At 71.7% G+C, this 649,065-nt stretch carries 506 protein-coding genes, 54 pseudogenes and 1 riboswitch; of the genes and pseudogenes, 257 read left to right on the top strand and 303 right to left on the bottom strand.

Annotated elements, in window-relative coordinates; all coding sequences use genetic code 11:
- Nucleotides 1-402: 402 nt before the first annotated feature.
- From aroA to ABFY07_RS02795, 3 genes are all read right to left on the bottom strand, one after another.
- The gene (aroA, locus tag ABFY07_RS02805) at nucleotides 403-1,632 is read right to left on the bottom strand and encodes a 3-phosphoshikimate 1-carboxyvinyltransferase (protein WP_346172868.1); all 1,230 of its coding nucleotides are present in this window, start codon (nucleotides 1,630-1,632) and stop codon (nucleotides 403-405) included.
- 142 nt (nucleotides 1,633-1,774) lie between these two features.
- The gene (locus ABFY07_RS02800) at nucleotides 1,775-2,446 is read right to left on the bottom strand and encodes an HAD family hydrolase (RefSeq protein WP_346172839.1); all 672 of its coding nucleotides are present in this window, start codon (nucleotides 2,444-2,446) and stop codon (nucleotides 1,775-1,777) included.
- A 13-nt stretch (nucleotides 2,447-2,459) separates the two neighbouring features.
- Nucleotides 2,460-3,344, bottom strand: coding sequence for a MurR/RpiR family transcriptional regulator (locus ABFY07_RS02795; RefSeq protein ID WP_346172838.1), 885 nt, complete (start codon nucleotides 3,342-3,344; stop codon nucleotides 2,460-2,462).
- A 203-nt stretch (nucleotides 3,345-3,547) separates the two neighbouring features.
- On the opposite strand from ABFY07_RS02795, the gene ABFY07_RS02790 reads away from it, so the two are divergent.
- The 5 genes from ABFY07_RS02790 (at nucleotide 3,548) to ABFY07_RS02770 (ending at nucleotide 9,105) form a co-directional block, all read left to right on the top strand.
- Nucleotides 3,548-4,669, top strand: coding sequence for a pyridoxal phosphate-dependent aminotransferase (locus tag ABFY07_RS02790; RefSeq protein WP_346172867.1), 1,122 nt, complete (start codon nucleotides 3,548-3,550; stop codon nucleotides 4,667-4,669).
- A gap of 129 nt (nucleotides 4,670-4,798) precedes the next feature.
- Entirely contained in the window at nucleotides 4,799-5,770 is a 972-nt protein-coding gene (locus ABFY07_RS02785; protein ID WP_346172837.1) for an amino acid ABC transporter permease, read from the top strand.
- A 59-nt stretch (nucleotides 5,771-5,829) separates the two neighbouring features.
- Entirely contained in the window at nucleotides 5,830-6,585 is a 756-nt protein-coding gene (locus tag ABFY07_RS02780; protein ID WP_346172866.1) for an amino acid ABC transporter ATP-binding protein, read from the top strand.
- Between the two features lie 47 nt (nucleotides 6,586-6,632).
- Nucleotides 6,633-7,601 (top strand): ABC transporter substrate-binding protein, encoded by a 969-nt coding sequence (locus ABFY07_RS02775; protein WP_346172836.1) that lies wholly within the window; start codon nucleotides 6,633-6,635, stop codon nucleotides 7,599-7,601.
- A gap of 85 nt (nucleotides 7,602-7,686) precedes the next feature.
- Entirely contained in the window at nucleotides 7,687-9,105 is a 1,419-nt protein-coding gene (locus tag ABFY07_RS02770; RefSeq protein WP_346172835.1) for an alkaline phosphatase family protein, read from the top strand.
- 282 nt (nucleotides 9,106-9,387) lie between these two features.
- Here the strand turns inward: ABFY07_RS02770 and ABFY07_RS02765 are convergent.
- Nucleotides 9,388-9,492 (bottom strand): annotated as a pseudogene (locus ABFY07_RS02765) (AsnC family transcriptional regulator); the annotation flags it as partial.
- A 24-nt stretch (nucleotides 9,493-9,516) separates the two neighbouring features.
- Between ABFY07_RS02765 and ABFY07_RS02760 the strand changes: the two are divergent.
- Nucleotides 9,517-9,645 (top strand): hypothetical protein, encoded by a 129-nt coding sequence (locus ABFY07_RS02760; RefSeq protein ID WP_346172872.1) that lies wholly within the window; start codon nucleotides 9,517-9,519, stop codon nucleotides 9,643-9,645.
- An 82-nt stretch (nucleotides 9,646-9,727) separates the two neighbouring features.
- On the opposite strand, the pseudogene ABFY07_RS02755 reads toward ABFY07_RS02760, so the two are convergent.
- A pseudogene (locus tag ABFY07_RS02755) lies at nucleotides 9,728-10,099 on the bottom strand (amidohydrolase family protein); the annotation flags it as partial.
- Between the two features lie 366 nt (nucleotides 10,100-10,465).
- Here ABFY07_RS02755 and ABFY07_RS02750 point away from each other — a divergent pair.
- Complete coding sequence (locus tag ABFY07_RS02750) at nucleotides 10,466-10,627, top strand: hypothetical protein (RefSeq protein WP_346172834.1); 162 nt, start codon at nucleotides 10,466-10,468, stop codon at nucleotides 10,625-10,627.
- A gap of 651 nt (nucleotides 10,628-11,278) precedes the next feature.
- Nucleotides 11,279-11,611 (top strand): hypothetical protein, encoded by a 333-nt coding sequence (locus ABFY07_RS02745; RefSeq protein WP_346172833.1) that lies wholly within the window; start codon nucleotides 11,279-11,281, stop codon nucleotides 11,609-11,611.
- A gap of 62 nt (nucleotides 11,612-11,673) precedes the next feature.
- On the opposite strand, the gene ABFY07_RS02740 is transcribed toward ABFY07_RS02745, so the two are convergent.
- Nucleotides 11,674-13,269, bottom strand: a complete 1,596-nt coding sequence (locus ABFY07_RS02740) for a PucR family transcriptional regulator ligand-binding domain-containing protein (RefSeq protein WP_346172832.1) — start codon at nucleotides 13,267-13,269, stop codon at nucleotides 11,674-11,676.
- Nucleotides 13,270-13,382: 113 nt separating this feature from the next.
- Between ABFY07_RS02740 and ABFY07_RS02735 the strand changes: the two genes are divergently transcribed.
- The 4 genes and pseudogenes from ABFY07_RS02735 to ABFY07_RS02720 all read left to right on the top strand — a co-directional run bounded on the left by ABFY07_RS02735 (nucleotide 13,383) and on the right by ABFY07_RS02720 (nucleotide 17,274).
- Nucleotides 13,383-14,843, top strand: a complete 1,461-nt coding sequence (locus ABFY07_RS02735) for a sodium:solute symporter family protein (protein ID WP_346172831.1) — start codon at nucleotides 13,383-13,385, stop codon at nucleotides 14,841-14,843.
- A 59-nt stretch (nucleotides 14,844-14,902) separates the two neighbouring features.
- Nucleotides 14,903-15,667 (top strand): class II aldolase/adducin family protein, encoded by a 765-nt coding sequence (locus ABFY07_RS02730; protein WP_346172830.1) that lies wholly within the window; start codon nucleotides 14,903-14,905, stop codon nucleotides 15,665-15,667.
- A gap of 117 nt (nucleotides 15,668-15,784) precedes the next feature.
- Nucleotides 15,785-16,145, top strand: a pseudogene (locus tag ABFY07_RS02725) (arginase family protein); the annotation flags it as partial.
- 127 nt (nucleotides 16,146-16,272) lie between these two features.
- Entirely contained in the window at nucleotides 16,273-17,274 is a 1,002-nt protein-coding gene (locus ABFY07_RS02720; RefSeq protein WP_346172829.1) for an NAD(P)-dependent oxidoreductase, read from the top strand.
- Between the two features lie 172 nt (nucleotides 17,275-17,446).
- Here the strand turns inward: ABFY07_RS02720 and ABFY07_RS02715 are convergent, their stop codons facing one another.
- Nucleotides 17,447-17,635, bottom strand: a complete 189-nt coding sequence (locus ABFY07_RS02715; protein WP_346172871.1) for a hypothetical protein — start codon at nucleotides 17,633-17,635, stop codon at nucleotides 17,447-17,449.
- Between the two features lie 223 nt (nucleotides 17,636-17,858).
- On the opposite strand from ABFY07_RS02715, the gene ABFY07_RS02710 reads away from it, so the two are divergent.
- Entirely contained in the window at nucleotides 17,859-18,359 is a 501-nt protein-coding gene (locus ABFY07_RS02710; RefSeq protein WP_346172828.1) for a GNAT family N-acetyltransferase, read from the top strand.
- Nucleotides 18,360-18,728: 369 nt separating this feature from the next.
- Here ABFY07_RS02710 and ABFY07_RS02705 read toward each other — a convergent pair whose 3' ends face one another.
- Nucleotides 18,729-19,337, bottom strand: coding sequence for a TetR/AcrR family transcriptional regulator (locus tag ABFY07_RS02705; RefSeq protein ID WP_346172827.1), 609 nt, complete (start codon nucleotides 19,335-19,337; stop codon nucleotides 18,729-18,731).
- Nucleotides 19,338-19,787: 450 nt separating this feature from the next.
- On the opposite strand from ABFY07_RS02705, the gene ABFY07_RS02700 reads away from it, so the two are divergent.
- From ABFY07_RS02700 to ABFY07_RS02660, 9 genes are all read left to right on the top strand, one after another.
- The gene (locus ABFY07_RS02700) at nucleotides 19,788-20,840 is read left to right on the top strand and encodes an ABC transporter substrate-binding protein (protein ID WP_346172826.1); all 1,053 of its coding nucleotides are present in this window, start codon (nucleotides 19,788-19,790) and stop codon (nucleotides 20,838-20,840) included.
- Nucleotides 20,841-20,937: 97 nt separating this feature from the next.
- Nucleotides 20,938-22,479, top strand: a complete 1,542-nt coding sequence (locus ABFY07_RS02695) for an amidohydrolase (RefSeq protein ID WP_346172825.1) — start codon at nucleotides 20,938-20,940, stop codon at nucleotides 22,477-22,479.
- A gap of 46 nt (nucleotides 22,480-22,525) precedes the next feature.
- On the top strand, nucleotides 22,526-23,332 hold the full coding sequence (locus tag ABFY07_RS02690; protein WP_346172824.1) for an ABC transporter permease: 807 nt from the start codon (nucleotides 22,526-22,528) through the stop codon (nucleotides 23,330-23,332).
- Nucleotides 23,325-24,131, top strand: a complete 807-nt coding sequence (locus ABFY07_RS02685) for an ABC transporter permease (RefSeq protein WP_346172823.1) — start codon at nucleotides 23,325-23,327, stop codon at nucleotides 24,129-24,131. The genes ABFY07_RS02690 and ABFY07_RS02685 overlap by 8 nt, the downstream gene beginning before the upstream one ends.
- Complete coding sequence (locus ABFY07_RS02680) at nucleotides 24,128-25,204, top strand: ABC transporter ATP-binding protein (protein ID WP_346172822.1); 1,077 nt, start codon at nucleotides 24,128-24,130, stop codon at nucleotides 25,202-25,204. Before ABFY07_RS02685 ends, ABFY07_RS02680 begins: the two co-directional genes overlap by 4 nt.
- Nucleotides 25,201-26,736: an amidohydrolase gene (locus tag ABFY07_RS02675; RefSeq protein ID WP_346172821.1), complete on the top strand. Its 1,536-nt coding sequence runs from the start codon at nucleotides 25,201-25,203 to the stop codon at nucleotides 26,734-26,736. Before ABFY07_RS02680 ends, ABFY07_RS02675 begins: the two co-directional genes overlap by 4 nt.
- Nucleotides 26,733-28,106, top strand: coding sequence for an NAD(P)/FAD-dependent oxidoreductase (locus ABFY07_RS02670; protein ID WP_346172820.1), 1,374 nt, complete (start codon nucleotides 26,733-26,735; stop codon nucleotides 28,104-28,106). The genes ABFY07_RS02675 and ABFY07_RS02670 overlap by 4 nt, the downstream gene beginning before the upstream one ends.
- A 292-nt stretch (nucleotides 28,107-28,398) precedes the next feature.
- Nucleotides 28,399-28,713, top strand: a complete 315-nt coding sequence (locus ABFY07_RS02665) for a hypothetical protein (RefSeq protein ID WP_346172819.1) — start codon at nucleotides 28,399-28,401, stop codon at nucleotides 28,711-28,713.
- The gene (locus ABFY07_RS02660) at nucleotides 28,710-29,765 is read left to right on the top strand and encodes an acyl-CoA dehydrogenase family protein (protein ID WP_346172818.1); all 1,056 of its coding nucleotides are present in this window, start codon (nucleotides 28,710-28,712) and stop codon (nucleotides 29,763-29,765) included. Before ABFY07_RS02665 ends, ABFY07_RS02660 begins: the two co-directional genes overlap by 4 nt.
- A 50-nt stretch (nucleotides 29,766-29,815) precedes the next feature.
- Here the strand turns inward: ABFY07_RS02660 and ABFY07_RS02655 are convergent.
- Nucleotides 29,816-31,066: pseudogene (locus ABFY07_RS02655) on the bottom strand (NF041680 family putative transposase); the annotation flags it as partial.
- 20 nt (nucleotides 31,067-31,086) lie between these two features.
- Here ABFY07_RS02655 and ABFY07_RS43065 point away from each other — a divergent pair.
- The 4 genes and pseudogenes from ABFY07_RS43065 to ABFY07_RS02635 all read left to right on the top strand — a co-directional run.
- Nucleotides 31,087-31,461 (top strand): annotated as a pseudogene (locus ABFY07_RS43065) (ATP-binding cassette domain-containing protein); the annotation flags it as partial.
- A 253-nt stretch (nucleotides 31,462-31,714) separates the two neighbouring features.
- A complete protein-coding gene (locus ABFY07_RS02645) occupies nucleotides 31,715-31,888 on the top strand; it encodes a hypothetical protein (protein WP_346172816.1) in 174 nt (57 codons plus the stop codon).
- On the top strand, nucleotides 31,885-32,724 hold the full coding sequence (locus tag ABFY07_RS02640) for an ABC transporter permease (protein ID WP_346172815.1): 840 nt from the start codon (nucleotides 31,885-31,887) through the stop codon (nucleotides 32,722-32,724). Before ABFY07_RS02645 ends, ABFY07_RS02640 begins: the two co-directional genes overlap by 4 nt.
- Before the next feature lie 109 nt (nucleotides 32,725-32,833).
- A complete protein-coding gene (locus tag ABFY07_RS02635; RefSeq protein ID WP_346172870.1) occupies nucleotides 32,834-32,956 on the top strand; it encodes a hypothetical protein in 123 nt (40 codons plus the stop codon).
- Nucleotides 32,957-33,139: 183 nt separating this feature from the next.
- On the opposite strand, the gene ABFY07_RS02630 is transcribed toward ABFY07_RS02635, so the two are convergent.
- The 4 genes and pseudogenes from ABFY07_RS02630 to ABFY07_RS43060 all read right to left on the bottom strand — a co-directional run bounded on the left by ABFY07_RS02630 (nucleotide 33,140) and on the right by ABFY07_RS43060 (nucleotide 35,239).
- Nucleotides 33,140-33,940 (bottom strand): nucleotidyltransferase domain-containing protein, encoded by an 801-nt coding sequence (locus ABFY07_RS02630; RefSeq protein WP_346172814.1) that lies wholly within the window; start codon nucleotides 33,938-33,940, stop codon nucleotides 33,140-33,142.
- Nucleotides 33,941-34,032: 92 nt separating this feature from the next.
- Nucleotides 34,033-34,276 (bottom strand): annotated as a pseudogene (locus ABFY07_RS02625) (hypothetical protein); the annotation flags it as partial.
- A 55-nt stretch (nucleotides 34,277-34,331) separates the two neighbouring features.
- Nucleotides 34,332-34,904, bottom strand: coding sequence for a transposase (locus tag ABFY07_RS02620; RefSeq protein WP_346172813.1), 573 nt, complete (start codon nucleotides 34,902-34,904; stop codon nucleotides 34,332-34,334).
- Complete coding sequence (locus ABFY07_RS43060; protein ID WP_428836835.1) at nucleotides 34,901-35,239, bottom strand: winged helix-turn-helix domain-containing protein; 339 nt, start codon at nucleotides 35,237-35,239, stop codon at nucleotides 34,901-34,903. The genes ABFY07_RS02620 and ABFY07_RS43060 overlap by 4 nt, the downstream gene beginning before the upstream one ends.
- Here ABFY07_RS43060 and ABFY07_RS02615 point away from each other — a divergent pair.
- Nucleotides 35,193-35,618, top strand: coding sequence for an EamA family transporter (locus ABFY07_RS02615; RefSeq protein ID WP_346172812.1), 426 nt, complete (start codon nucleotides 35,193-35,195; stop codon nucleotides 35,616-35,618). The two genes, ABFY07_RS43060 and ABFY07_RS02615, sit on opposite strands and share 47 nt — an antisense overlap.
- A 137-nt stretch (nucleotides 35,619-35,755) precedes the next feature.
- On the opposite strand, the gene ABFY07_RS02605 is transcribed toward ABFY07_RS02615, so the two are convergent.
- The 13 genes and pseudogenes from ABFY07_RS02605 to ABFY07_RS43055 all read right to left on the bottom strand — a co-directional run bounded on the left by ABFY07_RS02605 (nucleotide 35,756) and on the right by ABFY07_RS43055 (nucleotide 48,551).
- A complete protein-coding gene (locus ABFY07_RS02605; protein WP_346172811.1) occupies nucleotides 35,756-36,214 on the bottom strand; it encodes an RrF2 family transcriptional regulator in 459 nt (152 codons plus the stop codon).
- A gap of 52 nt (nucleotides 36,215-36,266) precedes the next feature.
- Nucleotides 36,267-37,090: pseudogene (locus ABFY07_RS02600) on the bottom strand (acyl-CoA dehydrogenase family protein).
- A gap of 74 nt (nucleotides 37,091-37,164) precedes the next feature.
- Nucleotides 37,165-38,640, bottom strand: a complete 1,476-nt coding sequence (locus tag ABFY07_RS02595; RefSeq protein WP_346172810.1) for an LLM class flavin-dependent oxidoreductase — start codon at nucleotides 38,638-38,640, stop codon at nucleotides 37,165-37,167.
- Nucleotides 38,637-39,527 carry a carbohydrate ABC transporter permease gene (locus ABFY07_RS02590; RefSeq protein WP_346172809.1) on the bottom strand — a complete coding sequence of 297 codons (891 nt, stop codon included), beginning with the start codon at nucleotides 39,525-39,527 and terminating at the stop codon, nucleotides 38,637-38,639. The genes ABFY07_RS02595 and ABFY07_RS02590 overlap by 4 nt, the downstream gene beginning before the upstream one ends.
- Nucleotides 39,524-40,414 (bottom strand): carbohydrate ABC transporter permease, encoded by an 891-nt coding sequence (locus ABFY07_RS02585; RefSeq protein ID WP_346172808.1) that lies wholly within the window; start codon nucleotides 40,412-40,414, stop codon nucleotides 39,524-39,526. The genes ABFY07_RS02590 and ABFY07_RS02585 overlap by 4 nt, the downstream gene beginning before the upstream one ends.
- Nucleotides 40,411-41,769, bottom strand: coding sequence for an ABC transporter substrate-binding protein (locus ABFY07_RS02580; RefSeq protein ID WP_346172807.1), 1,359 nt, complete (start codon nucleotides 41,767-41,769; stop codon nucleotides 40,411-40,413). The genes ABFY07_RS02585 and ABFY07_RS02580 overlap by 4 nt, the downstream gene beginning before the upstream one ends.
- A gap of 23 nt (nucleotides 41,770-41,792) precedes the next feature.
- Complete coding sequence (locus tag ABFY07_RS02575) at nucleotides 41,793-42,968, bottom strand: acyl-CoA dehydrogenase family protein (RefSeq protein WP_346172806.1); 1,176 nt, start codon at nucleotides 42,966-42,968, stop codon at nucleotides 41,793-41,795.
- A 13-nt stretch (nucleotides 42,969-42,981) separates the two neighbouring features.
- Nucleotides 42,982-44,166, bottom strand: a complete 1,185-nt coding sequence (locus ABFY07_RS02570) for an SfnB family sulfur acquisition oxidoreductase (RefSeq protein ID WP_346172805.1) — start codon at nucleotides 44,164-44,166, stop codon at nucleotides 42,982-42,984.
- The gene (locus tag ABFY07_RS02565; protein WP_346172804.1) at nucleotides 44,163-45,323 is read right to left on the bottom strand and encodes an LLM class flavin-dependent oxidoreductase; all 1,161 of its coding nucleotides are present in this window, start codon (nucleotides 45,321-45,323) and stop codon (nucleotides 44,163-44,165) included. The genes ABFY07_RS02570 and ABFY07_RS02565 overlap by 4 nt, the downstream gene beginning before the upstream one ends.
- A 42-nt stretch (nucleotides 45,324-45,365) precedes the next feature.
- Entirely contained in the window at nucleotides 45,366-46,562 is a 1,197-nt protein-coding gene (locus tag ABFY07_RS02560; protein ID WP_346172803.1) for an SfnB family sulfur acquisition oxidoreductase, read from the bottom strand.
- A complete protein-coding gene (ssuE, locus tag ABFY07_RS02555; RefSeq protein WP_346172802.1) occupies nucleotides 46,559-47,116 on the bottom strand; it encodes an NADPH-dependent FMN reductase in 558 nt (185 codons plus the stop codon). Before ssuE ends, ABFY07_RS02560 begins: the two co-directional genes overlap by 4 nt.
- Nucleotides 47,117-47,157: 41 nt before the next feature.
- Complete coding sequence (sfnG, locus tag ABFY07_RS02550; protein ID WP_346172801.1) at nucleotides 47,158-48,294, bottom strand: dimethylsulfone monooxygenase SfnG; 1,137 nt, start codon at nucleotides 48,292-48,294, stop codon at nucleotides 47,158-47,160.
- Nucleotides 48,295-48,470: 176 nt separating this feature from the next.
- A complete protein-coding gene (locus ABFY07_RS43055) occupies nucleotides 48,471-48,551 on the bottom strand; it encodes a putative leader peptide (protein ID WP_352138788.1) in 81 nt (26 codons plus the stop codon).
- A gap of 137 nt (nucleotides 48,552-48,688) precedes the next feature.
- On the opposite strand from ABFY07_RS43055, the gene ABFY07_RS02545 reads away from it, so the two are divergent.
- Together ABFY07_RS02545 and ABFY07_RS02540 are read left to right on the top strand one after the other, a co-directional pair.
- On the top strand, nucleotides 48,689-49,615 hold the full coding sequence (locus tag ABFY07_RS02545; protein WP_346172800.1) for a LysR family transcriptional regulator: 927 nt from the start codon (nucleotides 48,689-48,691) through the stop codon (nucleotides 49,613-49,615).
- Between the two features lie 4 nt (nucleotides 49,616-49,619).
- Entirely contained in the window at nucleotides 49,620-49,802 is a 183-nt protein-coding gene (locus ABFY07_RS02540) for a hypothetical protein (RefSeq protein ID WP_346172799.1), read from the top strand.
- Between the two features lie 103 nt (nucleotides 49,803-49,905).
- On the opposite strand, the gene ABFY07_RS02535 is transcribed toward ABFY07_RS02540, so the two are convergent.
- The 5 genes from ABFY07_RS02535 to ABFY07_RS02515 form a co-directional block, all read right to left on the bottom strand.
- On the bottom strand, nucleotides 49,906-51,054 hold the full coding sequence (locus tag ABFY07_RS02535) for an LLM class flavin-dependent oxidoreductase (protein WP_346172798.1): 1,149 nt from the start codon (nucleotides 51,052-51,054) through the stop codon (nucleotides 49,906-49,908).
- Nucleotides 51,047-52,138: an LLM class flavin-dependent oxidoreductase gene (locus tag ABFY07_RS02530; protein WP_346172797.1), complete on the bottom strand. Its 1,092-nt coding sequence runs from the start codon at nucleotides 52,136-52,138 to the stop codon at nucleotides 51,047-51,049. The genes ABFY07_RS02535 and ABFY07_RS02530 overlap by 8 nt, the downstream gene beginning before the upstream one ends.
- Nucleotides 52,135-53,511: an NtaA/DmoA family FMN-dependent monooxygenase gene (locus ABFY07_RS02525; RefSeq protein ID WP_346172796.1), complete on the bottom strand. Its 1,377-nt coding sequence runs from the start codon at nucleotides 53,509-53,511 to the stop codon at nucleotides 52,135-52,137. The genes ABFY07_RS02530 and ABFY07_RS02525 overlap by 4 nt, the downstream gene beginning before the upstream one ends.
- 21 nt (nucleotides 53,512-53,532) lie before the next feature.
- Nucleotides 53,533-54,735, bottom strand: coding sequence for an LLM class flavin-dependent oxidoreductase (locus ABFY07_RS02520; RefSeq protein ID WP_346172795.1), 1,203 nt, complete (start codon nucleotides 54,733-54,735; stop codon nucleotides 53,533-53,535).
- A gap of 116 nt (nucleotides 54,736-54,851) precedes the next feature.
- A complete protein-coding gene (locus ABFY07_RS02515) occupies nucleotides 54,852-54,962 on the bottom strand; it encodes a putative leader peptide (protein ID WP_346172794.1) in 111 nt (36 codons plus the stop codon).
- An 855-nt stretch (nucleotides 54,963-55,817) separates the two neighbouring features.
- On the opposite strand from ABFY07_RS02515, the gene ABFY07_RS02510 reads away from it, so the two are divergent.
- Nucleotides 55,818-57,017, top strand: coding sequence for a S8 family peptidase (locus ABFY07_RS02510; protein WP_428836845.1), 1,200 nt, complete (start codon nucleotides 55,818-55,820; stop codon nucleotides 57,015-57,017).
- A 58-nt stretch (nucleotides 57,018-57,075) separates the two neighbouring features.
- Here the strand turns inward: ABFY07_RS02510 and ABFY07_RS02505 are convergent.
- The 3 genes and pseudogenes from ABFY07_RS02505 to ABFY07_RS02495 form a co-directional block, all read right to left on the bottom strand.
- Nucleotides 57,076-57,297, bottom strand: a pseudogene (locus ABFY07_RS02505) (Rrf2 family transcriptional regulator); the annotation flags it as partial.
- A gap of 8 nt (nucleotides 57,298-57,305) precedes the next feature.
- Nucleotides 57,306-58,532 (bottom strand): acyl-CoA dehydrogenase family protein, encoded by a 1,227-nt coding sequence (locus tag ABFY07_RS02500; protein WP_346172793.1) that lies wholly within the window; start codon nucleotides 58,530-58,532, stop codon nucleotides 57,306-57,308.
- A 207-nt stretch (nucleotides 58,533-58,739) separates the two neighbouring features.
- Nucleotides 58,740-58,940: a hypothetical protein gene (locus ABFY07_RS02495; protein WP_346172792.1), complete on the bottom strand. Its 201-nt coding sequence runs from the start codon at nucleotides 58,938-58,940 to the stop codon at nucleotides 58,740-58,742.
- Nucleotides 58,941-59,057: 117 nt separating this feature from the next.
- Here ABFY07_RS02495 and ABFY07_RS02490 point away from each other — a divergent pair.
- A pseudogene (locus tag ABFY07_RS02490) lies at nucleotides 59,058-59,267 on the top strand (LLM class F420-dependent oxidoreductase); the annotation flags it as partial.
- A gap of 73 nt (nucleotides 59,268-59,340) precedes the next feature.
- On the opposite strand, the pseudogene ABFY07_RS43050 reads toward ABFY07_RS02490, so the two are convergent.
- Nucleotides 59,341-59,694 (bottom strand): annotated as a pseudogene (locus tag ABFY07_RS43050) (MFS transporter); the annotation flags it as partial.
- Nucleotides 59,695-60,044: 350 nt separating this feature from the next.
- Nucleotides 60,045-60,158: riboswitch (SAM riboswitch) on the top strand.
- A gap of 19 nt (nucleotides 60,159-60,177) precedes the next feature.
- Between ABFY07_RS43050 and ABFY07_RS02485 the strand changes: the two are divergent.
- The 6 genes from ABFY07_RS02485 to ABFY07_RS02460 all read left to right on the top strand — a co-directional run bounded on the left by ABFY07_RS02485 (nucleotide 60,178) and on the right by ABFY07_RS02460 (nucleotide 66,094).
- Nucleotides 60,178-60,309 carry a putative leader peptide gene (locus ABFY07_RS02485; protein ID WP_346172791.1) on the top strand — a complete coding sequence of 44 codons (132 nt, stop codon included), beginning with the start codon at nucleotides 60,178-60,180 and terminating at the stop codon, nucleotides 60,307-60,309.
- A gap of 200 nt (nucleotides 60,310-60,509) precedes the next feature.
- Nucleotides 60,510-62,129 (top strand): ABC transporter substrate-binding protein, encoded by a 1,620-nt coding sequence (locus ABFY07_RS02480; RefSeq protein WP_346172790.1) that lies wholly within the window; start codon nucleotides 60,510-60,512, stop codon nucleotides 62,127-62,129.
- A gap of 4 nt (nucleotides 62,130-62,133) precedes the next feature.
- Nucleotides 62,134-63,093 carry an ABC transporter permease gene (locus ABFY07_RS02475; protein ID WP_346172789.1) on the top strand — a complete coding sequence of 320 codons (960 nt, stop codon included), beginning with the start codon at nucleotides 62,134-62,136 and terminating at the stop codon, nucleotides 63,091-63,093.
- Nucleotides 63,090-64,031, top strand: coding sequence for an ABC transporter permease (locus tag ABFY07_RS02470; protein WP_346172788.1), 942 nt, complete (start codon nucleotides 63,090-63,092; stop codon nucleotides 64,029-64,031). Before ABFY07_RS02475 ends, ABFY07_RS02470 begins: the two co-directional genes overlap by 4 nt.
- The gene (locus tag ABFY07_RS02465; RefSeq protein WP_346172787.1) at nucleotides 64,028-65,725 is read left to right on the top strand and encodes a dipeptide ABC transporter ATP-binding protein; all 1,698 of its coding nucleotides are present in this window, start codon (nucleotides 64,028-64,030) and stop codon (nucleotides 65,723-65,725) included. Before ABFY07_RS02470 ends, ABFY07_RS02465 begins: the two co-directional genes overlap by 4 nt.
- Before the next feature lie 24 nt (nucleotides 65,726-65,749).
- The gene (locus ABFY07_RS02460; protein WP_346172786.1) at nucleotides 65,750-66,094 is read left to right on the top strand and encodes a hypothetical protein; all 345 of its coding nucleotides are present in this window, start codon (nucleotides 65,750-65,752) and stop codon (nucleotides 66,092-66,094) included.
- 1,436 nt (nucleotides 66,095-67,530) lie between these two features.
- Here the strand turns inward: ABFY07_RS02460 and ABFY07_RS02455 are convergent.
- The gene (locus ABFY07_RS02455) at nucleotides 67,531-68,169 is read right to left on the bottom strand and encodes a glyoxalase (protein WP_346172785.1); all 639 of its coding nucleotides are present in this window, start codon (nucleotides 68,167-68,169) and stop codon (nucleotides 67,531-67,533) included.
- Nucleotides 68,170-68,523: 354 nt separating this feature from the next.
- On the opposite strand from ABFY07_RS02455, the gene ABFY07_RS02450 reads away from it, so the two are divergent.
- Nucleotides 68,524-69,000: a GNAT family N-acetyltransferase gene (locus ABFY07_RS02450; protein WP_346172784.1), complete on the top strand. Its 477-nt coding sequence runs from the start codon at nucleotides 68,524-68,526 to the stop codon at nucleotides 68,998-69,000.
- A 37-nt stretch (nucleotides 69,001-69,037) separates the two neighbouring features.
- Here the strand turns inward: ABFY07_RS02450 and ABFY07_RS02445 are convergent.
- Together ABFY07_RS02445 and ABFY07_RS02440 are read right to left on the bottom strand one after the other, a co-directional pair.
- Nucleotides 69,038-69,445: pseudogene (locus tag ABFY07_RS02445) on the bottom strand (transposase family protein); the annotation flags it as partial.
- 27 nt (nucleotides 69,446-69,472) lie between these two features.
- A complete protein-coding gene (locus tag ABFY07_RS02440; RefSeq protein WP_346172783.1) occupies nucleotides 69,473-69,853 on the bottom strand; it encodes a hypothetical protein in 381 nt (126 codons plus the stop codon).
- A gap of 293 nt (nucleotides 69,854-70,146) precedes the next feature.
- Between ABFY07_RS02440 and ABFY07_RS02435 the strand changes: the two genes are divergently transcribed.
- The gene (locus tag ABFY07_RS02435) at nucleotides 70,147-70,692 is read left to right on the top strand and encodes an AAA family ATPase (RefSeq protein ID WP_346172782.1); all 546 of its coding nucleotides are present in this window, start codon (nucleotides 70,147-70,149) and stop codon (nucleotides 70,690-70,692) included.
- 42 nt (nucleotides 70,693-70,734) lie between these two features.
- Nucleotides 70,735-71,262: pseudogene (locus tag ABFY07_RS02430) on the top strand (Tn3 family transposase); the annotation flags it as partial.
- Here ABFY07_RS02430 and srmL read toward each other — a convergent pair.
- On the bottom strand, nucleotides 71,255-72,376 hold the full coding sequence (srmL, locus tag ABFY07_RS02425; RefSeq protein ID WP_346172781.1) for a PheS-related mystery ligase SrmL: 1,122 nt from the start codon (nucleotides 72,374-72,376) through the stop codon (nucleotides 71,255-71,257). The pseudogene ABFY07_RS02430 and the gene srmL overlap by 8 nt on opposite strands.
- A gap of 404 nt (nucleotides 72,377-72,780) precedes the next feature.
- On the opposite strand from srmL, the gene ABFY07_RS02420 reads away from it, so the two are divergent.
- Entirely contained in the window at nucleotides 72,781-73,116 is a 336-nt protein-coding gene (locus tag ABFY07_RS02420) for a hypothetical protein (protein ID WP_346172780.1), read from the top strand.
- A 61-nt stretch (nucleotides 73,117-73,177) separates the two neighbouring features.
- On the opposite strand, the gene ABFY07_RS02415 is transcribed toward ABFY07_RS02420, so the two are convergent.
- Nucleotides 73,178-73,654 (bottom strand): nuclear transport factor 2 family protein, encoded by a 477-nt coding sequence (locus ABFY07_RS02415; RefSeq protein ID WP_346172779.1) that lies wholly within the window; start codon nucleotides 73,652-73,654, stop codon nucleotides 73,178-73,180.
- 188 nt (nucleotides 73,655-73,842) lie between these two features.
- A complete protein-coding gene (locus ABFY07_RS02410; RefSeq protein WP_346172864.1) occupies nucleotides 73,843-74,775 on the bottom strand; it encodes an alpha/beta fold hydrolase in 933 nt (310 codons plus the stop codon).
- A gap of 329 nt (nucleotides 74,776-75,104) precedes the next feature.
- On the opposite strand from ABFY07_RS02410, the gene ABFY07_RS02405 reads away from it, so the two are divergent.
- Nucleotides 75,105-75,734, top strand: a complete 630-nt coding sequence (locus ABFY07_RS02405) for a TetR/AcrR family transcriptional regulator (protein ID WP_346172778.1) — start codon at nucleotides 75,105-75,107, stop codon at nucleotides 75,732-75,734.
- A 337-nt stretch (nucleotides 75,735-76,071) separates the two neighbouring features.
- Here the strand turns inward: ABFY07_RS02405 and ABFY07_RS43045 are convergent.
- The 4 genes and pseudogenes from ABFY07_RS43045 to ABFY07_RS02390 form a co-directional block, all read right to left on the bottom strand.
- Nucleotides 76,072-76,425, bottom strand: a pseudogene (locus tag ABFY07_RS43045) (class I SAM-dependent methyltransferase); the annotation flags it as partial.
- A 70-nt stretch (nucleotides 76,426-76,495) separates the two neighbouring features.
- Nucleotides 76,496-76,903, bottom strand: a complete 408-nt coding sequence (locus tag ABFY07_RS02400) for an arsenate reductase ArsC (protein WP_346172777.1) — start codon at nucleotides 76,901-76,903, stop codon at nucleotides 76,496-76,498.
- Nucleotides 76,896-78,020 (bottom strand): ACR3 family arsenite efflux transporter, encoded by a 1,125-nt coding sequence (arsB, locus tag ABFY07_RS02395; RefSeq protein WP_346172776.1) that lies wholly within the window; start codon nucleotides 78,018-78,020, stop codon nucleotides 76,896-76,898. Before arsB ends, ABFY07_RS02400 begins: the two co-directional genes overlap by 8 nt.
- The gene (locus ABFY07_RS02390; protein WP_346172775.1) at nucleotides 78,017-78,418 is read right to left on the bottom strand and encodes an ArsR/SmtB family transcription factor; all 402 of its coding nucleotides are present in this window, start codon (nucleotides 78,416-78,418) and stop codon (nucleotides 78,017-78,019) included. The genes arsB and ABFY07_RS02390 overlap by 4 nt, the downstream gene beginning before the upstream one ends.
- Before the next feature lie 80 nt (nucleotides 78,419-78,498).
- Here ABFY07_RS02390 and ABFY07_RS02385 point away from each other — a divergent pair, with 80 nt between their 5' ends.
- Nucleotides 78,499-78,972 (top strand): ArsI/CadI family heavy metal resistance metalloenzyme, encoded by a 474-nt coding sequence (locus tag ABFY07_RS02385; protein WP_346172774.1) that lies wholly within the window; start codon nucleotides 78,499-78,501, stop codon nucleotides 78,970-78,972.
- 316 nt (nucleotides 78,973-79,288) lie between these two features.
- Here the strand turns inward: ABFY07_RS02385 and ABFY07_RS02380 are convergent.
- Both ABFY07_RS02380 and ABFY07_RS02375 read right to left on the bottom strand, forming a co-directional pair.
- Nucleotides 79,289-79,387 (bottom strand): annotated as a pseudogene (locus ABFY07_RS02380) (recombinase family protein); the annotation flags it as partial.
- A gap of 494 nt (nucleotides 79,388-79,881) precedes the next feature.
- Nucleotides 79,882-81,855: a helix-turn-helix domain-containing protein gene (locus ABFY07_RS02375; RefSeq protein ID WP_346172773.1), complete on the bottom strand. Its 1,974-nt coding sequence runs from the start codon at nucleotides 81,853-81,855 to the stop codon at nucleotides 79,882-79,884.
- A gap of 220 nt (nucleotides 81,856-82,075) precedes the next feature.
- Between ABFY07_RS02375 and ABFY07_RS02370 the strand changes: the two genes are divergently transcribed.
- The 7 genes from ABFY07_RS02370 to ABFY07_RS02340 all read left to right on the top strand — a co-directional run bounded on the left by ABFY07_RS02370 (nucleotide 82,076) and on the right by ABFY07_RS02340 (nucleotide 91,562).
- Nucleotides 82,076-82,642, top strand: a complete 567-nt coding sequence (locus ABFY07_RS02370) for an ATP-binding protein (protein WP_346172772.1) — start codon at nucleotides 82,076-82,078, stop codon at nucleotides 82,640-82,642.
- Nucleotides 82,643-82,755: 113 nt separating this feature from the next.
- Nucleotides 82,756-84,030 (top strand): hydroxymethylglutaryl-CoA reductase, degradative, encoded by a 1,275-nt coding sequence (locus ABFY07_RS02365; protein WP_346172771.1) that lies wholly within the window; start codon nucleotides 82,756-82,758, stop codon nucleotides 84,028-84,030.
- Between the two features lie 49 nt (nucleotides 84,031-84,079).
- On the top strand, nucleotides 84,080-86,140 hold the full coding sequence (locus ABFY07_RS02360) for a hydantoinase/oxoprolinase family protein (RefSeq protein ID WP_346172770.1): 2,061 nt from the start codon (nucleotides 84,080-84,082) through the stop codon (nucleotides 86,138-86,140).
- 28 nt (nucleotides 86,141-86,168) lie between these two features.
- Nucleotides 86,169-88,325 carry a hydantoinase B/oxoprolinase family protein gene (locus ABFY07_RS02355; RefSeq protein ID WP_346172769.1) on the top strand — a complete coding sequence of 719 codons (2,157 nt, stop codon included), beginning with the start codon at nucleotides 86,169-86,171 and terminating at the stop codon, nucleotides 88,323-88,325.
- A 35-nt stretch (nucleotides 88,326-88,360) separates the two neighbouring features.
- Nucleotides 88,361-89,623 carry a CaiB/BaiF CoA transferase family protein gene (locus ABFY07_RS02350; RefSeq protein ID WP_346172768.1) on the top strand — a complete coding sequence of 421 codons (1,263 nt, stop codon included), beginning with the start codon at nucleotides 88,361-88,363 and terminating at the stop codon, nucleotides 89,621-89,623.
- A gap of 1 nt (nucleotide 89,624) precedes the next feature.
- A complete protein-coding gene (locus ABFY07_RS02345) occupies nucleotides 89,625-90,422 on the top strand; it encodes an enoyl-CoA hydratase/isomerase family protein (RefSeq protein ID WP_346172767.1) in 798 nt (265 codons plus the stop codon).
- A gap of 189 nt (nucleotides 90,423-90,611) precedes the next feature.
- On the top strand, nucleotides 90,612-91,562 hold the full coding sequence (locus tag ABFY07_RS02340) for a hydroxymethylglutaryl-CoA lyase (protein ID WP_346172766.1): 951 nt from the start codon (nucleotides 90,612-90,614) through the stop codon (nucleotides 91,560-91,562).
- Between the two features lie 243 nt (nucleotides 91,563-91,805).
- Here ABFY07_RS02340 and ABFY07_RS02335 read toward each other — a convergent pair whose 3' ends face one another.
- Nucleotides 91,806-92,087 (bottom strand): hypothetical protein, encoded by a 282-nt coding sequence (locus tag ABFY07_RS02335; RefSeq protein WP_346172765.1) that lies wholly within the window; start codon nucleotides 92,085-92,087, stop codon nucleotides 91,806-91,808.
- Between the two features lie 35 nt (nucleotides 92,088-92,122).
- Here ABFY07_RS02335 and ABFY07_RS02330 point away from each other — a divergent pair, with 35 nt between their 5' ends.
- Together ABFY07_RS02330 and ABFY07_RS02325 are read left to right on the top strand one after the other, a co-directional pair.
- Complete coding sequence (locus tag ABFY07_RS02330; protein WP_346172764.1) at nucleotides 92,123-92,569, top strand: hypothetical protein; 447 nt, start codon at nucleotides 92,123-92,125, stop codon at nucleotides 92,567-92,569.
- 73 nt (nucleotides 92,570-92,642) lie between these two features.
- Complete coding sequence (locus tag ABFY07_RS02325) at nucleotides 92,643-93,467, top strand: hypothetical protein (RefSeq protein WP_346172763.1); 825 nt, start codon at nucleotides 92,643-92,645, stop codon at nucleotides 93,465-93,467.
- A 186-nt stretch (nucleotides 93,468-93,653) separates the two neighbouring features.
- Here the strand turns inward: ABFY07_RS02325 and ABFY07_RS02320 are convergent, their stop codons facing one another.
- The 3 genes from ABFY07_RS02320 to ABFY07_RS02315 all read right to left on the bottom strand — a co-directional run bounded on the left by ABFY07_RS02320 (nucleotide 93,654) and on the right by ABFY07_RS02315 (nucleotide 94,925).
- Nucleotides 93,654-94,100, bottom strand: coding sequence for a hypothetical protein (locus ABFY07_RS02320; RefSeq protein ID WP_346172762.1), 447 nt, complete (start codon nucleotides 94,098-94,100; stop codon nucleotides 93,654-93,656).
- A gap of 202 nt (nucleotides 94,101-94,302) precedes the next feature.
- A complete protein-coding gene (locus ABFY07_RS43040) occupies nucleotides 94,303-94,416 on the bottom strand; it encodes a hypothetical protein (protein WP_428836844.1) in 114 nt (37 codons plus the stop codon).
- 191 nt (nucleotides 94,417-94,607) lie between these two features.
- Nucleotides 94,608-94,925, bottom strand: a complete 318-nt coding sequence (locus ABFY07_RS02315; protein ID WP_346172761.1) for a hypothetical protein — start codon at nucleotides 94,923-94,925, stop codon at nucleotides 94,608-94,610.
- A gap of 538 nt (nucleotides 94,926-95,463) precedes the next feature.
- On the opposite strand from ABFY07_RS02315, the pseudogene ABFY07_RS02310 reads away from it, so the two are divergent.
- From ABFY07_RS02310 to ABFY07_RS02285, 6 genes and pseudogenes are all read left to right on the top strand, one after another.
- Nucleotides 95,464-95,937, top strand: a pseudogene (locus tag ABFY07_RS02310) (competence protein CoiA family protein); the annotation flags it as partial.
- A 543-nt stretch (nucleotides 95,938-96,480) separates the two neighbouring features.
- A pseudogene (locus ABFY07_RS02305) lies at nucleotides 96,481-96,666 on the top strand (transposase); the annotation flags it as partial.
- A 9-nt stretch (nucleotides 96,667-96,675) separates the two neighbouring features.
- Nucleotides 96,676-98,034: pseudogene (locus ABFY07_RS02300) on the top strand (NF041680 family putative transposase); the annotation flags it as partial.
- Between the two features lie 49 nt (nucleotides 98,035-98,083).
- Complete coding sequence (locus ABFY07_RS02295) at nucleotides 98,084-98,455, top strand: hypothetical protein (protein WP_346172760.1); 372 nt, start codon at nucleotides 98,084-98,086, stop codon at nucleotides 98,453-98,455.
- Nucleotides 98,456-98,693: 238 nt separating this feature from the next.
- Nucleotides 98,694-99,170 (top strand): annotated as a pseudogene (locus ABFY07_RS02290) (transposase); the annotation flags it as partial.
- A gap of 295 nt (nucleotides 99,171-99,465) precedes the next feature.
- The gene (locus tag ABFY07_RS02285) at nucleotides 99,466-100,023 is read left to right on the top strand and encodes a GNAT family N-acetyltransferase (RefSeq protein ID WP_428836834.1); all 558 of its coding nucleotides are present in this window, start codon (nucleotides 99,466-99,468) and stop codon (nucleotides 100,021-100,023) included.
- Nucleotides 100,024-100,065: 42 nt separating this feature from the next.
- Here the strand turns inward: ABFY07_RS02285 and ABFY07_RS02280 are convergent, their stop codons facing one another.
- The 6 genes and pseudogenes from ABFY07_RS02280 to rpmB (ABFY07_RS02255) all read right to left on the bottom strand — a co-directional run.
- Nucleotides 100,066-100,833 (bottom strand): class I SAM-dependent methyltransferase, encoded by a 768-nt coding sequence (locus ABFY07_RS02280; protein ID WP_346172759.1) that lies wholly within the window; start codon nucleotides 100,831-100,833, stop codon nucleotides 100,066-100,068.
- Nucleotides 100,834-100,911: 78 nt separating this feature from the next.
- Nucleotides 100,912-102,117: an aminotransferase class V-fold PLP-dependent enzyme gene (locus ABFY07_RS02275; protein ID WP_346172758.1), complete on the bottom strand. Its 1,206-nt coding sequence runs from the start codon at nucleotides 102,115-102,117 to the stop codon at nucleotides 100,912-100,914.
- 5 nt (nucleotides 102,118-102,122) lie between these two features.
- Entirely contained in the window at nucleotides 102,123-103,460 is a 1,338-nt protein-coding gene (locus ABFY07_RS02270; RefSeq protein ID WP_346172757.1) for a pyridoxal-phosphate dependent enzyme, read from the bottom strand.
- Nucleotides 103,457-105,001 carry a Y4yA family PLP-dependent enzyme gene (locus ABFY07_RS02265; protein WP_346172756.1) on the bottom strand — a complete coding sequence of 515 codons (1,545 nt, stop codon included), beginning with the start codon at nucleotides 104,999-105,001 and terminating at the stop codon, nucleotides 103,457-103,459. Before ABFY07_RS02265 ends, ABFY07_RS02270 begins: the two co-directional genes overlap by 4 nt.
- A 280-nt stretch (nucleotides 105,002-105,281) precedes the next feature.
- The gene (gene rpsN, locus ABFY07_RS02260; protein WP_346172862.1) at nucleotides 105,282-105,587 is read right to left on the bottom strand and encodes a 30S ribosomal protein S14; all 306 of its coding nucleotides are present in this window, start codon (nucleotides 105,585-105,587) and stop codon (nucleotides 105,282-105,284) included.
- A 9-nt stretch (nucleotides 105,588-105,596) separates the two neighbouring features.
- A pseudogene (rpmB, locus tag ABFY07_RS02255) lies at nucleotides 105,597-105,823 on the bottom strand (50S ribosomal protein L28); the annotation flags it as partial.
- On the opposite strand from rpmB (ABFY07_RS02255), the gene ABFY07_RS02250 reads away from it, so the two are divergent.
- Entirely contained in the window at nucleotides 105,758-106,111 is a 354-nt protein-coding gene (locus ABFY07_RS02250; RefSeq protein WP_346172755.1) for a transposase, read from the top strand. The pseudogene rpmB (ABFY07_RS02255) and the gene ABFY07_RS02250 sit on opposite strands and share 66 nt — an antisense overlap.
- Nucleotides 106,112-106,129: 18 nt before the next feature.
- On the opposite strand, the gene ABFY07_RS02245 is transcribed toward ABFY07_RS02250, so the two are convergent.
- The 5 genes from ABFY07_RS02245 to ABFY07_RS02225 form a co-directional block, all read right to left on the bottom strand.
- Complete coding sequence (locus ABFY07_RS02245) at nucleotides 106,130-106,489, bottom strand: hypothetical protein (protein ID WP_346172754.1); 360 nt, start codon at nucleotides 106,487-106,489, stop codon at nucleotides 106,130-106,132.
- An 89-nt stretch (nucleotides 106,490-106,578) separates the two neighbouring features.
- Entirely contained in the window at nucleotides 106,579-106,794 is a 216-nt protein-coding gene (locus tag ABFY07_RS02240) for a hypothetical protein (RefSeq protein ID WP_346172753.1), read from the bottom strand.
- 167 nt (nucleotides 106,795-106,961) lie between these two features.
- Nucleotides 106,962-108,332 (bottom strand): MFS transporter, encoded by a 1,371-nt coding sequence (locus ABFY07_RS02235; RefSeq protein WP_346172752.1) that lies wholly within the window; start codon nucleotides 108,330-108,332, stop codon nucleotides 106,962-106,964.
- A 119-nt stretch (nucleotides 108,333-108,451) separates the two neighbouring features.
- Nucleotides 108,452-109,933 (bottom strand): NAD-dependent succinate-semialdehyde dehydrogenase, encoded by a 1,482-nt coding sequence (locus ABFY07_RS02230; protein ID WP_346172751.1) that lies wholly within the window; start codon nucleotides 109,931-109,933, stop codon nucleotides 108,452-108,454.
- 170 nt (nucleotides 109,934-110,103) lie between these two features.
- A complete protein-coding gene (locus ABFY07_RS02225; RefSeq protein WP_346172750.1) occupies nucleotides 110,104-110,913 on the bottom strand; it encodes an IclR family transcriptional regulator in 810 nt (269 codons plus the stop codon).
- 213 nt (nucleotides 110,914-111,126) lie between these two features.
- On the opposite strand from ABFY07_RS02225, the gene fae reads away from it, so the two are divergent.
- The 5 genes from fae (at nucleotide 111,127) to ABFY07_RS02200 (ending at nucleotide 116,564) form a co-directional block, all read left to right on the top strand.
- The gene (fae, locus tag ABFY07_RS02220; protein ID WP_346172749.1) at nucleotides 111,127-111,666 is read left to right on the top strand and encodes a formaldehyde-activating enzyme; all 540 of its coding nucleotides are present in this window, start codon (nucleotides 111,127-111,129) and stop codon (nucleotides 111,664-111,666) included.
- A complete protein-coding gene (locus tag ABFY07_RS02215) occupies nucleotides 111,663-112,775 on the top strand; it encodes a mandelate racemase/muconate lactonizing enzyme family protein (RefSeq protein WP_346172748.1) in 1,113 nt (370 codons plus the stop codon). Before fae ends, ABFY07_RS02215 begins: the two co-directional genes overlap by 4 nt.
- Nucleotides 112,772-114,292 carry an aldehyde dehydrogenase gene (locus ABFY07_RS02210; protein WP_346172747.1) on the top strand — a complete coding sequence of 507 codons (1,521 nt, stop codon included), beginning with the start codon at nucleotides 112,772-112,774 and terminating at the stop codon, nucleotides 114,290-114,292. Before ABFY07_RS02215 ends, ABFY07_RS02210 begins: the two co-directional genes overlap by 4 nt.
- Nucleotides 114,293-114,358: 66 nt before the next feature.
- A complete protein-coding gene (locus ABFY07_RS02205) occupies nucleotides 114,359-115,297 on the top strand; it encodes an NAD(P)-dependent oxidoreductase (RefSeq protein ID WP_346172746.1) in 939 nt (312 codons plus the stop codon).
- 106 nt (nucleotides 115,298-115,403) lie between these two features.
- Complete coding sequence (locus ABFY07_RS02200) at nucleotides 115,404-116,564, top strand: iron-containing alcohol dehydrogenase family protein (protein ID WP_346172745.1); 1,161 nt, start codon at nucleotides 115,404-115,406, stop codon at nucleotides 116,562-116,564.
- Between the two features lie 1,106 nt (nucleotides 116,565-117,670).
- On the opposite strand, the gene ABFY07_RS02195 is transcribed toward ABFY07_RS02200, so the two are convergent.
- The gene (locus ABFY07_RS02195; RefSeq protein WP_346172744.1) at nucleotides 117,671-118,189 is read right to left on the bottom strand and encodes a helix-turn-helix domain-containing protein; all 519 of its coding nucleotides are present in this window, start codon (nucleotides 118,187-118,189) and stop codon (nucleotides 117,671-117,673) included.
- A gap of 121 nt (nucleotides 118,190-118,310) precedes the next feature.
- Here ABFY07_RS02195 and ABFY07_RS02190 point away from each other — a divergent pair, with 121 nt between their 5' ends.
- Both ABFY07_RS02190 and ABFY07_RS02185 read left to right on the top strand, forming a co-directional pair.
- Entirely contained in the window at nucleotides 118,311-118,811 is a 501-nt protein-coding gene (locus tag ABFY07_RS02190; RefSeq protein ID WP_346172743.1) for a YbaK/EbsC family protein, read from the top strand.
- Entirely contained in the window at nucleotides 118,753-119,652 is a 900-nt protein-coding gene (locus ABFY07_RS02185; protein WP_346172742.1) for a PIG-L deacetylase family protein, read from the top strand. Before ABFY07_RS02190 ends, ABFY07_RS02185 begins: the two co-directional genes overlap by 59 nt.
- Before the next feature lie 435 nt (nucleotides 119,653-120,087).
- Here the strand turns inward: ABFY07_RS02185 and ABFY07_RS02180 are convergent, their stop codons facing one another.
- Complete coding sequence (locus ABFY07_RS02180) at nucleotides 120,088-120,216, bottom strand: hypothetical protein (RefSeq protein WP_346172741.1); 129 nt, start codon at nucleotides 120,214-120,216, stop codon at nucleotides 120,088-120,090.
- Between the two features lie 271 nt (nucleotides 120,217-120,487).
- The gene (locus ABFY07_RS02175; RefSeq protein ID WP_346172740.1) at nucleotides 120,488-120,682 is read right to left on the bottom strand and encodes a hypothetical protein; all 195 of its coding nucleotides are present in this window, start codon (nucleotides 120,680-120,682) and stop codon (nucleotides 120,488-120,490) included.
- A gap of 108 nt (nucleotides 120,683-120,790) precedes the next feature.
- On the opposite strand from ABFY07_RS02175, the gene ABFY07_RS02170 reads away from it, so the two are divergent.
- The 4 genes from ABFY07_RS02170 to ABFY07_RS02155 all read left to right on the top strand — a co-directional run bounded on the left by ABFY07_RS02170 (nucleotide 120,791) and on the right by ABFY07_RS02155 (nucleotide 125,354).
- Nucleotides 120,791-121,297, top strand: coding sequence for a methylated-DNA--[protein]-cysteine S-methyltransferase (locus tag ABFY07_RS02170; RefSeq protein ID WP_346172739.1), 507 nt, complete (start codon nucleotides 120,791-120,793; stop codon nucleotides 121,295-121,297).
- Nucleotides 121,298-121,390: 93 nt separating this feature from the next.
- Nucleotides 121,391-122,122, top strand: coding sequence for a 2OG-Fe(II) oxygenase (locus tag ABFY07_RS02165; RefSeq protein ID WP_346172738.1), 732 nt, complete (start codon nucleotides 121,391-121,393; stop codon nucleotides 122,120-122,122).
- The gene (locus tag ABFY07_RS02160) at nucleotides 122,119-122,988 is read left to right on the top strand and encodes a hypothetical protein (RefSeq protein WP_346172737.1); all 870 of its coding nucleotides are present in this window, start codon (nucleotides 122,119-122,121) and stop codon (nucleotides 122,986-122,988) included. Before ABFY07_RS02165 ends, ABFY07_RS02160 begins: the two co-directional genes overlap by 4 nt.
- Before the next feature lie 659 nt (nucleotides 122,989-123,647).
- Nucleotides 123,648-125,354: a type IV secretory system conjugative DNA transfer family protein gene (locus ABFY07_RS02155; protein ID WP_346172736.1), complete on the top strand. Its 1,707-nt coding sequence runs from the start codon at nucleotides 123,648-123,650 to the stop codon at nucleotides 125,352-125,354.
- 112 nt (nucleotides 125,355-125,466) lie between these two features.
- Here ABFY07_RS02155 and ABFY07_RS02150 read toward each other — a convergent pair whose 3' ends face one another.
- The 4 genes and pseudogenes from ABFY07_RS02150 to ABFY07_RS02135 form a co-directional block, all read right to left on the bottom strand.
- Entirely contained in the window at nucleotides 125,467-125,634 is a 168-nt protein-coding gene (locus ABFY07_RS02150) for a hypothetical protein (RefSeq protein WP_346172735.1), read from the bottom strand.
- 51 nt (nucleotides 125,635-125,685) lie between these two features.
- Nucleotides 125,686-126,534 carry an IS5 family transposase gene (locus tag ABFY07_RS02145; protein ID WP_346172734.1) on the bottom strand — a complete coding sequence of 283 codons (849 nt, stop codon included), beginning with the start codon at nucleotides 126,532-126,534 and terminating at the stop codon, nucleotides 125,686-125,688.
- A gap of 70 nt (nucleotides 126,535-126,604) precedes the next feature.
- Nucleotides 126,605-127,000 (bottom strand): annotated as a pseudogene (locus ABFY07_RS02140) (RacP protein).
- 2 nt (nucleotides 127,001-127,002) lie between these two features.
- Nucleotides 127,003-127,389: pseudogene (locus ABFY07_RS02135) on the bottom strand (DUF6192 family protein); the annotation flags it as partial.
- Nucleotides 127,390-127,909: 520 nt separating this feature from the next.
- Between ABFY07_RS02135 and ABFY07_RS02125 the strand changes: the two are divergent.
- Both ABFY07_RS02125 and ABFY07_RS02120 read left to right on the top strand, forming a co-directional pair.
- Nucleotides 127,910-128,272: an ATP-binding protein gene (locus ABFY07_RS02125; RefSeq protein WP_346172733.1), complete on the top strand. Its 363-nt coding sequence runs from the start codon at nucleotides 127,910-127,912 to the stop codon at nucleotides 128,270-128,272.
- Nucleotides 128,269-128,598, top strand: a complete 330-nt coding sequence (locus ABFY07_RS02120) for an ATP-binding protein (RefSeq protein ID WP_346172861.1) — start codon at nucleotides 128,269-128,271, stop codon at nucleotides 128,596-128,598. Before ABFY07_RS02125 ends, ABFY07_RS02120 begins: the two co-directional genes overlap by 4 nt.
- Here ABFY07_RS02120 and ABFY07_RS02115 read toward each other — a convergent pair.
- The 9 genes and pseudogenes from ABFY07_RS02115 to ABFY07_RS02075 all read right to left on the bottom strand — a co-directional run.
- Nucleotides 128,510-129,028 carry a hypothetical protein gene (locus ABFY07_RS02115; RefSeq protein WP_346172860.1) on the bottom strand — a complete coding sequence of 173 codons (519 nt, stop codon included), beginning with the start codon at nucleotides 129,026-129,028 and terminating at the stop codon, nucleotides 128,510-128,512. The two genes, ABFY07_RS02120 and ABFY07_RS02115, sit on opposite strands and share 89 nt — an antisense overlap.
- Nucleotides 129,029-129,044: 16 nt before the next feature.
- Nucleotides 129,045-129,440: an NADPH-dependent FMN reductase gene (locus tag ABFY07_RS43035; RefSeq protein WP_428836843.1), complete on the bottom strand. Its 396-nt coding sequence runs from the start codon at nucleotides 129,438-129,440 to the stop codon at nucleotides 129,045-129,047.
- Nucleotides 129,441-129,444: 4 nt separating this feature from the next.
- The gene (locus tag ABFY07_RS02105) at nucleotides 129,445-130,197 is read right to left on the bottom strand and encodes an alpha/beta fold hydrolase (RefSeq protein ID WP_346172732.1); all 753 of its coding nucleotides are present in this window, start codon (nucleotides 130,195-130,197) and stop codon (nucleotides 129,445-129,447) included.
- Nucleotides 130,198-130,273: 76 nt separating this feature from the next.
- On the bottom strand, nucleotides 130,274-131,416 hold the full coding sequence (locus tag ABFY07_RS02100) for an FAD-dependent oxidoreductase (RefSeq protein WP_346172731.1): 1,143 nt from the start codon (nucleotides 131,414-131,416) through the stop codon (nucleotides 130,274-130,276).
- Between the two features lie 239 nt (nucleotides 131,417-131,655).
- Nucleotides 131,656-132,351: a TetR/AcrR family transcriptional regulator gene (locus tag ABFY07_RS02095; RefSeq protein ID WP_346172730.1), complete on the bottom strand. Its 696-nt coding sequence runs from the start codon at nucleotides 132,349-132,351 to the stop codon at nucleotides 131,656-131,658.
- A gap of 139 nt (nucleotides 132,352-132,490) precedes the next feature.
- Nucleotides 132,491-132,769 carry a hypothetical protein gene (locus ABFY07_RS02090; RefSeq protein WP_428836842.1) on the bottom strand — a complete coding sequence of 93 codons (279 nt, stop codon included), beginning with the start codon at nucleotides 132,767-132,769 and terminating at the stop codon, nucleotides 132,491-132,493.
- Nucleotides 132,770-133,107: 338 nt separating this feature from the next.
- Complete coding sequence (locus ABFY07_RS02085; protein WP_346172859.1) at nucleotides 133,108-134,043, bottom strand: phosphotransferase family protein; 936 nt, start codon at nucleotides 134,041-134,043, stop codon at nucleotides 133,108-133,110.
- Nucleotides 134,044-134,746: 703 nt separating this feature from the next.
- Nucleotides 134,747-134,986, bottom strand: a complete 240-nt coding sequence (locus tag ABFY07_RS02080; RefSeq protein WP_428836833.1) for a hypothetical protein — start codon at nucleotides 134,984-134,986, stop codon at nucleotides 134,747-134,749.
- A gap of 95 nt (nucleotides 134,987-135,081) precedes the next feature.
- Nucleotides 135,082-135,195 (bottom strand): annotated as a pseudogene (locus tag ABFY07_RS02075) (transcriptional regulator); the annotation flags it as partial.
- A gap of 184 nt (nucleotides 135,196-135,379) precedes the next feature.
- On the opposite strand from ABFY07_RS02075, the gene ABFY07_RS02070 reads away from it, so the two are divergent.
- The 6 genes and pseudogenes from ABFY07_RS02070 to ABFY07_RS02045 all read left to right on the top strand — a co-directional run.
- The gene (locus ABFY07_RS02070) at nucleotides 135,380-136,321 is read left to right on the top strand and encodes a M20/M25/M40 family metallo-hydrolase (RefSeq protein ID WP_346172729.1); all 942 of its coding nucleotides are present in this window, start codon (nucleotides 135,380-135,382) and stop codon (nucleotides 136,319-136,321) included.
- A 60-nt stretch (nucleotides 136,322-136,381) separates the two neighbouring features.
- A complete protein-coding gene (locus tag ABFY07_RS02065) occupies nucleotides 136,382-137,872 on the top strand; it encodes a M1 family metallopeptidase (protein ID WP_346172728.1) in 1,491 nt (496 codons plus the stop codon).
- Nucleotides 137,869-138,954 carry an alpha/beta hydrolase family protein gene (locus ABFY07_RS02060; RefSeq protein WP_346172727.1) on the top strand — a complete coding sequence of 362 codons (1,086 nt, stop codon included), beginning with the start codon at nucleotides 137,869-137,871 and terminating at the stop codon, nucleotides 138,952-138,954. Before ABFY07_RS02065 ends, ABFY07_RS02060 begins: the two co-directional genes overlap by 4 nt.
- A gap of 279 nt (nucleotides 138,955-139,233) precedes the next feature.
- Nucleotides 139,234-139,860 (top strand): annotated as a pseudogene (locus ABFY07_RS02055) (carbohydrate ABC transporter permease); the annotation flags it as partial.
- Nucleotides 139,861-139,862: 2 nt separating this feature from the next.
- Nucleotides 139,863-140,468, top strand: a pseudogene (locus tag ABFY07_RS02050) (carbohydrate ABC transporter permease); the annotation flags it as partial.
- Nucleotides 140,469-140,529: 61 nt separating this feature from the next.
- Nucleotides 140,530-140,922 (top strand): annotated as a pseudogene (locus ABFY07_RS02045) (NAD(P)-dependent oxidoreductase); the annotation flags it as partial.
- Nucleotides 140,923-141,069: 147 nt separating this feature from the next.
- Here the strand turns inward: ABFY07_RS02045 and ABFY07_RS02040 are convergent.
- The 9 genes and pseudogenes from ABFY07_RS02040 to ABFY07_RS02000 form a co-directional block, all read right to left on the bottom strand.
- On the bottom strand, nucleotides 141,070-143,346 hold the full coding sequence (locus ABFY07_RS02040; protein WP_346172726.1) for a glycoside hydrolase family 43 protein: 2,277 nt from the start codon (nucleotides 143,344-143,346) through the stop codon (nucleotides 141,070-141,072).
- 87 nt (nucleotides 143,347-143,433) lie between these two features.
- The gene (locus ABFY07_RS02035) at nucleotides 143,434-143,802 is read right to left on the bottom strand and encodes a hypothetical protein (RefSeq protein ID WP_346172725.1); all 369 of its coding nucleotides are present in this window, start codon (nucleotides 143,800-143,802) and stop codon (nucleotides 143,434-143,436) included.
- A gap of 535 nt (nucleotides 143,803-144,337) precedes the next feature.
- Nucleotides 144,338-146,134 carry a glycoside hydrolase family 2 TIM barrel-domain containing protein gene (locus ABFY07_RS02030; protein WP_346172724.1) on the bottom strand — a complete coding sequence of 599 codons (1,797 nt, stop codon included), beginning with the start codon at nucleotides 146,132-146,134 and terminating at the stop codon, nucleotides 144,338-144,340.
- 58 nt (nucleotides 146,135-146,192) lie between these two features.
- Nucleotides 146,193-146,807 (bottom strand): hypothetical protein, encoded by a 615-nt coding sequence (locus ABFY07_RS02025; protein WP_346172723.1) that lies wholly within the window; start codon nucleotides 146,805-146,807, stop codon nucleotides 146,193-146,195.
- An 8-nt stretch (nucleotides 146,808-146,815) separates the two neighbouring features.
- Nucleotides 146,816-147,652, bottom strand: coding sequence for a carbohydrate ABC transporter permease (locus ABFY07_RS02020; RefSeq protein ID WP_346172722.1), 837 nt, complete (start codon nucleotides 147,650-147,652; stop codon nucleotides 146,816-146,818).
- The gene (locus ABFY07_RS02015; RefSeq protein ID WP_346172721.1) at nucleotides 147,649-148,620 is read right to left on the bottom strand and encodes a carbohydrate ABC transporter permease; all 972 of its coding nucleotides are present in this window, start codon (nucleotides 148,618-148,620) and stop codon (nucleotides 147,649-147,651) included. Before ABFY07_RS02015 ends, ABFY07_RS02020 begins: the two co-directional genes overlap by 4 nt.
- A complete protein-coding gene (locus ABFY07_RS02010) occupies nucleotides 148,617-149,951 on the bottom strand; it encodes an ABC transporter substrate-binding protein (RefSeq protein WP_346172720.1) in 1,335 nt (444 codons plus the stop codon). Before ABFY07_RS02010 ends, ABFY07_RS02015 begins: the two co-directional genes overlap by 4 nt.
- Nucleotides 149,952-150,014: 63 nt before the next feature.
- The gene (locus ABFY07_RS02005; RefSeq protein WP_346172719.1) at nucleotides 150,015-150,371 is read right to left on the bottom strand and encodes a hypothetical protein; all 357 of its coding nucleotides are present in this window, start codon (nucleotides 150,369-150,371) and stop codon (nucleotides 150,015-150,017) included.
- 128 nt (nucleotides 150,372-150,499) lie between these two features.
- Nucleotides 150,500-150,757: pseudogene (locus ABFY07_RS02000) on the bottom strand (Gfo/Idh/MocA family oxidoreductase); the annotation flags it as partial.
- Between the two features lie 264 nt (nucleotides 150,758-151,021).
- On the opposite strand from ABFY07_RS02000, the gene ABFY07_RS01995 reads away from it, so the two are divergent.
- Together ABFY07_RS01995 and ABFY07_RS01990 are read left to right on the top strand one after the other, a co-directional pair.
- A complete protein-coding gene (locus tag ABFY07_RS01995) occupies nucleotides 151,022-152,065 on the top strand; it encodes a LacI family DNA-binding transcriptional regulator (RefSeq protein ID WP_346172718.1) in 1,044 nt (347 codons plus the stop codon).
- Nucleotides 152,066-152,136: 71 nt separating this feature from the next.
- A pseudogene (locus ABFY07_RS01990) lies at nucleotides 152,137-152,265 on the top strand (DUF4037 domain-containing protein); the annotation flags it as partial.
- Between the two features lie 12 nt (nucleotides 152,266-152,277).
- Here ABFY07_RS01990 and ABFY07_RS01985 read toward each other — a convergent pair.
- Nucleotides 152,278-153,180, bottom strand: coding sequence for a LysR family transcriptional regulator (locus ABFY07_RS01985; protein ID WP_346172717.1), 903 nt, complete (start codon nucleotides 153,178-153,180; stop codon nucleotides 152,278-152,280).
- 188 nt (nucleotides 153,181-153,368) lie between these two features.
- Here ABFY07_RS01985 and ABFY07_RS01980 point away from each other — a divergent pair, with 188 nt between their 5' ends.
- Nucleotides 153,369-153,662: a DUF1330 domain-containing protein gene (locus ABFY07_RS01980; protein WP_346172716.1), complete on the top strand. Its 294-nt coding sequence runs from the start codon at nucleotides 153,369-153,371 to the stop codon at nucleotides 153,660-153,662.
- Nucleotides 153,663-154,245: 583 nt separating this feature from the next.
- On the opposite strand, the gene ABFY07_RS01975 is transcribed toward ABFY07_RS01980, so the two are convergent.
- Together ABFY07_RS01975 and ABFY07_RS01970 are read right to left on the bottom strand one after the other, a co-directional pair.
- Nucleotides 154,246-154,710: a hypothetical protein gene (locus ABFY07_RS01975; protein ID WP_346172715.1), complete on the bottom strand. Its 465-nt coding sequence runs from the start codon at nucleotides 154,708-154,710 to the stop codon at nucleotides 154,246-154,248.
- Nucleotides 154,711-155,128: 418 nt separating this feature from the next.
- Nucleotides 155,129-155,260: pseudogene (locus ABFY07_RS01970) on the bottom strand (alpha/beta fold hydrolase); the annotation flags it as partial.
- A 321-nt stretch (nucleotides 155,261-155,581) separates the two neighbouring features.
- On the opposite strand from ABFY07_RS01970, the gene ABFY07_RS01965 reads away from it, so the two are divergent.
- The 3 genes from ABFY07_RS01965 (at nucleotide 155,582) to ABFY07_RS01955 (ending at nucleotide 158,585) form a co-directional block, all read left to right on the top strand.
- Nucleotides 155,582-155,767 carry a hypothetical protein gene (locus ABFY07_RS01965; protein WP_346172714.1) on the top strand — a complete coding sequence of 62 codons (186 nt, stop codon included), beginning with the start codon at nucleotides 155,582-155,584 and terminating at the stop codon, nucleotides 155,765-155,767.
- Nucleotides 155,768-156,126: 359 nt separating this feature from the next.
- A complete protein-coding gene (locus ABFY07_RS01960; protein WP_346172713.1) occupies nucleotides 156,127-157,248 on the top strand; it encodes an FAD-dependent oxidoreductase in 1,122 nt (373 codons plus the stop codon).
- Between the two features lie 884 nt (nucleotides 157,249-158,132).
- Complete coding sequence (locus tag ABFY07_RS01955; protein ID WP_346172712.1) at nucleotides 158,133-158,585, top strand: VOC family protein; 453 nt, start codon at nucleotides 158,133-158,135, stop codon at nucleotides 158,583-158,585.
- Between the two features lie 219 nt (nucleotides 158,586-158,804).
- On the opposite strand, the gene ABFY07_RS01950 is transcribed toward ABFY07_RS01955, so the two are convergent.
- A complete protein-coding gene (locus tag ABFY07_RS01950; protein ID WP_346172711.1) occupies nucleotides 158,805-160,013 on the bottom strand; it encodes a low temperature requirement protein A in 1,209 nt (402 codons plus the stop codon).
- A gap of 350 nt (nucleotides 160,014-160,363) precedes the next feature.
- On the opposite strand from ABFY07_RS01950, the gene ABFY07_RS01945 reads away from it, so the two are divergent.
- The 7 genes from ABFY07_RS01945 (at nucleotide 160,364) to ABFY07_RS01915 (ending at nucleotide 168,965) form a co-directional block, all read left to right on the top strand.
- Nucleotides 160,364-161,794, top strand: coding sequence for an MFS transporter (locus ABFY07_RS01945; RefSeq protein WP_346172710.1), 1,431 nt, complete (start codon nucleotides 160,364-160,366; stop codon nucleotides 161,792-161,794).
- A gap of 147 nt (nucleotides 161,795-161,941) precedes the next feature.
- Nucleotides 161,942-163,519: an FGGY family carbohydrate kinase gene (locus ABFY07_RS01940; RefSeq protein WP_346172709.1), complete on the top strand. Its 1,578-nt coding sequence runs from the start codon at nucleotides 161,942-161,944 to the stop codon at nucleotides 163,517-163,519.
- 74 nt (nucleotides 163,520-163,593) lie between these two features.
- The gene (locus ABFY07_RS01935; protein ID WP_346172708.1) at nucleotides 163,594-165,267 is read left to right on the top strand and encodes a glycerol-3-phosphate dehydrogenase/oxidase; all 1,674 of its coding nucleotides are present in this window, start codon (nucleotides 163,594-163,596) and stop codon (nucleotides 165,265-165,267) included.
- The gene (locus ABFY07_RS01930) at nucleotides 165,264-166,817 is read left to right on the top strand and encodes an FAD-binding oxidoreductase (protein ID WP_346172707.1); all 1,554 of its coding nucleotides are present in this window, start codon (nucleotides 165,264-165,266) and stop codon (nucleotides 166,815-166,817) included. The genes ABFY07_RS01935 and ABFY07_RS01930 overlap by 4 nt, the downstream gene beginning before the upstream one ends.
- A gap of 42 nt (nucleotides 166,818-166,859) precedes the next feature.
- Entirely contained in the window at nucleotides 166,860-167,522 is a 663-nt protein-coding gene (locus ABFY07_RS01925) for a glycerol-3-phosphate responsive antiterminator (RefSeq protein WP_346172706.1), read from the top strand.
- Between the two features lie 4 nt (nucleotides 167,523-167,526).
- The gene (locus ABFY07_RS01920; RefSeq protein ID WP_346172705.1) at nucleotides 167,527-167,829 is read left to right on the top strand and encodes a putative quinol monooxygenase; all 303 of its coding nucleotides are present in this window, start codon (nucleotides 167,527-167,529) and stop codon (nucleotides 167,827-167,829) included.
- Nucleotides 167,826-168,965, top strand: coding sequence for a zinc-binding dehydrogenase (locus tag ABFY07_RS01915; protein WP_346172704.1), 1,140 nt, complete (start codon nucleotides 167,826-167,828; stop codon nucleotides 168,963-168,965). Before ABFY07_RS01920 ends, ABFY07_RS01915 begins: the two co-directional genes overlap by 4 nt.
- Nucleotides 168,966-169,254: 289 nt before the next feature.
- Here ABFY07_RS01915 and ABFY07_RS01910 read toward each other — a convergent pair whose 3' ends face one another.
- On the bottom strand, nucleotides 169,255-171,600 hold the full coding sequence (locus ABFY07_RS01910) for a transketolase-like TK C-terminal-containing protein (RefSeq protein WP_346172703.1): 2,346 nt from the start codon (nucleotides 171,598-171,600) through the stop codon (nucleotides 169,255-169,257).
- A 155-nt stretch (nucleotides 171,601-171,755) separates the two neighbouring features.
- Here ABFY07_RS01910 and ABFY07_RS01905 point away from each other — a divergent pair, with 155 nt between their 5' ends.
- A complete protein-coding gene (locus ABFY07_RS01905; protein WP_346172702.1) occupies nucleotides 171,756-172,256 on the top strand; it encodes an Lrp/AsnC family transcriptional regulator in 501 nt (166 codons plus the stop codon).
- 150 nt (nucleotides 172,257-172,406) lie between these two features.
- On the opposite strand, the pseudogene ABFY07_RS01900 reads toward ABFY07_RS01905, so the two are convergent.
- The 3 genes and pseudogenes from ABFY07_RS01900 to ABFY07_RS01890 all read right to left on the bottom strand — a co-directional run.
- Nucleotides 172,407-172,772 (bottom strand): annotated as a pseudogene (locus ABFY07_RS01900) (response regulator transcription factor); the annotation flags it as partial.
- A gap of 451 nt (nucleotides 172,773-173,223) precedes the next feature.
- Nucleotides 173,224-174,144 (bottom strand): M56 family metallopeptidase, encoded by a 921-nt coding sequence (locus ABFY07_RS01895; RefSeq protein ID WP_346172701.1) that lies wholly within the window; start codon nucleotides 174,142-174,144, stop codon nucleotides 173,224-173,226.
- Nucleotides 174,141-174,518, bottom strand: coding sequence for a BlaI/MecI/CopY family transcriptional regulator (locus tag ABFY07_RS01890; RefSeq protein WP_428836832.1), 378 nt, complete (start codon nucleotides 174,516-174,518; stop codon nucleotides 174,141-174,143). Before ABFY07_RS01890 ends, ABFY07_RS01895 begins: the two co-directional genes overlap by 4 nt.
- Nucleotides 174,519-174,685: 167 nt before the next feature.
- On the opposite strand from ABFY07_RS01890, the gene ABFY07_RS01885 reads away from it, so the two are divergent.
- Nucleotides 174,686-175,351, top strand: coding sequence for a DedA family protein (locus ABFY07_RS01885; protein WP_346172700.1), 666 nt, complete (start codon nucleotides 174,686-174,688; stop codon nucleotides 175,349-175,351).
- Nucleotides 175,348-175,959 (top strand): phosphatase PAP2 family protein, encoded by a 612-nt coding sequence (locus ABFY07_RS01880; RefSeq protein WP_346172699.1) that lies wholly within the window; start codon nucleotides 175,348-175,350, stop codon nucleotides 175,957-175,959. The genes ABFY07_RS01885 and ABFY07_RS01880 overlap by 4 nt, the downstream gene beginning before the upstream one ends.
- A gap of 114 nt (nucleotides 175,960-176,073) precedes the next feature.
- Here the strand turns inward: ABFY07_RS01880 and ABFY07_RS01875 are convergent, their stop codons facing one another.
- Complete coding sequence (locus ABFY07_RS01875) at nucleotides 176,074-177,336, bottom strand: RNA polymerase sigma factor (RefSeq protein ID WP_346172698.1); 1,263 nt, start codon at nucleotides 177,334-177,336, stop codon at nucleotides 176,074-176,076.
- Nucleotides 177,333-177,695: a YciI family protein gene (locus tag ABFY07_RS01870; RefSeq protein ID WP_076971482.1), complete on the bottom strand. Its 363-nt coding sequence runs from the start codon at nucleotides 177,693-177,695 to the stop codon at nucleotides 177,333-177,335. Before ABFY07_RS01870 ends, ABFY07_RS01875 begins: the two co-directional genes overlap by 4 nt.
- 188 nt (nucleotides 177,696-177,883) lie before the next feature.
- Here ABFY07_RS01870 and ABFY07_RS01865 point away from each other — a divergent pair.
- From ABFY07_RS01865 to ABFY07_RS01845, 5 genes and pseudogenes are all read left to right on the top strand, one after another.
- Nucleotides 177,884-178,218 (top strand): annotated as a pseudogene (locus tag ABFY07_RS01865) (potassium transporter TrkA); the annotation flags it as partial.
- Nucleotides 178,219-178,381: 163 nt separating this feature from the next.
- On the top strand, nucleotides 178,382-178,660 hold the full coding sequence (locus ABFY07_RS01860) for a hypothetical protein (protein ID WP_346172697.1): 279 nt from the start codon (nucleotides 178,382-178,384) through the stop codon (nucleotides 178,658-178,660).
- 7 nt (nucleotides 178,661-178,667) lie between these two features.
- Entirely contained in the window at nucleotides 178,668-179,078 is a 411-nt protein-coding gene (locus ABFY07_RS01855; RefSeq protein WP_346172696.1) for a GNAT family N-acetyltransferase, read from the top strand.
- Nucleotides 179,079-179,641: 563 nt separating this feature from the next.
- The gene (locus ABFY07_RS43030; protein ID WP_428836831.1) at nucleotides 179,642-180,052 is read left to right on the top strand and encodes an SDR family NAD(P)-dependent oxidoreductase; all 411 of its coding nucleotides are present in this window, start codon (nucleotides 179,642-179,644) and stop codon (nucleotides 180,050-180,052) included.
- Between the two features lie 128 nt (nucleotides 180,053-180,180).
- Nucleotides 180,181-180,945, top strand: coding sequence for a MerR family transcriptional regulator (locus tag ABFY07_RS01845; RefSeq protein ID WP_346172695.1), 765 nt, complete (start codon nucleotides 180,181-180,183; stop codon nucleotides 180,943-180,945).
- Nucleotides 180,946-180,974: 29 nt separating this feature from the next.
- Here the strand turns inward: ABFY07_RS01845 and ABFY07_RS01840 are convergent.
- Nucleotides 180,975-181,455 (bottom strand): annotated as a pseudogene (locus tag ABFY07_RS01840) (transposase); the annotation flags it as partial.
- 332 nt (nucleotides 181,456-181,787) lie between these two features.
- Between ABFY07_RS01840 and ABFY07_RS01835 the strand changes: the two are divergent.
- Nucleotides 181,788-182,453, top strand: coding sequence for a response regulator (locus tag ABFY07_RS01835; RefSeq protein WP_346172694.1), 666 nt, complete (start codon nucleotides 181,788-181,790; stop codon nucleotides 182,451-182,453).
- A 4-nt stretch (nucleotides 182,454-182,457) separates the two neighbouring features.
- Here the strand turns inward: ABFY07_RS01835 and ABFY07_RS01830 are convergent, their stop codons facing one another.
- From ABFY07_RS01830 to ABFY07_RS01810, 5 genes are all read right to left on the bottom strand, one after another.
- Nucleotides 182,458-183,681 carry a sensor histidine kinase gene (locus ABFY07_RS01830; protein ID WP_346172693.1) on the bottom strand — a complete coding sequence of 408 codons (1,224 nt, stop codon included), beginning with the start codon at nucleotides 183,679-183,681 and terminating at the stop codon, nucleotides 182,458-182,460.
- Nucleotides 183,682-183,827: 146 nt separating this feature from the next.
- Nucleotides 183,828-185,198, bottom strand: coding sequence for an FtsX-like permease family protein (locus ABFY07_RS01825; RefSeq protein WP_346172857.1), 1,371 nt, complete (start codon nucleotides 185,196-185,198; stop codon nucleotides 183,828-183,830).
- A 5-nt stretch (nucleotides 185,199-185,203) separates the two neighbouring features.
- Nucleotides 185,204-185,956 carry an ABC transporter ATP-binding protein gene (locus tag ABFY07_RS01820; RefSeq protein ID WP_346172692.1) on the bottom strand — a complete coding sequence of 251 codons (753 nt, stop codon included), beginning with the start codon at nucleotides 185,954-185,956 and terminating at the stop codon, nucleotides 185,204-185,206.
- Nucleotides 185,957-186,395: 439 nt separating this feature from the next.
- On the bottom strand, nucleotides 186,396-187,715 hold the full coding sequence (locus ABFY07_RS01815) for an MFS transporter (RefSeq protein WP_346172691.1): 1,320 nt from the start codon (nucleotides 187,713-187,715) through the stop codon (nucleotides 186,396-186,398).
- Between the two features lie 119 nt (nucleotides 187,716-187,834).
- On the bottom strand, nucleotides 187,835-188,101 hold the full coding sequence (locus ABFY07_RS01810) for an FAD-dependent oxidoreductase (protein WP_428836841.1): 267 nt from the start codon (nucleotides 188,099-188,101) through the stop codon (nucleotides 187,835-187,837).
- Here ABFY07_RS01810 and ABFY07_RS01805 point away from each other — a divergent pair.
- From ABFY07_RS01805 to ABFY07_RS01795, 3 genes and pseudogenes are all read left to right on the top strand, one after another.
- Complete coding sequence (locus ABFY07_RS01805; RefSeq protein ID WP_346172856.1) at nucleotides 188,018-188,611, top strand: carboxymuconolactone decarboxylase family protein; 594 nt, start codon at nucleotides 188,018-188,020, stop codon at nucleotides 188,609-188,611. The two genes, ABFY07_RS01810 and ABFY07_RS01805, sit on opposite strands and share 84 nt — an antisense overlap.
- A gap of 21 nt (nucleotides 188,612-188,632) precedes the next feature.
- Nucleotides 188,633-188,794, top strand: coding sequence for an SDR family oxidoreductase (locus ABFY07_RS01800; RefSeq protein WP_346172690.1), 162 nt, complete (start codon nucleotides 188,633-188,635; stop codon nucleotides 188,792-188,794).
- A gap of 136 nt (nucleotides 188,795-188,930) precedes the next feature.
- A pseudogene (locus ABFY07_RS01795) lies at nucleotides 188,931-189,452 on the top strand (OsmC family protein); the annotation flags it as partial.
- A gap of 473 nt (nucleotides 189,453-189,925) precedes the next feature.
- Here ABFY07_RS01795 and ABFY07_RS01790 read toward each other — a convergent pair.
- The 3 genes and pseudogenes from ABFY07_RS01790 to ABFY07_RS01780 all read right to left on the bottom strand — a co-directional run bounded on the left by ABFY07_RS01790 (nucleotide 189,926) and on the right by ABFY07_RS01780 (nucleotide 192,266).
- Nucleotides 189,926-191,227 (bottom strand): MFS transporter, encoded by a 1,302-nt coding sequence (locus ABFY07_RS01790; RefSeq protein ID WP_346172689.1) that lies wholly within the window; start codon nucleotides 191,225-191,227, stop codon nucleotides 189,926-189,928.
- Nucleotides 191,228-191,400: 173 nt separating this feature from the next.
- Nucleotides 191,401-191,590: pseudogene (locus tag ABFY07_RS01785) on the bottom strand (IS701 family transposase); the annotation flags it as partial.
- Nucleotides 191,591-191,732: 142 nt separating this feature from the next.
- On the bottom strand, nucleotides 191,733-192,266 hold the full coding sequence (locus ABFY07_RS01780) for an HIT family protein (RefSeq protein WP_346172688.1): 534 nt from the start codon (nucleotides 192,264-192,266) through the stop codon (nucleotides 191,733-191,735).
- A 337-nt stretch (nucleotides 192,267-192,603) separates the two neighbouring features.
- On the opposite strand from ABFY07_RS01780, the gene ABFY07_RS01775 reads away from it, so the two are divergent.
- Together ABFY07_RS01775 and ABFY07_RS01770 are read left to right on the top strand one after the other, a co-directional pair.
- Nucleotides 192,604-193,098 (top strand): aminotransferase class III-fold pyridoxal phosphate-dependent enzyme, encoded by a 495-nt coding sequence (locus ABFY07_RS01775; RefSeq protein ID WP_346172687.1) that lies wholly within the window; start codon nucleotides 192,604-192,606, stop codon nucleotides 193,096-193,098.
- Nucleotides 193,099-193,284: 186 nt separating this feature from the next.
- Nucleotides 193,285-194,520, top strand: a complete 1,236-nt coding sequence (locus ABFY07_RS01770; protein ID WP_346172686.1) for an MFS transporter — start codon at nucleotides 193,285-193,287, stop codon at nucleotides 194,518-194,520.
- An 85-nt stretch (nucleotides 194,521-194,605) separates the two neighbouring features.
- On the opposite strand, the gene ABFY07_RS01765 is transcribed toward ABFY07_RS01770, so the two are convergent.
- A complete protein-coding gene (locus tag ABFY07_RS01765) occupies nucleotides 194,606-194,815 on the bottom strand; it encodes a hypothetical protein (protein ID WP_346172685.1) in 210 nt (69 codons plus the stop codon).
- Between ABFY07_RS01765 and ABFY07_RS01760 the strand changes: the two are divergent.
- Nucleotides 194,811-195,384, top strand: a pseudogene (locus tag ABFY07_RS01760) (PP2C family protein-serine/threonine phosphatase); the annotation flags it as partial. The gene ABFY07_RS01765 and the pseudogene ABFY07_RS01760 sit on opposite strands and share 5 nt — an antisense overlap.
- Before the next feature lie 100 nt (nucleotides 195,385-195,484).
- Here the strand turns inward: ABFY07_RS01760 and tpg are convergent.
- Together tpg and tap are read right to left on the bottom strand one after the other, a co-directional pair.
- The gene (gene tpg / locus ABFY07_RS01755) at nucleotides 195,485-196,042 is read right to left on the bottom strand and encodes a telomere-protecting terminal protein Tpg (RefSeq protein WP_346172684.1); all 558 of its coding nucleotides are present in this window, start codon (nucleotides 196,040-196,042) and stop codon (nucleotides 195,485-195,487) included.
- A gap of 14 nt (nucleotides 196,043-196,056) precedes the next feature.
- Nucleotides 196,057-198,315, bottom strand: coding sequence for a telomere-associated protein Tap (tap, locus tag ABFY07_RS01750; protein ID WP_346172683.1), 2,259 nt, complete (start codon nucleotides 198,313-198,315; stop codon nucleotides 196,057-196,059).
- 599 nt (nucleotides 198,316-198,914) lie between these two features.
- On the opposite strand from tap, the gene ABFY07_RS01745 reads away from it, so the two are divergent.
- On the top strand, nucleotides 198,915-199,469 hold the full coding sequence (locus ABFY07_RS01745; RefSeq protein WP_346172682.1) for an AAA family ATPase: 555 nt from the start codon (nucleotides 198,915-198,917) through the stop codon (nucleotides 199,467-199,469).
- 434 nt (nucleotides 199,470-199,903) lie between these two features.
- Here the strand turns inward: ABFY07_RS01745 and ABFY07_RS01740 are convergent, their stop codons facing one another.
- From ABFY07_RS01740 to ABFY07_RS01730, 3 genes are read right to left on the bottom strand one after another with little or no spacing between them, the layout of a single operon-like run.
- A complete protein-coding gene (locus ABFY07_RS01740) occupies nucleotides 199,904-201,040 on the bottom strand; it encodes a mandelate racemase/muconate lactonizing enzyme family protein (RefSeq protein ID WP_346172681.1) in 1,137 nt (378 codons plus the stop codon).
- Nucleotides 201,037-202,056: a dihydrodipicolinate synthase family protein gene (locus tag ABFY07_RS01735; RefSeq protein WP_346172680.1), complete on the bottom strand. Its 1,020-nt coding sequence runs from the start codon at nucleotides 202,054-202,056 to the stop codon at nucleotides 201,037-201,039. The genes ABFY07_RS01740 and ABFY07_RS01735 overlap by 4 nt, the downstream gene beginning before the upstream one ends.
- On the bottom strand, nucleotides 202,053-203,354 hold the full coding sequence (locus ABFY07_RS01730) for an MFS transporter (protein ID WP_346172679.1): 1,302 nt from the start codon (nucleotides 203,352-203,354) through the stop codon (nucleotides 202,053-202,055). Before ABFY07_RS01730 ends, ABFY07_RS01735 begins: the two co-directional genes overlap by 4 nt.
- 722 nt (nucleotides 203,355-204,076) lie before the next feature.
- On the opposite strand from ABFY07_RS01730, the pseudogene ABFY07_RS43025 reads away from it, so the two are divergent.
- Nucleotides 204,077-204,395, top strand: a pseudogene (locus ABFY07_RS43025) (DUF6192 family protein); the annotation flags it as partial.
- An 86-nt stretch (nucleotides 204,396-204,481) separates the two neighbouring features.
- Here ABFY07_RS43025 and ABFY07_RS01725 read toward each other — a convergent pair.
- Nucleotides 204,482-204,982 carry an NUDIX hydrolase gene (locus tag ABFY07_RS01725; RefSeq protein WP_428836830.1) on the bottom strand — a complete coding sequence of 167 codons (501 nt, stop codon included), beginning with the start codon at nucleotides 204,980-204,982 and terminating at the stop codon, nucleotides 204,482-204,484.
- A gap of 285 nt (nucleotides 204,983-205,267) precedes the next feature.
- Nucleotides 205,268-205,569, bottom strand: a pseudogene (locus ABFY07_RS01720) (hypothetical protein).
- Nucleotides 205,570-206,054: 485 nt separating this feature from the next.
- Here ABFY07_RS01720 and ABFY07_RS01715 point away from each other — a divergent pair.
- Nucleotides 206,055-206,507 (top strand): nuclear transport factor 2 family protein, encoded by a 453-nt coding sequence (locus ABFY07_RS01715; RefSeq protein ID WP_428836840.1) that lies wholly within the window; start codon nucleotides 206,055-206,057, stop codon nucleotides 206,505-206,507.
- 375 nt (nucleotides 206,508-206,882) lie between these two features.
- On the top strand, nucleotides 206,883-207,725 hold the full coding sequence (locus tag ABFY07_RS01710) for a MerR family transcriptional regulator (RefSeq protein ID WP_346172676.1): 843 nt from the start codon (nucleotides 206,883-206,885) through the stop codon (nucleotides 207,723-207,725).
- Between the two features lie 368 nt (nucleotides 207,726-208,093).
- On the opposite strand, the gene ABFY07_RS01705 is transcribed toward ABFY07_RS01710, so the two are convergent.
- The 3 genes from ABFY07_RS01705 to ABFY07_RS01695 form a co-directional block, all read right to left on the bottom strand.
- Nucleotides 208,094-210,697 (bottom strand): PA14 domain-containing protein, encoded by a 2,604-nt coding sequence (locus tag ABFY07_RS01705; RefSeq protein ID WP_346172855.1) that lies wholly within the window; start codon nucleotides 210,695-210,697, stop codon nucleotides 208,094-208,096.
- Between the two features lie 268 nt (nucleotides 210,698-210,965).
- The gene (gene tsaA / locus ABFY07_RS01700) at nucleotides 210,966-211,370 is read right to left on the bottom strand and encodes a tRNA (N6-threonylcarbamoyladenosine(37)-N6)-methyltransferase TrmO (RefSeq protein WP_346172675.1); all 405 of its coding nucleotides are present in this window, start codon (nucleotides 211,368-211,370) and stop codon (nucleotides 210,966-210,968) included.
- Nucleotides 211,371-211,864: 494 nt separating this feature from the next.
- Nucleotides 211,865-213,226, bottom strand: a complete 1,362-nt coding sequence (locus ABFY07_RS01695) for a GH1 family beta-glucosidase (RefSeq protein ID WP_346172674.1) — start codon at nucleotides 213,224-213,226, stop codon at nucleotides 211,865-211,867.
- Between the two features lie 61 nt (nucleotides 213,227-213,287).
- Here ABFY07_RS01695 and ABFY07_RS01690 point away from each other — a divergent pair, with 61 nt between their 5' ends.
- Together ABFY07_RS01690 and ABFY07_RS01685 are read left to right on the top strand one after the other, a co-directional pair.
- Nucleotides 213,288-213,911, top strand: coding sequence for a TetR/AcrR family transcriptional regulator (locus ABFY07_RS01690; RefSeq protein ID WP_346172673.1), 624 nt, complete (start codon nucleotides 213,288-213,290; stop codon nucleotides 213,909-213,911).
- Nucleotides 213,912-214,007: 96 nt separating this feature from the next.
- Complete coding sequence (locus ABFY07_RS01685; protein ID WP_428836829.1) at nucleotides 214,008-214,277, top strand: DUF6191 domain-containing protein; 270 nt, start codon at nucleotides 214,008-214,010, stop codon at nucleotides 214,275-214,277.
- A gap of 111 nt (nucleotides 214,278-214,388) precedes the next feature.
- On the opposite strand, the gene ABFY07_RS01680 is transcribed toward ABFY07_RS01685, so the two are convergent.
- The 3 genes from ABFY07_RS01680 to ABFY07_RS01670 all read right to left on the bottom strand — a co-directional run bounded on the left by ABFY07_RS01680 (nucleotide 214,389) and on the right by ABFY07_RS01670 (nucleotide 219,997).
- The gene (locus tag ABFY07_RS01680) at nucleotides 214,389-215,651 is read right to left on the bottom strand and encodes an MFS transporter (RefSeq protein ID WP_346172672.1); all 1,263 of its coding nucleotides are present in this window, start codon (nucleotides 215,649-215,651) and stop codon (nucleotides 214,389-214,391) included.
- Nucleotides 215,648-217,708 (bottom strand): alpha-galactosidase, encoded by a 2,061-nt coding sequence (locus tag ABFY07_RS01675; RefSeq protein ID WP_346172671.1) that lies wholly within the window; start codon nucleotides 217,706-217,708, stop codon nucleotides 215,648-215,650. Before ABFY07_RS01675 ends, ABFY07_RS01680 begins: the two co-directional genes overlap by 4 nt.
- A gap of 222 nt (nucleotides 217,709-217,930) precedes the next feature.
- Nucleotides 217,931-219,997 carry a galactose-binding domain-containing protein gene (locus ABFY07_RS01670; RefSeq protein WP_346172670.1) on the bottom strand — a complete coding sequence of 689 codons (2,067 nt, stop codon included), beginning with the start codon at nucleotides 219,995-219,997 and terminating at the stop codon, nucleotides 217,931-217,933.
- Between the two features lie 541 nt (nucleotides 219,998-220,538).
- Here ABFY07_RS01670 and ABFY07_RS01665 point away from each other — a divergent pair.
- A complete protein-coding gene (locus ABFY07_RS01665) occupies nucleotides 220,539-221,204 on the top strand; it encodes a hypothetical protein (protein ID WP_346172669.1) in 666 nt (221 codons plus the stop codon).
- 544 nt (nucleotides 221,205-221,748) lie between these two features.
- Here ABFY07_RS01665 and ABFY07_RS01660 read toward each other — a convergent pair.
- Together ABFY07_RS01660 and ABFY07_RS01655 are read right to left on the bottom strand one after the other, a co-directional pair.
- A complete protein-coding gene (locus ABFY07_RS01660) occupies nucleotides 221,749-223,191 on the bottom strand; it encodes a purine-cytosine permease family protein (protein WP_346172668.1) in 1,443 nt (480 codons plus the stop codon).
- A gap of 22 nt (nucleotides 223,192-223,213) precedes the next feature.
- Nucleotides 223,214-224,149: a flavin reductase gene (locus ABFY07_RS01655; protein ID WP_346172667.1), complete on the bottom strand. Its 936-nt coding sequence runs from the start codon at nucleotides 224,147-224,149 to the stop codon at nucleotides 223,214-223,216.
- A 181-nt stretch (nucleotides 224,150-224,330) separates the two neighbouring features.
- Between ABFY07_RS01655 and ABFY07_RS01650 the strand changes: the two genes are divergently transcribed.
- From ABFY07_RS01650 to ABFY07_RS01615, 8 genes are all read left to right on the top strand, one after another.
- Nucleotides 224,331-225,485: an LLM class flavin-dependent oxidoreductase gene (locus ABFY07_RS01650; protein WP_346172666.1), complete on the top strand. Its 1,155-nt coding sequence runs from the start codon at nucleotides 224,331-224,333 to the stop codon at nucleotides 225,483-225,485.
- Nucleotides 225,482-226,093 (top strand): amino acid synthesis family protein, encoded by a 612-nt coding sequence (locus ABFY07_RS01645; RefSeq protein ID WP_346172665.1) that lies wholly within the window; start codon nucleotides 225,482-225,484, stop codon nucleotides 226,091-226,093. Before ABFY07_RS01650 ends, ABFY07_RS01645 begins: the two co-directional genes overlap by 4 nt.
- A 16-nt stretch (nucleotides 226,094-226,109) precedes the next feature.
- A complete protein-coding gene (locus ABFY07_RS01640) occupies nucleotides 226,110-226,661 on the top strand; it encodes an amino acid synthesis family protein (RefSeq protein WP_346172664.1) in 552 nt (183 codons plus the stop codon).
- Between the two features lie 6 nt (nucleotides 226,662-226,667).
- Nucleotides 226,668-227,399: an alpha/beta fold hydrolase gene (locus ABFY07_RS01635; protein ID WP_346172663.1), complete on the top strand. Its 732-nt coding sequence runs from the start codon at nucleotides 226,668-226,670 to the stop codon at nucleotides 227,397-227,399.
- Entirely contained in the window at nucleotides 227,392-228,879 is a 1,488-nt protein-coding gene (locus ABFY07_RS01630) for an aldehyde dehydrogenase (protein WP_346172662.1), read from the top strand. Before ABFY07_RS01635 ends, ABFY07_RS01630 begins: the two co-directional genes overlap by 8 nt.
- 1 nt (nucleotide 228,880) lies before the next feature.
- A complete protein-coding gene (locus ABFY07_RS01625; protein ID WP_346172661.1) occupies nucleotides 228,881-229,165 on the top strand; it encodes a tautomerase family protein in 285 nt (94 codons plus the stop codon).
- Nucleotides 229,162-230,205 (top strand): LLM class flavin-dependent oxidoreductase, encoded by a 1,044-nt coding sequence (locus tag ABFY07_RS01620; RefSeq protein ID WP_346172660.1) that lies wholly within the window; start codon nucleotides 229,162-229,164, stop codon nucleotides 230,203-230,205. The genes ABFY07_RS01625 and ABFY07_RS01620 overlap by 4 nt, the downstream gene beginning before the upstream one ends.
- 111 nt (nucleotides 230,206-230,316) lie before the next feature.
- On the top strand, nucleotides 230,317-230,976 hold the full coding sequence (locus ABFY07_RS01615; protein WP_346172659.1) for a GntR family transcriptional regulator: 660 nt from the start codon (nucleotides 230,317-230,319) through the stop codon (nucleotides 230,974-230,976).
- Nucleotides 230,977-231,070: 94 nt separating this feature from the next.
- Here the strand turns inward: ABFY07_RS01615 and ABFY07_RS01610 are convergent, their stop codons facing one another.
- From ABFY07_RS01610 to ABFY07_RS01585, 6 genes are read right to left on the bottom strand one after another with little or no spacing between them, the layout of a single operon-like run.
- Nucleotides 231,071-232,702 (bottom strand): glycoside hydrolase family 13 protein, encoded by a 1,632-nt coding sequence (locus ABFY07_RS01610; protein WP_346172658.1) that lies wholly within the window; start codon nucleotides 232,700-232,702, stop codon nucleotides 231,071-231,073.
- The gene (locus tag ABFY07_RS01605) at nucleotides 232,699-235,779 is read right to left on the bottom strand and encodes an alpha-mannosidase (RefSeq protein ID WP_346172657.1); all 3,081 of its coding nucleotides are present in this window, start codon (nucleotides 235,777-235,779) and stop codon (nucleotides 232,699-232,701) included. The genes ABFY07_RS01610 and ABFY07_RS01605 overlap by 4 nt, the downstream gene beginning before the upstream one ends.
- Nucleotides 235,780-235,829: 50 nt before the next feature.
- Nucleotides 235,830-237,074: a glycoside hydrolase 5 family protein gene (locus tag ABFY07_RS01600; RefSeq protein ID WP_346172656.1), complete on the bottom strand. Its 1,245-nt coding sequence runs from the start codon at nucleotides 237,072-237,074 to the stop codon at nucleotides 235,830-235,832.
- Nucleotides 237,075-237,127: 53 nt separating this feature from the next.
- Nucleotides 237,128-238,057, bottom strand: coding sequence for a carbohydrate ABC transporter permease (locus ABFY07_RS01595; RefSeq protein WP_346172655.1), 930 nt, complete (start codon nucleotides 238,055-238,057; stop codon nucleotides 237,128-237,130).
- On the bottom strand, nucleotides 238,054-238,929 hold the full coding sequence (locus ABFY07_RS01590; protein ID WP_346172654.1) for a carbohydrate ABC transporter permease: 876 nt from the start codon (nucleotides 238,927-238,929) through the stop codon (nucleotides 238,054-238,056). Before ABFY07_RS01590 ends, ABFY07_RS01595 begins: the two co-directional genes overlap by 4 nt.
- Nucleotides 238,930-238,962: 33 nt before the next feature.
- Nucleotides 238,963-240,219 carry an extracellular solute-binding protein gene (locus ABFY07_RS01585; RefSeq protein WP_346172653.1) on the bottom strand — a complete coding sequence of 419 codons (1,257 nt, stop codon included), beginning with the start codon at nucleotides 240,217-240,219 and terminating at the stop codon, nucleotides 238,963-238,965.
- A 249-nt stretch (nucleotides 240,220-240,468) separates the two neighbouring features.
- Between ABFY07_RS01585 and ABFY07_RS01580 the strand changes: the two genes are divergently transcribed.
- Nucleotides 240,469-241,509, top strand: a complete 1,041-nt coding sequence (locus ABFY07_RS01580; protein ID WP_346172652.1) for a LacI family DNA-binding transcriptional regulator — start codon at nucleotides 240,469-240,471, stop codon at nucleotides 241,507-241,509.
- Between the two features lie 150 nt (nucleotides 241,510-241,659).
- On the opposite strand, the gene ABFY07_RS01575 is transcribed toward ABFY07_RS01580, so the two are convergent.
- From ABFY07_RS01575 to ABFY07_RS01560, 4 genes are all read right to left on the bottom strand, one after another.
- Nucleotides 241,660-242,442: a DUF7158 domain-containing protein gene (locus ABFY07_RS01575; protein ID WP_346172651.1), complete on the bottom strand. Its 783-nt coding sequence runs from the start codon at nucleotides 242,440-242,442 to the stop codon at nucleotides 241,660-241,662.
- The gene (locus tag ABFY07_RS01570) at nucleotides 242,439-243,836 is read right to left on the bottom strand and encodes a COG1470 family protein (protein WP_346172650.1); all 1,398 of its coding nucleotides are present in this window, start codon (nucleotides 243,834-243,836) and stop codon (nucleotides 242,439-242,441) included. The genes ABFY07_RS01575 and ABFY07_RS01570 overlap by 4 nt, the downstream gene beginning before the upstream one ends.
- Nucleotides 243,833-246,628, bottom strand: coding sequence for a glycoside hydrolase family 38 N-terminal domain-containing protein (locus ABFY07_RS01565; protein ID WP_346172649.1), 2,796 nt, complete (start codon nucleotides 246,626-246,628; stop codon nucleotides 243,833-243,835). The genes ABFY07_RS01570 and ABFY07_RS01565 overlap by 4 nt, the downstream gene beginning before the upstream one ends.
- Nucleotides 246,629-246,734: 106 nt before the next feature.
- Complete coding sequence (locus ABFY07_RS01560) at nucleotides 246,735-247,670, bottom strand: glycosyl hydrolase family 18 protein (RefSeq protein WP_346172648.1); 936 nt, start codon at nucleotides 247,668-247,670, stop codon at nucleotides 246,735-246,737.
- Between the two features lie 526 nt (nucleotides 247,671-248,196).
- Here ABFY07_RS01560 and ABFY07_RS01555 point away from each other — a divergent pair.
- Complete coding sequence (locus ABFY07_RS01555; RefSeq protein ID WP_346172647.1) at nucleotides 248,197-249,141, top strand: C45 family autoproteolytic acyltransferase/hydrolase; 945 nt, start codon at nucleotides 248,197-248,199, stop codon at nucleotides 249,139-249,141.
- A gap of 336 nt (nucleotides 249,142-249,477) precedes the next feature.
- Here ABFY07_RS01555 and ABFY07_RS01550 read toward each other — a convergent pair whose 3' ends face one another.
- From ABFY07_RS01550 to ABFY07_RS01540, 3 genes are all read right to left on the bottom strand, one after another.
- Nucleotides 249,478-250,860 carry an L-serine ammonia-lyase gene (locus ABFY07_RS01550; protein WP_346172646.1) on the bottom strand — a complete coding sequence of 461 codons (1,383 nt, stop codon included), beginning with the start codon at nucleotides 250,858-250,860 and terminating at the stop codon, nucleotides 249,478-249,480.
- Nucleotides 250,861-250,940: 80 nt separating this feature from the next.
- Nucleotides 250,941-252,074, bottom strand: coding sequence for an aromatic ring-hydroxylating oxygenase subunit alpha (locus ABFY07_RS01545; protein WP_346172645.1), 1,134 nt, complete (start codon nucleotides 252,072-252,074; stop codon nucleotides 250,941-250,943).
- Between the two features lie 75 nt (nucleotides 252,075-252,149).
- Entirely contained in the window at nucleotides 252,150-253,235 is a 1,086-nt protein-coding gene (locus ABFY07_RS01540; protein WP_346172644.1) for an S-(hydroxymethyl)mycothiol dehydrogenase, read from the bottom strand.
- A gap of 258 nt (nucleotides 253,236-253,493) precedes the next feature.
- On the opposite strand from ABFY07_RS01540, the gene ABFY07_RS01535 reads away from it, so the two are divergent.
- On the top strand, nucleotides 253,494-254,291 hold the full coding sequence (locus ABFY07_RS01535) for an IclR family transcriptional regulator (protein ID WP_346172643.1): 798 nt from the start codon (nucleotides 253,494-253,496) through the stop codon (nucleotides 254,289-254,291).
- Nucleotides 254,292-254,460: 169 nt separating this feature from the next.
- On the opposite strand, the gene ABFY07_RS01530 is transcribed toward ABFY07_RS01535, so the two are convergent.
- The 10 genes from ABFY07_RS01530 to ABFY07_RS01485 all read right to left on the bottom strand — a co-directional run bounded on the left by ABFY07_RS01530 (nucleotide 254,461) and on the right by ABFY07_RS01485 (nucleotide 269,942).
- Nucleotides 254,461-255,063, bottom strand: a complete 603-nt coding sequence (locus ABFY07_RS01530; protein ID WP_346172642.1) for a sarcosine oxidase subunit gamma — start codon at nucleotides 255,061-255,063, stop codon at nucleotides 254,461-254,463.
- Nucleotides 255,056-258,340, bottom strand: coding sequence for a sarcosine oxidase subunit alpha family protein (locus tag ABFY07_RS01525; protein ID WP_346172641.1), 3,285 nt, complete (start codon nucleotides 258,338-258,340; stop codon nucleotides 255,056-255,058). Before ABFY07_RS01525 ends, ABFY07_RS01530 begins: the two co-directional genes overlap by 8 nt.
- Nucleotides 258,341-258,351: 11 nt before the next feature.
- Nucleotides 258,352-259,584 carry a sarcosine oxidase subunit beta family protein gene (locus ABFY07_RS01520; RefSeq protein ID WP_346172640.1) on the bottom strand — a complete coding sequence of 411 codons (1,233 nt, stop codon included), beginning with the start codon at nucleotides 259,582-259,584 and terminating at the stop codon, nucleotides 258,352-258,354.
- Complete coding sequence (gene glyA, locus ABFY07_RS01515; RefSeq protein WP_346172639.1) at nucleotides 259,581-260,864, bottom strand: serine hydroxymethyltransferase; 1,284 nt, start codon at nucleotides 260,862-260,864, stop codon at nucleotides 259,581-259,583. The genes ABFY07_RS01520 and glyA overlap by 4 nt, the downstream gene beginning before the upstream one ends.
- Entirely contained in the window at nucleotides 260,861-261,721 is an 861-nt protein-coding gene (locus ABFY07_RS01510) for a bifunctional methylenetetrahydrofolate dehydrogenase/methenyltetrahydrofolate cyclohydrolase (protein WP_346172638.1), read from the bottom strand. Before ABFY07_RS01510 ends, glyA begins: the two co-directional genes overlap by 4 nt.
- A 36-nt stretch (nucleotides 261,722-261,757) precedes the next feature.
- A complete protein-coding gene (locus tag ABFY07_RS01505; RefSeq protein ID WP_346172637.1) occupies nucleotides 261,758-264,196 on the bottom strand; it encodes a GcvT family protein in 2,439 nt (812 codons plus the stop codon).
- 209 nt (nucleotides 264,197-264,405) lie between these two features.
- Nucleotides 264,406-265,371 carry an ABC transporter substrate-binding protein gene (locus tag ABFY07_RS01500; protein WP_346172636.1) on the bottom strand — a complete coding sequence of 322 codons (966 nt, stop codon included), beginning with the start codon at nucleotides 265,369-265,371 and terminating at the stop codon, nucleotides 264,406-264,408.
- Between the two features lie 13 nt (nucleotides 265,372-265,384).
- Nucleotides 265,385-267,361, bottom strand: coding sequence for an ABC transporter permease (locus ABFY07_RS01495; protein ID WP_346172635.1), 1,977 nt, complete (start codon nucleotides 267,359-267,361; stop codon nucleotides 265,385-265,387).
- On the bottom strand, nucleotides 267,361-268,452 hold the full coding sequence (locus ABFY07_RS01490) for a quaternary amine ABC transporter ATP-binding protein (protein ID WP_346172634.1): 1,092 nt from the start codon (nucleotides 268,450-268,452) through the stop codon (nucleotides 267,361-267,363). The genes ABFY07_RS01495 and ABFY07_RS01490 overlap by 1 nt, the downstream gene beginning before the upstream one ends.
- Before the next feature lie 20 nt (nucleotides 268,453-268,472).
- Nucleotides 268,473-269,942: an aldehyde dehydrogenase family protein gene (locus tag ABFY07_RS01485; RefSeq protein WP_346172633.1), complete on the bottom strand. Its 1,470-nt coding sequence runs from the start codon at nucleotides 269,940-269,942 to the stop codon at nucleotides 268,473-268,475.
- 219 nt (nucleotides 269,943-270,161) lie between these two features.
- On the opposite strand from ABFY07_RS01485, the gene purU reads away from it, so the two are divergent.
- On the top strand, nucleotides 270,162-271,034 hold the full coding sequence (gene purU, locus ABFY07_RS01480) for a formyltetrahydrofolate deformylase (protein ID WP_346172632.1): 873 nt from the start codon (nucleotides 270,162-270,164) through the stop codon (nucleotides 271,032-271,034).
- 77 nt (nucleotides 271,035-271,111) lie between these two features.
- Here purU and ABFY07_RS01475 read toward each other — a convergent pair whose 3' ends face one another.
- A complete protein-coding gene (locus ABFY07_RS01475; RefSeq protein ID WP_346172631.1) occupies nucleotides 271,112-271,945 on the bottom strand; it encodes a 5,10-methylenetetrahydrofolate reductase in 834 nt (277 codons plus the stop codon).
- A 3-nt stretch (nucleotides 271,946-271,948) separates the two neighbouring features.
- The gene (gene betA, locus ABFY07_RS01470; protein ID WP_346172630.1) at nucleotides 271,949-273,619 is read right to left on the bottom strand and encodes a choline dehydrogenase; all 1,671 of its coding nucleotides are present in this window, start codon (nucleotides 273,617-273,619) and stop codon (nucleotides 271,949-271,951) included.
- Between the two features lie 143 nt (nucleotides 273,620-273,762).
- Here betA and ABFY07_RS01465 point away from each other — a divergent pair, with 143 nt between their 5' ends.
- On the top strand, nucleotides 273,763-274,560 hold the full coding sequence (locus ABFY07_RS01465) for an IclR family transcriptional regulator (RefSeq protein ID WP_346172629.1): 798 nt from the start codon (nucleotides 273,763-273,765) through the stop codon (nucleotides 274,558-274,560).
- Nucleotides 274,561-274,758: 198 nt separating this feature from the next.
- Here the strand turns inward: ABFY07_RS01465 and ABFY07_RS01460 are convergent, their stop codons facing one another.
- From ABFY07_RS01460 to ABFY07_RS01445, 4 genes are all read right to left on the bottom strand, one after another.
- Nucleotides 274,759-275,922 (bottom strand): NAD(P)/FAD-dependent oxidoreductase, encoded by a 1,164-nt coding sequence (locus ABFY07_RS01460; RefSeq protein WP_346172628.1) that lies wholly within the window; start codon nucleotides 275,920-275,922, stop codon nucleotides 274,759-274,761.
- The gene (locus ABFY07_RS01455) at nucleotides 275,919-276,281 is read right to left on the bottom strand and encodes a bifunctional 3-phenylpropionate/cinnamic acid dioxygenase ferredoxin subunit (RefSeq protein ID WP_346172627.1); all 363 of its coding nucleotides are present in this window, start codon (nucleotides 276,279-276,281) and stop codon (nucleotides 275,919-275,921) included. The genes ABFY07_RS01460 and ABFY07_RS01455 overlap by 4 nt, the downstream gene beginning before the upstream one ends.
- Nucleotides 276,282-276,611: 330 nt before the next feature.
- A complete protein-coding gene (locus ABFY07_RS01450) occupies nucleotides 276,612-277,244 on the bottom strand; it encodes an MBL fold metallo-hydrolase (RefSeq protein WP_346172626.1) in 633 nt (210 codons plus the stop codon).
- Complete coding sequence (locus ABFY07_RS01445; protein WP_346172625.1) at nucleotides 277,244-278,329, bottom strand: S-(hydroxymethyl)mycothiol dehydrogenase; 1,086 nt, start codon at nucleotides 278,327-278,329, stop codon at nucleotides 277,244-277,246. Before ABFY07_RS01445 ends, ABFY07_RS01450 begins: the two co-directional genes overlap by 1 nt.
- Nucleotides 278,330-278,753: 424 nt before the next feature.
- Here ABFY07_RS01445 and ABFY07_RS01440 point away from each other — a divergent pair, with 424 nt between their 5' ends.
- On the top strand, nucleotides 278,754-279,524 hold the full coding sequence (locus ABFY07_RS01440) for a DUF1963 domain-containing protein (RefSeq protein WP_346172624.1): 771 nt from the start codon (nucleotides 278,754-278,756) through the stop codon (nucleotides 279,522-279,524).
- A gap of 510 nt (nucleotides 279,525-280,034) precedes the next feature.
- Here the strand turns inward: ABFY07_RS01440 and ABFY07_RS01430 are convergent.
- From ABFY07_RS01430 to ABFY07_RS01375, 9 genes and pseudogenes are all read right to left on the bottom strand, one after another.
- On the bottom strand, nucleotides 280,035-280,916 hold the full coding sequence (locus ABFY07_RS01430; RefSeq protein ID WP_346172623.1) for an alpha/beta fold hydrolase: 882 nt from the start codon (nucleotides 280,914-280,916) through the stop codon (nucleotides 280,035-280,037).
- Between the two features lie 164 nt (nucleotides 280,917-281,080).
- On the bottom strand, nucleotides 281,081-281,659 hold the full coding sequence (locus ABFY07_RS01425) for a TetR/AcrR family transcriptional regulator (protein WP_346172622.1): 579 nt from the start codon (nucleotides 281,657-281,659) through the stop codon (nucleotides 281,081-281,083).
- A 357-nt stretch (nucleotides 281,660-282,016) separates the two neighbouring features.
- Nucleotides 282,017-282,244, bottom strand: coding sequence for a tautomerase family protein (locus ABFY07_RS01415; RefSeq protein WP_346172621.1), 228 nt, complete (start codon nucleotides 282,242-282,244; stop codon nucleotides 282,017-282,019).
- A gap of 79 nt (nucleotides 282,245-282,323) precedes the next feature.
- Nucleotides 282,324-282,478: pseudogene (locus ABFY07_RS01410) on the bottom strand (3-ketoacyl-ACP reductase); the annotation flags it as partial.
- Between the two features lie 294 nt (nucleotides 282,479-282,772).
- Nucleotides 282,773-283,192 (bottom strand): annotated as a pseudogene (locus ABFY07_RS01405) (transposase); the annotation flags it as partial.
- Nucleotides 283,193-283,219: 27 nt separating this feature from the next.
- Nucleotides 283,220-284,131 carry a 2Fe-2S iron-sulfur cluster-binding protein gene (locus ABFY07_RS43020; RefSeq protein ID WP_428836828.1) on the bottom strand — a complete coding sequence of 304 codons (912 nt, stop codon included), beginning with the start codon at nucleotides 284,129-284,131 and terminating at the stop codon, nucleotides 283,220-283,222.
- Between the two features lie 102 nt (nucleotides 284,132-284,233).
- Nucleotides 284,234-284,419 (bottom strand): hypothetical protein, encoded by a 186-nt coding sequence (locus ABFY07_RS01385; protein WP_346172620.1) that lies wholly within the window; start codon nucleotides 284,417-284,419, stop codon nucleotides 284,234-284,236.
- A 159-nt stretch (nucleotides 284,420-284,578) separates the two neighbouring features.
- Nucleotides 284,579-285,016 (bottom strand): glutaredoxin domain-containing protein, encoded by a 438-nt coding sequence (locus ABFY07_RS01380; protein WP_346172853.1) that lies wholly within the window; start codon nucleotides 285,014-285,016, stop codon nucleotides 284,579-284,581.
- A 30-nt stretch (nucleotides 285,017-285,046) separates the two neighbouring features.
- Nucleotides 285,047-285,296 (bottom strand): annotated as a pseudogene (locus tag ABFY07_RS01375) (transposase); the annotation flags it as partial.
- Between ABFY07_RS01375 and ABFY07_RS01370 the strand changes: the two are divergent.
- Nucleotides 285,294-285,722, top strand: coding sequence for a hypothetical protein (locus tag ABFY07_RS01370; protein WP_346172619.1), 429 nt, complete (start codon nucleotides 285,294-285,296; stop codon nucleotides 285,720-285,722). The pseudogene ABFY07_RS01375 and the gene ABFY07_RS01370 overlap by 3 nt on opposite strands.
- A 62-nt stretch (nucleotides 285,723-285,784) precedes the next feature.
- Here ABFY07_RS01370 and ABFY07_RS01365 read toward each other — a convergent pair.
- The 4 genes and pseudogenes from ABFY07_RS01365 to ABFY07_RS01350 form a co-directional block, all read right to left on the bottom strand.
- A pseudogene (locus tag ABFY07_RS01365) lies at nucleotides 285,785-286,222 on the bottom strand (transcriptional regulator); the annotation flags it as partial.
- Between the two features lie 209 nt (nucleotides 286,223-286,431).
- On the bottom strand, nucleotides 286,432-286,617 hold the full coding sequence (locus tag ABFY07_RS01360) for a helix-turn-helix domain-containing protein (RefSeq protein ID WP_346172617.1): 186 nt from the start codon (nucleotides 286,615-286,617) through the stop codon (nucleotides 286,432-286,434).
- Between the two features lie 429 nt (nucleotides 286,618-287,046).
- Complete coding sequence (locus ABFY07_RS01355) at nucleotides 287,047-288,525, bottom strand: FG-GAP-like repeat-containing protein (RefSeq protein ID WP_346172616.1); 1,479 nt, start codon at nucleotides 288,523-288,525, stop codon at nucleotides 287,047-287,049.
- A 360-nt stretch (nucleotides 288,526-288,885) separates the two neighbouring features.
- The gene (locus tag ABFY07_RS01350) at nucleotides 288,886-289,530 is read right to left on the bottom strand and encodes a flavin reductase family protein (RefSeq protein WP_346172615.1); all 645 of its coding nucleotides are present in this window, start codon (nucleotides 289,528-289,530) and stop codon (nucleotides 288,886-288,888) included.
- A 267-nt stretch (nucleotides 289,531-289,797) separates the two neighbouring features.
- Here ABFY07_RS01350 and ABFY07_RS01345 point away from each other — a divergent pair, with 267 nt between their 5' ends.
- Nucleotides 289,798-290,340: a class I SAM-dependent DNA methyltransferase gene (locus ABFY07_RS01345; protein ID WP_076971573.1), complete on the top strand. Its 543-nt coding sequence runs from the start codon at nucleotides 289,798-289,800 to the stop codon at nucleotides 290,338-290,340.
- Between the two features lie 39 nt (nucleotides 290,341-290,379).
- Here the strand turns inward: ABFY07_RS01345 and ABFY07_RS01340 are convergent, their stop codons facing one another.
- From ABFY07_RS01340 to ABFY07_RS01320, 5 genes are all read right to left on the bottom strand, one after another.
- Nucleotides 290,380-291,117, bottom strand: a complete 738-nt coding sequence (locus tag ABFY07_RS01340; protein ID WP_346172614.1) for a thioesterase II family protein — start codon at nucleotides 291,115-291,117, stop codon at nucleotides 290,380-290,382.
- Nucleotides 291,114-297,287: a condensation domain-containing protein gene (locus tag ABFY07_RS01335; protein ID WP_346172613.1), complete on the bottom strand. Its 6,174-nt coding sequence runs from the start codon at nucleotides 297,285-297,287 to the stop codon at nucleotides 291,114-291,116. Before ABFY07_RS01335 ends, ABFY07_RS01340 begins: the two co-directional genes overlap by 4 nt.
- On the bottom strand, nucleotides 297,284-298,990 hold the full coding sequence (locus tag ABFY07_RS01330; protein WP_346172612.1) for a non-ribosomal peptide synthetase: 1,707 nt from the start codon (nucleotides 298,988-298,990) through the stop codon (nucleotides 297,284-297,286). The genes ABFY07_RS01335 and ABFY07_RS01330 overlap by 4 nt, the downstream gene beginning before the upstream one ends.
- 81 nt (nucleotides 298,991-299,071) lie before the next feature.
- Entirely contained in the window at nucleotides 299,072-299,671 is a 600-nt protein-coding gene (locus ABFY07_RS01325) for a cysteine dioxygenase (RefSeq protein ID WP_346172611.1), read from the bottom strand.
- Between the two features lie 339 nt (nucleotides 299,672-300,010).
- Nucleotides 300,011-300,892, bottom strand: a complete 882-nt coding sequence (locus ABFY07_RS01320) for an SCO6745 family protein (RefSeq protein ID WP_428836827.1) — start codon at nucleotides 300,890-300,892, stop codon at nucleotides 300,011-300,013.
- 302 nt (nucleotides 300,893-301,194) lie between these two features.
- Between ABFY07_RS01320 and ABFY07_RS01315 the strand changes: the two genes are divergently transcribed.
- Nucleotides 301,195-302,403 (top strand): NAD(P)/FAD-dependent oxidoreductase, encoded by a 1,209-nt coding sequence (locus ABFY07_RS01315; protein WP_346172609.1) that lies wholly within the window; start codon nucleotides 301,195-301,197, stop codon nucleotides 302,401-302,403.
- A 47-nt stretch (nucleotides 302,404-302,450) separates the two neighbouring features.
- Here ABFY07_RS01315 and ABFY07_RS01310 read toward each other — a convergent pair whose 3' ends face one another.
- The 5 genes from ABFY07_RS01310 to ABFY07_RS01290 all read right to left on the bottom strand — a co-directional run bounded on the left by ABFY07_RS01310 (nucleotide 302,451) and on the right by ABFY07_RS01290 (nucleotide 309,308).
- Nucleotides 302,451-303,233, bottom strand: a complete 783-nt coding sequence (locus ABFY07_RS01310; RefSeq protein ID WP_346172608.1) for an SDR family NAD(P)-dependent oxidoreductase — start codon at nucleotides 303,231-303,233, stop codon at nucleotides 302,451-302,453.
- 128 nt (nucleotides 303,234-303,361) lie between these two features.
- Complete coding sequence (locus ABFY07_RS01305; RefSeq protein ID WP_346172607.1) at nucleotides 303,362-304,963, bottom strand: ABC-F family ATP-binding cassette domain-containing protein; 1,602 nt, start codon at nucleotides 304,961-304,963, stop codon at nucleotides 303,362-303,364.
- Nucleotides 304,964-305,123: 160 nt separating this feature from the next.
- The gene (locus ABFY07_RS01300) at nucleotides 305,124-306,500 is read right to left on the bottom strand and encodes an MFS transporter (RefSeq protein WP_346172606.1); all 1,377 of its coding nucleotides are present in this window, start codon (nucleotides 306,498-306,500) and stop codon (nucleotides 305,124-305,126) included.
- 18 nt (nucleotides 306,501-306,518) lie between these two features.
- A complete protein-coding gene (locus ABFY07_RS01295; protein WP_346172605.1) occupies nucleotides 306,519-307,940 on the bottom strand; it encodes an aldehyde dehydrogenase family protein in 1,422 nt (473 codons plus the stop codon).
- Between the two features lie 117 nt (nucleotides 307,941-308,057).
- Nucleotides 308,058-309,308 carry a cytochrome P450 gene (locus ABFY07_RS01290; protein ID WP_346172604.1) on the bottom strand — a complete coding sequence of 417 codons (1,251 nt, stop codon included), beginning with the start codon at nucleotides 309,306-309,308 and terminating at the stop codon, nucleotides 308,058-308,060.
- A gap of 904 nt (nucleotides 309,309-310,212) precedes the next feature.
- Between ABFY07_RS01290 and ABFY07_RS01285 the strand changes: the two genes are divergently transcribed.
- The 7 genes from ABFY07_RS01285 to mdlC are packed head-to-tail and all read left to right on the top strand — an operon-like array spanning nucleotide 310,213 to nucleotide 317,546.
- Complete coding sequence (locus ABFY07_RS01285) at nucleotides 310,213-311,451, top strand: aromatic ring-hydroxylating oxygenase subunit alpha (RefSeq protein WP_346172603.1); 1,239 nt, start codon at nucleotides 310,213-310,215, stop codon at nucleotides 311,449-311,451.
- Nucleotides 311,448-312,035 carry an aromatic-ring-hydroxylating dioxygenase subunit beta gene (locus ABFY07_RS01280; protein WP_346172602.1) on the top strand — a complete coding sequence of 196 codons (588 nt, stop codon included), beginning with the start codon at nucleotides 311,448-311,450 and terminating at the stop codon, nucleotides 312,033-312,035. The genes ABFY07_RS01285 and ABFY07_RS01280 overlap by 4 nt, the downstream gene beginning before the upstream one ends.
- Nucleotides 312,036-312,060: 25 nt before the next feature.
- Nucleotides 312,061-312,264: a hypothetical protein gene (locus ABFY07_RS01275; protein ID WP_158080371.1), complete on the top strand. Its 204-nt coding sequence runs from the start codon at nucleotides 312,061-312,063 to the stop codon at nucleotides 312,262-312,264.
- On the top strand, nucleotides 312,261-313,121 hold the full coding sequence (locus ABFY07_RS01270; RefSeq protein WP_346172601.1) for an FAD binding domain-containing protein: 861 nt from the start codon (nucleotides 312,261-312,263) through the stop codon (nucleotides 313,119-313,121). The genes ABFY07_RS01275 and ABFY07_RS01270 overlap by 4 nt, the downstream gene beginning before the upstream one ends.
- On the top strand, nucleotides 313,118-313,582 hold the full coding sequence (locus tag ABFY07_RS01265) for a (2Fe-2S)-binding protein (protein WP_346172600.1): 465 nt from the start codon (nucleotides 313,118-313,120) through the stop codon (nucleotides 313,580-313,582). The genes ABFY07_RS01270 and ABFY07_RS01265 overlap by 4 nt, the downstream gene beginning before the upstream one ends.
- Entirely contained in the window at nucleotides 313,579-315,963 is a 2,385-nt protein-coding gene (locus tag ABFY07_RS01260; protein WP_346172599.1) for a xanthine dehydrogenase family protein molybdopterin-binding subunit, read from the top strand. Before ABFY07_RS01265 ends, ABFY07_RS01260 begins: the two co-directional genes overlap by 4 nt.
- Complete coding sequence (gene mdlC, locus ABFY07_RS01255) at nucleotides 315,960-317,546, top strand: benzoylformate decarboxylase (RefSeq protein WP_346172598.1); 1,587 nt, start codon at nucleotides 315,960-315,962, stop codon at nucleotides 317,544-317,546. The genes ABFY07_RS01260 and mdlC overlap by 4 nt, the downstream gene beginning before the upstream one ends.
- A gap of 35 nt (nucleotides 317,547-317,581) precedes the next feature.
- Here mdlC and ABFY07_RS01250 read toward each other — a convergent pair whose 3' ends face one another.
- From ABFY07_RS01250 to ABFY07_RS01235, 4 genes are all read right to left on the bottom strand, one after another.
- Nucleotides 317,582-318,358: an SDR family oxidoreductase gene (locus tag ABFY07_RS01250; protein ID WP_346172597.1), complete on the bottom strand. Its 777-nt coding sequence runs from the start codon at nucleotides 318,356-318,358 to the stop codon at nucleotides 317,582-317,584.
- A gap of 70 nt (nucleotides 318,359-318,428) precedes the next feature.
- Nucleotides 318,429-319,343, bottom strand: a complete 915-nt coding sequence (locus tag ABFY07_RS01245) for a VOC family protein (RefSeq protein WP_346172596.1) — start codon at nucleotides 319,341-319,343, stop codon at nucleotides 318,429-318,431.
- 428 nt (nucleotides 319,344-319,771) lie between these two features.
- A complete protein-coding gene (locus tag ABFY07_RS01240) occupies nucleotides 319,772-320,911 on the bottom strand; it encodes a mandelate racemase/muconate lactonizing enzyme family protein (RefSeq protein ID WP_346172595.1) in 1,140 nt (379 codons plus the stop codon).
- A gap of 110 nt (nucleotides 320,912-321,021) precedes the next feature.
- Nucleotides 321,022-321,171: a hypothetical protein gene (locus ABFY07_RS01235; protein WP_346172594.1), complete on the bottom strand. Its 150-nt coding sequence runs from the start codon at nucleotides 321,169-321,171 to the stop codon at nucleotides 321,022-321,024.
- 42 nt (nucleotides 321,172-321,213) lie between these two features.
- Between ABFY07_RS01235 and ABFY07_RS01230 the strand changes: the two genes are divergently transcribed.
- The 4 genes from ABFY07_RS01230 to ABFY07_RS01215 are packed head-to-tail and all read left to right on the top strand — an operon-like array spanning nucleotide 321,214 to nucleotide 324,621.
- Nucleotides 321,214-321,891, top strand: a complete 678-nt coding sequence (locus ABFY07_RS01230) for a GntR family transcriptional regulator (RefSeq protein ID WP_346172593.1) — start codon at nucleotides 321,214-321,216, stop codon at nucleotides 321,889-321,891.
- The gene (locus ABFY07_RS01225) at nucleotides 321,888-322,676 is read left to right on the top strand and encodes an SDR family NAD(P)-dependent oxidoreductase (protein WP_346172592.1); all 789 of its coding nucleotides are present in this window, start codon (nucleotides 321,888-321,890) and stop codon (nucleotides 322,674-322,676) included. Before ABFY07_RS01230 ends, ABFY07_RS01225 begins: the two co-directional genes overlap by 4 nt.
- A gap of 35 nt (nucleotides 322,677-322,711) precedes the next feature.
- Complete coding sequence (locus ABFY07_RS01220; protein WP_346172591.1) at nucleotides 322,712-323,095, top strand: sensory rhodopsin transducer; 384 nt, start codon at nucleotides 322,712-322,714, stop codon at nucleotides 323,093-323,095.
- Nucleotides 323,096-323,151: 56 nt separating this feature from the next.
- Complete coding sequence (locus tag ABFY07_RS01215) at nucleotides 323,152-324,621, top strand: sugar porter family MFS transporter (RefSeq protein WP_346172590.1); 1,470 nt, start codon at nucleotides 323,152-323,154, stop codon at nucleotides 324,619-324,621.
- Nucleotides 324,622-324,841: 220 nt separating this feature from the next.
- Here the strand turns inward: ABFY07_RS01215 and ABFY07_RS01210 are convergent, their stop codons facing one another.
- A complete protein-coding gene (locus ABFY07_RS01210) occupies nucleotides 324,842-326,344 on the bottom strand; it encodes a pentapeptide repeat-containing protein (protein ID WP_346172589.1) in 1,503 nt (500 codons plus the stop codon).
- Nucleotides 326,345-326,416: 72 nt separating this feature from the next.
- On the opposite strand from ABFY07_RS01210, the pseudogene ABFY07_RS01205 reads away from it, so the two are divergent.
- From ABFY07_RS01205 to ABFY07_RS01190, 4 genes and pseudogenes are all read left to right on the top strand, one after another.
- Nucleotides 326,417-326,770 (top strand): annotated as a pseudogene (locus tag ABFY07_RS01205) (phosphotransferase); the annotation flags it as partial.
- Nucleotides 326,771-327,263: 493 nt separating this feature from the next.
- The gene (locus tag ABFY07_RS01200; protein ID WP_346172588.1) at nucleotides 327,264-327,827 is read left to right on the top strand and encodes a dihydrofolate reductase family protein; all 564 of its coding nucleotides are present in this window, start codon (nucleotides 327,264-327,266) and stop codon (nucleotides 327,825-327,827) included.
- Between the two features lie 519 nt (nucleotides 327,828-328,346).
- On the top strand, nucleotides 328,347-328,658 hold the full coding sequence (locus ABFY07_RS01195; RefSeq protein WP_428836826.1) for a transposase: 312 nt from the start codon (nucleotides 328,347-328,349) through the stop codon (nucleotides 328,656-328,658).
- 61 nt (nucleotides 328,659-328,719) lie between these two features.
- Nucleotides 328,720-328,932: a hypothetical protein gene (locus ABFY07_RS01190; protein WP_346172587.1), complete on the top strand. Its 213-nt coding sequence runs from the start codon at nucleotides 328,720-328,722 to the stop codon at nucleotides 328,930-328,932.
- Nucleotides 328,933-328,961: 29 nt separating this feature from the next.
- Here ABFY07_RS01190 and ABFY07_RS01185 read toward each other — a convergent pair whose 3' ends face one another.
- The 4 genes and pseudogenes from ABFY07_RS01185 to ABFY07_RS01170 all read right to left on the bottom strand — a co-directional run bounded on the left by ABFY07_RS01185 (nucleotide 328,962) and on the right by ABFY07_RS01170 (nucleotide 331,455).
- Nucleotides 328,962-329,426 carry a hypothetical protein gene (locus ABFY07_RS01185; protein ID WP_346172586.1) on the bottom strand — a complete coding sequence of 155 codons (465 nt, stop codon included), beginning with the start codon at nucleotides 329,424-329,426 and terminating at the stop codon, nucleotides 328,962-328,964.
- 206 nt (nucleotides 329,427-329,632) lie between these two features.
- On the bottom strand, nucleotides 329,633-329,905 hold the full coding sequence (locus ABFY07_RS01180) for a hypothetical protein (protein WP_346172585.1): 273 nt from the start codon (nucleotides 329,903-329,905) through the stop codon (nucleotides 329,633-329,635).
- 200 nt (nucleotides 329,906-330,105) lie between these two features.
- A pseudogene (locus ABFY07_RS01175) lies at nucleotides 330,106-330,423 on the bottom strand (IS701 family transposase); the annotation flags it as partial.
- 21 nt (nucleotides 330,424-330,444) lie between these two features.
- Nucleotides 330,445-331,455, bottom strand: coding sequence for an NAD(P)-dependent alcohol dehydrogenase (locus ABFY07_RS01170; RefSeq protein WP_346172584.1), 1,011 nt, complete (start codon nucleotides 331,453-331,455; stop codon nucleotides 330,445-330,447).
- 98 nt (nucleotides 331,456-331,553) lie between these two features.
- Here ABFY07_RS01170 and ABFY07_RS01165 point away from each other — a divergent pair, with 98 nt between their 5' ends.
- Nucleotides 331,554-332,138 carry a TetR/AcrR family transcriptional regulator gene (locus tag ABFY07_RS01165; protein WP_346172583.1) on the top strand — a complete coding sequence of 195 codons (585 nt, stop codon included), beginning with the start codon at nucleotides 331,554-331,556 and terminating at the stop codon, nucleotides 332,136-332,138.
- 165 nt (nucleotides 332,139-332,303) lie between these two features.
- Here ABFY07_RS01165 and ABFY07_RS01160 read toward each other — a convergent pair whose 3' ends face one another.
- Together ABFY07_RS01160 and ABFY07_RS01155 are read right to left on the bottom strand one after the other, a co-directional pair.
- Nucleotides 332,304-333,029 (bottom strand): NAD(P)/FAD-dependent oxidoreductase, encoded by a 726-nt coding sequence (locus tag ABFY07_RS01160; protein ID WP_346172582.1) that lies wholly within the window; start codon nucleotides 333,027-333,029, stop codon nucleotides 332,304-332,306.
- Between the two features lie 88 nt (nucleotides 333,030-333,117).
- Complete coding sequence (locus ABFY07_RS01155; protein WP_346172581.1) at nucleotides 333,118-333,480, bottom strand: DUF488 domain-containing protein; 363 nt, start codon at nucleotides 333,478-333,480, stop codon at nucleotides 333,118-333,120.
- Between the two features lie 185 nt (nucleotides 333,481-333,665).
- Between ABFY07_RS01155 and ABFY07_RS01150 the strand changes: the two are divergent.
- From ABFY07_RS01150 to fxlM, 5 genes and pseudogenes are all read left to right on the top strand, one after another.
- Nucleotides 333,666-334,424, top strand: a pseudogene (locus tag ABFY07_RS01150) (uracil-DNA glycosylase); the annotation flags it as partial.
- Nucleotides 334,425-335,113: 689 nt separating this feature from the next.
- Nucleotides 335,114-335,674 (top strand): annotated as a pseudogene (locus ABFY07_RS01145) (NUDIX hydrolase); the annotation flags it as partial.
- A gap of 594 nt (nucleotides 335,675-336,268) precedes the next feature.
- Nucleotides 336,269-337,444: a methyltransferase domain-containing protein gene (locus ABFY07_RS01140; RefSeq protein WP_346172851.1), complete on the top strand. Its 1,176-nt coding sequence runs from the start codon at nucleotides 336,269-336,271 to the stop codon at nucleotides 337,442-337,444.
- A gap of 146 nt (nucleotides 337,445-337,590) precedes the next feature.
- On the top strand, nucleotides 337,591-337,842 hold the full coding sequence (locus ABFY07_RS01135) for an NUDIX hydrolase (protein WP_346172850.1): 252 nt from the start codon (nucleotides 337,591-337,593) through the stop codon (nucleotides 337,840-337,842).
- A gap of 112 nt (nucleotides 337,843-337,954) precedes the next feature.
- Nucleotides 337,955-340,273: a methyltransferase, FxLD system gene (gene fxlM, locus ABFY07_RS01130; RefSeq protein WP_346172580.1), complete on the top strand. Its 2,319-nt coding sequence runs from the start codon at nucleotides 337,955-337,957 to the stop codon at nucleotides 340,271-340,273.
- A gap of 31 nt (nucleotides 340,274-340,304) precedes the next feature.
- Here the strand turns inward: fxlM and ABFY07_RS01125 are convergent, their stop codons facing one another.
- Both ABFY07_RS01125 and ABFY07_RS01120 read right to left on the bottom strand, forming a co-directional pair.
- Nucleotides 340,305-340,700, bottom strand: coding sequence for a VOC family protein (locus tag ABFY07_RS01125; protein WP_346172579.1), 396 nt, complete (start codon nucleotides 340,698-340,700; stop codon nucleotides 340,305-340,307).
- Nucleotides 340,701-340,804: 104 nt separating this feature from the next.
- The gene (locus tag ABFY07_RS01120; protein ID WP_346172578.1) at nucleotides 340,805-341,449 is read right to left on the bottom strand and encodes a LysE family translocator; all 645 of its coding nucleotides are present in this window, start codon (nucleotides 341,447-341,449) and stop codon (nucleotides 340,805-340,807) included.
- A gap of 466 nt (nucleotides 341,450-341,915) precedes the next feature.
- Here ABFY07_RS01120 and ABFY07_RS01115 point away from each other — a divergent pair, with 466 nt between their 5' ends.
- Nucleotides 341,916-343,046, top strand: a complete 1,131-nt coding sequence (locus tag ABFY07_RS01115; RefSeq protein ID WP_346172577.1) for a methyltransferase domain-containing protein — start codon at nucleotides 341,916-341,918, stop codon at nucleotides 343,044-343,046.
- Nucleotides 343,047-343,179: 133 nt separating this feature from the next.
- Here the strand turns inward: ABFY07_RS01115 and ABFY07_RS01110 are convergent, their stop codons facing one another.
- Nucleotides 343,180-343,578, bottom strand: coding sequence for a VOC family protein (locus ABFY07_RS01110; protein WP_346172576.1), 399 nt, complete (start codon nucleotides 343,576-343,578; stop codon nucleotides 343,180-343,182).
- 93 nt (nucleotides 343,579-343,671) lie between these two features.
- Here ABFY07_RS01110 and ABFY07_RS01105 point away from each other — a divergent pair, with 93 nt between their 5' ends.
- The gene (locus ABFY07_RS01105; RefSeq protein WP_346172575.1) at nucleotides 343,672-344,661 is read left to right on the top strand and encodes a helix-turn-helix transcriptional regulator; all 990 of its coding nucleotides are present in this window, start codon (nucleotides 343,672-343,674) and stop codon (nucleotides 344,659-344,661) included.
- Nucleotides 344,662-344,761: 100 nt separating this feature from the next.
- Here the strand turns inward: ABFY07_RS01105 and ABFY07_RS01100 are convergent, their stop codons facing one another.
- The 14 genes from ABFY07_RS01100 to ABFY07_RS01035 all read right to left on the bottom strand — a co-directional run bounded on the left by ABFY07_RS01100 (nucleotide 344,762) and on the right by ABFY07_RS01035 (nucleotide 361,652).
- Entirely contained in the window at nucleotides 344,762-347,041 is a 2,280-nt protein-coding gene (locus tag ABFY07_RS01100) for a glycoside hydrolase family 3 N-terminal domain-containing protein (RefSeq protein WP_346172574.1), read from the bottom strand.
- On the bottom strand, nucleotides 347,038-348,972 hold the full coding sequence (locus ABFY07_RS01095; protein ID WP_346172573.1) for a cellulase family glycosylhydrolase: 1,935 nt from the start codon (nucleotides 348,970-348,972) through the stop codon (nucleotides 347,038-347,040). Before ABFY07_RS01095 ends, ABFY07_RS01100 begins: the two co-directional genes overlap by 4 nt.
- A gap of 89 nt (nucleotides 348,973-349,061) precedes the next feature.
- Nucleotides 349,062-350,114: a LacI family DNA-binding transcriptional regulator gene (locus ABFY07_RS01090; protein WP_346172572.1), complete on the bottom strand. Its 1,053-nt coding sequence runs from the start codon at nucleotides 350,112-350,114 to the stop codon at nucleotides 349,062-349,064.
- On the bottom strand, nucleotides 350,111-350,938 hold the full coding sequence (locus tag ABFY07_RS01085; protein WP_346172571.1) for a carbohydrate ABC transporter permease: 828 nt from the start codon (nucleotides 350,936-350,938) through the stop codon (nucleotides 350,111-350,113). The genes ABFY07_RS01090 and ABFY07_RS01085 overlap by 4 nt, the downstream gene beginning before the upstream one ends.
- A 14-nt stretch (nucleotides 350,939-350,952) precedes the next feature.
- Nucleotides 350,953-351,891, bottom strand: coding sequence for a carbohydrate ABC transporter permease (locus tag ABFY07_RS01080; RefSeq protein WP_076971631.1), 939 nt, complete (start codon nucleotides 351,889-351,891; stop codon nucleotides 350,953-350,955).
- Nucleotides 351,892-351,943: 52 nt separating this feature from the next.
- Nucleotides 351,944-353,233: an ABC transporter substrate-binding protein gene (locus ABFY07_RS01075; protein WP_346172570.1), complete on the bottom strand. Its 1,290-nt coding sequence runs from the start codon at nucleotides 353,231-353,233 to the stop codon at nucleotides 351,944-351,946.
- Nucleotides 353,234-353,382: 149 nt separating this feature from the next.
- The gene (locus tag ABFY07_RS01070) at nucleotides 353,383-353,721 is read right to left on the bottom strand and encodes an FCD domain-containing protein (protein ID WP_428836839.1); all 339 of its coding nucleotides are present in this window, start codon (nucleotides 353,719-353,721) and stop codon (nucleotides 353,383-353,385) included.
- A 106-nt stretch (nucleotides 353,722-353,827) separates the two neighbouring features.
- Complete coding sequence (locus tag ABFY07_RS01065; protein ID WP_428836838.1) at nucleotides 353,828-354,826, bottom strand: aldo/keto reductase; 999 nt, start codon at nucleotides 354,824-354,826, stop codon at nucleotides 353,828-353,830.
- A gap of 142 nt (nucleotides 354,827-354,968) precedes the next feature.
- Nucleotides 354,969-356,513: a sugar ABC transporter ATP-binding protein gene (locus ABFY07_RS01060; RefSeq protein ID WP_346172568.1), complete on the bottom strand. Its 1,545-nt coding sequence runs from the start codon at nucleotides 356,511-356,513 to the stop codon at nucleotides 354,969-354,971.
- Nucleotides 356,510-357,565 (bottom strand): ABC transporter permease, encoded by a 1,056-nt coding sequence (locus tag ABFY07_RS01055; protein WP_346172567.1) that lies wholly within the window; start codon nucleotides 357,563-357,565, stop codon nucleotides 356,510-356,512. The genes ABFY07_RS01060 and ABFY07_RS01055 overlap by 4 nt, the downstream gene beginning before the upstream one ends.
- Nucleotides 357,562-358,641 carry an ABC transporter permease gene (locus ABFY07_RS01050; protein WP_346172566.1) on the bottom strand — a complete coding sequence of 360 codons (1,080 nt, stop codon included), beginning with the start codon at nucleotides 358,639-358,641 and terminating at the stop codon, nucleotides 357,562-357,564. The genes ABFY07_RS01055 and ABFY07_RS01050 overlap by 4 nt, the downstream gene beginning before the upstream one ends.
- The gene (locus tag ABFY07_RS01045) at nucleotides 358,638-359,726 is read right to left on the bottom strand and encodes a mandelate racemase/muconate lactonizing enzyme family protein (RefSeq protein ID WP_076971636.1); all 1,089 of its coding nucleotides are present in this window, start codon (nucleotides 359,724-359,726) and stop codon (nucleotides 358,638-358,640) included. Before ABFY07_RS01045 ends, ABFY07_RS01050 begins: the two co-directional genes overlap by 4 nt.
- Before the next feature lie 56 nt (nucleotides 359,727-359,782).
- Nucleotides 359,783-360,880: a sugar ABC transporter substrate-binding protein gene (locus tag ABFY07_RS01040; protein WP_346172565.1), complete on the bottom strand. Its 1,098-nt coding sequence runs from the start codon at nucleotides 360,878-360,880 to the stop codon at nucleotides 359,783-359,785.
- Nucleotides 360,881-361,412: 532 nt separating this feature from the next.
- Entirely contained in the window at nucleotides 361,413-361,652 is a 240-nt protein-coding gene (locus ABFY07_RS01035) for a hypothetical protein (RefSeq protein WP_346172564.1), read from the bottom strand.
- Here ABFY07_RS01035 and ABFY07_RS01030 point away from each other — a divergent pair.
- The gene (locus ABFY07_RS01030; protein ID WP_346172563.1) at nucleotides 361,642-361,839 is read left to right on the top strand and encodes a hypothetical protein; all 198 of its coding nucleotides are present in this window, start codon (nucleotides 361,642-361,644) and stop codon (nucleotides 361,837-361,839) included. The two genes, ABFY07_RS01035 and ABFY07_RS01030, sit on opposite strands and share 11 nt — an antisense overlap.
- A gap of 184 nt (nucleotides 361,840-362,023) precedes the next feature.
- Here ABFY07_RS01030 and ABFY07_RS01025 read toward each other — a convergent pair whose 3' ends face one another.
- A complete protein-coding gene (locus ABFY07_RS01025; RefSeq protein WP_346172562.1) occupies nucleotides 362,024-362,233 on the bottom strand; it encodes a hypothetical protein in 210 nt (69 codons plus the stop codon).
- A 225-nt stretch (nucleotides 362,234-362,458) separates the two neighbouring features.
- On the opposite strand from ABFY07_RS01025, the gene ABFY07_RS01020 reads away from it, so the two are divergent.
- Nucleotides 362,459-363,817 carry a PP2C family protein-serine/threonine phosphatase gene (locus tag ABFY07_RS01020; RefSeq protein ID WP_346172561.1) on the top strand — a complete coding sequence of 453 codons (1,359 nt, stop codon included), beginning with the start codon at nucleotides 362,459-362,461 and terminating at the stop codon, nucleotides 363,815-363,817.
- An 8-nt stretch (nucleotides 363,818-363,825) separates the two neighbouring features.
- Here ABFY07_RS01020 and ABFY07_RS01015 read toward each other — a convergent pair.
- Nucleotides 363,826-364,119: pseudogene (locus ABFY07_RS01015) on the bottom strand (SDR family NAD(P)-dependent oxidoreductase); the annotation flags it as partial.
- A gap of 331 nt (nucleotides 364,120-364,450) precedes the next feature.
- Nucleotides 364,451-364,735 carry a winged helix-turn-helix transcriptional regulator gene (locus ABFY07_RS01010; RefSeq protein WP_346172560.1) on the bottom strand — a complete coding sequence of 95 codons (285 nt, stop codon included), beginning with the start codon at nucleotides 364,733-364,735 and terminating at the stop codon, nucleotides 364,451-364,453.
- A gap of 208 nt (nucleotides 364,736-364,943) precedes the next feature.
- Between ABFY07_RS01010 and ABFY07_RS01005 the strand changes: the two genes are divergently transcribed.
- Nucleotides 364,944-365,975, top strand: a complete 1,032-nt coding sequence (locus ABFY07_RS01005) for a zinc-binding alcohol dehydrogenase family protein (protein WP_346172559.1) — start codon at nucleotides 364,944-364,946, stop codon at nucleotides 365,973-365,975.
- A gap of 150 nt (nucleotides 365,976-366,125) precedes the next feature.
- Here the strand turns inward: ABFY07_RS01005 and ABFY07_RS01000 are convergent, their stop codons facing one another.
- Both ABFY07_RS01000 and ABFY07_RS00995 read right to left on the bottom strand, forming a co-directional pair.
- Nucleotides 366,126-367,046: an NADP-dependent oxidoreductase gene (locus ABFY07_RS01000; protein WP_346172558.1), complete on the bottom strand. Its 921-nt coding sequence runs from the start codon at nucleotides 367,044-367,046 to the stop codon at nucleotides 366,126-366,128.
- Between the two features lie 266 nt (nucleotides 367,047-367,312).
- The gene (locus tag ABFY07_RS00995; RefSeq protein WP_346172557.1) at nucleotides 367,313-368,155 is read right to left on the bottom strand and encodes a LysR family transcriptional regulator; all 843 of its coding nucleotides are present in this window, start codon (nucleotides 368,153-368,155) and stop codon (nucleotides 367,313-367,315) included.
- A 73-nt stretch (nucleotides 368,156-368,228) separates the two neighbouring features.
- On the opposite strand from ABFY07_RS00995, the gene ABFY07_RS00990 reads away from it, so the two are divergent.
- Nucleotides 368,229-369,443 carry an MFS transporter gene (locus ABFY07_RS00990; protein ID WP_346172556.1) on the top strand — a complete coding sequence of 405 codons (1,215 nt, stop codon included), beginning with the start codon at nucleotides 368,229-368,231 and terminating at the stop codon, nucleotides 369,441-369,443.
- Between the two features lie 81 nt (nucleotides 369,444-369,524).
- Here ABFY07_RS00990 and ABFY07_RS00985 read toward each other — a convergent pair whose 3' ends face one another.
- Nucleotides 369,525-370,148, bottom strand: a complete 624-nt coding sequence (locus ABFY07_RS00985) for a Ku protein (protein WP_346172555.1) — start codon at nucleotides 370,146-370,148, stop codon at nucleotides 369,525-369,527.
- Nucleotides 370,149-370,241: 93 nt separating this feature from the next.
- Between ABFY07_RS00985 and ABFY07_RS00980 the strand changes: the two genes are divergently transcribed.
- The gene (locus tag ABFY07_RS00980) at nucleotides 370,242-371,345 is read left to right on the top strand and encodes a DUF4037 domain-containing protein (protein ID WP_346172554.1); all 1,104 of its coding nucleotides are present in this window, start codon (nucleotides 370,242-370,244) and stop codon (nucleotides 371,343-371,345) included.
- 253 nt (nucleotides 371,346-371,598) lie between these two features.
- On the opposite strand, the gene ABFY07_RS00975 is transcribed toward ABFY07_RS00980, so the two are convergent.
- Nucleotides 371,599-372,372 carry a class I SAM-dependent methyltransferase gene (locus ABFY07_RS00975; protein ID WP_346172553.1) on the bottom strand — a complete coding sequence of 258 codons (774 nt, stop codon included), beginning with the start codon at nucleotides 372,370-372,372 and terminating at the stop codon, nucleotides 371,599-371,601.
- A gap of 248 nt (nucleotides 372,373-372,620) precedes the next feature.
- Between ABFY07_RS00975 and ABFY07_RS00970 the strand changes: the two genes are divergently transcribed.
- The 9 genes and pseudogenes from ABFY07_RS00970 to ABFY07_RS00930 all read left to right on the top strand — a co-directional run.
- A complete protein-coding gene (locus tag ABFY07_RS00970; protein WP_346172552.1) occupies nucleotides 372,621-372,881 on the top strand; it encodes an FAD-dependent oxidoreductase in 261 nt (86 codons plus the stop codon).
- Nucleotides 372,882-372,884: 3 nt separating this feature from the next.
- Nucleotides 372,885-373,577 (top strand): FAD-dependent oxidoreductase, encoded by a 693-nt coding sequence (locus ABFY07_RS00965; protein WP_346172551.1) that lies wholly within the window; start codon nucleotides 372,885-372,887, stop codon nucleotides 373,575-373,577.
- A 91-nt stretch (nucleotides 373,578-373,668) separates the two neighbouring features.
- A complete protein-coding gene (locus tag ABFY07_RS00960) occupies nucleotides 373,669-374,097 on the top strand; it encodes a VOC family protein (protein ID WP_346172550.1) in 429 nt (142 codons plus the stop codon).
- A 321-nt stretch (nucleotides 374,098-374,418) separates the two neighbouring features.
- Complete coding sequence (locus ABFY07_RS00955; protein ID WP_346172849.1) at nucleotides 374,419-374,925, top strand: 2Fe-2S iron-sulfur cluster-binding protein; 507 nt, start codon at nucleotides 374,419-374,421, stop codon at nucleotides 374,923-374,925.
- On the top strand, nucleotides 374,922-375,899 hold the full coding sequence (locus tag ABFY07_RS00950; protein ID WP_346172549.1) for an FAD binding domain-containing protein: 978 nt from the start codon (nucleotides 374,922-374,924) through the stop codon (nucleotides 375,897-375,899). The genes ABFY07_RS00955 and ABFY07_RS00950 overlap by 4 nt, the downstream gene beginning before the upstream one ends.
- 3 nt (nucleotides 375,900-375,902) lie before the next feature.
- A complete protein-coding gene (locus ABFY07_RS00945; RefSeq protein ID WP_346172548.1) occupies nucleotides 375,903-378,002 on the top strand; it encodes a xanthine dehydrogenase family protein molybdopterin-binding subunit in 2,100 nt (699 codons plus the stop codon).
- A gap of 237 nt (nucleotides 378,003-378,239) precedes the next feature.
- Nucleotides 378,240-379,127 carry a universal stress protein gene (locus ABFY07_RS00940; protein ID WP_346172547.1) on the top strand — a complete coding sequence of 296 codons (888 nt, stop codon included), beginning with the start codon at nucleotides 378,240-378,242 and terminating at the stop codon, nucleotides 379,125-379,127.
- An 80-nt stretch (nucleotides 379,128-379,207) separates the two neighbouring features.
- Nucleotides 379,208-379,708: a hypothetical protein gene (locus ABFY07_RS00935; protein ID WP_346172546.1), complete on the top strand. Its 501-nt coding sequence runs from the start codon at nucleotides 379,208-379,210 to the stop codon at nucleotides 379,706-379,708.
- A gap of 132 nt (nucleotides 379,709-379,840) precedes the next feature.
- Nucleotides 379,841-380,047, top strand: a pseudogene (locus ABFY07_RS00930) (serine/threonine-protein phosphatase); the annotation flags it as partial.
- Nucleotides 380,048-380,128: 81 nt separating this feature from the next.
- On the opposite strand, the pseudogene ABFY07_RS00925 reads toward ABFY07_RS00930, so the two are convergent.
- Nucleotides 380,129-380,500, bottom strand: a pseudogene (locus ABFY07_RS00925) (SDR family oxidoreductase); the annotation flags it as partial.
- Nucleotides 380,501-380,701: 201 nt separating this feature from the next.
- On the opposite strand from ABFY07_RS00925, the gene rpmF reads away from it, so the two are divergent.
- The 13 genes and pseudogenes from rpmF to ABFY07_RS00860 all read left to right on the top strand — a co-directional run bounded on the left by rpmF (nucleotide 380,702) and on the right by ABFY07_RS00860 (nucleotide 403,049).
- Nucleotides 380,702-380,872, top strand: a complete 171-nt coding sequence (gene rpmF, locus ABFY07_RS00920; RefSeq protein ID WP_346172545.1) for a 50S ribosomal protein L32 — start codon at nucleotides 380,702-380,704, stop codon at nucleotides 380,870-380,872.
- Nucleotides 380,873-380,879: 7 nt separating this feature from the next.
- Nucleotides 380,880-381,044: a GTP-binding protein gene (locus ABFY07_RS00915; protein ID WP_346172544.1), complete on the top strand. Its 165-nt coding sequence runs from the start codon at nucleotides 380,880-380,882 to the stop codon at nucleotides 381,042-381,044.
- Nucleotides 381,002-381,580, top strand: a pseudogene (locus tag ABFY07_RS00910) (GTP-binding protein); the annotation flags it as partial. The gene ABFY07_RS00915 and the pseudogene ABFY07_RS00910, both read left to right, overlap by 43 nt.
- A 104-nt stretch (nucleotides 381,581-381,684) precedes the next feature.
- On the top strand, nucleotides 381,685-382,446 hold the full coding sequence (locus ABFY07_RS00905; RefSeq protein ID WP_346172543.1) for a class I SAM-dependent methyltransferase: 762 nt from the start codon (nucleotides 381,685-381,687) through the stop codon (nucleotides 382,444-382,446).
- 93 nt (nucleotides 382,447-382,539) lie between these two features.
- On the top strand, nucleotides 382,540-386,646 hold the full coding sequence (locus tag ABFY07_RS00900; protein WP_346172542.1) for an amino acid adenylation domain-containing protein: 4,107 nt from the start codon (nucleotides 382,540-382,542) through the stop codon (nucleotides 386,644-386,646).
- On the top strand, nucleotides 386,643-393,359 hold the full coding sequence (locus ABFY07_RS00895; RefSeq protein WP_346172541.1) for an SDR family NAD(P)-dependent oxidoreductase: 6,717 nt from the start codon (nucleotides 386,643-386,645) through the stop codon (nucleotides 393,357-393,359). Before ABFY07_RS00900 ends, ABFY07_RS00895 begins: the two co-directional genes overlap by 4 nt.
- Nucleotides 393,360-393,390: 31 nt before the next feature.
- Nucleotides 393,391-394,947 (top strand): ABC transporter substrate-binding protein, encoded by a 1,557-nt coding sequence (locus tag ABFY07_RS00890; RefSeq protein ID WP_346172540.1) that lies wholly within the window; start codon nucleotides 393,391-393,393, stop codon nucleotides 394,945-394,947.
- Nucleotides 394,944-395,903: an ABC transporter permease gene (locus tag ABFY07_RS00885; RefSeq protein WP_346172539.1), complete on the top strand. Its 960-nt coding sequence runs from the start codon at nucleotides 394,944-394,946 to the stop codon at nucleotides 395,901-395,903. The genes ABFY07_RS00890 and ABFY07_RS00885 overlap by 4 nt, the downstream gene beginning before the upstream one ends.
- Nucleotides 395,900-396,703 (top strand): ABC transporter permease, encoded by an 804-nt coding sequence (locus ABFY07_RS00880; RefSeq protein ID WP_346172538.1) that lies wholly within the window; start codon nucleotides 395,900-395,902, stop codon nucleotides 396,701-396,703. Before ABFY07_RS00885 ends, ABFY07_RS00880 begins: the two co-directional genes overlap by 4 nt.
- Complete coding sequence (locus tag ABFY07_RS00875) at nucleotides 396,700-398,253, top strand: ABC transporter ATP-binding protein (protein ID WP_346172537.1); 1,554 nt, start codon at nucleotides 396,700-396,702, stop codon at nucleotides 398,251-398,253. The genes ABFY07_RS00880 and ABFY07_RS00875 overlap by 4 nt, the downstream gene beginning before the upstream one ends.
- Nucleotides 398,243-399,628: a class I SAM-dependent methyltransferase gene (locus ABFY07_RS00870; RefSeq protein WP_346172536.1), complete on the top strand. Its 1,386-nt coding sequence runs from the start codon at nucleotides 398,243-398,245 to the stop codon at nucleotides 399,626-399,628. The genes ABFY07_RS00875 and ABFY07_RS00870 overlap by 11 nt, the downstream gene beginning before the upstream one ends.
- On the top strand, nucleotides 399,625-401,040 hold the full coding sequence (locus ABFY07_RS00865; protein WP_346172535.1) for a class I SAM-dependent methyltransferase: 1,416 nt from the start codon (nucleotides 399,625-399,627) through the stop codon (nucleotides 401,038-401,040). Before ABFY07_RS00870 ends, ABFY07_RS00865 begins: the two co-directional genes overlap by 4 nt.
- Nucleotides 401,037-403,049, top strand: a complete 2,013-nt coding sequence (locus ABFY07_RS00860; protein ID WP_346172534.1) for a condensation domain-containing protein — start codon at nucleotides 401,037-401,039, stop codon at nucleotides 403,047-403,049. The genes ABFY07_RS00865 and ABFY07_RS00860 overlap by 4 nt, the downstream gene beginning before the upstream one ends.
- Nucleotides 403,050-403,093: 44 nt before the next feature.
- On the opposite strand, the gene ABFY07_RS00855 is transcribed toward ABFY07_RS00860, so the two are convergent.
- Nucleotides 403,094-404,014 carry an NAD(P)/FAD-dependent oxidoreductase gene (locus ABFY07_RS00855; protein WP_346172533.1) on the bottom strand — a complete coding sequence of 307 codons (921 nt, stop codon included), beginning with the start codon at nucleotides 404,012-404,014 and terminating at the stop codon, nucleotides 403,094-403,096.
- A gap of 114 nt (nucleotides 404,015-404,128) precedes the next feature.
- Here ABFY07_RS00855 and ABFY07_RS00850 point away from each other — a divergent pair, with 114 nt between their 5' ends.
- From ABFY07_RS00850 to ABFY07_RS00840, 4 genes and pseudogenes are all read left to right on the top strand, one after another.
- Nucleotides 404,129-405,217 (top strand): saccharopine dehydrogenase NADP-binding domain-containing protein, encoded by a 1,089-nt coding sequence (locus ABFY07_RS00850; protein ID WP_346172532.1) that lies wholly within the window; start codon nucleotides 404,129-404,131, stop codon nucleotides 405,215-405,217.
- 22 nt (nucleotides 405,218-405,239) lie between these two features.
- A pseudogene (locus ABFY07_RS43010) lies at nucleotides 405,240-405,332 on the top strand (DUF1684 domain-containing protein); the annotation flags it as partial.
- A gap of 89 nt (nucleotides 405,333-405,421) precedes the next feature.
- A complete protein-coding gene (locus ABFY07_RS00845) occupies nucleotides 405,422-405,538 on the top strand; it encodes a putative leader peptide (protein ID WP_346172531.1) in 117 nt (38 codons plus the stop codon).
- A 165-nt stretch (nucleotides 405,539-405,703) separates the two neighbouring features.
- The gene (locus ABFY07_RS00840) at nucleotides 405,704-406,858 is read left to right on the top strand and encodes an epoxide hydrolase family protein (RefSeq protein WP_428836837.1); all 1,155 of its coding nucleotides are present in this window, start codon (nucleotides 405,704-405,706) and stop codon (nucleotides 406,856-406,858) included.
- A 346-nt stretch (nucleotides 406,859-407,204) separates the two neighbouring features.
- Here the strand turns inward: ABFY07_RS00840 and ABFY07_RS00835 are convergent, their stop codons facing one another.
- On the bottom strand, nucleotides 407,205-407,951 hold the full coding sequence (locus ABFY07_RS00835; RefSeq protein ID WP_346172529.1) for an alpha/beta fold hydrolase: 747 nt from the start codon (nucleotides 407,949-407,951) through the stop codon (nucleotides 407,205-407,207).
- Between the two features lie 327 nt (nucleotides 407,952-408,278).
- Here ABFY07_RS00835 and ABFY07_RS00825 point away from each other — a divergent pair, with 327 nt between their 5' ends.
- Nucleotides 408,279-408,833, top strand: coding sequence for a TetR/AcrR family transcriptional regulator (locus ABFY07_RS00825; RefSeq protein ID WP_346172528.1), 555 nt, complete (start codon nucleotides 408,279-408,281; stop codon nucleotides 408,831-408,833).
- A gap of 24 nt (nucleotides 408,834-408,857) precedes the next feature.
- The gene (locus tag ABFY07_RS00820) at nucleotides 408,858-409,211 is read left to right on the top strand and encodes a hypothetical protein (protein WP_346172527.1); all 354 of its coding nucleotides are present in this window, start codon (nucleotides 408,858-408,860) and stop codon (nucleotides 409,209-409,211) included.
- A gap of 774 nt (nucleotides 409,212-409,985) precedes the next feature.
- On the opposite strand, the gene ABFY07_RS00815 is transcribed toward ABFY07_RS00820, so the two are convergent.
- Complete coding sequence (locus tag ABFY07_RS00815) at nucleotides 409,986-410,633, bottom strand: winged helix-turn-helix transcriptional regulator (protein WP_346172526.1); 648 nt, start codon at nucleotides 410,631-410,633, stop codon at nucleotides 409,986-409,988.
- Between the two features lie 109 nt (nucleotides 410,634-410,742).
- Between ABFY07_RS00815 and ABFY07_RS00810 the strand changes: the two genes are divergently transcribed.
- Nucleotides 410,743-411,303, top strand: a complete 561-nt coding sequence (locus tag ABFY07_RS00810) for a dihydrofolate reductase family protein (RefSeq protein WP_346172525.1) — start codon at nucleotides 410,743-410,745, stop codon at nucleotides 411,301-411,303.
- 45 nt (nucleotides 411,304-411,348) lie between these two features.
- A complete protein-coding gene (locus ABFY07_RS00805) occupies nucleotides 411,349-412,014 on the top strand; it encodes a DUF998 domain-containing protein (RefSeq protein ID WP_346172524.1) in 666 nt (221 codons plus the stop codon).
- A gap of 363 nt (nucleotides 412,015-412,377) precedes the next feature.
- Here ABFY07_RS00805 and ABFY07_RS00800 read toward each other — a convergent pair whose 3' ends face one another.
- Entirely contained in the window at nucleotides 412,378-412,803 is a 426-nt protein-coding gene (locus tag ABFY07_RS00800) for a DUF4267 domain-containing protein (RefSeq protein ID WP_346172523.1), read from the bottom strand.
- Nucleotides 412,804-412,977: 174 nt separating this feature from the next.
- Nucleotides 412,978-413,328, bottom strand: a complete 351-nt coding sequence (locus ABFY07_RS00795) for an antibiotic biosynthesis monooxygenase family protein (protein ID WP_346172522.1) — start codon at nucleotides 413,326-413,328, stop codon at nucleotides 412,978-412,980.
- A 222-nt stretch (nucleotides 413,329-413,550) separates the two neighbouring features.
- On the opposite strand from ABFY07_RS00795, the gene ABFY07_RS00790 reads away from it, so the two are divergent.
- A complete protein-coding gene (locus ABFY07_RS00790) occupies nucleotides 413,551-414,132 on the top strand; it encodes a TetR/AcrR family transcriptional regulator (RefSeq protein WP_076971665.1) in 582 nt (193 codons plus the stop codon).
- A 73-nt stretch (nucleotides 414,133-414,205) separates the two neighbouring features.
- On the opposite strand, the gene ABFY07_RS00785 is transcribed toward ABFY07_RS00790, so the two are convergent.
- Complete coding sequence (locus tag ABFY07_RS00785) at nucleotides 414,206-414,832, bottom strand: TetR/AcrR family transcriptional regulator (RefSeq protein WP_346172521.1); 627 nt, start codon at nucleotides 414,830-414,832, stop codon at nucleotides 414,206-414,208.
- A gap of 220 nt (nucleotides 414,833-415,052) precedes the next feature.
- On the opposite strand from ABFY07_RS00785, the gene ABFY07_RS00780 reads away from it, so the two are divergent.
- The 3 genes from ABFY07_RS00780 to ABFY07_RS00770 all read left to right on the top strand — a co-directional run bounded on the left by ABFY07_RS00780 (nucleotide 415,053) and on the right by ABFY07_RS00770 (nucleotide 417,384).
- Nucleotides 415,053-416,186 (top strand): FAD-dependent oxidoreductase, encoded by a 1,134-nt coding sequence (locus ABFY07_RS00780; protein WP_346172520.1) that lies wholly within the window; start codon nucleotides 415,053-415,055, stop codon nucleotides 416,184-416,186.
- A gap of 90 nt (nucleotides 416,187-416,276) precedes the next feature.
- Nucleotides 416,277-416,768, top strand: coding sequence for a hemerythrin domain-containing protein (locus ABFY07_RS00775; protein ID WP_346172519.1), 492 nt, complete (start codon nucleotides 416,277-416,279; stop codon nucleotides 416,766-416,768).
- A 184-nt stretch (nucleotides 416,769-416,952) separates the two neighbouring features.
- Nucleotides 416,953-417,384 (top strand): ATP-binding protein, encoded by a 432-nt coding sequence (locus ABFY07_RS00770; protein WP_346172518.1) that lies wholly within the window; start codon nucleotides 416,953-416,955, stop codon nucleotides 417,382-417,384.
- A 244-nt stretch (nucleotides 417,385-417,628) separates the two neighbouring features.
- Here ABFY07_RS00770 and ABFY07_RS00765 read toward each other — a convergent pair whose 3' ends face one another.
- Nucleotides 417,629-417,799 carry a hydrophobic protein gene (locus ABFY07_RS00765; RefSeq protein ID WP_076971670.1) on the bottom strand — a complete coding sequence of 57 codons (171 nt, stop codon included), beginning with the start codon at nucleotides 417,797-417,799 and terminating at the stop codon, nucleotides 417,629-417,631.
- 137 nt (nucleotides 417,800-417,936) lie between these two features.
- Here ABFY07_RS00765 and ABFY07_RS00760 point away from each other — a divergent pair, with 137 nt between their 5' ends.
- Nucleotides 417,937-418,110: a CsbD family protein gene (locus tag ABFY07_RS00760; protein WP_069751537.1), complete on the top strand. Its 174-nt coding sequence runs from the start codon at nucleotides 417,937-417,939 to the stop codon at nucleotides 418,108-418,110.
- Between the two features lie 85 nt (nucleotides 418,111-418,195).
- On the opposite strand, the gene ABFY07_RS00755 is transcribed toward ABFY07_RS00760, so the two are convergent.
- The 19 genes from ABFY07_RS00755 to ABFY07_RS00665 form a co-directional block, all read right to left on the bottom strand.
- Complete coding sequence (locus tag ABFY07_RS00755) at nucleotides 418,196-418,522, bottom strand: STAS domain-containing protein (protein WP_346172517.1); 327 nt, start codon at nucleotides 418,520-418,522, stop codon at nucleotides 418,196-418,198.
- The gene (locus ABFY07_RS00750) at nucleotides 418,519-419,811 is read right to left on the bottom strand and encodes a PP2C family protein-serine/threonine phosphatase (RefSeq protein ID WP_346172516.1); all 1,293 of its coding nucleotides are present in this window, start codon (nucleotides 419,809-419,811) and stop codon (nucleotides 418,519-418,521) included. The genes ABFY07_RS00755 and ABFY07_RS00750 overlap by 4 nt, the downstream gene beginning before the upstream one ends.
- Entirely contained in the window at nucleotides 419,811-420,614 is an 804-nt protein-coding gene (locus ABFY07_RS00745) for an alpha/beta fold hydrolase (RefSeq protein WP_346172515.1), read from the bottom strand. The genes ABFY07_RS00750 and ABFY07_RS00745 overlap by 1 nt, the downstream gene beginning before the upstream one ends.
- Before the next feature lie 263 nt (nucleotides 420,615-420,877).
- Entirely contained in the window at nucleotides 420,878-424,102 is a 3,225-nt protein-coding gene (gene fabD / locus ABFY07_RS00740) for an ACP S-malonyltransferase (RefSeq protein ID WP_428836836.1), read from the bottom strand.
- A gap of 31 nt (nucleotides 424,103-424,133) precedes the next feature.
- The gene (locus ABFY07_RS00735) at nucleotides 424,134-442,388 is read right to left on the bottom strand and encodes an amino acid adenylation domain-containing protein (RefSeq protein ID WP_346172513.1); all 18,255 of its coding nucleotides are present in this window, start codon (nucleotides 442,386-442,388) and stop codon (nucleotides 424,134-424,136) included.
- Between the two features lie 11 nt (nucleotides 442,389-442,399).
- Nucleotides 442,400-445,039 carry a type I polyketide synthase gene (locus ABFY07_RS00730; protein ID WP_346172512.1) on the bottom strand — a complete coding sequence of 880 codons (2,640 nt, stop codon included), beginning with the start codon at nucleotides 445,037-445,039 and terminating at the stop codon, nucleotides 442,400-442,402.
- Nucleotides 445,040-445,061: 22 nt separating this feature from the next.
- Entirely contained in the window at nucleotides 445,062-446,195 is a 1,134-nt protein-coding gene (locus ABFY07_RS00725) for an adenine nucleotide alpha hydrolase family protein (protein ID WP_346172511.1), read from the bottom strand.
- Nucleotides 446,196-446,242: 47 nt separating this feature from the next.
- The gene (locus ABFY07_RS00720) at nucleotides 446,243-449,758 is read right to left on the bottom strand and encodes an amino acid adenylation domain-containing protein (RefSeq protein ID WP_346172510.1); all 3,516 of its coding nucleotides are present in this window, start codon (nucleotides 449,756-449,758) and stop codon (nucleotides 446,243-446,245) included.
- Nucleotides 449,755-464,793, bottom strand: coding sequence for an SDR family NAD(P)-dependent oxidoreductase (locus ABFY07_RS00715; RefSeq protein WP_346172509.1), 15,039 nt, complete (start codon nucleotides 464,791-464,793; stop codon nucleotides 449,755-449,757). The genes ABFY07_RS00720 and ABFY07_RS00715 overlap by 4 nt, the downstream gene beginning before the upstream one ends.
- A complete protein-coding gene (locus ABFY07_RS00710; RefSeq protein ID WP_428836825.1) occupies nucleotides 464,790-474,113 on the bottom strand; it encodes an amino acid adenylation domain-containing protein in 9,324 nt (3,107 codons plus the stop codon). Before ABFY07_RS00710 ends, ABFY07_RS00715 begins: the two co-directional genes overlap by 4 nt.
- Complete coding sequence (locus ABFY07_RS00705; RefSeq protein ID WP_346172507.1) at nucleotides 474,103-482,712, bottom strand: SDR family NAD(P)-dependent oxidoreductase; 8,610 nt, start codon at nucleotides 482,710-482,712, stop codon at nucleotides 474,103-474,105. The genes ABFY07_RS00710 and ABFY07_RS00705 overlap by 11 nt, the downstream gene beginning before the upstream one ends.
- A 432-nt stretch (nucleotides 482,713-483,144) precedes the next feature.
- Nucleotides 483,145-483,840 carry an FkbM family methyltransferase gene (locus ABFY07_RS00700; protein ID WP_346172506.1) on the bottom strand — a complete coding sequence of 232 codons (696 nt, stop codon included), beginning with the start codon at nucleotides 483,838-483,840 and terminating at the stop codon, nucleotides 483,145-483,147.
- Nucleotides 483,841-484,120: 280 nt separating this feature from the next.
- Nucleotides 484,121-485,572, bottom strand: a complete 1,452-nt coding sequence (locus tag ABFY07_RS00695; protein WP_346172505.1) for a carboxylesterase/lipase family protein — start codon at nucleotides 485,570-485,572, stop codon at nucleotides 484,121-484,123.
- A complete protein-coding gene (locus ABFY07_RS00690) occupies nucleotides 485,569-486,627 on the bottom strand; it encodes an alpha/beta fold hydrolase (RefSeq protein WP_346172504.1) in 1,059 nt (352 codons plus the stop codon). Before ABFY07_RS00690 ends, ABFY07_RS00695 begins: the two co-directional genes overlap by 4 nt.
- A gap of 40 nt (nucleotides 486,628-486,667) precedes the next feature.
- Entirely contained in the window at nucleotides 486,668-487,957 is a 1,290-nt protein-coding gene (locus tag ABFY07_RS00685) for an esterase/lipase family protein (protein WP_346172503.1), read from the bottom strand.
- A 129-nt stretch (nucleotides 487,958-488,086) separates the two neighbouring features.
- Nucleotides 488,087-490,957 (bottom strand): FAD-binding and (Fe-S)-binding domain-containing protein, encoded by a 2,871-nt coding sequence (locus ABFY07_RS00680; RefSeq protein WP_346172502.1) that lies wholly within the window; start codon nucleotides 490,955-490,957, stop codon nucleotides 488,087-488,089.
- Nucleotides 490,958-490,982: 25 nt separating this feature from the next.
- Nucleotides 490,983-492,152, bottom strand: a complete 1,170-nt coding sequence (locus ABFY07_RS00675; RefSeq protein WP_346172501.1) for an anhydro-N-acetylmuramic acid kinase — start codon at nucleotides 492,150-492,152, stop codon at nucleotides 490,983-490,985.
- Between the two features lie 135 nt (nucleotides 492,153-492,287).
- Nucleotides 492,288-493,850, bottom strand: coding sequence for a sodium:solute symporter (locus ABFY07_RS00670; RefSeq protein WP_346172500.1), 1,563 nt, complete (start codon nucleotides 493,848-493,850; stop codon nucleotides 492,288-492,290).
- Nucleotides 493,851-493,852: 2 nt separating this feature from the next.
- Nucleotides 493,853-494,854, bottom strand: coding sequence for an N-acetylglucosamine kinase (locus ABFY07_RS00665; RefSeq protein ID WP_346172499.1), 1,002 nt, complete (start codon nucleotides 494,852-494,854; stop codon nucleotides 493,853-493,855).
- A gap of 210 nt (nucleotides 494,855-495,064) precedes the next feature.
- Here ABFY07_RS00665 and ABFY07_RS00660 point away from each other — a divergent pair, with 210 nt between their 5' ends.
- Nucleotides 495,065-496,012, top strand: coding sequence for a MurR/RpiR family transcriptional regulator (locus tag ABFY07_RS00660; protein ID WP_346172498.1), 948 nt, complete (start codon nucleotides 495,065-495,067; stop codon nucleotides 496,010-496,012).
- A gap of 47 nt (nucleotides 496,013-496,059) precedes the next feature.
- Nucleotides 496,060-496,992, top strand: a complete 933-nt coding sequence (gene murQ / locus ABFY07_RS00655) for an N-acetylmuramic acid 6-phosphate etherase (protein ID WP_346172497.1) — start codon at nucleotides 496,060-496,062, stop codon at nucleotides 496,990-496,992.
- A 33-nt stretch (nucleotides 496,993-497,025) separates the two neighbouring features.
- Here murQ and ABFY07_RS00650 read toward each other — a convergent pair whose 3' ends face one another.
- The 3 genes from ABFY07_RS00650 to ABFY07_RS00640 all read right to left on the bottom strand — a co-directional run bounded on the left by ABFY07_RS00650 (nucleotide 497,026) and on the right by ABFY07_RS00640 (nucleotide 501,220).
- Nucleotides 497,026-498,762 carry a sensor histidine kinase gene (locus tag ABFY07_RS00650; RefSeq protein WP_346172848.1) on the bottom strand — a complete coding sequence of 579 codons (1,737 nt, stop codon included), beginning with the start codon at nucleotides 498,760-498,762 and terminating at the stop codon, nucleotides 497,026-497,028.
- Nucleotides 498,763-498,849: 87 nt separating this feature from the next.
- On the bottom strand, nucleotides 498,850-500,115 hold the full coding sequence (locus ABFY07_RS00645) for an MFS transporter (RefSeq protein ID WP_346172496.1): 1,266 nt from the start codon (nucleotides 500,113-500,115) through the stop codon (nucleotides 498,850-498,852).
- Nucleotides 500,116-500,221: 106 nt separating this feature from the next.
- Nucleotides 500,222-501,220 (bottom strand): Acg family FMN-binding oxidoreductase, encoded by a 999-nt coding sequence (locus ABFY07_RS00640; RefSeq protein WP_428836824.1) that lies wholly within the window; start codon nucleotides 501,218-501,220, stop codon nucleotides 500,222-500,224.
- Nucleotides 501,221-501,847: 627 nt separating this feature from the next.
- On the opposite strand from ABFY07_RS00640, the gene ABFY07_RS00635 reads away from it, so the two are divergent.
- The 5 genes from ABFY07_RS00635 to ABFY07_RS00615 are packed head-to-tail and all read left to right on the top strand — an operon-like array spanning nucleotide 501,848 to nucleotide 509,291.
- Nucleotides 501,848-505,552, top strand: coding sequence for a nitrate reductase subunit alpha (locus tag ABFY07_RS00635; RefSeq protein WP_428836823.1), 3,705 nt, complete (start codon nucleotides 501,848-501,850; stop codon nucleotides 505,550-505,552).
- Nucleotide 505,553: 1 nt separating this feature from the next.
- Entirely contained in the window at nucleotides 505,554-507,113 is a 1,560-nt protein-coding gene (narH, locus tag ABFY07_RS00630) for a nitrate reductase subunit beta (protein ID WP_346172494.1), read from the top strand.
- Nucleotides 507,110-507,928, top strand: a complete 819-nt coding sequence (gene narJ, locus ABFY07_RS00625) for a nitrate reductase molybdenum cofactor assembly chaperone (RefSeq protein ID WP_346172493.1) — start codon at nucleotides 507,110-507,112, stop codon at nucleotides 507,926-507,928. The genes narH and narJ overlap by 4 nt, the downstream gene beginning before the upstream one ends.
- Nucleotides 507,925-508,689 (top strand): respiratory nitrate reductase subunit gamma, encoded by a 765-nt coding sequence (narI, locus tag ABFY07_RS00620; RefSeq protein WP_076971702.1) that lies wholly within the window; start codon nucleotides 507,925-507,927, stop codon nucleotides 508,687-508,689. The genes narJ and narI overlap by 4 nt, the downstream gene beginning before the upstream one ends.
- Before the next feature lie 50 nt (nucleotides 508,690-508,739).
- Nucleotides 508,740-509,291 carry a vitamin K epoxide reductase family protein gene (locus ABFY07_RS00615; RefSeq protein ID WP_346172492.1) on the top strand — a complete coding sequence of 184 codons (552 nt, stop codon included), beginning with the start codon at nucleotides 508,740-508,742 and terminating at the stop codon, nucleotides 509,289-509,291.
- A 71-nt stretch (nucleotides 509,292-509,362) separates the two neighbouring features.
- On the opposite strand, the gene ABFY07_RS00610 is transcribed toward ABFY07_RS00615, so the two are convergent.
- On the bottom strand, nucleotides 509,363-510,052 hold the full coding sequence (locus ABFY07_RS00610) for a response regulator (protein WP_346172491.1): 690 nt from the start codon (nucleotides 510,050-510,052) through the stop codon (nucleotides 509,363-509,365).
- A gap of 258 nt (nucleotides 510,053-510,310) precedes the next feature.
- On the opposite strand from ABFY07_RS00610, the gene panD reads away from it, so the two are divergent.
- A complete protein-coding gene (gene panD / locus ABFY07_RS00605) occupies nucleotides 510,311-510,736 on the top strand; it encodes an aspartate 1-decarboxylase (RefSeq protein WP_076971705.1) in 426 nt (141 codons plus the stop codon).
- 53 nt (nucleotides 510,737-510,789) lie between these two features.
- Here the strand turns inward: panD and ABFY07_RS00600 are convergent, their stop codons facing one another.
- From ABFY07_RS00600 to rpmG, 6 genes and pseudogenes are all read right to left on the bottom strand, one after another.
- Nucleotides 510,790-511,548: a TIGR03943 family putative permease subunit gene (locus tag ABFY07_RS00600; protein WP_346172846.1), complete on the bottom strand. Its 759-nt coding sequence runs from the start codon at nucleotides 511,546-511,548 to the stop codon at nucleotides 510,790-510,792.
- Entirely contained in the window at nucleotides 511,545-512,630 is a 1,086-nt protein-coding gene (locus ABFY07_RS00595; protein ID WP_346172490.1) for a permease, read from the bottom strand. Before ABFY07_RS00595 ends, ABFY07_RS00600 begins: the two co-directional genes overlap by 4 nt.
- A gap of 73 nt (nucleotides 512,631-512,703) precedes the next feature.
- Nucleotides 512,704-512,847 (bottom strand): annotated as a pseudogene (gene rpsR, locus ABFY07_RS00590) (30S ribosomal protein S18); the annotation flags it as partial.
- Between the two features lies 1 nt (nucleotide 512,848).
- Nucleotides 512,849-513,343 (bottom strand): annotated as a pseudogene (locus tag ABFY07_RS00585) (cobalamin biosynthesis protein CobW); the annotation flags it as partial.
- Entirely contained in the window at nucleotides 513,340-513,597 is a 258-nt protein-coding gene (locus ABFY07_RS00580) for a type B 50S ribosomal protein L31 (RefSeq protein WP_076971710.1), read from the bottom strand. The pseudogene ABFY07_RS00585 and the gene ABFY07_RS00580, both read right to left, overlap by 4 nt.
- 5 nt (nucleotides 513,598-513,602) lie before the next feature.
- Nucleotides 513,603-513,767, bottom strand: coding sequence for a 50S ribosomal protein L33 (gene rpmG / locus ABFY07_RS00575; RefSeq protein WP_346172489.1), 165 nt, complete (start codon nucleotides 513,765-513,767; stop codon nucleotides 513,603-513,605).
- Between the two features lie 97 nt (nucleotides 513,768-513,864).
- On the opposite strand from rpmG, the gene rpmB (ABFY07_RS00570) reads away from it, so the two are divergent.
- Complete coding sequence (rpmB, locus tag ABFY07_RS00570) at nucleotides 513,865-514,101, top strand: 50S ribosomal protein L28 (RefSeq protein ID WP_346172488.1); 237 nt, start codon at nucleotides 513,865-513,867, stop codon at nucleotides 514,099-514,101.
- Nucleotides 514,101-514,406, top strand: coding sequence for a 30S ribosomal protein S14 (rpsN, locus tag ABFY07_RS00565; RefSeq protein WP_346172487.1), 306 nt, complete (start codon nucleotides 514,101-514,103; stop codon nucleotides 514,404-514,406). Before rpmB (ABFY07_RS00570) ends, rpsN (ABFY07_RS00565) begins: the two co-directional genes overlap by 1 nt.
- 10 nt (nucleotides 514,407-514,416) lie before the next feature.
- Here the strand turns inward: rpsN (ABFY07_RS00565) and ABFY07_RS00560 are convergent, their stop codons facing one another.
- Nucleotides 514,417-515,526 (bottom strand): epoxide hydrolase family protein, encoded by a 1,110-nt coding sequence (locus tag ABFY07_RS00560; RefSeq protein WP_346172845.1) that lies wholly within the window; start codon nucleotides 515,524-515,526, stop codon nucleotides 514,417-514,419.
- Nucleotides 515,527-515,624: 98 nt separating this feature from the next.
- Here ABFY07_RS00560 and ABFY07_RS00555 point away from each other — a divergent pair, with 98 nt between their 5' ends.
- Nucleotides 515,625-516,101, top strand: coding sequence for a MarR family winged helix-turn-helix transcriptional regulator (locus tag ABFY07_RS00555; protein WP_346172486.1), 477 nt, complete (start codon nucleotides 515,625-515,627; stop codon nucleotides 516,099-516,101).
- Nucleotides 516,102-516,145: 44 nt separating this feature from the next.
- Here the strand turns inward: ABFY07_RS00555 and ABFY07_RS00550 are convergent, their stop codons facing one another.
- Together ABFY07_RS00550 and ABFY07_RS00545 are read right to left on the bottom strand one after the other, a co-directional pair.
- Entirely contained in the window at nucleotides 516,146-516,808 is a 663-nt protein-coding gene (locus tag ABFY07_RS00550; protein ID WP_346172485.1) for a response regulator, read from the bottom strand.
- Nucleotides 516,805-517,932, bottom strand: coding sequence for a sensor histidine kinase (locus ABFY07_RS00545; RefSeq protein WP_346172484.1), 1,128 nt, complete (start codon nucleotides 517,930-517,932; stop codon nucleotides 516,805-516,807). Before ABFY07_RS00545 ends, ABFY07_RS00550 begins: the two co-directional genes overlap by 4 nt.
- Before the next feature lie 217 nt (nucleotides 517,933-518,149).
- Between ABFY07_RS00545 and ABFY07_RS00540 the strand changes: the two genes are divergently transcribed.
- The gene (locus ABFY07_RS00540; protein ID WP_346172483.1) at nucleotides 518,150-518,572 is read left to right on the top strand and encodes a DUF6223 family protein; all 423 of its coding nucleotides are present in this window, start codon (nucleotides 518,150-518,152) and stop codon (nucleotides 518,570-518,572) included.
- Between the two features lie 12 nt (nucleotides 518,573-518,584).
- On the opposite strand, the pseudogene ABFY07_RS00535 reads toward ABFY07_RS00540, so the two are convergent.
- Nucleotides 518,585-519,022 (bottom strand): annotated as a pseudogene (locus ABFY07_RS00535) (MerR family transcriptional regulator); the annotation flags it as partial.
- A 115-nt stretch (nucleotides 519,023-519,137) separates the two neighbouring features.
- On the opposite strand from ABFY07_RS00535, the gene ABFY07_RS00530 reads away from it, so the two are divergent.
- Both ABFY07_RS00530 and ABFY07_RS00525 read left to right on the top strand, forming a co-directional pair.
- Nucleotides 519,138-520,187 carry an aldo/keto reductase gene (locus ABFY07_RS00530; protein ID WP_346172482.1) on the top strand — a complete coding sequence of 350 codons (1,050 nt, stop codon included), beginning with the start codon at nucleotides 519,138-519,140 and terminating at the stop codon, nucleotides 520,185-520,187.
- A gap of 111 nt (nucleotides 520,188-520,298) precedes the next feature.
- Nucleotides 520,299-520,823 (top strand): hypothetical protein, encoded by a 525-nt coding sequence (locus tag ABFY07_RS00525; protein ID WP_346172481.1) that lies wholly within the window; start codon nucleotides 520,299-520,301, stop codon nucleotides 520,821-520,823.
- Here the strand turns inward: ABFY07_RS00525 and ABFY07_RS00520 are convergent.
- A complete protein-coding gene (locus tag ABFY07_RS00520) occupies nucleotides 520,790-521,245 on the bottom strand; it encodes a cyclic nucleotide-binding domain-containing protein (RefSeq protein WP_346172480.1) in 456 nt (151 codons plus the stop codon). The genes ABFY07_RS00525 and ABFY07_RS00520 overlap by 34 nt on opposite strands.
- 136 nt (nucleotides 521,246-521,381) lie before the next feature.
- The gene (locus tag ABFY07_RS00515; protein WP_076971723.1) at nucleotides 521,382-521,879 is read right to left on the bottom strand and encodes a hypothetical protein; all 498 of its coding nucleotides are present in this window, start codon (nucleotides 521,877-521,879) and stop codon (nucleotides 521,382-521,384) included.
- Between the two features lie 380 nt (nucleotides 521,880-522,259).
- On the opposite strand from ABFY07_RS00515, the gene ctaD reads away from it, so the two are divergent.
- The 3 genes from ctaD to ABFY07_RS00500 all read left to right on the top strand — a co-directional run bounded on the left by ctaD (nucleotide 522,260) and on the right by ABFY07_RS00500 (nucleotide 525,888).
- Nucleotides 522,260-523,978: an aa3-type cytochrome oxidase subunit I gene (gene ctaD / locus ABFY07_RS00510; protein ID WP_346172844.1), complete on the top strand. Its 1,719-nt coding sequence runs from the start codon at nucleotides 522,260-522,262 to the stop codon at nucleotides 523,976-523,978.
- A gap of 3 nt (nucleotides 523,979-523,981) precedes the next feature.
- A complete protein-coding gene (locus ABFY07_RS00505; protein ID WP_346172479.1) occupies nucleotides 523,982-524,509 on the top strand; it encodes a hypothetical protein in 528 nt (175 codons plus the stop codon).
- A gap of 173 nt (nucleotides 524,510-524,682) precedes the next feature.
- Entirely contained in the window at nucleotides 524,683-525,888 is a 1,206-nt protein-coding gene (locus ABFY07_RS00500) for a globin domain-containing protein (RefSeq protein ID WP_346172478.1), read from the top strand.
- Nucleotides 525,889-526,090: 202 nt separating this feature from the next.
- Here ABFY07_RS00500 and ABFY07_RS00495 read toward each other — a convergent pair whose 3' ends face one another.
- The 6 genes from ABFY07_RS00495 to ABFY07_RS00470 all read right to left on the bottom strand — a co-directional run bounded on the left by ABFY07_RS00495 (nucleotide 526,091) and on the right by ABFY07_RS00470 (nucleotide 532,588).
- Nucleotides 526,091-526,513 (bottom strand): pyridoxamine 5'-phosphate oxidase family protein, encoded by a 423-nt coding sequence (locus tag ABFY07_RS00495; protein WP_346172477.1) that lies wholly within the window; start codon nucleotides 526,511-526,513, stop codon nucleotides 526,091-526,093.
- A 91-nt stretch (nucleotides 526,514-526,604) separates the two neighbouring features.
- Entirely contained in the window at nucleotides 526,605-528,017 is a 1,413-nt protein-coding gene (locus tag ABFY07_RS00490; RefSeq protein WP_346172476.1) for a glucoamylase family protein, read from the bottom strand.
- A 150-nt stretch (nucleotides 528,018-528,167) separates the two neighbouring features.
- Complete coding sequence (locus ABFY07_RS00485; RefSeq protein ID WP_346172475.1) at nucleotides 528,168-529,370, bottom strand: glycoside hydrolase family 1 protein; 1,203 nt, start codon at nucleotides 529,368-529,370, stop codon at nucleotides 528,168-528,170.
- A gap of 109 nt (nucleotides 529,371-529,479) precedes the next feature.
- Nucleotides 529,480-530,349 (bottom strand): carbohydrate ABC transporter permease, encoded by an 870-nt coding sequence (locus ABFY07_RS00480; protein ID WP_346172474.1) that lies wholly within the window; start codon nucleotides 530,347-530,349, stop codon nucleotides 529,480-529,482.
- The gene (locus ABFY07_RS00475; RefSeq protein ID WP_346172473.1) at nucleotides 530,346-531,338 is read right to left on the bottom strand and encodes a carbohydrate ABC transporter permease; all 993 of its coding nucleotides are present in this window, start codon (nucleotides 531,336-531,338) and stop codon (nucleotides 530,346-530,348) included. The genes ABFY07_RS00480 and ABFY07_RS00475 overlap by 4 nt, the downstream gene beginning before the upstream one ends.
- A 5-nt stretch (nucleotides 531,339-531,343) precedes the next feature.
- Nucleotides 531,344-532,588 carry a sugar ABC transporter substrate-binding protein gene (locus ABFY07_RS00470; protein WP_346172472.1) on the bottom strand — a complete coding sequence of 415 codons (1,245 nt, stop codon included), beginning with the start codon at nucleotides 532,586-532,588 and terminating at the stop codon, nucleotides 531,344-531,346.
- Nucleotides 532,589-532,774: 186 nt separating this feature from the next.
- Between ABFY07_RS00470 and ABFY07_RS00465 the strand changes: the two genes are divergently transcribed.
- Complete coding sequence (locus ABFY07_RS00465; protein ID WP_346172471.1) at nucleotides 532,775-533,749, top strand: acetylxylan esterase; 975 nt, start codon at nucleotides 532,775-532,777, stop codon at nucleotides 533,747-533,749.
- A 61-nt stretch (nucleotides 533,750-533,810) separates the two neighbouring features.
- Here ABFY07_RS00465 and ABFY07_RS00460 read toward each other — a convergent pair whose 3' ends face one another.
- The 3 genes from ABFY07_RS00460 to ABFY07_RS00450 form a co-directional block, all read right to left on the bottom strand.
- Complete coding sequence (locus ABFY07_RS00460) at nucleotides 533,811-534,905, bottom strand: LacI family DNA-binding transcriptional regulator (protein ID WP_346172470.1); 1,095 nt, start codon at nucleotides 534,903-534,905, stop codon at nucleotides 533,811-533,813.
- A gap of 61 nt (nucleotides 534,906-534,966) precedes the next feature.
- Nucleotides 534,967-535,671: an ABC transporter ATP-binding protein gene (locus ABFY07_RS00455; RefSeq protein WP_346172469.1), complete on the bottom strand. Its 705-nt coding sequence runs from the start codon at nucleotides 535,669-535,671 to the stop codon at nucleotides 534,967-534,969.
- On the bottom strand, nucleotides 535,668-536,756 hold the full coding sequence (locus tag ABFY07_RS00450; RefSeq protein WP_346172843.1) for an ABC transporter permease: 1,089 nt from the start codon (nucleotides 536,754-536,756) through the stop codon (nucleotides 535,668-535,670). Before ABFY07_RS00450 ends, ABFY07_RS00455 begins: the two co-directional genes overlap by 4 nt.
- A 171-nt stretch (nucleotides 536,757-536,927) precedes the next feature.
- On the opposite strand from ABFY07_RS00450, the gene ABFY07_RS00445 reads away from it, so the two are divergent.
- The gene (locus tag ABFY07_RS00445) at nucleotides 536,928-538,157 is read left to right on the top strand and encodes a sensor histidine kinase (RefSeq protein WP_346172468.1); all 1,230 of its coding nucleotides are present in this window, start codon (nucleotides 536,928-536,930) and stop codon (nucleotides 538,155-538,157) included.
- The gene (locus ABFY07_RS00440) at nucleotides 538,154-538,789 is read left to right on the top strand and encodes a response regulator (RefSeq protein ID WP_076971737.1); all 636 of its coding nucleotides are present in this window, start codon (nucleotides 538,154-538,156) and stop codon (nucleotides 538,787-538,789) included. Before ABFY07_RS00445 ends, ABFY07_RS00440 begins: the two co-directional genes overlap by 4 nt.
- Nucleotides 538,790-538,819: 30 nt before the next feature.
- Here the strand turns inward: ABFY07_RS00440 and ABFY07_RS00435 are convergent, their stop codons facing one another.
- From ABFY07_RS00435 to ABFY07_RS00425, 3 genes are read right to left on the bottom strand one after another with little or no spacing between them, the layout of a single operon-like run.
- Nucleotides 538,820-539,071 (bottom strand): DUF4111 domain-containing protein, encoded by a 252-nt coding sequence (locus ABFY07_RS00435; RefSeq protein WP_346172467.1) that lies wholly within the window; start codon nucleotides 539,069-539,071, stop codon nucleotides 538,820-538,822.
- On the bottom strand, nucleotides 539,023-539,289 hold the full coding sequence (locus tag ABFY07_RS00430) for a hypothetical protein (protein WP_346172869.1): 267 nt from the start codon (nucleotides 539,287-539,289) through the stop codon (nucleotides 539,023-539,025). Before ABFY07_RS00430 ends, ABFY07_RS00435 begins: the two co-directional genes overlap by 49 nt.
- Nucleotides 539,290-539,341: 52 nt before the next feature.
- Entirely contained in the window at nucleotides 539,342-540,247 is a 906-nt protein-coding gene (locus tag ABFY07_RS00425) for an NADP-dependent oxidoreductase (protein WP_346172466.1), read from the bottom strand.
- Nucleotides 540,248-540,371: 124 nt separating this feature from the next.
- Here ABFY07_RS00425 and ABFY07_RS00420 point away from each other — a divergent pair.
- Nucleotides 540,372-540,848, top strand: a pseudogene (locus tag ABFY07_RS00420) (LysR family substrate-binding domain-containing protein); the annotation flags it as partial.
- Nucleotides 540,849-540,872: 24 nt separating this feature from the next.
- Here ABFY07_RS00420 and ABFY07_RS00415 read toward each other — a convergent pair.
- Nucleotides 540,873-541,424 (bottom strand): TetR/AcrR family transcriptional regulator, encoded by a 552-nt coding sequence (locus tag ABFY07_RS00415; protein WP_346172465.1) that lies wholly within the window; start codon nucleotides 541,422-541,424, stop codon nucleotides 540,873-540,875.
- Between ABFY07_RS00415 and ABFY07_RS00410 the strand changes: the two are divergent.
- Nucleotides 541,379-541,984, top strand: a pseudogene (locus tag ABFY07_RS00410) (class I SAM-dependent methyltransferase); the annotation flags it as partial. The gene ABFY07_RS00415 and the pseudogene ABFY07_RS00410 overlap by 46 nt on opposite strands.
- A gap of 89 nt (nucleotides 541,985-542,073) precedes the next feature.
- Here ABFY07_RS00410 and ABFY07_RS00405 read toward each other — a convergent pair.
- Entirely contained in the window at nucleotides 542,074-542,724 is a 651-nt protein-coding gene (locus ABFY07_RS00405) for a TetR/AcrR family transcriptional regulator (RefSeq protein ID WP_346172464.1), read from the bottom strand.
- A gap of 223 nt (nucleotides 542,725-542,947) precedes the next feature.
- Between ABFY07_RS00405 and ABFY07_RS00400 the strand changes: the two genes are divergently transcribed.
- From ABFY07_RS00400 to ABFY07_RS00390, 3 genes are all read left to right on the top strand, one after another.
- Nucleotides 542,948-543,601: a CatB-related O-acetyltransferase gene (locus ABFY07_RS00400; protein ID WP_346172463.1), complete on the top strand. Its 654-nt coding sequence runs from the start codon at nucleotides 542,948-542,950 to the stop codon at nucleotides 543,599-543,601.
- 88 nt (nucleotides 543,602-543,689) lie between these two features.
- A complete protein-coding gene (locus ABFY07_RS00395; RefSeq protein ID WP_346172462.1) occupies nucleotides 543,690-544,985 on the top strand; it encodes an erythromycin esterase family protein in 1,296 nt (431 codons plus the stop codon).
- Between the two features lie 282 nt (nucleotides 544,986-545,267).
- Nucleotides 545,268-546,008 carry an SOS response-associated peptidase gene (locus ABFY07_RS00390; RefSeq protein ID WP_346172461.1) on the top strand — a complete coding sequence of 247 codons (741 nt, stop codon included), beginning with the start codon at nucleotides 545,268-545,270 and terminating at the stop codon, nucleotides 546,006-546,008.
- A 65-nt stretch (nucleotides 546,009-546,073) separates the two neighbouring features.
- Here the strand turns inward: ABFY07_RS00390 and ABFY07_RS00385 are convergent, their stop codons facing one another.
- Together ABFY07_RS00385 and ABFY07_RS00380 are read right to left on the bottom strand one after the other, a co-directional pair.
- Nucleotides 546,074-546,799, bottom strand: coding sequence for a hypothetical protein (locus ABFY07_RS00385; protein WP_346172460.1), 726 nt, complete (start codon nucleotides 546,797-546,799; stop codon nucleotides 546,074-546,076).
- Nucleotides 546,800-546,875: 76 nt separating this feature from the next.
- A complete protein-coding gene (locus tag ABFY07_RS00380; RefSeq protein ID WP_346172459.1) occupies nucleotides 546,876-548,816 on the bottom strand; it encodes an AfsR/SARP family transcriptional regulator in 1,941 nt (646 codons plus the stop codon).
- 113 nt (nucleotides 548,817-548,929) lie between these two features.
- On the opposite strand from ABFY07_RS00380, the gene ABFY07_RS00375 reads away from it, so the two are divergent.
- The 8 genes from ABFY07_RS00375 to ABFY07_RS00340 all read left to right on the top strand — a co-directional run bounded on the left by ABFY07_RS00375 (nucleotide 548,930) and on the right by ABFY07_RS00340 (nucleotide 556,771).
- Nucleotides 548,930-549,808 (top strand): alpha/beta fold hydrolase, encoded by an 879-nt coding sequence (locus ABFY07_RS00375; RefSeq protein WP_346172458.1) that lies wholly within the window; start codon nucleotides 548,930-548,932, stop codon nucleotides 549,806-549,808.
- 140 nt (nucleotides 549,809-549,948) lie between these two features.
- Nucleotides 549,949-550,554, top strand: a complete 606-nt coding sequence (locus tag ABFY07_RS00370; protein WP_346172457.1) for a phosphotransferase family protein — start codon at nucleotides 549,949-549,951, stop codon at nucleotides 550,552-550,554.
- Nucleotides 550,555-550,678: 124 nt separating this feature from the next.
- Nucleotides 550,679-551,965 carry a flavin-containing monooxygenase gene (locus tag ABFY07_RS00365; protein WP_346172456.1) on the top strand — a complete coding sequence of 429 codons (1,287 nt, stop codon included), beginning with the start codon at nucleotides 550,679-550,681 and terminating at the stop codon, nucleotides 551,963-551,965.
- A 7-nt stretch (nucleotides 551,966-551,972) separates the two neighbouring features.
- The gene (locus tag ABFY07_RS00360) at nucleotides 551,973-552,446 is read left to right on the top strand and encodes a RidA family protein (RefSeq protein ID WP_346172455.1); all 474 of its coding nucleotides are present in this window, start codon (nucleotides 551,973-551,975) and stop codon (nucleotides 552,444-552,446) included.
- Entirely contained in the window at nucleotides 552,443-553,117 is a 675-nt protein-coding gene (locus ABFY07_RS00355) for a DUF1028 domain-containing protein (protein WP_346172454.1), read from the top strand. The genes ABFY07_RS00360 and ABFY07_RS00355 overlap by 4 nt, the downstream gene beginning before the upstream one ends.
- Nucleotides 553,117-554,259 carry a M20 family metallopeptidase gene (locus ABFY07_RS00350; RefSeq protein ID WP_346172453.1) on the top strand — a complete coding sequence of 381 codons (1,143 nt, stop codon included), beginning with the start codon at nucleotides 553,117-553,119 and terminating at the stop codon, nucleotides 554,257-554,259. Before ABFY07_RS00355 ends, ABFY07_RS00350 begins: the two co-directional genes overlap by 1 nt.
- A gap of 177 nt (nucleotides 554,260-554,436) precedes the next feature.
- A complete protein-coding gene (locus ABFY07_RS00345) occupies nucleotides 554,437-555,804 on the top strand; it encodes an MFS transporter (RefSeq protein ID WP_346172452.1) in 1,368 nt (455 codons plus the stop codon).
- A 40-nt stretch (nucleotides 555,805-555,844) separates the two neighbouring features.
- Nucleotides 555,845-556,771 carry a LysR substrate-binding domain-containing protein gene (locus ABFY07_RS00340; RefSeq protein ID WP_346172451.1) on the top strand — a complete coding sequence of 309 codons (927 nt, stop codon included), beginning with the start codon at nucleotides 555,845-555,847 and terminating at the stop codon, nucleotides 556,769-556,771.
- 48 nt (nucleotides 556,772-556,819) lie between these two features.
- On the opposite strand, the gene ABFY07_RS00335 is transcribed toward ABFY07_RS00340, so the two are convergent.
- Nucleotides 556,820-557,437: a TetR/AcrR family transcriptional regulator gene (locus ABFY07_RS00335; protein ID WP_346172450.1), complete on the bottom strand. Its 618-nt coding sequence runs from the start codon at nucleotides 557,435-557,437 to the stop codon at nucleotides 556,820-556,822.
- A 265-nt stretch (nucleotides 557,438-557,702) separates the two neighbouring features.
- Between ABFY07_RS00335 and ABFY07_RS00330 the strand changes: the two genes are divergently transcribed.
- The 9 genes from ABFY07_RS00330 to ABFY07_RS00290 all read left to right on the top strand — a co-directional run bounded on the left by ABFY07_RS00330 (nucleotide 557,703) and on the right by ABFY07_RS00290 (nucleotide 570,223).
- Nucleotides 557,703-559,175 (top strand): aldehyde dehydrogenase family protein, encoded by a 1,473-nt coding sequence (locus ABFY07_RS00330; RefSeq protein WP_346172449.1) that lies wholly within the window; start codon nucleotides 557,703-557,705, stop codon nucleotides 559,173-559,175.
- A 70-nt stretch (nucleotides 559,176-559,245) separates the two neighbouring features.
- Complete coding sequence (locus ABFY07_RS00325) at nucleotides 559,246-560,613, top strand: aminotransferase family protein (protein ID WP_346172448.1); 1,368 nt, start codon at nucleotides 559,246-559,248, stop codon at nucleotides 560,611-560,613.
- A 146-nt stretch (nucleotides 560,614-560,759) separates the two neighbouring features.
- Entirely contained in the window at nucleotides 560,760-562,265 is a 1,506-nt protein-coding gene (locus ABFY07_RS00320; RefSeq protein WP_346172447.1) for an APC family permease, read from the top strand.
- Nucleotides 562,266-562,458: 193 nt separating this feature from the next.
- Nucleotides 562,459-563,214 carry a (5-formylfuran-3-yl)methyl phosphate synthase gene (locus tag ABFY07_RS00315; RefSeq protein WP_346172446.1) on the top strand — a complete coding sequence of 252 codons (756 nt, stop codon included), beginning with the start codon at nucleotides 562,459-562,461 and terminating at the stop codon, nucleotides 563,212-563,214.
- A gap of 8 nt (nucleotides 563,215-563,222) precedes the next feature.
- A complete protein-coding gene (locus ABFY07_RS00310; protein WP_346172445.1) occupies nucleotides 563,223-564,626 on the top strand; it encodes an aldehyde dehydrogenase family protein in 1,404 nt (467 codons plus the stop codon).
- A gap of 2 nt (nucleotides 564,627-564,628) precedes the next feature.
- Entirely contained in the window at nucleotides 564,629-565,741 is a 1,113-nt protein-coding gene (locus ABFY07_RS00305) for an NAD(P)-dependent alcohol dehydrogenase (RefSeq protein WP_346172842.1), read from the top strand.
- A 125-nt stretch (nucleotides 565,742-565,866) separates the two neighbouring features.
- Nucleotides 565,867-566,772 carry a class I SAM-dependent methyltransferase gene (locus ABFY07_RS00300; protein WP_346172444.1) on the top strand — a complete coding sequence of 302 codons (906 nt, stop codon included), beginning with the start codon at nucleotides 565,867-565,869 and terminating at the stop codon, nucleotides 566,770-566,772.
- A gap of 94 nt (nucleotides 566,773-566,866) precedes the next feature.
- Entirely contained in the window at nucleotides 566,867-567,907 is a 1,041-nt protein-coding gene (locus ABFY07_RS00295; protein WP_346172443.1) for a vWA domain-containing protein, read from the top strand.
- Nucleotides 567,908-568,123: 216 nt separating this feature from the next.
- On the top strand, nucleotides 568,124-570,223 hold the full coding sequence (locus ABFY07_RS00290) for a HelD family protein (protein WP_346172442.1): 2,100 nt from the start codon (nucleotides 568,124-568,126) through the stop codon (nucleotides 570,221-570,223).
- Between the two features lie 25 nt (nucleotides 570,224-570,248).
- Here ABFY07_RS00290 and ABFY07_RS00285 read toward each other — a convergent pair whose 3' ends face one another.
- Nucleotides 570,249-571,199 carry an SDR family NAD(P)-dependent oxidoreductase gene (locus ABFY07_RS00285; RefSeq protein ID WP_346172841.1) on the bottom strand — a complete coding sequence of 317 codons (951 nt, stop codon included), beginning with the start codon at nucleotides 571,197-571,199 and terminating at the stop codon, nucleotides 570,249-570,251.
- 60 nt (nucleotides 571,200-571,259) lie between these two features.
- On the opposite strand from ABFY07_RS00285, the gene ABFY07_RS00280 reads away from it, so the two are divergent.
- Together ABFY07_RS00280 and ABFY07_RS00275 are read left to right on the top strand one after the other, a co-directional pair.
- Nucleotides 571,260-571,673 carry a Rossmann-fold NAD(P)-binding domain-containing protein gene (locus ABFY07_RS00280; protein ID WP_346172441.1) on the top strand — a complete coding sequence of 138 codons (414 nt, stop codon included), beginning with the start codon at nucleotides 571,260-571,262 and terminating at the stop codon, nucleotides 571,671-571,673.
- Between the two features lie 56 nt (nucleotides 571,674-571,729).
- Nucleotides 571,730-572,320, top strand: a complete 591-nt coding sequence (locus ABFY07_RS00275) for a hypothetical protein (RefSeq protein WP_346172440.1) — start codon at nucleotides 571,730-571,732, stop codon at nucleotides 572,318-572,320.
- Between the two features lie 66 nt (nucleotides 572,321-572,386).
- Here the strand turns inward: ABFY07_RS00275 and ABFY07_RS00270 are convergent, their stop codons facing one another.
- On the bottom strand, nucleotides 572,387-572,752 hold the full coding sequence (locus ABFY07_RS00270) for a hypothetical protein (RefSeq protein WP_346172439.1): 366 nt from the start codon (nucleotides 572,750-572,752) through the stop codon (nucleotides 572,387-572,389).
- A 508-nt stretch (nucleotides 572,753-573,260) separates the two neighbouring features.
- On the opposite strand from ABFY07_RS00270, the gene ABFY07_RS00265 reads away from it, so the two are divergent.
- The 6 genes from ABFY07_RS00265 (at nucleotide 573,261) to ABFY07_RS00240 (ending at nucleotide 577,878) form a co-directional block, all read left to right on the top strand.
- Entirely contained in the window at nucleotides 573,261-573,824 is a 564-nt protein-coding gene (locus ABFY07_RS00265) for a redoxin domain-containing protein (protein ID WP_076971764.1), read from the top strand.
- Between the two features lie 119 nt (nucleotides 573,825-573,943).
- The gene (locus ABFY07_RS00260) at nucleotides 573,944-574,147 is read left to right on the top strand and encodes a hypothetical protein (RefSeq protein ID WP_076971765.1); all 204 of its coding nucleotides are present in this window, start codon (nucleotides 573,944-573,946) and stop codon (nucleotides 574,145-574,147) included.
- A 135-nt stretch (nucleotides 574,148-574,282) separates the two neighbouring features.
- Nucleotides 574,283-574,825, top strand: a complete 543-nt coding sequence (locus ABFY07_RS00255) for a MauE/DoxX family redox-associated membrane protein (protein WP_346172438.1) — start codon at nucleotides 574,283-574,285, stop codon at nucleotides 574,823-574,825.
- Nucleotides 574,826-574,853: 28 nt separating this feature from the next.
- On the top strand, nucleotides 574,854-575,426 hold the full coding sequence (locus tag ABFY07_RS00250) for a TlpA family protein disulfide reductase (RefSeq protein WP_346172437.1): 573 nt from the start codon (nucleotides 574,854-574,856) through the stop codon (nucleotides 575,424-575,426).
- Nucleotides 575,423-577,411 carry an ABC transporter ATP-binding protein gene (locus ABFY07_RS00245; RefSeq protein ID WP_346172436.1) on the top strand — a complete coding sequence of 663 codons (1,989 nt, stop codon included), beginning with the start codon at nucleotides 575,423-575,425 and terminating at the stop codon, nucleotides 577,409-577,411. Before ABFY07_RS00250 ends, ABFY07_RS00245 begins: the two co-directional genes overlap by 4 nt.
- Nucleotides 577,408-577,878 carry a S26 family signal peptidase gene (locus ABFY07_RS00240; protein WP_346172435.1) on the top strand — a complete coding sequence of 157 codons (471 nt, stop codon included), beginning with the start codon at nucleotides 577,408-577,410 and terminating at the stop codon, nucleotides 577,876-577,878. The genes ABFY07_RS00245 and ABFY07_RS00240 overlap by 4 nt, the downstream gene beginning before the upstream one ends.
- A 126-nt stretch (nucleotides 577,879-578,004) precedes the next feature.
- Here ABFY07_RS00240 and ABFY07_RS00235 read toward each other — a convergent pair whose 3' ends face one another.
- Nucleotides 578,005-580,890, bottom strand: coding sequence for an AfsR/SARP family transcriptional regulator (locus tag ABFY07_RS00235; RefSeq protein WP_346172434.1), 2,886 nt, complete (start codon nucleotides 580,888-580,890; stop codon nucleotides 578,005-578,007).
- A 399-nt stretch (nucleotides 580,891-581,289) separates the two neighbouring features.
- On the opposite strand from ABFY07_RS00235, the gene abc-f reads away from it, so the two are divergent.
- From abc-f to ABFY07_RS00220, 3 genes are all read left to right on the top strand, one after another.
- Complete coding sequence (abc-f, locus tag ABFY07_RS00230; protein ID WP_346172433.1) at nucleotides 581,290-582,927, top strand: ribosomal protection-like ABC-F family protein; 1,638 nt, start codon at nucleotides 581,290-581,292, stop codon at nucleotides 582,925-582,927.
- A gap of 76 nt (nucleotides 582,928-583,003) precedes the next feature.
- The gene (locus ABFY07_RS00225; RefSeq protein ID WP_346172432.1) at nucleotides 583,004-584,725 is read left to right on the top strand and encodes an ABC-F family ATP-binding cassette domain-containing protein; all 1,722 of its coding nucleotides are present in this window, start codon (nucleotides 583,004-583,006) and stop codon (nucleotides 584,723-584,725) included.
- The gene (locus ABFY07_RS00220) at nucleotides 584,686-586,428 is read left to right on the top strand and encodes a pyruvate dehydrogenase (RefSeq protein ID WP_076971767.1); all 1,743 of its coding nucleotides are present in this window, start codon (nucleotides 584,686-584,688) and stop codon (nucleotides 586,426-586,428) included. Before ABFY07_RS00225 ends, ABFY07_RS00220 begins: the two co-directional genes overlap by 40 nt.
- A gap of 83 nt (nucleotides 586,429-586,511) precedes the next feature.
- Here the strand turns inward: ABFY07_RS00220 and ABFY07_RS00215 are convergent, their stop codons facing one another.
- The 9 genes from ABFY07_RS00215 to ABFY07_RS00175 all read right to left on the bottom strand — a co-directional run bounded on the left by ABFY07_RS00215 (nucleotide 586,512) and on the right by ABFY07_RS00175 (nucleotide 599,764).
- Nucleotides 586,512-587,180 (bottom strand): VOC family protein, encoded by a 669-nt coding sequence (locus ABFY07_RS00215; RefSeq protein ID WP_346172431.1) that lies wholly within the window; start codon nucleotides 587,178-587,180, stop codon nucleotides 586,512-586,514.
- A 14-nt stretch (nucleotides 587,181-587,194) separates the two neighbouring features.
- The gene (locus ABFY07_RS00210; protein WP_346172430.1) at nucleotides 587,195-588,550 is read right to left on the bottom strand and encodes an MFS transporter; all 1,356 of its coding nucleotides are present in this window, start codon (nucleotides 588,548-588,550) and stop codon (nucleotides 587,195-587,197) included.
- 121 nt (nucleotides 588,551-588,671) lie between these two features.
- Nucleotides 588,672-589,646, bottom strand: coding sequence for an amidohydrolase family protein (locus ABFY07_RS00205; RefSeq protein WP_346172429.1), 975 nt, complete (start codon nucleotides 589,644-589,646; stop codon nucleotides 588,672-588,674).
- A complete protein-coding gene (locus ABFY07_RS00200) occupies nucleotides 589,643-590,110 on the bottom strand; it encodes a cupin domain-containing protein (protein WP_346172428.1) in 468 nt (155 codons plus the stop codon). Before ABFY07_RS00200 ends, ABFY07_RS00205 begins: the two co-directional genes overlap by 4 nt.
- 65 nt (nucleotides 590,111-590,175) lie before the next feature.
- Nucleotides 590,176-591,366, bottom strand: a complete 1,191-nt coding sequence (locus tag ABFY07_RS00195; RefSeq protein WP_346172427.1) for an FAD binding domain-containing protein — start codon at nucleotides 591,364-591,366, stop codon at nucleotides 590,176-590,178.
- A complete protein-coding gene (locus ABFY07_RS00190) occupies nucleotides 591,363-592,766 on the bottom strand; it encodes an MFS transporter (RefSeq protein ID WP_346172426.1) in 1,404 nt (467 codons plus the stop codon). The genes ABFY07_RS00195 and ABFY07_RS00190 overlap by 4 nt, the downstream gene beginning before the upstream one ends.
- A 78-nt stretch (nucleotides 592,767-592,844) precedes the next feature.
- The gene (locus tag ABFY07_RS00185) at nucleotides 592,845-594,329 is read right to left on the bottom strand and encodes an aldehyde dehydrogenase (RefSeq protein WP_346172425.1); all 1,485 of its coding nucleotides are present in this window, start codon (nucleotides 594,327-594,329) and stop codon (nucleotides 592,845-592,847) included.
- A 416-nt stretch (nucleotides 594,330-594,745) separates the two neighbouring features.
- A complete protein-coding gene (locus tag ABFY07_RS00180; RefSeq protein WP_346172424.1) occupies nucleotides 594,746-596,698 on the bottom strand; it encodes a helix-turn-helix domain-containing protein in 1,953 nt (650 codons plus the stop codon).
- A gap of 270 nt (nucleotides 596,699-596,968) precedes the next feature.
- Complete coding sequence (locus ABFY07_RS00175; protein ID WP_346172423.1) at nucleotides 596,969-599,764, bottom strand: ATP-binding protein; 2,796 nt, start codon at nucleotides 599,762-599,764, stop codon at nucleotides 596,969-596,971.
- Nucleotides 599,765-599,974: 210 nt separating this feature from the next.
- On the opposite strand from ABFY07_RS00175, the gene ABFY07_RS00170 reads away from it, so the two are divergent.
- The 3 genes from ABFY07_RS00170 to ABFY07_RS00155 all read left to right on the top strand — a co-directional run bounded on the left by ABFY07_RS00170 (nucleotide 599,975) and on the right by ABFY07_RS00155 (nucleotide 604,114).
- Entirely contained in the window at nucleotides 599,975-600,889 is a 915-nt protein-coding gene (locus ABFY07_RS00170) for an MBL fold metallo-hydrolase (RefSeq protein ID WP_346172422.1), read from the top strand.
- Between the two features lie 74 nt (nucleotides 600,890-600,963).
- Nucleotides 600,964-602,523 (top strand): carboxylesterase/lipase family protein, encoded by a 1,560-nt coding sequence (locus tag ABFY07_RS00165; RefSeq protein ID WP_346172421.1) that lies wholly within the window; start codon nucleotides 600,964-600,966, stop codon nucleotides 602,521-602,523.
- Nucleotides 602,524-602,722: 199 nt separating this feature from the next.
- Nucleotides 602,723-604,114 carry a cytochrome P450 gene (locus ABFY07_RS00155; protein WP_428836822.1) on the top strand — a complete coding sequence of 464 codons (1,392 nt, stop codon included), beginning with the start codon at nucleotides 602,723-602,725 and terminating at the stop codon, nucleotides 604,112-604,114.
- Nucleotides 604,115-604,142: 28 nt separating this feature from the next.
- Here the strand turns inward: ABFY07_RS00155 and ABFY07_RS00150 are convergent, their stop codons facing one another.
- Nucleotides 604,143-604,730 carry a TetR/AcrR family transcriptional regulator gene (locus tag ABFY07_RS00150; RefSeq protein WP_346172420.1) on the bottom strand — a complete coding sequence of 196 codons (588 nt, stop codon included), beginning with the start codon at nucleotides 604,728-604,730 and terminating at the stop codon, nucleotides 604,143-604,145.
- Between the two features lie 176 nt (nucleotides 604,731-604,906).
- On the opposite strand from ABFY07_RS00150, the gene ABFY07_RS00145 reads away from it, so the two are divergent.
- A complete protein-coding gene (locus tag ABFY07_RS00145) occupies nucleotides 604,907-605,980 on the top strand; it encodes an alpha/beta fold hydrolase (protein ID WP_346172419.1) in 1,074 nt (357 codons plus the stop codon).
- 286 nt (nucleotides 605,981-606,266) lie between these two features.
- On the opposite strand, the gene ABFY07_RS00140 is transcribed toward ABFY07_RS00145, so the two are convergent.
- The 12 genes from ABFY07_RS00140 to ABFY07_RS00085 all read right to left on the bottom strand — a co-directional run bounded on the left by ABFY07_RS00140 (nucleotide 606,267) and on the right by ABFY07_RS00085 (nucleotide 632,220).
- Nucleotides 606,267-607,190 (bottom strand): alpha/beta fold hydrolase, encoded by a 924-nt coding sequence (locus ABFY07_RS00140; protein ID WP_346172418.1) that lies wholly within the window; start codon nucleotides 607,188-607,190, stop codon nucleotides 606,267-606,269.
- A gap of 85 nt (nucleotides 607,191-607,275) precedes the next feature.
- A complete protein-coding gene (locus tag ABFY07_RS00135) occupies nucleotides 607,276-607,854 on the bottom strand; it encodes a TetR/AcrR family transcriptional regulator (protein ID WP_346172417.1) in 579 nt (192 codons plus the stop codon).
- Between the two features lie 62 nt (nucleotides 607,855-607,916).
- The gene (locus ABFY07_RS00130) at nucleotides 607,917-609,098 is read right to left on the bottom strand and encodes an argininosuccinate synthase-related protein (RefSeq protein WP_346172416.1); all 1,182 of its coding nucleotides are present in this window, start codon (nucleotides 609,096-609,098) and stop codon (nucleotides 607,917-607,919) included.
- Nucleotides 609,099-609,118: 20 nt separating this feature from the next.
- Complete coding sequence (locus tag ABFY07_RS00125; protein WP_346172415.1) at nucleotides 609,119-610,357, bottom strand: ATP-grasp domain-containing protein; 1,239 nt, start codon at nucleotides 610,355-610,357, stop codon at nucleotides 609,119-609,121.
- On the bottom strand, nucleotides 610,357-612,168 hold the full coding sequence (locus ABFY07_RS00120) for a non-ribosomal peptide synthetase (RefSeq protein WP_346172414.1): 1,812 nt from the start codon (nucleotides 612,166-612,168) through the stop codon (nucleotides 610,357-610,359). Before ABFY07_RS00120 ends, ABFY07_RS00125 begins: the two co-directional genes overlap by 1 nt.
- A gap of 83 nt (nucleotides 612,169-612,251) precedes the next feature.
- A complete protein-coding gene (locus ABFY07_RS00115; protein ID WP_346172413.1) occupies nucleotides 612,252-613,526 on the bottom strand; it encodes an MATE family efflux transporter in 1,275 nt (424 codons plus the stop codon).
- Nucleotides 613,527-613,620: 94 nt separating this feature from the next.
- Nucleotides 613,621-614,448, bottom strand: coding sequence for a thioesterase II family protein (locus ABFY07_RS00110; RefSeq protein WP_346172412.1), 828 nt, complete (start codon nucleotides 614,446-614,448; stop codon nucleotides 613,621-613,623).
- On the bottom strand, nucleotides 614,433-615,464 hold the full coding sequence (locus tag ABFY07_RS00105) for a MupA/Atu3671 family FMN-dependent luciferase-like monooxygenase (protein WP_346172411.1): 1,032 nt from the start codon (nucleotides 615,462-615,464) through the stop codon (nucleotides 614,433-614,435). Before ABFY07_RS00105 ends, ABFY07_RS00110 begins: the two co-directional genes overlap by 16 nt.
- On the bottom strand, nucleotides 615,461-622,654 hold the full coding sequence (locus tag ABFY07_RS00100) for an amino acid adenylation domain-containing protein (RefSeq protein WP_346172410.1): 7,194 nt from the start codon (nucleotides 622,652-622,654) through the stop codon (nucleotides 615,461-615,463). The genes ABFY07_RS00105 and ABFY07_RS00100 overlap by 4 nt, the downstream gene beginning before the upstream one ends.
- An 85-nt stretch (nucleotides 622,655-622,739) precedes the next feature.
- Nucleotides 622,740-626,231 (bottom strand): non-ribosomal peptide synthetase, encoded by a 3,492-nt coding sequence (locus tag ABFY07_RS00095; protein WP_346172409.1) that lies wholly within the window; start codon nucleotides 626,229-626,231, stop codon nucleotides 622,740-622,742.
- Nucleotides 626,228-628,978 (bottom strand): beta-ketoacyl synthase N-terminal-like domain-containing protein, encoded by a 2,751-nt coding sequence (locus tag ABFY07_RS00090; RefSeq protein ID WP_346172408.1) that lies wholly within the window; start codon nucleotides 628,976-628,978, stop codon nucleotides 626,228-626,230. Before ABFY07_RS00090 ends, ABFY07_RS00095 begins: the two co-directional genes overlap by 4 nt.
- Nucleotides 628,975-632,220, bottom strand: a complete 3,246-nt coding sequence (locus tag ABFY07_RS00085) for a non-ribosomal peptide synthetase (protein WP_346172407.1) — start codon at nucleotides 632,218-632,220, stop codon at nucleotides 628,975-628,977. The genes ABFY07_RS00090 and ABFY07_RS00085 overlap by 4 nt, the downstream gene beginning before the upstream one ends.
- Nucleotides 632,221-632,859: 639 nt before the next feature.
- Here ABFY07_RS00085 and ABFY07_RS00080 point away from each other — a divergent pair.
- Nucleotides 632,860-633,540 (top strand): haloacid dehalogenase type II, encoded by a 681-nt coding sequence (locus tag ABFY07_RS00080; protein WP_346172406.1) that lies wholly within the window; start codon nucleotides 632,860-632,862, stop codon nucleotides 633,538-633,540.
- Between the two features lie 291 nt (nucleotides 633,541-633,831).
- Here ABFY07_RS00080 and ABFY07_RS00075 read toward each other — a convergent pair whose 3' ends face one another.
- From ABFY07_RS00075 to ABFY07_RS00060, 4 genes are all read right to left on the bottom strand, one after another.
- On the bottom strand, nucleotides 633,832-635,328 hold the full coding sequence (locus ABFY07_RS00075; RefSeq protein WP_346172405.1) for a gamma-aminobutyraldehyde dehydrogenase: 1,497 nt from the start codon (nucleotides 635,326-635,328) through the stop codon (nucleotides 633,832-633,834).
- 108 nt (nucleotides 635,329-635,436) lie between these two features.
- Nucleotides 635,437-636,132 (bottom strand): proline racemase family protein, encoded by a 696-nt coding sequence (locus tag ABFY07_RS00070; protein ID WP_346172404.1) that lies wholly within the window; start codon nucleotides 636,130-636,132, stop codon nucleotides 635,437-635,439.
- Nucleotides 636,129-637,031 carry a dihydrodipicolinate synthase family protein gene (locus ABFY07_RS00065; protein ID WP_346172403.1) on the bottom strand — a complete coding sequence of 301 codons (903 nt, stop codon included), beginning with the start codon at nucleotides 637,029-637,031 and terminating at the stop codon, nucleotides 636,129-636,131. Before ABFY07_RS00065 ends, ABFY07_RS00070 begins: the two co-directional genes overlap by 4 nt.
- 48 nt (nucleotides 637,032-637,079) lie before the next feature.
- Complete coding sequence (locus tag ABFY07_RS00060) at nucleotides 637,080-637,565, bottom strand: FAD-dependent oxidoreductase (protein WP_346172402.1); 486 nt, start codon at nucleotides 637,563-637,565, stop codon at nucleotides 637,080-637,082.
- A gap of 245 nt (nucleotides 637,566-637,810) precedes the next feature.
- Here ABFY07_RS00060 and ABFY07_RS00055 point away from each other — a divergent pair, with 245 nt between their 5' ends.
- Entirely contained in the window at nucleotides 637,811-638,521 is a 711-nt protein-coding gene (locus ABFY07_RS00055; RefSeq protein ID WP_346172401.1) for a GntR family transcriptional regulator, read from the top strand.
- An 8-nt stretch (nucleotides 638,522-638,529) separates the two neighbouring features.
- Here the strand turns inward: ABFY07_RS00055 and ABFY07_RS00050 are convergent, their stop codons facing one another.
- Nucleotides 638,530-639,588, bottom strand: coding sequence for a LysR family transcriptional regulator (locus ABFY07_RS00050; RefSeq protein WP_346172400.1), 1,059 nt, complete (start codon nucleotides 639,586-639,588; stop codon nucleotides 638,530-638,532).
- A gap of 70 nt (nucleotides 639,589-639,658) precedes the next feature.
- Between ABFY07_RS00050 and ABFY07_RS00045 the strand changes: the two genes are divergently transcribed.
- Together ABFY07_RS00045 and ABFY07_RS00040 are read left to right on the top strand one after the other, a co-directional pair.
- Entirely contained in the window at nucleotides 639,659-640,270 is a 612-nt protein-coding gene (locus ABFY07_RS00045) for a short chain dehydrogenase (protein WP_346172399.1), read from the top strand.
- A 178-nt stretch (nucleotides 640,271-640,448) separates the two neighbouring features.
- On the top strand, nucleotides 640,449-640,907 hold the full coding sequence (locus ABFY07_RS00040; RefSeq protein WP_346172398.1) for an SRPBCC family protein: 459 nt from the start codon (nucleotides 640,449-640,451) through the stop codon (nucleotides 640,905-640,907).
- 122 nt (nucleotides 640,908-641,029) lie between these two features.
- Here the strand turns inward: ABFY07_RS00040 and ABFY07_RS00035 are convergent, their stop codons facing one another.
- Nucleotides 641,030-642,196, bottom strand: coding sequence for a lactate 2-monooxygenase (locus ABFY07_RS00035; RefSeq protein WP_346172397.1), 1,167 nt, complete (start codon nucleotides 642,194-642,196; stop codon nucleotides 641,030-641,032).
- A 166-nt stretch (nucleotides 642,197-642,362) separates the two neighbouring features.
- Nucleotides 642,363-642,815, bottom strand: a complete 453-nt coding sequence (locus ABFY07_RS00030) for an Lrp/AsnC family transcriptional regulator (protein ID WP_076971812.1) — start codon at nucleotides 642,813-642,815, stop codon at nucleotides 642,363-642,365.
- A gap of 110 nt (nucleotides 642,816-642,925) precedes the next feature.
- Between ABFY07_RS00030 and ABFY07_RS00025 the strand changes: the two genes are divergently transcribed.
- Nucleotides 642,926-643,549 (top strand): LysE family translocator, encoded by a 624-nt coding sequence (locus tag ABFY07_RS00025; RefSeq protein WP_346172396.1) that lies wholly within the window; start codon nucleotides 642,926-642,928, stop codon nucleotides 643,547-643,549.
- Between the two features lie 322 nt (nucleotides 643,550-643,871).
- Here ABFY07_RS00025 and ABFY07_RS00020 read toward each other — a convergent pair whose 3' ends face one another.
- Nucleotides 643,872-645,080, bottom strand: coding sequence for an FAD-dependent monooxygenase (locus ABFY07_RS00020; protein ID WP_346172395.1), 1,209 nt, complete (start codon nucleotides 645,078-645,080; stop codon nucleotides 643,872-643,874).
- 154 nt (nucleotides 645,081-645,234) lie between these two features.
- Between ABFY07_RS00020 and ABFY07_RS00015 the strand changes: the two genes are divergently transcribed.
- Both ABFY07_RS00015 and ABFY07_RS00010 read left to right on the top strand, forming a co-directional pair.
- On the top strand, nucleotides 645,235-645,951 hold the full coding sequence (locus ABFY07_RS00015) for a TetR/AcrR family transcriptional regulator (RefSeq protein ID WP_346172394.1): 717 nt from the start codon (nucleotides 645,235-645,237) through the stop codon (nucleotides 645,949-645,951).
- Nucleotides 645,952-646,077: 126 nt separating this feature from the next.
- Nucleotides 646,078-646,776, top strand: coding sequence for a class I SAM-dependent methyltransferase (locus ABFY07_RS00010; RefSeq protein ID WP_346172393.1), 699 nt, complete (start codon nucleotides 646,078-646,080; stop codon nucleotides 646,774-646,776).
- Between the two features lie 67 nt (nucleotides 646,777-646,843).
- Here the strand turns inward: ABFY07_RS00010 and ABFY07_RS00005 are convergent.
- A partial coding sequence (locus tag ABFY07_RS00005; RefSeq protein WP_346172392.1) for a KR domain-containing protein occupies nucleotides 646,844-649,065 on the bottom strand: 2,222 nt, incomplete at its 5' end.

Genomic DNA, 649,065 nt, shown 5'->3' with positions numbered 1-649,065 from the left:
GGCCTCCGGGTCCGGGAAGACGATCGGCGAAACCCGCACAGGATGTACTCCTTCTCAGCCAGCAAAGACACAGGCGAACCAGTTACGCCAGGAACATTACTCTGGTTCGACTGGTATGGGCAATGGTCAGGGTGGTGGCATCTGCCAGTGAATGACAAGCAGGCCGTCGCGTTCGCACAGGGCACCCGTGGCGCACTCAGTGACAGGGGCCGCCGCTCTTGTCCGCACCTGATCGGCCAACGCGGCCCTGGTGGTCGTCGGCCGCTTCACCCACGGCCCAGGCCGCGCGTCGGTCCGTTCACCCGCTCCGTACCGCACCACTCCCCCGCGCCGGTGGCGGTGATCGCGCACGGCCGAGAAGAGGTCATTCGACAACTGACGAACGACTACTGGCCCAGGACGCTAGCCCCGCTGCCAGATGGCGAGAAGGCCGTCCAGCGCGCGGTGGAAGCCGGGAAAGGTCTTCTTCACACATCCGGGATCGTCGAGGGTGAGACCGGGAGTGCGCAGGCCGGTGATGCTGAAGGCCATGGCGATGCGGTGGTCGCCGTGGCAGGCGATACGTGCGGGGTGGGGCTGGGAGGGGCGGATCTCGATCCAGTCCCGTCCGACCTGGACCGGGACCCCGAGGGCGCGCAGGTTCTCGGCGCAGGCTTCGAGCCGGTCACATTCCTTGATCCGGGTGTTGTAGACGTCCTCGATACGGACCGGGGTGTCGGCGAACGGCGCGATGGCGGCCAGCGTGGGCATGGTGTCGGAGATGTCGCGCATGTTCACGGTGATGCCGGTCAGCCGTCCGCCGTGGGCACCGGTGACGGTTATGTGTTCCTGGGCCAGTGTGGTGTGTGCTCCCATCCGGGCGAGCACCTGCGCGAAGCCCAGATCGCCCTGGAGGCTGCCCGCGCCCAGTCCGCGGATGGTGACGCGGCGGCCGGTGAGCGCGGCCGCGGCCAGGAAGTAGCTGGCGGTGGAGGCGTCCGGCTCGATCATGTAGTCGGTGGCCAGGTACGGCTGAGCGGGCACTGTGAAGGTGTTCCCGTCGCGGTGCACGTGCGCCCCGAAGCGTTCCATCATCGCCACGGTGATGTCCACGTACGGCACGGAGACCAGGTCGCTCACGGTGATGGTGAGCCCTTGCTCGGTGAGCGGACCGACCAGCAGCAGTGCGGTGAGGAACTGGGAGGACAGCCCGGCGTCAAGGGTGAGGTGTCCTCCCTTGATCCCGTCGGCATGGATCGTCAACGGGTGGTGGCCCTCCCGCTCCCGGTGGACAACGGTGACGCCGAGGTCGCGCAGTGCCCGGGTAAGCGGGCCGAGAGGGCGGCGGCGCATCTGGGCGGAGGCGTCGAAGTGGAAGACGCCGTGGCCGGTGGCGGCCAGGACGGGAAGGAACCGCGCGGTGGTGGCGCCGTCGCGACAGAAGACCGAGGCCCGTTCGGCTGCCGGTCCCCGCACGCGGCCCTCGACCGCCCACCGGTCCGGCTCGTGCTCCAGCCGGTAGCCGAGCGAGGCGAGCCCCTCGGCGAACCCCGACGAGTCATCCGAGACCAGGGGTCTGTGCAGCACCGTCGTGCCTCGTGCGGCGGCCGCCAGGAACAGCGCGCGGGCGGTGACGGACTTCGAGCCCGGGATGTCCTGGAACGGATAGCCTCCCCCGGCGAGGCGCTCGGTACTCGCCTGTGGTCGATCCTCGTTCAGCGGCGGGGAGGGTTCCTCGTTCCTGCCCTTGGACCGGTTCTCCACACGGTCGGGATCTCGTCGGCCGGCATCGGTCTCAGGCAAGGTGCGCGGCCAATTCTTCCAGGTCGGCCGCGATGGCTGTGTGTGGTGCGGCCTGGAGTTGTTCCCGTGCGTGTGCTCCGCCCAGGACGCCGATGACGTGTCCGGCTCCGGAGCGTGTACCGGCGAGCAGGTCGTTGGCCGTGTCGCCGGCGACGAGGACGTTCTGGACCGCCTCGATGCCGAGCTTGATGACCGCGGTGAGGATCAGGTCGGGGTAGGGGCGGCCACGGAGCGTTCCGGACGGCGCGACCGTGAGGTCGATCAAGTCGCGCCAGCCGAGGGCGTCGAGGAGGGCGTCCTGGACCGCGGGGTCGAAGCCGGTCATGAGGCACGTCTTGACTCCGCGCTCCCGCAGGCTGACGAGGACGCTCTCGGCTCCGTCCCTGGCGGGTAGCTCACCTGCCGGCACCGCGTTGAGCATGAGGTCGACGAAGTGGCGGTGTGCTTCGGCGGCCTTGCGGGGGTCAGGCGCCAGACGGCTGAACATGTCGGTTTTCGCCATGCCGCGCAGGGGCCGGAGGGTTTCCGGGGTGATGGGGCCGAGACCGGCGAGCGACAGGGCCTCGTCCACGGACCGTTCGACGATGCCGTTGTCCGCGATGGTGGTGCCGGCCATGTCGAGGACAGCCAGGTCGATCCTCGGGGTGTTGTCGTGGTGGGGCACAGGTGTGTTCCTTCTACAGAGAGTGTTCAACCGTGATGTCGGCCATCACGTCGAGTGCTTTCGTGGATGCGCTGGGGCTGCGAACGGCGATGCCGACGAACAGTGCGTCGACGATTCCCAGGTGAGCGAGGCGGCTGGCCATTGCTTCGAGGCGGAAACCGTACTCGGGTCCTCCCGCGATCAGTGCGGCGTCCACGACGCGGGTCAGGGGGGAGTTGGCGAAGCTTGTGATGGCGACGGTGAACGCGCCTGCCGCTCGCGCGGCCTCGGCGGCCCTCAGCGATTCGCGGCTGGCACCGGTGTGGCTGATGACAAGGCAGACACAGGACTCGTCGAGGTGTCGTGCGGCCAGGTGCTGGGCCATGACGTCGGTGGGAAACATCGTCACGAGGCCGAGCGCGGACAGCCGGTAGGCGGCATCGTGGGCCGGCGCCGCGGACGTGCCGTTGCCGACGACGAGGACGCGGGTGGCCACCGCCATGCGGTCGATGGTGAGTGACAGCAGCGCGGGGTCGACGGTCTGTGCGGCGTCGACCAGGGCCCTGCCGCTGCGGCGGAGTATGCGATCGAGGATGTCGCCGGCTGGTGTCCGGCCGTCTATTCCCTCTTCGTGGGCGAGTTCTTGCTCCTGCTCGTCCTGCTGGGCGAGATCGCGGGTGATCGTGAGTTTGACGTCTTGGTAGCCCCGATACCCGAGGCGCTGGCAGGCACGGACCGCTGAGGACTGCGCGACGCCGGCCTTCTGGGCGAGTTCGGTCACCGAGCCGCGCACAACCGCGTCGGGATCGCTGAGGATCATCTCGATGACCCGTTTGTCCGTGGCACCCAGGTTGTGCAAAGCGGCTTGGGCACGGGTGACGAATTCGCCGCTCAGCAGGGACGACTTGGCTGCAACCACGGGGCCTCATTTCGCTGTGGCACGGGCGGATCGACTGTCGGTGCGGGCAGGACACTAGCACGGCCTGGATATCTCATCCCGACACCCTTGCCATCTCTGGATAGTTCATCCCTCGGTAACCCGCGATTGCTTCCCGCGTCACTCCCGACTCCGAACCTGGCAGCCGACCAACTCCGGAAACGAGGAATACTCCCGTGATCACCATGTCGCCGACCGCCGCCTTGCGCCAGCGCGCCGCAGGGCTGCGCCGTGAGGGCGTCGAAGTCTTCGACTTCTCGGCAGGCGAACTCGACCTGCCGACCCCCGCCACCATCGTCTCCGCGGCCATCGATGCCGTGCGCAGGCCGGAGAACCACCACTACGGGCCGACCGGCGGCGAGACCCATCTGCGTCAGGCGATCGCCGACCGGCTCAGCGCAAGGACCACGACGCCCCTCGACGACTCCAACGTACTGGTCACCCATGGCGCGAAACAGGCGTTGTTCAACGCGTTCATGGCGCTGCTCAGCCCTGGGGACGAGGTCCTGATACCGGCGCCGTACTGGGTGACCTTCCCGTCCTCGGTCCGGCTGGCAGGCGGCAGCCCGGTGATCGTCCAGCCGTCCGCCGGCGAGCTGAAGGTCACCCCGGAAAACCTGGAGGCAGCCCGGACCCCGTCCACCCGGGCGATGGTGTTGTGCTCACCGAACAACCCGACGGGACTGGTCTACGACACGTCGGAGCTGCGTGCGCTCCTGGCGTGGGCGGCGAAGCACCGCGTCTGGATTGTCTCGGACGAGACCTATGTCGATCTTGGCTTCCGGCCCGTCCCGGCACCGGGCCGGGTCGAGCCCGGGGTGAGCGACCGACTCGTCACGGTCGGCAGTGTGTCCAAGTCCTACGCCATGACAGGCTGGCGGGTGGGCTGGGTGGCGGGCCCGAAGAAGGTGATCGACGCGGCTGCCGCCGTCCAGTCCCACACCACCTCGAACGTCAGCCGCATCGCGCAGGCGGCCGCCTTCGCCGCCCTCACCGGACCGGATGTGACGGCCGAGTTCCGGGCGATCCTCCGCAGTCGGCTGAAGGTGTGTCAGGCCGCGCTGGAACCCCTCGGGCTGTTCCGGACGCCTCCTGACGGCGCGTTCTACGTCTTCCCCGACGTGCGACGCTTCGCCCCCGACGACGTCACGGTGGCGGACCGCCTCCTGGACTCCGGCGTCATCACGGTCCCCGGTGCTTCCTTCGGGGCTCCCGGGCATCTGCGGCTGAGTTTCGCCATCGCGGAGGAACATCTTCGCCGCGGACTGTCGGCCATGGCCGGGCTCCTCGACCGCTGGGCCGGCTGATGTGCTCTCCCGGCCACCCACCGGGCCGGCTTGTGGCCGGCGGCGGGCGACGGTCTCCCGCAGTGTGATCCACCGTTTGCTCCGCCTGCCCGGGATTCCCGAACTCACCGCTGAATCGGAGACGTCATCATGACCACTGCCACTGACGGCAAAGCCGCGCTCGCACCACCGGGCAGCCCCGCCGAGCAGCCCGGACACCCCAAGATCGTTCCAGTCCGGCACCCCGGCCGTTGGGTGGCCGTGGCCGTCGCCCTCGTCCTGGTGGCCCAGTTGGCGCACGCCCTCGCCACCAACCCCGGCCTGGAGTGGGCGACTTTCCGGCAGTACTTCTTCGACCCCAGTGTTCTGCACGGCGTATGGCTGACCATCCAGCTCACCTGCTACGCCGCGTTGGCGGGCTTCGCCGGCGGCATCGTGCTGGCCTTCATGCGGCTCTCCCCCAACCCCCTGCTGCGGGTGACCGCCTACAGCTATGTCTGGGTCGTGCGCTCCGTGCCGCTGCTGGTGCAGGTGCTCTTCTGGTTCAACATCTCCTACCTGTACTCGCGGCTGAGCATCGGGGTGCCGTTCGGGCCGGAGTTCTTCTCCTTCAGCACCACCCATCTGGTCAGCTCGACGAGTGCGGCCATCCTCGCGCTCTCGGTCAACGAGGCCGCCTTCGCCTCGGAGATCGTCCGTGCGGGGGTGCTGTCCGTCAGCCACGGTCAGCTGGAAGCCGCCGCCGCGCTGGGGATTCCCAAGCGCCGTCAGCTCCTGCGCATCGTGCTGCCGCAAGCCATGCGGACCATCGCGCCCAACGCCGCCAACCTGCTGATCTCGCTGTTCAAGAACACCTCGATCGTCTCCGTGATGGCGATCATGGAACTCTTCTACACCGTCCAGGTCATCTACGGGCGCACCTCCCGCGTCGTGCCCATGCTGCTTGTCGCGACCGCCTGGTACATCCTGCTGACCACCGTCCTCACGATCTTCCAGTACTACGTCGAGCGGCGCTTCGCCAAGGGCGCGACGCGGGCGCTGCCGCCGACGCCTGTCGAGCGGGTGCGCCTCGCCATCCGCAACCTGCGCGCGGCCGCCGCGGAAGAAGGGACCCTACGGTGACCACGAAATCACCTTCCGCCGACCGCCGTCCCCACGAGGCCGCGGCCGATCCTGCCCGGGTGGTCGTCGACATCCGCGACGTTCATAAGACCTACGGCCTGGTCGAGGTGCTCAAGGGCGTCGATCTGCAGGTCCGCGCCGGCGAGGTGACCGTCGTGCTGGGCCCGTCCGGATCCGGCAAGTCCACCCTGCTGCGCTGCATCAACCACCTGGAGAAGGTCAAGCGCGGCACCGTCACCATCGACGGCGAACTCATCGGCTACCGGCGGGTCGGCGACAGGCTGCACGAGCTGCGCGAGCGCGAGGTGCTGCGTCAGCGCACCCACATCGGCTTCGTCTTCCAGAGCTTCAACCTCTTCCCGCATCTCACAGTGCTGGACAACCTGACCGAGGCGCCCGTCTCCGCCCTGGGGGTGCCACGTGCCCAGGCTCAGGAACGCGCCGAGCGGCTGCTGGAGCGCGTCGGCCTGCGCGACAAGGCGGCCGCCTACCCCGGGCAGCTGTCCGGCGGCCAGCAGCAGCGCATCGCCATCGCCCGCGCGCTCGCCCTGGAACCCAAGGTGCTGCTCTTCGACGAGCCCACCTCCGCCCTCGACCCGGAGCTGGTCGGCGAGGTGCTGGATGTGATCAAGGATCTGGCCCGTGTGGGCACCACCATGATCGTCGTCACTCATGAGATCGGCTTCGCCCGTGAGGTCGCCGACACCGTGGTGTTCATGGACAACGGCCGGATCGTCGAGCAGGGGACACCGGGCGACGTGCTCGACTCCCCCCGACACGAGCGCACCCGCGCCTTCCTCTCAAAAGTCCTCTGACCCCGCTTCTCCTGACTCTCCTGATTCTCCTGAAAGGCAGCACCATCATGTCCGTGCTCACCCGCCCCAAGCTCGCCCCGTTCACCCTGGCCATCGCTGCCGCGCTCACCCTGAGCGCCTGCGGCGGCCCCGCCAAGGACGCATCCGGATCGGCGTCCAAGGGGCCCTTCAACACCAGCCCCGACCAGAAGCGCTACGAGGCCTCCAAGGTCCCCTCCATCGCCGCTGAGGTGCCCGCGGCCATCCGGTCCCGGGGCACCCTCGAAATCGGCAACTCCAAGGGGGGCACCGCACCGCTCACCTTCTTCGCCACGGACAACAAGACCCTCATCGGCGTGGAAGCGGACATGGCGTACGCGATCGCCTCGGTGTTCGGCCTCAAGGTGCACTACAACCCGGTCTCCTTCGAACAGATCTTCGTCGGTCTGGACAGCGGCAAGTACGACGTCGGCGTCTCCAACATCACCGTCACCGAACTGCGCAAGCAGAAGTACGACATGGCCACCTACCGCAAGGACGCTCAGGCGTTCGAGGCCAAGAAGGGCACGACGTGGCGCGTCACCGGCCCCCAGGACGTGGCGGGCAGGACCATCGCCGTACCCACCGGGACCAGTGAGGAAAAGGTCCTGCTGGACTGGAGCGCCCAGAACGTCAAGGCGGGCCGCAAGCCCATCAACGTGAAGTACTACCAGGACGAATCGGCCTGCTACCTGGCCCTTCAGTCCGGCCACATCGACGCCTACCTCCATCCCAACCCCGAAGCCCTGTACCACGCCAAGACCTCCGGCCAGACCCAGGTCGTCGGCGCCATCATCGGAGCCGGGCAGCACCTGCAAGGCCTGATCGCCGCGACCACCAAGAAGAACAACGGCCTCGGCAAGCCGCTCAACGACGCGATCAACCACCTGATCAAGACCGGCGTCTACGGGAAGATCCTGGCCCGCTGGGGCCTCACCAGCGACGGGGTGAGCACCTCCCAGCTCAACCCGCCCGGCCTGCCGATCGAGAAGAAGTGAGCGCCCGAACACGAAACGTCGGACCCGGACCCCGTCCTGCCCCGGGTCGGCCCTCAGGGGCAGAGCCTCGATCGGAGATAGCGGAATGGTGAGCACGCTCCTCGTGGTCGTCGACGGACTACGGGCGACCGATGTGCGGAAGATGCCGTTCCTCACGGAACTCGCACGCGGCGGCGTGTCGTACCGGCAAGCGCGCTCGGTCACACCGTCGCTGACCCGCCCCGCCGCGGCGTCCCTCGCCAGCGGAGCGCCCCCCGGCGTCACCGGAATCCCGGGCAACCGCCTCTGGGCCGACGGACACCTCATCGACACCGGCCGCCCCGACCACCTGGAGCTGCTCCGCTCCCTCCGGGGTGGCCGGCTGCTTCCTCCACCGACCCTCGGTGAACACCTCGCCGACCACGGCCGCGAGCTCGTCGTCGTCGGAACAGGGTCGAACGGCTGCACCCTGCTGCTCAACCCGGGAGCGGCCGACGGGCACGGGGCCGTGATAGGCACGCATCCGTACGATCACGATGCCTTCTACGCGCAGCCCGAGAGCGTCCGGCGCCGTCTCGCGGGAAGCCTTCCCCAGGCCGCGGACGGCCCATTCCCCGAATTGGGCTGGGCAACCGACCTGATCGTGGACTACGTCATTCCGGAGCTGGCGCCGGACGTCCTCGTCCTGTGGTCGGGCGAGCTGGACGACGTACAACACGACAACGGCGTCGACGGCCCAGTGGGGGATGACGCCCTCTCCGAGATCGACCGCCGACTGCGTCGACTGATCGACCGGGTCCGTGAGCAGGCACCGCACACCGACGTCATCGTGACGGCCGACCACGGCTTCTCGAACGCGACGCACACGGTCGACATGGCCGAAATGGCGTCACTGATTCCGCCTTCGCTCGCCGATGTCGTGCAGCTTGTCGACAACAACGGTGGGGTGCTGGTGTACGCGCGGCAGCGCCTCCGAACTCAGCAGGTCGACGCGATCCTCGATGCCATCATGTCGGCGGAATGGTCCGGGCCGGTCTTCGCCGGGGGCGACGTCCCCGGGCTCCTTCCGCCGGCTGAGCTGTGTTCCGCCCGAAGCGCCGCCGACGGCCTGCTCGCGTATGTGTCGCTCACTTACCACGACCGGCTCGGCAACCCGCGCATCGGTCACAGCGTCCGAGACGGCGCGCGGTACACGGGCGGCCACGGCTCGACGTCAGCCGCCGACATGCGCATACCACTGGTGCTGAACGGGCCGAGCTTCCGAACCGCCCATGAAACCCCACTCCCGGCCGACCACCTCGACATTCCCCCGACGATCTGCCGGCTCACGCGGCTACCGGTCCCGCCATCCATGTCCGGACGGATACTGAGCGAAGCCCTCCTTCCTGGTCACCGAGACGCATCAGCGCTTCCGAAGGCCCGACGGGTCGTCGCGGAGCGCGACGCCGCGGATGTCACCACGGCACACTTTCAACATCTCGCCGGCCGGCAGTACTTTCTCTCGGCCGACAGGCACCGAAGCTGAGCCGGACAGGTCGGACACGGTGAGACGCGGCAGCTTGCGCGACAGGTGGGCCTCGAAGGCGTGCACATCGCGCAGTTCCCGCAGCCAGACGTCGATCACCAGATTGTGCGGGCCTGACGTGATCGCGCACGAGCGGACCTCCCGCACCCCGGACAGCGCCCGGCTCGTCCCCTCCACATGCCGGCCCGGAACCGATGCGAAGCAGACGGCGGACAGCGGCCATCCCGACAGCGGCCGGGCCAGGTCGCAGCGCAGGCTCAGCCGTGACGCGAGCAGCGACTGCAGCCTGCGGCGCACTGTGGTCAGACTCGTGTCGGTCGCCGCCGACAGGTCGCGCAGCGACGTACGCCCATCCGCACTCAGCAGTTCCAGCAGACGCGCGTCCAGGTCGTCCGGTGCGGCCTCGCGGCCATGGGCAGGCGGTACATCGAGCTGGTCCCCGCCCTGCCACTCACCGAGGCGGGCAAGGTACGCGAGGCGGAGCTACGGGAGCGCGGCGTCGCCCCGGGCACATGGGACCGCAGCGCCGAGCGGCTGTGAGCGCTTCGTGGGCTCTCGTCGCGACCGGTGGCGGGACACGTTCGCCGCCAGTCGCGACGAGCCGCTTCGGGTCGGCGGTCTTCCCCGGCTCGATGGTGCCGAGCGTCTCGTCCAGCCCCATCATCTGAGCGGCGTTCAGCGTCCCGGCGCGGATGGCCTCCAACGGTGACATGCCCAGCTCGACCAGGTGCCCGAGCTCCCGGAGGTTCCGGGCGTGCTGAACGGCACCCGCGTCGGTGCCGAGCGCCACCTTCACTCCGCGCCGGACCGCCTCACCCACTCGGTCCATGGATGATGATGACAATGAAATTTCGACGGGCGTGTGGGCCCGGGCGGCTGCTATCTGCTGGGCTCGCCGCGGATCGGCGGCGTCGACGAGGTAGAAGCATCGAACGATGCGGCCGGGAAGATCTTGGTAGCGGAAACCGATCAGCCACCTGTCGGTGCTGGTCATGGTCGGCCCCTCGGGTCGTGCGGGGGGAAGGCCGCGCCCCGCTCGCCGGACTCCGGTGAGCGGGGCGCGGCGGTTGCCGCCGGCCTCGGCCTGTCCGGTGACGTCCGTGCAACCGTGTCCGGCGATGTCTTCGCCCGCGAGCGTGCCGGTGACGGAGCACACGCCGGCGTAGAGGCCGCCGGGGTGAGTCAGGCAGTCCGCGGTGGGTGATCTCCAGGGATACGTCGAGGGCGGGGATGGTCAACCTCCAGGCGCCGTTGCAATCGGTGCGCTGGGCGCGGGTAATCGTGTGTGTTCCGTCGGCCTTGAGCTCGGTGAGCCAGGACGAGCCAGGACGAGCCGACCGGCTTCCCGCTCATCCAGCTCATGCTCGGGGCCGTCACACGGCACAGCCGGAATGTCACGTCCGAACTGTGGAAGCGTTACCTCACACTCATCCTGGACGGCCTGCGCCACGACCGGGATCGCCCCACCCCGCTGCCCCACCCCGCGCTCGATGAGGACGAATTCGACCAGACCATGCCCTGACCTTCTGCTCAACAGGCCGCACGCCCCCTGACAGCCAGCGGGCCCGGACCGGGGGGCGCACCCGAAACGCTTGCGCCGCCAGCCCGCGCGACAGTCCCCTGCATGGCGTCACGCAGAATCAGACCTGACTGGAGACGGTCCGTGAACAGTCACGCGCCAGTCGTTAGCCATCGCGCTGCAACATACGCCAGCGGCTGCTATTCAGGTTGCTGTTTGGGTGACGAACACGACGGTCATGCCGAGGCCCCGCTGTAGCGTGACGAGTTCGGTGCGCATGGTGTCCCACAGGGCCGCGCCGAGGTTCGAGAAGGGCTCGTCCATGACCAGCACCGCCGGTCGCGGACCAGGGCCCGGCCGATGCCGACCCGCTGCCGCCGCCCGCCGGCCAGCTCACTGGGCTTGGGGTCGAGGAGCTCATCGAGGCGCGTCAACCGGACGATCCGCAGGGCGCGTTCACGGCGGATCGCCCGGTCCACCCGCCGCATCCGGCGGGAACTCGACGTTGTCGAGAACGTGCAATTCGGTTCGGACGAAGCGGGCTTGGCGCCGGCAGACGGCGCCGGGCCGGGAAGGTGTCGGCGTACGGACTTATCTCCCTTTGCGTACGGACGAATGTCGCGAGGGCGGGACGAGCCCTGGTATCGGGTCCGCATGGAGGACTTCCAGGCGCCGTTCCTGCCGAGCGACGGTGAGGACTTGGACGAGGTCTGCAACGTCGGTGCCTTCGTGACTCTGAAGGATGGATCTCGTTGGACCGCGACCGTGTACACCGTCGCGGAAGTCGAGCGCCTGATGAAACTCTGGGCAGGGACCGACGAGGAGTCGGTCGAGCGTGTGGTGCGGCAGCCGGGAGAGCCGCAGGCCCTGGCGGGGCCCCTCCCACGGGCGGTAGCAGGCCGAGTAACCCTTGTCCGCCACCACCCGCTGCGGCCGGACGCGGGGCCGTCCGGGCCCGCGCGCTTCGGGCCCCTTTGGCGGCCGTGAGCCCCGACGTGCCGCTCTCCTGCCCCTGCCGGGTCCGGGCAACGAACCGTTGCGCCACGGGTTCAGGAACGCGTGTGCCGGGCGCCGGCTGGCTCGTCGGGGAGCCACTGCAGGGCGAACCAGAGTTCCATGCGGACGCCGGGGTCCTGGAGGTCTACGTCAAGGAGGTCGGCGACCCGGGCCAGGCGGTGGCGTACGGTGTTGCGATGGACACGCAGAGCCGCCGCGGTGCGGTCCCAGCTGCCGTGAACGGTCAGCCAGGTGCGCAGGGTGTCGAGGAGGACCGCGGCCCCTGGCGCCCCCGCCCGGTCCAGGGGGGCGAAGCGGGTGCGGGCGAGTTCCCGGGCGTCGGCGGGGGAGACGAGCGCGTGGAGGGTGAGAGCGTCGGCGGTGTGGACGACGGCGGGGGTCTGGGCGGCGATCGCGCGCTGCAGGGCGTGCTCCGCTTGGGTGTCGGCGCGTGGCAGGTCCTGCACGGACGCGGGCGCGCTGTAACCGAGGACCCACCCGAGGTCGGCGGCCTGGGCGGGGACGCTCGGCCGGGCGTCGGGGACACTGGGGATCAGCGCCTTCAGGCAGGGGCCGTCCATATGGACGTAGGGGGTGCCCAACAGGGCGCCCAAGGCGGCGAGTTGGGCCGGGTCACCGTCGGTCGGCGGCACTGAGGCGGACCGTGTGGGCAGATGCCGCCCATGCACCACCGTCCAGTGGCCGCCTCGCTCCCCGCCGGCGGACACGAGGGCGGGCGCCACCTCGGCGGGCTTGGCCCCGAGCATGAGCCGTACCAGCGCGCCGACGCTGTGGGTGTCGGTGCTCAGGGCGTGCCGCGGGCTGGTGAGCAGAGCCAGCAGGACCGTCGCCGTGCTCGTCACCCGGCGGTGCACGACGGTCGGAGGCGTGGTGGCGGCCTGGCCGAGGGCCAGCGTCGCGGTGGGGCGGTCCGCGCCGGGCAGCGTGTGGACGACCAGGTGGATCCCCTGGTCGGGTTCGTGGGCCGCTGCCGCCGTGGGGCCGCCGTCCCGCCGCAGGGTGCGGACGACGAGGTCGCGGAGGAGCTGTGGCGCGTCGGGGGGTGCGGGGCGGTGGCCCGCCGAGAAGAGTTCCGTGCCCTGGGCGTCGTAGAGGACCGACCAGGCCCCGGTGTGAGTGGCGAGCTGGCCGAGGACGGCATGAAGAGCGTCCTGGCGGGCGGCGGCCGAGGCCAGCGCCGACTGCGCCCGGGAGATCTCACGCAGCTCTCGGTTGCGAGCCTCGGCGATCGCCGCGTAGGCGGCCTGCCCGACGGCGACGAAGGGGGTGGCCGGCGGCAGACGCAGCAGCGGCAGCCCGTGCCGATCGCAGGCCCGGACGAGTTCGGACGGCACCTCCGGGTGCACGGGGGCGACGCCGAAACCGAGCGCGGCGACACCGGCTACGACGACCCGTCGTACGTACGTGTCGACGCCGTCCGCGTCGTCGGGGAGCCGGACCCCCGCGGTGAGGAGGAGTTCGCCGCCCACGAGGTATGGCGTGGGGTCCTCGACCTCCGTAGTGCCGACCGTGCTGACCGGGCGGTCCCCGGCCGCCGGACCTGCGACCTGGGTGAGGCCCAGCCCTGGGTCGGCGAGCAGAACGCCGAGGCGCACGGACGGCTGCTCGGCGTTGGCGGATTTATCCAACGAACATCTCCACATTGGACAGAAACGGCACTTCAACCCCAGTACACCCGGTGGCTACGGTCATGTCACCCCCCTCCCCCGCTCTCTCCCCTCTCCCTTCCCCGGAGGATCCCATGACCGTCGACTACCTCGTCATAGCCGCATACCTGTTGGGCATCATCGGTGTCGGCTGGTGGGGCAAACGGCGTGCCGCCTCCAAGAGCGACTTCCTGGTCGCCGGCCGCCGCCTCGGCCCGTTCCTGTACACCGGCACCATGGCCGCCGTCGTCCTCGGCGGCGCCTCCACCATCGGCGGCGTACGTCTCGGCTACACCTACGGCATCTCGGGCGCCGCCATGGTCTTCGCCATCGGCCTCGGGCTGCTGGCGCTGAGCGTCTTCTTCTCCGCCAGGATCGCCCGGCTGCGCGTCTACACGGTCGCCGAGATGCTGTCGCTGCGCTACGGCGACGCGGCGAGCGTGATCTCCGGCGTCGTCATGTGGATCTACACCCTCATGCTGGCGGTGACCTCGACGATCGCGTACGCCAGCGTCTTCGACGTGCTGTTCGACGTGCCCCGCTGGGTCGCCGTGGTCGTCGGCGGCACGATCGTCGTCGGCTACTCGGCGCTCGGCGGCATGTGGTCCATCACGCTCACCGACATGGTGCAGTTCGTGGTCAAGAGCCTGGGCGTGCTGCTCCTGCTGCTGCCGATCGCGGTGGTCAAGGCGGGCGGGTTCGGCGCGATGGCCGACCGGCTTCCGCACGGCTACCTCTCCCCCACCTCCATCGGCGGGCAGACCATCGTCACCTTCGTACTGATCTACACCTTCGGGATGCTCATCGGGCAGGACATCTGGCAGCGGGTCTTCACCGCCCGCAGCGCCAAGGTCGCCGCCTGGGGCGGCACCGTCGCCGGGATCTACTGTCTCGTCTACGCCCTGGCCGGAGCCATGATCGGCATGGCCACCAAGACGCTCTACCCGAACCTTGCCGCCGCCGACCAGGCGTTCGCCACCATCGTCAAGCACGCCCTGCCGACCGGTGCCCGCGGCCTGGTCCTCGCCGCCGCCCTGTCCGCGATGATGTCCACCGCAAGCGGCGCTCTGATCGCCTCCGCGACCGTGGCGAACAACGACATCTGGGCCCGGCTGCGCCGCCGCGTTCCCGTCCGGGCCCAGGAGCACGACGAAGTCCGCTCCAACCGGCTCGCCATCGCCGTCCTCGGCATCGTCGCCATGGTGATCGCCTGCGCCCTCGGGGACGTCATCGAGGCACTCACCGTGGCCTACAACCTGCTCGTCGGTGGCCTGCTGGTCCCGATCCTCGGCGGCCTGCTCTGGCGGCGCGGAAACCTGCAGGGCGCGCTGACCGCCATGATCGCGGGCGGTACGACCGTGATCGTCCTGATGGTGACCGACGGCCTGCTCGCCAACGAGCCGATTTACTACGGCCTGCTCGCGAGCCTCGTCGCGTACGTGGTGGCCAGCCTCCTGACCCGGCCGACCGAGGCAGCGGTCCTGCAGGCATGGCGCCGCCGCCTGGCGGGCGAACAGGAACCCGCTGCCGCGGCTCCCGAGCTCAGCGCGGCCTGACCCGCGCACAAGCGCCCACCCGCACCCGCACGTGCCTGGACCTCGCTGAAAGGACCGCGATGCCCGCCCCCGCCATCTCCCCGGAAGAACTCCGACTGCGCCGCGAACTCGCCGCCGTCTACCGCCTCGTGGCGCACTTCCGGATGACCGACCTGATCTTCACGCACATCTCGGTTCGGCTCCCCGGACCAGAACACCACTTCCTGATCAACCCCTACGGCCTGCTCTTCGAGGAGATCAGCGCCTCGAACCTGGTCAAGATCGACCTCAGCAGCAACCCGGTCGAACAGACCCCTCACCCCGTCAACCCCGCCGGCTTCGTCATCCACAGCGCCATCCACGCCGCCCGCCCCGACGCCCAGTGCGTGCTGCACACCCACACCAAGGCCGGGTGCGCGGTCGCCGCGCAGGAGGAGGGCCTGCTTCCGCTCAACCAGATCTCCATGGAGTTCTACGGCAGGCTCGGCTACCACGCCTACGAGGGCGTCGCCCTCAACCTCGCCGAACAGCGCCGGCTCGTCGCCGACCTCGGCGGCCACCCGGCGATGATCCTGCGCAACCACGGCCTGCTGACCGTCGGCGAGACCCCCGCCCAGGCGTTCCTGCGCATGTACTACCTGGACAAGGCCTGCGAGATCCAGACCGCGGCCACGGCCGGCGGCACCAAAATCGTCCTGCCCGCCCCCGAGACCTGCGAGCTCACCGCACGCCAGTTGGCCGGCGAGGACGACAGCTCCGACCTCCAGGACGACAAGGCGTACGACCTCGCCTGGTCAGCCCTGCTCCGGCTCGTCGAGCGCATCGCCCCCGACTACGCAGACTGATGTCCCGGCCGCGCCCTCACCTGCCGTGGGGGCCGCGCCCCCCCTGAGGCGGCCCGGCACCGCCCCGGCCGCTGGCCCCGGCCGCCCCGATGCGCACGGAAAGAAGCCTGTTCCACCATGAGCACCACCCACCCGCGCGGCCCCGTCGACTCCTCGCGCACACCCCGGTACTGCGGTGCCGCAGCCTGTGCCCGCTTCGGCGGCAACGCCATCCGCGAGGTGTCCCGGTTGCTGCGCGCGTACAACCCGGCCCAGAGCGCGTCCCCCTTCGCGCTGGCCCAGGTCGCGGACGCAGGTGACATCGCGGCCAACCCCTCCGACATCGGCGGGGCCGTCGAAACGATCCAGTCCGCCGCCAGGCCCGCTGGCCACCGGGGCCCGCCTGATGCTCCTCGGCGACGACCACACCGTCGCACTGCCGCTGCTGCGCGCCGTCGCCAAGAAGCACGGCCCCATCGCACTGCTCCACTTCGATGCCCAAGCAGGACCGACGACGAGAACCTGGGCTTCGGCATCGTCACCTAGGCCGACGTCAGCCCCCACACCGCCTACGAACTCACCACCATGATGTCGCATCAGATCGCCGCTACCCGCCAGGAGGACACGTGAGCAAGCAGCATGACGGTGGCGACCTGGCCCGCATCGGACTCGCGGATCCCTTCGCCGATCCGGAGGTGGTCCGCACCGCACTCGGCGACGCCCTGCCAGGAGCGGAGATCCGGCTGGAACAGGTCGCCGCCATCCCGCACGGACCAGGCATCGTCGCACTCCTGGTCGGTCCCGAGGTGCCGATGACCGCCGAGGACCTGGCACTGCTGCCGGATCTTCGGGTGATCGCGGTGACCTCCGCCGGCTCCGACCACATACCGGTCGAGGCCGCCCGCGCGGCCGGAATCTGGGTGACCAGCAGCGCCGGCTACTGCACCGAGGAGGTCGCCGACCACACCCTGGCACTCGGTGTCGGCCTGCTGCGTGGAACCGTGGACATGGACCGCGATGTCCGCCACGGGATCTGGGACGTCGAGCAGGTGCGACCCCGACGGATTGCCGGCACCCGCTGGGGTCTGGTCGGCTTCGGCCGGATCGCGAGAGCCGTGGCCGAGCGCGCGGCAGCACTGTCGATGCCGGTCTCCGCGTGGGACCCGAAGGTCGCACCGGAGCATTTCGAGAAGGCCGGAGTGCGCCGGGTCGAGAACCTCATCGACCTGCTGACCAAAACCGACCTGGTGAGCCTGCACGTCCCACTGACCGCCGAGACCGCGAACCTCATGGGGGCGGCCGAACTCGCTGCGATGCCCCGGGAGGCCTTCCTGGTCAATGTCTCGCGCGGCGAGATCGTCGACCACGACGCACTGGCCGCAGCACTGGAGTCGGGGCGGCTGAAGGGTGCCGCGCTGGACACACTGCCGACCGAGCCGCCCCGGGCCGACGACCCCGCACTGTCCCTGAAGTCCACGGTGCTCAACCCGCATGCCGCCTGGTACTCCCCAGAAGCTCGCGTCAGGGCACACGCCTGGGCCGGGGCCGCGGTCGGGGCGGTGCTCTCCGGTCGCCGGCCGGACGGCCTCGTCATCGTCGACGGCCGTGGGTCAATGCCGCGTATTTAGTGAACGTTCAGATCATCGGGGCTCTGCTGGACCATGCGGGATATTCCGCGAGCGTGAGGGACGCGGCCACCCCGGGAAGGCTTCGGGTCGGATCCGGCCGCGCGGCTCCTTATGCCACCGGACCACCGGACCAGTGGCCGGGCAGCCGGATGACGAATCGCGCGTCCTGGTCTCAGCCGTGGTTGGTGTTGCTGGTCGATGTGTGGGGGAAGCAGCCGTCGATCCGGATCCCGGGAACGCCACTCGGCGTGGGCAGCGCACCACCGACCCGCTCGCTCTCCACCACGCCACGCTGAAGCAGGGCGCCGCCCTCGCTGACGAAGGTGCGACCCCAGCCGGGCGCAAGGCGTACCGCGCGCATGCCGACCGGGTCGCCACAGCGGCTGGGAAGAAGTGAAGGCCGGCTGGCCGTCACGGTTCTACGGCACGCTTCCGACGCGTTCCGGTTGGCCTCCTGGTGCGCACGCCCGGGGTCGAGGCGGTCGCCCGGCACGTTGCCGCATGCTGCCCGGCCGCCCGAGCGGGCGCTCCGTGGCCCGGACATCCCGAGGGGACGCGTACCTGCCACTTTGTACGATGGCTGGATGAACGAGGACCTCCAGATCAAGCGGATCACCGCCGATCAGCTCGACACGCTCGCACCTCTCTGGAAGGCTTTGCATCGCCATCACGTGGGCGTGGCCGGCCATCTGGAACCGATCGGAGCGCCGCTGTCCCCCGAAGTGTCGTGGAGGAATCGCAAGGCGAAGTACGTGGCGTGGCTCGCCTCGCCGGACGCCTTCGCTCTGATCGCCGAGGTAGACGGCGAACCAGTCGGCTACGCCATGGCCCGTGTGAAGGACGAGGCTCCGGGCTCGTGGGAGCGGGGAGCGAAGACGGGCGTCTTGGAGACCCTTTCCGTGCGGGCCGACCAGCGGGGCGGCGGGATCGGGACGCGGCTGTTCGAAGCGGTCCGGGCCGAGTTTGCGAAGCGGGACGCGGCACAGTTGGAGCTGGCCGTGATCGCGAGCAACGAGGGCGCGATCCGGTTCTACGCCAGGCAAGGACTCGTACCGTACGTGACAACCCTGGTAGGCCGCGGTTAGCCGGCCACTCGGGCAGCGTGGCGTCGGCGGGCGGCGGTCCGGGGTTCCTCGCAGCGCATCGCCGTCCCCGAGGTCGCGAACAACCCGATGATCGCCCGGTGATCCGGCGGCATCACCGTCACATCCAGCTCAGCCTCGGCCTTCACCAACGTCGCGGCGACTTTCCCAGCCGGCATCCCCGCCCCCGCCGTCCGCGCCCGGCCCCTCGAAGAGGGCGCGGCCAGCACCTCCTCCACCGTGTCCCGCGTGATCCGTCACCGCGACAGCCGCTCCTCGGCCCGCGACAACTCCTCGCCAGGCTCAACGCTCACAGCCACCCCGAGTTTCCACAATCGAAGTCGCCGCAGGTCAGCGCCACCTGACGAAGTACTACTCGTGCGCGGGAGGCTGCTCGGCGCGGGTGGCGCCTTGGAAGACCAGCACTTTCAAGAGGTGCTCCAGAGCGGAGTTCGCCCGCGCATCGGTCCAGCCCTCCGGGTCCTCGACAGACTTGATGTGGAAGCCTCGGCAGAACAGATACAGGGTGTCGGCGATCTGCTCGGCCTCGGCGAGGCCGGATTCTCTCGACGCCCGCAGGAACTCGACGTAGGTGTCGTCGGTGACGGATCGTATGACGTCGTAGGCCATGGTGGAAGCGCGGATGTCGGCGATGGCCTCGACCCAGAGAGACCGCAAGATGCCATCGTCCTCCGAGGTCGAGCACATCCATCGGGCCAGGCCCGCGAGCCGCTCGGCTCCTATGGCTCCCGAGAGCCGCCCTTGCCGGTCGGCTTTCCACTCCTCCTGGGCGTACTCCAGGGCGTTCACGATCAGTTGGGCGCGCGACGGGACGAAGTTGGTGATGAACGCCGTGGATCGGCCGAGCTGGTCGGCGACCGATCTCAGCGTAACCCCGCGGCTCCCGCGTTGACCCGCGACCCTGATGGTAGCCCGCGCGATCTCTGACACTCGGGCCGCTTCATCCACATCGATGGGCACGGCGCCTCCTTCTTCCTCGACCTGACACGAGGAGTTCACCCCAGTCCGATTTCCCTGTTGACGTGGACCCCTCCTGCAGGATAGTTTCATAAAACAAGGTTTTACAACAAGCAAGTATCTCCCCGCACCAGCGCCCTCCACGCGTCCGGGACGCCCGCTCCGGAGGCTCTCCGGCCCCGGTCGGGACTGGTCACCTCACCGACCGGCGCGGGGTCCCACACGGGCCGCTCTCACACCGGCGAGGCGATCCGTACCGGAGCGGACCGCCCGCGCCAACAGCGCGGCGTCCCGTACCCACTCGTCGCCACCATCGGTGGCGCCCCATCACGCCGCGGTCGACTCGGCAATCACCGCCATCCCTCGCCAAGGCCCTACGACACGAGCGCCGAAACAGGCAATTCCACTCTTCTATAGAGCAAACAGGCATTCCCACTCTTCTGTGGAGCAGAGATGTCACACCGCAAACGAGCACTCTCGGCCGTCGCCGCATTGGCCGCCCTCGTCCTCGTCGGCTGTAGTGCCCCGACACAGACGGGCACGGGGTCCAACGCCAAGAAGCTGACCCTCGTCACGTACGGCAGCGCCTTCCAGGACGCGCAAGAGAAGTCAATTATCGGCCCGTTCCGGAAGAAGACCGGCATCTCCGTCACGGTGGAGAGTCCGGTCGATCCGGCGAGGCTGAAAGTCATGGTGGAGACCGGCAACCCCACTTGGGACGTCTACGTCGCCGGCCAGCAGGATGTCCCCGCCTATTGCGGGAAGTACTTCGAGAAGCTCGACCTGGGCAAAATCAACAAGGATGACTTCGCCAAGGGCACCGTCGAAAACTGCGGTGTACCGCTGGATACCTACTCTTACACGATCGTGTACAACAAGAAGAAGTACGGAGCCAACCCGCCGACTTCCATAGCCGACTTCTTCAACACAGAGAAGTTCCCGGGCAGCCGCGCGATGTCCAACGATCCGGCCGAGGGCAACCTCGAGCTCGCGCTGATCGCAGACGGCGTCTCGCCCGACAAGCTGTACCCGCTCGACTACGATCGGGCCTTCAAAGTGCTGGACCGCGTCAAGGCGAAGACCGTCTTCTGGTCGTCCGGTGCCGAGCAGGTGCAGATGATGGAGCAGCAGCGCGCCGACATGATGCTGGTCTGGTCCGGTCGCGGATACGAGGCCACGCAGAACGGGGCGCCCTACGCCCCCGTGTGGCAGGACAACATCTACCACTGGGCTTCACTCGCAATCGTCAAGGGATCGCCCAACAAGGTGGCGGCTCAGAAGTTCATCGACTACGCCGTCTCCAAGCAGCCGCAGACCCAGTGGGCGGAGAGCATCGCCTACGGCGCGGCGAACCTGAAAGCGACTCCTACGCTCGACCCGTCGAAGGCGACCTGGGACTCCTCGGCCAAGGACCACCGTGCCGTCTCCCACCAGATCGACAACAGCTGGTGGGCCAAGAACCAGGACGAGGTCGTCTCCCGCTGGACGACGTGGACGGCCGGCTGATCCGACACCACCGTCCGCCGACGAGTGCATCCCCCATCGGCGGACCATCGATCTTCGAAAGGCAGCTGTGCACTCCATAGCACTCATCCATGGATCAGTGAGCACGCTTGACACGGACGACTCGCGGGCCGACGCGATCCTCATTGAGAAGGGGATCGTGACCGCTCTCGGAACGACGGCCGAGGTGCTCGCCCGCGTCGAAGCGTCGGCGGACATCCCCGTGGTCGACCTCCTCGGAGCGACCGTCCTTCCCGGGCTCATCGACTCCCACACCCATGTGGAGTTCTGCGCGCTGAGCCGTGACTGGCTCGACGTGCGCGGCCTTCCCCCCGAGCAGACCCTGCATCGTCTGCGCGAGAGCATCGAGGGGACCGAGCACGACTGGCTCGTCGCCCAGGGCACCTTCGGGCAGGACCTCCCGGGCCGAGCCGAGCTCGATTCTGTCTCGACTACCACGCCCATCCTCGTGCGGGAGAGCATGCACCGGCTCAGCGCGAACTCGGCCGCCCTGATGCGGGCCGGCATCGTCCGGGGGTACACCTCACCGCGAGGCACGCTTGTGGAGCTCGATGACGACGGCGAGCCCACGGGCCGGGTCGACGAGGGCTACCACCTGTTTCCCGTGCCGTCTCCCGGACCCGAGCGGCTGGAGGCCATGCTCGAGCACGAGCTGCGGGAGTCGTTCGCGCGGCACGGCGTGACGACGATCTTCGAACTCCCGGCGACCGCCGCCGGCGTCCGCGCCTACCAGCGCCTCAACGCTTCCGGGCGGCTTCCGACCCGCCTGGGGCTGACGCTCACGGTAGCACCCGGTCTGAACGCGATCCTGGCGTCCGTCGATCAGCTCGCCGGCATCGGGCTCGGATCCGGGTTCGGCGACGACCGCCTCTGGCTCAACGGCGTGAAGCTGTTCCTCGACGGTGACCACTCCTCCTCCTACGACTCGGAGCACCTGTCCTTGAGCCCGAGCCGTTGGGGCACCGTCACCCGGCACTATGCCGATCTGGTCCGGGAGCTGGTCGTCGCCGACGGGGCGCGGCTGCAGGTCTGGATCCACGCGATCGGCGACCTGGCGCAGTCGGTCGCCCTGGATGCGATCGAGGAGGCGCGCAGGGCCACCGGCCGGCGAGACCGTCGGACCCGGTTGGAGCACGTCGGCAACCTCTGGGTCGACGAGGCCCTGATCGAGCGGCTGAGGGACCTCGAGGTCATTCCGGTTCCCACGGCGGGGTTCATCCACGCCTCCGACGAGAAGGGGGTCTATGCCTTCCGCTCCCTCATCGAGGCAGGGCTGACGCCCCCGGGGAACTCCGACACCGGCGGAACCCAGCCGTTCGCGACCAACCCGTGGTTCGGTGTCGCCGCGATGCTGGACAGGAAGAACCAGCAGGGGATCGTCGTCAACGCGAGTGAGGCGGTGGACGTGCACACGGCCGTCCGCACGTACTCGGAGTTCGCCGCCTACGCGGGCGGTCTGGAAGGCCGGATCGGGGTGCTCCGCATCGGTTCCCGCGGCGACTGCGCCGTGTACCGCGACGACCCCCGCGGCGCTTCGCCCGATGAATTGCGCGACCTCGAGGCCGATCTCACGATTGTCGACGGGCGGATCGTGTGGCGTCGCGGAGCTCGGGATGACTAGGCGCAGGCCGCTCACTCGGTGGGGCGGATTCGCCGGCTGGGCCCTCATGCTCCCCGCCGTCGCGGTCGTGGTCATTTTCTTCGCGGTGCCAGTCGTACTGCTCTCGGCGCGCAGCTTCCTGGAACCGGAACCGGGCTTCGGCCAGTACGTGCAGCTCTTCAGCGACAAGACCTCGATCACCATCCTCACCCGGACGATCGTGGTCGCGCTGCTGGTGACCGTTGTCACCCTGCTGCTGTCCTACCCGTACGCCTATCTCATGAGCATCACCTCTCCGCGGGTCAGGGCGCTCCTGCTGTTCCTCGTGCTGCTGCCCTTCTGGTCGAGCCTCATGGCGCGGAGCTTCGCCTGGATCGTGCTGCTTCAGCCGCAAGGTCCGGTCGCTGTCGCCCTCCGGGCGATCGGTCTTGAGGGGATCCCGCTGCTCGGCTCCCAGGTCGGCGTCACCATCGCGATGGCCCAAGTGCTGCTGCCCTTCATGGTGCTCCCTCTGTCCAACTCGATGGCGCAGATCGACAGGAACCTCCTCAGTGCCGCCTATTCGATGGGGGCATCGCGGATCAGAGCCTTCGTAAAGGTCTACCTCCCGCTCTCACTGCCCGGAGTCACGGCTGGGTCGGTCCTCGTGTTCATCCTCAGCCTCGGCTTCTGGGTAACGCCCCGCTTGATCGGCTCTCCGCAGCAATCGCTCGTCGGCCAGTTCATCCAGACGAAGGTCGCCACATTGCTCGACTTCGCCGGAGCCGGAGCCCTGTCCGTGGTGCTCCTGGTCACCACCTGCATACTCCTCGCCGTCGCCGGCGGTGCGGCGAGAGGAATGCTCTCGACAGGAGGAGGCAGCCGAAATGAATGAGAAGACCCGAGCAGGCTGGGGCCTGCGGCTCTGGGCCGTTTTCGTGGCAGTGATCCTCGTCGCGCCACTGCTCGTCGTCATCCCGGTGTCCTTCTCGAAGCGGGCGAGCTTCGCCTTTCCGCCGCACGGGTGGAGCTTGAAGTGGTACGCGAGCATCTTCGAGGATCCCCGATGGATCACCGCCATCGGCAGCTCCCTGCTTGTCGCCGTCCTCGTGACGGCCCTCTCGACCGTGATCGGCACAGCAGCGGCCCTCGGAATCCACCGCGTCGGCGGCAAGGCGGCCGCCGCCGTCACCGGGGCCCTCATGGCACCGATGATCGTCCCGGGGATCGTGAGCGCCGTAGCGATCTACGCAGCCTATCTGCGCTGGCATCTGACCGGAAATCTGCAGGGCTTCCTGCTCGCCCACACGGTCCTCTCGATGCCGTTCGTGGTGATCACCGTCCTCTCGAGCCTGACCGGGGTCGATCCGACGCTGGAGCGCGCGGCGGCCAGCCTCGGTGCGGGACCGCTGCGGACGTTCCTGCGAGTGACCCTGCCCGGCATCGCCCGTGGCATCGGTGCCGGCGCCGTGTTCGCGTTCGTCACCTCCTTCGACGAGGTCGTGGCGGCCAGCTTTCTGCAATCCCCTCAGATCCGGACACTGCCAATCGAGATGTTCGTGAGCGTCACGAACGAGGTGAACCCGACCATCGCGTCGGTCTCGACGATCATCCTCGCCATGACGACCGTGGTCGTCCTGGTCCCCATGCTCGCGAGGTCCGGCGAACAGCGACAGAAGCAGGCGAAGCGATGACCACAAACACCTCCGGTGTGCGGCTGGAAGCCCTCTCCAAGCGTTTCAGCACAGGTGCCATCGGAATCGAGGACGCCTCGATCGACATCGCCCCCGGCGAATTCGTGACCTTCCTGGGTCCCTCGGGAAGCGGCAAGACGACCACCCTCAGCCTCATCGCGGGATTCGCCAAGCCGACCTCCGGGCGGGTCGAGATCGGCGGGCGCGACGTGACGGATCTCCCGGCCAGCCGCCGGAACCTCGGCGTCGTCTTCCAGAACTACGCGCTCTTTCCGCACATGAGCGTTCGTGACAATGTCGCCTTCGGGCTGCACGGCCGCGGCCTCTCCAAGAGCGAGGCGAGCGACCGCATCGACGAGGCACTGCGCCTGGTGCACCTCACCGGCTGCGACGACCGCGCTCCGAAGCAGCTCTCGGGCGGCCAGCAGCAGCGCGTCGCACTCGCGCGCGCCCTCGTCTACCGCCCGCCCGTCCTTCTGATGGACGAACCCCTCAGCGCCCTGGACAAGGCACTCCGTGATCAGATGCAGGTCGAGATCGGGCGGATCCACCGCGAGATCGGCACCACTTTCCTCTTCGTCACCCACGATCAGGGCGAGGCGATGGGGCTCAGCGACAGGATCGTGCTCTTCAACAACGGCCGTATCGAGCAGGTCGGCAGCCCCTCCGACCTCTACGAGCGCCCGCGGACGCTGTTCGCCGCGCGCTTCCTCGGCGAGTCGAACGTCTTCACCGGCCACAGCCGCGGCGGCGAAATGGCCTACGAAGGGCGCTCGTTGAGCGTCCTCCACTCCGAGGCGTCCGGCGACGTCGCGCTGATCGTCCGCCCCGAGCACATGGTGGTTGTCACCGACCACCACAGACCGTCGGAGTTCAACACGCTTCCGGCAGTCGTGACAGAGGTGTCGTACAACGGCAGCTTCCGGCGGATCCTCATCCAGTTCCCCGACGGCACCTCCGGCCGACTTCACGAGCCCGTCGGCGAGCCGGCTCTCTCCGTCGGCGGAAGCGTGACGGTCGGCTGGCACCCCGCGAACGGCGTCGTCGTGCCCCTCGACAAGGCGGCCCCATGACCCTCCGCCGCCGGCTGTTCGCGCGCACGAACGCCCTGCTGCCGGGAAGGCAGAGCCTGGCCGGGGCAGACGTGCTGGTGTCGGGATCCCGCATCGAGCGGATAGCGCCCGCCCGCACCATCCCGTCGGCCGAAGCGGACGAGACAATCGACCTGGACGGGGCCGTGCTCCTCCCCGGCTTCGTCGACGGTCACTGCCACCTCGAGCTGACAGTGACCGGCCGGGACCACCACGTCGCCGTGCACACCCCGCCGTACACAAGCCTCACCCAGATCCTTGAACAGCTGTCCCGCGCCCGCAGGGACCGGCCGAAGGGCTGGCTCATCGCCCGAAGCTCGTTCGGGCTGCAGCACAAAGTACACGAAGCGCGGCTGCCGCACCGGGACGAGCTCGACCTGATCAGCCCCGACGAGCCCCTGGCGGTGCTCGCAGGCCTGCACGTGGCGTGCCTGAACACCCGAGCCATGAGCGTCCTGGGACTGAGCGATCCGACCGCCCTGCCGTCCTGGATCGACATTGACCTCGACGCGGCCGGGCCAACGGGCGCGTTCACCGAGGTCTGGGACCGGCTGCCGACACACTCCGCGTCCGAGGTGGTGCAGTCCCTGCGCCGACACTCGCGTTCCCTGTTCTCCTCCCTCGGAACGACGAGCCTCAGCACGATATCGACCTCCGCCGAGGACGTCCGTGCCCTCCACCGGTTGGCCAAGCTCGGCGAGTTGCCCTTCCGGGTGCGCTTCTTCGTCCACGTTCCGCGGACGGCGAGCCTGTCCGAGGTTCTGTCGTGGGGACCGGAGTCCGGATTCGGCGACGACATGCTCCGATTCGGCGGCGTGAAGATCTTCGTAGATGGGGAGGGTGCGACCGCCTACGGCGAGCCGAAGGACGACACGAAGTGGAGTCCGGCCGAGCTGGAGAGGTTCGTCGAAGCGGCGGACGAAGCGGGCATCCAAGTGCTGATGCACGCCGTGACGCCGCGAGCCATCCGGCTGGCATGCGAGGTCGTGCGGTCCATCGCGTCGCGGCGGACACTCGCCGTGCGGCATCGCATCGAACATGGCGCGGACTACGTCGATGCCGAGGCCATCCCGTTCGTCGCGGGAACTCCTGTGGGACTGGTCGCCACACCGCACTTCGTCGAGTCGGCCGGGAGCGACGCGTACGACTTCCAGCCGCTCCGGGCCCTCATCGATGCAGGCGTCGACGTTGTCGGAGCGAGCGACGCGACCGGGACCGTGCCGGACGGAGTCAGCCCGATGCGGGCCATCGGGCTGGCCGCGGGACGCCGAACGGCCGCGGGGGCGCCATCGCCGCACCGCATCTCCGTTCGGGAGGGCCTGAGCATGTTCGGGGAGTGGGCGGCGCAAGGCGTGAACGAGGACCATGAGAAAGGATCGATCGAAGTGGGAAAGCTGGCGGACTTCATCATCGCGGGCCGGGATCCGCTGACCGCGGACCCGGAGGAGCTCGCGGAAATAGCCGTGCTGTCGACGTTCGTCGCCGGCGAGCGGATGACAGGGGCGGCCCGGTGACGCGCAACGGTGACGTCTCGTTCTGGTGGCGGCAGATCGGCCGTCCGGCCCCGCGGGGCCCCCTGTCCGGTGACCTCCAGACCGATGTGGCGATCGTCGGCGCGGGCTACACGGGACTGTGGACCGCGTACTACTTGAAGAAGGCCGCCCCGGACATGCGCATCGCCGTGCTCGAGTCCCGCTTCGCCGGATTCGGCGCGTCCGGGCGCAATGGAGGATGGCTCACCAACTCCGTGACCGGCGGACTCGCGCAGTACGTGCCCAAGCACGGGAAGCAGGCCGCCATCGCACAGCAGGAGGCCATGAACCGTTCAGTCGACGAGGTGATCCGCGTCGCCGGCGAAGAGAGGATCGACGCCGACATCCGCAAGGGCGGCGAACTCACCGTCGCCTACACGCCTGCCCAGGCGAAGCGGCTGGAAGCGAACTTCGCGGCCCAACGCGAGTGGCCGGGGACGGATGTGAAGCTGCTCTCGGCGTCGGAGTCCTCCGCTCGAGTGGGCGTCGCCGGGACCCTTTCCGGCCTCTGGCACCCGCACTGCGCCCGCATCCATCCGGCGAAGCTCGTCGCAGGGCTGGCGCAGGCCGTCGAGGCCTCGGGCGTGGCCATCTACGAGGACACGCATGTGGAGCGCATCCAGCCGGGCCGGGCGGAGACCACGCGGGGAACCGTCCGCGCCGATCACATCGTCCGGGCCACGGAGGGGTTCACCGCCAACCTCAAGGGCGAGCACCGAACCTGGCTGCCGATGAATTCCTCCATGATCGTCACCGCGCCCCTCCCGGCGGCGTTCTGGGACGAAGTCGGCTGGGCGGAGTACGACACCCTCGGCGACTTCGCGCACGTCTACATGTACGCGCAGCGCACCGAGGACGACCGCATCGCGTTCGGCGGCCGGGGAGTACCGTACCGCTACGGCTCCCGCGTGGACATGGACGGGCGGACGCAGGATGTGACCATCCGGCGCCTCCGCGACCTGCTGGTGCGCTTCTTCCCGGCAGCGCGCGACGTCGACATCGACCACGCCTGGTCCGGCGTCCTCGGTGTCCCCCGGGACTGGTCCGCGGGCGTGCACTACGACCGCACGACAGGCCTGGGATCGGCAGGCGGCTACGTCGGCACCGGAGTGACCACGACGAACCTGGCAGGACGAACCCTCACTGACCTGATCCTGGGCCGGGATTCGGACCTGACCCGGCTGCCGTGGACCAGTCATCGCACCCGCAGATGGGAGCCGGAGCCGCTGCGATGGCTTGCCGTCCAGGGGATCTACGGCGCCTACCGGGCGGCCGACAACACCGAAACCCGGTCCGGGCGACCGTCCACCTCGCCGCTTGCGCGGATCGCCGACCTCGTCTCCGGGAGATGAGCGCCGGCAGGCGATCGCAACGAGCCCGCAACAGCTCGACCTCGCTCGTGGGGACTCTGTTCGTCACCGTCAGTGCCAAGACGGCCGCCGACGTCGTCAGGCGCCGATCCGCCAGTCTTCCTCGTTTCCGCCGTGTTCGGCCCGACCCTTCGCCAGTGGCGTACCGACGCCCTGAGACTCGTGCGCACCGGGATTCGCGCAGCTACGGGACTGAATCCGTGGCTGCCGCCCGGCGGCCCCGCCATGTGCAGGTGCGGCAGGCGGGGTATGCAGCGACAACCGAGGAGCGACGATGACCGCCGTTGACGGCAACCCCCGCGCCAGCCACCCCACACCGGCCTCCCCTCTCGTGCAGACCCACCCGACGGGTGACGCTCGTCCGATGCGCCCCCTGCTGGCCCAGCCCGAACCCGGCCTCACCGCCGAAGACTTCGTGCGCCGGGCCCGCGACCTGCGCGACCACCTCCGCTCCGAGCAGGAGGCGACGGAGCAGCGGACGTACTACTCGCAGGAGACGCACGAGGTCTTCCTGCGGGACGGCTTCTACCGCATGCTCCAGCCCAGGACCTTCGGCGGCTACGAGCTGCGGGTGCCCGAGTTCTGGTGATCGTCGAGATCGCCCGGGGCTGCCCCTCCACGGGCTGGTGCCTGGCCCTCGGCGCGGGACACGCGCTCGCGTTCGCCTCACAGTTCGGTCCCGACGTCCAGGCCGAGGTGATGGGCAAGGACGGACACTTCATCGCACCCCACCGCATCGTCCCCTCGGTCCGCGCGGTTCCCCACCGTGACGGCTGGGAACTGACGGGCACCTGGAGTTACAACTCGGGGGCTCCGTACTCGACCCACGCGCTCGGCAGCGTCGCGTTGCCCCCCGGCGAGGACGGCACACCCAGCTTCGGCATCGCGGTGGTGCCGCGGTCGTGCTACACGGTGCTCGACGACTGGGGCGACGGCATCGGCCTGCGGGGCAGCGGCTCACCCTCCATCCGACTGGAGAACGCCGTGGTACCGCGAGGCAACGTGCGCGAGGCCGAGGGGCAGGACCATATGTGGGCCGAGCCCGTCGGCATGGCTCTGCACGGCAATCCCATGTACGCGGGTCGCCTCACGGGTTTCTTCTTCGGCGAGAGTCTCGCTGTCGCGACCGGCATCGGTCGCGCCATGCTCGACGAGTACCGGTCGGCGTTGCTGGAGAAGAAGCCGATGTGGAGCCCGCACGGGCTGCGCGCGGACGACGCCCACTACCAGCAGTGGTACGGCGAGGCATGCTCGCTGCTCGACGCCGCCGTCGCGGTGCTGCAGCAAGTGGGAGAGAAGTACCACGACTTCTGCGAGCGCGGCGTACGGGGCGAGGGCGAGTTCGGCCTCGCCGACGACCTGCGCCTGACGAACCTGTGCGCGCAAGGCGGACGGTACGCCACCGAGGCGATGGACCTCCTGGTCCGCACCGGCGGAGCGAGTGCGCTTCGCCAGGGGTCCCGTACCGAACGCTACTGGCGGGATTTCAGCGCCTACCGCTCCCACTCCGGCGCGATGACGCGGGACCTCATGGCCCGTCGTTTCGCTGCCGCCGATTTGGAGGCCGCGCGCCCGGCCCGGACTGTGTCCGACACCGAGACCACCGCTGTGAATGGCGACACGACGAAGGCGGTTTCCTGATGAGGACCGGGCTCATCACGACTGACACCGTCCGTAAGCTTGTTCTTTATCTACCAAGATCGTCCGGGCTTGCCGATGGCCTTGAGTGTCTCGGGGCGTTTGACGGTCTTGCCGACCTCGTATCGGGGTGCTCGGTGTTTGTTCCTGGCGCCGGGCGGGCGGCCGGGGCCGACGCCTCGGGGTTTTGGAACACGGGCCGGGCAGGCGAGGTGAGCGCGGATGTTCCTGAATCCCCGGCGGACCCGGGCAGGGGTGAGCCGGTCGGACCTGCTGGGTTTCTCCCAGGGCCGGCGGAGGTCCGCGGCGAGCGGTCGGGCGAGCCGGAGCTGGGTGTGCGCGACGATCAGGATCCAGGTCCAGCGGTCCGCTGCCTTGGGAGTACGCAGTTTCGGGGTGGTCCAGCCCAGGGTCTGCTTCGCGAAACGGAAGGTGTGCTCCAGATCGAAACGGCGGAGGAATGCCTGCCAGAATCGGTCCACATCGTCCGGGGTCACGCCGGTCTTCGAGGACCATAGCCACACTGGTGGAGCGTCCCGGTCCTTCGACAGGTGCTCGACCTTCAGCCGAATCAATGTGCCCTCGACCAAAGGAAGTTCGCCGTCGTGGTCGAGCCATGAGGAACGGTGGGTGAGCCGGGGGTGGACCCGGTCCCACGCCTGCGTTTCGGCCTTGCCGTAGTTGATGGTGTCCGTGACCGTGGTGATCGCGGGCTCGGGCCAGGTCTCCGGCTTGGTGAAGCGGAACTCCGGGCCGTGCTTGGGCGGCCGACCGTTCGTCCCCGGCTGGCGGGGCGGCTTCGGCAATCGCATGACGCGGTCGGACCGGACCCTGCCGACCAGTTCGACGGGCAGGTCACGCAGGACCCACGCCAGGCTGGTGACGTCGTAGCCGGCGTCGCTGACGATCACGATATGCGGGTCCCCGGCCTGCCACTGGCCCGCAGTGATGAGCCGCTCCACGACGCCCCGCAGTTGGGCGGCGGTGATCGCGGTCGCGTCGTCCACCGGCCCGAGCCGCACGGCGTCCAGGATCGCGGTCCAGGACGTGGCACCCGGCTCCAGCACGGCGACAAAGGAGTAGGGCCAGCCCGGAATGAACTGCGACGCCGTCTTCGCACGGCCGTAGACGTGGCAGAACAGGCGCTCCGCCGAACACGGCGCGTCCGAGCGAAGCCATGGCGACACATCGACCGCCAGGACCAGGCGCCCGCCGTCGAAACGCGGCAGCGACAGCCCGGCCAGCACCGCCCGCAGCCGATCGACGTCGAGCCGGCCGTGGTTCAGGCCGCCATACATTGCTCCGGAAGTCCACCACCATCGGCATGCTCACCACCCTGGTCGCGCCCAGCGCCGGAAAGGCGTGGGTCGCCGAGCACGAGGTGAGTGCCGACCCGGTCGGCGTGAAGTCCCGCATCGGCGTGGTCTCCCAGGCCAACACCCTGGACCGCGCGCTCGCAGTCTCGGACAACCTGGCCTTCCGCGGCCGCTACTTCGGCATGCCTGCCCCAGCCGCCCGCCGCCGCGCGCTCGAACTGCTGGAACAGTTCGGCCTCGCCGACAAGGCCGACGCCAAAGCTCACCAGCTCTCCGGCGGCCAGGCCCGCCGCGTCATGATCGGCCGGGCCCTGATGCACCTGCCGGAGGTGCTCTTCCTCGACGAACCCACCGCGGGCGTCGACCCGCAGGCACGCGACGACCTCTGGCAGATCATCGCAAGCCTGCATGAGACCGGCCAGACCGTGGTGCTGACCACCCACTACCTCGACGAGGCCGAGGCCCTGTGCCAACGCCTGGCCGTCATCGACCACGGGCACCTGCTCGCCTGCGACACCCCCCCCCCAGGCGATCAAGGCGTCCAGCGGAGCGCAGACAGTCATCACCGTCCACTACGACGCCGATGCCACCCCGGCCGCCGATGCCCTGCACAACATCCCCGGCGGCCCCCACGACGTGGCCGTCGACGGCCCGACCGTACGGGTCCGCACCACGCATCCCGACGGCGTCCTGGGCCACCTGCTGCGAATCGGCAGCGCGGCCGGGCTCACCGTCCGCGACGCTACCACCACACCACCCAGCCTGCAGACCGCCTTCCTCACCCTGACCGGACGTGACTACACGCCATGACCACCGCGAACCCCATCGCCGCCACCCCCCGCCCGCTGTCGTCCCGCCGGGCCGCCCGGCACGCCTACCTTGCGCTGACCATGCGCGACCTGCACGTCCTGGGCCGCAACCTGCCCGCACTGCTCACCCAGGTCGGCCTCCAGCCGCTGCTGTTCACCTTCGCCTTCGCCTACGTCATGCCCAGCATCGGCAGCGGACTGGGCGGCGCGACCTCGTTCTCCACGATCCTGCTGCCCGGCCTGATCGCCAGCACCCTCACGCTGCAGAGCATCATGTCCGTCACCGGGCCGCTGGCCGCCGAACTCGGCCCCGGCCGCGAGATCACCGACCGCGCCCTGGCGCCCCTGCCCGTCTGGGCCCTGGGCCTGCAGAAGATCACCTCATCCGCGATCTTCGGCCTCGTCTCGACCCTCGTCGTCGTCCCGATCGTCTGGCTCGTCCACGCCCCCGGCAACGCGCCCCGAGCCCACATCGACAACTGGCCCCTGCTGCTGACCACACTGGTCCTCAGCGCGCTGCTCGCCTCCACCCTCGGGCTGCTGCTCGGAACCGCGGTCGACGCCTCCGCCTTCGGGCCGCTGCTCGGCCTGCTCCTGGCCGCCGCCACCATGCTGGGCTGCGTCTACTACCCGTGGACCGCTCTGCACCCCATCCGCTGGGTCCAGGTCCTGACCCTGGCCAACCCGCTCGTCTACATGAGCGAGGGCCTACGCGCCAACCTCACGCCCTCCATCGGCCACATGCCCACCTGGGCCTATCTCACCGCCCTCACCCTCGGCACCGCCGCTCTGGGCTACCTCGCCCTCCGCCGCTTCGCCCGGCGGGTGCAGCCCTGACCACGCGTCTGCCACAGCAAATACCGGATCTACTGCGGCAGACCCCATACGGTGATCTTCGCGACCTGCGGGGGGCATTCCGGCCGCCAGGGCGAGGTGTACGCATTTAGTGAGCACCACCGCCGCCGGGAAGACCCGCTGCGGCTGGCAGAAGTACTCCGACGGCACCCGCCGGGCGGCGATGCTCTCCTGGCTGGGCTGGTGCGCGGAATACGGCTACGACGGCCCGTAGGCTCCGGCCTGAACGAAGCGGCTGGCGGTGCCGGACTCCGAGACCCCGGCCCGCTCGAAGATGGCAGGGGAAGGCTGGGGCATCCGCATCCCGAAGCAGCCCGGAGAGTACGCGGGCAACTGCGCGCCTCATGACGTCAAGGCATACCGCGGCCCCTTGGTCGTCCACCGCGACAATGCCCTCTCAGGCGCCGACCGCCGCGGCGTTCTCGTCGACGCGCGCTCGCACCCAGGCGAGGAACGCCCGGACCTGCGGATCGGGGAGGGACAGCGCGGCGGCGCGAGGACGTTCGAAGCTGCGGACCGCGGCCTCGATCAGCGGGCGGAAGTCCTCCTCCGCGGCGGCGACCTGCCCGGCCGCGTCGCGTTTGGCGACCCAGCGCCCGGAGCGGCAGTAGACCACGGAGCGGCAGCCGTTGAGGACCCGGTTGTCGGCGAGATGCCCCTCACCGTCGCCGTGCTCGCGCACCGAGGCCCGGATCGCGGTGTACAGGTCCGTCGGCCGGGGCGCCGCGATCACCTCCGATGCGGGCGGGCCGTACAGCGCAATCCCGTCCTGATGGGCCACGGAGCGGTCGATGACGTACCAGAACGACGGCGCCCCGGCCGTGTCGAAGGCAACACGGCCCGGCAGCTGAGCGCCGGTGTTCAGATCCAGCAGGTAGCCGGCCTCCCCGGACGGGACACGGGCGAAGGCCGCCGCGTAGACGACCAGTTCCAGCCCCGCCGCCGGGCACGGCAGCCGCCGGTGATCGAGAGCGTCGGCCAGTTCCCGCAGGGCCGCGGCCGGAGGCGGCCCCTCTACGACGACCGTGACGTCGATGTCACTGCGGCCGTGCCGGTAGTCGCCGAGCGCGAGGGAACCGACCGCGACCACTCCGGTCAGCCCAGGGCCGCACACCGCTCGCGTGCGGCGTACGAGCTCCGTCAGGTAGGGCCGCACCTCGGCAGGAACGGCACGAAACAGCCCAGTCTTGGCGCCCATCCGGCCAGTATGGAGCATCGCCGAGACAAACTCGAAGCCGCCAGTGTCGGCGCCGGAAGGAACGCAGTGGTTCCCTGCACGCAGCGGCATGACAGCGCGGCGATCACCGCGGCCGGCTCGTGGCGGGGCACCACCTGCTCGATGGCCGCCCCCATTGCCTCTGGGTTTCCACCTTCGGCCGCGTGATCTCCCCGGTGTCCGTGTCGACCTGCTCGCTCGTGGTGTCGAACACGACCTGGAAGGCGGTCGCCGGCTTCGCCGACGCCGGCTCGACCCGCGGCAGCGTTTCAGCTGCTCCCTCGCTCTCTCGCGCTCCGCCCTGGCCAGCAGCTTCGTCACGCTCCCGGTCCGCGTCGTCCAGGAAGAAAAACCGCTCTTACCGAGTTTTTCGTTAGTTCTGCGGGGGTGGGTGGATGGTGAGTCCGGTGTGGGCGAGGTAGGACCAGGGGAGTTGATCGTTCTGGTTGATGCGGTGGATACCTTGTTCGGTGGCGTCGGCGACGTCTGCGAGGTGGTTGCCGGCGAGGTTGGCGAGTTCGCGTTTCTTGAGCGAGGAACCCAGCAGTTCCACCGGGTTGAGCTCAGGGGCGTAGGCCGGTAATCGCTCCAGGGTCAGCCAGTCCTGTTCGGCGACCCAGGCCCGCATGGTCCGGCTCCAGTGGGCGGACAGTCCGTCCCAGACCAGCACCACCCGCTCTCCGCTGTAGAACACCTTGAGTTGTTCAAGGACCCCGATGAGGGCGGCGGTGTCATAGCTGCCGGGCTTGAGGTGAAAGCACAGGCGAGGCCCGCGGTCGGGGTCGGCGGCGTGGTAGCCGAGGGCTGCGGCCATCGAGGCGCGCTTCCAGTTCAGCCGGTGCCGCAGGAGCGGAGTGCGGCCGCGGGGTGCATAGGTACGGCGGACCTGAGGCAGCAGCGAAACGCCTGATTCGTCGAGGAAGACGATCCAGGCACGTTTGTTCATCGCCCCCTTTTGATGCGCGGCCACTCATGAGCGACCCAGCGGGCGATCTCGGACTCGTCCCGCTCCACCGCCCGACGCTCCGGCCGCTGCAGGCTCCATCCCAGCCGACTTGTCAGCAGACGCCAGACCGACGCCCGCGACAGGACTACTCCCGTCACTCGCTCGACCACCAGACCGACACGCTCCAGCCTCCACAGATCAGCCTCGAAGCCATGTGCCTGGGCGCCCCGCTCCAGCGCAATCCGCACCTGCTCGACCTGGGCATCGTCCAGTTTCGGCGGACGACCGGTGGCCGGGCGCCGCCGCAAGGCATCAGCGCCGCCTTCCTCCCACACCCGTTTCGCCGGCCTCGTCCACGGCCCCCGGGCAGCCACTGCGGCCTCCACCGTGGCCGGAGCCGTTCCCTACCTGGCACTCACATGGATGATCCCCACACACCAGCTCGCCGCCCTGCCACGGGCGGCCTGGGGCGAACTGACGTTCCTCGCCCTCGGCAGCACCGTGGCCGGCATGCTGCTATGGAACCTGGCCGTGGCCCGCTCGGGAAGCACCCGGGCCGGCCTGCCGCTCTTCTTGGAAACCCTGATCGGCGTGACCGGTGGCATCATCGTGCTCGGCGAACGCCTCTCAGCAGGAAGCGCCATCGGCGGTCTCCTCGTCATGCTCGGCGTAACGATCGCGTGGACGGCCCAGCATCGAGCCGGCCTGGCGTGAGGAGACTTGTGCCTGCACTGCCTTCATGGCTGAGCACATCGATGTGGGCCCAGCTCTCGGCGCTGCTGCCAGTGCGGCCGGTCTACGATCCGGCCCACCCGCTCGGCTGCCACCACCGGCCGTTCACCGGACGTCGGTCAGGGATTCGTCCAGGCCTCGGGGTCCTCCGCGAGGCTCAGGACCTCGTCGGGCAGCTTGGCCGCGGCCACGTGGGCCAGGGTGACCTCGCCGAGGACCTTCCGGACGTTGGCGCGTACGGCGATCCACAGCGGCAGCAGCGACTCCGCGGGACCACAGTAGGAGAGCCCGGGTGGGCGCACCCCCCGCACCGAGACCAGGGGGCCGTCCACGACGCGGATGACGTCGGCGATGGCGATCGACTCCGCCGGGCGGGCGAGCCGGTAGCCGCCCTTGCCGCCCCGCTGGCTGACCACAAGACCGCCCCGGCGCAGGTCGCCGAGGATGCCCTCCAGGAATTTGTGCGGGATGCCCTGCGCCGCTGCGATCGCCTCGGCCTTGAGCGCGGCCTCACTCCCTGATGCGGCCAGCTCCAGTGCCGCCCGCACCGCATAGTCCGCCCGCGCCGAGATCCGCATGCCGCGATTATCCATCACTGTCGTGTCGGCCCCCGCACCGGTCGCCCCGGGGTCAGGCTGGAAGGGCGAAGGGTGGGTGCGCGCCGTTGAGGAAGTAGTCGCCCACCTCGCGCAGTCTGTGGGCGACCGGCTCGCGCGGGGTGTGTGTCCGGGCGTTGCATCAGAAGCGGTCGAAGCCGTGCCGCGCGGAGGCGGCGTCGGCGCCGATGACGTCCAGGGCACGGGTGGTGATCTCCTGCGCGGCCCGGGAGGCGGCAGACTCGGCAACGCTCGCGAGGACGGCGATCTCCGCGCACTCCTCGTCGTCGAGATCCTCCCCCCTGTACGAGGCCGCGCACCAGGACGTCCACCGCCTGCTCGGCCAGGGCGGACGCGGCACGGGCGACGACGGTGGGCTCGCCGTACACGGTCAGCGCGTACGGATCTTGCGACGGGCTGTCCGGCCAGGGCTGAGGCGAGAACGGCTGCCAGGGGGACCTCGTGCCCCTTCCGCACTCGCGAACCTCGGCCCGCGGGCCCTCTGCCACGCCAAGACAGAACTGCACGGAGACCAGACGCGCGGTGGGCGCGGCCAGAGAGGCGAAGGGCGACAGGATGCCCTCGTCCGGCGAGAGGGAGCCGAGCACATCGTCGGCCGCGACCGGCACGGAATCGAACTCCACGCCGCCACCGGCCGCCAGGCGCGACGGTCCGGACGACCGCGTAGGCCGTACGCCAGTCCGCGCCTCCGCGTCTCCCGCGCCGTGTACCGGCCGGTGCCGGCAAGGTGAGCAGCCCTGCCTCGCGCAACCGCGCCACCTCGTCGAGCGGTGCCTTGCCGGCCTGTTCGCGCTCGACCGCGTCCGTGGCCAGGTCGTCCGCCATCTCACGGGCCATGCGCAGCCAGTCGGCCTGCCCGGCTCCCGGGTCGGTCACCTCGCCCGCCGTTCCCTAGTAATTCGATTGGAAAATCAGGAAAGCTGGTGTGTTCCGGCTGATTCACGCTCCCGGATGGCGAGTTCGCGATGGCGGGCGGCCGGGTGGTCCTCCCTGACCCGGGGGCCGCCGGCCGCGCCGTGGAGGCGTTCGCGGAGCGTGGCGCCGCCGGACGGGGCCGGGATCCTGCCGCGGCTGCGCAGTTCCGGGACGACGAGGTCGACGAAGTCGGCGAAGGTGCCGGGCGTGGTGGCGTAGGCGAGGTTGAAGCCGTCGATGTCGGCCTCCTCGACCCAGCGCTCCAGTTCGTCGGCGACCGTCGCCGGGGAGCCCACCACCACGGGGCCGATGCCGCCGATGCCCAGGTAGCGGGCGACCTGGTCGGGGGTCCAGCGGCGGGTCGGATCGGCAGTGGAGAAGATCGCGAGCGCCGAGCGGACCGCGTCGGTGTCGACGTACTCCAGGGGCTGGTCCGGCGCGAGTTCGGACAGGTCGAGGCCGCTCCAGCCGCCGTAGAGGGCGAGGGCGCCCTCGTAGGAGGCGTAGGAGATGAGGTCGTCGTACTTGGCGCGGGCCTCCTCGTCAGTGGGGGCGGTGATGGCTGTGAGCAGGATGAAGATCTTGACGCTGTACGGGTCGCGGCCCTCTGCGGCGGCCTTGGCCCGGATGTCGTCGACGACGCGGCGGGTGGCCTGCGGGCTGACGGCGTTGATGAAGACGCCCTCGCCGTGCCGGGCAGCGAAGGCCCGACCGCGCGGGGAGGCGCCGGCCTGGAAGATGACCGGGGTGCGCTGGGGGGACGGCTCGGACAGGAAGACGCCCGGCACGGTGAAGTGGCGGCCCTTGTGGGCGATGTCGCGGATACGGCCGGGGTCCGTGTAGATGCCACGCTCGCGGTCGCGCACGACCGCGTCGTCGTCCCAGGAGTACTCCCAGAGCTTGTAGCAGACCTCCAGGAACTCCTCGGCGACCTCGTAGCGGTCGTCGTGCGCGACCTGTTCGCCGAGGCCCAGGTTGCGGGCGGCGCTCTCCAGGTAGGAGGTGACGACGTTCCAGGCGATGCGGCCCTTGGTGAGGTGGTCGAGGGTGGTGAGGGTGCGGGCGAGTTTGTACGGCTGCTCGTAGGTCAGGGACACCGTGATGCCGAAGCCGAGGCGTTCGGTCACCGCCGCCATCGCGGAGACAGCGGGCAGCGGGTCGGACAGCGGGATCTGCGCGCCTTGGCGGACGGCGGCGTCACGCGAGCCCTGGTACACGTCGTACACGCCGAGCACGTCGGCGATGAAGAGGGAGTCGAAGCCGCCGCGGTCCAGCAGCCGCGCCAGGTCGGTCCAGTAGGCGAGGTCGGTGTAGCGGTGTGCCTGGTCGTCGGGGTGGCGCCACAGGCCGGGCGATTGGTGGCCGACGCAGGCCATGTCGAAGGCGTTGAGATGGATACGACGGCGGTTCCGGCTCAGCAGCACGGAGCGCTTCCGTTGAGGGTGGTGGTGGGTGACGGGTGGGAGGGTCACTTGAGGGCTCCGGAGGACAGGCCGGCGACGAGCCGGTGCTGGGCGGCCACGGCGAGGACGTAGACGGGCGCGACGCCGAGCAGGGACACGACGGCCTGCTGGCCGAACTCGACGTTCTTGTCGCCCTGGAAGAGCGAGAGCAGGACGGGCAGGGTCTGTGCGCTGCTGTCCTGGGCGAAGCTCACGGCGAAGAGGAACTCGTTGTAGCTGAGGAAGAAGCAGATCAGCGCGGCGGCCGCGACGCCCGGCGAGATCAGCGGCAGGACGACACGCCGCAGGCTCGCCCAGGTGCCGAGCCCGTCGAGCCAGGCGGCCTCCTCGATCTCCTTGGGCACCTTGCGCACGAAGCCGTCGAGGAGCCAGATCGCGACGGGCACATTGGCCAGCCCGTCCACGAGGGCGAGCCCCGTGACGGTGTTGTTCAGCTCCAGGTTGCGCAGGAGAGAGAAGAGCGGGAGGACGGCCACGACCGGTGGCGCGCAGTAGCTGGACAGCACGAGGGTCGCGAGCCTCGCCCCGCGGCGTCCGGCGCGGGCGGTGAAGTACGCGCCCGGAACGGCGATCAGCAGCGTGAGGACGACGGAACCGGTCGCGACCGTCCAGGAGTTGGCGATGTAGTGGCCGAGGTCGACGGCTCGGAACGCGTCGGGCCAGTTCTCCCAGAAGGGGCGGGTGGGCAGCAGCCCGCCGTTGAGGACGTCGTCGCGGGAGCGTACGGACAACGAGGCGACGTACAGCACCGGGACGGCCATGACGAAAGCGATCAGCGCGAGCAGCGCGGTGAGTCCGCTCCCGCGGTGGCGCGTGACGGGGCGGTGAGACGGCTTGAGGGCGGGTGGCGGTGGCTGCTGCGCCTCCCTGGTGGGTTCGAGCTGGGCCGTGGTCATACAGCCACCTCCTCATGCCGCTTCCGGCGCACCGCGACGACGCTCGTGACCAGGCCGATGAGCAGCGAGAACAGCACGGTGGCGGCTGCCGCGCCGCCGACGTCGAACTCCTGAAGGGCGGTGCGCTGGATGTCGTAGGTGCTGGTGGTCGTGGAGAATCCGGGACCGCCCGCGGTGACGACGTAGACGATGTCGAACACCTTGAAGCCGATGACGAGCTTCAGCAGCAGGACCGACAGCAGGGTGGGCTCGATGTACGGCAGGACGATGGAGCGCAGGGTGCGCCAGCGGCCGGCGCCGTCGAGGGCGGCGGCCTCGCGCAGGGCGTCCGGGACGCCGAGCAGGGCGGCGTACACGAGCAGCATCACGAACGGGGTCCACTGCCAGCTGTCGATGACCACGAGGGTGACGAACGCACCCGTGCTGCTGCCGAGGGGGTTCACTCCGGGCAGGCCCACCGCGTGCAGCGCGCCGTTGAGCGCGCCGCCGACGGGGGCGAGCAGAAGTTTCCACGCCACGCCGACCATGACGGGCGGGGTGACCAGCGGCAGCAGCAGGAGGGTGCCCAGCAGGCCGGGGCGCCGGGCCCGGGCGCGCAGCAGGAGCGCGAGGGCGGTCCCCAGAACCAGCTGGACGGCGGCGGCGAGCACCGCGAACAGCACCGACCGCCGCAGCGAGCCCGTGAACGACTGGCTCTCCAGCGCCGTACGGAAGTTGTCGAACCCGGTCCAGCGCTGCAACGGCCGGGCAAGGGTGGAGTCGGTGAAGGCCAGGCCGATGACGTAGACGAGCGGGTAGGCGGCGAAGACCGCGAGGAAGGCCACCGACGGCGCGGCGAGCGCGCCGGGGACCCGTACGGCGGACTTCACCGGGGCGGTGTTGCTCATCCCTTCGTTCCCTTGAGTTCCTTGGCCCAGGCCCGCTGGGTGTTCTCCAGGGCGGTCTTCGCGCTCTGCTTGCCCTGCAGGCCGAGGGCGAGTTCGTCCACGAGGGTCTGGAGCAGGTGCGGGGCCTTGGGCACGGTCGGCCAGGGCAGCGGGTCGCCCGCGAGGCCGGTGCGGACGACCTCGTAGGAGTCGGGCGAATTCTTGCGGAACGCCGCGGAGTTGAGGGTGCTGGTGCGGATCGGGTCGGCGCCCGCGTCGGGCTGGGCGAGGACGAGGAGGTTCTGCTTCGCGGCCGTCGCCCACGTGACGAAGGCGGCCGCGGCCTCCTTCTGCTTGGACGCTGTGGACACCGCGAGCCCGAAGCCCGCGTCCAGCGAGGTGCGCGGCTTGGTGTTGCTGCCGCCGACCGGCAGCGTGGTGACGGCCCACTTGTCGACGACCTTGGACTGCTTGGGGTCCTGGGCGCGCTTGGCGAAGTCGGTCCAGAAGTCGAGCATGGCGCCCTTGCCGTCGAGGAAGGCGGGCAGGGCCTGGTCGAAGCCGACCTGGAGCGGGGTGGGCAGGGCGTGCGGCGCGGCGTCGAACAGCACCTGGGCGGCGGCGATCGCCTCCGGGGTGTCGAGTGTGGGCGCGCCCGAGTCGTCGAGGAAGGAACCGCCGTATCCTGCGAGTCGGTTGGCGAAGTCGCAGCCGAGGATCACCGGGACCTGCTGGGCCTCGATGATGGTGCCGTAGTACTTGCCCTTGGCGTCCTTGGTGATCTTCGCTGCGATGTCGTTGTACTCGTCCCATGTCTTGGGCGCCTCGACCTTGTGCCGCTCGAAGATCTCGGTGTTGTAGAAGAGGATGTGGGTGTCGCCGTCGTAGGGCAGGCCCCAGCGCTTGCCGTCGTACAGGGTGTAGGTGTCGTACAGGGACGGCAGGAAGTCGCTCTCCTCGATGTCCTTGTGTGCCTTGATGTACGCCGTCAGGTCCTCGATGACGCCGCCCTCGGCGAGGGTGCCCACGGCCGCGTACCAGTACATGAAGACGTCGAACTGGCCCGCCCCGGACTGCACGTCGAGCACGGCCTTGGCCGTGAGCTTGTCGTACGGAACGGGGGTCACCTTCAGCTTGGCGCCGGTTGCCTCCTCGAAGGGCTTGCTCAGGTACTGGAAGGACAGCGCGTTGGGCTGGTTGGCGAGGATCTTGAGCGTGACGCCGTCGAGGTCGGGCTTGGCGGTCGGATCGAGGGCGGCGGACTCGGAGCCGCCGCAGGCGGTGAGGAGCGGGCCGGCCGCGGTGAGGGCGGCGGCGCCGGCGGTGGCGCGCAGGAGTGTTCTGCGGGATATCGGGGAGCGGCGGGGCGCGGGCATGGGGTGGTTCTCCTGGCTTGTGCTTACGTGTACAGAGTGAACGGCGGGTGCGTGCCGTTGAGGTAGTGGTCGCCGACCTCGCGGAGCTTGTAGGCGACGGGGTCGTGCAGGGTGTGGGTGCGGACGTTGCGCCAGAAGCGGTCGAAGCCATACGCGGACGCTGTGGAGCGGGCGCCGGTGACTTCGAGGATCCGGGCGGTGATGTCGAGGGCGGCACGGGTCGCGGCGACCTTGGCGGTGGCGACGGTGACGGCGATCTCGCCGCGTTCGTCGTCGGTGAGGTCCGGGCCGCGGTCGAGGCCGCGCTGGACCGCTTCGGCCGCGTGGTCGGCGAGGAGACGGACCGAGCGTGCGGAGACGGCGAGTTCGCCGTAGGTGGCCAGCGTGTACGGGTCCTGGGTGGCGGAGTCGACGCCCGACAGCAGCCAGGGGCGGGTGGTGGTGCGGGTGTAGTCGGCCGCGGCGGCGAGCGCGCCCTCGGCGATGCCCAGGTAGAAGTGGACGAAGACCAACTGGATGGCCGGGGTCACCAGCGTGGCGAACGGGGACAGGGCGTAGTCGTCCTGGGAGAGGGAGCCGAGGATGTCGTCCGCCGTCACCGGCACGGCGTGGAACTCCACGCTGCCGCTTGCCGAGAGCCGCTGCCCGAAGTTGTCCCAGTCGTCGTTGCGTACGACTCCGGGGTGGGCCGGGTCGACGAAGACGACGACGGGTTCGCCGGTGTCGGTCCGTGTCGCGCCGGCGACGAGCCGGTCGGCCACGCGGGCGCCGGTGGCGAAGGACTTGCGGCCATCGAGCCTGAAGCCGTCGCCGTCGGGGGTCAGGGTGACATCCGGGTCGCGCGGGTTGAAGGCGCCGCCCCACAGCCACTGGCCCTCGGCGGCGGCACGCTCCAGGCGCTCGACCGTGGCGGGCTCGCCGAAGAAGCGCGGATTCCAGGACAACAGGTAGTGGTATCCGAGGAGTTGGCCGATCGAGCCGTCCCCCGCGGCGATCTCGCGGATGACGGCGTAGGCGGTGCGCCAGTCCGCTCCCCCGCCGCCGTACTCGGCGGGGACCAGGAGTGTGAGCAGTCCGGCCGCGCGCAGCCGCTCGGTTTCCTCGAAGGGTGGCTTGTTGGCCGTGTCGCGTTCGGCGGCGTCCTGGGCGAGATCTGCCGCGACGGCGCGGGCGATACCGACCCAGTCGGTGGTGGTCATGGTCGCTTGGTCCTCAGACGATTCCGTTGGCGGGTGGGTGGACGCCGTTCAGGGCGTGGTTGCCGAGATGCTGGATCTTCCAGCGGCGCGGGTCGTGCAGGGTGTGGGTGCGGGCGTTGCGCCAGTGCCGGTCCAGGCCGCGGCCCGCGGTCACGGACCGGGTACCGATGAGCGCGAAGACATCGTTCGCCACGGTCAGCGCGGCGGTGTCGGCCTGGGCGCGGGCGGCGGTGACGGCGAGGGAGGCCTCGGCGGCGAGGTCCTCGTCGGCGGGGGCGCGGTGAGCCGCGTCGATGGCGGCGCCCGCCCGGTCGAGGAGGGCCTCGGCGGCCCGGACGAGCAGGGCCAGTTCGCCGAACTGCTGGATCACCAGCGGCTCCTCGCTCGCCCGGTCGACGCCCGACTCGCCCCACGGCCGGGCAAGGGTCCGGATCAGCTCGCCGCCCTCCTCGAGCGCCGCGCGGGCGATGCCGGTGTCGACGGCCGCGTGGAGGAACTGGCCGAAGGCGCCGAAGACCTCGGGCCGCTCGAAGGTGAGGTGGTGGGGCACGACCCGATCGGCGGGCACGTTCACGTCCTCGAACCGCACGGTGCCGCTGGCGGTGCCGCGCTGCCCGATGCCGTCCCAGTCGTCGACGACGGTGACACCGGGCGCGTCGTGCGGGACGAAGGCGGCAGTGAGGCTGTCGTCCGGGGCGAGCGCGAAGACCGGGATCCAGTGGGCGAACAGAGCACCGGTGGAGTAGTTCTTGGTGCCGGTCAGGGTGTACGAGCCGTCGGGCCGGGGTGCCAGGCGGGTGGCGAACTCCAGCGCGTGCCTGGTGCCCTTCTCCGCCAGGGCGTTGCCGAACCTGCGCCCCGCCAGCAGCTCGGAGTAGAAGAAGTCGCGCTGCATGGCCGTGCCGTTCTCCTTCAGCACTTCCACGAAGAAGAAGTGGTTCTGCGGGATCTGGCCGATGCTGGCGTCGGCCGCCGACAGCAGCCGGACGACCTCGCCGAGGGTGCGGGCGCTCACCTCGGCGCCGCCGTGGGAGCGGGGCACGGTGATGCCGAGGAGCCCGGAGCCCGACAGTTCGTCGAGTTCTGTGCGCGGCAGGATGCGCTCGGCGTCGCGGAGGACGGCCTCGCGGGCGAACTTGGCGGCAAGCTCGGCGGCGACGGCGACCGCCTCGGCGTCGTCGGCGATCACCTGGGTCATCGCGCGCTCCCGGCACCGGCGAAGGGGACCTGGGCGGCGGGGGCCGCCTGCTGCCCGTACGGGTGCCGCCACAGGCCCTGCGCCTGAAGCTTCGGCAGTACGCCCTCGCCGAACCAGTACGCCTCCTCCAGATGCGGATACCCGGAGAAGATGAACTCCTCGATGCCCAACGCGGCGTACTCCTTGATCCGCTCGGCGACCTCGGTGTGACTGCCGACCAGGGCGGTCCCCGCCCCACCCCGCACCAGCCCGATGCCGGCCCACAGGTTGGGATGGATCTCCAGCCCGTCCCGGCTCCCGCCTCCGTGCAGGGCCAGCATCCGCTGCTGTCCCTCCGACTCGCTGCGGGCGAGGCCGGCCTGAACCTGCCGCACGGTCTCCGCGTCGAAGCCCGCCAGCAGCCGCTCCGCCTCGGCCCAGGCCTGCTCGGAGGTGTCGCGGGTGATGACGTGCAACCGGATTCCGAAGCGGACACTGCGACCCTCCTGCGCGGCCAGCTTCCTGATCCAGGCGATCTTCTCGGCGACCTGCGCCGGCGGCTCCCCCCACGTGAGGTAGACGTCGACATGCCGCGCGGCGACCTCCCCGGCAATCGCCGAGGAGCCCCCGAAGTACACCTCGGGCACCGGGTCGGGCACCCGGGCCAGCCTCGCGTCCTCGACCCGGAGGTGCTCGCCGGACAGGTCGACGGCCTTGCCCTCCCACAGCCCCCGGACGATCTCCAGGAATTCGCCGGTACGGCGGTACCGGTCGTCCTTGTCGAGGAAGTCGCCGTAGGCGCGCTGCTCGTGGCTCTCGCCGCCGGTGACGACGTTGAGCAGGAGACGTCCGCCGGTCTGCCGCTGGAAGGTGGAGGCCATCTGCGCGGCAAGCGTCGGCGAGACGAAGCCGGGCCGGAAGGCGACGAGGAACTTCAGGCGCTCGGTGTTCTGGCTGACCATGGCAGTGGTCAGCCACGCGTCCTCGCACCACGCGCCGGTCGGCGTGAGCGCGCCGACAAAACCGAGGTCCTCGGCGGCGCGGGCGATCTGGCTCAGGTAGGCGACCGTCGGCGGCCGGTCGCGCCCGGACTCCGTGGCGGGGGTGCCGTGGCCGCCGCCGACGACGTGGCGGCTGTCGCCGTTGGTGGGCAGGAACCAGTGGAAGGTGAGGGACACGTGGGGGCTCCGATCGGTGTTCGTGAGGTTCGTCGGCGTTCGTCAGAGGAGGCCGTGGCGGGGTGGCTTGGTGCCGTTGAGCACGTACCGGCCGATGTGCTGGACCTTCCAGCGGGCCGGGTCGTGCAGGGTGTGGGTGCGCGCGTCGCGCCAATGGCGGTGCAGGCCCAGAGAGGCGAGCGCCGAGCGGGTGCCGGCGACCTCGAAGAGGGCGCTGGCGATCTCCACGGCGGCCTCGGCCGCCGTCACCTTCGCGGTGGCCACCGCGATCGAGGCCTCGGCGGCCGATTCGTCGGTCAGGTCGGCGCGGGCGTCGTCGACCGCGCGGGCTGCCTCGCGCAGCAACGCTTCGGCAGCTCGTTCCCTGATCGCCAGTTCGCCGAACCGCTGGATCAGCAGCGGATCCTCCGCGGCGGTCGCGTGTCCTTCGGCGGCGCTCTCGAACCAGGGGCGGCTCTTGGTGCGGACGAACTCCACCGCCTCGGCCAGCGCCCCGGAGGCGATCCCGGCGTCGATGGCCGCGTGCAGCAACTGAGCCACGGCGCCGTGAAGTTGGGGGCCCCGGAACGTGAGGTGGTGCGGCACGACGCGGTCGGCGGGCACGGGCACCGACTCCAGGCGGACGGTTCCGCTGGCGGTGGTGCGCTGTCCCATGCCGTCCCAGTCGTCCACGACCGTGAGGCCGGGCGCGTCGCGCGGGACGTACGCCACGTGCAGGGTGTCGTCGTCGGTGCGGGCGAGGACGGGGATCCAGTGGGCGAACAGCGCGCCGGTGGAGTAGTGCTTGACGCCGTCGAGGACGTACGACCCGTCCGGGAGCCGGGCGAGGCGGGTGCGGATGTCCTGGACGTGCTGGGTGCCCGCCTCGGACTGGGCGTTGCCGAACCGCTTGCCGGCCAGTACCTCGCCGAAGAAGAACTCCTGCTGCTCGTCGGTCCCCTGCCGGCGCAGCACGTTGATGTACACGAAGTGGCTCTGCGGGATCTGGGCCAGGCTGGCGTCGGCGGCGGCCAGCAGTCGGAAGATCCCCGCGAGCGTGTCCGCACGGACGTCCGCGCCGCCGAACCGGGCGGGCACGGTCACGGCGAGCAGCCCTGAGGCGGACAGCTGCTCCAGCTCCGTGTGCGGGAGCCTGCGCCGCGTGTCCCGCTCGGCGGCGCCCTTGCGGAAGTCCGCGGCCAGCTCCGCGGCCACGGCAAGGGCCTCGGCGTCATCCGCGATGACGTGCGCGACGCTCATCCGGCGGCCGCCAGCAGCGTCGTGCGGCCGCCAAGCGCGGCCGAGAACTGGTCCGTGACCTGCGCCAGAGCCTCGGCCGATGCCGGCGCGACGGTCAGCGTGCCGTCCTCGCCCACCGTGATGTCCTTGTCGAGCGTGAACCAGCCCGGTGTGATGTGCGCAGGACCCATGGAGGCCAGCACCGGGCGCAGGGCGTAGTCGATGGCCAGGACGTGGGCGGTGGTGCCGCCGGTGGCCAGCGGGAGGACCGTCTTGCCTGCCAGCGCGTACTGCGGGAGCAGGTCGAGCAGGGACTTCAGCAGTCCGGAGTAGGCGGCCTTGTAGACGGGGGTACCGATCACCACCCCGTCCGCCCGCTCGAACAGGGCGGTGGCCCGGACGATCGCCGGGTGACCGAAGTCGGCCCCGAGCAGCGCCTCGGCAGGCAGGGTACGAACGTCCAGCGCGATCACCTCGTGCCCCTGCGCGATGAGCCGCTCGTCCAGGTGGCGCAGCAGCCGAGCGGTGCGGGAGGTGGCGGAGGGGCTTCCGGAGACGGACAGGATGGTGGCCATGGGAGGACCTTTCGGTTCGTCGTTTCGTGTGCGGGCCGCGGTCAGGCGTGGGCGGCGGCGGGCTCGGACGCGGCTTGCCGTGCCTCCAGTTCGCGCACCAGGGGCAGCACCCGCTTGCCGAAGTACTCGACCTCCTCCAGGTAGTGCAGGAAGCCGAGGAGGAAGAGGTCGACGCCCAGCCGCTTGTAGGCGACGATCCGCTCGGCGATCTGCTCAGGGGTGCCGATCAGACCCGTGCGGAAGCCGTCGTTGTACTGGACGAGATCCTCGAACGTGGAGTCCTGCCACATGCCCTTGCCGTCGCCGGTGGACGGCCCGGCCTGCTGGACGGCGTCGCGGAAGCCGTGCACGGCCCGGGTGTCGGCCTTGGCGACGATCTCGCGGAGCGTCTCACGGGCCTCGGCCTCGGTGTCGCGGGCGATGAGGAAGCCGTTGAGGCCGAACTTCGGCGCGGTACGGCCCGCTTGGGCGGCGGAGGCACGGATGTCGTCGATCTGCTCGGTGACGCCGTCGAAGTCCTTGCCGTTGGAGAAGTACCAGTCGGAGACGCGGCCGGCCATGGCGCGCGCGGCAGTGGAGTTGCCGCCCTGGAAGATCTCCGGGTGAGGGCGCTCGGGGGTGTTCAGCGGCTTGGGCTTGAGGGAGAAGTCGCGCAACCGGTAGAAGTCACCGGCGAGTTCGGCGTGGTCCTCGGTCCAGATCTTCCGCAGAACGCGGATGAACTCCTCGGAGCGGCGGTAGCGTTCGTCGTGCTCCAGCCAGGGCTCGCCGAGGGCGGTGAACTCGCCCTTGAACCAGCCACTGACCACGTTGACGGCGAAGCGGCCGTTCGACAGGGTGTCGGCGGTGGCGCCGAGCTTGGCGAGGACGCCAGGGTGCCACAGGCCGGGATGCACGGCGGCGATGACCTTGAGCCGCTGCGTGGCGAGCAGCAGGGCCAGGCTGAAACTGGTCGACTCGTGCTGGTACTCGGCGCCGTAGCTGGCCATGTAGCGGACCTGGCTCAGCGCGTAGTCGAAGCCGTTGTTCTCGGCGAGGACGGCGAGTTCGCGGTTGTAGTCGTAGCCCCAGTCGGTGCGCTGCTCGACGGTGCTGGTGACGAGGCCGCCACTGACGTTCGGCACCCAGTAGGCGAAGCGGACGGGATCGGATCCGGGGTATGCGGAGGATGCGGGCACGGGAACTCCTGGCAGGGGAATGCTGCGCGGGCAGGGCGAATGGGCTTCCGCGGAATTCAGGCACGCTGGAGCAGCGTTTCCGGGAAGGTCGTCTTCACGACGGAAATGTGCCGGGACCGGAATTCACGGAAGGAAGTCACAGAGGGAGCGGGTGGGAGGGTTTCCCTCCGGTGCGCTCAGACCCGACAGCAACAGAAGGCGCTGGAAACACGCGCAAGGTCGACGTGGCGTCGCCGCGTGAGGTCCTGTCGCTTCATGCCACCGATCGAACCAGGAGGGAGTCCGGCCGGTCAAGAATGCCCGGATGTGATTCCACATGGTGAGAGTCGGTATTCACGAGGTTGTGACAGGGATTCCCTTGAACCCGATCCCGGGAGGGCGCAGTCTCCTGTTCGTGCGTATCGAACAGCTCGAATACATCGCTGCCGTCACACGGCTCGGTTCGCTGCGGCGGGCCGCCGAGGAACTGCACCTGTCCCAGCCGGCGCTCAGCGAGACCGTACGCAATCTGGAGCGCGAGCTCGGCGTGGACCTGCTGGAGCGCAAGCGGTCCGGCGCGAAGATCAGCGACGAGGGACGCGAGCTGCTGCCGCACATCATGAGCGTGCTGGACGCGGTCGACCGGCTGCGCGGCGCGGCCGGCGACCAGCACCGCGTCAGCCGCATGGTCCGGCTCGGCACGGTGAACACGGCTACCGTGCCGCTGGTCATCCCGACCGTGCGCGAGTTCCGGGCCTCGCACCCGGTCACCCAGGTGGAGTTGGTCGGCGCGCAGCAGGCCGACATCCACCGCGGACTGTTGGACGGCGCATTCGACCTGGGACTGGTGAACTACCTCCGGGGCGACGACATGCCGCCCGGCTTCGAGACGACGGAGTTGCTCTGCGGCCGACCGGTGGTGTGCGTGCGTCCGGACAGTCCGCTGGCGGCCATGGATGCGGTGGACGCGGACAGTCTCCTGGCCGAGCCGCTGGTCGTGATGCGGTCCGGCTATGTGATGCACCGGTTCGTGCACCGGCTGCTGCGCGGCCGGACTCCCTCCTTCTCGTACTCCACCGACGGCGCGGAGATGGGCAAACTGATGGTGGCCGAGGGGCTGGGGGCCACAGTGCTGCCGGACTTCAGCGTCGTCGGCGACCCGCTGGAACGACGGGGCGCGATCACTGTGCGGCCGCTCGCGGGGGATGCGACCGACGTACTGCTGGTACTGCAGCGCCGCCATTCCGGCTCCGTTCCGCGGGCGGTCCGCGACCTGCACGAGCTCTTCGTGCGCAACGCTCAGGCGTACGGTGCTTCTCCGCGACGGCTGACGGAGGGGTGATCCTGTGCTCATCGTCATCGGTGGCCTGCCCGGTACCGGCAAGACCACGCTCGCTTTGCCGAACCGGCAGCAGGTCGTCGACCGGGAGCACGAGCCGTGGGAACGCAAGCGCGTCGTCGTCGACACCGCGGGACAGAGCCCGCGACAGTCACTGGCTCTGCTCCTCCGCGGCCTGGCATCGGGCTGAGGTGGTGGTCTTCACGCATCAAGGTCTTCCGCTGTCGGCGCGGTGACGAGGCGGGCCGCGCCGAAGCGTCGCGTGCGGCCGGTCGGTGGGCTACTCCCGAGCATCAGCTCGGCTGGAGGGAGTGTCCCCGTCGGCGCCATTCCTCCGCGAGCAGTTCGTAGGAACGGACCCGGTCCGCGTGGTCATGGGTGATCGTCGTGATGAGCAACTCGTCCGCGCCCGTGGCCTCCTGGAGTTGTTCCAGCTGGTCGGCCACCCGACCTGGTGAGCCGACGAACTGGGTGTCGAGGCGGTCCTGGACGAGGGCCCGGTCCTCGTCGGTCCAGGGGTGGGCACGCGCTTCCTCCGGCGTCGGGAACTCGATGGCGCCCTCGGCGGTACGGATGCTGCGAACCCACAGGCCGTAGCCGGTGGCGAGGTCGCGGGCGGTGGCGTCGTTCTCGGCGACGACGACGTCCGCCGAGACGCTGACGTACGGCTTGTCGAGGAACTCGGAAGGCTGGAAGAAGGACCGGTAACCCTCCACCGCCTCCAGGACCGTGGCCGGGCTGACGTGGTAGTTCGCCGCGAACCGCAGACCGCCTCGGCCCGCGACGGCGGCGCTCTGACCACCGCTGCTGCCCAGGATCCACAGCTCCACGTCGGCGCCCTCCCCCGGCACGACGTGCGCCTCGATGCCCTCCGGGGAGCGGTAGGTGCCGGCGAGCAGGGCGAGGATGTCGTCGATCTGCTCGGCGTAGTCCTGTGACTCGGCGCCCGGCAGCAGAAGCAGCCTGCGCTGCAGCGCGATGCGGGGTGAAGCGAGCAGATGCTCGAAGGAGAAGCGGGGCGGGATCAACAGGCCGTTCGGGGTGCGGCCGTCGAGGACCGGGGTCGCCGTCGGCAACGGTGCGGCCGGCTGTCCCGGCGGGCGGCCGCCCGAGCGGCCCAGGCCCAGATCGAAGCGGCCCGGGTGCAGCGCGTCGAGCAGGCCGAACTCCTCCACGGTGGACAGCGCCGTGCGGTGCCCGAGCTGCACGGCCCCGGAACCGAGCCGGATGGTGGAGGTGGCGGACGCGGTCAGGGCCAGGACGACCGCGGGGGACGTGCCGGCCACGCCCGGATTGAGGTGGTGCTCGGCGAACCAGTAGCGGGCATATCCGAAGCGCTCGGCCTGCTGTGCGAGGTCGATGGAGTTGCGCAGGGCATCGGCTGCCGTCGAGCCGGACGGGATCGGGACCAGGTCGAGAACACCGAGGGCAATATCAGACATGGACGGACTCCTGGGTGAGCGGTGGGACCGGAAGCACGGGTCCCCACACGAACGGCGGGTCCGGGATCTCGCGGCGCGGCACGGGGGCGACCTTGGACTGGAACAGCTCGAGGGAGGCACGGTGCCGGGATTCCGTCAGCCCGCTCGCGTCGGCGTGCAGATGGAGCACGGTGTGCCCGAACTGTTCGTGGTAGCGGTGCACCTTGTCGATGACCTGCTGCGGGCTGCCGATCAGAGCGGAGCTGCGTTCGACGAAGTCCTCCAGGGTCTCGAAGACGACGGGCAGGCCGGCCTTCTTGAAGAACGCCAGGTTGGCCTCGAAGACCGGCCGGTACGCGGCGAGGGCCTGCTGGGAGGTGGACGCGACGCAGATGCCCGCCGTGCCCGCGCCGACGGCGATCCGTGCCGGGTCGTGGCCGTAGTGCTCCCACCGCTGCCGGTAGTAGCGGACCAACTCGGCGTACGGCTCTATCGGGTGGGTGACGTTCGCCGAGAACAGCGGATCGCCGTAGCGGGCAGCCAGGTCGACCGACTCCTTGCTGGTGGCGCTGCCGTGCCAGACACGGATCGGCCGCTGGTACGGCCGTGGCCACACCTCGGCTTCGGTCAGCGGGGGACGGAAGCGGGTGGCCACGGTGACCTTGTCCTGACGCCACAGCTTGCGAAAGACCTCGTAGCTCTCGGCGTTGCGGTCCCACTGGTCCTCGGGCGTGACGTGGAACAGGTCACGCTGGGCGGCGCCGTTGCCCTTGCCGATGATCAGGTCGAGGCGCCCGTCGGACAGGTGATCCAGCGTGGCGTAGTCCTCGTATGCCCGGACCGGGTCCAGCAGGCTGAGCGTCGTGACGGCCGTGAACAGGCGGATCCGCTTCGTCAGGGCGGCCACATGGCCGAGTACGACGGTCGGGGACGAGGAGATGAACGGCCGTTCGTGCCGCTCCCCCACACCGAAGCCGTCAAAGCCCAACTCCTCGGCCAGCAGGGCGCTGTCGAGGACCTCGCGGAAGCGGTCGTGGGTCGGCTTCTGTATCCCGGTGACGGGGTCCGGGCGGTGCACGATGAGTGTGATGGCCAGGAATTTCACGACGCCACCCGCTGGTCGCCCCGCAGGTCGTCCGGGTGGGCGAGGCCGAGGTGGTGGCGCAGGGTCGTGCCCTCGTAGTCGGTGCGGAAGACGCCCCGTTCCTGCAGGAGCGGGACGACCTTGTCGGCGAAGGGGTCGAGGCCGCCGGGGGTGATGTGCGGGACGAGGATGAAGCCGTCGGAGACGTCGGCCTGCACGAAGTCGTTGATGGTGTGCGCGACGGTGGCCGCGGAGCCGACGAAGGTCTGCCGGTTGCCGGTGTTGATGACCAGGTCGCGGATGGACCACTTGTTGGCCTCGGCGAGCTGCCGCCACTCGCGGGCGACGGCGATCGGGTCCCGGTACATCCGCACCTGGGCGCGGCCCCGCGATATGTGCTCCTCACTCACCACGGGGTCGACGTCGGGCAGCGGCCCCTCCGGGTCGTACGCCGACAGGTCCCGGTTCCAGACGAACTCCAGGTGCTTGATGGCAGTGGCGCCGCTGACCTGCTGTCGGCGCACCTCGCGGGCGATTTCGGCCGCCTCCTGGTCGGTGTCGCCGAGCACGAAGGTCGCGGCGGGCAGGATGAGCAGCTGGTCGGTGCGGCGGCCGTACCTGGCAAGCCGCGACTTGACGTCCGTGTAGAACGCCTGGCCCTCCTTCAGAGTCGCGTACCGGCTGAAGATGGCGTCGGCGCTCGACGCGGCGAACTCACGGCCCTCCTCGGAGTCGCCGGCCTGGAAGATCACCGGGCGGCCCTGCGGGGAGCGCGGAACGTTGAACTGACCACGGATGTCGAAGTGTTTCCCCGTGTGGACGAACGAGCCCGCCTTGGCATCGCGCAGGAAGATTCCGGCCTCCTGGTCGGCGACGATCTCGTCACCGTGCCAGGAGTCGAAGAGCTCGTTCGCCGTGGCCAGGAACTCCTTGGCACGGGAGTAGCGCTCCTCCTGCGGCAGGAAGCCGCCGCGGCGGAAGTTCTCGCCGGTGAAGGCGTCCCAGGAGGTGACCACGTTCCACGCGGAACGACCGCCGGAGAGGTGGTCGAGGCTGGCGAACTGGCGGGCCACCTCGTACGGCTCGTTGAACGTGGAGTTGATGGTGCCGGTCAGGCCCAGATGCTCGGTGACGGCGGCGAGCGCGGCGAGCACGGTGAAGGTGTCGGGCCGGCCGACGACGTCCAGGTCGTATATCCGACCGCCCTGTTCGCGCAGTCGCAGTCCTTCGGCGAGGAAGAGGAAGTCGAACTTGGCGCGTTCGGCGGTCTGCGCGAAGTGGACGAAGGAGCTGAACTCGATGTGGCTGCCGGCCTCGGGGTCACTCCACACGGTGGTGTTGTTGACGCCGGGGAAGTGGGCTGCCAGGTGGATCTGCTTCAGCGGCTTGCTCATGGTCGTACGTCTCCCTCGGGCTCAGGCGGCGGCGTAGCGGTTGGCGGGGCGGGACAGGCCCAGCAGTCCGCGCAGGGTGTCGGCCTCGTAGGCGCGGCGGAAGGCGCCCCGGCGCTGGAGTTCGGGGACCAGGCCGCGGGTGATCGCCGGGAGGTCGTGGCCGAGGACGGCGGGACGCAGCCGGAATCCGCTCAGTCCGGCCGACCTCCACTCCTCGAGCAGGTCGGCGAGTTGAGCGGGGGTGCCGGTGAAGATGCGGGCGTCGCTGGTGTACGGGGATCCGGCGAGGGCGTCGAGGCGTTCGCGGCGGGCCGTCGCGGCGGCCGGGTCGTCGTCGAGGAAGACCACCAGGTCACCGAAGACGTGCAGGGGCTGGTCGGCGCGGCCTGCCGCCTCCTGCTCGGCGCGGATCTCCGCGACGATCGCGCGGGCGTGGTCGGCGTCGCGCGGGGTGACATAGCCGATGTCGGCTTGGCGGGCCACCAGCCGGTAGGGGACGGTCCAGTGGGCGAGGGCGCTGACGACGGGTTGGCCCTGCGGCGGGCGTGGGGTGATGGACGGGCCCTTCACGCTGAAGTGCCTGCCCTCGAAGTCGATGTAGTGCAGCTTGTCGCGGTCGATGAAACGGCCGGTGGCGGCGTCGCGGATCTCCGCGTCGTCCTCCCAGCTGTCCCAGAGCCTGCGCACGACCTCCACGTAGTCGGCGGCCTCGTCGAAGAGGTCGGCCACCACCTCCTGCGCGGCCGGGCTCTCGTACGCGTCTATGTGGGGGATCGTGCGGCGGCCGAAGTGTGCGGCCTCGTTCGGGCGCGCGGTGATCTGTGCCCGCAGGCCCGCTCGGCCGGTGCTGACATAGTCGAGGGTGGCGATGGCCTTGGAGATGTGGAACGGCTCCGTGTGGGTGATCACCGTGGTCGGGACCAGGCCTATGTGCCGCGTCAGCGGGGCGATGCGGGCCGCGAGGAGGACGGCGTCCAGGCGGCCACGGACCTGGTCCGTGCGACCGTCCGGCTCGAGGAAGTGGGAGGACTGCAGACCGAGGCCGTCCTCGAAGGTCACGAAGTCGAGCAGGCCGCGCTCGGCCTCGGCGACCAGATCGGCCCAGTATCGGGCGGCGAACAGGTCCCGGGGGCGGGCCACCGGCTCGCGCCAGGAGCCGGGGTGCCAGCCGGTGCCGTCGAGGGCGACGGCGAGGTGCAGCGGAGAAGAGGGTGTTGAGGACACGAGTGGATGCCTTCCTGGAGGTCCGTACGACGTCGTCGGCCCGCATGTGAGGAGTGGCGGGCACGGCGGCGGGCGAGCGCGGCGGGAGGGGGTCCCCGGCCGGAGGCGGGGGTGGGTCAGGCGCGACAGAGTGCGCCGGCCACGCGCAGCAGATCGATGTGCGACCGGGAGTGGAGGCGGATACGGCGGCGTGGGTTCACGGTGCGGGGGTGGGACAGGTGTCGCATGAGCCGCACCTCCGTCCGTCGCGCAGTACCGCGCACCTCGTCATGACTCATAACAGCCCCGCTCCGCGGTCTGTTCCCGGCGTGCGCAGCGGTCCACACCACGTTGCACTCGACCGGTCCGTCCCCCAGGGCGGGGCGGGAGAGACGGCAGCGTGGAACAGCGGCGGCGCGCGGTGGAGGTCAGCTACACAGCGCGGTGGCGACGGACATCGGATCGACAGCGCGCCGCTGGGTGAACCGCGAAGAAATCCGCATGTCGGCGACGCTATCCGCGCCCCCGTTCCGCGTCAACAACGGCAGTCGCGCGCCCGCCCTACGGCCGTTACCCGGGCGAGGTCATTTGCTCGGATCCCGCCGAGCACAAGAGGCGGGCGAGTGGCCGCACCGCGGACATCCCCGGCCCGCCGCTGCCGAGCTGGGCCGACATTCGCGGCCGGGAGCATGCCCCGTGGCACCGCGACCACTTGGTGATCGACGCCGCGGGGCGTGCCATCGCCCCCTGCGTCGCGGACCTCCGCAACGCCATCGTATGCCTTGGCGCCACGTCACGGTTCCGGCCCGCGCCGCGCACCGGACAGCGGTCGCGGTCACGGTTTTCCCTTTGTGTGCCGTGTACGTACGCGGGGTTACGCGAGCGTGGCCTCCCGCCACGGCACACCCGCTTCCATGGCGGGTTCATGTCATATATATGGCATGCCTTGCCGGTTGCTCGCGCCCCGGCAAATCCTCATCAGGCCAGGGGGCGTCACCGTGAGCTCCCGGTGAACTGTGCGAGCCCGCACACCCCGTAGAGCGCGCACGCACCACAGCGCGCCACCGATCGAGGAGGAATCCCTCGCGATGGCACTGATGCAGATGCGTACCACCAAGCGGCGGATCGCCGCGGCAATCGCCACGGCGGCCGCCGCCGCGTGCATCGGAGCAGGCACCACGCTCCCCGCCCACGCCGCACCGGCCGAAGGCACGGTCCTGCACGCCGGGGCCGCCGACGCGGTCCCCGGGAGCTACATCGTCACCCTGAAGAAGACGGCCGGCCTCAAGGCCGCCTCCGCCCGCGGCAAGGAGGTCATATCCGGATACGGCGGCGCGGTGGAGCGAACCTTCACCACTGCACTGAACGGCTACGCCGCCAAGCTCAGCCCCACCGAAGCCAGACGGCTCGCCGCCGACCCGGCCGTGGCCTCCGTCGAACAGGACCGGAAGGTCCACGCCGACGCGACCCAGACCAACGCCCCCTGGGGCCTGGACCGCGTCGACCAGACCAACCTGCCGCTGAGCGGCACGTACACCTACCCGGACAGCGCCGGCAGCGGTGTGACCGTCTACGTCCTGGACACCGGGGTGCGGATCACCCACTCCCAGATCAGCGGCCGGGCGTCCTACGGCTACGACTTCGTGGACAACGACAGCACCGCGCAGGACGGCTACGGCCACGGCACGCACGTCGCCACGACCGTCGCGGGCAGCACCTACGGCGTGGCCAAGAAGGCGAAGATCGTGGCGGTACGCGTCCTCGGCAACGACGGGTCCGGCACCACGGCCGGCGTCATCGCGGGCGTGGACTGGATCACGGCCAACCACTCCGGACCGTCGGTGGCCAACGTATCGCTGGGCGGCGGAGCGAGCACCTCCCTGGACACCGCCGTCAGCAACTCGATCGCCTCCGGTGTGACCTACTCCATCGCCGCCGGCAACTCGAGCGCCAACGCCGCCGACTACTCCCCCGCCCGGGTGCCGACCGCCCTCACCGTCGGCGCCACCACCAGCACCGACGCGAGGGCGAGCTATTCAAACTACGGTTCGGTGGTGGACCTCTTCGCCCCGGGCTCGAACATCACAGCCGGCTGGAACACCTCTGACACCGCCACGTACACCGGCTCCGGCACCTCCTTCGCCGCCCCCCACGTGTCCGGCGCCGCGGCGATCTATCTCTCCGGCCACACCGCCGCCTCTCCGTCCGAGGTCGGGAGCGCGCTGGTGAACAGTGCCACCTCGGGCGCCCTGTCCGGGATCGGCTCGGGCTCCCCCAACAAGCTGCTCAAGATCGTCCAGTGACACGCTGACCACGACACCGGATACCGGTGATCGCACACTGCCGCCCGCCGGATCCCACCGGCGGGCGGCAGCCCGGCGCGCGGGAGATCAGGGGTCGGTGGACAGGGGCGTCGGCCACCCGGATCACGTCGGCGACGGCTATTTCGTCCGCCGGGCGGGCCAGCCGGTAGCCGCCGTTCCCAGCGCGCCGACTGGTGGCCGGCCCGCCCCGGCGCAGGTCGCCCAGGATGCCGTCCAGGAACGTGTGCGGAATGCCCTGCGCCACCGCGATCGCCTCGGCGCTCGCCGTCAGGAGGGGATGGTGAACGGAGGGTGCGCACCATTGAGGAAGTAGTCCCCGACCTCGCGAAGTCTGTCGGCGACGGGCTCGCGCAGGGTGTGCGTCCGGGCGTTGCGCCAGAAGCGGTCGAATCCATGCCGCAGGAAGGCGGCACGCGCGCCGATGACGTCCAGGGCACGTGTAGTGATCTCCAGCGCGGCCCGGGAGGCCGCGGACTCGGCCACGCTCGCGAGTACGGCGATCTCCGCGCACTCGTCGTCGTCGAGGTCTTCGCCCTGTGCGAAGCCACGCGCCAGTGCCTCGACCGCCTGGTCGGCGAGAGCCGACGCGGAACGGGCGGCAACGGTCAGTTCCCCGTACACGCTCAGCACGTACGGGTCCCGCGACGGATCGCCCGGCCAGGGCTGTTGCGCGGGGGGCTGCCAGGAAGAGTTCACCACCCTGCTGTACTCGCGCACTTCGGCAAGCAGCCCCTCGGCGACGCCGAGACAGAACTGCACGGAAACCAGGCGTGCGGTCGGTGCCGCCAAGCCGGCGAAGGGGGGCAGGGCGTCCTCGTCCGAGGAGAGGGAGCCGAACACGTCGTCGGCCGCGACCGGTACGGAGTCGAACTCCACACTGCCGCCGGCCGCCAGGCGCTGGCCGAAGGTGTCGTCGTCGACGTACACGACGCCGGGGTGGGCGGGATCGACGAGGACGGCCAGGGGATCACCGCTGCCGGACCGAGTGGCACGGACGACCAGCCGATCGGCGATGCCCACTCCGGTGACACAACTCTGCCGGCCGTCCAGCACATAGCCGCGCGCGGTGGGGGTCAGTCTGGGAGTCGGTTCACAGGAAGCGAGACCGCCTCCCCACCACCACTGCCTCGCCGCGGACTCGTGCTCGACGCGGGTGGCGAGGGCGGGACCGGCGAAGAACCGGGCGCTGGAGGACAGGAAGTAGTGGCAGCCGAGGAGGTAGCCGATCGCGCCGTCGGCCGCTGAGATCGTCCGGACGACCGCGTAGGCCGTACGCCAGTCCGCGCCTCCCGCGCCTCCCGCGCCGTGTCCGGCCGGTGCCGGCAAGGTGAGCAGCCCTGCCTCGCGCAGCCGCGCAACCTCGTCGAACGGTGCTTTCCCGGCCTGCTCGCGGTCGACCGCGTCCGTGGCCAGGTCGTCCGCGATCTCCCGGGCTATGCGCAGCCAGTGGTCGTGTCCGGTTCCCGCGTCGATCGCCTCATCCACCGTCGTCATGCTCGCACCCGCCTCATGGAACGGCACGTGTCGCCAAAGCTCCCTTCCGCGTCAGGCGTGTATGTGCGGCCCACCCGCCGTACGGTGACGAGGCGCTGCTGCGTAACGGACATGTAGAGCATGCTCACTCGCCCCGGCGACCGGCGTCAACATTTCCCTACTAAATCGATAGGAAAACTGGGGAAAGTGCTCTGTCCTGGCCGATTTTCACCGCGTGTTCGGCGCGGCAAGGCGTACAGCTGTGGCGAAGGCGCCGTCGTGGTGGACCAGGGCGGGGCTCCGGGCGGGGCCGCCGCCCGATGGGACCTCGCCGATGACCAGGTAGTGCTCGCCGATCTGCTCGTTCTCGGCACCCAGCACATGGACGGCGAAGCGATCCGCGTGCTGGACCGCGTCGAGGGTCGACACGGTGGCTCCGTGACGCGCTGCTACCGCGAGGAGATACGGCCCTGCTACACATGGCCGACACGAACCTGTCACACACGGACCGGAATGCGAATTCGGCCGACGCCCGTTCTGGCTGGCATGACTATTGGCGTAGCGCTCAACGCGTCCGACGCGCAGAACCAGCTCGACGCCACCGTGCGGCTGGCCCAGGAGGCCGCAGCCGCCGGTCCGCGGTCGGCTTGGTTCGGCCAGACCTTCGGCGCGGACTCACCCCAACTCGCTGCGATCGTCGGGCGCGCGGTACCCGGACTGCATGTGGGCACCTCCGCGATCCCCGTCTTCGGCCGCGCCCGGCCGACCAGTTCCGTGGCGAACGACAGGCGTGCGGGGTTCTCCACCGTGAACACGCCGCAAGGGCGAAGGACAGCACATGCAGCAGCCAGAGCGGGGCGTGGCCGGAGAACGCCATGATGGTCAGCAGCAGGGCCCGCGCCGCGTACAGCGACTGTGTCCACAGGAGCAGGGTGCGCCGGTCGTACCGGTCCGCGACGCCCCCGCCCCACAGACCGAACAGCAGCACCGGGGCGAATTCGAGGCCGACCACCCAGCCGAGCGCGGTGCCGCTGTGCGTGAGCGTGAGGACGAACCAGTCCAGCGCGACGCCCTGCATCGCGCTGCCGATGTTGGACACCGGGCCCGCACTCCAGTGGATCCGGTAGTCCCGGACCCGCAGCGCGGCGAAGACTCCCGTCGGTGCGGTGCTGTTGACGACCATGCGGCTCTTACCGGTGGGTCGGTCGTGGTGGTACGACGTGTTCGCCAAGGCGGCGGCCGGCGAGGGCAGTGAGGATGTGCGAGACCCCTCAGCGGTGCTCAAGCGGAGAAAGGGATGAACGGAGTGGGCGGTCAGCGACAGGTCTGGTCGAACTGCTCGGCGCGGCGGCCCGCCCAGAACGGGTCGAGCAGCACGGTGCGTGCCTGACCTGCGGTCTCCATGGCCGGATGAAAACACACGGCGGGGCGATCGTCCACCAGGCGTCCCGGCAGCCGAGACTCCGCTGCCTTCGACAGGGCGTACGATTCCGGCATTGACGTACGACAGGGCCGCTCCGTACGATCACGAATGGCATTGAGTGTCAGCGTCAAGCCCTGGCTCGCTGACCGGCAACCCTCCCCCGCGGTGGGGTGCTCCAGGTGAAAGCCCGGCGGGATCAGCGACAACCCCCGCAAGCGCGTGGCCCCGTGGCCGGGGCCGGAGATGTGGAGGACCGGTATGCGGCACGGTGGTGACCTCAGTACCTCCTTCGCCGTGGCCATGGTGTTCTCCCGGCTCTCGCGCCGGCGCCACATCGACCTGAAGCGCTCGACCAGCTGCCTCTGTCAGGCCTGACGGCCCTTCCCGCCGCCGGTCGAAGTCCGGCCCCGGCCGTTTCCACACTCCTCTTGTCCTGATCCCCGTTTTCACCTGATCCCTGTCTGCACAGCGCTCCCCCGCCACCGGCGTCGCGCCGGCCGGAGCCACACACCCATGCACGGCCGTGCCTCATACGGCACCCCATGCCTGGTGACACGAGTAGGAGAACCCCTCCCGTGACAGCACTTCCGGATTTCAGATCCTCCCCGTGGGCACCGCTGGCCGCCCTTGTGACCACCAGTGTGCTGCTGACCGCCTGCGGGTCGAGCGGCGACAGCTCCGGCTCCAGCAGCGGCCGGGCGAAGTCCGGCGGCACCCTGACCTTCGCGGTGGGTTCGGACGCCGGCTGCGTGGATCCGCAGCAGGTTGGCAGCAACGACACCATCTACTCGGTGCGCCAGATCGTGGACTCCCTGACGGACCAGGACCCCAAAACCGGCAAGATCGTGCCGTGGCTGGCGAAGAGCTGGGACGTCAGCTCCGACACAACGACGTTCACCTTCCATCTGAGGTCGGGTGTCACCTTCAGCGACGGTTCGAAGCTGACCGCGCAGGTGGTCAAGGACAACTTCGACGCGGTGCCAAAGCTCGGCGCCCTGGGAACCCTGCCCAAGGGCTATCTGAGTGGCGTCAAGAGCACCACCGTGGTCGACCCGCTCACCGTCAAGGTGACCTTCAAGGAGCCCAACGCCCAGTTCCTGCAAGCCACGTCGACGCACTCGCTGGGCATCGAGTCGTCGGCGAGCGCGAAGAAGACCCCGCAGCAGAAGTGCAGTGACGGGGTGATCGGATCCGGGCCCTTCGTGCTGAAGCAGTATGTGCAGAACCAGTCGATCACCCTGGCCAAGCGCGGCGGGTACGCGTGGGGTTCCTCGCTGTGGAACAAGAAGGGCGAGGCGTACCTGGACAAGCTGGTGTTCAAGGTCGTACCGGAAGCGGGAGTGCGGGCCGGCGGTCTCCAGTCCGGCCAGGTGGACGCGATCAGCAGCGTGGGCAGAGCCAACGAGGCGGCGCTCAAGGGCGGTCAGGTCACCCTCCGGCGACGGGCCAACCCCGGCCTCGTGTTCGGTCTCGGGCTCAACAACTCGCGGCCGGTACTGAAGGACGCGAGGGTGCGTCAGGCGTTGTTGTCCGCCATCGACCGGCAGCAGATCGCCGACACCGTGTTCCCCACGGGCACCCAGGCGGCGACCAGCGTCCTCGCACACACCACGCCCGACTACACCAGCCTCGCCCCGGACCTGGCCTTCGACGTGGCCAAGGCGAAGTCCCTGCTGGACAAGGCCGGTTGGAATACCGGAAGCGACGGCATCCGCACGAAGAACGGCAAGAAGCTGAACCTGACCATCGTCTGGTTCCCCAACGCGGCCACCAATCAGCCCGCGTTGGAGCTGATCCAGCAGCAGCTCAAGGCCGTCGGTGTGACCGTGACCCTCGAGCAACGCCAGGTCACCCAGTTCGCCCCGACGCTCCAGTCGGGCGACTACGAGGCGGTTTGGGGGAACGTCACCCGTGCCGATCCGGACATCCTGCGCAGTTCGTTCTCCACCAAGCTGGCCAACTTCTACCGCCTGCCGGCGAGCGGCCTGGATGCGGCGCTGTCCGCGCAGGCTGCGACCACCGACCCGGCCAAACGCGGGCAACTGGCCGGCCAAGCACAGCAGCTGATCGTGCGGAACGCCTACTACGCGCCGGTGGTGGAGCTCCAGACCCAGCTGGGCGTCTCGAAGAAGGTGCACGACCTGAACTTCGACGCCTCCAGCCGGATCCAGCTGCACGACACGTGGATCGGCTAGCCCCGTGCGCCGTTATGTGATCAAACGGCTTGCCCAGGCGGCCGGGGTGCTGTGGGCGGCCCATACGGTCTCGTTCCTGGTGCTGGACTATCTGCCGGGCGACCCGGTCACGGCGATGGCCAGTGCGGGAATGGACTCGGGGCAGGTCGATCCGCAGCAGATCGCCGCCCTGCGGCACGAGTACGGCTTCGACAAGCCGGTGCTCGTGCAGTACGCCGAGAACCTCGGCCGGGCGGTGCGCGGGGACTTCGGCGACTCGGTCGCCACCGGCCGGCCGGTCGCCTCGACGCTGGCCGACGCGCTGCCGCAGACCCTCCAGCTGACCGGCGCGGCCCTGCTGCTCGCGGTGATCCTCGGCGGCGGTCTGGCGGTGGTGGCGACGTACACCTCTCGGCGCTGGCTGCGGCAGCTGCTGCTGTCACTGCCGCCGCTAGGGGGGTCCGTCCCGACGTTCTGGGTAGGGCTGCTGCTCGTCGAGGCGTTCTCCTTCCGGCTGCACTGGTTTCCGGCGTTCGGCAACGACGGCCTCCGGGGGCTGGCGCTGCCGGCCCTGACACTGGCGGTCCCGACCGGCGCGCAGATCGCCCAGGTGCTCGCCAAGAGCCTGCTCACCGCGCTGGACCAGGCGTATGTGGAGACCGCGCGGGCCAAGGGCGCCGGCCGGTGGCGGGTCCATCTGCGGCACGCGCTGCGCAACGCGTCCCTGCCCGCGCTGACCGTCGTGGGTCTGCTGGTAGGACAGCTGATCGCCGGTTCGGTGGTCGTCGAGACGGTGTTCTCCCGTGACGGCCTCGGCCGCGTGACTGCTGCGGCGGTCACGGCCCAGGACATCCCGGTGGTCCAAGGGGTGGTGGTGTTCGGGGCGCTCATCTTCGTGACGACGAACCTGGTCATCGACCTGGTCTATCCGCTGCTGGACCCGCGGATCGTAGTGGCCTCGGGCAGAAGGGCGGGCATCGCATGAGCCAGAATCTCGTCGACAACCCGGCCGACCCGGCCGACCCGGCCGAGGCCGGCCGAGGCCTCGCCCGGCCGGTCGACACGGGGACCGGTCCCGGGCCGGGGCATCGCGTCGGCCTACGGCGGGGCTTGCGATTCCTGCTGCGCCGCCCCGGTCTGCTGCTGTCGGTCGCCGTCCTCGTGCTGGTGGTGCTGGCCTCGTTCTGGCCGGACCTGTTCACCTCGCAGGATCCGCTGAAGGGGGTGCCGTCGCAGAACTTCCGCGGCCCGAGCGGCACCCACTGGTTCGGCACCGACGAGCTGGGACGCGATGTGTTCTCCCGCGTGGTGCACGGCGCCCAGTTGTCCCTGAAGGCCACGCTGATCGCGATGCTGGTCGCGTTCGTGGCCGGCGCTCTGCTCGGCATGGTCGCCGGGTTCGTGGGCCGCTGGGTGGACGACGTGCTGATGCGCTTCGTCGACGTACTGCTGTCCATCCCCGCGCTGTTCCTGTCCCTGGCCCTCGTCACCGCGCTCGGGTACGGGACGGTGAAGGTGGCGGTTGCGGTCGGCATCGCCAGTGTCGCCGCGTTCGCCCGAGTGGCGCGCGCCGAGGTGCTCCGGGTGCGTCAGGCGGTGTTCGTCGAGGCGTCGCGCTCGTGCGGGGCCCGCTGGTACTCGGTGCTGGGCCGACATGTGCTGCCCAATGCCGCGGGCCCGGTAATCGTCCTGGCCACCCTCGACTTCGGCTCCTCCATCCTGGCCGTATCGGCGCTGAGCTTCCTCGGCTACGGGGCGCCCCCGCCGGCCCCGGAATGGGGCACGTTGATCTCCGACGGCCGCAACTACCTCGCCAACGCCTGGTGGCTGACCGCACTGCCCGGACTGGCGATCGCCGTGACCGTGCTGGCCACCAACCGCATCGCACGGGCGCTGGACGGCGAATGGTCCCGGCAGCGATGACCGGCACCACCACGACCCCACCCGGAGCGGACGAGAACATGACGCACACACCACAACCCCTGCTGGAGATACGCGGCCTGTCGGTTTCGTACCGCACCAGGGGCGGCACGGTCCCGGCCGTCCGGGGCGTGGACCTCGATGTATGGCCAGGACAGGTGACGGCGGTGGTCGGCGAGTCCGGCTCCGGCAAGAGCACGACCGCGCACGCGATCACCCGGCTCCTGCCGGGGAACGGCGGCATCGACGCGGGCACGGTCCGCTTCGGCCGGCACGACCTGGCCATGCTGTCGGAGGCGGAGCTGCGCACCGTACGCGGGGCGCGGATCGGGCTGGTCCCCCAGGACCCGACGGTCTCGCTCAACCCGGTCAAGCGGATCGGCGAACAGGTCGCCGAAGTCCTGCGCATCCACGGTCTGGCGACCCGCCGCTCGGCCCCCGCCGAGGCGATCGCCGTCCTGGACCGGGCCGGGCTGCCCGACGCGGCCGTCCGGGCCCGGCAGTACCCGCACGAACTGTCCGGCGGAATGCGGCAACGCGCCCTGATCGCCATCGCCATCGCCGCGAAGCCCGAGCTGATCATCGCCGACGAGCCGACCAGCGCGCTCGACGTCACCGTGCAGCGGGTCATCCTCGACCATCTCCAGCGCCTCACCGAGGAGTCGGGCACGGCGGTCCTGCTGGTGACCCATGACCTCGGGGTCGCCGCCGACCGCGCGCAGCGCCTGGTGGTCATGTCGCAGGGCAAAGTCGTCGAGGCGGGCCCCACCCGTGACATCCTGGCCGACCCACGGGACGAGTACACCCGGCACCTGCTGGCCAGCGCCCCGAGCCTGACCACCCCCCGTCCCCGCGCGGCCGTCCCCGCGCCGATGACGGACACGGTGCCCCTGGTCGAAGCACGCCACTTGGTGAAGGAGTTCAGGCTGCCCCGCGCCGGGGACGGGCCCCGGACACTGCGCGCGGTCGACGACGTCAGCTTCACCCTCCATCGCGGCCGGACCCTGGCACTGGTCGGCGAATCGGGCTCGGGCAAGTCCACCACCGCCCGCCTGGTGCTCCGTCTCGCCGACGCGACCGCCGGACACGTCCTGTTCGACGGCACCGACGTCACCACCGCCCGAGACTCCCGGGCCAGAGAGCTGCGCCGCCGCGCCCAGCTCGTCTACCAGAACCCGTTCGCCTCGCTCGACCCACGCTTCTCCATAGGCGATGTGATCACCGAACCGCTGCGTGCCTTCAAGGTCGGCGACCGCTTCTCCCGACTCACCCGGGCCCGCGAACTGCTCGACCGGGTGGCGCTTCCCGCCGCCACGCTGGAGCGCCGCCCGGCGGAGCTGTCCGGCGGGCAGCGCCAGCGTGTGGCCATCGCCCGCGCGCTCGCCCTCTCCCCCGACCTGGTGGTGTGCGACGAGCCGGTCTCCGCGCTCGACGTGTCCGTACAGGCCCAAGTCGTGGACCTGCTGGGCGAGTTGCAGGCCGATACGGGCGTGGCGTACCTCTTCATCTCCCACGATTTAGCCGTCGTACGCCGGATCGCGGACCAAGTCGCCGTCATGCGAGCCGGCCGCGTCGTCGAGACAGGCCCACCGGAGGAGCTCTTCACCCGCCCCCGGCACGAGTACACCCGCGCCTTGCTTGCGGCGATCCCCGGCGGTCGCGTCCTTTCCCCCGCCGCCGAGACCACCACGAGCTGAGGATCAGCATGGGAGGCAGCTTCGATGCGGAAGCTGCCGTCCAGTACGGCGGTGCCGACGGTGAATCCCCGCGATGTCGCGGCAGGAGCGGGCACCGAGTTCCTGGATGCGGACGGCGAGGCTGCAGAGCTCGCCGAAGGACAGGCCGATGTCCTTGAAGCCGATGTGGCACACCCGAAACTGCTGCGAGCCGCGGTGGGCGGCGCCGCCGCGACGTCCCTCGCGGCGCCGCCCCCGGGCCGTCTGCCCAGGTACTCACGGCGGCGGAAGGTGAGCGCGGCGACCTCGGCGTCCAGCTTGTTGGCGGAGGCGAAGAGCCGAAGCGCCTCGTCGTGGTGGGCGTTGACCCAGCTCAGCGCCTTGCGATAGGTGCGGAGCGCCTTGGCTATTGTCTTCGGGTACTTCTTCACGTAGTCACGGTGGCCGTAGATCACCACGTAGTTCTCGACCAGGCCCTGCCCGGTGAGCAGGGTGCGGGTGCGCTGGGAGGCCTCGAGCTGGGCGACGAAGCCGTAGGAGCCGAGCTTCCTGCCCTTGAGATCAGTGACGCTCCTGATGCCGGAGTCCTCACGGACGAGCAACGCCTGGGTGCGATTCCCCCCCGGTGCCGGCGGGCCACCGCCGTGTCGTGCTGGGGATGTCGGCCACCGGACACCTTCCGCGGGCCACGCGCACCCGCCTGCCGGCCGAACCGCAATGGGCCATGCCCGACGCCCAGCGCGGCGGACGAGCCCCGCTATCGTCGGCACCGGCCACCACCTCCTGATGTTCGACCGCCCCTTTCGGGCTGTACGGATGTAGTGGACGACCACCGGGTCCACCGACACCCCGGCCGCACGAACCTCTGAACCGCGTCAGTCAAGTGGCTGCGGGCGCGATGCCGGGTGCCGGATCGGCACGCGCCGATGTCAGACGCTCGTGTCGAGGCGGGTGGCGATCCGCGGCTCGCCGCTTCACCCGCCTGCGCACCACCGGGAAACTGCGCGTGCTGGGTCTGACCGACCCGTTCCGGCTGGGGGACCTGTCATGGTTCGTGCGCGTGCGGTGCACTCCGGACGCATCCGCCTCCATCGGCTCGGCGCCGGCCCGGTCTGGCGACCAGCCACTCCTCCCCGGCCTTGAGCAGCCGGGCGTTCTCCACTGGCAACCGGGCCGGTTCCCCAGCCGCGCTCACGCTGCCGTCGCGGCCCTCGGGCACAGCCTGGACCTCGCCCTTGCGCACCCCCGCCGGAGAGGACGTGGTGGCCGAAGCACGCCGGACCATACGCCAGGCCGACCGCGTCCTCGCCACCTCCCTGCGCGACGGCCCGGCCCCACGCGAATGGGTCGGCTGGTGGACCGTCAACCCCAGACCCGATGGCCCCACAACGGACAGGGCCGGGGGCTCAACCGGGGCCGTCAGACAGCCGCGGGGCACCAACGGGCAGGGCGACAGCCGAACACGCGGAGCGAACAGGTCACACCTGCCCAGGAACAGCGCACGCCCGCCACGAGATGAGAACGGACGGCCAGGACGGGCCCACTCCCCGCCCTGACACCCTGCCCGGAAAACACCCCACCAGAGCAGCCGACCGACCGCCCTCTCCCTCTACGCGCCCGCCAACCCCACAACAACGGCATGTTGCGTACTTCGGCCACAGCGCCTTCAGTGGAGAGCGCAGACACGGCAACGGCCGACTCGCCCGAAGTCCCGGTGCCGTGCCACCGGCCCCAGCCCGCCGCTCAAGTCCGCGGGTGCTGGTGGGTTGAGAGACATCGGCGAGCTGATCGCGCCCTGTCCGCCAGGCAGGACGTGTTGGCTCAGCTCAGGCCGTAGCGGTCATCGGGGCACTCGCACTGGCCTGCCAGGCGAAGCCGTCCGGATCCAGGCAGGGGCCTGCAGCGCCGAAAAGTACGAGCCGGTGCGAACCGGTCCCCTCCGCGGAGACACCCACGTCCTTGGCCAGAGCGCGACGCTTGTACAAGGCGAGCTTGACGTGGCCGGGATCCGCAGCGAACTCAACATACCTACTGCCGTAACTCTTCCCCACCCTCAGACCCCGACCGGCATAGAACTCCTTACTTGCCTTGACATCCTCCACCCCCAGCAAGACCACCAACTCCCCGACGTCACGGGTGACCGGCATGGTGTCCTTCTTCGCCGACGTCGCGACCTTCACGATCGTCCCGTCCGGGGCCTGAACCACACCCCCATAGCCCCACAACGACTTCGACGCGGGCTTCAGAACCGTGCCACCGGCATCCAGGGCAGCACCGATGAGAGCATCGGCGTTACCCGGCTGGGACACCACCAGCGACAGCGCGAAACCACGGAAACCGGACGTGGGGTCCTGGGAGGCCCGCAGGCGCACGTACGGCGAATCAGACCCGAGAAGGGCGGAGTAGAAACGAGTCGCAGCCGCCACATCGGCCACCTCAAGAACAACAGAGTCGAAAGTGTTCATGTCCCCGACGGTAGGAGCGACCGGGTGCCCGGCGCTTCTCGAAAACTGACCGATCACCACCGGGATCACCGTCACCATCCCGCCACTCACCACCCCCACACCAGCCACACCCGCCCCGATCGCCCGCCGACTCGATGGGCTCGCGGGCTTGCCAGCTCGGTGGCTCAATACATCCGGCAGAGCATTCCCCTCGCGCTGGAGAACTACGCGTGTTACACCGGCTGTGGCGCCGGGAGGCGGCGTACGGCACGGCAGGTTCCGTAGGCCACTCAACCAGTTAGGGCCTGTGCGGAGTCGTGATCACGGGTTGGGAACTAAAAGCCCACCGGCGAGGGTCCGGTTAGGGTCTGTGCCATGTCTGCTGTCACTGAGCCCGTACCTGCTCATACCTTGCGCCCCGCGACCCGTGCCGACCTGCCTGCGGTACTGGCTCTGCTCGCCGACGAGGAGCAGGTGGTAGACCCGGCGACGGTTGTGGTGACGGAGGCGTATGAGCGCGCCTTCCTGGCGATCGACACGGACCCGCGCAATGAAATGCTGGTCCTGGTGGACGACGGCGGCACGGTGGTGGGGTGCCTGCAGGCGACGTACATCCCGGGACTTGGTAAGGGCGGCGCGGAGCGCGCCTTGGTCGAGGCGGTGCGAATCCGCGCGGACCGGCGTGGGGGTGGGCTCGGCCGGACCTTGATGGCGCACGCGATCACGAGGGCACGCGCGCGTGGCTGCGTGCTGGTGCAGCTGACCAGCAACAAGCAGCGTGAGGACGCGCACCGCTTCTACGCCGCACTGGGCTTCGCACGCAGCCATGAAGGGTTCAAGCTCGCGCTTTAGGGACGGTCGCCTGCCATCAGGAGCGGAGGCTGCGGAGTCAGATGGCCGCGCCGCGGAGGTGGAGTGCTGCGAGGCAGCTCTCGGAGGTCTTGTCGTAGCGGGTGGCGATGCCGCGCCACGCCTTCGACTTGTTGCTCAGGCGCTCGACGGTGTTGCGCTCACGGTAGAGCTCGGCGTCGTGGGTGACGGGCCTGCCGCCGCGGCGGCCCCTTTTCCTACGGTTGGCGGCTTGGTCGGCCTTCTCCGCCTTGATCCCGCGGGTGCGCAGGTGGGCGCGGTTACGGCGGGAGGGGTTCGCCTTGTCGCCGGCGACCGCGTCGGGCCGGGCGCGCGGCCGGCCCACCGGGCCGCGGACCTTGATGCCCCGAGGTGGGCTGCCCGCAGGCGAGGGAGCCCGACCCGTCCGTTGCTCGGATGCCATAGTTGATCGCGACGGGAGTGCACCGGGGCCGTGAAGGGCACTCCCGGTTCTTCACCTGCGTGGCGCTTCGACACCGGACAGCAGAGTGCCGAAGGCCGTGAACAGGGTGAGGAACACGACGGTGCCAGTGGTGCTGACGTCGTCGTCGACCAGGTGCCCTCCGATGAAGAACCATGCGATCGCGCCGAGTATCACCAGCAGGTGATTGCCTCGTTCCTGCAGTACGCGCATCCCTGCCCACAGCAGCACAGGCATCGAAACCACGCCCGTGATCCCCGCAAACAGCGACTCGAACAATCCGGAGAACGTCCCGTCCGAACGGGCCTGCCCCGCCCACTCATGTAAGGACACCCAGAGCCAGTAGCAAGAGGCGGCCGCCGCCACCGACACGAGTGCTCCCTTCAGCCAGCGGGAGGGGTTGCTCTTCATCATGTCCTCACTCTTCCACGACGCCGCGGCAGGGGTGTGAGCACAAGGAGGCATGAGTGCTCATACCCCCGCACTCTTTAACAAGGACGCCACCGCTCGCCGTCGCGGGACCGTTGAACAGGCCAGTCTTCCGAGAGGGTGTGTCGCAGTGCGTGGGCGTAGAGCCGCGCCAGATTCCAGCGCGGAGGTGAAGCCCTTGTCATCACTCTCTGTGGTGCCTGGGACTGGTGTTGGCTGTTGGTCGTTTAGGCATAACGTGTGAGCCAGGTGACGATGGTCCAAGACGGGAGATGTGCGTGATCATCTGGGTGAACGGCGCCTTCGGGAGTGGGAAGACCACTCTGGTCGGCGAGTTGCACCGGCGCTGGCCTGCTGCTTTGGTGTACGACCCTGAGCAGATCGGCTACGTACTGCGTGACATCGTCGATGTGCCGACCGGGAACTTCCAGGACTTGCGCCTGTGGCGGCGGCAGGTGGTCAGCATGGCCGTGGGGCTGTTGGAGGAGTACGAACGTCCGATTCTCGCTCCGATGACGGTGGTCAACCCGCAGTACGCTGCTGAGATCTTCGGCGCGTTGGGGGAAGCGGGGGTGGCTGTCCACCACTTCTTCCTCAAGGTCCCGTCCGAAGTTCTGGCGCGACGGATCGATGCCCGGAGTGTGGCGCCGCACGATCCTGAACGTGACGAGGCTGCCCGTCGGTGGTGCAAGGCTCAGATCGCGCACTGCGTGGCCGCAGCGGACACTTTGCCGACGGACACGATCTTCTTGGACGGCGAGCGTCCCTGCCAGAAACTGGCCGACGAGGTTTTGACTCATGTCGGTGTGAGCGTGAGCTCGTAGGGGTTGCTACCGCTTCAGCGGAAGTGATCTCCCGGCGCGTAGCTCTTCATGCTGTCCCGCGACGGGCACCCCACCCCACTCGGCGACGCCATCGCCCACTACGGGCGGATCTCCAAGTCCCCGCACATCCTGCGCCTGGCTGACGAGCCCGGCTACCGGCGGCAGATCAAGAGCCAGGCGAACCTCCAACAGGGCCGTCACTCTCTCGCTCGGAAGATCTTCCACGGCCGCTCCGGGCAGCTCTACCAGCGCTACCAGGACGGCATGGAGGACCAGCTCGGCGCCCTGGGCCTGGTCCTCCATGCCCGCGTGCTGTTCAACACGCGGTACATGGACGCCGCGGTGAACCGGCTCCGGGCGGACGGCTTCGAGGTCCGCGACCAGGACGTGGCCCGCCTCTCCCCGTTCGCCCGGCAGCACATCAACATGCTGGGTCGCTATTCCTTCCACCCGTCCGACCTGCCCGGCGGGATGCGGCCACTCCGCGACCCCGAGGCGTTGCGAGGAGGAGTGACTGGCAGGTCGGCGCCCCCGCAGGGAAGGCGCCGACCCTCGACTCATATCAGCTGACCGTCGCCCACTGGTGGGCGCTGCCCTGGTGGACGGCGGCGTAGACGCGATCACGGAACAGGTTGGCGTCGTGGTCGATGAGGGTGCCGTCCAGGTGCCGCAGGACCACCTTGAGCAGAACGTTCTTCTGGTCCGGGCGGGCACCGAGCCGCTCCAGGGCCTGCGGCGGGAGTTCGGCGCACGGCGTCTGGCTGAGGATCTCGACAGTTTCCACACAGTCGGCGTCGGGGCCGAGGGCGTCGCGGACCCGGTCGCCGAGGTCTTCGGCCAAGTCGTCGCGGTCGACGGCGACGGACAGGTCCCGGCGGATGGCGGGCATCGCGGACACGGCCCGGTAAGGGGTCAGGTCGGTCATCTGTGCGGCCACGGACGCTTCGGTCGAGCGCAGGATGCGGATGTCCGGGATGCCCTTGAGCAGCATCAGCATCCGGTCCAGCCCCATGCCGAGCGCGAGGCCGCTCCACGAGGCGTCAAGGCCGGCCCGCTCAAGCACCTTCGGATGCGCCAGGCCGCACTCCGCCACCTCGATCCGCTCACCGTCGCGATACACGTCCACCTGGCGGCCGGAGAGGGTGTAGGGGTGGACACGGTCCTCGTGGCGGTGCTTCGCCCCGGGGAGTAGCCCTTCGACGAGGGTCGTGACCATTCCGTCCAGGTCGTCCGTGGTCATGGGGGCCGGGCGGCGGGTGATGCGCCACAGGTCGAGCTGGTGCGGCGTACCGGTGTGCAGGCGGTCGATGCTGTCGCGGCGGTAGACCAGTCCGGGGCAGACCAGGAGCACGTCGTCAGCCGGGTCCGCGGCCAGGACACGTAGCGCGGCCGGGATCAGCGCGCTGGAGTGGCTGCGCAGCATGCGCTGGTCGTCGACGTAGCGGGTGTAGCGGGCGTCGCGGGTAATGTCGTCGGGGCGGTAGCCGAGGTTGTCGTAGTTGTCCTCGACGGTGACGGTGCGCTCGCCGCGGCACCAGCGGACCTCACAGCCCCAGCGGTTCGTCAAGGCCTCGACCGCGTGGTTGAGGACGAGCTGGAGGGCGTGCGGTCCGGCGGCAGGGTCGGTGAGATCCCGGATGGACAGGTCACGGGCGAGCTGTGCAGGGGAAAGGTGGGCGGGCATGTCGGCCTCCTGGCCAAGAGCAGTGACGGGGATTCGAAACCCCCAAGCCCCTGGGCCTTGCCGCACGGTGGGTCAGCCGACTCAGCTCTGGAGACGTGGCGAAGTCCGACCCCTGCGGCACCCTTCGGGGGCCAGGGGGCCGGTAAATCGGCGAGAGATCGCTACGACGGCCACGCCAGGACTATAGCTGGCCCACGTCCCCGAGTCTCGCTGTTTCCACCAGGCAGCCCCCGGCTCACCGACGAGCGTCATCTGGTGCCAGCGGACTGGTGATCTCGGCGATCGCCTCTGGATACGGCTTCGATGCGTCTCCGTGTCGCCGGAGTCATCGTGCTCCTTTACGCACAGCCCATGAGCCGCATCGTCCGGCTCAGCGTCGACGACCTGATCCGCGAGGCGACACCGTGCTGCTACGACTCGGGGAGCCAGCCTCGCCCGTTCCCGCACCGGTCGCTGACCTGCTGCTGCAGCACATCGCGGACCGCGACAACATGAACACCGCCACCAACCCCGCATCCCGCTGGATCTTCCCGGGCCGCCGGGCAGGCCAGCCGGCCCGCCCCGACCACCTGTCCGCGCTCCTCCATGAGGTCGGCGTCCCGGCCGCCGCCGCCCGCGGTGCCGCCATCCGGCAGCAACTCCTCGAACTGCCCGCCCCCATCGTTGCGGACGCTCTCGGCTACCACGACAAAACCACCGGCCGCCTCCTCAGGGAGACCGGCGGGACATGGAGCCGATAGGCCCCCGGTGACCGCACACGGTCAGCAGAAGGTTGGACCCTGCCCCTGCGACAGTCCGTTCTCATGAGTCACGAGGCGAGGTGGGCAGACGCTCCGTATCGCCGCCAAAGGGCAGGAACACGGCTCGGGTAGCGAGGAGCCACTCGCCGTCGACCTTCTGAAATGTGTCCTCGTAGTGGCCGACGTTGGCAGGGAGACGCGGCGGAAGCATCCCGTCAACGTAACCGTCGACACGGTAAGTCGCCAGGTATGAGGTCGCGGTCGCCGTCGTCGCGGAGCCCACGGTGACGAGGATGTTCGTCATCATGCGACGCGACAACCGGTCCGCCGGCCGAGAGCCGAAGTATGCGCGCAACGCTTCCCGGCCCTCGATACGACGGCTCCCGTGGGCCCACTCCCAGACTCCGTTGGCGGTGAACAGATCGGCTACCGAACCAGGGTCTCCAAGATCGAGACGGCGGACGAAGTCGACGATCAGACGTTCGCAGGCTCGCTCCGCGAGCAAGCGGTCCATGGGGCCGATCGCTTCACCGATCATCTTCACTTCCTACCAGCCCCGCCCCACTGCAGGACAACGCTTTTCCGAGCGCCCGGGTCACTCTCCGTCAAGGGCGCCACCCGAGGACGGGGGAACTGGCGACAGTTGAATAGGCGAGCCCGCCAGTACCGAGGCCGGGTGAGCCAGAACAAGCCGGTCGCCTGGCAGGCGGGTGGGTCTGGCCGGGGTCAATCGCTTTCGGCGATGAAGCCGGCCAGAGCGGCAGCGACGGCGGCGGGTTGTTCGTCCGGGATGAAGTGGCCTGCGTCCGGCACGACGATCCCGGTGGTGTTGTCGGCCCACGGCCGGATGGAAGCTGCCATGTCAGGGATGGAACCGTGGCTACTGGAAATCCCGAGAACCGGCACCGTCAGGTGGCGCTGTTCAAGGGCCTCGTGGTTCTTCCGCGCCGATTCAGCGGCGTCCCGGTAGTAGGCCAGGGAAGCGCGGAGTCCCCCGTCAGCGGCGATGGCCGCGGCGTACTGCTCGATCTCGGCGTCGTCGAAGGTGTCGCAGGCGAGGGTCTTGGCCTTCAGGAACCAGCCGACGTACTCGCGTTCACGGCCTGTGAGCAGTGTTTCGGGCAGGTCGGGCACGAGATGGAATGCGAAGTGCCACGTCTTCCACGCCACCTCGGGGTCGGTCGGGATGGTGTCGGGGAGGGTGATGCCCGGGATACCGGCGTCGAGCAGTGCGAGGCCACGCAACCGGCTCTCGTGCTTCAGGGCGAGGGAGAAGGCGACCCAGGCACCGATGTCGTGGGCGGCCAGCCAGTATGTCGACACTCCGAGTGCCCGCACCGCGGCGTGGACGTACGCGGCGACCGTGTGCGTGTCGTAGCTGCCGTCCGGGCGTTCGGAGTGGCCCTGGCCCGGCAGGTCGATCGCGATGACGTGGAACCGGTCGGCCAGGCCGGGCATCACCTTTCGCCATGCCCACCAGGTCTGCGGGAATCCAGCGAGCAGCACGACGGCTGGGCCGTTCGGCTGGCCGCCCTCGACCGCATGAAGCCGGACACCGCCCGCGTCGACCCAACGGTGGGTGAAGCCGGCCAGGTCGTGCAGTGGCAGGTCGCGGACCGGGTTGTCGGGGACGCGGGCGGTGGTTGCCGGGTCAGTCATGGTCTTCCTCCATCGACCTCGGGTGTACTGGTTCGGTATGTCGGCCGGGGCGGGGCCCGCAAGCGCGGTAAACACGACGAGAGCGGCGCCCGTGTGCACGGGTTCCGCGCAAACCGGATATTTGCGGTGTTCAGCGCCCTTATTGACTCGCCCTGGGCATCCATTCGGAGCCCGTCATTGAGAGCGCGGGACACAGAGCCATCGGGTGCGACAACCGGGATCCTCACGCTAACCATCTTGGATCGATCGGTCAAAGATATATTGACCGATCGATCCAAGATGCGAGTAGAATCACAGCAGGCAGGGACGTACAAGAGGAGGTGGACGCCGTGTCTGGCCGGAAGCAGTTCGACATCAGCGCGGCCCTGGATCAGGCCATGCGGGTGTTCTGGCAGCGCGGGTACCCAGACGCCTCACTCGATGCCCTCGGTTCGGCCACCGGCCTCGGCCGCGGCTCCCTCTACGGCGCTTTCGGCAACAAGGAGACCCTGTTCGGCAAGTGCCTGGACCGCTACGCGTCGATCTACGGCGCGCAGTATGAGCAGGCGCTCGCGGCACACCCCGGTGACCCGGTGCGGGCCGTCGAGGCGTTCTTCGACGTCGCCCTCCGCCGTATCGCCGACCCGTCGGTCCCCGTGGGGTGCCTCATGGCCCAGTCCGCCGCGCAGCTACCGACGCTGAAGGAGGAGAACGGCAAGCAGGTGCGTGGCCTGCTCCACGTACAGCGCCAACGGGTACGTGCGGCACTGGCGGACTCCCCGGCCGAGAGCCGGACGCTCGACGAACTCGCCACGTTCGTCGTCGCCATCAACCAGTCGCTGGCCGTACTGAGCCGTGCCGGCACCCCGGACGCCGAACTGCGCTCCGTGGCCCGACTCGCCTGCACCACGGTGGCGGACACCATCGCCCGGGCGGTCTCCGAGGACGTCCCCGGAGACCGCCGACAACCGGGTCACTGAACCTCACCCCTGCTCGGCGGAGCCGTCCAGGACATGGCCAAGGCGAAGCCGAGGTCATCGAACCGGGCCCCGGGAAGACATTCCCGTAGAGCTCGCGGAACTGCTCGCGCGAGAGGTAGCGGTCGCTGAGAAGATTGCGCCGGCCAGGGACGGCTGTGCCAGAAGCACAGTTGGAACCATGCGTCCCGAAGCCCCATCGTCGGATCTCACTGGGGAAACTCCACAGCGCAGGCCAGGTGTACGCCTTGCGCGGCGGCGTCGGATAGGGATCACACACGTTGTCGATCAGCGCGACGGTGCCGCCGGGCCGCACGAGGCTCTTCAAGTGCTCCAAGCCCGCGCGACAGTCCTCCAGGTGGTGCAGCATCGTGTGGCTGTAGACCAGGTCGAAGCCGTCTTCGTCTTTCAGCCCGAACAGATCCTCCACCACATAGCGCACGTTGGGCCGTGCCCTCTTGGCCCTGGCGATCTCGATCAGGGGAGCGCTCAGGTCCAGACCGACGACCTCCTCGAAGCTGTCCGCCAGGGCCTCGACCGCGCGCCCCGAACCGCAGCCGGCGTCCAGAGCGCGCCTGCCCTTCAAGCCCAGACCGAGCAGCCAGGCGGTGTTCTGCCCCGGGAAAAGAGTCACAAAGCGGTCGTAGTGGAGGGCGAACCGGTCGAAGGACTGAGGATCAGCTATCTGCGTCATACCTCTCCCGTAGACGGCATGGCCTCTGTCGTCCGCCACGACGACCTCAGTCGTTCTGCCACAGGAAGTGTCAGTGGGGCTGGAGTTCGGTGAGCAGACCGCGGACGCGCTGTTCGATCGCGTCGCGGATCGGCCTGACGGCCTCGATCCCCTGACCGGCAGGGTCTTCGAGTGCCCAGTCGAGGTACCTCTTGCCGGGGAACACGGGGCAGGTGTCGCCGCAGCCCATGGTGATCACCACGTCGGACACCTGTACGGCTTCGATGGTCAGCACCTTCGGAGTTTCGGCGGACATGTCGATGCCGATCTCCGCCATGGCGCGGACGGCGGCCGGGTTCACGGCGTCGGCCGGTGTGGAGCCGGCGGAGCGGGCCTCGACCTTGCCCTTGGACAGGTGGGTGAGGAAGGCGGCGGCCATCTGGGAGCGGCCGGCGTTGTGGACGCACACAAACAGCACGGACGGCTTGGTCTCAGACACGGGCGGAACCTTCCGGAGAGATGACCGGCCCGGTTGCCGGGGTGGTCTGGGGGAAGAAGCGTCGGGCGGCGAGGGCGACGTAGACGAGGCCGATGAGGACGGGGACCTCGATGAGGGGGCCGACGACTCCGGCGAGGGCCTGGCCGGAGGTGGCGCCGAAAGTGGCGATGGCGACCGCGATGGCCAGCTCGAAGTTGTTGCCCGCGGCGGTGAACGCCAGCGTGGTGGCCTTCGGGTAGTCCAGTCCGACCGCGCGTCCGACGGCCATGGAACCGGCCCACATGAGAGCGAAGTACACCAGCAGCGGCAGCGCGATCCGGGCGACGTCGAGCGGCTGGGAGGTGATGGCGTCGCCCTGGAGGGCGAACAGCACGACGATCGTGAACAGCAGACCGTACAGAGCGAACGGCCCGATGCGGGGGATCAGCTTCGTCTCGTACCAGGTGCGGCCCTTGGCCTTCTCGCCGAGGCGGCGGGTGAGGAACCCGGCCAGCAGCGGGATGCCGAGGAAGATCAGCACGCTGCGGGCGATCTCCCAGATGGACACGTCGAGCGCGGTCTGCTCCAGGCCGATCCAGCCGGGGAGGACGGAGAGGTAGAACCAGCCGAGCAGGCTGAACGCGAGAACCTGGAAGACGGAGTTCAGGGCGACGAGGACGGCGGCGGCTTCGCGGTCGCCGCAGGCGAGGTCGTTCCAGACGATGACCATGGCGATGCAGCGGGCGAGGCCGACGATGATCAGGCCGGTGCGGTACTCGGGCAGGTCCGGCAGGAAGATCCAGGCCAGGGCGAACATCAGGGCCGGGCCGACGATCCAGTTCAGAACCAGGGACGGGATGAGCAGGCGCTGGTCGCGGGTGACGGTGCCGAGGCGGTCGTAGCGGACCTTGGCGAGCACCGGGTACATCATGACGAGCAGGCCGAGCGCGATGGGCAGCGAGACGCTGGTGACGGTGACCTTCGCGAGCGCGTCTCCGAGGCCGGGAACGAGGCGGCCCAGGCCGAGGCCGGCGGTCATCGCGATCAGAATCCACGCGGCGAGGAAGCGGTCCAGGAACGACAGCCTCCGGGCGACGGGCCCCGCGGGTGCCGCCGTGGTGGTCGCTTCGGCGCTCACGAGGCGGCCCCGGCAGCCGTGGTCTCGGTCAAGGGCTGTCCGGCGGGGCGGGTGAGGATCGCCGCGAGGCGGTCGGTCATCTGCGGCAGCAGCCGGTAGTACACCCACGTCCCGCGCCGCTCGGAGTCGATGAGTCCGGCCTGCTTGAGCAGCTTGAGGTGGTGAGAGATCGTCGGCTGGGACAGGTCGAAGGCCGGGGTGAGGTCGCAGACGCAGACCTCTCCACCCGCACGTGAGGCGATCATCGACAGCAGCCGCAGCCGGACCGGGTCGCCCAGGGCCTTGAACACCTTCGCCAGCGTCTCGGCCTGGCCTTCGTCCAGCGGGGCGGTCAGCAGGGCGGGGCAGCACCCCTCGGCGCCGTCCTGGCCGAGCACCACACGCTCTTGTTTCGACATGCTTCTATGTTGACGTTTTTCGATCCAGGGCGCAAGGTTGCATCGACAGGCATCGATATAACCGATCCGGGGAGACCGCTATGTCCCGTGCCCAGCTCGCGCTCAACGTCGCCGACCTCGAAGCGTCGGTCACCTTCTACTCCAAGCTGTTCGGCGTCGAACCCGTCAAGCGGCGCCCCGGCTACGCGAACTTCGCGATCACCACCCCGCCGCTGAAGCTCGTCCTGATCGAGGGCGAGCCGGGACAGGAAACCCGCCTGGACCACCTCGGCGTCGAGGTGGAGACCACCGACGAAGTCACGGCTGCCACCACCCGCCTCAAGGACGCCGGGCTCGCGACCTTCGAGGAGAACGACACCTCCTGCTGCTACGCCCTCCAGGACAAGGTGTGGGTGCACGGCCCCGGCAAGGAGCCGTGGGAGGTCTACGTCGTCAAGGCGGACGCCGACCAGCTGGGCAAGAGCGCCGCGCTCGGCGGTGACGCCTGCTGTGCTGGTCAGCCGGAGGCGGCCGAGGCCGCGCCGGCGGCTGCGGGCTGTGCCTGCGGCAGCTGAGGATTGCGTCCGCAGTAGCGGACCGGCGGGCCTGATCGGGCCCGCGGGTCCGGCGTGAGGGGCGCCGATCAGCGCCCGGGAGTTGGGCGGGGACGCGGGAGGCCCGCAGTTCCTTGAGGCCGGGGATGTGGTTGGAGAGAGTGCCGGCCGAGACGCCGAGCAGGGCCGCGATGGTCTCGATTTTCTCCGGGTTGGGCAGCATGTCGCGGGCGGCGCGCAGCAGCTGCTCGCCGACGACGGAGGGCCGGCCGCCCACGCGGCCGCGGACCCGGGCTGCGGCCAGGCCCTCGTTGGTGCCCTGCACGATCAGCTCCCGGACGAACTCCGCGAGGGCTGCGAAGACGCGGAAGATGAGCCGGCCGCCGGGGGGGAGGGTGTCGAGCTTCTCGCGGAGCGAAGTGAAACCGCCGCGCACGTGCGTACCGTCGCCGGCGGCCTCGGGGTGTCGGAGCGGACGGTGTGGCGCCGGCTCGCGCCGCCGAAGCCGGCCGCGCCCGCCGTCCGGCCGCGCTACGAGCTGAGCGAGACCGACCGGGACGCGCTCGCCTTCTACCGCGGCAACGTCGCCGCCGTCCTACGCGCCCGCCGAGGTCCCTGCCCTGATGCGCCGCTACCACCCCATCGACACCGGCGCCGCCGAGGAGTTGCTGCACGAGGTCGACGCCTCCTACGGGCCCGGCACCATGCGCGACGGGCCGTCTTCACCCCTCAACCGGCGCCTGGCCGCCCTCGAAGCGCCCACCCGGACGTGGTCCGCCCCAACCCCGTACGGTCCGCCACCGACCTGGTGTGGGACGTCCTGGCCGCGGCGGGCAAGAACCCCGTCGCCGTCCACTCCCCGCGCAGCGTCACCGACGTGTGGAAGGCCGTCGCCGCCTGGACGCGCGCCGGTCAGGGCCCGCGCGCCGGTCAGGGGTACCGGAGTGGGGGCGAGGAGCCCAGAAGGGTGTCCGACAGGGTGTGCAGGCGCACCGCCACCGAGACGCGGAAGAACGGCTCCGGCTCCCGCCATGCGCTGCCGAGCAGTTGGGTGACCCGGTCGAGGCGCTGCAGCACGGTGTTGGTGTGCACGCCCATCAGCCGCGCGGTACGGGCAGGGCTGGCGTTGCAGTCCACGAACCGGTGGAGGGTGGTGAGCAGGTCGGTCCCCCGTTCGGCGTCCCAGCGCCGGACGGGGCCGATGGTGCGGTCGATGAACTGCCGCACGCTGGTGGGGTCATGGGCGAACAGGGTGGTGTACGGCAGGTAGGCGTCGGCCGCGACCGCGGCCGCCTCGACGCCGAGGGCGGTCAGCACCCGGCCGCAGTCACGGGCCGTCGTGAAACGGGCGCTCAGTTCGCCGAGGCCCTCCGCGGGGGACGCGGCCACGGTCAGCACCTCGCCGACCCCGGTGGCGGCGCGCACGCGGTCGCGGACGGTGGTCGCGGCGCGTTGCGGGTCGCCGTCCGGTACGACGAGCGTGACGACGCCGTCCACCTCACCCGCCAGGCCGGACGGCGCGGCCACGGTCCGTGCGGCCCGCAGCACCGCGCGGCGCTGTTCGGGGGCCACCACGGTGACGACGACGGTGCGCAGGTCCTCCGGGCGCAGTCTGCGGGCCCGCAGCCGGGCGGGCAGGCTCGCGTGGCGCCGGACGTCGGGACTGACGAGGTCGCCGAGGAGCTCACCGCGCACATGGTCCTCGGCGTAGCGGACCGCGTCCTGCTTCAGGGTGAGCAGCGCGGTGATCTGTGCGGCGCGCTCGATGGTCCGCTGCTCCACCGCGCCGAGGCCGACGGTCCCGTCCCCGATGAGGAGGCCGCCGAGCATCATCTCCCCGGCGAGTACGGCGACCGCGGTGTGGAACCCGTCGGTCGGCGGGTTCAGCGGAGTGCAGCGTCCGGAGCGCAGGCTGTCCGTGATCGCCTCCCGGACGGCGGGCGGGTCGATCACCGAGGCGGTGCTCCGGTCGCCGGACGAGGCCAGTACGGCGTAGGTGTCGTCGAGGATGACCACCGGCCGCTCCAGCGCCGCTCCCAGGGTCCGGGCGACGTCCGCGGCGCCGCCTCCGCGCAGCACCGCGGCGGTCAGCTCCTCGTGCACCCGGCTGGCGCGTTCCATCGCCTCGACGTGGTCGGCCAGCGCGTCATAGGCGCGCTGGGTCTCGGTGGCCGCGTCGCGGGCCTGGGTGAGGAGACGAGCCGATTGCAGGACGACGGCGACGTTGTCGGCGAAGGCCGACAGCAGCGAGACCTCTTCCGGGGTGAAGGCGTGCTCGGTGCGGTTGGCGGCGAACAGCACCCCCAGGACCCGGCCGCCGGCGATCAGCGGGACGCCCACGAGGGAGACGAGGCCCTCGGCGCGGACGGCGTTGTCGATGCTCTCGGTATGGGGCACGTCGCGCAGCTGTTCGTAGCGCGAGGTCCACTGCGGGGCGCGGGATTCGACGACCTTGCTGGCCAGGCCGATGTGCGGCGGCACCCTCAGCTTCTGGAAGGACGGGGCGACCGCCCCGGCGGTGGACCGGACCCGCAGCTCGCGCGTGGTCTCGTCGAACTCGGACAGGTAGGTGACATCGGTTCCGGCCAGGTCGTGGGCGCGCCGCACCAGCCGGGTGATCAGCAGGTCCACGTCGTGCAGTTCGGCGAGTTCCCGGGCGCTGGAGAACAGTGCGGCCAGTTCCTGTCCGCGCCGGTGCAGCCGGGCCACCGCGCCCTGGAGTTCACGGACCCGACGGCCCACCTGCGCGGCCGTGGCGGTGTCGAGGTGTTCGCTGAGCAGCAGGTCCGGCACCGCGTCGGGCTCGTCGGGGCGGCCCTTCGCGGCGAGGTCGAGCAGGGCCAGCACAGCGCTCACCGAGACGCCGCCCCGCGGTGCCCGTTCGGACTCCTGGGATGCTCCCACGCCCACCGTCCTGTGTGAATCATCCACTAAGAACTCCGCACCGTGTGCTCATGCTACATGGCCACCGTCACCTGGCCGTATCTAGAGTCTGAACCGTGACGGCGGCGTCATCCACAGATCATCTGCTGGTCACACGGGCCGTACCGCAGGGCCCGACACCCCCTCGGCCGCAGCGACTCTCCGGCGTCACGACGGACCTCCATCGCAGGACATGATGATCATGACCGATGAACAGCCACTCCAACTCGTCCGCCGCCGCCGGTACAGCCCGGCCGTGCCCCGGCAGCGCTCCGCGGTGTGCTCCATGGGCGCGGAGGCCCGGGCGGTCCCCGCGCTGCGGGCCTTCACCCACCACGTGGCGGCACGGTGGGGAGCGCCCGCGGAGACCATCGACGCACTGCGCGTGATCGCCACGGAGCTGGTCACCAACAGCGTGCTGCACAGCGGAAGCGCCGAGGTGAGCCTGCTGCTGACGGTCGACGGCCGCACGGCCGCCGTCGAGGTCAGGGACACCGGCACCTGGCGGGACCACCGCCGTGGCACCGGGACGCCCGACCAGATGGTGGACGGGCGGGGGCTGGGCCTGGTCCACGCCTACGCCACGACATGGCGGGTCCGGCGGGACGCGCGGGGCACGGCCGTCCGCGCCGAGCTGCGGATTCCGCTTCCCGCGCCGCGAAGACGTCCGCAGGACCTGCCCGGCCGCCGGTCGCCGACCGGGGGGCACGGCCTGGCCGGATCACCCGGCCCCGGCGGGGCGGAAGGCTCCGGCCTGGCCGCCGGATGAGCCGCGGCACCCCGCGGCGTCCCACGCCACGTTCCCGGGAGCCGTACGGCTGCCCGCCCGCTTCGCCACGCCCGTCTCCCCTTCGGGGCCCGTAACGGAAAACAGGAGGACGCATGGCAGTCAACAGCAGGCTTTCCGGCATGAAGGACCTGTCGATCAGCGAGCGCCGCGCCCGCATCGCGCACGGTGCCGCGGTCGAGCCGAAGAGCCTGGAGGTGCTCGATCCCGAGCACGGCCTCACCCTGGAGCAGGCCGACCACATGGTCGAGAACGTCATCGGTGTCCTCGGCGTCCCGCTGGGCGTGGCCACCAATTTCACCGTCAACGGCCGCGACTATCTGATCCCCATGGCCACCGAGGAGCCGTCGGTGGTCGCCGCGGCCAGCAACGCCGCCCGCATCGCCCGTATCGCCGGCGGTTTCGCCACCTCGACCACGGAACCGCTCATGCGGGCGCAAGTCCAGGTCATCGACGTCGCCGATCCGCACACCGCCCGGCTGCGGCTGCTCGAAGCGCGTGAGGAGCTCATCGCGCTGGCCGACGCGCAGGACCCCCGGCTCCTCCGCTCCGGCGGCGGCGTCCGGGACGTGGAGGTGCGCCTGGTCCCCACCCCCGGGGCGACCCATGTGGTGCTGCACCTGATCGTGGACGTACGCGACGCGATGGGCGCCAACGCCGTCAACACCATGGCCGAGGCGATCGCCGGGCGGGTCGGGGAGATCGCCCGGGGACGCACCCTGCTGCGGATCCTCAGCAACAAGGCCGACCTGCGGCTGTGCCGGGCGCGTGCGGTGTTCGACGCCGACGCGCTCGGCGGGCCGGCGGTGGTCGACGACATCGTGCACGCCGCCGCCCTGGCCGAGGCCGACCCGTACCGGGCCGCCACCCACAACAAGGGCATCATGAACGGCGTCACCGCGGTCGTGCTGGCCACCGGCAACGACACCCGCGCCGTCGAAGCCGGTGCCCACTCGCACGCCGTCGGCCGGTACGGTAGGTACACATCCCTGTCGCACTTCGAGAAGGACTCCGACGGCAACCTCGTCGGCGCGCTGGAGCTGCCGATGGCGGTCGGCCTGGTCGGCGGGGCCACCAAGGTGCACCCGGTCGCGCAGGCCGCCGTGGCGCTGCTCGGCGTCACCACGGCCCGCCAGCTGGGCGAGGTCATCACCGCCGTCGGCCTGGCTCAGAACCTCGCCGCGGTCCGGGCGCTGGCCACCGAGGGCATCCAGCGCGGCCACATGTCGCTGCACGCCCGCAACGTCGCCGTCACCGCCGGCGCCACCCCCGAGGAACTGCCGCTGGTGGTCGCCCGGCTGGTCACCGACCGTCTGGTGCGCGCCGACCACGCCGAAGACGTCCTCGCCGAGTTGCGCGGCGAGGGATGACCCCTCGCCTCGCCCCCGCACGTACCCGAGCCAAGGGAGACGCTGAGACATGGCACTACACGTTGGTATCGATGTCGGTGGCACCTTCACCGACGCGGTCGCGGTCCTGGACAACCGCGCGGTCCGCGGGAAGGCGTTCTCGACGAAGGACGTCACCACCGGCATTCTGGGCGCGCTGGCCGTGCTGCGGGAGCGCGCGGGCCTGTCCGAGGAGGAGTTCTACCCGGCCGTCGACCGGTTCGTGCTCGGCAACACGATCGTCACCAACGCGGTCGACGAGCAGAAGTACGCCACGGTGGCGCTCCTCACGACGCAGGGGTTCCGCGACACGATGCGGATCGCCCGGTCGGCGCGGACCGACGAGCGCGACCCGCACAGGATGCTGCCACCGCCCGGCATCGTCGAGCGCAGCCGCGTGATCGAGGTCGCCGAACGCGTCGACGCCCACGGCGAGGTCCTCGTGCCGCTGCGGCAGGAGGCCGTGGCCGCCGCGGTGGACGCCGCGCTCGCCACCGGCGCGGAGGCCATCGCCGTGTGTCTGCTGTGGTCCTTCCGCAACCCCGCCCATGAGCAGGCCATCGGCCGGTACCTGCGGGAGAACCACCCCACCGTGCCGTTCACCCTCTCCAGCAGCCTGACACCGGTCTACCGCGAGTACGAGCGCATGGTCACCACGGCGCTCGACGCCGCGGTCAAACCGCTGGTCGCCTCGCACTTCGACCACCTCGCCGAGGAGCTGCGCGCCCGTGGCCTGCGCACCCGGGTGCAGATCATGCAGGTGCACGGCGGGTTCCTGTCGGTCGAGGAGACGAGCAAGGCGCCGATCTCCATGTTCAACTCCGGGCCGGTCGGCGGTGTCACCGGCGCCCGGCTGCTCGGGCAGCAGCTGGGCCGGCGCCGGGTGCTGACCGCCGACATGGGCGGCACCAGCCTGGACGCCGCCGCGATCATGGATGACGAGTTCCGGCTGCTCCCGCGGGCCGAGATCGGTGGTCTGCCGACGAGTCTGACCGTCGTCGACATCGAGACGATCGGCGCCGGCGGCGGCAGCGCCGCCTGGGTGGACGGGCGTGGCCTGCTCCGGGTCGGTCCGCACAGCACGGGCTCCACCCCCGGCCCCGCCTGCTACGGCAAGGGGGGCACCCGCCCGGCGGTCACCGACGCCGCACTCGTGCTCGGCCTGATCAACCCCGAGTACTACCTCGGCGGGACCGTCGAGCTGTATCCGGACCTGGCGCGCGAGGCGCTGCGCACCCATGTCGCGGAGCCGCTCGGGCTGACCGTGGACGCCGCGGCCGAGGGGGTGTACCGCCTGGCCACCTCCCAGATGGCGAACGCGCTGCGCAAGATCACCGTCAACCGCGGACATGACCCGCGGGAGTTCACCCTGGTCGGTTTCGGCGGCGCCTGCGGCCTGTTCGCCGCGAGCATCGCCGCCGAGATCGGCGTGACCGAACTCGTCATCCCCCGCAACGCCGCGGTGTTCTCCGCCTACGGGCTGATGCACGCCGATTCCGTCTTCTCCGCCGTGCGGACCAGCCCCTGGACGATGCAGCAGCCGGCCGCCGACCTGGACCGCGAGTTCCAGGCCCTGGAGCGGCGCGCGCGGGAGTGGTTCGAGGCCGAGGGCATCCCCGAGGACCGGCGGGAGCTCCACCGCGAGGCCGACATGAAGTTCGCCGGCCAGATCTTCGAGGTCACCACCCGGCTCAGCAGCGGGGCCTTCACCGAGGCGGACAAGGACGAGTTGCGCGCCCGGTTCATCGCCGACTACGAGAAGGAGTTCGGCACCGGGACGGCCTGGACCGAGACCGACATCCTGCTGGTCAACTCCCGGGTGCGCGCGGTCGGCCGCAGTGACGTCCAGCGGGTCCGGCGGAGCGCGGAAGCCGGCGAGGAGACCCACACACTGCTGCGCCGCACCGTCCTCGAACCGGCCACCGGGACGCGGGCCGAGGTGGATGCGCACCGCGGGTTCGCCGCGCTGGCCCGCGCGAAGGGGCCGTGCCTGCTGGAGGAGCCCGACACCACCGTCCTCGTGCCCACCGGAGCCACGGTGGAGCTGACCGAAGCCGGCCACTTCCTCATCCGGCTCGAGCCCACCGTCTGAACGCCACGGCCTGACCCAGGAGACCCACATGACCGAATCCGCCACCGGCAGGCCCCCCGCCGGGTTCGACCCCGTCACGCTCGAGGTCATCCGCATGCGCCTGGACTCCATCGTCGAGGAGATGGGCATCGCGATGATCCGCTCGTCCGGCTCACCGGTGATCACCGAAGCCGGTGACTTCAACACCGCGCTGTTCGACCCGACCGGCCGCATCTACGCCTACTCCGACTACGTCCAGTTCCACATCGGCTCAGGCAGCGTCGCCGTGCAGAATCTGGTCAGGGAGATCGCCGGTGAGCCACTCGCCCCCGGTGACGCCTTCATCTGCAACGATCCGCACACCGCCGGTGCGAGCCACCCGCCGGACACGAACGTGATCTCGCCGATCTTCCACGGTGACGAGCTGATCGGATGGGCGCAGTCCCAGGCCCATCTGGTCGACGTCGGCGGCATGACGCCGGGCGGCTTCGCTCCCGGGGCCCACGACTGCTACAGCGAGGCCCTCCGGCTCCCGCCGGGAGTGAAGATCTTCGACAGGGGCGAGCCCGTGGAATGGGTGCGCCGCATCCTGCTCAACAACGTCCGGGTGCCCGCGCTGTTCTGGAACGACGTGCGCTCCCTGGTGGCCAGCAACAACACCGGGATCCAGCGGCTTGTCGCCACGATCGAGGAATTCGGGCTCGACGACTTCCGCGAGTACACCCGGCTCAGCTTCGAGCTGGCGGAGCAGGTGGTCCGTGACCGCGTCGCGAAGATCCCCGACGGCACGTACCGGGCCGAGGAGTGGACCGAGCACAACGGCCACGTCGACGAGCTGTACCGCGTCGCCTGCACCATGACCAAGAGGGGCGGGCAGATCACGTTCGACTTCACCGGATCCAGCGAGCAGACCGACGGCTTCGTCAACTGCAGCTACGGTGCCCTCGTCGGAAGCGTCGCCACGGCGGTCGTGCCCATCCTCGCCTGGGACGTGCCGTTCAACGAGGGCGTCATGACCGCCTTCGAGGTCATCGCCGAGCCGGGCTCCATCGTCAATCCCACGCCCCCGGCCCCGATCAGCAACGGACACCTGACGACCGGCGCCCGCGTCAGCCGGCTGGTCACCAAGCTGATGAACGACGCCTGCCGGGGCAGCGCGGACGAGACCGTCCGCGGCCGCACCCAGGGTGTCTGGGCCGACTCCTGGACCGGCGGCATCTCGGCCGGCACCTCGGACGACGGCGAGTACTTCGTGCTGTTCAACATGGACGGCGGGGGCATGGGGGCGGGCGCCCAGCCGGACGCCGACGGTCTGGACTGCGCCGGGATGATGACGCAGGTCAACAACATGCTCCCGGACGTCGAGATGAACGAAATGCTCTATCCCGTGCTCTACCTGTGGAAGCGGCTGAACACCGCCAGCGCCGGGCACGGGGCCCACCGCGGCGGCCTGGGACTGGAGTTCGCCTGGACCCTGCACGGCGCGCCCCGCGCCATGCAGACCGTGTTCGCCCCCAGCGCCCAGGTGGTCGCCGACGGATACGGCGGTGGGCTGCCGGGCGGGGGCAGCGGACACGAGATCTGGCGCCGGACCGACGTGGCCGGTCTGCTCGCGGCGGGCACGGTGCCCACCGACGACAGCCTCACGTGCGAGGCGCGGGACCTGCTGGCCATCAACCAGTCCTCGGTGGATGTCCTGGCCGGCGACGTCTTCGTGCAGTGGATCGCCGGTGGCGGCGGATACGGAGACCCCCTCCTGCGTGACCCGCGGCTGGTCGCCCAGGACGTCCGGGACGGGTACATCGGCGACCGCACGGCATCCGCCGTCTACGGGGTGGTGCTCGCCGACGGTGCGGTGGACGCCGCCGCGACGGCGCGCACCCGCCAGGCGATCCGCGCCGCCCGGATCGGCGGGGAGCCGACCGCGCCGGTCGCCGCCGACGCCGGCGCCGGCGCGTCCGCGCCCCGCCGTGCCGCGGACGGCTGGTACTGCCCGGCCAGCGGTGCCCTGATCAGTACCAAGGACGACTGGCGGCAGGACGCCATCGTCACCACGCGGGTGGCTGCCGACCGGCTGGACGAGTACGGCGTCCGGGTGCGCCCCCGGGACAGCGGGCAGCGGGTGCTCCTGGACGAGTTCTACAGCCCGCGCTGCGGCACACTGCTCGACGCACGCATCCGGGTCGAAGCCGCCACGGCCGGCTGACACCACAGCGCTATCGGAGAAGGAGGTGTTGTCGCGTGACGGAGTTCACCGGTGGATTCGACCTCGGTGCCGTCCTGCCGGGCGGTCCCGCACCCGGGGCTCTGCGCGGCGTCGTGGTCCTGGACATCACACGGGTGGTCGCCGGCCCGTTCTGCTCGATGATGCTCGCGGATCTCGGGGCGACGGTCATCAAGATCGAGCATCCGAAGGACCCGGACTACGCGCGGGCGTTCCCCCCGCTGCTGACGTCGTCCGAGGGCGAGGCGTTCAGCGCGTTCTTCGCCCAGTACAACCGGAACAAGCTCGGCATGACCCTGGACCTGTCCCGGCCCGAGGGCACGGACCTGCTGCGCACGCTCGCCGGCCGCGCGGACGTCCTGGTCGAGAACTTCCGCGGCGGGACCATGGACAAGCTGGGCGTCGGCTACCGCGAGCTGCGGAAGGTGAATCCGCGTCTGGTCTACACCGCGATCTCCGGCTACGGCCAGACCGGCCCGTACCGGCGCAGGCCCGCGTACGACAACAGCGCGCAGGCCACGGGCGGTCTGTGGTCGATGAACGGCTTCCCCGACCGCCCGCCGGTCCGGGTCGGCACCATCATCGGCGACCTGTCGGCCACGCTCTACGCCGTGATCGGCACGCTGGCCGCGCTGCGGCACGCCGAGCACACCGGTGAGGGGCAGCTGGTGGACATCTCGCAGCAGGATTCGGTGCTCAGCCTGACCGAGAACGCGGTCGTCTCGCACACCGTCGAGGGCAAGATACCGGCCCCCCTCGGCAACGAGCACCCGTTCGTCAAACCCTATGAGCTCTACCCGTGCAAGGACGGCTTCGTCTTCTTCGGCGGCTACACCGACAAGTTTTGGCAGTTGACCTGCGAGATGTTCGGCGAACCCGAGCTGGCGGCCGACCCGGAGATCGACACGATGGCCAAGCGGTTCACACCGGAGGTCTACGAGCGCCGGGTGCGGCCGCTGCTGCACCGGTGGTTCGCCGACCGGGCCAAGCTCGAACTCGAGGAACTCGCCGGCGACCTGGTGCCGCTGAGCGCGATCAAGGACATCGGGGAGGTCGTCGCGGATCCCCAGATCCAGGCCCGGGACATGGTCGTCGAGGTGGAGTACCCGGACTTCGGGCCACTGCGCATGGTCGGCTCGCCGGTCAAGCTCGACGTCACCCCGGCCCGGCCCCGGGGGCTCGCCCCCCGGGTCGGCGAGCACACCGACCAACTGCTGCGCGCCTTCGCGGACCTTCCCGAGGAACGCATCCGCGCCCTGCGCGCGGCGGAGGTGATCTGAGATGGGCGGCATCACCCTCGACCGTGACGGGCCGGTCGCGCTCATCCGGTTCGACCGGCCGGAGAAGCTGAACGCGCTGACCCTGGCGATGTACGAGGAACTGGGGGCGGCCTTCGACGAGGTCCGCGACGACGCGTCGATCGGCGTCGCGGTCCTCACGGGCGCGGGACACCGTGCCTTCTGCGTCGGCGCCGATCTCACCGAATCGATCCCCGCGCTCGCCGAGGGGCGGTTCGACATCTCCCGGTGGGACGGGGCCCACCAGAAGCACACCGCCTTGTTCAAGCCGGTCATCGCGGCGGTCAACGGGCTCTGTCTCGGCGGCGGGTTCGAGATCATGCTCTCCACGGACCTGCGGATCGCCGCCGACACCGCCGAGTTCCAGCTCCCCGAGAGCGGCGTCGGGGTCGTCCCGGCCGGCGGCACCCTGACGCGGCTGGCCAGACAGATCCCCTACGTCTGGGCCATGGAGCTGATGCTGCTCGGCGACCGGATCAGCGCGGCCACCGCGCTGCGGTACGGCCTGCTCAACGCCGTGGTGCCGGCCGACCAGCTGCTCGAGGCGGCGATGGACCGGGCGCACCGGCTCACCGCCCGCAGCGGCACCGCCCTGGAGACGATCAAGGAGTCGGTGCTGCGTCTCGGGGACCTCCCGCAGGACCAGGCATTCCACTCCGAGGCGCTGTACGGGCAGCGGGCGTTCACCGCCCCGGACGCACGGGAAGGGCTGGCGGCGTTCGCCGAGCGCCGGCCGCCCCGCTTCCCCTCCCGCCGGAACGCCGGCCGGCCTCCGACGTGACCGGTCCACGCCGGAACGCCGGCCAACCGCCCGCATGACCGGTCCACGCCGGAACGTCGCCGGCCGGTCCGCCCTCGCGCGAGCCACGCGGAACGCCGCGGGCGGCGTTCCGCGTGGCCGCCCTCACGCGCCTTTCCCACCGTTCTCCCACCGCCCTCACGCGCCTTTCCCACCGTCCGAGGGGTCCCGATGACATCCGAGAACACCAGCCCCACCGGAGCACTGCCCCGCGTCGCCCGCCGGCCGGGCATGCCCGAAGAGGTCCGCGTCTACGAGGTCGGGCCCCGCGACGGCCTCCAGGCCGAAGCCGTCCGCGTCCCCACGCCCGTCAAGGCCGAGTTCGTCCGGCGGCTCGTCGGCGCGGGTCTGACCACCGTCGAGGTGACCAGTTTCGTCTCCCCCCGGTGGATCCCCCAGCTCGACGACGCCCATGAGGTGCTCACCGCCGTGGGGCCCCTCGACGGCGTCCGCCTCCCGGTGCTCGTTCCCAACGACCGGGGTCTGGAGCGGGCGCTGGCCGCCGGTGCCCGGGAGATCGCCGTCTTCGCCAGCGCGACGGAGTCCTTCGCGAGGAACAACCTGGGCCGGGACGTGGCGGGGGTGCTGGCCATGTCCGAACCCGTCGTGCGCCGGGCCCGCTCCGCGGGCCTGCCGGTACGCGGCTATGTGTCGATGTGCTTCGGCGACCCGTGGGAGGGCGATGTGGAGCCCCGCGAGGTGGCCTCGGTCGCCCGCGCTCTCATGGACATGGGGTGCACGTCCCTGTCGCTGGGAGACACCATCGGCACCGCCACGCCCGGCCACGTCCTGGAACTCCTCGACACCGTCCGGGAGGCGGGCATCCCCCTGGAGCGGACCGCCCTTCACTTCCACGACACCTACGGCCAGGCCCTGGCCAATGTGCATGCCGCGCTGACGGCGGGCATCACCGAGTTCGACAGCTCCGCCGGCGGCATCGGAGGCTGTCCTTACGCCCGCAGCGCCACCGGCAACCTCGCCACCGAAGACCTGGTGTGGATGCTGCGCGGACTCGGCATCCGCACCGGGGTCGATCTGACGGCGCTGGCGGCCACCAGCCGGTGGATGGCCGGACACCTCGGCCGCCCGAGCCCGTCCCGCGTCGTCACCGCCCTATCCTGACGTACCATCAGGGAGACCGTTGCGCGGCGCGGTCCGTCTCTTCCGTACGGGCGGCTCGCGAGGTGGCGCCCGGCGCCCCGCTACCCGCCGTCGTCGTCCGCGTCGTGCCCCGCCATGTGGCCGCCCGCGATGTGGACGGCGATGTCGCGGGGTCATCGCTTTCTCCGTCCCTGGCCATCCCGGTCGTGTGCCCCGGGCGTCAGCCCCCGGCCTTTGACGACGGTGACGGGCCGTACCGTCACCTCAGTGCGCTCGGGGCTCGGTCAGCCGCCACCCCTCCGGACTCAGCGCGTGGGCGGGTGCCCCGGAGCCGGCCAGGCGGCGCCACAGCCGGGGGGAGAGCAGCAGACAGCCGCTGATGGCGCTGAGCAGCAGGGCCCCGGCGGGGTCCGCGCGCAGCGGCAGAAGCTCCTCCTGACTTCCCTCGTACCAGCCGCGCCCGGCCGCGGCACGGGCGAGTTCCGTCAGGATCGCCCGCCGGCCGCGGCCCACTTCGGCATGGCGTACGACAGCCATCAGCAGCATGTGCGTACGGACCCGATGGTGCTCCCGGCATCGTAGTGGCCGCCTCGGACATCCGCGAGCTAGTCGGGTCCTCCGGCCGCGCGGCGGGCCTGCCCATCGGCACGGGCCCGCTCGTCGGCCGCGCGCCGCGATGTAGCGAGCAGCCGCCGGACGGCGTGACCGGCGAGGCGGTCTGGCGGATCCCCATCGAGGGGCCGATCACCTACACCCTCCCCCTCAGCCCCTCCGCCCAGGCGATCAACAGGGCGATCATGGAGGACTCGACCGCATCAGTCGACGGGTACATCGATCCCGAAGTACACGCGGTGGCCTGCCCGCAGTGCGAGACCGACCGTTGGCTCGCCGCGGAAGGCACCTGGCGTGGAGATGAGCCGATGCGCCTGGCGTGCCGGAACGGGCACACTTGGACGCCGCTCCCCGAGGAACCTGACTTCGCCCGAGGCCTCATGCGTCAACTCACCCTGACCGCCGGTACACAATGACGCCTCGGCACCAGCTCAACACCGGCCCGGCCGGCGCCGCGACCGGGATAGGCTCCCGGACCGGGAGGGACAGATGGCAGAGCGCCTGGGACAGATGATCGTGGATCGGTGCGGCTGGGGGGACGTCACCGTGAAATGGGTCGCCAACGATCAGGCTCGGCTGGTCCCGAAAAACCGTGCCTGGTGGATCGGCATCACCGTGGGGATCAGCGTGCAGATGTGGGCAGGCCGGACCCTTGATGACGGGACGTACGGGGACCCCACCGCGCAGAGCCCCCAACTCTGGGCGTCTGATCACGACGCCGTCATTGACGCGGCCCGACAACTGCGCGACCAGATGGAGGGCGTGGAGCGGCCAGGGGCCGTAGCCGAGTGGCCGAGTGCCGTGGCCCGGGCAGAGGAGATCACCGCACGGGACCAGTCCGTCCCCCACTCCTGGGAGTACCAGGCTGTTCGCAGAATCCTGGCGGTCACCCTGGCCGGGCTCGCCCGCCGCCAGCAGGTTCCGGTCCACGCCGTGACGGCCGCCAGCCTCCTCGAACACCTCGACCGTGGACCCTCGGCGGTCTGCGCGTTCGTCGACGAACTCGGCCTGAGCTCCAGCTCGGCGACGGAGCCGGCCGCCGGGGAATGGGCGTGGCTGACCCGCCCCTGGCCAGCCGAGCCGTCCGCAAACAGCAGCGGCGGAATGCCGCGCGGCATCGGGCCGGGCTCACTGAGCCCGCTGTCCTGGTGTGCACCAGCTGGGCCGCCCTGGCGGTCCACCGGGCAGAGCAGCCGCCAGACGACCCAGAAGAGTGAGGCCCCGCTCCGAGCATCTTGCGGGCCCTGGAGGATCAGCCACGACATTCCTGAGGCCGGGCGCGGCGGGGTCCTCTTCCACGCGGAGGAGCCATGAGGGCCCGCAGTGAACGCGTCAGCGTCACCCGATCGTGTGGCGGCGCGGCACAGCGGCCAGGCATGCCTTACTGGCCTGTCGCACTTCATCTCGGTCGGGACTGACCAAGCCGTGAGCGCCGAAGAGGGGCTTGGGAGCCAGCCACCAGCCGACTCAGCGCGATCCAGGGCACGGCCCCGGCTTTGCTCAGTCGGTTTCCTCCAGACCGCTGGCACGGGCGATGCCGTCCAGCTCCGTGTCGACGGCTTGCCGCTCGGTGACCCATCGATGCAGGTTCTCGCGGATCTCTTGCAGCTCAGCCGGGTCCTCGGCAGCGGAGGCTTCCACGATGGCGAAGCCCGGACTGCCGTCAGGGCCGGGTATCTCCACGACGCGGTGGTCCATGCGACCGGTCAGCAAGATGGCCAGGACCGTCGCGAACTCGCGCTGCACCTCCGGCGTGAAGGTCGAACGGTCATCATCAGAGCCGAAGACGCCTTCGCGGCCCTCGGCTATCAGGTGCGCTGTCTCGTGCACGGCCCGGGCCAAGACGTCGTACTGCTCCGGGTCCATACGGGCCTTGAGCGTTTCCATGTAGAGGGAGACTTTGTCGATCCGGTCGTCTCCCGCGCCGAAGTCGTTCTCGTCGTTCATTCCGGTAGCCTGGTCCGGCGTTAGGCGGGAGTCCAGGCTCGTGCATGGCCCGCTCCCCACGTGCGGACCAGCCACATCGGACCGCGCGTCACTGTCGGCCAGTAGCCTGCGGAACCCTCTTCGCTCGAGGTCCGCACCGCCGCGCGCGGCCGCTCGGCCGGGAGGCCAGATCTACATCGGTTGGCGACTGCTCAGGACTGCGTCAGTCGGGGCATTGGATATCCGCCTGCACCTGTGCCCGTACCGCCGGCTCACCCACGACCCGTCCCACTGGTGCGACGCCGGCTGTCGCCCACAGCTCATCCAGCCGGGACATCACCGCCACCGCGGTCTCCTCATCCCGGCCGTGATGTCCAGGACCACCAGGCCCGGCTCGCACACGTGCACCTCATCGATAGGGCCCATGCCCTGCCCGACGCGATTGGCACCGGGTCGGTCTGCCGAGGGGCCCGCACACCACTCGCCCGAGCGATCACCATCTCCCCTGTGACAGGACAGCCCCATGGATTACGGGGCGGTCGGCTTCGGCTTGCGAGGAGCCCGCACAACCGGCAGCCCACCGGTGCCGTCGGTGGCACGCGGCGCGCGTCGTTGTTCGGGCTGTGCCGTAGGAAGGGCGCTTTTGCTTCTGCGCTTCTTGCTGTCAGCGGGGCCGCGAAGCGGAGGAAGGGTCTTCGGATCGATGCCGTTGGCCTTGAGTCGCTCCGCATGGACGCCGTTGCGCGGCCGGTCGAAGCAGCGTTCGCCCTGCATCGCCTGGCACTTGGGGCAGCGGCCCTTGCGGCGTGGATCCGGTCGGCGCGGCGGGACGCGGAACGTGGTCATCGGAGTGCCGTAGGTGCCACGTGCCATCAGGGGCCCCCTGTCGTTGCTGTGGGTGCTGGCAAATCCTGACAGATCAGCCGAGGCTGCTTCGTGCTTCCTCAGAAGGACACGCCCGGACCTCGTCGGATCGCCAGCAGCATGGGCACCCGGGGATCACGATGCCCCGAGGGTTTCTGCACGCGGCGCTGGCTCAAGTGGGGCCGTCGACGTGGCCTTCCTTTCCCCCCCCGGAACATCGCCGCCCGCATCCGCGCCGTCTTCCCGATCCTGGGCAGTCCGGCCGCTTCGCTGCCGGAGCGACTGTGTGCACCATTCTGACACCACCAGCACCGCCTGCTGACGCAGTCGCCTGCGCTGCTTACTCCGACGGCGCTGTGGGGCCCGGCGCCGTCAACCGAGCACCGGCCGGTACGGCCGAGGAGGGATCGCCCTGCCCTATCCGGTGTATCAGGCTGCTCTGACCGGGGGATGTCATGTCAGACCCCGTTCCTACCGTCCGCTGCGGACAAGGCTCCGTCACCGAGCGAAGGAGAGAGCGATGGTGTTCGTCGGGGTCCACGGAGAGTGGGGACGCATCGACGTCACCCAGGCCGACCTCGGCTGCGGCCAGGACCGGGAGAGCATCTACAAGACCAAGCGGCCCGCACCGCTGAGCTGCTATGAATGCGACTGGCGTCTCCACCTGGTCCACAAGACTCACGGCGCGTACGACCTGTGGTTCCTGCGGCACGCCAACAAGGCACCCCACTGCGAAGCCAGGGCCGCCGGTGAGGGCATGGCCCACCATCTGCTCAAGCTCGAACTCGCCCACCACGCGCGCGCGGCGGGCTGGAGCGCCGAGTACGAGGTCGCCGCACCGGACGGCTCCTGGCGTGCGGACGTAATGGCCACTTCCCCCGACGGCAGCCGCCGGGTGGCTCTGGAGGCACAGATGGCCTCCATCTCGGTCACCGACATCGAGGCCCGCACCGCCCGGTACTCCGAGGCCGGTGTTGAGGTGTGCTGGTTCACCGACCGCAAGACGGTCCCGTGGCTGGACAACGTGCCCTCCGTCCAGATCGCCCGGCCCGACGACGGCGGCCCTGTCCAGGTCACCGCCGAGGCCGCCCGCTTCGAGCCGAAGTGGTGCGAAGACCGGAGAGTCTGCGACTGGTGTGACTGCGAGGACTGCGGCGCGGGCGTCGAAGGGCCCCTGCCGTGCGAAGGCCGCGGCACATGGGAGCTAGCCGCGCCCTTCCCGCTGGAACGCTTCATCGGCGCCATCTGCACGAACGCCACCCGCCCGCACCGTCTGCGCGTGGGCTGGGACACCAAGGGCAAGTGGCGGTGGATCACCCGGCGGTACTTCGAACTGGAAGAGGAGCAGTTCCAGGCGCACCACCGCAAGTACCAGATCGTTGAACGCCTGCTGGCCGTCCAGCAGCGACGGCACAAGGCGCGGCAGGCTGCCGAGCAGGAGCACCTGGCGGCGATCGAGGCCCTCCTCCAGCGCCAGAAGGCCCTGGTCAAGCCGGTGGTGGAGTTCGTCTACCACGAGGCCGGTGCCTATCCCAGCGTCGCCCGCAAGGGCATCGAGTTCTCCATCCGGCTGGGCCGGCATCGCTGGACGATCGAGAGCACGATGTCCTGGCTGGGCGGCTGCCGCCGCCTGCACCGCCGCTACGAGCGGAAGTCCGAGCACTTCCTGGCCTTCACCGCCATCGCCTGCAACCTCATCTGCTACCGCAGACTCACCAAATGAGACGACGTCTTAAGCGACGCCTTGTTGTCTACGGACGGGCCGGTGCGAACGCTGGTCGATCTCGCGCTCGCGCCTGAACATCGCCGTGGCCACGGAGCTCTGTACGGCGGGCTCAATCAGGGGCGGATCGATGTTGTCCGGCTGCGTCGGGCCCTGACCGGACTGCCGCTGCCGAGGGCGGCGGATGGTCGGCTCGTGCTGGCAGTGGATGTTTCGCCGTGTCGGCGGCCGGACGCCAACACCTGTGCTGACCGGTCCTTTTGCCACACGTTCGGCCGCGGTGAAGGCAAGCACCAGATGGTTCCCGGCTGGCCGTACTCCGTGGTGGCCGCACTGGAGAGCGGCCGCACGTCCTGGACGGCGGTGCTGGACGCGGTCCGCCTGGAGCCCGGCGCCGACGTCGCCGCGGTGACCACGGTCCAGATCCGCGAGGTCGTCGAGCGGCTCGTTGCCGCTGGCCAGTGGCAGGAAGGCGACCCGAAGGTCCTGGTCGTGCTGGACGCCGGATACGACGCGCCGCGGATCGCCCATCTGCTGGCCGGGCTTCCTGTCGAGATCCTCGGCCGGCTCCGCTCAGACCGCGTGATGCGCCGGCCCACACGCGCGGGTCTACGACCCCAAGGGCGGCCGTCCGCCCAAGCATGGCAGTGAGTTCGTCTTCGGGGACCCCAGCACCTAGGACGTCGAGCAGGCCGTGACGATGACGGACACCCGCCTCTATGGGAAGGCGACCGCGCAGGCGTGGGACCGGCTGCACCCGCGGCTGACCCGCCGGGCGGCATGGATCGACCATGACGGACCGCTGCCCATCATTGAGGGCACCGTCCTCCGGCTGGTCGTGGAGAAAATGCCCAGCGGCGGGGTGAACAAGCCGGTCTGGCTGTGGTGGTCGGGTACCGGCGCCACCGAGGCGGACGTGGACCGTTGCTGGCAGTCTTCCTCCGGCGCTTCGACCTGGAGCACACGTTTCGCCTGTTCAAGCAGACACTCGGCTGGACGAAGCCCCGGCTCCGCAGCGCGGAGACAGCCGATCGGTGGACGTGGCTGGTGGCCGTGGCCTATGCCCAGCTCCGACTGGCCGTGACTGGCGATCTGAGGCGGCCCTGGGAGAAGCCGGCCCCACCGAACAGGCTGACGCCTGCCCGAGTCCGGCGGGGGTTCGGAAACCTCCGCACGAAGACCGGCTCTCCAGCCCGTGCGCCGAAACCGTCCCAGGCCGGGCCCGGCCGACCACCGGGCTCGAAGAACCGCAGCCCGGCCCTCCGCCATGACGTGGGCCGGATCCTTGCGACCGGCGAGACCTACAGCCGTCCCGCTCACCACAAGGTCGGCACCAAACCTCGACGTGTCACCCGGAGGGCGAGTTGACGGGAGGCCACCCCTGTCCGATGACGGAGCCGTCAAGCAGGATGGCACCGTGGATGCGACCGGACGCCAACCCCTTGAAGACCTCGTGCACTGGAACGGTGAGCTCTCCAAACTCGTCGCAGCCGTCCGGCACGGCGACCCGGCAGCGACCGTCACCCTCCGTCGTGATCACATCGCCGCTGTCGTGGAGAAGGTCGCCACTGGACTCGCCAGTCCCAGCGAGCTCATCGACTGGGCCCAAGCGGTGCACTTCGAGGACCGAGTGGACATCGACGAAGGACACCAGGACCTGCTGACCCAGTTCCTCGTCGAAGTCTCGACCCCCGAGCTGTTCGAACCCGTCACCCTTGCCGTCTGCCAGCGATGGTCGCACGCCCTGCGAGCAACGCCGGAACCCCGCATCAAAGCGGACGGACGTTAAACGACAAGCCGAGAGGTCGTTTTCTCCCGTTAGATGCGCCTTCTCCTGTGTTTCTCGAGGTAGGGTCGTCGTCTCGGTGCGGCTGGTGGGATTGAGGTGGCGGAGGTGCCCTATGGGGTGACGGCTGAGGCGGAATGCAACGTGCGCCTGTCTCATCCCAGGAAGCCGGCGGAACGTGCTCCTGCTGGTCGCGCTGCACGCCTGGGCGCACGCCCCCGGCCAGCGGTATCCCCGGGTCATGGCCGAACGTCGTCCGTATCCGAGTGATCTGTCCGATGCCCGCTGGGCTTTGATCGAGCCGGTGCTGATCGCCTGGCGGGCCGAGCGGCGCCGGCATGCGCTGAACATCGGACGCCCGCCGGAGCACGACTTACGCGAGATCATGAACGCGATCCTGTAAGTGGACCGCACCGGGGTGCAGTGACGCTGCCTGCCCCACGACTTCCCGCCCTGGGAAACTGTGTACGGCTACTTCGCCAAGTGGCAGAAGGACGGTGTGTTCGCCCAGCTCACCGGCATGCTGCGCAGGCTGTTGCGGCAGAAGGAGGGCAAGCACGCAGAGCCGTCCGCATGCGTAATCGACGCGCAGAGCATCAAGACCTCCACCAGTGTCCCGGCCGCCGGGCAGGGCACGGACGCGGCGAAGAAGATCGTAGGCCGCAAGCGGAGCATCGTCACCGACACCCTCGGATTGCTCCTGGCAGTGCTGGTCACGGCCGGGCATACAGGGCTGGACCGCCGCGTACAGTCCGCGCCCCTCGCGGCAGTGCAGAAAGCGGCCGAGGCATCCGGTGGACACCACGACGCCGTGGGGCACGAGCGGACTGCCCGCCGCAGAACGTCCCTCACGCTCTCCATAGCCGCGCTTCGGCACTCTCCGCACACGACCAGCGTGGAGGGACGGCTCCGGTCCGTACCCACCGCGTCAGTCATCCAGACCTTCCTTTCGGCCGGCTCAGTCGGCGGCACGCCGAATACGGCGAAGGCACCCCCGTGACAAGCTGATGCGCGTGACAGCATCCGAAGTCGCCGCACCCGCGTTCACCCAGTTCACTCGCTCCTCCGAGCTTCCCTCATCCATGAGACGTGAACTGGCCGCCTGCTGGGCGGCGGTGGTCAACGCCGGCGGGGCGGTCATCCCGGCGGACTGCCCGCTGCCGCCGCTGACCTCCGCGCACACAGCAGCCGCCGTGGACCGGATCGCCGGCGAACTGGCGCCCGAACACTGCAGGCTTGTGGTGGCCACCGTCGAGGGCACCCTCGCGGGCTGGCTGCTCGTCCGGCGTGAGGCGCATCCGCTCGAAGCGCACTGCGGCACGGTGAACCACGTGCAGACGGACATGCGCTTCCGGGGCTCGGGGGTCGGGGCCGCGCTGATGCGCCGCGTCCGCCGGATCGCGCGGGAGGAGATGGGCCTGGAGCGGCTCAAGCTGACTGTGCGGTCCGGCCTGGGGCTCGAAGTCTTCTACGGGAAAGCCGGATGGACGGAGGTGGGGCGGTGGCCGGGCGCGCTGCGTCTGGCGCCCGGGGACGACCGCGACGAGATCCTGATGAGCCTCGCCCTGTGAGAAGGCCGGACCAGCTCGGTGCACCGAGCCGGCCCACCGCTCTCAGTCCTTCAAAGCCACCAGGACGCAACTGTCCCCTACCTGCCACACCGGCGTGACGCTGCTGAAGCCCGCCTCCCGTAGGAGTTCGGTGTGCCGGCTCACCGGCAGGTGCCAGTTCTCGCCTCCGCCGCCGGACGAGCGGCAAAGGCGCTCACGCTGCTCGAAGAGGTTCGCCAGCTCCGGGTCCGCGGCCGCCGCCGTCCACCAGGACTCCCAGTCCTCCTGGCTCTCGTCGCCCGCGCGCTCGGCCCGACGGCGTCCCACGTGGGCGGTGAGGTCGGAGCAGGAGCGCGCGTCCGGCGGGAAATGGTCTCCGTTGATCAGCGCTCCCCCCGGGCGCAGGAGAGCCGCGATGCTCTGGTAGGTCTTCAACAGGGCGGGGGCCTGGAGGTAGTGCAGGGCCGTCGTCGTGACGGCGCCGTCCAGCCCGTGCTCCAGGCCGAGGGCGTCGGTCCAGCCGTCCTCGCCGATCACCGCGTTCACCCAGCGCGCGACGTCCGGATGATGCGCGCGCGCCAGTTCCAGCAGCATGGGGTCCATGTCGACCGCGATGATCTCCGCCTCCGGCAGCCGACGGGCGAGCCGGGCGGACAGGGATCCTGGACCGCAGCCCAGGTCGAGCAGGGTCGGCCGGGGGCGGTCGACGCACACGTGCTCCACGACGTCACAGATGACGGTGAAGCGCTCCTCGCGGTCCAGCGCGTACCGCTGCTGCTGCCGCTCCCAGCGCTCGACCCAGGTCCTGGCCGTCTCCATGCTCACGCTCACCGGTCGCGCACCTCTTCCGTCTCCCACCTCTTGCGACTACCGCGTAATCTACAGGTGGAAACGATTATCAATAGCCATTCACTCCAAGGAAGCCAGCGCGTCCAGCAGACGGTCGATCTCCGCACCGGTGTTGTAGACATGCAGGCTCACCCGGACGGCCCCCTCCTGCTCGTCCGCGCCGGCTTGGCAGAGGCTGTCGGCCCGGACCATGAAACCGTGGCTGAAGAGGATGAAGCCGAGGTCGTCGGAGGGTATGTCACGGTGCCGGAAGGTGACGATGCCGTGCCGCCGCTGGGCCGCGGGCAGCGCGGAGCCGGCGGCCAGACTGGCGGGGCAGCCGAGGACCTCGTAGGCGTCGAGCCGGCGCAACCGGTCGGTCAGGCGGCTGGTCAGGCCGGAGACGTGGGCGGCGATACGGTCGACGCCGACCGCGTCCAGCCAGTCGAACGCCGCCAGCAGTGACACGACGCCCACGGTGTTGGGGGTGCCCTGCCAGCCCATCGGGCGCAGCGCGGGCCCCCGGGTGTTGCGCGCCCACACCGCCCCGGTGCCGGGCAGCGCCAGGGTTTTGTGCCCGGAGAAGACGACGAAGTCGACGTCGAGCGCGGGGTCGTCGAGCCGAAGCGGCACGTGGCCGACGCTCTGCGCCGCGTCCAGGCAGATCGGCACCTCGGGGCCGACGGCGGCGCGGATGCGGTGGACGTTCATGTCGCCGCCGTAGACGTGGTGCACGTGGGTCGCGGCGACGAAACGGGTGCGGGGGCCGACGGCCTCGGCGAGGGCGCGGTGGTCGTAGTCGCCTGAGGCCTGCCGGGGCAGGGGCCGCACCCGCACCTCGGTGCCGCGCTCGGAGAGCAGGCGCTGGGCCTCCAGCCACGGTTCGAGGTTGGCCCGGTGGTCGGCGAACGGGACGAGGATCTCGTCGCCGTCGGTGAGGTGTCCGGTGAGCCAGTCGCGGGCGACGGTGCGCAGGCCCTCGGTGGTCCCGCCGGTGAAGAGCACGGTGGAGCGGCCCGGCGCCGGGTCCCCGAGGAAGGACTTGACCCGCTCACGGGCCTGTTCGACCAGTTCCGTGGTCCGGTTGGCCCACGGGTAGGTGCCGCGTCCCGCGTTGGCGTTCGTCGTCGTCAGATACGTCTGCACCGCGTCCAGGACGGCTTGCGGCTTCTGCGAGGTGGCCGCGCTGTCCAGGTACACCAGCTCCGGGTGCGCGGTGAGGATGGGGAACTGGGCGCGTGCCAGGGCCTGCCAGGCCTCGCCGTCGCCGGGGGTCTCGCCGGGCATCGGGCTCACTCCCTCACCAGCGGTGCGCCCGCGTCCCGCCAGGCCACGATGCCGCCCGCGAGGCTGCGCACGTCGGGGTGGCCCATACGGGTCAGCAGTGCCGCGTAGCGCAGCGACTTCTCCCCCACTGGGCAGGCGAGCAGTACCGGGGTGCGCTTGCTGAACGGCAGCCCGGTCCGCACCAGTTCCTCGAAGACCTCGTCGACGATGTTGGCCGATCCCTCGATGTGCAGGGCGGCGTAGGCGTGCGGACCGCGCAGGTCGATCACCAGCGGGCGGGGTTCGCCCCCGGCCAGCCACTGCTGCGCCTCATCGACGGTGACGGTACGGGCCTCGGCACGGACTTCGGCGTCGGTGAGCGACGCGGCCGAGTGACCGCGCCGTGCCCTGCCGAGCAGCTCCGGGCGACGGTCGCGTACGTAGCTCAGATAGCTCTCGGCCCGGTCGCAGACGATGAACACGGCGGTCTGCCGACGCCCGGTGCCCGCCAGCTCGGCGTCGACCGCGCCCAGTTGACGGACCGCTCCCTGGTAGGCCGCGCCTCCGGTCGGCCCGGACAACAGCCCGCAGCGGCGGATCAGTGTGACCATGCCGTCGATGGCCTCCTGGGAGGTGACCGACGCGATGGAGTCGTACGTCGCCGGGTCGAACAGCCCTACCTGGTGCACCTCGTCGATGGTGCGGATGCCCGGGATGAAGTCCGACTTGTCGGCGACCAGGCCGAGTACGCGCACCCGCGGGTCGTGCTCGCGCAGCACCTTGGCGACACCGGTCGAGGAGCCCGCCGTGCCCACGCAGGCGACGAACCAGTCGGGGGCCCGGCCGTCCAGGTCCTTGACGATCTCAGGTCCGGTCCCGGTCGCGTGCGCCTCGACGTTGCGCGGATTGAAGTACTGATCGGTGTGCAGGTAGGTGCTGCCGGGCTCGGACAGCGCCTGGTGGAAGCGGGTCAGCGGATCGTCGGTGTCCGTGGGGTCGAGGCACTCGCTCCGTCCGGGCAGCTCCTCGATCTCCGCGCCCAGCAGGAGCAGCAGTTCCTTGATCTCGGGAACGCGCATCCGGTTGGTCACGCTCTTGAATTTCAGCCCGTTGAGGCCGGCCAGGAGCGCGAGGGCCTTGGCGGTGTTGCCGCTGGACAGCTCGACGACCGTGCCGTCACCGCCTGCCGCCTCCGACAGGAACGGACGAGCCATGTGCCAGGCGGGCCGGTCCTTGACGGACCCGAAGGGGTTGAGCATCTCCAGCTTGGCGTAGAGGTCGATGTGGCTCAGTCCGTGGACGGACGCGTCGATGCGGACCAGCGGTGTGTTGCCGATGGCGTCGGTGATGCTGTCGTACCTCAAAACGGCCCTTTCTCCGGGTGTATGAGCGGCCAGTAGTCCTCGTCAGGGCACCAGCGCCAGGCGCCGGCCTCCCGCGTGACCGCCACCGTCCGTGCGACGGGCTGCCGTTGCGCGCGGTGGGCGTGGAAGTCCATGGCGTACCCGGCGGTGTTGACGAAGGCCAGGACGTCGCCGGCAGACGGCAGCCGCGGCAGGTACACCAGCCGCCGGGTGATCAGGTCGGCCTCCAGGCACAGGTTGCCGACCAGGTGGACTCCGACCGGACGGCCCCGTCCGGTCCCGTCACCGTACGGCTCGCCCGGGGCTCCGTCACGGGGCAGCAGGACGGGGTCCACGAGCACCCCGTGCTCCTCCAGGCTGACATCCCCTGCGTTCATGCCCAGGCGCACCAGGTACCGGTCGGGGGCGTCGCTCGTGCGCCGCACCTCCAGCACCCGGGCCAGTGACACCCCGCATTGGTCGACGAGGGCCCGTCCCGGTTCGATGTACAGGTCGTTCAGGTGCTCCAGCAGCAGAGTGGCCGGCGGCCGGCCCAGGGCCGGGGCGGGGCGTGAGAGCAGTTCGTCGAGGTAGCCGGGCCCGGCGACGGTCCGGTGCGCGGGATACAGCGCCGCCGTGCCGCGCACCGTGCCGCCCTCGGCGCGCAGCCCATAGCCGTGGCCGCGCCAGGTCAGCGGCGGGCGTACCCCCAGCACGGCTTCGCTCAGCGCGGTGGTCCAGCGCTCCCACTCGGCGGCCTCGGCGACGTATTCGGCGCCGAACCCCCCACCGATGTCCACGGCGCCCGGCGTCAGGCCGCGGGCCCGGCACTCGTCCATCAGCAGCACACACCGCTCCAGGGCGCGGGCCTTCTCCTCCAGACCGGTGGTGTCCAAGTGGTAGGCCAGGCCGACCAGTTCGACGGCGTCCGCGTGCTCTTCCAGCGCCGACCACAGCGCCTCGGCCTCGGCGACCGGCGTGCCGAACCGGCTGCCGCGCGACAGGACCCGCGTGCCGACGCCGCCGTACCCGGCGTCCGACTCGAACCCCGACAGCCGCGCCAGTACGCGCGTCCTGCTCAGGCCGTGCCCGCGGACGAGCTCGACCAACTGCCGCAGCTCACCGGCCGAGTCCACGTTGACCGTGGCTCCCACCCGGGCCGCGAGCCACAGGAACTGCGGGTCCTTCGGCCCGGTCGCCATCACCCGGTCCCCCGTGAACCCGCAGCCCAGCGCGTGCCGCAGCTCTCCCAGGGAAGCCACGTCGACGCCGACGGCGACCGGATCGCACGCGGCCAGCCTGCGCACCAGCGCGCTGGACCGGTTCGCCTTGTGCGCGAAGTACACCCGGCCGGAGAGACGGTGACGCCGGTACACAGAGAGGAAGCGTGCGGCGTTCTCCGCGACCACCTCGGGGAGCAGCACGTTCAGCGGTGAGCCGAGCGCGTCCACCAGCGAGTGCAGAAACCTTGCCTCCCCGAGCAGCGAGGCGAGCGGCGGCTCCACCCGCGGCCTCAGATACAGGGGCGCGTCCTTCGCCACGTACCCTCCCCACGTTCGCATGTCCCCGCCAGATGGTGACGACAATCGTTCCCGGGGGTAGTCGTTTCCATCTACACGCGCCGCTAAGCCTCGTCTTGCGTGCGCCGCGCCACATCGCCGGTCCCGGCACTCGCCGGATCGGCCGGAGCACGACCGCCGCGGCCACCCCGTCGCTCACGGACTGCCCCTCCGACCAGCCGACGACACGCGCCGCGCGGCCGGAGCGGCGGAACCGCGTGGCACGGTCGCAGCAAGGCGCAAAGGGGGCGGCACGGGTGTGCCGCCCCCTCCTGCTCGGCCATCACCAGGACGACTTCGTCACCCCCGGCAGGTATCCGGTGTGGGCCTGCTCGCGCACGTTGACGCGGGAGAGGCCGAACTTGCGCAGGTGGCCGCGTGGGCGACCGTCCACGCTGTCACGGTTGCGCACGCGGGTCACGCTCGCGTCCCTGGGCTGCCGGCGGAGTTCCGCCTGCGCGGCCGCCTTCTCGTCGTCCGTGGTGCTCGGCGAGACCAGGACGGCCTTGAGTTCGGCGCGCCGCTGCGCATAGCAAGCCACGATCAGCTTCCGCTTCTCGTTCTTCGCGAACTTGCTCTTCTTCGCCATCAGACACACTCCCCCACGGGCTCGGGTCCGGGCGACAGCGGCCTCGATGCCGATCCGTCCACGGTCTTGACGGCTCGCGCGCTCAGGCGCAGGCGCACGCTGCGCTCCTCGCTGGGCAGCCAGTACCGCTTGGTCTGGATGTCCAGGTCAAACCGGCGCGAGGTGCACCGGTGCGAGTGGGAGATCTTCTTGCCGAAGACCGGCTGGGCGCCGGTCAGCCGGCAGTGGGCGGACATACGGGTTCAGGCGACCTCGCCCGAGTGTTCGCCGATCTGCTGCGTCATCAGCGCGGATACCTGCTCCAGCAGTGGATCCGCCAAGCCGAGCGGAACGCTCCGAAGCCGATGAGCGGATTCGCCGGCTTCCTCCGCCGGGATCTCGACGCCGTCACCGCCGGCCTCAGCCTCCCGTGGCGTTCCGGAGTCGTCGAGGGACATGTAAATCGGGTGAAAACGCTCAAGCGCGCCATGTATGGCCGGGCCTCATTCGAACTGCTTCGGACCCGCATCCTCACCCAGCCGTGACCGGGCGAAGGCATACCGTCAGACGATCAGACGTCGATCCTGAGGATCGAAGCACACCAGGCCCGACATCCGGGCCAGGCCGGCGGCAAACGAGGCGACCTCCTGATACTTGCTGAAGACCATGCCGAAACAGAACAGCGGACCGCTCGCATTATTGATCAAAGGGCCGTCCGACCACGGACTCGTATCCTCGTCCTCATCATCGGTACTCACATCGCGCCATCGGGCCACCAGCCCTTCGATGTACTGCCTGATACGCGGAGTCGGGGGCTCGCTCGCGCCTCCCATGAACGTGCCGTACAGATCCTCGAAGACCTCAAGTGCCGCTGCGTCGTCCGCGGGTCTCGGGCCGTCCCACACAGCCAAGTCGTAGCTCATGGCCGCATGGTGCTCGTGCCCACTGACAGCCCTGATGCCACGTGCACACACTTCAGCGGTTCATCACGGAACCGCGGACGGAGCCACTTTCAAGGAGTGCCAACACTCGTGCCCGGCCTGCTGGGCTTGGCGTGGGCGGTGATGGCGCGCTGCTTGCAGTCGTCGCACAGGTGCGGGTGGGTGTCGCGTGGGGTGTCCCACCCGGCGGGTTCGATGGCCTTCCACCGTTCGTTGGTGAACCGGGTGCCGCAGCCGGCGCCCTCGAACCAGTACGGACAGCGACGGCACCGACGGAAGAGCGCCACGGCATCGCCTTGGTCGATGCCGTGGGACGCATCTCGCCAACCGGGACAGCAAGTTCACCGCCGCGTTCGAGATCGACCTGCTCACCTGGGCGGACGTCGGTCGGTGACTTCCTGGAGCACGGGGGAAGCCCCGCTCGGCGTGGGGCCGACCCTCACCGGCTGCCGCGTCAGGCGGCTCCGTCGCGGGCGGCGCGGGCAGCCCGCGCCAGATCCATGTCCGTCGTCTCCGGCGCGAGGAACTGGGACACCAGGCCGCCCAGCGCCAGCACACCCGCACCGATCAGCAGGACGAACTCCGCGCCGAAGCGGTCCAGGCCCATCGGCAGCAGGAAGGTGCCGATGGCAGCCCCGACCCGGCTCATCGCCGTCGCGAAGCCGACGCCGGTGGTCCGCAGGGCCGTCGGAAACACCTCCAGCGGGTAGACCGCGGTCAGGGCGCTGGAGGCCGCGTTGAGGAAGATGAAGAAGAGGAAGCCGCCCACGATGACGGGCGTGGACGACGGCCAGACCGCGACCAGGGCGAGGCAGCCGGCCGTGATCCAGAACGGTGGGATCAGCAGCTTGCGGCGACCGATGCGGTCCACGACCAGGCAGCCCGCGGTGACGCCCGCCACGGCGGTGAAGGAGTAGACGAGGAGCGCCGCGACCGCGTTGTCTCCCATGTTCAGGGCTTCGAAGACCTGGGTCCAGAAGGTGCCGATGGCGAAGTACGGGAGCACGAGGGCGGCCCAGAAGACGCCCGCGAAGATCGTGCTGCGCAGGTGCCGACGGCTGAACAGGGCCCGGAACCCGGCCTGCCGGCCGGCCGCGCGCTCGTCGAGCTCGGCGACGACGTCGACCTCGATGCCGTACTTCTGGATCAGCGCCTCGGCCTCCTCACGGCGGCCCCTGCTCAGAAGCCAGCGCGCCGACTCGGGGACCCCGCCGCGCAGCGCCACGCACACCACGGCGATCACCGCGCTGCTCGCCAGCGACCAGCGCCACCCGCCCTCGACGTCGGCGAACAGGGCGCCGACGACCGTCGCCAGCGCGTAGCCCACATACCAGCTGATCTCCAGGCTGGCCAACAGCCGGCCGCGGCCCTTCCGGGGCGCGTATTCCGACAGCAGCGGTGCGCCGATCGCGTACTCGCCGCCGATCGCCACGCCCATCAGCAGCCGGACGAGGAAGAGCTGAAGCCCGTCGACGACGAAGAACTGGGTGATCGAACCGATCAGGAAGATCAGCATGTCGACGAGGAACACCGGGCGCCGACCGAACCGGTCGGCGAGCCGTCCGAAGAGCGGACCGCCGACGAAGATGCCGATCAGCGGTGAGGCACCGACCAGTCCCTGCATCAGAGTGGAGAGATTGAGGTCGGCGGTCAGGGCGGCCATCGCCATGCCGATGCCGCCGATGATGTAGCCGTCGATGCCCTGGCCTATCTGGGTGGCCAGCTTCAGCTTGGTGTGCAGTCGGCGGCGTTCCCGTGCGCAGGCCGCGTCAACGGCCGGCGGAATGCCGGTGGAGCCGTGTTCGGTCGCAGGCGTCGTAGTCATGGGCGGTCCTCAGTCTTTCGGTGTCCGGGCAGGCCGGGGCGCCACCGCGGCCCGTGCGGGAGCAGAGAGGGCGAAGGGAGGGAAGAGCTCGAAGGAAGAGGGAGGTGGCGGAGGGGTGCTCAGGCGGTCGTCGGCCAGTCGAGGGCGATGTACTGGGTTTCCAGGAACGCCTCGATGCCCTCGCGGCCGCCCTCCCTGCCGAGGCCGGACTGCTTGACGCCGCCGAACGGCGCGGCCGGGTCGGACAGCAGGCCGCGATTGAGGCCGACCATGCCGGCCTCCAGGCGCTCGGCGATGCGCAGCGCGCGCCCCACGTCGCGCGAGTAGACGTACGAGGCGAGACCGTGGACCGTCGCATTGGCGCGGGCCAGCATCTCGTCCTCGTCGGTGAAGGTGGTCAGGGGGGCGACGGGCCCGAAGACCTCCTCGTGGAGGATGCGAGCGTCGTCGGGTACGTCGGCGAGGACCGTGGCCGGGTGGAAGTGGCCGGGGCCGTCGGGGACGCTGCCACATGCGGCGACGCTGGCCCCGCGCGCGATCGCGTCGTCGACGAGGGAGCGGACCTTGTCGACGGCGGTCTGGTTGATCATCGGGCCGAGGGTGACGCCGTCCTCCAGGCCGGGTCCGGTCCGTACGGCGGCCATGGCGGCGCCGAGCTTCTCGGTGAACTCGGCGGCAACGGACTCGTGGACGTAGAACCGGTTGGCGGCGATGCACACCTCGCCGCCGCCGCGCATCTTGGCGTCCATCGCGCCGCGCACGGCGGCGTCGATGTCGGCGTCCTCGCAAACGACGAAGGGGGCGTTGCCACCCAGCTCCATGGTCACGTTGACGACGTTCGCCGCGGCCTGTTCCAGCAACAGCTTGCCGGTGGCGGTGGAGCCGGTGAAGGAGAACTTGCGGACCCGTTCGTCGCCGAGCCAGGCCGTGACGACCTCGGGCGCGCGGTCGGTCGGCAGTACGTTCAGCAGTCCGTCGGGCAGCCCGGCCTCGGTCAGCAGAGCGGCGACCGCCAGGGCGGTGAGCGGGGTCTCCGGTGCCGGCTTGAGCAGGACGGGGCAGCCGGCCGCGAGTGCGGGGGCGATCTTCCGGGTGGCCATGGCGGCCGGGAAGTTCCAGGGGGTGACGAACGCGGTGACACCGACCGGGTGCTTGCGTACGACGTGACGGTAGCCGCCGGCCGGGGCGTCCCCGAAGGAGGAACCGATCCGTACGGCCTCCTCGGAGAACCAGCGGAAGAACTCGGCCGCGTAACCGGCCTCGGCCGCCGCGTCGCGGTACGCCTTGCCGTTCTCCAGCACGATCAGGCGGGCCAGCGCGTCAGTGTGCTTCCGCATCAGCGTGAACGTGTTGTGCAGGATCTCGGAGCGGCGCCGGGCCGGGGTCGCCCGCCAGTCGGCGGCCGCGGCCTGGGCCGCTTCGACAGCGGCCAGCGCGTCGCCCGGGCCCGCCGCCGACACCTCGCGGACCAGTTCGCCGGTGGCGGGGTCGTACACGGGGAAGGTCCGGTCGTCCTCGGCCGCGCGCCAGCGGCCGCCGACGAGCACGTCGCCGTCGGCGAGCGGTGCCTTGGCGAGGGTGTCGATGCCGACGAAGGTCATGAGCTGCTCTTTTCTCCGTTCCGGAACGGGACTCGTCCGGTTCGCGGTGAATTTACGAGCGCATCACACGGCCGACAAGGCCGGTCTTCAGATCGAAATGGGTGTTGCTCTGAGGGCAACCCGGCGATCATGCATCAGATGGCTTCGGGCACCTCACGGCCGTACGGCGGTCATGCCAGCCGTGTCCTGGGTGGCGACATACGCCGTGGTTCCCAGCCGAGGAGGGCGGAGACCCGGGCCGCGGCGGCGGCCGTGGTGCGGCCGGCGTCGTCGAGGCGGTCACCGAGCCGAGGCTTCGGCGCCGAGATGTTGATCGCGGCGACCACGCGGCCGCGGAAGTCCCGGATCGGCGCCGAGACGCCGACCAGACCGGGCTCGAACTCCTCACTCACGCGTGCGTAGCCGTCTCGTTTGGCCTCCTGGATCCGCGCCCAGAGATCGGGGACCGGCATCTCGCCGGTGGTGCCGAAGCGTACGTACAGCTCGTCCGGCGTCGCGTCGGCCAGCAGCACGCGGCCGGCGGAAGTCTGCCAGGCGGGCACGCCACGGCCCTCCCAGCCGTGCACGCGGAAGGAGTGCCCCGATACGGACAGCAGCGTGAGCACCTCCCGGTCGCTGAGGACGCACAGGTGGCTGGTCTCTTCCAGGTCTGCCGAGAGGCCGTGCATGACCGGCTCGGCCATCCGGACCAGGCGGTTCTCCGACGTCCGTGCGACCAGTGAGAACAGCCGCCAGCCGAGGCGGTACTCCAGGGTGTCGGGGTCACGCTCGACGATGCCCTCCGCGGCCAAGGCCTTCAGGGCCCGGGAGATCTGGGTCTTCTCGCGGCCCACCAACTGCGCGAGTCGTACGACGCCGAGGCCGCCGGCGTTCTGTGCCTCGTCGGAGGCCAGGGCCTCCAGCAGGCCGATGTCGCGCCGCAGGCCGTGCCCGCGCTGGACAGCGGAGGGGCGGGGGGTGGGCGGGGGCGTGTGCGTCACACGCGTCATCGTAAGCGCCTCCCGGCGGACGGAATCGCAGGTTAACGGGGCAGTTGTCGGGAGAGCAACGGACATTTCGATTGGTGCCACGACCTTGCGAGGGGATGGTGCCGGACCTAGATTCACCGCATCGGGCCGGATGAACTGCACTGAATGCGAGGTTCATCCTCTTACTCCCGATGAATCCCCGCTTCCAGAGGTCCAGGAGCTCCGATGCCCTCCCCCTTTGCCCCGACCGCGCTCATCGGCGAGTCCTTCGTCGGTGAGGGCGCCAACGCCGCGCACACGAACATCGTGATCGGCCGCAAGGGCGGCCCGGTCGAGACGGCGTGGGCGACGGCGTTGGCCACGCCGAGCGCCGGACACGTCCCGTTCATGACGGTCCTGCGCCCGTCGGTCCCGGTCAGGCCGCTGACGCTGTTCGTGAACAAGGCCGCCGCCGGAGGCGAACTGCACCAGCGTGCCACCTGGGGCTCCGCCCAGGCGGGTCTGGCCCAGGGCATCGTGGACGCGGTCGACGAGGGCCTGATCCCCCCGGACGAGGCCGACGACCTGCTGATCATCGCCGCGGTGTGGGTCAACCCGGAGCTCGACGACCTCGACGCCTCCTTCCGCAACCAGCGCGCCGCCGCGTACGCCGCCGTCCGCGCCGCGATCACCGGCACCCCGACCGTGGCCGATGTCCAGGCCGTCGCCAAGGAAGGTCCGGCGAACCCCTTCTACACGCCGGCCACGGAGGTGCTCGCCCGATGAAGATCACCGACATCACCCTGGACCGGCTGCGCCTGGAGCTGAACCCGCCGTTCCACGCCGCCTGGGACCCCGAGCCGCGCCGCCACTTCGATGCCACGATCGTCCGCGTCCACACCGACGAGGGGATCACCGGCATCGGCTCCGGCGATCTGATGGACGGCTTCGAGACATACCGGCACCTGTTCGTCGGCGAGGACCCGCTCCAGATCAACCGGCACGTCAGAGCCATCGAGACGGCGAACTTCCACGGCGCCTACTACTGGCCCCTGGAGGCCGCGCTCTGGGACATCATCGGCAAGGCACACGGTCGCCCGGTGTCGGAGCTGTTCGGCAACGCGACAAGGAAGCTGCCCGCGTACGCGTCCTCCGGTGAGCTCAAGTCGCCCGCCGAACGCGTCGCGATGGCGCTGAAGGCGCGGGAGGCGGGCTTCCGCGCCCTGAAGATCCGCATCGACCGGGACCGGATCGACGAGGGCGTCGCCGCGGTCCGTGCCGTGCGCGAGGAGCTGGGCTCCGGCTTCGAGATCATGGTTGACCTCAACCAGTCCTGGCGGATGGCGGGCGACACCGCCCACGCCTCCGATCTCGCCAAGACCCGCAAGACCATCGCGCGCCTCGCCGAGCTCGACGTGTTCTGGGTCGAGGAGCCGCTCCCGTACTCCGACCTGGACGGCTTCAAGACGCTGCGAGCCGAGAACCCGGGTGTGCGCATCGCGGCGGGCGAGATGCACCACTCCCCCACCGAGCTGCTGCGCCACCTGGAGAAGGACACCCTCGACATCTATCAGATGGACGTGGTGCTCGCGATCGGCATGCACCGAGCCCGCACGCTGGCCGAGCTGGCCCAGCTGAAGAACCGGCAGTTCACCCCGCACAGCTGGACCAACGGCATCGGCGTACTCGCCAACCTCCACGTGGCGGCGGGCGTCGGCGGCGGCCCGTTCTTCGAGTTCCCGTACGACCCGCCGGGCTGGACCCCCGAGCGCCGCGACTTCATGCTCGCCGAGCCGGTGCGCGTCAACTCCGACGGCGACCTCGAGGTGCCGGACAAGCCCGGACTCGGCATCGAGCTCGACGAGGACGCGATCGACCGCTGGAGAATCAAGTGACCGACCGTAACGGCCAGTTGCTGGCCCGCACCCACGACGAGTGGCTGGCCGCGGCGAGCAAGCTCGCCTTCGACACCCGGCTGTTCATCGATGGCACCTTCATGGAGGCCACCTCCGGGGACAGTTTCCCCACCGTCTCGCCGCGGGACGGTGCCGTTCTCGCGAAGGTGCACGCCGCGGGCGCCGAGGACGTCGACCGCGCGGTGCGCTCCGCACGCGCGGCCTTCGAGGACGGGCGGTGGCGCGACCTCGCGCCCAGGGAACGCAAGCGGGTGTTGTTGCGCTGGGCCGAGCTGATCCTGGCGAACGCCGAGGAGCTGGCCCTCCTCGACACCCTGGAGATGGGCAAACCCATCACCGAGTCCGTGCGCGTCGACGTGGCCAAGGCCGCGGAGACCATCGCCTGGTACGCCGAGGCGGTCGACAAGACGTACGACGAGGTGGCGCCCACACCGGGCGACGCCCTCGCCCTGATCACCCGGGAGCCGCTGGGCGTCATCGGCGTGATCGTGCCGTGGAACTACGCCCTGCTGATCGCCAGTTGGAAACTCGGCCCGGCCCTGGCCACCGGCAACAGCGTCGTTCTCAAGCCCGCCGAGCAGACCTCGCTCGCGACACTGCGGCTCGCCGCGCTCGCCACCGAAGCCGGCCTGCCCGACGGGGTCCTCAACGTGATCCCCGGACGCGGCGAAGTGGCCGGTCAGGCGCTCGGCCGACACCCCGACGTCGACAAGATCGCCTTCACGGGCTCCGCGGAGGTCGCGCGGCTCTTCCAGGTGTACGCCGGCGAGTCCAACGGCAAGCAGGTCGCCGTCGAGGCAGGGGGCAAGTCACCCCAGCTGGTGCTGGCCGACGCCGACATCGAGGCCGCCGCGTCTGCGGTGGCCTGGGGCATCTTCTACAACGCCGGTCAGACCTGCAACGCCGGCTCGCGCGTCGTGGTGCACGCCTCTGTCAAGGACCGGCTTCTCGACGCCGTGCACCGGATCGCGGCCGAGACCTTCCGCGTCGGCGACCCGCTCGACCCCGCCACCGTGATGGGGCCCATCGTCGACGAGGCCCAGCTCGCCAAGATCCTCGGCTACGTCGAGCGCGGCGTACAGGACGGTGCGACCGTAGTGCTGGGAGGTGGCCGCATCCTCACCGAATCGGGAGGCAGCTTCGTCCAGCCCACCGTGCTCGACGGCGTCGCGAACACTTCCGTCGTCGGCCGGGAGGAGATCTTCGGACCGGTTCTCGCCGTGGTGACATACGACGGGGACGTCGACGAGGGGGTACGGCTCGCCAACGAGAGCGACTTCGGGCTCGTCGCCTCGGTGTGGACCCGGGACGTCACCGTCGCCCACCGCACCGCGAAACGCCTGCGGGCGGGCACGGTGTGGATCAACACCTTCGACGCCAGTGATGTCATCACGCCCTTCGGCGGTTTCAAGGCCACCGGTGCGGGCCGCGACAAGTCCCTGCACGCGCTGGACGCGTACACGGCGCTCAAGACCACCTGGCTCAACCTGGCCTGAAGGCCTGCCGCCGCCTGCTCCACCCCCTTCACCTGCTCACCCTTGAGAGCCGTAGCGAGGACAACGATGAGGATCGGATTCATCGGCCTGGGCAACATGGGACGCCACATGGCCCGCCACCTGATCCATGCGGGACATCTGGTCACCGTGCACGACACCCGCCCCGAGGCCGCGACCGAGCACCTTGCGCTCGGCGCCCGCTGGGCCGACACACCCGCGGCGTGCGCGACCGGTGCCGACCTGCTGATCACCATGCTGCCCAACCCGCGCGCCGTCGAGGACGTACTGCTGCGCGGCGAAGCCGCCGAGGCCCTTCCCGAGGGCGCCCTGTGGATCGACATGTCGACTTCCACCCCGGCCGCCGCCGAGCGGGTCGCCACCGAGGTGCTCGACCGGCGCGGAGTGCGCCGCCTCGACGCGCCCGTGAGCGGCATGGCGCGCGGCGCCGAGGCCGGGACGCTCCAGATATTCGTCGGCGGGGCAGCCGACGACTTCCGGATGTGCCTGCCCGTCTTCGACGCCATGGGCGATCCCGACAAGGTGCTGCACGTCGGCCCGCTGGGCGCGGGCTACACCGTCAAGCTCCTGATCAACCTGCTGTGGTTCGGTCACCTCGTCGCCACCTCCGAGGTACTGGCCATGGGCGTCAAGGCGGGCGTGGACCTGGGCGTGCTGCGCAACTCGCTGCTCGCCAGCCCGGCCGCCTCCCACTTCCTGGAGCACGACGTCCTGTGCGTGCTCACTGACGGCGACTACGACGACTCGTTCGCCATGGCACTCGCCTGCAAGGACCTGGGCCTGGCCGTCGATCTCGGCCGCGACCTGGGCGTGCCCACGGAGTTGTCCGCGCTCATCGAGCAGATCTACCGCCGGTCCAAGGCGCAACACGGCGAACTGGCAGGGGAGATGAGCCCGATCCGGCTCTACGAAGCCGTGGCAGGAGAGGAGTTCCGGCTCCCGAGCCCCACGGCCGAACCGGACGACGCCGCACTCAGCGCCATCTGATCGGATTCCGATCCGTTCCGCCGGGCCGGCCAGGGACGGTCGCCCGGCGGACCACGCTCCCGACCTCCCGTCCCTTCTCCCACCGCATTCCCAGGAGCCGTACGCCATGGGCGAGTTCATCCCCAGCACGCTGACCATCGACCCCACCTGCCGCATCGAGTTCGGCCCCGGCCGGGTCGAGGACCTTCCCGAACTGGTCTCCTCCCTCGGCATGAACCGTGCCTTCCTCGTCACCGACCACGGGCTGCGAGCGGCCGGCATCGTCGATCAGGTGCTCAAGGTCCTCGCCGCGGCGGGCGTGGAACACGATGTCTACGACGGAGTCGGCGCCAACCCCTCGACCGGCAACGTCGACGAGGGCGCGGCGAAGGCGCGGTCCTTCGGCGCCGCGGTCGTCGTCGCGCTCGGCGGCGGCTCGGTCCTGGACGCCGCCAAGGGCATCTCGCTGCTGGTGGGCAACGCCGACGCGGAGGCGGCCGACGCGGACGCCCTCTGGGAGGGGCTCGACGGCCTGCCCTTGATCGCTATCCCCACCACCTCGGGCACCGGTGCCGAGACCAACGGCTTCGGCGTCATCGAGGACACCGCAGCCTGTCGCAAGGTGTACCTCGGCCACCCCTCGGTCAAGCCCCGCATCGCTCTCCTGGACCCGAAGCTGACGCTCGGCCTCCCCCCGCGCATCACCGCTGCCACCGGCATCGACGCCCTCGTCCACGGCCTCGAGTCCCTCGCCTCACGCGGCGCCAACCCGGCGTCCACGGCCTACGCCACCCAGGCCGTCGCCATGGTCGGCCGCTGGCTGCCCGCCGCCTACCAGGACGGCTCCGACCTGGAGGCCCGCGCCCAGCTGATGCTCGGCGCCCACCTGGCCGGCCAGGCTCTCACCATCTCCGGCCTCGGCCTGGTCCACGGCATCGGCCACGCGCTGACGGCCCACACCGGCACGCCCCACGGCGTCGCCCTCGCCGCCGTCCTGGAAGAAGTCCTGGAGTTCAGCGCCTCGTCCGCACAGCACGCCTACGAGCAGGCCGCCCGCGCCCTGCGCCTCGCCCCGCCCGCCGACGGCGACTGGACGCGAGCCGCGATCGAGGCCGTGCGCGAGATCTCCGGCGCCCTCGAGATCAAGCAGCCGCTGCGCGAACTGGGCGTTCGCCCCGACCAGCTGCACTCGATCGCCCAGGGCGCGCTCGCCGACGCCGTCACCCGCAACGCCCCCCGCCGGCCCACCGACGAGGACATCCTCGGCATCCTGCGGGCGGCGTACTGAGCGAGTGAGGGCCCACTCTCGCCGACCGGCGTCGGCCGCGCTTCCCGGGGCGGATCGGTTCCGGGCGCAGGCCAGGTTATGTTGCTACAAGGCCGAGTGGAAACAGTGGGAACAGTTCTGCTCGTTGCTGGAGCTGCCGGTCAGCCCCATCACCCCCGGCTCGCTCACCGCCTTCGTGGAATGGCCATGGTGGCAACCCGGGTGGAAGAAGGGCACCTGCGCCGCCCCCACCATCGACCGCCGCCCCTCCGGTGTCGTGGTCAGCGGCCGCACCGAGCACAAGCTCAAGCTGGGCAAGACCGTCGCGGCCCGGGCGCGTCGGGTGCTCAAGGCCAAGGCCATGGAGAAGACCTCAGATCCGCGGCCGGGGACCGGCCCCCGCCCTGCTCGTCGAGCACCAGCGCACTGCGGTGCTCGCCGCCCCCGACACCCTGCTGGACCGGTGATTCGAGTGCCCGCAGGGCTCCTGGCCGTGTCCTTGGCGTTCAGGGCAGGTCGCCCAGTGGCGGAGGACGGCTGCGTCCATCTGGTCGTGCGGGTGCCGGCTCGTCCAGAATCGAGACAGCCTGCCCCACCCCGATGCACCACACGCCGCCACCAGCGGATGCACCACACGCCGCCACCAGCGTGAGTCCTCCGGCCGGCCTCACCCAGATCATCCCCCTCTACCAGATCGGGTAGAGCTACGAGCAGGTGAAGGAAGGCTCGGCCGGGTCGACTTCCACGTCCGCTGCGACCGCGCTGTCCGAGTCGCTGTTTGTCGTGGCCACCTTGACCCACAACGGCCTCATCCGCGCTCACCGCCCGCGCGCAGCTCTGGTGCTCGGTGGGGTTGATATCGGTTCTGGTATGTCGTGGACGGGTGATGCGCTGGAGGGTGCGGAAGGCGTGGGCGACGGAGACCAGGGAGACGTGGTGGTGCCGGTCTCGTCAGGTGCGGCCTTCGAGCCTGTGAGGAAGACCGCGAAGGGAGCCGGGACTCCCCGGCCAAAGCACCCCACCGACCCGTCTCGCGGGGATCAGATCGGGTCAGAGCGTGAAGCGGCGGCGGCAGCTGCACGAGAAAGCGCTGACCGCTGTCGGCCCGACGTGGGACCCATGATGCATCACCGTGCGTAGTTCACGACCAGCAGAGCCTCTACGTCTCCGGATGCTGCTTGATACACGTGCGGGACGTCGGCGGCCCAGCTGCCGTGCATACCAGGGCCTATCAGGGAAGGAGCGGAGAGTTCTCCGACGCGTGCGGTGCCGGCGAGGACGATGATGTGCTCCGTCGTGCCGGGGGTGTGGGCGGCGGACTCCTGCGTCGTTCCGGCGCGGATGCGCACCCGGTAGATTTCCCTGACCGCGGCAGGAGCCGTGAAGCGCTCGATGAGGACGGCGTCCACGGCGTGGCCGGAGATCTCGGTGGGAGGCGCAAGGTCGTGCAGCGCTGTACTGAGGGGCACCCCCAGCGCTGTCGTGAGGGCGTAGAGCGTTTCCAGAGTGGGGTTGCGCCGGCCGCTTTCCAGTTCGGAGAGCGTGCCCTTGCCGATCTTGGACCTTCGCGCCAGGGCGGACAGTGACAGACCTCGCGCTTCGCGCAACTCCCGCAGACGCAAGCCGACGCGAGTGGCCAGATCCATGGTGCCCCTTCTTGTCACCGGTGGCTCGGTTGATCCGATGCCCCGAGATGCTTATCGTTACCACACACAGAGCGTTCTGTTTATGGAACGCTCCATGGCGCGACGCTGATGAAGGAGTCCCATGGCGCCCCAGCAAGACACATCCCTGCCCGTCCGCAGCATGCAGGTGGCACGCGCCCTCGCCGCGGCCGGCATCGCGGGCCAGGTACGCGAGCTGGCGGCCTCGACGCGCACGGCCGCCGAGGCCGCCTCGGCCCTGGGATGCGAGGTGGGTGCAATCGCCAACAGTCTGGTGTTCATCTCCGATGACGAGCCTGTTCTGGTTCTGACCAGTGGTCGGCACAAGGTGGACACCACGGCACTCGCCGCCCGGTGGGGACGCGGCGAGCTCCGGCGCGCCACCCCCGACCAGGTACGCCAGGCCACCGGACAAGCGATCGGAGGCGTGGCCCCCGTCGGCCACCCCCGGGCACTTCCTACCGTGGTCGACGAAGCCCTGACCGACTACTCCCAGGTGTGGGCTGCCGCCGGAACTCCCCGCACCGTCTTCCCCACCACCGCCAATGAACTCGTCCAGCTCACGGGTGCCCTCCTGCTCCCCGTCGGCCCCGTCGGCCCGTAACGAGGGGGGCGATGAATCGGGCGGGGCGGTCGACGACGTCCCGGTCCGTCTCGCCGGGCCGCGCACCCGGCCGCTCCCGCCGAGGCGGTCTCCTACAGCCAGAGGGCAGACCGGATCATGCGGACGCTGCAGGGGCGCCGGCGGCTGGTGTGGGGGCCACTCGGCACCGGTCACCGAGCGGCTCGACGCGCTGGGCCACGCCGCCGGGCTCGACCCAGCACTTGTTTGGCGCAGCGAACCCGACCCCCACCAGTGGTGGCCCGTTGCGCATCCTGTGGCCGTCCGGCAGCGCCGACCGCCTCTGATCCGGCCTCCAACAAATGGCTTGCGAGCACGGCGCGGTTGCGCCTCCGCCAGCCCGCAGCGCCGGCAAAAGCCCCCTTCGGAGACCGCTGATGAACCCTCATGCCACTACCACTTAACAGCTCGAGAGACCAAGGACGTGTTGCCCAGCCTTCTTGCCATCCTGGCGCGCCCGAACGACGAGGCGCCGCGCATCCTCGGCTACGCCGACCACCGTGATCCCCAGTCCTCTCACCGCCGCCCGCGAGGATGCGACGTACCGCTGGACACAGCCGTCGGCCAGCTCGTCGCCCATATCCGACAGGTGAGGCCCGACATCGTCATCACGCACGACGCCTACGGCCAGGTGACCGGCCATCCCGACCACCGCCGCACCCACGAGATGACCCTGCTTGCGGTGACCGCCGCCGGGCTCCGCCACCTGTACCCCGACACGGGCCCCCGTGGCAGCCGGCCGCCCTCTACCTCGCAATCCACCCCGAGGCGAGCACCGGAGACCTCGGCGAACTGCTGCGCCGGGCCAACAAGGCGGTGCTGAGCGTCCCCGACCAGCACGTCAGTGCGACGGTGGACGTACGACCCTGGCCGGCACGCAAGGAAGCCGCGATCTTGGCGCATCGCAGCCAGGTAGAGAGGGAGCGGCCCCTTCCGGGGATCTTGTCCCAGCTCCCGGAGGAGGTCCGTCACCACATCATCGGCACCGAGTATTACACCCGCATCAGCCTGGCCCACTCCCCCGGCCTGACGCAGCTCGCGACCTGACCCCCGTCACGTTCGCGTCGGTACACCGGCCTACCGCCCTCATCGCCCAGGGGAGCCCGCGCCAGTGGGGTGCCCCGCGTAATCCGCACAGAAGGAGCCCCAGATGGACTCCTCGCACGACGCGGGTCCCGCCGGTCGTCCCGCCCCGCGGCTGATGTCGCCCCCCGCATACGCACGCTCCCAGCACGCGGTCTGCCTCAGCGCCGCGGTTTCACAGATCCGCTCGGCCGTGTCCTTGGAGCGCCGCCGGGGTGATGTACGGGTCGACCGCGCCGGCGGCGACCAGTTCGCCCACCGCGCGGCGGCCGTCCGCGGTCAGCCAGTTCCCTGCGGCGGTCACTGAGCACCACGCCAGGCTGCTGGCGCCCGTCGAACTCGCGGCCAGCGGACCAAGCCCCGATAGCCGGGTGGCCAGGTGGTCGAGTGCCCGCGGATACAGAGTGGCCGCGGTGGTGGCGAGCCACTGCCTTACCCGCCAGGGCGTGACGCGCTGCGAGCGCGCGTAAACGCCGTACCGCGGAGCGCCGAGAGGCCCGGGGTGCTCTCAGGTGCACCTTCTCCTGAGGGCGCCGCCTCCGGAGCCGCCCCGCGGTCTCCGTGGCCGCCTTATGTCATCTCCGGGCAGCGGCCAGGACCCCGATGAGCTGGACGATGAACATGGCGACCGCCATGACGACGCCCGCGAGTATGCAGACCCTTCCCTGAAGACCACCACCCACGATCCAGGTGCTAAAGGTCCCAAGGGCGCCGACGACGATCGCGAGCAGAGCAGCCCCACCAACACTGCGCCCGGTTCTCTGCGTCATGTGGGCTCCTCCCCGGCCCGCGGCGTGACGTCCGGATCCCGCCAGCACCCGGACCCGCCGGAGGCCACAGTCGACGGTGGACCGAAGACAGACGAGAAGGAGGCGACGATGACCGCCTGCACGACGATGGACAGCCCGCTGGGTGAACTGCTGCTGGTGGGCGAGGAATCGGCCACCGCGAAGGGCGGAACCGCGCACGCCGCGGTATCTGTGCCGGGGCAGAAGGGCGGCGCGATCGTCCAGGACGGCTGGATCAGCGAGCCGGAGGCGTTCACCGAGATCGTCACCCAGCTCCGCTCCTACTTCGAGGGACGGCTGACCCGCTTCGACATCGGGTACGTCATCAGCGGCTCGGACTTCCAGCAGGGGGTGTGGACGGCCCTGGAGTCCATCCCGTACGGCACCACCCTCATCTACGGCGACATCGCCGAGAAGATCGGTGCCACCCGGGCCGCGGTGCGGTCGGTGGGCACGGCGATCGGCGCGAACCCGGCACTTGTCGTGCGCCCCTGCCACCGCGTCATCGGCGCCGGTGGCCGGTTGGCCGGCTATGCCGGCGGGCTGGAGCGCAAGCAGCAGCTTCTGGACCTCGAGAACGTCCACCAGGCCGCCTGAGCGGCATCACCCCGGCCCCGTCCCCTCACGGACGGCGGACGGCGGACGGGGCGGGCGACACCATCCCCCTTACCGAACCAAGGAATCTCCGTCATGACCGAGACCACCCGACTCGCGGGCCCTGTCGCAGAACGGATCGCACAGACCGACTGGGCCGCCCTGGCGGCCGAACTCGACGAGCACGGCAACGCCCTGACCGGGCCGTTGATCACCCCAGGCGAATGCCGCGAAATCACCGCCCTCTACGACCAGCCGGACCGCTTCCGTACGACCGTGGACATGGCCCGCCACCGCTTCGGCTCCGGCCAGTACCGCTACTTCACCCACGACCTGCCCGACCTCGTGCAAGGCCTGCGCGAGGCGTTCTACCCCCGCCTGCTGCCCATCGCGCGCAACTGGGCCGCCAAGCTGGGCAAGCCCGCTCCCTGGCCTGACACCCTGACCGAGTGGCTGCAGATGTGCCACGACGCGGGGCAGGACAAGTCCGCGCAGATCCTTCTGCGCTACGGGCCCGGCGACTGGAACGCCCTGCACCGCGACGTGTTCGGCGACATGCTCTTCCCCCTGCAGGTCGTCATCGGCCTCGACGCCCCCGGCACCGACTTCACCGGCGGCGAGTTCCTGATGACCGAACAGCGCCCCCGGGCCCAGTCCCGCGGCTCGGCCACCACCCTGCCCCAGGGCCAAGGCCTGGTCTTCACCACCCGCGACCGGCCGGTGGCCACCAAACGCGGCTGGTCGAACGGGCCGATGCGGCACGGCGTGAGCACCATCCGCTCCGGCCGCCGCCACACCCTCGGCCTCGTCTTCCACGACGCCGCGTGATAACCGCCCAAGCCGACGGCGACGAGCCCGTACGCACCTACACCCTTTGCGGCGCCGACGGACAGCCCTACCAGAGCCCGACACCCGGCGCGCTCGGCGGACACCGACGCGGCCGGCTGTACGGGAGGCTGGACTGCCCGTCCGCGCTGCGGGCCATCGCCCGGGGCCACTACGTCACCCAACGGGTGTTCTTCGCCGACGAGGCCACCGCCGTGGCCGCCGGATACCGGCCCTGCGCCGTGTGCCTGCCCGCCGACTACGCCCGCTGGAAAGCCGAGGCGAGAAAGCGCCACTCGATGAACCCCATCACCGAGCAGGACGCAGACTCCCGCTCGCCCCTCATCAGCCCCGCCGACCTCGCCGCCCACGCCGACGACCTGCCCCCGCCCCGGCCGCACACCGGCGCAGAACTCACCTCGCTCCTTGGCCTGCTGACCGGACCGAGGCAGCGGATCGAGACGGTCGCGATCGGGCACAGCCGCGACGAAAACTCCCGCACCGCCGCCCAAGCGTTCCATGACGTGTGGACGGCCCGCGGCGGACGCGTGCTCACGGTCGTCGACTGGCCGGAGACGGCCGCCTCCTGGCTGCGCGCGGCAAGGCGGCTGACCGCCGAGACCCCCGGCGCCTGGGTGATCGCCGCCTCCGTACTGGGCTTCGCCCAGCTCGCACGCCGCCTGCGCACGTCCACCGACTTCAACCCGGCCCGCACCGTGGCGTTCGCCTCGCTGAACACCTCCCGCCTGCCCACGCTCGCAGGCCCCGGCACCCTGAGCGGACTGCGCGGCGCGAGCGCCGACGGCGGCACCTGGGACGTACGCGGTGCCTGGGTCACCTCCTACCCGCCGTCGGAGGTGAACGCGTGAGCGCGCTGATTCCCTGCCCTGCCATGGAGGTCGCACCCCGCGCGATGCACGTGCCTGGCTGGCTCAGTGCGTGTTTCTAAACTTCGAGCAGCCGGTGTAGGTGCGGAGATCGAGCGAGTGCAGGCGAAGCTGAAGAGGAGGTGCGGACGGTGTGGTCATGACCTCGGGTCGAGTGAGAGAACCGCGTGACGCGGAATGAGAAACCGCAGCGCAGCGATATGAGAAGTCGTGCGGGGCTCGACCGGCGTGGTCCCCGCAGCAGCGCTGGGCGCCGCAAGCCCAGGAGCAGCTGTCAGTTGGGCCCGTATGGTGGTGTCGGGGCGTCAGCCCAGTCGGTCAGGTTCCTGGCGTGCGGTCCATGGGGGGCGCAGATGGGTACTGAGCAAGATGATCAGATGTCGGGGTGGCCACCGCGACCTATCTCTCGGCCGCCCGATCGTCTGGTGCCGCCGCCCGTGCCTTGGGGTCCGGGGCCCCCTCCTCCGCCACTGCGTCCGCCCGTGGGCCCAGGCTCCGGTCGCAGGAGTAGGGCGGGAGTGCAGACGGCGGGGGAGCGTTTCGTCTCCTGGCTGGGGTCGCCCCGCCCAGTGGCCCCTTCAGGGGTGTGGCGGTACGGGTTGATTGTCAAAAGGCCCTCGGCACCTAGGGGGTGGCTCGTGGTGCGCGCGTGCACCAGCATCGTGTGCACCTGGTTCGTGTGGAGCCTGATCTATTACGGGTATCTCGGATTCGGCTGGTACGTCCCTTTGGAATACGTGCTCGACAACCTCACGGACGTGAGTAAGTCGAGATGGATCGTCCGTGTTTATGAGGTTCTGCTCTTGGGGTTAGTGGCCATGTTCTTCGGCTGGCTCGGGGGCTGGCGTCAGGTGTGGCGCCGCTATGCGGCGCCGGCCTTGAAGCGCCTGTGGGACGATCCCGCTCCCGAACAGCTGGGGCCCGCATCGCCCGGTGGCCCGGCCCTCTGGTCCGAACTTCGTGCGGCAGGTGCGCATGCCGCTGCGGACCGGCTGGTCTCCGATGCCCGCTCCGGGTCGATGAATGATGTGGACTTTGTGCGTATTGCCCACGTGTGGGCCATGGTTCGAATCGGTCGGATGCCAATGGCAGACTTCACCGACACGGTCCTCCGGCTCGGCGCCGCCGCGTGGACGCACCCTTCCGGCGCACGAGATCTGCCACAGCGGACCGCGGCGCACGACCTGATGACCGGGCAGGTGCGGATCGGTACGGTGGTCCAGGGGCCGGGCGACACGCCCGCGCGCGGTGGCTTCGGTCTCGCCCTGAGCCCTGCCGAGCTGGGGACCTCCGCTCTGGCAATCGGGCCTTCCCGCTCGGGGAAGACGTCTCAACTTGTCCGCCCTGTCACCGAAGCGCTGTGTCTGCAGGCACTCGCCCGAACAGCCACCATCATCACTGTGGGAACAGGAACGGAGCCCGCCGTGCCGGACGACGCCTTCGACATCATCATCAGGCTCGGCGACCCTCGATCACTGCGTGATTTCGATATCTACGGGGGCACCCACGACTCCCAGCAAGCGGCATCCATCCTCGCCGAGGCTCTGGTCGGAGACCTCACCAGTACTGTCGGCCCCATAGCTCACTCCGTCCCGCGCGCCGCGACCGCACTCGCCGAACTCCTCGGACCCTTTCGGGCAGTTCATCACCGTTTCCCTCAGGTGCCAGAGCTCCAGGAACTCCTCAGCGGCAACCAGGACGCGATCGACTCGCTCCGCAATGCTCTGGAAGCTGCCGGTCAGGATGCATATCTGCGCGTCCTCGACAAGAGCAGTCGAGAAACCAACGCCGGTGAAATAATCAGGGCATTGCTGCGCGATCGGATCGCCATACTGGAGCCGCTCCTCGCTCCCCGTACCCATGCGCGGCCGTTCCTCCTCGGCGCAGCCCTGCAAGAGCCTCAGCGCATCCGCATCGACCTGCCCACCTCCGGCCTCGCCGAGGCTTCTGATGTCGCAGCCCGCCTCGTCCTGGCCCAGTTCAACATCTACGCGGCCACTCGCCCGGACCAGACTGCTTTCGCTTTCCTCGTGCTCGACGTAGCCGCACGAGCCATCACTACAGGGAGCCTTCACGGTGTGCAGCGTCTCCGTTCCGCCCATGCCGGCGTTCTTCTCACCCTCCAGCTTCTCGATGACATTGCGGAGTCGTTGCACTTTCCACTGCTCGAAACGGTCGGCTGCCTCGTCTGCTGGCCGGGTCTGAGCCCAAGGGATACCCAGCGGATCAACGACAAGCGGCCCAACCCATATCTGACGTCCTCCACTCCTTCGGACCTCAGCCTTGTCTCGATGCCTTCGGACCACAAAAACATGGCCGCCCCATTTTTGGCCCGTTTGCACAGTTAGCGCTAGAACAAGGCGATATGAGGGTGACAGTGGGAGACGCGGTGTAGGCCGCCGAAGACACAGGCAGGGTCGAGGCGGAGGCTGGCCAAGGCGCGCTCGGGGCAGACTTCGACTACGACCCTACAAGCCGGGCGAGTACTCCGGCGAGGGGCTGGGCCTCCTGCCTTCGGCAGACCTGTTCAGTGCGCATCTCCACTTCCAGCGCGGCGATGTGGACGGCACCCGGCGGGACCTTGGCCGGGCGGAAGCGTCCGTCGTCCAGATGCCGCAAGGACTGCATGACCTGTGCGTCGCCACCGGCGACGCACAGGAAGAGGAGTGATGAGGTGGGTCACCCGTCGGCCCGCGCTGGTTTCCTTGGCCAGCTGGGGGTGGCGCCTTTCCGTGCGAGACGGCGGGTCATGAGGGTGATGGCAGCCCAGGTGATCAGCGTCTCGGAGTGCTGGACGAGCCGTTCATAGTCCCGGGCATGGCGACGTGCGTGCATCATCCACGCAAGGCTGCGTTCGACGACCCACCGACGAGGCAGTACGACGAAGCCGGAGGCGTCCTTGGGGCGACTGACCGGCTTGATGGTGAGGTTGAGGTGCCGTTTCGCCCAGTCGACCAGCTTCCCCGCATAGGCGGAGTCGGCCCACACGATCGTGATCTCGGGGTGCATCAGACGCAGGCGGAAGAGGACTTCCTTGGCCGCGGCTGCGTCGTGCAGGTCGGCGGGGGTGACCATGACCATGAGGGGAAGGCCGCGGGTGTCGACGACGAGGTGGCGCTTGCGGCCGTTGATCTTCTTGCCGGCGTCGTAGCCGCGGGTGGCTTTGGAGACGGTTTCGGCGGCCTTGACGCTCTGGGAGTCGATCACGGTGGCGACCGCTCGGGGGCCTTTGCCTATGCCGCGGCGGATCCGGCTGACGAGCTGGTCGCGAATCTGGCCGACGATCCCGGCGGCAGCCCAGCGGGCCATGAATCCCCAAACTGTGCGCCATGGAGGGAAATCCGCAGGCAGGGCCCGCCATTTGCATCCGGTGTCGACCACGTAGCGGATCGCGTCGACGATCTCCCGCCGGGGATGTTTCTCCGGTCGGCCGCCGCGGCTGGTCTCGCAGGCAGGTTCCGGCAGCAGTGGTTCGAGCAGAACCCATTCGGCGTTTGTGGTGTCGGAGGGGTAGCGGCGCTGACGCATGGCGGCGGGCTTCCCTCCAGATCAGGTGAGGAGGGGGCGTCCGGCCGGAGACGGCGCCCCCTCGTGGTGGTCAGGATGAGACGACGAAGTCGAGGGTGGATTCGATGGAGTTGAGCTGGGCGATGATGTGCTTGACCCACTTATCGCGCGAGTGGGCGGCGGCGTGTGGGGCGACGGTGCCGGTGATGAACCGGCGGCACGGCCCGTTCGTATGCCTCCAGCGCGGCCCGTTCGGCGCCGAGCTGGTAGCCGTCGGCCCTGGTCCAGATCAGCGGTGGCCAGCCGTTTTCGGCGATGATGTCGCGCAGGGCGGCCAGCCCGGACCTGACCTGGCTGGGGGACAGCCCGCTCGCGTGGGTCAGCTGGGGGAACAGCAGCCCCGCGGGTCTGGCCTCGAACAACACGAACCGCAGAGTGTCCGCATGCCGCTGGGCGGCCTCGCCCGGCGCCGTGAGGCGCGGGGCATGGCTACTCGCCCCGCAGCATGCGGGCGAGTTCGTCATCCATGTCGACCTTGCCGGTGTCGACCGCGGTCTCGATCCAGTCCAGCGTCGCCCGTACCTTGGCGACGTTCTGGTGCACGATGACGGCCTCGTCCTCGCTCAGGGTGCGGTCGCGCAGGCCCGGGACGGTCCGGCCGGCCGCGGCGACGAAAGAGTGGCAGGCGGTGACCAGGTCCAGGAACTCCACCGTCCGGTCGATCTTCTTCACCGCCGGTGCGACCGGGCTGGTGTCCTCGAAGTGGTCGCGGGCTTGCCGGGACCGCTCGGCCTGGGCATGGTTGACCTGGAAGCGGGCGGTGTCGTCGCTCATCGCCTTGAACGCGATGTCCGGCCTGCGCAGCAGGTTCGTGGCCTAAGAGCTCGCAACGGGATCATGAGTTGGCCTTCTTGAGGCGCCCCCAACAGATCAGTCTGCAGGCCAACGAGACGAAGGCGTCGTGGGGTTCAAGGCATCGTTCCCAACGGACAGCGAGGCGTCTGAACTGGTGGAGCAGGGCGAACTGACCGGCCATGCGCGCCAAGCTGCCCTGGTTCCGCACCTGCGCACCTGCTGGTGCGGGGAGGACGGCTGTCGATGGCACCCCCGGCACCCCGGCTGTGACGGCCCCCTCCTGCTCCTTTTGACGTGTGGTCTTCAAGGACGCGTCTGGCGCCTTGCCGACACCTGCCGCGCCTGCGCCGCCCTCACTCCGGACTCGGCAGCGGTGCCCGAGCCCCGTCACGCCCCGCCTGCCGACCGTGCACGTTCTTCTGGATTCCTTCCGGAGGACGACGAGAGCTGCGAAGTCTTCGACGGCCACCTCTGGTGGACGGACGAACCGCACCGACCACCACGTTGACCAGGGGAATGACGATGCCATGGAGGCTGCCCGATGAGTGTGATGGACACCGCGCTGCGTGAGTCGCTGAAGACCCTACGGCTGCCCGGCATGCCGGAGACCCTCGATGCCCGCCTCGCCCAGGCCTTCAGCGGCGATCCTGGCCGCCCTTCGCTGGTTGCACGCCGGCGAGTCCGTCATCCTCTGCGGCCCGGTCGGGGTCGGAAAACACATGTCGCCCAGGCTCTGGGCCACCTTGCGGTCCGCCATGGCGTGAACGTCCGCTTCGCGAAGACCAGCCGCACTCTCGCCGAGCTGGCCGACGGTCACGCGGACCGCACCCGAGAGAAGCGCATCAGCGAACTCGTCCGCCCCGACCCTGCTCATCCTCGACGACTTCGCCATGCGCCCAGCTGACCGCCCAGGCCGACGACCTCTACGAGCTTGTCTCCGAGCGGCAGAGTCGGCCCCTGGTCGTCACCAGCAACCGGGCGCCGAGCGACTGGTATCCGCTCTTCCCTGAGCCGGTCGTCGCCGAGTCCCTTCTGGACCGGCTCATCTGCACCAGCCACCAGGTGATCATGAACGGCCCCGGCTACCGCCTCAGCAACACCCGAGGAACCGCGCCGCCAAGAACGGCAAGTCACCGACTCCCTAGCGCACGGCCCCGTCCACATTCCAGTCCTGCGGCAAGATCTCGTCGCAGAAGACGCAAACGAAGTCGGCCTCACGCACGATGTTGATCTCCCGGCAGGACGGGCAGCGCCGGAACACCACCTCGTGCGTGAAGCCGGAAGGGCGGACGATCCCGGCCCGGTCCAAGGCCGACGCGACGGCAGGCCACGAGCCGATCTCCGGGCAGTAGCCGGTCGACTGGTTGCTGACCTCATCGACCGCCCACCGCCCGGACTCCACACGGAAGCTCACCTCACCGGCACCCAGAACAGGCTCCCCACCCGCGCACACCACGTGCTCGCTGCGGCGCGGAGCCAGCCGCAGGATGCCGCCGGAGTCGACCACATAGGTGAACGGCTCGCCCAGCTCCTCCGCAGTCAGACGCGCTGCCCACGCGCCGAAGTCCGCAGGTGAGCGCATCCTCCGGCCCTCATCTCCCGCTCGGACGGGAAGCCTCAGGTCGCCAGGGCCCACATAGCGATAGCTCCACCCCCACATGTCCACGCTCGCCAACCTAACCCCACTCCCGGGCCGAGGACCTGGGGACATATACCGCCGCGGAGACGTCCGCGAGCTGCAGGGCGCCCAGGGCCGGGCGCAGGGCATCGACGACGCGCACGCCGCCGTCGAAGCCGTAGGGGACAAGACCGACGGCCTTGTTGTTCCACTCGGCGTAGACGCGGTCGAGGGCGTTCTTCAGGACGCCGGGGAAGGAGTGGTTGTACTCGGGGGTGACGAGCACGTAGCCGTCGTAGGCGGCGACGGTCGTGGCCCACTGCCGGGTGTGGGGACGGTCGGTTCCCCGCCCCCCGGGCGGTCGGTCTGCGACCGCGCGTGATGAGCCCCATGGGCGCCCGCTTGCCGAGGGGCGGTGCCGGTGTCGGCCCGCGGGCGGGGAGTCAGAGGGCAGGGGTTCAGTGGCTGGTGGCCGAAGCTCGGGGGGTGAGGAAGGAGTCGAGATGGGTGAAGACCGTCTCGGGCTTCTCGCGGATGGGCAGGTGTCCTGCGCCGGGGATGAGCTCGAATCGCGCGTGGGGGAACGCCGCGGCGTAGGCGCGGCCGAAGCCGGGGCTGACGACTGTGTCGTCGGTGCCCCAGATCACCAGGACCGGGCAGGTGACGGTGGAAAGGCGGGGCAGCAAGCCGGAGTCTGCCATGGCCGGCCCGGCGTAGGCGCGCATGGCGGCCATCGACTGCGCGGACGGTCCGCCCTGCGGCGCCGGTCCTCCGGCCGCCGGAGCCGGTGGCCCGGCGGGCACGGTGATCTGCTGGCCGGGTATGACGGGGCCGATGGCGTCCATGAGGACGAGCCGGGAGATCCGGCCCTCACGGTCGTCCAGGACGGTCTGGGTGGCGACCCAGCCGCCGAAGGACGTGCCGATCACCGTCACGTCGTTCCACCCGAGGTGGCCGAGCAGGTCGAGATAGGCAGCGGCGAGTGCGGGCACGCAGTCCAGGACGTCGGGCCGTACGGTGCCCTCCCAGCCCGGATGGGTCGGCGCGACCACCCTGTGATCCGGTGCAAGGTGGTCGATCAGGGGTGTGATGCTGGAGGGGCCGGGGCCGCCGTGCAGGACGAGGACCGGGCTGCCGCTGGAGCCGGCCTCGCGCAGATCGAGGTCGAGGCCGGGCCGTAGCGGGACGGTGCGCTGCAGGGGTGCGGTCATGAGGTGCTCCTGGATGCGGGGGGTCGGTGGCTGAGAGGTCCGGTGGCTGAGGGAGCGGTGGCCGTCGGGGCGGGCCTCACTGGGCTGCCGGGCCGGACGTGAAGAAGGCGACCATCTGCTCCAGACCCCGCTCGCCGAACATCGTGTCCAGGTTGGCGGCGGACTCGGCGGCGGACTCCTCGCTGCGCGGGAAGAGGGCCTCCTCGTACGCGGCCAGGGCGGCTTCGGTATCTCCGGGGTGAGCGGCGATGGCCAGGGCGAGTTCGGCGCCGTCGAGCATGGCGAGGTTGGCGCCCTCCCCGGCGAAGGGGGACATCAGGTGGGCGGCGTCACCGAGCAGCGTCACGCCCGGGACGGGGTCCCAGCGGTGCCCGACGGGCAAGGCGTGGATACGGCGCGGGGTGATCGTGTCCGCGTCGGCGACCAGGCCGCGCAGGGCCTCGTCCCAGCCCTCGAAGTGGGCGAGGACCGCGGCCTTGGCGGTGGCCCGGTCGGTGAAGTCGACCGTGTCCAGCCAGCCTTCGTCGGCCTTGAGCGCGGTGTAGACGTGGAGACTGCCGTCGCTCTCCTGGTGCGCGAGGACACCGCGCTCGTGCCCCAGAGCGATGAAGAACCCGCCGCCGATGACCGCGGCGCTGCGCGGGTGGCGGGTGTCGGCGTCGAACAGGTCGGTCTCGACGAAGGAGATGCCGGTGTAGGCGGGCCAGGCGTTTGAGACCAGCGGCCTGATCCGGGACCAGGCGCCGTCCGCGCCGATCAGGAGATCGGTGGTGATGGCCGAGCCGTCGGCGAACGTCACCTCGTGACGCCCGTCGCCCAGCGCCCGGGCCCCGGTGACTTTCCGGCCCCAATGGATCGTGCTGTCGGGCAGGGAGCCCAGCAGCAGGTCACGCAGGTCGCCGCGGTCCACCTCCGGCCGGCCGCCGGTGCCGTCGTCCTCCTCGGCCACGTGGACCGTGCCGTCGGGGCCGAGCAGGCGCATGGCCTGACCACCCTCGTGGACGATCTTGAGGAAGTCGTCGTGGAGGCCGGCGGCGTGCAGGGCCTTCTGCCCGTTGGTTTCGTGGATGTCGAGCATCCCGCCCTGCGTACGGGCCGCCGCCGACGCCTCCAACTCGAAGATCACCGACTCGATGCCGTTGACGTGCAGGACGCGGGCGGCGGTCAGGCCGCCCAGCCCCGCGCCGATGATCGCTATCGGGAAATGGCTGGTGCTCAAGGGGCCTCCGGAAGCAGTAGGGGAATACCTCGGTGCGCCGAGTCATCGCCGCCAACGCCGCAAGGCTCCTTGCTGGGGCGGCGTGCACGGCGGGGCGGAGAGGGGTGCCTCGGCCACCACCGCCACCGTAACGAACATGTTCGCTACGAACAAGTTCAATGCCGGGTAGCGGCAGGCGGGGAGGAGGACTTCCGTGTCTCCTGGCGGCGTCCGCCGTCAGGCGGACCCCTGCCGCGGGCTCAGTCCCCTGCGCCCGGGACGGGTGTGTGCGTGATGCCGTTGACGAGGACGTCGAAACTCCAGCGGATCCTGTCCGGCACCGAGCCGCCGATCAGGGCGGGCATGTGCGCGGTGATCGCCGGATGCGTGGCGGGGTCCACGGCGTGCAGGGCACGCACGGTGGCGTTCCAGTCGTCCTCGGAGGCGGGGTCGTGCTCATGGGCGGAGTGCTCGGCAGCGGTGGCTGTCGCATCCTGGAGCAGTTTGTCCACCCCCCAGGCGACCTGCTCGGGGCCGGCGCCGCTTTGCGAGAGGAGATCAAGGATGCGCTCCACCAGGCGCAGGTAGTTCTCGCCGCTCGGGCGGGCGACGAGTGCGGCCCGCGCGAGCTGTGGGTGCTCGAACAGGACCTGGGTGTACGACGTCATGACGGCACGGAGCTGCTCGCGCCAGTCCCCACCGCCGTCCCGCCCGGTCAGGTCGACCTCGCCGAGCAGGGAATCCAGAACGGCCGCGTGCAACTCGGCGGTGTTGGCGACGTAGACGTACAGCGACGCCGGGCCGGTGTCCAGCTCCTGCGCCAGGCGACGCATCGTGACCTTCCCCAGGCCCTCCGCCCGCATGATCCGCACGGCGGTGTCCACAATCCAGCGCCGGGACAGGGCGGGCTTCGCCGGACGGTCCCGGCGGCTGATCGGCTCTCTTCCTACAGTCATAACCCGATCGTAACGAACGTGTTCGCTGAGCGGGTTTGCCGGTTCACTCGCGCAGGGCGAAGCAGTGTTCGGCGACCGCGGAGGTCGGGTCGGAAGCCTCGCTTGAGGCGCGTCGTCGGCTGGCCGGCGGCGGCAGCCGTCACGTTGGTGGTCGGCGCTGCGGTACCACGTTGTCGGCGGCAGGTGGCCGCTGTGCCTGCTGATCGTCGTCGTGAATGAGCACGACGCCGGCGAGGGTGAGTCTGGCTACCAGCCGGCCGAGTTCTTCGATCTCGGCTTTCTGTCGGGCGACGGTCTCCTTGAGCTTGGTGACGGTTTCCCGCAGACGTTTTTCGGGCTCCGGGACCTGTCGGGTCTCGGTGCGCACTCGCTCGCAGAACTCGTTCTTCAGGTCGGTATGCCGTCTGAGGAGGGCCATGCGGTGCACGCGCCAGGAACCGTCGGGGTTGTCCGGTCGGCCATCCGTATCACAGGCTCCAACGGCGCCGCGTCAGCTTCTGTCGCGTCCCGGATCTCGATGCCGTCCGGCAGCACCGGAACGCGCACGGGAATGACGGCACACGGCCGCACCCCGGCCCGCCCAACTGCGGCAGCGTACATGCGCTCACCCAGCACGTTCCCCGAGTACAGGCGCTCCGCCTCCCGACGCGCCGGATCCCCGACCGACGGGCGCCCTTGCGCCCACCATTCCGCTTCCCCACAGCATCCCTCCCCTTGTCATCGCAAACCTCCGTCTGACAGGCGAGCAGAGTTCCCTCAGGCCTCAGCGGCTGACAGTTCCTCGCGCAGGCCTTCCAAGGCGGTGTGGTCGTCCTCGGTGCCGGTGTGCGGTGCTGCGAACCAACGGGCGTACTCGTCGATCTCGGAAAGCCGCCAGTCGAGCGAGAACAACTCGACCATCGCCGGGTCGGGGTCCAGGCGATCGGCCACACCGGCCTCGAGCAGGTCCGCGTAGTCCCGCTCGCGTGGCGCGAGGGCCAGTGACTCCCAGTCGACCAGCTTGAACCCGTGGACACCGACGACCTGGTTGTCGTGGTGCGGCTCGCCATGAGTCGGCACCCACGAGTCGCGGCGGGTGAGCGCGATGTCCGCCAGTTCGTGGTACCGGCCTGTCCAGTCCTCGATCGCACCGCGGCAGGCGACGATCGTGGTCCGGGCCTCCTCCGCGAGTGGGCCGGACCTCCAGGGCCGGGCGGTGCGCCCCCGCAACTCATCGGCGAAGGCCGGGCCGACCCGTGGTGCCCAGTACCGCAGCCCGTCCGGTGGCGCGGCGTGGTGCAACGCGGCCAGCGCGTCGATGATCTGACCGACGTGCCGCGGTTCGCGGGCCTCCGCCTCGGTCGGGGAGCGGCCCTCCAGCCACGGCGTCACGCTGAGCACACCGACCCCGACGTCGACGGTGAACCGCCCGGACCGGGCGGGCAGCGGTGCGCACACTGTGTCCATGCCGGTGGCGGCCAGTGCGGCAGCCCCCGCGTAGGCGGCCTCCAGCGACGCCGCGGTGTGCCGCGGTTCCACCTGGTCCAAGGTCACGAACAGGGTGGTGCCGCCACCGGTCACCCGCCAGTGGTGCGCGCCGAACCCCCAGGGGAGGTAGTCGGCTCCGGCGGCCTCAGGCAGCCAGTGGGCAGCGACCGCGCATGCGATCGCCTCGTTGTCGATGAACGGCGGAGGGGAGAGCACAGCTCCGATCCTAGGAAGGGGGCGGGCCGCCGTCACCGGGATTTCCCTCCGGGCATTTTCGCCCGCGGCGGAACCGGGGTACGGCCGGGCCCCTGCCAGGTCGCCTCCAGCAGAAAAGATGCCGCTCGTGGATCTCTACGACATCGCTGCCCAAGACCAGTCGCCCACGCCCTGAACTGTCCCTCTGACGCAGACAGCACCAGGCCGTCGCACGCCGCTGCCACTACCGAAGAAGAACCAGCTCAGGCAACGATTTCTGACTGGAACACTAGTCCGGGCTGCGGAGTGGTCAGGGGTGGCCTTCGGCAGGCCGCCCCTCGACTGAGAACATCGGACTCACTCATCTAGGTGGTCCACGACCACGATGGCTCCCCGGGAATCCGGTGCGCACGGCGGCCCGGTGGGTAGTGGCATGACGTCGCCGCCCGGAACTGTGTCACCCGAGGTGATCTGCGGTTTCGGATGTGCCAGAGCGCAGGAGGCCGGTGGGTGCTGCGGCATCATGCCGGGTCGTGGCGGCACGTCTGCTCTATCAGTTCACCTGGCGGCTCTTCCGATGGCTCGCGCCTCAACTACTCACCGATCCCCGGCCGAGCGGCCGCCCCCTCCGGTGTCCGCCACGACGCGGACGCCGGGGCGGACGTGCGGCTGCGGATGGCACGGGACTCCGGTCACGGGATGGCCGGGGTCCTGTGCGTGTGCGGATGTCGGCTCAGCCGCAGCAGTCGCAGCCGGGGCGGCAGCCGCACACGTCTGTCCCGGTGCCGGCCGAAGGGACCTCCGCGGCGGCGGGTGTCGCGCAGCAGCCGTTGCTCAGCCAGGCGTCGCGGCCTTCCTTGACGGCGATGGCGGCGATGACAATGCCGGGGATCGAGCGGTCGGCCTCGCCGGCGCAGACCAGGGCGCGGACCGCGTCGAAGGCGACGTACGCGGCGAGCGCGAAGAAGGACACCGCGATGATCCGCAGGGTGGTCCTCTCCCGCGCTTCGCGGACCGCGTGGTGCGGGCGGAGAACTGCCAGCCGACCGCAGCGGCGGAGGAGACCTCGATGACGACACGCAGGTCGTCCAGCGCGTGGCCGAGGCGATCGTCGGCGAGGTCGGCGGGATGGGCCGGGGCCTCGCGCAGGGCGAGGAGGATCCGGCAGCGGATCGGGGCAGCGGCGCCGCTCTCCTGCGCGGCCGGAGACCACCCTCACGCTTTGCCGTTTCTTTACAACTCGGTTCGCCGCAAAACCGTCTCTCCCTCTGGAATCCAGTGCACCGCAAGCGCCCTGTTCGTGATCTCCCGTGCCCGGTCATCCGGGCACACCCGCCGTCAACTCCTTCCGGAGAGAACCGCACTCATGCACTCGATCAACACGTCAGGTCTCCACTCAGCCGGTCGTCGCACGCCCCGGCCCCGCACGTCCTCCGGCCTGCGCCGCGCGACCGCGGTCCTCGGCCTGTGTGTGGCCCTCGTGGCCGGTGCCTCCACCTCCATGGCCGAACCCCGCACCGGCCCCACCCCGCCCGTCGTCACCGCGGACCAGGTCATGCCGCATCTGGACGCACTGCAGCGGATCGCGGACCGCAACGGCGGCAACCGCGCCCACGGCACCCAGGGCTACCGCTACTCGGTCGCCTATGTACAAGCCGCGCTGGACAAGGCCGGTTTCCGCACCACCCTGCGCAGATTCACACACGACGGCGCCACCGGCTACAACCTCATCGCTGACTGGCCCGGCGGCGACCCCGAGCACATCCTGTTCGCCGGGGCGCACCTCGACAGCGTGGAGACCGGACCCGGCATCAACGACAACGGCTCCGGCTCCGCAGCCCTGCTCGCCACCGCCCTGGAGGTGTCCGAGGCCAGTCTCAAGCCCAACCGCCATCTGCGTTTCGCCTGGTGGGGCGCCGAAGAAGGCGGACTATTAGGATCCCGTGCCTATGTGCGGGACTTGTCCGCCGCCGAGCGCGACCGGATCGACGTCTACCTGAACGTCGACATGGCCGGCACCAAGGGCAACAACCGGCCGTGGCTCGTCGTCCACGACGACCCCGCGGCGGCCGAGGCGTTCGAGGGGTACTTCGCCGCCCGGAACCTGCCCACGTTCGAGATCGGCATCGGCGGCAGCGACCATGTGTCGTTCGGCGAAGCAGGTATCCCGGTGGGTGGCTTCGCCACGGGGATCGACGACTGCATCCACGAGGCGTGTGACCGGGTCGAGAACGTGGACCCGGTGACCGAGACCACCAGCACCAACGCGTTCATCAGCACGGTCTGGCAGCTCGCCGCGCGCCGCTGACCCGGTCCCGGCCTCTCGACACCCCCGGACATCCCCGAACACCCCCGAAGGAGCGGACGCATGCCTGCCCGCTGGAAACACCGCCACCGCACCACCACCCTGGTCACGGCCCTGGCCGCCGGCATCGCGCTCACCGCTCTGCCGGCCTCCGCCGCCCCCTACGGCTCCGGCGTCGGTGACCCGTACTTCCCCGACGACGGCAACTCCGGCTACGACGTCTCCGAGTACGACGTCCGCGTGAACTACGACCCGGCCCGCCCCCGCCATCTGGAGGGCGACACCACCGTACAGGCCGTCGCGACACAGGACCTGGACCACTTCCACCTCGACCTGGAAGGCTTCCAGGTCACCTCCGTCACCGTGGACGGGACGCCCGCAAGCGCCGTCTCCCGCGAGGGCGCGCACGAACTCGTCGTCACCCCCGCCCGGCCGCTCGCGAAGGACACGCGCTTCTCCGTACGCGTCCGCTACTCCGGCAAACCGGTCGGCGAGGGCTGGCACACCCTCGCCAACGGCGGCGCGAGCGCGACAGGCGAGCCGCACTCCGCCACGGCCTGGTACCCGGCCAACGACCACCCTTCGGACAAGGCGACCTTCCGGCTCACGGCCACGGTCCCCACCGGCTGGCAGGTGGTCGGCAACGGGCGGCCGGGCGTCACCAGCACCGGCCGGGGCACGAGCACGTTCCGTTGGTACGAGGACCGGCCGATGGCCACGTTCCTCAGCACCATCGGCATCGACAAGTTCACGGTGCGTACATCGGAGCTCTCCGACGGCACCCCCGTCATCCACGCCTACAGCCCCGGGGCCGGCGTCCACCCCGAAGAGGAGGCACAACTGCCGGAGATCATCGACTTCCTGGCCTCGAAGTTCGGCCCGTACCCGTTCTCCTCGGCCGGGGCGATCGTCATAGACGGCAACGACGACGACGGCCCAAACGCCCTGGAGACACAGAGCCGCCCGACGTACCAAGGGGGGTTCTCCGACGTCTCCATGGTCCACGAGAACGCCCACCAGTGGTTCGGCAACAGCGTCTCCCTCTCCGACTGGCGCGACGGCTGCCTGGCCGAGTGCTTCGCCCAGTACGCCGGCCAGCTATGGGACGAGGAGAAGCACGGAGCCGACCTGGACAACGGCTTCTACCGCTCCATGGTGGAGGAGAGCACGGCGGACCCGGACTTCTGGACGACTCGGCTCTACGACCCCGGCAAGGGCCGCGAACTGGCCGGCGCCCTGTACTTCAAGGGGTCCATGATGCTGCACGCCCTGCGCCGCACGGTCGGCGACACGGCGTTCTTCGGCACCCTCAAGCGCTGGCAGCGCGACCACCGCTACGGCAACGCGTCCTGGCCGCAGTTCGAGGCGCTCATGGGCAATGTCTCCGGCAAGGACCTCACCGGCTTCTTCGGCGCGTGGGCGCACGGGACCACCGTCCCGGAGAAGAAGTACCTCTTCCCGGGGTCCCTCGGGTCACTCGACCCGGCAGCGGAGCACGGCGGTGGAACGGCCGGGGCGCGCAACACCTGGGGCGGGACGGGAGATCACGCATGAGAACCACGGTCCGTCCGGCGGCCACGCTGCTGCTCGTCTCCGCCCTGCTGGCAGGAGGTGCGCACGTGCCCGCCACGGCACAGGACAGAGTCGGCTCGGTCGCGGTCGCCGAGTACGACCTGGGTGACACGGCGTTCACCGATTCCCAGTCCGGCACGGTCAGCGAAGTACGTGCGCAGGTGCACTATCCGCGGCGCCCGACCGGCCGGCTGCCCCTGATCGTCATGTCACACGGCTCGTGGTGGGCCTGTGATTCCAAGGACACCGTCGAGTGGCCCTGCGAGGAGGGATCGAGCCCGTTCCCGAGTTACCGCGGCTACGACTATCTGGGCGCCGCGCTGGCCGCCCGCGGTTTCGTCGTGGTGTCGATCAGCGTGAACGGCATCAACCGGACGTCCTTCGACTACGGCGACCGTGCCCGGCTCGTCAACGAACACCTGCGGCTGTGGCAGCAGTTGGCCGCGGGCAGGGGCGGACCGCTGGCAGGGCATCTCGTCGATACGTCCGGGCGGCCGGTCGCACGGGACCTCACCGGCCATGTCGACATGAACCGCGTCGGCACCCTGGGACACTCACGTGGCGGTAAGGGCGTGATGTGGCAGGCATCGGACAAGCACCGGGGCGAATGGCCGGCCGGTGTGCGCGTCCGTGCGGTCCTGGGGCTGGCTCCGGTCAAGTTCGACGTCCCGGAGGGCGATCACAGCGACACACTCATCACCAAGCTGCCGTTCGCGGTGGTCACCAGCTCTTGTGACGGCGCGGTCCAGGAGGCGGGCCAGGAGTACCTGGACGACGTCAGCGGGCTGAACACCATAGACGACTACTCGATTTCGCTGAAGGGCGCGAACCACAACTACTACAACACGACATGGACGCCGCCGTACCTGTTCGGCGAGGACGACAGCACCTGCCCGGCCCAGGAACTTCCCCCCTCCCGGCAGCAGGACGCACTCATCGCCTACGCGACCGCGTTCTTCCGCTACGAACTCAAGGGCGACCAGGACGGGCTGCCCGTACTCACCGGTGAACGGACCCTGCCGGACGTCACCGCGACGACACGGGTGGCACCGGCACACCGGTAGTGCCCCACGCAAGCCGGACACGCCGCCGACCGGTCGCAGGTTCACCGGCCACACACCCGGCAGTTGAGCGAACAGGAGGACGTACAAGAAGGCCGCGGTAAGCCGCCCACGGCGCGAGCGGCGCGGTACCGAAGAGAGAAGGCGATCCGTCACCGTGCTCCGCTGGACGCGCGGACGCGGAGTTCGGGGAGGATGGACAGCTGGCGTCGGGGGCGGTCCGGGGCGGTCACGCGACCGGCGAGGAGTTCGACCGCGGAGACGCCCACCTCGTGTTTCGAGGTGGGCGGCGCTTTGGCCCTGGCTCTGCTGGTGGACTCGACGCTGGCCCGCGCCAAGCGGTTCTTCCAACTGGCCCACTTCCTTCCGCACGCGGTGCCGGGACTGATCGCCGCGCTCGTGTGGAGCTTCCTCTACATGCCGGGATTCAGCCCCGTACTCGACTTCCTGTCCGTCTTCGGCGCGGACTGGGACCCGCTCGGTTCCGACGCGGTCGTGTTCTCCATGGCCAACGCCGCCACATGGCAGTGGATCGGCTACAACATGGTGATCTTCTACGCGGCGCTCCAGGCCGTACCCCGCGAGACTCTTGAGGCCGCCGTGGTCGACGGAGCGGGCGAGCTGCGCACCGCCTGGTCGGTGAAGCTGCCGATGATCCGTTCTTCGGTCGTCCTGACCACACTGTTCACCGCCGTCGGGGCGATACAACTGTTCAACGAACCCGAAGTGCTGCGCAGCCGGTCGTCCGCCGTCTCCACCGAGTGGAGCCCGGTCATGTTCATCTACCAGGCCGCCTTCACCAAGCACGACTACGGCCTGGCCGCCGCGGCCTCGCTGCTGCTCGCCGTCCTCGGCGCCGCGCTCTCCTTCGTCATCACCACGTTCGGCAACCGCTGGAAGAAGGCGTGACCATGGCCGTCGACACACTCACCGCGACGCCGCCCGGCCCGGCGCCCTCTCCGGGTGCGGCCCCCCCGCCCCCGGCCCGTACGCAGGTCGTCCTGGTCGTCCCGGGCCGTGGTCAACACCGTGGGCGGGCGATCGTCGCCGTGTACACCCTGATGCCGCTCTGCTGGCTTCTGGTCAACGCCACCAAGGACAACGGCGACCTGTTCGGCAACCCCGGTTTCCGGCTCGGCGACTTCAACCTGTTCGCGAACATCGCCGACCTCTTCGCCTACCACGACGGCGTCTTCGGCCGCTGGCTCGCCAACAGCCTGCTGTACTCGGTGATCGGCGCCCTCGCCTCCACCCTGATCTCCCTGCTGGCCGGGTTCGCCTTCGCGGCCTACTCTTTCCCCGGCCGCGAGAAGGTGTACGGACTGGTCCTGCTCGGCATCCTGGTGCCGCCCACCGTCATCTCCCTGCCGATGTACCTGCTCGCCTCCGAGGCCGGCCTCGTCAACACCTACTGGGCAGTGCTGATACCGAGCCTGGTCAACCCCTTCGGCGTGTACCTGGCCAGGGTGTTCACCGAGGCGTACGTACCGCACGAGACCCTGGAGGCCGCCCGCATGGACGGCGCCGGCGAGTTCCGCGCGCTGCGTTCGGTGGCCCTGCCCATGCTGTCCCCCGCTGCTCGCCGCGCGCAGCGACACCGTGACGATCCACGCGCCCGAACTCCCGGAGACCTACCATCTCTTCGACCGGCGCCGACTCGCCCTCCTGCGGGACGGCACGACTGTGGTCAACACCGCCCGCGGCTCCCTCGTCGACTCGGCGGCACTGACGGAGGAACTGGTCTCCGGACGGCTGAACGCGGTCCTGGACGTAACCGATCCCGAGATCCTCCCGCCCGACTCGCCCTTGTACGACCTCCCGAACGTCCTGCTCACCCCGCACATCGCAGGCTCCCTCGGCAACGAACTCGGCCGCATGGCGCACGCCGCGCTGGACGAACTGGAGCGCTACGTGAGCGGACTGCCGTACGCGGACCCGGTCCGCCCGGAGCAGCTCACGCGCTCTGCGTGACCCGTAACCCGCGGGCACTTCGCTGAGGGCCGTGACCAGACGAGTCCGGCCGGAGCCAGCAGGAGTCGGGCCGCTCGGACACGACCCATGCGCCGGTCGGGTGGGCGGTGACGCCCAGAACCTTGACGCGCCGAGTCTTGATCGGCGTCAGGAGTAGAAGCGCACGTAGTCGAAGCGGGCGGTCACGCCCTTACCGGCCAGGGAGACGAGGCCGATGCGCGGGTCGGAGCCGGCGGGCAGGTGCCAGACCCCACCCCAGATGTAGTGTTTCCCGTCTCGGCTCGTGGCCGGCTGGAATGTGTGTTCGCCGGTCTTCGGATCGACGGTGTGGCGCAGCCGCAGCCACATGGTGTCGGCCGACGGGCCCAGCTGCATCTCCGGCCAGCTGTCCCGGTCTCGGCCGATCCACAGGAAAGCCTGCCGTGACGGGCCGGTCCGTGTCGGGGCCAGATGGATCGAGTCCTCCGGGCTCTGGAACGCGATCATCCCGGCCTGGCTGCGCCCGTCCGGGGCGTCGGTGATCGGGAAGTGCAGCTTGGTCTCGACCGTGTAGGTGCCGGTCGGCGCGTCACGAAGCAGCGCCGATGCCATGGTGCCCCTGCCGGAGAAGTCGGCATCCTGCGTCGGCCACACGTACTGGCCCTCGGTGACCTTCCCGTCGGCGGGGCCGAACCACGTCCAGCCGTCCAGCTGGTTGTCGTCGAAGCCCTCGTCGTACTCCGGCAGCCGGGCTCCGATGCGGGGATCCGGCTTTTTGACGGTCACCGGTGGGTAGAGCCGGGTCACGCCGACGTTGTCCACCTCGCCGGCGCCGCGGGTCGAGGCGGCACCGCCGCGGCGCCAGTCCTCGGGCACGTCCACCGTCAGTTCGGCCAGCGGCATGTCGAGCATGGCCGAGCTGACCTGTACACGCGCCGCCCCGTCGCGGATCTCGGCCGTGAGCGAGTGCCAGGTCCGCGGATCGGCGTCCGTGTGCAGACGAGCGGTCAGCTTCCGCACCACCTTCCGGTCCCGGGCGACCTCGACGGAGAGTGTGCCGGTGGAATCCAGCCAGGCCACGGCGTGGTCGGACGGGCCCGCGGACGCCAGGACCAGGCCGACCCGGCCTCCGTCGTCGCGCAGCCGGACGTCGGCCTCGATCCTCACATCGCCGCCCGGGGCTCGACGCGGCAGCAGCAGCTGCGGGACCGCGGCCCGGGACCGGCTGCGGGCATAGCGTCCCGAGTCGGGATCCGAACCTGTGGTCCAGGAGCCGTGTCCGGGGATGTCGAAGTGGGCGAGGCCGTCCTCGAAGGTGCTGCCCGCGTCCCATGCGCCCGTCGGCGCGGTCTGCCGCTCCTCGCTGGACCAGGCTCCCGCGCGGACCGTCGGCCAGCCGTCGATCCAGTCGAGCCGGTCCATCAAGGTCGGGCGTCCACCCCAGGTGGGATCGCTCTCGTGGCGGTCGAAACCATTGGTGAGGATCCACTGCTGGCCCGATTTGTCGACCACGTTCGCCGAATGGCCGGTCGCGACCCACTTGTTGCCGTTCGGTGCGTTGACGATCGTGCCGCCCGGGTGCAGGTCGGCCAGGCCGACGCCCTCGGCGTCCTTGAACGGGCCCATGGGGTTCTTGGCCCGCCCGACGAACACCGGGTAGGCGCCCTTGTCCCGGGCACAGCAGCCCAGGCCGGAGTAGAACAGGTAGTACCAGCCGTCGCGCTTCACCGCGTACGCGGCCTCGCCGCGCCGGGCGCCGACCACCTGCACCGGATCGCCGACCGGCGCGGTGCCCTCCTCGTTCAGACGCACCGCCTGGATTCCGCCGTCGCGGAACGAGCCGTAGTAGAGGTACTTCTGGCCGTCGGAGTCGACGAACACGGACGGATCGATCTGATTGACCGTCGTCCCGTACGGCAGCAGGGGGTGACCGATGTCCTTCCACGGGCCGGCCGGATGGTCCGACATCGCCAGCGCGATGGTGTTCTTGTCGCCGCCGGCGACCGAGTAGTAGAGGTAGTACGTGCCGTTGATGTAGCGGATGTCGGGTGCCCAGTAGTAGGTGCTCGCGAAGTCGCGCCACTCCGGGTGGTTGTCGGGCCCGAAGACGTCACCGACGTAGGTCCAGTTGACGAGGTCGGCCGAGCGTGTGATCGGCATGAAGTGCTGTGACTCCCAGGGGCCTCCCTGGTTGTCGCGGCGCATGCTGGTCTGGGTCGCATAGGCGTACCAGTAGCCGTCCTTACCGCGGATGATCGACGGGTCGGAGAAGGCGTCCGCGACGTTGTCCATCACGGGGTTCTGGTACGTCCCGGGCGGATCGGCGGGATCCGCCGCGGCCGGCCCGGGATGCGCACTGACGAGGCCGAGGACCATGAGCAGGGCGAGGAGGGCGGCGCCGGGTCTGCCCCGGACCGCCGGGAATCGTGCTGACTTCGATGCCATGCCGGAAGCTCTCCTTTGTGGGTACCGCATATGCCGGGTCGCGGGCCGCGCCCGGAAGAACAGACGGGTGTACGGCGCGGAGGTGGCTCAGACGACGAGGGCCGCGGTGCGCCAGAGGCCGTTCAGCTTCGAGCCGGTGATCTCCGGTTCGGCGGCGCGCCCATGGGCTCCACCGTCGAGGGCGAGGGAGAACCAGGCCAAGGCCCGGCCCGGCAGGCTGTCGTCGCCGGAGCGTCCGAGGACCGTGCCGTCCCCGGAGACCGTGGTGACACCCGAATCGGTGAGGGAGTCGCCGGTCAGCACCCACACCGTGTGCTTGCCGACCGGCACCGACCGGCCGCGCTCGATCTCCTCGTCGCCGCCGGTGAGACGGATCTCGACGGTGGCGAATCCCGGAGTGGGCACCGGGGTCGCGGTGACGGTCAGCTCTCGCTCGGCTCCGGCGCTGACCGTCACGGTCCGCTCGGTGTCGGACCAGCCGTCGGGGTGACGAGCCGGGCGGTGACCTCGCGGTCCTTGGTGCCGGTGTCGCGTACCAGCACCGTGGTGCGGTGCGCGGTTTCTGCACGACGGACAGTTTGGGCAGTGGCCAGTCGAGTTGGAGCGGACGGATGAGGTGGAAGACCCCGGCCGGTGCGCTGCCGGTAAGGCCACGGGCGGCTCGCCGCAGTTCCGACTCGGCGCTGCCCATGACCGGGCCCTGGCCCTGACGCGCCAGACCGGCCAGGGCCTTTCGGCACTCGGCGAGCCCCCGGGGATCGGCGGTGGGGCGGTAGCGCAGCCGGTGATGGTAGCCGGTCTCATCGGGGGTGCCTGCCGATGCGGCGAAGCCGGCCGCCGTGCTCCACGGGCTCAGTACGGTGGCGAAGGCGAGAGCGGATGCCTGGAGCACTCGGCGACGACTGTACTCGTCCTCGGATCGCGCCATTGTGGTTTCTCCTCTGCGGAAGAACGAAGGGAATTGCCCCAAGACCTCAGATGGCGAGAGGTGCTACGTGCGGGTTCGGGTGAGAATCTCGCGCAGCTCGGCCAGCGGAATCTTCGGGCGGCGGTCCGGTGTGAGCAGGCCGTTGGTCTCTTGTTCCGTGTCGGTGAACTGGGTGTAGCAGTAGCCTGCGAGCCCGGAGTCCACCGCGGCGGTCACCAGGTCGGCGAGGCGTTCCGCGAAGTCCTCCTTCGTGGCCACGGTGTCGTAGCCGAACCACGCGGCGCCCTCGGCCGGCTCGAAGGTCGCGCCGCCGAACTCGCTGAGGACGACGGGCTGCCCTTGGTGGCGCACGCCGTCCAGGGTCAGCCGTTTGGCGCCGGGCCACTGCTCAGCGAGCTGCCCCTGCCGCAGCGAGGCGTGGCCGTAGCGCGCGCGCAGTACGTCCCCGTGCTGGGTGTAGTCGTGGATGCCCCAGATATCGGCGGCGGAGATCTCCCAGCCGTCGTTGGAGACGGCGGGGCGGGACGGGTCCAGGGCCTTGGTCAGGTGGTACAGGGCGTCCATGAAGTGGCGCTGCGCGGGGACGAGCGCCGGGTTCGGTACGGACCAGGACTCGTTGATCGGGACCCAGGCGACGATCGAAGGGTGGCTGAGGTCGCGGGAGATGGCTTCGGTCCACTCGGCGACCACGCGCTCGACGGTCTGTGAGCCGAAGGTGTACGCCGACGGCATCTCCTCCCACAGCAGCAGCCCGAGCCGGTCGGCCCAGTACAGGAAGCGCGGGTCCTCGACCTTCTGGTGGACACGCAGCCCGTTGAGGCCGATCTCCTTCGCCAGTTCGATGTCGCGGCGCAGTTCCTCGGCCGAGGCCGACAGATGCGTTGCGGGCCAGTAGCCCTGCTGGAGCGCGAACCGGAGGAAGTACGGCTTGTGGTTGAGGAGGAAGACGCCGTCGTCCCAGCCGATGTCGCGCAGGCCGAGGTAGGACGTCACACGGTCGACCGGGGTGTCCTCGGCCGCGCTGCGCAACTCCACCTCGGCGTCGACGAGTTGCGGACGCTCCGGACTCCAGAGCAGTGCGTCGAGGTCCTGCCCGTGGCGCAGGGCGGGCACCGCGACGTCGAACTCCGTCTCCTGGCCCTCGATCAGCGTTCGCTGCTCGGCGAGCAGCCGCTCACCCCGCGTGAGGCGGACCGTCACCGTGAGCGGGCGCTGCGGCCAGTGGCTGAGCCGCAGTCGGCAGCGGACGCGGGCGTGGGCGACCTCGGGGGTCCAGTGCAGGAGCGCGATGTGCTCGGTCGGGACCTCTTCCAGCCACACCGGCTGCCAGATCCCGGAGGTGCGGTGGTACCAGATGACATGCGGATCCCGGCGCCAGTCCTGCTTGCCGCGGGGCTGTGCGGCGTCGAGCGGCTGGTCCTCGGCCCGGACGACGACGGTCTGCTCGCCGTCCCGGTCGATGGCGTCGGTCAGATCGCAGGTGAAGCCGGTGTGCCCGCCCTCGTGCCGTCCCACCAGGCGGCCGCCCAGCCAGACCTCGGCCCGGTGGTCGACCGCACCGAAGTGCAGCAGGAGCCGCCGCCCGGCGGCCGGCCGGGGCACGTCGATCGTGCGCCGGTACCAGATCACGGGGTGGAAAGCGGTGTCCGCCACGCCCGAGGCCGCGGACTCGGGCGGGTAGGGCACGGTGACGGTGCCGGTGAACGGTGCGGAGTTCGCCGGCTCCATCCAGCGGTCGGCGCGACCGCGGTCCTCGTCATCGTGGACGAACCGCCAGGGACCGCCGAGGTCGCGCCAGTCGGGATCGCGGATCAGCTGCGGCCTCGGATGGCCTGCGGCGTCCAGGTGCGGGAGGGGCATGCGTGAACTCCAGGGTTGTGGTGCGTGGGTGGGGGACGGGAAGGTGCCACGCCGCCGTTCAGCTCTCCTGGGCGTCCGCGGGAGAGCGGAGGTCCACGGCCGTGGCGGCGAACGCCAGCGGCCCCGGCAGCAGCGCGATCAGCAGCGGAATCGACCAGGCCAGGAGCGCGCTGAGGATCACGGCACCGGCCAGCAGGAGAGTGCCGCGCGGGTCCGCGGCCGAGCGGAGCAGTGCCTCGCGTGCGGACAGGACGTGCGGTGCCTCCAGCGCGGCCGCCCGCAGCGCCACAACCGTGGCTCCCAGGACGAGCAGCGCGAGGGCGGGCGCCATGACGGGCGCTCCGGGCAGCGCGGCACGCATCAGCGCGGCATCGATCAGTACGACCACCACGATCAGTGGCGGCACCAGACCGAGGGCCGCCGAGCGCGCGGACAGGTGGGCACGGAGGTGAGCGCCGTACGTACCGGCGCTGATCTGCACGCCGTTGCCCGCGGCCTGCCGGAGCGTCGCGGACGCTGCGGCGAACGCGGCCGGGGCCGTGACGACCGGCAGGCAGGCGAGGCTGGTGAGCAGGCCGATGAGCAGCATGTCGGCGAAGAGGGTGAAGCCGGAGCCGAAGACCTCTCCGGGTTCCCGGCGCTCGCGCCGGGGCGCGATCGGTGCGTGGGCCATGGTGTACCTCACCCCTTCAGTCCGGACGCGGCCATGCCCTGCACCAGGTAGCGCTGGAAGACGAAGAAGAACAGCACGATCGGCAGCACCGAGATCACCGACATGGCGAACATGGGCCCGTACGCGGAAGTGCTGGACTGGTCGACGAAGCTGCTCAGGGCGAGGGTGATGGTGTACTTCTCCGGTGCGAACAGATAGATCATCTGCGTGAAGAAGTCGTTCCACGTCCAGATGAACGTGAAGATGGCCGTGGTGATCAGCGCGGGCCGGGCCAGCGGCAGTGTGATCGACCAGTACGTACGGAAGGGACCGCAGCCGTCGATCCGCGCGGACTCCTCCAGCTCACGCGGCAGGCCGCGCATGAACTGGACTATGAGGAAGACGAAGAACGCCTCGGTGGCCAGGAACTTCGGCAGGATCAGCGGCCAGTAACTGTCCACCAGGCCCAGCCGGTTGAAGATGATGTACTGCGGGATCAGTACGACGTGGTGCGGCAGCATCAGCGTCGCCACCATGAAGGCGAACATCACCTTGCTCATGCGGAAGCGCAGCCGGGCGAAGGCGTAGGCGGCGAGCGAGCAGGACAGGACGTTGCCGAGGACGGCGCCCCCCGCGATCAGCAGGGTGTTGCCGAGCAGATGGGTGACGGTGACGCCCGAGACCCCGTCCAGGGCGGTCGTGTAGTTCGACCACTCCAGGTGGCTGGGCCACAGGTCGAGGCTCGTCATCACCTCGTCGGCCGGCTTCAGCGAGGTGGCCAGCAGCCAGGCCAGCGGATACAGCAGGACGAGCAGCGCGACGGCCGAGATCGTGTGCGGCAGCCACCGCTTCGTGGCGATGTTCACCGGCCCTCCTCGTCCGCGTAGAAGACCCAGGACCGGGAGGTCCGGAACAGGAGCAGGGTGATCGCGCCGATGGCGATCAGCAGCAGCCAGGCCATCGCCGCCGCGTATCCCATGTGCGAGGCCGTGAAGCCGCGCTCGTACAGGTACAGCGTGTAGAACATCGTGGAGTCGGCGGGGCCGCCGTCGCCGCCGCTGATGGCGAAGGCCGGGGTGAAGACCTGGAAGGAGTTGATGACCTCCAGGACCAGATTGAAGAAGACGACGGGGGACAGCATCGGCACGGTGATGGACACGAACTGCCGCCAGCGGCCCGCGCCGTCGAGCGCCGCGGCCTCGTAGAGGTCGGGCGAGATCTGCTGGAGGCCCGCCAGGAAGATCACCATGGGCGCACCGAACTGCCACACGGTCAGCAGGACGATCACGTACACCGCGAGATGGGGGTTGCCGACCCAGCCGCCGGTGTGGATGCCGACCGAGTCCAGGACGCCCGCAACGGTGCCGCCGTCGTTGAACAGCGCCTTCCACACCAGGGCGATGGACATGCCCGCGCCGAGCAGGGACGGCGCGTAGAACGCGGAGCGGTAGAAGCCCCGGCCCCGGCCGAGGTTCCGCAGCAGCATCGCCACACCGAGGGCGAGGCCCAGCTTCAGCGGGACGGCCACGACGACGTACAGCATGGTGGTGCCGACCGAGCGCCAGTAGCGGGGGTCCTCGGTCAGCATCTCCTCGTAATTGCGCAGCCCCACCCAGCGCGGCGGGTCGAACAGGTTGTAGTCCGTGAACGACAGGTACAGGGACACGGCCATCGGCACGAGGGTCAGCACGACCGCGCCGATCATCCACGGGGAGAGGAACACATAGGCGGGCCAATGCCGTTCACGGACCTGGCGCCGCTTGCTCTTCCGCGGGTTCGGCCGCGTCGGGCGGGTGGTGAGTCCGGGCACCCTCGTCGTCGACACCGTGCTCATGACTCCAGCTCCCGGTTCGCCTCGTCGATGAGTTCACGTGCCGCCTGCCGCGGCGTGGCCATGCCGTAGATCACGCGCTGGTAGCCCCGGCTGAGCGCGGTCTGGATGGCGAGGTCGCCGGGCGGCGGCGCGGTCGGCGGGATGTCCAGGCCGTACTTCTCCATCGTCCGCGCGTAGTCGTAGATCTCCCGCTCCGGCCCCTCGAGCGTCTTGGCGACGCGGGCGGCGATCTTGCGGTTCGGCGGGGTCGACCGGGAGAAGCCGAGGATGTCGCCGGCCCGCGGGTCGTTGAGGAGAAAGTCGATCAACTGGGCCGCCTCCCTGGGGTGTCGGCTTTGCGAGCCGATGCCGAGGAGCATGCTCGGTTTGAAGTACGTGCCCTGCCGGCCGTCGGTCGTGGGCACGGGTGCGAAGTGGATGTCCTCGCCGAGCAGGGCCGCGTATCCGGGGAACGTCGCGTCCCAGGTGAAGTCGGCGGCCGCGAGACGGCGGCCGATGGGGCTGGTCTCGGTGCTCTTGGCCTGCACGGTGTCCCGGGCCTGGGCGATGGCGCCTTCTTCGCGGAGCGTGTTGAGGAACGACCAGAAGGCGGTCAGGTCCTCCTCGGTGAAGCCGAGTTCCGTCTGGTCCGCGTAGAGGTTCTTGCCGCGGCTGCGCAGCCACGTCTCGAAGACGTCCTCGTTGGTGCCGCCGTCGTTGGCGCCGGTGAAGGGGCGTCCGTCGGGGGACTTCAGCCCCAGGGCGGCGATCTTCTTGTTGGCCTTCGCCCAGTCCTGCCAGGTCCAGCCGGGCCGGGGGGTGGGGATTCCGGCCTTCTTGTAGACGACGGAGTCGTAGGCGTATCCGGTGATGCCACGCCCCATGGGCAGGGCGAACTGCCTGCCCTTGTAGGTACCGGTGCGCAGGAAGTCCTGGTCCATGTCGGAGGTGCGGATCGTCCGGTCCTTGATGACACCGTCCAAGGGCCTGATCGCGTCACCCGCCGCGTACTGGGAGATCTGCCGGTAGTCGAGCTGTACCACGTCGGGTACGCCGCCTCCGGCGGCCTGCGTGGCCAGCTTCTGGAGATACGAGCCGAAGTCGCCGTTCGATGTGCGCACGGTGACACCGGGGTGCTCCTTCTCGAAGAGGCGGACCGCCTTCTCGGTGCGCGCGGCACGGTCGTCGTTGCCCCACCAGGAGAACCGGAGGCTGATGCCGGACGTGTCGCCACTCGCGGCGGAGCACGCGGAGAGCGTGCCGGTCAGGGCGGTGCTGAGGCCGACTGCGGCAACGGCCAGGACGGACCGGCGGCTCGGGCGTGGGAGCCGGCCGTTCGGAGGCTTGGGCATGGGGGCCTTCCAGGGGAGGAGAAGGTGGGAAGGGGAGTGCTGCGCAAGGCAGTCGGAGGGACGTCAGATCCCCGGGCAGACGTCCCGGCGGCCACACATACCGAAGCGTCCGCGTGCGGTGGGGCCGGTCGCGGTGGCCTGGGCCTCGGTCAGGTGCCGCTCGTCCTTGTCGCGCAGGGCGGCGGGGTGGGCCGCGGTCGCCGACGTGGCGGCCTGCGCGCCATCGCGCCGGCGCCGCTGCCAGGCGTCCACCAGGGGGCGTACGAGATCGGCGGCGGCACGCTGGAACTCCGCCGGTGGCGGCACGGTGCCCCGGCCCGCCACCACGTGCCCCTCGCTGCATATGAGGCGCGGATGCGGGGTGCCACCGCCGGGCTTGCCGTCGGCGGTGGGCCAGTAGTAGACGCGCAGCCGGGACACGCCGACCGCCGCGGAGCGTGAGCCTCTTCGTTGCGGGCGGTGTCCGGCGCCCAGCCCTGGGCGCCGCCCTTCTCGCACCATCCCCAGGCGCCCGCCGTCAGTGCGGTCACCGTCTGGTCGCGGTGCACAACGGGCGGTGTGCACAACATCACGCGGTCGGAACGCAGTTCGGCCGGCGTCGCGTCGAGGTCTGTCGAGGCGTGCGGGATCCCGGCGCCGGCCGCGAACGCGCGCACCGCGTCCATGTCGACGTCGACGGCGGCGGCGATCTCCACCTCGCCGGCGTCGGCGAGCGTCCGCAGCGCGGGCAGGTGGCTGGAGCGCGCGATGCCCCCGGTGCCGACCACGGCTGCGCGCAGTGGGGTGGTGGAGCGGTGCGAAGGCATGCGGCCCCTCTCAGGAGATGTGCGGCGGGCGTCGGCGCCGTGGGCACGGGCGGGCAGCCCGGACCCGTCCGACGGACAGCAGACGGCTGCCCGTGTGACTTCCTTGGCAGCAATCGCTTGCTATCGGTTGATTCCAACGTTGTAATCGCGATATCTCGCCGCGGTCAACCCCTCGTCCGGTACGGGATTCCGAGCCACCCTGGAGCTGACGGCCCGCCGCGGCTCATGCATAATGCGGGGAAACACGGGTGAGGAGGTTGGCCAGTGGCCGCGGTAACACTCAAGGACGTGGCGGAGCGGGCGGGGGTTTCGATCAAGACCGTGTCCAACGTTGTACGCAATGCTCCCCGCGTATCCGAGGCCACGCGGAAGCGCGTACTGAAGGCCGTGCACGAACTCGGCTACCGGCCCAACCCGTCGGCCCGCCGCCTGCGCACCGGGCACAGCGGCCTGATCGGCCTCGCCGTCCCGGACCTGGCCACGCCGTATTTCGCCGAACTCGCCCACCACGTACGGACCGAGGCCGCGCACCTGGGCCTGACCGTCCTGATCGAGGAGACACTCGGCGACGCCACAGAGGAACTGCGCCTGGCGACCGGCGTCGGCGCGTCCCTGCTGGACGGTGTGATCCTGTCGCCCCTGGGCGTCTCGCCCGACGAACTCGCCGCTGTCGCCAACGAGTTCCCGCTGGTCCTGCTCGGGGAGCGCAGCTACGAGCGCGACCAGGTGGGGGCCGACCACGTCCTGATCGACAACGTGGCGGCGGCACGCGACGCCACCGCGCACCTGGCCGCCCTGGGCCGTACGCGGATCGCCGCCATCGGTGTGGACCAGCAAGGGTCGGCGACCAGCCGTCAGCGCCTGGAGGGCTTCCAACTCGCCCTGCACGACGCCGGGGTGACCTATGACCCACGGCTCGCCCCCGCCATCAAGGAGTTCGACCGGCGCAATGGCCTGCTGGCGATGCGCGCCCTGACCGCCCTGCCGGCCGACGTACGCCCCGACGCGGTCTTCTGCTTCAGCGACCTGCTGGCCGTCGGTGCCCAACGCGCCCTGTTCGAGGCCGGGTTGACCATCCCGGACGATGTCGCCGTGGCGAGCATCGACGGCTCCGACGAGGCGCTCTACAGCACGCCGTCCCTCACGTCCGTGGTCCCCGACAAGACCGCCATCGCCTCGCTGGCCGTGAAGTGCCTGGCGGCCCGCATCCGCTCGGACCAGCCCCTGCCGTTCGAGGTGCACACGGCTCCGCACTGGCTGCACGCCCGGGAGTCCACGAACGGCGGGCGCCAACAGCTCTTTCGCTGATCCGAGCCGAGGAACCGTCGGACGAAGGACGGCAGGAGGCGGTAGAGCCGATCCTTCGGGGTGCGTTTCGGACCACGCGTGAATGGCTGGCGATGCCGTAGCAGAGGCTTGCCGAGATCACTGGTGGAGCCGTGTTCCATGACGGGCTTGGTGCTCTCACCGACGTCCGGAGGCGGCTGACATGGTACCCGGAACGCTTGACCTCTTGCGCGTCAGTCCGGCAGCCAGTGCAGCTCGTGCGCCAGGGCTTTGGCGACGGCACGGATGCGGCGGTGCAGCGGCGACTGCTCGCGTGGGAGGACCAGGTGGATCGTCAGGCTGGGCGCGCCCCGCAGCGGTCGCCAGGTGAGACCCGCCGGTTGTGCGGTGACCGCGGGTTCTCCGGCCGGGGCGAGGGTGACCCCGTCGCGCAGGTCGCGCTGAGACATGTCGAAAGCGACTGCGGGCGTGTGGAATCGGGGGTGTGGTCGGGTGTCTCGGAACAGTCCGGACAGCTGATCGTGGATCACGGGGTTGGCTGCACGGTCCGGGAGTCGCAGCGGATACGCGGCCGCGTCGGCGATCTCGATCTCCGGGTGTTCGGCCAGCGGATGGTGCTGCGCCAGCTGGACCCCGACGCGCACACGCCGCAGCAGGAACCGGCGCACGCCACGGCCCGGCTGTTCACCGCGGGTGATCCCGGCATCGATGCGGCCGTCGGCGACCGCGGGGGAGATTTCCGGTGTCGCCATCGGGACCGCGCCGACCTCGAGTCCGCTGTTGCCGCGAATCAGCCTGTCCACCAGGGCCGGTGCCGTCTCGGCCCCGGCGCTGAGGCTGTATCCGATGCGCAGCGTGCCCAGTTCACCGGCCGCCGCGCTCCGGGCGGTGTCCCATGCGCGGTCCAGCGCCGCCAGCGCGGACGGCGCGGACTCCGCCAAAGCCGCACCGGCCGTGGTCAATACGACGCTACGCGTGTTGCGGACCATCAGGGCCGCACCGAGTTCCGCCTCCAATCGGCGCATCCGGGCGCTGAGCGCGGGCTGTGCGATACCGATCCGTGCGGCCGCGCGGGTGAAGTTCAGCTCCTGCGCCAGCACCAGGAAGTACCGCAGGCTCACCGTGTCCGGCGCCACGTGGCCTCCCTGCCGATGGATAACGATCCGTTCTGAGTCTATCCCGTACCGGTCTTTCCCTCGCCCGCACATCAAGCCCTAACCTGCGCATATGACGATTCCGCTGGTCCCAGTACCCGTCGCCGGGATCGATCGGTCTGAGTGTCAATTCGAAGTCGGACGTGTCCGGCCCAGCACAGGAGGTTTCCGTGGCTAAGGGCTACTGGGTCAGTGTCTACCCCGCCATTTCCGACCCTGAGAGGCTGACTGCCTACAACGAGCTGGCCCGTCCGGCTGTCCGGGCTGGGGGCGGGCGCCTCCTGTCCCGTGACGGTCGAGTCGTCGCCCACGAGGCCGGAATCACGCAACGCGTCGTTCTGATCGAGTTCGACAGCTTTGAACAGGCCGTCGCGGCATACGAGAGCGAGGCATACCAGAAGGCGCTGGTGGCCCTCCCCGACGGCGTCGAACGCGACTTCCGCATCGTCGAAGGCATCGACTGACCGGCGGGCCCAGCCATCGCCGAGCGCCCGTCACCCGATACGAACGCGGCGCTGAACGACGACTCACGAGACGAGTTCGAAGCGATGCCCCGCGTCCCGGTTCGTCGTCGACGTCCTCGACGGCCTGATCCGTGTCGGCGGCTCGCCGCGCTACCCAACGTCGAGCAACTTGCCCGACTTGCCTCACTTGCCTGATGCGGCGATCAAGCTATGAACTGCCGCAACGGCGATTCACCCTGGATAACGATCGGAGTTCGATCAAGACGCAGCCCGGCGTCGAGTCGCAACGCGATGTGCTCGGCGTCATCGGCGGCGAGGGGCTCCCAGTCGCCGTTGGGGGCGGTGGCATCCTTGTCGTAGCCGGGCTGTAGGCAGGTGAGACCTCACACCGGACCACCGACGGTCACAACTCCCCACGCGCTCTATGCGCGTGGGGCAATGGCGTTGTATACGGACAGCCAGCCGGTGGCCAGGTAATCACCGCAGGTGAACACCGCTCCCCCGTGCTCGACTTGCGCGTCAGAACCCGGGAGGGGGGTCGGGTAGAGGAGATCGCATGTGGTGCCATCGGCGGTGTGGCGGGCTACGGTCGCGCCGGTCCACAGGTGGATGACGGTGCCGCGCGGGGCATGGACACGGATGCCGTCCGGACGGGTCTCAAGGTCGATGCCCGTAGTGCGGGTGGCGAGGAGGGCGCGGTAGTCGTCGGGGTGGTGCCGGGCCAGTCCGGGGCGTCCATACCGCGGTCGCGAGCGGCACGCCACATGGTGGCAACGAGTCGGTGTGCGTGGGCGGGGGTGGCCATGCGTTCACACATCCACAGCAGACGGCCGGAGCCGCGGCAGGGGCCGAGGGTGCGCCAGCGGATGCGTTGGGCGAGGTCGGACGCGGTGATGGCGGCCCAGGGGTGGATGCTGCCGAGGTGGCCTTGGGCTGCGAGCCAGGCGAGGTAGCGGCGGACTTCGTCGAGGACCTGTGCCATGGAGTCGACGGGGATGCCCAGGACGTAGCTGCTGCGGGTGCGGAAGGCCTGGGGGCTGTTGGCCACCAGGAGCAGGACGGCGCGGGCGAGGTCGCCGGCGGCGGGCTTGTCCTCGTCCTCCCCCGGAGGGTGTGGGGCGTGGGCTGCGTCGGTGTGTCCGCCGGTGCGCAGGACCTGGTAGAGGGCGGTTTTGGCGCGTTCGGTGAACGGGGCTTGTTCGAGGACGGGCAGGTGGGTGCTGAGCAGGGTGACTCGACCGCCACCCTGCCACCACGGCGACCAGCTCGGTGCGGTCCAGGTCCCGAACCGGCCGCCGGCAGGGGCTGCTGGCGCTGAGGGGCTTTCAGCCGCAGCCTGTGCCGACGCCGGATGCGTCGTCGCCCTCGGGAGCGAGGGTGGCGTTCGGTGAGTTCGCGGTGAGCCTGAACAACGCTGTGAGCCAGAACAAGCCGGTCGCCTGGCAGGCGGGTGGGTCTGGCCGGGGTCAATCGCTTTCGGCGATGAAGCCGGCCAGAGCGGCAGCGACGGCGTCGGGTTGTTCGTCCGGGATGAAGTGGCCTGCGTCCGGCACGACGAACCCGGTGGTGTTGTCGGCCCACGGCCGGATGGAAGCTGCTGCACAACGGTGGCGGACACCATCGCCCGGGCGGCATCCGAGGACGTCGGCCAAGGCTGACGGGCACCGGCTGCGCCGGGACTCGCCTTCTGCGACCCGGCATGCCCACAGGTACTGCCGCCGGCGCGATGCCGGGACGGTCGGCGCTCACGCGGACGGAGTACTCAAGGGCGCGGAGCGACACAGTGGCTGGCTTGCCGTCGGTCCACTGCCCAGCAGACGCCGTGGCGAGCCTGGACCATGGTCTACCGCCTGGTGGGCGGAGGCGGGCGGCTCAGGCGACGCCTCCGCCCACGCCCAGAGCTTGGCGAGGAGCTCGGAGTGCTCACCGTGACGTCGCCGGTGGTGAGCGCGTGGCCGGCGTATCTCAAGTGGCCCACCAACTCGCCGTACTGGCACGGAAAGCGCGCCGGCCTCAAGAAGCACTGTCGATCGCGCTGTCCGCTGCGGACCATCCGGACCTGCGCGGCGCCGGGCGGGCCGGTGCCGCCGAGCGTCCACTTCTGATTCAGCCCGTCGCTTATACGGTGGCCCAGCGGGGCGGCCGAGACGGGATGCGCGAGCTGACCGACGAAGCCGCGGCCATCGCCGAGAAACCGCTCCACCGACGTCGGCGGATATGGATCTCATGTACCGCAGGGTCTCCTCACCGCCCGGTACCCAGGCAGCCTGAGCGGTCGCCGATGCCCGGACCCTCACATTCAGGGCACCGTGGGCGGGCGCCGACTTAGCCAGCTGATCTGTGGTGTCGGTGCCGGGTCGGAGCACTGTCGGCGGCTGTCGGCAGCTCGTCGGTGGGGGCTGGCACGTTTCCAGAGACGGCCCGCCGGAACTCACCGGCCGGCCCGATTCCGAAGGAGATCACCATGCACACCCCCGTCACGATCATCGGCGCCGGACTCGGCGGACTCACGCTGGCCCGTCTCCTGCACCTCCGCGGCATCCCGGCCACCGTCTATGAGGCAGAATCCTCCCCCTCGGCGCGCGCGCAGGGCGGATTGCTCGACATCCATGACTACAACGGGCAGCTCGCGCTCAAGGCGGCCGGCCTGATGGACGAGTTCCACACCATTGTCCTGGAGGGCCGCCAGGCGCTGCGGCTCCTCGACCGGGACGGGACTGTGCTGCTCGACCAGGCCGACGACGGCACGGGCGGACGCCCCGAGGTGCAGCGCGGTGACCTGCGACAGGTCCTCCTCGACTCGCTCCCGGCAGGCACCGTGCGCTGGGGGCACAAGGCCGGCCGCATCCGTGCCCTCGGCGAGGGCCGCCACGAGGTGACGTTCGCCGGCGGCGGCACCGTGGTCACCAGCCTCCTGGTCGGCGCGGACGGCGCGTGGTCACGGGTCCGGCCGCTGCTGTCCTCCGCCACACCCGAGTACATCGGTCATTCGGTCGTCGAGACCTACCTGTTCGACGCCGACACACGGCATCCGGCCGCCGCGAAAGCGGTCGGCGGCGGGATGCTGATCGCTCCCATGCCGGGCAGGGCGATCTTCGCTCACCGGGAAAAGAACGACACCCTGCACGCCTACGTGGGGATCGCCGAGCCGCAGGACTGGTTCGCCGCCATCGATTTCGCTGATGCCGCCACGGCCACCGCACGGATCGCCCAGGAATTCGACGGCTGGGCACCGGAGCTCACCGCACTGATCACCGACACCGACCTGGCCCCGGTCCTGCGGCCCCTCTACGCCCTGCCGGCCGGGCACCGATGGAACCGGATCCCGGGAGTGACCCTGCTCGGCGACGCCGCCCACCTATCGGCCCCGAACGGCGAGGGCGCCAACCTGGCCATGCTCGACGGCGCCGAACTCGGGGAAGCCCTCGCCGCGCACCCCGACGACATCGAGACGGCGCTCACCGAGTACGAGCAGGCCATGTTCCTCCGCAGCGCCGAGGCCGTCACCGACGAGATGCCCGGAATCGACTCCGCCCACAACACGGCCCAGGGCCTCATCGACTGGTTCACCGAGAAGGGCCAATGAGCAATCCTCACCACAGCGACCCCATTCCCACCCGGTTGGCCTCCAGCCGCCCTCTCCCCCTGCGGTAGGGCGTGCCCCGCCGAACTGGAAGGCTGCGCAGCATCGGCATGCTGATCCAGCGCCCAGGTCGCTCAAGGGCACAGGAGGCAATTGCGGCGGGCCCCCGCTCTCGTGCGTGGGAGACGGGGTCCGCCGCGCCGGCCGCTCAGCTCGTTCCCCAAACCGCTCCGGCTGGGCTCTCCTGACGGGATCGGCGGCGTCGGTCCAGGTCCGAACGGTGGGGTTGCGGGCGTAGGCCACAGCCACCTCCCGCTCATCCGGGTCCAGCGCCGCCAGCACACCGCGCACTCCCGGTTCGATCAGCGCCGTCGAGTGGCCAGCGCGGCAAACATAGCGCGCTCCTGCGCGGTCAAGGCATGGCGAGGCGGACAGGTTCCGGTCAGCATCGCTTGCCGGACGGCGATGTCAGCAACCGGGTACGGCCATTCGACGTAGCCGAACCCGGGCTCGCCGACGAGGGACGAAGGGCGCCGCCCGGCAAATGTCGTCCAGGGACGCCCCGTCGTGCCATGCCCGAGCTGCCCTGGCGACCTCCGCCAGATCGTCCGTCCTCCCATCGATCAGGGCCATCCTCTGGAACGGTTCCTTCGTGACCGACGCCGGTCATGGCATGACCCGCCGGGCTTGGGTCCCGCGTGACGTGCCGGTCGAACTGGTCGGGTGGATGGTCTGGTGTTCGTGGATGATGCCGGTCGCTGGCGTACCGGGCTGCGCTCTGCCTTCCGGGGGCGGTGAGCCGGGCAACGGTGCAATATGGACTGAAGCGACGCGTGGGGTTCGTAGTTGACTTTTGAAGCACCCGACGCCGGCGAAGGGGACCCCGAATGCAGCGAGACGACCTGCCTGCCCCGGTCACCGGGGTGCTCCTCACCCACTTCCTGACCGTGCGGGACGTGCCCCGGTCGCGCGCCTTCTACGCGGACGTCCTCGGCGGCACCGTGGTGCTGGAAGAGAACCCGTGCGTCATCAAGCTCGCCAACGGCTGGATCATCATGAACCCCGGCGGCGGCCCGACCCCTGACAAACCCGATGTGACGCTGCAGCCGCCCGATGACCCCAACACCACGTCGAGCTTCCTCAACATCCGTGTGGCCGACATCGACGCCTGCTACCGGGAGTGGAGCGCCAAAGGGGCAGAATTCCTCACCCCGCCCATTGACCGGAAAGCCGAGCTGCGCTGCTATCTCCGCGACCCTGACGGTTATCTCATCGAGGTCGGCCAGGCGACCGGCATGCTGGAAGGGGTGTTCGCCGACCCGCCCGCCGGAACGAGGTAACCGGGCAGGAACGAGGTAACCGGGCAGGACACCTCGCTTTCCCTGCACCGCCGAGTTGCGCCATCGACGGCACCCGCTCCATCAAGCGGCCCCGTGCGCCTGCACCACCGCAACCTGCTCAGGCCGCGCCCCTGTTCCGCCGCACCCCCGACGCCGGCGACCGGCGACCATGCGGGGCGGCCAGTTTTCGAGCACCTCGGTGACGACGTTCCGCGGGTTTCAGTGTTCGTGGCGGATCCGGTGGCGGTCCTCGGCGAAGCGGGTGGTCTCGAACGCCACCAGCCCGGCCATCGCGGCGGTGAGCACCGCGAGGGTGGCCAGCGCCGGGATGTGCGGCCCGATCCCCAGCATCGACAACAACGCGACGACCGGCACCGCGTGCCGCACGTTGACGACATGCAGGACACGCCAGGTGAATCCGGCGTGTCCCAGCAGGTACAGCGTGAGGCCCCCGACCAGCGCGGTGAGCCCGACACCCTTCAGCGGCTCGGCGAGGTCGTGGTGCACGGGGTCGCCCACGTACGCCAGGACCTTCTTCAGCCCCAACGCGAGCAGCACCACGCCGGCGACCATCGGCAGGTGCAGATAGCTGTAGGCGTCACGCGCCAGTCGGGGCCTGTCGGCGTCCGGCGTGGCGGCGAACACCCGCTCGGCCGCGAGCGCGGTGACGTCGAAGTAGGACCACCACAGCGTCGCCGACAGGACCAGCCCCAGTACCGCGGTGGCCACGATCGGCAACGAGATCGGCAGCTTGGCCACCCCGACACCGACCGCCACGATCGACTCGCCCAGTGCGACGATCAGGATCAGGCCGTGCCGTTCGGCGAAGTGCCCGGCCGAGCGGAGCCGCCACCCCCGCGCCCCACCCAGGTAGTTGCCCAGGTAGTCCGCCACCAGCGCCGCCGCCCACAGCGCCGTCTGCGTCGGCCCCTCGGTTACGGCCGCGACCAGCAGCAAAGTGGTCGCCACGAGCATCGACGGCGCGAAACGCAGCAGTTGCCCGCGCAGCCCCGGGTCATCGGCGGAGATGATCCAAAACAGCACCAGGTGCACGCCACGGAAGAGGAAGTAGCAGACCGCGACGACGACGGGGCCGTGCAGCCCGCCAGGGAGGTCGTCGAACGACTCCGGGATGCTCAGCGCGAGGACGAACATCACAGCCATCGCGGCGAACAGCGCCGGCCGGGTGACGCCTTCGTCCGCGCGCGCCACATTGCCCAGCCACGAGTAGCACACCCAGCTCCACCACAGCAGCCCGAAGATCAGCATCCCGCGCAGCATCCCGTGCCAGGTGAGATCCTCGGCCATGAACGCTGTGACCCCGGTGAGTGCGAACACGAACACCAGGTCGAAGAAGAGCTCCAACGGTGTCACCGCGCCGCTTTCGCGCTGCATCTCGGTCCGCAACCGACCCCGGGGCCTGTTCATGGCGACATGTTGGCACACGTGGGCGGGATCATCGGTCAGCACCTGGGGAACTCGATGGAGCGACCCTCTTTCCGGATTCGCCTCCAGGAGGGGCGGCCACCGCCCGGAGCTGGCCGGCCCCGTGCAGGACACTAGTCACGTTTCGGTAACCCGGCTGAAACCCTTGACGGTTCTCCTGATCGGTTCTTAACCTCACTGCACCGCGTGTTCTGGCGGTCCCAGCAGTTCCGTGCTGCGGAGCTTTCCGCAGTGTTTTGACAGGCATAGACATAGACCACCTGTCGGTGGCTTCGTCGTGCCTTTTTCTGTGCTCCCCGTGCCGCCGGCGGGTCTTCCTCGAAGGCGGATTCATGGCACAACGTCCGAGCGTCAGAGGCGTCGCCGACGTCGTTGCGCTCATCGATGGGCTGGGAAAGATCACCGGCCGGGCGCAGGTCATCTGGTTCCTCGTGTTCGGCGGGCTGTTCCTCGACGCCTACTCGAACGCCGCCCTGAGCGCCGGTCTGGGACCGATGACGTCGCAGATGGAGCTCACCAGCACCCAGGTCTCGATCCTCACGGCCACCGCTCCGGCCCTGGCCATCGTCTTCAACCCCCTCGGGGGCTGGCTCGCCACCCGCATCGGTCGCGTTCCCCCACTGCTCATCGCCAAGGTGTTCGCGATCGCGGGTGGTCTGCTCGCCGCGTTCGCCAGTGGCTTCACCGTCGTCTGGCTCGGCCGGGTTCTGGTGGGTGTCGCGTACGGCGTCGACTTCGCGGTCGCCATGGCTCTGCTCGCCGAGTACACGCCCGCGAAGCTGGGCGGCCGGCTCAATCTGTGGCAGGCCGTCTGGTACGTCGCCACCACCAGCAACCTCGCCCTGGCCCTGCTCTTCTTCAACCTCGATGCGGGCGCCGACATCTGGCGCTGGTCGGTCGGCTCGGCGGCGGTCGTCGCCGTCGCGCTGTTGCTCAGCCAGGCGCTCATGCTCAAGGAGAGCCCGACCTGGCTGGCCGGCAGGGGCCGGCTGGACGAGTCCGTTGCCAACCTGGACCGGATCTACGGGATCAAGGCCATCGCCGGTACTCCCGACGCGGTGACCCGCGCCGCTGCCGATGGTCCCGTCATCGGGTTCCGCCAGGCCGGGCTCCTGTTCAGGGGCGAGTACCTGCCGCGCACGATCCTCTCCTCGGTCATCTCGCTCGGGCAGTCGATGCAGTACTTCGCGGTCGGCTGGTACCTTCCGCTGATCAGCCTGGCGATCTTCGGGGAGAGCTTCGAGAAGGCCACCGTCGGCTCGATGGTCTTCAATGCCTTCGGTATCGCGGGCGGGTTGCTGTCCGCGTACTTCGGCCGCCGCCTCGGGCTGCGGCTCAGCTCCGCCGCCGGTTTCGCCGGGGTCTTCGTGGCCTTGGTGGCGATGGGGCTGACCTTCGGGAAGGTGCCCACGGCCGTGGCGTTCCTGCTGCCGGTGCTGTTCATCCTCTGCCACTCGGCGGGCCCCGGCGCCAACGGCAAGTCCATCGCCGCCCTCTCCTACAGCAGTGACGTCCGCGCCCTGGGCACCGGTGTCACCGGGATGGTCGGCAGCTTCGGCAGTGTCGCCGGCCTGTATGTGTTCCCGCAGATCAAGGACTCGCTCGGACTCGCCGACACCTTCCTGGTGCTGTCCGTTGTGCCACTGATCGGCCTGATCACCTGTCTGCTGATCAAGTGGGACCCGACGAAGGCCGCCTCGCCCGACCAGGTCGCAGGGCGGAACCGCGACACCGCCGCGGCGCTCTCCGTGACCGCGCGCTGATCCGCCGCCGAACCTGGCGCACCCCGTCCCCTGCCCTGCGTACCCCTCCCCTCTGTGTCCCTCCGCTCCGTGTCCCTCCCTTGCGTACCCCTCCCCTCCGTGTCCCTCCGCACGGCTCGCTCGCGATGCTCGAATGAAAGGGCTGCCATGACGCAGACGTTCCCCGGCGCCTCCCCACGGCGCGGTGTGCTGTCCATCGACGAGGGCACCACGGGCACCCGGGCCGGGGTCGTGCTCGACTCGGGCGCCACCCACGAGGTGTTCTACCGGTCGATCAAGGTCAGCCATCCTCATGACCTCGCGGTCGAGCAGGACCCGACGGAGATCTGGACCGCCACCGTCGAGGTGGCGCGCCAGGCCGTCGCCCGGGCGCGCGAGGAGGGCATCGGGATCGCCTCGGTCGCGCTGTCCACCCAGCGGGCGACGGCGATGCTGTGGGACCGGGTCACCGGGCGGCCACTGCTGCCCGCGGTGGTGTGGCAGGACCGGCGGTACGCGCACGAGCTCACCGCCTACGAGGCGGAGTGGGACGGCGTCCTGTTGGCCCGGCAGGGCCGGCCGGTCGGCGCCCGCTCACCGTTCCTCTGGGCCGCCCGGCAGATCGCCGCGCACCCGGAGGTGGCCGAGGCACGACGGGCGGGACGGCTGCTCTTCGGCACCGTCGACACCTGGCTGATCTGGCGCCTCACCGGTGGCGCCGTGCACGCCACCACCCCGACGAACGCCGCGTCCACCGGTGGCTATCTGCTGGAACGGCACGCCTGGGACGAGGAATGGATCGGGCACCTCGGCTTCCCTCTCGACCTGCTGCCGGAACTCCGCTCCGACGACACCGGTTTCGGCACGACGGACCCGGCGGCCCTCGGCATCGCCGTCCCGCTCGCCGCCTCCATGGGCGATCAGCACGCCGCGCTCGTCGCGCTCGGTGGTCTCGCCGCCGGGCAGGGCATGTGCGTGTACGGGACGGGCGCGTTCGTCGACGCGGCGACCGGCACCGCGCCCGCCCTGCCCCGTCCGGACATCTCCGGGGTGCTCGCCCAGCCCGGTCGGCGGCAGGGCGGCATCAGCCACTACAGCCTGGAGGCCTACACCTCCACCGCGGGCTCGGCGCTGCGCTGGCTCTGCGACGAGCTGAGGCTGTTCGCGTCGCCGAGAGAGCTCGGTGAGGAAGCGAGCAGGGGCCGCACCCGGCCGGGGAGCACGCCGTGTCTCGTCCCGGCGCTCGCCGGGATCCGTACGCCCGTCTGGCACCCGGAGGCCACCGCCTCCCTCACCGGGCTCACGCTGGCCACCACTCGCGCCGACCTCGCCCGCGCCGTGCTCGACGGGATCGCGCACTCGGTGTGCGACCTGATCGACGGGGTCGCGGACACCATGGGCACCCCGTTCACCCGGCTCCGGGTCGGCGGCGGCGTTTCCGGCAGCGACCCGCTGATGCAGATCCAGGCCGACCTGACCGGCCTGCCGCTGGAACGGGTCTCCGACTCCTCCTCCGCGAGCCTGCGTGGCACCGCGTATCTGGCCGGGGTCGCCCAGGGCCTGTGGTCCTCGCTCGAAGAGGTCGTCGAGGCGCAGCCGCGGGGCCGGGTCTTCGAGCCGTCGATCACGGCGGCCGAGCGCACCGCGTCGCGGGTCGCCTGGCGCGACGTGCTGATCGCCCATCTGAACGACCCCGCGCTGCTCCCCCTGCGGGAGGGCGCTCCCGAACCTCACACCCCCCACTGACGGCCCCGGCCGTCGCAGCGGCGGCCCGCACCACGACCACGGGCCGACGAACCGAAACACCAGGAGTTGATGTTGTGATCACCATGCCCGCCCGGAAACCGCGGCGCGACGCCGCGGCGACCCGCCGGACACCGCTGTTGCTCGACCGGGCGGCGCTCAAGCGCCGGCTGGCCGACGACATGTACGACGTGCTGGTCGTCGGTGGTGGCGTCACCGGGGCATACACCGTGCTCGACGCCGTCTCGCGCGGCCTGCGGGCCGCCCTGATCGAGAAGGACGACTTCGCCTCCGGCACCTCGTCGAAGTCGTCGAAGATGGTGCACGGCGGCCTGCGCTACATCGAGCAGGGCAACGTCAATCTGGTCCGGCACTCGCTCCTGGAGCGCCACCGCTTCCGGAAGAACGCCCCGCATCTGGTGCACCGGCTGCCGTTCCTCTTCCCGGTCCTGGAGAAGGAGGGTGTCTTCGACGCCCGCCTCGCCAAGGGCTTCGAGGGCCTGCTGTGGACGTACGACCTGGTCGGGGGGTGGCGGATCGGCAAACTGCACCAGCGGCTCACCGTTCCCGAGGTGCTCGCCCAGGCGCCGACCCTGCGTGCGGAAAACCTCAGGGGCGGGCTGATGTACTTCGACGCCCGCACCGACGACGCCCGCCTCGTGCTCACCATCGTCCGCACCGCCGCCGCGCTCGGCGCGACGGTCCTCAACGGGGCCAGGGCCGAGGGCCTGCTGACGCGGAGGGGCCAGGTGTCCGGCGCCCGGGTCTCGGCGGACGGCGACACCATCGACATCCGCGCCCGTGTCGTCGTCAACGCCACCGGGGTGTGGACCGACGAGCTGGACGCGAAGGCGGACGACGGCCACAGGCCGCAGGTCCGGCCCGCCAAGGGCGTCCACATCGTGGTGCCGTGGGAGAAGGTGCGGATCAACTGCACGGTCACCGTGCCGATCCCCGGCCGGGCCCGCCGCGCGACCTGCACCCGCTGGGGCAACAACGTGGTTCTGGGCACCACCGACGAGGACTACCAGGGCTCCCCGGACGACGTGCACTGCACCCGCGAGGAGATGGACTTCCTGCTGGAGGGCGCCAACACCGCCTTCGAGGGGAAACTCACCCCGGACGACGTGGTCGGCTCCATCGGCGGTCTGCGCCCGCTGGTCGGCGGCAAGGAGGGCGCCACCCTCGACATGCGCCGTGACCACCGCATCACCATCGGCCGCACCGGCATGGTGACGGTCACCGGAGGGAAGCTCACCACCAGCCGGCACATGGGCGAGCTCGTCGTCGACAAGGTGATGACGCTCCTCGGCCGCAAGGGGAAGAGCCGGACCACCGGCCTCCCGCTCCTCGGCGGCGCCGGGTACGACTCCGAGGCCGTCGCCGCGTCCGGCGGCATCGCCGCCCACCTGGGCGAGCGCTTCGGCACCGAGGCCCGCTTCGTCGGCGATCTCATCCAGGACGACCCGTCGCTGGCCGAGCCCATCGTCGTCGGCCTCCCGTACACGAAGGCGGAGGTCGTGTACGCGGCCCGCGCCGAGCTGGCCCGGTCGGTCGACGACGTCCTCACCCGCCGTACGCGCGCCCGGCTGTTCGCCCGGGACGCCTCCGTTGCCGCCGCCGAAGCCGTCGGCGCGATCCTCGGCCAGGAACTGAACCTCACGGACGCGGAGGTCGAACGCTCGGTCGCCGAGTACCTCGCAGCCGTCCGTCACGAAAAGTCCGTACTCCTCGAAGGGGCAGCAGCATGATCAGCCGCCAGACCATCACCCACCCGTTCAACCGGGGCAACTACACCGTCGGCGCCCCCAGCTTCGCCACGTGGGCGCGGAACACCCCGATCGGCGACGGCGAGGCCGCGCTCCAGACGCACCCGGTCGAGGTCCCCGAGTCCGTGGTCGAGGCGCTGCGCGAGGCCGCGCACGCGGTGCACACCTCCCGTGACGAGGTCGTCACGCGGACGCGTGACTGGTGGGCCGGTTCGATGATCGGCGAGACCGAGGGCCGTCCCGCGACCCCGAACGCCGTCATCGTCGAGGCCGCCGACGCCGACCAGGTCGCGGCCGTGCTGCGGATCTGCCACGCGGCCGGCGTCCCCGTCACCCCGTCCGCGGGCCGTTCCAACGTCACCGGCGCCGCGCTCCCCGTATTCGGCGGCGTCGTCCTGGACGTGTGCGGGCTGAACCGGATCATCGGTTTCGACGCCGAGTCGAACGTCGTGGACGTCCAGGCCGGCATGTTCGGCGACCTCTTCGAGACGCGACTCCAGGAGGAGTACGGCGTCACCACCGGCCACTGGCCGTCCGCGTTCGCCCTCTCCACCGTCGGCGGCTGGATCGCCTGCCGCGGCGCCGGCCAGCTCTCCACCCGGTACGGCAAGATCGAGGACATGGTCGTCGGCGTCGACGTCGTGCACGCGGACGGCACCCGGGCCAGGTACGGCGACTACGCCCGCGCCGCGGTCGGCCCCGACCTGCGCCAGCTGTTCGTCGGTTCCGAGGGCACCCTCGGCGTCATCGTCTCGGCCCGGCTGCGGGTCCACCCGCTGCCGGAGTACGCGAGCGCCGCCGCGTACGGCTTCGAGACCTTCGCGGAGGGCCTGGACGCCTGCCGCAGGATCATGCAGCGCGGCGCCACCCCCGCCGTCCTGCGGCTGTACGACGCCCTGGAGTCGGGCACCCACTTCGGCCACCCGGAGACGAACCTCCTGCTCATCGCCGACGAGGGCGACCCGGCCGTCGTCGACGCGTCGATCACGGTGGCGAGGGAGGTCTGCGAGGAGTACGGCCCGGAGCTGGACAGCCAGGCCGTCTTCGAGCGCTGGCTGGACGAGCGGATGCTGGTCGGCAAGTCCGCCGAAGGCTTCGAGCCGGGTCCGGGCTTCGTCGCCGACACCCTGGAGATGGCCGCGTCCTGGGCCGACCTTCCGGTGATCTACGACGAGGTCGTCGCCGCGGTCCAGGCGGTGGACGGCACCCTGGCCGCCTCGGCCCACCAGTCCCACGCGTACACCGACGGCGCCTGCGTCTACTTCTCGCTCCGCGGAAACGTGGCGCCCGAGTCGCGCCGCGACTGGTACCGCACGGTGTGGGACGCGGCCAACGCCGTGCTCCTCAAGCACTCCGCGGCGCTCAGCCACCACCACGGCTGCGGCCTGCTGCGCGGCCCCTACCTGGAGGAATCCCTCGGGGCGGGCTTCGGGACCTTCGTCGCGGTGAAGGAGGCCCTGGACCCGGCCGGCATCCTCAACCCTGGCAAGCTGGGCCTTCCCAGCCGCTTCGGTACGTCCCCGCTGAGCTGACCTCAGCCGCCACGGACCCTTGATCCCCAGGTAGGCCTTGCCATGCCCCCTTTCCCGTCCCGGTCCGGTACCACGCTCGACGCCCGGCTGGCCCGTGCGCTGGCCGAGGTCCCCGTCGTCGCGTCGCTCGTCGGCACCCAGCCGCTGCGGCAGTTCCTGACCGCACCGGCCAAGGTGTGCATCCTCGCGTCGCTCGCCGTGGGGCAGCTGCCCCAGGTCGTACCGCCGCTGTGCCGGGCGGGAAAGACCGTGTTCGTGAACGTGGACAGCAGCCCCGGTCTGGCCCAGGACCGGGGCGCGCTGGAGTTCATCAAGAACATGGGCGCGCACGGCGTGGTCAGCACCCGGCTCTCGCTGATAGAGAAGGGCCGACCACTGGGCCTGCTGACGATGATGAAGGTGTTCGTCACCGACCGGTCCAATCTCCGCCGCTCCACGGACGCGGTCTCGCGCGGGACGCCGGACCTGGTCGAGATCATGCCGGCCCCGATCGTCGCCCGGATGAGCGAGCAGGCACTGCGCGCCATGTCCCCGTCGGTCGCCGCGGGCTTCGTGGAGACCCCCGCCGACGTGGCCCTCGCCCTGGCACTCGGGTCCGTCGCCGCCGCCACGTCCGACCCTCGCCTCTGGCACCTGCGCCGGGACGAGCTGCCGCCGGTTCCGCCCACCGCGCTCAAGAGGCACGCCGCACCATCCCAGGAGTAGTCCCATGTCATACGCCGTCGTCGCCCGCTACCGCACCCAGGAGGGCGAGGAGAACACCGTTCTCGCCCTGCTCGCCACCATGGCCGCCGCGTCCCGCGAGGAGCCGGGGAACCTCGCCTACCGCGTCCACCAGGACACCGAGGACCCGCGGGCGATCCTGCTGTACGAGGAGTACGTCGGCGAAGCCGACTTCACCGCGCACCGCGCCACCCCGCACTTCCAGGAGATCGTGCTCGGCAAGGTCCTCCCGCTGCTGGACAGCCGTGACCTGCTGCGCTGCGCTCCGCGTCCGGAGGTACGGGCATGAAGACCCGTGCGGTGGTGCTGCGCGGCGTGTCGACCGCCCGCCCCTACTCCGAGACGCGCCCGGTCGAGGTGGAGGAGCTCGAGCTGGGCGCCCCGCGCGAGGGAGAGGTGCTGGTGCGGATCGCGGCCGCCTCGCTCTGCCACTCGGACCTGTCAGTGGTCAACGGCGACCGGGTCCGCCCACTGCCGATGGCGCTGGGGCACGAGGCGGTGGGCGTCGTGCAGGAGACCGGACCGGGCGTCAGCCGGGTGGGACCCGGTGACCATGTGGCCCTGGTCTACGTGCCGAGCTGCGGCTTCTGCGCCGACTGCGCCGCCGGCCGACCCGCGCTGTGCGCACGGGCCGCCGCGGCGAACGGGTCAGGGGCGCTGCTGCACGGCCCGTCGCTGCTGACCGACGCCTCCGGCGCCCCCGTCCACCACCACCTGGGCGTCTCCGCGTTCTCCGAACACGCGGTACTGGCCCAGGAGTCGGTGGTGCCGATTCCGCAGGACATCCCGTTCACGGTGGCGTCGATGTTCGGCTGCGCGGTCCTGACCGGTGCCGGAGCCGTCGTCAACACGGCCGCCCTGCGCCCCGGCCAGTCCGCGGTGGTCTACGGCCTGGGCGGCGTGGGCCTGTCCGCGGTACTGGGTGCACGGGCGGCGGGGGCGCACCCGGTCATCGCGGTCGACCCGGTGCCCGAGAAGCGGAAACTGGCCCTCCAGCTGGGCGCCACCGACGCCTACGCCCCCGGCGAGGCGGTGGAGGCGATTCGTGCGCTCACCGGCGGTGGCGCCGAGCTGGCCGTCGAGGCGGTGGGCAGCCCGAAGGTGATGGCCGAGTGCCTGACGGCCGTGGCCCGGGGTGGCTCGGTCGTCTCGGTGGGTCTGCCCGCCCCCGACCGGGTGCTCGAGGTCCCGGCGCTGGCGTTCGCGGGCGAGGGCAAGTCCCTCTTGGGCTCGTACATGGGCGACGCGGTACCGCGCCGCGACATTCCACGGTTCCTGGAGCTGTGGCGGACGGGCCTGATGCCGGTGGAGCGCATGCACACCGGCACCCTGCCGCTGGCCGCCGTCAACACAGCGCTGGAGGAGCTGGCCTCGGGCCGGGCCATCCGTCAGGTCATCGACGCCTCGGGCATGCTGGACGGCTGACGGACCGGTCCACGACCGCGCTGGGGCCGACGAGATACGCGCCCGCCGTCGGGTGGACGGCCCCCTCCAGGAGGGAGCGCGAACGACCGCTGCGGCCGCTGCGCACCGCGATGAGTTCCGCGGCGAAGGACACGGTGGTCCCCTGCGGCGTCGCCCCGCCCGGATCGAGGCCCAGGGGCGCGTGCGGCTCGCCCCGGGTCATTCTGGATCACAAATGCGCTCTCCACCATCCTCACCAGGCACTTTCGACACACGCCCCAGCCGACCGCCGCGTAAGGGCTCGTCTCGTTCAGTCGACGAGGTCGAGGGCGGCGGTGATGAGGCTGTCGGTGTCGATGCCGTGGTAGCGGTAGACGTCCTCGATCGAACCGCTCTGGCCGAACCGCGTCACGCCGAGGGTGGTGACGGGCGTGTTGTGGATCGTGCCCAGGAAGGCCAGCGTGTGCGGATGGCCGTCCACCACGGTGACCAGCGGGGTGGCCCGATCGGCGGGGAAGACCTGGTCGAGGACCCAGCTCGGGTCCTGCGACAGGCCGCGGCGGGCCTGGAGCGCGCGAAAGAGCAGGTCCGGGCTGGTCACGCAGACGACGTCGGCGCCGTGCCCGAGGGCGGCGAGCCGGTCGGCGGCGGCCAGGGCCTCCGGGACCAGGGCACCCATCGCGGCGAGGGTCACCACCGGATTCTCGTGCCGGCGCAGCCGGTAGGCCCCGGCTGTCACCTGCCGGCGGCGGCGCTCGCGGGCGGCCGGGTCGCTGGGCACGTCGGCCGCGGACTGGTCGACGGGCCGGGTGGACAGCCGGAGATAGGCCGAACTCCCCTCCGGCTTGCCCAGGTTGCCGAGTGCCGCGAGCAGACACCATTCGGTGTCGATGGCGAACGCGGGCTCAAAGGTGACGCAGCCGGGCTGTTCGATGCCCAGCGAGGGCGTGGTGATCGACTGGTGGGCGCCGCCCTCCGGGGCGAGCGTGACACCGGACGGCGTGCCCACCAGGATTGACTGACCGCCTGCGTAGATGCCGAACGACCACGGCTCCAGGGCCCGGTTGACGAAGGGGTCGTAGACGACGCCGATGGGCAGCAGCGGCTGACCCCAGCGGCTCCAGGTGGCACCCAGCTCACCCAGCAGGCCGACCAGATTGGTCTCCGCGATGCCCAGCTCCACATGCTGGCCCGTGGGCCGCTCCCGCCAGTGCAGGATCGTTTCGGCGTCATCGGCGAACCAGTTGGGGCGCTCGGTGGGCGACCACACGCCCACCTTGTTCAACCAGCCGCCCAGGTTGGTGGAGGAGCTGACGTCCGGGCTGACGGTGACGATCCGGGCGGCCGCCTCCGGCGCCCGCCGGGTGAGGTCCAGCAGGACGCGGCCGAGAGCCTGCTGGGTGTTGCCGGAGCCGGTCGGTGCCGGGCGGGCGAGGTCGGCGGGGACCGCGGGGACCTGCCGCGCCGCGTGTCCGGGGCGGCGCAACCGCCCCGCGGCCGCCGCGCACCGGGCCGCCTCGGGCGATCCGTCGGGGAAGTTCGCCCACGGCTGGTCGGGGTCGGTCCCCAGGCGCTCGGCCAGGGTCCTCATCTGGTCGGCGGTCAGCAGTGAGGAGTGGTTCTGCGGGTGGCCCTCGGTGGGCAGCCCGTAGCCCTTCACCGTGTACGCGAAGATGACGGTCGGGCGGGTGTCGTCGACGCTGTCGAACGCGTCCATCAGCGCGCCGATGTCGTGGCCGCCCAGGTTGCGCAGCGCCGCCGGCAGCGATGCGTCGTCCAGGGAGAGGATCAGGTCCGCGATCGGCCCGGCGGTGGAGCCGGTGCCTGGCAGGCGCTCGCGCAGCTCCTCGGCGGAGCAGCGCAGCAAACGCTGGTATTCGGCGTTGTCCATGGCGTCGATACGGGCGTGCAGGGCCTCGCCGCCCGGCCGCGCGAACAACTCGCGCAGCGCGTGCCCGTACTTGAGGGTGATGACCTGCCAGCCGGCCGCGGCGAACATGCCCTGCAGCCGGTTCGCGGCGATACCGGGAACGACCCGGTCCAGGGACTGCCGGTTCAGGTCGACGACCCACACCACCTCGCCCAGTCCGGGAACCATCGGGTCCTGGATCGCCTCCCAGATCGCGCCCTCGTCCAGCTCCGCGTCGCCCAGCAGGGAATACTGCCGTCCCCTCCCGGCCCCGCCGAAGCGGCCCTCCACGTAGCGCCGCGCGAGGGCGCCCCACAGGGGAGCGGTGGCGCCGATACCGACCGAGCCCGTGGAGTAGTCGACCGGGTCGGGGTCCTTGGCCCGGCTGGGGTAGCTCTGCAGACCGCCGAAGGCACGCAGCGTGGTCAGGTAGGACTCGTCCAGCTCGCCCAGCAGGTAGTTGATGGCGTGCAGCACCGGTGAGGCATGAGGCTTGACCGACACCCGGTCCTCAGCGGTCAGCGCGTGGAACCACAGCGCCGTCATGATCGAGGTCATCGAGGCACTGGACGCCTGGTGACCGCCCACCTTCAGCCCCGAAGGGTTCGGCCGCACCCGATTGGCATGGTCGATGATCGCGGTGGACAGCCACAGCACCCGCTGCCCGACCGCCTCGAGCACGGCGAGTTCCTCCTCCCGGGCACGGACCCGGCCGTTGCCGCCGACCGCACTCAGTTCCGCGACCATCACAGACCACCTCCGCAGTCAGAACCATGCCCTGGAGAATTTGCACGTTGTGCCCCGTTAGTAGACAGGTGGCTCTCCGATTGCACAAGATGCGCCTATGCGATTGAGCATTCTGCTCATATCCCAGACCAAACAAGGGGCGACGACCGAGCATCATGACCAGTGAACGAACCCTTGACGCCACGGACGCCCGGATCCTGCTCGCCCTGGCTACCGATCCACGGGCCACCATCGTCGCGCTGGCCGAACAGCTGGGGCTGTCCCGCAACACCGTCCAGGCACGAGTGGCCAGAATGGAGCAGGGCGGCGCGCTGGGCTCCTTCGAACGCCGGATCGCCCCCAACGCATTGGGCCACCCACTCACCGCGTTCGTCACCGCACGGGTCGATCAGCGTCGGCTCGCCGAGGTGTCCGAGGCGCTGGAGGGCATCGCCGAGGTCGTGGAGGTCTTCGGCCTCAGCGGCGAGACCGATCTGCTGGTACGGGTGGTCGCCACGGATGCGGAGGACCTGTACGGGATCGCGGGGCGGATCCTCGCCATCCCCGGCGTCGAGCGCACAACGACGGCCCTGGCCATGCGCGAACTGGTGCCGCACCGCCTCACCCCACTGCTGCGCCGCGCCGCGAGGGACGGCGGTCGGCAACCAGGGCGGTAGGGCCGGCGACGCGCCGATGATCTCTGAACGCAGCCGGAATCCCCTGGTCATCCCGACAATGGCGATGGCCCGCGGCGTACCGGCACACCGGCCCACGAGGGAAATGTGGCGGACCACGCCGGCGCCTTCACTCCGCTCCCAGGCTGAGTCCCCGGTCCGCACCAGATCGCGGCGGCGCACGAGGGTCCCGTCCGCGGCGACGAGTGTGGCCAGCGGCCGGAATTCGGTGGGGGTCAGGGCGACGCGGACACCGTGCACGGTCACGCCGTGGTCCACCGCGTCCAGGACCAGATCCCCGCCCGAGGCCACCGCCGTGGTGGCGGCCCGTCTGAGTAGGGCTCTCAGCCTGGTGGCGAGTTCGGCGAGGTGGAAGGGCTTGGGCAGGTAGTCGTCGCCTCCGGCGGAGAATCCGGACAGGAGGACGGTGAGCTGGTGCCGGGCGGTCAGGAAGATCACCGGGGCGAGGAAGCCGTCGGCGCGCATCGCCTGGCACACGTCCCGTCCGTCCGCGTCGGGCGGCAAACCTCCGGCATGGAGATCACCGCTTTCGGCGTACCGGGGCGTATCCGGTCGGCGGCGGGGATTCCCGGGGGCCCGGGCGACGCCGGGATCGAGGCGGTCGGGTCCCACGGCACGGCGAGCCCGGACGGGCACAGCGCGGACATCGCGCTGTGCCCCGAGAACGGACGGGCCCACCGCGATGACCGCCCTGCGGACCCGCCGTGGCGCGATCGGATACGAGCGGGTGACCTACCGGGACCGCATCGGCAAGGTCTCACTCATCGGGCCCGGTCCGCGGGCGTGCCCCGAGGTGTTCGCGACGATCCGCGACGCACCGGCCCGGGAGCGTGTGCCGTACGAGACCTTCCGCGCGAGGGACACCCGGCTCTTCGTGCCGTGCCCCGCCTCCCGGCTCGTGGACACCGTACGCGCGCTGCACCGGGCCCTCGTCCGCGGGCCCATGGGCTCACCCGCTCGGCCACTCCCCCTGGGCGATCTCGATGTTCTGGTGGAGGGAGAGCGCCCCGGCCCCCGCTCCGGCGAGGGAGAGGCACGCGCAGAGTGCGAGGAGTGCGCTCGCGACGGACACCGGGCCGCGCCGCAACGGCGGGCGCAGCAGCGCCGCGACCCGCTGGGGCACCGGGCCGGAGGTGGCGGCGGGCGTGATGGTGGGGCGGCGGCGGGCCGCACGGCCGGCGAGGGCCGCACGGCCGATGGCCTGGGCCGTGAGCCGCCGGTCGCCGGTGGTGGCGGCGGCCGCCTCGTCGGCGGCGCGCTCCGCGACCAGCCGGACGGCGGCGCGGGCGGGGCGCAGCCCGGGGTGGCAGTGGGCGGCGAGTCCGACGGCGGCGAGGTGGTAGTGGTGGCGGCCGCTGAGGTGGGCCCGCTCGTGGGCGAACAGCGCCTCCCGCTCGGCCGGGCTGAGGCTGCGGAGCATGGCGGTGGTCACCACGATCCGGCCCGGGCTGCCGGGCAGGGCATAGGCGTCCGGCTCCGGGCTGTCGATCACACAGAGGTCGCCGGCCGTGGGCCGGCTGTCCGCCGCCTCCTTGGCCGCGTGGTAGTCGCCGATCTGGCGCGCCGCGGAGCGCGGCAGCGTCCAGGCGCAGACCGCCAGCGCCCCGGTGGCGGCCGAGGCCAGCGGCAGCAGGGCGGGCGTGGCGCCGAGAGGGTGGATCAGATCCCCGAGGGCGGCGAACGCCGGGAGGGCCAACAGGCCGTACAGCGTGAGCGCGCCGAGCGCGACCAGCGAGCAAACGGCCAGCACCACCGTGGTCGCGGTCAGCCACCACAGGGCGGCGACGGGGGTCAGGCGCGCGGCGGCGCGGCGGGCCAGCGGCGGCAGGGCGCAGGGTACGAGCAGCGGAACCAGCAGCGGCGCGATCATTGATCACCGGCTTCGAGGAGCTCCCTGAGCAGCCGCTCGTCGTCGTCGCTGAGCTGGTCGACGAAGCGCGCCAGGGCGACCTCGCGCTCGCTGTCGCGGTCGAGCTCGCGGTGCATGCGCTGGGCGGTCAGCCCGTGGGAGTCCTGCAGCGGAAAGTAGGCGAAGCCGCGCCCGGACCGCTCACGGCCGATGACCCCCTTCTCGTACAGCCGCGTCAGGATCGTCGTCACCGTCGTGCGGGCGAGGGGCGTCCCCAGGCTCCGCTGCACCTGACCGGGGCTCTGCGGCCCCGAGGCAGCCCACAGAGCGGCCATCACGCCGGCCTCCAGTTCACCCGCCGGTCTGCGCTCGGGCTGCTTGCCGGGCATCGGCATGCCACCTCTCCCCTCTCTCGTCTACAGTGTCGTAGACGGTCTACTGGATTGTAGTCGTTGCGAGGCCTGAGGGCCCCGCTCCGTTTCCGTGCTGCTTCTGTGCTGCTCCGTTCCGTCTCTGCTCCGTTCCGTCTCTGCTCCGTTCCGACCGCGAAGGGACCGCGCCTGTGACCCTCGACCTGTCCGCCGGCCCACCCCTCGCGGTGAACATCCTGGACGCCCAGTCCCTGCTGTCCGCGTTCGGGGTGCTGGGCATCGCCGTGGTGCTGTTCGCCGAGACCGGGCTGCTGATCGGGTTCTTCCTCCCGGGCGACTCACTGCTCTTCACCGCCGGACTGCTGTGCACCACCGGCACGTCGGGCGGACTCGAACTCTCGCTGCCCGGGGTCATGGTCGCATCCGCCGCCGGGGCGCTCCTCGGCGCCCAGTGCGGCTATCTGCTCGGCCGGCGGGCGGGAGCCGCACTGCTGGCCCGAGGCCGCTCGCCCCGCCTGCGGACGGGCGCCGACCGGGCCGGGGAACTGCTGGAGCGCTACGGACGGGCGCGAGCGGTGGTGCTGGCCCGGTTCGTGCCGGTGGTACGCACGGTCCTCAACCCCATGGCGGGGGCGCTCGGCGTACCGCCGCGCACCTTCACGCTGTGGCAGACGGTCGGGGGGCTGCTGTGGACCCAGGGTCTGGTGGTCGCCGGATTCGCCCTGGGGTCGTCCATCCCGGACGTCGATCGGTATCTGCTCCCCCTCATCGCGCTGATCGTGGTCCTGTCCCTGCTGCCGCTGGCAGCCGAGCTGCTGCGCGCCCGGGCCGCCCGCCGGAAGGAGGCCCGCCGATGATCCTCGCCTACGACGGCTCCCGGATCGACGGCTCCGCGTACACCGCGGTGGTCGACCTGGCACACCGTACCCCCGGCTGGCTGGACGGTCTGGTCTCCGCGTGGTCGGCCTACGGGCTCGCGCTGTTCGCGGTGCTGATGGTGGCCGGCTGGTGGCGCGCGCGCCGCTGCGGTCCCGAGGCGGCCGTGCAGGCTCTGGCCGCCCCGGTGATCGTGGTGCTGGCGTACGCGGTGAACGACGGGCTGAAGCAGGTGGTGCGCGAGGACCGGCCCTGCCAAACCCTGCACCGGGCCGTCCTCGAGACCTGCCCGGCACCGGGCGACTGGTCCTTCCCCAGCAACCACGCGGCGCTGGCCGCGGCCGCCGCGGCGGCGCTGTGGTTCGTCTCGGCCCGGCTCGGCGCCGTGGCCAGCCTCGCCGCGCTGGCCATGGGGGCCTCCCGGGTGTGGGTGGGGGCGCACTATCCGCACGACGTAGCGGCCGGGCTGGTGATCGGGACAGCGGTGGCCCTGCCCCTGGGCGCCGCCCTGCACCACAGGCCCCACGCCCTGGCCCGGCGCCTGGCGGCGACGCGGCTGCGGCCGCTGCTGTCCGAACCGGGCGCTTGATCCCGTGATCCCAGGGAGCCGGGTCGCGCCAGGAGACGGTCGCCCCGCCCGATGAGGCGGCGGGCCACCAGGTCGGTCATGGCGAGGTGGATCATGGCTTCGGAAGCCTCCAGGTCATGCCGGGGCCTCCAGACGGTGCGCTCGGTCGGTGAGGTGGCGGCGTTCGGGGGCGCTGGCGGTGCGGGCGGCGGCCTCGCGGTAGGCATGCGCGGCGGCTTGGTGCTGACCGAGTGCCTCCAGCAGGTGGGCGCGGGTGGCGAGCAGCCTGTGGCGGTGGTTCGCCAGGCGCTTGTCGTCCTCCAGCTCGGTCAGCAGCTCGAGGCCGGCGGCCGGGCCGTGGACCATGGCGACGGCGACGGCGCGGTTGAGGCTGACGACGGGGTTCGGCGGCCCGAGCTGTTCCAGGAGGTCGTACAGGACGAGGATCTGGTGCCAGTCGGTGGCGTCGGTGTTCCCGGCCTCGTCGTGGACGGCGGCGATGGCCGCCTGCAGTTGGTAGGGGCCGACCTGCCCGCGGGGCAGGGTACGGCTGAGCAGGCCCACGCCTTCCGCGATGAGCCGGCGGTCCCACCGGCCGCGGTCCTGCTCCGCCAGGGGCACCAGTTCGCCATGCGGTCCGGTGCGGGCGGGGCGGCGCGCGTCGGTCAGCAGCATCAGGGCGAGGAGCCCCGCGGTCTCGGCGTCCTCGGGGACGAGGCGGTGCAGCAGCCGGGTGAGGCGGACAGCTTCGGTGGACAGCTCCGGCGCGGTGAGGTCGGTTCCGCCGCTGGTGGTGTAGCCCTCGTTGAAGATCAGGTAGAGCACGTGCCGGACCTCGGCCAGCCGCTCGGCGGTGCCCTCGGGGTCCTCCGGGAGGGAGAGGGTGGTGCCGGCCGCCTTGATGGACTGTTTGGCCCGGCTGATGCGCTGGGCCATCGTGGCCTCGGGGACCAGGAAGGCTGCGGCGATCTGCGCGGTGGTCAGGCCGCCGACCGCGCGCAGGGTCAGCCCGATCCGGCTCGGCGGGGACAGCGAGGGGTGGCAGCACAGGAACAGAAGGGCCAGAGAGTCGTCCCGGTCGGAGGCGGGTGCGGCGTCGGCGGCGCAGGCCAGCAGTGCGGACTGCGGGGTGACCAGCGCGAGGGCGTCCTCGCGGCGGCGGCGTGCCGCCTCGCTGCGCACCTGGTCGACCAGCTTGCGGGAGGCAACGGTCACCAGCCAGCCCCGGGCATTGTCCGGCACCCCCGCCTCGGGCCACTGCAGGGCGGCGGCCAGCAGCGCCTCCTGGACGGCGTCCTCGCACGCGTCGAAGGCGCCGTACCGGCGGACGAGCGCGCCGAGGACCTGCGGCGCCAGATCGCGCAGCAGGTCCTCGATCCCGTGGGAAACGGCGCTCACATGTCCGCCGCGGACTCGTGGAGGACGGGCCACAGTTCTACCGGCTCCACGTCGGCGAACGGCATGTCCGCGGCGATCTGCTGCGCCCGCTCCAGGCTCTCGCAGTCCAGCAGGTAGAAGCTGGCGATGTACTCCTTGGTCTCCAGGTACGGCCCGTCGGTGACGGCCGGGGCACCGTCCTTGCGGCGCACCAGCTGCGCGGCGGCGGCGTCCGCGAGGCCATAGGCGCCCAGGAGTTCGCCGCTCTCCCGGTACTTCCGGTTGAACGCCTCCTGCTTGGCGATCGCCTCCGGCCACGCCTCGGCCGGGAAGGAGTCCCACTTGGCCTGGTTGCCGTAGATCATCGCGACGTACTTCATCTCGGGTGTCCTCCCCATCCCGCGCGCCCCGCTGGCGCGCTGTCACCCTTCAGTCGGCGCGGGAGACGGAGCCTCGACATTCGACGACAACTTTCTTCAACTTTTCTTCCAAGCCGCCACTGAGCATCCGAAACATCGGGCAGCACGAAGGATCAACCTATGCTGTCGGCGCCGATCAGGACCGCCACGGTGCCATACCGGTGGACGCACCGTACTGCTCTTCGCCGCCCTGCGGGTCGCCGGCCATCCACAGCTGGAGGACCGTACGGTCGCCGAGGCGTTCAGACCGGGAGCCTGGCGCGTGATCGCCCTGGACGCGGCAGACCCGACGGACCGGCTGCGCGACCTGGCAGCCACGCTCCCGTACGACGGTGCCGACCGGGAGCCCGGCCTGGGCTGGGACCTTCACCCCGGCTACGTCCTGCGTCCGCACGACCGCGTGGTGCCGGCCGCCGCCCGCCAGGGCCTGGGCGAACTTCTCGGCGGAACCCCTCGGCCGCGAGGAACCGCGGAGACCGAGTGACCGGTCAAGCCGTCCGAGAAGGATCCGGCAGTGTTCACGCCTTCACCATGCCCAAGAGTGGCCCGCCAAAGACGCAAAGGACGGGTATGGTTTCGCCTGGTGTGCCGGGAACCCGGGTCGGCAACAAGGGGGCAACTCTCTCGTCCGGTCGGAGGCGCACGCCATGATGCTCATGGTGGTGTTCGGTGTCGCACTTCTCGCAGCGGTGCCGCTCTCGGACCTGGCGGCACGAACCGTGCTCTCCACCTCCGTCCTCTTCCTCGCCGGCGGCGCACTCGCCGGCGGCGGCTCCCCCGGACTGATCCACATCGCGCCCGACGGTGGGGTCGCGTCAGCGACGGCCGACCCGGCGTTCTTCACCGGTCTCTTCGTCACGATCGGCGGCTCCACGGTCCGGGAGTGTCGCTCCGGCACCGGAGCGATGTTCGGTTCTGAGAGGTGATCGAGCTGTGCCGGAAGAAATGGGAACGGGTTCTGCGGATGCGCGGACCACCGCCGAGATAGTGCTGCTCGACCGCCGGAAAACCGTCATCGGACGGCTCCGTTTCCGCGTCTGCCGCGAATGCCGCACAGGAAGGATCCTGGAGATCTGGGTCCTCGACACCTGGCAGCGCCAGGGTCTGGGGCGTGACCTGATCCATTCCCTGCTTGTACACCTTCCGGGGCTTCGGTGGAGCACCACGCCGCAAACCCGGCTGGGACGGGCCTTCTTCATCGCGATGACCGAAGAGACCTCGGTTCCCTTTCCTCCCCTTAGCCCGTTATGCACACATCTGGCGGGAAGGTTTACGCGTGTCTGGCGGGGCGTGATCAGCCGGTGGCGGCCCGCTTCCGCCGACAGCGAGACCCGCTTGCCGTGATCCGGCAGACGGGTGTGGCCCGAGCGTGCCGAGCCGCGCGCGGGGAGCGTTCCCACGCTCAAACCGACCGGTACGCGGCCGGTGCCCACCGAAGTGGACATGGACGCCGGGGACCCGTTGCTCAGGCGGCTCCGCGCCGGAGACCGGGGACGGTGACGGTGTGGCGCGACCAGCCCGTGTGGGGGTCGGCCGGGATCTCTCCGCACTCCCTCGCTCGGCGCTGCCAGCGGCCAGGGCATGGCATCTGACCAGCGGTTCTGTTCAGTCAGGCCGAAGGTCGGAAATCAGGTTCTCGACAAGGTTCTACACGCCGCGCAGCTCCATGGCGTCCGCACCCGTACGACGCTCTGAAGACCACCGGACTCCGTCCTCGGGGTCTTCAGCCATGCTGGGGCCGCGCCAGCGGAGGTGATCGCCTTATTGCTGGTGGGGGTGCTGGAGCGCGCGGGAAGCCGTCGGGCCGGGCGGGACACGGCGTCGGGTCTACGCGTGGCGGGAGTCTTGTCCGGCCGCCTCGTCCGGCCCACTCCGTCGTCCATCTGGCCACGCACGTCGCCCGGCACATGGCCGGCAACGGCCGCGGCCGCATCCTGATCACCTCGTCGCTGTCGGCGACCCTGCCCACCCCCTACGAGACCGTGTACGGGCCCTCCCGCGCCTTCACCCGCATGTTCGCCCTCGGATTGCGCGCGGAACTCAAAGAGCACGGTGTCACCGTCACCTGCCTCATGCCCGGCGCCGCCGACAGCGACTTCCACGCCCGCGCAAGCATGAACCACACCGCCTTCGGCCCCGGCATGAAGAAGAACAGCAGCAAGGAAGTCGCCCGCCAGGGCTTCCTCGCCCTGATGAACGGACGCGCCGAAATCGTCGGCGGCGACGCCACCAAGCGCACCGCCCTCGAACACCGCTTCCTCCCCGAGACCTACAAGGCCGCCCGCCACGCCACGAAGGCCAAGCCGCCCCGAGCATGAGGGTCTGGCCGACGGGTCCGGCCCTGGTGCCTGTCCCCTAGGGTTTCGGGCTTGCGCTTTCCGTTGCGGCAACTTCTACGGTCATGTGCGTGGCCGGAGAGACCGGCCCGGCGAGGGAGGCACCGGTAATGGCCTGGTCGATCGCGGAGGTGGCGCGGATGTCCAAGGTGACATCGCGGGCGCTGCGGCATTACGACGAGATCGGCCTGCTGCCGCCTGCATGGATCGGGAGCAACGGGCACCGCTACTACGAGGAGGCCGATCTGCTGCGGTTGCAGCAGATCCTGCTGATGCGGGAGCTGGGCCTGGGGCTGCGCGAGATCCAGGCGGTCCTGGACAGCCAGCTCGACCAGGTGGCCGTGCTGCGTGAGCACCGCGAACGGCTGCTCGCGGAACGGGACCGGCTGGAGACGCTGGCCCGTACGGTCGGGCGCACCATCGCCGAACTGGAAGAAGGTAGAGGCAAGGACCATATGACCAAGATCAACAAGCCGGAGAACCTGTTCGAGGGGTTCCAGGCGCCTTCCGAGGCCGAGGCCGAGGTACGGGAACGATGGCCGCAGGCGTGGGAGCAGTCCCGGCAGGCCGTCGACGCGATGACCTCCGAGGACATGGAGAGCTGGCAGCGTGAGGTGACGGCGCAGATGATCCGTATGGCGGAGTTCATGGTGGCCGGCACGCCGGTATCCGACCCTGCGGTACAGGCCGAGGTGGACGCCAACTACCAGGCCATCTGCCGGTTCTGGACCCCGACCGCGGCCGCGTACAAGGGAGTGGGCCAGACCTATGTCGACGACCCGCAGATGCGGGCAAACTTCGACAAGATCGCCGAAGGTCTCGCCGTCTACCAGCGCGATGCGATGACCGTGTACGCCGATGCCCGGCTGAGCTGACCGCACGCGCCCAAGGGCCGTGCGGCGGGTCATGAGCGCAGCCAGAGGCGCATGGCTGCGACGGTCACGGCGCCTTCGAGGATGTATGCCCTCTTATCGGATCGGGTGTGCGGCGCGGAAGCCCTTGAGGGCGTTGATCGTTCGCTCGACTTCGTTCCTGCGTTTGCAGAGCGACTTGTCGAAGCCGGCAGGTTGACCGCCCCGGCTGCCACGGTGCTGTCTGTTGGCCCGCTGGTTCCTCGGTTCGGGGATGGTGCGCTCGATCCGGCGCCTGCGCAGGTACCGGCGGCCACGACGGGATGAGTACGCCTTATCGCCGCTGAGGTGATCAGGCCGGGTGCGCGGGTGACCGCCACCCGGCCGTCGCACGCGAACGCGCTCAAGGACCGGGAGCAACTGAGGTGCGTCGCCCCACTGATCCGGCGTGATCAGCACCGCCAAGGGCCGACAGCCGCCGTCTCCACGCCAGCGCGTGGTTCGCAGCGGAGGCCCAACTGTCCGCCCTCTGGCCGAGCATCAGCGTGATCAGATCCATGAGCAGCCCGAACGCGGCGATTCCGGCCAGGCCGCACACCGTCCACAGCAGCGCCCGCAGTACGGGCCGCAACCCATATCGCGACACCGCCGCACGCCGAATCCGGCGTACGCCACGTGGGGGCTGCAGGCGTGGCGCCGAGGGGAGTGGACAAGGGTGCAGCGGTCAGCAGGGCAGCGGCGGCTGCGTGACATCGCAGATCCGCCGTGCTGCGGGTGAGTGCGCCGCGTCAAGGACGGTGTGCACGGACTCGGTGAGGTGGAGGTGTTCTCGCGGCGGACGGTGTGGGAGGCTCGATAATGATGCCGTGATCAACAGGCACCTGCGCGTGGTACTGGCCGAGGACTCCGTCGTTCTCCGTGACGGGATGGTCGAGCTGCTCGCCGCCCGCGGATGCGAGGTGGTGGCCACGGCGGGGACGGCGCCCGCCCTGCTCGCCGCGGTGGTCGAGCACCGGCCCAACGTAGCCGTGGTGGACATCCGGATGCCGCCCACACACACCGACGACGGCATCCGCGCCGCCGTCGAGATCCGGGCGAGGACGCCCGAGGTCGGGATCCTGGTCTTCTCCCAGCACGTCGAGACCGTCTGGGCCTCCCGGCTGCTGGCCGGTGGCGCTGCGGGCATCGGGTACCTCCTGAAGGAACGCGTGGCCCGCACCTCCGAGTTCATGGACGCGCTGCACCGGGTCGCCGGCGGGGGCACGGCACTCGACCCGGAGGTGGTCACCCAGCTGATGCGCGGTGGCCGGCGCGGGCGGGTGGACACCCTGACGCCGCGCGAGCGCGAGGTGCTCGAGCTGATGGCACAGGGCCACTCCAACCGTTCCATCGCCGCGCTGCTGGTGGTGTCGGAGCGGGCGGTGGAGAAGCACGTCGCCGCCGTCTTCACCAAGTTCGACCTGCGGGCGTCGGACGCCGACAACCGGCGGGTGAAGGCCGTCCTGACCTACCTGGCGGAAAGCGGCGGTTGATCCGTCACAGACGGGCCGGCAGCTCCGCGGTGACCACGGTGGGCCCGCCGGGCGGGCTGTCGACCCGCAGGACGCCGTCCACCGCCGCGAGCCGCTCGGCCAGGCCGGTCAGGCCGGTGCCGGCGCCGAGCGCCGCGCCGCCGCGGCCGTCGTCGCGCACGAGCAGACGGATTCGGCCGTCGGCCGCGGTGACCGAGAGTTCGACCGAGCCGGCGCCGCTGTGCTTGGCGACGTTGGTGAGCAGCTCGGCGGCGCAGAAGTAGACGGCCCTTTCGACCCCGGGGCCCGGGCGTTCCCGCAGGTCCAGGCGGACGGTGACCGGCACGGGCGCGGTGGCGGTGAGCCCCGGCAGCGCCTCGGCCAGGCCGCCGTCCAGCGCCACCGGATGAATGCCCCGGGTGAGCCGCCGCAGCTCGGCGATGGTGTCGTCGGTCTGACCTCGGGCGCGATCCACCAGGGTGTGCAGCCGCCCGAGGTCCGGGCCGGCGGCGGGGGCGAGCGCGTCTTCGACCAGCGAGAGAGTGATGGCCAGGGCGACCAGCCGGGCCTGGGTGCCGTCGTGCAGGTCACGCTCCAGGCGGCGGAGCTGGTCGGTGTTCTCCGCGAGCAGAGCGGCGCGGGCGGTCTCCAGCTCCCGTACCCGTTGCTGGGCACGGGCGGGGCCGAGCAGCAGCCGGGCGAGCCGCCGGTTCGCCCCGCTCAGCGCCCGCAGGGCGCCGGGCACGGCGGACAGCAGCACCAGGCCCAGCAGTGCGGAGGCGGAGTCCAGCCAGGGGTTCGGCCGCGGGCCCGGTTCCAGGAGGCGGCCCCAGAGCGGAAACCCGATCAGCCAGCCGCAGCCGAGGGGAAGCGCCACGGCGGCGGCGAACCCGAGCACTCCGAGCGGCAACCGCAGCACCAGATAGAGCAGCGTCCGCCAGGCGACCGGGTCGGTCAGCACGACACGGCCACGGGCGACCGCGCCCACCGGGCGGGGCAGCGCCGCCGGCTCCTCGACGCGCTCACCGAGGAGCCGGCCGACCAGCCGCCGGTGCAGCGCGCCCAATCCCCGCGCGCCCAGCAGCGCGGCCACCACGAACGGCAGGCCGAGCACGGTGAGCGAGAGCAGCGCCCCCGCGTACAGGACGGCGAGTGCGTAGCCGCCGCCGACCAGCGCGAGTGGCAGTCCGACGGCGGCGAAGGCCCATTCGCCGCCCCGGACGGACAGGTATCGCCGCCGTTCAGCCACGTCCGGCCCCGGACACCTCAGCCGCCCCGCCCGGACCTGGGGAGCGCGCCGAGTCGGCGGGTGGCGCGCTCACCGTGGCCCGAGTGCCAGGGCGGGTGGACGTCCGTTCGCAGCCCGCGCCCTCGGCAGCCGACCCACCGCCGCGCTCAGTCACGGCCACCGCCCACCAGCGCCGCCGCCGGGCCGTGAACCGCCCACAGGCCCGTGACCAGGATCCCCGGGACGGTCAGCGCCGCCGCGCCCGCGACGATCCAGAAGCAGCCGGCCACCGGAACGGACGGCACCGCCGAGTCGGCCACCGCCGTGCTGAACGCCGCCGCCGCGGCACCCGCGACCCCCGCGCCCAGCAGGACGCCCACCGCCGTGGTCAGCACCGCCTCCGCGGTCAGCATGCGCAGCAGCTGCGGCCGGGTCGCGCCGACCATCCGCAGCAGCGCGAACTCGCGGCGCCGCTCGGCGGTCACGGCGACCAGGGTGTTGACGGTGGAGACGGCGGCGAAACAGGCCAGCAGCGCCAACTCCGCCTGACGCAGCCAGGTGTCCGTGGCGGAGGTGACGGTGGTCGCGGTCGCGCCCGCGGCCCGCCCGGCGGTGTGTGTCATGAGCAGCATGGTGCCCGACAGCCCCACGAGCAGCGTGACCGGCACCACCGCGGACGACAGTCGCCGCGCGTACCCGCGCAGGTTGGCGTCGGCCAGCCACCCCGCGCCGGGTGCCAGGGCCCGTACCGGCGCGCCCAACACGGCCGCTACGACCCGCGCCGCGAGCGGGCCCGCCAGGGCGACCGCGATCAGCAGTACCAGCGAGCCGAGCAACGCCGCCTGCCCCGCCTCGTCCGACCGCTCCGCCGGCCGCGTCGCGGCCAGTCGCAGCAGCAGGCCGCCGCCCACCAGCGCGCCGATCCCGGCGAGCAGACGCGGTGCGCCCGTCCGACCGTGCTCGGTCGAGCTCGCGGTGAGGGCGGCCGCGGGCGGGATCCGGGAGATCCGCCGGGCCGCGACGGCCGAGGCCGCCAGGCCGACGGCGAGCGCCGCGGCCAGCGCGACCAGCATCGGCACCGGTGTCGCCGGCACCCGCACGCCCGGCCCCGCCATCCCCCACCGCCGCAGCTCGGCGAGCAGGCTCCGGGCCCCCGTCGCACCGGCCGCCCAGCCCGGCGCGGCCACCAGCAACGTGGTCACGATCACCTGGCCACGGACCAGCCGCCGCGCCTGACGGGGCGTGGCCGCGATGGTGCGCAGCAGGGCCAGCTCGCGGTGCTGCTGACGGAGAGCGAAGCCCAACGCGTTGACCACGACGAAGAACGCCACCAGCACGGCGATCTCACCGAAGGCGCCGGCGATCGCCATCAGTCCGGGACCGTCGGCCGCCTTCCGGGCCACCGTGGGGGAAGTGACATCGGCGGCGAACAGCGAGCCGAACAGCGTCACGGTGGCGATGGCGAGGAAGAGCGCGACCGCCAGGCCGAGGAAGGCGGCCGGGCGCCGGCGCATCTGCCCGAGGGCGAGCGAGGTCATCGCGCTCACCCGCCCAGCCGACTCAGGCGTTCGCCGACCTGGGCGGCGGTGGGCCGGCCGAGCTCGTCCACCACGAGGCCGTCGGCGAGCAGCAGCACCCGGTCCGCGTATCCGGCGGCGACCGGATCGTGGGTCACCATCACACAGGTCTGTCCCTCCTGGTCCACGCCGGCCCGCAGAAGGGCGAGGATCTCGTGGCCGGTGGCCCGGTCGAGCGCGCCGGTCGGCTCGTCGGCGAAAAGCACCTCAGGGCGGGAGACCAGCGCCCGCGCGATCGCCACCCGCTGCTGCTGCCCGCCGGACAGCTGCCCGGGCCGGTGCCGCTCACGCCCGGCAAGACCCACCCGGCCGAGCGCGTCCAGCACCCGACCCCGGTCAGGCCGCTTCCCGGCCAGCCGGCCGGGGAGCTCGACGTTCTGCGCGACCGTCATCGCCGGCATCAGGTTGAACGCCTGGAACACGAACCCCACCCGGCTGCGCCGCAGTTCCGCCAGCCGCCGCTCGGGCAGCCGGGACACCTCGGTACCTCCCCACCAGACGGAGCCCCGGGTGGGCCGGTCCATCCCCGCGAGGCAGTGCAGCAAGGTGGTCTTGCCGGAGCCCGACGGCCCCATCACCGCCGTGAACGTCCCGGGCGCGAGGCTCACCGACACCCCGCGCAACGCCCGCACGGCGGCGGTGCCGCGCCCGTACTCACGGTGCAGGTCCTCCGCCCGGGCGGCGGTCTCCGTCCTGCTGTCTGTCGCCATCTCAGCCATGTCCTCATCCTCGGCGCGCCGGGGCACCGCGATCGATCGTGCCCGCCCCCGCACCGGGGGTTCGGAAAACCGAAGTGCTCACCCCCGCGGCAGCGTCGGTCAGGTGCGCGGCGACATCGGAGAGGCCGACCCGTACGCGGACTGCCCAACGAGCACCTGGTGCTGGCGCACACGGTGCACCCCTCACCCGGCGCCCACCGGTAGCCGCACCGCAGAACAGCGACCTCGCCGCCCGCCTGGAAATGGCGACCGCGAGCGTACGGATGACCGTCCTCCCCTAAGCCGCCGAAGCGGTCGTTCCGGTACGTGCCCATCGCGACCGAGACATCGACGACACCGTCCTACCGTTCTCCTCACGGACGGCTTCGCCGAGCACATCGAGGAGCTCGCCGCCGCCCACTGACAGGCCCGCCGGCGGCGCGGTGGATCGAGGTCGGCGTCAGTCTTCCGGGGCATCCGCATGCCAGGGGGCGCCTGCTCGGGTAGGGCGTGCACCGGCGCGGTAGGCGGTGGCGGCGACGGCGGGCAGGAGGGCGAGAGAGAGTGCTCCGCCGGTGAGGGCGAGGGCGGGGTAACTGGTGGCGGCGACCATGATGCCGGAGGCCATGCCGCCGGTGGCGCCGGCGATGGCGATGGAGACGTCGACCAGGCCCTGGGTCTTGGCGCGGGTCGCGAGCGGCACAGTGTCGATGATGATCGCGGTGCCGGAGACGAGGCCGAAGTTCCAGCCGAGGCCCAGCAGGGCGAGCGCGAGCGCGAGGAGGAAGACCGAGTCGCCGGGCGCCACGGCAGCGAGGAACCCGGCGGCCAGCAGGGTGATGCCGGAGGCGGCGGCGATTTTCATGTGGCCGTAGCGGTCGACGAGCCCGCCGGTCAGAGGTGACGGCAGGTACATGGCGCCGATGTGGATGCCGATGACGAGGCCGGAGGCGGCGGTGGAGTGGCCGTGGTCGTGCATGTGGACCGGCGTCATCGTCATGATCGCGACCATGACGAGCTGGGTGAGGATCATGACCAGCGCGCCCAGGACCACACCACTGCGGCCCTTGTCCGTGTCGGCGGTATCGGTGGTGGCCCGGTTGGCTGCGGCGGCGGCTTCCTTGGCCTGGGTGACGGCACGGGCCAGCAGCAACGGGTCGGGGCGCAGCCAGAGGGCGAGGACGAGGGCGGCCAGCGCGTACGCGGCGCCGGAGATGACGAAGAGTCCGGCGAGGTGGGGGATGCCGAGGTGTTCGGCGAGGGTGCCGGCGGGGGCGGCGAGGTTGGGTCCGGCGACGCCGCCGAGGGTGGTGGCGACCAGGACGCTGGAGACGGCCCGGGCGCGTTGGCCGGCCGGGGCGAGGTCGGCTCCGGCGTAGCGGGCCTGGAGGTTGGTGGCCGTGCCGGCGCCGTAAACGAACAGGGCGATGAACAGCAGGACGGGGTTGTCGAGGACGGCGGCGGTGATGACGCCAGCAGATCCGACGGCGCCGGTGAGGTAGCCGGTGGCAAGGCCGGGGCATCGGCCGCGGGCCTGGGAGATGCGGCCGACGCTGACGGCGGCGAGTGCGGAGCCGGCGGTGAACAGGGCGCTGGGCAGTCCGGCGAGACTGGTGGTGCCGAGCATGTCCTGGGCGAGGAGGGCGCCGACGGTGACGCCCGCGGCGAGACCCGCGCCGCTGAGGATCTGGGAGGCGACCAGGACGCGCAGGATCCGCCTCTGGGCGTTGACGGGGTCGGATATGAGTCCCGGCGTGGCGGCGGGTGCGACGTTGGTCATCTCTCTCCTGAAGTGTGAGGAAGCCGGCCATTGCCAGGGAGATGGAGGCCGGGCGGGGCAAGTCGTACGGATTCCGTGCGCCGAGCGGTGCGAAATCCGTGCGGCGTCAGGCCGGTGGCCTATCTGCTGGGGGCAATGATGTCCTGGGCAGTGTCGTTCACGTCGGCGGGCGCCGCGAGGACGGCGCGTGCCGCGCGTTCTCCGGAGGCGAGGGCGCCTCCGATGTGTCCGGCATGGTCGGTGGCCGTCTCGGTCGACGCCCAGTGCAGGCTGCCGTCGAGGGCCGGCCGCTGGTAGAGGGGGTGGCCGAAGAGCGAGTAGTCGGCGAGGCGCTGCACGGTGGACGGGGCGGCCCACCGTTCGCCGCTCCAGTCCTGTACGTGCAGGGCCGCGGGAGAGTCGGCTGCCGACCTCGTCCGACCCCGCCTCGGACTGGCTCAGCCGCGTCGACGGCTACCTGGTCTGCAACCCCTACAATCGACCGTGTCCTGCTGAGGAGCTTCCCCCTCGCCACGGGATGGAACGGGCTGCTGGGACGGGTTCGCGCCGAGTTCGACCTGGCACTGGAATACCGCGAACTGATCATGCTGCGCGTGGCCGTACTCAACCGTGCCGGCTTCGAGTGGGGCGTCCACTACCCGGCATACCTGCAGGCAGGCGGCACGGCAGAAAAGTGCGAAGCCCTCAAGGGAAACGCCGCGGACAGCGGCCTCTTCAACGAAGAAGAGCTCGCCCTGCTCACCCTGACTGATCAGTCCACCCGACAGGTCGAGGTCGATGCCGACGTCATCGAGGAACTGAAGCGCCTGTTCGGTGAAACCAAGACAGTCGAAGCGGTCGCAACCGTCGCGGCCTACAACATGGTCGCGCGCTTCCTGGTAGCGCTGGCCATCTGAGGCCCCCGTGCGCCAGAGGCCATGAGCCGACCGAACGGCTTCCGCTCCTTCCACCCGATCGGCCGCACCGGTACCGCCGACGACGTCGCCGCCACCGTCGCCTTCCCCCTGCCCAACCAGACCGACTGGGTCACCGGCGCGATCTGGGACATCGACGGCGGCGTCACGGCCGGACGCAACTGACCCGCTCGGCACTCAGCCTCCGGGCCGCGCCGCCCGGAGGTTTCCTTGCCCTGCGCTTCACCGTCCGGATGCCCAGTCATCTCCGGGGCCCGAAGGCCATCCACGTGTGCTCCAGCCGGCGGGGGCGCCGGCCCCCATGTCAAGCACGGCGAATCGCCGCGCCGTCTATACGTTCACGAAGGAACCCCACCCCATGTCCGTCATCAATGACATCGATGTCCAAGCTCTGCAGGACACCACAGCCGCTGTCCGGGCCAACCCCCAGCTCGGCCAGGCCACATTCTCGGTCAACGGCTCCTGGCAGGGCGGCTGCCGGCTCACCGCACAGACCGGTGCGCTGACCCAGGGAGGCGAGCGGGACGACACACGTATCGCGCGCTACGTGATGAGCGGCGACGAACCCACCGCGCTGCTGGGCACCGACTCCGCCGTCTCGCCCGCGGAGTACCCGCTGCAGGCGCTCGCCGGCTGCTGCACCGTCACCCTTGCCGCCCTCGCCTCCGCACAGGGCATCGAACTCAAGGCGTACCGCCTGGAGCTGGAAGGCGACATCGACCTCCGGGGCTTCCTCGGCATCAACCAGACGATCCGTCCCGGCCTCCAGCAGATACGCGTACGCCTTCACGTCGACGCCCCGCACACCCCCCGCGAGCAGCTCGAAGAACTCATCTCCCTCGTCGAAAGCCGCTCACCTATCCGAGACACCCTGGTCAGCCCAGTCGGCCCCGCCACCGCCAAGCGCGCCGTGTGCTTGATGGCCGGTGCTCCGCGTGCGGGGGCCTCTGGGTCCGCGTCCGCGGTGCACACCTTGCCCACCGCCGCAGCCTCCTTGGGCGCGACGGCGTCCCGTTCGGAGCCGACGCGCCGGAGGAGGCGCCGCCGGGTTTGCCGGATGAGCGGCTGTCGCGGCCGCCGGAGGAGCACCCGGCCAGGCCCGCCAGGGCCGTGGGCAACGCGATGGAGGCGCGGTCGGCCCCGGACGGAGCCGCCGTTCCTCTTGGGATCATCCTGTCACCTGGCGGTCATAGGGGATGCGAGCGGCGGGATCGTACGTACCCTTCCCCGGCAGGGGTCTCCCTCTGGGTCCGTGCGCTCCTGGCGCCGCCCGGTGCAGGACGGCCGTGTCCGGGTCTACGGGTGTTCCGCCCCGTCCTCCAGCCGCTGCCCCCGCAGCAGGAACCATGCCGCCGCCGCTGCGGACCCCAGGACCGCCGCGCCCGTGCCGGCCGCCAGGGTCAGTCCGTCGACGAAGGACTGGCGGGCGGCGTCCAGGAGTGGCTCGGCGGTGTGGGCGGGCAGACTCGCGGCCCCCTCGACCGCGCCGCCCAGCGACTCGCGGGCCTCGGCCGGGGTGCCCGCCGGGCCCGTGAAGCGCCGGTAGACGCCGGTGACGATCGAGCCGAGGACGGCGATGCCGAGGGCCGCGCCGAGTTCGTAGGCCGTCTCGGACACGGCGGACGCTGCGCCCGCCTGCTCCTTGGGCACGCTGGACAGGACCACGTCGGCGGTCACGGTGAACGAGAAGCCGGCGCCGACGCCGACGACCAGCAGCGAGGCCCCGAGCAGCGGGTAGCCGGTGGACTGGCCGATCACCGTCAGCGCGGCGAGCGCGAGACCGACGGCGGCGAGTCCGACGGAGACGACGGCCCGCACCGAGAACCGCCGGGCGGCCCGGCCCGCGACCAGACCGGCCGCCACCGCCCCGACCGCGGCGGGCAGTTCGGCCAGGCCCGCCTCGAACGGGCCTCTGCCCTGGACGAGTTGCAGGTACTGGGAGAGGAAGAACACCAGCCCGGACACGCCGAGGATGGTCAGCAGGTCGGCCAGGATCGCGCCGCTGAAGCCGCGGTTGCGGAACAGCCGCATGTCCAGCAGCGGGGCCGGGAGCGTCAGCTGACGGTTTACGAAGCCGTACAGGGCGGCCGCGCCCAGCAGACCGGCGGCCGCGGTGGCCCAGCCGAAGCCGTGCGCGGCGGCCTCCTTCACCGCGTACACGACGCCGGCCGTGCCGACCAGCGACAGCAGAACGCTGGTCATGTCCCAGGGGCCGGGGTCGGGGGTGCGGGACTCGGGGAGCAGCTTGATGCCGACGAGGACCAGGACGGCCATCACGGGGAGGTTGATCAGGAAGACCGAGCCCCACCAGAAGTGCTCCAGCAGGAAACCGCCGACGATCGGGCCGACGGCCGTACCGGCCGACGCGGTCGCGCCCCAGACGCCGATCGCGAGGCTGCGTTCACGGGGGTCGTGGAAGAGGTTGCGGATCAGGGCGAGGGTGGCGGGCATCAGGGTCGCACCGGCGGCGCCGAGCAGCGCCCGCGCGACGATCATCAGCTCGGGTGTGGTGGCGTAGGCGTTCAGGACGGATATCGCGCCGAACGCCGTGGCACCCACGAGCAGGATCCGCTTGCGGCCGACGCGCGTCCAGGACACGGACCTGGAGCGGCTCTGCGACAACCTCACCGCCGGTCGATGACGACGCGGCGCTCCTGGTCGGCCGCCTGCACGCCCTTGCCCCCGACGAGGTCGTCTCCTGGCCGCTCCCCGAAGGCCCACAAGCGGCGGGGCCGGCCCGGGCGCACGTCCGGAAACAGCTCTCCGCCTGGATCACGCAGCCGGTCGGCGTCCCATCTGGCCCGGCCGAGCAGGCGCTGCATACCGGCCGGAGGGGCATCACCGGCCCACTCGGCAATCGTCCGGCGGCTCTTGCGGCAGGTCCGACAGCAGCCCCGGCGCCAAGTCCCGCACCCGGCGCCGGGGCTCGACCCGCGCGAACCGGCCCGCTATCCGGCCCATCACGAGCTCGAACGCTCCCTGCCAGCGGACAGGGTCTACGCGGTGACCTGCGGCCACGGCAAGATCGTCAGTCTTCCCACACCGATGATCAGCGGTGGCCGCATCCGCGCTCAGCGGCAGAGTCCTCCACGGCCCGGCATGGTCACAGGGTGCGCGGGGCCTGCGGCATGCGAAGGACTCCCCGAGCGGCTACGGCCGCGCGCAGGCGTGCGGCCATGTCGGCGGCCTCCCGCGGTGACACGGACAGGACCCCGTTCTCGGTCATCAGGGCGTGGAACTGCTGCTGCTCGTAGGGGACACCCGCCGGCAGCGCAGCGACGTGCCAGTGCAGGTGCGCATTGCCCTGCTGGCTGCCGAGGGAATACAGGTACGTGCGCTCGGAACCGCAGACGTTCTCAACGGCCAGGGCGACCTCGCGGACGACCTGCATGAGACGAAGGTAGGCTGCTTCGTCCAGGTCACGGACAACGTGTTCGATGTGCGCCTTCGGCGCGACGAGCACCTTCCCCCGCACGGTGGGCCACCGGTCGAGGAACGCCACATGATCCTGGTCCTCATAGACCTTCTGGTGCGGGTAGTCCGGATGCCCGGCCAGGAACGAGCAGACGAAGCACGGCCCGCTTCGTGTGCGGGCCGTGTATGCCTCAAGGTCCATAGCCTGCCGTTCGGTGGACACCTGCACTCCTCTCCTCGGGGGTGCTTCAGTGTGGCAGCCACCCGACTACGAACCCCCGTTGGCGTCGCCGGCAGGGCCTGCGAGCAGAAGTCGCGATCTACGGTTGGAGTGTCCCCACCGGTTTCGTCCCGTCAGGCCCGGTACTGGTGCGAGCCAACAGCGGTGTGGCCGTCAGGCGAGTTCCCGGCCAGCGGCGGCGACAAGGCGGTCGGCTGCTTCCGTGGCGGTCCTGCGAACGGCTTACAAGCACGCCGGCAAGGGTGCCGACTACGGCGACGATGGCGGACCACATGTCAGGTTTCCTTCGTGACTTGGGCTGCCATGGCAGCCGGGGTGGGTGGCTCTGCGAGGAGGCCACCACCGGGTGTTCGGAATGGGCGGTCATGGCGGCGTCACCCGCCAGGACGGCGCCGACCACGAGGAGCACGCGGACCTGCTGGACCAGCGCGACGCCGTGTTCGCGACCGTGCAGGAGCACTACTACGCCGACCCGCCCCGCATGGAACGCGGTTGGCGGCATCATCTGATGTCCACCGAGGGCCGCTCCTACCTCGACATGGTCAACAACGTGACCCCGTTGGGACACGCCCATCCTCGCGTGGAGCAGGCGGTGACCCGGCAACTGCGGCGGCTCAACACCAACTCGCGGTTCCACTACGCCTCGGTGGTGGACTTCACCGAACGCCTCGCCGCCCTACTGCCCGATCGCCTGGACACGGTATTCCTGGTCAACTCCGGCTCCGAGGCGGTCGATCTGGGCATTTCCCGACATCGTGGGCGTCGCCCAAGGCGATGGGTAACGGCCACCCCCTCGGCTCCGTCATCACCCTGACCGCGCTCGCGGGCCGACCCGGGCGGGCTGTGCCGCACTGGCGGGCAGCCCGCCGCTTCCCCGCCGAACCCACCGCCCCACAGGCCCCGCCCCCTTTGCGTCACCACGCGGTCTCAGGGCAGATGTGCGGAGGGAGCGGAGGGAAACAACGAGCTTCCGGACGGCTCCGTCGCCTAGTTTGCCCCCATGGCTTCCTCTGTCGATCCTGAAGACCGAGCTGCCGAAGCGCGGCCGCGCCTGGTGACCCGCCCGCTGCTGTTGCGCTTCGTGACGGTCGTCGGCTCCTCGGCGAGCTTCTATCTGCTGCTGTCGGTCGTCCCGGCGTACGCGCAGAGCGCGCCGGGCGGGGGCAGTGACAGGGCGGGCCTGGTCACCGGTGCGCTGATGCTGGCCACGGTGGCCGGCGAGCTGGTGGCCCCATGGCTGGCCGCACGCTGTGGCTACCGGGTGCTGCTGGGGGCGGGGTTGTTCTTGCTGGGCGCTCCCGCACTGGCCCTGACCGTGTCGCGGAGCATGGTGTGCATCATGGCGGTGTGCCTGGTCCGGGGGCTGGGCTTCGCGTTCACGCTGGTGGCGGGCGGGGCACTGACGGCCTCGCTGATCCCGCCCGAACGCCGCGGGGAGGGGCTGGCCCTGATCGGCGTCATGGCCGGTGTGCCGTCGCTGGTGGGCCTGCCACTCGGGGCCTGGCTGGCATCGCACACCGGATACGGCCCCGTCTGCACGGCAGCGGCACTGGTCGCCCTGGTCTCCATCGCCGCCGTCCCGGGCCTGCCCGGCCGGGAAGCGGCGTCGGGGCCGCCCCTCGGGATCTTCGCCGGGGCCCGGTCCGGCGCGCTCGGCCGCCCCACAGCCGTGTTCGCGGTGACGGCGGTGGGCGCGGGGATCGTCGTCACCTTTCTACCCCTGGCCGTGGCGCCGGGCCACTCCGGGGTGGTCGCCGCGGCGCTCTTCGTGCAGCCGGCCGCCGCGACCGCGTCCCGCTGGTTCGCCGGCCGGCACGCCGACCGCCGTGGAGCCTCCGGGCTGGTCGTGCCGGGGCTGGCCGCCTCAGCCGCCGGCCTCCTCGTCCTGGCCCTCACCGGCGTCCCCGCCGCGGTCGTCGCGGGCGCGGCCGTGTTCGGGGCCGGCTTCGGCATCACCCAGAGCGCAACCATCACGCTGATGTACTCCCGCGTCCCGGCCTCCGGGTACGGGACGGTGAGCGCCCTGTGGAATGTCGCCTACGACGCGGGCATGGGCATCGGCGCGGCCGGCTTCGGCGCGGTGGCCGGTTCGACCGGCTACCCCTGGGCATTCGTCCTGACCGCCCTCCTGACGCTGACAGCCCTCGCCCCGGCCCGGCTGGACCGGGCGGCAGCACGCGAGCAGCCTGCGACCACCGGGGAGGATCGGGCGGTGACGGCGAAGAGGCGCCGGTGAGCGCCGGGCACGGTCCGGCTCCCCCTGCGGGACAGCCGAATCCGATCGGATCTCCCGCCATGGCGGGTATGCGCTGAGGCATCTGTCACAGCGGTGAGGTGCCTGTCGTGTCAGCGGGAACGCGGGTACGCAGAGGGAGGATCACGTGGCGCGCGATCGGATCCGGCCGGCCGAGGTACTGACAGCGGCGGAGGATGCCGCGCCCGTGGGCTCTCTCGATGTCGTGGCGCGCAATCTGCGCGACCGGTTCGGTGCGCGAGACGTGTCCTTCCTGTTCGTCGACGTCGTAGGCCATGGGCCACGACGTCGACGCCGCCCTCATAGCCACCCTCCTGGTCAACGCCTCCCGCGGCGCCCGGCGCGCCGGAGCGAACCTCGCCGAGCAGGCCCGCTGGACCCACCAGGCCCTCCTCGACCACGGCCGGCAAACCTTCGCCACCGGCCAGCTCCTGCGTATCGCCCTGGACGGGACCAGCGCCCAGCTCGTCAACGCCGGCCATCCCCGGCCCCTACGGATTCGCAACGGCACGGGCCGACCAGATGCCCCTGATCGCGAACCTCCCCTTCGGTGTCATCGGACAAGGCCCCTACCAGATACAGGAGATCGACCTGCGCCCCGGTGACCGTCTCGTGCTCTACACCGACGGCATGCAAGAACGCCAAGCCGAAAAAGTCGACCTTCCCGGCCTTCTCCGCGACACCGCCACCGAGCACCCCCGCGAGGTGGTGCGCACACTGGTCGACGCGGTCACCAACGCGTGCGACGGCCACGTGAGAGACGACGCCACCGTCCTGTGCCTGGACTGGCACGGCCCCCGGACCGCCCCCGGACCGAAGACCGCCGCGCAGATGTCGGAACCCTGACCCGTTTCAGCGGGCCGTCCAGCCTCCGTCGATGACCATGTCGATGCCGGTCATGGCCGCCGCCTGGGGACCGCACAGGGGTGGCCGTCCGGCTCCTGATCTACAGGTCGAACTCCAGGTGTTCCAGGTCGGTGAACTCCACCTCCAGGCCGTGGGCGCGGCGGCCGTTGTCGCGGAAGTAGACCTCCCCCAGGGCTTCGGCCGTGATGTTGCGTAGCTGCTGTTCGGTGGCGCCGGCGTCCTGGGCTTCGAAGAGGCGGGCGGCGTGGTGTGGTGGCAGGGCGAGGGGGGGTAGGTGGCGCAGGCGGGCGTCGTCGGTGGTGCCGGGGGCGGCGGTGAAGCCGAAGCGGGCGCGGACGTCGATGACGATGCCGGCGGTGGTGGCAGCGGTCTGTTTGGCCTTGGCCCGGATCTGGGGCTGCCACCGCTTCCTCACCTCGCGCTCTATGCGGGTGGCGAGGTCCTTGCGGGGCTTTTTGATCTGGTCCTTCACGTAGCGCTCGACGGTGCGCTGGGTGATGCCGAGCAGCTCGGCGACCGGCGTGGTGCCTTTGCACTGCTTGACCAGGTAGCGCATCCGGGCGCCGGCGGACTTGGGGATGGGGCGGGTGAACGCGCCCTGTACCGCCTTGTCGAGCCCTTCCCCGACCGTGACCATCGGGCTTCCTCTCCCTATTCCCCGTCGTCCTGGGCGGTGACCTCGCCCGTCTTGATGTAGCGCGCCAGGTTCAGGTTCGGACTGTACTGCTCACGCACTTCCTCGCCCCACAGCACGGTCTGGGTGCCTTCGTGCTTGACCATCCCGGGCGACACTCCGAGCCGGAAGGAGCCGGGCACCGTCTTGCCGTCGGCGTCGTACGGCAGGACATCCAGCGGGGAGGGCCCGTCGGCTGCGTATACGGCGCAGTCCGACAGGATCGCCACCGGGTACTGGCCGGTGGCCGCGGCCAGGCTGAGCATCTTGCGGTGCATGTTCACCCGGGCCCGGGAGATCACGACGGCGCGGATGTCCGGTCGCCATGTCGGCCGGGAAAGGGCCGGCCAGGGCTGTCCGGGCTTGCCGCCGCGTGCCCGCTCCCGCAGCTTGCCGATGCCGCCCTTCACCGTGGACTTGATGGCGTCCAGGACGATCGCCATCTGAGGGTCCCGCTGCTTGTAGCCGTCCATCGACGCCAGGAATTCCTGGGGCGGTAGCTTCTCGGCCACGCGCAGGTCGCCCATGGTGTCGACGTACGCGTTCCGGAGTCGCTTGTACCAGCCGTCCAGGAACTTGCCTTTCTCCGGTCGCACCCATGCCTCGAGGGGGGCCACGTCGTAGCCGAGCTCCACCGCGTAGGCGACGGTGGGCGTGGCGTACCAGGCCGGGCCCGTGGGGCGCTCGCCGGTCGGCGTGAACGGGCTGGGCAGCAACTCGCCTTCCAGTCGCCGCCACTGCTTGCCGACCAGAACGCGGGAGAGGTCGACGTGGGAGAGGTCGACCAGCCACGCACCGGGCAGGGTCGGGTCGAAGGCTGGGGCGGTGACATGGACCGGCGGTGTCGCGAGGCCGACGACCGCGCCGTTGGCGGCCGCGCCGAAGGCGAGGTTGACGTCGATCCCGACCAGGAACCGCTTCATGCACTCCTCATCGGTCAGCTCCCGCGCCCAGTCGTACGCCTCCTCGAACAGCATCTCGGCCGGGCCCCGCTGGTGGAAGCGGGGCAGATCAGCGAGCATCGGGTGCCCGTCCGGCGCCTCGCACGGCGCGCAGTCCATCGGCTCCCCACCCAGCGACCCGGGCCGGTGCTCCTTGTGCCGCCTGCCCGTCCCGTCCGGCTCACTCGCGCGGGTCGGCGGATTGAGGGCGGTCATCAGCTCCAGCCCGGTGACCGCGGTGGAACCGCGCGGCGTCATCACCCGCCGCGCGTACGTGCCCAGCAGATGGGCGAGCTCCATCGGCGGAAGCTCGGCGGCGTGGCCCCAGGAACGAGCATCCAGCGCGTTCCACGACGGGATGCACAGCTGCACACACTGCCGCCGGCCGCCCTGCGCGGGGCGGTAGATCCGGGCCCACGGGCCGAACCCGCGCTTGGTCAGCCGCCACTCTGCGCGCTCGAGCTGCTGGAGGACCTTGTGGCCGTCGGGGACCCGTCCGGCGAGCCGCTCGGACTCTGACAGCCGTGTGGGCAATCCGTACCGCTCCAGCGCCGCTTCGGTGAGGACCAGGAGCGGGTCGGCGTCCTTGCCGGAACCATGCAGTTTCGGCGCACCGAGCCGCGCTTCCTTCAGCGTCCACTCCACCAGCGCAGGGAGGGACCTGGCCGGCACGTCCAGGACCAGGCCGTCGACGCAGTAGGCCACGACCTGCCGGTTTTCGTCGGCGTCGACGACGGCGAGCGGGCCGTGAGCGAACCGTGGATCAGCAGCGACCGGTGCTGCGGCAGGCTTCCTCGCGGCTGCCTTCTTCACGCCCGGGCGCCGCGATGCCGGCCTGGGGGCGGCCTCCGACCGCGACGCGGTGGCGGGTGCGGGGCGCTGTGGGGTGCCCTCGGCGGTCGTGGCCGCAGCTTTCGGGGCGGCACCTGAGGCGGCACCTGGGGGCTCGGTCCGCGCTTGCGGTGGCGCCTCCCCCGACGGTGCGGGGCCGGCGAACGCCTCGGGTGCCACCGCGGTGTCCGGTGCGGGGGCGGTGACCGGCGCGGGGAAGCGGGCAGCAAGACCTTCCAGTAGCCGGGCGTAAGCAGCTCGCTTCGGCGGCCGCGGCTCGGCCCGGCCGGTCTCCCAGTTCCCCACCGACTCACGCCGGGTCTTCAACGCCGCCGCGATCTGCTCCTGACTCAGCCCTGCCGCCTCCCGCAGACGCTTGCGCTCGGCAGGCGGCGGCAAGGGGTCGGCGACCTGTTCGAGCAGGGCATCGACCGCATTGAACAGCGCCTCTGGATCGTTGGGCACAGGGTTCACCTCCACCCGTCAATGGTACATGAATCACTCATCGAACGCGCGTGTATCGCTTACGGATTTCACGTGCGCGATTACGGGATATCCCGCTCGGCTAGGTCCTGGCCGGGACCAACCGCCACGACGGGCCGCTGCCCGGCGACATCACGGTGCACTGGCGCCACCGCTTCCCGGAGCGAACTACGGGTTGGGATTCGTGCTCCAGGTCACGGGGGCGGAAGCGGTTGGACGACCGTATGGATCGGGAGGCTGTCAGCCGGCGGGGCGAGGGACGGCGAGATGAGGGCGGCCGGCAGCACGGCCGGCCGGGCGAGGCGCCGGCGGTCGTGCGGGAGGGCGACATATCCGGCTGTCCAGAGCAGGGGCGGCGTCCAGTCGACGACGGCGATGCCGGCCGGCAGTCCCTGGCCCGTGAGCCCAGACGCGAACCGCTCCCACCGCGTGGCATCGCCGGTCGGCGCCCATGTCAGTACCAGGTGGCTGCATTGCTCTCTCGTGCTCCGGCCGTAGGTCGTGATCTTGTAGGCGGGGCGGGGACCGGCCGGATCGATATCGGATCGCGTGAAGTGGCCGCTCGCTGGCACGCTGCCCCCATGGATCACGCAGAAGTACTGCTCATCGGAGGACGAGCTGGTGTCGGCAAGACGACGGTGGGGTGGGAGGTTTCGGCGCTGCTGCGCTCCGAGGCGGTCGCTCACGCGATCATCGATGGCGACTTCATGGGGCAGGTGCATCCGGCGCCAGAGGGAGACCCCCACCGCGCGGAGATCACCGAGAGCAATCTGACTGCTGTGTGGGCGAACTTTGCCCAGCGCGGCTACCGACGCCTGATCTATACGAACACCGTGAGTGTGTTGCCGGAGGCGACGGGCATGTTCAAGCGTGCCATGGGAGACGGAGTGAGGATCGTACGAGTCCTGCTCACCGCGTCCGATGAAACCGCCCGCGAGCGGCTGGTGGGACGGGAACTTGGTTCAGAGCTGAAGCAGGAGTTGGACGGAAGTATCCGCAAGGCACGGCTCCTGGATCAGCGGGCCCCCGCGGAGACCGTGCGAGTGGCGACGGACGGACGGCTCGTCGTTGACATCGCGCGGGAGGTAGTTGCCGCCACCGGTTGGGCCGGGCCTCACTTCCCTCGCAGATCATGATCGTGCTGCTGGGCTGATCCGGGCACCGGCATGGAACACGGCCGAGCCGGCCGCTTCGCCTTCCCGCCACCGATCGGCTCGCTGCTGGACGTGGATCTCGAGGACGGCGTCTCCTTGCGTCTCCCCATGGACGACTCGGTGCCGCCGGACTGGGCAGGCGGCCGCACCCTCGTCCTGGGTCCCGGTGTGGTGCCGGACCCCGGCGTGCTCCCGAGCTGCCGGTATGTGTACCGGGTGCGGTGCGACAGCGACGGGGCCAGCCGCCGAGTCTCTACCCGCCGCGGCGCGGCGGCCCCCGGCCGCGGCGGCCCTGTGCCTACCCACCTGCTGGACATGAGCCCGGCACACCGAAGACATCACCGCGATCAGAGGCCCCTTCACCGCGCTGCCGTGAAGGGGCCTTGCTGGTCGGAGTGTTTTGCGTTATCTCCCGGTCACATCCACGCGGTCGAGCCGTCAGGGCGTATGGGCACCTTTCGTTTCCAGGTGACCCAGTCGTCCGTCGTGAGCGCGGATTCGTCGATCTCGATCCCCCACCCCGGGCGGTCCGGGCGCAGGTTCAGGTGTCCGTCGACGGGGAGATAGGGGTCGGGGCACCACGACACCTCGTCCGGCTTGTACTCCAGGATGGAGAAGTTGGTCGTCGCGGCCGCGAAGTGCACATTCGCCGCGGTCGCGAGCGGACCGAGCGGATTGTGCGGCGCGACCGGGACGTAGTGCGCTTCGGCGATGGTGGCGATCTTCACCATCTGGGTGAGGCCCCCGACGACGCAGACATCCGGCTGCACGATATCGGCACCGCCGGCGCTGAGCAGGGCGAGGAACTCATGGGGGGAGTAGAGGCACTCACCGGTGGCCAGTGGCACGGCGATCTCGGACCGGATCCGGCTCCAGGCGGGGATGTGCTCGGGCCGCACCGGTTCCTCGAGGAAGAGGGGCTGGTTGGGGGCGAGCGCGGCGCCGAGGTCGACCGCCTGCCGCGGTTCCCACAGACACGCGTGCGCGTCGAAGGCGAATTCCCACTCGGCGGGATGGCGGTCGCGGACCTCACCGAAGTACTCGCCCAGTTCACGGACCAGGAGCCCGAACCGGGTGCGATGCGGAGCCGTCCGGTAGGGGCTGAGTTTGAAGGCCGTGAACCCGAATCGCTCGTGCAACGCCGTCGTGGTCTCGGCCAGTTCGCCGACGTCCGGCGCCGAGTACAGCCCGGCGTAGACCCGTACCCGGTCGCGTACGGCACCGCCGAGCAACTGGTAGACCGGCACGCCCACGGCCTTGGCCGCGATGTCCCACAGTGCGTGGTCGATGGCGGCGATGGCGGCCAGGCCCAGGGCTCCCTGGGGGAAGCGGCCGGACTGCAGGAGGAACTGGTTGACCCGGCCCGGGGACCGGGCGTCCATGCCCTTGATCTGCTCGAACAGATAGTCCAGCAGGGGCGGATAGGCCAGGTCGGGGCCGTGGTTGTACACCTCCGACCACCCATCGACCCCGTCCTCGGTGGTGATTTTGACGAGGACTCTTGGCCGGTCGCCGACCCGCTGCCGGTAGGTCCGCAGGGACTCGATCCTCATGCCACAGGCTCCTCGGCGGTCTCGGGGATGGGAGCCGCCTCGGGTATCAGGGAGTGCCACCCCGCCATGGACTCGGCGACCTCGCGGGCGAGGGCCTCGGAGAGCGAGTGGCTGGGGGGACGGACATCCCGGCGGCACAGGCCGATCCGGTGCATGGCTTCCTTCACCACCGACACGTTGTTGGCCGAGGCGTCGCGGGCCCGCAACTCCTCGAAGTGGCGGATCTGCCGCCAGATCCGGGTGGCGGTGGCGTAGTCGTCGCCGCCGAGCGCGGTGAGCATCGCCAGGGACACCGCCGGGGCGACGTTGACCAGGCCGGAGGTGAAGGCGCGTGCCCCCGCCTGCCAGTAGGCCGGGGCGTACGACTCGGCCAGGCCCGCGATCCACAGCAGTCCGTCCGGGGCCTCCGCCCGGGTGGTGGCGAACACGGCCGGATCGGGGACGGAGTACTTCAGCCCGACCACGTTCGGCGCCCGTTCCACCAGGCGGGTGATGTGCGCACCGGTGACCGCGCGCTTGGTGAGGTAGGGCAACACGCCGATGTCGGGTACGGATCGGGCGATGCGCACGTGGTACTCGACCCAGCCGTCCGGCGTCAGGTACGGCAGGACGGGCTGATGGATCATGATGGCGTCCGCACCTGAGTCGCGGGCGAAACGTGCGTCGGAGATGGCCGTCTCGAGGTCGAGCCCCACTCCGGCGACGATCGTCGTGGCGCGTGGTGCACCGTTTGCCGTGCCACCCGCCGTGGTGTTCGGCGCCACGTCGTCGTGGGCGTCGCGGGCCATGAGGACGCACCTCAGCACCTGACGGCGTTCGTCGGGGGAAAGGGCGTAGAACTCGCCGGTGTTGCCGTTCGGCGTCAGCACGGTGACCCCGTTGCGGAACAGCCGGGTCGCCAGCGACACGGTCAGATCGAGGTCGACCGTCCCCTCCGCGTCGTAGGGGACGACGGGGATCCCGATCACGGTGCCGAGCCGCTCGACCAGGCGGGTGGTGTTGAACGAGGCGTTCACGGGGTGGTCCCTTCATTCTGATCGGCGGGGTCCGTGGGGTGTTCGCCCCGCTTCGCGACGGGCTTGACGCGCACCCAGAACAGGTAGATCGCCGCGCTGGCCAGACAGCTGACCGCCGCGCCGAGCAGCGGCCCCACATAGGATCCGCCGCTGGACGCCAGGAACAGTCCGATGGCGATGGGGCTGAGGAGGTTGCCCACCTGGGAGCCGAAGTTCTGGAAACCGGCCACCGCGCCCACGCACTCCGAGGAGCGCGCCACTTCCGCCGGGAGGCTCAGGATGGCCGCCCCGGCGAAGGAGTGGGCAGCGCTGCTGACGGTCAGGATCACCATCAGCACCACATTGCTCTGGATGAACGGGGCGAAGCCGATACAGGCGCTCAGGCCGAGCCCGGCGACGATGGGTACCTTCCGGGCCAGGTTCGGAGAAGCCCCGGACGCCAGCATCCGGTCGGACACGATGCCGCCGAGCACGGTGGAGCCGATCGCGATCAGCGACGGGATCCACCCCACCATGCCGAAGTCCGCTTCGGAGAATCCGCGGTCGTCGAGCAGATAGCTGGGATACCAGGTGAGGAAGAACGCCCCGGCCAGCGAGCGGAACACATAGCCGACCGTCAGCGCCCACACCTGGGAGTCGCTCAGCAACTCCCGCCACGGCACGGTGCCGCCGGCCACTTCCGCGGGCGTCTCTCCGCCCTGGTCGGACCGGATATGGGCCAGCTCCGTCGCGGAGACCCGCGGGTGCTCCTCGGGCTCGCGGTAGACGACGGCCCACCCCACGATCCACAGGAGGCCGACCAGACCGATGACGACGAAGGACAGCCGCCAGCCGCCGTACAGGGTCAGCGCCGTCACCACCGGGATCGACAGGGCCGTACCGATCTGCTGGCCCATGTCGAACAGGCTGGACGCGAACGCCCGTTCCTTGCGCGGAAACCACCGCGAGACGACCTTGACGTTCGCCGGCTGCACCGGCGCCTCGCCGATACCGAGGCCGAGGCGGAACACCATGACCGACCCGACGCCCCGCGCGAGGGCCGTCAGCGCCGTCCAGATCGACCACCAGCCGACCGCGATGGGGTAGATGACCCTCGGACCGAAGCGGTCCAGCAGCCATCCGGAGGGAATTTGGAACAGGGCGTAGGTCCAGAAGAACGCTGAAAGCATCACCCCTTGTACGGCGGAGCTGATGTGGAACTCGTCTGACATGTGGGGCATCGCCACGCTCAGTGCGGCGCGGTCGAGATAGGCGATCGTGAGGCCGAGCGCCGAGAAACCGACGACCGTCCATCGCATGCTGCTGCGTTGCCGAGCCGGTGATGCTGGGGAGTTCCCGGCCTTGGGCATGGGCAGGCTTGACAGGGGCACATCGCTCCCGAAATTGGATAGGCTCCCCCACAGAGGGAGCGTGCTGACTCTCTTTCGCGGCCCGGGATCTTGGCGGTGAACGGGCCGCATCTCACATCGTCAGTGAATGAGTGACCGCTGTCCGATCATGCGGCCCGGCTGTCGGCCGAGGCGGTCAATGCGCCTGAGGTGACCCTGTAGCGTAACGGACATAGAGTCCCCAATTCGGGCATTACGCCTCTCATATATGACGTACGATGCATGACGCCATGAAGGTAGGAGGGCTTGCGGATATTCGTCAACGCTTCTGACAAAGTCCGTAGCCGAAGATCCACCGTCGGCCGCGGCCGCGGGGGTCGGCGGGTGGTCGCCCAGCCTCCCGGTGTCCTTCCGCCTGGGCTTCGGCCGCGGGGTGGACACTCGGCAAATCGCCGCTGCTGGTCAGCCTGCGTATCCGCACTCGTTGATGACGCCGCCGAGAACCCGCGTGCGTTGCCTCGTGCCGGTGGTGAGGGGTGGACGGCAGCGGGGCGCTCAGCTGTGTCGGGTAGTAGCTGGTTCGCCTGCGGCGGGGGCGGGTGCGCGCTGCAGCGCCGTTAATGGGGGGCTGTCCCGTCGCGGCCCCAGGTGCCGTGCCCGGGCTCGCAGTTGGTGGTGAGACACCGTGACCGATCGGACAACAGACGCGCGGGCAGTTCACGATCGGTGACCGCGCTCTGGAGATCGAGCCGATGAGGCGGCGGGGCGGCCCGATCACGGAGCCGGAATGGACGGTCCTGGCGAACATCGACGACGAGCCGGAACGGTTCGCGGCGATGGGGACGCCGCCGGACGGCAAGGCCCCGTGAACCACGGACGACGCGAGCCGGCGGGTGGGGCAGCAGGTCGCGGCCCCGATCGCACCGCAGGAGAAGGTCTCCGCGATCCATATCACCGGCCCGGGGCGAAGAGGTCGCCGCGGCGGTCACCACCGACTTCCTCAACCGTCCGATGTCAGGTGGTGGGCCGGTGAAACTCGCGCCCGAGCCGAACAACAGTCCCTGGGCTGAGGGGTCCGATCGAAGAGGCGAGACAGGTCAGGACTGCGCGGTCCGGAACGCGAAATACCGGCTGAGGGCTTCGTGGCTGTCGGGAGTGAAGCGCCACCTCAACAGGGCCGAGTGAAGCTCCGACTCGGTCAGCCAGCCATGCCAGGCGACCTCATCGGGATCAGAGGTCACAGCGTCCGGAACCACGGCTTCATGCACGCCAAGCCAGTGAGGGCTCAAGCCGCTAAGGTTGATGAACGAGAACAGCAAGCGCGGCAGGCCGCGGATGCCCAGCTCTTCGGCCAGCTCCCGCGCGGCAGCCTGTTCGTAGGATTCGCCGACGTCCACGGCGCCACCGACCATGACCTCATAGAGCCCGGGGAAGCGCGACAGCTGCTCCGACCGCCGATGGACGAGGATCCGGCCACGCTCATCACGACACACCGTCGCAGCGATTCGATGCAGCCAACCCTCCCGGATGGCCTGCCGACGGGTGACCACCCCCAGGACACGACCTTGACAGTCGACACGCTCCACCAGTTCCTCCACGAAGCACACCCTGGCAGAACCCACTGACAACGCCGTTTCTCGGCGAGCCGTTCTCGGAACTCGACAACATTCTGGAACCGCTTGATCAACATCTGTTTCCTGAACTCGGCATCAGCCGTTCTCGCGTTACACCGACGAAACCGGGCCGTTCCTGGCCCGGCCGCGTGGCCTGGCGGCTTCTTGGGCCAGGTCCAGGAGCTGAGCGGTGTCGACGGCTCGGACAGTGCGGGGAAGGGACGGGGTCATGCCGAGATGATGCCAAGAAGCCTCCGCGGCGCCGAGAGGTCAGCGGGGCCGGGATGCGATCTGCAGACGGGCAGGCCCCAGACTTCCTCGAACTCCGCGGAGGTGAGTTGCTCGGGGTCGTGGCCTTCCCATTCCGAGACGGGCAGCTCGGCTGTGAACCCGAACCTGCTGTCGTACTCATCGAGGCGGCCGGCGTCGTGGGCCTGCTGCCACTCGGCGAGGGAGGCGGCTGCGATCGGTGTCAGCTCAGGCCCTTGGAGTTCGACCTGCCGGGTAACCCAGCCCTCGGCGTCGACCTCGAAGTAGAACCAGACGTCGTCCTCGTCCCAGTAGCAGCGCATCCATGTGGTCACCAGGCCATGATGCCGGGCAAGATGCACCGCCCTGCTCTGCTTTGTCTCATGGCTGGGCGATGCAGCGGGCGCGTGAGATCGATACGCAGCTCGTGCCTCCGCAGCAGGCTTCGGAAAGCAGCCCGCACCTGTGCCTCCTCACGGCTGGGGACACACCGGGCGGCTTCCCCGAGCGCGACACCGTCCAGGTCGGCGCGGCGTACCTCCTGAAGGAGCTGGAGCTCGGAGCAGGGCCCGGATGTGCCTCCGGTCCGCGGTCGACGCCGGTGTGCCGCAGGGGCTGCGGAAGAGGTGCTCGGGCTCGCGGGTGGTCAGGCCTTGGTACTGGTGGGCTCGGGTATTCAACTGTCACCAGTCCCCCGCCCTCGGATGGTGTCCTTGACGGACCGTGGTCGGGGAGCTGGGAAAGGCGTTGTGCGGTAGCGGGGCGGGACTGGTAGGAAGTGACGGTGATCGGTGAAGCGATTGGCCCCATGGACCGCTTGCTCGCGGAGCGAGCTTGCGAGCGTCTGATCGTCGACTTCGTCCGCCGTCTCGATCTTGGAGACCCTGGTTCGGTAGCCGATCTGTTCACCGCCAACGGGGTCTGGGAGTGGCCCCACGGAGGCCGTCGTATCGAGGGCCGGGAAGCGTTGCGCGCATACTTCGGCTCTCGGCCGGCGGACCGGTTGTCGCGTCGCATGATGACGAACATCCTCGTCACCGTGTGCTCCGCGACGACGGCGACCGCGACCTCATACCTGGCGACTTACCGTGTCGACGGTTACGTTGACGGGATGCTTCCGCCGCGTCTCCCCGCCAACGTCGGCCACTACGAGGACACATTTCAGAAGGTCGACGGCGAGTGGCTCCTCGCCACCCGAGCCGTGTTCCTGCCCTTTGGCGGCGATACGGAGCGTCTGCCCACCTCGCCTCGTGACTCATGAGAACGGACTGTCGCGGGGGCGGGGTCCAACCTTCTGCTGACCGTGTGCGGTCACCGGGGGCGTATCGGCTCCATGTCCCGCCGGTCTCCCTGAGGAGGCGGCCGGTGGTCTTGTCGTGGTAGCCGAGAGCGTCCGCAACGACGGGGGCGGGCAGTTCGAGGAGTTGCTGTCGGATGGCGGCGCCGCGGGCGGCGGCGGCCGGGACGCCGACCTCATGGAGGAACGCGGACAGGTGGTCGGGGCGGGCAGGCTGGCCTGCCCGGCGGCCCGGGAAGATCAGCGGGGATGTGGGTTTGGTGGCGGGTGCGTTGTTGCACCTGCCGTAGCGGCATGTGGTGTCGTCGAGGCACCACAGTACGAAAGGCTCCGTCTGCGATGTACCCCTCCGTCACACCGCCCCGCCGGGTCAAGATCGGCGCTGCTGCCGCCTTCGCCGGGACCACCCCGCGCGCTATCCGCCACTACCACCAGATCGGTCTGCTGCCGGAACCCGAGCGCGGTGGGGACGGCCGGCGCCGCTACGGATACGACGACATGATCCGCCTGTTGTGGATCCGCAGAATGGCGGAGGTCGGCATCAGTCTGGACGACATGCGAGCCGCCTTCGACGAATCCGGGGACATCGAGGAGACCCTGGGCCGGCTGGAGGAATCCCTGGCTGCCCAGGAGGCCGACATCAAACGTCAGCGCGCGGCCGTCGGGCGCCTGCGGGCTGTGGGCAGCCCGCAGGGCCTGCTCTCCGAGCTGGTGACGGATCGGCTCAGCCACCTGCCCCCTGGCGCATTGCGCGCCTCCGACATGGAGGCCCTGCTGGTCACGGAACGGATCTTCGGTCCGCTCGGCTCCGCAATACAGGCCAGCGTGTACATCGTGCTGGCCACCCATCCCGACCTACGGGCCGAGGAGGACCGTCTCGACGAGGCTGAGGCCGCCCTCGACGACGGCGTCGACCCCGACGACCCGCGCGTCGAGGAAATCGCCGAACAGCGGTACACCCACCACATGGCCCTCATGCAGGCCATCACAGCAGCCGGGCTGGACACGGCCGATGACGAGCTCTTCGAGACCTACGACGCCGACCTGGCAGAGGATGAGGACACCCGGATGGGCGCCGCGGAGGCGATCACCAAGATGCCCTACGACTTCTCTCCCGCCCGGATGCGCTGCATGGAGCGCATGGCACAACTCGTCGCCCAAGACGCCGGCGCAGACAGTTGATCGCCTGTACCCGGTACCGACCACCCAACAAAGAACTACTAGTGGTCCGCCCACGGGTCTCCCCCTCGCCCGGAGGCGGTGGAGGTCGCCGACGCGGCCACGCGCGGCGACGAGGACGCCCTGGAGGTGTACCGCGCCGCCGGCGCCGGGCTCGCTCGGGCGGTCGTCATCGCCGAACTGCTCGACGGCTGCTCGACGCCACCGCCGCGGCGGTCCGCGCCCCGGGGCGGGGATCGCACCTGGAGTCACCTGAACCGCCCGGCGCCCTGGCCTGCCTGTGACCACGCCGCCTGGTCTTGGTACGGACGGGCCGCCCGGCGAGACGGCGGAGACGGGGAGACGGGGAGCGCTCGCCGGGCGGCTTCGGGTCAGGCGCAGTTGGCGGGGGCCGCCCGCGACGCGTCGTCGATCAGCGCCTCGTGGGCGGCCTTCAACCGCCGTACCTCGGGTTTGACCACCTCGCGGTCGTAGGTGAGCAGCCCGTTGAGCTCGCCCTCGACGTCCGTGATCTGGGTGTACACCGCGCCGTTGCCGCCCCGGCAGGCCAGGGCGCGCACCTCGGCCAGTTTGGTGAGGTAGTCGTCGGTGTAGGTGGCCGGGTCGACGTCGACGTAGGACTGCTGGACCGACCAGGCGTGTCCCGGCACCGCCAGGCCGAGGCCGCCGTACTCGCCGCTGACCAGGGCGCGTCTGCCGTCCGGGTGCGGGGGCAGGGCGGGGCTCGGGTAGCCGTGCTCGTCCATGATGTCGCCGGTGCCGCCGTCCGCGCCGAGGTTGAGCCCCGACATGCCGTTGACCAGCCGGGTCGGGTCCCAGGCCTTGGCCTGGTCGGCGATGCGGCCGATGTCGTACTGGCCCCAGCCCTCGTTGAAGGTGACCCACATGACGACCGACGGGCTGCTGATGTGCTCGTCGATCATCTGCTTCAGCTCGCGCTCGTACTGGGCGCGGGACGCCGGGTCCGGGTTCACCCCGGCGGTCATCGCCGGCATGTCCTGCCAGACGAGCAGGCCCAGCCGGTCCGCCCAGTAGAACCAGCGGTCCGGTTCGACCTTGATGTGTTTGCGGACCGCGTTGAAGCCCATGGCCTTGTGCATCCGCAGGTCGTAGGCCAGGGCCTGGTCGCTCGGGGCGGTGTGCAGACCGTCCGGCCAGAAGCCCTGGTCGAGGGTGGCCATCATGAACACCGGTTTGCCGTTGAGGACGGTGCGGGGGGTGCCGTTGACGTTCTCGACGGCGATGGAGCGCATCCCGAAGTAGCTGCCGACGCGGTCGGAGCCGACTCTCACCTTCAGGTCGTAGAGGAACGGGTCGTCGGGGGACCACAGGCGCGGGTTGTGGATCTTCAGGGTGAGCGGGGTGCCGCTGCGTCCGGTGACGGTGGCCACCCGCCGTCTGCCCTCGTACGCCGTCGCCGTGACCGCGAGGCCGTCCCGTACGCCTCGTGGCTCGACGGTCAGGGTGCCCGCGCCCACGTCCGGGGTGAGCCGCAGCGAATCGACGTGGTCGGCCGCGACCGGCTCCAGCCACACCGTCTGCCAGATGCCCGAGGAGGGCGTGTACCAGATGCCGCTGGGGTCCAGGCGCTGCTTGCCGAGGGGCGGGTTCTCGCCGCTCGCGGCGTCGGTCGGGTCGTGGACGCCGACGATCAGTTCCTGGGCACGGCCCGGCTTGAGCGCGTCGGTGATGTCGGCGCTGAACTTGTCGTAGCCGCCCCGGTGCTCGGCGACCTTGGTGCCGTTGACAAAGACCTCCGTCCGCCAGTCGACCGCGCCGAAGTTCAGCCGCAACCGTTTGCCGGAACCGATCCGCCAGTCGGCCGGGACGGTGAAGGTGCGCCGGTACCACATGCGGTCCTCGTGCCGCTCGATGCCCGACAGCTGGGACTCCACGGGGTACGGGACGAGGATCCTCTCGGCGAGGTCCTTGCCCACCGGCGGCCGCTCGCCCGCCTTGGCCGCGGCGAACTGCCACCTGCCGTTGAGGTTCTGCCAGTCGCCGCGGGTCAGCTGCGGTCTTGGGTACTCGCGGTGGGCGTTGCCCGGGGTGACGTCGTCGGCCCACCGGGTGCGCAGTTCGTACGTCGAGTGGTTGGCCCCGCTGCTCCAGAAGGATCTGACGACGTTGCCATCCGTACCGGTCAGGCCGCCCGCCCCGTCGTAGCGGACATCGGCGGTGCCGCGCGCGGTACCGGTCTTGTTGCCGACGACGGGCTCCCTGAGCGCGACCAGCAACGACGTGGGGTCGGCCTGATTCGGCCGGGCCTCGCCGAGTGGCCAGGTGGCGCCGCCGATCACAGCGGTCAGGTGGTCGGCGAGTCCGGCCGGGGGCGCCTGGAGCTCCTGGGCGAAGTCGAGCCGGAGCGTCCGTCCGTCCCCCAGGACCGTGGTGGCGATGGCACCGTTGTAGTCGTAGCCGTCCGGCAGCAGAAACGCGGACTGCGGGATGTCCGTCTTCGTACCGCCGGGCGGTGTCCAGCGCACATGAAGGTTCGAGCCTCCGTAGTGCTCGAAATACTCGACCTTGATGTCGTAAGCCGTGTCCGCGGTCAGCTCCACGGGCCGGCTGGTCTGTTCCCGGTCCCAGTCGTCCACCCAGTGGTCGATGACGAGCTTGCCGCCGACCCACAGGCGGAAACCGTTGTCGCCGGTGATCGAGAAGGTGGTGGGGCCGGTCTTCCGCGGCACGATCCGGCCGGTCCAGCGGACACTGACGTCGTCCGACCGGCCGGTGGCGGAGGTCAGCCGGGACTCCAGGGAGTCGAAGTCGAGCTGCGGATCGAAGCCGGTGGCCTTGAGTTCGTGGAAGTCGAAGGCGCCGGGGGCGGACTGGGTGTAGTACTCACCCTTGAGGCCGTGAACCTCGGCGGAGTCGTCCGCGGCCGTCGCGGCAGGTACGGCGGCCAGTCCCGCGACACTCAGCACTGCCACGACGAGCAGGGCGATACGGCTTCTCAGCGGCCCGCACGTGATGCGCGGTCTGAACGGACTGAACGATCTGATGCGCACGAGTCCTCCTTGGCCGAGGAAGGGCGGCGGCTCGGTGCTCTGGTCTGTACAACGTTGTCAGCAGCGGCAGTTGGCATCAGAACACGGCTCCAGGGCCCAAGTCCAGACCAAGGCCTCGGACCGGCCTCAAGGCGGTGCAAGGGATTCCAGCCGGATGGACGTGAGGCTCTCGTCACTCCTCGGCGGCGATGCAGCGTACGCGACGGTTCATGGGTTTCACCATGAACCGATGTCACCGACCCTGGTCCATAACGGGTTTGACGTCCAGGATCGGGGTCGCGTCGAGGGCTTCGAGGTTGCGGACGTGCACGCGCGTGTCCGCGATCGCGAGGACGTGGACGACGTGCAGGCCGATCGGGTTGGGCCGGTCGGGAGCGCGGGTGGCGAACACGCCTGCGCGCGGCCGGGTGGCGTCGCCGCGCGGGTGGACGGTGAGCGTGTCGCGGTCGGCGCGGTCGAGCCAGGTGAGCAGGAGAACGTCGGTGCCCGCAGTCAGCCCCTTCAGGGCGGGGGCGTACCGGTCGTCGAAGACGAGCCAGGCGTCGGGGGCCCCCTCATCGGGCTGCCGGGGTGCCGCCGCCCGATCGGTCAGCGCCGACTCGACGTGCCCGATCGGGCGCAGCGTGTACGCGGTCAAGAGCGTTGGGTCCCTTCCTGAGCCGGCCCGGCCTTGCGGGCGGATGGCCGGGCCGGTGCCGCCGGAGTTCAGGCGCGTTCGCTGCCAAGGCGCCCGAGCATAGCCGTTGCGGCCGGCCGCATGCGGACGCGGGCGGCCCGCGCCGCCCCGGGCCCGCTTCTGACGCGGGCGTGACGTTCACGAGGGAGTCGGGGACCCCAGGGGTTGCCCGCTGATGGACCACGGCTCGCCGGAGCGGGCGTACATGGGGCAGGACCCGGACAACGGCGCCTCGCCTCGCCACGGACCGATCTGGTTGGCCGGCTCGTCGAGACATCCGTCTCCGCCAGGCTCGAAAGGGTCGACGAGGAAGTAGCCACCGTCGTCGGACTGTGGATCGCCCTCGTACCGCAGAGTGGCCATCGCCGGTCCCCGTCGTGAGCAACACGTCCGAGGCCGAGCGGCGCGCATGACCGTCCAAGGTCAGCGCGCTCGTGCTCGACACCGCGGTCGCCTCAACCGTCCAGTCGATCCGGCTCCACTCGACCGCGCTGAGCGCGGATGAGGTCGCGGTACCACGCGAAGGACGCCTTCGGGATGCGGACCTGGGTGTCGTGGTCGACGTGGACGAGTCCGAAGCGCTGCTGGAAGCCCTCGGCCCATTCGAAGTTGTCCATCAGGGTCCAGACGAAGTAACCGCGCACGTCGACGCCCTGGGCCACGGCGGCGTCGACGGCCTGGAGGTGGGAGTCCAAGTAGTCGATGCGGTCGGGGTCGAGGACGGTGCCGTCCGCGTTGACGACGTCCTCGGCCGAGCAGCCGTTCTCCGTGATGTAGACCGGCGGGAGCGCCGGGTACCGCTCCCTGAGGCCGACGAGCAGTTCCCGTAGCCCGTCGGGGACGACGGGCCAGTCGAAGGCGGTGCGGCGGTAGCCCTCGATGGGGGCCTCCTCGAACGGCAGCCCCTCGGACGCCGGCGCCTGGATCCGGGTGGGGTTGTAGTAGTTGATGCCGAGCGCGCTCAGGGGGGCCGAGATCAGTTCGAGATCGCGGTCACGGACGGAGCCGCCGAGGGTCGCGTCCGCGCCGAAGGCCGACAGGTCGGGGTAGGTGCCCGTGAGGATCGGGTCGTTGAACAGGCGGTTGTGCAGGTTGTCATAGGCTCGCGCGGCGGCGCGGTCGGCGGGGGCGTCCGAGGCGGGCCAGACCGGGGTGCAGTTGTTCGCGATCATCACCTGGAGGCCGCGCGCCCGCAGTTCTCTCAGTGCCAGACCGTGGCCGAGCAGCTGATGGTGGGCGACCGGCAGACAGTCCAGGAGCAGGGTGCGGCCCGGCGCGTGGGTGCCGAGGCCGTAGCCCCAGACCATGTGGACGAACGGCTCGTTGAGGGTGATCCACTTCTGGACGCGGTCGCCCAGCCTGCCGGCCATGACGGCGGCGTACTCGGCGAAGCGGTGCGCGGTGTCGCGGTTCAGCCAGCCGCCGCCGTCCTCGAGGCCCTGCGGGAGGTCCCAGTGGAACAGGGTCGGGACAGGTTCGATGCCACGTGCGAGCAGGCCGTCGACCAGCCGGTCGTAGAAGTCCACGCCCCGGAGGTTGACCTCGCCTGTGCCGGTCGGCTGGATCCGGGGCCAGGCGATGGAGAAGCGGTAGCCGGTGAGACCCGCCTCGGCCATCAGCTCGATGTCCTCCTCGTACCGGTGGTAGTGGTCGCAGGCCACATCACCGGTGTGCCCGTCGCGGACTGTGCCGGGTCGGGCGGTGAAGGTGTCCCATACCGACGGTCCGCGGCCGTCCTCCTTCGTGGCGCCCTCGATCTGATACGACGCCGTCGAGGCGCCCCAGATGAAGTTCGCGGGGAAATGGTCCAGGGCCACATCCAACCTCCTAGAACATGAGCATGACTCATGTTAGTTGGCTCGATGGGATGATGGAAGCGTGAATCAAGATCGCACCACAGGGACGCTGCGCCGGCTCCCGGTCCAGAAACGCAGTGCCGAACGCTTCGAACGGCTGCTGGACGCCTGCGCCGAACTCCTGGACGAGGTCGGCTATGCCGCGCTGACCACCAAGGAGGTGGCCCGCAGAGCCGAGGTGCCCATCGGCACCCTGTACCAGTTCTTCTCGGACCGGGAGGGGCTGATCGGCGCGCTCGCCGCCCGGAATCTGGAATCCTTCCTGGAGCGGGTCGCGGACCGGCTGGAGCGTGAGGCGCCGGACGGCATCTCGGCCATCGTGGATGTGACCGTCGACGAGTTCGTCACCATGCGCCGGACGATCACCGGGTTCGGCGTGGTCGACTTCGGTGCGGCGGGGCAGGACCACATCCTGGAGCCGACCCTGGACAACAACACCGCGGTCGCCGGACGACTGCGCTCGCTGGCAGCCTCCCTGGCCGGTGGCCAGGACGACGCCGAACTCGAGATCGCCGTGCGGGTGGCCCTGGAGTGTGCGGACAGCGTGCTGAAACTCGCCTTCCGCGTCGATCCGCAGGGCGACGCCCAGCTGATCGCCGAGTGCAAACGGGTCCTCAACAGCTATCTGAACGATCGACTCCCGTGACTGGCACCTCGGTGGGCGGTCAAGGCGCGCTTCGCGGGCGCTGCCGGCCTTCGTCGATCAGCTGCTGTTGCGCGCGGGGCGGGCTGGGGTGCTGCCGTGACGGAACAGCACACGTCGGGGCCGATATCGGCGACCGGATTCGAGCAGTTGCGTGCGAGTCCGTCTCCGGGCAAGCAGAACGAGCTGGAGGAGCGGCAGTCGGCACTGGTCATGCCGGACAGCGAGGATGACGGCGCTCCGCCCAACAGGACGACGGTGAACCTTGCCCCTGTCACGGCGGTGGCAGGGCTGAGACGGGTGCTCGGCAGAATCCCCCCGCCCGAGAGGAGCGACGCCACCTCCGGCGTCGCCAGCGCCTCCGGCTGAAGGCCGACCTGCTCGGGCCCAGCCACCTCGTCGACCCGCATATCCGCGCCGCCATGACCTGGATCGAGGACCTCGCGCGAACCACCCCTTGATCACAACCGGATACACGCCTCAGCGGACGGCCTTGACCTTCCAGACCAACGCCGCGCCCAGCACGGACATGCCCGCGGAGCAGAGGAACAGCGAGCGGTAGCCCCCCGGACCGCCGAGCACGACCGAGGCGATGGGGGGAACCAGAACGTACGGCAGGGACGTCATCAGGTTGGCCAGGGCCATGTCCTTGCCGCGGTCCGCCGAGGCCGGGAGCACCTCGGTGACCAGGGCGGTGTCGACGGCCAGGTACACGCCGTAGCCCAGGCCCAGGATGACGGCTGCGACCAACGTCATGGTCCACGTGGGCGACAGCGCGAGCGGGACCGCGGCGATGGCCATCGTGACGCCGCCGAGGAAGACCAGCATGCGGCGCTTGCCCAGCTTGTCGGAGAGCCAGCCGCTGAGAACGACTGTCGAGACCGTGGCCAGGCAGTTGACGCCGATCACGATGAGCAGGCCGTCCTCGGTGGACTGGCCGGGGAACAACTGCTCGTAGTGCAGGACGTCCTCCAGGAAGTACGGCAGGTAGAGCGTGCCCATCCCGTAGCCGAGGCCCATGGTGAACCGGGAGCTCATCGCCCAGACGAAGTCGGGGTGCTCGCGTGGGCTGATCCGGTAGCCGTCCAGGAAGGCACGCGGCGAGAACGGTTCGCGGCGCCGGCGGGGAAGCGGCGGATCCTTCATGGCGGCGGCGAACAGCAGTATCAGCAGCGGCAACGCGGCCATCAGCACGTACTGCGCCGAGAAGCCCGTGACAAGACCGACCAGCAGCCCGCCCGCGATCATTCCGCCGGCCTGCGGGACCATGGCCCAGCCCAGCACCACGCCGCGCTGCCCGACCGGGACCTGGTCGGGCGCCACCGGGGCGAGCCCGGCACCGATGATCATGAAGGCGGCTGACAGCGCGAGAGAGCCGATGGCGACCCCGGCGACTGTCGTCTGGACGCCGATGCAGATGAGTGCCGCCATGCAGGCCAGTGAGCCGACGACCAGCCATGGCCGACGGCGGCCGAACCGGCTGGTGGTGCGGTCGCTGAGGGCGCCGGCCAGCGGCGCGAGGACGATTCCCGAGATCGCGCCCGTCATGCTGACCCAGGCGTAACTGCCGACCTTCCCCACCGGGTCGATCTTGGCGATCTGCTCGGGCATCAGGAACGTGGTCGGCGTATGCAGCGGGATGTACATCCCGGCGTTCGCCAGGACGTACAGGACGACCCAGCCGGGGCCGACCTTGCGGACGGGCTCGGCGAGGGCCTCGGGCCGCTCGGGGGCGAGGCTCATCGAGGCACTCTTTTGAGGTGGACGAGCTCGCTCGTCCGGTCGAAGGAAAGCAGCGGCGGAAGACCGTGGCCGAGCAGGACGGCGCCCTCGCGGACGGCGCCGGTGGTTTCATCCCGGTAGCGGGCGTGGGGGTCGAGGCCCTTGAGCCGGGTGCGGGCGACCGAGCGGGTCAGCGCGGACGGCTGGAACTGGAAGACGACGACCTCGTCCTCGGTGAGGTACTGCACGGCGTCGTGCTCCAGGCGGTACTGGACGCCGCCGTGCACCACGGGCCGGATCCGCTTGTACTGCTCGACGAGCATCCGGGCCCAGGCCAGATCCTCCTCGTTCCATTTCCGCAGGTCCCCGCCGATGCCCATCGCCCCCGCCATCGAGACATGGAAGCGGTACCGGATCGAGGTCGGGCGGGCGGTGAAGCTGTGCGGGCTGTCGGTGACCCAGGCGCCCATGGTCCGGGCGGGCAGCAGCTGGCAGTGGCCGTGCTGGATCGCGACCCGGTCGGCGGCGTCGGTGTTGTCGGAGGTCCAGACCTGGTCGGCGCGGGCCAGCACGCCCAGGTCGGCCCGGCCGCCGCCGCTCGCGCACGACTCCAGGTACAGGCCGGGCCGGGCGGCGCGCAGCCGGTCCATCACCTCGTAGACGCCTCGGGTGTGCTCGATCCAGACCCGGTCGGGGTCGGCGGCCCCGGGCTGCCCCGCCTCACTGAAGGGCCGGTTCATATCCCACTTGAGGAAGGCCACGTCCAGCTCGGTGACGGTCCTGATCAGCCACTCCACCGCCCATTCCCGGACGTCGCGGCGGGCGAAGTTCAGCACGTACTGGTTGCGACGCCGGGTGCGGGCACGGCCGTCCTGGCAGAGAATCCAGTCGGGGTGCGCGCGGAAGAGGTCGCTGTCGGGGTTGACCGCCTCGGGCTCGACCCACAAGCCGAAGCCCATGCCCAGCGCGCGGACGTGGTCGGCGAGCGGGCCCAGGCCGTTCGGGAACCGGTCGGGGTTGGGCCACCAGTCGCCGAGCCCGGCCATGTCGCTGGTGCGGGCGCCGAACCAGGCGTCGTCCACGACGAAGACCTCGACGCCGAGCCCGGCGGCCAGATCGGCCAGCTCGGTCTGCTGCTTCTCGCTGATGTCGAACTCGATCGCCTCCCACGAGTTGAAGATCAGCGGGCGTTCGGCCGGGCGGGCGGGCAGCACCTCACGTTCGACGTAGGCGTGCCAGCGGCGGCTGGTGCCGCCGAAGCCGTCGGGTGTGTAAAGGCCGGTGAAGACGGGGGTCTCCAGACCCTCGCCGGCGGACAGCTTCCAGACCAGGCCCTCGTGTCCGAACCCGCCCGTCCAGGAGGTGCGGCCGTAGGGGTCGCGGCGCAGGGTGATCCGGCGGCTGCCGCTCCAGGCCAGGGCCGCGCTCCAGACCTCGCCGTGCTCCTCGGCGGCGTCCTGCGCGTCGAGCATCAGCCACGGCCCGGCGTGCTGCCCCGTGATGCCGAGGCGGCTGGTGAACACGGTCTCCCCGACGGGCACCCGGTCGCGCCGGAGCTGGAACTCCCGGCCCCACTCCCCCACCACATGGCTGACCCGGTAGTCGTCGCGGATGGGCAGCGTCCAGGCGGCGGAGTCGAACCGCAGGACGTCCACCGGCTCACCCGCGGTGAGGACTGCCCAGCGCTCGATCTGGTCATGGCCGTCCCGAATCCGGTAGTTCAGGTCGAGACCGAGGGAACGGACGCGGTCGGTGAAGGAGAGCGTGAGCCGGTCGTCCTCGACCGTGTGTGAGACGAACCGCCATTCGAAGCCGCGGACGCCGTCGTCGAACCGGACGGTCAGCGACGGTGCCCCGAACCGCAGGCCGCCCTCGACCACGTACTCCTCACCGCCGGGATCGTCGCCGCCGGGGTCCTCGCCGGGCAGGTCGGCCGCGATCGCGCCGGCCTGCTCCAGGGTCAGCGGCCGGCCCCAGTGCACGTGCCGGGGGACGTCGTCGGCGCCAAGGCGGAAAGCGTAGGAGGTGCCGGGGGTGCTCAGAAGCCAGAGGCGGGCTTCGGAGTGGTGAGTGATCACACAAATCCTCGAATGTGAGTCAGGCTCATGTTCTGCTCATACGTTAGGAACATGAGCCCGCAACGCCAAGCCCCTGACGGGGGCTATCGAAATTCGCGGAGTGTGGTTCCGCCAGCCCTGCGTGGCCCGGTCGGCGAACGCGCCGGAAAGCAAGCAGGGGCCGGCCGGATCGGAAGAGCCGATCCGGCCGGCCCCTGCCCCGGGCGCCGCCTCACGGGTGCCTCAGTCGGAGTAGACGCCGACCTCACGCAGCGAGTAGCCCCACTGGGTGCCGCGCTCCAGCCCCTTGACTCGTACGTAGCGCGCCTGAGTTCCGGCGAAACGTGCCGTGTCCAGGCCGCCGTCGCCGGCGGTCGTGGCCCACGCCGTCTTCCAGTTCGTGCCGTCTTCCGACAACTCGACGCGGTACGACTTCGCGTACGCCGCCTCCCAGTCGAGGGTGACGCGCTTGACCGGCTTCGAGGATCCGAGGTCGATCCGCAGCCACTGGTCGTCGTTCCACTCGCTGGCCCAGCGGGTGCCGATGTCGCCGTCCACGGCCTTGCCGGGCTCGTAGCCGACGGCCGGGTTCCACCACTCCGACGAGGACGCCGAGGCGGCAGCGCCCGAGGCCAGGTTCTCCCCGGACGTGTGCTTCTCGGTGTTCCCCCAGGTGCGGAGGTAGGACTCGGCTCCCGAGAAGAGGTCGTCCACGACTCCCTGGCCGCCGACGATCCGGATGTCCTCGATCCAGTCCGGGACCATGCCGTAGTGCGCGGCGCCGTCCGTGTTGAAGTCCCATGTGCGTTCGCCGGTGGTCTGTTTGTCGATCACCGAGCCGCCGTCCGTGGAGCGGAAAGGGTACTTCACCGGGTTCGGGGTGTTGCCGCCCCGCGGGCCCGGCCAGCCGCCGACTCCGTTCATGTCGGTGCCGTAGCCGTAACCGACCTTGTACTTCTCGCGCAGCGCGTCCGTGCGCTTGGCCTCCGCGCTGAAGGCCTCGGAGCCGCTCATGTACTGGGCGGCGAACCCGCCGAGCCTGTAAAGGCGTTCGGTCCAGTTCGGATCCATCCAGCTGTGCGAGGAGATGGCGCCCGGGTACGACTCGGACTCGAGGATGTCGAAGGCCTGATCAGCGGCCTTGACGCTCATGTGGTCGAGCTCCAGCATCATGTTGCGCTTCATCATGCCGCGTATCGCGTACGCGCCCAGGTCGGTCAGCCCGCGGGTGTTGCACTGCGCGCCCGAGGCGTACGAGGGTACGGCCACGCCCTTCGGGAGCCGCTTCTCCGCCTCCGGTGCCGCCGCGTTGCCGATGGGGTTGTCGTGCTGCGGGCCGCGGCAGTTCTCCGTCTTCCAGAACGTGCCGGTCGACAGGAACTGGCCCACGTTGATGGCCGTACCGAGCGCGCCGGAGTCGAAGCGCACCCCGCACAGGGCGTTGTCGAACTTGTGGCACAGGAACATGCTGCGCACGCCCAGCTTGTACAGCTCGTCGAGGCCGCGGTCGATGTCCTCCTTGCCGCACCGCGGCTTGTCCAGAACCTGCTTGCAGCCGAACGGCTCGGAGGTCTCGACTCCCAGCACGACGGCCAGCTTGCCCTGCTCGATGACCTTGCGGGCCTGCGCGCTGTCGGTGACGATCCGGAACCAGCCCTTGCCCGGGCCGCCGTACATCCTGTCGATGTAGGCCTGCATGTCGTACGACTTCTGCGCCTCGAGACGGATGGCGGTCATCTCGTCGCAGCCGCGGTCCTTGAAGAAGTAGACCGAGCAGATCACGCCGTTGGTGACCAGGTCGTTGACCAGCACCCGCTGTCCGCCGCGCCAGGCCCGCTCGATCCAGGCGTAGTAGTTCTGCTGATGGGTCAGCGAGTCGTGGGCGGGCCAGTCCTTGAAGGTGGGCCAGCCGTTGGGGTCGTGCTTGCCGTCGCCGCCCTTGGTGATCATGTCGAAGACGGCGAGCGAGCCGTCGGGGTAGTGCTCGGGGCAGTCCTTGAGCGCGTCGGCGACGCCCTGCTCCGAGAACGGCTTGCCACAGATCAGCCGGCCGCCGAAGCCCTCGTTGGACATGATGTGGTCGTGGGCGTCGACGAAGCCCCTCACGTGCCCCTGGGCGTCGGTGCCCTTGAAGGGCTCGCCCGTGACGTTGATCCGGGCGTCGGGTGTGGGCCGCGCTGCCGGATCCCACCAGTGGGACTCCGCCGCGGAGCTGGGTATCGGGCCGAGTGCCAGAGCCATCGCGGAGAGGAGCAGTAAGACCACCGTGAGGGATCTGAACCTGCGGCGCGGAGGATGAACCATGATCATCGCGTCGATCCTTAAATATGAGTCAGACTCACGTTTCATTCATACGTTAGGGACGCGAGCCCGCGACGCCAACCCCCTGGCGGGGGCTGTCGCCGTGCGATGGGAAGAGCACCCCACCGGAACGGCCGCCGGTGACGTCGCCCGCTCGCTCTCGCCCTCCTGGCGCTGCCCGTGGTCGGCGGGGCGCGCCGCACCGCGGCCGGGTCCGCCGGATGAGGCGCCGCCCGCCGGGCCCGGGCGACTCCCCTGCCCAGGTATCGGGCCCGCCTCCTGGCGGCAGCCGCTCGACCGGTCGCCGAGCGAGGAGCCCAGCACGTGACCACGCAGGCGGTCACGGAGGACGCGAGAGCGAAGCGGGTCTGGCGGTGGTGGTCCAAGACCGGTGCGACCGCGGCCGACGTCGACCGTTACCGACAGGCGTTCGAGCACACCTTCCGGATGATGAAGTGTTCGGGAACGGTCACCGTGGCTGTTCCCCGACGGGGACCGCTGCGGCTGGGTGTGGCACGGGTGGCAGAAGCGGCTGCAGTACTCTGCCCGCGTGGACGGTACAGATGAGGTGAGGGGCCTTCCCGAGTGGCGGGTGCTCGTCGTCGGGGGCGCCTCGGGGATGGGGAAGACCGGTGTCAGCCGGGCATTGGCACGACGGTACGACGTCCCCGTCGTGGAGGTCGACGACATCGTGGAGGCCCTCCTCGCGGTAACACTGCCCGAGCACCTGCCGGAGGTCCACTTCTGGCGCACTCACCCGGAGGCCGCCCGCCAGGCGCCCGAGTCGGTGGTCGAGCGGCAGATCGCGATCGCCAAGGCGCTGGCGCCGGCGATCGAGGCGGTGGTGGCCAACCATGTCGGCACCGACACCCCGGTGATCCTGGAAGGGGACTACGTCCTGCCCGAACCGGCGACGCCCGAAGGTCCGGTCCGTGCGGTCTTCCTCCACGAGGACGACGAGGGGCAGGTGACGGCCAACTACCTACGCCGGGAGCCGGAGGCCGGACCGCAGCGCCAACGCGCACGCGTCAGCGTGCTGTACGGTCGGTGGCTCGCCGCGCAGGCGCGGGCGGCCGGCGTGCCGGTCCTCGCTCCGCGTCCGTGGGAAGACCTGGTCGGCCGTGTCGCCGAGGCGGTGGGGGGTGTCTCTCCGAACACCGTGGCATCGGTCCGTACCGCCGCCACCCGGAGCCCTTCGAGGAGCCCGGCGGCTTGATCGATCCGAAGGTGAGGGTCAGCACCTTCATCCTTGGCCCGCTTCATCCTTGGTCCGCCTGCTGTCACCTCGACCGAGTCCCCGCGTCGGCGGCTGCCGGCACTAGCGTCACGAGGGGCGCCAGGATCTGTGGCAGGTCGTTCTCGGAGTTGAGCACCGCGTGGTCCTGCCAGGCGCGCTCGGTTCCGGAGTCGATGAAGAGCAGCGAAGCGGCACCCGATTCCCAGAGAAACACCGTCCCCGTGCGCTCGTCTGATTCCAGTGTGAGACTCACTGCCGTGGCCTTCGGCCGCCCTCGGGACGGGGTTCCCGGGACGGACCGCTTCACCGCAGAGCTGATCCCACGAGAGCGAAGCTCGTGTTCATGTGCGGCATGCCAGTCCTTGAGCCACTGAGCGATCTCTGACATGGCGCCCCCCTGTGGCCCTCGAAGGGCCGTCGAACTTGATCGTAGGCCCGGCACTCACCGGGCGGTGGGTGCTTCGTCGCAGCGGGAAGCCGGGCTCGGCCCCATCAGAGGCGTCGCCCGGCTCTGTTGTTGCTGTCAGGACGTCACAGCAGCAGCCTTGTCGGCCGACGGGTCCGGTGTTTCGGCGGATGAGCCGCGCACCCACAAGGGCTTGAAGCGGTAGGTCAACAGGTACAGGATGACGCCGGCCCCGGCCGCGACGAACATGCTCAGGTCGCCCGCGCCCGGATACGCCTTCGAGAACGGCCCGGTGTAGAAGCTGGACTGCCAGAACGGCACCGACGCGGCGACCCCGCCCGCCCAGGCGACGAAGCCCCAGTCCAGCACCCGGCGCCGGTCGTAGAGTTCGGCGATCCGGGACGGGTCGGAGCGGCCGCCCAGGTAGAAGTCGAGCAGCAGGACGGCCGCGAAGGGGGCGATGAAGTAGGCGGTGAGGTTGAGGAAGACCTTGAACTTGGCCTCGGTGCCCGACTCGCCCCACAGGCTGATGGCATAGGCGAGCAGACAGATGCCGGTGACCGCCTGGGAGCGGGCGACCGGGATCCTGAGGGTCTGGACGGAGATCGCGCCGCCGTAGACGTTGAGGAAGTTCTGCGCGAGGGCGGAGAGGCCGACGGCGAGCAGGGCGGGCACCGCGAACGGGCCGGCCAGTTCGTGCAGGGCGGTGATGGAGTCGGAGCTGGTCGCGCTGCCGCCGACGACCACGCCCACGATGCCGAGCCAGCAGATGGTGACGAAGTTGCCGAGTCCGGTGTACCAGGCGGTACGGGTCACCACCTCGGGGGTGTCGGGCAGGTAGCGTGAGTAGTCGGAGGCGAAGGGCGCCCAGGCGACCAGGAAGGACAGGAACCAGCCGCCGAAGGTGACCCAGCCACCGGTGGAGCCGATGTACCCGTCTGCGTGCGGGTTGGCGTGGAAGAGACTTCCGCCACGCGCTATGGCGACCACGGTGATCAGCAGGAACAGCGGAGTGAGGACGTACGTCAGGACCCGCTGGAGGTAGTTGATCATGTTGTAGCCGTAGATCGACACCACGAGTTCGACGGCGGTGAGCGCCAACGCGCAGAGCCAGTACGGCAGATGGGTGAGTTCCGCGAAGGCCTTGCCACCCAGGATGACGGTGACGGCCGCCCAGCCGACCCCGGCGAAGACGTTGATGTAGGCGACGGGCAGGAAGTTGCCGAAGAAGCCGAGCGGGCCGCGGGCCTGGATCTGCTGCGGCACGCCGAGCCGTACGCCCATCCGGGACATCACGGCCATCAGCAGCGAGCCGAGCGCGGCCCCGATGACGATGGCGGTGACGGCGGCGGAGAAACTCATGCCGAACCAGGCCGCGCTGAAGCCGAGCAGGATGATGGGGAAGTTGAGTCCGGCGGCGAACCAGACGAAGAACTGCGAACTGGGCTTTCCGTGGCGTTCGTTGTCGGGGATGTGGTCGACGCCGAAGGGTTCGACCTTGGTGACCGCGCTGCCGTAGATGGGCGCCGGGGTGTTCTGCGCCTGTGTTCCCTCTGTCATGCGGGTGCTCCTGTCGGGCGGGTCACCACGGCAGCGGTGCCGTGTGCGAGATGTCGAAGAAGCCGCCGCCGCTGTAGACCAGCGGGGCGAGGTCGTCGTGGCGGGCCGAGACGACCCGGCCGGTGAAGACGGTGTGGCTGCCGGCCTCCAGCCGCTCGCCGATCTCGACCTCGAGCTGGGCGCAGGAGCCGTCGATCAGGGGGGCGCCGTGGGTGCCGGGCGTCCAGGAGACCTGGGCGAATTTGTCCTCGCCCTTCGAGGCGAAGGTCTTCGCCACATCGAGTTGGCCCGCGGCCAGGATGCTGATGCCGAGATGGCTCGCCCGGTGCAGCGCGGGATGCGTCGCCGAGCTGCGTTGGACGCAGACGAGGACCATCGGCGGGTCGAGCGAGATGCTGGAGAAGGCGTTGACGGCCAGGCCCCGGGGTGTGCCGTCATCGTCCGTGGTCACCACGGTGACACCGGTGATGAACTTGCGGTGCACCCCGCGTACGAGATCGGGGTCGATCGCCGCGCGCTGGGTGGTGGTGACGATCCCGAGCGCCTCCAGGAGCTGTCGGGAGTCGAACGTGACCCATTCCTCGGTGACGGCGGATCCGTCGAAGCGGGTGAAGGTCGCGCCGGACACCTCGACCGGCTTGCCGGTCGGCGGCACGCCCAGGAAAGCACCGGTGTGGCGGCCGGTGCTGCGCCAGCGGATGGCGATCCGGTCGCCGTCCTCGACGATGTCCTCGATCTCGGTGCGCAGGTCGGGGAAGGCCTCGCGCACCGCGCGGATGGAGTCCTTGAACTGGTCGCGGTCCTGGGCGACGGCAGCGGGTCCGCGCCGGCGGACGTAGGAGGGGCTGAGCAGGTCGTCCAGCGCCTCGACGCGCCCCTCGTCCCAGGCGGCTCGCCAGGCGGAGCGGATCCGGGAGGTGCGGTCGGCGGGAACGACGGGGTCAAGAGTGTGGGTCATTGGGGGTCCCTTGGTCAGCTCTTGTATGGCAGTGGACCGTAGGGAGATGGTGCATTCGTGTCAACACCTGCGGACAGAAAACCTCGAAGCCGCCGGAAGATCGAGCAAAAGCACAGGTCAATACCGTTTCTGAGCAGCGACCCCCTTGACGCCCCTCCCGAGCACTCCTAGCCTCGCTGCCATGGCACAGCGAGAGAGGGAAGGTCACGGGATGCGGTTCTCGATATTCCACAACCTCGGAGCGCCCGGACGGCTCGGCGAGTACGCCCAAGTCATGAACGAAGCCCGCGAGTTCGCGATCGCGGCGGAACAGGCCGGCTTCTGGTCCACCTGGTACACCGAGCACCACTTCGGGCACGAGGCGATCGAGATCACCCCGAACCCGGTCCTCATGGGCGCCGACATCGCCGCCCGCACCGAGCGCATCCGTATCGGCCAGGCGGCCTCCATCGCCACCTTCTGGCACCCGCTGCGTCTGGCCGAGGACATCGCGATGCTCGACCAGCTCTCCGGCGGCCGCGTCGAGGTCGGCCTCGGCCGTGGCCTGTACGGCCGCGAGGCCCTCAACCTCAACGCCCTCGCCGACCCGCGCGACCAGGAGCAGAACCGGGCGCTGTACGACGAGACGGTGGACATCCTGCGCAAGGCGTGGAGCGGCGAGTTCTTCTCGCACCAGGGCCGCTTCTACGAGTTCCCCGCCCCCGGCGTGAAGTGGAACCACCCCCTCTCCCCCGCCACCGACGACTACACCACCGCGGGCGTCATCACGAAAATGCAGGTCACGCCCTTCCCGCTGCAACGCCCGCACCCGCCGCTGTGGCAGGTCATCGACAGCCCCCGCTCCATACGGGCGGCCGCGGCGGACGGCGTGCAGGGCATGTTCTGGCTGCCGCCGGTGTCGGCCCTCAAGGAGCGTTTCGAGCTGTACCGTTCCACGGCGAGCCATGCCTCCGGCCGCGAGTACGCGCTCGGGGAGGGCATCGGCCTCGTCCGGGACGTCTACGTCGCCGACACCATGGAACAGGCCCGCGCCGAGTTCGAAGAGGCCCTGATGACGACGTACCGCTGGATCATGCACTGGCGGGGCCTGTCCAACCTGATGGAGGCCGGCGAGGAGCTCACCGACGCGCACGAGCTGTCCTTCGACTTCCTCCATACGCGCAACCTGCTGGTCGGCACCCCCGAGTACGTCGCCGGGAAGGTGGCGGAGCTGCGCGACGAGGTGGGCCTGGAACACCTGCTGCTGTGGACCACGCACCCCGGGCTCCCGCACCGCAAGGCGATGCGCAGCCTGGAACTGTTCGCCGAGAAGGTCATGCCGGAGTTCAGCGCATGAGCGTCACGAGCGGGATACGCAAAGTGGTGACCGTCGTCGACGAGGTGCTGCTGGAGCTCGGCCGCCCGGTCGCCACTCCCATACGACGGGTCGCGGCGGCCGCGGTGATCCGCAATCCCTGGGCGGGGCGCGGCTTCGTCGCCGATCTCCAGCCGGAGGTCGAGGAGATCGCCCCGGGGCTGGCGCACCTGCTGACCGGAAGGCTGGTCGAGACGCTGGGCGGCGTCGACCGGATCGAGGCGTTCGGCAAGGCGGCCATGGTCGGCGTCGACGGGGAGATCGAGCACGGCGGCGCGCTGATCCACACCCCGTACTTCGGCAATGTGCTGCGCGAGCTGACCGAGGCCACCTCGATCATCGTCTTCAGCGACGACCGGCTGCGCGCCGGCGAACCGCTCACCGTGCCGCTGTGGCACAAGACGGCCGCCGCGACCCGCTCCCACTACCAGACCTGCCAGATCCGCGTCCCGGACGCGCCCCGCCCCGACGAGATCGTGGTGGTCGCCGCCGCCTCGTCGGGCCCGCGCCCCAACGCCCGGATCGGGGACCGCCTGACCGACCCCGTCGTCCGCCTCGCCGATCTCGACGCACTGGAGAACGCCCGATGAAGCCGGAGAACGCCCGATGAACGTCCGCAAGATCATCACCTTCACCGAGGACATCCACACCGAGGGCGGCCGCCCGGTCGACCCGCCCGCCCGGACGGCGGTGGTCCTGGCCGTCATCGAGAACCCGTGGGCGGGGCAGGGCTTCGTCGAGGACCTGCTGCCCGGCATCGACGAGGTCGCCCCGAAGCTGGGCGGGTTGCTGGCCCCCCGGGTGGTCGCGGCGCTGGGCGCGCCCGTGGAGGCGTACGGGAAGGCCGCGATCGTGGGACTGGACGGGGAGATCGAGCACGGCTCCGCGCTCATCCACACGCTCAAGTTCGGCGACCACTTCCGCACCGCGGCGAAGGCCACGACCCTGCTGCCGGCCGTGGAGAAGCGGGCGGCGGCGGGCACCGTCTTCGACATCCCGCTCAAGCACATCACGGACGCGACCATCCGCTCGCATCACCAGAGCATCGAGGCCCGCGTTCCGGACGGCCCCCGCGCCGACGAGATCGTCATCGGCCTCGCCGCCGCTGCCCAGGGCCGACCGCAGTCCCGGCTGGCCCCGCTCTCGACCGAGCAGTAGGCGCTCATGATCAAGCCGAACCTCGTTCTGCTGCACGGCGTCGGGCTCGACCACACCATGTGGGAGCCCGCCACCGCACTGCTGGCGGACCGATTCACCGTGATCGCCCCCGACCTGCCGGGCCACGGCTCCCGCCCTCCGGCGAGGGAGGGGGTGACGCTCAGGGATCTGGCCGACGGGGTGGCCGGCGACCTCCCCGTGGGCTCGCACGTGGTCGGATTCTCCTTGGGGGCCCTTGTCGCCCAGCATCTGGCACTGCACCGCCCGGAACTGGTAGCCACCCTGACCTCGGTCAGCTCGGTGTGCCGGCGGACACCCGAGGAGCGGGCGTCCGTACTCGACCGGCTGCGGGCCGCCGAGGCCGACTTCGCCGCGAGTGCCGCCGCCTCCCTCGAGCGGTGGTACTCCGGCACCGACGTCTCCCCCGCCTGGGTCGCCCGTACCGAGTCCGTGTTGCGCGCCAACGACGTGAGGTCCTTCCTCACCTGTTATCGCGTGTTCGCCACGGCCGATGCCGAACTCGGACCCGACCTGGGCGCCATCACCGTCCGCGCGCTGGCCGTGACGGGTGGGGACGATCCCGGTTCCACCCCCGAGATGACGTACCGGCTCGCCTCGGCGCTCGGCGACTGCCGCGCGGTGGTCATCCCCCGGACGCGTCACATGCTGCCCGTCGAGCGTCCCGAGGCGTTCGTCTCCACCCTCACCACCTTCATCGGGGAGCCCGCACATGCCTGAGCTCACTACGTTGCAGCACTTCATCGGCGGTACGTGGGTCGAACCGGCCTCGGGCGACTACTTCACGAGCACCAACCCGGCCACGCGCCAGGTGCTCTACCGGGCCGCGCGGGGGGATGCCGCTGACGTCGAGCGGGCCGTGGCCGCCGCGCGGGAGGCGTTCGAGGACCCCCGCTGGCGCGACCTCAGCCAGACCCGGCGCGGACACCTACTGCGCCGTCTGGGCGACCTGATCGCCGAGAACGCCGAAGAGCTCGCCCACATGGAGACGCGGGACAACGGCAAGCTGCTGCGCGAGATGCGCGGGCAGCTGGCGACCTTGCCGGAGTACTACCACTACTACGCCGGTCTGGCGGACAAGATCCACGGCGACTTCCTGCCCACCTCCGACCGTCAGGTACTGAACTACACGGCACGGGAGCCCCTCGGTGTGGTCGGAGCCATCACGCCCTGGAACTCTCCACTGACGTTGACCAGCAGCAAGCTGGCGCCCGCGCTCTGCGTCGGCAACACCGTCGTCGTCAAGCCGTCCGAACACACCTCGGCCACGGTGCTCAAACTCGCCGAGCTGGCGCTCGCTGCGGGGTTCCCGCCGGGTGCGGTGAACGTCGTCACCGGGTTCGGTGCCGAGGCCGGGCAGGCCCTGGTCGACCACCGCGGCCTCGCGAAGATCTCCTTCACCGGCAGCACCGCCACCGGGTCGCGCATCGCCGCCGCCACCGCGAGCCGGTTCATCGGCTCGACCCTGGAGCTCGGCGGCAAGTCGCCCAACATCGTGTTCGAGGACGCGAACATCCCGAACGCGGCGATGGGGGTCGTCGCCGGCATCTTCGCGGCCGCCGGACAGACCTGCATCGCCGGCAGCCGGGTCTTCGCCCACCGGTCCGTCTACGACGAGCTTCTGGAGCGCGTCTGCGAGCGCGCGAAAACCATTCGCATCGGCGATCCCCTGAGGGACACGACCGAACTCGGTCCGCTGGCCTTCGAAGGCCAGCGGGACAAGGTCGCCGAATACGTCGACCTCGGGCGCGGTGAAGGCGCCCGGGTACTGACCGGTGGAAACCCCACCGACGGCGGCCTAGGCGGCTACTTCTACGAGCCCACCGTCCTCGTGGACGTCGACAACAGCATGCGCGTCGTGCGGGAGGAGATCTTCGGCCCTGTCCTGGCGATCATGCCGTTCGACACCGAGGAGGAGGTCGTCCGCCTGGCGAACGACACCGAGTACGGTCTCGCGGCCGGCGTGTGGACACAGAACCTCGCGCGGGCACACCGGATGGCGGCGCGGCTGGACGCCGGGACCGTCTGGGTGAACACCTACCGGGCCATGTCCCCGATGTCGCCGCGGCAGGGTTTCAAGTCGAGCGGGGTCGGCGTCGAGCACGGCACCGAGACGATCAAGGAATACACCCGGCTCAAGAGCGTCTGGATCAACACGAGCGAGGAGCCCGTGGCCGACCCGTTCGTGATGCGGAGCTGACATGCCGCAGATCACGATCACGATCGCGGAAGGCCGCTGCCCGGCGCAGATCCGGAACATGATGCACGAGGTGCACGCCGCGGTCCTGCGGACCGCGAACACACGACCCGAGTACATCCGTGTGGTCGTCCACGAAGTCCCCCGCACGCACTGGGCCACCGGTGACGTCACCCTGACCGAGATGGACGCCGCAAGCCCGAGTCGGACCGGCGGGAGCGCCGGACACCGGAGCGACCACGACGCCGCCGGGCGGCCGGTCACCACCGAAGGCGAGGAGCAGCCGTGAGATTTTCGTTGTTCGTGCACATGGAACGCTGGGACGAGGAGGTCAGCCACCGGCAGCTCTTCGAGAATCTCTCCGAGCTGACCCTGATGGCCGAGGCCGGCGGGTTCAGCACCGTGTGGATCGGTGAGCACCACGCGATGGAATACACCATCTCCCCGAGCCCGATGCCGCTGCTGGCACACCTGGCCGCGAAGACCTCGACCATCCGCCTGGGCGCGGGGACCATCGTCGCCCCCTTCTGGAACCCGATCCGCGTCGCCGGTGAAAGCGCGCTGCTCGACGTCATCAGCAACGGCCGCATGGAAGTCGGGCTGGCCCGGGGTGCCTACCAGTTCGAGTTCGACCGGCTGGCGGGTGGGCTGCCGGCCGGCGACGGAGGGAAGCACCTGCGCGAGCTCGTGCCCGCGGTCCGGGCCCTCTGGCAGGGCGACTACGCCCACGACGGCCAGATCTGGCAGTTCCCGACCTCGACCAGCGTGCCCAAGCCGGTGCAGCAGCCCACCCCACCCATGTGGATCGCCGCCCGGGACCCCGACTCCCATGACTTCGCGGTGGCCCAGGGCTGCAACGTCATGGTCACCCCGCTGATGAAGGGTGACGAGGAGGTCGTCGACCTCAAGCGGAAGTTCGACACCGCGGTGGCGAACCACCCCGAGGTGCCCCGTCCGGATCTGATGGTGCTGCGGCACACCCACGTCCACTCCCCCGACGAACCCGACGCCTGGCGCCCGGCCGCGGAGGCGATCAACCGCTTCTACCGGACCTTCGACGCCTGGTTCGGCAACCAGACGACCCCGGTGAACGGCTTCCTCGAGCCCAGCCCGCAGTCGAAGTTCGAGGGCCGTCCGGAGTTCGAGCCGGAGTCACTGCACAAGACCGCGATGATCGGCACCCCGGACGAAGTCATCGAGCGGCTGCGCTTCTACGAGGAGCTCGGCATCGACGAGTACAGCTTCTGGATCGACAACGGCCTGTCGCACGACGAAAAGCGCAGGTCCTTGGAGTTGTTCAGCAAGGAGGTCGTGCCGGCCTTCCGGTAACACCCACTTGCATGGCAGGTACGGGCGGAGAGGAGGGGCGGTTGACGCCGTGCCTCCCTCCCATTAGGTTCACGTACCATGCAACAACCCACAAGGCGAGCGAGGAAGCCGTTGCAGCAGACCAGCATGCAGGCCAGGGTCGCCGAAGAGCTGCGGCAGATGATCATCAGCGGTGAGCTGCCACCTCGCTCCAGCCTGTCCGAGATGGCCCTCTCGGAGACGTTCGGTGTCAGCCGCACCCCCATCCGCGAGGCGCTCAAGCAACTGCAGATCGAGGGCCTCGTCGAGGTGCGGCCGCGGGTCGGCACGTTCGTCGCCGTGCCGTCGCGGCGCGAGATCACCGAGCTGTTCCAGATGAAGGAGCTGCTGGAGGGTGCCGCGGCCCGGCTGCTGGCCTTCCGCGGCAATGTGCCCGAGGTCGAGCGGCTGCAAGCCAACATGCGGGAAGCCGACGAGGCCGTCCGCGGGGGCGACTCGGACCGCTATGCCGAGCTGGTGCACGAGTTCCACGACCTGATCGTCGTCGGAGCGGACAACACCAAGCTGGAGGCGTACTACCGCACGCTCATGAACCAGCTTGCCTACGGGCGTCTCGTCCGCACGTCGCTGACCCGGCCGGGCCGCCTCAGCGAGTCCGACACCGAGCACCACCGCGTCCTCGACCTCATCCTCGCCAAGGACGGCGACGGCGCGGAGCGGGTGATGCGCGAACACGTCCGCCGCAGCCACCAGGCCCTCATGGCCGAAATGGACGAACGGCTGGAGCGCTGACCGGCCCAGGCCGACGCCACAAGGACCTGGCCTGGGCCGGACTCCACGTCGCGGGCATCTTCCTCGGGTCCGCCGCTGATCCGAACGAGACCGTCTAGAGGCGAAGCCAGGCGGTCGCGTCCGGCGGTAGCAGTGCGCCTGGTGTCGGGGTGCTGGCGATGAGCACGTCCGAGTGCGCCGGGAGGGGCACTGCCGACTGCCCGAGGTTCGCGACGCACCCGAACCCGTCCCCGCGGGTGAACGCCAGGACACTCTCGTCACCGGGCAACCATGTCAGCTCGCCGGCTCGCAGCCCTGTCTCGGCGCGTCGGACGCGCAGAGCCTGTCGATAGAGCCCGAGCATGGACCGCGGGTCGCCCTCCTGCGCGTCGACGGCCCGCTCCCGCCAGGCCGCCGGCTGCGGTAGCCAGGGCGCCGCGGCGGCATCGTGCGGCGTGAACCCGAACCCGGGGGCCGCCGACTCCCAGGGCAGCGGAACACGGCAGCCGTCGCGTCCGGGGTCGGTGCCTCCCGACTGAGCCAGGGTCGGGTCCTGGCGCAACTCCGCGGGGATGTCCTCGACCTCCCACAGTCCCAGCTCTTCGCCTTGGTAGACATAGGCGCTCCCTGGCAGTGCCAGGTACAGCAGTGCCGCGGCGCGAGCGCGTCGGGTGCCGAGCCGCAGGTCGACCGGCGCGTTGTGGACGCGGACTCCGCCGGGTGCGAAGGAGGAGTCGGCGCGGCCGTACCGGGTGACGACGCGGGTGATGTCATGGTTGCCCAGGACCCAGGTGGCCGGTGCACCGATGGCCGTGTGCTGAGCGAGGGTCTCGTCGATGACGGCCTTGAGCCGGGCGGCGTCCCAGGGCGCTTGCATGTAGGCGAAGTTGAAGCCGGTGTGCAGCTCGTCGGGGCGCAGGTAGCGCGCCAGCGATTGCGGGCCTACCCAGAGCTCACCGACGAAGACGCGGTCTCCGTCGTAGGAGTTCGCGATGCGGCGCCACGCGCGGTAGATCTCGTGGACTTCCGGCCGGTCCTCGTACGGCGACGGCGAGTCCGGCGCCATCGACGGACGGTCCGGGAGGCCCTCCTGCTTGATCAGCAGGTTGGCCATGTCGATGCGGAAGCCGTCGATGCCGCGGTCCAGCCAGAAGCGAAGGATGGACTCGAACTCGGCGCGCACATCGGGGTGGTTCCAGTTGAAGTCCGGCTGCTCGGCGGTGAAAAGGTGCAGGTACCACTGACCGGGCGTGCCGTCGGCCCCGGCGACGCGCTTCCAGGCCGAACCTCCGAAACCGGCCATCCAGTTGTTGGGCGGCTCGTCGCCTGCCTCGCCCTTGCCGTCCAGAAAGTGGAAGCGCTCCCGCTCCGGTGACCCTGGGCCGCTCTTCAACGCGGCCTGGAACCAGTGATGCTGATCGGAGCAGTGGTTCGGGACCATGTCGACAATGATGCGCAGGCCCAGCGCGTGAGCTTCGCGGATGAGCGCCTCCGCTTCGGCGAGGGTGCCGAACAGGGGGTCGATGTCGCGGTAGTCGGCGACGTCGTAGCCGCCGTCCACCATCGGGGAGCGGTACCAGGGTGAGATCCACACCGCGTCGGCACCCAGTTCGCTCAGATACGGCAGCCGGGCGCGGATTCCCGCGATGTCTCCGATGCCGTCACCGTTGCCGTCGGCGAAGCTGCGCGGATAGACCTGGTAGATCACGGCGTTGCGCCACCACGGAGTGGCCTCTTGAGCGCTCATGCGTCGAGCCGATGCTCGAGCCGGGACACTGGTGCGCCGCCGCGGGTGAAGCGGAGGGTGACGAGTTCGAAGGGCCGCAGCCGCAGTGAAACCGCTCCTTCGGCGACACTCACCACTGCGTCGGACCGGTCGGCGAGCGGGCGCTCCAGCAGGTCGCAGACGCGCACGTCGGTGAAGTCGAAACCGGTCGTCAGCCGGGAGGTGGCCTGTCCGCCGTGCGCCTCGTAGCACCGCACCACGACGTCGCCGTCGGCGTCGTCGGCCAGCTTGACGGCGCTGAGCACCACGGCATCGTTGTCCAGGTGGACCAGCGGCGCGACATCGGCGTCACCGGGGACGCGGCGCTCGGGGAGATTGATCCGATAGCCCTCGCGGACGGCGTCGGCTATCGAGGCGCCGGGGACGAGGGCGTGGTGGAAGCGGTGCAGGCCCTGGTCGGTGTGCGGGTCGGGGAAGCGCGGGGCGCGGAGCAGGGAGACCCGTACGGTGGTGGTGGTGCCGTGGTCGTGGGCGCGGACATCGCGGGTGACGTCGTGGCCGTAGGTGGAGTCGGTGACGAGCGCCACGCCCCAGCCCGGTTCGTCGACGTGGATGAACCGGTGGTTGCATGCCTCGAACTTGGCCGCTTCCCAGCTCGTGTTGGTGTGGGTGGGGCGGTGGAGATGGCCGAACTGCGTCTCGGCGGCGTAGCGGTCGGCACGGATGTCGAGGGGGAATGCCGCCTTGAGGAACTTCTCGGTCTCGTGCCAGTCGACTTCGGTGTCGATGTCGAGGCGTTTGGCACCGGCCGCGAGGGTGAGGACCTGGGTGACCCGGGAGGTGCCGAACGACCGCGCCACCCGCACGGAGACCCGCTCAGGGCTGTCCGTGACGATGGCGATCTCGTCGATGTCGGTCAGGTTGGTGACGGTGTTCCGGTAGAACTGGTCGACGTCCCAGGCATCCCACATATTGGGGAAGTCCGGGTGAATCTGGAGCAGGTTGGCCGCGGCGCCGGGAGCGACAGCTTCGCGGTCGCTCGCGAGGTCGCGGACCGAGACCAGCAGACCGCGGTCGTCGAGGACCGCCCGCACCAGATCGTTGGACAGGACGAGACCTCCGCCGGGCCGTGCCTCGACGCGACATCCGCCGTCCGCCACGGGGGTGCGACGGGCGCCGCCGGCGGGCACGCCCGCACGCTCGTGGGGAGCCGCGTTGAACGTCACGGTACCGCCCGAGGCGGGGTCGCCGGCCAGCGAGCGCTGAGCGGCGGTGATGATGCCGTTCAGTTCCTCGGCGACGGCCGTGTAGGTCTTCTCGGCCTCCCGGTGGACCCAGGCGATCGACGAACCGGGCAGGATGTCGTGGAACTGGTGCAGCAGGACGGTCTTCCAGATCCGGTCCAGCTCCTGGTAAGGGTAGGCGAACCCGCGGCGCACCGCGGCGGTCGCGGCCCACAGCTCGGCCTCGCGCAACAGGTTCTCGCTGTGCCGGTTGCCCTGCTTGGTGCGAGCCTGGCTGGTGAGGGTGGCCCGGTGCAGCTCCAGGTAGAGCTCCCCGACCCAGACCGGCGGGTTCGCGTACTCCGCCTCGGCCTTGGCGAAGAAGTCGGCGGGCCGCTCCCACACGACCGTCGCCGAGCCCTCCAGGTTCCGCAGCCGGGCGGCCTTCGCGACCATCTCCCGTGTGGTCCCCCCGCCGCCATCGCCCCAGCCGGTCGGCGCAAGGGAGTGCCGGGCCATTCCCTTGTCCTTGAAGTTACGTGCGGCGTGGGCGATCTGGCTGCCCTGCATCGAGCAGTTGTAGGTGTCGACCGGCGGAAAGTGCGTGAAGATCCGGGTGCCGTCGATGCCTTCCCACTGGAAGGTGTGGTGCGGGAACTTGTTGACCTGGCTCCAGGAGATCTTCTGGGTGAGCAGCCACTTCGCGCCGGCGGCCTTGATGATCTGCGGCAGCCCGCCGGCGAAGCCGAAGGTGTCCGGCAGCCATGCCTCCTCGTTCTCGACTCCGAACTCCTCGAGGAAGAAGCGCTTGCCATGCACGAACTGCCGGGCCATCGCCTCGGAGCCGGGCATGTTGGTGTCCGACTCCACCCACATCCCACCCGCCGGGACGAACCGGCCCTCGACGACGGCCTTCTTGACCCGGGCGTAGACCTCGGGGCGGTGTTCCTTGATCCAGGCGTACTGCTGCGCCTGGGACATGGTGTAGACGAAATCGGGTTCGTCTTCCAGCAGCGCGGTCATGTTGGCGGTGGTGCGCGCGACCTTGCGCACGGTCTCGCGCAGCGGCCACAGCCAGGCCGAGTCGATGTGTGCGTGGCCGACCGCGCTGATCCGGTGTGCGGACGGCTCCGCGGGGGAGGCGAGCACCCCGGCGAGCCGTTCGCGTGCGGCTGACGCCGTCGCGTTGACGTCCTGCAGGTCGAGGGCGTCCAGGGCGCGCTCGATCGCACGCAGAATGTCCCAGCGGCGCGCGTTCTCCACCGGGAGTTCGGCCATCAGCTCGCCCAGGACCTCCAGGTCGACCACCAGGTTCCACACCGTCTCGTCGAATACCGCGAGATCCATCCGCTCGATCCGGTACTGCGGCTCACTTCCCGCGGTCTCCTTGTCGCCGAGTTCGGTCGGCAGGAACGGGTGGTAGTCGAGGATCACGGGGTTCGAGGCCGCCTCGACGTGGAGCAGGACCTCTTCACCGCCTTCGGCCGGAGCGGCGATCCGTACCCACTGGTTGCACGGGTTCAGGCCCTTGACCGGGGAGCCGTCGGGCCGGTACACGAGGCCCTCGCACTGGAAGCCGGGCATGTTCTTGTCGAATCCGAGGTCCAGCAGCGCCTCGACGCTCCGGCCGGCCCACTCCCGCGGCACCGTGCCTTTGACCGTCAGCCAGCTTGTTCCCCAGGGGGCGCCCCACCGGTCCCCCACCGAGATCGGGGACCGGGGCGCGGCCAGGCCCTCGGCGACGGACACCGGTTCGCCAGGCGCGACCCAGATCTCCACGTGGAGCGGCACCGACTGCGGGTAGACGGCGGGGCGGATGCGTTCCTCAAGGACTCGCTTGAGACGGGCTTCGATGAGACTGCGGTCGTCGTGCATGGGATGGGCTCCGTGGGAGTTGGGAAGGCGGTTTCCGGAGTTCGGACGAGTCAGCTCGGCATCGCGTCCCCCACCGTGATCAGGCGGGTGATTCCCCGTGCCGCCAGATGGGCCGGGTCCGAGGCTCGTTCGGCCAGGACGGCCGTGGGTCGTTCGCCGTCCGCGGCGAGCTTCATGAACGCCTCGAAGTACGCGCCACCGGGAGCACAGGTCGAGCGCTTGGCGGCATCGGGCAGGTCCAGCACAAGGGCCGTGGTCCGCGCCGGCGGCGGGGTCCAGTCGGCATGGACCTCCTCGATGATCCGCGCCACGGTGCGACCGAGCGGCTTGACGGCGCCCTCGTTGGTCAACAGCCCCAGGCTGTACTCGAGTTCGGGGAAGTCGGCGAGTGAGCGGTCGACGTCGTGAGAGCACCACCAGGTGACGCCCCACAGGTCCGGGCAGTCGAGCGCCGCGGTGATCGTGCTCCGCGCGAACCGTGCCGCGTGGTCGGCCGGGATGTGTGGGGCCGGTGCCCCGACCTCCTGGAGCCACACCGGCCGGTGCGGGGCGTCCGCCCATGCCTTGGACAGTTCCATCAGGTAGGCGGCGTGATGGTCGGCGGCGAAGGAACGCCCGCCGTATCGCTGGGCCGTGCCGTTGAAGACCCAGGCGTGGATGGCCGTCGCGAAGCCGTGACGGGCGGCATGCGCGGGGGTGAAGGGGTGGTCGTCCAGATACCAGGCGGCGTCGTACGAGGCGTGCAGGTGAAGACGATCGGGCGCGCCCTCCTCGCACGCGGCGAGCAGGCGACGCAGCCAATCGTCCGCCTGGTCCGGGGTGATCCGGTCCGGGTCGGGGTGCGGGTCGTCGGAGAACTGGTTGGTCTCGTTGCCCAGGGTCATGCCGATGAAGTTGGGCCGGTCGGCAAGCGCCTGCGCCAGAGTACGCAGGTACTCGGCTTCGCCGTCGACGACGTCCGGGTCGGTGAACATGTTGCGGCGGTGCCAGGTCAGCGTCCAGGCGGGCCGGAAGTCGAAGCTGGACAGATGGCCCTGCAGACCGTCGACGTTGACGTCGAGGCCCCGTTCACCGGCGGCGTCCACCAGCGCGACCAACTGCTCGACGGCGCGCGGCCGGATCAGGGTCCTGTTCGGCTGGAACACCGGCCACAGCGGGAACACCCGCACGTGGTCGAGGCCGAGGTTCGCGATCGCGTCCAGATCGGTGCGGACGGCGTCCAGGTCGAAGTCGAGCCAGTGATGGAACCATCCCTTGCTGGGGGTGTAGTTGACGCCGAAGCGCGGTCGGTCCATGTCTGTGGTGAATTCCCGTCGAGTGGGCAACGTGGGTCGTGCGGTCCGCACCGTCATCCCTTGACCGCGCCTTCGCCGACCCCTCGGAAGAAGTGGCGTTGGAGCGCCGCGAAGAGCACGAGGATCGGCAGAAGGGCGATCATCGCGCCGGCCGCGATGGTCCGTGGGTCGGCGGAGAACTGTCCCTGGAGATAGGACAGTCCGACGGTGAGGGTCAGTTTGTTGGGGTCCTGGAGCACGAGCAAGGGCCACAGGAAGTCGTCCCAGGCCCCGATGAACGCCAGGATCGAGACGACGCTGAGGGTGCCCTTGACGCTGGGCAGGCCGATGTAGCGGATGCGCTGCCAGACGCCGGCCCCGTCGATGACGGCGGCGTCCTCCAGCTCGTCCGGGATGGACGCGAAGGCGTTTCGCATCAGCAGGACGTTGAGCGTGCCGATCAGGGACGGCAGCGCCACGCCGAGCAGGGTGTCGGCGAGCCCGAACTGGGCGATGGTCTGGAACTGCGAGACGATGGTGACCTCGCCGGGCAGCACCAGGGTGGCCAGGAACAGCCCGGTCACCAGGCGCCGACCCTTGAAGCGCAGCCGGGCCAGCGCGTATCCGGCGGCTGACGCGCCGATGATGTTTCCCCCGACGCAAAGGACGGCGACGACGACCGAGTTCTTGGCGAAGTCCCAGATCGGGATGGTCTGGGCCACCCGATGGTAGTTGCCGAGAGTCGGATCCTGCGGGAGGAACTGCGGGGTGGCGGTGTACACGTCCTCGCTCGGGCTCTTGAGCGAGGTCGACAGCTCCCACACCATCGGGCCGACGGTGAGAACCAGGACGGTGAGCAGCGTCGCGTAGCGGGCGGTCAGGCCCAGGGGTGTCACCGCGTCGAACACGGCCGACTTGCGCCGGGGCCGGGGCCGGGGTCCGGCTGCCGGGCCCGTCCGGGCCGGTCCGGCAGCGGACTCGACGCGATCGGAGAGCACGGTCATGCCTGGTTCCTCCGGTTCACGCGGGCGAGCACCAGCAGGGGGCCGATGGTGAGGACGAACAGGAACACGCTGAGCGCCGAGGCGTAGCCCAGCCGCCCGTCGGGACCCGAGGCGGCCTGCTGGACGAGCATGACCAAGGAGACGTTCTGGCCGCCGATGCCGCCGTCGCGTCCGCCGAGGACGTAGAGCTCGGTGAACACGCGCATCGAGTTCACCCCGATCAGGATCGCGATCAGCAGCATGGTGCCGCGTACGCCGGGCACGGTCACGTGCCAGAAGCGGCGCAGCCTGCCGGCCCCGTCCACGGCCGCCGCCTCGTGCAGCTCGCGGCGGACGTTCCCGAGCGCGGACAGGTAGAGCACCATGTAGTAGCCCAGACCTTTCCAGACGGTCAGCGCGATCGCACTGAACAGGAGCAGCCAGCGGTCTTCCAGGAAGGGGATCGTCCTGTGGACGATCCCGACCTGTTGGGCGAACTGGTTGGCCAGGCCCCGGTCGTCGAGGATCCACTGCCAGATGAGTGCGACCGTCACAGCCGAGGCGATCACAGGGAAGTAGAAGACGGTCCGGAAGAAGCCCATGAACGGCAGTGCGCGCTCGACGAGCAGTGCCAGCAACAGTGGCAGGAACGTCAGCAGCGGCACACAGATCACCATGAACAGCAGCGTGTTGACGATCGCGTCCTTCAGGGCCGGGTCCTGCAACATCAGGGTGTAGTTGCGGAAGCCGATGAAGTGTCCGCCAGTGAGCTTGTGCACATTGGTGAAGGACAGCACAACGGTGTTGACGGCCGGCCAGAGGCTGAACACGGCCAGGAAGGCCAGCGCGGGCGTGACCAGCAGCCACGGCGTATAAGAACGGTGGTATCTCATCGGCTCCTCGCGAGCGGGCGGACGGCGCGGACGTTACTGGTCGAGCAGCTGGTTGCAACGGGCGACGATGTTGTCCAGCGCTTCCTTCGCGGGCTTCTTGCCGGTCAGAGCGAGGGCTATCTGCTGGTTGAGAATGCTGTTCATCGCGTCTGTCCAGATCGGCGGCGTGAAGTTCACCGCCTTCTGCATGCCCTTGTACGCGATCACCGCCGCGTCACCGGCGGGGGTGCCGTCGCTCTTGCTGAAGGCGGGGTCGTGGGCGGACGCGGCCGATCCCGGCAGGAAGCCCTGCGCCAGCTTGACGAACGCGACCTGGTTGGTGTTGTTCGTGGCGTACCGGGCGAACGCCAGCGCGAGCGGGAGGTTCTTGCTCTTGGCGGAGACCGAGATTCCCTGGACGTACAGCGGCGGGGTGTCCAGCGCCGGCGAGGGGACTATCTTGGAGGCCAGGCTCGGGTTGGTCTCCTGGACGCTCTGGATGAACTGGCCGGCCCCGGTCGTCCAGGCCACCTGCTGCTTGTCGAACAGCGCCGTGTTGCCCTGGTACTTGTTGCTCAGGACGTTCGCGGGCAGGTAGCCGGCCTTGTAGGCGGCGGTGTACTTGTCGATCATGGCGGCGGCCTTCGCGGTGTTGAAGGCGAACTTCGTGCCGTCCGGGCTCAGCAGGGGGGTGCCGGTGTTGGCGATGTCCATGAGCCCCGGAGCGCGGCTCATCAGATAGTCCTTGCCGTCGGAGGCGTCGTGCATGATCTTGGCCTGTGCGACCAGCTCGTCGAAGGTCTTCGGCGGCTTGGCGGCGTCGAGGCCGGCCCGGGCCATCATCGCCTTGTTCCAGTAATTGATGTCGGTGCCCAGGTACCAGGGGAAGGCGAAGCTGTGGTTGCCGGAGTTGGTGTCCGCGTAGGTGTATGCCTTGAGCCCGCTGCCCACGTAGTCCTTGGCGAGGGTGGGGACGTTCTTGGTGAGGTCGAGCAGGTTCCCCGTCTTCGCCGCCGTGTGCGCGATGTCCGGGGGAAGGTTGACGACGTCCGGCAGACTGCCGCTGGCGATCTGGCCGGTCACCTTGGTCGCGTAGCCCTCGCCGGGCTGGTCGATCCACTTGATGGTGGTGCCCGGGTGTTCGGCCTCGAAGCGCGAGATCAGCTTGGTGAAGTACGGCGTGAACTTGGGGTTCTTCAACGACCAGGTCTGGAAGGTGATCGAACCCTTGAGCGGCGCGCCGGTGGCCACCTTCTTCTGCGTCGAGTTGTCACTCTCCCCGCCGCCGACACCGCAACCGGAAAGGGTCATGGCGACAGCCGCTGCGACGGCCGCGGCAACACTGATTCTTCGCATGAGTCAACCTCGATCATGGGCTGGGAAGCGTTGGAGAGAGCTGCTGGGTGGAAGCCTGTGGCGCGATCGCCCATCGCCACGCGTTCCACCGACCGTGCGGTCCGGGTAGCCGGCCGGTCGACGTGTGTTTACTAAAGCGCTCTACTTGAAATGGGACTATGCTGGCGGCTGTAGCAGGTTGTCAAGAGAGGAAGCACAGCAGGGATGGCCAGACGCACAATTGACGACATCGCCCGCGAGGCGGGGGTGTCGAGAGGTGCCGTGTCGTTCGCCCTCAACGGGCGCCCCGGCGTCAGCGAGGCAACCCGGGAACGCATCCTCCGGATCGCCAAGGAGATGAACTGGCGCCCGCACAGCGCCGCACGCGCGCTGGGCGGCGCCCGTGCCGACGCCGTCGGACTCGTGGTGGCACGGCCGGTGGAGACGATCGGCGTCGAGCCGTTCTTCGGCCAGCTGCTCGCCGGCCTCCAGGCCGAACTGTCCGCGAAGTCGATCGCCCTGCACCTGATGGTCGTCGAGGACACCGCCGCTGAGATCGAGGTCTACCGGCGCTGGGTCTCCGAGCACCGCGTGGACGCCTTCGTCGTGGTCGACCTCCAGGTCAAGGACCCGAGGATCGCCGTCCTCGAAGAGCTTCAGGTGCCATCCCTGATACTCGGCGGTCCCGGCCGCCACGGCGGGCTCACCAGTGTGTGGGCCGACGACCGGAAGGCCATGCTCTCGGTGGTCGAGTACCTCGCGGCTCTCGGACACCGCCGGATCGCCCATCTCGCCGGCATGCCCGCGTTCCACCACACGGCACGACGCATGCGAGCGCTGCGCGACCACGCCAAACGGCTCGAGCTCATCGACGCCGTGTCGATCCCGACCGATTACAGCGACGCGCAGGGGGCCGCCGCCACCCGGACCCTGCTCGCCAGGTCACCGCGGCCGACCGCCATCATCTACGACAGCGACGTCATGGCCGTCGCCGGGCTGGCGGTGGCCGCGGAGATGGGCGTCTCCGTGCCGGACGAGTTGTCCATCGTCTCCTTCGAGGACTCGGTGCTGACCCGCATCGTTCATCCGCCGATCACCGCACTGGTCAGGGACACCTTCGCGCTCGCGAGGCAGGCCGCCCGCAGCGTGCTCGCGGCCATCGAGGACCCGGGCTCGGCCCGCGATCTCGAGACCGCGACGCCGATCCTCACCGTCCGCGGGAGCACCTCGCCACCGCCCGGGGACGCGGTTTATGAAACGGTTTAGTTTCCCGGGCCGCCGACGGGTGGACGGGCCGGTAGCGGACCGCGGTGGGACCGCCGACGACACCGCCGGCAACACCGCCGACACCGTTGGCCGCCGGATCCGCGCCATGGGCGCCGCCGGCCGGCCCCCGGGTCCCCCGGTGCTCCGGCCTCAGTGTCGATGGTAGTTGTCCGGCTGTGCCGGGTCACCCGGGTGCTCCAGCCCCGGCACCAAGGTCAGTCGTCGGGCCCGGGCCTGGTCGAGCCAACGGACGAAGGCGATCCGCCGAGCGCAGTCCCGCAGATGGGCTGCCGCCTCGGTGAGGGCACCGGTGGGGGCCTCCGGACCGGCCGGGGCCGGCTGGGAGACCGGCTCGGCCAATGCCGCCGTCCACCCCCCGACCTCGACCACCGCGCCCGGAGGTGCGCTGCGCAAGGCGGCGGCCAGGTCGGCCGGGAGAGTGGCCGGGTCCGCGTCGAAATCGCCGTCGGGCGTGGTGAGGCGCCATCGGGTCGTGGTCCGGTTCGTGGCTGCCCCGACCGCCGTACGGTAGGCCGCTGCCTCCGCCGCCGTGGCATCGACCTCGGCGGTCACGGCTGCGAAGACCGCGCGCACGGCCGCGTTGCCCTCGTAGGCGGCCGCGGCGATCGAGCCGAGCTCGACCGCCGCACGCTGGTCCAGACGCGCCAGTGGCGCGGCGGAACAGTCCAGGTCGCGCGCGGCGGCCTCGGCCCGGCACAGTTCTTCGGTCAGCACCACCTGCGCCACCCAGCGGGTCAACTGCCGGTCCTCGGCGGTGCCGGGGGCAGGCAGCGCCGAGCTGCGCGGGCCTGCGCGCAGGGCGGCGAGCCTGCGGTCGAGTTCGGTGCGCGGCAGCGGACGCCCGTCGAGGAAACCCAGCAGACCCGTCGCCCCTCCCCTGGCCGGCGGGCCCGTCACCTCCGGCGTGTTCACGGCGCCACCACCAGCTCGACGGTAGGTGCGTACTGGCAGCGGCCGAACCACATGACCTTGGTGACCGCCCAGTAGGAGCCCGGGTCGGCGTCCAGCGGTGGCGCGACGTCGAAGCCGATCGTCTGCCGCTCTCCGGGTGCCAGGAGGAAGCCGCACACCGGCGTGGAGAGGGCCTCCCAGGTGCCCCACGGGGAGATCGTCTGCAACTCGCCGCGGATCTCACCACGCGTGCGGTTGGTGAGAACGACTTCGTGTCGGGCACGCTCACCGGGCGCCACCCGCAGCGACGAGGCGGCGACCTCGACCGACAGACCGGTGTCGCGTCCGGTCGTCGCCGTGGTGCCCTTGGTCTGCTCCCATTCGGCGGGGGGTTCACCGGCGGTTGGCAGCAGCTCCGGTAGCTCGCCGACCGCGACGGTGGCCACGTCCTCGATCATCTGTCCTGCGTACTCGATGCGCACGGCGACGAAGTGGAGCCCTGGCGGGGTGTCGGCGGCCGGGGTCACGGTGACCGGGAAGCGCACCTCCCCGGCGGGTCCCAGGCGGTAGGGACGACGGCGCGGGCTGACCGCCCAGTCCTCCGGAGCGATCACCTCGGCAGTGCCTTCCACCGCCGCGTCCCGCAGGTGCGAGGAGAGCACCGCGGACAGCTCGACGCTGCCGCCACTGGTCGTCAGCAGCCCCGGGCTCACCCCCACGGAGACCGGCAGGTAGCCCATCGGGGCGGGTCCACGGTTGTGCAGCCAGTACCGGGCGTAGACAGGTTGGGCGATTTCCGCCACGGGCCCCAGCGGCCCACCACCCACCGCGGCTCCGGCCGGCACCGCGGTCACCGTGGCGACCTGCGCTCCGGCCAGTGCGAACTCCGCGCCGACCGTGTCCTGCGCGCGTTCGAGCAGATCGGCCCGGTGCAGCCCGCCCAGTTCCAGAGCGCCGCCCAGCCGTGCGGTGCGGCCGAGACCGGTGGACTCGACCAGCCGGAGCGTGACCCCGGCGGCGGGGTCGAGAGCGGCCGCGGAGCCGGACGCGATCGGGTTTCCGGTCGGTTTGAGACTGCTCAGCCGCACCTCGCGTGCGGGCTCGACCCGCAGCCAGGACTGTGTGGCCGGCAGCGGTCCGTCGTGTGCGGGGACCACCCGGGTGAGGAGCTCGTGATTGAACTCCTGGCCCTGGGCGGACAGCCCAAGGGCCCGCCAATCGCCCAGACCCGACACCAGGGAGTAGGTGAAGTCATGGGTCCAGCGCTGGAGTTGGAAGGAGGAGCCGTCCGGCACGGTGCGCCGCGGAGGGTCGATCCACACGCCCGAGGGCCACCCGGTGCACGAGCGCAGCAGCGACAGGTGCAGCGCGCCGGTGGGATCGACCGCGAAGCCCGGCAGGCCGTAGGTGATCAACGCGCCCGTGTGATCGGTGAGCCGCTCGGACGCGGCAGCCCACCGGCGCAGACGGCTTCGATCCGGGCGTCGTCGAGGTCGGCGACCAGAGCGGCGGGGTCGGTGACCACAAGGGCGGGCAGCGCCCGCAGGTCGCGCAGGTCGGCGTTGGGCTGCCACACCTCGGTCAGCGGCTTGTCGGCCGGCACCCAGACCCGGCCGCGGGCGGCCAGCACGGCCGCGTACTCGGCGCCGGCCCGCTCCAGCAGCCGCGCTGCCGCACTGTTGCTCCCGGGGCCGCCGAGAACGATACGGAAGTCCGGCAGATTGGAGTCGACGTCCAGCCAGCCGTACCTGGACCTGTCCGCGCTCGCGGTGGTGGCGGTGACACCTGCCCTGGCGAGCGCCACGACCAGGTCGCGGGCGTCGGCGGCGGCCGCCGGCTCGGGGACGATCACCTCGGCGACGCCAAGGGCGCGCTCGCCCAGGGCGGCGCCTTCCGGGTCGGTGAGCGTGACGCGTGCGGTGGCGCTGAGGCCGAACCAGGTGTTGGCGGGGTTGTCGAGGGTCCAGGGAGCCTCGGCCACGTCCACGTCGGGGAGGGCGAAACCGCGGCCGACGACGGCGTCGGCCACCTCGCTGACCGGCAAGGTGCCCGGCAGGTCGAGCGGGAAGCGCAGGCGCAGCAGACGGTCCGCGCCGGAGTGGTCGATCACCCGGGTACGGCAGTCGACACGGTCGGCGCCATGCCAGAGGGTGACGGTCTGCTCGTAGCCGAGGCCGTCGACGGCACCGGTGCTGATCAGCCTCTCCCCCAGCGGGCCGACCTCGCGCCGCACCTGGCCGGAGTTCGAACTCGACCCCACCGCCGGCCCCTTGGGCAGAAGGTGCCAGGGGCCCTCGCCGAAGTCCGGGTGCTGCGGGTACTCCTCGTACATCCGCAGCTCGTTGCCCACCTGGCCGGACCGGAGCAACTCGCGCCCGTGGAGCTTGTCGTGGATGCTGCTGAGGCCGCCGCCCCGCGCGGGGTCGGCCGTGACGCGGTAGCGCTGGTTCTCGGCGGTCAGTCCCTCAGCCGCTTCCCACAGCGGATCCGGCCGGCCGTCGAGGAGGCGCCACGTGCGCCATCCGAGCGCGGGTACACCTTCGGCGCGGAAGTACAGCGTGCCGCGGTCGACGGCGCACGCGACCGGGGCGCCGGTGTCGTCCACCACCCGGACCTGCGCGAGGTCCGCAGGCAGGCGGACCGAGACGATTCCGGTCCGGTCGAAGGAGAGCGTGTTGGCGACCACCACGGCCCGGCCTTCGCCGCTGGTGTCGATCCGGCCGACCAGTGCGTCCAGGGCGGTGTCGCGCACCTGCGCGGCGAGGTCGTGGGCCTCGCGCCATCCGCCGAGCAGATCGAGGTAGACCTGGTCCGACTCGGTTCCGGTGATGGCGTCGTGGTGGGCGCCGTAGGCGAGCTGGCGCCAGACCTTGTCGAGCGCGGCCTGCGGGTAGGTGCCACAACCCTGCAAGGCGGCGAGGGTGGCGAGCTTCTCGCCGTCCAGCGCGGCCACCTCTCCCGCGCGCTGGGCCTGCTTGGTGTCGATGTAGGAGACGTCCTTGCCGGTGTAGACCGGGTTCATGTCGCGGGTCTGCGGGCTGGGCCTGCGCCCGGTGGCGGCGAGTTCCTCCCGGACAGCGGTCAGGAACTCGCGGGGGATGGCGCAGACGAAGCGTGGCCAGACGTACTTGGCGGCCCAGGAACGGTGGATCTCGGTGACCCACTTGTTCGGTGGGGTGTAGTCGGTGCCGACCGGCAGCAGCAGGTTCTTCGTGGCCCCGACGGGCTTGAGCTTGCGGTACAGCTCGTAGACGGCGGCCTCGGCGGCGGCGAGGTCCTCGGACGAGTCCATCCACCACCCCGCGGAGTAGTGGTGCGGCATGTAGTGGGTGAGCACGCCGTTCCCGGAGGGCGAGACCCATTCGAACTCGCTGGGGAACTGCATGAGGGTGGCGTCGTCCTTGGCCGCCTTGAAGTTCTTCTGGACGGGGCCCCACTGGTGGAAGGGGCCGCGGGCCCAGGCGCTTCCCGTCAGCCCGGCGTCGGCGAGGTAGCCGGGGAACTGCGGGTCGTGGCCGAACACGTCCAACTGCCAGGCGGTCTGCGGATCACCGCCGAGGATGTCACGCTGGTAGCCGATGCCGTAGACCAGGTTGCGGATGGTCGCCTCGGCGCCGGTCAGGTTGGTGTTGGGTTCGTTGTAGGTGCCGCCGACCAGCTCCACCTGGCCGCGCTCCATCAGCCGGCGAAGGTCGGCGCGACGTTCGGGGTGCTGGTCGAAGTACGGCTTGAGGTAGTCGACTTCGGCGAGGACGAACTTGTAGACCGGGTCGCGCATCGCCAGGTCGAGGTGGGCGTCCACCAGGGCGAAGCCGTTTCGCTCCCAGAGCGGACGGGTCGTGGCGTCGCCGGAGAGCAGCTCCCAGGGGGAGGTGTAGGCGGCCTGGGTGTTCCACCAGACGGGGTCGTAGTGGAAGTGCGAGATCAGGTACATGGTCCAGCCGGGCTCGGCGACCGTGACGGTGGCCTCGGCACGGGCCGGACCGGCCGTGACGGTGACCGGAAGCTCGCTGCCCGGGGCGATGTCGGCCAGATCGAGCGGGACATCGACCGTACCCGTGCCCGTCGCCTCGCCGCGCACGCCCGGTCCCTGGGCCGTGACAAGGGTGGGCGGACCCTCGATGGACACACGCAGCACCTGGCGTGGCGTCTCTGCGGTGCCGACGAACAGGTCGGTGCATTCTACGGCGGTGATGGTGACCGGCACGGGTCGATCCTCTCTGGCTGCCAGGACGAGCGCCTGTGACCGGCTGGGCGGTCACAGGCGCTCCACGTGAGTCAAACGGTGGTCGGCCGGACGGGCCGAGGGCGTGTCACTTCATCGCCTTCTTGGCAGCGGCGTACCAGGATGCCGGGCCGGTGCCGTTCACCGGGACGGCGTTGAAGTACTCCCAGCCCGCGACGCCGGCGAATCCGGGGTACTTACCGGTCAGGGAGGCCAGTGTGCCGCTCAACTGCGCCGGGCTGACGTAGCCGGAGCAGTTCGCGGGGTTGGTGACGGTACCGGCGACCACCCGGGCGGGAGCAAAGCCGGCCTTGATCACCTTGTCGTAGTCCGAGGTGCTGCTCAGGGCACCCCAGCCGCAGTAGAACTGGGCGTTGTACCAGGATATCCGGCTGCCCATGTCCTGCTCCAGCTTTGCGTAGCTGAAGCCGCCGGAGAAGTTCGACTCACCCGACAGGTCACTGGCCACGGGCGCGAGGTTGATGACGAACCTGCTGCCGAAATCGGTGCGCAACTGGTTGATCAGACGCTCGGTGTCGGAGAGTGAGAAGCGCTCCTCGATGTCGATGTCGATGCCGTCGAAGTGGTACTTGCGCAGAAAGTCGCGCAACTGCGGGTAGTAGGTGTCGAAGTCCTTGTGCAGGGCGGCATAGCTGCCCTGGGCTGCGCCGCCCAGCATCGCCTCCATCCGCACGCCGCCGGCGCGTAGGGCCGCGAGGTCCCGCCACATCCGATCGTACTTGGCGGCCGAGGGCGGGTCGTCGTTCAGGGTGAGGGGGCCACCGGCGTTGAGGTGCACAGCGGCCACGTCGATGTCGGTGACTGCGTGTTCCAGCGGCAGCGGCGAGACGTAGTTCCCGTCGCGGTACTGGGTCTGGTAGTAGGCCACGACGCGGTGGGCCGATGCCCCGTAGTCGTCCGCCCGGCTCTCCCGAGGTACTTCCGCGTTGGCCGTGCCGGAGGCGAGGGCGAGAGCACACGTGGCCAGCAGCACGGAGCAAGCCCGCGCAAAGCGAGAAGACATGGCTGTCTCCTGGGGTGATGGGATCGGGCACCGAAGCGCCCGCGAATAGGCGTGAGGCTAAAGCGATTTATCTCGAACGTCAATCAGTCCGACGCCTGCGGATGTGCCGCCACTCCAGGTCGCACCCACGGGCGCCATCGCGCAGGCGGCTCACCAACTGGAGCCCGCCCGCGTCCGCGGCGAGAAACGCAACCGCGGGGGCGGAGGCCCCCCTCAACGCCACAGCATGACCGATCCGGTGGACCAATGCGGTCACAGCACTGGATCGTTTTAGTAGCGCTGGCACCCAGCGACGCCGACGCCCACCGCAACCATCCGGTCGATCCGCGCCGGGCGGCTTGTGCGAGGGGCCTGTGCGGACGGTGGCCGTTCCCTGCCTCAGCCGCGGCGAACATCCTGCTATGCCGTTCGAGAAGATCTGCGAATATTCGGATGCCTCCACCAACCATGCTTGATTTGGCGAAATACGGCCGAATTTGGCTAGGTTATGCGCACCTGAATCGACGTCCGCAAGGGAGCGGCAGCCATGAACCAACAGCAGAAGACCTTTCGTGCTATCGAGGTCGGCGACGGAAGCGACGGGCGATGGGCCGCCCGTATACAGGCTCTGTGGCCGCTCGCGGAGGGGTGGATGACCGAGGAGAGCCGGACTCCGGAGGGCGCAGATCGTGCTCAGAGGCTGTTCGAGGCGCACATGCCCGAGCTGGTCCCGGTGCTCGACCGCCTCGCCGGTCAACTCGAGGCGCCCGAGGCGAAGACCTTCCTCACCCTCGCGACCTTGCGGCCGTTCTTCTCGGGCTGCACCCAGATCGGCGGCAGTGGCACCCTGCTGCGCAACTACGACTTCAGCCCCGATGAATGCGAGGGCACTATTGCCTCCTCCCACTTCCTCCGACCGGTTGTCGGAATGCAGGAGGCCGCCTGGGGCCTGCTGGACGGAATGAACGATGCCGGGCTCGCGGTCTCACTCACCTTCGGCGGGCGATTCGTCCACGGCCCGGGCTTCGCCATCCCCATCGTCCTGCGCTACCTGCTGGAGACCTGTAACACCGTTGACGAGGCAGTCCGCAAACTGAAGTCCATACCGATCGCGATCCCGCAGAACGTCACCCTTGTCGACCCCGAAAAGGCACTGACGGTGTTCGTGGGGCCGGACATCCCGCTGACTGAGGCACCGGACGCCTGCGCTGCCAACCATCAGCACATGCCGGTGCCCGACGAGCAGGAGCGGTTCTCCCGGACCCAAGAGCGACTGAACGCCATGCGCGCGGCCGGTGCGGACGTGGCGGCGATGCTGAAGCCGCCGCTGTACCAAATCGCGTACGACGAGGGGCTGGGAACCGTCTACACCGCCCATTACCGGCCCTCCGAGGGCCGTGTGACCTACTACTGGCCCGGCGAGTCCTGGGAACAGTCCTTCGATGACTTCGCTCCGGGGTCCCGCACCGTGACCATCGGCCAAGCCGGCTGAGAACTCCTCTCGCCCTCTGGCTGCGGCTGGTCGTGGTCACGGACGGCTCTGGGCCGCTGATGCCGTCGGCCAAGACGGCGGCCCTGTGCTGCTCGTCGGCATGCCTCTGGCTCATGGCCTGCTCGTCGGCGCCGCGTGCGCTGTACCGGATCCCCCAGCGGTGGCGAACAGCACCTGGCTGGTGGATCTGGCCGCGGGCGGACAGGTGGTGGTGAAAGGCGGCCGGAGGCCGCCTGCGGGACGGTTCCGGACCGAAGCCGAGGGCCTGGCCGCGCTGCGCCGGCACTTCCGGTTGTGCGGGTGCTGGTGGCCGGACTTCCCGCTCCGCCCGCTTCCTCAGCACTCGATGACGTTGACGGCGAGGCCGCCCCGGGCGGTCTCCTTGTACTTGACCTTCATGTCGGCGCCGGTCTCCTTCATGGTCTTGATGACCTTGTCGAGGGAGACGTGGTGGCGGCCGTCGCCCCGCAGGGCCATCCGGGCGGCGGTCACGGCCTTGACCGCCGCCATGCCGTTGCGCTCGATGCAGGGGATCTGGACCAGGCCACCGACCGGGTCGCAGGTCAGGCCGAGGTTGTGCTCCATGCCGATCTCGGCGGCGTTCTCGACCTGTTCCGGGCTGCCGCCCAGCACCTCGGCGAGGCCGCCGGCGGCCATCGAGCAGGCGGAGCCGACCTCGCCCTGGCAGCCGACCTCGGCGCCGGAGATGGAGGCGTTCTCCTTGAACAGCAGGCCGATGGCGCCCGCCGCGAGCAGGAAGCGGACGACGCCCTCCTCGTCGGCGCCCGGTACGAAGTCGAGGTAGTAGTGCAGCACTGCGGGGATGATGCCCGCCGCACCGTTCGTGGGGGCGGTGACGACCCGGCCGCCTGACGCGTTCTCCTCGTTCACCGCCATCGCGTAGAGGGTCACCCACTCCATCGCGCGCCCCGCGGGGTCGCCCTCGCCGCGTAGCGCCCGGGCCGCCGCCGCGGCCCGTCGGCGGACCTTCAGGCCGCCGGGAAGGATGCCCTCATGGGAGAGGCCGCGGGAGACACAGCCTTTCATGACCCGCCAGATATGCAGCAGCCCCGCGCGGATCTCCTCCTCCGTACGCCACGCCTTCTCGTTCTCCAGCATCAGCGCGGAAATGGACAGGCCGGTCTCCCGGGAGAGCCGCAGCAGTTCGTCGCCGGTGCGGAACGGGTGGGCCTGCACCGTGTCGTCGAGCTTGATGCGGTCCACTCCGACGGCGGCCTCGTCGACCACGAAGCCGCCGCCGACCGAGTAGTACGTCTTCTCCAGCATGGGCAGGCCGTCGGCGTCGTACGCGAAGAGCGTCATGCCATTGGCGTGGTATGGCAGCGAGCGCCGGCGGTGCAGCACCACCTGGGTCGAGACATCGAAGTCGATCTCGTGGGTGGGGCCGATCTCGGCACCGAGGAGGCGGATGCGCCGGGTGCCGTGGATCCGCTCGACGTCCAGCTCCGCCCGGGCGACGTCGACCGTATGGGGCTCGTTGCCCTCCAGGCCGAGCAGTACGGCCTTGGGGGTGCCGTGGCCGTGTCCGGTGGCGCCGAGGGAGCCGAACAGCTCCGCCCGTACCGAAGAGGTCTGGGCGAGCAGGCCGTCCCTCTTCAGCCGGGCGGCGAACATCCCGGCGGCGCGCATCGGGCCGACGGTGTGTGAGCTGGACGGGCCGATGCCGATGGAGAAGAGGTCGAAGACGCTGATTGCCACGCCGTACTCCGTGGGATCGAAGAGGTGTGCCCATGTGCGCCATGGGCACACCTCCGCAGATGGGCGGGGGTGGGGAGGGATCAGTCGACGGCCCGTGTGTCGAGCTTTTCGCGCAGCCAGGTGTGGAACGCGCCGATGTGGTGTTCGCTGGGCACCAGGACGCCGCCCTTGGTGTACGCCCGCGAGCTCATCCCCGGCTGGGTACGCTCACACGCGTCGAAGTCCTGCTGGTTGACCCGGTGGAAGAGCTCCACGGACCGGCTGACGTCCTTGCCGCTCTCGACGACGTGCGGAAGGTAGAGCCAGTCGCACTCCACGATTGTGCGGTCGTGTGCCAGCGGGTACATGCGGTGGAAGATCACATGGTCGGGCACCAGGTTGATGAACACCTGCGGGTTGACGGTGATCGCGTAGTAGCGGCGGTCCTGGTCCTCGGCGACACCGGGGATGCGGTCGAGGCCCTCGGATCCGTCGACGGTGAAGCCCTGGACGTCCTCACCGAACTCGGCGCCGTGGCCGACGTAGTACTGGGCGGCGTAGCCGTCGGCGAACTCGGGGAGCACCTCGGTCAGTTCGGGGTGGATGGTGGCGCAGTGGTAGCACTCCATGAAGTTCTCGATGATGAGCTTCCAGTTCGCCTTCACGTCGTAGGTGATGCGGCGGCCCAACCGCAGGCCCTCGATCCCGTAGTTCTCGATCGACTCGACGTCGCCGAGCCGCGCGACCACGGCGCCGGTCACGTCTTCCTCGAAGGACGGCGGGGTGTCGGCGAGGCACACCCACACATAGCCGAGCCACTCGCGGACATGGACGTCGATCAGGCCGTACCCGGCCCGGTCGATGTCCGGCATCGACGTCAGGTTCGGGGCCGCGATCAGCTTGCCGTCCAGCCCGTAGGTCCAGGCGTGGTAGGGGCACTGGAAGGCGCGCTTGACCTCGCCGGACTCCTCGGTGCACAGCTTGGCGCCGCGGTGCCGGCAGATGTTCAGGAACGCCTTGATCGAGCCGTCCCGGGAGCGGGAGACCAGCACGCTCTCGCGTCCGACCTGATAGGTGCGGAACTGGCCGGGCTTGGCCAGTTCCGCGGCGCGGGCCACGCAGAACCACATGGCCTCGAAGACGCGCTCCTGCTCCAGGGCGAAGAGCCCGGAGTCGGTGTAGTACTCCCCCGGCAGCGTTGAGATCAGGCTCGGGGGCAGATCCATCATGGTCATCAGATCACCTTCGGAGGAGTCAGACCCGCACGCGGCGAGGGCCGAAAAGGGATGATGGGGTGCTCGGTGGTGCCGTCACAGGACCACCACCGAACGCAGGACCTCGCCGTGGCGCATCTTGGCGAACGCCGCCTCCACCTCGTCCAGGGCGATCTTCTCGCTGACGAAGTCGCCCAGGTCGAAACGCCCACGCAGGTAGAGGTCGATCAGGGCGGGGAAGTCACGGGAGGGCAGGCAGTCGCCGTACCAGGAGGACTTCAGCGCCCCGCCGCGGCCGAACACGTCGAGGAGGGGCAGGTCGACGGTCAGGTCCGGGGTGGGCACGCCCACCAGAACGACGGTGCCGGCCAGGTCGCGGGCGTAGAAGGCCTGCTTGTAGGTCTCGGGGCGGCCCACCGCGTCCACGACCACGTCGGCGCCGAAGCCGCCGGTGAGGCCGCGGATGGCCTCGACGGCGTCGGTCCTGGAGGAGTCGACGGTGTCGGTGGCGCCGAACCGCTCGGCCCACTTCAACTTCCGCTCGTCGATGTCCACGGCGATGACGCGGCCGGCGCCGGCCACCCTGGCTCCCGCGATGGCGGCCATGCCCACCCCGCCGCAGCCGATCACCGCGACGGAGTCCCCGCGGCCGACGCCGCCGGTGTTGACCGCGGCGCCGAAGCCGGCCATCACGCCGCAGCCGAGCAGCCCGGCCGCGGCGGCCGAGGCGGTCGCGTCCACCTTGGTGCACTGGCCGGCGGCGACCAGGGTCTTCTCGGCGAAGGCACCGATGCCCAGGGCCGGGGAGAGCGGAGTGCCATCGGCCAGCGTCATCGGCTGGGTGGCGTTGTGGGTGGCGAAGCAGTACCACGGCTTGCCCTTGCGGCAGGCCCGGCACCGGCCGCAGACCGCGCGCCAGTTGAGGACGGCGAAGTCGCCGGGCGCGACCTCGGTGACCCCTTCACCGACCGCCTCGACCACGCCGGCGGCCTCGTGGCCGAGCAGGAACGGGAACCCGTCGCCTATCCCGCCCTCCCGGTAGTGCAGGTCGGTGTGGCAGACACCGCAGGCCCGCACCCGCACCCGCGCCTCCCCCGGACCGGGGTCCGGCACCAGGACGGTCTCCACCGAGACCGGCGCGCCCTTCTGCCGGGCGACGACGGCGCGTACCTCGTGTGTCACTGTCGATCTCCTCGTCGCGGGACTGCCGAACGTCAGCTTCGGCGGGATGTGCCGGGTGGCGGGGGAACATCGCCCTTGTTGCGCAATGCGCAATAATCTTCGCCATAAGCAACGATCGAACAAACTGTCTTCCCTGCGGAGGACCACTGTCAAGGGGTTGTCCGAGGAACCTTGTCCCGTGTCGGGAGTCGGCCGGGAACCACCGGCGCGACGCGCGGCCGGAGGGGGCTGCACGCACTCCCGTCCTATAGTTGCGCCATGAGCAACAAGGGGCCAGATGGCGAAACAGCAGCTCCCGCGGCGAACGGGGTGCAGTCCGTCGACCGTGCCGTCAGCGTTCTGGAGATCCTCGCCCAGCGCGGTGAGGCGGGCGTCAGCGAGGTCGCCGCCGAGATCGACGTCCACAAGTCCACCGCGTTCCGCCTGCTCGGGGCGCTGGAGGCACGCGGCCTGGTCGAGCAGGCGGCCGAGCGGGGCAAGTACCGGCTCGGCTTCGGGATCGTGCGCCTGGCAGGTGCGGTCACGAGTCGTCTCGACATCACACAGCAAGGCCGGCCGGTGTGCGAGCGCCTCGCCGAGGAGATCGGCGAGACCGTCAACATCGCCGTCCTCCAGGAGCACTACGCGGTCAACCTCTGCCAGGTGCGCGGCCCGGGCGCGGTCGGCACGCACAACTGGGTCGGGCAGCTCACCCCGGTCCACGCCACGTCCAGCGGCAAGATCCTGCTGGCACACCTGCCGGCGAAGGAGCGCGCCGGAGTGCTCGCAGCGGCCGGGGCGCAGCAGCTGACACCGCACACCCTGACCGCCCGGGCGAGGCTGGAGAAGAACCTCGCAGAGGCACGGAAGCGCGGGTACGCGGTGACGCTGGAGGAATTCGAGATCGGACTGCACGCCATGGCGGCCCCGATCCGTTCCCACCACGGCGAGGTCGTCGCCGCCCTCAGCGCCTCCGGCCCCGGCTACCGTTTCACCGAGGAGCGCATCCACGAGCTCGCCCCCCTGCTGCTCGAGGGCGCGGACGAGATCAGCCACCGCATGGGCTACGTGGGCTGACCCCGCGCGCGGTCCGCGGGAGGGGCGCCACGGCGTTCCAGGCGTACCACGACGCTCTTGGACGTCGGCGTGTTGGAGGTGTCGGCGACGGAACCGAGCCGGACGAGCGGCGTCCAGCAGCAGCCGGGACAGCGCCTGGAAGAGCGCCAGGTCGCCTCCGAGCCGTGCGTCACCCGTATTCCACGGCCGCGTCCAGCAGCCAGTCCGTCAGATAGCCGGCGAAGGAGGAGCGCACCAGTACCCAGAACTCGTCCGTGCTCCGGTCGCGGGTGACCAGGACGACCTGGGTGCGGGCCAGCGTGGTCTGCGCGCAGCGGCCGGGGCCGAAGGCGCGCGGGTGGAGATCCAGTGAGCAGCCGTGGGAGAGCAGGTCGCGGGCGCTCGGTCCGGCGACCAGGACGGTGGTGCGCTGGGCGGAGACATCGGTGACGGAGACGTGGTCGTCCCCGGTCGCCGAGCGGATCCGGCTCTCCAGGTCCCGCTGGGCGCCGGGCCGCCCCACCACGAGCCATTCGTCGGGCCCCAGCCACACCGCGGTCAGGTCCCCGGCGCACACGACCGTGTCGGGTTCCACGGGCAGCTGGAGCCCCAGGGCGAGTCCGACGGCCTCCGCCGCTGGACTCCTGGGGTCGAGGCGGACGTTCAACTGTGCCAGGAAGGGGAGTTCGGCCAGGCGGATGGCGCCCCCGAAGGAGCGCGTCGCGGCGGCCAGGCGATCGGCGGCATGCGCCAGGGGGCTTCGCTGCCGGGTGGTCAGGGCGGTGTCAGCCATCGCGGCGGGCTCCCTCGGGGTCGTAGAGGACGGGGCTCGCGACGGTCACCGGGAGCAGCCGGTCACCGACGGGCGCGTAGAGGCGTTCGCCGACGCGCTCCCGGCCGCCCTTGATCAGGGCGAGGGCGAAGGTCCGGCCGAGCGCCGCGCTGCGGTAGCTGGAGGTGACGTGGCCGAGCATGGGAACGGGCGGGGCGGGCAGTTCGCCGCCGGCGACCAGCTGGGTGCCCTCGGGGAGGAGGGCGTCCGGGTCCTCGGGGAGGAGGCCGACCAGGTGCTTGCGGTCGGGACGGACGGTGTCGGCGCGGGCGTAGGAGCGCTTGCCGATGAAGTCCGGCTTCTTCTTCGACACGGCCCAGCTCATGCCGAGGTCGTGCGGGGTGACCGTACCGTCGGTGTCCTGGCCGATGATCGGGTAGCCCTTCTCGGCGCGCAGCACGTGCATGGTCTCGGTGCCGTAGGGGGTGATGTCACAGGGGGCACCGGCCTGGTACAGGGCCTCCCACAGGGCGAGGGCGTCCCAGGGCGACACATTGATCTCGTAGGCGAGTTCGCCGGAGAAACTGATCCGGCACACGCGGGCGTCGATGCCGGCGACTCTCGTCTCACGCCACGCCATGAAGGGGAAGTCCTCGTTGCTCACCGCCAGTCGGGGCGCGAGCGAGGCCAGGACCTCGCGGGAGCGCGGGCCGACCAGGGCCACGGTGGCCCACTGCTCGGTGACCGAGGTGCAGCGGACCCGCAGTTCGGGCCACTCGGTCTGCAACCACTCCTCCATCCAGTCCAGTACGGCGGCCGCGTTGCCGGTCGTGGTGGTGGCCAGGAAGCGGTCCTCCGTGAGGCGGATGACGGTGCCGTCGTCGAAGACCATGCCGTCCGGGCGGCACATCACGCCGTAGCGGATCATGCCGACCTTCAGGGTGCTCATCATGTTGGTGTAGAGCCGGTCGAGGAAGAGCGCCGCGTCCGGGCCCTGGACATCGATCTTGCCGAGCGTGGAGGCGTCCATGAGGGCGACCCCCTCGCGGGCGGCCCGGCACTCGCGCAACACGGCGGTCTCCATGTCCTCGCCGTCCCGCGGGTAGTACCAGGGCCGCTTCCACTGGCCGACGTTCTCGAACAGGGCGCCGTGCTCGACGTGCCAGTCGTGCAGGGCGGTCCTGCGGATCGGGTCGTGCAGCGCGCCGCGGTCCCGTCCGGCGAGGGCGGCGAAGGAGACGGGGGTGTACGGCGGCCGGAACGTGGGCAGGCCGAGCGCGGAGATGTCCAGGCCGAGGAGTTCGGCGACGACCCCGCTCGCCAGGACACCGGCCGTCTTGCCCTGGTCGTTCGCGGTGCCGGCGGTGGTGTAGCGCTTGGTGTGCTCCACCGAGCGCAGGCCCGCCCCGGTCGCCCGCGCCAGGTCGTCGACCGTGACGTCGCGCTGGAGGTCGACGAACCGGGGGGCGCCGGTGGAGGTGGGGACGGTGAAGACCCGCATGGGCGGGGTGTGCGGCCGCGCGGCCACGGCCGGGAGGGCGGGTGCCTCGGCGGTGCAGCCCTCCGCCTCGACCGCGCGGGCGCCGGCCGCCGCGCCCTGGGCGAGGGTCGTGGCGAGGTCGAAGGCCCCGTTCGCGCTGCCCGCGACCGCCACCGCCTGACGGCAGGTGTCGGGCACGAATGTGCCGAGTTCGTCGTCGTGGCGCAGTGTGCCGCCCGCCTGACTGAACAGGTGCACGACCGGGTTCCAGCCGCCGGAGACCAGGAGCAGGTCGACGGCGAACTCACGTCGGCCGGTGGGCTCCCCGTACGGGGCGACCGTCACGGCGGTGAGGCGGTTCCCGCCCTCCGTGCCGGTGACCGCGTGTCCGGCCAGCACCTCGATCCCGGCGGACCGGGCACGCTCGGCCCATTCCCCGGGGTCGGGCCGGGTGTCGACGATCGCCGTGATGTCCACCCCCGCCGCCGCCAGGTCGAGCGCGGCGGCGTAGGCGCTGTCGTTGGTCGTGAACACGGCGGCGTGGCGGCCGGGCAGAACGGCGTACCGGTGGAGGTACGTCCGGGCCGAGGACGCCAGCATCACGCCCGGGCGGTCGTTGTCGCCGAAGGCGAGCGAGCGCTCGTGGGCGCCGGTCGCGATGATCACGCGCCGGGCGCGGATCCGCCAGACCCGCTCGCGGGAGACATGGTCCGGAGCCGCGGCGCCGAGGTGGTTGGTCCGGCGCTCGACGGCGAGGAGGTGGTTGTCGTCGTAGTGGCCGAAGACGGTGGTGCGGCGCAGGATACGCACCTCGGGGGTGGCTTCGAGTCGCGCGCGCGTGGCCTCCACCCAGTCGAGGTGTTCGCCGGTGCCGAGCAGGCTGCCGCCGGGTTCCGGCTGGTCGTCGGCGAGGATGACGCGTGCGCCGCTGTTCGCCGCGGCCGCCGCGGCCGCGAGGCCGGCCGGGCCCGCGCCGACGACCAGCAGCTCGCAGTGGGTGTGCACGGCGTCGTAGCGGGCGGGGTCGGGTTCGGTGGCGAGGCGGCCCCGGCCGGGGAGGCTGCTCGCGACCAGGCCGTCGTAGAGCTCGACGGCCGTGGCGGGGAGCATGGGCTCGGGGAACGGGGCCTCGATCTGGACGACCGCGTTGGGTTCTTCGACGCCGGCCGAGAAGATGCCGCGGGGGCGCCCGAGCTTGATGCTCGTCGCTACCGTGATGACCCCGGCCGCGAGGAGCGCCGAGGCGAGGGTGTCGCCTCGGTAACCCTGGTGTTCGGCACCGTCGAAGACGAAGGTGAGGGGAGTGTTCCGATCGACTCGGCCGCCGGTGGGGAGGCGGTACGGCTGGTTCCTGTCCCCCGTCGCGGCGGTTCCCACCGCGTCCGGTGTGCGGCTGCCGCCGCGTGGCGCGGCCCCGGCTGTGGGCCCCGCCCCCGGGCCCTGGGACCGCTCTTCGGGCCCGCCCTCGAAGGCCGGTCGGGCGGTGGGGGCGGGACGTGGGCCGGAAGGGACCGGGAAGCCCGGCCCGGCACGCCTGGGCTCAGGGGTCGCCGGACGCGGCTCCCCCGCCCTGTAGACGGCGAGGATCTCGTTGGTCGCCGTGTTCCGCACCGCGTTGAACCACCTGCGGCAGCCCGCCGCGTGGCTCCACCGCTCGGCAAACGGCCCTTTGGGGTTGTCGCGGAAGAAGAGGTACCGCGCCCACTCCTCGTCGGTGAGGGCCGCGGGGTCCTCGGGGTAGGGCACGTGTGCCTGGCCGCCGTAGTGGAACTCGGCCTCGTCGCGGGGCCCGCACCACGGGCAGGGGATGAGCAGCATGGTTCGGCTCCCTAGTGGGCCACCGCGGCCGCGCCGTGCTCGTCGACGAGCGCGCCGGTGATGAAACGGTCGAGCGAGAAGGGGGCGTTCAGGGGGTGGGGGGTGTCGTGGGCGATGGTGTGGGCGTAGACCCAGCCGACCCCTGGGGTGGCCTTGAAGCCGCCCGTTCCCCACCCGCAGTTGAGATAGAGGTTGGCCACCGGACTGAGGCCCACGATGGGCGAGGCGTCCGGGCTGACGTCCACGATTCCTCCCCAGGTGCGCAGCACATGGGCACGGGCGAAGGCGGGGAAGAGTTCCAGCGCGGCGGACATCTGCTCCTCGATGATGTGGAACGCGCCGCGCTGGGTGTAGGAGTTGTACGCGTCGATTCCGGCGCCCATCACCAGCTCGCCCTTGTGCGCCTGGCTGACGTACACGTGGACGGCGTTGGACATGACCACCGTGGGGTGGACCGGCTCCAGGAGTTCGGAGACGAGGGCCTGCAACGGGTGGCTCTGGATCGGCAGCTCGATGCCTGCCATGGCTGCCAGCACCGAGGTGTGACCGGCCGCGCACAGGGCCACCTTGCCCGCCGCGATCGGGCCGCGCGTGGTCCGCAGGCCGACCACCCGGCCGCCGGCCACGTCCAACCCGGTGACCTCGCAGTTCTGGATGATGTCGATGCCGGCGGCGTCAGCGGAGCGGGCGAAGCCCCAGGCCACGTAGTCGTGCTTGGCGATGCCGGCGCGCGGCTGGTAGGTGCCGCCGAGGACCGGGTAGCGCACATCGGGGGAGATGTTGACGATCGGGCAGACCTCTTTGACCCGCTCGGCGTCCAGCCACTGGGCGTCGACTCCGTTGAGCCGGTTGGCCTCGACACGGCGCACACTGTCGCGGACGTCCTGGAGGCTGTGGGCGAGGTTCAGCACGCCGCGCTGGGAGAAGAGGATGGGGTAGTCGAGCTCCTCCTCCAGCCCCTCCCACAGTTTGAGGGCGTGCTCGTAGATTCCGGCGCTCTCGTCCCACAGGTAGTTGGAGCGGATGATCGTGGTGTTGCGGGCCATGTTGCCGCCCGCGAGCCAGCCCTTCTCCAGGACCGCGACGTTGGTGATGCCGTGGTTCCTGGCCAGGTAGTGGGCGGTGGCCAGCCCGTGTCCGCCGCCGCCCACGATGACCACGTCGTACGACCGCTTGGGTTCGGGCGTGCGCCAGAGCCAGTCGGGGTGGTCGGGGAGGTCGGCGCCGGGGGTGCTGGGGCTCATCGGACGTCTCCGTCTGCCGAAAGGTGAGGGTAGAGCGGGTGCTCGGCCGCGAGTGCCCTGGTGCGCGCGCGGAGCGCGGCCACGTCCGGCTCGGGCTGGAGGGCCAGCGCGATGACGTCGGCGACTTCGGCGAAGTCCTCCTCGGTGAAGCCCCGGGTGGCCAGCGCCGGGGTGCCGATGCGCAGGCCGGAGGTGACCATGGGCGGGCGTGGGTCGAAGGGGACGGCGTTGCGGTTGACGGTGATGCCGATCTCGTGCAGCAGGTCTTCGGCCCGCCTTCCGTCGAGTTCCGAGTCACGCAGGTCGACGAGGACGAGGTGGACGTCCGTGCCTCCTGTCAGCACCTTCACTCCGGCCGCGGCCGCGTCGGGCCGGGTCAGGCGCTCGGCCAGGACGCGGGCCCCGGCGAGGGTGCGGGCCTGGCGTTCGGCGAACTCGGGCGATGCCGCGACCTTGAAGGAGACCGCCTTCGCGGCGATGACATGCTCCAGCGGGCCGCCCTGCATGCCGGGGAACACCGCCGAATTGATCTTCTTGGCGAGGTCGGCGTCGTCGGTGAGGATGACTCCGCCGCGCGGGCCGCCGAGCGTCTTGTGGGTCGTGGTGGTGACCACGTGCGCGTGAGGGACGGGGCTCGGGTGCAGTCCGGCCGCGACCAGGCCCGCGAAGTGGGCCATGTCGACCATGAGGAGGGCCCCGACCTCGTCGGCGATGCGGCGGAAGGCCGCGAAGTCCAGTTGCCTCGGGTACGCGGACCAGCCCGCGATGATCATCTTGGGGCGGTGCTCCTTGGCGAGGTGTTCCACCTCCTCCATGTCCACGAGGTTGTCCGCCTCGCGGACGTGGTACGGCACGACATTGAGCATCCTGCCGCTGTAGTTGATGCGCATGCCGTGGGTGAGGTGACCGCCGTGCGCGAGGTCGAGACCGAGCACGGTGTCGCCGGGCTGGAGGAGGGCGAAGAAGACGGCGGTGTTCGCCTGCGCGCCCGAGTGCGGCTGGACGTTGGCGAAGCCCGCCCCGAAGAGGGACCGGACGCGTTCGATGGCGAGGCGCTCGGTGACGTCGACGTGTTCGCAGCCGCCGTAGTAGCGGCGGCCGGGGTAGCCCTCGGCGTACTTGTTGGTGAGCACCGAGCCCTGCGCCTCCATCACCGCGGAGGGTGCGAAGTTCTCGGAGGCGATCATCTCGAGGGTGGACTGCTGGCGGTGCAGCTCGGCGCGGAGGGCGGCGTGGACCTCGGGGTCCAGTCGCGCCAGGGGGGTGTTCAGCGCGTTCATGCGGTGTTCGCGTTCCTCTCGGCGGCTTCGACGACGTTGGCGAGCAGCATCGCCCGGGTCATGGGCCCCACTCCCCCGGGCATCGGCGCGTGCCATCCGGCGACCTGGGCGGCCTCCGGGTGGACGTCGCCGAGCAGCCCGTGCTCGGTGCGGGTGATGCCGACGTCCAGGACGGCGGCGCCGGGGCGCAGCATGTCCTTGGTGATCAGTCCGGGCGATCCGGCGGCGGCGACGACGATGTTCGCCTCGCGTACGTGCCAGGCCAGGCCCTTGGTGCCGGTGTGGCAGAGGGTGACGGTGGCGTTCTCGGACCTCCGGGTGAGCAGGAGGCCGATGGGCCGTCCGACGGTGATCCCCCGGCCGACCACGCACACGCGCGCTCCGGCGAGCGGCACCTCGTACCGGCGGAGCAGTTCGACGATGCCGCGCGGAGTGCAGGGCAACGGGCCCTCGACGCCCAGGACCAGCCGGCCGAGGTTGGCCGGGTGCAGACCGTCGGCGTCCTTGGCCGGGTCCATGCGTTCCAGTACGGCGTTCGCGTCCAGGGGGCGTGGCAGCGGCAGTTGCACGATGTAGCCGGTGCAGGCCGGGTCGGCGTTGAGTTCGTCGATGACGTCCTCGACCTGCTGCTGGGTGGCGTCGGCGGGCAGCTCGCGGCGGAGGGAGGCGACGCCGATCTGCGCGCAGTCGCGGTGTTTTCCGGCGACGTAGGCGTGGCTGCCCGGGTCGTCGCCCACCAGGACGGTGCCGAGGCCCGGCGGGCGGCCGCTGTCGGCCGTCAGCTTGGCCACGCGTTCTGCCAGTTCACGGCGGATGGCGGCCGCGGTCGCCTTGCCGTCGAGTAGCTGTGCGGTCACCGGCGGCGCTCCTTCCTTCGGGACTGACACTGCCTGCTAGCCACGGAGACGGGACATGGTGGGGTCGAACAGGGGCTCCTCGGCGACGACTGCCTCGACACGCTGGTCGAAGTAGCCGATGTGCACGGTGGTACCGGGGGTGGCGAGTTCCGCCGGGAGCCAGGCGTAGGCGATGCCCTTGCCGATCGTGTAGCCGTAGGCGGCGCTGGTGACGTAGCCGACGGCGCGGTCGCCGTCGTAGACCGGTTCCTTGCCGAGGACGACGGCCCGGGGATCGTCGATGGTGAGGCAGCTCAGCTTGCGCCGTACGTCGGCCTTGCGCCGCTCCAGCGCCGCCTTGCCGACGAAGTCCTCCTTGTCGAGCTTGACGGCGAAGCCGACACCGGCTTCGTAGGGGTCGTGCTCGTAGGTCATGTCGGTGCCGAAGGAGCGATAGCCCTTCTCCAGCCGCAGACTGTTGAAGGCGCCGCGGCCCGCGACGACGCCGCCGAGCGGTTCGGCTGCCGCCCACAGGGTGTCCCAGAGCTTCTGGCCCAGGTCGGCGGTGGTGTACAGCTCCCAGCCGAGCTCGCCGACGTAACTCAGGCGCATCGCCGTCACCGGGACACTGCCGATGTGGGCGCGCTGGGCGCGGAAGTACTTCAGACCGGCGCCCGAGAAGTCGTTCTCCGTGAGGGGCTGGAGCACCTTGCGGGCGAGCGGGCCCCACAGGCCGACGCAGCAGGTGCCGGAGGTGATGTCGCGCACCTGGACCGAGCCGTCGGCGGGGAGGTGCCGGGTGAACCAGTCGAGGTCGAGGTTGCCGTTGGCGCCGATCTGGAAGAGTTCCCTGGCCAGCTTGGCGACGGTGATGTCGCTGCGGATGCCGCCGTCGCGGTCCAGCAGCAGGGTGTACGTCACCGAGCCGACCGACTTGTCGACCTTGCCGGTGCACAGGTGTTCCAGGAAGGCCGCGGCACCCGGGCCGCTCACCTCCAGGCGCTTGAGGGCCGTCATGTCGTAGAGGGCGACGGTCTCACGGGTGGCCTGCGCCTCGGCGCCGACGATCGGGGACCAGTACCGCGCGGCCCAGTCGTTGGGCGTCGGGATGGAGCGGCCCTCGACCAGGGAGGCGTTGGACTCGTACCACTGCGGGCGCTCCCAGCCGCTCGCCTCCAGGAAGAACGCGCCCATCTCCCGCTGGCGGGCGTAGAAGGGGCTGGTGCGGATCGGGCGTGGCTCGCCGGCCGGCTGGAGGGGGTGGAGGATGTCGTAGACCTCGGCGAAGTTCTGGCAGTCGCGGGCCAGGACGTACTCCGGGGCGAGCTGGTGCGGCTCGAAACGGTTGACGTCGCACTCGTGCAGGTCGAAGGAGGAGCAGTAGCCGTCGACCAGCCACTCGGCGACGGCCCGGCCGACGCCCGCGGAGTGGGTGACCCACACGGCCTCGGCGACCCAGAAGCCCTTGACGTCCGGGGACTCGCCGAGCAGCGGGTAGCCGTCGGGGGTGAAGGAGAACAGGCCGTTGATGCCCTCTTCGATCTTGGCCTCGCGGGTCGCCGGAAGCAGTGACCTCGTCGCGGCCCAGGCGTCCTCGAAGTCCTCCTCGGTGAACTCCAGGACCGACGGCATCTGCTCGGCCTGGTCCACGGAGAGGATGTCGTCCGCGGACACGGGCATGGGGCGGTGGCCGTAGTAGCCGATGCCGATGGTGTCGAAGCGGTCGCGGTAGTAGAGGTCGGCGTCCTGGTGGCGCAGGATCGGGCGAACCGCTTCCTCGGCCTGGCCCGCGAGGGCGGGAATCGGGCCGGTCCAGGCGAGCTGGTGGGCGAGTGGGGTGAGCGGCAGGTTCATCCCGACCATGCGCGCGATCTTCGGCCCCCAGATGCCGGCGCAGCACACGACGATGTCGGCGGGGATCTCGCCCCGGTCGGTCAGCACGCCGGTCACCCGGCCCTCGTCCTGCCGTACGTCGAGGACTTCGTGGCGGGCGAGGAAACGCACGCCGCGTTCGGTGGCCCGGCGGATCTGCGCCTCGACGGCGAGGACGGCCTTGGCGAGGCCGTCGGTGGGGATGAGGAGGCCGCCCAGGACCTTGTCACGGTCGACGAGCGGGTGCTGCTCCACGCACTCGTCGGGGGTGAGCAGTCGCGCCTCGACGCCCCAGGCGGTGATCCAGCCGTGACGGCGGTGGAGTTCGGCGAGGCGCTCGGGCGTGGTCGCCACTTCCAGGCCGCCGACCTGGAGGAAGCAGGGCTTGCCGTCGACGTCGAGGGAGCGGAACTTCTCGACGGTGTAGCGGGCCATCTCGGTCATGGCCTTGGACGGGTTGGTCTGGAAGACCAGGCCCGGGGCGTGCGAGGAGGATCCCCCGGTGGCCGGCAGGGGGCCCTGGTCGACCACGGTCACTTCGGTCCAGCCGCGTGCGGAGATCTCATCCGCGAGGGCCGCTCCCACGACACCCGCTCCGATGATGACCACTCGGGGTCCTGCCATCGCCCAACCTCCGAACTTCAAACCGCTCTCGTTGCTTTCCACGCAACTTGGTTCAGGTTGCGCAACTCAATGTGCCTGTCGCCGAGGAAGGGTGTCAAGGGGTCCGTGACGCGCGGAAAACGGCCCGGAACAAGGCGACGCCCGGCGGGCGGTGCGCACCTGTGCACACCGCCCGCCGGGCGTCCTCGGCCGGCCGTCGCCGGCCCGTGCTACTTCAGCCAGGCGTCGACCTTGTCACGGTTCGCTTCGACCCACTTCTCCGCCGCCGCCTCGTCCGACATCTTGTCCACCGCGATGTACTTGGCCACGGTGTTCTGGTCGTCGTTGGTCCAGTTGAACTTCTTCACCAGGCGGTACGCCGGGCTCCCCGACGTGGCGAACTTCGCGCTGACGATCTTGTCCAGGTCGTAGACCGGGTAGTCGCAGTCCACCTTGGCCGCGTCGGCGTCGCAGCCCGTCGTGTAGGCGGGCAGCTTGACCTTGACCAGCGGTACCTCGGACATGAACCACTGGGGTTCGTAGAAGTAGCCGATCACCCATTGCCTGTTCTTCTCGGCGGTTCGGAATGCCTGGATGAGCGCCGTCTCGCTGCCCGCGTACACCACCTTGTAGTCCAGCTGCAGGTTCTTCACCAGCGCCGCGTCGTTGGTGACGTACGACGGGTCGCCGTCGAGCAACTGGCCCTTGCCGCCCGACTCGGAGGTCCTGAACTTCGACGCGTACTTGTTGAGGTTCTTCCAGTCGGTGATGTCCGGGTGCGCCTTGGCCAGCCACGGCGGCACGTACCAGCCGATGATGCCCTTGTTGCCCGTCTTCCCCGCATCGACGGCGGTCTTCTGCTGGGCGATGTACTTCTTCTTCAGATCGTCGTGTCCCCAGTTCTCCAGGACGGCGTCGACCTCGCCGGTCCCGAAGCCCTGCCAGGCGATCTCTTCCTTCAGGTCCTTCTTGTTGACCGTACAGCCGAGGTCGTGCTCCGCCACGTATGCGATGACCGCCGCGTCCGCCTGGTAGCCCACCCAGGGGTTGACGGCGAGGTTGAACGTGCCGCACTTGCCCGAGCCCTTCGAGCCCGAGGAGGAGTTGTCGCCGACCTTCGCTCCCCCGCACGCCGTGATGAGTGTCAGGCCGAGGACGGTCAGGCCGACCGCTCCCGGTCGCCAGTGTCTTGCCATGATGTCGTGCTCCTTATGCCCTGGCGCGTCGCGCCGCAGCCTGAGTGATCCGGTCGAACATGACTCCGAGCAGTACGATGGCGAGCCCCGCCGCCAGACCCTTTCCGTACAGCTCTCCCTGCGAGAAACCGGCCACGACGTCATAGCCGAGCGCGCCCGCGCCCACCAGGCCGCCCACGACCACCATCGACAGCACGTAGATCAGTCCCTGGTTGATCGCGAGGGTCAGCGCGCCGCGTGCCATCGGCAGTTGAACCTTGGTGATGATCTGCCAGGTGTTGCACCCGGCGGAGGTGGCCGCCTCCACGGTGGTCTCGGGCACGTTCCGCACCCCGTCCGCGATGATCTTGATGGCGACGGGCGCCGCGTAGACGACGGCCGCCACGATCGCGGTGAACCGTGTGGCGCCGAAGAGGGCCAGGAACGGGACGAGATAGACGAACGGCGGCATGACCTGTGCGGCATCCAGGGTGGGCCGCACCAGCCGGTCCGCCAGCGGGCTGCGCCCCATCCACACGCCGAAGACGACGCCGAGCAGCATCACCAGAACGGTGGCCACCGCGGTCGACGCCAGCGTCGTCATGCCGTCCGACCACAGCCCCGTGCCGACGAGCAGCCCGACGCACACGCCGGCGGTCACCCCGGCACGCCATCCGCCGAGCACCGCTCCGAGCGCGGCCAGCGTGATGCCGACCAGCCACCACGGCGAGTCGGTGAGCAACGTCTGGAACGGGTTGAGCAGGCCGTTGGTAAGGGCGTCCCGGAGGGCGTTGGTCACCCCGGAGAGATGATCCTGAAGCCAGGTGGTCACGGTGTCGGCCGCACGCGCTATGTGACGGCCGGCGCTGCCGTCACCGGGGAACTCGGCCGCCCACACGTAGCTGTGGGACAGGTAGACCAGGACGGCGGTCACGATCCCGCCGGCCGCCAGCAGTGGCCGGCGCCACGTGCGGAGGCGCCCTCCCGCGCTGCGGGCCGTCTCGGTGCGCGCGGCGGCCGCCGTGGTGACCCGGTCGAGCACGATGGCCATGACGACGATGGCGAGGCCGGCGTTGAAGGCGGTGCCGACGTCGAGTGACTGCAGGGCCTGGACGACGGTCTTGCCGAGGCCGGGGGCGTCGATCAGGGCGGCGATGGTCACCATGGCCAGGGCGGCCATGATGGTCTGGTTGACGCCCATGACCACCGTGCGTTTGGACATCGGCAACAGCACCTTCACCAGTTCCTGGGATCGCGTGGTGCCGAGCGACTCCGCTGCCTCGACGGTGGTCCGCGGCACGGAGCGGATGGCGTGCGCGGTGATGCGGATGGCGGGCGGTGCCGCGTAGATCACCGTGGTGATCACCGCGGAGGCCCCTCCGATGAGGAAGATCAGGGTCAGCGGAGCGAGGTAGACGAAGGTCGGCATCGTCTGCATGAAGTCCAGAAAGGGCGTCATGATCCGGTTGAACCGGTCGGACAGTCCGGCCCACACGCCGAGGGGGATGCCGATGAGCAGCGCCACGAGGACCGCCGACAGGGTCAGCGCCAGGGTGTCCATGCTCTCCTGCCACAGACCCTGGAGCCCGAAGAAGGTGAAGCCCGCCACGGCCAGCAGGGCGACCCGCCAGTTGCCCACGGCCCAGGAGACGTAGCCGGTGAGCGCCACCACGCCGAGCCAGCCGACCTGCGGGACCGGACGGCCGCCGGTGGGCTGGGAGATCAGCGACTGGACAAAGGTCACCAGGGTGTCGATGGCCAGGCGGATCTCGTTGAAGAAATAGAGGAAGAGCGGGTTGGAGTCGCGGCCCGCGCCGACGGTGTCGTTGACCTCGTTCAGCCAGCGGTGCAGACCGGTCAGGTCGGCCGCCGCGAGCGACAGAGTCTGCCGGCCCCGCAGCACGGCGAAGAGCACCAGCCAGGCGAAAAGGATCGCGGCCACCACCACGGGGCGGCTGACCTTCCCGCGTACGCTCGCCACCGGCGCGGTCGTCTTGGCGACGACGGCCATCACGCACCGCCTTCCTGTCCGGCGACCACGGCGAGGATCTCCTCGTCGCCGACGATGCCGAGCAGCGTGCCGTCCTGGACGACCTTGACCGGCTTCTCGGCCGCGAGCACCGCGCGGGTGGCCTCGCGGACGACGACGTCCGGGCCCAGCTCGGGGCCGTCGAGTTCGTCGTCGGGTTCCACGGGGCGCATGATCCAGCGCAGGGTCAGTACGTCGCCGCGCGGCACGTCCTTGACGAAGTCCCGTACGTAGTCGTCGGCAGGGGCGCCGACGAGTTCGTCGCCGGTGCCGCACTGGACCATCTTGCCGTCGCGCATGATCAGGATGCGGTCGCCCAGCTTGAGGGCCTCGGAGAGGTCGTGGGTGATGAACACCATGGTCTTGCCGACCTCGTGGTGGAGGCGGATGACCTCGCTCTGCATGTCGCGGCGGATCAGCGGGTCGAGCGCGGAGAACGGCTCGTCGAAGAAGAGGACGCCCGGATCGCCGGCGAGGGCGCGCGCGAGGCCGACGCGCTGCTGCATGCCGCCGGAGAGCTGGTCGGGGTAGGAGTTCTCGTATCCGGCCAGACCCACGAGCTCGACGACCTCCCGAGCGCGCTTCATGCGCTCGGCCTTGCCCATGCCCCGGATCTCCAGGCCGAACGCCACGTTGTCGACCACCCTGCGGTGCGGCAGCAGGCCGAAGTGCTGGAAGACCATGGAGAACTTGCTGCGCCGCAGTTCGCGCAGGCGCCTGGGGTCGGCGCCGCGGATGTCCTCGCCCTCGAAGACGATCTCACCGGAGGTGGGTTCGATCAGCCGGGTCAGACATCGCACCAGGGTGGACTTGCCGGAGCCGGACAGGCCCATGACGACGAAGACCTCGCCGGGGGACACCTCGAAATCAACCTCGCGCACGGCCGCGGTGCAGCCGGTGCGGTCCATGAGTTCGCGGCGGGTCAGCCCACACAGTTCCTCTGACTCCGGCACCCGGTCGGCCTTCGGCCCGAACACCTTCCACAGCCGGCGCACGGAGATGACCGGGGTGGGGTCCTTGGGGTTCGGGGACGTGCCGCGCCGCTGCGACACCTCGGTCTGCGCTGTGGTCACGTTCGACCTCTCTTCGGCGTTCAGCCGCGGAACCAGTTTTGCGGCCGGGGTTGGATGTTCTGCCAGATGTGCTTGGGCTCTCGGTACTCGTCGAGGCCGGTCGGCCCCAGCTCACGGCCCACGCCCGAGCGCCCGAAGCCACCCCACTCCGCCTGCGGCACGTAGGGGTGGTAGTCGTTGATCCACACCGTGCCGTGACGGAGTCCGCGCGCGACCCGCTGGGCCTTGCCGGCGTCCTGTGTCCAGACGGCGCCGGCGAGGCCGTATTCCGTGTCGTTGGCGATGCGAACGGCGTCGCCCTCGTCCTGGAAGCGCTCGACGGTGAGCACGGGGCCGAAGGACTCCTCGTGCACCACGCGCATGTCCTGCCGGCACTCGTCGAGGACGGTGGGCGGGTAGTAGAAGCCGCCTGCCAGCGCGGGATCGTCCGGACGCGCGCCACCGCAGCGCATGACGGCACCCTCGGCGAGTCCGGCGGCGACGTACGCCTCGACCTTCTCCCGGTGCTGCGCGGATATCAGCGCCCCGGTCTCGGCCTCGGGATCGAAGGGGCCGCCGAGCCTGATGAGCCGGGCGCGGCGTACGACCTCGTCGACGAAGGCGTCGTGCAGACAGTCCTCGACGATCAGGCGGGCGCCCGCCGAGCAGACCTGCCCGGAGTGCAGGAAGACGGCGGTGAGCGCGAAGTCCACGGCGGCCTCGAAGTCGGCGTCGGCGAAGACGACGTTCGGGTTCTTGCCGCCGAGTTCCAGCGCGACCTTCTTCACCGTCGCGGCGGCGGTGGCCATGATCCGCCGCCCCGTCTCCAGGCCTCCGGTGAACGACACCATGTCGACGGCCGGGTCCTCGGCCAGCGGCGCGCCCACCTCGGCGCCCGCGCCCAGGACCAGGTTGGCGGCACCGGGCGGGAGCCCTGCCTCCTCCAGCGCCCGCATCAGCAGGATGGAGGTGGAGGGCGTGAGTTCGCTGGGCTTGAGCACGACGGTGTTGCCCGCGAGCAGCGCCGGGGCGACCTTCCACGACGCCTGGAGCAGCGGGTAGTTCCAGGGGGTGATCAGTCCGCAGACGCCGACGGGCTCATAGGTGACCCGGCTGACCGCGTCGTCGCGGCCGGTGTCGACCACCCGGCCGGCGTCGGTGCCGGCGATACCGCCGTAGTAGCGGAAGCAGGAAACCACGTCGGCGATGTCGTACTCGCTCTCGACCAGGCGCTTGCCGGTGTCCAACGACTCGGCGCGGGCGAACTCCTTGGCCTCGCGTTCGAGGATGTCGGCGGTGCGCAGCAGCAGTGCGCCGCGCTCCCGCTCGGGGGTGTGCGGCCAGGGACCTTCGTCGAAGGCGCCCCGGGCCGCGGCGATCGCCGCCTCGGCGTCGGGACGCGTACCTTCCGATACCGTCGCGACAATCGTGCCGTCCGCTGGACAACGGATCTCCCGATGGCCACCGGCCACCGGATCGCGCCAGTCTCCGTCCACATACAGATCTGCCACGCGCGGAGCCCTTCGAACGAAATTCGTTGCGCATTGTGCATTGAATTGCTTGTGGTGGAACACCCTGACCGAATGGCCGGACAGACGTCAAGAGGTCGGCACACCCCGGTTTCGCCATCGGGACAGTTCCCCCGTCACCCTTGACCGCGGGACGCACGGGACCAACGATGTTGCGTATCACTCATCGCGTTGTGTGATACGCACCAAGGGAGTTCCTCCATGTCCCCTAGCCCGCGTCCCGGCCGCGAGTACGTCCTCACTCTGTCGTGTCCGGACACCGCCGGACTGGTCCATGCCGTGAGCGGCTTTCTCGTCCGCAACTCCGGAAACATCCTCGAGAGCCAGCAGTTCGACGATCGGCTGAAGGCCCGTTTCTTCATGAGAGTCCACTTCGACGTTTCCGATCCGGACGTCGACCTGGAAAATCTGCGTTACCGATTCGGCCCCGTCGCCGAGGCCCACGGGCTCACCTGGACCCTCCGGGACGCCTCGACCCCCGCCCGGACACTCGTCATGGTGTCCCGGTTCGGCCACTGCCTGAACGACCTGCTCTTCCGCTGCCGCACCGGCGCCCTCAACATCGAGATCCCGGCCATCGTCTCCAACCACCGGGACTTCGAGGCGCTGGCGGGCACCTACGGCATCCCCTTCCACCACATCCCGGTGACCCGGGACAGCAAGCCCGAGGCCGAGGCGCGCCTGCTGGAGCTGGTGCGGGAGCTGAACGTCGACCTCGTGGTCCTGGCCCGCTACATGCAGGTCCTCTCCGACGACCTGTGCAAGGAGCTGGAGGGCCGCGCCATCAACATCCACCACTCCTTCCTGCCGAGCTTCAAGGGCGCGAAGCCCTACCAGCAGGCCCACGAGCGCGGGGTGAAGCTGGTCGGCGCGACGGCGCACTATGTGACGCCGGACCTGGACGAGGGGCAGATCATCGAGCAGGACGTGGTCCGGGTGGACCACTCCCTCGACCCCGACGACCTGGTCACGGTGGGTCGCGACGTGGAGGCGCGGGTACTGGCCCATGCGGTGAAGTGGCACACCGAGAGCCGTGTCATGGTGGACGGCAACCGCACGGTGGTCTTCCGCTGAGGGACACGTGTCGATCGGGCGGAGCCGGAGTCGCTGGATTCCGGCTCCGCCCGGCGTTCGTATACGGCGCCGCGAGCTCAGCCGAGCCGATCGAGCAGCGCCCGGCGCCACCGCTCGGTCTCCGCGATCTGGCCGAACGTGAACACGTGCAGGCCCGCCACCCCCGCCGACGGCCCGCCGAGCACCTCCGCCGTGCGGCCGAGGAACTTCTCCGGCGCGTATCCCCCGGGCGTGGCGAACCGCAGGAACCAGGAGGCGTGCCTGGTGAGGAAGCGTGTCGACTCCCCCACCCCGATCTTCGCCGCCATGGACAGCAGCTTCGCCCGGTGCACCGGCCCGGCGACCCCCAGGTACACGGGCAACACCACGCCACGGCGTCGTATCCGGGCAACCCAGTCGCCGAGTACGCGCGGATCGAAGCACAGGTTGCTCACGATGTATGTGGCGTGTTTCCGCTTGTCCCACATCGCCTGGACGGTGATGTCGTCATGAAGGATCGGATGGCTCTCCGGATAGCCGGTGATCCCGGTGTCCGCGAAGGGGCTGCCCAGCTCGCTCAGCCGGCGCAGCACCGGCAGCGCCCCGGCGTAGGCTCCGGCCGGCGGGTCCGCGTCGCCCGCCGGAACGAAGACGTCGTCGACTCCCGCCGCACGCAGCCGGTCGACGACGTCCTTCAGGTGCGCGTCGTCCCGCAAGAGCCGGGCCGGCACGTGCGGGACGACACGGTAGCCGTGCGCCGCGAGCCGCTCGGTGAGGCCGAGCGTCGGCTCCAGGCCTCTGACCGGCGACGCCGTGACCGTGACCGTGATGTCGCGCGGGACATGGGCGAGGACTTTCTCCGCGGTCGACTTCGCCGGCAGCACCTCGTAGCGGACGCGGCCCAGCAGCCCCCGCAGGACCTCGGCGCCCAAGGCCTACCCGGCCTGCTTCTGGGCGTCGCGGTGCCGGTAGTACGCGGCCCTGGAGGGCGGCAGCGGATCCTTGCCGAGGATCAGGTCGGCCGCCTTCTCGGCGATCATCATCACCGGCGCGTAGATGTTGCCGTTGGTGACGTACGGCATTACCGAGGCATCCACCACGCGCAGCCCTTCCAGCCCGTGCACCTTCATGCTCAGGGGATCGACGACGGACATCTCGTCGGTGCCCATCTTGCAGGTGCACGAGGGGTGCAGAGCGGTCTCCCCCTCCTTGGCCACCCAGGCCAGGATCTCCTCGTCGGTCTCGACGGAAGGGCCGGGCGAGATCTCGCCACCGTTGTAGGGGGCGAGGGCGGGCTGGTTGAGGAGCCGGCGGGTGAACCGGATGGCCTCGACCCATTCGCGGCGGTCCTGCTCGGTGGAGAGGTAGTTGAAGCGCAGCGCGGGGTGTTCCCGCGGGTCCTTGCTCTTGATCTTCACCGAGCCGACGGCGTCCGAGTACATGGGCCCCACGTGCACCTGGTATCCGTGGCCGCCGGCCGGCGAGGAGCCGTCATAGCGGACCGCGACGGGCAGGAAGTGGAACATCAGGTTGGGGTAGTCCACGTCCTCGTTGCTGCGGGCGAACCCGCCCGCCTCGAAGTGGTTGGTGGCCGCGGGCCCCGTGCGGAAGAGCCACTGGAGCCCGATGAAGGGGGCGCGCCACTTCGCCATGTACGGCTGCATGGACACGGGCTGCTTGCAGGCGTACTGGACGTACACCTCCAGGTGGTCCTGCAGGTTCTCGCCGACGCCCGGCAGGTCGTGGACGATGTCGATACCCAGGGCCGACAACTCGGCGGCGTTCCCGACGCCGGAGAGCTGAAGGAGCTGCGGCGAGTTGATCGCGCCGCCGCACAGGATGACCTCCCGCGCCCGGATCTGCTGCGGCGCGCCGCGCCCGTGCCGGTACTCGACGCCGACGGCCCGTTTGCCCTCGAAGAGCACGCGACTGACGAAGGCGCGGGTCTTGACGGTGAGGTTGGGCCGCTTCCGTACGGGCTTGAGGTAGGCCTTGGAAGCCGACAGACGGCGCCCTCTGTGGACATTACGGTCAAAGGGTGCAAAGCCCTCCTGCCGGTAGCCGTTGACGTCGTCGGTGCGGGCGCAACCCGCCTCCTCGACGGACGTGAGAAAGGCGGTGAAGAGGGGGTTCGTCGCAGGGCCGCGCTCGAGGACGAGGGGGCCGTCATGGCCGCGGAACTCGTCGTCGGGGTCGGCCGCGAGGCAGTTCTCCATCCGCCGGAAGTACGGCAGGCAGTGTGCGTAGTCCCAGGTCTCCATGCCGGGGTCGGCGGCCCAGCGCTCGTAGTCCATGGGGTTGCCGCGTTGGAAGATCATGCCGTTGATGCTGCTGGAACCACCCAGCACCTTGCCGCGGGCGTGATAGACGCGTCGGCCACCCATGTGCGGCTCGGGCTCGGACTCGTACTTCCAGTCGTAGAAGCGGCTGCCGATCGGGTAGGTCAGCGCCGCGGGCATGTGGATGAACACGTCCCACGGGTAGTCGGAGCGACCCGCCTCCAGCACCAGCACCCGGTTTCCGGAGTCGGCGGAGAGTCGGTTCGCCAGTGCGCTGCCGGCTGATCCGCCGCCGACGATGACGAAGTCGTAATGCAGAGGAGCCATGGTGCCTCGTCTCGCTCGCGCTGTCGATACGCGAGGCATGCTAGTACGGGTAGCGTCATACGCACCAGGTTGCGGTGAACGCAACTTCGGCGAGATGTCGCCCCGGCGACCTGGACGTTGTTTACTCCGCGTATAGTTTCGTCATGAGCAACTACAGCCCAGATATCGAAACGACAGGCCCCCAGACCGGCGGGGTGCAGTCCGTCGACCGGGCCATCAGCGTCCTCGAGATCCTGGCTCAGCGCGGCGAGGCGGGCGTCAGCGAAGTCGCCGCCGAGATCGGTGTGCACAAGTCCACAGCGTTCCGTCTGCTCGGCGCCCTTGAGGCGCGCAACCTGGTGGAGCAGTCGGGAGAACGCGGCAAGTACCGGCTCAGTTTCGGCATCGTACGCCTGGCGGGCGCGGTCACGGGACGCATCGACATCACCCAGCAGGGCCGCCCGGTGTGCGAGCGTCTGGCCGAGGAAATCGGCGAGACGGTCAACATCGCGGTGATGCAGGAGCACTATGCGATCAACCTCTACCAGGTGCGCGGCCCGGGAGCCGTCACGGCGCACAACTGGGTCGGCCAGCTGACCCCGCTGCACGCCACCTCCAGCGGCAAGATCCTGCTGGCCCACCTGCCCGCCCATGAACGCGCCGCACTGGTGGCGGAGGCCGGCCTGAAGAAGGTGACACCTCGCACGATTTCCTCCAGGACGAAGTTGGAGAAGAACCTCGTCGAGGCCCGGAAGCGCGGCTACTCCTGGACGCTGGAGGAGCTGGAGATCGGACTGCACGCCATGGCGGCACCGATCCGCGACCGGGAAGGCCAGGTCATCGCCTCGATCAGCGCCTCCGGGCCCTCGTACCGGTTCACCGAGGAGCGCATGCACGAGCTGGCTCCGGCGCTGGTCAAGGGCGCGGAGGAGATCAGCCACCGCATGGGGTACCTGGGCTGAGCGCACCGGTAGGTTCGCCGAGCGGCCCGCGTGCGCCCGCGCGGGCCACGGGTCCCTCTTTCCGCGCTGCCGCGGCTGTCGAGTCGGTGATGTGCGGGTGGCGGAGCCAGTCGCGTTCCACGACCGTGCGGTCGGCGGCCACGGGACACATGCGGTGGAAGGTCGGAGCAATCGCCGCGAGCTGTCGCCAACGCTCCGTCAGGACGCTTCGGAGGCCAGCTGCTTGCGCCAGCGGGTGAACAGCCTCGGCTGGTTCATCCCGAGCACGGCGACCGGCCTGCCGGCCCTCCGGTAGACGGCCAGGAAGCTGCGGTCCTCGGTGGCGCCTTCCTCGACCGTCACACTGTCGGACCCGGCGGTGTGTCCGGCGAACTGGATCTTCACGCCGTACTGATCGGACCAGAAGTACGGAGGCCGGGGTGTGCCCGGCACCGTCGCCCCGTGGGCGAGCAGCGTGGCCACGGCGGCGTCGGGGCGCTCCAGCGCGCCCGTCCAGTGCTCGACACGGCGGTGGATTCCGGCGCGCGGGTCGTACCAGTTGGCGCAGTCCCCGACGGCGACCACCCCGGCAAGACTGGTGCGGCCGTCGGCGCCGCACTTCACGCCGTTGTCGAGCGCGACGCCCGACCCCTGAAGCCAGTCGACACAGGGCTTCGCGCCCACGCCGACCACGACGCTGTCGGCGGGCACGCCGCGGCCGTCCTCCAGCAGTACGGAATCCACCCGGCGCTCCCCGCCCACCCCCTTGACCCCCACCCCGCACAGCAGCCGCACTCCGTGGTCCGCGTGGAGGCCGGAGAGGACCCTGCCCATGGCCTCGCCGAGCGGTCCGGCCAGCGGTGTCGGCGCCGCCTCGACCACGGTCACGTCGAGGCCGAGGGCACGGGCCGTGGAGGCGACCTCGGCGCCGACGAATCCACCGCCGATCACCACCAGCCGCCCGCCGCGCGCCAGTTCGTCCCGCAGTGCCCGGGCGTCGTCCAAGGTGCGCAGCACGTGGACTCCGGCGAGGCCCTCGGTGCCGGGCAGCGTACGGGCGGCCGCACCGGTCGCGATGACCACTCCGTCGGCGCGCACCTCGCGGCCGTCGGCGAGCCGTATCGCCCGCTCGGTGCGGTCGAGTCCGGTGGCACGGACGCCGAGCACCCACTCCGCCCCGAGTTCCTCGTCGTCCCTCTCCAGTGCGAGATCCGCTTCGCCGATGGCACCGGCCAGGAACTCCTTGGACAACGGCGGCCTGTCATAGGGGCGGTGGACCTCGTCGCCGATGACGACCAGCCGGCCGTCGTATCCCCGGTTCCGCAGCGACCGCGCGGCCGACAGGCCGGCCAGCGAGGCGCCGACCACGGCCACGGTCCTCACGCGGGGCCTCCGGCCAGCCGGGAGGCGATGCACGGCGGCAGGTTGGGCGCCTCCGTGGACAGCCGCACGTAGACCATGCCGTTCTCGACGACGACCTCGTGGGTGCGGACCGGAAGCTTGGCCGGCGGTGCGTCCACGGCTCCGGTCCTCAGGTCGAACTTCGAGGCGTGCAAGGGGCATTCCACCTCGCAGCCCTCCAGCCAGCCATCGGCGAGCGAGGCGTCCTGGTGGGTGCAGGTGTCGTCGATGGCGAAGAGTTCGCCGTCGTCGGTGTGAAACACCGACACCGGCGGATCGATGTCGAGCCGGTGGGCCTCGCCTCGCGGCAGATCCGCGAGAGGGCACGCGGGAATCATCATGACACCTCGGGTGCGTATAGCGAAACGAATTGCGGTGAACGCAACGTCAGTCTGAGGGCCCCCCGGAACGGTTGTCAAGGCATCCAGAGACAGGGGTGCGCGGGGGCCGACGGCGGTCTTCCGGACACGCCGGAACCGGCTTCGAAAGCGCTGGTGAGCAGGCGGAACACAGGTCGGCACAGGTGCGGCGACGGCACTGCCCCGATGCCGTCACGCGGTACGTCACCGGGGCAGGGCCGTGACGGGGGCGGGCCGCCATGGAGGCAGGGCCGTCACGGGGCGGGGCCGTCACGGGGCGGGACCGTACGGGGCGGGGCCGTGACCGGGTGGTCAGAAGCCGCGGTCGATCCACTCCTGGAGGTGCGGCGCCTCGGCACCGATGGTGGTGTTCTCTCCGTGGCCGGTGTGCACGACGGTGTCGCCCGGCAGGGAGAGGAGTCGTTCGCTGATCGAGGCGATGATGGTGGGGAAGTCGCTGTACGACCTACCCGTCGCCCCGGGCCCGCCGGCGAACAGGGTGTCGCCGCTGAAGAGCGCGGAGAGGCCGGGGGCGTGGAGGCAGACGGCTCCGGGGGCATGGCCCGGGGTGTGCAGCACGGTCAGCTCCGCGCCCGCGACCGTGATGCGCTGCCCGTCGGTCAGGGCGCCGTCGGGCGCCCGTTCGGGCTGAGTCTGCTTCCACAGCGGCAGATCGTCGGCGTGCAGCAGGATCGGGGCGCCGGTCCAGGTGGCGAGGTCGGGCGCGGCACCGATGTGGTCGTTGTGCGCGTGGGTGCACACGATCGCGCGCAGGGTGCGTCCGTCGAGGGCCCGGGCGATGGCGCCGGCGTCGTGCGCGGCGTCGATGACCACCGCCTCCTCGTCGTCCCCCACGATCCACACATTGTTGTCGACGTCCCAGGTGCCGCCGTCCAGTGAGAACTTCCCCGAAGTGATGAGACGTTCGATGCGGGCGCCCGCCATCACAAGACCACCACCGAGCGCAGGACGTCGCCGTGGTGCATGCGCTCGAACGCCTTCTCGACCTCGTCCAGCGCGATGGTCTCGGTGACGAAGGCGTCCAGGTCGAGGCGACCCTGGAGGTAGAGGTCGACGAGCATCGGGAAGTCACGGGAGGGCAGGCAGTCCCCGTACCAGGACGACTTGAGCGCCCCGCCCCGGCCGAAGACGTCCAGCAGCGGCAGCTCCAGCTTCATCTCCGGGGTCGGCACGCCGACCAGTACCACCGTCCCGGCGAGATCGCGCGCGTAGAAGGCCTGCCGGTACGTCTCCGGACGGCCCACCGCCTCGATGACCACGTCCGCACCGAACCCCCCGGTCAGCTCGCGCACCGCGTCGACCGCGTCGACCTCCTTGGAGTTGACCGTGTGGGTCGCGCCGAGCTTCTTCGCGGTGGCCAGCTTGCGGTCGTCGATGTCCACGGCGATGATCTTCGCCGCGCCCGCCAGGCTCGATCCCATGATCGCCGCGTCCCCCACGCCTCCGCAGCCGATCACGGCGACGGTGTCACCGCGCCCGACGTTGCCCGTATTGATGGCCGCGCCGATGCCCGCCATCACCCCGCACCCCAGCAGTCCGGCGGCGGCCGCCGACGCGGCCCGGTCCACCTTGGTGCACTGACCGGCCGCCACCAGCGTCTTCTCAGCGAAGGCGCCGATACCCAGAGCCGGCGAGAGCTCGGTACCGTCGGTCAAGGTCATCTTCCGCTTCGCGTTGTGCGTACTGAAGCAGTACCAGGGCCGCCCGCGCAGACACGCACGGCACTGGCCGCAGACCGCCCGCCAGTTCAGGATCACGAAGTCACCGGGCGCCACGTCCGTGACGCCCTCGCCGACCGCTTCCACCACACCCGCCGCCTCATGTCCCAGAAGGAAGGGAAAGTCGTCGTTGATGCCGCCCTCGCGATAGTGCAGATCAGTGTGGCAGACGCCGCATGCCTCGATCTTGACCAACGCCTCACCCGGGCCGGGGTCGGGCACCACGATCGTTTCCAGACTGACGGGGGCACCCTTGCCCCGCGCGACGACAGCACGGACCTGCTGAGTCATGGCCACTCCTCGGATGACAGGGATGTGAGGTGTTGCGTGTTGTTGTTCTGTTGTTGCGTTGTTGCGCATTGCGGTATACATCTCGTGTTCCGCAACACAGCATCGCGGAGAGCGAGGCAGGGGTCAAGGATCCGAAAACGCGCGGTCGATGTCTGCGGATGCTGCCTGGCTGCTGCAGCTGTAGGCGGCGTTCGGCGGCGGCGTCTTCAGTGATTCCGTCTACTTTCTGGGACCCGACGAGGGCCTCGCGTTCGACTTGCCGACACAGTGGCGGGTCTGGCTGTCGGCCGACCTTGCGGGCTCAGGACGCCGGGCCAGGTCGGTTGCCCTGGCCGCGGTGAACCGCTGCCGCCGCTGCGGCCCCCGCGGTGTTGTCCCTCCTGGCTAGGGTGTGGCTGTGATCGATGACTGGAATACCGGCAGAGTGCATCGCTTCCGCGCTGAGGCGGCGTCCCGTGGGCTGCCGGCGGAGGAGGTCGAGCAGTGGATACGGGCCGCTGTGCCGGGCACGTTCTTCACACAGGGCGGTGACGGGCCGCTCGTGGCGCGGATGGGCGGTGATCCGGTACTGCCGGAAGGCGCCCCGGATCCATGCCACCCCCTGATCGCCCGCGTCGACTGCGCGCTGCTACCCCAGGGCGCCACCGGCCTCCCCCTGTCGTCAGCGGGCCACCTGCTGTTCTTCGCCGACCTGGAGCTGGGCCTGCACGGCCCGATGCGTGACGCGGTGTGCCATGTCCCCGCCGGGACACCGGCGGTTGTCCGGCGTGTGGAGACCGGGTACGGGCCGTTCGAGCCGCAGGACATGCGCACGATGTGGCACCACTTGTCCCCGCCGATGCCGGAGAGCTTCGCGGAGGCCAGGTGGGACGCCCCCGACGACGAGGAGTACGAACTCGCCGAGGAGTTGGAGAGCGCCTGGACGCACGTGGGGGGCTCCTGGCCGACCTGGACGTTCGCACTCGGCGCCCACCCTGTTGTCCTCAACGACGACCCTCTTCTCCTCGCCAGGGACGACGAGTCGGAGACCGGCGACGCCGCGACGGACACCGGCGACTGGGTCCTGCTGGCCACCTGGCGTTGCGGTGAGCAGGTCCGCGAGCTGGACTCGCGCGTCGTCAGCTGGATGATCCGCCGCCAGGACCTGGCGTGCCTGCGCTTCGATCGCGTGTACGGCCACGTCGACAGGGCATGACGCCCGGCCTTGCCCGCACCCGTCGGCCGCACACGCGGCCGAGATGACGGCGAGGCGCGGGCCGGGGCCATGGAGCGGTGCGCCCTCCCGCCCCGTGGCGGGGGACTCGGTGCGGCAGCCCCGGGCCGGTGCTTGGGGTCAGGAAAGCGGGCGGTGCGCCTGTATCTGGCCGACCGCTGTACCCCGCGCCCGGGCGTGTTGCCGGGGCTGGGCGCTGCAGTCGTGGCACACGCTGCACACCCGCTTCCGCCGCTACACCCTCGACGGAGGCTTCACCCGGGCCCTGCGGCACATCCGAGCCCACGCCGACGCGGCCGGCGACATCGACTCCGTGCCTACCTGCGAAGACGCGACATCGTGCACACCATCCCCGAGCCGGAGCCGAGCTCCTGGGGCAGGGACTTCCACTGGATGCCGGTGTGCAGACACGAGCGGCATCCCGCACAAGGCCTGCCGGTCCGGTACCCGCGGCCTGCCCTCCACCAGCTTCGGCCCGGTGATGGGCGTCGGCTACCGGTGCGCTGCCAGGAACGGCAGGACGACGTCGGTCATCTCGTCGGGTACTTCCTCCGCGAGGTCGTGGCCCGCGTCGAGGACGTGTCCGGTGACGTGGTGGGCCACGAGCCGTGCCTGGGACTCGTTGCGTGCGCCGATGAAGGCGGAGCCGCCGAGCGCCAGGACCGGGATGTCCAGCTTCTTCCGGGCGGCCTCCCGGTTCTGCCTGGCGTCGGTGAGCATGGCCCGGTAGACGGCGAGCATGGCGCGGATGCCGCCGGGCATGGAGTAGCAGCGCACGTACTCCTCGATCGCGTCGGGGGTGGCGGTGTCGGGGTGGCTGCGCTCGTTCTTGATCATGTAGGTGATCAGTTCGCGTTCGTGCCCGGCGATCAGCATCTCGGGGACATCGGGCTGGAAGTAGAAGCCCAGGTGCCACAGGTGCATGCCAGTGGAGACGTTCTCGGGGGTGAGGGCCGTGTGGTCCTCGAAGCCGAAGCCGGGGAACAAGGCCTCGGCGAAGACGAGGGCGGTGGCGTGGTCGCGGTGGCGGGCGGCGAGCTGGTAGCCGATCACCGCTCCCCAGTCCTCGCCGATCACGGCGTAGGTCTCGTGTCCGAGGCCGGCCATCAGCTCGGCGATGTCGTCGCTCATCGTCGCGGAGTCGTAGCCGTTCGCGGGGCGGGCGGAGTCGCCGAGACCGCGCAGGTCGGGCACGACGACGGTGTGGTGGGGCGTCAGCTTCGGGACGAGGTGGCGCCAGTGGTAGCCGGTCTTGGGCACGCCGTGCAGCAGTACCACGGCGGAGCCGGCCCCGGCCGTCCGGTAGTGCAGGCTCGTTCCGTTGACGGCGGCACGGCCGGTGCGCAGGGGTGTTGAGGTGTGGTCGTACATCATGACGTGGTGTCTCCTGTCTTGAGTGGTCGATGTGGCCGGCCGGCGGCTCGGCCGTCGGCGCTGCTTGGGGCGCTGTCGTCGCGGCCGGGACGGGCTTTCATTTTCTTGAGCGACCGTTACAGATTCGGGGCAGGGAAAACGTCCCGCCGGGGTCGCGGGGCCCTTCAGCCGAGAGCGGTCAGCGCGACTTCCACGAGGGGTTCGAGGGCGGACGCGTCCGGTGTGATCTTCGAGGAGACCAGCAGCCCGTTAAGGAAGGTGACCAGGAACGCGGCAAGCGTATGCGGGTCGCGCCGCGCCGCGATCTCGCCCCGCTCCATCGCGGTCCGCAGCACCTCGGTCAGCGCCTCCCGGCTCGCGTCCTGCATGTCGCGCACGGTGCGCCGGGTCGCCGCGTCCTGAGGCAGTCGCTCACAGACGGCGTTGACGGCCAGGCAGCCCTGGCCGCCACTCCTGACGGCGATGCGGATCCGCTCCGTCAGCAGCGTACGGATCGCCGCGCGGGCGTCCGCCTCCTCCTCCAGACTGCGCAGGGCCGCCGCCGCGAGGGTGGTGCGGTAGTGCTCCAGCGCGGCCCGGTACAGGCCGTCCTTGTCGCCGAACGCGGCGTACAGGGATCCCTGTCCGATCCCCAGGTGCTGGGCCAGATCGCGCACCGAGGTCGCCTCGTAGCCGCGCGCCCAGAACAGTTCCATGGCGCGGCTCACCGCCGCCTCGGTGTCGAACTCCCGGGTCCTTGCCATGATCCCACCGTAACTTATCTGGATCGATCGCTCAAGAAAGGGGGGTGTGGCCTGACCATACGCTTGCGGTCCTGGCACATCTCCGCGGAACTGTCCGCGATCTCGCGCGCCGGGCCTTCCTCGGGCCGCAGCGACCTGATGCCACGCTGTACGGGGTCTCCGACGCCGCCGAGTTCCGCCACCAGGTCGCCATGGAGCCGCACGCCGCCCTCACCCGCCACCCCACCGATCCCGCGGTGACCGGCCTCGTCGACGAACTCCGCGATGCCAGGCCACGTCCGGCACCGCCACCGGGGCATCCGCGCCGACCTCGGGCGACGCAATCCTGGCCGGCCGAATGACGGCCGGTGGGTGCGATCAGGTGTCGCTGGTGTCGGTCGGTGCCGCCTCGAGCATGGCGGAAGTCAGCACGTTGCCGGAGATGCCCCAGCCGCCGTCGGCGACCTCTTCGACCAGCACCATGGTGTTGTTACGGGCGCGCTCACCGTAGATCTCGACGTACAGCTCGGTGGTGCGGGTGACGATCTCCTCCTTCTGCTTCGGGGTGAGGGTCTTCTCGGGGACCTTGAAGTTCGCGAAAGGCATGGCTGGTTGTTCCTTCTCTCAGTGGGGCGTTACAGGGAGCTGCCTGCGGTGAGCAAGCTGCCGGGGATGCGGGACGGTTCACGGCGGCTTCGGCCTCGTCCTGGTTGCCGGCACAGCCGACCGCGACGGCGTACCCGTCGGCGGCCGGCCGACGGACTGGCGGCCGATGCCGCGCGAGCCGCCAATGACGATCGCGACACGGGGTGAGGCCGAGGGCTGGGCCGGGGCAGCCATCCCGTCGGGGGAAGGAAGGACAGGCACTACTGACTCCTGTAGTAGATACGGTCAAGGCCGCGGTCTCGCCGTCGCCCTGCTGCGACCTCAACGATCGGCCGTGCCCCCATCCCTAGCCAGGGTTGCGTTTACCCAGGGGACGCCACCCCCTGGCTACGGCCTGGCGCGCGCGACCATGAAGGAGATCGTCGACGCGTGGTCAGCACCGGCGTGCCCGGTGATCGATGTGCGCTTGGTCAAGGGGACTTTCCGAGTTTCTGATCAGCCTGTGGACAGGGAGTGCGCGAGGCCGAGGGAGCACGGCCGGCTGGGAATGAACTGGTCCGAGGACCGTCCGCTGCGGCCGTAGCCATGGCAGAACAGACGGTCCGCGCTGGTCGGGGCGCCGGGGCGCAGCCAGTTGCTGACGTCGACCGCCAGGACCAGACGGCCGTCGGCAGCCCGCGGCATCGGCAGAGCGGTCAGCGCCTGCCGCAGCCGAGGCACGTCCACACTCCGCAGTTCAACGGCTCGTACATCGCGCGGTACCCAGGCAGGTGCTCAGCCATCGGCGTCAGATCCACCGGCCACGTCACCGGAAGCGTCCGCGTACAGCAGCGCATCGACGAGTTCGCGGGTCGCGTGGCAGGCGCCGGTGGGTGCGGCGTCGAGGGGGCGCCGCCCCCCGGCGGCCCGGGCCACGCCGCCCCCGGTGTCCGGGGCGTCACGGGCCATGGGCGGGGCAGCGGGTGTTGGTTGTCGTCACGCCGTCGTCGGGAGGTAGGGGCCAGGGCCCTTCAGGGTGCGGTGTATGGGGGCGGTCGCTGTGTGGCGGAGGCCGGGGAGGGTGGCCACCGACTCGGTGAGGTAGCGGTAGAAGTGCTGGGCGGTCGCCACATCGATGCTGGCGTAGAGGTTCGCCGTGCCCGTCGTGGCGGTGGCATACGCGACTTCGGGGTGTGCGGCGAGTGCCGCCCCCGCCTCGGCGAGGCGGGACGGGTCGATCTCCAGCCAGAGGGCGGCCCGGAAGTGCTGCCGGAAGATGTCCGGGTGGTACTCGACGTCGAAGTACAGGGCGCCGGCTCTGCGAGCGTGACAAGGCGCTCCCGCCCGCGTTGCAGGAGCGGATGTCCGCCCGCGCCGGACACGTCGAACGACTGAATACCGGCCACTCCCCGTTCCTGTCCGCGCCCGCCGAACTGGCCGCGCTCCTGGGCCGGATCGGCTCCAGCTGTGACCCTCGCGGACACAGGCCTCGCCGGACATGATCTGTCCGGGGGTGCAGTAGCCGCGCTGGAAGGCGTCCTGGTCGATGAACGCCCGCTGCAGGGGATACAGTCGGCCGGTGCTCCCCCGCCCCGCCGCGTCCCAGCCGTCCAGGAAGGCGGCCAGGGCGCGGCGTTGCTCCTCCTCTCGGCCGATCTGCCGGGCGAGGATGCCGCGGTCGATGTAAGGGCCGACGGCGGTGAGGACCAGGCGCCGGAGTTCGGCCGACTCCAGCGCCTCCACCTCCCACCGCACCGGGCAGCGGGGGTCGAAGCCGTAGCGGCGGGCGAAGGCCGGCCACCTCGGGTCGTCGTGCTTGCCCTCGGTCGCGGGCAGCTCGTAGGCGCGCACCTGCTCGTAGCTCAGCAGCACCCGCTCGGTGTGGCTCCAGCAGCCCGTGCGTGCCACCCAGTCCCGCTCGATGTCCTCGCCCGAGCAGTCGAAATCGCCGACTACGAGGAGAACCCCGTCGCGAGGGTCGGCGGTGACCCGGTCGTCGACGATGTCGGCCTACGACTGCGAGCCGAAGCCGCGGACCCCCAGGACCGGGACGCCGCCGTCGGCGAGCCAGCCGGTCAGCTGCTGGCTCAGGGTGTCCTTCCCCGCCGCGACGTACAGGGCCTGCTCCTGGCCCTTGGTGCGGTCGAGGCGGAACAGCCGGGCATCTCCTGGGCGAACGCGTCCGCGCCCGTCCATGCGGGCGGGACGTGGGCCTCGCGGAAAATGTCGATCAGCTCGGGGAAGCGGCCCTCCCGGTGCCCCTGGGCACCCCGCCGGCGCAGCGCCCAGGCTGCTCGGAACCGGGGCTCAGAAACAGCCACTGAGCTTGGCTTTTGACCTCGGCTGCGCTCCCGATCACGCGGGACGCGAGAGTTGCTCGCGCACCCATGCAGGATCGGGGTTGGTGTGCGGCCGGCCCGCCACGATGACGGTCGGCACGGTCTCGTTGCCTCCGTTGGCTGCCCTCACTGCTGCGGCTGCAGCCGGGTCGCGCCAGATGTCGACCCAGTGCACCTGGCGGGCCCTGCGGCCCAGCCGGATGCGTAGCCGCATGCAGTACGTGCAACCGGGTCGCCAGAAGACGACCGGCTGGCCGTCGACCGCGCTGCGGCGCTGTGCCTCCAGCGCGTCGATCGACCTTGGGAAGATCAGAGGCGAGTTCACGACTGCGAGCAGCACAAAGACGAGCGAGGGGACGGCGGCTGTGCCGGGTGTCTCACTGGCGATCAGCCCAGCCGCCAGGACTGAGCCGCAGAGCACCAGCAGCATCGGCAAGATCCAAGCGCGCATCATGAGGATGAAGGCTATCGATGAGTCGAAATGTCGTTCGCTGGACTCGATGCCTTTGCGGGCGATCCGTACTCCGATGCGTTTGCCACGTAACCATTCCGCAAGTCAGTGCAGTCGTAGGCTGTGTCCGCATGGAGGCGCTGGGGCTTGACGTGGCGGCCGCGGTGGGGGTCGTGTCTCCTTTGATGACCTCCGGCCACGGGCTTCAACCCTTCGCTGTCGTGGGTGTGCCGGCCGAGACGCCGACAAGGAGAGGCAGTCCGTTCGCGTCCGACAGGGCGTGCACCCCGCCTGGTTCCTGGCCACGGCGACCGCCGTCCCGGCACCCGAAGACCAAGCCGACGGTGTGGTGCGGTTGCTGGACGACGGCGAACTCGCCAAGCACCCCGATCCCGCGGCCGTCCTGCAGTCCTGGCTCGACTCCCCCGCCACCGGGGACATCCTCGCCCGCTCCGAGATCTACCGCGCCGTCGTGAAATCCCGCTACCGCGCCCTGGAGCACCTGCGCCAGATCCCCGCCGACGAGGTCCTCGCCCGCCACGAACCCGAAGTCGCCCTGCAGACCCTGCTGGACCACTGCGGGCGCAGCACGCAACGGTGGGAGGCACTCGCCACCGCCATGACCTTCGACTACGACGAAGAGAAGATCACCTTCGGCCAGCTCCTCGACTCCCTGGACCCCACGCCCGCAGGGGCCCAGACACCCTGACCCGACTTCCCGCAGCCCGTTGCGTGGCGTGGTGCTCCGCGTGCGTGCCGTCCACCAAGAGCACGCTCGGCGGTCGGGAACTGGGCGGGACGCAGGTCCTTCCCGGCCTCCAGCGCGGCGCCGGCGTCGCCGAGGTCCCAGTGAACGCCGTCCGCGTACGGATCGACGGCCGCGGGACTGAAGGGGAACAGGCGGCCCGGCGGGAGTGCCTCGGGCAGTCGGCGGGCGGAGCGGCGGGCCTCTTCGACCATAGCCAGCGCCTCCGTCCGTTGGCCGGCGCGTGCGGCCGTGTAGGCCGGCGTGCACAGCATCTGCGCGTACGCGGCCGCCGCCGCGTCGGTGCGCAGGCCGGTCGCCTCCACGTCGGCGGCCGCCGCTGCCATGAGGCGCTGGGCCTCGCCGTGGCGGTCCTGGTGGCGTAGCACGATCGCCAGCTCCCGGGCGGCGGCCACGCGGCTGTCCAGGGGCCCTTGGCCGCTTGTCGGCGCGGGGGTGGCCGCGAGAGCTCCTCCGGCGCCGTGAGCAGGGCGGCAGGGCCTGGGGCCGCCGTGGCGGTGAGCAGCGTGCGGCGGCGCATGGGGCCTCCTGAGCGTCACGCGGGCCGGCCGTCACTCCGGTGCCGGCCGGTGCTCCATGGCTGGTGGCGCCAGAGAAGTCAACAGGACCTGCCGGGGCATGCCGACCTCGGCCGCCGCCGGGCGTACCAGCCTCAAGTCGACCACCCGCGAGCGGCGTTCCAGCCGCGAATGGTGGCCGTGGAGCAGCCGATCCGCTCCGCGAGCACGGCCAGCGTCCAGGTGCGGTGTTGACGGCCGAGGCGGATCGGGGCGCCGGGACGGCGCTGTGCGGCCATCTGGCGTGCCGCCGTGCTGTTCCAGAGCGGGTCTACGGGCACGGGCCCCTCCCACAGCGTGCTACCGGGGGCACGCGCGGGCATGACGTACGTCCAGGTCGGCGGTCGGGCCGGCCTGGGGAGCCAGACGCAGTACCCGTCCCCAGTGACGGTGGAGGCCGACGGGTTGTGTCCCCGGGGAGGGACACAACCCGTTCGCGTGTCATGCGAAGGCGGCACCCAGTGTCCAGCAAAGGCGACATGAAGCGGCACGTGCCCATGCGGGTGGCCCCCGGACAGCGTGCGACGGGCGCCCGCCGCTCGCTGTTCACCCGGACTGACGTCGGACGCTGCGAAGGTGCCTGGCTTTCGGCCTTCAGGTGTCCGCAGGGCCCCTGCCGGATGGTCGCCTTGTCGGCCTCTTCGAGCAGGATCACCACGGGCCGGGCCCGCGTCCCGGTGGGGAGTGGGCCCGGTGCGCGGTTGGGGTGGTCAGTCGGCGAAGTTGGCGCCGAAGTTCGGTGTGCCGGTGGTGGAGACTCCCGATGAGCTCGGCGAGATCGAGCGGGCGCCGGTTGTGGTGATCTTCGTGCCGCTGGAGGGCAGGTACGTCACCGCGCCGTTGCCGGAGTTCTCCCAGGAGCTGACCAGCAGGTCGGCCTTGCCGTCGCCGGTGACGTCGTCGAGCTTGGTGTCGAAGCCGAACCCGTCGTACTTCTCGTCGTCGCCGGGCACGCCGGCGGTGCTCTGTGCGAAGTACTGGGCGCCGGAGCTGGTGTTCAGGCCGCTCGCGGAACCGTACAGGACGGTGACCGCACCGGTGTCGGCGACGCCGTTCAGGTCCTCGCCCGCGGCGCTGATGACGATGTCCTGGTAGTTGTCGCCGTTGATGTCACCCAGGTCGAGCTCGTAACCGAACCCGTCGTTCTTCTCAGATCCGCCGGGGACGTTGCCGGTGTTCTGAGTGATGCCCGTGGTCGAGCCGGGGCCCCCGCTGGAGCCGTAGGTGATGTTGACTTTGCCGCCCAGGGCGGAGTCCGGGATGGGCGTGCCGTCGTCCGCCGTGTTGTTCCAGGAGGCGCCGCTGACGATGTCGCCGAAGCCGTCACCGTTGACGTCGCCGATGGCCGTGATCACGCCGGGCTTGAGGGTCTGCGCTGAGGAGATGCTGAGGCCGCTCGAGGTGCCCGGCACGTAGTAGTTGGTGTTCCAGCCCCAGTCCGTCTGCGTCTCGAAGCCGTCGACCACGAGGTCGGTGCGGCTGTCGCCGTTGACGTCACCGGCGGTGAGGTTCAGCGGGCCCCGGGCGCTGCCGCCGGACTGGATCGGGGGCTTGATCGTATAGCGGCCGCCCGCGGTGCCGGAGGTGCTGATGCCGCCCTTGTAGACGTAGACGGTGCTGGAGGTGTTGCCGACGGCCAGGTCGTCCTTCCCGTCGCCGTCGAAGTCGCCGGCGGCCAGGTTCTTGCCCCAGGAGTCGTGCGACGAGGGGGCCGGGTCCGCGATCGTGACACCCTTGCCGGTAATGCCCGAGGCCGAGCCCCACAGCACGGCGAGGGTGCCGCCGTCGGTGTCGCTACCCACGTCCTCACCGGCCGCGGCCACGGCGATGTCGTCGTAACCGTCGCTGTTGAAGTCGCCGTAGGCGGTCTCCCCGCCGAAGGCGTCCTGCGCCTCCGCGGTGCCGGGGACGCCGGCGCTGTTCTGGCTGAGCACCGTCCGTTTGGCGGACGACACACCGGTGGAGGTGCCGTAGAGCACCACGAGCTGGCCCGCGGTGCCCCTGCCGTTCACATAAGCGCCGGCGGCCGAGAAGGCGACGTCGCCGACGCCGTCGCCGTTGAAGTCGGCGCGGGGGACCGTCGTCGAGTCCGCCGCCCTGGCGGCTGTCGCCGCCGATAACGTGAGCACACCGCCCGTCAGCGAGGCCGCGGCGGCCGTCGCGAGAGCGATACGAAGGTGCTTGTGCACGCGGGGTTCTCCTGCAGCATGTGGGGGATACCTTGGCAGGTATCCGCAGTCAATGGGTGGCATTCCGCCCGCGTTCGCCGGAAGGCAGCCACGGCTTCGCGAGACGGTTGCCGATCAGGAGACTCCTGACGGAACCCAAGGGTTGTATGCGTGATGGCGGCCGCGCACCCTTCGGAGTGCACGCACAGCCCAGCGTCCCCGCCCGCTGGTTGGCAACCGATCCAACGCGGCCGCATTCAGCGGCCGGGGCCCGTGGTCAATGAGGTGTCCTGGCAGGAGCAGCTTCCGGAGGCGAGGGTCTTGGTGTTCAGGAGGGTCAGACCCTGGCTGCGCCGTGGCGGCGGGCGGGCCGGCCACTGCTCAGCCGTCGGCAACCGCGGCGGTGGGGCCGAGGATCCCCCAGGCCGAGGCCAGCCGGGAGGGGTGGACGTTCTGGCTGTTGCCGTAGAACTCGCAGAACTTCATGATCAGGGGATCCCATCGGTCGGCGTCGATGTGGCGGCGGTTACCCGGCACCAGCAGGTTTTCCTCGACGTGGACCCGGACCACGCGCGCGTCCACGGCCACGACGCCGGAGTCCTCCTCGCCGAACGGATGGACGCGGTCGACGACGGCCTCGAGGTGGACGGGGCACTGTGTCACCCGCGGGGGGCTCACCTTCTCGGAAGGCGTCGGGGACAGTCCCGCCGCCCCGAATTTGTCACTCTCGTACCGATAGCCCTTGCGGAGTTTGTGGTCGGGCACGACACGCGAACCGGTGAGCAGCGCCAGGCGATCGACCGCGTCGGCGAGTTCCGCTGAAGCGAGATTGAGTACGCATTCACCGGTCCTGATCAGGTTCTTGGTGCTCTGGGAGGTCTCGTCCAGGCCCAGCATGCACGACTGCCCTACCCACCAGGCTGAGGACATCGGCGCCAGATTCGCCGAGCCGTCCTCGTTGGAGGTGCTCAGCAGGACCACAGGTGTGCCGAAGTAGAGCACTCTCGGTTCGACGGTCAGATGCATGGGTTCCTCGCTCAGGTGGTGCGAACGTGCGGTGCGAACATGCGGTGCGGTCGGGCGGCGTACGTGCGGATCGGGCGCGACGCTAGCCTGGCCACTGTGCCGGGCGACGGTGTTTCCGGCTGGCGGAAATCGGACGTCGCACTCCCCGGGGCGCCGACACGGCGGGGCAGGACCGCGTGGTGGATCGATGCGGCGAGCGGACGGCCACCGGCGGAAGCGCCGGAAATCGTCCTTTGGGCGAAGCACCGGGTGTGCCATGGTGATCGCATGACGTGGAACGGTGAGGAGTACCAGGCCCGGTTCGACCGCATCGCCCGCGAGGGAGGGGATGTCCATGGTGAAGCCGCGCTGGTCCGTTCCTTCGCGCCGGCCACGGTCCTCGACGCGGGCTGTGGCACCGGACGGGTGGCCATCGAGCTGGCCCGCCACGGGATCGCCGTGACGGGCGTGGACGTCGACGAATCGATGCTCGCCACCGCCCGGCGCCGGGCGCCGGGAATCAGCTGGTGTCAGCGGGACCTGGTGGGGCTCGACCTCGGGCAGTCGTTCGACGTGGTGGTGATGGCCGGCAACGTCCCCCTGTTCACCCCGCCGGGCACGGAACCGGCCCTGGTGGCCGGGGTGGCACGGCACGTCCGGCCGGCCGGGCGTCTCGTCGCCGGGTTCTCCCTGGACCGCGGTTACACGCTGGACGACTACGACGCTCACTGCCGTGCGGCGGGGCTCACCCTCGAGGCCAGGTACGCGACCTGGTCCCAGGACCCCTACACCGGCGGGGACTACGCCGTTTCCGTACACCGCAGGTCCTGACCGCCCGCCACCGGGCCCAGCCTGCCACCGGGCCCGCGCTCAGGGCAGCGCGTGCCGGAGCGCGTCGGCCAACTCCACCGGACGGTCGCGCAGCAGGTTGTGTCCGGCGGCGATCAGCGCGGTCGTGTGGCCGCCCGTCGTCAGCGCCGACCACGCGGCGATGTCCTCCTCGGCGACGGTCTCGTCCTCCGTGGCACGGACGGCGAGGATCGGTGACGCCACAGGGGCCCACCGGGTGGATCCGGTGAGGTACTCGTAGGTCGCCCGGTAGTCCGCGCGCAGAGCCGGGGCCACCATCTCCAGGACGTCCGGGGCATCGAGCAGTTCGGCGGGCAGGTAGCCGTCCGTGACGACCTGGGCGAAGAACCGGTCGTCCGGGAGGTCCCAGGCCCCGGCGGCCGTACGGACGGGTGTCCCCGGCGCCTGTTGCGCCGACACCACGAGCAGAGCGGCGGTCTCCGGCTCCAGCTCACGGGCTGTCGCGTACGCCAGCACCGACCCTGACGAGTGGCCGCAGAGGATGATCTGTGCCTCCCCCGCGTGCGTACGGATGGCGGCCGCCAGCCGCCCGGCCACGGCCGGGAGGTCGGCGATCGGAGCCTGGTCGAGCAGCGATTCCCTGCCGGGCAGACGGACTGCCACCGGGTGGGGGTCAGGGGCCAGGGCCCGGCCCAGTGCCAGGACCGCGCTGACGCCCGCGCCCGCGTGGGGGAACAGGTACGCCACCCGCCCCGGCCGCTCGGCGGGCACGAGGTCCACCAGCCAGTTCCTGCTCATCGCGTCTCCTCCCGCGCTGCCGTGGCCAGGACGGTGGCGAGGGAGCGGAGGTAGTCGCAGGCGGTGTCCAGAAGGCGTTCCGCCTGACCGCCGTCGCCCGCGTGTGCCAGCCGCAGCCTCAGCTCGTCGTCCTTCGTGTAGGCGCTGAACTCCCAGTGGAACGGCCTGGGGTTGCTCGGCCCCCGGTCGTCCCGGTACGGCAACGGGACTTCCGCCAGGCCGTCGTCGCGTCCGGTCGTGCCCGTGAACACCGATCCGATCCCGCCCAGGTAGTTCACGCTCACCCACGGGCGTTCCGCTGCCGTGAGCCGGGAGGCAACGGTGGTGTCCGAGGTGCCGTACCGCACCATGCCGTGTTCGGGGGGATGGTGTGCACGGGCCCTCCGAGCGCTGTCGAGCACCTCGCGCGGCTCGGCGTCCGGTGCGGCCTCGACCAGGACGGGAGCCAGGGCGGTGAACCAGCCCACGGTCCGCGACAGGTCCGCACCGCCGACCACCTCCTCTTCGCGACCGTGCAGTTCCGTCACGACGGGGACGGCGCGACAGCCCAGGTCGGCGGCGGCCGCGTCCGCCGCGGCCGCCAGCACGGCGTCAGCCGGGTGCGCGCCCCGCCTCCGCAGGCCCTCCAGCAGGGATCGGGTGTGCACCGAGTCGAGCGCGCGCTCGACGACGCGGGTGCCGGCCTCGTATGTGGTGGGCGGCGGGCCGGGGAGCGCGCCGGCCGGTACGGCGGGGCCGGAGCGCCCGGCGACGTTGTCGGTGTGCTCCCGCAGGGCACGCGCCCACTGGTGGTAGGCGACGGGCACCGGGGGCAGCCGGACGGGTTCTCCCGCGGCGCGGTGGGCGCAGGCGGTGCGCAGGTCGTCCAGGAACACCCCCCACGACAGCGCGTCCACCACGAGGTGGTGGGCGGTGAGGACCAGCAGGCGCCGGCCTGCCCCGTCCCGGATCAGCGTGGCGCGCAGCAGCGGCCCCGCGGCGAGGTCGACACCCCGCCTGGCCCGGGTGATCGCGGCGGACAGGGCATCGTCGTCGGAGGCCGTCACCTCCTCGATCGCCACGGTCTGTGCCGTCGGATCGCTGACCTGCTCCCAGTCCGTGCCCCGCTTGCGGAAGCGGTGGCGCAGCACGCCGTGGTGGTCGGCCACCGCTTGGACCGCGGCCAGCAGCGTCTTCGAGGCCAGCGACCGCGGTGCCCGCACCGCGACTGACTGGTTCCAGTGGTTCACGTCGGGCAGTTCCAGCTCGAAGAACCAGCGTTGGACCGGGGTCAGGGGGATGGACCTGCGCCGGGCGAAGGTCTCGCTCACCTTGGTGGCGCCGGCGGCCGAGGTGGTCACCCGGGCCAGGGAGCGGATGGTCGGATGGGTGAACAGGTGCCGACGGGTGACCTGCAGCCCTTTTTCGGCAGCCTTCGTGGCGATCCTCACGGCCTGTACCGAGTCGCCGCCCAGCGCGTAGTAGTCGTCGTCCAGGCCGACGTGGTCGACGCCGAGGATCTCGCGCCAGACGCTCGCCAGCGCGGCCTCGACCTCGGTCATGTCCTGTGCGGGCACGGGCGCCTGAGGGGTGGCGACCGCCGGTGTCGCCGGGACGCGCGATGCCTTGCCGTCCGGCGTCCTCGGCAGCCGCGCCTCGCACCGCAGTTGTTCGGGCAGCAGGTGGGTGGGCAGTTCGCGGGACAGCAGATCCATGAGCTCGCCCTCGGACACCGAACCGTCCGTCTCCACCACCGCGAGGGACCGTCCCGCTCCGTCTCCTGGAGCCGTGGCCGCCCGTACCGCCGGGTGGCCACGCAGTACGCGCTCGACCCGGGCCGGGGCGTGGTGGTAGCCGTGCCCGGAGTGGATCTCCGCGAACCGGCCGAGCACGACCAGCCTCCCGTCCGGGAGGAACATACCCGCGTCCCCCGTCCGCCGCACCCGGGCATCGGGGAGCCGCGGGTGCCGGAGTGCGGGGTGCTCCCGCGCCGCGCCGAGCGGTGCCGGGGCCTCCTCGGCATCCACGCAGATCTCCCCGGGCACTCCCGTCGGGCAGGCACGGCCCCACGGGTCCACCACGCACAGCAGCGGGTCGGCCGAGGGCCTGCCCACGGGCACGATGCCGGTGTCCGGTTCCACGACCGCCGGGGCGTGGCCGGCGGGCACCTCCTCCTCGCAGACCACCGGTCCCCACTCGACACCGCCGTACCTGTGCACGAGGCGGCTCCGCGGAGCGTGGTGCCGCCACCGGTCGGCGAGGTCCGAGCCCAGGGGCTCGCCACTGACCACCAGGGTCCGCACCAGGGGGGTGCCGCCGCCCTCGTCCAGGCCGCGGAGCAGGTCGGCCAGTTCGGTGGGGGTGATCCGGGCCGAGGCCGCCGCCCTGCCCTGCGCGAGCTCCGCCAGCCGCGTGGCGGGAGCCAGGGGCACCGCGGTGCTCCCTGCGGCGAGGGCGGTGAGCAGGTCGAGCGCGAGCCGGTCGGCCGTGCCCCGGGCGATCAGCACCTCGCCCCGCTCGGCGTCGCGCACCGCGCCGGCGAGCGCCCGGTGGGTGAGCGCCATCGGCCGCCGGGCGCCGGTGGTGCCGCTGGTGCGTACGACCAGCGCGGGCGCCCGCAGGCCGGTGGGGTGCTCTGCCGGGGGCGCGGACGCCGTGGACATGATGTGCACGCGCACCGCGGGTGAGCCCGGGGCATCCGCGGACCCCGCCATGTCCACCAGGGCCGATGCCCCCACCTCGGGCGCCTCGGCGGGCTCGGGGCCGTCCTCTCCGGTGACAGGGGCACAGACCAGCCCCGCGCGCAGCACTCCAAGGCACGCGGCGGCCAGGTCGGTTGCCCGCTCGGCCCGCACGGCCACCACGGCGGGACGGGCCGGGCCGGTGTGGGCGGCGAGAGCGGCTGCCACGTGGTCGGCGGCCCGGTCGATCTCGCCGTAGGTGGCCGTGTCCGTGCCGTCGACGACCGCCGGGGCCTCGGGGTATGCCTCGGCCCACCGCCGTACGCGGTCGGTGATCGGTTCGCCGGGGCGCGGCCCGATGAGCCCACGCGGGTGCGGGGCGAGGGCGGAGAGGGCTCCCAGCTCGGTGTCGGGTGCGGCGAGCAGGGTGTCCACCAACGCCCCGAAGCGGGCCGCCATCCGGCGCACCGTGGCCCGGGTGAACAGGCCCGCGTCGTACTCCCAGGTGATCGAGATCGAGTCGTCGCCCTCGAAGACCGCGCCCGACAGATCGTAGACGGCTCCCGTGCGGCGCAGCGCGACCGTTTCCAGGGTCAGCGGACCCAGGGGCACCCGTACGCCGTCGCGGTCGGCGAACAGCAGCGCGCCCACTCCGCTCAGCGCGGGGTCGTGCGCGGTGTTCTGCCCGAAGCCGACTTCCACCAGCGGCGCGCGGCTTCGGTCGCGGGGTGCGCCCACCGGTCCCAGCAGCTCCGCGAAGGTGACGCCGCTGTGTCCGAGCCCGGCCAGCAGCGTCTCGGTGACCGAGTCGAGCAGGGCGGAGAACGTCTGGTCCGGTGCCAGTCGGACCCGGTGCACCACGGGGTTGACGAAGTAGCCGAGCACATCGCCGAACTCGGGCCGCTCGCGGCCCGCGGTGTTCACCCCGACGGCGCTGTCGGCGCGTCCGGTGTGGGCGTGCAGCAGCACGTGGAACACCGCGAGCAGCACGGCGAACGGGGTTGTCCCGGTGGCACGGGCGTGTGTGCGGACGGCGGCTGCCCGGGCCGGCGACAGGTCCGTTCGCACCGCCGAGCCGCGCTGCCCGCGCACCACGGGTCGGGGCTGGTCGGTGGGCAGGTCCGCGGGCGGGGGCGGGGGCGTCAGGTGCCGCACCCAGTATGCGAGGTCCTCGGCGCCGAGGGGGGTTTGGGACCGTGCGAGCGACCAGGCCGTGAAGTCGGTGTAGGCGTGCGCGGGGGCAGGCAGGTACGCCTCCGCGCCGGTGCTCTCCGCCGCGTAGACCACCGCCAGCTCCCGGAGCATGGTGATCATGGACCAGTAGTCCGTGATCAGATGGTGCTGGGACACCACCATCACCGGCCCCTCGGCCGGTCCGGTGTAGAGCCGGACGCGCAGCGGCGGTCGCGTGGTCAGGTCGAAGGGCTCGAACGCCGAACGGACCAGCTCCTCGCGGTTCGCGCGGTCCCAGTCCGACGGCACGGGTACGACCGCGAAGTCCACTTCCGCCGCGGCGGACACCTGCTGGACCGGGGTGCCGTCGCGCAGGGGGAAGGAGGTGCGCAGAGCGGGGTGCCGGTGGGCCAGGGTGGTCCAGGTCCGCCGCAGGGCCTCCACGTCGCAGCCGTCGGCCAGGCGCGCCGCGAAGGCCACCACGTAGGCCGATCCGCCGAGGTCGAGACTGTCGGCGTGCCACAGCGACATCTGGTTCGGCGCCAGCGGGAACCGGCCCTCGACCGGTCCGTGCGGAACCGGATCGGTGTCGTCCTCGGGCTCGTCGAGCCGATTCGCGAGTTCGTCGGTCAGCTCCCTCAGCGCGCGTGGTCCCAGGAGAGAGGGCAGCGGCAGCTTCACCCCCAGTTCCCTGTGCACGGCCATGCGCAGCCGCAGCGCGGCCAGCGAGTCCACGCCGGCCGCCCGCGCCGGGGCGCCGGGGTCCACCGCGGAGGGCGTCGTGCCCACCACCTCGGCCACCCTGAGGCGCAGGTGTTCGCACACCTCGGTGCGCCGCAGGTCCGCAGGGAGCGCTGCCAGCCGCTCCCGCAGACCGGCTGCCACCTCGTCCCGCTCGTCCGCGAGCCGGGCGGCGAGCGCCGCGCGGCGAATCTTGCCCAGCGGAGTGCGCGGCACCTCGGCCACCACGCGCACCCGCTGGGGCACCGCGTAGGGGGGCAGGCGCCGTGCGCAGTGCGCGAGCACGTCGGGGGGCTGCGCCCGGGTGCCGTCGCGGAGCCGTACCGCCGCCACCAGCAGTGCTCCCCGGCCGGGCAGCGGGAGGCCGGCCACTCCGGCGTCGGCGATCAGCGGGTGGTCGGCCAGCACCTGTTCGACCTCGACCGGATTCACCTTGTGCCCGCCGGTGTCGATCAGCACCCGGGACCGCCCGACGACGGTCAGCCTGCCGTGTGTGTCCAGCCTGCCCAGGTCGCCTGTTCTGTGGTGGTCGCTTCCGGGGTCGTTGACCACGGCGGGGCCGTAGACCACGATCTCGCCCGTCACACCCGGCGGCAGGGGGGCGCCGTTCTCGTCGGTCACCTGGACCTGTACGCCCTCCAGCGGGGTGCCGACCGTGCCCGGGGAGGGTTTCGCGCCGACGTCCCAGCAGACGCTGCCCGCCTCCGTGCTCCCGTAGGTCTGGCGTACGGGGAGGCCGAAGCGCGCCTCGAAGCGCTGCGCCACGGCGGGGTCGAGGAAGTTGCTCCCGGACAGGCACAGGCGCACCGTGTCCAGGTCGACAGGGGTGGTGGAGGGCAGGTCGCCCAGGGCGTCGAAGGTCTGGGGCACGCCGATCAACAGCGTGACGCGGTGTCGGGCCAGGGCGTGCACCACGGCGTCCACCGACGACGCGCCCGCGCTCCGGTCCGGCAGCACCAGCGTGGCGCCGGAGCGCACCGCCGCCAGCAGACAGCAGAACTGTCCGAGCGCGTGGAACAGCGGCACCGGGCAGAGCAGGACGTCATCGGAGGTGATGCCCGCGGTCGCGGTGATGTTGGTGGCCTCCGCGACCTGGTGGGCCTGGCTGCGGACGACGCGCTTGGGTTCACCGGTGCTGCCGGAGGAGAGCGCCGTCACCCACGGGCCGTCCGCCTGTGCCGGCCGGCGGCCCGTCGTCGCCCGCGACCGGGGAAGGGGGGCGTCGACGGTGAGGACGGGGCAGTCGGCGAGTGCGGCGACGGGGTGTCCGGACGTGGTGACCACGACGGCCGGCCGACCACCGGCCAGCCTGCGCCGCAGCACCTCTTCCGGCTGGTCCGGATCGATGGCCTCCACCGTGCAGCCCGCCTCGGCCGTGGCGAAGTAGGCGACCGCGAACTCGGGCCGGTTGTCCAGCGCGAGCAGCACGTGGTCGCCCGGGGACGCGCCCGCGCCGGCCAGTGCCGCGGCGAAGCGGGCCACGGCCGCGGCCAGTTCGCGGTAGGTCAGCGACCGCTCGCCCTGGACGACGGCGGTCGCCTCGGGGTGGGCGGTCGCTGTGGTCGTGACCATGTCGAGCACAAGGCTTGCGCTCACTGCCTCTCCTCCGTCAGCCGCTCGGCCAGCTCGGCAGGGGTGGGGTGGACGAACACGTCGCGTACGCTGACCCGCAGGCCCAGCCGCAGACCGATCTCCGTCACCGCGCTCACCGCCCGCGCCGAGTCACCGCCGTGCAGGAAGAAGTCGGAATGGACGGTGAGGCCGGTGACGCCCAGCACTCGCTCCCACACCCGCACCAGCGCCTGCGGGGTCGGTGCCGGGCGGGGCGGACCCGGCCGGGCACGCAGCAGCGCCCTCCGGTCTATCTTGCCGGCGGGGGTGGTGGGCAGCCGGTCGACTGTGCGCACCTCGGTGGGCACCATGTGACCGGGCAGCAACCGGCACAGGTGGGCGCGGAGATCGGCGGTGTCCGCGTCGCCGTGCCCCGGTTGCCACTCCACGAAGCACACCAGCCGCTCCGCCCGGCCCGCGTCGTCCGTCGGAGCGGCCACTGCCGCCCGCCGGACCGCGGGATGGGCGACCGCCGCGCTCTCCGTTTCGCCCAGCTCGACGCGCTTTCCGAAGAGCTGCACCTGGTCGTCGAGGCGGCGCAGGAACTCCAGGTCGCCGGTGGGCAGTTCGCGGACCAGGTCGCCGGTGCGGAAACAGCGTTCCCCGTCCACCTCGACGAACCTGTGCGCGGTGCGCTCGTCGTCGCCGACGTAGCCGATGCCGACGGTCGGGCCGCCCAGGTACAGCTCCCCCGGTGTGCCGGGCGCGACCGGCTTCCCGCGCGGGTCTCGGACACTGGCCCTGATGTGCGGCAACGGCGTCCCGATCGGCGGCAGGACGCCGCGGTCGGGCCACGCGGAGACGTCGCAGAAGACCGCGCCCGCGACGGTCTCGGTCGGCCCGTACTCGTTGAGGACGCGGCTGGGGAAATCCGGCGGTGGGTAGGCGGCGAGTCGCTCGCCGCCGGTGCGGATGAGCCGTACGTCGCCGAGGTCCACGCCGTCGAGGCGGAATATCGACTCCAACAGCAGCGGGGGGACGTAGGTCTGGGTGATCCGGTTGGCGCGCAGCCAGTCCACCAGCGCCCGGGGCGACGAGCGGTCGGTGTCGGAGGCGATGTGCACGGATGCGCCCGTGCTCAGGAACGGCCAGAGCTCGTCGATGGTGACGTCGAACCCGGGCGAGCCGATCTGCGCTCCGCGCTCTCGTGGCGAGGCGCCCACCAGCCGCGCGAACGCGGCGACGTACACGTCCAGTGCGGCACGGCTGATCAGGGTGCCCACCGGCGTTCCCGTCGATCCCGAGGTGAACAGACAGTAGGCGGGGTCCTCCGGCCGGGCGCCCGGATCGGGCGGGGCGGGGCAGCCCCGGGCCGGCAGCCCCTCGGGCCGGACCGTGGGGACGCCGGCGGCCCCGGCCAGTTCGTCGTCGTCGGTGATCAGCAGCGCCACGGAGGCACGCTTCAGCAGCAGGCGTAGCCGGTCCGGTGGCTGGGCTTGGTCCAACGGCGTGAAGCAGGCACCCGCGAGCAGCACGGCGAGTTCGAGGACGAACAGGTCCGCGGTGCGGGGCAGCACCAACCCGACGCGGTCCCCGGGGCGTACGCCGAGGGAGGTCAGGGCGCCGGCCGCCGCACGGGCGGCGGAGTCGAGTTCGGCGTAGGTGAACCGGGTGCCCCGGTGGTCGGTGAGCGCCGGCGAGTCCGGCGCCCGGCGGACCTGGCGGGCCACGGCGTCGAGCATGTCCATCGTTACCCCTTTTCCTACGGGACCGGACGCGCGCGGTGGGCGTGGCGCGCCCCTGCGGCCGGGAGGTGTGCCCTGGCGGGGTCAGGAACGGGCGCTCCTGGTCATCCTGCGCCCGACTCCGCACTCGTCGAACCACAGCGAGGTCTCGGCCGTGCGGAAAGAGCCGTCCGGCGCGGGCTCGTACTGCCGGTAGCGGTGGATCGCGGTGAGGTAGACGTGGACAGTGGCCGCCCAGCGCCTCTCTTCGTTGATCATCAGATGCAGTTGCTTGTCGTCCTCGGGCAGGATCGGGGTGACCCGGCCGGGCGCGATGGTGAACTCGCTGCCCTGGGTGAGCTTGACGTGCTCTCCCTCGCACCGGGTGACGATGTACTTGATCTCCTTCGTCTCACCGGTGAGCGCGCTGACCGCGCCGATCGTGTCGTCGTGGTCGTGTATCGGGCTCCCCCGTCCGGGGCCCCAGAACACGAGGACGATCTGGTAGGGCTCCTGCGGGTCGTTCAACAGCAGCCGCGTGTAATTCCCGCTCGGGCGGTACGCCTCGGCGAAGCCCTGGTTCTCCGTCGAGGTGGTGAACTCCGCGAGCGGGCCGGAGAGCCTGTCGATGATCTCCTGGTGGGTGAGCTCGTCGGCCTCACTCTTGATCCGTGCGACCGCGTCGATGAGTGTGGTGACGTCCATGGATCACTTCCACTGCGTGAGTCGTATAGCTCCGCTGGGGGTCAGTCGCGTGGCGGGGTACGGGACCGCAGACGGTGCGCACCGGTCGGCGTCGGGTGCCGCTCCTGGCGGTGGAGCGGCACCCGACGCTGTGCTCCGCGGTGTTGCCGCGGAACGGACGACCTGCTGGGGAGCGGGTCGCGTCCGGATGGCGGTCCGGACACGACCCGTGGCGGGACGGAGAGCGGAAGGTGGCGGGGTGGGCAACGTCTGGCGGGTGGTGTGCGGGCTCCTCCTCTCACGTCGGCAGCGGTGGCCGGCGGGTGCCACCGGTGCGGGTGGACGGCGGTGGGTGCGATCTCACCCGTGGGCGGGCTGGGCCGCCGCGTCGGCGGGAGGCAGATCGCCCGAGGCGACCACGGCGTCGCGGAGCGGCTTGCACAGCGCGATGAGCCGTTCCGCACGGTCGGCTCCCAAGGACCGGTAGGGGGGAGCCGCGGCGGCGTCGGTCGCGTCCTCGATCCGGGAACGCAGCCGGCTGCCCGCCTCGGTCAGCCGTCCGGAGGAGTCCAGGAGGCCCGCCTCGGTGAGCGCGGACACCTCCGCGTCCCACTCCTGCTCGGACCAGTCGCGGTGCTCGCGCATCTGCTGGGCACCGAACAGGGATCTGCCGGTGGCGGTATCGGTGACCAGCGCCGCGATGGCGCCGACACCGTGGCCGACCAGGGCGGTGATGTGGCCGTCGCCCCGGTGCTCGCGCAGGAGCGTGATGGCGTGCCACAGCACCAGGTGTGGTTCACGGGGCCACGGCAACTGGGCGTGCGCGGCGTACAGGGGCCGTCCCTCGGGGGAGCATGCCTCGGCGGCGGCTCGGGCGAGTGCGGCCGCTTCGGCGACCTCCGGGCCGCCCACCGCCTCGTCGCCGAGGATGCGGCGCAACGCCCGGTCCACGGCGGACAGACGGGCCTCGACCACACGCTCCGGCGAGGCCAGGTCCCACGCCCTGGGCAGATGGCGGGCGACGAGAGCGGGGTTGAAGTTGTAGAGCATGGCTGCCACTGCGGCGGACGAGGCGCGGCCGAGCGCAGCGGCACGGCCGGCGAAATACGCCATGTGTCCTGGCTCGAGCCCCGTCGAGGTCAGCTCTTGTTCTACCTCGGGGGCAAAATAACAGAGCAGGTGTATGGGATCGGTCTCCTGATGACATCGCGCCGCAATTTGCGGAATCGAATCACTGACCATAACGCGATGCTAGGTTGGCCCGCCGAGAGGCGTCAACGACATGCCGAAGGAAGTAAATAATTTGAGCCAAGCCTATGTCGTAGAGTGTCTCCCCGTGATCGTACGGGTATCTTTCGTCGCACGGGGGACGGTTTTCCGGGCACGCTTCAGCCACATGTGACGAAAACTGTTCATCGCCCCGACTGTATCCGCATGACGCGCCTGACCTGCTATTTAATGCGTCATTGCGCCGCACCTTTCACCAGCGTGCGAGACGCGCGCACCGAAGTCGGATTTGTCGCGGAGAAATGGATGTGTGATCAGTGAGCGTTAGTCAATTGGGCACGGAAGATCATCCTTACGACGTCTTGATCGTGGGCGCGCGCTGTGCCGGTGCCCCGCTGGGAATGCTTCTCTCCCAACGCGGCTATGTGGTGGAGATGGTTGACCAGATGTCTGCCGGAACTGACACGATATCCACGCACTGGATCCGGTGGCCGGGCGTTCAACAGCTCCGCGCATGGGGCCTTGTTCCAGCATTGGAGAAAACGGGGTGCCCGCCCATTGCAAGCGCCTCCCTCGATTTCGAGGGCCGTGTGGTGGCGGGCAGGCCGAAGGCCGGGCGGACGGAAGCGGTGACCTACGCACCCCGGCGGACCGAGTTGGACGCCCTGTTGGTGTCCGAAGCCCGCGCCAAGGGGGCGCGGCTGCGGGAACGCTTCGCGGTCACCGGCCTCATCGTCCACGACGGCAGGGTGGCGGGGGTGCTGGGGACCGGCCCGGACGGGCCCGCCGGCCTGCACGCCCGCGTGGTCGTGGGGGCCGACGGCCGCAACTCGACTGTCGCCCGCCTGGTGAGGTCCCCGGTCCTGGAGGACAGGGGGGTACTCGCGCGCAGCCTCTACGGCTACTGGACAGGTGTCGCGGAGCGTGGGGTGCGGGTGGTCTTCCGCGGTCGGCGCGGCATCTCCCTGTGGCCGACGAACGGCGATCTCACCGTGGTCTCGCTGGTCTTCCCTCCCGAGGAGGCCCCCGGCCCGGGGCGTTCGGCGCTGGATGAGTTCTACATGTCGTCGCTGAGAGAGGTGGCCGAGGTCGGGCAGGCCCTGGCGGGCGCGGACCTGGTGTCGCGGCCTCGGTCCGCGGCCGTCCGCAATGCCCGCAGGCGCGCCCACGGCCCGGGGTGGGTCCTGGCCGGGGACGCCGGCCACCACAAGGATCCCGTGTCGGCGCAGGGGATCTCCGACGCCTTCGCCGACGCCGCCGTGCTCGCCGACGCCCTCGACGCCGGGCTCTCGGGTTCCGCCGGGCTCGACGAGGCGCTGGCGGGCTATGCCGCGACCCGCGATGCGCAGCGGCTCGCGGCCTTCTCCTACACCTGCGAGCAAGCCGAGTTGCGCCCCTTCACCGCCGAGTTCCTCGACGACCTGGCGCGGACCGCTGCCGACGAGCGGGCCGTCGAGGCGTTCGTGAACGGCTTCGTCGGGTGTGACGCGCCGTCGGACGCGGGCTGGCTCGGCGAGTCCCACTAAGGGGTGTCCGAACACGGGCCCCTCCCCTCTGTCGGTGGCGGACGCGGTCAGTGTGCGAGCCCCGGGGGAAGCCCCAGGAACAGGCCGCCGCTGACCTCGATGAGCTGTCCGGTGACCCACCTCGCGTCATCCGAGGCGAGGAACGCCACGACGTCGGCGACATCCGCGGGGGTGCCGATTCGGCCGAGCGCGGTCATGTCGATGATGACCTGCCTGGTCTCCGGCTGCTCCCGCCGCTCCGCCGCGGTCAGGTCGGTGTCCACGGCACCGGGGGCCACGGTGTTCACCGTGATGCCACGCTCGCCCAGCAGGTGCGCCAGGGTCCGGTTCATCGCCACCACCGCGGCCTTGGCCATCGTGTAGGCCACGTCCGCCACCGCCACCCGGACCGCCGCGGAGGAGACCGACACCACCCTGCCGCCGTCGGCGAGCAGCGGCAGCGCGCGCTGCACCAGGAAGAAGGGTGCCCTGGCATTCACCGCGAACAGCCTGTCGAAGATCTCGGGTGTGGTGGCCTCGAAGAACGTCGTGCTGAAGCCCGCGTTGTTGACCAGCACGTCGAGTCTGTCCCTGCCGCCGTCGGCGAACCGGGAGCTCGTCTCGGCCAGCAGGCCGTCCACCCCGGCGAGCGTGGAGAGGTCGGCGCCGACGGCGAACGCCTCTCCGCCGCCTTCCCGGATGTGCGCCACGGTCTCCTGGGCAGCTCGCTCGTCGTGTCCGTAGTGGACGGCCACCCGGGCGCCGTCCGCCGCCAGCCGCTCGGCGATGCCGCGGCCGATCCCGCGCGAGGAACCGGTGACCAGTGCTGTGCGGCCTTTCAGGTCGAGCATGGTGCTCCCTCAGCGAATCGGCCGGTCCGGAAAGGACCGGGGATGGCCGTATGGTGTTCTGCTTCTGCCGGTATGGGCTCGGAAGGGGCCCGGTCCCGACGGCGCGGGCGGCGTGCCGCCGGCCGGGGTCAGGCCAGGGAGATCAGGTCGGCGTACTCCTCGTTCCACAGGTCTTCCTCCCCGTCGGGGAGGAAGAGGACCCGGTCGGGACGGAGTGCCTCCACCGCGCCGCGGTCGTGGGTGACCATGATGACCGCGCCCGGATAGTCGCCCACGGCGGCCAGGACCTCGTCACGGGAGACCGGGTCCAGATTGTTCGTGGGTTCGTCGAGCAGCAGCACGTTCGCGCCTGAGTGGATGAGGCAGGCCAGCGCCAGCCGGGTCTTCTCGCCGCCGGAGAGGACACCCGTGGGCTTGTCGGCGTCGTCGCCGCGGAACAGGAACGCGCCGAGCACCTGTCGCACCTCGCCGTCGGTCAGTCCCGGGGCCGAGGACGACAGCGACTGGAACACCGTCGCGGCGGGATCGAGCGTGTCGTGCTCCTGGGCGAAGTACCCCAGACGCAGGCCGTGTCCCGGCACCACCCGTCCCCGGTCGGGCGGCTCCTCACCTGCCAGGGCGCGCAGCAGCGTGGTCTTGCCCGCACCGTTGAGCCCCAGCACGACCAGACGGCTGCCCCGGTCGACAGCCAGGTCGATCCCGTCGAAGACCGCGTGCTCGCCGTACGACTTGGCCAAGCCGACCGCCGCCAGCGGGACGCGCCCGCAGGGTTCCGGGGTGGGCAGCCGCACCCGGGCCACTCGTTCGGCCCTGCGGGCCGGCTCCAGTTCCCGCACCATGGTGTCCGCGCGCCGGACCATGTTCCGCGCGGCCACCGCGGTCGCCACGTGTGACCGCATCTTCTCCGCCTGCGCGCGCAGCGCCGCCGCCTTGCGTTCGGCGTTGGCACGCTCCCTGGTCCTCCTGCGCTCGGCGGCCTCGCGGTCGGTCCGGTAGCGCTGCCAACCGGTGTTGTAGACCTCGATCGCGAGCCGTTCGGCGTCGACGTGGAAGACCCGGTTCGCCACATCCGCGACGAGATCGGTGTCATGGCTGATCATCAGCAGGCCACCGGAGAACCCCGACAGGAAGGTACGCAGCCAGGCGACGGAGTCGGCGTCGAGGTGGTTGGTCGGTTCGTCGAGCAGCAGCGTGTCCTGCTCGGCGAAGAGAATTCTCGCCAACTCCACCCGCCTGCGCTGCCCGCCGGACAGTTCACCGAGCCGCTGCGTGAGCACCCGGTCGGGCAGCCCCACACCCGCCGTCACCTGTGCGGCCACGGCCTCGGCCGCGTAGCCCCCCAGGACGTCGAACTCGTCCTGCGCCCTGGTGTAGGCGCGCATGGCCCGGTCCCGCTCGGTGTCGGACCCGGCTTCGGCCATGACGGTCTCCGCGGCGCGCAGTGCGGCTGTGACGCGGTCCAGGCCGCGGGCGGCCAGGACGCGGCCCATGACCGTCTGGTTCTGGTCGGCTCCGCGCGGGTCCTGGGCGAGGTATCCGACCGGTCCGGTCGCCCTGATGGTCCCGGCGGCGGGCCGCAGTTCACCCGCCATCGTGCGCATGAGCGTCGTCTTGCCCGCCCCGTTGCGCCCGACGAGGGCGACCCGGTCACCGGGCGAGATGTGGAAGTTGACGTCCGACAGCAGCAGACGGGCGCCGACACGCACATCTACATGACAGACTGTAATCACTTTGGATACTCTCCGTGGCTTCCTGAAGGCAGACCTGTCCCCTCGGGCGGGATGGGCCGCTAGGAAACACGGGGAGTCGACATGTGGGTCATGTTAGCGACCTCCTGACGAGACATGCCAGCTGATTATGCGTCAGCCGGTGCGCACGCATCCGTACGGCTCAGCCCACCGCGGTACTTTCCCCCGCGCGGGCGGTGCGCGAGGCACCCGCCGCCGCGGCGGCGCAGACGGCCGCCGCCACCACGCCGAGCACCCCCATCCCGGCGCCGAACCCCAGGTGCCCCGCCTCGGTGGCGCCGACGAGCACCCCGGCCGCACTCGTGCCGAGGCCGGCCGCGGTCACGTCGCTGATCTGCAGCGCCGACGAGTTCGTTCCCGTCTCCTCCTCGGCGGACTGTTCGAGTACGAGTACGCCGGTGGTGGGAACGGACACCCCCATGCCCAGCCCGCCCACGATCCACAGCAGGTACACCGGCCACCCCGGCGCCCCCTCCAGGCACAGGGCCGCCATGCCCACGAAGCAGCACGCCAGGGCGACGAGGCCCCATCGAAGCAGCGAAGGCCTCGTCATCCTGGTGATCCGGCCCTGCGCCTGGGCCCCGGCCCACCAGCCGATGGATCCCGCCAGCAAGGGCAGGCCGGCGGCCGCGGTGCCGAAACCGTGGAGCGTGGCGAGGCTCAGCGGCACGACGGACTCCACCGCGTAGAACGCCCCCGCCAGCAGGCCGCGCACCGCGATCACGGCGGGCACTCCCCGACGCAGCCGGGTCGACCCCCGGGGCAGCAGTTCCCGCAGCCCTGCCACCAGCGCCAGCAGCCCCGCCCCCAGCAGGAGCACGGTCAGCGGCGTCCGCCCGGCGACGACGGCGTTTCCCCCCGCCTGGAGGACGACGACCCCACCCCCGGCGAGCAGCGCGAACAGGGGCTTGCGAAACCCGCCCGCCGATGTGCCCTCGGGCGCGGCCGACATGCGCAGGGCGCGGAGCAGCGCCCCTCCACAGGCCAGTGCCAGCGGCACCAGGCCGAGGAACACCCAGCGCCACCCGACGTGCGCGGTGATCGTGCCCGAGAGGATCGGCCCGACCAACGCCGGCACGACGTAGGCCGCGGAGATGATGGCCAGTGCCCGGGGGCGCAGTTCCGGCGGGTAGGCGGTGGCCACGAGCTTGAACACCGCGGTCGAGGCCAGCCCGACACCGATCCCCTGCGCGCTCCTGCCCAGGACGAAGATCACCATGTTCACGGCGGTTCCCGCCACCAGCAGGCCGGCGGTGAACACCGCGATGCCGGTGAGCAGCGGCCTGCGCGGACCGACGCGGTCGCACCACTGGCCCGCCGCGCCGAGGCCCACCAGGTTCATGACCAGGAAGGCGCTGTAGGACCAGCCGAAGAAGGCGAGCCCGCGGAGTTCGCGCACCGCCGAGGGCATCGCGGTCGCGACCGCCAGACCCTCGAACGCGAACAGGCTGATGGACACGGCGATGCCGATGCTGGTGAGTCGCCACTGCGGTGCGAGAACCCCGGGGGAACGTTCCACGATCTCCAAACCCAACTGCTACAGACGGTGCGTCACTTGCTTGATCCGTGTGTACGCCTCGAAACCGTATCGTGACAGATCCTTGCCGTGGCCGGACTGGCGAAAGCCGCCGTGCGGCAGTTCCGACGGGAACTGCAGATGGGTGTTGACCCATACGGTCCCGTAGGCCAGCTCCGCCGAGAGCCGCATCGCCCTTCGGTGATCGGTGGTCCACACGGCCGAAGCGAGGCCGTACGGCGAGGAGTTGGCCCGACGGAGTGCGTCCGCTTCGTCGGTGCAGCGCTCGACGGTGATCACGGGGCCGAAGATCTCCGTACGCGTGATGTCGTCGTCCCCGCGCACACCGTCGATGACGGTGGGGGCGTAGAAGAAGCCTCGGTCGCCCACCCGGTGGCCGCCGGTGACCACCCGTGCGTGCGGCGGCAGCGCGTCGACGCATCCCTGCACGCGCGCCAGCTGCTCGGGGTTGTTCAGCGGCCCGTACGCGCTGCCGGGCTCCGAGGGCGGACCGGGGCGCCGTGTCGAAGCCTCCGCCACGAGCGCCTCGAGCAGCGGGTCGTGCACCGGGTCGGCCACCAGGACCCGGCTGGCCGCCGTGCAGTCCTGCCCCGCGTTGGTGACCGCCCCGGTGACGATGGTCCGCGCGGCGTCGGCGATGTCGGCGTCGGCGCATACGAGGACCGGGGTCTTGCCGCCCAGTTCGAGGTGGGTGCGCTTGAGCGTGGCGGCGGCACGGGTGGCCACGTCCACCCCGGCGGAGACCGATCCGGTCAGCGAGACCGCGGCGGGCACCGGGTGCTCGACCATGAGCCGCCCCGTCGCGGGGCCGCCGCAGACCACGTTCAGCACGCCGGGCGGCAGGATCCGGGTGGCGAGGTCGGCCAGCATGAGCGCCGACGAGGGGGTGGTCTGCGCGGGCTTGAGCACGACGGTGTTCCCGGCGGCGATCGCCGGAGCCGACTTCAACACCGCCATCAGCAGCGGAAAGTTCCACGGGGCGAGTTGGGCGCACACTCCCACCGGTTCGCGCCGGGTGTAGGAGGTGTGTCCCGATGCGTACTCGCCCCCCGCCACCCCGTCGAGCAGCCGCGCGGCACCGGCGAAGAAGCGCAGTTCGTCGACGATCCCCTGGATCTCGCCCGCGGCGTCCCGGCTTCCGGTGTCACGCAGCTCCGCCTCGCCGAACTCGGCGGCCTGCCCGGCCACCGCGTCGGCCAGCTCCAGCAGCGCGGACTGACGCTCGCCAGGTGTGGTCCGCGACCACTCCTCGAAGGCCGCCGCGGCCGCGCGCATGGCGCGGTCGATGTCTTCGGCACCGGTACACGGCACGCGTAGGTGCGCTTCGCCGGTGCACGGGTCGAGCACCTCGATGTGTTCGGTGCCCGGGACCGGCTCGGTCCGCTTGCCGTTGACGACATTGTGCACGGTGGGTGCTGTCACGGTGGTGTTCTCCTGTCCGCTCCGAGGAGTCCGGTCCGGGTGGTGAGGTGGATAGCCGCTGGTGGCGGACGAGCGCGGTGACCCGCCGACCGCGCGGTGTGCGGGCCGGCGCGGTACTCAGACGCCGCCGGTGACCCAGAGCGAGGTGAAACCATGAAAGCCGAGGTTGTTGTTCCAGTCGGTCGCCTGCGGCGGCACGTGCAGATCCGGCCATCTGCGGTACAGGGTGCTCAGCGCGATCCGGGTCGTCTGGCGCACGAGCGGGTCGCCGAAGCAGAGGTGCCGGCCGATACCGAAGGTGAGATGCCGGTTGGGCAGCGGCCGGTCGAGGACCAGCTCGTCCGGGTGCTCGAAGACCTCGGGGTCGCGGTTGGCCGAGGCCACGTACAGCAGCAGGGGCTGCCCCTTGCGCAGCGGGACGACCGTCCCGTCGGAAGCCGTGTAGTCGAAGTCCTCGGCCGCGACCCGTCCGACGAACGAGACCGGTGTGCACACGCGCAGGAGTTCTTCGACGGCGGGGCCCACGGTGTCGGGATGCAGCAGCAGATCCCGCTGGGTGGCGGGGACGTCGGCGAGGGCGCGCACGCTGTTGCCGATGAGGTACCGGATCGACGCCACGCCCGCGAACAGCAGCAGCGCCGCCTGCGCGACCACGTCGCGCTCGGAGAAGCGGTACCCGTGCACCTCCGTCTCCCGTAACCGGTGCAGCAGCCCGCCCGCGTCACGCGAGCGGCGCGCGTTGTCCTCGGACGCCAGGAAGGCGGCGAGTTCCCGGGTGCTCTTCCTGGTACGGCGCAGGTGCTCCACCGAGACCGAGGTCGAGCCGAACAGGTGCGCGATGTCATCCGTCCAGCGGTTGAGCTGGGGGTGCGCTTCGACCGGGACGCCGAGCACATCGGCGATCACCATCGCGGGCAGTGGGAAGGCCACATCCGCTATGAGGTCGAACCCGGTGGGGTCGACCCGGTCGAGCAGCCCGTCGACGATGCCCTGGATGCGCGGCTCGAGGTACTCGTCGGTGAACGGCACGTAACCCCGGTTTGCCTGCCGGCGGTTACGGGTGTGCTCCTTGCCGTCGTGGAACGCCAGCCAGCGGCCGTAGACGTCGAGCATGTCCGCGAACTCCGCGCGCTGCTCAGGATCGAGGAAGCGCAGCGGGACCGCCGAGCGCGCGTTGGACAACCGCTCGTCCTTCATCAGGCGCGCACAGTCGGCGTACCGGAACATCAGCCAGGTGCCGCCGAAGATCGTTCCGGACAGGTGGGCAGGGCTGTGCTCGCGCATCAGCGCGTAGAAGGAGAACGGGTCCTCGATGTACTGGACGTTGTTGTGGGAGAAGTCATCGATTGCTGTCAGGTCGAGTGACACAGGAAGGACTCCCAAGAGGTGGGCGGGAGGGCACTGGACATCCGATAGCGCCGGATTGGACACCGGACTCGGAGCCGGGGCATGAATCCGTGGCTCTCGCGGTGTCACCGTAATATATTTTTCTCGGCGGTGTTTCAAGGCGATGGAATTCGGTCTCCCCTTTCTGGATTCAGGCCGGAAACCCGGGTGTTCTTCGGCCAGCTCCGGCAGGCCTTCAGCCGCTGCCCGGCAGGGCGCGGGCACGGGTCCAAGGCGCACGTCGGCCCGGCCGGGACCCCCGTGGCGCAAGGGGCCGATTCGACGTGACAGGGGGCCGGATATCGCCAGCGGCGGTCCCGGTCTTTCTGGCTTGGTTGCGGTGGTCGCCGTTCCCGCGCGGCCGGCGGTCCGACGCGGTCGGCCTGCCGTCCGGTAACCCGTGCATCCCGCCTCGACACCCCGCGCGACCGGGGGCGATGGCGTCGTGGCCCGGCCGCGGCGCGGGAGCGGAGACACCCCGGGGGAACGGGACGGGTGGCGCACGGCCCCGGGGACCGGCCCTTGCGTGCCGAAGTCGCCGCACCTAGCATCGGCTTGACGGTGAGCGGCGCTCCGTGGTCTGGCGGGACCCGGGGTCCTCATCCGGTAGTGGACCTACGACGCGGCAGCCTGGCGGGGTTCGCGTCCGCGCTCCCACCCTGTCCTCCTTCTTGATCTGGCCCTCGCGGCGCTGTGCGATCCCCGTTTTCGGCATGGGCTGCCGTCGATGTGTGATGCGCGGTTCGCCCTGCCGTGAAATTGCCCTCGGGAGGGATTTATGTCGTTCGGAGTCGATGGTTCGGTGCGCGCGATCGGTCGCCGTGCATTTATTGACAGCGACATCCTCGATGCTGAATACGATCGTGTATTCCATCCTTCCTGGCAATTGCTCGGATTCGCCGGCGAGGTGCCCGAGCCGGGTGATTACGTGCTGCGTATGCTCGGCCGGGACGAGGTCGTCGTCGTGCGCGGAGAAGACGGAGAAGTACGCGCGCTGCACAATTCCTGCACTCACCGGGGCACCCGCCTGTGCCGTGCGAGCCTGGGCAACACCGCCCACCTTCGGTGCAGCTATCACGGCTGGACCTTCGCCAACGACGGCAGGCTGGTCGGTGTGCCCGCGCTCCGGTCGGGGTACCCACCGGACTTCGACCGCGCCCGTCACGACCTGCCCGCGGCACGCGTGGCCTGCCGGCGCGGGTTCCTGTTCGCCACCTGGGACACGGAAGCCCCCGCCCTGGAGGACTACCTCGGCGAGATCGCCTGGTACCTCGACGCCATCCTCGACTGCGGGGCGGGAGAGTGGGAGGTCTGCGGCCCGCCGCAGCGGGTGCGCACCAAGGGGAACTGGAAGATCCCCACGGACAACTTCGCGGGCGACGGGTACCACATGCGGACCACTCACCAGATCGCGCTCGACCAGGGGATCTACGGTGACACTCTCGCCAACGGCACCCGGGGGCGTGCGGGTACCGACCTCGTCGCGGTCAACATCGCCACCCCGGCCGGGCACAGCGTGCGAGCGGGCTACGTCGTCGAGAGCGGGCTCTCCATCGAGGACAGGGACCTCACCGCACCGCAGTTCCCCGGCTATCCGCCCGAGCGGTGGGCCGAACTGACCGCGGCGCAGACCCCGGAGCAGGTGCGGTTCACCTCGCACTGCGAGGTCGCGCACGGGGTGGTGTTCCCGAACACCGTGTTCCTCAGCGTCGCGCACGACCGGGCGGTGGGCGAGGACGCCGACCCCCTGACCCGCTACCTGGTGGTCCGCAGCCACGTGCCGGTCAGCGCCCGCGAGACCGAGTGCCTGTACTGGACGCTCGCCCCCACCGCGATGGATACGGAGTGGCGGCGCCGCTCCTACCGCTTCCAGGCACGCACCCAGTCCGCGGGCGGGATCCTGTTCGAGATGGACGACTTCGAGAACTTCGCCCGGATCGATGCCGCCCTCGCCCACTCGGCACCGGGACGGGGAGGGCCTGTGGACCTCACCCTCGGTGTCGGCCGGTCCACCCCCGCCCGGGGATTCCCCGGGCCGGCGCGGGCCGAGGTCGCCACCCTCAGCGAGCACAACCAGCGCGCCTTCTACCGGCGCTGGTCGACATTGATGGGGGAACTGCCGTGATCGACCAGCCCGACCCGCGCCCCGCGGCGCCGTTCGCCGTCCGCCCCGAGGAGTTGGCCCGAGGCCCGTTTCCCGACCGCGGCCCACGGCTCACCGGTCTCGACGCGGAGATCACCGCCGTGCTCACGGAGGAGAGCGCCGCGCTGGACGAGGGCGAGCACCAGCGCTGGCTGGACATGCTCGATCCCGCCTTTCGCTACGAGATCCCGGTGCCGCTGCTGCGGGAGGACCCCGCGCTGCCGCGGCACAGCCGGTCCGCCGTGCTGTTCGAAGCCACCAAGCGGGTGCTCGAGCTGAAGTTCGGCCGAACCGGACTGCTCCCGGCATGGTCGGACCGTCCGGCCACCACCACGCGTCACTTCATCGGCTCGGTGCGCGTGTTCGACGCACCCGCCGCCGAGGTGGTGCGGGCCGACGCCAACCTCCTGGTCACCAGTAACCGGGGGGTCGAGCACACCGTGCTCGTCAGCGCCGCGCGCCGGGACCTGCTCCGCGAGCGCGACGGGCGCTGGCTGCTGCTGCGCAGGTGTGTCCTGCTGGACGTGGAGGTCGCCACTCATGAACAGCTCTCCGTCATCTTCTGAAGGCGAACACCGGGAGGATGTCCTGTTGTGCAGGGTGTCGTGCGAGTCGGCGTCGGTCGGGGTCCTGCTGCACCCGACCGGCAACGGCCGGCGGTTGCTGCTGGTGTCCGAGCGCACGGGACACCGTGCGCTGCTCGACGCCACGGTCCTGGACGCGTTGTGCGCCCTGCCTCCCTCGGCGCTCACCGCGTTGGTGCGCGCCGCCGTGCAGGAAGGGGCGCCAGCGTGACGGCCGTCGCGTTCGACTACACCGCGCCCACGACCGTCGATGACGCGGTGCGCGCGCTTCACTCCCCCGGCCTCGCGGTGACACCGCTGGCCGGGGGGCAGAGCCTGGTCCCCCTGCTGACCCGCCGCGAGGTGCGCCCGGACGTGGTGGTGGACCTGAACGGGATATCCGGTCTGGCGGGGATCGAAGTGGCGCCCCACCGCGTCAGGATCGGCGCGATGACCAGACTGCGCGATCTGGAACAGCACGCGGAACTGACCGCCGCCCTGCCCGTGCTGGCCTCCGCCGCCGCCTCGGTGGCCCATCCGCACATCCGCGTGCGTTCCACGCTGGGCGGCTCGCTGTGCCATGCCGCCCCGGCCGCGGAACTCCCCGCGGTCGCCGTCGCGCTCGGCGCCGACGTGGTGCTGCGGTCGGTGCGCGGTGCGCGGTCCGTCCCCGCGGCCCGGTTCGCCACCGGCGCGGGAACCACCGTCCGCGCGCCCGACGAGCTGCTGACCGAGGTCGTCTTCCCCCGCACCGGCGGGCTCACATACGAGTTCAGCGAGCTGTGCACGCGCGGCAGCACCGGGTACCCCGTCGTCGGCGTGTGCCTGGGGCTCCACGTCGCCGACGGTCTCGTCCGGGCCGCCCGCGTGGTGGTGGCCGGGTGCGGGCCCGTCCCCGCTCGGCTGCCCGGCGTCGAGGCCGAACTGGCGGGACGCCCCGTCGCCGGACCGCACCCGGGGCTGGTCGCCTCGGTCGGAAGGGAAGCCGCCCGAAGCCCCGGGCCCGAGGACCAGGAGTACCGGGCCGAGGTCGCCGGCGTGCTGCTGCTGCGGGCACTGGCGGCGCGAGCCGGCCGGGAGGAACGATGAACGTCCGGACGATCACCATACGGGTCAACGGGATCGCCCGCACCGAGGACACCTGGCACCACACCACGCTGGCCGAACACCTGCGCACCGCGCTGGGGCTGACCGGCACGCATGTGGGCTGCGGTACCGGCGACTGCGGCGCCTGCGTGGTGCTGCTCGACGGGGAGCCGGTCTGCTCCTGCCTCGTACTCGCGGTGCAGGCCGACGGCCGGGACGTCGGCACGGTGGAAGGCGTCGCCGGCAGCGGTGACCTGGTGAGGGTGCAACGCGCCCTCGTCGAGGAGCACGGCCTCCAGTGCGGATTCTGCACCCCCGGCCTGGTGGTGCGCATGGCCCACGCCGCCGGCAGCGGCGGCAGCGAAGCGGACGTGCTGGCCGGGCACTTGTGCAGGTGCACCGGCTACGACGGCATCCGCGCCGCGCTGCGCGGGATCTCCGGCGGCTCGGGGGGCGGCCGGTGAGCGGAGCACACCACCACATCGGAAGGCCCGTTCCGCCCCGCCACCACGACCGGTTGGTACGCGGGCACGGCCGCTTCCTCGCCGACCTGCGCGCGACGGGAGTGCTGTACGCGGCGCTCGTGCGAAGCCCGCTCGCGCACGCCCGGGTCGTCGGCTTCGACGCCACCGCCGCCAGGAGCGACCCGCGCTGCGCACTCGTGCTGGGCCCCGACGACCTCGCCAAGCGCACGGCGCCGATCCCCACCGTCTGGCGGTTGCCCGGCCAGCCGGAAGACCGCGTCCCCATCGCCGCGCACACCGCTCGCTACGCCGGGCAGCCGCTGGGCATCGTCGTCGCGGACACGCCGACCGCGGCCGAGGACCTGGCCGACGCCGTACGCCTCGACCTCGATCCCCTGCCCCCGGTCCCCACCGTCGCCGACGCGCTGGCCGAGCACGCTCCGCCCATCGTGCCGGGGGCCGCGGGCAACGAGGCCGGGAGCATTCGCTTCGGCGCCCCCCAGGAGGAGATCGCGGCGGCTCTCTCGCGGGCGGAGCTGGTCGTGGAACGCGAGTTCACCCTGCCGAGGGTGAACCACTCCCCCCTGGAGTCGCGCGGTGTGCTGGCCGAGTACGACCCGGGCACCGGACTGCTCACCGTGCACGCCAGCAGCCAGTCCCCGCACTCGATGCGCCAGGACCTCTGCGCCGTGCTCGGCCTGCGCGCGGACCGGGTGCGCGTCATCGCCCCCGACGTGGGCGGGTCGTTCGGCAGCAAGGTCCTGCTCTACCCGGACGAGGCGATGGTGTGCGCGGCCGCGGTCGACCTGGGCGCCGCGGTGCGCTGGGTGGAGTCCCGCACGGAGAACTTCATCTGCGCCTACCAGGGGCGGGGCCAGCGGACCACGGCTCGCCTCGCCATCGGCCCCGAGGGCCGGTTCCTCGTGTTCGACGCGCACATCCTCGCGGACCTGGGCGCGTACGCGACCCAGGCGGGCAGCGGACCGCATCAGGTGACCGCGCTGACCCTCCAGGGCCCCTACCACGTGGACGCCGCTGCGGCCACCGTCACCGGGGTGTACACCACCCGCGTCCCCACCGGCGCCTACCGCGGGTACGGGATGCAGGAGGCGGCGTTCATCCGCGAACGGCTCATTGACGAAGCGGCCCGTGAACTCGGCGTGTCACCCCTGGACCTGAGGCTGGACAACCTGATCCGGCCGGAGGAGCTGCCACACACCACGCACACCGGACTCACCTACGACAGCGGCGACTACGGTGCCGCGCTGCGCCGGGCCGCCGCCCTGGCCGAGCGCCCGCCCCCACCGGACCCGCCGTGGGTGCGCCGGGCCGGCGCCGTCGTGGCCGCGGTGGAGATCAGCGCGTTCGCGCCCTCCGCTCTGCTCGAGGCGTTCGGGATCGCGTGGAGCGGCTGGGAGGGGGTGCGGCTGCGGATCAACCACGACGGGACCGTCACCGCCTATTCCGGGGTGATCGCGGTCGGCCAGGGTATCGAGACCAGCCTGGCCCAGATCGCGGCAGAGGGGCTGGGCGTACCCCTGGACTGGGTGCGGGTCGAACTCGGGGACACCGACACCGCCCCGCACTCCGACCTGTCCGCCCAGGCCAGCCGGGCGCTGACGCTCGCGGGCGGCGCACTGCTCATCGCCGCCCGGCGGCTCGCCGACCGCATGAGAACACTGGCTGCCGGGTTCCTGGGCACCGACCCCGACCGGGTGACCCAGCGGATCGCCTCCCATGCGGACCCCTCGTCCCCGGACGCGGCCTTTCATGGTGCCGACGGCGCGCGGATCACCTGGCGCGAGGTCGCCCACCGGGGCTACCGGGGATGGGGCCGCAGGAAGAGCACCGACCGGATCGTGCTGGAGGAGGCGGTGGACTTCGACCCGCCGCAGCTCACCTTCGCCCACGGCGCGCACGCCGCCGAGGTCACGGTCGATCTCGGCACCGGGCGCGTCACCGTGACCGGCTACTGGGCCGTGCACGACAGCGGCGTGCTGGTCAACCCACTCATCGCGCACGGGCAGATCGCCGGGGGGATCGCCCAGGGACTGGGACAGGCGCTCACCGAGGAGGCCAGGGCCGACGCCGAGGGGGTCCCCGTCACCCGGTCGTTCCGCGAGTACGCCATCCCCGCGGCCCAGGACATCCCCGAAGACCTCGTCATCGAGCACACCTGCACCCCCAGCACGGCGATTCCCGGCGGCTTCAAGGGGCTCGGTGAGGGTGGCACCATCCTGCCACCCGCGGCGGTCACCTGCGCGGTCGCCGCCGCGGTTCCCGAGATCGCACACGCCCTCACCTCGCTCCCCCTGACTCCTTCGCGCGTCCGCGCGGCGCTGCGAGCAGCGGGCATCACTGCGGAAGGCGGCATCCGATGACACACTCCGGAGAAACGACGACAGTGCGCGAGGCGGTGTTCGACCTGCTGCGCGCGGAAGGCATGACCACGGTCTTCGGCAACCCCGGGTCGCTGGAGCTGCCCATGCTGCGCGACTTCCCCGACGACTTCCGGTACGTGCTGGGCCTGCAGGAATCGGTGGTGGTGGCGATGGCCGACGGGTACGCGCAGGCCACCCACCGCCCCGTACTGGTCAACCTGCACTCGGCTGCCGGGGTGGGGCACGCCATGGGCGCGCTGTTCACCGCCCGTCGCAACCGGACGCCGCTGGTGGTCGTCGCCGGCCAGCAGGCGCGCTCGCTGCTGGAGGGCCACCCGTACCTGTTGTCGGAGGACCCGGCCACACTGCCCCGCCCGTACGTCAAGCTCAGTCGCGAGCCCGCCCGCGCACAGGACGTGCCGTCGGCCATCTCCCGCGCCCGGCACCTCGCGACCGCTCCACCCGCGGGGCCGGTGCTCGTGTCCGTCCCGAGCGACGACTGGGACCGGCCCGCCGAGCCACCCGTCACGGCCAGGCTGACCAGCACCACCGTGGCCGCGGACCCCGGCCTGCTCGCCCGCGTCGGCCAGGCGCTGGCGCGCGCGGAGTCGCCCGCCCTGATCGCGGGGGCCGGGGTCGACCGCGAGAAGGCCGTACCCGACCTGGTGGCGCTGGCCGAAGCACACCAGGCGCCGGTCTGGGCGGAACCGATGTCCCACCGCTGCGCCTTCCCCGAACTGCACCCGCTGTTCGCCGGCTTCCTGCCGCCGGTGCGCGAGGACATCGTGCGCGCTCTGACGGGGCGCGACCTGGTGCTGTCGGTGGGTGCGCCGGTGTTCACCTATCACGTTCCGGGAACCGGCCCGCACCTCCCGCCCGGGACCGACCTCTACCTGCTCACCGACGATCCCGAGCAGGCGTCCTGGTGTCCGAGCGGAACCGCCGTCATCACCGGGCTGGCGCCCGCGCTGCGGATGCTCGGCGCCCACCCGCCGAGGAGGCCGCGCACCCCGCCGCCCGCTCGGCATCCCCGGAAGCCGCCCACGCCCTCCGCCGACCGGATCTCCCAGGCGCACTTGGTGCACGCCCTCGCCGAGGAACGACCTGGGGGGTGCGTCCTGGTGGAGGAGGCTCCCGGAACCCGGCCGGTGATGTGCGAGTACCTGCCCAACCTGGGGCCCGAGACCTTCTACACCACCGCGAGCGGCGCGCTGGGACACGGACTTCCCGCGGCGGTCGGCATGGCGCTGGGCAGGCCGGGGGCCCGAGTGGTCGCCGTGGTGGGCGACGGCTCCGCCATGTACGCCATCCAGGCGCTGTGGTCGGCGGCCCGGCTGCGTCTCCCGCTCACCGTCATCGTGGTGAACAACCACCGTTACGCCACGGTGGAGGGCTTCGCCGACCGGTTGGGCATGGGCAAACCGGTGGGCACGACGCTCGACGGGCTGGACTTCGCCGCACTCGCCACCGCCCAGGGCTGCGTGGGCAGACGAGTGGCCGATCCGGCCGAACTGGTGCCCGCGCTGAGGGCCGCGCTCACCGCCACCGGCCCGTACCTGCTCGACGTGGTGGTGGACGGGTGAGCCGCGCGTTACCGCACGGTCAGGCCGCCATCGCCCTACCTCACGGTCAGGCCGCCGTCGGGCCGCAGCACCTCCCCGGTCATGCCTGCCGCCGCGGGGGAGGCCAGGAACCGGTAGAGCGGGGCGACCTGCTCGGCGCACAGCACCACGCCCAGTGGGTTGAACGCCCGCACGGTCGCCGCGATCTCGTCAGCGTCGGCGAAGACCTGCCGGCCGTCCGAGGTACGCAGTCCGGTCACGATCCCACCCGGGGCCACGGCGTTCACCCGGACCGCGGGTGCGAGGTCGGCGGCCAGGTGGCGCACCATCCCCAGCGCCGCGTGCTTGGCGGCGGCGTACGCGATGCCCGCGCCGTTGCCACGCACGAGGTAGGACGCGTCGGACAGGGTGAAGACCATCGATCCCCCGCTGTCGGCCAGGGCTTCGGCGGCAGCCCGTGCCCCGAGCAGGTAGCCGACGACGTCCACGTCGAGCACATACCGCGTCACTTCGGCCAGCTCGGCGCCGCCGACATCGCGCACCCCGATCCCGCCGTCGTGGACCCCCGCGTTGCCGACGAACAGGTCCAGCCCTCCGAAGCCGGACAACGCGACGTCCACCACCCTGTCGTTCGCCTCGGGGTCACGTACGTCGCCGACCACCCACCTCACCCGGTCCGCGTCGCCGTCGGCCGGAGCCTCCCGGTCGAGCACGGCGACCCGGTAGCCGTGTGCGGCCAGGTCGGCCACGACGGCGTGGCCGATTCCGGAGGCGCCGCCCGTCACCACGGCAACCGGTTCCCGCTCCGTCCGCCGACCGCCTTCCCCTGCCATGCCGCTGTCCCCTCCCACGGGATCCTCTCCCTCGCCCCTCGCCCCTCGCTCATCGACCCGCCCCTCCCGGTCACACCGGCGGCGGCTGCCACAGCCCCATGTCCGGGCAGCCCAAGAGGCTCGCCGACACCGCGTCGTCGCGCGGCGACGCCACCCCCCAGGTGTCACTGGTCTGCGCGTTGCCCGGGTAGACGCGAGGAGTCCACTCGTGGTCGGGGTCGATGCGCAGCATTCCCGTGGTGTATTCGGCGACGAATCTCGATACAGGTTCCTGGAAATATGTGAAAGTGTTCGCCCCGACCCCGTGCCGGCCTGGTCCCCACAGCGGCGAGTACCCGTTCCTGACCATGGCACCGGTTGCCCGCATGAATTCATCGATCCCGCGCAATTCGAAGGCGATGTGATTCAGCGACGCGTGCGGTGCGCGGGTGAAGGCGAGCATGTGATGGGCAGTACCGGAACGGAGGAATACCATGATGTCCTCCACCCAGTCGCTCACTCTGAAGTCGAAAATCGATTGGTAGAAGGCCAGCGCGGTCGGCAGATCAGACGTGTTGAGCACCACGTGGCTGATCCCGGTCGGCCTGCCCTCGCCCGGTTCAACGGACCGGAACGCCCGCACCGCCACCCGGGACGACACCTCCACCGTGCGCCCCTCGCAGTCAAGGAACCGGAACCGGTAACCGCCACCCGCGTCATCGCAGGTGGCAGGCTCACTGACGAGACGGCCGAGCGGATGCGCCGCCACTCGCCCGGCGATCGCGTCCACATCCGCGTCCGTGGCCGCGGCCAGGCACAGCAGGTCGACCCGCGGCTCGGCGGTGGCCCGTAACCGCAGCACTTGGCTCTCCTGGCACCCGGCTCCGAGAAACACCCGGTCCGAGTCCGTATCGACGAGGTCCAATTGCCAGTGCTTCTCGAAGAATTCACGCGCGGCGGCAAGATCGGGTACACCGAGCGCTACACTCCGGACATGGGTAATCAAGGGAGTCGCACCCCCGGGCTCATGCAGTTCGGCTTCGGTGGTTTCGGCGAAACGATACTATCGCTCGCACCGAAAAGAACTACCCTGAATCGGCCTTCTTCACCGGCCTTCTGCGCCAATATTGGTTCCCCGGACCATCGGGGCTTTCTCGGCATCTTTCCTTCCAGACGCAGCGGGGGCGGAGAAGCAGGCCTGAGCGCGGCCGTGAGCAGCGCCCTCTGGAACGGGCTGTCCGGAATTGGAGGACGTGGCCGAGCGGGGCGCCCGGGTGGCGCCCCTGGCGGGAGCCCTCTTCAACCAGCAAGGGCGTCAGGAAGCCGTGCCGGAGGAACACGAGGCCATCCTGGACGCCCTGGCCGCCGGTGACACGGGCCACCGGCGGGTGCGGAGGACCGCCGGGACCTTCGGCAGGGGTGTGGTCGGCATGCTCACGACTTCGGGTCCGCGAAGGCGGGCCGCGTGCCGTACTTCTCGACCGCTTCCGGGGCGAGGGACACTCCGAGGCCCGGGCCGGAGGGGATGTCGAGGTATCCGTCGGCGTCGAGCCGCCAGCCTCCCGCGACCAGGTCGTCCACATAGGCCGACCCGGTCTTGTACTCGACGAGGTCGGTGGACGCCAGTGCGGACGAGAGCTGCAGATCGGCGGCGAGACCGATGGCCGTGTTCCATCCGTGCGGGATCAGGCGGATGCCGAGGTCCTGCGCCTCCCAGCCGATCCGGCGCGACTCGCTCAGACCGCCTCCCTTCGTGGTGTCGGGCTGGACGATGTCGAAGGCACGGCGCCGGAGATAGGGGGCGAAGCTCTGCCTGCGGGTGAGGGTCTCGCCACCGCTGATGGGGACGGGTGACCCCGCGCGCAGTTCCGCGAAACCCTCGAGGTCATCCGGGGCGAGTGCCTCCTCGAACCAGGCGACGTCGTAGTCGGCGAGCATCCGCGCGGTTCGCTTCGCCCAGGCCAGACCGCCTGGGAAGAAGCCCTCGGAGCCGCCGGCGTCGACAGCGAGCCACCGGTCGCCTATCGCGGCACGGGCGGCGGCGACGGTCCGCTCGTCGGTGGCGGCGTCCACCCGTCCGAACTTCCACCAGCCGATCTTGAACGCGGTGAATCCCTGCTCCACGAGTTGTGTGAGGTTGTCCGTCATGGGGCCGGCCTCGTCCATGAGCACCGAGGCGTAGGGGCGCACCCGGGTGCGGTGGCGTCCGCCGAGCAGTCGGCCGACCGGCTGGCCGAGCACCTGGCCGGCGAGGTCCCACAGGGCGATGTCGATCGCGCTTGTCGCGTGTGTGAGCGCGCCGCCCCGGCCCATCCAGAAAGCGGTCTGGTGCAGTGTTTCGGTGATCCGCTCGACCTCCACCGGGTCCTGTCCGATGAGGTGCGGGAGCAGGAGGTCGATCGCTCCCCGGACCAGGTTCTCGGTGGTGAACGCGCTTCCGATGCCCGTGACGCCTTCGTCGGTGTGGATGGCGACGAGCGTGTGCACGACGTCGTCCGGACGCAGTTCGTTCGACCAACCGCCCTCGGGGGTCGCCCCACGAAGACCGCATGTCTCGACCCTGGTGATTTTCATGGAGTGCCTTTCGTCACGGGTGTCATGGCCGCGGGTACCGACGAAATCGCGGCGGCCGTGTTCGGACCGTACCCGACCGAGAAGGCCATTGTCGACAATCGACCATTGGGCTACAGTCTGCCGAACGGCCGCCCGCCGAGGGCGCCGCACCACCACGGGAGCACCCATGCCACGAAGCGCCACTCCCCCGCCGCGACCACCGCCTGGCCCTCAGCACCCGCCTCGCCGGATCCACGCCCACCGACCGCGGGAGCCGCCACCCAGCGATTGTCGACAAAGTACAATCCTGTTACGCTCCGGCCATGTCTGCACTTCCGGCGCTTCCCGCGCTCCCCTCCGGCTCCCTCGCCTCCCGCCGCGAAACCGTCGCGGACGTCCTGCGCGAGGCCATCACCTCGGGCCGTCTCCAAGCGGGTCAGAAACTCACGGAGTCGGGAGTCGCCGAACAGCTGGGAACCAGCCGGGCGCCGGTCCGCGAGGCACTGCGCCAACTGGAGCAGGAGGGCCTCGTGATCTCCTACCCCTACCGCGGTACGGAGGTGCTCGGCGTCTCCCAGGAGGAGATCGAGAACGTGCTCGTACCTGTCCGCATCTCCCTGGAGAAGTTCGCCTTCCGCAAGGCAATGCCCCGTCTGACCGACGCGGATTACGCCCACCTCCGGTCGCTCGTCGACAACATGGAGGCAGCGGCCGACGCGAACGACGCGGCGCTGCTCGCCGACGAGGACATCCGCTTCCACGAGGCGGTCGTGACCTTGTCGGGGCAGCAGCACTGCCTGCAGATCTGGCGGTCGATCCAGCCCCGTGTGCGCGCCTACTTCCGGCGCGACGCGAGCCACTACTCAGACGCGACCGTGGTCGCCGCCCAGCACCGCGAGCTCATCGACGCACTCCTCGCGGGCGACGAGCACGCACTGGACCGCGCCGTCACCGACCACATCAACACCCATTTCAGAGCCACCGAGGACCCCTCCGAATGACCAGGACGATCTTGATCACCGGCGGCGGAAGCGGCATCGGCCGCGCCACCGCGCTCGAAGCCGCACGCCGGGGCTGGGCCGTCGGCATCCTCGACCGTGACGGCGAGAGCGCCGAACGGGCGGCGGCCGAGGCCCGGCGCACCGGCGCCCCCAGGAGCTGGTCGGCCGCGCCGGACGTCACCGACGAACAGGAACTCGTCGACGCGTTCGGCGCGGCGAGCACCGCGCTGGGTCCGCTGGACGGGGTGACCGCCAGCGCCGGCATCGAGATCAACGCACCCCTGCCGCAGATGCCCCTCGACACATGGCGCCGCGTTCTGGACGTGAATCTCACCGGCACCTTCCTGACCGTACGCACAGCGGTTCAAGCCCTGCGGGACACCGGGAGGCCGGGCTCCATCGTGTGCGTGTCGTCCCCTTCCGCCTTCGTCGGCTTCGCGGGCGGCTCGAACAGCGCGTACGGAGCGTCCAAGGGCGGAGTCTCCGCGTTCGTGAGGGCGGCCGCCATCGATCTCGCCCCTCACGGCATCCGCGTCAACGCGGTCGTCCCCGGCGCCACCGACACGCCCATGCTCTACTTCGGCCTCGACGGTGACGAACTCGAGGCGGAGCGCGCACGCCTGAGAGACGCCGCGGCACGGCAGATCCCGCTCGGCCGGATGGCCGACCCCGTCGAGATCGCACGTGCCGCTACCTGGCTCCTCTCCGACGACGCCTCCTACGTCACGGGCAGTCACCTGGTATGCGACGGCGGCCTCATGGCCAAGAGCGCGAACGACTTCTGACCAGACCGGAACTCACCACGGAAAGGCGTACTCACATGACGACCCCGGCGATCGGCACCACGACATGGGTGGTCGCGGACGGCTACATCCCTCCGGGCAGCACCGGGCCGGCACCCGCGATGACCAGCCATGACAGCATCTGCATGCTCAACGCGGGCAGCGACCCCGCGCACGTCACCATCGAGGTCTTCTACACCGATCGCGAGCCGGTCGGACCCTATGAACTCACCGTTCCCGCACGTCGCGCACACCACCAACGGATCAACGACCTCCGCGGCCCCGAGCCGATCCTTCCGGGGATCGACTACTGCCTCGTGATCCGCAGCGACCGGCCCCTCGTCGTCCAGCACACCCGCCTCGACTCGCGACAGGCGGAGAACGCCCTGATGTCCACGATCGCCTACCCCGCCTCTCTGTGATCTCGCGTGGTCGACAATCCACAATCCACAATCGGCAATCGACAAAAGGACCTCTCATGTCCCCTCCACGCCCCACGGAGAGCGGCCGCCTGACCCGCCGCGTGGCCACGATGGCGGTGGCCGCCGCCATCGGAGGCTTCCTCTTCGGCTTCGACACCGCTGTGATCAATGGCGCCGTGGACGCCATCGAGAGCAACTTCTCGCTCGACTCCATCGGGCTCGGCACCATCGTCGCCGTCACCCTGCTGGGCGCCACACTCGGCTCGTTCAGCGCCGGGTGGATCGCCGACCGCATCGGGCGCCCGCGCACCATGGCGGTCGCGGGCGCGGTCTTCCTTGTCGCCGCGATCGGCTCCGGCCTCGCCCAGGGCCTGTGGGACCTCGCGATCTGGCGCCTGCTCACCGGCTACGGGGTCGGATTCGCGACAGTGATCGGGCCGCTCTACATCTCGGAGATCGCCCCGGCAAACGTACGCGGCCGCCTCGCCTCCCTGCAGCAGATGGCCATCGTCCTCGGCATCTTCACCGCCCTTCTCTCCGACAGCTCGATCGCACTCGCGCTCGAGGGCGCGGACGCGCGGACGTTCCTCGGCCTTCCCGCCTGGCGGTGGATGTTCATCGTCGGCATCGTGCCGGCCCTGATCTACCTGGTCATCGCGCTCACGGTGCCGGAGTCGCCGCGCTTCCTCGTCGCGCGCGGGCGAGCCGCCGAAGCGCGCGACGTGCTGCGAAGGCTGCAGGGCATCACCGACGAGGAAGCCACCACACTGACCAACCGCATGGCCGCGACACTGCGGAGCGACCGCTCCGCCCGCTTCCGGGACCTCCTCGACCGACGGCGCGTTCTCCTCCCCGTCATCTGGGTGGGGATCGGGCTCGCCGCCCTACAAGCCCTCGTCGGCGTCGACGTCATCTTCTACTACTCCACATCGCTGTGGCAGTCGGTCGGCTTCGACGAGTCGGCGGCGTTCGCCCTGTCGGTACTGAGTTCCTTCGTGAACGTGGCCGCGACGGTGGTCGCGATACTCCTCATCGACAGGGTCGGCCGCCGTCGGCTGCTGCTCGCCGGATCAACAGGCATGTTCGCGAGCCTCGTCACGGTGGCGGTGGGCTTCTCCACCGCCACCGTCACCCCGGACGGCGAGCCCACGCTGTCCGGAGTCTGGGGGCCGGTCACCCTGATCGGCGCAAACGTGTTCGTCGTGGCCTTCGCGGTTTCCTGGGGCCCCGCAGTCTGGGTCCTCCTGGGCGAGATGTTCCCCAACCGCATACGCGGCGTCGCGCTGTCGGCGTGCGCCGCCGCCAACTGGCTCGCAGGCGTCCTGCTCAACTTCTCGTTCCCGAGCCTGCGCGACGTCTCCCTGGCAGGAAGCTACGCGGTCTACGCGTTCATGGCCCTGCTCTCGTGGCTGCTCGTGTTCTTCTTCGTCAGCGAGACGAAGGGACGCCCGCTGGAGGACATGCAGGAGAGCACCACGCCGGCGACACAGGCGAACACCACGCCGGCGACAGCCCCGCTGAAGTGACGCGTGTCAGCAGCCTCGCTCCACCACCGGGGGCACCTCTCCTCCGACGACCTCTCCGGCGAGCACAAACACTCGCCCATGGGGTTCTCCAACCAGTCGAAGTTCGCCAACGCCGCCGTCGGTGGGAACTGCCGGAACAACTCACCGACGTGTGGTTCTCCTTTCCGGCCACTTTCCAACCAAGAGGCCGCGCGGATGGGCGTGGGGTTCGGTGACCGTGTCATCGCTTCACGCGGCTGCGCACGGCGAGGACGGCAAGCCCGAGCAGGGCCGGCTCGACGAGGCGGGCGGTCATCTCGACGTACGTCCCGGTGGTGGTCAGGTCCTGTCCGGAGGCCCGGAAGATCACCGAGTTGGCCACCACCCTCATGGACTTCTCGAACCGCACAGACGACAGACGCCTTGTGTACGGCCCTTCCGGGTTGACGGGTGCCGGCTTCCTGGTCGTCAGGGTTACCCGACGGCCGTCGGTGGTCCCCGCACTGACCAGGTCCGAATCGCCCTGCGGCAGCCCCCACAGCATCATCGCGAGCACAGTGGCTGTCATCGCCAGGACCAGCCAGGCCAGGGCACGCCCGGCGCGCAGCCCGTATCCGGAGAGTGCCCAGTACAGCCTCAGCAGCGTCCGCTCGCCGCGGGACGCCGTGGAGTCGTGGCGGCGCATCTCCATCTCGCCGTAGTAGAAGTCGGCCGCGCCCGGCTCGTTCCGGCCGTCCTCGAGCGCCTTGCGGAACTGCCGGTAGACCGGCGCGAGCACAGCGGGTTCATGCGTCTCGACACCCGGTGGTGCGGGCGTCCAGCCGTCACCGTACCGGGTCGCCCGCCAGTGGTGTTCCTCGGCGAGAGTCTGGCGGCGTATCCAGCGCAGCCCGGCGGGTGGTGGCGACAGGACGCAGCGGCCTTCGAGCCGCAACTGGTCCAGGTGGACCGCCTCCACGAAGAGACAGCCGGTCAGGTCGACGTCGGCCAGTACCAGATACGCGGCGTCCACGCCCTTGACCGAGGTGACACGCACCCGGCCATCGGTGAGCACCGGCTCGGCGATCACCTCACCCTCCGGTGAGACGAACGGGCGGGGCCGACCGACGACGGTCACCGGGAACTCCACTACGGCGTCGCTCAGATCCACCCTGGCGTACCGCAGCCGCAGCGCGGCGGTGGACGCCCACCGTGTCCGCCGGCAGCGCGCCTTCCGCGCGGCGGCCTCCAACGTCACCGCGGCCTCGAACACGGCGTCGGAGAAGTCCACTGTCCCCGGGCAGACGAGCGGGCCGATCCCGGCGGTACGCCGGAACACCGCCCGCCGGAAACCCACGCCGGCCTCCAGCCGGGCCCTGGAGAACGACAGGTCACCGCCGATCGTGGCCCCGTCGAACGTGGCTTGTGCCGCGAAGTGAGCCTCGGCGAACGGCATGTCCCCGCCGATGTCCGCCCCGTTGAAGCAGGCTCTGCTCCGGTGAAAATGCGTACCGTCGAAACAGGCCCGGCCGGTGATCCGGATCTTCCCGAAGTCGGCACCACCCTCGAAGACCGCGCCGTCGAAGGCGGCTTCCCCGTCGATGACCGCCCCCTCGAAGGAGGCGACGCCACCCACCCGGACCCCCGAGAAGTAGGCATCCCCGCACGTCATGCCCTTGAACATCGCCCCGCGGCCGACCTCGCGGACACAGAACCGCAACGTGCCCTTGATCCGGGTCTCGTAGAACCAGGCATCACCGCCCACTTCGGTGTCATCGAGCCACAGATCTCCCGCAACCCGCGCCGCGCCGAGGCGGAAATCGCCCCCGGTATGCACCTCCTGGAGGACCTGGAGGAGGAACGGGCAGGCTGGCCGGAATGGCGACTTCGAGCCGAACTCGAACGCACCCGCCCGCCCCGGGAGGACCTGGTCGTCTGCCACGGGGACCTGTGCCCCAACAACGTGCTGCTCGACCCGGAGACGGGCAAGCTGACCGGGCTGATCGACGTGGGCCGGCCAGGCCGCGCCGACCGGCACGCCGACCTGGCCCTCGCGATGCGCGAGCTTTCGCGCGAGGAGGATCCGTGGTTCGGTCCGCACTGCGTACAGCGCTTCGTCGAGCGGTACGGCGCGGAGCGCGTCGATCCGGCGAAGACTGCCTTCTACCAGCTCCTCGACGAATGCTTCTGATACCGGGCGTGGCCCGGCCGACAGCCCCTGGCTCTTCCGCTTCCGCTTCCGCAGATGACGCGACCGTGTGGGGCTCGTGAAGTCATCACCGCAGGTGGTGACGGTAGAGCGCTCTCAGCAGGGGGCGTCTCGAACCTGTTCGAGCACACTGGCCACGGCCGGGGCCACGAGCTGAGGGGCGCCACTCACAGCTTCAGTTGGGCAGGACAAGGACCAAGTACCACCGGGGGGCACCGGTGTGCCAGCGCCGCACCCACTCTGCGAAGCCCATTACGGCGCCGCCGGGCGCGGGGACGCCGGGCGCGGGGGCGCCGGGTACTCGCGAAGCTTCTCCACCACCCACTGTCGCCCGGCGATCCCCCCTTCGGTGGGCAGTGTGGAGTAGTCCTCACCGGGGATGGGGGTGATGTCGTCAGCCGGGACGCTGAACCGATGAGTTTCCCGCGCCGCGACGGTCTGTACGCGTGAGACCGACTCACGGAAGGCTGCGGCCATGCGGAAACTGATCTACGGCATGAACCTGACCCTGGACGGCTACATCGCCGCGCCCGGCGACGACATCGGCTGGAGCGTGCCGAGCGACGAGCTGTTCCAGTTTTGGTCCGACCAGTTGCAGGCGACCGACCTGTCACTGTACGGGCGCAAGCTGTGGCAGACGATGAGCTCCTACTGGCCGACCGCCGACCAGCAGCCCAACGCCACCCCGGCGGAGATCGAGTTCGCGCGCCGCTGGCGGGACATGTCGAAGGTGGTGTTCTCCTCGACGATCGACAAGGTCGACTGGAACACCCGCCTGGTCACCGGCGACGCGGTCGCCGAGATCAGCCGGCTCAAGGCCGAGGACGGCGGCCCGATGGACATCGGCGGTGCGACGCTCGCCGGGGCGGCCATGCGGGCCGGGCTGATCGACGAGTACCTGCTGGCCACCGCGCCGGTCCTGGTGGGCGGCGGCACGCCGTTCTTCACCGTGCTGGACAGCTGGGTGAACCTGAACCTGGTGGAGACGCGGACGCTTCCCTGCGGCGTGATCCTTACCAGGTACGAGACGAGGCGCTGAGCGCCCGCCACGCGACCCGACCGCCTGCCGGATCCACCCGCGAACGCCACTCCTGAGGTGGACAGCCGGCAGTGCGGCTTCCCATGTGCGGGCCTGCCCTCCACAACGGCTCCCAGCAGGAAAGGCTGGGCCACGATGCCGCGTACGGTCGGACAGAGGTCGACGCAGAGATACGACGGGGTGGCGCCGAAGCGAGGTGGCCCCGCACCAGCGAAATGGCCTGCCCCGGCATCCGGAAGACACTGCTGGCGAATCCCAGGCGAGCGTGACGTCGGCCTTCATGACCCGTTGTGGTCGTGAGGGCCGACGTCGCGTTCGGGGAGGGTGTCGATGTCGCTGCACACGAGGAAGATCGGCGGGGTTCCGGAGGAGACGGCCCGGGTGGCGAGGGCCGCATTCCTGAAGGGCAGCCGGCCACGCGGGTCCGTGACGAGCTGGGCGAGCTGTTCTCGGACGCTGACTTCGCCGGCTGTACCCGAGCCGGGGGAGCCTGCGTGATCGCCGGGCCGGCTGGCGCTGGTGTCGGTCGTGCAGTTCGCCGAGGGTCTCTCGGACCGGCAGGCCGCGGACGCGGTGCGCCGGCGGCTGGACTGGAAGTACCTGCTGGGGCTGGAGCTGACCGCTGCGGGCTTCGACCACTCGGTGCTCGCCGAGTTCAGGGACAGGCTGATCCAGGGAGACGCCGGGAGCTGGTCCGGGCGCTGCGGCAGATGTGGATCCAGCAGTATTTCGTCGACGACGGGCAGGTCCCCCGCCGCCCGTACGTCTGATCGCCCCGATCCACGCTCACCTCGCCGAGCGGCGCCTCCTGCCCGAGCGGCACCTGGTTGACGCCGGCTACGCGACAGCCCGGGAGGTGGTCACCGCCCGCCGGGATCACAGGGTCGATCTGGTGGGTTCGATCCTCGCTTCCACCAGCTGGCAGACCAAGGACAGCGGTGGCTTCTCCCAGGCCGGCTTCACCATCGACTGGGAGACCCGCCAGGTGACCTGCCCCAACGGCACCACCACCAGCCAGTGGCGGGAAGACCGCTCTCAGCAGGGGGCGACCGTGGTCCGGGCACGATTCCCGACGGCCGCCTGCCGCCCCTGCAAGGCCCGATAGCAGTGCACCCGTTCCAGCAACCGCGAAAGTCAGTCGGCACTCTCGCTCGGACTGGCTGCCTGCCAGCTGGACATGGTCACTTCCTCGTCTCGCAGTACCCACATGGGTACGGCTTGGGCGGGCCCATCGGTCACCCGCAGTTGGTGAGAGCGGTACTCGTCATGCGCATCCTCAGCAGCGAATCCGGCAGACGTCAGGATCGCGGCCATCGCTCGCAACATCGCGGCCGCGATCTCGCTGGAGTGGCGCAGCAGCGGATCGTCCAGCAGCCGAAGGCGGAAGGCACGCCTCGTGCACTCCCGCAGGCGAGGGCTGATCAACCAGCCCACATACACGCCACCGGCCGCGTCGGCCCCACCGTCGACTTCCACCTCCGCGCCACTGGCCAGAACGCCATCCAGACCGGGCGTGAGCACAGGAAGGCCAGCAGCGGCCAGTTCATTGCGCACCCGCGACGCGAGTGCCTCCTGGCGCTCAGCCTCTTCAGCACTCACCCTCTCGACCATCCGCTCGATTTACCTGCCCCTTGAGGCTGGGCACAGACGCCTGCCCCGGGACAGAGGGGACTGCGCGGACAGATGGCGCAGGGCGGGCTTCGCGTAGTACATGACCGACACCTGGCCGAGGGACGCGATTACCGGGCAGCGGGTGGTGCCAGCCGAGCATCACGAGGCAAGGGAATTGAGAGTCGGTCCGTAGGTCAGTTCCGAATGATGCCATCGGCGTCAGGGGTCTTCCGCTTGGCCTCTGTGTAGAACCACTCGATCACGTGGGTTCCGAGCAGCATCGCTGCGAAATCCGGATCCTCCTCCGCACTCAAGTCAGGCATAATCCTCTGGCTACGGATGAAAGTGATCCCGGGATGGCTGGCCATGGAAAAGGACACGGTTGCCCATACACCGTCCTCGCGAGTATCGAGGGCCAGTTCCCGCAAGGTGCCGCGATCTTCTTCCGTGGTGAACTGGCTGCGCATGCTGGCTTCCGCGGCTCGCTGAAAACGCTCGAGCCACTCTTCTGGGCTTAGCTCACCGTGTACCGCCCCGAGTTTCACTGGCGAACCCCTGCTATCGTGTCAGCTCATTGGTTTTTGGCCTCCCATTATCAAGGGTCTCATCCATCCAGCCGTACAGGGAGGTGTCGGGCTGCGGTGACGGATGTGCTTGTGCCCTTTTCCTAATGTTGTCGCCGCCAGTTGGACCAGTGCAGCAGCTTCGCGGCTGACACGGCTGGCGGGTCGAAGACGGCGGCGAGTAGGTGTCGGATCTCCGGGACGGTGAGCTGGGTCAGGGGGCGGCTGCGGGTTGAGTGAGCCGGTTGAGCGGGTCGGTCGGAGGCCGAGTTGGCGGCGAGGGCGGTCAGGAAGGCCAGGGCGAGCATGGCGAGGGTGATGTACCGGTGCCATGAGGTCCGGTGCCTGACCTGGTAGTGATCGAGTCCGACCTGGCCCTTGGCGGCCTGGAAGCACTCCTCGACGCTCCAGCGGACACCGGCGAGGGCAGTGGCCTACGACGCTCACATCTCAAGGACGGCACGGTAGCGCGCTCGACCACGGCGGACGTGGTCGAGTGCCTCGTCGATGCGGGAGACCGGGTATGTCTCCGTGGCGGCGCGGATCCCGTGGCGCGCGGCGAAGTCAAGCATCTGCCGCGTCTCGGCGGGCGTCCCCGCGAGGCCTCCCGCGAGTTTTCTTTCGCCCGTCAGGATGCTGAGCGGGTGCACGGTGAAGCTGCTGTCAGGGACGCCGACCACGCACAGGGTTCCCTGAGGACGCAACGCGTTGAGGTACGTGTCCCACGGCAGATCGCCCGAGACAGTGGACAGTACGAAGCGGAACGAGCCGGCCAGGTCCTCGAACCCGTCGTGGGGGGTGACGACCGCGTGGGCGCCGAAACGGCGGGCGTCGTCCGCCTTCTCGGCACTCCTGGAGACGGCGGTGACGTGGCAGCCCCACTTGGCCAGGAACTGGATAGCCAGGTGGCCCAGACCGCCCACACCCACGACGGCGACCCGGTCTGTGGGTCGGACATCGTGACGCACGATGGACGAGAAAACGGTCGCACCGGCGCACAGCAGCGGTCCTGCCTGCTCGGAGGTGATGACGTCCGGGAGCGGGTGCACATGCCGCCAGTCGCTGGCGCGGAGTTGAGTGGCGAACCCGCCGCGGTCGCCGCGGAAGACGGTTGCGTCGCCGGCCGGGCACAGGTGCTGGCGGCCTGTTATGCACCAGTCGCAGGCGAAGCACGACCCCGCGTACGCGCCGATTCCCACGCGCTGTCCCAGAGCGAGGCGGGAGTGGTCCACGGCGTCACCCAATGCCGTGATCACCCCGACAGCCTCATGCCCCGCTACCACCGGGAACCGTGAGATCCCGTGACTGTTGTCGATCATGCCTATATCGGTGTGGCAGACGCCGCAGTGGGTCACGGAGATGTCCACCTCAAGAGGTCCCAGCGGCTCCGGTTCGTACTGACGCACCTGCACAGGGCCACCCGCCCGCTCCACCGCATACGCGTGCACAGTCATGCAAACGATCCAATCCGATCACAGAAACTAACTAGTTCGTTTTCACTTATACATCATAGAGGGCGGGATGAAAACTAACTGGTTTGTATGATGAGGCTGTGCCGTACCCCAAGAGTGAAGACACCCGCCGCCGCCTGCTGGACGCCGCAACCGCCGACTTCGCGGCCCACGGCATCGCGGGTGCCCGCGTCGACCGCATCGCGGCCGCTGCGGGTATCAACAAAGCTCGGTTGTACGCCTACTTCGGTGACAAGCTCGGCCTCTTCGACGCCGTCTTCCGCGCCCACTCCGAAACCGTCGTCGACTCGGTCCCTTTCACTGCCGACGACCTCGCCCAGTACGCCACGGGGCTCTACGAAGCCGCTCTCGCGCAACCGGAACTGATCAGGCTTGCCGCCTGGGCCCGGCTGGAGGGAGTCACGCCCACGAACACCGCGACCGCAGCACCGGAGACGGGCGCCAAGCTCCAGGCCATCACGCAGGCCCAGCGCGACGGGCGAGTCGTGTCATCGCTGCTGGCAGAGGATCTTCTCGCGCTGGTGACGTCCATGGCGCTGACTTGGTCGGATGTGGGCCCCTCCGGCACCGCGCAGGACACCCCCCCACCGGACCACGAGCGCCGAAAGCACGCCCTGGCCGAGACCGTCCGCCGCGCCTTCCACACCCGTGAGGTTTCTCCGTGATCGCGAACCCTCTGCTTCCGCACTGCGGGAATGGGTGTGCTGGGCTGGTCGCCGCGAGCGAGCGCGTGCCTTGCAAGACCGACCTGCCCGACGAGTAGCGGGCTTGCGGTTCCCAGGTAACGGCCGTCCGACCACAGGAGATCCGCCACCTCCTCGCCGCTTTCCTCAACCCACCGACGGTGTCAGCGAGAGTTCGGCTCCGTCGTCGAGGTGACTGCGGCCGTCGAGATGACTGCGGCCTCCTTCGGCGGACACCAGACGCGTGTCGATGCTGCGGCACCGCAGCGGGTGGGTGGTGTCGTGGCTGAGGCGCCCGCCGCCTTGCGGCAGGATCCGGTCGGTGGCCTCGACCAGCACCCCTTTCATCCGGATGGGCTGGATCTCCGGGTAGCGGGTGCAGGCGTCCCAGGCCGCGTCCTGCACCTCGCCCAGGACCTCCACTCCGGCGAAACCGCCACCGACGAAGACGAAGGTCGGCGCCGCCTGCCGTCTGCGCGGTGAGACCGCTGCGGCGGTCTCGTCGAGGCAGGCGAGCACGTGGTTGCGCAGAGGGATGGCCTGGACGACGGTCTTGGCACCGGTCCCGTTCTCGGCCAGGCCGAGGGGCGTCAAGGCCCGGGAGACCGGGACCGGCGCCAGCGCCGACACGTCGTAGGCCAGCGACACCGGATCGCCATCATCGGAGCGCAGGTACACGATCCGCTGCGCGTGATCGATGGAGATCACCTCCCGGACGATCGCGTGCGCCCAAGGAAGGGCCTGCCGCAGCGGCACCACGACAGGGCGTGCCTCGACGCTGCCCGCGGCCGCCTCGGCCGGCAGCGGCTGGTAGGTCATGTGGGAGTGGGCGTCGAGGATGGTGACCGTAGCCTGCCGGTGGCCACGAGACACGCCGGAGCAGCAACGCCATGTTCATACCCCGTCCCGCCACCGACGATCAAAATCTGCGGCCCTGCCGGCCCGGAAGTCGATGCGCCGGTCACTGCTTCTTGGCCAGCCATTCGGCCAGGACGGCGGCCTGGCTGTGGTCCACGTCCCGGGTGGCGGTCAGCAGCGTGAGCCTGTCGTGCGCGGCAATGTCCCGCAGATGCTCCGCGGCCCGCCGGTGCCCGGCATCGCGCAGTTCAGCCAGATAGCGGCGGCGGAACTCGGTGAAACGGCTGGGTTCGTGTGCATACCATTTGCGCAGATCGCTGGACGGGGCGACCTCGCGCAACCACTCATCCAGGTGCGCTTCCTCCTTGCGCATGCCCCGTGGCCAGACACGATCGACCAGGACACGCTTGCCGTCGGCAGGAGAGGTCTCTTCGTAGACTCGCCGGTAGGTGATCTGCTTGACCATGATGGCACCCTCCGAACCAGATCGGCCGCCCCGGCCCGGAGCCGGTGGACGGCTCGTACCGCACTGCATACGGGTGTCTTGCCATGCCAAGTCTATCGACGAACCCTTGCGCGAGCCGGTCGAACAGCAGCCGGGAGCGCCCGGCCACCGCCCGGGTGCGACCAACGACGAGGAGGAGGCCGAGCATGCGCACCAACCGCCGGACGACGCAGAAACCTGACTTCCCCGCGCGCACCGCTCCCCGCACGGGCTCGCTGGACGAACTCGACGCGGTAATCGCGACCTGTCGGGCCTGTCCGCGCCTGGTGGCCTGGCGGGAGGAGGCCGCGCGGGTCAAGCGCAGGGCGTTTCGGGACTGGGAGTACTGGGCGCGTCCGGTGCCCGGCTTCGGCCCGTCGGACGCACCGCTGACCGTCGTCGGCCTGGCGCCGGCCGCGCACGGCGGCAACCGCACCGGGCGCATCTTCACCGGCGACCCTTCCGGCGACGCACTGTACGCCGCCCTGTACGACATCGGACTGGCCTCCCAGCCCACCGCCACCCACCGGGGCGACGGGCTGGGGCTGTGCAGGGTGCGGATCACGGTGCCGGTGCACTGTGCCCCACCCGACAACCGGCCCACCACCACCGAGCGGGACACCTGCCGGCCGTGGCTCGCTCGCGAGCTGGAACTGCTGCGACCCACTCTGCGGGCGATCGTGGTGCTCGGCGCGTTCGCCTGGCAGGCGCTGTTGCCGGTGCTCGCGGAAGCGGGATGGCAGACGCCTCGCCCGCGCCCGGCCTTCGGACACGGAGCCGAGGTCATGCTCACCCATGCCGGCGACGGACGGCCACTGCACCTGATCGGCGGCTACCACCCCAGCCAGCGCAACATGTCCACCCGCACCCTGACCCCCGCCATGCTCCGCGACGTGCTGCGCCGCGGAGCCGAGGCCGGCGGGCTCCTGGCACTGGACCCGCAAGTCGCGGCCGATGGTGCCGGTGGGGCCAGGACCGAACCGGGCTACGGCCGGCTCGGGGCCAGGGCCCGGCGAGGGAGGTGCCCATTGCCTCGCGAGGAAGATGCCCATTGCCCGGCGTTCGGCGTTCGGCGTTCGGCGTTCGGGGTTCGGGGTTCTGGGTTCGGGGTTCGGAGTTCGGTGAGGCGGTGAGTGGTGAGGGTGTAGGCGCCGGGCCGGCCGGCTCCGGTTTCACCGCGAGCAGCGGACCACTTCCCTACCGGTCTCAGCGTTTCGGCCACACGGGCAGCGGACTGGAGCCGCGCGAATCCGGGGTGCGTGTATCCGCCACCCCGAGATGCCGCGGAAGCAGCTTCGTCTTAAACACGTGTGTTCGATCTCGCCGTTCCCCTCGTTGACCCTGGCAGCGCCGATCCGATCGCACCCCCGCAAGAGGAGGGCAATTGACCTCTGCAGTTGCCATGGATGCCAAGATCGAAACACCTGAGAGCAGAAGGAGGGACCGCAGTACCGCTCCTCGACGCTCACCGCCTTCCAGGAGAAGCCCCTCACCACGGCGGGATCGTCCGGGAGGGCACCTACCCCCAGCTCTCCCAGCAGCCGGACCGTTTCCGGCAGCTGCTGCCCTGCCAGATCACGTCCGGGCCTGACGGCGAGAAGCGCGAGACCCCCGCATGAGCAGCCCCGGTGCCCCCTCAGCACACCCTGCCGAAGCATCCGCCCCTGTCGCCGAGGACCTCCCCGACGCTCCCACGTCTTCCCGAGGTGATTACATGCCGCTCACCTGTTCCCACATACGCGCGACTGTCGAGGCGTACCTGGCCCGGCACCCACACGAGCGGGAATCCCTCGCCGGGCTGCTGTCCCTCCTGGACCGCGCCGACAACCCGGCCGGCCGTGCCACGCTCCCCGGTCACGTCACCTGCAGCGCGGCGGTCATCGACCGGGAGCAAAGCGTTCTGCACATCGGTCACAAGGCCACAGGGCTGCTACTCAATCCAGGTGGCCATGTCGAGGACGACCGGAGCCTCCTGGCCGCGGCGCTGCGGGAAGTGTGCGAGGAGACCGGCCTCCGGCCGGGCGATCTGTGCCTTACTCCGCAGTTCGTCGACGCTCCGATCGACATCGACGTCCACGACATCGACGCCAACCCGGCCAAGGGCGAGGACGAACACCAGCACTTCGACTTCCGCTTCGTCTTCTACCTCGTGCCCGAGCAGCACCCGCAGCTCTTGCTGCAGGACGATGAGGTCGTCGGCGTCCGGTGGCTTGAGTTCGCCGACGTCAGGTCCCCGACCTTGCGCGCCAAGCTCTTGGACGCCCGGGGCCAGGGCCTCGACGGGCGGCCGGAGCCGGTCAACGCCTCCGCTCTGATCCACGACGGCCACGGCAGGTACTTGCTCCACCTGCGGGACCAGCGTGAATATATCTGGGCCCCTGGCAGGTTCGCTCTCCTCGGGGGCGGCCGCACCGTGGAGGACGTCAGCGTGGAGGCGACCCTGCGGCGGGAGGCGTCCGCGGATCGGCCTCGTCTTTCGGGCCCGCGCCTGGTCCGGCACCCCGGCCGTCCTGGAACCCGACCGGTGCGTGGAGTGGCGGTGGTGGAACCCGAAGGATCTGCCGCCCGCCGTCGTGCCCTACACCCGGCAGGCGATCGACGGAGTGCTCGCCGGGAGCTCGTATTCGCAGAGGGGGTGGCACGACCAATGAGCGCCCTGGATACGTGCTCCCCCGGCGGAGTCCAGGCACCAGGACACGTCGCACGGCCGGCAGGCAGCGAGCCGTCGTCGGAGACGGCGGAGGGTCCGGCTGCCGCCGCCCGGGCAGCGATGGTTGCCCAGCTGGAGGAATCCGGGGTGCTGGGGCCGGGGCCTGTCCGCGATGCCTTGCTGGCCCTGCCCCGCGAGGTGCTGATGCCGCAGGCGTACGTGCGGCGCAGTGCCCCGGGCGAGGAGCCTCCGCGGTGGGAGCTGCTGGACTGGTCGGCGCCGCAGGACCGCCCTGAGCTGCTCGGGCTGCTGTACGGCGGGGACAGTGTGCTGGTCCAGCACGACGGGGAGCCCCTGCTGGGCCGCGTGCGCGGGACGCGGTCGGGGGCGTCGATCACGTCGATGTCGACGGTGATGGGCCTGACCGCCGAGCTGCTGGAGGAACTTGATCTGCGCCCGGGGCAGCGGGTGCTGGATGTGGGGACGGGCACGGGGGTGACCGCCGCGGTGGCTTGCCAGGTCTGCGGCGACCAGGGGGTGGTCACCCTCGACCGGGACCGGCATCTCACCGACGCAGCCGCGGTCCGGCTGGCCGGCCTCGGCTTCCGGCCGGACGTAGTGTGCGGCCAGGGGGATGCGGGGTGGCCCGCGCGGGCGCCGTACGACCGCATCTTCGTGTCATACGCGGTGGGGCGCATGCCGACGGCTCTCGTCGAGCAACTGGCCCCCGGGGGCCGCCTACTGGTACACGTCACCAGCGCGTCCCCGTCCTGGCCCGCCCTCGCCGTCGTCGAGCGCACCCCCGCCGGGCAGGTCACGGCGGAGCTGCGGGCCGTAGAGTTCGCTCATCGGGCCGGTCACGGGATAGAACGGATCTGGCTGGACAAGGAGTTCCGGCAGCGTATCGCCACCGAGCAGGGCACCTGGACCCAGCGAAGCATGCTGGCGCCGCCCGCGGACACCGACCGGGGCCTGTGGCTGGCAGCGGACCACCTCCTCGGCGGGCTGGTGCGCGACTTCGGCGCCGAGCACCTGTCTGTCGGCGCGCCCGGCTGCGGCTCGTGGCTACGGGTGGAGCCGGTGGGGCGCAGTCGCTGGGATGTCACCATCCACGGTCCGCGCGACATCTGGAAGGAACTCCAGGATCTGGCCGTCCGGTGGCGGGTGGCCGGCGGCCCCAGCCGCTACCGCCTCCTCTTCGAGCCGGACGGTGGTCAGCGGGTCGTATCGGCGTGCGGCCGGCTGTCCTGGCACCTCCCCACCCCCCGCCCGCTCGACGAGGGAGCTTCCACGTGACCTACGCCGACAATCCCTTCCCGGGCCCGGCTCCGGGAAAGACGGCACTGTACGCGGCAGCCGCCCCGCCGAACTCACCCGCCGAGTACGACCGCTACCGGTCGACCAGAGACGGAAGCCTGCGGACGTACGAGGCCGGCGGCACCATGGACAAGGGCGAGCGGCCGTGGGAGACGGCCGTACGCGAATGCCGGGAGGAGACCGGCCTGACCGTGTCCGGGCCGCCCCGGCTGCTGGCCACCGTGTACGGGCTGCCGGCGCCGAGTGGCCGTACAGCACGATCGGCATGGTCTTCGACGGCGGGCGTCTCACCGCGGCTCAGATCCGCGGCATCACCCTCAATCCGCAGGAGCACGACGAAGTCCGTGTCCTGCCCCTGGCCGGGTGGCAGGCCCTGATGCAACGACCGGCACTGGGCGCTGCCGACACGGCAGCCAGCCGCCCTCTATGGCTCCGGCCTGTCCTGACACTGCACCACCAATCGCGTCTTTCACCATCGAGGAGCGACCTGTGGGATACACCCGCAACGACTGGTCCGAGTACTACGGCGGCGGGCGAGGCTTCCGGCGGCTCGGGGACGAGGAGAGGGACCTGCTCGTCGAACACGCGCCGGCGCCCGAGGGCGGCCGTGCGCTCGACATCGGCTGCGGCACCGGCGAGCTGTCCGGCTACCTCGCCTCCCTCGGGTACACCGTGGACGGTGTGGACTTCGCCGAGGGCGCGCTGGAGCGGGCCCGCGCGGAGCACACCGGAGTGGCAGGGGTGCGCTGGCTGTGCCTGGACGTGGAGCACGACGATCTGGCCGACCTCGCCGACGGCGGTTACGCCCTGGTCGTGCTGCGGCTGTGCATCGCCTTCATCCGCGATCGCGCCCGTGTCCTGCGGCGCCTGGCCGCACGGCTGCGCGACAGCGGGGTGCTCGTCATCATCACGCCGGTCGTGGAACACACCGCTGACGAGCGGCGCCACGCCGCGCTCGACGAGAGGGAACTCGCCGCGTTGACCGACGGATTCGAGCACGCCGAGCGATTCGACGCGGAGGGCCTGGCTCTGCTGGTCCTGCGCGGGCCGGCCGGCTCGTTCAGCGCGGAGGAGAAGCTGAGGCCCGAGCCGCAGGCCGTTTTCGGTGCCGCGGTGGTGGTCACCGACGCGTCCGGCCGGGTCCTGCTGGGCCGCTCAACCCGGGACATGTGGGAGCTGCCCGCAGGCCGCGTCGAGACGGGCGAGGCCGCGCAGGTTGCCGCCGTACGGGAGTTGGCGGAGGAGACCGGGCTGATGGCGCGGGTGGAGGACGCCCACGTCATCACCGTGCTCCACGACGACCGCCTCGACGTGCGCCGCGTCACCGCCGTGGTCCGGGTCACCACCTGGAGCGGTGAACTCGGCCTGCGCGAGCCGCACCGCTTCGTGCGATGGGAGTGGCACGACGTGAACACTCTGGGCACCCTCGGGAAGATCTTCGCGCCCAGCGCCCAGGCCCTTTCCGCGGTATGGCCCGGAGTGCTTCCGGGGTTGCCGCCCACTCACTCCTACGCGTGCTCCACTGCCATCCCGCCGGTGCCCGGAGAGCCGGCCGAGGCCGGGCGGCTCCGCGAGCGCATGGCGGACCTCGTGACCGAGAAGGGCTGGGCGCCCTCTCCCCGGGTCCGGGCCGCGCTGCGCGAGGTTCCCCGGCACCGTTTCGTCCCCGAGGCTCCGCTGGAGGCCGCCTACCATGACGACCTCGCCGTGGTGACGGTCCGGGAGTCGCCCCGGACCGCGCTCAGCTCCGTCTCCGCAGCCTGGCTGCAGGCCGACATGATCGAACAACTCCGGCTGGAGCCCGGGGGAACCGTCCTGGAGGTCGGCTCCGGCGGGTACAACGCCGAACTCCTGGCACACGTCCTCGGGGAGCGCGGGCGCGTGGTGACCGTGGACGTCGACCCGTACGTGGTGCACCGCACGCAGCGGCTCTGCGCGGAAGCCGGCAGCGGTCGGGTCACCGCCGTCCTCGGCGACGGAGGTCTCGGTGCCCCCGGCCAGGTCCCCGTCCACGGGTTCGACGGGATCGTGATCACGCACAACGCGTCGGACGTCGCCCCGGCGTGGCGAGAGCAACTCGCCGAGGGGGCGCGGTTGGTCGTTCCGCTGGCGATGGGCGGCTACACCCGCTCCCTCACCCTGGTCCGGCGCGGTGACGTGCTCCACTGCGAGCACTGGACGTACTGCGGGTTCGTGCGGGACCGCGGTGCCGCCGCCCGTGCCACCCCCGCCGTCCCCCTGGCCGGCGGCGACGTCACGGTGCGGTGGGAAGACGGTGAGCCTGGCGATACCTCCGGGCTCGAGAAGGCGCTGCGCGGACCGCGGCGCGAACTCACCACCGGACTCGTCGTCCGCGGCATCTTCAATTTCGAGACCCTGCAGATCTACGCCGCGACCACGCTGCCGGGGTTCTGCCGCCTGGCCGCCCCGGAGGGTTCCACCCTGATCGCGCAACAGGACGCGGCGGCCATGCTGTCGGACGGCTCCCTCGCCTACCTGACCCACCGCAAGATCAAGGACGCCCCGGACCCGGCAGACCGCCTGACCGAGTTCTTCATCCACGCCTACGGACCAGCAGCCGACCAGTTGGCGGAGCGCTTCGCCGACCGCGTGCGCACCTGGGACCAGATGGTGCGCGAGAGCGGCTACCCGCCGCTGACCATCCACCCGGCCGGCACCCCGAACGGGCAACTGCCGACCGGCGACGTGCTCGACAAGCCCTCAGCGAGGCTCGTCTTCCAGTGGCCTGGACGCGTGCGCGACAGGGCGCAGGGCCTGCTCGCTGCCGGCGGACAACCTGGACCATGATCCACCAGGCGAGATCATTTGACGACAGGTCCTAGACCTGCGGTGCGAGGGTGCGCAGGACGTCGAACTCGTTGCCCTCGGGGTCGGCCATGACCACCCAGTTCCGGTCTGGGCCCTGACCCACGTCCGTCTTGGTGGCGCCGAGGCCGAGCAACCTGCTCACCTCGTCCTCGGTGCTGCCGTCGACAGGGCTGACGTCGAGATGAAGCCGGTTCTTGACCGTCTTGCCCTCGGGCACACGGATGAATACCAGGGTGGGCGGCATCTGGCGAGCCTGGACATCCTCGACGGTCGGCACCCAGGAGCCGATCTCGACCTTGCCCTCGCTCCGCTCGATCACTTCGAAGTCCAAGACCTCGCACCAGAAGGCCGCGAGTCTCTCCGGATCGTGGCAGTCAACGACCAACTCGGTGAACCTGCTTGTCATGCTTCTCCCAGATAGTGCGGACGGGGCTCAGCGTAGGCCGCCCGTCCGGGAGCTCCGAGATCTTTTTGACCAGGGACATCACGGGCTTGGTCCGGAGGAAACGCCTAGGCCGAGACAGGCGTGCGGGACAGGGCGGTGCGCAGCGCGAAGACGCCGAGCAAGCCGCCCGATACGAACCGCTGAGCGGTCATCACGCGGGGCCGGCCGACCAGAAATCCCGACACCCGTGCTGCGCCCAGCATGATCAGAGCGTTCACGGAGATCCCCACGATGATCTGCACACTACCGAGCTGGAGCAGTTGCGCCCAGTCCGGGCCCGCCTGCGGATCCATGAACTGGGGCAGAAGAGCGGCGTACATGAGAGCGATCTTGGGGTTGAGCAGGTTGGTCAGGAGCCCCATCGAGAACAGGCGGGCGTCGGAGACCGGAGGCAGGTCCTGGGCCGGGGAGAAGGGCGAGCGGCCACCGGGCTTGAGCATGCCCCAGGCCAGGTAGGCCAGGTAGGCGGCCCCAGCGAGCTTGACCACCGTGAACGCCAGCGGCACGGCGGCGAACAACGCGGACAGACCCGCGGCCGCGGCCAGCAGGTAGCACAGGAATCCCACGGCGGTCCCGCTCAGGCTGACCAGGCCCGCCCTGCGGCCCTGGGTGATCGCGCGAGAGGCAAGGTGGATCATGTTCGGTCCCGGAGTCAGGGCCATGCCCAGTTCGACCAGGGCCACTCCCCCCACGGCGGCCAGACTGATCACCGGTCAACTCCTGATCGTTCGCCGGGCACCTGGTACCCGGGGTGGGGCGGAGCCCGGCTGCGACGGGCGGCTGCGGGCGCATCGGCAGTGCGTGCATCGCCTGCCTCAGGATACGGCCCTGGCCCTCGGTGTCTCCGTGCACCCTGACTCCAGCCGGTCCGCACTGCCGGCCGCCGCCCGGTGCCGGCGGCTGGGCGACGACGCGCGGTGCCCGGCCAGATCGCCGGCGCGCGGCCGCGGGCAGGCGCACGCACCCCGGCTCGCTCACCCGGAGCACATCCGTACGCCCTACCGCACGACCTGTCCCCACGCCAGCATGACCCTCGTATCCACACGGATCGAAGGGGGGAGCCATGGCAGGCAAGCATGAGAAGCCCGAGCCCGACCCGGGCCAGGGCACACCGCCGCCGGGGAACAGCGACGGCCAGGTGCCACCACCGCCTCCCGGGAACGGCAAGCACAAGAAGTGACGGAGTACGACGAGCAGCGAGACCGCCTGGCGGAAGTGATGGACGAGCGTGGGGCATGGCCCGCCCGGTCTCCATGGATCCGTCAGGCCGTCGACGCGCTGCCGCGGCACCACTTCGCCCCCGACCGGCTCTGGCGTTGGAACGGCCACGCCTACATCCCGGTCGACCGCGATGCCGACCCCGAACAGTGGGCGGCCGAGGTCTACGCCTCCCCGGACACGGCTGCGGTCACCCAGGTGACGGACGGCGTGCCGTCGTCGAGTCTGTCGGCGCAGGGCGTGGTGGTGGACATGCTCGACTCGCTTCTCGTCGAGCCCGGTGACCGCGTGCTGGAGCTCGGCGCGGGCACGGGGTGGAACGCCGCTCTGCTGGCCGAGCGGGCGGGGCCGGGGCGTGTGGTGAGCGTCGAGGTGGACGCCGAGCTGGCGACGGCCGCGGCCGGTCGGCTGAAGGCGGCCGGCGCGGACGTGGCCGTCGAGATCGGCGACGGCGCGGCAGGCCGGCCATCCGGTGCGCCGTACGACCGCTTGATCTCCACCTATGCCGTGTCCACGGTGCCGTGGGCGTGGGTGGAGCAGACACGGCCGGGCGGCCGGATCGTCACCCCGTGGGGCCGCATGGGACACGTGGCCCTCACCGTCGCTGACGACGGCCGCTCCGCCACAGGGTGGATGCAGGGGCTCGCGATGTTCATGCCCGCCCGCGGCACCCGGTCGGCGCTCGGCTGGCGGCAGATCCACGGCGACGGCCCACCCGACGACGAGCGGCCCTTCGGGCGGGATCTCCGCCCGCTGAGGGAGGACCCACACCTGCTGTTCGCACTCCGCGTCCAGCTGCCCGACGTGCGGGTCACCACGGGCGTGGACGACGACGGGGTGAACGTGTGGCTCCATGACGGCGTCGCGTCGTGGGCGACGCTCACCACGCTCCCCGACGGTCGGGCCACCGCCTACCAGGGCGGCCCGCGGCGCCTCGCCGACGAGCTGGAGCCCGCGTGGGACTGGTGGGTGAGCGAGGGCGAACCGACGCTGTACGACTTCGGGATGACGGTCGAGCCGGCCCGGCAGTACGTCTGGTGCCGGGACGCCGCCACGGGCCCGCGCTGGCCCGTTGCAGCTATGGCGTAGCCCGTCCTCGGAAGGGAGTCAGCGCCATCGCCCCGGCCGGCCCGCGAGGAGGGGGCGACCCGGTGCGGCGAAGGCACGTGCCGGCCACCTTGGCACTCACGGCGGCCGCCCGCGTGAACGGCTTCGCGTGGCGTCAGCGTGTGAACTTTTCGATGGCCGCTGGAGTGACGGGGGTGAAGAAGTTGATGAGGTTGCCGTCGGGGTCACGGAACAGCAGCGACCGGTTGCCCCAGGGCATTGTGGTGGGCTCATTGACGAAGTCGGTGACGAAGCCGGTCAGGTTCTGGTGAACGCGGTCCACGTCGTCGACGAGGAACTCGGTGATCACGCTGTGGTTGGCCGCCGGGCGGGCAGAGCCCGGGGCGAACAGCGGGACGGTGCTGGTGCCGGCGATCGCGAGGGTGGCGCCGGCGGTCTTGAGTTCGGCGAAGACTTCGGTGGCCCACGTCGCCCGCACCCCTGTGGCTCGCTCGTAGAACTCGACGAGGCGAGCTACGTCGCTGGTGATGATGCGGATCGAGACGAACTCCATGGAGATCTCCTTGGCTGTGCTGGAGGCGTGCACTGCGCAGACTAGGAGGAATAGTGGACAGAATCGGTCCTCTATTCAGGTAGGATTGTGCACATGTCCCGACCCACTGCCCGCGTGCTGACACTCCTGGAGCTGCTGCAGTCGGGCGGCACCCGGACGGTGGCCGAACTGGCCGACCGGCTCGGCGTCGAAGGGCGCACCGTGCGGCGGTATGTGGACCAACTGATCGACCTGGATGTGCCCGTGGAATCGGTGCGCGGCCGCTACGGCGGGTACCGGCTCGCTCCCGGGTACCGCTTGCCTCCGCTCATGCTCAGCGACGACGAGGCGCTGGCCGTGCTGCTCGGCCTGGTCGCCGGCCGCCGAGCAGGGCTGACGACGGCGCAGCACACGGCGAACGAGACGGCATCGGCGAAGATCCGGCGGGTGCTGCCCAGGCACATCGCCCGCCGGCTCGACACACTCCTGGAATCCCTGGCCTTCACGGAACAGCCCGGGGAGTTCGACACCCCGGACACCGGGGTCCTGCTCACGGTCGCCGATGCGGTACGCCACCGCCGGCCGGTCTCGATCCGCTACACCGACCGCGACGGACGGCGCACCGAACGCACGCTGCACGCGTACGGGATCGTCGCCCATGCGGGCCGGTGGTACGTCACGGGCAAGGACGCCCGGATCGGCGAGGACCGGACCTTCCGTCTCGATCGCATCGCGGACGCGCGGACCCTGCCCGGCTCATTCGAGGCGCCCGTGGGTCCCGGTCCGGCGCAGCGCGTGTTGTCGGCGTTCGCCACGGCCGAGTACCGGCATGAGGTGGCCTTGCGGATCCACGGGACAGTTGAGCACATCCGCGCCCACCTGCCCGCCGGCATCGCGCACCTGGAGGAACACGAGCCCGGGGCAGGCCAGGACCAGGCGACCGAGCGTTGGCTGCGCGTCGAGCTGCGGGCGGAGCGGCTCGACTGGTTGCCTCCAGTGCTGGCCGCACTCGACCGGCCGTTCGTCATCGAGCGCCCCGATGAACTGCGCGACCTCGTCACCGCGCTCGCCGATCGCCTGGGGTCCTGCGCCCGCCGAGCCTGACCGCGAGGAACCGATGTCAGGTGGCCGGATAGCCGACGGGGACCGTGGCCGCGCCCTGCCGCGGCCACGTCCGCCGCACCGCCGGGAGGCCCGACCGCGATCAGTCCGGGCCCGCGACCACCAGCCTCGCCCCCTGGGCACGGTCGGATGAGGGCCCGGTCTCCACGAGGAGAGTCCCGGGTTCGACGGCGAGGCCGAGTTCCCGGGTGACGGAGCCGAGGGTGTCGGCGTCGATCCGGAACACGGCGTCGGCCTCGTCCCCGGGGCGCAGCTCGAGGCGGGCGAATCCGCGCAGCTCGCGTACGCGGGGCCAGGAGGCACCGCCCGACAGCCGCCGTATATAGAGCTGGACCGTCTCGCGTACCGGCCGCTCGCCGGTGTTGCGCACGGTGACCCGGCAGGTGAGGGTGGGATCGTCGGGGGTCACACGGGCGCGTGACAGCCGCGGTGGCGCGTAGGCGACCGTGGTGTACGACAGGCCGTGGCCGAAGGCGTACCGGGCGGTGGCGGGCTGGTCCGCATAGCCGCGGTACCCGTGGTCCTTGGCGTTGTAGAACACCGGCAGTTGCGCGGCCGACCTCGGTACCGACACCGGCAGCCGCCCCTGCGGCTCCGCCGCGCCGAACAGCACGTCGGCGACGGCCCGTCCACCCCACGGGCCCGGGTACCAGGCGCTCAGCACGGCGCGTGCGGTGCCCGGAAGGTCGGGGACGGCGTGCGGACGGCCCTGTACGAGCACCACGGCGACCGGGACACCCGTGGCCGCCACCGCGTCCAGAAGAGCCAACTGCCCTTCGGGGAGGCGCAGATCGGCCAGATCGGCGCCCTCTCCGCAGGTCGTGTCCGCTGGGTCGGCGGAGGTGACGACGGCCGCGCCGTTGGAGTCGAAGACGGTGTCGCCGGACCGGGCGCTGGACCCGCCCAGGACGAGCACCGCGATGTCCGCCGCCGCCGCCAGCGCGGCCGCCTTCGCGACACCGGACGGATCACCGCCCACCAGCTCACACCCGCGCGCATAGGTGACCTCGGTGTCCGGCGGGGCGGCCGACCGGATGCCCTCCAGGATCGTGACGTGGTGGGAGCCGGGCCGCTGCGGCGCGGTGTAGTCGCCGATCTGCTGGGCGATCGAGTCGGCGTTCGGGCCGAGGACGGCGATCCGGCGGGGCGCCGGTGTGATCGGCAGGACCCCTCCGTCGTTGGCGAGCAGCGTGATCGAGGCGCGGGCCATGCGTTCACTCAGCTCGCCCGGGTCGCGATGCTGTTCCCCGGGCGCCTCGGCATGCGAGGAGAGCCGGTCGAAGAGGCCCAGGCGGAACTTCAGGGTCAGGACCCGGGCCACGGCGGTGTCCAGGGTCCGCTCCGCGACGAGCCCCTGCGCGACCGCCTCGCCGAGCCTCGGCCAGCAGGCGTCCCAGAGGCTCAGATCGCATCCGGCGTTCAGGGCCAGGGCGCCCGCGGACACCGGGTCTCCCGTGAGCCGGACCAGGCGGTCGACGGCGCGGCCGTCCGCCATGACGATGCCCTCGAACCGCCATTGGTCCCGGAGCAGTTCGGTCAGCAGCGCCCGGTTGGCGACACAGGGCAGGCCGTCGAATTCGTTGTAGGCCGCCATCACCCCGGCGGCGCCGGCCCTCACGCCCGCCCGGGCCGCCGCGAGATGGATCTCGTGCAACTCGCGGGCGCCCAGCTCGGTGGCCGCGCTGTTGCGCCCGCCGACGGTGGCCCCTTGGCCGGCGAAGTGCTTGAGCACGACGGCCACCCCGGCGGCGCGCATGCCCCGCACCAACGCCTCGGTGAGCCGGGCCGCCAGGTACGGGTCCTCGCCGAAGCACTCCTCCGCGCGGCCCCAGCGCGGGTCGCGCACCAGGTCGAGGGCCGAGACGAGCGCCACATGGCCGCCCCGTGCCCGCAGCTGTGCCCCGGCGGCGGCCGACGCGGCCTCGTAGAGCTCGGGGTCCCAGGTGGCGCCGACGGCGAGGTTGACCGGCAGCACGGTGCCGTCCAGGGCCTGGTGGCCGTGGGGAACCTCCTCGACGAGGAGCACCGGTATCCCCAGCCGGGTGTTCTCCGTGACATGCCGCTGCACCGCGTCGGCCACCCGGGCCCCGTCCGCGGCCGTGATGCCGTCGGCGAAGCCGACACCGGACCACGGGTCGGCCCGCTGGAGCCCGTACAGGGCTCCCATGCCGTCGTACGCGGCGACCTCGGCGCGGAAGGCGTCGGTGAGCCGGTGGCCGTCGGCCGTGCGCTCGTAGGCGTTCCAGCCGTACATGCGCTGGTTGACCTGGCCGACCTTCTCGGTGAGCGTCATGCGCCCCAGCAGATCCCTGACCCGCTCCGCCACGGGCGCGGAGGGGTCGCGGTAGAGGTGATCGGTCACCTCAGCTCCAGGACACGGACGCCGTACGGAGGGAGGGTCACGTCGGCGGTCGGCTCGCCGGAGGCGAGATCGTGCAGTGTGCCGTCGGCGGCGGGGCGGACGGTGAGCTCCACGGGGCTCTGGCTGACCAGCCATACGAAGCGGCGCCCGTCCTCGTGGACGAGCAGGTCCGCGCCGACGTGCGGGCTGTCGATGGTCACCGGGCGCCGGACCCCGGCCACATCGGCGAGCGCCGCGTACAGGCGGTGGGTTTCCTCGGGGTTGACGCGGGCCGTGCGGGCGGCCATGTGCTCCAGGGGGTAGGTGGCCAGCACGGTGCGGCCGCGTCCGGTGTCGCGCACCAGGAGAGCGGGCCGGCCGTGTGCGTCGACGGCGACCACACGGGCGTCGCCGGGGAGGACCGGCAGGTACGCCCGGCTGTCCTCGTTGCCCGCGACGGGGAAGCGCAGGGTGTCCCCCGCGGTCAGCCCGCCGAAGTCGTCGGTGAAGGTCATCTCCAGGACATCGTCCTCGATGGGCTCGGCGACACCGTAGGACAGCTGTAGCTCGACGCCGAACAGCCCGTCCAGGTCATCGAACCACGGGCCGCGGGTTCCCGGGTGCTCACCGGAGCAGAACGAGAGATAGACCGTGGCGCCCTCGTGGGCGCGGTGTTCGAGCTCGCGCCGGGTGCGCGTGGTGAGCTGACGGGTGGCCGGCAGCAGATACAGGGCCGCCTCGCCGGGCAGGGCGTCGGCCTCGCGGGTGAAGCCCACCGGCAGGTCGGCGGCGCGGGTGGCGACATAGCTCTGGTGCAGGGAGGTGAAGATCAGTGGTCGGTCGGCGGGCCTGCTGTACGGGTAGCCGCGCTCCAGGAAGGCGGGCACCACCAGCGCCGCCTCCGCGTCGGCGCGTCGGCAGTGCGCGAAGTCCACGGCCTTCAACACCTCGGCGAACCGGGCCAGTTCGAGCAGCGGGGCCTTCGGGGCCCCGGTGCTGTCGGTGATGCCGAAGTGCATCTCGAAGGGGTGGTGGTCGTACGGCGAGCGGTCCCACAGATCGTCGTAGTCGGTGTTGTTCCAGGCGATCCAGCCCGTCGCCCCGCCGAGCAGCGAGTTGTGCAGGGTCTGCCGGTAGTAGATCGCCGCGTTCCGGGCGGACACCGTGTCCGTGGAGAGGCCGAACTCCTCCAGGACGACGGGGTGTCCGGTGACCGAGGCCAGTTCGCACTCGAAGGCGGCGCGCAGGTGCTGACGGGGCCGGTCGGTGTCGGAGCGGTACACATGCGGGCCGACGAAGTCGATGTACTCGGCGGTCTCGCGCAGCGAGAAACCGTTGTCGCGGCCGGTGACCTCGATGCCCCACGCGCCGTCGCCCAGCGAGACCGGCTGGGTGCCGCCGGCGGCCCGCACGGCGTTGCACATGGCCTGCGCCCAGGCCGTCACCACCTCGGAGGAGGGCGGATCCACCTGGTAGACGCGGCCGTATCCCGGCATCTCATTGGTGATGAGCCAGCCGGTGACCGCCGGGTGGTCCTTGAAGCGGCGGGTCATCTGGGACACGAACCACGCCTGGCGGCCGACCATCCACACGTCCTCGTACAGATCGCGGCCCCCGCGCCAGGCCGGGTCCCAGTTCTCGCCCGACATGTGCCCGACGATGAAGGTGGGCACCGTGGCCATGCCCGTCTCGCCGTGGGCGTCGAGGAAGTCGCGGAAGTGTTCGCACAGGGCCTCGTCGATGCGGTGCGGCGCAGGGTGGAAGTCGGGCCAGTAGAAGAACGACCGGGTCATGGTCAGGCCGTGCTCGTGCAGCACCCGCAGTTCCGCGCGGACCGTCTTGGGGTCGTAGTCGCGCCACATCAGGGGCCCGCCGGTGCGGGACCAGAAGTTGGCGCCGAGCCAGGGCAGGACGGCGGGGTGGTGGGTGAGCTGGGCGCTGTGGCGTCGCATGGTCCTTCTCGGATGTCGGGGTGCGGTGTGGGGGTACGCGGTGCCGGCTGGAATTGCCGGTCGGGGTGGCGGCGTGGCCGCCGCGGGTGTCAGCCGGGGGAGGCGGGGGCGGGCCCGGTGGACTCGCGGACGACCAGACGGGGCCGGTCGTCGAGCGCCGTCTCCTCGACGTCCTCGCCGCAGTGGGCGAGGAGCAGCCGGGCGGCGGCCGCGCCGACCCGCTGCACCTGCTGGTCGACGGTGGTCAGCCGGGGGTGCAGCCAGCTGCCGAGGGGCAGGTTGTCATAGCCGACCACCGACACGTCGTCGGGGACGCGCAGGCCCTCGCGCTGGGCGGTGCCGATGCCGCACACCGCCATGGAGTCGTTGGCGTAGACGATCGCCGTGGCGCGGTCGGGGGCCTTCAGCAGCGCCCGGGTCGCGGCCACGGCGGACACTTCGGTGAAGTCGGTGTGCAGGACCGCGTACGGCCGCAGACCGGCTGCCTTGAGGGCCGTCTCGAAGACACCGCGCCGCAGCCGGGTGTGCTGGAGATCGGCGGGGCCCGCGACATAGGCGATGCGCCGATGTCCGAGGTCGAGGAGGTGGCGGACGACCTCCTCGACGGCGGCGCCCTGGTGGCCGAGGCCGACGCTCGGCACCGCGGCGGCACGGTCGGGGGGACCGAGCAGCACGGCGGGCAGGCCGAGGCGGGCCAGCAGATGGGGGCGCGAGTCGTCCGTGCGCGCGTCCGTCAGCACGGCTCCGTCGACCCGGCCCTCGGCCGTGAGCTGCCGGTAGAGGGCGTTCTCCTCCTGCGCCCCGGCGACCAGGTGCAGCAGCAGACCGTAGCCGCGCGGGGCCAGCTCGCCTTCGATGCCGGTGATCAGCTCGCTGAAGTGCGGGTCAGCGCCGAGCACATCGGTGGGGCGCCGCACCACCAGCGCGAGCGTGCGGGTGCGGGCGTTGCGCAGGGCGGCGGCGGGTGCGCTCGGCGACCAGCCGAGCGCACCCGCGGCGTCCAGGATGCGCTGCCTGGTCGGCTCCGACAACCGGCCCTTGCCGTGGAACGCCTGGGACACGGCCGCCGTCGACACCCCGGCGGCGGCCGCCACCGCCTTGATGGTGGGCCGGCGCCCCTGCCTCCCGGTGGGCGCGCTCACATCTTCACCGCGCCGCTGACGAGCGCCTGCTGCATGCGCTTCTGCAGCACCGTGTAGACGATCCATACGGGGACGAGGGTCAGTACGGTGCCCGCGGTGAGGACGCCGTAGTCGGTGCCGGTGACCGCCCTGAGCGTGGGCAGGGCCGACTGGACGGTGCGCTGGTCGGGGTCGGGGCCGATGATGACGAGCGCGTACAGGTACTCGTTCCAGAACGTCAGGAAGTTCAGGAGGATCACGGTGGCGATGCCGGGCAGGCACATCGGGGTGTAGATGTGGCGCAGCACCGTGTAGGTGGACGCCCCGTCGATCCGGGCGGCCTCCTCCATCTCCCTCGGGATGGTCCGCATGAACTGCACCAGGATCACCACCGACAGCGGCATCGCCGTCGCGGGCAGGAAAAGCACCATGAAGAGCTGCGTATGGAACAGCCCGGTGGCCGCGGCGAGCAGGAACGTGGGGAAGAGCGCCGCGAAGGTCGGGATCAGAAAGCCGAGCGAGAACACCTTCTCCATCGCCGAGGCCAGCCGCCCGGTCGACCGGGCGAGCGCGAACGACGCGGGCAGTGCCAACAGCAGGGTCAGCGCCAGGGAAAGGGCCGTCACCACGGCCGAGTTGACGACGGCCCGGCCCAGGGAGGCGCTGTCGTAGGCCGTCCGGAAGTTGCCGAAGCCGAGCGAGTCCGGCAGCGCGAAGGGATGGGCGAAGATCTCCTCGTTGCTCTTGAACGCGGAGGCGAGGAAGTAGTAGAGCGGCACGATCAGCAGCACCGCGTAGGTCCACACCAGAAGGTGTGCGGGCAGCCAGCGTTTGCCGAGTTTCATGGTGACCGCTCCGATCAGTAGTTCTGGCGAAACGCACGGCGGATGGCGAGCAGCCCCACGAGCCCGGCCAGAAAGAGGACGACGCCCACGGTCTGGCTGTAACCCAGGTCGGCCGCCATGAACGCCTTCTGGTACACGAGGAACGACAGCGTCGTCGACGAACTGCCGGGGCCGCCCTGGGTGAGCAGCAGCACGTGCTGCGCCGAGCCGAAGAGGGTCCACAGGAACTGCAGCATGGTGACGACACCGACATAGTCGCGGATCACGGGGAAGTGGATGCGCCACATGGTCCGCCAGTGCCCGGCTCCGTCCAGCTGCGCCGCCTCGCCGAGTTCGTCGGGGACGCTGTCGAGCCGGGCGGCGAACAGGACGGCGGTGAAGCCGATCCCGCTCCACACGTCCAGGGCGATGAGACAGGCCAGAGCCGTCGACGGCGAGGCGAGCCAGGCGTCGGTGAGCGAACCGAGCCCCGCGGACTGCAACGCGCCGTTGACCAGCCCGTCCGGGGACAGCGCCGCGTAGAACACCATGGCCTTCGCGGGGGTGGAGATCAGCCCCGGGATGAACAGCAGATAGCGGATGACGCGGTGTCCGGGGGGTTTCTGCGCGACGTAGTAGCCCAGCATATAGGCGCATACGATCATGATCGGCAGCGCCACGGCCAGCTGGACGGCGGTGTTGTTCACCGCGTCCCAGAACACGGGGTCGTCGAGGACCGTGCGGACGTTGTCCAGACCGGCGAAGGACACCGGTTGGAGCATCCCAGGCCAGTGCAGGGCGGCGATCACGAAGATGGCGATCACCGGACCGATCATGAAGATCGCGTACCAGACCAGCGCGGGGACGGCGAGGATCGTGCCGCCCTGTCGGGGTGTGCGGGAGTGAGCCGTGGCGGAGGACGGAGCGGGGTGGCGGATCGCGGCCCCGCCCGGGGGCGACGTCAACGTCGTCATGAAGTGACTCCCGTGAGGTGGGCTCGAGGGGATGAGCGAGCGGGCGGGCGGATCACGCGGAGCCGTACGCGGTTTCGAGTGCGGCGCGGACCTTCGCGGCGCTGGTGCCCCGGGTGAAGGACGTGCTGGTCGCGGTGATCAGCGGCTGAGTGGCGGCGGGCGGGACGTATACGTCGGGCAACAGCACCTGGCTCACCCGGGAACCCAGCCGTTGCGCGGCGGCGACCAGCGGAAAGTCCGTGCTGACGGCGTCGGAGCGCAGCGCCATGTCGCGACCGCTCTCCTTGATGAAGCGGGAGACGGTGTCGGGGCGGTACATGAAGCGCAGGAACTTCTCGACCGCGTCGATCTTCTTGACGCCGTTCGGGCTGATCCAGAACGCGATCAGGGTGTACGTCCGCAGGATGGTGGGCTTGTCGTGCGCGGAGCCGTCGGCCAGTGGCCAGCCGCCGACCTCGGTGTGCCGGGCCACCTCCTCGGGCACCTTCGCCAGCGCCGACGACATCGCCGACTCGATCGCCGCGGACCGGGTGTTGAACTGCGTGGTCATCAGGTCCGAGGTGAGGCCCTGCGCCTTGTCGGCGAAGACGCCCGCGTCCCGCAGCGTCACAAAGTATTCAATGCCCTCCCGGGCACCCCTGCTGCCGAAGTCCCCGGTGGAGTAGGCGTGCCGGGCCTCGTCCTCGGTCAGAAAGGTCTGGATGATCTGGGCGAGCAGCTTCTGCCCCGTCCAGTCGTTGCCGCCGACGGTCACGGGCGCGATTCCCTTGGCGCGCAGCTTGCGGGCCGCGGCGATCAGCTCGTCACCCGTGGTGGGTATCGCGTCGACGCCCGCCCGGTCCAGCAGCGCCCTGTTGTAGGCGATCGGCCAGTTGGTGGCGAAGTAGGGAAAGGCCCGCAGCCTGCCCTTGGCGTCGGTCCACGCGGCGAGGGCCTCCGGGCGCACCCGCTCACGCAGCCCCCAGTCGTCCAGGTAGCCCTTGACGTCGACGGTGGCGCCGACGTCCGTCCAGGCCAGCGTCTTGTCATAGAGGTTGACCATCACCACGTCCGGCTCCTTGCGGGCCAGCCGGGAGGTCTCGTAGACCTGGGCGAGGTCGTCGCCGTTGATGAGGTTCTTGACCTCGAGCCCCGGATTCTCCTTGCGGAAACGGTCCAGGGCCGCGAGGTAGGTGGGCGATCCCGGCGCGGTGGTGCCCAGTTGGCTGTGCACGACGAGCGTGTCGGGATCGGAGTCCGCCGCGGCCACCAGGGAGCAGCCGGACAGGGCAGGCAGGACGGTCGTGGCGGCAAGGCCCGAACCGGCGGCGAGGAGGCCGCGCCTCGTCAGCGGTGAGTGCACTGCGGGGTGTCTCCAACCAGGCGGTTAACGAGTGGTTAATCGATCTACCTCGAGGGTGTGAGGAATGTAGGAGCCGCTTCGCTTCCGGTCAAGCCCTGGGGCGTGCGGTCGTCTCCGGCCAGGAGTTCCCCTCCGCCGTCGATCTGGTGTCAAGCCCTGGGGCGTGCGGTCGTCTCCTGGGACGCGGTGTCCGTGCGGTGCCGCACCCGGCTGGAGCGCAGATGCCCCGCCATCGTCTCTGCGGCCCGCTCGGGGTTGCGCCGCACCACCGCGTCCAGGATCCGCTCGTGTTCGTCGATCGTGGTACCCACCGCCCCCGGGGCGCTGGTGAGGCGGAACAGGTGGAGGTGGGCATGGAGGCGGTGCACCGCGTCGGCGAGCAACGGCCGGCCCGCCGCCCGTGCGAGCGTGTCGTGGAACTCCTGGTCCAGCAGCGCGAAGCGGCGGTAGACCGCGTAGCTGTTGCCGGTGTCGGGGTGGCGGCGCATCTTCACGCCCTGTCGCCAATCATAGAGAATCCGCAGGTCACGTCACGCCTCGATCCGCTGGTGGAGCGTCTCACCGGTGGGCCGCCGTGGTGGGCGTCGATGACGGTCAGCGCGATCTCGTTCCGCCCGGGGGTACGGGTATGTGTCCGGGCAGCAGGCCCTCCGCGCGCAGCGCCGCCCACACGCCGTCGGCCGGCGGGCGCCTCCACTGCGCCGCGGCGTCGCGGACCTCGTCCGCCGAACGCGCGCCGACCAGGACGGAGGCGACCGCCGGATGCCCGAACGGGAACCGGAGAGCCGCGGCGCGCAGGGGCACACCGTGCGAGGTCGTGATCTCCTGCATCCGTGCGGCCCTGCGGAGGGGCTCCTCGGGAGCCGCGGTGTAGTCGTACATCGCGCCCGGAGTGGGGTCGGCGAGCAGCCCGGAGTTGAAGACGCCACCGATGATCACGCTCTTGCCGGTCTTCTGCGCCGCGGGCAACAGGGTGGCTGCGGCGTCTTGTTCGAGGAGGGTGTAACGGCCCGCGCACAGCACGGCGTCGACGTCCGTGTCGGCCAGGAAGCGGGTCAGCATCCGGCTCTGGTTCATGCCCGCGCCGATCGCGCGGACCACTCCCTGCGACCGCAGCTCCTCCAGCGCCGGATACGCCTCGCGGAACGCCTGTTCCTCGTGGTCGTCGGGATCGTGCAGCAGGGCCAGGTCGACGCGGTCGAGTCCGAGGCGGGTGAGGCTGTCCTCCAGGGAGCGGCGTACGCCGTCTGCGCTGAAGTCCCAGCGGCGCCGGAGCGTGGCCGCTACGGCGAAGCCGTGATCGCTGTCGTCGCCGGGGCCGTCGGCCGGATCGAGGACGCGACCGACCTTGGTGGACAGGACGTAGCTGTCACGGGGTCGGGTGCGCAGCACCGCACCGAGCCGGCGTTCGGCCAGGCCGAGGCCGTAGTGCGGCGCGGTGTCGAAGTAGCGGATGCCCGCGGCCCAGGCCGCTTCGACGGTGGCCGTCGCCTGGTCATCGGTCACCGGCCGGTACAGACCGCCGATCGAGGCACCACCGAAACCGAGCGCGGTGACGGGGACGCCGCTGCGACCGAGGGTGTGGACGGCCAGGGGTGGCGTGTCGGGCGTGGGCGGGGGCTTCACGCGGCTCTCCCTCGGGTGCGCGGCTGGGCATGGGGCGGTGCGCTCTCTACTCCGGGAAAGCCCCCTGGGCGGGTTGCGTGGACGAGGTGGACCACGTGCGCGACGCGTTTCACGCCGCTCCTTTCCGGCCCGGGACCGCCCGGGGGGAACGGTCGTGGATGATGCGGATGATCTGCCCGCTCATCCGGTCGTAGTCGTGGTCCCCCGTCACCTCGCCCCGGATCCGGCGGCCGGCCATGACCACGACCCGGTCGGCCAACGTGATCATCTCTCCGAGGTCGCTGCTGATCAGCAGGATGGGCAGTCCCTCGCGGGCGAGGTTCCACAGCAGTTCGTGGAAGGCGTGCTTGGTGCGCACGTCCACGCCGACCGTCGGCTCGTCGACGATCAGCAGCCGGGTGTCGGCGGCCAGCCACTTGGCGAGGCTCACCTTCTGCTGGTTGCCGCCGGACAGTTCACCCGCGTGCTGCTCCAGGCCGGAGACGCGGATGCCGAGACGTTCGATCAGCGTCTCGGCGATCTCCCGCTCCTGACGGGACGAGACATCGCCGAAGGCACGGGCGATCTTCTTCCACACGGTGACCGTGATGTTGCGCAGGACGGGCTGCTCCAGGAAGACGCCCTCCTCCTTGCGGTTCTCCGTCAGGTAGCCGATGCCGTACCGGTGCAGGGCCTCGCGCGGGGAACCGATCCGTGCCCGCTCGCCGAACACGCGGATCTCGCCGGCCGTGACGCGCTCCAGGCCGAGAACGGCCTTGACGAGCTCGCTGCGGCCCGCGCCGACCAGACCGTAGAGGCCGACGATTTCACCCGGGCGCACGTCGAGCGACACGTCCTGGTGTCCCGCGGCCGTGGCCAGGCCGGTGAGGGAGAGCGCCGGGGGCGCGGCGGTGTCCACGGTGCGCGGGATCATGTCCTGCGCCGTGTGGGCCCGGCCCACCATGAGGGTGACGACGTCGTCCTGGGTGTGCTCGGCGAGCGGCGCCGACGAGAGGACGGACCGCCCGTCGCGCAACACGGTGACGGTGTCGCAGACCGCGAAGACCTCCTCCAGCTTGTGGCTGACGAACACGACGCAGGTACCGCGCTCCGCGAGTCGCCGTACGACGTCGAAGAGACGCTCGGCCTCCAGCGGGGAGAGGGACGCGGTCGGCTCGTCGAGCAGCAGGACCCGACTCTCGGTGTAGAGCGCCTTGGCGATCTCCACCAGCTGCTGTTGTGCGACGGACAGTTCACGCACCGGTCGGTGCGGGTCCAGGTCCAGACCCAGCTCGGCCAGGCAGCGCAGAGCCGGGTCGGTCATCGCCTTCCGGTCGATGAGGCCGCGGCGCGAGGGCGGGTCCTGCAAAGTGATGTTCTCGGCGACGGAGAAGCCGGAGATCAGGTTGCGCTCCTGGTGAACGACGCCGATTCCGGCGCGGGTGGCGTCCAGGGGGGAGCGCAGCCGCAACTCCTCGCCGTCGCGCAGCAGCCGGCCCCCGTCGGGGGCGTGCACCCCGGTGATCACTTTGATCAGCGTGGACTTCCCCGCGCCGTTCTCGCCGAGCAGCGCGTGCACGGATCCGGCGGTGAGCTTCAGGCCGACCCCGTCGAGGGCGCGTACGCCGGGGAAGACCTTGACGATGTCCTCGCACTCAAGAAGGGGCTCGGTCATCGGGAACCTCCCGTGCTCGGCAGGGCAGCGGCGGCAGTTGCCGTGGCCGCCCCGGGGCCGGTGCCCTTCTTCTCGATGCGGGTCTGGTGGAAGCGGCCGCCGACGACCGTACCGAGGACGACCAGGCCGATGAGGAAGTTGACCCAGCTGGGGTCGAGCGAGAACTCCGCGCGCGCGGAGTCGATGAGACGCATCAGGAAGGCGGCGAGCACGGTGCCGAGGATGGCCACCGAGCCGCCGGTCAGTGCGACGCCCCCGATGATGGGTGCGGCGAAGCTGGGCAGCAGCCAGTCGCCGCCGACGCTCCGGTTGACGCCCGGAAGCGAGGCCGTCGCGGTCACCGCGGCGATGCCGACGAGCAGCCCGGACAGGGTGTGGGCGATGACGATCTGCCGGTCGCCGGAGATGCCCGACAGCCGGGCGGCGAGCGGGTTGCCCCCGGCGGCGAGCAGTCGGCGTCCGGCCACTGTGCGGTACATGAAGGCGCCGAGCAGCCCCGCCGCGATGAGCGCGGTGACGAAGACGAGCGGGATGTCGAGCGGGGCGGCGCGACCGAGGTCGCGCAGCGTCGCCGAGTAGCCGTCGACGGTCCGTGTCCCGGACAGCCGGTACTGCCCGCCGAGCAGGATCGTCATGGTGCCGAGCGTGACGATGAAGCCGTTGATCCGGGTGGCGACGATGAACACGCCGGTGACCAGCCCGGTCAGGGTGGCGACCGCCACCCCGATCGGCACGGCGACCCCCGCGGGCACCCCGCTGTCGGCCATGAGGACACCCATGAGGCAGGCGCTGAAGCCGCCGAGCGCGCCGACGGCGAGATTGAGCTGGCCCACGCACAGGGCCACCATCTGCGCGAGCCCGATGAGGACGGGAGTGGCGAGGTACTGGAGGAACGTGCGGACGGAGGCGCCCTCGAAGAACGCCCCGGACGACGCGATGCCCAGGGCCAGATAGCCCACCACCACCGCGCACAGCAGGATCATGGTCGTGGAGCGGGAGAATCGCCGCATCGCCGGAAGCGCGGCCGCGACGCGCGCGTTGAGCGGGGTCATGTGGAGCGCACCACCTTGCGATAGGACACGACGGTGCGCACCCGGTCCGCCGACAAGGCGAGCAGGAGTACGCAGCCGAGGTAGATGTTGAGGCTTTCCAGCCCGACGACGAGCAGGTCCAGGCCCTTGTGGATGACACCGACGAGGGCGGTGCCGAGGAGGGTGCCGAGGACGGACACGACGCCTCCGGTGAGCAGCGTGCCGCCGAGCACCGCGCCGAGGAATGACGGCAGCATGAAGTCCTCGCCGATGGAGGCCCGGAAGGTGCCGGTGCCGACCGCGGCCATGAATCCGGCGAGCGCCGCGAGCAGCCCGGACAGCGCGTGCGCCAGGACGACGCGGCGTCCCGCGGGGATGCCGGAGAGTTCGGCTGCCGCCGGGTTGGCGCCGGTGAGCAGAAGTTCGCGGCCCATCCGGGTGCGTGCGTAGAGGAAGCCGAGACCGACAAGGGCGAACAGGGTGAACTGGGTCATCTGCGGCACGGCAGGAGAGCCGCAGAGCCGCCCGACGCAGATGTCGGCGAGCGACGTCGAGCGCAGATCCGCGAATCCGGCGGGCTGGGTCGTGAACGCGGCGTTGTCGGTGAGGCTCGAGTACAGCAGGGAGACCAGACCGAGCAGCGCGAAGTCCATCGCCAGGGTCACGACGAAAGAACTCACTCCGGTCCGGGCGATGATCCAGCCGGTGAGCGCTCCGATGCAGCAGCCGGCGATCAGGCACAGCAACAGGCCCAGAGGAAGCGGCAGCCGGAGCTTGTCGTAGCCGAACCCGGCGAAGAAGGCACCGAAGGCGGCCATGCGGCCGACGGCGAGGTTCATGTGGCCGACGGACAGCACGACCATCTGCGCGAGGGCGACCACCGTCAGTATCGCGATGTCCCGTACCAGCGGGAAGAGAACGAGCCGTTCGTCGAAGAAGGCCGGTTCCACGGTCCCGAAGACGGCGACCAGCGCGACGACGAGCACCAGCAGGCCGAGGCGCTGGTTGACCCAGAACGGCAGCCGGTGCGCGGGGCGCGCCCCGTCGGCGGGTCGGCCGGTGGCGCTGTCGGGCAGGGGTGCGGTGGAGGTCTTCATGCCACTCTCCGGTTGTCGAGCGCGTCCAGGTCCCAGTCGATGCCGATGCCCGGCTCGTCGGGCGCGACCGCCCGGCCGTCACGCAGACGCATCTCGGTGCGGGTCACGGCGCGCAGCTGCGGGATGTACTCCACATACGCGCCGTTGGGAACGGCGGCGACCAGGCTGACGTGCAGCTCCATCAGGAAATGCGGGCACACCGTGATGTTGAAGGTCTCCGCGAGGTGGGCCACCTTCAGCCAGGGGGTGATGCCGCCGACACGGGCGACGTCGACCTGCACGACCGAGGCGGCACCGGTCTCCAGGTAGGTACGGAACTGCATCGGCGAGTACATGGACTCGCCGACCGCGATGGGGATCCGGGTCGCGCGGGCGAGCTGGGCGTGCCCGCTGATGTCGTCGGCCGGAAGGGGCTCCTCGAGCCAGTACGGTCCGAACGGCTCGAGGGCGGCGGCCAGCTGCAGCGCGCGGGACAGTGACTGGGACTGGTTGGCGTCGGTCATGATGTGGAGGGACGGGCCGACTGCCTCCCGCACGGCGCGCAGCCGCTCCGCGTCCTCGGCGGGGTGCGGCTTGCCCACTTTGATCTTGACGCCGGCGAACCCGGCCTCCTGGGCCGCGAGTGCCGATCTCGTCAGGTCTTCCGTGGACAGATGCAGCCAGCCGCCCTCGGTGTCGTACACGGGAATCTCCTGTCGATGGCCGCCGGCGAGGCGCCACAGCGGTTCGCCGGCGCGCTTGCAGCGCAGGTCCCACAGCGCGGTGTCGACCGCGGCGAGCGCGAGCGAGGTGATCGCACCGGTGGTCGTCGCGCGGGTGTGCGCGAACAGTTCCCGCCAGAGCCCTTCGACGTTCCGGGCGTCCTTTCCGACGAGCAGCGGGAGCAGGTGTTCCCGCAGCAGGGCAAGGACGGAGACGCCGCCGGTTCCGATCGTGTAGGCGTATCCGGTGCCCTCGATGCCGTTGTCCGTGGTGAGGCGGACGAGGATCGTCTCCTGCTTGACGAACGACTGCACCGCGTCGGTGCGGTCGGTCTCCACCGCGATGTCGGCGAGCAGGGCGGTGGCGTGGGTGATGAGGCTCATGTGGGGTTTCCGGCCTTCTGTGTCCATGGCTGCTGTGGTCTCGACGAGGGCCGGGATCAGCCGCAGGAGAGGAGCGAGTCGGCGAACTGCTTCCTCAGGTCCGCGGTCTTCTTCCGCCGGAGGGCGTCGTAGCCGGTGACGTTGTCCTTGGTGACGACGAAGGAACCGGAGTCGACGATCACGCCGGGCTTCGCCATCGTGCACTGCCCGGACTCCAGCAGGGCGAGGACCCAGATGCCGATCTCCGCCTGGCCGAGCGGATTCTGCACGACGGTCGCGCTGACGGAGCCGTTCTTGACCGAGGAGAGGATCTTGGCGTCGTCGTCGATGGCCACGACCTTCGCCTTCGAACCGGACTCGCGTACGGCGTCGGCGGCCGCGACCGCCGGGTTGTACGCGGTGGAGACGATGCCCTGGATCTTCGAGCCCTTGGCCGCGAGCAGGTCGGACACCGCCCTCTGCGCGGTCTGCAGGTCCTTGTCGATGTCGGTGATGGTCTGCAGCAGCTTGACCTTGCCTCCGGTCTCCGCGACCGCCTTCTCGACGCCCCTCACCCGGCGCTGTGTGTTGGCGTCGACGTTGGCGCCGGTGAGGTGGACGAGCGAACCCTTGCCGCCCATCGCTTCGATGGTGGCCTTCGCCGCCTTGTACGCGGCGAGTTCGACGTCCGTGGACAGGCAGAAGTCGGCCTCGTTCTTCCTGCCTGCGGGGCACGAGCCCAGCGAAGCCACCGCGAAACCCTGGGACTTGAGGTCGGCGAACGTGGTGTTGATGTCGGTGGGTGAGACACCGAAGAGGCCGAATGCGTTGAAGCCGCGGGCGGCGAGCGTCGAGACCAGGTTGTTCTGCTTCTGCTGGTCCCACTCGGCGGTCTCGTCGAAGGTGACACCGCCGAGCCCGAGCTCCTCCTTGGCCTGGACACCGGCCTTCTTCCACGGCGTGAAGTACGGGTGGGCACCTCCGGGCACGAGGGCGACCTTCACCTTGGAGCCGTCGGTGAGTTCCGCGGACCCGCTGCCCGCCCTGGGGGCGGCGGCCCCGGGCCCCCCGGACCTCCCGGGGTCGTCCGAGGACTTGATGGTGCAGCCCTGTGAGGCTCCTGCAAGCAGGACAAGGGTGATGGCGGTCGATGCCGCGGTGTTGTGTCGGAACATGAGACCACCCCGCTGAATCAGATAGGATTTTTGTATCCGCGATACTGGGCGAGGTTCCGAGGCCCCGTCAACCCCTCTTCATAAAGTGGCATATCGTACTGAACCTTCCAGGCAACGAAGGTCGCGACTGTAAAATCAGATAGGATCCACTGCGGTCGGGCAGGCCGGGAGGAAGAGGGAGTGGCTCACGCCCCCGGCGCGAGTCGCTTTCCGACCGGCCGCGTCGCGGCGGCTTGGGCGGCCCGAGGCGGTGGCAGGGGCGCCACGGCGCGTGCGTCGTGGACGCGGGCCCCGATGGCGCGTCGCAGGCCGGCCGCCGTGCGCCTGCGAGCGGCTGGCGGAGGCCCCCTGCGACCGCGCCTTGAGTGTCCGCGCGAGCGTACTGGAGCGTACGGCGGTCACCGCCCGGCGCGAGGACGTCCCATCCGCTGCCGAACTGGCACTGCGAAGCCGGTGCCGCTCATCGGGACGGTGGTGGAGCAGCCCGCGAGGGCCACACAGGCCGTCGCGGCGGCGGTGATGGCCTTGACACTCACCGGCCGGCCACGCGGGTGGCCGTCGTGCCGCCGTCGTTCTGGTCGAGGACGACGCGCAGGTGCCGGGCGCGCCAGACACTCAGCAGCCACGCGGACGGCAACTGGAGGGTGAGCAGGGCGAAGCTCGCCATGGCGAACGCGTCGTCGACCGGCACGGCGGCTCCGTCGCGCCATGCGGAGAATCCGCTCCACAACAGCAGAACCAGCAGGTAGACGCCGGTCGTCGTGGCGCTCACCACCGCCACGGTGGTGCTGCTCGCGGTGCAGTTGGGGGTGATCCGCCGCCGGTTGAATCGCAGGTCGGACCGGGTGCTTGCCGGGGAGGACCTGCCACGCTCGCGCGACCACGTGTACTACGTGGCCTTCGAGACCGCCAAGGTGATCGCCCTGACGATGCTGGGGATCAGCCTGCTGGCGCAGTAGCCCGACTGCCGGCCGGGGCGCCTCGTGCCGAACGCGGGTCACCGGTGGCGCGGTCGGCGTCACGGTCCGGGACAGTGAGCCGAGGCTACCGGCCCTCCGGGCGGCCGATCGTCGACCGGGTCGGCCGGCGCAGGCCGGCCGACCGGGACAGGCCGGCCGACCGGGACAGGACAAGGTGCTCGGGTCAGGCCGCGTCGGACCGCTGCTCCGGCAGGTCCGGCTGGGATCGGGCAGCGTTCTGCGATGCCCGTCCCGGAATCAGACGCAAGTGACGGTGGGCCCGGGGGTGGTCCGCCGGGTCCCGTCCGGTTTCGGCCAGCCAGTCCTCGATACGGTCCACTGCGATCAGCAGAAGCACCAGCACGGGTAGCAGTAGAGCGGCGACGAAGAGCACGAGAGGGCTCCTTCTCTCACGGCGCGAGCGGCTTCCGGGTGCCCGCGAACCGATGCCCGTCACCCCCGATGGGTGAAGGTCCGGTGAACGTGTCGCGGGCCGGTCGCCTCGATCGAGCGCCCGGTGCGGCGCGGGTTGCGCCCTGGATTCGGGGCAGCGAACGCGTAGGGTGACGTCGCTGGACGAGGTGGTGACCGCACTCGGCAGTCGCGGGAAGGAAGAGGTATGGCGCGCGATCCGGGACGGCGGCCGGGCGACGGCTTCGGCCCTGATGACACCGCGCCCGGGGCGAATCGGTCGCCGGTGCCCGAGGAAGCTCGCGATGCTCCGGGCGCGCAAGCGCCAGAGGCGCCTTCGGACGAGCGCCGTTTGCGGCGCCTGCTGGACGCGGTCGTGGCCATCAGCGCCGACCTGGACACCGAGGCGGTGCTGCATCACATCGTGGAGGCGGCTGCCGACCTGGTCGCCACGCGCTACGGGGCGCTGGGCGTGCTCGGGGAGAACGGCGCCTTCGCCGACCTGATCACCGTGGGCATCGATGACCCGCGTCTGTGCGCCGCGATGGGCCTGCCGCAAGGCCATGGCGTGCTGCGGACTCTGGTGGCCGACCGGCGGTCGTTGCGGGTGTCGGAGCTGGCCGTGCACCCTGATGCCGTCGGGTTCCCGGAGGGCCACCCGGTCATGACGACGCTGCTGGGTGTCCCCCTCATGGTGCGCGACACCGTCTACGGGGACCTCTACCTGGCCGACAAGCGGGACGGCACGCCGTTCACCGACGACGACGAGGCGCTGCTGACCGCGCTTGCCAGCGCGGCGAGTGTCAGCGTCGAGAACGCCCGCCTGTACGAGCATCTCAAGCATTCCGTCGAGCATTTCCAGCGCAGCATGCTGCCCACCCTCCCCGACCTGGCACCGATCGAGGTGCAGGCCCGCTACCAGCCGGCCTCGCATCTCCCCAAGCTCGGCGGGGACTGGTACGACGCCCTGCCACTGCCCGACGGCGCCACGGGTGTCGTCATCGGCGATGTCACCGGTCACGATGTCGAGGCCGCGCCGTTGATGGGACAGATCCGCAACATGCTGCGCGCCCTGGCCCACGACCGGGGCGGGCCGCCGAGCCTCGTGGTGTCGAAACTCGACGCCGCGTTGACGATGTTCGGCCCTCCCCCGGTCGCGACGCTGGTGTTCGGCCGTATCGAGGGCGGCACCGAGGCCGGGTACACGTTCCGTTGGACCAATGCCGGGCATCCGCCGCCGCTGGTGGTCACCACCGACGGAGCCACCCGCTATCTGGCCCCCGCCCGGCACGGGATCCCCGTGGGCATCGAGCCTTCTGTCCCCAGGTTCGACCACGTGCATCCGCTGCCGCCGGGGGCCACGCTCCTGCTGTTCACCGACGGCTTGGTCGAGCGACGCGACGAGGACATCGACGTCGGCCTGCGTGCGTTGGCCGAGCATGCCTCGCGGCTGGTCAGGGCCCCCATGGATGTACTGTGCGACGAGCTGATGGCCGGACGTGGCCAGAAGTTCGACGACGACGTCGCCCTGCTCGCCCTGCGCCTTCCCGGCACGGCCGGCAGTTGAGCCCGGCCTGGAACCGTCCCGCCGACTCCGGCATTGCTGACGAGTACGTCGAGTCGGCCGAAGCACTCACTGGCCAGCGCGACCAGGGCCTTCAGGTCGTCCCGCCGGGTCACGTCGGTACGGATCTGCACGGCCGTGCCACCTGCCTTCTCGATCCGGGCCACCAGTTCCGTCAGGCGTTCGGACCGGCGTGCCCCGAGGACGAGTCGCGCGCCGCGTTCGGCGAGCAGCAGCGCGGTCGCCTCGCCGATGCCACTGCCGGCTCCCGTGATCGCCACCACTTTGTCCTTGATTCCGGACATGAGTTGCCCTCTCCGTCTTCGGCACCGGGGGCCGGGGTGCCGAGTGGTAGCGGGCCCTGGAGGAGCGTCCGAAGCCGTTGCGCACGAGCAGACCGGGTGCCGGTGGGGTCGTGTGAGGCCTCGCCGCGGCGCTGCGGCTCGACCGGCACGAGCGCGATCACCTTCTCCAGCTTGCCGGTCACGCCCCGGCGGCCGAAGCCGAGGAACGCGGGCCGCTGGCGGCCGAGGTGGGTACCGCGCGGCGAGGAGTGGCCGGCCGCTCGCTGCGCCGCGCGCCCGGCGACCGGCTCTTCAGCCGGTCGCCGGCGCCAGGGGCAAGCGAATCGCGTTCCTAGTCGATCTCGTCAATGTGGTCCTCCACCCAGCGCCGCAACTGCCCGAGCGGCTGGGCCACACTGCGGCCCAGGTCCGTCAGCGCGTACTCCACGTGCAACGGCACCGCGGGATAGATGGTCCGGTCCACGAACCCCTTCTCCTCCAGGCGACGGAGCGTGGAGGTGAGCACCTTCGGGCTGACGCCCTCCAGGCGTCGCTGCAGCGCTCCGAAGCGCTGGGGTCCTTCCTCCATCGCCCCGATCGCGAGTGCCGACCACTTGTTGGCCAGCAGATCCAGCACCTCGCGACACGGGCACTGGGCCGCATAGACGTCGTGGTGATCGTGTCGCGCGGATGCGCACGTCGTCGCCAATTCTCGCGTCCCTCCCTCATGATTCTGTCCTCACCAGCTTACTTCCCTTGGGGAAGTAAGTGCCGTTGAAAGTTACTACCTCCCCACGGGTACGTTGCTGAGGCAGCCAACACCCCGGCACCTTGAGGAGCAAGAGATGACTGAGATCCCGACCACCATGCCGGCGGTCGCCTACCGCGAGAGCCTGCCCGTGGACGACGCGGAGAGCCTGGTCGACATCACGCTGCCGGTCCCCCGGCCCGGTCCCCGCGACCTGCTGGTACGCGTCGAGGCCGTCGCGGTCAACCCGGTGGACTACAAGGTGCGGCAGAACAACGACCCGGGCGGTGAGCCGAAGGTTCTCGGGTGGGACGCCGCGGGGACGGTCGTCGCCGTGGGCGACCAGGTCGAGGCGTTCAAGGCCGGCGACGAGGTCTTCTACGCCGGGGCCATCGACCGGCCCGGCAGCAATGCCCTCTTCCACACCGTGGACGAGCGCATCGTCGGTCACAAGCCCGCCACCGTCTCCTTCGCCGAGGCGGCGGCCCTGCCGCTGACGTCGCTCACCGCGTGGGAGGGCCTCTTCGAGCATCTCGGTCTGCGCGACGGCGCCCTGGAGAAGACCGGCACCCTGCTGGTCACCGCGGCGGCGGGCGGTGTCGGGGCGATGGTGGCCCAGTTGGCGCGGGCGCTGACCAGCCTGACCGTGATCGGCACCGCCTCGCGCCCGGAGACCATCGAGTTCGCCCGCCGGATGGGGGTGTCCCACATCGTCGACCACCGCGAGCCCCTGGCCCCGCAAGTGGCGGAGCTGGCTCCGGGGGGAGTGGACTTCGTCTTCGGCACCGCGGGCACGGACCGGAACCTGGCGGCCTACGCGGACATCCTCAAGCCGTTCGGACGGCTCCTGGCGATCGACGACTTCGGCCCGGTCGAGATCGGCCTGCTGAAGTCCAAGAGCATCTCCTTCCACTGGGAGTTCATGTTCACCCGCTCGCTGCACCGGACGCCCGACCAGGCGGTGCAGCGGCACATCCTGAACCAGATCGCCCGCCTGGTGGACGCCGGGATCCTCACCACCACCGCCACCACCGACCTCGGCACGATCAACGCGGAGCACCTGCGTGAGGCGCACCGCGTCCTGGAGGCGGGCAAGGCCATCGGCAAGATCACAATGACCGGCTTCTGAGCACGGTTCCGCGGCTGGCCCGCGTCGGGCACCCTCCTGCGGCGAAACGCCGACGCCGAGCGGATGGCGGGGGGTCAGGGCAGGTGGGCCTGCGGTGTCCGCGGAGTGTCCGAGTCGGCGTGGTCGTGGGTGACGAGAAGGACTCCTGATTCAGGCTTCCGTGACGCGGATGATCGTCTTGCCTGGAGTGCGTTTGCCGGGGGCGAACGCGGCGGGCGCCTCGGCGAGCGGCCGCACAGCACCGACGACCGGCTTGAGCCGGCGGTCCCTCAGCCGCATGGCGAGATCGGCGAGCCGGGCGCGGTCGGGTTCGACGACGAAGAAGACCACCCGCCCGTCCTTGGGCCGGACCTTGGGCGGCTCGACGATGGTGACCAGCGTGCCGCCGGCTCGGACCAGGGCGGCCGAGCGGTCGAGGATGTCGCCGCCGATCACGTCGAACACGACATCGGCCTCGCCGGCGTCCTCCAGCTTCTCGGTCTGCGGGTCGATGAAGGTGTCGACGCCGAGTGCGAGTGCCCTGTCCCGGTCGTAGGCCCGGCCGGTGCCGATGACGCGGGCGCCGGCCTCGCGGGCGAGCTGTACGGCGATCGAGCCGACACCGCCCGCGGCACCGTGGATCAGGACTGTCTGGCCCGCGGTGAGGCGGCCGTGGTCGAACAGGCCCTGCCAGGCGGTCAGCCCGGAGATCGGCAGCGCGGCGGCCACGGTGTGATCGATGTCCGCAGGCAGTGGGGCCAGGTTGCGGGCCTCCACCGCGGTGTACTCGGCGAGCGTGCCGTTACGGGCCCAGTCGGCCAGGCCGAACACCCGCTGTCCGACGCTCAGGCCGGTCGTGCCGTATCCCAGCTCTGCGACGACACCCGACAGCTCATGCCCCGGCACACTCGGTGTACGGTCGCGGCCGGCGCGATCGGTCCAGGTGGCGGGCCAGTCGAGCTCACCCCGGGTGAAGCCGGCGGCGTGTACCCGCACGATGACGTCGTTCTCGGCCGCATGGGGGCGGGGGATGTCCGTCAGGGACATCCCGGCAAGACCGGCGTCACGGTCTCGCACAGTGATGGCTTGCATAGAGGTCCTTACTAGGTCCTTACCGGGAGAGGCGACCCGGGCGCATGGCCCGCTCGCGCGCCGGGCCCATAGCGGCTGCAGGTGTATGTATGCCGTTCCGCGTGATCGATCTAACCTGCTCTCGCGTGCGGCAGTGCGGTCCGCGTGCACGCGGGTGGCTCCCGGGTGCGCACCGGTGTGCCGCTGGATGTCACCACCCCGCCGCCGCACCAACGCGACGAGACGGTCGAACTGCACCGGGCTCGACGGGCAGAGGGCCGCGCCGCTCAGACCATGCGTCGCAGCGCGGTCTCCACGGCATCGACCAGCGGATCGCCCTCGGTCCGCGGGTGCCTGGCCAGGCCGAGTTCGATGTCCGGCAGGCCGGGCAGGGCGTCCGCGTCGTGGCACGCCATGGCCGGTTCGAGATTCCCGGGCAGCACCGCCGTAACGCCGAGCCCGGCCCGCACCGCGGCGAGCACACCGACGAGACTGTTGCTCTCGAACGCCACCCGCCAGCGGCGGTCGGCGCCTTCCAGGGCTTCCAGCACCGACGCACGCCAGGTGCACGGACCCGAGAACAGCACCACGGGCAGCGGATCGGCAGCCAGGTCCACACCCTGGCCGACCGCCCAGACCAGGGGTCGGCGCACCGTCCAGCGCGGCCGCCCGGGAACGTCCGCCGCCTCGTCGAGCACGAGTTGGACGCGTCCCGCGTCGTACGCCTCGCGCCGCGCGTCGCCGGAGAGGCTGAGCACCTCGAGCGTCGCGCCTGGATGCAGCCGGGCGAGGTCGGCGAGGGCCTGCGGAAGCTGGGACGCGGCGAGGTCTTCGAGCAACCCGACGCCGCAGTGGCCGGTCAGTGAGCGGCCGGCTTCGGCGAGTGCCTGCGCGGAGAGCGAGAGGATGCGCTCCGCGTACGGCAGGAGTTCGTCACCCGCGCGGGTCGGCGAGACGCCGGTCGTGGACCGGCGGAGCAGGGGGCTGCCGATGGTGTTCTCGAGCTTGCGCAACTGCTGGCTGAGCGCGGGCTGGCTCTGCCCCAGCGTGCTTGCGGCGCGGCTGATGCTGCCCGCCCGCACCGCGGTGACGAACGACCGCAGCAGTACGATCTCCAGATCCCTGGCCATAAAAATCCATTATATAGGTTCCAATCATATGATCACTTCCTATCGCCGGATGATCGGAGCTAGCGTCACGCGGGTGACTCGATACCGACAGGTGCTCGCCGTGCCCGGGATGGCATCGCTGCTGGGCGTCTCGCTTCTCGCCCGCACCGCGATCACGGCCTCCGGGATGGCGCTGACGATGTACGTCGTGCTGGGCCTGGGCATGAGCTACGCGGCAGCGGGAGGAGCCGCGGCGGCCATGACCGCCGGTCTGGCGCTGGGCGGTCCGCTGCTGGGCCGCGTGATCGACCGGCGGGGCGCGCGTATCGTGCTGCTGATCACCGTCGCGGTTCAGATCGCGTGTTGGCTGAGCGTCGCGGTACTGACGTACCCGCCCCTGCTGGCCGCCGCCTTCGCAGCAGGTCTGCTGATGGTGCCGGCCCCGATCGTGACCAGGCAGGCGATCGCCGCGATGACGGGGGCGGGACAGCGCCGGGCCGCCTTCGCGCTGGAAGCGGTACAGGGCGAGCTGTCCTACATGGTGGGCCCGCCGATCGTGATCCTCTGCGCGGCACAGCTGCCCTCCGGCGTGGTGGCCTGGGGCGTCGGCGCTGCGATCGCGGCGGGCGGTGCGGGGATCGCCCTGCTCAACCCCCCGCTGCGGGCCGGGGACGAGGCGCCGGCCGCCCCGGCCGACCGCCCCCGTCGCCGGGAGTGGCTGGGCCCGAGAATGATCGCGGTGCTGGTGATGGCGTTCGGCGCCACGATCGTGCTCAACGGCACCGACCTGGCCATCGTGGCCACTCTCGAGGAAGCCGGCCAGGTCTCCTGGGCCGCCCTCGTGGTGGCCGTGTACGGCGCGGCCTCCATCACCGGCGGGCTTCTGTACGGCGCGCTCCCGCGACCGCTGCCCACCTGGCTGCTGCTCGGCCTGCTCGGGCTGGTGACCATTCCCGCCGGACTGTCCCACGACTGGCGCTGGTTGTGTGTGGCAGGCTGCGGCGCGGGGCTGCTTGCCGCACCGACTCTTTCCGCGTTGTCCGACGCCGTGAGCCGGCTCGCGCCCGCGAGCGTGCGCGGTGAGGCGACAGGCTTGCAGTCCTCGGCGCTGGGCGCGGGCTTCGCCCTCGGCGTCCCGATCGTCGGCGGGGCGATCGACGCGTCCGGACCGGCAGGCGGCTTCGCGGCGGCCGGCCTGGCCGGCCTCGCCGCCGCGCTGATGGGATGGCTGCTGTCCCGGCGCTCACCCGTCCGACCGCGGTCGGTGCGCGGCGATGCCGGCTTGCTCGGGGTCTCGGACGCGCGATGATCTCCCTGCCGTCCGGTGGCTGAGCCTTCGGTGAAGGGCCAGGCGTCGCCGCCGATCGCAAGCCGGCGCGAGCCGGTGTCCTTACGCGGCCTTCTTCTTCCGACGGCGCCCGGCCCGGGTCAGAGCATCCGCCAACTCGTCATGGCTCATCTTCGACCGGCCGGGAATGCCCTGGTCACTGGCCCGCTGATACGGCTCCGCCTTGCTCAGCTGCCGCAACTCGCGCCTCCCCTTATCCCGGCCGCCTGCCGTGGCCGACGTGCTCGCCTGCTTGCGCGAGGTCGTCTTGGCCGCCACCTTCCCCGCCGGTTTCCGGGCCGCGGTCTTCTTGTCCCTACGCTCCTCCGGTGCCTTGCCTCTGGACCCCCGGCTCTGCTCGACGCTCCGCTGGAGGGCCTCCATCAGGTCGATGACGTTGGTGACCTCCGGCGGGGCTTCCTCGCTGACGATCTCCTTGCCCTGGGCGTCGCCGCGGCTGGGCAGCACCGGAAGTTCCTGGTGGGGGTCGCGGACTTCGTCGGCCCCGTGCAGGGTGTGCAGCATCAGCACCTGCTCCTGTGCGCGCAGGGCGACGAGGTACTGCTTGCCGCGCATCGCGAAGGTGGCGATGCCGGTGTTGTGTCCTGTGCGGCCCTGTCCCGGGCCCGGCGCCGGGCCTCGTGTACGGCCCGGTTCACGTCCCGCGCGTGGTCGCCGGCCCTCCACCGAGCGGAACGTGGACCTGCGCTCACCGGGCAAAAGCGCGTCCCCGGAAAAAGCCTTCGCCCAACGCCACGCCGGTCCGGCAGGCTCTGGGCAATGACCACACCGTCCTTCATCCCCGGACTGGAGCTCTCCCGCCGCTTCTACTTCGAAGCCGTCCGGCCCCTGCTGGACGAGGCCGCGCCCGACATCTCTCACTCCGCTGCCCGTCTCGGCAGCGGCTCGGAGGTCCTGGGATTCGACACCGCCCGCTCCGCCGACCACGAGTGGGGGCCGCGCCTCCAGCTTCTTCTGTGCCCAGAAGAGGTCGCCCGCCACGGGGCGGCGATCAATGACCTGCTCTCCGCGCGTCTGCCGAAGACCTTCTACGGGTACCCCACGCACTTCGCCCCCACGGCCGAGGCGGGCATCCGCGTCATGCAGGCGACCGACGGGCCGGTGCACCACCGCGTCGACATCACCGACCCGGCCACCTGGTTCACCGCTCAGTTGGGCTTCGACCCCGGCCGGGGCGTCACCCGAGCGGACTGGCTGGCCACTCCCACGCAACGGTTCGCAGAAGTCACCGCCGGCGCCGTCTTCCATGACGGCCTCGGCCGACTCGTTCCGGCCCGCACGCGTCTCGCCTGGTACCCCCACGATCTCTGGCTCCACGTACTCGCCTGCCAGTGGCAGCGCATCTCCCGGGAGGAGGCCTTCGTCGGCCGGTGTGGCGAAGTGGCCGACGAACTCGGCTCCGCCGTCGTCGCGGCCCGCCTGGTCCGCGAACTGATGCGGCTCTGTCTGCTCATGGACCGCCGCTACCCGCCCTACAGCAAATGGCTCGGGAGCGCCTTCGCCCGCACCCCGCAGGCAGCCGCCCTCACGCCCGTCCTCTCCGCGGCCCTCGCCGCCACCGACTGGCACACCCGCGAGCACCACCTGGCCCGCGCTTACGAGACCGTCGCCGCCGCCCACAACCGGCTCCGCCTCACCGACCCGGTCGACCCCACCACGCGCACCTACCACAGCAGACCGTTCCAGGTCCTGCACGCCGAACGCTTCGCCGCGGCGTTGACAGCCGGCATCACCGACCCAGCGGTCCGCGCACTGCCACTGACCGGCACCGTCGACCAGTTCATCGACAGCACCGACGTCCTCAGCCACCCAGGACGGGCACGAGCGGTGACCCGGGCCACCACCTCCGTCCCGCAGTCGTGACGCCGCGCCCGGCCTCCGTCAGCTCACCGGCCTGCCAGGGCCAGAGCAAAGGTCAGCTGGTGCTGCTGCGCCGACGGATCTGCTCGGCCAGCCCGCGGTCCCCCGCACCACGCGCGGCCTCGACCCGGGCGTCCCACGCCGGGGGGAAGCCACCCGAACCGCCGCGGAAATCGGCTGCCGAGCCGAAATGCGACGCGTTCCGGGCCCTGTCCTCCGGCGACGCAGGCCGGGCGGCACTGCGGGCGCCGCCCGGCTACTCGTCCGAGCCCGCGGCCGATGGTGGTACCTCGACGACGAAGAACAGGAAGCAGGGCTTGGTCGAAAGATCATGGAAACCGTCGGGGAACAGTTCACGGGCGGCTGGGTCGGGCTGCGGCTCGGTGATGGCGGAAAGGCGGAAACCCGCGTGGGTGAAGGCATCGATCATCGCGTGCAACGGCTTGCGCCAGAACCGCATCGGGATGGACTGCCCGCCGAGTATCCAGTCGAAGGTATAGGCCGTGGTCGCAAAGTAGTCGGGCCGAGGATCCCGGATCGTGTAGGCCGTGACAGGATGGTCCACCGACGCAATCAGCCGGCCGCCGGGCCTGAGCACTCGCCGCAACTCGGCCAGCGTCGGCCCCCAGTCCTCCAAGTAGTGCAGGACCAGCGACGCGACGACGTCGTCGAACACACCGTCGCCGAACGGCAAGCGGTCGCGCAGGTCGACCACGTGCAGGGCCACGTCGTTACCGAGCCGCCGCCTGGCCAACGCCAGCATCCCGGCGCTGGCGTCGATGCCGGTGACGACCGCACCGCGTTCGCACAGTGCGGCGGCCAGGGGGCCCGAGCCGCAACCGGCGTCCAGGACCCGGTGGCCGGCCACGTCTCCGGCGAGAGCTAACATCGCCGGCCGTTCGTAGTACGCGTTGACGAGGCTGTTCTCGTTCTCCGCCGAATAAGCCTCGGCGAAACCGTCGTAGTCATTCACCCTGTCCGGTTCAGCAGACTGGGCCGTGCTCTCGGGCACGTCGGTTGCGCGTTCCATCGTCGCAGCCTAGTAGTCGCGTGATCGGCTATGTGTCTTCCTTCCCGGAAGCCGGGAGAGCCGGCAGCCCTGCCGACAGTCGCCCAAAGCCTCGCCCGGTACCAAAGCCTGCAGGTCGACTGGTTGCCAGCCCAGCGTCACCCCGCTGACAGGCCCGTGGGCAACCTTCGTCCCCGCCCAGGCGGGGCCTCGTCATTCGTGCCTGTACAGGCTCCTGCCGACCGGAAGAAAAAGGGGGACGGAGACTCATGGCTACCGCAGACATCGTGGTCGTCGGGGCCGGTGTGGTGGGGGCCTCGGTGGCTTATCACCTCACCCGGTTGGGGCACGATCAGGTGACGGTCGTCGACGCCAGGGATCGCGACGTGTTGCCGGGATCGACCGGCCTGGCCCCCGGCTTCCTCGGTCAGCTCAGCGCCACGCCCGACGGTGCCGCCGACCCGGCCGCCCTCACGCATGCGCTGGTCGCCGCCGCTGAGCGGGGCGGTGCCGGTTTCCGCTGGAATTAGCCCGTGCGGGCGCTGGAGCGGGAGCGAGGCCGGGTCGTCGGCGTCCGCGTGGGCGAGGACGCCGAGCTGCTCAGGGCCGACCGGGTCGTTCTGGCCGCAGGCATCTGGGGCCCCGTACTGGCGGCGGACGCCGGGGTGCGGCTGCCCATGGTGGACGTCCAGCACCCCTACGTGTTCACCACTCAGGTGTCCGGCCTTGACGACACACCCATCGACATTCCGATCGTGCGCTATCCCGACCACGCGGTCTACACCCGCCGCCACGGCCGCCGCTACGGACTGGGGACCTACTCCCACGCCCCGCTCTCGCTGACTCCCACCCCCGCACTCACATCGGCCGAACGCCCCTTCCGCGACGCCGACTTCGGCGCCGCGGTCGCAGCGGCCGGCGCCCTCGTCCCGGCGTTTCGGGACGCGCCCCAGGGCCGTCGGCTCAACGGGGTGTTCGCCCTGACCCCCGATGAACTCCCCCTCGTCGGCCCCGCTGCCGAGCTGCCCGGGCTGTGGTTCGCGGAGGCGTCGTGGGTGACACACGCCGGAGGTGTCGGCCGCCAGCTGGCGAACATGCTGCTGGATACCGGCCGCCACCTCGTCCCGCCGGAGCGTCTGGCCCCCGGCCGCTTCGCCCACTGGAGCGACGAGAAGATCCACCAGACGGCACTGGGTCACTACCAGGGAATCTACGACGCACACTGACACGGTGGCCCAGGGTGCTGACGGGGTTGCGGGTGGATCTCGCTGGAGAAATGAGCGGCAGGGTTTCAGGTCCTCTTGGTACGGTGCACCGATGTCAGCGATCAAGAAGTTCCAAGTCACCTTTGACTGCGCAGAGCCTGAGCGTCTTGCTCGTTTCTGGTGCGAGGTGTTGGGGTACGTCGTACCGCCGCCGCCAGATGGGTTTGCCACGTGGGATGATTTCAATCGCTCGCAGCCACCTGAGGAACGGGATTCATGGTTCGCCTGTATAGATCCCTCAGGTGTTGGCCCGCGGCTGTACTTCCAGCGCGTTCCGGAAGGAAAGGCCGTCAAGAACCGGGTGCATCTTGATGTGCGGGTCGGCACCGGACTCGTGGGTGAAGAACGCCTCGCCGCGCTCGAGGCGGAATGCGCACGACTGATACCGCTCGGCGCAGTACATGTGCAAACGCTGTACGACGGCAATGATTCGTGCATCCCCATGCTGGATATCGAGGGCAACGAATTCTGTATCGACTGAGCGATCAGCGGCTCAGCCGGCGGCTCCGGCCGCGGGCCCGGCACGGCCATGTGTGCGGTGTCACTCCTCCTCGTCCTCCTCGCCGTCCTTGAGAACGCGACGGACGGGGTGTCCAGGGCCGGGGTGTCATCGGGGTCGAACAACGTGTGGGGTCGCTCATGACCGGCACCGTAGTGGCCGGGGGTGGAGCGTGGTGCGACCGGGCCGACGCTTCTGCCGCGGTGAAGACGACGCCTTGCGGACCACCGGTTTTCCAGCTGGCGGATGGGGTACCCGGGGCGTCCTCGTACGCCGTCTGGCGAGCCGATGGGAGCCTTCGCCATGGAAGCGACAATCACGATCACGGTCGACGGCGAGAAGCGGACCGCGACGGTGGACACTCGGGTGACCCTGCTCGATCTGCTGCGCGAGCACGTGCGGGTGGCGGCGCCGAAGAAGGGTTGCGACCATGGCCAGTGCGGGTCCTGCACGGTCCTGCTCGACGGCCGGCGCGTCACGACGTGCCTGGCCTTCGCGGTCCAGCACGACGGCGCGGAGATCGTCACCGCGGCGGGACTCAGCACGCAGGACACCCCGCATCCGATGCAGCGCGCGTTCCTTGACCGGGACGGGTTTCAGTGCGGGTACTGTACGCCGGGCCAGGTCTGCTCGGCCGTCGGGATGCTCGCGGAGCTGGAGGCCGGCTGGCCGAGCCATGTGACGCCCGACGTCGGCTCGGCACCCGAGCGGACGCCGGCGGAGATCCGCGAGCGGATGAGCGGCAACCTCTGCCGCTGCGGCGCGTACGTGAACATCGTCGCCGCGATCGAGCAGGGGGCGGCACGGTGAAGGCGTTCGACTTCCAGCGGGCGAGCGACGCGCAGGCCGCGGTGGCGCTCGTCGCGGACCGTCCCGGTGCGGCGTTCCTCGGTGGCGGCACAAACCTCGTCGACCACATGAAGCTCGGGATCGCCGCTCCGGAGCTGCTGGTGGATGTCACCCGGCTGCCGTTCGACTTCGTCGAGGAGCGCGACGGGGGCCTGCGCATCGGGGCCACCGTGCGCAACTCAGACCTGGCCGCGCACCCTCTGGTGCGCGAGCGCTATCCCGTGCTCGCGCAAGCGCTGGTGGCGGGCGCCTCCGGCCAGCTGCGCAACCTGGCGACCACGGGCGGCAACCTGCTGCAGCGCACGCGCTGCGTGTACTTCCAGGATCGCACCACCCCGTGCAACAAGCGCACACCCGGCTCGGGCTGCTCGGCGATCGGCGGCTACTCGCGTGAACTGGCCATCCTCGGCGTCTCCGACCACTGCATCGCCACCCACCCGTCCGACATGGCCGTGGCCATGATGGCGCTCGACGCGGTGGTGCGGGTGCAGGGGCCCCAGGGGTCACGCGGCATCCCCCTCCACGATTTCTATCGGCTTCCCGGGGACGCGCCGGAACAGGACACGACACTGGCCCAGGGCGAGCTGATCACCGCGGTCGATCTGCCTCCGGTGGCCGGGCGCTCGGTCTACCGCAAGGTGCGGGACCGGGCCTCCTACGCGTTCGCGCTGGTCTCCGTCGCCGCCGTGCTCGATCTCGCCGGTGACACGATCGACGACGTGCGGATCGCGCTCGGCGGAGTCGCCCACAAGCCGTGGCGCGCGTCGGTGGCCGAGGCACGGCTGCGTGGCGGCCCGGCCACCGAGGAGGCGTTCCGCGCCGCGGCAGAGGCGGAGCTCGAGGCGGCGACGCCGACCGAGGACAACGCGTTCAAGGTGCCGTTGGCGCTGCGCACGACCGTGGCCGTACTACGCGACCTGAGCGAGCGGAGGTAGCCGATGGCCACCGTCCAGCAGCGCGAGATCGGCACCGACCGCGAGCGGCGCGACGGTCCGGCGAAGGTGACCGGCACCGCGCCCTACGCCGCCGAGCACCCCTTCACCGCTCCCGTCCATGCCCACCCCGTGCAGGCCACCGTGGCCCGCGGCACGATCACCGCGATCGACACCGAGGCCGCGTCCGCCGTCCCCGGCGTGCTCGCGATCCTCACGCACGAGAACGCCGAGCGCCTCGCCTCCGACGAGGACAAGGAGTTCTGGGTCCTGCAGTCGCCGGAGGTGTTCTTCCGCGGCCAGTTCGTCGCCGTGGTCGTCGCCGACAGCGCGGAGGCCGCGCGTGAGGCGGCCGAGTCGATCGAGGTCTCCTACGACGCGCAGGACCACGATGTCCTCCTGCGCCCCGACCACCCCGACCTCTACGCGCCCGAGCAGGTCAACCCGGTCTATCCCACGGACACCGAGGACGGCGACGTCGAGGCCGGCCTCGCGTCCGCCGCCGCGACCGTCGACGCCACCTACACCACGCCCGCCTACCACAACAACCCGATGGAGCCGCACACCACAGTGGCCCGCTGGGACGAGGCGACCCGGCACCTCACCCTGCACGACTCGACGCAGAGCGTCCATGGCGTGCGGGAGCTGATCGCGCCCCTGTTCGGCTTGGAGGTCGAGCAGGTGAGTGTGATCGCGCCGCACGTCGGCGGCGGCTTCGGCTCCAAGGGCACGCCGCACGCGCACGACGTCCTGGCCTCCCTGGCCGCTCGCGCCACCCCGGGCCGGGATGTCAAGCTGCCGCTGACCAGGCAGATGCTGTTCTCCATCGCCGGCTACCGCACCCCGACCGTGCAGCGGCTGCGGCTCGCCGCCGACGCGGAAGGGCACCTGCTCGCGCTCGTCCACGACGTCTGGGAGCAGACCTCGCGGATCAAGGAGTTCGCCGAGCAGACCGCCGTCGCGAGCCGGGTGATGTATGCCTCGCGGGCACGGAGGACCTCGCATCGGCTCGCGCCGCTGGACGTGCCGATCCCGTCCTGGATGCGCGCGCCGGGCGAGAACCCGGGCATGTACGCGGGCGAGTGCGCGATCGACGAGCTGGCGATCGCGCTCGGCATGGACCCGGTCGAGCTCCGCGTACGCAACGAGCCGGCCGTGGACCCCCAGACCGGCAAGCCCTACTCGAGCCGCAACCTCGTGGCCTGCTTGCGCCTGGGCGCCGAGCGGTTCGGCTGGGCCGACCGCGAGCACGCGCCGTCGCGCAAGCCCGGGCCGGGCGGCCGGCTGGCCGGCACCGGCGTCGCCGCCTCCACCTATCCGGTCCACCGCCTGCCGGGCTCCGAGGCGGCCATCGACGTCATGCCCGACGGCCGCTACCGCGTGCGCATCGGCGCCGTCGACCTCGGCACGGGCACCTGGACCGCGCTCGCGCAGGTCGCGGCGGAGGCGCTGGCCGTACCGCTCGAACAGGTCGACCTGCGGATCGGCGACACATCACTGCCGCACGCGTCCGTCGCGGGCGGCTCGTCGGGCATCACCACCTGGGGAACCGCGATCTACGACGCGGCCGGCAATCTGCGCGACCGGCACGGCCATCGCCCCGACCCGGGCGCCTCCGCCACAGGCGGCACCGGCGACAACGAGGCCGCGGAGCATTACGCCATGCACGCGTTCGGCGCGCAGTTCGTAGCGGTCGAGGTCGACCCGGACACGGGCGAGATCACCGTGCCGCGAGCGCTCGGTGTCTTCGCCGCCGGCCGTATCGTCAACCCCCGTACCGCGCGCTCGCAGTTCCTCGGAGGCATGACGATGGGCCTGTCCACGGCGCTGTGGGAGCAGAGCACGATGGACCCCGTGACCGGCCACTACGTCAATCACGACTTCGCCGAGTACCACATCGCCACCTGCGCCGACATCCGCGACCTCGAAGCCGAATGGATCGAGGAGAACGACCCGCACGTGAATCCGATGGGCACCAAGGGCATCGGCGAGATCGGCATCGTCGGCACCGCCGCCGCGGTGGCCAACGCCCTCCACAACGCCACCGGCATCCGCATCCGCGACCTCCCGATCACCCCCGACAAACTGCTGCGGGCAGGCCTGTGACCTCGCGGCTCGGCGGCGCACCACGACCTGACAGCGCCCGCACCACGGCCTGACAGCACCCCTGCACTGCGGGGTCGCCAACGCCGTGCAGGCGCCTGTATTGCCGGGCCGGGTGCCCGACCGCGCAGGGGCGCGGCATGGGGCCGGTCGGCCGCGTTCAGGGGACCTGGGGCCCATCCCGGCGCGCCGTCTCCTCCGAGATGGTGGGAGCGCCACCCCAGAAGGAGGTCCGCCCCCATGCCCCGTACCGTCACCGTCGGTCTGGACGGTTCACCCGAGAGCCTCGCCGCGGCGGGCTGGGCGGCCCGCGAGGCACAGCGCCGCGGGCTGTCGCTGAACCTCGTCCACGCGCTGGACTGGCACTCGTTCACCTACGCGCCACTGACCGGAGGCAAATCACTGGCCCGATGGGCCGAGCGCCTCCCGCACGACACCGCGGCGCGGCTGCGGCGTGACCACCCGGACCTGCGGATCGTCCATCAGCAGGTCACCACAGAACCCGTTCCGTCGCTGCTGGCGGCCGCCGAGGATTCCGAGTTGCTGGTGCTCGGCTCCCGGGGCCTGAGCAGGGTCACCGGCGTTCTGGTCGGCTCCGTGGCGCTGTCGATCGTGGCCCGGGCCGAGCTCCCCGTCGTCCTGGTACCGACCGGCGGGGCCGACAGGGGCGACCGCGGGATCGGCGCGGCCACCACCGCTTCCGCGGCCCGCGCCCACAGCGAGGTGGTCTTGGGGGTCGATCTTGGGCGGCCCGCCGACCAACTGCTCGATTTCGCGTTCGACGCGGCAGCCCGCCGCGCGGCCACGCTGCGCGTCATCCACGGATGGAGCCCGCCCCCGGTCTCCGGCCACCCGCTCCTCTGGAGCACGGGAGCGTCAGCCCGGGTCGCGCGCGAGCTCGCTGAGGTACTCCACCCGTGGCGGGCGAAGTATCCCTGCGTCGAGGTGAGTGAGCAGGCCGTGGTCGGCAGCCCCGCGGAACACTTGGTGGACGCGTCGGACCACGCGGCCCTGATGGTCGTCGGTCGCTTCACCGACGGCCCCCGGCCCGGCCCGCGCATCGGTCCGGTCACCCACGCCGTGCTGCACCGCTCCGCCGCGCCGGTGGCCGTGGTCGCGCACGGCTGACTGCCCGCCGAAAGGCAGCCGTGGAGACAGCCTCGAAGCCGACCCCGTTCCCCCCGTCCGTCCGTAGAAGGGACACCACCATGTTCAGAACCGTGCTGCACACCGTCCTCGCCTCCGCCCTGCTGACACTCGTTCCGGCCGTCCCCAGCGCCGCGGACACCACGACCTCCGCACCGCGCGCGGCAGGTGTCCGGGCGGACACCGTGCCGGCGGACCGGTCGGGGGCGGCGGAGTCCGCCTTCGATCACGTGGCGAACTTCTACGGCGCCTACATCGACGCCCGCGGCTCCGCGAGTGAACAGCTCGGCCAGGAGTTACGTCGTCACTACCTGACCGCCGATCTCCGCCGGCGTCTGGCGGCGTGGGAGGGCCGGCACGCCGCCGACGGCGTACTGCGCGCTCAGGGCGTTCCCACGGCCTGGAAGGTCAGTTACGGGGACAGCGCCATGGGGCACACCTGGACGCGGGTGCGGCTCGCCTGGGGCACCGCGGAGCACCCCGCGTACACCTACCTCTCCGTGCGCTCGGACCTCGCCACCAAGCGCATCTCCGACATCAGCACCACGACCGTCCCGCGATGAACCCCGGCGCGGAACACCCGTCGCCCCCCCCTTTACGCGCGGAGGTACGTGTCAGATGCGGTGCTGCACCACTCCCCCGTTCCGGTGGCCGTCGTACCGCACGACTGACCCTCGGCTCCCGGCGCCGGTCAGATTCTGGAGCGGGTGGAACAGGCGGCGCACGCAATGGCGTACATCATTGTCACCGACCGCCGGTTCACCGACCTCTATCACTGGGGCAATCGCACCACCTCGGTCAGCCTGGCCGCGGAGATCCAGCGTCAGCTGCTGCCCTCGGCCCCCTTCTGCGAGGCCCCCGAGTTCGCGCTGGCCGGCGCCCTGGTCCCGGCCGCCGACCTGGACTGGCACAGCCCCCGGCCCGACCCCCGGACCGCCCCCGGACCGAAGACCGCCGCGCAGATGTCGGAACCCTGATCCGTTTCAGCGGGCCGTCCAGCCTCCGTCGATGACCATGTCGGTGCCGGTCATGGCGGCCGCCTGGGGACCGCACAGGAACGCCACCGCCTCGGCCACCCCTTCGGGCTCGACCAGGCGCTTGAGAGCGGCAGACTCCAGCAGGACCGAGTCCACGACCTCCGCCTCGGTGATGTGGTGGGCGCGGCCCTGATCGGCGATCTGCCGGTCCACCAGCGGGGTGCGCACATAGCCAGGGTTGACGCAGTTGGAAGTGACGCCGTAGGGGCCGCCTTCCAGGGCGACGACCCTGGACAGCCCCTCCAGCCCGTGCTTGGCCGCCACGTACGCGCTCTTGAACTCGGGGGCGCGCAGCCCGTGCACCGACGAGATGATGACGGCCCCGTCCCCCGGCTCTCACTCCGCCGCCCGTCCGATGGCGGTGATCAGCTCATAAGCGGTCCTGCGTACCCGCAACATCACCAATGGCACCTCTCCTCCTGACGGACGACGTCACAGCACCATCACACTACATGGAAACGGTACCCATTTTCATATACGGTGGCGGGGCCACACCGACCAGGAGAGGGGCCGTGCGTCATGGCCGTACCCAAGCGGAAGATGTCCCGGAGCAACACCCGCCACCGCCGCGCGCAATGGAAGGCGAGCGCGCCGGAGTTGGTGACGATCACCATCGACGGCCGCGAACACCGAGTGCCGCGGCAGCTCGTCCCCGCCTACCGGCGCGGTCTGCTGCGCCCCGAGGGCTGACCGCGCCGTGTCCGACCAGCTTCCGGTGACGGTCCTGTCGGGGTTTCCGGGATCCGGCAAGACCACCCTCCTCGACCATCTCCTCAACAACCGCGACGGACTGCGGGTCGCCGTGATCGTCAACGACATGGCCGGGGCGCCCCCGCGGAGGTACTCGGAACAGGCCGCTTAGACCTCGAACACGCCCAACAGGCCCCGGCTGGGCCATGGAGCGGGGCGGTGACCACGTGCCGGAGACCGAGGAGTACGGCATCTCCAGCACCGTCTTCCGCGCCACCCGGCCCTTCCATCCGTCCCGGCTCTGGGACTTCGTCGCCACGGGCCTGGACAGCGGGGCCTACGGCGGCATCCTGCGTTCCAAGGGCTTCTTCCACCTGGCCACTCGCCCAGGGGTGACCGGACTGTGGTCACAGGCGGGCGCCGTCGCCCGGTTCGAGCCGTCCCGAACGCGCGACGACCGAAGCGAGACCGGGGAAGACACCGACCACGGCCAGGAACTCGCGTTCATCGGCACCGGACTGCGGCCCGCCGCCCTGCATGAAGCCCTGTCCGCATGCCTGCTCACCGACGGGGAGCACGCGCTCGTCCGCCCAGGCCGGCTGGCCGGCCTGGGCGGACCCCTTCCCCGCACGGGAGACCTACGGCCTCGACCAGGCGTGTGACCACGAGCACGGCCCACACCTGACCGAACCCGGATCCCCACGCTGAGCCCCGGCACACTCGGCCGGCTGCCGGCGGCGCTTGCACGGAGCCGGGCCGAACCCGGATCCCCCCTCGTACCTCCGCCACCGTTTCCCGCCGAGGAGCCGATGATGAACGACCCTTACGCACGATCGGCCGAGTACATCGACATCATGATCGCGGAGGCGTGGGACGCCTTCGGTCCCGCCTTGGCCGATACCCTGAAGGGCACCGAAGCCATCCCGGGGACAATCGTCGACCTGGGCGCGGGGTCGGGGAGGGGCGTCCGTGCCGTGTGCGCCGCCTTCCCCGGCGACTCCCCGATCCTGGCCGTCGAACCGTCCCCGGCCCTGCGGGCGGTGCTGCTCGCCCGGGTCCACGAGGACGCGCGGCTGCGCCGACGCGTCACCGTCGCACCCGGCGACGCCCTGAACATCCCGCTTCCCGAGCGGGTGCGCGCCTTGGTGGCCATGAACATGATCGGCCACCTGTCGCCGGACGAGCGGTACGAGCTGTGGGCGAGGGTCGCCCCTCGTCTGGCCCCCGGGGGCCGCGTGATCATCAACCTCGCCCCGCCGACCACCCCCGCCCACGTCCCCCCGGCCCTCATGGCCAACCTCACGGTGGGCGACCTCACCTACGAGGGCTGGGCGAGCGCCGAGCCCAGCGGCGACCATCGGGTCACGTGGCACATGACCTACCGCACCCTGCGGCAGGGACGAGCGCTGTCCGAGGTGACGGTGGACTACGCCTGGTGGGTCCTGGACGAGATCGAGCTGGCCCGGGAACTCGCCGAGCACGGGCTGACCCCGTACCGGGTCGGCCGCCCCGAACTCAACCTGTACGCCGCCTCCTTGGCGAGCGAGAACTCCAAGATCCAAGGGTTGATATGACAATCATTTTCATCTAACTTCCTTGGTGTACCCCTGCCGCTCCTCAGCGGGAACAGGGGACTTCCACTCCTTCTCCAGCGACGACGGAGCCCGATGAGTCAGCCCGCACATACCGACTCCGCCCTTGAACACGTCACCGACTGCATCGCCGAAGTTCTCGGCACTCAACCGGCCCGAATCACCCCGGACACCCCGCTGACCGCCCTGGGGCTGGAGTCCTTCACCGCCGTGCGGCTGCGTCGCAGGATTCGCGAACGCACCGGGCACGACCTGCCGTTGACGGCCTTTCTCGGGAGTGCGGCCGCGAAGGATCTCGCCGCGCGGTTGTCGGGGCGGTCGGCACACACCGACCGGGCAACCTCACACAGCGATACGGCTCCGGCCCCGGCTCCGGTCACAGAGTCCTTTCCCCTGACCGCCGTTCAGGAGTCCTACCTGGTCGGACGGGAGGAAGGATTCGCACTCGGCGGAGTGGCCACCTTCTACTACTACGAGTACGACCGGCTCCCTCCATCAGGCGATCCGGTCGCGGACACCGCCCGGCTCGAGGCCGCCTGGAACCGCCTCGTCGAGCACCACCCGATGCTGCGCATGGTCGTCGACGACCGTGGCCACCAGCGTGTCCTGCCCTCCCCCGGCCCGTACCGCATCGGTGTCACCGACCTGCGCGACGCGTCCCGGGCACAGGTGGCCGAGGCGCTCGCCGCCGTACGGCACGAGCGCTCCCACCAGGTGCGCCCCACCGGGCGGTGGCCGCTGTTCGACCTCCACGCGGTGTTCCTGCCCGACGGCCGCACCCACCTCCATGTGGGGGTCGACGTGCTCATCACCGACATGGCCGGCTGGATGCTGCTCATCCGCCAGTGGGGACAGCTCGTCGCCGATCCCGCTCACCGCCTTCCGGCGCCGCCGACCGACTTCGCCACCCTGCTCCGCGAGCGGGCCGCCGCCCCGCGATGGGCGGCCCGACGCGAGCGTGACCGGGCCTACTGGGCGGCGCGCGCCGCGGACCTGCCGCCCGCGCCGCGGCTGCCGGTGCTCCACGATCCCGCCACCGGCGGACCTCCTCGGTTCACCCGGCACGCCGGGGGCCTCGCAGCCACCGAGTGGCGGGCGCTGCGCGCGCGATGTTCCGAGCACGGCGTCACCCCGACCGCCGCGCTGCTGGCCGCCTTCGCCGTCATCCTCGGCCGGTGGGGCGCCGGGGAACGGGTCTGCCTCAACACCACGCTGTTCGACCGGCCGGAGGAGCCCGAGGGCATCGAGCGGATCGTGGGTGACTTCACCACCACAGCCCTGGTGGCCACGCCCCGTTTCGACCCTGCTTCATGGTCCGGGTTCGCCACGTACGCCGCCGACCTCAACCACCGTTTCTGGACGGACCTGGACCACCGCTCGGTCTCGGGTGTGGAAGTCCTGCGGGACCTCGGCCACGCCGAGGGACGCGCGGGGGGACACGCCGAGGGACACGCCGAGGGATGCACCGGGGGACGCACCGGAGGGACACCGCCTTACCCCGTCGTCTTCACCAGCGGCGTGGGCCTGTCCGGCGAGGCCGAGCCCGCGGCGGCGTGGATCGGTGAGGAGGTCTTCGGCGTCTCGCAGACCCCCCAGGTGCTGCTCGACCACATCGTGTGGGACGAGGGCGGAGCCCTGCGTATCGCCTGGGACGCCGTCGACGGCGCCTTCCCCCGGGGCTACATCGGATCCATGCTGGCCTCCTACGAACGGCTCCTGCGCCGCCTGACGGACGCGTCCGGCTGGAAGGATCCGAGCCTGGCGTGGGACCCGTTCGTCCTCCCGGCGGAACCCCTCGACGCCCTCCCCTTCCCCGACGCGGGACCGCTCCTGCACCACCCGGCGGCGGCCACGGCCCGACGCGACCCCGACCGCCCTGCCCTGCGCGGCGACGGTGGCACCACGACACACGGCCGTCTCGCTCAGAACGCCGCCGCCACCGCCGCCATGCTCACCGCGCGGGGCGTGGGCCCCGGCGACCTGGTCGCGGTCGCCTGTGAGAAGGGCCCCGCCCAGATCGCCGCCGTCCTGGCCGTCAACTCCTGTGGCGCGGGCTACCTGCCCGTCGAACCCTCCTGGCCCGATGCCCGCGTCGCCGCGGTCTGCGAGCGGGCGGGGGTACGGCACGCCCTTGTCGGCCGGGGCGTGGACACCGGCTGGCCCGAGAGTGTCACCGTGCACGGCCTCACCGCGGCGGGCCGGCCCAGAGCCCGGCAACGGGCTCAGGAGACGGACCGGCCGGTGGAACCCTCGCGTCCGGCGCCGGACGACACGGCCTATGTCATCTTCACCTCGGGCTCCAGCGGCACGCCCAAGGGCGTGGAGATCCAGCACCGTGCCGCCCGCACCACCATCGACGACGTGGTCGATCGCTTCGGCATCAATGCCGAGGACCGGGTCCTGGCCCTCTCCGCGCTCAGCTTCGACCTGTCCGTCTTCGACATCTACGGGGTGCTCGGCGCGGGCGGTTCGCTGGTCCTGCCCGACCCCGCCCGGCAGCGTGACCCGCAACACTGGCTGGAACTCGCCCGCCGCCACTCCGTCACCGTCTGGAACACCGCCCCCGCGCTGCTGGAGATGCTCGTCGAGTACGCCGAGATCGAACCGGAGGCGGCCACAGCGGCGCTGCGCGACCTGCGGTTGGTGATGCTCTCGGGCGACTGGATACCCCTCACCCTCCCCGACCGGCTGCGCCGGCTCGCCCCGCAGGCCCGGTTCATGAGTCTGGGCGGGGCCACCGAGGCGTCCATCTGGTCCATCACCCATCCCGTGGGTGAGGTCGATCCCCAGTGGCGCAGCATCCCCTACGGCCGGGCCCTGCGTGCCCAGTCCTTCCACATCCTCGACGAGAAGGGCGGCCCCTGTCCCGTCGGGGAGCCCGGCGAACTGTTCATCGGCGGGGACGGACTGGCCCGCGGGTACATCGGGGATCCGGAGCAGACCGGCGCGCGCTTCGCTCCCCATCCCGTCCTGGGGATGCGCCTGTACCGCACCGGGGATCTCGGTCAGTGGCGCGCCGATGGCACCATCGAGTTCCTGGGACGCGCCGACCGGCAGGTCAAGATCCGCGGGCACCGCATCGAACTGGGCGAGATCGAGGCGGCGTTGGGCCGGCATCCGGGCGTCCGGCAGTGTGTGGTGTCCTCGGTGCCCGGCCCGGACGACCGCCCGCGCCTGGTGGCCTATTTGGCGCCGAAGGGGTCGCAGGCCGCGCCGCCGGCCGGCGAACTGGCCCAGGCGCTGCGCGAACGGCTGCCCGACTACATGGTGCCGAGCCGGTTCGTCGTCCTGGAGGCACTGCCTGTCACGGCCAACGGCAAGATCGACCACGCGGCGCTCGAGAACCCGTATCAGCTCGAGAACCCGTATCAGAACGACGGGGAGCAGACGCACGACGACGCACCGGCCGCGGCGCCCGCCGTGCGGCCGGTCGGCACAGCCTCCCCGGCCGCCCCGGCCTGGGCCGACTCCGCCCTCGCGGAGGCGGCCGCGCTGGGGCTGGACACCGCGCTGGTGGTACGGCCGGGGCGGCTCTCCCCGGCCGAGGCGCTCGCCGCGTCGGCTCGCTGGCTGGAGCGGGTGCGGGAGATCACGGCCGACCGCGACGCCCCATGGGAGGAACGTTTCTCCGCAGACGGTCTGGTACAGATCGCGCTGCGGGCGGACACCGCCGGCCCGCACGGCAGCCGTACGGTCACCGGGACACCGACGGCCCACCGCTCCGCCTCCCCGGCTGCCCGGGCATCGTCGCCACGCGACGCGGTGACCCGACACCTTCGCGCCGCCGACCCCGACGTGGCCGACGCCGTCGTCGCGATCCTCACCGACCTGACCGGCGGTCCGGTCGGGGCGGACAGCGCCTTCACGGCCTTGGGAGCCACCTCCTTGACCCTCGTCCTCGCCCATCGCAGGCTGCGCGAGAGCCTCGCGCCCCGGCTCGCCCTCGCCGACATGTTCGAACATGCCACGGTGGAGTCGCTCGCCGCCCACATCACCGGCCTGCGGGCGACGTACCGTACGGACGGGGCGGGCGCGGCGGCCCACGAAACGCCGTCACCCCCGGCGGCGGAACCGGCCGCGGAACCGGCCGCCGAACTCCCCGCGGCCCCCGCCGCCTCCACGGCCACGCGCCGTCCCTCACGGGTCGCGGCCCGGGCCCGGGCCCAGGAGGTCGGCCGATGACCGACGTGTCCGGCCTCGGCCAGCCCCTCATCGCCGTCACCGCCCTCGACTGCCGGTTTCCCGGCGCCCCCGACACCGAGGCGTTCTGGGACCTGCTGGTCTCCGGAGGCCACGGCCTGACCCGCCACACCGAACGTGAACTCGCGGCCCGCGGTGTCCCTCGGCGGCTGCGCACCCACCCCGCGTATGTGCCGGTGGGCGGGGTCATCGACGGCCAGGACCGGTTCGACCCGGGCCCCTTCGGGCTCGGTGACGCGGAGGCCGCCCTCATGGACCCGCAGCAGCGGCTGTTCCTGGAGGCATGCTGGCGTGCCCTGGAACGCGCCGGACACGGCGGTGGAACCGGTGCGGGAGCCGTCGGCGTGTTCGCCGGCTCGGCGCACAGCGACTACCTGATGCGCAACCTCGCCCAGCGTTACAACGCGGCGGCCACGGACCCGGTCGGCAGCCTCCAGACGGCGATGGCCACCGTGGGCGACTACCTGCCCCTGCACGTGGCGCACCGTCTGGGCCTGACCGGGCCGGCGGTCGCGGTCGGCAGCACCTGCTCCACCTCACTGGTCGCCGTACACCTGGCCGCGCAGTCGCTGCTGTCCGGCGAGTGCGACACCGCGCTCGCCGGGGGCGTCTCCCTGATCATCCCCCAGGGGCTGGGCTATCTGCACGTGCCCGACGGCATCTTCTCGGCCGACGGGCGGGTGCGCGCGTTCTCCGCCGAGGGCACCGGCATCGTCCACACCCAGGGCGTGGGGGTCGCGGTCCTGCGCCGCCTGGACGACGCCCTCGCCGACGGCGACCCGGTCCTCGCGGTGGTGTGCGGATCGGCCGTCAACAATGACGGTGCCGACAAGACGGGTTTCACCGCCCCCTCTCCACGCGGCCAGGCGCGGGTGATCTCCGAAGCGCTCACCATGGCCGGCCTGGAACCGCGCCAGGTGAGTTACGTCGAGGCGCACGGCACGGCGACCCGGCTCGGCGACCTCGTCGAACTGACCGCGCTGCGTCGGGTGTTCGGGACGGCCGGCCCCGCGTGGTGCGGCCTCGGCTCGGTGAAGAGCAACATCGGCCACGCCAACACGGCGGCCGGCATCGCCGGATTCGCGAAGACGGTGCTGGCACTGCACCACGGCGTCCTCCCCGCCACCCTCGACGCCGCTCCGCTCAGCCCCGACCTCGAACTGGACGACTCACCCTTCACCGTCGTCCACCGGACCACGGAATGGCCCGGGCCGCGTTACGCAGGCGTCAGTTCCTTCGGCATCGGCGGCACCAACTGCCATGTACTGCTGGGAAGTCCGCCGCCACGCGCCCGGCCGGAACCCGATCCGCGACCGCAGTTGATGCTGCTGTCGGCGCACAGCGACAACGCCCTGGCACGCACCCTGACGGAGACCGCCGACGCCCTGGCCACGGCGGACACACCCGTGGCGGACGCCTCCTTCACGCTGCACGCCGGCCGTACGGCGCTGCCGCACCGCGCCGCGGCGGTCCTCACGGGCCACCCCGGCCACGACGGCCAAGCCCTGCGGACCGCCCGGCACGGCTCCGCGCCGGCCTCGGTTCCCCGGGTCGTGCTGGCCTTCCCCGGTGGCGGCGCCCCGTACCCCGGCATGGGGCGCGAACTCCTGGTGGACGAGCCCGCCTTCGCCCGGACCGTCGAGGAGTGCGCCGCCCTGTTCGACGGCGACGGCGCTCCGCCACTGACCGACCTGCTCCTCGCGGACCCCGACGACGCCGAGGCCGGGCGGCTCGTCCGTGATCCCGCGTACGGCTTCCCGGCGCTGTTCACCGTCTCCCTCGCCACCGCGCGCGTCCTGCGCGCGTGGGGGGTGCGGCCGGGCGCGGTGGTGGGGCACAGTGTCGGCGAGTACGCCGCCGCGGTGGTGGCGGGAGCGCTGAGCCCGGCCGACGCGGCGGCGTTGGTGAAGGTCCGCTCCCGGGGCATGTCCCGGGCCGCCGGGAGCGGTGCGATGCTCACCGTGCCGTTCGGCGAGAAGGACGTCACGGTCCTGCTGGCGGCCCATCCCGAGCTGGACCTGGCCGCCGTGAACGCCCCCGGGTCCAGTGTGGTCTCCGGCCCCGAGGCCGCGGTGGCCGTGCTGGAGGCCCGGCTGGCCGCAGACGGAGTGCGCGTGGCGCGGGTACCTCTGGCCGCGGCGGCCCACTCCCGGCTGGTCGATCCCGTCCTGCCCGACCTGCGGGCAGCCGCCTCGGCGGTGGACGCGCGAGCTCCCCGTGTCCCCCTGTTCTCCACGCTCACCGGCCGCCGCCTCGACGGTGCGCCCGGCGCGAACCACTGGGTGTCCCATCTGCGGTCCCCGGTCCGCTTCTCCGACGCGCTGACGACCCTGCTCGGGGAAGGCCCCACCGTGGTCGTGCAGACCGGTCCCGGTGACGGTCTGCTGCAACTCGCCCGCCGCCACCGGTCACCGAACCTGGTCGCGGCCCTCGCCACGTTCCCCGGCCGCGACGAGACCGGCGGTGAACGGGCGGCGCTGCTGGCCGCCGCGGGCGAGCTGTGGACCCTCGGCGTCCGGCTCGACGCCGAAGGGCTGCACCGGCCCGGCCGTCGGCGCGTCCCCCTGCCCGGCCACCCGTTCACCCGCCGCAGGCTGTGGATCGATCCGCCCGCGTTCCAGGCCGTGGCGGGCGGGACCGCGACGGACGCGACGGTCGGCCCGGACGCGGACGAGCCGTTCCACGTACCCTCCTGGCACCGCGTACCGGCACCGGACGACGCGCCCTCCCTCGACGGCCGCTGGCTGCTGGACGGCCCCGCGGACCATCCGCTCGTCGACGCGGTGCGCGCGGAGCTGGCCGCGGCCGGGGCGACAACCATCGGCGCCGCCGATGTGGCCGCCGATCCCTCGGCCCCCTGCGCGGGTGTGATCGTGCTGGACCTGTCCGACACCGACGGCGCCCCCGCCGACCGGGTGGCCGACGGGGTGTTGCGCCACGCGGAACTGGCCCGGCTCACCGCCGCGTGGGCGGACCGGACCTGCCTGCTGCACGTCAGCCGGGCGGCCCAGCAGGTCGAGAGCGCCGACCGCCCCGACCCGGGCGGCGCGGCGGCCACGGCCGTGCCGCGCGTACTGGCCCAGGAGTTCCCCGGTCTGCGCTGGCGCACCCTCGACCTCCCGGCCGACGAGAGCCCCGCGGCGGGCGCCCGGGCCGTGTGCGAGGAGGCGGCGGAACTGTCGTACGGGGGACGTGGCGGAGTGGAGGCCGCACGGCGTGGCGGCCACCGCTGGACACGTTCCCTGACCGCGTGGCAGCCCCGCCCGCCCAGGGAACACGACCGGGCGGCGCCGGGCACCGCCGTACTGATCGGCGGGCTGGGGGACGTCGGTCTGGCCATGGCCGGACATCTGGCCGAGGCCGGATGGCACGTCGTGGTCACCGGGCGCGCCGGGCTCGCGCCCGATCCCGCACCGGGCAGCCGGGAAGCCGGACGGGTCGCCGCGGTGGCACGGCTGACGGACCGCGGGCTGCCGGTCGAGGTACGCGCGGTCGACGCCGGGGACCGTACGGCCACCGCGGCGCTGCTGCGGGAGGTGGCCGAGCGGTACGGCGGTCTCGATCTCGTCGTACACGCCGCGGGGGTGGTCGCGTCGACGGCGGTGGCGCCGCTGCGCTCGGTCGGTCGCGAGGTGGTGGCCGCGCACGCACGCGCCAAGGTCGCCGGGGCTGAGGCGCTGCGGGCCGCCGTGGCGGCACTGCCGGAGAGCCGGCGCCCCGCCACCGTCCTGCTGATGTCGTCGGCGACGACCGTCGTCGGCGGCCTGGGGATCGCCCCGTACGCCGCGGCCAATCGCTACCTCGACGCCCTGGCCGAGCGGCTGGGGGCACGCGGTGGCACCCGCTGGCTCAGCGTCGCCTGGGACGCCTGGCGGGTCGGGCCGGGCGGCGGCGAGCGGACCGTGGCGGCACGGCACTCGATCGGTCTGCGGGACGGCATGCGCTCCGTGGACCGGCTCCTCGCCCTGGCCGCCGACGGCCGGGCCCCCGCGTGGGTGGCCGTCTCCCCCGCCGACCTGGAAGGGCGCACGTCCGGCACGCCGGCCGAGGTCCGCCGGGCCGCGGCGGATGGCGCGCCGGAGGGGGAATCCGGCCATGGCGGCGAGCCTCGAAGCGGCCCGGAGGAGACGATGGCCGCACTCTGGTCGGAGTTGCTGGGATTCCCGGTCCGCGACCGTGAGGCGGACTTCTTCGCCCTCGGCGGCCATTCCCTGCTGGCCACCCGGATGCTGGCCCGGCTCCGCGACGAGCACGGCGTCGGGCTGCGGCTCCAGGACCTGCTGTCGCGACCGACCGTCGCCGCGCTGGCGGCGCTGCTCCCGGACGGCACGGCCCCGGCGCCCGCCCCGCGTCCGGCAGGCGCCGACGGCCACCCCACCAGCGCCCTCGACACCGTCGCCGGGCATGGCGCCGACGGGCCGCGGGAGTTCCCGCTCACACGGGTGCAGCACGCCTACTGGGTCGGCGGATCGGGCGGCTACGGACTCGGGGACGTGCCCTGCTCGTTCCATCTGGAACACGACTGCCCCGGCCTGGACACGGACCGTTACGAGGACGCCTGGAACCGTGTGATCGCCCGCCACCCCATGCTGCGCGCGGTCGTCACGCCCGAGGGACGCAACCGGATCCTCGACCGCGTGCCCCGCTACCGCATCCGCGTACGGGACCTCTCCGCGCTCGATGAGGAGGCACTCGACGACAGGCTGGCCCGCATCCGGGATTCCATGGTCGGCCGCGAGCCCCGGCCCGGCCAGTGGCCGCTGGTGGACATCCGCGCCGCCCGCCTGCCCGGCGGGGTCGTACGGCTCTTCCTCAATGTGGATGTGCTCGTCTGCGACACCGCCAGCTTCCTGATCTGGGATCGCGAGCTGCGCACCCTGTACGAGGACCCCGGTGCGCGGCTCCCGGCCATCGGGACGACGTTCGCCGCCTGCGTCGCCGCCCTGGAGGAACGCGCGCAGGGTCCGGCGCGGGAGCGGGCCGCCGCCTACTGGCTGGCCAGGCTCGACACGCTGCCCGGCGCACCGCGCCTGCCGGTGCGCCGTCCTCAGCCGGAAACGTCGGACACGCCCGCGGCTCGGCCCCGCTTCGCCCGGCGCGCCGCCCGGCTGGAGCCCGGCCAGTGGCAGGCGCTCAAGGCCGAGGCCGCACGGCGCGGCCTCACCCCCACCGCGGTCCTGCTCGCGGCGTACGCGGACGCGCTGGCCGGGTGGTCGGAACAGGGGCGGTTCGCCATCACGCTGACCCTGTTCGACCGTCCCGACGTGCATCCGGACGTCGATCTGGTGGTCGGGGACTTCACCTCCCTGATGCTCCACGAGGTGGACCGCTCCCGGCCCGGCAGCTTCGCCGACGCCGCCGCGCAGGCCCAGCGCACGCTCTTCCGCGACCTGGACCACCGGGAGTTCTCCGCCTTGGACTTGCTGGCCGAGAAGTCCGCACGCGAGGGACACACCGCGTCCGTGCCCGTGGTCTTCACCAGCGCCCTGGGGCTCGACGGGCCCCTGGCCGGCGGACACGACCTGGACTGGGCGGGCACGCCCGTGTTCGGGGCGAGCAGTACCCCGCAGACGTGGCTGGACCACCAGGTGATCGAGCAGCACGGCACACTGCTGCTGCAGTGGGACGTCCTGGAGGGCCTGTTGCCCGCCGACGAGGCGGACCGGGCGTTCGCCGGACACGTCCGTGCGGTACAGCGGCTGGCCACCGACCCCGCGGCGTGGGACACGACACGCGAGGCGCACCCGGCCGCGCCCCCGCGTCCGGCCGCACCGCCGCGTCCGGTCACGGCCACGGTCCGGGAGAACCCGGGCGAGACCGCGCTGTTGCTGCGCGACGGCAACGGCGGCCGACCGTTGTTCCTCATGCATCCGTCCGGCGGCGACGTGCTGTGCTACGGCGAGGTCGCCCGGCTGCTGGAGGCCGGCAGACCGCTGGTGGCTCTCACCGACCCCGCCCTGACGGGCGGCGCCGGCCCGGCGGACATCCCGGCCATGGCCGACCACTACCTGTCGGCCGTACGCGCCTACCAGCCGCACGGGCCCTACCTGCTCGGCGGCTGGTCGATGGGCGGCACGGTGGCCCATGAGATGGCCTGTGCGCTGGAGCGGCGCGGGGAGCGCACCGACCTTCTCGTGATGATCGACTCCAATACTCCGGACCGGATCAGGCCGCTGGGCGGCACCGGCCCCCGGGAGGACACCGCCATCGCGGCCCTGCGCTATCTGCGTTCGCTTGAGGCGTTCCTCGGCCTGGGACTCGCCCGGGACCTCGGGCTCGGGCCGGAGGACGGGACCGACCTGCTCCGGCTCTCCCACGAGGAGATCCGCGCCACCGTCACCGAACGCATGCGCCAGGCCGGGCTGGTGGGCCCCAGGGACACCGCCGACCTGCGGCTGGAGGTGTTCGAACGGCATCTGCGAGCGCTGGGCGACCACCACGCCGGACACCTGACCGACCCGGACACCCGGCTGCTGCTCATCCGGGCCGCCCAGCCGTCCCCCCGCAACGCGGGGGTCGGCATGGGCGTGGACGACGCCTTCGACCTGCCCGCGCTCGGCTGGCGGAACCATGTGGCCGGGCCCGTCGAGGAGACCGCCGTCGAGGGCCACCACTACTCGCTGCTCACGGGTGCCGCCGTCGAGGCGGTCGTCTCCCTGCTGGACCGGGCGCTCGCGGCCCACGCGACCCGCTGACCCCTCCCCATGTCTCTTTGATCGGACGAACATGCTCATCCCCTCCCGGCCCGGACGCGGGCCCCGGACCCTCCTCGCCTTCGCTTCGGCCGGTTGCCTGCTGCTCACCGGATGCGGCTCCGGGCCCGGTCGCGGCGCCCCCGACGACGCCCCCGCCCGTCCCGTCGACGGCGGCACCCTGCGCTACGTGGTCGCGGGTTCCCCCGCCACCGCGAGCGACGACCCGCACGGCGGGCTCGGCAACGAATCCGACGTCATGCGGTTCGCCCTCACCTACGACGTCCTCACGGTCCCGGGGGCGGACGGCGAGCCACGGCCACGGCTGGCCGTGTCCTGGAAGCCGAACAAGTCCCTCGACCGCTGGACCTTTCACCTGCGCGAGGACGCCGAGTTCACCGACGGCCGACCGGTGCGCGCCAAGGACGTGCTGTACTCGCTGACCCGCATCGCCGACAAGGCCGCCGAGAACTACGGACGGCTGGCGGACTTCGACCTGAAGTCCGCCACCGCTCCCGACGCCCACACGGTGGTCCTGCCCACCCGCGCCCCGATGGCCGACGCGCCCAGGGCGCTGGAGTCGATCAGCTTCGTGGTGCCCGACGGCACCAGGGACTTCTCCGAGCCCGTGCCCGGCTCCGGCCCCTACAAGGTGGCCGGGACCGATGCCCAGACCGCCGTCCTCACCCGCAGCAAGGGCTGGTGGGGCCCGCGGCCGCACCTGGACCGCATCGAGATCCGCGCCATCACCGATCCGCAGGCCAGGGCCTCGGCCGTGACCTCCGGCCAGGCGGACGTCGCGGGCAGCGTCAGTCCGGCAGCCGTGAAAACCGCCCGGCGCTCCTCCTCCGTCCGGGTCGTCACCCGCGAGGGCGTCACCGAGTACCCGTTCATCATGCGGCTGGACGCCGAGCCGTTCGACAACCCCAAGGTCCGGGAGGCGTTCCGGCTCGCCGCCGACCGCAAGGCGCTGGTCGACACGGTGTTCCTCGGCTACGGCCGGATCGCCAACGACCTGCCCACCCCCTACGACCCGTCGTACCCGAAGGACCTCGAGCAGCGCACCCGGGACGTGGCCCGCGCGAAGCGGCTGCTGAAGGAGGCCGGCCACGCCCACGGGCTGAAGCTCACCCTGCACACCACCACGTCGTACCCGGGCATGGACACCGCGGCCACGCTGTACGCCGGGCAGCTCGAGGACATCGGTGTCGACGCCGAGGTCAAGGTGGAGCCCGCCGACACCTACTGGACGAAGATCTACGCCAAGAAGGATTTCTACACCGGCTACTACGGCGGAATCTCGTTCCCCGATCTGGTGCGGGTCGGTCTGCTCAGCGACTCCCCCACCAATGAGACCGCGTGGCGCAGCCCGGCGTTCGACGCCGGTTTCGAAGAGGCCATGGGGACACAGGACGCCGCGGCGCGCGATGCCGTTCTGGCCCGTGTCCAGAAGGAGCTGTGGCGGGACGGCGGATACGTGGTGTGGGGCACCGGGGACGGTCTGGACCTGACGGCGCCCGGTGTGCACGGGCTGCCCGACGGGCCCGGTTTCCAGCGGATGTTCATCGACCGCGCCTGGAAGGCCGAGTGATCACGCGCGTCGTCGTCCGCACCGTGCTGCCGGCCCTGGCGGCCACGGCCGTGGTCTTCGCGGCCACCGAGGTCCTGCCGGGCGACGCGGGGGAGGTGCGGGGTGCCGGGCGGGCGTCGGCGGAGGAGATCGCGCGCGAGCGGGAACGGCTCGGCCTGGATGTGCCCGCGCCCGTCCGGTATCTGCGGTGGTTGGGGCACCTGATCCGGGGCGACCTGGGCCTGTCGTCGGCGAGCGGCAGGCCGGTGGCGGGTCTGCTCGCGGAGCGGCTGCCCGCGACGGCGGCGCTCGTCCTCGTCACGCTGACCGTCACGGTGGCGCTCACCGCGCTCGCGCTGGCCGTGGGGTTTCTCCGGGCGGGCCGGGGCGGGGCGCTCGCGGCCGGACTGGCCGCCGTGCCGCAGGTCGTGTACGCGGCGGCGCTGACCGCGGTGTTGTCCGGGGTACTGGGCTGGCTGCCCGCCGTGTCGCTGCTGCCGCCCGGGGGTTCGCCCTGGGCCGAGCCGAAGGCGCTGGTCCTGCCCGCCCTGACCCTGGCGCTGCCGTCGGCGGCCTTCGCCACCGCCCTGCTGCGTGGCGCGCTCACCGACGTCCTGCGCCTGCCGCATGTCGCGGACGCCCGGACGCGGGGACTTCCCGCGTGGCTGGTCCTGCGCCGGCATGTCGCGCCGTTCCTGCTGGTGCCCTCCGTCCAGGTGCTGGCGCTGATGGCCGGATGGCTGGTGGCCGGGACCGCCCTGGTGGAGACGGTGTACGGCTTTCCGGGCATCGGCGGTCTCCTGGTCTCCTCGGTGGCCGTGCGCGATGTTCCCGTCGTCCAGGCCGCGGCCCTGATACCCGCCGCGACGACGCTGCTCGGCATGCTGCTGGCCGACCTCCTCGGTGCGGCGGGTCCCCACCGGCCGGGCCGGTCGCGGACGATGGCCGGGGTCGCGGCGGCGGGGGGTGCGACATGATCCCCGCCCGGCTCGGCCGGGACCTGGCCGGGCCCGGCGCGGTGGTGGCGCTCGTGGCTCTGGTGCTGCTGGGACGGCGTCTGGCACCGTACGATCCCGAGCGGCCGGTGGCCGTTCCGTGGGCGCCGCCGTCCTGGAAGGCGCCGCTCGGTGCCGACGCGCTGGGACGCGACGTGTTCTCCAGGACCCTCTCCGGTGGGGCGCACCTGCTCACCGTCTCGCTCGCCGCGTCAGCCGCGGCGCTGCTGTGCGGTGTTGCCCTCGGATTGGCCGCGGGGTGGGGCACGGCGGCCGTGAGCCGGGCCGTGCGCTGGGGCTGCGATCTCCTGCTGGCCGTTCCCGCCCTGGTCCTCGCCCTGGTGCTGGCCGTGGCACTGCCCGGGGCCATGGCGATCGTGGTCGCCTCCGTGCTCAGTGGCGCGCCCCTGACCGCACGCGTGGTGGGGGCTCGGTGCGCCTCGGTGCGGGACAGCGGTTACGTACGGGCTGCCGTCGAGCGCGGCGAGCGCACACCCTCGGTCCTGGTGCGCGAACTCCTTCCGGCGGTGAGCGGCCTGGTCGCGGCAGACGCGGGACTCCGGCTGGTCACGGCGCTGCAGGTGGCCACCGCCCTCGCGGTCCTCGGCCTCGGTCCGCAGCCGCCCGCACCGGACTGGGCGCTGATGCTGAGCGAGAACCTGCCGGGCGCGGCACTCAATCCGGCCGCGCTGCTGGGCCCTGCCGTCCCCCTGGCCCTGACCGCCTGGCTGCCGGCCTCGGCGGCCCGCACCGCCGGGCGCCGTCTGGGGGGTGCGGCATGACGGCGAAGGACCCGGCCCTGCTGGAAGCCGACGGCCTGACGGTGCGCCGGACCACGGACGGCGCGGTGCTGCTGGGCGGCGTGGACCTGCGGGTGGGCCCCGGTGAGGTGCTCGCCGTCGCCGGGGCGTCCGGGGCGGGCAAGAGCACGCTGCTGCACGCGCTGCTGGACACCCTCCCGGCGGGGCTGCGCCGCTCGGCCGGAACGGTGCGCTGGTACGGCCATGTGGTGCCGCCCGGGGCCGGTGCCCGCCGCTGGCGGCGCGCCCGCTGCGGGTACGTCGGTCAGGACCCGGCCCTGGCGCTCCATCCGCACTGGCGAGTCGAACGCATCGTGGCCGAGGAGCTGACCGGGCCCCGCGCCGAGCGGGCGCGAGGCGCCCGTGAGGCGCTGGAACTCCTCGGCCTCGGCGAGGAGTTCGCGCGTCGGCGGGTGCGCGAACTGTCCGGCGGCCAGGCACAGCGGGTCGCGCTCGCCCGTGCCCTGGCCGCCGGGCCGCAGGTCCTGCTGCTGGACGAGCCGACCTCGGCCATGGACCGGGAGACGGCGGAGTACGTCATCGCGGCGGTGCGCGCCCGGCGCGGCGTTCCGGGCCGGTGCACCGTGTTGGTGACACACGACCCCCGTCTGATCTCCGGGCTCGCCGATCGCGTGGTGCGGCTGTCACCGCGCTCCGGCGCCCCTTCGGCGCCCACCGGGCCGTCCGTACCCACCGAGCCACCCGTGCCCACCGGGCCACCCGTGCCCACCGGGCCGTCCGGGAGCCGCCCCCGGGCCGGGAAGCCGCCGTCCGGTGTCAGGGGCGCCGCGCTGGCCGCCCGTGGGCTGAGGGTCGCCCGGCCCGACGGCGGACTGTTGGTCGAGGGGGTCGATCTCGATCTGGCACCGGGCGAGTTGACCGCGGTGCTGGGCCCGTCGGGCAGCGGCAAGACCAGCCTGCTGCACGCCCTGGCGGGCCGGCGCCCCGCCGCCGCGGGCCGGTTGCTGCTGCACGGGCGGCCGCTCGCGGCCCAGGCCGGCCGGCGCGGTCGGGACGAGCTGCGGGCCGTCCAGCTCGTAGGCCAGCATCCCGCTGGAGAGCTGAACCCGGCGCACCGGGCCGGCCGGGCGGTGGCGCGTCCGCCGCGGGTGCTGCACGGGCTCGGCGTCCGTGACTCGGCCACCGTGGCAGCGGAGCTGCTGGCGGCCGTCGGGCTCGCCGCGGACGTGGCGCGTCAGCGCCCGCACCGGCTGTCCGGGGGCCAGCGGCAGCGGGTGGCGCTGGCCCGGGCCCTCGCCGCACGGCCGGACGTCCTGCTGCTGGACGAGCCCACCTCGGCGCTCGACGCGGCGTCCGCGCGTACCGTGCTGGACCTGCTGGACCGGCTACGGGCAGAGGGCATGGCCCAGCTGACGGTCACCCACGACCCCGCCGTGGCGGGGCGGGCCGATCACGTGCTGCGCCTGCTTGGCGGGCGGCTCGTCCCCGACGGCCCGGCCGCCCTGCTTCCCACACCGCCACCGAACACCCGTCATGATCGAACGAAGGGGAAGGACACACATGTCCACTGAGGCGACCGCCGATCCGATCGTGGCCCTCGTCGCCGGCCACCCGTGGGTGGCCGAGGCGCGGACCGCTCCGGACGGCCGGATCCTGGTCCGGCCGCGCCCGTCCGCCACGGCGGCGGGCCCCTCCCCCGGGCCGCTGCTGTGCGAGCACCTGGACCACTGGGCCGAGGTGTACGACTGGGTGTACCAGGACGCCCACGGCCGCCACGCCGATGACCTGGACCTGTCGGGCTGGCGGGCGTCGGACACCGGGCTTCCGCTGCCGACCGAACACATGCGGGACTGGCTGGACCGTACCGTCGAGCTCGTGCTGTCCCAGCGTCCGCGCCGCGTACTGGAGCTCGGCTGCGGCACCGGGCTGCTGGCCCACCGCCTCCACTCCCACCTGGACGGATACGTCGGCACCGATGTGGCGCAGGCGGCGGTGGACCGGTTGGGACGAGCGGGCCTGCCCCGTACCGCGTTCGTCCGCGCCGCCGCCCATGAGGCGGGGACGGCGGTCGTACGGCGGGCGATGGACGCCGCCTTCGGCGAAGGTGTCCGCCCCGACTGTGTCCTGTTGAACTCGGTCACCCAGTGCTTTCCCAGTCTCGACTACCTCACGGCAGTCCTGCACGAGGCGCTGGACGCCGTCACGGCCCCGGGCACGGTGATCGTGGGCGACATCCGCCATTCCGGGCTGCTCACCCACCACTTCACCTGGCTGGAGCGGACCCGTACGCCCACGTCCGACGGGGACACCCTCGACGCCCGGGTGAGGGCCGCGATCGCCGGCGACGAGGAGCTGTCCTTCGCTCCCCGGGCCGTGGCCACGGCCCTGGAGGCGCACTTCAGGCCCGTGCGGATGAGCGTGCACGCCCGCACGATGGAGCTGAACACCGAACTGACGCGCTACCGCTACGACCTCGTCCTTCACGTGGACCCCCGGTCGCGGGCGCTGCACGATTCCGACGCGGTACGGCGAGTCCGGTGGCCCGGCCACCAGGGCAAGGGCCTGTCAGTGGCGCTGCGCACCGCGCTGAGCGAGCGGCCGGCCATCCTGACGGCCATCCCCAACGCCCTGCTCGGTGACGCTCCGGGGGCCGTCACACCCTATGCCCTGCGCCGGGCCCTGCACGGTCTGGACGCCACCGTCCTCCTCGACGCCGACGACCCGCACATGCTGGCCGTCGCGGCACCGGCCGGCTGCGCGTACGCGGCGGCCGTGCCGCCCGCCGACGCCCCTGTGGCAGCTGGACCGGTGGCCCATGAACCGCTGACGGCGTTCGTGCGCCGCAGGCTGCCGGAGGTGTTGCGGGACCACGTCCGCCGGACGGCCCCGGGCACCGTGCCGCCCTCGATCGCCGTCGTGGAGGCGGCCGGGGGGACGGCGCCGTGAACGAAGCGCTGTCCGCCGCCCTGAGAACCTTGCCCGAGGTCGCTGCCTGGCAGTGGGTCCCCGGCATGCCGGGCGGCACCCTGCTCGTCGCCGGGCGGCGGCCGGACACCCGTCGCGCGACGGCCGGTCCGGTCCCTGTGGACGATGCCGTCGCCGCGGGTGACGCCTCCGTGGCCGGGGAGGACCTGGCGGCGTTGCCCCGGCTCACCCGGCTGCTGGACGAGGTGGCGTTGTCGGCCATGGCGCGGACGCTGGACCGGGCGCGGCTCTTTCGCCAAGGCTGGGCGCATCACGCCGCACAGGTGCTCGAGACGCTCGGCACCGCTCCGCGGCACGCATGGATCGTGCGGCGCTGGCTCACCGCGCTGACCGCCGAGAAGCGGCTGGGTCACGACGCGGCGACCGGCCGTTACCGGGGCCTGGTGGCGCCGGACCGGGTGGAGTACGCGCGGGCCCGCCGCACGCTGGAAGAGGCGTGCCGGGGGCTGGGCTACCCGCCGTCGATGACGCGTTTCTTCCTCGCGGCGGCCGACCGCCTCCCGGCGCTCCTGAGGGACGAGACCGGGTTGCAGGGTGTGCTCTTTCCCGGGGGAGAGACGGACACCGCCGAGGGCAACTACCGCGACAACGTGCCGAGTCGGTGGGCCAACCACGCCGCGGCGGCGCTCGTCGCCCGCGAGGCGCGGGCCCGCCGCGGGCCGGGACCGCTGCGGATCCTGGAGGTGGGCGCCGGGGTGGGCGGGACCACCGCCCCTGTACTCGACGCCCTCGGGGACGCCGGGACCGACTACCTGTTCACTGACGTGTCGCGCTTCTTCCTCGGCTCCGCCCGAGCCGCGTTCGCAGGCCACCCGGGGATGCGGTTCGCCTTGTTCGACATCAACGCGGTCCCGGCCGACCAGAAAACGACCGCGGGGTCACGGGACGTGGTCCTGGCGGCCAACGTCCTGCACAACGCCCGCCATGTCGGGAGCGCCTTGGCGGGATTGCGCGAACTCCTCGAACCCGGCGGCCTGCTGGTGCTCGTCGAGTCCTGCCGCGAGCACTACCAGGCGCTCACCTCGATGTACCTGCTCATGTCGCCCGCCGCCGGCGAGGACCACTGGTTCACCGATCTGCGGGCCGGACAGGACCGGGTGTTCCTCACCGCCGAGGAGTGGACGGACCAACTGGACGCGGCCGGGTTCGACCCACTGCCCGCACTGCCCGGCGCCGGGCACCCGCTGGCCGCCGCCGGGCAACGGGTGCTCGCGGGCCGGGTCCGGCCCGGAAGCGGGCGCCCGGCCCCGGCCCGTGTCTCGGCCGCACTCGCCGCCCGCCTGCCCACGGCCGACCGGCCCGTACGCGTCCACGCCGTGGACCGTCTCGTCCCCTCACCCGCCACCACCACCGAGATCGGAGCGTCCCCTTGACCACCACACCCGCCACTGCCGCCGCCACCGCGCCGGCCGCACTCGTCGACGCCGTACGCGCGGTTTGGGCCGACGTCCTGGAGACGGACGTGGCCGCCGTACCGGCCGACGCCCCCTTCCTCAGCCTCGGCGGCGACTCCGTGCTCACCGTGCGCATGGCGGCCCTGATCCGCAAGCGGCTGGGTATCGCCCTGGCACTCTCGGACGTCCGGGTCGAACACACCGCCGCTCACCTGGCCGCCCTCATCCACGAGCGGAGCGCCGGGACCGGGCCGCTGCGCCCGCTGCCGCTGGAGCTGAACCAGCGCGAGGACCCCCAGGCGCCGTTCCCTCTCCTCCCCCTCCAACAGGGTTACTTCGTCGGCCAGCAGGGCGGGTGGGAGCTGTCCTACCGTTCGGCCCACCACTACGTCGACATCGGCCTGCTGGACATCGACCCCGACGAGATCGGCGAGGCGCTCCAGGACGCGCTGGAGCGGCTGGCGGAACATCAGTCGGTGCTGCGGGCCCGGGTGCTGCCCGACGGGCGGCAGAAGATCCTGCCGCTGGACGACCCGGAGGCCATGCCACGGCTGCGGGTGACGGATCTGACGGAAGCGGACGGGTCCGTGGTCGCCTCGCGACTCGACGCGATCCGCCGGGAGATGAGCGCCGAAGGCCCGGATCCGACGCGTGGCTGCGGCCTCGACATGCGGCTGACCCTGCTGCCCGGCGGGAAGGCGCGGCTGCACTCCTCGACCAGCCTTCTGATCATCGACGGCTGGTCCTCGGGGGTGTTCTACCGCGATCTGTTCGCCCTCGCCGCGGACTACAACGCCGTCCTCGCCCCGCTGGAGATCGACTTCGGGGACTATGCGGCGGCTCTGGAGGGGCTGCCGGATACCGAGCAGTGGCGGGCCGATCGCGCCTGGTGGTGGGGGCGCCTCGACGACTTCCCGCTTCCGCCCGCACTTCCGCTCACCGCTGATCCGGCCGAGGTGCGGCCGACGCTGATGGGCACGCGGCAGACCGTGCTCGACGCAGGGCGGTGGGCGGCGGTGCGGGAACAGTGCGCCCGGCACGGCGTGACCCCCTCGGCCGCGATGTTCGCGGCGTTCTCCGCCGCGCTGGCGCGCGCCTGCGGGCACCGGCGGTTCCTCCTCAACACCCTCCAGCTGAACCGCCTCCCCCTCCACCCGGACGTACCGCGGTTGGTGGGTGCCTTCTCCTCCACGGTACTGATCCCGGTGGAGCTGCCCGAGTCCCCGGTGTTCGCCGATCTCGCGGCCCGCGCCCAGCGGGATGTCAGCGACGCCCTGGCGCACAACCTGGTGACCGGGGTCGAGGTGTCCCGGGAGCTGGGCCGCCGGCGGGACACCCGGCGGCCGGTGGCGCCCGTGGTCTTCCAGAGCACCCTGGGCGTCGACGCCGCGCTCGGCAGCGAGGTTCCCCGGAGCGCGGGACCGCTGGGCACCATCGACCTGCGCAGCCACCACCAGCAGCTGCGGACCCCGCAGGTGGCCCTGGAGGTCCGGCTGTTCGAACTGCGTGACGAGCTGGTCGTGGTCTTCTCCCTGGTGGAGGAGATCTTCGCGGCGCAGGACGTGGACCGGATGTTCAACGATGTGATGGCCACCGTCGAATCCCTGGTCGACGCGGACGGCTGGTCCGCGCGAGTCGTGCTTCCGCACGCCCTGGACGTTCCCGAGGAGGACGCCGAGGGCCGGCCGGCGGGCAGGCGGTTGTCCGTTCCACCGCCATCCGCCCAGGCCGCCGACGAGCCGGGCGCGCCCCGCGACGACACGGAGCGGGAGATCGCCCGCCGGTGGGCCGCACTGCTCGGCCGCGCCGTGGACGACCGGGCGGCGGACTTCTTCGGCCTCGGCGGGGATTCGCTGCTGGCGGTGCGCATGCTCGCCACACTGGTCCGGGACGGAGTGGCCCAGGTGACGCCCCGGCGTTTTCTGGAGCGGCCGACGGTGGCGGGGCTCGCCGCCGCGGCGCGCGCGGCGGCCGGCGAACGGCCGTGACGATGCCGTGGCGGGGGCCGCTCCGGCCCCCGCCACGGGCGCCCTCAGCCGCCGAGCCCGGCGTCCTCCCGGAACAGCTCCTGGTCGATCCACACGGCGGCGCGAGCGCCGTCGGCCGCCCCGGCGATCACGAAGGTCACCGCGTCGGGCAACGCCTCCATACGGGCGGTGTCCCCGGCCGCGTACACCCCGGCGACGGAGGTCCGCTGGAACTCGTCGACCCGCACACAGCCGTCGGCCAGCAGTGTGCAACCGAGTTGCTCGGCGAGGGTGGAGTGCTGACGGGTGGGCGCCCGGTGGTACACCGCCTGGCGCTCCAGCGCCTCGCCGTCGGCGAAGACCAGCCGCAGCGCGTCCTCCTCCCCCTCGATCCGGACCAGGGGCGTCTCGCGGACCTCGATGCCGGCGGCGGCGAGCCTGCCGGCGGCCGGCTCGGGGACGGGGTGGCCGTCCGTGCAGACCACCACGTCCTCGCTGAACCGGTCCCGGACGTACAGCGCCAGCATGACCTGCGGCAGTTCCCGGCCGAGGACGGCGAGTGCCTTGCCGCGCGTCTCCCAGCCATGGCAGAACGGGCAGTGGAAGACCCCCCGCCCAAAGCGTTCGGCCAGACCCTCGATCTCGTCCACGAGGTCGACCTGACCGGTCGCCAGGATCACCTTGCGGGCCCGGTGTGTCACACCTCGGGCGAGCGTCGCCTCGAAGCCGTCGGCGGTCGGGGCCACGGAGACGACGGTGTCCTCCACCAGTTCGACGCCTGGGTAGGCCGACAGCTCCTCCCGCCCGAGCCTGCGCAGTTCCGCGGGAGAGAACCCGTCGCGGCTGAGGAACATGTGCATCTCGGCGGCAGGGGCGTTGCGCGGCCTTCCGCTGTCCACCAGCAACACCCGCCGACGCTGGCGACCCGACACCAGAGCCGCGTTCAGCCCGGCCGGGCCCCCGCCCACCACAAGCACGTCGTACATCTCGTCCTCCTCGATGAATACCCGGCATTCACCACCAGGCCTTGTCGGTAATCATTATCATTTTCATTCGTATCCGGCGACGACGTAGCCGGCGACAAGCGAAGGAACCGCGCTGTGAACAGCACCACGACGATCGGCGTGCTCGGTGGCTACGGAGCCGTCGGCAGCGCCGCGGTACGCCGCCTGCACCAAGCGGGCGTGGGCCCCCTGCTGGTGGCGGGGCGGGATCCCGCGCGCGCCGCCGGCCTGGTCCGAGCCCTCGACCCCGCGGGTCCACCCGCCGAGGCGATGGCCGCCGATCTCGACGATCCCGGTTCCCTGGACCGCTTCGCGGCCCGGTGCGGACTCGTCGTCAATTGCGCGGGCCCGTCCTACCGCGTCCTGGACAAGGTCGCCCGCGCCGCACTGCGCCGCGGCACCGACTACGTGGACGCCGCGGGCGACGATCCGGCCGCCATCCGCCTGCACACCGACTGCGGTGGGCACGACTGGCTCGCGGCCGGCCGGACGGCCGTCCTGTCAGCCGGGGCACTGCCGGGTCTCTCCGGGTTGCTGCCGCGCCACTTGGCCAAGGACGCCGGTCCCCTCCTCCGCCTCGACGCCTACCTGGGCGGCGTCTCGGCCCTCACCCCCGCCGCCGCGGGTGACGTCCTGCTCGGTCACGGCCCCGAACACGGCACCCCTGCGGCCGCCTGGCGCGATGGCGGCGTCCGCCCGCGGGCGCTCGAACCCCGCCGCGGCCTCTGTCTCGCGGCCTTCCCTCAACCGGTCAACGCCTTCCCCTTCCTCTCCACCGAGGCGGGGCGGCTGGCCCGCACACTCGCCATCGGCGAAGTCAACTGGTACACCGTCTTCGGGGGCCACCGGCTGCCCGAGGAACTGGCCACTGCCTGGGCCCTCGGCAGTACCGACCCGGCAAGCCTGGTGGCCGCCGCGGCCCAGGACGTACGACACCACGGCTCCTGGTACGGACAGCACTTCCAGCTGTGGTCCGGGTCCACGGACGGCCCGCCCGCACACTCGCTGACACTGCGCGCCGACGACTCCTACGAACTCAGCGGCTTCATGGCGGCGGCCGCGACACGAGCGCTCCTCGTGGGAGGCATACCGCCCGGAGTCCACTTCGCGGCCGACGTTCTGGACCCGCGCGAGACCGTGGCAGCGCTCTCGGCCGACCCAGCGGCACACATCGAAACCGTCTGAACCGGGCCCCACCCGTCAGGTGATGGCCACCTGCCCGCTGCCACCGTCCGAGAACCGACTGCCGGTGGCGAGCGAGGCGGGTCAGAAGACTCCGCGCGAGCGCGGCGGGTCCTGAGCCGGGCTGTCGGAGAGCCCGGCGGGAACACCGCCGATCCCCGCAAGCGCGTGGCCCCGTGGCCGGGGCCGGAGACCTGGAGGATCAGCATGCGGCACGGTGGTGACCTCGGTGCCTTCTCCGCCGTCGCCATGGTGTTCTCCCGGCTCTCGCGTCGGCGCCACATCGACCTGAAGCGCTCGGCCAGCTGCCTCTGTCAGGCCTGACCGCCCTTGCGCCGACGCTGGGGAGCAATTGGTCGGGGCGTCGCGATCGCCAGAGCACCCCAGAGCCCCGGACGTGAGGGGCCACGCGAGGTCCCACGCGGACACTGGGTGACCTCAACGGCTTCTAGCGTGATCCGGTGAGGCACACGCCTCCACACATAAGCGATCACCGTGGGGCTCATCGTGGAAATCAACCCGTTCAGCGTCGACATCCAGCAGGCGGACATCGATGACCTGCGAGAACGGCTGCGCCGGACCCGCTGGCCGGACGAGCTTCCCGACGTGGGCTGGGAATACGGTGTCGCTCTCCCCTACCTCAGGGCTCTCGTCGGCTATTGGGTCGATGAGTACGACTGGCGGGCCCATGAAGCCCGGCTCAACGAGGTGCCGCAGTTCACCACCACCATCGACGGGCAGAACGTGCACTTCCTGCACGTGCGATCCCCCGAACCGGGCGCCACGCCCTTGATCATCACCCACGGCTGGCCCAGCACAGTCAATGACTTCCTGGACATCATCGGCCCGCTCACGGACCCACGTTCCTACGGCGGCGACCCGTCCGACGCGTTCCACGTCGTCGCCCCGTCCATCCCGGGGTTCGGGTTCTCCGGGCCCACCACAGACAAGGGCTGGGGGACCAAGCGCATCGCCCGTGCCTGGGCCGAACTGATGCGACGTCTCGGCTACGACCGCTACGGAGCCCAGGGCGGGGACTTCGGCTCCATCGTCTCCCCGGAGCTCGGACGCATCGCCCCGGACCATGTCATCGGCGTCCACGTCAACGCGCTGGTCAACGCATCAACACCCGCCGACCCCCAGGAACTGGCCCTACTCTCGGACGCCGAACGCGAGCAGGCGCTGGAGAACCAGAGATGGTGGTACGGCCACTCCGGCTACGCCACCCAGATGGCGACACGACCGCAGACGGTGGCATACGCGCTCAACGACTCGCCGACCGGGCAACTGGCCTGGAACCTGGAATGGTTCGTTGACCATGATCCGACACGGACCCGGCAGCCGCTTGCCGACCGGGACGCCGTCCTCACCAACGTCACCACCCTCTGGCTCACATCCACCGCCGGCTCGGCCGCACGGCTCTACCGCGAGATCGGCGCCGACGGCTGGGGACGCCCTGCCCCCTCAGGCGTCCCGACCGGGGTGGCCAAGTTCCTCGGCGACCGAGCGATCCGGGGCCTGGCATCACTGGCGAACCACATCACCCACTGGTCGGAGTTCGACAGCGGAGGCCATTTCGCCTCCCTCCAGGCCCCCGACCTGCTGGTCGCGGACATCCGCGCGTTCTTCCGCACACTGCGCTGAACGACGCGGGGCGAGCTTGCCCCCGCTCCGCTCTGCCCTGCCCGGCGGGGCGGGGGCGGGGCAGAGCGTGGGGACGAAAACTCCTTGGGCTCGCGCGGCGTCGTTGGAGGCGGGTGCTGGTCTTCCCGCCGAGGGTGGTCCGTGGTACACGACGGCACTGTTACGGCTGTAACATACCTGCCGGTCCATGAGGCCGTTCCCCCCCCGTGCGGCCTTACGGACGCCTGGCCGCGCCCGGAGTTCTCGGCACTACCTTCCAGGACACCATCGAAACCTCCCCGCGCGAAGCGGCGGGGCAGGCACCGGGCGGTGGCGCGGCTTTCCAGGGTGGCCGCCCATGAATCGGCTATGCCTCACCATGGCCTGCGCGGCCGCGCAGAAAACGGCGGATCCGCTCGCCCGTCTCCTCAGGGCGTTCGAGATACAGCATGTGGCCCGCATCCAGCTCTGCCACGGCGAGGCGCTCGCCCAGCGTCGCCCGGCACGCCCGGACGTACTCCGGAGACACGAAGCCGGATCGCCGGGCGATCACCAGGAGCGTGGGCACGGTGGCCGGCGGAGTGAGGGCCGGTCCCGCCATCTCGGAGCACGCCGTGACGACGGCCGCGGGCTCGAAGCGCCACTGCCACCGTCCGTCGCCGCGTTGTACGAGATGCTCGGCGACCTCCTCTTCCAGGGCCGCGGCGGAGGCGGCCGGCCAGGCCGACCCCCGCTCCGCGCGTGCTTGTTCCGGGCCGGTGAAGAAGCCGGGACTCAGCGCCCGGCGGGCCTGGTCGTGCATCTGCCGGGCGGGCAGACCGACCGAGGGATCGAGCAGGACGATGCGGCCGACCCGCTCGGGGGCCGCGTGGGCCAGGCACAGCGCGATCAGCCCGCCGTACGAATGCGCGAGCAGATCCACACGGTCCAGGTCGCGGGCGTCCAGCACGGAGAGCAAGTCCGCCACGTGGGCTTCGGCGTTCCAGGGCGGGGCGTGGTCGGAGCGTCCGTGCCCGCGCAGGTCCGGCGCGATGACCGAGAAGTCGTGCAAGGACGTCTCGGCGATGCGCCGCCAGCGAGCGCCGTGCCCCTTGATTCCATGCAGTGCGAGCACTGGGGGCCCGTCAGCCGCACCGTAGTGATGGACGTACGGCGGTGTCACGCGCGCGCTCCTCCCTCGAAACCCAGTGCGTCGATGTCATGCGGTGTGGCGGATCGGCAGGAGTGGCCGAGCTCCGGGCCGAGGGCCAAGGGGTGATGAAAGTCGTCGATGAGCGGGCTCCATGCGGCCGGGTCGAGGTGAGCGGTACCGGGGGCGACTATACGGGCAGCGGCGTGCCCCTTCAGGGCGTGGGCGACACCGGGACCGGCGCCGGGGCCGGGCAGGGTTAAGGAACGAACGTTCTTGACTGGTTGTTCCTAAACTGTGTACGGTCCCTCCATGGGACGACCGAGAGGATTCGATGAGGCTGAAGTGGTCCGGTCGGCGGCGAAACTCTTCGCAGTCCGGAGCTACGACGGCACATCCGTCGACGACCTGGTGTCACACCTCGGTGTGCACCGCAACAGCCTGTACAAGACGTTCGGCAGCAAACGCGGGCTCTACCTGGCCGCGCTCACGTGGTCCCTGGATCACGAGGTGGCGGGCCTGGCGGAGCGTGTCGCCGCGGCGGGCGGCCACGCGGAAGAGACGCACGAAATCCTGGCCGACGCGGTCACCGGGCCAGCACTCGACCTGGTCCTGCTGGCCGCGGTTGAACGGGCACCGGTCGACGCCGAGGTGGCCCGCCTGGTCGGCGAGGCGTTCACCGCGCTGGACAGGGCCGTAGGCGCCGCGGACCCCGCGGCCGGCAACGGTGAGGGTGACGCCGCCGCGACTCCCGTAGCGGCCACCGCACTGCTCATCGGGCTGCGCGCACGGAGCAGGTCCGGCACGACGGACGCAGGCACCGCCCGAGCCGGCGCCGCCCTGGCACGGCTCCTCGGCCGTCCCTGACACTCTCACAGCGAAGGAAACACCATGGCACACATCAGCACCGACGACGACAACCTGATCGTGGAGATCGAGGGGCTGGACAAACTCTGGGCACTCAAGAGTCGCCTGACCATCCCGCTGGCCCACGTGCGCGGCGCCACGGCCGACCCCGGCATCCTCAAGGAGCCCAAGGGGCTCCGATCCCCTGGCACCCATGTCCCGGGCGTCATCACCGCCGGCACGTTTCACATCGACGGCGAACGGATCTTCTGGGACGTCCGCGACCCGGCCAAGGCGGTGGTCATCCAACTGGCCGACGAGCGATACGCCCGCCTCGTGGTCCAGGTTCCGGATCCCCGCGCGACGGTGTCGCTCATTGAAGACGCCCTGTCCGGCTGACCTCGGCTCAAGGAACCACCGGCGTCGGCGTTGTCCGGGATGGAGCAGCGGATGCCACTCCCCTCTTTTCAGGTGAGGAACGGGATCCGCCGCTCCACCGACGCTGGAGGATCCGGACCTGGTGTACCGCGGGGTCTCCTGGGCGCAGCTCGGTCGGTAGTGGTCCTTGGCGACAACCGTGCCCCGATCACGCGCTCACGGTCCTGTTCCCGCCGCCCGCATGGGGCTTATCGGCGACCGCGCAGCTTCCGGACCAGTTTTTGTGCCTGAGCGCGGCGGCGCGGATCGGCGGCGGTCCGTCGCACCTGTTCGATTGTTCGCCGGCCCTGCGGGCTCCTCGCGAACTGCTTGATGCGTTCGACAACTCCAGCCATGACGCTCCTTCCATCGTCGTGCTCTGCTTCTTCTGAGCCACTGGCTGGGTTCTCGGCTACCCGGTGACCGGCCGTCCATCCTCTTCCGCTCAAGGACCCGCCCGGCCGTCGCCTGAGGACCTTGACCGCAGCCAGTCCAGGTCCTCCCACCGGAACGGCCCACCGAAGATCGGCAACGTGCGCACCACCGTCTCGGTGGGCCGTGACGCCCCACGGTGGCCACGAGGGACGGGCGGCGCGGCAGGCGACAGCGCTCGCGGGGCGAGCGCGCCGCCGGGTCGGGTGGGCGGGTTTCGCGACGCCTCCGGGAGCCCATGCCGACAGGCGCACGCCGTCGCGCTCTACGGTGCGTGCGGACCAGGTCACGCGTGCCTTCTTCCGGAGCCGGCGGAGGTGCAGGTCAGAAGCGGAACATCTCGGCGAATCGGCCGAGAAGCGCGGGATCGCCCTCGATGCGCACGCTGCCTTCAGCGACTACTTCGTCGGGGGTCCTACTGCCGCTCATCAGATCGCGGACCGGGTGGCCGGAAAGGCGCTCGATGACGAGGTCGGGCGCAGGGTGCGCACCGAGGCCGACGGTCAGTGCGCCGTGGGTGATCTGCAGGTGGATGGTGAACTCGCCCATGCGGACCTCGAATCCGGCGGTGAGGTCCTGGGCCTGTTCGTGCCGGTAGGTGGTGCGGAACGACATGGCCACTGATTCAGCGGTGATGGCTTCGCCAGGGCGGGGCTCCGCCATCGTCCGGGCTCCCCAACGGCCCAGCGCGATGAGCGCCGGTTCGAGATCCCGCCCGTAGTCGGTGAGTTCATAGACGACCGCGCGTTCGGGGTGCGGCAGCGCGCGACGGGTGGCCAGTCCTGCCTCTTCGAGTTGCTTGAGCCGGGTCGACAGGATGTTGGTCGGGATGGCGGGCAGGCCCCTGCGCAGGTCCGTGTACCGCTGGGGGCCATTGAGCAGGTTGCGGATGATGAGGACGGCCCAGCGTTCGCCGACCATCTCCATCGCGCGGGCCAGGCCGCAGAACTGTCCGTACTCCCGAGTCGCCATGGTGCAAATCCTAACCCGAGATGCGGTTGACAAAGTTCACTTGCAAAAGACAAGCTCACTTCTAGATCGACTGTGAGCAGTTCACAGGGAACTTTCGAGGAGTGATCGCATGACCGCACACCGCAGGATCGTGGCAGGGCTGTTCGTCTCCATGGACGGCGTGGTGGAGGCACCGGAGAAGTGGGGCATGTCCTACAACACCGGCGAGGCCGCCGAAGCGGTGACACGGCTGTTCGACGATGCCGACACCGCCCTGCTGGGCCGCGGCACCTACCAGATATGGAGCTCGTTCTTCCCGCACATCACCAGCGAGCAGGTGCCCACCGCCGACTGGCTGAACGCCGCACCGAAGTACGTCGTCTCCTCCAGCCTCACCGAGGTCGGCCAGTGGCAGGGCAGCCGCCTGATCACGGGGGACGACATCGCCGGCCAGATCCAGGCCCTCAAGCGGCAGTCCGGCGGCAACGTCAACGTCGGCGGCAGCATCACCCTCGTCCAATGGCTCATGAGAAACGGCCTGCTGGACGACCTCTACCTGCAGATCGCCCCCGTCATCGCCGGCACCGGCCGCACCCTCGCCGACGGCGAACAGATCCCCATGCACCTCCAGGCCACACGCGCCTTCGACAACGGCGTCGTCGAAGCCCACTACACCCCCCAGCCGCGCTGACCCCACCCGACCTCCCCCGCCCTGATGACCAGGAGAGACCTCCGCATGGCCCAGACGCCCCACCCCCCGGCCGCCCTCACCGCCGCCCCCGCCCGTCCCGCGCCGCGGCTCCTGCCGGCCGCCGGCATCGCCGCGGGACCGCTCTTCCTCACGGCGGGCCTCGCGCAGGGCCTGTCCCGGGACGGATTCGACTTCACCCGCAACGCCCTCAGCCAGCTCAGCCTCGGTGACCTCGGCTGGATCCAGGTCGCCGTCTTCCTCCTCACCGGAGCGCTCGTCCTCGGCGGAGCGGTCGCGATACGCCGGGCTCTGCGCGATACGCCCGGCGGCACCTGGGCGCCCCGCCTGCTCGGTGTGTTCGGCGCCTCGTTCCTGCTCGCCGGGATCTTCCACGCCGACCCGGGAGCCGGATTCCCCGCCGGCACCCCCGAAGACCGGGTCGCCTCGCTGAGCGCACACGGCACTGTCCACATGTTGGCCGGCACGGTCGGCTACCTCGCGCTGTGCGCCGCGTTCCTCGTGCTCGCCCGACACTTCACCGCCCGCCGTCAAGCCGGCTGGGCCCTCACCGCCCGTCTCACGCCGGTCGCGGTCCTCGCCGGATTCGCCGCCTCCGCGACCACCGTCGCGGCCTTCACCGCCGGAGCGGGACTCGGCCTGCTCGTACTCAGCGCCATCACCGCCCGCCTGACCTCCCCCGCCCGCCCGTAGCGGCCCCGCTGATCGCTCAACTCCCACTCGTCGGCCCCGCCGCCATCACCCTGTGGTGAATCGATTGAGCTCTTCACGCCGTGGTGGGCTCACCCGGCGTCCGAAGAGCTGACCGCGTGCGAAGCGCTCCGGCCCGGACCCGGACGACGAGGGGGCGACTCCCGAGCCACCGCTGCCGACCCCGCGGCCTACGAAGTCACCGCGGCGGTCGGCCGGAGAAACATCCTCGGCGCGCGAGATCGCCCCAGGACAGCGGTGCCGGGGCGCCGGGGCCCCCGCGTTGCCCACCACCAGGCCGAGCCCCGGCGAGCAGCGGCCGGCGTCGCCCGTAGCGGTCCGCCCGGGCCACCTCGGGCCGATGGATCAGGCGGGCTGCGGGGCGGGCATCGCCGGCGCGGCCGCGACCGTGCGGGTCTCGCGCATCATCAGCAGGCCGTTGACCACCATCAGCGTCGCGGTCAGGCCGTGGACGCCGAGGGCGGTGGCCACGGAGCCGTGGTGGGCCAGCACGGTGGTCATGTCGCCGTACGCGGCGAGGGCCTCCACCAGCAACGCCCAGCCCAGCGCCCGGCGGTGACCGGTCACCAGCAGGATGCCCAGGACCAGGGCCAGGACGACGTCGCGAATTCCCTTGATGATCAGGAAGCCTCCGCCGTCGCCGGACGGCGAGCTCGGCAGGCCGAAGCCCGGCGCCGTCGTCGCCGGGCTCAGGATGAACTCCGACCCGAACCAGAGGATGAAGAGGATGAAGGCGGCGGCCAGGACGGTGTTGATCTTCTTCAGCGACATTGTTCTTCTCCTTGCGGGTCTTCGTGAGCTTGGTGAGCGTGGTGAGTTGTATGGGGTCTGGTCAGGCGGCGCTGCCCGGTGATCGGCGGCCCTGCGACCCGGCATGGCGCATGGATGCGTGACGGAGGAGGGCGGGGCTTCTCCGGCTGCCCTCCCCCGGCTACAGCCGCTGTGTCATACGTCGATCTGCTCGAAGATGTGCGGGTACGACACGACGTCGTCGGGGAACTCGGCAGCCATGCGCTGGAACTCCGGGCTGCCGAACGCCGCGGCGAGAGCCTCGGTCGACTCCCAGACCGCGACGTTCATCAGAAGTTGACTGGCCGCCGTTCCCTTGTGCATCCGCAGGGAGACGAATCCCGGCTGAGCCTTCATGAACTCCGCCTGCCTCCGGAAGAGGGCCAGGAACGCTTCGGTCTTCTCCCGCGGGACGACGAAGGTGTTGGCCAGGACGATGGGCCCGGTCTCCTCCTTGAACTGCGCGAACATCGGCGTATTCGGGTCCAGGCTCTGCAGCTTGGCCATCTTCGGTACTTCCTCTCGCTGTCGGTTGGGCCCACGGCACCGCGGCCGGCCACCGCCGTACCGGATCCGGCGACGCCGGCCGGCCATCACGACGCATCGCTGATGCCGGCGTCCGACGACTGCGGCCTCGCCAAGAGGCCAACGCTTGTTGGTCAACGCTTGTTGGCAAACGTAGAGCCGCGCCCGTCGACTGTCAACACGCGTTGGCCTACACTCGTTGGCATGACCGGTACCACGGAGAACCAGCAGGCCGCACGGCGTTCCGACGCGACCCGCGCCACGATCCTCGCCGCGGCCCGCGAGCGGTTCGCGGCGGACGGCTACGAGAAGGCGACCATCCGGGCCATCGCGCGCGACGCGAAGATCGACCCCTCGATGGTGATGCGCTACTACGGCAGCAAGGCGGACCTGTTCGCGGCGGCCGTCTCGATCGACCCCGGGCTGCCCAGCCTGCCCGTCGAACCGCGCGAGGCGATCGGCCGTACGCTGGTGGGCCACTTCCTCACCCTGTGGGAGGAGAACGAGGAGCTCACCGCGCTGATGCGGGTCGGCGCCACCGACCCGGCCGCCGCCGATCGCATGCAGAGCGTGCTGCGCGAGCAGTTGATCCCGCTGGCCCGCCGGGTGGGCCCCGAGCCGGAGCAGGCGCCCATGCGGGCGGCACTGTGCTCCTCTACCGTGCTGGGGCTCGCGCTGACGCGCTACGTGCTGCGGTTCCCGGCGAGCGTGGCGCTCACCCCCGAGGAGATCGTGGACTGGCTCGGACCCACGGTCCAGCGGTATCTCACCGCACCCACGCCCTGAAGAACGCGCCCCGTGAATTCGGCGCCCTGAGCCCGGCCCTCAAGGCCCTCGTGCGCTTCAGCAGTGCGCTTGCTCACGCTTCCGTCTGGGCGAGTGCGCTCCAGCCGTGTTCCAGGAGGTCGAAGGCCCGGACGATGGCCTGACGGGGGTTGTCGTGGCCGTAGGCCGCGCGGGGGGCTTCGAGGGCGAAGTGGGCCAGGGCGGTGCAGGCGGGGTCGCCTGCGGCGAGGCCGCTCTCCTCGGCGATGGCCTGGGCGAGTGCGGTGGTGTGGCGCAGCCACATCTTCTGAGCGTAGTCGCGCAGCGCGGGCGTGTCGGCCACCAGGTTGGTGAAGGCGGTGAAGCGGGCGTCGACGTCGGCGGAGGCCAGCCGTGCGGTCAGGGCGTGTTCGCGGAGCGCGGCGGGGATGGACTGACCCTGGGGCCGCTCGCGGACGGCGGCGAGCAGCCGGGTCTCCTGCTCGGCGTCCTCGTCGAAGACGAGGGCTTCCTTGACCGGGAAGTGCTTGAACAGCGTGGTGGTGGACACGTCGGCGGCGTCCGCGATCTCGCGAATGCCGACCGCGTCGTATCCGCGCTCCAGGAACAGGTGCAGTGCGGCGTCGGCGATGGCCTGGCGGGTGGCGGCCTTCTTGCGCTCGCGGCGCCCCATCGGCGCAGAAGGGGAATCTGCCGCGGTGTCGCTCGTCGTGCTGCGCATACCGACACCCTACCTCTCTGATTGACCAACTTCAAAAGTTGAGTTGTTGCACTTATTGAGTTGGTGTGTTTTTCTGGAGCGGCCGCCGCGAGGCACTGCCCCGGCCTCCCTTCTTCTCGACGAGACCCCGCCATCCCGCCGACTCAGCGGTCACGGCGGTCACAGCGGTCCAGCGGTCACAGCGGTCACGCCACTGCTACACAAACGAACGGAGCACACCGTGAACACCCCTCCCGCACCCCGCATCGCCATCATCGGCGCCGGCCCCGGCGGCCTGACCTGTGCCCGGATCCTCCAGCGGCACGGCATCACCGCCGCCGTTTACGACGGCGACGCCGGCCCCGACGCCCGTAACCAGGGCGGCACCCTCGACCTGCACGCCGACAACGGCCAGATCGCCCTGCGCGAAGCCGGCCTCCTGGAGGAGTTCTTCCGACTCGCCCGCCCCGAGGGCCAGGAGATGCGTCAAATGGACCCGGCCGGCACGATGCTCGTCCACCACGTCCCCGAGCAGGACGAGCGGTTCAAACCGGAAATCGACCGCGGCCAGCTGTGCGACCTCCTGCTCGACTCGCTTCGGCCCGGCACCGTGCGCTGGGACCACACCCTGCGGACCATCAGCGGCCCCGCGGAAGGCCCTCGGCAGCTGCACTTCGCCAACGGCACCACCGTCGAATGCGACCTCGTCATCGGCGCCGACGGCGCGTGGTCCAAGGTCCGCCGCGCCGTCTCCCAGGCCACGCCCCAGTACAGCGGTGTGAGCTTCCTGGAAGCCTGGTTCCACGATGTCGCGACCCGGCACCCCGACATCGCCGAGCTCGTCGGCCAGGGCAGCGCCGCCGCAGCCGACGGCGACCGCGGCTTGTTCGCCCAGCGCAACAGCGGCGAACACATCCGCGTCTACATCATCCAGCGCGTCCCGGTCGACTGGATCACCGCCAGCGGCCTCACCATCCAGGACACCAGCGGCATCCGCGCCCACCTCCTGGAGCGCTACCGCGACTGGTCACCCCGCCTGCGCCGGCTGATCACCGACAACGACGGCCTCTACGTGGACCGCCCGATCTTCGCCCTGCCCGTCCCCCACACCTGGGAGCACAACCCCACGGTGACCCTGCTCGGCGACGCAGCCCACCTCATGCCCCCGCTGGGCGTCGGCGTCAACCTCGCCATGCTGGACGCCTGCGAACTCGCCCTCGCCCTCGCACACCATGACACCGTCGACCAAGCCGTCCACGCCTACGAGAAGACCATGCTTCCCCGCTCCACGGAGACGGCCCAGCTCCTCGACGGCGCCGCCAACCACCTGCTGTCCACCGAACTGCCCGACTTCGCCACCGCCGACAACCGCTGACCATGGCTGCGCAGCGCGGGGGCCATCAATGCGGGTGGTGGGGGTAGGCGATGGTGCCCAAACCGTTTCGCACGAAAGTGGTGCCCTGCCATGGCCGAGACCCAGGACGTCGTCGAGCTCATCCTCCAGGACCACCGACGCATGGAGGAACTGTTCCGCCTGATGCGCAGCGTGGAAGCCGACCGGGTCGCCGCGCTCCGGGAGTTCGCGGACCTGCTGATCGCACACGCGCTGGCCGAGGAGGCGAAGGTCTATCCGGCGCTGAAGAGGTACAAGAACATCGACGACGAAGAGGTCGAACACGGCGAGCACGAGCATGACGAGGGCAACAGGGCCCTCCTGGACCTCCTGGAGGTGGAGGAGGTCGGTTCCGAGGAGTGGGACGCCAAGCTGGAGGACCTGGTGGAGGCCGTCACCCACCACGCCGATGAGGAGGAGCGCACCATCCTCAACGGTGCCCGCGAGAACGTGGGGATGGAGCGGCGTGAGAAGTTGGGAGTGGCGTTCCGGGAAGAGCGCGAGCGTCAGCTCAAGGCCGGCTGCGGATCGGTCGGCAACGTGCGCCGCATCGTCGAGTCCTGAACGCGCCCCGGCGCGGGGCTTCCCTCGCCGGGCTCGGGGCCCCGGCCCCGAGCCCGGCCGCCGACCTCACCCTCGATGCCGGGCGGAACTGGTTCTTTCGGTCTGCGCACCGCCGGCTCACGTTAGGGCCGCTGTGTACCGGGCAGACGAGAAAAACGTCCGTGGAACGGCTGAAGGAGAGACCATGGCGGAGGACTCATCCCTGAGGGCTGTCGGATGGGCGCGTTCGTTGCCGATCAGCGCCGGGGTGCGGGCGGCCAGGGAATGGACGCGGACGCATATGGCCACACTCGGCTGGGACCGGACAGCGTCGGATCTGGTGGACTCGGTCGTGCTGGCCGTGTCGGAGCTGGTCACCAACGCCCATCTCCACGCCGGCAGTGCCGCGCAGCTCATCCTCACCTGGGACGAGGAATGTCTGCATGTGACGGTGCATGACGCCTCAACGCGGCTGCCCCAGCAACGCCACGCGGATGACGGTGCTCTCGGGGGGCGCGGGCTGCTCCTGGTCGACGCCCTCGCCGATGACTGGGAGGTCCGCCGTTGCCCCCGCGGCAAAGATGTCACCGCCTGCTTCCAACCGCCTACGCCAACGCGGCCCACGCAGGCGACATGAGTGAGGGCAGGGGCCTGGCCGGAGGTCGCACGGGTTTTTTTCAGCGCGTACCCATTCCGCATCGCGTGCCCATTCCGCATCTGACCGGACCGCAACTACCGTTTTCCTTTTGAGCCTCTTTCTGAGGCTCTTTCCTTGTGTGCATCGTCACTTGTGTGCATCGTCAGGCGTCGGGCGAGCCTGTACACGCCCGTAGGGCCTGGCCGGTTCGGCCAGGCCCTACGTAAGGGGTGTGCAGGTCAGGTCACCATCGGTACCAGCGGCTGCGGCCACCGCCGGCGCTCGTGGAGCGCAGGACGAAGCCGAGCAGCCATACCACCAGGACGGCGAGGGCCACCCACCAAAGGACCTTGACGGCGAACCCGACACCGAAAAGGACGAGCGCGAGAAGCAGAACGAGCAGTACGGGAACCATATCTATCGACCTCCTCAGTCGCCGTATGCCCCGCGGCCGCTCTCTCATTCCACAGCTGTTGCTTGTTTGTGCGGGGAGAGCCGGGGCACACGTGATTACAGAGAAAGCGGCACCGAAGCAATGAGGAGGCGCATTCCATGACTGCCGGCGAGAAGGCCAAGGCGAAGACCGAGCAGGCCAAGGGCAAGGCCAAGGAGGCTGCGGGAAGCGCCGTCGGGAATGATCGCATGGCCGCCGAAGGACAGGCGGAAAAGAGCACGGGCGATGCCCGTGAGGCCAAGGAAAAGGCCAAGGACGCGTTCAAGCACTGACGTTGTCTTTTTCCTCGAAGGGCCTTCCCGTTTGTCTCGGGAAGGCCCTTTCGGGGTTTCTCGGCGGAAGCGGTTGCCACCGCGGTCACTCAGCGCTTCCGGGGTGGATGGGGAAGATCTGGTCGAGGCCGACGATGCGCAGGGTGCGCAGGGTGTGGGCGGGTACGGCGGCGAGCGCGATGTCCGCTTGGGCGGCCTGGGCGTGGTGGTAGGCGGCGATGAGGGCGCTGAGGCCGCTGGAGTCACAGAACTCCATGCCGCCCAGGTCCAGGATGAGGCGCTGGCCCGGGCGGAGGGGGATGGTGGGGATCAGTTCGCGCAGTTCAGTGGCGTTGTCGTAGTCGAGTTCGCCGAAAATCTCCAGAACGGGACCGGTGGCAGCGTCTCGGGTGGTGATCTTCAGTGGGCTCATGGTCTGCTTCTCGTCTGAGGGTTGGGGGCCGGGACGCCGAGGGCGAGCAGTGCGGTGTCGTCGTCGAGGCCGTCACCGAAGCTGTGCAGCAGGCCGGTCAGGGCCTGGATCACCGCGGGTGGGGGCTGGCCGGCGTGGTCGGCGGCGAAGGCGAGCAGGGCCTCGTCGCCGTACAGGCTGGTGCGGTCCTCGCCGGTGCGGGCTTCGGTGATGCCGTCGGTGTAGAGGAGGAGCATGTCGCCGGGGGTGAGCACGGTCGTGGCGGCGGTGAAGCGCGCGGAGGCGAGGATGCCGACGAGGAGGCCACCGGGGGTGGGCAGGAAGTCGGCCGTGCCGTCGGCACGCACGGTGATGACCGGAGGGTGTCCGCCCGAGGCCAGATGGACGGCGACCTCCCCGGTGTCGGGCTCGGGCTCGAGGGTGCCGAAGACCGCGGTGCAGTAACGCGGGTCACCGCCGGCGGCGTACCGCTCGTGGAGCACCTTGTTGAGGGTGGTCAGCGCGGAGACGGGGTCGGGGTCGTGCAGCGCGGCGGCGCGCAGGGTGTAGCGGGTCAGTGAGGTGACCGCGGCGGCCTGGGGGCCCTTGCCGCACACATCACCGAGGAAGAAGCCGAAGCGTTTGCCGTCGATGGGAAAGACGTCGTAGAAGTCGCCGCCGAGCCGATCGGGATGGGCGGTGTGGTAGTAGGCGGCCATCTCCACCCCGGGTACCTTCGGGAGGGTGTCCGGCAGCAGTGTCTGCTGGAGGACGGCGAGGGCGTCCTCCAGTCGGGCTCGGTCGGCCTCCGCCTGCTTGCGCGCTTCTTCGGCGGCTTTCCGGCGGCGCAGGAGTTCCTCCTCGTAGGCGCGGCGGTCCCGGGCGTCGAACACGGAGGTGCGGATCAGCATGGGCTCGCCGGTACTGCCGTACTTGATCACGGAGGAGACCAACACCGGCATCCGGCCGCCGTCCGTCTGTTTGATCTCCAGGGCGATGCCGCTGATCTCGCCCTGCATCCGCAGCAGCGGCGCGAAGTGCGTCTCGTGGTACAGCTTGCCGCCCACCGTCAGCAGGTCGGTGAACCGCATCCGGTCCACCACCGCCTCGCGCTCCCTGCCGAGCCAGGTCAGCAGCGTGGTGTTGATCTTCGCGATGGTACCGTCCATCAGGGTGGACAGGTATCCGCACGGTGCGTTCTCGTAGAGTTCCTCCGCGCTGTCCTCCAGCAGTGCGGCGAACGCCGCGTTCGGCGCGTGCTCGTCGTCGCCGGCGCCGTGCGGGTCGGGCTGCTGTCCGGTACGGCACATCACCGCAGGGCCGCCAGGAACTCCGTGATCGCCTGGTTGGTGGCCTCGGGCGCGGACAGGTGGGGGCAGTGCCCCGTCGCGTCGAGAGTGATCAGCGTCGAGCCGGGGATCGCCTGGTGGACGAAGGCGCCCACCTCCCGGGGAGCGATCACGTCCTGGGTGCACTCCAGCACGAGGGTCGGCACCCGCACGCTCTTCAGGTCGTCGCGTGAATCCGACAGGAACGTGGTCCGGGCGAAGACACGGGCCATGTCCGGGTCGGTGGCGCAGAAGCTGTTCTTCAGCTCCTCGCCGAGTTCCGGCCGGTCCGCGTTCCCCATGATCACCGGGGCCATCGCCGCCGACCAGCCCAGGTAGTTCGACTCCAGTGACGCCAGCAGCTCGTCGATGTCCTCGGCGCTGAAACCGCCGCGGTAGCCGTCCTCGTCGATGTAGCGCGGAGACGGGGCGACCATCACATGCGCCCCGATCCGCTCCGGAGCCACGCCGGCCGCCAGCACACCGATCATCGCGCTGACGGAATGGCCCACGAACACCGCGTCGCGCAGATCGAGCGCCTCGCACACCTCCACCACGTCCTGGGCGTAGCCGGTGAGTGAGCCGTACCGGTCCTCCGAGAACGCGGCCGCGTCCGAGCGGCCCGACCCGACGTAGTCGAACAGCACCACCCGGTAGTCCTCGACCAACGCAGGCAGGGTCAGCCGCCACATGTTCTGATCGCAGCCGAACCCATGAGCCAGCACCACCGCCCGCCCGTGCGGGTTGCCGGTGACGGTGACATTGTTCCTGCGAGCGATATCCATGATCGGCAGTCTCTCAGGCGCCGCCCAGGGGCCCCATCCGGCCCCGGATCCCCCACATTCCGCCCCAGGCCTTCACACACCGGCTCCAGGAGCTCGGCCGGGGGCGGCCCGGTCAGGAGGTGGTCGCCCGCCCGTGAGTTCCACCGGCCGGACGGTGGGCGTCAGGCCGGATCCACCATCACATCATTGTCGGACACGCCCGCTCACGGCACGGCCACCGGACCGCCGCGGGCCGGGCCCGCCCTCACCGCGCCACGGCCGCGTCACCGGGCCCCGGGGAAGGACCGCAGCCGAGTGGTGAGGTGTGCCGCCGCGCCCTCCATCAGGGTGTCGGCGATGGCCTCGACCGTGCGGGCCCGCCAGGGTTGCAGCGGGGTGTCGGCGACGAGGTGGTTGAACGCGCCCATCGAGGGGCCGCAGTGGATCAGGTAGTCGACCCTGGACCGGCCGTCGCCCGTCACCGCGAGCCGGAAGCCGCGGGTGAAGTAGCGGCGGAACACCTCCGCCAGTTCCGTCTTCGGGTCCGTGCCCGGGGGCGGGGTGGGGAGGGGTTCGCCCGCCAGGCAGCGGTCCAGCACCTTGCTCCTGGTGTCGTCGTCCAGTTCCGCGAGGGACGCGTGGCGGCGCCACAGCTCGTGCAGCTGGGAGGCCCGGGCGGGGAAGAACAGTCCGCGCTTGAGATAGCGCGCCCGCACGCCCAGTTCGAACATGTCGCCCCACGGGGCGGTGTCCACGTCGTACTCGTGCGCCGCCTGCAGCAGGTCCTTGACCTGCGCGCTGGTGGCCGCCTCGGCCGAGCACTGGTTGACCGAGCCGGTCAGCACGAAGTCCGCGCCGAGCAGGAAGGCCGCGGCCGCCGCCTCGGGCGTGCCGATCCCGCCGGCGCATCCCACGTGGACGTGGTGGCCGGGCAGCGCGATCTCGTCCCGCAGCCGGAGCACGGCGGGCAGGAGGGTCACCAGGTCGGCCGCGTTGCTCAGCCAGCCTCCGTCCGCCTCGACGCACAGGTCGTCCGCCATGGGCCGCCGGGCCGCGGCCCGGGCCTCCTCCTCGGTCACCTCCCCGTCCGCGAGCAGCGCCGCGACCAGGCGCTCGGGTGGCGGCGCGAGGAACGCGGCGGCCACATCGGTCCGGGACACCTTGGCCAGGATGCGTCCGCCCTTGAGCCGGAAGCGCACCAGCGCGGGCGTGATCAGCGGGAACCCGGAGGCCTCGACGAGGTCCACGCCGTGCCGCAGCAACAGGTCGACCAGCGCGGACTCCTCCTGCGGCGCCCGGTGCCGGTAGAGCAGGTTGACCCCGAAGGAGCCACCGAGGCCCAGGTCGCTGACCAGGTCGGAGAGGTGCTTGTCGAGCTCGGCCCCGGTGAGGCCGCCGGTGCCGAGGAAGCCGAGGAGCCCCGCCTTGGCCGACGCCCGCAGCATCTCCGGGCCGGATATCCCGCCGTAGAGCGAGCCCACCAGGTAGGCCCGCCTGAGCTGGTACCGCTCCCGGAAGCTCGCGGCACCGAGATCGTCCGCCGCGACCGCGATGCCCTGATGAGCGGCGGCCGGGGCCGCCAGGCGGGGTTCCGGGGCCACCGGGACGGGTGCCGGTGCCGCCCGGACGGGTGCCGGGGCCGGGGCCCTGGTCTCGGCGGGGGCGGCGGGCTCGGGACGGGCGGCGGGCACCGGGAGCGGCTCGGCGGCGGCCCGGATACGGGCGACGAGCTTGGTGAGCACCTGTCCGGGGCCGAGTTCGACGAACTCGAAGTCGCCGTGACCCATCAGCCCGCGCACGGTGTCGGTCCAGCGCACCGGGGAGGCGATCTGTGCCGCCAGCCCCTCCTTGAGGGTCGCCGCCGAGTACGGCCGGGCGTCCACGTTGGCCAGCACCGGGACGGCCGGGGGACGCAGGGCGAACCCGTCGAGGAACCGGGCGAACTCGTCGGCCGCGTCACGCATGTAGCGGGAGTGGAAGGGCGCGCTGACATTGAGCCGGACCGCCCGGGCTCCGGCCGCCTCGAAGGCGGTGCGGGCCGCGTCGATCTGCTCGCTCGGACCGGACAGGACGAACTGGTCCAGGGCGTTGTGGTTGGCCAGGTCGACGCCGTCGAGCCCGGATTCCGCGAGCACCCGGGCGATCGTCGCCTCGTCCGCCCCGACCACCGCGGCCATCGTGCCGCCGCTCGCGGCGGCCATGAGCTCGCCGCGCCGCCGCACCAGCCGCAGTCCGGTCTCGAAGTCGAAGGCCCCGGCGGCGAAGAGGGCCACGTACTCGCCGAGGCTGTGGCCGACCAGATAGTCCGGCGGCTCCGGGTCCTGGGCCGCCCGGTCGAGGTAGGACAGGGCACTGACCACGTACAGCGCGGGCTGGGTGAACTCGGTGCGGCCGAGCCGGCGCTCCGGGTCCTCGACGCACAGCTCCCGGATCGAGTAGCCGAGCACATCGTCGGCGATCGCGGTCTGCTCGGGGTACCGCTCGAACAACTCCTTGCCCATGCCCCGTCGCTGGGACCCTTGACCGGGGAAACCGTAGACCTTCATGTGGTGTGCCTTCCTTCGTGCCGTCGAGGGTGTTGCGGGGGCGGCGAGCGTCCGCACCCTGGTCAGCAGGCCCGGGTCGTAGCCGAACGGGCTGAGCATCGCCAGGGACCGGGCCCGCGTGCCCGCCGGCAGGTTGTGGCGCGCGAAGTTGTTGAGGGTTCCGGCGGGGCCGAGGTCGAGGTAGAGGAACTCGCCCCGGCCCCGCATCGTGGCCATGGCCCGCTCGAACTCGATGGGCAGCCGGGCCACCCGCCAGAAGTGCTCGGGGGTGGCACGCTCGACCGGCCGGCCCCCCACACAGGACACCCAGGGGATGCGCGGCGGCGCGAACTCCACCGCGCCGAAGGCGTCCCCGCACGCGGTGCGGACGGTGTCCATCAGCCGTGAGTGGTAGGCGTACTCGACCGGGATCCGCTGGTGCAGCACCTCGGCCGCGCGCAGTTCGGCCTCGGCGCGGGCCAGGGCCTCCTCCGTGCCCGCGACCACGAAGTGGCCCGGATAGTTGCGCGCGGCGATCTCGCACTCCCGCAGGGCGGGCACCCGGTCCAACACCTCCGGGCGGTCCAGCACGGCGAGCATGCCGCCCGGGGGTCCCGCCCGCAGGGCGTCGGCCTGGCGCACCAGCAGCCGCAGGCAGTCGAGCGGGTCGAGGCTGCCCGAGACGGCGGCCGCCGCGTACTCGCCCAGGCTGGCGCCGAGCAGGTGGTCCGGCTCGATGCCCTCGGCACGCAGGGTGTCCGCCAGGGCGAGTTCCATCATGACGATCGCCGGGTGGGTGATCCGGGTGTCGGTGAACGGCTCGTCCTTCCGCCTCGCCGGGTCGAAGACCCGGGCGAGCACGGACTCGCCGAGTTCCTCGGCGACCGCGGCGTCGTAGCGGCGCAGCGCCGTGCGGAAGGCCTCGTTGCCGTCGTACAGCTCCCTGCCCATGTGGTAGTACTGCGAGCCCTGCCCGGAGAACATGAAGACGACGGGCAGGGAGCCCTGGCGAGCCTCACCGGTCACCGCTGCCGTCCTCCCGGTAGGCGTCCCAGTACAGGCCCCCGCCGCCCGCCGCCGCCCGGGCGCGGGGGCGGAAGCCGTCCCAGAACAGGACGGCGCGTGGCGCGGGCGGCTCCGGGGTGCCGCGGACGACGACGCGGCGGTCGAGCGGGGGATGCGGCACCGGGCCGCGCCGGGCCTGGTGGCCGTGGGGCGCCGGGGCGAGCAGCAGGTGGGCGTTGGTGCCGCCGTCGGCGAAGCAGTTGAGCGCGGCGATGTCGCCCGTACGCGGCCAGGGGCGGGGCTCCCTGGGGAAGTACAGCGGGGAGGCGTCGAGGTCGAAGTGTTCCAGCGGCTCCTGACCGGAGCGGAAGGGCACCTGCTCCTTGTGGTGCAGCATCAGCACCACCTTGATGAACGCCGCGATGCCCTCCGCGGCCAGCGGGTGGCCGATGTTGGGTTTGACCGAGCCGAGCGCCACCGGCCGCGCCGAGCCCGACCGGTAGACGGCTTGTATCGCGTTGAGTTCGATCAGGTCGGTGATGGCGGACCCGGAGCCGTTGGCCTCGACCCACCCGATGTCCTGCGGGTGGTGGCCGCTGCGGGCCAGCGCCTCGGCCATGACCTCCCGCTGCGCCTCCGGATTCGGCGTGGCGGGGCCGGCGGTCCGGCCGTCGTTGTTGATCGCGATGCCCTGGAGGACGGCGAGGATCCTGTCCCCGTCGGCCCGGGCGCTCGCCAGCGGCTTGAGGACGACGGCGCCGACCCCCTCGCCGAGCACCACCCCGGAGGCCCGGCGGTCGAACACATGGAACTCCGCACCGGGATTGAGCAGGCCACGCTGACCGAACACCCGCAGCGCCCGGTCGTCCGCGAGCAGGCTGACGCCGGCGACCACGGCCGACTCGACGGCGCCCGCGTGCAGCGCCTGTACGGCCATGTCCATGGCCACCAACGCGGAGGAGCAGGCGGTGTCGACCACCAGGGCGGGCCCCCGGAAGTCGAAGTACTGCGAGAGGTTGGCGGCCAGGTAGTTCTGGCCGGTGACGGCCACCGGGTTCCGGGCCTGGTCCAGCTTCTCCCCGTCCGGGGTGTGGGTGGTCCGGCCGCCCACGTAGACGCCGATCCGGCGGCCCCGCAGCTCGGCGGGCCGGTAGCCGGCGTGGTGCAGGGCGCCGCTGACCTCCTCCAGGAGCAGCAGCGCCTGGGGGTCCATGGCCGCGACGTCCGCCTCGGACAGCAGGAACGACTCGGGGTCGAACCGCAAGACGTCCGGCAGCAGCCCCGCGTGGTGGTCGACGGGCCGGCCGAAGCGCCGCTCCGGGACGGGGCGCACCGCCGTACGGCCCTGCCGCAGCAGGTCCCAGTACTCATCGGCGGATTCGGCTCCGGGGAACCTGCACGACAGACCCACCACGGCGATCGGCCCGGCGGTGGGGCCCGGGGCCGGCTCCGCGCCGACCGCCGGCCCGGCGGCGGGCTGTGCCGTGGTCGCGGGGGCGAGCTGTGCCGTGGCCGCGGGGGCCGGTGCGGCGTGGTCCACCGCGCCGGGGGCCGCCGTGTCGGGGGCCGTCGTCCCGGAGTCTGCCGCGCCGGGGGCCGCCGTGTCGGGGTCTGCTGTCCCGGTGGGGGCGAAGACGGTGAGCAGCTCGTCCGGATACCGCTCGGCGAGGTACGCCGCGAACCCGTCGGCGGTCGGGTGCTCCAGCAGCGCCGAGGGGTCGATCGAGACGTCCAGCCGCTTGGCGGCGGTCTGCACCAGCTGGCTGATCATGATCGAGTCGACACCGTAGTCGTGGACCGGCACATCGCCCGCCAGCTTGGTCCGCTCGAACCGCAGCTCCCTGGCGAGTTCGTCGAGGAGCCAGGAGGCCATCGCCCCGACGGCGTCCTGGGCCGCCGCGGGGACGACGGGCCCGGTCGCGACGGGCCCGGTCGCGACGGGCCCGGTCGCGGCGGGAGCGGTCGCGGCGACGGTGGCTGAGGGCTCGACCGGGTCCCCGGGGGCCGGGGTGGCCGGCGCCGCGTCCAGGCGGCGGGCCGTCAGCCGCTCCGGCCGCCAGTCGGCACCCGGCCGCGGCAGCGCGGGCAGGACCACCCGGGCGCCGCTCGCCAGCGCCCGCTCCAGCAGGGCGAGCCCCTGCTCGTCCGACAGCGTGTCCAGCCCGGACGCCTGGTAGGCGGCGCTGCGCGCCTCCCCCATGCCGGTGTCCTTCCAGCTCGGCCACTCCACGCTGACCAGCGGCAGCCCGTACGGGCGGGCCTCGGCGACCGCGTCGAGATAGGCGTTCGCCATGGCGTAGTCGCTCTGGCCCACCGCGAGCGCGGGCACGGCGGCGGCGACCGAGGAGTACAGCACGAAGAGGCTCAGCGGCTCGTCGCGGAAGCACTCCACGAGCGCGTCGAGGCCGAAGATCTTCGGGCCGAGTACCCGGGCCATGTCCGCCTCCGGCTTCCGCACGAACGCCGGATTCCCGAAGTCGGTGAAGCCGGCGCTGTGGATCACTCCGCCGGCCGGGCCCAGTTTCCGCCGGACGTCGGCGAGCGCCCCGGCCAGGGCCGCCCAGTCCTCCAGCGGAACGGCCAGGACCTCCAGCTCCACGCCCTGCTCCACCAGTTCCGCGAGCGGGCGCAGCTTGCGGCCGAGCGCGGTGCCCGCGGCGATGTGCGCGGCCCACTCGGCCCGGGGCGGGAGCGGCTCGCGGCCGGTGAGCACCAGCTTGCGCACGCCGTGCCGGGCCACGAAGTGCCGGGCCGTCAGCAGCCCGAGGCCGCGGGTGCCACCGGTCACCCAGAGCACGTGGCCGGCCGGGAAGCGCGGCGCGTCCGAGGAGCCGCTCGGAAGTTCCCGCAGCTCCGCCCGGTGCCGGACGCCGTCGCGGTAGGCGATCTCGGCGTGCTCCGCGTCGACGCGCAACTCGTCGGCGGACCGCCGGCACACCTCCTCGTCGCTCGCGTCCCGGCCGAGGTCCACATGGCGGGAGCGGACGTGGCGGTATTCGCTCTGGAGCATGCGGTACAGCCCCGCCCGGGCGGCGCCACCGGCCCCGGGGCCCCGGGAGACCAGCAGGCAGCGCAGTTCGGGCCGGGCGTGATCCACCACACGCTGCGTCCAGCGCAGCCAGGTGAGCAGCGCGTCGCGCTCGGGCGGGGTGTCCGCCCCGGCGCAGCCGGCCAGGTCGACGACGGCGTCGAAGCGGTCCCAGGCGGTGCGGGGGTCGGCCAGGTCGGCGGCGAGCCGGTCGGGGGTGAGCACCTCGGCGCCGGGCAGGGCGGTGGCGAGGCGAGCGGCCTGCGCCTCGGTGCCCGGCGCGGTCAGTACGGCGGTCCGGCCGGGCAGCTCGGTCCGGCCCGCGGGCTCGGCGGGGACCCACTGCCTGGCCAGCAGCCGGGCCCCGGCGGCCGGGTCGGGGTCCGGGAGGGCCAGTTCGGCCTCGACCGCCGCCAGCCGGATCCGGTCGCCGCCGAAGGGGTAGCCGGGCAGGGCGACCCGGCGCGGCCGGCCGGCCGGGTGCAGGGCCGGCCAGTCCACCGGGCGGCCCTGCGTCCATGCGGCGGCGTACGCCGCGGGGTCGGCCGGGGGCGTCTCGCCCGCCGGGGGCCGGCGGAGGTCGGCCACCCCGGTCCAGCAGTCGGCCGGTCTGCCGCCGGCGGCGAACTCCTCCAGGCTCGCGGCGAGTCCGGGAAGGTCGTGGAAGAGCAGGGCGAGCCGGTGCTCCATGGCCTCGCGTCCGATCTGGAGGGTCCAGGCCACCTGCTGCGGCGCCGCCCCGGCGCCCTCGGCGCGCAGGTGCGCGGCGAGGCGGCGGGCCTGCGTGGCGAGCCGGCCGGCGTCCCGGGCGGAGACCACCGCGAGCTGCGGCCCGGCCGCCGCGCTCGGCGGCCGCGGGTCGTCGAGGTGTTCCCGCAGGACGATGTGCGCGTTGGTGCCGCCCGCGCCGAACGAGCTGACCCCCGCCGTCCTGGGCCGCACCGTGCCGTCCGCCAGGACCCGGCGCGGCCACGGCGCCGGCTCGCGCTGGACCCGGAACGGGGTCCCCTCGAAGTCGATGTCCGGGTTGAGCCGGTCCGCGTGCAGGGAGGGGGCCAGCTCCCCGTGGCGCATCTGGAGCAGCACCTTGGTGACGGCCGCGATCCCGGCGGCCGACTCGGCGTGCCCGATGGCGGACTTGACCGAGCCGATGGGCAGCCGCTCCGGCGGGTCGTCCCCGAAGGCCCGCCGCATTCCGGCGACCTCCACGGGGTCACCGAGTGCGGTGCCGGTGCCGTGCGCCTCCAGGTAGTCCAGGTCCGCGGGGCGCAGCCCGGCCCGGTCGAGCGCGGCGCGCACCAGGTCGCCCTGCGCCTTCGGGTTGGGCACGCTGAACCCCTTGCCGGTGCCGCCGTGGTTGACGGCGGAGGCCTTGACCACGGCCAGCACGCGGTCGCCGTCGGCCAGCGCCGCGTCGAGGCGCTTGAGCAGCACGGCGCCGGAGCCCTCGGCCGGGACGTATCCGGTGCCGCCCTCGCCGAAGCTGCGGCAGCGGCCGTCCTCCGAGAGGAAGCCGCGCTGGGCGAGCTGGAGGTACTTCACCGGGTGGCTGGTGATGTTGACCCCGCCCGCGACCGCGACCTCGCAGTCACCGTTGCGGAGGGCCAGGCACGCCTGGTGGATGGTGACCAGCGAGGAGGAGCACATGGTGTCCAGGGCGACGCTGGGCCCGGTGAAGTCGAAGAAGTACGAGACCCGGTTGGCCACCGAGGCGTACGACGACGAGGTGGCGATCCCCGTGCCCCGCAGCGCGTCCCGCACCCCGTAGAGCTGGTAGTGGCCGTACATCAGGCCCACGAACACCCCGGTGCGGGAGCCGCGCAGCTGTTCGCGGGTGTAGCCGGCGTCCTCCAGCAGGTGCCAGACGGTCTCCAGGAACACCCGCTCCTGGGGGTCGATGTGTTCGGCCTCGATCTGCGACATCCGGAAGAACAGCGGGTCGAAGCGGTCGGCGCCCCGCACGAACCCGCCCCACTTGCCGTAGGTCTTGCCCTGGGCGGCGCGGTCCGCGTCGTAGAACCGGTCGTGGTCCCACCGGTCGCCGGGCACCTCTTCGACGCAGTCCCGGCCCGCCCGCAGGTTGCGCCAGAACTCCTCCACGTCATCGGCCTGCGGGTAGCGGCCGGCGACGCCGATGATCGCGATGTCGTGGTCGCCGGCGGCGGCCGGGGCCGGGTCGGCCGCGGCCCGCTCGGGCCGCTCGGGCTCACGCGCCTGCGCGACGGGCACGGCGGGCGCGGCGGGCGCGGCAGCCTCGGCGGGCGCGGCAGCCTCGGCGGCCTCGGCGGCCTCGGCGAAGGCGTCCGGATAGGCCGAGGCCAGGTGGTCCGCCAGTTCGTCCACCGTCACGTACTCGAACAGCAGGGTCTTCGACAGCGGGCCGACACGCTCCTCGAGCCGGCGCACCACGCTCATGGTGATCAGCGAGTCGACGCCGAGGTGGTCGAAGGGTTCGGTGACGGCGATCTCCGCCTCGGGGAGCTTCAGCTCCTCCGCCAGGATCCGCAGCAGCACCCGCTCCGCCCCGGCCCGGGCCCCTGCCCGGTCGCTGTCTGCCCGCCTCGACGTGGTGGCGGACTGCGGGCCCTCGCCGCCCGCCCGGGGGTTCTCCGCCCGGGGGCCGTCCGCCGCGCCGTCGAGGGCGGCCAGGATCCGGGCCGGGTCGCCCGGGGCGAGCAGCAGCCTCGGCGCGGTGCCCGCGAGCGCGCGCTCCAGCGCGTCCAGCGCCGGGCCGGTGCGCAGCGTACGCATGCCGAGCACGCGCGCCATGTGCTCCTCGGCGGCGGCGTCGACGCGCATACCGCCGTCGGCCCAGACCGGCCAGGCGGCGGCCAGGGTACGGCCTTGCCGCGCGCCGAGGCGGCGCCGCTCCTCGCGGCGCTCGGCGAAGTGGTCCAGGAACGCGTTGGCGAAGGCGTAGTCGGTCTGGCCGGCGTTCCCGAACACCGCCGCCGCCGAGGAGAACACCACGAAGTAGTCCAGCGGTTCGTCCCGTGTCGCCTCGTCCAGCAGCACGGTGCCGTGCACCTTGGCGGCCAGCACCTCCTCCGCGGCCGCCCGGTCCTTGCCCAGCAGCAGGCCGTCCCTGAGGACCCCGGCGGCGTGCAGGACACCGCCGACCGACCCGTGGGCCCGGCGGGCCTCGTCGAGCAGCGTGCGCACCTGTGCCGGGTCGGCCACGTCGGCCCGGACCACGCGGGCGCCGATGGCCTCGATACGGGCGCGCGCCGCGGGGCCGGGCTCGGTGCGGGACGCGAGCACGATCCCGCCGCCCGCGGCTCCCGCCGCGCGCCGCACGGCGGCGATGTGCTCGGCGAGTAGCAGGCCGAGCGCCCCGGTGCCGCCGGTGATCACCTGCACCCCGGGGCCGGTGAACGCCGATCCGTCGGCGCCCGGCAGGTCCACCCGGCGCCAGGCCCGGCGGGTCCGGCCCGCCGCGTCGATCCGCACCTCGGGGTCGCCCCCGGCGCCGAGTTCGGCGGCCACCGCCTCCGGGAGCGCGACGCCGTCCGCGACGGCCAGCACGCCGAAGTCGACCGCCGGGTGTTCCTGGCGCACCGAGCGGGCGAACGCGGCCATCGCCGGGTCGGCCGGCGTGGCGGCCGGCTCCCGGTAGGCGTACAGGTAGCGCAGCGCTCCGCGCCGCCGTCGCTGCCAGGTCCGGAGGAAGGCGGCGGCCAGGTGGAAGCCGCGCTCGACCGCCGCGCCGGGCGTCGCCTCGTCCCCGGCCAGGTGCACCACATGGGCGGGCAGGTCCGCGGGGAGTGCGGCCACGGCCGCGTCGGCGTCGAACCCGGCCGCGTCCGGCTCGATCCGTCGCACCGCCGCGCCGGCCGCGGTCAGGGCCGTGCTCACCGCCGTCCCCTCCGGGCCGGCGGCGAGCAGCAGCACCGTCCCGGCCGGCTCGCGCCGGTCGCGCGGGGCCGGCCGCCAGACCGGCTCGAACGCGGCCACCGCGGTCGCGTCCGCAGGTGCCTCGGTGGGCGCCCCGGGTGCCGCCCGGAGCGTGAAGGCGTCGATCGCGACGACCACTTCCCCGGTCTGATCCAGCAGCCGGACGTCGAAGACGAGCGTTCCCGCCGGGGCCGGGCGCGCCGAGCGGGTGGCGTAGGCGTAGGTACGCTCCGGCAGTGGCGCGTGGCGCCGCACCGACCCCAGCGAGTACGGCAGATAGGGCACCGGTGTCCCGGGGTCCCCCGCGCCGGACGCCAGCATGCCCGCCGTCTGGAGGGCCGCGTCGAGCAGCGAGGGGTGGAACACGTAGTCGTCCGCGTCGGCCCGCCGCCCGGGGGGCAGGCTCAGCGTCGCCAGCGCCTCCTGGTCGCCCACGGCGAGTTCCTCGATGGTCCGGAAGCTCTCGCCGTAGTCGAAGCCGAGCCGGGAGAAGCCCGCGTAGGCGCTCGCGCCGTCGTGCACCCGCCCGCAGCGGGCGCGCACGCCCGCGAGGTCGATACGGGCGGGGCGGCCCTCCGGCTCCCCGAGGAGCAGGGTGCCGGCGGCGTTCGCCCGCGCGCCGTCACCGGCGCCGCGCACCTCGAAGGACGCCGTGCCGCCGGCGGGGGTGACCCGTACCCGCAGCTCCCGCGCCGTGCCGGGGGCGAGGCGGACCGGTGCGGCCCACACCAGCCCCTCGACGCCGCGCACGGGGCCACCGGTGGCCAGTTCGCCGGCCAGCCGGGCCATCTCCAGATACGCCACGCCGGGCAGCACCGGCGCACCGCCGACGACGTGGTCCCTCAGGAAGAACTCCTCCCCGGTGAGCGTCTTGGCGAACACGTGCTCGCCGGCCGGGGTGCCGGAGGAGGCGTCGGCGTCCAGCAGGGTCGGGTGCGGCCGGGCGGCGGCCGGCGGGGGCGCCGCCTCGGCGGAGGCGCCCGGGGTGACCCAGTGCCTGGTCCTGGCGAAGGGGTACGAGGGCAGGTGCACCCGGCGGCGGGCCGCGCCCCGGTGCAGTGCGGCCCAGTCGACCTCGGCGCCCCGGACCCAGTCGGCCGCGAGGGCCGCCAGGTTCTCCGTCCCGGCGGCCTCCGCCCGGGCGACCTCCCGTGCGGTGGGGTGGGGTTCGGCCCGCCCGGTGCGCACCGCCGAGGGGCGCCCGGCGAGGTACGCGGACAGCTCGGCGCGCAGCTCGGCGGTGCCGGTGGCGGCCACGGCGAGCCGGTGGGCCATGGGCTCGCGCCCCACTTGGAGGGTGTAGGCGAGGTCGCCCGGCGGGACGTCGTGCTCGTGCAGGTGGTCGGCGAGCCGCCGGGCGGCGTGCCGCAGTCCCTGCGGGTCTCGGGCGGAGAGCACGAAAAGCTCCTCGTGCGCCGCCTGTTCGCGGGCGTCGTCCTCGTGGGACACGGTCGGTTCCTCCAGCACGATGTGCGCGTTGGCCCCGCCGAAGCCGAAGGAGCTGACCCCGCCCCGGCGCGGCAGTTCGCGTCCGGAGGCGTCGTGGGGGCGCGGCCAGGGCCGGGCGGTGGCGGCGACCTCGAAGGGGCCGCCGTCGAGTTCCAGGTAGGGGTTCTGCCGCCGGAAGTGCAGGCTGGCCGGAATGGTGCCGTGCCGCATCGCGAGCGCCACCTTGAACAGACCGGCGATACCCGCCGCGGCCTCCAGGTGGCCGATGTTGGTCTTGACGGACCCGATGGCGCAGCCGGGCGTCCGGTCCGCCGGGGCGTCCGCGCGCAGCCTGCGGAAGGCGGTGCTCAGTCCGGTGGTCTCGATCGGGTCGCCCAGCGCGGTGCCGGTGCCGTGCGCCTCGATGTAGCCGACGGTCTCCGGCGGGACACCGGCCGCCCGGTAGGCCTCGACCAGCAGGTCGGCCTGGGCGTCGGGGTTGGGGGCGGTGAGCGAGGTGGTCCGGCCGCCGTGGCCCACCGCGACCGCCTTGATCACGGTGTGCACGGCGTCGCCGTCGCGCCGCGCCCGGTCGTGGGACTTGAGCAGCACCGCGCCCGCGCCCTCGCCGCGCACATAGCCGTCGGCCCGGCTGTCGAACGCCTTGCAGCGGCCGTCGGGGCTGAGCATCTCCCCCTGGCTGAGCGCCTCGTACACGGTGGGCGACAGGATCAGGCTGACGCCGCCGGCGATCGCCAGGTCGCAGGTGCCGTCGCGGAGCGCGGCGACGGCCTGGTGGACGGCGGTCAGCGAGCCGGAGCAGGCGGTGTCCACGGCGACGCTGGGGCCGCGCAGGTCCATCAGGTAGGAGATCCGGTTCGGGATGATCGACAGTGCCGCGCCGGTGAGGGTGTGGCCCTCGGCGCCGCGCCCGGCCGACCGCTGCACCTCCAGGTAGTCGGAGTTGGTGACCGCGACGAACACCCCGACGCGCTTTCCGGCCAGCTCGGACGGGCGGTAACCGGCGTCCTCCACCGCCGACCAGGCGACTTCCAGCATGAGCCGCTGCTGGGGGTCCATCAGTTCGGCCTCGCGCGGCGAGATCCCGAAGAAGGCGGCGTCGAAACGGTCCACATCGGGCACGAAGCCGCCCCAGCGCGAGCGGGAGCGCGGCTGTTCGCGCCAGTCCCAGCGCTCGGCGGGGATCTCCCGCACCAGGTCGTCGCCGGCGGCCAGGTGGGTCCAGAACTCGCCGAGGTCGGCCGAGTCCGGCAGCCGCCCGGCCATGCCGATCACGGCGATGTCGGCGGCGGCGCCCCCGCCCCGCTCGCCGTCCCCGGCGCCCGCCTCCCCGGCCGCTGTGGCGGGGGCCGGCCGCTCCTCGGCGGGCGCCTGGGCGGGTGCCTGGGCGGGGGTGCCGAACCGGGCGGCCAGCGCGGCCGGATGCTCGTCCCACAGGTGTGCGGCCAGCGCGTGCACGGTGCCCTTGCGGTAGAAGAGCGTGGGGTAGACCTCGATGCCGTACGCCTCGCGCAGTCCGGCGCTGAGCGCGGTGAAGCCGACGGAGTTCATGCCCACCTCGCCGAGCGGGGTGTGCGGGCCGATCTCCTCGAGGCCCAGCCCGACCAGTCCGGCCACCATCGCGGTCAGCTCGCCGACGAGCGCCTCCGTCCGGCCCTCGGGCGCGGCGGGCGCCCGCCGCGGGTCGGCCTGCGCCGCGCCGAAGCGTGCCCGCAGTTCGCCCGGCGGCAGTGCGGCCAGGGTGGCCCGGTCGATCTTCCCGTTGAGCGTGTACGGGAAGTCCGTCACCCGGATCAGGGCGTCCGGGACCATGTGGTCGGGGAGCCAGGCGGCGAGCCGCTCCCGGGTGGGTTCCGCGGCGCCGTCGGCGAGCGTGTAGCAGGCGAGCAGCGAGTGGGCGCCGCCGCCTCCGCGGCGGGCCACGACCACTGCCTCGCGGACGCCGTCCAGACGGCGCAGGGTCGCCTCGATCTCCTCCAGCTCCACCCGGAAGCCGCGCACCTTGACCTGGGAGTCGATCCTGCCCAGGTACTCGATCCGCCCGTCGGCGAGTCGGCGGACCAGGTCGCCGGTGCGGTACATCCGCGCGTCGGGGTCCCCGGCGTACGGGTCGGGCAGGAAGCGCTCGGCGGTGAGCGCGGGTTGGCCGAGGTAGCCGGCGGCCACTCCGTGCCCGCCGATGTACAGCTCACCGGCCACCCCGGTGGGGGCGGGACGGCGGGCGCTGTCGAGCACGTACAGCCGGGTGTTGGCGATGGGTGTGCCGATGGTGACCCGTTCGCCGGGGGCCAGCCGGCTCGCCGCCGACCAGATCGTGGTCTCCGTCGGCCCGTACAGATTCCACACCGCGCGGTTGCCGGCCAGCAGCGCCTCCGCCAGGTCGGCGGGCAGCGCCTCCCCGCCGCACAGCACGGTCAGGCCGGGGTCCCCGCGCCATCCGGCGGCCAGCAGCATGCTCCAGGTGGCCGGGGTGGCCTGGATGACGGTGGCGCCGGCGCGTTCGACGGCCTCCCGCAGCCGCAGCCCGTCCCGGGCGGTCTCGGTCGGCAGCACCTCCACGGTGCCGCCGGTGATCAGCGGCAGGTACAGCTCCAGGGCGGAGATGTCGAAGCAGACCGTGGTCAGGGCGAGCAGGGTGTCCTGGGGGCCGAATCCGGGCTCGCGCGCCATCGACCACAGGAAGTTGACGAGCGCGCGGTGGGGCACCTGGACGCCCTTGGGCCGGCCGGTGGAGCCGGAGGTGTAGAGGACGTACGCGATGTCCTCCGGCCCGGCCGGGCCGGGCGAGGGCGCGGCCGGTGGCCGCTCGTCCCCGTCGATCAGCAGCCGGGGCACCCCGCCGGGCCCGGCGGGAACACCGGAGTGGGTGAGCATCAGGTGCAGCCCGGCGTCCTCGGCCATGTAGGCGAGCCGCTGCGGCGGGTAGGACGGGTCGAGCGGGACGTAGACACCTCCGGCGGCCTGCACGGCGAGCAGCGCCACCGGCAGGTCGGCGTCGCGCGGCAGCAGCACGCCGACGGTGCGGCCGCGGCCGACGCCGGCGGCGCGCAGCCGCTCCGCGAGGTCCCGCACCCGCTCGGCGAGCCGGCGGTACGTCAGTTCGGTGCCCTCGCAGCGGACCGCGACGGCCTCCGGCCGCGCCTCGGCCTGGCGTGACACCAGCTCCCAGACGGTGGCGTCGTCGGGGTACGCGACGGGCTCGGGCGGGGCGAGCGCCGCCTTCTCGTCCTCGGTCAGCAGGTCGAGATCGGCCACCGCGGTGTCCGGCGCTGCCACCGCGGCGGTCAGGAGGGTGACGAAGTGGGCCCCGAGGCGCTCCGCGGTGGAGGTATCGAAGAGGTCCGGGTCGTACTTGAGCGTGTACCGGCAGCCCTCGGCCTCCTCGACCACCTCCAGGGTCAGGTCGAACTCGCCCTCCTGGTGGACGCCCTCGACCGGGCCGAGCACCAGGCCCTCGTGGCGCGCGTCGCGCACCCAGTTCTGGAAGTAGAAGGCCACGTTGAACGGGGTGGCGGGAGCGGCGGGGTCGGCGCGCCGCAGCTCCTCGGCGAGGGTGATCAGCGGGTACGCGCTGTGCTCCAGCGCCTCCAGGGTGGTCCGGTGGACCCGGCCGGCCAGGGCGCGGAAGGTGTCCTGGTCCTCGATCCGCTCGGCCAGCACCACCATGTTCATGAAGTAGCCGAGGACGTCGTCGTAGCCGCTGGGCGGCCGCCCGGCGGTCGGCGTTCCGACGGCGAGGTCCCGCTGGTCGCCGTAGCGGCGCAGCAGCCCGAAGTAGGCCGCGAGCACCACCGCGAACAGCGATGTCCGCTCCGTCGAGGCGAGCGCGCGGGCGGCGTCGGCCACTGCCGCGGGGATGCGGCCGTCCACGCTCGCGCCCTGGTAGCGGGGCTCGGGCGGACGCGGCCGGTCCAGCGGGAGCGGCACCGTCGTCGCCCGGCCGCGCAGCCGGCCCAGCCAGTGGTCGCGCAGCCGCCGGCCCTCGGGCCCGGCGAGCAGGTCGCGCTGCCAGGCGGTGAAGTCGGCGTAGCCACGGGCCGGCCGGTCCGGCGGCAGCGGAAGGCCCCCGCGCACGGCGCGGTAGCCGCGCTCCAGCTCGGCCAGCAGCAGGGCGATGGACACCCCGTCGAACACCAGGTGGTGGAAGGTCAGCAGCAGCGCGTGGCGGCCGTCGCCGAGGGTGTACAGCGTGGCGCGCACCAGCGGTCCCCGGCCGAGGTCGAAGGGGCGCCGCAGGTCGGCGCGCATGCGCTCGCGGACCTCGGGTTCGTCGCGGGAGGTCAGGTAGACCTGGTGGAACGGTAGTTCGGGCTCGGCCGCGATCCGGACGTACGGCCCGTCGTCGGCGGCTCGGACGGTGGCCCGCAGTTCGTCGTGCCGGTCGATCAGGTCCTGGAGCGCCACGCGCAGGGCCAGGACGTCGAGGCCGGGGTCGAGCCACAGGGCGAGCGGCAGGTTGTAGGCGTAGGTGCCGGGGGCGATCTGCTCGATCACCCACAGCGCGCGCTGGCCCTGCGACAGGGGGTGTCTGGAGGCCTCCGCGTCGGTGCGGGGCCGCAGGACCAGTTCGGCCGCGGCGGCGGCCCCGGACGGCCGGGTCCCGTCCGCGCGGGTCCCTTCCGCGCGGGTGCCGTGCGTGCCGGGTCCGTCCGTGCCGGGCGCGGCCGGGGCCGTACGGTCGGGCAGCTCCGCCGGGGCGGGCGCCGGGGCCCCGGGGCCCTTGGCCGCTTCGGAGAGCCAGTATTCGGCCAGGTGCGCGGCCAGCTCGCGCAGGGTGGGCCGTTCGAAGAAGTCACCGAGCGGGACGGTGACGCCGAACGCCTCGTCCACGGCGGCCACGATCTTCATGCCGCTGAGCGAGTCGAATCCGTAGTCGGCCAGCGGACGGTCCGGGTCGATCCGCTGCTCCAGTTTCAGGACGCCCTCCACCAGCTCGCGCAGCCGGTCGGCGACCGCGTCGGCCGCGACCGCGTCCGCGTCGGCCGCCGGCGTGCCGGAGGCCGCGGTGCCGGGCGTGGGGTGAGCGGCCGACCGGGCCGCGCCGGGCGCCACGCCGTCGCTCTCCGCGACCAGCACGCTCTGGCCCAGGCCGGCGTCTTCGGCGCCGAGGGTCCTGACCGTCGTGAAGCCCTCCTCGTGCAGCAGCCGGCGCCAGCTCTCCGGCGAGGCCAGTGGCGAGTCGGGCAGCCGCAGCTCGGCGTCGTCGAACGCCCACCAGCCCTCCAGCACGCCGCCGCCTATGGTGAGCAGCGGGCGGGCCCGGGTCAGCTCGTTGAGCACCAGCCAGCCCCCGGGCCGCAGCAGCGCCTTGGCCTTGCGGAGGGTGGCCCGCAGGTTGCTCGTGGCGTGCACCACGTTGGTGGCCAGTACCAGGTCGGCCGAGCCCGGTGCGAAGCCCTGGTCGGCCGGCTCGCGCTCCAGGTTGAGCACCTCGAAGCGGGTGAAGGGGTAGCGGGCCGCGAACCGTTCGCGGCCGTGCTCCAGGAAGCGCGGCGAGATGTCGGTGAAGACGTAGCCGACCCGCCCCGGGTGCTCGGCCAGCACCGGCAGCACGCGCTCGCTGGTGGCGCCGGTGCCCGCGCCCAGCTCCACGACCTCGACCGGCCGGCCGTCCGCCGGCCGGGGCGGCCGGACGTCCAGGAAGGCGCGGACGGCCGTGCTGACCATGCGGTTGAAGGAGTCGGTGAGGGGGTTGCCCCGGTAGAAGTTCTGGACGAGCGCCATCGAGGTGCCGGGGAACATGATCTCGGTGGCGTTCACCTCGCCCCGCAGGATGCGCGGGTACTCCCGCAGGAACAGCCGGTTGAGGGTGACCGTCGGCTCGATGTCCGGGTACGCCGCCGCGATCCGGTCGAACTCCGCCTCCCAGCGCGGCGCGGACTCGGCCTCGTCCACCCCGTCCACCGCGGCCGTGGTGGTGACCCGGTCGCCGTCCCGGCTCAGGAAGCCGGCGTCGGCCAGGATGGTGAGCAGCGCGTCGTGCAGCCGCCGGAACCGGTCGAGAATACGCAGCCGGACCCGCAGCTCCTCGGCCCGGTGCCGCTCCCCCGGGCGGTGGAAGACGCCCATCCGCTGGTAGACGCCGAGCAGCAGGGCCGCGGAGACCTCCTCCAGCTCCTGGTAACCGGCGAGCACCCGGGTCGCGCCCGGGTCGGTGGCCGCCTCGGCGTCCAGGCGCGCCGCCCCGGCCAGCGCGGGCACGTGGCCGCCGGGCAGCAGCTCACCGTCGTACGCGGCGTCATGGCCCATGGACTCCAGCGCCCGGCGGCCGGCCCTGATCGGCATGGCCTGCGGCAGGCCGCTGCCCAGGATGCGGGTGGCGGCGGCGATGCCCTCGGCGGGGCCGAAGGCCTCGATGCCGAGCCCGGCGAAGATGTCCTCCAGGCCCGAGCGGGCGCCGGAGCCGACCTGGCCCCAGTAGCCCTGGTTGATCACCACGACGGGGAAGTCCAGCCGCTCGCGCAGGAACAGTCCGTAGGCGTCCTCGGTGGCCGAGGCGCAGATGTACGCGCCGTTGCGGGCGAACGCCCCGAAGGAGCCCGCCGAGGAGAACAGAGCCAGGAAGTCCAGCGGCTCCCCGGCCACGGCCGCGGCCAGCGCGACCGCGCCCTCGGTCTTCACGCCGGTCACCGAGGTGAAGGCGGCCTCGTCGAGGTCGGCGAGCCGGTGGTCGTCGAAGACCATGGCCGCGTGCACGACTCCGTGCAGCGCCCCGAAGCGGCGGTGCGCCTCCGCCACCGCCGCCGCCACGTCCTCGGCGGAGCGTACGTCGCCGCGCACATGCACCGCGTCCCCGCCCGAGGCGCGGATCTCGGCGAGGGCTCGCCGCTGCGCGGGTCCCGGTTCGCGGCGGCTGAACCAGACCAGCTTGGCGCGGTGGGCGCGGGCCAGGTGCAGGCTCAGCTCGCGGGAGATGCCGCCGGTGCCGCCGATCAGCAGGTAGACCCCGCCGTCCCGGAACACCGGCCCGGCGTCGGGCAGGGTGACCTTGCCGAGCCGGCGGACGTACCGGACCCCGCCGCGCACGGCCACGGTGCGGCCGGCCACCTCGAGCGGCTCGGCCAGGATGGCGTCCACCACGGCCCGCAGCCCGGCGTCCCCGGCCGACTCGGCCGAGGCGATGTCGATTCCGGCCACCGCGAGGCCGGGCCGTTCCTTCGGTGCCACCTGGAGCAGGCCGTGCAGGCCGGCGGCGAAGGGGTTCTCCACGGCGCCGCCGGCCACCGGGTGCGCGTCGCTGGTGACGACCACGACCCGGTCCGCGCCGCCGGCCCGCAGCAGGTGGAACAGGGCCAGCGAGCCGTGGCGGACGTGGTCGGTCACTTCGGCGGCGCCGACCCCCTCCGGCACCCGGGCCACCCCGCCGAGGTGGTAGACCAGGTCGGCCTCCGCGGCCCGGTCCTGCCAGGCCGTCAGGGGCTCGCGGTCCAGCCGCACCAGTTCCACGCGGGCGGCCGGGTGGCGGGCCGCGATCGCCTCGCCGAGCCGGACCGACGCCTCGGTCACCAGTACGGCGACCCGCTCGGCCCGGGGCGCGGGCGGTGCGGCGGGCGCAGGGGTGGCGCGCACCCACAGCGGGCGGTAGAAGTCCGGCGGTTCCGTGCCCGGGTCCGCCGGCGCGGGGGTGCCGATCGCGCCCCGGGTGGCCGGGGCGTTCCCCACCGGGCGGGGCCCGGGGATCCAGTAGCGGTCGCGGGCGAACGGGTAGGAGGGCAGCTCGACGCGGCGGGCTTCGGCGGGTGTGACGCGTGACCAGTCGATCTCGGCGCCGGTCACCCAGCGCTCGCCGACCGCGGCCAGGTCACGCCGCGTCAGCGCCTGCTCCAGGGCGGTGGCCTCGGCCTCGGTGAGGGGGGCCGCGCCGGCCCGCGGCGCCCGGCCGGTGGTGATCCGGTCCGGGTCCTCGCCCGCCGCGTAACGCTCCAGCAGCTCGGCGGCCTCGGCCACCGATCCGGCGGGCAGGGCCAGGCGGAACTCGTGGGCGGTACGGCCCGCCTGGAGGGTGTGGGCGACATCGGCGAGCCGGAGGGACGGGGCGCCGGCGGACGCCGTGGGCGTCCGGGTGGGGGCCACCGCCCGGGCCATCGCCTCCAGGTGGTGTGCCGCCGGGACGCTCGCGGGCGGCTCGGCGCCCAGTTCCTCGGCCAGCAGGGTGTGCAGTCGGGCGCGCTCGGCCACGCCGAAGCCGTAGTCGGCCAGATCGGTGGTGAGGTCGAGGTCGTCCGGCGCCACGCCGATCGTCTCGGCGGCCAGGCGCAGGCACAGGCTCCGGGCCTCGTCCAGCGCCCCCGGGTCCGCGGATCCGGCGGACGGGGTGCCGCGGCGCAGGAAGGCCGCCAGGTCGCCGGCGTACGCCCGCAGCCGGTCCTCGCTCTTGGCGGAGACCACCAGCAGCTGCGGCGCGTCGTCCGCCGCGGGCCGCGGCGGGTCGGCCGCCATGTACTCCTCCACGATCAGGCAGGCGTTGGCGCCGCCGCCGCCCAGGGAACTGACGAGGGCCCGCCGGGGCTGCTCCTCGGGGGCGCCGTCCGCGCCGGGCCGGACGGCTCGTGGCCACTCGGCGAGGGTCTGCTGCACCGCGAACGGCGTGGCGGCGAAGTCGATGTCCGGGTTGGCGGGCGCCGAGTGCAGCGACGGCACCAGCATCCCGTGGCGGAACTGCAGCAGGATCTTGGTCAGGCCCACGATGCCGGCCGCGGACTCCAGGTGGCCCAGGGCGGACTTCACGGAGCCGATGGCGACGGTCCGCCGCGCGCTGTCGGCGTCTGTGTTGGTGTCGGCGTCGGTGTCGGTGTCGGTGTGGGTGTGGGTGTTGGTGTCTGTGTTGGTGTTCGTGTCTGTGTTGGTGTCGTTCCGGCCGCCGAACACCTCGGTCAGGCCCGCGATCTCGATCGGGTCGCCGAGCGGGGTGCCCGTGCCGTGGGCCTCCACGTAGCCGATGGTGTCCGCGGGCACCCCGGCGCGCCCCAGCGCCGCTCGGATCATCCGGGTCTGGGCCGCCGAGCTGGGCACGGTGTAACCGCCGGTCTTGCCGTTCGCGTTGACGGCCGAGCCCCGGATCACGCCGAGGACGCGGTCCCGGTCGGCGATCGCCGCCGACAGCGGCTTGAGCAGGACGGCGCCCACCCCCTCGCCGTCCACGAAGCCGTCCGCGTCGGCGCCGAAGGCCCGCAGCCGGTCGCCCCGTGAGATCATCCCGCGCCGCGCCAGCGTGTGCAGGTGTTCCGGATGCAGGATGAGGTTGACACCGCCGGCGATCGCGGCGGCGCACTCCCCGCGCCTGATGCTCTCGCACGCCAGGTGGATCGCGGTGAGCGAGGCCGAGCAGGCGGTGTCCACCGCCATGCTCGGGCCGGTGAAGTCGAAGAGGTAGGAGACCCGGTTGGCGATCGTCCAGTGGTTGGCGCGGGCGTCGGTGGTCACGCCGCGCGCGGCGGCCTCGCCGCCCAGCCACTCGTAGTCGTTGTTCATCACGCCCACGAACACCCCGACCGGCCCCTGGGCGGCGAGCCGGGCCGCCGGCCAGCCGGCGTCGTCCAGGCTCGCCGCCGCGGTCTGGAGGAAGAGGCGTTCCTGGGGGTCCATCGCCTCGGCGTCGGCGGGCGAGATCTGGAAGAACAGCGGGTCGAAAGCGTCGACGTCGTCGATGAACCCCGCCCACTTGCTGTAGCTGCCGCGCACCCCTGCCGGATCGTAGTGCGCGTCGGCGTCCCAGCGGTCGGCAGGCACCTCACGGACGCAGTTCCGGCCCGCGGCCAGGTTCTCCCACAGTTCGCCGACGGTCGCGGCCATCGGGTAGCGCCCGGCCACGCCGACGATCGCCACACTCTCGCCCGACGGAGCCGAGCCGGCCCGCGACAGCAGCGCGGCCAGAAGTTTTCGCTTGTCGTCCACGTCGCTCTCTCTCACAGATCCTCGGTGCCGGCCTGCCTGGCCTGGGCCTTGCGCGCGCGCCGGGAGACGGGGGAGGCCGCCTCGGCGGCCCGGTCCCGCGGCCCGGAGACGAGGCCCATCAGCTCGGCCAGGTTGTCCACGAAGGCGCGGATGGTCGGGAACTCGATGAAGGAGGTGGGCGGGACGGCGAAGTCCACCTCCTGGCCGAGCTTGGCGACGACCTCGATCAGCACCAGCGAGTCGACTCCCATGTCGAACAGGTTGGAGTCGAGCGCCACGCGCTGACGGCCGCCGAGCAGCCGGCCGACCTCCTCGACGAGCCAGTCGGTGATCAACTCGACGTTCCGCGCCGGGTCGCCGGGGTCGAACCGCGCCGTCAGCCGTCCGGGGCCGTCCTGGGCCGGCCCCGCGGTGGCATGGCCGGGATCGACCCAGTGCCGGCGCCGCTCGAACGGATAGGTGGGCAGCGGCAGGCGCCGGACCTCGCTGCCGGCGTGCACGGCCGTGAAGTCGAGCGCCGCGCCCCCCACCCACTGCGCCGCGGCGAGCGTGAGGAGGTGGCCCAGGCCGGCCGGGCCGCCGTCGGCGGGCGCCAGCCGCAGCAGGGGCCGCCCGTCGCGGTCGAGTTGCTCGACCAGGGCGGCCGGGTCTCCCGCGCCGGTCCAGTTGCCGGGCTGCCGGCTCTCCTCCTCGGTCATCCACCCGCCGGTGCGCGGGGAGAGCACGGGCAGCCGGGGCGGTGTCGGCCGCGGGGGCTCGGCGCCCTCGGCGAGGGCGAGCGCGTCCGGCAGCGGGAGGGCTCCGGTCAGTGCGGCGGCCACCGCGAGGCCGGTGCCGGTGGCCGCCAGCCCGCCCGGGGTGACGCCCCAGTCGAGGAGGGTGGTGGCGAGCGCGTACTCATGGCCGAACGCCGCGCGCGCCCCGCCCTCGGCGAGCAGCCCGTCCGGCTCCCCGGCCCTGGCCAGGGCGGTGGCGCAGGCCTCGACGGCGGACCGGTAGGCGGGCACCGACCGGTACAGCTCGCGTGCGTCCGCCTCGTCTGCGCCGGTGCCGGTCAGGACGAGGACGGGAGCGCTCGGCTCCCCGTCGGCCACCCCCCGCAGCAGGCGCTCCTCCTTGCCGAGTGCCAGCGCCATGGCGGCGTCCCGGGTGCCGTCGGCCACCAGGGCCAGCCGGTGGGTGTGCCCGCGGCGGCCGAGGCCGAGGGTCGCCGCGACGGCGCCGAGGTCGAGCCCGGGGTGCTGCCGCAGATGGCGGGCCAGGGCGGTGGTGGCACGGCGCAGCCCGGCCTCGGACCGGGCGGACAGGACCAGCAGTTCGCGGTCGCGTCCGCGCGGGGCCTCGTTCCTGGCGGGGGGCTCCTGGAGCACCACGTGGGCGTTGGTGCCGCCGATGCCGAAGGAGCTGACGCCGGCCCGGCGGGGTCCGTCGGTGGCCGGCCACTCGGTGGTGCTGGTGGTGACGTAGAAGGGGCTGGACTCGAAGTCGATGTCCGGGTTGGGCGAGGTGAAGTGCAGGCTCGGCACCAGGCTGCCGTGTTCGAGCATCAACGCGGTCTTGATCAGCCCGGCCATGCCCGCGGCGGTGTCCAGGTGGCCGATGTTGGTCTTCACCGAGCCCAGTCCGCAGAAGCCGGTCTCCTCGGTGCCCTCGCGGAACGCCCGGGTGAGCGCGGCGACCTCGATGGGGTCGCCGAGCGGGGTGCCGGTGCCGTGCGCCTCGACGTAGCCGATGGTGTCCGGGGACACGTCGGCGATCTCCTGGGCGTCGGCGATGACCTCGGCCTGCCCGGCGATGCTCGGCGCGGTGTACCCGGTCTTGTTCGAGCCGTCGTTGTTGACCGCCGCCCCCTTGATGACGGCGTGTATCCAGTCGCCGTCGGCGAGCGCCGCCTTCAGCCGCTTGAGGACGACCACGCCCGCGCCGCTGCCGATCACGGTGCCCTGGGCCGCGGCGTCGAAGGCGCGGCAGTGGCCGTCCGGGGAGAAAATCATGCCTTCCTGGTAGTGGTAGCCCTGGCCGGGAGGAGCCAGGTGCACCGCGCCGACCAGGGCCATGTCGCACTCCCCGCCGAGCAGGGCGAGGCAGGCGGAGTGCACGGCGACCAGGGAGGTGGAGCACGCGGTGTTGACGCTGAGGCTGGGACCTCGCAGGTTGAGCTTGTAGGACACCCGGGTGGCCAGGAAGTCCTTGTCGTTGGCCAGCATCAGCCGGTAGTGGTCGACGGAGGAGGCGGCCCGGTAGCGCTCGCTCAGGTTGTGCAGCAGATAGGTGTTCATGCCCGCGCCGGCGTAGACGCCGATGTGGCCCTCGGTGCGCTCCGGGTCGTAGCCGGCCCGTTCCAGGGCGGTCAGGGCGCACTCCAGGAAGATCCGGTGCTGCGGATCGAGGATCTCGGCCTCGTCATGGGTGATCTGGAACAGCTCGGAGTCGAACAGGTCCACGTCCGGGATGCCCTGGCCGGCCTTCACATAGCGGGGGTCGGCCAGGTGTTCGGCGGGCACCCCGGCGGCGAGCAGTTCCTCGTCGGTGTAGCGGGTCAGGGTCTCCCGGCCCTCGCGCAGCACGTCCCAGAACCGCTCGATCGAGTCCGCGCCGGGGAAGCGGCAGGCCATGCCGATGATCGCGACGTCGGCGTCGGAATGGGTCATGGTGTTCCTTCCTCCTCTTCCGTCAGCCCAGCCGGATGCCGAGGTCGTCGGCGACCGAGCGCATGTCGAGGAAGCTGCGGGCGACGAACCGGGCGGCGTCCTCGGACGCGTCCATGTGCTGGAACAGGTCGACCAGCGTCCGCTCGTGCTCCTCACGGCTGCCCTCACCGGCGGCGATCGCCATGACCACCCCTCCGAGCCGCTCCTCCACGCCGGCGAGGTCGAGGGTGCGGGGGAACTTGATGCTGAAGGTGTTCCGGGCCTGGTCGCCGTTGCGCCGCACCGCGCGCACATGGCTGGCCGCGTTGAGCTTGTAGAACATGCAGTCCCAGTTCTTGAACGAGTAGTAGTTCAACAGCGGGAAGAGGGTGCAGTGGGTCTCCAGTGGCGAGGAGTCGTACAGCCCCTTGGCCTGAAGTTCCTCGACGATCCGGTCCGGGTCGTACTCGTTCCGCATGGCGATGAACGGGAACACGATCTTCGGCAGGTCGTCGTCGTCCTCGAAGAGCAGGTCCTCCAGCCGCTCGCCGAAGAGGGTGCCGGTCAGCCGCTCGCCGAAGGTGTTGTAGAAGCCGCGGACGATCTCGCGGACGTTGGACTCCATGGTGAGGATCTGCTGCGGGTCGGCGCACAGCGCGATGTACGGGATCCGCCGCTCGTGGGCGGTCAGGATGGCCCGCAGGACGAAGAAGGTCCGGCAGGAGACGCAGGGCAGCTTCTCGTCCAGGTACCGGCCCGGCTTGGCCGGTGCGGGGCGGTTGAACACCTCGCGCATCATCAGCTTGATGTTGTCGTCGTCGGCGTCCAGCAGGTAGGTGGCCGGGATCTTCTCCCGGGCGAGCGCGATGTTCTGGGCCGCGTGCACGCTCTCGAACGGCACGTCGAAGGTGTAGGCGAGCACCCGCTTGCCGTACTCGTTGACGAACTTGTCCAGCATGTATGTGCTGTCCTTGCCGCCGCTGTACATGAACAGGCAGTCGAACTCGCCGGCGGCCGGCGGGGCCTGCTGGAACTCGGCGAACACCTCGCTGGTGTAGTGGTAGTTGACGAGCAGGTCCTCGGCGAAGTCGAGGTTGCAGAGATTGCACACCTGCTGGTCGTCGAGCACTACGCCGGGGTGGTCGGCCCCCAGCGAGCAAACCGTGCAACGGGACACGGAACCCCCTGTTGTGTGAGATCGGTTTCCGGTGGGCGGGAGGTGGCTCATGCCCGCCTCCGCCGCCGGCCGCGACGCTGTGCCAGCGCCGTGTCGTCCCGGCCGCGACGCCCGGCCGATGGCGCGGGCCGGTCGTCGCCGGACAGGTGGGCCGCCATGGCCCGTACGGTGGGGTGGGCGAACATGTCCAGGCGGCCGACCGGCCGGCCCAGACGCTCGCGGAGCACCGCCACCACGGAGGTGAGCCGCAGCGAATCGCCGCCCAGGTCGAAGAAGTTGTCCTCGGCGCCCACCCGCTCCAGGCCCAGCGCCTCGCACCAGACCTCGGCGACGCGGCGCTCCAGATCGCCGCGGACCGCCGCCGCGGCACCCGCCACCGGCGCCGTGCCGGGCCTGGGCAGCGCCGCGCGGTCGATCTTGCCGTTCGCCGTGAGCGGGAGCCTCCGCACCACCACGACGGCCGCCGGGACCATGTAGGCCGGCAGGGTGTCGCGCAACGCGGCGCGCAGGGCGGCGGGGCCGGGCAGTTCGGCCGAGCCGGTCACATAGGCCACCAGCCGGCGCTCGCCGGGCCGGTCCTCGCGCACCAGCGCGACCGCCGCCGTCACACCGGGGGCCCGCCGGAGCGCGGACTCCACCTCGCCCAGTTCGATCCGGTAGCCGTTCAGCTTGATCTGGCCGTCGATCCGCTCCAGGTACTCCAGCCTGCCGTCCGGCAGGTGGCGCACCAGGTCCCCGGTGCGGTAGGCACGGCCGGGTCCCGGGGCGGCGGGTACGAACCGCTCCGCGGTCATCTCCGGCCGGCCCAGGTAGCCGTCGGCGACGCCGTCGCCGGACAGGTACAGCTCGCCCGGGACGCCGGGCGGCACCGGGACCCCGCGCTCGTCCAGGACGTCGCAGCGGGTGTTGCCGATGGGCCGCCCGATGGTGACCGGCTCGCCGGGCCGCACCCGGTCGGTGGTGGACCAGATGGTGGTCTCGGTGGGGCCGTACATGTTGTGCAGCTCGCCGACCCGGCCGGCCAGTTGGTCGGCCAGCTCCTGGGGCAGGGGCTCGCCGCCGCACAGCGCCCGCAGCCCGGGGTCGCCGGCCCAGCCGGCGGTGATGAGCATCTGCCAGGTGGTGGGCGTGGCCTGGAGCACGGTGGGCGCGGCTCGCTCGATCCGCTCGCGCAGCGCGAAGCCGTCGGCGGACACCTCCGCGGGGAGGACCTCGACGGTGCCGCCCCGCACCAGCGGCAGGTAGAGCTCCAGGCCGGCGATGTCGAAGCACACGGTGGTGAGCGCGAGCAGCGAGTCACCGGACCCGAAGCCGGGCCGCCGGGCCATCGTCCACAGGAAGTTGACCAGCGCCCGGTGCGGCACCTGGACGCCCTTGGGCCGGCCGGTGGAGCCGGAGGTGTAGATGACGTACGCCGGGGCGTCGGGCGCCGAGCGGTCCACCGGCGCGGTCGGCGCCCCCTCCTCCGGTGCGGCCACGGTCACCGGGACCGGGGTGACGGGGAAGCCGGCCAGGCCCTCGCGCAGGGTGTCGTCGGTCAGCACCAGTCGGGCTCCGGAGTCGGCCAGCATGTGGCCGATCCGCGCGGGCGGGTAGATGGGGTCGATCGGGACGTAGGCCGCGCCGGTCTTGAGCACCGCGAGCAGGCCGGCGACCAGTTCGGGGGAACGGTCCAGGTAGACGCCGACCAGCGAGCCGGGGCCCGCGCCCAGCTCGATGAGGTGCCGGGCGAGCCGGTCGGCGGCCTGGTCCAGCTCGGCGTAGCCGAGTTCCCGGCCCTCGAACCGGACGGCGGGCTCGGCCGGCGCGGCGCACGCGAGGTCGGAGATCAGCCGGGTCACGGTCCGCTCCCGGGGGTACTCCTCGGCGGTGTCGTTCCACCGGCCCCGGATGAGCTCCCGTTCGGCGGCCGTGAGCAGGGGAAGCTCGCCCAGCGGCCGGTCGGGCTCGGCCGTGGCGGCGTCGAGGAGCAGCGCGAGGCGCCGGGCGAGCCACCGGCCCCCATCGGCGGTCAGGCCGGCGCCGTGGTCGAAGGTGACGGTGCCCAGGGAGTCGATCCGGATGGTGAGCGCCCGTTCTCCCGCGCCGGCGCCGGTGTCCGCGGTGGTGTCGGCTCTGGTGTCGGCGCCGGGCGGCACGACGGCGATCGGCAGCGGCTGCCGGGCGGCGCCGGGCAGGTCCGGGTGGCGCAGCAGGACGTCGCGGCGGTACGGCGAGCGGGCCCGGACCGCGGCGACCTCGGCGCCGACCTCCCCGGCGAGCCGCCCGAGCGTCCGCTCCAGCAGATCGCGCGGGGCCCGCAACGGCACCTCGTCCGCCAGCAGCCCACCGGTCGGCCCACCGGTCACGGCGGACGGGGCGGGGGTCACGGGCAGGGCGACATCGCGCTCCCCGCCGCGGGCCAGGCGGGCCAGCAGGGCCAGCACCGCGGCCAGCGCCACCGTCTCCGCCGGCGCCCCGCCGCCCGCGGCGCGCAGGGCCTCGGGCAGCGGTACGGGACCGGCGTCCGGAACGGGCCCCAGCTCGCCGAACCTCGGCGGAAGGACGGGCTCCAGGGTGCGGAGGGCGCGTAACCAGCGCCGTTCCTGCCGGTGTGCCGCGCGGGCGGCCGCCGCCAGTTCGGCCACCTCCGCTTCGGAGGGCTCCGGGAAGCGGCCGTGGTGGTCCCGGGCGAGGGCGTCCGCCACCTCGGTGAGGTCGAGGGGCTCGCCGGTCAGGTCGGCCAGGTCGGTGAGCCGGACGTCCCGGTCGGCGGTGGCCACGGTGATCGCGTCCGGGCCCGAGTCGAGCACCGTGCCCGGCTCCCGGGTCGACAGCCGGTCGGTGATCTCGACACCCCGGACGGCCGCCGGCCCGCCCGGGAGGGGCAGCAGGGCGGTGCCGAAGGCGTTGCGGCGGCGCCCGAACGCGGTGGCCCGCACCAGCGCGTCCAGCTCGGTGGCGGGGCGCCGCCAGTCCACCAGGCCCGCGCGCGGGGGGCCGTCGAACGCGCCGTGGTAGGTGCGCTGTGCGAGGTCCTGGGGCGTCCGGGTGGCCGTGCCCGCCGCCAGTTCGTCGACGAGTTCGGCGAAGGACTCGATGCCCGCGTCGAAGCACGCGAGGTCGAGGTCGCGTACCGTCGCCGCCGGGTCGACCGGCACCTCGCGCTGCTTGAGCAGGTCGCCGCTGTCGGCCTCGCCGGTCATCACGTGCCAGGTGACGCCGTGCCGCTTCGCGCCTTCGAGGATGGCCCAGCTGGTGGCGAACAGGCCGGCGTGCCGGGGCAGCGGCCCGTCGTGGAAGTTGACCGGCAGCCTGGCGGGCAGGGCCAGCACCTCCTCCGGGAGCATCCGGAGGTTGGCGATGCTGAAGAGGTAGTCGAAGCGCAGGGGTGCCAGGCGCTCGGCGAGGTCCGGCCCGAACGGCACGGCCGGCAGCCCTTCGGCCTCGGCCCAGGCGAGCAGCTCCGCCGACGGGGACACCACGGCGGCGACCGTGTGCTTCCGCTCCCGCAGCAGCCTGGTGCACTCGACGAGCAGCGCCTCCTCCCCCACCACGACGCAGCTGAACGGCTCGGCGGTCATCGTCTTCCTCCCTCGGACTCCCGGTAGCCGGGGAGCAGTTGGCCCAGCAGCTTTGCGACGTCCTCGTCGGACAGGCCCGCCACCAGGCTGTCCACGCCGTCGGCGGGGGCGGGTCCGGCCTTCGGCTCCGGTTCCGGGGCACGCTCCGGTTCCGGAGCCCGCTCCGGTTGCCGGCTCGGCTCCGGTCGCCGGGGTTCCGGTCGCCGGGCGGGTTCCGTTTCCCGGGCCGGGGGCGCGGCCGGTGACGTGCGGGAGCGGAAGTACTCGGCGAGCCGCCGGATGGTGATCCGCTCGAACAGCAGGGTCGTCGGCAGCGGTCCGTACACCGCCTCCAGGCCCCGGGTCAGCTCCAGCACCACCAGGGAGTCCACGCCGTAGTTCTCGAAGGTGAGATCGGGGTCCAGCCGCTCCGGGGACATCTCCAGCACCCGGGCGAAGACCGCCGTCACCCGCTCCAGCGGGTCGTCCGGCCCGGCCGTGGCGGGCGCCGTGGCCGGGACGGCGGCCGGCGCGGCGGGCTCCGTGGCCGGAGCCGGGGCCGCCACGGGGGCCGGGGACGGGGGCGAGGTCGCCCCGGCGGCGGCCGGCACCACACCGTCACCGACCGCACCGTCACCGACCGCGCCATCGTTGGCCACGTCATCGTTGGCCACACCGTCGTTGGCCACGCCGTCGTTGATCACACCGTCGCTGACCGCGGCGATCACGCTCTGGAAGGCCGGTCCCGCCGCGGTCGTCGGCGATCCGACGCTGATGTCCGTGAAGCCGCAGGCCGCCAGCGCGTCCCGCCACTGCCGTTCGGTGGCCAGCGGTGAGCCGGGCATCCGCTGCTCCGGGTCGGTGAACCGCCACCAGCCGGCCGTCAGGCCGAAGATGAGAGCGAGCTGGTGCAGGGGGCGGGTGCCCTCGGTGAGCAGCAGCACCCCGCCCCGGCGCAGCAGCCGCTTGGCGTGCGTCAGGGTGTCCTCCAGGCGCCGTGTGGCGTGGAAGACATTGGTGCCGAACACCACGTCGTGAGCGCCCGCCGGCATGCCCTGGCCGGCCGGGTCGGCCTCGATGTCCAGGACCTCGAAGCGCGCGAAGGGGTGGTCCGGGCAGCCGAACCGGGCCCGCCCCTTGCGGACGAACGCCGGGGAGACGTCGGTGAAGACGTACTCGACCGACGCGCCGTGGGGGGCCAGCGCGGCGAGCACCGCCGCGCTGGTGCCACCGGTCCCGGCGCCCACCTCGAGCACCCGCACCCGGGCGCCGGGGGCGGCGGCGAGCCGGGCCCGCACCTGGTCGGCTACGAGCCGGGCGACCTCGGCGTTGCACCGGTCGGTGACCGGGTCGCCGCGGTACACGGCGGCCACTCGCTCGGACGAGCCGTGCGGGAAGAGCACGTCCATGGCGTCGCGCCGCCCGGTGAGCACGTCGGGCAGCGCGGGCAGGCAGTCCCGCAGCAGCGAGACCACGGGCTCGACCCCCGGGTGGCGGGCGATCAGCTCGTCGGCGGCGCGGGCGGCGTCGGCCCAGGACTCGACCGGGCGGCCGGCGGTCTCCAGCCGTTCGCCCGTCCTGCTCAGACAGCCGGCGTCGGCCAGCATGCCGAGGTGTGTCGAGAAGAGCGCGGCGTGCTCGGGTACGACCGCGAGCCGGGCCGCCAACTCCGCCGCGTCCGAGGGCCGCCGCGCCGACTCGAACAGGCCGGTCGGGCGCAGCGCCGCCGCCAGCAGGCGGGGGGACAGCCGCTCCGCCTCGGCCACTGCGGCCTGATGCGCCATCAGGTCGCGATCGGCCGACTCGGCCGGGTCGCGACCGCCGGACTCGGCCGGCTCGGCGAATGCGACGCGGGGCGGCGCGGCCGGGGCGGGGCCGGGCAGCACGGTGAGCGCCCGGCCGGGCGTCACGCCCAGGTTCTCCAGGATGCGCGGGTCGGCGTCGAGGGCGAGCAACTGGGGCAGGCCGGCGCCGAGCACCTGCTCGACCACGGCCATGCCCTCCCACGCCGTCAGCGGTCTGATGCCCGCCGCCCGGACGCGGCGCAGCACCCGCTCCCTGTCCTCGTCGCCGCCGGCGTGCCAGTAGCCGAGGTTGAGCACCCGCACGGGGAAGGGCAGGGTGCGCGCGGCGTGCAGGGCGTAGGCGTCCGCGCAGGCGCAGCCCGCCGCGTACCCCGCCTGGCCGTGGTTGCCCTCGAAGGCGACGCCGGAGGAGTACAGCAGCGCGAAGTCCAGCGGCTCGTCGCGGACCGCGCGCAGCAGGCCCCAGGTGGTGTGGGTCTTGACGTCGAGCGCCGCCCGGAGCTGTGCCTCGGGCAGTTCCCGTACCTCCCGGTTGACCAGCACCATCGCGGCGTTGATCACACCGTGCAGGGCGCCGAACTCCTTCTTGGCCAGCCGGACGGCCCCGGCCAGCGCCGCGGGGTCCGTGGCGTCCAGCGCCAGGTAGCGCACCCGGGCGCCGGCCGCCTCCAACTCGGCGACGACCGCGCGGCGCCGCTCGTCCAGCGGCGAGCGTCCGACCACGACCAGCTTCGCTCCATAGGTGCGGGCCAGGTGGCGGCAGGTGTCCCGGCCCACGGCGCCCAGCCCGCCGACGATCAGGTAGACCCCGCCCTCGCGGAACCGCGAGGGCTCCTCCGGCAGCGTCACCCGCTCCAGCGAGCGCACCCGCCGCAGCCCGCCCCGCAGGGACACCGGCGCGGTCCGCGCGGGGAACGGCTCGGCCGCCACCAGCGGCGCCGACGCGGCGGCCTCGGTCCGGCGCACATCGACCACGGCGACCCTCAGCTTCGGGAACTCCTTGCCCACCACCATCGCGAGGCCGCCCAGACCGGCCGCCCAGGGTGCGGCGTCCTCGTCCGGATCGAGCGGGTGCGCGCCCGTGGTGACGACCTTCAGCCGGAGGTCCTGGTCGAGCAGGCCGCGCCGGTCCAGGGCGCGCACCAGGCGGTACAGCGCGACCACGCCGCGGTCCAGCGCCGCTCGCAGGTCCGCCGGGTCGGCGGGTTCCGGCTCCGGCGCGGTGCCGAGGAAGTAGACCAGGTCGTATCCGCCGGGCTCGGCCAGCGCCCGGTCGAGGTCGGCGTCGGCCGGCCCGCCCGGGCCGATGGGCAGGCGCCGCACCTGGGCGTGCGCGTGCTGCCGGGCGATGGCGACGGCCGGTTCGGCGTCCAGCTCTTCGCCGACCAGCAGCACCCGTTGGGCGGGCGGCGCGGTGTCCTCGGCGGGGCGTTGCGTCCAGGCCGGCCGGTAGCCCACCACGGCGGCCGGCCTGGCCTCGCGGTAGAGCAGGCCGGTGAACCGCACCCGGACGGCGCCCGACTCGTCGAGGACCGAGACGTCCCAGCGGTCGGTCCCGGTCTCGGTGACATGGGACCACCCGGTGGCCGGCACCGGGCCGAAGACATCGACACGGTCGGCGGCGAAGGGCAGCATCGGCCGGGCGCCCTCCCCCCTGCGGCGGGCCAGCAGGGCGGCCACGGTGTGCAGGGCGGCGTCCAGTACGCCGGGGTGCAGGCGGTGTGCCGCGTCCTCGGGGGCGGTGCCGATCCGGCCGAGCACCTCGTGCGGGCCCGTCCACACCTGGTCCACCCGGCGGTAGAACGGCCCGTAGGGCAGGCCCTGTCCTTCGAGCAGCCGGTAGAAGGCGTCCCGTCCGGGCCCGCTCTCCAGGCGGGACCGCAGCGCCTCGACGTCGAGCGCGGGCGGGGCCGGCGGCGCCTGGGCCAGGCGGCCGTGGGAGCGTACGGTGCCGTCGGCGCCCAGCACCTCGTAGCGCTCCTGATCGCCCGCGCCCGCCGCCTCGAAGCGGACCCGCGCGTGCGTCCGGGCTCCGTCGACGGCCAGCGGCGCGATCCAGCGGACCTCGGTGAAGGCCCCCGTGGTGAGTCCGCCCCGGGCCTCGGCGACCAGGTCGAGATGGCCGACGCCCGGCAGCAGGGGGCGCCCCCGCACCACGTGGTCGCGCAGCACGGGTTCGTCGGCCGCGAGCGTACGCCGCCAGTCCGCGCGCGGCGCGGCCGGGGCGGGGGACGGCTCGGACGGCTCCGGCGCGCCGGTGATGTCGAGCCAGTGGCGCGCCCGCTCGAACGGGTAGGCCGGCAGCGGCACCCGTCGCCGGGCGCCCGGCCGCAGCCGGTGCAGCAGCTCCCAGTCGAGGGTGATGCCCGACGCCCACAGCCGCGCCAGCAGATCGTCGTCGCCGGCCATGATCTGGGCCGTCAGGAAGTCCTGTCCCGCGGTCCTCTCGGTGAACAGGCCGGCGAGCGGCGGGTGCTGTCCCACCGTGCCCCGGTGCAGCCACTGCCCGCCCTCGCCGCGCCCGGCGGCGGCGAGCCGGTCGGCCGCCTCGGCGAGGTCGCGGGCGACGAAGGCCAGCCGCTCCGCCATCGGCTCACGGCCCACCCGCAGGGTGTGGGCGACGTCGGCGAGCCGAAGGGGCTCGGGCCCGGTCGGCTCGCTCAGCGCGCGGCCCAACTGTGCCGCGTACTCCCGCAGCCGCTCCTCGTCCCGGGCGGAGAGCACGATCAGTTCGGGCCCCTCGGGCCCGGCCGCCGCGGACTCAGCCGGTAGGTACTCCTCGAGGATGACGTGCGCGTTGGTGCCGCCGGCGCCGAAGGAGCTGACGGCGGCGCGGCGCGGCAGCGGACGGCCGTCGGCGTCCAGTCGGCGCGGCCAGGGGGCGGTCTCCCGCTGGACGGTGAACGGCGAGTTCTCGAAGTCGATGACGGGGTTGAGTTCCTCGGCGTGCAGGGTGGGCAGCAGCGTGCCGTGGCGCAGCTGGAGGACGGCCTTGGTGAGCCCGGCGATTCCGGCGGCGCCCTCCAGGTGGCCGATGGCGGACTTCACCGAGCCGAGCGCGCAGAACCCGGTGTCGGAGGTGTGCGCGGCGAACGCCTGGGCCAGCCCGGTGTGTTCGATCGGGTCGCCCAGGGCGGTGCCGGTGCCATGGGCCTCGACGCAGCCGATGGTGCGGGCGTCGATGCCCGCGGCGGCCAGCGCCTGTTCCACCAGCGCCTGTTGCGCGTGGGGGTTGGGGACGGTGTAGCCGCTGTTGCGGCCGCCGTGGTTGACGGCGCTGGCCCGGATCACGGCGTGGACGGTGTCGCCGTCCCGGACGGCCTCCGACAGCCGCTTGAGCACCACCGCGCCCACGCCCTCGCCGGGCACGTACCCGGTGCCGCCCGCGCCGAAGGCCCGGCAGCGGCCGTCGGTGGAGAGCATGTTCCTGCGGCTGAGGTGGACGTACTTGTCCGGGTGTACGGCGACGTTGACGCCACCGGCGATGGCGTACGAGCACTCGCCGCGGCGGATGGACTCACAGGCCTGGTGCACCGCGACGAGGGACGCGGAGCAGGCGGTGTCGATCACCACGCTCGGCCCCCGGAAGTCGCCGAAGTACGAGACCTGGTTGGCGATCGAGGCGCGGTTGGCGAGCACCACCTGGTGGTTGCCGCGCGCGGACTCGGTGGCCGCGAGGATCGCGTAGTCGTCCCACATGACGCCGACGAACACGCCGACGTCATGCCCCTGCCCGCCGAACCTCGGCGCGGGGATGCGCGACGGGGGGTAGCCCGCGTTCTCCAGCGCCGACCAGGCCGTCTCCAGGAACAGCCGCTCCTGCGGGTCCATCGTGCGGGCCTGCTTGGGCGAGATCTGGAAGAACAGCGAGTCGAAGGAATCGACATCGGACAGGAAACCGCCCCAGCGGCCATAGCTGCGGCCCGGCGCGTCCGGATCCGGGTCGAACAGGGCCTCCGCGTCCCAGCGGTCCGCCGGGACCTCCGTCACACAGTCGCGGCCCTCGGCGAGGTTGCGCCAGAACTCCTCCAGGGTGTCCGCCTGGGGGTAACGGCCGCTGACGCCGATGATCGCGATCGGCTCGTCCTCGTGCGCCTCACGGCGGGCGGTCCCGGCCCCGGCGGACGGCGCGGTCCCCGCGATGTGGCCGCCCGGCGCCGGGCGGGTCGGCGCGGCCTCAACCGGACCGGTGGGTGCGGCCTGAACCGGACCGGCCGGCGCGGCCGGTTCGGGGAGCGTCCGGGCGACCGCGTCCTGGTGCTCCGTCAGAAGGTGGTCGGCCAGCTCGTCCACCGTGCGGTACTCGAAGAAGACCGTGCCCCGTAACCCGGGGAAGTCCTTTCCGAGCACCGCGTTGGACTCCATGACCAGCACCGAGTCCAGCCCGTAGTCGTCCAGCGGGACCCTGCTGTCGAGCCGATCCGGGTCCAGTTTCAGCACCCCGGCCAGCACCCCGCGCAGGTGCTCCACCAGCCGGGCGCGCCGGCCGTCCGCGGCCGGCGACGGGGCGGGCCGGGTCGGCGTGCCCGGCCGCGGGGCGGGCTCCGCCAGGGCGGCGTCGATCGCGGTGGGGTCGCCCCAAGCGGGCACCAGCCAGGGGGCCGTGGTGGCGAGCGCGCGCTCGAAGGCGTCAAGGCCCTGCTCGGCGCTGAGCGCCCGCATGCCGGTGCGCCGGGTGTACGCGGCCAGTTCGTCCTCGCGCACCAGCGCGTCGACGCCGCCCACCGACCACAGGGGCCAGGCCAGGGACAGGCTGCGGCCGTGGCGGTCCCCGCGCCGCGTCCAGGAGTCGCGGAGCGAGGTGAACAGGTCGGCGAAGCGGTTGGCCGTGGCGTAGGCGGCCGCGCCGAAGTCGCCGATCAGCGAGGACACCGAGGAGAACACCACGAACAGGTCGAGCGCGTCGTCGCGGGTCAGCCGGTCCAGGTGGACCAGGCCGCGGGTCTTGGCCGCCAGGACCCGGGCGAATCGCTCCCGGTCCCCGTCGGTGGCGCGACCGTCGTCGGCGACACCGGCCAGGTGGAACACGCCGTGCGGCGCGCCGAAGCGCTCCCGGACGGCCGCCAGGGCCGAGCCGAGTTCATCGGCCCGCGCCACGTCGGCGCGCAGCGCCAGCACCTCCGCGCCGTGCTCCGTCAGGCTCCGCAGCGCTCCGGGGTCCGGCGCGGAGCGGCCGATGAGCACCAGGCGCGCCCGGTGGGCCCGGGCCAGGTGCTCGGCCAGGACCCGGCCGATGGCCCCGCCGCCGCCGGTGATCACATAGACGCCCCGCTCGCGCAGCGGCGGTCCGGCCGGGTCCGGGCCGGGGTCGGTGACCGGGCGCAGGGCGCGCACCTGGCGGTCCCCGGTCGCCGTCCGGCGCACGTCGAGGCCGCCCGCGCGCCCTGCGGCGCGCAGTTCCGCGGCCAGCGCGGAGGCGAGGCCGGCCACGGGCGCGTCGGCGGGCATCCCGAGGGTGAGCAGCTCCAGACGGGGCGCCACCGGGGTCGTGGACCGGGCGAAGCCGACCGCCGCGGCGTTTTCCGGCCGGTCCTGGCCTCCGTCCTGAGGATGGACCAGCGCGCACCGGACCCGGCCGGGCAGCGCGCCGGAGGCGACGGCCCGCACCAGCTCCAGCAGCGCGAAGCAGGTGCGTTCCAGGGCGTCCGTGCCCGGCCCGGCGTCCTCGCTCCGGGGGTCGAACGCGGACGGCGCGGCGAACCCCGGGGCGTAGGCCAGGTCGAGACCGGCGGGGTCGGCCAGGTCGGCGAGCCGGTCCGCGAGGCCGTCGGGGTCGTCCGGGAGGGAGACCACCCGGCCCCAGGTCCCCGTCCGGGCCAGCTCCCGCTCCAGGCCGGGTAAGCCGCCGAGCAGGGCGAGCGTGGGGGCGGCAGTGCCGGGCCCGGGGTCGGTGGCGGCGCGCCAGTACGGCTCGTGGAAGCGTGCCCGGTCGGTCCCGGGCACGGGGCGGGCCGGCTGCCCGGCGCTTCCGCCCGGCGGCCGGCCGGCGAAGTTCCGCAGGCTCGCCAGGGCCCGGCCCCGCTCGTCCAGGACGGTGAGGTCGAAGCGGCGGACGCCGCCCGCCTCCCCCACCAGCCGGGCGTGCGCGTAGCAGACGGCGGGCAGCGGGGCGAACGTCTCCAGCTCGTCGAGGCTGAACGGCACCGCCAGCTCCCCCGGCTGGGGAGCGGTGGTGCGGCCGGCCCAGTGGCAGGCCCGCAGGGCGCCGTCGAGCAGCGCCGGGGGCAGGGCCGACTCCGAAGCCGCGGCGGCCCGCTCCCCGCTCAGGCGCAGCAGCGCCTCCTCGGGGCCGCTCCGGATCTCCTCGATGACCTGGAACGACGGTCCGTAGGCGAAGCCCGCGGCGCGGTAGTCGGCGTAGGCGGCGGCCCGGTCGCGCAGCAGCGGCAGCCGGGCGCGCAGGGCGTCGAGGTCCACGGCGGCGGGTGCCGTGCCGGGCGCGGGGACCGCGTTGCCCCGGGCGTGGACGACCCGGTCGTCCCCGTCCTCGCTGTAGACCTCGAAGGCCAGCCCGGCGCCTTCCGGCCGGAAGGACACGTACAGCGCCGTTCCCCCGTCGGCCGGTTCGATCGGCCGCCCCCACACGACGTCGCGCAGCGCGTGCCGGACGCCCGGCTCGGCCAGCCCGGCGGCGGCGCCGACGAACGCCAGCGTCGCGGCGCCGGGCAGGATCGCGCGCTCCTCGATGACGTGGTCGCGCAGCAGCGGGTCGCCGGCCCGCAGCGTCTTGCGGAACCGCGGCTCCGCCACGGTGGACTCGTTGGCGTCCACCAGGGGGTGGAGCGGCGCGGCCCCGGGCGCCTGGCCCACCGCGTCCGGGTCCAGCGGGATCCAGTGGCGCTCCGGGGCGAACGGGTAGCGGGGGGCGCGTACCCGCCGGGGGGCCGTGCCCGGCCGGGAGGCGTGCCAGGCGGCCCAGTCCACGGGGTCCCCGGCCAGCCAGGTCCGGGCCCGCTCGCCGAGCGCCCCGCCGCCGTCGATGCCGGGCCGCGGGCCGCCCCCGGCGAAGCGGCGCAGCGCGTCGGCGATCTCGGCGCCGTCGGCGGCCAGCACCGCGAGCCGGGCGTCCAGGGCCTCGCGGCCCACCTGGGTGGTGTAGCAGAGGTCGGCCAGCGGGACCCGCTCGGCCGCCAGGAAGCGGGCGGCCCGGTCCGCGTAGTCGCGCAGCCGCTCCTCGTCGCGCGCGGACAGCAGGAACAGCACCGGCTCGGCGGCGGTCTGCCGCGCCGCCGGCAGGTCGGCCGACGGGTCGGGGCGCGGGGACTCCTCCAGCACCAGGTGGGCGTTGGCGCCGCCGGCGCCGAAGGAGCTGAGACCGGCGCGGCGCGGCTCGTCGCCGCCGGGCCAGGGGGCAGTTTCGCGCTGCACCCGGAACGGCGAGCGGGCGAAGTCGATGTTGGGGTTGGGTTCGGCGGAGTGCAGCGAGGGCACCAGGGTGCGGTGGGTGAACTGGAGCAGCGCCTTGGTCAGCCCGGCCATGCCGGCGGCGGACTCCAGGTGTCCCACGTTGCTCTTGACCGAGCCGATCGGCCAGCGGCCGGGCGCGGCGGAGGCCGAACGGTAGGCGGTGGTCAGGCCGGTCAGCTCGATCGGGTCGCCCAGGGCGGTGCCGGTGCCGTGCGCCTCCACGTAGCCGATCTGCTCGGGGACCACCTCGGCCCGCTCCATGGCGGCGCCGATCACCCGGGCCTGCGCGTGCGGGCTGGGCACGGTGTAGCCGTTGGTCCGGGCGCCGTGGTTGACGGCGCTGCCGAGGATGAGCCCGTGGATCCGGTCCCCGTCCGCGAGGGCCTGCCGGTAGGGCTTGAGCAGGACGGCGCCGACTCCCTCGCCGGGCACATAGCCGTCGCCGCCCGCGCCGAACGAGCGGCAGCGGCCGTCGGAGGACAGGTAGCGGCCCTGGCTGAGGAAGGCGTACTTGTACGGGTGGATCGAGACGTTGACCCCGCCGGCGATCGCCAGTTCGCTCTCGCCGCTGCGCAGGCTCTCGCACGCCAGGTGGATCGCGGTGAGCGAGGAGGAGCACATGGTGTCGAGCGCCAGGCTCGGGCCGGCCAGGTCGAACTGGTGGCTGACCCGGTTGGCGATGCTCGCGAAGGACGAGCCGGTGAGCGGCCGCCCGCCGCGCAGCGCGTCCAGGGCGCCCTGGAACTGGTACTCGCCGTACATCACGCCGACGTACACGCCGACCGGGCGACCGGCCAGGTCGGCGCGCCGGTAGCCGGCGTCCTCCAGCACATGCCAGGCGTTCTGCAGGAACAGCCGCTCCTGGGGGTCCATCAGCTCGGCCTGACGCGGGGAGATACCGAAGAACAGCGGGTCGAAGCGGTCCACGTCGCTCAGGAACCCGCCCCACCGGGTGTGGGCGAGACCGGGCGCCGCCGGATCCGGGTCGTACCACCGGTCGCGGTCCCACCGGTCCGCGGGGATCTCGGTGACGCAGTCGCGGCCTTCCAGCAGGTTGGTCCAGAACTCGTCCACGTCGTCCGCCATCGGGTAGCGGCCCGCGAGGCCGATGACCGCGATCCGGTGGTCGTCGTCCCCGGGCGCGGGCCGGGCGGCGCGGGGCGCCCGGACGGCCTTGCCGCGGCGCGGCACGCGAGGCGCGCCGGCGGGCGCGGCGGAGGCTTCCGGTCCGGGTCGGGGGGCGTCCGGTTCGGGCCGGGGGGTTTCCGTCAGTTCGGCCGCGTGGTGGCCGGCGAAGTAGTCGGCCAGCTCGCCGAGGGTGGCGTACTCGAAGAACAGCGTCTTGGACAGGCCGGCGAAGTGGCGCTCCAGTTCCGCGTTGAGCCGGGTGATGCGCAGCGAGTCGATGCCGTAGCGGTCGAACGGGGTGTCCTCGGCGAGTTCGCCCGGCTCGAGGCGTGTCTCCTGGGCGATCAGCTCGCGCAGCAGCCGCAGGGCGGCGGCGCGTGCCCGGTCGGCGTCCCCCGCGCCGGCGTCCCCCGCGCCGGGGGCACCGGAGGCGGGGGCAGCGGCCGGGGGCGCCGGGTCGGCCGGGGCGGGGGCGGCCAGCGCGGCGACGATGGCGTCGGTGTCGCCGTAGGCGGCGACCAGGGCGCCGGGGGCGCCGAGCGCCTGCTCGAAGAGGGCGAGCCCGGCCTGGGTGGGCAGCACCCCGAAGCCGGTGCGGGCGGCGATCTCGGCCGTCACCTCGGGCGGCTGGCGCATGCCGCCCTCGGCCCACAGCGGCCACGCGATCGCGGTCAGGCCGGGGCGGCGCTCGGCGTACGCCTCCAGGAAGGCGTTGGCGTAGGCGTAGTCGGCCTGTCCCGCGCTGCCGATGTGGGCGGCGATCGAGGAGAAGGCGACGAAGAAGTCCAGCGGGTCGTCCGCCGTGGCGTCGAGCAGCGCGCGCAGTCCGGCCGCCTTGGGGGCCAGCACGGCGGCGAGGTCGTCGGCGGACTTGGTCAGCGCGAAGCCGTCGCGCAGCACCCCGGCGGCGTGGACGACGCCGTTGACCGGCCCGAACTCCTCGCGGACGGCGGTCAGGCAGGCGGCGACGGCCCGGGCGTCGCCGACGTCCACCCGGCGGTACGCGATCCGCTCGTCCAGCTCGCCGGGGGCGGGCCCCGATCCGCGGCCCAGCAGCACCACCCGTCCCGCGTTCCGCTCCAGCAGCCGGCCGGCGACGAGCCGGCCCAGTCCCCCGGCCCCGCCGCTGATCACATAGACCCCGTCGGCGCGTACGGGCGCGGGCTCGGTGCGGGGGGCCTGGACGGCGTGCGGGACCTGCCGCCCCGACCCGGTGTAGCCGACCTCCACGTCACGGCCGTCCCCGGCCAGCTCGGCGGCGAGGGCCGTGGCCTCGCCGGCCTCGTCCACGTCCTGGTCCACCCCGATGACCTGGAGCGCGAGCAGCGGGTTCTCGGCCCGCACGGTCCGGGCGAAGCCGCCGAGCGCCGCCCGTTCGGGCCGTGCCCCGTCCGCGTCGTGGCGGTGGATCAGCAGGACCCGGACGGGAGCGGTGGGGCGGTTCCGCAGCAGCCGCCGCACCAGGCGCAGGACGTCCGCCGGGTCGGGCTCGTCCACCAGGACGGCGTCCGGGACCCCGGGTATCCCGTCCTCAGCGCCCGGGGCGTACGCGGCGACCTCCCCGGCGCCCCGGGCGGTCAGCGGCTCGGCCAGCGCGGCGCGGCGGGCCGGGTCGGCGGCGACGACGGCCCCGGTGGCGACGCGCCGCCCGGCGTCCTCGGCGTCCTTGGCGGGGGCCGCGGTCCAGCGGCGGACCAGCAGCGCCGATCCGGCGGGGCGGGCACGGTCCAGCACCCGTACGGTGAGGTCGCGCAGTCGGGCCAGCGGCTGCCCGGTGGCGTCCAGCACGGTCACCTCGGCGCGCGCGGCGCGGTCGGTGAGCCGGTCGACCGTCACATGGGCGCGGCAGGCCCCGGTGACCGGGGCGTGGACGGTCAGCTCGCCGAGCGCCATGGGCAGGAAGCCGCCGGCCGCCTCCCCGTAGGACCGGGCGAGCAGCACCACCACGGCATGCAGGGCCCCGTCCAGCACGGCCGGGTTCAGCCGCACGCCGTCCAGTGAGGCGCCGTCGGGGAGTTCGAGGGTGGCCAGGGCCTCGCGCTCGCCGAGGGTCACCTCGGTGAGGGAGCGCATCCGGGGCCCGTAGTCCAGGCCACGCGCCCGCAGCAGGTCGTAGGCGTCGGACCCGCCGATCGCCTCGGGGCAGCGGCCGGCCACGGCGACCAGGTCGACCGGATCGGCCGGCCCGGCCGGCTCGGGGTGGATCTCGCCGGCCGCGTGGACGCGGTCCTCCTCGGTGACCTCGAAGCCGAGGCCGTCGTGGTCGCCCCAGAGGGACACCAGGGCGGTGCGGGGGCCCGAGGCGAAGGACAGCGGACGGTCGAAGGAGACGCCACGCAGCCGGACCGGCCCGCCGACGGCCAGCTCGCCCGCCGCGCGGACCAGTTCCAGGTAGGCGACCGCCGGCAGCACGGGCTCGCCCCCGACCCGGTGGTCGGCCAGGTAGAACTCGGCGCCCGACCGCGTGCAGCGGTAGGCCAGGGTGTCCAGGGTGGAGACGTTCTCGTCCAGCAGGGGGTGCGGCCCCCGCCCGCTCCCGGCCGCGTCCGAGGCGTGCGGGCCGGGGGTCGCCGGGCCGTCCATCCAGCAGCGGCGGCCTTCGAACGGGTAGGTCGGCAGCGGCACCCGGCCCCGGTCCTGCCCGGCGAACCAGGCGGCCCAGTCGACCTCGGCCCCGGCGGCCCAGGCGCGGGCGACCGCGTCCCAGGGGCCGTCGGCCGCCCCCAGGGCCAGGCCGCGCACCTCTTCCCGGGCCCCGCGCAACGCGATCCGGGACCCCCCGGCGGGTACGGGCGGCTCGGCGGGTACGGGCGGCTCGGCGGCGGCCGCGGCCGCCCGGGCGGCGCCGTCGGCCAGGGGGAGGGCCCCGGTCACGCACGCGGCCGCCAGGGCGGCCGGGCCGTCGCCGTGGACCGCGACCGGCCGCAGCCCCCAGCCGAGCCAGAGCCGGCCCAGCGCGTACTGGAGGGCGAACGCCTGTCCGCTCTCGCCCCGCTCACCGGCGCCGGCGGCCAGCGCCGCCGTGTAGTGCTCGGCGAAGGCGGGCTCGGCGGCGCCCCATGCCTCCGCGAGCTCCGCCGCGCCCTCGACCCGCTCGGCGAAGACGAGGGACACCTCGCCGGTGCCGGGCTCCGCGGGCACCGGCGCCGTGCGCAGCGCGCCCGCGAGGCCCGCGCGGTCGGCTCCGCGGACGGCCAGCCGGTACTCGTGGGCCCGCCGGCCCACCGCCAGGGTGTAGGCGACGTCGGCCAACGCCGCGGCCCCCTCATCGGCGAGCCCGCTCTCCAGGTGCTCGGCCAGTCGGTCGGCGGCCGTGCGCAGCGCGGTGGGCGTCCGGGCGGAGAGGACCAGCACCTGGGCGGGGCGCGAGTCGCCGGTGGCCGGCGCCGGCGGCGCCTGCTCCAGCACGGCGTGGGCGTTGGTGCCGCCGATACCGAAGGAGCTGACGCCGGCCCGCAGCGGTCCGTCCCCGGTCCAGGGCGCGGTGGCGGTGCTCACCGTGAACGGGCCGGCGGCGAAGTCGATGGCGGGGTTGGGCGCGTGGAAGTTCAGCGTGGGCACCAGTGTGCGGTGCTTCATCATCAGCACGGTCTTGATCAGGCCGGCGACGCCCGCGGCGGCGTCGAGGTGGCCGATGTTGGACTTGACCGAACCGATCGCGCAGAAGCCGGTGTCGGGGGTGGCCGCCCGGAACGCCTTGGTCAGGGCGGCGACCTCGACCGGGTCGCCCAGCCTGGTGCCGGTGCCGTGGGCCTCGACGTAGCCGATGGTGCGCGGGTCGACGCCGGAGACGGCGTGCGCCTCGCGGATAACGGTGGCCTGTCCGGCCGCGCCGGGCGCGGCGAAGCTGACCTTGCCCGACCCGTCGTTGTTGGTCGCCGTGCCCTTGATGACGGCGTGGACGGTGTCGCGGTCGGCGAGGGCGTCCCGCAGCGGCTTGAGCACCAGGACGCCCACGCCGTTGCCGAGCACGGTGCCGCCGGCGTCGGCGTCGAAGGCGCGCACATGCCCGTCCGGGGACAGGATCGCGCCCTCTTCGTAGAGATAGCCGCGCGTCTGCGGCAGTTTGACGGTGACGCCCCCGGCCAGGGCCATGTCGCACTCGCCGTTGATCAGCCCCTGGCAGGCGAGGTGGACGGCCACCAGCCCGGTGGAGCAGGCCGTCTGGACGGCGTAGCTCGGCCCCTTCAGGTCGAGCTTGTAGGACAGCCTGGTGGCCAGGAAGTCCTTGTCGTTGCCGACCATCACCGCGAAGTGGTTCGAGGTGGTGGTCTGGTCGACGCGGGGCAGGACCTGCTGCTGGAGGTAGGTGTTGATCGCGGCGCCGGCGTAGACGCTGATCAGCCCGCCGAAGCGGGACGGGTCGTAGCCGGCGTGCTCCAGGGCGGCGTGCCCGGTCGTCAGCAGCAGGCGGTGCTGGGGGTCGGTGATGTCGGCCTCGGCCGGCGTCAGCTCGAAGTACCCCGTGTCGAAGAGGTCCACGTCCGGGATCACGCCGTGCGCCGGGACGTACGCGGGGTCGTCCAGCAGCCGGGCGGGGATCCCGGCCGCCGCCAGTTCCTCGCGGCTGAAGCGGGTGATGCCCTCGCGGCCCTCGCTGAGCAGCCGCCAGAAGGAGTCCAGGTCGTCGGCGCCGGGGAAACGCCCCGCCATGCCGATGATCGCGACATCGGTCTCGGCCACCGGCGCGTCCTCGGGGAGGTGCGGACTGGTCACCGGGTCTGCTCCCCTTCGCTGGTGTTCGTCTGCGCCCACAGGTGTGCCAGGTCGCTCTCCGGGGCCCGTGCGATCCGGTCGAGCAGCAGCTCGTAGGACCGGGCCATGCCCTCGGCGGTCCGCGAGGTGAACAGGTCGGTGCTGTACTCCAGGGTTCCGTGCAGCCCCGAGGCCGTCTCCTGCGCGGTGAGGGTGAGGTCGTACCTCGCCGTGCCGGGGTGGGCCGGCAGCGGCACGATCGCCAGGTCCCCCGGCTCGCCGTCCGCGTCCGCCGCCTCCGCCTCGGGTTCCGGGGAGGGGATCAGGTTGAACATCACCTGGAACAGCGGGGAGTACGCCGGATCGGGTTCGGGCGCCAGGGCGGTGACGAGATCCGCGAGGGTCACGTCCTTGTGGTCGTGGGCCTGCGAGACGACTTCCCGGGCCTGCGCCAGGACGTCGGTGAAGGCGCGCTCGGGGGTGGCCTTCAGACGCATCACCAGCGTGCTGACGAAGTAGCCGACGACACGTTCCTCCTCGGCCGTGGGCCGGTTGGTGACCGGTGAGCCGATCGCGAGGTCGTGGTCGTCCGCGTGGCCGCCCACCAGGACGGCGAACGCCGACAGCAGCGTCATGTAGAGCGTGACGCCGTGCTCCTGGCCGAGCCGGCGCAGCCGGGTCAGCAGGTCGGACCCGACCCCGAAGTCCACCGAGGAGCCCCGGTAGGACTTGACCGGGCACCGCGGGTAGTCGGTGCGCAGCGACAGGCACGCGGGCAGGCCGGCCAGCCGGCTCCGCCAGTAGGCGCGCTGGCGGTCGAGTTCTGCGGGGTCCGTCGCGGCGCGCCGGCGCGCGGCCTCGGCGTACTGGAGCGGCAGGGGCGCCAGTTCCGGCTCCTCGCCCCGGCTGAACGCGCGGTAGAGGGCGAGCAGTTCGGACAGCACGATCCGCACCGACCAGCCGTCGAAGACCCCCCAGGGCCGGGTGAGGACGACGACGTGCCGGTCGTCCGACTGGGCCAGCAGGTGGGCGCGGAGCTGGTGGCGGCCCTCCGGTGGGAAGGGGCGCGCCCGTTCGGCCGCGAGCCACTCGGCGAGGGCCTCGTCGCCGATGTCGCCGGTCTCGAGGACGCGCATCTCGAACCCGGTGGCGTCGTTCACGCGCTGGGTGACGGTGCCGTCGCGGCGGATGTAGCCGGTGCGCAGCACCTCGTGGCGTTCGATCAGTGCCCGGACGGCGCGCGCGTAGGCGTCGCGGTCCAGGGGGCCCTCGACGCGGAAGACGATCTGGACGTTGTCGTGGGCGCTGCCCAGGTGCTCGGGCCGGTTCAGGAACCACAGGTCCCGCTGGAGCGGGGCCAGGGGCGCCTCCTCGCCCTCGCGGCCGGCGGCGGCCTCCTGCCCGGCGGCTCCCTGCCCGGCGGCCTCCTGCCCGGCGGCCTCCTGCTCAACGGCTCCCTGCCCGGCGGCCTCCTGCCCGGCGGCCTCGCCCGTGGCCTCGGCGGCGGCCGGCACCGGCTCCAGCGCCTCGGCCATCTCCTCCACGGTGGCGCCGGAGAGGATGAGCTGGAGCGGCAGTGCGGCGCCCATCTCCTTCTTGACCCGCATGCCGAGCCGTACGGCCATCAGGGAGTGTCCGCCGAGGTCGAGGAAGCTGTCCCGGATGCCGACGCGGCTGTGCCCGAGGACCTCCGCGACGAGCGCGCTGAGCGCGCGCTGGGTGTCGGTGCGCGGGGCGACGTAGACCTCCTTGGCCACGTCGTCCTCGTCCGGTTCGGGCAGCGCCCGCTTGTCGACCTTGCCGTTGGGGGTGAGGGGCAGCTCCTCCAGGAGCACGAACCCGCTGGGCACCATGTACTCCGGCAGGGCGGCGGACAGGTGCTCCTTGAGGGTGCGGGCCATGGACGGGCCCACGTCACCGATCCTCGGGAAGTTCGCCAAGTGGGTGGCGCGGTAGGGGGCGCGGGCCCGGGCGCGCGGCGGCTCGCCCCTGCGGAACACCAGGTCCAGGCCGTCGAGCCGGTCCTGCGACCAGGTGGCCGCCACCTGGTAGCCGAGCTCCTCGGCGTGGCTCAGGGCCGCCTCCAGCGCACGCGTCTCCTCCGCGGCCCGCGCGGACAGCCGGGCCCCGTCGCGCAGCGGCTCGATCTCCCGGGCGGGTGAGAAGCGCGCCAGTTCCTCGCAGATCCGCACGTCGTCGGCGACGCGGGGGTTGGTCAGGCCGGTGACGCCGAAGTGGTCGGGGGCGTCGTCGTCCAGCAGGGCGCGCAGCTCCGCCGGGGTGGCGGCCTGCCGCCAGACGACGGGCTCGGGGGACTCGACGGACAGCGCGGGCCCCTTGGTGAGGACCACGTCGTACCGGTAGGCCAGCATCTCGTTGTCGCCCACGCCGCGCTTGACCATCAGGTCGACGGCGCCCAGCTCCGGGAACCGCTCGGGCAGCTTGGTGAAGTACGTGGGGCTCAGCAGCAGCTCGGACTCCTGCCGGCGGCGGCGCTGCACCTGGGCGGCCAGCGCTCCGGCGGTGGTGCGGCCCCCGGGGCGGCTGCGTTCGATCGCGCCGATGTGGGCCGGGAGCAGGTCCAGGTTCCGCACGTCGCCGATGAGGACACGCCCGCCGTCCTCCAGGAGCGGAAGCAGCCCGGTGAGGGCCTCCTCCAGGTAGAGCCGGTTGGGGAAGTACTGGACGACCGAGTTGATCACGATCGTGTCGAAGGCGGCCTTCGGCAGGTTGCCCACGGACAGCGCGTCGCCCTCGCTCAGCGTGACGTGTGACCAGCCCCGGCGCTCCACTCCCCGCCGTACGCCGTCCAGTGCCCGGGCCGACAGGTCCAGGGCGTGCACCGACTGGCAGGCCTCCGCGTAGCGGAAGAGCAGCAGCCCGGTGCCGCAGCCGACTTCCAGCAGGCGCTTGGGCCGCAGCTCCTCGATGCGGCGGACGGTGCCGTCGATCCACTCGCGCATCTCGGCTTCGGGGACGGGCCGGCCGGTGTAGCTGCTGTCCCAGCCGGCCAGGTTCAGGTCGTCGGCGGCGTCGCGCGGGGCCCCGGCGTACTGGTCGTCGAAGACCCGCTGCCACTGGTCGAGCAGGTCGGCGTTCATCTCCTCGGCGGCGCCGTCCAGCCAGCGGGCGGTCGGGCTGACGTAGGCGACGAGCGCGCGGCTGCCGTCGGTGGTCTCATGCGGGACGACGACGGCCTGGGCCACCGCGTCGTGCCGGGAGAGCCCGGCCTCGATCTCGCCGAGTTCGATGCGGAAGCCCCGGATCTTGACCTGGTCGTCGTTGCGCCCCAGGTATTCGAGCGACCCGTCGGGCAGCCGCCGCACCAGGTCGCCCGTGCGGTACATCCGCGCGTCGGGGCCGCCGTGGAACGGGTCGCTCAGGAAGCGCTCGGCGGTCAGTTCGGGGCGGCCCAGATAGCCGCGGGCCACGCCCTCGCCGCCCACGTACAGCTCGCCCGCCACTCCGGCCGGGACCGGCCTGCCATGCTGGTCAAGCACATAGGTCCGCAGGTCCGGGATGCGGTGTCCGATGGGGCTCGCCGAGCCCCGGGTGTCGGCCTCGGACAGCGGCCGGTAGGTGACATGGACCGTGGTCTCGGTGATCCCGTACATGTTGACCAGCTGGGTGTCCCGGTTGACCGGGCGGGACATCCACGGCGTCAGTGCCGCGACGTCCAGGGCCTCTCCGCCGAAGACGACCGCGCGCAGCCGGTGCGGCGCGCCGTCCTCGCCCTGGGCCGCGATGAGCTGCCGGAAGGCGCTGGGCGTCTGGTTCAGCACGGTCACGCCGGCCGAGCACAGCAGGTCGTAGAACTCCGCGGGGTTGCGGGTCACCGCGTGCTCCACGACGATCAGGCGGCCACCGTGGAGCAGCGCGCCCCAGATCTCCCACACGGAGAAGTCGAAGGCGAACGAGTGGAACAGGGTCCACACGTCCTCGCCGCCGAAGCCGAACCACTCCTGTGTCGCGGTGAACAGCCGGGTCACGTTGCGGTGTTCGACCAGCACGCCCTTCGGTGTGCCGGTCGAGCCGGAGGTGTAGATGACGTAGGCCAGGTCCGTGGGCGAGGAGCCCACCTCGGCGCGCGTGAGATCGCCCTCCGGCCGGTCGGCCCACCGCGCGGCGTCGGCCCGCAGGTCGACCACCGGGATGCCGGGGTCCGCCAGGCCGTCGGGGGCCTGGCCGTCCACCAGCAGCACCCGGGGCGCGCTGTCCCGCAGCACGAAGTCCAGCCGCTCGACGGGGAGGGCCGGGTCGAGCGGTACGTACGCGCCGCCCGCCTTCAGCACCGCGAGGACGCCGACCACGATCTGCTCGCTGCGCGGCAGGCACAGGGCCACCAGCACATCGGGGCCCACCCCCAGGTCGCGCAGGTGGCGCGCCAGCCGGTTGGCCCGCTCGTTCACCTCGCCGTACGTCAGCGACCGGTCGGCGCACTCCACCGCCACGGCGTCGGGCGACCCGGCCGCCACGTCCTGGAACCACTCGTGCAGGCACCGGTCGGGGGACGCGAGGCCCGGCGGCCGTTCGTTGTCGGCCACCACAAGTCGCCGCCGCTCGGCGGCGGGCAGGACGCCCACGTCGAGCGCGCCGGTCGCCGCGCCGTCGTCCTCGGCGAGGGCCCGGACGATCCCGGACAGCGCGGTCTCGACGTAGCCCGCGATCGCCTCGCACTCCACCGCGTCCTCGACGATGACGTGCAGCGACAGTTCGCCGCCGAAGTCGTCGAGCGAGACGGTCAGCGGGTAGTTGATCGCGTCGGCCTCGCCCAGCCAGCGCAGTCCGTGGTCCTCGAGCCGGGGTGCCGCCGCGTCGCCGCGTTCGAAGTGGCGGAAGTTGACGACCGAGCTGAACAGCGCGGTGTCGCCGTCCATGCCGCTGCACCGCTGCGCCAGGCTCAGCGGGCTCTGTTCCCGGGCGATCAGCTCCTGGAGCCCGGCGTCCACGTCCGCGACCAGGTCGCGGACGGTCCGGCCGGCCAGTCGCACGCGCAGCGGAAGGGTGTTGACGAAGTTGCCCAGCATCCGCTCCACGCCGGGCACGCCCTGCAGACGGCCCGACATCACGGTGCCGAACACCACGTCGTCGCGCCCGCTGGTGGCGGCGGCGACGCACGCCCAGGCGGCGTGGAAGAGGCAGGCCGGACTGACGCGCAGGCGCCGCGCCCGGTCGCGCACCTCGCGGGTGAGGTCCTCGGGCAGGGGGCGGCGCAGCTGCGGGTACCGGTGGGCGTCCCCGCGCACGTTGGTCAGTCCGAACGGCGTGGTCGGCTCGGTGACGTCCCCGAGGGTGGCGCCGAAGTAGCTCTCGGCGTCGTCCGAGGCGAGCTGGTGCACGGTGTGGGCGACGAAGTCGCGGTACGGGGCGGGCGCCGCGAGCAGTTCGGCGCGGCCCGTCAGGTGGGCCGCCAGCTCCTCCAGGGTCAGCCGCAGCGAGGTGGCGTCCTCGATCAGGTGGTGGGCCGTCAGCAGCAGGTAGCGCCGCTCCGATCCCGGGTCCTCGGCGACGACGAGGCGCAGCAGGGGCGCCCGGTCGACCGCCATCCCGTCGAGCCTCTCCAGCAGGGCGCGCGCCTGGCGCTCGGCGTCCTCGCCCGGGTCGAGCCGGGTGCGCCGCACCGTCAGGCGGGCCGTGCGGTACACCACCTGGACGGGCTCGGGCAGGTCGGCGGTGAGCACGGCGGTGCGCAGCACGTCGTGGCGGTCGACGAGCGCCTGGACCGCCCCGGTGAACGCGGCGCAGGCCTCCTCGTCGTCGGCGACCAGCAGGATGGACACCAGGAACGGGTCGCTCGCCGGGTCCAGCAGGTGGTGGAAGAGGATTCCCTCCTGGGCGGAGGCCAGCGGGTAGATGTCCTGGACGTTGGGCGCGCCGCCGGGCACGGTGGCCACGATGGCGTCGATCTGGTCCTGGCTCAGCTCGGCCAGGGGGAGCATGTCGGGGGTGACGCGCTCGCACCCGAGGGGGATCAGGTTCCGCGGCACGTCGTAGCCGGGGCCGGCCTCGGCCGCGTCGAGTTCCGCCGCCAGGTCCGCCAGGGTCGGCGCGGCGAACACCGCGCGCACGGTGGCGGGCAGGCCGTGTGCCCGCAGCCGGGCCACGAGCACGGTGATGAGCAGGGAGTGGCCGCCGAGGGCGAAGAAGTTGTCGGTGGCGCCGACGCGTCCCTCGTCGAAGCCCAGCGACTCGGCCCACAGCGTGGCGAGCAGCCGCTCGGTGGCGGTGCCCGGCGCCACGTAGTCGCGCCGGGCGAACGCCTCGATGCCGGGGGCGGGCAGGGCCTTGCGGTCGAGTTTGCCGTTGGCGGTGAGCGGCAGGGCGTCCAGCGTCACGAAGGCGCTCGGCACCATGAACTCGGGCAGCGTGCCGGCGCAGTGCCGGGCCAGTTCGGTGCGCAGGTCGGCCGGTGGCCGCTCGTCGTGCGGGACGGTGTAGGCGACCAGCCGCGGGTTGCCCGGCTGGTCCTCGCGCAGGACCACCGCGCACGCCCGCACCGCGGGGTGCTCGGCCAGCCGGCGCTCGATCTCGCCCGGTTCGACCCTGAAGCCGCGCAGCTTGACCTGGTCGTCGGCGCGGCCGAGGTACTCCAGGGTGCCGTCGGGCAGCCATCGCGCCAGGTCCCCGGTGCGGTACATCCGGGCGCCCGGCTCGGCGGTGAAGGGGTCCGGCACGAACCGTTCCCGCGTCAGCTCGGGCTGGTGCAGATAGCCGCGGGCGAGGCCGGCGCCGGCGATGTAGAGCTGGCCGGCGCAGCCGATGCCCTGCGGCCGGAGGGCATCGTTCAGGACGTAGAGCCGGATGTTCTGGATCGGCCTGCCGATGGGCACGGTACGCGGCGCCGCGCCGGCCGGGCAGGTCCAGTGGCTGACGTCGACGGCGGCCTCGGTGGGCCCGTAGAGGTTGTGCAGGGGCGCGGTGTGGCGCGCGTAGTGGTCGGCGCACACGTCGGGCGGCAGGGCCTCGCCGCTGCTGAAGACCCGGCGTAAGGAGGTGCACGCGGACCAGCCGGGTTCGGCCACCACCTGGCGCAGCATGGAGGGCACGAAGTGCACGGTGGTCACGCCGAACCGCTGGATGGCCGAGAGCAGGCGGCCGGGGTCGCGGTGGGCTTCCGGTTCCAGGACGGCCAGGCGTGCGCCGGACAGCAGCGGCCAGAAGAACTCCCACACCGACACGTCGAAGCTGAAGGGGGTCTTCTGGAGGACGACGTCGTCCTCGGTGAGGCGGTACTCGTTCTGCATCCATTCGATGCGGTTGACCGCCGCCCGGTGCTCGATCATGACGCCCTTGGGGCGGCCCGTGGAGCCGGAGGTGTGGATGACGTACGCCAGGTGGCCCGGGCCGGGTGCCGGCCCGGCCGGCGGGAGGCCGTCCGCGCGTTCCCCGGCGTCCCGCCCGGTGGCGTCCCGCAGGGCGCCGTCGCGGTGCAGGGTGAGTACATGCGTGGCGCCCTTGAGGGGCTCGGGCTCGATGTGCGGCTGGGTGAGCACCACGTCGACGCGGGAGCTCGCCACGAGGTCGGCGATGCGGGCGCCCGGGTAGGACGGCTCGATGGGCAGGTAGGCGCCCCCGGCCTTGAGGATGCCGAGGATGGCGGCGACCATCTCGGGTGAGCGCTCCGCGCACAGGCCGACCGGCGTGTCCGGTCCCACCCCGTGCCGCCGCAGGCCGCGGGCGACGCGGTCGGCCCAGGCGTCGAGCTCGGCGTAGCTCCAGGTGCCTTCGCCGTCCTCCAGTGCGATGCGGTCGGGGTGGCGCGCCACCTCGGCCTCGAACAGCTCGTGCAAACAGCGGTCGTCCGAGAAGGGGCGCGCGGTGTCGTTCCAGCCCTCCAGGACCTGGTGCAGCTCCTCCTCGCCGAGCATGCCGAGCCCGGAGACACGCGCCGTGGGGTCGGCCGCGATGGCGGCGAGCACCGTGGTGTAGTGGCCGATGAAGCGGCGGATGGTGTCCCGGTCGAACAGGTCGGTGTTGTACTCGACGGTGCCCGCGAGCCCGTCAGGCGTCTCGCGCAGGTCGAGGGTGAGGTCGAACTCGGTGTGGCTGACGTCGGACTCGACGGGCGACACGGACAGCTCGCCCACCCGGAACTCGCGCGCGGTGAGCGCCTCCTGGAGGACGAACATGGTCTGGAAGACGGGCGAATGGCTGAGGCTGCGCTCCAGCCGGAGGGAGTCCACCACGGCCTCGAAGGGCACGTCCTGGTGGTCGTAGGCCTCCAGGGCGGTCTTCTTCACCCGGGCCAGCAGCTCGGGGAAGCCCGGGTCGCCCGACAGGTCGGCGCGCATCACCAGGGTGTTGGCGAAGAAGCCGATGAGCTGTTCCACCTCGAGCCGGCCGCGGCCCGCCACGACCGTGCCGACGGCCAGATCGGTGCGGCGGGTGTAGCCGTGCAGCACCACGGCGTAGGCCGCCAGCAGGGTCATGTAGAGGGTGGCGTCGTACCGGCCGCCGATCTCGCGCAGTGCGCCCAGCAGTTCGGCCGGGCAGGAGAACGACTCGCTCGCCCCGTGGTACGTCTTGGCCGGGGGGCGGTCCCGGTCGGCCGGCAGCGACAGCGTCGGATCGACTCCGGCGAGCTGCCCGGTCCAGTACTCCACCTGCCGGGCCCGTGCCTCGCCGTCGAGCCATCGCCGCTGCCATTCCGCGTAGTCGGCGTACTGGACGGGCAGCGGCTCCAGAGGGTCGGGCCGGCCGGTGGCGAACGCCTCGTACAGCGCGGTCATGTCGCGGACGAAGACGCCCACCGACCAGCCGTCGGAGACGCTGTGGTGCATGGTCACCAGCAGGATGTGCTCCCGCTCGGCCTGCCGCAGCAGCCGCGCCCGGATCAGCGGGCCGCGCTCCAGGTCGAACGGCTCGGCCGCCTCCCGCGCGCATATCCCCGGCAGGTCCGCCGGGTCGCCCAGGTCCTCCTCGCGGACCTGGAAGTCGCCGCCGTCGCCGATGTGCTGGTACGGCACTCCGTCGCGGTCCACGAAGCGGGTGCGCAGGACCTCGTGCCGGAGCACCACCTCGTGGAGCGCGCGCAGCAGCGCGGGACGGTCGAGGCGGCCGGTGAGCCGCATGGCCATCGGGATGTTGTGGTGCGCGCCGCTGCCTTCGAGCTGCGCCAGGAACCACAGGCGCCGCTGGGTGAACGACAGCCGGACCGGGTCGTCGGCCGAGCGGGGCGCCCGTGGGATGGTGTCGACGGCGTCGAGCCCCGTGAGATCGACGCCCTGCTGGCCGAGCAGCGCGATCAGCGCACGCTGCCGGTCGGCGGGGAGGGACCGGATCTTCCGCATCAGGTCCTGGCGGGTGACGCTCACTGTTTCCCCCTGTGCGCTAGCTCTCATGGGTCAGGGCCTGCAGTTCCTCGTCGGTCATGCGCTCGATACGGCCGATGCTCTCCAGGACCAGGTCGATGTCGAGCGCTTCCGCTTCCGCGTCCGCCGGCGCGGGCGGCAGGCGGCGCTCCACCTCGGCCGCCAGCTGGGCGAGGCGGGGAGCCTCGAAGACGGCCTGCACGGACAGGTCCACGCCGGTCCTCCGCTTGAGGAGGTTGCTCAGGCGGGTGGCGAGCAGCGAGTTCCCGCCCAGCGTGAAGAAGTTGCTGGTGGCGCCCAGGCTGTCGGAGTCGACCCCCAGCACCTCCGACCAGGCGGCGGCCACGGTCCGCTCGGCGCCGTCCCCGGCGTGGTTCCCGCCGTCGCCCTCCGTGCCGGTCTCCGTGCCGCTCTCCGGCTCCGACCGGCCGCCCGGCGGGTCCGGCGGGACGGGTACTGGGCGGGCGTCACGACCGAGCCAGTGGCTCCCCGGTTCGAAGACGGTCGCCGGCACCGGCAGCAGCCGGCGTGGCCCGTCGTGCAGCCCGCGCCACGGCACCGTGACGCCCCGCACCCACAGCCGGGCGAGCTGCTCCAGGTCGCCGTCCTCGACCAGGCCGGTCAGGAACGCCTCGGCGCGCGCCCCGGTGAGGACCGAGGAGAGCAGCCCGGACTCCTCCTCGGCGTTGCCCCGGTGGACCGGCGCGGCCTGGTCCGCGTCCCCCGATCCGCCCGCCAGATGGCGCGCCAGGGCGTCCCGCAGCTCCCGGGGGGAGCGGGCCACCACGGCGAGGCGCTCGGGGAAGGCCTCGCGGCCCACCTGCGAGGTGTACGCGAGGTCCGCCAGGTCCATCGGGCCGTCGCCGTCCAGGGCGTCGTGCAGCCGCCGGGCCGCCGTCTCCAGCCGCTCGGGGGTGTGGGCGGAGACCACCACGAGCTGCGGTCCCGTCTCCGGCGGCGTGGCCGGCGCGGCGGCCTCGGCCGGCGGCGCCTCGACGACCAGGCAGACGTGGCTGCCGCCGGCCGCCACCGAGTTGACGAGCGCCCGGCGCGGCGCCGGCCGGCCCCCCTCGCCGGCCGGCTCGCCGGAGGTCCAGGGCGCCGGCTCCTCGCACAGCCGCAGCGGCGTGCCGTCGAGGTTCACGTGGGGATTGGGGGCACCGGTCCCGGCCAGCGGCGGCAGCTCCTCGTGCCGCATCTGGAGCACGACCTTGGTGAGCTGGGCGATGCCGGAGGCCGCCTCCGGGTGGCCGAGGCCGGACTTCACCGTTCCGACCGCCACGGGCCCCGCCGCGTCGCGGAACACCTCCCGCAGTGCGCCGACCTCGACTTCGTCCGAGAGCGGCGAGCCGTTGGCGGCGGCCTCCACGTATCCGATCGAGCCCGGCTCGGCGCCCGCCCGCTCCAGCGCCCGCCGCATGACGTTCACCTGGGTCCGGTGGCTCGGCGTCATGAAGCCGGTGGCCCGGCCGCCGTGGGCGGAGGCGGTGCCGGTGATGACGGCGTGCACGGTGTCGCCGTCGCGCAGGGCCGCCCGAAGCGGCTTGAGCAGCACCGCGCCGACGGCCTCGGCGGGCAGATAGCCGTCCCCGTCGCGGAAGCTGCGGCTGCCCGGGTGGCTGCCGAGCAGCCCCATCTCGGACAGCGCCCGGTACTTGTCCGGGTGGACCGTCAGGTTGACGCCCCCGGCGACGGCCAGCTCGGCCTCGCCCCGGCACAGGTCGGCGCAGGCGAGGTGCACGGCCATGGCCGACGAGGTGCACATGCTGTCCACGGCCAGGCTGGGGCCTTCGAGGCCGAAGAAGTGGGAGACGCGGTTGGCGATCAGGTTGTACGAGGCCGCCGAGGTGAGCGCCGCCAGCCCGGGGTCGGACCCGTCCGCCCGGTACATCTGGTACGCGGCGCCCACGTACACGCCGACGCGCCGGCCGTAGCGCCGCTCCACGACCTCCTGGGTCACCCCGCCCTGTTCCAGCAGCTGCCACACGGTCTCCAGGAACAGCCGCTGCTGGGGGTCCATCGCCGCGGCCTCGCGCGGGGAGATGCCGAACAGCAGCGGGTCGAAGCGGTCGATCCCGTCCAGGAACGAGCCCCACATGGCGCGGTCCGCGCCGGCCGGGTCCGGATCGGTGCCGTACAGGCGCTCCCAGCGGTCGGCCGGAACGCCGGTGACGCAGTCCCTGCCGGCCCGGAGATTCGCCCAGAAGGCGTCCAGGTCCTCCGCGTGCGGATACCGCCCGGCGAGGCCGATGATCGCGATCTCCTCGCCCTCGCCGGGCCGCCGCGCGTCGGCGGGGGGCGGCGCGGGGGCTCGGACCAGGGCGGGTGCGGGGGGCGGTGCCGGGGCCCGGACCAGGGCGGGGGCCGGCTCGGCCCGGGGCTCGGGCGCGGGCGTGGGCTCGGGCGCGGGTTCGGGTTCGCCCACCAGCGCGCGCAGGGCTGCGGCGTGCTCGGCCGCGAAGTACCGCGCCAGCTCGCGGACGGTCGGTGCCTCGAAGAGCAGCGTCCGGGACAACGTGCCGAACTGCTCTTCCAGTTCGGCGACGACGTTCACCGCGATGACGGAGTCCATCCCGTACCGCTCCAGGGGCACCTCCGGGTCCAGCCGCTCGGGGGCGAGCTTCATCGCTCCCGCCAGCACCTGCCGCAGCCGGCCCACCGCCCGGTCCTCCAGCGCCCGGTCCGCGCCCCCTCCCGCGGCCGGTGCCGGGGCCGGAGCCGCCGGTGGGGCGGCCGGGACCGCGGGCCGGGCTGCGTCCCCGTCCGCGGCGGCCCATGCCCCGGCCCCGTCCGCGGTGAGCCGCGACAGGGCGTCGCGCCGGCCCGCGAGGACCAGCAGCCGCCCGTGGTCGAGGCCGTTGTCCTCGGGGGCCAGGGCGCACCGCAGAGCCCGCAGCCCCCGGGCGGTGTCGAGCGGAGCCAGGCCCAGGCCGCGCAGCCGCTCCCCGGCCTCTCCCCCGGCCCCCATGCCGCCCTCCTCCCACAGCGGCCAGTTGACGGACACGGTCCGGCCGCTGCGCAGACCGGCGTGGACGAGGCGGTCGCGGTAGTCCGCGTAGGCGTCCATGAACGCGTTGGCCGCGGCGTAGTCGGCCTGGCCCGGGTTGCCGAAGGCACCGCTGGCGGACGAGAAGCACAGGAACGTCTCCAGCGGCTGGTCCCGGGTCAGCTCGTCGAGGTGGACGAGCCCGGCGACCTTGGGCGCGAGCACCCGGGCCAGCTCCTCAGGGGTCTTGCGGATGACGAAGCCGTCGTGGATGACCCCGGCGGCGTGCAGCACGCCCGTCAACGGCCCGTGGGCCCTGGCCACATGGGCCAGCAGAGCGGCGACCGACGCCCGGTCGGCCACGTCGGCGCGCCGGTAGTCCACCGTCAGGCCCTGGGCGCGCAGGGCGGAGAGCGCGGCGCGCCTCGTCTCGTCCAGGGGCGAGCGTCCGACCAGGACCACGGTGGCCCGGCCGACCGAGGCGCCGATCTCCCGCGCCGCGATCAGGCCGAGCCCTCCGGCGCCCCCGGTCAGGAGGTAGACGCCGCCCTCCCGCCACGGCGCGGGCGCGGGCCGGGGCGCGGAGATCTCCACCAGCGCGCCCGCGTACCGCGAGCCGTCGCGGTAGCGGACCTCGGGCTCGGGGTCGTGGGCGGCCGCCTCGGCCGTCAGGCGGGCGGCCAGGGCGGTCGGCGCCGCCCCGTCCAGGCACTCCACGTACTGGCCGCGCAGGGCCGGGTTCTCCAGGCCGGCCGTCCGCAGCAGGCCCGTCAGGCCGGCGAAGCAGGCGAGGCGGTCCCGCTCGTCCGCGTCGGCGGCGCCGGCGAGTGCCACCTGGAGCAGCACCGGACGTCGCGGGCCCCGTTCCAGGATCTCCCGGGTCAGGGCGAAGACCTGCCGGGTCACCTCGGTGAACAGCCGGTCCAGCGGGCCCTCTTCGAGTTCCGCGAACCGGCAGGCGACGCGGGCGGGCAGCGCGGCGGCCAAGGTGCCGCGCTCCTCGGCCGTGAGCCGGCCGATCACCACCAGGTGGTGCTCGGCGAACGCCTCCCGCTCGGTGAACGTCTCCCGCTGGGCGGGGGCGATCTCGCGCGCCGCCCAGACCGGGCGCAGCAACACCATCTCGTCGGCCATCTCGGCGCCTCTCTCCTCGGACCGCGCCGGCTCCGGCTGAGCCACGGCGCGGGGTGCGGGCGGTTCCTCGGGGGCGCCGCCGGCGGGCAGGTCCAGCCAGCACCGGTCGCGGGCGAAGGGGTAGCCGGGCAGGCTGACGCGGCGCGGGCGCGTTCCGGGCGGGTACGCCGCCTCCCACGCCACCTCGGCGCCCCCGGTCCACAGGGCCGCCAGCCGGTCGGGGGCGCCGCCGGCCCGCCACTCCCGCAGGGCCGACTCCAACGCCTCGCCGCTCTCGGCGGCTCCCCGCTGCCCATCGGGGCGGGCCGTGCCCCGGGCCCACGGGCCGGGCCGCCCCGGCTCGGAGGCGAACGACTCCAGCCGCGTCCTGGCGTCGTCCAGCGATGCGGCGGAGAGGGCCAGCCGCTCCTCCAGCGCCATGCGTCCTGTCTGGAGCGTCCAGGCCACGGGAAGCAGGTCGTCGTCGGTCAGCTCGGCCAAGCGGGCGGCCAGTCTCCGTGCCTGCTCCACGAGTTGGTCCTCGCTGCGGGCGGAGAGGACGAGCAGCGCGGGCAGGGTGCGAGCCGGGAGCGCGTCGCCGGGGGCGGGCGCCGGGACGTACTCCTCGATGATGACGTGGGCGTTGGATCCGCCGGCGCCGAAGCTGGACACCCCGGCGATCCTGGGGAACGTCCGTTCCTCCCCGCCGGCCGGGAGCACCGGCCGCCGCCACGGCTCCAGGCGCTGCTGCACCCGCAGCGGCGTGGGGTCGAGGTCGATGTGCGGGTTGAGCGTCGCGGAGTGCAGGCTCGGCACCAGTTCCCCGTGCCGCATCTGCAGCAGCACCTTGGTGACCCCCGCGATGCCGGCCGCGCTCTCGCCGTGACCGATGTTCGACTTCACCGAGCCGATCGCGCAGTGCCGGGGGGCGCCGCCCGCCCGGAAGGCCTTGAGCAGGCCCTCGATCTCGATCGGGTCGCCCAGCGCCGTCCCGGTGCCGTGCGCCTCCAGGTAGCTGAGCGCGCGCGGGTCGACGCCGGCGGCGGACAGGGCGGCGGCGATGACCTCGCCCTGTGCCACCGGGTCGGGTACCGAGTAGCCCGGGCTCCGCCCGCCGTGGTTCACGGCGGTTCCCTTGATCACGCCGTGGATGTGGTCCCCGTCGGCGACCGCCCGAGCCAGGGGCTTGAGCACGACCGCGCCGACGCCCTCGCCCGGTACGTAGCCGTCGCCGCCCTCGCCGAAGCTGCGGCAGCGCCCGTCGGTGGAGAGGAAACGGCGCTGGCCGAGCATCAGGTACTTGTTGGGGTGCGGGGTGAGGTTCACCCCGCCCGCGATGGCCGCCTCGCACCGGCCGGTTCTGATGGCCTCGCAGGCCAGGTGGATCGCGGTCAGCGAGGAGGAGCACATGGTGTCCACGGCCATGCTCGGCCCGTGGAAGTCGTAGAAGTACGAGACGCGGTTGGCGATGGTCGACGCGCTGCCGGACAGGGCGACCGGGTGGCCGCGCTCCTGCGCCTGCGCGCCGTAGAGCTGGTACTCCTGGTACATCACGCCGGCGAACACGCCCACGTCGCCCGACCGGCCGAGCCGTTCGCCGGTGTATCCGGCGTCTTCGAGGGCGTGGTGGGAGGCTTCGAGGAACAGCCGCTCCTGCGGGTCGAGGTAGTCGGCCTCCAGCAGGGAGATCTGGAAGAACAGCGGGTCGAACCGGTCGATGCCGTCGAGGAACCCTCCCCACCAGGTGTCCGGGTCCGCGCCGCCGCCCGTGCCGCGCTCGTATCCGCGGTCGCCCCAGCGCTCCGTGGGGGCCTGGCGTATGCAGTCCCGGCCGGAGCGGAGATTGCGCCAGAACTCGTCGAGGTCCGCCGCCTCCGGGTAACGACCGCTGACGCCGATGATGGCGATGTCGGTGCGGTCCGGTCCCGGCCCCTCCGCGTGCGTCCGGTCGCGTGCGGTAACGCTCGCGGCGGGCCCGGGGCGCTCGGCCATCTCGGCGCGCTCGGCCACGTCGGGGCGCGGGGCCGTCCCGGGCGCGGTGTCCGGCGTGTCCCCGGCCGGGCGCAGGGCCCGGGTGCTCAGTCCGCTCAGGTCCGCGCACACCCGGCCGTCCTCGTCCAGCACGGTGACGTCCAGGCGGCTCGCCGGGCCGTCTCCGCTCCCCCGCTGGTGCCGGACCCAGGCGTAGGCCCTCGCGGGGAGGTCGGCCGGTGCGGTGAGGTGTCCCAGGGCGAACGGCAGGGAAGGGCCGGCCGTCTCGTCACCACCGGGTGCCGCCGCCAGCCACAGGCCGATGGTGGCCTGGAGCGCGCCGTCGAGGAGGCTCGGGTGCAGCCGGCACGGGCCCACCGCCTCCGCCTCGGCCGGCAGCCGCAGCTCCGCCAGCGCCTGGGGCCGTCCCTCCTCGTCCGTGCCCACGCCCAGCTCCACCAGGGAGCGCTGCGCGGGCCCGTAGTCCATGCCCGCCCGCGCGTACAGCTCGTAGACGCGCGCGGCGGGGAACACCGCCTCGGCACACGACGCCCGTAACGCCGCCAGTGACGGCAGATCTCGGTCGGTGGCTTCCGGCAGGCTCGCCCGGCCTTGGCCGCACAGGGTGCGCTCGCCGTCGGCGAGGCTGTGGATCGTGTACGTATAGCCGCCCTCGGGCCGCGGCTGCACGGCCACGCGCAACTCGAGCCCCTGCGCGCCGCTCAGGGCAGGTCGCAGCCACACCACGTCGTCCAGCCGCACCCGGTCGGCCAGTTCCTCGGCCGTCCCCGTGGCCCCCCCGGCCCCGGCCGCGACCCGGGCGACCGCCGCGCGGGCCATCTCCAGCTGGGCGGCGGCGGGCAGCACGCGGCTGCCCCGCACCCGGTGATCGCTCAGGAACGACTCGTCGCCGGTGAAGCGCGTCTCGTGGACGACGCTGCCGTCGCCCTCCCCGTCCGGTGCGAGGCGGTGCAGCAGCGGATGGGGGCGCGGCGCGGACGGCGTCCGGGCGGCGGCCCCGGCCGGCGGCTCGCCGCCGAGGTCCCGGTGGGCGCCGGCCAGGTGCTCGGCCACGGCCCGCACGGTCCGGTGCTCCAGGAAGACGTCCGGCGTGAGGGACAGCCCGTAGCGGTCGTTCAACCGGTCGGCCAGTTTCGCCAGCTCCGTCCAGCCGAGCCCGAACTCCTCCAGATCGGCGTCCGGGTTCACCTCCTCGGCCGCCACCGCGAGCAGCGCGCAGACCTCTTCCACGACCGCCCGGCCGAGGGCGGGGAAAGGTTCCTGCGGGTCGGCACCGCCCTCGAAGGGGACCTCGCCCGGGGGCCCGGCCGCCGTGTCGGGGGCCGGCAGGCGCTCCGTCAGCCAGGCCGCGAGTGCGCCGATCGTCTTGTGCTCGAACACGATGGTCGGGGAGAGCTGGCAGGACAGCCGGTCCTCCAGCTCGGTCACCAGGGTCATCAGGTCTGCCGAGGCGAGCCCGAGTTCGTAGTAGCCGGCCCGGATGTCGACCTGCCCGGCGGGCCGCCCCAGGCGGGCGGCGACCAGGTCCCGCACGACGGCCACCAGGTCCCCGGGGGCGGTGGCGGGAGCGGGTCGCGCCTCGGCCGCCGAAGGCGCCGGGGAGACGGCGGGGGCGGCCGGGGCCTTCGAAGCCTCCGATGCCTCCGGGGCCTCCGGGGCGGGGCGGGGCTCGCGCACGTCGAGGGCGGAGGCGGCGGGGACCCGCTTGGCGACGAACCGGCCGACCTCGGCGACCTTGGCCCCCGTCTGGTCGTAGAACTCCACCGTCAGCCGGATGAGTTCGTCGTCCCGCCGCACGGACGCGGCCGGCACCCTGACGTAGCACCGGGTGCCCAGGGAGGCCGTCGTCCGGAACGCTTCGAATGCCAGCGGCAGATACATCCCCGGGCCGTCGTCGCCCTCGTGCAGCAGGCCGGTGGCCACTCCGCCACCGAGCAGGCCCGACTCGAACAGCGCGGGGTGGAAGAGGAAGGCGCCCGCCGTGTCGTGGTGGGCCGGGGGGAGTTCCAGCTCGGCGATCCAGTCCTCGGTGCGGCGGTGCACCACGCCGCCGATCTTCATCAGGCCCGAGTGGACCAGTTGGTGCCGGACGCACCACGCGTAGATCCGGTCGAGCGGGATGGTCTCGGCGGCTTCGGTGAGCGGCAGCGGCAGGCGGCTCCCGGCGAGGGGCTCGGTGCGGCGGTGCGCGGTCGCGACGGCGTGCGCGACATCGGCGGTGTCCTGCGGGCGTCGGCTGCGGACCTCGATCCGCCATCCGCCCGCCGGCGCGGGACGCCCCTCCACGGTGACCTGCACCTGGTCCTCCGCGGTGGCGACCAGGGGCGCCAGAATGGTGAGGTTCCGTAATTCCACATCCGACGCACGCAACCCGTGCCGTTCGAGTACCTGGAGCACCAGGTCCACATAGCCGACACCTGGCAGCAGGCTCCGCCCGTACACGACATGACCGCGCAGCAGAGGATTGTCGGCCGTGACGGTGAAGGTATCCGTGAAAGTGCCGGTGAAGGTGTCGGTGGAGCTGCGCGATTCGGTCATGCGATATCCGTCCCAGAACAGCGTCGAGCCGACGGTGGCGTTCGGCACAGCCCGACGCCGCCGCGGAAATACTCGGAGTAACAGGGAAAAGTGGAACCCCGGAATCTAGAGAAGAAGTCCGGACGACCGGACGGGGTTCACCGGGCAACAGCCCAGGAAATCAAGGATTCGGCGAGGTTTCTGAATGCGCCGCTATTCGACGTCAGCAGAGAAGCGGTAGATACGCGCCCACTTCAGGGCGCAGCACTAATAAACACACGCCGGAGAGCCTATATGAGCGGTCACGAGAATGCAACAGAAATTCCTGCAACACGTTCTCGGAGATGTAGAACCATCAACCAACAACTGTCGTGCCCCCCGTATTCCGGTTCACTGATCAGCAGCATTTCCTGTGATACGGATTTCCCTGTCACGGGCCCCGGGCCCACCCGGCTACACCTCGCGCACCGCGTCCACTTCGTGAATGTCCGTACCGCGCAGGGACTCGTCCTGGCGGACGCGGGTGGTGAAGCCCTGGGCGTGGAGTTGCTTGCAGAACGCCTCCAGACCGCCGGGCGCCCCGTCGTCGACCTCGGCGACGATGCTGCCGATCCTGGGCCAGTCCCCCGGCTCGATGCCGGCCAGCACGTCCCGCTCCGCGCGTTCCACGTCGATCTTCAGCAGCGTCACCTCGGTCAGCCCGCTGCCGCGCAGCACCTCCGAGACGGTCGTCACCTCCACGTCGATCGTCTCCCCATTGGCATGGAGATCCCCCACGATCACCTCGGCGGACTCCTCGTCAATACCGCTGTTGCGCAGGAACGTGCGGCTGAGGCGGTCGTCGGCCTCCCGGTCGGCGTAGAGGCTGGAGTTCGCCGGGGCCCCGGGGTAATAGACCATGCTCGCCCGGCCGGGCGCGGCCCCCACCGCGACACGCAGGGCCCGGGCGCCGGGCACCTGGTCGGCGAGATTCCGCTCCAGGCAGTCGAAGAGCGCCGGAACCGGCTCCACGGCGGTGATCCTCGCGGCGGGCTGGGCGCCGGCGAAGGCCAGCGAGGCCAGACCGATGTTCGCCCCCACGTCCAGCACCGTGTCCCCGGGCCGCAGCCGCGCCGCCGCCTGCCGGTAGTAGCCGTCCGCCGCCGTCATCTCCCGCCACAGCAAACCGGCTTCGGCGGGACTGGTGCACCATACGCGACGGCCGTCGTGTAACCGGTAAGACCGCATGCTCAGACCTCCAGGGTCACAGAGAGCCGACCAACTTGCCCATGTCCACATTCAGCATGGCCACCTTAGTGCGGCACGGGGGTCCGTTGGCTGAATTACAGCCATGCGCAGTCATTTTGGCCGGTTGTCTGTAAAAACACCTACTATTCGAGGGGCGGAGGGTGTCGGTGGTGGCCCTGGAGCGATCGGTCCCCGGTGACGGCTAGCGCACGCCTTCCCAGAGTCGGCGTTCCGCTTCGCGCGGGTCGTCCCGCAGGGCGGGGTCGGCGGCGAAGACTCGGGTGGTGCGGGTGGCCGGGTCGTAGGGCGGCCAGCCGGGGTCGCCGGTTTTCGCGAAGGAGATCCACGCCTGGTGCATCGCGTCCGCGAGGGCCTGCGGCGGGTGGTCGCCGACCAGGGGGGTGTACCAGGAGTCCTGGAGGCGGTCGAAGACGAAGCCCAGTTCCAGGGTGTGGCAGGCGCCGAGACGGCCGCCGAACCGCGGGGAGCGCCAGGCGAATTCGTAGAGGTACGAGCCCGGAACGGACTCGGCCAGGCGGATGGCGGGAATCCGGTAGAACCAGTCCGTGGCCACCGCGGCCAGGAGCTCGCCCGGGGTGGCACCGGGGCGGGCGGCGCGGTAGAGGGGAAGTGCCCGGTCCGGGTCCAGACCGTAGGCGGCCGTCCCGGCGCGCAGCCGCGACTCGCCGACGGCTTCCAGGCGCTGCGTGGGCACCAGGAAGAAGCGGAATTCCTCTTGGTTGCTGCCGACCAGGAGGTCGACGCCGCAGTCGGGGCCGGGAAGCACCGGATCGGAGGCCACCGGTTCGAACGGCATCATGTTGAGCGCCGCCTCCCCCCACAGCGCGGGGTCCGGACGCGCGCCCGCCTCGGCGCGGAGTTCGGCCTGTGCGGTGAGGAGGTCGGTGAGGGGGATCGCGGCGAAGGAGCGGGGGGTCGGTTCGATGCCGAGCTTCGCGGCCAGCCGGGCGGCGATCAGGGCCGCCGAGGCGGGGCGCAGGAAGTGGTGGCAGGCGCCGCTCTGCAGGATCGCCCGGCGGAAGAGTCCGCGCGCCCGGCCGGTGGACAGCAGGAGGCCGATGCTCATCGCGCCCGCCGACTCGCCGAAGACGGTCACCTGGCCGGGATCGCCCCCGAAGGAGGCGATGTTGGCGCGGATCCACTTCAGGGCGGCCACCTGGTCCAGGAGGCCACGGTTGTCGGGGACACCGGGCAGGTGCAGGAAACCGTCCGCGCCCAGGCGGTAGTTGAGGGTGACGCAGACGACGCCGTCGCGGGCGAAGGTGCTGCCGTCGTACGCCGGCACCGAGCCCGCGCCGTTGGTGAAGGCTCCGCCGTGCAGCCACACCATCACCGGCAGACCCGCGCCCGGCTCGGGGGCGGGGGTCCAGATGTTCAGGTTCAGGCAGTCCTCACCCGGGACGACCTCGTCCGGGACGAGAGCATCGTAGGGCGGTGCGTAGGGGGCGTGGGGTGCGGTCGGGCCACAGGCCGTTGCGTCGCGGATTCCGGGCCATGGCTCGGGGGGAGCCGGTGCCCGGAAGCGGCGGGGGCCGAAGGGCGGCGCGGCGTAGGGAACGCCCAGGAAGGACGTCACGCCGGCCGCGCCGATACGGCCGCGGACGGCGCCCTGGGCGGTGACGCACACCGTCATGCCGAGAGGACCTCCAGGAGTGCCTCGATGAACTCCTCGGGGCGTTGCAGGTGCACCGCGTGCCCGGCGTGGTCCACGACGACCTCCCGCACCGTACCGCCCTCGGCCGCGTACCGGTTCAGTACGTGACGGGTCTGCGCCACCATCGGCTGGGCCGGGGTCCCGTCCCAGCCCGGCACCGCGCCGATCGCTCCCAGGTGTGCGAGGTCGAACATGGAGGTGTCCGAGACGATGACGTCGTCCTCACCCCGGATCCACAGCACGGGGGGCTTGGGGTGGACCAGATGGAGTTCGTCGAGGCGTGAGTGGAGCGGGGAGAGGGAGTTGAGGACTCCCCGGGTGCCGGGTGCGACGCCCGGCCAGGCGGGTGAGGCGACGATGTCGCCCGGGTAGTGGTCGTCACCGGTCCGCGTGGTGAGCATGGACTCGACGTACTCGTCCTCGCCCTCAGGGCGCCACGGCGGCTTGAGGTAGCAGTTCGCGAGGACGGCGCGGGGGGAGAGCGAGGAGTCCTCGCCGCGGTCCCCCTCGGCGATCCGGGCGACGAACTCCGGGTTGGCCGTGCCGCCGCCCGAACCGGCCCCGTCCGGGGAGTTGAGGGTTCCGTCCGGTCCGTGCGTCCCGCCGAACCCGTACGGGGAGACGGGGTTGACCAGGGTCAGGGAGCGCACCGCGGCCGGGTGGTCGCAGAGGTACCGCATGGCCACGCCTCCGCCCATGGACCAGCCCACCAGGTGTGCCCGGTCGATCCCGAGGGCCGCGAGCAGTGCGGCGAGGTCGTCGGCGTGGTCCCGCAGGCCGCGGGTGGCGTCGATGGGCAGCGGGTCGGTGCCTCCGAAGCCGCGGAGGTCCGGTGCGATGGGCCGGAAGCGGCCGGGCAGCAGGGGCAGGGTGGTGCGCCAGAAGGTGGCGTCGGAGATGTTGCCGTGGAGGAAGACGACCGGCTCCCCCTCGTCGCGGATCTCGGTGATCCGGACGGTGAGTCGCCCGGTGGGCACCCGGCGGGTGCGGAGGCCGCCCGTCGTGCTCGTGGTGCTCGTGGTGCTCGTGGTCATGCGCGGTCCTTTGGGGAGCTCTCAGCCATGGGGCGGCCCTCTACGAGAGCCAGGCGGACACCTGGGCGGCGACGGAGGTGTTCCAGCCCAGTTCGAGGTGGTTGGCGCCGACGACGGTGGCCGTGCCGCCGACCTTGGCGATGCCGGTGGTGTCGAGCGCGCTGTCGACGAAGACGACACCGTCGCTGGGCCCGCGGTTCTCGTTGAAGATGCCGACGACGTCGGGGGATCCACCGGCCAGCAGATAGGTGGTGACGGAGGCGGGCACTCCGGCGTTGTGCAGCGGCTTGATCAGCGAGCCGGCGTCGATGGCGGCCTGGATGCCGCTGCCCGCCGTGTACACGCCCTGGCCGCCGTAGTACGTCGTGTACCAGTCCTGCGCGGCGCCGTCGACTCCGTAGACCCCGTCCCAGCGGGCCAGCATCTGGCGCTGGCCGGGGTAGTCGTCGTACCCGCCGGAGGGGGTCATCGAGAACTCGGGGTGCGCGGTGTACAGCCCGTAGCAGGTCATGTGGGAGTGCGGGGAGGGAGCGTTGACCTTGCCCCCGCACTCGGGCCACACGGAGAAGTCATGCGCCCAGCCGTGGGCGTACGGGTAGTCGTAGCCGCCGTTCGGGCCGCCGAGGGTGATGAGCCTGCGCACGTCTCCGGCGTAGGCCCGTCCCCAGCTCGGTTTCACGGAGGACACATAGGCGCGGGCCGAGATCTCGCCCTTGCTCCAGCCGACCAGGTCGACCTGGCCGACACCCAGCCGGGCCTTGATGACGGCGATCGCGTCGCCGACGATCTGCGCCTGCATCAGGTTGTCGCCCTGCATGTGTGCGAAGCCGACGGCGAAGACGCGGTGGCCGCGTGCGGACAGGTACTGCATCAGTCCGGTGGACGGGCAGGACAGGGCGCCGCAGCCGTAGCCGCCTGCCTCGCCCGGATTGGCCCAGGCGCGGTCCGCGGTGTCGTTCGCCCCGTGGACGAGGAGAACGGGCGTGGTCCGGGTGCCCGTGTCCCAGCCGGGGGCCGAGTAGAGCAGGAAGCGGCCGGAGGACGGGCGCTTGACGCCGCCGAAGTACGCCACGCGCTGCCCGGCCTGATCACCGCGGCCGTCCGGCGGGTAGTCCTCGGCGCGGAATCCGGCGGTGGTGTCGAGATAACGCTCCACGCGCTCCCAGCCGTTCGTGACGGCACCCGTGCCGAAAGTCGCCTCCTGGGTGAGATAGGAGGGCAGCCCCGCGGCGGACGCGACACCACCCGCGGCAGGCACCCCGGCCACGGCCGCCAGCAGGAGAGCCAACAACAGCCGCCATCGGGCGGCCCGCCTGTTTCGATGCGGCATGTCCCCGCCACCCCTGTCCACACTGTCGCCGGATTCCTCACTGGGCGCACACCGTAGGCAAGGGGTGGCAAGCACGACATGTGTGCGAACCCCACAAGGAGGGCGGCCCGTATAGGGGACAGCGAGGGGTCAGGCGGTGGCCTCGTCGAGGAGTTCGAGTACGTGCCGGTAAGGGCGGCCCGTGGCGCGGGTCATGCCCAGTTCGCAGGTGCGGTTGCACGAGGCGTACGCGTCGTACGTCCGCGCGGTGATGTCCGCGGCCTGCGCGGCCGTGGCACTCGCGGTGATCTCCGGGTGGAGCAGGCCGCGATCGCCGGCGAACGCGCAGCAGCCCCAGTTGTCGGGGACGGTGACCTCGTCGCTCACGGCCGCGGCCACGGTGCGCAGTGCGTCGTCGATGCCCAGGTGCACCGTGGAGCAGGTGGGGTGCAGGGCGAGGGTGGCGAGACGGCGGGGCCGGGGCAGGGCGGGGAGCAGGTGGTCGGCGGTGAAGGCCACGCTGTCGACGAAGTCGAGCGCCGCGAGGCGGGTACGGTCGGGCTCCGGCAGGACATCGGCCAGTTGCCGCAGGCCGTGGGTGCAGGAGGAGGCGTCGCAGACCACCGGCAGTCGGCCCTGGTCGCTTGCCTCCCACAACGCGTTCAGGGTGCGGGCGGCCATGGTGCGGTGCCCGGTCGTGTAACCCTTGGACTGCCAGGGGGTGCCGCAGCACAGGCCGGCCAGTTCACCGGGCACGGTGACGGGGACGCCCGCCCGTTCGCACAGCCTGAGGAAGGCTGCCGCTGAACCAGTGGCGCCAGTGGGAGTCTCCTCGGGGGCGAAGACGCTGCCGATGCAGGCGGCGAAGAACACCGCGCGGGGCCCGGCCGGGCGCCGGGCGGAAGGGCGGGCGGGGCCGCCGCGGGGGATGTCGTCGGTCCAGAGCGGCACCAGCTCCCCCGCCCCCAGCCTGCGGACCGCGCCCGTGGCAGCGCGCAGGACGGGGACCGGGAGGGCGTCGGCGGTGTTCAGCGCGGCGCGCACGCCCTTGACGGTGGTCGCCCAGTGCCGTGCGGCGGCGTTCCCGGCCCGCTGCGCGAGGGGGCTGTGCCGTTGGGCGCGCAGGCGTTTCATGACCGCGCCGGTGTCGATGGCGACCGGGCAGGCGGTGAGGCAGAGGCTGTCGGCCGCGCAGCTGTCGACGGCGTCGTAGGTGTACGCGGCCTCGAGGGTGCGGCGGCGTCGCTCGTCTCCGGCGGCCGTGGCCAGGGCGATCTCGCGCTGGAGGGCGATGCGCTGGCGGGGGCTGGTGGTGGCGTCGGAGGTGGGGCAGACGGGTTCGCAGTAGCCGCACTCCACGCAGGCGTCGACGGCGGGGTCGATCTCGGGAACGCTCTTGAGGCTGCGCAGGTGTGTGGCGGGGTCGTCGTCCAGGAGCACGCCCGGGTTGAGCACGCCGTGCGGGTCGCACAGTGTCTTCAGCTCACGCATCACGTCGTACAGTTCGTCGCCGTACTGGCGGCGGACGAAGGGGGCCATGGCCCGTCCGGTGCCGTGCTCGGCCTTCAGAGTGCCCCCGGCGTCCAGGACGAGGTCGACCATGTCGTCGGTGAACCGGGCGTAGCGCTCGATCTCCGGCGTGGAGTCGAAGTCCTGGGTGAGCATGAAGTGGAGGTTGCCGTCGCGGGCGTGGCCGAAGATCACCGCGTCCTGGTATCCGTGCCGGTCGAACAGACCGGTCAGGCCCTCGCAGGTGCGGGTCAGCCGTTCCAGCGGTACGGCGATGTCCTCCAGGAGCGCGGTGGTGCCCGGGCGCCGTGCGCCCGCGACGGCGGTGTACAGGCCCTTGCGCAGGTGCCACAGCCGGGCCCGTACGCGCTGGTCGCGGACGAGGGAGGTACCGGTGACCGCGGGCAGGCCGTCCAGTACCGGCTGCGCGGCCGCCATCCGCTCCGCGAGGAGCTCGGCGCTGTCCTCGGCGAATTCGACCAGCAGGGCGGCGTGCCGCTCCACGCGCAGCCCGTCCAGTTCGGCCACCGGCCGCGGGGACTGCCGCGCCACCCTCAGGGACGCGGCGTCGAGGAGTTCGGCGGTGCGGGCACCCGCGGCCAGCAGCGCGGGGAGGGCGTCGGTGGCCTCGGCGAGCCCGGGCAGCACCAGCAGGCCGGTGGCGGTGTGCGGCAGGAGGGGCACGGTGCGGAACACGGCCTCCGCCACGAATCCGAGGGTTCCCTCGCTGCCGATCATGAGGTGGGCGAGGATGTCGGCGGGGTCGCTGTGGTCCAGGAACGAGTTGAGGCCGTAGCCCATGGTGTTCTTCATCGAGAACAGCCGCTCGATGGTGGCACGGGAGGCGGCGGAGCCACGGATCCGCTCGCGCAGCCGCAGGAGTCCCGCGTGGAGCGCGGGCTCGCGGGCGCGCAGCGCGGCGTCGGCGTCCGGGGTGGCGGTGTCGACCACCGTGCCGGAGGGAAGCACGAACTGCAGGGACTCCATGGTGCGGTAGGCGTTGTCGCGGGTTCCGCAGTTCATGCCGCTGGAGTTGTTGGCGATGAGGCCGCCGATGGTGCAGGCGGACTCGCTGGCCGGGTCGGGTCCGAGCCGTCGCCCGTACCGGGCGAGTCGCGCGTTGGCCTGGCGCACCGTCAGCCCCGGCCGCAGCCGGACGCGCAGGCCCTCGTCGAGGACTTCCGCGGTGCGCCAGTGGCTGCGGACGTCCACGAGGATGCCCTCGCCGCCCGCCTGTCCCGCCAGGCTGGTGCCGCCCGAGCGCAGGGTGAGCGGCAGTCCGGCGGCCTGGGCTCCGGCCATCAGGGCGCCGACCTCGGCCGCGGACGCCGCGCGTACGACGGCGCGCGGGGTGAACAGGTACGGCGAGGCGTCGTGTGCCGCCGCGAGTCTGCGGGGCACATCGGTGGTCACCCTGGCCGGGTCGCCGACGCACGCCGCCAGGAGCCTGGCCAGGCGGGTGTCGTCATCGGCGGCGGGTGGCTCGGCGGCACGTGCGGTGGAAGGGCTCATGGATCCTCGATGCCGGGGCGGGGTGTCAGTGCGTGATGGTCAGGAGGCGGGGCGGCTGTGCGGCGGGATCCGGCAGGCGCAGCGGCGCCAGGCCGGGGGTGATGCTGCCGAGCAGCGTGGCGCGGCGGGCGCCGGTGCCGGACGGGAGGGCTCCGGGCAGACCGTGGACGGTGAGAAAGCCGAGGACGGCGAAAGCCAGCGCCTCCTTGGCGACCGACGGCAGGCCCAGGGCGTCGCTGGGGCGCAGGGGCACACCGGGCAGCTCCTCGGCGAGCATGCGCATCAGCACCGGGTTGCGCAGGCCGCCACCGGAGACCACGAGCTGGGTGACGCCGTGGGCCCGGCAGGCGTCCGCCACGGTGACGGCGGTCAGCCGGGTCAGGGTGGCCAGCACGTCCTCGACGGCCGGTACGGGTGCGGCGGCGAGGGCACGGAGCAGGTACGGCAGGTGGAAGTGTTCCTTGCCGGTGCTCTTCGGGGCCGGCCTGCGGTAGTAGGCGTCGTCGAGGAGGACGCGGAGCAGTTCGGGGCTGGTCCGGCCGGCGGCGGCCCGGTGTCCGTCCTCGTCGAAGGCCACGGCGCCGTCCGTGAAGTGGTGTACGGCCGCGTCCAGCAGTGCGTTGGCGGGGCCGGTGTCGAAGGCCAGCGGCTCGGCGCCGGGCGCGAGGACCGTGACGTTGGCGATCCCGCCGAGATTGAGCGCGGCGGGGGTGCCGGGCAGGGCGGACAGCAGCAGGGCGTCGGTGATGGCGACCAGCGGCGCTCCCTGGCCGCCGGCGGCGACGTCCCGGCTGCGCAGGTCGGAGACGACCGGCAGACCGGTCGCCTCGGCGATCCAGGCGGGCTGACCGAGCTGGAGGGTGCCGCGGACCGTGCCGTCCTCGACCCAGTGGTGCAGGGTCTGTCCGTGGGAGACCACGAGGTCGGCGGTGCCGTCGCACAGTTCGCGCAGGGCTCGGACAGCGGCGCCGGCGAAGGCCTGGCCGATGCCGGTGTCCAGGGCGCAGACGGCCTGGGTGGTCGTGGCGGCCGGGGGCAGGGTGGCGGCGATCAGGTCGCGCAGCTCGGGCGGATAGGGGACGGAGAGGTGTCCGAGGTGCTTGAGGTGGAGGCTGTCGCCGTCCAGGGTGAGGTCCGCGGCGGCGGCCTCGATGGCGTCGAACGAGGTGCCCGACATCAGGCCGATCACCCGCACGGTGCCTCCTGCCAGGGGGTGCGCCGCGCGGGCGCGGTCGGCTGCGATGGGTGCATGGCTCCTCCGAACGGTTGTCGCTGAAACGGGGGGTGCGGGGCCGGAACGGCCCCGCACCGGGCGGCCGCCTGCCGGTCGCTACCGGCCGGCGGTGGCCGCCGAGTGGTCGGCTCCGCTGCCGCCCTCCTCCGCCGGGAGCCCCGCGTGCTCGGGGGCCCGGTGGAACAGACTGGTCACACCGCCCACGATCAGGGTGATGACCACGCCGATGGGGACGAGCCATTGCGCCGCGAGGGCGGTGGGCACGGTGGCCCCGGCCGCGCCGACGTCGATCTTGACGTCGCGCACGATGTAGGTCATGACACCGACCGTCACGAGGAACGCGATGATGGCGTCGGTCTCGTTGGCGCGGCGGATGATCCGCCCGAGGAGGAAGGCCCCGAGGAGCGCGCCGTACGTGTATCCGGCGATCGTCAGACCGGTGAGGTAGACGTTGCCCGTGCTGCTGCTGAAGGCGCAGGCGAAGAGCGCCATCAGCACGGCCCACACCAAGGTCATCAGCCGGGCGAGCTTGAGCAGGAACTCCTCGGAGGGCGCCGTGCGGAAGAAGCTGTGGACGATGTCGGCGACGGTCGAGTTCGACATGGAGTTCAGCGCCGAGGAGAGCGAGCCCATCGCCGCGCCCAGGATGCCGGCCACGAGCAGACCGGAGACCACCACGGGCAGCCCGTGCAGGATGAAGTTCGGGTACAGGTTGTCGGAGCTGCTCAGACCCAGCTGTTGGAAGCTCTTGCCCTGGTTGTAGGACCACAGCAGCGCGCCGACGAGGGAGAAGGCGGCGAACTGGAGGGTGACGAAGACACCGGAGGCGATCATGGCCTTCTGGCCGTCGCGCAGCGAACGGGTGGCCAGGACGCGCTGGACGATGAGCTGGTCGGAGCCGTGGCTGGCCATCGCGAAGATGGCTCCGCCGATGATCGCGGTGGGGAGGGCGAACGGGCTGGTGAGAACGTGGGCCAGGCTGAAATCGGTGTCGAAGAGCTGAAGCCGGCCCGCGTCCAGGGCCCGCTGGAAGCCGTCGCCGCCGACGTGTCCGGAGAGCACCGCGATGGCGAGGAGGGCACCGCCGAGGTACAGGCCCATCTGGATGGCGTCGGTCCAGATGACCGCCTTGATGCCACCGAGGTAGGTGTACACGACGGTGATCAGCGTGAGGACGACGATGATGACGCGGTATCCCGCGTGCACGCCGAACTCGTCCAGCAGCAGCTTGATCGGGATCGCGGAGGCGAACAGCCGCACGCCCTCCGCGAGGAGCCGGGTGAAGACGAAGGTCACCGAGGCGAGGCCCTGCAGTTTCAGCCCGAACCGGTTCCCCAGGTACTGGTAGGCGCTGACGAAGCCGCCGCGCTTGTACAGCGGGATCAGCACGGTGGCCACGACGACCCGGCCGATGACATAGCCCAGGGCGAGTTCCACATTGCCGAAGCCCTGCCCGCTGTAGGCGCCGCCGGGCACGCTGATGACGGTGAGGACGCTGGTCTCGGTGGCGACCACGGAGAAGGAGACGGTCCACCATGGCATGCCGCCTTCGCCGACGAAGTAGTCCTTCGCCGTTTTCTGCCGGCCGGCCAGGCGCAGTCCGATGACGGCGATCGCCACCAGATAGACGACGACTACCACAAGGTCGAGTTGGCGCACGCTCACTCCTGAACAGCTGCCGCCGGTGCGAACGGCGGGGTGGGGACGGTGGGTGTCGCCCGCTGGACCCGGACGACATGGGCTTCGTGTGAAGCCGGGGGGTTCAGCGCGAGCACGCGGGCGCCGTCCAGCGGGTCCCCCAGTGGGGGCCGCGGCGTAAGGAGGCGCGGGGAGCCGGAGAGCGCTGAGCGCAGCGGGCCGAGGAGGGGTTCGCCGAGGCCGGTGAGTCCGCCGGTGACGGCGAGGTCGAGGTCGCTCCCGTCATCGACGCGGCGGGCCGCGGCGCGCACCGTGTCGGCGAGTGAGCCGGCGGCGCGCCGGAGGATCGCGGCCGCCGCCTCGTCGCCGGCGGTGGCCGCGCGGGCCACGTCCGGGGCGAACGACGCGAGGGTGCGGGCCGGGTTGCCCTCGCGGCCGATGGCCGAGGGCAGCCGGTCGGGGTCGCCGTAGCGCTCGGCGGCGGCGCGCAGCAGCATGGTGTCCGGTCCGCGTCCGTCGTGGGCGCGCAGCGCGGCCCGCACCCCGGCGGTTCCGATCCAGGCGCCACTGCCCTCGTCGCCGAGCCAGGGGCCCCAGCCGTCGACGCGGGCGTAGGAGCCGTCGTTCCCGATGCCGATGGCGACACAACCGGTGCCGACGGCGAGCACCACACCGGGTCGGCCGCCCAGGGCGCCCGCATGGGCGGTGACGGCGTCGCTGGTGACGGCGACCTCGCCGGTGGGCAGGTCCTCCAGCAGCCGGACGGCCAGGGCGTGTGCGGCCTGGGGCGCGGTGGCCGCGCCCGCGGCGCCCACGCAGACCACCGCCGGCCTCGGGGAGCCTTCCCGCTCCAGGAGGGGGAGGACGGCGGCACGTACGGCAGCGCGCGCTGTCGCCACTCCGCCGTCGGTGGCGAGCCCGGGGGCACCGGGCACTTCGTGGACGGTACGGGCGGGATCGGTGTCGGTCCACAGCACGGCACGGCAGCCGGTCTTGCCCAGGTCCACCGCTACTGCTGCTGTCATACGCATGCCTTCGCGTCGGTGGGATCGTCGCATCCGGCGGTCACCGGGGGAAGGGAAGAGGGTGACCGGCGCGGATCGCGGTCCAGCGAGTATCAGAAGGTTCACCTCGATGTGTCAATAACTAACTTCACCGAGAATTGGTTCGTAACTTTTTGACGTCCCCGTCGTGGCGTGGTTACCGTGTGGGCCATCAAGCAAGGAGGGAACGACATGGCCCGCCAGGAACCGCCCCGCACCCCCGGCCGCCCCGGGGAGGACCTCTCCCCCGCCGGCATGCTGGCGCGCGTCCGCGCGGCGCTGCCGTCCCTGGCGCCTTCGGAACGCCGCGTGGCCGAAGTCGTCCTCGCCGACCCGGCGCAGGCGTCGGAGCTGTCCATCAACGCGCTCGGTGAGCGGGCCGCCACCTCGGTGGCCACGGTCATGCGCTTCTGCCGTGCCGTCGGGTTGAACAACTATCCGCAGTTGCGCCTCGCGCTGGCCGCCGCCGCGGCCCATGAACACGCCCGGGGCGGCGAGCGCCCGGTGCCGGGCACGGACATCAGCGCCACGGACACCCTCGCGGACATCGTCGGCAAGATCGTCTACAACGAGGTGCGCGCCCTGGAGGACACCGGGTCCGGGCTCGACCTCGACGCACTGGGCCGCGCGGTGGACGCCGTCGCCGAGGCCCGGCGCGTCGACATCTTCGGCGTCGGCGCCGGCGCGTTCGTCGGCCAGGACCTGCACCAGAAACTGCACCGCATCGGCCACATGGCGTTCGTGTGGACCGATCGGCACGCCTCGCTCACCGCCACCGCCCTCCTCGGCCCCGGTGATGTCGCCGTGGCCATCTCCCACTCCGGTGAGACGGAGGACACGGTCGAACCCCTCCGGGCCGCCGCCGAGCGCGGCGCCACCACCATCGCCCTGACCAACGCCCCGCGCTCCGCCCTCGCGCGGAGCGCGGACCTCGTGCTGGCGACCTGCGCCCGGGAAACCCCCTTCCGCTCCGGAGCGACCGTCAGCCGCATCGCCCAACTCGCCGTCATCGACTGTCTGTTCGTCGGCGTCGCCCAACGCTCCTTCGACGGAACCACCGCGGCTCTGGAGAAGACCCACGGGGCCGTACCAGGTCGCCGACGCCCGCACACCCAGCGCCGCGCCAAGGCCGACGGCTGAAACCCGTCCCGCCTCGCCGGCGCCGCCCCGGAAAGGAACCCCGCGCCGTGGACCTCAGCACATTCGGCACACTCGGCACACTCGGCACACTCGGCACACTCGGCACCGAGACCCGCAACGAGCGGACCGCCGAGCTGGACCGCATGCCGCTCCCGGAACTCCTCTCGGTGATGAACTCCGAGGATCAGACCGTCGCGCTCACGGTGCGGGACGCCCTCCCGGACATAGCGGCCGCCGTCGAGGCCGTCACCGAGTCCCTGCGGCAGGGAGGACGACTCATCTACCTGGGGGCCGGCACCAGCGGCCGCATCGGACTGCTCGACGCCGTCGAGTGCCCCCCGACCTTCGGCACCTCCCCGGATCAGGTCATCGGCCTGCTCTCCGGTGGCCCGGGCGCCTTCGTCACGGCCGTGGAAGGCGCCGAGGACGATCCCGGCAGCGCGGTCGACGACCTCGAGGCGATCAGCGTGAACAGCCGGGACGCCGTCGTCGGCCTCGCCGCCAGCGGACGTACCCCCTACGTCGTCGGCGGCCTGAAGCACGCCGCCGCCAAGGGCGCCGTCACCGTGTCCGTCGCCTGCAACCGCGACGCGGTGGTCAGCCGCTACGCCGACTTCCCGATCGAGGTCCCCACCGGCCCCGAGGTCCTCACCGGATCCACCCGGCTCAAGGGAGGCACCGCCGAGAAGATGGTCTGCAACATGCTGTCGACCGCGTCGATGGTGCGGATCGGCAAGGTCTACGGAAATCTCATGGTCGACGTGCGGGCCACCAACGACAAGCTGGTCAACCGGACGCGCCGCATGGTCGCCGAGGCCACCGGCGCCGGCGCCGACGCCGTGACCGAGGCTCTGCGAGCGGCCGACGGCCACGCCAAGACGGCCATCGTCATGCTCCTGGCGTCCTGCACCGCCGAGGAGGCGGCCCGGCGCCTGGACGACGCGCACGGTGACACGCGCACCGCCATCGGCTTGGGCTGACGTCAGGGGCGGGCGTCCCGCGGTAGCGGGATCTCATGCGCCGGTGGTGAGTGGGGCGGTCCATTCGACGACGGTGCCGTGTGGTTCGTTGCGGCGCAGGGAGAGCGTGCCGCCCAGTTCGTCGGCGCGGTGTTGGATGTTGGCCAGGCCGCTGCGGCGGGTGGTGGCCGGGTCGATGCCGTGACCGTTGTCGGCCACTTTCAGCCGCAGGGCCGTGTCGGTGACGTCCACGGTGATGTCGACGGCGGTGGCGTGGGCGTGGCGGGCTGTGTTGGAGAGGGTCTCGGCGGTGACGGCCAGGAGGTGGTCGGCGTGGTGGTGGGGAACGTTGGTGTCCAGCAGGCCGGTCATGCGCAGGGCGGGTGGGAAGCCGAGGGTTTCGGTGGCGCGTTCGATGGTGGCCAACAGACGGGCTCGTAGTCCCTGGCTCTGGGTGCGTTCTTGTTCGCGCAGGGAGTAGATGGTGGAGCGGATGACTTTGATCGTGTCGTCCAGGTCGTCCACGACCCGCTGGACCCGCTCGCCCGCCTGTGGCCGGTCGGTGAGGTGGCTGAGGGTGGACTGGAGGGTGAGGGCTCCGGCGAACAGCCGCTGGATGACGAGGTCGTGGAGGTCGCGGGCGATGCGGTCGCGGTCGTTGAGGATCAGCATGCGGTCGGCGTCCTGCCGGTGTTCGGCGACTTCCAGGGCGAGTGCGGCCTGGTTGCCGTAGCCGATCACCATCTCGATGACCGGTTCGGTGAACAGGGGGCCGCCGGGTGTGTTGGCCACTTGCAGCACGCCGCGTACGTGGTCGCGGGTGCCGAGGGGGACGAGGAACGCCGGGCCCAGGTCCACGATCGCGGCGCTGCCGCCGGCGGCGCGCGGGTCGGCGCTGACCGCGTCGCTGGTGATGGTCTGCCCGGAGGCGAAGACCTTGGCGGCCAGCGTGGTCGGGCCGAGCACCAGACCCCGCGCCCGGTGGGCGCCGGTGCCGCAGGCGGCCTCGATCACCAGCTCGTCGCTGTCGCCGACCGGGACGGCCAGGGTGACCAGGTCCGCGCCGGCCATCTCCCGCACGGTGGCGGTGAAGGATTCCAGCACCGCGGCGGGTTCGGTGCCCGACAAGAGGCTGCGGGTCAGCTCGTTGCTCGCCGCCAGCCACCGCTGCCGACGGCGCGCGTCGTCATACAGGCGGGCGTTGTCGATCGCCACCCCGGCCGCCGCGGCCAGGGTGCGCAGCACCGCCTCGTCATCCTCGTCGAACTCCGCCGCCCCCCGCTTGTCCGTCAGATACAGGTTGCCGAAGACCTGCTCGCGCACGGTGACGGGTGCGCCGAGGAAACTGGTCATCGGCGGATGCCCGGCCGGGAAACCCACCGACGAGGGGTGCTGCGCCAGATCCGCCAGCCGCAGCGGCTCCGGGCGGCGGATCAGCAGCCCCAGGATGCCCTCACCACGCGGGTAGTGATCCATCCGCGCGATGGTCTCCTCGTCGATGCCGACGGTGAGGAACTGGGTGATCGCGCCCTCCTCACCCAACACCCCCAGTGCCCCGTACCGGGCGTCGACCAGACTGACAGCCGACTCCACGATGCGCTGCAACACCACCTCCAGCTCCAGATCGGAGCCGATCGCCAGCACCGCGTCCAGCAGCGTGTGGATACGGTCACGCGCCGCCCGCACCTGCGCCACCTGCTGCTGCAGGCCCTCCAGCAACTCGTCCAGCCGCAACTGGGGCAACGCCCCCGGCCCCGGGGCATCCCGGGGCCCACGGCCGCACTCGTCCACCACAGCGAACCCCTCCTCCGTCGCCCCCGCCCCCACCAGAATGCCCCACGCGCGAACCCGGCACGACGGCACCCCGGGCAACCGTGCTCAGTGCGCCTGGGGCGCGGGGACCCGCCGGGTGACCGCGTGGCGCACGCCCGTGCCGGTGAAGGTGAGCGCCGCGGCCGCCACCACCGCGAGCAGGGCCAGACCGAGGGCGTACGAGCCGTACGCGCCGTACAGCGAGCCCATCACCAGCGGCGGGAGGAAGCCTCCGAGGCCGCCCGCGGCGCCGACGACGCCGGTGACCGAGCCGACCGTGTTCGCCGGGGCCAACAGGGCGACCAGGGCGAACACGGCGCCGCTGCCCGCGCCGAGCGCGGCGGCCATCGCCAGGAACGCGATGGTGCCCACCGGTGCGAGGGGCGGCGTGAACGACTGGACGAATGCCGCGGCGAGGACCACGGCCAGCGTGGCGGCGAGCACCCGCACCGGGCCGACGCGGTCCGACAGCCAGCCGCCGATCGGGCGCATCACGACCGCCAGCAGGACGAAGCCGGCCATCCGGTTCGCCGCGTCCGCCTGGGTCAGGCCGTAGCCGGTCTTCAAGTAGGTGGGGAGGTAGACGGAGAAGGCCACGTAACCGCCGAAGGCCACCGCGTACAGGGCGGAGGCCTGCCAGGTGATGCCGAGTCCCAGGGTGGCGGCGAGGCGGCGGGCCATCGACTCGGTGGGCACCGTACGGCCGGGCGCATCGCGCAGCACGAGGGCGGCCACCAGGGCGTAGGCCGCCAGCACGGCGGCGGTGATCAGGAAGGGAGTGGCCATGTCGTGTGCCCTCACCAGCTTGACCGTGGTCAGCGCGCTGATCGCGGTGCCGCCCATGCCGGCCCCGAAGACGCCGATGGCCAGTCCCCGCCGCTCCGGCGGGAACCAGGCGTTGACGAAGGGCACACCGACGGCGAAGGCGGTGCCGCCGATACCGAGGAAGAACCCTCCCACCAGCAGGGCCGCGAACGAGGAGTGGCCGGCCAGACCGAGGTGGAGTACCGGCACGATGGTGGTCACCGAGACGAGCGGGAACATCACGCGTCCGCCGAACCGGTCGGTCAGCGCGCCCACCGGGATCCGCCCCAGCGAGCCGACCACCACCGGCACCGCCACCAGCAGCGACTGCTGGAACGAGCTCAGGTGCAGGCTGTCCTTGAAACGCGGGCCGAGCGGGCTGAGCAGCGCCCAGGCCCAGAAATTGACCGCGAATCCCACCGTGACCAGCGCCAGCATCACCCACGCCCGGCCGGGCACGGGCACGGACGCGGCCGGTGCTGGTGCCGGTGCCGATGTCTCGTTCTGTTTCCTCGACGGCTGGAGCATGCCGCCCGTCCCTTCGTGTTCGCAGTGATGCTCAGTGATTCGCACTGCTTCACAGTGATGCGCAGTGATACGGCCCCGGCGACCGCCGAGAGTGGGCCGTCCGGCCTCACCGTTCGGCCGGGCGGTCCGCGGTTTCCCATCCGCCGGCGCGTGGCGTGCGGCCTCCGTCCGGGCCGTAGCCGAAGCGGATCAGCAGTTGGGGACAGCACGGCCGGCGCGGGTGGCCGATGGCCGCGCGCAGGTCCGGCCATTCCATGGCCTGGTGGAGGAGCGAGGTGCGCACGCCGTACGCCGTTGCCGTCAACAGCACGTGCTGCAGGGCCTGGCCCGCCTGGAGCCAGTCCTTCCGCCGGTCGTGGGCGGTCCACAACAGGGCGACCTGGGCGTGGCGTTCGAAGCGCAGGGCGGGCAGATGCAGGGCGGGGAGCGGGCCGGTGAAGTCCCGCGTCGGCATGCGTCTGGCCGCGTCCGGCGGGCCGAGGGCCGTGACCGGGATGCCGTACGGCCGGTCCGACCCCGGTGGCGTGATCCAGGCGCGGGTTTCGGCGGTGCGCGACGAGCTGGCGTGGTTGCGGGCTTCGGCGACGGCGGTCAGGTGCAGCAGCCGCCGGGTCCCGGCGATGTCCGGCAGGCGCAGTCGCGCGCCCTCCGCGCGTGCGGCCTCCGACATCTCCATCACCACCGGGCCGGGCACCGGGCGGCCGGTGAACGGCATGCGGCTGGTGTGCCGCCGGGCGATGGCGTCGTACAGGTCCAGCCGCCGCCGGGAGCGGTCGTGCGGACCGATGGCGCCGCCGAGCCGCACGACGGCTATCAGATCGGGCTCACTCGGGTCGGGGAGCAGCCGAACCTCCGGCTGCCGGCGCAGGTGCACGGCGGCGACCCGCAGGTTGAACACGGCCGCGCCCATGGACAGATGCTGTGCGCGGCCGTCCGGGTCGGCCATCGGCAGCGACCGTTCCCGCGCCGCGCGGACCTCCAGCGCGTGGGTGTCCGGGTTCACGCGGAAGCGCCAGGGTTGCGTGTTGTGGATGGACGGCGCCGCCACTGCCGCGGCGAGCAGCGTCTCCAGGGAGGTCGCGTCCAGGGAGGGGGTACACACCATGTTTCTTCCTCTCTCGTGCGAGATCGCCGCCACCCGCCGGGGGAAAGGCACCCGGGCGTCGCCGGGTTCGCGTCGGCAGCGGCCCGAGGGCCGGCACCTCGGGCGGTCGGAGGTGGGCGTGGGGGGGCCGGAGGGGGACACGGCGACGCGCCGCGCGTCCGGCCGCCCGGGAGTCAGGGCAGACGTGGCGGACGGCCGGACGGTGACCGGTCCGGCCCGCGTGCGGCGCCCGCCACGGGGGACGGCGAGGGAGACATCCGGACGGGCGCTCGCTTCGGTCGTCCACGGGATACCTCCGGACCGGTCGTCAACCAGTTTCCCGCACGGGGCGGTTCCGGGGCGACGGCCGATGAGCCCATCGGTGGGGGCCAAGGGTCCCTCGTGCACGTGGGCCTGGGGCCGGTCGGGTCGCAGCGACCGCCGCCGTGGTCGGGGACGGCGGCGGCCGTCGGCGTGGCGCGGGCTGGTCAGCGGCGGCCGGGGCCGCGCGCACCGCGCCCGCCCGTGCCGAGCGGCCCTCGGACACCGCCCACTCGGCCCTGATCGCGGCCGTGGAGAGGGGCCGAAGCGGTCTCCCGGCAGGGACGTTCGGCCCCGGGGCAGGAACGGGGCCGGCGCCTAGCGTTCATGACCATGGAGAACGACAGAACTGGGCGCCCCTCGCAGCGGCGCGAGGCCGGGGGGTGGCCGCTGGCGGCCCGCAGGCTGCTGACCCGCCGTGAGGTGTCGGCGGACGGACGGGCCGTCTTCGGTGAGGGGGACCCGAAGTGGGAGGGGTTCTACCGGGACCGCTGGGCGCACGACAAGGTGGTGCGCTCGACGCACGGTGTCAACTGCACCGGTTCGTGTTCGTGGATGGTGTACGTCAAGGACGGCATCATCACCTGGGAGCACCAGGCCACGGACTACCCGTCGATCGGCGCGGACTGCCCCGAGTACGAGCCGCGGGGCTGTCCACGCGGCGCGTCGTTCTCCTGGTACACCTACTCCCCCAGCCGGGTCCGCTATCCGTACGTACGGGGCGCGCTGCTGAAGCCGTGGCGCGAGGCGCGGCGCCGGCTCGGCGACCCCGTGGCGGCCTGGGCGGAGATCACCGGCGACCCGGCCACGGCCCGCGCCTACAAGCGGGCCCGCGGCAAGGGTGGCCTGGTCCGGGCCGACTGGGACGAGGTCGTCGAGCTCATCGCCGCCGCTCACGTCCACACCATCAAGACGTACGGGCCGGACCGGGTGGCGGGCTTCTCCCCGATCCCGGCGATGTCCATGGCCTCGTACGCGTCCGGTGCCCGCTTCATGTCGCTGATCGGCGGCACCCTGCTCTCCTTCTACGACTGGTACGCCGATCTGCCCATCGCCTCCCCCCAGGTCTTCGGCGACCAGACCGACGTCCCCGAGGCGGCCGACTGGTGGAACGCCGGCTACCTGATCATGTGGGGCTCCAACATCCCCGTCACCCGCACACCCGACGCCCATTTCCTCACCGAGACGCGCTACAACGGCACCAAGGTCGTCGCGGTCAGCCCCGACTACGCCGACAACGTGAAGTTCGCCGACGAGTGGCTCGCCCCGCACCCGGGCACCGACGGGGCGCTCGCGATGGCGATGGGGCATGTGATCCTGCGCGAGTTCCTGGTCGACCGCGAGGTCCCCCACTTCCGGGACTACTTGAGGACGTTCACCGACGCTCCTTTCCTGGTGACCCTGCGCGAACACCAGCGCGGGCTCGTTCCCGACGGGTTCCTCACCGCCGCCGACCTCGGCTCGGACGAGGAACACGCGGCGTTCAAGACCGTCCTCCTGGACCGGGCCACCGGCGAGCCGGTGGTCCCCGGCGGCTCGCTCGGTTTCCGCTGGGGGGAGGCCGGGCGAGGCCGCTGGAACCTGGACCTCGGTGGCACGGATCCCGAGCTGAGCCTGCTGGAGCGGGCTGAGGACGCCGTGACGGTGGCCCTGCCCCGCTTCGACGAGGGCACCACCGAGGGCGGCTCGGTCATGCTGCGCGGCGTGCCCGTGCGCCGGATCGGCGGCCGGCTGGTCACCACGGTCTTCGACCTGATGCTCGCCCAGTACGGCGTGGCGCGCCCGGGGCTTCCGGGGACCTGGCCCTCCTCGTACGAGGACGCGAGCGAGCCGTACACCCCCGCCTGGCAGGAGACCATCACCTCCGTCCCCGCGCGGCAGGCGGCCCGGATCGCGCGGGAGTTCGCCCGCAACGCCGAGCGCACCCGGGGCCGTTCGATGATCGCGATGGGTGCGGGCACCAACCACTGGTTCCACTCCGACACCATCTACCGGGCGTTTCTGGCGCTGACCACGATGACCGGCTGCCAAGGAGTGAGCGGTGGCGGCTGGGCGCACTACGTGGGCCAGGAGAAGGTCCGCCCGCTGACCGGTTTCCAGCACCTGGCGTTCGCCTTCGACTGGCAGCGGCCCACCCGGCACATGGCGGGCACCTCCTACTGGTACCTGAACACCGACCAGTGGCGCTACGAGGCCTTCGGCCCCGAGGAGCTGGCTTCCCCGCTCGGCGCGGGCCGCTTCAAGGGCAAGGCGTTCGCGGACTGTCTCGCGCAGGCCGTGCGCCTGGGCTGGACCCCGGGCCACCCCGGCTTCAACCGCAACCCGCTGGTCCTGGCCGACGAGGCGGCGGCCCAAGGGCGCGGGGTCGCCGAGCACATCGTGGACGAGCTGAAGGCCGGGCGGCTCGCGTTCGCCGCCGAGGACCCGGACGACCCGGTCAACTTCCCCCGGGTGCTGACCGTGTGGCGGGCGAACCTGCTGGGCTCCTCCGGCAAGGGCAACGAGTACTTCCTGCGCCATCTGCTGGGCACCGACGCGGCGGTCCGCTCCGCCGAGACCCCGCCCGAGGAGCGGCCCGAGGATGTGGTGTGGCGCGAGGAGGCTCCCGAGGGCAAGCTCGACCTGCTGGTCACCATGGACTTCCGGATGACCTCCACCGGCCTGCTGGCCGATGTCGTCCTGCCGGCCGCGACCTGGTACGAGAAGGACGACCTGTCCAGCACGGACATGCACCCCTTCGTGCACGCCTTCACCCCGGCCATCGCACCGCCCTGGCAGGCCCGCACCGACTACGACACCTTCCTGGCCATCGCCGACACCTTCAGCGAGCTGGCCGCCGAACACCTCGGCACCCGCACCGACGTCCTCGCGGTGCCCCTTCAGCACGACACACCGGACGAACTCGCCCAGCCCGGAGGGGTGGTACGGGACTGGAAGGCCGGCGAGTGCGAGCCGGTGCCGGGCCGGACCATGCCCAGGCTGGTCGTGGTCGAGCGGGACTACGCGGCCGTGGCGCAGAAGATGCGCGCCATCGGCCCGCTGCTCGACACCCTCGGCACGACCACCAAGGGCGTCACCGTCCACCCGGACCGGGAGATCGAGGAGCTGCGCCACCGCTGCGGCACCGTACGCGACGGGGCCGGCGCCGACCGCCCCGCCCTGGCCACCGCCGCCGACATGTGCGAGGCGATCCTCGCCCTGTCCGGCACGACCAACGGCCGTCTGGCCACCGAGGGGTTCCGGGAACTTCAGCGGCGGACCGGCAGCGAGGGCCTGGTGGGGCTGGCCTCCGAACGCGAGGGCGAGCGGATCACGTTCGCCGACACCCGCACCCAGCCGCGCGCCGTGATGACCTCGTACGAGTGGTCGGGCTCGGAGACCGGCGGGCGCCGCTACTCCCCGTTCGTCATCAACACCGAACACAAGAAACCCTGGCACACCCTCACCGGCCGCCAGCACTTCTTCGTCCAGCACGACTGGATGGCCGAGCTGGGAGAACAACTCCCGGTGTACCGACCGCCGTTGAACGCGATCCGGCACTACGGCGACGAGCGGCTGCACGAGGAGGGCCGCGCCGAGGTGACCGTGCGCTACCTGACCCCGCACTCCAAGTGGTCCATCCACTCCGAGTACCAGGACAACGCCTACATGCTGGCGCTGTCCCGGGGCGGCCCGGTGATCTGGATGTCCACCGCGGACGCCGAGAAGATCGGCGTGAAGGACAACGAGTGGATCGAGGCCTACAACCGCAACGGCGTGGTGGCAGCCCGGGCGGTGGTCACCCACCGCATGCCCGAGGGCACGGTGTACATGTACCACGCCAAGGACCGCACGGTGAACGTGCCGAAGACCGAGGTCAGCGGCAAGCGCGGCGGCATGCACAACTCGCTCACCCGGCTGCTGGTCAAGCCCACCCATCTCGCGGGCGGCTACGCCCAGCTCACCTACGCCTTCAACTACTACGGCCCGACGGGCAACCAGCGCGACGAGGTCACCGTCGTGCGCCGCCGCAGCCGGCGAGTGGAGTACTGACATGCCCCGTGGCGAAGCCACCATCGGACGCGTGATGGCGCAGGTCGCGATGGTGATGAACCTCGACAAGTGCATCGGCTGCCACACCTGCTCGGTCACCTGCAAGCAGACGTGGACCAACCGCGGCGGTGTCGAGTACGCCTGGTTCAACAACGTCGAGACCAAGCCCGGCGTCGGCTACCCCCGCCGCTACGAGGACCAGGAGCAGTGGAAGGGCGGCTGGGCGCTCGACAGGCGGGGACGCCTCGTCCTGCGCTCGGGTGGCCGCGTCAAGCGTCTGCTGTCGCTCTTCTCCAACCCCGGCCTGCCCGCCATCGAGGACTACTACGAGCCGGTGACGTACGACTACGACAACCTGGTCAGCGCCCCGGCCGGCCCGGACATGCCGGTCGCGCGCCCCCGCTCGGTCCTCACCGGGAAGCCGACCTCCATCACCTGGGGCGCCAACTGGGAGGACGGCCTGGGAGGCGCGCCCGAGCACGCGGGCGACGACCCGAATCTGAAGGGCGAGTGGGCCGCGAAGGTCAGGTTCGAGTTCGAACAGACCTTCCTGTTCCATCTGCCCAGGCTGTGTGAGCACTGCCTCAACCCGGCCTGTGTGTCGGCCTGCCCGTCCGGCGCGATGTACAAACGGGTCGAGGACGGCATCGTCCTGGTCGACCAGGACCGCTGCCGGGGCTGGCGGATGTGCGTGACGGCGTGCCCGTACAAGAAGGTGTACGTCAACCACGCCACCGGCAAGGCCGAGAAGTGCACCTTCTGTTTCCCGCGCATCGAGGCCGGCCAGCCGACCGTGTGCTCCGAGACCTGTGTCGGCCGGCTGCGCTACCTCGGGCTGCTGCTGTACGACGCCGACCGCGTCGGCGAGGCCGCCGCCACCCGGGACGAGCAGGACCTGCTGGACGCCCAGCGGGAGGTCTTCCTCGACCCGCGGGACCCCGAGGTCGCGGCCGCGGCACGGGCGTCCGGGATTCCCGAGGACTGGCTGGCGGCGGCCCGCCGCTCCCCCGTGTACGACCTGGTGTGCCGGTACAAGGTGGCGCTGCCGCTCCATCCGGAGTACCGCACCCTGCCGATGGTCTGGTACGTGCCGCCCCTGTCCCCCGTCCTGGACGCGGTGACCGTGGCGGGCGGCGACCAGGACGACCCGGACCACGTGTTCGCCGCCGTCACCCGGCTGCGCATCCCGCTGGAGTACCTGGCGGAGCTGCTCACCGCCGGGGACACGGACGTGGTCGCCGGGGTGCTGATGACGCTGACCGCGCTGCGCTCGTACATGCGCGCGAAGACCCTGGGCGGGACCGGCGACGAGGCCGCGATCGACGCCGTCGGGCTGACCGCCCGAGAGGCGGAGGAGTTGCACCGGCTGCTGGCCGTGGCCAAGTACCAGGACCGCTACGTCGTCCCGGCCGCGCACAAGGAGGACGCCGCGGCGCTGACCGCCATGGAGAACCGCTGCCCGGTGGAGTCCTCGGCGGAGTCCTCCGACGAACCGACCGGGCGCAAGGTCATGCTCGGCATCCCCACCCTGCGCCGCGACACCACAGGAGGCCGCGCGTGAGCCCGCTGCCCGTCACCGTGCCCGCCAAGGTACGCACCCGCTTGCGCGCCGCGGCCCGCCGTCCGCAGCGCCTGTCGCCCCAGGAGACCGAGGACCGGGCCCTGCTGCTGAGGCTGATCTCACTGCTCCTGCAGTACCCCGACGCCGAACTCAGCTCATCGCGGGCGGCGTTGGCGGACAGCGTGCGGTCGTTGCCCCCCTCGCCCGCGGCCGGAAACCTGACGGCCTTCACCGCCTGGTACGCGGCGCGGGACCCCGAGGCGCTGGAGCGCCACTACGTCGAGGTGTTCGACCTGCGCCGCAAGAGCAGCCTCTACCTCACCTACTACCTGCACGGCGACACCCGCCGCCGGGGCATGGCCCTGCTCACCCTGGCCCGCGCCTACCAGGCCGCGGGCTGGGACATCGCCGGCGGCGAACTGCCCGACCACCTGCCGGTCGTCCTGGAGTTCGCCGCCCTCGCCGGCCCCGGCGCGGGCGAGGCGCCGCTGCGCCGGCACCGCCGGGGACCGGTCCTGATCCACCGGGCCCTGGAGGCCGCCGACTCGCCGTACCGGCACGTCCTGGCCGCGCTCCTCAGCCTGCTCCCGCCGCCGACGCGGGCCGACGAGGAGGCCGTGGCGAAGCTGGCCGCCGAGGGCCCGCCGAACGAGGACGTGGGGCTCGATCCCTACGGCCGCTACGGACACGGTGAGTTCGCGCCGCCCGACGCCTTCGTACCGCCCGCCGCCGTACCGCCCACGCCCGTACCGCCCGGCGCCGCCGTACCGCCCACGCCCGTACCGCCCACCCATCGCACCGAAGGTCTTCGATGAACCCGACCGCGGCCGCCACCGGCGGCGCCGGCCTGCTCCTGTGGGTCGCCTTCCCGTACGCCTGCCTCGCCGTGTTCGCCGTCGGCCATGTGTGGCGCTACCGCCAGGACCAGTTCGGCTGGACCTCCCGCACCACCCAGCTCCTCGAACACCGCTGGCTGCGCTGGGGCAGCCCGCTGTTCCACCTCGGCGCCTTCGCCGTGATCGCCGGGCATGCGGTGGGTCTGGCGGTCCCGGCCTCCTGGACGGAGGCCGCCGGCATCGACGAGCACGCCTACCACGCCACGGCCGTCGCCCTGGGCTCCGCCGCCGGGGTCGCCATGGTCACCGGTCTGGGCATGCTGTGCGCCCGACGGCTGCTCACCCGCCGGATCCGTCTCACCACCAACCGCAGCGACAAGCTGCTGTTCCCCCTGCTGTCGGCCACCGTCCTCCTCGGCATCAGCGCCACCGCCGCGCACAACGTGTTCGGCGGCGGCTACGACTACCGCTCCACCGTCTCGGTCTGGTTCCGCGGGATCTTCGCCCTCGACCCGCGCCCCGAGGCGATCACCGGGGCGCCGCTCCTGTTCCAGCTCCACGCCCTGAGCGCCTGCCTGCTCTTCGCGGCCTGGCCGTTCACCCGCCTGGTCCACGTCTGGAGCGCCCCGATCGGCTATCTCGTCCGCCCCTACCTGGTCTACCGGCGCCGCGCGGCCACCCCTGCGCCCGTGGCCCGCACCGGCTCGGCCCGGGCATCGCGCCCTGGGCGCGCCGCATGAGCCGGGGCCGGCCGGGACAGGCGGGTCGGCGCATCGGTTGGCTGCTGGCCGTGGCCGGAGCCGTCGGCTGGCTCGCCTCCTTCCGGCTCACGGTGGACGACTGGCGGCTGCTGAAGGACCCGGCGTACCGGCCGCCGTGCGACATCAGCCCGGTCGTCAGCTGCGGCAGCGTCATGTCCAGTCCGGAGGGCAGCGTCTTCGGATTCCCCAACATGCTGCTCGGCCTCGGCGCCTTCGCCGCGGTCGCCGTCCTCGGGCTGGCCGTGCTCACCGGGGCCCGTCTGCACCGGATGCTGTGGCTGGCCCTGAACGCCGGCGCCGTCACCGGCATGGTGTTCGTGCACTGGCTGATCTACCAGTCACTGTTCGGGCTCGGCAGGCTCTGCCCCTACTGCGCCCTGGTCTGGGCCGTGACCATCGCCCTGTTCTGGTACATCACGCTGCACAACCTCGGGCGGGGTGTCATCCCCGTACCGGCGGCCGGGCGGAGGACCCTCGATCTGGTCCTGGACACGCACTGGATCCTGCTGGCCGGCTGGTACGGCGTGATCGCCGTCCTCGTCCTCATCCGCTTCTGGTCCTACTGGAGCGGCCTGCTGTGAACGGACGGCAGGCCCCACGGGCCGACCGGTCCGTGGGGCCTGTTGTCCGCCGTCCGGCGGTGGGGCGCCCTTCAGCGCCCTTCCCGCCGCTGCCGGTCCTGGACCTGGGTGGCGATGACCGCGGCCTGGATGCGACGTTCCACTCCGAGCTTGGCCAGCAGACGGGAGATGTGGTTCTTCACCGTCTTCTCCGCCAGGTACAGCCGCTGGCCGATCTGGCGGTTGGTCAGCCCCTCGCCGATCAGATCCAGGATCTCGCGCTCCCGTTGCGTCAGGCCGGGCAGAGCGTCGGGCTCCTCCCGCTGCTCACCGCCGCGCAGCCGCGCCATCAGCCGGGTGGCAGCGCTCGGATCCAGCAGGGACTGGCCGGCGGCCACGGTGCGCACGGCGGACACCAGGTCCGAGCCCTGGATCTGCTTCAGGACGTACCCGGAGGCGCCCGCCATGATCGAGTCCAGCAGGGCCTCCTCGTCGTCGAAGGAGGTCAGCATCAGGCAGGCGAGCTCGGGCATGCGCGAGCGCAGCTCCCGGCAGACGGACACGCCGTCGCCGTCGGGCAGGCGCACGTCGAGAACGGCCACCTGCGGGCGCAGCGCGGGAACGCGGACCAGGGCCTGCTCCACCGTCCCGGCCTCACCGACCACGCTGATGTCCGGCTCGTCGTTGAGCAGGTCGCGCACACCACGCCGTACCACCTCGTGGTCGTCCAGCAGGAAGACCCGGGTGGGGTCGCCGGGGCCGGGCCGCTCGCTGTCCGCCATGCATCGCTCCTCTGGTTCCGCGTGCCGTCGATGTCCGCTCGCTCTGAATCGTGCGTCCGAACCCCGATCCTTCCCGCATTCGGGCCCACCTACCAGGGCCGGTCGGCCCATTTGTCGCGCTGGGCGGCCTGACCCCGAGCATCCTGTCGGTCCGTTCCTGGCGGTGCCGACAGGGCCGACCGGGACGATTATCATCAGGGCCGTCGGCGCGAACCCCGCCAGGGGACGCGACCATGCACATAACCGAAAGGTGGCGCCGTGTTGCGCACCATGCTCAAGTCGAAGATTCACCGGGCCACGGTGACCGAGGCCGACCTGCACTACGTGGGATCGGTGACGATCGACGCCGACCTCATGGAGGCGGCCGACCTGCTTCCCGGTGAGCTGGTTCACATCGTGGACATCACCAACGGAGCCCGTCTGGAGACCTATGTCATCGAAGGGCTCAGGGGCTCGGGAGTCATCGGCATCAACGGGGCGGCAGCACATCTCGTGCACCCCGGCGACCTCGTCATCCTGATCAGCTACGTTCAGATCGAGGATGCCGAGGCCCCGCGCCTGCGCCCACGGATCGTCCATGTGGACGAGCACAACCGCATCGTCGGGCTCGGCTCCGATGCCACCGAGCCGGTGCCCGGTACCGATGGCGGCGTCCGTAGCCCCAGCGCGACGGTGTCCCGCTGAGACTCCAGCCGGGCACCCCACCGCGCGCGGGCTCCGGGCCGGGCGTGCGCGGCTCACGGTCGAGTCACGTCGTGGTAAGGGTCCTTCGGCGTGGGGACCCGTCGGACGGCGGTGGCGTCCAGGGCCGGGCTCGCGTCGTCGGTGCCGACCTTTCCGGTGGGGTGCCAGGTGCCGGTGACGGCCACCCAGGCGTCGGCGGGCGGGGCGGTGGCCCCGTGCACCCGTACCTTGCGCACCCGGGCGTCGGCGGCGCAGCAGCTGATGACCAGGCGGCTGACGTACCAGGTGCCGTGGCGGCCGGGTGTGACGAATCCGGTGAGGCGGACGGTGTGGCCCTTGAGGGTGCCGCCGGTGTCCCAGACCGCGCGGGAGCTGAAGTCGTTCAGCGACATCTCGACCACCTCTCCGCTCGGCAGGGCGGGGAAGAGGGTGTCGCCGGGAGCGGAGGCGGGGGCCTTCGGGGCCTCGGCGTCACCGCGTGAGGCGGTGTACGAGCCGAGGGCGGGCGGCGCCAGGAACAGGATGGTCAGGGCCGGGACGTACAGCAGCCAGGCGACCTTCGGACCGCCCGCGTGACCGTGCCCGTGGTGATGCCCGTGGCTGTGCGCGCCGTTCGGGCGGGGACGGTCGAAGGGGAAGCCGTCGCGGGCCGCGCTGACCGCGCCGAGCGCGATGAGCAGCACGCCCGAGGCGATGAGCGCGGGCCGGAGACCAGCGCGCACATAGCGCAGGTACAGATCCGTCAGCAGACAGATGTGCAGCAGACCGACGCCGAGGAAGAGGAGCAGCAGCACCTGGAGGTTGCGCTTCACAGCAGCCACCACCCCACCAGCCCACTGCACAGCACCGCCGTGACCCAGGTGGCCGACGAGAAACGCAGGGCGAAGGCGCGCCCGAAGGTGCCCGCCTGCAGAGTGATCAGCTTGAGGTCGACCATGGGGCCGACGACCATGAAGGCGAGCCGGGCGGTGGGCGAGAACCCGGTGAGGGAGGCGGCGACGAACGCGTCGGCCTCCGAGCACACCGCGAGGATCACCGCGAGCAGCCCCAGCGCGGGCAGCGACAGCCACAGCGAGTCGGAGAAGGCCCGCAGTACGGAGTGCGGCACCGCGACGTTGAACGTGGCCGCGGCCGCCGCGCCCACCACCAGGAACCCCCCGGCGTGCAGGAAGTCGTGCTGGAGCGAGACCCGGAACTCCTCCGCGCGGCTCGCGCGGGGGGTGTGCCCGGTGGGCCGCTTGGGCAGGCGCAGCCATTCCTCCCTGCCGAGGCGTATCCACAGCCAGCCCATGGCGACGGAGGTGAGCAGTGAGGCGATCAGACGGGCGACGACCATCTGCGGGTTGCCGGGGAAGGCCACATAGGTGGCGACGAGGACGATCGGGTTGATGGCCGGGGCCGACAGCAGGAAGGCCAGCGCCGCCGCCGGGGCCACCCCCCGCCGCATCAGGCTGCCGGCCACCGGTACCGACGCGCATTCGCATCCGGGCAGCACCGCCCCGGCGGCGCCCGCCACGGGTACGGCGAGCACGGGGTTGCGCGGCAGCACCCGGGTGAACACCCACGCCGGTACGAACGCGCTGATCGCGGCCGAGACCAGGGTGCCGAGCAGCAGGAACGGCACCCCCTGGATGACGATCGCGGTGAACACCGTCCGCCACGCCGCCACCGCACGCCCCTCGAGCGCGGCGGTGATCTCGGGCCCGAACAGGACGGCGAGACCGCCGAGCAGCACCACCGGGAGGCCGGCGAGCAGCGCGTGAGCGGTGACGCGTAACGCCGCGCGCAGCCCGTCGGCCCCGTCTTTCCGGTCCGCTCCGGCCGGGGGCCGGGCCAGCGCCCGACTGTCGCCGCCCGCGCGCGGCGGCGGCGTCATGTCGACCTCACTGTCCATTCGGCTCCTCGTACGGCTGTTCGTCACTGCGGCGTCCGGGCTCACCCTAGCGGTGGCAGACAGCCTCCGCGGCCTAGCGGGAGCTGTAGGGCAGCAGGGCCATCTCGCGGGCGTTCTTGATCGCGCGAGCTATCTGGCGCTGCTGTTGGCGGGTCACATGGGTGACCCGGCGGCTGCGGATCTTTCCGCGGTCGGAGATGAACTTCCTCAGCAGGTCGGGCCGGCGTCTCGACATCGAATCCGCCGAGCAGGGCCGGCCCCAGGGCACCCTGGCCGAGTCGTACGTGCCGTGCGCCCGGAGTGAGTTGGGCCAGCACGGCGCGGTCCGCGGTGGCCACCCCGGTGAGTGCCAGGGGCGCGCCCTCGGCCGCGATGAGTTCGGCCATGGCCTGGGGCTCGACCGAGTCCCACAGCTCCACGACGGCGAGCCGGTGGCCGCCCCCCGCGGCGGGCCGCAGCAGTTCGGGGACGAGGTCCGCACGCAGCGCGCAGCAGGCGCAGTCGTTGGTCAGGGGCGCCTCGCCGCTGTCGAGCGGCCCTGTGGCATCGCGTACGGTGCGGCGCACGGAGCGGTCGGTGGCGCCCGACAGGTCGTGGTGCAGGGCGACGGAGCCGGGCACCGTGCGCAGGATCTCCTCGACGGCGGAGCGCCGGGCGTCGGTGTGGAGGCCGGCGACGATCGCGACGGGCAGTGGGGGCTCGCCCGTGTTCATCGGTCCCTCTGTCCGCGTCCGTAGCGCCGCTCGAAGCGCTCGACCCGGCCCGCGGTGTCCAGGACGCGCTGGGTGCCGGTGTAGAAGGGGTGGCTCGCCGAGGAGATCTCGACGTCGATGACCGGGTAGGTGTTGCCGTCCTCCCACTCCACGGTCTTGTCGCTGGTGGCGGTGGAGCGGGTGAGGAAGGCGAAGTCGGCGGACCGGTCGCGGAAGACGACCGGCCGGTACTCGGGGTGGATGCCGGGCTTCATGGCGATCAGCGCTCCTCTCGGAAGTCGACGTGGCGGCCGGCGACCGGGTCGTACTTGTGCAAGGTCAGCCGGTCGGGGTCGTTCCGCCGGTTCTTGCGGGTCACATAGGTGTAGCCGGTGCCGGCCGTGGACCTCAGCTTGATGATCGGGCGTAGTTCGTTCCGTGCCATGCACGACACCATACATTGAGTTGGTTTTCATTTTCATCTGGGTGGTACGGTGCTGCCGCCTCGGAGACCACGCGAAACACGAGAAACAGGAGGAGCGATGTCCGCCCACTGCCAACTCACCGGACGCCAACCCGGCTTCGGCAACCACATCTCCCACTCCCACCGCCGCACCAAGCGCCGGTTCGACCCGAACATCCAGCGCAAGCGCTACTGGCTGCCGAGCGAGGGCCGCCACATCCGGCTCACCCTCAGCGCCAAGGCCGTCAAGACCGTCGACGCGATCGGCATCGAGGCCGCCGTGGCCCGCATCCGCGCCCGGGGGGAGAAGGTCTGATGGCCAAGAAAAGCAAGATCGCCAAGAACGAGCGGCGGCGCGCGATCGTGGCCCGCCACGCCACGCGCCGCGCCGAGCTCAAGGCGGTCATCGCCGACCCCCGGACCCCCGTCGAGCAACGCCTCGACGCCCAGCGCGAACTCCGCCGGCAGCCCCGCGACGCCAGCGCCACCCGCGTACGCAACCGGGACTCCATCGACGGCCGCCCCCGCGGCCATCTGCGCGCCTTCGGACTGTCCCGCATCCGACTGCGCGAGATGGCACACGCGGGCGAGCTTCCGGGGGTGACCAAGAGCAGCTGGTGAGCCGGCCGGCTCAGCGGGTGGCGGCCCGCCTGCCGTGCTCGACGCGGGTGAGGAAGAAGTCCCGGACATCCCGCGCGAGCAGCTCGGGCACCTCCATCGCGGCGAAGTGGCCGCCGCGCTCGAACTCCGACCAGTGCCGGATGTCGTACAGCCGCTCGGCCAGCGGTCGCACCGACTGCGTGATGTCGTGGGCGAACACCGCCACGCCCACCGGCACCGGGCACGGCAGGGGCCGCCCCCGCGGAGCGTCGCGGTGCAGCCGTGCCGAGGACGCCGCGGTGGCGGTCAGCCAGTACAGGGAGATGTCGGTGAGCATCCGGTCGTCGCTGATCCGCGAGCGCGGGTCGGTCCAGTGGGCGAAGCGCTCGGCTATCCAGACCAGTTGGCCGACCGGCGAGTCGGTCAGCGCGTAGCCGATGGTCTGGGGGGTGAGGGCCTGAAGGGCCTGGTACGGCGGACGGTTCGCCATCAGCTGCCTGACCTTGTCCAGTCGGGCCTCGTCCACCTCGGACAGTTCGACGCCGGCGTCCGGGTCCGGCCGGGTCGGCAGGTAGTTGACGTGGACCCCCACGACCTGCTCGGGTGCCACCGCGCCGAGCGCCAGTGAGATGCCCGCGCCGAAGTCACCGCCCTGCGCGCCGTAGCGCTCGTAGCCGAGACGGCGCATCAGCTCGGCCCAGGCCCGCGCGACCCGGACGGCGTCCCAGCCGCGCTCATGGGTCGGACCGGAGAAGCCGTAGCCCGGGATGGACGGGATCACCAGGTGGAAGTCGCGGGACAGCGGCTCGATCACATCGAGGAACTCCAGGAACGACCCGGGCCAGCCGTGGGTGAGGATCAGCGCGAGCGCGTCCTGCTTCGGGGACCGGACGTGGACGAAGTGGATGTTCTGGCCGTCGATCTCGGTGGTGAAGTGCGGAAGCTCGTTGAGCTCGGCCTCATGCGCGCGCCAGTCGTAGCCGGTGCGCCAGTACTCGGCGAGCTCCTTCAGCCGCGCCAGCGGGAAGCCGTAGTCCCATCCGGCGTCCGCGACCTCGTTGGGCCAGCGGGTGCGGGAGAGGCGGTCGGCCAGGTCGTCGAGGTCGGCCTGGGGGATGTCGATGCGGAACGGCTTGATCATTGTCATCACTCCGGCGTAATTCGTTCGGGCACTAAACGTTCGTGCCACTAACGAAGGTAGACTGTTAGTGGAACTAACGCAAGATGGTGGAGGACCCCATGAGCCCGACCCCCGAACCCGCCCCGGCCCGGCTGCGCACCATCCCCAGCCGTCTGCTCGCCGGGGCCGCGGCCGTCGCCGACCGGCTCGTCAGTGAGCGCCTGGCCGCCGAAGGCGCCCACAGGTGGCACTTCGCCGTCCTGGTCGCCCTCGCCGAGGCCGGCCCGGCCAGCCAGGCCGAACTCAGCCGCCGCACCGGCATCTACCGCAGCGACATGGTCGCCGTCCTCAACGAGCTCGGCGACGGCGCGTGCGTCCGCCGCGAGGCCGACCCCACCGACCGCCGCCGCAACGTCATCACCCTCACCCCCACCGGCCGCCGCCGCCTGGAGCTCCTCGATACGCTCATCGCGGACGCCCAGCGCGAACTCCTCGCCCCCCTCACCTCGGCCCAGCAGGGCGAACTGATCCGCCTGCTCACCGCCCTGACCGAGCACCACCACCCCGCGCACCCGCGCCCGCGCGACACGCGATAGCCCATCCCCCGCCCGCGGCCCGGCCTGGCGCGAGCACGGTGGTGTCAGAAGCGACGCGGGGCCACCAGGCCGGATTCGTAGGCGAGCACCACGAGTTGGGCCCGGTCCCGGGCATGGAGCTTGGCCATGGCGCGGTTGATGTGGGTCTTCGCCGTCATCGGGGTGATCACCATGCGGCCGGCGATCTCCTCGTTGGACAGGCCCTGCGCCACCAGGGCCACGGCCTCGCGTTCGCGGCCGGTCAGCTCCTCCAGTCCCTTTCCCGTGCCGTTGCCGAGCGGCTGGGTGACATATCTGTTGATCAGCTTGCGGGTGATCATCGGTGCCAGGAGGGCATCGCCGCGGGCCGCGACCCGTACGGCGTGCAGGAAGTCGTCCGGCACGATGTCCTTGACGAGGAAGCCGGCGGCGCCGGCGCGCAGGGCGTTGAAGACGTATTCGTCCAGGCCGTAGTTGGTCAGGATGACGACATGCACCTCGGCCAGGGCAGGGTCCGCGGCGATGAGCCGGGTCGCCTCGATGCCGTCGACGACCGGCATCCGGATGTCGATGAGAGCCACGTCGGGAAGGTACTCCCGGGCCAGATCCAGGCCCTCCTTCCCGTCGGCGGCCTCGGCCACCACCTCGATGTCCTCTTCGAGATCGAGGAGCGCGCGGAAGCCACTGCGGATGAGCGGCTGGTCGTCGACCAGCAGGACACGGATCATGACGGCTGGTCCACGGGGAGTTCGGCCCGGACGGTGAAGCCGCCCTCGCCACGCGGTTCCGCACGCAGCCGGCCGCCGAGGGCGGTGACGCGTTCACGCATGCCCAGCAGGCCGAGGCCGGGGGTGGGGGCGGTGGCCGGGGTCGCCTTGCCGTCGTCGTCGACGCGTATGACGAGGACATCCGGGCGGCAGTCGATCCGGACCGACGCCGTGGCGGAGCCCGCGTGACGAGCGATGTTGGTCAGCGACTCCTGAACGATCCGGTAGACCGTCCGGTCAACCGCGGCCGACACATCCTGTCGTTGCCCCTCGATCATCAGCGTCGCGTCCAGGCCGATGGTACGGGCCCGCTCCACCAGCTCCGGGACGTCGTCGAGCCCACGCGGCGGGGTCGTGTCGTCGTCGCGCAGTGCCTCCAGCGTCGCGCGCAGTTCCCGGGCGGCCTCACGTCCGGCCTCCTGGATGGCCAACAGGGCCTCGGGGACGTCCTCGCCACGTTTGCGGGCCACGTGCACGGCGACTTCGGCCTGCACCTTGATGACCGAGATCTGATGGGTGAGCGAATCGTGCAGTTCCCGCGCGATACGCAGCCGCTCCTCGTCGGCCCGGCGCCGCGCCGTCTCCTCCCGGGTGCGCTCGGCCTCGTCCGCCCGCCGTTCGGCCTGCCGCAGCGCCTCGCCCGCGGCTCCGGCCGCGATCAGCCAGGCCATCTCGAGGGCGCCGCGGGCCCGGGCGAACGCCTCTCCTGTGTCGTGCAGGCCCGAGGCCAGGGCCGCGAGCGGGAGAGCGGCCAGCACCACCACGCTCGCCGCCACCGTGGCCACGTGTCGTCCCGCCCGCACCGCCGCGTAGACGGCGAAAAGGTAGGCGACGGCAGGCACATCGAAACCGGCCGCCTGATATCCCACCGCGCTCAGCCCGGTGACGACCAGGACGGGAACCGGGGCCCGGCGGCGCGCGACCAGCACCAGCGCGCCGACCACCAGCAGTGCGAGCCCCAGCAGGTCGAGGCTCGTCGTGGAGTGCTGTCCGGACACCCCGGTGACCAGCAGCACCACCGCCAAGCAGACGGCGATCGCCCAGTCCAGGACACCGGTCCGGACGGGGAACCGTCCTGTACTCATGCGCGCACCCTAGCCGGATGTCCGCGCCGGCGACTCCTGCGCGCGGATGATCGGGGAGCTACCGCGCACGCGGTACTTCCGCGGCTCCTGCGGCATCCGCGGCAGCCGCTACGGCAGCGGCGGCAGCGCGCATTGTCCGCGTCCGCACGACGACCCCCGGTGGGTCCGGCGGACATGATCAGTCGATGTCCCAGGCCGAGAGGAAAAGGAGCACCTCATGTCTGTCCGACCTGTACTCGCCGTGGCCGCCGCGGCTCTCGTCACCGTCGCCGTGCTTGCCGAACCGGCTGCCGCGCACACCGCGGTCCAGCCGACCGCCGCCGGCGTGTACACCCTGAGCGCCGGGCGGCTGGGCGCCATCGTGGCCGCGCTGCTGGCGCTGACCGGTGTGTGCATCGGTGGGCTGGCACTGGCCCGCTCCGCCGGTCGTATCCGTACCGGCCCCGGGCGCCGGGGAGCCATGACGGCGCTCGCGGCAGGGCTGACCGGCACGGCCCTCGGCGGGCTGGTGGCGGCCACCGCCTCAGGTGGCCTCGGCACCGGCAACGGGCTGGGCGGCGCTCTCGTGGCCCTGGTACTGGGGCTGACCGGCACGGCCCTCGGTGGGCTGGCCATGACACGCGCCCGCCGCACCGGCTGACCGCGTGAGCGGCGGCGTGCGTTCGTCGTCGGGCGAAGCGGACGGGGCGTGACACGGGCGGGCGGCGCTGCCCTGGTCGACAAGGTCCTCATACACCGCGACCTTGAACCTGATCAGGTCCAGGGACTCGTTGAGCCTGCCGATCTGGCTGATCACGTTCTCCTGGTGCTCGCGCATGAGCTCGAGCCGTTCCCGCTCGTTACCGGCGCCTTCTCTGACGAGGTCGGCGTATCGGCGAAGCGTGGGCAGGGGCATGCCCGAGGCGCGGAGAATGATGCAGACGGTCAGCCAGTTCACGTCGTCCTCGCTGTAGACGCGGCGCCCGCCGGGCCCGCGTCGCACGGCGTTGACGAAGAGGCCCTCGCGCTCGTAGAAGCGCAGCGCGTGCACGCTCAACCCGGTGCGTTCGGCGATCTGTCCGATGCTCAGACGTGCGGTGATCTCAGCCATGCCGGCCAGGGTACGGGGGTTGATCTAGAGCCGGGTCTAGTTCCTAGGGTGCCTCGTGCGATCGACGCCTCGGTCGCTCCGCGCAATCGATTGACCTAGGTAAGGGAGCATCCCCATGCGCTATCGCGCCCTCGGCAGAACCGGTATCGAGGTCAGTGTCCACTGCCTGGGGACCATGATGTTCCAGGATGGCTTCAACCCCGATCACGAGGACTGTGTCCGCATCATCCACGCCGCCCTCGACCAGGGGATCAACTTCGTCGACACCGCCGACATGTACGGACAGGGCGAGTCCGAGGAGATCGTGGGGAAGGCGCTGCGGGGGCGCCGTGACGATGTCGTACTCGCCACCAAGGTCCACTTTCAGATGGGCGAGGGCCGCAACCGCAGTGGCAACTCGCGGCGCTGGATCCTCAAGGCGGTCGAGGACAGCCTCAGGCGCCTGAACACCGACTGGATCGACCTCTACCAGGTCCATCTTCCGGACCCCTCCACGGACATCGAGGAGACGCTCTCGGTGCTCAGCGACCTCGTGCGCCAGGGAAAGATCCGCGCCTTCGGCTGCTCGAACTTCCCGCCCGAGGAGATCGTGGAAGCACACCACGTCTCCGAGCTGCGCGGCCTCGGGCGCTTCCGCACCGCCCAGCCGCCCTACTCGATTCTGGCCCGTGGGATCGAGGCCTCGCTCCTGCCCGTCTGCGAGCGCTACGGAATGGGGGTGCTGGTCTGGAGCCCGCTCGCCTTCGGATTCCTCACCGGCAAGCACCGCAAGGGCCGGCCCGTCGACCTGACGGCCGGCCGTGCCGCGCTCCGCCCGGCGTTCTTCGATCCCGCGATCGCCGAGAACACCGCCAAGCTCGACGCCGTGGAACAGCTCATCGAGCTCGCGACGGACATCGGCTGCACCCTCCCGCAACTCGCCGTGGCCTTCACCGTGGCCCACCCCGCCGTCACCTCGGCGATCATCGGACCGCGGACCATGCGGCAGCTCGAGGACCTGCTCGAGGGCGCCGCGCTCACCCTGGACGACGCGACCCTCGACCGGATCGACGCCATCGTGCCGCCCGGGGTGAACCGGTACAACCCCAGCACGGCTTTCCCTCCGCGCGCACTGACCGACACCGCCCTGCGGCGCCGTCCACTCGCCGAACGCGCCGCGGCCTGAGACGTGGGGCGGAGCGGATCGCACCCCCTCGACCACGGTTGTCGCCGTCTCTCCCCGGGCACGGCAGGATTCCTTCTGCACGAGCGCATCGGGGCCTGAAGGGATCAGCGGATGGCGGGTGAGGACGGCGCCGGCCGGGAACCGGCCGGGTTCGAGGTGGCTACCGGCACCGGTGCGCTCCCTGCGGGGAGCGCACGGGAGCGGGCGGCCGCGGTGCGGGTGGCGTTCGAGGGGTTGCTGCAGATCCGGCGGCTGATGAACACCGGGGCCGCTGCCCCTGAGGGCGTGCCCGCCGATTGGGAACGGCGCCGGCCCGTGCGCGCCGTGGCCCTCGCTCTGGAGGCCGCCGGGATCCCGCCGTCCGCCACCGATCCCGAGGGCCGCCGCATCGCCACCGGATACCGCGTCCGCGCGGCCGACCGGGCCGGTGTCGTACGGGTCGAGTGGCTGGGTCCGCCGGGAAGCGGTGCCGCGTACGCGGCCCATGACGCGTTGCAAGGCTGTGTGGCCGCACTGCGCCGACTGGGCTGGGAGGCCCTGGAGTACCGGGGGCCACGCGGCCGCCGCCATCTCGAGGTCGAACCCGCCGGCCCACCGCCCGCTCAGACGACGCTGCCGGCGCCGTACGGGGCGTAGAGGTCCAGCAGCCGGGTCCTGGCGGAACGCAGGCGGTGGGCGAGCACCTCGCCGACCCACTGGGTGACGGCCTGGCCGAGGACCGGGTCGTCCTGGCACATGAGACGGACAGTCGTGGCGTCGAATTCGTAGGCGCGCAGCGGCGTGGTCGCCGTGGCGCCCAGGTGCCAGACGTGCGGCGCGAACAGCCAGGACCAGCCGATGAGCTCGTTCGGGCCCAGCGTCTCTATGACGGCGGCCCGCCGACCGGGCACGTACGTGTCGAGCTCGACCGAGCCGCTGCGGATGATCCAGAACCGCTCCGCGCGGGCACCCTCGTTGAACAGGCGCGTTCCCGGGGGGAAGGACACCTCCCGGGCGAAGCGCATCAGCCGTCCCCGGTGAGCGGCGGGAAGCGCGCGCAGCATGGTAGGGGTGTTCATGGCCTGCCTCTCGAATGGGGTCCGGAACCTTTCGCACTCAGCGTGCGCCGGAGGGCCGGGTCCGGCCCAGGGGCCATCCGGTCCCTGCGGGGGGCCGCCCGGCCCCGGGCCGCGAAGGGCGCGAGGCGCTGGACGGTCATCGTGGTTCCCGGCACACCGGCCCGTGCGCGGCCCCCCGTGGCCAGATCACCTCGACATCGACCCCGTGACTGCGCGCGTACGCCACCAGATGCGCCGTGGCGTCCCGGCCGGTGGACGGCGAGCCATCCCAGATCGCGAAGACGCGGGCGCAGTTGCGCAGCAAGTTCTCGTCCATGCTCACACACGCGCCGCGGTCCCCGGGGTCGTACTCCGCCAGTTTCACCTCCTCCGAGAGCAGGAGCAGTTCACCGGCGGCCTTGCGGTCGAGCTCGCCCAAGGGCGCGGGAGCCCCGTTCCGCGTCGGCAAGACCGTCACCAGGGCCAGGCCCGCCTTACGGGCGGCCCTTCCGAACGCCACCGGCAGCCCTTTGCCGGCGCGGACCAGACCGGCTCCGCCCGCGCGAGCCCACTCGGCCAGCCGCGAGCATAGTTCCTCCTCCGCCCAATCGAGCGTCGACGCGCTGAGATCGGGATGCCCTACGACGGCGATCACCCCTGACCGTCCCTTCTCCTTACCGACCACTGGCCTGATCGATCCTGTCCGGGCCCGGCCACGGTGGGCCAGAGCCGAGCGGGGACGCGGATAGGGACGGAAAGCCCTTGTGGAGGCGGACATCCGACCCCGCCGCGGCGAAGAGGGGTCGATGGACCCCGTCGGATGGCCGTTCCGGGGCTCTTCGGCCCTATCCGCCCCGGGTCCCCCGCTGGTGATCATGAGGCGGCGGCCGGGAAGGGCCGGGTCCACACCCGCGCCCGCGGCACTTTCCCGGTTCGTCGTTGCGCCGTCGCAGAAGGGGAGGACACCGTCCGGTGGACGAGAAGCAGCAACAGCAGAGGGGGACCGCGCCTCCTGGGGAGGTATCGGCGGCCTCCATGGCCGGGGGGCCGCCCGGGGGGACATCCGGAGGAACACCCGGGGGGATCTCCGGGCGGACGGCATCCACGGCACCGACAGCACCGGCGGCACCGGCGGCACCGGCGGCGAGCGAACGGCCGTCGTGGACGGACTGGCTGACGACCACCGACCACAAGAAGATCGGGACGCTGTATCTGGTCACCGCGTTCGCGTTCTTCATCGTCGGCGGGGTGATGGCACTGCTGATGCGCGCCGAACTCGCCCGGCCGGGGACGCAGATGATGACGAACGAGCAGTTCAACCAGGCGTTCACCATGCACGGCTCGATCATGCTGCTGATGTTCGCCATGCCGCTGTTCACCGGCTTCGCCAACTGGATCATGCCGCTGCAGATCGGTGCGCCGGACGTGGCGTTTCCCCGGCTGAACATGCTCGCGTACTGGCTTTTCCTTTTCGGCTCCTTGATCGCGGCGTTCGGTTTTCTGACCCCGGGCGGGGCCGCGGACTTCGGCTGGTTCCTGTACGCCCCGCTCTCGGATGCCACGCACTCGCCGGGCCCGGGCGCCGACATGTGGATCATGGGGGTGGCGCTGTCCGGCTTCGGCAGCATCCTCGGCGCGGTCAACTTCATCACCACGATCATCTGCATGCGCGCCCCGGGGATGACGATGTTCCGCACGCCGATCTTCACGTGGAACGTGCTGCTGACCGCGCTGCTGGTCCTGATGGTCTTCCCGGTGCTGGCGGCGGCGCTCTTCGCGCTGGAGGTGGACCGCAAGTTCGGCGCCCACATCTTCGACGCCGCCAACGGCGGGGCGCTGCTCTGGCAGCACCTCTTCTGGTTCTTCGGCCATCCGGAGGTCTACATCCTGGCGCTGCCGTTCTTCGGCATCGTCTCCGAGGTCACCCCGGTCTTCAGCCGCAAGCCGATGTTCGGCTACGTGGGCCTGATCGGGGCGACGATCGCGATCGCCGGGCTGAGCGTGACGGTGTGGGCGCACCACATGTACGTCACCGGCGGTGTGCTGCTGCCGTTCTTCTCCTTCATGACGTTCCTGATCGCGGTCCCGACCGGGGTGAAGTTCTTCAACTGGATCGGCACGATGTGGAAGGGATCGCTGTCCTTCGAGACGCCGATGCTGTGGACGACCGGCTTCCTGGTCACGTTCGTCTTCGGCGGACTGACCGGGGTCATCCTGGCCTCGCCACCGATGGACTTCCACCTCTCCGACTCGTACTTCGTCGTGGCCCACTTCCACTACACGGTCTTCGGCACGGTCGTGTACGCGATGTTCGCCGGATTCCACTTCTGGTGGCCGAAGTTCACCGGCAAGATGCTCGACGAACGCCTCGGAAAGATCACCTTCTGGACGCTCACAGTGGGCTTCCACACCACGTTCCTGGTCCAGCACTGGCTGGGCGCCGAGGGGATGCCCCGCCGCTACGCCGACTACCTGGCGGCCGACGGCTTCACCGCCTTGAACACGGTCTCGACGATCGGCTCGTTCCTGTTGGGCCTGTCGATCCTGCCCTTCTTCTACAACGTCTGGAAGACCGCCAAATACGGCAAGAGGGTCGAGGTCGACGACCCGTGGGGCTACGGCCGCTCGCTGGAGTGGGCGACCTCCTGCCCGCCGCCCCGCCACAACTTCGTCCGGCTCCCTCGCATCCGCAGCGAGTCCCCGGCGTTCGACCTGCACCATCCGGAGTTGGCCGCGCCCGAGGCGGGGAGGTAGCCGATGTCCCACGCCGTTCTCGCCCTCGGGGCCGCGACGGTGACCGCGTCCGGCTGCGTCTGGTATCTGCCGGCGCTCGCCGACCTGCGTGCGGGAGCCGACCGGCCCCTCTCCCACCACCGGGCCGCGGTGACCTGCCTCAGCGGCTGGGCCACCACGGGGGTCGTCGCGGTCCTGCTGCTCGTCGCCGAAGCGTGGTGGATACCGTCCGCCGCGGCTGCGGCCGGGGCCGCCGTCACGGTGGGCTTTCGGATACGCGCGGCGGAGCAGCGCCGCCGGGAGAGCCGGGAGACCGCACGCCACTGGGCGCGGCTGCGCCTGCGGCAGTCCCCGCCCGACACCGGGCGTGGCCGCTGTGTCGTGGCCGCCCTCATCGGCTTCGGTCTGGCCGCCGCGGCGGCCACGACGGCGTGGCGGGTGGCCGCGGGGCCCGAGGACGGCGGGGACTGGCTGGTGATCGCCACCGTGCCCGCGGGGGTCGTCGCGCTGTTCCTGGCCCTCGCGTTCGTCTCGGCCCGGAGGCTCCGGTGACGGGCCTCACGCCGGTCCGGCCCGAAGGGCCCCTGCGCCCCGGGAGGTTCGGCCCTATGGGACACCCCGATGCCACCGGCACGATCGATGTGCCGGTCGGATCCACACGACAGGCCCCTGCTGTGGCGGTGAGCGCCGTCCGCCCCACGGGTCCGCACTGCAAAAGGAGAGCCATGCTTTCGCTTGAGTCGGCCGCTGTCATTCGCGCCACCCTGCCCGCGGTGGGCGGGGCCCTGGACGACATCACGGCGCGTTTCTACGGCACCATGTTCGCCGAGCAGCCGCAGTTGCTGGACGGGCTGTTCAATCGCGGCAATCAGGCCAGCGGCGAGCAGCGGAAGGCGCTGGCGGGATCGATCGCGGCCTTCGCCCAGGCGCTGCTGGACGACCCCGACACCTCCCCCGACGCGCTGTTGTCCCGGATCGCCCACAAGCACGCCGCGCTCGGGGTGACCGAGGACCAGTACACGATCGTCCACAAATACCTCTTCCGCGCCATCGGCGACGTGCTGGGCGAGGCCCTCACCCCGGAGGCGGCGGCCGCCTGGGACGAGGTGTACTGGCTGATGGCCGGGGCCCTCATCGCCCAGGAGGCCCGCCTCTACCAGAAGGCCGAGGTCGACCCCCGGCACCCGTGGCGGCAGTGGACCGTCGTGGAACGACGGGAGGAGACCCCGGACGTGGCCTCCTTCCTGCTGCGCCCGGCCGATGACGGCCCCCTGCCTCCCGCGCGCGCCGGTCAGTACGTCAGTGTCCGTGTGCTGATGCCCGACGGCATCCACCAGACCCGCCAGTACACCCTGTCCAGCGCCCCCGGAGACGGGCTGCGCCGCATCACCGTCAAGCGCGTGGCGGGCGTCGCCGACGCCCCCGAGGGCGAGGTGTCCAACCAACTGCACCGCACCGTCCGGGCCGGAGGGGAACTCACCCTGTCGGCCCCGTTCGGAGACGTGGTCCTCGACGACGCCGGCACCCCGCTCGTCCTGGTGTCCGCCGGCATCGGCTGCACCCCCATGGTCGCCATGCTCGAACACCTCGCCGCCACCGCCTCGGCCCGCCCGGTCCTCGTCCTGCACGCCGATCGCGCTCCGGCCGACCACGCCCTGCGCACCGACACCCGCCGTCTCGTGGCGCAGCTGCCCGACGCGCGAGCGCAGTTCTGGTACGAACGGGACGCGGACGGGGAAGCCGGTGCTCGCCCGGGCCTGATGAACCTCGAAGGCCTGGACCTGCCCCTCGACGCCGACGTGTACCTGTGCGGTGCGCTCCCCTTCATGCGCGCCGTCCGCGCCCGACTGCTCCAGGCCGGTATCCCGCCGCGCCGCATCCGCTACGAGGTCTTCGGCCCCGACCTGTGGCTGGCCCACACCGAAGGCTGAAACACCCGGCCGCATGCCCAAGGCGGGTCTTCACCGGCCCGCCTTCCGGGCTGCCTCCGTCCGCCCCACCCCTGTGTACGCCGTGCCCGCGCGGCCCCGTCGTGGAGCGCCCACGAGCCGCGGGAGGCCGGCCGCCCGCGGGCCCGGGCCCGCGGGTGTGCGCTCAGGGCAGCGGTGCACGGCGTGCGCACCCCGCTCGCCGTCAGTCCGTGCCGCGCGTGCCGGTGATCTCCCGGCCGGTGACCATCTCGGAATCGATGCGGACGAAGACGTCATCGTGGGTGACCACCCAGGAGTGCGGGCCGGTCCGCGACAGCCGTTCGTGTTCGGCCGGGTGGGTGACCACCGTGGCCCGGCCGGTGACGACGACGCTCCACCCGGAGCGGGTGGCGGGGTCGAAGTCGTCGGCCTCGAAGGCCACCACGACCCCGTCGATGGCGCGGACGAGACCCGAGCCCGCCGAGGTGCGCAGCAGCACGGAGGAGTCCGTGTCCAGGGAGAAGTTGACCGGGAGCACGGCAGGCAGCGCCTGCCGGGTGTACACGACACGGCCGACCGGCACCTTGGCCAACAGGCGCAGGCACTCCTGCCGATCGAGCACGCGAAAGCCATCATTGCGGAACATCAGTCCATGGTGCCTCCGCCGGCCCGGCCGCTGTTAGGGCCGTACGGACCCTCTCCCTTGCCGGCAGGTCCTCCGTGCAGGCCACTCGTGCTCAGATGCTGAAGCGCTCCTTACGGAGGAGCGGACGTATCCGGGACGCGAAGCCGCCCGTGCGGAAGGGGCGTTGCAGGAGGCCGGGCCGCACGTGCTGGGCCAGCGCGGCGGCGATCATGCCCTGGTCGAGGGCGAGGACGAAGTCGCTGACGCGGCCCGTCCTGACGTTGACCGAGTCGCGGAAGCCGTACCGGTCGTCGTAGGCGCCGAAGTCCCGTGCGAGGGCCTGCAGATTGGCGACGGCCGCGCCCCTGGCCTGCGGGAGGGCCAGGAAGGAGGCGTGCGGGGTGACGACGCCGAGGGAGGTGTAGCCGTCCTGCTGCATGCCGATGGCGTCGACACCGTACTCGCGGTAGCCGCCCTCGGGAATGTTCGCGGGGGAAAAGCCCCAGTAGCCGTACCGCTCCTCCGTCAGGCCGTGTTCGATCTGGCTGCGCACATAGCGCTGGTGTGTCACGCCCCAGGAGGTCGGGGACCACTCCGGCTCGGGCACGAACAGGGGGACCATCAGCGCCTCGAACATCGACCCGCCCCAGGTGGGGACGAGCTTGCGACCGCGGTAGGTGTAGTGGCCCTGCCAGACCCGGACGCCGTCGACGGTGGCGTACGAGCCGTCGGGCTCCTGTTCCTGGCCCATGCCCGGCAGCAGGGTGCGGAAGAGGTGCCAGTAGTGCTCAGCGGGCAGGGAGCCGTCGGCGATCCCGAGGTAGCTCGCCATGCGGGGCTCGGTGTTCAGGGCGCCGTAGTGGTGGCCGGTGGGCTCCCCCTTGCCGGGCTTGTCCGGCCAGAACCCGCCGCGCAGCTGGCCGGGGCCGGTCACGGGGTCGGCGGGGTCGTAGGGCGTGTAGTAGTAGGACCAGTCGGCGGCGTCGAGCAGCCGCGCGATGCGGGGGCGCAGCGTCGGATCGGCATCGGCGGCGATCTTGAGGCCGGTGACGAGCCAGGCGTTGTCGACGGTGGACAGGAACGGGCGGACCGGGTCCCCGGTCTCCGGCCAGGTCGTGAGGACCGACCCGTTGTGCGCGTCGTACCAGTTGAACCAGAAGCCGTGGGCCCGCTCGAGTTTCTCCACCGCCGTGACCATGCGCGTCAGCTCGTGGTGCATGGTGGCGCCGGAGATCACGCCGAGTCCGCCCGCGGCGGCCGTGGACCACAGCCCGCACCCGATGTTCGTCGGCGAGGTCTGCCGTGAGGGGACGGGCGTGCCCGTGCCGGTCACGTCGGCCTTGTCGGCGGTCAGGCCGAAGTCGGTGGTCATGGCCGCGATCGAGCGGTACGTCGAGGCGAACCAGGTCCCCAGCAACTCGGTGTCCGCGGTGGTCAGGGGCGCGTCGGCCCGGGCCGCGGGGGCTCCGGCGCAGACGGTTGCGGCTCCCGCGGTGGCGGCGGTGAGGAAGGTGCGACGGTTCATGCGGGTCCAACTCCTGGAGACGGACAGGCGGGACGAGCGAGGTCGGCGCGTGTGGCGCGCGAGCGGGCACGGGAGCCGATGGGGGTCAGGGGCCCACCGGCTCCCGCGTTCAGGGGAGGGCTCGGCCGCGCCGGGCCCATGAGGGGCGGACTATTCGGTGACGCGCGGTAGCTCGCGGCTGCGGCCGAGGCCGCCGAGCCAGACGGCGGAAGGCTTGGCGGTGCGTTCGAAGGTGACGGGGTCGACCGCGATGAGGCCGAAGGTCGGCTTGTAGGAGCCCCACTCGTAGTTGTCCAGGGCGCTCCAGGCGAGGTAGCCGTGGACATTGAGACCGTCCTCGAGCGCGGCGGCGACCTCGCTGAGAGCACCGGTGTAGTAGTCGACACGGCGGGTGTCGTCGTCGGTCGCGATGCCGTTCTCGGTGACGATCAGCGGCATGTCGGGGCCGATGACCTCGGCGGTGTGGCGGAGCGCGTGGCCGACGGCGGCCGGGTAGTACTCCCACTGCGTGAGCGTGCGCTCGGCGTCCGGGGGCGCGGGAATGGGGCCCTCCGCACCGATCTTCGTGCGCGTGTAGGACTGGACGCCGATCCAGTCGTCGCCCCGCGCGGCCTCGATGAACACGTCCTCGCGGGGGTGGCGGTAGGCGGCGGTGAGCTCGTCGGCGCCGGGCAGCGCCTGGTACACCTGGTTGGCGATGGTCCAGCCGACCTGGATGTCCGGGTTGATCGCGCGGACCGCCTCGACCGCGGCGCGGTGGGCGGCGATGACGGCGTGGGTGGTCTCCTCGTCGGGCGTGGGGAGCCCGGCGGGCGGGAAGCCCTGGTCGCCGGCCTTGGCGGCGCCCGCCATCACGGCGATCATGTTGGGTTCGTTGATGGTGCACACATGGCGGACCCCTTCGGCGATGACCGGCGCGCACCCCTCGACGTACCGGGCGAAGAGTTCCACCGCGCCGTCGGCCGTCCAGCCGCCGAGGTCCTCGAACCACCGCGGCACGGTGAAGTGGTGCAGCGTCACCATGGGGCGCAGGCCACGCGCCAGGGCGCCCTCGACCATCCGCCGGTAGTGGGCTGTCTCGGCCCGGGAGAAGGTGCCGGGGACCGGTTCGATGCGGGCCCACTCGATGCTGAAGCGGTAGTCGGTGAAGCCGAGTCGGGCGAGCAGGTCCATGTCCTGCTCCCAGCGGTGGTAGCTGTCGCAGGCGTCCAGGCTCGGCTCCTGGATCCTGGCCGCGGGGTCGTGTTCCCTGCGCCACCAGTCGCTGTTGACGTTGTTGCCCTCGATCTGGTGTGCGGCGGTGGATGCGCCCCACAGGAAGCCGTCGGGGAAACGCGTCGTCGTCTGGGTCATCGTCCGTTGTGTCCTTCTGGTGTGTGCGGAGCCGGGCCCGTCTCGCGGGTCCGGGCGGGCCGGAGGAGGGTGGCCCGGCGCCCGGTGGGAGGTGGGGGCGGCGCGCCGGCTACTTCATGCCGGCGGTCGCGATGCCCTGGGTGAAGTGGCGCTGCAGCACCGCGAAGACGAGCAGTACGGGCAGGATGACCAGCAGGGAGCCCGCCATCAGCATGCCGTTGCCACCGCCCACCGTGCGGTTGGGGTCGTTGGCGAAGGTGGCCAGGGCGACGGGAAGCGTGTACTTGTCGGGATCGTTGGTGGCGATCAGCGGCCAGATGAAGTTGTTCCAGGAACCGAGGAACGTGAAGATCGTCAGCGTCGCCAGGGCAGGCTTGACCAGCGGTAGCACGATGCGCCAGAAGATGTACCACTCGCCGGCGCCGTCGATCCGGGCCGCCTCGAGGAGTTCGTCGGGGATGGACTGCATGAACTGCCGCATCAGGAAGACCCCGAAGGCGCTCGCGGCGAAGGGCAGGACGAGTCCGGCGTACGTGTCGATGAGGCTGAGCTTGTTCATCAGCACGTACAGGGGCAGGATCATCAGGTTGCCCGGCACCATCAGCGCGGCGAGGACGATCCCGAAGACCTTGGAGCGGCCGGAGAAGCGCAGCTTCGCCAGGGCGTAGCCGATCATCGAGCAGAACAGCAGGTTGCTGACGGTCACGAGCACGGCCACGACCAGCGAGTTCACAAAGTAGCGCGGCATGTCCAACTGGTCGAGCAGCGCGCTGAAGTTGCTCAGGGTCCACTCGGACGGGAGCCACACCGGGGGGCTGGCCGTCAGGTCCTTCTTCGTCTTGAACGCGGACAGCGCCATCCAGAGGAAGGGCGCGGCCATCACCAGCAGTCCCAGTGAGGCAACGGCGTACAGCAACGGCCCGCGGAAGCGGCGTTCGTGGGACTTCGTGGTCCGGACGGACGCGGGGTGGGCGCTCATCGGGTGTTGTCCTTCAGCAGACGGAGCTGGAGCGCCGTGACACCCATGATCACGACGAAGAGCACATACGCCATCGCGCTCGCATAGCCCATGTGGAAGAAGTTGAAGCCCTCGCGGTACATGTCCAGGGAGACGGTCATCGTGGCGTTCGAAGGCCCGCCCTGGGTCATGACGAAGGGTTCCTCGAAGACGTTGAGGTAGCCGATGGTGGTGATGACCGTGGCGTAGAGCATGGTCGGCCGCAGCAGCGGGACGGTGATCCGGCGCAGCTCCTGCCAGGCTCCCGCGCCGTCGAGCCGCGCGGCCTCCCGCACCTCGGTGGGGATCGCCTGCAGGCCCGCGATGAACAGCACCATGACGGTGCCGAGGTTGCGCCAGACGGCCATGGCGATCAGCGACGGCATCGCCCAGGTCTCCGAGCCGAGGAAGTCGGGTGCGGTCATGCCGAGTTCGGAGGCGATGCCGGAGACCAGGCCGTCCGAGGGGTCGAGCACGAAGCGCCAGACCACGGCCACCGCGACGATGGTGGTGACCACGGGAGCGTAGAAGCCGACGCGGAAGAAGGTCCGGGCCCGGTCGATTCCGTTGTTGAGCAGAAGGGCGACCAGCAGCCCCAGCAGGATGGTCAGCGGGACCCCGGCGACCACGAAACAGGCGGTGTTGAACAGCGCCGTGCGGAACGTGTCGTCCTCGAAGAGGTTCCGGTAGTTGTCGAGGCCGACGAACTCGGCCTCCAGCGGGCGGGTCACGTCGCGCGCCCCGAAGTCGGTGAAGCTCATGAGGAGCGTCGCGACGATGGGGAAGAGCATGAAGACGCCGAACAGCACCAGGAAGGGGGTGGAGAACAGCCAGCCGGCCAGGTTCCGCCGCCCTCCGGGGCTGCGGCCCGCGCCCCGCCCCGGCTTCCCCGTCGAGACCTCGGCGATGGGCGGCCTCGGTGTCTTCGCTGCGGCCGCGCCACCCGCGGCCGGTCCGGTGGTGAGGGACATGGCGGCTACTTCACGAGGCCTTGGATCTGGGACTGTGCCTTGTCCAGGGCCTCCTTGGCGGAGGACTTGCCCTGGGTGACCGACTCGATGGCGGTGTCGACCTTCGAGGTGATCTCGGTCGACTTCAGCTGGACCGGGGCGGCCTTCGCGGTCTCCAACTGCTTGCGCCACACCGCCAGGCCGGGGTCGGTGGCCAACTTCCCGCTCTTCCACGCCTCGGTGTTGGCGGGCAGGTCACGGGTGCGGTCGTACCAGTCGGCCTGACCCTTGGGGTCGGTGAGGTACTGGATGAACTTCCGGGCCGCGGCCTTGTGGCTGCTGTCCGCGGAGACGGCCAGGCTGGATCCGCCGGCCATCGACACCGAGGCCTTGTCGACCGGTACGTTGGCCACGCCCCACTTGCCCTTGAGATCCGGATAGTTGTCGTCCAGCAGACCCATGATCCAGGGGCCGCCGAAGAACATCGGGACGGATCCCTTGTTGAAGTCCTTCGTCACGTCGTATCCGGGACGTACCGACTTCTCGCTCAGGCCCTTCCTGAAGTAACTGCCGTAGTTCTCCAAGGCCTTGACGGCCTCGGGGCTGTTGACGACGGCCTTGCCGTCCTCGCTGACGATCTCGCCACCGGCCGAGTAGAGAAACGGGTAGAAGCTCTGGACGGTGTCCAGGCCGCCCGGCTGGATGGACAGACCCCACTTGGTGCCGGCCCTGCTCTGGTACGCCTCGGCCATCGCCCGCAGGTCGGCCATGGTGGCGGGGGGCTTGTCGATCCCGGCCTTCTCGGCGAGATCGGTGCGGTAGAAGAGGACACGGGTGTCGACGTACCACGGCACCCCGTACGTCTTCCCGTCGACCGTGCTCTGCTTCCACGCGGCCGGGAAGAAGTCCCCCTCCTTGAAGACCTTGGTGTCCACCGGCTCCAGGACGCCCATGTCGGCGAACTCGCCCATGTAGCTCCCGCCCATCTGCACGATGTCGGGAAGTCTGCCCGCGGCGGCCGCCGCGACCAGCTTCTGGTGGGCCACGTCCCAGCCGACCGGGGTCACCTTGAGGGTGATGTTGGTGTTCGCCTTCTCGTACGCCTTCGCGACATCGGCGAGCTTCTCGCCCTCTGTGCCCATGGCCCAGACCGTCAGGGTCTGCTTGTCGCCCGCGGCGACATCGCCCCCGCCGGAGCCACCACATGCGGTGAGAGTGAGAGCAGACGCCAGCGCAAGGGCCCATGAAACGGTTCTGGCGGCGTGGTGCATGGGCTGCTCCTCCTCGAGCGTTCCTGATGTATGCGCTGCCTGTAAGCGCATACATCACTGTGTGGCAACCACTCCGGAATGTGCAAGAGGGGCTCTGATCACACTCCCGTAACACCCCGGGAAGGGCCTCGGATCCACCCTCTTCGCGTGGCGAAGGGCCGACCGAGGGTGATCTAGGATCACCGCATGCCGCGCTTCGTGCACGATTTCCCTTTCGACCCGTCGTACGGGTGGACACTCGACGAACTGCTGCGGATCGCGGCCCCCGCCGCCCCCGTCGGCTTCGACAGCTTCTGGCGCGCCCGATACGAGGCGGCTCGCCGGGTCGAGCCGGAGCCCCGCGTCGGCGCCCTCGTCGAGGAGCGCGACGGCGTGCGGATCCTCGACGTGTCCTACACCTCGACGGGCGGCCGGTGCGGCGGCTGGCTGGTCCTGCCCGCCGACGGTGCGCCGGTGCGCCACGGTTTCGTGATCGGCCACGGCTACGGCGGTCGCGACCAGGCCGGTCCCGACGTCCCCCTTCCCCTGCCCGCCTCCGCGGCGATCCTGCCGTGCGTGTCCGGCATGCCGGTCAAGGGGCTGCGCCCGGGGGTGCCGAGCGTCGCCGATGAGCATGTGGTGCACGGCATCGACTCGCGCGACGGCTACATCATCGGCGACTGCGTCGCGGACCTGTGGTGCGCGGCCTCGGCGCTGATCGAGCTGGTCCCGGCGCTCTCCGGCCGCGGACTCGGATATCTCGGCGAGAGCTTCGGCGGCGGGCTGGGCGCTCTCGCGCTGCCGTGGGACGAGCGCTTCGCGGCGGCGCGGCTACGGCTGCCCACCTTCGGCAACCACCCGCTGCGCCTGACGCTTCCGTGCGTCGGCAGCGGCGAGGCCGTGCGCCGCCACCACCGGGAGCACCCCGGCGTCCTCGATGTCCTCGCCTACTACGACGCGGCCACCGCCGCCACGCGGACCACCGCCCCGGTGCTGGTCGCCCCCGCCCTCCGCGATCCGGCCGTACCGCCGCCGGGCCAGTTCGCGGTGTACAACGCGCTCTCCGGGCCACGCGAACTGCACGTCCTCCAGGCCGGCCATGTCGCCTACGACGGGGCGGATTCCGAGGCACAGGCGCTGCGGGCGGCCACGGCGGAGTTCTTCGCCACGCACCTGGCATGACATCGGCGGAACACGCCGACGCGCCGCCCACGCCACGGACCGGCCGAGCCGGCGCGCCACGTCAGCGGACGCCCGGTTTCCCGCCCTCCCCCTCGCCGCACCCGCAGCTGCCGCGGCGCACGACCGTCACGGGGAGCATCAGTGACACCGGCTCCGCGTCGCGGGCGCCGCTCAGCCGCTTCACCAACAGGTCCACCGCCGCCTCCCCCAGGCGCACCATGGGCTGACGGACCGTGGTCAGCGCCGGGCGCACCAGACGGCTGAGGGGAATGCCGTCGAAGCCGGTCACCACCACGTCGTCCGGAACCCGGAGGCCTCGCTGCTCCAGCGTGTGCAGGGCCCCGACGGCCATCTGGTCATTGGCGAACACCAGGGCCTGGGGGCGCTCGCCGTCCCGGGCGCACAACACGTCCGCGGCGCGCGCGCCCTCGGCCTGCGTCATCATCCCCACCCGCAGGTCGGGCTCGTCGCCGACCTCCACTCCCCCGGCCCGGCAGGCGGCGAGATACCCGCGGAAACGGGCCTCCACGTCCGGCGACTCCTCCGCGGAGCCGATGTAGGCGAGGCGGCGCAGGCCATGGTCCTCGATGAGGTGGCGGGTCAGTTCCCTCTGACCGTCGAAATTGGCCACCTCGACGTGGTCCAAGTGGTCCAAGTGGTCGTCGCCTTCGCGGGGCCCGGCCAGCATCACCACCGGCTGACGGCGGGAGATCACCTCCAGCTCCTCGGTCGGCACCGTACGGGCGAGCACCGCGAAACCGTCGACGCGCCCGGCGACCTTGGCCACCAGGCTCTCCGGCCCTCCCTCGAGGGACGCGGCGATCAGCAGCGCGTAACCGTGGCGGCGCGCGGCCCGCTCCATGCCGCGGATGATCTGATCGGAATAGAGCATGGCCGGGTCCTCGTCCTCCGCCTCGCCCGCCTCCGCGTCCGGGTCCGAGTAGTCCGGGAAGCAGAGGCCGAGGATGCCGGTGGAACGGCTGGCGAGCCCACGGGCGTTGCCACTGGGCACGTAACCGAGTTCCCGGGCCGCCGCCAGCACCCGCTCCCGCGTCGGGGCGCGGACGGCGTCGGGGTTGCGGTAGACCCGGGACACGGTCGCGATGGAGACCCCGGACCGTTCGGCGACGTCGTACACCGTGGGGGCAGCGCTCACGTAAAAGGACTCCCGAAGTGGCTTGGTATGCGCGCGCATACGGATTGTAAGCGCATTCACTCTAGGCTTCGGTCCCCCGAGTGGCAAGGTCGCCCCTCTGGAGACGGAGGCGTCCGTCGTGGACTTCGGCGATCCGGTCGACGGCGGTCAGGTGGGTGCGGTCGTGGGTGACCAGGACGGTGGCGGTGGCCCGCTGGTGGGTGAGGCGGGTGATCAGGTCGATGACGGCGGCCCCGCGTTCGTGGTCGAGTGCGCTGGTGGGCTCGTCGATCAGCAGAACGGTGGGGTCGTTCATCAGGGCGCGGGCGATGTTCACGCGCTGGCGCTGGCCGCCGGAGAGCTGGTGGGGGCGGCGGTGCGCGTGGTCGGCGAGGCCGACGGCGTCGAGCAGTTCCATGGCCCGGCCGCGGGCCCTGGCCGCGGGGCGGCCGCCGATGTGGGCCATGACCTGGAGTTGTTCGGCCGCCGTGAGGGAGGGCAGCAGATTGGGCTGCTGGAAGACGATACCGATCGCGCGGCGGCGCAGGCCGGTGAGTTCGCCGCGGGTCATGCCGGTGGTGCTGGTGCCGTCGATGGTGACGGTGCCGGCGTCGGGGCCGATGAGGGTGGCGGCGACGGCCAGCAGGCTGGATTTGCCGGAGCCGGAGGGGCCGACCACGGCGGTCAGGCTGCCCCGGGGCGCGTCCAGGGTGACACGGTCGAGAGCGGTCAGACGGGAGTCGCCGTCGGGGTAGGTGAGGGTGATGTCGGTCAGGTTCAGGCTCATCGGGCGCTCCCCAGGGCGGTCAGCGGATCGACGGAGGTGATGCGGCGGATGGACAGCGCGGCCCCGAGCGCGCCGAGCAGGATGATCACGGCGGCCGGCACGAGGACGGTGGCGGGGGTGAGGACGAAGGGCACCGCCGAGTCGGCGACGGCGGCGCCGACGCCGACCGCGATGCCGGTGCCGAGCAGGGTGCCGCCGACGAGCAGGACGGCGGCCTGGCCGAGGGCGTCCTTCAGGACGTGGGCGGTGGCCGCGCCCAGGGCCTTGAGGACGGCGATGTCACCGCTGCGCTGGATGGTCCAGACGGTGAAGAAGGCGCCGACGACCAGCGCCGAGATGGCGAACAGGAAGCCCCGCATGAGCTGCAGGGAGCCGTTCTCGGAGGCGTAGGAGCCGATCGCGGACAGCGAGTCCTCCCTGGAGACGGTTTTGGTGCCCGCGGCCCGGTCGGCCGCCGTCAGGTCGGCGCCGGAGGCCGTGTCCAGGGCGATCACGGTCGCGGTCGGGCCGTCGCCGTCGCCGGTGGGCGGCGCGGCCTTCCGCCAGACGTCGAGGCTGGTCCAGATGACGGGGGTGTGGCTGAAGTAGGCGTCGCCCCGCACGGCGGCCACCGTCAGCCGCTGCCCGGTCAGGGTGACGCTGTCGCCGGGCTTCAGACCGAGGTCGTCGGCGGCCGGGGCCGACAGCACCACCGCGTGATCGTCGATCTTGTCGCTGTCCGGGGCGAGACGGGAGCCGGGCTGGACGCCGAAGGCGGAGACCCCGGCGCTGATGCCACCGGCGGTCGCCCTGGTGGTGGCGATGCCCAGCGGTTCGGCCCTGGTGACGCCGGGTGTCCGCGCCCACCGCCGCCACTGCTTCTCGGTGACGGTGGAGTCGGCGTACGACAGGTCCTGCCCGTCGGCGGGAGCCGCGAAGGCGATCCGGTCGGCGGGCAGACCGGTGATCGCGGAGACGTTCTGCCTGCTCAGCCCGGCGATCAGCCCGGACAGGAGACCGACAAGCAGGGTGATCAGCACGATGACGGTGGCCATCAGGGCGAAGCGCCCCTTGGCGAACTTCAGGTCTCTCCAGGCGACGAACACGGCCTTGGCCTGCCCTTTCCGGTGGTGGAAGCGGTGTGTCACCACCATCCCCGCCGGCCGTCCGGCCGGGCATCCGGCCAGGGACGGCACTTCGCGGGCCGAATGGCGGCAGGCGGGTTCCACCTTTCGATGGAGGTCACGTCGGGGCGGCCTCCGTAGGCTGGAAGGACTGTGAACACTGCTGCCCCTGCCCTGACCCCCACCACCCGGGCCCTGACCTGGTGCCTGCACCTGCTCGTCGTCGGCCTGCTCGCCCTGGCCGGCGCCCGTGCCGTGACCGACGGCCGCCCGTACTGGGGGTGGGTCGTCGCCGCGGCGATCGTGTGCGCCGCGGTGTACGCGGCCGGGCCGCTGCTGCCCCGCGTCCGCCTCTCCCGGCGGGCCGCCTCCGGGTGGCTGGCCGCCGTGGGCGCCGGGTGGCTGCTGCTGCTCGCGCTGTCCCCCGACGGGGTGTGGGTCGCGTTCCCCCTGTACTTCCTCCAGCTCCACCTGCTCCCCCGGCGCGCCGGACTGGCCGCCGTGGCCGCGACCGCCCTCGCCGCGATCACCGCCTTCGCCGCCCACCAGCACGCCTTCAGCGCGGCCGTGGCCATCGGCCCCGCGCTGGGCGCCGCCGTCGCGGTGGCGGTGGTGTGGGGATACCAGGCCCTGTACCGGGAGAGCGAACACCGCAGACGCCTGATCGAGGAACTCACCGCCACCCGCGCCGATCTGGCCGAGGCCCAGCACACCGCCGGCGTGCTGGCCGAACGCGAGCGGCTGGCCCGGGAGATCCACGACACCCTCGCCCAGGGCCTGTCCAGCATTCAGCTGCTCCTGCGCGCCGCCGAACGTTCCCTGCCCGACCGGCCCGACGCCACCGCCCGCCATGTGGAGGCGGCCCGCCAGGCCGCCGTGGACAACCTCGCCGAGGCCCGCCGGTTCGTCGCCGCCCTCTCCCCGCCCGCCCTGGACGGCACCACCCTGGCCGGGGCGCTGGAGCGCCTGTGCGCCACCACCGGCGCCCGCCATCGGATCACCGCGCGCTTCCAGCTCACCGGCGCGCCGCGCCCGCTGCCGACCGCGCAGGAGATCGCCCTGCTGCGCGTCGCCCAGTCCGCCCTCGGCAACACGGTCCGCCACGCCCACGCCACCACCGTCGAGGTCGCCCTGGGCTACCTCGGCGACCACATCACCTTGGACGTCGTCGACGACGGCACCGGCTTCGACCCCGAGCGGCTGCCCGCCCCCGACCCCGAAAGCGGCGGCTTCGGCCTGGCGGCCATGCGCGCCCGCATGCGCGCGCTCGGCGGCACCCTGAGCATCGAGTCCGCCTCCGGCCGCGGCACCGCCCTGGCCGCCCGGTTGCCCCTGAACCCCGCCGCAGAAGCCGCACAAGCCGAGCCCGAGGCCCGCCCGTGACCGACACTCCCATCCGCCTTCTCCTGGCCGACGACCACCCCGTGGTCCGGGCCGGTCTGCGCGCCGTCCTGGAGACCGAGCCCGGTGTCCTCATCGCGGCCGAATCCGCCACCGGCGAGGACGCCGTCGCCCGCGCCGCCGAAGGCGATATCGATGTCGTGCTCATGGATCTGCAGTTCGGCAGAGGAATGAGCGGGGCCGAGGCCACCGCCCTGATCACCGCCCGGCCCGGCGCTCCCCGCGTCGTGATCGTGACCACGTACGACTCCGACGCCGACGCCCTGCGCGCCATCGAAGCCGGTGCGACCGGCTACCTCCTCAAGGACGCTCCCCCCGAGGATCTGGCCGCCGCCGTGCGCACCGCCGCCGCAGGCCGCACCGCCCTGGCGCCCGCGGTCGCGGAGCGGCTGATGAACCGGCTGCGCACGCCCGGCACCGCCCTGACCCGACGCGAGACCGAAGTCCTCGTCCTGGTTGCCGAAGGCCTGTCCAACCAAGCCATCGCCAAGCGCCTCCACCTGACCGAGGGCACCGTCAAGTCCCACCTGGCCCGCACCTACACCAAACTCGGCGTCGACTCGCGCACCGCCGCCGTCGCCACCGCCACCGAACTCGGCCTCATCCGCCGCTGACCGGCGCGGTCCGGGGCGGGGCGGGTGGGGTCAGGATCCGGCGGCCGACGCGAGCGCGGAGTCGATGGCGACGTCCAGGAAGGCGAGGGTGTCGCGGCGGCGGGCCACCGGGTTGCGGTAGCGGCGCCGCCCCTCCGCGCCGCCGGAGCGCAGGAACAGGCTCTCCTCGATGACGGGATGCCAGCGCGTGTCGAACGTTTTCCGGGCGTACCGGCCGGCGCCACACTTGGAGGTCATGCCTCCGGTGGCGAGGGTGCAGTGCAGCCGGCTGACGCCGAGCACCGCCCACACCGGGAACCATTCGGTGAGTCCGATGGCGAGCGAGAGGGGGCGCGGCTGTCGTTTCCGCTGCCACCACGGCCGCCGGGGTGGAAGTCGCCCAGCGCCACGGAGCCGACCAGGTAGAAGCCGGTGACCAGCCCCGGGGCCGACTCGTCGACGGCGGTCAGGAACGTGTCCACCGTCCGGCGGACCTCGGCGGGAAGATCGTCAGTCGGCATGACGGACAACCTACCCTCCGGCCCGCTGCGGCTCAGCACGGCTCGTCACCGCTCAGAAGGCCACGACGACCTTTCCCGTCAGGCCGCCTTGACGGAAGCGTTCGTGCGCGGCCTTGATCTCGTGCACGCCGAAGGTGGCGTGGACACGGAGCCGCAAGGATCCGGAGTCGACGAGTTCGGTCAGCTCGCTCAGCCCCGCGCCGTCCTCGCGTACCTGGTTGACGGTGGTACGGACACCACGGGAGGACAGGTCGGGGACCGGGCCGGCTTGAGTGGCGATCGACGCGTACCGGCCGCCGTCGGCCACCGCCTCGGTCACAAAGGCCCCGTAGGTGTCGAAGACCGCGTCATAGCGGCGGGCGTGAAGAGCGTGGGGATCGGTGGTGACGAGGTCGGCACCGTGATCGCGCGCGAAGCCCGCCTGCGCGTCCCGGGAGACCAGGGCGTCCACGGTGACGCCTCGGGCGCGGGCGATCTGCAGCGCCAGCCCTCCCACCGCGCCGGCGGCCCCGGCGATCAGCAGCCGCTCCCCGGCGTAGATCCCGAGCCAGTCCAGGGTCTGCCAGGCCGTCAGCCCGGCAAGGGGCAGGGTCGCCGCCTCGACCGGACTCACCGCCCGCGGCGCGACGGCAACCGCCCGCGCCGGGAGCGCGACCAGATCAGCCCATGTTCCCCGCCCGGAGCCGAGCTGGTGCGACATCGCGACGACGCGCTCCCCCGCGCGCAGCCCGCTGTCGCCCCCGTCCACCACGACGCCCGCCAGATCCCAGCCGAGGGTCATCGGCAGCGGCGGCGTTCCCTCACCGATGGCCCCCTCCCGCGTCTTGTCGTCGACAGGGTTGATGCTGGTCGCAACGGTCCTGATCAACACCTCGCCAGGGGCCGGCTCGGGCCGGGGAGCATCGACGAGGCCGAGGACCTCGGGGGTGCCGAAGCGGTCGATCCGTACAGCGCGCACAGCGGGGCCTTTCCCATGCCGACTGGTGACATGGCCTGCAACGCCTGCGGTGATCACGAGATTCCCGCCCTGCACCCGTGTTCAGAACGCCTGGATGCGTGGGCGGCGACAGCGTGGTGGGTACATCGACCTGCTGCGCGAACCGCCCCCCGACGAGACGGAGCTCGGCTTCTGGACGGTACTCGACGAGCCGTTCGTGGCCGTGCTGCCGGCCACGCAGCCGCTGGCCGCCCAACGGGTCGTGGGGCTGGGTCAGTTGGCGGACTCGCCCTTTGCGCTGCTCCCCCGCGCGGTCGGCCCGCAGTTGTACGACCAGATCACCGGCCTGTGCACCGCGGCAGGGTTCACCCCGCGGACAGCCCAGCACGCGGTGGAGTGGCAGACCGTGTGCGCCCTGGTGGAAACCGGTCTGGGCGTCTCCCTGGTGCCGGCGAGCATCCGGCGCATCCGTCTCAAAGGCGTCGCCTTCCGCGGGATCAAGCCCGGCACCGCCCGCACGCGCGTGGCCGTCGCCTGGCGCAGGGACGACCGGAACCCCCTGGTCGGACGTCTGCTGGCGACCGTCAGCCGAGATCGGCCGGACCGGCTCCAGGCGCGCTGAGAAGCAAGCGGGTTCCGGTGCCGGTCACCGGGCAGCCTCCACCAACGCGGACACCAGCCGCGTCATGGCCGGCCGCGGGTCGGGGGCGCCCGGCCAGCTGGTCATCAGGAGGTGGTGGGCGGTGCCGACGATGGCGAGGGCCACGGTGTGCGGATCGATGGTCCGCGCCACGCGGCCGAGCTTCTGTTCGTCCTGCACATAGCGGGTGATGGCCTCCTGGATCGCCGTGAAGCCGGGCGCCCCGCTCTCCAGGGCCTGACGGATGCGCAGGGCGGCCGCGGGGCGGGTCATGGCGAAGCCCGAGAGGGCCGGGCCGCCGGAGCGGAACAGCGCGAGGGCGACGGCGTCGAGGTTCTCCGCCACCGTGCCCTGCCCGGCGAGCCGCGACAGCGCCTGGGCCTTCGCCGCCGTGCGCGCGAACCGGTCGGGGCACAGCTCGGCCACGAACTCGTCGAATCCGGCGAAGTACGCGTGCAGCAGGCCCTTGGCGCAGCCCGCCTCGGCGGTGACGGCCCGGCTGGTGAGCGCGCCGGGCCCGCGCGGAGGGCGAGGGCATCGCCAACGCCTGCTTCGCACAAGGCGACGCGCAGGTGTTCCGCTTCGAGGCGGAGGCGTTCGACTCCGCGATCAGCCGCTACGGGGTGATGTTCTTCGCCGACCCCGTAGCGGCCTTCCGCAACATCCGCCACGCGCTGCGGCCCGGCGGACGCCAGGCGTTCGTCTGCCCGGCCGACGCCGGGCTCAACGGCTGGGCGGCGGCGGTGGCGTCCCTGCGCGACTTCCTGCCGGTCGGCGACTTCGGGAGGCCGGGGCTGCCCGGCATGTTCTCCCTGGCCGACGCGGACAGCATCCGTACCGTCCTCACCGAGGCGGGGTTCACCGGCATCGCCGTCGACCAGGCGCAGGCCCACGGCGCATGGGGACACGGGGCCGAGGACGCGGCGGACTTCCTGCTGGAATCGGGCCCCGGCCGCCACCTGCTGGCCGAGGCCGACGCGAACACGCGGGCCCGCGCCCGCCGCACCCTGACGGACCATCTGCGCGACCATGTGACGGCGGACGGCACGGTACGGCTGCTCAGCACGTCGTGGCTGGTCACAGCGGACCGCCCGGCCGGCCCCTCGGGCAGGCCCTGACCTCTCGGCGTCGCTGACGCCCCCCGCAGGCGGGCGCCGCCCTGTCGGCCACCGCCGACGGACCCCCACCACGGGGCGGGGCGGGTCCCTCAGGTGTCGCCCACCGGCGGGGACTCGGTGAAGGCGCCGGCCGATGCGGCGAGGGCGGCGGTGGTGGCCGCCTGCTCGGGCAGGCGCGGGTCGGGTGGCGTGCGGAGGAGCACCAGCTGGTGGTAGAGGGGCGCGGTGGCGGCGATGAGGAGTCGCCGGGCGTCGGTGTCCGGTGGGAGTTCGCCGCGCCGGACCGCCCTGGCGGCGATGACCTCGCAGCGGGCGTACCGGTCCTCCCACAGCCGCCGCTGGGCGCGGTCGGCCTTCTCGGAGCGGAACGAGGCGGCGATCAGGGCCGCCACGATCGGCGGCTGCGCGGTCAGCGCGTCCTGGATCTCCTGGTTGAGCGCCGCCAGGTCCCCTCTCAGGGAGCCGGTGTCCGGGGGCTGCCAGCCGTCGTCGCCCGCCGCGTCCAGGACGTCGGCGAGCAGGCCGCCGACGTCGCCCCAGCGCCGGTAGACCGTGGCGCGGTGCACGCCGGCGCGGGCGGCGACGGCCTCCATGGTGAGCCCGTCGTACCCGGCCTCGCCGAGCTCCGCGAGGACCGCGTCGAGGACCTGCGTACGGACACGGGCGGTACGGCCGCCGGGGCGGCGGCGCGGCGGCGACGCGGGCCGGTCGCCGGCCGGTTGTGGCGCTGGGGAAGTCATCGCTGGTCATCCGGTTGCTCGGTGGGATGGCGTCGTGGCACCATCTTAAAGTAACAGCTGTCGCACTAGGGTCCGTCCAGTGGCGTGGTCGACGCTCTTCCGGCCCGCGCTCGCCGTCAGCAGGTCCTTCGACGACAGGCCCGTCCGGACACCCGCGTCCGGCGCCCGCGCCTGACGCCCCGAAGCCCGCGACACCCCTTTTCCAGGAAGGAAACGACCGGTCATGCCGCCTGTGCCCGCCGACCCGACCGTGGTGCACCCGATGCCCGAGCAGCCGCGCGTGGTGCTGTTGAAACCGCTGATCACCTCCCCGCTCATCGAGGTCGGGGAGTTCTCCTACTACGACGACCCCGACGATCCGACCGCCTTCGAGACCCGCAACGTGCTGTACCACTACGGGCCGGAGAAGCTGGTCATCGGGAAGTTCTGCGCACTGGGCGAGGGCGTGCGGTTCATCATGAACGGGGCCAACCACCGCATGGACGGCCCCTCGACCTTCCCCTTCCCCATCATGGGCGGTTCCTGGGCCGAGCACGTCGATCTCATCACCGGTCTGCCGGGACGCGGAGACACCGTGGTGGGCAACGACGTCTGGTTCGGCTACCGGTCCATGGTCATGCCCGGCGTCCGCATCGGCCATGGAGCGATCATCGCCTCCGGGTCGGTCGTCACGGACGACGTACCCGACTACGGCATCGTCGGCGGCAACCCCGCCCGGCTCATCCGCCGCCGCTACAGCGACGCCGACATCGACCGCCTCCTCGCAGTGGCCTGGTGGGACTGGCCGCCCCAGCACCTCACCGAACACCTCCGCACGATCATGTCCGGAACCATCGACGACCTGGAAAAGGCGGCGCCCCCGCGCCCCCGCCCCTGACCCAGCCGCGAGCCGACACGTCAACGCCCCCGCCGCTTCAGAACTCCGGCACTTCCGAGCTACCGCACTTTTCGAATCGAGCCCCAGCATGCCTGCTCCGTCCCACCCCGGCCCGTTCGCCGATCGGCTACGCGGCCACGCCGTCCCACTCACCCACCTCGACCCGACGGCACCCCTCGACGACCTGGAACCGCTCCGCGACATCATCGGCGACGCGCGTGTCGTCGCCATCGGCGAGCACTCCCACTTCATCGGCGAGTTCGCGGCCCTGCGCCGGCGCATCCTGCGATTCCTCGTCGAACGCTGCGGATTCACCGTCCTGGCCTTCGAATACGGCTTCAGCGAAGGCTTTCCCCTCGACGACTGGGCCCAAGGAGAGGACGCGGACGACGATCTCTCGGCCCACCTCGCCACGGCGATCCCCATAGGACTGGATGAACCGCTGCGCTGGATCCGCCGGCACAACCGCACAGCCTCGCAACCGGTGCGCTTCGCCGGTGTCGACATCCCGGCGGCCGGCGGGTCCTTGCTTCCCGCCCTGACCCCCGTCGCCGACTACCTGCGCCGGGTCGATCCCGAAACCCTGCCGGCGATCCAGGCGGCGATACGGATCGCCGAATCGTTCGCCGGCGGCTCCGGGGCCGTGGCCGCCCCCGCGTGGGCGCGCCTGGCCACCGCCGAACAGGACGCCCTCAGCGCGGCCCTGACGCGCCTGCTCATCCGCTTCCGCTCCGTCGAACCGCTGTACGTCTCCCGCAGCGACCAGCACACCTACGACATCGCCCTGCGACGCCTCGAAGGCGCCTGCCACGCCGACTACACCTTCCGCGCCATGGCCGAGCTCTTCGCCGGAAACGGCCTGACCGCCGACACCTCGGCCCGCGACCTCTACATGGCCCAGTCGGTCCTGTGGCACCTGCGGCGCTTCGAACCGGGAACCCGCGTCGTGCTCGCGGCCCACAACGCCCACATCCAGAAGACACCCGTCGCCTTCGACGGCCGGCTCACCGGGCTCCCGATGGGGCAACACCTGCACCGCCTGCTCGGCGACGAGTACTTCGCCCTCGGCCTGACCAGCACCACCGGACACACCGCGGAGATGCACCGCGACGAGAACACGCGATTCGGCTTCGCCATCGCCAACACCCCGCTGGGGCCACCCGAGCCCGGAAGCATCGAAGCCGCCTTCGCCGAAGCCGACCTCGGGCTCGCCCTCGCCGACCTCCGCCGGGCACGCCTCCGCCCCCCCGGCGACACCGGCCCCGCCCCGGGCCCCGACCGCCTCCGGCTGCAGAGCACCTACCTGCACACCCCCGTCCTCGACGCCTTCGACGCCATCCTCAACACCCCGACCTCCACCGTCGCCGACGACATCCACATCTGAGGACCCCGGCCTCCGGCCGACACCCGTCCTCGGAACTGGTGCGTGACGAAGCAGCTGGTCCACGGCCGCTGCTCATCACCCGCCGCCGTTCCGACGACGACCGGCGTGGCCGGATCGTCGCCCTCACCGGCCCCGGACGTGAACTGAGCGACCCGCCGCCCCTGCGGGCCGCGCCGGCGCCGTGGAGGCGCGGACGCATTCCACAGGGGCAGAGCACGACCGTGGTGAGGTGATCCGTGTGGAATCCGCCGTCCCGGGGCGGGCGCGTGGCACAGTGGCGGCATGTGCGGCCGCTATGTCTCCACCCGCAGTCCGCAGGACCTGACCCGGCTCTTCCACGTCACCGACTGGCGCCCCGCCGAGACACTGGCACCGAGCTGGAACGTCGCCCCCACCGACGAGGTCTACGCCGTCCTCCAGCGCGCCCCGCGCCACGGCGGCGACACGTCGGTGCGCAGGGAGCTGCGGGCGCTGCGGTGGGGCATGGTGCCCTCCTGGGCGAAGGACCCGAAGATCGGCTCTCGGATGATCAACGCGCGGGTGGAGACCGTGCATCAGAAACCCGCCTACCGTCGTGCCTTCGCCCGCCACCGCTGTCTGCTGCCGGCCGACGGCTTCTACGAGTGGCAGCCGGTCGAGAACGAAAGCACCGGCAGGACCCGCAAGCAGCCGTACTTCGTCCACCCCGCCGACGGCGGGGTGATGGCCCTCGCCGGCCTGTACGCGTACTGGCGGAACCAGGAGATCGAGAACGACGACGATCCGGCCGCCTGGCTGATGACCTGCACCATCATCACCACCGAGGCCACCGACGCGGCCGGTCGCATCCACCCCCGCATGCCGCTCGCCCTCACCCCGGACCACTACGACGCGTGGCTGGACCCCCGGCGTGAGGACGCCGGCGGCCTGCGCGCCCTGCTCACCCAGCCCGCGGACGGACACCTCGACGCCCGGCCCGTCTCCGTGGCCGTGAACAACACCCGCAACAACGGCCCGCAACTCCTGGACGAGGTCGCCACGTAGGGGTGCGGCCGGTGCCGCGGCCGTGGCGGTGCGGCCGGTGACCGCTCGGACGCCGCACGACATGATCAGCCGGCGATCGTGGTCAGGCCGGCGATACCGGCGGCGTAGAGGATCAGCACGGCGATGCTGTCGATGCCCATGCGCAGGTGTTGCCGCTTCGGCCGGAAGATCAGACCGGCGATGTAGACGGTGGTGAGGACGATGCCGAGGGCGGTGAGATAGATGTCGGTGTGGTGTGCGGTGGGCAGGAACAGCACCGGAAGGAACGCGTTGCCGCCGAAGATGTCGCTGACGGCGAGCTGGTAGTCGCCCAGTTCGGTCGAGGTCAGTCCGGTGCTGATTTCCGGCAGGGCGGTGGCGGCGGCCAGCACGGTGGCACCGAACAGGACGCCGCTCAGGCCCTGCCGGGCGAAGAACTCCTCGCCGCTGCGCTCGATCACCACACCGGCGATCAGCGTTGCCGCGGCGGCGGCGGTGAAGACCAGGGCCGCCCGCACGGTGCTGACCCCTTGGTCGGTGGCGGCCTTCTCCTTCTTGCCCTTGGAGTGACCACGCGGCTCCGGCTGGGCGCCGGGGGCGTCCCCGCCCTCCCGCCAGGGCAGTCCCTTGCCGGCCCGGTCGAGCAGCACCAGGCCGATGACCCACAGGGCGGCGATGACCAGGGAGGCGGGGCTGAGGCGGCCGAAGGACAGGTCGCCGGGCAGCTGGCTGCCCATCACGACCACGGCCGGGGTCATGGTGCTGCCGGGGGCGGCGGTCTCCGCCTTCGGCCTGCGCGGCGCCAGGCCCACCGGCGGGAGGCGGAATGAGCCGGGCCCGCGCACGGCGTAGGTCCGGAAACCGGAAGAACCCCCCAGCCGGGGCCGCTCACCCCGCTCCGGCGGCGCATGCCTCCGCCTCGGCCAGGTACCGCGCCACCGGGCCGAGGGTCAGCATTCCGCTGGCGGCGCCGGCGTGTTCCGCGCGGGCCTCGCGCAGGGCCGCCGCGGCCCGTGCGGCCGTTCCGCGCTCGCCGAGGCGTACGGCGGCGCGGGCGGTCAGACACCACAGCGCCTCCTGCATGTGGTCGCGCGGCGGCTCGGGCACCGCGGCGAGGGCCGTACGGGCCTCCTCGATCCGGTCCTGGGCGAGCAGCAGGAGGGGGCGCGCCCAGGGGCGGTAGGGGCCCCAGTCGAGACGCGGGTCGGTGGGCGCCGGCCGGTCGTGAAGCAGGCGCAGCCCCAGCAGGGCGAGCGGGAACAGGCCGCGGTGCAGCCCCGGCATGCCGGCCGTCCGGAGGGCGTCCTCGGCGGCGCGGTAGCGCGCCGCGGCGGTGGCGGCGGTCGGTCCGCCGGGTTCGGTGCTGCGGGCGGCCGTGGCCCGGGCCCGGAACCACCCGGTGAGGACGGGGACGAGGGGCGCCTCGGCGGTGGCGGCGAGCTGTTCGGCGGCCTCGGCGTGCGAGGTGGCGGCGTCGAGGTCGCCGAGGGCGGAGGCGGACTGCAGGCGGACGAGCCGGCCGAGGACGGCGAAGTCCGGCAGCCCGTGCCGGGTGGCCAGGTCGAGGATCTCGGCGCCGATCACGTCCCGTACCGCCGCGAGCCCGGGGCGGCTGAAGGACTGCAGGAACACGCCGTTGAGGGCGAACGCCAGCAGGGCGGGATCGGCCAGGTCCCGCGCCAGCGCCTCGGCCTGCCGTGCCGCCTGCCGTGCGCGCTCCAGCTCGGTCCCGGACAGGTCGGCGCTGCGGCTCTCCACGGCGATCGTGGCCAGGAGGCGGGCGGACAGGTCGGCGGGGCCGCCGGGGCCGAGCGCGGTGAGCGTACGCTCGGCCGCCGCGACGACCGCGCGGGACTGCTCGGGGTCGTCGGCGCGGCTCCAGAGGGCGGGCACGTCGTAGGCGCCGATGATCCGGGCGGTCAGGGATAGGTCTCCGGTGCGTTCCGCCGCCTGGACGGCGGCGAGGCGGTCGCGCCGCGAGTGGACGAGGGCGTCGCCACCCGCCAGGGCGAGGGTGCGGGCCAGCTCCACGGTGGTGCGCGGGCCGAGCCGGACGCCAGGGCCCGCCCACGCGGTACGCACGCCTTCGGGGGGCGCGGATCCGCTGAGGAGGTCCGTCTCCAGGCGCTGGAGGTCGGTGCCGGGGTCGAGCCCGAGCTGATCGACGAGCATCGCGCGGGCGCGGCGGAGGGTGGCCAGCGCGTCGGCCTGGCGGCCCGCGCGGTGGAGCGCGCGGGCGAGCAGCCCCCAGGCCGGCTCGCGCCACGGATGTTCGGCCACGTGGGCACCCAGTGCGGCGACGAGATCGGCCCCCTCCCCGGAGTCGAGGAGGATACGGGCGCGCAGCTCCACGCCCTCCAGCCGCAGCTCCTCCAGTCGGGTCCGCTCGCGCCGCGCCCACGCGGAGCCGGGCACATCGGCGTAGGCGGGTCCGCGCCAGGCCGCGAGTGCCGCGCCGAGGTCGGTCACCGCGCCGGGGTCGCGCCGGGCGCGGGCCAGGGTGTCCTGGAACCGGTGGACGTCCACGTCCTCGCGCGGCAGGCGCAGCGCGTAGCCGGGGCCTTCGGTGACGAGTACGCGCGGCGCGTCGCGGGGTGGCCGGTCGGGCTCGAGGGCGCGGCGCAGCGCGGCGACGAACGTGCGCAGGGCGCCCAGGGCGCGGGCCGGCGGATCGGTCCACAGGTCGTCGACGAGGGTGTCGGTGGTGACCATCCGTCCCTCGGCGGCGACGAGCCGGGCGAGCACCTCGCGATGGCGGGGGCCGCCCAGGTCGACCGGGCTGCCGTCGTCCCGGAGGGCCCGCACGGCACCGAGCACATCGATTCTCATGTCCCCATCCTCCGTGCCGGGGGCCGGCCGCGCCGAACCGTGCTGATCGGCTGCTGATCGCCGTCGTCCAGGGTGATCCCGTCAGTCCCCCACCCGAAGAGAGAGGGCCTTTCATGACGCTCACCATTCCCGGCTTCGACCACCTCCGGCTGCCCGGTGCGGACGGTGTGGAGCTGGCTGCCGCCGTCGGCGGCAGCGGCAGCCCGGTGGTGCTGTTGCACGGTTTCCCCCAGACCCATCTGATGTGGCGACACGTCGCCGAGCGGCTCGCCGACGGGCACACGGTGATCTGTCCCGACCTGCGGGGCTACGGCGCCAGCGACAAGCCGGCGGCCACCGGGCCCGAGGTGTACGCCAAGCGCACCATGGCCGCCGACGTCGTGGCCCTGGCGGCGGCGCTGGGCCACGAGCGCTTCGCCCTCGTCGGTCACGACCGGGGTGCCCTGGTCGCCTTCCGGGCGGGGTTGGACCACCCTGAGACCGTCACCCACCTGGGGATCCTGGACATCGTGCCGACACTCGACATGTGGGACGTCCTGCGCGGCGCCTCGGCGGCGGTCGGCTACCACCTCTTCCTCATGGCGCAGCCGCCGGGCCTGCCGGAGGTGATGATCGCCAACAGCGCGGACGCCTTCTTCGGCTCGTTCCTCGACGCCTGGGCCAATGACCCGACCGCCATGCCGGAGGAGGTGCGTGCCGAGTACCTGCGGGCCAGCGCCGCGGCGGTGACGTCGATCGTCGCGGACTACCGGGCCTCGGCGGGCATCGACGTCACCCAGGACCAGGCGGATCTGGACGCCGGGTCCCAGCTGGCCATGCCCGTGACGGTCGTCCAGCAGGACTGGGGCGCGCGGCTGGGGTACGACGCCGCCGGGGTGTGGAAGGCGTGGGCGCCGGACCTGGACCACCGGCTGACCTCCGCGGGACACTTCATGGCCGAGGAGGCACCCGACGAGGTCGCGGGGGCGATCCGGGACCTGCTGGTCCGCTGAGCGTCCTGTTTCCGCTCACCGCTGGGCCAGGGCCGGGCCCCTGGTCGCCCGCAACTGCGTAGGATCAGGCGGCGAGTTGGCGGTCCGGCTCGTCCGGTCCCGCGGTGAGTGGCCCGTGGTCGGGCCGAGGAGGGACAGGCGTGAGCCGACAGCACGAGGACGGCCAGGTGGCCGCGGCCTCCGCGGCGCTCAAGGCCGCGGGGGTCGCCGACGCGGACACCGCGCGCTGCACGCCCCTGTCCGGCGGGACGTACAACACCGTGGTGGGCGTCGTCTTCGAGGACCACCGGCGGTGGGTGGTGAAGATCCCCCCGCCCCCGTCGGCTCCCGGGCTCAGCCACGAGAAGGAGCTCCTCCGGGGCGAAGTGGCGTTCTACACCTCGGCGGCCACGGCGCCGGGCATCCCGGTGCCCACGGTGTTGCACAGCGAACTCGACCCGTACGCGGCCGGCGGGCCGTATCTGATCAGCACCCTGTGCCCCGGCAGACCCTGGAACGGGCTGTCGGAGACGATCCGGGACGACGAGCGCCGCCGGCTCAGAACGGAGCTGGGGGCGGTGGTGGCCCGCCTCCACACCGTGGCGGGGACCGGCTTCGGCTACCCCGCCGCACCGCTGGGCCCGCCGCCGGCCACCTGGCGGCAGACCCTCAGCGGCGTCATCGACGGCGAGCGGATGTCCCGCACCCGGAAGCGTGTGACCCCGCACCTCCTCGCGGCAGTCGAAACCCTCGACACTCACATCTGAAAATCAGATCTCCTTCAACGGAAACATCTGTTGGACAGATTTTCGGCCACCCCCTCAGGATGTCTCGTGCGGTAGCGCAGTCGTCGCGACACCGGGATGGACTACCGCCTGAGTGGAGGCTGAGATGCCGAGTGAAGAGACTGAAGTGGTCGTCGTCGGGGCGGGCCAGGCGGGCGTGGCGATGAGCGAACACCTGGGGGCCCATGGCGTACCGCACATCGTGCTGGAGCGGCACCGTGTCGCCGAGCGGTGGCGTTCGGAGCGGTGGGATTCCCTGGTGGCGAACGGGCCCGCGTGGCACGACCGGTTTCCGGGGATGGAGTTCTCCGACGTCGCCCCCGATGCCTTCGCCTCGAAGGAGCAGGTCGCGGACTACTTCGTCACCTACGCCGAGAAGATCGGCGCCCCGATCCGGTGCGGTGTCGAGGTGACCGAAGTGCGCCGGCACACCGGTCGGCCCGGTTTCCGGGTCGAGACGTCCGAGGGCTCCCTCGACGCCCGCTTCGTCGTGGCCGCGACCGGACCGTTCCAGCGGCCCGTGATCCCGCCCATCGTCCCGGACGGCGCCGTCCCCGTACAGCTTCACTCCAGCGGGTACCGCAACCCGGAGCAGCTGCCCGAGGGCGCGGTCCTGGTGGTGGGGGCCGGCTCCTCGGGGGTGCAGATCGCCGACGAGTTGCGCCGGTCCGGCCGCCGGGTGTTCCTCTCCGTCGGTCCGCACGACCGCCCGCCCCGCGAGTACCGCGGACGTGACTTCTGCTGGTGGCTCGGTGTGCTCGGGATCTGGGACGCGGAGACGCCTCCCCGGGGGGCCGAGCATGTGACGATAGCCGTCAGTGGCGCCCGCGGCGGCCACACCGTGGACTTCCGCGCCCTGGCCGCCACCGGGATCGAGCTGGTCGGCATGGCCGCGTCCTACGACGACGGTGTTCTGCGCTTCGCGCCGGACCTCGCCGCCAACATCGCGCTCGGCGACGGCAAGTACCTGGCGTTCCTCCGGGCGGCCGACGAGTACATCGAGCGCAACGGGCTCGACTTCCCCGAGGAGCCGGAGGCCCATGTCCTGGGGCCGGACCCGGAGTGTGCGACCAGGCCCCGCCTGGAGCTCGACCTGGCCGGGGCCGGGGTCACCTCGATCGTCTGGGCGACGGGCTTCGCCACCGACTACAGCTGGCTCCAGGTCGACGCGTTCGACGAGAACGGCCGGCCGAACCACCGGCGCGGGGTGTCCTCCGAGCCCGGCGTCTACTTCCTGGGCCTGCCCTGGCTGTCCCGCCGGGGCTCCAGCTTCATCTGGGGGGTATGGCACGACGCCAGGTATGTCGCCGACCACATCACGACCCAGCAGGGCTACCTCGCGTACGGCACCACCGACCGGCCCGGCGGCGCGCCGGCGTTCGGGAAGAACTGAGGAGCACATGATGACCTCCACGAGCCAGGGCCACCAGGCGAAGGCCCCGATCGTCGCCGGCGGACACACCCGCATCCGGCCGTTCAACACGCGCGACACCTATCCCGAGCAGAACCTCGACAACGACCTCTGCCAGGTCGTGGTCGCCGGCAACACCGTGTACGTCCGGGGTCAGATCGGCCAGGACCTCGACACCAGCGAGTCCGTGGGCATCGGCGATGCCGAGGCCCAGGCCGAGCAGGCCATGGCCAACATCAACAAGCTGCTCGAAGAAGCCGGCAGCCGGATGGAACACCTGGTCAAGCTGACCATCTACCTGATCGACCCGCGCTACCGCGAGGCGGTGTACCGCACCGTGGGCCGCTGGACGAGGGGCGTGCACCCCATCTCCACCGGCCTGGTGGTCTCCGCCCTCGCCCGCCCGGAATGGCTGTGCGAGATCGACGCGATCGCCGTGATCCCCGAGGAGGGGCAGGCATGACCTTCTCCCTGGTGGCACGCGACGGTGAGCGGTTCGGCATCGTGGCCAGCTCGTCGAGTCCCGCGGTCGCCGCCCGAGTCGCCCATCTGCGGCCCGGGGTCGGCGCGGCGGCTTCCCAGAACGTCACCGACCCCACGCTCGGCACGAGCCTGCTGGAGCGGCTGGCGGACCACGGCGACGCCGAGCGCGCCCTCGCCGATGTCACCGGCGCGGCGCGGAACGCGAAGACCATCGCGTACCGGCAGCTGACCGTGCTGGGCCGCTCCGGGGCCGGGTTCGCGTACAGCGGCTCGCGGACGCTCGGCAAGCACGCCTCGGCCACCGCGGACGGCGCGGTGGCGGCCGGCAACATGCTGTCCGGCGAGCACATCCCCGGCGTTCTCCTCGACGCGTATCTGGCGGCCGACGGGGAGCTCGAGGAGCGGCTGCTCACCGCCCTGAAGGCCGCCGTCGCGGCCGGTGGCGAGGAGGGGCCGGTGTACTCCGCGGGCCTGGCGGTCGTCGCGGACGTGGACTGGCGGGTGACCGACCTGCGGGTGGACTGGGCCGAGGATCCCGTGGACCGGCTCGGCGAACTCCTCGACGTCTGGCTGCCGCAGCGGGACGACTACGTGCGGCGCGGACTCGACCCCGCCTCCGCCCCTTCCTACGGCGTCCCCGGTGACCGGTGATGGGCGCGCTGAAAGAGGCGGCCCGGCAGGCGGTCGACCGACGGGCCGAGGATCTGATCGGACTGTCCGAGCGGCTGCACGCCGACCCGGAGACCGCCTGGGAGGAACACCGGGCCGCGGCCGCCGTGCCCGAGCTGCTGGACCGCGCCGGGTTCGACGTCACCTCGTCCTACCTGGGCCTGGAGACGGCGTTCCTGGCGCGGTACGGGAGCGGGCCCGTCCGGGTCGCGCTGTGCGCCGAGTACGACGCGCTGCCCGGTCTCGGCCACGCGTGCGGGCACAACCTCATCGCGGCGAGTTCGGTGGGGGCCGCGCTGGGCCTCGCCGCCGTCGCCGATGACGCCGGTCTCACCGTCGAGGTCTACGGCACCCCGGCCGAGGAGGGCGGCGGCGGCAAGATCGAGATGCTCGACCGGGGAGCCTTCGCCGGAGTGGACCTCGCGATGATGGCGCACCCCGCGCCGGTCGACGTGGCCGAGGCCCGTCCGTTCGCGGTCAGCCACTCCAGGATCTCCTACACCGGGAAGTCCGCGCACGCCGCGGCCTATCCGGAGGCCGGAGTCAACGCGGCCGACGCCTTCACCGTGGCCCAGGTCGCGATCGGCCTGCTGCGCCAGCAGCTGCCGCCCTCGGCCCGGGTCCACGGGGTGGTGACCCACGCCGGGGACGCCCCGAACGCCATCCCGGAGCGGACGACCGGCCGGTGGTACGTACGGGCGGAGACGCTGGCCGAACTGGCCGAGCTGGAGCCGCGGGTCATGCGGGCCTTCGAGGCCGGTGCGCTCGCGACCGGGTGCGAGCTGGAGGTCGAGCCGGAGAGCAAGCCGTACGCCGAGTTCCGTGCGGACGAGACCGCCCTCGGGCACTACCGCGCGAACGCCCGCGCTCTGGGGCGGGAGTTCGCGCCGCCCGGCCAGGCGGCGAGGATGAACCGCGCCTCCACCGACATGGGCAACGTCTCGCAGGTGGTGCCGGCCATCCACCCCTACATCGGCATCGGCTCCCTGCCCGCCACCAACCACCAGCGCGAGTTCGCCGCGCACTGCGTGGGCGGGACGGCGCAGCGGGCCCTGCTCGACGGGGCGATCGCGCTGGCCTGGACCGGCGTGGACCGAAGCGCGCCGGCCCGGGCGGCGTCCTGACGGGGCCGGCCGGCCCCTCCCCCCGACCAGCCACTCCCCTGATCAGCCACTCCCTCTGCTCGGTCTGACTCCTGATCGGCCCGACCCCTGATCTGCCTGCCCGCGCCCTGAGGGCGCGGCGCCGGCGGCCCCGGCACAGCGCCGGCCTTGTCCACCCATCTTCACAAGGAGGTGCGTATGCGCACCTGGAACAGCGACCCCACGACGACCGAGACAGAGACAGCCACCGACGTGGTCGCACTGCGCAAGAGCGTCGCCGCGGGAGCCGTGGGCGTGTTCGTGCACTGGTTCGACTGGGCCGCCTACGCCTATCTCGCCGGTACCGTCGCGACCGTGTTCTTCCCGGCCGAGAACAGCACGACCGGACTGCTCGCCGTGTTCGGGGTGTTCGCGGTGTCGTTCGGCATCCGGCCGATCGGCGCCCTGGTGTTCGGGCCGCTCGGCGACCGGATCGGCCGCAAGCGCACCCTGTCACTGGTGATCTTCATGATGTCGGGCGCCACCCTGGCGATCGGTCTGCTGCCCGGCTACGCGTCGATCGGTATCGCCGCCCCGGTGCTCCTGGTGGTCCTGCGCCTGATCCAGGGGTTCGCGGCGGGTGGCGAGTTCGGCAGCGCCGCGAGCTTCCTGGCCGAGAGCGCGCCCCGGCGCCGTCGCGGATTCGGGGTGAGCTGGCTGGAGGTCGGCTCCCTGCTGGGTTTCCTCGCCGGCTCGTTCGTCTTCCTGCTGCTGTCGGCGGGGCTCGACGACCACCAGCTGACCTCCTGGGGCTGGCGCGTTCCCTTCCTCGTCTCCGCGCCGCTGGGCGTCATCGGCCTGATCATCCGCAACAAGATCGAGGACACCCCGGAGTACCGGGCCCTGGCGGCCGGCGACGCCATCCCGCGCAGCCCCGTGCGGGAGCTGCTGCGTTCCCACAAGAGACAGTTGCTCCAGGCCGCGGGCCTGATGGCGGCCATGCACGTGCCCTTCTACGCGGTGCTGACCTACCTCGTCACCTATGAGACCGACCACCTGGGGCACTCGGCCGACAGCGCCGCCCTGCTGTCCACGGTGATCTCGCTGCTGGGTCTTGTGCTCGTGCCGCTGTTCGGCCTGCTGTCCGACCGCGTGGGACGCAAGCCGGTGTTCGTCGGGGCGACGGCGGCCCTGCTGGTCGTGTCCACCCCGGCCTTCCTCCTGATGCGGACCGGGCTCGCCGGGACCTGGGTCGCCGGTCTGCTGCTGGGCGTGATCCTGGCGGCGATCCTCGGCACGTACGCGGTGTGGTCGGCGGAGGTCTTCCCCACCCGTACGCGTCAGAGCGGGCTGTCCATCGCCTACAACGTCACCGCCGCCCTGTTCGCCGGCACGGTGCCGTATCTGATGACCGTGCTCATCTCCGCGACCGGCAGCAGCCTGGTGCCCGGCCCGTACCTGATGGTGTTCGCCGTCGGCGGTCTCGTCGCCGCCCTCTCCCTGAGGGAGACCGCCGGTTCCGCCCTGTTGCGCCCCGAGGACACCGCCGACCTGCCCCTGCGGACACCGGCGGACGACGCCGCATAGGCTCGGAGCCCGCACGGATCATCAGGCACAAGGGCCACCTATGACATCGGCAGTGGGCTTCACCCTCGTTCAGCTCCGCTATTTCCTCGTCGCCGCCGAGCGCGGTTCGATGACGGAGGCGTCGGCGGAGCTGCGCATCGCGCAGTCCGCCGTGTCCGCGGCCATCTACAACCTGGAGCGGGACCTCCAGGTCCAGCTGTTCATCCGCCGGCGGGGGCGGGGGCTGACCCTCACCCCCGCCGGGGAGCGGCTCCGGCAGCAGGCGCGGGATCTGCTGGCCCGCGCCCGCGAGGTGGAACGGGAGGCCCGGGGAGACGGCGGGACCATCTCCGGGCCGGTGGCCGTCGGCTGCTTCGTGACTCTGGCCCCTTACTATCTGCCACCCCTGTTCAGCGAGTGCACCCGGCTCTATCCGGGCATAGAGATCGACGTCGTGGAGGCGGAGACGGACCAGCTCGTCCACTCCCTGACGACGGGACGCGTCGACTTCGCCCTCACCTACGGCCTCGGCCTCTCGGCCGAGGCCGACCTGCGCAGCGAGACCATCGCCCGCGCCCCGGCCTATGTCATCATCTCGGCCGACCACCCGCTGGCCGGTCAGGGCAGTGTCGAGCTGGCCGACCTGTCCGCGGAACCGCTCGTGCTGCTGGACCTCCCCCACAGCCGCGACTACTTCCGCTCGCTGGTGGCCGCCACCGGCACCGCGCCCGATGTCCGCTACCGCACGCAGAGCTACGAAGCCGTGCGTTCCCTGGTGGCCCGGGGGCTCGGCTACTCCGTGCTCAACCAGCGGCCGGCGACCAGCCAGACGTACGGCGGCGGCGAGGTCGCGGAACTCCAGCTCCGCGACGGCGGTCCCCCGCTGGAGGTGAAGCTCGTCTCTGTCGGGGGTATGACCCAGACCGCCCGCGCCCGAGCGGTGATGGACCTGCTGCGGGAGATCGCCGCCCGGTCCGCCGGGGTCTGAGCCGGCCGCCGCCCACCCGGCGGGGGCCCGACGGGTTGCCGTCGGGCTTTACAGGTCCGGGCAGCCCGTCACGGCCCGCGCGTGGGCCAGAATCAGCTCGCGGGCCCGGTCGGGGCGCAGGGCCGCGTTGTGGCTGACGATGTGCAGGCCGTAGCCGTCCTCCAGGGCCACAAGACCGTGCGCCAGGTCGTGCGCGGGCGCTGCGAGGGAGAACTCCCCGGTCGCCGCGCCGACCTCCAGGGCGGTCGTGTAGAGCGCGACCTCCCGGGCGAAGAGGGAGGTCATCAGCTCGGCGTGGCCCGGGCTGCGGCCGGCGCGCCGGTGCAGTTCGTACAGCAGCCCGTGGACCGGATCGTCCGTCATGCTCGGCAGCCCGCTGTGCAGCAGGGCCCTCAGCCGTGCCGCGGGGTGTTCGGCGGGGGCCTCGTCGTAGGCCCGCTGCCGAGAGGCCAGGTAGCTCTCGACCGCGCCCCGGTGCACCTCCAGGACGAGGTCGTCGAGCTCGGGGTAGTAGTACAGGACCGAGCCCTGGGAGACGCCCGCCGCGTCCGCGATGTCCTTGATGCGCAGGCCCTCCAGCCCCCGCTCCGCGATGGCCCGTCCCGCGGCGGAGACGAGGGCCTGTCTGCGTGCCGTCTGGTTGCGTGGTCTGCCCGCTTTCCCCATGGTGGTCAATTCTCTGCTGCCGGGGTCAGTTGTGGCAAGAAGTTCCCGGCAGAAGCATTGACGTCGGGTTCACCTATTGTTTGAATCTCGACTCAAAGAAATCGGCGCGGGCACTCGCTGCCGAGCGCCGGCGCCCCTGTCGCGCCGCCGTTTCCGGGTGGCGCCCCCGAGACGGCCCAGGCCACACCCGATCCGAACGGGCACCGGTTCGCCGACGTCCCACGACGCGATCCCGACGTCCCACGACGCATTCGAAGGCCACAGCATGCAGACGTACGCCCACTGGCGGCAGCGCGCCGCCGACCTCACGCCCCGCACGCGTCTCTTCATCGACGGAGCGTGGACCGACCCCGCCGACGACCAGTGGTTCCCCACCGTGAACCCCGCCACCGGCAGGACCACCGCCCACGTGGCGGCCGGCTCGGCCGCCGATGTCCATCGGGCCGTGGCCGCGGCCCGCGCCTCCTTCGAGGACGGGCGCTGGTCGCGCACCGCACCCGCGGAGCGCAAGCGGGTCCTGCTCGCCCTGGCCCGGCTGATCGAGGAGAACGGCGAGGAACTCGCCCTGTGCGACACCCTCGACATGGGCAAGCCCATCGCGGAGTCGCACGGCACCGATGTGCCCGGCGCGGCGGGCGTGTTCGCCTGGTACGCCGAGGCCGTCGACAAGCTCTACGACGAGGTGGCCCCGGCCCCGCCCGGCCATCTCGCCCTGGTGCGCCGCGCCCCGCTGGGCGTCGTGGGCGCGGTGGTGCCCTGGAACTTCCCCCTGGACATCGCGAGCTGGAAGCTGGCGCCCGCCCTGGCCGCGGGCAACAGCGTCGTGCTGAAGCCCGCCGAGCAGTCCCCGTCGTCGGCGCTGCTGCTGGCCGAGCTCGCGGCGGAGGCCGGCCTGCCGGACGGGGTGCTCAACGTCGTCCCCGGCCCGGGGGAGACGACCGGGCGGGCCCTCGGCCTCCACCCGGACGTGGACACCCTGGTGTTCACCGGGTCCACCGCCGTGGCGCGGCGGTTCCTCGCCTACGCGGCCGAGTCGAACATGAAGCAGGTGTGGCCCGAGGCCGGTGGCAAGAGCCCCAACGTGGTGTTCGCCGACGCCGACCTGGAGGCCGCCGCCGAACGCGCCGCCTGGGGCTTCGTCTACAACGCCGGGCAGGTGTGCTCCGCCAACACCCGTCTGCTGGTCGAGGCGACCGTCGCGGAGGAGTTCACGGCCAGGGTCGCCGAGCACGCCCGCGCCTGGCTGCCGGGCGACCCGCTCGACCCCGCGACCCGTCTGGGACCGCTCGTCGACGAGGCCCAGGTGGCACGCGTCCTGGACGCCCTGCGGTCATCGGACGGCACGCTCGTGTGCGGCGGCACGCGCCCCGACCGCGACGGCGCCTACCTCGACCCCACCGTCGTCACCGGTCTCGGGCCCGACGCCCCGCTCGTCCGGGAGGAGCTGTTCGGCCCCGTCCTGACGGTGCTGCCCTTCCACGACGAGGCCGAGGCCGTCCGCCTCGCCAACGACTCCGCCTACGGACTGGCCGCGTCGGTGTGGACCCGGGACCTCGGCCGGGCCCACCGCGTCGCCGACGCCCTGCGGGCGGGCACCGTGTCCGTCAACACGGTCGACGCGCTGAGCCCGTACACGCCCTTCGGCGGCTTCAAGCAGTCCGGTCACGGCCGCGACCTCTCCCTGCACTCCTTCGACAAGTACACCGGCCTGAAGACGACCTGGATCGCCCACGGCTGACCGCGCCGGCGCGACCGGACCTTCCGCCCACGCCACGCACCACCGGTATCACACAAAGGACGCCACCCTCATGACCCTCGACATCGCAGACCTCGCCCAGCTGGACCGGGCGCACATCATCCACCCCTATCTGCCGGGCAGCGCCACCGAGCGCGTCGTCATGATCTCCGGCTCCGGCTGCCGCCTCACCGACTCCCAGGGCCGCGGCTACCTCGACGCCACCGGCGGCCTCTGGCTCGCCCAGGTCGGCCACGGCCGCACGGAACTGGCCGACGTCGCCCACGCGCAGATGGCGAAGCTGGAGTACTTCACCAGCTTCTGGGAGTTCTCCAACGAGCGCGCCATCGAACTCGCCACGCGCCTCGCCTCCCTCGCCCCCGCCCCGCTGAGCCACGTCTACTTCACCTCGGGCGGCTCCGAGGGCAACGAGGCGGCCATCAAAATGGCCCGCTACTACCACCACCGGCGCGGTGAGAGCAGCCGGACCTGGATCCTGGCGCGCAGCAAGGCCTACCACGGCATCGGCTACGGCGGCGGCTCGGCCACCGGCTTCCCCCTCTACCACGAGGGCTTCGCCCCGATGATGCCCCACGTCTCCCACCTCACTCCCCCGTGGCCGTACCGCACCGAGCTCTACGGCGACCAGCCGCTGAGCCCCGAGCAGGTCACCGACTTCCTCATCCGGGAGCTGGAGGAGCGCATCGCGGAGATAGGTCCCGGGAACATCGCCGCCATGATCGGCGAGCCCATCATGGGCGTCGGCGGCATGCTCGTCCCGCCGGCCGACTACTGGCCCCGGGTGCGTGAGGTCCTCGACCGGCACGGCATCCTGCTGATCTTCGACGAGGTCGTCACCGCGTACGGCCGCGTCGGCGAGTGGTTCGCCGCCCAGTACTTCGGCGTCACCCCGGACATCATCGTCACCGCCAAGGGCATCACCTCCGGCTACGTACCGCTCGGCGCCCTCCTGGTGGGCGACCACGTCGCCGAGGTGCTGCTGCGCGACCACGGCTTCCCCATGGGCTACACCTACAACGGCCACCCCGTCGCCACCGCGGTGGCCACCGCCAACCTGGACCTCATCGAGCGGGAGGGCCTCCTCGCCCGCGCGACCGGCCTGGGCGCCTTCCTCCACGCCGAGCTGGAGGCCCAGCTCGGCGAGTTGCCCGTCGTCGGCGAGATCCGCTCGGTCGGCATGATGCTCGCCGTCGAACTGGTGCGGGACCGCGCCACCCGCGCGCCCCTGCCCCTGCACCCCGAGCGGATGCCCCATGACGTCATCCGCCGCGAGACCGGCGTCATCGTACGGGACTCCGCGCACAGCCTGGTGCTGTCGCCGCCGCTGATCATGACCGAGGCGGAGGCCAGGGAAGTGGCCAGCGCGCTGCGCGGCGTCCTGGAACGCACCGAACCCACCGGTGAGATCCGCGCCGCCTGACGCCTTCCCGGGAGGCCCGGTCCATGACCGGGCCCCCTCGCCGAGCACCATCCGACACGGACCCCATACCGTGGCAGCGCGACCCACGCGCCCCCTCGCAGTCTCTCCGTTCCGCTCCAAGGAGCTGCTCCCCCAAGGAACCGCCCGTGTCCTCCAACCTCTCCACGACCGAACCACGCGCCTCCCGGCCCGCGGCCGGCGCCCTGCAACGCAGCCTGAAGCGCTTCGACATCACGGCCATGGCCATCGCCGCGGTGATCTCCTTCGACACCGTCGGGCAGATCGCCACCGGCGGTGGTGAGGCCGCCACCTGGACCGCGGTCATCGCCATCTTCTTCCTCATCCCCTACGCCCTGCTGTTCGCCGAGACCGGCGCCGCGTTCCCCCAGGAAGGCGGCCCCTACGTGTGGGTCAGGCTCGCCCTCGGCCGTCCCGCGGCCGCCCTCACGACCCTCATGTACTGGGTCACCAACCCCATCTGGCTGGGCGGCTCCCTGGTCTTCCTCGCCGCGGAGACCTGGGACGGCTTCGTCTTCCACCTCGGTTCGGGCACGGTCGCCGACTACACCTTCAAGCTGCTGTTCGTCTGGGTCGCCATTCTGACGGCCGTCGTCTCCCTGCGCCGCGGCAAGTGGATCACCACCGCGGGCGCGGCGATGAAGGTCCTGGCCCTCACGGTGTTCACCCTCACCGCCGTGTTCTACGGGGTGCGGCACGGCTTCCACGGTCTGGCCGACACCGGCTTCACCCCGACGACCGCCGGCTTCCTCGCCCTCGTGCCGATCCTGCTGTTCGCCTATGTCGGCTTCGAGGCACCCAACGCCGCCGGTGAGGAGATGCACGACCCGCAGCGCGACGTGCCCGCCGCGCTCGGACGCTCCGCGGCCGTCGCGGCCTGCTGCTATCTGCTGCCGGTCCTCGCCCTCCTCGCCGTCGTACCCGCCCACCGGGTCACCGGCATCGGCGGCTTCATGGACGGCGCCCGCCTGGTCTTCAGCGTCTACGGCGACGCGGCCGGACCCCTGCTGAAGACCACCGCCGTCATGTTCGTCCTCGCCCTGCTCACCCAGGGCAGCGCCTGGATGATCGTCAGCGACCGCATGCAGGCCATGGCCGCCGCCGACGGGGGCTTCTTCACCCGCGCCCTCGGCACCTTCCACCCGCGGCTCGGCACCCCGGTGCGCACCAACCTCCTCTCCGGGGCCGTGGCCACGGTGTTCATGCTCGCCGCCATGCGGCTGGCCAACGGCGACGCGGCCGACGTGTTCGGCGTGGTGCTCACCGTCGCGGTCACCACCCTGCTGCTGTCCTACCTGGTCATCATCCCCGCGCTGGTACTGCTACGGATCCGCCGGCCGGACGTCCCGCGGCCGTATCGCGTCCCCTTCGGCACCCGCGGCTTCCTGCTCTGCGCGGGGCTCGTCTACGCCTGGATCCTGATCGGGTCCTGGTCGGCGCTCTTCCCCGGTGTCCTGGAGCGGCTCTTCGGCATCGACTACGTCTTCCACGACGTGTGGGGCGTCTCCCGGGCCTCGTTCGAGGCCTTCACCCTCGGCACCGTCGCCGCCCTGCTGATCGTCGGCGTCATCGGCCTGGTGGTGGCCCGCCGCAAGGACGCGCTACCGGGCTCCGCGGGCGAGGGCGGTTCTTAGGCGTACGGCTGATTCGAACCGGTGCGGGCGGCGTACTGAGGGGGCGCGGAGAGTCACGGCAATGACCCGTTCGGACTCCGCACGCCCTGTCGAGGGCCACGGGCCGCGGCAATGATGAGCGGATCGTCACGTGGTCCGGACGACTCCGCGCACCTGCCGTCGGCAGGCGGACACACGGTGGAAGGAATCCACGTTGTTGCTTCTCATCTCTCCGGAGAGCGTCGAGGAGGCCCTCGACTGCGTAAAGGCGGCGGAGCACCTCGACATCGTCGATGTCAAGAAACCCGACGAGGGCTCGCTCGGCGCGAACTTCCCGTGGGTCATCAGGGAGATCCGCGACGCGGTCCCGGCGGAGAAGCCGGTGTCCGCCACCGTGGGAGACGTGCCGTACAAGCCCGGCACGGTGGCCCAGGCGGCGCTCGGCGCGGCTGTCTCCGGAGCCACCTACATCAAGGTGGGCCTCTACGGATGCACGACGCCCGAGCAGGCCGTCGACGTCATGCGCGGGGTCGTCCGGGCGGTGAAGGACTACCGGCCGGACGCGTTGGTCGTCGCCTCCGGCTACGCCGACGCCCACCGGATCGGGTGCGTCAGCCCGCTCGCGCTGCCGGACATCGCCCATCGCTCCGGCTCCGACGCGGCCATGCTCGACACCGCGATCAAGGACGGGTCGCGGCTGTTCGACCACGTCCCGCCCGATGTCTGCGCGGAGTTCGTCCGGCTGGCCCATGAGGCAGGTCTGCTCGCCGCCCTGGCGGGCAGCGTCAAGGCGGCCGACCTCGCCGCGCTGACCCACATCGGCACGGACATCGTGGGGGTGCGCGGGGCGGTCTGCGAGGGGGGCGACCGCAACGCCGGAAGGATCCAGCCGCAACTGGTGGCCGCCTTCCGGGCGGAGATGGACCGGCACGCCCGGGAACACGCGGCTGCCGTCGCCGCCGCGAGCTGACCGCCGGCATGCCGTTACGTCAGACCCGTCGCACACCCGCGACCCGCGGCGAGCGCTTCGCCGTCCTCGACCCGGCGACGGGCGAGGCGTTCGACGAGGCTCCCGACCAGCGGCCGGACGAGTTGGACGCCGTCGTCGACCAGGCCCACGCGGCCTGGCGGAGCTGGCGAGCCGACCCCGCCGCCCGTGCCACCGCGCTGCTCGCGGCGGCCGACGCCGTGGAGGCGGCCGGTGCCGACCTCGCTCCGCTGCTCACCCGGGAACAGGGCAAGCCCCTGGCCGAGTCGTACGCGGAGATCGCCCGCACGGCGGCCCGGCTGCGCTACTTCGCCGAGCCGGCCCCCGGGCCGCGGCCGATCACCGACGGCCGGCCGGTGCGCAGCGAGATCCGCTGGCGGCCGCTCGGGCCCGTGGCCGCGATCGTCCCCTGGAACTTCCCCCTCCAGCTCGCGTCGGCGAAGTTCGCGCCCGCGCTCGCCGCGGGCAACACGGTGGTGCTCAAGCCGTCCCCGTGCACGCCCCTCGCCACCCGGCTGCTGGCGTCCGTCGTCTCCACCGCGCTCCCCCAGGACGTCCTGACGGTCGTCACCGGTCGCGAACCCCTCGGCGCCCGGCTCGCGTCCCACCCGGGGATCCGCCATGTGACCTTCACCGGTTCCATCCCCACCGGACGGGCCGTCGCCCGGGGCGCGGCGGCCTCGCTCGCCCGGGTCACCCTGGAGCTGGGCGGTAACGACGCCGCCATCCTGCTGGAGGACGTGGAGGTGGAGCGGATCGCGGACCGGCTGTTCTGGGCGGCGTTCCGCAACTGCGGGCAGGTCTGCATGGCGGTCAAGCGCGTCTACGCCCCGGCCCGGCTCTACTCCCAGGTGGTCGAGGCCCTCGCGCAGCGCGCGAAGACCGTCGCCGTGGGACCCGGCCTCGACCCGGACTCGCGGCTGGGGCCGGTCAACAACGCCCCTCAGCTGGCCAGGGTCGAGCGCTGCACGGCCGGGGCCCTGGCGGACGGCGCCAGAGCCGCGGCCGGCGGCCACCGGCTGGACCGGCCGGGCTACTTCTTCGCCCCGACGATCCTGGCCGACGTCCCGCCCGACAGCCCGGTGGTGACGGAGGAACAGTTCGGCCCGGTCCTGCCGGTGCTGCCGTACCGCAGCCTCGACGAAGCAGTCGAAAGGGCCAACGACACCGGCTTCGGGCTGGGCGGCTCGGTATGGGGGACCGACCTCGACCGGGCCGAGGCGGTGGCCGACCGGCTGGAGTGCGGGACGGCGTGGATCAACCACCACGCCGAACTGTCCCTCGCCCAGCCCTTCGCGGGCATCAAGGAGAGCGGTGTCGGCGTCGCGGGCGGGCCGTGGGGGCTCTACGGGAACCTCAGGCCGTTCGTCGTGCACCGCCCGGACGAGGCCTGATGGTGAGGTTCGGCGCGGCGGTGCTGCGCTCGTACGAGAGCCCCTTCACCGTCGAGGAGGTGATCCTGAGCGCGGGGCCGGCCGACGGCGAGATCCTGGTCCGGATCGCGGGCTGCGGGATGTGCCGGACCGATCTCACGGTCCGGCGTTCGGCGGGCCGCTCACCGCTGCCGGCGGTGCTCGGCCACGAGGGGGCCGGGGTCGTGGTGGAGACGGGCGGCCCGGACACCGGCCTGAGCGTCGGGGACCATGTGGTGCTGAGCTTCGATTCCTGCGGACACTGCCGGAACTGCAGGGGCGCGGCCCCCGCCTACTGCGACTCCTTCGCCTCGCTCAACCTCTTCGGAGGCCGCGGGGAACACGCGGCGCGGTTCACCGACGCGGCCGGGGGCGCGTTGGCCCCCCGGTGGTTCGGCCAGTCCTCGTTCGCCGAGTACGCGATGGTCCCGGCCCGCAACGCCGTCCGGGTCGATCCCTCGCTGCCCGTCGAACTCCTCGGACCGCTCGGCTGCGGATTCCTCACCGGCGCCGGAGCGGTCTTCAACTCCTTCGGGGTCCGCCCCGGCGACAGCATCGCGGTCTTCGGCGCGGGAGCGGTGGGCCTGGCCGCGGTGATGGCGGCCACCGCCGCCGGAGCGGTGGCCGTGGCCGTCGACCGGCACCCCGGACGGCTGGCCCTCGCCGAGCGGCTCGGCGCGATCCCGCTGCACGCCGCCGCGGCCGACCCGCCCGACCTGACCGGCCGCGTTCAGCGACTGACCGACGGCGGCGCCCAGTACGCGCTGGACACCACCGGCTCCGCCCATCTGATCAATACCGCGCTCCGGGCGCTGCGTCCGACCGGCCACCTCGGCCTGGTGGCGCGGCTCCACGCCGCGCTGCCACTCGAACCGGGGTCGCTGGACCGGGGCCGGAGGATCTCCCACATCTGCGAGGGAGACGCCGTGCCGGGACTGCTGATTCCGCGGCTGATCGGGCTGTGGCAGGCCGGGCGGTTTCCGTTCGACCAGCTCATCCGCACGTACCCGCTCGCCGCCATCAACGAGGCCGAGCGCGACTGCGACGCGGGCCGCGTGGTCAAACCCGTCCTGCTGCCGGACGGCAGGGGCCGATGAGCGAGGTGTTCGCCACCGCTGCCTCTCCGTTCGACCGCCCTGTGGCGGGCGGCCACGGACACCGCGTTCGCATTCCTTGCAGTTCGTCGTAGTTCGTCGTCTCCGCTCGCGCCAAGGGAGGACACATGGCCGGCACAACGCATCGGAACACCGGGGTGGAAGGCGTGGAAGGGGGTGTCGGCCGGACCGCTCTCCTCGTCGCCGCGGCACGGGCGATCGAGACCCACCGCCATGACAGCCTGGCCCAGGACATCTACGCGGAACACTTCGTGCTCGCCGCGCCGGCCTCCGCGGGCTGGCCGGTCCGCATCCAACAGGTCGCGGACGGAGACGCCAACCCGCTGTGGGGGCGATTCGCGCGCTACTTCGGTCTGCGGACGAGGGTTCTCGACGACTTTCTGCTCCGGTCGGTGCGCGCGGGGGGCGCCCGCCAGGTGGTCCTGCTCGGGGCGGGGCTGGATACGCGGGCGTTCCGCCTCGACTGGCCTTCCGGCTGCGTGATCTTCGAGATCGACAGGGAAGGCGTGCTGGCGTTCAAGCACAAGGTGCTCGGCGGACTGTCGGCCGCCCCGAAGGCGGCGCGCGTGCCGATCCCGAGGGATCTGCGCGCCGACTGGGCCGGAGCGCTGACCGACTCCGGCTTCGACCCGGCCGCGCCGAGCGTCTGGCTGGCCGAGGGGCTGCTGTTCTACCTGCCCAGCGCCGCCGAGACATGCCTCATCGACACGATCGACCGGTTGAGCACGGCGAGAAGCGCCCTGGCGTACGAGGTCAAGCTGGAGAAGGACCTGCGCGCATACCGCGACAGCCCGCTCTACACCTCGACGAAACACCAGATCGGCATCGACCTGCTCGACCTCTTCGTCGGCGAGCCACGCCCCGACTCCGCGGCTGATCTGGCGGACAAGGGCTGGTCCACGTCGGTCCACACCCCCTTCGACTTCACCCGCCGCCTCGGACGCGGCCCGCTGCCCGAGGACAACGACGCGCTGGCGGGCAACCGGTGGGTGTTCGCGAACAAACCTCGGTAGACCCCGTCCGCTCTGCATCCGGCCGGCAACCCAAGACCGATTGTCAGTGGTGGGTGAGAAGCTCGGAGCATCGAGTGGGAAGAGGGAGGGCGTCATGTCCGGAAGCCAGAACTACATCAATCACGTTGCTCTCGTACTGGATGCCAGTTCGTCCATGTCGCACCTGAGCCGTAAGGTCGTGGAAGTCGCCGACCAGCAGATTGCATATCTGGCTCGCCGATCGAAGGAACTGGACCAGGAAACCCGCGTCACGGTGTACGTCTTCGCGGACACGGTGGAGTGCGTCATCTACGACAAGGACGTGCTGCGGATGCCGTCCCTGAAGCAGTTGTACCGGGTCGGTGGAATGACGGCTCTGCTGGCGGCCACACTGAAGTCGCAGAAGGAGCTGGCACAGACGGCCCAGTTGTACGGCGACCACAGCTTCCTGACCTTCGTACTGACCGACGGCCAGGAGAACGCGAGCCATCGCTGCCCGGACGCCCCCGCCAGTAATCAGCGCGAACTCGTGCGAGCCGTGGCGGAGTTGATGGTGACTCAGGAGGACAACTGGACGCTGGCCGTGCTCGTGCCGGACCAGATGGGCAAGCGCGAGGCCATGCAGTGCGGTTTCCCGAAGGACAACATCGCCATCTGGGACGCCACGAGCACGCAGGGTCTGGAGGAGGCCGGGCAGGTCATCCAGCAGGCCACCGAGAATTTCATGGTGGGCCGCGCCCGGGGCATCCGGGGATCGCGGGCGGTGTTCTCCACGGGTGCGGAGGCGGTCAACAAGGACACCATCAAGGCCGCCGGTCTCGCCCCGGTGGAGCCGTCGAAGTACCAGCTGATTCCGGTGGCTCGCGAGGCGGCGATCCGGGACTGGGTCATCGAATGCGGGCACACTTTCCGCACCGGTTGTGCGTTCTACCAGCTGAGCAAGTCGGAGAAGATCCAGGCGCGGAAGCAGATAGCGGTGCTGGAGAAGAAGACGGACCGGGTGTACACGGGGCCGGAGGCCCGGGCCCTGCTCGGTCTGCCGGACGCGGAAGTCCGCGTCAAGCCGGATCACAACGACGACTTCACGATCTTTGTGCAGAGCACCAGTGTGAACCGGAAGCTGGTGCCGCACACGCGGCTGCTGCTGATGCTCTGAATCAGCGTCAAACGTCACCGGCAGCACAGTTCGACTGACCAGTCGGGCCATTCGGCGAGTCGTCCCTTGCGGGGCGCTCGCCGATCGCACCGCACTCGGGCGCGGCGCCGAGCCAGAGGACACATTCCACCTGGTCCGGTCAATATTTACTTTTCCGGAATCGATCTGCATAGTGGCGCCTCGACATATTGGCGGGTGAGCCGAGAGGGCCTTTCCTTGTCTCAGATCAACGATGTCGCCGCGCGCGAGGTGGAGCTTGAGCGAGTTCAGGTTTCCGTCATAGGCGAGCTGTTCGACGAGCGGCTGGCCGGGGCGCGGGAGCAGTTGGCGGGCGTGCTCGCGTCGCCGCCCGACGGGGCGGGCGAGGCGTACGAGAGAGAGGTGGCGGCCGGGCGGCTGGCGAGGGAGGTCCGTCGGCTGGAGGGGGCCGAGGACGGGTTGGTCTTCGGCCGGATCGATCTGGCGGACGGTACCGTCCTGCGGATCGGGCGGTTGGGGCTGCACAGGGATTCGGACGAGCTGCCGGTGTTGGTGGACTGGCGGGCCGAGGCCGCGCGGCCCTTCTATGAGGCGACGCCGGTTCATCCCATGAGGCTGCGGCGGCGCCGCCATCTGCGGCTGGCGGGCCGCACGGTGGTGGGGGTGAGCGATGAGCTGCTCGACGGCTCCGCGCCCACCGGACAGGACGTCCTCGGCGACGGCCCGTTGACGGCGGCGCTCCAGGAGAGGCGCACGGGGCGGATGGGCGCGGCGGTCGCCACGCTTCAGGCCGAGCAGGACGCGATCGTCCGGTCGCCGCACCGGGGGGTGACGGTGGTGCAGGGCGGCCCGGGCACCGGAAAGACGGTGGTGGCGCTGCACCGCGCCGCGTATGTGCTGTACGCGTTCCCCAAGGCAGCCGAGCGCGGCGTGCTCGTCCTGGGGCCGAACGCGCGGTTCCTCGACTACATCTCTCAGGTCCTGCCCTCGCTCGGCGAGAACGACGTCGTCCTGGCGACGTGCGAGGAACTGGCCGATGTCGCACCGGGCGCCTCGGACCCCGTCGAGGTGGCGCGTCTGAAGGGGAGTGCCGCACTGGCCGACGCCCTGGCCGCCGTGGTCCGCTCACGGCAGGCCCCGGCGGGCGACTTCGAGGTCCGGGTCGGGCAGGAGTGGATCCGTCTGCCGGACAGCGATGTCGCACAGGCGCGGGAGTCGGCTCGGACCAGTGGCCTCGCGCACAACCGGGCGCGTCGGCTGTTCAAGGAACTGCTGGTCGACGCCCTCGTCCGTGAGCTTGCCCGCAGTGGCGCCGAGACGCTTGAACGCATCGACGCTCAGGTCGCGCAACTGACCGGCCTCGACCTCGACCGGGTCGCGGCGGCGGACCTGCGCCGCCTCGGTGTTGACGAGGCCCCCGCCACAGGTGCCGACGTATTCGACGCCGACGCCGTGCGTGCCGAACTCCTGGACGATGCCTCGCTCGATCAGGCCGTCGAGGACCTGTGGCCGCGGCTCACCCCCGGCGACGTGGTCCAGGCCCTGCTGACGGACGGCGACGCGCCGGCGGCGTACCTGCGGCAGTTCACCGACGACCAGCGGGCCCTGCTGTGGCGAGCGCCCGGCGCGCCCTGGACGGACGCCGATGTGCCGCTTCTCGACGAGGCGGCGAGCCTGGTCGACGGCCCGCCTGAGCACGCCTTCGGACACGTCGTCGTCGACGAGGCCCAAGAGCTCACCGGCATGCAGTGGCGGATGATCGTGCGCCGTTGCCCGGGCAGGTCGATGACACTGGTCGGAGACTTCGCCCAGGCGGGCCCGGCGACGGTGGCCCAGGACTGGACGGAGGCACTCGGCCCGCACCTCGGACGACGCTTCGACCTGCGCACCCTGACCGTCAGCTACCGGACCACGCAGGAGATCCTGGCCGCCACCGAGGACTTGCTCGCCCGGATCGCCCCGGGGCGGCCGCCGATCCGTTCGATCCGGCGCGGCGAGGTGCCCCGAACCCTCGCCGCGGCCCCTGAACCGCTCGTCACCACCCTCGTACGGGAGCTGCGAGCGCAGGCCGCCGCGTACCCCGGCGAGTTGATCGGGGTGATCTGCGCCGACGGCAGGACGGAGCAGCTCGCGGCTGCGGGGATCGAGCGGCATGCCCGGCTGGTGCCGGCCTCCCAGGCGCGCGGCCTGGAGTTCGACGCCGCCGTCGTGGTCGACCCGGCCGGGATCACCGCCGCCCGCCCCGGGGGCGAGCGCGACCTGTACGTCGCCCTCACCCGGGCCACCAAGCGACTGTGCACCGTCACCGTGCCGCCTGCGGTGAAGATCGCGAGATGAGCACGATCCGGGCTTGTTCGCCGGCCTACCCCCGCAGGTCGCCGGGGTCGACTCCGGTCAGGTCGCGGCTGGCGTCCCACAGGCGCGCCGCTGCCGCGGTGTCGGTGAGGTGGCTCCATACCGCTTCGCGTCGAGGGGTGCCGCGCAGGCCGAAGAGGCGCGGTCCCCACAGCTGGCCTCCGCGCACGGCCGGGTCGAGCACCGCCCGGACCGCGGGCCACGCGCCGGCGTGCTTGCCCTGGACGAGGAGGGCGGCGGGTGCGGCGCGCAGCCGCGCGGTGGTGGTGCGCACGTGGACCGGTGGGCGTGACGGGGTGAGGGAGTCCAGTGCGCCGCCGGGGTGGACCACCACGCTTGCCGTCGCACTGCCGAGGGCACGCAGGCGGCGGTCGAGTTCCAGCCCGAAGTACATCTGGGCGAGCTTGGACCGTCCGTAGGTGCGCTTGGCACGGTAGTCCCGGCGGGACTGGAGGTCGTCGAGGTCCAGGCGTTCGGATTTCGCCGCGAAGCTGCCCACGGTCACGATGCGGGCCGCGGGTGCGGCCGACAGCAGCGGCATCAGCCGGGCGGTCAGCGCGAAGTGGCCGAGGTGGTTGGTGCCGAACATCAGCTCATGGCCGTCCGGGGTCTCGCGCCGTGGCGGGTCGTCGAGCGCCACGCCGGCGTTGTGGACCACGGCGTCGAGCCGTTCCACCGCCAGCGATTCCGCCGCTGTGCCGAGCGACCGCAGGTCGGCGAGGTCCAGTCGTACGGCACGTACGTGGGCGTCCGGGACTCGCGAGCGGATCGAGGCCAGGGCGGCTTCGGCCTTCGCCGGGTCGCGGCTGCCCAGCACCACGGTGGCTCCGGTCGTGGAAAGCTGCTCCGCGACGAAGTACCCGATGCCCGCGTTGCCGCCGGTGATCAGGAAGACGCTGCCTTCGGCCCGCGGCAGTCGGTGGACATCCCAGGGCGGGGTGGAGGACGCGGACGACATGGGGGTGGGCTCCTGGTGTCTGAGGGACGAGTCGGTCACGGACGCTCCCGGGAGAGCGGCTTGTGTCCCCCACCGTTCCAGCGGCCACCGACAACTCCCCGACGGATCATCGACAGCCGCCTCGCAGGACCCACAACCCGCCGACACGCAGGGCTGACCCGTCACAGCGGCCGGGTCTACGACCTGACCTGCCCACGGGCGATCGGCTTCGGTGAAGCGGCCGGCCTGATCGCCGAGGCCACCGGCCGTACGGTCCGTCATGTCGACGTCGACCCGCAGGTCTTCGTCGAGCGCCAGGTCGCCGCCGGGGGCGCGCCCGACGTCGCCAGACTCCTCACCGGACTCCTGGTGGCCATCGGCGACGGCTCCGGGGGCGCGCGCTCTCCGACGGCGTGGAACGGGGCCCTCGGCCGGGCACCCAGGACGTTCGAGACCTTCGTCGCGGAGGCCGCCGCCGCGGGCCACTGGGACTGAGGTTCCCGCCGGCACCGAGCAGGACGGCGCAGGAGGCCGTGGTCCAGAATCGGGGCATGGACGTTCCCAAGCTGCTGGAAGCCGCTTCCCTGGTGGTTCCTGAGGAGATCGCCACCGAGAACGACATCACGGTGAACGATGTCTGGGAGTACCTCGTCCGGGACGAGTGGGAAGTGGCTCTGGGGCTGCTGGAAGAGCTCGGTGACGTCCGACCGCTTCCGCTCGTCTTCTGGGAAACCCTGGCCACCGCGGCCGAACAGATGCGGATGGAGAAGAGCGCGGCCTGGTGTTATTGGCGATGCCACGAGACTCGCAACGGCGTCATCCGGGCCGATCTCACCCTCCGCCCGGTCAACGAGACGCGGCGGCGGACACCCATCTCCGCCGTCGGCGTCCTGCGACCGATGTGGAACATCGGAAACCGAACCCCGACCGGCGGACCGGCCCTCAACATCGCCCAGCTCTGGGTGGAGTGCGCGCCCTTTCTGGAGCCCGGTGGGCGGGCCTCGGTACGGCTTGCGCCTCTTGATCCCTCGCAGTGGCAGCGCCTTCAGCCCGGCCAAGTGATCACCATGCACGAGGACCGCTCCGTGGCAGGCACGGCGGTCGTCCTGGAGGTTCAGCGGCCTACGACCACCACGTCCTAGCGGGCCGGGCACCGCAACGCCGTGCGGTGCCCGGGCCGGCGTGGTGGCGCGGGTGGTTCGGTCGCGTCAGAAGCGGGGCTCTCGGCGGAACCACTGGCCGGACTGCCGCTGCGACAGCAGCACCACGATGGCGATACCCATCGCGAACTCGAACAGGCCGGCCGGTTGCCGCTGACCCAGCGCACCGAGTCCCGCGGCGATCATCAGGGAGGCGAAGACGATCGCGGTGACCTTCGCGCCGTTTCCGCTCTTGCCGAAGCAGAAAGCGCATATGACGCCACCGATCACGGGGAAATTCACCCCGAGCAGCCCACCGGCCAGTTCGGGATCGCCGGCGAGAGCCGCGACCATGACGCCGAGAGCGACGAGCCCTGTCATCACGAAGAACAACACCTGCGCCGCCCGGACGGTCCCCGGCATGGTGGTCGGCATGGCGGCCGGCTCGGGAAAATATCCTGGGCCGGGGCCGTATGAGGGATACGGCTGGTAGGCGGTGGGCGGCTGGGGTGCATGGCTCGCGGGAGGACCGTATCCGGCAGGTGGCACCTGACCAGGGCCCTGCCCCGTGTTCCAACCTGGGTTCTGTGGGGTGGACATGACGACGAACCCTATCAGTGACACAGTGCGACGATCACGTCGCACTGAGGTCACGCGATTCCGGCGCCCGGGGATCGCCGGCACACCGTCGGCGCCGCCGACTGCCGCTCCTCCGAACGTCGTCCGCCACCTGGAGGACGGTCACCGTTGCGTCTTCCACGAGATCTACGACAACGGCCCGGGCGACGGTGCCGGCGGGTGTTGGCAGGTGCCGGCGGGCGATGGCGGGTGTTGGCGGGCTGTTAGAGACCTGTTAGGGGCCGGTTAGCGCCCTTCGCCAAGGTCATCGGCGAGCGGCCGCGGCGCGCTGGTGACCGCAGGTTCCAGGGAGAGGACGCATGTCGTGATTTTCGCTGTGGTGGGGCTGGTCCTGGTCGGCGTCGTCAGCGCGCTGAACCTGGTGATCCTCCTGGTGGTGCTCCGCCGGTGGCGGGAGCTCGAGACGGTGGGCGCCGGCGGGCACAGCCATGGCTTCCCCACGACCGGAGCCATCTCCAGTATCCGGCCGGGCGACCGCCTCCCGCGTTTCTCCGCCCGTGCGCTCGACGGCACCGCGGTGACCGAGCGCACCCTGCTCGGCAAGGAGACCCTGGTCGGCTTCTTCTCGCTCACCTGCAAGGCCTGCGTCGAGGCGGTGCCCCTGTTCGCCGGGCACGCCGAGCGGCTGCGGGCCGACGGAGGGACCTCCTTGGCGATCGTCCATGGAGACGACTCCGCCGGCAGCGAGCTGGCCGCGATGCTCGGCGATGTGATGGACATCGTGATCGCCGAGGACTCCGAGGCCGAGCTGTCGGAGCGGTACGGGGCGCGGCAGTACCCGAGCTACGCCTGGTACGGGCCCGACGGCGCGGTGACCACGGCGGGCACGGGCGTCGCCGCCCTGCGGGCCGTGCCGGTCGCCTCCTAGCGCCCCCAGGGCCCACCCCCACAAGCCCCGCGCCGGCGCGGCCGCCGTGTTCGACACCCTTTTGTGGCGGCGGCCCGCCCGTGCGCGGAAACCGATCACACCAACCCCAAGGAGAAGCCATGTTCAAAAGCGTGACCGAGCGTGTCACCCGCGCCGTCGAGGTGCTGCTTCCCAAGGCCACCGCCGACGCCGGCTGCCCGCCGGACCCGTACACCGAGTGCAAGTACATCAACGGGGTCTGCTTCTGCCGCAACTGTTCGACCACCGGCGCCTGCAAGGTGGTCTGCGGCACCTGGTACAGCATGAGCAACAACTACTGCTGATGCGCTGATGTGCTCCGAGCACTGACCGCGCCACGTAACACCGGTTGATCCGCCGCGTGGCCGTCCCGTCGGGGCGGCCACGTCGGCACGCCGAAGCCGCTCGTCGTCTTCGCGCAACCCCTCCCAGGAGCCCCCGTGTTGTACGTATCGCTTGCCTGCCGCCTCACCCTGGTGGCGGTGATGGCCCTGGCGGCGGTGTCCAAGCTGCGCTCCCCAGGCGTCTTCGCCGCCTCCCTCGAAGGTTTCGACTTCATCCCCGCCCGGCTGAGGTCCCCCCTCGCCGTGCTGGTGCCGGCCGCGGAACTGCTGATCGCGCTGGTGCTGGCCGTGCCGGCCACCGTCACCGCCGGATTCGCCATCGCCACGCTGTTCTGCTGCGGCCTGACGGCCGTCCCGGTCCTCGTGCTGGCCCGGGGGAAGAAGGTGACCTGTGCCTGCTTCGGCGCCAGTGAGACGCCCATGGGCGGCTGGCACATCGCCCGCAACTCGGTGCTGCTGGCAACGGCCGGCCTGGGCACCCTGGTGGCGCTGCGCCTCGGCGACGGCGTGCCCGCCCACGCGCCGGGAATCGCGCTGGCCGTGGTCGCGGCCGGGGTGCTCACCACTCTGATCGTCTTCGTCGATGACATCGCAGCGCTCTTCCAGTCCCCGGTTCCGGCCGGGGACCTCGGCCGGTGAGACGGCGCCGCGGCAGGAAAGGACACCCGTGGAATACCTCGTCGCAGGACTCGTTCTGGTCGCGGCTCTCACCGCGGTCAACCTCGCGCTGACCGTGGCCGTGACCCGTCGCTGGCGTGCGCGCGTGAGCGCTCCGCCGGCCGCGCACCACGGCCCCGCCGCCGTCGACGGGGAGCTGGACCTGGGCATCGCGCCCGGAGACCGGATGCCCGCCTTCACGGCGGTCACCGCCGACGGCGTGCCGGTCACCCGCGACGATCTGGCCGGCCGGCCCGCGCTGATCGCCTTCCTGTCGCTGGAGTGTTCGAGCTGCGACGACAGCGTCCCCGAGCTCGGCGAGCGCGCCCGCCGGGTACGCGACGCGGGCGGCAAGGTGCTGGCCACGGTGGTCGGCATCGACGCGGCCGACAGCGAACTGGCCGCCCGCCTCGTGGGCGTCGCGGACTACGTGGTGCCGGAGTTTCTCGACGCGCCCGTGAGCGCCGTCTTCGGGGCCCGCTTCTATCCGGGATTCGCCCACTACGGCCCCGACGGGGTCGCCACCGCCACCAGCATCGGCCTGGAGGGGCTGGGCGAGCCCGCCCAGCCGTCGGTGCCGTGAGCGCCGACCCGCGCCGTACGGAGCCCGACACGGAGCCCGGCAGGGAGCCCGGCAGGGAAGACCTGGCGGACGACGTGTCCGTCGTCCGTGGGATGAAGGCGGCCTACGCGCTGGCCTGGCGGGCCTGCCCCGGCATGCTGCTCCTCCAGGCCGCGATGGCGGTGATCGGCGGCACGGCGCCGGTGGCCATCGCCTGGCTGACCAAGGTCGCGCTCGACGAGCTCGCCGCCCCCGACCCCCGCCCCGGGTCGCTGGTGTGGATGGCGGCGGGCATCGGCGCCCTGGGCATCGCGATGGCCGCCACCTCGGCCGTCACCGCCTACGCGCAGGGACGCGCCCGGCGCGCCATCGGCCTGCACGCCCAGGACCGGCTGTTCGCCGCGGTCAACCGGCTGAGCGGGCTGGCGCGCCTGGAGGAGCCGCGCTTCCACGACCGGTTGCGGCTGGCGCAGCAGTCCGCCGAGCACGCCCCGGACCAGCTGGTCCAGATGGGCCTGTCCACGCTGCAGGGGACCCTGGGCATCGCCGGGTTCCTGGGCACCCTGCTGGCGATCAGCCCGGTGATGGCGGGCGCGGCGCTGGTGGCCGCCGTGCCCGCGATGGTGGCCCATCTGGCGCTGAGCCGGCGGCGCGCCGGGCTGGTGTGGCGGACCAGCCCCGGCATGCGGCGCAAGCTCTTCTACCAGATGCTGCTGACGGACCTCCAGGCCGCCAAGGAGGTCCGGCTGTTCGGGCTCGGGGACTTCCTGCACGGCCGGATGCTCACCGAACTGCGCGCGTCCAACACCGCCGAGGACCGGCTGGAGCGCGGCGTGGTGCGGGTCCAGGTCTCGCTGGCCGCCCTCGGGGCGCTGCTGTCGGCCGGGGGGCTGCTGTGGGCCGTGCGCGCGGCCGCCGCGGGGACGATCAGCATCGGCGATGTGTCGGTCTTCATCGCCTCCCTGGCCGGGCTCCAGTCCGGGCTCGGCGTCCTGGTGCAGGGCATCGCCCTGGGACATCAGTCCGCGCTGGTCTTCCACCACTATCTGACGGTGGCCGGGGTCCGGGACGACCTGGTCGGGCCCTCGCCGGACCGGGAGCTCGCCCCGCTGGCCCATGCCATCGAGCTGCGCGACGTGTGGTTCCGCTACGACGAGAACTCCCCGTGGATCCTGCGCGGTCTGAACCTGACCATTCCGCACGGCAGCAGCGTGGCCGTGGTGGGGCTCAACGGCGCCGGCAAGAGCACGCTGGTCAAGCTGCTCTGCCGGTTCTACGACCCGCAGCGCGGCTCGGTGCTGTGGGACGGCGTGGACATCCGCGACGTACCCGTGGCGGAGCTGCGGCGGCGCATCGGGGCGGTGTTCCAGGACTACATGGACTACGACCTCACCGCCGCCGAGAACATCGGGCTGGGTGACCTCGAGGCGATCGACGACATGGACCGGGTCCGGGCCGCCGCGGAGAGCGCGGGGGTCCACGAGACCGTCGAGCGGCTGCCGGCCGGCTACCGGACCATGCTGAGCAGGCTGTTCCACGCGGGGGACGAGGAGGAGGACGAGGAGGAGGACGGGGAGGAGGCGGCGCGCACCAGTGGTGTCCACCTCTCCGGCGGGCAGTGGCAGCGCCTGGCGCTGGCCCGCGGGCTGATGCGTCAGGGCCGCGATCTGATGATCCTGGACGAGCCCAGCTCCGGACTGGACGCGGTCGCCGAGCGGGCGGTCCACGACCGGCTGCGGGAGCTGCGGGCGGGCTCCACCAGCGTCCTGGTCTCCCACCGGCTCAGCGCCGTCCGCCGGGCCGACCGGATCGTCGTCGTGCAGGACGGCCGGATCCTGGAGAGCGGCGACCACGCCTCCCTCACCGCCTCCCCCGACGGCGTCTACGCCCGGCTCTTCCACACCCAGGCGGAGGGCTACCGCGAGGACCCGGACCCGTCGGCGGGTGCCACCGGGCCGGGGCCGGGAGGGACCGGCCCGGTGCCGACCGCGGTGGGCGCCGGGTGAGCCCGGCCCTGGGCTGGGCCGCGGCCGCGGCGCTGGTCGTCGGCTCCGCGGCGGCGGCCCGGCTGCTGCTGTCCACCGTCACCGTGCGGGGCGGCAGCATGACCCCGGCGCTGCTGCCCGGCGATGTGCTGCTGGTGCTGCGCCACCGCCGCCGGGCCCGGCCCGGACGGATCGTGGTCGTGCAGCGGCCCGACCGCGCCACCGGGTGGCGCGGGCCCGCGGATCTCTCCGGAGCCGCCGGGTGGTACGTCAAGCGCGTGGTCGCGGCGGCCGGGGATCCGGTGCCGGCCTGGGTGGCGGGGGCCGCACCCGACCGGTCCGGGCGGGTGCCGCCCGGCATGCTGGTGCTGCGCGGCGACCATCCCCGCTCGGAGGACTCCAAGCAGTGGGGCCTGTGCCCGGCGGACCGGATGTACGGAGTGGTGCTGCTGCGGCTGCGCACCGGGGGCGAGCGTGCCGCCGCCTGACCCGCCGCGCCGGGTGCGGGCCGGCGCGTCCGGGTCGGGGCCCCGGGCCCAGGCCGGCGCGTGCGGGTCAGGGCCCGGGTCCTGACCCGGGGCGTCCGGGTAAGGGGCCCGGGTCCGGGGCGCTCTTCACAGGCCCGGCCGCGCCGCGCCGGCGGCCCGGGCCGGCAGCCGCAGCTTGCGCCCCATCGTCAGCGAACGCTCCCAGTGCTCCCGGGCGGCGAGCTGGTCACCGAAGTGGGAGTGGGTGAGCGCGATGGTCTCCAGGGTCTCGGCCGTGCCGCCGCGCTCCCCGAGGCGCAGCCGGATCCGCAGCGCCTCCTCCAGCGTCCGGAAGGCCTCCGCGGGGCGGTTCAGCGCCCGCAGGGCGTCCCCGATGCGGGTCAGGGCGGTGGCCATGCCGTCGAGGACATCGTGAGCCCGCCACAGTTCCAGGGCCTCCCGGTAGCGCTGCTCGGCCCCCGCCGGCTCACCGGCCTCCATCAGCGCGTCGCCCATGCTGCTCAGGACCGTGGCGACGCTCCGCGTGTCCCCCGCCCGCCGGTAGAGCTCCACGGCCCGCTCCCCGCAGGACAGCGTCTCGCCCAGCCGCCCCAGCCTGCGGTGGGCCTCCGCGAGCCCGGCGTACGACGAGGCCTGTCCCGTCACGTCGTCCGCCTTCTCGAAGCAGGTCAGGGCCAGGTGCAGATGGTCCAGGCACAGCTCCAGGCGGTGGGCCGAGCCATGGGCCGTACCGGTGCGGCTGTGCAGCCACCCCTGGCCGACCAGATCGTGGTGTTCCTCCGCGCAGCGCAGCGCGAGCCGCATGCAGCGCTCCCACTCCCTGGTCCACCAGAAGCGCTGCGCGTAGCCGAACAGCCCCGCGGCCATCCGCCAGGCCAGGTCGGGGCGCGCGTACCGGGCCGCCAGCCGGATCGCCTCGGAGAGCGCGGGCAGCTCCCGTACGCACCACCGCAGCGCCTGCTCGGCGCCGGCGAAGGCGGGCGGCGGCGGGGCCACAGCCTCGGTCCCGGCCCCGGTCCCGGCCTGCGGCGGCGGCAGCGGGTGGGATTGCGGGGTCAGGACGGCGTCCGCCTCGGCCACCGCGGCGGTGTACCAGACCAGCAGCCTCAGCCGGGCCGCCACCCGGGTCTCCCGCGACTCCTCCGCGGCGGCCCGTTCCAGCGCGTACTCACCGAGCAGGTCGTGGAAGGTGTACTGGCCGGGCGACGGGGTCTGCAGCAGGTGGGCGTCGACCAGCGCCTCCAGCAGGTCGTGCGCCTCCTCCACCGGCCGGCCCAGCAGCGCGGCGGCCGACTCGGCGGCCAGCGTGTGGCCCGACCACAGCCCGAGCATCCTGAAGCCGCGCGCCCGCTCGGCCTCCGCCGGCAGCGGACTGTCCCGCAGCGCGACGTAGCTCATGGCGAAGGCGTCCTGGACGGCGACCCCGCCCGCGGACAGCGCCCGCAGCCGCCCCCGGCTGGAGTCCAGGCGCCGGGCCAGCGCGGCCAGCGGCCAGCCGGGCCGGTTGGCCAGCTGGGCGCCGGCCAGGCGCAGCGCGAGCGGCAGCCCGCCGCAGGCGTCGAGAATCCTCGCCACGGCCTCCGGCTCGTCCCGCGCCCGCCGGGAGCCGCAGAGCGAGGTCAGCAGCAGCCGCTGTCCCTCCGCGTCCAGGGGCTCCAGACGCAGCCGTCCGGCGCCCGGCAGATCGGCCAGGGTGTGGCGACTGGTGATCAGGACCGCGCACCCGCCGCTGCCGGGCAGCAGCGGGGTCAGCTGCGCCGCGTCCCGGGCGTTGTCCAGCAGCACCAGCAGGCGCCGGCCGTCCAGGGCCGAACGGAACCGGGCCGCGCGGTCGTCGGGGTGCTCGGGGAGCGCCTTCTCCCGCATCCCCAGGTCCGTGAGGAACCGGGCGAGCAGGTCGTGGGGGCTGCGCGCGTCACCGGCGCCGAAGCCGCGCAGGTCCGCGTGGAGCTGGCCGTCGGGGAACTGGTCGCGCAGCCGGTGCGCCACGTGCACGGCCAGGGCGGTCTTCCCGACGCCGGCCATGCCGGAGACCACCACGACGCGGGGCACCGGCGTCTCCGGGTCCGGGCGGAGCATGGCGCTCAGCCGCTCGAGTTCGGCCTCCCGGCCGGCGAAGTCCACGGTGTCGGCGGGGAGCTGGGCCGGGCGGGGGCGGGGTCCGCGGGGAGTACGGGGCGGCGCGAGGGGTGTGCCGGTGGCGGTGTCGGATGGGGCGGTGGCGGATGGGGCGGTGGCGGGGTGGGGCACGGACAGCGAGACCTGTCGGGCCGTCAGGATCTCCTGGTGGGTCTGCTGTACGGCTGGTCCGGGCTCGATGCCGAGCTCGTCGATCAGCGTGCGCCGCAGCCTGCGGAAGACGGCGAGCGCCTCGGCCTGCCGGTCGGTGCGGTGCAGGACGAGCATCAGCTGACGATGGAACACCTCGCTCAGCGGATGCTCCTCGGCCAGCCGGGCCAGCTCGGGGGCCAGCCCGCCGTGGCGGCCCAGCCGCAGCTCCGCGTCGAAGCGCCACTCCAGCGCCTGCAGCCGGGCCTCCTGGAGCTGCTGGATCTGCGGCCGCACCTCCGGGTGGCTGAGGGCCGGGTCCGGCAGGTTGGCCAGCGGCGCACCGCGCCACAGCTCCAGGGCCTGTGCGGTCTCCTTGCCGACCGCCGCCCAGTCCTGCCGCAGCCGGCCGGCGCGGGCGCGGTCCAGCCGCTCCGTGAACAGCTCGCTGTCCAGCTCCCCCGCCCCGACGGTCAGCAGATAGCCGCCCGGTACCGCGCGCAGCCGCGGCTCGCCGTCCTCGGCGAGGACGCGCCGCAGCCGGGCCACATGGTTGTGCAGCGAGGCGCTCGCGGTGGCGGGCGGGGACTCGCCCCACAGCACGGCCTCCAGGGTGTCGAGCGGCACCGCGCGATTGGGGCGCAGCAGAAGCGCGCCCAGCAGCGCCCGGCCTTTCGGGCTGCCGATGGGACGGACGGCCGCGCCGTCGTGGACGGTCAGCGGACCGAGTAAGCCGAATCTCATCTGCGCACCTCCTGACACCTCCGGACAACTGGGCTGGTCGGCCCATCAGTCGCGGGTGGAGGCTCAGTCGGCGGGTATGATAACCGCCCGTTCGGGCAAGGGCCGGTAATAGTTCGACCATGGTTCGGGAGCCGGGCACGCTCGTACGCGGCTCGGCACCGATGAGGGCGAGGGGCCGGCCGCCGACCCTGTGCCTGCTAGGCTGGGGTGGACGTGATCGTGTACCGAGGAGCGGTTGACATGGTGGGTGACGACGACATCTCCGGGTGATACCCGGGTGTGAGCGGCCACCGGCCGGTGCGGAGAGCACTGCCGAGGTGGCCCCGCCGTCGTTCCCTTTTTCCGTCTGCCCGGGGTAGAGGTCTCTTTCCTCCCCCTCTCTCATCGCACGAGGTCGCCATGTCCGATGCTGCCGTTGTCTGCTCGAACATCTCTTTCGCCTGGCCCGATGACACACCGGTGTTCCAGGACCTGTCGCTGACCGTGGGCGCCGGCCGTACGGGGCTGGTCGCTCCGAACGGCACCGGCAAGAGCACCCTGCTCAAGCTGATCGCCGGCGAGCTGCGGCCCGTCGCCGGGTCCGTCTCGGTGCTCGGCACCCTCGGCTATCTGCCCCAGGACCTCCCCCTCACCGGGGAACTCACGGTGGCCGAGGTGCTGGGTGTCGCCGAGGTGATCCGGGCCATCGACGCGGTCGAGTCCGGCGACGTCGACGAGAAGCACTTCACCACCATCGGCGACGACTGGGACATCGAGGAACGCACCCGCGCCCAGCTCGACCGCCTGGGCCTGACCGACCTCGCCCTGGACCGGAGGCTCGCCACGCTCAGCGGCGGCCAGGTCGTCTCCCTCGGACTCGCGGCCCAGTTGCTGAAGCGGCCCGACGTGCTGCTGCTCGACGAGCCCACCAACAACCTCGACCTCGACGCGCGCCACAGGCTCTACGACGTGCTGGAGGACTTCAACGGCTGCCTGCTGCTCGTCAGCCACGACCGGGCCCTGCTCGACCGCATGGAGCGCATCGCCGAACTCGACGGTGGCGGCGAAGTGCGTTTCTACGGCGGCAACTTCACCGAGTACGAGGAGGCGGTACGGGCCGAGCAGGAGGTCGCTGAGAAGAACCTGCGCAACGCGGAGCAGGAGCTGAAGCGGGAGAAGCGGGAGATGCAGCAGGCCCGCGAACGCGCCGAGCGCCGCGCCGGCAACGCCGCCCGCAACCTCAAGAGCGCCGGGCTGCCGCGTATCTTCGCCGGCAACATGAAGCGCGGGGCCCAGGAGTCCGCGGGGCGGGCGGGGCAGATGCACGCGTCCCGGGTCAGCGAGGCCAAGGCCCGGCTGGACGAGGCGGGGCGTGCGGTGCGCGACGAACAGCGCATCACCCTGGACCTTCCGGACACCGATGTGCCGGCCGGGCGGACCCTCTTCCTCGGGGAGGCCATGCAGGTGCGCCACGGCGAGCGGACCGTGTTCGCCGGCGAGGGCGTCGACCTGACGATCCGGGGGCCCGAGCGCATCGCGCTCACCGGGACCAACGGGGCGGGCAAGAGCACTCTGCTGCGGCTGATCAAGGGCGACCTGACGACGGAGAGCGGCGAGATCAAGCGCGCCGACGGGCGGATCGCCTACCTCTCGCAGCGGCTGGACGTGCTGGACCGCGACCGTACGGTGGCGGAGAACTTCGCCGCGTTCGCCCCGCGGCGGCCGCAGGCCGAGCGGATGAACCTGCTCGCCCGCTTCCTCTTCCGCGGCGCGCGGGCGCATCTGCCGGTCGGGGTCCTCTCCGGCGGCGAGCTGCTCCGGGCCACCCTGGCCTGTGTGCTGTGCGCCGAACCGGCCCCCCACCTGCTGCTCCTGGACGAGCCGACGAACAACCTGGACCTGGTGAGCGCGGGGCAGCTGGAGAGCGCCCTGGGCTCCTACCGGGGGGCTTTCGTGGTGGTCAGCCATGACGAGCGGTTCCTCGCGGAGATCGGCGTCAACCGGTGGCTCCGGCTGGCCGACGGCCGGCTCACGGGGGCGGCGGCGCCTCAGCCGTAACGGGGCGTTGGTCGACCGGGCCCGCGCCGAGGTGAGTCACCCCGCGGGCCGAGCACCGATCACCCGGGACGGATCCATGCCGCAATCACCCCTGCTCGCCCATGACCTCGTCCGCACCCTCGGCGGGAGGCGGGTGCTCGACGGCGTCTCCCTCGTCGCCTCCCCCGGCCACCGCGTCGGGCTGATCGGCGAGAACGGCGCCGGCAAGTCGACGCTCCTGCGCCTGCTCGCCGGGGCGGACGAGCCCGACGCCGGACGGGTCACCCGCCCGGCCGACCTCGGCTTCCTCCAGCAGGAGATGCCGTTCGACACCGAGGCCACCATCGCCGACGTCCTGGACGACGCCCTGCGCGAGTCGCGCGAGGACCTCGTCGAGCTGGAACGCCTGGCCGAAGAGCTCGCCCGCACCCCGCAGGACTCCCCCGGCCACGCGCCGCTGCTGGAGGCATACGGCGAGCGGCTGGAGCGGGCCGAGGAACGCGAGGCGTGGGACGCCGACCGGCGGGCCGCGCTCGTCCTCGACGGGCTCGGTCTCGGCGCGGTCGCCCACGACCGCACCCTCGGCTCCCTCTCCGGCGGGCAGCGCGGCCGGCTCGCGCTGGCCGCCCTGCTGGTCCGGCGGCCCTCGGCGCTGCTGCTGGACGAGCCCACCAACCACCTCGACGACGGCGCCGCCGCCTTCCTGGAGGAGCAGGTCCGCGGCCTGCCCGGCGTCGTGGTGCTGGCCGGCCACGACCGGGCGTTCCTCGACGCCGTCTGCACCGACCTGATCGACCTCGACCCGGCCGTGGACGGCCCGGTCCGCTACGGCGGCGACTACAGCGCCTACCTGGCGGAGAAGGACGCCGAGCGGCAACGCTGGGAGCGCCGCTACGCCGAGGAGCAGCAGGAACTCGAGGCGCTGCGGCACACGGCCAAGGTCACCGCCCATGTCCTCGCCCCGGGCCGGGAGCGCCGCGACAACGAGAAGATGGGGTACGGTCACCGCGCCGGCCGGGTGCAGAACCAGATCTCACGCCGGGTGCGCAACGCCACCCGCAGGCTGGAGGAGTTGGAGCGCACCCGGGTCGGCGCGCCCCCGCGCCCCCTGCGCTTCCAACACACCGCTCTCGCGAAGGAGTCGGCGGAGGGCACCCTGGTGTCGCTGCGCGACGCACGGATCCCGGGCCGCCTGGCCGTCGGGCGCCTCGACGTGTCGGCGACGGAGCGGCTGCTCGTCACCGGTGGCAACGGGGCGGGCAAGTCGACGCTGCTGGCCGTCCTCGCCGGACGGATCGCCCCCCAGGGCGAGGTCCGGCGGCGGCGCGGGCTGACGGTGGGGCTGCTGGCCCAGGACACCGTGTTCGACCGGCCGGAGCGTACGGTCCGTGACACCTACGAACTCTCGCTCGGCCCCGAACGGGCGGAGGCCGTCCCGCTGCCCTCGCTGGGCCTGATGCACGAGGCGGACCTGGACAAGCCGGTCGCTCACCTCTCGGTCGGCCAGCGCCGCCGCCTCGCCCTGGCCCTGCTGGTCGCGCGCCCACCCGCGCTCCTGCTGCTCGACGAGCCCACCAACCACCTCTCGCCCCGGCTGTGCGACGAGTTGGAGGAGGCCCTGGGGACGGGTCCGGGCGCGATCGTCGTGGCCAGTCACGACCGGTGGCTGAGGAGGCGCTGGCGGGGCCGGGAGATCCGGCTGGACTCCGTGCACGGCCGGAACCGATCCGGTGCACGGACGGGCAAGCACGGCTCTCCCCTCTCACTAACGTCATCACCATGGCCAAGCGAACCATCGCGGAACAGTACGTCGACCTGATCGCCCGTGCCGGGGTGCGCCGTATGTACGGCGTGGTCGGGGACAGTCTCAACCCCGTCGTCGACGCGGTCAGACGGCACGACGCCGTGGAGTGGGTGCAGGTCCGCCATGAGGAGGTCGCGGCGTTCGCCGCCGGGGCGGAGGCGCAGCTCACCGGGCGGCTGGCGGCGTGCGCGGGGTCGTGCGGGCCGGGGAATCTGCATCTGATCAACGGGCTGTACGACGCCCACCGGTCGATGGCGCCGGTGCTCGCGCTGGCCGCTCATATACCCAGCGGTGAGATCGGCACCGGCTACTTCCAGGAGACCCACCCGGACCGGCTGTTCGCCGAGTGCAGCCACTACTCGGAGCTGATCTCCTCGCCCCGCCAGATGCCGCGTGTGGTGCAGACGGCGATCCAGCACGCCGTCGGGCGGCGCGGCGTGTCCGTGGTGGCACTGTCCGGTGACACCGCCGCCGAGGACTCCCCGGACTCGGCACCCGAGCTCGCCATGCCCCTGGACCTCCCGGCCATCCGCCCGAGCGACACGGAGATCGCCCGCCTCAGGGAGCTGGTGGACTCCGCGGAACGCGTCATGGTGTTCTGCGGCCGGGGTGTCGCCGGTGCCCATGCGGAGGTGATGGCCTTCGCGGAGAAGGTCAAGGCACCGGTCGGGCACGCGCTGCGCGGCAAGGAGCACATCCAGTACGACAACCCCTACGACGTGGGCATGTCGGGTCTGCTCGGCTACGGAGCCGCGTACGAGGCGATGCACGAGTGCGATCTGCTGCTGCTCCTGGGCACCGACTTCCCGTACACGGACTTCCTGCCGCGCCATGTGCGGACCGTACAGGTGGATGTGCAGCCGGAGCGGCTGGGGCGGCGCACGCAGCTCGACCTGGCCGTGTGGGGGGACGTTCGCGAGACGCTGCGGTGTCTGACCCCCGCGGTGCGGGAGAAGTCCTCGCGCCGTTTCCTCGACCGCATGCTGGAGCGGCACGCCCACGCGCTCAAGGGTGCCGTGAACGCCTATACGCACAATGTCGACAAGCACACGCCGATCCACCCCGAGTACGTGGCGTCGGTGCTGGACGAGGAGGCGGCCGACGACGCGGTCTTCACCGTGGACACCGGGATGTGCTGTGTGTGGGCGGCGCGTTATCTCACGCCGAACGGCCGCCGTCGGATCCTCGGGTCGTTCGTGCACGGCTCGATGGCCAACGCGCTGCCGCAGGCCATCGGCGCGCAGTTCCTCGACCGGGGCCGGCAGGTCGTCTCCCTCTCCGGCGACGGAGGGTTCTCCATGCTCATGGGGGACTTCCTGACCCTGGTCCAGTACGGCCTCCCGGTGAAGGTGGTCGTCTTCAACAACTCGTCGCTGGGCATGGTCGACCTGGAGATGATGGTCGACGGCCTGCCTCCGTACGGCACCACGTATCCGCAGTCCGATTACGCGGCCATCGCCACGGCGGCCGGCGCGCGCGGCATCCGGGTGGAGAAGCCCGGCGAGGTGCGCGATGCGCTGCGCGAGGCCTTCGCGCATGAGGGTCCCGCGCTGGTCGACGTCGTCACCGATCCCGCCGCGCTGGCCGTCCCGCCGAAGATCACCGCCGACCAGATCAGCGGGTTCGCGCTGTCGGCGAGCCGGACGGTGCTGGCCGGAGGCGTCGGCCGGATGGCCCACCTGGCCTGGGCGAACCTCCGGAACATTCCGCGGCCCTGAGGTGTCGGGCGGATCAGCGGATCCGTGTCGCCCGATCGCCCTGAGGGTGCGGCCCCGTGTCAGCAGGCCGCACCCTCGACGCGCTACTCCGGCTGGGTGACAGCCGTGCGGCGGATCACCACCTCGCCCTGGTCCGTGGCAACCGCGACGGCGTACAGGCCGGGGCGGTCGCCGTTGTACCTGAGGGGCAGGTCGCCGGCGCCGTCGCCGAGCCAGGCGCGCATGTCCTTCGCGGTGCCGCCGACCTCCATCCAGGTGATCCCCTGGGGGGAGTTCTTCTCCCCGGAGCGCGGCTGGGCCGCCGGGTGCTGGGCGAGGTCCTCGATGAGGAAGACGTTGGGGAGCCCCTGTCGCCAGCAGGGAATCGTCTCGGGGACGCGTATCGCGTTGCGCTGCACACCGTCCGTCCGCCTGCGCAGCGGCTTGTCGATGATGTCGGTGCCGAAGTGTTCCGCCATCCGGGCGAGTTCGTCGTGGGAGTCGACGCGCAGGCACCAACCGATGAAGACGTCGCCGCCTTCTATCTGGTCGTAGAACCACCGGGCGCTCGGGTTGGTGTGCGGGGAGTAGGCGTCGATGACGCTTTCCACCTCGATGTACTGGTCCGGCCCGAGCGGCACGATGCGGTTGGCGATGCCGAGGTGGGGGAACCAGCCGCCTTCGTACTGCCCGAACCCGGTGGTCTCGCAGAGTCGTTCGGTGCCCTCGTAGATGTTGCGGCAGCCGAGGGAGATGTGGTCGATGCTGAGCAAGGTTCCGTCCCGGGTCAGTGGGTGAGGGTTTCTTCGATGGCTCCGCCGGGGGTGGCGGGCGTGTGGGGGTGCGGCGGGCTCGTCCGTATCCGGTTGCCGGCCACGGTGACGACCGCGCAGGCGACGAGCGACACCGCGATGAAGTACAGGCCGCTGTCGAAGTTCCCGGTGCTGTCGCGCAGCCATCCCACGACGTAGGGCGCCATGAAACTGCCGATGTTGCCGAGCATCGTGGTCATGGCGATACCGACCGACATGGCGACCGGTCCCCTCAGGTGCGCCACCGGGATCTGCCAGACGATGAAGAGCGCGGCGTAGATCCCGGATGTGAGCAGGACCGTGCCGAGCAGGGTCACCCACAGATTCGAGGCGTTGACGGCGAGCACGGTGCCGGCGGCGGCCAGCAGCGCGCCGCAGGCCACGTGCTTGACGCGCTCGTCGCGCCGGTCGGAGCTGGAGACCCAGGCGAGAGCGACGAAGGTGGCGGGGACGTAGACGAGGCCGGACAGGAGACCTGTCTGCACGAGGCTCAGCTTCATGTGGGTGTGCTCGGCGAAGCCGGCGACGATGAGGGGCAGGAACGAGGTGATGGCGGCGAAGCCGACCCACAGGAGAGCGACGGCCAGCGAGAGGGTGACCAGGCGGAGGTCGCGGAGACGGTCGAGGATGTCGCGTAGGCCCACTCTCGGCTTGTCCCCGGTCGCCGGGTCCGCGGTCCGCAGCAGAGCCGCCTTCTCCTCGTCCGACAGCCAGGTGGCGCTCGCGGGGGAATCGGTCAGGAGCCGCAGCAGCACCAGCCCGATGACGATCGTCGGCGCCCCCTCGAGAAGGAACATCCACCGCCATCCGGCCACTCCGGCCAGGCCGTCGGCGTACTGCATGATGGAGGCCGACAGCGGTGTGCCGAGAATCGCGTAGAACGGCAGGCACACCACGGCGGTGATCCGTCCCCGCATTCTCGGCGGGAACCAGATCGTCAGGTACATGAACATGCCGGGCAGGAGCCCCGCCTCGACGGCACCCAGGGCGATCCGGACCGCGACGAGGCTCTTCTCGCCCTGGACCAGGCTCGTGAGCATGGCCACCACGCCCCAGGAGATGGTCAGAAGGCCGAGCCACCGTCGCGGGCCGAGCTTGTTGAGTGCCAGGTTGCTGGGGATCTGGAGGGCGATGTACCCCGCGGAGAAGATCCCGGTGGCGAAGCCGAAAGCCGCGGCGCTGATGCCGAGGTCCGAGTTCATGGTCAGCGCGGCCGTCCCGAGGTTGACTCGGTCCAGATAGCCCGCGGTGTAGAGCAGGAGAACGAGGGGAGCGAGCCGTCTGGCGGCCTTTCTCAGGGCCTGGCGCTCGACCAGTGAGGTGTCTTTCACGGGGGTCCTTCTCAGTACGGTCGAGATATGAGCGGGTGAGATATGAGCGGGTGAGATATGAGCGGGTGAGATATGAGCGGGTGAGGTGGGCGCGGCCGGGGTCGGCACCGGCGGGGTGGGGTCACAGGCCGAGGAAGGCGCGCGCGTTGGCGGTGAGCGCTTCGGCGGCCGGCCCGTGCTCGGTGGCGAAGCGGACCGGGTCGCTCTGGGCCATGTCGAAGGGGTAGTCGCTGCCGCAGACGACCCCGTCCTTGGACGCGTGCGCGGTCAGCGATCGGAGCAGCTGCGGATCGTGGGTCACGGTGTCGAAGAACAGCTCGCCGAAGACCTGGTCCGGCGGGCGGGTCGAGCGGCGGCGCACATCGGCCCGGCTGTGCCAGCCGTGGGTCCACCGGCCGAGCAGCCCCGGGGCGCATCCTCCGCCGTGCACGAAGCAGATCCTCAGCCGGGGCAGCTGCTCCTTGACGCCCCCCAGGAGCAGTGCCGCGACGGCGGTGGCGGTCTCGACGGGGTTGCCGATGAGGTTGGCGAGGTAGTGTTCCGACCACTCCGGCCGGGGCAGTTGCATGGGGTGGACGAGCACGGTCAGGCCGAGGTCCTCGGCGTCGGCCAGGATGCTCCGCAGGGGGCCCTGGTCCAGGGACCGGCCGGTGAGCAGGGGCGGTATCGCGATCCCGGCCATGCCCTCGGTCCGGGCGAGCCGCTCCATCTCGGCGCGGGCCGCGGCGGGCTCGTCGAGGCTGACCATGCCAAGACCCACGAGCCTGCCGCCGGCGTCGCCGACCACCGCGGCGAGGGCCTCGTTGAACGCCGCCACGTACCCGCCCACCCCGTCGCCGCCTCCGACCGGAAACGCGAACGGTGGCGCGGACAGGACCCGCACGCCGACACCCGTGGTACGCATGTCGGTGAGGATCGCGTCGATGTCGCTCATGGCGCGAGTGGGGATGGACAGCGGGATGTCGCCGAGGTGGAGGGCGCCCTCACGGTCCCGCATCGGCCCGTACGGTGCGCCCGGGGGGAGGTGGAACAGCTCGGTGGGCAGCCAGTGGGCGTGGACGTCGATCACGCCGTCGGCGAGGGGTGTGCTGATCACGCCTGGCGCTCCGGTCGGTCGTCGGTGTCGCCGTGGATGTCCAGGGGCGGGTTGGCGCTGTCGAGGTGTTCGACGGTGGTGAACGCCAGGTGGGTGTCGCCGACGTTCTCGATGTCGTGCAGGAGGTATTCCCCCGGGCCGAAGGTGAAGTGCCGGGTCTCGCCCGCGGAGTAGGAGACCTCCCGGACGGTGCCGTCATGGGTGTGCTGGCGGCTGCGTCCCGCGTTCACCGCGGTCCAGAAGTAGTCGAGGACATGGCGGTGGGCGTGCCAGCGCTCGCCGGGGGCGAGCCTGATCTCCCAGACCCGTACCCGCGATGTCTCGCTCAGCAGCCGGGAGCCGACCCGGCCGTCGTGGGAGTGGGTCTCGAACTCCTCCCGCAGCGCCGGTGACCAGCCCTCGAATCCGGTGGCCACGAGTTCCCCCGCGAGGGGCAGGTCCGTGAGAAAGCCGTTGTCGGTCATCGTTCCTCCGTTGTCGTCGGTCGTTGGTATGGGGTCCTGGGGTGCGCCCGGCGCGTGGGGCGGTGTCATCGCCCGGGGCCGTAGAGGCCGAACCGCAGGCTGGGGTCGCCGGGTGTCCAGGTGTTGGAGAACTGGGAGCGGCTGCCCATGTCGACGACCCGCTCGAGCAGTCGGGCGCTGATGTCGAGCTGGGCCGGCTCCCACTTGCGCAGGGCCGCGCCGATGTCTCCCGCCGCCTCCTCGAGGGCGGCGCTCAGCGCCCAGGCGTCGGCCGCCGCCTTGGCGGTGCCGGCCGCCGCGTGGGGCCGGGCCGCGCAGGCCGCGTCCCCGATCAGGGCCACGCGTCCGTCGGCCATCCGGGAGGCCCGTACGTCCGAGACGACCTGGACGTACGGGGTCTCCGTCTTCTCCACCACCTCGGCCGCCGCGGGGGACAGCATCCGCCGCGCGGACTGCCGCATCTCGTCGACGTACCGGTCCTGGACCTGCGACGGATGGATGGACACGGTGCCGGGGATGCCTCGTTTGTCGATGAGCATCTCGGAAAGCTCGGGGCCCTCGGGCACGTTCCGGTACCAGACGTAGTTGATGAGCCGGTCCCGCGGACCGGTGCCACCCTCGCCGGGGATCGGGTAGAGCGTGATGTGCGAGTGCGGCACGACGGTGTAGGTGATGGCGTTCCGCAGCAGCTCGCGGGTGTCGTCGGTGAGGTCCTTCTCCGGGACGGTTCCGCGCCATCCGATGTAGCCGGAGTACGTCAGGGCCGCGGCGGGGTCGATGCGCTGCCGCGCCGTCGAGGTGATCCCGTCGGCGAAGACCACCAGGTCCGCGGTCACCTCGCGGCCGCTGACGAAACGGACGGTGGCGCGCTGTTCGTCCTGGTCGAACCCGCAGGCGTACTCGCCCAGGCGGTAGTGGTCGGTCCCGAAGTCGGCGAGCAGGGCGCGGTAGAACGTGCCCCACGAGGTGTAGCTCCATGTCGTGCGCTCACGGTGGACGACGTCGTTGTCGGTGCCGAGGTACTGCACCCATTCGGTGGAGGTGCTCAGGTCCTGGGGGTGCTGCTCGCTGCGCTCGGTGAACCAGCGCAGGGTGTCGGGCTGCAGCACGATGCCGCTGCCGCGGCCGTCCAGGGCGGTGGGGGTGCGCTCGAAGACGTCGACCGAGAGGCCGAGGTCACGCAGGAGGAGGGCGGTGGTGAGCCCGCCGATCGATCCGCCGACGACCACCGCGGTGGCGCCGTCGTAGGCGTTCATGAATGTATCTCCTTGGTGGTGTGCGATGCGGCCGGCGCGGTCGCCTGGTCCGGGCCGGCGGGGAGGGGGTCGCACGGGAGGTCCGCTCCCCGGGTCTCGGGGGCGAAGACCAGTCCGATGGCCGCTGTCAGGCCGACCGCCGCGACGCAGGTGGTGGCCAGCCCGAGGTCGCCGTCGAACCAGGAGACGGCGATGACCCCGGCCACCAGCGGGCCCGACGCGGTGATCAGGCGGCCTACGCTGTTGGACAGCGCCAGGCCGGTGGCCCGCACGCTGGCCGGGAACAGCTCGGGGCCGTAGACGAAGGTGCCGGACAACGCCCCGAACAGGCCGAATCCGACGACCGGCAGGGCGAGCAGGAACTCGGCATGGCCGTGCTGGAAGGGGAAGAGGTAGACGACTCCCGCGGTGGAGACGGCGAAGCTGACGGCGAACGCCTTGCGCCGCCCGACCGCGTCGGCAAGAAACCCCCACGAGGCGTAGCCGAGGACACCGCCCGCGTTGAACAGCATGGAGGCGACCGCCACATGGCTGTCGGCGGTGTGCGACGGCAGTCCGTCGACGGCGGCGGCGTGGCGGATGATCTGGGGATACCAGGTCGACACGCTCCAGAAGGCGATCAGCGAGCCGGTGGCCAGGGTCGTCGCGACGAGTGTCCGGCTCAGGAAGGGCGGGGCGAGCAGCCGGCGCAGCACGAACCGGTCCTCCGGGGCGGTGTGGCCCTGGGCCTTCCGGGCCTGGCGAGCCGCGATGACGGTCCTGATCTCCGGGGGTTCGGGAACGTACCGGCGGATGAACCAGACCAGGAAGGCGGGGGCGACGGCGAGGCCCAGCATCAGGCGCCAGCCGTGGCCGCCGAGGAACTCGTACGCGAGCGCGGCGACGAAGAAGCCGCCGGCGTAGCCGGACATCATCACACCGCAGGCGCGCGCCCGGTACCGGTTGCGCCACACCTCGGCCACCAGTGCGGCGCCCACCGGGGCCTCGACACCGGAGCCGAGGCCGGCGACGAACCGCAGCGCGCCCAGCTGCCACCAGGTGTCGGTGAACGCCGCCAGCGCGGTGAACACCGCGTAGGTGATCACACCTGCGGACAGCACCCTGACCCGCCCGAAGTAGTCGGCGAGTACGCCGAACAGGATACCGCCGACCGCCCAGCCGGCGAGGAAGAGGGCCACCGTCAGGCCCCCGTACAACCCGACGCCGCTCGCGTCCGCCCGGATGCCGCTGTGGGGGAGCAACTCGCTCATGGCGGGGCCGAGGACCAGGGCGTAGAGGCTTCCGGAGAAGCCGTCCAGGGCCCAGCCCATGGTGGTTCCCAGCAGAACGAGCCATTGGGTGCGGGTGATGTCCCTCGGCCGTCGCACCTCACGGTGGTGGCCGGTCACTGTGTTCGACATGTGCGGGTCCTTCGTTGGACATGACGGGACAGGGGTGTCGTCGTAACCAGTGGGGGGTGAATCGGGTGGGCAGGCTGATCAGTTGAGGCGGCCGGGGGCGGGGCTCCCGTACCAGTCGACGTCGTCGGCGGCGGTGCGCACCACGACGGTCTTGACCCAGGTGAAGTCGTCGAAGGACTCCTGTCCGGCGTCCCGGCCGGCGCCGGATTCCCTGACCCCGCCCCAGGGGAGGGACGGCTCCAGCCGGTGGTGGTCGTTCACCCACACCATTCCGGCGACGACGCGGTCCGCGACGCGGTGGCCGCGGGCGATGTCCCGGGTCCACACGCCGGCTCCGAGTCCGAACCGGTTGTCGTTGGCCATCGCGATCGCGTCGTCCTCGTCGTCGAAGGGCACCACGACCGCGACGGGGCCGAAGATCTCCTCCTTGGCGACGGTCATCGACATGGTGGCGTCGGCCAGGACGGTGGGCTGCACGTAGAAACCGTCACCGAGTTCGGCCGGCAGGTCGGGGACGCCTCCGCCGGCGGCGACGCGGGCGCCCTCCTGGACGCCGGTGTCGATCAGCCGCAGGACCTTCTCCCGCTGGACCGCGCTGATCAGGGGGCCCAGTTGGGTGTCCGGCCGGGCCGGGTCCCCGATCCGGATGGCCGCGGCGCGGGCGCTGAGCGCCTCGACGAAGGCGTCGTGGACGCCCCGCTGGACGAGGAACCGCGAGCCGGCGACACAGGACTGGCCGGCGGCGACGAAGGCGGCGAACGCCGCGCCTTCGGCGGCCACGCGCGGGTCGATGTCGTCGAAGACGACGATCGGGGTCTTGCCGCCCAGCTCGGCGGTGACGCGGGCGAACCGGGCCGCGGTGGCGACCGCGGCCGCGCGCCCCGCCTCGGTGCCGCCGGTCAGTGTGATCTTGGCGATGTCCGGGTGCCCGGTCAGCCGCTCCCCCACGTCCCGCCCACCGGTCACCACGTGCACCACGCCCTCGGGCAGTCCGGCTTCCCGCAGGACGTCGACCAGCGCGAGCGTGGTCAGCGGAGTCATCTCGGAGGGCTTGACGACCACGGTGTTCCCGGTGGCCAGGGCGGCGGACAGGCTGCGGGCCAGGATCAGCAGCGGGTGGTTGAACGGGGTGATGATGCCGCACACTCCGAGCGGTGAACGCCGCTGGTAGGTGAGGTACGGGCCGTCGCCGGGCAGGACGGCGTCCCGCTGGGCGGCGAGCAGTCCCGCGTTGTAGCGGAACCACTCCGGGACGCGCGAGAGCTGTGCCTTGGTCTCGGTGATGGGCCGGCCGTTGTTCCGCGTCTCCAGCTGGAACAGCGTCTCGCTGCTCGCCTCGATCGCGTCGGCGCACCGCAGCAGGTGGCGGGCGCGCTCGCTGCGCGGCAGGCGCGGCCACGGGCCGGACTCGAAGGCCTCCTTGGCGGCCCTCACCGCCTCGTCCACGTGGTCCGGGGTGCTGTCCGGGACGGAGCGGATCACGGTTCCGGTGGCGGGGTTCAGGATGTCCCGGTGGCGGTGCGCGGTGGCCTCGCTCGATGTCGGAACGGGAATCTGGGTCACCAGGATGTTCGCCTCCTTCAGGTTTCCCGCTTCGGACGAAGCGGAGGTGGGGGCCGTGCGGTGCGGGGACGGCCGGGCGTCCGCGGACATCCGCGGGGATCCACGGACACCTGGGGGCATCCGGCGGATCGGCGCGGCGGCACGGGTGCGGGGGGCCGGAACCGGAATCGGGGTTCCGGTGTCCTGGCCGCGGTTGAGTATTGGGCTCGCGGGAGGCCCGTTTCGATGTATGGGCACACAGAGTCGGAGAAGTTCTCTGTGGGCGGGAACAGTCGCCGACGGGCCGCCCCCCTGCGGCGCGTCGCACGATCCGCGCGCGTCGCCTCGTCCGCGCGGACGTGGCGTCGCCGGCGCACGCCGAACCGCCGGCGCGCGCGTCGCGTCGCCGGCGGGCTTCGGTCAGACGGGTCGGCCGGTCACCCCTGCCGTGCGCCGAGCGGCCGCTGGGCGGGCGGCTCCGGGGAACGGTCCGCGTCCAGGCCGTCGACCTCGATCGCCGCGAGCGCGGCGGTGAGGCGCAGGAGCGCGTCGGGTTGGGTGAGGCTCACCCCGAGCAGCTCCTCGACGCGCTTCAGCCGCAGGCCGACGGTGTTGGGGTGCACGAACAGCACCTCGGCCGTTCGAGCCGTGCTGAGGCCATGGGCGAAGTAGGTGCGCAGGGTGTGCAGGAGTCGGGTGTTGCGGCGCCGGTCGTAGTCGAGGACCGGGGCCAGGACGCGGTCGGCGAACCGCAGCAGCTCGGAGGGGTCTTCGAGTTGCAGCAGCAGCCCCTGGACACCCAGGTCGCCGAGTTCCACCGTACGGTCGCGGCGGCCGCGCAGCTGGGTGAGGGTCAGCACGCCCCGTGTCGTACGGAACGCGGCCGGGTAGTCCGCCAGGTCGGCGCACGGCCGTGACACCGCGACCGTCACCGTGATCGGCAGGGCGCGCACCACACACCGGCGGATGGCGTCGGCGGCGGCCACCGCCTCGGGCGCGGCTCCTGCCGGCGCGGGTGGCGGTTCCCCCGCGGAGCCGTTCCCCCCGCCGTGGTCCACGGGCCACAGCACGACCACGTCGTCGCCGTGGCGGGCCGCCAGGGGGCGAGGGGTCTGCCGGATCGCCAGGGTGTGGACGGCGGACAACACCCGGCGCGGGGCGTCGATCCCCCGGTCCGAGGCGGGCGTCACCGGGTCGGTGTCCGCCCGGACGACGAGCACGGAGTGGGCCCGGTGCAGGTCGTGGCCGAGGCGCGCGGCCCGTGCCACGACCGTGGCCATGGCGGCGGGCTGCTGGGCGAGCAGATCGGTCAGCAGCTCCCCCCGGAGCCGCCATTCCACGTCGACGGCGGTGCGTTCGCGCAGCGTTTCCAGGGCGGCCACCACCGCCGCGTGCTCGATGGCCCGTCGGCCGAGGGGGCCGAGACCGGCCAGGTCTCCGGGGGTCCATATCCGGGCGACGACTTCCTTGGCGAGCACCACCGCGCATGTGGCCCACGGCGTCCCGGAGCCGTCCTCCCGGGTCTCGACGACCCCGGTGGCCGCCGTTTCCCAGAGCGATCGGCGCAGCGCCGAGAAGCCGTCCGCCCCGTCGAACCGGTCGTCCGCGATCGCGCCGCCGGCGTCCGCCGCGGCCAGGGTGCTCCCGTACGCGTCCTCGAAGAGCACGGGGCGCTCGAGCAGCGCCGCGAGCGCCTGGGCGACTCCGTGGACACCCTCGCCGCGCAGGGCGACCTCGGTGAGCTGCCGGTGGATGTCCTCACTGCGCCGCAGGAGGGCGTGCTGCTCGCGCAGTGAGTCGTTGAGCTCTCTCAGCTCGCCGATCGTCTGCTGTTCCCGGTCCCTCAGGCGGGCCGTCTCGATGGCGATGGCGGCCTGGTTCGCCAGCGTGGTCAGGAGTTCCTGCTCGTCGTCGGAGAACTCGTGCACGTCGGCGCGGTAACAGGTCAGCGTGCCGAGGCAGGAGCCCGAGGCCATGAGAGGGACGGCGATGATCGACCGATAGCCCTGTCGTTCGGCGACCCCGCCCCACGCGTAGTGGGTCTCGGCGGTGACATCGCTGAGTGCCACGGCCCGGCCCGTACGGAACGCCCGGCTGGACGGCGCCTCGCCGGACTCCCCGGCCCCGATGCGCACCGGGTGCTTGATGTTCACGCCCTTGATGTAGCCGGCCGACAACCCGCAGGCCCCCTCGATGGCGAGGACCTGGTGGGTCGGGTCGGGCAGCAGTACGGAGCAGAAGTCGTAGCTCATCAGCCGGCAGGCCGTCCCGGCCACGAGGTTCAGCAGTGAGTGGACGCTTCCCGCGCTGTTCACCGCCTCGGCGAGGTCCGCGATGGCACCGAGCCAGGTCCTGAGATCGGTGTGGCCTTCGGTGGCGGCGTTCCTCATGAGGTGACTGTGCCAGTCCACAGTGTCTTCCTCAATGCCTGGGGTCGGTGACAGGCTGAGGCGGGCTCGACATGGCGCTCTCTCCCGATGACTGGTGGTGCAGGAGCGGGCTGCGTGCCCCTCGGACTCCTGGGACACCTCAGGGTCGGCGACCGGTCCGGGTTTCACCATGTGGGGATCCCCAGCGTGCGCCCGGGAAGCTGTGGCTCTCCACATTGAGGGCCGGCCTGGGGGCCGTATCGGGACGGGTGGCGCCGGCCGGATACGGCCTCATCCCCGGTGGGCGCCCGCCGGGCGGGTGGCCTCGAGGAGGTCGCGCAGCTGGGAGCGGGCGGTGATGCCCAGTTTGGGGAAGGTGCGGTAGAGGTGCGAGCCGACGGTGCGCGGGGAGAGGAAGAGCTTCTCGCCGATCTCGCGGTTGGTCAGTCCGCGGGCGGCGAGCCTGACGATCTGCTGCTGTTGCGGGGAGAGGGCGGCGAGCGCGTCGGGGGTGGTGTCGGTCACGTCGAGGCCGGCGGCGCGGGCCTCGGCCCGGGCGCGGTCGATCCACGGGCGGGCGCCCAGGCGCCGGAAGGTGTCCAGGGCCTCGGTGAGCGGCGCTCGCGCCTCCGCGATGCGCCGCCGGCGCCGCAGCCACTCGGCGAGGTCCAGCAGGGTCTGGGCGCGTTCGAAGGGCCAGTGTGCCGGTACCGGGTCGGCCAGGGCCGCCCGGAAGTGGCGCTCGGCGGCGTCGGGGTGGTCGGGCTGTGCCAGCAGGCCACGGGCCCGGCTGATCAGCGCGCGCAGTCGGGGCGAGGCTCCCGCCGCGAGGGCGCGTGCGGAACGCTCGACGATCGCGGTGGCCTCGTCACGCCGGCCGCCGCGCACCGCGGCGGCGGCCAGATCCGCGAGGGCCGGGTAGGAGGCGTGGTAGTGCACGGGTGCGCCGTCGGCCGTGAAGACCGTGCGGAGCTGGTCGTACGCCGCCTCGTACGCGCCGTCCGCGAGGGCCGCGGCGCCGAGGGCCCGGCGGGCGTAGACGGCTACCGAGCGGCTCTCCAGCGGGTCGATCAGGGCGAGCGCCTCCTCGGCCCGGGCACGGGCCGCCTCCGCATCCCCCTGGTAGGCGAGCACGGTGGCGTCCACCGCGCTCGCACAGGCCACGGCGTGGTCGAGGCCGGCCGTCGAACCGAGTGCGCTGCCGCGGGCGCATGCCTCCCGGGCCCGCCCCCACTTGCCCTGCTCGACGTAGCTCCAGGCCGCCGCGCCGCCCAGGCCCTCGGGCAGGGGGCCGCGCGACCCCCAGCGGTCGAAGGCCTCGTCGAAGGCGCGGACGGCCCACGGGGTCTCGTCCAGCAGCCAGGCCATGACCGCGAAGGCGGTGAGCCGGTCGGGGCGGCGGCGCGCCTCGGCCGCGAGGCGAGGGAGCAGGGAAACAAGTGCGTCCCGGTGGCCGAACGGGTCGGACACGGCCCGCACCCAGGTGCGCGGCCAGGCGTGTGACGGGTCGTCAGGAAGACGCCGCAGGAGGTCCTGGAGGCGGTCGCGTTGGGCGTCCTCTCCGGAGTAGAAGCGGACCACCGCGGCGCCGGCCAGCAGGTCCAGCGCGGTGGCGGGCCGCGTGGGGGCCAGTTCCTCGGCCGTGTCGGCGAGTCGGGAGAAGACCACCGTGTGGCGCACGGTCAGTGCCGCGAGCCGACCGACGTGTGCGGCGGCGTCGGCCAGGAGCGCCGCGTCGCCGGTACGCGCGCGTACGGCGGCGGCCAGTTCCTCCACCCACGGGAGGTCACCGGTGAGCACGGCCTCCGCGGCGGCTTCGACCAGCAGCCGGGCGCTGTCCTCGCGCCCGGGGGCGAGTTCGGCGGCGCGTTGCAGGGCCATGGCCGCCGCCGCGTGACCGCCGCGGCGGCGGGCCCGGTCGGCGGTCCGCTCCAGCTCCGCCGACACGGCCGCGTCCGGGGGCGTGGCCGCGGCGGCGAGGTGCCAGGCCCGCCGGTCCGGCTCCTCGTGCAGCAGCTCGGCGAGCGCCAGATGGGCCTCGCGGCGGGCGGCGGCGGAAGCGGCGTGATACACGGCGGACCGGACCAGCGGGTGGCTGAACCGCAGGCCCCGGCCGGTCCGCCGGACCAGTCCGGCCCGCTCGGCGGGGAGCCATGCGTCGTCCTCGGTGTCCGGCAGGGCGGCCGGGACGGCGACCGCGGAGTCGGCGGTGTCCATGGCGGCCAGGAGCAGCAGCGCGCGCGTGGTGGAGGCCGGGAGGCCGTCCAGGCGGGCCGCGAAGATCCGTTCCAGGTGCTCCGTGAGCGGGAGCGGACCGGCGGGCGGTGGGTGGGCGGGCCCGTCCTGGGCGGCGGCCGCCCTCGCCAGTTCGGTCAGCGCGAGCGGGTTGCCGTCGGCCTGGGCGAGGATCCGGCTCCTGATCCGGCCGGCCGGCCGCCACGGTCGCAGATCCAGCAGCCGGCCGGCGGCGGCCGCCTCGAGCGGCCCCAGGACGAGCGTCGGCACGCGCCGGTCGAACCCGGGGAGGTGATCGCCGGTACGGGCCGCCACCAGCATCGTGACCGGTTCCCCTGTCAGCCGTCGGGCGGCGAACGACAGGGCATCCAGGGAGGCACGGTCGAACCACTGCGCGTCGTCCAGCACCACGAGCACGGGCCCCCGGCCCGCCAGGCCCGAGAGCAGGCTCAGGACGGCGACACCGATCAGCATGGGGTCGCAACCCGCCGTGGCCGGCCCCGCTCCGAACGCGTCGTACAGCGCCGCGCGCTGCCGGTCCGGCAACCCGTCCACCTCGGCCGGCACAGGCCGCAGCAACTGGTGCAGGGCGGAGAACGCGAGGCCCGACTCCGACTCGCTGCCCTCGGCGCGCAGGACGCGGGCGCCGCTCGCCCCGGCCCGGGACACCGCGCGGTCCAGCAGCGTGCTCTTCCCCATGCCCGCGTCGCCGAGGAGCACCAGAACCGGGTCGGACGCCGAGTCCACGGCACGGAAGAGGCGCGCCAGTTCCGTATCGCGGCCGACGATCGGATGTTCCCTTTCCGGCTCCGCTCCCCCGCCCGCACGGGGGCCGCCTGCGTGCTCGTCCACGGGGTCTCCAGGGATGGTGGCTCCTCGAGGGCGCCGGTCGCGTCGATCGGGGCCGCTTGCCTTGTCGCACCCAGGCTACAAGCGGGCCGGCCCGGCGCCCGGGGCGTCGGGCGTCCGGCATCCGGCAGGTGCAGTCACCTGACGGATACCGCGCGTGCCGGGGCCGCTCTTACGGTTCCGGGAAAGCCTCCGAATTGCCAGGGAATCCTCATGGAACAGATCGAACTCGGCCAGGTCACCATTACCCGGGTGCGGGAATACTACGGTCCCGTGGAAATGACGCCCGACACCTTCTTCCCGGAAAGCCCGAAGACAGTCTGGGACGACGGCTCCACCTGGTTGACCCCGCATTTCCTGGATTCCGAGACCAATATCGTCAATTCCGCGATCCAGACCTGGCTGCTGCGCAGCGAGGGCATGACCATCCTGGTCGACACCGGTGTGGGCAACCACAAGGAGCGCCCTTACGCGCCGGTCTGGAGCCACCTGGAGACGGACTTCCTGGCCAATCTGGCGCGGGCCGGCGTCGAACCCGAGGACGTGGACGTCGTGATCAACACGCATCTCCACGTCGATCACGTCGGCTGGAACACCTACCTGGACGGGCGGCGCTGGGTCCCCACCTTCCCGAACGCCACCTATCTGATGCCGAAGGACGACTTCGACTTCTGGAACCCGGAGAACGGCCACAAGCCGCTGCTGGGCCGCGGCAACCAGAATGTCTTCGAGGACAGCGTGGCCCCGGTGCACGAGGCCGGCCGGACGCTGCTGTGGGAGCACAGCCACCGGATCAATGCCGACCTGCGCCTGGACGCGGCTCCGGGCCACACCCCCGGCTCCTCCGTGCTGACCCTGGCCTCCGGGTCGGACCGCGCGGTGTTCGTCGGGGACCTGCTGCACAGCCCGGTGCAGTTCCTGGAGCCGGATGCCAACAGCTGCTTCTGCGAGGACCCCGCGGGCGCCCGCGCCACCCGCCGCAAGGTGCTGGGCTGGGCGGCCGACAACAACGCGCTGGTGATCCCCGCGCACCTCGGTGGCCACGGCGCCGCCGAGGTGGTGCGGGAGGGCGGCAAGTTCGCGATCAAGGGCTGGGCCCCGTTCACCCCGTACGCCGAACAGGGCTGAGACCCCGTACGCCGAACAGGGCTGAGCCCCCCCGTACGCCGAGCAGGGCCGAGAGCCCGCGGAAAGGCATCACTGTGAACCACCACCCCGACCCCGTCGTGTCCACCGCGCAGGGGGCCGTGCGCGGCCTGCGCCAGGACGACGGCACGGCCGCCTTCCTGAACATCCCCTACGCCGCCCCGCCCCGGGGCGCCGGCCGGTTCGCCCCGCCGCGGCCGCACGCGCCCTGGGACGGCATACGGGACGCCACCTCGCCGGGGCCCAACGCGCCCCAGGCCGAGCGCCGGCTCGGCAGCGTGGACATGTCCCCGTACTTCGGCGCCGGCTGGAGCCGCGGGGAGGACTACCTCACCGTCAACGTCTGGACACCCGAAGCCGGGGGCGGTGGCCTGCCCGTCATGGTGTTCGTCCATGGCGGCGGGTTCGTCGCCGGATCGACGCGGTCCGCGATGTACGACGGATCCGCCTTCGCCCGCGACGGTGTCGTCCTCGTCACCCTCAACTACCGGCTCGGCATCGCCGGGTTCCTCGACCTGCCCGGCGCGCCCGCCAACCGCGGCCTGCTCGACGTGGTCGCCGCCCTGCGCTGGGTCCGGGAGAACATCGCCGCCTTCGGCGGTGACCCCCGCCATGTCACCCTCTTCGGCCAGTCCGCCGGGGCGACCATCGTCGGCGGCGTCCTCGCCACCCCCGACGCCACCGGCCTCTTCCGCCGGGCGATCGTCCAAAGCGGCAGCGGTCTGGGGGCGTTCACGGCCGAGCAGGCCGCCCGCGTCACCACGGCGGCGGCCGGACACCTGGGCATCGAGCCCCATGTCGACGCCTTCGCGGACATCTCCGACGAGCGCCTGGTCGGGACGGCCTCCCGGCTCGCGGGCATCGACCTGCGAACCGACACCCACCACGACCCGCTGATCGGGCTCAGCCCCTTCAGCCTGGTCCTGGACACCCAGCCCGCCGAGTCCGTCGGCGCCGGCCTCGGCGCGGACGTCGACCTGCTCATCGGGACCAACGCCGAAGAGGGAAACCTGTATCTGGTCCCCGTGGGCACGTACGCCACCTCGACCGCCGGGGACGTCGCCGACACGGCGACGCGCTCGCACCCGGACCCGGCGCGGCTCGTCGAGACGTACCGGAAGGCCCGCCCCGAGGCGTCCTTCGGCGAGCTGCGTTCCGCCGTCTTGGGCGACGCGCTGTTCGGCGCGGGCAGCTGGGCCCTGGCCGGCGCGCACGCCGCCCACCCCCAGTCCGCCACCTTCGGCTATGAGTTCGCCTGGCGGTCGCGGGCCCTGGACGGGCAGCTCGGCGCCACCCACGCGGTCGAGCTCCCCTTCGTCTTCGACCTCGCGCACCTGCCCCGGCTGCGGGGGGCCAACGCCCTGCTCGGCCCCGGCCGGCCCCCGGCCGAGCTCGCCGCCCGCATGCACGAGGCCTGGGTCCGGTTCGCCAGGAGCGGCGACCCCGGCTGGGACCCCTACGACACCGAGCGCCGCGCCACGATGCGCATCGACGCCGAGTGGACCCAGGTCGACGACCCGCGCGGCCAGGAACGACAGGCCTGGATCCGGCCTGTCGCACACACCTCCGCGCACCCCTCCGGGGCCGCGGCGGCGGCACGCTGGGGCGACGGGTAGGGCCCGCGCTCACACGCTCGGCGCCAGGGCCAGGCCCTGCTGACGAGCCGGGTGACGTCGTCGGCGAGGATCTCGGGCAGGCCCTGCTCGACGCCGCGCAGGGCCTGCGCGGCGACGTCGGCGGGGTCGGCCGGCCGGGGCGGGTTGCCTGCGGGCCGGGTGGGCAGGCATCGATCGGGGTCCGCGCTCGTTGTCCCCCATGTCCGCACACGTACGTATCGAGCAGGAGAGCACCTTGGCCACCACAGCCCCGCAAGGCGTCCCCCACCCGTCGCCCGGGTCCGATGCCCTGCCCCTGCCCCCGGAGCTCGCTCCGGAGGCCGTCCAGCGGTGGCGCTCCTCCTCGGGGGCGGTGGTGGACCTGCTGGCCCGGGCGCGGGAACTCGGCGGGGTCAGCGCGGTGCGCCTCGGCCCGCGCCCCACGGTGCTGGTCACCGATCCGGAGGCGGTGCGGCACGTCCTCGCCCTTCATCCCGACCGCTACGTCAAGCGCTCCCACCGGGCCCGGGTCCTGGTCGGGGACGGGGTGCTCTCGGCCACCGGGGAAGCGTGGAAGCGTCAGCGCCGCCTGCTCCAGGCCCAGTTCACCGGGGCGGGGATCCGCCGCTACGAGCAGCGGATCGCCGGCGCCGCGCGCCGCGCCGCCGACCACTGGGCGGAGTGCGCCCGCACCGGCACGCCGACCGACGTCGGCGAGGACATGCGCTTCTTCGCCCTGGACACCATCTGGCGCTCCCTGACCGGCCACCCCCTCGACGAGGCCACGAACCGCGAACTCGCCGCGGTCGAGGCGGTGGGGGCCACCCTGCCGAGCACCCCCTCGGCGTCGGCCGACATGGCCGGGCTGCGCGCCGCCGTGGCCGCGGACCTGGCGAGGATCGACGCCGTCGCCGAAGGCGCGATCGCGGCGGCCCGCCGGGGGGAGGCGGGACCGGAGGGCCCCGGCCTGCTGCGCGTCCTGGTGGACGCCGCGGAGACCCACCCCGAGTACACCGACCGGCTGATCCGCGACGAGCTGGTCACCCTGCTCGCCGCCGGTCACGAGACCACCGCCACGACGCTGTCCTGGCTGTATCTGCTGCTCGACCGCCACCCCGAAGCACGCCGCCGGGCCCTGGACGCGGGGCCGGCGGGCTCGCCGGAGCGCGAGCGGGCCATCCGGGCGCTCGCCTCGGAGACCATGCGGCTGTATCCGGCGGCATGGCTGATTCCCCGTCACGCCACCGAGGACGACGTCCTGGCCGGCTACCGCGTCGAGGCCGGCACCGACGTCTTCGTGTGCCCGTACCTCACCCACCGTGACCCGGCGCTGTGGCCGGAGCCCGAGCGGTTCGCGCCCGAGCGGTTCACCGCCGCGGACGAGGACCGCCCCTCCTCACGGCACGGCGCGTACTACCCCTTCGGCATCGGCGCCCGGGCCTGCCTGGGCGCGCAGTTCGCCATGCGGGAGATGACCGTGCTCCTGGAACACCTGCTGCCCGCGTACGTCCCGTCCTTCCAGGACGCCGCCACGGCCTCGGCCGCCTTCGGGTTCACCGTCCGCCCCGAGGGCCCGATGCCCGCCACCATCGCGGCCACGCCGGGCGACTGACGCCCGGGCGCGCGACGGGCGGCGGGGCTCAGGACGGCCAGGCCCGCAGGGCCAGCTCCACGGTTTCCCGGAGGTGCTCGCGGGGCACGCCGCCCGCCGCCTGGACCGCCACCCCGTAGGCGACGGTGAAGACATAGCGCGCCAGCGCGGCGGGGTCGGCGCCGGGCGGCAGGTCGCCCTCCGCCCGAGCCGCCTCGAAGCGCTCGCGGACCTGCTTCTCGCCCTGCTCGCGCCATTCGGCGAGCAGCTTGTGGGCCGCTCCGCCGGGCTCGCCGGGCGCGAGGGCGCCCTGCACCCCGAGGCATCCGGTGGGGCGGCCAGGGAGGGTGGTGGCGAGGACGGCGCCCTTCAGCACATGCTCCGCGACGGCCCTGGCCGTCGGCTTCCGCACGGCCTCGGAGAGATAGCCGGCCGGCCCTTCCCCGTAGCGGGCGAGGACCTTGCGGAACAGCTCCTCCTTGTTGCCGTAGGCGGCGTACATGCTGGTCTTGGTGATGCCCATGGCCTCGGTCAGGTCGGACAGCGCGGCGCCTTCGTAGCCCTGGCGCCAGAACACGTCGAGGGCCTTCTCCAGCGCCTGGTCGGCGTCGAAGGTGCGCGGGCGGCCTCTCGTCATGTCTTCCTCCGAACATTTCCGAACCGATCGGTGCACATCTTACGGGGCCCACCTCGGCCCACCCGTCCGGGACTTGACGTGACGCGGCGCCGGATTAATCTGTACCGCGCGGTACTTAAATCGCCGCGGTTCGCGGCGCCGTCTCTCCTCTCCCCCACCGAAGGGGTCACTTCTCCATGGCACATCCGCCGACACCACGCTTTCCCCTACGGCTCCGCAGGCTGCGCGCGCTGCTCCTGACGCTGCTGCTGAGCGCGACCGCCTTCGCCGGCACGGCCTCCGGCTCGCCTCCCGCCCCCTCGGCCCCGCCGTGCGTCGATCCGGAGGTGCCCAAGAGCAAGGGCTACGACGCCGCGACGAGGCACGACACGGCCTTCAACCGGGACTTCCGGCACTGCTTCACCACCGTCCGCGGAGTGCAGATGCACTACGTCGTCGGAGGCACCGGACCGCAGACGATGGTTCTGCTGCACGGGTGGCCGGAGAGCTGGTACGAGTACCGCGACGTCATGCCCCGGCTCCTCCCCGGCCGCACGGTCGTCGCGATCGACCTGCCGGGGATGGGCGACTCCACCGGGCGCCCCACCGCGTACACCAAGACCGTGCTCGCCGGTTACGTCCACGACCTGCTCGACCGCATCGGCGCGCGGCGGGACGTGCGGTTCGTCGCCCACGACTTCGGGGTCGGTGTCACCTACGCGCTGGCCGCCCAACACCGCGAGCAGGCGGGCGGGTTGTTCCTGATGGACTTCCCGCTCGTCGGCGAGAACCTCTCCTTCGCGACCGATGTCCGCCCGCTGTCCTGGCACTTCTCGTTCAACGTGCAGGACCCGCTGGCGGAACGGCTGGTCACGGGCCGCGTCGGGACGTTCCTTGACTACTTCTTCCGGCACAGCCAGATCTCCGGGTCCCCGCAGCCGGGGGACGACCCGCCGAGCCCGATCCCACCCCGCTCGCTCGACGAGTACACCCGGGTGTTCTCCCGCCCTCAGGTGCTGCGCACCGGCTTCGGGCTCTACCGCACATGGTCGCGGGACGAGGAGGAGAACAAGCGCCTCCAGCGGGTTCCGCTCACCGTCCCGGTCCGGCTGCTCACCCAGGACGGGCTCACGGACCTGATGCTCCCCCCGGTACGGGACGCAGCCCCCGGGGCCACCGGCACCGATGTGGAGGGAGCCGGGCACTGGCTCCTCGAGGAGCGTCCTGACCGCGTGGTGGCGGAGGTCGACGCCTTCTACCCGGTGCGGTGAACCGACCGCCTGGATGACCGTCGGGCGGCGCCGAAGGGCGCCGGCCGACGGCCGCGGGATCCCCGCACGGATGCTCGCCCCGTCGCCGACCGCCGTCGCGTCACCGACTGCCGTCGTGGACATCGATCCGGCGAGAGTCCCGAACACGGCCGGCCGGGCGGCGGCCCTGCGGCCGCGGGCTTCACCGGGCCGCGCCTGGGCACCTGGCACATCATGCGGCCGCCCTTCCTCCGGGAGGGCGGAACGGCGGGCGAGGGCCGGCTGTTCGCCACCCCGTTCCGGACTTCTAGCCGCAGAACCCGATGACGGCCTCGACGACGGCGTCCGGAGCCTCCTCGGGCAGGTAGTGTCCGCTGTCCTTCACCTCGACGACCTGAATGTCGGTGCCCTTGTCGGGTCCCATCTGCTCGCGCAGGGCCGGGTAGCTCGACTCGCCGGCCAGCGTCAGGATGGGGGTGGTGACCGGGCCGTAGGTGGCCAGGGCCGCGACGTCCTGGCGCATCGTCCGGTACCAGCCGTTGCCGGCGCGGATGGCATCCGGGGAGTCGTAGGCGTGGGCGTAGATCCTGCGCGCCTCCTCCTCGATGGACGCCTGGTCGGCCAGCATGTGTGCGCACAGCCAGTCGATCAGGTGCCGGAAGCGGCCGGCGAGGAGTTGTTCGGGCAGGCCGTGGAGCTGGTTGAACGCGAACCACCAGGGGTAGCCGCCGCGGCCCTCGGTCAGCGCGGCGACCTGCTCGTCGGTGGCGGGCAGCATGGGGATCTCCAGCCAGGAGGCGTCGGGTACTCCCAGGTCGAGAGTGACCAGGCGCCGCACCGCGCCGGGGTGGGAGGCCGCGAGGTGGTAGCCCACCGAGGCGCCGATGTCGTGCCCGGCGACGAACGCCGACCGGTGTCCGAGGTGCTGGATCAGGGCGGCGATGTCGCCCGCCATCGTCCGCTTGTCGTAGCCCGTTTCGGGCTTGGCGGAGCCTCCCATGCCGCGCAGGTCGACGGCGGTCACCCGGTAGTGGCGCGCCAGCTCCGGCATGACCTTGCGGAATTGCCACCACGTCTGCGGCCAGCCGCCGAGGAGCACCAACGGCTCCCCCTGCCCTCCGGTGACATGGTGCAGCACGACGCCGTTGACCTCGGCGTGATCGCTGGTGAAGTCGCCGTCCAGGGACGCGGCCAGTTCCGCGTCGGTGGGAATGGTGTGCACACCGCTCATGACACTCCTTAATTCATGACCGATCATTCAAGTAAGCGGGCATGACGAGCCACCCCGAGGCTCCGGGTGGCCTGTGACAGCGGGCTCAGTCCAGTACGGCGAGGGCCTGCTCCACGGCGTCGTCGAGGAATCGCCGGCGCCCCGGTGTCTTCCCGACCACGCGGATGCCCTGGAGCAGGGTCACGAGGAATCTGGCCAGCGCCGCGGGATTCTTGCCCGCGGGCAGCTCGCCGAGCGCGTGAGCCCGGGTCAGGACCGTCGCGAGCGCGGTCTCCATCATCTCCAGGGTGGACTCCACCCGTCGGCCCACCGCCACGTCGGCAGGCAGTTCGACCGCCGTGTTGGTCAGCAGGCAGCCCTTGACCTCGTCGTCCTCCAACGCCATCTCGGCGTAGTGCCGGACCAGGCCGCGGACCGCCTCCAGCGCCGAGCCCGGCGCGGCCAGACGTTTGAGAAACTCCCCCTGGGTGTCCTCGATGTAGCGGTCGAGCGCGGCGAGGTACAGCTCGCGCTTGCCGCCGAAGGCGCCGTAGACGCTGCCCCGGGCCAGCCCCAGATGATCGACCAACTCCTGCATCGAGGTGGCCTCGTAGCCCTGCCGCCAGAACAGCTCCATCGCGGCCCGCAAGGCCGCGTCCGTATCGAACTCCCTCGTCCTGCCCACGGAGAGCAGGCTAATCGATCGTGACCGCTCGTTCAAGAATTTTCCACGGCGAGGCCGGGAGGTCACCGCACCGCGGATCGCTCGGACGAAACCGACGCCTTCTCCCAGTCCTCGCGGTTCCGCAGATACAGCGGCCGCTTCGCGATGACGGCGTCCATGCCCGCGTGGCCGGCGTCCAGCCGCCACCGGACGGTGCCGGTCACGTCCGCGGCGCAGGAGTCGATGAACGACTGGGCACTTCGGCGCAGCTCGCCGTACCAGCGGCCCTCCAGCGCCTCGCGCACCCACAGCTGCTCGAGGTGCATCTTCTCGCGGATCGTCTCGGAGCGCAGAACAGCGCTCTCCAGATGGCGGTACGAGCGCAGCAGCAGCCACGCCGCCGGCATCTCGCGTATCTCCAGGACCTTCACGCCGCTGTCGAGGTGTTCGAGCCCGGCGTAGCGCCCCAGGCCGTGGGAGCCCACGCGCGGGTTCAGTGTCGCGATCAGTGTGTCGAGCGGCAGAGGGGTTCCGTCGACGGAGACCGGGACACCGCCGGCGAAGCCGATCTCCAGGCGGTCGCGCGCGTCGGTGGCGCCGACCCTGCTCCACTGGTAGAGATCCTCGGGCACCTCGTAGTCCTCGGGGTCGTCCAGGAATCCGGACTCGAACTCGCGACACCAGAGGTTCGAGTCACCGCTGACGACGCGCTCGCCCATGTGTGCCAGCCCGACCTCCTTGAGCTCCCTGATCTTCTGCTCCCGGTCCACGGGGTCCAGGTCGTAGGGGCTGCCGTAGCGTCCGGGGAATCCGAGCAGTTCGAAAGCGCCGTTGAGCCGGCGCAAGGTGTTCTGGGACCGGTTGGCGGTGTGCAGGATCGTGTGGGCTCCGAGCTCCTCGGCGAGGCCCAGGGCCAGCTTGGCGATCAGCGGCCTGCTCAGTGAGGAACTGATGGGGTGGGTGTCGAGGTAGACCGCCTGGGCGGCTATGGCGGGCCGGATGAAGTCCTCGACGAATTCCCGCCTGCCGTCGATGACGTGCAGCCGGACTCCGAGTCGGTCCGCGATCTCCTGCTTGGCCTCGTGCGACTCTCCCTCGCCGAGCTCGACGGTGACCGCGTGGACATCGGTGGCACCCATCGCGACCAGGCGGTTCAGGAGGTAGGTGCTGTCCAGGCCGCCGCTGAACAGCGTCACCACCGGCACGGCGGGGTCGGCGGCCCCGGGGAAGATGCCCGAGAAGGATCTCACGACCTTGCCGCGCATCGGCTGAAGTGTTCCACCCGTCACTTGTATGTCACCTGCACCGTGTTGTTGATCCGGGTCAGCAATCGGGCCAAGTCGTCATGGGTGCGGGTGGCCCCGTAGCACACAAGGGTGTGCCCCAGCCTCCCGCGCCGCCAGTCGATGCGCGCCCCCGGTTCCTGCTGGACCATGACGCGTGAGATCTCCGGCATGGCCTGGAGGTCGTCCGCTCCGTCCAGGCTCAGCAGTTGTGTCGCCTCCATCGGCGGCACCTTGGCGAAGACGAAGGAGACCCGGTCCGGTTCCCACGCGTCGATGCCGGCCGGCGGGTCCTTCTCGCCCAGGGCCAGGCGGGCGGCGATCTCCACGGCGTTCAGGTCACCCGTGCGTGTCAGCAGGTCGTTGACGAGGCCTCCGAGCCGTCCGTTGACCTCGATCACCTGCGGCCCCCGGGGGGAGAGCTTGATCTCCGTGTGGCACACTCCGAGGCTCACGCCCAGGCCCTTGAGGGCGCGTGTCGCGAGGTCGAGCACCGCTTCCCGGTCCCGCGTCGCGAGTGCGGCCGGAAGGAAGGATCCGGACTCCCGGAAGGGAGGGGCCAGGGGGAACTTCCCTGTCACCGCGATGTGTTCCACCCGCCCGCCCTGGACCGCGGATTCCACCGATACGTAGTCACCCCAGGGGCTTTTCCCGGAGCCGCCGGGGATTTCCCGCTCCAGGACGAAGTCCTCGTGGGTGGCCCCTCCCGTGGTCGGGAAGATCTCGGCGCACGCGTCGCGCAGTTCCTCGGCGGTCCGGATCCGGTAGGTGCTGCGACTTCCCGTGCCCACCTCCGGCTTCAGGACCGCGGGGCCACCGATCTCCTCGAAGGCGCGCAGGGCCGTCGCCCGATCGCCGACCAGCCGGGTGGGGACCGCGGAGGCGCCGCACGCGTTGAGCAGTTCGCGCTGGAGGTGCTTGCGCGTGAGGGCCCGTACGACGTCCGGGGAGTGGAAGGGCAGCCCCAGCTCCGCGGCCAGCTCGGCCGTCCGCTCCAGCTGGTAGTCGTTGTAGGTGACGATGGCGTCCGGGGCGCAGGCCCTCAGCCGGGCGGCCGCTTCCCTCGTGTCCAGCCCCGCGATGTCGCACAGGATGCCGAACTCGTCCATGAGCTCTCTCGGCTGTTCCATGGTGCGCGACTCGGGGCACACGAACACCGGGGTCGCGAGGCCCTCGAATGCGGCGGCGACGTCGAGGACGCTCGCGGCGCCCATGTCGTGGACGACGGCGACGCGTCGCATCAGGCCTCCCGGCCGGGGCCGTCGGAGCGTGTCGCGTCGATGCGTGCGGCCAGTTCGCTCAGCACCGGATGGTTGATGATCTCGCGGAAACCGATCGAGATCCCCAGGTCGCGCTGGACGCGCTGCCGGGTCCGGTAGGCGAGCAGCGAGTTTCCTCCCACGCCGAAGAAGTCGTCCTCCGCGCCGATCCGCTCGACCCCCAGCAGCTCCTGCCACAGATCGGCGAGGTAGCGCTGGGTCCCCTCGGCCGGGGGGCTCACCTCCGTGCGCCGGTGGAGCTCGTCGGCGAGCAGCTGTTCCAGCGCGGCCACGTCCCGCTTGCCGTTCTCGTTGGCGGGGAGCATCGGCAGTACCAGGACCCGGCTGGGCACCATGAAGTCCGGCAGCTCCCGCTCCGCGTACCACGTGAGCTCCTGGGGCGTGAGCCCGTCGTCGGCCGCCGCGAAGGCGACCAGGCTCAGGTCGAGGCCGGTACCGGTGACCACCACCACGGCCTCCTTGACGGCGGGGTGGTTCGAGAGGGTGCGCTCCACGTCGGCGGGCTCCACCCGGTAGCCGCGGATCTTCACCTGGTCGTCCTCGCGCCCGATGTACTCGAACACGCCGTCCGGCCGTTCGCGCACCAGGTCCCCGGTGGCGTACATCCGGCTGCCGTCGGCCGCGAACGGGTCCGGGTGGTAGCGCCGCTCGGTCAGCTCGGGCTGGTCGATGTAGCCCCGCGAGACGCCGGGGCCGCCGACGTACAGCTCCCCCGGCTCTCCGGTGGGCACCGGGCGGCGGTCGGCGTCGAGCACATAGAGGCGGAAGCCCTCCAGCGGGCGCCCGATCGGCACCGAGTCCTCGCCGGGGCCGACCGCCTCCACCTGGTGGACGCTGCAGCCGGTGGTCGTCTCGGCGGGGCCGTAGAGATTCCACAGCGAGCCCTTGAAGCCCCCGTCGAGGACATCGCGACAGGCGGCGGCATGCATGACGCCCCCGCCCACCTGCAGCACACGGAGCGAGGAGAACGTCTCGGGACTCTCGCGCCCCAGGTGGTTGAACGCCATCGTGGGGGCGATCATGACGCTGATGCGGCGGCTCTCCAGCTCCCGCCGCACATCGGAGGCGAGCAACTCGGGCATGGAGGGCATCACGACGATCTGCGCTCCGTACGCGAAGCTGCACCAGGTCTCGAAGTGGAAGGCGTCGAAGGACACGCTGGCGATCTGGCTGGTCCGGTCGGTGGGCAGCAGCTCCGGCATCACGGGGTTGCGCGCGAACGCCAGCAGGTTGCCGTGTTCGAGGACGAAGGCCTTCGGCACGCCGGTCGATCCGGAGGTGAACAGCACGCAGGCGGCGTTGTCGGGCGCGGGCCGCGGGCCGGCGGGCCGGGAGGGGCCGGCCGGCTCGCCGTGCCACTCGATGACGTCGGCTCCGAGATGGGCCAGGCGGCCGGCCCAGCCGGGGGCGGTGATGACCGCCTTGGCGCCGGATCGCTCGATCATCAGGTCGCGGCGCTTGTCGGGGTAGCGGATGTCCACCGCCACATAGGCGGCACGGGCCTTGAGAATGCCCAGGATCGCGACGAACAGCTCCGCCGACCGCGGGCGGTACACCGCCACGCGGTCCTCGGTCGTCACCCCGTGCTCTTCGAGGTACGCGGCGAGGGCGTCGGACCGCTCGCTCAACTGGCGGTAGGTGAGGTTCTGTTCGCTGTCGCTGACCGCGGGGCGGTCGGGGTGGCGGGCTGCCGTCGCCTCGAACATGTCGACGAGGCTGCGTGGAGGGTCGGGGACGGGGGCGGTGTCCGGCACTGGGTCCTCCGGGTTCATGACGGACGGATACGGCGGGGAGGTGGTGGGACGCGGGCGGCGCGGCTGTCCTGCCGGGTGGCACGGCTGTCCTGCCGGGTGGCTCAGGCGGCCGCCGGCTCCGGCTCCACCGCGCGCAGCCTGCCGCTGCGCTGGTGGAAGAAGAACGCCTGGCCCACGACGAGCAGCGCGTTGGCGCAGGCCAGGGTGGCCCATACGGCGTGGATTCCGCCCGCGGAGGCGATGGGGACCGCCGCCAGGGCCAGCGCGCCGTAGCACGCCGCGAAGGTGACCAGGCTCGGCACCGTCCGCTTGATCGCGATGAGGCCGAATCCGAAGACCGCCTGGAACGCGTCCGTCACCACGACGACGAGCACGAACGGGAGCATCGCCAGGACGTCGTCCTGGAGGCCGGGGTTCTTGGTGAACAGGGAGGTCACCGGCTCCCGCAGGACCACCAGAAGGGTGCCGAGGGCGAACACCGCGCAGCACGTCACCCAGACGCCGGCCAGGACTCCCCGCCGGACCTCGGGCACATCACCGGTCTTGACGTACTTGGCCGCCAGGGGCACGGTGGCCTGCCCCACGGCGACAGCGGCGGTGAACATCAGGTTGACCAGGGACACCGAGATGCTGTGGACCGCCGCGTCGTCGCTGCTGATCCGGGCCACGGCGATGGCCAGGACGCCCAGCACCGCGAACTTGATGAGCACGGTGGCCGCGAGGGGGATGCCCACCCCCGCGAGCCTGATCACCTCGCGCGGATGCGGCCGCCCGAGGCGCAGGGACCGGCCGGCCAGGACCGTGGACCGGCGCAGGGCGATGTGCGCCAGCGTGGCGTTGGTCAGGCTGGACGCCACCATCGCGATGCCGGCGCCCGGCAGGCCCAGTCCGTCGAACGGCCCGATGCCGCCGACCAGGATCAGGCTCAGCACGACCGCGGCGGCGGTGCCGGTCAGGCCGGCCCGCATCACCAGCTTCCCCTGCCCCAGGCCGACCAGGGTGGAGGTGGCGGTGGCGCCGATGGAGGTGACCAGCGCGCTGCAGGCGAGGATGTACGGGAAGGCGCCCAACGCGTCGAGCGTGGAGTCGGGAACACCACTGAGCCGGCTGATCAAGGGCACCGAAGCCACCGCGAGGGCGCCGAGCAGCCCCACGCAGACGCCCAGCCACATGCCGTTGCGCACCACGGGCAACAGGCCGTCCGGGTCGTCGTCCTTGGCGGCCACGAACGGCATCACCCCGCGCATGGCGCCGGAGATGGCCGCGACGGCGGGGTTGAAGACCGCCACGGTCACCGCGAACGCCGCGAGCGAGGTCGCGCCCTGCCGCCCGAGCAGCGCGGTGTCCACCAGCGAGCCCGCGGACGAGGCGATCATCGTCAGATAGAGCGGAAGGGCTGCGCCCGCGATTTTCCGTGCCTTGCCGCCGCCATCGCGTGGAGCGGAATGTCCCTCAGTCACCACTGCTCACTCATGCCTTTCTTCCCGCCGGGTCGCGATCTTCGGCGAGTGCCCTGTCGATGTCCTCTGCCATGCGTAGCGCGAACGGCCCGGGCCGGTCGTACAGCTGGAAGTGGCCGCCCGGCCAGGAGTGGAACTCCACCCGCGCGGTGCTCTGTGCGCGCCAGCCTTCGAGCGTGTCCCCCGTCGCGAGGGGGTCCTGGTGGCCCGAGTGCACGGACAGCGGCATTCCCAGCGGGGGTCCGTCCGCGTACGTGTAGGTGTCCACGATGGCCAGGTCGCCGCGCAGGACCTCCACCATGTACTCGACGACGTCCGGGCTCTCCAGCAGCTCCTCCGGGGTGCCGCCCAGCCCTCGCATGAAGGCGACCAGCCGTTCCTGCGGCCACAGGTCGCGACGCTCGGTGAAGCGGTCGCTCACCAGCCGGGGGGCGGGGAGGCCCGAGACGCCGAGCCAGATCGGCGGTGTGCCGCACCGCTCCATCTCACGGGCCAGCTCATAGGCGACGAGGCCGCCCATGCTGTGTCCGAAGACGGCCCAGGGCCGGATCTCCCCGTCCAGGAGGGCGGGCGCCAGCGCCCGTACCGCTTCGGCCGCGCTCCGGCACGGCGGGTCCCCGGCGCTCAGCCCGCGGCCGGGGAGTTCGACGGCGCACAGCCGCCACGACGGGGGGAAGAACTCGGCGAAGTCGGCGAAGGCGGCCGCGGAGCCGCCCGCGTGGTGGATGAGGAAGCAGGTCACGTCCGGCCGCGCCGCCCGGGCCCGGGTCTCCCCCGGTCGGGTGCGCAGTTCTCTGAACATCGCCGATGTGGCGCCGGTGTTCACAGGTCCGCGCACCTCTCCCTGAGCCGGCTCAGCGTCTTCAGCCCGGTGAGCACCTGGTCCGTGCCGACCCCGAAGTCCACGAGGCAGGCGATCTCGTCCACGCCCAGTTCCGCGAGCGACTCGACCAGCGGCAGACAGCTGTCGGCGGAGCCGATGAGGCAGCGGGTCCGGGCGTATTCCTCATAGGCGTGGTCCAGCAGTTCGGCGAGCGCCTCCGGCGCCACCTGACCGGGCGCGCTTTCGGGCGACTTGAGGCCGAACAGGCTCATGGAGGACCGCATGTACTCGGTGAGCGGTCCCCGCGCGGTCGCCACCGCCTCCGCCTGGTCGGCGGCGAGGAGCGTGTGCAGCATGACGCTCACTCTCTCCTGTTCGACGCCGTGTCCGGCCGCCTCCAGCGCCTCGCTGTACGCGACGAGGTTGTCCTCCAGGCGCTCCCAGGACTGGCCGAGCAGATGGGTCAGTACGCCGCAGCCCTCGCGGCCGGCCCAGGTGAAGGTCTCCGCGGAGCCCGCCGCGGTGATCCACAGCGGGATGTGTTCCTGGCGGGGCCTGGGGTGGGTGCGGATCCGCCGCGCCTCTCCCCGCGGCCCCTGGCGCTCCACCGCCTCCCCGGCCCACAGGGCGCGCAGCTCCGCCACGCCTTCCCGCATGGCGCGTTTGTTGTCGGCGTAGTTGCCGGGGGCGAGGACGAAGTCCTGGGGATTCCAGCCCGAGGCGATCGCGACGCCGGCGCGGCCGCCGGAGATCTGGTCCACGACGGCCCATTCCTCGGCGACGCGCAGGGGGTCGTGCAGCGGGAGCACCACACTTCCGGCCCGGACGTCCACCCGGGAGGTGACGGCCGCGACGGCCGCCCCGGTGACGGCGGGGTTGGGGAAGGGCGCGCCGAAGTCGTGGAAGTGCCGCTCGGGGGTCCACACCGCCGAGAAGCCCTCGGCGTCGGCGAATCGGGCGGCCTCCAGCAGCAACCGGTACTGCTCGGCGGCGGCGTCACCGTTGGCGAAGAAGAACAGGCTGAATCTCATATGCGCTCCATGACGCTGTCCGGATCCACGGCCGGTGTCTGGGCCATCCCGCCGAGTGCCGCGGGGGTCGCGTCGGGCTCGAAGGCGAGTGCGTACAGGGCGTGGCGGTACAGGCCGAGCAGGCGGGAGTCGCCCGGCTCGGCCGTGTCGTGCGCGTACTTGACCTGGGCCCGGAACCCGGCGGAGGAGTCCACGACGGTGAAGTGCAGCCGCTGGCCGGGCGTCAGCGGATCGGGGCCCACCGCCCGCAGCGGGTGTTCCCCCAGGTGGATCGTCTCCTCGTCGTCCCTGGCGTAGTTGAACACCACGGGCAGGTCGTCGAACGCCATCAGGCCGGGGTCGGCCATGGCCAGGTCGGCGTACGGCAGGGTGCGCACGGTGTGCACCTGGTCGAACACCTCGCGTACGGCGTCCAGGGTCCGGATCAGTGGCTGCGTGGCCCGCACGCTCAGCGGCATGGGGACGACGTTGGCGAAGCCGCCGATCGAGGTGTCCAGCGAGGGGCCGGGCCGCCCGTCCAGCGGCACCGCCGGGCACACCCGCTCGCTGCCCTGGGCCCAGGACAAGGCGGTGGCCACGGCGGTGAGATGCAGGACGAAGGGGGTGACCCGGTGCTCCGCGCAGCGGGCGCCGAGCACCTGGTGCAACGCCGGTCCGGGGCGCCAGGACTGACGGCTGACCCGGCGGTCGGGGGTCGGTGGCCGCGGGGTGGCCCCGGTGCCGCCGGGCGGTGGCAGGAGCCGCCGCCACACGGCCGCCGCCTCGGCCGCGCGCTCCCCGCCGGTCAGCGCGTTGCGCCACGCGAGGTAGCGCAGGAACCCGTCGTCCGGCTGCCGCCGGGCCCCGGGCTCCCGGTACGCGTCGGCGATGGCCTGGCACAGCCGCACCAGGCCGAGCCCGTCGAGCACGAGGAGGTGGACGGTGATCGAGAGCAGGGTGTGCCGCCCGGGCACCTCCGCCACCGCGACCCGCAGCAACGGGTCGCGGCGCGCGTCGATCGCGACCGCCTGCGCCTGGTCGTAGACCCACGCCGGCGCGTCCCGCGCGGGGACCTCGTCCGGGCACACCAGGGGGCGCACGGCCGCGGCGGCCGGGTCCGGCTCGGCGACCGCGGCCAGGCCGTCGGCGCCGACGCGCAGCCGCAGCACGGGGTGGCGGTCGAGTACGGCACCGACGGCGGCCCGCAGGCGTGTGGTGTCCAGCCGTGGTCCGGCGTCGAACACGAAGGTCTTCTGGGTGGCCGCCGACGGTGGGCCGGCCGGCCTCCGCAGGCCGGGTGGCAGGGGGGCGGGGGCGGGGGGGGCGGGCGGCAGCTCCTCCTCGGCGGCTCCCGTGCCGGCTCCGCCGCCGCGCGCCGCCACGACCGCGGTCACCGCCCGGGCCGTGCCGCGGCGGTAGAACTCGGGGACCGTCAGACGGACACCGAAGCGGTCCCGTACGGCGTGGATCAGCCGGGTGGCGAGCAGCGAGTGGCCGCCCGCGTCGAAGAAGTCCTCGTCGGGGCCGAGATCCGGGCGGTCGAGGACGCGTCGGAACAGCGCCAGGACCCCGTCCAGCACCTCGTCGCCCGCCGGGTCCTCGGCGCGCTCACCGACGCCGGACCCGGGCGCGGGCAGGCGCGCCGGATCCACCTTGCCGTTGACGTTCACCGGCAGGCGGTCGACGAGGGTGAAGGAGGACGGCACCATGGCCGCCGGCAGCCGCTCCCGCAGCCGGGCCCGGGTCCGCTCGACCAGCCGCGCGGTGCCCGGCGCGGCGACCAGGTAGGCGTCGATCCGCCGGTCGCCCTCGGGCCCGCCCACGATCAGGGCGACATCGCGGATCCGCGGGTCCTCGCGGAGCACGATCTCCACTTCCCCGAGCTCCACCCGGAAGCCGCGGATCTTGACCTGCTGATCTCCCCGGCCGAGGAATTCGATGTCTCCGGAGCGCAGCAGGCGGGCGCGGTCCCCGCTGCGGTAGACCCGGCCGCCGTCGTCCCCCTCGGGGAACTTCTCGCCGGTCAGCTCCGGCTTGCCCAGGTAGCCGGTGGCCACGCAGGTGCCGCCGATGACCAGCTCGCCCTGCGACCCGCGGGGCAGGTCCCGCCCGTCCCCGCCGAGGACGCGCAGGGTGACGTTCTGGATGGGGGCGCCGATGGGCGCGTGCTGCGGCCAGCCGTCCGGTGGCCCGTTGAACCGGTACGAGGTCACGACATGCGTCTCGGCGGGGCCGTAGTTGTTGACCAGCCGGCAGTCGCCGAGCGCCTTGAGGAACGACACGAGCGCCGCGCTCAACCGCAGTTGCTCGCCGGTGGAGGCGATCTCCTTCAGCGACCCGAAGGCGGAGGGGTCGTGCTCGAACCGGGCCGCGAGGGCGTGCAGGAGGGAGACCGGGAGGATCGCCTTCTCCACGCGCTGCTCCGCGACGAAGGCGGCCAGCGCGTCGTGGTCGTGCTTGGTGTCCTCGTCGGCGATGTGCAGCGATCCGCCCGAGCACAGGGCGGCGAAGGTCTCGTGGAAGGAGGCGTCGAACCCGAAGGACGCCAACTGCAGCCAGCGGCGGTCGGTGGCGTAGCCGGCCGTTTCCCAGTGGATGAGGTTGGCCAGCGCCCGGTGGGGGAATTCGATGCCCTTGGGCACGCCCGTGGTGCCGCTGGTGTAGGTCACATAGGCGCCGGTGTTCAGGTCCACCGCGTCGCCTGCCACGCCGCCTGCCGCGGCTTCGTCGCGGGCCGGGAGCGTGGCGAGGTCGATCTCCACCGCCTGCGCGGCGGGCGCGAAGTCCGCGTCCTCCTTCCGCGCGCACAGCACGATCGCGGCGCCGCAGTCCTGCGCCATCGCCGTGAGCCGGCGGCGCGGGTGGGTGAGGTCGAACGGGACGGGTGTCGCCCCCGCGCGCAACACGCCCAGCACGGCGACCACGACGAGAACACCGCGCTCCATCGCGACGCCGACGGTGTCCCCGTGGCCGACGCCGTGCGAGCCGAGCAGATCGGCGAGCCCGGCCGAGAGGTCGGCCAGGCGGCCGTAGGTCAGCGACAGCCGCCCGTCGGTCACCGCGAGCCGCTCGGGCTCGCGGGCCGCCCGCCGGGCGAACACCGCGTGGACCGCGCGCTCCGGGACGGCGACGACGGGCCCGGTCAGCGCGCGCCGGGTGTTCTCGGCCGCGGCCTCCGGCTCCGCCGGCACGCTCGACAGGGCGGCGTCCGGAGCCCGGGTGACGGTGTCGAGCAGGTGGGTGAAGGCGTCCCGCCAGCCGGCGATCGTCGCCGGCTCGAACCTGAGGCTGTCGTAGACGAACCGGCCCGCGATGGCGCCGTCGCGGTCGAGCCACCAGTCGAGCGACAGCTCGTACGGGCTGGTGGCGCGGTCGAAGGGCAGCGGGCGGGTGTGGAGGCCCGGGGGTCCCGGCGGCACGCTCGCGTCGAGGCTGAGCATGTTGAACAGCACCTGGAAGAGAGGTGCGGTGTCGAGCCGGCCCGCCGGGGTGAGTTCGCGGGCGAGCACTTCGACGGGCAGGTCCTGGTGGTCGAGGGCCTCCGTCACGCGCGCGGTGGTGGCGCGCAGCAGGTCGCGGAAGTCCCCGTCGGTGTCGATCCGCGCCCGCAGCGGGAGGGTGTTGACCAGGTTGGCGACCAGGTCCTCCGTCCCGGGCCGGTGGCGGCCCGACACGGGCATGCCCACCACGAGGTCGCGGCGGTCGCCCACCTTGCCGAGCAGCAGCAGGAAGGCGCTGAGCACGACCGCGAAGGGTGTCGTGCGCTCGGCCTCGGCGAGCCCCCGGACGCGCCGGGTGAGGTCGGCCGACACGGTGAAGTCCAGTTTGCCGCCGGTGTAGTCGCGCCCGGCGCCGCGCGGCCGGTCGCCCGGCAGCTCCAGCCGTTCCGGCGGATCCGCCAACCGCCCCCGCCAGAAGCGGAGCTGGCGGTCGGCCTCGGCGGACCTCAGCCACTCCGCTTCGGCCCGGACATGCGCCGCGAGCAGGCCGTCGACGGGCGGCAGGGGGCGGGGCGCGCCACCGGTGCGCCGCTCGTAGCAGGCGTACAGGTCCCGGAGCAGGATGCCGGTGGACCGGGCGTCCGCGCCGATGTGGTGGACCGCGAGGGCGAGCACATGGCGATCCGGGGCGGTGCGGAAGATCCGCGCGGCGAGGACGGGCGCGTGGTCCAGGGGGATGCGCCGATCGAGGAGCACGGCGATCTCGCGCCGCAGGGAGTCCTCGTCCGGGACGTCGATCAGGGGCACGTCGAGGGCCACGTCGGAAGCGATCACCTGGACGGGCCCGTCCTCGGACATCCGGAAGGCGGCCCGCAGGCTCTCGTGGCGTGCCACGACATCGGTCAGCGCGGCGCGCAGCGCCTCGACGTCCAGCGGTCCCGACAGGTCGGCGAGCACCGGGACGTTGTACGCCTCGGCGGCACCCTCGATCTCGCTGAGGAAGAGGAACCGCTCCTGGAGGGGTGTCACGGACACCACCCCGCCGTGGGAACCGCCGGGGGCGGTGAGCGGCTCGGGCGTGGTGGGGGGTTCGGGCGCGGTGGGGGGTTCGGGGGTGGCCGCGCGTACGAGCCGGGCGAGGTTGCCGGGCGACGGGTCCCGCAGGAAGGAGCCGAGCGGCACGGCCTGCGCCCACCGGGCTCGCGCCAGGCTGACGATCCGGGTGGCCAGGAGCGAGTCCCCGCCCAGGGCGAACAGGTCGTCCTCGGGCGCCACCCCGGGGACGCCGAGGGCCTGGGCGAATATCCGGCGGGCCGTTTCCTCGACATCCGCCTCCTCGACGCCCGTTTCCTCGACGCCCGCTTCCTCGACACCCGCTTCCTCGACACCCGCTTCCTCGACGCCCGGGCCGGATCGCCCCCGGTGTGCCTCGGCCGGCGCGGGCGCCTCGTCGCGGTCCCGTACCGGGTCTAGCCAGTGCCGCCGCCGGTCGAACGGATACGGGGGCAGGTCGACGAGGCGTCCGGGGCCGGGAGGGGTGACACACGCCTCGTCGATCCGCAGCCCCGTGACCCACGCCTGGGCCAGGGCGGCGCGCAGGGCCTCGTCACCGGGGCGCGTGTCCTCGGCGGCGGCGACGAGGCAGGCGCCCTCGAAGACGCGGGGTACGACCCGGTCCCGGGCGGAGACCGGGGCCGGGGCCAGGGCCACCACCGCGGCCACGCGCGGCGGCAGGGTGCGAGTGCCGGGTGCGGCCGGGGCGCCGCCGAACACCGCCGCCAGATCCGGGCGACGGCCCGGCGCGCACAGCTCCGCGCCGTCGGCGTCGTACCAGGGGACGCGGGCCGGACGGGCCCGCACCCCGTGCAGCGCCTCCTCCACGGGCCGCCCCGCGGCCAGGGCCGCCAGGACGTTGGCGACCTCCTGTTCGTCGAGCACCCCGGTCAGCACGGCGGCGGCCGCCCGGCTCTCCCGGTCGGCGACCACCGCGCCCGGGCGCACCCCGTGCTCGGCCCACACGGCGGCGCAGCCGAGCGCGACCACCACGGCCGGGTGGCGCGCCCCGAAGGCGTCCGTCAGCCGCTCGGCGGCGCGGCGGAAGGCCGGCTGACGGTCCAGCAGCGACCGGTACGCCGTGGGGTCGAGCTCGCGGTGGTGGAGCGTGAAGGCCACCGGTCGGTCGGCCGTGTCCGGTCCGGCAGCCGTGCCGTCGAGGGTCACGGGCTCGCGGTCCGGGCGCCACAGCAGGGCCCGCCGCAGCGGGTGGGCCCGGCGCCGGGTGAGCAGCGTGGCCGCCGCGTCGGGCACGTCGCGCGGGTCCAGGGTGGCCAGTCGGGCGCGCAGCAGGGCCTCGAAGGCGTCCAGGGCCGCCGGGGTCCTCGCGGTGAACGGGAGGGGGGTGAGGGCGGGCTCGCTCTCGGCCGCCTCGCCGGGCGGCGGCGCGGATGGGGGTGGCGCCTCTTCGACGAGGACGTGCACATTGGTGCCGCCGACGCCGAAGGAGCTCACACCGGCGAGCAGGGGCCCCGGCGCCGTCCACGGCCGCAGGGTGGTGTTCACCCGGAACGGTGAGGACGTGAAGTCGATGTGCGGGTTGGTGCGTTCACAGCCGAGGGTCGGGGGCAGGGTGCGGTGCCGGAGCGCCAGGATCACCTTGATCAGTCCGGCGATGCCGGAAGCCGAGTCGAGGTGCCCGATGTTGCTCTTCACCGATCCGATGGCGCAGAAGCCGGTGGCGTCGGTCGTCTCGCGGAAGGCCTCGGTGAGGGCGCTGACCTCGATGGGGTCGCCGAGCGCCGTGGCCGTGCCGTGGGCCTCCACGTAGGAGACCTGGTCGGCGGTGATGCCGGCCAGCTGGTGCACCGAGGCGATCAGCTCGGCCTGGCCGGTGGGGCTGGGCGCGGTGTAGCCGCTCTTGCGGTCGCCGTCGTTGTTCATGTCGCTGGCCCGGATGACCGCGAGGATCCGGTCGCCGCCGGCCCGCGCGTCCGTCAGCCGGCGCAGCACGACGAGGCCGACGCCACTGGCGAAGACGGTGCCCCGGGCGTCGGCGGAGAAGGGTCGGCAACGGCCGTCGGGTGAGCCGATGCCGCCCTCGACGTAGGGGTAGCCGAGGTCCGCCGGTTTGATGCCGGCTCCGCCGGCGAGGGCCGCGTCCGTCTCGTAGTCCAGCAGGGCCCGGCAGGCCTGGTGCACCGCGGCCAGGCTGGACGAGCAGGCGCAGTCCACCGCCACGCTGGGCCCGGTGAGGCCGAGGCGGTAGGAGAGGCTGGTCGCGGTGTGGCCGCGGTCGTTGCCCATCAGCACCCGGTGCCAGCCGAGGGTTTCCACCGCCTCGGGGTGGCCGAGTACGTTGCGCAGCAGGTAGTCGGAGTGGTTCAGGCCGATGTAGACGCCGATGCGTTGGGCCCGTCCCGCCCGGCCGAGCCCCGCGTCCTCGAGGGCGTGGACCGCCGTCTCCAGCAGAAAACGCTGCTGCGGGTCGGTGACGGCGGCCTCCGCGGGGGTCATGCCGAAGTACTCCGCGTCGAAGAGGGAGACGTCGGCGAAGCGTTTGCGGGCGGCGACGTAGGACGGGTCCCGCAGCGCCCGGTCGAGCAGCCCGGCGCGGCGCAACTCCTCGTGGGGGACGTCCTCATGGGGGTCGGCCCCGTCGCGCAGCAGCTCCCAGAACTCGGCCGGCGAGTCGGCGCCGGGGAAGCGGCACGCCATGCCGGTCACGGCGACGGCCGGGTCGTCGTCTTCGTGGTCTTCGGGCAGGTCGGCGGTCATGGTTCGGTCTCCGCTCGGTGCGGTCGGTCCTCGGTGCGATAGGTCCTGGGGCGTGGGCGGCGGGGCGTGGGCGGCGGGGCGGGCGTCAGTCGCTGTCGGCCGCGCCCTCCGCGGCCCGCAGCCGCTGTTTGCGCGCCACCTGCTGCCTGCGCTGCAGCCGCGCCGCGTGCCGGCCCCGCGGGTCGGCGGTCCTGGGGTGGCCGGAGGGCGCGGCGGGGTCCGCCCGACCGCTCATGTGGGCCGCGTACGCCCGGACGCTGGGGTAGCGGAAGAGGTCCACGATCCGGGCGTCGGCGTCCACCCGCTCGCGCACCTTGGTCAGCAGATGGGCCACCAGGATCGAGGTGCCGCCGGACCGGAAGAAGTCGTCGGCGGGTCCGACGGCGTCGCTGCCGAGCACCTCGCGCCAGACCTCCAGCAGCCGCTTCTCCGTGTCGTTCGCGGGTTCGGTCACGACCTGTTCGACGCCGCCGAGGGGCACCGGCGGCAGGGCCCTGCGGTCGATCTTGCCGCTGGGCGTGATGGGGAGGGCCGCGGCGGCGGCGAAGGCGGCCGGCAGCATCTGGTCGGGCAGCAGGGCCGCGAGCGCCCCGCGCAGGGCCGTCTCGTCGAGCACGGCCCCGGGCCGCGGCACGCAGTGGGCCACGAGCGCGGCGCGCCCTTCCCCGCGCTGCACGGCCACGGCCGACTCGGCGACCCCGGGGAGCGAGTTGAGGGCCCGCTCGATCTCCTCCAGCTCGATCCGGTAACCGTTGACCTTGACCTGGTTGTCGATCCGGCCGAGGAGTTCGAGGTCTCCGCTCGGGAGCCTGCGGGCGACATCGCCCGTCCGGTACGCGCGCCCCTGACCGCACAGGGCGGGGAGCGCGGGGAAGCGCTCCTCGGTGAGGTCGGGGCTGCCGGCGTAGCCGCGGGCCACGCCCGCGCCGGCCAGCACCAGCTCCCCGTACATCCCGACCGGGACCGGGTTGAGCCGGGCGTCGACCACGTGGGCCGCGGTGTTGGCGAGCGGCTTGCCGACGAGGATCCGCTCGGGCGGTTCGGCGGGGACCTCCCAGCAGGTGGACCACACCGTGGTCTCGGTCGGCCCGTACATGTTCAGCACGCGGGGGATGCCCAGGTCCTTGAGGCTTTGGGCGAGGGTGTGGTCGAGGGCTTCGCCACCGACCATCAGGAGTTCGAGCCGGGCGAGCGCCCTCGCGCCGTCGGGAAGCCCGAGGACGCCCCGCAGCATGGTCGGGGTGGCCTGCAGGGCCGTCACGCCCTCGGTCAGGATGAGCTCGGGCACGCCGAGCGGCTCGGGCTGCCCTTCGGCGCGCGTCATCAGCCGCAGGCTCTCGGAGGACTCCGCGAGCACCACGCGGACGCCGCGCGCCAGGGTCCAGAGCAGTTCGACGACGGCGATGTCGAAGGTGACGGCCGTGACGGCCAGCCAGACCGGCTCCGGGGGCAGCGGGACGGCCTCGTCGAGCGCGACGAAGAGGTTGGCCAGGTTGCGGTGGGTGACCTCGACCCCCTTGGGCCGGCCCGTGGAGCCCGAGGTGAAGACGATGTACGCCGAGTCCTCCGGGGCGGTCGGCCGCCCGGCGTGCGCGGTGGTCGGCCGGCCGGCGTCCGCGGCCGTGCGCGTCGGGTCCGGCGCGGGCAGGCGCGGTCCGGAGAAGTCCGGGCACCTGTGCGCGTACGCGTCCCCCAGGACGAGCGCGGCGCACTCCGCCGATTCCAGCATCGCGTCGACGCGGGCCTGGGGGGCCGCGCCGTCCAGCGGTACGTAGACCATTCCGGCGGACATGATCCCCAGCAGTACGGCCAGCAGCTCGGCCGAGCGCGGCACCATGACGCCCACCCGCTGTCCCGGGCACAGCCCGGCGGCCCGGAGGCCCGCCGCCACCGCCCCGGCGCCGTCGGCCAGCTCGCCGCGGGTCAGGCTCCGCCCGCGGAAGGTCAGGGCGGGGGTCCGCGGGTCCTCGGCCAGTCGGCGGAGGATGCGCTCGTGCACGGGCTCGGGCGGCACGGGGCGGCGCGTCCGGGCGTTCCAGCGCTCGACGAGGTCCGCGCTCTCCGGGTCCATGAGGGAGAGGTCGGCGAGGGGCGCGTCGGGGGTGGCGCACATGTGGTCCACGAGCCGCCGGAAGCAGTCGACGACGCGCCGCGCGTCGTCCCCGTCCAGCAGGGCGTCGTTGTGGACCAGCAGCCCGTCGAGCCCGTCCTCGTCCTCGCGGAGCTTGAACATCAGGTCGTACTGGGCGGAGTAGAAGGGCGTCGGCGCCGGGGCGACGTCGACGCCGGGCAGAGTGAGCCGCTCCCCCGGATACGTCTGCAGGATGAAGATGTTCTGGAACACCGGGGAGTGGGAGCTGCTGCGCTCGGGTGCCACGGCCCGCACGACCTGGTCGAAGGGGAGGTCCTGGTTCGCGAACGCCTCGAAGGTGGTGCGCCGTACCGCCGCCAGGAACTCGCGGACGGTCTGGCGTTCGTCGATCCGGGTGCGGATGGTGATGGAGTTGAAGAAGAGGCCGGGGGTCTTCTCCAGCGCGGGGTAGGGCCGGTTGGCCAGGGGGCTGCCCACCGCGATGTCGTCCTCGCGGGTCATCCGCGACAGCAGCAGCGAGTAGGCCGCGATCAGCACGGCGTAGAGGGTGTTTCCGGTGTCGGAGCACAGCCGGCGGGCCCGCGCCAGCAGGTCGGTGTCGTAGCGGAAGGCCAGCGCCGAGCCCCGGTAGCTCTGGATCGTCTCGCGTCGGCGGGAGGGGACGAGTTCCAGCAGCGGCGGAAGGTCCGCCAGGGCGTGCCGCCAGTGGTCGCGCTGCCGTTCCGCCAGCTCGCCCTCCAGCCACTCGCGCTCCCAGACGGCGTAGTCGGCGTACTGAACGGACACTTCGGGCAGTTGGGGGCGGCGGCCCTCGACCCTCGCCGTGTACAGCTCGGAGAGTTCCTTCTTGAGGATTCCGGTCGACCATCCGTCGGAGACGACGTGGTGCTGGGTGACCACGAAGGTCCAGTGGGAGTCGCCGGCGCGCACCAGGTCGAAGCGGATCAGGGGGGCGGAGGAGAGCTGGAAGCGGGTGGCGACGATCGAGAACATCACGTCGTCGTGCGTGTCCGGGCCGGCCTGGTGTTCCACGAAGACGGCGGGACACCGGTCCCGGATGTCCTGCACCAGCCCGGAGCCGGTCTCCACGAGGGCGGTCCGCAGGATCTCGTGGCGGTCCACGAGGTCCTGGGCGGCCCCGCGCAGCGCGCCGATGTCCAGGTCGCCGCGCAGCTCGAGGGCGAAGTACATGTTGTAGACCGGGAGGTCGGTGGCCGTCTGCTCGACGAGCCACAGCCGCTGCTGGGCGTAGGAGGCGGGGATGGGGGCGCCGCGGTCCACGGGCTCGATGCGCACCGCGCGGCGGGCGGCCTCCTCCTCGGATTCGCGCAGGAACTGGAGGATGCCGTCCCGGTTCGCCCTGATGGTCTCCTTCAGTTCGTCACTCAGGGCGCCCTCGGGGGCGGAGACGGCCAGGCGGTCGCCGTGGGCGGTGATCCGGACGCCCTGTCCCAGCAGCCGTTCGAGCAGGCTCGTGACGTTCACAGTTCCACGGTTCCCATCCGGTCGTCGGCGGTCGAGGTGAGGGCCGCGTAGAGACGCATGGAGGTGAGTCCCTCGTCCACGAGCGAGGCCATGCCGGCCAGGGTCTCGGCCTCCAGCAGATCGCCGAGGGACACCCTGACGTCGAAGCGCTCCCGGATCCTCACCATGACCTGGGAGGCCACCAGCGAGTGGCCGCCCAGGGCGAAGAAGCTGTCGTCGGGCCGGACCTCGGGGACGCCGAGGACGTCCCGCCAGATTCCGGCGAGTTCGGTCACGGTGTCGGCGGGCGTGGCGGCCGCCGGGGCGGGGCTCGGGAGGGTGGGGCTTGGGCCGCCGGGCGCGGTCGGGGCGCATGTCGGCGTGGCGGGTGCCGGGGCGGCGGGTGTCTGGGCGGCCGGTGTCGGCGGGGCGGGTGCCGGGGCAGCGGGTGTCTGGGCGGCCGGTGTCGGCGGGGCGGGTGCCGGGGCGGCGGCGCCCCAGTGGCGTACCGCGTCGAAGGGGTACAGCGGCAGCGGGGTGCGGCGGGCCGGCGCGGGGCCGCGCAGGGTCTCCCAGGACACCTCGGCGCCGCGCTCCCAGCAGTGGGCGACCAGCCTCAGCCAGTCCTCCCAGGTGGCGACCGCGGCGGCGACGTTCGGCACCCCGGCGGGGAGGGCGGCCTCCGCCGGTCCCATGACGGCGGACCGGGTCACCTCCAGGAGGTGGTCGGCGGGCGGCACCGCGCCCGCCGGCAGCGTCGTGTCCAGGGTCAGGGAGCGCAGTTCGCAGGTGAGCGGCGACATCCGCGCTCGGGCGAGTTCCTCCTGGATCCGTGCCAACAGTTCGTCGCAGGCGCCGAGGTCCCCACCGGCCAGGGCCGCCTCCACGGCCTGCGCGTGGCGCAGCGCGCAGCGCAGTGCCACGTCCCAGGGCAGCGCCCCGGCGAAGGCGAACGCCGGGTACTCGCCACCGTCCACCGCCACCAGCGCGTCGGGCACGGCCCCCAGGGCGGCCAGGGATTCAAGCGCGCCACAGGCGGTGCGGAACTCCTCCCCCGCCGAGGCCGCCCGCTCCTCCAAGGCGGCGGGGCCCGGGCGTTCCCGGGCGTCGCGCAACCGCGGCAGGCGGGCGAGGGGCGACGCACCGGGGGCGTACGGGGCCTCGCCGCGGAGGTCGACACCCAGCACCACGGGCCCGCGCGGCAGTGGCGGTACGTCCTCGCGCAGGGCCGAGGCCAGGGCCGCCAAGGTGGGGGCCACCCAGGCCCGGCGCAGCCGCCGGTGGACCCGGCCCTGCTGGAGCGTCAGGGCCACATCGCCGTACGACGGGGGGTGCGGCGCTGCCGTGACGGCCTGCGCGAGCCGCTCACGGAGGCGGTCGAAGGAGGCGGGCGCGTGGGCCGACAGGGGGAAGACCTGCGGCGTCCACGGCTCGGCGCCGGCGTCGGCCCCGGTGTGCCGTGGCGTGGCCGGCATCGTGGGCGGCTGCTCCAGCACGATGTGGGCGTTGGCACCCCCCATGCCCAGGGCGGTGACCGCCGCGCGGCGGGGGTGGGTGGTCAGGGGCCACGGTCGCGTCCGCGTGTTGATGTAGAGGCCGCTGCCGTCCAGGTGGATGTCGGGGTTCAGCTCGTCGTGCCCCACCGTGGCGGGCACCACGCCCTCGCGGACGGCCAGCACGGCTTTGATGATCCCGGCCATGCCGGCCGCGGTGTCCAGGTGTCCCACCGAGGACTTCACCGCGCCCACGGCGCAGGGGGTGGTGACGCCGAGGTGTTCGCGTGCCTCCCTGAGCGCGGCCAGCTCGACCGGGTCGCCCAGCGGGGTGCCGGTGCCGTGCGCCTCCACGTAGCCCACGGTGGCGGGATCGATCGCGGCGTCGGCGAGCGCCGCGAGGACCACGTCCCGCTGTCCCCGCACGCTCGGCGCGGCGAAGCTCTGCCGGTCCGCGCCGTCGTTGTTGAGCGCGGATCCGCGCAGGACGGCGTGCACGGTGTCCCCGTCGCGCAGGGCGCGCGCCAGGCCCTTGAGGACGAGGACGCCGACGCCGCTGCCGGGCACGGTTCCCGTGGCCGCCCCGTCGAAGGGCCGCAGCCGTCCGTCCGGCGACATGGCGCCGCCGTCGACGGCCTGGTAGCCGTGGTGTTGCGGGAGCCGGAGCGACACGGCCCCGGCCAGGGCGACGTCGCACTCCCCCGCCAGCAGGCTGCGCCTGGCCAGGTGGACTGCGGTCAGGGCGGTGGAGCACAAGCTGTTGACGTAGACACTGGGGCCGCGCAGGTCGAGGTGGTAGGACACGCGCAGGGGCAGCGCGGCGGGGGTGTCCGACACGCCGCGGTGCGTCCTGGCGCCGCTTTCCGGCTCCGGCAGGAGGGCGGCGTAGCGGTTCTCGCCGGCCCCGCAGAAGACCCCGACCCGCCGGCCGGCGCCGGGGTCGGCGAGGCCCGCGTGTTCCAGCGCGTGCACGGCCTCCTGGAGGAACAGCCGGTGCTGGGGGTCCATCGCGGCCGCTTCGGCGGGTGCGATGCCGAAGTACGCGGCGTCGAAGAGGTCGATGCCGTCGAGGAGCCCGGCGACCGGCACGTACCGCGGGTTCGACAGCGTGGCCTCGGGCACGCCCCTGGCCCGCAGTTCCTCGTCGGTGAGCCTGACCACGGAGGTCTCGCCCGCGAGGAGGCCGGCCCAGTACGCGTCCGTGTCGTCGGCTCCGGGGAAACGGCAGGCCATACCGATCACGGCGATGGACTTTTCTTCCTGCTGAACCGTCATACGCGTCCCTCGTCGTCCTCGAAGCGGCGGCTGAGCGAGCGCGCGACAGCCGCCACGGTCGGGTACTTGAACAGGTCCGTGATGGGGATGTCGGCCGAGATCCTCTGCCGGAGCAGCCGGTGGAGGCGGATCAGCGTGAGCGAGCTGCCGCCCAGTTCGAACAGGCTGACGTCGCGCGGCACCCGTTCACCGCCCACTCCCAGCACTTCGGCCCACAGCCCGGCGAGCCGCTGCTCCAGCACGGTGCGGGGGGCGGTGTGGGCCGCGACCTCCTGCCCTTCCTCGGGCCGGGGCAGGGCTCGGGTGTCCACTTTGCCGGTGGCGGTCACGGGCAGTTCGGCCAGGCGGAGGAGGTGGGTGGGCATGAGTTCGGCGGGGAGGCGGTCGGCGAGGTGGGCGCGCAGCTCGGCGACGCCGATGTCCCCCGATGACACGAAGTGGACCAGCAAGGTGTCATCGCGCTCGGGGCCGACGGTGACGACGGCGTCGTTCACCCCGGGGTGCTGGAGGACGAGGCCGCGGATCCCGTCCAGTTCGACGCGCAGACCTCGCACCTTGACCTGGGCGTCCTCGCGGCCGAGGAACTCCAGGACGCCGTCCTCCCGGCATCGGGCCAGATCCCCGGTCCGGTACAGCCGCGCGTCCGGGTGATCGTCGAAGGGATGGGGGAGGAAGCGCTCCCGGGTGAGCCGCTCGCGGTTGGCGTAGCCGAGGGCGAGCGGCACCCCGCCGAGGTGCAGCTCCCCCACGAAGGCCGGCGGCAGCACCTGGCCGCCCGGTCCGAGCACATACGCCTGGGCGCCGGGGATCGGGCGGCCGATGGGCACGGACGGCCCGTCGGCCGCGCCCGGCGAGGCCTCGTGGAAGGTGGCCTCGATGCCCGCTTCGGTCGGGCCGTAGAGGTTGACGGTCCGGGCGCCACAGGCCCGGTGCACGGCGTCGACCACCCACGAGTCGAGTGGCTCCCCACCGGAGAACACCCAGCGCAGGGCGGTGCACTCCGCCAGCCCCCGCTCCGCCAGCACGGCCTTCAGCAGCGTGGGGACGAACTGCACCACGGTCACGGCGTGTTCCCTGATCTGCCGCAGCATGGAGGCCGGGTCGCGGTGCGCGGCAGGCGGGGCGATCACGGCGAGCGCGCCGACGGTGAGCGGAGCCAGGTACTCCCACAGGGAGGCGTCGAACACGGGTGGTGTCTTGAAGTAGAAGCGATCCTGGGGACCGAAGCCGAAGTCGCGGCGCTTCCAGTTCAGATTGTTCGCGAGCGCCCGGTGCGGCACCGTCACGGCCTTGGGCATGCCGGTGCTGCCCGAGGTGGTGATGAGGTAGGCCGGGTCCCCGCCGGAGACGGGGACGTTCTCGAACTCGATCCCGGTCCCGGGGCCGGGACCGGGGCCGGCCGCGCCGGCGTGGGGTGCGGTGTCGTGTGATGCGGTGTCGGCGTGGGACGCGGTGTCGGCGTCGAGGTCGAGGTCGAGGTCGACCAGCGGAAGTGTCGCCGGCAGCCCGGGGGTCCCCGTGGCCCCCTGAACCACTGCCGCGGCGGCCCCCGCCTCGGACACCACGAACGCGCGTCTGCGCGCGGGCTGCTCCATGTCCACCGGCAGAAAGGCGAGGCCACAGCGGAGCACGGCCAGTGCCGCGGCGACGAACCCGACCGACCTGGGCAGGCACAGCGCCACCGGGCTCCCCCGGCGCAGCTCCAGGCCGGCGAGGCGGGCGGCCAGGTCCCGGCTGATCGCGTCGAGTTCCCCGTAGGTGACCTGGCGTCCCTGCTCGATCAGGGCGACGGCGTGGGGTGACCGCTCCACCTGCCGCTCGAACAGCGCGGGAACGGACTGGTCGGGTTCCGACACGGCACGGGGGTTCCAGGTGTCGAGTACCCGGGAGCGGTCCTCCGCCGCGGCCAGCTCGACGGCGCGGACGGGGCCGTCCCACCCCGCGAGAATTCGCCTGAGCACCGTCTGAAAGGCCCGGGCGATACGCCGGGCCGTGGCGGCGTCGTAGAGCCGGGTCTTGAAGTGGAGCCGGCCGCTGATCTCGGCCCCGACCATGTCGACGGAGAGCAGGAGGTCCGCCTTGCCGTCACGGGGAGCCAGTCGGATTCGCTCGACCTCGATGTCCGGAAGCCGGAGTTCGGGCCCGGGCGCGTCGTTCAGGGACAGCATCACGGGAATCCCTGAATGCCCTCCCCGGGCCTGGAGCGCACGCATGCACGCCCATAACCGGTCCAGAGGAGCTTCTTGGTGATCGAAGCACTCGAAAAGGGAATCCTGAACCGCCCGCACATATCGCTGCAGGCTCAGTTCCTCATGGGGGATGCTCCGGAAAAGGAGCATATCGGTGAACAGACCGACGGTCCCGTCGTATTCGGCTCTACGCCAGTCCACGGCCGGATAAGCGATCGCCAGGTCCTCGGACCGCAGAAAATGCTGCATCGTTACGGAGAGAGCGGAGAGCAGAAGGGAGAACGGGGTCACGCGCAATCGCTCTCCGGCCGCCACGAGATCCTCGGGCAGCTCGACCGGAACGGAGGAAGTGCGCAGCGAAGGGCCCTGGGAAACACCGGGGTCGTGTCGCGCGGGGGCCGCGATGGCGTTCATCCCGTCGAGATACTTGCCCCAGAATTCCGCCTGCCGGCGCCCCTCCGGGGAGGCGAATCGCTCCTGCTGTTCGGCGAGGTAGTCGAAGTACCCAGCCGTGGGCGCCGGCCGAGCCGGCCGGCCGGCCTCCGGCGGGCCGGCCGCGTACGCCTCCGCCAGGTCCCGCGTGAGCAGGGGGATGGAGGCGGCGTCCACAGCCACATGGTCGAAGACCAGCAGCAACATGGCGTCCTGGGGCGCGGCCCGGAACAGGTGGGCGCGCATCCGGCACCGCGCGTCCGGCCCGAAGGGCGCCTGGGCCGCCTCGGTGATGCGTCCGTCGAGTTCCCCCGCGGTCACGTCGTGCACGCTCAGCACCTCGGCCGGAACGCCGCGGACCCGCTGGCGCGGGGCGCCGTCTTCCGATTCGCCTATGGACACCCGTAACAACGGATGGCGTTCCAACACCTGCCGAAGGGCGTCTTCCAGCGCGTCCCGGGAAATGATTCCTTTGAGACGGAAAGCCACCGGCACGTTATAGAGATCGCTGTCCTGATTCAGCTGCTGCGCCGCCCACACTGCTCGCTGCTGCTGACTGAGCGGGGCCGATCCCTGCTCAATGGGCCAAAGAAGATCATCATCAATCAGAACGTGCGTCAACAGCTTTCCCCCGCTCGTCCGGACGGCCCTCCGTCAGACCGCTGCCGATGGGCGGCCGATTGCGATGCGAAGGCCTGTCAGTAAATCTGAAATCTCATCCGTTCCAAGCGGTAACCAGGACAGCAGCAACGTCCACAAAAGGCAAGTGACCTACATCACGGGGGGCTTTTGGATTGAGCACCCCGGCGTCCGATACAAGCCATCCGGGCGCAATGATCCCCGGATACCGCCATCGCCCTGTTCACTCACTCTGGTCCGAAGGCGAGCGGGACGGGAATTGCGGTGAGTCCGGTCGCCGTAAGCGCGGACAGGCCGCCGCCGACCGGCTCGGCCGGAACCCCGCCGGCGCGGCTCAATGGCTGATCAGCAGGCATGTCCGGGATCCGGACGTGATCGTCTCCGGATCCGCTCACCCCTTCCTCTCCCTTCTTCGCGGACGCCCGCACGGATGACCGGCCCGGACCCGGAGTACCCGGCCTCGGCACCGGGGGCGGCCTGGCGTTCCGTTCGTGCGACGGCCGGCGACATCTTCCTGCCATCGGCGACGAGCCGCGAAACGTTACCGCCTTGACCGGTGACGAGACCGGTGACAGGATCGTCACCTGCTGAAGCGGTGACACCGGCTGAAGGGGAGGATCCATGACCCAGATCGGTGACATCGAGGTCGTCGTCTTCGACGTCCTCGGCACCCTGGTCGACGAATCCAGCGGGCTGCGGGCGGGAATTCGCGAGGCGGCGCCAGGGGCTGACGACGCGTTCGTCGAGGAACTGCTCACCGTGTGGCAACGCCATCGCGACCTCGCGCAGCGACGCGTCGCCGAAGGGCACCGCGCGTACGTCAACCCCGACGTCATCGACAGAGAGGCTGCTCAGCACGTGGGCGACCGAGCCGGGCTCACCGACCCGGCGGCCACAAGCCGGCTGGCCGCGGTGGGGTGGCGGTTGCCGCCGTGGGCCGACACCGTGGCCGGCCTGGCGCGGCTCACACGGCGGTTCCCCGTGCTCGGGCTCTCCAACGCCGGCCGCACCGCTCTGCTGCGGCTCGCTGCGCATGCCGGGCTGCGCTGGCACCAGGCCCTGTCCGCCGAGGACGTCCTGGCCTACAAACCGGCGCCGGAGGTGTACCGGCTGGCGATCGACATCGCCGGGTGTCCCCCGGAACGCGTGCTCATGGTGGCCGCCCACGCCTGGGACCTCCGCGGGGCCCAGGCCATGGGCATGCGGACCGCCTACGTCCATCGGCCGGGCGGGGATCCGCCGACGGACTCCGACGCCTTCGACGGGCTGGACGGCCTGGCCACCGCTCTCACAGGAGAGTAGCCGGGGCGGACAGCACGCTGTCCGCCCCGTCGGTGTGTCGTCGGGGTGGTCCTCGGCGACGATCCTGTAGCCCCAGCCCGTCACCCAGCCGGCGAACGCGCCTGCGAGGGCGAGGGGGTAGCGGACGCTGCCGCCGGAGCGCGGGAAGAGGGTGCCCAGTTCGATCCAGGACGGCGAGACGACGACGAGGGCGGCGGGGCCCTGAGTGTGGCGAGGGTCGTGGGACCGATGTGTCCGCCGGCCTCCCGGCCAGGAGACCGCCCCCGGAACCGAGCCGCGTGGGTCGCGTGGTCAGCGGCTGGTGAAGACGGTGTCGTGCCAGGGCTTGCGGGCCCGGCCCGTGATGTCCGTCATGACGTGCTTGATGTTGGTGTACTCGTCGAAGGAGTACGCGGACATGTCCTTGCCGAAGCCGGAGGACTTGTAGCCGCCGTGCGGCATCTCGCTGACGATGGGGATGTGGTCGTTGACCCACACGCAGCCGGCCCGGATCTCCCGGGTGGCCCGCCCCGCGCGGTACAGGTCGCGGGTCCAGGCGGAGGCGGCGAGCCCGTACGGGGTGTCGTTGGCGAGGCCGATGGCCTCGTCGTCGGTGTCGAAGGGCAGGGCGACGAGGACCGGGCCGAAGATCTCCCGCTGGACGACGGCCGAGTCCTGGGCGGCGTCCGTGATCAGGGTGGGTTCGTAGTAGGCGCCGCGGGCGAGCGCGCCGCCCGGGGCCCGGCCGCCGCACACCACGGTGGCGCCGTCGGCGCGGGCCGCGTCCACCATGGCGGCGACGCGGTCGCGCTGCTGGTGGGAGATGAGCGAGCCGAGGTCGGTGGCCGGGTCGTCGGCCGGGCCGAGGCGTACCTCCCCCATGAGCGCGGCGACGCGCTCGACGAACTCCTCGTACCGCGGGCGCTGCACATACGCGCGGGTGGCGGCCGTGCAGTCCTGGCCCGCGTTGATCAGCGCCCCGGCGACGGCGCCGCGGGCGGCGGCCTCGAGGTCGGCGTCGTCGAAGACGACGAAGGGGGCCTTGCCGCCGAGCTCCAGGTGGACCCGCTTGACCTGTCCGGCCGCCGCGGCGGCGACCTGCCGGCCGACGGCGGTGGAGCCGGTGAAGGAGACCATGGCCACGTCGTCGTGGGTGACCAGGGCCTGGCCCGCGGTCGGGCCGGTCCCGGTGACGATGTTGATCACGCCGTCCGGGATGCCCGCCTCCTGGGCGGCCTCGGCGAACATCACCGAGGTCAGCGGGGTGAGTTCGGACGGCTTCAGCACGATCGTGTTGCCCGCGGCGACGGCCGGCAGGATCTTCCACGCGGCCATCTGCAGCGGGTAGTTCCAGGGTGCGATCGAGCCGACGACGCCGATCGGTTCGCGGCGGATCGCCGAGGTGTGGTCGCCGGAGTACTCGGCGGCGGCGCGGCCCTCCAGGTTGCGGGCGGCGGCCGCGAAGAAACGGACGTTGTCGATGGTGCCGGGCACGTCGAACTCTTGGGCCAGCCGGATCGGTTTGCCACCCGAACGGCTCTCGGTGCGGGCGAGATCCCCGGCGCGGGCTTCGAGGACGTCCGCCCAGCGCAGAAGTGCGCCGGCGCGCTCGCCTGGGGTGGTCCCCGCCCAGCCGGGGAAGGCGGCGCGGGCGGCGGCGACCGCCTCGCCCACGTCCCGCGGGCCCGCCAGGGTGCCGGTCGCGACGGTCTCACCAGTGGACGGGTCGGTGATCTCGTACGTCTCGCCCGAGGTTCCGTCGCGGCGCTCGCCGGCGATGAACTGCTGGCCCTTGGTGTCGTTTTCCATGGTGCTCCAGGTGTGGTGGTGGTCGGGGCCGGGTCCGGCCGTGCGGCAGCCGGACCCGGCCGGGGCGGTGGGCCGGTCCCGCGGGCGGGGTCTCCCGCGGGCCGGGGCTCACTGCCCCCAGATGTCGCCCAGGGTGTAGCCCTCGGCGAGGGGATCGGTGGGGTCGAGGACGTACTGGTGGAAGCCGGTGATCCAGCCGCGGCCGCTGATGGCCGGCCGGACGGCCTGGTAGGGGCCGACCGCGGTGGTCCCGGTGAGCCGGCCGGTGAAGGTGGTGCCGAGGATCGACTCGTGGACGAAGTCGGTGTGCGGGGGCAGCGCGCCGCGCGCGTGGAGGGCGGCCATGCGGGCGCCGGTGCCGGTGCCGCACGGTGAGCGGTCGAGCGAGCCCGTCCAGGTCTCGGGCGCGTTCTGGTCCGCCCGCCCGTTGGGCAGGACGACCGTGTTGCGGCCGGAGACGCCCCCGCCGGGAGCCGGTTCGTACAGCATGACCAGCGCGATCTCGTCGATGTCCGGGTTGACCGGGTGGCGCACCCGAAGTTCCCGCTGGGCCACGGTGCGCAGCACCGCGCCGGCCCGCGCGAGTCGCCCGGCCTGCGAGCGGTGGACCGACCGGCGCGGCTCCCGCAGCAGGAGGCGACGCAGCCCCTCCAGGTGTTTCTCGCAGTACTGGAGGCGTTCGGCCATGGTGGCGCCCTCGACGCGCAGATGACTGCCCATCATGACGCGGCCCGGCTCGCCCTCGGCGTGTACGTCGACGGCGTCGAGGCGGCCGTGCCCGCTCGGGAAGGCGTCTGTGCTCACGCGTCCACGACCTCCACCCCGGCGGCGCGCAGCAGCCGGGCGAACTCGGCGCGATGCTCGGGCGCGAGCGGCAGGACCGGGCGGCGGGTGGGGCCCGCGCCCACGCCGACCAGCTCCAGGCCGGTCTTGATGCCGCAGGCGTAGTTGTGGGTCTCCAGGAACCGGCAGATCGGGAAGATCTTCGCCCAGAGCTCCCTGCCCGCCGCCAGGTCGCCGCGGACGGCGACCGCCTCGTAGAGGTCGGCGCACAGGCGCGGGACGACGCTCGCGGTGCCCCAGACGCCGGCCTTCGCGCCGCTGGCGAGGGCGGCGAAGGTGAGGGTGTCCCAGCCGTTGAGTGCGGTGATGTCGTCGCTGTGCCCCTGCTGGACGGCGGAGAACCAGGCGAAGTCGCCACCGGTGTCCTTGTAGGAGGACACGGAGGTCTCGCGGGCGAGTTCGGCGAGCTGCCCGGGGGTGAGGTGGACGCCGGTGGCGGAGGGGATGTTGTAGTACATCACCGGGATGTCGGTGGCCTCGGCGACCGCCGCGAAGTAGGCCTTGAGCTCCTCGAAGGTGAGGGCGTCGTAGAACGGCGGGACGACCATGACGGCGGCGGCGCCGGCCTTCTGGGCGTGCACGCTCAGCTCAACGGTGTCGGCGGTGCTCAGGGCGCCCGTGCCGGCGACGACCGGGACCCGGCCGTCCGCGGCCTGGACGTACAGCTCGGTGAGGCGCTTGCGCTCGTCGAGCGTGAGGGTGGTGAACTCGCCGGTGGATCCGCCGGGGACCAGGCCGTGGATGCCGCCGCCGATGATGTGGTCGGCCTGGCGCCTGACGCCCGCCGCGTCGACCGCCGAGCCGTCGGCGGTGAGCGGGGTGGCGACGGCGGCGAGGATGCCGGTGAACTGGGTGGTCACGGGAGTGCTCCGGGAACGGGGAGAGGGGGATCGGTGAGGGGCGGCGGGTCACCAGCGGGCGAAGCGGCGCGGCGAGAGGGTTTCCGCGAGGTCCGGGACGCGGTGGTGGGCGATGGCCGCGCCCCCGGGCTCGCCCCAGCCGCGCGGCGACTCGGTGGCGGCGCGCTTGATGGCGGCGCGCTTGATGGCGGCGCACTTGATGGCGGCGACCCGGCGCGGGTTGACCTTCTCCTCCAGGCCGCCGAACTCCATGGTCCCGGCGAGCCGTACGACCCCGTCGAGCGGAGTGACGGCGACGCGGGCGTCCTCGAGGGTGAGGGATGTGCGCAGTTCGACCGGCGCGGGGGCGTAGTCGACGCTGTAGCCCTTGCCGGGGCGGATGGGCGGCGGCACGCCGAGTTGCCGGGCCATCCGGCCGGTCCCCACGCCGGCGGCGAGCAGCACGGTGTCGCCGGTGACCTCGCATCCGTCCTTGGCCAGTCGATGGGCGCCGGCCAGGCCTGTCGCGCCGGCTCCCACCACAGTGATCCGCATGGGGTCGGGTACCTCCTGGTCGGGCGCGGGGGGGCGCGCCTTCGCGCCGGGGGTGTCGGGGGTGGTGGACCGTTCACTCCCGGGCGTAGATTGTTTGACAATCTGCGATGTGCAGGACCGTAAGAGCCCGGCGGGCCACCGTCAATAGGCCGGCCGAAATCCGCGGCAGGCCCGCGGGCGGTGCGAAGCCGCCGTGGACATGACCGCGTACGCCTACGATGTGTCCGACAATCAGCGGAGGTTCGATGAGTGAGCAGGCACGCCCGGTGGCGTCCGGCCCCCGTCCGGTGGCCAACCAGACCCGCCGGGACGCCGTCGTCGGCGAGCTGCGACGTGCGATTCTGGCCGGAGAACTCGAACCCGGGCAGCGGCTGCGCGAGGTCCGGATCGCCCAGCAGATGGGTGTCAGCCGCCCGACGCTGCGGGAGGCCGTCTACCAGCTCATCCACGAAGGGCTGCTGGAGCAGCAGCCCTACCGCGGCGTGGCGGTGACGACCGTGGACGAGAAGTTCCTGACCGATGTCGCCGAGGTGCGGGTGGCACTGGAGAAGGTGGCGGCGCGGGCCGTCGCCGACGACCCGGACGGCTCACGCAAGGCCCGGGTGCGGCGCGCCTGGGAGGCGTACCGCGCGGCCCACGCCGCGGGCGACGCGGAGCGGCTGCACGAGGCCCACATCGAACTCCACCGCACCGTCTGGGCGGCGTCGGAGAACATCCTGCTCATCCGGATGTGGCCCACCGTGGAGGCCCACACCAACCTCGCCATCTCCGTCGACGAGAGCGAACGCGCGGACCCCGACCGGGCGCTGCACGTCCACGAGAGCCTGATCCGGGCGATCCTCGAGGGCGACGGGGAGACCATCGACGCCGAGGTCGAGGCCCACACCCGGCGCAGCGCGGACGAACTGGTGGAGATGCTGGCCACCCGGCGGCGTGGGGCCGCCCCGAGCGCCTGAGTGGTCGGTCACCGGCCCGCGCGGGCGGACCCGCCGTGCTCCGCGAGGCGGCTGCCGGAGAGGCGGCTCTCAGCGAGGCGGCTCTCAGCGAGGTTACTCTCAGCAAGGCGGCTCTCGACGACGCGGCGACTCTCGACGAGGCGGCTCTCGGCGAGGTGGCTCTCAGCAAGGCGGCTCTCGACGACGCGGCTCTCGACGACGCGGCTCTCGGCGAGGTGGCTCTCGACGTGGCGGCGGAAGGCGTCCGTCGACGGGTGGCCGGGACGCGCGGGCCAGGCCAGATGGACCGTGACGGGGTCGGCGTCGCGCACGGGCAGATAGCGCACGCCCGGATGCGGGTGCTGGTGGACGGTCCCCTCGGCGGTCACCCCCACCGCCGCACCGGTCGCGATCGTCGTCAGCCACTCGTCGACTCCGGGCACGGTCACCGTGCGCGGCCGGCGGCCGGCCGGCCACAGCTCGGCGCTGGTTGTGGCGGCCGTCGCGCACAGCGCCACCGTCTCGGCGCCCAGGTCGGCGAGGGCCACCTCCGCCCGGTCGGCCAGGGGATGCCCCACCGGTACGGCGGCCATCCGCCGCTCATGGGTCACCGCCCGGTGCACGAGGTGCGGGTCGTCCGGCGCCGGCCGCCCCCGCAGGAACACCAGATCCGCCTCGCCGCGGCGGAGCAGCGCCGCCGGATCGTCGGCCCGGCGGATGTGCACCGGCACCTCGGGGTGGCGCTCGCGCCAGTCCCGCAGGAGCGGCACCGTATGGCTGCCCACCGCCGCCCAGGCGAAGGCGAGCCGCAGCGGGCGCGGCGCGAGCTGGCCGGCCGCATCGGCGAGGGCGTCGTCGAGCTGGCCCAGGATGCGGTGCGCGCTCTCCCACAGCCGCTCGCCGGGCCCGGTCAGGCGCAGGCTGCGCGTCGTACGCTCCACCAGAGGCACCCCGAGCCGCTGCTCCAGCTGGGCCAGGGTGCGCGAGAGGGCGGGCTGCGTGATGTGCAGCGCGCGGGCGGCGCCGGTCAGCGTGCCCTCGTCGCCGATCGCCGCCAGGGCCCGCAGATGACGCAGCTCCACATTCATGACCGGCAAGCATAAGCACTGCGCGGAAAGCATTTCACCGGCCACGCGGCCCCCGCCTAGCGTGGCCACCATGACGAACCGCCAGCAGAACATCCTCCTGATCGGCGCAAGCGGCACCCTCGGGCGCGCGCTGCACGAGACCCTCACCGCCCGCGGCCACACGGTCCGCACCGTCGGCCGCACCTCGGGCGACCTGCGCTTCGACATCACCGATCCGGCGCGGATCGGGGCCCTCTACGAGGCGGCCGGGCCGGTCGACGCGGTGGTCAGCGCGGCCGGCTCGGTGCCCTTCAAGCCGCTGGCGGAACTCGGCCCGGACGACTGGCAGGCCGCCTTCACCGGCAAGGTGCTCGCCCAGGTGGAACTGGTCCGCCAGGGCCTCGCCCATGTCGCCGAGCGCGGCTCCTTCACCCTGATCACCGGCGTTCTCGCGCAGGAGCCGATCGTCACCGGCGCCGCCGCAGCGCTGGCCAACGGCGCGGTCGAGGCGTTCGTCCGCGCCGCCGCCGTCGAGATAGCCCCCCAGCGGGTGAACGCGGTGTCCCCGAACGTCTTCACCGAGTCCCTGGACTCCTACGGCGACTTCTTCCCCGGCATGGGCTCGGTGCCGCTCGAGGACGTCGCCCGGACGTATGTGCGCTCGGTGGAGGGGGCGCAGACCGGGCAGATCTACCGCCTGTGACGGGCCGGGACGGCCGCCCGCGTGGTGGCCGCCCCCGCCTCCGCCGCCTCTCGCGGGGCGCCTCCGGTGTTTCGTATCCGCCGCACCAGGGGACCCGACGTGTCCGCCGGTTCGGTTTCCTCCGGGAGCCGCCGGCGCACACGGCTATGTCATCTATGTCATGTCGAGAGGAGTCACGATGAGCACGGTCCAGGAGTCCGTCGAGGTGGAGGTGCCGGTGCGGACCGCCTACAACCAGTGGACGCTCTTCCAGGAGTTTCCGCGGTTCATGGAGGGCGTGGAACGGGTGGAACAGGTGGACGACCGCCACAACCACTGGGTGACCAGCGTCGCCGGTGCCCGCAGGGAGTTCGACACCGAGGTTATCGACCAGCTCCCGGACGAACGGGTCGCGTGGCGCACGACCTCGGGCGACATACAGCAGCGGGGCCTCGTGACCTTCCAGCCCCTGGACGAGTCCCACACCCGCGTCGATGTGACCATGGACTTCCAGCCGTCGGGCATGTCGGAGAAGGCCGCCGACATGCTGGGCGTCCTCGACCGGCGGGTCAAGGGAGACCTGCGCAGGTTCAAGGAGTTCATCGAACACCGCGGGGAAGAGGAAGGCGGCTGGCGAGGCCGGATCACCCCCGGGTGACCGGGCGCGAAGCGTCGAGGGACACCCCCGTCGGACGGCACGGTCGTGCGTCCGCGGGGGTCGCCTCGTTCAGGGGGCTGCTCGTTCAGCGGGGTCGGCTGGTTCAGCGGCGGTCGCCTCGTTCAGCGCACCCTTCGCAGGGCCGTTCTGTCGAGGGCGCCGACCGAGGCGTAGCCGTCGATGGCGAGGGTGAGGTCGGTCTCGGCGAGCAGGCAGCGCAGGACGTGCTCGATGCCTCCCTGCCCGCCGACGGCCAGCCCGTAGGCGTAGGGCCGTCCGACGGCGACCGCGCGTGCGCCGAGGGCGAGCGCCTTGACCACGTCGGGGCCGCCGCGTACGCCGGAGTCGAAGACCACCGGGGTGTCGCCGGCGGCGTCGACAACACCGGGCAGGCAGTCGAGGGCGGGCAGCCCGCCGTTGGCCTGGCGGCCGCCGTGGTTGGAGCAGTAGATGCCGTCGACGCCGCCGTCGACGGCGCGGCGCGCGTCGTCCGGGTCGCAGATGCCCTTGAGCAGGAGGGGCAGTGAGGTGAGGGAGCGCAACCAGGCGAGGTCGTCCCAGGACAGGCGCTGGTTGCCGAACAGCGTGGCCCACAGTCCGGTCGCGGCCTGGGGGTCCTCTTCCGGGGGCGCGGCGAGCCGGGAGCGGAACACCGGGTCGCTGAGGTAGTTGGCCAGGCACTCCCCCGCGAGCTGCGGGAAACTCGCCAGGGCCAGGTCGCGGGGGCGCCAGCCGAGGGTGAGGGTGTCGAGGGTGACGACGAGAGCGGCGAAACCCGCGGCTTCGGCGCGGTGGACCAGGCTCTCCGTCAATTCACGGTCGTTCGGCGGATACAGCTGGAACCAGCCGGGGGTGTCGCCGAGCGCGGCGGCGACGTCCTCCATCGGGTCCTGGGAGAGCGTGGACGCGATCATCGGAACGCCCATCGTCCCAGCCGCCCGCGCGGTGGTGAGATCGCCGTGGCCGTCGTCGCCGCACAGCCCGATGACGCCCACGGGGGCGAGCAGCAGCGGGGTGGGCAGGCGGCGGCCGAACAGCTCCACCGACAGGTCCCGCTCGGCCGCGCCGGCGAGCATCCGCGGCATGAGCCCCCAGCCGTCGAACGCCGTCACATTGGCCCGTTGGGTACGTTCGTCACCGGCGCCGCCCGCGACGTAGGACCACAGCTCCGGGGACATGGCGGCCTCGGCCCGCCGCTCCAGTTCGGCGAAGGACATCGGCAGCGAGGGCACACGGCCGGTCAGTCCGTCGAGGTAGATGGTGTACTGCCAGTCACCGTGATTCGGCATGCGGGCCTTCCTTGGTGGGGTGCGGTGGTGTGCGCGGTGGCACACGCGAAGCATGCCCGCCGGGTCCTCCGCTGGTGACCAGGTCGCGGAACTGGGCGGACGATCGAGCCACCGGACCGCGCTACGGCGTTCCTCCGCCCGGCTGCCGACGCCGACTAGCCGACGACTAGGCGGGCAGCGGGCGGTCGTCCACCACGTGCTTCATCACGAGGGTGGAGGTCAGGCGCTGGACCCCGGGCAGCCTGGCCAGCCGCTCGTCGTAGAGCAGCTGGAAGGCGGCCAGGTCGGTCGTGGCGACGCGCAGGAGGTAGTCGGGTTCGCCGAACAGCCGCTGGGCCTGGAGGACATGGGGGACGGCGGCCACGGCCTCTTCGAACGCGCTGACGGTGTCGGGGTCCTCCCAGCGCAGCGTGGCGAAGACCAGGGCCTCGAAGTCAAGACCCACGGCGGCCGGGTCCACGACGGCGCGGTAGCCGCGGATCGCGCCCTCACGTTCGAGGTCGCGGAGGCGGCGGTGGCAGGGCGACACGCTGAGCCGCACCCGGGCGGCCAGCTCGGTGACCGTGAGACGGCCGTCCATCTGCAGCTCGGCAAGAATCTTCCGGTCCAGGGCATCCATGGAGAAGATTCTCCCCCACATTGCGCGATCCCGAGGCAAACACGGGAACATTTTCGGCCGTATCCGACCTAGCGTTCCTCTCGTACGGAGCACGTGAGAGGGATCGATCCATGAACACGACGACGCTGGCGGCTTTCCTGACAGTGGATCTTCTGCTGGTGTTCACCCCGGGCGCGGACTGGGCGTATGCGATCGCGGCGGGCCTGCGGGACCGGTCGGTCGTCCCGGCGGTAGCCGGGCTGATCGCCGGATACGCCGGATACACGCTGCTCGCCGTGGCGGGCCTGGTGGTAATCGTCGCGAGTTCGCCGACCCTGCTCACCGCGCTGACCGTCGCCGGGGCCGGTTATCTGGTGTGGCTCGGGTGGGGCGTGCTGAGGCGGCCGGCCGCGTTGGCCGCCTCGGAGGAGACCATGGGCTCCTCGCGCTTGCAGATCATGCTGAGGGGGGTCGGGATCAGCGGTCTGAACCCGAAGGCGCTGCTCCTGTACTTCTCGCTGTTCCCGCAGTTCATCGACCCGGCCACCGGGTGGCCGGTCGCCGCGCAGACCGGACTGCTCGGCACGCTCCACATGACCGCCTGCGCCGTCGTCTACCTCGCCGTGGGCGTCCTGGCACGGACCGTCCTGAAGACCCGGCCCGCGGCGGCGCGGGCGGTCACCCGCGCTTCCGGCACCATGATGATCGTCATCGGCGGGGTGCTGCTGGTGGAACGCCTGGCCCTGGCCGGGTGACGAGCCGTCACGTCCGCGCCCGCCGCCGGCAGGGGCGGCGGCGGGCGCGGTCTGGCCAGGCCCTTCCGGGACGCGTTGAACTCGTTCTGGACGGCCGCGACCGGGGCGATGGCGCGGGCCTCCGCCAGGTGTTCGGCGTCGATGTTGCCAGCCCCAGGCGGCGGATGAGGCCCTCTTCCCGCAGCGCGGCCAGGGCCGAGGACGTTGGCCCGGACGGAGCCGTCGGGGGGATGGGTGGGGCGGCCGGCCCCCCTCGTGGGACGGGCTGGTCGAGGGGTGCTCCCCGTCTCCGGGCGGGGGCGCTCCGCCCTCGCCTCGGGACTCAGTGGGAGATCCGCGGGCTCAGCCGGACATCACGCGGCCCGGCCGGGTAGTCGGGCAGGGCCACGGTGCTGACCCTCTCCCCCAGCTTGAGCATCGTGTTCAGCAGCAGGGGGCGGGACAGCGCGGCGTTGCGGAGGCGGATGGCCGTGGCGGTGGCGGGGGCGAGGAACTTCCCGGTGCGCCCGCCACCCGCCTGGCAGCCCTTGGCGTACTTCCGGAGCCTGTTCTCGTACCGGGTGAAGGCGGCCCGGTGGTCGCCCCGGGCGCGGGCGAGCTCGCCGACCAGCACATAGGCGGCGACCACCGCGGTTCCCGTGCCCATGCCGCCGATGGTGGCTCCGCAGGCGGCGTCGCCGACGAGGCACACCCGCCCCCTGGACCAGGTGTCCACGTCCGCGCGGCTGATCGAGTCGAAGTACAGGTCGGGGGCCTCGCGCAGCGAGGCGAGCAGACGGGGCACCTCCCAGCCGAGGCCGGAGAACGCGTCCTCGATGAGGCGCTTCTGCTGTTCGGGGTCGTGGCGGTCGTACGCCAGCCGGTGCGACGCGAACACGAAGAACGCGCCCGCCCGTGTTGGGTCGCGGTGGTCGGCACCGACGGAGGCGAGGCGCCCGGGCGCGTTGTACGCCACCGAGCCCTTCCCCGGTCCGAGGTCGTTGGCCAGCTGCCAGGTGGCGGCGTAGTAGCCGAGGTGGCGCACATGGTTCTCCTCGGGGCCGAAGGCGAGGCGGCGGACGTTGGAGTGCAGTCCGTCCGCGCCGACGACCAGGTCGAAGTCGCGTGAGGCCGCCCGCTCGAAGTCGACCTGCACACCGGTGGGCGTCTCGGTGAGACCGGTGATCGAGTCGCCGAAGAGGTACTCGGTGTGGGGGAGGCTGCGCTCGTGGAGCAGGCGGGCCAGGTCCTCGCGGAGCACCTCGATCTCGCCGCCGGCGAACTCCGCCGGCAGGCGCAGCAGTGTGCGGCCGCGTTCGTCGACGAAGCGCATCGGGCTGCCGCCGGTCCGTAGGCGGCGCAGCTCGGGGAGCAGACCCATGCGTTCGAGCACGGTGAGGTGCGTCGCGCCGCGGAAGTCGACGGCGTGGCCGCCCCGGCGCAGGGCCGGGGCCAGTTCGACGACGGTGGGCTTGAAGCCGTGGCGCCCCAGCCAGTAGGCGAGCGCCGGACCGGCGACGCTCGCGCCGGAGATGAGGACGTTCCTGTTCATGGGCTCGGATTCCTCCACTTGATCCACTTTCTGCACTTGCTGCGCTTGCTGCACTTGGTCCGCCCGAAAACTGTGTCCGATGGACACTATTGGATGACTGTGTACCGTAGACGCGGTTGTTTCGGCAAGGCCGGGCAGGAGGGACGGCAGACACATGGAGGGCGAGCACGCCGAGGTGGTGCGGCTGCTGTGGGGTCCGCACCCCAAGCCCACGCGGGGCCCCAGGCCGACACTCGACCTGGACCGCATCGCTCGGGCCGGGATCGAGGTCGCCGACTCGGAGGGGTTGGCGGATGTGTCCATGCAGCGGGTCGCCGCGCGGCTGGGCGTGACCAAGATGGCGCTGTACCGGTATGTGCCGGGCAAGGCCGAGCTGGTCGCACTGATGGTGGAGGCCGCGATCGGCCCCTGCCCGGCGGCGACGGCGCACGGCGGTGGCTGGCGGGAGCGGCTGGAGGAATGGGCCCGGCACCTGATCGCCGCCTTCGGCCGGCACCCATGGGTGCTGGACGCCACGGTCGGGCCGCGGGTCATGGGGCCGGCGGAGCTGTCCTGGCTGGAGGGTGCCGTGTCCGCCCTGGACGGCACGGGGCTGACCGGCGCCGAACGGATGGACGCGGCCGCCCTGCTGGTCGGTCATGTACGCGCGATCACCCAGCAGGCCCGCGCGGCGGGCCCCGCCGGCCGCCCCGAGGCCCAACTGGGCGCCGTCCTCGGCGAGCTGATGCGAACCCACGGCGAGCGGTTTCCCCAGCTCACCGCGGCCCTTTCGGCAACCGCCGCATCCAAGGGGCAGGACCAGGCCTGGGAGTTCGGCCTCCAGCGCATCCTGGACGGCTTGGCCGCGCTCATCGACCAGCGCGCGGGCTGACACGAACGGCACGGGGCCACACGCGCTGACACGAACAACACAGGGCGGGGGCGCCGGAGCGATGATTCCGTTTATTCCCATCAAATGCGCCTGTTGGATTTCACGCCGAATTGCTAGCATCTCGGCATGTCGAATCCACATTCCGCCGCTGACCGCAGAGAACAGGACATCCACGCGGGCCAGGCATCGTACAGCAAAGGGCTGCTCACCATATACGACTTCATGGTGTTAGGTCTGAGCTGCCGCTTCGCCTGGGGCTGCACCAAGACCGAAATCATGCGCAACTATCAGAGCGCCCTGGGTGCCCGCCATCTGGAAATCGGTGCGGGGACCGGATATTTTCCGGACAAGGCCCGGTTCCCGGTGCCCCGACCGGAGATCACGCTGCTGGATCTCAACCCGAAGACGCTGGCCTTCTCCAGCCGGCGGTTGGCGCGGCTCCAGCCGAGGACCGTCCAGGCCAACGCGCTCGACCAGCTGTCTTCCTGGCAGGGGGTGTCCGCGGGCGGCTTCGACTCCGTGGCGCTGAATCTGCTGCTGCATTGCATTCCGGGCACCATCGCCGAAAAGGCGGACGTGATCTTCGCGAATGTGGCGAAGGCCGGTCGGTCGGGGGCCCGGGTGGCGGGGAGCACCGTTCTGGCAAAGGGCGTTCCGGTGTCCCGCGCGGCCCGGGCACTGATCCGCGACTACAACAAGCGGGGCTCCTTCCATAATGCCGACGACAGTGTCGGCGATCTGAAACTGATGCTCGGCAAGCATTTCGCCGAGCACACACTCACCGTGCGCGGTTGTATGGCGCTGTTCTCCGCGGTCGTGCCCTGAGAAATTAAGAGCCGAGGGGGGCGGTGGACCGGGCTTGGGCCGGTCCACCGCCCCCGTTCTTTCCCGGTCAGCTCCGCAGCAACTCCTTGACGAGGTGTTCGGCCAGTGCCGCGGGCGTGGGGAAGTCGAAGGCGACTGTGGCCGGCAACGTCAGCCCGGTGACGACGGCGAGTCGCCGCCGCAGTTCGACCGCGGTGACCGACTCCAGCCCCAGTTCCCGGAGGCCGTCCTTCGGGCCGATGCTGTCCGGACCGTCATGGCCCAGCACGGCTGCGAGCTGCTCCCGAACGGCGCCGAGCAGCAAGTCGTACCGCCCCTCGTCGGACAGCGCGGCGAGCCGCTCCGGCCGTATCGTCCGCTCGATCCCCTGTTCGCCCCGCCCGTTCCCCATGGCCGACGCGCGACGGTCGCGGATCTGGGGGATGGCGTCGAAGAGAGCCGTCGAGGGGCGCTCCGCAAGGTAGTCCGCGACAGCACTCCACTGGACGTCGGCGAAGGCGAGGGATTCGCCGTCGCCTTCCAGCAGCGCCCGCTCCAGCACCGTCCCGGCCAGTCGCCGGGGCAACGGCTGCTGCCAGCCCCCGAGGACGGATCCGAAGCCGTCCACGCCGGGCCCCTCCGCTCCGGGTTCGTCCGCGTCCGTCCCATCGGCGCCCGTCCCGTCGGCAGCCGGCCCGTCAGCGCTCTCGGCCCATGGGCCGAGGGCCAGCAGGGACGCGGCCCGGCCGTGCGCACGGCGGCGTTCCACCAGCGCGTCCAGCGCGGCCGCCGCGGGCGCCTGCCATCCGTGGTCCGGGACGCCCAGGAACCCGGCGAACGGCACGCACACCACGAAGGACCTCAGGTCCATGTCCCTGGTGAGCGCGTCGAGGTGGCGCGCCGGCGCGGTGAGCGCGTGGGTCGGCTCGTCAGGGCCGGGCAGGCCTCCGCCCGCGGACCCCCCGGGCGGCGGCGGGGAACCCGCCGGGCGGCCGCCGGTGTTCGCCGCGGTGACCGGCACGAAGCACAGGACGCGGCGCAGGGGACGCTCCCCCGGCACCTTCGCCAGGACCTCCGCGAGCGCCGCCCGATCGGCCAGGTCGCAGGAGAACACAGTGACCTCCGTTCCCGCCGCGTCGACCGCCGCCCGGGAGCGCACCGCGTCGGGCTCCTCGCCCTCCGGCACCACGACCAGCAGATGCTCCGCGCCCCGGCTCGCCAGCCACCGCACCATCGGCTCGGCGGCCGGGTCCGCACCGCCCACGATCAGCGTGGTGCCGTCCAGCTCAGGGCTGCCGCCGTCCCGGCAGGGCGCGGCCGCCAGCCGCCGCGCGAAGACGCCGCTGTCCCGGACGGCCATCTGGTCCGCGCCCGCCCCTCCGGTCAGCACCCGCGCCAGGGCGGCGGCCGCCGACGAGCGGGCCCCCGCCGGCAGGTCGATCACCCCACCGCGACCTGGCGCCCCCTCGATGCCGAGGTTCTGAGCCAGACCCCAGAGGGCGGCTTGGCGGGGGTCGGGCGCAGGGTCGCCGGGCGCGGTGGAGACGGCGTTGTGGGTGATGAGCCACACAGGGGCGGAGACGTGGTGTTCGTCGAGGGCGCGGAGGAGGTGGGACGTGACGGCGAGAGGGTCTGTGCCACGGGTGAGGGCGAGCAGGGACAGCACGCCGGTCACAGGCTGATCCGGCGGACTCGTCAGGCCGTGCAGGGTGTCCTGGAGCTGTCGCCGAACCTCTGGGCTGCCGAGGTCGGCGATGGGCAGCGACACGGCCTGCGCGCCGTGGGCGGTCAGTGCTCGCGTGCACAGTTGTACGACAGGATGGTCGAGCCGGTCATGGGGCGCCGCCACCAGCCAACGCCCCGACAGCCCGACCGGGCCGTCGGCCACCACCGGAGCCCACACGACCCGGTAGTACCAGGAGTCGGCCTCGGCCTTCTGACGCTGCGCCCGCCGCCACGACACCAGAGCCGAGACCATGGGCTTCAGCGTCTCGATATCGGCGGTGCCCTCCAGCCCCAGGGCCCCGGCGAGGCCCGGCAGGTCGCCGGACTCCAGCATCTCCCACAGCCGGGCATCCGCGTCCTCCCGCGCCCCGCCCGGGTGGGTCGACCTGGCTTCGGGCGACATCGGCTGCGGCCAGTAGCGCTGGTGTTGGAAGGCGTAGGTGGGGAGGTCGATCCACGGGTGGTGGGGGGTGTGGCAGACGGTGTCCCAGTCCACGGGGGTGCCGTGGACGGCGAGTTCCGCCAGGGAGAGCATCAGCTGGTGGTGTGTGCCGTGGTCACGGCGGAAGGATCCGGTGACCACGG

The sequence above is a fragment of the Streptomyces sparsogenes subsp. cuspidosporus genome (assembly GCF_039532705.1).
Classification (GTDB): domain Bacteria; phylum Actinomycetota; class Actinomycetes; order Streptomycetales; family Streptomycetaceae; genus Streptomyces; species Streptomyces sparsogenes.
The sequence above is the reverse complement of the archived record's forward strand: the minus strand, read 5'-3'. Positions and strand labels throughout refer to the sequence as shown.

Bases quoted from the DNA above. Each gene is read 5' to 3' on its own strand.
- ABFY07_RS02245 (WP_346172754.1), bottom strand. From the start codon at position 106,489: ATGAGCTACGACTTGGCTGTGTGGGACGGCCCGAGACCCGCGGACGAC.
- ABFY07_RS02715 (WP_346172871.1), bottom strand. From the start codon at position 17,635: ATGCGCGCGGTACGCCTTGCGCCCGGCTGGGGTCGCACCTTCGTCAGC.
- ctaD (WP_346172844.1), top strand. From the start codon at position 522,260: ATGGCCGGGGGGCCGCCCGGGGGGACATCCGGAGGAACACCCGGGGGG.
- ABFY07_RS01505 (WP_346172637.1), bottom strand. From the start codon at position 264,196: ATGGCAGGACCCCGAGTGGTCATCATCGGAGCGGGTGTCGTGGGAGCG.
- ABFY07_RS01610 (WP_346172658.1), bottom strand. From the start codon at position 232,702: ATGAGCGCTCAAGAGGCCACTCCGTGGTGGCGCAACGCCGTGATCTAC.
- ABFY07_RS01525 (WP_346172641.1), bottom strand. From the start codon at position 258,340: ATGCTGCTCATCCCCTGCCCGTGGTGCGGGCCCCGCGACGAGGCCGAG.
- ABFY07_RS00820 (WP_346172527.1), top strand. From the start codon at position 408,858: ATGGCACACATCAGCACCGACGACGACAACCTGATCGTGGAGATCGAG.
- ABFY07_RS01240 (WP_346172595.1), bottom strand. From the start codon at position 320,911: ATGAAAATCACCAGGGTCGAGACATGCGGTCTTCGTGGGGCGACCCCC.
- ABFY07_RS00260 (WP_076971765.1), top strand. From the start codon at position 573,944: ATGTTCAAAAGCGTGACCGAGCGTGTCACCCGCGCCGTCGAGGTGCTG.
- ABFY07_RS00100 (WP_346172410.1), bottom strand. From the start codon at position 622,654: ATGACCGCCGACCTGCCCGAAGACCACGAAGACGACGACCCGGCCGTC.
- ABFY07_RS00685 (WP_346172503.1), bottom strand. From the start codon at position 487,957: ATGCCGCATCGAAACAGGCGGGCCGCCCGATGGCGGCTGTTGTTGGCT.
- narH (WP_346172494.1), top strand. From the start codon at position 505,554: ATGCCCCGTGGCGAAGCCACCATCGGACGCGTGATGGCGCAGGTCGCG.
- ABFY07_RS02570 (WP_346172805.1), bottom strand. From the start codon at position 44,166: ATGACCCAGGTGATCGCCGACGACGCCGAGGCGGTCGCCGTCGCCGCC.
- ABFY07_RS01560 (WP_346172648.1), bottom strand. From the start codon at position 247,670: ATGTCTTCTCGCTTTGCGCGGGCTTGCTCCGTGCTGCTGGCCACGTGT.
- ABFY07_RS00825 (WP_346172528.1), top strand. From the start codon at position 408,279: ATGGGACGACCGAGAGGATTCGATGAGGCTGAAGTGGTCCGGTCGGCG.
- ABFY07_RS01555 (WP_346172647.1), top strand. From the start codon at position 248,197: ATGAACCAACAGCAGAAGACCTTTCGTGCTATCGAGGTCGGCGACGGA.
- ABFY07_RS01680 (WP_346172672.1), bottom strand. From the start codon at position 215,651: ATGAGCCTCGCCCCCGAGCGGCCCGAGGCCCTCGCCGAGCCCGTCCGC.
- ABFY07_RS00810 (WP_346172525.1), top strand. From the start codon at position 410,743: ATGACCGCACACCGCAGGATCGTGGCAGGGCTGTTCGTCTCCATGGAC.
- ABFY07_RS02575 (WP_346172806.1), bottom strand. From the start codon at position 42,968: ATGACCACCACCGACTGGGTCGGTATCGCCCGCGCCGTCGCGGCAGAT.
- ABFY07_RS00335 (WP_346172450.1), bottom strand. From the start codon at position 557,437: ATGGGGAAAGCGGGCAGACCACGCAACCAGACGGCACGCAGACAGGCC.
- rpsN (WP_346172862.1), bottom strand. From the start codon at position 105,587: ATGGCGAAGAAGAGCAAGTTCGCGAAGAACGAGAAGCGGAAGCTGATC.
- ABFY07_RS02340 (WP_346172766.1), top strand. From the start codon at position 90,612: ATGACATCCGAGAACACCAGCCCCACCGGAGCACTGCCCCGCGTCGCC.
- ABFY07_RS01945 (WP_346172710.1), top strand. From the start codon at position 160,364: ATGGCACAACGTCCGAGCGTCAGAGGCGTCGCCGACGTCGTTGCGCTC.
- rpmF (WP_346172545.1), top strand. From the start codon at position 380,702: ATGGCCGTACCCAAGCGGAAGATGTCCCGGAGCAACACCCGCCACCGC.
- ABFY07_RS00125 (WP_346172415.1), bottom strand. From the start codon at position 610,357: ATGCGACGCGTCGCCGTCGTCCACGACATGGGCGCCGCGAGCGTCCTC.
- ABFY07_RS00080 (WP_346172406.1), top strand. From the start codon at position 632,860: ATGACCCAGATCGGTGACATCGAGGTCGTCGTCTTCGACGTCCTCGGC.
- ABFY07_RS00755 (WP_346172517.1), bottom strand. From the start codon at position 418,522: ATGAGCCCACTGAAGATCACCACCCGAGACGCTGCCACCGGTCCCGTT.
- ABFY07_RS02385 (WP_346172774.1), top strand. From the start codon at position 78,499: ATGTCCCGTGCCCAGCTCGCGCTCAACGTCGCCGACCTCGAAGCGTCG.
- ABFY07_RS01500 (WP_346172636.1), bottom strand. From the start codon at position 265,371: ATGGCAAGACACTGGCGACCGGGAGCGGTCGGCCTGACCGTCCTCGGC.
- ABFY07_RS01640 (WP_346172664.1), top strand. From the start codon at position 226,110: ATGAACGTCCGCAAGATCATCACCTTCACCGAGGACATCCACACCGAG.
- ABFY07_RS00270 (WP_346172439.1), bottom strand. From the start codon at position 572,752: ATGCCGACCACCATGCCGGGGACCGTCCGGGCGGCGCAGGTGTTGTTC.
- ABFY07_RS02190 (WP_346172743.1), top strand. From the start codon at position 118,311: ATGGCGCCCCAGCAAGACACATCCCTGCCCGTCCGCAGCATGCAGGTG.
- ABFY07_RS00645 (WP_346172496.1), bottom strand. From the start codon at position 500,115: ATGCTCCAGCCGTCGAGGAAACAGAACGAGACATCGGCACCGGCACCA.
- ABFY07_RS02750 (WP_346172834.1), top strand. From the start codon at position 10,466: ATGCTCGGGGCCGTCACACGGCACAGCCGGAATGTCACGTCCGAACTG.
- ABFY07_RS01415 (WP_346172621.1), bottom strand. From the start codon at position 282,244: ATGCCTTTCGCGAACTTCAAGGTCCCCGAGAAGACCCTCACCCCGAAG.
- ABFY07_RS02150 (WP_346172735.1), bottom strand. From the start codon at position 125,634: ATGCAGTCCTTGCGGCATCTGGACGACGGACGCTTCCGCCCGGCCAAG.
- ABFY07_RS00055 (WP_346172401.1), top strand. From the start codon at position 637,811: ATGAGTGAGCAGGCACGCCCGGTGGCGTCCGGCCCCCGTCCGGTGGCC.
- ABFY07_RS01910 (WP_346172703.1), bottom strand. From the start codon at position 171,600: ATGGTCGCGGAACTGAGTGCGGTCGGCGGCAACGGCCGGGTCCGTGCC.
- ABFY07_RS00485 (WP_346172475.1), bottom strand. From the start codon at position 529,370: ATGACCCAGACGACGACGCGTTTCCCCGACGGCTTCCTGTGGGGCGCA.
- ABFY07_RS02675 (WP_346172821.1), top strand. From the start codon at position 25,201: ATGACCCTCCGCCGCCGGCTGTTCGCGCGCACGAACGCCCTGCTGCCG.
- ABFY07_RS00880 (WP_346172538.1), top strand. From the start codon at position 395,900: ATGATCCCCGCCCGGCTCGGCCGGGACCTGGCCGGGCCCGGCGCGGTG.
- ABFY07_RS01105 (WP_346172575.1), top strand. From the start codon at position 343,672: ATGTCCCGACCCACTGCCCGCGTGCTGACACTCCTGGAGCTGCTGCAG.
- ABFY07_RS02680 (WP_346172822.1), top strand. From the start codon at position 24,128: ATGACCACAAACACCTCCGGTGTGCGGCTGGAAGCCCTCTCCAAGCGT.
- ABFY07_RS00805 (WP_346172524.1), top strand. From the start codon at position 411,349: ATGGCCCAGACGCCCCACCCCCCGGCCGCCCTCACCGCCGCCCCCGCC.
- ABFY07_RS01320 (WP_428836827.1), bottom strand. From the start codon at position 300,892: ATGGTCAGTGATTCGATTCCGCAAATTGCGGCGCGATGTCATCAGGAG.
- ABFY07_RS00995 (WP_346172557.1), bottom strand. From the start codon at position 368,155: ATGGCCAGGGATCTGGAGATCGTACTGCTGCGGTCGTTCGTCACCGCG.
- ABFY07_RS01005 (WP_346172559.1), top strand. From the start codon at position 364,944: ATGACTGAGATCCCGACCACCATGCCGGCGGTCGCCTACCGCGAGAGC.
- ABFY07_RS01180 (WP_346172585.1), bottom strand. From the start codon at position 329,905: ATGCGCAGCCAGTTCACCACGGAAGAAGATCGCGGCACCTTGCGGGAA.
- ABFY07_RS00610 (WP_346172491.1), bottom strand. From the start codon at position 510,052: ATGGCGGACAGCGAGCGGCCCGGCCCCGGCGACCCCACCCGGGTCTTC.
- ABFY07_RS02230 (WP_346172751.1), bottom strand. From the start codon at position 109,933: ATGACCTTCGTCGGCATCGACACCCTCGCCAAGGCACCGCTCGCCGAC.
- ABFY07_RS00195 (WP_346172427.1), bottom strand. From the start codon at position 591,366: ATGAACGCCTACGACGGCGCCACCGCGGTGGTCGTCGGCGGATCGATC.
- ABFY07_RS01730 (WP_346172679.1), bottom strand. From the start codon at position 203,354: ATGCGATGGACGGTCGTCGGTTTCTCGGCGCTCGGCCTCACGATCGCC.
- ABFY07_RS01825 (WP_346172857.1), bottom strand. From the start codon at position 185,198: ATGACCTCGCTCGCCCTCGGGCAGATGCGCCGGCGCCCGGCCGCCTTC.
- ABFY07_RS00540 (WP_346172483.1), top strand. From the start codon at position 518,150: ATGTCTGTCCGACCTGTACTCGCCGTGGCCGCCGCGGCTCTCGTCACC.
- ABFY07_RS02010 (WP_346172720.1), bottom strand. From the start codon at position 149,951: ATGCCCAAGCCTCCGAACGGCCGGCTCCCACGCCCGAGCCGCCGGTCC.
- ABFY07_RS01265 (WP_346172600.1), top strand. From the start codon at position 313,118: ATGAACGTCCGGACGATCACCATACGGGTCAACGGGATCGCCCGCACC.
- ABFY07_RS01630 (WP_346172662.1), top strand. From the start codon at position 227,392: ATGCCTGAGCTCACTACGTTGCAGCACTTCATCGGCGGTACGTGGGTC.
- ABFY07_RS00690 (WP_346172504.1), bottom strand. From the start codon at position 486,627: ATGACCACGAGCACCACGAGCACCACGAGCACGACGGGCGGCCTCCGC.
- ABFY07_RS00375 (WP_346172458.1), top strand. From the start codon at position 548,930: ATGACGCTCACCATTCCCGGCTTCGACCACCTCCGGCTGCCCGGTGCG.
- ABFY07_RS00285 (WP_346172841.1), bottom strand. From the start codon at position 571,199: ATGTCGTCCGCGTCCTCCACCCCGCCCTGGGATGTCCACCGACTGCCG.
- ABFY07_RS01050 (WP_346172566.1), bottom strand. From the start codon at position 358,641: ATGAAGACCTCCACCGCACCCCTGCCCGACAGCGCCACCGGCCGACCC.
- ABFY07_RS02745 (WP_346172833.1), top strand. From the start codon at position 11,279: ATGGAGGACTTCCAGGCGCCGTTCCTGCCGAGCGACGGTGAGGACTTG.
- ABFY07_RS01635 (WP_346172663.1), top strand. From the start codon at position 226,668: ATGATCAAGCCGAACCTCGTTCTGCTGCACGGCGTCGGGCTCGACCAC.
- ABFY07_RS00465 (WP_346172471.1), top strand. From the start codon at position 532,775: ATGCCGCGCTTCGTGCACGATTTCCCTTTCGACCCGTCGTACGGGTGG.
- ABFY07_RS00355 (WP_346172454.1), top strand. From the start codon at position 552,443: ATGACCTTCTCCCTGGTGGCACGCGACGGTGAGCGGTTCGGCATCGTG.
- ABFY07_RS00640 (WP_428836824.1), bottom strand. From the start codon at position 501,220: ATGGTGTGTACCCCCTCCCTGGACGCGACCTCCCTGGAGACGCTGCTC.
- narI (WP_076971702.1), top strand. From the start codon at position 507,925: ATGAACCCGACCGCGGCCGCCACCGGCGGCGCCGGCCTGCTCCTGTGG.
- ABFY07_RS00400 (WP_346172463.1), top strand. From the start codon at position 542,948: ATGCCGCCTGTGCCCGCCGACCCGACCGTGGTGCACCCGATGCCCGAG.
- ABFY07_RS01070 (WP_428836839.1), bottom strand. From the start codon at position 353,721: ATGCGCCGCCACCCCGACACCGGCAACAGCTACGCGGTCTACCGCCGC.
- ABFY07_RS02205 (WP_346172746.1), top strand. From the start codon at position 114,359: ATGAGGATCGGATTCATCGGCCTGGGCAACATGGGACGCCACATGGCC.
- ABFY07_RS00770 (WP_346172518.1), top strand. From the start codon at position 416,953: ATGGCGGAGGACTCATCCCTGAGGGCTGTCGGATGGGCGCGTTCGTTG.
- ABFY07_RS02500 (WP_346172793.1), bottom strand. From the start codon at position 58,532: ATGACGACGGTGGATGAGGCGATCGACGCGGGAACCGGACACGACCAC.
- ABFY07_RS00845 (WP_346172531.1), top strand. From the start codon at position 405,422: ATGCGGCACGGTGGTGACCTCGGTGCCTTCTCCGCCGTCGCCATGGTG.
- ABFY07_RS02620 (WP_346172813.1), bottom strand. From the start codon at position 34,904: ATGAACAAACGTGCCTGGATCGTCTTCCTCGACGAATCAGGCGTTTCG.
- ABFY07_RS00495 (WP_346172477.1), bottom strand. From the start codon at position 526,513: ATGTTCCGCAATGATGGCTTTCGCGTGCTCGATCGGCAGGAGTGCCTG.
- ABFY07_RS01080 (WP_076971631.1), bottom strand. From the start codon at position 351,891: ATGACGACGTTGACGTCGCCCCCGGGCGGGGCCGCGATCCGCCACCCC.
- ABFY07_RS00430 (WP_346172869.1), bottom strand. From the start codon at position 539,289: ATGCCGACTGACGATCTTCCCGCCGAGGTCCGCCGGACGGTGGACACG.
- ABFY07_RS02335 (WP_346172765.1), bottom strand. From the start codon at position 92,087: ATGCTGCTGATGGCTGTCGTACGCCATGCCGAAGTGGGCCGCGGCCGG.
- ABFY07_RS02450 (WP_346172784.1), top strand. From the start codon at position 68,524: ATGTCTGCTGTCACTGAGCCCGTACCTGCTCATACCTTGCGCCCCGCG.
- ABFY07_RS00120 (WP_346172414.1), bottom strand. From the start codon at position 612,168: ATGAACCCGGAGGACCCAGTGCCGGACACCGCCCCCGTCCCCGACCCT.
- ABFY07_RS00980 (WP_346172554.1), top strand. From the start codon at position 370,242: ATGACCACACCGTCCTTCATCCCCGGACTGGAGCTCTCCCGCCGCTTC.
- ABFY07_RS00785 (WP_346172521.1), bottom strand. From the start codon at position 414,832: ATGCGCAGCACGACGAGCGACACCGCGGCAGATTCCCCTTCTGCGCCG.
- mdlC (WP_346172598.1), top strand. From the start codon at position 315,960: ATGACACACTCCGGAGAAACGACGACAGTGCGCGAGGCGGTGTTCGAC.
- ABFY07_RS00405 (WP_346172464.1), bottom strand. From the start codon at position 542,724: ATGACTTCCCCAGCGCCACAACCGGCCGGCGACCGGCCCGCGTCGCCG.
- ABFY07_RS00895 (WP_346172541.1), top strand. From the start codon at position 386,643: ATGACCGACGTGTCCGGCCTCGGCCAGCCCCTCATCGCCGTCACCGCC.
- ABFY07_RS00145 (WP_346172419.1), top strand. From the start codon at position 604,907: ATGGCACATCCGCCGACACCACGCTTTCCCCTACGGCTCCGCAGGCTG.
- ABFY07_RS00340 (WP_346172451.1), top strand. From the start codon at position 555,845: ATGACATCGGCAGTGGGCTTCACCCTCGTTCAGCTCCGCTATTTCCTC.
- ABFY07_RS01430 (WP_346172623.1), bottom strand. From the start codon at position 280,916: ATGATGTACGACCACACCTCAACACCCCTGCGCACCGGCCGTGCCGCC.
- ABFY07_RS02165 (WP_346172738.1), top strand. From the start codon at position 121,391: ATGACCGAGACCACCCGACTCGCGGGCCCTGTCGCAGAACGGATCGCA.
- ABFY07_RS01385 (WP_346172620.1), bottom strand. From the start codon at position 284,419: ATGGACGGGCGCGGACGCGTTCGCCCAGGAGATGCCCGGCTGTTCCGC.
- ABFY07_RS02065 (WP_346172728.1), top strand. From the start codon at position 136,382: ATGCCTGCCCGCTGGAAACACCGCCACCGCACCACCACCCTGGTCACG.
- ABFY07_RS01170 (WP_346172584.1), bottom strand. From the start codon at position 331,455: ATGACTGTGCACGCGTATGCGGTGGAGCGGGCGGGTGGCCCTGTGCAG.
- ABFY07_RS01325 (WP_346172611.1), bottom strand. From the start codon at position 299,671: ATGGACGTCACCACACTCATCGACGCGGTCGCACGGATCAAGAGTGAG.
- ABFY07_RS00635 (WP_428836823.1), top strand. From the start codon at position 501,848: ATGACCATGGAGAACGACAGAACTGGGCGCCCCTCGCAGCGGCGCGAG.
- ABFY07_RS00455 (WP_346172469.1), bottom strand. From the start codon at position 535,671: ATGAGCCTGAACCTGACCGACATCACCCTCACCTACCCCGACGGCGAC.
- ABFY07_RS02605 (WP_346172811.1), bottom strand. From the start codon at position 36,214: ATGCGGATCTCGGCGCGGGCGGACTATGCGGTGCGGGCGGCACTGGAG.
- ABFY07_RS02235 (WP_346172752.1), bottom strand. From the start codon at position 108,332: ATGACTACGACGCCTGCGACCGAACACGGCTCCACCGGCATTCCGCCG.
- ABFY07_RS01905 (WP_346172702.1), top strand. From the start codon at position 171,756: ATGACCAGTGAACGAACCCTTGACGCCACGGACGCCCGGATCCTGCTC.
- rpsN (WP_346172487.1), top strand. From the start codon at position 514,101: ATGGCCAAGAAAAGCAAGATCGCCAAGAACGAGCGGCGGCGCGCGATC.
- ABFY07_RS01095 (WP_346172573.1), bottom strand. From the start codon at position 348,972: ATGCGACGCCACAGCGCCCAGCTCACCCACCACCCCGCCGTCCTGCCC.
- rpmG (WP_346172489.1), bottom strand. From the start codon at position 513,767: ATGGCACGGAACGAACTACGCCCGATCATCAAGCTGAGGTCCACGGCC.
- ABFY07_RS02700 (WP_346172826.1), top strand. From the start codon at position 19,788: ATGTCACACCGCAAACGAGCACTCTCGGCCGTCGCCGCATTGGCCGCC.
- ABFY07_RS02030 (WP_346172724.1), bottom strand. From the start codon at position 146,134: ATGCCCCTCCCGCACCTGGACGCCGCAGGCCATCCGAGGCCGCAGCTG.
- ABFY07_RS02730 (WP_346172830.1), top strand. From the start codon at position 14,903: ATGCCCGCCCCCGCCATCTCCCCGGAAGAACTCCGACTGCGCCGCGAA.
- ABFY07_RS01125 (WP_346172579.1), bottom strand. From the start codon at position 340,700: ATGACAAGCAGGTTCACCGAGTTGGTCGTTGACTGCCACGATCCGGAG.
- ABFY07_RS02125 (WP_346172733.1), top strand. From the start codon at position 127,910: ATGAGTGTGATGGACACCGCGCTGCGTGAGTCGCTGAAGACCCTACGG.
- ABFY07_RS01045 (WP_076971636.1), bottom strand. From the start codon at position 359,726: ATGAGCCTCATCACCCACGCCACCGCCCTGCTCGCCGACATCGCGGTG.
- ABFY07_RS00545 (WP_346172484.1), bottom strand. From the start codon at position 517,932: ATGAGTACAGGACGGTTCCCCGTCCGGACCGGTGTCCTGGACTGGGCG.
- ABFY07_RS01645 (WP_346172665.1), top strand. From the start codon at position 225,482: ATGAGCGTCACGAGCGGGATACGCAAAGTGGTGACCGTCGTCGACGAG.
- ABFY07_RS02460 (WP_346172786.1), top strand. From the start codon at position 65,750: ATGCGGAAGCTGCCGTCCAGTACGGCGGTGCCGACGGTGAATCCCCGC.
- ABFY07_RS00760 (WP_069751537.1), top strand. From the start codon at position 417,937: ATGACTGCCGGCGAGAAGGCCAAGGCGAAGACCGAGCAGGCCAAGGGC.
- ABFY07_RS02015 (WP_346172721.1), bottom strand. From the start codon at position 148,620: ATGAGCACGGTGTCGACGACGAGGGTGCCCGGACTCACCACCCGCCCG.
- ABFY07_RS02585 (WP_346172808.1), bottom strand. From the start codon at position 40,414: ATGAGCAACACCGCCCCGGTGAAGTCCGCCGTACGGGTCCCCGGCGCG.
- ABFY07_RS01950 (WP_346172711.1), bottom strand. From the start codon at position 160,013: ATGAACAGGCCCCGGGGTCGGTTGCGGACCGAGATGCAGCGCGAAAGC.
- ABFY07_RS02265 (WP_346172756.1), bottom strand. From the start codon at position 105,001: ATGCGAACGTGGGGAGGGTACGTGGCGAAGGACGCGCCCCTGTATCTG.
- ABFY07_RS01740 (WP_346172681.1), bottom strand. From the start codon at position 201,040: ATGAGGATCGAGTCCCTGCGGACCTACCGGCAGCGGGTCGGCGACCGG.
- ABFY07_RS02390 (WP_346172775.1), bottom strand. From the start codon at position 78,418: ATGTCGAAACAAGAGCGTGTGGTGCTCGGCCAGGACGGCGCCGAGGGG.
- ABFY07_RS01590 (WP_346172654.1), bottom strand. From the start codon at position 238,929: ATGAGATACCACCGTTCTTATACGCCGTGGCTGCTGGTCACGCCCGCG.
- ABFY07_RS01710 (WP_346172676.1), top strand. From the start codon at position 206,883: ATGTACCCCTCCGTCACACCGCCCCGCCGGGTCAAGATCGGCGCTGCT.
- fabD (WP_428836836.1), bottom strand. From the start codon at position 424,102: ATGTTCTCCGGGCAGGGCTCGCAGTACTACCACATGGGCAGGGAGCTG.
- ABFY07_RS01890 (WP_428836832.1), bottom strand. From the start codon at position 174,518: ATGCCGATGCCCGGCAAGCAGCCCGAGCGCAGACCGGCGGGTGAACTG.
- ABFY07_RS01820 (WP_346172692.1), bottom strand. From the start codon at position 185,956: ATGGCTGAGATGGCGACAGACAGCAGGACGGAGACCGCCGCCCGGGCG.
- ABFY07_RS43055 (WP_352138788.1), bottom strand. From the start codon at position 48,551: ATGAAGCGACAGGACCTCACGCGGCGACGCCACGTCGACCTTGCGCGT.
- ABFY07_RS00945 (WP_346172548.1), top strand. From the start codon at position 375,903: ATGGCCACCGTCCAGCAGCGCGAGATCGGCACCGACCGCGAGCGGCGC.
- ABFY07_RS00140 (WP_346172418.1), bottom strand. From the start codon at position 607,190: ATGAGCGGTGTGCACACCATTCCCACCGACGCGGAACTGGCCGCGTCC.
- ABFY07_RS00350 (WP_346172453.1), top strand. From the start codon at position 553,117: ATGGGCGCGCTGAAAGAGGCGGCCCGGCAGGCGGTCGACCGACGGGCC.
- ABFY07_RS02320 (WP_346172762.1), bottom strand. From the start codon at position 94,100: ATGAACGACGAGAACGACTTCGGCGCGGGAGACGACCGGATCGACAAA.
- ABFY07_RS00505 (WP_346172479.1), top strand. From the start codon at position 523,982: ATGTCCCACGCCGTTCTCGCCCTCGGGGCCGCGACGGTGACCGCGTCC.
- ABFY07_RS01495 (WP_346172635.1), bottom strand. From the start codon at position 267,361: ATGGCCGTCGTCGCCAAGACGACCGCGCCGGTGGCGAGCGTACGCGGG.
- ABFY07_RS02115 (WP_346172860.1), bottom strand. From the start codon at position 129,028: ATGTGGGGGTGGAGCTATCGCTATGTGGGCCCTGGCGACCTGAGGCTT.
- ABFY07_RS00940 (WP_346172547.1), top strand. From the start codon at position 378,240: ATGCCCCGTACCGTCACCGTCGGTCTGGACGGTTCACCCGAGAGCCTC.
- ABFY07_RS00905 (WP_346172543.1), top strand. From the start codon at position 381,685: ATGAACGACCCTTACGCACGATCGGCCGAGTACATCGACATCATGATC.
- ABFY07_RS00180 (WP_346172424.1), bottom strand. From the start codon at position 596,698: ATGAGGAACGCCGCCACCGAAGGCCACACCGATCTCAGGACCTGGCTC.
- ABFY07_RS00955 (WP_346172849.1), top strand. From the start codon at position 374,419: ATGGAAGCGACAATCACGATCACGGTCGACGGCGAGAAGCGGACCGCG.
- ABFY07_RS00475 (WP_346172473.1), bottom strand. From the start codon at position 531,338: ATGTCCCTCACCACCGGACCGGCCGCGGGTGGCGCGGCCGCAGCGAAG.
- ssuE (WP_346172802.1), bottom strand. From the start codon at position 47,116: ATGGCCACCATCCTGTCCGTCTCCGGAAGCCCCTCCGCCACCTCCCGC.
- ABFY07_RS00105 (WP_346172411.1), bottom strand. From the start codon at position 615,464: ATGAGATTCAGCCTGTTCTTCTTCGCCAACGGTGACGCCGCCGCCGAG.
- ABFY07_RS00710 (WP_428836825.1), bottom strand. From the start codon at position 474,113: ATGAGAGCTAGCGCACAGGGGGAAACAGTGAGCGTCACCCGCCAGGAC.
- ABFY07_RS01625 (WP_346172661.1), top strand. From the start codon at position 228,881: ATGCCGCAGATCACGATCACGATCGCGGAAGGCCGCTGCCCGGCGCAG.
- ABFY07_RS02195 (WP_346172744.1), bottom strand. From the start codon at position 118,189: ATGGATCTGGCCACTCGCGTCGGCTTGCGTCTGCGGGAGTTGCGCGAA.
- ABFY07_RS01230 (WP_346172593.1), top strand. From the start codon at position 321,214: ATGTCTGCACTTCCGGCGCTTCCCGCGCTCCCCTCCGGCTCCCTCGCC.
- ABFY07_RS02215 (WP_346172748.1), top strand. From the start codon at position 111,663: ATGAAGATCACCGACATCACCCTGGACCGGCTGCGCCTGGAGCTGAAC.
- ABFY07_RS02775 (WP_346172836.1), top strand. From the start codon at position 6,633: ATGTCCGTGCTCACCCGCCCCAAGCTCGCCCCGTTCACCCTGGCCATC.
- ABFY07_RS02315 (WP_346172761.1), bottom strand. From the start codon at position 94,925: ATGACCACGTTCCGCGTCCCGCCGCGCCGACCGGATCCACGCCGCAAG.
- ABFY07_RS01155 (WP_346172581.1), bottom strand. From the start codon at position 333,480: ATGGTCAAGCAGATCACCTACCGGCGAGTCTACGAAGAGACCTCTCCT.
- ABFY07_RS00235 (WP_346172434.1), bottom strand. From the start codon at position 580,890: ATGAGATTCGGCTTACTCGGTCCGCTGACCGTCCACGACGGCGCGGCC.
- ABFY07_RS01895 (WP_346172701.1), bottom strand. From the start codon at position 174,144: ATGATCGCGCCGCTGCTGGTTCCGCTGCTCGTACCCTGCGCCCTGCCG.
- ABFY07_RS01605 (WP_346172657.1), bottom strand. From the start codon at position 235,779: ATGCACGACGACCGCAGTCTCATCGAAGCCCGTCTCAAGCGAGTCCTT.
- ABFY07_RS00790 (WP_076971665.1), top strand. From the start codon at position 413,551: ATGACCGGTACCACGGAGAACCAGCAGGCCGCACGGCGTTCCGACGCG.
- ABFY07_RS02105 (WP_346172732.1), bottom strand. From the start codon at position 130,197: ATGACCGCACCCCTGCAGCGCACCGTCCCGCTACGGCCCGGCCTCGAC.
- ABFY07_RS02525 (WP_346172796.1), bottom strand. From the start codon at position 53,511: ATGAGCAAGCCGCTGAAGCAGATCCACCTGGCAGCCCACTTCCCCGGC.
- ABFY07_RS02410 (WP_346172864.1), bottom strand. From the start codon at position 74,775: ATGACTGACCCGGCAACCACCGCCCGCGTCCCCGACAACCCGGTCCGC.
- ABFY07_RS02070 (WP_346172729.1), top strand. From the start codon at position 135,380: ATGCACTCGATCAACACGTCAGGTCTCCACTCAGCCGGTCGTCGCACG.
- ABFY07_RS00130 (WP_346172416.1), bottom strand. From the start codon at position 609,098: ATGCGCGGCAAGGTCGTGAGATCCTTCTCGGGCATCTTCCCCGGGGCC.
- ABFY07_RS00680 (WP_346172502.1), bottom strand. From the start codon at position 490,957: ATGAGCCCTTCCACCGCACGTGCCGCCGAGCCACCCGCCGCCGATGAC.
- ABFY07_RS00020 (WP_346172395.1), bottom strand. From the start codon at position 645,080: ATGAACAGGAACGTCCTCATCTCCGGCGCGAGCGTCGCCGGTCCGGCG.
- ABFY07_RS02355 (WP_346172769.1), top strand. From the start codon at position 86,169: ATGACCGAATCCGCCACCGGCAGGCCCCCCGCCGGGTTCGACCCCGTC.
- ABFY07_RS01350 (WP_346172615.1), bottom strand. From the start codon at position 289,530: ATGCATCTGACCGTCGAACCGAGAGTGCTCTACTTCGGCACACCTGTG.
- ABFY07_RS00595 (WP_346172490.1), bottom strand. From the start codon at position 512,630: ATGGACAGTGAGGTCGACATGACGCCGCCGCCGCGCGCGGGCGGCGAC.
- ABFY07_RS00530 (WP_346172482.1), top strand. From the start codon at position 519,138: ATGCGCTATCGCGCCCTCGGCAGAACCGGTATCGAGGTCAGTGTCCAC.
- ABFY07_RS00800 (WP_346172523.1), bottom strand. From the start codon at position 412,803: ATGTCGCTGAAGAAGATCAACACCGTCCTGGCCGCCGCCTTCATCCTC.
- ABFY07_RS01940 (WP_346172709.1), top strand. From the start codon at position 161,942: ATGACGCAGACGTTCCCCGGCGCCTCCCCACGGCGCGGTGTGCTGTCC.
- ABFY07_RS00275 (WP_346172440.1), top strand. From the start codon at position 571,730: ATGGACGTTCCCAAGCTGCTGGAAGCCGCTTCCCTGGTGGTTCCTGAG.
- ABFY07_RS01140 (WP_346172851.1), top strand. From the start codon at position 336,269: ATGGTTGCCCAGCTGGAGGAATCCGGGGTGCTGGGGCCGGGGCCTGTC.
- ABFY07_RS01220 (WP_346172591.1), top strand. From the start codon at position 322,712: ATGACGACCCCGGCGATCGGCACCACGACATGGGTGGTCGCGGACGGC.
- ABFY07_RS01650 (WP_346172666.1), top strand. From the start codon at position 224,331: ATGGCACAGCGAGAGAGGGAAGGTCACGGGATGCGGTTCTCGATATTC.
- ABFY07_RS00550 (WP_346172485.1), bottom strand. From the start codon at position 516,808: ATGATCCGTGTCCTGCTGGTCGACGACCAGCCGCTCATCCGCAGTGGC.
- ABFY07_RS02510 (WP_428836845.1), top strand. From the start codon at position 55,818: ATGCGTACCACCAAGCGGCGGATCGCCGCGGCAATCGCCACGGCGGCC.
- ABFY07_RS00115 (WP_346172413.1), bottom strand. From the start codon at position 613,526: ATGATCGCCTCGTCCGCGGGCTCGCTGGTGGACACCGCGCTGCTCGGG.
- ABFY07_RS00310 (WP_346172445.1), top strand. From the start codon at position 563,223: ATGCCGTTACGTCAGACCCGTCGCACACCCGCGACCCGCGGCGAGCGC.
- ABFY07_RS02735 (WP_346172831.1), top strand. From the start codon at position 13,383: ATGACCGTCGACTACCTCGTCATAGCCGCATACCTGTTGGGCATCATC.
- ABFY07_RS01340 (WP_346172614.1), bottom strand. From the start codon at position 291,117: ATGAGCAGGAACTGGCTGGTGGACCTCGTGCCCGCCGAGCGGCCGGGG.
- ABFY07_RS02360 (WP_346172770.1), top strand. From the start codon at position 84,080: ATGGCACTACACGTTGGTATCGATGTCGGTGGCACCTTCACCGACGCG.
- ABFY07_RS01000 (WP_346172558.1), bottom strand. From the start codon at position 367,046: ATGCAAGCCATCACTGTGCGAGACCGTGACGCCGGTCTTGCCGGGATG.
- ABFY07_RS02060 (WP_346172727.1), top strand. From the start codon at position 137,869: ATGAGAACCACGGTCCGTCCGGCGGCCACGCTGCTGCTCGTCTCCGCC.
- ABFY07_RS01845 (WP_346172695.1), top strand. From the start codon at position 180,181: ATGGCCTGGTCGATCGCGGAGGTGGCGCGGATGTCCAAGGTGACATCG.
- ABFY07_RS00010 (WP_346172393.1), top strand. From the start codon at position 646,078: ATGTCGAATCCACATTCCGCCGCTGACCGCAGAGAACAGGACATCCAC.
- ABFY07_RS02145 (WP_346172734.1), bottom strand. From the start codon at position 126,534: ATGCGTCAGCGCCGCTACCCCTCCGACACCACAAACGCCGAATGGGTT.
- ABFY07_RS01765 (WP_346172685.1), bottom strand. From the start codon at position 194,815: ATGGCCTACGACGTCGACGAACAGGAAGGACACGTCTCGCGCACCGAA.
- ABFY07_RS00815 (WP_346172526.1), bottom strand. From the start codon at position 410,633: ATGGCGACTCGGGAGTACGGACAGTTCTGCGGCCTGGCCCGCGCGATG.
- ABFY07_RS00200 (WP_346172428.1), bottom strand. From the start codon at position 590,110: ATGACCGACAACGGCTTTCTCACGGACCTGCCCCTCGCGGGGGAACTC.
- ABFY07_RS02760 (WP_346172872.1), top strand. From the start codon at position 9,517: ATGGGCAGGCGGTACATCGAGCTGGTCCCCGCCCTGCCACTCACCGAG.
- ABFY07_RS01425 (WP_346172622.1), bottom strand. From the start codon at position 281,659: ATGGCAAGGACCCGGGAGTTCGACACCGAGGCGGCGGTGAGCCGCGCC.
- ABFY07_RS01310 (WP_346172608.1), bottom strand. From the start codon at position 303,233: ATGCTCGACCTGAAAGGCCGCACAGCACTGGTCACCGGTTCCTCGCGC.
- ABFY07_RS02580 (WP_346172807.1), bottom strand. From the start codon at position 41,769: ATGCCCGCGCCCCGCCGCTCCCCGATATCCCGCAGAACACTCCTGCGC.
- ABFY07_RS00330 (WP_346172449.1), top strand. From the start codon at position 557,703: ATGCAGACGTACGCCCACTGGCGGCAGCGCGCCGCCGACCTCACGCCC.
- ABFY07_RS00325 (WP_346172448.1), top strand. From the start codon at position 559,246: ATGACCCTCGACATCGCAGACCTCGCCCAGCTGGACCGGGCGCACATC.
- ABFY07_RS01600 (WP_346172656.1), bottom strand. From the start codon at position 237,074: ATGGACCGACCGCGCTTCGGCGTCAACTACACCCCCAGCAAGGGATGG.
- ABFY07_RS01715 (WP_428836840.1), top strand. From the start codon at position 206,055: ATGGACCGCTTGCTCGCGGAGCGAGCTTGCGAGCGTCTGATCGTCGAC.
- ABFY07_RS01870 (WP_076971482.1), bottom strand. From the start codon at position 177,695: ATGAAGTACGTCGCGATGATCTACGGCAACCAGGCCAAGTGGGACTCC.
- tpg (WP_346172684.1), bottom strand. From the start codon at position 196,042: ATGGTCACGGTCGGGGAAGGGCTCGACAAGGCGGTACAGGGCGCGTTC.
- ABFY07_RS00705 (WP_346172507.1), bottom strand. From the start codon at position 482,712: ATGACCGAATCGCGCAGCTCCACCGACACCTTCACCGGCACTTTCACG.
- purU (WP_346172632.1), top strand. From the start codon at position 270,162: ATGTCCCCTAGCCCGCGTCCCGGCCGCGAGTACGTCCTCACTCTGTCG.
- ABFY07_RS00660 (WP_346172498.1), top strand. From the start codon at position 495,065: ATGGCCCGCCAGGAACCGCCCCGCACCCCCGGCCGCCCCGGGGAGGAC.
- ABFY07_RS02515 (WP_346172794.1), bottom strand. From the start codon at position 54,962: ATGCGACACCTGTCCCACCCCCGCACCGTGAACCCACGCCGCCGTATC.
- ABFY07_RS02790 (WP_346172867.1), top strand. From the start codon at position 3,548: ATGTCGCCGACCGCCGCCTTGCGCCAGCGCGCCGCAGGGCTGCGCCGT.
- ABFY07_RS02560 (WP_346172803.1), bottom strand. From the start codon at position 46,562: ATGAGCGTCGCGCACGTCATCGCGGATGACGCCGAGGCCCTTGCCGTG.
- ABFY07_RS00220 (WP_076971767.1), top strand. From the start codon at position 584,686: ATGGCCAAGCGAACCATCGCGGAACAGTACGTCGACCTGATCGCCCGT.
- ABFY07_RS00170 (WP_346172422.1), top strand. From the start codon at position 599,975: ATGGAACAGATCGAACTCGGCCAGGTCACCATTACCCGGGTGCGGGAA.
- ABFY07_RS00520 (WP_346172480.1), bottom strand. From the start codon at position 521,245: ATGAACACCCCTACCATGCTGCGCGCGCTTCCCGCCGCTCACCGGGGA.
- ABFY07_RS00040 (WP_346172398.1), top strand. From the start codon at position 640,449: ATGAGCACGGTCCAGGAGTCCGTCGAGGTGGAGGTGCCGGTGCGGACC.
- ABFY07_RS00030 (WP_076971812.1), bottom strand. From the start codon at position 642,815: ATGGATGCCCTGGACCGGAAGATTCTTGCCGAGCTGCAGATGGACGGC.
- ABFY07_RS00090 (WP_346172408.1), bottom strand. From the start codon at position 628,978: ATGACGGTTCAGCAGGAAGAAAAGTCCATCGCCGTGATCGGTATGGCC.
- ABFY07_RS01545 (WP_346172645.1), bottom strand. From the start codon at position 252,074: ATGACCATGATGGATCTGCCCCCGAGCCTGATCTCAACGCTGCCGGGG.
- ABFY07_RS01455 (WP_346172627.1), bottom strand. From the start codon at position 276,281: ATGATGATTCCCGCGTGCCCTCTCGCGGATCTGCCGCGAGGCGAGGCC.
- ABFY07_RS00875 (WP_346172537.1), top strand. From the start codon at position 396,700: ATGACGGCGAAGGACCCGGCCCTGCTGGAAGCCGACGGCCTGACGGTG.
- rpmB (WP_346172488.1), top strand. From the start codon at position 513,865: ATGTCCGCCCACTGCCAACTCACCGGACGCCAACCCGGCTTCGGCAAC.
- ABFY07_RS01670 (WP_346172670.1), bottom strand. From the start codon at position 219,997: ATGATCATGGTTCATCCTCCGCGCCGCAGGTTCAGATCCCTCACGGTG.
- ABFY07_RS02455 (WP_346172785.1), bottom strand. From the start codon at position 68,169: ATGAACACTTTCGACTCTGTTGTTCTTGAGGTGGCCGATGTGGCGGCT.
- ABFY07_RS00365 (WP_346172456.1), top strand. From the start codon at position 550,679: ATGCCGAGTGAAGAGACTGAAGTGGTCGTCGTCGGGGCGGGCCAGGCG.
- ABFY07_RS00730 (WP_346172512.1), bottom strand. From the start codon at position 445,039: ATGACCCATTCCGACGCCGACGTCGCGATCATCGGCATGGCCTGCCGC.
- ABFY07_RS02485 (WP_346172791.1), top strand. From the start codon at position 60,178: ATGTGGAGGACCGGTATGCGGCACGGTGGTGACCTCAGTACCTCCTTC.
- abc-f (WP_346172433.1), top strand. From the start codon at position 581,290: ATGTCCGATGCTGCCGTTGTCTGCTCGAACATCTCTTTCGCCTGGCCC.
- ABFY07_RS01745 (WP_346172682.1), top strand. From the start codon at position 198,915: ATGGATCACGCAGAAGTACTGCTCATCGGAGGACGAGCTGGTGTCGGC.
- ABFY07_RS00360 (WP_346172455.1), top strand. From the start codon at position 551,973: ATGATGACCTCCACGAGCCAGGGCCACCAGGCGAAGGCCCCGATCGTC.
- ABFY07_RS01920 (WP_346172705.1), top strand. From the start codon at position 167,527: ATGTCATACGCCGTCGTCGCCCGCTACCGCACCCAGGAGGGCGAGGAG.
- ABFY07_RS02710 (WP_346172828.1), top strand. From the start codon at position 17,859: ATGAACGAGGACCTCCAGATCAAGCGGATCACCGCCGATCAGCTCGAC.
- ABFY07_RS00855 (WP_346172533.1), bottom strand. From the start codon at position 404,014: ATGTACGACGTGCTTGTGGTGGGCGGGGGCCCGGCCGGGCTGAACGCG.
- ABFY07_RS01380 (WP_346172853.1), bottom strand. From the start codon at position 285,016: ATGATGCGCGCTTGGATCTTGCCGATGCTGCTGGTGCTCTGCGGCTCA.
- ABFY07_RS00580 (WP_076971710.1), bottom strand. From the start codon at position 513,597: ATGAAGCCCGGCATCCACCCCGAGTACCGGCCGGTCGTCTTCCGCGAC.
- ABFY07_RS00900 (WP_346172542.1), top strand. From the start codon at position 382,540: ATGAGTCAGCCCGCACATACCGACTCCGCCCTTGAACACGTCACCGAC.
- ABFY07_RS00695 (WP_346172505.1), bottom strand. From the start codon at position 485,572: ATGACGGTGTGCGTCACCGCCCAGGGCGCCGTCCGCGGCCGTATCGGC.
- ABFY07_RS00765 (WP_076971670.1), bottom strand. From the start codon at position 417,799: ATGGTTCCCGTACTGCTCGTTCTGCTTCTCGCGCTCGTCCTTTTCGGT.
- ABFY07_RS02095 (WP_346172730.1), bottom strand. From the start codon at position 132,351: ATGACTGTAGGAAGAGAGCCGATCAGCCGCCGGGACCGTCCGGCGAAG.
- ABFY07_RS02345 (WP_346172767.1), top strand. From the start codon at position 89,625: ATGGGCGGCATCACCCTCGACCGTGACGGGCCGGTCGCGCTCATCCGG.
- ABFY07_RS02690 (WP_346172824.1), top strand. From the start codon at position 22,526: ATGCTCCCCGCCGTCGCGGTCGTGGTCATTTTCTTCGCGGTGCCAGTC.
- ABFY07_RS01135 (WP_346172850.1), top strand. From the start codon at position 337,591: ATGGACAAGGGCGAGCGGCCGTGGGAGACGGCCGTACGCGAATGCCGG.
- ABFY07_RS00525 (WP_346172481.1), top strand. From the start codon at position 520,299: ATGGCGGGTGAGGACGGCGCCGGCCGGGAACCGGCCGGGTTCGAGGTG.
- ABFY07_RS01330 (WP_346172612.1), bottom strand. From the start codon at position 298,990: ATGGACATGCTCGACGCCGTGGCCCGCCAGGTCCGCCGGGCGCCGGAC.
- ABFY07_RS43040 (WP_428836844.1), bottom strand. From the start codon at position 94,416: ATGTCCCGGCTGGATGAGCTGTGGGCGACAGCCGGCGTCGCACCAGTG.
- ABFY07_RS01800 (WP_346172690.1), top strand. From the start codon at position 188,633: ATGAGCCGACCGAACGGCTTCCGCTCCTTCCACCCGATCGGCCGCACC.
- ABFY07_RS00050 (WP_346172400.1), bottom strand. From the start codon at position 639,588: ATGAATGTGGAGCTGCGTCATCTGCGGGCCCTGGCGGCGATCGGCGAC.
- ABFY07_RS01445 (WP_346172625.1), bottom strand. From the start codon at position 278,329: ATGACTCAGCAGGTCCGTGCTGTCGTCGCGCGGGGCAAGGGTGCCCCC.
- ABFY07_RS01200 (WP_346172588.1), top strand. From the start codon at position 327,264: ATGCGGAAACTGATCTACGGCATGAACCTGACCCTGGACGGCTACATC.
- ABFY07_RS02170 (WP_346172739.1), top strand. From the start codon at position 120,791: ATGACCGCCTGCACGACGATGGACAGCCCGCTGGGTGAACTGCTGCTG.
- ABFY07_RS02685 (WP_346172823.1), top strand. From the start codon at position 23,325: ATGAATGAGAAGACCCGAGCAGGCTGGGGCCTGCGGCTCTGGGCCGTT.
- ABFY07_RS01040 (WP_346172565.1), bottom strand. From the start codon at position 360,880: ATGTTCCGACACAACACCGCGGCATCGACCGCCATCACCCTTGTCCTG.
- ABFY07_RS00045 (WP_346172399.1), top strand. From the start codon at position 639,659: ATGACGAACCGCCAGCAGAACATCCTCCTGATCGGCGCAAGCGGCACC.
- ABFY07_RS00870 (WP_346172536.1), top strand. From the start codon at position 398,243: ATGTCCACTGAGGCGACCGCCGATCCGATCGTGGCCCTCGTCGCCGGC.
- ABFY07_RS02090 (WP_428836842.1), bottom strand. From the start codon at position 132,769: ATGGCCCTCCTCAGACGGCATACCGACCTGAAGAACGAGTTCTGCGAG.
- ABFY07_RS00015 (WP_346172394.1), top strand. From the start codon at position 645,235: ATGGAGGGCGAGCACGCCGAGGTGGTGCGGCTGCTGTGGGGTCCGCAC.
- srmL (WP_346172781.1), bottom strand. From the start codon at position 72,376: ATGCCCGCCCACCTTTCCCCTGCACAGCTCGCCCGTGACCTGTCCATC.
- ABFY07_RS02370 (WP_346172772.1), top strand. From the start codon at position 82,076: ATGACCGATGAACAGCCACTCCAACTCGTCCGCCGCCGCCGGTACAGC.
- ABFY07_RS00035 (WP_346172397.1), bottom strand. From the start codon at position 642,196: ATGCCGAATCACGGTGACTGGCAGTACACCATCTACCTCGACGGACTG.
- ABFY07_RS01535 (WP_346172643.1), top strand. From the start codon at position 253,494: ATGAGCAACAAGGGGCCAGATGGCGAAACAGCAGCTCCCGCGGCGAAC.
- ABFY07_RS02040 (WP_346172726.1), bottom strand. From the start codon at position 143,346: ATGGCATCGAAGTCAGCACGATTCCCGGCGGTCCGGGGCAGACCCGGC.
- ABFY07_RS00960 (WP_346172550.1), top strand. From the start codon at position 373,669: ATGTCAGCGATCAAGAAGTTCCAAGTCACCTTTGACTGCGCAGAGCCT.
- ABFY07_RS00720 (WP_346172510.1), bottom strand. From the start codon at position 449,758: ATGACCGCCGAGCCGTTCAGCTGCGTCGTGGTGGGGGAGGAGGCGCTG.
- ABFY07_RS01465 (WP_346172629.1), top strand. From the start codon at position 273,763: ATGAGCAACTACAGCCCAGATATCGAAACGACAGGCCCCCAGACCGGC.
- ABFY07_RS02785 (WP_346172837.1), top strand. From the start codon at position 4,799: ATGACCACTGCCACTGACGGCAAAGCCGCGCTCGCACCACCGGGCAGC.
- ABFY07_RS01960 (WP_346172713.1), top strand. From the start codon at position 156,127: ATGCACACCCCCGTCACGATCATCGGCGCCGGACTCGGCGGACTCACG.
- ABFY07_RS01580 (WP_346172652.1), top strand. From the start codon at position 240,469: ATGGCCAGACGCACAATTGACGACATCGCCCGCGAGGCGGGGGTGTCG.
- fae (WP_346172749.1), top strand. From the start codon at position 111,127: ATGCCCTCCCCCTTTGCCCCGACCGCGCTCATCGGCGAGTCCTTCGTC.
- ABFY07_RS02365 (WP_346172771.1), top strand. From the start codon at position 82,756: ATGGCAGTCAACAGCAGGCTTTCCGGCATGAAGGACCTGTCGATCAGC.
- ABFY07_RS01655 (WP_346172667.1), bottom strand. From the start codon at position 224,149: ATGACCCACACTCTTGACCCCGTCGTTCCCGCCGACCGCACCTCCCGG.
- ABFY07_RS00700 (WP_346172506.1), bottom strand. From the start codon at position 483,840: ATGACGGCGGCGGACGGCTACTACCGGCAGGCGGCGGCGCGGCTGCGG.
- ABFY07_RS01520 (WP_346172640.1), bottom strand. From the start codon at position 259,584: ATGAGCCCCAGCACCCCCGGCGCCGACCTCCCCGACCACCCCGACTGG.
- ABFY07_RS01955 (WP_346172712.1), top strand. From the start codon at position 158,133: ATGCAGCGAGACGACCTGCCTGCCCCGGTCACCGGGGTGCTCCTCACC.
- ABFY07_RS00665 (WP_346172499.1), bottom strand. From the start codon at position 494,854: ATGACAGCAGCAGTAGCGGTGGACCTGGGCAAGACCGGCTGCCGTGCC.
- glyA (WP_346172639.1), bottom strand. From the start codon at position 260,864: ATGAACGCGCTGAACACCCCCCTGGCGCGACTGGACCCCGAGGTCCAC.
- ABFY07_RS00560 (WP_346172845.1), bottom strand. From the start codon at position 515,526: ATGATCAAGCCGTTCCGCATCGACATCCCCCAGGCCGACCTCGACGAC.
- ABFY07_RS00500 (WP_346172478.1), top strand. From the start codon at position 524,683: ATGCTTTCGCTTGAGTCGGCCGCTGTCATTCGCGCCACCCTGCCCGCG.
- ABFY07_RS00890 (WP_346172540.1), top strand. From the start codon at position 393,391: ATGCTCATCCCCTCCCGGCCCGGACGCGGGCCCCGGACCCTCCTCGCC.
- ABFY07_RS00470 (WP_346172472.1), bottom strand. From the start codon at position 532,588: ATGCACCACGCCGCCAGAACCGTTTCATGGGCCCTTGCGCTGGCGTCT.
- ABFY07_RS00300 (WP_346172444.1), top strand. From the start codon at position 565,867: ATGGCCGGCACAACGCATCGGAACACCGGGGTGGAAGGCGTGGAAGGG.
- ABFY07_RS02465 (WP_346172787.1), top strand. From the start codon at position 64,028: ATGACCGGCACCACCACGACCCCACCCGGAGCGGACGAGAACATGACG.
- ABFY07_RS02325 (WP_346172763.1), top strand. From the start codon at position 92,643: ATGGCAGAGCGCCTGGGACAGATGATCGTGGATCGGTGCGGCTGGGGG.
- ABFY07_RS02590 (WP_346172809.1), bottom strand. From the start codon at position 39,527: ATGACCACGGCCCAGCTCGAACCCACCAGGGAGGCGCAGCAGCCACCG.
- ABFY07_RS00155 (WP_428836822.1), top strand. From the start codon at position 602,723: ATGTCCGCACACGTACGTATCGAGCAGGAGAGCACCTTGGCCACCACA.
- ABFY07_RS02275 (WP_346172758.1), bottom strand. From the start codon at position 102,117: ATGCCCGGCGAGACCCCCGGCGACGGCGAGGCCTGGCAGGCCCTGGCA.
- ABFY07_RS02535 (WP_346172798.1), bottom strand. From the start codon at position 51,054: ATGTCTGATATTGCCCTCGGTGTTCTCGACCTGGTCCCGATCCCGTCC.
- ABFY07_RS01860 (WP_346172697.1), top strand. From the start codon at position 178,382: ATGATGCTCATGGTGGTGTTCGGTGTCGCACTTCTCGCAGCGGTGCCG.
- ABFY07_RS01930 (WP_346172707.1), top strand. From the start codon at position 165,264: ATGATCAGCCGCCAGACCATCACCCACCCGTTCAACCGGGGCAACTAC.
- ABFY07_RS00795 (WP_346172522.1), bottom strand. From the start codon at position 413,328: ATGGCCAAGCTGCAGAGCCTGGACCCGAATACGCCGATGTTCGCGCAG.
- ABFY07_RS00075 (WP_346172405.1), bottom strand. From the start codon at position 635,328: ATGGAAAACGACACCAAGGGCCAGCAGTTCATCGCCGGCGAGCGCCGC.
- ABFY07_RS01060 (WP_346172568.1), bottom strand. From the start codon at position 356,513: ATGACCGAGCCCCTTCTTGAGTGCGAGGACATCGTCAAGGTCTTCCCC.
- ABFY07_RS01915 (WP_346172704.1), top strand. From the start codon at position 167,826: ATGAAGACCCGTGCGGTGGTGCTGCGCGGCGTGTCGACCGCCCGCCCC.
- ABFY07_RS01085 (WP_346172571.1), bottom strand. From the start codon at position 350,938: ATGAAACTCGGCAAACGCTGGCTGCCCGCACACCTTCTGGTGTGGACC.
- ABFY07_RS02200 (WP_346172745.1), top strand. From the start codon at position 115,404: ATGGGCGAGTTCATCCCCAGCACGCTGACCATCGACCCCACCTGCCGC.
- ABFY07_RS00025 (WP_346172396.1), top strand. From the start codon at position 642,926: ATGAACACGACGACGCTGGCGGCTTTCCTGACAGTGGATCTTCTGCTG.
- ABFY07_RS02185 (WP_346172742.1), top strand. From the start codon at position 118,753: ATGAACTCGTCCAGCTCACGGGTGCCCTCCTGCTCCCCGTCGGCCCCG.
- ABFY07_RS02415 (WP_346172779.1), bottom strand. From the start codon at position 73,654: ATGATCGGTGAAGCGATCGGCCCCATGGACCGCTTGCTCGCGGAGCGA.
- ABFY07_RS00150 (WP_346172420.1), bottom strand. From the start codon at position 604,730: ATGACGAGAGGCCGCCCGCGCACCTTCGACGCCGACCAGGCGCTGGAG.
- ABFY07_RS01880 (WP_346172699.1), top strand. From the start codon at position 175,348: ATGATCCTCGCCTACGACGGCTCCCGGATCGACGGCTCCGCGTACACC.
- betA (WP_346172630.1), bottom strand. From the start codon at position 273,619: ATGGCTCCTCTGCATTACGACTTCGTCATCGTCGGCGGCGGATCAGCC.
- ABFY07_RS02630 (WP_346172814.1), bottom strand. From the start codon at position 33,940: ATGGGCGCCAAGACTGGGCTGTTTCGTGCCGTTCCTGCCGAGGTGCGG.
- ABFY07_RS02665 (WP_346172819.1), top strand. From the start codon at position 28,399: ATGACCGCCGTTGACGGCAACCCCCGCGCCAGCCACCCCACACCGGCC.
- ABFY07_RS02440 (WP_346172783.1), bottom strand. From the start codon at position 69,853: ATGATGAAGAGCAACCCCTCCCGCTGGCTGAAGGGAGCACTCGTGTCG.
- ABFY07_RS02770 (WP_346172835.1), top strand. From the start codon at position 7,687: ATGGTGAGCACGCTCCTCGTGGTCGTCGACGGACTACGGGCGACCGAT.
- ABFY07_RS00225 (WP_346172432.1), top strand. From the start codon at position 583,004: ATGCCGCAATCACCCCTGCTCGCCCATGACCTCGTCCGCACCCTCGGC.
- ABFY07_RS01250 (WP_346172597.1), bottom strand. From the start codon at position 318,358: ATGGCAGGGGAAGGCGGTCGGCGGACGGAGCGGGAACCGGTTGCCGTG.
- ABFY07_RS00345 (WP_346172452.1), top strand. From the start codon at position 554,437: ATGCGCACCTGGAACAGCGACCCCACGACGACCGAGACAGAGACAGCC.
- ABFY07_RS01110 (WP_346172576.1), bottom strand. From the start codon at position 343,578: ATGGAGTTCGTCTCGATCCGCATCATCACCAGCGACGTAGCTCGCCTC.
- ABFY07_RS02470 (WP_346172788.1), top strand. From the start codon at position 63,090: ATGAGCCAGAATCTCGTCGACAACCCGGCCGACCCGGCCGACCCGGCC.
- ABFY07_RS01225 (WP_346172592.1), top strand. From the start codon at position 321,888: ATGACCAGGACGATCTTGATCACCGGCGGCGGAAGCGGCATCGGCCGC.
- ABFY07_RS00380 (WP_346172459.1), bottom strand. From the start codon at position 548,816: ATGAGAATCGATGTGCTCGGTGCCGTGCGGGCCCTCCGGGACGACGGC.
- ABFY07_RS01020 (WP_346172561.1), top strand. From the start codon at position 362,459: ATGGCGCGCGATCCGGGACGGCGGCCGGGCGACGGCTTCGGCCCTGAT.
- ABFY07_RS01815 (WP_346172691.1), bottom strand. From the start codon at position 187,715: ATGACCAACGTCGCACCCGCCGCCACGCCGGGACTCATATCCGACCCC.
- ABFY07_RS01595 (WP_346172655.1), bottom strand. From the start codon at position 238,057: ATGACCGTGCTCTCCGATCGCGTCGAGTCCGCTGCCGGACCGGCCCGG.
- ABFY07_RS43030 (WP_428836831.1), top strand. From the start codon at position 179,642: ATGGCCGGCAACGGCCGCGGCCGCATCCTGATCACCTCGTCGCTGTCG.
- ABFY07_RS00935 (WP_346172546.1), top strand. From the start codon at position 379,208: ATGTTCAGAACCGTGCTGCACACCGTCCTCGCCTCCGCCCTGCTGACA.
- ABFY07_RS02025 (WP_346172723.1), bottom strand. From the start codon at position 146,807: ATGGCCCACGCACCGATCGCGCCCCGGCGCGAGCGCCGGGAACCCGGA.
- ABFY07_RS00775 (WP_346172519.1), top strand. From the start codon at position 416,277: ATGGCCGAGACCCAGGACGTCGTCGAGCTCATCCTCCAGGACCACCGA.
- ABFY07_RS01770 (WP_346172686.1), top strand. From the start codon at position 193,285: ATGGCTTCCTCTGTCGATCCTGAAGACCGAGCTGCCGAAGCGCGGCCG.
- ABFY07_RS00970 (WP_346172552.1), top strand. From the start codon at position 372,621: ATGGCTACCGCAGACATCGTGGTCGTCGGGGCCGGTGTGGTGGGGGCC.
- ABFY07_RS00490 (WP_346172476.1), bottom strand. From the start codon at position 528,017: ATGAACCGTCGCACCTTCCTCACCGCCGCCACCGCGGGAGCCGCAACC.
- ABFY07_RS00390 (WP_346172461.1), top strand. From the start codon at position 545,268: ATGTGCGGCCGCTATGTCTCCACCCGCAGTCCGCAGGACCTGACCCGG.
- ABFY07_RS01660 (WP_346172668.1), bottom strand. From the start codon at position 223,191: ATGACAGAGGGAACACAGGCGCAGAACACCCCGGCGCCCATCTACGGC.
- ABFY07_RS00480 (WP_346172474.1), bottom strand. From the start codon at position 530,349: ATGAGCGCCCACCCCGCGTCCGTCCGGACCACGAAGTCCCACGAACGC.
- ABFY07_RS01450 (WP_346172626.1), bottom strand. From the start codon at position 277,244: ATGGCGGGCGCCCGCATCGAACGTCTCATCACTTCGGGGAAGTTCTCA.
- ABFY07_RS01530 (WP_346172642.1), bottom strand. From the start codon at position 255,063: ATGGCTGACACCGCCCTGACCACCCGGCAGCGAAGCCCCCTGGCGCAT.
- ABFY07_RS00060 (WP_346172402.1), bottom strand. From the start codon at position 637,565: ATGCGGATCACTGTGGTGGGAGCCGGCGCGACAGGCCTGGCCGGCGCC.
- ABFY07_RS00745 (WP_346172515.1), bottom strand. From the start codon at position 420,614: ATGGATATCGCTCGCAGGAACAATGTCACCGTCACCGGCAACCCGCAC.
- ABFY07_RS01215 (WP_346172590.1), top strand. From the start codon at position 323,152: ATGTCCCCTCCACGCCCCACGGAGAGCGGCCGCCTGACCCGCCGCGTG.
- ABFY07_RS01925 (WP_346172706.1), top strand. From the start codon at position 166,860: ATGCCCCCTTTCCCGTCCCGGTCCGGTACCACGCTCGACGCCCGGCTG.
- ABFY07_RS00555 (WP_346172486.1), top strand. From the start codon at position 515,625: ATGAGCCCGACCCCCGAACCCGCCCCGGCCCGGCTGCGCACCATCCCC.
- ABFY07_RS00295 (WP_346172443.1), top strand. From the start codon at position 566,867: ATGTCCGGAAGCCAGAACTACATCAATCACGTTGCTCTCGTACTGGAT.
- ABFY07_RS00975 (WP_346172553.1), bottom strand. From the start codon at position 372,372: ATGGAACGCGCAACCGACGTGCCCGAGAGCACGGCCCAGTCTGCTGAA.
- ABFY07_RS01585 (WP_346172653.1), bottom strand. From the start codon at position 240,219: ATGACCCTTTCCGGTTGCGGTGTCGGCGGCGGGGAGAGTGACAACTCG.
- ABFY07_RS00395 (WP_346172462.1), top strand. From the start codon at position 543,690: ATGCCTGCTCCGTCCCACCCCGGCCCGTTCGCCGATCGGCTACGCGGC.
- ABFY07_RS01055 (WP_346172567.1), bottom strand. From the start codon at position 357,565: ATGACCCCGCTCAACGCGCGCGTCGCGGCCGCGCTTCCGGCGATGCGG.
- ABFY07_RS02640 (WP_346172815.1), top strand. From the start codon at position 31,885: ATGACCACCGCGAACCCCATCGCCGCCACCCCCCGCCCGCTGTCGTCC.
- ABFY07_RS00750 (WP_346172516.1), bottom strand. From the start codon at position 419,811: ATGTGCCGTACCGGACAGCAGCCCGACCCGCACGGCGCCGGCGACGAC.
- ABFY07_RS01345 (WP_076971573.1), top strand. From the start codon at position 289,798: ATGACGTGGAACGGTGAGGAGTACCAGGCCCGGTTCGACCGCATCGCC.
- ABFY07_RS00190 (WP_346172426.1), bottom strand. From the start codon at position 592,766: ATGTCGAACACAGTGACCGGCCACCACCGTGAGGTGCGACGGCCGAGG.
- ABFY07_RS02175 (WP_346172740.1), bottom strand. From the start codon at position 120,682: ATGACGCAGAGAACCGGGCGCAGTGTTGGTGGGGCTGCTCTGCTCGCG.